Annotated in this window: 793 protein-coding genes, 15 tRNA genes, 2 rRNA genes, 2 other RNA genes, 3 pseudogenes and 2 riboswitches (2 of these 817 only partly in view); of the genes and pseudogenes, 308 read left to right on the top strand and 507 right to left on the bottom strand. The window is 70.8% G+C overall.

Features of this window, described 5'->3' with window-relative positions:
- A protein-coding gene (locus tag GGQ69_RS04480; protein WP_370577101.1) for a sensor histidine kinase crosses the window boundary here: on the bottom strand, positions 1-974 show its 5' portion. 154 nt of this gene lie to the left of the window's left edge; only the first 974 of its 1,128 coding nucleotides appear in the window; the start codon lies at positions 972-974; its stop codon lies off the left edge, out of view.
- Positions 971-1,693, bottom strand: a complete 723-nt coding sequence (locus tag GGQ69_RS04475; protein ID WP_183525147.1) for a response regulator transcription factor — start codon at positions 1,691-1,693, stop codon at positions 971-973. The genes GGQ69_RS04480 and GGQ69_RS04475 overlap by 4 nt, the downstream gene beginning before the upstream one ends.
- Before the next feature lie 485 nt (positions 1,694-2,178).
- Between GGQ69_RS04475 and GGQ69_RS04470 the strand changes: the two genes are divergently transcribed.
- From GGQ69_RS04470 to GGQ69_RS04460, 3 genes and pseudogenes are all read left to right on the top strand, one after another.
- Positions 2,179-3,570 carry a DUF418 domain-containing protein gene (locus tag GGQ69_RS04470; RefSeq protein WP_255459417.1) on the top strand — a complete coding sequence of 464 codons (1,392 nt, stop codon included), beginning with the start codon at positions 2,179-2,181 and terminating at the stop codon, positions 3,568-3,570.
- A gap of 199 nt (positions 3,571-3,769) precedes the next feature.
- On the top strand, positions 3,770-5,296 hold the full coding sequence (locus tag GGQ69_RS04465; RefSeq protein ID WP_183525143.1) for an ATP-binding protein: 1,527 nt from the start codon (positions 3,770-3,772) through the stop codon (positions 5,294-5,296).
- A pseudogene (locus GGQ69_RS04460) lies at positions 5,293-5,966 on the top strand (response regulator). Before GGQ69_RS04465 ends, GGQ69_RS04460 begins: the two are co-directional and overlap by 4 nt.
- A 21-nt stretch (positions 5,967-5,987) precedes the next feature.
- Here GGQ69_RS04460 and GGQ69_RS04455 read toward each other — a convergent pair.
- The 5 genes from GGQ69_RS04455 to mptB (GGQ69_RS04435) form a co-directional block, all read right to left on the bottom strand.
- Positions 5,988-7,964 carry an amino acid transporter gene (locus GGQ69_RS04455; protein ID WP_183525140.1) on the bottom strand — a complete coding sequence of 659 codons (1,977 nt, stop codon included), beginning with the start codon at positions 7,962-7,964 and terminating at the stop codon, positions 5,988-5,990.
- Positions 7,965-8,089: 125 nt separating this feature from the next.
- Positions 8,090-10,300, bottom strand: coding sequence for a catalase/peroxidase HPI (gene katG, locus GGQ69_RS04450; RefSeq protein WP_183525137.1), 2,211 nt, complete (start codon positions 10,298-10,300; stop codon positions 8,090-8,092).
- A 411-nt stretch (positions 10,301-10,711) separates the two neighbouring features.
- The gene (locus GGQ69_RS04445; RefSeq protein ID WP_183525134.1) at positions 10,712-12,139 is read right to left on the bottom strand and encodes a glycosyltransferase family 87 protein; all 1,428 of its coding nucleotides are present in this window, start codon (positions 12,137-12,139) and stop codon (positions 10,712-10,714) included.
- Positions 12,140-14,068: a polyprenol phosphomannose-dependent alpha 1,6 mannosyltransferase MptB gene (gene mptB, locus GGQ69_RS04440; RefSeq protein ID WP_183525132.1), complete on the bottom strand. Its 1,929-nt coding sequence runs from the start codon at positions 14,066-14,068 to the stop codon at positions 12,140-12,142.
- Positions 13,960-15,552, bottom strand: coding sequence for a polyprenol phosphomannose-dependent alpha 1,6 mannosyltransferase MptB (gene mptB / locus GGQ69_RS04435; RefSeq protein WP_183525129.1), 1,593 nt, complete (start codon positions 15,550-15,552; stop codon positions 13,960-13,962). The genes mptB (GGQ69_RS04440) and mptB (GGQ69_RS04435) overlap by 109 nt, the downstream gene beginning before the upstream one ends.
- A gap of 126 nt (positions 15,553-15,678) precedes the next feature.
- Between mptB (GGQ69_RS04435) and orn the strand changes: the two genes are divergently transcribed.
- The 3 genes from orn (at position 15,679) to GGQ69_RS04420 (ending at position 17,693) form a co-directional block, all read left to right on the top strand.
- The gene (orn, locus tag GGQ69_RS04430) at positions 15,679-16,248 is read left to right on the top strand and encodes an oligoribonuclease (protein ID WP_370577163.1); all 570 of its coding nucleotides are present in this window, start codon (positions 15,679-15,681) and stop codon (positions 16,246-16,248) included.
- Positions 16,249-16,326: 78 nt separating this feature from the next.
- Positions 16,327-16,402, top strand: a tRNA-His gene (locus GGQ69_RS04425).
- Positions 16,403-16,514: 112 nt separating this feature from the next.
- Complete coding sequence (locus GGQ69_RS04420; protein WP_183525123.1) at positions 16,515-17,693, top strand: site-specific integrase; 1,179 nt, start codon at positions 16,515-16,517, stop codon at positions 17,691-17,693.
- Positions 17,694-17,893: 200 nt separating this feature from the next.
- Here the strand turns inward: GGQ69_RS04420 and GGQ69_RS04415 are convergent, their stop codons facing one another.
- Complete coding sequence (locus GGQ69_RS04415) at positions 17,894-18,154, bottom strand: helix-turn-helix domain-containing protein (RefSeq protein WP_183525120.1); 261 nt, start codon at positions 18,152-18,154, stop codon at positions 17,894-17,896.
- Between the two features lie 169 nt (positions 18,155-18,323).
- On the opposite strand from GGQ69_RS04415, the gene GGQ69_RS04410 reads away from it, so the two are divergent.
- From GGQ69_RS04410 to GGQ69_RS04120, 57 genes are all read left to right on the top strand, one after another.
- Entirely contained in the window at positions 18,324-18,548 is a 225-nt protein-coding gene (locus GGQ69_RS04410) for a helix-turn-helix transcriptional regulator (RefSeq protein WP_183525117.1), read from the top strand.
- Positions 18,545-18,763 carry a hypothetical protein gene (locus GGQ69_RS04405; protein ID WP_183525115.1) on the top strand — a complete coding sequence of 73 codons (219 nt, stop codon included), beginning with the start codon at positions 18,545-18,547 and terminating at the stop codon, positions 18,761-18,763. The genes GGQ69_RS04410 and GGQ69_RS04405 overlap by 4 nt, the downstream gene beginning before the upstream one ends.
- Before the next feature lie 113 nt (positions 18,764-18,876).
- Entirely contained in the window at positions 18,877-19,113 is a 237-nt protein-coding gene (locus tag GGQ69_RS04400; RefSeq protein WP_183525112.1) for a hypothetical protein, read from the top strand.
- A complete protein-coding gene (locus GGQ69_RS04395) occupies positions 19,110-19,472 on the top strand; it encodes a hypothetical protein (protein WP_183525109.1) in 363 nt (120 codons plus the stop codon). The genes GGQ69_RS04400 and GGQ69_RS04395 overlap by 4 nt, the downstream gene beginning before the upstream one ends.
- A 187-nt stretch (positions 19,473-19,659) precedes the next feature.
- The gene (locus GGQ69_RS16790) at positions 19,660-20,232 is read left to right on the top strand and encodes an HNH endonuclease signature motif containing protein (protein WP_370577100.1); all 573 of its coding nucleotides are present in this window, start codon (positions 19,660-19,662) and stop codon (positions 20,230-20,232) included.
- Between the two features lie 467 nt (positions 20,233-20,699).
- On the top strand, positions 20,700-20,903 hold the full coding sequence (locus tag GGQ69_RS04385) for a hypothetical protein (RefSeq protein ID WP_183525103.1): 204 nt from the start codon (positions 20,700-20,702) through the stop codon (positions 20,901-20,903).
- Positions 20,904-21,312: 409 nt separating this feature from the next.
- Positions 21,313-21,885, top strand: coding sequence for a hypothetical protein (locus tag GGQ69_RS04380; RefSeq protein WP_183525100.1), 573 nt, complete (start codon positions 21,313-21,315; stop codon positions 21,883-21,885).
- A 215-nt stretch (positions 21,886-22,100) separates the two neighbouring features.
- Positions 22,101-22,355, top strand: a complete 255-nt coding sequence (locus GGQ69_RS04375; RefSeq protein ID WP_183525097.1) for a hypothetical protein — start codon at positions 22,101-22,103, stop codon at positions 22,353-22,355.
- 100 nt (positions 22,356-22,455) lie between these two features.
- On the top strand, positions 22,456-23,145 hold the full coding sequence (locus GGQ69_RS04370; protein ID WP_183525094.1) for a lambda exonuclease family protein: 690 nt from the start codon (positions 22,456-22,458) through the stop codon (positions 23,143-23,145).
- The gene (locus GGQ69_RS04365) at positions 23,146-23,694 is read left to right on the top strand and encodes a hypothetical protein (RefSeq protein WP_183525091.1); all 549 of its coding nucleotides are present in this window, start codon (positions 23,146-23,148) and stop codon (positions 23,692-23,694) included.
- Between the two features lie 382 nt (positions 23,695-24,076).
- Entirely contained in the window at positions 24,077-24,520 is a 444-nt protein-coding gene (locus GGQ69_RS04360) for an HNH endonuclease signature motif containing protein (RefSeq protein ID WP_183525088.1), read from the top strand.
- A 9-nt stretch (positions 24,521-24,529) separates the two neighbouring features.
- The gene (locus GGQ69_RS04355) at positions 24,530-24,955 is read left to right on the top strand and encodes a single-stranded DNA-binding protein (RefSeq protein WP_370577162.1); all 426 of its coding nucleotides are present in this window, start codon (positions 24,530-24,532) and stop codon (positions 24,953-24,955) included.
- Positions 24,956-25,032: 77 nt separating this feature from the next.
- On the top strand, positions 25,033-25,200 hold the full coding sequence (locus GGQ69_RS04350; protein WP_183525082.1) for a hypothetical protein: 168 nt from the start codon (positions 25,033-25,035) through the stop codon (positions 25,198-25,200).
- Complete coding sequence (locus GGQ69_RS04345) at positions 25,197-25,481, top strand: hypothetical protein (protein ID WP_183525079.1); 285 nt, start codon at positions 25,197-25,199, stop codon at positions 25,479-25,481. The genes GGQ69_RS04350 and GGQ69_RS04345 overlap by 4 nt, the downstream gene beginning before the upstream one ends.
- Positions 25,478-25,747: a WhiB family transcriptional regulator gene (locus GGQ69_RS04340; RefSeq protein WP_183525077.1), complete on the top strand. Its 270-nt coding sequence runs from the start codon at positions 25,478-25,480 to the stop codon at positions 25,745-25,747. The genes GGQ69_RS04345 and GGQ69_RS04340 overlap by 4 nt, the downstream gene beginning before the upstream one ends.
- Complete coding sequence (locus tag GGQ69_RS04335) at positions 25,744-25,962, top strand: DUF3310 domain-containing protein (RefSeq protein WP_183525074.1); 219 nt, start codon at positions 25,744-25,746, stop codon at positions 25,960-25,962. Before GGQ69_RS04340 ends, GGQ69_RS04335 begins: the two co-directional genes overlap by 4 nt.
- An 887-nt stretch (positions 25,963-26,849) precedes the next feature.
- Positions 26,850-27,524: a hypothetical protein gene (locus GGQ69_RS04330; protein ID WP_183525071.1), complete on the top strand. Its 675-nt coding sequence runs from the start codon at positions 26,850-26,852 to the stop codon at positions 27,522-27,524.
- A gap of 60 nt (positions 27,525-27,584) precedes the next feature.
- The gene (locus tag GGQ69_RS04325) at positions 27,585-27,791 is read left to right on the top strand and encodes a hypothetical protein (RefSeq protein WP_183525068.1); all 207 of its coding nucleotides are present in this window, start codon (positions 27,585-27,587) and stop codon (positions 27,789-27,791) included.
- A 309-nt stretch (positions 27,792-28,100) separates the two neighbouring features.
- On the top strand, positions 28,101-28,328 hold the full coding sequence (locus GGQ69_RS04320; protein WP_183525065.1) for a hypothetical protein: 228 nt from the start codon (positions 28,101-28,103) through the stop codon (positions 28,326-28,328).
- A gap of 227 nt (positions 28,329-28,555) precedes the next feature.
- Positions 28,556-28,987, top strand: a complete 432-nt coding sequence (dut, locus tag GGQ69_RS04315; RefSeq protein ID WP_183525062.1) for a dUTP diphosphatase — start codon at positions 28,556-28,558, stop codon at positions 28,985-28,987.
- Positions 28,987-29,346, top strand: a complete 360-nt coding sequence (locus GGQ69_RS04310) for a hypothetical protein (protein WP_183525059.1) — start codon at positions 28,987-28,989, stop codon at positions 29,344-29,346. The genes dut and GGQ69_RS04310 overlap by 1 nt, the downstream gene beginning before the upstream one ends.
- A gap of 242 nt (positions 29,347-29,588) precedes the next feature.
- Positions 29,589-29,909 (top strand): hypothetical protein, encoded by a 321-nt coding sequence (locus GGQ69_RS04305; protein ID WP_183525056.1) that lies wholly within the window; start codon positions 29,589-29,591, stop codon positions 29,907-29,909.
- Positions 29,910-30,070: 161 nt separating this feature from the next.
- Complete coding sequence (locus GGQ69_RS04300; RefSeq protein WP_183525053.1) at positions 30,071-30,313, top strand: sigma-70 family RNA polymerase sigma factor; 243 nt, start codon at positions 30,071-30,073, stop codon at positions 30,311-30,313.
- Positions 30,314-31,003 (top strand): hypothetical protein, encoded by a 690-nt coding sequence (locus tag GGQ69_RS04295; RefSeq protein WP_183525050.1) that lies wholly within the window; start codon positions 30,314-30,316, stop codon positions 31,001-31,003.
- Positions 31,004-31,008: 5 nt separating this feature from the next.
- Positions 31,009-32,259, top strand: a complete 1,251-nt coding sequence (locus GGQ69_RS04290; RefSeq protein WP_183525047.1) for a DnaB-like helicase C-terminal domain-containing protein — start codon at positions 31,009-31,011, stop codon at positions 32,257-32,259.
- 8 nt (positions 32,260-32,267) lie between these two features.
- Positions 32,268-32,501 (top strand): hypothetical protein, encoded by a 234-nt coding sequence (locus tag GGQ69_RS04285; protein ID WP_183525044.1) that lies wholly within the window; start codon positions 32,268-32,270, stop codon positions 32,499-32,501.
- Positions 32,498-32,749, top strand: coding sequence for a hypothetical protein (locus GGQ69_RS04280; RefSeq protein WP_183525043.1), 252 nt, complete (start codon positions 32,498-32,500; stop codon positions 32,747-32,749). Before GGQ69_RS04285 ends, GGQ69_RS04280 begins: the two co-directional genes overlap by 4 nt.
- Positions 32,746-33,129: a hypothetical protein gene (locus tag GGQ69_RS04275; protein ID WP_183525040.1), complete on the top strand. Its 384-nt coding sequence runs from the start codon at positions 32,746-32,748 to the stop codon at positions 33,127-33,129. The genes GGQ69_RS04280 and GGQ69_RS04275 overlap by 4 nt, the downstream gene beginning before the upstream one ends.
- Before the next feature lie 313 nt (positions 33,130-33,442).
- A complete protein-coding gene (locus tag GGQ69_RS04270; protein ID WP_183525037.1) occupies positions 33,443-33,664 on the top strand; it encodes a hypothetical protein in 222 nt (73 codons plus the stop codon).
- On the top strand, positions 33,661-33,843 hold the full coding sequence (locus tag GGQ69_RS04265) for a hypothetical protein (RefSeq protein WP_183525034.1): 183 nt from the start codon (positions 33,661-33,663) through the stop codon (positions 33,841-33,843). Before GGQ69_RS04270 ends, GGQ69_RS04265 begins: the two co-directional genes overlap by 4 nt.
- 66 nt (positions 33,844-33,909) lie before the next feature.
- Positions 33,910-34,590, top strand: a complete 681-nt coding sequence (locus GGQ69_RS04260) for a site-specific DNA-methyltransferase (protein ID WP_183525031.1) — start codon at positions 33,910-33,912, stop codon at positions 34,588-34,590.
- Positions 34,587-34,766 (top strand): hypothetical protein, encoded by a 180-nt coding sequence (locus GGQ69_RS04255; protein ID WP_183525028.1) that lies wholly within the window; start codon positions 34,587-34,589, stop codon positions 34,764-34,766. Before GGQ69_RS04260 ends, GGQ69_RS04255 begins: the two co-directional genes overlap by 4 nt.
- Before the next feature lies 1 nt (position 34,767).
- On the top strand, positions 34,768-34,998 hold the full coding sequence (locus GGQ69_RS04250) for a hypothetical protein (RefSeq protein ID WP_183525025.1): 231 nt from the start codon (positions 34,768-34,770) through the stop codon (positions 34,996-34,998).
- Positions 34,995-35,165, top strand: a complete 171-nt coding sequence (locus GGQ69_RS04245; RefSeq protein ID WP_183525022.1) for a hypothetical protein — start codon at positions 34,995-34,997, stop codon at positions 35,163-35,165. The genes GGQ69_RS04250 and GGQ69_RS04245 overlap by 4 nt, the downstream gene beginning before the upstream one ends.
- The gene (locus GGQ69_RS04240) at positions 35,162-35,947 is read left to right on the top strand and encodes a hypothetical protein (protein WP_183525019.1); all 786 of its coding nucleotides are present in this window, start codon (positions 35,162-35,164) and stop codon (positions 35,945-35,947) included. The genes GGQ69_RS04245 and GGQ69_RS04240 overlap by 4 nt, the downstream gene beginning before the upstream one ends.
- 910 nt (positions 35,948-36,857) lie before the next feature.
- Positions 36,858-37,169, top strand: coding sequence for an HNH endonuclease (locus tag GGQ69_RS16785; RefSeq protein WP_183525016.1), 312 nt, complete (start codon positions 36,858-36,860; stop codon positions 37,167-37,169).
- A gap of 137 nt (positions 37,170-37,306) precedes the next feature.
- The gene (locus tag GGQ69_RS04230; RefSeq protein WP_183525013.1) at positions 37,307-37,597 is read left to right on the top strand and encodes a hypothetical protein; all 291 of its coding nucleotides are present in this window, start codon (positions 37,307-37,309) and stop codon (positions 37,595-37,597) included.
- Positions 37,545-39,032, top strand: coding sequence for a terminase (locus GGQ69_RS04225; protein WP_183525010.1), 1,488 nt, complete (start codon positions 37,545-37,547; stop codon positions 39,030-39,032). Before GGQ69_RS04230 ends, GGQ69_RS04225 begins: the two co-directional genes overlap by 53 nt.
- The gene (locus GGQ69_RS04220; RefSeq protein ID WP_183525007.1) at positions 39,026-40,573 is read left to right on the top strand and encodes a hypothetical protein; all 1,548 of its coding nucleotides are present in this window, start codon (positions 39,026-39,028) and stop codon (positions 40,571-40,573) included. The genes GGQ69_RS04225 and GGQ69_RS04220 overlap by 7 nt, the downstream gene beginning before the upstream one ends.
- Positions 40,570-41,472, top strand: a complete 903-nt coding sequence (locus GGQ69_RS04215) for a hypothetical protein (RefSeq protein ID WP_183525004.1) — start codon at positions 40,570-40,572, stop codon at positions 41,470-41,472. The genes GGQ69_RS04220 and GGQ69_RS04215 overlap by 4 nt, the downstream gene beginning before the upstream one ends.
- Before the next feature lie 75 nt (positions 41,473-41,547).
- Positions 41,548-42,048 carry a DUF4355 domain-containing protein gene (locus tag GGQ69_RS04210; protein WP_183525001.1) on the top strand — a complete coding sequence of 167 codons (501 nt, stop codon included), beginning with the start codon at positions 41,548-41,550 and terminating at the stop codon, positions 42,046-42,048.
- Between the two features lie 29 nt (positions 42,049-42,077).
- Positions 42,078-43,001 (top strand): phage major capsid protein, encoded by a 924-nt coding sequence (locus tag GGQ69_RS04205; RefSeq protein WP_183524998.1) that lies wholly within the window; start codon positions 42,078-42,080, stop codon positions 42,999-43,001.
- A gap of 1,267 nt (positions 43,002-44,268) precedes the next feature.
- Complete coding sequence (locus GGQ69_RS04200; protein WP_183524995.1) at positions 44,269-44,685, top strand: hypothetical protein; 417 nt, start codon at positions 44,269-44,271, stop codon at positions 44,683-44,685.
- A gap of 54 nt (positions 44,686-44,739) precedes the next feature.
- A complete protein-coding gene (locus GGQ69_RS04195) occupies positions 44,740-45,411 on the top strand; it encodes a hypothetical protein (RefSeq protein ID WP_183524992.1) in 672 nt (223 codons plus the stop codon).
- A gap of 78 nt (positions 45,412-45,489) precedes the next feature.
- Positions 45,490-45,636, top strand: coding sequence for a hypothetical protein (locus GGQ69_RS04190; protein ID WP_183524989.1), 147 nt, complete (start codon positions 45,490-45,492; stop codon positions 45,634-45,636).
- 30 nt (positions 45,637-45,666) lie between these two features.
- Positions 45,667-46,014: a hypothetical protein gene (locus GGQ69_RS04185; RefSeq protein ID WP_183524986.1), complete on the top strand. Its 348-nt coding sequence runs from the start codon at positions 45,667-45,669 to the stop codon at positions 46,012-46,014.
- Between the two features lie 140 nt (positions 46,015-46,154).
- Positions 46,155-46,454, top strand: a complete 300-nt coding sequence (locus tag GGQ69_RS04180; RefSeq protein WP_183524983.1) for a hypothetical protein — start codon at positions 46,155-46,157, stop codon at positions 46,452-46,454.
- A gap of 9 nt (positions 46,455-46,463) precedes the next feature.
- Positions 46,464-49,358 carry a peptidoglycan DD-metalloendopeptidase family protein gene (locus GGQ69_RS04170; protein ID WP_221243343.1) on the top strand — a complete coding sequence of 965 codons (2,895 nt, stop codon included), beginning with the start codon at positions 46,464-46,466 and terminating at the stop codon, positions 49,356-49,358.
- A 971-nt stretch (positions 49,359-50,329) separates the two neighbouring features.
- Positions 50,330-51,418: a hypothetical protein gene (locus GGQ69_RS04165; RefSeq protein WP_183524980.1), complete on the top strand. Its 1,089-nt coding sequence runs from the start codon at positions 50,330-50,332 to the stop codon at positions 51,416-51,418.
- A 3-nt stretch (positions 51,419-51,421) separates the two neighbouring features.
- Positions 51,422-52,426 (top strand): hypothetical protein, encoded by a 1,005-nt coding sequence (locus tag GGQ69_RS04160; protein WP_183524977.1) that lies wholly within the window; start codon positions 51,422-51,424, stop codon positions 52,424-52,426.
- Between the two features lie 11 nt (positions 52,427-52,437).
- Positions 52,438-52,956 (top strand): hypothetical protein, encoded by a 519-nt coding sequence (locus tag GGQ69_RS04155; RefSeq protein ID WP_183524974.1) that lies wholly within the window; start codon positions 52,438-52,440, stop codon positions 52,954-52,956.
- 13 nt (positions 52,957-52,969) lie between these two features.
- Positions 52,970-53,500: a hypothetical protein gene (locus tag GGQ69_RS04150; RefSeq protein WP_183524971.1), complete on the top strand. Its 531-nt coding sequence runs from the start codon at positions 52,970-52,972 to the stop codon at positions 53,498-53,500.
- Between the two features lies 1 nt (position 53,501).
- Positions 53,502-55,073, top strand: a complete 1,572-nt coding sequence (locus GGQ69_RS04145) for a hypothetical protein (RefSeq protein WP_183524968.1) — start codon at positions 53,502-53,504, stop codon at positions 55,071-55,073.
- Between the two features lie 437 nt (positions 55,074-55,510).
- On the top strand, positions 55,511-55,852 hold the full coding sequence (locus GGQ69_RS04140) for a hypothetical protein (protein ID WP_183524965.1): 342 nt from the start codon (positions 55,511-55,513) through the stop codon (positions 55,850-55,852).
- A gap of 759 nt (positions 55,853-56,611) precedes the next feature.
- The gene (locus tag GGQ69_RS04130) at positions 56,612-56,812 is read left to right on the top strand and encodes a hypothetical protein (RefSeq protein WP_183524963.1); all 201 of its coding nucleotides are present in this window, start codon (positions 56,612-56,614) and stop codon (positions 56,810-56,812) included.
- 3 nt (positions 56,813-56,815) lie between these two features.
- Positions 56,816-57,622, top strand: a complete 807-nt coding sequence (locus GGQ69_RS04125) for a M23 family metallopeptidase (protein ID WP_183524960.1) — start codon at positions 56,816-56,818, stop codon at positions 57,620-57,622.
- Positions 57,622-57,897, top strand: coding sequence for a hypothetical protein (locus GGQ69_RS04120; RefSeq protein ID WP_183524957.1), 276 nt, complete (start codon positions 57,622-57,624; stop codon positions 57,895-57,897). Before GGQ69_RS04125 ends, GGQ69_RS04120 begins: the two co-directional genes overlap by 1 nt.
- 60 nt (positions 57,898-57,957) lie before the next feature.
- Here GGQ69_RS04120 and GGQ69_RS04115 read toward each other — a convergent pair whose 3' ends face one another.
- The 3 genes from GGQ69_RS04115 to GGQ69_RS04105 form a co-directional block, all read right to left on the bottom strand.
- Entirely contained in the window at positions 57,958-58,230 is a 273-nt protein-coding gene (locus tag GGQ69_RS04115) for a hypothetical protein (RefSeq protein ID WP_183524954.1), read from the bottom strand.
- A 186-nt stretch (positions 58,231-58,416) separates the two neighbouring features.
- Positions 58,417-58,599, bottom strand: a complete 183-nt coding sequence (locus GGQ69_RS04110; protein WP_183524951.1) for a hypothetical protein — start codon at positions 58,597-58,599, stop codon at positions 58,417-58,419.
- On the bottom strand, positions 58,596-58,847 hold the full coding sequence (locus tag GGQ69_RS04105; RefSeq protein WP_183524948.1) for a hypothetical protein: 252 nt from the start codon (positions 58,845-58,847) through the stop codon (positions 58,596-58,598). Before GGQ69_RS04105 ends, GGQ69_RS04110 begins: the two co-directional genes overlap by 4 nt.
- Before the next feature lie 588 nt (positions 58,848-59,435).
- Here GGQ69_RS04105 and GGQ69_RS04100 point away from each other — a divergent pair.
- From GGQ69_RS04100 to GGQ69_RS04080, 5 genes are all read left to right on the top strand, one after another.
- A complete protein-coding gene (locus GGQ69_RS04100) occupies positions 59,436-60,674 on the top strand; it encodes an amidohydrolase (RefSeq protein ID WP_183524945.1) in 1,239 nt (412 codons plus the stop codon).
- Between the two features lie 46 nt (positions 60,675-60,720).
- A complete protein-coding gene (locus tag GGQ69_RS04095; RefSeq protein WP_183524943.1) occupies positions 60,721-62,262 on the top strand; it encodes an MFS transporter in 1,542 nt (513 codons plus the stop codon).
- Positions 62,263-62,337: 75 nt separating this feature from the next.
- A complete protein-coding gene (locus tag GGQ69_RS04090; RefSeq protein WP_183524940.1) occupies positions 62,338-63,870 on the top strand; it encodes an MFS transporter in 1,533 nt (510 codons plus the stop codon).
- A 111-nt stretch (positions 63,871-63,981) separates the two neighbouring features.
- A complete protein-coding gene (def, locus tag GGQ69_RS04085) occupies positions 63,982-64,590 on the top strand; it encodes a peptide deformylase (protein WP_183524937.1) in 609 nt (202 codons plus the stop codon).
- 10 nt (positions 64,591-64,600) lie between these two features.
- Positions 64,601-65,425 carry a CPBP family intramembrane glutamic endopeptidase gene (locus tag GGQ69_RS04080; protein ID WP_183524934.1) on the top strand — a complete coding sequence of 275 codons (825 nt, stop codon included), beginning with the start codon at positions 64,601-64,603 and terminating at the stop codon, positions 65,423-65,425.
- Between the two features lie 84 nt (positions 65,426-65,509).
- Here the strand turns inward: GGQ69_RS04080 and GGQ69_RS04075 are convergent, their stop codons facing one another.
- Complete coding sequence (locus GGQ69_RS04075) at positions 65,510-66,964, bottom strand: glyceraldehyde-3-phosphate dehydrogenase (RefSeq protein WP_183524931.1); 1,455 nt, start codon at positions 66,962-66,964, stop codon at positions 65,510-65,512.
- 422 nt (positions 66,965-67,386) lie between these two features.
- Between GGQ69_RS04075 and GGQ69_RS04070 the strand changes: the two genes are divergently transcribed.
- Complete coding sequence (locus tag GGQ69_RS04070) at positions 67,387-69,285, top strand: BCCT family transporter (RefSeq protein WP_183524928.1); 1,899 nt, start codon at positions 67,387-67,389, stop codon at positions 69,283-69,285.
- A 70-nt stretch (positions 69,286-69,355) separates the two neighbouring features.
- Here GGQ69_RS04070 and rnpB read toward each other — a convergent pair.
- Positions 69,356-69,749: RNase P RNA component class A (gene rnpB, locus GGQ69_RS04065), an RNA gene on the bottom strand.
- Positions 69,750-69,829: 80 nt separating this feature from the next.
- Between rnpB and GGQ69_RS04060 the strand changes: the two genes are divergently transcribed.
- Complete coding sequence (locus GGQ69_RS04060) at positions 69,830-70,645, top strand: YaaA family protein (RefSeq protein WP_183524925.1); 816 nt, start codon at positions 69,830-69,832, stop codon at positions 70,643-70,645.
- A 111-nt stretch (positions 70,646-70,756) separates the two neighbouring features.
- Complete coding sequence (locus tag GGQ69_RS04055; RefSeq protein ID WP_183524922.1) at positions 70,757-72,061, top strand: glycine cleavage T C-terminal barrel domain-containing protein; 1,305 nt, start codon at positions 70,757-70,759, stop codon at positions 72,059-72,061.
- 76 nt (positions 72,062-72,137) lie between these two features.
- Here GGQ69_RS04055 and GGQ69_RS04050 read toward each other — a convergent pair whose 3' ends face one another.
- Genes GGQ69_RS04050 through GGQ69_RS04040 form a run of 3 tightly spaced genes read right to left on the bottom strand, consistent with a single transcriptional unit; the run spans position 72,138 to position 74,920 of the window.
- Positions 72,138-73,178, bottom strand: a complete 1,041-nt coding sequence (locus GGQ69_RS04050; RefSeq protein WP_183524919.1) for a reverse transcriptase-like protein — start codon at positions 73,176-73,178, stop codon at positions 72,138-72,140.
- A 48-nt stretch (positions 73,179-73,226) separates the two neighbouring features.
- The gene (locus GGQ69_RS04045; protein WP_183524916.1) at positions 73,227-73,994 is read right to left on the bottom strand and encodes a zinc ribbon domain-containing protein; all 768 of its coding nucleotides are present in this window, start codon (positions 73,992-73,994) and stop codon (positions 73,227-73,229) included.
- A gap of 11 nt (positions 73,995-74,005) precedes the next feature.
- Positions 74,006-74,920: a Nif3-like dinuclear metal center hexameric protein gene (locus GGQ69_RS04040; RefSeq protein WP_183524913.1), complete on the bottom strand. Its 915-nt coding sequence runs from the start codon at positions 74,918-74,920 to the stop codon at positions 74,006-74,008.
- A 69-nt stretch (positions 74,921-74,989) separates the two neighbouring features.
- On the opposite strand from GGQ69_RS04040, the gene msrA reads away from it, so the two are divergent.
- From msrA to epsC, 3 genes are all read left to right on the top strand, one after another.
- Positions 74,990-75,583 carry a peptide-methionine (S)-S-oxide reductase MsrA gene (msrA, locus tag GGQ69_RS04035; protein ID WP_370577098.1) on the top strand — a complete coding sequence of 198 codons (594 nt, stop codon included), beginning with the start codon at positions 74,990-74,992 and terminating at the stop codon, positions 75,581-75,583.
- A 105-nt stretch (positions 75,584-75,688) separates the two neighbouring features.
- Complete coding sequence (gene cysK / locus GGQ69_RS04030; protein ID WP_183524900.1) at positions 75,689-76,624, top strand: cysteine synthase A; 936 nt, start codon at positions 75,689-75,691, stop codon at positions 76,622-76,624.
- A 107-nt stretch (positions 76,625-76,731) separates the two neighbouring features.
- A complete protein-coding gene (gene epsC, locus GGQ69_RS04025) occupies positions 76,732-77,316 on the top strand; it encodes a serine O-acetyltransferase EpsC (protein ID WP_010145783.1) in 585 nt (194 codons plus the stop codon).
- An 89-nt stretch (positions 77,317-77,405) separates the two neighbouring features.
- Here the strand turns inward: epsC and gndA are convergent, their stop codons facing one another.
- From gndA to panD, 3 genes are all read right to left on the bottom strand, one after another.
- Positions 77,406-78,893 (bottom strand): NADP-dependent phosphogluconate dehydrogenase, encoded by a 1,488-nt coding sequence (gndA, locus tag GGQ69_RS04020; RefSeq protein WP_183524898.1) that lies wholly within the window; start codon positions 78,891-78,893, stop codon positions 77,406-77,408.
- A 201-nt stretch (positions 78,894-79,094) separates the two neighbouring features.
- On the bottom strand, positions 79,095-80,006 hold the full coding sequence (gene ppk2 / locus GGQ69_RS04015) for a polyphosphate kinase 2 (protein ID WP_183524896.1): 912 nt from the start codon (positions 80,004-80,006) through the stop codon (positions 79,095-79,097).
- 185 nt (positions 80,007-80,191) lie between these two features.
- Positions 80,192-80,608 (bottom strand): aspartate 1-decarboxylase, encoded by a 417-nt coding sequence (gene panD, locus GGQ69_RS04010; RefSeq protein ID WP_183528274.1) that lies wholly within the window; start codon positions 80,606-80,608, stop codon positions 80,192-80,194.
- Positions 80,609-80,817: 209 nt separating this feature from the next.
- Between panD and GGQ69_RS04005 the strand changes: the two genes are divergently transcribed.
- Positions 80,818-81,372 carry a hypothetical protein gene (locus tag GGQ69_RS04005; protein WP_183524894.1) on the top strand — a complete coding sequence of 185 codons (555 nt, stop codon included), beginning with the start codon at positions 80,818-80,820 and terminating at the stop codon, positions 81,370-81,372.
- Between the two features lie 129 nt (positions 81,373-81,501).
- On the opposite strand, the gene lepB (GGQ69_RS04000) is transcribed toward GGQ69_RS04005, so the two are convergent.
- The 8 genes from lepB (GGQ69_RS04000) to GGQ69_RS03965 all read right to left on the bottom strand — a co-directional run bounded on the left by lepB (GGQ69_RS04000) (position 81,502) and on the right by GGQ69_RS03965 (position 89,543).
- The gene (lepB, locus tag GGQ69_RS04000; RefSeq protein ID WP_183524892.1) at positions 81,502-82,032 is read right to left on the bottom strand and encodes a signal peptidase I; all 531 of its coding nucleotides are present in this window, start codon (positions 82,030-82,032) and stop codon (positions 81,502-81,504) included.
- Positions 82,032-83,639: a multicopper oxidase family protein gene (locus GGQ69_RS03995; protein WP_183524890.1), complete on the bottom strand. Its 1,608-nt coding sequence runs from the start codon at positions 83,637-83,639 to the stop codon at positions 82,032-82,034. Before GGQ69_RS03995 ends, lepB (GGQ69_RS04000) begins: the two co-directional genes overlap by 1 nt.
- Before the next feature lie 140 nt (positions 83,640-83,779).
- On the bottom strand, positions 83,780-85,045 hold the full coding sequence (locus tag GGQ69_RS16780) for a sensor histidine kinase (protein ID WP_183524887.1): 1,266 nt from the start codon (positions 85,043-85,045) through the stop codon (positions 83,780-83,782).
- 66 nt (positions 85,046-85,111) lie between these two features.
- Positions 85,112-85,798, bottom strand: a complete 687-nt coding sequence (locus GGQ69_RS03985) for a response regulator (RefSeq protein ID WP_183524884.1) — start codon at positions 85,796-85,798, stop codon at positions 85,112-85,114.
- Between the two features lie 417 nt (positions 85,799-86,215).
- Positions 86,216-87,229 (bottom strand): BTAD domain-containing putative transcriptional regulator, encoded by a 1,014-nt coding sequence (locus GGQ69_RS03980; protein WP_183524880.1) that lies wholly within the window; start codon positions 87,227-87,229, stop codon positions 86,216-86,218.
- Positions 87,230-88,379: 1,150 nt separating this feature from the next.
- Positions 88,380-88,455, bottom strand: a tRNA-Val gene (locus GGQ69_RS03975).
- A gap of 206 nt (positions 88,456-88,661) precedes the next feature.
- Positions 88,662-89,150 (bottom strand): redoxin domain-containing protein, encoded by a 489-nt coding sequence (locus tag GGQ69_RS03970; protein WP_183524877.1) that lies wholly within the window; start codon positions 89,148-89,150, stop codon positions 88,662-88,664.
- A 9-nt stretch (positions 89,151-89,159) separates the two neighbouring features.
- Positions 89,160-89,543, bottom strand: coding sequence for a DUF3052 domain-containing protein (locus tag GGQ69_RS03965; RefSeq protein WP_183528272.1), 384 nt, complete (start codon positions 89,541-89,543; stop codon positions 89,160-89,162).
- Between the two features lie 296 nt (positions 89,544-89,839).
- Here GGQ69_RS03965 and aceE point away from each other — a divergent pair, with 296 nt between their 5' ends.
- The 6 genes from aceE (at position 89,840) to fabF (ending at position 97,859) form a co-directional block, all read left to right on the top strand.
- Positions 89,840-92,590, top strand: a complete 2,751-nt coding sequence (gene aceE, locus GGQ69_RS03960; protein ID WP_183524874.1) for a pyruvate dehydrogenase (acetyl-transferring), homodimeric type — start codon at positions 89,840-89,842, stop codon at positions 92,588-92,590.
- 152 nt (positions 92,591-92,742) lie between these two features.
- Positions 92,743-93,933: a CdaR family transcriptional regulator gene (locus GGQ69_RS03955; protein ID WP_183524871.1), complete on the top strand. Its 1,191-nt coding sequence runs from the start codon at positions 92,743-92,745 to the stop codon at positions 93,931-93,933.
- Between the two features lie 137 nt (positions 93,934-94,070).
- On the top strand, positions 94,071-95,003 hold the full coding sequence (locus GGQ69_RS03950; RefSeq protein ID WP_183524868.1) for an ACP S-malonyltransferase: 933 nt from the start codon (positions 94,071-94,073) through the stop codon (positions 95,001-95,003).
- Between the two features lie 55 nt (positions 95,004-95,058).
- Entirely contained in the window at positions 95,059-96,114 is a 1,056-nt protein-coding gene (locus GGQ69_RS03945; protein WP_183524866.1) for a beta-ketoacyl-ACP synthase III, read from the top strand.
- A gap of 107 nt (positions 96,115-96,221) precedes the next feature.
- Entirely contained in the window at positions 96,222-96,467 is a 246-nt protein-coding gene (locus GGQ69_RS03940; RefSeq protein ID WP_010145104.1) for an acyl carrier protein, read from the top strand.
- 144 nt (positions 96,468-96,611) lie between these two features.
- Positions 96,612-97,859 carry a beta-ketoacyl-ACP synthase II gene (gene fabF / locus GGQ69_RS03935; protein ID WP_183524864.1) on the top strand — a complete coding sequence of 416 codons (1,248 nt, stop codon included), beginning with the start codon at positions 96,612-96,614 and terminating at the stop codon, positions 97,857-97,859.
- 114 nt (positions 97,860-97,973) lie between these two features.
- Here the strand turns inward: fabF and GGQ69_RS03930 are convergent, their stop codons facing one another.
- The 15 genes from GGQ69_RS03930 to GGQ69_RS03860 all read right to left on the bottom strand — a co-directional run bounded on the left by GGQ69_RS03930 (position 97,974) and on the right by GGQ69_RS03860 (position 109,730).
- Complete coding sequence (locus GGQ69_RS03930; RefSeq protein WP_029139283.1) at positions 97,974-98,477, bottom strand: DUF3145 domain-containing protein; 504 nt, start codon at positions 98,475-98,477, stop codon at positions 97,974-97,976.
- 233 nt (positions 98,478-98,710) lie between these two features.
- On the bottom strand, positions 98,711-99,802 hold the full coding sequence (locus GGQ69_RS03925) for a tyrosine recombinase XerC (RefSeq protein WP_183528270.1): 1,092 nt from the start codon (positions 99,800-99,802) through the stop codon (positions 98,711-98,713).
- Between the two features lie 104 nt (positions 99,803-99,906).
- Positions 99,907-101,151, bottom strand: a complete 1,245-nt coding sequence (locus GGQ69_RS03920) for a DNA-processing protein DprA (protein ID WP_183524862.1) — start codon at positions 101,149-101,151, stop codon at positions 99,907-99,909.
- Positions 101,148-102,752, bottom strand: a complete 1,605-nt coding sequence (locus tag GGQ69_RS03915) for a YifB family Mg chelatase-like AAA ATPase (protein ID WP_255459414.1) — start codon at positions 102,750-102,752, stop codon at positions 101,148-101,150. The genes GGQ69_RS03920 and GGQ69_RS03915 overlap by 4 nt, the downstream gene beginning before the upstream one ends.
- A complete protein-coding gene (locus GGQ69_RS03910) occupies positions 102,749-103,153 on the bottom strand; it encodes a YraN family protein (protein ID WP_141566095.1) in 405 nt (134 codons plus the stop codon). Before GGQ69_RS03910 ends, GGQ69_RS03915 begins: the two co-directional genes overlap by 4 nt.
- 115 nt (positions 103,154-103,268) lie before the next feature.
- Positions 103,269-103,595, bottom strand: a complete 327-nt coding sequence (locus tag GGQ69_RS03905; protein ID WP_183524860.1) for a DUF2469 domain-containing protein — start codon at positions 103,593-103,595, stop codon at positions 103,269-103,271.
- The gene (locus GGQ69_RS03900) at positions 103,592-104,398 is read right to left on the bottom strand and encodes a ribonuclease HII (RefSeq protein WP_255459413.1); all 807 of its coding nucleotides are present in this window, start codon (positions 104,396-104,398) and stop codon (positions 103,592-103,594) included. Before GGQ69_RS03900 ends, GGQ69_RS03905 begins: the two co-directional genes overlap by 4 nt.
- A complete protein-coding gene (gene lepB, locus GGQ69_RS03895) occupies positions 104,395-105,135 on the bottom strand; it encodes a signal peptidase I (RefSeq protein WP_183524858.1) in 741 nt (246 codons plus the stop codon). The genes GGQ69_RS03900 and lepB (GGQ69_RS03895) overlap by 4 nt, the downstream gene beginning before the upstream one ends.
- A gap of 34 nt (positions 105,136-105,169) precedes the next feature.
- Positions 105,170-105,775 (bottom strand): signal peptidase I, encoded by a 606-nt coding sequence (gene lepB / locus GGQ69_RS03890; RefSeq protein ID WP_183524856.1) that lies wholly within the window; start codon positions 105,773-105,775, stop codon positions 105,170-105,172.
- A gap of 118 nt (positions 105,776-105,893) precedes the next feature.
- On the bottom strand, positions 105,894-106,268 hold the full coding sequence (gene rplS / locus GGQ69_RS03885; protein ID WP_010145118.1) for a 50S ribosomal protein L19: 375 nt from the start codon (positions 106,266-106,268) through the stop codon (positions 105,894-105,896).
- A 243-nt stretch (positions 106,269-106,511) separates the two neighbouring features.
- Positions 106,512-107,231, bottom strand: a complete 720-nt coding sequence (trmD, locus tag GGQ69_RS03880) for a tRNA (guanosine(37)-N1)-methyltransferase TrmD (RefSeq protein WP_183524854.1) — start codon at positions 107,229-107,231, stop codon at positions 106,512-106,514.
- On the bottom strand, positions 107,228-107,785 hold the full coding sequence (rimM, locus tag GGQ69_RS03875) for a ribosome maturation factor RimM (protein WP_183524852.1): 558 nt from the start codon (positions 107,783-107,785) through the stop codon (positions 107,228-107,230). The genes trmD and rimM overlap by 4 nt, the downstream gene beginning before the upstream one ends.
- A 141-nt stretch (positions 107,786-107,926) precedes the next feature.
- Positions 107,927-108,166 (bottom strand): RNA-binding protein, encoded by a 240-nt coding sequence (locus GGQ69_RS03870; protein ID WP_029139284.1) that lies wholly within the window; start codon positions 108,164-108,166, stop codon positions 107,927-107,929.
- A 2-nt stretch (positions 108,167-108,168) separates the two neighbouring features.
- Entirely contained in the window at positions 108,169-108,615 is a 447-nt protein-coding gene (rpsP, locus tag GGQ69_RS03865) for a 30S ribosomal protein S16 (protein WP_183524849.1), read from the bottom strand.
- 164 nt (positions 108,616-108,779) lie between these two features.
- Entirely contained in the window at positions 108,780-109,730 is a 951-nt protein-coding gene (locus GGQ69_RS03860) for a VOC family protein (protein ID WP_183524846.1), read from the bottom strand.
- A gap of 276 nt (positions 109,731-110,006) precedes the next feature.
- Here GGQ69_RS03860 and GGQ69_RS03855 point away from each other — a divergent pair, with 276 nt between their 5' ends.
- Complete coding sequence (locus tag GGQ69_RS03855) at positions 110,007-110,162, top strand: hypothetical protein (protein ID WP_183524843.1); 156 nt, start codon at positions 110,007-110,009, stop codon at positions 110,160-110,162.
- A 59-nt stretch (positions 110,163-110,221) separates the two neighbouring features.
- Here the strand turns inward: GGQ69_RS03855 and ffh are convergent, their stop codons facing one another.
- From ffh to ftsY, 3 genes are all read right to left on the bottom strand, one after another.
- Positions 110,222-111,811: a signal recognition particle protein gene (gene ffh, locus GGQ69_RS03850; protein WP_183524840.1), complete on the bottom strand. Its 1,590-nt coding sequence runs from the start codon at positions 111,809-111,811 to the stop codon at positions 110,222-110,224.
- Positions 111,812-111,975: 164 nt separating this feature from the next.
- Positions 111,976-113,322 (bottom strand): ammonium transporter, encoded by a 1,347-nt coding sequence (locus GGQ69_RS03845; protein WP_298045688.1) that lies wholly within the window; start codon positions 113,320-113,322, stop codon positions 111,976-111,978.
- A 156-nt stretch (positions 113,323-113,478) separates the two neighbouring features.
- Positions 113,479-114,699 (bottom strand): signal recognition particle-docking protein FtsY, encoded by a 1,221-nt coding sequence (gene ftsY / locus GGQ69_RS03840; RefSeq protein WP_183524836.1) that lies wholly within the window; start codon positions 114,697-114,699, stop codon positions 113,479-113,481.
- A gap of 54 nt (positions 114,700-114,753) precedes the next feature.
- On the opposite strand from ftsY, the gene GGQ69_RS03835 reads away from it, so the two are divergent.
- Entirely contained in the window at positions 114,754-116,043 is a 1,290-nt protein-coding gene (locus GGQ69_RS03835; protein ID WP_183524833.1) for an MFS transporter, read from the top strand.
- On the opposite strand, the gene GGQ69_RS03830 is transcribed toward GGQ69_RS03835, so the two are convergent.
- The 3 genes from GGQ69_RS03830 to GGQ69_RS03820 all read right to left on the bottom strand — a co-directional run bounded on the left by GGQ69_RS03830 (position 116,000) and on the right by GGQ69_RS03820 (position 121,777).
- Entirely contained in the window at positions 116,000-119,824 is a 3,825-nt protein-coding gene (locus tag GGQ69_RS03830; RefSeq protein WP_183524830.1) for an AAA family ATPase, read from the bottom strand. The two genes, GGQ69_RS03835 and GGQ69_RS03830, sit on opposite strands and share 44 nt — an antisense overlap.
- 73 nt (positions 119,825-119,897) lie before the next feature.
- Positions 119,898-120,872 (bottom strand): ABC transporter ATP-binding protein, encoded by a 975-nt coding sequence (locus GGQ69_RS03825; RefSeq protein ID WP_183524828.1) that lies wholly within the window; start codon positions 120,870-120,872, stop codon positions 119,898-119,900.
- On the bottom strand, positions 120,869-121,777 hold the full coding sequence (locus GGQ69_RS03820) for an ABC transporter permease (RefSeq protein WP_298045196.1): 909 nt from the start codon (positions 121,775-121,777) through the stop codon (positions 120,869-120,871). Before GGQ69_RS03820 ends, GGQ69_RS03825 begins: the two co-directional genes overlap by 4 nt.
- 272 nt (positions 121,778-122,049) lie before the next feature.
- Between GGQ69_RS03820 and wecB the strand changes: the two genes are divergently transcribed.
- Positions 122,050-123,210, top strand: a complete 1,161-nt coding sequence (gene wecB / locus GGQ69_RS03815) for a non-hydrolyzing UDP-N-acetylglucosamine 2-epimerase (protein ID WP_183524823.1) — start codon at positions 122,050-122,052, stop codon at positions 123,208-123,210.
- A gap of 100 nt (positions 123,211-123,310) precedes the next feature.
- Here the strand turns inward: wecB and GGQ69_RS03810 are convergent, their stop codons facing one another.
- The 15 genes from GGQ69_RS03810 to coaD all read right to left on the bottom strand — a co-directional run bounded on the left by GGQ69_RS03810 (position 123,311) and on the right by coaD (position 140,820).
- A complete protein-coding gene (locus tag GGQ69_RS03810; protein ID WP_183524822.1) occupies positions 123,311-124,501 on the bottom strand; it encodes a polysaccharide pyruvyl transferase family protein in 1,191 nt (396 codons plus the stop codon).
- Positions 124,498-125,739 (bottom strand): glycosyltransferase, encoded by a 1,242-nt coding sequence (locus GGQ69_RS03805; RefSeq protein WP_183524821.1) that lies wholly within the window; start codon positions 125,737-125,739, stop codon positions 124,498-124,500. Before GGQ69_RS03805 ends, GGQ69_RS03810 begins: the two co-directional genes overlap by 4 nt.
- A gap of 3 nt (positions 125,740-125,742) precedes the next feature.
- Positions 125,743-127,563, bottom strand: a complete 1,821-nt coding sequence (locus tag GGQ69_RS03800) for a glycosyltransferase family 4 protein (protein ID WP_183524819.1) — start codon at positions 127,561-127,563, stop codon at positions 125,743-125,745.
- A gap of 141 nt (positions 127,564-127,704) precedes the next feature.
- Entirely contained in the window at positions 127,705-128,913 is a 1,209-nt protein-coding gene (locus GGQ69_RS03795) for a glycosyltransferase (RefSeq protein ID WP_183524817.1), read from the bottom strand.
- Positions 128,914-128,924: 11 nt separating this feature from the next.
- Positions 128,925-130,886, bottom strand: a complete 1,962-nt coding sequence (locus tag GGQ69_RS03790) for a glycosyltransferase family 4 protein (protein ID WP_183524814.1) — start codon at positions 130,884-130,886, stop codon at positions 128,925-128,927.
- A 71-nt stretch (positions 130,887-130,957) separates the two neighbouring features.
- Positions 130,958-132,724, bottom strand: a complete 1,767-nt coding sequence (locus GGQ69_RS03785; protein WP_298045202.1) for a glycosyltransferase family 4 protein — start codon at positions 132,722-132,724, stop codon at positions 130,958-130,960.
- Positions 132,721-133,971: a UDP-N-acetyl-D-mannosamine dehydrogenase gene (gene wecC, locus GGQ69_RS03780; RefSeq protein ID WP_183524811.1), complete on the bottom strand. Its 1,251-nt coding sequence runs from the start codon at positions 133,969-133,971 to the stop codon at positions 132,721-132,723. The genes GGQ69_RS03785 and wecC overlap by 4 nt, the downstream gene beginning before the upstream one ends.
- Positions 133,972-134,080: 109 nt before the next feature.
- Positions 134,081-135,304: a glycosyltransferase family 4 protein gene (locus GGQ69_RS03775; RefSeq protein ID WP_183524808.1), complete on the bottom strand. Its 1,224-nt coding sequence runs from the start codon at positions 135,302-135,304 to the stop codon at positions 134,081-134,083.
- A 3-nt stretch (positions 135,305-135,307) separates the two neighbouring features.
- Positions 135,308-136,567, bottom strand: a complete 1,260-nt coding sequence (locus GGQ69_RS03770; protein WP_183524805.1) for an LCP family protein — start codon at positions 136,565-136,567, stop codon at positions 135,308-135,310.
- 66 nt (positions 136,568-136,633) lie between these two features.
- Positions 136,634-137,563, bottom strand: a complete 930-nt coding sequence (mutM, locus tag GGQ69_RS03765; RefSeq protein WP_183524802.1) for a bifunctional DNA-formamidopyrimidine glycosylase/DNA-(apurinic or apyrimidinic site) lyase — start codon at positions 137,561-137,563, stop codon at positions 136,634-136,636.
- On the bottom strand, positions 137,556-138,320 hold the full coding sequence (rnc, locus tag GGQ69_RS03760; RefSeq protein WP_183524799.1) for a ribonuclease III: 765 nt from the start codon (positions 138,318-138,320) through the stop codon (positions 137,556-137,558). Before rnc ends, mutM begins: the two co-directional genes overlap by 8 nt.
- Positions 138,321-138,326: 6 nt before the next feature.
- Entirely contained in the window at positions 138,327-138,530 is a 204-nt protein-coding gene (gene rpmF, locus GGQ69_RS03755; RefSeq protein WP_029139287.1) for a 50S ribosomal protein L32, read from the bottom strand.
- 2 nt (positions 138,531-138,532) lie between these two features.
- On the bottom strand, positions 138,533-139,132 hold the full coding sequence (locus tag GGQ69_RS03750; protein WP_183524796.1) for a DUF177 domain-containing protein: 600 nt from the start codon (positions 139,130-139,132) through the stop codon (positions 138,533-138,535).
- A gap of 204 nt (positions 139,133-139,336) precedes the next feature.
- Entirely contained in the window at positions 139,337-140,248 is a 912-nt protein-coding gene (gene galU / locus GGQ69_RS03745) for a UTP--glucose-1-phosphate uridylyltransferase GalU (protein ID WP_183524793.1), read from the bottom strand.
- Positions 140,249-140,349: 101 nt separating this feature from the next.
- A complete protein-coding gene (gene coaD / locus GGQ69_RS03740; RefSeq protein ID WP_183524790.1) occupies positions 140,350-140,820 on the bottom strand; it encodes a pantetheine-phosphate adenylyltransferase in 471 nt (156 codons plus the stop codon).
- Between the two features lie 24 nt (positions 140,821-140,844).
- Between coaD and GGQ69_RS03735 the strand changes: the two genes are divergently transcribed.
- Positions 140,845-142,191, top strand: a complete 1,347-nt coding sequence (locus GGQ69_RS03735; RefSeq protein WP_183524787.1) for an aminotransferase class I/II-fold pyridoxal phosphate-dependent enzyme — start codon at positions 140,845-140,847, stop codon at positions 142,189-142,191.
- Here GGQ69_RS03735 and rsmD read toward each other — a convergent pair.
- Genes rsmD through GGQ69_RS03715 form a run of 4 tightly spaced genes read right to left on the bottom strand, consistent with a single transcriptional unit; the run spans position 142,180 to position 147,501 of the window.
- Positions 142,180-142,809, bottom strand: a complete 630-nt coding sequence (gene rsmD / locus GGQ69_RS03730) for a 16S rRNA (guanine(966)-N(2))-methyltransferase RsmD (RefSeq protein ID WP_183524784.1) — start codon at positions 142,807-142,809, stop codon at positions 142,180-142,182. The genes GGQ69_RS03735 and rsmD overlap by 12 nt on opposite strands.
- Positions 142,810-142,818: 9 nt before the next feature.
- Positions 142,819-145,038: an ATP-dependent DNA helicase RecG gene (locus tag GGQ69_RS03725; protein WP_183524782.1), complete on the bottom strand. Its 2,220-nt coding sequence runs from the start codon at positions 145,036-145,038 to the stop codon at positions 142,819-142,821.
- Positions 145,035-146,030 (bottom strand): DAK2 domain-containing protein, encoded by a 996-nt coding sequence (locus GGQ69_RS03720; RefSeq protein ID WP_183524780.1) that lies wholly within the window; start codon positions 146,028-146,030, stop codon positions 145,035-145,037. The genes GGQ69_RS03725 and GGQ69_RS03720 overlap by 4 nt, the downstream gene beginning before the upstream one ends.
- Before the next feature lie 10 nt (positions 146,031-146,040).
- Positions 146,041-147,501, bottom strand: coding sequence for a polysaccharide biosynthesis tyrosine autokinase (locus GGQ69_RS03715; protein WP_183524776.1), 1,461 nt, complete (start codon positions 147,499-147,501; stop codon positions 146,041-146,043).
- A gap of 583 nt (positions 147,502-148,084) precedes the next feature.
- Here GGQ69_RS03715 and GGQ69_RS03710 point away from each other — a divergent pair.
- A complete protein-coding gene (locus GGQ69_RS03710; RefSeq protein WP_255459410.1) occupies positions 148,085-148,684 on the top strand; it encodes a DUF3515 domain-containing protein in 600 nt (199 codons plus the stop codon).
- A 36-nt stretch (positions 148,685-148,720) separates the two neighbouring features.
- On the opposite strand, the gene GGQ69_RS03705 is transcribed toward GGQ69_RS03710, so the two are convergent.
- The 6 genes from GGQ69_RS03705 to leuC form a co-directional block, all read right to left on the bottom strand.
- A complete protein-coding gene (locus GGQ69_RS03705; RefSeq protein WP_183528257.1) occupies positions 148,721-149,821 on the bottom strand; it encodes a D-alanine--D-alanine ligase family protein in 1,101 nt (366 codons plus the stop codon).
- A gap of 71 nt (positions 149,822-149,892) precedes the next feature.
- Positions 149,893-150,999 carry an NAD(P)H-dependent glycerol-3-phosphate dehydrogenase gene (locus GGQ69_RS03700; protein WP_221243340.1) on the bottom strand — a complete coding sequence of 369 codons (1,107 nt, stop codon included), beginning with the start codon at positions 150,997-150,999 and terminating at the stop codon, positions 149,893-149,895.
- On the bottom strand, positions 150,996-151,718 hold the full coding sequence (locus GGQ69_RS03695; RefSeq protein WP_183524773.1) for a 1-acyl-sn-glycerol-3-phosphate acyltransferase: 723 nt from the start codon (positions 151,716-151,718) through the stop codon (positions 150,996-150,998). Before GGQ69_RS03695 ends, GGQ69_RS03700 begins: the two co-directional genes overlap by 4 nt.
- 9 nt (positions 151,719-151,727) lie before the next feature.
- Positions 151,728-153,056, bottom strand: a complete 1,329-nt coding sequence (gene murA, locus GGQ69_RS03690) for a UDP-N-acetylglucosamine 1-carboxyvinyltransferase (RefSeq protein WP_183524769.1) — start codon at positions 153,054-153,056, stop codon at positions 151,728-151,730.
- A 116-nt stretch (positions 153,057-153,172) separates the two neighbouring features.
- Positions 153,173-153,775 (bottom strand): 3-isopropylmalate dehydratase small subunit, encoded by a 603-nt coding sequence (gene leuD, locus GGQ69_RS03685; protein WP_183524766.1) that lies wholly within the window; start codon positions 153,773-153,775, stop codon positions 153,173-153,175.
- A 2-nt stretch (positions 153,776-153,777) separates the two neighbouring features.
- Entirely contained in the window at positions 153,778-155,256 is a 1,479-nt protein-coding gene (gene leuC / locus GGQ69_RS03680; RefSeq protein WP_183524763.1) for a 3-isopropylmalate dehydratase large subunit, read from the bottom strand.
- A 102-nt stretch (positions 155,257-155,358) separates the two neighbouring features.
- Here leuC and GGQ69_RS03675 point away from each other — a divergent pair, with 102 nt between their 5' ends.
- Positions 155,359-156,123, top strand: coding sequence for an IclR family transcriptional regulator (locus GGQ69_RS03675; RefSeq protein ID WP_370577096.1), 765 nt, complete (start codon positions 155,359-155,361; stop codon positions 156,121-156,123).
- Positions 156,124-156,181: 58 nt separating this feature from the next.
- On the opposite strand, the gene GGQ69_RS03670 is transcribed toward GGQ69_RS03675, so the two are convergent.
- Entirely contained in the window at positions 156,182-158,326 is a 2,145-nt protein-coding gene (locus tag GGQ69_RS03670) for an acyltransferase family protein (RefSeq protein WP_183524760.1), read from the bottom strand.
- Positions 158,327-158,643: 317 nt separating this feature from the next.
- Here GGQ69_RS03670 and GGQ69_RS03665 point away from each other — a divergent pair, with 317 nt between their 5' ends.
- The gene (locus GGQ69_RS03665) at positions 158,644-160,047 is read left to right on the top strand and encodes a UDP-glucose/GDP-mannose dehydrogenase family protein (protein WP_183528252.1); all 1,404 of its coding nucleotides are present in this window, start codon (positions 158,644-158,646) and stop codon (positions 160,045-160,047) included.
- A gap of 47 nt (positions 160,048-160,094) precedes the next feature.
- Here the strand turns inward: GGQ69_RS03665 and GGQ69_RS03660 are convergent, their stop codons facing one another.
- The 7 genes from GGQ69_RS03660 to GGQ69_RS03630 all read right to left on the bottom strand — a co-directional run bounded on the left by GGQ69_RS03660 (position 160,095) and on the right by GGQ69_RS03630 (position 167,802).
- Entirely contained in the window at positions 160,095-161,291 is a 1,197-nt protein-coding gene (locus GGQ69_RS03660) for a thiamine-monophosphate kinase (protein WP_183524756.1), read from the bottom strand.
- Positions 161,288-163,006, bottom strand: coding sequence for a GTPase (locus GGQ69_RS03655; protein WP_183524754.1), 1,719 nt, complete (start codon positions 163,004-163,006; stop codon positions 161,288-161,290). Before GGQ69_RS03655 ends, GGQ69_RS03660 begins: the two co-directional genes overlap by 4 nt.
- Positions 163,003-164,913, bottom strand: coding sequence for a dynamin family protein (locus GGQ69_RS03650; RefSeq protein ID WP_183524751.1), 1,911 nt, complete (start codon positions 164,911-164,913; stop codon positions 163,003-163,005). Before GGQ69_RS03650 ends, GGQ69_RS03655 begins: the two co-directional genes overlap by 4 nt.
- Positions 164,914-164,988: 75 nt before the next feature.
- Positions 164,989-165,064: transfer RNA gene (locus tag GGQ69_RS03645), tRNA-Glu, on the bottom strand.
- Between the two features lie 101 nt (positions 165,065-165,165).
- Positions 165,166-165,237 (bottom strand) — tRNA-Gln (locus GGQ69_RS03640).
- A gap of 150 nt (positions 165,238-165,387) precedes the next feature.
- Positions 165,388-166,962 carry a glutamate--tRNA ligase gene (gene gltX / locus GGQ69_RS03635; protein WP_183524748.1) on the bottom strand — a complete coding sequence of 525 codons (1,575 nt, stop codon included), beginning with the start codon at positions 166,960-166,962 and terminating at the stop codon, positions 165,388-165,390.
- Between the two features lie 45 nt (positions 166,963-167,007).
- A complete protein-coding gene (locus GGQ69_RS03630; RefSeq protein WP_183524745.1) occupies positions 167,008-167,802 on the bottom strand; it encodes a fumarylacetoacetate hydrolase family protein in 795 nt (264 codons plus the stop codon).
- Between the two features lie 139 nt (positions 167,803-167,941).
- On the opposite strand from GGQ69_RS03630, the gene GGQ69_RS03625 reads away from it, so the two are divergent.
- Positions 167,942-170,827, top strand: a complete 2,886-nt coding sequence (locus GGQ69_RS03625) for a polysaccharide pyruvyl transferase family protein (RefSeq protein ID WP_183524742.1) — start codon at positions 167,942-167,944, stop codon at positions 170,825-170,827.
- 93 nt (positions 170,828-170,920) lie between these two features.
- Here the strand turns inward: GGQ69_RS03625 and galE are convergent, their stop codons facing one another.
- Positions 170,921-171,892 carry a UDP-glucose 4-epimerase GalE gene (galE, locus tag GGQ69_RS03620; RefSeq protein WP_183524739.1) on the bottom strand — a complete coding sequence of 324 codons (972 nt, stop codon included), beginning with the start codon at positions 171,890-171,892 and terminating at the stop codon, positions 170,921-170,923.
- 132 nt (positions 171,893-172,024) lie between these two features.
- Entirely contained in the window at positions 172,025-174,928 is a 2,904-nt protein-coding gene (locus tag GGQ69_RS16775) for a glycosyltransferase family 8 protein (protein WP_183524736.1), read from the bottom strand.
- A gap of 214 nt (positions 174,929-175,142) precedes the next feature.
- Here GGQ69_RS16775 and GGQ69_RS03610 point away from each other — a divergent pair, with 214 nt between their 5' ends.
- On the top strand, positions 175,143-176,957 hold the full coding sequence (locus GGQ69_RS03610; RefSeq protein WP_183524733.1) for a polysaccharide pyruvyl transferase family protein: 1,815 nt from the start codon (positions 175,143-175,145) through the stop codon (positions 176,955-176,957).
- A gap of 93 nt (positions 176,958-177,050) precedes the next feature.
- Here the strand turns inward: GGQ69_RS03610 and GGQ69_RS03605 are convergent, their stop codons facing one another.
- The 8 genes from GGQ69_RS03605 to ilvD all read right to left on the bottom strand — a co-directional run bounded on the left by GGQ69_RS03605 (position 177,051) and on the right by ilvD (position 188,678).
- On the bottom strand, positions 177,051-178,154 hold the full coding sequence (locus GGQ69_RS03605; protein ID WP_183528250.1) for a branched-chain amino acid aminotransferase: 1,104 nt from the start codon (positions 178,152-178,154) through the stop codon (positions 177,051-177,053).
- 179 nt (positions 178,155-178,333) lie between these two features.
- Entirely contained in the window at positions 178,334-179,461 is a 1,128-nt protein-coding gene (locus GGQ69_RS03600; protein ID WP_255459409.1) for a 3-isopropylmalate dehydrogenase, read from the bottom strand.
- A 150-nt stretch (positions 179,462-179,611) separates the two neighbouring features.
- Positions 179,612-181,243, bottom strand: a complete 1,632-nt coding sequence (gene metG, locus GGQ69_RS03595; RefSeq protein ID WP_183524730.1) for a methionine--tRNA ligase — start codon at positions 181,241-181,243, stop codon at positions 179,612-179,614.
- 4 nt (positions 181,244-181,247) lie between these two features.
- Positions 181,248-182,855, bottom strand: a complete 1,608-nt coding sequence (gene serA / locus GGQ69_RS03590; RefSeq protein WP_010145504.1) for a phosphoglycerate dehydrogenase — start codon at positions 182,853-182,855, stop codon at positions 181,248-181,250.
- Between the two features lie 153 nt (positions 182,856-183,008).
- Positions 183,009-184,037: a ketol-acid reductoisomerase gene (gene ilvC, locus GGQ69_RS03585; protein WP_183524726.1), complete on the bottom strand. Its 1,029-nt coding sequence runs from the start codon at positions 184,035-184,037 to the stop codon at positions 183,009-183,011.
- A 59-nt stretch (positions 184,038-184,096) separates the two neighbouring features.
- Complete coding sequence (ilvN, locus tag GGQ69_RS03580; RefSeq protein ID WP_183524723.1) at positions 184,097-184,609, bottom strand: acetolactate synthase small subunit; 513 nt, start codon at positions 184,607-184,609, stop codon at positions 184,097-184,099.
- A 3-nt stretch (positions 184,610-184,612) separates the two neighbouring features.
- Positions 184,613-186,451 (bottom strand): acetolactate synthase large subunit, encoded by a 1,839-nt coding sequence (locus GGQ69_RS03575; protein WP_370577095.1) that lies wholly within the window; start codon positions 186,449-186,451, stop codon positions 184,613-184,615.
- A gap of 466 nt (positions 186,452-186,917) precedes the next feature.
- Complete coding sequence (gene ilvD, locus GGQ69_RS03570) at positions 186,918-188,678, bottom strand: dihydroxy-acid dehydratase (protein WP_221243339.1); 1,761 nt, start codon at positions 188,676-188,678, stop codon at positions 186,918-186,920.
- Positions 188,679-188,807: 129 nt separating this feature from the next.
- On the opposite strand from ilvD, the gene GGQ69_RS03565 reads away from it, so the two are divergent.
- From GGQ69_RS03565 to GGQ69_RS03530, 8 genes are all read left to right on the top strand, one after another.
- Positions 188,808-189,272, top strand: a complete 465-nt coding sequence (locus GGQ69_RS03565; protein ID WP_255459408.1) for a hypothetical protein — start codon at positions 188,808-188,810, stop codon at positions 189,270-189,272.
- 137 nt (positions 189,273-189,409) lie between these two features.
- A tRNA-Lys gene (locus GGQ69_RS03560) sits at positions 189,410-189,485 on the top strand.
- Positions 189,486-189,739: 254 nt separating this feature from the next.
- A complete protein-coding gene (locus GGQ69_RS03555) occupies positions 189,740-191,476 on the top strand; it encodes a peptidoglycan DD-metalloendopeptidase family protein (RefSeq protein WP_183524703.1) in 1,737 nt (578 codons plus the stop codon).
- Between the two features lie 18 nt (positions 191,477-191,494).
- Positions 191,495-191,971, top strand: a complete 477-nt coding sequence (gene bcp, locus GGQ69_RS03550) for a thioredoxin-dependent thiol peroxidase (protein ID WP_183524700.1) — start codon at positions 191,495-191,497, stop codon at positions 191,969-191,971.
- Between the two features lie 63 nt (positions 191,972-192,034).
- Positions 192,035-192,116, top strand: a tRNA-Leu gene (locus GGQ69_RS03545).
- Between the two features lie 94 nt (positions 192,117-192,210).
- A complete protein-coding gene (locus GGQ69_RS03540) occupies positions 192,211-193,911 on the top strand; it encodes an ABC transporter substrate-binding protein (RefSeq protein WP_183524697.1) in 1,701 nt (566 codons plus the stop codon).
- A gap of 42 nt (positions 193,912-193,953) precedes the next feature.
- A complete protein-coding gene (locus GGQ69_RS03535; RefSeq protein WP_183524694.1) occupies positions 193,954-195,438 on the top strand; it encodes a malate:quinone oxidoreductase in 1,485 nt (494 codons plus the stop codon).
- A gap of 27 nt (positions 195,439-195,465) precedes the next feature.
- The gene (locus tag GGQ69_RS03530) at positions 195,466-198,690 is read left to right on the top strand and encodes an efflux RND transporter permease subunit (protein WP_183524691.1); all 3,225 of its coding nucleotides are present in this window, start codon (positions 195,466-195,468) and stop codon (positions 198,688-198,690) included.
- Between the two features lie 68 nt (positions 198,691-198,758).
- Here GGQ69_RS03530 and GGQ69_RS03525 read toward each other — a convergent pair whose 3' ends face one another.
- The 3 genes from GGQ69_RS03525 to GGQ69_RS03515 are packed head-to-tail and all read right to left on the bottom strand — an operon-like array spanning position 198,759 to position 204,048.
- Positions 198,759-199,628: a transglutaminase family protein gene (locus GGQ69_RS03525; protein WP_183524688.1), complete on the bottom strand. Its 870-nt coding sequence runs from the start codon at positions 199,626-199,628 to the stop codon at positions 198,759-198,761.
- A 20-nt stretch (positions 199,629-199,648) separates the two neighbouring features.
- Positions 199,649-202,792: an AAA family ATPase gene (locus GGQ69_RS16700; protein WP_183524685.1), complete on the bottom strand. Its 3,144-nt coding sequence runs from the start codon at positions 202,790-202,792 to the stop codon at positions 199,649-199,651.
- On the bottom strand, positions 202,789-204,048 hold the full coding sequence (locus tag GGQ69_RS03515) for an exonuclease SbcCD subunit D (protein ID WP_183524682.1): 1,260 nt from the start codon (positions 204,046-204,048) through the stop codon (positions 202,789-202,791). Before GGQ69_RS03515 ends, GGQ69_RS16700 begins: the two co-directional genes overlap by 4 nt.
- A 72-nt stretch (positions 204,049-204,120) precedes the next feature.
- On the opposite strand from GGQ69_RS03515, the gene GGQ69_RS03510 reads away from it, so the two are divergent.
- The gene (locus tag GGQ69_RS03510) at positions 204,121-205,245 is read left to right on the top strand and encodes an ADP-ribosylglycohydrolase family protein (RefSeq protein WP_183524679.1); all 1,125 of its coding nucleotides are present in this window, start codon (positions 204,121-204,123) and stop codon (positions 205,243-205,245) included.
- Positions 205,246-205,359: 114 nt separating this feature from the next.
- Here the strand turns inward: GGQ69_RS03510 and GGQ69_RS03505 are convergent, their stop codons facing one another.
- From GGQ69_RS03505 to clpS, 8 genes are all read right to left on the bottom strand, one after another.
- Positions 205,360-210,291 carry a peroxidase family protein gene (locus GGQ69_RS03505; protein WP_183524676.1) on the bottom strand — a complete coding sequence of 1,644 codons (4,932 nt, stop codon included), beginning with the start codon at positions 210,289-210,291 and terminating at the stop codon, positions 205,360-205,362.
- A gap of 725 nt (positions 210,292-211,016) precedes the next feature.
- A complete protein-coding gene (locus GGQ69_RS03500) occupies positions 211,017-212,183 on the bottom strand; it encodes an exonuclease domain-containing protein (protein ID WP_183524673.1) in 1,167 nt (388 codons plus the stop codon).
- The gene (gene rdgB, locus GGQ69_RS03495; RefSeq protein WP_183524670.1) at positions 212,183-212,866 is read right to left on the bottom strand and encodes an RdgB/HAM1 family non-canonical purine NTP pyrophosphatase; all 684 of its coding nucleotides are present in this window, start codon (positions 212,864-212,866) and stop codon (positions 212,183-212,185) included. Before rdgB ends, GGQ69_RS03500 begins: the two co-directional genes overlap by 1 nt.
- Positions 212,863-213,672: a ribonuclease PH gene (rph, locus tag GGQ69_RS03490; RefSeq protein WP_255459406.1), complete on the bottom strand. Its 810-nt coding sequence runs from the start codon at positions 213,670-213,672 to the stop codon at positions 212,863-212,865. Before rph ends, rdgB begins: the two co-directional genes overlap by 4 nt.
- A 22-nt stretch (positions 213,673-213,694) precedes the next feature.
- Complete coding sequence (locus tag GGQ69_RS03485) at positions 213,695-214,510, bottom strand: MBL fold metallo-hydrolase (RefSeq protein ID WP_183524667.1); 816 nt, start codon at positions 214,508-214,510, stop codon at positions 213,695-213,697.
- Entirely contained in the window at positions 214,507-215,538 is a 1,032-nt protein-coding gene (gene murI / locus GGQ69_RS03480) for a glutamate racemase (RefSeq protein ID WP_183524664.1), read from the bottom strand. The genes GGQ69_RS03485 and murI overlap by 4 nt, the downstream gene beginning before the upstream one ends.
- 32 nt (positions 215,539-215,570) lie before the next feature.
- Complete coding sequence (locus GGQ69_RS03475) at positions 215,571-216,293, bottom strand: DUF2017 family protein (RefSeq protein ID WP_183524660.1); 723 nt, start codon at positions 216,291-216,293, stop codon at positions 215,571-215,573.
- Positions 216,293-216,649, bottom strand: coding sequence for an ATP-dependent Clp protease adapter ClpS (gene clpS / locus GGQ69_RS03470; RefSeq protein ID WP_221243338.1), 357 nt, complete (start codon positions 216,647-216,649; stop codon positions 216,293-216,295). The genes GGQ69_RS03475 and clpS overlap by 1 nt, the downstream gene beginning before the upstream one ends.
- A gap of 64 nt (positions 216,650-216,713) precedes the next feature.
- On the opposite strand from clpS, the gene GGQ69_RS03465 reads away from it, so the two are divergent.
- From GGQ69_RS03465 to GGQ69_RS03435, 7 genes are all read left to right on the top strand, one after another.
- Complete coding sequence (locus tag GGQ69_RS03465; RefSeq protein ID WP_370577094.1) at positions 216,714-218,054, top strand: nicotinate phosphoribosyltransferase; 1,341 nt, start codon at positions 216,714-216,716, stop codon at positions 218,052-218,054.
- A gap of 74 nt (positions 218,055-218,128) precedes the next feature.
- On the top strand, positions 218,129-218,800 hold the full coding sequence (locus tag GGQ69_RS03460) for an isochorismatase family protein (RefSeq protein WP_183524657.1): 672 nt from the start codon (positions 218,129-218,131) through the stop codon (positions 218,798-218,800).
- Positions 218,801-219,069: 269 nt separating this feature from the next.
- The gene (locus GGQ69_RS03455; RefSeq protein ID WP_183524654.1) at positions 219,070-220,416 is read left to right on the top strand and encodes a hemolysin family protein; all 1,347 of its coding nucleotides are present in this window, start codon (positions 219,070-219,072) and stop codon (positions 220,414-220,416) included.
- Positions 220,416-221,453 (top strand): hemolysin family protein, encoded by a 1,038-nt coding sequence (locus GGQ69_RS03450; RefSeq protein WP_183524651.1) that lies wholly within the window; start codon positions 220,416-220,418, stop codon positions 221,451-221,453. Before GGQ69_RS03455 ends, GGQ69_RS03450 begins: the two co-directional genes overlap by 1 nt.
- A gap of 96 nt (positions 221,454-221,549) precedes the next feature.
- On the top strand, positions 221,550-221,945 hold the full coding sequence (locus GGQ69_RS03445; protein ID WP_183524648.1) for a hypothetical protein: 396 nt from the start codon (positions 221,550-221,552) through the stop codon (positions 221,943-221,945).
- A gap of 135 nt (positions 221,946-222,080) precedes the next feature.
- The gene (locus GGQ69_RS03440; protein WP_183524645.1) at positions 222,081-222,857 is read left to right on the top strand and encodes a TIGR02206 family membrane protein; all 777 of its coding nucleotides are present in this window, start codon (positions 222,081-222,083) and stop codon (positions 222,855-222,857) included.
- A 63-nt stretch (positions 222,858-222,920) separates the two neighbouring features.
- Positions 222,921-224,231: a hemolysin family protein gene (locus GGQ69_RS03435; RefSeq protein ID WP_183524640.1), complete on the top strand. Its 1,311-nt coding sequence runs from the start codon at positions 222,921-222,923 to the stop codon at positions 224,229-224,231.
- Here the strand turns inward: GGQ69_RS03435 and GGQ69_RS03430 are convergent.
- From GGQ69_RS03430 to GGQ69_RS03400, 7 genes are all read right to left on the bottom strand, one after another.
- Positions 224,188-225,183 carry a TerC family protein gene (locus tag GGQ69_RS03430; protein WP_255459405.1) on the bottom strand — a complete coding sequence of 332 codons (996 nt, stop codon included), beginning with the start codon at positions 225,181-225,183 and terminating at the stop codon, positions 224,188-224,190. The two genes, GGQ69_RS03435 and GGQ69_RS03430, sit on opposite strands and share 44 nt — an antisense overlap.
- Positions 225,184-225,385: 202 nt before the next feature.
- Positions 225,386-227,194, bottom strand: a complete 1,809-nt coding sequence (locus tag GGQ69_RS03425; RefSeq protein WP_183524637.1) for a DEAD/DEAH box helicase — start codon at positions 227,192-227,194, stop codon at positions 225,386-225,388.
- 223 nt (positions 227,195-227,417) lie between these two features.
- The gene (locus tag GGQ69_RS03420; protein WP_010144362.1) at positions 227,418-227,777 is read right to left on the bottom strand and encodes a DUF3039 domain-containing protein; all 360 of its coding nucleotides are present in this window, start codon (positions 227,775-227,777) and stop codon (positions 227,418-227,420) included.
- Positions 227,778-227,866: 89 nt separating this feature from the next.
- A complete protein-coding gene (locus GGQ69_RS03415) occupies positions 227,867-229,441 on the bottom strand; it encodes a transporter (RefSeq protein WP_183524634.1) in 1,575 nt (524 codons plus the stop codon).
- Complete coding sequence (locus tag GGQ69_RS03410; RefSeq protein ID WP_183524631.1) at positions 229,426-230,277, bottom strand: ABC transporter ATP-binding protein; 852 nt, start codon at positions 230,275-230,277, stop codon at positions 229,426-229,428. Before GGQ69_RS03410 ends, GGQ69_RS03415 begins: the two co-directional genes overlap by 16 nt.
- A 99-nt stretch (positions 230,278-230,376) precedes the next feature.
- Complete coding sequence (locus GGQ69_RS03405) at positions 230,377-231,345, bottom strand: tetratricopeptide repeat protein (protein ID WP_255459404.1); 969 nt, start codon at positions 231,343-231,345, stop codon at positions 230,377-230,379.
- Positions 231,346-231,409: 64 nt separating this feature from the next.
- On the bottom strand, positions 231,410-233,200 hold the full coding sequence (locus tag GGQ69_RS03400; RefSeq protein WP_183524628.1) for a hypothetical protein: 1,791 nt from the start codon (positions 233,198-233,200) through the stop codon (positions 231,410-231,412).
- 128 nt (positions 233,201-233,328) lie between these two features.
- On the opposite strand from GGQ69_RS03400, the gene GGQ69_RS03395 reads away from it, so the two are divergent.
- On the top strand, positions 233,329-234,678 hold the full coding sequence (locus GGQ69_RS03395; protein ID WP_298045358.1) for an AI-2E family transporter: 1,350 nt from the start codon (positions 233,329-233,331) through the stop codon (positions 234,676-234,678).
- Here GGQ69_RS03395 and GGQ69_RS03390 read toward each other — a convergent pair.
- Together GGQ69_RS03390 and GGQ69_RS03385 are read right to left on the bottom strand one after the other, a co-directional pair.
- A complete protein-coding gene (locus GGQ69_RS03390; RefSeq protein ID WP_183524624.1) occupies positions 234,675-235,508 on the bottom strand; it encodes an alpha/beta hydrolase in 834 nt (277 codons plus the stop codon). The two genes, GGQ69_RS03395 and GGQ69_RS03390, sit on opposite strands and share 4 nt — an antisense overlap.
- Positions 235,509-235,534: 26 nt before the next feature.
- Positions 235,535-235,912 (bottom strand): hypothetical protein, encoded by a 378-nt coding sequence (locus GGQ69_RS03385; RefSeq protein WP_183524621.1) that lies wholly within the window; start codon positions 235,910-235,912, stop codon positions 235,535-235,537.
- 69 nt (positions 235,913-235,981) lie between these two features.
- Here GGQ69_RS03385 and nucS point away from each other — a divergent pair, with 69 nt between their 5' ends.
- Together nucS and GGQ69_RS03375 are read left to right on the top strand one after the other, a co-directional pair.
- On the top strand, positions 235,982-236,677 hold the full coding sequence (gene nucS / locus GGQ69_RS03380) for an endonuclease NucS (protein ID WP_183524618.1): 696 nt from the start codon (positions 235,982-235,984) through the stop codon (positions 236,675-236,677).
- Positions 236,655-237,758: an amidohydrolase family protein gene (locus tag GGQ69_RS03375; protein ID WP_183524615.1), complete on the top strand. Its 1,104-nt coding sequence runs from the start codon at positions 236,655-236,657 to the stop codon at positions 237,756-237,758. Before nucS ends, GGQ69_RS03375 begins: the two co-directional genes overlap by 23 nt.
- A 55-nt stretch (positions 237,759-237,813) precedes the next feature.
- Here the strand turns inward: GGQ69_RS03375 and GGQ69_RS03370 are convergent, their stop codons facing one another.
- The 20 genes from GGQ69_RS03370 to argS all read right to left on the bottom strand — a co-directional run bounded on the left by GGQ69_RS03370 (position 237,814) and on the right by argS (position 259,303).
- Complete coding sequence (locus tag GGQ69_RS03370; protein ID WP_010144350.1) at positions 237,814-238,287, bottom strand: DUF2550 family protein; 474 nt, start codon at positions 238,285-238,287, stop codon at positions 237,814-237,816.
- 1 nt (position 238,288) lies between these two features.
- Entirely contained in the window at positions 238,289-238,585 is a 297-nt protein-coding gene (locus GGQ69_RS03365) for a F0F1 ATP synthase subunit epsilon (RefSeq protein ID WP_010144349.1), read from the bottom strand.
- A gap of 2 nt (positions 238,586-238,587) precedes the next feature.
- Positions 238,588-240,045, bottom strand: a complete 1,458-nt coding sequence (gene atpD / locus GGQ69_RS03360; protein WP_183524612.1) for a F0F1 ATP synthase subunit beta — start codon at positions 240,043-240,045, stop codon at positions 238,588-238,590.
- A 55-nt stretch (positions 240,046-240,100) separates the two neighbouring features.
- A complete protein-coding gene (locus tag GGQ69_RS03355; RefSeq protein ID WP_183524609.1) occupies positions 240,101-240,994 on the bottom strand; it encodes a F0F1 ATP synthase subunit gamma in 894 nt (297 codons plus the stop codon).
- Positions 240,995-241,064: 70 nt separating this feature from the next.
- Positions 241,065-242,702 carry a F0F1 ATP synthase subunit alpha gene (gene atpA / locus GGQ69_RS03350; protein WP_183524606.1) on the bottom strand — a complete coding sequence of 546 codons (1,638 nt, stop codon included), beginning with the start codon at positions 242,700-242,702 and terminating at the stop codon, positions 241,065-241,067.
- An 81-nt stretch (positions 242,703-242,783) separates the two neighbouring features.
- A complete protein-coding gene (locus GGQ69_RS03345; RefSeq protein ID WP_183524603.1) occupies positions 242,784-243,593 on the bottom strand; it encodes a F0F1 ATP synthase subunit delta in 810 nt (269 codons plus the stop codon).
- Complete coding sequence (locus GGQ69_RS03340) at positions 243,593-244,168, bottom strand: F0F1 ATP synthase subunit B (RefSeq protein WP_183524600.1); 576 nt, start codon at positions 244,166-244,168, stop codon at positions 243,593-243,595. The genes GGQ69_RS03345 and GGQ69_RS03340 overlap by 1 nt, the downstream gene beginning before the upstream one ends.
- Positions 244,169-244,237: 69 nt before the next feature.
- A complete protein-coding gene (locus tag GGQ69_RS03335) occupies positions 244,238-244,447 on the bottom strand; it encodes an ATP synthase F0 subunit C (protein WP_010144343.1) in 210 nt (69 codons plus the stop codon).
- Between the two features lie 159 nt (positions 244,448-244,606).
- Complete coding sequence (gene atpB / locus GGQ69_RS03330; RefSeq protein ID WP_183524597.1) at positions 244,607-245,419, bottom strand: F0F1 ATP synthase subunit A; 813 nt, start codon at positions 245,417-245,419, stop codon at positions 244,607-244,609.
- 225 nt (positions 245,420-245,644) lie between these two features.
- Positions 245,645-246,094: a hypothetical protein gene (locus GGQ69_RS03325; RefSeq protein WP_183524593.1), complete on the bottom strand. Its 450-nt coding sequence runs from the start codon at positions 246,092-246,094 to the stop codon at positions 245,645-245,647.
- Positions 246,091-247,194 (bottom strand): MraY family glycosyltransferase, encoded by a 1,104-nt coding sequence (locus GGQ69_RS03320; protein ID WP_183524590.1) that lies wholly within the window; start codon positions 247,192-247,194, stop codon positions 246,091-246,093. Before GGQ69_RS03320 ends, GGQ69_RS03325 begins: the two co-directional genes overlap by 4 nt.
- Positions 247,191-247,892, bottom strand: coding sequence for an L-threonylcarbamoyladenylate synthase (locus GGQ69_RS03315; protein WP_370577093.1), 702 nt, complete (start codon positions 247,890-247,892; stop codon positions 247,191-247,193). Before GGQ69_RS03315 ends, GGQ69_RS03320 begins: the two co-directional genes overlap by 4 nt.
- Entirely contained in the window at positions 247,889-248,914 is a 1,026-nt protein-coding gene (gene prmC / locus GGQ69_RS03310; protein ID WP_255459403.1) for a peptide chain release factor N(5)-glutamine methyltransferase, read from the bottom strand. Before prmC ends, GGQ69_RS03315 begins: the two co-directional genes overlap by 4 nt.
- A gap of 10 nt (positions 248,915-248,924) precedes the next feature.
- On the bottom strand, positions 248,925-250,031 hold the full coding sequence (prfA, locus tag GGQ69_RS03305) for a peptide chain release factor 1 (RefSeq protein ID WP_183524587.1): 1,107 nt from the start codon (positions 250,029-250,031) through the stop codon (positions 248,925-248,927).
- 129 nt (positions 250,032-250,160) lie between these two features.
- Positions 250,161-252,305, bottom strand: a complete 2,145-nt coding sequence (gene rho, locus GGQ69_RS03300; RefSeq protein WP_183524584.1) for a transcription termination factor Rho — start codon at positions 252,303-252,305, stop codon at positions 250,161-250,163.
- Positions 252,306-252,602: 297 nt separating this feature from the next.
- Positions 252,603-253,607, bottom strand: a complete 1,005-nt coding sequence (thrB, locus tag GGQ69_RS03295) for a homoserine kinase (protein ID WP_183528230.1) — start codon at positions 253,605-253,607, stop codon at positions 252,603-252,605.
- Positions 253,607-254,719, bottom strand: coding sequence for a threonine synthase (gene thrC / locus GGQ69_RS03290; protein WP_029139160.1), 1,113 nt, complete (start codon positions 254,717-254,719; stop codon positions 253,607-253,609). The genes thrB and thrC overlap by 1 nt, the downstream gene beginning before the upstream one ends.
- Before the next feature lie 6 nt (positions 254,720-254,725).
- Positions 254,726-256,096: a homoserine dehydrogenase gene (locus GGQ69_RS03285; protein WP_183524581.1), complete on the bottom strand. Its 1,371-nt coding sequence runs from the start codon at positions 256,094-256,096 to the stop codon at positions 254,726-254,728.
- A 52-nt stretch (positions 256,097-256,148) separates the two neighbouring features.
- Positions 256,149-257,639, bottom strand: a complete 1,491-nt coding sequence (lysA, locus tag GGQ69_RS03280) for a diaminopimelate decarboxylase (RefSeq protein WP_183524579.1) — start codon at positions 257,637-257,639, stop codon at positions 256,149-256,151.
- A gap of 8 nt (positions 257,640-257,647) precedes the next feature.
- Positions 257,648-259,303 carry an arginine--tRNA ligase gene (argS, locus tag GGQ69_RS03275; RefSeq protein WP_183524576.1) on the bottom strand — a complete coding sequence of 552 codons (1,656 nt, stop codon included), beginning with the start codon at positions 259,301-259,303 and terminating at the stop codon, positions 257,648-257,650.
- Between the two features lie 159 nt (positions 259,304-259,462).
- Between argS and GGQ69_RS03270 the strand changes: the two genes are divergently transcribed.
- Positions 259,463-259,535, top strand: a tRNA-Arg gene (locus GGQ69_RS03270).
- A gap of 12 nt (positions 259,536-259,547) precedes the next feature.
- On the opposite strand, the gene GGQ69_RS03265 is transcribed toward GGQ69_RS03270, so the two are convergent.
- Positions 259,548-260,039: a hotdog fold domain-containing protein gene (locus GGQ69_RS03265; protein WP_183524573.1), complete on the bottom strand. Its 492-nt coding sequence runs from the start codon at positions 260,037-260,039 to the stop codon at positions 259,548-259,550.
- 232 nt (positions 260,040-260,271) lie between these two features.
- Between GGQ69_RS03265 and GGQ69_RS03260 the strand changes: the two genes are divergently transcribed.
- The 3 genes from GGQ69_RS03260 to GGQ69_RS03250 are packed head-to-tail and all read left to right on the top strand — an operon-like array spanning position 260,272 to position 263,941.
- Entirely contained in the window at positions 260,272-261,252 is a 981-nt protein-coding gene (locus tag GGQ69_RS03260) for a TIGR03885 family FMN-dependent LLM class oxidoreductase (RefSeq protein ID WP_183524570.1), read from the top strand.
- Complete coding sequence (locus tag GGQ69_RS03255) at positions 261,249-263,003, top strand: alpha-amylase family protein (RefSeq protein WP_183524567.1); 1,755 nt, start codon at positions 261,249-261,251, stop codon at positions 263,001-263,003. The genes GGQ69_RS03260 and GGQ69_RS03255 overlap by 4 nt, the downstream gene beginning before the upstream one ends.
- 26 nt (positions 263,004-263,029) lie before the next feature.
- Positions 263,030-263,941 carry a GNAT family N-acetyltransferase gene (locus GGQ69_RS03250; RefSeq protein ID WP_183524564.1) on the top strand — a complete coding sequence of 304 codons (912 nt, stop codon included), beginning with the start codon at positions 263,030-263,032 and terminating at the stop codon, positions 263,939-263,941.
- An 8-nt stretch (positions 263,942-263,949) separates the two neighbouring features.
- On the opposite strand, the gene putP is transcribed toward GGQ69_RS03250, so the two are convergent.
- The 4 genes from putP to GGQ69_RS03230 form a co-directional block, all read right to left on the bottom strand.
- On the bottom strand, positions 263,950-265,482 hold the full coding sequence (putP, locus tag GGQ69_RS03245; protein WP_183524561.1) for a sodium/proline symporter PutP: 1,533 nt from the start codon (positions 265,480-265,482) through the stop codon (positions 263,950-263,952).
- Between the two features lie 114 nt (positions 265,483-265,596).
- Positions 265,597-266,388 (bottom strand): ABC transporter ATP-binding protein, encoded by a 792-nt coding sequence (locus tag GGQ69_RS03240; RefSeq protein WP_183524558.1) that lies wholly within the window; start codon positions 266,386-266,388, stop codon positions 265,597-265,599.
- The gene (locus GGQ69_RS03235) at positions 266,388-267,377 is read right to left on the bottom strand and encodes an ABC transporter permease (RefSeq protein ID WP_183524555.1); all 990 of its coding nucleotides are present in this window, start codon (positions 267,375-267,377) and stop codon (positions 266,388-266,390) included. Before GGQ69_RS03235 ends, GGQ69_RS03240 begins: the two co-directional genes overlap by 1 nt.
- A gap of 94 nt (positions 267,378-267,471) precedes the next feature.
- Positions 267,472-268,497: an ABC transporter substrate-binding protein gene (locus GGQ69_RS03230; RefSeq protein WP_183524552.1), complete on the bottom strand. Its 1,026-nt coding sequence runs from the start codon at positions 268,495-268,497 to the stop codon at positions 267,472-267,474.
- Between the two features lie 286 nt (positions 268,498-268,783).
- Here GGQ69_RS03230 and hrpA point away from each other — a divergent pair, with 286 nt between their 5' ends.
- Positions 268,784-272,860, top strand: coding sequence for an ATP-dependent RNA helicase HrpA (gene hrpA / locus GGQ69_RS03225; RefSeq protein WP_183524549.1), 4,077 nt, complete (start codon positions 268,784-268,786; stop codon positions 272,858-272,860).
- Positions 272,861-272,929: 69 nt separating this feature from the next.
- Complete coding sequence (locus GGQ69_RS03220; RefSeq protein WP_183524546.1) at positions 272,930-273,781, top strand: Rieske 2Fe-2S domain-containing protein; 852 nt, start codon at positions 272,930-272,932, stop codon at positions 273,779-273,781.
- An 18-nt stretch (positions 273,782-273,799) separates the two neighbouring features.
- On the opposite strand, the gene GGQ69_RS03215 is transcribed toward GGQ69_RS03220, so the two are convergent.
- The 3 genes from GGQ69_RS03215 to GGQ69_RS03205 all read right to left on the bottom strand — a co-directional run bounded on the left by GGQ69_RS03215 (position 273,800) and on the right by GGQ69_RS03205 (position 275,906).
- On the bottom strand, positions 273,800-274,228 hold the full coding sequence (locus GGQ69_RS03215; protein ID WP_010144314.1) for an HIT family protein: 429 nt from the start codon (positions 274,226-274,228) through the stop codon (positions 273,800-273,802).
- Positions 274,229-274,305: 77 nt separating this feature from the next.
- Positions 274,306-275,238 carry a sulfurtransferase gene (locus GGQ69_RS03210; RefSeq protein WP_183524542.1) on the bottom strand — a complete coding sequence of 311 codons (933 nt, stop codon included), beginning with the start codon at positions 275,236-275,238 and terminating at the stop codon, positions 274,306-274,308.
- Positions 275,226-275,906 carry an MBL fold metallo-hydrolase gene (locus GGQ69_RS03205; protein WP_183524539.1) on the bottom strand — a complete coding sequence of 227 codons (681 nt, stop codon included), beginning with the start codon at positions 275,904-275,906 and terminating at the stop codon, positions 275,226-275,228. Before GGQ69_RS03205 ends, GGQ69_RS03210 begins: the two co-directional genes overlap by 13 nt.
- A 180-nt stretch (positions 275,907-276,086) precedes the next feature.
- Here GGQ69_RS03205 and GGQ69_RS03200 point away from each other — a divergent pair, with 180 nt between their 5' ends.
- Positions 276,087-276,530, top strand: coding sequence for a Fur family transcriptional regulator (locus tag GGQ69_RS03200; RefSeq protein WP_183524536.1), 444 nt, complete (start codon positions 276,087-276,089; stop codon positions 276,528-276,530).
- Here GGQ69_RS03200 and GGQ69_RS03195 read toward each other — a convergent pair.
- From GGQ69_RS03195 to GGQ69_RS03170, 6 genes are all read right to left on the bottom strand, one after another.
- Complete coding sequence (locus GGQ69_RS03195) at positions 276,497-277,306, bottom strand: metal ABC transporter ATP-binding protein (RefSeq protein ID WP_183524533.1); 810 nt, start codon at positions 277,304-277,306, stop codon at positions 276,497-276,499. The genes GGQ69_RS03200 and GGQ69_RS03195 overlap by 34 nt on opposite strands.
- Positions 277,303-278,154 (bottom strand): metal ABC transporter permease, encoded by an 852-nt coding sequence (locus GGQ69_RS03190; RefSeq protein WP_183524530.1) that lies wholly within the window; start codon positions 278,152-278,154, stop codon positions 277,303-277,305. The genes GGQ69_RS03195 and GGQ69_RS03190 overlap by 4 nt, the downstream gene beginning before the upstream one ends.
- Before the next feature lie 49 nt (positions 278,155-278,203).
- Positions 278,204-279,238, bottom strand: a complete 1,035-nt coding sequence (locus tag GGQ69_RS03185) for a metal ABC transporter substrate-binding protein (protein WP_183524527.1) — start codon at positions 279,236-279,238, stop codon at positions 278,204-278,206.
- A gap of 90 nt (positions 279,239-279,328) precedes the next feature.
- Complete coding sequence (locus GGQ69_RS03180; RefSeq protein ID WP_183524524.1) at positions 279,329-280,396, bottom strand: hemolysin family protein; 1,068 nt, start codon at positions 280,394-280,396, stop codon at positions 279,329-279,331.
- The gene (locus GGQ69_RS03175) at positions 280,393-281,772 is read right to left on the bottom strand and encodes a hemolysin family protein (RefSeq protein ID WP_183524521.1); all 1,380 of its coding nucleotides are present in this window, start codon (positions 281,770-281,772) and stop codon (positions 280,393-280,395) included. Before GGQ69_RS03175 ends, GGQ69_RS03180 begins: the two co-directional genes overlap by 4 nt.
- A gap of 204 nt (positions 281,773-281,976) precedes the next feature.
- The gene (locus tag GGQ69_RS03170) at positions 281,977-283,443 is read right to left on the bottom strand and encodes a GuaB1 family IMP dehydrogenase-related protein (protein WP_183524518.1); all 1,467 of its coding nucleotides are present in this window, start codon (positions 283,441-283,443) and stop codon (positions 281,977-281,979) included.
- Between the two features lie 203 nt (positions 283,444-283,646).
- Here GGQ69_RS03170 and GGQ69_RS03165 point away from each other — a divergent pair, with 203 nt between their 5' ends.
- From GGQ69_RS03165 to GGQ69_RS16770, 3 genes are all read left to right on the top strand, one after another.
- Positions 283,647-287,471 (top strand): multifunctional oxoglutarate decarboxylase/oxoglutarate dehydrogenase thiamine pyrophosphate-binding subunit/dihydrolipoyllysine-residue succinyltransferase subunit, encoded by a 3,825-nt coding sequence (locus GGQ69_RS03165; RefSeq protein WP_183524515.1) that lies wholly within the window; start codon positions 283,647-283,649, stop codon positions 287,469-287,471.
- 138 nt (positions 287,472-287,609) lie between these two features.
- Entirely contained in the window at positions 287,610-288,212 is a 603-nt protein-coding gene (locus tag GGQ69_RS03160) for a GDSL-type esterase/lipase family protein (protein ID WP_183524512.1), read from the top strand.
- Between the two features lie 161 nt (positions 288,213-288,373).
- The gene (locus GGQ69_RS16770; RefSeq protein ID WP_369732111.1) at positions 288,374-288,448 is read left to right on the top strand and encodes a 50S ribosomal protein bL37; all 75 of its coding nucleotides are present in this window, start codon (positions 288,374-288,376) and stop codon (positions 288,446-288,448) included.
- 134 nt (positions 288,449-288,582) lie between these two features.
- On the opposite strand, the gene rsrA is transcribed toward GGQ69_RS16770, so the two are convergent.
- Together rsrA and GGQ69_RS03150 are read right to left on the bottom strand one after the other, a co-directional pair.
- A complete protein-coding gene (gene rsrA, locus GGQ69_RS03155) occupies positions 288,583-288,849 on the bottom strand; it encodes a mycothiol system anti-sigma-R factor (RefSeq protein ID WP_010144300.1) in 267 nt (88 codons plus the stop codon).
- Positions 288,846-289,601: a sigma-70 family RNA polymerase sigma factor gene (locus tag GGQ69_RS03150; protein ID WP_183524509.1), complete on the bottom strand. Its 756-nt coding sequence runs from the start codon at positions 289,599-289,601 to the stop codon at positions 288,846-288,848. Before GGQ69_RS03150 ends, rsrA begins: the two co-directional genes overlap by 4 nt.
- 187 nt (positions 289,602-289,788) lie before the next feature.
- Between GGQ69_RS03150 and aroA the strand changes: the two genes are divergently transcribed.
- The 5 genes from aroA to GGQ69_RS03125 all read left to right on the top strand — a co-directional run bounded on the left by aroA (position 289,789) and on the right by GGQ69_RS03125 (position 294,078).
- On the top strand, positions 289,789-291,231 hold the full coding sequence (aroA, locus tag GGQ69_RS03145; RefSeq protein WP_298045035.1) for a 3-phosphoshikimate 1-carboxyvinyltransferase: 1,443 nt from the start codon (positions 289,789-289,791) through the stop codon (positions 291,229-291,231).
- On the top strand, positions 291,228-292,340 hold the full coding sequence (gene rsgA / locus GGQ69_RS03140; protein WP_183524501.1) for a ribosome small subunit-dependent GTPase A: 1,113 nt from the start codon (positions 291,228-291,230) through the stop codon (positions 292,338-292,340). The genes aroA and rsgA overlap by 4 nt, the downstream gene beginning before the upstream one ends.
- 63 nt (positions 292,341-292,403) lie before the next feature.
- Positions 292,404-293,222 carry a histidinol-phosphatase gene (gene hisN, locus GGQ69_RS03135; protein ID WP_183524497.1) on the top strand — a complete coding sequence of 273 codons (819 nt, stop codon included), beginning with the start codon at positions 292,404-292,406 and terminating at the stop codon, positions 293,220-293,222.
- A complete protein-coding gene (locus GGQ69_RS03130; RefSeq protein WP_183524494.1) occupies positions 293,222-293,707 on the top strand; it encodes a CrcB family protein in 486 nt (161 codons plus the stop codon). Before hisN ends, GGQ69_RS03130 begins: the two co-directional genes overlap by 1 nt.
- Positions 293,704-294,078 carry a CrcB family protein gene (locus tag GGQ69_RS03125; RefSeq protein WP_298045039.1) on the top strand — a complete coding sequence of 125 codons (375 nt, stop codon included), beginning with the start codon at positions 293,704-293,706 and terminating at the stop codon, positions 294,076-294,078. Before GGQ69_RS03130 ends, GGQ69_RS03125 begins: the two co-directional genes overlap by 4 nt.
- 86 nt (positions 294,079-294,164) lie before the next feature.
- On the opposite strand, the gene ssrA is transcribed toward GGQ69_RS03125, so the two are convergent.
- Together ssrA and smpB are read right to left on the bottom strand one after the other, a co-directional pair.
- Positions 294,165-294,535, bottom strand: a transfer-messenger RNA (tmRNA) gene (gene ssrA / locus GGQ69_RS03120).
- 112 nt (positions 294,536-294,647) lie between these two features.
- Complete coding sequence (gene smpB / locus GGQ69_RS03115) at positions 294,648-295,154, bottom strand: SsrA-binding protein SmpB (protein ID WP_183524491.1); 507 nt, start codon at positions 295,152-295,154, stop codon at positions 294,648-294,650.
- Between the two features lie 200 nt (positions 295,155-295,354).
- Here smpB and GGQ69_RS03110 point away from each other — a divergent pair, with 200 nt between their 5' ends.
- Positions 295,355-296,806 carry an amino acid permease gene (locus GGQ69_RS03110; RefSeq protein ID WP_183524488.1) on the top strand — a complete coding sequence of 484 codons (1,452 nt, stop codon included), beginning with the start codon at positions 295,355-295,357 and terminating at the stop codon, positions 296,804-296,806.
- 42 nt (positions 296,807-296,848) lie between these two features.
- On the opposite strand, the gene GGQ69_RS03105 is transcribed toward GGQ69_RS03110, so the two are convergent.
- The 20 genes from GGQ69_RS03105 to GGQ69_RS03010 form a co-directional block, all read right to left on the bottom strand.
- The gene (locus tag GGQ69_RS03105) at positions 296,849-298,387 is read right to left on the bottom strand and encodes a M23 family metallopeptidase (protein WP_183524485.1); all 1,539 of its coding nucleotides are present in this window, start codon (positions 298,385-298,387) and stop codon (positions 296,849-296,851) included.
- Positions 298,388-298,451: 64 nt separating this feature from the next.
- Positions 298,452-299,366, bottom strand: a complete 915-nt coding sequence (ftsX, locus tag GGQ69_RS03100) for a permease-like cell division protein FtsX (RefSeq protein ID WP_183524482.1) — start codon at positions 299,364-299,366, stop codon at positions 298,452-298,454.
- Positions 299,363-300,244, bottom strand: coding sequence for a cell division ATP-binding protein FtsE (gene ftsE / locus GGQ69_RS03095; RefSeq protein ID WP_183524479.1), 882 nt, complete (start codon positions 300,242-300,244; stop codon positions 299,363-299,365). The genes ftsX and ftsE overlap by 4 nt, the downstream gene beginning before the upstream one ends.
- Before the next feature lie 193 nt (positions 300,245-300,437).
- Positions 300,438-301,427 carry an alpha/beta fold hydrolase gene (locus tag GGQ69_RS03090; RefSeq protein WP_183524476.1) on the bottom strand — a complete coding sequence of 330 codons (990 nt, stop codon included), beginning with the start codon at positions 301,425-301,427 and terminating at the stop codon, positions 300,438-300,440.
- The gene (locus tag GGQ69_RS03085) at positions 301,402-302,136 is read right to left on the bottom strand and encodes a TetR/AcrR family transcriptional regulator (RefSeq protein WP_221243336.1); all 735 of its coding nucleotides are present in this window, start codon (positions 302,134-302,136) and stop codon (positions 301,402-301,404) included. The genes GGQ69_RS03090 and GGQ69_RS03085 overlap by 26 nt, the downstream gene beginning before the upstream one ends.
- Entirely contained in the window at positions 302,126-303,691 is a 1,566-nt protein-coding gene (locus GGQ69_RS03080; protein ID WP_183524473.1) for a class I adenylate-forming enzyme family protein, read from the bottom strand. Before GGQ69_RS03080 ends, GGQ69_RS03085 begins: the two co-directional genes overlap by 11 nt.
- Positions 303,688-304,902 carry a branched-chain amino acid ABC transporter permease gene (locus GGQ69_RS03075; RefSeq protein WP_183524470.1) on the bottom strand — a complete coding sequence of 405 codons (1,215 nt, stop codon included), beginning with the start codon at positions 304,900-304,902 and terminating at the stop codon, positions 303,688-303,690. Before GGQ69_RS03075 ends, GGQ69_RS03080 begins: the two co-directional genes overlap by 4 nt.
- The gene (locus tag GGQ69_RS03070; RefSeq protein WP_010144280.1) at positions 304,899-305,780 is read right to left on the bottom strand and encodes a branched-chain amino acid ABC transporter permease; all 882 of its coding nucleotides are present in this window, start codon (positions 305,778-305,780) and stop codon (positions 304,899-304,901) included. Before GGQ69_RS03070 ends, GGQ69_RS03075 begins: the two co-directional genes overlap by 4 nt.
- Before the next feature lie 3 nt (positions 305,781-305,783).
- Positions 305,784-306,560 (bottom strand): ABC transporter ATP-binding protein, encoded by a 777-nt coding sequence (locus GGQ69_RS03065; protein ID WP_183524467.1) that lies wholly within the window; start codon positions 306,558-306,560, stop codon positions 305,784-305,786.
- Positions 306,561-306,563: 3 nt separating this feature from the next.
- Complete coding sequence (locus GGQ69_RS03060; protein WP_183524464.1) at positions 306,564-307,334, bottom strand: ABC transporter ATP-binding protein; 771 nt, start codon at positions 307,332-307,334, stop codon at positions 306,564-306,566.
- Between the two features lie 48 nt (positions 307,335-307,382).
- Positions 307,383-308,570: a substrate-binding domain-containing protein gene (locus GGQ69_RS03055; RefSeq protein WP_221243486.1), complete on the bottom strand. Its 1,188-nt coding sequence runs from the start codon at positions 308,568-308,570 to the stop codon at positions 307,383-307,385.
- Between the two features lie 360 nt (positions 308,571-308,930).
- A complete protein-coding gene (locus tag GGQ69_RS03050; protein WP_183524458.1) occupies positions 308,931-309,602 on the bottom strand; it encodes a CoA transferase subunit B in 672 nt (223 codons plus the stop codon).
- Positions 309,602-310,396: a CoA transferase subunit A gene (locus tag GGQ69_RS03045; protein ID WP_010144275.1), complete on the bottom strand. Its 795-nt coding sequence runs from the start codon at positions 310,394-310,396 to the stop codon at positions 309,602-309,604. The genes GGQ69_RS03050 and GGQ69_RS03045 overlap by 1 nt, the downstream gene beginning before the upstream one ends.
- An 82-nt stretch (positions 310,397-310,478) precedes the next feature.
- Positions 310,479-311,279, bottom strand: a complete 801-nt coding sequence (locus GGQ69_RS03040) for a 3-hydroxybutyrate dehydrogenase (RefSeq protein ID WP_221243335.1) — start codon at positions 311,277-311,279, stop codon at positions 310,479-310,481.
- A gap of 58 nt (positions 311,280-311,337) precedes the next feature.
- Entirely contained in the window at positions 311,338-312,546 is a 1,209-nt protein-coding gene (locus tag GGQ69_RS03035) for an acetyl-CoA C-acetyltransferase (protein WP_183524455.1), read from the bottom strand.
- 98 nt (positions 312,547-312,644) lie between these two features.
- On the bottom strand, positions 312,645-314,168 hold the full coding sequence (locus GGQ69_RS03030) for a GntP family permease (protein WP_183524452.1): 1,524 nt from the start codon (positions 314,166-314,168) through the stop codon (positions 312,645-312,647).
- 182 nt (positions 314,169-314,350) lie between these two features.
- Positions 314,351-315,517, bottom strand: coding sequence for a helix-turn-helix domain-containing protein (locus GGQ69_RS03025; protein WP_183524449.1), 1,167 nt, complete (start codon positions 315,515-315,517; stop codon positions 314,351-314,353).
- A gap of 7 nt (positions 315,518-315,524) precedes the next feature.
- Positions 315,525-316,034: an SRPBCC family protein gene (locus tag GGQ69_RS03020; protein ID WP_183524446.1), complete on the bottom strand. Its 510-nt coding sequence runs from the start codon at positions 316,032-316,034 to the stop codon at positions 315,525-315,527.
- 75 nt (positions 316,035-316,109) lie between these two features.
- Complete coding sequence (gene prfB, locus GGQ69_RS03015) at positions 316,110-317,225, bottom strand: peptide chain release factor 2 (RefSeq protein ID WP_183524443.1); 1,116 nt, start codon at positions 317,223-317,225, stop codon at positions 316,110-316,112.
- 34 nt (positions 317,226-317,259) lie between these two features.
- On the bottom strand, positions 317,260-317,466 hold the full coding sequence (locus GGQ69_RS03010; RefSeq protein ID WP_183524440.1) for a hypothetical protein: 207 nt from the start codon (positions 317,464-317,466) through the stop codon (positions 317,260-317,262).
- Positions 317,467-317,590: 124 nt separating this feature from the next.
- Here GGQ69_RS03010 and GGQ69_RS03005 point away from each other — a divergent pair, with 124 nt between their 5' ends.
- Positions 317,591-319,057 (top strand): S-layer homology domain-containing protein, encoded by a 1,467-nt coding sequence (locus tag GGQ69_RS03005; RefSeq protein WP_183524437.1) that lies wholly within the window; start codon positions 317,591-317,593, stop codon positions 319,055-319,057.
- Positions 319,058-319,087: 30 nt separating this feature from the next.
- Here GGQ69_RS03005 and GGQ69_RS03000 read toward each other — a convergent pair whose 3' ends face one another.
- Genes GGQ69_RS03000 through GGQ69_RS02970 form a run of 7 tightly spaced genes read right to left on the bottom strand, consistent with a single transcriptional unit; the run spans position 319,088 to position 323,681 of the window.
- The gene (locus tag GGQ69_RS03000) at positions 319,088-319,510 is read right to left on the bottom strand and encodes an RES domain-containing protein (protein WP_183524434.1); all 423 of its coding nucleotides are present in this window, start codon (positions 319,508-319,510) and stop codon (positions 319,088-319,090) included.
- 59 nt (positions 319,511-319,569) lie between these two features.
- Complete coding sequence (locus GGQ69_RS02995) at positions 319,570-320,031, bottom strand: hypothetical protein (RefSeq protein WP_183524431.1); 462 nt, start codon at positions 320,029-320,031, stop codon at positions 319,570-319,572.
- The gene (locus GGQ69_RS02990) at positions 320,015-320,386 is read right to left on the bottom strand and encodes a TadE family protein (protein ID WP_183524428.1); all 372 of its coding nucleotides are present in this window, start codon (positions 320,384-320,386) and stop codon (positions 320,015-320,017) included. Before GGQ69_RS02990 ends, GGQ69_RS02995 begins: the two co-directional genes overlap by 17 nt.
- Positions 320,387-320,388: 2 nt before the next feature.
- Entirely contained in the window at positions 320,389-320,607 is a 219-nt protein-coding gene (locus tag GGQ69_RS02985) for a hypothetical protein (RefSeq protein ID WP_255459401.1), read from the bottom strand.
- Positions 320,608-320,667: 60 nt separating this feature from the next.
- Positions 320,668-321,603, bottom strand: coding sequence for a type II secretion system F family protein (locus tag GGQ69_RS02980; RefSeq protein ID WP_183524422.1), 936 nt, complete (start codon positions 321,601-321,603; stop codon positions 320,668-320,670).
- The gene (locus tag GGQ69_RS02975; RefSeq protein ID WP_183524419.1) at positions 321,604-322,458 is read right to left on the bottom strand and encodes a type II secretion system F family protein; all 855 of its coding nucleotides are present in this window, start codon (positions 322,456-322,458) and stop codon (positions 321,604-321,606) included.
- On the bottom strand, positions 322,458-323,681 hold the full coding sequence (locus tag GGQ69_RS02970; protein WP_183524416.1) for a CpaF family protein: 1,224 nt from the start codon (positions 323,679-323,681) through the stop codon (positions 322,458-322,460). The genes GGQ69_RS02975 and GGQ69_RS02970 overlap by 1 nt, the downstream gene beginning before the upstream one ends.
- Positions 323,682-323,958: 277 nt before the next feature.
- Between GGQ69_RS02970 and GGQ69_RS02965 the strand changes: the two genes are divergently transcribed.
- Entirely contained in the window at positions 323,959-327,105 is a 3,147-nt protein-coding gene (locus tag GGQ69_RS02965; protein WP_183524414.1) for an FtsK/SpoIIIE domain-containing protein, read from the top strand.
- Here the strand turns inward: GGQ69_RS02965 and GGQ69_RS02960 are convergent.
- Together GGQ69_RS02960 and GGQ69_RS02955 are read right to left on the bottom strand one after the other, a co-directional pair.
- Complete coding sequence (locus GGQ69_RS02960) at positions 327,050-328,282, bottom strand: cytochrome P450 (protein WP_183524411.1); 1,233 nt, start codon at positions 328,280-328,282, stop codon at positions 327,050-327,052. The two genes, GGQ69_RS02965 and GGQ69_RS02960, sit on opposite strands and share 56 nt — an antisense overlap.
- A gap of 120 nt (positions 328,283-328,402) precedes the next feature.
- Positions 328,403-329,767: an MFS transporter gene (locus GGQ69_RS02955; protein ID WP_183524408.1), complete on the bottom strand. Its 1,365-nt coding sequence runs from the start codon at positions 329,765-329,767 to the stop codon at positions 328,403-328,405.
- A 250-nt stretch (positions 329,768-330,017) separates the two neighbouring features.
- On the opposite strand from GGQ69_RS02955, the gene GGQ69_RS02950 reads away from it, so the two are divergent.
- From GGQ69_RS02950 to GGQ69_RS02940, 3 genes are read left to right on the top strand one after another with little or no spacing between them, the layout of a single operon-like run.
- Positions 330,018-331,196, top strand: a complete 1,179-nt coding sequence (locus tag GGQ69_RS02950) for an LLM class flavin-dependent oxidoreductase (RefSeq protein ID WP_183524407.1) — start codon at positions 330,018-330,020, stop codon at positions 331,194-331,196.
- Between the two features lie 3 nt (positions 331,197-331,199).
- A complete protein-coding gene (locus tag GGQ69_RS02945; RefSeq protein WP_183524404.1) occupies positions 331,200-331,913 on the top strand; it encodes an FMN reductase in 714 nt (237 codons plus the stop codon).
- Positions 331,888-332,427 carry a MarR family winged helix-turn-helix transcriptional regulator gene (locus GGQ69_RS02940; RefSeq protein WP_183524400.1) on the top strand — a complete coding sequence of 180 codons (540 nt, stop codon included), beginning with the start codon at positions 331,888-331,890 and terminating at the stop codon, positions 332,425-332,427. The genes GGQ69_RS02945 and GGQ69_RS02940 overlap by 26 nt, the downstream gene beginning before the upstream one ends.
- Here GGQ69_RS02940 and GGQ69_RS02935 read toward each other — a convergent pair.
- From GGQ69_RS02935 to GGQ69_RS02905, 7 genes are all read right to left on the bottom strand, one after another.
- Entirely contained in the window at positions 332,417-333,349 is a 933-nt protein-coding gene (locus tag GGQ69_RS02935; RefSeq protein ID WP_183524397.1) for an SseB family protein, read from the bottom strand. The two genes, GGQ69_RS02940 and GGQ69_RS02935, sit on opposite strands and share 11 nt — an antisense overlap.
- Positions 333,346-334,131 (bottom strand): bifunctional 1-(5-phosphoribosyl)-5-((5-phosphoribosylamino)methylideneamino)imidazole-4-carboxamide isomerase/phosphoribosylanthranilate isomerase PriA, encoded by a 786-nt coding sequence (gene priA / locus GGQ69_RS02930; RefSeq protein ID WP_183524394.1) that lies wholly within the window; start codon positions 334,129-334,131, stop codon positions 333,346-333,348. The genes GGQ69_RS02935 and priA overlap by 4 nt, the downstream gene beginning before the upstream one ends.
- 36 nt (positions 334,132-334,167) lie before the next feature.
- Positions 334,168-334,326: a hypothetical protein gene (locus tag GGQ69_RS02925; RefSeq protein WP_183524391.1), complete on the bottom strand. Its 159-nt coding sequence runs from the start codon at positions 334,324-334,326 to the stop codon at positions 334,168-334,170.
- On the bottom strand, positions 334,326-334,979 hold the full coding sequence (hisH, locus tag GGQ69_RS02920; RefSeq protein ID WP_183524388.1) for an imidazole glycerol phosphate synthase subunit HisH: 654 nt from the start codon (positions 334,977-334,979) through the stop codon (positions 334,326-334,328). Before hisH ends, GGQ69_RS02925 begins: the two co-directional genes overlap by 1 nt.
- The gene (gene hisB / locus GGQ69_RS02915; protein ID WP_183524385.1) at positions 334,979-335,596 is read right to left on the bottom strand and encodes an imidazoleglycerol-phosphate dehydratase HisB; all 618 of its coding nucleotides are present in this window, start codon (positions 335,594-335,596) and stop codon (positions 334,979-334,981) included. The genes hisH and hisB overlap by 1 nt, the downstream gene beginning before the upstream one ends.
- Before the next feature lie 55 nt (positions 335,597-335,651).
- Positions 335,652-336,791, bottom strand: a complete 1,140-nt coding sequence (locus tag GGQ69_RS02910) for a histidinol-phosphate transaminase (protein WP_183524382.1) — start codon at positions 336,789-336,791, stop codon at positions 335,652-335,654.
- Positions 336,792-336,929: 138 nt separating this feature from the next.
- A complete protein-coding gene (locus GGQ69_RS02905) occupies positions 336,930-337,289 on the bottom strand; it encodes a LysM peptidoglycan-binding domain-containing protein (RefSeq protein WP_183524379.1) in 360 nt (119 codons plus the stop codon).
- 234 nt (positions 337,290-337,523) lie between these two features.
- Here GGQ69_RS02905 and lexA point away from each other — a divergent pair, with 234 nt between their 5' ends.
- Entirely contained in the window at positions 337,524-338,261 is a 738-nt protein-coding gene (gene lexA, locus GGQ69_RS02900; protein WP_183524376.1) for a transcriptional repressor LexA, read from the top strand.
- Between the two features lie 26 nt (positions 338,262-338,287).
- Complete coding sequence (locus GGQ69_RS02895; protein ID WP_183524374.1) at positions 338,288-339,202, top strand: hypothetical protein; 915 nt, start codon at positions 338,288-338,290, stop codon at positions 339,200-339,202.
- A gap of 3 nt (positions 339,203-339,205) precedes the next feature.
- Here GGQ69_RS02895 and GGQ69_RS02890 read toward each other — a convergent pair whose 3' ends face one another.
- Together GGQ69_RS02890 and hflX are read right to left on the bottom strand one after the other, a co-directional pair.
- Complete coding sequence (locus GGQ69_RS02890) at positions 339,206-341,296, bottom strand: ATP-dependent DNA helicase (protein WP_183524371.1); 2,091 nt, start codon at positions 341,294-341,296, stop codon at positions 339,206-339,208.
- Positions 341,293-342,855, bottom strand: a complete 1,563-nt coding sequence (hflX, locus tag GGQ69_RS02885) for a GTPase HflX (RefSeq protein WP_183524368.1) — start codon at positions 342,853-342,855, stop codon at positions 341,293-341,295. Before hflX ends, GGQ69_RS02890 begins: the two co-directional genes overlap by 4 nt.
- A 355-nt stretch (positions 342,856-343,210) precedes the next feature.
- Here hflX and GGQ69_RS02880 point away from each other — a divergent pair, with 355 nt between their 5' ends.
- Positions 343,211-343,831, top strand: coding sequence for a class I SAM-dependent methyltransferase (locus GGQ69_RS02880; protein ID WP_183524365.1), 621 nt, complete (start codon positions 343,211-343,213; stop codon positions 343,829-343,831).
- 114 nt (positions 343,832-343,945) lie between these two features.
- On the opposite strand, the gene GGQ69_RS02875 is transcribed toward GGQ69_RS02880, so the two are convergent.
- The 14 genes from GGQ69_RS02875 to dapA all read right to left on the bottom strand — a co-directional run bounded on the left by GGQ69_RS02875 (position 343,946) and on the right by dapA (position 358,740).
- Positions 343,946-344,470, bottom strand: coding sequence for a GNAT family N-acetyltransferase (locus tag GGQ69_RS02875; RefSeq protein WP_183524362.1), 525 nt, complete (start codon positions 344,468-344,470; stop codon positions 343,946-343,948).
- Entirely contained in the window at positions 344,467-345,420 is a 954-nt protein-coding gene (dapF, locus tag GGQ69_RS02870; RefSeq protein WP_183524359.1) for a diaminopimelate epimerase, read from the bottom strand. Before dapF ends, GGQ69_RS02875 begins: the two co-directional genes overlap by 4 nt.
- A complete protein-coding gene (gene miaA, locus GGQ69_RS02865; RefSeq protein WP_183524356.1) occupies positions 345,417-346,334 on the bottom strand; it encodes a tRNA (adenosine(37)-N6)-dimethylallyltransferase MiaA in 918 nt (305 codons plus the stop codon). Before miaA ends, dapF begins: the two co-directional genes overlap by 4 nt.
- Before the next feature lie 8 nt (positions 346,335-346,342).
- Positions 346,343-347,854 (bottom strand): tRNA (N6-isopentenyl adenosine(37)-C2)-methylthiotransferase MiaB, encoded by a 1,512-nt coding sequence (gene miaB, locus GGQ69_RS02860; protein WP_183524352.1) that lies wholly within the window; start codon positions 347,852-347,854, stop codon positions 346,343-346,345.
- Positions 347,855-347,863: 9 nt separating this feature from the next.
- A complete protein-coding gene (locus tag GGQ69_RS02855) occupies positions 347,864-348,436 on the bottom strand; it encodes a regulatory protein RecX (RefSeq protein WP_221243334.1) in 573 nt (190 codons plus the stop codon).
- Complete coding sequence (gene recA, locus GGQ69_RS02850) at positions 348,433-349,497, bottom strand: recombinase RecA (protein WP_010145162.1); 1,065 nt, start codon at positions 349,495-349,497, stop codon at positions 348,433-348,435. Before recA ends, GGQ69_RS02855 begins: the two co-directional genes overlap by 4 nt.
- Before the next feature lie 220 nt (positions 349,498-349,717).
- A complete protein-coding gene (locus GGQ69_RS02845) occupies positions 349,718-349,936 on the bottom strand; it encodes a DUF3046 domain-containing protein (protein WP_183524349.1) in 219 nt (72 codons plus the stop codon).
- Between the two features lie 66 nt (positions 349,937-350,002).
- Positions 350,003-350,455 carry a helix-turn-helix domain-containing protein gene (locus GGQ69_RS02840; protein WP_183524346.1) on the bottom strand — a complete coding sequence of 151 codons (453 nt, stop codon included), beginning with the start codon at positions 350,453-350,455 and terminating at the stop codon, positions 350,003-350,005.
- 260 nt (positions 350,456-350,715) lie between these two features.
- The gene (locus GGQ69_RS02835; RefSeq protein ID WP_183524343.1) at positions 350,716-351,858 is read right to left on the bottom strand and encodes a hypothetical protein; all 1,143 of its coding nucleotides are present in this window, start codon (positions 351,856-351,858) and stop codon (positions 350,716-350,718) included.
- Positions 351,855-352,334 carry a CinA family protein gene (locus tag GGQ69_RS02830; RefSeq protein ID WP_183524340.1) on the bottom strand — a complete coding sequence of 160 codons (480 nt, stop codon included), beginning with the start codon at positions 352,332-352,334 and terminating at the stop codon, positions 351,855-351,857. Before GGQ69_RS02830 ends, GGQ69_RS02835 begins: the two co-directional genes overlap by 4 nt.
- The gene (gene pgsA / locus GGQ69_RS02825; RefSeq protein WP_183524337.1) at positions 352,331-352,921 is read right to left on the bottom strand and encodes a CDP-diacylglycerol--glycerol-3-phosphate 3-phosphatidyltransferase; all 591 of its coding nucleotides are present in this window, start codon (positions 352,919-352,921) and stop codon (positions 352,331-352,333) included. The genes GGQ69_RS02830 and pgsA overlap by 4 nt, the downstream gene beginning before the upstream one ends.
- 37 nt (positions 352,922-352,958) lie before the next feature.
- Complete coding sequence (locus GGQ69_RS02820) at positions 352,959-356,045, bottom strand: DNA translocase FtsK (protein WP_183524334.1); 3,087 nt, start codon at positions 356,043-356,045, stop codon at positions 352,959-352,961.
- 82 nt (positions 356,046-356,127) lie between these two features.
- Positions 356,128-357,813: a ribonuclease J gene (locus tag GGQ69_RS02815; RefSeq protein ID WP_183524331.1), complete on the bottom strand. Its 1,686-nt coding sequence runs from the start codon at positions 357,811-357,813 to the stop codon at positions 356,128-356,130.
- Between the two features lie 15 nt (positions 357,814-357,828).
- Positions 357,829-358,740 carry a 4-hydroxy-tetrahydrodipicolinate synthase gene (gene dapA / locus GGQ69_RS02810; protein ID WP_183524328.1) on the bottom strand — a complete coding sequence of 304 codons (912 nt, stop codon included), beginning with the start codon at positions 358,738-358,740 and terminating at the stop codon, positions 357,829-357,831.
- A 74-nt stretch (positions 358,741-358,814) separates the two neighbouring features.
- Here dapA and GGQ69_RS02805 point away from each other — a divergent pair, with 74 nt between their 5' ends.
- On the top strand, positions 358,815-360,047 hold the full coding sequence (locus tag GGQ69_RS02805) for a heparan-alpha-glucosaminide N-acetyltransferase domain-containing protein (RefSeq protein WP_183524325.1): 1,233 nt from the start codon (positions 358,815-358,817) through the stop codon (positions 360,045-360,047).
- On the opposite strand, the gene GGQ69_RS02800 is transcribed toward GGQ69_RS02805, so the two are convergent.
- The 33 genes from GGQ69_RS02800 to GGQ69_RS02640 form a co-directional block, all read right to left on the bottom strand.
- Positions 360,044-360,478, bottom strand: coding sequence for a hypothetical protein (locus GGQ69_RS02800; RefSeq protein WP_183524322.1), 435 nt, complete (start codon positions 360,476-360,478; stop codon positions 360,044-360,046). The genes GGQ69_RS02805 and GGQ69_RS02800 overlap by 4 nt on opposite strands.
- Before the next feature lie 9 nt (positions 360,479-360,487).
- A complete protein-coding gene (gene dapB, locus GGQ69_RS02795) occupies positions 360,488-361,246 on the bottom strand; it encodes a 4-hydroxy-tetrahydrodipicolinate reductase (protein ID WP_183524319.1) in 759 nt (252 codons plus the stop codon).
- A gap of 18 nt (positions 361,247-361,264) precedes the next feature.
- The gene (locus GGQ69_RS02790) at positions 361,265-362,509 is read right to left on the bottom strand and encodes a nitrate/nitrite transporter (protein WP_298043965.1); all 1,245 of its coding nucleotides are present in this window, start codon (positions 362,507-362,509) and stop codon (positions 361,265-361,267) included.
- Between the two features lie 49 nt (positions 362,510-362,558).
- Entirely contained in the window at positions 362,559-363,350 is a 792-nt protein-coding gene (narI, locus tag GGQ69_RS02785) for a respiratory nitrate reductase subunit gamma (RefSeq protein WP_183524317.1), read from the bottom strand.
- Positions 363,337-364,053, bottom strand: a complete 717-nt coding sequence (gene narJ, locus GGQ69_RS02780) for a nitrate reductase molybdenum cofactor assembly chaperone (RefSeq protein WP_183524313.1) — start codon at positions 364,051-364,053, stop codon at positions 363,337-363,339. The genes narI and narJ overlap by 14 nt, the downstream gene beginning before the upstream one ends.
- Positions 364,050-365,780 (bottom strand): nitrate reductase subunit beta, encoded by a 1,731-nt coding sequence (narH, locus tag GGQ69_RS02775; protein ID WP_183524310.1) that lies wholly within the window; start codon positions 365,778-365,780, stop codon positions 364,050-364,052. The genes narJ and narH overlap by 4 nt, the downstream gene beginning before the upstream one ends.
- Positions 365,780-369,502 carry a nitrate reductase subunit alpha gene (locus GGQ69_RS02770; RefSeq protein ID WP_183524307.1) on the bottom strand — a complete coding sequence of 1,241 codons (3,723 nt, stop codon included), beginning with the start codon at positions 369,500-369,502 and terminating at the stop codon, positions 365,780-365,782. The genes narH and GGQ69_RS02770 overlap by 1 nt, the downstream gene beginning before the upstream one ends.
- Before the next feature lie 169 nt (positions 369,503-369,671).
- Positions 369,672-371,201 carry a sodium:alanine symporter family protein gene (locus GGQ69_RS02765; protein ID WP_183524304.1) on the bottom strand — a complete coding sequence of 510 codons (1,530 nt, stop codon included), beginning with the start codon at positions 371,199-371,201 and terminating at the stop codon, positions 369,672-369,674.
- Positions 371,202-371,370: 169 nt separating this feature from the next.
- Entirely contained in the window at positions 371,371-372,696 is a 1,326-nt protein-coding gene (locus tag GGQ69_RS02760) for a pitrilysin family protein (protein ID WP_183524300.1), read from the bottom strand.
- Between the two features lie 212 nt (positions 372,697-372,908).
- Entirely contained in the window at positions 372,909-375,176 is a 2,268-nt protein-coding gene (locus GGQ69_RS02755; RefSeq protein ID WP_183524297.1) for a polyribonucleotide nucleotidyltransferase, read from the bottom strand.
- Positions 375,177-375,406: 230 nt separating this feature from the next.
- On the bottom strand, positions 375,407-375,676 hold the full coding sequence (gene rpsO, locus GGQ69_RS02750) for a 30S ribosomal protein S15 (RefSeq protein ID WP_010145185.1): 270 nt from the start codon (positions 375,674-375,676) through the stop codon (positions 375,407-375,409).
- Positions 375,677-375,756: 80 nt separating this feature from the next.
- Positions 375,757-376,539, bottom strand: a complete 783-nt coding sequence (locus GGQ69_RS02745) for a class I SAM-dependent methyltransferase (RefSeq protein WP_183524295.1) — start codon at positions 376,537-376,539, stop codon at positions 375,757-375,759.
- A complete protein-coding gene (locus tag GGQ69_RS02740; RefSeq protein ID WP_183524291.1) occupies positions 376,536-377,486 on the bottom strand; it encodes a bifunctional riboflavin kinase/FAD synthetase in 951 nt (316 codons plus the stop codon). The genes GGQ69_RS02745 and GGQ69_RS02740 overlap by 4 nt, the downstream gene beginning before the upstream one ends.
- Positions 377,487-377,544: 58 nt before the next feature.
- Positions 377,545-378,000 (bottom strand): hypothetical protein, encoded by a 456-nt coding sequence (locus GGQ69_RS02735; RefSeq protein ID WP_183524288.1) that lies wholly within the window; start codon positions 377,998-378,000, stop codon positions 377,545-377,547.
- Positions 377,993-378,355, bottom strand: a complete 363-nt coding sequence (locus GGQ69_RS02730) for a hypothetical protein (RefSeq protein ID WP_183524285.1) — start codon at positions 378,353-378,355, stop codon at positions 377,993-377,995. Before GGQ69_RS02730 ends, GGQ69_RS02735 begins: the two co-directional genes overlap by 8 nt.
- Positions 378,352-379,281, bottom strand: coding sequence for a tRNA pseudouridine(55) synthase TruB (gene truB / locus GGQ69_RS02725; protein ID WP_183524282.1), 930 nt, complete (start codon positions 379,279-379,281; stop codon positions 378,352-378,354). The genes GGQ69_RS02730 and truB overlap by 4 nt, the downstream gene beginning before the upstream one ends.
- Positions 379,278-379,715: a 30S ribosome-binding factor RbfA gene (rbfA, locus tag GGQ69_RS02720; RefSeq protein ID WP_010145191.1), complete on the bottom strand. Its 438-nt coding sequence runs from the start codon at positions 379,713-379,715 to the stop codon at positions 379,278-379,280. The genes truB and rbfA overlap by 4 nt, the downstream gene beginning before the upstream one ends.
- Before the next feature lie 35 nt (positions 379,716-379,750).
- Positions 379,751-382,642 carry a translation initiation factor IF-2 gene (gene infB, locus GGQ69_RS02715; RefSeq protein WP_183524279.1) on the bottom strand — a complete coding sequence of 964 codons (2,892 nt, stop codon included), beginning with the start codon at positions 382,640-382,642 and terminating at the stop codon, positions 379,751-379,753.
- A 135-nt stretch (positions 382,643-382,777) separates the two neighbouring features.
- Positions 382,778-383,089, bottom strand: coding sequence for a YlxR family protein (locus GGQ69_RS02710; RefSeq protein WP_183524276.1), 312 nt, complete (start codon positions 383,087-383,089; stop codon positions 382,778-382,780).
- 90 nt (positions 383,090-383,179) lie between these two features.
- Positions 383,180-384,148, bottom strand: coding sequence for a transcription termination factor NusA (nusA, locus tag GGQ69_RS02705; protein WP_183524273.1), 969 nt, complete (start codon positions 384,146-384,148; stop codon positions 383,180-383,182).
- On the bottom strand, positions 384,149-384,712 hold the full coding sequence (gene rimP / locus GGQ69_RS02700; RefSeq protein ID WP_183524270.1) for a ribosome maturation factor RimP: 564 nt from the start codon (positions 384,710-384,712) through the stop codon (positions 384,149-384,151).
- A gap of 10 nt (positions 384,713-384,722) precedes the next feature.
- A complete protein-coding gene (locus GGQ69_RS02695; RefSeq protein WP_221243473.1) occupies positions 384,723-385,469 on the bottom strand; it encodes a TSUP family transporter in 747 nt (248 codons plus the stop codon).
- 60 nt (positions 385,470-385,529) lie between these two features.
- On the bottom strand, positions 385,530-387,350 hold the full coding sequence (locus tag GGQ69_RS02690; RefSeq protein WP_183524264.1) for a proline--tRNA ligase: 1,821 nt from the start codon (positions 387,348-387,350) through the stop codon (positions 385,530-385,532).
- Positions 387,351-387,405: 55 nt separating this feature from the next.
- A complete protein-coding gene (locus tag GGQ69_RS02685; RefSeq protein WP_183524261.1) occupies positions 387,406-388,221 on the bottom strand; it encodes a sensor domain-containing protein in 816 nt (271 codons plus the stop codon).
- A gap of 73 nt (positions 388,222-388,294) precedes the next feature.
- Positions 388,295-389,239, bottom strand: coding sequence for a DUF4081 domain-containing GNAT family N-acetyltransferase (locus GGQ69_RS02680; protein ID WP_183524259.1), 945 nt, complete (start codon positions 389,237-389,239; stop codon positions 388,295-388,297).
- Positions 389,193-390,359, bottom strand: coding sequence for a flavodoxin-dependent (E)-4-hydroxy-3-methylbut-2-enyl-diphosphate synthase (ispG, locus tag GGQ69_RS02675; protein ID WP_040385342.1), 1,167 nt, complete (start codon positions 390,357-390,359; stop codon positions 389,193-389,195). Before ispG ends, GGQ69_RS02680 begins: the two co-directional genes overlap by 47 nt.
- Before the next feature lie 61 nt (positions 390,360-390,420).
- Positions 390,421-391,437 carry a hypothetical protein gene (locus GGQ69_RS02670; RefSeq protein WP_183524256.1) on the bottom strand — a complete coding sequence of 339 codons (1,017 nt, stop codon included), beginning with the start codon at positions 391,435-391,437 and terminating at the stop codon, positions 390,421-390,423.
- Positions 391,383-391,688 (bottom strand): YciI family protein, encoded by a 306-nt coding sequence (locus GGQ69_RS02665; protein ID WP_183524253.1) that lies wholly within the window; start codon positions 391,686-391,688, stop codon positions 391,383-391,385. The genes GGQ69_RS02670 and GGQ69_RS02665 overlap by 55 nt, the downstream gene beginning before the upstream one ends.
- Before the next feature lie 25 nt (positions 391,689-391,713).
- Complete coding sequence (locus tag GGQ69_RS02660) at positions 391,714-393,075, bottom strand: RIP metalloprotease (RefSeq protein ID WP_183524250.1); 1,362 nt, start codon at positions 393,073-393,075, stop codon at positions 391,714-391,716.
- Positions 393,072-394,301 (bottom strand): 1-deoxy-D-xylulose-5-phosphate reductoisomerase, encoded by a 1,230-nt coding sequence (gene dxr, locus GGQ69_RS02655; RefSeq protein WP_183524247.1) that lies wholly within the window; start codon positions 394,299-394,301, stop codon positions 393,072-393,074. Before dxr ends, GGQ69_RS02660 begins: the two co-directional genes overlap by 4 nt.
- 116 nt (positions 394,302-394,417) lie before the next feature.
- Positions 394,418-396,043: a cation acetate symporter gene (locus GGQ69_RS02650; protein WP_183524244.1), complete on the bottom strand. Its 1,626-nt coding sequence runs from the start codon at positions 396,041-396,043 to the stop codon at positions 394,418-394,420.
- Positions 396,040-396,426 carry a DUF485 domain-containing protein gene (locus tag GGQ69_RS02645; protein ID WP_183524243.1) on the bottom strand — a complete coding sequence of 129 codons (387 nt, stop codon included), beginning with the start codon at positions 396,424-396,426 and terminating at the stop codon, positions 396,040-396,042. The genes GGQ69_RS02650 and GGQ69_RS02645 overlap by 4 nt, the downstream gene beginning before the upstream one ends.
- Positions 396,427-396,523: 97 nt before the next feature.
- The gene (locus GGQ69_RS02640) at positions 396,524-397,720 is read right to left on the bottom strand and encodes an acyl-CoA dehydrogenase family protein (RefSeq protein ID WP_183524240.1); all 1,197 of its coding nucleotides are present in this window, start codon (positions 397,718-397,720) and stop codon (positions 396,524-396,526) included.
- Between the two features lie 205 nt (positions 397,721-397,925).
- Here GGQ69_RS02640 and GGQ69_RS02635 point away from each other — a divergent pair, with 205 nt between their 5' ends.
- On the top strand, positions 397,926-398,390 hold the full coding sequence (locus tag GGQ69_RS02635) for a GNAT family N-acetyltransferase (protein ID WP_183524236.1): 465 nt from the start codon (positions 397,926-397,928) through the stop codon (positions 398,388-398,390).
- Between the two features lie 283 nt (positions 398,391-398,673).
- Here GGQ69_RS02635 and GGQ69_RS02630 read toward each other — a convergent pair whose 3' ends face one another.
- The 4 genes from GGQ69_RS02630 to GGQ69_RS02615 all read right to left on the bottom strand — a co-directional run bounded on the left by GGQ69_RS02630 (position 398,674) and on the right by GGQ69_RS02615 (position 403,464).
- Positions 398,674-399,732, bottom strand: coding sequence for an IS110 family transposase (locus tag GGQ69_RS02630; protein ID WP_370577087.1), 1,059 nt, complete (start codon positions 399,730-399,732; stop codon positions 398,674-398,676).
- 168 nt (positions 399,733-399,900) lie between these two features.
- A complete protein-coding gene (locus GGQ69_RS02625) occupies positions 399,901-401,238 on the bottom strand; it encodes a dihydrolipoamide acetyltransferase family protein (protein WP_183528218.1) in 1,338 nt (445 codons plus the stop codon).
- 1 nt (position 401,239) lies between these two features.
- On the bottom strand, positions 401,240-402,292 hold the full coding sequence (locus GGQ69_RS02620; protein WP_010142768.1) for an alpha-ketoacid dehydrogenase subunit beta: 1,053 nt from the start codon (positions 402,290-402,292) through the stop codon (positions 401,240-401,242).
- Positions 402,289-403,464 (bottom strand): thiamine pyrophosphate-dependent dehydrogenase E1 component subunit alpha, encoded by a 1,176-nt coding sequence (locus tag GGQ69_RS02615; RefSeq protein WP_183524230.1) that lies wholly within the window; start codon positions 403,462-403,464, stop codon positions 402,289-402,291. The genes GGQ69_RS02620 and GGQ69_RS02615 overlap by 4 nt, the downstream gene beginning before the upstream one ends.
- Positions 403,465-403,647: 183 nt before the next feature.
- Here GGQ69_RS02615 and GGQ69_RS02610 point away from each other — a divergent pair, with 183 nt between their 5' ends.
- The gene (locus tag GGQ69_RS02610; protein ID WP_255459535.1) at positions 403,648-404,133 is read left to right on the top strand and encodes an Lrp/AsnC family transcriptional regulator; all 486 of its coding nucleotides are present in this window, start codon (positions 403,648-403,650) and stop codon (positions 404,131-404,133) included.
- 7 nt (positions 404,134-404,140) lie between these two features.
- Here the strand turns inward: GGQ69_RS02610 and GGQ69_RS02605 are convergent, their stop codons facing one another.
- The 6 genes from GGQ69_RS02605 to rpsB all read right to left on the bottom strand — a co-directional run bounded on the left by GGQ69_RS02605 (position 404,141) and on the right by rpsB (position 409,348).
- Positions 404,141-404,749, bottom strand: coding sequence for a DivIVA domain-containing protein (locus GGQ69_RS02605; protein ID WP_010142772.1), 609 nt, complete (start codon positions 404,747-404,749; stop codon positions 404,141-404,143).
- A 100-nt stretch (positions 404,750-404,849) separates the two neighbouring features.
- Complete coding sequence (locus GGQ69_RS02600; RefSeq protein WP_183524225.1) at positions 404,850-405,761, bottom strand: phosphatidate cytidylyltransferase; 912 nt, start codon at positions 405,759-405,761, stop codon at positions 404,850-404,852.
- Between the two features lie 15 nt (positions 405,762-405,776).
- A complete protein-coding gene (frr, locus tag GGQ69_RS02595; RefSeq protein WP_010142774.1) occupies positions 405,777-406,334 on the bottom strand; it encodes a ribosome recycling factor in 558 nt (185 codons plus the stop codon).
- Between the two features lie 114 nt (positions 406,335-406,448).
- On the bottom strand, positions 406,449-407,267 hold the full coding sequence (gene pyrH, locus GGQ69_RS02590) for a UMP kinase (RefSeq protein WP_010142775.1): 819 nt from the start codon (positions 407,265-407,267) through the stop codon (positions 406,449-406,451).
- Between the two features lie 174 nt (positions 407,268-407,441).
- Positions 407,442-408,278 (bottom strand): translation elongation factor Ts, encoded by an 837-nt coding sequence (gene tsf / locus GGQ69_RS02585; RefSeq protein WP_183524222.1) that lies wholly within the window; start codon positions 408,276-408,278, stop codon positions 407,442-407,444.
- Positions 408,279-408,400: 122 nt separating this feature from the next.
- Positions 408,401-409,348, bottom strand: coding sequence for a 30S ribosomal protein S2 (rpsB, locus tag GGQ69_RS02580; protein ID WP_183524220.1), 948 nt, complete (start codon positions 409,346-409,348; stop codon positions 408,401-408,403).
- 430 nt (positions 409,349-409,778) lie between these two features.
- Between rpsB and GGQ69_RS02575 the strand changes: the two genes are divergently transcribed.
- Entirely contained in the window at positions 409,779-410,324 is a 546-nt protein-coding gene (locus tag GGQ69_RS02575) for a M23 family metallopeptidase (protein WP_183524217.1), read from the top strand.
- On the opposite strand, the gene GGQ69_RS02570 is transcribed toward GGQ69_RS02575, so the two are convergent.
- Positions 410,321-411,451, bottom strand: a complete 1,131-nt coding sequence (locus GGQ69_RS02570) for a glycosyltransferase (RefSeq protein WP_183528216.1) — start codon at positions 411,449-411,451, stop codon at positions 410,321-410,323. The two genes, GGQ69_RS02575 and GGQ69_RS02570, sit on opposite strands and share 4 nt — an antisense overlap.
- 328 nt (positions 411,452-411,779) lie before the next feature.
- Between GGQ69_RS02570 and GGQ69_RS02565 the strand changes: the two genes are divergently transcribed.
- Positions 411,780-412,922, top strand: coding sequence for an S-layer homology domain-containing protein (locus GGQ69_RS02565; RefSeq protein WP_183524214.1), 1,143 nt, complete (start codon positions 411,780-411,782; stop codon positions 412,920-412,922).
- 2 nt (positions 412,923-412,924) lie between these two features.
- Here GGQ69_RS02565 and GGQ69_RS02560 read toward each other — a convergent pair.
- From GGQ69_RS02560 to GGQ69_RS02525, 8 genes are all read right to left on the bottom strand, one after another.
- Positions 412,925-412,998, bottom strand: a tRNA-Ile gene (locus GGQ69_RS02560).
- A gap of 81 nt (positions 412,999-413,079) precedes the next feature.
- Complete coding sequence (locus tag GGQ69_RS02555; RefSeq protein WP_183524211.1) at positions 413,080-414,519, bottom strand: lipase maturation factor family protein; 1,440 nt, start codon at positions 414,517-414,519, stop codon at positions 413,080-413,082.
- A gap of 70 nt (positions 414,520-414,589) precedes the next feature.
- Positions 414,590-415,789 (bottom strand): glycosyltransferase, encoded by a 1,200-nt coding sequence (locus GGQ69_RS02550; protein ID WP_183524208.1) that lies wholly within the window; start codon positions 415,787-415,789, stop codon positions 414,590-414,592.
- Positions 415,786-416,685, bottom strand: coding sequence for a DMT family transporter (locus GGQ69_RS02545; protein WP_183524205.1), 900 nt, complete (start codon positions 416,683-416,685; stop codon positions 415,786-415,788). The genes GGQ69_RS02550 and GGQ69_RS02545 overlap by 4 nt, the downstream gene beginning before the upstream one ends.
- Positions 416,682-417,326, bottom strand: a complete 645-nt coding sequence (locus tag GGQ69_RS02540; protein WP_183524201.1) for a CDP-alcohol phosphatidyltransferase family protein — start codon at positions 417,324-417,326, stop codon at positions 416,682-416,684. The genes GGQ69_RS02545 and GGQ69_RS02540 overlap by 4 nt, the downstream gene beginning before the upstream one ends.
- 31 nt (positions 417,327-417,357) lie before the next feature.
- Positions 417,358-418,278: a phage holin family protein gene (locus GGQ69_RS02535; RefSeq protein ID WP_183524198.1), complete on the bottom strand. Its 921-nt coding sequence runs from the start codon at positions 418,276-418,278 to the stop codon at positions 417,358-417,360.
- Positions 418,279-418,557: 279 nt separating this feature from the next.
- The gene (locus GGQ69_RS02530; RefSeq protein WP_183524195.1) at positions 418,558-419,073 is read right to left on the bottom strand and encodes a ferritin; all 516 of its coding nucleotides are present in this window, start codon (positions 419,071-419,073) and stop codon (positions 418,558-418,560) included.
- A 53-nt stretch (positions 419,074-419,126) separates the two neighbouring features.
- A complete protein-coding gene (locus GGQ69_RS02525; RefSeq protein WP_183528214.1) occupies positions 419,127-420,575 on the bottom strand; it encodes an MFS transporter in 1,449 nt (482 codons plus the stop codon).
- Positions 420,576-420,761: 186 nt separating this feature from the next.
- On the opposite strand from GGQ69_RS02525, the gene GGQ69_RS02520 reads away from it, so the two are divergent.
- Positions 420,762-420,834, top strand: a tRNA-Asn gene (locus GGQ69_RS02520).
- Between the two features lie 61 nt (positions 420,835-420,895).
- Here GGQ69_RS02520 and GGQ69_RS02515 read toward each other — a convergent pair.
- Genes GGQ69_RS02515 through GGQ69_RS02505 form a run of 3 tightly spaced genes read right to left on the bottom strand, consistent with a single transcriptional unit; the run spans position 420,896 to position 426,682 of the window.
- Complete coding sequence (locus tag GGQ69_RS02515; protein ID WP_183524192.1) at positions 420,896-421,291, bottom strand: hypothetical protein; 396 nt, start codon at positions 421,289-421,291, stop codon at positions 420,896-420,898.
- A gap of 13 nt (positions 421,292-421,304) precedes the next feature.
- Positions 421,305-422,477 (bottom strand): patatin-like phospholipase family protein, encoded by a 1,173-nt coding sequence (locus GGQ69_RS02510; RefSeq protein WP_183524189.1) that lies wholly within the window; start codon positions 422,475-422,477, stop codon positions 421,305-421,307.
- On the bottom strand, positions 422,474-426,682 hold the full coding sequence (locus tag GGQ69_RS02505; RefSeq protein WP_183524186.1) for a TIR domain-containing protein: 4,209 nt from the start codon (positions 426,680-426,682) through the stop codon (positions 422,474-422,476). The genes GGQ69_RS02510 and GGQ69_RS02505 overlap by 4 nt, the downstream gene beginning before the upstream one ends.
- A 326-nt stretch (positions 426,683-427,008) precedes the next feature.
- Here GGQ69_RS02505 and GGQ69_RS02500 point away from each other — a divergent pair, with 326 nt between their 5' ends.
- Positions 427,009-427,482, top strand: a complete 474-nt coding sequence (locus tag GGQ69_RS02500) for a hypothetical protein (protein ID WP_183524183.1) — start codon at positions 427,009-427,011, stop codon at positions 427,480-427,482.
- A 155-nt stretch (positions 427,483-427,637) separates the two neighbouring features.
- Complete coding sequence (locus GGQ69_RS02495) at positions 427,638-428,006, top strand: hypothetical protein (protein ID WP_183524180.1); 369 nt, start codon at positions 427,638-427,640, stop codon at positions 428,004-428,006.
- A 16-nt stretch (positions 428,007-428,022) separates the two neighbouring features.
- On the opposite strand, the gene GGQ69_RS02490 is transcribed toward GGQ69_RS02495, so the two are convergent.
- The 5 genes from GGQ69_RS02490 to GGQ69_RS02470 all read right to left on the bottom strand — a co-directional run bounded on the left by GGQ69_RS02490 (position 428,023) and on the right by GGQ69_RS02470 (position 434,534).
- On the bottom strand, positions 428,023-429,696 hold the full coding sequence (locus GGQ69_RS02490; protein WP_183524178.1) for a serine/threonine-protein kinase: 1,674 nt from the start codon (positions 429,694-429,696) through the stop codon (positions 428,023-428,025).
- A 3-nt stretch (positions 429,697-429,699) separates the two neighbouring features.
- Positions 429,700-431,256: a zinc ribbon domain-containing protein gene (locus tag GGQ69_RS02485; RefSeq protein ID WP_183524175.1), complete on the bottom strand. Its 1,557-nt coding sequence runs from the start codon at positions 431,254-431,256 to the stop codon at positions 429,700-429,702.
- A 137-nt stretch (positions 431,257-431,393) separates the two neighbouring features.
- The gene (locus GGQ69_RS02480; protein WP_183524172.1) at positions 431,394-432,080 is read right to left on the bottom strand and encodes a response regulator transcription factor; all 687 of its coding nucleotides are present in this window, start codon (positions 432,078-432,080) and stop codon (positions 431,394-431,396) included.
- Positions 432,077-433,249: a sensor histidine kinase gene (locus GGQ69_RS02475; RefSeq protein ID WP_183524169.1), complete on the bottom strand. Its 1,173-nt coding sequence runs from the start codon at positions 433,247-433,249 to the stop codon at positions 432,077-432,079. Before GGQ69_RS02475 ends, GGQ69_RS02480 begins: the two co-directional genes overlap by 4 nt.
- Positions 433,250-433,406: 157 nt before the next feature.
- Entirely contained in the window at positions 433,407-434,534 is a 1,128-nt protein-coding gene (locus GGQ69_RS02470; protein ID WP_183524166.1) for an acyl-protein synthetase, read from the bottom strand.
- A gap of 672 nt (positions 434,535-435,206) precedes the next feature.
- Here GGQ69_RS02470 and GGQ69_RS02465 point away from each other — a divergent pair.
- On the top strand, positions 435,207-436,526 hold the full coding sequence (locus GGQ69_RS02465; protein WP_183524163.1) for a heparan-alpha-glucosaminide N-acetyltransferase domain-containing protein: 1,320 nt from the start codon (positions 435,207-435,209) through the stop codon (positions 436,524-436,526).
- 41 nt (positions 436,527-436,567) lie between these two features.
- Positions 436,568-437,536: a ketopantoate reductase family protein gene (locus GGQ69_RS02460; RefSeq protein ID WP_255459397.1), complete on the top strand. Its 969-nt coding sequence runs from the start codon at positions 436,568-436,570 to the stop codon at positions 437,534-437,536.
- A 76-nt stretch (positions 437,537-437,612) separates the two neighbouring features.
- Here the strand turns inward: GGQ69_RS02460 and GGQ69_RS02455 are convergent, their stop codons facing one another.
- The 10 genes from GGQ69_RS02455 to GGQ69_RS02410 all read right to left on the bottom strand — a co-directional run bounded on the left by GGQ69_RS02455 (position 437,613) and on the right by GGQ69_RS02410 (position 451,791).
- Entirely contained in the window at positions 437,613-438,776 is a 1,164-nt protein-coding gene (locus GGQ69_RS02455) for a pyridoxal-phosphate dependent enzyme (RefSeq protein ID WP_183524160.1), read from the bottom strand.
- A 54-nt stretch (positions 438,777-438,830) separates the two neighbouring features.
- A complete protein-coding gene (gene sbnB / locus GGQ69_RS02450) occupies positions 438,831-439,898 on the bottom strand; it encodes a 2,3-diaminopropionate biosynthesis protein SbnB (protein WP_183524157.1) in 1,068 nt (355 codons plus the stop codon).
- Complete coding sequence (locus GGQ69_RS02445; protein WP_183524152.1) at positions 439,895-440,902, bottom strand: TauD/TfdA family dioxygenase; 1,008 nt, start codon at positions 440,900-440,902, stop codon at positions 439,895-439,897. Before GGQ69_RS02445 ends, sbnB begins: the two co-directional genes overlap by 4 nt.
- Positions 440,903-440,917: 15 nt before the next feature.
- Positions 440,918-443,455: an amino acid adenylation domain-containing protein gene (locus tag GGQ69_RS02440; RefSeq protein ID WP_183524148.1), complete on the bottom strand. Its 2,538-nt coding sequence runs from the start codon at positions 443,453-443,455 to the stop codon at positions 440,918-440,920.
- 23 nt (positions 443,456-443,478) lie between these two features.
- Entirely contained in the window at positions 443,479-446,400 is a 2,922-nt protein-coding gene (locus GGQ69_RS02435; RefSeq protein ID WP_370577086.1) for a Pls/PosA family non-ribosomal peptide synthetase, read from the bottom strand.
- Positions 446,397-447,407, bottom strand: coding sequence for a 2,3-diaminopropionate biosynthesis protein SbnA (gene sbnA / locus GGQ69_RS02430; RefSeq protein WP_183524145.1), 1,011 nt, complete (start codon positions 447,405-447,407; stop codon positions 446,397-446,399). Before sbnA ends, GGQ69_RS02435 begins: the two co-directional genes overlap by 4 nt.
- A 269-nt stretch (positions 447,408-447,676) precedes the next feature.
- On the bottom strand, positions 447,677-448,132 hold the full coding sequence (locus GGQ69_RS02425; protein ID WP_183524143.1) for a universal stress protein: 456 nt from the start codon (positions 448,130-448,132) through the stop codon (positions 447,677-447,679).
- Positions 448,133-448,216: 84 nt separating this feature from the next.
- Entirely contained in the window at positions 448,217-450,082 is a 1,866-nt protein-coding gene (locus tag GGQ69_RS02420; protein ID WP_183524140.1) for a sugar phosphate isomerase/epimerase and 4-hydroxyphenylpyruvate domain-containing protein, read from the bottom strand.
- Between the two features lie 10 nt (positions 450,083-450,092).
- Positions 450,093-450,992, bottom strand: a complete 900-nt coding sequence (locus GGQ69_RS02415; protein ID WP_183524137.1) for a shikimate dehydrogenase — start codon at positions 450,990-450,992, stop codon at positions 450,093-450,095.
- 40 nt (positions 450,993-451,032) lie between these two features.
- Positions 451,033-451,791, bottom strand: a complete 759-nt coding sequence (locus GGQ69_RS02410; RefSeq protein WP_183524134.1) for an IclR family transcriptional regulator — start codon at positions 451,789-451,791, stop codon at positions 451,033-451,035.
- 146 nt (positions 451,792-451,937) lie between these two features.
- Here GGQ69_RS02410 and GGQ69_RS02405 point away from each other — a divergent pair, with 146 nt between their 5' ends.
- A complete protein-coding gene (locus tag GGQ69_RS02405; RefSeq protein WP_183524131.1) occupies positions 451,938-453,347 on the top strand; it encodes an MFS transporter in 1,410 nt (469 codons plus the stop codon).
- Positions 453,348-453,432: 85 nt separating this feature from the next.
- On the opposite strand, the gene aroQ is transcribed toward GGQ69_RS02405, so the two are convergent.
- Positions 453,433-453,888 carry a type II 3-dehydroquinate dehydratase gene (aroQ, locus tag GGQ69_RS02400; protein ID WP_183524128.1) on the bottom strand — a complete coding sequence of 152 codons (456 nt, stop codon included), beginning with the start codon at positions 453,886-453,888 and terminating at the stop codon, positions 453,433-453,435.
- Between the two features lie 164 nt (positions 453,889-454,052).
- On the opposite strand from aroQ, the gene GGQ69_RS02395 reads away from it, so the two are divergent.
- Entirely contained in the window at positions 454,053-454,736 is a 684-nt protein-coding gene (locus GGQ69_RS02395) for a PepSY domain-containing protein (RefSeq protein WP_183524125.1), read from the top strand.
- Between the two features lie 10 nt (positions 454,737-454,746).
- Here the strand turns inward: GGQ69_RS02395 and dnaG are convergent, their stop codons facing one another.
- From dnaG to GGQ69_RS02370, 5 genes are all read right to left on the bottom strand, one after another.
- A complete protein-coding gene (gene dnaG / locus GGQ69_RS02390; protein ID WP_183524122.1) occupies positions 454,747-456,651 on the bottom strand; it encodes a DNA primase in 1,905 nt (634 codons plus the stop codon).
- A gap of 66 nt (positions 456,652-456,717) precedes the next feature.
- Positions 456,718-457,836 carry an ABC transporter ATP-binding protein gene (locus GGQ69_RS02385; RefSeq protein ID WP_255459396.1) on the bottom strand — a complete coding sequence of 373 codons (1,119 nt, stop codon included), beginning with the start codon at positions 457,834-457,836 and terminating at the stop codon, positions 456,718-456,720.
- Positions 457,833-459,497, bottom strand: a complete 1,665-nt coding sequence (locus tag GGQ69_RS02380) for an iron ABC transporter permease (RefSeq protein ID WP_183524119.1) — start codon at positions 459,495-459,497, stop codon at positions 457,833-457,835. The genes GGQ69_RS02385 and GGQ69_RS02380 overlap by 4 nt, the downstream gene beginning before the upstream one ends.
- 32 nt (positions 459,498-459,529) lie before the next feature.
- Positions 459,530-460,630 carry an iron ABC transporter substrate-binding protein gene (locus tag GGQ69_RS02375; RefSeq protein WP_183524116.1) on the bottom strand — a complete coding sequence of 367 codons (1,101 nt, stop codon included), beginning with the start codon at positions 460,628-460,630 and terminating at the stop codon, positions 459,530-459,532.
- 206 nt (positions 460,631-460,836) lie between these two features.
- Positions 460,837-462,246 carry an aromatic acid/H+ symport family MFS transporter gene (locus GGQ69_RS02370; RefSeq protein WP_183524113.1) on the bottom strand — a complete coding sequence of 470 codons (1,410 nt, stop codon included), beginning with the start codon at positions 462,244-462,246 and terminating at the stop codon, positions 460,837-460,839.
- Between the two features lie 194 nt (positions 462,247-462,440).
- Here GGQ69_RS02370 and GGQ69_RS02365 point away from each other — a divergent pair, with 194 nt between their 5' ends.
- On the top strand, positions 462,441-463,307 hold the full coding sequence (locus GGQ69_RS02365; RefSeq protein ID WP_305076038.1) for an NAD-dependent deacylase: 867 nt from the start codon (positions 462,441-462,443) through the stop codon (positions 463,305-463,307).
- 51 nt (positions 463,308-463,358) lie between these two features.
- Here the strand turns inward: GGQ69_RS02365 and GGQ69_RS02360 are convergent, their stop codons facing one another.
- Together GGQ69_RS02360 and dusB are read right to left on the bottom strand one after the other, a co-directional pair.
- On the bottom strand, positions 463,359-464,681 hold the full coding sequence (locus GGQ69_RS02360) for a deoxyguanosinetriphosphate triphosphohydrolase (protein WP_370577161.1): 1,323 nt from the start codon (positions 464,679-464,681) through the stop codon (positions 463,359-463,361).
- A 58-nt stretch (positions 464,682-464,739) separates the two neighbouring features.
- On the bottom strand, positions 464,740-465,948 hold the full coding sequence (dusB, locus tag GGQ69_RS02355; RefSeq protein ID WP_183524110.1) for a tRNA dihydrouridine synthase DusB: 1,209 nt from the start codon (positions 465,946-465,948) through the stop codon (positions 464,740-464,742).
- Between the two features lie 88 nt (positions 465,949-466,036).
- Between dusB and GGQ69_RS02350 the strand changes: the two genes are divergently transcribed.
- The 3 genes from GGQ69_RS02350 to GGQ69_RS02340 all read left to right on the top strand — a co-directional run bounded on the left by GGQ69_RS02350 (position 466,037) and on the right by GGQ69_RS02340 (position 468,971).
- Positions 466,037-467,065: an LLM class flavin-dependent oxidoreductase gene (locus GGQ69_RS02350; RefSeq protein ID WP_183524108.1), complete on the top strand. Its 1,029-nt coding sequence runs from the start codon at positions 466,037-466,039 to the stop codon at positions 467,063-467,065.
- Positions 467,066-467,182: 117 nt separating this feature from the next.
- Positions 467,183-468,355 carry a hypothetical protein gene (locus GGQ69_RS02345; RefSeq protein ID WP_183524105.1) on the top strand — a complete coding sequence of 391 codons (1,173 nt, stop codon included), beginning with the start codon at positions 467,183-467,185 and terminating at the stop codon, positions 468,353-468,355.
- A gap of 70 nt (positions 468,356-468,425) precedes the next feature.
- Positions 468,426-468,971, top strand: a complete 546-nt coding sequence (locus GGQ69_RS02340) for a dihydrofolate reductase family protein (protein WP_183524102.1) — start codon at positions 468,426-468,428, stop codon at positions 468,969-468,971.
- A gap of 104 nt (positions 468,972-469,075) precedes the next feature.
- Here the strand turns inward: GGQ69_RS02340 and GGQ69_RS02335 are convergent, their stop codons facing one another.
- Genes GGQ69_RS02335 through GGQ69_RS02315 form a run of 5 tightly spaced genes read right to left on the bottom strand, consistent with a single transcriptional unit; the run spans position 469,076 to position 474,121 of the window.
- Positions 469,076-469,726: a cation transporter gene (locus GGQ69_RS02335; RefSeq protein ID WP_370577085.1), complete on the bottom strand. Its 651-nt coding sequence runs from the start codon at positions 469,724-469,726 to the stop codon at positions 469,076-469,078.
- A complete protein-coding gene (locus GGQ69_RS02330) occupies positions 469,710-471,131 on the bottom strand; it encodes a YibE/F family protein (protein ID WP_370577084.1) in 1,422 nt (473 codons plus the stop codon). The genes GGQ69_RS02335 and GGQ69_RS02330 overlap by 17 nt, the downstream gene beginning before the upstream one ends.
- 7 nt (positions 471,132-471,138) lie before the next feature.
- A complete protein-coding gene (locus GGQ69_RS02325) occupies positions 471,139-471,576 on the bottom strand; it encodes a hotdog fold thioesterase (RefSeq protein ID WP_183524099.1) in 438 nt (145 codons plus the stop codon).
- A complete protein-coding gene (locus tag GGQ69_RS02320; RefSeq protein ID WP_183524096.1) occupies positions 471,573-472,733 on the bottom strand; it encodes a GNAT family N-acetyltransferase in 1,161 nt (386 codons plus the stop codon). Before GGQ69_RS02320 ends, GGQ69_RS02325 begins: the two co-directional genes overlap by 4 nt.
- On the bottom strand, positions 472,730-474,121 hold the full coding sequence (locus tag GGQ69_RS02315; protein WP_010142830.1) for a glycine--tRNA ligase: 1,392 nt from the start codon (positions 474,119-474,121) through the stop codon (positions 472,730-472,732). The genes GGQ69_RS02320 and GGQ69_RS02315 overlap by 4 nt, the downstream gene beginning before the upstream one ends.
- 272 nt (positions 474,122-474,393) lie before the next feature.
- On the opposite strand from GGQ69_RS02315, the gene GGQ69_RS02310 reads away from it, so the two are divergent.
- Positions 474,394-474,660, top strand: coding sequence for an RNA-binding S4 domain-containing protein (locus GGQ69_RS02310; protein ID WP_183524093.1), 267 nt, complete (start codon positions 474,394-474,396; stop codon positions 474,658-474,660).
- 4 nt (positions 474,661-474,664) lie between these two features.
- Here the strand turns inward: GGQ69_RS02310 and GGQ69_RS02305 are convergent, their stop codons facing one another.
- From GGQ69_RS02305 to GGQ69_RS02295, 3 genes are read right to left on the bottom strand one after another with little or no spacing between them, the layout of a single operon-like run.
- Positions 474,665-475,357 (bottom strand): alpha/beta hydrolase, encoded by a 693-nt coding sequence (locus GGQ69_RS02305; protein WP_183524090.1) that lies wholly within the window; start codon positions 475,355-475,357, stop codon positions 474,665-474,667.
- A gap of 46 nt (positions 475,358-475,403) precedes the next feature.
- Positions 475,404-476,525 carry a homoserine O-acetyltransferase gene (locus tag GGQ69_RS02300; RefSeq protein WP_183524087.1) on the bottom strand — a complete coding sequence of 374 codons (1,122 nt, stop codon included), beginning with the start codon at positions 476,523-476,525 and terminating at the stop codon, positions 475,404-475,406.
- Positions 476,526-476,542: 17 nt separating this feature from the next.
- Positions 476,543-477,919: an O-acetylhomoserine aminocarboxypropyltransferase/cysteine synthase family protein gene (locus GGQ69_RS02295; protein WP_183524084.1), complete on the bottom strand. Its 1,377-nt coding sequence runs from the start codon at positions 477,917-477,919 to the stop codon at positions 476,543-476,545.
- A gap of 72 nt (positions 477,920-477,991) precedes the next feature.
- Positions 477,992-478,106, bottom strand: a riboswitch (SAM riboswitch).
- Positions 478,107-478,246: 140 nt separating this feature from the next.
- On the opposite strand from GGQ69_RS02295, the gene GGQ69_RS02290 reads away from it, so the two are divergent.
- Positions 478,247-478,903, top strand: a complete 657-nt coding sequence (locus GGQ69_RS02290; RefSeq protein WP_183524081.1) for a VOC family protein — start codon at positions 478,247-478,249, stop codon at positions 478,901-478,903.
- Positions 478,904-479,020: 117 nt separating this feature from the next.
- On the opposite strand, the gene GGQ69_RS02285 is transcribed toward GGQ69_RS02290, so the two are convergent.
- A complete protein-coding gene (locus tag GGQ69_RS02285; protein ID WP_298045875.1) occupies positions 479,021-479,905 on the bottom strand; it encodes a CPBP family intramembrane glutamic endopeptidase in 885 nt (294 codons plus the stop codon).
- Between the two features lie 81 nt (positions 479,906-479,986).
- Here GGQ69_RS02285 and GGQ69_RS02280 point away from each other — a divergent pair, with 81 nt between their 5' ends.
- Together GGQ69_RS02280 and zapE are read left to right on the top strand one after the other, a co-directional pair.
- On the top strand, positions 479,987-481,006 hold the full coding sequence (locus tag GGQ69_RS02280) for an aminoglycoside phosphotransferase family protein (protein WP_183524078.1): 1,020 nt from the start codon (positions 479,987-479,989) through the stop codon (positions 481,004-481,006).
- A gap of 29 nt (positions 481,007-481,035) precedes the next feature.
- Entirely contained in the window at positions 481,036-482,070 is a 1,035-nt protein-coding gene (gene zapE, locus GGQ69_RS02275; RefSeq protein WP_183524075.1) for an AFG1/ZapE family ATPase, read from the top strand.
- Here the strand turns inward: zapE and GGQ69_RS02270 are convergent.
- The 7 genes from GGQ69_RS02270 to GGQ69_RS02240 form a co-directional block, all read right to left on the bottom strand.
- Positions 482,042-483,022: a phosphotransferase gene (locus tag GGQ69_RS02270; protein ID WP_183524072.1), complete on the bottom strand. Its 981-nt coding sequence runs from the start codon at positions 483,020-483,022 to the stop codon at positions 482,042-482,044. The genes zapE and GGQ69_RS02270 overlap by 29 nt on opposite strands.
- Before the next feature lie 114 nt (positions 483,023-483,136).
- Positions 483,137-484,651, bottom strand: coding sequence for an Asp-tRNA(Asn)/Glu-tRNA(Gln) amidotransferase subunit GatB (gatB, locus tag GGQ69_RS02265; RefSeq protein WP_183524069.1), 1,515 nt, complete (start codon positions 484,649-484,651; stop codon positions 483,137-483,139).
- Positions 484,648-486,243, bottom strand: a complete 1,596-nt coding sequence (gene gatA, locus GGQ69_RS02260; RefSeq protein ID WP_183524066.1) for an Asp-tRNA(Asn)/Glu-tRNA(Gln) amidotransferase subunit GatA — start codon at positions 486,241-486,243, stop codon at positions 484,648-484,650. Before gatA ends, gatB begins: the two co-directional genes overlap by 4 nt.
- Positions 486,244-486,248: 5 nt before the next feature.
- A complete protein-coding gene (gene gatC / locus GGQ69_RS02255; RefSeq protein WP_010142843.1) occupies positions 486,249-486,545 on the bottom strand; it encodes an Asp-tRNA(Asn)/Glu-tRNA(Gln) amidotransferase subunit GatC in 297 nt (98 codons plus the stop codon).
- A gap of 78 nt (positions 486,546-486,623) precedes the next feature.
- Entirely contained in the window at positions 486,624-487,253 is a 630-nt protein-coding gene (locus tag GGQ69_RS02250; RefSeq protein WP_298045882.1) for an N-acetyltransferase, read from the bottom strand.
- A 124-nt stretch (positions 487,254-487,377) separates the two neighbouring features.
- A complete protein-coding gene (locus tag GGQ69_RS02245) occupies positions 487,378-487,770 on the bottom strand; it encodes an SHOCT domain-containing protein (RefSeq protein WP_183524063.1) in 393 nt (130 codons plus the stop codon).
- A 57-nt stretch (positions 487,771-487,827) separates the two neighbouring features.
- Complete coding sequence (locus tag GGQ69_RS02240) at positions 487,828-488,256, bottom strand: hypothetical protein (protein ID WP_183524060.1); 429 nt, start codon at positions 488,254-488,256, stop codon at positions 487,828-487,830.
- Positions 488,257-488,492: 236 nt separating this feature from the next.
- On the opposite strand from GGQ69_RS02240, the gene GGQ69_RS02235 reads away from it, so the two are divergent.
- On the top strand, positions 488,493-489,323 hold the full coding sequence (locus GGQ69_RS02235; protein ID WP_183528196.1) for a class II glutamine amidotransferase: 831 nt from the start codon (positions 488,493-488,495) through the stop codon (positions 489,321-489,323).
- 25 nt (positions 489,324-489,348) lie between these two features.
- On the opposite strand, the gene GGQ69_RS02230 is transcribed toward GGQ69_RS02235, so the two are convergent.
- Both GGQ69_RS02230 and GGQ69_RS02225 read right to left on the bottom strand, forming a co-directional pair.
- Positions 489,349-492,051 carry a LuxR C-terminal-related transcriptional regulator gene (locus GGQ69_RS02230; protein WP_183524057.1) on the bottom strand — a complete coding sequence of 901 codons (2,703 nt, stop codon included), beginning with the start codon at positions 492,049-492,051 and terminating at the stop codon, positions 489,349-489,351.
- A gap of 214 nt (positions 492,052-492,265) precedes the next feature.
- Positions 492,266-492,655, bottom strand: a complete 390-nt coding sequence (locus GGQ69_RS02225) for an SHOCT domain-containing protein (RefSeq protein ID WP_183524054.1) — start codon at positions 492,653-492,655, stop codon at positions 492,266-492,268.
- Positions 492,656-492,844: 189 nt separating this feature from the next.
- On the opposite strand from GGQ69_RS02225, the gene ppk2 (GGQ69_RS02220) reads away from it, so the two are divergent.
- Together ppk2 (GGQ69_RS02220) and GGQ69_RS02215 are read left to right on the top strand one after the other, a co-directional pair.
- The gene (ppk2, locus tag GGQ69_RS02220; protein ID WP_183524051.1) at positions 492,845-493,678 is read left to right on the top strand and encodes a polyphosphate kinase 2; all 834 of its coding nucleotides are present in this window, start codon (positions 492,845-492,847) and stop codon (positions 493,676-493,678) included.
- A 96-nt stretch (positions 493,679-493,774) separates the two neighbouring features.
- Positions 493,775-496,555 carry a cation-translocating P-type ATPase gene (locus GGQ69_RS02215; protein WP_183524048.1) on the top strand — a complete coding sequence of 927 codons (2,781 nt, stop codon included), beginning with the start codon at positions 493,775-493,777 and terminating at the stop codon, positions 496,553-496,555.
- Here the strand turns inward: GGQ69_RS02215 and GGQ69_RS02210 are convergent.
- The 15 genes from GGQ69_RS02210 to GGQ69_RS02140 form a co-directional block, all read right to left on the bottom strand.
- The gene (locus GGQ69_RS02210; RefSeq protein ID WP_183524045.1) at positions 496,552-497,451 is read right to left on the bottom strand and encodes an inositol monophosphatase family protein; all 900 of its coding nucleotides are present in this window, start codon (positions 497,449-497,451) and stop codon (positions 496,552-496,554) included. The genes GGQ69_RS02215 and GGQ69_RS02210 overlap by 4 nt on opposite strands.
- A complete protein-coding gene (gene ligA, locus GGQ69_RS02205; RefSeq protein WP_183528194.1) occupies positions 497,448-499,892 on the bottom strand; it encodes an NAD-dependent DNA ligase LigA in 2,445 nt (814 codons plus the stop codon). The genes GGQ69_RS02210 and ligA overlap by 4 nt, the downstream gene beginning before the upstream one ends.
- 174 nt (positions 499,893-500,066) lie before the next feature.
- Entirely contained in the window at positions 500,067-501,707 is a 1,641-nt protein-coding gene (locus GGQ69_RS02200) for an arylsulfotransferase family protein (RefSeq protein WP_183524042.1), read from the bottom strand.
- 58 nt (positions 501,708-501,765) lie between these two features.
- Positions 501,766-502,575 (bottom strand): hypothetical protein, encoded by an 810-nt coding sequence (locus GGQ69_RS02195; protein ID WP_255459395.1) that lies wholly within the window; start codon positions 502,573-502,575, stop codon positions 501,766-501,768.
- Positions 502,576-502,628: 53 nt separating this feature from the next.
- Complete coding sequence (locus GGQ69_RS02190) at positions 502,629-504,326, bottom strand: serine/threonine-protein kinase (RefSeq protein ID WP_183524039.1); 1,698 nt, start codon at positions 504,324-504,326, stop codon at positions 502,629-502,631.
- A complete protein-coding gene (locus GGQ69_RS16765) occupies positions 504,323-506,173 on the bottom strand; it encodes an FHA domain-containing protein (RefSeq protein ID WP_183524035.1) in 1,851 nt (616 codons plus the stop codon). Before GGQ69_RS16765 ends, GGQ69_RS02190 begins: the two co-directional genes overlap by 4 nt.
- A complete protein-coding gene (locus GGQ69_RS02180) occupies positions 506,170-507,114 on the bottom strand; it encodes a PP2C family serine/threonine-protein phosphatase (RefSeq protein ID WP_183524031.1) in 945 nt (314 codons plus the stop codon). The genes GGQ69_RS16765 and GGQ69_RS02180 overlap by 4 nt, the downstream gene beginning before the upstream one ends.
- Positions 507,111-508,430 carry an RDD family protein gene (locus GGQ69_RS02175; protein WP_183524028.1) on the bottom strand — a complete coding sequence of 440 codons (1,320 nt, stop codon included), beginning with the start codon at positions 508,428-508,430 and terminating at the stop codon, positions 507,111-507,113. Before GGQ69_RS02175 ends, GGQ69_RS02180 begins: the two co-directional genes overlap by 4 nt.
- 5 nt (positions 508,431-508,435) lie before the next feature.
- Entirely contained in the window at positions 508,436-510,940 is a 2,505-nt protein-coding gene (locus GGQ69_RS02170; RefSeq protein ID WP_183524025.1) for a DUF3488 and DUF4129 domain-containing transglutaminase family protein, read from the bottom strand.
- Positions 510,940-512,199 carry a DUF58 domain-containing protein gene (locus tag GGQ69_RS02165; protein WP_183524022.1) on the bottom strand — a complete coding sequence of 420 codons (1,260 nt, stop codon included), beginning with the start codon at positions 512,197-512,199 and terminating at the stop codon, positions 510,940-510,942. Before GGQ69_RS02165 ends, GGQ69_RS02170 begins: the two co-directional genes overlap by 1 nt.
- Before the next feature lie 70 nt (positions 512,200-512,269).
- Positions 512,270-513,328: a MoxR family ATPase gene (locus GGQ69_RS02160; RefSeq protein WP_183524019.1), complete on the bottom strand. Its 1,059-nt coding sequence runs from the start codon at positions 513,326-513,328 to the stop codon at positions 512,270-512,272.
- A 96-nt stretch (positions 513,329-513,424) separates the two neighbouring features.
- The gene (locus GGQ69_RS02155) at positions 513,425-519,646 is read right to left on the bottom strand and encodes an Ig-like domain-containing protein (RefSeq protein WP_298044732.1); all 6,222 of its coding nucleotides are present in this window, start codon (positions 519,644-519,646) and stop codon (positions 513,425-513,427) included.
- 140 nt (positions 519,647-519,786) lie between these two features.
- Complete coding sequence (locus GGQ69_RS02150; protein ID WP_183524016.1) at positions 519,787-521,067, bottom strand: adenylate/guanylate cyclase domain-containing protein; 1,281 nt, start codon at positions 521,065-521,067, stop codon at positions 519,787-519,789.
- Positions 521,060-521,656, bottom strand: coding sequence for a PH domain-containing protein (locus GGQ69_RS02145; RefSeq protein WP_324590483.1), 597 nt, complete (start codon positions 521,654-521,656; stop codon positions 521,060-521,062). Before GGQ69_RS02145 ends, GGQ69_RS02150 begins: the two co-directional genes overlap by 8 nt.
- Before the next feature lie 67 nt (positions 521,657-521,723).
- On the bottom strand, positions 521,724-522,611 hold the full coding sequence (locus GGQ69_RS02140; RefSeq protein WP_183524013.1) for a biotin--[acetyl-CoA-carboxylase] ligase: 888 nt from the start codon (positions 522,609-522,611) through the stop codon (positions 521,724-521,726).
- 110 nt (positions 522,612-522,721) lie between these two features.
- Between GGQ69_RS02140 and GGQ69_RS02135 the strand changes: the two genes are divergently transcribed.
- The 11 genes from GGQ69_RS02135 (at position 522,722) to GGQ69_RS02085 (ending at position 535,698) form a co-directional block, all read left to right on the top strand.
- Positions 522,722-523,516, top strand: coding sequence for a class I SAM-dependent methyltransferase (locus tag GGQ69_RS02135; RefSeq protein WP_183524010.1), 795 nt, complete (start codon positions 522,722-522,724; stop codon positions 523,514-523,516).
- Between the two features lie 210 nt (positions 523,517-523,726).
- On the top strand, positions 523,727-525,382 hold the full coding sequence (locus GGQ69_RS02130) for an acyl-CoA carboxylase subunit beta (protein WP_183524007.1): 1,656 nt from the start codon (positions 523,727-523,729) through the stop codon (positions 525,380-525,382).
- A gap of 41 nt (positions 525,383-525,423) precedes the next feature.
- Positions 525,424-525,681 (top strand): acyl-CoA carboxylase subunit epsilon, encoded by a 258-nt coding sequence (locus tag GGQ69_RS02125; RefSeq protein ID WP_183524004.1) that lies wholly within the window; start codon positions 525,424-525,426, stop codon positions 525,679-525,681.
- A gap of 187 nt (positions 525,682-525,868) precedes the next feature.
- A complete protein-coding gene (locus GGQ69_RS02120; protein ID WP_183524001.1) occupies positions 525,869-526,312 on the top strand; it encodes a hypothetical protein in 444 nt (147 codons plus the stop codon).
- A gap of 135 nt (positions 526,313-526,447) precedes the next feature.
- On the top strand, positions 526,448-528,163 hold the full coding sequence (locus GGQ69_RS02115; protein ID WP_370577075.1) for a DUF885 domain-containing protein: 1,716 nt from the start codon (positions 526,448-526,450) through the stop codon (positions 528,161-528,163).
- Positions 528,160-528,837, top strand: a complete 678-nt coding sequence (locus GGQ69_RS02110) for a nucleoside triphosphate pyrophosphatase (protein ID WP_183523999.1) — start codon at positions 528,160-528,162, stop codon at positions 528,835-528,837. The genes GGQ69_RS02115 and GGQ69_RS02110 overlap by 4 nt, the downstream gene beginning before the upstream one ends.
- A gap of 144 nt (positions 528,838-528,981) precedes the next feature.
- Positions 528,982-530,799, top strand: a complete 1,818-nt coding sequence (locus tag GGQ69_RS02105; protein ID WP_183523996.1) for a biotin carboxylase N-terminal domain-containing protein — start codon at positions 528,982-528,984, stop codon at positions 530,797-530,799.
- A gap of 207 nt (positions 530,800-531,006) precedes the next feature.
- Positions 531,007-532,464, top strand: coding sequence for an MFS transporter (locus GGQ69_RS02100; protein WP_183523994.1), 1,458 nt, complete (start codon positions 531,007-531,009; stop codon positions 532,462-532,464).
- 123 nt (positions 532,465-532,587) lie between these two features.
- Entirely contained in the window at positions 532,588-533,973 is a 1,386-nt protein-coding gene (locus tag GGQ69_RS02095; protein ID WP_183523991.1) for an MBL fold metallo-hydrolase RNA specificity domain-containing protein, read from the top strand.
- Positions 533,974-534,159: 186 nt separating this feature from the next.
- The gene (locus GGQ69_RS02090; protein ID WP_183523989.1) at positions 534,160-534,600 is read left to right on the top strand and encodes an Hsp20/alpha crystallin family protein; all 441 of its coding nucleotides are present in this window, start codon (positions 534,160-534,162) and stop codon (positions 534,598-534,600) included.
- A gap of 42 nt (positions 534,601-534,642) precedes the next feature.
- Entirely contained in the window at positions 534,643-535,698 is a 1,056-nt protein-coding gene (locus GGQ69_RS02085) for a zinc-dependent alcohol dehydrogenase family protein (RefSeq protein WP_183523986.1), read from the top strand.
- Positions 535,699-535,752: 54 nt separating this feature from the next.
- Here the strand turns inward: GGQ69_RS02085 and GGQ69_RS02080 are convergent, their stop codons facing one another.
- The 3 genes from GGQ69_RS02080 to GGQ69_RS02070 all read right to left on the bottom strand — a co-directional run bounded on the left by GGQ69_RS02080 (position 535,753) and on the right by GGQ69_RS02070 (position 539,147).
- Positions 535,753-535,971 (bottom strand): PLD nuclease N-terminal domain-containing protein, encoded by a 219-nt coding sequence (locus GGQ69_RS02080; protein WP_183528184.1) that lies wholly within the window; start codon positions 535,969-535,971, stop codon positions 535,753-535,755.
- Positions 535,971-537,626, bottom strand: a complete 1,656-nt coding sequence (locus GGQ69_RS02075) for a DUF4389 domain-containing protein (protein WP_255459393.1) — start codon at positions 537,624-537,626, stop codon at positions 535,971-535,973. Before GGQ69_RS02075 ends, GGQ69_RS02080 begins: the two co-directional genes overlap by 1 nt.
- A gap of 114 nt (positions 537,627-537,740) precedes the next feature.
- The gene (locus GGQ69_RS02070) at positions 537,741-539,147 is read right to left on the bottom strand and encodes an NAD(P)H-quinone dehydrogenase (protein ID WP_183523983.1); all 1,407 of its coding nucleotides are present in this window, start codon (positions 539,145-539,147) and stop codon (positions 537,741-537,743) included.
- Positions 539,148-539,240: 93 nt separating this feature from the next.
- Between GGQ69_RS02070 and GGQ69_RS02065 the strand changes: the two genes are divergently transcribed.
- From GGQ69_RS02065 to GGQ69_RS02045, 5 genes are all read left to right on the top strand, one after another.
- Positions 539,241-540,107, top strand: coding sequence for a purine-nucleoside phosphorylase (locus GGQ69_RS02065; protein WP_183523981.1), 867 nt, complete (start codon positions 539,241-539,243; stop codon positions 540,105-540,107).
- A 19-nt stretch (positions 540,108-540,126) separates the two neighbouring features.
- On the top strand, positions 540,127-541,905 hold the full coding sequence (locus GGQ69_RS02060) for a phospho-sugar mutase (RefSeq protein WP_183523978.1): 1,779 nt from the start codon (positions 540,127-540,129) through the stop codon (positions 541,903-541,905).
- 10 nt (positions 541,906-541,915) lie between these two features.
- Entirely contained in the window at positions 541,916-542,566 is a 651-nt protein-coding gene (gene deoC / locus GGQ69_RS02055; RefSeq protein ID WP_183523975.1) for a deoxyribose-phosphate aldolase, read from the top strand.
- Positions 542,567-542,620: 54 nt separating this feature from the next.
- On the top strand, positions 542,621-542,890 hold the full coding sequence (locus GGQ69_RS02050) for a hypothetical protein (protein WP_183523972.1): 270 nt from the start codon (positions 542,621-542,623) through the stop codon (positions 542,888-542,890).
- A gap of 95 nt (positions 542,891-542,985) precedes the next feature.
- On the top strand, positions 542,986-543,978 hold the full coding sequence (locus GGQ69_RS02045) for an acyltransferase family protein (RefSeq protein ID WP_183523969.1): 993 nt from the start codon (positions 542,986-542,988) through the stop codon (positions 543,976-543,978).
- Between the two features lie 98 nt (positions 543,979-544,076).
- On the opposite strand, the gene mfd is transcribed toward GGQ69_RS02045, so the two are convergent.
- Positions 544,077-547,799 (bottom strand): transcription-repair coupling factor, encoded by a 3,723-nt coding sequence (gene mfd, locus GGQ69_RS02040; RefSeq protein ID WP_183523966.1) that lies wholly within the window; start codon positions 547,797-547,799, stop codon positions 544,077-544,079.
- An 89-nt stretch (positions 547,800-547,888) separates the two neighbouring features.
- Here mfd and GGQ69_RS02035 point away from each other — a divergent pair, with 89 nt between their 5' ends.
- Positions 547,889-548,395: a DUF2505 domain-containing protein gene (locus GGQ69_RS02035; RefSeq protein WP_183523963.1), complete on the top strand. Its 507-nt coding sequence runs from the start codon at positions 547,889-547,891 to the stop codon at positions 548,393-548,395.
- Positions 548,396-548,530: 135 nt separating this feature from the next.
- Here the strand turns inward: GGQ69_RS02035 and GGQ69_RS02030 are convergent, their stop codons facing one another.
- The gene (locus tag GGQ69_RS02030; protein ID WP_183523960.1) at positions 548,531-549,511 is read right to left on the bottom strand and encodes a ribose-phosphate diphosphokinase; all 981 of its coding nucleotides are present in this window, start codon (positions 549,509-549,511) and stop codon (positions 548,531-548,533) included.
- A gap of 70 nt (positions 549,512-549,581) precedes the next feature.
- Positions 549,582-551,102 carry a bifunctional UDP-N-acetylglucosamine diphosphorylase/glucosamine-1-phosphate N-acetyltransferase GlmU gene (glmU, locus tag GGQ69_RS02025; RefSeq protein ID WP_183523957.1) on the bottom strand — a complete coding sequence of 507 codons (1,521 nt, stop codon included), beginning with the start codon at positions 551,100-551,102 and terminating at the stop codon, positions 549,582-549,584.
- A gap of 242 nt (positions 551,103-551,344) precedes the next feature.
- Here glmU and GGQ69_RS02020 point away from each other — a divergent pair, with 242 nt between their 5' ends.
- Positions 551,345-551,878: a VanZ family protein gene (locus GGQ69_RS02020; protein ID WP_183523953.1), complete on the top strand. Its 534-nt coding sequence runs from the start codon at positions 551,345-551,347 to the stop codon at positions 551,876-551,878.
- 53 nt (positions 551,879-551,931) lie between these two features.
- Here the strand turns inward: GGQ69_RS02020 and GGQ69_RS02015 are convergent, their stop codons facing one another.
- From GGQ69_RS02015 to GGQ69_RS01960, 12 genes are all read right to left on the bottom strand, one after another.
- Complete coding sequence (locus tag GGQ69_RS02015) at positions 551,932-553,101, bottom strand: glycosyltransferase (RefSeq protein ID WP_183523951.1); 1,170 nt, start codon at positions 553,099-553,101, stop codon at positions 551,932-551,934.
- Complete coding sequence (locus GGQ69_RS02010) at positions 553,098-554,282, bottom strand: DegT/DnrJ/EryC1/StrS aminotransferase family protein (RefSeq protein ID WP_255459392.1); 1,185 nt, start codon at positions 554,280-554,282, stop codon at positions 553,098-553,100. The genes GGQ69_RS02015 and GGQ69_RS02010 overlap by 4 nt, the downstream gene beginning before the upstream one ends.
- Positions 554,282-555,433 carry a Gfo/Idh/MocA family protein gene (locus GGQ69_RS02005; protein ID WP_183523948.1) on the bottom strand — a complete coding sequence of 384 codons (1,152 nt, stop codon included), beginning with the start codon at positions 555,431-555,433 and terminating at the stop codon, positions 554,282-554,284. The genes GGQ69_RS02010 and GGQ69_RS02005 overlap by 1 nt, the downstream gene beginning before the upstream one ends.
- Entirely contained in the window at positions 555,433-555,933 is a 501-nt protein-coding gene (locus GGQ69_RS02000) for a nucleoside-diphosphate sugar epimerase/dehydratase (protein ID WP_183523945.1), read from the bottom strand. The genes GGQ69_RS02005 and GGQ69_RS02000 overlap by 1 nt, the downstream gene beginning before the upstream one ends.
- Positions 555,934-556,279: 346 nt before the next feature.
- Complete coding sequence (locus GGQ69_RS16695) at positions 556,280-558,937, bottom strand: LuxR family transcriptional regulator (protein ID WP_183523942.1); 2,658 nt, start codon at positions 558,935-558,937, stop codon at positions 556,280-556,282.
- Positions 558,934-561,639 carry a LuxR C-terminal-related transcriptional regulator gene (locus GGQ69_RS01990; protein WP_183523939.1) on the bottom strand — a complete coding sequence of 902 codons (2,706 nt, stop codon included), beginning with the start codon at positions 561,637-561,639 and terminating at the stop codon, positions 558,934-558,936. Before GGQ69_RS01990 ends, GGQ69_RS16695 begins: the two co-directional genes overlap by 4 nt.
- A 309-nt stretch (positions 561,640-561,948) precedes the next feature.
- Positions 561,949-562,020 (bottom strand) — tRNA-Gln (locus GGQ69_RS01985).
- A gap of 115 nt (positions 562,021-562,135) precedes the next feature.
- The gene (locus GGQ69_RS01980; protein ID WP_183523936.1) at positions 562,136-564,019 is read right to left on the bottom strand and encodes an ABC-F family ATP-binding cassette domain-containing protein; all 1,884 of its coding nucleotides are present in this window, start codon (positions 564,017-564,019) and stop codon (positions 562,136-562,138) included.
- An 89-nt stretch (positions 564,020-564,108) separates the two neighbouring features.
- On the bottom strand, positions 564,109-565,083 hold the full coding sequence (locus GGQ69_RS01975) for a 4-(cytidine 5'-diphospho)-2-C-methyl-D-erythritol kinase (protein ID WP_183523933.1): 975 nt from the start codon (positions 565,081-565,083) through the stop codon (positions 564,109-564,111).
- Positions 565,080-565,988 carry a 16S rRNA (adenine(1518)-N(6)/adenine(1519)-N(6))-dimethyltransferase RsmA gene (gene rsmA / locus GGQ69_RS01970; RefSeq protein WP_183523930.1) on the bottom strand — a complete coding sequence of 303 codons (909 nt, stop codon included), beginning with the start codon at positions 565,986-565,988 and terminating at the stop codon, positions 565,080-565,082. Before rsmA ends, GGQ69_RS01975 begins: the two co-directional genes overlap by 4 nt.
- 88 nt (positions 565,989-566,076) lie before the next feature.
- Positions 566,077-567,111, bottom strand: a complete 1,035-nt coding sequence (locus tag GGQ69_RS16690; protein ID WP_183523927.1) for a resuscitation-promoting factor — start codon at positions 567,109-567,111, stop codon at positions 566,077-566,079.
- A 173-nt stretch (positions 567,112-567,284) separates the two neighbouring features.
- Positions 567,285-568,304, bottom strand: a complete 1,020-nt coding sequence (locus tag GGQ69_RS01960) for a TatD family hydrolase (protein ID WP_255459391.1) — start codon at positions 568,302-568,304, stop codon at positions 567,285-567,287.
- 88 nt (positions 568,305-568,392) lie between these two features.
- Between GGQ69_RS01960 and GGQ69_RS01955 the strand changes: the two genes are divergently transcribed.
- On the top strand, positions 568,393-569,007 hold the full coding sequence (locus GGQ69_RS01955; protein ID WP_183523924.1) for a low molecular weight phosphatase family protein: 615 nt from the start codon (positions 568,393-568,395) through the stop codon (positions 569,005-569,007).
- A 61-nt stretch (positions 569,008-569,068) separates the two neighbouring features.
- Here GGQ69_RS01955 and pth read toward each other — a convergent pair whose 3' ends face one another.
- Both pth and GGQ69_RS01945 read right to left on the bottom strand, forming a co-directional pair.
- Positions 569,069-569,701 carry an aminoacyl-tRNA hydrolase gene (pth, locus tag GGQ69_RS01950; RefSeq protein ID WP_183523921.1) on the bottom strand — a complete coding sequence of 211 codons (633 nt, stop codon included), beginning with the start codon at positions 569,699-569,701 and terminating at the stop codon, positions 569,069-569,071.
- A gap of 8 nt (positions 569,702-569,709) precedes the next feature.
- Positions 569,710-570,321, bottom strand: coding sequence for a 50S ribosomal protein L25/general stress protein Ctc (locus GGQ69_RS01945; protein ID WP_183523918.1), 612 nt, complete (start codon positions 570,319-570,321; stop codon positions 569,710-569,712).
- A 264-nt stretch (positions 570,322-570,585) separates the two neighbouring features.
- Between GGQ69_RS01945 and GGQ69_RS01940 the strand changes: the two genes are divergently transcribed.
- Genes GGQ69_RS01940 through GGQ69_RS01930 form a run of 3 tightly spaced genes read left to right on the top strand, consistent with a single transcriptional unit; the run spans position 570,586 to position 575,248 of the window.
- Complete coding sequence (locus GGQ69_RS01940) at positions 570,586-571,572, top strand: MoxR family ATPase (protein ID WP_183523915.1); 987 nt, start codon at positions 570,586-570,588, stop codon at positions 571,570-571,572.
- Positions 571,573-571,586: 14 nt separating this feature from the next.
- The gene (locus GGQ69_RS01935; RefSeq protein ID WP_183523912.1) at positions 571,587-572,711 is read left to right on the top strand and encodes a DUF58 domain-containing protein; all 1,125 of its coding nucleotides are present in this window, start codon (positions 571,587-571,589) and stop codon (positions 572,709-572,711) included.
- Positions 572,708-575,248, top strand: a complete 2,541-nt coding sequence (locus GGQ69_RS01930) for a transglutaminase family protein (RefSeq protein ID WP_183523909.1) — start codon at positions 572,708-572,710, stop codon at positions 575,246-575,248. The genes GGQ69_RS01935 and GGQ69_RS01930 overlap by 4 nt, the downstream gene beginning before the upstream one ends.
- Before the next feature lie 90 nt (positions 575,249-575,338).
- Here GGQ69_RS01930 and GGQ69_RS01925 read toward each other — a convergent pair whose 3' ends face one another.
- Together GGQ69_RS01925 and rsmI are read right to left on the bottom strand one after the other, a co-directional pair.
- The gene (locus tag GGQ69_RS01925; RefSeq protein WP_183523906.1) at positions 575,339-576,823 is read right to left on the bottom strand and encodes an NAD-dependent succinate-semialdehyde dehydrogenase; all 1,485 of its coding nucleotides are present in this window, start codon (positions 576,821-576,823) and stop codon (positions 575,339-575,341) included.
- 162 nt (positions 576,824-576,985) lie between these two features.
- The gene (gene rsmI, locus GGQ69_RS01920; protein WP_183523903.1) at positions 576,986-577,840 is read right to left on the bottom strand and encodes a 16S rRNA (cytidine(1402)-2'-O)-methyltransferase; all 855 of its coding nucleotides are present in this window, start codon (positions 577,838-577,840) and stop codon (positions 576,986-576,988) included.
- 54 nt (positions 577,841-577,894) lie between these two features.
- On the opposite strand from rsmI, the gene GGQ69_RS01915 reads away from it, so the two are divergent.
- Positions 577,895-579,574, top strand: coding sequence for a dolichyl-phosphate-mannose--protein mannosyltransferase (locus GGQ69_RS01915; RefSeq protein ID WP_183523900.1), 1,680 nt, complete (start codon positions 577,895-577,897; stop codon positions 579,572-579,574).
- A 17-nt stretch (positions 579,575-579,591) separates the two neighbouring features.
- Positions 579,592-581,409 carry a long-chain fatty acid--CoA ligase gene (locus GGQ69_RS01910; RefSeq protein ID WP_183523885.1) on the top strand — a complete coding sequence of 606 codons (1,818 nt, stop codon included), beginning with the start codon at positions 579,592-579,594 and terminating at the stop codon, positions 581,407-581,409.
- 79 nt (positions 581,410-581,488) lie between these two features.
- Here the strand turns inward: GGQ69_RS01910 and GGQ69_RS16350 are convergent, their stop codons facing one another.
- On the bottom strand, positions 581,489-583,021 hold the full coding sequence (locus GGQ69_RS16350; protein WP_255459388.1) for a TIGR01906 family membrane protein: 1,533 nt from the start codon (positions 583,019-583,021) through the stop codon (positions 581,489-581,491).
- Positions 583,022-583,153: 132 nt separating this feature from the next.
- On the bottom strand, positions 583,154-584,146 hold the full coding sequence (locus GGQ69_RS01900) for a stage II sporulation protein M (RefSeq protein WP_183523882.1): 993 nt from the start codon (positions 584,144-584,146) through the stop codon (positions 583,154-583,156).
- 68 nt (positions 584,147-584,214) lie between these two features.
- On the opposite strand from GGQ69_RS01900, the gene GGQ69_RS01895 reads away from it, so the two are divergent.
- Positions 584,215-585,018 (top strand): RDD family protein, encoded by an 804-nt coding sequence (locus GGQ69_RS01895; RefSeq protein ID WP_255459387.1) that lies wholly within the window; start codon positions 584,215-584,217, stop codon positions 585,016-585,018.
- Positions 585,019-585,121: 103 nt separating this feature from the next.
- Here GGQ69_RS01895 and ahcY read toward each other — a convergent pair whose 3' ends face one another.
- Positions 585,122-586,675, bottom strand: a complete 1,554-nt coding sequence (gene ahcY, locus GGQ69_RS01890; protein WP_010142919.1) for an adenosylhomocysteinase — start codon at positions 586,673-586,675, stop codon at positions 585,122-585,124.
- 38 nt (positions 586,676-586,713) lie between these two features.
- Positions 586,714-587,085 (bottom strand): DUF3499 family protein, encoded by a 372-nt coding sequence (locus tag GGQ69_RS01885; protein WP_370577069.1) that lies wholly within the window; start codon positions 587,083-587,085, stop codon positions 586,714-586,716.
- Between the two features lie 133 nt (positions 587,086-587,218).
- Here GGQ69_RS01885 and GGQ69_RS01880 point away from each other — a divergent pair, with 133 nt between their 5' ends.
- Positions 587,219-587,716 carry a metallopeptidase family protein gene (locus tag GGQ69_RS01880; protein WP_141565900.1) on the top strand — a complete coding sequence of 166 codons (498 nt, stop codon included), beginning with the start codon at positions 587,219-587,221 and terminating at the stop codon, positions 587,714-587,716.
- 22 nt (positions 587,717-587,738) lie between these two features.
- Here the strand turns inward: GGQ69_RS01880 and GGQ69_RS01875 are convergent, their stop codons facing one another.
- The 3 genes from GGQ69_RS01875 to GGQ69_RS01865 all read right to left on the bottom strand — a co-directional run bounded on the left by GGQ69_RS01875 (position 587,739) and on the right by GGQ69_RS01865 (position 593,523).
- Positions 587,739-589,472 (bottom strand): DUF5719 family protein, encoded by a 1,734-nt coding sequence (locus GGQ69_RS01875; protein ID WP_183523876.1) that lies wholly within the window; start codon positions 589,470-589,472, stop codon positions 587,739-587,741.
- The gene (locus tag GGQ69_RS01870) at positions 589,469-592,876 is read right to left on the bottom strand and encodes a glycosyltransferase (protein ID WP_183523873.1); all 3,408 of its coding nucleotides are present in this window, start codon (positions 592,874-592,876) and stop codon (positions 589,469-589,471) included. Before GGQ69_RS01870 ends, GGQ69_RS01875 begins: the two co-directional genes overlap by 4 nt.
- Positions 592,877-592,947: 71 nt before the next feature.
- On the bottom strand, positions 592,948-593,523 hold the full coding sequence (locus GGQ69_RS01865) for a WhiB family transcriptional regulator (RefSeq protein WP_183523870.1): 576 nt from the start codon (positions 593,521-593,523) through the stop codon (positions 592,948-592,950).
- 408 nt (positions 593,524-593,931) lie between these two features.
- Between GGQ69_RS01865 and GGQ69_RS01860 the strand changes: the two genes are divergently transcribed.
- Complete coding sequence (locus GGQ69_RS01860; protein ID WP_183523867.1) at positions 593,932-594,729, top strand: TIGR03089 family protein; 798 nt, start codon at positions 593,932-593,934, stop codon at positions 594,727-594,729.
- A gap of 47 nt (positions 594,730-594,776) precedes the next feature.
- Here GGQ69_RS01860 and GGQ69_RS01855 read toward each other — a convergent pair whose 3' ends face one another.
- Positions 594,777-595,424, bottom strand: a complete 648-nt coding sequence (locus GGQ69_RS01855) for a GtrA family protein (RefSeq protein WP_183523864.1) — start codon at positions 595,422-595,424, stop codon at positions 594,777-594,779.
- Between the two features lie 201 nt (positions 595,425-595,625).
- On the opposite strand from GGQ69_RS01855, the gene GGQ69_RS01850 reads away from it, so the two are divergent.
- The 3 genes from GGQ69_RS01850 to GGQ69_RS01840 are packed head-to-tail and all read left to right on the top strand — an operon-like array spanning position 595,626 to position 599,093.
- Positions 595,626-596,834 carry a 5-(carboxyamino)imidazole ribonucleotide synthase gene (locus GGQ69_RS01850; RefSeq protein WP_183523862.1) on the top strand — a complete coding sequence of 403 codons (1,209 nt, stop codon included), beginning with the start codon at positions 595,626-595,628 and terminating at the stop codon, positions 596,832-596,834.
- On the top strand, positions 596,831-597,406 hold the full coding sequence (gene purE, locus GGQ69_RS01845; RefSeq protein ID WP_183523858.1) for a 5-(carboxyamino)imidazole ribonucleotide mutase: 576 nt from the start codon (positions 596,831-596,833) through the stop codon (positions 597,404-597,406). The genes GGQ69_RS01850 and purE overlap by 4 nt, the downstream gene beginning before the upstream one ends.
- Before the next feature lie 52 nt (positions 597,407-597,458).
- The gene (locus GGQ69_RS01840) at positions 597,459-599,093 is read left to right on the top strand and encodes an LCP family protein (protein WP_183523855.1); all 1,635 of its coding nucleotides are present in this window, start codon (positions 597,459-597,461) and stop codon (positions 599,091-599,093) included.
- Positions 599,094-599,117: 24 nt separating this feature from the next.
- Here GGQ69_RS01840 and lhgO read toward each other — a convergent pair whose 3' ends face one another.
- The gene (gene lhgO / locus GGQ69_RS01835) at positions 599,118-600,332 is read right to left on the bottom strand and encodes an L-2-hydroxyglutarate oxidase (protein ID WP_183523852.1); all 1,215 of its coding nucleotides are present in this window, start codon (positions 600,330-600,332) and stop codon (positions 599,118-599,120) included.
- 74 nt (positions 600,333-600,406) lie between these two features.
- Here lhgO and manA point away from each other — a divergent pair, with 74 nt between their 5' ends.
- Complete coding sequence (gene manA, locus GGQ69_RS01830; protein ID WP_183523849.1) at positions 600,407-601,708, top strand: mannose-6-phosphate isomerase, class I; 1,302 nt, start codon at positions 600,407-600,409, stop codon at positions 601,706-601,708.
- A 132-nt stretch (positions 601,709-601,840) separates the two neighbouring features.
- Here manA and glpX read toward each other — a convergent pair whose 3' ends face one another.
- Positions 601,841-602,863 carry a class II fructose-bisphosphatase gene (gene glpX, locus GGQ69_RS01825; protein ID WP_029138971.1) on the bottom strand — a complete coding sequence of 341 codons (1,023 nt, stop codon included), beginning with the start codon at positions 602,861-602,863 and terminating at the stop codon, positions 601,841-601,843.
- Positions 602,864-603,021: 158 nt separating this feature from the next.
- Here glpX and GGQ69_RS01820 point away from each other — a divergent pair, with 158 nt between their 5' ends.
- Complete coding sequence (locus GGQ69_RS01820; protein ID WP_183523846.1) at positions 603,022-603,615, top strand: DUF4245 domain-containing protein; 594 nt, start codon at positions 603,022-603,024, stop codon at positions 603,613-603,615.
- Positions 603,612-604,247, top strand: a complete 636-nt coding sequence (locus GGQ69_RS01815; RefSeq protein ID WP_183523843.1) for a carbonic anhydrase — start codon at positions 603,612-603,614, stop codon at positions 604,245-604,247. Before GGQ69_RS01820 ends, GGQ69_RS01815 begins: the two co-directional genes overlap by 4 nt.
- A gap of 31 nt (positions 604,248-604,278) precedes the next feature.
- Here GGQ69_RS01815 and GGQ69_RS01810 read toward each other — a convergent pair whose 3' ends face one another.
- Both GGQ69_RS01810 and GGQ69_RS16760 read right to left on the bottom strand, forming a co-directional pair.
- A complete protein-coding gene (locus tag GGQ69_RS01810; protein ID WP_183523840.1) occupies positions 604,279-604,956 on the bottom strand; it encodes a response regulator transcription factor in 678 nt (225 codons plus the stop codon).
- Positions 604,953-606,278: a histidine kinase gene (locus GGQ69_RS16760; RefSeq protein WP_183523837.1), complete on the bottom strand. Its 1,326-nt coding sequence runs from the start codon at positions 606,276-606,278 to the stop codon at positions 604,953-604,955. Before GGQ69_RS16760 ends, GGQ69_RS01810 begins: the two co-directional genes overlap by 4 nt.
- Before the next feature lie 174 nt (positions 606,279-606,452).
- Between GGQ69_RS16760 and GGQ69_RS01800 the strand changes: the two genes are divergently transcribed.
- The 3 genes from GGQ69_RS01800 to GGQ69_RS01790 all read left to right on the top strand — a co-directional run bounded on the left by GGQ69_RS01800 (position 606,453) and on the right by GGQ69_RS01790 (position 609,792).
- Complete coding sequence (locus GGQ69_RS01800; RefSeq protein ID WP_324589852.1) at positions 606,453-607,583, top strand: ABC transporter permease; 1,131 nt, start codon at positions 606,453-606,455, stop codon at positions 607,581-607,583.
- A gap of 83 nt (positions 607,584-607,666) precedes the next feature.
- Positions 607,667-608,347, top strand: a complete 681-nt coding sequence (locus tag GGQ69_RS01795; protein WP_183523835.1) for an ABC transporter ATP-binding protein — start codon at positions 607,667-607,669, stop codon at positions 608,345-608,347.
- An 11-nt stretch (positions 608,348-608,358) separates the two neighbouring features.
- The gene (locus tag GGQ69_RS01790; RefSeq protein WP_183523832.1) at positions 608,359-609,792 is read left to right on the top strand and encodes a class II fumarate hydratase; all 1,434 of its coding nucleotides are present in this window, start codon (positions 608,359-608,361) and stop codon (positions 609,790-609,792) included.
- Positions 609,793-609,829: 37 nt separating this feature from the next.
- Here GGQ69_RS01790 and GGQ69_RS01785 read toward each other — a convergent pair whose 3' ends face one another.
- Both GGQ69_RS01785 and GGQ69_RS01780 read right to left on the bottom strand, forming a co-directional pair.
- A complete protein-coding gene (locus GGQ69_RS01785; protein ID WP_183523829.1) occupies positions 609,830-610,342 on the bottom strand; it encodes an NUDIX domain-containing protein in 513 nt (170 codons plus the stop codon).
- A gap of 38 nt (positions 610,343-610,380) precedes the next feature.
- Positions 610,381-610,887, bottom strand: coding sequence for an A24 family peptidase (locus GGQ69_RS01780; RefSeq protein ID WP_183523825.1), 507 nt, complete (start codon positions 610,885-610,887; stop codon positions 610,381-610,383).
- A gap of 97 nt (positions 610,888-610,984) precedes the next feature.
- Here GGQ69_RS01780 and GGQ69_RS01775 point away from each other — a divergent pair, with 97 nt between their 5' ends.
- The gene (locus GGQ69_RS01775; RefSeq protein ID WP_183523822.1) at positions 610,985-611,629 is read left to right on the top strand and encodes a rhomboid family intramembrane serine protease; all 645 of its coding nucleotides are present in this window, start codon (positions 610,985-610,987) and stop codon (positions 611,627-611,629) included.
- Between the two features lie 313 nt (positions 611,630-611,942).
- On the opposite strand, the gene GGQ69_RS01770 is transcribed toward GGQ69_RS01775, so the two are convergent.
- Both GGQ69_RS01770 and GGQ69_RS01765 read right to left on the bottom strand, forming a co-directional pair.
- The gene (locus GGQ69_RS01770) at positions 611,943-613,241 is read right to left on the bottom strand and encodes a PhoH family protein (protein WP_255459517.1); all 1,299 of its coding nucleotides are present in this window, start codon (positions 613,239-613,241) and stop codon (positions 611,943-611,945) included.
- A gap of 356 nt (positions 613,242-613,597) precedes the next feature.
- Complete coding sequence (locus GGQ69_RS01765) at positions 613,598-614,371, bottom strand: isoprenyl transferase (protein ID WP_010142945.1); 774 nt, start codon at positions 614,369-614,371, stop codon at positions 613,598-613,600.
- Positions 614,372-614,490: 119 nt separating this feature from the next.
- Here GGQ69_RS01765 and GGQ69_RS01760 point away from each other — a divergent pair, with 119 nt between their 5' ends.
- On the top strand, positions 614,491-615,228 hold the full coding sequence (locus GGQ69_RS01760; protein WP_370577160.1) for a hemolysin III family protein: 738 nt from the start codon (positions 614,491-614,493) through the stop codon (positions 615,226-615,228).
- Between the two features lie 37 nt (positions 615,229-615,265).
- On the opposite strand, the gene GGQ69_RS01755 is transcribed toward GGQ69_RS01760, so the two are convergent.
- The 3 genes from GGQ69_RS01755 to mca all read right to left on the bottom strand — a co-directional run bounded on the left by GGQ69_RS01755 (position 615,266) and on the right by mca (position 619,178).
- A complete protein-coding gene (locus tag GGQ69_RS01755; protein WP_183523813.1) occupies positions 615,266-617,554 on the bottom strand; it encodes a thioredoxin domain-containing protein in 2,289 nt (762 codons plus the stop codon).
- 61 nt (positions 617,555-617,615) lie between these two features.
- Positions 617,616-618,050 (bottom strand): hypothetical protein, encoded by a 435-nt coding sequence (locus tag GGQ69_RS01750; RefSeq protein ID WP_010142948.1) that lies wholly within the window; start codon positions 618,048-618,050, stop codon positions 617,616-617,618.
- Between the two features lie 54 nt (positions 618,051-618,104).
- A complete protein-coding gene (gene mca, locus GGQ69_RS01745) occupies positions 618,105-619,178 on the bottom strand; it encodes a mycothiol conjugate amidase Mca (protein ID WP_183523810.1) in 1,074 nt (357 codons plus the stop codon).
- Positions 619,179-619,304: 126 nt separating this feature from the next.
- Here mca and GGQ69_RS01740 point away from each other — a divergent pair, with 126 nt between their 5' ends.
- The 3 genes from GGQ69_RS01740 (at position 619,305) to GGQ69_RS01730 (ending at position 621,309) form a co-directional block, all read left to right on the top strand.
- The gene (locus tag GGQ69_RS01740; RefSeq protein ID WP_183523795.1) at positions 619,305-619,769 is read left to right on the top strand and encodes a DUF4307 domain-containing protein; all 465 of its coding nucleotides are present in this window, start codon (positions 619,305-619,307) and stop codon (positions 619,767-619,769) included.
- Between the two features lie 285 nt (positions 619,770-620,054).
- Entirely contained in the window at positions 620,055-620,546 is a 492-nt protein-coding gene (gene greA / locus GGQ69_RS01735) for a transcription elongation factor GreA (RefSeq protein ID WP_183523792.1), read from the top strand.
- Positions 620,547-620,664: 118 nt separating this feature from the next.
- Entirely contained in the window at positions 620,665-621,309 is a 645-nt protein-coding gene (locus GGQ69_RS01730) for a GPP34 family phosphoprotein (protein ID WP_183523789.1), read from the top strand.
- A 28-nt stretch (positions 621,310-621,337) separates the two neighbouring features.
- Here the strand turns inward: GGQ69_RS01730 and GGQ69_RS01725 are convergent, their stop codons facing one another.
- From GGQ69_RS01725 to GGQ69_RS01695, 7 genes are all read right to left on the bottom strand, one after another.
- On the bottom strand, positions 621,338-621,916 hold the full coding sequence (locus tag GGQ69_RS01725; protein ID WP_183523786.1) for a DoxX family protein: 579 nt from the start codon (positions 621,914-621,916) through the stop codon (positions 621,338-621,340).
- 50 nt (positions 621,917-621,966) lie between these two features.
- The gene (ilvA, locus tag GGQ69_RS01720) at positions 621,967-623,181 is read right to left on the bottom strand and encodes a threonine ammonia-lyase (RefSeq protein WP_221243445.1); all 1,215 of its coding nucleotides are present in this window, start codon (positions 623,179-623,181) and stop codon (positions 621,967-621,969) included.
- Positions 623,182-623,339: 158 nt separating this feature from the next.
- A complete protein-coding gene (locus GGQ69_RS01715) occupies positions 623,340-624,875 on the bottom strand; it encodes an AI-2E family transporter (protein ID WP_183523780.1) in 1,536 nt (511 codons plus the stop codon).
- A 19-nt stretch (positions 624,876-624,894) separates the two neighbouring features.
- Positions 624,895-625,845 (bottom strand): aldose 1-epimerase family protein, encoded by a 951-nt coding sequence (locus GGQ69_RS01710; protein WP_183523777.1) that lies wholly within the window; start codon positions 625,843-625,845, stop codon positions 624,895-624,897.
- A gap of 33 nt (positions 625,846-625,878) precedes the next feature.
- Positions 625,879-626,784 (bottom strand): Bax inhibitor-1/YccA family protein, encoded by a 906-nt coding sequence (locus tag GGQ69_RS01705; RefSeq protein ID WP_183523773.1) that lies wholly within the window; start codon positions 626,782-626,784, stop codon positions 625,879-625,881.
- Positions 626,785-626,959: 175 nt separating this feature from the next.
- A complete protein-coding gene (locus tag GGQ69_RS01700) occupies positions 626,960-627,337 on the bottom strand; it encodes an SHOCT domain-containing protein (protein ID WP_183523770.1) in 378 nt (125 codons plus the stop codon).
- A gap of 1 nt (position 627,338) precedes the next feature.
- Entirely contained in the window at positions 627,339-627,779 is a 441-nt protein-coding gene (locus GGQ69_RS01695; protein ID WP_183523767.1) for a DUF6325 family protein, read from the bottom strand.
- A 328-nt stretch (positions 627,780-628,107) separates the two neighbouring features.
- Here GGQ69_RS01695 and GGQ69_RS01690 point away from each other — a divergent pair, with 328 nt between their 5' ends.
- Positions 628,108-628,584, top strand: a complete 477-nt coding sequence (locus GGQ69_RS01690) for a DUF6325 family protein (RefSeq protein ID WP_183523764.1) — start codon at positions 628,108-628,110, stop codon at positions 628,582-628,584.
- Positions 628,585-628,617: 33 nt separating this feature from the next.
- On the opposite strand, the gene GGQ69_RS16755 is transcribed toward GGQ69_RS01690, so the two are convergent.
- Both GGQ69_RS16755 and GGQ69_RS01680 read right to left on the bottom strand, forming a co-directional pair.
- Entirely contained in the window at positions 628,618-631,203 is a 2,586-nt protein-coding gene (locus GGQ69_RS16755; RefSeq protein WP_183523761.1) for a LuxR C-terminal-related transcriptional regulator, read from the bottom strand.
- Between the two features lie 418 nt (positions 631,204-631,621).
- Positions 631,622-631,747: an S-layer homology domain-containing protein gene (locus GGQ69_RS01680; RefSeq protein WP_370577159.1), complete on the bottom strand. Its 126-nt coding sequence runs from the start codon at positions 631,745-631,747 to the stop codon at positions 631,622-631,624.
- Between GGQ69_RS01680 and GGQ69_RS16335 the strand changes: the two genes are divergently transcribed.
- Together GGQ69_RS16335 and GGQ69_RS16330 are read left to right on the top strand one after the other, a co-directional pair.
- The gene (locus GGQ69_RS16335) at positions 631,728-633,137 is read left to right on the top strand and encodes a DEAD/DEAH box helicase family protein (RefSeq protein WP_370577061.1); all 1,410 of its coding nucleotides are present in this window, start codon (positions 631,728-631,730) and stop codon (positions 633,135-633,137) included. The two genes, GGQ69_RS01680 and GGQ69_RS16335, sit on opposite strands and share 20 nt — an antisense overlap.
- 90 nt (positions 633,138-633,227) lie before the next feature.
- Complete coding sequence (locus tag GGQ69_RS16330) at positions 633,228-633,977, top strand: hypothetical protein (protein WP_255459386.1); 750 nt, start codon at positions 633,228-633,230, stop codon at positions 633,975-633,977.
- A gap of 564 nt (positions 633,978-634,541) precedes the next feature.
- Here the strand turns inward: GGQ69_RS16330 and GGQ69_RS01670 are convergent.
- The 7 genes from GGQ69_RS01670 to GGQ69_RS01640 form a co-directional block, all read right to left on the bottom strand.
- Positions 634,542-635,417, bottom strand: a complete 876-nt coding sequence (locus tag GGQ69_RS01670) for a DUF4435 domain-containing protein (RefSeq protein WP_183523758.1) — start codon at positions 635,415-635,417, stop codon at positions 634,542-634,544.
- Complete coding sequence (locus tag GGQ69_RS01665) at positions 635,417-636,772, bottom strand: AAA family ATPase (protein WP_183523755.1); 1,356 nt, start codon at positions 636,770-636,772, stop codon at positions 635,417-635,419. Before GGQ69_RS01665 ends, GGQ69_RS01670 begins: the two co-directional genes overlap by 1 nt.
- Before the next feature lie 715 nt (positions 636,773-637,487).
- Positions 637,488-638,129, bottom strand: coding sequence for a hypothetical protein (locus GGQ69_RS01660; protein WP_183523752.1), 642 nt, complete (start codon positions 638,127-638,129; stop codon positions 637,488-637,490).
- A gap of 8 nt (positions 638,130-638,137) precedes the next feature.
- Positions 638,138-639,214 carry a transglycosylase SLT domain-containing protein gene (locus GGQ69_RS01655; RefSeq protein ID WP_183523749.1) on the bottom strand — a complete coding sequence of 359 codons (1,077 nt, stop codon included), beginning with the start codon at positions 639,212-639,214 and terminating at the stop codon, positions 638,138-638,140.
- Positions 639,215-639,218: 4 nt separating this feature from the next.
- A complete protein-coding gene (locus GGQ69_RS01650; protein ID WP_183523746.1) occupies positions 639,219-640,676 on the bottom strand; it encodes a chromosome partitioning protein in 1,458 nt (485 codons plus the stop codon).
- Between the two features lie 152 nt (positions 640,677-640,828).
- On the bottom strand, positions 640,829-641,179 hold the full coding sequence (locus GGQ69_RS01645; protein WP_183523743.1) for a glutaredoxin family protein: 351 nt from the start codon (positions 641,177-641,179) through the stop codon (positions 640,829-640,831).
- Between the two features lie 7 nt (positions 641,180-641,186).
- A complete protein-coding gene (locus GGQ69_RS01640; protein ID WP_183523741.1) occupies positions 641,187-641,672 on the bottom strand; it encodes a hypothetical protein in 486 nt (161 codons plus the stop codon).
- Positions 641,673-642,109: 437 nt separating this feature from the next.
- Here GGQ69_RS01640 and GGQ69_RS01635 point away from each other — a divergent pair, with 437 nt between their 5' ends.
- The 8 genes from GGQ69_RS01635 to GGQ69_RS01600 all read left to right on the top strand — a co-directional run bounded on the left by GGQ69_RS01635 (position 642,110) and on the right by GGQ69_RS01600 (position 649,928).
- Positions 642,110-642,706 (top strand): hypothetical protein, encoded by a 597-nt coding sequence (locus tag GGQ69_RS01635; RefSeq protein ID WP_183523738.1) that lies wholly within the window; start codon positions 642,110-642,112, stop codon positions 642,704-642,706.
- Positions 642,707-642,788: 82 nt separating this feature from the next.
- The gene (locus GGQ69_RS01630; RefSeq protein WP_183523735.1) at positions 642,789-643,097 is read left to right on the top strand and encodes a hypothetical protein; all 309 of its coding nucleotides are present in this window, start codon (positions 642,789-642,791) and stop codon (positions 643,095-643,097) included.
- A 29-nt stretch (positions 643,098-643,126) separates the two neighbouring features.
- Positions 643,127-644,164: a hypothetical protein gene (locus GGQ69_RS01625; protein WP_255459385.1), complete on the top strand. Its 1,038-nt coding sequence runs from the start codon at positions 643,127-643,129 to the stop codon at positions 644,162-644,164.
- A 58-nt stretch (positions 644,165-644,222) separates the two neighbouring features.
- Positions 644,223-645,827 (top strand): PrgI family protein, encoded by a 1,605-nt coding sequence (locus GGQ69_RS01620; protein ID WP_183523732.1) that lies wholly within the window; start codon positions 644,223-644,225, stop codon positions 645,825-645,827.
- Positions 645,827-647,347, top strand: coding sequence for a conjugal transfer protein TraC (locus GGQ69_RS01615; protein WP_255459384.1), 1,521 nt, complete (start codon positions 645,827-645,829; stop codon positions 647,345-647,347). Before GGQ69_RS01620 ends, GGQ69_RS01615 begins: the two co-directional genes overlap by 1 nt.
- The gene (locus GGQ69_RS01610; RefSeq protein WP_183523729.1) at positions 647,344-649,224 is read left to right on the top strand and encodes a type IV secretory system conjugative DNA transfer family protein; all 1,881 of its coding nucleotides are present in this window, start codon (positions 647,344-647,346) and stop codon (positions 649,222-649,224) included. The genes GGQ69_RS01615 and GGQ69_RS01610 overlap by 4 nt, the downstream gene beginning before the upstream one ends.
- A 4-nt stretch (positions 649,225-649,228) precedes the next feature.
- Complete coding sequence (locus GGQ69_RS01605) at positions 649,229-649,630, top strand: hypothetical protein (RefSeq protein WP_183523727.1); 402 nt, start codon at positions 649,229-649,231, stop codon at positions 649,628-649,630.
- Complete coding sequence (locus GGQ69_RS01600; protein WP_183523724.1) at positions 649,617-649,928, top strand: hypothetical protein; 312 nt, start codon at positions 649,617-649,619, stop codon at positions 649,926-649,928. Before GGQ69_RS01605 ends, GGQ69_RS01600 begins: the two co-directional genes overlap by 14 nt.
- Positions 649,929-650,015: 87 nt before the next feature.
- Here the strand turns inward: GGQ69_RS01600 and GGQ69_RS01595 are convergent, their stop codons facing one another.
- Complete coding sequence (locus GGQ69_RS01595; protein WP_183523721.1) at positions 650,016-651,587, bottom strand: FAD-binding oxidoreductase; 1,572 nt, start codon at positions 651,585-651,587, stop codon at positions 650,016-650,018.
- A gap of 316 nt (positions 651,588-651,903) precedes the next feature.
- Here GGQ69_RS01595 and GGQ69_RS01590 point away from each other — a divergent pair, with 316 nt between their 5' ends.
- From GGQ69_RS01590 to GGQ69_RS01560, 7 genes are all read left to right on the top strand, one after another.
- A complete protein-coding gene (locus GGQ69_RS01590; RefSeq protein WP_183523718.1) occupies positions 651,904-652,764 on the top strand; it encodes a hypothetical protein in 861 nt (286 codons plus the stop codon).
- A 190-nt stretch (positions 652,765-652,954) separates the two neighbouring features.
- Entirely contained in the window at positions 652,955-653,482 is a 528-nt protein-coding gene (locus GGQ69_RS01585) for a single-stranded DNA-binding protein (RefSeq protein WP_221243331.1), read from the top strand.
- A 224-nt stretch (positions 653,483-653,706) separates the two neighbouring features.
- Entirely contained in the window at positions 653,707-654,186 is a 480-nt protein-coding gene (locus GGQ69_RS01580) for a hypothetical protein (protein WP_183523712.1), read from the top strand.
- Between the two features lie 227 nt (positions 654,187-654,413).
- Positions 654,414-660,740 carry a helicase-related protein gene (locus tag GGQ69_RS01575; RefSeq protein WP_183523709.1) on the top strand — a complete coding sequence of 2,109 codons (6,327 nt, stop codon included), beginning with the start codon at positions 654,414-654,416 and terminating at the stop codon, positions 660,738-660,740.
- A gap of 88 nt (positions 660,741-660,828) precedes the next feature.
- On the top strand, positions 660,829-661,140 hold the full coding sequence (locus GGQ69_RS01570; RefSeq protein WP_183523706.1) for a hypothetical protein: 312 nt from the start codon (positions 660,829-660,831) through the stop codon (positions 661,138-661,140).
- 892 nt (positions 661,141-662,032) lie between these two features.
- Complete coding sequence (locus tag GGQ69_RS01565) at positions 662,033-663,067, top strand: zinc-binding dehydrogenase (RefSeq protein ID WP_183523703.1); 1,035 nt, start codon at positions 662,033-662,035, stop codon at positions 663,065-663,067.
- 417 nt (positions 663,068-663,484) lie between these two features.
- Complete coding sequence (locus GGQ69_RS01560; RefSeq protein WP_183523700.1) at positions 663,485-664,867, top strand: MFS transporter; 1,383 nt, start codon at positions 663,485-663,487, stop codon at positions 664,865-664,867.
- 76 nt (positions 664,868-664,943) lie between these two features.
- Here GGQ69_RS01560 and GGQ69_RS01555 read toward each other — a convergent pair whose 3' ends face one another.
- On the bottom strand, positions 664,944-665,492 hold the full coding sequence (locus GGQ69_RS01555) for a VOC family protein (RefSeq protein WP_255459382.1): 549 nt from the start codon (positions 665,490-665,492) through the stop codon (positions 664,944-664,946).
- 24 nt (positions 665,493-665,516) lie between these two features.
- Positions 665,517-666,170, bottom strand: a complete 654-nt coding sequence (locus GGQ69_RS01550; RefSeq protein WP_183523698.1) for a GntR family transcriptional regulator — start codon at positions 666,168-666,170, stop codon at positions 665,517-665,519.
- Between the two features lie 173 nt (positions 666,171-666,343).
- On the opposite strand from GGQ69_RS01550, the gene GGQ69_RS01545 reads away from it, so the two are divergent.
- The 6 genes from GGQ69_RS01545 to GGQ69_RS01520 all read left to right on the top strand — a co-directional run bounded on the left by GGQ69_RS01545 (position 666,344) and on the right by GGQ69_RS01520 (position 674,767).
- A complete protein-coding gene (locus tag GGQ69_RS01545) occupies positions 666,344-668,560 on the top strand; it encodes a thiamine pyrophosphate-dependent enzyme (protein WP_183523694.1) in 2,217 nt (738 codons plus the stop codon).
- Between the two features lie 29 nt (positions 668,561-668,589).
- The gene (locus GGQ69_RS01540) at positions 668,590-669,900 is read left to right on the top strand and encodes a dihydrolipoamide acetyltransferase family protein (protein WP_183523691.1); all 1,311 of its coding nucleotides are present in this window, start codon (positions 668,590-668,592) and stop codon (positions 669,898-669,900) included.
- 58 nt (positions 669,901-669,958) lie between these two features.
- A complete protein-coding gene (locus GGQ69_RS01535; protein ID WP_183523688.1) occupies positions 669,959-670,723 on the top strand; it encodes an SDR family NAD(P)-dependent oxidoreductase in 765 nt (254 codons plus the stop codon).
- A gap of 36 nt (positions 670,724-670,759) precedes the next feature.
- Positions 670,760-671,500, top strand: a complete 741-nt coding sequence (locus GGQ69_RS01530; RefSeq protein ID WP_183523685.1) for an SDR family NAD(P)-dependent oxidoreductase — start codon at positions 670,760-670,762, stop codon at positions 671,498-671,500.
- 241 nt (positions 671,501-671,741) lie between these two features.
- Entirely contained in the window at positions 671,742-673,121 is a 1,380-nt protein-coding gene (locus GGQ69_RS01525; protein WP_255459381.1) for an MFS transporter, read from the top strand.
- Between the two features lie 323 nt (positions 673,122-673,444).
- Complete coding sequence (locus GGQ69_RS01520) at positions 673,445-674,767, top strand: MFS transporter (RefSeq protein ID WP_370577054.1); 1,323 nt, start codon at positions 673,445-673,447, stop codon at positions 674,765-674,767.
- A gap of 365 nt (positions 674,768-675,132) precedes the next feature.
- On the opposite strand, the gene GGQ69_RS01515 is transcribed toward GGQ69_RS01520, so the two are convergent.
- The 5 genes from GGQ69_RS01515 to lspA all read right to left on the bottom strand — a co-directional run bounded on the left by GGQ69_RS01515 (position 675,133) and on the right by lspA (position 678,629).
- Complete coding sequence (locus GGQ69_RS01515) at positions 675,133-675,717, bottom strand: vitamin K epoxide reductase family protein (RefSeq protein WP_221243441.1); 585 nt, start codon at positions 675,715-675,717, stop codon at positions 675,133-675,135.
- A gap of 110 nt (positions 675,718-675,827) precedes the next feature.
- A complete protein-coding gene (locus GGQ69_RS01510) occupies positions 675,828-676,556 on the bottom strand; it encodes a thioredoxin domain-containing protein (RefSeq protein ID WP_183523683.1) in 729 nt (242 codons plus the stop codon).
- Positions 676,557-676,638: 82 nt separating this feature from the next.
- Complete coding sequence (locus GGQ69_RS01505; RefSeq protein ID WP_183523680.1) at positions 676,639-677,556, bottom strand: cation diffusion facilitator family transporter; 918 nt, start codon at positions 677,554-677,556, stop codon at positions 676,639-676,641.
- 139 nt (positions 677,557-677,695) lie between these two features.
- Entirely contained in the window at positions 677,696-678,028 is a 333-nt protein-coding gene (locus GGQ69_RS01500) for a helix-turn-helix transcriptional regulator (protein ID WP_183523677.1), read from the bottom strand.
- An 85-nt stretch (positions 678,029-678,113) separates the two neighbouring features.
- Positions 678,114-678,629, bottom strand: a complete 516-nt coding sequence (gene lspA, locus GGQ69_RS01495; RefSeq protein WP_183523674.1) for a signal peptidase II — start codon at positions 678,627-678,629, stop codon at positions 678,114-678,116.
- 185 nt (positions 678,630-678,814) lie between these two features.
- Here lspA and GGQ69_RS01490 point away from each other — a divergent pair, with 185 nt between their 5' ends.
- The 3 genes from GGQ69_RS01490 (at position 678,815) to GGQ69_RS01480 (ending at position 681,636) form a co-directional block, all read left to right on the top strand.
- Entirely contained in the window at positions 678,815-680,185 is a 1,371-nt protein-coding gene (locus GGQ69_RS01490; RefSeq protein WP_183523671.1) for a phenylacetate--CoA ligase family protein, read from the top strand.
- 101 nt (positions 680,186-680,286) lie between these two features.
- Positions 680,287-680,664, top strand: coding sequence for a helix-turn-helix transcriptional regulator (locus tag GGQ69_RS01485; protein ID WP_183523668.1), 378 nt, complete (start codon positions 680,287-680,289; stop codon positions 680,662-680,664).
- A 222-nt stretch (positions 680,665-680,886) separates the two neighbouring features.
- Positions 680,887-681,636 carry a cytochrome c biogenesis CcdA family protein gene (locus GGQ69_RS01480; RefSeq protein ID WP_183523666.1) on the top strand — a complete coding sequence of 250 codons (750 nt, stop codon included), beginning with the start codon at positions 680,887-680,889 and terminating at the stop codon, positions 681,634-681,636.
- A 100-nt stretch (positions 681,637-681,736) separates the two neighbouring features.
- On the opposite strand, the gene GGQ69_RS01475 is transcribed toward GGQ69_RS01480, so the two are convergent.
- From GGQ69_RS01475 to GGQ69_RS01435, 9 genes are all read right to left on the bottom strand, one after another.
- Positions 681,737-682,336 carry a cadmium resistance transporter gene (locus GGQ69_RS01475; RefSeq protein ID WP_183528158.1) on the bottom strand — a complete coding sequence of 200 codons (600 nt, stop codon included), beginning with the start codon at positions 682,334-682,336 and terminating at the stop codon, positions 681,737-681,739.
- On the bottom strand, positions 682,333-682,692 hold the full coding sequence (locus GGQ69_RS01470; RefSeq protein ID WP_183523664.1) for a helix-turn-helix transcriptional regulator: 360 nt from the start codon (positions 682,690-682,692) through the stop codon (positions 682,333-682,335). The genes GGQ69_RS01475 and GGQ69_RS01470 overlap by 4 nt, the downstream gene beginning before the upstream one ends.
- A gap of 224 nt (positions 682,693-682,916) precedes the next feature.
- Positions 682,917-684,884, bottom strand: coding sequence for a cation-translocating P-type ATPase (locus GGQ69_RS01465; RefSeq protein ID WP_183523662.1), 1,968 nt, complete (start codon positions 684,882-684,884; stop codon positions 682,917-682,919).
- A complete protein-coding gene (locus GGQ69_RS01460; protein WP_183523660.1) occupies positions 684,881-685,243 on the bottom strand; it encodes a helix-turn-helix transcriptional regulator in 363 nt (120 codons plus the stop codon). Before GGQ69_RS01460 ends, GGQ69_RS01465 begins: the two co-directional genes overlap by 4 nt.
- A 176-nt stretch (positions 685,244-685,419) precedes the next feature.
- Complete coding sequence (gene ccsB, locus GGQ69_RS01455; RefSeq protein ID WP_183523658.1) at positions 685,420-686,541, bottom strand: c-type cytochrome biogenesis protein CcsB; 1,122 nt, start codon at positions 686,539-686,541, stop codon at positions 685,420-685,422.
- Positions 686,542-686,544: 3 nt separating this feature from the next.
- Entirely contained in the window at positions 686,545-688,389 is a 1,845-nt protein-coding gene (locus GGQ69_RS01450) for a cytochrome c biogenesis protein ResB (protein ID WP_370577050.1), read from the bottom strand.
- A gap of 225 nt (positions 688,390-688,614) precedes the next feature.
- Positions 688,615-689,268 (bottom strand): TlpA disulfide reductase family protein, encoded by a 654-nt coding sequence (locus GGQ69_RS01445; RefSeq protein ID WP_183523656.1) that lies wholly within the window; start codon positions 689,266-689,268, stop codon positions 688,615-688,617.
- Between the two features lie 152 nt (positions 689,269-689,420).
- Positions 689,421-690,164: a cytochrome c biogenesis CcdA family protein gene (locus tag GGQ69_RS01440; RefSeq protein WP_183523654.1), complete on the bottom strand. Its 744-nt coding sequence runs from the start codon at positions 690,162-690,164 to the stop codon at positions 689,421-689,423.
- 214 nt (positions 690,165-690,378) lie between these two features.
- Positions 690,379-691,242, bottom strand: coding sequence for a F510_1955 family glycosylhydrolase (locus tag GGQ69_RS01435; protein ID WP_183523652.1), 864 nt, complete (start codon positions 691,240-691,242; stop codon positions 690,379-690,381).
- A gap of 156 nt (positions 691,243-691,398) precedes the next feature.
- On the opposite strand from GGQ69_RS01435, the gene GGQ69_RS01430 reads away from it, so the two are divergent.
- Genes GGQ69_RS01430 through GGQ69_RS01410 form a run of 5 tightly spaced genes read left to right on the top strand, consistent with a single transcriptional unit; the run spans position 691,399 to position 696,670 of the window.
- Positions 691,399-692,100, top strand: a complete 702-nt coding sequence (locus tag GGQ69_RS01430; protein ID WP_183528154.1) for a response regulator transcription factor — start codon at positions 691,399-691,401, stop codon at positions 692,098-692,100.
- The gene (locus GGQ69_RS01425; protein WP_183523650.1) at positions 692,097-693,308 is read left to right on the top strand and encodes a HAMP domain-containing sensor histidine kinase; all 1,212 of its coding nucleotides are present in this window, start codon (positions 692,097-692,099) and stop codon (positions 693,306-693,308) included. The genes GGQ69_RS01430 and GGQ69_RS01425 overlap by 4 nt, the downstream gene beginning before the upstream one ends.
- 11 nt (positions 693,309-693,319) lie before the next feature.
- Entirely contained in the window at positions 693,320-693,664 is a 345-nt protein-coding gene (locus GGQ69_RS01420) for a heavy-metal-associated domain-containing protein (RefSeq protein WP_183523648.1), read from the top strand.
- Between the two features lie 46 nt (positions 693,665-693,710).
- Positions 693,711-695,945 (top strand): copper-translocating P-type ATPase, encoded by a 2,235-nt coding sequence (locus tag GGQ69_RS01415; protein ID WP_183523646.1) that lies wholly within the window; start codon positions 693,711-693,713, stop codon positions 695,943-695,945.
- 32 nt (positions 695,946-695,977) lie between these two features.
- Positions 695,978-696,670, top strand: a complete 693-nt coding sequence (locus tag GGQ69_RS01410) for a DUF305 domain-containing protein (RefSeq protein ID WP_183523644.1) — start codon at positions 695,978-695,980, stop codon at positions 696,668-696,670.
- A 65-nt stretch (positions 696,671-696,735) separates the two neighbouring features.
- Here GGQ69_RS01410 and GGQ69_RS01405 read toward each other — a convergent pair whose 3' ends face one another.
- Positions 696,736-697,146 carry a four-helix bundle copper-binding protein gene (locus GGQ69_RS01405; RefSeq protein ID WP_183523642.1) on the bottom strand — a complete coding sequence of 137 codons (411 nt, stop codon included), beginning with the start codon at positions 697,144-697,146 and terminating at the stop codon, positions 696,736-696,738.
- A 556-nt stretch (positions 697,147-697,702) separates the two neighbouring features.
- Positions 697,703-698,146: a hypothetical protein gene (locus GGQ69_RS01400; RefSeq protein ID WP_183523640.1), complete on the bottom strand. Its 444-nt coding sequence runs from the start codon at positions 698,144-698,146 to the stop codon at positions 697,703-697,705.
- Positions 698,147-698,527: 381 nt separating this feature from the next.
- Here GGQ69_RS01400 and GGQ69_RS01395 point away from each other — a divergent pair, with 381 nt between their 5' ends.
- Positions 698,528-699,790 carry an MFS transporter gene (locus GGQ69_RS01395; RefSeq protein ID WP_183523638.1) on the top strand — a complete coding sequence of 421 codons (1,263 nt, stop codon included), beginning with the start codon at positions 698,528-698,530 and terminating at the stop codon, positions 699,788-699,790.
- A 292-nt stretch (positions 699,791-700,082) separates the two neighbouring features.
- Positions 700,083-700,490: a metalloregulator ArsR/SmtB family transcription factor gene (locus GGQ69_RS01390; RefSeq protein ID WP_183523636.1), complete on the top strand. Its 408-nt coding sequence runs from the start codon at positions 700,083-700,085 to the stop codon at positions 700,488-700,490.
- A gap of 48 nt (positions 700,491-700,538) precedes the next feature.
- Here the strand turns inward: GGQ69_RS01390 and GGQ69_RS01385 are convergent, their stop codons facing one another.
- Both GGQ69_RS01385 and GGQ69_RS01380 read right to left on the bottom strand, forming a co-directional pair.
- Positions 700,539-701,666: a cell wall metabolism sensor histidine kinase WalK gene (locus tag GGQ69_RS01385; RefSeq protein ID WP_255459379.1), complete on the bottom strand. Its 1,128-nt coding sequence runs from the start codon at positions 701,664-701,666 to the stop codon at positions 700,539-700,541.
- Positions 701,663-702,394, bottom strand: coding sequence for a response regulator transcription factor (locus tag GGQ69_RS01380; protein ID WP_183523634.1), 732 nt, complete (start codon positions 702,392-702,394; stop codon positions 701,663-701,665). Before GGQ69_RS01380 ends, GGQ69_RS01385 begins: the two co-directional genes overlap by 4 nt.
- Positions 702,395-702,927: 533 nt before the next feature.
- On the opposite strand from GGQ69_RS01380, the gene GGQ69_RS01375 reads away from it, so the two are divergent.
- Together GGQ69_RS01375 and GGQ69_RS01370 are read left to right on the top strand one after the other, a co-directional pair.
- Positions 702,928-704,235, top strand: a complete 1,308-nt coding sequence (locus GGQ69_RS01375; RefSeq protein ID WP_183523632.1) for a heparan-alpha-glucosaminide N-acetyltransferase domain-containing protein — start codon at positions 702,928-702,930, stop codon at positions 704,233-704,235.
- A 1,081-nt stretch (positions 704,236-705,316) separates the two neighbouring features.
- Complete coding sequence (locus tag GGQ69_RS01370; RefSeq protein WP_183523630.1) at positions 705,317-705,631, top strand: hypothetical protein; 315 nt, start codon at positions 705,317-705,319, stop codon at positions 705,629-705,631.
- 358 nt (positions 705,632-705,989) lie between these two features.
- Here GGQ69_RS01370 and GGQ69_RS01365 read toward each other — a convergent pair whose 3' ends face one another.
- The gene (locus GGQ69_RS01365; protein ID WP_183523628.1) at positions 705,990-706,433 is read right to left on the bottom strand and encodes a hypothetical protein; all 444 of its coding nucleotides are present in this window, start codon (positions 706,431-706,433) and stop codon (positions 705,990-705,992) included.
- A 753-nt stretch (positions 706,434-707,186) separates the two neighbouring features.
- Here GGQ69_RS01365 and GGQ69_RS16325 point away from each other — a divergent pair.
- Together GGQ69_RS16325 and GGQ69_RS01360 are read left to right on the top strand one after the other, a co-directional pair.
- Complete coding sequence (locus GGQ69_RS16325) at positions 707,187-707,408, top strand: transposase (protein WP_370577046.1); 222 nt, start codon at positions 707,187-707,189, stop codon at positions 707,406-707,408.
- Positions 707,311-708,084 (top strand): IS5 family transposase, encoded by a 774-nt coding sequence (locus GGQ69_RS01360; protein WP_370577158.1) that lies wholly within the window; start codon positions 707,311-707,313, stop codon positions 708,082-708,084. The genes GGQ69_RS16325 and GGQ69_RS01360 overlap by 98 nt, the downstream gene beginning before the upstream one ends.
- Here GGQ69_RS01360 and GGQ69_RS01355 read toward each other — a convergent pair.
- Complete coding sequence (locus GGQ69_RS01355; RefSeq protein WP_183523626.1) at positions 708,075-708,464, bottom strand: heavy metal-responsive transcriptional regulator; 390 nt, start codon at positions 708,462-708,464, stop codon at positions 708,075-708,077. The genes GGQ69_RS01360 and GGQ69_RS01355 overlap by 10 nt on opposite strands.
- A 110-nt stretch (positions 708,465-708,574) precedes the next feature.
- Between GGQ69_RS01355 and merA the strand changes: the two genes are divergently transcribed.
- Both merA and GGQ69_RS01345 read left to right on the top strand, forming a co-directional pair.
- Entirely contained in the window at positions 708,575-710,005 is a 1,431-nt protein-coding gene (gene merA, locus GGQ69_RS01350; protein WP_183523624.1) for a mercury(II) reductase, read from the top strand.
- Positions 710,006-710,102: 97 nt separating this feature from the next.
- Positions 710,103-711,347: an IS701 family transposase gene (locus GGQ69_RS01345; protein WP_183523622.1), complete on the top strand. Its 1,245-nt coding sequence runs from the start codon at positions 710,103-710,105 to the stop codon at positions 711,345-711,347.
- Positions 711,348-711,678: 331 nt separating this feature from the next.
- Here GGQ69_RS01345 and GGQ69_RS01340 read toward each other — a convergent pair whose 3' ends face one another.
- Together GGQ69_RS01340 and GGQ69_RS01335 are read right to left on the bottom strand one after the other, a co-directional pair.
- Positions 711,679-711,975 (bottom strand): Lsr2 family protein, encoded by a 297-nt coding sequence (locus tag GGQ69_RS01340; protein WP_183523620.1) that lies wholly within the window; start codon positions 711,973-711,975, stop codon positions 711,679-711,681.
- A gap of 1,041 nt (positions 711,976-713,016) precedes the next feature.
- Positions 713,017-713,703 (bottom strand): winged helix-turn-helix domain-containing protein, encoded by a 687-nt coding sequence (locus GGQ69_RS01335; protein ID WP_183523618.1) that lies wholly within the window; start codon positions 713,701-713,703, stop codon positions 713,017-713,019.
- A 427-nt stretch (positions 713,704-714,130) separates the two neighbouring features.
- Between GGQ69_RS01335 and GGQ69_RS01330 the strand changes: the two genes are divergently transcribed.
- Positions 714,131-714,835, top strand: a complete 705-nt coding sequence (locus GGQ69_RS01330; protein ID WP_183523616.1) for an alpha/beta fold hydrolase — start codon at positions 714,131-714,133, stop codon at positions 714,833-714,835.
- A gap of 634 nt (positions 714,836-715,469) precedes the next feature.
- Here the strand turns inward: GGQ69_RS01330 and GGQ69_RS01325 are convergent.
- The 8 genes from GGQ69_RS01325 to GGQ69_RS01290 all read right to left on the bottom strand — a co-directional run bounded on the left by GGQ69_RS01325 (position 715,470) and on the right by GGQ69_RS01290 (position 725,506).
- Complete coding sequence (locus GGQ69_RS01325; RefSeq protein ID WP_370577043.1) at positions 715,470-716,288, bottom strand: shikimate 5-dehydrogenase; 819 nt, start codon at positions 716,286-716,288, stop codon at positions 715,470-715,472.
- Between the two features lie 350 nt (positions 716,289-716,638).
- Positions 716,639-718,102: an LLM class flavin-dependent oxidoreductase gene (locus GGQ69_RS01320; protein WP_183523614.1), complete on the bottom strand. Its 1,464-nt coding sequence runs from the start codon at positions 718,100-718,102 to the stop codon at positions 716,639-716,641.
- 50 nt (positions 718,103-718,152) lie between these two features.
- Positions 718,153-719,073: a MetQ/NlpA family ABC transporter substrate-binding protein gene (locus GGQ69_RS01315; protein WP_183523612.1), complete on the bottom strand. Its 921-nt coding sequence runs from the start codon at positions 719,071-719,073 to the stop codon at positions 718,153-718,155.
- 151 nt (positions 719,074-719,224) lie between these two features.
- Positions 719,225-719,890, bottom strand: a complete 666-nt coding sequence (locus tag GGQ69_RS01310) for a methionine ABC transporter permease (RefSeq protein WP_183523610.1) — start codon at positions 719,888-719,890, stop codon at positions 719,225-719,227.
- Position 719,891: 1 nt separating this feature from the next.
- Positions 719,892-720,848, bottom strand: coding sequence for an ATP-binding cassette domain-containing protein (locus tag GGQ69_RS01305; RefSeq protein WP_183523608.1), 957 nt, complete (start codon positions 720,846-720,848; stop codon positions 719,892-719,894).
- A gap of 6 nt (positions 720,849-720,854) precedes the next feature.
- Positions 720,855-720,948, bottom strand: a riboswitch (SAM riboswitch).
- A gap of 524 nt (positions 720,949-721,472) precedes the next feature.
- The gene (locus GGQ69_RS01300) at positions 721,473-722,915 is read right to left on the bottom strand and encodes an NtaA/DmoA family FMN-dependent monooxygenase (RefSeq protein WP_183523606.1); all 1,443 of its coding nucleotides are present in this window, start codon (positions 722,913-722,915) and stop codon (positions 721,473-721,475) included.
- Between the two features lie 234 nt (positions 722,916-723,149).
- Entirely contained in the window at positions 723,150-723,737 is a 588-nt protein-coding gene (locus tag GGQ69_RS01295; RefSeq protein WP_183528143.1) for a recombinase family protein, read from the bottom strand.
- Positions 723,738-723,967: 230 nt separating this feature from the next.
- Positions 723,968-725,506: a PucR family transcriptional regulator gene (locus GGQ69_RS01290; RefSeq protein ID WP_183523604.1), complete on the bottom strand. Its 1,539-nt coding sequence runs from the start codon at positions 725,504-725,506 to the stop codon at positions 723,968-723,970.
- Between the two features lie 118 nt (positions 725,507-725,624).
- Here GGQ69_RS01290 and GGQ69_RS01285 point away from each other — a divergent pair, with 118 nt between their 5' ends.
- Both GGQ69_RS01285 and speB (GGQ69_RS01280) read left to right on the top strand, forming a co-directional pair.
- Positions 725,625-726,995 carry an MFS transporter gene (locus GGQ69_RS01285; RefSeq protein ID WP_183523602.1) on the top strand — a complete coding sequence of 457 codons (1,371 nt, stop codon included), beginning with the start codon at positions 725,625-725,627 and terminating at the stop codon, positions 726,993-726,995.
- Between the two features lie 64 nt (positions 726,996-727,059).
- Positions 727,060-728,055, top strand: coding sequence for an agmatinase (speB, locus tag GGQ69_RS01280; protein WP_183523600.1), 996 nt, complete (start codon positions 727,060-727,062; stop codon positions 728,053-728,055).
- A gap of 437 nt (positions 728,056-728,492) precedes the next feature.
- Here the strand turns inward: speB (GGQ69_RS01280) and GGQ69_RS01275 are convergent, their stop codons facing one another.
- From GGQ69_RS01275 to GGQ69_RS01255, 5 genes are all read right to left on the bottom strand, one after another.
- Entirely contained in the window at positions 728,493-728,921 is a 429-nt protein-coding gene (locus tag GGQ69_RS01275; RefSeq protein ID WP_183523598.1) for a hypothetical protein, read from the bottom strand.
- Between the two features lie 161 nt (positions 728,922-729,082).
- Positions 729,083-729,277, bottom strand: a complete 195-nt coding sequence (locus GGQ69_RS01270; RefSeq protein WP_183523596.1) for a hypothetical protein — start codon at positions 729,275-729,277, stop codon at positions 729,083-729,085.
- A 27-nt stretch (positions 729,278-729,304) separates the two neighbouring features.
- The gene (mobF, locus tag GGQ69_RS01265; protein ID WP_183523594.1) at positions 729,305-733,000 is read right to left on the bottom strand and encodes a MobF family relaxase; all 3,696 of its coding nucleotides are present in this window, start codon (positions 732,998-733,000) and stop codon (positions 729,305-729,307) included.
- Positions 732,997-733,593: a hypothetical protein gene (locus GGQ69_RS01260; protein WP_183523592.1), complete on the bottom strand. Its 597-nt coding sequence runs from the start codon at positions 733,591-733,593 to the stop codon at positions 732,997-732,999. Before GGQ69_RS01260 ends, mobF begins: the two co-directional genes overlap by 4 nt.
- An 813-nt stretch (positions 733,594-734,406) precedes the next feature.
- The gene (locus GGQ69_RS01255; RefSeq protein ID WP_183523590.1) at positions 734,407-734,574 is read right to left on the bottom strand and encodes a hypothetical protein; all 168 of its coding nucleotides are present in this window, start codon (positions 734,572-734,574) and stop codon (positions 734,407-734,409) included.
- Here GGQ69_RS01255 and GGQ69_RS01250 point away from each other — a divergent pair.
- Positions 734,573-734,842: a hypothetical protein gene (locus GGQ69_RS01250; protein WP_183523588.1), complete on the top strand. Its 270-nt coding sequence runs from the start codon at positions 734,573-734,575 to the stop codon at positions 734,840-734,842. The genes GGQ69_RS01255 and GGQ69_RS01250 overlap by 2 nt on opposite strands.
- A gap of 175 nt (positions 734,843-735,017) precedes the next feature.
- On the opposite strand, the gene GGQ69_RS01245 is transcribed toward GGQ69_RS01250, so the two are convergent.
- Entirely contained in the window at positions 735,018-736,772 is a 1,755-nt protein-coding gene (locus GGQ69_RS01245; RefSeq protein ID WP_221243330.1) for an ATP-binding protein, read from the bottom strand.
- On the bottom strand, positions 736,769-737,989 hold the full coding sequence (locus GGQ69_RS01240; RefSeq protein ID WP_183523586.1) for a hypothetical protein: 1,221 nt from the start codon (positions 737,987-737,989) through the stop codon (positions 736,769-736,771). The genes GGQ69_RS01245 and GGQ69_RS01240 overlap by 4 nt, the downstream gene beginning before the upstream one ends.
- A 139-nt stretch (positions 737,990-738,128) precedes the next feature.
- Here GGQ69_RS01240 and GGQ69_RS01235 point away from each other — a divergent pair.
- Positions 738,129-738,275 (top strand): annotated as a pseudogene (locus GGQ69_RS01235) (ISL3 family transposase); the annotation flags it as partial.
- Between the two features lie 269 nt (positions 738,276-738,544).
- Here the strand turns inward: GGQ69_RS01235 and GGQ69_RS01230 are convergent.
- The 3 genes from GGQ69_RS01230 to GGQ69_RS01220 form a co-directional block, all read right to left on the bottom strand.
- Positions 738,545-739,423 carry a sugar nucleotide-binding protein gene (locus GGQ69_RS01230; protein ID WP_183523584.1) on the bottom strand — a complete coding sequence of 293 codons (879 nt, stop codon included), beginning with the start codon at positions 739,421-739,423 and terminating at the stop codon, positions 738,545-738,547.
- 126 nt (positions 739,424-739,549) lie between these two features.
- Positions 739,550-740,266 (bottom strand): DUF4240 domain-containing protein, encoded by a 717-nt coding sequence (locus tag GGQ69_RS01225; protein ID WP_183523582.1) that lies wholly within the window; start codon positions 740,264-740,266, stop codon positions 739,550-739,552.
- Positions 740,267-740,430: 164 nt separating this feature from the next.
- Positions 740,431-740,916, bottom strand: a complete 486-nt coding sequence (locus tag GGQ69_RS01220; protein WP_183523580.1) for a hypothetical protein — start codon at positions 740,914-740,916, stop codon at positions 740,431-740,433.
- Between the two features lie 140 nt (positions 740,917-741,056).
- On the opposite strand from GGQ69_RS01220, the gene GGQ69_RS01215 reads away from it, so the two are divergent.
- Positions 741,057-742,247 (top strand): VCBS repeat-containing protein, encoded by a 1,191-nt coding sequence (locus tag GGQ69_RS01215; RefSeq protein WP_183523578.1) that lies wholly within the window; start codon positions 741,057-741,059, stop codon positions 742,245-742,247.
- Between the two features lie 1,069 nt (positions 742,248-743,316).
- Here the strand turns inward: GGQ69_RS01215 and GGQ69_RS01210 are convergent.
- Positions 743,317-744,132 carry a hypothetical protein gene (locus GGQ69_RS01210; RefSeq protein ID WP_183523576.1) on the bottom strand — a complete coding sequence of 272 codons (816 nt, stop codon included), beginning with the start codon at positions 744,130-744,132 and terminating at the stop codon, positions 743,317-743,319.
- 420 nt (positions 744,133-744,552) lie between these two features.
- Between GGQ69_RS01210 and GGQ69_RS16320 the strand changes: the two are divergent.
- The 4 genes and pseudogenes from GGQ69_RS16320 to GGQ69_RS01195 form a co-directional block, all read left to right on the top strand.
- Positions 744,553-744,770: pseudogene (locus GGQ69_RS16320) on the top strand (PhoH family protein); the annotation flags it as partial.
- A gap of 214 nt (positions 744,771-744,984) precedes the next feature.
- The gene (locus tag GGQ69_RS01205; protein WP_183523574.1) at positions 744,985-745,476 is read left to right on the top strand and encodes a hypothetical protein; all 492 of its coding nucleotides are present in this window, start codon (positions 744,985-744,987) and stop codon (positions 745,474-745,476) included.
- A 414-nt stretch (positions 745,477-745,890) separates the two neighbouring features.
- Positions 745,891-746,373 (top strand): SHOCT domain-containing protein, encoded by a 483-nt coding sequence (locus GGQ69_RS01200; protein ID WP_183523572.1) that lies wholly within the window; start codon positions 745,891-745,893, stop codon positions 746,371-746,373.
- The gene (locus GGQ69_RS01195; RefSeq protein WP_183523570.1) at positions 746,370-746,585 is read left to right on the top strand and encodes a hypothetical protein; all 216 of its coding nucleotides are present in this window, start codon (positions 746,370-746,372) and stop codon (positions 746,583-746,585) included. The genes GGQ69_RS01200 and GGQ69_RS01195 overlap by 4 nt, the downstream gene beginning before the upstream one ends.
- A gap of 8 nt (positions 746,586-746,593) precedes the next feature.
- Here the strand turns inward: GGQ69_RS01195 and GGQ69_RS01190 are convergent, their stop codons facing one another.
- From GGQ69_RS01190 to GGQ69_RS01175, 4 genes are all read right to left on the bottom strand, one after another.
- On the bottom strand, positions 746,594-746,956 hold the full coding sequence (locus GGQ69_RS01190; RefSeq protein ID WP_183523568.1) for a hypothetical protein: 363 nt from the start codon (positions 746,954-746,956) through the stop codon (positions 746,594-746,596).
- Between the two features lie 382 nt (positions 746,957-747,338).
- Positions 747,339-748,163 carry a sigma-70 family RNA polymerase sigma factor gene (locus GGQ69_RS01185; protein WP_183523566.1) on the bottom strand — a complete coding sequence of 275 codons (825 nt, stop codon included), beginning with the start codon at positions 748,161-748,163 and terminating at the stop codon, positions 747,339-747,341.
- Positions 748,164-748,362: 199 nt separating this feature from the next.
- On the bottom strand, positions 748,363-749,133 hold the full coding sequence (locus GGQ69_RS01180) for a hypothetical protein (RefSeq protein ID WP_183523564.1): 771 nt from the start codon (positions 749,131-749,133) through the stop codon (positions 748,363-748,365).
- Between the two features lie 413 nt (positions 749,134-749,546).
- On the bottom strand, positions 749,547-749,750 hold the full coding sequence (locus tag GGQ69_RS01175; RefSeq protein ID WP_183528139.1) for an AlpA family transcriptional regulator: 204 nt from the start codon (positions 749,748-749,750) through the stop codon (positions 749,547-749,549).
- 98 nt (positions 749,751-749,848) lie between these two features.
- On the opposite strand from GGQ69_RS01175, the gene GGQ69_RS01170 reads away from it, so the two are divergent.
- Together GGQ69_RS01170 and GGQ69_RS01165 are read left to right on the top strand one after the other, a co-directional pair.
- Positions 749,849-750,478, top strand: a complete 630-nt coding sequence (locus tag GGQ69_RS01170; RefSeq protein WP_183523562.1) for a helix-turn-helix domain-containing protein — start codon at positions 749,849-749,851, stop codon at positions 750,476-750,478.
- Positions 750,465-751,589 carry a site-specific integrase gene (locus GGQ69_RS01165; RefSeq protein WP_183523560.1) on the top strand — a complete coding sequence of 375 codons (1,125 nt, stop codon included), beginning with the start codon at positions 750,465-750,467 and terminating at the stop codon, positions 751,587-751,589. The genes GGQ69_RS01170 and GGQ69_RS01165 overlap by 14 nt, the downstream gene beginning before the upstream one ends.
- Before the next feature lie 62 nt (positions 751,590-751,651).
- Here the strand turns inward: GGQ69_RS01165 and GGQ69_RS01160 are convergent.
- From GGQ69_RS01160 to GGQ69_RS01060, 21 genes are all read right to left on the bottom strand, one after another.
- Positions 751,652-751,728: transfer RNA gene (locus GGQ69_RS01160), tRNA-Leu, on the bottom strand.
- Positions 751,729-751,847: 119 nt separating this feature from the next.
- Positions 751,848-753,275: an NAD(P)/FAD-dependent oxidoreductase gene (locus GGQ69_RS01155; RefSeq protein ID WP_183523558.1), complete on the bottom strand. Its 1,428-nt coding sequence runs from the start codon at positions 753,273-753,275 to the stop codon at positions 751,848-751,850.
- A 58-nt stretch (positions 753,276-753,333) separates the two neighbouring features.
- Positions 753,334-754,749 carry a S8 family serine peptidase gene (locus tag GGQ69_RS01150; RefSeq protein WP_324590147.1) on the bottom strand — a complete coding sequence of 472 codons (1,416 nt, stop codon included), beginning with the start codon at positions 754,747-754,749 and terminating at the stop codon, positions 753,334-753,336.
- Entirely contained in the window at positions 754,746-756,449 is a 1,704-nt protein-coding gene (locus GGQ69_RS16685; protein WP_183523556.1) for a DUF501 domain-containing protein, read from the bottom strand. Before GGQ69_RS16685 ends, GGQ69_RS01150 begins: the two co-directional genes overlap by 4 nt.
- A 56-nt stretch (positions 756,450-756,505) precedes the next feature.
- Entirely contained in the window at positions 756,506-757,372 is an 867-nt protein-coding gene (locus GGQ69_RS16305; RefSeq protein ID WP_370577039.1) for a septum formation initiator family protein, read from the bottom strand.
- A gap of 200 nt (positions 757,373-757,572) precedes the next feature.
- Positions 757,573-758,859, bottom strand: a complete 1,287-nt coding sequence (gene eno, locus GGQ69_RS01135) for a phosphopyruvate hydratase (RefSeq protein ID WP_183523554.1) — start codon at positions 758,857-758,859, stop codon at positions 757,573-757,575.
- Between the two features lie 52 nt (positions 758,860-758,911).
- Complete coding sequence (locus GGQ69_RS01130; RefSeq protein ID WP_183523552.1) at positions 758,912-759,691, bottom strand: MazG nucleotide pyrophosphohydrolase domain-containing protein; 780 nt, start codon at positions 759,689-759,691, stop codon at positions 758,912-758,914.
- Entirely contained in the window at positions 759,688-760,932 is a 1,245-nt protein-coding gene (locus GGQ69_RS01125; protein ID WP_183523550.1) for an adenosine deaminase, read from the bottom strand. The genes GGQ69_RS01130 and GGQ69_RS01125 overlap by 4 nt, the downstream gene beginning before the upstream one ends.
- Positions 760,925-761,566, bottom strand: a complete 642-nt coding sequence (locus GGQ69_RS01120; RefSeq protein ID WP_183523548.1) for a DedA family protein — start codon at positions 761,564-761,566, stop codon at positions 760,925-760,927. The genes GGQ69_RS01125 and GGQ69_RS01120 overlap by 8 nt, the downstream gene beginning before the upstream one ends.
- A gap of 25 nt (positions 761,567-761,591) precedes the next feature.
- Complete coding sequence (locus GGQ69_RS01115; RefSeq protein WP_183523546.1) at positions 761,592-762,938, bottom strand: thymidine phosphorylase; 1,347 nt, start codon at positions 762,936-762,938, stop codon at positions 761,592-761,594.
- A gap of 76 nt (positions 762,939-763,014) precedes the next feature.
- Positions 763,015-764,364 carry an ethanolamine utilization protein EutH gene (locus GGQ69_RS01110; protein ID WP_183523544.1) on the bottom strand — a complete coding sequence of 450 codons (1,350 nt, stop codon included), beginning with the start codon at positions 764,362-764,364 and terminating at the stop codon, positions 763,015-763,017.
- A gap of 40 nt (positions 764,365-764,404) precedes the next feature.
- Positions 764,405-765,673 carry a D-arabinono-1,4-lactone oxidase gene (locus GGQ69_RS01105; RefSeq protein WP_183523542.1) on the bottom strand — a complete coding sequence of 423 codons (1,269 nt, stop codon included), beginning with the start codon at positions 765,671-765,673 and terminating at the stop codon, positions 764,405-764,407.
- A gap of 95 nt (positions 765,674-765,768) precedes the next feature.
- Entirely contained in the window at positions 765,769-767,256 is a 1,488-nt protein-coding gene (locus GGQ69_RS01100) for an aldehyde dehydrogenase family protein (RefSeq protein WP_183523540.1), read from the bottom strand.
- 143 nt (positions 767,257-767,399) lie between these two features.
- Entirely contained in the window at positions 767,400-768,878 is a 1,479-nt protein-coding gene (locus GGQ69_RS01095) for a GntR family transcriptional regulator (RefSeq protein WP_183523538.1), read from the bottom strand.
- An 86-nt stretch (positions 768,879-768,964) separates the two neighbouring features.
- Entirely contained in the window at positions 768,965-769,417 is a 453-nt protein-coding gene (locus GGQ69_RS01090; protein WP_370577157.1) for a cytidine deaminase, read from the bottom strand.
- Between the two features lie 56 nt (positions 769,418-769,473).
- Entirely contained in the window at positions 769,474-770,790 is a 1,317-nt protein-coding gene (locus tag GGQ69_RS01085; protein ID WP_183523536.1) for an ABC transporter permease, read from the bottom strand.
- Positions 770,787-772,319 carry an ABC transporter permease gene (locus GGQ69_RS01080; protein ID WP_183523534.1) on the bottom strand — a complete coding sequence of 511 codons (1,533 nt, stop codon included), beginning with the start codon at positions 772,317-772,319 and terminating at the stop codon, positions 770,787-770,789. The genes GGQ69_RS01085 and GGQ69_RS01080 overlap by 4 nt, the downstream gene beginning before the upstream one ends.
- Positions 772,316-773,854, bottom strand: coding sequence for an ABC transporter ATP-binding protein (locus GGQ69_RS01075; RefSeq protein ID WP_183523532.1), 1,539 nt, complete (start codon positions 773,852-773,854; stop codon positions 772,316-772,318). Before GGQ69_RS01075 ends, GGQ69_RS01080 begins: the two co-directional genes overlap by 4 nt.
- A gap of 106 nt (positions 773,855-773,960) precedes the next feature.
- Positions 773,961-775,106, bottom strand: coding sequence for a BMP family protein (locus tag GGQ69_RS01070; protein WP_183523530.1), 1,146 nt, complete (start codon positions 775,104-775,106; stop codon positions 773,961-773,963).
- 187 nt (positions 775,107-775,293) lie between these two features.
- Complete coding sequence (locus GGQ69_RS01065; protein ID WP_010142976.1) at positions 775,294-776,544, bottom strand: amidohydrolase; 1,251 nt, start codon at positions 776,542-776,544, stop codon at positions 775,294-775,296.
- Between the two features lie 26 nt (positions 776,545-776,570).
- Entirely contained in the window at positions 776,571-777,728 is a 1,158-nt protein-coding gene (locus tag GGQ69_RS01060; protein ID WP_370577037.1) for a mannose-1-phosphate guanylyltransferase, read from the bottom strand.
- A 221-nt stretch (positions 777,729-777,949) separates the two neighbouring features.
- Between GGQ69_RS01060 and sdhC the strand changes: the two genes are divergently transcribed.
- Genes sdhC through GGQ69_RS01040 form a run of 4 tightly spaced genes read left to right on the top strand, consistent with a single transcriptional unit; the run spans position 777,950 to position 781,477 of the window.
- The gene (sdhC, locus tag GGQ69_RS01055) at positions 777,950-778,357 is read left to right on the top strand and encodes a succinate dehydrogenase, cytochrome b556 subunit (protein WP_183523528.1); all 408 of its coding nucleotides are present in this window, start codon (positions 777,950-777,952) and stop codon (positions 778,355-778,357) included.
- 3 nt (positions 778,358-778,360) lie between these two features.
- Positions 778,361-778,846 carry a succinate dehydrogenase hydrophobic membrane anchor subunit gene (locus tag GGQ69_RS01050; RefSeq protein ID WP_183523526.1) on the top strand — a complete coding sequence of 162 codons (486 nt, stop codon included), beginning with the start codon at positions 778,361-778,363 and terminating at the stop codon, positions 778,844-778,846.
- A 55-nt stretch (positions 778,847-778,901) separates the two neighbouring features.
- Positions 778,902-780,689: a succinate dehydrogenase flavoprotein subunit gene (sdhA, locus tag GGQ69_RS01045; RefSeq protein WP_183523524.1), complete on the top strand. Its 1,788-nt coding sequence runs from the start codon at positions 778,902-778,904 to the stop codon at positions 780,687-780,689.
- Complete coding sequence (locus GGQ69_RS01040) at positions 780,689-781,477, top strand: succinate dehydrogenase iron-sulfur subunit (RefSeq protein ID WP_183523522.1); 789 nt, start codon at positions 780,689-780,691, stop codon at positions 781,475-781,477. The genes sdhA and GGQ69_RS01040 overlap by 1 nt, the downstream gene beginning before the upstream one ends.
- A 99-nt stretch (positions 781,478-781,576) precedes the next feature.
- Here GGQ69_RS01040 and GGQ69_RS01035 read toward each other — a convergent pair whose 3' ends face one another.
- The 6 genes from GGQ69_RS01035 to GGQ69_RS01010 all read right to left on the bottom strand — a co-directional run bounded on the left by GGQ69_RS01035 (position 781,577) and on the right by GGQ69_RS01010 (position 787,346).
- A complete protein-coding gene (locus GGQ69_RS01035; protein ID WP_183523520.1) occupies positions 781,577-782,266 on the bottom strand; it encodes a hypothetical protein in 690 nt (229 codons plus the stop codon).
- A 66-nt stretch (positions 782,267-782,332) separates the two neighbouring features.
- A complete protein-coding gene (locus GGQ69_RS01030; protein ID WP_183523518.1) occupies positions 782,333-783,616 on the bottom strand; it encodes an ABC transporter permease in 1,284 nt (427 codons plus the stop codon).
- A complete protein-coding gene (locus GGQ69_RS01025) occupies positions 783,613-784,533 on the bottom strand; it encodes an ABC transporter ATP-binding protein (RefSeq protein ID WP_183523516.1) in 921 nt (306 codons plus the stop codon). Before GGQ69_RS01025 ends, GGQ69_RS01030 begins: the two co-directional genes overlap by 4 nt.
- Before the next feature lie 106 nt (positions 784,534-784,639).
- Positions 784,640-785,743, bottom strand: coding sequence for a tryptophan--tRNA ligase (gene trpS, locus GGQ69_RS01020; RefSeq protein ID WP_010145542.1), 1,104 nt, complete (start codon positions 785,741-785,743; stop codon positions 784,640-784,642).
- A gap of 16 nt (positions 785,744-785,759) precedes the next feature.
- Positions 785,760-786,608, bottom strand: a complete 849-nt coding sequence (locus GGQ69_RS01015; protein WP_183528129.1) for an exodeoxyribonuclease III — start codon at positions 786,606-786,608, stop codon at positions 785,760-785,762.
- 126 nt (positions 786,609-786,734) lie between these two features.
- On the bottom strand, positions 786,735-787,346 hold the full coding sequence (locus GGQ69_RS01010) for a hypothetical protein (RefSeq protein WP_255459372.1): 612 nt from the start codon (positions 787,344-787,346) through the stop codon (positions 786,735-786,737).
- Between the two features lie 88 nt (positions 787,347-787,434).
- Between GGQ69_RS01010 and GGQ69_RS01005 the strand changes: the two genes are divergently transcribed.
- Positions 787,435-788,790: an MFS transporter gene (locus tag GGQ69_RS01005; protein WP_183523514.1), complete on the top strand. Its 1,356-nt coding sequence runs from the start codon at positions 787,435-787,437 to the stop codon at positions 788,788-788,790.
- Positions 788,787-790,310, top strand: coding sequence for an MFS transporter (locus GGQ69_RS01000; protein WP_183523512.1), 1,524 nt, complete (start codon positions 788,787-788,789; stop codon positions 790,308-790,310). The genes GGQ69_RS01005 and GGQ69_RS01000 overlap by 4 nt, the downstream gene beginning before the upstream one ends.
- 5 nt (positions 790,311-790,315) lie before the next feature.
- Here the strand turns inward: GGQ69_RS01000 and GGQ69_RS16750 are convergent, their stop codons facing one another.
- The gene (locus GGQ69_RS16750) at positions 790,316-792,163 is read right to left on the bottom strand and encodes an ABC transporter permease (protein ID WP_183523510.1); all 1,848 of its coding nucleotides are present in this window, start codon (positions 792,161-792,163) and stop codon (positions 790,316-790,318) included.
- Entirely contained in the window at positions 792,156-793,145 is a 990-nt protein-coding gene (locus GGQ69_RS00990; protein WP_183528126.1) for an ABC transporter ATP-binding protein, read from the bottom strand. The genes GGQ69_RS16750 and GGQ69_RS00990 overlap by 8 nt, the downstream gene beginning before the upstream one ends.
- A gap of 290 nt (positions 793,146-793,435) precedes the next feature.
- Between GGQ69_RS00990 and GGQ69_RS00985 the strand changes: the two genes are divergently transcribed.
- Positions 793,436-794,797 carry an MFS transporter gene (locus tag GGQ69_RS00985; RefSeq protein ID WP_183523508.1) on the top strand — a complete coding sequence of 454 codons (1,362 nt, stop codon included), beginning with the start codon at positions 793,436-793,438 and terminating at the stop codon, positions 794,795-794,797.
- Between the two features lie 175 nt (positions 794,798-794,972).
- Here GGQ69_RS00985 and GGQ69_RS00980 read toward each other — a convergent pair whose 3' ends face one another.
- Both GGQ69_RS00980 and glyA read right to left on the bottom strand, forming a co-directional pair.
- The gene (locus GGQ69_RS00980; RefSeq protein WP_183523506.1) at positions 794,973-795,881 is read right to left on the bottom strand and encodes a bifunctional methylenetetrahydrofolate dehydrogenase/methenyltetrahydrofolate cyclohydrolase; all 909 of its coding nucleotides are present in this window, start codon (positions 795,879-795,881) and stop codon (positions 794,973-794,975) included.
- 72 nt (positions 795,882-795,953) lie between these two features.
- Positions 795,954-797,249, bottom strand: a complete 1,296-nt coding sequence (gene glyA / locus GGQ69_RS00975) for a serine hydroxymethyltransferase (protein WP_183523504.1) — start codon at positions 797,247-797,249, stop codon at positions 795,954-795,956.
- Between the two features lie 197 nt (positions 797,250-797,446).
- Between glyA and GGQ69_RS00970 the strand changes: the two genes are divergently transcribed.
- The 3 genes from GGQ69_RS00970 (at position 797,447) to GGQ69_RS00960 (ending at position 800,838) form a co-directional block, all read left to right on the top strand.
- A complete protein-coding gene (locus GGQ69_RS00970) occupies positions 797,447-798,661 on the top strand; it encodes an NAD(P)/FAD-dependent oxidoreductase (protein ID WP_183523502.1) in 1,215 nt (404 codons plus the stop codon).
- Between the two features lie 77 nt (positions 798,662-798,738).
- Positions 798,739-799,266 carry a Fur family transcriptional regulator gene (locus GGQ69_RS00965; RefSeq protein WP_141566123.1) on the top strand — a complete coding sequence of 176 codons (528 nt, stop codon included), beginning with the start codon at positions 798,739-798,741 and terminating at the stop codon, positions 799,264-799,266.
- A gap of 48 nt (positions 799,267-799,314) precedes the next feature.
- Positions 799,315-800,838, top strand: coding sequence for a catalase (locus GGQ69_RS00960; protein ID WP_183523500.1), 1,524 nt, complete (start codon positions 799,315-799,317; stop codon positions 800,836-800,838).
- Between the two features lie 251 nt (positions 800,839-801,089).
- Here the strand turns inward: GGQ69_RS00960 and GGQ69_RS00955 are convergent, their stop codons facing one another.
- Positions 801,090-802,040 (bottom strand): hypothetical protein, encoded by a 951-nt coding sequence (locus GGQ69_RS00955; RefSeq protein ID WP_183523498.1) that lies wholly within the window; start codon positions 802,038-802,040, stop codon positions 801,090-801,092.
- 267 nt (positions 802,041-802,307) lie between these two features.
- On the opposite strand from GGQ69_RS00955, the gene purU reads away from it, so the two are divergent.
- Together purU and GGQ69_RS00945 are read left to right on the top strand one after the other, a co-directional pair.
- Positions 802,308-803,192: a formyltetrahydrofolate deformylase gene (gene purU, locus GGQ69_RS00950; RefSeq protein WP_255459370.1), complete on the top strand. Its 885-nt coding sequence runs from the start codon at positions 802,308-802,310 to the stop codon at positions 803,190-803,192.
- A gap of 86 nt (positions 803,193-803,278) precedes the next feature.
- Entirely contained in the window at positions 803,279-803,797 is a 519-nt protein-coding gene (locus tag GGQ69_RS00945) for a gamma carbonic anhydrase family protein (protein WP_183523496.1), read from the top strand.
- Between the two features lie 88 nt (positions 803,798-803,885).
- On the opposite strand, the gene GGQ69_RS00940 is transcribed toward GGQ69_RS00945, so the two are convergent.
- The 4 genes from GGQ69_RS00940 to GGQ69_RS00925 form a co-directional block, all read right to left on the bottom strand.
- A complete protein-coding gene (locus GGQ69_RS00940) occupies positions 803,886-805,154 on the bottom strand; it encodes an ABC transporter ATP-binding protein (protein ID WP_183523494.1) in 1,269 nt (422 codons plus the stop codon).
- Between the two features lie 25 nt (positions 805,155-805,179).
- The gene (locus GGQ69_RS00935) at positions 805,180-805,995 is read right to left on the bottom strand and encodes a carbohydrate ABC transporter permease (RefSeq protein WP_029139356.1); all 816 of its coding nucleotides are present in this window, start codon (positions 805,993-805,995) and stop codon (positions 805,180-805,182) included.
- Between the two features lie 71 nt (positions 805,996-806,066).
- The gene (locus tag GGQ69_RS00930) at positions 806,067-807,035 is read right to left on the bottom strand and encodes a carbohydrate ABC transporter permease (RefSeq protein ID WP_183528122.1); all 969 of its coding nucleotides are present in this window, start codon (positions 807,033-807,035) and stop codon (positions 806,067-806,069) included.
- 17 nt (positions 807,036-807,052) lie between these two features.
- Positions 807,053-808,363, bottom strand: coding sequence for an extracellular solute-binding protein (locus GGQ69_RS00925; protein WP_183523492.1), 1,311 nt, complete (start codon positions 808,361-808,363; stop codon positions 807,053-807,055).
- A 316-nt stretch (positions 808,364-808,679) separates the two neighbouring features.
- On the opposite strand from GGQ69_RS00925, the gene GGQ69_RS00920 reads away from it, so the two are divergent.
- Positions 808,680-810,188, top strand: coding sequence for a glutamate--cysteine ligase (locus GGQ69_RS00920; protein ID WP_183523490.1), 1,509 nt, complete (start codon positions 808,680-808,682; stop codon positions 810,186-810,188).
- Positions 810,189-810,222: 34 nt separating this feature from the next.
- Here GGQ69_RS00920 and GGQ69_RS00915 read toward each other — a convergent pair whose 3' ends face one another.
- Positions 810,223-811,065: a PhzF family phenazine biosynthesis protein gene (locus GGQ69_RS00915; RefSeq protein WP_183523488.1), complete on the bottom strand. Its 843-nt coding sequence runs from the start codon at positions 811,063-811,065 to the stop codon at positions 810,223-810,225.
- A 116-nt stretch (positions 811,066-811,181) separates the two neighbouring features.
- Between GGQ69_RS00915 and GGQ69_RS00910 the strand changes: the two genes are divergently transcribed.
- Entirely contained in the window at positions 811,182-811,730 is a 549-nt protein-coding gene (locus GGQ69_RS00910) for a GNAT family N-acetyltransferase (RefSeq protein ID WP_183523486.1), read from the top strand.
- A 73-nt stretch (positions 811,731-811,803) separates the two neighbouring features.
- Here the strand turns inward: GGQ69_RS00910 and GGQ69_RS00905 are convergent, their stop codons facing one another.
- The 3 genes from GGQ69_RS00905 to GGQ69_RS00895 are packed head-to-tail and all read right to left on the bottom strand — an operon-like array spanning position 811,804 to position 816,583.
- Complete coding sequence (locus GGQ69_RS00905; protein ID WP_183523484.1) at positions 811,804-812,775, bottom strand: NAD(P)/FAD-dependent oxidoreductase; 972 nt, start codon at positions 812,773-812,775, stop codon at positions 811,804-811,806.
- A gap of 29 nt (positions 812,776-812,804) precedes the next feature.
- Complete coding sequence (hrpB, locus tag GGQ69_RS00900) at positions 812,805-815,609, bottom strand: ATP-dependent helicase HrpB (RefSeq protein WP_183523482.1); 2,805 nt, start codon at positions 815,607-815,609, stop codon at positions 812,805-812,807.
- 32 nt (positions 815,610-815,641) lie between these two features.
- Complete coding sequence (locus GGQ69_RS00895) at positions 815,642-816,583, bottom strand: SDR family oxidoreductase (RefSeq protein ID WP_255459369.1); 942 nt, start codon at positions 816,581-816,583, stop codon at positions 815,642-815,644.
- Positions 816,584-816,639: 56 nt separating this feature from the next.
- Between GGQ69_RS00895 and GGQ69_RS00890 the strand changes: the two genes are divergently transcribed.
- Positions 816,640-817,665, top strand: a complete 1,026-nt coding sequence (locus GGQ69_RS00890; RefSeq protein ID WP_183523481.1) for a D-isomer specific 2-hydroxyacid dehydrogenase family protein — start codon at positions 816,640-816,642, stop codon at positions 817,663-817,665.
- Positions 817,666-817,712: 47 nt separating this feature from the next.
- Positions 817,713-819,611, top strand: a complete 1,899-nt coding sequence (gene glsA / locus GGQ69_RS00885) for a glutaminase A (protein ID WP_183523479.1) — start codon at positions 817,713-817,715, stop codon at positions 819,609-819,611.
- Positions 819,612-819,633: 22 nt separating this feature from the next.
- Here the strand turns inward: glsA and GGQ69_RS00880 are convergent, their stop codons facing one another.
- A complete protein-coding gene (locus GGQ69_RS00880; RefSeq protein WP_255459368.1) occupies positions 819,634-821,565 on the bottom strand; it encodes a heavy metal translocating P-type ATPase in 1,932 nt (643 codons plus the stop codon).
- A gap of 177 nt (positions 821,566-821,742) precedes the next feature.
- Here GGQ69_RS00880 and GGQ69_RS00875 point away from each other — a divergent pair, with 177 nt between their 5' ends.
- A complete protein-coding gene (locus GGQ69_RS00875; protein ID WP_183523477.1) occupies positions 821,743-823,254 on the top strand; it encodes an APC family permease in 1,512 nt (503 codons plus the stop codon).
- Between the two features lie 185 nt (positions 823,255-823,439).
- A complete protein-coding gene (locus tag GGQ69_RS00870; RefSeq protein ID WP_183523475.1) occupies positions 823,440-823,931 on the top strand; it encodes an Hsp20/alpha crystallin family protein in 492 nt (163 codons plus the stop codon).
- A 167-nt stretch (positions 823,932-824,098) separates the two neighbouring features.
- On the opposite strand, the gene GGQ69_RS00865 is transcribed toward GGQ69_RS00870, so the two are convergent.
- The 3 genes from GGQ69_RS00865 to GGQ69_RS00855 all read right to left on the bottom strand — a co-directional run bounded on the left by GGQ69_RS00865 (position 824,099) and on the right by GGQ69_RS00855 (position 830,231).
- On the bottom strand, positions 824,099-826,333 hold the full coding sequence (locus tag GGQ69_RS00865) for an NADP-dependent isocitrate dehydrogenase (RefSeq protein WP_183523473.1): 2,235 nt from the start codon (positions 826,331-826,333) through the stop codon (positions 824,099-824,101).
- A 144-nt stretch (positions 826,334-826,477) separates the two neighbouring features.
- On the bottom strand, positions 826,478-828,268 hold the full coding sequence (purH, locus tag GGQ69_RS00860) for a bifunctional phosphoribosylaminoimidazolecarboxamide formyltransferase/IMP cyclohydrolase (protein WP_183523471.1): 1,791 nt from the start codon (positions 828,266-828,268) through the stop codon (positions 826,478-826,480).
- Between the two features lie 184 nt (positions 828,269-828,452).
- Positions 828,453-830,231, bottom strand: coding sequence for a CYTH and CHAD domain-containing protein (locus GGQ69_RS00855; RefSeq protein WP_183523469.1), 1,779 nt, complete (start codon positions 830,229-830,231; stop codon positions 828,453-828,455).
- Positions 830,232-830,410: 179 nt separating this feature from the next.
- Between GGQ69_RS00855 and GGQ69_RS00850 the strand changes: the two genes are divergently transcribed.
- From GGQ69_RS00850 to GGQ69_RS00840, 3 genes are all read left to right on the top strand, one after another.
- Positions 830,411-831,673 carry an MFS transporter gene (locus GGQ69_RS00850; RefSeq protein WP_370577035.1) on the top strand — a complete coding sequence of 421 codons (1,263 nt, stop codon included), beginning with the start codon at positions 830,411-830,413 and terminating at the stop codon, positions 831,671-831,673.
- 265 nt (positions 831,674-831,938) lie between these two features.
- A complete protein-coding gene (locus GGQ69_RS00845; RefSeq protein ID WP_183523467.1) occupies positions 831,939-833,789 on the top strand; it encodes a calcineurin-like phosphoesterase family protein in 1,851 nt (616 codons plus the stop codon).
- Positions 833,790-833,981: 192 nt separating this feature from the next.
- Positions 833,982-834,830 carry an alpha/beta fold hydrolase gene (locus GGQ69_RS00840; RefSeq protein WP_183523465.1) on the top strand — a complete coding sequence of 283 codons (849 nt, stop codon included), beginning with the start codon at positions 833,982-833,984 and terminating at the stop codon, positions 834,828-834,830.
- Between the two features lie 4 nt (positions 834,831-834,834).
- On the opposite strand, the gene GGQ69_RS00835 is transcribed toward GGQ69_RS00840, so the two are convergent.
- Entirely contained in the window at positions 834,835-835,680 is an 846-nt protein-coding gene (locus GGQ69_RS00835) for an SDR family oxidoreductase (RefSeq protein WP_183523463.1), read from the bottom strand.
- A gap of 163 nt (positions 835,681-835,843) precedes the next feature.
- Here GGQ69_RS00835 and GGQ69_RS00830 point away from each other — a divergent pair, with 163 nt between their 5' ends.
- Complete coding sequence (locus GGQ69_RS00830) at positions 835,844-836,509, top strand: alpha/beta family hydrolase (protein ID WP_183523461.1); 666 nt, start codon at positions 835,844-835,846, stop codon at positions 836,507-836,509.
- Positions 836,510-836,512: 3 nt separating this feature from the next.
- On the opposite strand, the gene GGQ69_RS00825 is transcribed toward GGQ69_RS00830, so the two are convergent.
- Both GGQ69_RS00825 and GGQ69_RS00820 read right to left on the bottom strand, forming a co-directional pair.
- Positions 836,513-837,634: a DUF418 domain-containing protein gene (locus GGQ69_RS00825; protein WP_183523459.1), complete on the bottom strand. Its 1,122-nt coding sequence runs from the start codon at positions 837,632-837,634 to the stop codon at positions 836,513-836,515.
- A 5-nt stretch (positions 837,635-837,639) separates the two neighbouring features.
- Positions 837,640-839,403 carry a gamma-glutamyltransferase family protein gene (locus GGQ69_RS00820; RefSeq protein ID WP_183523458.1) on the bottom strand — a complete coding sequence of 588 codons (1,764 nt, stop codon included), beginning with the start codon at positions 839,401-839,403 and terminating at the stop codon, positions 837,640-837,642.
- A gap of 342 nt (positions 839,404-839,745) precedes the next feature.
- Here GGQ69_RS00820 and GGQ69_RS00815 point away from each other — a divergent pair, with 342 nt between their 5' ends.
- On the top strand, positions 839,746-840,150 hold the full coding sequence (locus GGQ69_RS00815; protein ID WP_221243329.1) for an iron chaperone: 405 nt from the start codon (positions 839,746-839,748) through the stop codon (positions 840,148-840,150).
- A 43-nt stretch (positions 840,151-840,193) separates the two neighbouring features.
- On the top strand, positions 840,194-840,784 hold the full coding sequence (locus GGQ69_RS00810) for an isochorismatase family cysteine hydrolase (protein WP_183523456.1): 591 nt from the start codon (positions 840,194-840,196) through the stop codon (positions 840,782-840,784).
- On the opposite strand, the gene purN is transcribed toward GGQ69_RS00810, so the two are convergent.
- Positions 840,760-841,359: a phosphoribosylglycinamide formyltransferase gene (purN, locus tag GGQ69_RS00805; protein WP_183523455.1), complete on the bottom strand. Its 600-nt coding sequence runs from the start codon at positions 841,357-841,359 to the stop codon at positions 840,760-840,762. The genes GGQ69_RS00810 and purN overlap by 25 nt on opposite strands.
- 33 nt (positions 841,360-841,392) lie before the next feature.
- Between purN and GGQ69_RS00800 the strand changes: the two genes are divergently transcribed.
- From GGQ69_RS00800 to GGQ69_RS00780, 5 genes are read left to right on the top strand one after another with little or no spacing between them, the layout of a single operon-like run.
- On the top strand, positions 841,393-842,295 hold the full coding sequence (locus GGQ69_RS00800; RefSeq protein ID WP_183523454.1) for an ABC transporter ATP-binding protein: 903 nt from the start codon (positions 841,393-841,395) through the stop codon (positions 842,293-842,295).
- Positions 842,292-842,936 carry an ABC transporter permease gene (locus tag GGQ69_RS00795; protein ID WP_183523453.1) on the top strand — a complete coding sequence of 215 codons (645 nt, stop codon included), beginning with the start codon at positions 842,292-842,294 and terminating at the stop codon, positions 842,934-842,936. Before GGQ69_RS00800 ends, GGQ69_RS00795 begins: the two co-directional genes overlap by 4 nt.
- The gene (locus tag GGQ69_RS00790) at positions 842,933-843,616 is read left to right on the top strand and encodes an ABC transporter permease (protein WP_183523452.1); all 684 of its coding nucleotides are present in this window, start codon (positions 842,933-842,935) and stop codon (positions 843,614-843,616) included. Before GGQ69_RS00795 ends, GGQ69_RS00790 begins: the two co-directional genes overlap by 4 nt.
- A 37-nt stretch (positions 843,617-843,653) precedes the next feature.
- Entirely contained in the window at positions 843,654-844,598 is a 945-nt protein-coding gene (locus tag GGQ69_RS00785) for an ABC transporter substrate-binding protein (RefSeq protein ID WP_183523451.1), read from the top strand.
- Positions 844,599-844,618: 20 nt separating this feature from the next.
- Positions 844,619-845,041, top strand: a complete 423-nt coding sequence (locus GGQ69_RS00780; protein WP_183523450.1) for a hypothetical protein — start codon at positions 844,619-844,621, stop codon at positions 845,039-845,041.
- 20 nt (positions 845,042-845,061) lie between these two features.
- Here the strand turns inward: GGQ69_RS00780 and GGQ69_RS00775 are convergent, their stop codons facing one another.
- The 3 genes from GGQ69_RS00775 to GGQ69_RS00765 form a co-directional block, all read right to left on the bottom strand.
- Positions 845,062-846,168 carry a glutamate--cysteine ligase gene (locus GGQ69_RS00775; RefSeq protein ID WP_183523449.1) on the bottom strand — a complete coding sequence of 369 codons (1,107 nt, stop codon included), beginning with the start codon at positions 846,166-846,168 and terminating at the stop codon, positions 845,062-845,064.
- A 102-nt stretch (positions 846,169-846,270) separates the two neighbouring features.
- Positions 846,271-846,708, bottom strand: coding sequence for an Hsp20/alpha crystallin family protein (locus tag GGQ69_RS00770; RefSeq protein WP_183528112.1), 438 nt, complete (start codon positions 846,706-846,708; stop codon positions 846,271-846,273).
- A 112-nt stretch (positions 846,709-846,820) separates the two neighbouring features.
- Positions 846,821-848,197, bottom strand: a complete 1,377-nt coding sequence (locus GGQ69_RS00765) for a DUF6350 family protein (protein ID WP_183523448.1) — start codon at positions 848,195-848,197, stop codon at positions 846,821-846,823.
- Between the two features lie 165 nt (positions 848,198-848,362).
- Here GGQ69_RS00765 and GGQ69_RS00760 point away from each other — a divergent pair, with 165 nt between their 5' ends.
- Both GGQ69_RS00760 and gdhA read left to right on the top strand, forming a co-directional pair.
- Positions 848,363-849,559 (top strand): glycosyltransferase family 1 protein, encoded by a 1,197-nt coding sequence (locus GGQ69_RS00760; RefSeq protein WP_183523447.1) that lies wholly within the window; start codon positions 848,363-848,365, stop codon positions 849,557-849,559.
- A 158-nt stretch (positions 849,560-849,717) separates the two neighbouring features.
- Positions 849,718-851,058: an NADP-specific glutamate dehydrogenase gene (gene gdhA, locus GGQ69_RS00755; protein ID WP_183523446.1), complete on the top strand. Its 1,341-nt coding sequence runs from the start codon at positions 849,718-849,720 to the stop codon at positions 851,056-851,058.
- 108 nt (positions 851,059-851,166) lie between these two features.
- On the opposite strand, the gene GGQ69_RS00750 is transcribed toward gdhA, so the two are convergent.
- Together GGQ69_RS00750 and GGQ69_RS00745 are read right to left on the bottom strand one after the other, a co-directional pair.
- Positions 851,167-851,670, bottom strand: a complete 504-nt coding sequence (locus GGQ69_RS00750) for a thioesterase family protein (protein WP_183523445.1) — start codon at positions 851,668-851,670, stop codon at positions 851,167-851,169.
- A complete protein-coding gene (locus tag GGQ69_RS00745) occupies positions 851,660-852,844 on the bottom strand; it encodes an App1 family protein (RefSeq protein ID WP_221243327.1) in 1,185 nt (394 codons plus the stop codon). The genes GGQ69_RS00750 and GGQ69_RS00745 overlap by 11 nt, the downstream gene beginning before the upstream one ends.
- A gap of 90 nt (positions 852,845-852,934) precedes the next feature.
- Between GGQ69_RS00745 and GGQ69_RS00740 the strand changes: the two genes are divergently transcribed.
- Positions 852,935-853,927 (top strand): inositol monophosphatase family protein, encoded by a 993-nt coding sequence (locus tag GGQ69_RS00740; protein ID WP_183523444.1) that lies wholly within the window; start codon positions 852,935-852,937, stop codon positions 853,925-853,927.
- 232 nt (positions 853,928-854,159) lie between these two features.
- The gene (locus GGQ69_RS00735) at positions 854,160-854,594 is read left to right on the top strand and encodes a pyridoxamine 5'-phosphate oxidase family protein (RefSeq protein ID WP_183523443.1); all 435 of its coding nucleotides are present in this window, start codon (positions 854,160-854,162) and stop codon (positions 854,592-854,594) included.
- A 78-nt stretch (positions 854,595-854,672) separates the two neighbouring features.
- Here GGQ69_RS00735 and GGQ69_RS00730 read toward each other — a convergent pair whose 3' ends face one another.
- The 3 genes from GGQ69_RS00730 to GGQ69_RS00720 form a co-directional block, all read right to left on the bottom strand.
- Positions 854,673-856,430, bottom strand: a complete 1,758-nt coding sequence (locus GGQ69_RS00730) for a thiamine pyrophosphate-binding protein (protein WP_183523442.1) — start codon at positions 856,428-856,430, stop codon at positions 854,673-854,675.
- Complete coding sequence (speB, locus tag GGQ69_RS00725; protein ID WP_183523441.1) at positions 856,427-857,428, bottom strand: agmatinase; 1,002 nt, start codon at positions 857,426-857,428, stop codon at positions 856,427-856,429. Before speB (GGQ69_RS00725) ends, GGQ69_RS00730 begins: the two co-directional genes overlap by 4 nt.
- 82 nt (positions 857,429-857,510) lie before the next feature.
- A complete protein-coding gene (locus GGQ69_RS00720; protein ID WP_183523440.1) occupies positions 857,511-858,086 on the bottom strand; it encodes a helix-turn-helix domain-containing protein in 576 nt (191 codons plus the stop codon).
- Positions 858,087-858,195: 109 nt separating this feature from the next.
- On the opposite strand from GGQ69_RS00720, the gene GGQ69_RS00715 reads away from it, so the two are divergent.
- Positions 858,196-859,746, top strand: coding sequence for a sodium:solute symporter (locus GGQ69_RS00715; protein WP_183523439.1), 1,551 nt, complete (start codon positions 858,196-858,198; stop codon positions 859,744-859,746).
- Between the two features lie 4 nt (positions 859,747-859,750).
- Here GGQ69_RS00715 and GGQ69_RS00710 read toward each other — a convergent pair whose 3' ends face one another.
- From GGQ69_RS00710 to pcrA, 5 genes are all read right to left on the bottom strand, one after another.
- Complete coding sequence (locus tag GGQ69_RS00710) at positions 859,751-860,086, bottom strand: DUF202 domain-containing protein (protein ID WP_183523437.1); 336 nt, start codon at positions 860,084-860,086, stop codon at positions 859,751-859,753.
- Positions 860,087-860,106: 20 nt separating this feature from the next.
- A complete protein-coding gene (locus GGQ69_RS00705) occupies positions 860,107-860,505 on the bottom strand; it encodes a YidH family protein (protein ID WP_010145236.1) in 399 nt (132 codons plus the stop codon).
- Positions 860,506-861,152: 647 nt separating this feature from the next.
- Positions 861,153-862,088: a succinate--CoA ligase subunit alpha gene (gene sucD, locus GGQ69_RS00700; RefSeq protein WP_183523435.1), complete on the bottom strand. Its 936-nt coding sequence runs from the start codon at positions 862,086-862,088 to the stop codon at positions 861,153-861,155.
- 15 nt (positions 862,089-862,103) lie between these two features.
- Entirely contained in the window at positions 862,104-863,279 is a 1,176-nt protein-coding gene (gene sucC / locus GGQ69_RS00695; protein WP_183523433.1) for an ADP-forming succinate--CoA ligase subunit beta, read from the bottom strand.
- A 233-nt stretch (positions 863,280-863,512) separates the two neighbouring features.
- Positions 863,513-866,014, bottom strand: coding sequence for a DNA helicase PcrA (gene pcrA / locus GGQ69_RS00690; RefSeq protein WP_183523431.1), 2,502 nt, complete (start codon positions 866,012-866,014; stop codon positions 863,513-863,515).
- Positions 866,015-866,119: 105 nt separating this feature from the next.
- On the opposite strand from pcrA, the gene GGQ69_RS00685 reads away from it, so the two are divergent.
- Complete coding sequence (locus GGQ69_RS00685; protein WP_183523429.1) at positions 866,120-866,842, top strand: hypothetical protein; 723 nt, start codon at positions 866,120-866,122, stop codon at positions 866,840-866,842.
- Between the two features lie 101 nt (positions 866,843-866,943).
- Positions 866,944-867,020 (top strand) — tRNA-Arg (locus GGQ69_RS00680).
- Positions 867,021-867,057: 37 nt separating this feature from the next.
- On the opposite strand, the gene GGQ69_RS00675 is transcribed toward GGQ69_RS00680, so the two are convergent.
- The 7 genes from GGQ69_RS00675 to GGQ69_RS00645 form a co-directional block, all read right to left on the bottom strand.
- Positions 867,058-867,861 (bottom strand): carbon-nitrogen hydrolase family protein, encoded by an 804-nt coding sequence (locus GGQ69_RS00675; RefSeq protein ID WP_183523427.1) that lies wholly within the window; start codon positions 867,859-867,861, stop codon positions 867,058-867,060.
- 5 nt (positions 867,862-867,866) lie between these two features.
- The gene (locus GGQ69_RS00670; RefSeq protein WP_370577033.1) at positions 867,867-869,549 is read right to left on the bottom strand and encodes a flavin monoamine oxidase family protein; all 1,683 of its coding nucleotides are present in this window, start codon (positions 869,547-869,549) and stop codon (positions 867,867-867,869) included.
- A gap of 112 nt (positions 869,550-869,661) precedes the next feature.
- Positions 869,662-871,545, bottom strand: a complete 1,884-nt coding sequence (locus GGQ69_RS00665) for an ABC transporter ATP-binding protein (RefSeq protein WP_183523425.1) — start codon at positions 871,543-871,545, stop codon at positions 869,662-869,664.
- Entirely contained in the window at positions 871,542-871,949 is a 408-nt protein-coding gene (locus GGQ69_RS00660) for a hypothetical protein (protein WP_183523423.1), read from the bottom strand. Before GGQ69_RS00660 ends, GGQ69_RS00665 begins: the two co-directional genes overlap by 4 nt.
- Positions 871,950-871,989: 40 nt before the next feature.
- A complete protein-coding gene (locus GGQ69_RS00655; protein ID WP_010144995.1) occupies positions 871,990-872,484 on the bottom strand; it encodes an HNH endonuclease in 495 nt (164 codons plus the stop codon).
- A gap of 320 nt (positions 872,485-872,804) precedes the next feature.
- Positions 872,805-873,734, bottom strand: a complete 930-nt coding sequence (locus tag GGQ69_RS00650) for a C40 family peptidase (RefSeq protein WP_298042060.1) — start codon at positions 873,732-873,734, stop codon at positions 872,805-872,807.
- Positions 873,735-874,094: 360 nt separating this feature from the next.
- On the bottom strand, positions 874,095-874,802 hold the full coding sequence (locus tag GGQ69_RS00645) for a metal-dependent transcriptional regulator (protein WP_183523419.1): 708 nt from the start codon (positions 874,800-874,802) through the stop codon (positions 874,095-874,097).
- 304 nt (positions 874,803-875,106) lie between these two features.
- On the opposite strand from GGQ69_RS00645, the gene serC reads away from it, so the two are divergent.
- Positions 875,107-876,234, top strand: a complete 1,128-nt coding sequence (gene serC, locus GGQ69_RS00640) for a phosphoserine transaminase (protein ID WP_183523417.1) — start codon at positions 875,107-875,109, stop codon at positions 876,232-876,234.
- Positions 876,235-876,326: 92 nt separating this feature from the next.
- Here serC and GGQ69_RS00635 read toward each other — a convergent pair whose 3' ends face one another.
- Positions 876,327-877,013: a DUF3027 domain-containing protein gene (locus tag GGQ69_RS00635; protein ID WP_221243326.1), complete on the bottom strand. Its 687-nt coding sequence runs from the start codon at positions 877,011-877,013 to the stop codon at positions 876,327-876,329.
- Positions 877,003-877,386, bottom strand: coding sequence for a cold-shock protein (locus GGQ69_RS00630; RefSeq protein ID WP_010145000.1), 384 nt, complete (start codon positions 877,384-877,386; stop codon positions 877,003-877,005). The genes GGQ69_RS00635 and GGQ69_RS00630 overlap by 11 nt, the downstream gene beginning before the upstream one ends.
- A gap of 320 nt (positions 877,387-877,706) precedes the next feature.
- Here GGQ69_RS00630 and GGQ69_RS16680 point away from each other — a divergent pair, with 320 nt between their 5' ends.
- The 7 genes from GGQ69_RS16680 to GGQ69_RS00595 all read left to right on the top strand — a co-directional run bounded on the left by GGQ69_RS16680 (position 877,707) and on the right by GGQ69_RS00595 (position 886,331).
- Entirely contained in the window at positions 877,707-877,988 is a 282-nt protein-coding gene (locus tag GGQ69_RS16680) for a hypothetical protein (RefSeq protein WP_183523415.1), read from the top strand.
- Positions 877,989-878,004: 16 nt separating this feature from the next.
- On the top strand, positions 878,005-880,542 hold the full coding sequence (locus GGQ69_RS00620; protein WP_183523413.1) for a helicase-associated domain-containing protein: 2,538 nt from the start codon (positions 878,005-878,007) through the stop codon (positions 880,540-880,542).
- Positions 880,524-882,236, top strand: a complete 1,713-nt coding sequence (locus GGQ69_RS00615; RefSeq protein ID WP_183523412.1) for a DNA repair helicase XPB — start codon at positions 880,524-880,526, stop codon at positions 882,234-882,236. Before GGQ69_RS00620 ends, GGQ69_RS00615 begins: the two co-directional genes overlap by 19 nt.
- A 122-nt stretch (positions 882,237-882,358) precedes the next feature.
- Positions 882,359-883,066, top strand: a complete 708-nt coding sequence (locus GGQ69_RS00610; protein WP_010145005.1) for a response regulator transcription factor — start codon at positions 882,359-882,361, stop codon at positions 883,064-883,066.
- A gap of 20 nt (positions 883,067-883,086) precedes the next feature.
- Positions 883,087-884,892, top strand: coding sequence for a cell wall metabolism sensor histidine kinase WalK (locus tag GGQ69_RS00605; RefSeq protein WP_221243325.1), 1,806 nt, complete (start codon positions 883,087-883,089; stop codon positions 884,890-884,892).
- Between the two features lie 126 nt (positions 884,893-885,018).
- Positions 885,019-885,309 carry a WXG100 family type VII secretion target gene (locus GGQ69_RS00600; protein ID WP_183523410.1) on the top strand — a complete coding sequence of 97 codons (291 nt, stop codon included), beginning with the start codon at positions 885,019-885,021 and terminating at the stop codon, positions 885,307-885,309.
- Positions 885,310-885,395: 86 nt separating this feature from the next.
- A complete protein-coding gene (locus tag GGQ69_RS00595; protein WP_183523408.1) occupies positions 885,396-886,331 on the top strand; it encodes a DUF4031 domain-containing protein in 936 nt (311 codons plus the stop codon).
- A gap of 138 nt (positions 886,332-886,469) precedes the next feature.
- Here GGQ69_RS00595 and groL read toward each other — a convergent pair whose 3' ends face one another.
- From groL to GGQ69_RS00580, 3 genes are all read right to left on the bottom strand, one after another.
- Positions 886,470-888,107, bottom strand: a complete 1,638-nt coding sequence (gene groL / locus GGQ69_RS00590) for a chaperonin GroEL (protein ID WP_183523406.1) — start codon at positions 888,105-888,107, stop codon at positions 886,470-886,472.
- Between the two features lie 280 nt (positions 888,108-888,387).
- Entirely contained in the window at positions 888,388-889,113 is a 726-nt protein-coding gene (locus tag GGQ69_RS00585; protein WP_183523404.1) for a LytR C-terminal domain-containing protein, read from the bottom strand.
- A gap of 83 nt (positions 889,114-889,196) precedes the next feature.
- Positions 889,197-889,553: a DUF3263 domain-containing protein gene (locus GGQ69_RS00580; protein WP_183523402.1), complete on the bottom strand. Its 357-nt coding sequence runs from the start codon at positions 889,551-889,553 to the stop codon at positions 889,197-889,199.
- A gap of 123 nt (positions 889,554-889,676) precedes the next feature.
- Here GGQ69_RS00580 and GGQ69_RS00575 point away from each other — a divergent pair, with 123 nt between their 5' ends.
- Complete coding sequence (locus tag GGQ69_RS00575) at positions 889,677-890,372, top strand: uracil-DNA glycosylase (RefSeq protein ID WP_183523400.1); 696 nt, start codon at positions 889,677-889,679, stop codon at positions 890,370-890,372.
- Positions 890,373-890,399: 27 nt separating this feature from the next.
- Here GGQ69_RS00575 and GGQ69_RS00570 read toward each other — a convergent pair whose 3' ends face one another.
- A complete protein-coding gene (locus GGQ69_RS00570) occupies positions 890,400-892,211 on the bottom strand; it encodes a threonine/serine exporter ThrE family protein (RefSeq protein WP_183523398.1) in 1,812 nt (603 codons plus the stop codon).
- Between the two features lie 236 nt (positions 892,212-892,447).
- Positions 892,448-892,524 (bottom strand) — tRNA-Val (locus GGQ69_RS00565).
- Between the two features lie 133 nt (positions 892,525-892,657).
- On the opposite strand from GGQ69_RS00565, the gene GGQ69_RS00560 reads away from it, so the two are divergent.
- Positions 892,658-893,413, top strand: a complete 756-nt coding sequence (locus tag GGQ69_RS00560) for an AzlC family ABC transporter permease (RefSeq protein WP_370577031.1) — start codon at positions 892,658-892,660, stop codon at positions 893,411-893,413.
- Complete coding sequence (locus GGQ69_RS00555; RefSeq protein WP_183523393.1) at positions 893,410-893,721, top strand: AzlD domain-containing protein; 312 nt, start codon at positions 893,410-893,412, stop codon at positions 893,719-893,721. The genes GGQ69_RS00560 and GGQ69_RS00555 overlap by 4 nt, the downstream gene beginning before the upstream one ends.
- A gap of 23 nt (positions 893,722-893,744) precedes the next feature.
- On the opposite strand, the gene GGQ69_RS00550 is transcribed toward GGQ69_RS00555, so the two are convergent.
- The 3 genes from GGQ69_RS00550 to GGQ69_RS00540 form a co-directional block, all read right to left on the bottom strand.
- Positions 893,745-895,691, bottom strand: coding sequence for a SpoIID/LytB domain-containing protein (locus tag GGQ69_RS00550; RefSeq protein ID WP_183523391.1), 1,947 nt, complete (start codon positions 895,689-895,691; stop codon positions 893,745-893,747).
- A gap of 175 nt (positions 895,692-895,866) precedes the next feature.
- Positions 895,867-895,940: transfer RNA gene (locus GGQ69_RS00545), tRNA-Thr, on the bottom strand.
- A 126-nt stretch (positions 895,941-896,066) separates the two neighbouring features.
- Positions 896,067-896,939: a thioredoxin domain-containing protein gene (locus tag GGQ69_RS00540; RefSeq protein WP_183523389.1), complete on the bottom strand. Its 873-nt coding sequence runs from the start codon at positions 896,937-896,939 to the stop codon at positions 896,067-896,069.
- Positions 896,940-897,242: 303 nt separating this feature from the next.
- On the opposite strand from GGQ69_RS00540, the gene GGQ69_RS00535 reads away from it, so the two are divergent.
- From GGQ69_RS00535 to GGQ69_RS00520, 4 genes are all read left to right on the top strand, one after another.
- Complete coding sequence (locus GGQ69_RS00535; protein WP_183528102.1) at positions 897,243-898,853, top strand: trehalose-6-phosphate synthase; 1,611 nt, start codon at positions 897,243-897,245, stop codon at positions 898,851-898,853.
- Positions 898,846-899,622, top strand: coding sequence for a trehalose-phosphatase (gene otsB, locus GGQ69_RS00530; protein WP_183523387.1), 777 nt, complete (start codon positions 898,846-898,848; stop codon positions 899,620-899,622). The genes GGQ69_RS00535 and otsB overlap by 8 nt, the downstream gene beginning before the upstream one ends.
- Positions 899,610-900,290 (top strand): ABC transporter ATP-binding protein, encoded by a 681-nt coding sequence (locus GGQ69_RS00525; RefSeq protein WP_183523385.1) that lies wholly within the window; start codon positions 899,610-899,612, stop codon positions 900,288-900,290. The genes otsB and GGQ69_RS00525 overlap by 13 nt, the downstream gene beginning before the upstream one ends.
- Before the next feature lie 74 nt (positions 900,291-900,364).
- Positions 900,365-901,684: a DUF4032 domain-containing protein gene (locus tag GGQ69_RS00520; RefSeq protein ID WP_183523383.1), complete on the top strand. Its 1,320-nt coding sequence runs from the start codon at positions 900,365-900,367 to the stop codon at positions 901,682-901,684.
- Positions 901,685-901,748: 64 nt separating this feature from the next.
- Here the strand turns inward: GGQ69_RS00520 and treZ are convergent, their stop codons facing one another.
- From treZ to GGQ69_RS00490, 6 genes are read right to left on the bottom strand one after another with little or no spacing between them, the layout of a single operon-like run.
- Positions 901,749-903,707: a malto-oligosyltrehalose trehalohydrolase gene (gene treZ, locus GGQ69_RS00515; RefSeq protein WP_183523381.1), complete on the bottom strand. Its 1,959-nt coding sequence runs from the start codon at positions 903,705-903,707 to the stop codon at positions 901,749-901,751.
- The gene (gene treY, locus GGQ69_RS00510; RefSeq protein WP_183523379.1) at positions 903,704-906,235 is read right to left on the bottom strand and encodes a malto-oligosyltrehalose synthase; all 2,532 of its coding nucleotides are present in this window, start codon (positions 906,233-906,235) and stop codon (positions 903,704-903,706) included. Before treY ends, treZ begins: the two co-directional genes overlap by 4 nt.
- Before the next feature lie 38 nt (positions 906,236-906,273).
- The gene (locus GGQ69_RS00505; RefSeq protein ID WP_183523377.1) at positions 906,274-906,726 is read right to left on the bottom strand and encodes a hypothetical protein; all 453 of its coding nucleotides are present in this window, start codon (positions 906,724-906,726) and stop codon (positions 906,274-906,276) included.
- Between the two features lie 45 nt (positions 906,727-906,771).
- Positions 906,772-907,329, bottom strand: coding sequence for a hypothetical protein (locus tag GGQ69_RS00500; protein ID WP_183523375.1), 558 nt, complete (start codon positions 907,327-907,329; stop codon positions 906,772-906,774).
- Positions 907,326-908,312, bottom strand: a complete 987-nt coding sequence (locus GGQ69_RS00495; protein WP_183523373.1) for an aldo/keto reductase — start codon at positions 908,310-908,312, stop codon at positions 907,326-907,328. The genes GGQ69_RS00500 and GGQ69_RS00495 overlap by 4 nt, the downstream gene beginning before the upstream one ends.
- 10 nt (positions 908,313-908,322) lie before the next feature.
- Positions 908,323-910,035: an S-layer homology domain-containing protein gene (locus GGQ69_RS00490; RefSeq protein ID WP_183523371.1), complete on the bottom strand. Its 1,713-nt coding sequence runs from the start codon at positions 910,033-910,035 to the stop codon at positions 908,323-908,325.
- 152 nt (positions 910,036-910,187) lie between these two features.
- Between GGQ69_RS00490 and GGQ69_RS00485 the strand changes: the two genes are divergently transcribed.
- From GGQ69_RS00485 to GGQ69_RS00455, 7 genes are all read left to right on the top strand, one after another.
- Positions 910,188-911,081: a fumarylacetoacetate hydrolase family protein gene (locus tag GGQ69_RS00485; RefSeq protein ID WP_183523369.1), complete on the top strand. Its 894-nt coding sequence runs from the start codon at positions 910,188-910,190 to the stop codon at positions 911,079-911,081.
- Positions 911,081-911,566: a ribonuclease E activity regulator RraA gene (rraA, locus tag GGQ69_RS00480; RefSeq protein WP_183523368.1), complete on the top strand. Its 486-nt coding sequence runs from the start codon at positions 911,081-911,083 to the stop codon at positions 911,564-911,566. Before GGQ69_RS00485 ends, rraA begins: the two co-directional genes overlap by 1 nt.
- Positions 911,567-911,641: 75 nt before the next feature.
- A complete protein-coding gene (locus GGQ69_RS00475; protein WP_183523365.1) occupies positions 911,642-912,316 on the top strand; it encodes an NADPH-dependent F420 reductase in 675 nt (224 codons plus the stop codon).
- A gap of 56 nt (positions 912,317-912,372) precedes the next feature.
- Positions 912,373-913,884, top strand: a complete 1,512-nt coding sequence (locus GGQ69_RS00470) for a DUF5129 domain-containing protein (RefSeq protein ID WP_183523363.1) — start codon at positions 912,373-912,375, stop codon at positions 913,882-913,884.
- A 38-nt stretch (positions 913,885-913,922) separates the two neighbouring features.
- The gene (locus GGQ69_RS00465; RefSeq protein ID WP_183523361.1) at positions 913,923-914,426 is read left to right on the top strand and encodes a carboxymuconolactone decarboxylase family protein; all 504 of its coding nucleotides are present in this window, start codon (positions 913,923-913,925) and stop codon (positions 914,424-914,426) included.
- A 61-nt stretch (positions 914,427-914,487) separates the two neighbouring features.
- Positions 914,488-915,684, top strand: a complete 1,197-nt coding sequence (locus tag GGQ69_RS00460) for a pirin family protein (protein ID WP_183523359.1) — start codon at positions 914,488-914,490, stop codon at positions 915,682-915,684.
- A gap of 41 nt (positions 915,685-915,725) precedes the next feature.
- Complete coding sequence (locus GGQ69_RS00455; RefSeq protein ID WP_183523357.1) at positions 915,726-916,097, top strand: GNAT family N-acetyltransferase; 372 nt, start codon at positions 915,726-915,728, stop codon at positions 916,095-916,097.
- Positions 916,098-916,161: 64 nt separating this feature from the next.
- On the opposite strand, the gene GGQ69_RS00450 is transcribed toward GGQ69_RS00455, so the two are convergent.
- Together GGQ69_RS00450 and GGQ69_RS00445 are read right to left on the bottom strand one after the other, a co-directional pair.
- Positions 916,162-916,238, bottom strand: a tRNA-Pro gene (locus GGQ69_RS00450).
- A 129-nt stretch (positions 916,239-916,367) separates the two neighbouring features.
- Entirely contained in the window at positions 916,368-917,789 is a 1,422-nt protein-coding gene (locus GGQ69_RS00445; RefSeq protein ID WP_183523355.1) for an FAD-binding oxidoreductase, read from the bottom strand.
- 148 nt (positions 917,790-917,937) lie between these two features.
- On the opposite strand from GGQ69_RS00445, the gene GGQ69_RS00440 reads away from it, so the two are divergent.
- Positions 917,938-918,579 (top strand): hypothetical protein, encoded by a 642-nt coding sequence (locus tag GGQ69_RS00440; protein ID WP_183523354.1) that lies wholly within the window; start codon positions 917,938-917,940, stop codon positions 918,577-918,579.
- Here GGQ69_RS00440 and GGQ69_RS00435 read toward each other — a convergent pair.
- The 4 genes from GGQ69_RS00435 to GGQ69_RS00420 form a co-directional block, all read right to left on the bottom strand.
- Positions 918,560-919,387 carry a DUF429 domain-containing protein gene (locus GGQ69_RS00435; protein WP_183523351.1) on the bottom strand — a complete coding sequence of 276 codons (828 nt, stop codon included), beginning with the start codon at positions 919,385-919,387 and terminating at the stop codon, positions 918,560-918,562. The genes GGQ69_RS00440 and GGQ69_RS00435 overlap by 20 nt on opposite strands.
- Positions 919,384-919,896: a hypothetical protein gene (locus tag GGQ69_RS00430; RefSeq protein ID WP_183523349.1), complete on the bottom strand. Its 513-nt coding sequence runs from the start codon at positions 919,894-919,896 to the stop codon at positions 919,384-919,386. Before GGQ69_RS00430 ends, GGQ69_RS00435 begins: the two co-directional genes overlap by 4 nt.
- A 111-nt stretch (positions 919,897-920,007) precedes the next feature.
- A 5S ribosomal RNA gene (rrf, locus tag GGQ69_RS00425) occupies positions 920,008-920,124 on the bottom strand.
- 252 nt (positions 920,125-920,376) lie between these two features.
- Positions 920,377-922,746, bottom strand: a 23S ribosomal RNA gene (locus GGQ69_RS00420) (it continues 719 nt past the right edge of the window).

The following is a 922,746-nucleotide window of genomic DNA, read 5'->3' as shown; positions in this document are numbered from 1 at the left end:
TAGAACCGGTTGAACACGTGCGGGAGATCCTCCGGCGCGATGCCCTCCCCGGTGTCGGTCACGGCGATGGTCACCGCCTCGGGGGCGTCGTGGGTGTGCACGGTGATCGTGCCCCCGACAGGCGTGTGGCGCAGGGCGTTGGCCAGCAGATTGGCCAGCACCTGGCCGATCCGTCCGCGGTCCATGGGCACCGGCTCGGGCACCGGGCCCGAGGACTCGGTGGCCAGGGTGATGTCCCGGGCGGCGGCCTGCTGCTGGACGGCAGCAAGGGCCTCGGCGATCACCGTGGCCGGGTGCTGTCTGGCGAGACGCAGGTCCACCAGGCCTTCCTCGGCCCGGGTGAGCTGCCGGATGTCCCCGGCCAGGCGCTCCAGCCGGCCGATCTGGGAGTACAGGACTCCGGTGGTCTCTTGGTCGAAGTCCACCACCCCGTCCTCGACGCCCTCGACGTGGACCTTGATGCTGGCCAGCGGGGTGCGCATCTCGTGGGCCAGGTCGGCCAGCATCTGGCGCCGCGTGGAGTCCACCGCCTCGAGCCGGGCGGCCATGTCGTTGAACGAGGAGGCCAGGGCGTCGAACTCGGGTCCCAGCCGGGGCGGGTCCAGCTGCACCCGATAGTCACCCGAGGCCACCTGACGGGCCGCGGTGGAAAAACGGGTCAGGGAGCGGCCGATCGTGCGGTACAGGTAGAGGCTGAGCCCCACCGCGATGCCCAGGGCCGGCAGGCCACCGATGAGCAGTCCGCTGAGACTGACCGTCCGGAACGCTTCCTGCATGTGGACCTGGCCGACCATCTCGGCCTCATGGGCATGATGGTTCGCCACCAGCACGTCATGGAACATGGACGGCCCCAGACCCACCACAGCCCACAGCACCAACGCCAGACCCATCGCCAGCACCGCAACCTGGGCCAGGATCAGCCGCACCGTCAAGGGGTGCCAAGATCTCCCCGGGGCCGGAACCGCGGCGCTCACCGGCCATCTCCCATCCGGTAGCCGATCCCACGGACCGTCTCGATGAACCGCGGCGCGCCCGCCCGGTCCCGCAGTTTCTTCCGCAGCCGGGCCACGTGCACGTCCACCACGTGCTCCTCCCCGATCCACTCGGTATTCCAGATCGTCTGCACCAGTTGGCGGCGGCTGAGCACCTGACCGGGGCGTTCCACCAGGGCCAGCAGTAGGTCGAACTCGATCCGCGTCACCTCGACCGCCGCGCCGTCCACACAGACCCGGCGCCCAGCCCGGTCCACCACCAAGGCTCCGACCCGGGTCACGGTGGCCTCCGGTCCGGGCGGGGGCGCCGGGGCCGTGTCCAGGTGGTGGAGCCGCCGCAACCGGGCCTGGATCCGGGCGACCAGTTCCCGCGCGCTGAACGGCTTGGTCATGTAATCGTCGGCTCCCATGGAGAGGCCAATGATCTTGTCCATCTCATCGTCGCGCGCGGTGAGCATCAGCACATGGCAGGTGGAGAAGGTGCGCACCTGACGGCACACCTCCAGTCCGTCCAGCCCGGGCAGTCCCAAGTCGAGCACGAGCACGTCCGGGTCGAAGTCCCGGACCGCCTGCACCGCCTCGGCTCCGTCCTGGCACGTCGCGACCTCGAGCCCGGCGGTGAGCAGGTACTTCTCGACCATGCGCACCAAGGTGGGCTCGTCGTCGACCACGAGCACGCGCCCGGTTTGACTTGCAGACATCAGCACTCCTTCACGCCCGCACCCCTGCGGCCCCGGTGACACCGCCTCATCCTCAGGGGTTGCTGCAGTCATTGTGACTGACCGGCGGATCCTCCTGCGTCCGAGGACCCGTTCGCTCACCACGGCCCGGTGAGCGTGCCCCGGCGCCCGGCGACCCCAGCGCCGGGCCTTCAGGGCGGGCGCGCACCGTTCCGAAGGCGAGTGCGGGGCGGGACCCGGTGCGATGAACCGTCATCAAAACGTGAGGTTCCCGCACAGGTCCCGCCATGTCCGCATCGAAGGCTGGAAGGGTCCCAGGATTCTGTGTCCCCCGGTCAGCACAAGGAGGGGCACCGAGAGCCACCCGACGACCACCGGGGCGACCGATCACAGCGTGGTCACAGCCGCGGCACACCTCAGAACAACCCACGCCGGGTGTTCTGGACACCAGGCCAGTAATGCTTCGAGCCATGTCAGACCCCCCCGACCGGCTAAGACGAGGAACCATGATGAGTGCACACGACGTCTCACGAGAAGTGGTCGCGGATCCCCGTGCGACCACGAAGATCAAGCCCAGGAAACGGCTGGTCGGGGTGGACGCCGCCCGCGGTCTGGCGCTGATCGGGTTGATGGCCGCCCACATCCTGCCCGAAACCGATGAGGTCACCCACGAGCCGACCCTGGTGTTCTCCCTCGTCAACGGCAACTCGGCCGCGCTGTTCGCACTGCTGGCAGGGGTCGGACTGGCCCTGTCCACCGGCGGGGCCACCCCGCACCGGGGCCGTCGGATGCACGCGAACCGGGCCGGGTTGGCGGTGCGGGCCGGGCTGGTCGGGCTCATCGGCCTGGTGGTGGCGGCCATCCTGCCCTGGGACCCGCCGGCCTACGGGATCCTGGTCTACTACGCGGTGTTCTTCCTGCTGGCCCTCCCCTTCCTGCACCTCTCGGCTCGGACCCTGTTCGGGGCGGCGGCGGTCTTCGCCCTCACCGGCCCCGTGCTGATGCAGAAGCTGGAACCGGTGCTGCCGGAGTCCTCGGACTACAACCACACCCTGGTGACCGTGTTCACCGAACCGCTGGGGACCGCCTCCGAGCTGCTGCTCACGGGTGTGTACCCCGCGGTGCCGTACCTGGCCTACATCCTCACCGGCCTGGCCCTGGGCCGGTTGAACCTGCGCAGCCCCCGGACCCAGGCCATCATCGCCGGCACCGGAGCGCTCGTGGCCCTGGGCGCCCAGCTGCTCTCGGCCCTGTTGCTGCGCGTGGCCGGGGGTTACCAGGCGCTGCTGGACAGCGACGGGTTGTCCCCCGACGAGCTGGACGAGGCCCTGGCCTACAGCACCGGTGTACTGCCGGGCACCTCCGGGTGGTGGTTGACCATCGTCACCGGGCACAGCAACGCCCCGCTGGCCATCGCCTCCAGCCTGGGGATCGGCATGGTGGTGCTGGGTTTTTGCCTGCTGCTGGGAGCCCGGGCCGGGCGATGGCTGACCCCGCTGGCGGCCATGGGATCCATGACCCTGACCCTGTACACCGCACACCTGCTCGCCCTGGCCCCCGAGGTCCACTACCACGACCCGGAACTGTGGTTCGCCCTGCACCTGGGTGTCGCTGCCGTCGTCGCCTGGTTCTGGACCCGCCGCTTCGGTCGGGGCCCCCTGGAGGCTGTCGTCGCCCGCGCCGTCATCGGCACCCGGGCCGTGGTGACCGACGGTTCACCGGGGGCCTACCCCGGTGGCCGCACCTCCACACGGTCCGGCGGCCTCACACAGGAGACCCCACCGCCCTCCGGGACGGACCCGGCCGGCCGCCAGGACGACGGTCACGTCGACCACGCCCCCGCACGGCCCCCTTCGCCCGGCAATTCACGACTGACGCCCCCGCTCCCCGGGCCCTAGACCCGGCACGCGCCCCTGCCGCCCTGCGGGCAGGAGACCGAAGCGGCAGCGGAGTCCACGACGGCCAGGCCGGAGGTCTCCGGAGTGGCCGGAACGGGGGGGTGGAGGCGTCGTGACCACCAGTCTCCCCCGTGTCTGCACCGGCCGTGCCTCGTGCCGGAGCCGGGGCCGGGGCCGGTCGGGATGGTATGACTGGGGCATGTCGACGCAGACGGGCCACGGTGCTGTCCTGCAGGCCCTGGCCCTGAGGGATATCCGCCGCAACCGGGTGGTGGCGGGTTTCGCGGTGGCCGTCCTGGTCCCGGCGATGGTGCAGTGGTGCGTGATGGCGTGGGGCAGTGACCTGACCGCGGCCTCGCTGCTGCAGCTCACTGGGGCGGTAGGGGCGGCCCTGCTCGGGGGTATCGTCCCGGGGCTGCTGGCGGCGCTGTGGGCGACCTTGCTGCTGAACTACTTCATGGTCCAGCCCACGGGGTCCCTGTTCATCCACGATGCCACCACCGTGGTCTCCCTGGCGTGCTTCGTGGTGGTCTCGGCCGCGGTGGCGGCGGTGGTGCACCTGTCGGAGCGGCGGCTGGCGCAGGCGCGGCGGGCCCGGGCCGAGGCGGCGGTGCTCAACCGGCTGGCTCTGGTGGTCGTGGCCGCCCGGGACCCGGTGTCCAGTCTGCTGGCCCAGGCCCAGGAGGTCCTCGGCGCGGAGGGCGTGGCACTGTTCGTCCGTCCCGCCGGGGACGGCCCGGCGGGTGGGGACCGCACGGTGGTGAAGGGGGCATGGGAACGACGCGCGGGAGTCGGGTACGCCCCGGAGTCACCGGAGGGGGCGGCAGTCGTGGAACCGGTGGATGAGGGCACCGTGCTGGTCCTTTGGGGCCCGGCGCTGTCCTCGGAGCAGCGGGGACTGCTCCGGGCGTTCACCGCGCAGCTGGTCGCGGTGCGGGACCGCCAGCGGCTGGCGGTCAGCCTGGACGAGAACCGGGCGCTCGCCCAGGACAACCGGATGCGCACCTCGATCCTGCAGGCGGTCAGCCACGACCTGCGCACCCCGCTGGCCGGGATCAAGCTGGCGGCGAGCAGCCTGCTCCAGCCACATGCCCGGTTCGGCCCCGGGCAGCAGCGGGAACTGCTGGACACCATCGAGGCCTACGCCGATCAGCTGTCGAGCATGGTCGAGAACCTGCTGGACCTGTCCCGGATCACCGGTGGCGCCGTCGCCGTGGTGCTGGGGCCGGCGCGGTGGCGGGACGTGCTGCCAGGGGCCCTGCGGGCGGTGCCGACCGGTTCGGTCGAGGTCCAGGACATGGAGGCGGTGGCGCAGGTGGTCGCCGATGCGGGCCTGGTCGAGCGCGTGATCGCGAACCTGGTCGAGAACGCCGTCCGCCACGCCCCCGGTGCCCGGATCACCGTGGCGGCCCGGGACACCGCGGAGGACGACGGGTCGAGGTGCGGGGAACTACGGGTCGTCGACTCCGGAGCTGTCCCCTCGGTGGCGCTGCCGGGCGACCTCGAGGAATTGTTCATCCCGTTCCAGCGCTTCGGTGACGCCGGCGGCGCTGGCACGGGACTGGGACTGGCGGTGGCCCGCGGCCTCACCGAGGCCATGGGCGGGACCCTGCACGCCGAGCGGACCCCCGGAGGCGGGCTGACGATGGTGCTGCGCCTGCCCCAGGCAGAACGGGCACCGGACCTCGACCGGCCGGACGGCGGGGACGACGAGGCCGGACGATGACGACGGTCCTGGTCATCGAGGACGAACGCCCGCTGTTGCGGGCCCTGCAGCTGGCGCTGCAGGCCAACGGGTACACCGTCGTGACCGCCCCGACCGCCAGCAGCGCCCTGGCCTCACTGTCCCAGGAAGCGGTGGACGTGATCGTGCTGGACCTGGGGTTGCCGGACCTGGACGGCCAGGACCTGATCCCCCGGGTGCGCACCATGACGACCGTCCCCCTCCTGGTGCTCTCGGCCCGGCACGCCTCCGCCCAGAAGGTCGCGGCCCTCGACGCCGGGGCCGATGACTACGTCACCAAGCCCTTCGGTCTGGAGGAACTGCTCGCACGGCTCCGGGCGGTCCTGCGCCGCCGCGGTGCCGAGGACGGGACCCCACGCGTGGACACGGCGGATTTCACCGTTGACTTCTCGGCCCGCCGCGCGGTGCGGGACGGGCCGAGGTGCGCCTGACGCCGACCGAGTGGAGGATCCTGGAGGTGCTCACGGCCAGCCCGGGCCGGTTGGTGTCCCACCGCGACCTGCTCGAGCGGGTCTGGGGGCCGGCCTACGTCAAGGAGACCCAGTACCTGCGGGTCTACCTGGGCCAGCTGCGCCGCAAGCTCGAGGCCGACCCGGCGGCACCTCGGCACCTGATCACCGAGGCAGGCCTCGGCTACCGGTTCGACCCGTGATCGCCACCGGGACGGCGTCGGCTATCCGACGTGCACCCAGGGACGGCGGGTGAGGTCCGGTTCGGCCCGGCGCAGCACCTCGCGGGTCACCGGGGCGATCTCCCCGGCCCCGAAGACCAGGAAACGCAGCAGGTTCACGAGCGGGTCGCCCTGGGTCCAGCGGAAGTAGACGTGGGGCATCAGCCCCGTCACGTCCCGGATGTGCAGCAGCACCGCGGCGATCGCGTTGGGCACGGCCGGCCCGTGGACCTCCAGGACCTGGTAGCCGTGCCGGGTGATCCCGTGGACGGTCAGTTCGGTCTCGAACTCGGAGGAGTCCTCCACCACCACCTCCAGGAACAGGACGTTCTGCTCAGGGGCCAGGTGGTAGACGGCGCGCGCGGCGGTGAGTTTCTTGGCGTAGGCGCCCTCGTCCAACCGCTGCGGCTCGTGGGCGATGAGATGGATCTGGTCGCCGTCCTCGGCGGCCAGGAACTCGACCGCAGGGGCGTCCAGGTGCACCCGGGGGGCGTGCAGTTCGAAGGACCGGCTGGCCCGGGAGGCGAACGAGACGACCAGGATGCCCAGGATGAAGATCGTGGCGATGCGCAGGCCCTCGGGGCGTTCCACGATGTTGACCGTGATGGTGTAGACGAAGACCAGGGACACCACCCCGAAGCCGGCCGCCGCACGCCACTGCCGGCGGGCCCGGGCCGAGAGGGCGACCGCGACGGCCGCGGACGTGATCAACGCCAGCACCCCCGTGGCGTAGGCCCCGCCCTGAGCATCGACGTCGGCGTCGAAGGCCACGGTGACGGCGAACGCGATCGCGGTCAGCACCAGGACCAGCGGCCTCGAGGCCCGCGCCCACTGCGGGGCCATTCCGTACCGGGGCAGGTAGCGCGGCACCAGGTTCAGCAGCCCGGCCATGGCCGAGGCCCCGGCGAACCAGAGGATCGTTATGGTACTCAGGTCGTACACGGTGCCGAACACCTCTCCCAGGTGTTCATGGGCGAGGTAGGCCAGTGCCCGCCCGTTCGCCTCGCCGCCGGGAGCGAACTCCCCGGCGGGAATGAGCACCACGGTGGCGAAGCTGGACGTCAGCAGGAAACCGCTCATGATCAGCGCCGCGGTGGTCAGCAGCCTCTGCGTCCCCGCGACCCGGCCCACCGGGTGCGCCTCGGTGTCCGAGGCGGAGCCGCGGACCTGCGGCATCACCGCCACCCCGGTCTCGAACCCGGACAGTCCCAGGGCCAGTTTCGGGAACACGAGCACGGCCGCCGCCACCGCCAGCGCCGGATTGCCCTGCGAACCCACCAGGGCACCCCACCAGTCCCCCACCACCACCGGATGGGTGAACGCCAGCACCAGGCAGGTGACGATCAGCACCGCGTTCAGGACCAGGTAGACGGCCACCACCAGCACCGCCACCCCGATGACCTCGTGGAAGCCTCGCAGGAACACCGCTCCGAGCCCGCCGAGCAGCACCAGGGTGATGGCCACCTCATGACCCTCGAGCCACCCCGGGGCCAGGGGGTTCTCCACCAGGTGTGCCGTGGCGTCGGCCGCCGAGAGGGTCATGGTGATGATGAAGCTGGTGGCCGCGAACCCCAGCAGGGCCAGCACGAACAGCTTGCCCCGCCACCGCGGCAACAGGCCCTCGAGCATCGCGATCGATCCCGAGCCGTGCGGACTCTCGGCGGCCACCCGGCGGTAGACCGGCAGCGCCCCGAACAGGGTCACCAGCACCAGCACCAGGGTGGCCAGCGGAGACAGGGCGCCGACCGCCAGGGCGGCGATGGCCGGCTGGTACCCCAGGGTGGAGAAGTAGTCGACCCCGGTCAGGCACATCACCTGCCACCACGGATGCCGTCGTTCGTTCTCCCTGACCTTGCCGTAGGGCCCGGTGTGGGCGCCGCGTACCTCCGGCAGGTCGTGCAGCAGCCAGTACCGCAGCCTCGCGTGCGGCGAGGGACGGGGACCGCGGAACTCCTCCGGGGGCCGGCTCAGCGTCGTCATCACATCGCCCTTCCGTGCCAGCTGGGACGCTGGGACGAAGCCGACAGTACTCCCGGCCACCGGACCCGGACCCGGGTCTTGATGGATCCTTTACACCACCGGCCCGGGACCGGGAGGCCGCCCGGTCATCGGCGGAGGTCGAACCGGTCGAGCTCCATGACCTTGGACCAGGCCTCCGCGAAGTCGCGCACGAACTTCTCCGGGGCATCGTCGGCGGCGTAGACCTCGGAGATGGCGCGCAACTGGGAGTGGGAACCGAAGACCAGGTCCGCGGCGGTGGCGGTCCACCTGACCTCGTCCTCGCCGAGGTCCCGGATCTCGAAGACCTCCTCGTCAGTCTCCGACGCCCTCCACTCCATGCCGGCCCGGAGCAGGTTGACGAAGAAGTCGTTGCTCAGGGTCCCGGGGCGGTCGGTGAGGACGCCGTGGGGCGACTGGCCGTGGTTGGCGCCCAGGACCCGCAGTCCCCCCACCAGCACCGTCATCTCCGGCGCCGACAGGTTCAGCATGTAGGCACGGTCGACGAGCAGGGTCTCGGGTGACAGTTCCGTCCCGGGTGTGCGGAAGTTGCGGAAGCCGTCGGCCTCCGGTTCCAGCACGGCGAAGGAGGCGACGTCGGTCTGCTCCTGGGTGGCGTCGGTACGCCCCGGGTGGAACGGGACCCGGACCTCGTGACCGGCACCGCGGGCCGCCTGTTCGACGGCCGCGCAGCCGCCGAGGACGATCAGGTCGGCCAGCGAGACCCTCGTCCCGTCGGAACGGGACGCGTTGAACTCCTGCTGGATCCCCTCGAGGACGCGCAGCACCTCGGTCAGCCGGTCCGGTTCGTTGACCGTCCAGTTGCGCTGCGGCTCCAGGCGGAGGCGGGCGCCGTTGGCCCCGCCCCGGTTGTCGGTACTCCGGAAGCTGGCGGCGGAGGCCCACGCCGTGGAGACCAGTTGCGGCACCGTCAGCCCGGACTCCAGGACGGCCGCCTTCAGACGGGCCACGTCCTCGTGGCCGATCAGTTCGTGGTCCACCTCCGGCACCGGGTCCTGCCACAACTGCGGCTCGGGGACCCAGGGACCCAGGTACCGGGAGACGGGACCCATGTCCCGGTGCAGCAGCTTGTACCAGGCTTTGGCGAACGCCTCGGCGAACTCCTCCGGGTTCTCGTGGTAGCGACGGGAGATCTTCTCGTACACCGGGTCGCTGCGCAGTGCGAGGTCGGTCGTCAGCATGGTGGGCCGGTGCTTCCTGTCCGGGTCGTGGGCGTCCGGGACGGTCTCCGGCGCGTCCTTGGCCACCCACTGGTGGGCCCCGGCCGGGCTCGTGGTCAGTTCCCACTCATGGCCGAAGAGGTTGCCGAAGAAGCCGTTACCCCACTGCGTGGGTGTGCTGGTCCAGGTGACCTCCAGACCGCTGGTGATCGCGTCGGCGCCCTTGCCCGAGCCATAGGAGCTCATCCACCCCAGACCCTGCGCGGACACCGGGCAGGCCGCCGGCTCGGGGCCCACCTGGTCGGCCGGTCCGGCGCCGTGGGTCTTGCCGAAGGTGTGCCCGCCGGCGATCAGCGCGACGGTCTCCTCGTCGTTCATGGCCATGCGGCCGAAGGTCTCGCGGATGTCGCGGGCCGCGGCCACCGGGTCCGGGTTGCCGTTGGGCCCCTCGGGGTTGACGTAGATGAGTCCCATCTGCACCGCGGCCAGCGGGCCGGAGAGCTCGCGGTCACCGGCGTACCGCTCGTCCCCCAGCCAGGTGTCCTCCGGCCCCCAGAACATCTCCTCGGGCTCCCACACGTCCTGACGCCCGAAGGCGAAGCCGAAGGTCTTGAAGCCCATGGACTCCAGTGCCACGTTCCCGGCCAGGACCAGCAGGTCGGCCCAGGAGACCTTCCGGCCGTACTTCTGCTTGATGGGCCAGAGCAGGCGCCGCGCCTTGTCCAGGTTGGCGTTGTCCGGCCAGCTGTTCAGGGGCTCGAACCGCTGGGCCCCGTCGCCGGCGCCGCCGCGGCCGTCGGCGATCCGGTAGGTGCCCGCGGAGTGCCAGCTCATCCGGATGAACAGTCCGCCGTAGTGGCCGAAGTCAGCGGGCCACCAGTCCTGGGAGCTGGTCATGAGCTCGGTCAGGTCGCGTCTGAGCTCCTCGACGTCGAGGCCCGCGAACTCGCGTGCGTAGTCGAAGTCACCGCCCAGCGGGTCGGTCGTCCTCGAGTGCTTGCGCAGCACGCCCAGGTCCAGGTGGTCGGGCCACCAGTCCTGGATGGTCCGCGGACGGTGCCGCACGGGGGTGGGTGCGTCGATGACCGGGTTCTCGCTCTCGCTGCCGTGAACGGGCGCGTCGGGGGTCGTGGACATGGGATCTTCCTTTCGGGCCGGCAGAGCCGGAATGAACCGCCCCCTGACATCCGGGGCGTCGGCTCCGCGGGGAGCGCCGGAGTGGTCTATGCAGAGGCCGGGATCCCCGAGCGCCTCCCGGCGCCGGGATCCTTCGGTCGACGGGACGACATCCACGGACTCGAAGAGACGGCGGGAAGAGGGCAGGGGAAGGGATGGCGTCGACGAGCGGGGCGATGCCGGCGCGGGAGGCGCACACGGTGTTCCTCCCGTTCACCGCGGTCCGGCCGGCCGACGAGGGCCCCTGTGGAGCGACCGGTCATCCGATCGCGCCACCACACCCCGAATTGTCGTGGCCGCCCGGGGGGCCGTCAAGCAGTCGCGGCCGCGCCGGCGACGCCCCGGGATGCGTGGGCACGCAGCCGCACGGGATCAGGTGACCCGGACCGGTCCGCGGCCCGCGGGTGGCAGCAGGAACCGGTCCGGTTCCCTGGCCAGCACCCCCGCGGAGGGGTCATAGGCCCGGGCCTGCTCGGGCGGCAACCCCTCCGGTGCGGACCGCCGGACCAGGTCTCGCCCGGGATGGCGGATGTCCCGGATCACCGAGACGCTGATCCAGATCACGGCGGCCATGTGCAGCACGATCCCGGAGCCGTACCAGAGCGGGATCCACAGGGCCCCGCCGCCGAACGCGCCGTCGGAGGTGATCCGGGCAGACTCCATCCAGACCCCGCCCCAGTGGTAGGCCTCCGCCGCCTGCCAGATCCAGAACTGCTTCCAGTCCGGGCGGGCCAGGACCACCAGCGGGATCAGCCACATCACGAACTGCGGGGAGTACACCTTGCCCAGCAGCAGGAACGCGGCCACGATCAGCAGGCACAACTGGGCCATCCGGGGCCGGGTCCGTGCCGACAGCCCGAGCCAGGCGACGCCCAGGCAGCACAGCGCGAACAACCCGTTCGAGATCAGCGAGAAGGTCTCCCCCGACCAGCCGGTCCAGGTGAAGGCCAGCCACAGCGAGGAGAAGGACACCTCACGGTCCCCGGAGAAGGTGTAGAACCGGCTCCACTGGTCGAAGGCGGTGAGCATGAACGGGACGTTGACCGCCAGCCAGGCCGCCACGCCGGCCGCGAGCGATGCGAAGAACACCCGGAGCCGTCCGGTCCGCCAGCACAGGACCAGGATGGCGCCGAAGAAGAACAGCGGGTACAGCTTCATCGCCGCTCCCAGCCCGAGCACCAGGCCCGCCAGTACGGGATGGTTCCGGGACCACAGCCACAGTCCGAGGGCTGCGAGCATGACGGCCCACAGGTCCCAGTTCAGGAACGAGGTGAGGATGATCCCGGGTGCCACGGCCACCATCAGGGCGTCCTTGGACCGGCCGCGCGCGGTGTGGGCCGTCGCGATGACCACCACGAGCCAGCACAGCAGGGCGCCCACGGCGTTGACGTCGAAGTAGGTGACGGTCCGTTCCAGCATGGTCCCCTGGGCCGGCACGAACCACGACGTCACCCCGGCCACCACGGCCAGCAGCGCGGGGTACTCCATCCACTGCTCCTCCGGCAGCGGGGTGTAGAACGGGAAGTATCCCTCTGCCAGCCCGCGGGTCGGGAACAGCTGCCCGAAGTCCGAGTAGCACATGTGGATGTGCACCCCGGGGGCCTCCCACCCGTTGATCCGGCACCACTGCTTGGACAGCAGGGCCACCACGCCGGCCAGCAGCGTGGCGAGGACCAGCACCACCAGCACGCGCCGGTCCGGGCCGTCGGCGCGGGCGGCAGGATTGCCCGGGAACGCGGGGGCGCGGGACGGTGTCCGGCCCCCACCACGGTCGGGCTGCACGGGTCGGGTCTGGCTCACTCAGGTCTCCTGGGAATTCTCGGGGGCCGCACCGGTGGGGCGGGTCCCGGCGGATGGTTTCGGGGCGCTGTGCGGGGCCCTGCCCCGGGCGTGGACCGGCGCACTGATCGCACCGCGCCGACCGGGATCCGACGTGCGGATGCGCCGGCGGCCGGTGAACGGGAACAGGGTCGAGGTCTTCGGGTCCAGGAAGACGATGAACACCATATAGGCCGCGCCCACGGCCCCGGTGATGATCCGCACCCAGAGCAGGGAGATCCACTGGGCCACGGACAACTGGTCCACCACCCCGATCGCCACCAGCACCATGACAACCAGGTACAGCGTCCAGAGCGGCCAGCCCCGCCAGCGGTGGACCACCGCGAACATCGGCAGCACCCACAGCAGGTACCAGGGCTGGATGATCGGGGCCAGGAGCACGGCCGCCGACAGCGCCAGGCCGGTGGACAGCACGGGGTTGACGGGGCGCCGGGTCAGGGCCAGCCAGGCGGTCAGCCCCATCGCCAGCACCTTGCCCGCGGCATAGACGACGTCGGCCGCGGCCCGCGCGTCGACGCCCGTCACCGACTCCGTCACCCAGCCGATCCCGAGTCCCAGCAGGCCGAACGGGGCGTAGGGGAACGCCGCGCCCCCGGAGGTGAGCATGGCCGGCACCCAGCCGAACCACAGCCCGGTCAGGCCCCCGACGGCGGCCAGCACCACCGCGGTCACGGCCAGGCATCCGGCCCAGGCCCGGGCCCGCTCCCCCCAGCCGGGCGTCCCGGCCCGGCCGCCGTCGGGCTCCGGGCCACCGGTCCCGGAGGAACCGGCCGGCCCGGCGGCGCCACCGGTCGACGTGGTCCGGTGCACCCCCGACTGGTGGGTGCCGCGCAGCAGGAGCAGTCCGGCGAAGGGCAGTGCGATCAGCGTGAGCGGTTTGATCGCGATGGACAGCGAGACCAGGACCAGTCCGCCGAGCGTGCGGGCCCGTGAGGAGTCCGGGCCGAGCAGGACGAAGCCGCACAGCAGCAGCCCGACCATCAGGGCGTCGTTGTGGATGCCGGCGATCATGTAGAGCGCGAACAGCGGATTGGCGATCGAGACCCACGTGGCCCAGCCGGGCGGGGTGCCGAAGCGGCGGGCCAGCCGGGGCACGGCCCACAGGCACAGGCCCAGGCCGAGCACGGAGACCCCGCGGAACAGCAGGAAGGCGGGCTCAGGGCTGCCCCCCGTGAGGAACCAGACCGCGCGGGCGACGAGCAGGAAGAGCGGGCCGTAGGGCGAGGGCGACTCCGCCCAGATGGAGTCCGCCCCCTGCATGAACCAGCCGGGCAGTTCCGAGATCCAGTCCTCGTACGGGTTCAGCCCTGCGTGCAGCAGCCGGCCCTGGCCGAGGTAGGAGTAGACGTCGCGCGAGAACACCGGGAAGGCCAGCATCAGGGGCGCGGCCCACAGCCAGGTCGCGCGCACCACCACGTCCCGGGACCCGTTCCACCGTCCCTCGAGCCGCTGGCCCAGCCGCAGCCAGGCCCGCACCAGCAGCAGGGAGCCCAGCACCAGCAGCACGGCGCAGGCGATCACCCCGGCCGGTTCGACCCGCAGGGGGTTGAGGATCGTGGTCCGGGCGAACAGGGAGGTGGGCGTGCTGGCCAGCCAGCCCACGCCCCACGAGCCGACCATGATCATGACCGACCCGATCAGGCCCTGCCGCAGCGAGAGGGTGGTGTCCTCATCGGCCCCGCCGATCAGCCAGCGCGTGGCCCGGAGCGTCCCGAGCCGTCCCCGCAGTCGGTCCAGCGACGCCGGGCGCGCGGGGAGGCCCGGGGGGTGGTCGGCGGCGTTCACGAAGCGGTCGATCCCGTCCGCCGGGTCTCCCGCGGTGACGGCGCGGCCGGCCGGCGGCCCCGCAACCGGGCCAGGAAGGCGCGCGCGGCCGGGCGCAGGTGCCACTCTTCCTTCATCACCGAGCTCGTCCACGGGTCGAGCAACAGGACCCACACCATGCAGGCCCAGGAGAGCAGGGTGGCCAGGTGCTTGAGCTGGTCCTCGATCCCCAGGAACTGCCAGACGAAGAGCTGGTCGGCGGCCCCGAACGCCACGAAGAAGGCGACCGTGAAGATGACCCACTTCAGTTGCCAGTCGCTGCGGATGCCGATCACCGCGAAGAACGGCAGCAGCCAGAGCAGGTACCAGGGCTGGATGATCGGGGACAGCACCACCAGGGCGGTGAAGGCCCAGGTCATGCGCTGCATCAGGTGCTCGTGGCGGCCGCGGAACATCAGCCAGACGACGATCAGGATGGACAGCAGCCTGCCACCGGTCTTGAACGCGTCCAGGACCCACTGGTCGGGGATGCCCAGCGAACCCAGGACCACCCGGGTGGCCTCGGCCATGATGCCGATGGGCGACCACGGCACGGAACCGGTGCCGGTCTCCAGCATCACGCCCAGCCAGCCGAAGCCGAAGCCGCTGAACCAGCCGACCACCACCATCAGGGCCCCGGCGATCCCGGCCGTCAGGAACCAGTAGCCGAACCGCCGGGCCCAGCTGGCGCCGCGGCCGGCCCACAGCAGGCCGATGAACGGCAGCAGCACCATGGTGATCGGCTTGATGCCGAGGGAGGCGGTCACGAACAGCACGCCGAGCAGTCCCCGGCCCGTGGCCGCGTACCAGACACCAGCCAGGGCCAGGCCCACCATCAGGGCATCGTTGTGGCCGGAGGCCACGAAGCTGATCAGGAACAGCGGGTTGGCCACCGTGATCCACTGCGCCCGGGCGGCGTTGGTGCCCAGCAGCCGGGCGAGCCGGGGCACGTAGACCATGATGAGCGCGACGCCGGCCACGGCGGCCAGGCGGAACAGGAAGATCGCGGCGTCCGGGTCGTCGGGGCCGGTCACCGCCATGACGAACTGCTCGATCCACAGGAACACCGGCCCGTAGGGGGTGTCCGTCTCCGCCCAGGTGGTGTCCGCGCCGAGCTGGAACCAGTTCGACAGGGTGGAGATGCCGTCCTCGTAGGGGTCCCGGCCGGCCAGCATGAGCCGGCCCTGGCCGATGTAGGCGAAGATGTCCCGGGAGAAGATCGGCAGGCAGGCCAGCAGCGGCAGGGTCCAGAGCGCCGTGGACAGGGTGACGATGCGCAGGGCACCCGGACCGAACGGCCGCAGCACCTTGCCCAGCCGCAGCCAGCCCCAGAACATCAGCCAGCAGCCGGAGGTCATGACCACGGTCCCGGTGATGACCCCGGACTCGGTGGTCCGCCACGGGATGAGCCAGCCCCAGCGGTTCACCGGCGAGGCGGAGGCGAGCCAGCCGACGGACAGCGAACCGGCCATGACGGCCAGCGAGCCGACGAGGCCGATGAGCACCGGGATCCACACGATGCCGGTCCATCGGGCCGGGGCCGGGGGCGTCCCGGTGCTGGGCACGCTCATCGGGGCGGCGTCCTTCCGTGCTGGGCGGGCCGTCTGCAGGGCCCTCCACAAACTACCACCGGCCGTGGGGCTACTGTGGGACGCGTGGCAGCGACAGCAGAGAACCTCGTGTGGATCGATTGTGAGATGACCGGACTGGACCCGGTGGCGGACGCCCTGGTGGAGATCGCCGTCCTGGTGACCGACCCCGAGCTCAACGTGCTCGGCGAGGGCGTGGACATCGTCATCCGGCCCCCGCAGGAGGCCCTGGACCAGATGGTCCCGTTCGTGCGGGACATGCACACCTCCTCCGGACTGCTCGAGCAGCTTCCCGGCGGCGTCTCCCTCGCCGAGGCGTCCGAGGCGTGCCTGGCGTACATCACCGAGCACTGCCCGGACCCGGGCAAGGCGGTGCTGGCCGGGAACTCGGTGGGCCAGGACAAGCTGTTCCTCACGCGCGACCTGCCGGCGATCACGGACCACCTGCACTACCGGATCGTGGACGTGTCCACGATCAAGGAACTCGCCCGCCGCTGGTACCCCAAGGCCTACTTCCAGGCACCGGCCAAGACCGGCGGTCACCGCGCCCTCGGGGACATCGTGGACTCCATCAACGAGCTGCGCTACTACCGGTCCGCCATCATGGTCCCGGCCCCGGGTCCGGACTCCAGGACGGCCCAGAAGATCGCCGCCGGACTGGACACGGTCCAGTCCTGATCCACCGGTGCGCACAGCACCCCGGAAAGCGTGTATTATGGAACGCGCTGTCCCGGTCGGTTCCACCGGCCAGGCATGGTGGGTATAGCTCAGCTGGTAGAGCGTCTGGTTGTGGTCCAGAAGGTCGCGGGTTCAAGCCCCGTTACTCACCCCAATAAATACGCGGGATTCCGGTCCTGTTCTATAGGTTGGTAACGGTACTTGGTAATACACCAACGTACATAGACGTACATATCGGTCGACCGATACCTACCAAGAGAGCAACCATGGCATCCATACAGGAACGAAACGGCACCTTCTCCGTGCTCTACTGGCACGACGGAAAGCAACGCCGCACCCCCACCCTCGCCAACCGCCAAGGCGCAGAACGCATCAAAGCGATCATCGAGAACAAGGCCCAAGGCCCCGAGGTTGCACTACGCGTCCTCGGCGCGTCCCAAGACGCCAAGAGCATCACCCTGGCCGAATGGTTCCCCAAGCACCTAGAGCGCGTCGCCGTGAAAGCCACAGACGGAACCGTGGGCGGATACGAAGCCGAAGCCGCACGGTCCTGGCTCCCCCGCCTCGGCCCCCTGCCACTGGACACCATCACCGAAGAAACCATCATCGAATGGATCAACTGGCAGAAGGTCCAGCCCACCGCCCGCAGTGTGGCCCGCCGCGAGAAGGCTGCCGCCGCTGGGATGAAGGCCAAAGACCTGCCCCCACTGGAATACGTCTCAGCCAAGACCATCGACAACTACCATTCCCTACTGTCCTCCACCCTGGACAGCGCCGTCCGCAAGCACCTGATCCCGTTCAATCCGGCCAAGGGTGTGCCGCTGCCCAAGGATGACGTGCGCGAGGAGATGGAGATCTTCACCCGCGAGGAGTGGGACCGCTTCTACCGGGCCATGCCCGACCACTACAAGCCCTTTACAGCCTTTCTATTGGCCACTGGGGCGCGCATGGGTGAAGCCACCGCCGTCCGCGTGCGAGACATCGACTTCCAGCGTGGCACCGTGTCCATCCTCCGAGCCTGGAAGAAAGCCCGCCAAGGCACCGTCATGGGCGTCCCCAAGTCCAAGCGATCCCGCCGCGTCATCCGCGTCCCCGGCTGGGTGCTGGAACTGCTCTGGCCACTGGCTGACGGCCGCGACCCGGACGGCCTACTCTTCCGAGGCGTGCAAGGCGGCAGGCTCCCCGCGAACAACTACCGGGGCCGGCAATGGCCCGACGCCCTAGAGGCCGCTGGGATCACCAAACACCTGACCCCGCACAACGCCCGCCACACATTCGCCTCATGGGCTCTCATGGACGGCGTGGCCCCACTGGTCGTGCAATCCCGGCTCGGCCACGAGAACATCAGCACCACATCAACCATCTACTCCCACCTACTGCTAGACGAGCAGGACGGCGCAGTAGATGCTATCGGTTGGGAACCACCCAAGCAGCTCGAAGCGTGACCCGCAACACCACTATGCCCCCGGAATCCAGCGCGGATTCCGGGGGCATTTTTTGTGTCAAATAAAATACGCCTCTGACATGCGGGTCTACAAAGTCGTCCCAAGTGGCGGTTATGGTGGCAGTTCGACAGTTCCGATTACGCAAGGGGGGCACGATGGGGTGTTTGACTGTCCGCGATCTGGGGGACGCTAGCGAGCGGTTAGGAATCAGTGCTGTTGCACTGCTTGAGGCGTTCTTCTGCGCGCCCCAGCAGTTCGATAATGCTGATTCCGAAGGCTGAGGCCATGAGTGCGAGGTCATCAAGGGGGATGTCCCGCTTAGCGCCTTCGTAGCGCATCACGGTCTGCTTGTCCCTGCCGATCTTTTCGGCCAGTTCTGCCTGCGTCATTCCCAGGGCGGCGCGTTCCGCCTTGATTTGTCGACCCGTCGCTTCCTGAAGTCTCTCGCCGTAGTTGCTCATATATGAAAAATAGCACCGGCAAACCCTGGCGACTATCCATATTGGACAGTTCGAGTGTGTCCACGTGGCCCCTATGCGTGTCCACGTAGTTGATCGAGTAAACCCCGGGCGTTGACAGGGTTCCAATCTTGGGGTTGCAGATATCCAAACGGATAGCTAAAGTAGAGGCATGGACATCACCACAGCCACCGCAGACGCGGTAACCAAGGCCATGGTCGATGCGGGGGAATCGCTTAGCAGCCTTTCCGAAAAGGCCGGCCTCGCATACACCACCCTTCAGAACAAGACCAAGGGCACCCGCCCCTTCACCGTCAAGGAACTCGGCAGCATCGCCGACGCCCTCGGAGTCAGCGTGTTCGATCTCATCGCAGTCCCCGCTAAGGACGCGGCATGAGCGCATTCCATGGCACCGAATGGCTCGTCAGCCGCTGGGACAAGTCGCCACGCTGGATCACCCAGCAAGCACGAGCCAACAAGATCCCCGGCGCAATGAAGCTGGGGCGCGAATGGCGCTTCGATGAAGCCGACATCATCGCGCACGAAGAAGCGAACAAGACGGGCGGAGTATTCGCCCTCTCGGCAGGAGCCAAGGCCCGCCGCGCCGCCTAAGCGGCACCCCACACCCCACGCAACACCTTGCCCCGCAGAGGGCTCACCTTTCTGCACCCAAAAACACCCCGACCCGAGTTCCGCACACGGGCGAAGAAACCCTAGGGAGAACTATGTCCACCGCGACTGGTTACCGGAATCGCATTCTTGAATACGCAGACGAGCACGGCCACGACATCAGTAAGGGCAAGGCGATGAAGCTTGCCATTGTGTTGCATCGGCGTGGTGAGCGGATGCATGACGAGAACTTGGAACGCATCTTCACGCACAGTGACCCAACGCCGCCTGCCGCGTTCAAGCGCATCCACGCTAAGGCGGAGCTTGCTAAGCGCGGGGTGGTGTTGGCGTGAGCAAGTCGGATGTGTTCGCCCCTATCGAGGCGAATGGCAAAACGTATTGGCTTAGTCATCACGCGGCGGATCGTGCCCAGGATATGGGTGTCCCGTTGGCGTTGTTGCCGGTGATCCTCTCCACGGGGACCACACATGATGCGCCCCCCACGTCGAAGTATGCGGGTTGTTATGTGGTTCGGGCGGGGAAGGTCGCTGTGGCTGTGTCCCCGGACCCTGAAGGCCCCGTCATTAGCACCGTGCTTTGGTCCACGTTGGATGCGTGGCGGGCTGCTGACCAGAAAGCGGGCCGCACCTACAAAGGCGACGAATACACCCGCAAGGTTCTGACCAGTTGGTTCGGAGCTGAAGCCGCATGAACACCCCCACTAATCAAGGAGTAATGATGTGTGAAGTTTCTGATGCCCGAGACCGTCTACTTGCCACCGCCGTCAGGGTCGCCCGTCTGATCGGTGAAGACCCGGACGGTGACGTGCTGGACCGTGCACACACCCGATTCCTGGAAGCCGAAGCCGCATACATGGCCCTCTGGGACGAGGTACCCGCATGAGCGACTGCAGCATCGAGGGATGTAGCGAGCCAATCAAGGTCAAGTCACGCGGATGGTGCAACAAGCACTACAAGCGGTGGAGGGCGTACGGGACGCCAGAGGGCCGCGCATCCCGCACCGCCCGATTCTGGGAGAGGGTCAACAAGTCAGCGCCAAATGGTTGCTGGGAATGGACCGGGCAAACGAACAACGGATACGGGCGACTTAGCTGGGGTCCACGCATGGACTATGCGCACAGGATCGCATTCAGGCTGGTCAACGGGAGCATCCCCCACGCCTTTGAAATCGACCACATTTGCCACAACACCATCTGCGTAAACCCATCCCACCTTCGTCTTGCGAACAGATCGGAGAATCAGCAGAACATGCGTGGCCCTAACAGAAACACCACGACTGGAGTGCGGGGCGTCTCGTACATCAAGTCCCGAGGCGTATATCAGTGCCACGGGTCTATCAACGGGAAAAGTGTGGGCCTCGGCTACTTCACCACGCTAGACGCAGCAACCGAGTTCATCGCTGAGTGGCGGCGAGAGAACTACCCATTCAGCGACATGGACAAGGTGGCGTAGTGACAGATTGCCCAGACCTCCCGGATTGGCTGCCAGACCCGCCGATGGCCTTTGCCGACGAATGGACCGATTGGAGAGACGCTGCCCTGGATTGGATCTCGGAGCAGGACGACGAGTGGACCGCAGATGAGCTTAGGGCCGCGTTACCTGAGCCTCGCCCGCATTGGCCCGGCGCTGTTGTCCGCACCGCATCCGGCCGGCACATGATCCGCCTTGTTGGTCAACGCCGATCAACGCACCCCACTAGGAAAAAGAGTCTGCTGGCTATCTGGGAGACCGTTAGGACAAGCCATGACTGACAAACAGCTTTACCGACGTAGGAAGAACACTCAGGCCCGCATTCATGGCGGGCCTCTTGTGTGTCCGGAGTCTTTGCATGTTTTGGACCGAACTGAGCATGGCTATCACTGCCCGGCGTGCAACTGGGACTGGGCACATGACGGATCAATCATCAAGGAGGTGGCCCCGTGATGTGGCAGATCCTCTTAATCGTCCTCGTGGCTCTGGTGCTGGTGATGGAGTGGCGTTCGTCGGCACCTGTTGAGCCCCGTCATTCGTTGGATTGCCTGGATGGTGTGGCGGATGAGAACTGTTCGCACCGCGCACACCTCACCCGCGAAGAAGTTGAGTTCATCCAGTCATTGGACGGCCAGTTAGGAATCAAGCCATGAACGCGACCACGAACCTTTGCACGTGCGCACCCCACACGTATGCGAAGGCCACCCCGATTCTGTACGTCCACGAGATCGAAGTAGTGGACCCGTTCTGCAAACACCACGGCGACCCGTCGTGATCACCGAAGGCGACCTAATGCCCCTCGACACCCACACCCAACGCATGGCCGCCATCCGTGCCATCCCCCGCACATGGGAACTGTGGCTAGAGGGCAACGACTTCTACGGCGGCCTCCTGTACCTGACCTACACAGGTCTCGCCCGCCACTGGACCACCTGGAGATAACCCCATGACCCCCATTGTCCTCACCATCGCCGCCTCTGTTGTGGCTGGTGTGATCGTCGCCTACACCGTGACCGCAATCACCGACCGAGTATTAGACCGCATGTACCCAAGGAGTACACGATGAGCAATCGCACATACGCCCCCTCAGACTTCGCCAAGGCCCTCGAACTGGCCGGCGTCGTCGGAGAAGTCACTGACACGCAGGCCCGTGACGTGATGACCCTGCTCGGCCTGACCGTGGAAGACCCCAAGCCCGGGCCGGGCGTGTACCTGACCCGGCATGGAATCCCCGTGCTGATTGGTGACGCCGGACTCACGCACAAGGCTGGGGCGGTCGGCCTTGTAAGCGAGGAGCTGGAAGAGTTCGACCTTGACGGCCCTGGCGGTGACTTGATCCCCGCCCGCGTGGTCCCCGCCGAACCCGTGGAACTCACTGAGGAACAGGTTGGCGAACTGTGGGATGCGCGACGAATCAGGATTGTCAACTGGAGCGAGGTCAACGAATCGAAGCGCATGGACATCACCCCCACCGTGAACGCCGCCCTAGCCAAGTACGGGCACGGCACCACCACCCCCAGCCGTGAGCAGGTGGAGGAAATCCTCGCGTCGTCATGGGAGGACTGGACGGCAATCGGCAAGGAGGCAACCATCCGCCTGCACGCCGACGCCGTGATGGCCCTGCTGAAGCCATGACCAAGAATCGTGGCCGCCCGTGTCCGTGTGGTCGTGGGCGTGGCTTCCCTAACCGTCGTGTGGCCGCTGATGTGCGAGCCCACATGACCACACTGCCCACCACCTACTACCAGTGCGAGCACGGCCGGACACACTGGCACTAACCCCCACATGCATCCCCCTAAGCCCCTGCCAAACGGTGGGGGCTTACTCGTACCCAATCCCAAGGAGAAGTCATGAGCATCCCAGACCCCGCCGAGGACATGCCCGGCAACCCCTACACCGATCTGGCCTACTACGCCGCCGAGCTGGTCCCGTCGAACAGGGAGCCAGCCGACGACGCCGCCACCGCACAGGCATACGCAACCCTTGCCCTCGCCCATGAACAGCGCACCGCCAACCTCATCGCCTACTCGAAGCACATTGACGATACCGACCGCGACGTAATCGACCAGATCGTCGCCCGCCTCGGATTGGAGGACGACTCATGACCCGCTTCCGTGAGGCCCAAATAGACATCGCCATCATCCTCGGACTGTTCCTCGGAATGCCGACCACCGCAACCCTGCTCATCGAATGGATCGGACTGTAATGGCACTCACCGTTTACGAGAACCTGGAGCAAGGTTCTGAGGAATGGCTACAGGCACGGTGCGGGATCGTCACCGCATCCACTGTCGGCCAGTTGATCACCACGAAGACCATCAAACCCGCCAGCAACGAGACCGCACGATCCCTAACCGCACACCTCGTAGCCGAACGCATTACCGGCTACGTCGAACCCACCTACGTCAGCGCGGACATGGAACGCGGCAACCTCTCAGAGCCCTACGCACGCGACGCCTACGCCGAACAGCAAGGCCTCACCGTGGACGAGATCGGCTTCATGGTCCGCGAGCAGGGAGACACTTTCCGGCTCGGATGGTCACCCGATGGCCTCGTGGGAGAAGTTGGGGCGATTGAAATCAAGTCGCCTCGCCAGAAGAAGCACCTGCAAACCATCCTCGCTGACGAAGTACCGCCCGAGCACATGGCCCAGTTGCAAGCCGGGCTACTGGTCAGCGGACGTGGATGGATCGACTTCATCTCCTACTGCGGAGGATTCCCCCTGTACGTCAAGCGCGTCACCCCAGACCAGAAATGGGCGGACACCATCACCCTGGCCGTTCAGACATTCGAGCAGCGCGCCGAAGAAATGACCAACCGATACAAGGGTGCGACCGTCGGCAAGGAACCAATGGAACGCATCGACTTCGACCAAGAAATGGAGATCCAGTTCTAGATGGACATCTCAAAGACAACGCAGCCTGACTCATCGCAGGTCAACGCTGAAGACCTGCTCGCTGGCCCCGTGACCGTAACCGTCACGGATGTCACCGCTGGCAACGCTGAACAGCCCGTCAACATCGGACTGGCCGAGTACCCCGGGCGCGCTTACAGGCCCTCTAAGAGCATGCGGCGCATCCTCGTAGCCGGGTGGGGACCTGATGCCTCCCAGTACACGGGCCGCCGCCTGACCCTCGTGAGGAACCCTGACATCCGGTTCGGGAAGGACGTTGTGGGCGGCATTGAGATCGCGGCTATGAGCCACTTGGAGAAGCCGCTTGCGGTTGCCCTCACGGTGTCCCGTGGCAAGCGCCGCCAGTTCAAGGTGGCCCCCCTCCAGGAAGCACCCCCCGCACAGTCCACGGGTGAGATCCCCGCTGAGGTGATCGCCAACGTTGAGAAGGCAAAGGCTGACGGCAACCTCGGGTCATACCTTGCATGGCTTGAAGATCAGGGCGCACCCGAACACATCACCGCCTACGTGAAAGACCAGGAGGAAGCATGAGAGCACAGTTTCAACACCCATGTGATGAGTGTGAACAGCCGATTCATTACCTTCAAGGCGAGCCGCCAAAACATGAATGCGACTACTGGAATGAGACTTACGCGGACCCCGAAACCCGCACGTGACAAGTCGTAATGCGCTAGAATGAGAACAGCCCCGGAGAGTGCGTCAACACTCAATCCGGGGCCTGACCCATTCACTTGAGCAACCAAGGAAGGGGCTACCAACTATGGTACCCAAGATTTGCTCCGTCGCAGGATGCGACAAGGCCGCAACGCGCAAGAAGATGTGCGACATGCACTACAGGCGCTTCCGCAACCATGGGGACCCGCTCATCACGAAGATGCCAGGGCGCGGAAGGCCCCCCGCCGAACGGTTGGACATGCACACCGACAAGTCCGGCGACTGTTGGGTGTTCACCGGATCTGGTCAGGTGTACGGAAAGCTCGACGTCAAGGGGCGCAGCGTGTCGGCTCACAGGCTGGCTTACGAGTCGGCCAACGGCCCCGTGCCAGCAGGGCAGGTTGTCCGTCACAAGTGCGACAACACCAAGTGCGTCCGACCGTCACACCTTGAACTTGGCACCCATGCCGACAACTCCCGCGACATGACGAAGCGCGAGAGACAGGCTAGGGGCGAGCGGCAGGGAAGCGCGAAGCTGACCGAATCGCAAGTTCTAGAGATCCGCAGCATTGCCGCCACTGGCAGTGTCAAGCACTCACTTATCGCCAAGCGGTTCGGCGTTAGTCAAGCGCAGATTGGGCACATCGTGACCGGTCGGCGTTGGAAGTATCTACTCAATCAATCAGAAAAAGAGGTGGCCTAATTGGCTCAGGTGTCATTCAAGGGAAACGTCGGCAAGGTTCGCGGCTTGGCCTTCTCTAACGATGGGAAGCCTCGCTTCTCATTCTCAGTAGCGGAGGGGCATTCCAAGCCGAACGGCAACGGGGGCTTCGATGACATCGGAACCACGTGGTGGAACGTGACCGTCTTCGGCAAGCAGGCTGAAGACCTCGCGGACATCGTTGCTGAGGGGCAGAAGCAGCGCGTAGTGGTCGCTGGCCGATCCTCCACCCGCGAGTACGAGGCCAACGGCGAGACCCGCACCAGCCTGGATGTCATCGCTGACAACGTGGGCGTCGTCCACCGCGCACCGCAGGGACAGCAGCAGGGCCAGCCCGCACAGCAGCAGCCATGGGGCGGTCAGCAGCAGGCCGCACCGAACTGGGGTGTTCCTCAGGGCGGAGGCCCGGCCTTCTAGTCACACCTAACCACTCATCCCCTTAGGGGCCGTCACTTCGGTGGCGGCCCCTTTCGTACCCCCAGAAAGACAAGCCAATGATCACCCCCGATTACGACCCCACACAGCATTTCGTGGTCATCAAAACCGAGCACATGGCGGACAAAGTTGTGCGCTGTGAATGCGGATGGGAAAGCCGTGGATGGGTTTACCACCCCCGCGCAGAAGCCGCCGGCGAACGACACCTGAAGGAGCAGCAGGCATGACCAAGTACACAGATGGCCAGAAGGTATTCGCCTATGTCGTCATGTCATCCGAAGGGCCGAACGTCCTCACCAACGGCAAAGAGCCAGAGGGCATGGTCCTTATCGAAAAGCGCGGACGCGGCCCCGTGCACACCTACGAATGGTTTAGCGAGGGCCGTGAAGCGTTGACCTACTGGCACTGCACTAAGGCCGGGCGCGGGTTCGTGCGTGGCGAGAAAGTCGAGTGGGACGACTACACCAAGCGACAGATGGAATACCTCATCAAGGAGGCAGCCAAGTGACCGCTTTCATTGATCCCCGCACTGGCGACCCAATCATTACTCCGTGCATGAAGGTTGACCCGGAGACGTTCTTCCGGACAGGGGAAGGCGATGAGGCGCGAGCCAAGGCCCTGTGTGCATCGTGCCCAGCGACCGCCAGAAGGGACTGCCTGAGCCTCGCGCAGAAGGTGGAGCGCGACCACGGCCACGGCTACAAGTACGGCGTGTGGTCGATGATGAACCCCTCCGAGCGTGGCCGTATGTCTGACAGGAAGGCCGTGGCATGAGTGACAACGTGAATAGCCCCGCCCATTACACGACGTACCCGGTTGAAGTTATCGAACTCACGGAATGCATGAACTTCAATCGCGGCAATGCGGTCAAGTACATCGCACGCGCTGGCTTGAAAGATCCAGCCAAAGAGATTGAAGACCTCATGAAAGCCCGCTGGTACATCAGCCGCGAGATTGACCGGATGGAGAAGGGGAACAGGCCGTCATGAGCAACAAGGCCGCAGCGCAGTGGCATGGCGTGACGTGTGGCGGTGAGTGTTGCCGAACGAATAAGCACCTCGGGGTCTGCCCGCACGCGAGAGTATGCACCTTTCATTTGGCCGAAGAAGTGCAGCGCATCAAAGCGGACAGGGAGGCATCAGCACGATTGGAGGCATTCAAACCATGGCGGTAGGTGAGAAGCGTTTGAACGTGGCGGGCAACGGACCCTGTAGCACGTGTGGCCGTCAGATGCGGCCCTCAAACCGTTCCATTGCGGACAACCCTGGCACCATCGCACACCACGGGCACGGGGTCTGCGTGTCATGCACGAAGCGGGCACAACGGAAGGCGGCAGGCAAAGAGTACCGACCCAAACGGCCTACCCATTGCGTGGGATGCAACCGGCCCTTACGCCCCGGCAAAACGAAACCAGCCGACTACCCCGGCACCGTCGAACACCGGGGCAAAGGCCGCTGCCAACTGTGCACGAAACAACAGGCAACCCCCGACGCGCCCAAGCCAGTCATCCAGAAACTCCGTGCACCAGCAGAACCCATTGAAGGCATCAACCCCGCAATGGACGCCTACCTACGCAAACGCCGTGAACGACTCGCACGCCAACAACGACTAACCCAAGTAAGGAGACCAGCCGCATGAACTATCCGGCCTGCACCCGTTGCGGGAATCTCATGCGCAAAGACAGCCAACGCGCCGTAGACCACCCCGGCACCGTCAAACCCGCAGCCGGGGGCATATGCAAAGTCTGCAAACGCAAAGAAACCCGCGCACAACCCGTGCCCCTCGCCATCCCAGACCGCGAGTTCCATTTAGACGTGGCACGCACCGCATATGCCGGGTGGATCACCGAACGCAACCGACGCCTAGGAGTTAGAGCATGATTAATACCGCGTCCGAGCAGGTGGATACCCTTGACATCGTGGCAATCCCGAAGACGCTCCATGTGCAGCGCATTGAATCCAAGCGCGCTGCCGAGCTGGTCGTGAAGCACCACTACTTGCATAGGCGGCCTCCGATTAGCCACGCGTTCGGACTGTTCAATCATGGGTTGATGGTCGGCACGGTGACTTATGGGACGCCCGCTAGTCGCCATTTGCAGATGGGTGCCTGCCCCGAAGATCCGTCATCGGTGATCGAGTTGAACCGGCTTTGGGTGTCTGATGCAATGCCGAAGAACACGGAGTCATGGTTTGTTTCTCGCACACTGAAAGCCTTGCCGCCGAAGATCGTTGTGTCTTATGCGGACACTAAGGAGCAGCATTACGGGTACATCTACCGGGCGCTGAACTTCCACTACGCCGGGTGGACAGACATGGAGCGGAAGACACCGCGCTATGACTACATTCCGCACGATCCGAAGGCGCACACCAGGGACGCTTTCAGGACGGGTTATGCGTACAAGGTGCGCCGGTTGCCGAAGGTCAAGTATTGGATCGTGACGGGCAATAAGGCTGAGCGGCGTCGGTTGACTCGGATGAGTGGTTGGCCGCGTTTGGACTGGCACACGTTGCCGCCGCCGGAGTATGTGGAAGCTGTGGCGGAAACGGCTTGACCCCTTGACGTTGTACCTACAGCTATGCGAGACTGTAGGTACAGAACGAAGGAGAAGAAAATGACCACCACCAAGGCAACCGAAACATACGCAGTCATCAGCAAAGGCACCCTGGACAACGGACAAGAAGCCTGGACCGCAATCGTCTACCTGAAAGGACGCAAGCGCACACAGGTTCTCAGCGGCAGCAGCGAGTCCGTCATAAGGCTAAGGTGCCGCCAGTTCGGAGTCACCGACCTCCGCAATCTGAACGGACGACCCGCCTAATGCCCACCCCGCTCCGAAACATCCGAATACCCGACGAACTCTGGCAACAACTCATAGCCAAAGCCAAAGAACAGGACACCGACGCATCCACCATCATCCGACAACTCATCACCCAATGGCTCGAAACCCAGAAGGAGTAAGCATCAAAAACCCACTCCGCAAATGGATAGCCAAAATCGTCCGCGAAGAAATCCGCAAAGAACGACAAGAGCGAAGCCTGAACCCACCCCTCTACCCCTCGTTGGAAGACATCGAAGCAGCCCAGCGAATCCGGGTCGAACGTCTTAGACAGGAAATGAAGAAACAGAAATGAATACCACTGACGAGTCAATCAAGAAGGCCAAGCAGGCATGGTCCGCAACCTGCGACGCCGGAAACGCAGGGCCAGGCTACGAGAATGCGTGGCGCGCAGCATTGGACGCAGCCGCATCGACGATCAAAGCAGACGCCTACACCCTCGGCTGGCAACGGGCAGTCAACGCGCACCCCTCCTGGTGGCAAGACCCCGAGTACAGCAAGAACCCATACCGCGACTAGCAGAACAAGACGTCAAGGGCCATCCAATCGGGTGGCCCTTTTGCTTACCCGAAAGAAGCCATGCAGAGCACTCACCACTACAACATCCGAATCCGCGTCGATTGCGACCCAGGCGACCTAGAAGCAATCCGACTAGACCTCAACGATGTAGCCGAAGACATTAGCAACTACTGGGCACCCGGCGTCAGCGTCACCGCCACTCTCGAACCCGCAACGAAGGACACCCCGTGAACCTGTCTGTAAAGCGAACAAACGAAGCCGCCATCCTGCCTACCCGCGCAACCCCCGGCAGTGCGGCAATCGATCTGTACGCCCTCAACTCCGTGACCCTCTACGTGGGCCAGCGTGTCCCCGTAGACACCGGTATCGCCGTTGCTATCCCCGAGGGTTACGCGGGCTTCCTGCACAGTCGTAGCGGGCACGGACTCAAGCACGGGGTCACCCTGGCGAACAGTGTCGGCGTCATCGACTCTGACTATCGCGGCCCGTTGAAAGCCGTCCTCGTGAACCACGGCCAACTCCCCTACCACGTAGCAGCCGGCGAACGCATCGCACAGCTGGTGATCCAGGCTGTTGAGACACCCGGCGTCACCCTCGTGGACGAACTGCCCGAGACAGTGCGCGGTGCAGGCGGATTCGGGAGCACGGGAGTCAAGTAATGGCACGCAGCAGGACATCAGCCAAACAAGCCGGGGCACGCTTCGAACGCTCCATAGCCGACTGGCTAGCCGAACACGTAGACGACCGCATAGACCGCAGGGTAAAAGGCGGTTCCAAAGATCGCGGGGACATCGGTGGTTGGCGATTCGCCGGCCGCCGCATCGTCGCAGAACTCAAAGACGTAGCCACCATGAACCTCGGCGGCTGGGTCAAAGAAGCCGAGATCGAACGGCTAAACGACGACGCACACGTGGCCCTAGTTATCCACAAGAGACGCGGTCACGGAGACCCCGGCGACCAATACGTCACCCTCACCCTGCGTGACCTCATAGCACTCACCACGGGAGAACGACCGTGAACATCACGATCACCAGGCAGGAACTAGAGGTCATCCTGTACGACATCGAGCAGAAGCACCACCTGCACGGCCATGAATGCCTATGCGGGTTCGCCTCGGCCCGGAGCAGGTCACGTACTGAACACATCACCGGCCTAGTCCGTGCCGCCATGGCAGACCACCTCACCAACTAAAACCAACCCCCTACCCCCACCCCAGGCCCGGCATTGCGTCCGGGCCTTTGTCATGCAAGGAGCACCCCCATGTCCGCTATCCTCACCGGCCCGCAGCTCGCGCAGGCCGCAATGAACATGGTCAGCAACTTTGATCCGACCCGCCTGCCCCGCACCGACCTGACCGCCGCGTTGTGCGCATTCCTGGAACCACTGACCACAGAGCACCTGAAGCGCGAACACGTGGACAAGCTCATTGAGGCGGCCAACTCGTGGTTCCAGGCAGACCAACTCGCATACGACGACCCCATGGAGGGCAAGCCGCACGCATGGGCCAAACACGCCGACGAATCCCGCCGCCGCGTCCGCATCATCGCCGAAGCCATTGTCGACGGGGGAAGGCCGGAGTGAACCAAGTTATCCACAGAACTTCAGGGATTCACCCCCAAAGCGGAGAGGGCTACGGTATGGTGGTAGAGGAAGAACTGAATAATAAGACGGCCCCGGCCGGTGCTGGAAACACCGAACCGAGGCCTCACCACCAACTTGGGATAGCAAGGAGGCGGCTAGAGATGAGTGTATCGTCTCCAGACACCACCGGGCTAGATCGCAAAGATCTGGCCCGTAGTTATTTAAAGATGGCCGGCAACGAACACCGGACCATCCAGGCGCAGCTAGAGGAAAGCGCATCCAAGCGCGCACACTTCGCCGCCATCGGCCGCAAGCACGGCATCACCTACCGCGAGATCGCCGAACACTACGGCGTTACCGAGGGTGCCGTCCGCCAGATGCTAAAGCGCATCGGGGGTGAATAAGTGCCCTGGTTTCGCGTTGACGACAACTTCTACGACCACCCCAAGGTTGATGATCTGTCGCTCGAAGCAGTCGGGCTGTGGACCCTCTGTGGAACCTACTGCGCCAAGCAGCTCACCGACGGGTTCGTCCCAGCTCGTCGCGCCATGAAGATGGGCGGCACTGAGTCCGCCATTGCTGAACTCATCAAGTCGGGTCTGTGGCTTGACGTAGAGGGCGGCTACCAGTTCCACGACTGGGACGCCTACCAGCCCACAAGGGAAAAGGTTGAGCGAGACAGGGAGTCAGCGAGGGAACGACAGGCCCGAAAGCGCAGGAACGAACTCGGGCAGTATTCGGCCCCACTTCAGTTGGTGTCCAACGGAAGTCACGCCGTGACATCGCAGGAACTTCCAGCGGGATCACTGAGTGAGTCACACCACCCCGGCCCGACCCTTCCCGACCCTTCCCTTAGTGTGCCGACTCGTCGCAAGCCCGAACGTCCCCTGCCGGGAGATTGGGCACCAACCCCGGCACACAGCCGCTACGCCGAAGACAACGGAATCAACCTGGACTTCCAAGCCGAACGATTCCGCAACCACGCCCAAGCCAACGACAGGCGGGCACGCGACTGGAACGCAGCATTCCGCAACTGGCTCTTGAAAGCCGAGAAGTCCCCCACCGCTACTAAGAATCCCCTCTGGGACACGTAAGGAGAATGATGATTGACCTGGAGACGGCGGAGCTTGCTGTCATCGGCTCGGCGTTGCTGACTAATGGGCGGGCGCTGGAAGACATTGATTTCAGCCCCACGGACTACCGGCATCCGACGATGGAGTTCATTCACCGGACGATGCAGGACATGAAGGCGGCAGGTCAGCCTATCGACCTGCTCACCGTGTCATCAGCGTTGATGAAGTCTGGGGAGAAGGTTGACCCGACGATCCTGCACCGGGCGCAGGAAGCTACCCCGTCTGCTGCCAGCGTGGACCATTACGCGGGGATCGTCACGGATGCCGCCACTCTCCGCAGGTTGTATGGGGCTGCCGAGAAGGTCAAGGAGATGGCCGCTGGTGGTGGTGACGCTGACGAGATCGTGGAAGCGGCCCGCCGTGAGATGGATGCAACTCAGTCACGGGCTAGGTCTACGCCGGTTCAGTTCGTGGCTGACACCATTGGCGGCACGATTGATTATTTGGAGGAGGAGGTGGCGAGCGTCCCGACGTTGTGGCGGGACGTGAACCACATCATCACTGGGCTGCGTCCTGGAGCCCTCTACGTGGTTGGTGCGCGTCCGAGTGTGGGCAAGTCGGTTGTGGCCCTCCAGTTGGCTCAGGCGCTCTTACAGCATGGGTCTGTGGCGTTCGTGTCCCTGGAGATGTCGGTGAACGATCTGACTACCCGCCTGCTGTCAAATGAGTTGCGGATCGACATGGGCAAGCTGGTCCGTCACGAGTTGGATGCAACTGACTGGGCGAAGATCGGCGAATGGGTGCGCAACCGCCGTCAGGTGCCCCTCGCTATCAACGACAACACGGGCATGAGCTTCACTGACCTGAAGCGGTTCGCCCGGAACGTGCACCGGAAGGCGCCTTTGGCTGGTGTCGTCGTTGACTACCTCCAGTTGATGGCACAGCCCCCCGGTGACAAGCGGCCACGGCATGAGTTCGTTGCCGACATGTCCCGCCAGTTGAAGATCCTCGCCATGGAAATGCAGGTCCCAGTCATTGCCCTATCCCAGCTCAACCGGTCCAGTGAGTCTAGGGATGATAAGCGGCCCGGTTTGCATGACCTGCGTGAGTCTGGGGCCATTGAGCAGGATGCTGACGTGGTAATCCTTTTGCATAGGGAGATCATGGGTGACAAGACGGACGAGATTACGTTCAGCATCGCCAAGAACCGGCACGGGCGCACCGGGCCTGTAGACCTCACGTTTGCCGGCCACTATTCGCAAGTACGAGACAAGTAGGAGCAACCATGAACATCCCCGAGGAAGCAATCGAGAAGGCCGCTGAAGAACTGCACTTCTGGCGCGGACATGTCGTGCCGTGGGAGAACATGCACGACGCAGCAAAGGACGGATGGCGAGGCGAGGCCCGTGCTGCTTTGTCTGCCGCCGCACCACTAATCGCAGCACAAGCATGGGATGAGGGGCGACGTGCTGGTAATCAACCTGTAAGCCAGCCCAACCCCTACAAGGAGCAGTCGTGAAGCGTCCGCCGATCAACACTTACGACTACATCCGCCAAGTGATCCGTGAAGGCGGCCGTGCCAGTGTTAGGAAGACCGACGCGGATTGCTGGTCAGCGCAATGGTTCGGCGGAAAGCACGGAGCATTCGGCCTCTCATTCAGAGATCCCGCCGAGGCCCACCGCTTTGCCCAATGCATCACCGCGACAAACGGTGACGCCCGTGCCGCCATATACCTATACGAACGCAACACTAAGGAGACCCCATGACTATCCGCGCCGAACTGGACAACATGCGGGAACGAGTGGAGGGCACGACGGAAGGCCCGTGGGAAGTAGACGCCGACGACACGCGACAGATCCGAACAGCCGGTGATGGCTACTGGATTGCTTCTCTCCGCGCCACCTACGAAGACGAACCCACGCGGATCAGCAACGCCGAGTTCATCGCGCACGCCCGCACCGACCTGCCGAGACTGCTGGACGCGCTGGATGCCGTTTATGCAGAACTGATCGAGATGGACAAAAGCCGTGACGGAATCCTTGGGCGTCGAGAGATTGGCCCCGATGAAGCCGCGACCGCACGCACCCTAGGCGTAGTTGAAGCACGGCTATCCATAGCCATCACCACCGCTTTGGAGGGCAAGTGACTGACGGGTTCAAGGCTGAGGATCGCCGCCAGCAGGTAGCCGAGTGGGGGCGTGAGGCAGTCCGCGTCTTGGAGCAGCAAAACCTGGACTGCACTTGCGAGTACGAGGAGCTAGAAACCTACCAAGGCGTCATCGTTGGCCGCACTTGCACGTACCGCGACACTGACTGTCCCACGCACTGGCCACTCACAGCCACATAACCGCACCTGAGAGCGCCTACCAGCCCGCACGCACACAACCAACCACCCCAGCACCCAAGAGGCCCGCAGAATCGCGTACAGCGACTGCGGGCCAAGTCATGTCAGGAGAAGCCATGAAACGCCTATACAGCGCCATCTGTGGATGGCTAGAAGCAGACGCCGCAATGCGGTCAACCGAACACGAGGCACAGCGCGAAGGCAACAACTTTGCCCAAGCCGAACGCGCCGACCAGCCACAGAACGACGAACTGCACGCCGCATATAGGCCCGAATCAATCCACAACGACGACGGCGGCGCATACCGGCTCGGATTCACGGGCGGCCGCTGGCAATGACCGCCATCCGTATCAAAGACGGTGCGCACCGCATTACCACCAACGCCACCGCAATCACCATCGAACTCGAGCCAGACGAGGACGGGTACCGGTTAGTTGTCTGGCAGGGCAACCACGCCGTACACATCAGCCACCTCAAAGGTGGCGCGGCAATCAAAATACTCAACGCCGACAACTAGACACCTGAACCACCCAAGGCCCTGAGCGTGTTGCTCAGGGCCTTACTCGTACCCAAGGAGGGGAACTTGAAGCCCTACTACCAAGACGAATCAGTCACGCTCTACAACGGCGACTGCCAAGAACTAGCCGACAAGTGGACGAGCGCCGATGTTCTAGTCACCGATCCGCCCTATGGAGTTGAGTGGACGGGCCATAACAGCTCATACAGAACTGACGGAGAACGGGTCACCACCACTCACAAGGCCATCTCGGGGGACCACGACGCAGCCGCAAGAGATGCCGTACTCGCCCAATGGGGAAACCGGCCTGCCATCGTCTTTGGATCATGGAGAGTTGCCCGCCCGGACCGCACTGAGCACCGCCTTATATGGCACAAGCAAGGCCAAGCGCCAGGGCCACTAAAGGCAGCGTTCATGTCGCAGGACGAAGAGATATACGTCATCGGCAAAGGCTTCCGCAAATCTTCCCCGCCCCTCCGATCAGTCATCACCACAACCGAAGCGCGGTCTGTGGAAGTGGCCAAGATCGGCCATCCGACGCCAAAGCCAGTTGGACTCATGGAAGTCCTTATTGACCGCTGCCCACCCGGAACCATCGCTGACCCCTTTGCCGGAAGCGGGGCAACCCTCATCGCAGCCCGGAACCTTGGACGAAAATCCGTGGGCATCGAACTAGAAGAACGCTACTGCGAACTGATCGCATCCCGACTATCCCAAACCGCATTCGACCTAGGAGCACTCGCATGAACATCCCCGAAGCCGCAATCAGCAAGGCGGCGTCTGCCATGTTCGCGGAGTCTGCGAAGGGTGGCGTCATGACAACCCATCGTTACGCACGAGCCGCACTCGAAGCCGCTGCCCCCTATATGCGAGAAGCCGACTACTCCCCTACGTCCACGCACAGCCCTTCCAAGGAGAACTGACATGCCTGTCCATGGAGCAATGACCGGAGTTCACTACCACGCCAACGGCCAGGCAGCAGTCAATGCCGCAACCAAGCGTGCCCGCAATACCACCATCGTTATTGGTGCAGACCAGAAGGACGGAACACTGCTGCTGGACATCGACGTCCAATCTCAGGTCTGCCGAGACAAGGCAGAACTAATCGACCAGTTGCGACTCATCATCAAGGCGCTCGAAGGGCAGGAACTGTGAACATCCCCGGGGATCTGATCGAGAAGGCGGCAAAGGCAGTCCACCAGTACGACGACCCTGGCAAGGACTGGCAAGGGAACCTGACCGCCGATGAGCGCGACATGTACCGCGATGCCGCATGTGCCGCACTCGTCGCCGTAATGCCATACCTGAAGGAGCAATCATGACCACTTGCACCTATCACCGTTGCGACACTCCAAACCCTGACGGCATCACCCTTTGCCACGCAGACGCCCAGCGCCTCCGTGACATCCTCGGGTGGATACCCGACGCCCTCAACACCATCACGGACACGGTGGCCCGCATGGACCGCACAGGTTCGGATGGGGGCTCATCTAGCGGTGACCATGCGGAGGCCGTCAACGTGGATGCTCTAGACGCCAAGATCGACCTAGAAGAAAAGCTAGGCACATGGGCGCGCATGTTGCTGGATGATGACCCGAGCGAGGACCTGCGCAACGTTGCACCGTTGACGTACCTCACGCTGTCCATCGACCTGATCCGCACCGTGGACTACGCCGGCGACCTGCTAGACGAACTGTCCGAGGCGCTCCGCAAAGTCACCAGGGCCGCAGACACACAAACCGGGACCATCCAACTCGGACCATGCCTCAACGTGGACGACGACGGCAACCATTGCCACGGACGCATCCAATCCCGACGAGACAACAACGGGGCACGATGCACCGAATGCCGAGCCAACTACGACGCCACCGAAGTCACCCAATACAGGATCTCGGAGTCATGGCACCGCACCGCACCACTCTCCACTGTTGTGAAGGCGCTCAGGCTGGCAGAAGTTCCGGTGACTATCCACGCCGCCAAGCAATGGGTCAAGCGCGGACACTTGGAACCACTGGCCCACGCGATTGACGGAACTGCCCTATACACCGCCAAACAAGTGGACGATGTGCGCAGAGGAGTGACCAGAAACCGGCGTGCTGCTTGACAGAATGCTAGGTGTACCCTATGGTGAATGTATGTTGCGATAGTTGCCTTTAGGGCAGATCGCGCAGTCAAGGTCTCAGCTACTCCGCTGGGGCCTTTCTTGTTCTGTCCAGTGCCGTGACTCCTTCGGCAAACCTGGACTGGCGGCGGGGTCGATCCGCTGGGGGCGTTTGATCCCCCGCCGCCCCTGACTTCCCGGTAAACAGCAACCATCACCAAAAGTGCAGGCTGATCAACCGGTTAGCGCAGACCCAAGCCGCGCAGAAGAAACCGATACCGACATCGGAGCTTGGCAACTTGAAAACATGGAGGGGTCATGGATGCCCGGTGCGATAGGTACGCCTCAGAACGCGCAGTAGCCATCATCACACTCATCCCCAGCATGGTCAGCCTGTATGCGTGCAATCACCACGCGCAAGCCTGGATGGACCAACTAGAAGCACGCGGCGACGAGTTCGAGGTCTACTACCCCGCAGACCAAGAAACCCTACTCAACGCCTAAAGGCACACGCCAACACTCATAGGGTCCGACATCTTGCTAGCCGCAGTCGGATCACCAGCCCACTCAATCGGGGCATCCGGGCGGGACATGCGGTCCACATAGTCCCCAATGCACCCCACCACATGCAACACCCGCCCCTCATCGTCATACTCCCCCGTGAGCGTGTCGCACAGGGACATCAGATCGTAGTCCCCCTCGTAAGTTGAGGGGTCCACGTTGTCAATACGGGCCGCCTGTGATGCAGCCTCCCCCATACACGACTCATGGGAAGCACTAGACGCACCCCCACACGCGGCAAGAGCAGGGGCAACAAGCAACAGGGGGACGGCAAAGGCTAACCGGGTGCGATAAGACATGCGCTGATCATACGCGCAGGCCAGTACGGATTAATAGGGGTGACCGATACGCAATGGCTACCCCCAAGGCAAACCCACGCCGGTCCAACGGAACCCTCCGCGACAAGATCAGAGCACGGGTCATGCGCGAAGAGACCCACTGCTGGCTATGCGGACACCCAGTAGACACCAGCCTTCCACACGGCTTCCCCGACTCGCCCGAGGTAGACGAGGTGGTTCCCGTGTCCAAGGGCGGCTCACCCTACGACCGGACCAACTGCCGCTTAGCACACCGACTCTGCAACCAACAACGCGGCAACAAAGACTTGACAGACTACCGCGTCGAACGCATGAAACCGTTGAAAACTTCACGGCAATGGCGATGAAGTGTTGACAACGCTGGAAAAGTCTGAACGACCGGGCCACCATCCCCCCGCCCCCCACCACAGGCCCGCCTCCGGCATAGTGCCATTTTCACTCATGCCGTTTTTTCGTCAGGAATAGGATTTAGGAAGGTGGTTTCATGGCTATTCAAGAAGTGCTTGTTGATGATGATGGGGCCGCTACCCCGATCCTTTCTGTTGAGCAGGCGGCTGACACTGGCAGTCACTTGCAGGAGCTTGTTGCTATGCGGCGTGTGGCTGCCCGTCGTATTGATGACCCGAACACTGCTGGTCCTGCGCTGGCTGCCTTGATCCGTCAGTACCGGGATTTGTCGAAGGAGATCCACGATCTCCAGGGTGCTGAAGAGGGGGATGAGCTTGACCAAGCTGCTGACTCCCCCGATGAGGCGTTCGACCCGACCGCCGTCTAGGAAGCTTTCTGATATTGCCCGTCATGTGGTGATCCCTGAGGGGATTGTCTCGACGGGCTGGCCTGCTGTGCGTGAGACGTTGGCCGAGCTGGGTATTGGGTTTGATGACTGGCAGGCTGGATTTGCTCAGTTGGCTTTGTCTAAGACTGCCGATGGTCAGTATGCAACTTCGGTTGGTGGGGTTGCGGCCAGCATCCCTCGGCAGGTCGGCAAGACTTACATGATCGGTTGGATTGTTTTTGCTCTGTGCATCATTCATGACGATCTGACGGCGGTATGGACGGCGCACCGGGCTTCTACTGCTGATGAGACGTTCGGCGGTATGAAGTCGATGGCGTCGGGGCCGAAGATGGACCGGCATATTGCTCGGATCGCGGATAACGGCTCTGAACAGACCATTGAGTTCCGCAATGGGTCTCGCGTGGTGTTCGGTGCTCGTGAGCGTGGCTTTGGCCGTGGTTTCGCTGAGCTAGACATTGTGGTCTTTGACGAGGCGCAGATCCTCACTGAGCGGGCTGTGGATGACATGGTGCCGGCCCAGAACGCGGCCAAGAATGCGTTGACGTTCATGATTGGGACGCCGCCTAAGCCTATTGACCCGTCTGAGATTTTCGAGGACGCGAGGCGTGCGGCCCTGTCCGGTGAAGCGCCGGATGCGCTGTATGTGGAGTTCAGTGCGGATCGTAAGGCGGACCCTGACGACCGTGAGCAGTGGGCGAAGGCTAACCCTTCGTACCCGGCCCGGACTAATGAGGCCGCGATGATGCGCATGAGGCGGCGGTTGACTGATGACAGTTTCCGTCGTGAGGCGTTGGGTGTCTGGGATGAGATGGCGTCTCGTAAGACGGCGTTTCCTCCGGGCGCGTGGGAAGACTGCCTTATCGAGAATCCGTCTGATGATTGGCCGATTGCGGCTGTTGGCCTCGATATGAACCATGAGCGTACTTGGTTGTCGGTGTCGTTGGCTTTGTGGACGCCGGACGGGTTGCACCTGGAGGTTGCGGAAACTGAGTCTTTCACTGAGGCGGGCACGGATGAGCTTGTGAAGTGGATTCAGAAGATGGCTCGTCGCCGCACTCCGGTGGTCATTGATGCTTATAGTCCTGCCCGTACGTTTGAGGCTCCGTTGAAGGAGAAGAAGTGCTTGGTGCGGGTGCTGTCTGCGTCGGAGTTCTCGCAGGCTTGCATGGGGCTCCATGACGCCGTGCGAGAGGGCGCGGTGACTCATTACGGCCAGGAGCAGTTGGACGCTTCGGTGGCCGGTGCCACTAAGAAGCCGGTCGGCAAGGCAGGCGCGTGGGCTTTTACCCGCGATGACCTGGATGTTGACCTCACTCAGATTATGTCAGTGACCTGCGCCCATTTTGGGGCGGTCAAGTTCGGGCGTCGCCCATCTAAGGAAGCCAGCAGCGGAGGGAGCGTGGTGGTGTGCTGATTTCACCTAACGGCCTCACGCAAGAGGAATCGCTTGTCCTGAATAAGCTGCTGGAAGTGTACGAGGCTAAGCAGCCTCGGAACGTTCTTCGGCAGGTCTACTTTGACGGCAAGAACGCCTTTGTCGATTTGGGCATTGCTATTCCGCCCGAGCTGCTGATGAAGATTGGCCCGGTCATGGGCTGGGTTGAGACGGGCGTGCGCGCCCTGACTGACCGATCCATCCTAGAGGGTTTCGTCTCCACGGAAGGCGATGAAGACCCATTTGGGATTGACGAGATTGTGGCTGACTCGAAGTTCCTTCAGTTCTTCTCTGGTGCCACGCTGTCTTCGGCTATCCATTCGTGCTCGTTCTTGACGGTGGACGCCATGGAGGACGGGTTGCGGATTCGTCCACAGCTTGCCGACATGTCTGCTGCTATCTGGGATAAGCAGCGCATGGAAGTGGGCGCTTATCTGGCCGTCTTGGAGATCCGGGATGGCCGCCCGGTGGATCTGGCAATGTACTTGCACGAGAAGATCGTGCGGGTGCAGGTGATGCCGTCTGGCCGAATCTCGGTGGAGCGGTTCGGCAATCCGCTGGGCCGCGTGTCGGTCGCCGCGTTGCCGCACAAGCCGACCCTGAAGCGACCCTTTGGGCATTCCCGGATTACCCGGCCTGCCATGTATTACACGGATTCCGCGTTGCGCACCATCGTCCGGTCTGAGGTGCAGGGCGAGGGCTACGCCGGCCCGCAGTATTGGCTGATGGGCGCGGACGCTAAGGCGTTCTCCGGCAACAACCGGTTCAAGGCGGTCATGGGTCGCGTGTTCGGACTGACGGAAGATCCGACGACGCAGGAAGTCCCGGACGTGAAGCGGTTTGAGGGGGCTTCCCCAGAGGCTCACATTTCGCATCTTCGGATGTGGGCTTCCCTGTTCGCTGGTGACCAGCGGGTGGCGCTGTCTTCGCTGGGGATCATCCAGGACAACCCCTCATCTGCGCAGGCCATTTATGCCGCCAAGGAAGACCTGCTGGTGGATGCCACGAACGCTAACAAGTCGTGGGGTGAGGGTGCGGTTAGTGCCCTGTCTATGGCGATTGAGTGGCGCGATGGTGAGCGGCCCGAGGGCCTGTCTAACCTGTCTGCGGTCTTTACCCCTGTGGGCACTGTGTCCCCGACTGATAAGGCTGTGGCGTTCGGTCAGCTTGCCCCGCACATTCCGGGTCTTGCTGAGTCTGAGGTTGGTTTGGAGTATGCAGGGTTCTCGCGTGAGCAGATTGTCCGGTTGAAGTCGGATCTGCGTAAGGCGTCGATTTCCGGGTTCATGGAGCGTGTGGCTGCTGGGCAGGTCGCTGGTCGTGTTGATGACGCTGCCGCCGCTGGAGGCCCGCCTAACGAGCTGGAGCAGGCTGAGGTCATGAAGGCCAAGGCTGATGCGCTTGGCGTCCTTAGGCGCGCCGGCGTGGACGCTAACAACGCGGCCCGGCTTGTTGGCCTGGAGGGCGTAACGTTCATCCCGGGCCAGCCCATCACGATCAAGCAGCCGGAGGAACAGTGATCCCCTATAGCGCAACGCTGGGCTATTCAACCTTGTTGGATCAGCTCAGCGTTGCCGCTTTGGCGGACCTGGACCGCTTGCTTAGGGCCGTTGAGGGCGAGCCGCCTGAGGTCCAACGCGAGGCACTGATGGACCTGTTGCCGCTGCTCGGTGACGAGTATGTGGGGGCATCGTCGTTGGTGTCTGCACAGTTCTTTGCGGAGCTTCAGGTCATGCAGGAGATCCGTAATCCGATTGCGCCGGAGACGTTGGACGGGGTGGAGCGGTCGCGTTGGCACGCTCTGGCCGGCTGGGGTGCGCGTGGCTCGGTGCTCGAGCAGGGTGGGGCGGCGTTGATGTTCTCGCTGGTCTCTGGGGGGCTTACGAAGGCGCTGACTGAAGCTGCTGCTGACACGATGATCGGCAACGCGGAACTCCAGGGCGGCGGCCTGTCAGCGCAACGTGTCCCCCGCCCAGGCTGCTGTGCGTTCTGCGGAATGCTGGCGTCCCGTGGGGCGGCCTATACGGCGGAGACGGGCGGAAAAGTCGTTGGCCGTGGCGTCCCCGTCGGGCAGGGCCGTGGGCGTGGCTCTAAGGGCCGAGGCAGGGGAATCAAGCCCCGTGGGTCTCAGCGCATAGGCGAGGACTTCCACGACCATTGCCGGTGCAAGGTGGTCATTCTGACTGACAAGAATGAGGCCGAGCTTCAGGCGACTGCGGAAAAGTATTACGACGCTTACGCCGATGCCTATAAGGCGACGGGTAAGAACGTCGAGCGAAACGTCATCTCCTACATGGACACTGCCGGAAATCGGCACAACCTTTACGAGTGGGTTGATGAGGGTGGCGACGTGCTTTCTGACAAGCAGCGTCGTAACAGGATCGTCGCTGAAATGCGCGAATCCTTGGGCGTCAAGTAGCCCACAAAATCTACGCGATACAGACGGCGGTCAACGGTCTGGTTAGTGCCGACGGGCTTACGGAAAGGAAACACCATGAGCGAGGAATCTGCCGCGCCAGAGGGCGGCCAGTCCGACTTCAAGCCGATCACCTCCCAGGATGACCTGAACCGCATCATCGCGGATCGAGTCAGCAGGGAGCGGGCCAAGTTCGCTGATTACGGCGACGTGAAGGCGCGGGCTGAGAAGTTTGACCAGCTCGAAGCGGAGAAGCTGACGGAAACGCAGCGGCTCCAGGCGCAGCTTGACGAACTGGCCGGGCGAGCGGAGCAGGCACAGCGTGAGAATGCGCGGCTTGCTGCCATCGCTGAAGCCGGGGTGCCCGCCGAGTACCAGGATCTGGTGCATGGCAACACCCCTGATGAGTTCAAGGCTTCCGCAAAGAAGGCCCGCGAGCTGATCGACAAGGCCACTGCCGCTGAGCAGAAGCCCGGGGTTTCGTACCGGGTGAATCTCGACGGCGACGGGTCGGAAACGCTGGCCCTGAACGGTAGCGGCATTGAAGACGCGCTCAAAAAGAAGCTGGGAATCGCCTAGCTTCCCCGCACTATCTCTGAGGAGAGATCATGGCACAGACTGCCGCAACTAACACTTCCGAGTTCGCCGGGTTCCTGAAGCCCGCCGAAGCCGAGAACTACTTCACGCAGGCGTCCCGCCTGTCCATTGCCCAGTCTCTGACCCGTCGGGTGCCGCTGGGCATCAACGGCCAGGAGATCCCGGTCGTCACCTCGAAGCCCACTGCTTCGTGGGTTGCCGAGGGCGGCCAGAAGCCGACCACTTCGGGGTCGCTGGGCCTGAAGTCCATCAAGCCTCACAAGATCGCGGCAATCACGGTTGTCTCCGCCGAGGTTGTGCGAGCCAACCCGGGCAACTACGTGTCCCTGTTCCGTGACCAGATCGCCGAGGCTTTCGCTATCGCCTTTGACTCGGCTGTCCTGCACGGCACCGATTCCCCGTTCGGCGCGGGAAACAACATCGACGCCACCACCAAGTCCATCGAGCTGGGCACTACCGCTCAGGCGTCGGGCGGCATCTACGGGGACCTGAACGGTGCCCTGAAGCTGTTGGTGGACGACCGGAAGAAGCTGACCGGCTGGGCGTTTGACCCGGTTGCCGAGCCGACCCTGAACGGTGCTGTTGATCTTCAGGGCCGCCCCCTGTTCGTGGATGCTACCTACGAGGACACTTCCCTCCAGGGTGGCCGCCTGCTGAACCGTCGTGCTCTGTACGGCGAGGGCATCGGCACGGATGTTGTTGAGGGTACCCCGAACACGGGCGGCATCGTCGGCTACGCGGGCGACTGGTCGCAGGCCGTGTGGGGCGCGGTAGGTGGCATCACCTACGACGTTTCCACTGAGGCCACCGTCACCATCAACGGCACCCTGACTTCCCTGTGGGAGCACAACCTGGTTGCTATCCGCGCTGAGGCTGAGTACGGGTGGCTGCTGAACGACGCCGAGGCCTTCGTGAAGGTCACTGACAACACCTGATGAGGCTTCGCAATCCCGGCACGGGACTGGTGGTGAGCTGTGAGGGTGACCTTGCGGCTCGCTACCAGTCCCTGGGCTGGGTCTCGGCTGATGCTGAGGCCCGCCCGGCTCGCAAGGCGGCAGCCGAGAAGCCTGAAGCCAAGTCGGAAGACACCACTGATGACAAGCCGGTGAAGCGCAGTCAGGCGCGTCGCCGCCAGTAAGGGGGCGTGATGTCCTGGGCTACTCCCGCAGATGTCATTGATTCGTGGGTTGGGAAGAACGCGCCGACCGATGAGGAGAAGGTGCAAGTTTGGATTGATCGTGCTGAGCGGTTGATCCGCCGTAGCGTCCCGGATCTTCAGTTGAGGATGGACGTTGAGAGTGACTTGGAACCACCGACCACTGACCTTCGGGACATGGTGGTTGATGTCGTTGTTGCGATGGTCACTGAGGTGTTCCGCAACCCGGAGGGGATGCGGAGTATTCAGACGGCTACGGGGCCTTATTCGAGTTCGCAGACGTTCGGCGGGGACTCCCCCGGCAAGCTGGTCCTGTCTCCCGCTGATGAGGCTGCGTTGTCTGGTACTCGTCCGGGCGAGTCGTTCACGTTTGATCTGATCGGCGGGCCCTAATGCGATCCCCGTTCGATGGGCTGCCAGAGTCCTGGAAAGTCCCGGTCACGGTAGTGCGTGGCGGGGGCCGTGACGAATGGGGCGAGTTGCGACCAGAGGAACAGCACGAGCGGCCCGGGGTGCTTATCGGCAAGGGCACCACAGTGGAGGCTAACGCTGCGTCCAGCCTGGTTGAGACCACGCTGACCCTGTATGACCCGGACCCCACGTTTCAGTATTTGCCCACTGACCGCATTGTGGTTGCCGAGGGGAACCTGAACGCTGGGGATTGGGCCGTCAACGGTAAGCCCTTCCAGTGGCCCTATGGCTCTGAGGTTCCTTTGGAGCGTGCGTGATGCGTACTCGTAAGGTTCCGGGCGTTAGGTCGTATCGTGCGGCCCCTGATGGGGTGGCTGAGATGATGCGGTCTGCTGAGGTTGGGCGTGCTGTTGAGGCTGCTGCCCGGCCTATTGCTGCTGCCGCTAATGCTGAGGGTCGGGCAACGTATGACACGCGCCCGCAGATGGTTCGTATGGGGGCTGATCCTATCCGGTTCGGGTATGACAACGAGCTTCGTGCTGGGGCGTCGGTTTACACGGTGGAGAACCATTGGAAGGACGTGCGGGACCGGACGCTGGTTGAGACTGCCGAGAAGATGGCTAGGAGGTCGCCGCGTGAGTAGTGTCATGGTTTTTCCGGACACCAGGGATTGTTTGCGTGACCTGATTCATGGGACCACGCACGCGGGCGAGACGGTAACTGTCCAGTACCACCTACAGGCCACCGCACAGGGTGGGCTCAAGGGGCCGCTGCCGGTGATCCACCTGCAACTGACGCAGGGTGGCACTGAGGGTTACCTTGACCGCGCCGACCGCCTCACCCTCGCCTGTTATGCGCGGGCGGGTGCTAAGTCCCTGGATGTTCTCGAATCCGTGCGCGCATCCATCCTCGGGTACGGCATTGAAACACCGTCTGGTTATCTCGATTCCGTGCGGGTCATCAACGCGCCTGCCCCAACTGATTCCGCTTACAACTCCGACAACATCGACCGGGCGGTCTGCACCTTAGAAGTGGTAACCCGCCCGCTATAGCCCCCACTGGGGTCCGTTCACACAACACAAACCCTTGGAAGGGGTCTGATTCTCATGCCCACGTTTGACACGATTCAGCAGGGCGCGGATAACCGCAACCTTGTTCGCAAGATCCAGAAGGCGGTCGCACTGCTCGCCCCGAAGTCCGTCGCCCTCCCGGATTCGCTCTACGTCTCCGGCACGCTCATGGACTTCGAGACCGCCGGATGGAAGCCCGTTGGCCTCATCTCTCCGGACGGCTACAGCTTCTCCCGAGAGGTGGAGAAGGAGAATATCGACGCACTGGGTTACGCGTCCCCGGTGCGCTCTGACGTGACCACCGTGCCCCGTCAGGTGTCCTTCACCGCCCTGGAGAAGGGCCGCCGGCACATGCTGGAGCTGACCCTGGGCACCGACCTGTCTGCCGTCACCCAGAACACCACCACGGGCGAGATCGTCGTGGACGAGCCGGACCTTCCCGTGGACGCAGAGTACCGGCTGCTCGTGATCGGTTCGGACGGCGCAACCTCCGACAACTGGATCATGGGGCGCGGCTATGGCCTCGTGAAGCTCGCCAACGGCGGCTCTGAGACCTGGGGCCGCGAGGGTGCCGTGTCCACCGAGATCACCCTGGATGTCTACACGGATGACGAGATCGGCGTCCCGGTGCGTCACTACATCGCGGGCACGGGCGCTGTGGCTGCTGCTGCTGACCTCGGCTTCACTGCCGCCCCCGTCACCCCGTAACAGACCGGGGCGGGCGGTCCTCCGGGTGTGACCGCCCGCCCCTCCCCTGACACCCGGACCAACGACTTAGGAGGCATCATGCCGCGCTTTGAGAAGGACGGTATCACCGTCGAGACCAGCATTCCCCGCGAGGCCGCACGTCTGCGCTCGGAAGGTTTCAAGGAGCAGAAGGCCCGCACCGCTGAAGTGCGCAAGGCCGACGCCCAGAAGACCGACAGCAAGTAACCCAACCACCTCACACCCGGAGGCAACACCATGGCTGACAAGCCGACTGTCCACCTGACCCTTGCCAAGCTGAAGGAATCCACGAAGGCACCAGAGCCTTTCATCCTTGGGCTGGATGGCGGCAAGCGGGTCACCTTCCCCGACTTCTACAACGGCATGGACTCCGAGGCATCTGAGGCCCTGCTGAATGAGTTGAACAACCCGCAGCGGGCCGGCGTGTGGCCTGCCCTGAAACTGTGGCTGTCGGATGGTGACCTGGAGAAGCTGCGGGCCCAGAAGTTCACCCTTCACCAGCTCATGCAGATCATTGCGGCCGCGAATGACCACTATGAGCGTCATTACGGCACGCCGGGGGAAGGTGGCGGCTCGGACGCCTGATAGAGAAGTACCGCCCCGAACTCCGCACAGACTTGCTGGGGTTCGGGGTGGACCTCTCTGAGTGGCTAGAGAATGGCCGCGTCCGAGCCTTACTAGACGTTATTGACCAACTCCCATCGGCCTCCCGTTTGTATGAGGCGATGGTGAATGACCCGGAGGAAGCGGACACGTTGGCGAAGGCTCGCCTGGGTGCCGACGAATCTGCCGAGTGGTCGCCGCGTGTGTCCGAGTTTGATCTGACCGCGCACATGCTCCGTGAGTTGATCCACGAGACGCGCATGATGCGTGCCGTGTTGATCCAAGCCAACGGGGGCAAGCCGGGCGAGATGAAGCCGTTCCCGGCCCCGCGCACGGAGATTGATGCCGCTGTTGAGCGGTTGGAACGCGAATGGACCGTGGACTTCCTAGGGAAGCTCGGGTTTGACGAATCTTATATTTAGGGGGCCTCTGTGGCAGTCATCGGCGTTCATGAGGTCCTGCTCACTCCGAGCCTGTCGGGGTTTCAGAAGTCCGTAGGGAAGCAGCTTGACGGCCAGTCCGCTAAGGCTGGTGAGCAGGCTGGCCGGTCGATGGGTTCCCGGCTTGGTGGTGCGCTGAAGGGTGCCACCATGGCTGGTGGTGCGGCTGCGGTTGCTGGTCTGGGTGTGGCCCTGACTAAGGGGTTCGGTCGTCTGACTGCGATTGAGAATGCGCGTGCGAAGCTGTCGGGTCTCGGCAATGATGCTGAGACTGTTGAGGCGATCATGACGAACGCTCTGGATGCTGTGAAGGGCACCGCGTTTGGTATGGATGAGGCCGCTACGGTGGCTGCTCAGGTTGTGGCTTCGGGCATCAAGCCGGGAAAGGAGCTTGAGGGCGTTCTCCGGCTGGTGGGTGATGCTGCCACGATTGCTGGGACCGACATGAGTTCCATGGGGGCTGTGTTTGGGAAGGTGGCCGCGTCGGGCAAGATCCAGGGTGACACTATCGCCCAGCTTGCGGACATGGGCATCCCGATTGTGCAGATGCTCGCTGAGGAACTTGGCGTGTCCGCTGAGGAAACCTACAAGCTCGCCTCTGAGGGCAAGATCAACTTTGAGACGTTCCGTGCCGCCATGGAGGACGGCTTGGGCGGTGCTGCTGCGAAGTCGGGCGAGACGTTGCAGGGCGCGTTCAAGAACAGCATGGCTGCTATTGGCCGGTTTGGCGCGAACCTGCTTGAAGGCGTGTACCCCAAGATCAAGGAGTTCTTCAACGCCTTCCAGGGCTGGATGGGTCCGGTTGAGGAACTGGGCAAGGTCATTGGCGAGCGGCTAGGCCAGGCCCTCGTGAATCTCGGGGACTGGCTCACCGGGACAGCGCTGCCCGCGCTTCGTGACTTCGGGGATTGGGTGCGGGAGAACCGTGAGCCGATCACCCTTGTGGCTACTGCGGTGGCTGGCCTCATGGCGGGGTTTGCGCTTTACCAGACGGTCATGGGTGTGGTCGGTTGGGTGAAGAACGTGGCTGGCGCGATTGTGCTGCTGAATGCCGCTTTGCTCGCTAATCCGATCATGCTGGTGGTCGCGGCGATTGGTGCTCTTGTGGGTGCCGCCGTGTGGGCGTACAACAATGTGACTTGGTTCCGCGATGGAGTGAATGCGGCGTGGGCTGGTATTCAGAAGGCGATTGCTTGGGCGTGGGAGAATGTGATTCAGCCGGTGTTCCGGTCGCTGTCTGACTTCATCACGAACACTTTGATACCGGTTGTTACGGGGTTTTGGCAGAACGTCATTCAGCCGGTTTTCGGGTGGATCGGCGAGCGGATCAAGGGCGTCTGGGAAGGCGTGATTCGTCCCACGTTCCTGCTGATGCATGACATTCTTCACCGTGTCCTGATTCCGATTATTCGGGCGTTCTGGGAAAAGCACATCAGGCCGACTTTTGAGAAGGTCGGCGGGTTCATCCGCGACACCTGGAACAACATCATCAAGCCGGTCTTTGATGCGCTTGGCCGGTTCATCACCGAGCATGTTGCGCCGAAGATTGAGCGCGGCGTGCAGATCATCGGTGATGTGTGGACTCGGCTGAAGAAGCTATTTGCTGAGCCGATCAACTGGGTCATCAACACGGTTTGGAACAACGGCCTGAAGAAGGCTTTTGATGGTGTGGCTGAGGCTGTTGGGTCCACGCAACGGCTGGGTCGGATCGCGCCTATCCCGATGGGTGACGCTAGCCGTAAGGGCAACTCTCGCGGCACGGGTGGTGTGACGACTTACGGGCGTCGTGCTGCTGGCGGCAACGTCCGCGAGGGCAAACCGTACCTCGTGGGCGAGTTCGGCCCGGAGTTCATCTTCCCTGACCGTGACGGATACGTGGCGACGGCGCGTGAGACGGCGAAGATGCTGGCTGCTGGTCAGGATCTTGACCCGTCGTTGGCTCGGAAGGCTGCTGGCCGGAATCCGCGTGAGGCTATGGCCCCGATGGGTGATGGTTTCAACTGGGGTGCTGCTGGCAACTACCTGAAGGACCAGTTGGGTCTTGGGCGGTTGCTGGGCACGGATCAGTTGGCGGCTGGTGTGGGCCAGTTGGGTGACTTTGCTAAGGGCATTCTGGACCCACTGTTGGGTCAGGCGAAGTCTTACCTTGGCGGGTTCGGGCGGAATGGTCAGCTTGCCATGGGTGCGGCGTCTAAGGCCGCGAAGATGGTGGTTGATTGGGCGCTTGGCAAGGATAAGGCTGCCACTGCGGGCGGCGTGTTCGGCGGCGACTATACGGGCGACCCTAGTGGTTTCTTCCGTCCGGTTGGTGGTTCCATCACGTCTCGCTTCGGTCGTCGCTGGGGTGGTATTCACTCGGGTATTGACCTTGCTGTGCCGATTGGTACGGCGGTTCGTGCTGCCTGGAATGGTGTGGTGCAGAAGGCTGGTTGGAATGCGTTGACGGGCCGCACGGGTATGGGCATGATCCTGGGTCACGGTGGCGGACGACAGACGTACTACGGGCACTTGTCCGGGTTCACTGCTCGTCCTGGCCAGACTGTGCGGGCCGGTCAGACCATCGCCCGGTCGGGTAACACCGGCAGGTCCACGGGCCCTCACTTGCACTTTGAGGAACTGATGGGCGGGCGCGCTGTCAACCCGGGCTATCTGTTCCGGGATCAGGGCGGCAATCTTCCCCCGGGCCTGTCCATGGTGCTGAACAAGACTGGTTCCGATGAGTGGATCTTCAATAAGGATCAGCTCGGGAAGTTGGATTCTGCGGTTCGTGGTGGCACGGGCATGGAGGTCAACTTCAACGGGAATATCGGTTATGACCCGCGTGAGATTACTGCGCAGATCGACATGGGCCGGAAGCGGGCCATGCTCGCTGCTGGTATTGGCTAGGAGGACAAGTGACGTTTGTTTATATCGCACCACCTCCAGCGCCTCCGGTGAATACCACTTTTTGGGCGAGGTCTGATCATGAGTGGGTTGGCTGGAATGGTGACACGTTCCGGTTGTCTGATTGGCGGTCTGGTGTGTTTCTGACCCAGGCGGGCACTGAGGGTATGGGTATGCCTTCGGAGTCCGCCTGGGTGCGCACTGGTTCGCCGTTTGTGCATGGGCAGTCGTATTCGGGTGGGGTTGTTGAGCCGCGCAGGGTGTTTTGGCCGGTGTATTTGTTTGCTGATGGCGGGTCTGCTGAGTGGCAGGAACTTGATACTAAGTTTTGGCAGACCATGCATTTCGGTAGGCCTGGTACTTGGCGGGTGACTACTAGCGCGGGGACTCGGGAACTTCGGTGCCGGTTTGTGTCGGATGGTGGGCATTCGTTTGCTCGTGATCCGCACAAGTTTGGTTGGCAGTCGTATGGGGTTGAGCTTGTTGCTGATGACCCTTTTTGGACTGCTAGTGAGCCGGTGGAGAAGTCGTGGGGGCAGGAGCCGCCGGTCAGTTTCTATGGTGGCGGCCCTGTTGATGAGCCCAGCCTTGGTGCCCCCCCGTTTGCGATTAGTGCGGGTACGTCGATTGCTTCTGCGGAGATCACGAACCCGGGCGATGTTGAAGCCTGGGTGTTGTGGTCTGTCACGGGCCCGGCGTCGAATATCCGCCTTGGGGTTGGTGGCCGTGAGGTGACGTTCCCGGGCGAGTTGTTGGAGGGGCAGACGTTGACTATCAACACTGACCCGCAAGACCAACTCGCGTACCGGAATGGTGTGGATGTGACGGACTCTTTGGGGTCTTATCAGTTTGCGCCTATTCCTGCGGCGGGGTCCACGAAACTGGATCTATCTTTGGATGGTCCGGGCACAGTCAAAGCATCATTCGTGCCACGGTACTTTCGTGCCTGGTGAGGGGGTCTTGTGCTTCAAGTAATGGCATATGACAAGACCTTCAAACGCCTCGGCAGCGTGGGCGGGTACTCCACGGTGGATCTCACGTTGATCCGTAACGGGGTATCCGCCTGCGAGGTGACCGTGCGGGCGTCCCATAAGAAGGCTAAGCAGTTGCGGGAGAAGGGGGCGCGGATCACGGTCACTGATGATGTGACTGGGGTGCAGTATTTTTCGGGTTCGCGTGTGGGCATGTCGGGGTCTGGTCCGGCTGATGATCAGATTACTTTCAGGTTTGAGTCTGATATGCGGATTTTGGCGCGCATGTTGGCGTGGACTAACCCTGCTGGGAATACCACGAATCAGCCGACGTATAAGCGGTATACGTCCGTTCCGTTGGAGACGGTGTTGAAGGAGGCGGCGTCCCAGAACGCGGCCCGTCTTGGATTGCCCCTGACCGTTGCCCCCACTAAGGGGCGCGGGCAGCTCGTGAATGTCGGGTACAGGTTTGAGCCGATCTTGGACAAGCTACAGACCCGCCTGGACGCATCAAACCTGACGGTGACGGTGGAGCAGATCGCGGCGGGCTGGCGGTTGGACGTAGCCGAATCGAGGGTGATCCGTAAGGACATCTCCGTTGAGTCGGGCACGCTGGTTTCCTATGACTGGGATGAGGAACGGTTCGCCGCGACCCGCACCCTTGTGGCCGGTCAGGGTGAGGGATCTAACCGGGCTTTGGCAACGTATGTGTCCACGATCCGTGAGGGTGACTTCGGGTTCCCGGAGGAAATCTTTGTGGACGCCCGCGACATTGAGGACGCCGCTGACCTGTCTTCCCGTGGTCAGGAGAAGTTGCAGGAAGACGCTGATAAGTCCGGCCTGTCAATCAAGCTTGTTGAGACGCCTACGTTCAAGTATGGGGAGCATTACCGGCTTGGGGACACTGTGACTATTGAGACTGCTGCTGGTCCGATTACTGACAAGATCAAACAAGTTCAGATCGTCGCCAACCGGGATAACGGCCTGACTATCACCCCGATTGTGGGCGAGCGAAGTGACAGCCCGGATATTAGGTTGCTTCGGTATATCAAACGATTTGCGGGCAGCCTGTCCGTGCTACAGAGGGGGTAGAGCATGGTCGCGTTGAATGTGACGAGTCTGGGTTATGCGGGGTCCATTGATGAGGTGTCTGGTGCCCGCTATTTCAATATGGTTGGCTCGTCCCGGTATGGGGTGTTGGGTGCCGATCATTTGAAGGTGACGATCACGACCGGGGACAGGATGCTTCGGGTTCTGCCGGGTACTGCGTGGGCGCACAACATTGTTGACGAGGTGGCGTCCGCCGCGACGATTCAGTTGAATGCGATTGCGTCGGGGTCGCGCTGGGATTTGGTGGTGTTGCGTCGGAACCCTGCCACCGGGCAGACCACCCTGGAAGCCATTGAGGGCGTGTCAGCGAAGACCCTGCCCCCGCGTGATTCGATCCCCTCCCACCCGGACCAGCCTCTTGCGTTGGTGCGTGTACAGGCGGGCCAGACGACGGTGCAGGAGATTGAAGACCTGCGTGTTTGGTCGTCTGAGGGTGGCATGACCGCTAACAGTCTGATGGTGCGGAACTATCTGGCCTCCCCGGGGACCAGCGTGGAGATCAACGGTACCCAGTGGGTGCGCCGGCTTGGTGTTGGTGGCGCACTCGAATGGGTTGCTATCGGTGGTGAGGTCAGCTTCCACAGTGTCGCCAACCAGACAGGGTTCTCATCTATCGGCGGGTACTCCGTCACGAGGATGCCCAACGGTCTCCGCCGTGTTGATCTCGCCGTGGACTACCGGCGCACCGGATCGAACATGAACTACTCCACCACTTACGGGTGGCGGCAGATGGGTGTCCCCGCTATCGGGGCTGAGGGTCGCGGTCAGCCTGTGGGTGCGTCGATCAACTCGATGCAGACCGTGGAACCGTTGTTCAAGTTCAACTCTCGGCTGGTCCTGCCGCAGGAAAACATGATTGCTTGGCGTCTTGTTCCGGCGTCCGGTGAACTCTTGTTTGACATTGCCCAGCCGGATGCGTGGCCTGCTAGTACGTGGCCGTGGCGCACTGATGAGCAGTGCTCTGTCCGTATGACTTACTTCGTCCAGTAGGAGGACCAACTATGGCACGGTACGCCTACCAAGAGATGATCGCCCTGGACGTGGACACGATGACTGTTGCGGCTGGTGTGGGCCAGATTTATGCGGAGTCCGACGTTGAACTGGTGACCCCCCTAACCCCGGTGGATGACATTGGGGAACCTATCACCCTGTCCGCCAACCCACGCACCGGGTTCCTGCCGACGTTCTATGTGGACGACCACCCTTCCGTCCGGTTCGTGTCCGGCGATTTGCAGCGCATCCTGGTGACCACCACCCCACTGTTCGGCCCAAAGGGTGAGCCGGGTGATATGGGCCCGTCTACCCCGGAGGCTGAGGCGGCGGCAGTGGCGGCACAGCAGGCGGCCGCTGAGGCTGAGACGTTGCGGGTGCTCGCACAGCAGACCGCTGGGAAGTCCGCCTACCAGTTGGCTGTGGATAACGGGTTCGTGGGCACCGAACTTCAGTGGCTCGCCTCCCTGCCCGGTGCCAGTGGTGCGCAGATGATCGACAACGGCACCACCGTCACATTCGGCCCGTAAGAGGGGGCAAACCATGACCGCACTTATCACCATTGAGTGGCAGTATCCGGACGGGAAGACCCCGCTGGCCGCACAGCAGGGCTCCCTCTACGTGGAACCCATGCAGGGCTGGGTCGCTGGGGATGCCCTCGTGAACCGTGTGCAAACCATGCACCGCGTCACCGGGGGCCTTTACGTCCTGTCCCTGCCGAATGACACGGCACGGGTGTGGAAGATCCGCAACGACCCCAACGGCTCCCACGCATGGACAGACTACAAACTGGTTCCCGCTGGTGAACCGGACGAGCCCGTGGCGCACGCCTACCGGGATCTTGTGTCAGTGGACCCCGCAACCCTCGCGCCCGCCCCGGACGAGCTGGTGGATGTGATCGCTTCCGTAGCCGCAACCACCATCACAGACGGCGCAGTCGTGGACGGGGCACTCATCCTCACCCGTGGCGATGGCACCACCATCAACGCCGGAAACGTCCAAGGCCAAGACGGCACCGACGCAACCGGGCCGACCATCACCGACAACGGCACAACCGTAACGATTGGAGCCTAACGTGGCTATCGAAGTCCCAAAGATCGACCCGACAACGAAGGCCATCCTAGAGCCCAAAACCAACGCAGCCATCAGCAAAAAGGTTGCCGACGACATTACCGCCGGCAACACCCCTGTAGCCACTGCACTAAACGCCGCGAGTTCACAGTCGTTCGTGGACCTGCTGAAGACGGCTTATGGCTCGGTCGTGGCACCACAGCCGCTCACCCTCGCAGGGTTGCAGCAGGCAGCCGAGGAGGCCAAGGCACAAGGCAAGGTGCTGGTCGCCTCGGGCACCCTGACCACGACGGGCACCCTCCTCCTGCGGTGCTCACACGACCTGTCCACGCTGACGATCACCTACACCGGGACCGGGACCGCCGTGCAGATCGGCGACCCTGCACTGGACGTGCGTGCCATCGTCGGCACCGCACCCCGGGTGAAGAACGGCAACAAGGGGGCATCCGGTACCGGCTGGACGGACACTACCTGCGGCATCGAACTGGTCAACCTCGTGGGCTCCAACATCACCATCCCGCACGCCTACGGATTCTTCGACGGGCTCCGGCTTACCGGCAATGGCACTGGCGTGGTCTACAACAACGTCTACATTGGCCGCCTGGAGAACAACAAGCGGAACATTCACAACACCATCGGCCCAGCCGGATCGTGGAACGGGGAGAACACCTTTTATGGCGGCCAGCTCTCGCACCTGAACAGTGAGCCCGGTGCGGGTGTCGTGCAACTCCTGTTCACCGGCAGTGCGGAGTCGGAGGACTTCGGGCGGGCGACCGGGCTGCGGTTCATCGGGCAGAGCATTGAGACGACCATTGCTGAGCGGCTGGTTGACATGCAGGCGGGTAAGTCCATCCTGTTCATCGGCACCCGCTTTGAAGACCCCCGGGGTGCTGCCCGTGCCCCCGTCCACTGGGGCCCCAAGGCCGCTGACAACATGTTCATCGCCGGTTACAACGCCGAACGAATGAGGCAGACCAGCGAACCCGGAGCCATCGGCAACGCCGTACTTACACCCGGACTGTGGCAGATGCCCGGACGCGACCAGACCGGCACCGGGCGAGGTGGCGGGGCGATCCTCAACAATGCCACCTCGTCGTCAGCCGGCGCGTTGAGCGTCATGGAGGCAGCATGGGCGGGCGAGGACTCGGCCACCGCATACCGGGCGCAGGTGTCCGCTAACTACTCCAGGTACAAGCGCGCCGCCGATACCTTCCCGCGCATCGAGATCGACCATTCAAATGCCCGCATCTACTTCGGTGACGGTGCCGCCGCATCCACCGCGTACCTCAGTCGGGCCGCATCCTTCATCGCCGTCAACGGCGCCTCACTGGCGTTCCTGGCAGACAACACCTACGACATTGGCCCCGGCGTATACCGGCCCCGCGATGTCAACGCCGCCAGGGACCTGTCCGCCGGGACATCCGTGCGGTACGGCAACGGTGGCGCACTGCCCACACCCATCGCGTCGCTGCGGGGACAGACCCGGCTGGTGCATGGTGCGGCAGGAGTGGCCGACACCCTTCATATCTGCATCAAGGACGCCGCTGACGCCTACGTGTGGAAGCAGATCGCCTGACCCGCTCATCACCGGCCCGCCCTATCTCGCAGGTACTCGTCATAAAGGTGCAGAATCGGCGGACTGCATGCAAGGGCAGCGGCGAAAGTTGTCGGCCAGATCAGGCGGAACTCAACCCAAGCAGACGGGGCGACCACCCAAGCGAGTGTGCTCAGAGCGAGTCCGGTCCAACCAATCAGCGAGACAACAAGGATCATTCGCTTCAGCACAAAGGGGTCCATGCCAGAAAGCCTAGCCGTGGTAAGCACGGTAACTGCGACCTGACCTGGCCACATCACCGGATTAGTAAAGAACCTGTGTGGCCCTGACCCTCCCCCGGGTTGGGGCCACACGCCGTCTCAATAAGGGGAGACCCATGCGCCGCCCGCGCCGTGGTAGCACACAAGCGCGGGCGACTAGGGCACGTCAACGCAACCGCAATAGAGGGGACGCGCCTTGTGGAGGATTACACCACACTTACTGCGCTGGTGCAGCCAGTCGCAAACGAACTGCTCTCAACATGGGGCGTCCCCGGACTCATCGCAGGATTCGCCATAGCAGCAGCAGTCGGGGCCGTCATCTTCATCGTGAAAATGTATGGCGGCCTCACATCGGCCCAGGTCACACAACTCGACCAGCAAATGAAACGCATCGAGTCCCTAGCCTCCCAGTTGGCTGACATGACAAAAGAACGCAACCAACTCATGGAGTCTTACCTAGCCGTCAAATACCCGCACAGTGACCGCGTGGACGTAGCCGAGAAAGTCGGCTTGGACCCCGTGGCAGAGGAGGAAGCATGACGGTTTGGGAACGGAAGCAACGCCTCCGAATCGCTATAGCTGTCCTCGTGTCCGCCATCTTGTTTGTTGCCGCCATGGCAACCATGTTCTTCATTGGGCGTGGCTTCCAGTTGGATGCGCAACGGGCACAAGAGAAAACGTTGACCCTTGCTGAACAAGTCATCTTGGAATGCGCTAACGGCAAAGTTGAGGTCTCAGGGTATGACGTGTGCGCCGAAGCCAAGCGCACCAAGAAAGAGATCACGGAAAACATTGTGGTCGGTGAGAAGGGCGACCCTGGACCGGCTGGCCCACCCGGCCGCGACGGTGCCCCCGGTGAGCCCGGCGAGGATGGCGAGGACGGGTTGAACGCCCCAACCCCACCCGCCGGACGTGACGGCGAGGACGGGCAAGACGGTAAGCCCGGACAGGACGGCGCACAAGGCCCACAGGGAGCCACCGGAGAACCTGGACCAACCGGGCCACAAGGCGAACCCGGTAAGCCCGGAGAACGCGGCCCAGCAGGACCCACAGGACCACCCGGGCCAGCAGGGAAAGACTCAAACGTCCCCGGACCACGCGGCCCAGCAGGCGAACGCGGACCCGCAGGACCAACCGGCGCGCCCGGCCGAGACGGAGCCGCAGGAGTCGGAATCCGAAACGTCTCCTGCACCGGAGAAGGCGCAGACTCCCGCTGGACCATCACCCTCACAGACGGAAACACCATCATCGCGACCGGCCCATGCAAGGCCGCCATCGCACCAACACCCTAGGAGCACCATGTCCGTCCGCTCAGATGTCCTCTCAGCATTGCAGGACTTCACCGTCCCCTACTACTCCCACGCTGGCAAGTACGTGGCTGGTGTCACGCTCAGGAACTGGTGTGAGTACATGTCCAAGGGCAATAGCGAGATCCGTAAGCAGAACGAAGACATCCTCGCGAACCAGCAAAAGATCCTGGCCGCACTGGAGGCTAAGTAAGCCATGCATAATCCAATGATTGGGCGGATCACTTCCCACTATGACCTGAAACGTAAGCACCCCGTCTATGGGACTGTTCAGCCGCACCGGGGCATCGACCTGGGCGCACCCGTGGGGATCAAGCCACACGACTACATAGGTGCCCCTGTGAAGGCCGCATACGCGGGCGTGGTGGAGTCTGTGTGCACCGTGTGGAACGCCGGCTGGGGCGCGATCTGGGGGCGCTCAGGGTGTGGCGTGTTCATCCGCAACCCTGACGGCGAAGGCCAGTATTACGGGCACCTGGATTCCGTGCTTGTTCGTAAGGGCGAGAAGGTCACCAAGGGGCAGATTCTCGGAGGCATGGGCGTGTCCGGGAACGTGACCGGCCCGCACCTTCACTTTGAATGCCACTCCAAAACGTCCGGGCCGAGCAACAACTACACGCACACCCGCGACCCCATGGCCGACTTTAGGGCCGCAGGAATCACCCCCGGCATGGACCCCATCATCATCGTGCAAAGCGCCACCACGGCCACCGAAACAACCGCACCCGTCACCGTCGCAGACCTGGAAGGACTCACCATGGCCGAAGTAGACCGCCTCATCGAACGCATCGGGCAAGCAGAAACCAACATCCTCGCAGCCATTGCAACCCTCCAGAAGTCCGTAGGCGGGTCCGTCATCCCCTTCGAAGCGTCCAACGGGAACAAGGGCACCACCAACCAGAACGGCGCACTCCGCTACCTGCTCACCCGGTCCCTGTCCACCGATTCGAACGTCACCGACATCGCAGAAGTCATCGTAGAAAAGGAAGAGGTCAGCAACTAATGGCAGGTAAGTACGAAGCTGAAGGCACCGGCATCCATGATTGGATCACCCGGGACCGCATCTACACGGGTGTGATCGTTGTGGCGGCCGGGATCATCGCCGCACTCATCACACTCGGCATCACCACCGTGGACGACATCAAGGGGTTCATCGACCTCGCCGTCTACCTCGTCGGCATCCTCGCCGGAGTCGCTGGACTTGTGAGCGCCGCACTCGCAAAGGCCAATGTCCAGCCGCCCGCGAGCACCATTGACCGCGACATCCCACTGGACTAGTACAAAAATTAACAAGGCCCCCGGTCTGTCCTCATGGGCGGACCGGGGGCCTTATTTGCGTTAGGTCCAATAGTTCATTGGCCTCGTGAGAGCACGGACCGTCGCGCACGGGTAGCTTTCTTCACACTGGGAGCAATCCTGAATGACGAAGCGTGCATCACCTATAGGGGAATGGAGATCCAGCACGCCAGCTAGTGCGATGACCATCGTGGTGATGTTCGGCCGCGCTTCCATTGCCCAGTCATGCACGACGTCTATATCCATCGTCGTCCGATACTCGGTGGCGAGCGACTGGGCTTTGTCCAGCCATTCGCGGGGGTCGGTTGTGCTCATGGTTTCTTTCCTAGCATCTGGTAAATCCTGGAACGGTGAACATCAAGGGCGGCGGCTATCTCAACCGCGCTATGCCCTGCGTTGGCCGCTGAGCGCACCGCATCGTCACGGCGGGCTGCGGCTACCTTCAGTTGTTCCCGAGCCGCCAGGGCCTCGTTGTGGGCCCTGGCAGCAGCGGAGAGGTGGTCAGGCATTGGCTTCCTCATGCGTCTCGATGATGCGTCGCACGTCCTTGATGGCTTTACGCAGGCTGTCGGCTTCGGCCAGTTCGTCGCTGTTGAACGGGTCTTCCCACAGGCGGTCAGCGTAGTCCTCTTGGTCGTCGCACCACGCCCGCAACTCGGATGCAAGGTTGCCGCTGGCGCTCACTTCAGGGCCTCCAGTGCTGCCTTCTTAGCTTCGCGGAGGTTGGTGGCCTGCCCGTGGATGATGGTGCCGTCTTCGCGGGTAGCGTGCCAGCGGCGGCCGGGGCGGTAGGTCTCGCCCCACTTCAGGCATTCGGCTTCGCTCTGGGCCTTCTCAACCTCGATCACTTCGTCACCGTGGGTGTTGTAGCCGAGGATAGCGCCTTCGTACTTCTCCCACTCGGTGATGGTCTGGTATTCGGTGGTGCTCATTTCGGTTCTCCTTGGTGGGGGCTTCCTGCTGTTGTAGAGATCATATCGACAACTAGGGCAAGAGCGCAACCCCCAATCAGAAACTCCCCCAAATGACACCAGCCGGACCGTTCGCAAAAGCAATGGCGCGTTACCAACGGGTGAGCGTGTTCGGCGGTCCCGTTGCTCGCCATAGGCCTATACCATGGTAACGACATGCCGGTATTTGGAGGCCCTTTTTCGTACATGCACAACCCATCAAGCCCCGTCAACAACCGCGAGAACACGCGGAACTAATCACTACTGAGTCACGCATTCAAGCCCCGTTACTCACCCCAGTGAAGGCCCGGTGCGGAGGATTCCTCCACACCGGGCCTTCTGTCCCTCCCCCGGGCATCGCCCGGCGCCGCTCGCCGCCGATCCACGGCCACAGGCCCCCTCCGGTGCGGGCAGAGCCTCGTGAGACGAAAGAGACATCCACCGGAGACGCACGTCATGGACGGACACTCGCGGGGAGTCCTATGTTGGTCCCGTAGCGGACTTCCCGGTGTCAGGGGTCGGTTCACCCTCCTCACCGCGCAGTCAGACCGCGATGACCGAGGAGCAACGATGCCCGCCTTTTCCTTCCTGGACGACCTCGAGAGCCAACTCGAGTGGCAGCGGCAGCTGTACCGGGACCTGCACCGCCACCCCGAGCTGAGCCTGCAGGAGCACCGGACCGCAGAGCGGATCGAGTCCGAGCTGGCCGGGCTGGGAGTGGCCGCACAGCGGATCGGCGGGACCGGCGTCGTGGGCGTGCTGGAGAACGGGACCGGGCCCACCGTCCTGTCCCGCGCCGACATCGACGCCCTGCCGGTCACCGAGGACACCGGACTCGACTACGCCTCCACGGTGGACGGGGTCATGCACGCCTGCGGACACGACATGCACATCGTCGCCCTGCTCGGCGCGCTCCGCCTGCTCAGCGAGAACCGCGAGGCCTGGTCCGGCACCTACATCGCCCTGTTCCAGCCGGCCGAGGAGAACGCCGCCGGTGCGCAGGCCATGCTGGACGACGGACTGGTGGAGAAGCTGCCCCGGCCGGACGTGGCGCTGTCCCAGCACGTCATGCCCTTCGCGGCGGGGACGATCGGCACCGCCCCGGGGCCGGTGCTCTCGGCCGGGGACTCCCTCAGGATCACCGTGTTCGGCCGCGGGGCCCACGGATCCATGCCGCACAACGCCGTGGACCCGGTGGTCCTGTGCGCCGCGATCGTGCTGCGCCTGCAGACCATCGTCTCCCGCGAGACCCAGCCCGGGCAGTTCGCCGTGGTGACCGTGGGTGCCTCCAACGCGGGATCGAAGTCCAACATCATCCCGGACCGCGGCGAGCTGCTGCTGAACCTTCGCACCTACGACACCGCGCTGCGCGAGAAGATCATGGCCGCGATCGAACGGATCGTGCGCGGTGAGTGCGCCGCGGCCGGCTCACCCCGGGACCCCGAGTTCGAGTACTACGACCAGTTCCCGCTGACCTCCAACGACGCCGGCACCCACGCCACGGTGACCGCCGCACTGACCGGGCACTTCGGGGCGGACGTCGTGTTCGACACCCAGCCCTACACCGCGTCCGAGGACTTCAGCCGCATCCCGGACGCCTTCGGCATTCCCTACGCCTACTGGTTCGTGGGCTCCGTGCCGCCCGAGAGGTACCGTGCCGCCGTGGACGCCGGCACCGTCTCCTCGGACATCCCCGCCAACCACTCACCCTTCTTCGCCCCGGCCATCGACCCGACCCTGGCGATCGGCACCCGCGCCCAGGCGGCCGCGGCCCTGGCCTACCTGGCCCCACAGGACCGGTCCGCCTAACGGCGCCCTCACACCACAGAGACATTCCAGACGAGGGAGATCTCGCATGTCCGTCACGTCCACCACACCCGCCACCACGGCCTGGACACCGAACGACCGCTGGCTGACGGGCATCGTCCTGGCCGTCGTCACGTTCTGGCTGTTCGCCCAGACCCTGCTCAACGTCATCCCCGGCATCCGGGACGCACTGGGCATCGAGGCCACCATCGCCAACCTGGCGGTGTCCATCACCTCCCTGTTCTCCGGGATCTTCATCGTCGTGGCCGGCAGCCTGGCAGACCGGATCGGCCGGACCAGGATCCTGCTCGTCGGCATCTGGCTGGGCATCCTCGGCTCCCTGCTGATCGTGCTCACCCCCGAGGACGCCGGCGGCCTGACCTCCGCCCTGCTGCTGGGCGGGCGCGTGGTCCAGGGACTGTCCGCGGCGTGCATCATGCCCTCCTCGATGGCCCTGATCAAGCAGTTCTACGAGGGCAAGGACCGCCAGCGAGCGCTGTCGTTCTGGTCGATCGGCTCCTGGGGCGGCTCCGGGCTGTGCTCCCTGTTCGGCGGGTTCATGGCCACCACCGCGCTGGGCTGGCGTTCGATCTTCGTGCTGTCGATCATCGTCTCCTTCGCCTCACTGCTGCTGCTGCGGGGCACACCGGAGTCCAAGGCCCAGGCCCCCGAGGGCGGTTACCGGCGCTTCGACTGGGGCGGGCTGATCGCGTTCATCATCATGCTCGTGGCCATCAACGTCTACATCTCCCAGGGACCGAACATCGGCTGGCTGAGCCTCACCGGCGTCGCGCTGGTCGTGGCGGCCGTCGTCTCCGGACTGGTGTTCCTGCAGATCGAGGTGCACCAGGGCGCCCCGTTCATCGACCTGAACCTGTTCAGGAACGGCACCTTCACCGGCGCCACGCTCTCGAACTTCCTGCTCAACGGCGCCGCCGGCACGCTGATCGTGGCCCTGGGCCTGGTGCAGGTCGCCGCCGGCATGAGCGCCCTGGAGTCCGGCCTGCTGACCATCGGCTACCTGGTGGCCATCCTGGCGACCATCCGCGTGGGCGAGAAACTGCTGCAGCGCTTCGGCCCCCGCAAGCCGATGCTCTGGGGCAGCATGATCACCGGCGTCGGCATCCTGATGTGCTCCATGACCTTCCTGCTCATCGAGCAGTACATCGTCCTGACGGTCATCGGGTTCACCCTGTTCGGCATCGGCCTGGGCTTCTACGCCACCCCCTCCACGGACGCGGCCCTGTCCAACGTGCCGGACAACCAGGTCGGGGCGGCCTCGGGCATCTACAAGATGGCGTCCTCACTGGGCAACGCGATCGGCGTGGCCATCTCCGCGGCGCTCTACGTCGCCGGCCAGGCCGTGGACCCGGCCATGATCCAGTCCTGGGGCCTCTTCATCGGCAACCAGGACAACGTGGCGTTGCGCTTCGGCGGTGCGATCGGCCTGCTGTTCAATGTGTTCATGGTCGTGGTGGCCATCGCCTCGATCATCCTGACCGTGCCGACCGAGGCACAACGGGAGGCCGAGGCGCGGGCCGCCGAGCGCGCGGAGCGCAAGGACGTGCCCCCGGCGCCGATCGGCAACTGAGGCTCCCGGCGCACGGGGCGCACGGGGCGAGGACACCGGGGATGTCCTGGGTCCGCTGAGACGACGGAGGTCCTCGTGTCCACCACAACGGCATCGACGGCGGCGGTCTGGAAACCCACGGACCGCTTCCTGCTGGGGATCGTGCTGTCGGTCATCACCTTCTGGTTGTTCGCGCAGACGCTGCTCAACGTCATCCCGGGCATCCAGGACGAGCTGGGGGTCCCGCCCACCCTGGCCAACCTGGCGGTGTCCATCACCTCCCTGTTCTCCGGGATCTTCATCGTGGTCGCCGGGAAACTGGCGGACCGGCTCGGCCGGATGAGGCTGCTGCGCACCGGCATCTACCTGAGCATCCTGGGATCGCTGGCCATCGCCCTGACGCCGGTGGACCTGGGCGCGCTCACCGCATCCCTGCTCCTGGGCGGGCGGATCCTGCAGGGACTGTCCACCGCCTGCATCATGCCGGCGGCCCTGGCGCTGCTGAAGACCTATTACGACGGCAGGGACCGGCAGCGGGCCATGTCCTTCTTCTCGATCGGCACCTGGGGCGGGTCCGGGCTGTGCTCGCTGTTCGGGGGGTTCATGGCGTTCACCGCCCTCGGCTGGCGCTCGATCTTCTGGTTGTCCATCATCGTGGCCGTCACCGCCCTGCTGCTGGTGCGCGGCACGCCGGAGTCCCGGGCCGAGCCCGGGACGCACGCGGGCTTCGACTGGTCCGGGATGATCACCTTCATCGTGGCCCTGCTGGCCATCAACGTCTACATCTCCCAGGGCCCCACCATCGGCTGGACGAGCCCGGTGGGACTGGGCCTGGTGGCGCTGACGGTGATCGCCGCCATCACCTTCCTCCGGATCGAGACGCGCCAGAAGCAGACGTTCATCAACCTGCAGCTGTTCCGGGACCGGGCCTTCTCCGGGGCGGTCCTGTCCAACTTCCTGCTCAACAGTGCGGCCGGCACGCTGATCGTGGTGCTGGGACTGGTGCAGATGGCCTCCGGCTGGACCGCGCTCCAGGCCGGGACCCTGACCATCGGCTACCTGGCGGCCATCCTGGCGACCATCCGCGTGGGTGAGAAGCTGCTGCAGCGCTTCGGCCCGCGCAAGCCGATGATCTGGGGTGCCGTCATCACGGGGGCCGGCATCCTGATGTGCTCCATGACCTTCCTGCTGCTGGAGCAGTACGTGGTGCTGACCGTCATCGGGTTCACCCTGTTCGGCATCGGCCTGGGCTTCTACGCGACCCCGTCCCTGGACACCGCCATGGCGTCCGTGCCGCTCAGCGAGGGCGGCGCGGCCGGCGGCATCTACAAGATGGCCTCCTCGCTGGGCAACGCCATGGGAGTGGCCATCTCCGCCACGCTGTACGCGGCGGGGCGCGGGGTGGATCCGGCCATCATCCAGTCCTGGGGCCTGTTCATCGGCAACCAGGACAACGTCGCCCTGCGGTTCGGCGGGGCGATCGGCCTGCTGTTCAACGTCTTCATGGTCAGCGTCGCGCTCGTGTCCATCATCCTCACCATCCCGAAGGAACAGGTCGAGGTGAGCCACGTGCAGGAGTCGGCCCGGGCCCCGCGCCAGGACGTGGCCCCGCCGCCGATCGGCAACTGACACCGGGTGCCGGTCCCGGCGGGTGCCGGACCCGGCCCGGACACGGACCGGAGGGGCCCCGGACGCGGATAGACTGGACTGCGTTCTCGTCCCAGAAGGAGCCCCGCCACCATGACCATCCGTCCGATCACCATCCACGGCGAGCCGATCCTGCACCGCCGGGCATCGGAGGTCACGGCGGTCGACGCGGAGATCAGGACCCTCGTCGAGGACATGTTCGAGACCCAGGACGCCGCACGCGGCGTGGGGCTCGCCGCTCCCCAGGTCGGCGTCGGACTGCGCATCTTCACCTGGACCTTCGAGGACTCCGGTGAGGCGCCACCGCGCGGTCACGTGATCAACCCGGTCCTGACGCGCATCGGGAGGACCTCCCAGGAGGACCCGGACCCGGACGAGGAGTCCGAGGGCTGCCTGTCCGTCCCCGGCTACAGCTTCCCGCTCAAGCGGTCCGACCATGTCCGCCTCACCGGCCAGGACGTGGACGGCCACGAGATCGACTTCGAGGCCACCGGCTGGTTCGCCCGCGTCATGCAGCACGAGTACGACCACCTCGACGGGTACCTCTACATCAACCGGCTCAACGGCAAGTGGACCCGCCGGTGGAAGAAGAGCCTGCGTCGCGAGGGCTGGACCGTCCCCGGGAACACCTGGCTGCCGGGCACCGACCGCGACCCCTTCGGCCACGACGACGTCACCGAGGACGACCAGCAGACGCCGTAGTCTCGGCTGCATGCCCTCCGCAGAGCCCGCCTTCGTCGACCGCACCCGCGCCTCGCCGTGGGGACTGGCCGCGGCCGCCGGTGTCTGTGCCTCCGCGGTGGTGCTCTTCGCGTTCCTGCTCCCCGGTTGGGGCCATGCCCTGCTCGTGCTCAGCGTCCTGCTCGCCTGGCGGGTGGACGCCGGGCTCGGGCGGGACCTGACCCTCATCGGGGCGGGCATCGCCATCGTCAGCACCACCTCGGTGGAGGCCGACCTGCGCTGGGACCGGTTCTTCCTCCTCGGCGCGGTGCTCACCGCCGCCGTGGCCGTGCCGCTGCTGCTGGACCGGTTCTGGCTCCGCCGCCGCGTGATCGTCTTCCCGTGGCGCACCGGCACCCCGTGGACCAGGGTGCAGTGGTCCTACGTGATCGCGGTGCCGGTCCTGGGCTGGGCGATCCTGCCGGCCTACTTCATCCACTCCGGCAGCTACCAGAACTGGCCGCACGTGCAGGAGCCCTCCGAGCTGGCCCGGTTCTTCGTGGGCGTGAACTTCGTCGGCCTGTGGGACGAGCTGTTCTTCATCTGCACCTGCTTCGCCCTGCTCCGCCGGCACTTCGGGCTGTGGACGGCGAACGTCCTGCAGGCGATGGTCTTCGTGTCGTTCCTGTGGGAACTGGGCTACCGGTCGTGGGGTCCGCTGCTGACCGTCCCGTTCGCGCTGCTGCAGGGATGGATCTTCAACCGCACCCGCAACCTGACCTACGTGGTGGTGGTCCACCTGCTCTTCGACGTCGTCGTGTTCCTGGCGATCGTGCACGCCCACAACCCGGACGCGCTGCGCATCTTCGTCTACTGACGGCCCCGGACGGCACGACGGCGGCCGGTCGCCTCCCTCGTGCCGGGAGACGACCGACCGCCGTCGGGTCGGGTCAGGCCGTGGTCAGTCCCTGGGCAGGACCGGCACCGCGTCGCCGGCCATCTTCTCGATGACCCGGACGACCTGGCAGGAGTAGCCGAACTCGTTGTCGTACCAGACGTAGACGATGGCGTTCTTGCCGTCGTTGACGATGGTGGCCAGGCCGTCGACGATGCCGGCGCGGTTGGAGCCGACGAAGTCCGAGGAGACGACCTCCGGGGAGTGGATGTAGTCCATCTGGGCGCGCAGCGCACCGGTCAGGGACTCGTTGCGCAGGTGCGCGTTGAGCTCCTCGACGGACGTCTCCTTCTCCAGTTCCAGGTTCAGGATGGCCATGGAGACGTTCGGGGTGGGCACGCGGATGGCGTTGCCGGAGAGCTTGCCCTTGAGCTCGGGCAGGGCCTTGGCCACGGCCTTGGCGGCACCGGTCTCGGTGAGCACCATGTTCAGGCCCGCCGCGCGGCCGCGACGCGAACCCTTGTGGAAGTTGTCCGTGAGGTTCTGGTCGTTGGTGTAGGCGTGCACGGTCTCCACGTGGCCGTGGTCGATGCCGTACTCGTCGTTGATGATCTTGAGCACCGGCGTGATGCCGTTGGTGGTGCAGGAGGCGGCCGAGAGGATGGTGTCCTGCTCGGTGATGTCGTCCGTGTTGACGCCGAAGACGATGTTCTTGATATCGCCCTTGCCCGGTGCGGTGAGCAGGACCTTGGCGACGCCCTTGGACTTCAGGTGCTGGCCGAGGCCCTCCTCGTCACGCCAGCGTCCGGTGTTGTCCACCACGACCGCGTCCTTGATGCCGAACGCGGTGTAGTCGATGCTGGCCGGGTCGTTGGAGTAGATCACCTGGATCACGGTGCCGTTGGCGGTGATGGTGTTGTTCTCCTCGTCCACGGTGATGGTGCCCTCGAAGGGGCCGTGGATCGAGTCGCGGCGCAGCAGGGAGGCCCGCTTGACCAGGTCGTTGTCGGAGTTCTTCCGCACCACGATGGCGCGCAGGCGCAGCGAGGAGCCGCCGCCCTCGTGGGAGAGGATGATGCGGGCCAGCAGGCGGCCGATCCGGCCGAAGCCGTAGAGGACCACGTCGGTGGGCTCGTGCAGGCCCCCGCCGCCCTTGCCGGCGACCTCAGCCAGCTCGGTGTCCAGGAAGGACTGCAGGTCTCCCCCGGTCTCCTTGTACTTGTTGGCCAGCTTGGCCAGGTCCACGGAGGCCGCGCCGAGGTTCATCCCCGCCATGGCCTCGACGATCGGGAAGGTGTCCTCGACGGGCAGGACGGACTCGTCGATCTGCCGGGCGTAGCGGTGCGCCTTGATGATGTCGATGACGCCCTTGTGGACGAGCTGGCGGCCGTAGATGCTGGTGATCACGTTGTGGTCCCGGTACAACGTGCCGATCAGCGGAACCATCTTCTCGGCCAGTTCCTCCCGGTTGTTCCAGGCGGCGCGCTGGTCCTGCGCGATTCCGGTGGTCTCTTCTGCCACGGTAGGTCCTTCCCTCAAGCCCCTGCCTCCAGGGGGCGACTGCGCTGTCGCTGCACGGGCGCCGGTGGGCACCCGGTAGTGGAGACGGTCACGGCCCGTCCGGCCTGCCGTACCCGGTCGGTATACGGCCGGACCCAGTCTAGTGTTTCCGCACCACCCCGGTTCCGCATGTAGCCATGTGGTGGGCGCGCCCACCCTGTGGCGTGGGCCACTGCGGCCCGGTGACCGGTTCCGGGCCGGTCACGGCGGGGCCGGTGGACACGGTCCATATTCGCAGGACCGCGCCACTGACCCGCGGACTGGTCACGGGATAGGGTGCAGTCAATCGCATCATCCGTGACACGCGGACCTTCCACACGTCGCGCCACGCGTGCATCACTCTCGAGAGGAGGGCCGGGGCCGACGGGCCCCGGAGACGCCACATGAGCCATGAGACACAGTCGACGGCAGACCTGGTCAACGAACTGAGGGAAAGACGCAAGCGGCCCCCGCGCCGCACCGACCGTGCCACGGGGATCGATCCCTGGGTCTTCGGCATCGCGGGCGCCGTCGCCCTGGCCATGGTGCTGTGGGGATTCATCGGATCGGACTCCCTCGGGGCCTTCTCCGCCGACGCCCTGAGCTGGACCATCACCCACACCGGCTGGCTCTTCGTCATCGCCGCCACGGTGTTCGCGGTCTTCGTGATCGTGGTGGCGTTCAGCCGCTTCGGGCGCATCAACCTCGGCCAGGACGAGGAGAAGCCGGAGTTCAGGACGGTCTCCTGGATCTCCATGATGTTCGCCACCGGCATGGGCATCGGCCTGGTGTTCTACGGCGTGGGTGAACCGTTGTACTTCTACATGGCACCGCCCCCGGGGACCGTGGAGGGCCAGACCCCCGAGGCCGCCGGGGTCGCCATGGGCACCACGCTGTTCCACTGGACGATCTACCCGTGGGCCATGTACGCCGTGGTCGGCCTCGGGATCGCCTACGGCACCTTCCGGCTGGGCCGCAGCCAGCTGTTCTCCTCCATGTTCACCCCGCTGTTCGGGGAGAAGGCGGTCAACGGCTGGGGCGGGAGGGTCATCAACATCCTGGCCATCCTGGCCACGCTGTTCGGTTCCGCCTGCTCCCTGGGCCTGGGAGCCATGCAGATCGGCGGCGGTCTCCAGTCCGCCGGGGTCATCGAACAGGCCACCACGGCGATCCTCGTGATGGTCATCGGGATCCTCACCCTGGCCTTCGTGGCCTCCGCCGTGTCCGGGATCGCCCGCGGCATCCAGTGGCTGTCCAACATCAACATGGTGCTGGCCCTGCTCCTGGCGGTGCTGGTCTTCATACTGGGACCCACGCTGTTCGTGCTCAACATCCTCCCCAACGCCGTGGGCAGCTTCATCAACGACCTGCCGGTGATGGCCTCCCGCACCGGCTCCGGTGACCAGACGATGCAGGAGTGGCTGGGCACCTGGACCATCTTCTACTGGGCCTGGTGGATGTCGTGGACCCCGTTCGTCGGGATGTTCATCGCCCGCATCTCCCGAGGCCGCACCATCCGCCAGTTCGTGGTGGGCGTACTGCTGGTTCCCTCGGCGGTCTCCCTGGTGTGGTTCACCATCTTCGGCGGTGGCGCGATCGGCATCCAGGAGCGCGCCGAGCAGGCCGGGGACACGGGCGCCCAGCTCGCGTCGATCGTGGACGGGGCGCCGGACATCAACTTCGACCTGATCCTGTTCGACATGCTCGGCGCCCTGCCGATGAACCAGGTGCTCACGCTCATCGTCACCGGCATCACGGTGCTCCTGATCGCCATCTTCTTCGTCACCGGCGCCGACTCGGCCTCGATCGTCATGGGCACCCTGAGCGAGCGGGGCACCACGGACCCCTCCCGCAAGGTGATCATCTTCTGGGGACTGGCCGTCGGGGGCGCGGCCGCGGCCATGCTGCTGGCCGGCGGCGATGAGCCCGCCGAGGCACTCAACGGCATCAAGAACATCACGATCGTCTCGGCGCTGCCGTTCGTCCTGGTCATGCTGCTGCTGTGCGTGGCGATCTGGAAGGACCTGCGCCGGGATCCGTTGATGCTGCAGGACAGGATCGCCCGCCAGGTCCTCGAGGACTCGGTCTCCATCGCCGTGGAGAAGCACCCGGACAGCGGGTTCGGCCTCGTGACGGAGGCCATCGCCATCCAGGCGGCGCGGCCCCGGGATGCCGACCACGACGGCGTGCCCGACCGCCTGGACGCCCCGGTCCCGGCCCCGGAGGATCCGGGCCCCCAGGAGGATCCGTCCCCGGCCGATGCCGCCCACCCCGGACACCGGCAGGAGCGGGAGGACCGGTAGCAGTACCAGACAGCGGCGAGGGCCGGCGTCGTCTCCCCTTCTCGGGAACGACGCCGGCCCTCGCCGGGGGTGGGACAGGCCGGTTGTACGCCGGGTTCTGTGCCGTGACCGGTTGCCCGGACCACGGTGACGGCCATCCATCTAGGCCCGCCGTTGCCGACGGGCTCGAGCGGCCAACCCGGATGCTCGGGCGGGCAGCCCTGCGAGCGCATCCTGTTCGGCCTTGCACCGGATGGGGTTTACCGAGCCGGCCCGGTCACCCGGACCGCTGGTGGTCTCTTACACCACCCTTTCACCCTTACCCGCGCCGGTGGATGCACGCACCCACCGTGCGGGCGGTCTGCTTTCTGTGGCACTGTCCTGCGGGTTACCCCGAGTGGGCGTTACCCACCATCCTGCCCTGTGGTGCCCGGACGTTCCTCACGGCATCGCACGCGATGCCCTGCGACCGTCCACCGGCCTGTCCCGGCCACCCAGTCTATCGCCACGCCCACCCCCCCCTCGTGGCGGCGGCCCTCCCCCGCCCGGTGGCTAGGCTGTTCGGGTGCTCATCCTGCTGCCGCCCTCCGAGGGCAAGACCACTCCCAGCTCCGGCGCCCCGATGGAGCTCAGTTCCCTGTTCCTTCCCACGCTCACCGGCGAGCGCATCACGGTGATGGGCACCCTGGCCGCGGTGTCCACGGCACCGGACGCCGCCGAGGTCCTGGGGGTGGGCCGGGCGAAGCTGTCGGACATCGAGGCGAACCTCGTCCTGGACACGGCCCCCGCCGGCCCGGCCCACCAGGTCTTCACCGGGGTGCTCTACGACGCCCTGGACTACGCCTCCCTCCCGGAGGTCGCCCGCCGCCGGGCGCGTGAGGAGGTGCTGGTCTTCTCCGGCCTGTTCGGCGTGCTGACCCTGGGTGACCGGATCCCCAACCACCGCCTGACGGTCACCGCCACGCTGCCGACCATCGGACGGATGTCCTCGTGGTGGAAGCCCCGGCTCACTCCGCTGCTGGACGAGAAGGCCGCGCACGCCGGCGTGGTCGTCGACTGCCGCTCGGGCGGGTACGCGGCACAGTGGAAGGCCCCGGCGGAGACCACCGTGACGGTGGACGTGTTCCAGGTGCGCAACGGCGAGCGCACCGTGGTCTCGCACTTCGCCAAGCACACCCGCGGGCTGGTGGCCCGGGCCCTGCTGCTGGCGGGCCCCCGGGCGGCCCGGTCCCCGGAGACGGCGGCCGAGGTCGTGGCGGCCGCGGGCTCGGCCGCCGGTCCGTACGACTGGACGGTGGACCTGGTCCCGGCGTCGCAGACCCCCGGGTCGAGGCCGGGCCGGCTGGAGGTCACCCTGCCCGAGCGGTACTCCACCGTCTGAGCCGGTCGCCTCCCTCCTTCATCCCCCGGGACCGGCGGTGACCGGGACCTTTCCCCGGCCCGGGCGGGCCGCTACGGTGGTCGGATCCGATGCGCAGGAGGATGATCCGCCGTGAATCCCAACGTCCCCACCGTGGTGCAGTCCGACCGCACCGTTCCCATCAATCTGCGCCAGTCCGGGCCCACCCCGGTCCAGATGCTGATCGACACGCGCGTGCGGAAGTCGCCGTACTGGCACCTGTCCATGGAGGCCGGCTGCTGGCGGGCCTCGGTCTACAACCGCATGTACCACCCCCGGGGCTACGTGGCCCCCGAGGACGGCGGCATGATGGTCGAGTACGACTCCCTGGTGAACCACGTGACCCTGTGGAACGTGGCGGTCGAGCGGCAGATCCGGGTCCAGGGCCCGGACGCGGAGGCCTTCGTCGACTTCGTCATCACCCGGGACGCCACCCGGATCCCCGTCATGCACGCCCGTTACGTGATCCTGTGCAACGAGGCCGGCGGGATCCTGAACGACCCGGTCCTGCTGCGGCTCGCGGAGGACGAGTTCTGGTTCAGCCTCTCGGACTCGGACCTGCTGTTCTGGCTCCAGGGTGTCAACGTGGGCCGCCGGTATGACGTGGACATCCGCGAGATCGACGTCTGCCCCGTGCAGGTCCAGGGCCCGAAGTCCGTGGACCTCATGACAGACCTGTTCGGGGACGCGGTCGCCGGACTGCCGCCGTACGGCCTGCTCGCCGGGCAGGTGGCGGGCTGTGACGTGATCGTCTCCCAGACCGGGTTCAGCGGGGAGAAGGGCTACGAGATCTACCTCAAGGACGCGACCCTGCACGCCGAGACCATGTGGAACGCGGTCCTCGAGGCGGGCCGGCCACACCAGCTGGCCGTCGTGGCGCCCGCGCACCACCGTCGGATCGCGGCCGGCATCCTGTCCTGGGGCCAGGACATGGACCAGGAGACCCTGCCCTTCCAGGTCAACCTGGGCTATCAGGTCCCCCGGGGCAAGGCGGGCGAGTACGTGGGCAAGGCGGCCCTGGAGGAGGCCCGGCGGCAGGTCGAGGCGGGGACCCCGCCGTACACCCACCAGCTCGTGGGGATGCGGCTGGGCGGGGCGCCCATCGAGGACTACGCCCCGGACTTCTGGCTGATCAGTCCCGACGTCGACACCGACCCGGTCGGCTACGTCACCTCCCCCTGGTACTCGCCGGAGCTGGGTCACAACATCGCCATGGGGTACGTCCCGGTGGAGCTCGCCGGCCTGGGCACCGAGCTCTGGGTGCACCTGCCGGAGGAGTACGCGGACACCACCGGACGGCCCGTGGCGGCCGAGGTGGTCGAGCTGCCCTTCCGGCCCTCGGTCAACCCGAACCAGCGCGAGCTGCTGAGGCAACGGGGGCTGGACGCCGCCGAGTGAGGCGACGCCCCGGTCCCGTCCGCGTCCCCTGGCGGGCGTCACCGCCCGTGACGGCGGTCCGCGGCGCCCCAGCCTGTCAGGCGGTGCCCGCCTCGGCCACGAGCTCGACCTCGAAACCGCCGGGAGCCTCCAGGTAGGCGGCGTAGTGGCTGCGTCCCCCGGCGAAGGGGTGCTTCTCGGCGAACAGCACCGTGAAGCCCCGGTGGACCGCGCCCTCGACCAGCGCGTCGACCTCGGCCCGGGTGCCGGCCTGGAAGGCCAGGTGGTTGAGCCCAGGACGCAGCCGGTCATGACCGCCGGGACCCACGTCCGGTCCGGACTCCAGCACGAGGTACTCCCCGGCGCCCTGGTAGCTGGTGCCCTCGGACCACTCTCCGCTGACCTGGTAGCCGAGTTGCTGGAACAGCCAGCCCAGCGTCTGGCGGGCGCGGGCCAGGTCCTGCACCCAGATCTCCACGTGGTGCAGCCGGCCCGCCCGCCGCGGTGTCCCGGCGTCGGCGGGCCGTCCGGCGCTGTCCGCCGCGGCTGCCCCGGTCGCGGCCGGCACCGGTTCCGGTGCCGGCTTCTCCTGCACGGGCTGACGCCCGGGCGCCTGTGCCGGTTCCGGGGCGGACGTCGCGGTCCTCGTCGCCGTGGATCCGGCAGCCGCGGTGCCGGCCACCCGGATCCCGGACGTCGCGCGGACCCACGGGCGTCCGGACGCGCCGGCGTCCATGGCCTCGTTCGAGAGCAGGTCCGCGTCCTTGTTCTTCTCCCGGGGGATCCACTCGTACGTGACCCTGCCCGGGGGGAGGATCGCCCGGGCCTGGCCGGCCAGTTTCTGCATGTCCGCGTGCTTGATCTTCCAGCGCCCGCTCATCTGCTCCACCACGAGCTTGGAGTCCATCTTCACGTGCACCCGGGCCTCGGGGTCGAGGTTCCGGGCCATGGTCAGACCGGCCACGAGCCCGGAGTACTCGGCCACGTTGTTCGAGGCCCTGCCCAGCGGGGCGGCGTCGATGTCCAGGATCTTCCCGGTGGCCGGATCCCGAACGAGGGCACCGTAGCCGGCGACTCCGGGATTGCCGCGGGAGCCGCCGTCGGCCTCGACCTGCAGGACGCGTTCGGACACTGGCATCACTTCTCTCTGGTTCTGGACGGGTGGCCGGCCGGAGGCCGGCGGGGCTCAGCCCTCGGTGGCCCGGACCAGGATGGCCCCGGAGTCCGGGCAGTACACCAGCGTATCGGCCGGCGCCCGCTCGATCTGCGCGAGGTCCGCCGGGCTGATCGGCATGCCGGAGGCCTCCGAGTGGTTCCCGACCAGCCGCGCCGCCCCGATCCCGCCGGTGCGGGCCCGGACCTTCTCGTACCGGGCGACCAGTCCGGGGGGCAGGGTGGCCGCGAGCGCGGTGCGGTCCCTGGTCAGCTCGTTGCCGCGCGCGGAGACCTCGGTGGCCTCGGCCTTCAGCGCTGCCCCGCGGTCCCGGGCGGCGGACTGCGCCTCGGCCAGGAGCCGGTGGGCCTGCGCCTGCGCGGACTCGGCCTGTTCCACGGCGTCCATGGCCTCCAGCTCCGTCTCCTCGTGGCGGTCCTGGAGTTCGGCGAGCGTGGTGAGTTCGTGCATCATCCTCTCCAGGTCCCGGGCCGATCCCTCGCCGGCGTCCAGGCGCTTCTGGTTGCGCTCCCGGTGGGCCCGGACGGAGGAGACCTCCTGATCGGCAGCGGCCAGGGCGGCCTGCGCCGCGGCCAGCGACGCGGTGGCCTGGTCGGCCTCGGCCTGGCGGTCGGCGACCGCCTGCTGCAGCTGACGGAACCCGGGATCCTGGCGCAACTGCTGCATGCGCGACCGCGCCTGGTCCAGGGCGGTGTCCAGCGCCTGCAGGTCGAGCAGCCTCAGCTGTTCGGCCGGGGTCGCCGTGGTGGCCGGGGTCGCGGGGGTGGCGGAATCGGTCATGCGGGCCTCCTTCAGGAGCCGGGGGTCAGGACGAAGTCCCAGGGGTCGGTGTTCAGTGCGCTGACCGCGATCTCCACGTCGAAGCCGCGGTCGGTGAGCAGGGTGTCGAGGGCCTCGGCGGCGGCCGGCAGCCACAGCCACTCGCTGCCGAAGTGGGAGACCTCCACCAGGTAGGGGCGTCCGCCGGTCAGCCGGGCCGCCTCCCGCACCTCGGAGGCCGGGTGGTGGCGCAGGTCCGCCGTGACGTACACGTCGGCCCCGGCGGCCCGGACCTGGTCGAAGAGGCTGTCCCCGGCGCCTCCGCAGACGGCCACCGTGCTGACCAGCCCGTCCCGGTCCCCCGCCACGCGCACCCCGCCCGCCACGGCGGGCATGACCGAGAACACGCGGGCGGCGAAGTCGCCCAGTGTCATGGCCCGGGACAACCGGCCCACCCGGCCGAGCCCCTCCTCGGCCAGTCCCCCGGCGGCCGGGACCAGCGGCGTGACCTCCTGCAGCCCGAGCACGTCCGCGATGACGTCGGAGACGCCCCCGACGGCGGAATCGGCGTTGGTGTGGGCGGTCAGCAGCGCGCAGCCACCCTCGATGAGGCTGTGGAGGACCTCGCCCTTGAAACCGGTGGCCGCCACCGAGTGCACGCCGCGCAACAGCAGCGGATGGTGGGTGACGAGCAACTGGGCACCGGCGCCCACGGCCTCCTCGACCACGTCCTGGACGGGGTCCACCGCGAAGTGGATGCGGCGCACCGGCCGGCCGGGCCGGCCGGCCACCAGGCCGGTGGCGTCCCAGTCCTCGGCCAGGGACGCGGGCCACAACTGCTCGAAGGCCTCCAGCACCTGGGCCAGGGTCGGGATGCGGTCGGTGTCGCGGAGGTCCGTCCCCTCCGGCTCGGCCGGGGAGGACGGGGTCGGCGTTGCGGCGCTCATAGGGCCATTGTGCCCGAGTCGGGAATGAACCCGCGCTCCCCCGTGCTGTACCCCGTTGTGAGTGACGACGTGCGAGAGAACCCGTCCGACGACGTGACCGGAGCCCGCGGCTCCCACCGGGTGCTGACGGTGGCCGGTGGCTGCTTCTGGTGCCTGGACGCCGTGTACCGGCGCCTCCGGGGCATCACGTCCGTCGAGTCCGGTTACACGGGCAGCGACTGGCCCGACCCGGACTACGAGACGGTGTGTTCGGGGAGGACCGGTCATGCCGAGGCGGTGCGGGTGGGTTTCGACGAGTCCGTCATCAGCGCGGACATGGTCCTGGACATCTTCTTCACGGGCCATGACCCGACGACCCTGAACCGCCAGGGACATGACGTGGGTACCCAGTACCGCTCGGCGCTGTTCGCTGACGGCGCCGAGGACGAGGCCCTGTTCCGGGCCGCCATCGAACGCAACCAGGACAACTGGGCCGCCCCGATCGTCACCACGATCGAGCCGGCCGCCCGGTGGTATCCGGCGGAGTGGTACCACCAGGACTTCTACACGAACCGGCCCGATGCCGGCTACTGCCACGTGATCATCACCCCGAAACTGGCCAAGGTCCGGCAGCGTTACTCGGCGTGGCTGGTCGAGCCTCAGCTCAGCAGGCCACTGACATAGGCTGATTCCCGAGGACCCGGACGTCGCCGCCCGGGTCCAGCGCCCGTGCCGGCCACCGGCCCGCCGCCCTCAGTCCCTGCACCGACTTCGACAAAGGAAACCCTCATGGCCACCTTGCTCAACAACATCACCGAGGCCGTCGGCAACACCCCCCTCGTCCGGCTCAACCGGCTGACCGAGGGACTGCCCGGCCAGGTCGCCGTCAAGCTCGAGTTCTACAACCCGGCCAACTCGGTCAAGGACCGCATCGGCCGGTCGATCGTGGATGCCGCCGAGGCCTCCGGCCAGCTGCGCCCGGGCGGGACGATCGTGGAGGGCACCTCCGGCAACACGGGCATCGCCCTGGCCATGGTCGGTGCCGCACGGGGGTACAAGGTCATCCTGACCATGCCCGAGACCATGTCCAACGAGCGCCGCGTGATGCTGCGCGCCTACGGGGCGGAGATCGTCCTGACCCCCGGCGCCGACGGCATGCGCGGGGCACTGGAGAAGGCCCAGCAGATCGTCGCGGAGTCCGACAACGCCGTCTGGGCCCGTCAGTTCGCCAACCAGGCCAACGTGCAGGCGCACTACACCACCACCGGTCCCGAGGTCTGGGAGGCCACCGACGGCCAGGTGGACATCTTCGTGGCCGGCATCGGCACCGGCGGCACCATCACCGGCGCCGGCCGCTACCTGCGGGAGCAGAAGCCCGACGTGCGCCTGGTCGCCGTCGAGCCGGCCGACTCCCCCATCCTCTCCGGGGGCAAGCCGGGCCCGCACAAGATCCAGGGCCTGGGCGCGAACTTCATCCCGGAGATCCTGGACCAGGAGATCTACGACGCGGTGTACGCCGCCACCCTCGAGGAGTCCGTCGCCACCGCGCGTGACCTGGGCACCCAGGAGGGCATCCTGGGCGGCATCTCCTCCGGGGCCATCGTGTCCGCGGCCATCGAGGAGGCCAGGAAGGAGGAGAACCGGGACAAGCTGATCGTCGCGATCGTCTGCGACTTCGGCGAACGGTACATCTCCACCGTCCTGTACGAGGACATCCGCGGCTGATCACGGGCCCGCGGCACACACTACAGTCAAGACACCGCCGTGCGGGCCGGTCGCCGACCGGTCCGCACGCACACCGCCGGCACCAGCCACCGACCGAAAGGCCTCCAGTGGGTTTCCTGTCCCGCCTCAAGGAAGACATCGCGAACGCCCGGGCGCACGACCCGGCGGCCCGCGGCGACCTGGAGGTTGCCGTGGTCTACTCGGGCCTGCACGCGATCTGGGCGCACCGGCTGACGCACCGGATGTGGCAGAACGAGCGCCTGAAGACCCCGGCGCGCGTGGTCTCCCAGGTGGCCCGGACCCTGACCGGGATCGAGATCCACCCGGGCGCGACGATCGGCCGGCGGTTCTTCATCGACCACGGCATGGGCGTGGTGATCGGTGAGACGGCCGAGATCGGCGACGACGTCATGCTCTACCACGGGGTCACCCTCGGCGGGCGGTCCCTGGACAAGGTCAAGCGGCACCCGACCCTGCAGAACGGGGTCGTCGTCGGTGCCGGTGCCAAGATCCTCGGCCCGGTCGAGATCGGCGCGGGCACCGCGGTGGGCGCCAACGCCGTCGTCGTCAAGGACACCCCCGCCGGCTCCATCGCCACCGGCGTCCCGGCCACGTGGCGCCACCGGGAACCCCGCGAGCACAAGCCCGCCGTGGACCCCGCGGAGTACGTCGACCCCGCCATGTGGATCTGACGCCCCGCGAGACGCTCGCGCAGCACCCCAGCACGACGCCGGCCGGTCGCCTTCCCCTCGGAAGGCGGCCGGCCGGCGTCGTGGAGGCCTCAGGCCGAGATCTCGGAGCGGTCTCCCGACCACAGGGTGTGGAAGGTGCCCTCGCGGTCGACCCGGCGGTAGGTGTGCGCGCCGAAGTAGTCGCGCAGGCCCTGGGTGAGCGCGGCCGGCAGGCGGTCCCGGCGCAGTCCGTCGTAGTAGGCCAGGGCCGAGGAGAACACCGGCACGGGCACCCCGGCGGAGACGGCCGCCGCGACCACCCGGCGCCAGGCCGGCACCGCGGCGGCGAGCGCCTGGCTGAACTCCGGGGCGAAGAGCAGGTTGAGCGGCTGGCCCTCCGCCAGCGTGCCCGGCTCCGGGTGACGGGTGGTGTCCCGGCCCCCGTAGGCCTTCATGATGGTGTCCAGCAGGTCGGCGCGGATGATGCAGCCGTTGCGCCACAGGGATGCGATGGTGCCCAGGTCCAGGGACCAGCCGTACTGAGCGGCGGCCGCCGAGAGCATGTCCAGGCCCTGGGCGTAGGACACCAGCTTGGAGGCGTACAGGGCCAGGCGCACGTCCTCGACGAAGGCCTCGTGGTCCCGGTCCTGCAGTTCCCGCGGGGCGCTGACGGCGTCGGCGCCCGCGCCCAGGACCTCCCGGGCCGTCGACCGCGCGGCGGTCTGGCTGGAGAGCGAGCGGGCGAACACGGACTCGGCGATCGCCGCCACGGGCGCGCCCAGGTCCAGCCCGGAAATGGCCGTCCAGCGGCCGGTCCCCTTCTGCCCGGCCTCGTCCACGATGACGTCGACCATCGGCTGGCCGGTGGCCACGTCCACCTGGCTCAGGACGTCGGCGGTGATCTCGATCAGGTAGCTGCGCAGCTCCGTGCGGTTCCACTGCTCGAAGATGACGGCCTGCTCCGCCGGTTCCACGCCCCCGACGCTGCGCAGGAGGTCGTAGGCCTCCCCGATCACCTGCATGTCGGCGTACTCGATGCCGTTGTGGACCATCTTCACGAAGTGGCCGGCGCCGTCCGTGCCGATCCAGGCGCAGCAGGGGTCGCCCTCGTACTTCGCGGAGATGTCCTCGAGCAGCGGGCCGAGCGCCTCGTAGGACTCGCGCGGGCCGCCCGGCATGATGGCGGGGCCGTTCAGGGCGCCCTCCTCGCCGCCGGACACGCCGATCCCCACGAAGTGCAGGTCCTTCGCCGCGAGGGCCGCCTCGCGCCGGCGGGTGTCCTCATAGTGCGAGTTGCCGGCGTCGATGACGATGTCCCCGGCCTCCAGCAGCGGCACGAGCTGGTCGATGACGTCGTCCACGGGCCGGCCGGCCTGGACCATGAGGAGCACCCGGCGGGGGGTGGCCAGGGACTCCACGAGCTCGGCCAGCGTCTCCGTGGGGATGAAGGTCCCGTCCTCGCCGTGCTCGGCCACGAGCGCGTCGGTGCGCGCCCTGCTGCGGTTGTGCAGGGCCACGGTGTACCCGTGACGCGCGAAGTTCCGGGCCAGGTTCGCCCCCATGACCGCCAGCCCCGTGACGCCGATGTCAGCCTTCATGCCGTTCCTTCCCAGCACGCCGGAGGTGCTGCTGCCAACAGTGGAATTCCGGCCGCACCCCTCGGGGGCGGCCCGGACCCCACCAGCCTACGTGGTCGGCGAGGCCGGCCGCGGCGTTCACCGCCCCGCCTGCGGTGCGCAGGACTGTTCGGGGCGCCCATGCGGTCCCAGCAGGCCGTTGCCTGCGGGCGCCGCGATGCGTCAGTCCCCGACGGCGTCCCGGCCGCGGCGCACGATCAGCGGGTCCGGGGTGCCGACCACCGCGTGGTCCTTGTCCTCGTACTCGAACTGGGACAGGAAATGGCGCATGGCGTTGAGCCGGGCACGCTTCTTGTCATTGGACTTGATGGTGGTCCACGGTGCGTGGTCGGTGTCCGTGTGCAGGAACATGGCCTCCTTGGCCGCCGTGTAGTCCTCCCACCGGTCCAGCGACTCCAGGTCCATGGGCGAGAGCTTCCAGCGGCGCACCGGGTCGATCTGCCGGATGGCGAAGCGGGTGCGCTGCTCGGACTGGGTCACGGAGAACCAGAACTTCGTCAGGTGGATGCCGTCGTCCACGAGCATCTTCTCGAACAGCGGCACCTGGCTCATGAAGGTGGTGTACTGCTCGTCCGTGCTGAAGCCCATGACGCGTTCCACGCCCGCCCGGTTGTACCAGGAACGGTCGAAGAGCACGATCTCGCCCTCGGTGGGGAAGTGGTTGATGTACCGCTGGAAGTACCACTGGCCCTGTTCGCGGTCCGAGGGCTTGTTCAGCGCCACGACCCGGGCGGTGCGCGGGTTGAGGTACTCGGTGAAGCGCTTGATGGTCCCGCCCTTGCCGGCGGCGTCGCGGCCCTCGAAGACGATGATGTGCCGCTGGCCCGAGTCCTCGCCCCAGTACTGCAGCTTCAGCAGCTCGATCTGCAGCTTGTACTTCTCCACCTCGTACTCCTCGCGGGACATCCGCGTCTCGTACGGGTAGTCCTCCCGCCAGGTGTCCACGGCCCGGCCCTGGGGGTCGATCAGGTCCGGGTCCGGGGTGTGGCGGTCGACCACCTGGAAGCCGCCGTCACGGATCTTGTCGATGAACTCGCGCAGGTTCTCCCGGGGCGCGTCCGGCGTCAGCAGCATCTCGACTCTCCTTCGAAGGGGCCGACGCCGGGGTCCCGGACCAGAAGCGTGGTCGGCGGACCCCCCGGGTGCGGCACGGTGGGGACTGGACTTCATTGTCCATCATCGTCCCCACGCGCCACCCGGTTCCGTCACCGGGCGTCGTCCCCGGTGAACCGCCGGTGAACACCGGCGGAACGCAGGAGTCAGCGCGCCACGGCGTGAGGCGGGCGCTCCAACCCAGCGGAGACCGCCTCGGACGGGTCGTGCCCGAGCTCGACGATGCGGTTGCCGGCGTCCACGTGGACCACCGTGGGCTGGAAGGACCGGGCCTCCTCGGTGGTCATCTGCGCATAGGTGATGAGGATGACGGTGTCCCCCACATCCACCAGGTGGGCGGCGGCGCCGTTGATGCCCAGCACTCCCGAACCGCGTTCACCGGCGATGGTGTAGGTCTCCAGCCGGGCCCCGTTGGTCACGTCCACGATCGCCACGAGCTCGCCCGGCAGGATGTCCGCGGCGTCGAGCAGGTCCTGGTCCACGGTGACCGAACCCACGTAGTGCAGGTCCGCGTGCGTCACGGTGGCACGGTGGATCTTGGACTTGAAGATGGTCCGGGTCATGGAGGCCATGGGTCTGTGTTCCTTCGGAAGGCTGGCGATGCCGCTGCCCCGGGGGCGCGGTGACGACATCCCCTCAACGGGCAATGCCTGTCAATTATGCCCGCCGATGATGCCCGGCCGTGCGCGGTGCGCCGTGCCGGGGCCGTCACGGGGGGCGCCATCGGGGCGTTCATCAAGATTTCCACAGGGTCGCCCCGAGAGGATGCGGCATGGCCACCGCGCAATTATCCCAGGACACCCGGAGCGCGACCGGACCGGGGCGCCGGCCCAGTCGCCGCTCCGTCCTCGCCCTGATTCCCGTGGCGGCCCTCGGGGTGATGGGCGGCGGACTCGGCGTCCATCGGTTGCTGCACCCGCCGCCCGCCCCGGCGACGCCGTTGGGCGCCGTGGCCACCGTGGCCGGCGGGATGGCCCTGATCCAGGGCATCATCCCCCTGGAGTCGGCCCCCTGGGCCCCACCGACGCCGGCACCGGGCCTGGCCCGGCCGATCGCCGCGGGGGGCCACCGCGTCAGGCTGCTGCTGGACCTGACGGCGGTCGAGCCCGGTGGCATCGACTTCGCGGCGGCCGACTACAGCATCCGGGAGATCGTCGGGTTCACGGCGAGCCCCCTGTGGACCAGTCATGAGCGGCACCGGGTCGCCCGGGGTGAGACCCTCGCGGTGACCATGGTCTTCGAGATCCCCAACGAGAGCGTCCGGCTCGAGCTCCAGGGACCGGGATCCGTGCGCCTGAGCCTCGGAACGGACCACCACACCCGGTGAGGAAGCGGTCCCCGGGCCGTCGGGCCGGCCGGGATTCCGCGGCCCGGGGTGCCGCTCCGGCAATGCGCGGAGTCGCGGCGTGTTCCCGGAGTGTCCACGGCGCCCTCCCGGTGGGCATCGGCTGTCAGGTCACCCGGCGCCATCCCAGAGGAACAGGACCCTGCCGCGGACCCGGTCCAGGGGAACGGGACCGTGATGCCGCGAGTCCACGGAGGTCCTGCGGTTGTCACCCAGGACGAAGACGCTGCCCTGCGGAACGGTCAGGGGCCCGAAGTACGTCCCGTCGATGGCCGAGGCGTCGATGCCCGGTTCGCGGAGCCCCGCACCGTCGACGTAGACCACGGCGTCCCGGATGGCCACCTCCCGTCCCCCGAGGGCGATGACGCGCTTGAGGTTCGTGGACCCGCCGTCGGGGGCGTTGAAGACCAGCAGGTCGCCCGGTACCAGCCCGTCGCGGGCGGCGGGCGTGGTGAGCACCAGCGCGTAGGCCCCGGGGTGCACGGCGGGAACCATGCTGTCGGAGGTGACGTGCACGGGTTCGACGACCCACAGCCGGAGGGCGGCGAGCGCCAGCAGGAACCCCGCGAGCACCCCGCCCGCCACGCGGCCGGGGTGGGCGGGTCCTGCACGGCGCGGTGCTGCCTCGCGCCGTGCAGTCATCAGTCGTCGTCCAGCTCGGGCCGCGCGGCGTCGATCGGGTCCCACGGGTCCGGTGCGTTGGCCTTCAGCCCGACCCGGAACTGCGTCATCATGTCGTGGTCCTCGTGGGGGAGGTTGTGGCAGTGGACCATGTACCGGCCCTGGTGGGGGCCGAAGCGCATCAGCAGCCTGACCTTCTCGCCCTCGCCGACATAGACGGTGTCCTTGGGACCGGACTCATAGGGGAAGGGCGCCCTGCCGTTGCGGCTGAGGATCCTGAAGTCGACCAGGTGGATGTGCATGGGGTGGAACCACCCGCCGGACTTGTTCTCGATCTCCCACTCCTCCACGGTGTTGAGGCCCACCTGGGCGAAGACGTCCTGGTACCCACTGGCGATGACCGCCCCCCAGGTCTTGTCGTTCAGCGTCCACAGGTTCGTCCTGTCGTCGCGTTTGACCCGCATGTACCGCTTGGCCCCGGCCATCTTGCTCGTGAGGCTCATCACCTCGCCGCCGGGGTCCAGCACCGTGGGCGGGGTGTTCCAGGTGGGGTCGGACGTGTCGACGGGGTCGTCGACCACGTCGAAGGCCATGATCTTGTTGGTGTGGTCGTAGTCGCGGTTGTTCTCGTTGGAGCGGTTCCGCAGTTCCACCCGGGTGCCGGCCCTGTACTTCGAGAAGTCGATCAGGACCTCGTAGCGCTCGGCACCGGCATGACGCCACTGGGCGACGTCGACGGCCCGGGGCATGAGCCCGCCGTCCGTGGCGACGATGGTCATGGCCTCTCCCGACGTCAGGTACGGCCGAAGGGACCGGGAGATGGACGCATTGAGCATCCTGAACCGGTAGATCCGCCGCTTGACCCTCATGCGCGGCCAGGGCACCCCGTTGACCAGGATGACGTCGCCCCAGAGCCCCGAGTGATCGTTGTCGTCGTAGCCCAGGGCCCCGTTCCGGGCGAACATCGCATCGGTGATCGTCAGGCCCACGTCGAACTCGCCCTGCGGCAGCAGGCCGCGCTCGAGCTCGTCGTGGATCCGGTACTGGCCCGCGAGCCCGGAGTAGACGTTCAGGGCGGTGAAGTGGACACCGTGGTCGTGGTACCAGATGCTGCGCGCGTTCTGGACGTTCGAGTAGTGGTAGGTCTTCTTGAAGCCTGGCATCGTCACATCGTTGGCGTACCCGTCGTACTGCGGCAGCGAGGCCGAGCCGTGCAGGTGCGTGGAGGTCGCCAGGACGTGTCCGTGCGCGGGGTGGGTCGCCGGCAGCTGGTTGCGCACCGTCAGGGTGGTCTTCGTCCCCCGCTCGACCTCGATGGTCGGCCCGGGGAAGAGGCCGTCGTAGCCCAGAATCGGGGTGTCCAGCCGGGGCAGCATCCGCGCCGTGGCGGCGCGTTGCGTCACCGTGTAGTTCTCGATGCGTGCCCCGTCGTCCGGATCGATGCCCACCGAGGTGGGCTTCAGGACCGGTGGCTGGGTGAACTCGGCGGCGTAGGGCCGGGGCATCTGCCGGTCGTCGAGCCTGCTGGCCGACTTCGCGGACACGTTCTCCCACGGGACCGCGGCCGCCCCGGCGCCCATGACGCCCAGGCCGCCGAACAGGATGACGTGTCGTCGGGATATCGCCATGCTCGTTCCTCACCGTCTGGTGCCGTGCCCTCCCTGGAGGGAGTGTGGACGAACGAGCTTGGGAAAAACCAACATCGCGCGCCCCGGCTCGACGGGCGGTGCAAGGTGCAGGGCGGTGCAAGGTGCAGGGCGGCACGGGGTCAGACGGCGCGGTGAGGGCGAGAGACGGCAAACGTCACGGTGATCTCGGTGCCCCCCGCCGCGGAACGGCGCGTGGACAACCGGGCACCGACGGAATCGGCGACGTCGGCCATCATGCGCAGACCGAAGTGGCCGGGAACCGCCGGGGCGCCGGCGTCGAGACCCACGCCGTCATCCGCGATGGACAGCGTCACCTCGCTCCCCCGCCGGACCAGGTCCAGGTGCACGACGGTGGCCCCGGCGTGCTTGACGACGTTCATCATGGCCTCCCGGGCGATCCGGTGGCACGCGGTGGCCTGGGCCTCGTCGAGCCCGGGATCCCGGTCGACGTGCACGACGGTGGTGATCTGCCGGCCCCGGGTGCGTTCCGCCAGGACGCCCAGTGCCGAGGGCAGCGTGTTGGCGTCCACCGGGGAGGAGTAGAGGTCCGAGGTGATGGCACGCAGCTTGACGATGCTCTGCCGCAGCACCGCACCGGGGTCCTGACCGGAGGCGTCGCCGTCGGCCGGTTCCAGGGTGTAGGCGAGCCCCGCCAGGTCCTGGAGGATGTCGTCGTGCAGGGCCACGGCGAGGCGGACGCGCTCGCGCTCACCGGCCTCGATGGCCTGCTGCAGGATGGCCCGGCGTTCCCGTTGGCGGTCCTGGACCTGTCGGGCCAGCCGGATGCCGGGAATGAGCTGCGCGCCCTGCAGCACGGCCATGGCCACCAGGAGCACGGGCGTCATCCGGAGCAGGATGTGTCCCTGCGGACCGAGCAGAACCCGGTCGTCGAAGTACACCTCGACCAGCACCGGGTCCTGCCCCGCGGCGCGCGAGGCCACGTAGACCTCGACGAACACCCCGTCGCCCGCCTCGTAGACGTTCTCGTCCCCGGCCTGCTCGCCGACGCTGACGGTGCCCGGTCCTCCGTCCAGCAGCTGCTGCGCCCAGGGCTCGAGGTCGAAGGTGGAGCCGATCAGTTCCGGGACGTCCGAGTACAGGACCGTTCCCTGCGCGTTCCAGATCTTCACGCGGCGGATCGTCTCATCGGTCACCCAGGGGGCCAGACGATCCTCGACCTGCGCCAGCGCCACCGGGTCCCCGGCCTGCAGGTCGTCGACGATGGCGGCGGAGACCACGTGGTCGGCCAGCCGTTGCGTCCGCTCCAGGGCGTCCCGGACGACGATCTCGTGCGCGACCCCGCGCACCCAGATCGTGACGGGGACAGCGACCATCAGCAGCACGACCAGCCCGGTGACCAGGAACCTGCCGATCGCGTGCCGCACCGCCGACCCCTCCTCGGCAGGGAGCACATCCCTCGGGTGTCTCCGGTCCGGCCGACGGAACATCGCTCACCCCACCCCGAGCATGCCCAGCCGGGTGGCCGCGGCGACCGCCTCCAACTGGCTGTGGGCGTCCAGCTTCGCCAGGATCGACTTCACGTAACCCCGGCAGGTATGGGTGGAGATGCCCAGGGTCCTGGCGTTACGGGTCACGTCATACCCCTGGGCCATGAGGCGGAGGACGTCGAGTTCACGGGCGGTCAGGCTCGGGCCGGGACCGGTGGAGCCGCTCCCCGGCATGTCCAGTCCCGCGATGAGGGCCGGGGCGACGAGGAACCCGCCGGGACGGACGCTGCGCACGACCTCCAGCAATGAGCTCAGGGCCCCGTCCTTGGGCAGGAAGCCGCACACCCCGATGGCTGCGGCCCGCCGGATCGCCGGCGCCGTGGGGAACCCGGTGAGCATGACGATGCGGACCGCGGGGTCCTGGGCCAGGATCCTCTCGGCGGCCTGCAGTCCGTCACCGTCCGGCAGCTGGTAGTCCAGGATCACGAGGTCCGGCCGCAGTCCGGCGCACACCGCGAGTCCCTCGGCCACGCCGGCGGCCAGGCCCACGCAGTCGAGGTCGGACTCCCTGGCCAGGGCACCGGACAGCAGGTCGGCGAAGGTCCGGTGGTCATCGATCACGACCACGCGCAACCGGTGTCCCCGCGTGCCGACGGCATCGGCGTCCGGGAGTCCCACGAGCGTGCCCATGGCCCCGCCTAGGGGTGGTGCATCACCGGCCAGAAGGGGAACGGATCCCCCTCGGCCGGGCGCGGTCTGCGGACGCCCGCCGAAGCGGGCGTGGACGGGCGTGCGGTCAGGACGGTCATCGGTTGCTCCCGGACGGTGGCGGTCTCCAACGGTGTGCGGCCGGGGGTCCCCCGGGGGGACAGGGGATCTCCGGAGGCCTCACCGTAGGGCCGTGACCAGGAGGCAGGCAACGCGGGATCGCTCCCGTCCGCGGAAACGGGCGGTGATCGAGTACCCGTACGGGACGGACGCCGCGCCACGAGCACGCACCACCGCACGGACCACGTGGACGCGGTGTCGGAGAGCGCTGACCGGACCAGTCGCCCCGCCGGACCTCCAGGACCGCGAGGACCGATCGAAACGAGTGGGTCGGGCGGGTCAGGACGACACCGGCAGGGCCCGGTGCAGGTACCCCGAGATGACGGTGCCGGCGTCCTGGAGGATGAGCTCCCGGTCCGTGGGGTCTGTCGTATCCGTTGGGTCCGTTGGATCCGCCAGGGCCGGCCGGTCATCCCGCGGGCCCTCGCCCTCCAGCACCCCCTGGATGGTCAGCAGTGCGTGGATCACCCGCCCGAAGTCGTCTCCCGACGCGGAGGTCGCCCGCAACAGCCTCTCCTGGGCAGCCTGCAGGACGGGCCCGGGGCTGCAGCCCAGCTCGCGGGCCAGGACGGCCCGGCACCGTTCGTAGGCCCGCAGGCCCGAGACCGGGTGCCCGCCCTGTTCCAGGGCCAGGATCATGCTCGTCCAGGCGGCCTCGTTGAGCTCGTCGGAATCCAGGACCCGTCGGGACCAGGCGACGGCCTCGGAGTCCAGTCCGAGTTCCCGGGCCGTGTCCGCGGCCTGGACCATGGCGGCGGCCGTCCGGGCGTTCTGCAGGCGGCGCTCGGCCTCGGCCCATTCGGGCAGCAGTTCGCTGCCCAGCAGCGGCGCGGACGCCAGCGACAGCGCCTCGCACAGGTACGGATAGGCCTGCGCCGGCGGGCACAGCCCTGCCCTGCGCAGCAACGCGTCGAACCGGGTCACGTCGAGGTCGATCATGGAGGTGTCGAGGAAGTAGCCACCCGTCGTGGTCTTCAGTGCCCCGGTCCTCCCGCGGCCCGGCTGCAGGCAGCGACGGAGCACGGAGACGTAGGACTCCAGGGTGGAGACCGCGGCCGCCGGGGGCGCCCCCTCCCAGAGCAGCTCGATGAGCCGTCCCTTCGAGACGGGAGTCCCCAGGTGCAGCAGCAGGATCTCCAGGACCTGCCGGGACTTGGGCCCGCCCAGCTGGTGGGGCCCCAGGACCGTGTCCCCGCGACGCACCTCCAGGGCCCCCAGCATGGTGATGGTCAGGTGCTGCTCCGCACCGGGCACGGGTGCCCGGTGCGCGTCGACGACGAAGGTCGTGTCCATGGTGTCGCTCCCCAAGATCGTTCTCCCCAGGACGTGCAGGACCGACACTCCCATCCGGGACCGGGCGTGCGTAGCCCCGGCCTGGGGGCCGAGGACCCCCTAAAACCGGGGGTTGCCGTCGCCACCCACCCCGCACCCCGGCAGGTCCGCGGCTGCCGCGCGAGGCCGCGCCCTGCCCGGCGTCCGCGGGATCTGGGCGCCAGGCCCCGCGGCGGACCCCCGGCCACGACGCACGGGCGAGGGCCCCGGCCTTGGGGAACCGGGACCCTCGCGAGTGCCGCTGGTCGGCAGCGGCGCCGGGCCGGAAGGGACGGACTGGGGGCCCACCCTTCGGACCGCACGGTCGGATCCGTCGTCCAACATCGCGCCGGCGCGGGCCGGACGTCGGCGGCGTTGCACTGGATGGACCGTGAGGAGAGCATCCACGGCGGACCCTATGAAAAGCGTGGGCACCCCGCACGGTCAGCCCCCGGGCTCCCGGCCGGCGAGTGGCCCGGCATTCCCGAGGGGAGGCGCCGGGGGGGCCGGCGAACCCGGAGCAGAGCACGAGGCGATCGAGTGGAGGGCACTCGGGCAGTCGAGGTGGAGGTCCTGATAAAGCGGTACACCCCACTGTGGCACCGGGCCCCGGGCGGGCACAGAATACCCTCACGGCACTGAACATCACCACTGCCCCCATCCCCGGAGGCCGACCATGCGTGACGTGAGGAACCGGCGCACCGTCAGGACCGGGCTCCCCCATGTCACATCCGCTGCGGACGTCACCGGGCGCGCCATCATCCCCCATGACTCCCGACCAGAACGCGGCGATGCACGGACCGGCACGTCCGGTGCGCGGCGGGCGCCGACACTGGGAGACCGGAAAGAGACCCCGCCATGAAGACCCGCGACCTCACCCCGGGACACATCGGACGCACCATCCGCATCACCGGCTATGGCATCGACGTCACCGGAACCCTGCGTGACCTCATCGTGCGCACGGTGGCCGCCACCACCGGGTCACAGCGCAATCCCCAGGTGGAACTCATCGGCGTCACGCTGCAGGTCGGTCCCCACCACCTCGACCTGACCGGCCACGAACACGTCACGCAGCCCTGCGACCAGCCCCTGGTCCGGCAGTCGACGGAGAGGGAGTGGTGGGTCGAGGACGTGGTGGGCCCTGCCGGGATCGAACCGACGACACCTGCGGTGTAAACGCAGTGCTCTACCAGCTGAGCTAAAGGCCCTCATGCAGGTCGGACCCCGGCGGCGGCTCGGCCCAGGGCCTCGACGAGCAGGGTGCGCGTGCCATCACAGGTTACCGCAGGGCTCCTCACCCCCGCTCCAGGCGCTTCGAGGGGGCGCCCGGGGTCACCCCCTCGTCCTCGACGACCTGCTCGACGACGACAGCGCCGGCCCCTCCACCACCGACGGGCCGCACCGGACGGTCTCCTCAGTCCCGGTCCGGCCCCACCCCGTCGCCGGACAGGTGGTCGGCCAGCCGTCGTTCCTGCCCCGGCGCCGCCTCGACGCGCCGCATTTCCCGGCCCGCGGCGTCGACGAGGACGCTGGTGCGCCGGGCGCGTCCGGAGCGGTCGTCGAAGGCACCGACGCGCCGCGCCGCGGCGCCGTGCGGCCAGAAGTCGGAGAGCAGGGGGGTGCGCACCCCGTGGGCGTCGCCGAAGGCGCGCAGCACGGGCGCGGAATCACAACTGATCACCCGCAGCCCGATCCCGGCCGGGGCGAGGCGCCCGGCCAGTTCGTCCACCCAGCCCAGCTCGGCGGTGCACACGGGCGTGAAGGCCCCCGGCAGGAAGAAGAGCCAGCAGCGGGACGGCACGGAGGCGCCGTCGGCCCCCTCGGGCGGCCCCGGATCCGGGGCCAGCGGCGGCCACGGCCAGGACTGTCCGTGCTGGTCCCGCAGGGCGGGGGCCTCAGCCACCGGGAGGGCTCACCGGTTGCGCTTGCCGACCAGGCGCGAGGCGGTCCAGTCCGCGGAAACCCCGGCCGTCGTGGTGACGTGGAGCCCGGCGGTCGGCGCCGCCTCGGCGACGTCGGCCGGCAGGACGTGGCCCTCACGCCCGTTACGCGGCGTCATCAACCACAGCACGCCCCCGGCGTCGAGCGAGGTCTGCGCGTCCATCAGGGCGTCGGCGAGGTCCTCGACGTCACCGTCGGAGGCGCGCCACCACAGGACGACGGCGTCTACGGGATCCTGGTCCTCCTCGGTCAGCAACTCGGTGCCGATCTCGTCTTCCAGGGCGTCCCGGAAGTCGAAGTCGATGTCCTCGTCGAAGCCGAGTTCCTGGACCAGCTGGCCTTCGGACAGCCCCATCCGGGCGGCGGGTCCGACGCTGGTCTCCGCAATACGCCCGACGGCGGGGGCGGAGTCTGGCTGGTTCACATCTCTCCTTGCAGTTTCCGTGATGACCAAGCGGGCATCATCCCACCCAGATTACTGCGCCCCGTAGCACCGGGCCATGTCCATGTATTGGACTCCACCGTAAGGTCCGCAGGCGTTACAGTCGGACGTGGAAGCAATGGGCCGGTCTGACTTGCCCCGGACGGCTGACCCCGGACGGGTCCGGGCCACAGATACTGCGGACATGATCCGCCGACAGAGAGGTTGCCGTGAGCGCAGCTGAAGAGAGCTCCCATATCCTGAGCGGCCTGACGAACCAGTTGCCGGACAAGGATCCCCAGGAGACCGCAGAGTGGATCGAGTCCTTCGACGGACTCGTCGAGGAACGCGGCACGGAGCGCGCGGAATACATCATGCGCCAGCTGCTCCAGCGCGCCGGGACCAAGTCCGTGGGCGTTCCGATGGTCACCACCACGGACTACGTCAACACCATCCCCGTGGACCAGGAGCCCGAGTACCCCGGAGACGAGGAACTGGAGCGCCGCTACCGCAACTACCTGCGGTGGAACGCCGCCATGATCGTCCAGCGCGCCCAGCGCGACGGTGTCGGCGTGGGCGGGCACATCTCCTCCTACGCCGGCCAGGCCACCCTGTACGAAGTGGGCCTGAACCACTTCTTCCGCGGCCAGGACCATCCCGGCGGCGGCGACCAGGTGTTCTTCCAGGGCCACTCCTCCCCCGGCAACTACGCGCGCGCCTTCCTCGAGGGCCGGCTGACCGAGGAGGACCTCGACGGCTTCCGCCAGGAGAAGTCCAAGGCCGGCAACGCCCTGCCGTCCTATCCGCACCCGCGCATGCTGCCGGACTTCTGGCAGTTCCCCACCGTGTCCATGGGACTGGGCCCGATCAACGCGATTCACCAGGCCCAGTTCAACCGCTACCTGCACAACCGCGGCATCAAGGACACCTCCCAGCAGCACGTCTGGGCCTTCCTCGGGGACGGGGAGATGGACGAGCCGGAGTCGCGCGGCGCGCTGCACATCGCCGCCAACGACAAGCTCGACAACCTGACCTTCGTCATCAACTGCAACCTGCAGCGCCTCGACGGCCCGGTCCGCGGCAACGGCAAGATCATCCAGGAGCTGGAGGCCTACTTCCGCGGTGCCGGCTGGAACGTCATCAAGGTCCTGTGGGGCCGCGAGTGGGACGAGCTGCTGGACAAGGACGACGAGGGTGAGCTCGTCCGGATCATGAACGAGACCCTCGACGGCGACTACCAGACCTACAAGGCGGAGTCCGGCGGCTTCGTGCGCGACCACTTCTTCGGACGGTCCTCGGTGACCAAGGAGATGGTCGCGGACATGAGCGACGACGAGATCTGGGGCCTCAAGCGCGGCGGCCACGACTACAACAAGGTCTACGCCGCCTACAAGGCCGCCATGGACTATCAGGGCAAGCCCACCGTCATCCTGGCGCAGACCGTCAAGGGCTACGGCCTGGGCTCGTCCTTCGAGGGCAAGAACGCCACCCACCAGATGAAGAAGCTCACGGTGGAGGACGTCAAGAAGTTCCGCGACCGCCACCGCATCCCCGTCACGGACGAGCAGATCGAAGCCGATCCGTACAACGTGCCGTACTACCACCCGGGCCCGGACGCGCCGGAGATCCAGTACATGATGGAGCGGCGCAGGGCACTGGGCGGCTTCCTGCCGGAGCGCCGTGACGACCACGACAAGATCCCGATGCCGCCGGAATCCACGTACAAGCACGCCAGGAAGGGCACCGGCAAGCAGCAGGCCGCCACCACCATGGCCTTCGTGCGCCTGCTCAAGGACCTGATGCGGGACAAGAACATCGGCAAGCGGATCGTGCCGATCATCCCGGACGAGGCCCGCACCTTCGGCATGGACTCGTTCTTCCCGACGGCCAAGATCTACAACCCCAAGGGCCAGAACTACCTCTCCGTGGACCGGGACCTGTTCCTGTCCTACAAGGAGTCCCCGCAGGGACAGCTCTATCACGTGGGCATCAACGAGGCCGGCGCCACCTCGGCGCTGACCGCGGTGGGCTCGTCCTACTCCACGCACGGCGAGCTGATGATCCCCGTGTACATCTTCTACTCGATGTTCGGCTTCCAGCGCACGGGCGACTCCTTCTGGGCCGCCGGGGACCAGCTGGTCCGCGGCTTCGTGATCGGCGCCACCGCCGGGCGGACCACGCTCGCCGGCGAGGGCACCCAGCACATGGACGGCCACTCCCCGATCCTCGCGGGGACGAACCCGGCCGTGAAGCACTACGACCCGGCGTTCTCCTACGAGATCGCCCACATCGTGCGGCAGGGCCTGGAGGACATGTACGGCGACCATGACCGCGGCGAGGACGTCCGCAACGTCATGTACTACCTCACGGTGTACAACGAGCCGATCATCCACCCGGACGAGCCGGAGAACCTGGACGTGGAGGGACTGCTCAAGGGCATCTACCGTTACAGCCGGGGCGAGGGTGAGGGCCCCAAGGCCCAGCTCATGGGCTCCGGCGTGTCCCTGCCCTGGGTGATCGACGCGGCCAGGATCCTGGCCAAGGACTGGGGCGTGTCCGCCGACGTGTGGTCCGTGACCAGCTGGAACGAACTGCGGCGCGATGCCGTGTCCGCCGAGCGCGAGGCGCTGGAGAACGCGGAGGGCAACGCCCGCGTCCCCTACATCACGCAGAAGCTGGCGGACACCGAGGGTCCCGTGATCGCGACCACCGACTACGCGACCCTGGTCCCGGACCAGATCCGGCCGTTCGTCCCGAACCCCTTCGCCACCCTGGGTGCGGACGAGTTCGGCTTCGCGGACACCCGCGCCGCGGCTCGCCGCTACTTCCTCATCGACACCCACTCGATGGTCGTCAAGACCCTGCAGATGCTGGAGAAGGACGGCAAGGTCGAGGCCGGGACCGCGGCCAAGGCCTTCGCGCAGTACCGGCTCGACGACGTCAACGCCGGCACCACCGGCAACGCGGGCGGAGACGCCTGATCACCCGGTGACGGGCCCGGGCCCGGGCCCCGGCGACGGCGGCCGGTGAGGTGCACAGCGCACCTCACCGGCCGCCGTCGTTGTCGGTTCCCCACAACGACGCGCCGGTCACGGGCCGCCCGGCGGCGCCGGTCCCGCCTATGCTCGTCAGCATGTCCGAGACGCGCATCACCCCACCCCGCAAGGTCTCCGAGGAGTCCCTGCGCCGTCTCCGGGCGCACCTGGGGGCACTCAACACCGCCACCCTGCAGCGGCTGGACAACACGCTGCCCTGGTACCGTCAGCTCACCCCGGACGAGCGGTCCTCCCTGGGGCTGATCGCCCAGCGCGGCCTGACCGGGTTCCTGTCCTGGTTCGAGCGGCCCTCCACCACCATGACCACGGTGCTCGGCGAGGTGTTCGGCGGGGCGCCCACCGAACTGACCCGCTCGATCAGCCTGCAGCGGGCCCTGCAGCTGATCCGCACCGTGGTCGACGTGGTCGAGGCCCAGGTGCCGGGCATCGTGCAGGACCGCGACCAGACCCTGGTTCGCGAGGCGGTGCTGCGGTACTCCCGGGAGATCGCCTTCGCCCTGGCCGACGTCTATGCCCGCGCCGCGGAGACCCGGGGCGCCTGGGACAGCCGCAACGAGGCGGTGCTGCTGGACGCCGTGCTGCGCGGGGAGGGACCGGACGAGATCCTCTCCCGGGCCGCGGCCGCGGGCTGGAAGGGCGGGAACTCCGTCATGGTCATGGCCGGCCGGACTCCGGAGGCGGAGCTGCCCACCCGGCTGTCCGGGATGCGGCGCACCGCCGCGCGCTCGGGATTCGACATCCTGGTCGGCGTCCAGGCCGAACGGCTCGTGCTGGTGCTCGGCGGGGTCAGCGACCCCACCCGGGCGGCCGGTGCCCTGAGTCCCTGGTTCGGCGAGGGGCCCGTGGTCTACGGCCCGGTGACCGATTCCCTCGTGGAAGCGCACCGCAGCGGCCGGGAGGCCCTGGCCGGACTGGCCGCGGCCGCCGCCTGGCCGCGCGCCCTGCGGCCCACCCACGCCCAGGACCTGTTGCCGGAGCGCGCGCTGAACGGCGACCGGACCGCCGTCGAGACGCTGGTGCAGCGGGTCCACGCCCCCCTGCGGGCCGCCGGCAACTCGTTGCTGGAGACCGTGGACACCTATTGCGAGCTGGGTCATTCCCTGGAGGGCACCGCCCGGGAGCTGTTCATCCACGCCAACACGGTGCGCTACCGGTTGCGCCGGGTCAGCGAGATCACCGGCTGGGACCCCCTGAACCCGCGGGACGCCTACGTGCTGCAGACCGCGCTCGCGGTGGGCCGGCTATACCCTCCTGACGAGGCAGGCTAGCGACGAACCGCCGCGGGCGCCCCGGCCGGGCGGCGGGAGCGGCCCATGGCTCTTGTAGGAAACCTCCAAAACGACGCGCGGAGCTTGGTACCGCTACCGCCCCGGAACCAGGTCACGGTTTTGACACAGTAGAGGGCATGCTTGCAATCGTGTGCCCGGGACAGGGCTCCCAGACCCCCGGGTTCCTGGCGCCCTGGCTGGAACTGGACGGGATGTCCGGCCTGCTGGCCGAGTGGTCCACGGCCACCGGCGTCGACCTGACCGGCCACGGCACCGTCTCCGACGAGGAGACCATCAAGGACACCGCCGTCGCCCAGCCGCTCATCGTGGCGGCCGGCCTGCTCTCCGCCCGTGCCCTCGGCCTGAAGGATCTGCCCGCACAGGGGTGGGTCGCGGCCGGGCACTCCGTCGGCGAGATCACCGCCACCGCGCTGGCCGGCGTGCTTCCCGCCGCCGAGGCCCTCGAGTTCGTCCGCATCCGTGCCACCGGCATGGCCGCCGCGGCGGCCGCCGAGCCGACCGGCATGTCCGCGGTGCTCGGTGGCGATCCGGACGAGGTGCTCGCCGCGCTCGCAGCCCACGGGCTCGTCCCGGCCAATGCCAACGGCGGCGGCCAGACCGTCGCCGCCGGCTCGCTGGAGTCCCTGGCCGCCCTGGCGGCCGAACCGCCGGCCAAGGCCCGCGTCATCGCCCTGAAGGTGGCCGGTGCCTTCCACACCCCCTACATGGCCACGGCCGTGCCGGACCTGAAGGCCTTCGCCGACGGGCTGTCCCCCGCCGATCCTGCCGTGACGCTGCTGTCCAACCGCGACGGCGAGGCCGTGGGATCCGGACGGGAGGTCGTGGACCGGCTCGTGGACCAGGTCACCCGCCCCGTGCGCTGGGACCTGTGCATGCAGACCCTGCAGGCCTCCGGCGTGACCGGCATCCTGGAACTGCTGCCCGGCGGCACCCTGACCGGACTGGCCAAGCGCGCCCTCAAGGGCACGCCCACGCTCGCGCTGAAGTCCCCGGAGGACCTGGACGCCGCCCGGGCGTTCATCGCCGAGCACACCACCACCCACGAGTGACCGGGCTCCCGCCCGCACCGCACGCCCAGACCTCCAGCAGAACGTCGAGGACCAGATGACCACCCCCACCCTGAACCAGTACGTGCCGGCCACCGGCAGCCGGATCCTGTCCGTCGGGGCCGCGCGCGGCAACCTGGTGGTGACCAACGACGACATCGCCGGTCCCATCGACTCCTCGGACGAGTGGATCCAGAAGCGCACCGGCATCGTCACCCGCCGGCGCGCCGACGCCGAGACCTCCCTGCTCGACCTGGCCACCGAGGCCGCCCAGGAGGCCGTGCAGAAGGCCGGGCTGACCGGAGCGGACATCGACGCCGTCATCGTCTCCACCGTCACCTCCCCCTATGCCACGCCCTCCGTGGCCGCCGCCCTGGCCCACAACCTCGGCGCGACCCCGGCACCGGCCTTCGACATCTCCGCCGCCTGCGCCGGGTACTGCTACGGCGTGGCCCAGGCCGATGCCCTGGTCCGTTCCGGCATGGCGCGCAACGTCGTGGTGGTCGGGGCGGAGAAGCTCTCGGACATCATCGACGAGACCGACCGCTCGATCTCCTTCATCCTCGGCGACGGCGCCGGCGCCGTCGTGATCGCCGCGTCCGACGAGCCCGGGATCGCTCCCAGCGTGTGGGGTTCGGACGGGGAGCGCTGGGACACCGTGAGCATGACCCGGTCCCTGCTGGACCTGCGCGACGCCGCCGAGACCGCGCGGCGGACCGGGGACACCTCGGCCCTGACGAACTCCGAGGACAGGCTCTGGCCGACCCTGCGCCAGGACGGCCCCAGCGTGTTCCGCTGGGCGGTCTGGTCCATGGCCAAGGTGGCCCAGGAGGCCCTGGACAAGGCCGGCGTCGCCCCGGGCGACCTGGTGGCCTTCCTGCCCCACCAGGCCAACGAGCGGATCATCGACGAGCTGGCCAAACAGCTCAAGATCCCGGACACGGTCACCATCGGCCGGGACATCAAGGAGACCGGCAACACCTCGGCGGCCTCGGTCCCGCTGGCGATGCACCGCGTCCTCGAGGAGGACCCCTCCCTCAGCGGCGGCCTGGCCCTGCAGATCGGCTTCGGCGCCGGGCTCGTCTACGGCGCCCAGGTGGTCCGGCTCCCCTGAGCCCGGGGCCGCCCCCCACAGACCTCCTCGTCCGCCGGACGACGGAGTATCCCGAACACCACCGATTACCACCCCAGTGGACGAGTGCGTCCCGAAAGGAGCCTGACATGGCAGACAAGGAAGCGATCCTCGCCGGACTGGCCGAGATCGTCAACGAGGAGACCGGCCTGGAGACCGAAGAGGTCCAGCTGGAGAAGTCCTTCACCGATGACCTGGACATCGACTCCATTTCCATGATGACCATCGTGGTCAACGCCGAGGAGAAGTTCGACGTCAAGATCCCGGACGAGGAAGTCAAGAACCTCAAGACCGTGAACGACGCCGTCGAGTTCATCGCGGCCGCACAGGCCTGACACCGGCCGGCCGCGGTCAGGGGGTCCAGTCCCCAGTGGACCAGACCTCCTGACCGGCCGTCGCCACCACCCCGGCCGCCTGCGACCCAGCCGGCCCCGAATCACTTTCCGGGTCCACCGACCCTGACGACCGAAGGCAGACACATGAACCGCACAGCCGTGATCACCGGGCTCGGTGCCACGACACCGATCGGCGGCGACGTCCCCACCCTGTGGCGGAACGCCCTGGCCGGAACGCCCGGTGCCCGCCCCCTCGAACAGGACTGGGTCGCCGAGTACGAGCTGCCGGTGACGTTCGCCGCCCAGCTGAGCTCGCCCGTGGCCGACTCGCTCACCAAGGTCGAGATGAAGCGGATGGACCCCACCACGCAGTACGGCGTGGTTGCCGCCCGCGAGGCCTGGGCAGACGCCGGCCTGACCGGTGAGGGCACCGTGGACCCGGATCGCTTCGCCGTGGCCTTCGGCACCGGCATCGGCGGCGTCTGGACCCTGCTGGACGGCTGGGACACCCTGCGCAACAAGGGTCCGCGCCGCGTGCTGCCGATGACCGTGCCCATGCTCATGCCCAATGGGCCCGCGGCCGCGATCAGCCTGGACCTCGGTGCGCGCGCCGGCGCCCGGACCCCCGTCTCGGCCTGTGCGTCCGGCACCGAGGCCATGGACCTGGCCCTCCAGCTGATCCGCAGCGGTCAGGCCGACGTGGTGGTCTGCGGGGGCACCGAGGCCGCCATCCACCCGCTGCCGATCGCCGCCTTCGCAGCCATGCAGGCGCTCTCCCGTCGCAACGACGAGCCGGAGCGCGCCTCCCGCCCCTACGACAGCGACCGCGACGGCTTCGTGCTCGGCGAGGGCGCCGGTGCCCTGGTGATCGAGTCCGAGGAGCACGCCCGGGCCCGCGGCGCCCGGATCTATGCCGAACTGGCGGGCTCCGGCGTGACCTCGGACTCCTACCACATCACCGCTCCCGAGGCGGAGGGCCTGGGTGCCGCCCGTGCCCTCCGGGCAGCCCTCGAGTCCGCCGGGGCCTCCCCCGAGGACGTCAGCCACGTCAACGCCCACGCGACCTCGACCCCGGTGGGTGACCGGCCGGAGTACCTGGCGATGAAGTCCGTGTTCGCCGGGCATCTCGACGCGGTGCCCGTCTCGGCCACGAAGAGCCAGACCGGTCACCTGCTGGGCGCCTCCGGGGCCATCGAGTCCGTCCTCTCGGTCCTGGCGGTCTACCACGGCCAGGCGCCGGTGACGATCAACCTCGAGAACCAGGACCCCGAGATCCCGCTGGACGTGGTGACCGGGACCCCCCGCCAGCTCCCCGAGGGCCAGCGGGTCGCCGTGAACAACTCCTTCGGCTTCGGCGGCCACAACGCCGTCTCCGTCTTCCGCAGCGTCTGATCCCGCCGCGGCCGGACGGTCCGGCGCATCCGCCGACCGGCACACACGACGAGGCCCGCCAGGATCACCTGGCGGGCCTCGTCGTGACTGGAAGGGGTGGTGGGGTGCGGTCGGTCAGCCGACCTGGTGCAGCCAGCGCACCGGGGCGCCGTCGGCAGCCTGGCGGAAGGGCTCGAGCTCCTCGTCCCAGGCCTCACCCAGGGCCAGGCTGAGTTCGTGGAAGACGGCCGAGGGATCGCCGTTGGCCTGTTCGTAGGCGTACCGGATCCGGTCCTCGGAGACCATGATGTTGCCGGTGACGTCCGTGGTGGCATGGAAGATGCCCAGTTCGGGGGTGTGGGACCAGCGGCTGCCGTCGCAGCCCGGCGAGGCCTCCTCGGTGATCTCGTACCGCAGGTGGGCCCATCCCCGCAGCGCCGAGGCCAACCGGGCACCGCTGCCCTGGGCTGCCGTCCACCCGATCTCGGCACGGTAGGCTCCCTGGGCGGCCGGCTGCGCCGACCATTCCAGGCGGTCCTGCGCACCGAGAACCGACCCCACGGCCCACTCGATGTGGGGGCACAGTGCGGCAGGGGCCGAGTGGATGTACAGAATTCCACGGACCATGGTTTCAGACATACGTTCCTCCCAGTGCTGTGCGGTACGTCTTCCCCAACGACCCCACAGGCGGGGGAGCCTGTTCCGGCTCCCGGAGGATGCGACCAGCGCCGCATGTCCTCTCGATGTTCAGTTCTCGGAAAGCGTCCGAGGTCAGCCTTGCGATTGTCCCTCGTGTGCTCCTCCGCACCATTGTGCATCATCAACGTCACGTGGGCCAATACCGCGGTGTGGGCGACCCGCCGGTCGACGCTTCACGCCCGCGGATGTGCCTGGCGGTATCCTTCGCGCAGCCGTTCGATGGAGATGTGGGTGTAGAGCTGGGTGGTCTGCAGCGAGGAGTGGCCCAGCAGCTCCTGCACGCTGCGCAGGTCTGCGCCGCCGTCCAGCAGATGGGTGGCGGCCGTGTGGCGCAGCACGTGTGGCCCGCTGGCGGAGGTGTCCCCCAGGGCGGCCAGGGAGGTGTTCACCATCTCCCGGATCTGGCGCACGCCCAGGCGCCCCCCGCGCACGCCGAGGAACAGCGGGTCCTCGTGGCGAGGCCCCTCGGAACCCGTGGCCTCCGCCAGGTGTCGCCGGCCCTGGTCCAGCCACCGGCCCAGGGCGGTCCCGGCCGGCACCCCGAAGGGCACGGTGCGCTGCTTGCCGCCCTTGCCGGTGACCCTCAGGGTGCGCCGCTCATGGTCCACGTCCGCGCGGTCCAGTCCGGCCAGTTCCGAGACCCGCAGGCCCGTGGCGTAGAGCAGTTCGAGGATCGCGGCGTCACGCATCGCGACGGCGCGACGGCGGGCCTCTTCGACGGTGAGGGGTCCCGAGCGGTGCGTGACCTGCGCCTCCTCAGCCCGCGCCCGCCCCGGGCCGGGCCCGGGTGGTCGGTCTGCCGCCCGTTGAGTGGCCTGTCCCGCGGTCCGGTGTGGTTCCTGCCCCGCGGCCCGACCCCCTCCTGCCCCTGCGGCCTGGCCCGCGGCGTCCAGCAGCCGTCCGGCCTGGTCGGCGCTGAGGGCATCCGGCAGGGTGCCGGTCCGTTTCGGGGAGGTCAGCCGGAGTGACGGGTCCTGGTCCAGGTGCCCCTCGCGCACCGCCCAGGCCATGAAGACGCGCACGGAGGCCCCCTTCCGTGCCAGCGTGGAACGCGACCGCCCGGCGAGAGCCAGGCGTCCGAGCCACCCGCGCAGGTCCGGCAGGTCGATCTCCCCCAGGACGTCCGGCAGGGCACCGTCCTGGACCGGCAGCCCCGCGTGCCCGGCGATGTCCCGGACCAGTCCCTCGAGATCCGAGACGTAGGCGCGGACGGTCTGCGGGGACCGGTTCCGCTCATGCACCAGATACTCGGCGAACCCCTCCACCCAGGACCGATCCCGCTGCGACAACCGTGGCGGGCGGGAGCGTTCCGGGGTGGCGGCATCTGGCGTGGCGGACATGGTCCCACTCTGCCACCGACAGGTCCGGACTAGCCGGATCGCCGCCGCCACCCGGCCGCCTGCTGGTCGGCCAGACCCTGACGGTGCAGCTTCTGGAGCACTCCCAGGACGGTCCCGGGACCCAGCCCGGCCACCGAGCAGAGCCGGTCCACCGGTGCCGCGTTGCGCAACGGCAACGCCTCGTACACCAGCAGCTCCTCCACGGTCAGGTGGTCATGCGGCCGGTCGTCCGCTGCGCCACCGGATCCACCGGAGGGCCCGGTCCCCGGGGTCCTTTGCCCCGGTGTGCCCGGACCGGATCCGGCCACCAGGCCTCCGGGCAGCAGTTCCAGGGCCTCCTCGACCTGGGTGACGATCACCGCCGGCGACTCCCGCAGCAGGCGGTGGCACCCGGCCGAGGTGGCCGAGGTGATGGGGCCGGGAACCACACCGAGGTCGCGGCCCAGTCCGAGTGCATGGCCCGCGGTGTTCTGCGCGCCGGATCGCCAGCGGGCCTCGACCACCAGCACGGCCCCGGACAGCGCGGCGATGAGCCTGTTGCGCTGGAGGAAGCGGTGCCGGGTGGGGCTGGTCCCCGGGGACATCTCGGACAGCAGCAGTCCACTCGAGGCGACGTCCCGCAGGAGCTGTTCGTTGCCGGCGGGGTAGAAGCGGTCGAGTCCGCCGGCCAGTACGGCGACCGTGGCGGGTTCCCCCGTGCCGGAGCCCAGGGCCGTCTGGTGGGCGAGGGCGTCGATCCCGTAGGCGCCACCGGACATCACCGTGATCCACCGTGCACCGATCCCCCCGGTCAGCATGCGGGTCGCCGTCCGTCCGTAGGCACTCGCCTCCCGACTGCCGACGACGGCCAGGGTCCTCTCCGCCCGGGGCATCCCCCCGGTCCCGCGGTACCAGAGCGCCACGGGTGCCGCCGGCCCGAGGTCCTCGACGGCCGGGGGCCACCCCGGGTCGCCGGGGATGAGCAGGCCGCCGCCCAGGCGGTGCAGTGTCTCCAGGTCGCGTTCCGGGGCGAGCGTCCCCGACCGGGCGTTCCAGCGCTCCCGCCCGTTCCGCCAGCCTCGGCTCGTCAGCGGGGTCCCGGCGGACTGCACGGACAGGGAGAGTTCCTGGCGCTCGTCCGCGCTCGGCTGGTCCCGTCCGGTGAGGAGGTCGAGGGCCCGCACGGCACCCCATACCCGGACCGCGGACAGGCCGAGGACGTCCCCGGGGTCCACCAACCGGGTGAGGGCGGCCCGGGCGATGCGCTCGGCGTGTCCGGCCCGTTCGGTGCTCACGCGGCCTCCTCACCCTCGTTGCGGCGGCGCAGGTACAGGGCCGTGTCCACGTCCCCGGCCCCCGGCCGGTCCGCGCCCCGCAGGTCGGCGACCGTCCAGGCCAGGCGCATGACCCGCGCGTGACCTCGTGCGGTGAGCTCGGCCCGGTCCACGGCGGCATCCGCGGCGGCGCGCGCTCGCGGGTCCACGGCCAGCGGGCCGTCCCTCAGCAGGGTGGCGGGAGCGTGCGCGTTGCGGGTCAGCCCCAGCGGGGCCAGCCTCTCGTGCTGCCGCCGCACGGCCGCCAGCACGCGCCCGCGCACGGTGGCCGAGTCCTCCCCGGCCGGACCCGAGGTCAGTGCCGAGGCATCCACGGCGGGCACGGTCACCTGGATGTCCACGCGGTCCAGCAACGGACCGGACAAGCGGCCGGAATACCGCCGGCGCTGGAGAGAGGTGCACCGGCACCGGCTCCCGCGGCCGGCTCCCCACCCGCACGGGCAGGGGTTGGCCGCCAGCACGAGCTGGAACCGGGCCGGGTAGCGCACCGTCCCGCCGGAACGGTGCAGGGTGACCGTCCCGGACTCCAGCGGCTGGCGCAGGGCGTCGAGGACACGCCGGTCGAACTCGGGGGCCTCGTCCAGGAACAGCACCCCGCCGTGGGCGAGGGATGCCGCCCCGGGCCGCGCCACCCCGGAGCCGCCCCCGACCAGCGAGGCCATGGAGGCCGAGTGGTGGGGAGACTGGAACGGCGGGTTGCGGACCAGGCCCGTCGCCTCCCGGGCTCCCCCGCCCAGGGACCGCACCGCGGTGGTCTCCAGTGCCGTGCGGTCGTCCAGGGGCGGCAGGATCCCGGGGAGCCGTTCGGCCAGCATCGTCTTGCCGGCACCCGGACTGCCCTCCAGGAACAGGTGGTGGGCCCCGGCCGCCGCCACCTCCAGGGCGAACCGTGCCTCGTACTGCCCCGAGACGTCGGCCAGGTCCGCGGCCGCACCGGCCCAGGTCCCAGCCCCGTCCGCGGCGTCCGCACCGGTGCCCGGTCGGTCCTCGACCGGGGCCGCCGGCCCCGGGGGCATCACGGCGGTGAGCGGGGGCGCCTCCGGGACGCCACCGAAGGCACGGATGACGTCATGGAGCGTCCTGTACCCCCGCACCCGTGCCCCGGGGACCAGGCTGGCCTCGTCCACGGACTCCTCGGCCACGACGACCTCCGGGTAACCGGCGTCCACGGCGGCCATCACGCTGGGCAGGATGCCCGGCGCGTGGCGGAGCCGGCCGTCCAGGCCCAGCTCGGCCAGGAACACGGCGCCGTCGACGTGGCGCACCTGGCCGTCCGCGGCATACGAGGCCATGACGATGGCCAGGTCGAAGCCCGGCCCGCGCTTGTGCAGCGCCGCGGGCACCAGGTTCACGGTGAGGTGCCGCCGGGTGAGGGGCAGTCCGGAGTTCCGGGAGGCGGCCTTGATGCGGTCCCGGCTCTCCTGCAGGGACTGGTCCGGCAGGCCCAGCAGGACGAACCCCGGCAGCGTCTGGCCGATGTCCGCCTCCACCTCCACCAGGTGGCCGTGCATGCCGGTCAGGGCCACGGCGAGGGTCCGGCCCATGACCGGTGTCCTGCTCATGGCCGGACGTCCCGGAGCACCTCGACGCTCAGTCCCCCGCCGGAGGGCAGCAGCACCGAGACGGCGTCCACCCGCCAGCCCGCCAGCCTCCCCGCCTCCGGATGGGCCGCACCCCACTGGTGCGCCAGCCGGTACAGGCGTCTGAGCTTGCGGGGACTGATCGCCTCGAACGGGTGGCCGAACCCCGTGCCTCGCCGGGTCTTGACCTCCACGGCCACCCACCAGCCCTGGTGGATCGCCACGAGGTCCAGTTCACCGCCCGTGCCGCGCCAATTGCGGTCGACCAGCTGGTAGCCCTGGTCCTCGAGCCACCGGGCGGCCACGTCCTCGCCGAACCGGCCGAGCGCCGTGTGGGCCGCCGATGCCCCGGATCCGGTGCGCGACATTGCAGAGTGTTCCATTGCTCCACCTCCACCACCCAGCCTGACGCGGGCGGGGGCGGTGTGGGCCCCGGGAGGGCCCGACTGGGGATGGAGACCCGCAGGGGGCGGGATGTGGAGGAGCGGGCGGAGCGGATCAGCCCAGTGCCGGACCGTCCTGCGGCAACTGGAGGTCGTCGCGCTGCGGCAGTTCCTCGACGTTGACGTCCTTGAAGCTGAGGACCCGCACGCGCTTGACGAACCGGGCGGTCCGGTAGATGTCCCAGACCCAGGCGTCCTCCAGGAGCACCTCGAAGAAGACCTCCCCGCCCTCGGACCGCGCCGTGAGCTCCACGGCATTGGCCAGGTAGAACCGACGCTCGGTCTCCACCACGTAGCGGAACAGGCTGACCACGTCCCGGTACTCCCGGTAGAGCTGGAGCTCCATCTCGGCTTCGTAGTTCTCGAGTTCGTCGCCGCTCATGCCGTCCATTCTCCCCCGGTCCCCTCACCGGGGACGTCCCATGACAGGACGGGCTGCTCGGCGGCCACCGGCTCCGGCACCAGCCGCCAGCTCAGCCGGTGGTGCGGGCTCGGACCGCGCTCGATGAGGGCCTGGCGGTGGCCGGCCGCGGCGTAGCCCTTGTTGCCCTCCCAGCCGTAGACGGGATGTTCCCGGGCCAGCCGGATCATCAGTCCGTCCCGCTCGACCTTGGCCAGGATGGAGGCGGCGGCCACGGTCGCACACGTCGCATCGGCCTTGACCTGCAGGTGCACCCGGCCCGGCCCGGCCGACAGGGCGCGGCACGCATCGAGCGGCGCCCTGGGCAGGAAGTCGTCCCGGCCGTCCAGCAGCACCACGTCCGGCGGTGCCCCCAGGTCCTGGACCACGCGGTGCCAGGCCCGGCGTCCGGCCAGGGCCAGGGCCGCGGTGATCCCGTACCGGTCGATCTCTGCCGGCTCGGCGTGCCCGACGGCGGCCGCGGCCGCCCAGGCGAGCACCTGCGGGACCAGCGCCTCACGGCGCGCGGGGCTCAGGACCTTGGAGTCGCGCACCCCGGGGACGGGGCCGGCGTCGGGAAGGCGCACGACCACCACGCCGACGCTCACCGGTCCGGCCAGGGCTCCCCGGCCGACCTCGTCCATGCCGGCGACCAGGGCCCCGGGGACGGTGTCCCCTGCCAGCCGGGTGGCGACGAGCGAGGACTCCACGTCCAGGCCGGGCATCGTCACGGTCCGGCGGCGTGCGGGCCGACGGGCGGTGCGGGTGGTTGGGGTCGTGCTCATTCCGTCCCGCCGCCGGCTCCGGTCAGCGCCGGGTCTGGCTCGGGGACGGAGTCGAAGGCGTCCCGGTCGCCACCGGCGTCCCCCCAGCGGCTGAGGGGCCAGGCGATCACCTCGGCGCGGCCGGTGACATCGTCCAGGCTGATGAAGCCGTTGCCGGGTCCCTGCTGGTGCAGGCGGGAATCGGCGGAGGCGTCCCGGTGGTCGCCCATGACCCAGACGTGCCCCTCCGGGACAGTGACGTCGAAGGGCATGTCCGAGGGCGCTGACCCCGGGTGCAGGTACGGCTCCTCGACGGGCTCTCCGTTCACCGTCAGCTGGCCGGTGTCCGAGCAGCATTCCACGCGGTCCCCCGGCATGCCGATGATGCGCTTGACCAGGTGCTGCTCCGAGGAGTCCGGCATCAGGCCGATGAATTCCAGGCCCTCGCGCACCGGGTTGGCGGGCTGCGGGACCGGCTCACCGAGCCAGCCCTTGGTGTCCTGGAAGACGATGACGTCCCCCCGGTCGACCTCGAAGGGACCGGGCACCAGGAGGTTGACGAAGATCCGGTCGTTGACCTGGAGGGTCTGTTCCATCGAACCGGAGGGGATGTAGTAGGCGCGGAACAGGAAGGTCTTGACCAGGAACGAGGCCAGGATGGTGATCAGGACGATCAGGACGATCTCGCGCACGGCCAGCCAGAGCCGACGACCGGAGGACGGCTGAGTGGCCGTTCCGTCGCTGCTGTCCTGGGCCATCTCGCTGTCCTCTCCGCTGGTCCGGCTGTCCACTCTACCGCCCGTCCCCCGCCGGAATGTCCTCCCGGCGGCCGGGGGGCGAGACGACGGCATCGACCCTGCCGAGGACCATCGACTCCCGGATCATCCCGCCGCCGGGGGCGCCGAGCAGGGACCGCGAGTCCTCGGAGGCGTGGCGGTTGTCCCCCAGCAGGAACAGCCGGCCCTCGGGGACCTCGGCGGTGAACTCGATCCGGGAGGCCGGGGGCGGTCCGGCCAGGTAGTACTCGGGGACCGGGCGGCCGTCGACCTCGAGCAGTCCGGCCGCCGTGCAGCAGCTCACCGTGTCCCCCCCGACGCCGGCCACCCGCTTGACGTAGGCGGTGGTGTCCGGGGCCAGCCCCAGCCACTGCAGGGCGTCGCCGCCCCATCGCACCGGGGCCGGACGGGAGTCGTAGGGGGCGAAGCTGCCCTCTCCGTCCACCACGACCACGTCGCCGCGCTCCACCGGCGCCGAGGCATAGGCCTCCCGGTCCACGCTGATGCGGTCCCCCTCGCGCAGCAGGGGCTCCATGGAACCGGAGGGAATCAGGTACAGCTCCGCGACGGTGCTGCGCAGCAGGGCCGAGGCCAGCACCGCCGCAAGGACCACCGCGGCCACGGGCAGGGCCCAGCGTGGGGCCCGACGACGGTCGGCGCTGGCCGGGGTACGCGAAGGGCGCCGGCCCCCCGACGGGGACCGGCGCCCGGTGCGCGGCGACTCAGGCACGTGGGGCCGATCAGGCCTTCTTGTTGCCCTTGGAGGTCGCGAAGTCGCGCTTCTCCTTGATCTTGGCGGCCTTGCCGTGGCGGTCGCGCATGTAGTACAGCTTGGCGCGGCGCACGTCACCGCGAGTGACGAGTTCGATCTTGTCGATGACCGGGGAGTTCACCGGGAAGGTGCGCTCCACGCCGACGCCGAAGGAGACCTTGCGGACGCGGAAGGTCTCGCGGACGCCGTGGCCCTGGCGGCCCATCACGAAGCCCTGGAACACCTGGACGCGGGCGGTCTTGCCCTCGACGATGTTCACGTGCACCTTGACGGTGTCACCGGGACGGAAGTCGGGGACGTCGTTGCGCAGCGAGGCGGCATCGAGGGAGTCGAGGATATGCATGCTGATACTCCTGGTGGACGCCACAGGTCATCCACGTGATCGGTGGCGCGCCGGCCGTGACCCCGGTGCGGGGTGACGGGATGGGCGTGCCCAGGCTGTCGACCGGTCTGCCCCTGCTGGGCGCCGGCTGGCCATACTGTCGGCATCCGCCCCCTGTGGCAGGTCGGATGTCCAGTTGACACAGCGGCCCATTATGCCAGATCCGCGGGCCGGCATCCAGCCGGCGTCAGCCGGCGGCCGGCGTCAGCCGGCGTCGGCCTCCGCGGCGGGCAAGAGGTCGGGGCGGCGGGCCCGGGTACGTTCGAGCTGCTGGGCGTGGCGCCACGCGGCCACCCGTCCGTGGTCTCCCGAGAGCAGCACCTCGGGCACCTCGTGTCCGCGCCAGGAGGCGGGCTTGGTGTAGACCGGGTACTCCAGCAGGCCGTCGCTGTGCGATTCCTCCACGAGGGACTCGGGGTTGCCGACCACTCCGGGCACCAGGCGACCGATGGCCTCGATCATGGCCAGCGCGGCGACCTCCCCGCCGTTGAGGACGTAGTCACCCAGGGACACCAGGCGCACGTCGAACAGCTCACGCGCCCAGTGGAAGACCCGCTCGTCGATCCCCTCGTACCGCCCGCAGGCCACCACCAGATGGCTCGCGCCGGACAGCTCCTGGGCCAGGGACTGACGGAACGGCCGGCCCGAGGGGGTCGGGACCAGCAGGACGGGACGGTCCAGGGAGGCCGCGCGGCCGGCCTCGGCGATGGACTCGAGCGCCAGCGCCCACGGTTCGGGCTTCATCACCATGCCGGCGCCTCCGCCGTACGGGGTGTCGTCCACGGTGCGGTGGCGGTCGACGGTGTGCTCGCGCAGGTCGTGGACGTGGATGTCCAGCAGTCCGTCGCGGCGGGCCTTGCCGATCAGCGAGACGTCCAGGGCCGAGAGGTACTCCGGGAAGATGGTGACGACGTCGATCCTCACGGCTGTCCGGGCTCCTGCTCGTTGAGGGTCAGCAGCCCGGGCGGCGGGTCCAGGGTGACGGTGCCGGCATCGAGGTCGACCTCCGGCACGATCTCCTCCACGAAGGGCACCAGGGCCTCGGCCCCGGAGTCCAGCGTCACCTGCAGCAGGTCCTGCACCTCCCCGGTGACCAGGCCGCTCACGGCACCGACGCGCGCACCGTCGACGACGACGGAGAGGCCGATCAGGTCCTCCTCGTACCAGCCCTCGTCCTCCCCCGGCTCGTCCGGGGCGGCGAACAGCTCGGTGCCGCGCAGCTCCTCGGCACCGTTGCGGTCGGTGACCTCGTCGAAGGCCAGCAGCAGGATGTCCTTGTTCCAGCGCGCCCGGACGACGGTCAGGTTCCCGTCCCGGCCGCCGGAGCCCCTCCGCCCCTCGAGCACGGCCCCGGGCACGAAGCGCGATTCCGGGTCGTCCGTGTAGAGCTGGACGGTGACGTCACCGCGGATGCCGTGCGGCCTCCCGATCCGTGCCACCCGGACGCTGTCCTGTGGGCTGGTGGTGCTCTCGGGCATGGCGCGGGTTCCTCTCACTGGTGGTGCGGGGGCGGCCGGACGGTCCGGCCCGGGGACGGCAATGGCCCGCGCCCGGACGGATCCGGACACGGGCCATCATGTCATGCAACCGGCAGGGGCCGGGGCGGGACCGACCGGTGGCTACCGGCGGCGGTCCGTGTCCACCACGTCCACGCGGACCGGGTGGCCGGCCAGGCCGTCCAGGACGGTGCGCAGTGCGGTGGCGGTACGGCCCTGGCGGCCGATGACGCGGCCGAGGTCCGCGGGGTCCACGCGGACCTCGAGGACCTCGCCGCGCCGGTTGGTGCGCAGGTCCACCTGGACGTCATCGGGCGAATCCACGATTCCCCGGACCAGGTGTTCCAGCGCCTCCTGCAGCATGGTCACTCAGACTTCTCTTCGGCCGGGGCCTCGGTGGTCTCCTCGGCCGGAGCCTCGGCGGACTCCTCGGCCGGGGCCTCAGCGGCGTCCTTCTTGGGCGTGATGGCCTCGGGGATGATGACCGAGCCCTTCTGCGGGGCCACGAAGGGCTCCTTGGCCTTGGGGGATTTCAGGGTGCCCTCGGCGCCCGGCAGACCCTTGAACTTCTGCCAGTCACCGGTGATCTTCAGCAGCGCCATGACCTGCTCGGTGGGCTGGGCGCCCACGGAGAGCCAGTACTGGGCGCGCTCGGAGTTGACCTCGATGAACGAGGGCTCCTCGGTGGGGTGGTACTTGCCGATCTCCTCGATCGCCCGGCCGTCCCGGCGGGTGCGGGAGTCGGCGACGACGATACGGTAGAACGGTGCGCGCATCTTGCCGAAGCGCTTCAAACGGATCTTAACGGCCACGGGTGTGGTAGCTCCTGGTTCTTAGTCTGGGCGCAGCGCGGAAGCCGGCCGTGGGGTTGGCACGGGTCCCTGCCCTGCTGACAGAACGACCGTCCGGTGGATAGAGGGTCGCCCGGACGGCGGTTCAGTACCCGTACATTCTGCCAGATTCGCGGCGGATTCTCCTATTCGGACGAGGGCGCGTCCGCGGAGCCGGACTCGGAGAGCACCAGCAGGGTGTTCCACGGGTCGCGGACCTCCAGGCCCCGGTCGGTGCGCCGCGTGGCGCGCCCGGCGGTCCTCAGCCGGTCCTCGGCGGCCTCCAGGCCGTCACCCCGCGGCAGGGTCAGCTCCACGCTGCCCAGGCCCAGGGTGTTGCGGCGCGGCCCGACGCCGGTGGAATTCCAGGTGTTCATGGCCATGTGGTGGTGGTACCCGCCGGCGGAGACGAACAGCGCCATCGAACCCAGCGTCGTCGTCCTCTCGAAGCCCAGCTCGTCGACGTAGAAGTCCTCGGCCTGGTGCACGTCGCCGACCTGCAGGTGGACGTGACCGACCGAGGCCGGCGTGGTGCGCAGGCCCGCCACGGCGTCCTCCGTGAGGTGGGTGTCGAGGAAGCCGTCCCACGGCAGGTAGACGGTCGCCATCTCCACCTGGCCGTCGGCGCGCCAGGTCCAGGACTCGCGCGGGCGGTCGATGTAGAGCTCGATGCCGTTGTTGTCCGGGTCCTGGAAGTAGAAGGCCTCGGAGACGTAGTGGTCCGAGCTGCCCACGAACCTCGTCGGGTCGTGGCGCAGGGCGGAGTACACGGTCGCGGCCAGGTCGGCGGCCTGCTCGAAGAGGATGGCCACGTGGTACAGCCCGGCCTCACCCTCGGCCGGAAGCTTCAGGCCCCGCGCCTCCTCGATGCCGACCAGGGGGACGCCGGCCCGGCCCAGGACCACGTTGGGGCCGTCCTCGGCCACCGGCACCAGGCCCAGGGCCTGCTCGTAGTAGGAACGCAGCCGCGGGACGTCGTCCGTCCTCAGGGTGACCATGCCCATGGCCAGGCCGGACGGCAGCAACTCGTCCACGGGCCGGCCGCTGATGGGCCGGTGGTTCCGTGAGGCGGTCGCGGGGTCAACGGTGAGGGACATGCTGGGCTCCTGGATCTGCTCGGCTGCGGGGGTCCGGCGCCGGCCCTCTCGGGAACCGCGCCATCCCCCCTCACAACGCAGTTGATGCTTCAACTATTCCGTCGTGACCCGGGTGTGACGACCCTCTCCCCGCGATCCCACCGTTGCCGCATTGTTGCTGGCCAACTCCGCGTTCTCGGGCTTCAATGGTGGCGAGACCGGTCCGCCGGATCCCGCCATCTGCGATGCAGGCCTCATCACCGAGGCACTGACACCCCTATCCCCAGGAGGACCATCGTGAGCGGCCTACCGCCTATCCCCATCCACGCCACCGTCATCGACCTGCGGTCCATCGCCGCGGCCCATGAGGTGCCCATCGTGTACGTGCTCGACGAGTACATGCGGCAGCACCCCCACCAGGAACCGGCAACCCGCGCCCAGGGCGTGCGCTGACCGTCCGTCCGCACCGGAACCGGCCCATCGGCCCGGCCCGCCCGGACCGGGCCACCGGGTCACTGCCCGGGGCCACCGCCGAGGTACTTCTCGAACCCCTTGGGCAGGTTCAGCGACGACGGGTCGAATCCCGCGCCGTCGGCACCCTGGCCGAAGGCCGACCCCGGCACCTGCGGGGCCGAGCGCTTCCGGCGCTCCTCCAGCTCGCGCATCTCCTGGGCGGCCTTGGCCGGGTTGCCCGAACGGGGCTTGGCTTTCTTGCCCTTGCCCTTCCCCTTGCGCGCGCCACCGGCACCACCGGGCATTCCCGGCATCCCGGGCATGCCCCCGCCGGCGGCCATCTTCTTCATCATCTTCTGGGCCTGGCCGAAACGCTCCAGCAGGCCGTTGACCTCTGAGACCTGGACCCCGGATCCCCGGGCGATGCGGGCCCGGCGTGAACCGTTGATGATCTTGGGGGCCACCCGCTCGTGCGGGGTCATCGAGCGGATGATGGCCTCGATCCGGTCGACCTGGCGGTCGTCGAACTGCTCCAGCTGCTGACGCATGCCCTGGGCCCCGGGCATCATCATCAGGAGCTTCTTCATCGAGCCCATCTTCTTGATCTGCTGCATCTGGTCCAGGAAGTCGTCGAGGGTGAAGTCCTCCTGGTCGACGAACTTCCGGGCCATCTTCTCGGCCTCGGCCTTGTCCCAGCTGCGCTCGGCCTGCTCGATCAGGCTCATCACGTCGCCCATGTCCAGGATGCGCGAGGCCATCCGGTCCGGGTGGAACACCTCGAAGTCGTCCAGGTTCTCACCCGTGGACGCGAACATGACCGGCTTGCCCGTCACCGAGCGCACCGAGAGCGCGGCACCGCCGCGCGCGTCGCCGTCGAGCTTGGACAGCACCACGCCCGTGAAGCCGACGCCCTCGTTGAAGGCCTGTGCGGTGGCCACCGCGTCCTGGCCGATCATGGCGTCGAGGACGAACAGGACCTCGTCCGGCTGGACGGCGGCACGGATGTCCGCGGCCTGGCGCATCAGTTCCTGGTCCACGCCGAGTCGGCCGGCCGTGTCGATGATCACGATGTCGTTGTAGCGGGCCCGGGCCTCGGCCACGCCGTCGCGGGCCACCTGCACCGGATCGCCCGTGGCGTCCTCGAACTCACTGGAGACGCCGGGGTGCGGGGCGAAGACGGGGACACCGGCGCGCTCACCGTTGATCTGCAGCTGGCGCACGGCGTTGGGCCGCTGCAGGTCGGCGGCGACCAGCATCGGGGTGTGCCCCTGCCCCTTGAGGTGCCGGGAGAGCTTGCCGGCCAGCGTGGTCTTGCCCGCGCCCTGCAGGCCCACCAGCATGATGACGGTCGGCGGGTTCTTGGCCAGGTGCAGCCGGCGGGTCTCGCCGCCGAGGATGTTCACCAGCTCGTCGTTGACGATCTTGACGACCTGCTGGCCCGGGTTCAGGGCCTGGCTGACCTCCTCGCCGAGGGAGCGCTCCTTGATGTGGCCGATGAATTCCCGCACCACCGGGACGGCGACGTCTGCGTCCAGCAGGGCCCGCCGGATCTCGCGGGCCGTGGCGTCGATGTCCGCCTCGGACAGTCGCCCCTTGCCCTTCAGGTTCTTGAAGGTGGCGGCCAGGCGGTCGGACAGGGAGTTGAACACGGCGGGGCACTTTCCTTCGGTGTGCGGTGCGGGCCCGGGAGGACCCGCGCTGGGAATCATGCTGCGGGCGGCGGCTCCCGGCGACGACGGCGGGGCGGGCCGCGACGTGCGGCCCGCCCCGTGAGCGGGTGCCTCAGCGCGGCCGTGACCGCCGTGGGCGGAAACTACCGGTTTCCAAGGGTATCAACCCTTTCCCGTGCCGCGGGCGGCACGGCGCCCGGCGCCGGGGCGGTGACCGGCTCGGCGGCCTCGGCCGGGGAGTTCGCCGCGTAGGCGGTACCCATGCCGCCACCGCCGAACTCGTAGGCGATCTCGGCGTGCTGGGCCTGGTCGATCCCCATCTCCTCGTCCTCCGGGGTGACGCGCCAGCCCATGACGGCCTTGAGCAGGGCGCCGATGACGAGGGTCACCACGCCGGCGTAGACGACGGCGACCAGCACGGCCACGACCTGTGCCAGCAGCAGCGAGGCATCGCCGCCGTAGAACAGCCCGGCCCGGCCGTCCTCCATGGGCAGGCCCAGCAACCCGATCAACACGGTGCCGAGGATGCCGGCCACCAGGTGCAGGCCGACGACGTCGAGGGAGTCGTCGAAGCCGAGCTTGTACTTCAGGCCCACGGCCAGGGCACAGGCCACGCCGGCGAGCAGCCCGATGATCACCGCGCCGACCGGGTCGACGTAGGCGCAGGCCGGGGTGATGGCCACCAGGCCGGCCACGATGCCCGAGGCGGTGCCGATCGAGGTCGCCCGGTGGCCGCGGAGGGTCTCGGTGACGGTCCAGCCGAGCATGGCCGCCGCGGGGGCCGCCAGGGTGTTGACCCAGATGAGGCCCGCCTGGGCGGCGTCGGAGGCGGCACCGCCGTTGAAGCCGAACCAGCCGAACCACAGCACGGCGGCGCCCAGCATCACGAAGGGGATGTTGTGGGGGCGGTGGCCGGGGTCGGTGCCGAAGCCCTGGCGCTTGCCCAGCAGCAGCGCCAGGACCAGGGCGGCCACGCCGGCGGAGATGTGCACCACGAGGCCGCCGGCGAAGTCGACGGCCTCGCCGATCGCACCGCCGATGGCACCCTCAGCCCCCAGCAGCCCGCCGCCCCACACCATGAAGGCCAGGGGGCAGTACACGAGGGTGACCCAGACGGGAACGAAGACGACCCAGGTGCTGAACTTGGCCCGGTCGGCGATCGCCCCGGAGATCAGGGCCACCGTGATGATGGCGAAGGTCGCGCCGAAGCCGATGCCGATCAGGTCCTCGGTGCCGACGGCACCGTAGAGCCCGACGTCGGTGAGGGGGTTGCCGAACATCTGGGCGATGCCCTCGCCCCCGCTCATGTTGTAGCCCCACAGCACCCAGACCACGGCGACGAGCCCGATCGAGATGAAGGACATCATCATCATGTTCAGCGAGGCCTTGGCGCGCGTCAGGCCGCCGTAGAAGAAGGCCAGTCCCGGAGTCATCAGCAGGACCAGTCCGGCGCACACCATCGTCCAGACATGGCCGGCTGTCAGTTCTATCGCTTCCACGGCACGTTCCTCTCTCACCTGTTCCGGGGCCGGGGGTGGCATCACCGGGCTTGGGTTAAAGAGTGCGGGCACCGTGTTTCACGGTGCCCGCAGCGGTGTTTCGGGTGTGTGACGAACCGGGGGATCGCGTTACCGGCTCGTTTCGGCTCAGTCCTCGAGGAGTGCGTCCACGAAGCCCTCGGCCTGGAACGGGGCGAGGTCGTCCGGGCCCTCGCCGAGGCCGATGAGCTTCACCGGCACGCCGAGCTGGCGCTGGATGGCCACCACGATGCCGCCCTTGGCGGTGCCGTCCAGCTTGGTCAGCACGATGCCGGTGACGTCGACGACCTCGGCGAACACCTTGGCCTGGCTCAGCCCGTTCTGGCCGGTGGTCGCGTCCAGCACGAGCAGGACCTCGTCCACGGTCGCCTGCTTCTCGATGACGCGCTTGATCTTGCCCAGCTCGTCCATCAGGTTGGCCTTGTTCTGCAACCGTCCCGCGGTGTCGACGATGACCACGTCGGCCTCCTGGTCGATGCCGGTCCTCACGGCGTCGAAGGCCACCGAGGCGGGATCCGCCCCGTCCTCCTCGGACCGGACGGTGTCCACGCCGACGCGGGCGCCCCAGGTGGCCAGCTGTTCGGCTGCCGCGGCGCGGAAGGTGTCGGCGGCGCCGAGCACCACCTGCCGGTCCTCGGCCACCAGCACGCGGGCGATCTTGCCGACGGTGGTGGTCTTGCCGACGCCGTTGACGCCGACGACCATCATCACGGCCGGGCGGCCGTCCTTGCGGGAGGCGTCGAGGCGGCGGTCCATGGTCGGGTCGACCATCCGCACCAGTTCCTCCCGCAGCATGCCCTTGACGTGCTGCGGGTCCCGGGAGCCCTCGACGGTGACGCGCTCGCGCAGCCTGTCCACCAGCTCCATGGTGGGCTCGGTGCCGAGGTCGGCCAGCAGCAGCGTCTCCTCGACCTCGTCCCAGACGTCGTCCGTGATGTTGTCCGTGGACAGCAGGGCGAGCAGCCCCTTGCCGAAGATGTTGTTGGACTTGGCCAGCCGGGCTCGGAGCCGCGCCAGGCGGCCGGCCGCGGGCGCGGGCCGCTCGAGTTCCGGCGCGGCGGGGGCCTCGGGCTCGGCGACGGCCGTGCCGGCGTCGACGCGGTCCTCGTCGATCAGCCCGGAGTCGGCCGCGGCCACGTCCCCGACGACGGTCTGGTCGGCCTCGGGCCGGTCCAGGACGGCCGTCGAGCCGCCCCCGGCCGGGTCATTGGGGTCACGGGTGGTGGGATAGGTGCCCGCCGGCAGCCTCGGCCGCCGGTCCAGGAACAGCAGCAGGCTGATGCCCACGATGAGGATGACAGCAACGGAGATCAGAATGATGGGGTCCACCGCTCCAGTCTGTCACAGCGAGGTGTCCCGGGTGCTCGTGGGAGGATGGTGGATATGGCACGCGCGAAGGGGGAACAGCTCCCCATCCCCCGGGAGATCAAGGTCCTCATCGCCGCGGCCTTCATCATCGCCATCGGATTCGGCATCATCGCCCCGGTGCTGCCCCAGTACGCCCAGTCCTTCAACGCCTCCGCGACCGCGGTGTCCGCGGTGGTGTCCGCCTTCGGGCTGACCCGGCTGCTGTTCGCCCCGTTCTCCGGCCGTGCCACCAACCGGTTCGGCGAGACCCCGATGTACATGACCGGGGTGCTCATCGTGGCGGCCTCGATGTTCCTCATCGCCTTCTCCCAGGAGTACTGGCAGCTGCTGGTGTTCCGGGCCCTCGGGGGGATCGGCTCGACCCTGTTCACGGTGTCCGCGATGGCCTTCCTGGCCCGCAAGTCACCGCCCACCATCCGCGGACGGGTGTCCGGGGCGTATGCCTCGGCCTTCCTCATCGGCAACATCGCCGGGCCGGTGGTCGGCTCACTGCTGGCCGTCTTCGGCTACCGGGTGCCGTTCCTGATCTACGGCACCTCCCTGGTGATCGCCGCCGGGCTGGTGTTCGTGCTGTTGCGGGACTCCCGCCTCGCGGACCGCGGCAAGCCGGACACCCGGCCGACGATGCAGGTCGCCCAGGCCTGGGAGAACCACTCCTACCGGGCCGCATTGACGTCCTTCTTCGCCAACGGCTGGGCCACCTTCGGCATCCGCAACTCCCTGACCCCCCTGCTGGCGGCCACCGCGTTCACGGGAGCCGGATTCTGGCTGGACGGCCCGCAGATCGCCGGCGCCGCACTGTCACTGTTCGCCGCCGGCAACATCGTGGCGGTGACCTTCTCCTCACGGCTCTCAGACGTGCACGGGCGCAAGCCCCTGATCATCATCGGACTGCTCGTGGCCGCCGTCGGCACCGCCTTCATCGGCTGGATGCAGGATCCGTGGCTGTTCCTGGCACTGTGCGTCGTCGCCGGGGCGGGCACCGGCCTGCTCAACGCACCCCAGCAGGCCTCCATCGCCGACCTCGTCGGACAGGACCGCAAGGCCGGCCCGGTGATGTCCACGGCCCAGATGGCGGCCGACCTCGGGGCGATCTCGGGCCCGCTGATCGCCGGGCTGGTCGTGGACGCGGCCGGTTTCGGCTGGGCGTTCGCCCTGACCGGCGGCATCCTGGCGGTGGGCGCGATCGCGTGGGCCTTCGCCCCGGAGACCAACCTGCCCATCGCCCCGGGCGGACCGCGCACCGGCGCGCTGCCGAAGGTCAGTCCCCCGGAGACGTCCGGGCAGCGTCCAGACGCTGGCTGATCACGGTGCTCATGCCGTCGCCCCGCATCGAGACGCCGTAGAGGGCGTCGGCGACCTCCATGGTCCGCTTCTGGTGGGTGATGATGATCAGCTGGCTGTCCTGCTGCAGCTCGCGGAAGATCTCCAGCAGTCGTCCGAGGTTGGTGTCGTCCAGGGCGGCCTCCACCTCGTCCATGACGTAGAACGGGCTGGGGCGGGCCTTGAAGATGGCCACCAGCATCGCCACCGCGGCCAGGGACCGCTCCCCGCCCGAGAGCAGGGAGAGCCGCTTGACCTTCTTGCCGGCCGGCCGGGCCTCGACCTCGACGCCGGACTCCAGCAGGTTCTCCGGGTCCGTGAGGAAGAGCCGTCCCTCGCCACCCGGGAACAGGGTGCCGAAGACGTGCTGGAACTGGGCGGCCGTGTCCTCGAAGGCCGAACGGAAGACGCGCAGCACCGTGTCGTCCACGTCCTGGATGATCTTCAGCAGGTCCCGGCGGCTGGCGTCGAGGTCCTGCAGCTGACCGGTCAGGAACCGGTGGCGTTCCTCCACGGCCGCGAATTCCTCCAGGGCCAGCGGGTTGACCCGGCCGAGGGCCGCCAGTTCCCGCTCGGCCCGGCGCAATCGCCTCTGCTGCTCCGCCCGGTCGTACGGGACGGTTTCCACCATCGCGGTCGTCTCCCCCGCCTCTCCCCCACCGGGGGCCTGCTCCGTCCGGGCCACGGAGGCCGGGTCCTGCCCGTCCTCGGTGGCCTCCGTCCCGGGATCGGCCCCGCGCGCACCGGCTGCGGTGGCGGGCGGCGCCAGCGGGACCGGCACGTGCGGCCCGTAGTGCTCGATGAGGAACTCCGGCGTCATCCCCAGGTCCTCCCGGGCGCGCTCGATGAGCTGGTCCAGGCGCAGCTGGTGCTCCTGGCGGTCCATCCGCGCCGCGTGCAGGCGGTCCTTGGCCCGGGCCACGGCGGAGCGGTGCTGTTCCGCGGCCCGCTGGAGGCGCTGGCGCTCGGCGGCGAGGTCCTCGCCCTGCCGGTCGAGGTCGGTCCGGTCCCGGTCGGCACGGGCGACGGCCGCCTCCAGCCGCTCCAGGCCCTGGGACAGCGCCGAGGACACCGCCGCGATGCGGGTCAGCCAGGCCAGCCGGGTCCGTTCGGCCCGTTCGCGTTCGCGGTGGGCCAGGGTGGAGGCCGAGACCTGCCGCCGGGCCTGCTCGGCCCGGGACGATGCCTGTGCGTGGAGCGTCTCGGCGGCACGCAGGGCCAGCCGGGCCTCCGTCTCACGGTGCCGGGACTGTCCGGCGCGGTGTTCCGCGGCGTCCCGGGCGGCCGGGTCGGGCTCGGCGGACGTCCGCTCGCGCGCCCCGGTCACCTCCACGCCGGGCAGGGACGGATCCGCTGACCCGTCGGCGCGGGTGTCGGTCCCGGTGTCCTCGGCCACGTCCCCGTCAACGCCCCCGGCCTGGGCCGCGACCGTCACCCGGGCCCGGTCCTCGGCCGCGGCGACGGCGGCCGTCGCCTCCGCCAGCCGGTCCTGCAGCCCGGCGAGCTCGGCACGCTGGCGGCGGGCGCCCTCGTGGGCACCGGCCAGCTGCTCGTTGAGCCGCGCCAGCTGTTCGGTGACGGCCGTGAAGCGGGCGTCCGAGGCGTTCAAGGCATCCAGCGCGGACCGCTCGGCGGCCTCGGCCTCCCGGACCTCCCGGTCCAGGCCCGCCCGGCGGAACCGCAGGCGCTCCACCTCGTGACCCGCCTCCGCGGCGGCCCGGGTGGCCTCGTCCGCGGCGGCCTGGCGCTCCAGGCGGCTGCCGGCACCGGAACCGCGCGCGTCGGTCCAGCCGGGTCCCACCACGTGCCCGTCCCGCGTGGCCAGGCGCAGCGGGGCACCGTGCAGCCGGCCGGGTAGGAGCCCGGAGTCCAGCCAGGCCACGGCGGCGTCCAGGTCCTCCACCAGCGCCGTGCCGGCGAGCAGGGTGCGCACGGTGCCGGCCAGTCCCGTCCCGGCACCCGGAGCGTCCATGGTCACCACGGCCAGGGCGTCCACGAGCCCCTCGGGCAGGGCCTGTGCTGTGCTCCCGGGGTCCTGGTGACCGCGGGGCTCACCCGAGTACAGCAACCTCGCGTCACCGGCCCCCTCCTCGCCCAGCCGGCCCGCGGCCTCGACGGCGTCGGCGGCCGAACCGTGACCGGGCAGGACCAGCTGGTCCGCCGGTCCGCCCAGGGCCGCCGCGACGGCCGCCTCCCACCCTCCGTCCACGTGCAGGACCTCGGCGAGCGCGACCGGTGCGAGGTCGGCGAGCGCCGTCACGGCTGCGCCCGCCTCGGGCTCGAGCGCCTCCACCAGGGCGTCCCGGCGGGCGATCGCCGCCCCCTGGGCGGACTCCGCCGCGGCCAGGGTCTCCTCGAGGCGGCGCAGGCGGTCGCGGAGCTCGTCGGCCGTGCCGGAGGCCTGCTCGTAGGCGGCGTCCAGTTCCTCCTCGGACTCGAGCGAGCCGGCCAGCCGGTCCTGCTGGTCGGTGAGTTCGGCACGCAGGGAGGCCGCCGCCGCCTCGGTCTCGGCCAGCCGCGTCCGGACCCGCTCGGCCTGTGCCCGCAGGGCCCGTTCGGTGGCCTGAGCGGCCTCGACGCGGCCGGCGGCGACGGCGGCCTCCCGGCGCCGGTCGGCGGCCTCCTGCACCAGCCGCGTGTAGGCGTCGGAGGCGCGACGGGCCTCCTGCTCGGCCTGGTCGCGGTCCCGGCTGGCCTCCTCCAGCTCCCGGCGCGCCTGGCCCACCCCGGCGGCGGCGGTCTTGGCCTCGACGGCGGCGCGGCGGGCCAGGTCCTCGGCCGTGTCCGGGTCAGGGCCCGCGGGGGCCGGCGCCGGGGTGCGGCGGGACCGTTCGCGCTCGGCGGCCACTGCGGCCAGGGAACGGTAGCGCTCGGCCAGGGTGGAGAGCTGGTACCAGTGCTCGCGGGCGGCCGTCGAGGCCTGGGCCGCCGTGGCCTGGCGGGCGGCGACGGCTGCGGCGGCCTCCTCGGCGAGGGTCACCTCGGCCTCGGCCTGGGACACCGCCTCCTCGAGGTCCCGGTCGCCGGCGCCCAGTCGTTCCAGTTCGGCCTGCTGGCGGTGCACGTCGTCGGCCAGCAGCCGCGAGCGGGCGTCCCGGACGTCGAACTGGATGCGCTGGGCCTTCCGGGCGGTCGTGGCCTGCTTCGACAGCGGTCCGAGCTGGCGGCGGACCTCCTCGGACAGGTCCCGGACGCGGTCGAGGTTGCCGCGCATCGACTCGAGCTTGCGGACACTGCGTTCCTTGCGCCGCCGGTGCTTGAGGACACCGGAGGCCTCCTCGATGAAGCCGCGCCGCTCCTCCGGGCTGGCCTGCAGGATCCGGTCGAGCTGGCCCTGACCGACGATCACGTGCATCTCGCGGCCCAGGCCGGAGTCGGAGAGCAGTTCCTGGATGTCCAGCAGGCGGCAGGACGAGCCGTTGATGGCGTACTCGGAGCCCCCGTTGCGGAACAGGGTGCGCGAGATGGTGACCTCGGAGTACTCGATCGGCAGGGCGCCGTCGGAGTTGTCGATGGTCAGGGAGACCTGGGCGCGGCCCAGCGGGGACCGCCCCGAGGTGCCGGCGAAGATGACGTCCTCCATCTTCCCGCCGCGCAGGTTCTTCGCGCCCTGCTCCCCCATCACCCAGGCCAGGGCGTCCACCACGTTCGACTTGCCCGAGCCGTTGGGGCCCACCACGGCGGTCACGCCCGGTTCGAAGTGGAAGGTGGTGGCCGAGGCGAAGGACTTGAAGCCGCGGACGGTCAGGGTCTTGAGGTACATGGGTCCGGTTCGGGTCGTGGACGGGGCCGGTCGGCATCACCGGCCAGGTCAGCGGAAACGTGCGGGTCTCGTCTCAGACCCGGACGACCTCCACGGGTCGGTAGTCCCTGCGCAGGCCCATGATGAACTCCTCGGCCTCCTCGAGGCGCTGCTTGGCCAGCAGCCAGTTGTACTTGCGGTAGTGGTACATCGTCTCCTCGGTCTCGCCGTCCGCGATGACCCGGCCGGCGTCCAGCCAGAGGACCCGGGTGCAGGAACTCGTGATCTGCTTGGCGTTGTGGCTGACCAGGACCACGGCCCCGGCTTGCTCGCGCAGCTTCTCCATCCGCGCCTTGGAGCGGTCTCGGAACTGGGCGTCACCGGTGTTCAGCGCCTCGTCCAGGACCAGGATGTCCGGGTTCTTGCTGGTGGCGATCGCGAACCGCAACCGCCCCCCCATCCCGGACGAGTAGGTCTCCATCGGCAGGTGGATGGCATCGCCGAGACCGGCGGACTCCTCGATCTCGGGCAACCGGGCCATCACCTCGGACCGCGGCATGCCCATGGCCAGGCACCCCAGGATGATGTTCTGCCGCCCCGAGATGCTGGGCACCAGGGCAGGGGACACCCCGAGCATCTGCGGGGTGCTCCGGGCCCACACCTGTCCGGTGGTCGGGGTCAGCTTGCCGGCGATGATCCGGCTCAGGGTGGTCTTGCCCGAGCCGTTGCGGCCCACCACCCCGAGGGACTCCCCGGTGCCCACCACGAGCGAGAACTGCTCCAGGGCGTAGACCGAGACCCGCGGTTCCCGGCGCACGGCCCCGTACACGATCCGCTTGTGCCACGGCAGCCTGCCCTGCAGTTCCTTCTTGGTCGACGAGACCTTGAAGGTCATCGAGATGCCGTCCAGGACCAGGGCCGGATTCTCGCCGCGGTCGACGGCCGGAGGCACGGCGCGCTCGGCGGCCGCCGCGGTGTCCTGGTCGCCGGACGGGTCGAGCAGGTCGTCCTCGTCGTCGTCATCGTCGGCCTCGGGCATCTCGAGGCGCTTCTTCGGGGCCGAGGTCATCGGGTCTCCTCCTTGCCGTACTTCTCGTCGGCTCGCCAGAACACGAGGGTGCCGACGACCGCCAGTCCCAGCGCCCATCCTCCGAGGATCAGCCAGTTGTCCCACCCCGGCGTGGTGGAGTACAGCAACGACTCGCGCGTCATCGTCAGGACCTGGTGCATGGGGTTGAGCTCGAGGATCGCCAGGATGTCCGGGTCGCTCACGAACCGCTCCACCGAGTAGAACACTCCGGAGCCGTAGAGCCAGAGCCGGATCGCGAAGGTGATGAGCTGCGCCACGTCCCGCACCCGGGACACCCAGCGGGCCAGGATCAGGCCGATGCCCAGGCCCATCAGGACCTGCAGGAAGAGGATCGGCACCAGCAGCAGCCACCGCCAGGTGACCTCCTCCTGTTCCGGGAGGACCAGGATGAGCAGGAACATCATCACCAGCGCCGGCAGGAAGGCGAACAGTTCCTTGACCACCGCCGAGATGGGCATGGCGGCACGCGGGAAGTCGAACGCCTTGACCACGGCCCGGTTGGCCACCAGGCTGTTGGCGCCCTGGGTCACGCACCGCGAGGTGAACTGGAACATGAACACGCCGATGACGAGGAAGCCCAGGTAGTTCTCCACACCCCGGCTGGTCTGCAGGAGCACGCCGAAGACCAGGAAGTAGGTCAGCCCGTTGAGCAGGGGGGTGAGGACCAGCCAGACGTTGCCGAGCAGGTTGTTCCGGTTGCGGGTGCCCACGGAGGCGCGCGCCTCGAAGACGATGAAGTCCCGGTACCGCCACAACCGGGCGAGGTAGTGGTGCAGGGGCAACCGGGCCCCCACTCGCTCCAGGCCTGACATGCGCACCTGCACGTGTTCGGGTCCTGCCGCGACGGCCACCTTCGCATCGGCCCGTTCGGCGCTCTTCGGCACGTGCTCTCCGTTCATCTGAAGCAGGACGCCGCCGCCGGGGGCTGGGGACGGTCATCACTGCCGAACAGTATAGGGCGGTCACGGCCGTGGACCCGGGTCACCGCGGACCTGGCCGGACACCGCCGGCGGGGACCAGGGCGGGCCGATGGGAACTGCCGGCCCGGCGCCGTCCGGACGGCGTGCCGCCGTCCAACCCCGCGGTACACGGTTGCGGCGGTAGCATCGGACCGGACCGTATCCATCCTGAGCACCACCCAGCGAGGAAGCATTCGATGACGCGCAAGAAGATCATGCCGATCTACGGCACCCGCCCCGAGGCCATCAAGATGGCCCCCATCGTCCGGGCGCTGAACGCCGACGAGCGCTTCGACTGCTTCACCACCGTGACCGGCCAGCACCGCGAGATGCTCGACCAGGTCAACGACCTGTTCGGCATCACCCCCGATGCCGACCTGAACATCATGCTCCCGAACCAGACCCTCAACGGGATCATGGGTCGCACCCTGTCCGGTCTCGACAGCCTCATCCAGGAACAGCGGCCGGACGCCGTGGTGGTCCAGGGTGACACCACCACCTCGACCGCCGGTGCGATCGCCGCGTTCTACCTGGGGGTCCCCGTGGTGCACGCCGAGGCCGGGCTGCGCAGCGGCAACCTGTTCTCCCCGTTCCCGGAGGAGGCCAACCGCAAGATCACCTCCCAGATCGCCTCCCTGCACCTGGCCCCGACCTCCACGTCGAAGGCCAACCTGCTGCGGGAGGCCGTGACCGAGGAGGACGTCGTGGTGACGGGGAACACCGTCATCGACGCCCTGCTGACCACCGTCGAGAAGAAGGTCCCGTTCACCGACCCCGAGCTGGGCGCTCTCGCGGAGCGGGTGGCCTCCGGCACGGGACGCGTGCTGCTGGTCACGACGCACCGGCGCGAGAACCAGGGCGATGCGATGCGCGGGGTGGGCCGCGCCCTGGCCCGGCTGGCGGCCCGGTTCCAGGACGTGACCATCGTGCTGCCGGCCCACCGCAACCCCGTGGTGCGCGAGGCCGTCCTCCCCGCGCTCGAGGGCCTGGACAACGTCCTGGTGACCGAGCCCCTGGCCTACGGCGAGTTCACCCACCTCATGGACGTGTCCGAGGTCGTGCTGACCGACTCGGGCGGAGTCCAGGAGGAGGCCCCGTCCCTGGGCAAGCCGGTGCTGGTCATGCGCGAGAACACCGAGCGCCCCGAGGCGGTCACGGCCGGAACGGTCAAGCTCATCGGCACCGACGAGGAGCGGATCGTCTCGGAGGTCTCCGAGCTGCTGACCGACCGCGCGGCGTACGACACCATGGCCCAGGCCGTGAACCCCTACGGCGACGGACGGGCCGCCGAGCGGACCGCGGCCGCCATCGCCCAGCTGCTCGGGGTCGGAGAGCGCATCGACGAGTTCGGCGTCTGAGCGTACGGACCCGCCAGCGGCGGGGACAGGGGCCCGTCGGCCGGGTGGTGTGCAGCCGCGCCGCGGCAGCACACCACCCGTCGGCTCCCGTCCGGCGCCGCTAGCGCCTCCGGGCGCGCTCGTTCTCCCGGTCGATCCACGCCAGGCGCATGCGGCGGCGTGCCAGGCCGGTCGCGGCGGGCACCACCTCGTCCAGCGCGGGGAGCACCTCCGACCATGAGCGCGGCCACCAGGACCCCGGGTTCAGCTGGAGCCGCATCTGGCGCACCAGCGCGTCCAGTGCCGCCGTGCCATCCCGCTCCAGGCCCCGGATCACCCTCGTGTCCAGGGGTGCCTCCAGGCCCCCCAGCCGGGGGGCCAGGTCCAGTCCGGCGTCCAGGTCCCCGATCAGGTCCGGGCGGCCGATGGAGTTCAGCAGGGCGGAATTCTTCGTGTTCGGTGACAGGGCCAGCGAGGGGATGCCGTAGCGCAGGGCCACCAGCAGGCCGTGGAACTTCATGGTCGCGAAGGCCGTCAGGGCGCCGATCGCCGCGGAGATCTCGTCCGGGGTCCGCCCCGAGACCACCGAGTCCGGGGTGAACGGCAGTTGGGCCATGGCCGGGGCGTCCCGGTGCCGCTGCCTGCCGTTGCCCAGTTCCAGGACACTGATGGCGTAACCGTGGTCCCGGGCCGCCTCGACGAGCCGTGCGAGCCCGGAATAGTCATTGTCCTGGTCGAACTTGCCCTGCCGTACGCTGATGCCCAGCGTCGGCCGGCCCCCCGTGCCCAGCAGGCCGGCGTCCGGCTCGGGCAGCGGCAGGCCGAACACCAGGTCCGGGTGGACCTCGACCGGCACGCGCGGCCGCAGCTGGGCACGGATCCACGCGGCCGATTCCTCGTCCCGGGCGCTGATGTACTGCACGTTGGGATGGCCGAAGAACTCCGCCATCTCGTCGATGACGGGCTGGCGCCGGAGCCGGTCGTGCAGGGTCACGCCGACGCCGCACACGTACACCGGCCTCCGCAGCCATTCCCGGCGCCAGTACAGCTCGGAGACGCGATCGGTCAGCACCAGGTCACCGCCCCCGATGACGATCGCCTCGTAGGCGTCCACGACGGTGCCCGGGTCCCGGCTCAGGTAGGGCGGGACCAGGACGTCGTGCGCCACCGATACGTCGAAGTGGGGCGAGAGCACACGTCGCCAGAGCTGCAGGAACAGCTCATCGCCGTAGTTGCCCCAGCCGAAGAAGCCGACCAGCCCGACCGCCGGCCGGTTCCGGTAGGCGGCCACGAGGTCCCCGCGACGCCTCATCCCGCGATGCCGGGGCCGGCACCCCGCGCGGCCCCGGTGGCGGTGGTTCCGGCCTCGGGCGGTGCGGCGTCCAGGCCCAGACCCTCCCGGATGGCGAGGGCCAGCTGCGGGGAGACCACGCGCCAGTGGTGCCGTTCGGCGAAGGCCCGGGCCGCGGTCCGGGCAGCGGTGGTCGTCAGCCGCTCGGCCCGTTCCAGGGCGTCGGCGACGTCCCGGGCGGAGCCGCCGTCGAAGAACTCGGTGAACTCGCCGGAGAGCAGCGACGGCAGCACGCCGACCCGGGCGGCCACCAGTGGCAGGTCGAAGCTCGGCCCGAGCAGGGCGCCCCCGGAGTTCAGGGCCCGCTCGTGCGGCAGGACCATGACGTCGGCGGCGCGCAGCAACCGCTGCACGTGGTCTCCCGGGACGCGGCGGTCCTGGACCAGGACGTAGGGATGCATCCGCAGCTGGCTCACGAGTGCACGGGTCTGCCGGTCGGATCCCGCGCCGCCGGCGATGATGAGCCGGCGGGGCCGCGCGGACCGCTCCAGGAGCAGGTTGAAGGCCTCCACCAGCCGTTCGATCCCCTTGTAGGCCTTGATCGCCCCGACCACGGCGTAGACCATCTCGTCCGGCTCGATGCCGAGCATGATCCGGGCGTGGTCCCGCGGCAGGTAGTCCTCGTAGGAGCCCAGGTAGGAGGGGTGCGGCACGCAGACGATCCGGTCCGCGGGCAGGGACAGGACCTCCTGGACCAGTTGCGGGGTGTCCTCGCTCATGACGTGGATGAGGTCCGCGACGTCGGCGACGGCCTGCTGCAGGCGCAGTTCCTCCTCGAGGAAGGCCGCGTCGTGGTTGACGACGTTGTGCACGGTCCACACGAGCCGGCCGCCGGCCTCACGGAAGCGGTGCACCTCGGCCAGGAACCGGTCGATCCTCACGGCGGCGTCCTTCGCGCTGGTGGCGCCCTGGGTGACGAACGCGAGCCAGTGCAGGTGGTAGATGACGCCACGGCTCTGGCCCTGCAGCCGGGCGAGCGTGCCGAAGGACCAGGGATCGGTCACCGGGGTGACCGCCAGCCCGTGGTCGCCGAACGAGGCGTAGGACAGGGCCTGGTAGGGATTCATCCGGGCCACGGGTCCGTACCCGAACAACCAGGGTTCGGCGTTGTCCCGGATGGTGTAGTAGCGCGCGGCCGAGACGGCCTCGTGCACCGGCGAGCCCTCCTCGGGCACCATGCCCTTGAACTGCAGCTCCACGTCCTATGCTCCTTCGGTCGTTGCGGTGGCGCGACGTCGCGCCCGCGTGATGACGGACTCGAACACGGTGCGGTACCGCGGCCCGTTGTGCTTCCACTGCCGTTCGGCCTCGACCCAGTCCCGGCCCGCGCGGCCGAGCCGGGCGCGCTCGGCCGGGTCGGCCAGCAGTCCCTGCACGACGTCGGCCAGGGAGACGTGGTCCTCCGGCTCGAACAGCAGCCCGCGGTGCGGGGCGTCCACGATCTCGGCCAGGGCCGGCAGGTCCGAGACGACCACGGGCCGTTCCAGGACCATGGCCTCGAAGGGCTTGAGGGGCGTCACGTAGGTGGCCGCCCGCTCCCGGACCCGCGGGACGACGAAGACGTCGATGAGCCGGTAGTAGTCCGGAACCCTCTCGTGCGGGACGGGGCCGGTGAAGACCACCCGGTCGCTCACCTTCAGCGCGGCGGCCAGCCCCTTGAGCTCGGTGACGCGATCTCCCCCGCCCACCAGGACGCACTGGGCCCGGACGCCCCGTTCCTGCAGCAGGGCCGCTGCGCGGACCAGCAGCTCCTGGCCCTCCCGGTAGTGGTCCATGTTGGACACGTAACCGAAGGTCGGCATCGTGATCCCGTGCCGTGACGCCAGGTCCTCGTCCCTCTCGCCCGGGGAGAAGTTCTCGAGGTTCACCCCGTTGGGCACCAGGCTGATCCTCTCCGGCGGCACGCCGCGGGAGACCAGTTCGTCCCGCATGGCCGTGCCGAGGGTCAGCACGTGGTCGGCCTCGCGCATGCACACGTTCTCCACGGCCACGCGGCGCCGGAAGATCTCCGAGTCGTCCTCGACCTCCGTCTCCGAGGTCCAGTTGGACTCGAAGAAGGACCGCACCTCGTAGACCACGGGGATCCCGGTCTTGGCCTTGAGTGCCAGGGCCACCAGCGCCGTCTCGAAACCGCGGCGTCCGGAGGAGACGTGGATGACGGCCGGGCGGATCTCCCGGACCTTGCGATAGGCCAGCCAGGCGAAGTCCTCGAGCCAGCGGTCGCTGGGCACCGTGCCGTAGCCGATGCCGGTGTCCAGCCGGTGATGGACGATGCCCTCGAAGTCCTCGACCGGGGCGAAGGCGTCCCCCACCACGCTGCGGGGGAAGCCGGGTTCGGTCAGCACGACCGGTTCGAGGCCGGCGGCCTTCTCGGCCTTGAAGTTCTCGTGGCTGCGGGAGGTGAAGCCGTTGGAGAAGAACGGCCGGGATTCCTTGACCAGGTGCAGCACGATGTTGTCCGCGGCCGGCGTCACGGGGTCGACCGGGCCGGGGATCCTCGGGAACCAGCCGGACAGTTCGCGGGCCCGGCCGTTGACCTGGGCGAGGTTCTGCCGGAAGGCCGGGTCGGTGCCCGCCAACCGCGCGGTGGCATCGAGCTGTTCGGTGATCGCGCCCGCGCGGATCGCCAGTCTGCGCGAGGCGAGCTCGAAGGCGCGGTCCCCGCCGAGGTCCTCGCCGAGCACGTCCCGCCACAGCAGGCCCACCCCATAGCCCTCGGGCCCCTGGGGCGCCAGGGCCTGGTTGCCGGCCACCGACGGCCCGGCCGCGGCCAGGCGCCGGAGCTGCCGGAGGTCACGGGCCCACTCGACGGGTTCGCGCAGGGTGTTGTAGTAACCGATCCGGGCGAGTGTCCGGCCGGCGGCGGGCAGCGAGAGCTCCCCAGCGCGCACGCTGCCGCGGAACCGGACCAGGTGTTCCCTCAGCTTCCGGGCCCGGCGCCGCAGCTCCCTCTTCGGGCGCAGGCTCTCCACCCCGAGCGGGTGCTTCCACAGGGCGGTCAGGGCGTTGCGCTCGGCGGTCACCTCGGTCAGCTCCGCGTGGGCCCGGCGCAGTTGTTCCCGCAGGAGCCGATTCTGCCGGGACTCCGACGGGCCGTGCTCGTCGGTGATGATGTGGTGCTCGATGGTGGTCTCCCGAGGTGGATGGTCTGGCTCGACGCGATTCTAGCGAGCGGGGTTCCCGGCGCCGAAAACCCCGGTCCCGGCGCCCAACCGGTCGCGGACCTGCCGCGCCAGGTCGGCGCTGACGCGTTCCGCGTGGTGCCGCGCGGCGAAGGCGCGGGCGGCCGCCCGCGCCTCGGGGACCAGCAGGCGGTCTGCGCGCTGCAGGCTGGCGGCCACGTCATCCGGCGCGGAACCGGTGAGGAACTCGGTGAAGGATCCATCGAGGGTGCCGGGCAGCACGCCCACCCGGTTGGCCACGAGGGGCAGGTCGAAGCTCGGTCCGAGCATGGCGGCACCGGAGTTGAGGGCCACCTGGTGCGGCAGCACCATGAGGTCGGCGGCTCGCAGCAGGTACTGGACCTGGTCGTTGGGCACCTTGACGTCGTGCAGCAGCACGTGCGGGTGCATGCGCAGCCGCCGCAGCAGCCGGCGCGTCCTGGCGTCCCGGTCAGGTCCGCCGGCGATCACCAGGCGGCGCGGGACGTCCGAGCCGGCCACCAGCCGGTCGAAGCCGGCCACCAGGGTCTCGATGCCCTTGTAGGCCTTGATGGCCCCGAAGACCACGTAGACGACCTCGTCCTCGTGCAGGCCGAGCATGGTCCGGGCCTGGTCGCGCGGGACGACGTCCGGGTAGGCGCCCAGGTAGCTGGGGTGGGCAGACACCACGGTCCGGGCCGGGTCGAGCACCAGGAAGTCGGCCACCAGCTCGGCGGTGTCCTCACTCATGACGTGGACGATGTCCGCCAGGTCGGCCACGGACTGCTGCAGGGCCCGCTCGACGTTGAGGTAGACGGCATCATGCGGGGCCAGGTTGTGGACGGTCCAGACGAGGCGACCGCCGGCGTCCCGGAACCGGCGCAGGCGCTCGAGGTACGTTCCCATCAGCGCCTCTGCCTGCTGCTCGGACTTCGCGCCGCGCAGCACCGTGTTCAGCCAGTGCAGGTGCAGCACGATGCCCCGGGTCTGGTCCATCAGGGGGATCAGTGCCTCGAAGGACTCGGGGTCCAGTACCGGGGACACGGCCAGTCCCTCGTCGCCGAAGTGGCGGTAGGTCAGGGCCTGGTAGGGGTTCATCCGGGCGACCGGGGTGTAGGCCACCAGCCACGGCCGTTCCCCGCCGGCCGCAACGGTGGCGTTGCGCACCGCGGCCAGTGCCTCGTGGACGGGGGACCCTGGCTCGGTGCGGAATCCCTGTAGCTGCAATTGCACGGCCGTGCTCCTTAGTCGGTTCCCTGGTGGTCGGCCGGCTGGTCGGCGGGGACGCGGTCCACGCTGGGCCCGGCGACCCGCTCGAAGACCTCCGCGTAGCGGGGGCCGTTGTGCTTCCACTGGCGCTCGGACTCGATCCAGGCCCGTCCGGCCCGGCCCAGCCGTTCGCGCTCGGCGGGGTCGTCCAGCAGCTCGGCCACGGCCCGGGCCAGCGACGGCACGTCCTCGGCGACGAACGTGCGCCCGCGCTCCGGGGCCGCCACGATCTCCGTGAGGGCCGGGAGGTCGGAGACCAGGACGGGCCGTTGCATGGCCATGGCCTCGAAGGGCTTGAGCGGGGTGACGTAGACGGCGGCGCGTTCCCGGATGCGCGGGACCACGAAGACGTCGATGAGACCGTAGAGGTCCGCGATCTCGGTGTGGTCCACCGGGCCGGTGAAGATCACCCGGTCCTCGATCCCGTGCCGGGCGGCGAGCCCCTTCAGGGTCTGGACCCGTCCACCGCCGCCCACCAGCACGCACTGGGCCTCGATCCCCTGCTCCTTCAGCAGCACCGCGGCCTCGATGAGCAGCTCCTGGCCCTCCCGGCGGTGGTCCATGTTGGAGACGTAGCCGAAGGTCGGCATGGTGATCCCGTAGCGCTCGGCGAGGCCGGCATCGCGCGGTCCCGGGCGGAAGTTCTCCAGGTTCACGGCGTTGGGCACCAGGGACACCTTGGCGGCGTCGACGCCGCGGGAGATGATCTCGTCCCGCATCGCGGTCCCGAGCGTCAGCACGTGGTCCGCGGCCTGCATGCAGCGGGTCTCGACCTCCATGCGGCGCCGGAAGATCTCCCCCGACTCCTCCATTTCCAGGTTGGGCGTCCAGTTCGCCTCGAAGAAGGACCGCACCTCGTAGACCACGGGGATCCCGGTCTTCTCCTTCAGGGCCAGGGCCACCAGGGCGGTCTCGAAGCCGCGGCGGCCGGAGGAGACGTGGATGACGTCGGGGCGGATCCTGCGGACCTGCTGCCAGGCCAGCCAGGCGAAGTCCTCCTGCCAGCGGTCGGCGGGGACCTTGGCGTAGTCCACGCCGGTGTCCAGCCGCCGGTGCTCGATCCCGTCGTAGACCTCCACGGCGTCGAAGTCCCCTCCCACCACCGACCGGGGGAACCCGGGCTCGGTCAGGACCACGGGCGTCCAGCCCGCCTGCTGTTCGGCCTTGAAGTTCTGGTGGCTGCGCGAGGTGAAGCCGTTGGAGAAGTAGGGCCGGGACTCCTTGACCAGGTGCAGCACGACCCGCCGGCCGGCCGGTTCCACGGGCTCGAACCCGCCGGGGATCCGGGGCAGCCAGCCGGAGAGCTCGGCGGCCCGCCCGTTGACCTCGGCCAGTGCGCCGGCCATCCGGGGCGCCCGGTGCGTGGACTGCGCCAGGGTGTCCAGGGACGTGGAGATGCTGCCGGCCCGGTTGGCCAGCCGGCGCAGTTCGTCCAGGTAGGCACCGTATGCCGTCGAGTCCGGGTCCTGGCCGTACCGGTCGGCCAGCAGGTCCAGCCACAGCCGGGCGCGGGGGCCCTCGAGCTCGGCCGGGTCCAGGGCCATCAGGGGGCCGGCCCCCGCGTGCCGGTGGGCCCGCGCCCGGCGGCGCAACCGGACCAGTTCCGCCAGGGCCTCGGCCGGCACGCTGCCGAGCTGGTCGTAACCGATCCTCAGGGCCTCGCGCACGGCGGCCGCCGGGGCCAGCCGGCCGGAGGCGGCGTCCCGGACCACGCCCACACCCCGGCGGCGCAGCTCCCGGGCCCGCCCGCGCAGCGCCCCGGCCAGTCCCCCGGGCACGTCCAGGGTCAGGGCGCTGAGCCGGCCGCGCAGGGCCAGGCGTTCGGACGTGCGTTCGGTCAGTTCGTCGTGCAGGGTGTAGAGCTCCTGCCTCAACAGCTCGACCTGGGTCTGCAGGTCCGGCTCGGCCGGCATCTCGTCGATCGGCTGCTGCGGCACGGTGGCTCCTTCGGTCGGCGGGTGGGGTCGGCGGGTCCCGGGTGTCGGGCGCCGGGAGGACGCGGTCCGGGTCAGGGCCGCTCGCCCGGTTCCACGCCCAGGGCGGCGTAGACGGCGGTGTAGGCCTCGGCGTTCTGCTGCCAGGTCCGGGTCCGCAGGGCCCATGCACGTCCGGCCTCCCCCAGTCGCTGACGTCGTCCGGGGTCGGCCAGCAGCCCGGACAGGGCGTCGGCCAGGGCCGCATCGTCCCCGGGCGGCACGAGCAGGCCGGTGAGCCCGTCCTGGACGAGTTCCGCCAGGGCGGGCAGGTCGGAGGCCACCACGGGCCGGGCGGAGGCCGAGGCCTCCACCGTCTTCATGGGCGTGACGACCCGGGTGACCGGCAGGTCCCGGCGCGGCACCACGAAGACGTCGAGGGCGGCGTGGTTCCAGCGGGCCTCGGAGCGCGGCACCCGGCCGGTGAACTGGCAGCGGCCCTCCACGCCCAGGTCACGGGCCAGCACCCGCAGCGCCGGCAGGGACACCCCGTCGCCGACGACCCGCAGCCGCAGCCGCGGGTGCTGCGGGGCGAGCCGGGCCACGGCCCGCACGAGCACGTCCAGTCCCTCATAGTCGACCACCGAGCTCACGGTCCCGACCAGGACGTCGTCCGGGTCCAGGCCCAGGTGCGCACGTGCCTCGGCCCGCCCGGGCGGTTCGGGGACGAAGGCCTCGTCGACGGCGTTGGGACACAGCCGGATGGATCCCGCGGGCACGCCCGCACCGAGCAGCCGGGCCCGCATCTGCTCGCCCAGGGTCACGACGGCGTCGGCGGCCCGGGCCGCCTCGTCCTCGCGAGCACGGAACTCACGGTAGTACTCGGAGTCCAGGGCCCCGGCCGGACGCGTGGCGGCCCAGCTGTCCGCCCGCTGGCCGCGGACCTCGTAGACCCAGGGCAGACCGTGGGCGCGGGCGACGGCGTCGACGACGAGGGCGTTCGTGAAGTGCGTGGTGGTGTGGAGCAGTGCCGGGCGCAACCGTTCGACCTCCGCCGAGAGCAACCGGGCGTGCTGGTCCAGGCGGGCGACGGCGTCCCGGGCCAGCGCGCCCGGCAGCAGCCGGCGGTAGTGCACCCCGTCCACCTCGTCCTCGCGCCGCGCCCACGGGATGCCGACCTCCACCGGGTACCCGGGGCGGGTGACGGCGTGGACGTCGAAGCCGGCACCGGCCAGTGACCTCAGGACACCGTGGCTGCGCTGGGCGTAGCCGCTGGTGGTGTGCGGCAGGGAACTCGTCAGCACGTGCAGGACCCGGCCGGGCACCGCGGGGGCGCCCCGGACGGGCCCGGGGTCGGGGCGGTGTCCGGCCAGCACGCGCCGTTCCGCCTCCAGCCGGGCGGCCAGGGCGCGGTTGCGCCCGTGGCGCCGGGCCAGGTCGACGGCACCCGTCACGTCACCGTGGTACAGGGCCACCCGGGCCGCCGCCGCGTGCCAAGGGGCCGTCCGGACGGCCTCGGGGACGGACGCCAGCAGGGCCCCGGCGGTCGCGGCGTCCCCGGAGCCCAGGGCCGCGGTCGCCATGACCGCGGCCCCCCGGGCCCCGGGTGCGCCGGCACCGTCCAGGGCGCGGCGCGCGGCGTCGTCGTGCCCGAGCACCTGGTGCCCGACGGCGGCCACGGCCCCGCCGGCGAACGTGCCGGTCCTCGTCAGCAGCCCGGCCACCGGCCGGGTGACGGAGTCCGGCAGGCGTCGGGACAGCTGCAGGGCGAACTGCACCGGGTCCTGGGACACCTCACCGCGGACGGTGCGCAGGGTGGCCCGGGCGTTGGCCAGCCAGGGGGTACCGGCTCCTCGCGTCACCGCTTGCGCCACTGCCCCCGGGTGTCCACGACCCGCTTGTCGGCCACGCGGTCGCCGAGCCCGGCGAAGGCCGTGTGGTCCACGAGCAGCACGATGATGTCGGCGGCCTGAACGGCCTCCTGCGTCTGGGCCAGGCGCAGGTTCTCGTACCCGGCCAGGGCGGCCGGCAGCTCGTCCACGTGCGGTTCCACCGCCAGGATCGTGGACCCGGTGAACTCCTGGGCCATCCTGGCGGTGATGCTCAGTGCCGGGGACTCGCGCAGGTCATCGATGTTGGGCTTGAACGCCAGCCCCAGCGCGGCGATCACCGGGGCCCGGCCGGTGGCGTTCTGCACGTCGAAGGCCTCGGCCTTGACCTGGCGCACCACCCACTCGGGCTTGGCGTCGTTGATCTCCCGGGCGCTGCGGATCAACCGGGCCTGGTCCGGGGCGGCATCGACGATGAACCACGGGTCCACCGCGATGCAGTGCCCGCCCACGCCCGGACCCGGCTGCAGGATGTTCACCCGCGGATGGCGGTTGGCCAGCTCGATGAGCTCCCACACGTCGATGTCCAGCTCGGCGCAGATCATCGACAGCTCGTTGGCGAAGGCGATGTTCACGTCCCGGAACGAGTTCTCCACGAGCTTGGCCAGCTCGGCGGTGCGGGTGTCCGTCAGCAGGATCTCACCCTGGCAGAACGTCTCGTACAGCGCCTTGGTGCGCTCGGCCGCCTCCGGGGTGGACCCGCCCACGATCCGGTCGTTGCTCACCAGCTCGGTCATCACCTTGCCCGGCAGCACCCGCTCCGGGCAGTGGGCGAACTGCAGCGAGCGCTGCCCGGCCAGGTCCGGGCGCTCGGCGTAGACCACCTGGGCCAGCTGCTCGGTGGCCCCGGGCGGGGAGGTGGACTCCAGGATGACCAGTTCCCCGCCGCGCAGCTGCGGGGCCAGCCCCCGGCCGGCGGCCTCGATGTAGGACAGGTCCGCGCTCTTGTCCGCGTGGAACGGGGTCGGCACGGCCACGATGTAGGCATCGGCCGCCGGGGTCTGCGTGCTGGCCGAGAGCAGGCCCTCGGAGACCGCCTTGCGCACGTAACCGTCCAGGTCCGGCTCCACGAACGGGACACTGCCGGCGTTGACCGCGTCGACCGTGCGCTGGGACACGTCCACGCCGTACACGCGGATCCCATTGCCGGCCAGCACGGCCGCCGTCGGCAACCCGATGTAACCCAGGCCGATCACGGCGACGCTGGAGATGTCTGTCATGTGAGAAGTCCTTCAGTCGGTGGAGCCGGGCGGCAGGCCACCCCGTGGGGCGCACCGTGGGACACGGTGTCCGCTGTTCGTGGGGGCCGGGGACCGCTGGCGAATCCGGTCAGAGGCGATTATAGGGTCTGGCCCCGGCGGTCCCGCGCATCACGGCCTGCCGGGCCAGCCCCACGAACCGCCGGCCCAGCTCGGGCAGGTCGGCGTTCCGGCGCACCCAGTCCCGGCCACGGTCGTCGACGGCGGTGCTCACCGGATCGGCGGCGAGCCGGCGCCAGCAGGCGGCCAGGACCTCCGCGTCCGCGGGCACGAGAGTGGCGGCACCGGAGGACTCGAGCACCCGTGCGGCCTCGCCGGTGACCATCCCGGTGATGTGCCGGCCGACGGCGAGCAGTTCATAGGTCTTGGATGGGATCGTCCACTCGAAGCTGGGCCAGTCCGGGCGCAACGCGACCAGGCACGTGTCGGCCCACTCGTACTGTTCGCGCAGCCGGGCCCCGTGCACCGGCTCCAGCATCTGCGCGGGTCCGCCCAGCGAGTCGTTGAGGGCCGCGAGCGCCTCGCGCCGCGTCCCCGATCCGACCAGGCGCACGGTGATCCGCTCCGCACCGTCCCGCACCAGTGCGGCCGCGCGGATGACGGTCTCCAGCCCCTGGCTCTCTCCGTGGTTGCCCAGGTAGAGCACGTTGAGCTCCCCCGCCGCCCGCGCGCGCGCCGGCACGGACCGGAGCTGCCGCAGGGGCACGCCGTTGCCGACCACCTCCACCGGGGAGATGCCCCGCTCCACCAGGCGCTCGGCGAAGCCCTCGGTCACGGTCACCACGAGGTCGGCCGCCCGCTGGGTGCCGGTGACGAGGGACTCCATGATCCGGCTCAGGGCCCCCGCGGAGACCCCGGACTCCCGGGCCAGGTCCGGCCACGCGTCCCGCATCTCCACGATCAGCGGCACCCGGCGCAACCGGGAGAGGGTCCACCCCGCGACGACGGTCGGCAGGGCGGGCACGGTGATCACCAGCACGTCCGGCCGGTCGGCGCGCAGGGCCACCGGAACGGCGGCCAGGGCGTGGACGATGTGGCCCAGGAACCGGCCGTCGCGGCTGCCGGCCAGGGCGGGAAGCCGCAGGGTCCGCAGGATCCGTTCGCCGTGCGGTCCCCGGCGCCGACGGGCGTCGACGGCGGTGGTCCCGCCCGGCACCTGCGCGGGGTCGGCCGGCGGGGCCACCACGTCGACGTCCCAGCCCTCCTGGCGGAAGGCCTCGACGAAGGCGGTCCATCGCCGCTCGGGCGGGGTGCGTTCGGGCAGGTAGGAGTGCGTGATGAGCTGGACGCGCACGGGTCAGGACCCCACGCAGGGGTTGACCGGGACGACCGGCTCGGCAGAGGTCCCGCCCGGGGTCCCCGTGCCGCCGTCCCCGGGGGTCGGCGCGTCCGAGGTGCCCGGACCGCCGGTGGCGCCGGGTTCGTCCGTCCCGGTCGTCGCGGGAGCGGAGGACGGTTCGGCGGACGGCGCCGGGGAGGTGGCCTTGCCGGACGGCGTCGCGCCGCCGTCCGGGCCGTCCTGGCCCTCCTCGGTTCCGCCGGACAGGTACTCGTCCAGCTGGTCGTCCTGCAGGGCACGGCGCAACTCGGCCATGGCCTCCTCGTCCTGTTCCACGATCGAGGCACCGCCCGGGCCCTCGGTCGGGGACCCGTGCGGCACGGTGAACGTGTGGATGTCCCTGGAGCGGATCCCGTTGAGCTGGAGTCCGTAGCCGGCGATCGTGGCGGCGTCGAGGCCCTCGTCCACGGTGATGAACGGCACGATGGCGTTGATCACGTCCGTGAGTTTCTGGGGGTTGGCCAGCGTGTCCACGGTGAGGACCTGGTCCACCATGGCCGAGACGAACCGCTGCTGGTTGGCCACGCGCTCGAAGTCACCGCCCATGAAGGCCTTGCGCTCGCGCACGTAGCGCAACGCGTCCGCCCCCTGCAGCAGGATCTCCCCCTGCGGGAAGTACGAGGGATTGATCTGCCCGGAGGAGAAGGTGTTGGGGTTGCAGACCTGGACGCCTCCCACGGCCTCGGTCAGCCCGTTGAAGCCCTCGAAGTCGATCACGGCCAGGTGGTCGACGTTCACGCCCACGAGGTTCTCCACGGTCGCGGTCACCAGCGGGTAGCCGCCCAGGCCCAGCGCCGCGTTGATCTTGCGCTCTCCCTCGCCGGGGATCTCGACCCAGAGGTCGCGCACGAGGGACATGACGTAGACGTCCTGGCGGTCCTCCGGGACGTGGACGAGCATCATGGTGTCCGAGCGCTCCCCGTCCTCCCCCTTGTTCTCCGCCGTGTCCATGCCCTCGCCGCGGGAGTCAGACCCGAGCAGCAGCACGTTGAGGGCGCCGTCGTCGACCGCGGCCTGGGTGGCGATGCCCGCATCCACGGTCTGGCGCTTGTCGTTGAAGGCCGTGGCGATCGAGGCGACGTAGATGCCCACGACGACGAGCACGACCAGCACGAGGGCAGCGGCCACCAGGAGCGCGTTGCGGACGGTGTGGCGCCGCCGGGTGGGCTTGCGCACCTCGCGTCGGGGCGCGTACTGACCGGGGTCGGGTGAGGACACAGGGGTTTCCTAACGACTACAAGAGGATCCGTCCCATGCTAGCGCCCGCGCGGGACGACGGCGTGACTACCAGCGGGCCCGTCGCGGCACCGGTTGGCAGCGGGGACAGTATGCGGAGGACCGGTTCATGAACCGGTCCCGGACGATGGTCGACTCGCGTCCTTGCCGGGCACAGCGGCGGCAGGGCTGCCCGGCCCGCCCGTAGACGTCGAGGGAGCGGTCGAAGTAGCCGGAGTCCCCGTTGACGTTGACGTAGAGCGAGTCGAAACTGGTCCCGCCCTGGGACAGTGCCTCCGCCATGACCTCGCGCACGGCCTCGAACAACCGCGACGACTCGGTGCGGTTCAGGGTCTCGGTGGGGCGGGCGTAGTGCAACCGGGCCCGCCACAGCGCCTCGTCCGCGTAGATGTTGCCGATGCCCGAGACGAGTGTCTGGTCCAGCATGGCGCGCTTGAGCCCGGTCCTGCGCAGCCGCAGCCGGCGATGCACCGCCTCCGGGTCGAAGACCGGGTCCATCGGGTCGCGGCCGATGTGGGCCACGGAGGCCGGCAGCAGCTGTCCGGGGCGGTCGGCCGCCTCGACGAGGGGGTCCAGGAACAGTCCGCCGAAGATCCGCTGGTCCACGAAGCGCAGCTCACGGGAGCGGTCCTCACCGTCTCCCGCGTCCTCGGCGGGCTCGAGCAGGAGCCTGATGCGCAGGTGCCGCGGTTCGGGGTCGCCGGGCTCGCTGACCAGCAGCTGTCCGCTCATGCCCAGGTGGGCGACCAGGGCCTGCGCGTCCGGTCCGCGGTCCGCCAGGGGGATCCAGAGGTACTTGCCGCGCCGCTCGGGCACCGCCAGCCGCGCCCCGGTGAGCCGCTCGGCGAAGTCGGCCGGGCCGGCGTCGTGGCGGCGGGTGGACCGGGCGTCGAGCACCTCCACGGCCGAGACCGGCCGGCCGGCGGCCCAGCGTTCCAGTCCCCGGCGGACGACCTCGACCTCGGGCAGTTCAGGCACCGGCACCCGCCGGTGGTGCGCTGCGGGCCTGTGCCGCGGCGGACACCCGCTCCCAGGCGTTGGCGGCGGCCAGTCGTTCGGCCTCCTTCTTGGATCCGCCGGAGGCCGAGGCGTAGTCGACGCCGCCGATCACGAGGGTGGCGGTGAAGACCTTGTCATGGTCCGGACCGGTGGACTCCATGCGGTATTCGATGGCCCCCAGGTTCCCGCCGGCGGCGGCCTCCTGGATGAAGGTCTTCCAGTCCGTCCCGGCACCCATGGCCGAGGCGTCGTCGAGCAGCGGCAGCACGAAGCGGTGCACCAGCCCGTGCGCGGCCTCCAGGCCGAGGTCCACGTAGGCGGCGCCGATCAGCGCCTCCAGGGTGTCGGCGAGGATGGAGTCCTTGTCCCGGCCGCGGGTGCGCTTCTCCCCCTCGCCGAGCAGGATGGACGGGCCGACGCCGATGGACCGGGCCACGGACGCCAGGGCCCGGGTGGACACGACGGCGGCCCGCATCTTGGCCAGGTCGCCCTCGGCCAGGTCGGGGTGGGTGCGGTACAGGTGGTCCGTGACGACGAAGCCGAGCACGGAGTCGCCCAGGAACTCGAGGCGCTCGTTGGTGGGCAGCCCGCCGTGCTCGTAGGCGTAGGACCGGTGTGTCAGGGCAAGAGCGAGCGTCCCGGGGTCGATATCGACCCCGAGACGCTCGAGAAGGTCTTCAGTTGTCGCCCGGCCGGTCACGGCCGGCCGGTGCTCACCGGACGAACTGGGTGCCATGGGCACTCAGGCGTCGGCGACCTTGCGGCCCTTGTATTCCAGGAACAACGGCGTACCTGCGGAGTCGGTCACGACCTGGGCCTGGTGCGGCAGGCGGTAGGTGACGCGACCGTTCTCCACGGACTTCACCAGCGGGGGCACGGTGGCCTTCCACTGGGAGCGGCGGGCACGGGTGTTGGAACGGGACATCTTCCGCTTCGGAACTGCCACGGCTATCTCTCTTCTGTCTCGTCGGATGAGGTCTTCTGGTCCGGACCGGCGGTGCCGGCCTCGGCTGGGTTGGTCAGTGCAGCCAGCGCCGCCCAGCGCGGATCCAGCTGTTCGTGGGCGTGGTCCGCGGGCGCGTCATCCAGTCGGATGCCGCAGTCGGGGCACAGGCCCTGGCACTCGTCCCGGCACACCGGCTGGAACGGCAGGGCCGTCACCACGGCGTCCCGGAGGACGGGTTCCAGGTCCACGGTCTCGTGGACCACCAGGCGCTCTTCGTCGCTGTCACCCTCGGGGGCGGCAGTGAGGAACAGCTCCTGCAGGTCAACGGTGATCCCGTCCCGGATCGGGTCGAGGCAACGACTGCACTCGCCCACCAGCTCGGCATGCGCCTCGCCGGTGACCAGAATGCCTTCGTGGACCGATTCCAGACGCAGCTCGACGTCCACGGGAGCATGCTCCGGGATGCCGATGAGCGGAGTGGACAATGCCCCGGGGGCCGGCCACTGCTCCTCCAGGGTCCTCATGGACCCCGGGCTGCGTACCAGGTCCTTGACGGATACCACCCACGCGCCGCTGGCAGCCGGGGACGATGACGCGGACATCAGCATTCCTTCCGGATGGACAGTAGACGACGGTTCGGATCCCCCCAACGAGGAATCCGGGCAGGGAAGAACCCGCAGGACCGGCTCACCAGTCTAGCGGTTCGGCCCCATCGGTCCAAATGGCGTACCGGTCCCCGCCCGCGAGGACGCGGGCGGGGACCGGGCGTCCGCGGCGCGGGGACGGCTGAGGTGCCCGGGAGCGGGTCAGATGGACGCGGCGAAGTCCTTGAGCCAGGGGCGCAGTTCGGGTCCCAGGTCCTCGCGGGCGCTGGCCAGCTCGATGACGGCCTTGAGGTAGCTGAGCTTGTCCCCGGTGTCGTAGCGCTTGCCGCGGAACACCACGGCGTGGACCCCGAAGCCCTCCCCGGTGCCCTCGGCGAGCACCTGGAGGGCGTCGGTGAGCTGGATCTCGTTGCCCCGGCCGGGGCCGGTGCGCCGCAGGATCTGGAACACCACCGGGTCCAGGACGTAGCGGCCGATGACGGCCAGGTTGGACGGGGCGTCCTCCGCGGAGGGCTTCTCCACCAGCCCGGTCACCTTCACCACGTCCTCCGGTCCGCCCTCCACGGCGGTGACCTCGGCGACCCCGTAGGCCGAGATGTTCTCGCGCGGGACCTCCATCAGGGCGATGACGGAACCGCCCTTGGCCTGCTGGACGTCGATCATCCGCTGGAGCAGGTTGTCGTTCTCGTCGATGAGGTCGTCGCCGAGCAGCACCGCGAACGGCTCCTCGCCCACGTGCTGGGCGGCGCACAGCACGGCGTGGCCCAGGCCCTTGGGATCGACCTGGCGGATGAAGTGGATGTCCCCGAGGTTGGTGGCCTCCTGGATCTTGTCCAGCTTGGAGAAGTCCCCCTTGAGCTCCAGGGTGCGCTCCAGGGCGGGTACCCGGTCGAAGTGGTCCTCCAGCGCCCGCTTGGACCGGCCCGTGACCATCAGCACGTCGTCCAGGCCCGCCGCCCGCGCCTCGGAGATCACGTACTGGATGGCGGGCTTGTCCACCACCGGGAGCATCTCCTTGGGCATCGCCTTGGTGGCCGGCAGGAAACGGGTGCCCAGGCCGGCGGCCGGGATGACGGCCTTGTGGGTGCGGGGATTCTTGGAACGGGAAGTCATGGGGGCAGGATAACCCGGCCAGGTGACCGGCACGGTGACGGATGGCGCCGGATGACCGCCGGGGGCGTCCGGCCGCCGGGGCCGTCAGGGCCGCCGGCGCCTCAGGGCTCGGCCAGCCGGCGCATCACGGCCCGGGGGACGAACTCGGAGATGTCACCGCCGAGCTGGCCGACCTCCTTGATGAGGGAGGAGGACAGGTGGGCGTAGCGCCCGTCCGAGGGCAGGAACACGGTCTCCACACCGGTCAGGTGGCGGTTCATCGCGGCCATCGGCATCTCGTAGTTCAGGTCCGTGGTGTTGCGCAGGCCCTTGATGATGGCATTGGCCCCGGCCTTGCGGCAGAACTCCGCCAGCAGCCCCTCCCCCATCGGCACCACGGAGATCCCCTGCAGGGACGAGACGGTCTCCCGGATCATCTCGATGCGGGTCTCCGGGTCGAAGCGGTGGCTCTTGGCGTAGTTGGTGGACACCGCCACGATGACCTCGTCGAAGAGGTTGCTGGCGCGCGCGATCACCTCCACGTGCCCGTTGTGCAGGGGGTCGAAGGATCCTGGGCAGACGGCGCGACGCATGCACCGAACATACTATGGAGCACCATGGGAACCACAGCGCCCGCCCGAGGCCCGCAACCCGACGACACGGGGCCCACGCGGCACCCGTCCACGACCCGGGACGGACGCCCCGAGCCCTGGCGGCGCACCGCCGCGGCGGCGGGGCTGCTGGCCGGAGGCGTCCCCACGCCCACCGTCTTCGAGGCCATGACCGCACTGGCCACCCGGCACGGGGCCGTGAACCTCGGCCAGGGCTCCCCGGACGAGGACGGGCCGGCATGGATCCGCGACCGTGCCGCCGAGGCGATCCGCACCGGCGCGGACCGGGCCAACCAGTACGCCCCGGGGTTGGGCCTGCCCGTCCTGCGGCAGGCGGTCAGCGCCCACCAGCGGCGCCACTACGGCCTGGAACTGGACCCGGACCGGCAGGTCCTGGTGACCACGGGAGCCACCGAGGGCATCGCGGCCGCCCTGCTGGCCCTCGTCGGCCCGGGCGACGGGGTGGTGGCCTTCGAGCCGTACTACGACTCCTACGCGGCCATGACGGCGCTGGCCGGTGCCCGGTTCACGGCCGTCCCGCTGCGGCCCCCGCACTTCCTGCCGGAGCCGGAGGCCCTGGAACGCGCCCTCGGCCCGGACACCCGTGTGGTGGTCCTCAACACCCCCCACAATCCCACGGGTGTGGTCCCGGACCCGGTGCTGCTCGGCCGGCTCGTCGAGGTCTGTGCCCGGCACGGGGTCCTGATCCTGTCCGATGAGGTCTACGAGCACCTGGTGTACGACGGCCGGCACCACCCCGTCTCGGCCGTCCCCGGGGCGTGGGAGCGGACCCTGACCGTGTCCTCGGCCGGCAAGAGCTTCTCGCTGACCGGGTGGAAGGTGGGCTGGGTGACCGGGCCGGCCGAACTGGTGGCGGCCGTGCGGGCGGTCAAGCAGTTCCTCACCTACTCCACGGGCCCGGCCTACCAGTCGGCCATCGCCGGGGCCCTGGCCGACGGCGACGTCTTCCTCGCCGGCCAGCGGGACCGCTTGCGTGCCTCCCGCGACCGGCTGCTCGCCGGGCTGGGGGCGGCAGGCCTCGATCCGGTCGTGCCCGCCGCGGGCTACTTCACGGTGACCGACCTGTCCGCCGTGGGCCTGGACGATGCTGCGGCGGCCACCGAGGCGCTCGCCGCCCGGGCCGGCGTCGTGGGCATCCCGGTGAGTGCGCTGTGCACACCCGGCCCCGGGACCGGTGGCCCGGAGGGCACCGCCGGTGGTCCCGACGACGGCGACGGAGACGGTGCGCGCCGCTTGCGGTCCTGGATGCGCTGGGCGTTCTGCAAGCCGATGGACACCATCGAGGACGCGGTGCGCCGGCTCGCGGCGCTGCCGGCGGTCTCAGCCGGCTGAGTGCCCCGCGCCGTCCCCGGCGCCAGCGTCGGGGTCGCCGGACGCCGTATCGTCCGGGCCGAGACAGTAGTACAGCACCGTCTCCCCGTAGGTCCGTGCCTCGAGCACCTCGATCCCCGCGGGCCACTCGGGCTCGACGGACCGGACGGATCGCTCGAGCACCAGCAGGCCCCCGGGGGCCATCACCGCCGCGATCCGCTCCAGGGTCGCGGTCAGCGCCGGCCCCTCCAGCGGGTACGGCGGATCGGCCAGCACCAGGTCCCAGGGCCCGGCACCGGCAGGCCCGGACAGGACCTGGTCGACGGCCCCGACGGCCACCTGGACCACGTCACGGCCCAGCCGGTGGTTCACGGCCGCGGCGTTCTTCCGGCACACCCCGGCGGCCCGGCGGTCCCGCTCCACCAGCAGGACCCGTGCGGCCCCGCGGGAGGCGGCCTCGCCACCGAGCGCCCCCGAGCCGGCGAACAGGTCCACCACGGCCGTCTCCTCCAGCCAGCCGCGCGCCGCGAGCCACGAGAACAGCGCCTCCCGCGTGCGGTCGGTGGTCGGCCGGGTCCCGTCCCCCGGCACCGATGACAACTGCAGTCCACCGGCCTGGCCGGCGATGATCCTGGGCATATGCGTCCCTCAGCCCTTCTCCAGGTAGTCGCCGCTTCCGACGTGCCCGGCCTCCCAGGCGGCAACGGCCGCGGCCAGCGCCGGGTGGCCCTCCAGCGTCCCGTCGGGGCCCTGGTGGTCCTCGATCCAGCCTGCGGCGAGGTCGATCAGGTCGGCGTGACGCAGCACCTTGAGCACCTTCAGCCGGCTCCCCCCGTGCTGGGCCGCACCGAGGATGTCGCCCTCCCCCCGCTGCATCACGTCGGCCCGGGCGATCTCCAGCCCGTCCTGGGTGCCGGCGACCACCTCGAGGCGTTCCACCGCCGGGTGACCGTCCGGCAGGCGGGTCGCCAGCAGGCAGATGGACGGGGCGGTGCCCCGCCCCACCCGGCCACGCAACTGGTGGAGGGTGGACAGGCCGAACGCGTCGGCGTCCAGGATGGCCATCACGGTGGCGTTGGGCACGTCCACGCCCACCTCGATCACGGTGGTGGCCACGAGCACGTCGACCTCACCCGCCACGAACCGGCCCATGGCCTCTGCCTGCGCCTGCTGGTCCTGCCGCCCGTGGAGACCGGCGATCCGTGCACCCCGCAGCGCGGGCAGCTCCCGCAGCCGGGGCACCATGTCCTCCACCGCGGCGTCGTGACGACGGTCGCGGGACGCGGCCGCGCCGCCGTCCCCGTCTGCCTCGTCGGCCGCGCCGGCGTCGGTCGGGTCGATCTTGGGACAGACCACGAAGGCCTGGTGGCCGGCGGCCACCTGCTCGGCGATCACCTCCCACACCCGGGCGATGATCCGCGGGCCGTGGGCCATGCGGGCGACGTGGGTGGCCACCGGCTGCCGTCCCGAGGGCAGCCCCGGGAGCACGGTCAGGTCGAGGTCACCGAACACCGTCATGGCCACGGACCGCGGGATCGGGGTGGCGCTCATGACCAGCAGGTGGGTTCCGGGGTTCGCCCGGCGCAACGCCTCGCGCTGGTCCACGCCGAAGCGGTGCTGCTCGTCCACCACGGCCAGCCCCAGGTCGGCGAACTGGACGGTGCCGGAGAACAGCGCGTGGGTGCCCACCACCAGCCCCGCCTGGCCGGAGGCGATCTTCAGCAGGGCCTCGCGGCGGGCGGCGGCGGGCATGGAGCCGGTCAGCAGCACCACCTCGGTGGCGGGTCCGTCCGGTGCGTCGAGCCGGCCGGCCCGCCCCAGGGGGCCGAGGACGGACACCAGCGAGCGGTGGTGCTGGACGGCCAGCACCTCGGTCGGGGCCACCAGCGCGGCCTGGCCGCCGGCGTCGACCACCTGGAGCATGGCACGCAGCGCCACGAGCGTCTTGCCGGAGCCGACCTCGCCCTGCAGCAGCCGGCTCATGGGATGGTCGCGGGACAGGTCCGCGGACAGCACCTGGCCGGCGGAGACCTGGCCGGCGGTCAGGGTGAACGGCAGGCGTCGGTCCAGCGCGGACCGCAGGCCCTCCTCGACCGCGGGCCGGGCCACCGCCCGGTGGGCGGCGCTGGCGTGCCGGCGCACGGCCAGTGCACCCTGCAGCACGAGCGCCTCGTGCAGGGCGAACCGGCGGCGCGCCCGGTGGGCGTCGCGCACCTCCACGGGCCGGTGGATGTCCCGGTACGCCTGGGCCAGGGACGGCAGGGGGACGCCGTCGTCCGCGGCGTCCTCAAGCAGGGCGGCCGGCACGGGATCCTCGACGCCGGCCCAGTCCAGGGCGTCCAGCACGGTGGACACGGAACTGCGCAGCACCCAGCTGGGGACCTTCGCGGTGGCCGGGTACAGGGGAACCGGGGCGAGGTCCTCCCGGTCCGGTTGCTCGGAGTCGTCCAGCACCGAGAAGTCCGGGTTGTTCAGGGTCAGCTCACCGCGGTAGAGGGCCGTCTTGCCGTGGAACATCGCGCGCAGCCCGGGCTTGAGGCGGCGCTGGGCGTCGTAGCCGTTGAAGAAGGCCATGTCGAGGCTGGCCGGACGTGAGGTGTCGTCGTCCGTCACGGTGACGTCCACGATGAAGCCGCGCCGGGAGTGCATCGGACGCCTGCTGGCGGACACCACCCGGGCGACCACCGTGACCTGCTCGCCCACGGGCAGGGAGGCGATGGCGGTCATCTCCCCGCGCTCGATCCAGCGGCGCGGGAAGTGCTCCAGGAGATCCCGGGCCGTCCGCAGGCCCAGCTCCCGCTCCAGGCGCTGAGCGGTCTTGCCGCCCAGGAGCCGTTCCAGCGGCTGGTCGAGCGGGTCGGGGCTCACCCGGACTGCCCCGGATCCTGCAGCGGGGTGACGACCAGGTTCTCCGGGGTGCCGGCCTTGCGGACCAGCGCCTCGGCGGAGGCGTGGTCGTCCACGTGCACGTGCAGTCGCCAGCGGACGGGCCCCTCGCCGTCGGCCGGGGCGTCCACCGGGCTCATGATCACGGAGTCACCCACCTCGTTGAGCTCGAAGCGCAGCGTCGCGGCGGTCAGCGGGTCCAGGGAGATGCTGCACATCAGTTCGTAGCCGACCGGCGACTCCCTGCCCTGGTGGATGTGCGGGTCCCCCGCGGAGAATCCGTGCAGGCCATCCAGCAGTCCGGGGTCGATGCCGGTGCCCAGGACGGTGGCCCGCAGTGAGTCCAGCACCAGCAGCAGCCCCAGGCCGCCGGCGTCCACCACATGGGCCTCGGCCAGTGCGGGCAACTGGCCCTCGGTGTTCACCACGGCCTGCCACGCGGCGTCCACCACCGCGTCCAGGGCGTTGCCGAGTTCCTTGCGGCCCCGGAGCTGGTCGTCGGGCAGGTCGGCGTGCCGGGAGACGTACTCGGAGGCCGCCCGGGAGGCCGTGGCGAGCACCGTCAGCATGGTGCCCTCCTGGGGGTCGGACAGGGCGGCCCAGGCGCTGGCCCGGGCGCGGTCCAGCGCCACGGCGAGGGAGGGCGCGGTCATCCGCTCATGACCGGTCAGCGGTTCGGACATGCCGATGAGCATGACGGCCAGCAGGGTGCCCGAGTTGCCCCGGGCCTGGTCCAGGGCCGCGCGTCCGGCGATGGACAGCGCCTCCCCGACGTCGTCCGCGGACCGGTCCTCGAGGGCTGCCCGCGCGGCACGGACCGTCCCGTAGAGGTTGGTGCCGGTGTCCCCGTCCGGGACCGGGAAGATGTTGATGGCGTCCATCCGGTCCGAGGCGTTGCCCAGGGCGGTCTCCGACAGGGCGAGCCACCGGTGCACCCGGGAGGTGGCCCGGGGGGACTGTGCCTCCTCCGTCATGCCGGGTACCTCAACGCAACCGCATGTCCGTCAGCGCCTTCTGGCCGTTCCGGTCACTGGACTCGGCGGATCCGCGGCCACCCTGGGCGCGCCGGCTCGAGGTCGGCTCCACGACGTCGGACTGATAGGCGTACTGGTAGGCGTAGTAGGTGCCGCGCTGGTTCGGCACGCGGGTCAGGACCAGGCCCAGCAGGCGCGCGTCCACGGACTCCAGGCTGTCCAGCCCGCCCTGCAGCTGTTCGCGGTGCACGTAACCGTCCACGCGCGTGACGAGCATGACGCCGGAGGCCATCGCGGCCAGGACCGTGGGATCGGTGACCGGCTGCAGCGGAGGTGCGTCGAGCAGGACCATGTCGTACCGGCCCTCGAGCTGGTGCATGAGCCGCCGCATGGCGTCCGAACCGAGCAGTTCCGAGGGGTTCGGCGGGATCTCACCCGAGGTGAGCACGTCCAGCTCGCCGTCCGGCCCCCACGGCTGGATGGCGTCCTCGAGGTCGATCTGGCCCGACAGGACGGTGGACAGCCCGACGGCCCCCTCCAGGCCCAGCGTCTTGGCCACTCGCGGACGGCGCAGGTCGGCATCGATGACCAGCACGCGGCTTCCGGACTCGGCGAGCATGATGCCCAGGTTGCAGGCGGTGGTGGTCTTGCCCTCGCCCGGGATCGGGGAGGTCACGACCACGGACTGGGTGCCGCCGTCGACGTTCGTGAACTTCAGGTGGGTGCGCAACTGGCGGTAGTTCTCGGCCCGCGGGTCGAACTGGTCGTCCAGGGAGATGATGGCCTCGTCCTCGGCGTCCTTGTGGTCGGCGAAGGCACCGAGCACCGGGGCGTCCGTGACCCGCTCGACGTCCTCGCGGCTGCGGATACGGGAGTCCAGCAGGCTGCGCAGCAGGGCGAAGGCGACGCCGAGCGCGGCACCGACCACGAGGCCGAGCACCAGGTTGAGCGCCACGCGGGGGCTGGACGGGGACACCGGCACGTCCGCGCTCTCCACGACGGACAGGTCCACCAACGGGTCGCCACCCCCCTCGGGATCCTCGACCGCGTAGACGGTGGCGATCAGGGACTCGGCCACCGCGTTGGCGATCTCGGCCGACCGGGCCGGATCCTCGTGGCTCGCGGACAGGTTGATCAGCACCGTCTGCGGCGGGGCGGTGGCCTCCACGGTCGCGGCGAGCGCCGTGGGGCTGGCGTCCAGGCCCAGCTCGTCGATGACCGGCTGCAGCACGCGCGGGCTCTTGGCCAGGGTGACGTAGGACGTGACGCGCTTCTCCGAGAAACTGGAGCCCTGCAGGATGTCAGTGGCGGTCTCCCCCGAGTTCACCGCGACGAAGATCTGGGTCCGCGCCGTGTAGGTGGGCTTCGTCAGCGCCGTGGCGCCGGCCGCGACGGCGACGCCCAGGAGGGTGATCAACAGAATCGACAGCCAATTGTTCCGCAGGATCCGGATGTAGTCGCGCAGGTCCAAGTCGCGATCCTTTCTGGTTGGTCCCGGTCACCGACCGGTTCGATACGACGCCATCTCGCCCTGGCCCAACCCTGGGCCGGTGGTCGCGATTGCCTGTACGTCCGGCCAGGCGGCCGATTGTCCCCGCACCCGGCCGACGCCAGGGGTCGGCAGCGTGAACATGTCGGCGTCGCCGGACCGGAGGTCTGTCATGGTCCTCCCCCGGCCGGCCAACGTGCCGACGGTGGGGGAATCGTCCATGGTCAGGTAGGGGGATAGCTCCGTGACCACATCGGTGATCCTACCCGGAGTTCCCGTCACCACCGGCGTCAGGAACGCGGGGTCGATCGCTCGCGGGGGGCAGGGCCGATCCGTCACCCGGACCTCACCGCATCCGGCGGTCGAGGCCACGTCGGGGAGATGTCCCACCGTCTCGGCGTCACGGCGCACAGGGTGGGACAAGGGGGTCCTCCGCGATCGGGCTGGGTCGGCATGTCGGTGGAGAGCGCACACCTGGGGACCCGGCCCGGGACGACCCCCCTCTTCCGCGGCGCTGGGAACCATGCTACGTCACGGTCACGGCCAGCCGTCGTAGGCTGGGTGGATGCTTTCGCGCGGTGTTGACTCCGAGGTTCGCGTCCGATCCGCCGGTTCCGGCGGTCCGGCCCAGGCCGGTCTCCCCTGCCGTCCCGCGGGGCGGCCGCGCGCCGCCGGGCGCCGGAACGCCGCGCTCGGCGTGGGGATGGTGGCCGCCGGCCTCCTGGTGACCGGTTGTGCCGCGCCGGTGGCCGACGTCGAGCCCGCCCCGGAGGCCACTGACCCGGTGTGCGCCGAGGCCATGGTGGCCCTGCCGGACGCCGTCGCCGGCCTGGACCGGCGCGAGACGGACAGCCAGGCCACGGCGGCCTGGGGCGAGCCCTCGGCCGTGATCCTGCGCTGCGGGGTCCCGACCCCCGGGCCGACCACCGAACACTGCGTGACCGCCAACGGGGTGGACTGGGTGACCCGGGACGACGGCGAGTTCTGGACGCTGACGACCTACGGGCGCACGCCGGCGGTCGAGGTGCTGTTCGACGACACCCGTGCCGCCTCGAGCTCGGTCATGGTGGACCTGGCCCCGGCCGTCTCGAGGATCCCGGCGACCGGGGGCTGCACGTCGGCGCCCACGGAGACCATTCCGGCGACGCCCGGACCGACCGGGTAGCGCGGGCCGACGGGGTGGTGCGGGCCGGCGTGGACGCTAGTGCAGGCCGGTCCCGCGCTCCACGGCCAGGGTGATCAGTTCGTCGATGAGCTCCCGGTAGCCCAGGCCTGAGCGCTCCCACATGGCCGGGTACATGCTGATCGGCGTGAACCCCGGCATCGTGTTGATCTCGTTGATCACGAACCGCCCGTCCGGGGTGTAGAAGAAGTCCACGCGGGACAGGCCCTCCGCGTCCACGGCCTCGAAGGCCCGCACGGCCAGCTCCTGGACCTCGGCGATGGCGGCCTCCGGCAGGTCCGCGGGGCAGGACAGGTCCGCTGCCGTGTCGTCCTGGTACTTGGCCTGGAAGTCGTAGAACTCGTGCTGCTGGGCTCCGGCGTGCACCACGATCTCACCCGGCAGGGAGGCCCGGGGACGGTCCGTGCCGTGGCCGTCCAGCACGGCGCACTCGATCTCCCGGCCGGCGATCCCCGCCTCCACGACGACCTTGGGGTCCAGCTCCCGGGCGACCCCGACGGCGGTGCGCAGGCCCTCGCGGTCGGTCACCCGGCTGATCCCCATCGACGACCCGGCGCGGGCGGGCTTGACGAACAGCGGGTAGCCCAGGGCCTCGGCCCGGTCCAGGGCCCGTTCCGGGGCGGTCAGCCACTGCCGGTCGGTGATGGTCTCCCAGGGTCCCACCGCGAGCCCGGCGGCCTGGAAGGCGATCTTCATGAAGTGCTTGTCCATCCCGACGGCGGAGGCGAGCACGCCGGGGCCCACGTAGGGCACGTTGGCCATCTCCAGCATGCCCTGCAGGGTCCCGTCCTCCCCGAAGGGGCCGTGGAGCAGGGGGAACACCACGTCGATGGGCCCGTGGGACTCGGCATCGGTGGCGGACGTCAGTTCGTGTCCGCCGTCCGGGGTGGCCCCCAGCACGAGGGGCTGGTCCGGTTCCGGGACGGAGGGCAGCTCGGTGCCGGTCAGGTTCCACTGGGCGGTGTCCGCGGCGACCGCCGACCAGCGGCCCTGCGTGGTGATGCCCACGGGCACCACCTCGTACTTCTCCGGGTCCATGGCGTTCAGGACACCGGCGGCCGTGATGCAGCTGATGGGGTGCTCGGAGGAGCGGCCGCCGAACAGCACAAGCACGCGCAACCGGCCGTCCCGGCCCGAACCCGGGCAGTGCTTGTCTCCGACGCTGCCGGGACGGAGGGCTGGGTCCTGGGTCAATGTCGTCCTTCCGGTTTGAGGTCGCGGGCCAACAGGAGCCCCGCGAGGGTGTCGACGTCGAGTCTGCCAGCGATGACGGCGTTGATCGCCTCGCTGATGGGCATCTCCACGCCGTGTCGGCGCGCGAGGTCCACCACGGCCGAGACCGACTTCATGCCCTCGGCGGTCTGGCGCAGCCGGGCCGTGGTGGCCGCGACGTCGAGCCCCTGTCCGAGGAGCCGGCCGGCGCTGCGGTTGCGGGACAGGGGCGAGGCGCAGGTGGCCACCAGGTCCCCCAGGCCGGCCAGTCCGGACAGGGTCTCCGCCCGGCCGCCGAGCCGCACGGCCAGGCGTGAGGTCTCGGCCAGTCCGCGCGTGATGATCGACGCCTTGGAGTTGTCGCCGAGGCCCTGTCCGTCGCAGATGCCGACGGCCAGGGCGATCACGTTTTTGACGACCCCGCAGATCTCCACGCCGACCACGTCCGTGTTCGTGTAGGGCCGGAAGTAGGGGCCGTAGACCCGTTCGGCGACCCAGGCGGCGGTCCCGGGCGAGGCCGAGGCGACGACGGTCGCCGTCGGTTCCTCGCGCGCGATCTCGAGGGCCAGGTTGGGTCCCGAGACCACGGCGAAGCGGTCCGCGGCCAGGCCGAGCCCCTCGGCGCACAGCTCGCTCATCCGCGCGTCGGAGCCGCGCTCCAGCCCCTTCACGAGGGAGACCACGACGGCGTCCGGGGCCAGGTGCGCACGGATCTCGGGCAGGTGCCCGCGGACCTCCTGGGCGGGGATGGCCAGCACGACCATGCCGGCGCCCGCCACGGCCGCGGCGAGGTCCGTGGTCGCGGTCAGCGCCTCCGGCAGGTCGATGTCCGGCAGGTAGTCCGGGTTGCGGTGCGCGGCGTTGATGCCGGCGGCCACGTCCGGGCGGCGCGCCCAGAGCACGATCTCCGGATCGGCGAGGCCGCGCTCGGCGGCGCTGTCTGCCAGCACCTTGGCGAAGGTCGTCCCCCAGCTGCCGGCACCGACGACGGCGATCCGTTCGCTGCGGGGGGTCTCGGGTGCCGGGCCTGCCGGGGCGCGGTCCGCCGCGACCGGGGGCCCGCCCGGCGTGCGGGAACCCGTCATGCCTGGACCGTCTCCCGCTGGCCGGTCCGCGGGTTCCAGCGCCCCTCGGGTGCCTTGTCCCCGCGCAGGACCTCCAGCTCGGAGGAGATGGCGGACATGATGCGTTCGCTCGCGGTCTCCAGCACGGCCCGGGTCAGCGGCGCCTCCCGCAGGTCGTCCAGGGACACCGGCGTGCCGACACGGATCCTGCCGGTGTGGCGGGGCCGCACGGAGGGCACCGTGGCGGTCTGCGGCAGGACCTCCTGGATGCCCCACTGGGCCACCGGGATCACCGGGACCCCGGTCTTCAGGGCGAGCCGGGCCGCCCCGGTCTTGGCCTTCATCGGCCACAGGTCGGGGTCGGAGGTCAGCGTGCCCTCCGGGTAGATGATGATGGCCCCGCCCTGGGCGAGGACGGCGTCCGCGGCCAGCAGGGAGTCGTTCCCGCCGCGGGAGCGGTCGACCGGGATCTGCCGCATGGCGGTGAGCAGCCCGCCGATCACCGGCAGCTGGAACAGTTCGGACTTCGCCAGGAAGTGCGGGAGGTGGCCCTGCTTGTACACGAAGTGGCCCATGGCCAGCGGGTCCAGGTTGGACACGTGGTTGGCGCAGACGATGAAGCCCGAGTCCGGGATGTTCTCGGTGCCCTGCCACTCCTTGGCCATGATGGCGTTGAGTCCGGGACGGACCAGGAGGGACGCGGCGAAGTACCCGGCGCGGAGCCCGGCTGGTGCGGTCAAGACAGTCTCCTAGCGGCTGATGCGGCTGAGCTCGACGTCGGCGCCGAGGCCGGTCAGCTTGTCCATGAACTTCTCGTAGCCCCGGTTGATGATCTCGATGCCGGTGGCCTGCGAGGTGCCCTTGGCGGCCAGGGCCGCGATGAGGTGCGAGAACCCGCCGCGCAGGTCCGGGATGTCGAAGTCCGCCCCGTGCAGCTCGGTGGGTCCGGAGATCACGGCCGAGTGCAGGAAGTTGCGCTGCCCGAAGCGGCACGGCACCGAGCCCAGGCACTCCCGGTGCAATTGGATCGAGGCGCCCATGCGTACCAGGGCGTCCGTGAAGCCGAATCGGTTCTCGTACACGGTCTCGTGGACGATCGACACCCCTTCCGCCTGCGTCAGGGCGACCACCAGGGGCTGCTGCCAGTCGGTCATGAATCCCGGGTGGACGTTGGTCTCGAGCACCAGCGGCTTGAGCGCGCCGCCGCCGTGCCAGAAGCGGATGCCCTCGTCGTCGACGTCGAACTCCCCGCCGATCTTCCGGTAGGTGTTCAGGAACGCCGTCAGGTCACGCTGCATCGCGCCCTCGACGTAGATGTCGCCCTGGGTGACCAGCGCGGCGGAGGCCCAGGAGGCGGACTCGTTGCGGTCCGGGATGGCGCGGTGGTTGAAACCGGAGAGCTTGCTGACGCCCTCGATCCGGATGGTCCGGTCGGTCTGGACGGTGATGATCGCGCCCATCTTCTGCAGGACGGCGATCAGGTCGTGCACCTCGGGCTCGACGGCCGCGCCCTTGAGCTCCGTGATGCCCTCGGCCTTGACGGCGGTCAGCAGCACCTGCTCGGTGGCCCCCACGGAGGGGTAGGGCAGCTCCAGCTTGGCGCCGGTCAGTCCCTTGGGCGCGGAGATGTGGATGCCGCCGGGACGCTTCTCCACGACGGCCCCGAAGCTGCGCAGCACCGTGAGGTGGAAGTCGATCGGCCGGTCGCCGATCCGGCAGCCGCCGAGGTCCGGGATGAACGCCTCCCCGATCGAGTGCATCAGCGGCCCGCAGAAGAGGATGGGGATGCGGGAGTCCCCCGCGTGGGCGTCGATCTCCGAACTCGTGGCGGACTTGGTCTGCGCCGGGTCCATGGTCAGGTCACCCGAGACCGGGTCCTTGCTGACCTTCACGCCGTGCACGGAGAGCAGTCCGGTGACGATGTCCACGTCCCGGATCTCGGGGACGTTGCGCAGCACGGACGGCTTGTCGCCCAGCAGTGAGGCCACCATGGCCTTCGGCACCAGGTTCTTGGCGCCCCGGACGCTGACGCGCCCCTCGAGCGGCTTGCCGCCGTTGATCGTCAGCAGATTTCCCATAGACAGTGGACATCCTCCGTGGCCCGCCGGGTCGGGCCGTAGCTTCGTGATGGATCCACTGGGGTGGTTCGCCCGGGGGCGCGGATCCGCATCCCAGCATACGGCCCGAAGAGGGGTCAGGCCGTGCGTGCGGGCAGCGTGGCGGGCTTGAACGGGGGCCTGGCGGCCTCGAAGGCGGAGATCTCGGCCTCTGTGCGCAGGGTGAGGCCGATGTCGTCCAGCCCCTCCATGAGCCGCCACCGGGTGTAGTCGTCCAGCTGGAACCCGGCCGTCACGGCGCCGCAGCTGACGGTGCGGCCCTGCAGGTCCACGGTGACCTCGGTGCCCGGGTGGTTCTCGAGCTCCTTCCAGATCAGCTCGATGTCCTGCTGGTCCACCTCGGCGGCCACGAGGCCCTGCTTGCCGGCGTTGCCGCGGAAGATGTCCGCGAAGCGCGCCGAGAGCACGGCCTTGAAGCCGTAGTCCTTCAGCGCCCACACGGCGTGCTCGCGCGAGGATCCGGTGCCGAAGTCCGGGCCGGCCACCAGCACGGACCCGGAGTTATACGGCTCACGGTTCAGGACGAATTCCGGGTCCTTGCGCCAGCCGGCGAAGAGGGCGTCCTCGAAACCGGTCCGGGTGATGCGCTTGAGGTAGACGGCCGGGATGATCTGGTCCGTGTCCACGTTGGACTGCTTGAGCGGGACACCGATTCCGGTGTGACGGGCGAACGGTTCCATGATCAGGCCTCCTGGAACTGGGACTGACCGGCGGTCAGGTCGGACGGGGATGAGAGCGTGCCGCGGATGGCGGTGGCGGCCGCGACCACCGGGGAGACGAGGTGCGTCCTGCCCCCCTTGCCCTGGCGGCCCTCGAAGTTGCGGTTGGAGGTGGACGCGCAGCGCTCCCCCGGTGCCAGCTGGTCCGGGTTCATGCCCAGGCACATGGAGCAGCCGGCGAAGCGCCACTCGGCGCCGAAGTCCTTGAAGACCCGGTCCAGGCCCTCGGCCTCGGCCTGCAGGCGCACCCGCGCCGAGCCCGGGACGACGATCATCCGCACGTCCTCGTCCTTGGCCTGCCCCCTGATGATGGAGGCGGCGGTGCGCAGGTCCTCGATGCGGGAGTTGGTGCAGGACCCGAGGAAGACCGTGTCCACCCGGATGTCCTTCATGGGTGTCCCGGGCCTCAGGTCCATGTACTCCAGCGCCCGTTGCGCGGCGGCCTGGGCGTTGGGATCCTCGAACTGCTCCGGGGAGGGCACGGTGTCACTGAGGGACACGCCCTGGCCCGGGTTCGTGCCCCACGTGACGAAGGGCTCGAGCGTGTCGGCGTCGAGGAACACCTCGGCGTCGAAGCTGGCACCCTCGTCGGTGGGCAGACTGCTCCAGTACTGCACGGCCGCGTCCCAGTCCTGTCCCTGCGGCGCGTGCGGGCGGTCCTTGATGTACTCGAACGTGGTCTCGTCCGGGGCGATCATCCCGGCGCGGGCGCCCGCCTCGATCGACATGTTGCAGATGGTCATGCGGGCGTCCATGGACAGGGACCGGATGGCCGAGCCGCGGTACTCCAGCACGTAGCCCTGGCCGCCGCCGGTGCCGATCTTGGCGATGACGGCCAGGATGATGTCCTTGGCGGTGACGCCGTCGCGCAGCGTGCCCTCGACGTTGATCGCCATCGTCTTGAACGGCTTCAGGGGCAGGGTCTGGGTGGCCAGCACGTGCTCGACCTCCGAGGTGCCGATGCCGAACGCCAGCGCGCCGAAGGCCCCGTGCGTGGAGGTGTGCGAGTCGCCGCAGACCACGGTCATGCCCGGCTGGGTCAGGCCCAGCTGGGGTCCGACGACGTGCACGATGCCCTGCTCGGCGTCGCCCAGGGAATGCAGCCGGATGCCGAACTCGCGGGCGTTGTCCCGCAGGGTCTGGATCTGCTTGGCCGAGACCGGGTCGGCGATCGGCTTGTCGATCTCCAGCGTGGGCGTGTTGTGGTCCTCGGTGGCGATCGTCAGGTCGGGCCGGCGGACGGGGCGTCCGGCGAGCCGCAGGCCCTCGAAGGCCTGGGGGCTGGTGACCTCGTGGACCAGGTGCAGGTCGATGTAGAGCAGGTCCGGGGTCTGCGCCTCTCCGGCACCCTCACCGGGAACGACCACGTGGTCCTGCCACACCTTCTCGGCCAGCGTGCGCGGGGCCGCCGGATTGACTGCGTTCTCGGGGATCTCTGCCATCTCAAGTCCTTCCACCTGTGACCGTTCCACTGTGGCACCGCGTGCGGGGCGCGGCCAGCACCTCAGACACAATCTCATATATTGAGACGCTAGTATCAGAGTATGGACATCCCTCCGACCTCGCCCCAGCTCCAGGCGTTGCACCGGCCCAGCGGTGTCGGCGTCGTCGACAAGGCCGCTGCGATCCTGGACGCCCTGGAGGCCGGCCCCACCTCCCTGGCCCAGCTGGTCGCCGCCACGGGCATCGCCCGCCCGACGCTCCACCGGCTGGCGGCCGCCCTGGTCCACCACCGGCTGGTGGGACGTGACCTGCAGGGCCGGTACATCCTCGGCAGCCGCCTGGGAGAACTGGCCTCCGCCGCCGGCGAGGACCGCCTGACCTCCGCGGCGGGGCCGGTGCTGACGCGGCTGCGGGACGCCACCGGCGAGAGTTCCCAGCTGTTCCGGCGGCAGGCGGACAGCCGCGTCTGCGTCGCCAGCGCCGAGCGCCCCGTGGGCCTGCGGGACACCATCCCGGTGGGCACCCGGCTGTCCATGAAGGCCGGTTCGGCCGCTCAGGTGCTCCTGGCCTGGGAGGATCACGAACGGCTCGTCGAGGGGCTCTCCGGCGCCGTGTTCACCCCCACGGTGCTGGCCGCGGTCCGGCGTCGCGGCTGGGCCCAGTCCCTGGGTGAGCGCGAGCCGGGCGTCGCCTCGGTGTCCGCCCCGGTGCGCAGCCCGAGCGGCCGGGTCATCGCGGCGGTGTCCATCTCCGGCCCCATCGAACGGCTCACCCGCCAGCCGGGACGGGTCCATGCCGAGACCGTCATGCGTGCCGCGCTCAACCTGACCGAGCTGGTGCGCTCGGCCGAGACCACCTCGTCCTGACCCGTGTGTCCGGCCGGCGGCCGCTCAGGAGGACGCCAGGACGGCCCGTTGCGGCTCGTCACTGGTCCAGCAGGCCGAGCAGGTCCTCTTCGAGGAAGGGCGTCAGGGACCGGGCGTAGGTCGAGGAGATGTGTCCGCTGGCGTCCCGGTAGACCACGGTGTTGCCGATCACCGCCGGACAGAGGTCCTCGGTGCAGAAGTACTCGGTCAGGTCGACCACGCCGGCGCCCTCCACGCGGGAGGCCGCCCGTGGCAGGGGATCCACCCTGGCCAGGGCCTCCTCGCGGGGCACCCCGCAGTCGTTGTCCGTGACGGAGAACCCGATCCGGGTCAGGCACTGGATGGACTCCTCCGTGGCGGCGGGCACGTCGGTGACCGCGATGATCCGGGTCCCCCGGACCGCCACGGGCTCCCAGGCCCGGACGTACAGGTCGGTCCGCTCCTGGAGCGGCCGGGAATCGTCGTAGCGCGAGGAGGTGACCAGCACCGCGTCATAGGGCTCGCCGGTCAGGAGGGCCTCCTCGGCGTCCTGCAGGGGGCCGTAGCAGTTGTCCCCCGCCTCGTGGACGTACCAGTGGCAGGCGAAGCCGGTGAACACGTCCAGCTCCCAGCCGTGGCGTTCCGCCACCGCCTCGACGGCCGGAAGGAACGAGGCCGCGTGGCTGTCCCCGATGAGTGCCACCCGGAGCGTCCCGCCCGGGTCACCCAGGTCGCAGTCCGGGAAGGCGGGCCCGTCCTTGGATCGCCAGCACTGGTACTGGCCGCCGGTGTCCTCGGCGAAGGTCTCCAGGGACGGCAGCAACCGGTCCCCCAGCAGGCCGGCGCAGTCCTCCCCGGCCGCCATCGCCGCAGCCCCCAGGCACCCGCCCTTCACGGTGGGGGCCGGTGCCGCGTCGATGGCCTCGGCCGAGCCGGCCAGGACGGACTCCTGACCGGAGGGTCCGTCGTCCGCTGTCGCGGCGTGGTCCCAGCGGACCGCGAACGCCGCCAGGACGACGCCGGCGCCCGCCACGCACACCACCGCGACGGCCGCGACCGTCCGCAGCGCACCGGGCCGGCGCCCACGTCGGCCGTCGTGCTCCCCCTCGCGCGTGAACCACGCCTCGCGGCGAAGCGGGTCCTCCACCAGGTGGTAGCTGCAGACGGAGAGGACGGGCACCAGGATGAGCGACCACAGGTAGTACCGGATCCCGTCACCGGGCGTCAGCGCGGTGACGAGGACCATGACCGGCCAGTGCCACAGGTACAGGGAGAAGGAGATGTCACCGACGTAACGACTCACCGGGTTCGTCAGTGGCCACGGGCCGGTGGACCGTGCTCCGATCCCCGCGGCGATGACCACGGCGACCGAGACCACCGGGAACAGCGCCAACGGCGCCGGGAAACCCACGTGGCCCGGCGCGAGCCAGATTATCGACACGGCCATACCCGTCAAGCCGAGCCATGCCAGCGGGGAACGCAGTCGTTCGGGGAGCCGGGCGAAGACAGGGGCCAGGACGGCCAGGAGCGCACCGACCCCCAGTTCCCAGGCCCGGGACGCCGTCGAGAAGTAGGCGACCGTCGGGTTCAGGGCCGTTTCCGCCTGCGCCCAGGAGAACGAGGCGACGATCAGGGCCAGGACCGTGACGGCCAGTACTCCACGCCGGACGGCCAGGGTGCCCCGGGCCCGTGCCACGATGACCAGAACCACCAGCAGGAGCCACGGCCAGACAAGGTAGAACTGTTCCTCCACGCCGAGGGACCAGTAGTGCTGCAGCGGCGAGGGCAGGGCGCCTTCCTGGAAGTAGTCCGAGCCGCTGATGGCGAACCGCCAGTTGCCCGCGAAGACGAGGGACCACAGGGCATCACCCATCGTGGTGACGGTCCTCGTCGTGGGGAAGAGCAGGCTCGCCATCACGACGGTGACGAACAGGACCAGCACCGATACCGGCATGATCCGCTTGAACCGGCGCACGTAGAACGAGCGGAACGAGATGCTCCCGGTGCGTTCATACTCCCGGAGCAGGAGGCCGGTGATGAGGAAACCGGAGATCACGAAGAAGATGTCCACCCCGACGAAACCACCCCTCGGCCAGCCTGCGAGGTGGTCCATCAGGACGGCCAGGACGGCCAGGGCCCGGAGTCCCTGGATGTCGCGACGAGGGGACGTGGGCAGGCCACCGGGAGGAGACTGCCGCTCCTCTGCGGCCAAGGCCTCGGTCATGGCTCCCCCGTATGTCAGCGACGCGATGGCCACAGCATAGGTTCACCACGGAGGGGCGCCCCTACTCGATTTACACTTGCTGGATCCGCCGGGCCCTGCGGACCGCGGCCAGCGCTGAGGCGTCCGTGACGTGGAGTTCTCCTCCCGTTGGCCCGGTGTTCGACCGCAGGTTCGGCCGATCACCGGTTCGGCCCTTATCCTGCCCGGAGACCGCCCGCGGTCTGGACAGTTTCCCCGACCGGACAGGAGCGACTCCCGCCGTGACGACCCTTCCCGCACCCCAGGACGCCCAGGGCCCTGCCACCTCCCCCCTGCGGATGTCGGTGGTGGGGACGGGGTATCTGGGGGCGACGCATGCGGCGTGCATGGCGGAGCTGGGGTTCGAGGTGCTGGGGCTGGACATCGACCCGGCCAAGGTCGAGGCCCTGTCCAGGGGGGAGTTGCCGTTCCACGAGCCCGGGCTGCCGGAGCTGCTCGTCAAGCACGTGCGCTCGGGCCGGTTGCGGTTCACCACCTCCTACGCCGAGGTCGGTGCGTGGGCCGATGTGCACTTCATCGGGGTGGGCACCCCGCAGAAGCCCGGTGAGAGCGCGGCGGACATGCGCTACGTGGATGCGGCCGCGGTGTCCCTGGCCGAGCACATCAGCCAGGACGCGCTGATCGTGGGCAAGTCCACCGTCCCGGTCGGCACCGCCGAACGCCTGGCCACCCTGATCGCCGACACCCGCGCCGCCACCGGGATGCCCGGGGCGGTTCAGCTGGCCTGGAACCCGGAGTTCCTCCGCGAGGGCTTCGCCGTGGCCGACACCCTGACCCCGGACCGCCTCGTCGTCGGGGTCACCTCCGCCCACGCCGAGCAGGTGCTGCGTGAGGTGTACGCACAGGCGCTGGCCGCCGGGACCCCGTGGATTGCCACGGACTACGCGACCGCGGAGCTGGTCAAGGTCGCCGCGAACGCGTTCCTGGCCACGAAGATCTCCTTCATCAACGCCTTCAGTGAGATCACCGAGCACGTCGGCGGGGACATCGGCACCCTGGCCGACGCGATCGGCCACGACCCCAGGATCGGCCGGCGCTTCCTGAACGCCGGGGTCGGGTTCGGCGGGGGCTGCCTGCCCAAGGACATCCGCGCCCTGCAGGCGAGGGTGAGCGAGCTCGGCCTGGACCGCACCATGCGCTTTTTGGCCGAGATGGACGACATCAACCTGCGCCGCCGCGACAAGGTCGTGGACCTGGCCGTCCAGGTCCTCTCCCACACCCTGCACGGGGCACCCCGGCGGGCACCCAACGGCGGGGCCGGGCACACCCCGGACCCGGTCTCCGTCCAGGTCCTGAACGGGGCGCGGATCGCGATCCTCGGGGTCACCTTCAAGCCCGACTCCGACGACGTGCGCGACTCCCCCGCCCTGGACGTGGCCAACCGGCTCTACACCGCCGGGGCCGACGTGGCCGTCTACGACCCGAAGGGCAACCCCAACGCCGCCGCCCGGTTCCCCCGACTGGACTACGTGAACACCAGCCAGGCGGCCCTGACCGGGGCCGACCTGGTCATCCTGCTCACCGAATGGGACGAGTTCAAGGCCCTGGACCCCACCCACGTCGCCACCCTCATGAACCGGCCCACCATCATCGACGCCCGCAACGTCCTGGACCCCTCCACCTGGCGCCAGGCCGGCTTCACCCACGCCGCCCTCGGCCACCGCTTCGACCCCGCGCAGTGACCGCCGGGCACTGAACCCCATCCCCTCTGGAGCGCCACCGGTGCGGTTCAGCCGTCCCGGGCGAAGTGGTCCCAGCCGCCCTGGTCCTGAGCCATCCCGGACCCCTCCTGCGGCCACTCCACCGGGCCGGCCCCCGGACCGGCGCCGCCACCGTCCCCGGTGACCCCGGGCAGGTCGCCGGGGAGGAGGCGGCCGACGCGCCGGAAGCCGTGGGGGATCCGGGCGCGCGCCGGCAGGACGGCGAGCAGTCCGTAGTCCTCACCGCCGGCCGTCACCCAGTCCCGGGCGTCCTGGCCCAGCGCTCGCGCCAGGGGGTCCAGCACGGCGGCGTCGGAGCGCACCCAGTCCGGATCCAGCTCGACGCGGCGGCCGTTCACCAGCGCCAGCCGCCCGGCGTCCTTGGCCACGCCGTCCGAGACGTCCATCATGGCCAGGGCCCCGGCCTCGGCGGCACGTCGTCCCGCCCCCAGCACGGGGCGCGGGCGCAACTGGGCCGTCGCGGCCCGGGCGGCCAGCCGCCGAACCCCGGGGGCGCCCCTCCGGAGCCGGTCCAGGAGCTCCTCCCGGGAGGTGTCCAGCACCGCGAGTCCGGCGGCGGCCCAGCCGGCCCGCCCGCACAGTACGAGGTCCACGGGGTCCGCCGCGGACACCGTGGGCGTCATCGCGCGCCGGACCGCGGGGCGGCCGCCGAGGTCTCCGGTGGCCGTGATGGCCAGGGTGATCCGGTCGTCCGAGCCCAGGTCCCCGCCCACGACCCGGCACCGCCGGGCCCCCAGGCGCCTCACGGCCCCGGCGATCCCGGCGGCGAGACCGTCGATCCAGGACACCCCCGTGGTGTGAGGCATGGTCAGGGCCAGCAGCAGCCCGGTGGCGTCCGCCCCCATCGCGTTCATGTCCGACAGGTTCTGGGCCGCCGCCTTCCAGCCGATCGAGTACCCCCCGGCGAAACCCCGGACGTCGTCCCCGCCCCCGCCACGGGATGCCCCGCAGGAGACGGCCGGCCAGTCCAGGCGGAAGTCCCGGTCCTGCGCCATGGCGTCGGTGGAGATGACGAACCGTCCGTCCGGGGCGGACACCACCGCGGCGTCGTCCCCGGGCCCCACCGTACCCTCGGGCCAGTCCCCCGCGGCCGGCAGGACGGCGAAGCGGCGGTTCAGGATGCGCAGGATCCCGGCCTCACCGAGGCCGCCGACCGTCCGGTCCCCCGTGCTGCCCCGCGACCGCGCCTGCTGACCGGTGCTCAATGCCGCCCGCTGGCCGCCGCCAGCGCCTCCCGGAACCGCCCGTAGCGGTTGATCTCCTGGCGCACCGGTTCTGCGATCCGCTGGGCGGCGACCTCGGCGATCGCCGCACGCAACCGGCGTCGGGCCCGCTGGGCACGAGCCCGGGCGCCCAGGCGCACCAGCGGGGCCGCGAGCAGGGCCAGCAGGATGCCGAAGGCCAGCCCGCCGGCCGCCAGCAGGGTGGGGATGGGGAACCCCTCCACGTCCGGGGCGGGGGGCAGGTCGAACTGGAGGTAGGCCGCCAGGGCCAGGACCCCGAGCCAGGCCAGTCCGGCCACGGCCGCCAGCAGGGCGAGCCACTGCAGGACATTGACGAGATGCCACCACCAGGAGGTGGCACCGGCCCGGAGATCGGTCGAGGTGATGGCCTGGTCGAGCTCATCGGGCAGCTGCTCCGCGTGGCTGCGGGCGGCCCGGCGGATCGAGGACCGCCAGGAGTCCGGTGCGCCCTCGCTGGCCGAGTCGGCGAAGGCCCGGACCGCCCCGTCCGCCTGGGCCCGCTGGGCCGGGCTGCGCTCGGGCAGGGACGTGCGGTGCAGACGGGGGTCGTCGGCGCCGGACGTGGCCCCGGGGGCGGCACCCTCACCGCGGCGCAGGCCCAGCCGGCGCAACGGGTCCTGGCGCACGCGGGCCATCCACCGCATCACGGGCCAGCCGGTGCGCCGGCCCCCCTCGAGACGGTAGGACTGGGCGACGGCCCGGATCACGGTGGAGGCTCCCGAGGCCTCGGCCAGGGCGTCCACGAGCCGGGACTCGGCCCCCTTGCCGACGCCGGCCGGCACGCCTCCGGCGTCCTCGGACCCCAGTGCGCGGGCGGCGGTCCGCACGTCGGACAGCAGTCGTTCGGTGGCGGCCGAGCGCTGGGCGGCCACCTCGGCGATGGCGGTCCGCACGGCGTCGACACCGGCCCCCGTGGTGGCCGAGGCCGGGTAGACGGGGACGCGGACCAGTCCGTCCCGGGCTAGCAGGTCCTTCAGCGAGGCCACGACCCGCTCGACATCCGGACCGGCAAGGCGATCCACCTGGTTGAGCACCACGAGGGTGACGGCCCGGTGTGCGGCCAGGGGTTCCAGGAACTCCCGGTGCAGCGCGGCGTCGGCGTACTTCTGGGGATCCACCACCCAGACCAGCACATCCACCTGGCCCACGAGCCGCTGGACGGTCCTGCGGTGACCGGCCGCGATCGAGTCGAAGTCCGGGAGGTCGAGCAGGATCAACCCGCCCGACTCCCGCCGCCGACCCCACCACGTAGTCAGGTCGGTGCCGGCGGCCGGCCCGTCCAGGACGTGCCGCTGGTTCACCTCGAGCCAGTCGAGCAGGGGGCCGGCGCCCTCGGCACCCCACACCGCGGCCATGGGCTCCGAGGTGGTCGGGCGGGTGGCGGCGGCCCGGGCCAGAGCGTGGCCGGTGACGGCGTTGAACAGGCTGGACTTCCCCGACCCGGTGGCGCCGAAGAAGCCGACGACCGTGTGCTCCGCCGAGAGCCGGCGGCGCTGGCCGGCGTGGTCCACCACCTGGCGGGCGGCCGCGAGCGCCTGGTCGGGCAACCGGCCCTCCCCCAGGTCCGTGGCCGTCCCGAGGGCGGCCAGCTTGCGGTCCAGGGGTGTCCCGTCCCGGGGCGCCGGTACGGCGCGCAGGTCCTGTCCCTCGCGCAGGTCCCGTCCGTCGCGGCTCATGCCCCGGCCTCCCCGGTCACGGAGGTGCCGGAGCCGCCGAGCCGGCGCAGTCCGGGGACCAGCGCCCGCAGGTGCTCCGTCTCCTCGTCCTCACGGACCTCGTCCAGCAGGACGGTGAAACGCCGGGCGTCATGGACCAGCAGGTCGCTGACCCGCTGCGCCAGGTTCTGCTGCGAGCGCCGGGCCAGGCGGCGCACGGCGTCCTCGCCGAAGATCGACTCCAGCAGCTTCTGGGCCACCACGGCGGTTCCGCCGGCGATCCCGACCTCGATGCCGAGCAGCCCTCCGGTGGACGCGAAGGACACGATCATCAGGGTCACCGCCACTCCGTTCACGCCCAGGGCGGTCACGCGGGCCATGGTGCGCTTGCCCGCGCCCTCGTCCTCGATGAGCCGGATCAGGTCCTGCTGCCAGCCGCGGATCTCGGCGGCGGCCCGGTCCGGGAAGTCCTCCGGCACCCGGGACAGGTCCCGGCCCTCGAGCAGTGCCCGGCCGGCGGCGTCCTGACGCCAGCGGTCCTCCGACTCCTCGGCGGCGGCGGCCACCTGTTCCACGAGCACGGCGTGCAGTCCGGTCTCGATGGCGGTCTCGACCGCCTCGGGTGGCGCGGGCCGGCCGGTCAGGAAGGCGGTGATCCGGTCCCTCAGGCGCCCGATGCCGGATTCCAGGGACCGGAAGAACTCGCCCGTGCCCACGAAGTCCTGCCAGCGGCTGAGCACCTCTCCGCGCAGCAGGGTGCCGTCGTGGGTGGCCGCCAGCACCCCCTCCCGGGCCTGTCCGTAGGCCGATTCCACGGCACCGGTCAGCCGTTCGGCCGCCTCGCGCTGGTCGTCCTCGGCCTGGGCGATGCCCTCGGCCTTGTCCGCGAGCTGCCGCACCACCCCGTTGAGGGTGCGGCGGGCCACCTCGGACCGGGAGCCGGCGTCGTGGGCTATGGCGGCCAGCCACTGCTGGAGCGGCGCGGCGGTACCGGCCGGCAGCATGCCGTCCGCGTCCAGTGGTGACTCGGTGACGACGAACAGCTCGGCCCCGCCCAGTCCACGCCGGCCCAGCAGTGCGGACAGGTCGGTGGCCACCTCGTCCTCGACTCCGGCCGGCACCCGGTCCAGGACGACGGCGACCGTGATGTCCCGGGCGGCCGCGTCCAGCAGCAGTTCCCACGGCACCGCGTCCGCGTAGCGGTTGGCGGTGGTGACAAAGATCCACAGGTCCGCCGCCGAGAGCAGCTGCGCGGCCAGCCGCCGGTTCTCGTCCGCGATGGAATCGATGTCCGGGGCATCCAGCAGGGCCAGTCCGGGGGGCAGCTGCGGTTCGGCGACCATCACGAGGGTGTCCGTGGCCTGGGGGTCGGGGTCCACGCCCGCCCGCTCGGCCGGCGGCCGCGCACCGGGATCGGCGCGGTGGCCGGTGGTCCGGGAGAGCCCGGGCAGTACCCGAGCGGTGGTGAACCACTCGACGTCGTCCGGGTGGTGCAGCAGGATCGGCTGCCGCGTGGTGGGGCGGATGGCACCGGCCCGGGTCACGGGGTGGCCCACCAGGGCGTTGACCAGGGTCGACTTCCCGGCCCCGGTGGATCCCCCGACGACGGCCAGCAGCGGGGCGTCGAGGCTGCGGTAGCGCGGCAGGACGTAGTCGTCGAGCTGGCCGACGGCGGACCGGCGGACGGCCTCCGTGTCCGCGGCCCCGTCCACGGCCAGCGGCAGGCGGACCGCATCCAGTTCTGTCCGGAGCCGGCCCAGGAGGTCCACGGCCTCGGCGGCGATCCGGGGGGCGGCGTCCGCGGAACCGCCCGCTGCGGGGACCGGCGCCTCCGGTGCGACCGGCAGTCCTGCCCCCGGGGATCCTGCCAGTGGCTCGTCCGGGGAACCGGCGTCGGGGGCTCCTGGCGTGAAGGGTGTGCTCACCACCCCATCATGACACCCGGGACGGAGGTGCCGGGGAACGCAAGAGGCCCGGTCCTGATGGACCGGGCCTCGTGCTCGTGGTGACCCCAGCGGGATTCGAACCCGCGTTACCGCCGTGAGAGGGCGGCGTACTAGGCCGCTATACGATGGGGCCGTCACCGTTGTCCGTCAAGTCCCGCCTGACTGGCGTTTCTCTCCGGGCAACCCCAGAAGTATTTCATACTCTGGGGGCTTTCACCAAATCGGTGAAATCCGCTGGGGTACCAGGACTCGAACCTAGAATGACGGTACCAGAAACCGTTGTGTTGCCAATTACACCATACCCCAATGGCTGTCAAGTGAATGATCCGGTCACCCGGGATTCCCTTGGGCCATCCGCACCAGGTCTCCCTGGCACGGGTGTTTACTATACCGGCGATCGGCGCCGATGACAAAACGGCGCCGGGGTGGGCTCCGTCACCCCGGCCGGGCCCCGGTTCAGCCGGCGTCCGTGGTGCGGGCGGCCTGCTCTGCCGCGAACCGGTCGAGGCGCGCCAGGGCGGAGTCCCGCCCCAGGATCTCGAGGGACTCGAACAGCGGCGGCGAGACCTTCTTGCCGGACACGGCGGTCCGCACGGGCCCGAAGGCCTGACGCGGCTTGAGGCCGAGCCCGTCGATCAGCTCACGCCGCAGCGCGGCCTCGATGGCCTCGGTCCTCCAGTCACCGTCCTCGATCCCGGCCAGTCCGCGTCGCGCCGCGGCCAGGGCGCCGCCCAGGTCGGCGGGCATGCCCTTGAGGGCCCCGTCCGCCGTCGTGATCTGGTCATCGGCCTGGAACAGGAAGGCGAGCATGTCCACGGCCTCGCCCAGCAGGGCCACGCGCTCCTGCACCAGCGGGGCGGCGGCGTCGAGGACCTGGCCCTCGCGCGCCGTCAACGGGTCGGACACGAGACCGGCCTGCTGCAGGTAGGGCACCAGCCGGTCGCGGAAGTCCTGGCCGTCCAGCATCCGCACGTGGGTCCCGTTGATCGCGGTGGCCTTCTTCTCGTCGAACCGGGCCGGATTGGCCAGCACGTGGTGCACGTCGAAGTGCTGCACGAACTGCTCTCGGGTGAAGATGTCCTCGTCCGCCGAGAGCGACCAGCCCAGCAGCGCCAGGTAGTTGATCAGGCCCTCGGGGATGAACCCGTGCTCGCGGTGCAGGAACAGGTTGGACTGCGGGTCCCGCTTGGACAGCTTCTTGTTGCCCTCCCCCATCACGTACGGCAGGTGGCCGAACGCGGGCATGTACTTCGCCACCCCGATGGCGTATAGGGCCCGGTAGAGCGCGATCTGCCGCGGCGTGGAGGACAACAGGTCCTCGCCGCGCAGCACGTGCGTGATCTCCATCAGGGCATCGTCCAGGGGGTTGACCAGGGTGTAGAGCGGGGAACCGTCCGGGCGCACCACCACGAAGTCCGGGACCGAACCGGCCTGGAAGGTGATCTCACCGCGCACCGTGTCCGTGAAGGTGATGTCCTCCTCCGGCATGCGCAGGCGCAGCGCGGGCTGGCGGCCCTCGGCGCGGAACCCGGCCACCTGCTCGGGGGTCAGGTCACGGTCGTAACCGTCATATCCCAGCTTGGGGTCCCGGCCCGCGGCACGGTGGCGGGCCTCGATCTCCTCCGGCGTGGAGAAGCTCTCGTAGATGTACCCGGCGTCCTTGAGCCGGGCGATCACGTCCTGGTAGATCTGACCGCGCTGGGACTGGCGGTAGGGCGCATGCGGGCCGCCCACCTCCACGCCCTCGTCCCAGTCGATGCCGAGCCAGGACATGGCCTCCAGCAGCTGCTGGTAGCTCTCCTCGGAGTCACGCTTGGCGTCGGTGTCCTCGATCCGGAACACCATGGTCCCGCCCGTGTGCCGGGCCCAGCCCCAGTTGAACAGGGCGGTGCGGATGAGTCCGACGTGCGGGGTTCCGGTCGGTGAGGGGCAGAAACGGACGCGGACCGGGGCGTCGGCGGGGACGGCGGGGATGTCGGCGGGGACGGCGGGGATGTCGGCGGGGGCCGTGGCGGAGTGTGCAGTCGTCATGATGACTGCCAGTCTATTATCGACGCCGGCCGGCGCGGCCGGCGCTCAGCGGCGATAGACGCTGGCCAGGGTGCCGATCCCCTCGACCGTCGCCTCGGTGCGCTGGCCCGCCTCGACGGTGCCGACGCCGGCCGGCGTCCCGGTGAGGATGACGTCCCCGGGCAGCAGCGTGAAGGCCTCGGAGACCGCGGCCACGATCTCACGGACGCCGAAGACCATGTCCGCGGTGGTGCCGTCCTGGACGGTCCGGCCGTCCAGGGTCATGGTGATGCGCAGGTCCTCCGTGGCGGAGGTGTCCAGACCGGTCTCGATCCACGGCCCCAGCGGGCACGCGCCGTCGAAGCCCTTCGCCCGGGCCCACTGCAGGTCCGCGCGCTGCGCGTCCCGGGCGGTGAGGTCGTTGGCCACGGTGTAGCCGAACACGACGTCGTCCACGCGGTCCACCGGGACCTCCTTGCAGATGGTCCCGATGACGACCGCGAGTTCCGCCTCGTAGGAGACCTCCTCGGACCAGGACGGCAGCGTGACCGGTTCCCCCGGTCCGACCACGGAGGTGTTGGGCTTGAGGAAGAACTGGGGGCGGTCCGGAACCTCGTTGCCGAGCTCGGCGGCGTGGCCCGCCCAGTTGCGTCCGACGCCCACCACCTTGGACCGCGGGATGATGGGGGCCACCAGCCGCACGTCGGCCAGGGCGTGGCGCGTGGCGGTGGGATGGATGCCCTGGAAGAACGGGTCACCGTGCAGTTCGGTGATCGTCAGCTCCTCCAGGGGGGCGTCCGGCTCCCCCTCGACGATGCCGTACGCGGGCTCTGACTGGGCGACGAAACGGGCGATGCGCATGCCCCGAGCCTAGTGGCACGGCAGCGGGGCCGGGCACCCCGGCAGAGGGCCCCCGCCCCTGTGGAATACTGGGGCCGGGCCGCGAGGCCGGGCCCGGGCCCACCCGTGACGGGAATCATCCGCCGGGCATCACACAGGCATGAGTGAAAGCAGGACCGTGAATCCCACCATCGAGCACCTCCGCCGGGAACTTTCCACGAAAGTCTTCGACCAGGGCTTCCACTGGCGGATCATGTTCCTCGGCAAGTCGATCAACGGCACCACCGACATCGTCTCCTCCCTGTACCGCTCGTTGCGCAACCTCGGGCACCACGTGCTCCAGGTGGACACCTCCCAGCACCGCATCCTGGACAACCCCCACGGGGCCATGGGCGGCATGGGACCCATCTACGTCCCGTACGACCGCATCAAGCACATGGTCGACGAGTTCCGGCCGCAGATGATCATCCTGTGTGCCGGCGGCATGGTGTTCACCGAGGAGGACGCCCGTCTCCTGAAGGACCGCGGGATCATGCTCGTGGGCACCACCCTGTCCGACCCGGACGTCTTCCCCTCCGTGAAGGACCACGTCCACACCTTCGACGTCCACACCACCAACTCCCAGACGGCCCTGCAGATGTACCGGGACGCCGGGGTGGTGAACACCGTGTACCTGCCCTTCGGGATCGACCGCGGCTTCGTCACGCAGGACGTGAAGACCGCCCCCGAGTTCGAGCACGACGTCATCTGCCTGGGTCACGCCCACGACCGCCCGGACCGCAACAAGGTCATGACGGCCCTCGACCGGCAGTTCGACGTCAAGACCTACGGGCGCGGTTGGGAGCTGCCCGGGTCCGAGCCCGTGGCCGGGACGGAGATGGTCCAGGCGCTCAAGGGCGGCCGGATCCACGTCAACTTCCCGCTGACCCGTGCCGGGTTCATCAACATCAAGTGCGGCGTGTTCGAGTCCGCCGGCCAGGGCGCCCTGGTGGCGACCGGGAACTTCGACGAGATGGCCGACTTCTTCGAGTACGGCGAGGAGATCATCGGCTACGAGGACGAGGAGGACCTGGCCCGCCAGATCCGCTTCCTCCTGGACCACCCCGAGGAGTACGACCGGATCGCGGAGAACGGGTTCCGCCGGGTCGTCGAGAACCACCTGTACGAGCACCGCTGGATGGACCTGTTCTCCACCTTCCGTTCCCTCGACGAGGCCTCCTTCCCGTGGCTCGACGCCGAGCGCCGCGAGACCCTGTCCCGCACGCTCTCGGAGTCGCTGCCGCGGGCGAAGAAGGTCATCCTGGCGGGCTTCTACGGAGCCGGGAACATCGGCGACGAGCTGATCCTGAAGTCGGTGTCCCACGCCCTGCACCGGGCGGACCCGGCCGTGCAGGTCCAGGTGGCCGCGGAGAACGCGCAGCGGGTGGAGGCCTCCCACGGCCTGCAGGCGTTCACGCGGCGCAACCTCAACGCGGCCGCCTACGAGGTGCACACTGCGGCCGCGGTCGTCGTCGGCGGCGGCGGGCTCTGGCACGACTACACCTTCGAGCGGGCCGGCGGGCTGCTCGGCCTGTTCACGGGGGCCACCATCTCCATGGCCGGCTTCGGCATCCTGCCGCTCATGGGACGCGTGCTCGACAAGCCCTACCACGTCGTCGGCATGGGCGTCGGACCGCTGACCGACGAGGACGCGCGGGCCACCGTGCGGTACCTCGCGAACCAGACCTCGTCGCTGTACGTCCGGGACCCCGAGTCCGCCGAGCTGCTGCGCTCCCTGCCGGTCGACGCCGACCGCATCACCACCGGGCCCGACGTCGTCCACGCCGTCCCGCTGCCGGCGGCCGAGGACGTCCGCGAGTCCCTGCCGGCCGCCGTCGCCCGCGCCCGGGAGGAGGGCCGGCCGGTCATCGGGGTCAACCTGCGCCCGTGGGCGCACGAGGACATGGACGCCGTGGCGGCCACCGTGGCCGGTGCCCTCGCGGACGCGACGCCCGCCGGGGGCCCCGCCCCGCTCTACGTCTCAGTGCCCATGCAGTCCGGGGCGGCCTTCGACGTCGCGGCGATCGAGCGCGTGTTCGAGCAGTTGCCGGAAGGCTCCGAGACCTGGACCCCCGAGGGGCCCCTGGACCTGGACACCCTCGTGGCGCTCTACGGCGCCATGGACCTGCTGGTGGCGATGCGCCTGCACGCGGCCCTGGTGGCCCACCGCTGCGGGGTGCCCGTCGTCGGGCTCGGTTACGACCCCAAGGTCGGCCGTCACTTCGACGAGGTCGAGCGCGGCGACTGGTGCCTGCCGCTGACCGTGGACCGCACCGCCCTCACGGGCCGGGTCCGCGACGGTCTGCAGGCCGGCCGGGCCGGGTTCTCCGAGTCCACGCTGACCGCCCTGGCGCGGTTGCGCGCCGAGGCGGAGCAGTGCCTGGCCGTGTCCGCGCGGATGATCGCCGACTCCCCCACGCCGCAGGCGGTCTACGAGGTCCCGGCGGAGAACGCCGTGGGGACCGGGGTGCCGGCCCTGCGCAAGGCGCCCCAGCCGACGCGGTTCGTGGGCCTGCAGCCCGCCGGCGTGGGCATCCCCGTGCCGTCGAACCGGCCGGTGGGCCGCTTCCGGGCGAGTGCGTTCGACATCGCCCTGCACCTGCCGGTGACCCGCCCCCTGAAGGGGATGGAGTTGCGCTGGGACGGCGAGCTGCACATCGAGGGCGAGGGCGCCAAGGACCTGGGGTTCACCCTGACGGCCCCGTGGTCCAACCCGAAGGCCACGGGCAGGCTGTTCGCCGAGATCGACGTGGCCGGCAAGGCCTACTCCCTCGACCTGGCCGAGGACCACGGCACGGTCCTGTTGCACCTGGTGCACGAGGCGGGGGTCCTGCCGTTCACCTTCCGCCTACGGGTGGCCAGAAAGGCCTTCGAATCGAGGTCGTGGCCGAACGCCTCCGCCGTGACGCTGCAGCTGGTCTCCGCCTCCGACCTCGCCCCGGCCGTCGCGCAGGACCTGTCGTCGGCGCTGCTCTCGGCCTCGGCAGGAACGGTCCGGGAGGCCTGAGGCCGGTCTCCTCAGCACCGGCAGGCCGCCGTGCGCTTCCGTCCTGGAGCTGCGCCCCGGGGAGGCCAACACCCCGGAGGGTGACGGGAATCACTACCGGGAGGTCGGCCATGCCTGTCTGGCTGCCCAGGCCGATGACACCATCTCCTCCAGCGAGTGGCGCATGCGCCAGTCCAGGTCCCGGGCGGCCAGCTGCCCCTCGGCCACGATCCTCGCCGGGTCCCCCGGACGGCGGTCATGGATCTGAGGGGTGAAGTCGATCCCGGTGACGGCGGCCGCGGTGTCCATGATCTGCCGCACCGAGGTCCCGTGCCCCGAGCCGAGGTTGTAGACCGGCTCCACGGTCTCCCCCTCCTGCAGGCGTTGGGCGGCGGCGACGTGGGCCTGGGCCAGGTCGGCCACGTGGACGTAGTCGCGCACGCAGGTGCCGTCCGGGGTCGGATAGTCCTGACCGTAGATCCGCGGGACGCCTCCGGCCACGAGGGCATCGAAGACCAGGGGGAAGAGGTTGTGCGGGGAGGTGTCCGGCAGGCTCACCTCCCCGGAGCCGACGACGTTGAAGTACCGCAACGAGGTGTGCCGCAACCCGGTGGCCCGGCCCTGGCCGGCCAGCAGCCGCTCGCCGATGAGCTTGGACTCCCCGTACGGGGACTCCGGTGTGGTGGCGGTGTCCTCGGTGACCACGTCGACGCCGGGCGTGCCGTAGACGGCGGCCGAGGAGGAGAACACGATCCGCTCCACCCCGGCGGACTGCATGGCCTCCAGCAGGCTCGCGGTGCCGGTCACGTTGATCCGGTAGGTGTGCAGGGGCCGCTGCACGGACACCCCGGCATACTTGAACCCGGCCACGTGGATCACCCCGGTGACCCCGTGCTCCACCAGGGCGGTACGGACGAGCCCGGTGTCGTTGACATCGGCCTCCACGAACGGCACCGCCTCCGGCACGAAGGACCGGTGCCCGCTGGTCAGCGAGTCCAGCACCACCGCCCGCATCCCGGCTTCCTGCAAAGCGCGCACCACGTGCGCACCGATATACCCGGCCCCGCCGGTCACCAACCACGTCATACACGAAGCCTAGTCACCGAGTCACCGGCCATGACGACGGAGCCTCCCGCGTGTCCGGCGCTCGCCACCGGAGCCCCGGGTTCGGCGTCCTGCGCACCCGGGGCCCCCACCCTGCGACGACCGTGACCCGCCCTACGAGCCGGCCTGGACGTTGGTGCCCACCAGGACCTCCCGGGTCCCGGCGCGTGCGGCGCGCTCCTCGAAACCGGCCACGTACCCGTCCCAGACGTCCTGGTGCACCACGTACTCGGGACGCCACGGCTTCGCGGGACCGGCCCAGTGGATGATCTTCGGATCGACCGCGACCTCCTGCTGGGGCACCGCGTTCCACCGGGGGTCCAGTACCGTCCGGTTCCGGCCGGCATAGCAGTTCAGGATCTCCTGGTCGTTCATGCCGTATCCGCCGGCCATGCCCACGTAGCGATGGCAGAAGTCGTCGGCGCGCATCGTGGCCAGGTCCATCACCAGGATTCCCGCATTGAAGGTCGTGAAGTCGTACTCCATCGTGTCGTGCATGCCCCGGCGAAGCTCGGAGGCCGTCTGCGCATCCAGCCGGTTAGCGGCCCGGTAGACGTTGCCGAAGCCGCTCTCGGCCCAGCTCGCCTTGGAGGACCGGCCGGCAAGCGGGGTACCGGTCATGTCCGTGGCGTACAGCTCCGCGATGTCGGCCACCGTCACGGCGTCGATGTCGTGGTAGATGATCCGGTCGAGGTCCGGCATGAGCAGGGGAAGCAGCAGCCGGTCCATGGTGGAGACCGTGATGTGCTTGAGCATCCCGGCGATCTCGCCATAGTGGACCTCGTCACACGGCAGGAAGGTGAACGAGGTCTCCGGGAAGGTCTCTGCCAGGGCCGAGAAGTAGGCGTCGTCGAGACCGCGGGTGAGCACCCAGAAGTGCACGGGGCGCGAGGACCCGGACAGGATCGACTGGACCACGACCGGCACCTCGGCGCGCAGGTTCTGATCCGTGGCCAGGGCTACGTGGACGGTGTCGTGTGCCGGGTCCTCACCGGTGCCCTCCGCCTCGGGGTTCACCCCGGCGGCACCGAAGTCACGGCGCCCGGCCAGGATCGTCTCGCACGCGGCGCCGACGTCGAACTGTGGCTCCGGGAGCGTGAACGGCCGGGAGCAGTGCGCCTCGGCGGCGGCGACGTCCTCCGCGGTGATCTGCCGCCACAACGCGTAGACCTCGTCCTTGCCGGCTCCCGAGAGGATCGACCGGTAGACGGCCTCCAGCTTGGAACGGATGCCGTCCTGGATGGCCGCCAGGGCCGGGGAACCGGGAGTCATGTCGAGCAGCCCGTCGAAGCGCACGTCACCCTGGCGCCCGGGCGTGAAGTCGACGGGGCATCCCAGGGCCGTGGCCGGCAGGTAGCAGTGCAGGCGCGAGGTGATGATCCGGTCGAAGCCCCGGTACCGCTCGAGCAGCTCCAGGGCCTCCTCGACGTTGTCACCCATGCCCGACCAGCCGACGGACGGGTCGGCCTGGGTGATGGTCTCCACGGTGGCGCCGGCGGGGATGAGTGCTTTGATCGCCGGCGTGAGGCCCTTGTCCACGACGGCGACCCGCTGGCCCACGCGGCCCGCGGCCCGGCCGGCAGCCGGCCCCGTGGACCCATCGGCCTCGGAGAACACCGCGCTGACGGTGGTGGTCAGGCAACCGGAGAAGAAGGCCGGCACGCCGAGGCTGCGCAGCAGGTAGACGGTGGTCCAGTCCCGGCAACCGACCGGGGCGTGCTCCTTCAGATAGGCCACCGCCTCGTCGGTGAGCATCTCGCGGCGGTTGACGTGGAAGGAGATGAAGATCGGGTTGATGTTGTCCGCGAAGGGGAAGTCGAAGGATCCGTCGAACGGGGTATGCATGTACCAGCCGAAGGCCACCAGCCACGTGTTGGCCGGCAGGTGGTTCCGATGGGTGTCGTCGCGGTCCACCCGGACCACGTTGACCTCGGTGTCCGCGGCCAGGTCGGCGCGGAACGTCGGGTTGGTGCGCTTCTGCAGGACCTCGAGGGTCCCCGTCACGTCGGCGTCCCCGCGGAAACCCAGGTTCTGGAACCGGGCCACGTGGGTCAGCGCCCCGATCGTCTGGATGTAGTCGCCGATGTTGCTGGACTGGCGCAGGAAGTCGGGCTGCTTGTAGTCCAGGATGCCGATGTTCACCGCACCATCGCGCCAGTCGGGCTGTCCGTGGGACTCGATTTCCTTCAACCGCATCCAGTGGCGCATCCACCGGTAGTCCTCCAACCGGGCCGGTTCGAGGTCGGGGGCGTCACCACGATCGGCGACGAGCGCCGTGAACTGCTCGCGGGCGAAGACGTCGCGGCGTTCGCGGACGGCCAGCATGACGACGAAGAAGCGCAGGCTGTCCGAGGCCAGGGTCGCGTCGGGATGGGCCGACACGTCCCGGCAGGCCTGGTCGGGGTCCTGGCGGAAGCGGAAGTCCAGCCACTCGGCGGGTACCAGCCGTACCGCGGTCTGCACGTCGAGCGCGGTGAAATGGTGCTCGGCCAGCTCGTAGAGCTTCTGGTACATGGCCACCAGCCCGACGGCGGCATGACCCAGGAGTCTGGTCTCCGGGCTGTTCAGCAGCGAATGCCCGATGGACCGTGCCCTGACGTGCTGGCGCTGGGCCAACAGGCTCCGGACCATGTGGATCACCGAGAGGTCCAGCGGCCGGCCGTGCTCGAGGTCACGCGCGAGCACCGCCTCGCTGCCGAGGGACTTCATCGTGGACAGCACGTGCTGGCGGGCACCGGCCTGAGAGATCCCGCCCGGGATCGGGTTGCCGGCCTGGCCCAGGCCCAGGCTCACCGCCGAGCGGAACAGGGACAGGTCCTGACGCTGTTGCTCGAGCGCCGCGACACGTCTTCTCAGATCGGCGATGAGACGGTCATCAGTGATGGCGCCGTCGACCGGGACGCCCCCGGAAGGGGGAGGCCCTGGCCGCTTCCCCTGGGCCGGGTCCTGGTCCACGCCCAGGCGGCGCAGTGCCTTTCCGGCCAGCCTGCGACCCTTCCGGACTGCTCGTCCGGCCACTGCGGGAATCCCTCCTCTGTCGCCGTGAGTACGGGGGTCAGAGGCTTCTCGGGATTCATGCATGCCAGGTCCTGTCTGTCAACGATCGCTCAACGACATGCCTCCCCGCGGCCCAGTCACCGGGGAGCCGGGGAACGGCACGTGTCCCACCACCGTACCGCCACGGCATGGCGGGATTCGGGAGCACCCGCCCATCCCGATAGATTGATCTCCCATGAATGCCTTGCTCCCGTCCGGAACGCCGGAACTGCCCACCCTGGTCAGCTTCTACGCCGGTGATCGTTACTACCACGATGCCGCGGATCGGCTGCGCGCCGACTGTGAGCGGCAGGGCATGCCGCACCACATCGAGGAACTCCCCGCCGACGGTCTCGACTGGGGTGCCATCACCCGGGAGAAGGTCGCGTTCTACCGACGCATGCACGAACGCTTCGGGGCCATCCTCTGGGTGGACGTCGACACAAGACTCGTGGGGGTTCCCGAGCAACTGCGCGGCAGCCGCTTCGACCTCGCCGGGTTCGGGGGCCGGTACCGGTACATCCGGGACTTCGATCCCTTCCAGACGGCCCGCTTCTGGGTGCCGTCCTTCCTGTACTTCGGGCCCACCGCGGAGGCACGGGAATTCCTGGACCTCATGGTGTCCATCGAGCAGGAGACCGAGGAGCGCGTCACGGACGACTATGTGCTCCAGGAGGCGTGGATGCGGCACCAGACCATGCTCTCGGTGGGCCTCCTCCCGCCGGATCTCGTGGCCCGTCCCACGGACGCCCTGACCGATCGCCATGTCTTCGTCCACGGTGACAGCGGGAATGTCTCTGCCTTCCGGGGCCAGTTGACGCAGCACAGCAAGCTCGGTGACAGCCCCCAGGCCCGTTCGTACGTCCTCGGAGCCGAGGCCGTGGACTCCATGAAGACGGGTGACCGCCAGGCCGCGGTAAAGCTCGCCCGGCGCGCGCTGGACGCGGTGCCCGCGAGTTCCGAGGCGGCCGTGCGCCTCTCACGGTACCTGAAGATCACGCGGCAACCCGAGGCGGCCGTCGACGTCCTGCGTCGTCAGCTCGACCTCCACCCTGGCCTGGACGCCTCACGCCAGGAACTGGCGGTCCGGTATTCCGAACAGGGGTTGTTCGCCGAGGCACGGGCAGAGGTCAAGCGCCTGGCCTCTGACGGGAGCCCGGACATCGCGGCGCGCGCCCGGTCCCTCGGTGACGACCTCGGGCGGGAGGAACGTGCCCGGTCATTGGGGCTGGGCCCGGCCGAGAGGCCGAGGATGTGGTGGATGAAGACGCCGTACCCCGGCAACTTCGGAGACGTGCTCAGCCCCTGGCTCGTGGAGTGGGTCACCGGCCGCCCCCCGCTGTTCGGCCGACGCAATGACGGGCTCCTGGCGATCGGCTCGGTCATCAAGTTCGCCAGCGGGCGGTCGACCGTCTGGGGCGCCGGGACCCCGCGCCGCGGCGATGCTCTCTCCGCTGACGCGCGCTACCTCGCCGTCCGCGGGCCGATCACCCGTCAGGAGGTCATCGCCTCGGGGGGGACCTGCCCGGAGGTCTATGGCGATCCAGCCCTGCTCCTCCCCCGCTTCGTCCCCGGGCACGAGGGCCCGAAGGAGCACGAGGTGGGGTTCATCCGGCACGTCACCCAGGACAACCTGGACCTCTCGCTCGGTGGGGTGGCGGACATCCGCCTGACCGGTGTGGGCGAGGACTTCCTGCGCTCGGTGGTGGACCAGATCACCTCGTGTGAACGGATCGTCTCGACGTCCCTGCACGGGGTGATCGTGGCCAACGCCTACGGCATCCCGGCTCGCTGGGCCGTGGTGTCCGATGCGTCCGAGGCGATCAGCGGTGACGGGACGAAGTTCGAGGACTACTTCCGCTCGGTGGGCCTGCCCGTCCAGGAACCCCTCGTCCTGACGCGCGACACCCCCATCACACCGTCCCTGGCCGACGGCCTGCCGGACACGGTCGAGCTGGACTTCGACGGCGACGCGCTCGCCGGCGCCCTGTGCGAGGGCCTGGGACTCTAGGCAGGACCACGACGGCCCGCTCCGGTGGCTGCTCCCGCGGGAGCGGCTACCGGAGCGGGCCGTTTCTCGTGCGTCCTGGGCGCCCCGGTGTCCTCAGGCCAGCCGGTGGAGCCAGCCGTGGCGGTCCTCGCCGTGGCCGGTCTGCAGGTCCAGGAGTTCACGGCGGATGTCCAGCGCCACGGAGTCACCCGGGGTGACGGCCGGGGAGTCGAAGTGCTCCTCGCCGTCCACCAGGCGGCCGATCGGGGTGATGACGGCCGCCGTGCCACAGGCGAACACCTCGGTGATCTCACCGCCGGCCACCCCGTCGCGCCACTCCTGGAGCGTGATGCGCCGCTCGACGACGTCCAGCCCGCGGCCCCGGCCCAGCTGCAGCACGGAGGATCGCGTGACGCCCTCCAGGATGGTGCCGGTGAGCTCGGGGGTGACGAGGGAGCCGTCCTTGAAGACGAAGAACACGTTCATCCCGCCCAGTTCCTCCACGGCGTTGTCCCGGACGGGGTCGAGGAAGAGGACCTGGTCGCAGCCCTGGGCCGACGCCTCGAGCTGCGCGGCCAGGGACGCGGCGTAGTTGCCGCCGAACTTGGCCGCACCGGTGCCGCCGTGACCGGCGCGGGCGTAGTCCCGGGAAACCCAGATGGAGACGGGCTTGAGCTCGCCCCCGAAATAGTTCCCCGCCGGGGAGGCGATGACCTTGTAGGCGATCTCGTGGGCCGGGCGCACGCCGAGGAATGCCTCGGAGGCGTACATGAACGGCCGCAGGTACAGGGACTGCCCCTCGCCGTCCGGAACCCAGCCGATGTCCGTGGACACCAGCAGGCGCAACGACTCGAGGAAGTCCTCCTCCGGCAGTTCCGGCAGGGCCAGCCGCCGCGCGGAGCGGTTCAGGCGTGCCGCGTTGGCTTGGGGCCGGAACGTCCACACGGTGCCGTCCGGGTGGCGATAGGCCTTCAGGCCCTCGAAGATCTCCTGGGCGTAGTGGAGGACGGCCGTGGCCGGGGACAGGCTCAGCGGCCCGAACGGCTCGATCCGCGCGTCGTGCCAGGTCCCGCCGCTGTGCTGCCCGTCGCCGCCCCAGGTCCAGTCGATGGAGACCATGTGGTCGGTGAAGTGCTGCCCGAAGCCCGGATCCGCCAGGATCTCACGGCGCCGCTCCTCGGAGACGGGCGAGGACTGGGGATGGACGGCGAATTCCATGGACACGACGGATTCCTTCTCTCGTAGTACCCCGGGTGCCACGCAGGCCGGCGCCGGCCGCGCCCAGGGCATTGCTTCGCGTTCTCGGTGGCCAGCGGGTCCGCTGATGCGCCGGGAAGGTGCATCCATCATATGACCTGCCCGGAGGGCGATTCAGACGCGGGATGCCTCGACGGCGCTCAGACGGCGGCGGCGATGGCGTCACCGACCTGCGCCGTGGTGCGCGGTCCCGACTGCGGCGTGCCGGACTGGCCGCGGGCGGCCATGTCCGCCCACACGGCCTCGTTGATGCGGCGGGCGGCATCGCTGCGGCCGGCCTGCTCCAGGAGCAAGGCCCCGGAGAGGATGGCGGCGGTGGGGTCGGCCTGCTGCTGTCCGGCGATGTCCGGGGCCGAACCGTGGACCGGCTCGAACATGGACGGTGCGGTGCCGGAGATGTTCAGGTTCCCGGACGCGGCCAGGCCGATGCCGCCCGTGACGGCGGCGGCGAGGTCGGTGAGGATGTCCCCGAACAGGTTGTCCGTGACGATCACGTCGAACCGCGAGGGGTCGGTGGTCATGTGGATGGTCGCGGCGTCCACGTGCATGTAGTCGTGGGTGACGGACGGGTACTCCGCGGCCACGGCCTCCACCGTCCGCCGCCAGAGGTGCCCGGCGTACACGAGCACGTTGTGCTTGTGCACGAGGGACACGTGCCGGCGCGGCCGGGTGGCGGCCAGCGCGAAGGCGTGGCGGACGACCCGCTCCACGCCGTAGGCGGTGTTGACGGAGACCTCGGTGGCGATCTCCTGGGGCGTGCCGGTCCGGATGGCCCCGCCGTTGCCGACGTAGGGCCCCTCGGTGCCCTCGCGCACGACCACGAAGTCGATGTCACCGGGCTCCGCCAGCGGGCTGGGGACCCCGGGGTAGAGCCGCGCCGGACGCAGGTTCACCCCGTGGTCCAGGCTGAACCGCAGCTTCAGCAGCAGCTCACGCTCGATCAGCCCGGAGGGGATGCGGGTGTCGTTCGGGGCGGCGCCCACGGCACCGAACAGGATCGCGTCGTGGCCGCGCAGCCGCTGCAGGGTCTCCTCGGTCAGCGTCTCCCCGGTCTGCAGCCAGTGCGCCGCGCCGAGTGAGTAGTCGGTGGTGCGGATCTCCGCGTCACCGGAGCCCTCCGTGGCCGCCCGCATGACCTTCAGCGCCTCGGCGGTCACCTCCGGCCCGATGCCGTCCCCGCCGATGACGGCGATGTCCAGGACGTCCTGGACGGAGCGGGTGGCGGTCTGGGTGCTGGCCGGGCGAACCGTATCGGCGACGTTTTCCATGCCCTCAGGCTAGGCCCGCACGGGGACACTGGTCCACCATGTGGTCACACTGTCCACCATGCGGACAGGCACCGGTCCCGCCGGGGGACGCGGCCGACCGGCGTCCGGTCCCACGGCGGCCCGCCAGGGAGCGGGGACGCACCGCTGGTCCTAGCCGGCCTCTGGCTCCTCGTGGCGCGGGAAGACCGGGACCGGCGCCGGCAGGGAGGCCCCCGGCACCAGGGCCTCGTCCCAGGCCGCGAAGGACCGCGGCCCGGCACCGGACGCGCCCGTGCGGCCGGCGTCGCCGGAGGCCTCCACCCCGAGCAGGTCCAGCAGGCGCGTGGCCGATCCCGGCATCACCGGCTGGACCAGCAGCGCCACGCGGCGCACCGTCTCCAGCGTCACGTACAGCACGGTGGCCATCCGCTCCGGGTCGGTCTTGCGCAGCACCCAGGGCTGCTGATCGGCGAAGTAGGCGTTCGCGTCGTGCAGGACGGCCCACGTGGACTCCAGGGCGTGGTGGAAGTCCTGCACGACGTAGTCCGCCCGCGAGGTCTCCAGCAGGGACGAGACGGACTCCAGCAGGGCGCGGTCGGCGTCGGTGTACTCCCCCGGCTCCGGCACCGTGCCGCCGAGGTTCTTGGCCACCATGGACAGCGAGCGCTGGGCCAGGTTGCCCAGGTTGTTGGCCAGGTCCGCGTTCTTGCGCCCCACCACGGCGTCGTGACTGTACGAACCGTCGGCGCCGAAGGGGAACTCTCGCATCAGGAAGTACCGCACGGCGTCCAGCCCGTAGTGGGCCACCCACTCCGCCGGGGCCACGACGTTGCCCAGCGACTTGGACATCTTCTGGCCCTCGTTGTTCAGGAAACCGTGGATCATCACCCGCCGCGGCAGCTCGAGGCCGGCGCTCATCAGGAAGGCCGGCCAGAAGATGCAGTGGAACCGGGAGATGTCCTTGCCGATGATGTGCAGGTCGGCCGGCCAGTAGCGCGCGAAGCGCTCCGAACCGGTGTCGGGGAATCCGGCACCGGTGAGGTAGTTGGTCAGCGCGTCCACCCACACGTACATCACGTGCTCCAGGGTGGGCTGGACGGGCTGCCCGTCCGGGCCCTTCGCGGTGCCGTCCGCCGGCGCCGGGACGTCGATCCCCCAGTCGAAGGAGGTCCGGGAGATGGACAGGTCCTCCAGCCCGGACTCCACGAACCGGATGACCTCGTTGAACCGGTACTGCGGCGCGGCGAACTGCGGGCGGCTGCGGTAGAGCTCCAGCAGCGGCTCCTGGTACTTCGAGAGGCGGAAGAAGTAGCTCTCCTCCTCCGTCCAGGTCACCTCGGTGCCGGTCTCCGTCGCATAGCGCACGCCGTCCTCGCCCACGTGCGTCTCGTCCTCGCCGAAGAACCGCTCGTCGCGCACCGAGTACCAGCCGGAGTAGCTGCCCAGGTAGATGTCACCGGCGGCCTCCATGCGCCGCCAGATGGCCTGGACGGACTCGCGGTGGTCGGCGTCCGTGGTCCGGATGAACCGGTCGTAGGACACGTCCAGGACCTCGTCGTCCACCCGCTGGAAGGCCGCCGCGTTGCGGGTGGCCAGTTCCAGCGGGGTGATGCCCTCGGCCTCGGCGGTCTGCTGCATCTTCTGGCCGTGCTCGTCCGTGCCGGTGAGGAAGAACACGTCCTTGCCGTCGAGGCGCTGGAACCGGGCCATCACGTCCGCGCCCACGTACTCGTACGCGTGGCCGATGTGCGGCTCGCCGTTCGGGTAGGAGATGGCGGTGGACAGGTAGTAGCTCTGGGCCATGCGCTCAGTGCTCCAGGTCGAGCAGGTCGATCCCGGCGACCCTGGAGGCCCCGATGGACTCGCCCAGCTGCTCGGCGACACCGGCCGGCAGGGCCGCGTCCAGGGTCAGCATGGCCAGGGCCTCGCCGCCCTCGGACTGGCGGGAGACGTCCATGCCGGCGATGTTCACGTCGGCGTCGCCCAGCACGTTGCCGATGGTCCCGATGACGCCGGGACGGTCGGTGTAGCGGAAGACCAGCAGGTGCTCGGCCAGCGGGACCTCGATCTCGTAGCCGTCGATCCCGACCACCTTCTGGACCTGCTTGGGCCCGGTCAGGGTGCCGGACACGGACAGCTGGGTGCCGTTGGAGGTGGCGCCCTTGACGGTGACCGTGTTGCGGTAGGCCGGGGACTCGGAGGTGGTCGTCAGCCGGGTCTCCACGCCCCGCTGCTCGGCCAGGACCGGGGCGTTGACGTAGGAGACGTGGTCGGAGACCACGTCCGTGAACACGCCCTTGAGCGCGGCCAGCTGGAGGGACTTGACGTCCTTGTCCGCGATCTCACCGGCGACCTCGAGCTCCACGACGGTCAGCGAGTCACCGGTGGACAGCGCCGTCAGGATGCGGCCGAGCTTCTCGGCCAGCGGGATGCCCGGGCGGACGTCCTCGTGGATGATGCCGCCGGCCACGTTGACGGCGTCCGGGACGAGCTCGCCGGCCAGTGCCAGTCGTACCGACTTGGCCACGGACACGCCAGCCTTCTCCTGGGCCTCCGAGGTGGAGGCCCCCAGGTGCGGGGTCACCACGGCGTTGTCGTGGGTGAAGAACGGCAGGTCGATGGCCGGCTCGGAGGAGAAGACGTCGATGGCCGCGCCGCCGACGGTGCCGGCCTCGAGGGCGCGGTTCAGCGCGTCCTCGTCGATCAGCCCGCCGCGGGCCACGTTCACCACGTAGGCGGTGTCCTTCATGATCGCGAACTGGTCGTCGGAGATCATCCCGATGGTCTCCGGGGTCTTCGGCATGTGGATGGTGATGAAGTCGGCCTGGGCCAGCAGCTCGTCCAGGTCCAGCAGGCGGGCACCGATCTGCTGGGCCCGCGCGGAGGTGATGTACGGGTCGTAGGCGAGGATCTCCATGCCGAACGAGCGCATCCGTTCGGCCACGAGCGAGCCGATGCGCCCCAGCCCGATGATGCCCAGCTTCTTCTCGTACAGCTCGACGCCGGCGTACTTGGAACGCTTCCACTCCCCGCCCTTCAGGGCGCGGTTGGCCGGGGCGATGTTGCGGGCCACGCCGAGGATGTGGCCGCAGGTGAGCTCGGCAGCGGACAGCACGTTCGAGGTCGGGGCGTTGACCACCATGACACCGGCCTGGGTGGCCGCCTTGGTGTCCACGTTGTCCAGCCCGACACCGGCCCGCGCGATCACCTTGAGCCGGGAGGCGGCCCCGATCGCCTCGGCGTCCATCTTCGTCGCCGAGCGGATCAGCACCGCGTCGGCCTCCGGCAGGGCGGCCAGCAGCTGGGCACGGTCGGCACCGTCGGTCGTCCTGATCTCGAAATCCGGACCCAGGGCGTCCACGGTGGCCGGGGAGAGTTCTTCAGCGATGAGGACGACGGGCTTGGTTTCAGACACGGGAGGTTCACCTTCGGATAGACATTGACGCCGGCTCGGAACGTGGGTCGGCCGATCTTGATTCTAGGACCTGGAAGCACGGCGGCCCCCCGTGTGCACGAGGGGCCGCCTTCACGCCCGGGATCACCCCGGGCGCCGGAGGGGTGGTACGGCTCAGCGGGCCGCGGTGCCCTCGGTGTAGTCGTCGTCGGAGTCCTTCAGCCAGGAGAACATCTGGCGCAGCTCGCGGCCGGTCTTCTCGATCGGGTGCGCCTCACCGGCGGCACGCAGCTTCTTGAACTCCGGTGCCCCGGCGGCCTGGTCGTCCATGAAGCGCTTGGCGAAGGTGCCGTCCTGGATGTCGGCCAGCACGGCCTTCATGTTCTCCTTGACGCTCGGGTCGATGACACGCGGGCCGGAGACGTAGTCGCCGTACTCGGCGGTGTCGGAGACGGACCAGCGCTGCTTGGCGATGCCGCCCTCGACCATGAGGTCCACGATCAGCTTGAGCTCGTGGAGCACCTCGAAGTAGGCGACCTCGGGCTGGTAGCCGGCCTCGGTCAGGACCTCGAAGCCGTACTGGATCAGCTGGGAGGCGCCGCCGCACAGCACGGCCTGCTCGCCGAACAGGTCGGACTCGGTCTCCTCGGTGAACGTGGTCTCGATGACGCCGGCGCGGGTGCCGCCGATGCCCTTCGCGTAGGACAGGGCCAAGTTCTTGGCGTTGCCGGTGGCGTCCTGCTCGACGGCGATCAGGGCGGGCACGCCGCGGCCGGCCTCGAACTCACGGCGGACCACGTGGCCCGGGCCCTTCGGGGCCACCAGCGCGACGTCGACGCCGGCCGGGGGCTGGATGTAGCCGTAGCGGATGTTGAAGCCGTGGGCGAAGAACAGGGCGTCACCGTCCTGCAGGTTCGGGGCGATGTGCTCCTGGTAGACGGCGCCCTGGACCTGGTCCGGGGTGAGGATCATGATCAAGTCCGCCTCGGCAGCGGCCTCGGCCACGGAGACGACGCGCAGGCCCTCGGCCTCGGCCTTGGCGCGGGACTTGGAGCCCTCGGCAAGGCCGATGCGGACGTCCACGCCGGAGTCACGCAGGCTCAGCGAGTGGGCGTGGCCCTGGGAGCCGTAGCCGATGACGGCGACGGTGCGTCCCTGGATGATCGAGAGGTCGGCGTCGTCTTCGTAGTACTTGGTGGTCACAGGAGATCTCCTCGGTGTGTTGTTCGGTGGTTGTCGGGAAGTGGGTGGGGACCCGAAGGTCAGTTCCGGGTCAGGGCGCGGTCGGTCATCGACTTGCCGCCCCGCCCGACGGCGATGGTCCCGGAGCGCACGAGCTCGCGGATCCCGAAGGGCTCGAGCACCTCCAGCAGCGCGGCCAGCTTGTCGGCCGCGCCGGTGGCCTCGATGGTCACGGAGTCGGTGGAGACGTCCACCACGGAGGCGCGGAACAGCTCGACGGCCTGGACGACCTGGGACCGGGTGGCCGCGTCCGAACGGACCTTGACCAGCAGGTGGTCGCGCTGGACGGAGTTGTCGGCGCTCAGCTCGACGATCTTGATGACGTTGACGAGCTTGTTGAGCTGCTTGGTCACCTGCTCGAGCAGGTCTCCCTCGGCGTCCACCACCACGGTGATCCGGGACAGTCCCTCGATCTCGGAGGTGCCCACGGCCAGGGAGTGGATGTTGAAGGCGCGGCGGGCGAAGAGGCTGGCGACGCGCGTCAGCACGCCCGGCACGTCCTCGACCAGTACGGACAGCGTGTGTCGTGCCATGGGTCAGTCCTCCTCGTCCCAGTCCGGGGTCATGTCCCGGGCCACCTGGATCTCGTCGTTGCTCACGCCGGCCGGAACCATGGGCCACACCATCGAGTCACGCGAGACCACGAAGTCGACGACGACCGGGCGGTCGTTGACGGCCAGGGCCTGCTCGATGGTGGCGTCCAGGTCCTCCTCCCTCTCGCAGCGCAGCCCGAGGCAGCCGTAGGCCTCGGCGAGCTTGACGAAGTCCGGGACGCGGATGGTGTCGTGGCCGGTGTTCAGGTCGGTGTTGGAGTAGCGGGACTCGTAGAACAGCGTCTGCCACTGCCGGACCATGCCCAGCGAGGAGTTGTTGATGACGGCCACCTTGATCGGGATGTTGTTGATCAGGCAGGTCGCCAGTTCCTGGTTGGTCATCTGGAAACAGCCGTCGCCGTCGATGGCCCAGACCACGCGGTCCGGGTCCCCGACCTTGGCGCCCATGGCGGCCGGCACGGCGAAGCCCATGGTGCCCAGGCCGGCGGAGTTCAGCCACTGGTGGGGACGCTCGTACTTGACGAACTGGCTCGCCCACATCTGGTGCTGGCCCACGCCCGCCACGTACACGGCCTCGGGGCCGGAGTGCGCGTCGAGGCGCTCGATGACCTTCTGCGGGGACATCAGCCCGTCCTCGGTGGGGGCGTAGCCCATCGGGTAGGTCTCGCGCAGCCGGTCCAGCACGGTCCACCACTCGCCCAGGTCCGGGGCACCCGACTCGGCGTGCGCGTCCCGCACGGCGCCGGTGAGCTCCGGGATGATCTCCTTGACCGAGCCGACGATCGGCACGTCCGCCGGACGGTTCTTGGAGATCTCGGCGGGGTCGATGTCCGCGTGGATGACCCGCGCCTTCGGGGCGAACGTGGACAGCTGGCCGGTGACCCGGTCGTCGAAGCGCGCGCCAAGGGTGATGAGCAGGTCGGACATCTGCAGGGCCGAGACGGCGGCCACCGAACCGTGCATCCCGGGCATTCCCAGGTGCTGGCGGTGGGAGTCCGGGAAGACGCCGCGGGCCGTGAGGGTGGTGACCACGGGCGCCCCGGTGAGCTCGGCCAGCTCCCGCAGCTCCGCACTGGCGTGGCCGCGGGAGACGCCGCCGCCCACGTAGAGCACCGGCCGCTCGGCCTGCTGGATCAGCCGGGCTGCCTCGCGGACCTGCTTGGAGTGGCCGCGGACCACCGGACGGTAGCCGGGCAGGTCGATCCTCGGCGGCCAGGAGAACTCCATCTGGGCCTGCTGGGCGTCCTTGGCCACGTCGACCAGCACGGGGCCGGGACGGCCGGTCGTGGCGATGTGGAACGCCTCGGCGAGTGCCTGCGGGATGTCCTGGGCGTCGGTGACCAGCCGCGAGTGCTTGGTGATCGGCATCGTGATGCCCACGATGTCCGCCTCCTGGAAGGCGTCCGAGCCGATCGCCGCGGAGGCGACCTGGCCGGTGATGAACACGCAGGCCTCGGAGTCCATGTGGGCGTCGGCGATCGCCGTGACGAGGTTGGTGGCCCCCGGGCCCGAGGTGGCGATCGCCACGCCCGGACGGCCGGTGGCCAGGTAGTAGCCCTGTGCCGCGTGGCCGGCGCCCTGCTCGTGGCGCACCAGGACGTGACGGATCGTCTGGGAGTCCATCAGGGGGTCGTAGGTGGGCAGGATGGCCCCGCCCGGCAGGCCGAAGATGTCCGTGACGCCCAGTTCCTCCAGGGAACGCACGATCGCCTGCGACCCGGTCATCGTGACCGGCTCGACGACACGGTTCGGCCCGGGGACCAGGCTCTCGCCCGCAGGCTCGTTCCTGTCCCGCGGCTCGCGGGATGCATGTGAGGTCATCACCGCTGGGGTGATCCGGGGTCCGTTACTCATTGCTGTGCCTTCTTGCCTAGCTCTTCTGGCGCTGTACTGGAGCATCCGGGGTACCTGTGCGGTACCCCGGTCACCTCTGGTGCCCGCCGGCGGGTGTCCCCCGCGGCGTCCGCCGGAGTGGCGGAGGAGTCAGTGGCGCTGATGTGGTGGCCAGCGTCATGCTTGCATCTCCAACAAATAAACCCCGACGTCGGCCGGTCGGCCCGCTCGGGGTTTGGCGCGTGGCGGCGGGCGGACCCGCTGATCCGAACCGTAGTTCAGGCCACGCGCTGGATAACGACAACTAGTCGCATGTTGGACATGGTGACCAGTATCCCCGAGGCACGCCGTCCGGCGTCAATCCATCCTCTCACGGTCTCACATCGTGAGACGGGCGTCCGCTCCGTGGACACGCCGGGTCATCCGGCGTGTCCACGGACACGGGGCGCACCGGTCAGCCCAGGTACGCGCCCTCGGCCGCCGAGTGCACGAGCTTGGCGTACTTGCCCAGGACCCCCGTGGTGAACTTCGGGGGCACCGGCTCCCAGCCCTCCCTGCGGCCCTCGAGCTCCTCGGCCGGGACCAGCAGGTCCAGCGTGCGGCCGGCGATGTCCACCCGAATCCGGTCGCCGTCGCGCACCAGGGCGATCGGGCCGCCGTCGGAGGCCTCTGGGGCGATGTGCCCGATGCACAGGCCCGTCGTGCCGCCGGAGAACCGGCCGTCGGTGAGGAGCAGGACGTCCTTGCCCAGCCCGGCCCCCTTGATGGCGCCGGTGATGGCGAGCATCTCGCGCATGCCGGGACCGCCCTTGGGACCCTCGTAGCGGATGACCACCACGTCACCGGCCTTCAGCTCGCCGGCCTCCAGGGCGTCCATGGCCTGGCGCTCGCGCTCGAACACGCGGGCGGTGCCCTCGAACACGTCGGCGTCGAAGCCGGCGGACTTCACCACGGCGCCCTCGGGTGCCAGCGAGCCCTTCAGCACGGCCAGGCCGCCGTTGTGGTGCAGGGGGTTGTCCAGGGCGCGCAGCACCTTGCCGTCCGGGTCCGGCGGGTTGATCCCGGCCAGGTTCTCGGCCACGGTCTTGCCGGTGACGGTCAGGGCGTCACCGTGGACCAGGCCCGCGTCCAGCAGGGCCTTCATGACCACGGGCACGCCGCCGACCTTGTCCACGTCGGTCATCACGTACTGGCCGAAGGGCTTGAGGTCGCCCAGGTGCGGGACCTTGTCACCGATGCGGTTGAAGTCGTCCAGGGTGAGGTCCACGCCGGCCTCACGCGCGATGGCCAGCAGGTGCAGGACCGCGTTGGAGGACCCGCCGAACGCCATGGTCACGGCGATGGCGTTCTCGAAGGCCTTCTTGGTCATGATGTCCCGGGAGGTGATCCCCAGGCGCAGCAGGTTGACCACGGCCTCACCGGACTTGCGCGAGAACGCGTCGCGGCGCCGGTCGGCCGACGGCGGGGCGGCGGAACCGGGCAGGGACATCCCCAGCGCCTCACCGATGCAGGCCATGGTGTTGGCGGTGTACATGCCGCCGCAGGCACCCTCCCCGGGGCAGATCGCCCGCTCGATGGTGTCCAGGTCCTTCTCGCTCATCAGTCCCCGAGCGCAGGCGCCCACGGCCTCGAAGGCGTCGATCAGGGTGACCTGCTTCTCCGTGCCGTCCTCGAGGGTGGCGTAACCGGGCATGGTGGATCCGGCGTAGATGAAGACGCTGGAGACGTCCAGCCGGGCGGCCGCCATCAGCATGCCCGGCAGCGACTTGTCGCAACCGGCCAGCAGCACGGAGCCGTCCAGCCGCTCGGCCTGCATCACGGTCTCCACGGAGTCGGCGATGACCTCGCGGGAGACCAGCGAGTAGTGCATGCCGTCATGGCCCATCGAGATGCCGTCCGAGACGGAGATGGTGCCGAACTCCAGCGGGTACCCGCCACCGGCGTGCACCCCCTCCTTGGAGGCCTGGGCCAGGCGGTCCAGGGAGAGGTTGCACGGGGTGATCTCGTTCCACGAGCTGGCGATGCCGATCTGCGGCTTCGCGAAGTCCTCGTCCCCCATGCCGACGGCGCGCAGCATGCCGCGGGCCGGGGCACGCTCCATGCCGTCGGTCACCGCGCGGGAGCGTGGCTTGATGTCGGGAGCCGCGGCGTCGTCGCCGCCGGCCCCGCCGGCTGCACCGCCGGGAAGGGTCGTGTCTGCGCTGGGGGTGGTCATGGCGACCATCCTAGGACCGCCGCCGGCGTGCCGCGCGGCACGTGACGGCCGAGGCCCGCGAACCTCCCGGCAGGTCACCGGCGTCCGCGAGCCTCCCCGCAGGTCACCGGCGTCCGTAGAATGGGCGTCATGAACGGCGAAGACCTCAAGCGCATGCTCCGGGAGGCCTTCGACGCGAGGGTCTTCAACTACGGGGACTTCAACCTCGTCTACGGCCAGCCCTCCGGCGCCGGCGACCCCTGGGTGATCGGCTACCGGCACCAGCCCCTGGAGCTGTTGCTGTGCCCCGTCGACCTCGAGGCCCTCCCCGAGGTCCCCGTGGGGCCGGACATCGCCACGGTCTCCCTGGGCAACGTCGCCACCCTGGCGGACACCGGCAGCGGGTACCAGGTGGAGACGGTCACCGGCTTCCGCACCTGGTTCGAGGTCAGCGGCACTCCCCGGATCCTGCTGCCGGAGAACCTGCGTCCCACCGGACCCGGGCCGGAGGACGACGGCACGGTCACCCTGGGCCAGGAACCGGACGCCGAGGACTTCCACGAATTCATGTCCCACTTCATGGACACCCTGGAGTCGTACTACCGGACCTGTTGACCCACCCCCTCGACTCACCCGCGGCGGCCCCGGCCGACCGTGACGGAGATCTCCCGCCCCTCGATTTCGCATCCGCCCCCGACCTCTGCTAAAGTTTTTCCTCGTTGCACGGACCGATTATCGGTCCACGGAACACTGCGCCTCTAGCTCAACTGGCAGAGCAATTGACTCTTAATCAATGGGTTCCGGGTTCGAGTCCCGGGGGGCGCACCACAGCTCGCATCCATCGCAGACGAGAAGGCCCCGGTCAGGTGACCGGGGCCTTCTCGTGTCCCCGCGAGGTCCGGGACCACGCGGGTCGTCCGCTGGTCGCACTCGAATCGTACGCACTGCGACGGGACCTGCGTCCCGCCCACTCCCCTCGTACACGTCCAGGCCTACCTCACGTCACCGAAGCGTGCCACGATGTCGCTGTAGCGGCACCGGGTCGGGTGTCGCAGGTCCCCCCGTGAAAGGCCGCCAGCACCGTGTCTCGACGATTCGCGCCCGCACTCGCCACCACCACCGCACTGGTCGTCCTGGCCGCCACGGGCGGGATGGTCCCGAGCGCCGCGGTGCCGGGTGCACACGCCGAGCGCGCCATGACCTACCTGGCCCCGTCGTCACCGCAGCGATCCGCGGATGCGGGCGCCGGCGTCGTGACCGCTCCCGACGCGGTGGTCGAGGCAGCCTCCCGGGCCGGCCTGGCGGAGGGCACGGCGGAGCGGACCCGGGTGCGCCTGGTCCAGTCCTCCTCCGGGCAGGCCGCACTCGACCGCTACGCCGGCGAGGTCCCCCCCTACGTCAACGCCGCGCCCCTGGCCCTGGTCGGGCGAGCCTTCGACCACCCCGTGGCCGGCCCCTTCACCCTGAGCTCGGCCTTCGGCTGGCGGAAGAACCCCACCCACGTCGGCCCGACCGCGCAATTCCACATCGGCCTGGACTACGCGGTGGCCTGCGGAACGCCGGTCCTGGCCGCCGCGGACGGCACGGTCGTCTCCGCCGGGGAACGGGGTACCGGCGGACTGCGCGTCGACATCGACCACGGCGACGGGCTGGTGACCTCCTACCGGCACAACTCCCGGCTCCTGGTCTCCCCGGGTGACCGCGTGGGCCGTGGCGACGCGATCAGCCTGTCCGGGACCACGGGCAACTCGACGGGATGCCACCTGCACTTCGACACCACCCTCGAGGGCCTGTACGTCGACCCGGTGCACCTGCTGCCGGAGGTCGCCGGACAGCCCCGGGCGCTGGACGCGGTGGACCTGGAGCGCATCCGCGCGGCCGCGCGAGAGGACGCGCCCGCCGTCGCACCGGAGCGCAGGGAGGCCGCCCCGCGGACCGGGCAGCCGGCCGCGCCGGGGCCGATCGCCCGGGAGGCCGCCCCGCGGACCGGGCAGCCGGCCGCGCCGGGGCCGATCGCCCGGGAGGCCGCCCCGCGGACAGGGACCCGGGGTGATCACGCCCGGGCCCCGGAGGCACCAGCGGCAAAGGACCGGTCACCGCGTCCCCCCTCCGCCGGGCCGTCCGGGACGCCTGCCTCGCCCGGTGCATCCCCCACCACGCCCACGGCGACGCGGCCGGCCGAGCGAGGCCCGAAGCCCTCGGGCACCACGAAGCCGGTGCACCCGAGGCCCACTCCGCCGGCAGTCACCCCGAAACCCAAGCCCACCGCGCCGGGGACCCCCGCCGCCACGGAGCCGGCCGAACCCTCCCAGCCGACACACCCCGGACCGAGCGCACCGGCCACGCCGACGCCGACGAAGCCCTCCACGCCCGACCCCGCCCAGCCCACGCCGACCACGCCCACCACGCCCGGCCCCGCCCAGCCCACACCGACCAAGCCCGCCCAGCCCACGCCGTCGCCGTCGCCGACCGAACCCGTCACGCCCACGCCGTCGCCGTCGCCGTCGCCGACCGAGCCCACCGCACCGGAACCGTCGGTGCCGGCCAGTCCCCCTGCTCCCGTCTCGCTGACCGAGGAGGAGGCGGCGCGGTGGTGCCTGCCCCTGGACGACGACACGGAGCAGGCCAGGCCGGACTTCACCACGATCTTCACCGGGGACTTCGCGGACCTCGTCGGACTCGTCGCCGTCCTCGACGACGAGGGTGGACCCGAGCCCGTGACCGAGGAGACCCTCGTGGAGGTCTCGCCCTCGGCCCTGTGGCTGGAGTCCCTCCCCGCCTGCTCCGATGCCGAGTTCCTCGAGACCGCACTCGGCTGAACGCCTACAGTGGACCGCATGACTGCTCCACACCGCCTGGCACCGGGCGACGCCGCTCCCGCCTTCACGCTGACCGACCAGGACGGCACCGCCGTCTCGCTGGCCGACTACGCCGGCCGCACGGTGATCGTGTACTTCTACCCCGCCGCCGCCACGCCCGGCTGCACCACGCAGGCCTGCGACTTCCGCGACAACCTCGCGTCCTTCACCTCCGAGGGCTTCGCCGTCCTCGGCATCTCCCCGGACGGGCCCGCCAAGCTCCGGAAGTTCGCCGCGGACGAGGACCTGACCTTCCCGCTGCTCTCCGACGAGGACCATGCGGTGGCCGAGGCGTACGGCGCATGGGGAGAGAAGAAGAACTACGGCCGCACCTACGAGGGACTCATCCGTTCCACGGTCGTCGTGAACGGAGACGGCGCCGTGGAGCTCGCCCAGTACAACGTGCGGGCCAGCGGTCACGTGGCCAAGTTGCGCAGGGACCTGGGACTGGCCTGACCGGCGGGCGGTGACGGCCCTGCACCGGGTAAGATGGGCCGTTGTCCCCGCCCGCGGGGGCGCGCGGGCGTGGCGAAATTGGCAGACGCGCTGGATTTAGGTTCCAGTGTCTTCGGACGTGGGGGTTCAAGTCCCCCCGCCCGCACGATTCGTGCTCCAGGACAGTCCGGTCCCTGCGCCGGCTCCTCCTCAGGGCGGGTCGCAGCCGGAGGACACGTCAGACGAGGAGGCCCGTCCGGGTGGACATCTCACGCCGCACCGTGCTGAGTTCCCTGGCTGCGGCCCTGGCCCTCCCGCTGACCGGGTGCGCCACCCAGATCCGCGGTGAGTCCTCCCCCCATGACGCCACCGCGCCGGTCCCTCCGGCACCCACTCCCCCGGTGCCGTCGACGGTGCCGGTGACCATCGGGGTCCCGTCCCGGCCGAGGACCCTCGACCCGGCGCTGGCCGTGGACGCCGAGTCGCACCGCAGCACCCGGCAGGTGCTCGAGAACCTCCTCGGCGTGGATCCGGACACCGGTGCGCCGATCCCCCGGCTGGCCAGCGACTGGCAGGTCACCGACGACGGGTTGCGCTACACGTTCTCCCTGCAGCCCGGTGTCGACTTCCAGGATGGCACCCCGCTGGACGCGCAGGCCGTGGTGGCGAACTTCGAGCGCTGGGCCCGCCTGCCCGAACTGCTGGGCGGGCTGCGCATGGCCGCCCTGCCGCAATTGACCTTCCCCTCCGTCTTCGGCGGCTACGCCGGCCAGGACGGATGCCGCTACCGGGCGTGCGAGGCCGTCGGGGAGCGGACCGTCAGCCTGGTCCTCAGCGATCCCATCGTGTTCCTGCCCGCCGCGCTGACGGCCCCCGCCTTCGCCCTCAGCTCCCCGGCGTCCTGGGCGACGTTCGACGATGCCCTGCCCGCCACCCCGGCCGACCGCCTGCCCCCGGCGCGGCCGGCCGGCACCGGCCCGTTCCGCTGGGGTGAGCAGGACGACGGCGACCGGCTGGTGCTGGAGGTGAACGCCGGGTACCGGGGTGAGCCGACCGCCGTCGGGCCCGTGACGCTGGCCGTGGTCCCCGGGGCCGGTCAGCGGCTCCGGGAACTGCGCCGCGGCCGGCTGGACGCCTTCGACTTCGTCGCCCCGGACACCCTGCGTCCCCTGGTCCAGGGCGGGGCGCAGGTCCTGCAGCGGGATCCGCTGTCCGTGCTGTACCTGGGGATGAACTCCCGGCACCCGATCCTGAGACAGCTCTACGTGCGCCAGGCGGTGGCCCACGCCGTCGACCGGCGCGCGCTGGTCGAGGAGTACTTCCTGGCCGGCTCGGCCCGGGCCCATGAGTTCGTGCCGCCGTCCCTGGGCGTGGCGAACCCGGAACTGACCACCTACGACTACGACCCGGCGGAGGCCACCCGCCTGCTGGAGCTGGCCGGTTACCGCGGGCAGCCCCTGGACTTCGTCTACCCGGTGCACACCTCGCGGCCCTACCTGCCCGCCCCCGAGGCGGTGTACGCGCGGATCGCCGGTGACCTGGCCGCGGCCGGCTTCGTGCTCAATCCCGTACCGGTGCCGTGGGACGAGGGGTACCTGGACCGGCTCGGGGCGGACCGGACCCGGGCCTTCCACCTGGCCGGGCGCACCGGGGAGTACCGTGATCCGCACCACTTCCTGGCCCCGCTGTTCGGCCACGACTCGGCGGAGTTCGGCTACCGGAACCCGACCGTCATCACGACGCTGGCGGACGCCGTGTCCGCCCGGAACCCGGAGAACCGGACGGCGTTGTACCGCAAGGCCGCGGAGTCACTGGCCCTGGACCTGCCGGCACTGCCCCTGGCCTACCCGATCTCCGCCGTCGCCACGGGCCACACCCTGGTCTCCTACCCGACCTCCCCCGTGCTGGACGAACGGTTCGACCAGATCGTCCCGGTGGACGGACCGGCCCCGGCCCAGTAGTAAAGTCGACTCAGACCACTGTTCGAAAATCGGGAGAGAAACGTGAGCCAGCAGACTGCCCCAACCACCTACGACGTCGTCCTGGTGGGAGGTGGCATCATGAGCGCCACGCTGGGTACGTTCCTCCAGCAGCTCCAGCCCGACTGGTCCATCGCCCTGTACGAGAACCTGAACCAGGCCGGCCTCGAGGCCTCGGACCCGTGGAACAACGCCGGCACCGGTCACGCGGCCCTGTGCGAGCTGAACTACTCGCCGCTCGGACCCGACGGCAGGGTGGACCCCACCAAGGCCATCGGCATCAACGAGCAGTTCCAGGTCTCCCGCCAGTTCTGGTCCCACCTGGTCAACGAGGGCCGGCTCGGTGACCCCAAGACCTTCATCAACCCGCTGCCGCACATGAGCTTCGTGTGGGGTGACGACCACGCGGACTACCTGAAGACCCGCCACGCCTCCCTCAGCGCGCAGCCGCTGTTCGAGACCATGGAGTACACGGAGGACCCGTCCGTCATCCACGACTGGGCCCCGCTGCTGATCGAGGGCCGCACGGACGGCCAGCGCCTGGCGGCCTCCCGCCAGACGAACGGCACGGACGTGGACTTCGGCTCGCTGACCCGCCAGCTCACCACCAACCTGTCCAACTCGGGCGTGGACGTGCGCTTCGGCCACAAGGTGACCTCGGTGGACCGCGGCTCCGACGGCCGCTGGGAGCTCAAGGTCAAGAACAAGGCCGCCGGCGAGACCTTCACCGCCCGCGCACGCTTCGTGTTCCTCGGCGCCGGCGGCGGAGCGCTGCACCTGCTGCAGTCCTCCGGCATCCCCGAGGCCAAGGGCTTCGGCGGTTTCCCGGTCTCCGGCAAGTTCCTCAAGTGCACCGACGAGACCATCGTGAACCAGCACATGGCCAAGGTCTACGGCCAGGCCTCCGTGGGCGCCCCGCCTATGTCCGTGCCGCACCTGGACACCCGTTTCGTGGACGGCCGGCGCTCGCTGCTGTTCGGGCCCTACGGCGGTTTCTCCTCCAACTTCCTCAAGTCCAGCTCCTACCTGGACCTGCCGTTGTCCGTGCGTGCGCACAACCTTCTGCCCATGCTGAACGTGGCCAAGGACAACCTGGGCCTGGTCAAGTACCTCATCACCGAGGTCACCAAGAGCCAGACGAAGAAGGTCGAGACCCTGCAGGACTTCTACCCCGAGGCCGAGGCGGGCGACTGGGAGATGATCACCGCGGGCCAGCGCGTGCAGGTCATGAAGAAGGATCCGAAGAAGGGTGGCGTGCTGCAGTTCGGCACCGAGGTCGTCACCTCTGCCGACGGGACGATCGGCGGCCTGCTGGGTGCCTCCCCGGGCGCCTCCACCGCGGCCCCGATCATGCTCAAGCTCCTGGAGACCTGCTTCCCGGCCCGGATGGACGCCTGGACCCCGAAGCTGAAGGAGATGATCCCCTCGCTGGGCCGCAAGCTCAACGAGGACCGGGTGCTGATGAACGAGGTCGAGCAGGCGACCAGCGCCGCACTCAAGCTGGCCTGAGCGGCCGGCATCTGCGCCTGACGACCGATGGGTGCCCTGGCACGCTTCTCCCTGTCCAACCGCGCCCTCGTCGCCCTCGTCACGGTCCTCACCGCCGTCTTCGGCGTGCTCCTGGCCGGTCAGCTCAAGCAAGAGCTCATCCCCTCCCTCGAGCTGCCCGTGGTCTCGGTGAGCACCGTCATGCAGGGCGCGAGCCCGGAGGTCGTCGACCAACAGGTCGGTGAGCCGCTGGAGACCGCCCTGCAGGCGGTGGAGGACCTGGAGTCCTCCACCTCGACCTCGACCACGGGGCTGAACACGATCGCCCTGCGGTTCGAGTACGGCACGGACCTGAACCGGGCCCGGGCCCAGGTCGACCGAGCGGTGGCGAACGTCTCCGAACGACTGCCGGACGGCACCGAGACGAGCTCGTTCGCGGGATCGATCTCGGACTTCCCGGTGGTCTTCATGGCGGTGGGCTCCACGGACGGGGCCACCGGGCTCAACGAGCTGCGCTCGGAGGCCGAACGCCTCGTCACCCCCCGGCTGCAGAAGCTCGACGGCGTCCGCAGCGCCACGGTGACCGGTGGCACGGACCAGCACATCGCCGTCGTCCCGGACCAGGAGCGACTGGCCGCGGCCGGACTGTCGACCGGGGACATCGTCACCGCCCTGGAGGAGAACGTCGGGCTGTTCCCCATCGGCCAGGTCACCGAGGGGACGCTGACCCTGCCGGTCCAGGCCGGCGCGCCGGTCGAGTCCCTCGACGACGTCCGCGACGTCGTCCTGGTGTCCGCAGAGGACGGTTCCACCCCACCGGCCGCTGCCGGCCCCGCTCCGCAGCAGCCCGGTCAGCGGGCCGACGGGACCGGACCGGGGTCCGCTCCCGCGGTCCCGGCCGAGCCCCCGGCCTCGGCGGCACCGGTGCGCCTGGGCGAGGTGGCCGAGGTCGGGATCCGCGACGACGACGCGACCTCGGTGACCCGCACGAACGGCGTGGACACGCTGGGACTGTCCGTGACGAAGACCCCGGACGCGGACACCGTCGCACTGTCCCACGCGATCGGCGAGCTGATCCCGGAGCTCGAGTCCCTGCTCGGCGACGGGGCCACCATCACGGTGGTCTTCGACCAGGCCCCGTTCATCGAGCAGTCGATCGACACCCTGCTGGTCGAGGGCCTGCTCGGACTGGTGTTCGCCGTGCTGGTGATCCTGGTGTTCCTGGGCTCGATACGCTCCACCCTGGTCACGGCCATCTCCATCCCGCTGTCGCTGCTGGTGACGTTCATCGGGATGCGCGTCTCCGACTACTCGCTCAACATGCTCACTCTCGGGGCGCTGACCATCTCGATCGGCCGGGTGGTGGACGACTCCATCGTGGTGGTGGAGAACATCAAGCGGCACCTGGGCAACGGCGAGGACAAGCGCACCGCGATCCTGTCCGGCACCGGGGAGGTCGCGACCGCCATCACGGCCTCCACGCTCACGACCGTGGCGGTGTTCGCGCCGATCGCCCTGGTGGGCGGGGTCGCCGGTGAGCTGTTCCGTCCCTTCGCGATCACCATGGCCATCGCGCTGCTGGCCTCGCTGCTGGTGGCCCTGACGATCGTCCCCGTGCTGTCCTGGTGGTTCCTGGGCCGCACCCCGGGCGGCAGGCGGCCGGGCAGTCCCGCGGCACGGCACTCCTCCGGCACCGCGCCCGCCGCCGCTCCGGCGGTCGCGGCCCGCGGACCGCTCCAGCGGCTCTACCTGCCCGCGCTGCGGGGCACCCAGCGGCACCCCGTCATCACCCTGGTCGCGTCGGTGCTCCTGCTGGGGGCCACGGTCGCCATGGTCCCCCTCGTGCCGACGAACCTGCTGGGCAACACGGGGCAGAACACCTTCACCGTCACGGCCGCCCAGGAGCCGGGCACCTCACTGGAGACCACGACGGCGGCCGCGGGCCGGGTGGAGGAGGTCCTGGTGGACGTGGACGGGGTCCTGGACGTGCAGTGGACGGCCGGATCGGCCGGGTTCGTGCCGGGACTGCGCGGCAGCGCGGACGAGGCCCGGTTCACGGTCCTCACCGACACGGACGCCGACCAGGAACGCATCCACGACCAGGCCCGCTCCCGGCTGGACCGTCTCGAGGGGGCCGGCTCCGTCACCGTGTCCACCTCCGGCGGGTTCGGCACGTCCTCGGACGTGGAGGTCACCGTCTCGGCCCCGACGCCGGACCTGCTGGCGCAGGCCAGCGACCGGGTGATGGAGGCCATGGCCGGCGTCGAGGGGGCCCGGGAGGTCTCCTCGAACCTCGCGGCGGCCCGCCCGACCTTCCAGGTCGACGTGGACCGGCTGGCCGCGGCGGAGGCCGGGCTGACCGAGGAGGCGGTCGCCGCGCAGGCCGCGGCGGCCCTGAACCCGGTCCCCTCCGGTACGGTCCGGCTGGAGTACACCGACTATCCCGTGCGCATCGGCGAGCCGGAGGAGATCACGACGCTGCAACAGCTGCGGGACGTCGAGGTGCTGACGGCGACAGGCCCGATCACCCTGTCCGGACTGGCCGAGGTCTCCCGGCAGGAGGTGCTCTCCTCGGTGTCCTCCTCCAACGGCGACCGGGTGGCGATCGTCTCCGTCACCCCGGACGGGGACGACCTCGGTGCGGTCTCCACCGGCGTGGGGAACGCCCTGGAGGACCTGTCCCTGCCCGAGGGGACGTCCGCCGAGCTGGGCGGCGCGGCCACCCAGCAGGCGGAGACGTTCCGGGACCTGTACCTGGCCCTGCTCGCCGCCGTCGCCATCGTGTACGTGATCATGGTCGCGACGTTCAAGTCGCTCATCCAGCCGCTGATCCTGCTGGTCTCCATCCCGTTCGCGGCCACCGGGGCCATCGCCCTGCTGCTGGTCACCGGCACCTCGCTGGGCCTGCCCGCCCTGATCGGCATGCTCATGCTCGTCGGGATCGTGGTGACCAACGCGATCGTGCTCATCGACCTGATCAACCAGTACCGGCGCCGCCCCGGTCACACGCTGGACTCGGCCCTGCAGCAGGGCGCGCTCAACCGGTTGCGCCCGATCGTGATGACGGCCCTGGCCACGATCCTGGCCCTGGTCCCGATGGCCCTGGGCATCACCGGTCACGGCGGGTTCATCTCCCAGCCGCTGGCGGTGGTCGTCATCGGCGGGCTGGTGTCCTCCACCCTGCTCACCCTGTTGCTGGTCCCCGTGCTCTACCGGCTCGTGGAGGGCGCCGTGGAACGGCGGCGGGGCCGGGCGGAGACGGCAGAGGCCTGACCGCGGCGGGCTGACCGCGGCGGCCTGGCCGCTCGGACCCAGACCACTGCGGCCCAGCCGTGGGGGGGTTAGACCGGCTGGCTGTCGGCGAGCATCGCGTCCACGCTGATCCGGTCCAGGAACAGACCGCCGCGCACGGTGGACAGGAAGGCCGTGTCCGAGGAGTCCGCCCCGGTGGACACCCGCACCAGGGCGCCGGTGTCCGAGAGCCGGGTGGCGTCCAGCGGGTGCCACTGACCGTCCATCCAGGCCTCGGCCACGGCATGGAAGTCCATGGGCCGCAGTCCCGGGGCGTAACCGGCCACCACGCGGGCCGGCACGTTCCGGGCGCGCAGCAGGGCCACCACGAGGTGCGCGAAGTCCCGGCACACGCCCTGGCGGGAGAGGAAGGCGTCCACGGCGCCGTCGGTACCGCGGGAGAACCCGGGCACGTAGCGGAGGTTGGCGTTGACCCACTGCTCCACGGCGTGGAGCAGGTCCATGCCCCCGACGTCCCGGAACAGGCTCGCGGCCAGCGGGTAGAGCTTGTCCGACTCGGCGTACCGGGAGGGGCGCACGTACCGGATCAGGTCGGCCTCGTCGCCGACGGGCTCGGCCTCCCGCCCGGCCACGATGCAGGCGTAGTCGACCCGGACGGTCCCCGGTTCAGGCGGTTCCGAGGAGAAGCCCGCCTCGGCGACCGTGGGCGACTCGTCGTCGTCCTCCCAGCCGATGGCCCCGCTGGACTCGGCGAAGCTGACCGGGACGTCCACCACGTGCAGGCGCCCGCCGTGGTGGTCCTGGACCTCGCGGACGGGCAGCCGTCCGGCGGGGGTGCGGACGTCCAGGCGCTCGGACACCCGCTCCATGCCCTCGGCATCGGCGGCGGCCACCGCCAGGACCATGCGGGTGCCCTCGGAGGGCCGGACGGTCAGGGTGGATCGGACGTGGCGGCGCATGCTTCCACGGTACCGTCCGGTCAGGACTGCTCCGGCACGACCACCCGCAGGTGCGAGCCCCGGCGGGTCTTGAGGACCTCGAGCCGGTAGCCGATGTCCTGCTTCATCCGCTCCACGTGGCTGACCACCCCGATGGTCCGGCCACCGGCCTGCAGGCCGTCCAGGACCCGCATGACGTCCTCCAGGGAGGCGGCGTCCAGCGAGCCGAAGCCCTCGTCCACGAACAGGGTGTCCATGTCCACGCCGCCGGCCTCCGCCTGCACGGTGTCCGCGAGGCCGAGCGCCAGAGCCAGGGACGCCATGAACGTCTCACCCCCGGACAGGGTCCCGGCAGCCCGTTCGTCCTCCGTGTACCGGTCGAAGACGGTGATGTCCAGGCCCCGGACACCCCGCCCCCGGGCGGCGTCGTCATGCCGCAGCTCGTAACGTCCCTGCGTCATGCCCAGGAGCCGTTCGGTGGCCGAGGCCACGACCTCCTCGAGGCGTCCGGCCAGGACGTAGCTGCCCAGCGTCATCCTCAGCGTGTTCTCGCCCTGGCCCCGGACCAGCCTGAGCAACCCCTCGGCGTCCTCCAGGGCCGCCAGCTGGCCGGCCGATCGGGCGGCGACCTCGTCCAGGGCACCCACCTGGCGCCGGACCTGGCGCTGCACCGATTCCAGTCCCCCGGCACGCTCGGCCGCGTCCTCCCGCGCCCTCTCGGCCTCCGCGACCCGTCCGGCCTGCTCTTCCACCTCCTCGTCGGCGGGCGTCTCGGTCCCGGCGGCGAGCAGCTCCCGGCCGCGGACGACGGCCGCGCTGGCCTCCAGTTCCGCCAGGGCGGCCGCCTCGCGGTCCCAGTCCCGGACGCGGACGGACCGGGTCTGCTCGTCCTCCTCGTCCAGCAGGGCCGCCCGCACCTGCTCGACCGAGTCGAAGCCACTGGCCGTGAGCTCCTCGCGCAGGCCGGTCGCGGCCTGCCCGACGAGGGAGCGGGCGGTGGCGGCCCGCCGTGCGGCCTCGATGACCGCGTCCACCAGTCCGCGCGACCGGGTCAGTTCCTGCCGCAGCTCGGCCAGGCTCTCCCGGTCCTCGAGCAGGCCGGCCAGTTCGGTCCGCAGGCGTCCCGCCTCCCGGGAGGCGGTCTCGCACCGGGAGCGGGCCACCGCGGCCTCCTGCCGGGCGGCCCCGACGGTGGCCTGCCGGGCCTGGTGTTCCCGGTCGTTGTCCTCCAGGGCGGCACGCGCCGCGGCGAGGTCATCGGCGGCCCGTTCCGCCGCGTCCAGGGCCGAACGGGCCCGGGCGACGGCGGCCGTGGCCTCCTCCGGGTCCAGCCCACCGGCCGCCAGCCGACTGAGCTCGGCCGCCTCGCGGGCCCGCTCGACGGCGTCCTCGGCCGCCCGGCGCCTGGCGGTCTCCTCCTCCATGGCCCGTCGGGCCCGGTCCTGGGCCTCGGCAGAGATCTCGGTCCCGCCGGTGGCCGCCGGGGCGGGGTGCTCCACCGATCCGCAGACCTGACAGGGTTCGCCCGCCCGGAGTTCCTCGGCGAGCAGGGATGCCGCACCCGCCAGCCGGCGTTCCACCACCCGGTGCCAGGCATCCACCGCCTCCTGGGCGCGGTCCGTGGCGTCCCGTACGGCGTCCTGGGCGGCCTCGAGTCCGGCACGGTGTTCCTGGTGGGCCAGGGCAGCCTCCCGCCGGGCGGTGGCCTCGTCCATCGCGGTCCGGGCCGATTCCATCCCGGCTGCGGGGGCACCAAGGTCCTCGACCCTCTGCTGCAGGGCTCCCCGGGCCTCTGCCAGCGCCTGCCGTTCGCCGTCGGCGGTCTCCGCTCGCTCGGTCAGGGCGCTGATGGAGGACTGCAGGCGCTGGACCTCCGCGCCGAGCTCACGCAGCCTCTCGGCGTCCCGTTCCCGAGCGGACAGTCGGTCGAGTTCGCGCTCGGCCCGTTGGCGCAGGACCTCGAACCGGTCCTCCTCGGCACCGTCCGCCGCATCGGCCGCCCAGGCACGGCAGTGGGTGTCCTCCAGGGCGGTGGCCTGGGCTCCCTCGAGGGTGAGCACGGCGGAACGGCGGGCCTCCTCGGCGGCCTCGGCCTCACGCGCCCTCCGGTCCACGGTCACGGCGACCCCGTGGCGTTCCAGGGCGGCGCGGTCCTCGGCGACCTGTCCGGCACGCTCCCCGTGCCGGACGGACCGTTCCTGCCAGGCCAGGGCCTGACGCAGATCCTGCCGGCGGCGGGTCAGGGCCTCGAGGTGCTCCTGGGCCGCCGTCAGGGCCGCGGCTGCCCGCTGGCGCGCCTCCCGGGACCCGGCCACGGCGGCGTCGATGGCCGCGGCACCGCGAGCGCCCAGGTCCTCGTCCGTCCAGTCCTGCGGCCGGCAGGCCCCGCCGGAGTCCGGGCCGGTCACCGGCACCGTCAGCCCGGCTCCCTCCCCGTCCTCGCGAGAAGCCTCGTCACCAGGCTCGGGGCCGTCGTCGCCGCGTGCCCACCAGTCATCGCCGAGCCCCTCCGCGAGGCAGGAGATGAGGTCCGCGCGGGCGGCGGCCACCTGGTCCCGGTCCCGGCTGACCGCGGACTCGAGGTGCCGGTGCCGGCGGGCCAGGAAGTCCTCGACGCCGTCGAACCTCCCGGTGCCGAAGAGCTTGCGCAGGAGGGTCTCCTTGTCCGCGGACCTCGCCCGCAGGAAGGTGGCGAACTCGCCCTGGGGCAGCAGCACCACCCGCATGAACTGGTCGGCGTCGAGGTGGAGCACCTGGCCCAGCAGCTGCCCGATCTCGTCGGCGCGCACGGACACCTCCCGCCACTGGCCCTCGCGGTGCTCGCGCAGGACGGCACCGGCCTTCTCCTCCGTCAGTCCGGTGCCGTCCTTCAGCTTCCGTCTCGCCGGCCGGCGGTATCTCGGCCAGCGCTGGACCTCGAAGCGACGACCGCCCACGGTGAAGTCGAGCAGCACCTCCGGCCGGGTCCCGACCGGGGCCTGGGTGCTGGCCAGGGACTCGGGGGTGCGGTCCCCCGGGACGGATCCGTACAGCGCGAAGCAGATGCCGGCCAGCACCGTGGACTTGCCGGCACCGGTGGGACCGTCCAGCAGGAACAGTCCGGCGTCGTTGAGGAGGGTGAAGTCCACCTCCTCGCGTTCGGCGAAGGGGCCGAACGCCTGCAGGTGCAGGCAGTGGATCCTCATGCGGCGCCTCCGGTCCGGGTCTCCTCGAGGGCCAGTCGCAACAGGCCGGCCTCCTCCTCGCTGACCGGCCGCTGGCGCACGTGCTCGACGAATCCCGTGCAGACGTCCAGGTCGGTCCTCGCCGCGGCCAACCGGGCGGCGTAGGTGGAGGGCTGCCGGTCCGCGGATCCCTCCGGCTCGAGGATGAAGTTCAGCAGTCCGTCGAAGCGTTCCCTGAGACGCTGGTAGGCCTGCGGAGGGCGGACCGGGTCCGTCACCGTGACCTGGCACCAGCGGTCCTCCGCCCAGGCGTGCGCCGGGTTCCCCAGCAGGTCCTCGATCCTCCCGCGCAGCACGGCCAGCTTCCGGCCGGCGGACCAGTCCACGGTCTCCACCCCGCTGACCTCGCCGCCGGCCGTCGTCACGAGCAGACCGCCCTTGGTGTGGTTCGCCTCGGAGAAGGAATAGGGCAGGGGCGAACCGGAGTAGCGCACGGTCGGAGCCATGGCCTGGCGCCCGTGCAGGTGCCCCAGCGCGACGTAGTCGAGACCGTCGAATACCGTGACGGGGACCTGGCCGAGGGTGCCGACCACCGCCGTGGGATCCTGGTCGTCCCCGGCGCCCTCGCCCCCGCCGTCGGTCGCCGCGGTGCCCGGGCCCGGTGCCGAGGCGCCGATGTCCCGTTCGCTGTCCGATCCGGCCCCACCGGCGGCGAAGAGGTGGGCCATGACGATCACGGCCGTCCCGGCGTCGTGACCGCCCCGGCCGGCGGTGCCGAAGCGCTCGGCGGCGTCCTCACGCACCCGGCGGACGGCCTCGGCCGTCACGGTGGCGTGGTCCGAGGCCACGCCCCAGTCCTGCCCGGCCTGCCGGGGTTCGAGGTAGGGGATCCCGTAGACGGCGACCCGGCCGCCCGCGGGATCCTCCAGCACCACGGGGTCGGTGATCCGGTCCGTGCGGGTGCGCAGGTGCACGCCCGCGGCGTCCAGCAGGTGACCGCCGAAGCCCAGGCGGATCGCGGAGTCGTGGTTGCCGCTCGTGAGGATGACCCGGGCCCCCGTGCGGCTCAGCTCGGCCAGGGTCTGGTCGAGCAGTTCCACGGCGTCCGCCGCGGGCAGGGCGCGGTCGTAGACGTCCCCGGCCACCAGGACCAGGTCCACGCCGCGGTCGGCGACGGTGGCCACGAGCTGTGCGAGCACCTCGCGCTGGGACTCGAGCATGCCGGTGCCGTGGAAGGACCGGCCCAGGTGCCAGTCGGAGGTGTGCAGGATCAGCATGTGACCAACGCTATCGGGCGTCGTGGACGACATTGACCGATCTCCACGGCCGGCATCCCTACGATGGTTCCCATGACCCCGACTCCGTCACCGGCCGGTGCGCCCGGTGAGCCTCAGCCTGCCCCGTCCTATGCCTCCCGCGTCCTGGGCGTGCTCGCCGGCGGGGCCGCCGGCGACGCCCTGGGGTACACGGTCGAGTTCTCGTCCCTGGACGAGATCCGTGCCCGGTTCGGCGACGCCGGGCTGGCACACCGGCTGCAGGTCCCCGAGGTGCGCGACGGAGGCACCCTGCCGGTCAGTGACGACACCCAGATGACGCTGTTCGTGCTGGACGGGCTCCTGGAGTGGATCGAGTGGGCCAATGAGGGGTCGATGGCCGATCCGGCGGCCTGCGTCTGGCTGTCCTGCCTGCGCTGGCTCCGGACCCAGGAGGGAACGCTGCCGGCGGGGGTGCCGGAGCCACCGGCGCGGTGGCTGGACGGGCATCCGGAACTGCGCGTGCGGCGGGCCCCCGGCAACGCCTGCCTGTCCGGTCTGTCCCAGCCGGACATGGGCCTGCCCGAGAAACCCCACAACCCCGGTTCGAAGGGCTGCGGCACGGTCATGCGGTCCGCGCCGTACGGCATGGTGCCCGGGCTGGAGGACGAGTTGGTGGTCTCCCTCGCGCGCCAGGGCGCCGTCCTCACGCACGGCCACCCGGCCGCCTGGACATCGGCCGCCGCCTTCGGGCTGATGGTCTCGCGGCTGATGGCGGGCCAGGGGTTCGGTGCCGCGGTCGCCGATGCCCTGGACTGGCTCCAGACCGTTCCCGACGACGGCGGGACCGCGGACGCGCTCGGCACGGCGGTGGCGATGGCGCAGGACGCGCAGGGGGCGGGCACGCTGCCCACGGTCCTGCCCGCCGAGCTGGGCGAGGGCTGGGTGGCCGAGGAGGCACTGGCGATGGCCGTCTACGCCGTCCTGGTGACGTCCGCCGGACCCGGAGCCGGGACGGAGCCGTCCACCCACTTCCGCTCGGCGCTGCACCTGGCGATCAACCACGACGGTGACTCGGACTCCACGGCCTCCTTGGCCGGCCAGCTGCTCGGGGCCCGCTACGGCACGGCCGTCTTCCCCGGTGCCGAGGTCCCGCGGTGGATCGGTGAACGCGACCTCGTCCTTGAGGCCGCCGAGCGCTGGACCGCCGCCACGAGCTGACCGGACCCCGCACCGGGCAGCGACCGGGCCACCCCCGGTACGCCCACGCGGCGAAGGGGCAGCCAACCGGAGTTGGCTGCCCCTTCCCTTCGTGGTGGGCCTAGCGGACTGTCCTCAGAGCCGGGCACTCCACGTCTGCGTTCCCGCCAGCTTGTAGCCGGTGGTGGACGCCTTCGTGGTCACGGTGACGGCCCCGGTGTAGCGGTGGGTGCCGGCCGGCTTCTTCACCCCGTTGACGTAGTAGACGACGCCCGCCTTCGAGGGGATCTTCACCGTGTTCGCCGCGGCGCTGAACACCGGCTTGGTCGGCGTCACCGCCTGTCGGTTGTCGAACCTCCAGGACGTGGTGCCCGACAGCCTGTACATGCCGCTGGAGGCCTTGGCGGTGACGGTCCCGGCGCCGGAGTACCTGAGCGTACCGGCCGGCTTCTTCACCCCGTTGACGTAGTAGATGACGCCCGCCTTCGAGGGGATCTTCACCGTGTTGGCCGTCGCGCTGAACACCGGCTTGGTCGGCGTCACCGCGTTCCGGTTGTCGAACGTCCAGGACGTGGTGCCCGACAGCGTGTAGCTGTCGCTGGACGCCTTGGCGGTGACGGTTCCGGTGCCCCCGTACTTGTGGGTCCCGGTGGCCTTCCTCGCCCCGTTGACGTAGTAGTCCACACCCGTCTTCGCTGGGATCCTCACCGTGTTGCCCGCGGCGCTGAACACCGGCTTGGTCGGCGTCACCGCGCTCCGGAGGTCGAACGTCCACGTGCGGGCCTCGACGATGTAGTTCTCCGAGGCCGCCTCTGCCTTGACCGTCACCAGCGTGGTGGCCGGGTACGTGCCGGCCGCCTTGCGGGTCCCGTCGATGGAGTACGTGACCCCGGTGACGTCCGGGATGGTCACGGTCTTCTTGGCGGGGTCGTGGCCCGGCGAGGGGGCCGTCACGGTCTCCTTGAGGGTGCTGAGCGTGCCCGCCGTCCGTTCGGAGACGTACTGCGAGGGCGCGCCGTCGGCCGTGGTCACCGTGGCGACGACCTGGACCGGGAACCCGGCCTCGGCCTCCGTGATGGTGAACCTGCCCGTGGTGTTCGACTGGGTCGTCGTCGCGGACTCGGTGCCGTCCGGGGCGAGCCGGATCACCTGGAGTTCAAAGGACATCTCGCTGCCCGCGGTCACCGGACCCTCGACCGTGGCCGTGAGCTGGCCGTCGACCACCGGGACGGTCGTGGGCGACAGCGACACCGACAGCGGGATGCCCGGCTCGGGATCCCCGTCGACACCGTTGGTGATGTCCACGACGGCGTCGTTGAACTGCAGCTGCTCGACGTTGCGCAGCACGTCCACCGCCGGGTCGCGTCCCTCCGTCTCGACCCGGACCATGCCGTCGGGCAGGGTCGTCAACGTCGCGTCCGCACGGTCCACCGAGTAGACCACGGTGTCCGCTCCGCCGGAGGCCGTCTGGATCCGACGTTCGATCTTCAGGTCCTTCGGGTTGATGGTCCGGTCGAAGATGCGCTCGACGAACGGCTCGAGCTTGTCCGAGCGTTCCTCGCCGTAGACGATGTTCGTGTCGAGCCAGGCGTCGCCGTCGATGAAGTTCTCGCCCGCGCGGGGTTCGATCAGATCGCTGCCCCCGCCGCCGAGGATCACGTTGTTGTTCATGTCCTCGGCCTCGAACGGCTCTCCGTCGAGGAACGGCAACGCGTAGACCGGCTTCTCGCCGCCGCCGAGCAGCTCGCGCAGACCCTCGACGCGGTCCAGCTGCGCCTGGGTCAACCGGTGGCCGTACCCGATCTTGTCCTCCTCGGGGTTGTCGAACGCGTCCCGGTTCTGGACGCCGCGGACGATGTCGTCGCCGTCGAACCCGGAGAAGGCCTCGACCTCGTCGTACCGGTCGACGATGGCGCTCTCGACGCCGGGCACGATCTGGACGGGGTCCAGGTCGGCCCGGATGAGGTGGTTCGTCTTGTCGTACGTGACCCAGTCGAACCCGAGCATGCCCGCGAAGCGGTCGGTGCCCGGACCGCCGATCATGACGTCGTCGCCGGCTTCGGCGTCGTGGTCGTTGTTGCCGGTGCGGCCCACCAGGACGTCGTGGCCGCCGTGGTACAGGCCGGCGTCATTCTGCGCGGTGTTGCTCAGGTCGCCGACGAGGAGGTCGGCGTTGGTGCCGCCGTCGATCCAGTCGTCGCCCTCGTCGCCGCGGGCGTTGTCACGTCCGGTACCGCCGAGGATGAAGTCGTTGCCGAGGCCGCCGAAGGTGGTCGAGGCGTCGTGCCCGCCGACGATGAAGTCCTGGCCGGAGCCGCCGAACAACAGGTCCCCGAGGCCCGGCCCGCCGTTGAGGGCGTCATTGCCGCCCTCGCCCTGCAGGCGGTCGTCGCCGAAGATGTCGGTGATCACGTCGTCGCCGTTGCCACCCATGAGCGCGTCGGCGCCGTCGTCACCCTCGATGGTGTCGTTGCCGCCCTTGCCCCACACGGAGTCGTCACCGAGGCCCGTGCGGATGGTGCTGTCCTGGTCGGTGTCCTGCACCACGATGTGGTCCTCGCCGCTGAAGCGCCAGCCCGAGTCCTGTGCGCCCGTGAGGCCCGCCGCGTTGAGCTCGGCCTGCCGCGTGACGCTGTCGTCGAGGCTGAACGTGAGCTGCGGTGCCGCGAACACGTCGTGCGGTACGCGGTCCGCTGTGGTGTTGCGCTGCACGATCTGGGACAGCGAGTTCGCCTCCAGCGCGTGGAACAGCGAGTTGCCCAGGTTGCGCGACAGGTAGTAGAACCGGTCGCCGTTCTGCAGGTCCTCGAGCTGCTTCTCGAAGACATGGTTGAACGTGGCGCCGAGCATGCCGCCGAAGACGTACGGCTTCTCGGCGAGGCCACCCATCCACAGGTCGATCCCGTCCAGCCCGGTCTCGGCCGCGGGGGCCTCCATGAACGCCTTGTCCTTGGACAGCTCGACGCCGGCGGCCCGCTTGGCTGCCAGGGTCTCGGCCCCGGTGACGCTGGGGTGGTTGCCGTAGGCGGCGATGAAGTTGACGATGGACTCCGGGTTCTTCATCGAGAGCCGGAAGTCCTCCCAGCTCGTGTAGGGCTTCAGCTGCGGATCGCGGGTCTCGGCGAAGAACGCCTTGCGCGCCGCCTGCAGTCCCGGCGTGCCGGTCTCCCTCGCCCGCGCCATGTTGATGGTCGCCAGGTCCAGCGGCAGTCCGAGGAGCTGGTTGCGGAGCGTGTCGGTGACGAACTCGTCCACCCCGTTGGCGGTCTGGTTCGCGAGGCCCTTGAGGATGTTGCCCGCGGCGTCGTCGGCGTTCGCGCCGGACTCAGCGAACAGGGTCGGCTTCAGGAAGGCATCCAGCAGCTTGATGTCCTTCATGGTTCCGTCAGCCTGCTGGACGGGAATGTTCTCCCGCAGCATGGAGTGCCCGAACCGGTACACGGAGTGGGCGAACTCGGCGCGGATCGAGGAGTTCACGTCCGGCTGGTAGGAGTTCTCGTTCAGCACCACCGGATCGATCTCGGGCTGGATCCGACGGGCGAACTCCTCGAAGACGAGGTGCTGGTACTGCATCTCCGCCAGGAAGCGCGCGGCCTGGAACGACCGTTCGCCCTCGTCCCAGAATCCGTCCGCGGCGAAGCGGGCCCGCAACTCGGCCGGCATGTCGACGAGTTCCGCCTCGATCTGCGCCTGGAGGCGGTTGTGCTCGGAGTGGAACACGTGGTGCACGGCGGTCAGGCCGATGTTCTCGTTGACGCGCCCGTCGCCCGCGACGTAGTGGGCGTCCAGCGCATCGTTGTCGTACCCGGGGATGACCACGCCGTCGGTGCCGGTGGTGTCGGGCTTCGGCGTGGCACCGTGGGCGATGTCGTCCAGGAACGAGGCGTTGGCCGTGAGGCCGTTGGTGGCGACCGGGGCGGTCCGGTTGCCCTCGACGAGCCCGTCCTGGGTGGCGAGCTGGGCGTTCCCGTCGGCGCTGAGGAGCAGGTGACCGTACGGGTCCGTCGCCAGCAGCGGCACGTCCAGGACGTCGAAGTCGTCGAGCTCGATGCCGAGGACCGTGCGCGCCTGGTCCTTGACGTCCTTCCAGGTGGGGAGCCCGCCGTCGGCGCCATCGAGCATCCGTCCCGTCGGAACCGGCTTGCCGTCGATCACCTCGTACTCGCGCATGAACGCGTGGTGGGAGGCGTGCGAGCCGTAGGTCTGGTTCAGGTCCACGAACGGGGTGGTGCGGTTGACGTGCTCGCGGGCACTGCCGTCCTTGCCGGTGTCGATCGTGGCGCGGGTCAGGGTCAGGAAGTTGGTGCGCCCGCCCGGGGTGTACAGCGGATCGTCCTCCTTGAGCGGAACGACGACGGTGCCGTTGCCGCCCTTGGACACCAGGTCCAGTCCGTGGTCGAAGAACTGGCCGAAGATGGTGAACAGGCTCGTGGCGGAGGCCGACAGGCCCTCGTCCGTGGCGATGTCCGGGATGACGGTGTTCGTCTCGCCCTCCGGCCCGGCTCCCTCGACGCGCTCCGCCACCTGGGCGGCGGCCGGGTTGGCCGTGGTCTGGTCGACAATCAGGTTGCTGATCGTGCGCGGGGCGGAGTCGTAGACGAAGCCGTCCGTCTGCTTGTAGCTCGTCGCCGCCCCGGGCGCGCTGGTGTTGTTGCCGGGGGCGAACGGCGGGGTGACCTCGGCGTCCGCGTACTGGGCGGGTACGAGGCGGGGGAAGGTCTCCTGCGCCGTGCCGAATCCGTCCTGGCCGGTCATGAGGTTGTTCCACCGCCCGTCGACCGTGCGCAGCCCGTGCGGCAGGAGCGGATTGCCCACGCACGGCTTGTTGGCGGCGTTGAAGAACGTCTGGGACGCGACGTCGAACCGCTTGTCGTTGCCGCAGAGCGGCGAGGCGTCGGGGTCCTTCAGCGTCCGCTCGGCGTGTGCCTCGGCGATCTCGACCTGCTTGATGATGTATTCGAGATCGCCCTGCGTGATGTTGAAGTCCTGGCCGGGTGGTGGTGCGGCGGACGCCGCCGGCATCGGCACGAGGACGCTCGTGGCGAGCAAGGCGGCCCCAACCGCCATGGTCCCTAACTTCTTGCCCGGTCGCCCGGACGTGGCCCCAGTGTTCTTCATGTTCTTTCACTCCCAAGGTGATGACGGCGCGGCAGAGCACCCGGCCCGTCGGACAAAACGGTGATGCCCCCATGAGGCTGCTCCTCGTGGGCCGCCGGGGACTGGCGGGACTCGAGGTGTCGCGACGTCTGGGTCACCGGGGGCGGTGACTTGGGACGATGCGACTACGCCGAATCTAGAAGCATGGGGATCCACCGGGAACACGAAGCGGTACTCGCCCACCGCTTCCCGCACCCCTGGGCCGCTGCGGTCAACCGGTCAGTGCTCCGACGCCGGGTGGCGGGAACCACGAGTTTGTACTCGCTCACTGCTTGTTCGCCCCTGGAGACCGTGTCGACGGACCGGGCCGATCGCCCGCCGCGGGGTGGCCGGAGGCAGGGTCCGGGAGGGTGGTCGCGGGTGCGACGGCGCGCATCGCGCGCCGTCACCGTGGCCCGGGCGTGCCGAGGCCGCGCCCGACGACGGTGCGACGGCGCTGACGGGCGCACTGTCCGTGGCCGGAGCGGACCGGTCGGCCGGGCCCCTGGGGCGGGACGCGACCTGGTCATCCCGTGCGGGAACCGCCGGGGAGATGCCGCGGTGACGCGGCCAGTCCGGTTCGCCCGGGAGGGGCGGCCCGGGACGGGGAGCGCCCGCCCCGGCCGGACCACCGCCGTCCTCGTGGCCGGCTACGCCTAAGCGGCCGTCTCGGGCCAGTTGCCGTCCAGCATCTGCAGGAACTCGGGCTCGGAGACCAGCTCGACGTGCTGGCCGTTGCGCCGGCGGGTCAGAGCGTCCCGCGTCTTGCGGTGTCCCAGGGCTCCCCCGCGCGCGCCGGTGGCCAGGTCCGCCGGCCGGAAGCCGTCGCCCACCACGAGCATCGTCGTCTGGCCGTTGATCCTGCTGGACGGCTGGGCCCCGCACTCGGCGGCACGGTTCTTGGCGTCCTGCCGGGACATGCCCAGGTTGCCGGTGAAGACCACCGTGTGGCCGAACAACGGATGGGCGGGGTCGGCATCGGGCGCCGGGGCGGCGTTGGTGCCCTCGTCCGGCCAGTGCATCAGGTCGGGCATGGCGGAGGAACGGGGCAATGCCGCCTCGGCGTCGAACACCGGGCCCAGGCCCCGCGCCTGGCGGGTCGCCCGGGACTCCGGGCCCTGCCCGGCGCGCCGCGGCTCGAGCCGGCGCAGGTGGATCCCCTCGGCGGCCAGCACACGGGCCAGGCCCCGCTCCAGGACGGCCGTCGCCCCCGTCACCCCTGTCGCTTCCGGTGCCCCGCCCCCGTCGAGCGTCGCCGCCGTCCCGGGGCCGAACGGCACCGCCGCGGACGCCGGTGTGCTCGTCCTGCGGGACACCACGTCGATCATGATCCGCGCGCAGGCCTCGGCGTCGGCGAGCGCGTCGTGGTGGTTCCTCAACTCGTAACCGGCCTCCCGGGCCGCCACGGGCAGGGCGTACGAGGGCAGGTCGTAGGTGCGCCGGGCCATCACGAGCGAGCAGGCGTAGTCGATCTGTGGGATGTCCATCCCCGAGACCTCGAGCGCGGACTCGATCACGCCGATGTCGAACCCGGCGTTGTGGGCCACCACGGGGTCCTCCCCGATGAAGCCGGCCAGGTCGGGGAACAGGTCCCCGAAGCGCGGTGCCGAGGCCACCTGGCCGGCGGTGATGCCATGGATGCGCACGTTGCGGGCGTCGAAACGGTCGAAACCCGCCGGCGGCCGCATCAGCCAGTACGCCCGCTCGACCGGTTGCCCGCCCCGGACGCGGACCAGCCCGACCGAGCACGGGGAGCCGCGGAAGCCGTTGGCGGTCTCGAAGTCGAGGGCGGTGAAGTCCAGTGCGGTGTCCTCCCCTGTCATCAGCGGTCCTCGACCGGCGCGGTCGCCCCCGCGGCGGTGGAACCGGCGCCCAGCACCCGGATGAGCTCGGGCAGCAGCTGGCGGAAGGCCATGCCCCGATGGCTGATCGAGTTCTTCTCGGCCGCGGAGAGCTCGGCCACGGATTCCGACCGCCCGTGCGGCCTCAGGATCGGGTCGTAGCCGAATCCCCCGTCTCCGCGCGGTTCCGTGAGCAGGGCCCCCGTGAGGAACCCCGTCTCGACGAGTTCCTCACCCGTGGGCGTCACCATCGCGGCGGCGCAGACGAAGGCCGCCTGGCGGTGTTCGGGCCCCACGTCCGCCAGCTGGTCCAGCAGCAGCCGCAGGTTCGCCGCGTCGTCACCGTGCCGTCCGGCCCAGCGGGCCGAGAAGATCCCGGGAGCACCCCCCAGCACCTCCACGGCCAGGCCGGAGTCGTCGGCCACGGCCACCAGCCCCGTGTGGGCCGACACGGCACGGGCCTTCTTCAGGGAATTCTCCTCGAACGTGACGCCGTCCTCGACCACGTCCGGAGCGCCTGCCGCCTCGGCATCGATGACCTGGGTGTCCACGTCCAGGCCGGGGACCTTCCCGCGCAGGAGTTCGCGCAGTTCACGCAGCTTGCCCTGGTTGCGGGTCGCCAGGACCAGCCGCGGCCCGGCGCCGGGGCTCTCGACCCCGCTCACCGGTCACCGGCGAGGGTCTCGCGCTGGATCCGGGTCAGCTCGGCCGTGCCCTCCACCGCCAGGTCGAGCAGCGCGTCGAGTTCGGCCCGCCGGAACGGCGCACCCTCGGCGGTGCCCTGGACCTCCACGAAGTCCCCGGCCCCGGTGACCACGACGTTCATGTCCGTCTCCGCGCGCACGTCCTCGACGTACGGCAGGTCCAGCATGGGCACGCCGTCGATGATCCCGACGGACACGGCCGCCACGGAGTCCTTCAGCGGCTGCGCCGCGGCCGGGATGATGCCCTGGCCCTTGGCCCACGTGATGGCGTCCGCGAGGGCCACGTACGCGCCCGTGATGGCGGCCGTGCGGGTGCCGCCGTCGGCCTCCAGCACGTCGCAGTCCAGCACGATGGTGTTCTCCCCGAGGACCTTGAGGTCGATGATGGCGCGCAGGGACCGGCCGATCAACCGGGAGATCTCATGGGTCCTGCCCCCGATCCTGCCCTTGACCGACTCGCGCTGGGAACGGGTGTTCGTGGCCCGCGGCAGCATGGCGTACTCGGCGGTGACCCAGCCCGTGCCCTCGCCCTTGAGCCACCGGGGCACCCCCTCGGTGAAGGACGCGGTGCACAGTACCCGGGTGTTGCCGAACTCGATCAACGCCGAGCCCTCGGCCTGACGGGACCAGCCCCGGGTGATGCTGATGGGCCGCAGGGCGTTGACGGCCCGGCCGTCCTGCCGGGCCGCGGCGCCACCGGTCCCGGGGGCGGGGCTGGTCGTGGGCAGGACAGGGCTTCCGGGGTTCCCGGACGTCGATGAGGTCATGACCGCCATCCTACCGAGCGGCTCAGACCCGATAGGTGACCCCCGAGACCGCCACGGCCAGGTCGCCGTCGAACGCCTCGCGTGCCTCGACCGACGCCGTCAGCGGATCCGTCCACACGGGCAGGTGGGTCAGCAGCAGCCGTCGCGCACCGGCGTCGGAGGCCATCTGGCCGGCGCGGCGGCCGGTCAGGTGCACGCCGTCGATGCCGTCGTCACGGCCCTCCTGGAAGGCCGCCTCGCACAGGAACAGGTCGGCGTCCCGCGCGGCCTCCACGAGGCCCTCGCAGGTGTCCGTGTCCCCGGAGTAGGTCAGCACCCGGCGCACGTCCTCGCCGTCCGGCCCGGGCCCGGTGGTCTCCACCCGCAGGGCGTAGGCCTCCTCGATGGGGTGGCGCACGGGGACCGGGGTGACGGTGAACGGGCCGATGGTCACCGGCTCGTGGGACCGCCAGTGCCGGAAGTCGAAGTCGGGGTGCATCCCCGGGTCCGGGTCCAGCCCGTAGGCGATGGCCATCCGGTCCGCGGTGTCCGCCGGCCCGTAGACCGGGACGTGGACGCCCTTCCAGCCGTAGGGGTTCCAGCGGATCGCCACGTGCAGCCCGCACAGGTCCATGCAGTGGTCCGGGTGCAGGTGGGAGAGCAGCACGGCATCGATGTCGTCCAGGCTCATGTACCGCTGCAGGGTGCCCAGGGCACCGTTGCCCAGGTCCATCAGGATGCGCCAGGTCTTGGGCGCGGATCCGTCCTCGGTACGCCCCTCGGCCGTGACCAGGTAGCACGATGCCGGGGAGCCCGGCCCGGGGAAGGACCCGGAGGCACCGATGATCGTGAGCTTCACCCTGTTGCTGGCCTTCCCTGCGTGGTGGTCGACGGCGAGGTCGCGAGGTTTTCGTCCACTGTACTGGTCACCGGCCGCCGGCCGTCGCGTGCGGCCGCGAGCATCTCCGGGGTGATCCGGGCGAGCACGCCGGTGGGATAGCGCTCCGAGATGTGGTCCACGTGCTGCACGCCGCCGACCTCCGGTCCGAGGAAGCGCCGGGCCAGCCGCTCGAACTGCTGCGGGTCACCCGTCGCCATGAACCGGTGCCCCGTCGTCTCGTCCACCCCGGCCGGGCGTTCCAGGCCGTGCCGGACCAGGGCCCGGTACACGTCCTTCGCCGTCTCCTCCGCGGAGGAGACCAGGGTGACGTCCTCACCCATGACCAGGGAGATCACGCCGGTCAGCAGGGGGTAGTGTGTGCAGCCCAGCACGAGGGTGTCCACGCCGGCGGCCTTCAGCGGCGCCAGGTATTCCTCGGCCGTGGCCAGCAGCTCGGCACCGGTGGTGATCCCCGCCTCCACGAATTCCACGAAGCGGGGGCAGGCCACCGAGGTGATCCGCAATTGGGGGGCGGCGGCGAACGTGTCCTCGTAGGCCCTCGAGCCCACCGTCGCCTCCGTGCCGATCACCCCGACGTGCCCGTTGCGCGTGGCCGCGACCGCGCGCCGGACGGCCGGCTGGATGACCTCGACCACGGGGATCCCGTACCGGGCCGTGTACCGCTCCCGGGCGTCACGCAGCACGGCCGCCGAGGCGGAGTTGCACGCGATGACCAGGACCTTGACGCCCGCGTCCACCAGTTCGTCCATGATCCCGAGCGCGAAGGCCCGCACCTGGGCGATGCTGCGCGGGCCGTAGGGTCCGTGGGCCGTGTCCCCCACGTAGGCGATCTCCTCGCCGGGCAACTGGTCGATGATCGCCCGGGCGACCGTCAGTCCGCCCACCCCGGAGTCGAACACCCCGATCGGTGCCAGGCCGGCCGGCGTGGGGTCAGCGTCCGCGGGGGCCGGTCCGGGGCGCACGAAGGTCTGGGAGTTCTGGGTCATGGTCCTTCAGAGGATAGGCGCAGAGCGACGCGTCAGTCGGGAAGGCGCGTGGACAGGGCCACCATGAGCGTCTCCAGCAGCCACGTGGTGAAGTTGTACAGCAGGGCCATGTAGGACTCCACGTCCGTGGCCTCGGACCAGTCGTCCACCTCGTGGACCCTCTCGGCGTCCTCCTCGGTCTCGATGCCCAGCCGGGACGAGAGCACCAGGCGCACGTCGTTCAGGGCACGGCTGAAGGAGACCGCCTCGGGCTCGGTCAGCACGACGGGGTTGGCCTGCAGTGCGGCCACCGCCCGCTGCAGGTCCTGGGTCTTGGACCGGCGCACGGCGTCCTCGGTGAGGGCGCGGATCTCCCCCGCCGCCCGGTCCGCCGCGCCGGAGTCCCCCTCGTCGCCGTCGTCGCGGTCGTCACCCACGACGCCGTCCGGCAGCAGGCGCGCCAGCGCCGGGTCCTCGGGAGCGGGACGGTACGGGGCCGCCGTCGGGACCGTTCCGGCTCCGGGCCCGGCACCGTCCGAGACTCCGGGCAGCCCACCGTCCCGCAGCGGTCCGAGGCCGGCCACGATGTCCCAGAAGGCGTCCCCGTCCGGACCCTCGGTGTCGGGCCGGTCGGCCATCACGGCGGCGGGATTCCCGGGCCGGTCCCTGTCGAGGAGCTGGATGACGTCCTGGAACAGGGTGCGCAGCAACCGGCGTTCGGCACGCTCGAGGTCGGCCACGAACCCCTTCGGCGTGGACTTGAAGGCACGCGCCATCAGGCGCCCTCGCCCGTCTCGTGCTGAAGGGTGGCCCACAGGCCGTACCCGTGCATTGCCTGCACGTGCCGCTCGGCCTCCTCGCGCTGGCCCGAGGCCACGATCGCCCTGCCCTCCTGGTGGACCTGCAGCATCAGCCGGTCGGCCTTCTCCCGGCTGAACCCGAAGTAGGACCGGAACACGTAGGAGACGTAGCTCATGAGATTGACCGGGTCGTTCCACACGATCACCTGCCAGGGACGGTCCAGCAGGGTGAGCCGCGCGGGGTCCGGACGTTCGAGCAGGCCGGTGGACCCGCCGGGCACCTGGTCGGGCGAGGCGCCGGGCGGCACGGGAACCTGACTGCACCACACCATGGCGCCCATTCTACGCGGCCGCCGGTCCACGGACCGGGTGGTCACTGGCTGTAGGGTGACTGGCGTGACCGAGCTGACTTCGACGCGGGACACGGGCTGGCTGCTGCCCACCTCGCTGTTCACGGACCACTACGAACTGACCATGCTGCAGGCCGCCCTGAGGTCCGGGGCGGCGCACCGCCGCAGCGTCTTCGAGGTGTTCTCCCGCCGGCTGGCCGAGGGCCGCCGGTACGGCGTCGTCGCCGGGACCGGGCGGTTGCTCGAGGGACTGGCCACGTTCCGGTTCGGCGCCGGCGAGCTCGACTTCCTGGCGGACCACCGCGTGGTGGATGACGCCACGCTGCAGTGGCTGGCGGACTTCCGCTTCTCGGGCAACATCTTCGGCTACGCCGAGGGCGAGGCCTACTTCCCCTACTCCCCCATCCTGCAGGTGGAGTCCTCCTTCGCCGAGGCCTGCATCCTGGAGACCTACCTGCTCTCCGTGCTCAACTACGACTCGGCGGTGGCCTCGGCCGCCTCGCGGATGACCTCCGTGGCGGCGGACCGTCCGTGCATCGAGATGGGTGCCCGCCGCATCAACGAGGAGGCCGCCGTCGCGGCCGCCCGCGCCGCCGTCATCGCCGGGTTCGACTCGACCTCGAACCTGGCGGCCGGCGAGCGCTACGGGGTGAAGACCGTCGGCACGGCGGCCCACTCGTTCACGCTGCTGCACGACTCGGAGCGCGAGGCCTTCGAGGCGCAGGTCACGGCCCTCGGGCGGGACACCACGCTGCTGGTGGACACCTATGACGTCGAGCAGGGTGTGCGGACGGCCGTCGAGGTCGCCGGCACCGCGCTGCGCAATGTCCGGCTCGACTCCGGTGACCTCGTCGAGCAGGCCCACCGGGTGCGGAGGCTGCTGGACGACCTCGGCAACACCAGCACCGGCATCATGGTCACCTCCGACCTGGACGAGTACGCCATCGCCTACCTGCGGTCGGCGCCGGTGGACTCCTACGGCGTGGGCACCCGGCTGGTCACCGGTTCCGGCGCGCCGACGGCCTCCATGGTCTACAAGCTGGTCAGCCGCCAGGACGACGACGGCACCTGGGTGGACGTGGCCAAGGCCTCCTCCGGCAAGGGTTCGATGGGCGGCCGCAAGTTCGCCGCGCGCCAGCTCGACGCCCCCGGCCGGGCCACCGCCGAGCTGGTCGGCGTCAACGAGCCGCCGGACGCGGACTCCAACGACCGCCCGCTGCAGCACGCGCTGGTGCTGGACGGCGAGCTGCAACCCGGATGGACGGGACCGGAGGCGGTGGTCCGGGCCGCCCGGCGGCACCAGGACTCCCGTTCCGAGCTGCCCGCCGCGGTGCGTAGACTTCAGCCCGGCGAGCCGGCCATACCCACCGTCTTCACCGAGGCCTGACTCACCGGTCCAACCCGCGGTGGCGCCTCGCCACCACCCGTCTCCCCACGCACAGAACAGGAAAGAATCCCACCATGCGTGCCTTGGTCATCGTGGACGTACAGAACGACTTCTGTGAGGGCGGCTCCCTGGCCGTCGAGGGCGGCGCCGAGACCGCCGCGAGGATCACCGCCTTCCTGGACGAGCGCGGTTCCGAGTTCGACGCCGTCGTGGCCACCCGCGACTGGCACGTCGATCCCGGCCCGCACTTCGCCGCCGAGGACGCCGAGCCGGACTACACCGAGTCCTGGCCGGTGCACTGCGTGGCCGGCACGGCAGGCGCCGAGCTGCACCCGGCCCTGGACTCCGAATACCTCGACGCCCAGTTCCTCAAGGGCCGCTTCGACAGCTCCTACTCGGGCTTCGACGCCCAGCTCGGCAGCCCCGACATGGTCCGCTCCGGCGCCCCCGAGGGCACCGCGGGTCCCTTCGGCGCCACCGCCGCCGCGGCCACGGCCGTCGAGGACGGCGCCCCCGGCCTGGACGACTGGCTGCGCCAGCAGGGCGTGAACTCGGTGGTGGTCGTAGGGATCGCCACGGACCACTGCGTCAAGGCCACCGTGCTGGACGCTATCGACGCCGGCTATGACACGTTCGTCTACACCGACCTGGTCGCCGGGGTGGACGCCGAGCGCTCCGAGGAGGCCCTCCAGCTGATGGAGGAGAACGGCGCCGTCCTGCAGGCCTGGGGCGGATCGGCCGAGTAGTCGCCCTGCCCTCGAGGCGACTGCGGTCGCCGGGTCCGGCCACCCGGTGATCTTTCGGCGCGCCACCGGGGCGCAGGGGCATAACCCCTGGTTTGCGCCCGGGTTTTCCCTGCTGGCAGGATGGTGCCGATCCGTGGCAGTGGGCCGCGGATCTCCCTGACTCGTGAGAGGAAACCGATGTCTACTCCCGGTGACAGTCCGGGGCACAGTCTGTGCCCCCCGCTGACACGCGCGCAGGCGCGCACGACGTGTGGTGGGGGGTGTAAGAAGTGGAAGTAGTCTCGATCCTCATCGGCCTGGTCCTGATCGGTGCGTGCGCCCTGTTCGTGGCGGCGGAGTTCTCCCTGATCACGGTCAACAAGAACGACGTGCGGGACGCCGCCGCGACCGGGGACAGGAAGTCCGCCGGTGTGCTCACGGCGATGAACACGCTCTCCACCCAGCTCTCGGGTGCCCAGCTGGGCATCACGCTGACCAACCTGGGCATCGGCTTCCTGGCCGAGCCGGCCATCGCAGCCCTCGTGGTGGGTCCGCTGGAGCAGGCCGGGCTGGCGGAGCCGCTGGCGCGGTCCGTCTCCGTGGCCCTGGCCCTGGTGATCGCGACGCTGCTGACCATGGTGTTCGGTGAGCTGGTGCCCAAGAACCTGGCGATCGCCCGGCCGCTGGCCACCGCGCGCGCAGTGTCCGGGTTCCAGCGTGCCTTCAGCACGGTCACCGGGCCGCTGCTGACGTTCTTCAACGGGACGGCCAACCGGATCGTGCGGGCGCTGGGCATCGAGCCGCAGGAGGAGCTGGCCTCGGCCCGTTCTCCCGAGGAATTGACGGTACTGGTAGGACATTCGGCCCGCCAGGGCGTGCTGCCCGAACAGACCGCCCAGCTCGTCCAGCGCTCCTTCGCGTTCGGCACGCGGCGGGCCCACGACGCGATGACCCCCGGGACCCGCATCGTCAGTCTCACTCCGGGGCAGAGCGTGCAGGACATGCTCTCCACGGCGGCGGCGACCGGCCACTCCCGGTTCCCGGTCATGGAACCCGGATCGCCCGAGGTGCAGGGCATCGTCCACGTCCGCCGGGGCCTGGCCGTGCCGTTCCCTGACCGCGGGCACACCCCGGTCGCCACCGTCATGGACGAGCCGACCTTGATGCCGGACACCGTGGAGTTGGACGACCTGATGGACACCCTGCGCGCCGGTGGGCTGCAGATGGCCGTGCTGATCGACGAGACCGGTGACGTGGCCGGGCTAATCACCCTGGAGGACCTGGTCGAGGAGCTCGTGGGTGAGGTCGTGGACGAGCACGACCCGGACGAGGGGACCAGTGAGCACCTGCCCGACGGGACCTGGCGGCTCGACGGGGCCCTGCGCCCCGATGAGGTCAGCACGCTGCTGGGGCACCACATCCCGGAAGGCTCCGACTATGACACCCTCGCCGGGTTCCTGACCCTGCACCTGGGGTCGATCGCCACAGTCGGGGACGAGGTCGAGATCGACACCGAACCGGCCCACGGGTATCGGGCCGCACGGATCACCCTGCGCGTGGAAGAGATGGACGGGGCACGCATTGCCCAGATCAGCGCCTCCGCCACCCCCCTCGAGACGGAAGAGAGTGCCCGCTAGTGGATACCGTGGGAATCATCCTGACCATCGTGCTGCTCGCGGCCAACTTCTTCTTCGTCGGCGCCGAGTTCTCCCTGATCGCCGCCCGGCGGTCCATCATCGAACCCCGGGCCCAGGAGGGCGGCCGGGCCGCCCGGATGACCCTGTGGGCGATCGAGAACGTCTCGCTGATGATGGCGGGCGCCCAATTGGGCATCACCGTGTGTTCCCTGGCCCTGGGGTACGTCACCAAGCCGATGGTCGTCTACGCCCTGCAGGGACCGTTCGAGGCCCTGGGCGTACCAGAGGCGGCGATCGACACCATCGCCTACGTCATCGCCTACGCCCTGGTGACCTACCTGCACGTCGTGCTCGGCGAGATGGTGCCCAAGAACATCGCCCTGGCCGGACCGGAGCGGATGGCCCTGGTGCTCGGACCGGCACTGGTCGTCGTCGTGCGGATCCTGCAGCCGATGCTGTGGGCCATGAACGCGATGGGCAACGGTATCCTGCGCCTGTTCAAGGTGACCCCGAAGAACGAGGTCACCAGCGCCTTCACCCGGGACGAGGTGGCGGGCCTGGTCGGCGAGTCCCGCGAGGGCGGGCTGCTGGACCACCAGGACGAGCGCCTGCTGCTCGGTGCCCTCACCTTCGAGGAGCGCTCCGTGAAGTCCATCGTGATCCCCCTGCACGAGGTCACCACGCTCCCGGCCGGGTGCACCCCGGAACAGATCGAGACCGTCGCGGCCAACGGGTACTCACGGTTCCCGGTGCAGTCCGAGGACGGCGAGCTGCGCGGGTACGTGCACGTCAAGGACCTGCTCAGCCTGGATGCGGTCGAGCGGAACGCGCCCCTGCCGGAGCGGCTGGTCCGGGACCTGCCGCAGGTGCACGTCGCCGAGCACCTGCAGACCTCGTTGCGCCAGATGCAGCGGGACGGGGCGCACCTGGCTCTGGCCGTGGACCACGATGGACATCCGTATGGAATCGTCACCCTCGAGGACATGCTCGAGGAACTGGTCGGGCAGATCCGCGACGACAGCCGTGTCTCCCGGTAGCAACGGTGAGCGGGCGGCCTGGTCCTCCCGCCCGGTTCCCGGTCCTGCGGGCCGCCCGTCCGAGGGTGGCCCGCAGGACCAGTCCGGTCACAGGCCATGAACGGCCTCGACGGGGCCGGGATCGTCGGGGACCTGCTGTCCTGGGTCGGATTGTGCCTGGGCCTGCCCCTGCTGCTGGCCGGGATGCTGCGGCGTTCCAGGGAACGGTCCCTGGTGGCCACCGAGGTCGTCATCGTTCGAGGCCCGCCTGAACCGCAGGCCCGCTGGTTCGCCAGCGGGGAGTTCTACGACCGCCCCCTGCACGCGACGGAGCACTCCCACTATGCCGGCAGGGACGTCTGCACCGGGTACGTCAGCCCCCGGGAGCCCTGGGTCATGGGTTTCGAGCGTCATCGGCAGGCCACCGGTACATGCCTGGCACTGGGTGCGACCTTCATCATCATCGGGCTCTGCGGCCTCATCCTCTCGATCATCCCCCTGGTGATCGGCTGAGGTCGGTGGCCGGGGCGCCGGGTGGACCACCGGTTCGCGTCATCCGCTCCCTTCGGGTCGGCGAAGCGCGTCGATCGGCCCCCTGGCACCCGGCCCGGCGGCTTTGTACCCTCGGAGGCACGAGGTGAGTCGACGGTGCCCCCTGATGATGTCTTCGTCCCCTATGGCCCCTCCCATTGGGGTGCGCTGGTCGTCTGCGTCCTCGGCGCCGTGTTCGTCATCGGCGTGGGCCGGCGGTTGCGGGGCTCCGGGGCCGAGGTGGTCTTCTCCCGGGTGTTCGCCGGGGTTCTGGCCGTGTACGCGGTGGCGATGCTCGTCTATCGGTGGTGGCCGGGCCAGTTCGACCTCCACATCGCCCTGCCGGTCCACCTCTCGGATCTGGCGTGGATGGTCGCGGTCATCGCGCTGTGGACCCGGACCCACTGGGCGTTCGCCCTTACCTACTACTGGGGACTGACGCTGAACCCGCAGGCCATCCTCACCCCGGCCCTGAACTCGCCGGACTTCCCCCACATCGACTTCATCGACCTCTGGATCCAGCACCTGCTGGTGCTGTGGGCGGCGCTGTACCTGACGTGGGGACGCGGCACCCGGGTGGCCTGGGGCAGCTACCGGATGGCCCTGGTCGTCACGGTGGCGTGGGCGGTGGCGGCCTTCGGGCTCAACGGCTGGCTGGGGACCAACTACGGCTTCCTCAACGCGAAGCCCGACAACCCATCGGTCCTTGATCTCTTCGGGTCCTGGCCCTGGTACCTGGCCGTGGAGTTCCTCATTATTTCCGCGGTGTGGGCGCTCATGACCTGGCCGTGGACGGCCCGGCGGCCGGCCCGGCGGCTGGCCCGGGCCTGGACGGCGTCCCCGGACGCACGAGCCCCACGGACAGACCGTGGACGGCATCGCCGGCCGCGGTAAGGGGCGGACCGTCCGCAGTCCGGAACGGTTCCGTCGCGGACGGGCGTGACATAGCGTGACGGAATGGACGCCGACACCCTGGTGAATCTCGCGCTGGTTGTGATGTTCGTGCTGATCGGAGGAGTCTTCGCCGGCACCGAGATGGCCATCGTGAACGTGCGTCCATCCCAGGTCCGGACCCTGGAGTCCACCGGTCCGCGCGGGGCCAGGACGGCGGCCCTGGTCCGGAACCCCAACCTGTTCCTCTCCGCCGTGCAGATCGGGGTGACGGTCGCCGGGTTCTTCTCCTCCGCCTACGGCGCCTCGACCATCGCCCCGGACCTCGAGCCGTGGCTGGTGTCCCTGGGGATGGGGGAACAGACGGCGGGCACCACGGCCCTGGTGGGACTGACCCTGGTCATCGCCTACCTGTCCCTGGTGTTCGGGGAACTGGTCCCCAAGCGGCTGGCCATGCAGAACGCGATGGCTCTCACCCGGACTCTGGCCCCGCCGCTGGGAGTCTTCGCGCGCCTGATGCGCCCGGTCATCTGGCTGCTCTCGGCCTCCACGAACGTCGTGATCCGCCTGCTCGGCGCAGATCCGACGGTGGACCGGGAATCGGTCTCCGCCGAGGAGATCCGGTCCATGGTCTCGACCGCCGAGTCGCTGGAGGAGGTGGACCGGCGGGTGCTCACCGCCGTCTTCGAGGCCGCGGAACGCACCGTCGTCGAGGTGATGCGCCCCCGCCCCGAGGTGAACTTCCTCGACGGCGCGACCACGGTCGGGCAGGCGCTGCGGGAGTTGGCCACGCTGCCGAACTCCCGCTACCCGGTGACCGGGCGGGACACCGATGACGTGCTGGGCTTCGTCCACGTCCGGGACCTGCTCCGGGTGGAGGACCGCACGCTCACCCTGGGGTCGATCGCTCGGACCATCACGGTGCTGCCCGGGACGGTCGAGGTCCTGCAGGCGCTGCACCGCATGCGGGACAGCGGTGACCAGATCGCCCTGGTGATCGACGAGTACGGCGGCACCGACGGGATCGTCACCCTGGAGGATCTGCTGGAGGAACTTGTCGGCGACATCTACGACGAGTTCGACGACAGCCTGGAGCCGGCGGGCGGCACCCTGAGCGAGGGGCAGGACGTGGAGGTCGACGGTGGGTTGATCCTGCAGGAGCTGGCCCAGCACACCGGCGTGCACCTGCCCGACGACGGTTCCTACGAGACCGTGGGCGGGTTCATGATGGCCGAGCTGGGCCGGGTCCCGGCGATCGGGGACGTGATCGACGTCGGGGGGGCCTCGCTGCGGGTCCTGGCCATGGACGGGCGGCGCGTGGGCCGCGTCCAGATCAGCCGGGGTGCCGGAACCGGACCCCCCGAGACGGGTCCCTGAGCCGCGCACCGGGGCCGCCTGCTGTCGGCCCCTGGCGCCCCTGCCCGCGGGTGGCCCGCAGGCTGGCGATGACGGACACGGTCAGGATGAGGGCGACGACGGCCAGGGAGACCGGGGTGGGGATGTAGAACACGTCGATCTTCAGCAGCATCTTGATCCCGACCCAGACCAGAACCAGCGCCAGGCCGACCTTGAGGTAGACGAAGCGGTGGATCAGGTCGGCCAGCAGGAAGTACATCGCCCGCAGTCCCAGGATGGCGAAGGCGTTGGCGGTGAAGACCAGGAACACCTCGTCGGTCACCGCGAAGATGGCCGGGATCGAGTCCACGGCGAACACCACGTCCGTGGTCTCGATCAGCACCAGCACCGCCAGCAGCGGCGTGGCCAGCACCACCCCGTCCCTGCGCACCAGCAGCCGCTGGCCGTGGAAGGTGTCGGTCATCGGCACCAGCCGGCGGAACGCGGTCAGCGCCCTGGACTGGTCCGGGTTCAGTTGTTCGTGGCGCTGCCGGATCATCCGGTACCCGGTGTACAGCAGGAAGGCGGCGAACACGTACAGCACCCAGGTGAAGTGCTGGATCAGCACCGCGCCGGCGGCGATGAAGATGCCGCGGAACACGAGGGCGCCGAGCACCCCGAGGAACAGCACCCGGTGCTGGAACCGGGGCGGGACGGCGAAGTGGGTGAAGATGATGGCCCACACGAACACGTTGTCCACGGACAGGGACTTCTCGATCAGGTACCCGGCGAAGTACTGCTGGCCGTACTCGGCACCCCATCCGGTCCAGACGAGCACGCCGAAGCCGACACCGCACGCCACCCAGACCGCGGACCAGGCTGCGGCCTCCCGCACCCCGATGACGTGGGCACGACGGTGGGCGACCAGGTCGACGACCAGCATCGCGATGATGAAGGCCAGGACCACTGACCAGATCCACAGGGGGACGTCCATGACGGGACACCTTTCGATCGATGAGATCGAAGGTCTCTCCCGGCCGGCTGAGGGCCCGCCCGCCGGGCCCGGTGGGCCGTAGTGACGACGGGTCGGCTGGGGGGATACTCCCCTTCTGGTGCAGAAAATTAGACCATGACCGCACCGGAGGGTTCAAGACCCCCGTTCATCCCCCTCACGGCCGTGGAGAGGACCGGGGCGCTCACTTCCGTCCGACGAACCAGCCCGCCAGCGTCTGCAACCGGGTCTCGAGCTGCTCGGCCGTGGCCTGGGCGACCGCCGGTCCCCCGCTGATCTCCCGCAACCGGTTGTGGATGATCCCGTGCGGGGTGCCGGACCGGGCCGACCAGGCCGAGACATTCTTCGAGAGCTGGCTGCGCATCTCCTTGAGGCGGCGGTGGTCCACCACGGTGGCCTGACCGTCATGGCCGGCCGCCCCCGTGGCGGCGTGGTCGGCCCGTGGACGGCGCCGGAGCTGTTCGGCCTGGCGCTGGCGCAGCAGCTGCCCCACCTGTTCGGGCTCCAGCAGTCCCGGGATCCCCAGGAAGTCCAGCTCGTCCTCGGACCCGACCGCCCCGCCGGTGCCGAACTCGGAACCGTCGAAGAGCACCCGGTCGAAGGCCGCCTGGGACTCCAGTGCCTTGAACTCGGAGCGTGTCAGGGAGTCCGAGGCCCGGTCCTGGCGGTTCGCCGCCGCGAGCAGGTCCTCCTCCGGGGACTGGGACAGGTCCTCCGACTCCAGGACACCGGGGGCCGCTTCGGGCCGGTCCAGGGCGTGGTCGCGCTCGGCCTCCATCTCGTTGGCCAGCAGCATCAACTGGGGCACCGAGGGCAGGAACACGCTGGCGGTCTCCCCCCGGCGCCGGGAGCGCACGAAGCGGCCGACGGCCTGGGCGAAGAACAGCGGGGTGGAGGTCGAGGTCGCGTACACCCCGACGCAGAGCCGGGGCACGTCCACGCCCTCGGAGACCATGCGCACCGCGACCATCCAGCGTTGAGTGCCGGCCGAGAATTCCTCGATACGGTCGGAGGCGCCCTTGTCATCGGACAGGACGACGGTGATCTCCTCACCGGTGATGGCCTGCAGCTGGGCGGCGTAGGCGCGCGCGTCCTCGTGGTCCGTGGCGATCACCAGGGCGCCGGCGTCGGGGACGTTGCGTCGCACCTCGGTCAGCCGGCGGTCCGCCGCGCGCAGCACCGAGGGGATCCACTCCCCCTCCGGGTTCAGGGCGGTCCGCCACGCCTGGGCGGTGATGTCCTTCGTGGCCGCCTCGCCGAGCTGGGCCTCCATGACGTCACCCGTGGAGGTCTGCCAGCGCATCTGACCGGAGTAGGCCATGAAGATCACCGGCCGCACCACGTGGTCCCGAAGCGCCGGTCCGTAGCCGTAGGTGTAATCCGCCTTCGACCGGCGGATCCCGTCCTCGAACTGCACGTAGTCCACGAAGGGGATGGCGGCGGTGTCCGAGCGGAACGGCGTGCCGGTCAGGGATAACCGGCGGGTGGCCGGCTCGAACGCCTCCCGGATGGCGTCGCCCCAGCTCAGGGCGTCACCGCCGTGGTGGATCTCGTCCAGGATCACCAGGGTCCGGGCGTTCTCCGTCCGGTTGCGGTGCAGGATCGGTTTCGACGCCACCTGCGCGTACGTCAGCGCGACCCCGATGTACTCGTCGCCGTGGCGCCCGTCCGCGTTCTTGAAGTTCGGGTCGATCGCCAGCCCGATCCGGGCCGCGGAGTCCGCCCACTGCCGCTTGAGGTGCTCCGTGGGGGCCACGACGGTGATCCGGCTGACCGTCCCGGCCTCCATGAGCATCTTCGCAACGCGCAGCGCGAAGGTCGTCTTACCGGCGCCCGGGGTGGCCACGGCCAGGAAGTCCTGGGGCTGCTTCGAGAAGTACAGCTCGAGGGCCTCCTGCTGCCACTGGCGCAGCTTCGGGGCGGTCCCCCAGGCCGCCCGCTCCGGCAGGGCGGGGGGCAGGTCTTCACCGATTTGGAACAGTGCATCGGACACGGAGCTTCGCTGGCCTCCTCAGGCGGGGACGGTGCAGGGGTGCGGTGGACGGACGGCGCGGTGGGCGCGGCGGGGCGGGGCCCTGCGGCGGGCCGGCCGGGGATCCCCGGAACGGGGCGGATGGGCGCGCGCCGGGTCGTCGGACACGACGACGGCACGTCACCGACAGGTGTCGGCCCGGCTGCGCGGCCGGGCCGGCCCGGTATGGACGCCGAGCCGTGGGTCAGTCGCGGCCTCGGCCGCCGAACCAGCCGCGCCGGCCACCGCCGGAACCCTCGCTGCCGGAGTCGCCGTCCTTCGGCCCCTTGAGGCCGTCGTAGATCTCCTTGCACTCCGGGCAGACCGGGAAGCGCTCCGGGTCCCGTCCTGGCGTCCAGACCTTGCCGCACAGGGCGACCACGGGGGCGCCGGTGACGGCGGACTCCATGATCTTCTCCTTGCGGACGTAGTGCGAGAAGCGCTCGTGGTCGCCCGGTTCGGCGTCCTGCAGCTGCTCCTGGCGGTCCAGCACGGCGGCCCCGGCGCTGCCGGGACCCTGCGGTGCTCCGGGGTCGTTCAGATCGGGCTCGGCGGGCAGACTCATGCGCCCCAGTCTACCGGTCCGCGGTCTCCGGCACGCCCGTCCGGTTGCGCCCGGTTCCGTCCCGTCGCCGCCGGCCTCCCGGCCCGGGGTCATGCGAACTTCAGCACGGACTGGTAGGTTTCCGCCTGGGCCCGGTCGAACCAGCGGCTGCCCCAGCGGATGCCGAGCCCCAGGACCAACAGCCCCAGCCCGAGGCCCACGACGAGGGTGAGCCACTGGAAGAGCATGTCACCGGTCAGCAGGGCCAGGACGAACAGGATGAGCTCGGGCAGCACCAGCAGCCCGAGGACCACCATCGCGCCCAGCGAGACCAGCAGCATCCGCATGGCCGAGCCCTCCGGGGTGGCGAAGGGGCTGTCCCCGGGTTTCGGCACCGGATAGATGAAGCGGGCCGAGGACACCGCGGACACCCCCGCGCCGGTGAGCAGTGCCCCCACCGCCAGGCCGACCAGCCCCGGCAACAGGTCCCAGGCCCCCGCCATCCAGGTGGTGGCCAGCGTTAGGACGAGTGTCAGGGGCAGGGCCCACAGCAGCAGCGCCCCGACCCGGCCCACACGGTCGTCCCGGCCGGATACCCCGGCGGTGACGTGCAGCGCGAACGCGGAGCTGTCATAGGCGATGTCCGCGGAGATCGCGTAGCCGAGCATGAACCCGGTGATGGGGCCCATGAACAGCATCAGGGAGTGGTCGCCCGACTGTGCACCCAGGAACCAGAACAGCACCAGCATCAGGGGCACGACCATGAGCGAGGCCGAGTAGCGCGGGTCCTTGAGCCAGTAGATGATCGACCGGGCGGCGATCGCCCCGGCGGGCGTGGCGGGCAGCGAGCCCAGCAGCCCGAGCCCCGCCCTGGAGGTGCGGGTGGCCGGTCCGGACCCGCGCACCTGGGTGTAGCTGCGGTCGACGGCGAGCTGCCAGAGCCAGACGGCGCCGGCCACCCAGGCGAGGCAGAGCAGTCCCTGCCCGAGCGCCTCGCCGTACCGGCCCTCGGCGGCCGCCCAGGGCGCGGCCGTGAACGATCCCAGCGGAGTCCACGCGATGACCGCGGCGATCCCCGGCAACCGGTCTGCGGCGGCCTCCACGGAATCGACGATCCCGGCCAGGATCACCCCGCTGAGCATGAGCGGGACCAGGGCGATGATGGACACGATCTCGCGGATGCGCCGGCGCCCGGTGAACGCCGCCAGCAGCCCGGTGACCGCGTAGGAGACGCAGATGCAGAACAGCGCGCCCAGGATCGCCGTCGGGATCGCGGTGAGCAGGGCCGGCAGCGAGTCGCGCCAGGCCAGGGACGAGAGCAGGTAGGCGATGAGGGTCGCCGCCCCCGGCACCGTGACCAGTCCGGCCAGGGCCAGGCCCGGCACGAGTGCGCGGGACGGGATGCCGAAGGTGGCGAAGTTGGCCGGGTCCAGCGTCATGTCCACCCCGGTGAAGAACACGGGGACCACGATCCAGCCGAGCACGGCGGCTGCGCCGACCAGCGTCAGGACGGTCCCCCGCCACTGCACCTCGAGGTCCGGCAGGAAGGTGGCACCGACGCCCCACATCGCCAGCACGAGGACCGTGTAGGCGATGAAGAAGACGGACATCACCAGCTGGAGCGTGCTGCGCCTCCACCCGTTGACGGTGATCGCCAGCTTCATGCGCATCAGGTGTGCAACCATGACAGCCCCTCTCCGCTCGTGCGGCCGCCCACGAGGTCCACGAACCGGTCCTCCAGGGACCGGCCCGCCCGGACCTCGTCGACCGTGCCGGCGGCGAGCAGGGTGCCCTCGGCGATGACGGCCACGTGGTCGCACATGCGCTGGACGAGGTCCATGACGTGGCTGGAGACCACGACCGTGCCACCGGAGGCGACGAACTGGGCCAGGATGTCCCGGATGTTGGCGGCCGAGACGGGGTCGACCGCCTCGAACGGTTCGTCCAGGACCAGCACCCTGGGAGCGTGGATCATGGCGGAGGCCAGCGCGACCTTCTTGGTCATGCCCGCCGAGTAGTCGACCACGAGCTTGCCGGCGTCCTGGGAGAGGTCCATGACGCGCAGCAGGTCGGCGGTGCGCTCGGCCACGGTCTGGCGGTCGAGCCCGCGCAGCAGGCCGGAGTAGGTCACCAGCTGCTCACCGGTCAGCCGGTCGAACAACCGCACGCCGTCCGCCAGGACGCCCATCCGCCGTTTGGCGGCCAGCGGCTCCTCCCAGACGTCCGTGCCGTGGATCCAGACCCGTCCGTGGTCCGGGCGCAGCAGGCCCGTGGCCATGGACATGGCCGTGGTCTTGCCGGCCCCGTTGGGACCCACCAGCCCGTAGAACGACCCCGCGGGCACGTCCAGGGAGATGCCGTTGACGGCGATCTTCTCCCCGAAGCGCTTGGCCAGTCCGCGGATCGCGATGGCGGTGTGCGGGTCGGGCAGCTCCCGCGCCCCGGCGTCGGGGCGCAAGGTGGGCAGCGGGGCGGGGTGGTCGGTGCCCGGCGGGGCATCGGGGGTGTCAGGAAGGCTCATGGAACCGACCGTAGCAAGGGCCGCGGTCAGCGCCCCGGTGCACCACGGGCCGGAGGGCCATGACCCACGTCATGACGCGGGGGCCACGGCCGCCCGGACTCAGAACAGGGCGCGGGCCAGTGCCTTCCGCGAGGCCTGGGTACGGGGGTCCTGGTCCCCGACCACCGTGTACAGGTCCACGAGGTGCTCGCGGGCGGGGTCGCGCTCCGTGCCCGGATGGGTGGCGATGAAGCGCACCAGCCGGGTGAAGGCGTCCTCGACGTGTCCACCGAGGAGGTCGAGGTCGGCCACGTCGATCTGGGCCTGGACGTCGTCCGGGGCGGTGGCCGCCCGCTCACGCACCGCTGCCGCGTCCATGGCGGCCGTCCGGGCGAACAGTCCCGCGTGGGCCAGGCCGGCCTTGGCGTCCTCGTCACCGGGGTTCTCCGCCAGGGCCCGCCGGTAGGCGTCCAGGGCGGCGTCGTAGTCACCGCGGTCGATGGCGTCGACCGCCTCCTGGTGCAACGGCGGCAGGGGCGGCTGGGCCGGGGCCTCGGCCGGGGTGCCCGCGTGGTCCCGTGGCGGACCCAGCGGGGGGACGGTTCCGCTCACGCCGTTCTGGGCGGCGGCGGCGAGGAGCTCGTCGATGAGCTGGCTGAGCTGTTCGGCGGGCACCGCCTGGTTCAGCACCGGGACCGGCTGCCCGGCCAGCACCGCGACGACGGCGGGCCCGGCGGGCAGTCCGAAGACCTGGAGGGCCTGGGGCTCGGCCTCGGCGTCGACCCGGGCCAGCACGAGCCGTCCGCCGCGACGGTCGACCTCGGGGGCGACCAGGGCGTCGAGCTGGCCGCTGACCGGGTCGGACGGCATCGCGAGGTGAATCAGGACCGGGACCCGGCCCGAGAGCTGGACGAGTTGCTGCAGGTCGGCCTGCCGGGCCCCGTCCAGGACCCAGCTGCCCTCGGGGGCGGCAGCGGCCCCGGGCTGCCCCGGAGCCGCCCCCGGGCCGGCGGCCGGCCGCTGCTTGAGTCCGGACAGGTCCACCGCTCCGCGCAGGTGGGACGGCATCGCTCCAGGCTGCTGTGACATGCTCCCGTGTTCTCCTCGTCTCGTGGTTCGTCCGCCGGACCGGACTCCACGGACCGGCGGGTCGTCAGCTCAGGAACTTCACGGTACGCAGCTCGTCGGCCATGCCCACGAGGGAGATCCTGGCATCCTCCCCGCTCGCTCCGGCAGCCGGCACGTGCAGGGCCAAGACCTCACGGTACGTCATCCGCACGCCCTTGTGGGTCACCCGGCCGCCCCCACGCAGCTCGGCCGCCAGCTCGTCCACGATCACGGCGCCACCGGCCTCCTTGGGCCGGGCGTAGGTCCGGGCGTAGAGGTTGCCCAGGACGATCGCCGACCCGTCCGCCAGCCGCAGCCCGACGACGGAATCGGGCACGGACTCGCGCCGGAACGTGAAGCGGGCGTCGTCGGCGCCCTCGACCAGTGACTCCTGGTACTCGTGCACCGCGTCCACGTAGGGATTGGCCTCGATGCTCTCCGAGAAGTCGTCACCGGCGTCGCTGAGGTACCGCGCCGTTCCGGCCACGGCGTGACCGGGGGCCATCATCAGTCCCTCGGCGTCCGCCGATTCGAGGACCTCGACGCCGGTCTGGTCCAGGCTGCCCGCCGGCAGCTGCGCACCGGGGGTCATCGGCGCCGTGGCCACCAGCCGGTACTGGCCGCGCGCCGACTCCTGCCGGAGCATCAGGATCTGCGGCGTGCTGTTGCCCTTGCCCTCCGTGATGGCCATGGCCGTCCGCGGGAAGGAGGGGTCCGAGACGGCCGCGGCCGAGAGCACCGGCGAGGACCCGATCGGTTCCGGCGCCGGGATGCTGTCGTCGATCTTCCGGTTGCGGTAGTTCAGGGAGCGCATCTCCAGCGCGTGCTCGGCGACGCGCGGCCGGAGCTTCGTCGCGTTCTGGGCGAGGTCCCCGGCCCTGACCGTCTGGGCGACCTTGCCCAGGATCCGCTCCAGCTGGGCATCGGTCAGGACGGAATACGCCTCGTCCCCGGCCTCCTCCGTGGCGGCCGGCGACGAGGCCTCTGCGGTGGCCGCGGGGGCGGCACCGGCCGGGGCCACGCCGGTCAGCCCGATCGCCAGCGCGGTGACACCGGCGCCGATCGCGCGGAGGGCGCGCCGGGTGGCGGGCCCTCCGGAGGGTCCCGGCACGGCCGCCCCGGAGGTGCTGGTCACCGTGCCGGCGGTGGACCCGGTGCCGGACGATGCCGCGCCGGAGGGGGGCGACGCCGCACCGGCCCCCGGCGCGACCGGGGTCCCGGCGCCGTCGCGGGGACCCCGCGCGCGCCGGGCCGCGGCCCAGGCCAGCAGGCCGATCCCGATCAGCACCAGCAGCCCGCCGATGACGTACAGCGGCACGATCCAGGGGTTGTCGCCGACGCGGTTGGTCCAGGTCACCGTCATCTCGGTGGGGGCGGGGTCGGTGCCGTCACGGGCGACGAGCAGCGCCCAGTCCCCGTCGGAGGGCACGCTCCAGCGCTGTTCCAGGCGGTCCTTGCCCTCCTGGACGTCGAGCCAGAGGTCGGAGCCCTTGGGGTCCGGAACGGTGGCCTCACCCTCGGCGTGCTCGACCTCGATGCGCGGGGCCTCCCCGCCGGGGACATCCGTGGTGATGCCCGTGACGGTGTTGTGGGCGGCGTCCCCCACCCAGGCCTGGACGTCGCGCTCGCGGCCGAGCATCACGGTGAAGGAGCCCTCCCCGGAGATCGTGTACTCCACCGGAGCCTCGTCCACCGCGTCGATGCCGGAGGTGATCACCGTCAGCGGCGCCTCGGCGGGCTGCTGGCCGACGGTCGCCGTCATCGTCTCCGGTGGGGCCCAGATCGTCTGCAGTCCGCCGGCGCACAGCAGGGCGGCGATGCCCAGCAGAAGGGCCACTATTCCGGATACAACTCGCACTCGGTCACCTGTCGATGGGGGTCGGTTCGGGCCCAGAGGGCCAGCGACCAGTATAGCCGGAAGGTCACCGAATGATAACGGCAGGTCAGTGACGTAACCTGTCGCTTGTGCAGGACCATGACCCCTCCCGACCGGGCCCCGGCCCTGTCGCCGGCGCCGGCCCGGAGGCCGCCGGCCGCCCCCCGGGGCCGCCCTCGGCTGCGGTCCCGACGGCCGGCGCCCCGGCGCCCGCCGCCCCGGTGGCCGACGACCGCGAGCCCCCGGAACCCCGGCGCCCGCCGGGGTTCCTCCGGCGCGTCCTCGCCACCCGGCGGGTGCCGGGCGCCCGGCCCCGGCCCCGGTTCGACGTCCGCTCCCCGGAGGCGGAACGGGCGCCGGTGGACACGGCCGAGGTCCCCGAGGAGAGCCGGGTGCGGCTCATCGGTGCCGCCCACCCCATCCAGACCGGGTTCCTGCTGACCGTGGGCGTCGGGCTGGCACTGCTGGTCTACGGCATCCTCTCGGCCAACACGCAGTTGCTGGTGTGGATCGGCGCGGCACTGTTCATCTCGCTGGGCCTGGACCCGATCGTGCGCCGGATCGAACGCTGGGGCGCCCCCCGCGGAGTAGGCGTCGCGGCCGCGCTGCTGTTGCTGGCGGCCATCCTCACGGCCTTCTTCTCCCTGCTCATCCCCACCGTGGTGGAGCAGACCACGGCGTTCGTCAACGACCTGCCGGACATGGTCTCGGACTTCCTGGAGTCCCAGTTCTTCCACGACCTGGACTCGCAGTTCGGCATCCGGGAGATCGCGGAGACGGAGATGAACAGGTTCGTGGCGGACTCCGCCAACTACACCGCGATCTTCGGCGGACTGTTCGGCGTGGGCAGCGCGATCGTCAACACCGGTTTCTCCGTGCTGATCGTGCTCGTGCTGACGCTGTACTTCCTGGTGTCCCTGCCGGCCATGAAGTTCTGGGCCTACCGGCTGGCCCCGCGCTCCCGCAGGCATCGCGTGGAGTACCTGGGCGAGGAGATCACCTCCTCGGTGGGCTTCTACGTCATCGGCCAGTCGGTCGTGGCCGTGCTGAACGGCCTCGTGGCCTTCATCGCCGTCTCGATCGCCGGACTGCCCTTCGGTGCGCTGCTGGCGTTCTTCGCCGGGCTGATGGCGTTCATCCCACTGGTGGGCGCCCTCACCGGTGGGATCATCATCACCGCCGTCGCACTGACGGGTGGCTGGCAGCAGGCCCTGATCTTTGCGGCCATCTACTTCACCTACCTGCAGGTCGAGGCCTATTTCGTCTCCCCGCGGGTGATGAGCAAGGCCGTGGCCGTGCCCGGTTCGGTGGCCGTGATCGCGGTGATCGCCGGGGCGGCGCTGCTGGGCGTGCTCGGGGCCCTCATGGCCATCCCGCTGGCCGCCGGGGTGATGCTGGTGGTCCGGGAGGTCCTCCTGCCCCGGCAGGACCGTCTCTAGGCCTGGCGGACACCGGCCAGGACCGGTCCGTCCCACGTCGCCGGCATCCGCACTGCCCTGCCCAGCGCCGTGGACGCCACCTCGTCCAGGGCCCGGTGCGTGTGGGTCCGGCCCACCCACAGGTGCCGCGCCCCGTCGACGCCGACCACCTCGGCCTGCGGCACCCGGGCGAAGCGCCGCACCGCCTCGGCCGGTCGCAACGTGTCGTCCAGGCCGGGGACGAGCACCCGCAGGGGCCGTCCGTCGGCTGCCCAGCGGTCCAGGTCGTCCGGGGTGGAGCGGCGCAGCGGCGGTGAGAGCAGGATCCCGCCCACGGCCCGCTGGGCGTGGGGCACCAGCAACCCGTGCTTGAGCACCAGCTCGGTGCCGAAGGACCAGCCCAGCAGCCAGGGGGCCGGCAGTGACCGCTCGGCCACGAACGCCAGCGCCGCGGCCACGTCGGCCCGCTCGGAGACGCCGTCACCGAACGACCCGTCCGAGCAACCGCGCGCCGAGCACGTGCCGCGCGTGTTGAACCGCAGCACGGCCAACCCGGCCGTCGCCGGAAGCCACTGGGCCGCCTTGAGGTAGAGGTGGAAGTCCATGTGCCCGCCCACCGTGGGAAGCGGGTGGAAAGTCACGAGCGTGGCCCGGGGTGCCCGGTCGACGGGCACGGCGAGTTCGCCGACCAGGTCCAGGCCGTCCTCGGTGCGCAGCACGATGCGTTCGCGCGCGGCGGGCAACACCGTCCGGGAATGGATCGGTTCCGCTCCCCGCGTGTCCCGGTAGTCCTCGGCCACGGGCCCGGGAGGCAAGGGGACCGCGGGGGCGTCGTCGGGGGCCCCGCGCATCGGGCCGTCCTGTGGGTGCGGCATCGTCAGTACCGTCCGTCCTGCCGGCGCGTGCTCCAGCACTTGGGATGCCAGTGGCGCCGCTCCGCGCCGGCGGCCTCGTCACCCAGGATCGAGTCGCTGCGCCAGGCCACCAGGTGGGCGAGCCCCGGCGGGATGGTGCGCCCGCACCCCGGGCAGGTGTAGTCCTTCACGGCGCGCCAGGCGGGGATCCTGCGCACGTGCCAGCCGCCGTCGGGACCGGTCTCGTGCCGGTAGCCGGGGTCCAGTCCCAGCAACCGGTCCAGTTCTCCGGGGCCGCCGGGCCCCACCCCCGACGCCGGCTCCGTCCCCCGGTGGCGACCGGCGCGTCCGGCACCCGCTCCGGTACCGGGGCGGCGGCGGGGTCGGTTGGAACGGGGCACCTCCTCATGGTGTCACAGCACGGGCGCGGTGGAGCCGTCCGGGCGCCGGCTGCCAGTAGACTGCCCGGTGTGCGTTTGGTGATTGCCCGGTGTTCCGTCAACTACGAGGGGCGCCTGCGCGCCCACCTGCCGCAGGCCACCCGCCTGCTCCTGGTCAAGGCGGACGGCTCCGTCCTGGTCCACTCCGACGGCGGGTCCTACAAGCCCCTCAACTGGATGAGTCCGCCGGCGACGCTGCGGGTCGCCCCGCCCTCCGAGGAACTCGCCGAGGAGGGCGTGCGCGAGGTGTGGAACGTGCAGTCGACCAAGGCCGACGACCGCCTGGTCGTGCACGTCTTCGAGGTCCTGCACGACACCTCGCATGAGCTGGGCGTCGACCCCGGGCTCGTCAAGGACGGCGTCGAGGCCGACCTGCAGCGCCTGCTGGCCGAGCAGATCGAGCTGCTCGGCACGGGCCACTCGCTGGTCCGGCGGGAGCACATGACGGCCATCGGCCCGGTCGACATCCTGGCCCGTGACCCCGAGGGCGGCACCGTGGCGGTCGAGCTGAAGCGCCGCGGGGACATCGACGGTGTCGAGCAGCTCACCCGCTACCTCGACCTGATGAACCGGGACCCGCTGCTGGCCCCGGTCCGGGGCGTCTTCGCCGCCCAGCAGATCAAGCCCCAGGCCCGTACACTCGCCGAGGACCGCGGCATCCGCTGCCTCACCCTGGACTACGACGCGATGCGCGGCGTGGACGATGCCGAGTCCCGCCTCTTCTGACCCCGTCCCCGTCCCCCGTCCGCACGCCCCCGGGCGCCTGGTCACCCCGGGCCTCGTGGACCAGCACTGCCACGGCTACGGCGGCACCGACTTCGCGACCGCCGGACCGGAGGCCGTGCGCACGGCGCTGGCCGCGCTCGCCGGGCGCGGGGTGACCCGCGTGGTGGCCTCCGTGCCCACGATGCCGGCGTCCGAGATGCTGGCCGCGGTGCGCCGGCTCGCCCCGCTGGTCCGCTCCGGGGACCTGGCGGGAATCCACCTGGAGGGCCCGTTCCTGTCCCCCGCCCGGTGCGGGGCACACCCCCCGGCAGACCTCCTCGCCCCGGGCACCGGCGCGTCCCGGGCGCTGGTGCACGCCCTGCTGGAGGCCGGTGCGCAGGGTGGCACGGATCCCGGGTCCGGGGGCGGCAACGCCATCACCGCCATGACCTACGCCCCAGAACTGGACGGGGCGGCCGGTCTGGAGGCCGCGCTGCTGGCCGCCGGGGTCAGTCCCTCCCCCGGCCACACGGACGCCACGGCGGACCAGTTCGACGATGCCCTGGACCGGCTCGCCGGGGCGCCCGGGCCGCCCGCGGTCACCCACCTGTTCAACGCCATGGCCGGCTTCCACCATCGTCGTCCGGGGCCCGTCCCCGGTGCCCTGCGGGCGGCGGCAGGGGGCCTGCTGCGGCTCGAGCTGATCGCCGACGGACGGCACGTGGACCCGGCCGTGGTGCGCGACGTCATCGCGCTGGTGCCCGACGCGGTCTGCGTGGTCTCCGACGCCTCCGCCGCCACGGGTGCGGCACCGGGCCGCCACCGGCTCGGACGCGTGGACCTGGACTCCGCACCGGGCAGCGCGCCGAGGCTGGCCGCCTCGGGCACCCTGGCCTCCGGGTCGGTGTCCCTGGACCGGGCCCTGGGCCTGCTGCTGGAGTGGGGCGTGGCCCGGGACGCCGCCGTGCGCTCGGTGACCGCCACCCCGGCCCGGGGCCTGCCGCCCGGGCGCCGGGACTCCGGCTGGGTGGTGTGGGACGCACCCGGGGTGCCGGGCGACGTCGTGCTCCCCGCGGGACATCCCCTCGCCCGGGGCCGTTAACGCATCCAGCGCACCGCCGTCACGGCGATGCGCTGGAGGATGTTCCGACCGGGGTTCAGTGGGCCCGGCGGCGCGAGGCCCGGTGGCCCCGGCTGGCCCGGTGACGTCGGGACGGCATCTCCCGCCACGTGCCGAAACCGACCGCGGGACCGGCCTCGATCCAGGCCGAGAGACCCGAGCAGTCATCCGTGTGGATGTCCAGGTCGATCGGTGACGGCCCGCCATCCACGCGCACCACCACCGACCCGTCCTGCCGCCCGGGCGCCCCGCGGCGCAGCCGCAACTGGTGTCGGGCCGCCTTCCACCGGGGCCGGGGATCGATCGACCAGACCGTCATCAGGTCCAGCCCGGCCTCGTCATACCGGCCGATGACCAGCGTCCCGGCACCGCGCTCGTCCGCGGGCCGGGCACGGGCCGTGAACGTCCCGGGCGTGCGCACCAGGGTGCGCCAGCGCCACCACACCATGAAGGCGAGCACCAGCAGCGCGGCGGCGATCGCCGCGACCAGTGCCGACCACCCGGGGCTCACGTCAGGCTGCGCCCTGTCCGGCCGCGGTCCCGTTCAGGGACGCCGCACCGGCCACGATGACCACGCGGTCGTTGTCCACGGAGAAGAACCCGCCCTCGGCGTGGGCCGTGATGGTCTGGCCACCGGCCTGCTGGACGACGACGTCGCCGTCGCCCAGCACGGCCAGCATCGGGGTGTGACCCGGCAGGATGCCGATCTCGCCGTCGATGGTCCGGGCGCTGACCGACTGCGCCGGTCCGGACCACACGAAGTGGTCCTCCGCCACGATCTCCACCTCGAGTTCGTGCCTGTCAGCCATGATCAGTTCTCCGACTGGATCTTGGCCCAGTTGCGCTCGACGTCGTCCAGTCCGCCGACGTTGTAGAACGCCTGCTCGGAGATGTGGTCGAGGTCACCGTTGGCGATGGCGTTGAAGCCCTCGATGGTGTCCTTGATCGGGACGGTCGAACCCTCCACGCCGGTGAACTGCTTGGCGGTGTAGGTGTTCTGGGACAGGAACTGCTCGATGCGGCGGGCGCGGGAGACGACGATCTTGTCCTCCTCCGAGAGCTCGTCCACACCGAGGATCGCGATGATGTCCTGCAGTTCCTTGTTCTTCTGCAGGATCTGCTTCACGCGGGTGGCGGCGTCGTAGTGCTCCTGGCCCACGTACTGCGGGTCGAGGATGCGCGAGGTCGAGGCCAGCGGGTCCACGGCCGGGTACAGGCCACGGGAGGCCAGCGTACGCGTCAGGTTCGTGGTCGCGTCCAGGTGGGCGAACACGTTGGCCGGGGCCGGGTCGGTGTAGTCATCCGCGGGAACGTAGACGGCCTGCATCGAGGTGATCGAGTGGCCGCGGGTGGAGGTGATGCGCTCCTGGAGCACGCCCATCTCATCGGCGAGGTTCGGCTGGTAGCCCACGGCGGAGGGCATGCGGCCCAGCAGCGTGGAGACCTCGGAGCCGGCCTGCGAGAAGCGGAAGATGTTGTCGATGAACAGCAGCACGTCCTGGTTCATCTCGTCGCGGAAGTACTCGGCCATGGTCAGGCCGGTCAGGGCGACGCGCAGACGGGTTCCCGGCGGCTCGTCCATCTGGCCGAACACGAGGGCGGTGTCCTTCAGGACGTCCGCCTCCTCCATCTCGACCCAGAGGTCGTTGCCCTCACGGGTACGCTCGCCGACACCGGCGAACACGGAGGTGCCGCCGAAGTTGCGGGCCACACGGGTGATCATCTCCTGGATGAGCACGGTCTTGCCCACGCCGGCGCCGCCGAACAGGCCGATCTTGCCGCCCTTGATGTACGGGGTCAGCAGGTCGATGACCTTGATGCCGGTCTCCAGCATCTCGGTGGAGCCCTCGAGGGCCGCGAAGTTCGGCGCCGGGCGGTGGATGGACCACCGCTCCTTCACGTCCAGTTCCGCGGTGGGCACGTCGAGGGACTCGCCCAGGACGTTGAAGATGTGGCCCTTGACGACCTCGCCCACCGGCACGGTGATCGGCGCACCGGTATCGGTCACGGCGGCGCCGCGGACCAGGCCGTCGGTGGACTGCAGTGAGATGGCGCGGACCAGGTTGTCGCCCAGGTGCTGCGCGGTCTCGAAGGTGATGGTGCGGGTCTGACCGTTGACGGTCAGCTCGGCGGTGAGGGCGTTGTACACGCCCGGCATGGCGCCCGCGGGGAATTCGGCGTCGATCACCGGCCCGATCACGCGGGCGATGCGACCGATGGCGCCGCCGGTGGCGGTACCGGTGCCCTGTTCGTTCGTGGTGGCAGTCATCTCTCTCACTTCTTTGGTGTGGATGGCGGTTGCTGTGGTGCCGGTCGGCCCGGGGTCAGGATGCGCTGAGCGCGTCCGCACCGGCGATCAGCTCGGTGAGTTCCTGGGTGATCTCGGCCTGGCGGGCGTTGTTCATCTTGAGCGTGTACTCGCGGACGAGGTCCTTGGCGTTGTCGCCCGCGGACTTCATGGCCCGCTGACGGTTGGCCAGCTCCGAGGCGGCCGACTGGAGCATCGCCGAGAAGATCCGGGACTCGATGTACTTCGGCAGCAGGGCGTCGAGGACGTCCTCCGGTGCCGGCTCGTACTCGTAGAGCGGCAGCAGCTCGGTCTCGTCGGTGACCTCCTCCTCCACCACCTCGAGGGGCAGCAGCCGGACGACGGTCGGCACCTGGGTCACGAGAGAGTGGAACTCAGTGAAGACGACGTGGATCTCGTCCACGCCACCGTCCTCGGTATCGTGCAGGAACGAGTCGACCAGCGTGCGGCCGATCTCCCGGGCGCGCTCGAACTTCGGGCTGTCCGTGTCCCCGGACCAGAGGTCCTTGTACTCCCGGCCGCGGAAGTCGAAGTACCCCTGGGCCTTGCGGCCGACGAGGTAGACGTCGGTCTCCTTGCCCTCGGCGTGCAGCTTCTCCAGCAGCTCCTCGGCGTGGCGCAGGATGTTGGCGGAGTAGGCGCCGGCCATGCCACGGTCCGAGGACAGGATCAGCACGGCCGAACGGCGCGGGTTCTCCACCTCGGAGGTCAGCACGTGCTCGATGTCCTGCTGCGATGACACGGCGGACACGGCGCGGGTGATCGCGTTGGCGTACGGCAGCGACGCGGCCACGCGTTCGCGGGCCTTGCCGATACGGGACGTGGCGATCAGCTCCATCGCCTTGAAGATCTTCTGCATCGACTGCGTCGAGGCGATCTTCTGGCGGTAGACCCGGATCTGGGCTCCCATGGTTGTCCTTTCCTTCGTTCCCGCTCACCGGTGCCCGCCCTCGCGGGCGGGCACCGGTGAGCGGTCACGGTCAGCGCTTCTGCTTGACGATCTTTTCCTGGGTGACCGCGTCGGCCGCCAGCGGATCGTGTTCCTCGTGCCCGGCGGCCACGAGCTGGCTGTCGCCCTCGCCGAAGAAGCCCTTCTTGAAGGACTCGACCTCGGCCTTGAGGGTCTCCAGGGCGGAGTCCTCGAGCTTGCCGGTCTCCCGGATCGACGCCAGGACCAGGTCCTTGTGGCGCAGGTGGTCCAGGAACTCGCGCTCGAACCGCAGCACGTCCTCGACCGGGACCTCGTCCAGGTGGCCGTTGGCGCCGGCCCAGATGGACACGACCTGCTCCTCGACCGGGTACGGGTTGTACTGCGGCTGCTTCAGCAGCTCGGTCAGGCGCTCGCCACGGGCCAGCTGGCGGCGGGTGGCCGGATCCAGGTCCGAGGCGAACATGGCGAAGGCCTGCTGGTCGCGGTACTGGGCCAGGTCCAGCTTCAGGGTGCCGGAGACCTTCTTCATGGCCTTGATCTGCGCGGCGCCGCCGACGCGGGACACGGAGATGCCCACGTCCACGGCGGGACGCTGGTTGGCGTTGAACAGGTCCGACTGCAGGAAGATCTGGCCGTCGGTGATGGAGATGACGTTGGTCGGGATGTAGGCCGAGACGTCGTTCGCCTTGGTCTCCACGATCGGCAGGCCGGTCATCGAGCCGCCGCCGAGCTCGTCGGAGAGCTTGGCACAACGCTCCAGGAGCCGGGAGTGCAGGTAGAACACGTCACCCGGGTAGGCCTCGCGTCCCGGCGGGCGGCGCAGCAGCAGCGAGACCGCACGGTAGGCCTCGGCCTGCTTGGAGAGGTCGTCGAAGATGATCAGGACGTGCTTGCCGCCGTACATCCAGTGCTGGCCGATGGCCGAGCCGGCGTAGGGGGCCAGGTACTTGAAGCCAGCCGGGTCAGAGGCCGGGGAGGCCACGATCGTGGTGTACTCCAGCGCGCCGTTCTCCTCCAGGGTGTGGCGGACGGCGGCGATGGTGGAGGCCTTCTGGCCGACGGCCACGTAGATGCAGCGGACCTGCTTCTTCGGGTCGCCCGAGGCCCAGTTGTCCTTCTGGTTCAGGATCGTGTCGATGCCGATGGCGGTCTTGCCCGTCTGGCGGTCACCGATGATCAGCTGGCGCTGGCCGCGGCCGATCGGGATCATCGCGTCGATGGACTTCATGCCGGTCTGGAGGGGCTCCTCGACGGACTTGCGCTGGGTCACGCCCGGCGCCTGCAGCTCCATGGCGCGGCGTCCCTCGGCCTGGATGGGTCCCAGGTCGTCGATCGGTGCACCCAGCGGGTCCACGACGCGGCCCAGGAAGGCATCGCCCACCGGGACGGAGAGGACCTCTCCGGTGCGCTGCACCTCCTGGCCCTCCTCGATGCCCTGGAAGTCGCCCAGGACGACGACGCCGATCTCACGGGTGTCGAGGTTCTGGGCCAGGCCCAGCGTGCCGTCTTCGAAGCGAAGCAGCTCGTTGGCCATGGCGGAGGGCAGTCCCTCCACACGGGCGATGCCGTCCGCGGCGGAGACGACGTGGCCGACCTCCACACGTTCGGTGCCGGCCGGTTCGTAGGATGCCGCGAACTCATTCAGGGCATTGCGAACATCGTCAGCGTTGATGGTCAAGTCGGCCATCTGCGTTCCCTGCTCTCTAACGTTGGTGATCATCGAGATGACGATGACCGAAGGTGTCTGGGTGGATTCGTCGGACCGGCCTCAGCCGGCCAGTTTCCGCTGGAGGTCGAGGAGCCGGGTCTGGAGGGAGGAGTCGACGACGTCGTCGCCCACCTGGACCCGGATGCCACCGACCAGTTCGGGATCGACGGCCACGTCCAGCTTCAGGTCGCGGCCGAAGAGGCGCTTGAGCCCGGAGGCCAGGCGTTCCTGCTGCCCGGGCCCGAGCGGACGGGCGACCGTGACCTCGGCGATCCACGTCCGCTGGCGCTGGGCCACGGCGTCCACGAAGTCCCGGACCAGGTCGACCGGCTTGCTGCCGCGCGGGTTCTCCACGGCCTGGCGCACCAGCAGGCGCGCCTCCGGGGAGGCGCCTCCCATCAGTCGCTCGGCCAGGGTGCCCCGGGCTGCGGCGGGGGCCTGCGGATCCGTCAGTGCACGCTGGAGATCATGGGATTCCCCGACCGCACGGTTGAAGGACAACAGCTCGTCCGAGAGCCGCTCCAGTCCGCCCAGGCCCTCGCGTTCGGCGGACCCGGCCACCGCGGTGGTGGCCAGCTGCTCGAGCGCGTCACCGAAGTCCCGGTCCCGGGACCAGCGGCGGCCGGCGAGGTCGGCCAGGACGGTGAAGCCCGCCTCGGAGAGCTTGCCGCCGAACAGGGACCGGACCACGCCGACGCGACGCTCGGTCGTCCACGAGGGATCGGTCAGGGCCCGGCGCAGGGGCGCGCTGGAGTCGACCGTCCCGAGTGCCGAGAACAGTTCGCCGGCCAGCGGGAGTCCACCGGTGGTCAGGACGGAGTCCAGGTCCCGGCGGGCGGCCGTCAGTGAGTCGGAAGATGCACCGGCCATTACTCAGCAGCACCTGCGCTGGTGGAGGCCTGGCCCACGGTCTCGCTGCGCTCGAGGTCCGCGAGGAACCGGTCCACGACGCGCTGCGAGCGGGCATCGTCCTCGAGGGACTCGCCCACGATGCGGCCGGCCAGGGTGGTGGCCAGGGCGCCGACGTCGTTGCGCAGCGAGGACTCGGCCTGCAGGCGCTCGGCGGCGATCTGGGCGTGGGCCTGCTCGACGATGCGGGCCGCCTCGCCGGAGGCCTTCTCGCGGGCGTCGGCCAGGATCTGGGCACCCTCGGCGCGCGCCTCCTCGCGGATGCGATTGGCCTCGGCGTAGCCCTCCTGCTGCTGCTGCTCGTAATTCGCCTTGAGGGCGTTGGCCTCGGCCTGGGCCTTCTCCGCCTTCTCGAGGCCGCCTTCGATCGCGGCATACCGGTCCTGGTACGCCTTCTCCAGGGCCGGTGCGATGTACTTGATCACGAGGAACATCAGCACGGCGAAGCCGACGGCGGTGACCAGCACCTCCCACCAGTTGGGGACGAGAGGATTCGCCCCCTCGGCTGCCGCGAGGATCGTTTCAGACCTGATCATGGTTCAACCATCCTTTGGTGATATTTCCTGTCATGGGTGGCCGGACTGCCGGCCGAGGATGGACAGGAATTAGAGGACGAAGGCGAAGACCAGGCCCAGGATGGCGAGGGCCTCGGCCAGGGCGAAGCCGAGCAGGGCGATCGGCTGCAGGATGCGCTGGGCCTCCGGCTGGCGGGCGACGCCGTTGATGTAGGCGGCGAAGATCAGGCCCACGCCGATCGCGGAGCCGATGGCGGCCAGGCCGTAGCCGATGAGGTTCAGGTTACCGGTGATTTCCATGGTGTTCCTTTCAAGATGCCAGGCGGCAGGTTGTGAGGGAATCCCCGGCGTGGTTCCGGCGATTGCCGGTACCGGGAAGTCATGTGGTGCCGGACGGCGTCCGTCACCCCGTTCCCGCTCCGTCCCGTCTACTGCCGGGCCGGGTGCGGGGCCGGAAGGTCAGTGTTCGTTGGCGGCGAGGGCGCCCTGGATGTAGATCGCGGTCAGCAGGGTGAAGACGAAGGCCTGCAGGAACATGATCAGCAGCTCCAGGAAGTACATGGCCACGAACCCGAGGATCACCAGCACGCCGGTGCCCTGCAGTGCGAGGTTCCCGGTCTCCATGATGAGGAACTGCGCGCCGGCGCCGGCCAGCATCACGATCATGTGGCCGGAGAGCATGGTGGCCATCAGACGCAGGGAGTGGGTCAGCGGCCGGACGATGAAGTTGGAGATGATCTCCAGCGGCACCAGCAGCGGCAGGATCCAGCCCGGCACCCCGCTGGGGACGACGGCGAGCTTGAAGTAGCGCGGCCCGTTGCGGCGGACGCCGACGCCGATCCAGATGATGTAGACGATCAGCGCCATGGCGTAGGCCGAACCGGCGTGCGAGAAGCTCGGCAGCTGCAGCAGCGGGATGGCGCCGAAGATGTTGTTCAGCAGGATGAAGAAGAAGATGCCGAACAGCAGCGGCACCCAGGCCTTGAATTCCTTCTCGCCGATGATGTCCCGGCCGATGCCGTTGCGCACGAACGCGTAACCGGACTCGGCCAGCCACTGGACCTTGCCGGGCTTGAGCTGCGCCTTGCGCATCGCCAGCATGAAGAAGGCGGTGATCAGGATGACCGACAGGATGATCATGGCCATCTGCTTGCCGAAACCGGTGCCGTACTCGGCCATCCAGGGGATGATGTCCGGGAGGTGAGCGTCGTCGATCGTGGGAGGAACAAATCCACCCTCGTTGGTGGAGCTGGCGAGCACGATCGGTAGCACGCTGATCCTCTCTGCAGTGTCCGTCAGCGGAACGCGGTCAGTGGGCGTTCCCTCCACGCGGTCCCGGGCGGCGACACGGCTCGGCCCGGACCGTCGTTATTGATCGTTGATGAGCCTATCAAACCGGGCACGGTGCTCATGACCAGATCGGCCGTTTCGAGGCGGTTTCCGGGCCTCAGGACGATTTATTTCTACGTTGTGTCGAAGTCGGGCCGGCGGAGCGGCTCAGTCGTCGTAGATCTGCTGCCGGGTGCGGGCGAAGACCATCACCTCGGTGGCCTGCCAGACGAGGATGGCCAGGAGCGCCCCCACGCCCGCGGGGAGGGGCTGGAGCCAGGCCGGGACGGGCACCGCCGTGAGCAGCACCGCCATCAGGACGAGCTTGACCACGAAGCCGAACAGGGCGATGACGATGGCCTGGTCACGCCAGCGGTTCCAGGACCAGGCGGTGAGCGCCAGGGTCATGGCGGACAGGACCACGACGGCCACGCCCGCCAGTCCCAGCGATCCGGCGGCCCCGGCGCCGGCCACCGGCCAGGCGATGAGGGTGGCGACGGCGAGCGTGAGGAGGCCCACGGCCAGGCAGGCCGTGAGGATCCCCCACCAGCCGTGCGTGTTCTGGCGGGGCGCGCGGGCCGCACCGGTGGATCGTCGGGTCTTCGGTGCGGGCCTCATCGGCTCCCCCTTCTGGAACGGCGGACCCAGGGATGCAGGGTCAGGTAGCCGGCGCCGATCAGCAGCACGGCCAGGACCGGCAGCACGATGCGCCAGTCGAGGAAGTTCAGCGACACCACCCCGTAGGCGATGAGGAAGGCCCACAGGTAGAGCAGCAGGACCGCCTGCCGGTGCGTGTATCCGCCGTCCACGAGCTTGTGGTGCAGGTGGCCGCGGTCGGCCGAGAACGGGCTGGAACCCCGCGCGGTGCGCCGCACCACGGCCAGCGAGAGGTCGATCAGCGGCAGGGCCACCACGGCGATCGGCAGCAGGATGGGCATGTACGCCGGCACGTTCCGGAAGCGGAAGCCCTCCATCGCCTCGAAGTCGGCGGTGACGGCGACCGCGGCCGTGGCCAGGAGCAGGCCGATGAGCATCGCCCCGACCTCTCCCATGAAGATCCGGGCCGGGTTGAAGTTGTGCGGCAGGAACCCCAGGCAGCAGCCGACGAGCAGTGCCATCAGCAGGGTGGCCAGGTTGGAGTAGTCGAACTGGTTGATGGTCCGGGTCAGCAGGTACGAGTAGATGAAGAACGCCGATCCGCCGATCACCGCGATGCCGGCGGCCAGCCCGTCCAGCCCGTCCACGAAGTTGATGGCGTTCATGGTCAGCACCAGGATGAAGATCGTCAGCCCGATCTGGACGGGTTCGCTGCCCACCGGGATCCAGCCCACCGGCATGGCCTCGACGCGGATGCCGTGCAGGGCCACCAGGGCGGCGGCACCGACCTGGCCGGTGAGCTTGAGCGTCCAGTGCAGGTCCCACAGGTCATCGGCCACCCCCATGACCAGGACCACGGCCAGTGCCAGGAGGACTCCGCGCACCGGGTCGGGATCGGTGAAGATCCCGTCCAGGAACGGGACCATGGCACCGATGCCGAGGCCGGCCAGGACGCCGGCGAACATGGCCACGCCGCCGAGCTTCGGCACGGGGCGGCGGTGGACGTCCCGCTGGCGGCGCGGGGTGTAGACCCGTCCCTTCAGCGCCAGGACCCGGACCGCGGGAGTCAGGACGAAGCTGACGAGGGCGGACAGGACCAGCAGGAGGAGGTAGGCCCTCATCGTCCGCCCGGTGCCGCCGGCCCGGACCGGCCCGCGTCGCCGGTGGCGTCCGGTTCCGGTCCCACGAGGTCGGGGACGACGCGGACGAGCTCGGAGAAGGCCAGGGCGCCCTGGCGGACCACCCGGAACGGCGAGACCGTGCAGTCGACGATGGTCGAGGGTGCGGAGACGTCACGGTCGCCGTCGTCGAGGTAGACGGCCACGGAGTCGCCGAGCATCTCCTCGGCGGCCCGGGCCGACGTCGCGGCCGGCAGGCCGGTGCGGTTGGCGCTGGAGACGGCCATCGGACCGACCTCCTGGAGCAGCTCGCGGGCGACCTGGTCGTCGGGGACCCGCAGCGCCACGGTCCCCCGGGTCTCCCCCAGGTCCCAGGCCAATGACGGCTGGGCGGTGAGGATCAGGGTGAGGGCACCGGGCCAGAAGGCCTCGGCCAGCTCCCGGGCGGCCGCGGGGATCTCCACAGCCAGTCCGTCCATCACCTGGGGGGCCCCGATCAGCACGGGCGGGGGCATCGAGCGTCCGCGGCCCTTGGCGGCCAGCAGGACGGCCACGGCCTGGGGCGAGAAGGCGTCGGCGCCGATCCCGTAGACGGTGTCGGTCGGCAGCACGACGCACTGCTGCCGGCCCAGGGCCTGCCGCGCGGCCGCGATGCCCTCGTCCAGTCCGGGCTCAGTGGTGCAGTCGATCATCGTGCTCACGGTGCCATTGTCCCATCGTCGCCCCCGGTGGCCCGCCCCTGCACCGGCCGGGCGGTGCGGACGGCCTCGGTGAACCGCGGCCGGTCGTTGAGGTCATCGTGGGTGAGCACCTCGGTGAACAGCCCGTCGCAGGCGAGCAGCCGGGCCATGGCGGCCTCCTGGGTGTCGTCGTGCTCCATGACCAGCACGCCGCCGGGACGCAACAGCCGGGCCGCCGTCGCGGCGATCACGGCCGGCATCCGCATGCCGTCCGCTCCCCCGCCGTAGAGCGCGAGCTCGGGGTCGCGACGCGCCTCGGCCTGCTCCGGGATGCGTCCGTCGGGGACGTAGGGCGGGTTGGACACCACGACGTCGACGCGGCCGTCGAGCGCGGACAGTGCGGTGGCGGCGTCGCCCAGGTGCAGGTCGACACCGCGCGGTCCGAGGTTGGCGGCGGCCCACCAGGCGGCCTCCGGGTCGGCCTCGACCGCGTGCAACCGGGCCCCGGGGACCTCGGCGGCCAACGCGGCCGCGATCGCCCCGGAACCGGTGCACAGGTCCACGCCGATGACATCCCCCGCCCCGCGCACCCGCGCGGCGTCGGCGAGGGCCTCGATGGCCCGGCCGGCCACGAGCTCGGTCTCCGGCCGGGGCAGGAACACCCCGGGGCCGACCTGCAGGTCCACGGACCGGAAGGGGGCGGTGCCGGTCAGGTACTGCAGGGGCGTGCGCGTGGACCGGGAGATCAGCAGGCGGCGCAGGTCCACGGCCTGCACCGCGGTGAGGGCGCGGCCGGACACCGCCCACGCGGCCACCTCGCCGCGAGAGGCGCCCAGGACGTGGGCGGCCAACAGCTCGGCGTCGGCGCGCGGGGACGGCACCCCGGCAGCGGCCAGCAGCTCGGTCCCGGAGCGCAGCAGGACAGCCAGTCCGCGCTCCTGCGGTGCTCCCGTGGACCGGACGCCGGGGGCACCCCCGGTGCCGGCCGGCGTCGGGCGAGGCCGTGAGGGGATGGTGCGTGGCGTGGTCATCGCGTCTGCCATGGGCGTTCCCCTACTTCCCCCGGCCGGACTGGTCCCGCCCGGAGTGCTGGCCCAGCGACTCCAGCCGGTGCTGCTCGTCCAGGTCGATGCAGGACTGCAGGACCGGGCCCAGGTCCCCGTCCAGGACGGCGTCGAGGTTGTAGGCCTTGTACCCGGTCCGGTGATCGGCGATCCGGTTCTCCGGGTAGTTGTAGGTCCGGATCCGCTCGGACCGGTCCATGGTGCGTACCTGCGAGGCCCGCGTGGCCGCGTTCTCGGCGTCGAGCTGTTCCTGCTGGTGGGCCAGCAGCCTCGAGCGCAGCACCCGCATGCCGGCCTCGCGGTTCTGGATCTGGGACTTCTCGTTCTGCATGGACACCACGATCCCGGTCGGCAGGTGCGTGATGCGCACGGCGGAGTCCGTGGTGTTGACGGACTGGCCACCGGGGCCCGATGACCGGAACACGTCGATCTTCAGGTCGTTCGCCCCGATCTGGACCTCCTCCGGCTCATCGACCTCCGGGAACACCAGCACGCCGGCGGCCGAGGTGTGGATCCGGCCCTGCGACTCGGTCACGGGCACCCGCTGCACGCGGTGCACCCCGCCCTCGAACTTCAGGTGGGCGTAGACTCCCTCCGCCGGGTCCGTGGAGGAACCCTTGACGGCCACCTGGACGTCCTTGTACCCGCCCAGGTCGGACTCGGTGGACGAGAGGATCTCCGTCTTCCAGCCCCTGGACTCGGCGAAGCGCACGTACATGCGCAGCAGGTCCGCGGCGAACAGGGCGGCCTCCTCACCGCCCTCACCCCCCTTGATCTCCAGGATGGCGTCGCGCGCGTCCGAGGGGTCGCGCGGGATGAGCAGCCGGCGCAGTCGCTCCGCGGCCTGGTCCGCGGCATCCTGCAGGGCCGGCACCTCGGCCGCGAAGTCCGGGTCGTCCTGTCCCAGTTCCGTCGCGTCCGCCAGGTCCTCGGCGGCCTGTCGCCAGGCCCGGTGGGCGGAGACGATCCCGTTGAGCTCCGCGTAACGGCGTCCGAGCCTGCGGGACAGGGCCTGGTCCTGGTGGACGGCCGGGTCGGCGAGCCGCTCGGTGAGTTCACGGTGCTCGTCCAGCAGCTCCTGCACGGACTCGAACATGGTGGTTCCTTCAGTCAGTGGCCACCCGGGGCGGTGGCCGTCAGCGGGGATCGGTGGTGGGGGTCGGTGGGAACGACTCAGCCCCCGGCCCGCCGCGTCCGTGCGGCGGGCCGGGGGCCGGCGTCGATGCTACTTCTCGCCCTTGGGCCCCAGCGTGGTCTTGGAGACCAGCATGAGGAACTCGGCGTTGGACTGGGTGTCCTTGATCTTGTTGGTCAGGATCTCCAGTGCCTGCTGCGTGTCCAGGCCGGACAGCACCCGGCGCAGCTTCCACATGATCTTGATCTCCTCGCCGGAGAGCAGGTTCTCCTCGCGGCGCGTGCCGGAGGCGTTGACGTCCACGGCCGGGAAGATCCGCTTGTCCGCCAGCTGGCGGGACAGGCGCAGCTCCATGTTGCCGGTGCCCTTGAACTCCTCGAAGATGACCTCGTCCATCTTGGACCCGGTCTCCACGAGGGCGGTCGCCAGGATGGTCAGCGACCCGCCGTTCTCGATGTTGCGGGCGGCGCCGAAGAAGCGCTTCGGCGGGTACAGGGCCGAGGAGTCCACACCACCGGAGAGGATGCGTCCGGAGGCGGGGGCGGCCAGGTTGTAGGCACGGCCCAGTCGGGTCATGGAGTCGAGCAGCACGACGACGTCGCGGCCCATCTCCACCAGCCGCTTGGCCCGCTCGATCGCCAGCTCGGCCACGGTCGTGTGGTCGTCCGCCGGGCGGTCGAAGGTCGAGGCGATGACCTCGCCCTTGACCGAACGCTGCATGTCGGTCACTTCCTCGGGCCGCTCGTCCACCAGCACCATCATCAGGTGCACCTCGGGGTTGTTGGTGGTGATGGCGTTGGCGATCGACTGCAGGATCATCGTCTTGCCGGCCTTGGGCGGCGAGACGATCAGGCCACGCTGGCCCTTGCCGATCGGGGCCACGAGGTCGATGACGCGCGGGCCGATCAGCTTGGGGTCGGTCTCCAGGCGCAGGCGCTCCTGCGGGTACAGGGGCACCAGCTTGTTGAACTCGACGCGCTTCGGGGTGTCCTCGGCGGGCTGGCCGTTGACCGAGGTCAGCTTCACCAGGGCGTTGAACTTCTGGCGGTTGCTGCCGCCGCCGCCCTGGCTCTCCCCGTCGCGGGGCGCGCGGATGGCACCGGTGACGGCGTCGCCCTTGCGCAGCCCGTACTTCTTGACCATGGACAGCGAGACGTAGACGTCGTTCGACCCCGGCAGGTAACCGGAGGTGCGCACGAAGGCGTAGTTGTCCAGCACGTCCAGGATGCCGGCGACGGGCAGCAGCACGTCGTCCTCGGTCACCTCGGTGTCGTCGACCTCCGGGCCGCTGCGCCCGCGACGGTTGCGGTTGCGGTCGTTGCGGTTGCGGTTGCGGCGATTGCGGCGGCTGTTGGGGTCGTCGTCGCGGTCGTTGCGGTTGTCGTTGCGGCCGCGTCCCCCGCCGGACTGCTGGTCCTGGCCGCCGTCCCGGGACTCCCCGCGCTGGTCACGGTTCTCGGAGCGGTTGCGCGCACCGCGGCCGGACTGCTGGTCCTGGCCACCGTCGCGGCCCTCGCCCTGGTTGCGGGAGCCGCGGCCGGACTGCTGGTCCTGGTCGCCGTCCCGGGACTCCCCGCGCTGGTCACGGTTCTCGGAGCGGTTGCGCGAACCGCGGCCGGACTGCTGGTCCTGGCCGCCCTCGCGGGCGTCCTGCTGGCGGGTGCCGCGGCCGGAACCGCCGGACTGCTGCTGGTCCGCTGCACCGTCGGTGTCCGGGCCCGCGGCCGGAGCGGCCTCGGCCGGTGCCTCCGCCGAGGAACCTGCCGGGGACTCGGCGCGGCGGGAGCGCGAACGGCGGGCCGGGCGGCCGGCGCCCTGGCCGGACTCGTCGGACTTCTCGCCGGCGGACTGCGGACCGGCCTCCTGCTGTGCGGGGGCGGACGTGTCGGCCACGGCGGCGTCAGCGCTCGTCACGGACGGAGCGTCGGCCTGCTTGGCGGCACCCCGGCCCCGGGTGCTGCGGCCGGAGGCGGTCCCGGTGGCGCCGTCGCCCGCGGTGGCCTTGTCGGCGGCATCCTTGTGCTCGGGCTTGCGGTCGGCCACGGCGCCGCCGCGCTGGTGGCTGGAGATGGCGGCCACGAGGTCGGACTTGCGCATCCGGGAGCCCCCGGTGATGCCGAGCTGGGAGGCCAGGGCCTGCAACTGTGCGAGCTTGAGGCCGGCCAGGCCGCCACCGGTGGGGGCCTGGGGGGAATTGCCCTCGGATGCCGTGGGCAGTTCAGTGGTTTCGGTCACGAAGGTTCCTTCTCCCTCGTCAGGCGGGATCCGACTGGAGGGATCCCGCTACGTGTGCTCCGGCCGCCCCGTGAACACTGGAGAACCAGGGGCTGAAGACCGGGATTCGAGTCCGCCGGCCGGAATGACGGCCGATGGACGTGGCGCCGGATGGCGCCGACCGGACCGCAGACGGTCCGGGAGGGGCGATCCAGGGTGCCGTGACAGGCCGGGGGCCAGCAGGACCGCCTTCGGTCCGCTCGGTGCCTGGATCCACACCGTCCGCCGGCTCCACGTAGAAACGGGGTCCGGCCGGCTTCAGCCCCGGGGGGGATGGCCTGTGCGGTGTGACTCCACCTTAGCACCCGCCACGTCCACCGGGAGAATGCGCACCCGCCACCCCTGCGCCGATCCGCTGAGGGCGGACTCCATGGTCCCGCGGGCCCGTTCGGCGCTGTCCTGGTCGGGGGCCAGCACCATCACCGTCGGCCCGGCACCGGACACGACGGCGGCCAGGCCCTCGGCGCGCAGCGCACGGACCAGCCCGACGGACTCGGGCATGGCCGGCTCGCGGTAGTCCTGGTGCAGCCAGTCCTGGGTGGCCGGGAGCAACCGGGACGGGTCGGTGGTCAGGGCGTGGACCAGCAGGGCGGCCCGGCCCGCGTTCGCCGCGGCCACGTGGTGCGGGACCTGCGGCGGCAGCAGTCCGCGGGCCGTCTCCGTGCTCAGCGGCTCCTCGGGGATCGCGACCACGGGCACCACGTCCGGATGGACGGCCATCCGCACGGACCGGTAGCCCCCGACCTCACCCCAGGAGACCGCGAAACCGCCGGTCAGCGCCGGGGCGACGTTGTCCGGGTGACCCTCCAGGCCCGCCGAGGCGTCCAGCAGCCCCTCCGCCGAGGCGCGCTCGGACTCGGGCAGCAGGGCGTCCGCGGCCAGCACCGCGGTGGCGTGGGCGGCCGCGGAGGACCCCAGTCCCCGCCCGTGCGGGATCCGGTTGGTGGCGGTCAGCTCGATCCCCGGGACCTCCCAGCCGCGCTCGGCGAGGTACTCGCGCAGGGTGGCGATCACCAGGTGGGTGCCGTCCGTGGGCACGGAGCCGGAGCCCTCTCCCTCCACCACGGCGGAGAACCCCTCGGCCACGGTGGTGATGACGACCTCGTCGCGCAGGTCCAGGGCCAGGCCCATCGAGTCGAAGCCCGGCCCGAGGTTCGCCGACGTCGCCGGGACGGAGACGCGGACCGTGATCCCGACGGGCACGGTCCGCAGTGCCGGGGACCCGGTGGCCGGCGGCGTGGTCCGGGGCTCGGCGGCGGGCATCACGACAGCCCCAGCGCCTCGGCCACCGCCACGACGTCGAAGGGCACCCGCTGGGGCTCCACGTCCGAGCCGTCGGCGTTGCGCAGGGCCCACTGGGGGTCCTTCAGCCCGTGACCGGTGACGGTGATGACCCAGCGCTTGCCGGTGGGCACGTTGCCGAGCCCGTGGTGCTTGATCAGCCCGGCCACCCCGGCGGCCGAGGCGGGCTCCACGAAGACGCCCTCCTTGGCGGACAACCAGCGGTGGGCGGCGAGGATCTCCTCGTCGGTCACGGAGTCGATCAGTCCCCCGGACTCGTCCCGGGCGGCCTCTGCCTGCTCCCAGGAGGCCGGGTTGCCGATCCGGATGGCCGTGGCCAGCGTGTCCGGATCCGTGACCGGGTGGCCCAGCACGATGGGTGCGGCGCCGGCGGCCTGGAAGCCCCACATCACGGGCGTCCTGGTGGACACGGCCGGCAGCTCACCGGCTGCGGCGCCGGGGTGCGGGTTGGTGTACGGCTGGGAGTACTCGCGGTACCCCTTCCAGTAGGCGGTGATGTTCCCCGCGTTGCCCACGGGCAGCAGGTGGTAGTCCGGGGCGTCGCCGAGGGCGTCCACCACCTCGAAGGCACCGGTCTTCTGGCCCTCGATGCGGTTGGGGTTCACGGAGTTGACCAGGAACACCGGGTAGTTCTCGGAGAGCTTGCGGGCCACGTCGAGGCAATTGTCGAAGTTCCCGTCCACCTGCAGCAGCGTGGCCCCGTGGGCGATCGCCTGGGACAGCTTGCCCATGGCGATCTTGCCCTCCGGCACCAGCACCGCGCAGGTCAGTCCCGCCTGGGTGGCGTAGGCGGCGGCCGAGGCGGAGGTGTTTCCGGTGGAGGCGCAGACGACGGCCTTCGCCCCCTGCTCCACGGCGGCCGTGATGGCCATGGTCATGCCGCGGTCCTTGAAGGAGCCCGTGGGGTTCATGCCCTCGAACTTGACCCAGACCTCGCCCTCGACGAGCCGGGACAGGGCCGGTGCCTCGATCAGCGGGGTACCGCCCTCGCCCAGGGTCACCACCCGGGTGGACTCGCTGACGGGCAGCCGGTCTGCGTACTCGCGGATCACTCCGCGCCATTGGTGTGCCACTGGTGTTCAGTTCCCTTCGACGCGCAGGACGGAGACCACGTCGGTCACTGCGTCCAGCTCCTTGATGGCGGTGACGGTGGAGGCCAGGGCCCGTTCCCGGGCGCGGTGGGTGGTGATCCGCAGCAGGGACTCGGCCGGCCCCTCCGCTCCCGGGGAGCCGGGCACGCCCTCGGCGGCGTGCACCTCGTAGACGGCGCTGTCCTCGGGCAGCGGCACCTGCCGCATCGCCTCGATCGACACGCCGTGCTCGGCCACGACCGTGGCGATGGCGGCCAGCACGCCGGGCCGGTCGGCCACGCGCAGCACGATCATGTAGCTCGTGGTGGCCTCTCCGACGTCCAGTGCCGCCAGGGCCCTCTTCGGCGTGCGCGTGCGGCCGGGCCCGCCGCGGACCAGTCGGCGGGCGATGGACACGGTGTCCCCCATGACCGCGCTGGCCGTGGGGGCACCCCCGGCGCCGGGGCCGTAGAACATGAGTTCACCGGCGTTGTCGGCCTCCACGAACACGGCGTTGTAGGCACCGCGCACGGCGGCCAGGGGGTGCTCGCGCGGCAACAGGGTCGGATGCACCCGCAGCACGGCGCCGTCGACGCCGGCCTCGGACCGGATGCGCTCGGCGATCGCGAGCAGCTTGATGACGTATCCGGCCTCGGCGGCGGCCTCGTTGTCCGCGGCGGTGATCCGGGTGATGCCCTCGGCGTGGACCTTGTCCATGGAGAACGACGCGTGGAAGGCCAGGTTGGCCAGGATCGCGGCCTTGGCCGCGGCGTCCAGGCCCTCGACGTCGGCCGTCGGGTCGGCCTCCGCGTACCCGAGCCGCTGGGCCTCGGCCAGGGCGTCGTCGAAGGACGCCCCGGTGGTGTCCATCTGGTCGAGGATGTAGTTCGTGGTGCCGTTGACGATGCCCATGACCCGGTTGACGCGGTCCCCGGAGAGGGAGTCGCGCAGCGGCCGCAGGATCGGGATGGCCCCGCCCACCGAGGCCTCGAAGGACAACTGCGTGCCGGCCTTGGCGGCCGCGGCGAACAGCTGGCTGCCGCTCTGGGCCAGCAGCGCCTTGTTCCCGGTGATCACGGCCGAGCCGTTGGCGATGGCCCGCTCGATGAGTGTCTTGGCCGGTTCGATCCCGCCCAGCAGCTCGATGACGATGTCCGCGGAGTCCACGAGGGACTCGGCGTCCGAGGTGTAGAGCTCGCGGGGCAGCTGGTAGTCACGCGCTCCCTCGGGGTTGCGGACGAACACCCCGACCAGTTCGAGCTCGGCGCCCACGCGGGCCGCGAGCATCCGGGCGTCCTCGGTGAGGATGCGGGCCACCTGGGAGCCGACGGTGCCGGCGCCGAGCAGCGCGATCTTCAGGGGCGGGATCGTGTCGGTCATGGTCCTCCGTTGGGTCTGGGATGAAGTGCTGGGGTGTCCGGGGGCGGGGGCGTCAGAGGCCGGTCTCGCGGGCGAAGAGGTCCTCTTCGGTCTCCCGCCGGATGATGACACGGGCCTGCCCGTCCCGGACGGCCACGATGGCCGGACGCGTGAGCTGGTTGTAGTTGCTGGACAGCGAGTGGCAGTACGCACCCGTGGCGGGCACCGCGAGCAGGTCACCGCGCGCGACGTCGTCGGGCAGGTAGGCGTCCCGGACCACGATGTCCCCGGACTCGCAGTGCTTGCCGACCACGCGGGAGAGCACCGCGGGCTCGGTCGAGGTGCGCGAGGCCAGCGCCACGGAGTAGTCCGAGTCGTACAGCACCGGGCGGGCGTTGTCGCTCATCCCGCCGTCCACGGACACGTACCGGCGGGGGTGGGTCCTCCCACCGGCGCCCCCCGCCGCGTCCGGGGCGTCCACGGACACGGTCTTGCGCACGCCGGCCTCGTACAGGGTGAACGTGGAGGGTCCGGAGATGGCCCGGCCCGGCTCGATCGAGATCCGCGGACAGGCCAGCCCCAGGCGCTCGGTGGCCGCCCGGACGGCGGAGGCCAGGGTGGTGGCGATGTCCTCGGGCGTGCGCGGATCGTCCGCCGCGGTGTAGGCGATGCCGTGCCCGCCCCCGAGGTCCAGCTCGGCCAGTTCCACGCCGTGGGTGTCCCGGATCTCGGCCAGGAAGCCCAGCAGCTTCTCCGCCGCCACCCCGAAGCCCTCGGCCTCGAAGATCTGGGAGCCGATGTGGCAGTGCAGGCCCAGCAGGTCGATGGACTCGGCCGCCAGGGCCTGGGCCACGGCGGCCGCGGCCGGCGAACCGGCCGTGCCGCTGCCCTGCCCGGCGTCCGGGGCGGCCATCGACAGGCCGAACTTCTGGTCCTCGTGCGCGGTGGCGATGAACTCGTGGGTGTGGGCGTGCACGCCCGGGGTGAGCCGGAGCATCACCGGTGCCCTCACCCCGGCCTCGGCGGCCAGGGCGGCCAGCCGGTCGAGCTCGTCCAGGGAGTCCACGACGATCCGCCCGACACCGGCGTCCAGGGCACGGCGCAGTTCCGCATCGGACTTGTTGTTGCCGTGCAGGCCGATGTGGGCCGGGTCCACCCCGGCGCGCAGCGCGATGGCCAGCTCACCGCCGGAGGCGGTGTCCAGGCGCAGCCCCTCCTCGGCGACCCACCGGGCGGCCGCGGTGCACAGGAAGGACTTGCCGGCGTAGTACACGTCCACTCCCCCGCAGAGCTCCGCGAACGCCGCGTCGAAGGCGTCGCGGAACGCCCGTGCCCGGGCCCGGAAGTCCTCCTCGTCCAGGACCAGCAACGGGGTGCCGAACTCCGCGGCGAGCCGGGAGACGGGAATGCCCTGCACGGCGATCTCGCCGTCGTCGTCGCGGGACACCCCGGCCGCCCAGAGCTTGGGGACCAGGGCGTTGGGGTCCCGGGGGTACTCCAGCCAGTCCGGGGCCAGCGGCGAGGGCCCGGCGGCCGGGTTCGCGTGATCGGTCGGGGTCGGCATCGGCGTCCTCACATCCTCTCCGGGGCGCTGACGCCCAGCAGTCCCAGTCCGTTGGCGAGCACCTGGGAGGTGGCCTCGTTCAGCCACAACCGGGTGCGGTTCAGGTCCGTGATCTCCCCGGGCGTGCCCTCCCGGGAGGTCACCGGGACGATACGGCAGGCACCGTACCAGGAGTGGTAGGCCCCGGCGATGACCTCCAGGTGGCGGGCCACCCGGTGGGGCTCGCGGAATTCGGCGGCCTGGGCGACCACCGAGGGGAACTCGCCGAGCCGGGCCAGCAGGTCCGACTCGGTGGCGTGGGTCAGCAGGGACGCGTCGAAGGCGGAGCGGTCGACGCCGGCCGCCTCGGCCGTGCGCGCCGCCCCCCGGGTCCGGGCGTGAGCGTACTGGACGTAGAACACCGGATTGTCGTTGGTCCGGGAGGTGAGGATCTCCGGGTCGATGGTGATCGGCGAGTCCGCGGGGTACCGGGCCAGCGAATAGCGCAGGGCGTCGGCGCCGAGCCAGGACACCAGGTCCTTGAGCTCGATGATGTTGCCGGCACGCTTGGACAGCTTGGCCCCGTTGACGGAGATCAGCTGGCCGATCAGCACCTCGATGTTGCGGTCCGGATCGTCCCCGGCGCACGCGGCGATGGCCTTGAGCCGGCCCACGTAACCGTGGTGGTCGGCGCCGAGCAGGTAGATCTTCTCGGTGAAGCCGCGGTCCTTCTTGGAGAGGTAGTAGGCGGCGTCGGCGGCGAAGTAGGTCGGCTCGCCGTTGGCCCGGATGAGCACGCGGTCCTTGTCGTCGCCGAAGTCGGTGGTGCGCAGCCAGACGGCGCCGTCACGGTCCTCGATGTGGCCGAGCTCGCGCAACCGGGCCACCGCGTTCTCGATCGCCCCGGACTCGTGCAGCTGCTTCTCGGAGAACCAGACGTCGAAGTGCACGCCGAAGTCGGCCAGGGTGGTGCGGATGTCCTGCATCTGGTGCCGGTAGGCGGACTCGCGGATGATGGGCAGCGCCGCCTGCTCGTTCACCGTCCGGATGTCCGGGTGCTCGGACAGGACCTGGTGGGCGAGGTCCTGGATGTACTCCCCCGGGTAGCCGCCCTCCGGGACCGGCAGGCCGTGCAGCCGGTTGTAGACCGACTGGGCGAACACGTTCATCTGGTTGCCGGCGTCGTTGATGTAGTACTCGGCGGTCAGCTCCGCCCCCGAGGCGTGCAGCAACCGGGCGATGGCATCGCCCAGGGCAGCCCAGCGGGTGTGGCCGATGTGCAGCGGCCCGGTCGGGTTCGCCGAGACGAACTCCATGTTGACCACGTGGCCGGTCAGGGCCGAGTTCCTGCCGTAGTCGGCACCGGCCTCGACGATGGTCCGGGCCAGCTCACCGGCGGCGGCGGCGTCCAGCGTGATGTTCAGGAAACCCGGTCCGGCGATGTCCACGCCGGCGACACCGGGCACCTGCTCCAGGCGCCGGACGAGCAGGGCCGCGAGGTCACGGGGGGCCATGCCCGCCTTCTTGCCCAGCTGCATGGCGACGTTCGTGGCCCAGTCCCCGTGCTCGCGGTTCTTCGGTCGCTCGACCTTCACCTGCGCCGGGATCTCGACGGCGATCTCGCCGGAGTCGACGGCGTCCTGCAGGCAGGCGGCCAGGGCTGTGGAAAGGTCTTCGGGGGTCACCCGGGACAGTCTAATGTCGCGCAGGCAGCCGCCGCGAAACCGGCCGGCCGCGTGACCTGACGGGGCGCACGGGGCCCGACCGGGTGCGATTTCTTCTGTCGGCCCCGGATGCGATAGGGTTGTGAAGTCCCGCTCGGCCCCACCGGCCGCGAGACCCCCGCCTCCGTAGCTCAGGGGATAGAGCGTCTGCCTCCGGAGCAGAAGGCCGCAGGTTCGAATCCTGCCGGGGGCACCCTCTTCCTCCTCATCGTCCAGCGCGTTTCCGCGCCGACGATCCCCCCGGCACCGGGGTGACCCACAGCCGGATGATCCCCCGCACCACCACGGTCCCGTCCTCCCTCGTGGCCGTCACCGCCACGGGCACGTCCGGCGCCCCGTCCCAGTCCGCCGTGGTGCTCTCGGCGACGCACGTCACCTCCGAGTCCGCCGCGGCCAGGTACTCCACCTCCATGCCCTTCGGCAGCCACCGCATCCCGGGAGGCACGGTGGCCTCGGCGAGCAGGCCCATCGCCGCCTCCAGGCCGTTGCAGACCGCGATCGCATGGACAGTGCCGAGGTGGTTCTGCGTCGAGCGCCGCAACGGCACCGTCACCTCCCCGTAGTGCGTCGCCATGGCCTGCACGCCGAGGTGCGCCGAGGCGAAGTACGGAGCACGGCGGCAGAACGCGGCGGTGAACAGCCGTCGGCCGCCCGGCAGGGCGGAGAGGCGCCGGTAGAGCGAGAGCGTCGAGTTCATTACCCGATACTACGGGTATCGAGTGATACTCCCCACGGGCCGGCACCAGGACCTGGGCCGTGCCCCGGCCGGCTCGCCACCCGTGACCGGAGCCGTGCCGGGTCCGCACCCGGGCGCCGGGCCCGGGTCGGCAGGACGCCCGGGGCTGTACTGTCCCGCGGCAAGCCGCGAGGATGAACCGTGACCGCAGTGCCCCGAACGCCCGACGACCCCTGAGGGAGGCCACGGGACCGTGACCGTCTTCGGATTCCACGCCAGCCACGAGCAGGCCTCTCCGCGCCAGCTGCTCCAGGACGTGCACGCCGCCGAGCGCGCGGGCTTCGCGGCCGCCATGTGCTCGGACCACCTCGCCCCCTGGTCCCGACGGCAGGGGCACTCGGGCTTCGCGTGGTCCTGGCTCGGCGCCGCCCTGGCCGGCACCGGGATGCGCATGGGCGTGGTGACCGCCCCCGGCCAGCGCTACCACCCGGTGATCCTCGCCCAGGCATCCGCGACGCTCGCGCAGATGTTCCCCGGACGGTTCTGGATGGCCCCCGGCAGCGGGGAGAACCTCAACGAGCACGTCACCGGTGACCCCTGGCCGGACAAGGAGGACCGGCAGCTGCGTCTCGAGGAGTGCGTCGAGGTGATCCGCCGCCTGCACCGGGGTGACACCGTGGACCACCGGGGCCGGATCACCGTGGACCGGGCGAGGATCTGGGACCTGCCGCCGACGCCGGTCCCGCTCATCGCGCCCGCGCTCAGCCCGGAGACCGCCGCGCGCTCCGCGGCCTGGGCCGACGGTCTCATCACCGTCAACCAGCCCCTCGACGACCTCAGGACGGTCCTGGAGGCCTACCGCGGGCAGGGCGGAACCGGGCCGGCGGTGCTGCAGGTCCACCTGTCCTGGGCCCCGACCCGTGCCGAGTCCGAACGGATCGCCGTGGACCAGTGGCGGTCCAACACGGTCCCCCGTCATCAGCTGGAGGACCTGGCCCGGACGGAGGACTTCGAGGCGGCCTCGGCCGGGGCCGGACTGGACGAGGTGGCCCAGGCGGTGGACGTCTCCGCCGATCCCCACTGGCACGTGGAACGGCTCGCCGAGTACGCCGGGCTCGGGTTCGACGAGGTATACCTGCACTGCGTGGCCCAGGACCAGGGTCCGTTCATCGAGACGTTCGGCCGTGAGGTCCTGCCGGCCCTGGCCGGCCTGACGACGGAGGCGAACCCATGAGGTCGGCGCAGACCTCGGACCTGTGGTGGAAGAACGCCGTCTTCTACTGTCTGGACGTCGAGACGTTCATGGACGCGGACGGGGACGGAACCGGAGACTTCGAGGGCCTGACGGACCGGATCGACTACCTCCAGGAGCTCGGGGTCACCTGCCTGTGGCTGATGCCCTTCTACCCCTCCCCCGGACAGGACGACGGTTACGACGTCACCGACTTCTACGGCGTCCACCCGCGGCTGGGCGACCACGGTGACCTGGTCGAGTTCCTCCGCGCCGCCCGGGACCGGGGCATGCGGGTCATCGTCGACTTCCTGGTCAACCACACCTCGGACCGCCATCCCTGGTTCCGCGCGGCCCTGCGGTCGAAGGACTCCCCCTACCGCGACTACTACGTGTGGCGGCAGGACCCGCCGCCGGACACCTCCCACGAGGTGGTCTTCCCGGACCAGGAGGACTCGATCTGGACGCGGGACGAGAAGTCCGGGCAGTGGTACCTGCACCGGTTCTACCGGCACCAGCCCGACCTGAACGTCATGAACCCCCGCGTGCGGGACGAGCTCGCCAAGGCCATGGGGTTCTGGCTCGAGCTCGGCGTCGACGGGTTCCGGATCGATGCCGTCCCCTACTTCCTGGAGGCCTCTCCCACGGACGGTGCCCGGGAGCCCGAGGATCCGCACGAGATCCTGCGGGACCTGCGCTCCTTCACCCACCGCCGGAAGGGCGACTCGGTGCTGCTCGGCGAGGTCAACCTGCCGTTCGCCGCGCAGCGCGAGTTCTTCGGGGGCCGGGACGGTGACGAGTTGACCATGATGTTCGACTTCCTCTCCATGCAGTACACCTACCTCTCCCTGGCCCGGGCCGACGCGCGTCCGCTGGCGAGGACCCTGACCCGGCGGCCGCGCCTGGACCCGGACAACCAGTGGGCGACGTTCCTGCGCAACCACGACGAGCTGACCCTGGACAAGCTCAGTGACAGCGAGAGGGAGGAGGTCTTCGCGGCGTTCGGCCCGGATCCGGCGATGCAGGTCTACGGCCGTGGCCTGAGGCGGCGCCTGCCGCCGATGCTGGAGGGCGATCCACGCCGGCTGCGCCTGGCCTACTCCCTGCTGTTCTCCCTGCCGGGCTCGCCCGTGCTCTTCTACGGCGAGGAACTCGGTATGGGCGAGGACCTTGACGCCCCGGGACGGTTGTCCGTCCGGACGCCGATGCAATGGGATCCCGGCCGCAACGGCGGCTTCTCCACGGCGGCCCCCTCGCGGCTGGCCGCCCGCCCCGTGACCGGGGCCTACGGTCCGGAACACGTCAACGCCCTGCAGGCCCGGAAGGACCCGGACTCCCTGTACCACCACATCCGCCGGCTCATCCACGCCTACCGTCGGTCCCCGGAGATCGGCTGGGGGGAGCTGGAGATCCTCGAGCACTCCGCCGCCGGAGCACCCGCGGACTCCACGGAATCGGTGCTGGCACACCGGTTGTCCTGGGGCGGTCCCGGGCACGATCCCGGGGGCCGCGGTGGCGCGGTGCCGCTGTCCACGCTGATGCTGCACAACCTCTCCGCCGGTGCGAAGTCGGTCCGGCTGGACCTGACCGGGCAGCACCCCACGGCCGACGGCCTCGCGGGCCGGCCGCTGCTGGACCTGCTGGACGGGGACGACCTCGTCGTCGCTGCCGACGGCACCGTGGAGGTACGCCTGGACGGCTACGGCTACCGGTGGCTGCGGGCCGTCCATCCCCAGGACCACCGCCTCACCTGAGCCACCTCCGTCGACGGGAGCACCCCATGACCACGCCACAGCCCTTCTCCGACCGGACGACCGCCCTGGACTTCATCGTGTCCTGCCAGCAGGACCCCGCCACGGGCACGGCGTTCCTCGGGGAGGACCGGGCCGGCGTCGAGGCCGAGCTCGAGGGCCTGGGGCAACCGTGGCTGCAGACCGTGCGGGCCGTGGTGGAACGGGGGCGGCTCCTGGCCGCCGTCGCCGTGGAATGGGACGAGGAGCCCTCCATGGCGTGGGTGCACGGCCCCTGGGGCACCCCGGACGCCGTGCGTACGCACGGTCCTGGCCTGGTCATGGCGGCGGTGGACCAGGTGCCCCCGGCCATCCGCCGGTTCGAGCTGTGCGGCCACGTGGCCAACACGGCGATGGCCGTGGTGGCGGACCGACTGGGACTCGCACCGACGGAGACGAGCCTCGCCCTGGTGGTGGCGGCCGACGAGGCCGCCGGCTGGATCCCGCCCGAACCGCTCCAGGCCGTGACGGTCCGGCCGGCCGTCCCGGCAGACCGGGCCGCACTGGCCCGGTTGCACGCACCCGAGTTCGGCGAGGCGTACGCCACCGTGGACCAGTTGCTCACCCACCACCGCACGGTGGTCGCGGAGGCACCGGACGGCCGGCTGCTCGGCTATGCCTCGGGGCGGATCCAGGACGACGGCTCGGCCTACGTGGACTTCACCGCCGTCGACCCGTCGGCGCGCCGCCGCGGCGTGGGCCGGCACGTGGTCACGGCCCTGGTCCGGCTGCTGCTCGCCGAGGGCTCCCCGGAACTGGTCCACCTCACGGTGCGCGAGTCCCGCACCGCCGCGCAGCAGCTGTACCTGTCCCTGGGGATGCGCCAGGACGCGGCCCTGCGCGGATACCGCGGTCCCCGGCCGGCTCGGGACGCCACATCGTCCCGCGGCGCGGTGTCCTGACCCGGCGCCTAGACCGTGGCCGGCGACACGGTGATGTCGGCACCCCGGGACACGGCCACGGCCTCGTCGAACTCGGCGTCGATCTCCGGGTCACCGCGGTAGGTGGCCAGCGAGACCGCGATGCCCGCGAGGGCGGCGAGCACGAAACCGGGAACGATCTCGTACAGGGCGAAGGCCCCGCCCCAGGCATCGTCCGGCATGTTGCCCCACCAGAAGACGGTCGCGGCACCGACCACGAGTGCGGTCAGGGCGCCCCAGGTGTTGAAGCGCCTCCAGAACAGGGACAGGATGACGATCGGGCCGAACGAGGCCCCGAAACCGGCCCAGGCGAACGCGACCAGTTCCAGCACGCTGGACTCGGGATCCAGGGCCAGCAGCAGGGCCACGAGAGACACGACGACGACGCCTCCCCGGCCGAGCCACAGCCCGCTCCGGGGGCTCGCCTCCCGGCCCACGAGCTTGTAGAGGTCCTCCACCAGGGCCGAGGAGCACACGATCAGCTGCGAGGAGATGGTGGACATCACGGCCGCCAGCACAGCGGCCAGCACGAGTCCGGCCACGAAGGGGTGGAACAGGACCTGGGACAGGGCCAGGAAGACCGTCTCGGGGTCCTCGAGGGTGACGCCGGGATTCGCCTGGACGTAGGCGATGCCGACCAGGGCGGTCAGGACGGCCCCCAGGGCGCAGATCGCCATCCAGGCGATGCCGATCCGCCGGCCGACCACGGCGTCCCTCGCCGAGCGCAGGGCCATGAACCGGACGATGATGTGCGGCTGGCCGAAGTACCCCAGACCCCAGGCCAGTGCGGAGACGATCCCCACCCAGGTGGCGTTGGCGAAGAAGGACAACCGGTTGCCGCCCTCCGCCAGTGACGCGTCGGCCGCCTGGATGGAGGACACCACCTCGCCCCAGCCGCCCAGCTCGATGATCGCCACGGTCGGCACCGCGACCAGGGCCGCCAGCATCATCAGTCCCTGGACGACGTCGGTCAGCGAGGCACCCAGGAAGCCGCCGAAGAGGGTGTAGACGACCGTGATCCCGGCCACGAGCAGCATGCCGAAGAGGTAGGTGGACCCGAACGAGGACTCGAAGAACTTGCCTCCGGCCGCCATGCCGGAGGAGACGTAGAAGGTGAAGAAGACCAGGATGACGAGCCCCGCCACGATCCGGAGCACCCGGGTGCGGTCACGGAACCGGTTCTCCAGGAAGGAGGGGATCGTGATGGAGTTGCGGGCCACCTCGGTGTAGGCACGCAACCGCGGGGCCACGAACCGCCAGTTCAGCCAGGCCCCGACCGTCAGGCCGATGGCGATCCACGCCTCGACGAGGCCCGCGGCGTAGATCGCACCGGGCAGGCCGAGCAGCAGCCAGCCGGACATGTCCGAGGCCCCTGCGGACAGGGCGGCGACGCTGGGGCGCATCCTGCGTCCGGCCAGCATGTAGTCGTCCAGGTCGGTGTTCTTCCGGGCCGCGTAGAACCCGATGGCCAGCATGGCCGCGAAGTACAGCCCGATCGCGATGAGCTTGTAGGCGTAGTCCATGTTCTCCTCGTCCCCGTCGGCGCGAGACGGCCGGGGGACCTCGACGGCAGGGTGCGATGGGTCACCATGCCACGAATTCCCGTCGAGGGCCAACCGCCCGCGCCGACGTGGGCCCTATTGCAGCAGGGTCTTGTCGTCGATCGTGGCACCCTTGATCTTCTCGAACTCGCCCAGCAGGTCCTTCACCGTCCGGCCCCGCTTCTCCTCCTCGGTGAGGTCGAGGATGATCTGGCCCTCGTGCATCATGATGAGCCGGTTGCCGACCCGCAGGGCCTGCTCCATGTTGTGCGTGACCATGAGCGTGGTCAGCCCCTTGTCCTCGACCACCTGGCGGGTCAGCCGGGTGACCAGATCGGCCCGCTGGGGGTCCAGGGCGGCGGTGTGCTCGTCGAGCAGCAGGATCTTCGGGTCGGAGAAGGTCGCCATCAGCAGGCTCAGGGCCTGGCGCTGGCCGCCGGAGAGCAGTCCCACCTTGGCCTTGAGCCGGTTCTCCAGGCCCAGCTCCAGGGTCGCGAGCTCGTCCGCGAAGCGACTGCGCTTGGACCGGGTGACACCCGTGGCCAGCCGGCGCGGCCTGCCCCGGCGGTCGGCGATGGCCATGTTCTCCTCGATCGTCAGGTGCGGCGCGGTGCCGGCCATCGGATCCTGGAACACCCGGCCGACGAAGGCGGCGCGCTGGTGGTCCTGCAGCTTCGTGACGTCCCGGCCGTCGATGGTCACCGTCCCCTCGTCCGGGAACAGGTCCCCGGAGACGATGTTCAGCACGGTGGACTTGCCGGCCCCGTTGGAGCCGATCACGGTCACGAAGTCGCCCTCGGCCAGGTGCAGGTCCACGCTGCGCAGCGCGCGACGCTCATTGACGGTACCGGCGAAGAAGGTCTTGGAGACGGAGGAAATGGTCAGCATCAGCGATCTCCCTGTTCGGTCGTCGTCGTGGCGGCACCCGTGAAGGAGCCCGTGCCCGGGGCACCGGTGGCGAGCGCGGGAGCACCCGGGGTCTCCAGCACGGCATCGGGTTCGCCCTTGCGGGCCCGGGTCTTGCGCCGGCGCTTGAAGAACGGCAACTGCGGCACGATCAGGGCCAGGATCACCAGGATGGCCGAGACCAGCTTCATGTCGTTCGGGTTCAGGCCGACCTCGAGGGACAGCTGGATGACCACGCGGTAGAGCACGGAGCCGACCACCACGGCCAGCGCCGCGATCAGGATGGTGCGCTGCCCGAAGATGGCCTGGCCGATGATGACCGAGGCCAGTCCGGCCAGGATGAGGCCGATGCCCATGCCGATGTCGGCGAAGCCCTGGTACTGGGCGATCACGGCACCGCACATGCCCACGAGGCCGTTGGACAGGGCGAGCCCGAGGATCTTCTGGTTGTCCGTGTTCACCCCGAAGGAGCGGATCATCTTCTCGTTGTCACCCGTGGCCTGCATGGCCAGTCCCGTGTCCGTGTGCAGGAACCACACCAGCACCAGGGCCAGCACCACGGCCAGCAGGGTGAAGGCGGCGATGCCGACCGGGCCGCCGAGGACACCGGCCTCCCGCAGCGGGGTGATGGCCGTGTCCTCCCCGAGCAGGGGGACGTTGGCCTTGCCCATGATGCGCAGGTTGATCGAGTACAGGCCGATCTGGGTCAGGATTCCGGCCAGCAGGCCGTTGATGCGGCCCTTGGTGTTGAGCAGGCCGGTGATGACGCCGGCGATCAACCCGGCCACGAAGGCCATGAGGATCGCCATGATGGGGTTGATCCCGTTGGTGATCGAGATCGCGGCGACGGCGGCGCCGGTCGTGAACGAGCCGTCCACGGTCAGGTCGGGGAAGTCGAGGATGCGGAAGGTCAGGTAGACCCCCAGGGCCATGATGGCGTAGATCAGACCGAGCTCGATGGCGGTCGTCATGACAGCTCCAATGCGGCAGTTTCAGGAGGTGCCGCCCCGGCCTGGGCCGGGGCGGCACCGCGTCGTGGGAGGTGAGGGGCGCCGGGCGGGGCGGTTACTCGCCGACCGTGTGGTCGGCCTCGTCGAGCATCGACTGGGGGATCTCCACGCCCATGGCCTCGGCGGCCTTCGGGTTGACGTAGAGCTCCAGCTCGGTGGGGGTCTCGACCGGCATGGTGGCGGGATCGGCGTCCTCGGTGAGGATGCGCACGGCCATCTCGGCGGTCTGGGCGCCCAGCTTCTCGTAGTTCAGGCCGTAGGTGGCCACGGCCCCGCGCTCCACCGAGTCACCCTCGGCCGCGATGACCGGGATCTTCTGGTTCTGGGCCACGCCCAGCAGGGACTCGAGGGCGGAGACGACGGCGTTGTCGGTCGGCACGTAGAACGCGTCCACGTCCAGGGAGTTGGCGGCCTGCTGCACCTCGGAGGAGTTCGAGACGGTGGCCTCGACGATCTCCATGCCCAGCTCACCGGCGGCCTCCTTGGCCCACTCGACCTGGACCTCCGAGTTGACCTCACCGGAGGAGTAGACGATGCCCACCCGCTTGGCCTCGGGGGCCAGTTCCTTGAGCAGCTGCAACTGCTCCAGCACGGGGTTGGCGTCCGAGGTGCCCGTGACGTTCGCGCCCGGGGCCTCGAGGGAGTCCACGAGCTTGGCGGTCACCGGATCGGTCACGGCGGTGAACAGCACCGGGATGTCGCTGACCGCCTGGGCCACGGTCAGGGCCGAGGGGGTCGCGACGGCCAGGATCAGGTCCGGCTCGGCCGAGGCGAAGGTGCCGGCGATGGTGTTCGCGGTGGCCTGGTCGCCCTGGGCGTTCTGCACGTCGAGGGTGACGTCCAGCCCGGCCTCCTCGAGGCCCTCCTCGAAGCCCTTGCGGGCGGCGTCCAGGGAGGGGTGGGTGACGAACTGGGAGATGGCGATGTTGTACGACTGGGCGTCGGCCTCGGTGCCCTCGCCGCCGCCTGCCGTGGCCTCCCCGCCGTTGCCGGAACCGCCGCAGGCGGTCAGTGCGAGGGCGGAGACGGCCAGCAGGGCCCCGGCACGAAGCCCGGTGCGGGCCTTGTGGGTGCGAATCATGATGATGGTCCTTTCCATGCCGCGGTCCCCGGCGGATGGACGCAGGCTGCGCCGTCGGGTGGGATGACCGGGGACGTTGGAAGCTAAGAATAGACGTGACGCGCAACACAATGCACCACAACGCGCCCTCTCCGTGGAAAATCCCGTCCCAGGGACACGGATCGGCAGACCTTCTGTTCTCATCGCCGGGGAGAAGCCCTCCGGATCAGGACGTCTGGTCCGCCGGGCGGCCCCGCCGCAGACAGGCCGTGGTCCGGCCGTCCCGGCGACTAGACTGGCCGGTGCCATGTCCCAGTCCCCCGCCGCCACCATCCGCCTCGAGTACCCACCGCAGTTGCCGGTCTCGGCCGAGCGGGACACCATCAAGGATGCCATCCGGGACCACCAGGTGGTCATCGTGGCCGGGGAGACGGGTTCGGGAAAGACCACCCAGCTGCCCAAGATGCTCCTGGAACTGTCCCTGGACCCGGATGAGCCGGCCGTGTCCGGCACCGGCATGATCGGGCACACCCAGCCGCGCCGGCTGGCGGCACGGTCCGTGGCCGAGCGCATCGCCCACGAGCTCGGCACCCCGATCGGCACCGACGTGGGCTACCAGGTCCGGTTCACCGCCGAGACCTCGGCGGACACCCGGGTGAAGGTCATGACGGACGGCATCCTGCTGACCGAGATCCAGCACGACCGGCTGCTGTCGAAGTACGCCGCCATCATCATCGACGAGGCCCACGAGCGCAGCCTGAACATCGACGTGCTGCTGGGCTACCTCAAGCGGGTCCTGCCCGAACGGCCCGACCTGCGCGTGGTCATCACCTCCGCCACGATCGACCCGGAGTCCTTCGCCGCGCACTTCGCCCTGCCGGCCCCGGACGCCGCACCCGGCGACGCACCGGTGCCGGCCCCGATCATCGAGGTCTCCGGACGCACCTACCCGGTGGAGATCCGCTACCGGCCCCTGGACCAGCCCCGGCCGCAGGACGATCCCGACGACGACGCGGACGATGACGAGGACGCCCGGGACCCGGTGGACGCGGTCTGCGACGCCGTCGACGAGCTCTCCCGGGAGCCCGGAGGGGACATCCTGGTGTTCTTCTCCGGTGAGCGGGAGATCCGCGACGCCGCCGAGGCCCTGGCCCCGCGCGTCGCGGCCAACCGCCGGCTGGGCACCACGGAGGTGCTGCCGCTGTACGGCCGGTTGTCCATGGCCGAGCAGCACCGGGTCTTCTCCCCGGGCGGTCGCCGGCGGATCATCCTGGCCACGAACGTCGCCGAGACGTCCCTGACCGTGCCGGGCATCAAGTACGTCATCGACACCGGCACCGCGCGGATCTCCCGGTACTCCCACCGCACCAAGGTCCAGCGGCTGCCGATCGAGCGGATCAGCCAGGCCAGCGCGAACCAGCGCTCGGGCCGGTGCGGACGCACCTCGGACGGCATCGCGATCCGCCTGTACTCCGAGGAGGACTTCGCCTCCCGGCCGGAGTTCACCGACCCGGAGATCCTGCGCACCAACCTCTCCGCGGTCATCCTGCAGATGTGCTCGATGGGCGTGGCGCGCACCCCGGCCGACGTCGGGGACTTCCCGTTCCTGCAGGCCCCGGACTCCCGCCAGGTCACCGACGGCGCCGCGGTGCTCACCGAGCTCGGGGCGCTGAACAGCGGCCAGCCCGACGCCCGGGGCAAGGCCTACCCCAAGGGCACGATCACGCCGGTGGGGCGGAAGCTGGCGCGGCTGCCGGTGGACCCGCGCCTGGGGCGGATGATCGTCGAGGCCGGCGAGCGCGGCTGCGTGCGCGAGGTCATGGTCCTCGCCGCGGCCCTGACCATCCAGGACCCCCGGGAACGCCCCACGGAGCAGCGGGCCCAGGCCGACGAGCAGCACGCCCGGTTCAGGGACGAGAACTCGGACTTCTCCGCGCTGCTGAACCTGTGGTCCTACCTGCGCGAGCGCCAGAAGGAGCTCTCCGGCAACCAGTTCCGCAGGATGTGCCGCAGCGAGTACATCAACTACCTGCGGGTGCGCGAGTGGCAGGACCTGGTCCAGCAATTGCGCCAGCTGGCCAGGCCCCTGGGCATCTCGGTCTCGCCCGGCCCGGTGGACCCGGTGGGACAGCACGAGGCCGTCCACCGGTCCCTGCTGTCCGGGCTGCTGTCCCACATCGGCTCCTGGGACGAGCGCAAGCGCGAGTACGCCGGCGCCCGGAACACCCGGTTCGCCGTGTTCCCCGGTTCGGCCCTGTTCAAGAAGCGCCACGCCTTCGTCATGGCGGCCGAACTGGTGGAGACCTCGCGGCTCTGGGCGCGGATGGTGGCGAGGATCGATCCGGACTGGGCGGTGGAGGCGGCCGGGGCCCTGGCCAAGCGCACCTACAACGAGCCGCACTGGTCCCGCCGCTCCGGTTCCGTGGTGGCCCGGGAGAAGGTCACGCTGTTCGGCGTCACCCTCGTCCCCGACCGCCCGGTGCAGTTCTGGAGGATCGACCCGGCCCTGTCCCGCGAGCTGTTCATCCGGCACGCGCTGGTGGAGGGTGACTGGAAGACCCGCCACCACTTCTTCGCCCGCAACCGCCAGGCCCTGGCCGAGGTCGAGGAACTGGAGACGCGGTTGCGCCGGCGCGACCTGCGTGTCTCGGACCAGGACCTGTTCGAGTTCTACGACGCCCGGATCCCCGCCACGGTCGTCTCCGAGCGGCACTTCGACTCCTGGTGGAAGAAGGCCCGCCACCGGAGTCCGGAGCTGCTCGACTTCGACCCGCGGTCCCTGCTGGCGGTGGACACCGACGAGCTGGACACCGGCCAGTTCCCCACCACCTTCCACCACCCCACGGCCGGTGGCGGGATCGACCTGGACCTGTCCTACGACTTCAACCCGGCCGCGACCGCGGGCGAACCGGACGGCATCACGGTCATCATCCCGGTCCTGATGCTCAACCAGATGGACCCGGAGCGCTTCCGGTGGCTGGTCCCGGGGCTGCGCGTGGAACTGGTGACCGCGCTGATCAAGTCGCTGCCCAAGGCCGTGCGGAAGAACTTCGTGCCGGCCCCGGACGTGGCCCGGGCCGCCGTCGAGCGCCTGGGCCAGGACGCCGACCCGCAGGTCGACGACCTGCTGCCCGCGCTGGAGCTGGCGTTGCGCCGGCTCAAGGGCTTCGTCATCCCGCCGGGGTCCTGGGACCTCTCGGCGGTGCCGCCGCACCTGGTGCCCGACTACCGGGTGGTCGACGGCCGCGGTGCGGTGATCGGCGGCGGCCAGGACCTGGCGGCCCTGCAGGACCGGCTGGCCGGCCAGAATCGCACGGCCATCGCCGAGTCGCTGGCGCGGGCCGCCGGCGGCCCCGCGGCAGGGCCCGCCGGCGGCACCCCCTCCCCCGGCGCCGTCCCCGGGACGGGCGGCCGCGGCGGGACCGGCCGGGGTGCGACGCCGGGCGGCGGGCAGGCAGGACCGGCCCGGTCCGCGGTGCCGGCCCTGGCCGAACGCCACGGCATGACGACGTGGGACGTCGGGGACATCCCCCGCAAGCTGGACACCAGGATCGCCGCCGGGTCCGGGACGCAGCGCATCACCGGGTATCCGGGTCTGACCGCCGAGACCCTGGCGAACGGTTCCCCGGCGGCCGGGCTGACCGTGTTCCGCACCGAGGCGGACCAGCGCGCCGCCCACCGGGCCGGTGTGGTGAACCTGCTGCTCGCCCAGGTCCCGAGCCCGCAGCGCTACGTGCTGGACCACCTGGACAACCGGGAGAAGCTGACCTTCACGCAGAACCCCCACGGCTCGGTGGACCAGCTGGTGGCCGACTGCACCCGGGCCGCGGTGGACAGGCTGGTGCCCGAGGACCTGCCCTTCACCGCCGGCGAGTTCCAGGACCTGTTCACCGCCGTGCGCGCGGAACTGATCGACACGGTGTTCGCCGTGACGGCCGTCGTGGAGAAGGTCCTGTCCCGCGCCAGCCGGGTCCGCCGCGAGCTCAAGGGCTCGGTGTCCCTGGCGATGGCGCCGGCGCTCAGTGACATCAAGGCCCAGCTGGACCAGCTCATCGTCCCCGGCTTCGTGGCGGCCACGGGATGGCGGCACCTGCAGCACCTGCCGCGCTACCTGGACGGCATGCTGCGCCGGATCGAGAGGCTCCAGGCCGGTGGGCACCTGCAACGGGACGGCCTGGACATGGCCGTGGTCCAGGCCCTCGAGGACGACTTCGATGCCGCCGTCGCCGCCGTACCGGCCGGCCGGCCGGTGCCCGCGGCCCTGGAGGAGGTGCGCTGGCTGCTCGAGGAGTTGCGGATCAGCTTCTTCGCGCAGGACCTCGGCACCGCCGTGTCCGTCTCCGAGAAGCGCGTCCGTCAGGCCCTGAGGCAGGCCACGGGCTGACCTGACGGCCCGCGGCGGCGGCCTGCGGTCCCTTGTCCGCGTCGAGGCGCCGGTGCCACACTGGCCGCCATGAAGGTACTCGACGAGCTCATGGGACGCGTGGAGCGCTGGAAGGCGCTGGACCGGGTCGGGCGTCCCGCCGCGGCCGCCGTGGGACGGGTGGTGAGCCCGAGGCCGGTACGCAATCTCCTCAGCGGCACCGCCCTGGGACACCCGGCGCATCCGCTGCTCACCGACCTGCCGATCGGGGCCTGGTCCATGGCCACGCTGCTGGACCTGGTGGGAGGACGGGCGTCCGAACCGGCCGCCGACCTGCTCGTGGCCGCCGGGATGGCGAGCGCCGTCCCCACGGCCGCCACCGGGCTCAACGACTGGTCCGACACCCAGGGTGCCGCCCGCCGGGTGGGCCAGGTGCACGCCGCCTCCGTCAACATCGGCCTGGCCCTCTACACGGCCTCCTTCGTGTCCCGCCGCCGCGGGGCCCGCACCGCGGGCAAGGTCCTCGGCCTGGCCGGGCTCGGGGCCGTCATGGCCGGCGGGTACCTCGGTGGGCACCTCAGCTACGCCCTGGGCGTCAACGTGAACCGGACCGCGTGGCGCAAGGGCCCCCGGGACTGGACCGAGGTCCTGGACGCCGCGGAGCTGACGCCCGGCGGGCACCGCGTGGTGCAGGCGGGCCCGGTGTCCGTGCTGCTGGTGTGGGACGCGGAGGGGATCACCGCGCTGGACAGCGTCTGCAGCCACATGGGCGGCCCCCTGGAGGAGGGCACCATCGCCGACGGCTGCGTCACCTGCCCCTGGCATGGCAGCACGTTCCGGCTGGGGGACGGAAGCATCGTCCGCGGCCCGGCCAGCGTCGCCCAGCCGGCCTACGAGACGCGGGTGCGGGACGGCCGGATCCAGGTCCGGGCCCGGCCCTAGCCGGTACCGGCCAGGGCGTCAGTCCCCGGGGACGAACTCCCCGTGACCGGCCACCCGCAGCCCGGCACGGATCTTCTCGGCGGCGGCGTCCAGGTCCTCCGGCTCGGGGCTGTTGTCCACCTGCTCCAGGTCGAAGTCGTCGAGGGAGTTGGACGGCCAGACGTGCACGTGCAGGTGCGGGATCTCGTACCCGGCGACCATCAGTCCGGCCCGCTGGGCGCCGAAGGCCTCCACCTGCACCTTGCCGATCGCCTGGGCCACCGTGACCAGGTGCGAGACGAGCCCCGGATCCGCCTCGGTCCACTTGTCCACCTCGGCGCGGGGCACCACGAGGGTGTGACCCTGGGTCAGGGGACCGATGGACAGGAAGGCCGCGCAGGTCTCGTCCTGCCAGACGAAGCGGCCGGGCAGCTCCCCGTTGATGATGCGCGTGAAGACGGTGCTCATGGTGTGGACTCCTCCATCGTGGTGGTGCGTGGGTGGACGTTCAGGGACGGGTGCGGGCGGATCCGCGCGGCGGGCCGTCAGGGGTGCTCGCCGGTGGCCACCGGACGACCCGGCGTGTTGGACCAGGCCGACCAGGAACCGGGGAACAGCGCCGCCCGGTACCCCGCGATGTTCAGCGCGGCCACCTCGTGGGCGGCGTTCACGCCCGAGCCGCAGTAGGCCCCCACCGGGTGGTCCCGGTCCGCCCCCAGGGCGCGGAACCGCTCGGCCAGCTCGGCCGCCGGAAGGAACCGGCCGTCCTCGTCCACGTTCTGCGTGGTGGGGGCGCTGACGGCGCCGGGGATGTGTCCGGCCTGGGGGTCCAGCGGTTCCTCCTCCCCGCGGTAGCGGGCGGCGGACCGGGCGTCCAGGAGCAGCCCGGACCGGGGCAGGCCCGCGGCGGAGTCCATGTCGAGCACCGGCATCCTGCCCCAGTCGGTCCGGGCGTTGCCGGGGCGCGGGATCACCTCCCCCGCCTGCAGCGGCAGTCCGGCCGCCCGCCAGGCCGCCAGGCCGCCATCGAGCAGGTAGGTGCGGTCCAGGCCCACGTGCCGCAGCAGCCACCAGGCCCGGGCGGCCGAGGTCCCCTGGGCGTCGTCGTAGACCACCACGGTGTCCCCGTCGTCGATGCCGAGCATCCGCACGGTGTCCCCGAACCGGTCCGGGTCCGGCAGCGGGTGCCGGCCCTCGCGCGGGTTGTCGTGGCCGGCCAGCTGGCTGTCCATGCTCACGTACACCGCCCCGGGAAGGTGGCCCCGCAGGTACTCGCCGTGGCCGTTCTGGGACCCCAGGGCGGTCCACCGGACGTCCAGCACCTTCACGGCCTCGGGATCAGGACGCGGCTCCGTGGCCGCGAACCCCGGACGTGGCGGTCCGTCCGGCACCGGCGCCGCGGCCGGGGCATGGCCCTGCCAGGCGGCCACCGTCCGTGCGTCCACCAGGACGGGGGCGGCGCCGTTCACCCGATCCACGCGGTCTCCCCCTCCTCCAGGACGAGCAGCGTGGTCCCGTGGCGCTCGGCGAACGCGGTGGCCTGACGGCGGTACATCGGCAGCCCGCGGCCGTTGAGCAGCCCGTCGTGGACGGGGATGGCCTGGCGGGGGCGCACGGCGGTGATGAAGTCGACCATCTCGGCCAGCTTGGACCACGGGGCGCTCAGCGGGACCAGGAGGGTGTGCGGGGCCGGGCCGTCGGGGACGATGTAGCTGTCCCCGGGGTGGTAGACCTGCCCGTCGAGGACGTAGCCGGTGTTGGCGACCACGGGGATCTGGGGATGGATGAGGGCGTGCTGGCCACCCACGGTCCGCACCGCGAAGCCCGCGGTCTCGAACTGTTCCCCGGGACCCGTGGCGATGATCCGCTCGGCCGGGACCCCGGCGGCGCCGGCGGCACCGGCGAGCCGGGCGGCAGGGGCCGCGGGGGCACGGACGGTGACCTCCGGGTTCGCCGCGAGGAAGTCGAGGACGGGTCCGTCGTCGAGGTGGTCTGCGTGCTCGTGGGTGACGAGGATGTGCTCGGCACCCTCCAGTGCCACCGGGACGTCCGTGAAGTTCCCGGGGTCGATGACCAGGCGCCGGCCGGCCTTCTCCAGCCGGACGCACGCGTGACCGAACTTGGTCAGGGCGATCTGCGATTCCACCCGGCCAGCCTATCCCGGAACCTCGGCCGTCGTCAGTCACCGACCCGTCCGGAACGGCACCGAACCGCCCGGTCAACCGCGGGTCGAGGAGGGTGGACGGTGAGCCGGTGAGGACCCGGTGACGGGCGGGGCCTGCGGAGGACGCGGGGCCGGACCCGGCGCTGGTAGCCTGTGCGGGACATGAACGCCGGACCCGACGCGACCACGCCGCCCCCGCCGCAGCCCCCCAGGCCGGCCCGGGGACGGTCCACTCGGCAGAAGACCGCGGTGAACAGGGCACTGGACGAACTCCGCGACTTCGTCAGCGCCCAGGACCTGTTCGCCCTCCTCAAGGACCAGGGTGAGCAGGTCTCCCTCGCCACCGTCTACCGCATCCTGCAGCAGCAGCAGCAGGAGGGGCTGGTGGACGTCCTCAACCCGGACGACGGGGAGTCCCTGTACCGGCGCTGCGAGGTGCAGACCCACCACCATCACCTCGTGTGCCGGCGGTGCGGGCGCGCCGTGGAGATCGAGGCGCCGGCCGTGGAGCGGTGGACCGCACGGATCGCGAGCGAGCACGGGTTCACGGATGCGGAGCACACGGTGGAGATCTACGGCATCTGCCCCGACTGCTCGCGCCCCTGAACCTCGTCCGGCCCGCAGTCCGGGTCCACGAGCAACGGTGCCGAGGAGCGGTGCAGCGACCCCAGCCCGTAGACGTCCTCCAGGTTCCTGCGGGTCATGACCTCCGCCGGGGCCCCGGAGGCCACGACGCGCCCGTTGACCAGGATCACGTGGTCGGCGGCGCCGGCCTCCTCGAGGTCATGGGTGGTCAGCACCACGGAGTGCCCGTGCTCCGTCTCGGCGTGGATGATGCGGTCGATCGTCCGGGCCGAGGTGATGTCCAGTCCGGTCATCGGCTCGTCGAGCATGAGCACCTCGTGCCCCTGCGCCAGGCCCTGCGCCACGTACACGCGCTGCCGCTGGCCCCCGGAGAGCTCCTCCAGGTGCCGGCCGGCCAGGTCCGTCACGTTCATCTTCTCGAGGGCCTCCGCCACGGCGGCCCGATCCGCCCGGGAGAACGGGCGCAGCCACCCCCGGGAGGGGTAGCGGCCCATCCTCACGACGTCCCGCACGGTCATCGGCGTGCCCACCGGGAACACCACGGACTGCATGACGTAGGAGATCCGCCGGCGGTTGGCGCGCGCGGATCCGCCGAGCACGCGCAGCGAGCCCGACGTCGGCTCCAGCACCCCGGCGATCGCCTGCAGCAGGGTGGACTTGCCGGACCCGTTGGGTCCGATCACGGCCGTCACCCCGCCCACCGGCACCCGGAACGTGGAGGCCCGCAGGGCGACGTGGCGCCCGTGGGACAGCACGAGGTCACGGGCCTCGACCAGCGCCTGGGCCGCGGCGCTCATGCCGTCACCTCGGCACCGCGGCGCAGGGGGCGGATCCTGCGCAGGGTCTCCCGGACGGTCAGGACGATGAAGAACAGCACGATGGGCACCAGGGCCATGGTGGCCGAGCCCGCCGTGCCCAGGTGGTAGCTCAGGCCCAGCCCCACGACCACCGAGATCGCCGCGATGCCGGTGGAGACGGCGAACATCACCGGCACCGTCCGGGACACGAGTGCCGCGGTGGCCGGCGGGCCGACCAGCAGCCCGAAGACGAGCATGGTGCCCACGGCCTGGAAGCTGCCGATCACGGCGGTCGCGATGAGCACCAGCAGCAGGGCGTGGGTCAGCTTCGGGTGCATGCCCAGGGACTCCGACTTGGCCCGGGAGAAGGACAGGGCCATCAGCGGGCGGTAGAGCAGGACGGCGAAGAGGATGACCACGACGGCCATGATCGCCTGGACGCGGATGTCCGCCCAGGTCACGCCCAGCGCGTCACCGAACAGGATGGCAGTCAGGGACCCGGTGTAGGACTCGGCCCGGGAGATGATCACCACGCCCAGGGCCATCATCCCGACGAACAGCAGGCCGATCGAGGTGTCCTCCTTCAGCGTGGTGGTCCGGTACACGAGCTGCATCCCGCCGACCATGGCGGCCGCGGCGACCGCGGCGCCCAGGTAGGGGGAGAACCCCACCACCACGGCCGCGGCGATGCCGGGGATCACCCCGTGCACGAAGGCGTCGCCGAAGAAGCTCATGCCGCGCAGCACCAGCCAGACGCCGACGACGGAGCACATCAGCGCCGCGACCAGGCCGCCGACGAGGGCACGCTGCTGGAATCCCAGGGCGAAGGGCTCGATCAACCAGTCCACGGCGACCACCCTACTGGCCGCTCGCGGCGGCGTGCGGTGCGGGGCCCGCTCACGCGAGCGCGTCCGCAAGGGCCCGCGCGGTGGCCACCATGGCGTCGGCGTAGTCCTCGGCACCGGAGTCCTGGGGGCCCACCCCGCCCTCGTAGACCTCGACCACGGGGACCTCTCCGCCGGTCTCCGCGGAGAGCGCGGGGATGAGCTTGTTGCCCGAGCCGGCGCTCATGACGAGGGCATCGGCGCCCTGGTCCTCGATCTGCGCGACCAGCTGGGCCAGCCGCTCGGAGGACGGTTCCGCGTCGGTGGCCCCACCCGGGATGACGACGCCGGCGATCTCGAAGCCGTAGGCGTCGGCGAAGTAGGCGTAGGCGGCGTGGTCGGTGACCAGCGTGCGGCGGTCCGCGGGGATCGCCTCGAGGACCTCGCGCACCTCGGCGTCCACGGCCCCGAGGGTCTCGGCGGCCTCCTGTCCGCAGTCCGCGTACCGCTCGTCCCCGGTCGTGCGCGCGAGCTCGTCACCGATCACCCCGGCGGCCGTCGCCATCCGGGAGACGTCCATCCACACGTGCGGATCCTGTGCACCGTGGGCGTCCGCGTCCTCCCCGGCAGGGGCCTCCCCCTCCTCCTCCGCGTGGGCGTCCTCCTCGGAGGCGTACGGCAGCGGGTCGAGCTGGGGGCCGACCTCGAGCAGGGTGGCGCCGTCGGCGGCCGCATTGTCCAGGGCGGCCTGCATCCCGGACTCCAGGCCCAGTCCGTTGGCCACGACCAGCCCGGTCCGGGTCATCTCCGCGATCTGCTGGGAGGACGGGGCGAAGTCATGGGGGTCGTCCCCCGGGCCCATCAGCGTGCGGGACGAGGTCCCCGCGCAGGCGGTGATGTCCGCCAGGACGCTGCCGAGCTGCGTCGTGGTCGCCACGGCCACCGGCTCGCCCCCCGTCGCGGTCTCCTGGTCCGTGCCTCCCGCGCCTCCCGGGCCGCCGCCGGCACAGGAGGTGAGGGTGAGCAGGGCGACGACGGCCAGGCCGCTCACGCCCGCCACGGTCGGGAGCGGGCGGGCACGGCGGCCGGGGCGGGGGGAATCGGGCATCGGGGTCCTTCGGGAAGAGCGGTCGGGAATGGGGACCAGCGTAGCATGTTGAGAACTGTTCCCAATAAGGCTGGCCAGCCCCCGGACCCGTCAGGCGTGACGACGCACCCGGTTCGGGTTGTTCGACTGGGTGGCGTCGTGGATCTCCCCCACCAGCACCTCGAGCACGTCCTCGAGGAACAGCACGCCGACCGTCTCACCCGCCGCGGAGATCACGCGCGCCAGGTGCGAACCGGTGCGCTGCATCAGGGACAACGCGTCCTCGATCTCGTCGGCGACGCCCACGTTGGCCAGGGAGCGGACCTTGGTGACGGGCACGGGTTCGCGGTAGTACTGCTCCGGGACGGTCATGACGTCCTTGAGGTGGAGGTAGCCCGTGTAGGAGCCGTCCGCGTCCTGGAGCACGAACCGGGAGAACCCGGTCCGCCCCACGGCCTTCTCGAAGGCCTCGGGGGCCACGTCCGCGGCCAGGGTGACCAACTCGGCGCTGGGCACCATCACCGCACCGGCGGTGTAGTCCGAGAACTCCAGGGCCCCGCTGAGCAGCCCGGAGCCGTCGTCCACCAGCCCGGTGCGGGTGGACTCGGCGACGATCGACTGGACCTCCTCCAGGGTGTAGGTGGAGTTGACCTCGTCCTGGGGCTCGACCTTGAGGGCGCGCAGCACCAGGTTCGCGGCCCAGTTGAGCATGACGATGACCGGGTGCAGCACCTTGTTCAGCCAGACCAGCGGGGTAGCCAGCAGCATGACGGCCTTGTCCGCCATGGACACGGCCGCGTTCTTCGGGACCATCTCGCCGAAGGTGACGTGCAGGAAGGTGACCACCAGCAGGGCGATGACGAACGCCGAGACGTCCGCGACCGCCGTCGGGACCCCCGCCGCCTCCAGCGGGGACACCAGCAGGTGGTGGATGGCCGGCTCGGAGACGTTGAGGATCAGCAGCGAGCAGACGGTGATCCCGAGCTGGCACACGGCCAGCATCTGGCTGACGTGCTCCATGGCGAACAGGGCCGTCCTCGCCCGCCCGGACCCGGCCTCGGCCTTCGGCTCGACCTGGCTGCGGCGGGCGCCCATGACGGCGAACTCGCCCGCCACGAAGAAGGCGTTGGCCGCCAGCAGCACGACCAGCCAGAGCATGCCCATGATGTCCTGATTCATCGGGTCTCCTCCTGGGTCCGGGCGCCGCGGGCGGTCCGGGACGCCTCCGCCGGTGACCCGGCGGACGGGGTCCCGGCGGCACGCGCGGCCGGGATGAACTTGACCCGGTCCACGCGCCGGCCGTCCATGCGCTCCACCTCGAGCGTGCCGCCCTCGGCCTCGACGCGGTCCCCGACCTCGGCCACCCGGCCCAGGACGGCCATCACGTACCCGCCGACGGTGTCATAGGAGCCGTCCTCCGGGACCTTCAGGGACGGGATCTGGGCGCCGACCTCGTCCGGGCGCATCAGGGCCGGGAAGTACCACTTCCCGGAGGCGGTCTGCAGCACGCCCGGTGTCACCCGGTCGTGCTCGTCGGAGACCTCCCCCACGATCTCCTCCACCAGGTCCTCGAGGGTGACCATCCCGGCCGTGCCGCCGTACTCGTCCACCACCATCGCCACCTGCAGGCTGGCCGAGCGCAGCTCGCCGAGCAACTGGTCCAGGTGGACGGTCTCCGGAACGCGGCCGACGTCGGTCATGATGGTGGCCGCGACGAGCTCGGGACGCTTGGCGCGCGGGACGGCCACGGCCTTCTTCACGTGCAGCACCCCGCGGACGTCGTCCGGGGAGTCGCCGATGACCGGGAACCGGGAGTACCCGGTGCGCCGGGCGATGTCGATGACCGAGTCCAGCGGCTCGTCAGCCTCGATGGACTCCATGCGGATGCGCGGGGTCATGACGTCCGCCGCGGTGCGGTCCGAGAAGCGCAGCGTGCGGTCCACGAAACTGGCCGTCTTCTCGTCCAGGGTGCCCATCTCCGCCGAGCGGCGCACCAGCGAGGAGAGCTCATCGGGGGTGCGGGCCCCGGAGATCTCCTCCTTGGCCTCCATCCCGAACAGGTGCAGCACGCGGTTCGAGAATCCGTTGAGCACGAAGATCACCGGCCGGAACACGGCGGTGAAGACCAGTTGGGGACGGGCCAGCGCGCGGCCGACCTGCATCGAGCGGGCGATGGACAGGTTCTTCGGGATCAGCTCACCGACGAGCATCGACAGCAGTGTGGCCACCACCATCGCCACCACGAGGGACACCGTGGAGGCGGTGGCCTCCGGCACGCCCCAGGCGGTCATCGGCCCTGCCAGCAGCGCCCCGAGGGAGGGCTCCATGAGGTAACCGGTGAGCAGGGTGGTCAGCGTGATGCCGAGCTGGCAGGCCGAGAGCTGCGTCGAGAGCGACTTCAGGCACTTCAGCAGGGGCTCGGCACCCCGGTCGCCGTCGTCCACCAGCCGCTGCACGGTGGGCACGTCCAGGGCGATCATCGAGAACTCGACGGCCACGAAGAACCCAGTGCCCAGGATGAGCAGCAGGCCCAGGGCCAGCAGGAGCCATTCCACGGTCAGCGCTCACCGCCGTCGCGGGGTGCGGCCGCGCGGGCCCCGGGGGGCCGGCCGTCAGTCAGGGGTGAGCACGTACTAGAGGGCTCCGTTCCGGCCACGGCGGCGGATGCGCGGTGGCGGGAGGAGGCACCGGATCGGTGTCTGTCCATGATGGGACCCAGTATATGGGGTGCCCGGGACCTCCCCCCGTCGGGCACTCCCTCACCAGGACTGCGCGAGGGGCCGCCCCTCCTCATAGCCGGCGGCCGACTGCACGCCCACCACGGCGCGCTCCCGGAACTGCTCGAGGTCCGCGGCGCCGGCATAGGTCATGGACGAGCGCACGCCGGCGGTGATCATGTCCAGCAGGTCCTCCACGGAGGGCCGTTCGGGGTCCAGGTACATCCTCGAGGTGGAGATCCCCTCCTCGAACATGGCCTTGCGGGCCCGGGCGTAGGCGTCCTCGGTCCGCGTCCGGTTCTGGACGGCCCGCGCCGAGGCCATGCCGAAGCTCTCCTTGTAGCGACGCCCGTCGGCATCGGTCACCAGGTCCCCCGGGGACTCGACGGTGCCGGCGAACCAGGACCCGATCATCACCTGGGAGGCACCCGCCGCGAGCGCCAGGGCGACGTCCCGCGGATACCGCACGCCGCCGTCGGCCCACACCCGCCTGCCCAGGTCCCGGGCGGCGGCCGCGCACTCCAGCACCGCGGAGAACTGCGGGCGGCCCACCGCGGTCATCATGCGCGTGGTGCACATCGCGCCGGGGCCCACGCCGACCTTGACGATGTCCGCGCCGGCCGCGACCAGCTCGCGCACGCCGGCCGCGGACACCACGTTCCCGGCCACCACCGGCACCGTCAGGCCCAGCCCGCGCACCGTGGCCAGGGCGTCGAGCATCTTGCGCTGGTGGCCGTGGGCGGTGTCCACCACCAGGACGTCCACGCCGGCCTCCACCAGGGCGGCGGCCCGGCCCGCCACGTCCCCGTTGATCCCGACGGCGGCGCCCAGTCGCAGCCGTCCGTCGCCGTCGAGCGCGGGGGCGAACATGCCCGAGCGCAGCGCTCCGGCGGGCGTCAGGACGCCCACCAGCCGGTCCCCGTCCAGCACCGGCGCGTAGGGCGTGGCACTGGCGTCCATGGCGGTGAAGGCCCTCTCGAGGGCCTGTTCGGGCACTCGCCCGCCGATCGGCGCCGGGAAGTCACCGGCCTGGAGGGCCATCGACGGCTGACGCAGGACGGAGTCGACCGAGGAGAAGCGGTCCACCCCCTCGCAGTCCTCGTGGCGCACGATCCCGACGAAGGCGCCGCCCTCGTCCACGACGCACACGGCCGGGTGGTTCCGCTTGCCCAGCAGGTGCAGCACGTCCAGGACGGTGTCCGTGGGGTGGACCTCCAGCGGGGTCTCGAAGACGGGGTGGCGGTCCTTGACCCAGCCGGCCACTCGCCGGATCACGGTCATCGGCACGTCCTGGGGCAGGATGCCGAGGCCGCCGCGGCGCGCCATCGTCTCCACCATGCGCCGCCCCGTCACCGCGGTCATGTTGGCGGCCACCAGCGGGATGGTGGCGCCTGTGCCGTCGTCGGCCGCGATGTCGACGTCCATCCGGCTCGTCACCTCGGACTTCGAGGGGACCAGGAAGACGTCGGAGTAGGTGAGGTCGGTGGTGGGGGCCGTGATGAACTCCATGGCCCCATCGTCCCATCCGTTCGCGCCACGGCGGCAATTCCCCGCGGGGGCGTTGGTGCCTGACCTCGAAATATCACTATGCTGGTACGAGCGTGCCCACGGGCCGGACTGCACGGTCCGGTGCCCGCCGGACCGGAGCGGGGCGCGCGGGCGAAATCCCCGCCGGTGAATCACATCATGACTACGGAAGAGGCGTATCCACCGTGCCAGAACTCACGTCCGACCGGCTTTCCGCGGAATTCCCCGGAAACGAATGGCTCGTCGCGGAGATCTACGACAAGTACAAGGCGGACAAGTCCTCCGTGGACGCGAAGTGGGTGGAGATCTTCGAGCGTCTCGAGGCGGACGGACCGGCCGGTGGCGCGTCCCCGGCCGGCGCCGGGACGCCCAACGACCGGGCCCGTCCTTCCGGCACCTCGACCGCGACCCAGGTGAAGGACCTCCCCCGGGACCCCGGCAAGCAGTCCGGTGCCAGCGCGGCCACCGCCTCCGGTGCGAAGCCCGCCCCGAAGGCCGCTCCCGGGCCCGCCGCCAAGCCTGCCGCGCAGACGGCGGCGTCCCCGTCGTCCTCCCAGTCGCCCTCGGTCAAGAAGTCCAGCGCACCGGCCGGCACCCCCGTGCCCTCGGAACCGGAGAAGTCCAAGAAGAAGGACGCCTCCGAACCGCTCGAGGACAAGGTCACCCCGCTGCGCGGCATGTCCCGGGCCGTGGCGAAGAACATGGACGCCTCGTTGTCCATGCCCACCGCCACCACGGTGCGTGATGTCCCGGCCAAGCTGCTGATCGACAACCGGATCATCATCAACAACCACCTCAAGCGCACCCGCGGTGGCAAGGTGTCCTTCACCCACCTGATCGGCTATGCCCTGGTGCGCGCCCTGGCCCAGTACCCGGCCATGAACGTGCTCTACCGCGAGGTCGACGGCAAGCCCTCCCTCGTCGAGCCGGCGCACGTGAACTTCGGACTGGCCGTCGACCTGCCCCAGAAGGACGGTTCGCGCACCCTGGTCGTGCCGAACATCAAGGGCGCCGAGTCCCTGAACTTCATCGAGTTCTGGCGGGCCTACGAGGACCTCGTCAAGCGTGCCCGCGACAACAAGCTGGGCCTCGAGGACTACGCGAACACGACCGTCTCGCTGACCAACCCCGGCGGCATCGGCACGGTGCACTCCGTCCCGCGGCTGTCCGAGGGCCAGGCCGCGATCATCGGCGTGGGTGCCCTGAACTACCCGGCCGAGTTCCAGGGCGCCTCGGAGAAGACCCTGAACCGGCTGGCGGTCTCCAAGACCATCACGCTGACCTCGACCTACGACCACCGTGTCATCCAGGGCGCTGCCTCGGGCGAGTTCCTCAAGCTCATCCACGGGCTGCTGCTGGGCGAGCAGGACTTCTACGACGAGATCTTCGAGTCCCTGCGCATCCCCTACGAGCCGGCCCGCTGGCGGCCCGACGTCCAGGTCAACCCCGAGGACCAGATCAACAAGGTGGCCCGGATCCAGCAGCTGATCCACGCCTACCGCGTGCGCGGACACCTGATGGCGGACGTGGACCCGCTCGAGTACACGATGCGCAAGCACCCGGACCTGGACATCCTGCACCACGGGCTGACCCTGTGGGACCTGGACCGCGAGTGGCCGACCGGTGGTTTCGGCGGCAAGCCGATGCTGCCGCTGCGCGACATCCTGGGCGTGCTGCGTGACGCCTACTGCCGCAACACCGGCGTGGAGTACATGCACATCCAGGACCCGGCCGAGCGCCAGTGGTTCCAGGACGAGCTGGAGCACCCCTACTCCAAGCCGACCCGGGAGGAGCAGCTGCGCATCCTCGGCCGGCTCAACGCCGCCGAGGCGTTTGAGACCTTCCTGCAGACCAAGTTCGTGGGCCAGAAGAGGTTCTCCCTCGAGGGCGGCGAGTCGCTGATCCCGCTGCTCGACGGCGTCATCTCCGGTGCCGCGGACGAGGGCCTGGAAGGGGTGGGCATCGGCATGGCCCACCGCGGCCGGCTCAACGTGCTCACCAACATCGCCGGGAAGACCTACGCACAGGTCTTCCGCGAGTTCGAGGGCACCGCGATCCCGGGGTCCGTCGAGGGCTCCGGTGACGTCAAGTACCATCTGGGCACCGAGGGCACGTTCGTCTCGGACCGCGGCAACCGCACGAAGGTCTACCTGGCCGCCAACCCGTCCCACCTCGAGGCCGTCAACCCGGTCCTGGAGGGACTGGTCCGCGCGAAGCAGGACCGGCTGGACCACGGTGCGGAGTCCGTGAACTCCTACTCGGTGCTGCCGATCCTGGTCCACGGCGACGCGGCCTTCGCCGGCCAGGGCGTGGTGGTCGAGACCCTGAACCTGTCCCAGCTGCGCGGGTACCGCACGGGCGGCACGATCCACGTGATCGTCAACAACCAGGTCGGCTTCACCACCCCGCCGTCCTCGGCCCGGTCCTCCGTCTACGCCACGGACGTGGCCAAGACCATCCAGGCGCCGATCTTCCACGTCAACGGCGACGACCCGGAGTCCGTGGTCCGCGTGGCCCAGATGGCCTTCCAGTACCGGCAGCGGTTCAACAAGGACGTCGTCATCGACCTGATCTGCTACCGGCGTCGCGGCCACAACGAGGGCGACGATCCCTCGATGACCCAGCCGCGGATGTACAACCTCATCGAGCAGAAGCGCTCCGTCCGCAAGCTGTACGTGGAGAACCTCGTCGGCCGTGGTGACATCACCCAGGACGAGGCGGACTCCGCGCTGCGCGATTACCAGCAGCGCCTCGAGCGGGTGTTCTCGGAGACCCACGAGGCCCAGACCTCCCCCATCCCGGTGGTCGGCGCGGGCCTGGAGAGGGCCTCGAACGAGGTCGACCGCGCTCCGCAGGCCCCGGACGGCACCCGGATCCCCGAGGAGGTCCTGCAGCGGATCGGCGAGGCGCACCTCGAGATCCCGGAGGGCTTCACCGTCCACCCGAAGCTGAAGGCACTGCTCGAGCGGCGCGCCAAGATGGCCGTCAACGGCGAGATCGACTGGGGCTTCGCGGAACTGGCCGCGTTCGGCTCCCTCCTCATGGAGGGCGTGCCGGTGCGCGTGGCCGGCCAGGACTCCCGCCGCGGGACGTTCGTCCAGCGCCACGCCGTGTTCCACGACCGGGCCAACGACGACGAGTGGACGCCGCTGAAGAACCTCTCCAGCGACCAGGCGAAGTTCTGGATCTACGACTCGCTCCTCAGCGAGTACGCGGCCATGGGCTTCGAGTACGGGTACTCCGTGGAACGCTCGGACGCCCTGGTGCTGTGGGAGGCCCAGTTCGGCGACTTCGTCAACGGCGCCCAGACCATGATCGACGAGTTCCTCTCCTCCTCGGAGCAGAAGTGGGGCCAGAACTCCTCGCTCGTGCTGTTGCTGCCCCACGGGTACGAGGGCCAGGGGCCGGACCACTCCTCGGCCCGCATCGAGCGGTTCCTGCAGATGTGCGCGCAGGACAACATGCGGGTGGCCAACCCCTCCAACGGCGCCAACCACTTCCACCTGCTGCGCGAGCAGGCGTACGCCCGGCCGCGGCGCCCGCTGATCGTCTTCACACCCAAGCAGCTGCTGCGCCTGAAGGCGGCGGCGTCCTCGGTGGAGGACTTCACCCGGGGCCGCTTCCAGGCCGTCATCCCGGACCGGGAGGTGGACTCCTCCGTGGAGAAGGTGCTGCTGGTCTCCGGCCGGCTGTACTACGACCTGCTGGCGCGCCGGACCAAGGACCAGGACACCAAGACGGCGATCGTCCGCGTGGAGCAGCTCTACCCGCTGCCGGAGGACGAGATCGCGGCCGAGCTGGCCAAGTACCCGGACGCCCAGGTCTGCTGGGTCCAGGACGAGCCGGCCAACCAGGGACCGTGGCCCTTCATGGCCCTGAACCTGCTGCCGCGGCTGGACCGCGAGGTCACGCTGGTGGCGCGTCCGGCCTCGGCCTCCACCGCGGCCGGTTCCAAGGCCCGTCACGACCAGGAGGCGTCGGTCCTGCTGGACCAGGCCTTCTCCCGCTGACCACCGCGGGGCGCCGCAACAGGCGGCTGCCCCGGGGGTTCCCGACCGGGATCCGGCCCGGCCATCCTCGTGGTGGCCGGGCCGGATCCCGGTCGGGCCCTTGCTACAGTGGCGACCATCGCAATCGAAAGGTAGACCGTGGAGATTCGTCGGATCCGCATCGCGTCCGTCGGCAATGAATTGCTGGCCGGCGTGGGCGACCCCCGTGCCCTGGGCTGGCTGGGACGCGTCCTGGCCAAGACCTCGGCACCGGGTGTCCAGCTGGAGAGCTACGTGCTCGCCTGCCCGGGAGAGGGCACCGAGGCACTGTCCCAGCGCTGGCAGGCGGAGTCCGCACGGCGGTACGGCCAGGACACCGAGAACCGGCTGGTGATCGGCCTGTCCGACCTCGACCTGGACCTGGAGTCCTCCACGGCCCGGGCCCGGCTGAACCTCGCCAACGTCCTGGACCGTGCCGCCCAGCTGGACATCGCCACCCTCGTGGTCGGCCCCGTGCCGTCCCTCGACGGGGAACGCAACGCCCGGCTCTCCGAGCTGAACGCGGCGTACATGGACGTGGCAGACCGCCGGCACCACTACTACGTGGACACCTTCACCCCGCTGGTCAACCACGAGCAGTGGCGCAACGACCTCGCGGCCGGCCAGGGGCTGCCCGGGCAGGCCGGATACGGGCTCATCGCCTGGCTGGTGCTCCACCGCGGGTGGTACCAGTGGCTGAACGTGCCCGAGCCCACCGCCTGACCCCCGTGCCGGCGTCGCGGCCGGCGGTGCCCGGCGCAGGTGCACCGCTTTGTCCGGCACCGGCGGGGTATGCGAAACTGGATGGTGCTGTCACGCACCGGGACAGCACAGGAACGCGCCCGTGCGGCGCGGGTCCGTTCCCATCACCGGAAGGAAACGCGATGAGCAAGCGTGGACGCAAGCGGCGCGATCGCCGCAAGGGCGGCGCCAACCACGGCAAGCGGCCCAACACCTGAGGCCCGGCCGGAGGCAATGCCCCGGAATGCACCAGACCCCGCCGGTCAGGACGGTCGAACCGTCCCGGCCGGCGGGGTCTGTTGCGTCTGTGGCCGGTCCTGCCGGCGGGCCGTCCGCAGCGGACGGCCCGGGGTCAGTGGCCTGCCTCCACCCGGATCTGGCTGATCCGCGCCATGATGTTCACCTTCAGGGCGTCCGGCGCCTTCTCGGTGCAGCTGCGGCGGACCACGGAGCGGATGATGCACTCCAGGTCATACTCGTGGGCACACTCCGTGCACTCCTCCAGGTGGCTGCGCACCTCCTCGAGGTCCTCGTGCGTCAGCGCACCGTCGAGGTACTCGTAGAGCCGCTGGATCCGGGCATCCTCACAGTCGCCGATCTTCTCGCAGTCCGCGCTCATCTGCCCGCCTCCTGTTCTTCGGTCCCGCCGGTGGCACCGGCGTCGGATTCCGCGTTCTTGCTGGTCGTGGTCGTCGTGCCACCCTTCTTCGGGGCGGCCTTCCGTGTCTTCGGGGTCTTCGGCTCGACCGTGATGCCGCGGTCGCGGGCGTAGTCCGTCAGCAGTCCGCGCAACAGCTTGCGCCCGCGGTGCAGCCTGCTCATCACCGTGCCGATGGGGATGTCGAGGATCTCCGCGATCTCCTTGTAGGCGAACCCCTCGACGTCCGCGAAGTACACCGCGAGCCGGAACTCCTCCGGGATGGCCTGCAGGGCGTCCTTGACGTCGGAGTCCGGCAGGTGGTCCAGGGCCTCCGTCTCGGCGGAGCGCAGCCCGGTGGAGGTGTGCTGGGCGGCCTTGGCCATCTGCCAGTCCTCGACCGTGTCCGTGGCCGCCTGCTGCGGCTGCCGTTGGCGCTTGCGGTACAGGTTGATGTACGTGTTCGTCAGGATCCGGTAGAGCCAGGCCTTGAGGTTGGTCCCCGGGCGGTACTGGTGGAAGGACGAGTAGGCCTTCGTGTAGGCCTCCTGGACCAGGTCCTCGGCGTCCTGAGGGTTGCGCGTCATGCGCATGGCCGCCGAGTACAGCTGGTCCACGTACTCCAGGGCATCGCGCTCGAAGCGCTGACGGCGGGCGGCGTCGGACTCCGCGGTGAGGTCCACCTCGGGGTCATCGTGCTCGGAGGGAGCCTGGGCGGTCTTGTGCGTTTCCATCGTCGCCCAGTCTACGTCCGCGGCAGGTCCTGCCAGGGTCGCTGCACCAGGGGCCATGGAACCGTCCCTTCGCTCGTCTCGCTCGTCATCGTCCGGCACCGGCCGGGCCGGTGCCACCGTCCTCGTGGCGGTACCGGGTACAGCAACCCCCCGGGCGCGGATATTCCGCGGCCGGTATCTTGGGTGGGTGACCACAACAGCCTCGGCCTCCCCCCTCACCGACCCCTGGCCCGCCCCCGAGCCGACCGGTCCGGTCCGCGGCACGGTGCGTGTCCCGGGATCGAAGTCGCTGACCAACCGCTACCTCGTCCTCGCCGCGCTGGCCCAGGGGCCCAGTGTGCTGCGGGGCGTCCTGGACAGCCGGGACTCCCGCCTGATGATCCGGGCCCTGACGGCCCTGGGTGCCGTGGTGGAGCACACCGGCCCCGGTACCGTGCGCGTCACCCCCCTTCCCGACGGCGGCGCGGGCGCCGGTGCGCCCGCCCCCGGTGACGGGGCCCCGGCCGGGCGCACGGTGGACTGCGGCCTGGCCGGCACCGTGATGCGCTTCGTGCCCCCGATCGCCGCCCTCGTGGCCGGTCCCACCCGCTTCACCGGTGACGAGGCCGCCCTGGCCCGCCCGATGCGTCCGGTCCTGGCCGCCCTGGCCGCGCTCGGGATCACCGTGGACGGCCCCGGCACGGAGCGCGGGACCCTGCCGTTCACCGTGCACGGCACCGGCGGCGTCGAGGGCGGCCGGATCGAGGTCGACGCCTCGGGGTCCAGCCAGTTCGTCTCCGCCCTGCTGCTGGCCGCCCCCCGGTTCCGCCGGGGACTGCACCTGGTGCACACCGGGGACGCGGTGCCGAGCCCTGAGCACGTGGCGATGACCGTGAGCGTGCTGCGCCGCTGCGGGGTGGAGGTGGACGACTCCGTCCCGGGCCAGTGGCGGGTCTCCCCCGGCCCGGTGCGCGCCCTGGACCTGGCGGTGGAACCGGACCTGTCCAACGCGGGGCCGTTCCTGGCCGCGGCCGTGGTGACGGGCGGCCAGGTCCGCGTGCCGGACTGGCCCGCCGGGACCACGCAGATCGGCGACCGCTGGCGGACCATCCTGCCCGCGTTCGGTGCCACCGTGGACTTCTCCCCGGACCCGGAGGGGCACACCGGCACCCTGACGGTGACCGGTGCCCTGACGGAGACCGGCCACCCGCGGATCACCGCCCCCGGGGACCTTCCGGACACCGGTGAGCTGGCGCCCACGGTCGCGGCCCTGTGCCTGCTGGCGGAGGGCCCCGGACGCCTGTCCCGGATCGGACAGCTGCGCGGCCACGAGACCGACCGCCTGACGGCACTGGCCGCCGAGACGCGGCGGATGGGCGGCCAGGTCGAGGAGGGCCCCGACTACCTCGCCTTCCGGGGGACGGGCGGCTCTCCTGACGCCGAGGGCACGGGGACCACCGGAGAGTCCTCCGCCCTGCACGGGGCGACCCTGGAGACCTACCACGACCACCGGATGGCCACCTTCGCCGCCGTCGTGGGACTGGCGGTGCCCGGCGTGCTGGTGCGGGACGTGGGCACCACCGCCAAGACCATGCCCGACTTCCCCGAGCTGTGGACCCGGCTGGTGACCGGGGACGGCGACCGCGCATGAGCCGGCCCGGGCGCGGTTTCGACCCGAAGCGCTGGGACGAGTCCGACGTGCGCTCGCGCCCCAGCAAGAGGGGTTCGCGCCCGCGCACCAAGGAACGGCCCGCCCATGAGGACGCCGTCACCGGCCGCGTGGTCACGGTGGACCGCGGCCGGTACACGGTGTACCTGCCGGGCCGGGAGGGGTTCCACACCGTCACCGCCATGCGCGCCCGTGAGCTGCGCCGCAACCCGGTGGTCACCGGCGACCTCGTGGGGCTCGTCGGGGACCTCTCTGGCCTGGAGGGGAGCCTGGCCCGGATCGTGCGGATCGAGGAGCGCAGCACCGTGCTGCGGCGTTCCGCCGACGACTCCGACGCCTACGAGCGCGTGGTGGTGGCCAACGTCGACCTGCTGGTCATCATGGTGGCCGCGGCCAATCCCGAGCCCCGCACCGGGTTCATCGACCGTGCCCTGGTGGCCGCCTATGACGCGGGGATCGAGCCGCTGCTGTGCATCACCAAGACGGATCTGCGCGACCCCGCGGGGCTACTGGCCCACTACCGGCACCTCGGTCTGGAGGTGCTCACCTCCGGCGCCGCGGGCAGCGGGGCCGGTGACGGCGACGCCCGCCTGGACCCGGCCCTGCTGCGCTCCCTGCGGTCCCGGCTGGAAGGCCACATCTCCGTGCTGGTGGGCCCGTCCGGCGTCGGGAAGTCCACGTTGCTCAACGCCCTGACCGGCACCCGGCGGGCCACCGGCCACGTCAACGCGGTCACCGGCCGCGGGCGGCACACCTCCTCCTCCGCCCTGGCGATCCCGTTGCCGGCCGAGGGCTCCGCCGATGACGCGCCGTCCGTGGACCCCGGCGGGGAGCATGAGTCCTGGGTGGTGGACACCCCCGGCATCCGCTCGTTCGGCCTGGGCCTGGTGGACCGCGATCGCGTGGTGGAGGCCTTCGAGGACCTGGCGCCGGCCCTCGCGGACTGCCCGCGGGGCTGCACGCACGCCGCCGGGGAACCCGGGTGCGCGCTCGATGCGTGGGTGGCGGGCGGCAACGCCGGCACGTCCGGCGCCGAGCGGCTGGCCTCACTGCGCCGCTTGCTGGACGGGCGCTCCGACGATGAGTGGTGAGCCGCCGGCCACCGGCCGTGCCGATGGCGCTGAGCCCTGCGGCCTCGCGGTAGCGTGGCCTGCATGAGCGATGCGCCCAAGAACTACACGGACGACCTCCGGCTGGCCCACATCATGGCCGACTCGGTGGACTCCCAGACGATGTCCCGCTTCAGGGCGCAGGACCTGAGAATCGACACGAAGCCGGACCTCACCCCCGTCACGGACGCGGACCGCGCGGCCGAGGAGCTGATCCGCGGGAACCTCTCCCGGGCCCGCCCGCGGGACGCGGTCCTCGGGGAGGAGTTCGGAGAGACCGGCCACGGCCCGCGGCGCTGGGTGATCGACCCCATCGACGGGACCAAGAACTTCGTGCGCGGGGTGCCCGTGTGGGCGACCCTGATCGCGTTGATCGACGACGGCGAGCCCGTGGTGGGCGTGGTCTCGGCCCCGGCCCTCAACAGGCGCTGGTGGGCCGCGAAGGGCACCGGCGCGTTCATGGGCAAGTCACTGGCCTCGGCCACGCGGATCCACGCCTCGAACGTGTCCCGGATCGAGGATGCCTCCCTGTCCTACTCGTCCCTCGAGGGCTGGCGCGAGCGGGGCAACATCCGGGACTTCCTGGAACTGACCTCCACCGTGTGGCGCACCCGCGCCTACGGTGACTTCTGGTCCTACATGATGGTCGCCGAGGGCGCCGTGGACATCGCCTGCGAGCCCGAGCTCGAGCTGTACGACATGGCCGCCCTGGTGCCGATCGTCACCGAGGCGGGGGGCCGCTTCACCTCGCTCGAGGGCGAGGACGGCCCGTTCGGGGGCAATGCGCTGGCCACCAACGGCCTGCTCCACCCCGATGCCCTCGAGGCCCTCAACCCGGACCTGATCGGCCAGACGCAGGCCTGATGAGCGGCCGGGATCCCGGTGTGGGCCGGGACCAGGCCCCGCCGCGCGAGTCGCTCACCGCGGCGATGGTCCTGGCGGTGGCCGCGGGCGGGATGGCCGGGACGCTGGCGCGGTGGCTGCTGGTCGAGGTCGTCCCCTCCCCCGCGGACTCCCCCATCCCCGGCTGGCTCATGCTCTCGGGCGTCAACCTGCTCGGCGCGTTCCTGCTCGGGCTGCTCACCGCACGGACCTCCCGGCGGCCGCTGCCGCGCTGGCTGCGGGCCGGTCTCGGGGTGGGCGTCCTGGGCTCGTTCACCTCCCTCTCGGCCGTGGTCCTGGCCGCCGCCCTCGTCACGGGCCTCGGCCCGCAGGCCGCCCCGGGTGAACCGGTCGCCCTCGCCCTCGTGGCCCTCGGCGTCGTGGCGGCCCTCGCCGTCAGTGCCGCCCTCGGCACCGCCGCCGCCCTGGCGGGACTGCGCGCCGGGACGCCCGGGGGCACCCGGTGAGCGTGCTGCCGGACGCGGCCGGGGCCGGCGTCGTGCTCTGGCTCATGCTGGCCGGTGCGTGCGGCGCCGTGCTGCGCCTGGCCTGCGACCACTGGTTGCCCCGGGGCGGGATCCTGCTGGCGAACGTGGCGGGCTCGCTCGTGGCCGGCCTGGTGATCGGTCTCCAGCCCTCCGCGGACGCGACGACCCTGTGGGTGACCGGGTTCTGCGGCGCGCTCACGACCTTCTCGACCGTGTCCACCGCCACCGCCGACGACGTCCTCCGCGGCCGATGGGGCACCGCCGCCAGGACGTGGGCCCTGCACCTGGGCCTCGGCGCCCTGGCCGTGGTGCTGGGGCTGCTGAGCGGGTCTGCGCTGTCGGCCGCGTGAACGAGGGTGCGCGCGAGAAGTCCCCGGGTGCTTAAACACAGCGGACCCGGGACACCGCCGCAGCGATGTCCCGGGTCCGTCACGGGGAGTGGAGATGGCGGGAATTGAACCCGCGTCCGATGCAGTGTTGTCAGGGCTTCTCCGGGCGCAGTTTGCGCTGGGTGTTACTCGGCCCTGGCTGTCCCGCAAACAGGCAGCCAACCCGGGCCCAGCCGGATTAATGTCTCCACCACGACCCCCGGCGAGGGTGGCGGACAGTGGCTATCTAATCGACGCCAGGATCCGGGGCGATAGCATCCCCGGGCTGACGGACTCGTTCACTGATCAGGCAGCGAGAGCGAAGTCAGTGCGCTTAGATTCGGCACTTGTTGGTTTGCAGAGGGCGTTTCCGAGATAACTCTGCATCCTCGGCCCGCTTCCCCTGTCGCGACGTGCATCGTCGAAACCGATCATCCCCATGTTCTGTTGTCAATCAACCGGTGCCCTGCGGGGTTCCACTGATCCCCCACCTGGTCCGGACTGCCCAGTATAACCCATGGGCGTCCGCGGGTATTCCCGGCGGCGGTGACTCAGGCCGCGCGCCGGTTGCGGATCCGCATGGCGCGCTGGGCCTCGCGGTTGTCCTGCTTCTCCCGCAGCGCCTGGCGCTTGTCGTAGTCCTTCTTGCCCTGGGCCACGCCGATCTCCACCTTGACGCGGCCGTTGCGGAAGTAGAGCTGCAACGGCACGATGGTGTGTCCCGACTCCTGGATCTGGCGGGCGATCTTCGTCAGCTCCTGGCGGTGCAGCAGCAGCTTGCGCCGGCGGCGGGCGGCGTGGTTGGTCCAGGACCCGTTGAGGTACTCCGGGATGTAGACCTGCTCGAGGTAGAGCTCGTTGCCGTAGAACACGGCGAACCCGTCCACCAGCGAGGCGTGGCCCTCCCGCAACGACTTCACCTCGGTGCCCATCAGCGAGATCCCGGCCTCGTAGGTGTCCAGGATGAGGTAATTGTGGCGGGCCTTGCGGTTGGTCGCGATGACCTGCCTGCCGTCAGGACCGGCCTTCTTCGACCCGTCAGCTGATTTCTTGGCCATGGCTTCTCCTTCCGGCCCGGGGTGGTCACACGGACTTTCCAGTGTACTGCCGCCGTCAAGGGAACGGGCGCTGGCACCGGGGTCACCACCCGGCGCAATTCACCCGGGACCGGGAGACCGTGATCCTTGGCGTGGCCCGTGGAGGCGAGTACGTTCAAGCCATCATGTCCTCCAGCTGTGCACGGATAGGCGGGACAGCCATGAAAGCACAGAACCCCAAGTCCATCCTGCGGCGTATGCCGATCGACCTCATCGAGGAGGAAAGCAAGCACGCGGTGCTGTCCAAGAGCCTGGGCCTCTGGCAGTTGACCGCCCTCGGCGTCGGCGGCATCGTCGGCGTCGGCATCTTCACCCTGGCCGGACTGGTGGCGCACGGGGACGCGAACAATCCCCCCGTCGGCCCGGCCGTCCTCATCTCCTTCCTCATCGCCGGCCTGGCTTCCGCGGCCGCGGCGCTGTCCTACGCCGAGTTCGCGGGCATGATCCCCCGGGCCGGTTCGGCGTACACCTACGGCTTCGTGGCCCTGGGCGAGATCATTGGCTGGTTCATCGGCTGGGACCTGCTGCTGGAGTACATCGCGATCGTCGCCGTGGTGGCGATCGGCATCTCCGGTTACGCCGAGGCGTTCCTGCAGGGGTTCGGGCTGGAGCTGCCCGCGTGGATGGCCTCGACGCCCGACCAGGGCGAGGGCGGGATCATCAACCTCCCGGCCATCCTCATCTGCCTGCTGGTGACCTTCATCCTCAGCCGGGGCACGAAAACCTTCGGTCGGTTCGAGCTGATCGCCGTCGGCATCAAGATCCTGCTGATCCTGTTCATCATCGGCCTGGGCGTGTTCTACATCGACACCGCCAACTTCGACCCGTTCATGCCCTCCGGGTTCGGCCCCGTGCTGACGGGCGCGGCCACGGTCTTCTTCGCCGTCTTCGGCTATGACGCCATGAGCACGGCCGCCGAGGAGGCGCAGGACGGCACCAAGCACATGCCCAAGGCCATCATCCTGTCGCTGATCATCGCGATGGTCCTCTACGTGGCCGCCACGCTCGTGCTGACCGGGATGCAGAACTACCGGGACATCGACCCGGAGGCCGGTTTCGCCTCCGCCTTCTACTCGGTGGGCCTGCCCGTGGTCGCCTCGATCATCTCGATCTTCGCGGTGATCTCGATCCTGACCGTGATGGTGACGTTCCTGCTCGGCGTGACCCGGGTGTGGTTCTCCATGAGCCGCGACGGACTGCTTCCCCCGTGGTTCGCCCGGGTGGACCACCGCGGCACGCCACAGCGGGTGACCTGGATCGCCGGCATCGCCTCGGCCGTGCTGGCCGGGATCTTCCCGATCCGGGCCGTGGCGGACCTGACCAACATCGGGATCCTGTCCGCCTTCGTGGTCGTCTGCACGGCCGTGATCCTGTTCCGCTACACCCGCCCCGAGGCCTCCCGGACCTTCCGGCTGCCCTGGATGCCCGTGGTGCCCGCCTTCGGCGTGCTGGCCTCGCTCTTCCTCATCCTGCAGCTGCACTGGGAGACTTGGGTGCGTTTCGGCGTCTGGCTCGTCATCGGCCTGGTCATCTACTTCGCCTACGGCCGCCGGCACTCCGTGCTCAACGCCGACAGCCCCCACTACCGTCACGACCTGGCCTCCCGGTCCTGACCGGCCCGTTCGGGCGGTACGGGCCCGACCGGGCCGAGCGGGTCAGAGCAGGCCGAGCGGGTCGATGGCCTGGCCGTCGAGGATGGTCTCGAAGTGCAGGTGGCAGCCCGTGGAGTTGCCGGTGGATCCGGTGTACCCGATGACCTGCCCACGCCGCACCTGTTGCCCGGGTGAGACGGTCGACCGGGTCATGTGGTGGTACTTGGTGGCCAGCGCGCGGCCGTTGACCACGCCGTGGGAGATGACCACGCGATTGCCGGACGACCACACGGCCCAGTCGGCGTTCCAGACCTCCCCGGCGGCGGCGGCCTTGATCGGGACCCCGCAGCCCCCGCCGAAGTCGATGCCCGTGTGCACGTAGCCCCCGGCGCCACCGTAGTCGAACGTGCCGGCCGGCGTCGCGCGCCAGCCGAACCCGGAGGTGAGGTAGGTGCTGATCGGCATCTGCAGTCCCCACCCGGAGGAACCGGCCTGCTGCTCCGCCTGCCGGGCGCGCCTCTCGGCGGCCACGGCGGCCCGGTCCGCCCGGTCGGCCGCGTCCTGGGCCCGGCGCGCGGCGGCCCGGTCGGCCGCGGCGGCGGCCTGACGGGCCTTGCGGGCCGCTTCCTCGGCCGCCCGACGCTTGCGCTCGGCCTCTGCCACCGCCTCGCTGTGCTGGCGCTGCAGGTCGGACTGGCGACTGGACTGGGCGGTCAGCGCCCGCTGGCGCTGGGCGATCTGCCGGTTGACCTGGTCCTGGGCCGCCCGGTTGGCGTCGATCTGGGCCTGGATCTTCGGTCGCTGGGCCTTGAGCTCATCGGTCAGCCTCGAGGTGTCCGTCACCATGCCGTCCAGTGCGCGCTTGGCGCGGGAGGCCTCGTCGCGGGCCTGCTTCTCGCGGTCCAGGGCCTTCTCGGCCTCGGCGCGCAGGTCACGGATCTCGGCCTCGACGGCAGCCAGCCGGACCTCGGCGTTCACGTCCGTGGCGCGGGTCTGGGAGACGGAGGAGATCCTGTTGTTCTGGATCCGCATGGCCTGGTCGGCCAAGCCCACGGCGTCCGGCAGGGACGAGTCACTCAGGCCGAGCATGAACGCCAGGTCCGAGGAGACGCCGCCCTGCTTGTAGGCCTGGTTGGCGATCTGGCCGATCTCCTGCCGGGCGGTGTCCAGTTCCCTCTCGCTCGCCCTGACCTCGGCGAGGAGCTCGGCCCGGCTGGACTCGGCCCGGTGGACCCGCTCCTGCAGGGACTGGACCTCGGCCGTGGCCGCCGAGACCCGGCTCTCCGCCGCGGAGAGGGCCTCCTGGGCCCCGGGCAACCGGTCCTGGAGCCGGTTGAGTTCGCGGATCTTGTCCGCGATCTCCGAGTCCAGGCCCTCCAGCGAGGCGTCGAGGTCACCCCTCCGGCCCTGGAGCGACGACTGCTGCCCGCCGAGGTCACCCAGCTCCTCGTTGATCCGGGACTTCTCGCGCTCGGCCTGGTCGATCTGCCGCTGCAGGTCGTCGATGCCGCCCTGGGCCAGGGCGGCGCCGCCCATGGACAGGGTCAGGACGGTGACGAGCCCTGCGCCCAGGATGGCGCGGGACAGCCGGCCTCGCTTCATGGTGTTCCTCCGGTGGTGCGGTCGCGATGTGGACACAGTGGTGTCCGTGCAGGTCAGACGGGGGTCACACCTTAAGGTAGCGCCTCAGGGTGAGCAGGGATGACGCGGCGGCCAGGACGACCGCGACGGCGAGCAGGAGGGGCACCAGCATCAGGGCGTCCCCCCCGGCGATGAATCCGGTGCCGGGATACTGCCGGGTCAGCCAGTCCCCGATGAAGAACTCGGCGATGGCCCACGAGGTTCCGCTGGCCAGCACGGCCCCGAGCAGGGCGGCGATCACGCCCTCGAGCAGGAACGGGAGCTGGATCATGGTCTTCGAGGCGCCCACCAGGCGCATGATGCCCGTCTCCCGCCGCCGGGAGAAGGCGGAGAGGCGGATGGTCGTGGCGATGAGCAGCACGGCGCAGACGAGCATCACCCCGGCCACCGACACCGCGATCACCGACGCCATGTTCATCAGGGAGAAGATCTGTTCCAGCAGTTGCCGCTGGTCCGAGACCAGTTCGACGCCGGGCATCGAGGAGAACAGCTCGTTGACGACCTCGTACTGTTCCGGGTCCACGAGCGCCACCCGGAAGGACTCGGGCAACTGCTCGGCGGTCACGGTCCCGGCCATCGCGGAGTTCTTGAACTGCTCCTGGAAGATCTGCAGGGCCTGGTCCTGGGACTCGTACTCGTAGCTCTTGACGTACGGTGCGGCCGTGGGCGACTCCAGCAGGTGCCGGACCGCCTCGCGCTGGCCGTCGGTCACGGGACCGGTGGCGCAGGAGGCCGTGGTCGAGGTCCCGGTGCACAGGAAGATGGCCACCTCCACCCGGTCGTACCAGTAGCCCTTCATCTGGTTGATCTGCAGCTGCAGCAGGCCCGCGGCCCCCACGAAGGTCAGGGAGATGAAGGTCACCAGGACCACCGAGACCACCATGGACAGGTTGCGGCGGATGCCGGAGAGGGTCTCCCCGAGGATGAACGCGAACCTCATCGGCGGCCCTCCTCCGTCCCGGTCCGCGCCGTGCCGGTCCGTGCCGTGCCGGCCCGTACCGGCCCGGGAGGCACTGCGCGTATCCCTGCGTCCGTGTCCGTGTCCGTGTCTGCGCTCGCGCCTGTGCCGGTGTCCGTGCTCGTCTGGACGGTCTCCCCCGCTGTCGCCGCCCAGTCGTCCGCCGGCGGCACCGGCGCGGTGCGGTACTGGCCGGCCTGTTCGTCCCGGACGATCCGCCCCTCGCGCAGTTCCACCACGCGCCGGCGCATCTGGTTGACGATGTCGTGGTCGTGGGTGGCCATCACCACGGTGGTGCCGTTCTCGTTGATCTGGTCCAGCACGGCCATGATCCCCAGGGAGGTCTCCGGGTCCAGGTTGCCGGTGGGCTCGTCCGCCAGCAGGATGTCCGGTCGGTTGACGATGGCGCGGGCGATGGCCACCCGCTGCTGCTCCCCGCCGGAGAGCTCGTGCGGCAGGCGCCGCTCCTTGCCGTCCAGGCCCACGGTGCGCAGGACCTGCGGAACGGTCTGGCGGATCTGCCCGCGCCCCTTGCCGAGCACCTGCATGGCGAAGGCGACGTTGGCGAAGACGGTCTTGTTGGGCAGCAGGCGGAAGTCCTGGAAGACCACGCCGATGCTGCGGCGCAGGCGGGGCACCCGCCAGCCCGGCAGCCTGGCCACGTTGCGGCCGGCCACGTAGACCGCTCCGGCGCTGGCCCGCTCCTCCCGGAGCATCAGGCGGATGAACGTCGACTTTCCGGAGCCGGAGGCACCCACGAGGAACACGAACTGACCGCGCTCGAACTCCACCGTCACGTCCTGCAGCGCCGGACGGGAACGGCGATCGTAGACCTTGGTGACCTGCTCGAACCGGATCATCTTCCACACTCGCCCACGGACAGGATGCCCTGCGGCACCCGGGGCTGGGTCGGGAGAAGGCTCGGTGCCGGCCCCGTCCACGATAGTCACGGGAAGGTAACACTCGTGGGATCTCGCGTCCGGAATCAGGCGTGTCATCCCGGACCACCGTCGGCGATGATCAGCATCGACCCCGGTCAGCCGGGCGTTGGGGTCAGGAGGGTGCGCCGAGCCCCGCGGTGATGATCTCGGCCACGGTCCGGGCGCCCCCGGGAGCCATCACGATCGAGTAATGGTTGGTCCCGGGCACTTCCGTGACCGTCAGGTGCCGTGCCAGGGCAGGGACCCGGCCCCGCCAGGACGCGATGTAGTCCTCGCTGAACAGTCCGGGTTCCTCGTTGAACAGGCCCCTGCGGCTCCAGAGCAGGTGTGCCGGGACGGCGACCTCGTCGATCGCCCGCAGGAGGGAACCGCCCCCCTGCAGCTCGGTGGTGTCCTGGGCCATGGCCTCGTAACGGGTGGCCGGGCGCAGCGCGGCCCCGTCCGGTTCCAGGTCATAGGTGATGTAGTCCTCCATCAGCGCCGCCGTGCTGCTGCCCGGGGTCCAGGCGTCGAGGAACGCCGGGTGCAGCAGCCAGAACCGGCGGTAGTCCTCCACCGAGCCGAAGCGCATCGCGAGCCGTTCGGCCACCGGGCCCAGCACGGCCTGGACCACCTGCTGTGGATCGAGGCCGGCGGGGACCCTCAGGGGGATGCCGCCGTCCACCAGGACCACGGAACGCACCCGGTGCGGGTGCCGGTGCGCGAGCACCAGGGTGACGAAGGCGCCCATGGAGTGCCCGACGACGACGACCGGGCCGGTGGCCGTCTCGCCCAGGACGGCGGCCAGGTCATCGGCGTGGGCCGGCATCCCGTACGGCCCCGGCAGGGCACTGGACCGGCCCCGGCCGCGCAGGTCGGGGGCGATGATCCGGACCCCGGGCAGCGCCTGGGCGAGCAGGCCGAAACTGCGATGGGAGGCCGAGACCCCGTGGACGGCCAGGATCGTCGGGGCTGCCGGGTCGCGCGGACCCCACAGGCCCACCGTCATCCGCCCACCGGTCACGGCGACCGTGGTCTGGCGGTAGTCCGGACCGAGGTCCGTGTGGCGGTGGTTCCGCGCCACCGGAGAGGACGCGTCAGCGGCCAGTGATGTCTCGGACATGGTCCGTTCCTTCCCGGTCCATCGCCCCGGGCGCCAGCGCCCGCTCGATGAACTCCATCATGGTGTCGAAGACGTGGTCGGGGACGTCCCCCGTGCCCTCACGCGTGGCGCCGTCCTGGTCCTGGGGCCAGAGCACCCAGCGCATGCCGATGATCTCGCCGATGCCCATCAGGGCCCAGGCGACCACCTCCGGGTCCATGCGGTGCACCTCACCGGACCGCTGGCCCTGCTCGATGCCCTGGGCGTAGCCGTCCACGATGCGGGAGTAGTGCAACCGCAGCGCGTCCGGTGAGGCGAACTCGGCCTGCCGGATGATCCGGTACAGCGCCGGGTGCTCGGCGGTGAAGCGGAAGAACGCCCGGAAGCCCGCGCGTTCGGAGGCGATGCGTCCGGCGTCGGCCTCCGCCAGGGCGGCATCGGTCATGGCACGCCGCACCCGCCGGTTGAGGTCCATCACGACCTCGTTGAAGATCTCCTGCTTGCCCTCGAAGTAGAGGTAGAAGGTCCCCAGGCCGCAGCCCGCCTCCTCGGTGATCTTCACGATCGAGGCCGCCGGGTAGCCCAGCTCCGCGAAGACCTTCTCGGCGGCGTCCAGCAGTCTCCTGCGGGTACGCAGCCCCCGTGCGGTGAGCACGGTGCCCTTGGTGGTGGTGGGCACCTCCTCGCCGCCGGGCGTGTCCGTGTCCGGATGCAGCGGTTCAATGGCCATGGTGAGTCCTTTCCCGGGCCGGGGGCCGCAGTCGGCCCCGGGCGATCTTCTCCAGGCCCGTCCGGGGCAGGTCCGGGACGAAGGTGTAGTGGGTGGGCTGCTTGTACCCGGCCAGCAGCCGTGCGCAGTGCTCGCGCAGTTCAGTCTCGTCCACGGGCACTCCGGAGCGGCGGACCACGAACGCGTGCCCGGTCTCCCCCCAGCGCTCGTGCGGCGTCCCGACGACGGCGGCGGCGGCCACGGCCGGATGCGCGGTGAGGACCTGTTCCACCTCGGCGGGGACCACGTTCTCCCCGCCCGAGACGAAGATGTCCTTGAGACGGTCCACGATGCGGAAGTACCCCTCCGCGTCGCGCTCCACCAGGTCGCCGGTGTGCAGCCAGCCGCCGCTCAGGGCCCGGGCGGTGGCCTCCGGATCACGGAAGTAACCGGCGAAGACGCTGGGGCCGCCCACCAGCAGTTCCCCGGTGGCGGGGCCCTCCAGCAGCCGGCCGGTGACCGGGTCCGCGACGGCGACCTCGACGTGGGGGTAGGGCCGTCCCATCCAGCCCACCTTCTCGCGCGCGTCCTCGGCCGGCAGGGAGAGCACGTTGGGACCCGCCTCGGTCAGTCCGTAGCCCTGGACCAGCGGCACGTCGCGGGCGTGCCAGGCCCGCATCAGGGCCGGGGGCATGGACGCCCCGCCGACCACGGCCAGCCGGAGGCTGGACAGGTCCGTGGTGGCGAACCGCGGGTGCTCGGCGAGCATGAGGTACTGCGCGGGGACCGCCATCAGCGTGGTGATCGAGCGGTCCTCGATCAGGGAGAGGACCCGTCCGGCGTCGAAGGTCCGTTCCATGACCACCGTGGCGCCGGACCACCACGCCAGCAGGGGCTGGATGTTCCAGCCCCCGGTGTGGAATTGGGGCAGGACGGCCAGCACCACGTCGGAGGAGGTGATCTCGAGGGTGCGGGACAGGGCCAGGTTGTTCCAGAAGCAGTTGGCGTGGGTCAGCACTACCGCCTTCGAGGCTCCCTCGGTCCCGGACGTGAAGGGCATCAGCACCGGGTCTTCGTCCTGCACGGGGCTACCGGGCGCCCGTTCCTCCGCCCGGTAGCCCCGGCCCGTCCCTCGCCGGTGCGGGGCCGGAACCTCCTCCTCGATACCGGACCGCCCCGGGCGCACGCGGGACGGGGGCATCGGCAGCAGGGCGCAGGCCTCGGCGGCCAGCGAACCGAAGTCCTCCTCCACCACGAGCAGGGCGGGATCCGCGGTCTCCAGCTGGACGGCCACCTCGGCGGGCCGCAGGCGCCAGGACAGCGGGGTGAGGACCAGGCCGGACTTGGCGCAGGCGAAGAACAGCACCACGTGGTCCGAGCTGTTGCCGGAGAGGGTGGCCACGCGCTCCCCCGGCCGGTAACCGGCGGCGACGAGTCTGCCCGCCAGTCGGGTCGCGCGGTCCTCGAGCTCCCGATAGGTCAGGGCCACCCCGGCGTCGAGGATGGCGGTGCGGCCGGGAGTGGCGACGGCGCGGTCGGTGGTCCACCGGCCCAGGGTGTGCAGCGCGGCGTTCATTCGGCCTGCTCCAGGACCGTGACGGGGTCCTTGCCCGGCCGGCCCCGTCCGGAGCGGGCCGAGAGCCGCCGGACGAAACCCGCCAGGCCACCCGGCATGAACAGCACCACCAGGACGAACAGCGTGCCCAGCAGGAACAGCGGTTCGGACAGCGGCACCCTCAGCAGGGCCGGCATCGACTGGATGGCCTCGGACTGGGCGAGCACCGTGAGCCGCTGGTCGAGCAGCGTGTACAGCACGCCGCCCACCACGGCTCCCCACCGGGACCCGACGCCCCCGAGGACCACCATGACGAGCAGCGTGATGGTGAAGTCCGCCGAGACGGTCCTCGGGACGGCACCGGACTGCAGCAACAGGTGCACCATGCCGACGCAGCCGGCCAGGGTGCCGCCCACCACGAAGATCAGCAGCTTGGCCAGGTAGGGCTTCAGTCCCAGCACCCTGACGCGGTTCTCGTTCTCGCGCACGGCCTCGGCGAGGTGGCCGGCCCGCGAGTTCTGGATCCAGCTGACGATGGCGAAGACGATGATCAGCACGGCCAGCGCGAGCCAGTACAGGTTCCGGGTGTTGGACACCCCGACCAGGAAGGCGGGGACCTGCTCCGTGTTCAGGCTCAGCCCCTCCTCGCCCCCGGTGGCACCGTCCGGGTTGCGCCGCACCAGCACCGAGCCGGCCTGGGCGAACGCCAGGGTGACCATGGCGAACGGGATGCCGCTGACCCGCAGGGCCACCGCACCGGTGACGTTGGCCAGGATGACCACGACGAGCAGCGTGAGGAGCATCGCCGGGATCAGTCCCATGCCGGTGCGTTCGAGCAGGATGCCCAGGACGTAGGCGCCGGCTCCGACGTACAGGGCGTGCCCGAAGGACAGCAGTCCGGCCACGCCGATCAGCAGGTGGTACGTCAGGGCCGCCGCGCCCATCAGCAGGCACAGCGCCATCAGCTGCAGGGCACCCGGCTGGTAGGTGGCGGTGGGGAGGATGCCGGGGAGCTGGATGTTCAGCAGCGGCAGCAGGGCCAGGGCCACGACCCCGGCGACGGCGGCGACGCCGCCGATGATCCGACGGCGGGCCGGGGACCGGCCGGGGCCGGAGGGGCCCGGTGTCGTGGGCGGGGTGAGGGAGGCCTTGAGCCGGTCCGTGGCGGAGGACCCCTCCCGGCCCCCGCGGCCGCCGTGCTGGTCCTTGAGTTCTTCCGTGGAGGCGCTCATGCGGTGGCCACCTTTCGTCCCATGAGTCCGGAGGGCCTGGTCAGCAGTACGACGGCCAGCAGGATGACGACCACGAAGTCGCCGATGCTCCAGAAGTAGTTGGCGAACTGTTGCAGCACCCCGACGAGCACGGAGGCGACCGCCGCACCGGCCAGGGAGCCGAGGCCACCGATGACGGTGACGATGAAGGCGAAGATCAGCAGCGATCCGCCCAGCAGGGGCGAGACGTAGCCGAAGTAGTGGCTGGCCAGGACGCCGCCGATCCCGGCCGCGGCGCCGCCGATGGTGAAGACCAGGGTGAACGCCCGTCGGACGTCGATGCCCAGGGCCGTGACCATGGAGCGGTTCTCCACGCCGGCGCGGATGATCATGCCGTAACGGGTCCTCTTCAGGAACAGCACCATGCCGGCCAGCACCAGCCCGGCGATGAGGATGGTGATGAACAGGTGGTTGGGGACCTGGGCCCCCAGGATGTTGGTGGTCATGCCCATCCAGGTGGGGCCCTGGATGAAGACGGGGTCGGTGCCCCAGATGCCCTCGAACAGCGCGATGGCCGCGAGGTTGAGTCCGACCGTGACCAGGACCTGTTCGATGTGCCGTTCGTACAGCGGGCGGATGAGGACGAACTCCGTCAGCGCGGCCAGCAGTGCGCCGACGAGGCAGCCGACCAGCAGGGACAGCGCGAAGCCGCCCCAGGAGTCGGCCCCCATGACCCGCGCCGTCTCCCAGCCGATGAGGGCGCCGAGGGTGAGGAACGCGCCGTGGGCGAAGTTCAGCACGCCCATCAGGCCGTAGATCAGGGACAGTCCGGAGGCCACCAGGAAGTAGACGGCGCCGAGGCCGATCCCGGTGACCAGCAGGAGGAGGATGGTGTCCATGGGTCAGGCTCCTTCGTGAGCTGGCCCCGTGCCCACGCCGAGGTGGCGGGTGACGAGGGTGTCGTCCTCGAGGAACGACGTGGCGGAGTCCGTGGTGTGGACCACGTGGCCGTCCGAGAGCACGATGGCCCCGGCGGCGAGCTGGCGGACGACCGCCAGGTTCTGCTCGACGAGCAGGATCGGCACCGTCTTGGCGGCCTCCTCGAGCGCGTCGGCGACCTCGCCGACGATCTTGGGGGCCAGGCCCTTGGTGGGCTCGTCCACGAGCAGCACGCGGTTCTCGTTCATCAGCGCCCGGGCCAGGGAGACCATCTGCTGCTGTCCCCCGGACAGGGAGCCGGCGGCCTGCTGCGCTCGCTTGACCAGGTCCGGGAACAGGGACTCCACGAGCTCCCGCCGGGGATGGTCGTCCCGTTCCGACAGGCGCAGGTTCTCGGCCACGCTCAGTCCGGCGAAGACCTCCCGGTCCTCCGGGACGTAGCCGACCCCGCGCTGGACGATCCGGTGGGTGGGCAGGGCCTGGATGGGCTGGCCCTGGAGTTCCACCGTTCCGGCGTCCCGGTGGATCAGGCCGAGGATGGCCTTGATGGTCGAGGTCTTGCCGACGCCGTTGCGCCCGAGCAGGGCGGTGATGCCGGTGGCCGGCACGGAGAAGGTGACGTCCTCCACGACCTGCTGGCCGCCGATGGAGGCCTTCAGGTTCCTGACGGACAGGACGGGGGCGGGGTGGGTGCCGCCCGCCGGCACGGGAGCCGGGGTGCGCTGCACTGTGGTGCTCATGGCTCAGGCCACCTGTCCCATCTCGCCGAGGTAGGCCGCCTGGACCTCCGCGTTGGCCATGATCTGCTCCGGCTGGTCCACGGCCAGCAGCGAGCCCTGGTGCATCACCGCCACCCGGTCCACGAGGCCGAGCACGACCTCCATGTGGTGTTCGACCATCATCAGGGTGCGGCCGGACTCCCGGTGGATGCTGCGGATGATCTCCATGAGTCCCGGCACGTCCCCCGACCCGACGCCGGCCATGGGCTCGTCCAGCAGGATGAGCGCGGGGTCGGTGGCGAGCAGCATGGCGATCTCCACCTTGCGCTTGTCCCCGTGGGAGAGCCCCCCGGCCGCGGCGTCCGTCCGGTGCTGCAGGCCGACCCGTTCCAGGCACTCGGTGGCCCGGGTGGTGGCCGCGTCCCCCCGGCGCGGGAAGTGCAGCAGGGACAGCGAGCCGCCCTGCTGGGCCTGGGCGGCCAGGCGGACGTTCTCCAGCACGGACAGGCCCGGGAACAGCGAGGACGTCTGGAACGTGCGCCCCAGTCCGGCCTTCGCCCGCCGGTCGACCGGCAGGTGCGTGATGTCCCTGCCGTTCATGGTGATGCTTCCCTCGGTGGGTCGCATCAGGCCGGACACCAGGTTGAACAGGGTGGTCTTGCCGGCCCCGTTGGGGCCGATCACCCCGACCATCTCCCCGGGCGCGACCTCCAGGTCGATGTCCTGGAGGATGCGCGCTCCGCCGATGTGCAGGCCGATGCCCTGGAATCTCAGGGCAGGGGTCTGGGTGGTCATGATGGTCCTTTCGGGCAGGATCTGCGGGAGAGGGTCGGGGTGTTCAGGTCACTTCGCGGCGGTCGGCGGGGCGGCATCGGCCGCCCCGACGGTCTCGACCAGCTCCGGAGTCCACTCCGAGCCCTTCTGGACGAGCTTGGCCTGGTACATGTCCTGGACCAGGGCGTGGTCGTCCGCCCGCACCGTGGTGGTGCCCTTCGGCCCCCCGAACTCCCAGCCCTCGAGCGCGGTCACCATCGAGTCGACGTCGGTGCCGCCGCCCTCCTCGATCGCCTGGACGATCATCTGCCCGGCCACGAAGCCGTCCGGGGTGAACAGGTCCGGTTCGGCGCCCTGCTCCTCGACGTGCTCCATCATGAAGTCCTCGACCTCGTTCTGACCGGCGCCCGGGAAGTAGTGCGAGAGGAAGGAGATCTTCTCGCCGGCCGCCCCGTAGGCGCCGTAGGTCGCCTTGTTGGCCAGGCCGGTGACGATCGGGGCGGCCTCGAAGGCGCCCTGCTGCTCGAGGGCCTGCCACATGGAACCGGCATTGGCACCGGCCCAGGCCACGAACACCAGGTCCGGCTTGGCGTCCACGATCTGTCGGGCGAACGGGGTGAACTCGGTGACGTCCTCGGGGACCAGGATGTCCGAGACCTCGGCGCCCTCGGCGCCCAGGACGCCCTCGACGGCGGCGACGTTGCCCTGGCCGAAGGCGTTGTCCTGGCCGAAGACGAGGACCTTGGAACCCTTCAGGTCGTCCACGAACTGACCGGCCGTGGCCACGTCCTGGATGGACTGGCGGCCGGAGCGGAAGGTGTAGTCGTTGATGCCGGTCACGGCGTCCGTGGCGGCCGGGCCGGAGATGTAGAGGATCTGGTTCTGCTCGGCCTGCTCGGCGAGCTTGAGGGCGATGCCCGAGACGGTGGTGCCGGCCAGGATCTTGTACTCCTTGCCGATCAGCTCCTTGGCGATGGAGACCCCCTTGTCCGGATCGCCGCCGTCGTCGTGGTAGGTCAGGTTGATCTTCGTCTCGCCGACCGTGCCGGTGCCGTCCGTGGCGTAGTCGATGCCGGCCTGCAGACCGGCGTAGTACTCCTCGCCGTAGGCTGCCAGCGGGCCGGTCTTGGAGTAGACGATGCCGACGTCCACGCTCTCGGGCGCCTCGGCGGCGCCGTCCTCGGATCCGGCGCCGGTCTGGGCCGTCGGGGCGCAGGCGGTGAGGGTCAGTCCGGCGGCGAGGATGCCGGCGGCCATGATCTTGGTGGGGTTCTTCACGAGTGGGCCTTTCCATGAGGACCAGGGGTGCGGTGGTTCGATGGTCGGGAGGCTGCTCCCGCGCGGGGGTGATCGCCCGGTCGCGACAGGGTCTCGAGGGCTCAACATGAAAGACGATTCAGGTTGTGCTCAGAGTATGTGTGAGGGATCACACCGGCGTCAAGGACATGGGCAGACTTTCCTGAATCAGGTCTCAGGTCGTCTCAATGCACCCCCGCCCCGACCGGGTGCCGGGTCCCGGACACGCAGAAGCCCGGCCACCCCTCGAGGGGTGGCCGGGCTCGCGGTGCCGGCGCGCCGCCGTCGGGACCGGATCCGGACCCGACGGCGGCGCGGTGCTCAGTGCAGTTCGACGCCAGTGGACTGGCGGACCTGGTCCTCGCTGACCCCGGGGGCGGTCTCCACGAGCACCAGGCGGGGGAACTCGCCGGTCTTGTCCACGTCGATCACCGCCAGGTCGGTGATGATGCGGTCGACCACGCCCTTGCCGGTGAGCGGCAGGTCGCACTCGGCGAGGATCTTCGGAGTGCCGTCCTTGGCCGTGTGGTCCATCAGCACGATGACCTTGCCGGCGCCGTGGACCAGGTCCATGGCACCGCCCATGCCCTTGACCATCTTGCCCGGCACCATCCAGTTGGCCAGGTCGCCGTTCTGGGCCACCTGCATCCCGCCGAGGACGGCCACGTCGATCTTGCCGCCGCGGATCATCCCGAACGAGGTGGCGGAGTCGAAGAACGAGGCCCCCGGGTTCACGGTGACGGTCTCCTTGCCGGCGTTGATCAGGTCCGGGTCCACCTGGTCCTCCGCGGGGTAGGGCCCCACACCGAGGATCCCGTTCTCGGACTGGAGGACGACGGTGCGGCCGTCCGGGATGTGGTTGGGGATCAGGGTCGGCATGCCGATGCCCAGGTTCACGTAGGCCCCGTCCGGCAGTTCCTGGGCGGCCCGGGCGGCCATCTGGTCACGGGTCCAGCCCTGCAGCCGGGTCTGGGTGCTCTGTTCGGTGCTCATCAGGCGTCCTTGTCCGTCGTGGAGGCGGTCCGCACGGTCCGCTTCTCGATTCGCTTCTCGATGTCCTGGCCGACCTCCACGACCCGGTGCACGTACACCCCGGGCAGGTGGACCTGGTCGGGGTCGATCTCCCCGGGCTCGACCAGGCGCTCGACCTGGGCGATGCAGACCTTGCCGGACATCGCCGCCGGCGGGGCGAACTGCCGCGTGGCCTTGTTGAACACGAGGTTGCCGTGCCGGTCGCCGACGGCGGCGTGGACCAGCGCGTAGTCGGTGACGATCGACTCCTCGAGGGCGTACTGCTTCTCCCCCGTGCCGCCCAGGTCGAAGGTCCGGATGTCCTTGGGATCGGAGGACTTCGCCACGGTGCCGTCGGGGTTGTACTTCATCGGCAGGCCGCCCTCGGCGACCTGGGTGCCGACCCCGGAACGGGTGAAGAAGGCGGGGATCCCCGCTCCCCCGGCCCGCAGCTTCTCCGCCAGGGTCCCCTGCGGCACCAGCTCGACCTCCAGCTCGCCCTCCAGGTACTGGCGGGCGAACTCCTTGTTCTCCCCCACGTAGGAGGAGGTCATCTTGGAGATCCGGCCGGCGCCGAGCAGGATGCCCAGGCCCCAGCCGTCCACGCCGCAGTTGTTCGACACGATCGACAGGTCGCCGGCACCCTGCTCCAGCAGGGCCTCGATCAGCTGGATCGGGTTGCCGGACAGGCCGAAGCCGCCCACGGCGAGCGACGCGCCGTCCGGGATGTCGGCGACGGCCTCGGCAGCCGAGGCCACAGTCTTGTCCAGGGTCATGGTGCAGTTCTCCTTCTGAAGGGGGAGCTCCGTTGCTCCGGTGCCGGTGATTGCGGTTCTCAGCCGTCGGGTGGCGGATCCGTCAGTGGGCGGTCCAGCCGCCGTCCATGGTGTACGACCCGCCGGTGACCATGCCCGCGGCATCGGAGGCCAGCCAGGTCGCCAGGGACCCGACCTCCTCCGGCTGGGTGAGCCGCTTGATGGCCGAGTCGGTGAGCATGATCTTCTCGACCACCTCGTCCTCGCCGATGCCGTGAGTGCGGGCCTGGTCCGCGATCTGCTTCTCCACCAGGGCGGTGCGGACATAACCGGGGTTGATGCAGTTGGAGGTGACCCCGTGCGGGCCTCCCTCCAGGGCCGTGACCTTGGACAGGCCCTCGAGGCCGTGCTTGGCGGCCACGTAGGCGCTCTTGAACGGCGAGGCCCGCAGCCCGTGGGCGGAGGAGATGTTGATGATCCGGCCCCAGCCGCGCTCGTACATGCCGGGCAGGAGCGCGCGGATCAGCAGGAACGGCGACTCGAGCATCAGCCGGTGCATGAACCGCCAGTTCTCCGGGTCGAATTCGTGGATCGGGGACACCCGCTGGATGCCGGCGTTGTTGACGAGGATGTCCGTGTCCAGGTCCAACCCGTCGAGGGCGGCGGTGTCGGACAGGTCCGAGACCCACGCCTCACCGCCCACCTCGGCGGCGAGGGCCTCGGCGGCCTCCGCGTTCATGTCGGCGACGGTCACGGTGGCGCCGGCCGCGGCGAAGGCGCGCACGCACGCCTCACCGATGCCCGACGCCCCGCCGGTGACCACGGCGCGCCGGCCGGCCAGCGCGCCGTCGGCGATCACGCTCCCGGCCCTGCTCGGTTCCGGTGCTGTGTTCTGTTCGGTCATGGTCGGGCTGCCTTCCTGCGGACGGTGTTCAGGGGTGTTCACGGGTGGTCGGACGGGATCAGCGGCTCAGCAGCAGGGCTTCGCCCTGGCCGCCGCCACCGCAGAGGGCGACGCCGGCCCGGCCGGTCCCCCGGCGGGAGAGTTCCAGTGCCGCGGTGAGCGCCAGCCGGGCACCGGAGGCGCCGATGGGGTGCCCGAGGGCGATGGCCCCGCCGTGGATGTTGGTCTTCTCCAGCGGGTAGCCGAGCTTGTCCAGCGAGTGCACGATGATCGAGCCGAAGGCCTCGTTGACCTCGAGGAAGTCGAGGTCATCCGTCGTCCACCCGGCCTTGGCCAGCGCCGCGGAGACGGCATTGGCGGGCTTGTCGTGCAGGGAGGAGTCCTCGGGTCCGGCCACCTGACCGGGGGCGCCGATGGTCGCCAGGATCTGCAGGCCCTTCTCCTCGGCGTAGGCGCGGGAGGTGACCACCACCGCGGCGGCGCCGTCTGAGATCGGCGAGGAGTTGCCGGCCGTGATGGTGCCGTCCTTGGCGAACGCCGGCTTCAGGGCGCCCAGGGACTCCACGGTGGTCTCCGCACGGACCCCCTCGTCCTGTGAGACGACGAGCGGATCACCCTTGCGCTGCGGGATCTCGATCGGGGCGATCTCCGCGTCGAAGACCCCTGCGGCCTGGGCGCGGGCGGCCCGCTGGTGCGAGGCCGCGGCGGCCTCGTCCTGCGGGGCCCGGCCGATCGTCCGCTCGGCGTTGCCCGCCTCGGTGAGCTCGCCCATCGCCTCATGGCTCAGGGCGTCGGTGAGGCCGTCGTGCGCCACGGAGTCCTGGACCGTCGTCGGGCCGTACTTGTACCCCTTGCGGCCGCCCATCAGCAGGTGCGGCGCGTTGGTCATGGACTCCTGGCCACCGGCCACCACGACGCTCGCCTCGCCCAGCCGGATGAGCCGGGAGGCGTCGATCACGGCGGTGAGCCCGGACAGGCAGACCTTGTTGATGGTGGTTGCGGGGACCTCCCAGCCGATCCCGGCAGCCAGCGAGGACTGCCGGGCCGGGTTCTGGCCCTGGCCGGCCTGGATCACCTGTCCCATGATGACGCTGTCCACGTCCGCCGCCGCGACCCCCGAACGCTCCAGGGCGTGTCGGATGGCGTGGGCGCCGAGGTCCACGGCGGACAGCGAGGCCTGCTGCGACAGCAGCCGGGTGAAGGGGGTGCGGGCCCCTCCGACGATCACGGCGTCCTGGGGTGAGGGGGTCGACGGGGTGGTGGTCATGGGATGCTCCTCTCCGGGCGATGCCCGGCACTGGATGTGAATATGGTCTCAGGTGATGACGCGCGTCACCAGCGGGTCGCGGTGCGGACCGGACCGGCTCAGAACGCGCCGGTGAAGGACACCACCGTGGTCAGCACCGCGACCGTGATGACCGGGATGACCAGGGTCACCATGCCGATGTCCTTGTAGGACTGGCGGTGGGTCATGCCGCAGACGAGCAGCAGGGTGACCACGGCACCGGAGTGCGGCAGGGTGTCCAGGCCGCCGGCGGCCATGGCGGTGAGCCGGTGCATGGCCTCGAGGCTGACGCCCTGGTCCACGGCCATGTCCCGCAGCTGCTCACCGAAGGCGTTCAGGGCGATCGTCATGCCGCCCGAGGACGAACCGGTGATCGCGGCGGTGATGGAGGTGGATGCCACGGAGGTGACGAGGGCGTTGCCGCCCATGTTGAACACGGAGTCCCGCAGGACGGCGAAGGCGGCCACGGAGGCGACGACCGCGCCGTAACCCACCTCGGAGCCCGTGGAGAAGATCGGCAGCATGGCGCCCTTGGCGCCGTCGTAGAAGCCCTTCTTCAGGGCGGCGACGTGGCGGAGGTTGAGCGCGATGATCAGCAGCACGGCGGCGGTCAGGCCGACGGTCACGGCCCAGATCCCGGCGCGGGCCGAAAGGGTGACCCCGCCGAACTTCTCCTCGTTGAGGTAGTCCCAGTTCAGGGCCGGGAAGATGAACAGGGTGCAGGCGAAGTTGACGGCGACCACCATCAGCAGCGGCAGGAACGGCACGACGGCGTTCGGCGGGGTCAGCAGGGCCGCGGAGGTGGGAGCGGCATCCGGGTTGGACTCGGTGTCCACCGCGGAGTTCTTCCGGTCCTCGTCCACGACCGCAGCCCCCGGACCGACGCCCTTGCCGTGGGAGACGGAGCCACCGGCGGTGGCCGTGGTCGCGCCGTGCTCGCGGTCGATGGCGTCCAGGGTGTCCGCGAAGTGCTCGCCCTTGGCCATCAGGGTCCGGCGGCGGTACTCCAGCCAGAGCAGGCCAAGACCGCCGATCATCAGGGTGCCGATGAGGCCGATGCCGGGGGCGGCGAAGCCGTCGGTGCCGAAGAACTGGCCGGGGATGAGGTTCTGGACCTGCGGGGAGCCGGGCAGGGCGGTCATGGTGAAGGTGAAGATGCCCAGGGCGATGGTGCCCGGGATCAGCCGCTTCGGGATGTCCGCCATCCGGAAGAGCTCGCGGGCCAGCGGGAACATCACGAAGGCCACCACGAACAGGCTGATGCCGCCGTAGGTCATCAGCGCCGAGGTGACCACGGTGGCCAGCAGCGCGCTGCGGGCGCCGATCACGCGGGTCACCGAGCGGGCGATGGACTCCGCGTACCCGGTGGCGGTCATCAGCAGGCCGAAGATGGCCCCGAGCAGGAACACCGGGAAGTAGTTCATGACGAAGTTCGCCAGGGCCGGCATGAAGATCTCGGTGTAAGAGGCCAGGATGGGCGCCCCGGAGAAGACCAGGGCCACCACCGAGGCGATGGGTGCGGCGATGATGACCGGCATGCCCCGGTAGGCCAGCGTGATCAGCAGGGCCAGGGACAGGATGATGCCAAGAATCCCCAGGAGCATAGGAGAACCTCTCGAACGTGGGGTCACCGGCCCGGTGGGGCGGTGTCCCGCTACTGACGGAAACGGTGCGGTGTGACCCTGGTCACGCATGTGACGAGGACGACATCCACCAGCATGGCCCGACCGCCGTGACGCGCGCTACGTAGAGGGGTTCAACAGTTCGTTCCGTGTTTCGTAGCCCGCTACAACCGCTCGTCACCGGGTCGTGGCCGTGTCCCCCGGTGGGCCGCGAGCGCCCAGGACGCCTCGATGAGCGTCTCCAATTCGTGCACGTTCCCCCCGGTGAGCTCCTGGTACCTCTTGAGCCGGTAGCGCAGGGTGTTGACGTGCACCGGGATCGAGGCGGCGGCCAGCGGGATGCTCATCCCGTGGTCCAGGTAGGCGGCCAGTGACTCCAGGACGAGCTCGCCGAAGGATCCCTCCTCGAGCACGGGGGCCACGTGCCGGGCGTGGAGCAGATCCGTGGCCTCCGGGCTGGTGAGGATGCCCATGCGCCAGGAGAGCCGGTCCGCGTCTACGGCACCGTCCCAGCCCACCCGGCGCGCGGCCTCCAGGACCCGGGTGGCGCCGTCGAAGGACTCCCGCAGGTCCGCCAGGGGTACCGGCGGGCCCAGCGCGATGGTGACCCCGGCCGCGGCAGGCACCGGGCCGGCGTCGCCGGTGAGGATCCCGACCGCCCCCTCGCCGCGGGGAGCGGCCAGGGCGCGCGCCCCGGCCCGTTCGGCCCAGTCCTGCAACCGGGTGACGGGGTCCCCGGTGGTCCCGGGCGCGACCTCGGCGCGGACCGCCCGCACCGGCTCGTCCAGGGGGAGTTCGAAGGTGGCGGCTCCGCTGTGCAGCTGCGTCCGGTCCAGGACGCCCACGACGGCGTCCCGGATCCACTGCGTGCGGCGGGAGGAGTCCGCCACGGCCTGGGCGATGGAGCGGTCCCGGTAGACCACCACCGCCTGGGTGGTGAAGGCGTCCCCGAGTGACCAGAGCAGGGTGCTGAAGGTCAGCGCGGCGTCCGCGGCGACGCCGTGACGCGGGGCGAGGTCGAGCAGGTGGCGCAGGATCACGGACATGGACAGGCGGAACCCGGCCAGCACGCTGACGATGGACACCCCCTGGCCCATGCGCTCCTCCATGAGGGTGCGCGGTTCGTCGATCTGGTCGGGATCCGGGGCGCGACCGTCCAGGATGGTGCGGATGCTCAGGGCCCGGTTGCGCCGGGCCGAGGCGAGGAGGGACTCGGTGGGCACGTCCTCGTAACCCGGGACCGAGTCCCGCAGGATCCGGACGGTCTCCTCGAGGATGGCGTCATCGCTGCCCAGGGATTCGACGAGCGCCCGCACGGCGGTCTGGTCCACGCCCGGATCAGCCTCGGCTCTGCGCCTCGGTCGATCCCTCGGTCGATCCCTCGGTCGATCCCTCGGCCAGTGCGGCGAGCCGGTCCACCGAGGCCATCAGGGACGAGCGGGTGGTGGCCAGCGCGCGCGGGAACCGGGTCTCGTCACTCAACTGCGTCCAGTCGTAGGTGTGGCGCACCAGGGTGGTGCCCTCGCCGGTCGGCTCGAGGTCCCAGCGCCAGCGGTGGCCCCGGGGCTGTTCGCCGGCCGGGGCGGGCAGCCAGGCGATGCGCCGGCCCTCCTCGAACTCCACGACGTGGTTCTCGCGGGACTGTCCGTTGGTCAGGTCCGTGACGAACACGTCGCCGACCGCCCGGACCCGCTGGTCGGGTCCGGAGTGGGCGAGGTTGTCATTGCCGTCCCAGTCGGGCTGCCGGGCCGGGTCGGCGATCAGCTCGAAGAGGACCTCGGCCGGCGCGCGCACGGTGCGCTCGGCGGTGACGATGCGTTCGGAGACGGGGGGCAGTGAGGCGTCCATGGCCCCAGTCTGGCACCGATCCGCCGTGGCGCGGGTCCACGTCCGATTGGTGTCATACCCGGGCGCTTCCGGCGCTCAGTCCTCCTCGTGGCGCGCGTTGGCGCGCCAGCGGATCCCGGCGTCGATGAACCCGTCGATGTGACCGTCGAAGACGGAGGCCGGGTTGCCCTCCTCGTGGTTGGTCCGCAGGTCCTTGACCATCTGGTACGGGTTGAGGACGTAGGAGCGCATCTGGTCGCCCCAGGAGGCCTTGACGTCTCCGGCCATCTCCTTCTTCTTCGCGTCCTCCTCGGCCTTGCGCACCAGCAGCAGGCGGGACTGCATCACGCGCAGGGCGGCGGCGCGGTTCTGGATCTGGGACTTCTCGTTCTGCATGGACACCACGATCCCGGTCGGCAGGTGCGTCATGCGTACGGCGGAGTCCGTGGTGTTCACGGACTGGCCGCCGGGCCCCGAGGAGCGGTAGACGTCGATCTTCAGTTCGGACTCGGGGATCTCGATCGAGTCGTCGGACTCGATGAGCGGGATGACCTCGACGGCGGCGAAGGAGGTCTGGCGGCGGCCCTGGTTGTCGAAGGGGCTGATGCGCACGAGGCGGTGGGTGCCGGCCTCGACGGACAGGGTGCCGAAGGCGTAGGGGGCGTTGACCTCGAAGGTGGCGGACTTCAGCCCGGCCTCCTCCGCGTACGAGGTGTCCATGACCTTGGTGGGCCAACCGCGCTGCTCGGCCCAGCGCAGGTACATGCGCATCAGGATCTCGGCGAAGTCGGCCGCGTCCACGCCCCCGGCACCGGCGCGGATGGTGACCACCGCGTCACGTTCGTCGTACTCACCGGAGAGCAGGGTGACGATCTCCAGGTCGTCCATGGCCTTGCGGATGGACTCCAGCTCGCGGGCGGTGTCCGCCCGGGCGGCGTCGTCGTCCTCCTCGGCGGCGAGTTCGACCATGATCTCCATGTCCTCGATCCGCGAGGCGAGCCGTTTGATGCGCTCGAGCTCGGACTGGCGGTGTGAGAGCTTGGAGGTGACCTTCTGCGCGGCCTCGGGATCGTCCCAGAGGTCCGGGGCGGACGCCTGCTTCTCCAGTTCGGCGATGTCCGCCTCGATCTGGGCGACGTCCGACACCTGCTCGATTTGCGACAGGGTGGAGCGCAGCTCCTTGATTTCAGCGGTGTAGTCAGTCTCAGCCATGGTGTGGTCCAGCCTACCGCGATGTGGGGCGGGCTCAGGGATACCGCATCCGCTCGCCCACGTGATCGAGCACCGAGGACTCGGTGGAGGCCAGGACCCCCATCTCCTCCCCGCCGTCACAGGTCACCAGGGACAGGGTCAGGGACCCGTTGCCGACGGCGATCACCCGCCACCCGCCACCGGAGTCCTCCCAGCGCAGGAGCCTGGCCAGATCCGGTGTGGGGTCGTCCTCGGTGTCCATGGCCGCACTCTAATGGGCGGGGCGGGAACGGCACGGCCCCGCGGGGCGACCGAGAGACCGGCCGAGAGGTCACGATTGGGTAGCATCCCCCTCCCTGACGTGGAGAGACAGCAGAATGAGAGCCGTGAAGCTCCTCTCGGCACTCGCCGCCCTGGCCCTGGTCCTGACGCCCACCGGTTCCGCAGTCGCCACGCCGTCGCCGGTCCCGCCGTCGCAGGCGTCGGCCGTCACCGAGTCGGTGACCTCCGAGCCGGTGCCAATTTCGGTCGACGGCGTCGACGTGGACGGGCTGGAGAAGCTGCCCGAGGCGCCCGCGGCGCCCGAGACGCGGTCAGGCCGATTGAACGCGTGTGCCGTCCGTGACTTCCGGGACATCCCCCCGAGCCACTCGTACTACCGGTACGTGAACTGGATGGCCTGCCAGGAGCTGACCGCCGGCTACGCCAACGGAACCTTCGGGTTGAGCAGGCAGCTGTCCCGGGGGGAGACGGCGATGTTCCTCTACCGGCTCTCCGGCGAGCGCCACGACCCCGGCGCCACGGTCGACTTCCTCGATGTTCCCGTCGGGGGCGCATACTTCACGGCGGTGTCCTGGATGAAGGAGAAGGGGTACAGCGCTGGGTACGCGGACGGCACCTTCAACCGGAACAGGAACATCTCGCGCGGCGAGCTGGCGTCCTTCCTCTACCGGATGTCCGGCAAGACCTACCGCACGACGGCGTACTCACCGTATTCGGACATGTCGCCGCAATCCGGGTTCTTCACGGCGGCGGCCTGGTTGCAGTCCAGCGGGATGATCTCCGGCTACACGGACCGATCCTTCCGTCCGACCCGCCCGGTGACCCGGGGTGAGGCCGCGAAGTTCCTCTACTCCTTCGACCTGGTCAGGGAGGGCACCCTGCCGACGTCTGCCGCCGACCGGTGGACCACGGTGCTCACGCCCCTGCATGCCACCGCCAACCCGCGCACCAGCCCGGTGCGGAACCTGTCACCCCAGAGCGGGATCGTGCGGCTGGGCGAGCAGGGCTCGATGACCCGGGTCCGGGCCGGGAGCACCGTCGGCTGGGTCAACTCGGACTTCCTCTCCCGGGGCAAGCCCGGGACCACCCGGGTCCCGTACCCGGAGCCCACCACGTACAACCACCGCGCCGCGAACAACATGGCGCTCTGGTGCTGGGACATCCCGATGGCCAAGACCGTGGACGGCTCCAACGCCTGGGCGCAGTTTGAGGTCAGTGGGTACCCGCAGTGGCCGTCCACCTACGACGTGGCGGAGCTGATCGGCCTCGGTCACGACCTGGACCCCGACTCCGTTCCCGCCCGGGCGGTCCAGCTGCACGAGTGCGCGCACATCCTGCAGTACCGCGCCTACCGCTACGACAATGTCGCCCTGAACTTCCGGATGGGCCAGATCTACCCGAACGGCCGGGATGGCGGCGTGGAACACATGGCGGACTGCATGGCCGATGCCATGGGAGCCCGGCGCGCGTTCACGTCCGGCGGGACCACCTGGACCGTGGGCTACGGGGGCACGTGCACCTCTGCCCAGATGGCCTCGGCCCGGAAGCTCATCGCCGGCGTGCGGCCGTGATCCCACAACGAGGCTCCTGCCATCACGGCCTCAACGGGTCAGTGAGGTGCGGGAGGAACTCGTGGCGGCCACGCCGACGCCGCTGGGAACGACCCAGTTCACGACCGGTGGGTGCGCGGTGGCGGTGAGCACGACCTCCACCGTGCGGCCACCGTCGGTGACGGACACGCTCTGGACGGTCAGCCCGTCGAACCGCTCGTGGGCCCCCGCAGCGGACAGGTACTGGGTTGCCGCGGCGCTCGCCTGCTCGCGGGTGAGCACCGGTGCGTTGTCCTGCTCCGCATCGATCCGGTAGCTGTCGGCGGCCGCCATCGTGGCGCCGTCGGCCGCGGAGAGCAGCCGGCGGGCCTCGATGTTCACGGCCGTGACCGCCAGGATCACCGTGGCCAGGAGCAGGCAGACCGCGGTCAACCCCACGACGAGCACCGTGGTCTGTCCGTGCTGTGCCGCCACGGCCGACCTGCTCGGGTTCCGGCCCGCGAAGGTCCTCCTGTCGGCTACGCCCATCCGTCTCATCCGAACCTCGGAACCGGTTGCTGGGAGCTGCTGGTGACGGTGGCGACGGCCGTGTCCCATCCCAGGCCTTGGGGCAGCAGCGGAACCGGAACCCGGACGGCGACCTCCACGGCCACCGAGGACCCCGGTTCCAGGCAGGGGGTCGATGTGCACGAGATGCTGGCCCGATGCGTGACCGGGGCCAGACCGTAGTCCGCCAGGGTCAGGGCGACGACGCGGTCGGCGCGCTGGGCAGCCTCCGCCTCGTCGGGTGCTGCCACCATGGCCTTGGCCGCCTGGTCCGCGGCGGCCACCGAGGCATAGGCCGCCGACTGGATCTGGCTGGTCAGCAGCAGGAAGTAGACGACGGGGATCAGCAACAGTGCGGCCAGCAGGACGAACTCCACGGTGGCCGAGCCGTCCTCCCCAGACGGATCGACCCGGTCGACCTTCAGCCGGCGCTCAGTAACGGAAGGCATGACCGTCCGCCTCCAGACGGACCGGGCCGGTGAGGAACCCCACCATCGGCATCTGCGTGCGGACGGTGACCCGCACCATGGTGCTGTCCGCTCCGTCGACCAGCCCGGCGGTGACCTCCGCCTCGGCCCCGCCCGGGATCGAGCCGGTGAGCAGCTCCCGGGTCCGTGCGGCGCCGTCGGTGGGTGTCCGGTCCCCCAGTGCGCCATAGCGCGCACCGGCACTGGCGGCGTCGATGAGCGTGTTGCGCACGTGGATGATCAGTCCGAACTGCAGGATGGCGGCGAAGAGGACGGCCAGCAGGGCCATCACCATCACGGACTCGGCGACCGCCGAGCCGCGCTCTGACTCGCCCACTGTCAGTTGGTGGAGACCTGGCTGATGGCCTGGTTGAAGAGGTCGGTCAGCGCCGGTCCCGCGATGGCCAGCAGGCCCGCGACGAGCAGCGCCGACATCAGGGTGATCATCACCCAACCGGGTACGTCACCCCGTTCGTCGGTGCGGGCCCCGGCGAGAAAGGCCCTCAGTGCCGCGAGCGCGCGGTGCGTGAGACCGGTGGTGTCCTGGTGGTGCTGCATGGTGTCCCCCTTCATGGGTTCGGTGGGTGGGTGGTGTTCGAGGTCGGTCGGATGGCGTTCTCAGAAGCCGAGGTTCATGATCGAGATCCCCGGGAAGATCGCGAAGACCACGGTCAGCGGCAGGATGCCGAAGACGAGCGGCGTCATCATGCCGATCTCCTTGCGCCCGGCCGATTCCAGCAGTTCGCGCTTGGAGAGTTCCCGGACGTCCTTGGCCTGGGCCCGGAGGACGTCCGCCAGCGGCGTGCCCCGTTCCAGCGCCACGAGGATCCCCTCGATGAAGCGATCCACGGGTGCCAGTTGGACGCGGCGGGCACACGCCTTCAGCGCGGTGTGGATGGAGGCCCCCGCACGCATGTCGGCCAGAACCGTGCCGAATTCCTCGGCCAGCGCTCCGCGTGCCGAGGTGGCCACCCGCTCCAGGGCACCGGGGGCGCTGTCGCCCGCGCTGACGGACATGGCGAAGAGTTCGGCGATGGACGGGAACTCACTGAGGATGCGGGCGCGACGACGCTTGACCTGACTGGTCAGCAGGTTGTCGCGCAGGAAGAAACCGACCACGGCCAGGGCCCCCACGATCACGACACCCACGACGGGATGGAGGCCGCCGTTGATGGCCAGTGCCACACAGGTCGTCATCCCCACTGCCGCTCCCGCGGCCGCGGTGATGAGCTGCTGGGCCCGATAGTCCTGGACCGAGAGCTCGGAGCCGGAGGCCTGGAGCTTGCGCTCCAGGGCCTGCTGGCCCAGGTTGAACCTACCCAGCTGGCGGACGCCCTCGGCCAGCACGGGTTGCAGGATCCGTCCCAATGCTCCCCACGGAGAGACCTTCTGGTGTTCGCGCAAGAGGGACGAGGCGGGTGCCTGGTTGCGCAGTTGTGGCGACACCCGCCGGACCAGGGAGGGTTGCCAGCCCCAGGGCACGGCCACCACCACGAGTGCCAGGCCGGCGCCCAGGACCAGTCCGAGGATCCCTGCCGTCATCAGCGTGGTCATCTAGAGCACCCTTCTCTCGTTCGGAAGGGCGCCGATCCGCAGCATCAGCTGATAGCACACCACCGAGACCAGGAGACCACTGACCAGGACCAGGACCCCGCTCAGGGATTGGTAGGCACGGACGGCCTCCGGTTGGGTGCCCAGCAGCAACAGGACTACCCAGGGGGCCGCAACGGCCAGTCGGGCTGCGTTGACGGTCCAGGACTGGCGGGACTCCAACTCGCTGCGGGTCCGGGCATCCTCGCGCAGGAATTCCGCGAGGGTGGACAGCAGGTTGCCGATGTCAGCGCCACCGACGTCGCGGGTCAGTCGCAGGGCGGCGACGAGGCGGTCGGCCACCGGGTCCGCCATCCTGAACTTGAGGTTGTCCAGCGCGTCGGTGAACCGCTGGCCGGAGCGGTAGTCCCGGGAGAACTCCCGGAAGGCCGGTTGCAGTTCCTCCGGCCCCTTCTCCCCCAGCTGGATGAGGGCCTCGGGCAGTGTCAGCCCGGCCCGGATCGCCGAGCGGAGGTGGTCCACGGCGTCCGGCCAGACGTCCCGCAACAGGGTCTGCCGCTTGCGGGCCTGCCAACGCAGGGCAACCCAGGGCACCAGGGCGCCGAAGAGGGCAAAGCACAGGGCGATGCTCACCGTCCTGGTGATGAGGAAGACCACCAGCAGGGCGACGAGCGCGCTGCCGACCGTGGCCGCCACGACACCGGCCGGGCCCACCTGCTCCACACCGGCCCGGGCGAGCAGCTGCCGCAGCCTGCTGTCGCGGGGCGCGGAGACCTCTCGCCGGGCCTCCCGCGGCCAGAGGGACCACCACACCAGGAAGAGGCCAGCGCCCAGTGTCAGGCCCAGTAGCAGTGCCATCAGCCGACCCCGACCACGGTGCGAGCGTCATATCCGTGGGCCTTGAGCTTGCCGTTCTCCAGCATGGCCGAGGGGTTGAGCACGAGCTGACCGTCGACCCGATGGAAGACCGTGGAGGACTCGATAATGCCGTCCTCCACCCGCGAACCGACGGCGAGGATCTCCTCCACGTACCGCCGCCCGTGCCGGTCCCGGGTGCAATGCACCACGAGGTCGAAACAGGAGGCCACCGTGGGAACCACGAAGTTCCGTGAGATGTTCTCTCCGGCCATCAGGGGTAGCGTGCAGATCTTGGTCAGCGCATCAGAGGCACTGTTCGCGTGGATCGTGCACATCCCCGGCAGTCCACTATTCAGGGCCACGAGCATGTCCAGGCTTTCCGCCTCGCGTACCTCACCGACGATCAACCGGTCCGGGCGCATGCGCAGGGCTTCCTTGACCAGGCGGCGCAACGGGATCTCCCCGTTGCCCTCGAGGTTCGGCTGGCGGCACTGCATCTGCACCACGTCGCGCAGGGGCAGCTTGAGCTCGAAGATCTCCTCCACGGTGACGACTCGTTCACGACTGCCGATGGAGGCGGACAGGCAGTTCAGCAGGGTGGTCTTGCCGGCCTGGGTCGCGCCGGAGACGAGGATGTTGAGTCCGGCATCGACGCTGGCGTCCAGATAGCGAGCTGCCTCGGCGCTCAGGGACCCGGAGCGCACCAGGTCCTCGAGGTGGTGTGCGCGGACCACGAACTTGCGGATGTTGACCGACCAGTGTCGTCGGGTGATGTCCGGGATGACCACGTGCAGTCGTGACCCGTCCGGCAGTGCCGCGTCCACGAACGGCGAGGACAGGTCCAGGCGGCGGCCGGAGGACTTCAGCATCCGTTCCACGAGGTCACGGACGTTCTCCTCGGTCAGGGTGATGTTCGTCAGTTCGGAGACCCCTCCACGGGCGCAGAACACCGCGTTGGGGGCGTTGATCCAGATCTCCTCGACGGAGTCGTCGTCCAGCAGCGGTTGCAGTGCGCCGTACCCGGCCACGGCGTCGAAGACCGTCCGGGCCGCCTCGTCCCAGTCTGCCAGCAGCGGCAGGGAACCGATGAGCGAGCGCGCGTCGTAGTCGGCAGTGGCGTCCAGCACCAGGCGGCGTACCTCGTCCGGTTCGCTCAGCGGATCCATGCCGCGTCGGCGGATCAGTTCGCGGACCTCATCGGTCAGTATTCGGACGGCGTCCATGGTTCCCCCTCCATGCATGCCCTGTTCGGGCCTCATCCCTCCCATCGAGACTACCGACCCCCTCGGGGAACGCGCATGTCACCTCAGCATTGGCTGTGGACAATCCGACCCGCGGCACGGCCGGGCCACGTCCACCGGGCGTGTCGTCCACACCCTGACGGCGAGCGCGCGCGACGTGTCTTTTCCGTGGATGAGAGTGGGCCCGGGACAGTGGCATCGCCTGCGAACACAGGACTGGTGCCCGCCACGGCGATCGGGACCGGAGGAGGTGGCATCCATGCGAGTGCGCATCCTGGGCCTTGCGGACGGCGTGCCGTGCTGGTGGTCGGCACGGAACATGGAGGGTTCCGATGGGCCGCGATGGGACGCACTGTTACGGCGTCGACTGCCCGGGTACCGCTTCTCGGTGTGCGGCAGACCGCTGGAAGAGGCGGGAACCGACGTCCTGGGTCCGAGCCCCACCCTGTGCGTGGTCGCCCGCCCCTCAGTACGTCCGGTCACCGGGCGCGAGAGTGGCCCGGAGGTCGTGCTGGTGGTCGAGGACGGGCCCGACGCCGGGCTGCTGGCTCCCCTGCCCCGGTCCGGGGTGTCGGTGGGCCGCAACCACTCCGAACTGAGGATCGCCGACCCCTTCCTGTCCGCACCCCACTTCCGGGCCGTCGTCGAACCGGACGGCGTCCGGATCGTCCGCCTCGCCGGATCCCGCGCCAACCCGGCCACCGACGGCGACGGCCCGCCCCGGACGGGTTCCTCCCCGTGGAGGGAGGGCAGTTCGGGGTTCCGCCTCGTTCGGGGACGGCCCGAACCGTTGCCCGCCAGGGCACCGTTACCGTCACTCACCCTTGATCCCGGCCAAGAACCTACGCGCCCGAACGTCGTCATGCAGGCCGTCATGGCCCTGGGGCCGTTGGTCATCGGTCTCGTGCTGGCCGTGGTGACCGGTCACTGGTACTTCCTGTTGTTCAGTCTCATCTCGGTGGGGGTTGCCGGCGTGATGTGGGCCCAGCACCGTTCGGCCCGGTCCGCACACGGCCGCCGGATCACCGCGGAGGCCGCTCGCCTCGGGGAACGGTTGGAGGCGTTGGCCCCCGCCCCCGGCGCGGTGGCCCTTGCGGCCCGGTCGGCCGCCACGGATCGTTTCGGCACCCTCGGACCGGCCGCTGCGCCGCCACTCATCCGCTGGGGTACCGGCACCGCCACGCTGCCTCTGGCGACGGGCCGGGAGGGTGCCGACTGGTCGGCGTGGTCACGGGCCACCCTGCCAGTCATCACCGACCTGCATCCCGGGGGGACGACCCGGGTCATCGGGCAGCGTTCGACGGTGGAGGCGATCTCCCACTGGCTGGTGGTCCAGCTGTGCCGGGACGCGGTTGCCACGTCCCGCGGCGTCCTCGTCCGGAGGGCGGCTGGCGACGCCTACTTCGGGGGCGGCATCACGGCGGCCGAGGGCACGGCCGTCCTGCACGCCGGAGCAGCGGAGGGAGCCTTACCGGCGGGCTGGCACCGCGTCGTGCTCGGCGGCGCGGAGGATGGCGGGGACGACCGGACCGGGGGTGATCGGATACTTCCCGATCAGGCCCGCGCCACCGTCGGCGGCCTGGACTATGAGGACCTCCGGTGGCACGGCATGTCCGCCTCGACCGCGGGCTGGCTCGTGGACGAGCTCGGTGGTTCCCCGCGCCCTCGCGTGCCCCCGTCACCGCCCCGCATGGAGCTCCCGCTGCGCGACCGCCCCGACACGGCGGTGTCGTCCTTGCGGTCACCGCTCACCGGTGGCACCGATCCGGTCCGCCTCGACCTGGTCCGCGAGGGTCCGCACGCCTTGATCGCGGGGACCACGGGATCGGGCAAGTCCGAGCTGCTGCTCACCGTCCTCACCGGGCTGGCCGCGGCCTACCCCCCGGGCGAGGTGTCTTTCGTGCTGATGGACTTCAAGGGCGGATCATCGTTCGCGCCGCTGTCCGGACTCCCGCACACGATGTCCGTCGAGACCAACCTGGTGGAGGCCGAGTCCTTGCGGACCTTCGACGCCCTCACGGCCGAATTGCGTCACCGGGAAGAACTCTTCCTGTCGGCCGGGAGCGTCGACTACGCCGCGTACCGCCGTTCACACCCTGGAGAGGTGCTGCCCCGGCTGGTCGTGGCCATCGACGAGCTTCGTGTCCTCGTCGAGGACCATCCCCAGTCGGCAGCGGTCCTGGCGCGGCTGGCGGCCACCGGCCGCTCCCTCGGTTTCCACCTTGTGCTCGCCACCCAGCGAGCCCAGGGCGCGGTGGGCCCCGACGTCCGCTCCAACCTGGGCACGATCGTCTGCCTGAGGACGGCCACCGAACAGGAATCCTGGGATCTGCTCGGATCCCCCCAGGCGCACTCCATAGGCCCCGACTCCCCCGGGCAGGCCTTCATCCGGCACGGCGGCGCGCCTCCCCGGGCCTTCCGGGCCGGCCGGTTCACCGCACCGCCAGGTCCACCAGACCTGGTCCCCTGGGACGGTCGCGACGGTGCTCCAGGGGGTGACCCGGGTGGGGGCGGGCCGGCCGACTGGCCCGGCATCGTCGACCGGATCCGCTGCGGCGTCGAGCGAGGGAGACTCGCCATACCCGAACCGGTCGTCATGCCGGCCTTGCCCGATCGCTGGTGCCCGACGGCTGCCGAGCGCCTCGCACACCCCGGTGCCGTCGTCGTGGGGCTGGCCGACGCCCCGGGTGCACGACGACAGGGGCCCGTGGTCTGGAGTCCGGGCCGGGACGGCCCGGCGGCCTGGATCGGGACGGACACCGGCGGGATCCGGGACGCGGCACGGTCCACCCTCCGTCAGCTGGTCGGCCTTTCGGTGACACCCACCGGATCGCCCACCGCTCCACGCACCGTGGTCCTGGACGGCGATGGCGACATCCTTCCCGAGGGGGTCCCGTTCAGCATCGGAACTGGTGAACACCGCTCCCCCGGCCGGTGGACGGTCCTCTCCCCGGCGCTGGCCGTTGCCGAGCAGCTCGGGGCTGTGCTGGCGGACGTCCGGGAGGACCTGGCGGCGCGACGGCCGGTGCGCCTGGTCGTCACCGCCTGGGGCCGGTGGGCAGGATTGCGCGTCGGGACCGGATACGAGACCGCGGAGGAACACCTGTCGCTGCTCCTTCGCGATCACCCGCCGTCCCTGCTCGCCGTCGCCCTGTTCGGTGGCCGCGAGCTGGCCGGCGGGCGCGTGCTCGGACAGGTGCCGACCCGCTTCTATCTCCCCGCCGGCTCCACCCCCGAGCAGCGGATGGTCTGGCCCACTCTCCACCGGGTCCGAGAGGTTCCGGGACGAGCCGTCATGGTCACGTCCGAGCACCCCGCCCCCGGCGTCGCGGTCCAGCTCGCACTGGACGTCACCGAGCCGGGGTCAGCACCACCGGCACCGACGAGAACCCACCGTTCGGCGTGATGGACCGCTCGGGCCGGAGGACGGGGTCGAGGGTGATGTCCGCGAAGGCCGCCACGATCTCCTCCACCGCCACGCAGAGTTCGAGGGTGGCCAGGGGCCGGCCGGGACACACGTGCGGACCCGTGCCGTACACCAGGTTGTTCCCGGCGTTGCCGTCCGGATCGAAGCGGTCGGGGTCGCCGAAGACCTCCTCGTCGCGGTTCGCCGACGTCCAGTTCAGGACCACCCGTTGGCCCGCGGCCACCTGGAGTCCGCCCCGGGAGACCGGGCAGGTGGTCATGCGCCGGTTGGCGACGAACGGGTCGTCGATCCTCAGGATCTCGTCCACGATCGCGGTGAGCTCGCGCCGAGTGAGGCCCGATCGGATCCGGGCCTGGAGCACCCGGTGGGTGGCCAGGTAGTGCAGGACCACACCGAGGCTCAAGGCGATGGAACCCAGGTCCCCACCGGTCCAGTTCCGCAGGACGGAGACCAGCTCCTCGTCCCGGAGCGGCCGGCCCAGTGCCCGGTCACTCATCAGCTCCGCCGTCACGTCCTGGCGACTGCCGTCCGCGTCACCGCCCCTGCCGCGCCGCGGTGCCAGCACGGACCGGATGATCTCGTCATACCGCCGGGCCACGTCCGCGGTGGCGTCCAGCCGCCCGGACCGGGTGGCCGTCTGGTTGTCCGCCATCCACTCCAGCAGGGTCGGTTCCAGGCCCGCCGGCCACCCGAGCCATCGCATCATCGCCCGCACGGCGAACCGGGAGCCGAGTTCGCCGACCGCGTCACACCCCACGGCCCCGGTGCCCACCCCCGCCGCGCTCGTCACCTCAGCGCACACCTGCCGTGCGGCCTCGCGCACCCCCGGTTCCAGGGCAGCCATGCGCTCGGCGGTGAAGTACGGCTCGATCAGGCGGCGGAACGCGGCGTGTTCCTCCCCGTCCAGGCCGTTGGGCAGTTGCAGGAACCGGGAGACGGCCGAGGAGAACACCTCGGGGTCCCGGGCGGCCGCGACCACGTCGACATGCCGCAGCAGCACCATCGCCCGGGACGAGGACAGCGCGATCCGCGCATCGGGCCGGATGGCGTCCGAGACGGCGCGCGGATCGTGGCTCGGGACGGGGAAATCCGGCAGGTCGACGGCCGGGGCCGCCGTGTGGGCACAGCGATCGGCGGCGTGGTCCTCAGCGCTCACGGTGCCGACCGTACCACCGGGGGCCGCGAGTCGGGTCGACCCCGGGATGCCCGGCCCGTTCAGCCCTCGCCGTCCGCGAGGCGTCCGGTGGCCTGCCGCGGCGCCAGCCTGCCCGAGCCCTTAGGCCCGGGCCCTGCGGCGCCGCCGCAGCATCGTCCGTGCCAGGACCGCGAGTCCCACCATGAGCAGCGCCACGGCCGCGGCGAACACGTAGCCCGCCTCGGCCGAGATGCCGTCGATGAACGCCCCGGCGGCGGGGGCACCCAGGGCGGCCCCGGCGGTCATGGCCGATCCGTAGTAGCCCATGGCCTCGCCGCGGCGGTCTTCGGAGACCACGTGCGCCATCAGGGCGGAGGCGGCCGCCAGCGTCGGAGCCGTGAACAGTCCCCCGATGAGGGAGATGACCGCCAGGGCCCACACGCCGTCCACCAGGGCCATCGGCAGGGTCCCCAGGGCGAACAGCGTCAGGAGCAGCAGCGGCGAGAGCCGACGGCCCAGCGCGCCGTAGAGGATGCCGCCCACCGCGGAGGCACCGCACCAGAACGCAATGACGACGCCGGCCTGGGCGGCCTGCCCGGAGCGCTCCAGTTCGGCGACGATCGCCACCTCGGTGCCGGACATCAGCATGCCCGAGCCCATCGAGACCGCCAGGACCGCGAGCGCAGTGCCGCTGAGCCAGCCGAACGAGGCCTTTAGGCGGGCGAACGGGCCGGTGCGGACGCCCTCGTCCGCCCCGGTGCCGGGCCGGTGGTCCTCCGCCCGGATGACGGGGATGGCGCCCGTGGGCACCTCGGTGGCGGTCAGGTCCAGGTGGGCCGGGGCACCGTGGACGGCGCCGTCCACGGCCCGGCGCAGGTCCTCCTCGGCCGTGTACTCCCCACTGCTGCCGGGGCGGGCGAGCTGCGAGGAGCGAGTGGGCGGGTTGAACCACATCAGGTAGAGCCCGGCGAGCGTCGCGGACCACCCGACGATGGCCAGCCCCCAGGCGCTGGACCAGGCCGTGGCGACGACGGCACCGACGGCGGGGCCGATCATGAAGATCGTCTCGGTGATGATCGAGTCCAGGGCGAAGGCGGTCTCGCGCCGCGCGCCGTGCGTCAGCACGCCGATGGACTGGCGCACCAGGGAGAAGACGGGCACGGCGAACAGGCCGCCGAGGAAGGCTCCGACGAGCAGCAAGGCGAAGGGCAGGAACGGCACCGCGGTCCAGATGACCCCCAGGGTGACCACGGACGGCACCAGGGCCCGGCGCAGGCCGAGCCGGTCCACCAGCCGGCCGCGCCACGGGGAGCCCACGGCCATGCCGAGGGTCATGGCCGCCACGGCGAGCCCCGCCGCCCCGTACCCCTCCCCCAGGGTCACGGCCACGTGCAGGGTCAGGATGATGCCCAGGGCGGCGTTGGGGAACCGGGCGACGAACCCGACGCCGAGGACGCGGCGGATCCGCTGGTCCCGCAGCAGGTGTCCGTAGGCGGCGAAGTTCACCCCAGCATGCTATCCGGGTGGGGTGGCGAACGCGCAGGTCGGCCCGGGGCACCCGGTGGCCCGCCCGGACGGGTCGGTGACCTCGGGGCACCCTCGGCCGGTCGCGCACCCGGAGCGCACCCGGTCCGTTGCGGGGCCCGGCCGCCGTCGGGAATAGTCCTGCCCAGGGGACGGTTGTACAGGTGATTCAAATTTGCACTAATCTGATGGCAGGCCACCAGAGCACCGGCACACCACTCGAGGAGCAACCATGCAGTTCGGCGTCTTCACCATCGGTGACATCACCACCGACCCGACCAACGGCACCACGCCCACCGAACACCAGCGCATCAAGGACACCGTCAGGATCGCCCAGCACGCCGAGCAGGCCGGGTTCGAGGTCTTCGCCACGGGCCAGCACCACAACCCGCCCTTCGTGGCCCCCGGCAACCCGCCGACCCTGCTCGCGTTCCTGGCCGCCCAGACCCAGAAGCTGATCCTGTCCACGGCGACCACCCTGATCACCACGATGGACCCGGTGCGCCTGGCCGAGGACTACTCCTACCTCCAGCACCTGGCCGAGGGCCGCGTGGACCTGACCATGGGCCGCGGCAACACCGGCCCGGTCTACCCCTGGTTCGGCAAGGACATCAGCCAGGGCATCCCACTGGCCGTGGAGAACTACCACCTGCTGCACCGGCTGTGGCACGAGGAGAACGTCGACTGGCAGGGCCGCTTCCGTACCCCGCTGCAGGACTTCACCCTGACCCCCCGGCCGCTCGACGGCGTCGCGCCCTTCGTCTGGCACGGTTCCATCCGCTCGGCCGAGATCGCCGAGCAGGCCGCCTACTACGGCGACGGCTTCTTCCACAACAACATCTTCTGGAACAAGGAACACGTGATCCAGATGGTGCAGCTCTACCGCCAGCGCTACGAGTACTACGGCCACGGCAAGGCACCCCAGGCCTACGTGGCCCTGGGCGGCCAGGCGTTCATGCGCAAGAACTCCCAGGACGCCGTCAACGAGTTCCGCCCCTACTTCGACAACGCCCCGGTCTACGGCCACGGCCCGTCCCTGGAGCAGTTCACCCGGATGACCCCGCTGACCGTGGGCTCCCCGCAACAGGTCATCGAGCGCACCCTGTCCTTCCGGGACTGGGTGGGCGACTACCAGCGCCAGATGTTCCTCATCGACCACGCGGGACTGCCCACGGACGTGGTGCTGGAGCAGATCGACCTGTTCGGCGAGGAGGTCCTGCCCGTGCTGCGCAAGGAGTTCGCCGCCCTGAAGCCCGCCGACGTCCCGGAGGCCCCCACCCACGAGTTCCTGGTGGCCCGCCACGAGCGCGGCGAGGACCCGGTGCCCGGCGGCGCGGAGGGCTCACAGGCCTGGAAGGACGCCCAGGAGCGCGCCGAGAAGGCCCAGGCCTCCGAGAAGGCCGGGGCCTGAGCCGTGGAGGAGCTACCGGACCTCGGCGACCCGGAGGCGTTCGGCGCCCCCGAGTCCACCGACCCGTTCACCCCGCAGGCCCGGCACCTGGTGGTGGTCTCCGGCGGGCTGGGCGACCCGTCGTCATCCCGCCAGCTGGCCGACCGGCTGGCCGCCGCCGCCTCTGACCGCCTCTCCGCCGAGGGAATCGTCCCGGAGGTGCACGTGGTGGAGCTGCGCCTGCTGGCCACGGACATCGCCGAGGCGATGGTCAACCCGTCACGGTCCGAGGCGCTGCAGGCGGCCCTGGAGGAGGTGTCCCAGGCCGACGGCATCATCGCCGTCTCCCCCACCTTCAAGGCCAGTTACTCGGGGCTGTTCAAGTCCTTCTGGGACCTCGTGGAGGACGACGCCGTCCGGGACGTCCCGGTGCTTCTCGGCGCGACCGGCGGCACGCCGCGGCACTCGCTGATGATCGACACGGCGATGCGCCCGCTGTTCAGCTACCTGCGCACCAAGGTGCTCTCCTCAGGGATCTTCGCCGCCTCGGACGACTGGGGCGAGGTCGAGGGCGGCCAGGCCTCCACCCGCACCACGCCGTTGCAGACCCGCATCGCCGCGGCCGGGGCGGACCTGGCCTCGGTGGTCGGACGGTTCCCCGCCCGCCCGCGCCGGGCCTCCGGTGCGCCCGCACCCCTGGAGGTGATTCCCTTTGACCAGCTCCTCCGCGGAGAGTGACACCGGCTCGTGGTCCCGCAGCGCGGTCCCGGGACGGCAGCCGGCGGACACCTCCCGTCAGGCCTGGCGCGCCTACTTCGAGGCGACCGCCCTGCTGCAGGACCGCCTCGAGCGGAGCCTGAAGGCGGGTGTGGACCTGCACCTGGCCGACTACAACCTGCTGCTGCTGCTCACCGAGGCCCCGGGCGGGCACCTGCGCATGGGCGAGCTGGCCAGCCTGATGGTGTTCTCGCCCTCGCGGGTGACCTATCAGGTCAAGACCCTGGAGAAGCGCGGGCTCGTGGAGCGTCGCGCCTGCGTGGAGGACGGCCGTGGCTCGGAGGCCGTCATCACCGACGCCGGCCGGAGCCTGTTCCGCAAGGCAGCGACCCTGCACGCGCGCCAGGTGAAGGACCTGTTCATGGACCGGCTCGACGAGCAGGAGACCGAGACCCTGCTGCGGGTCTTCTCCCGGCTGGGCTGCGCCCTGGAGGACGGCGAACGGGTACCGGAGGGTCCCGGGACTACCGGCTGACCGTGATCTCCACGGAGTCGGCCCGCTCGGCCAGGGCCGGCACCTCACCGAGCACCTGTTGCAGGGTGGCGGCCATCAGCCGCAGCGCGGCCTCGTCGCCGGAGGTCGCCAGCGCGGGGTCCGGGTAGGCCACCAGCCGCAGTTCCGGTCCGGAGCCCCCACCGGGCAGCACGGCGCCGGAGGCGGTCCGGGAGGCCACGCCGGCCCCCGGCGTCAGCGCGATCCTCGCGAGCCCGGGCACCAGGTCCACCACGGACGCCAGTTCCTCGGCCAGCTCGGTGTCCTGGTAGGACGGGATCCAGGCCTGCTGCCGGGCCAGTGCCCAGACAGCCGGGCGGCGCACCACGAACGTGCGCTCGGCTGCCGGGTCCACGACGACCAGTTCGGCACCCTCGTCCACGGCGGACAGGCAGGCCCGCGGCATCCAGGTCGCCACCGGCCGCGCCTCGGGGTGCCAGGCGGTCAGCGCCGGGACGTGGGTGAACACGGGCAGGGCGGCCCGGCCGTCGGGGGCCCTGAGCGTCACCAGCGCGACGTCCGCCTCCTTGTCCCCGTGCGGTCCGTCCCCGTGCGGCCCGTCACCACCGTGGTCGTCGTGCTCGGCCACGGTCGGCAGCACGGCGGCGAAGACCCGCATGCGGGACAGGGCGTCCACGACCTCGGCCTCGCCGGCCTCACCGGCCGCCAACCGGTCCAGGACCGGGCCCCAGGCCGGGTCCGCGGTGCCGTCGTCGGTGTCGAAGGCGTGCAACGGGTTGGCCGAGCCGTCGATCCCGGCCCCGCCCAGGTCCCGGCCCTCCCAGGCGACGCCCGCGGAGTCCGCCGGGCGGCCGGACTCGTCCCGGTGCTGGCGCTCCAGGTTGCGCCGGATGGCCGCCTCGATGTGCCCGGGCAGGTGGCGCTCCCGGTCCTGGCCGGTCACTGGATGGGGGCCTGCTTCACGGCGTCCTCCACGCTCACGCCGCGGGACACGAGCAGGGCCTGCTCCAGGCTGAACCGGCCGGCGTACAGGGCCTTGCCCATGATGGCGCCCTCCACGCCCCGGCCGACCATGGCGTACAGCGCGGCCACGTCCTCCAGCGAGGAGATGCCACCGGAGGCCACCACGGGCTTCGGCGTCTTGGTGCACACCTCGGCCAGCAGCTCGGTGTTCGGGCCCCTCAGCGTCCCGTCCTTGGTGACGTCCGTGACCACGTAGCGGGCGCAACCGGCCTGCTCGAGGCGGTCGAGCACCTCCCAGAGGTCACCGCCCTCCTTGGTCCAGCCGCGCGCGGCCAGGGTGGTGCCGCGCACGTCCAGGCCGACCGCGACCTGGTCGCCGAAGCGCTCGATGACCCGCGCGGTCCACTCCGGGTCCTCCAGGGCCGCCGTGCCGAGGTTCACGCGCGTGGCACCCATCGCCAGGGCGTTCTCCAGCGAGGCGTCGTCCCGGATGCCACCCGAGAGCTCGACCTTCACGCCGAGCTCGTCCACCACGCGGGACATCACGTCCCGGTTGTCCCCGCGGCCGAAGGCGGCATCCAGGTCCACCAGGTGGATCCACTCGGCGCCGGCCTTCTGCCAGGCCAGGGCGGCCTCGAGCGGGTCGCCGTAGGAGGTGGCGGAGCCGGCCTCGCCCTGGACGAGGCGCACGGCCTGGCCGTCCTGGACGTCGACGGCGGGCAGCAGTTCCAGCGCCGGTGCGCTCTGCGGGGTCTGGCTCATGAGGGGGTTCCTCTCGGTTCGATCGGACGAGGTGGTCTAGGACGAGGCGGTGACGAAACCGGCGATGATCGCCAGCACGGCGCACACGAGGAAGCCGACCTGCAGCCATACGGGCGCCTTCTGCTGGCGCAGCGACCAGGCGCCACCGATCAGCAGCCCGCCCAGGGCGATGAGCAGGGTGGACCAGAAGGGCATCAGAGGGTTCCGAGCCAGTTGGCCAGCAGCTGCATCCCGGCGTCACCGGACTTCTCGGGGTGGAACTGGGTGGCGGCGAGCGGGCCGTTCTCCACGGCGGCGATGAAGTCCCCTCCGTGGTTCGCCCAGGTCACCTTGGGCGGGGCGATCTTCTCGTGGGCCTGGTCGAACTCCCACTTCAGGACGCCGTAGGAGTGCACGAAGTAGAAGCGCTCGTCCTCGATGCCCCGGAAGAGCGCGGAGCCCTCGGCCGGGCGCACGGTGTTCCAGCCCATGTGGGGCACGATCGGCGCCGGCAGGGCCTCGACCACGCCGGGCCACTCGCCCATGCCCTCGGTGCGCACGCCGTGCTCCACGCCGGCGTCGAAGAGGATCTGGTGACCCACGCAGATGCCGAGCACGGGCCGGCCCCCGGCCACCCGCCGGCCGATCCACCGGGTCGCGCCGAGGTCCTTGAGGGCGGCCATGACGGACTGGAAGGCGCCCACTCCGGGGACCACGAGCCCGTCGGCGTTCATCACCTCGTCCGCGTCCGCGGTCAGTCGTGCATCCGCCCCGGCGCGCTGGAGGGCGCGCACGGCGGAGTGGGTGTTGCCGGACCCGTAGTCCAGGACGGCGACGGTGGGACGGGCGGCGCCGGTGACACCGGCCATCAGAGCGCACCCTTGGTGGAGGGCACCCCGGTGACCCGGGGGTCGTCCTCGACCGCGGCCCGCAGGGCGCGGGCGAAGGCCTTGAACTGGGCCTCGACGATGTGGTGCGGGTCCCGGCCGCGGACCAGGTCCATGTGCAGGCAGATGGAGGCGTGGTAGGTGATCGACTCGAACACGTGCCGGGTCATGGACCCGGTGAAGTGTCCGCCGATCAGGTGGTACTGCTGGCCCTCGGGCTCGCCCTCGTGCACCAGGTACGGTCGGCCGGAGACGTCGACGACGGCGCGCGCCAGGGCCTCGTCCAGCGGCACCGAGGCCTCGCCGAAGCGGCGGATGCCCCTCTTGTCCCCCAGCGCCGTCCTGAGCACCTCGCCGAGGGTGATGGCCACGTCCTCGACGGTGTGGTGGACGTCGATGTGGGTGTCCCCGGTAGCGCGGACCGTCAGGTCGATCTGCGAGTGCCTGGACAGTGCCGTGAGCATGTGGTCGTAGAACGGCACCGAGGTGGAGATCTCGGAGGTGCCGGTTCCGTCCAGGTCCATCTCGACGTAGACGTCGGACTCGCTGGTGGTGCGCTGCATCCGCGCCTTCCGGCCGGAGATCAGCTCTGCGCCCATGCTCTGTCAGCTCCTTGCTGTTGGGGGGATCCGGTGGTCCAGTCTACCGGGCCGGTCACTGGCCGGACGTCGTGGCGGGTGCCTCGGCCAGGACCTCCCGCAGGGCGGTGAGGAACGCCGTGGTCTCCGCCTCGGTCCCGGCGGTGACACGCAGGTGGTGCGGGATCCCGACGTCGCGCACCAGGACCCCGTGCTCGAGCAGGCCCTGCCACACCGCGTGGGAATCGGCCAGTCCGCCGAAGAACACGAAGTTGGAGTCCGAGACGGCCGGGGCCAGACCGAGATCGCGCAGCCCCTCCACGATCCGGTCGCGCTGGGCCTTGATGTCCTCGACGTTCTCGAGCAGGACGTCGTAGTGCTGCAGGGCGGCGTTGGCCGTGGCCTGGGAGACCGCGGAGAGGTGGTAGGGCAGGCGCACCAGGCGCAGGGCGTCGGTGACCTCCGGTGCGGCGGCGAGATAGCCCAGGCGGGCGCCGGCCAGCGCGAAGGCCTTCGACATGGTCCGGGAGACCACCAGGCGCGGCCGGCCCGGCAACAGGGTGAGCGCGGAGCGCGTGCCGGCGAGGGCGAACTCGGCATAGGCCTCGTCCACGACCACCATGCCCCCGTAGGCCTCGGTGGCGTCATAGACGGCCTGCACCACGTCCAGCCCCAGGGCGGTGCCGGTCGGGTTGTTCGGGGAGCACAACAGGACCACGTCCGGCCGGTGCTCGGCGACCTGGGCCGCCGCGGAGGCGGCCGTCAGGGAGAAGTCCTCCCCGCGGACACCGGCCACGTACCGGGTGTCCGTGCCGGCGGCCAGCAGCGGGTACATCGAGTAGGTGGGCGGGAAGCTCATCACGGTGCGCCCGGGCCCACCGAAGGCCTGCAGCAGTTGCTGCAGGATCTCGTTGGAACCGTTCGCGGCCCACAGGTTCGCCGCGGACAACCCGTGCCCCAGGTACTCCGCCAGGCGCTTGCGCAGTTCGGTGAACTCACGGTCCGGGTAGCGGTTGAGCGTCACGGCGGCAGCGGCCACCGACTCCGCGATGGCGGCGACCACCTCGTCCGGGACCGGATGGGTGTTCTCATTCGTGTTCAGCGCCACCGCCACGTCCAGCTGGGGCGCACCGTAGGGGCTCAGGCCCCGCAGGTTCTCACGCAACGGCAGGGCGGCCAGGGCCTCCGGATTCGAGATCGCATCCTCATCACTCACCCGAGACAGCCTAGGCGCTCAGTCAGTCCCCCGAGCCCCGGTGACGTCCGTGCATGGCACGCCACGGTCCCCCCTCTGACGCGGCTCGAACCGGGCGACGGGCCGGCCGAGGCCGCGGACGTTCCGGTGGTGCCCGCGTCAGCCCCGGGGGACGAAGAGGACCTGCCCCGGCTGCAGCTCGGAACCGGTCAGGTCATTGAGCTCGCCGATCCGCAGGATGGTCTGATTGCGCGGAGCGTCCGGGGCCACCTGGCCGGCCACGGACCACAGGGTGTCACCGTAGTCCACGGTGACGGACTCGACCGGGGCGACCACGGGGCGCTCCGGCGATGCTGCGGCCGGGGCCACGGCATGGGCGCCCAGGAACACGGCGGCCGCGGCCGCCAGCGCGGCCACGACGAGGATCGGGAGTCCGACGAAGAGGAAACGGCCACGACGGTTCAGGTGGAATCCGGCCGAGCCGGCGGTGCGGGTCACGACCGATGCTGCAGTGCTCATGCTCTTCAACCTCTCCGCCCGGGGCGACCGGGCTGTTCGAACGTGTGTTCTATCCGTTCGCCCTCTTGTCTAGCACGTCTGTTCGAAACACGCCAAACATTATTCGAACATATCTTTGAATCCGCCCTGCCCCTCCGGTAGCCTCTGAGGCACGTGATGGCCCGTCAACTCCCCGCGGGCCGACCATGAGACATCTCAACCGGCACCACGGACACGCTAAGAACGGATCTTCGAATGGCCTCCCGGACTCCCCGACCCGAACCGGACTCCCAGCCCGCCCCTGCCGCCCGGACGCTGACCGCGCGCCAGCGGGTCATCCTGGGGTCGATCCGCTCGGCCATCGCGCAGCACGGGTACCCGCCGTCGATGCGGGAGATCGGTGACGCCGCCGGACTGGCCTCGCTGTCCTCGGTGACCCATCAGCTGGGTCAACTGGAGAAGTGGGGGTACATCCGCAAGGATCCGGGACGGCCCCGCGCCATGGAGGTCCTGCTGGACGAGGACGGACAGCCCGTGTCGACGGCCGCGGCCGGCGCCCCGGACACCGCCGACCGCCCGGCTCCGGTCACGGCCCTGCACACCGGTGCGGTGGAGGGCACCTCCGTCCCGGTCCCGCTCGTCGGTCGCATCGCCGCCGGCGGGCCGATCCTGGCCGACCAGCAGGTCGAGGACGTCATGACGCTCCCCCGCCAGCTCACCGGCGAGGGAGAGCTGTTCATGCTCAAGGTCTCCGGTGACTCGATGGTCGATGCCGCGATCTGCGACGGGGACTGGGTGGTGGTCCGCCAGCAGAACTCGGCCCAGAACGGTGACATCGTGGCGGCCCTGCTGGATGATGAGGCCACCGTCAAGACGTTCCGGCAGCGCGACGGGCACACGTGGCTGCTGCCGCAGAATTCGGCCTATGAGCCGATCCTCGGAGACGAGGCGACGGTCATGGGCAAGGTGGTCACGGTCCTGCGGGCCCTCTGACCGGGACACTGATGCGGAGCGCGGCGATGAACCACCGTCCCTTCCCGAGAGGCGTCCGGGTGGCGGACGCCGAGCGCTTCGTCTACACCCGGGGACGGCTCCTGGAGCGTCGTCGCCTGGACCTGCTGTTGCACGGGGGCGGTCCCGAGGGCGTCCTGGCGGCGCTGGGCGCGTATCGCAACCCCGACGGCGGATTCGGTCACGGCCTGGAGCCCGATGTCCGCTCCCCGGTGAGCGAGCCCCTCGCCACCCTCACCGCCCTCGACCTGCTGGCCGGGTGGGACCTGGCCGACCATCCCTGGTTCCGCAGCGCGCTCGAGTGGGCTGCCTCGGCGTCCGGGCTCGACGGTTCGCTGCCCTTCGTCACCGAGCCCTCCCTGGCCTGGCCGCACGCGCCCTGGGTACAGCTGTGGCCCGGAGGATCACACCTCACCTTCGGCTTCGCGGCCGCCGCCCTCCGGACCGGCTTCGTCGGCGGGTGGGCCGAGGCGGCCACGGAGTGGTGCCGCTCCCAGCTGCGGGAGGGTGGGCTGTCGGCCTACGCCGTCAAGTACGCCCTGCGCTTCCTGGCCGCGGACCGGGGTCCCCGCACCGAGGGTCCTGCCGAGACCGCGGCGATCGAGACATGGCGCTCCCGCCTGGACCGCGACGGTGCGCTGCCGGTGGAAGGCGGGGCCGAGGGCGAACGACTGCACCCCTGGGACCTGGCCGCCGACCCGTGGTCGGCCCCGGTGATCGAGCCGGGGGCCGCGACCCCCGCGCGCCTGCTCTTCACCGACAGGCAGCTCCGGGCAGACGTCGACCGGGTCGTCATGGGCCAGCAGTCCGATGGGGGCTGGCACGTCGACTGGGCCGCGTGGTGCCCGGGCCAGGGCCTGGACTGGCGGGGCATCCGAACGGTCGAGGTGCTGGAGCTGCTCTCGGCCGTCGACCGCTCGTGATCCCTAGGCCGGGTCGCGCAGGCGTTCCAGCACGCCCCGCACCACAGCCGGGTCGGTGGTCGGCCAGAAGTCCGGCAGGGTGGACCGCAAGAACCCTCCGTAGCGTTCGGTGGCCAGCCGGGGGTCCAGCACCGCCACGACGCCACGGTCCGTGGTGGTCCTGATCAGCCGGCCGGCGCCCTGGGCCAGCCTCACGGCGGCGTGGGCGGCCGAGACGGCCATGAACCCGTTGCCGCCGTGACGGCTGACCTCCCGGGTGCGTGCGGTCCCCAGCGGGTCGTCCGGACGGGGGAACGGGATGCGGTCGATCACCACCAGACGGCAGGCCGATCCGGGCACGTCCACGCCCTGCCACAGGCTCATGGTCCCGAACAGGCAGGTGTCCGGTTCGGAGGCGAACTGGCGGACGAGGGCCGAGAGGGTGGCGTCGCCCTGGCAGAGGATCTGGGGCGCCGCCCCCAGCCTGCTGCGCATCTCCGCGGCGGCGTCCTCGGCCGCGCGCCTCGAGGAGAACAGGCACAGTGCCCCTCCCCCGGAGGCGCGCAGCAGGGACTCGAGCTCGTCGTAGGCGTCCGGGGAGGAGGTCCGGCCGGGCCGGGGCAGGTGCCGGGCCACGTAGAGCACGCCCTGGCGCGGGTAGTCGAAGGGGCTGCCCACGTCCACCCCGGTCCATCGCGGAGCGCCCGGCCCGAGCAGGCCGAGCGAGCCCGCCACGGGGTCGAAGGACTCCCCCACCGTCAAGGTCGCGGAGGTCAGTACCGTGGTCGCCTGGCCGAACAACCCCTCCCGGAGCCGGCCGGCCACCGACAACGGGGCGACGCACACCACCGGCGCGGCGGTCTCGTCACCCGGGACCCATCCGGTCCCCGGCTCGAAGCGGCCCGGACGGGAGGCCCACAGCACCTCGGGGTAGTCCGCGTCCGGGACGGCGTCGAGCATCCTCTCGGCCACCTCGAGGACCTCCTGGAGCCGTGAGCGTGCCATCTGCCGGCCACCGTCGGCCGCCTCGGCGGAACCGCCTGCCCCACCGGGCCCCTTGGAGTCGCTGAGCCCCTGCCGCGCCGCGTCCCGGACCGCCCGCAGGGCGTTCTGCTGGACCTCGTCCGGCCCGCGCGGGATGAGTCCCGTGGGAGTGGCGGCGAACGCCGCGTCCAGCCCGACGCCGGCCTGCATCAGGTCCTCGACCGCGATCGCCGTGTGCTTGCGTGCCGCGGAACCGGCCGCCTGGACGATGGCTCCGGACAGTTGTCCGGTCACCGCCCCCGTGACCCGGTCCTGCAGCTCGTGGGCCTCGTCCACGATCACCGCGTCGAACTCCGGCAGGACGGCCAGGCCCTCGAAGGCACTGATGGCCAGCAACGCGTGGTTGGTCACCACCACGTCGGCCTCGGCCGCATCGGCCCGCGCCCGTTCCGAGAAGCACTCCTCGGCCATCGGGCAGCGCTGGGCGCCGATGCAGTCGACCGCCGAGACCGAGACCTGGCGCCAGGCCCGGTCACTCACCCCGGGCTCGAGGTCGTCCCGGTCCCCGGACTCGGTCTCCTCGGCCCAGTCGCGCAGCCGCTTGACCTCCCGGCCCAGCGGGCTGGTCGGTCCCGCGTCACCGGTGACCATCGCCTCACCGTCGTCGGCCAGGCCGAACAGGGCCTGCCCGTCCTCCTCGGGGAAGCCCCCGTCGATCTTGTGCCGGCACAGGTAGTTGGAGCGGCCCTTGACGAGTGCCACGGTCATCTCCCGGGGCAACTCGTCCTGCAGGGCCTCCAGCAACCGCGGGGCGTCCCGGCGCATGATCTGCGCCTGCAGGGCCAGGGTGGCGGTGGCGACCACGACCGGGGCCTCGGCGTCCACCGCGTGCTGCAGTGCCGGCACCAGGTAGGCCAGCGACTTCCCGGTGCCGGTGCCGGCCTGTACGAGCAGGTGGGTCCCGGACTCCAGGGAGCGGGCCACCTCCACGACCATGCGGCGCTGGCCCTCGCGGTGCTGTCCGCCCGTCGCCTCGACGGCCGCGTCCAGCCACTGCAGGGCCTGCCGCTCGGCCTCGGTCCGGGCGAGCACGTCCTGATCCGGAGCGGTGTGCTGTGCCGTGTCCGTCATGCCCCGGCCGGTTCCGGCCGGTCGACGGAGAAACGCCGCAGGTCATCGGCGAGGTCCTCGCGGACCAGCACCCGCAGCCGGGTGCCTCCCGACTCATAGGTCTCGGAGATGATGTCCGCATCCGGGGAGTGCAACCGGGAGACCACGTCCCCGTCCGTGAACGGGATGAGCAGGTCCAGGGCCACGTCCGGACGCGGGATGGCGTCCGCGATGGCCCGCTCGAGCTCGGCGATGCCCTCACCGGTACGTGCGGACACCACCACCGAGCGGGGTTCGCGCTGGCGCAGCCGGGCGATCGCCACCGGGTCCGCGGCGTCGGCCTTGTTCAGCACGATGATCTCGGGGATCCGGCGCGCGTCCACCTCGGCCAGCACGGTGCGGACCGCGGCGATCTGGCCCTCCGGGTCCGGGTGCGAGGCGTCCACGACGTGCAGGATCACGTCCGCGTCCGCGACCTCCTCGAGGGTCGAGCGGAACGCCTCGACCAACTGGGTGGGCAGGGACCGCACGAACCCGACCGTGTCCGAGAGCGTGTAGCCGATCCCGTCCGGGGTGACCGCCTTGCGCACGGTGGGGTCCAGGGTGGCGAACAGGGCGTTCTCCACCAGTACCCCGGCATGGGTCAACCGGTTCAGCAGTGAGGACTTGCCGGCGTTCGTGTATCCGGCGATCGCCACGGACGGCACCCTGTTGCGGCGGCGGTTGGCCCGCTTGGTCTCGCGGGCGGGCTTCATGGCCGCGATCTCCCGGCGCAGCTTGGCCATCCGGGTCCGGATCCGCCGGCGGTCCAGCTCGATCTTCGTCTCACCGGGACCGCGGGAGCCGATGCCCTCGCCGGCGGCCGCCCGGCCACCGGCCTGACGGGACATGGACTCACCCCAGCCGCGCAGTCGCGGCAGCAGGTACTCGAGCTGGGCCAGCTCCACCTGGGCCCGGCCCTCACGGGACTTGGCGTGCTGGGCGAAGATGTCCAGGATCAGGGCGGTGCGGTCGATGACCTTCACCCGGACCACGTCCTCGAGCGCACGCCGCTGGGAGGGCGCCAGCTCCGAGTCCACGACCACGGTGTCCGCGCCGGTCATCGCGACGATGTCCCGCAGTTCCTCGGCCTTGCCCTTACCGAGGAAGGTGGCCGGATCGGGGGTGTGGCGGCGCTGGATGAGGCCGTCGAGCACCTCGGAGCCCGCGGTCTCGGCGAGCGCCGCCAGCTCGCGCAGGGAATTCTCGGCGTCCGCGGCGGTGCCCTCGGACCAGAGCCCGGCCAGCACGACGCGCTCGAGGCGCAACTGCCGGTACTCGACCTCGGACATGTCCTCGAGCTCGGTGGAGAGCCCGGTGACCCGGCGCAGGGCCTGGCGCTCGGCGAGGTCGAACTGCTCACCGTCGGCCTCGGTGTGCCCGTCGTCGCCGTCGGACAGGGCCAGGGCACGGCCCTCGGTGGGCCTGACGCCGTGCTCGACGGAGGCACTGGCCGCATCGGCGGCCAGGATACGTTCGATCACGTCCTGGATCTGGGTCTCGTCCGGCTGGTCGTTCCCGTGCTGGGGGTTCTCGGTCATGGTCTCCTTGGAAGATGCGTGGTATCTAGGGTAGTCGCTCGGACGGACGCCCGAAGGGTCTGGCGTGCCGCTGGGGATGGGGTTGTTCGGGGCCATGGGTGGACCTCCCGGGGAATCGGCCGTCGGCCGCGGCGCTGCGCGGGGCCGAGCGGGTGCACGTCGAACGACGCCGATTCCGCGGCGGGGCGTTCGGGACGGTGCTGGATGGGTGGGTTGCCATCACGGAGCGATCCTCGACCCGTCAGCGCGGGGAGTCATCGGTCCGGAGCCGTGAGCAGTCGCTCACGCCAGCTCAGCGCAGGAAAATCCACATGCCGTCCAGTATATGGCCCCTGTCAAGTAACATCGGGCGGTGATGGACTCCGCACACTACTTCTCCGCCGACCCCGCCACGCCCGAGCGTCGACGCCGGATCACGCTCACCCTGGCCGGCCGGGAGGTCGCGGTGCAGACGGCGAACGGCATCTTCTCGCCGGAGGGCCTGGACAAGGGCACGGCGGCGATGCTCCGCACCGTCCCCGAGCCGCCGCCGTCGGGCCGGTTCCTGGACATCGGCTGCGGCTGGGGACCGCTGGCGCTCACGCTCGGGCTGTCCAGCCCGCAGGCGGAGGTCACCGCCGTGGAGGTCAACGACCGGGCGGCCCATCTGTGCCGGGACAACGCCGCCGCCCTCGGCCTGGACCGCGTCACCGTGTGCCGGCCGGAGGACGTGGCGGAGTCCGCCCGGTTCGACCTGATCTGGTCCAACCCGCCGATCCGCGTGGGCAAGGAGGCCCTGCACGGGATCCTGCTGCAGTGGCTCCCCCGGCTGGCACCCGGAGGCCGGGCCTTCCTCGTGGTCCAGAAGAACCTGGGGGCCGACTCCCTGCTCCCCTGGATCCGGTCCGCCCTGGAGGAACGGCACCCCGGTGAGTTCAGCGTCTCCCGGCACGCCACGGAGAAGGGGTTCCGGATCCTGCTGGTCGAACGCGCCTGAGCCGGCCCGTCCGGCCGGGGCGGGGTGCGGGAACGCGCCGGCCGCGCGGAGGACAGCGGGTCATCCCGGCCGTTGCCCTCGGGCGGTGACCCCCGCCGGTCCACGGATGCGTGCTCAGACCCCGAACGCGGGCGGGTAGGCGATCGGTCCGGAGGGCACCGGTTCGCCGAGCACGAGCGCCATCATCGACTCGTCCGGCGCCTCGAACGGCGCGCTGATCCCGAGGCCCGACGCCGGCCGGAACCCGAAGCGCGGGTAGTACCCGGCGTGCCCCAGCACGAGGACGAGGCGTTCCCCGGCCTCCCGCGCGGCCGAGAGCACGGCCTCGATCACCGCGGTGCCCGCCCCGCGGCCCTGGTGGTCAGGGAGAACGGAGCAGGGGGCGAGGGCGGCCGCCGGTTCCCCGCCCACGTGGCACCGGGTGATCAGTGCATGTCCCACGGGGCCGGCGTCGGGGTCGCGGGCGTCCGCGACGACCCAGGACAGCCCGGGCAGCCAGGCGCCCGGATCCCTGCGCAGGGCGTCCACGAGGTCGGCCTCGGCCGGCGTCGGGAAGGCGGCCTCCACGACGCGGCGGACGGCCGCCCGGTCCCCTCCTCCGGAGTCCTCGGGCCGCACCGTCCAGCGGACCGGGCTCACAGCACCGTGCCCTCGAAGACCAGCTCGGCCGGACCGGAGAGGATCACGTGCTCGGTGCCGTCGGGCTGGGCGCGGAAATCCACGCCCACGAGGCCACCGGGCACCCCCACCTGCCACCGGGTGGCCGTCTCGTCCCCGGCCCAGAGGCGGACGGCGGCCGCGGCCGCGCAGGCACCGGTACCGCAGGACAGCGTCTCGCCCACGCCGCGTTCGTGCACGCGCAGGTCCACCCGGCCGACGTCGCCGTGGAACAGCGGGTCGGCCGCGACGACGAATTCGACGTTGGTGCCGTTGGGCGGCACCGGGTCCACGGACGGCTGCTGGGTGAGGTCCAGGGCCGCCAGTTCGGCGGGCTCGGCGAGCGCCACGACGGTGTGCGGATTGCCCAGCGAGATGCTCAGGGCGGGCCGCGGGTCCACCAGCCCGGCCGCGAGCACGAGCGAGTCGGAGGCGCTCTCGCGGGCCAGTTCGGGATCGATGAGACTCCACGGCCCCATGTCGATCGCGTAACCGTCCTCCAACCGGGTCACGGTGCGGACCCCGGCGCGGGTCCCGATGGTGAGTTCCTGCCCCGGTGCCAGGTCCACCAGGCCGCGTTCGGCGAGGTAGTGCACGAAGACGCGGACGCCGTTGCCGCACATCTCGGCCACGGAACCGTCCGAGTTGCGGTAGTCCATGAACCAGACGGCCTCCGGGTGGTCCTGCAGCAGGTCGCGTCCCTCGATGAGATGAGAGGACTCCACCACCCGGATCAGCCCGTCACCGCCGACGCCGAAGTGCCGGTCGCACAGGGCGGCCACGTGGTCCGGGGACAGCTCGGTCTCCCCGTCCGGATCGGGCACGAGCACGAAGTCGTTGCCGGTGCCCTGTCCCTTGGCATAGCGCAGGCCGCCCAGTTGGTCGAGGGCGGTCCGCAGGCGGTCGGGGTCCTGGGCGATCGGCAGGGTCATGGAGCCAGTCTAGGCGGGACCTGTCCGCCCAGGTGCGCCAGCACCCGGTCCAGCAGGTGCGGCTCGGTCGGGTCGAACCACGTCACGCGAGGGTCGGCCCGGAACCAGGTCAGCTGCCGGCGGGCGAAGCGGCGCGTGGCGGTCGCGGTGTCCTCGATGGCCCAGTCCAGGTCCGCCTGACCGTCGAGGACCTGCAGGACCTGGGCATAACCGATGGCCCTGGACGCGGTCTTCCCCGTCCGCAGGCCGGCGGCGTCCAGGTCCCGGACCTCGTCGACGAGCCCGGTCTCCACCATGCCCACCACGCGCCCGTACAGGCGGGCATGCAACCGGGCGCGGTCCAGGTCCAGGCCGATCTGGACGGTGGGCCGCAGATAGGTGCGCCGGGGCATGAAGGAGGAGAAGGGCCGGCCGGTGAGCTCATGGACCTCCAGGGCACGGACCACGCGGCGGACGTCGCCCAGCCGCTCCGCGCTGGCCGGGTCGACCTCGCGCAGTCGCTCGCGCATCCCGTCCAGGCCCACCCGCGCGGCCAGCTCCTCGAAGCGGGCCCGGACGACCGCGTCCGTGGGCGGGAACTCGAGCTCGTCGAGGGCGGCCCGCACGTAGAGCCCGGACCCGCCGACGAGGACCGGCCTCAGTCCCCGCCGGGTGATGTCCTCGATCACCTCGCGCGCGGCACCCTGGAACCGTGCCACGGAGGCCTCCTGGGTGACCTCCAGGACGTCCAGGAGGTGGTGCCGGATCCCCCGCCGCTGGGCCGGGGGCAGCTTGGCCGTGCCGATGTCCATGCCGCGGTAGAGCTGCAGGGCGTCCGTGTTGACGATCTCCCCGCCCAGGCGTTCGGCCAGGTCCAGCGCCAGGTCGGACTTCCCGGTCCCGGTGGGCCCGACGACGGCGATCACCTCCTGCATGGACCGGCTCAGGAACCGACGCGCAGGGAGGGCATGCCCAGGCTCACCCCGGCGGTCCCGGCGGCACCGGCCACCCCGCCCGGTGCGGGCACGCCGCAGGACTCGGCCTGGGCACGGTCCCAGGCGTCACCCGAGCGCGACCGGCGCAGGAGGTAGTCCTGGGCCGTGGGGTCGGCGATGAGATGGTAGGGGTGCGACTCGGTGATGGTCACGGTGACGAAGTCCCCGGGGCGCGGCGCCTGCTCCCCCGCCGGGACGCTGAAGTGCACGAGGCGGTTGTCCGGGGCGCGGCCGGCGAGCCGCCCGGTCTCCGCGCCCTTGCTGCCGGGCTGGTTGGTCACCAGCAGTTCCTGGCGGGTGCCGAGCAGCTTCGCCGTCTCCTCCGCGCTGATCCTGTCCTGCAGGGCGGTCAGCCGTTCGAAGCGCTCCTGCACGATGTGCTTGGGCACCTGGTCCTCCATCTCGCCCGCGGGCGTCCCGGGGCGGATGGAGTACTGGAACGTGAAGGCGGAGGAGAACCGGGAGGCCTCCACGACGGCCAGGGTGTCCTGGAAGTCCTCCTCGGTCTCCCCGGGGAAGCCGACGATGATGTCCGTGGTGACGGCGGCGTGCGGGATCCGGTCGCGGACCTTGTCCAGGATGCCGAGGAACTTCTTCGACCGGTAGGACCGGCGCATGTCCTTGAGCACCTTGTCCGAGCCGGACTGCAGGGGCATGTGCAGCTGCGGCATCACGTTCGGGGTCTCGGCCATCGCCTCGATGACGTCATCGGTGAAGGAGGCCGGGTGGGGGCTGGTGAACCGCACCCGCTCCAGGCCCTCGATCCCGCCGCAGGCCCGCAGCAGCTTCGCGAAGGCCCCCCGGTCCCCGAACTCGACGCCATAGGTGTTGACGTTCTGGCCGAGCAGGGTGACCTCCACGGCGCCGGCATCCACCAGCGCCTGCACCTCGGCGAGGATCTCCCCGGGGCGGCGGTCCTTCTCCTTGCCGCGCAGGGCGGGGACGATGCAGAAGGTGCACGTGTTGTTGCAGCCCACCGAGATGGAGACCCACCCCGAGTAGGTGGAATCCCTCTTGGTAGGCAGGGTGGACGGGAAGACCTCGAGCGACTCGAGGATTTCCAGCTCCGCCTGCTGATTGTGCCGGGACCGTTCCAGCAGCACCGGCAGGGAGCCGATGTTGTGGGTGCCGAAGACCACGTCCACCCAGGGCGCCTTCTCCAGGATGGTCTTCTGGTCCTTCTGGGCCAGGCAGCCGCCCACCGCGATCTGCATGCCCGGGTGGTTGTCCTTGACCGAGCGCAGGTTGCCCAGGTTGCCGTAGAGGCGGTTGTCCGCGTTCTCCCGGACGGCACAGGTGTTGAAGACCACGAGGTCCGGCTCCGTGGCCTCGTCTGCCGGGGAGTACCCGGCGGATTCGAGCAGACCGGAGATGCGCTCGGAGTCGTGCACGTTCATCTGGCAGCCGAAGGTGCGGACCTGGTACGTGCGGTCATCGGGGGGCAGGAGGGCAGAAGTCACCGCAGCATTCTAGTCGTCGGGCTCCAGCCCGCCCAGCACGTCCTTGACCACCCCGAGCGCCATGCCGGGTGCGTAGCCCTTGCGGGCGAGCATGCCGGCGAGCCGTCGCACGACCTTGTCCCGCTCCGCCCGGGACTCGGGGTCATCCCCGGAGGGCACCGGGCGTCCGCGGAGTTTCTTCTCCACCAGTTCGATGGCGGCGGCCCGCTCGCTGTCCTCGCTGATCGTCTCCAGGGCGTGCTCGGCGGCCTCACCGGTGACGCCCTTCTGCTGCAGCTCCCGCCGCAGCGCGCCGCGGGCCAGGCCGCGGCTGCGCTGCCGGGAGGCGACGTAGGACTCGGCGTAGGCCTCGTCGTCGACGAGCCGCACCGCCTCCATCCGGTCCAGCACCGCGGACGCCACCTCGGGCGGCACCTGACGCTCTGCCAGCTTCTCCTCGAGCTGCCGGCGGGACTTCGGCGAGGCGGTGAGCTGGCGCAACACGATGGACCGGGCCACCTCCTCGGCGGCCGGTTCCGGATCGTCCGCGAGATGCTCGGGAAGGTCCGGATCCGGCACCACGCGAAGATGGCGGCGGGTCATCGGGCCGGGGACTCCCCGGAGACGGCCCGCAGCTGAGGCTCAGCGGCCGAGTCCTCCTCGGGCGCGACGCCGATCCCGAGCTTCTCCAGGATCCTGGTCTCGATCTCGTCCGCCAGGTCCGGGTTGTCCTTCAGGAACCGACGGGCGTTCTCCTTGCCCTGGCCCAGCTGGTCGCCGTCATAGGTGAACCAGGCGCCGGACTTCTTGACGATGCCCTCCTCGACGCCCATGTCGATGAGCGAGCCCTGGCGGGAGATGCCCTCGCCGTAGATGATGTCGAACTCGGCCTGCTTGAAGGGCGGGGCCATCTTGTTCTTGACGATCTTGGCGCGCGTGCGGTTACCGACCGCGTTGCCCGCCTCCTTGAGCGTCTCGATGCGGCGCACGTCGATGCGGACCGAGGCGTAGAACTTCAGCGCCTTACCACCGGTGGTGGTCTCCGGGCTGCCGAAGAACACGCCGATCTTCTCGCGCAGCTGGTTGATGAAGATGGCCGTGGTCTTGGTCTGTGCCAGCCGGCCGGTGATCTTGCGCAGCGCCTGGGACATCAGGCGGGCCTGCAGGCCGACGTGGCTGTCACCCATCTCGCCCTCGATCTCGGCGCGGGGCACCAGGGCCGCCACGGAGTCGATGACGATGATGTCCAGCGATCCGGAGCCCACGAGCATGTCCATGATCTCCAGGGCCTGTTCACCGGTGTCCGGCTGGGACACCAGCAGCGCGTCGGTGTCCACGCCGAGCTTCCGGGCGTACTCCGGGTCCAGCGCGTGCTCGGCGTCGATGAACGCCGCGATCCCGCCGTTGCGCTGCGCGTTGGCCACGGCGTGCAGAGCAACGGTGGTCTTACCCGAGGACTCCGGTCCGTAGATCTCCACGACGCGGCCACGCGGCAGGCCGCCGATACCGAGGGCGACGTCCAGGCCCACCGAACCGGTGGGGATCACCTCGATCGGTGCGCGCGCGTCGTCGCCCAGGCGCATCACCGACCCCTTGCCGAACTGCTTGTCGATCTGGGCCAGTGCGGCTTCCAGTGCCTTCTCGCGGTCGTTGGCTGACGCCATGATTCACCCCTGGGTCTGTGTTGGTGACGGGCGGCCGTCGGGGCCGATCCCTTGTGCTGTAGAGAAACCTATCGGCCCGCCCGGACGAGTTAACGGGACAGGACGGTCGCTGTGGATGACATACCCGGGTTCCGGCTCGGAGAAGTCCTGTGCAGGAGACTACCGTCATTCGAACGTATTTTCGAATAGCCGTCCGGCGTGTCCACCGGTTCCCGGGAGTTCAGTCCCTGGGCGGGATGTCGCGGCCGAGCCGGCGGTCCTCGGGAACACCCTGGAGGTCGCAGACGTCGAGCCAGACGCTGCGGGGATCCCACCCGGCGTCCAAGGCCTGGTCCGCCGTGGTGTCCAGGGTGGGCAGGACCAGCGACGAGGCGATCACCCCGGCGTTGGCCGGGCCGAACTCCTCGTCCATCAGACGACGGAATTCACTCAGTCTCATGGGTTCCCTTCCGCACCGCACACGAACGTGGCCGCAGACCCCGGGGGTCTGCGGCCGCGTCGGTGGTCAGTGGCTGCCGGCCAGCTGGCCGAGATCGTCCGGGACCTCGTCCGGCAGTGCGTCGACGAGGGAGTCCCGGCGGTAGCCGGCCTCGAGGTCCGCCGGTATGTGGTCCGGGATGTGCACGCCCTCCTGAAGGGCGATGCGGTCCGACACCTCACGCAGCATGAGGGACATCGGGACGTTCAGGGCCCCGCAGATCGAGGACAGCAGCTCGGAGGAGGCCTCCTTCTGCCCGCGCTCGACCTCGGACAGGTAACCGAGGGACACGCGGGCGTGGTGCGAGACCTCACGAAGGGTGCGCCCCTGGCGCTGACGCACGTCTCGCAGCACATCTCCGATTTCCTGGCGAAGGACTGGCACGGCGTGCTCCTTGGTCTCTGGAGTGGCTGCTGGAATGTTCTCTCCGGTCGCCAGCCAACGGGTGATTCCGTTGATGGTAACCGGTTGTTTCATCATGTCTACTGGTTTCTCCTGTACGAGTTCTGGGAACGCGCACTCGCCGGTGGTGCGGCGGGCGCCGGGTCAACTGTCCTGTATAACCGGCTCGGCACCGGTTTTTGTTCCCGTGAGCACCCCGGCGACGGCGGGTTCCCAGCGGATTCACAGCCACGACCGCCGGCCCCCGGCCCCGCCGGATCCTCGTGTCCCACACTAGCGACACCCTGGCACCCCGTGACAAGGCCCCACCGGACCGGTCGTGGATCGTGACGCCATCGTCATGGTCCCGTCCCGTGGGCGCGGTGCTCGGGTCTCTCATCCTCCCGTTCCTCGAGCCTTTGGTGCAGGGCCCGTCGTTCGGCCTCCCGCAGGGAGTAGGTGGCGTTGCGGATGGCCTCGTCATCGTCGAAGCTGGACCCGATCGCGCCGGCGATGAGGCCCAGGCTGGCCGCCAGCCAGGACAGCTTGAGGTAGTGCTGGATCCCGGCCTCCACCCCCAGCGTCTCCGTGAGGTAGTGCGGCGGGACCACCACCACGGAGGCCACGAACAGCAACAGGAACAGTCCCGCGTAGATCATCAGCGCGGCGACGGCCACGGTGATGACGGTGGCCAGGTTGTCCATCGCCGCCCACCGCCGGGTGGACCAGTCGCTGCGGCGGGCCCACAGCCCGTTCGTCGCGATCAGCCAGGTCGTCATGCCGATGACGGCCAGCACCGTGACCACCGAGAGGCGGTCCACGCCCATGTCCGCGGCGAGGGTCCAGATGCTGCCGAAGAAGACGCCGTACGCACCCGCCGCGGACGCGGCGGCCGCCGAGGCGGTCATCGCGGCCGGCAGGCGCCCGGGGCGGTTGGACTGGACCATCCCGGTCAGCAGGCGCGGAACGGCCCAGGGACCGGTCGCGTACACCTGCTCGGAGGCCTCCGCGGACTCGGACGTCGTGTCGGACAGCGGCACCAGGGCGTTGAGCGCCTCCGGGTGCTCCGGATCCCGGGTCACGGTCCGGCCCTCCGGCCCGACGTCGACGGCACCCCGGTAGAGGTGCCCCACCAGGCGGGACATCGTCTCCACGACCCGCCGCTCCAGCCGGAAGACTCCGAGCACGGGCAGGAACAGGACGGCGGCGTTGTCCCGCCGTGAGATTTCGGCCACCACGGGACGCCCGTTCTCGTAGCGCGGGAGGTCCGTGATGTAGATGACCATCTCCCAGTCGTGGCGCGCGTCGACCTGCGTCGTCCAGCGGACCAGGTCCACACTGCCGTCGGCGTCGAGGGGGACGATCTCGTCCACCACGTCGATCCGCCACTCCGTGCTGTCGTCCACCCTGTGGGACAGCTCCGCCTGGAGGGCCTCGCGGATCCGGCCGGCCACGATCGCGGGCGTCCCGGGGTCGGCCATCAACCCGATCGCGGTCGTCATGCCCGTGCCTCCCGGTCCAGGCGCCGCAGCACGCTGCGCAGGGCGGCCTCGACCGTCCCGCGGCGGATACCCTCCCGGTCCCCGTCCAGGTGCAGTTCCTCGGCGGCGGGACCGGGCAGTCCGGCGATGCCCAGGTAGACGGTCCCGACGGCCCGGCCCTGGTGCGGCTCGGGCCCGGCCACCCCGGTGGTCGCCACGCCGATGTCCGCGCCCAGCCTCCGGCGGGCCCCCTCCGCCATCTGGGCGGCGACGCCGGCGTCCACGGCCCCGTGGCTGGCGAGGCGTGACGGGTCCACGCCCAGCAGTCGCTCCTTGACCTCGTTCTGGTAGGCCACGACCCCTCCCTGCAGGGTCGCGGAGGCACCGGGCACGTCCGCGATCGTCGCCGCCAGCAGTCCCGCGGTCAGGGACTCGGCGGTCGCGATCCGCAGCCCGCGCCGGATCAGCTCCGTCACGACGTCGGCCGGCAGGCTCATGGGCGTGCCCCGCCGGTCTGCGCGGACCGGCGCATCCGGACCGCCTTGAGGACGTAGTCCGCGCCGGTGACGAGCGTGACGACCAGGGCGGCACCCATCGCGGTCCAGCCGACCCAGGGGTACCAGTCCCCCAGCAGCGGGGTCAGCGGGGCGAGCATCAGCAGCAGCGCCCCGGCCTGCAGCACGGTCTTGAGCTTGCCTCCCCGCGAGGCCGGCATGACCCCGTAGCGCAGCACCACGAAGCGCATCAGGGTGATCCCCCACTCGCGCAGCAGGATCAGGATGGTGACCCACCACCACAGCTCCCCCAGCATCGAGAGCACGATGAAGGCCGCGCCCGTGAGCAGCTTGTCCGCGATGGGGTCGGCGATCTTCCCGAAGCTCGTGACCAGTCCGCGGGCCCGGGCGATGTCGCCGTCGAGCTTGTCCGTGTACATGGCCACGGCGAACACCGCGAAGGCGGCCCACCGCATGCCCGGGGAGTCCTCGCCGGCGGGGCCTCCGGCCACCAGGAACCAGACGAAGAACGGGACCAGCAGGATCCGGACCGTGGTCAGGACGTTGGGCAGGTTCCAGTTCTCGTTCATCCCTGCAGTCTACGGACCCGCCGGTTCCTTCCGCGGCTCACCGGCCGGTGAGCTGCCAGGCGTCCTCCGAGCCCTCGTCCTCCTCCTCGTCGTACCAGTCCTGGGCCGAGCGTCGCCCGGCCAGGTCCTCGGCGACGAGGTCGCGGCCGTAGCCGTCGTCCTCCGGGAGCGAGCCCCGCACCAGTTCCTGGTCGGTGGCACCGCGCACGGGCGGGCGGCCGGCCTCGTGGTCGGAGTGGACCACGTCCTCGGCATAGGCCTCGGGGGCGTCCTCGCTGGGCGCGGCCGCCGGCGGCGTGTCGCCGCGGATGGTGGCGAGCACCCCGGCCAGGTCGTCCGGCTTGACCAGCACGTCCCGGGCCTTGGACCCCTCCGAGGGGCCCACCACGCCGCGGGACTCCATGAGGTCCATGAGCCGCCCGGCCTTCGCGAACCCGACGCGCAGCTTGCGCTGGAGCATCGAGGTCGAGCCGAACTGGGTGGTGACCACGAGCTCGGTGGCCTGCAGCAGCAGGTCCAGGTCGTCACCGATGTCCTCGTCGATGACCTTCTCGACCTTCTCCGGCACCACGTCGTCCCGGTACTGGGCCTGCATCTGGCCCTTGACGTGTTCCACCACGGCGTGGATCTCGGACTCGTTGACCCAGGCGCCCTGCACGCGCATCGGCTTGGACTTGCCCATCGGCAGGAACAGGGCGTCGCCCTGACCGAGCAGCTTCTCGGCACCGGGCTGGTCCAGGACCACGCGGGAGTCGGTGACGGAGGACGTCGCGAACGCCATGCGGGAGGGCACGTTGGCCTTGATCAGGCCGGTGACCACGTCCACGGAGGGCCGCTGGGTGGCCAGCACCAGGTGGATGCCGGCGGCGCGGGCCAGCTGGGTGATGCGCACGATCGCGTCCTCGACGTCGCGGGGGGCGACCATCATCAGGTCGGCGAGCTCGTCCACGATGACCAGCAGGTACGGATACGGCTTGAGGACCCGCTTGGAGTCCGGCGGCAGGGTCACCTTGCCGGCGCGGACGGCCTTGTTGAAGTCGTCCACGTGCTTGTAGCCGAAGGCGGCGAGGTCGTCATAGCGCGTGTCCATCTCGCGCACCACCCACTGCAGCGCCTCCGCGGCCTTCTTCGGGCTCGTGATGATGGGGGTGACCAGGTGGGGCACGCCCTCATAGGCGGTGAGCTCCACGCGCTTGGGGTCCACCATGACCATGCGCACCTCGTCCGGGGTCGAGCGCATGAGGATCGAGACGATCATGGAGTTCACGAAGGAGGACTTGCCGGCACCGGTGGCGCCGGCCACCAGCATGTGCGGCATCTTCGCCAGGTTGGCCATCACGTAGCCGCCCTCGACGTCCTTGCCCACGCCCATCACCATCGGGTGGTCGGTCTTGCGTGCCGCGTTCGAGCGCAGCACGTCGCCCAGGGCGACGACCTCCTTGTCGGCGTTGGGGATCTCGATGCCGATCGCGGACTTGCCGGGGATCGGCGAGAGGATCCGCACGTCCGAGGAGGCCACCGCATAGGAGATGTTCTTGGACAGCGCCGTGACCTTCTCCACCTTGGTGCCCGGCGCGAGCTCGATCTCGTAGCGGGTCACCGTCGGCCCGCGCGAGAAGCCGGTGACCTCGGCGTCCACCTTGAACTGGGTCAGCGTCTCGGTCAGCGCGGCGACCACCTGGTCGTTGGCCTCGGTGCGCTCCTTCGGGGGCGGGCCCGCGGGCAGCATCGTGGAGTCCGGCAGCGTGTAGGTGACGTCCCCGCCCAGGTGCAGCTGCTCCGAGCGGGCGGGCATCGGCGGCAGCTCCGCGGGCCGGGAGACGGGATTCGCCGGCACGGAGGGTGCGACCACGCCGATGGGCTCGGTCGAGGGGCCGGCGTCCTCGGTCTCCTCCGGCTTCGGGATCCTGACCCCGGCCGCCTCCTTGGCGCGGGCGATGGCCAGTTCCCCGGCGGTGGGACGCCGCACGCCCGCCGGGACGGCCGGGGGCTGCTCGGCCACCTCGTCCTGCGGCCGCTCGGCCACCACATCCTGCGGCTTCTCGTCGATGACGGCGGTCTCGTAGGCCTCGGTGCTGGGGGTCCCGGCGTCGTCGAGGACCTCGGTGGGCGTCTCGTCGCGGCCGAACAGCCGGACGCCCTTGCGCTTGCCGGCCTTGCCGTCCTTGCCGGTCTTGCCGCTCTTCGCGGCCTCGCCGGCCTCGAGCTCCGTGCCGGCCGTGCGCTCCTTGCCGGCCGTACGGTCCCTGCCGGCACGGGATCCGCGGCCGGAGGGGCGGTCATGCTCGGTGAGGTAGGACTGGTCGTGTCCCCCGCGTGCGCCGTCCCGGGAGCCGGGGGCACCGCCGTCGGGCTGGCCGGTGAGCCAGGCGTAGGCGTCCCGGATCCGCTGCGGGATCTGGCCCACCGGGGTGGCGGTGACGATCAGCACCCCGAACAGGGCCAGCGCCACCATCAGCGCCCACACGGGCCAGGGGGTGACGAGCGAGGCCAGCGGCGTGGTGACGAGGTAGCCGACGATGCCCCCGCCGGCCAGGAGCTCGGCGAAGGAGTCGGCGACGGTGGGCAGGCCCGCGACCAGATGCGCGATACCGGCGACGGCCACCGTCACCACCAGCAGGCCGATGGTGATCCGGCCGTTGTCCCGGTGTTCCTGGGGGGTGCGGAAGTAGCGTACGGCGACGGTCAGCAGCACCGCGGGGAAGATCAGGGCCGCCCAGCCGAGGGTGCCGGCGGCGACGTTGTGGACCACGGTCCCGTAACCGGGGGTCCCGCGCAGGCCCCACCACTCCACGGAGCCGATGACCGCGGCCAGGACCACCAGGAAGAATCCGGTGCCGTCACGGCGATCCTCCGGCGCGATCCTCGCGTCGCGGCCGATCTTGCGGACCCCGGCGCCGACGGGCGTGGCCATGGCCATCCAGAATCCGCGCAGCGCACGCAACAGGACCGGCGCCTGCGGCTCTGCGTGCGCCTCGGGCACCGCGGATGCGGTGCGGTTGCGCTGGGTGGAACCGGACGAGCGCGCAGACGACTTGGCGGCCTTCGGTTCCGCGCCCTTGCGGGCGGGGGACGTCGAGGACCGGCCGGACTGCGAACGCGTCGGGGAAGTACGGGTCGCCATGCAAGTACGGTACCGCCCGGCGACGGCCCCGGCCCGGACCAACACAGGCTTTCCGGGCCGGAGCGCCCGTCGCCGGGCCCGTCTAGGCCTCCAGGACCACCGGGACGATCATCGGGCGCCGTCGCAGCTTGCGGTTCACCCAGGTGCCGATGACGCGGCGCACGACCTGCTGCAACTGGTGGGTGGTGTGGTCCGCGTTGGACTGCACCGCCTCCTCGAGCGCGCGGGCGATCCGCGGCTTGACGTCGTCGAACACGGCGTCGTCCTCGGCCACGCCACGGGCGTGGATGTCCGGGCCCGAGACGATCGTGCCGGTCTGGCGGTTGACCACGGAGATCACCGAGATGAACCCCTCCTCGCCGAGGATGCGCCGGTCCTTGAGGTCGGCGTCGGTGATCTCGCCGATCGAGGAGCCGTCCACGTAGACGAAGCCGCACTCGACCTGGCCGCTGACGCGGGCCACCCCGTCCTTGAGGTCCACCACGGAACCGTTCTCCGTCAGCAGGACGTTCTCCCCGGGCACGCCCGTGGCCTCGGCGATCCGGCCGTTGGCGATCAGGTGCCGGGTCTCACCGTGGACCGGCATGACGTGGGTGGGCCTGACGATGTTGTAGCAGTACAGCAGCTCGCCCTGGGAGGCGTGCCCGGAGACGTGCACCTTGGCCATCCCCTTGTGGACGACCTCGGCGCCCAGCTTCATCAGGCCATTGACCACGCGGAACACCGAGGTCTCGTTGCCGGGGATCAGCGAGGAGGCCAGCACCACCAGGTCTCCGGTGTCCAGCTGGATGCGGTGGTCGCCGTTGGCCATCCGGGACAGGGCGGCCATCGGCTCGCCCTGGGAACCGGTGCACATCAGCACCACCTCGTGGTCCGGCAGCCGGTCGACCTCCTTGAGGTCCACCAGGGTCCCCTCCGGGACGTCCAGGTAGCCCAGCTTGGCGGCGATGCCCATGTTGCGCACCATGGACCGGCCGACGAAGCACACCTTGCGCCCGTGCGCGCCGGCGGCGTCCAGGACCTGCTGGATGCGGTGGACGTGGGAGGCGAAGGAGGCGACGATGATGCGCTTGTCCGCCCGCGCGAACAGTCCCTCCAGGACCGGGCCGATCTCCTTCTCCGTGGTGGTGAACCCGGGGACCTCGGCATTGGTGGAGTCGGTCAGGAACAGGTCCACGCCCTCCTCGCCGAGCCGGGCGAAGGCGCGCAGGTCGGTGATGCGCCCGTCCAGGGGCAGCTGGTCCATCTTGAAGTCACCGGTGTGCAGGATGGTGCCGGCCGGTGTCTTGAGGGCCACGGCCAGGGCGTCCGGGATGGAGTGGTTGACGGCCACGAACTCGCACTCGAAGGGACCGAAGTGCTCGGTGTCCCCCTCCCTCACGGTGAGGGTGATCGGCCGGATCCGGTGCTCCTCGAGCTTGGCCTCGATCAGGGCCAGGGTCAGCGTGGACCCGATCAGCGGGATGTCCGGCCTCATCCGCAGCAGGTACGGCACCGCGCCGATGTGGTCCTCGTGGCCGTGGGTCAGGACCACGCCGATCACGTCGTCCAGGCGGTCCCGGATGTACTCGAAGTCCGGCAGGATCACGTCCACGCCGGGCTGGGTCTCCTCGGGGAACAGCACGCCGCAGTCGACGATGAGGATCTTGCCGTCCAGCTCGAAGGTCGTCATGTTCCGGCCGACCTCCCCGATGCCACCGAGCGGCACCACCCGGCAGGTGCCGGGCTTGAGCTGGGGCGGGGTGGACAGGCGGGGGCCTGGTGCCATGGGGTTCGGTCCCTTCTAGAAGGTGAGTCCGGCCTCCGCGAGGTCGGCGCGGATGACGGTCTGCTCGTCCTCGGTGGCCGGCGTCAGCGGCAGGCGGACCGTGGCACTGGGAAGGATGCCCTGCCACTGCAGGATCGTCTTGGTGGACACGGCACCCTGGATGTGGGTCATGACCGCGCGCTGGTACGGGTCCAGTTCGAAGTGCAGGGCGCGCGCGGCCGCCAGGTCCCCGGCGGCCATCGCGTCCACGAGCCGACGGTAGAGCCGGGGGGCCACGTGGGCGGTCACCGAGACGACACCCACGGCGCCTAGGGCCATCAGCGGCAGGGTCAGCGCGTCCTCACCCGAGTAGATGTGCAGGTCGGTGTTGGCGGCCACCAGGGTGGTGGACTGGAAGTCGCCCTTGGCGTCCTTCAGGGCCACGATGTTCGGGTGCGCGGCCAGGGCGATGATGGTGTCCGGCTCGATCGGCATGACCGAGCGGCCCGGGATGTCGTAGAGCATGACCGGCAGGTCGGTGGACGAGGCGATGGTCTCGAAGTGCGCCCGGATCCCGGCCTGGTTCGGCTTGTTGTAGTAGGGGGTGACGAGCAGCAGGCCGTCGACGCCGGCGCGCTCGGCCAGCAGGGACAGGTGCGCCGAGTGCCCCGTGTCGTTCATGCCGGTGCCGGCGATGACCTTCGCCCGGCCGCCCACGGCCTCGACGACGGCCTCGAACATCGCGATGTTCTCCTCGTCGCGCAGGGTCGAGGTCTCCCCCGTGGTGCCGGTGACGACCAGTCCGTCCGCGCCCTCGTCCACCAGATGGGCGGCCAGCTTCTGGGCCGAGTCCAGGTCCAGGCTGCCGTCCTCCGTGAACGGCGTCACCATGGCCGGGACCATGGTGCCGAAGGGCAGTTCGGAGCGTGCGGCAGGGGTGTCGATCATGGCGTCCAGCCTACCTGCGAGAATGTCCTGCGGTGCGTAAGTCACGCACGAGGACCTGATCACAGGAGGGGTGCATGGCGCTGCGCACGGAGGTCTCACGCCGCATCCCCGGCGTGGACGCCGCGCGGGGCATCGCCCTGCTGGGCATGATCGCGACGCACCTGATGGTGCTGGTCTCCGCCGACGGGACGGAACCGACGACGGTGGGGCTGGTGTTCGCGGGGAAGTCCTCGGCCCTGTTCGCCACCCTGGCCGGCGTCGGGCTGGCCCTGCTCACCGGTGGTGCGGGCGCCCGGCGTGCACCCCACCAGCAACCGCGCCTGGGGTGGGACCGGCGCCAGGTGGCCGTCCGCGCGGGCCTGCTGTTCGTCATCGGCCTGGCCTGCGGCTCGCTGGACACGAACGTGGCGATCATCCTGGCCCACTACGCCCTGTTGTTCCTCGCCGCCCTGCCGTTCCTGCACCTGGGGGCCCGGGCGCTGACCGGCTGGGCCGCCGGGTGGCTCCTGCTCTCCCCCGTGGCGGCGAGCCTGCTCTCCGCGGTCATGCAGTCCGCGGTGGGCGCCACGGCCTACGTGGAGCACTGGCGCATCTGGCACACTCCCGCCCTGCCGGACCTCGTGGTCCAGCCGGGGTTGCTCGCGTGGGACCTGCTGTTCACCGGGTACTACCCCGTGCTGCAGTGGCTCGGCTACGTGCTGTTCGGGCTGTTCCTCGGACGACTGCGCCTGGAGCGCATTCGGGTGTCCGCCACACTGGCCGCCGGCGGTGCGGCGCTGGCCGCCACGGCGTTCCTGGTCTCCCGGGGCCTGCAGTCGCTGCCGGGGGTGCTGGAGGCGATCGCCGCCGGCACCGGGGTGGGCCCGGCCCGGCTCGAGGCACAGCTGCTGACGGGCGCCGCGATCTCCACGGAGGCGATCCAGGCCCATCCGGTGTGGTTCACCCTGGCCACCCCGCACTCCGGGGCCCCGTTGGACCTGCTGCTGACCTGCGGCACCTCGGCCATGGTGCTGGGGGTCTGCCTCCTGCTGTGCACCGTGGGCCGGGGGGTGCTGGTCTACCCCCTGATGCCCCTGATCGGGGCCGGTTCGATGACCCTGACCCTGTACGTGGGTCACCTCGTGGCGCTGGACGCGTTCGGGTCCGCCACCGCCGGCTGGCCCCGGCTGGGGCTGCTCATCGCCTACTGGGTGGGCTGCCTGGTCGCCGGGACCATATGGCGCGGCTTCGGCTGGAAGGGCCCGCTGGAGTGGGGGGTCTCGACGGTCGCGTCCACCCTGGCGGGGCCCCGGCCCCAGGGGTCCTAGGGGTAGAGCCGGATCGCGTCCCGCATGGCCCGGCGGGCCCGGGTCCGGTCGCCCGAGGCGTCATAGCCCAAGGAGAGCCGGTACCAGGAACGCCAGTCCTCCGGGGCGGCCTCGGCCTCGGCCCGGAAGACCTCGAAATGCGCGTCCGCCACGGTGCGGTCGATCCGCCCGCCGGGTGAGCGCGGCAGGTCGTCGACGGGCAGGCCGCCCTCGGCGGCGAGCGTGCGGCCCAACCGCTCCATCATGATCCCGAAGCGCAGTTCACGCCACAGCGTCCACAATCCGACGGCCACGATCCCCAGGGTGGCCACCCCGAGCACCTTGGCCACCGGCTGCGGCGCCTGCATGAAGCCGACCGCCGAGACCACGGCGAGCACGGCGAACAGCAGCATGAGGGCGACGATCGCGCCCACACCGATCTTGGTCTTCATCAGGTCCCGTCAGTCCAGGTCGAGGTAGCCGTCGAGGCCGTAGGTCAGTCCCGGCCGCGAGGCCACGGTGCGCAGCCCCAGCAGCACCCCGGGCATGTACGCACCGCGGTCGAAGGCGTCGTGGCGGACGACCAGCTGCTCGCCCGGCCCGCCCAGGAGCACCTCCTGGTGGGCCTCCAGCCCGCGCAGCCGCACGGAGTGCACCCGGACACCGTCCACGAGGGCCCCGCGCGCTCCGTCCGGATCATGGGTGGTGGCGTCCGGGGAGGGTCCGACACCGGCCGCGGCCCGGGACTCGGCGATCAGTCCCGCCGTGCGCACGGCCGTGCCCGAGGGGGCGTCAACCTTGGCCGGGTGGTGCATCTCGATGAGCTCCACCGAGGGGAAGTACTTGGCGGCCTTGGCCGCGAAGGCGCTGGCCAGGACCGAGCCGAGGGCGAAGTTGGGGGCGATGAGGACCCCGACCCCGGGGTGTCCCGCGAGCTGCTCGGCCAGCACCGCCCGCCGTTCACCGGACCAGCCGGAGGTCCCGACGACGGTGTGCAGACCGTTCTCGACGGCGAAGGACACGTGGTCGGGCGATGCGTCCGGGACCGAGAGGTCCAGGACGTGGGTGGCACCGGCCTCGAGCACGGACTCCATCCGGTCCTTTGAGCCGAGCCGGGCGACGAGTTCCAGGTCTGCGGCGTCGTCGACCGCCTCGACGGCGTAGTGGCCCATCTTCCCTGAGGCGCCCAGGATGGCGACGCGGATCGAGTCTTGAGTCATGGACTCCAGTCTATGGCGCTACACCGCGGCCGCCGACGCCGCCTGCCGCTCATCGACCCTGCCGCCGTTGCGGACGGTGAAGGTCAGCGCCAGTGCCACGAGCGCGAAGGTGGCCAGCAGCATCAGCCCCACGAAGTAGCTGTTGTGCTCCTCGTTGTAGGTGGCTCCCATCACCAGCGGCGGGAAGTACCCGCCCAGCCCGCCGGCCGCGGCGATGATGCCGCCGATCGTCCCGACGTCACGCGGGTCCGCGGCGCGGCCGACCCAGCCGAACACGCCGCCGGTGCCCAGTCCCAGGAACAGGGCCATGAGCAGGAAGACGGGTCCGTAGACGCGTTCGGCGCCGGGCTGCAGGGCCACGATGACCGCCATGACCGCGGCCCCGGCGAACGAGGTCAGCGTGACGGCCCGCGGGCCGAGCCGGTCGGCGAGGGTGCCACCGACCGGCCGGGCGACCACGGCGGCCAGGGCGAAGCCGGCGGTGCGCCAGCCGGCCTCGGTGGCGGCGTAGTCGTAGATGTTGCCCAGGTAGGTGGGCAGGTAGTTGGAGAAGGCCACGAAGGCACCGAAGACCACGCCGTAGAGGAAGCAGAGCTGCCAGGTGACCAGCTGGGAGAAGGCCCGCCGGAGCTTGGGCAGCGCCGGGGTGGGCGTGGTGCCGGCCCGGGCGGGAGACTCCCGCAGCAGCAGGGCGCAGAGCACCGCGACCACCGCGACGATGACGGCCACGAGGACGTGGGTGGTCAGGTAGCCGATCCCGGCCACCAGTTGCGGGGTGGCGAAGGCGGAGACCGCGGTGCCGACCATGCCCGCCCCGAAGATGCCGGTGGCGAAGCCCTTGCGGTGCGGCGGATACCAGGCGGAGACGAAGGGGATGCCGATCGCGAAGACCGCTCCGGCGATGCCGAGGAAGAACGCCACGACCAGCAGCGGGACGTAGGCACCCAGCGACCCGACCAGGCCGGTGACCAGCACCAGTGGTGCCGTGAGGCCGAGCAGCACGGTGAACATGAGGCGCCCGCCGTAGCGGTCCGTCAGCACCCCGACCGGAACGCGGGCGACCGCGCCGACGAGGATCGGCATGGCCACCAGGACCGCGGTCTGGGTCGGGGCCAGGCCCATCTGCTCGGTGTAGCGGGCGGACAGCGGGCCGATCATCGTCCAGGCCCAGAACCCGACGGTGGAGGCCAGCGTGGCCAGCCACAGGTTCAGGGTCTGGCCCCGCAGGTCGGCGTCGCGGGCGGCGGGTGCGGTGGCGCTCATGGTCTGGCTCCTGGTTCCTGGTCCTGGTTCCTGGTCCTGGCGGCGGGTCCTAGCGGCGGGTCCGGGTACGCTCGCGGTCCGGGGTTCCCACGGGGTCCCAGCCGCGGCGGACGGGGACCGTCCCGCGGCCGGGCCGGCGGCTGTCCCGGGAGCGGTAGACGATGTAGGGACGGAACAGGTAGTGCAGCGGGGCGGTGAAGGCGTGCACCAGCCGGGTGAACGGCCAGACCGCGAACAGGGCGAACGCCCACAGCACGTGGACCTTGAAGCCCAGGGAGGCGGCGGCCATCGCGGCCACGTCCGGCTGCAGGATCCAGATGGAGCGGAACCACGGGGACACGGTGCTGCGGTAGTCCGTCACCGAGTGGTCGAACACGGAGATCGCGGTGACGGCCAGTCCCGCCAGGATCGCCCCCACCAGCAGCACGTACATGAACTTGTCGTTCTTGGTGGTGGCCATGAAGACGGGTCCCGTGGTGCGGCGGCGGTAGACGAGCAGCACGATCCCCACGAGGGTGCCGATGCCGGCGATCGAGCCGATGCCCAGGGCCATCACGTGGTACATGTCCTCCGTGACCCCCAGCGCGTCCGTCCAGGCCCGCGGGATCACCAGTCCCACGATGTGGCCGACCAGCACGGCCAGGATGCCGAAGTGGAACAGCGGGGACGCCCAGCGCAGCAGCCGCGACTCGTACAGCTGGGAGGACCGGGTGGTCCAGCCGAACTGGTCGTAGCGGTAGCGCCAGACGGTGCCCCCGATGAAGAAGGCCAGGACGATGTAGGGCAGCACGCCCCAGAGCAGTACGTCCCAGATGCCGACGGGGGCCTCAGCGCCGTCCATGTCCTGATCCTTCCGAGGTGGGGGTGAAGGGGAGCAACCGCGGGTCGGAGGCGTCCAGCCCGACCGTCTCGGCGGGCGGGCCGTACCCGGCCATGGCCTGCACGGCGCTCTTGTCCGCGGGCGAGGGGCCGGGCAGGGTGGAGCAGACCAGGGCGACGATCCCCTGCTGGGGCAGCGCGTCGTCCCGCAGGGCCAGGCGCAGCAGTTCCAGGGAGGGCCGGTAGCGCTGGAGCAGCTCGTAGCCGGCGTCCGGACTCACCCGGGCGGCGAACTCGAGCACCAGCGGGAGGTAGTCCGGCAGCTCGGCGTCGTCCGGTGCGCAGCCGTGGGAACGGTAGACCTCCTTGAACGCGGCCAGCGCCTCGCCCCGGCGGCGCGTGTCCCCGTCCGTCCAGTAGGTCAGGTGCAGGCTGTGCCGCCGGGACAGGTCGTACTCCCGGACGTAGTCGGACTGGACCTCGTGCAGGGGCCGGGCGGTGAGCCAGTCGACCAGTGGCTGGGTCAGGGCCGGTTCCACGCCGACCTCGGCGAGCGCCGCGCGCACCGGCTCGATCCGCTCCAGCAGCTCCTCGTCCGGATAGGACAGCAGCACCGCCGCCGCCTGCCGCACGACCGCGCTGCGGACCGGGTCGGGGTCCGTGAAGTCCTCCGGGTCCAGGCTGCCCCTCCCGGGCTTGCCCAGCAGCCGCTCCAGGAGCCTCATGCCGTCTCACCGCTTCGGGTGGTGGTGCCGTCGGCCGGACCGGGCGGTTCCTCCACCTGGCCCACGTCCTCGGCCGTGCGGTGCGGGAACAGGCCCTCGGGCGTGCCGTGGCCGTCCCAGTTGAGCAGGTTCACGCGGCCGGCCAGCTGGGTGTTGCCGGTCGGGTCGTCGGCGGTCTGCCGGGCCTGCAGGGCCATGAACGTCTCCTGGGCCACCGGGACCGGCCGCCCGGAGGCCTCCCCGAACCCGCCCATCTGGCCCATGCCGGGGCCACCGTCCACGTCCAGCGAGCAGCCCAGCTCCTCGAGGTTGTGGGCGTCCTCCACGTGGGCCGAGGGGATGACGTAGCGCTCGCCGTACTTGGCGATCGCCATCAGCCGGTACATCTCCTGGACCTGGGCCCCGGTCATGCCGACGGCCCGGGCGATGGACTCGTCCGCCTCCCGGCCCAGGGTGATGTCGCGCATGTAGGAGCGCATGGCGGCGAGCCTGCGCAGCACGTCCATGACCAGCCGGGTGTCACCGGCGGTGAACAGCTCGGCCAGGTACTCCACCGGGATCCGCAGCGACTCGATGGCCCCGAACAGGTTCTCGGCGTCCTCGCCGTCGTGGCCCTGGTCCTTGAGCAGGTCGACCACCGGGGACAGCGGCGGGACGTACCAGACCATCGGCATGGTCCGGTACTCCGGATGCAGCGGCAGGGCCACCCGCATCTCCTTGGCCAGCTTGTACACCGGCGAGCGCCGGGCCGCGTCGAGCCAGTCCTCGGGGATGCCCTCGGCCCGCGCCGCCTCGATCACGGCCGGGTCGTGCGGGTCCATCATGAGGTCGAGCTGGGCCTCGTACAGGTCCTGCTCGTCCGGGACCGAGGCGGCCTCGGTGACCCGGTCGGCGTCGTACAGGAAGATGCCGATGTACCGCAGCCGGCCCACGCAGGTCTCCGCGCACACCGTGGGGATGCCCACCTCCACGCGGGGGTAGCAGAACGTGCACTTCTCGGCCTTGCCGGACTTGTGGTTGTAGTAGATCTTCTTGTACGGGCAGCCGGTCACGCACTGGCGCCAGCCGCGGCAGCGGTCCTGGTCCACCAGCACGATCCCGTCCTCGGCGCGCTTGTAGATGGCCCCGGAGGGACAGGAGGCCATGCAGGAGGGGTTCAGGCAGTGCTCGCAGATCCGCGGCAGGTAGAACATGAAGGTCTGCTCGAACTCGAACCTGACCTTGTCCTCCGACTCCCTCCGGACCTTCTCCACGATCGGGTCCAGGTGACCGGACCCGGCGGTGCCGCCCAGGTTGTCGTCCCAGTTCGCCGACCAGGAGATCCGGGTGTCCTTCCCCGTGATCAGTGACTTGGGCCTGGCCACCGGGAAGTCGTCCCCGGCCGGGGCGTTGATGAGGTTCTCGTAGTCGTAGGTCCACGGCTCGTAGTAGTCCTTGAGCTCGGGCTGCACCGGCGAGGCGAAGATCCCGAACATCTTGGCCAGGCGGCCCCCGGACTTGAGCCTGAGGTTCCCCCGCCGGTTCAGCTCCCAGCCGCCCCGCCACTTCTCCTGGTCCTCGTACCGGCGCGGATAGCCCTGACCGGGGCGGGTCTCCACGTTGTTGAACCACACGTACTCGGTGCCGGCACGGTTGGTCCAGGCCTGCTTGCACGTCACGGAGCAGGTGTGGCAGCCGATGCATTTGTCCAGTGCCATCACCATGGCGGTCTGGGCCATGATCCTCATCAGTACTGCACCTCCTGGGAGCGCTTGCGGACCACCGAGATGATGTCCCGCTGGTTGCCGGTGGGGCCGAGGTAGTTGAACGCCCAGGACAGGTGCGCGTAGCCGCCGATCATGTGCGTGGGCTTGACCAGGATCCGGGTCACCGAGTTGTGGATGCCCCCGCGCCGTCCCGTGGCCTCGGACTTCGGCACGTCGATGGTGCGTTCCTGGGCGTGGTGGACGTACACGACGCCCTCGGGCATCCGGTGGGAGACGATCGCCCGGCCCACGAACACCCCGTTGTTGTTGACGCACTCCACCCAGTCGTTGTCCGTCACCTCGATGAGCGCGGCGTCCTGGGCGCTCATCCACACGGAGGTGCCGCCGCGGGAGAGCGAGAGCATGAACAGGTTGTCCTGGTACTCCGAGTGGATGGACCACTTGTTGTGCGGGGTCAGGTAGCGCAGCGAGATCGACAGCTCCCCGCGCTCGCCCAGCTTCGGCTCGCCGAACAGGCGGTGCATGTCCAGCGGCGGCCGGTACAGCGGCAGCATCTCCCCCATGTCCTTCATCCAGTCGTGGTCCAGGAAGAAGTGCATGCGCCCGGTCAGGGTGTGGAAGGGCTTGAGCCGCTCGATGTTGACCGTGAACGGGGCGTACCGCCGCCCGCCCGTCTCCGAACCGGACCACTCCGGGGAGGTGATCACGGGCACCGGCGCGGCCTGGGTGTCCGCGAAGGTGATCCGCTTCTCCTGGCTGCCGGCGGCCAGGTCCGCCAGCGGCACCCCGGTGCGCTTCTCCAGGGTCTCGAATCCCTGCACGGCCAGTTCCCCGTTGGTGGTCCCGGAGAACATCAGGATGGCCTCGGCCATCCGCGCGTCGGTGTCCACGGCCGGGCGGCCGGCGGCGGCACCGGAGTCGAACACCCCGTGCAGCCGGCCGAGCAGCTCGACCTGCTCGGTGACGTCGTACGTGATGTGCTTGGTCGTGAAGCCCAGCGTCTCCGCCAGCGGCCCGACCGCGGTGAACTTGTCCCCGATGGCCGTGTAGTCCCGCTCCACGATCTTCAGGTTCGGCAGGTTCCTCCCGGGCACGGCCGGCAGGTCGGTGCCCTTCCACTCCGGGACGATGCCCCCGGGCTGGGCGATCTCCCCCGGGGTGTCGTGCGTCAGCGCCGTGGCGACGACGTCCCGGCGCACCCCCAGGTGGGTCCTGGACTGGCGCGAGACCTCCTCGGCGAGCAGCCGGAACAGGTCGTAGTCGGTCTTGGCCTCCCACGGCGGGGTGATCGCGGGGGTGAAGGCGTGCACGTAGGGGTGCATGTCCGTGGAGGACAGGTCGTGCTTCTCGTACCAGGTGGCGGCCGGGAACACCACGTCCGAGAGCAGCGTGGAACTGGTCATCCGGAAGTCCGCGGAGACCAGCAGGTCCAGCTTCCCCTCGGGGGCCTCCTCGTGCCAGCGGACGTCGCGCGGCCGGGACTCGCCGTGGTCCCCGCCCAGCACGTTGTGGTGGGTGCCCAGCAGGTGCTTGAGGAAGTACTCCTCCCCCTTGGCCGAGGACCCGAGGAGGTTCGAGCGCCACAGCACCAGGGTGCGCGGCCAGTTGGCCTCGGCGTCCGGGTCCTCCACCGCCATCTGCAGGGACTCGTCCTTGAGCCGGGCGGCGATCCACTCGGCCTCGGTGGCGGCCTCGCCGTTCCCGACGGCGGCCGCGGCCCGGTCCGCGACGTCCAGCGGGTTCTGGGTGAACTGCGGGTAGAACGGCATCCAGCCCAGGCGGGTGGACTGGGCGATCACGTCCGCGGTGTGCTTGCCCGCCAGGTGGCCCTCGGCCAGCGGGGACTGCAGTGAGTCCGTGGAGTAGCCGTCCGAGCGGAACTGGTCCGTGTGCATGTACCAGAAGGCGGTGCCGATCATGAACCGCGGCGGACGGGTCCAGTCCGAGGCGGCCGCCATGGCGGCCCAGCCGGTGATGGGCCGGGCCTTCTCCTGGCCGACGTAGTGCGCCCAGCCGCCGCCGTTGCGGCCCTGGCAGCCGGAGAGCATCAGCAGCGCCAGGATGGCGCGGTACGTGGCGTCCCCGTGGTACCACTGGCAGATGCCGGCGCCGAGGATGATCATGGACCGCCCGCCGGAGTCCTCGGCGTTCTTGGCGAACTCGCGGGCGGTGCGGATGGCGGCCTCGGCGGGCACCGAGGTGATGTCCTCCTGCCAGGCCGGGGTGTAGGGCGTGTGGGGGTCGTCGTAGCCGCCGGCCCACTGGCCCGGCAGGCCTGCGCGGCCGACGCCGTACTGGGCGAGCATCAGGTCGAACACCGTGGTGACCTTCCGCCCGGCCACCTCGGTGACCGGGACCCCCCGGCGGATCACCGACCCGGAGCCGTCCGCGGCGGTGAAGGCGGGCAGGTCCACCACGGAGGCGCCGCCGTCGTACCCCGCGGTGTCCGCCACCGACAGCGAGGGCCGCACGCCCTTCAGGTCCAGGTTCCAGCGCCCCTCGTCCCGCTCGTTGTACCGGAAGCCCACGGAGCCCTGCGGCACCACCGGGGTGCCGGCGTCCCGGTCCATCAGCACCGTCTTGAAGTGCGGGTCCGCCGCGTCGGCCTCGGGCCCGCCGAGGTCGGCGGCCGTGAGGAACTTGCCGGGCACCACGGTGCCGTCCGCGCGCTCGTCCAGGGTGACGAGGAAGGGCAGGTCCGTGTACTGCAGCACGTAGTCCTCGAAGAACGGCACGCGGCGGTCCACGAAGTTCTCCCGGAGCACCACGTGCCCCATGGACATCGCCAGGGCGGCGTCCGTGCCGGCCTGGGCCGGCAGCCACTCGTCCGCGAACTTGGTGTTGTCCGCGTAGTCCGGGCTGACGGAGACGACCTTGGTGCCGCGGTAGCGCACCTCCGCCATCCAGTGGGCGTCCGGGGTGCGGGTGACGGGGACGTTGGAGCCCCACATCATCAGGTAGGTGGCGTCCCACCAGTCACCGGACTCGGGCACGTCGGTCTGGTCGCCGAACACCTGGGGGCTGGCCACCGGGAGGTCCGCGTACCAGTCGTAGAAGCTGTTCATCACCCCGCCGATGAGGTTGATGAACCGCGCGCCGGCGGCGTGGGAGACCATGGACATGGCCGGGATGGGCGAGAAGCCGGTGCAGCGGTCCGGGCCGTAGGTCCTGATGGTGTGCACGTGGGCGGCCGCGGAGAGCTCGATCGCCTCCTGCCAGCTGGCCCGCACCAGACCGCCCTTGCCGCGGGCCCGCTGGTAGGTGCGGCGCCTGTCCGGGTCCTCGACGATGGACCGCCAGGCCGTCACCGGATCGCCCCCGGTGGCCTTCTTGGCGTCACGGTACATCTGCAGCAGCGTGCCGCGGACGTAGGGGTAGCGCACGCGGGTGGGCGAGTACGTGTACCAGGAGAACGCGGCGCCGCGGGGGCAGCCGCGCGGCTCGTACTCGGGACTGTCCGGGCCGACCGAGGGGTAGTCGGTCTCCTGGGCCTCCCACGTGATGATCCCGTCCTTGACGTACACCTTCCAGGAACAGGACCCGGTGCAGTTCACCCCGTGGGTGGAGCGGACCACCTTGTCGTGACTCCACCGGTTCCGGTAGAACGCGTCACCGTCCCGGCCCCCCTCCCGGAAGACCGCTCGGCCGTCCTCGGTCTCGTCCCATCGGGTGAAGAACCGACCGATGCTGAGCAGTGCCTGAGTTGCCGGGCCATCCATGCCGGGCTTGACCGGGGTCACCATGGGGCCACTGTAAGCATGACGAGGCCCCCAGCGGCAGACCCCAGTCATGGGATCGGCCGCCGGAGGCCTCGTGAGGGGCGATTGTTCACCGGTCGGTCACCTGACCGGGCCGGACAGCCCGGTCAGGCCCGTGCGCGTGCCCTCATCGCGCCCGGTCGTGGTCCGTGGGTCACACGGGGCCGGCGTCGCCCTCCCGGATGCGCTCCGGGTTGAGCGAGCGGCCGGTGTGCGTGCGGGAGGAGCCGACGACGTTCCCGGACTTCCAGTCCGCCCAGCCCGGACGATCGACCATGAAGTCCTCGATCTCGGCCGCGGAGGCCACGAGCTTCGGGTCGTGCTTGAGGTAGTGACGGGTCTCCCGGGCGATCAGGCCGGACAGGATGAGCAGGCCGATGAGGTTCGGCAGGGCCATCAGGCCGTTCATGATGTCGGAGAAGTTCCAGACGACCGCCAGCGGCACGGTGCAGCCGATGAAGACCACGAGCGAGAACACGACGCGGTACGGCATCACCAGCCGCTGGCCGAAGAGGCGCTCGACGTTGCGCTCGCCGTAGTAGGACCAGCCCAGGATGGTGGAGAAGGCGAACATCACCAGGCCGAGGGTGACGATCCAGTGGCCCCACTGGCCCGGCAGGCCGGTGGAGAACGCCTCGCCGGTCATCAGGGCCGCGGAGACCTGTTCGCCGGTCTCCTCGTCGACGCGGTTCCAGGCGCCGGTGGTGATGATGACCAGGCCCGTGCAGCTCACGACGATGATGGTGTCGATGAACGTCTGGGTCATCGAGACCAGGCCCTGGCGGACCGGGTGCGTGGTCTGCGCGGCAGCGGCCGCGATCGCGGCAGAGCCCATGCCGGACTCGTTCGAGAACATGCCGCGGGCCACGCCGTACTGGATCGCGATGATCAGGATCGATCCGGTGAACCCGCCGACGGCGGCGGTGCCGGTGAAGGCATCGGTGAAGATCAGGGCGAGGGCGGCCGGGATGTCCACGACGTTGGCGATGAGGATGTACAGCGACGCCGCCACGTAGAAGACGATCATGACCGGCACGAACCCGGCGGTGACCCGGCCGATGGACTTGATGCCGCCCACCAGCACGAGCAGGGTCATCACGGTCAGGATGATGCCGGTGATCCAGGGCAGCAGGCCGAAGGACTCCTCGACGTTGGCCGCGATGGAGTTGGCCTGGGTCATGTTGCCGATGCCGAAGGAGGCCAGGAAGGCGAAGACGGCGAAGGACAGCGCCAGGATCTTCCCGAGCGGGCCCTTGATGGCCTTCTGCAGGTAGTACTGCGGCCCGCCGGACTTGTCCCCGGCCTCGTCGGTGGTCCGGAACCGGACGGCCAGATAGGCCTCCGAGTACTTCGAGGCCATGCCCACCAGGCCGGTCACCCACATCCAGAACAGGGCGCCCGGCCCGCCGATGCCGATGGCGGTGGCCACGCCGACGATGTTGCCGGTGCCCACGGTGGCCGCCAGGGCGGTGGTGAGGGCCTGGAACTGCGAGATGTCACCCTCCTCGGAGTCATCCCGGCGCCGGATGATCCCGAGGTTCAGAGCGGGGAAGAGCTTGTGGAATTGCAGGAACCCCAGCCGGATGGTCAGGTACAGGCCCGTGCCGAGCAGCAGCGGGATGAGGAAGAAGGGCCCCCAGACGAAGGACCCGATGTCTCCCAGGACTTTTTCCAGTTGTTCCATGACGATGGACCGGTCTTTCTCTCACAGGGTGCGATGCCCGTCCCCCACGGGCCTGAACCGGCCACCGCAGCGGCCGGAACGTCCAGAATGTGTCATGCACCACGGCCAGTCAAGCGACGTGCCGACGAATGCGGGAACCTGAACATGATGGACATGTTCAACCGTTCCCTCAGGATCTGCGGGGCGAGTCCGGCCCGACCACGATGGTGGCCCGCGGCGACTCCGCCAGGCGTCGGGCCACCGCGCGGACCTGGTCGGAGGTGACCTGGCGCCACCGGTCCAGGGCACCGTCCAGGTCCACGAACTCACCGGTCACGAGCTCTGCGCGTCCCAGCCGGGACATCCGGGACCCGGTGTCCTCCAGGCCCAGGACCGTGCCCCCGGACAGCTGTCCGCGGGCGCGGTCGAGCTCCTCGTCGGTGATGCCGTGCTCGGCCAGGCGTTCCAGTTCCCGCACCATCAGCCCGGCCACGGAGTCCGCCCGGGCCGGGGAGCAGCCGGCGTACAGCCCGAAGTAGCCCACGTCCGAGTAGGAGGCCGAGAACGAGTACGTGTTGTAGGCCAGTCCGCGCTTCTCCCGGACCTCCTGGAACAGCCGGGAGCTCATGCCGCCGCCCAGGGCCGAGTTCATCACGGCCAGGGCGAACCGGTCCGGATCCAGGGTGTGCACGGAGCGGCCTCCGACGAGGACCGAGGCCTGCTCCACCGGGCGTGCCACCCGGTGCACGCCCTCGGTGATCCCGGCCCCGGTGTAGACGTGGCTGCGCCGCGGGGCCGGTGCGGCGCCCTCGGGCAGGTCCCAGCCGGAGCGCTGCAGGGCCTGCAGGACCAGCCGGCACACCTCCTCGTGGTCCAGCCCCCCGGCCGCGGTCACCACCAGCTCGTCCGGCCGGTACCACTGCCGGTAGTGGTCCACCACGCGGTCGCGGGAGATCACCCGGATGGCGTCCGGGGTGCCACCGATCGGGCGGCCGAGCGGGTGCCCGTCCAGCAGCCTGATGGCCAGCTCCTCGTGGGCTGTGTCGACGGGGTCGTCGGCGTCCATGGCGAGTTCCTCGAGGATGACGCCCCGCTCGGTCTCCAGTTCCACCGGGTCGATCAGCGCCGAGGTCACCATGTCGGTGATGACCTCGATGGCCATCGGCAGGTCGGTGTCCAGCACCCGTGCGTGGTAGCAGGTGGACTCCTTCGCGGTCGAGGCGTTGGACTCCCCGCCCACGCGGTCGAACGCGGTGGCGATGTCCATCGCGGACCGGTGCGGGGTGCCCTTGAAGAGCAGGTGCTCCAGGAAGTGCGTCGAGCCGAAGCCCCCCTCGGCCTCGTCGCGCGATCCCACAGCGATCCAGAAGCCGATCGTCACCGACCGCTGCTCCGGCATCGACTCCGTGAGCACCCGGACGCCCCCGGGCAGCACGGACCGGCGCACCACGGAGCCGTGCCCGGCGTCCTGGATGGTGCCGGTGAAGTCTGCGGGGATCGGGATGGTGGGAGTCATGTGCCTGAAACTACCAGCGCGCGCCCACGGTTCCGGCCACCGCGCCTGCTCCCGGGTACGCGACAGGCCGGTGGGCCGCACTCTCGTGCGGCCCACCGGCCTGTCAGGACGCGTTCACCCCTCCTCCCGCGGTCCCCGCCCCAGGCGCGGCACCGGCCGGAGCCGGGCTGCGCCGTCGTCGGGACGTCCGGGAGGACCGGCGGGAGGGAGCGTCAGCCCTCCTGGTCCGCGCCCTCGGACTCCTCGGAACCGGACCCGCCCTCGGACGAGGCGCCGTCCTCGACCACGGGGGCCAGGGAGAGCTTGCCGCGGTCGTCGATCTTGGTGATCTCCACCTGGATCTTCTGGCCGACCTCGACGACGTCCTCGACGTCCTCGACGCGCTTGCCCTCGTTGATCTTGCGCAGCTCGGAGATGTGCAGCAGCCCGTCCTTGCCCGGGGTCAGGGACACGAAGGCGCCGAAGGTGGTCAGCTTCACCACGGTGCCGAGGTAGCGCTCACCAACCTCGGGGACCTGCGGGTTGGCGATGGCGTTGACCGCCGACCGGGCGGCCTCGGCCTGCGAGCCCTCGGTGGCGCCGATCAGCACGGTGCCGTCGTCCTCGATGGAGATGTCCGCGCCGGTGTCGTCCTGGATCTGGTTGATCATGGCGCCCTTGGGGCCGATGACCGCACCGATCTTGTCCACCGGGATCTTGATGGCGATGATCCGCGGCGCGTACTGGCTCATCTCGTCCGGTGCGTCGATCGCGGCGTTCAGGACGCCCAGGATGTGCAGCCGGGCCTCACGGGCCTGGGTCAGGGCGGCCGCCAGCACGGAGGCCGGGATGCCGTCCAGCTTGGTGTCCAGCTGGATCGCGGTGACGAACTCGGAGGTGCCGGCCACCTTGAAATCCATGTCACCGAAGGCATCCTCGGCGCCGAGGATGTCGGTCAGGGCCGCGTACCGCGTCTGGCCGTCCACGGTGTCCGAGACGAGGCCCATGGCGATGCCGGCCACGGGGGCCTTCAGCGGCACGCCGGCGTTGAGCATCGACAGGGTCGAGGCGCAGACCGAGCCCATGGAGGTGGAGCCGTTGGAGCTCAGGGCCTCGGAGACCTGGCGGATGGCGTAGGGGAACTCCTCGCGGGAGGGCAGCACGGGCACGATGGCCCGCTCGGCCAGTGCGCCGTGGCCGATCTCGCGGCGCTTCGGGGAACCCACGCGGCCGGTCTCGCCGGTGGAGTACGGCGGGAAGTTGTAGTGGTGGATGTAGCGCTTGGAGGTCTCCGGGGCCAGCGAGTCGATCTGCTGTTCCATCTTGAGCATGTTCAGCGTGGTGACACCCATGATCTGGGTCTCCCCGCGCTCGAAGATGGCGGAGCCGTGCACGCGCGGCAGGACCTCGACCTCGGCGGTCAGCTTGCGGATGTCCGTCAGGCCACGGCCGTCGATGCGGACCTGGTCCTTGAGGATGCGCTGGCGCACGACCTGCTTGGTGACGGCACCGTAGGCCTTGGCGACCTCCTGGCGGCGCTCGGCGAAGGCCGCGCCCTCACCGGTCAGTGCCTCGATGACCTCGAGGTGGTAGGCGTCGGAGGCGTTCTGGCGCTCCTGCTTGTCACCGATCGAGTAGATCTCGGTCAGCCGGGCGGCGGCGAACTCCTCCACCGCGGCGTAGGCGTCGTCCTCGTAGTCCTTGAAGACGGGGACGTCCACCGGGGCCTTGGCCGCGCGGGCGGCCAGGTCGGCCTGGGCCTCGCACAGGGCCTTGATGAACGGCTTGGCGGCCTCGAGGCCCTCGGCCACGATCTCCTCGGTGGGGGCGGTGGCGCCCTGGTCCTTGACCAGGCTCCAGACGCCGGGGGTGGCCTCTGCCTCGACCATCATCACGGCGATGTCGTCACCGGCCACGCGGCCGGCCACGGCCATGTTGAACACGGCGTTCTCCAGCTGCGAGTGCTTCGGGAAGGCGACCCACTGGCGGTTGCCGGCGCCGTCGTCGATCAGGGCGACGCGCACGCCGCCGATCGGGCCGGAGAACGGCAGGCCCGAGAGCTGGGTGGACATGGACGCGGCGTTGATGGCCACGGTGTCGTAGATCTCGTCCGGGGCGATCGAGGTGACGGTCACGACGACCTGCACCTCGTTGCGGATGCCCTTGGTGAAGGCCGGGCGCAGCGGACGGTCGATCAGGCGGCAGGTGAGGATGGCGTCCGTGGTCGGACGGCCCTCACGCCGGAAGAACGAGCCGGGGATGCGGCCGGCGGCGTACATCCGCTCCTCCACGTCCACGGTGAGCGGGAAGAAGTCGAAGCCCTCGCGCGGGGACTTGCCGACGGTGGTGGCGGACAGCATCGACGTCTCCTCGTCGATGTAGACCATGGCCGCACCGGCGGCCTGCTGGGCCAGGCGGCCCGTCTCGAAGCGCACGACGCGCTGGCCGTAGGAGCCGTTGTCGATGACGGCTTCGGCGAACTGGATCTCGGGACCCTCCATGGGTGGGTGTCCTTTCGTAGCGGCCCGCCGCGTCACCACCCGGTCTTCGATCGAAGCCCCCGGACGCTTGGGTTCCGGAGGCCACTGTCGAGGACCGCGAACGGCGACTCGTGAGCGGGCATGGATAGAGATGGTGGGAGCCGTGCGCTCGGCGCGGTCCCCCGGATAAGACTAGAGGCGGCGACCCGCTGGGGGGAAACCCCCACGCGGACCGCCGCCCCTACGTCACGTCACTTACGCAGGCCCAGACGCTCGATCAGGGCGCGGTAGCGCGCGATGTCGGTCTTCTCGAGGTAGCCGAGCATGCGACGACGGCGACCGACCAGGGCCATCAGGCCGCGGCGGGTGTGGTGGTCGTGCTTGTGCGACTTCAGGTGCTCCGTCAGGTCCTTGATGCGCCGGGACAGCACGGCGATCTGGACCTCGGGGGAACCGGTGTCACCCTCGTGGGTGGCGTATTCCTTGATGATGGACGTCTTGACGGCGGGGTCGAGTGCCACGCGAACTCCTCATGAGTTGTGCCGCGATCAGAGAGGACGGTCCCGCCACCGCGGACTGCAGCGGGCGCCAGCCGTCCATCCTAGCAGAGGGGCCGGACCTCGCAACGCCACGCGCTCGTGACGTACGGCAGCTCCAGCAGCTCCCCGGGCGCGTGTCCCAGGTGCTCGAGGAGGTACCAGTCCAGGTTGGCGCGCATCCGGTCACGCACGGCGTCCGTGGCGCGCAGGTGGTAGGACCGGGTGGCCATCAGGTCGTGGAGCCCCTCCGGGGTGATCGGCTGGGTCCAGTGCCACCACCGGCCCTCGGGTGCCGTGAACCGCTCCCCCACGGCCGGAGGCTGCCGCGGCGGGTGCACGTCACCGGCGTGCATGATCCGGCTGAGCCGGTGGACCCAGGGCACCGAGGTGTCCAGCTGGTTGGAGACGATGCCCAGCACGCCGCGCCCGAGCAGCCGTGCGGCCTCCCCGGCCCCGGCCTCGGGATCGATCCAGTGCCAGGCCTGGGCGGCGGTCACCACGTCCGCGCAGCCGTCCGGCAGCCCGGTCCGCTCGCCCCCGGCCTGCACGGTGCGCACGCGGGGCAGTGCGGCCCGCAGGACCTCGAGCATCGCCGCGGAGGGATCGACGGCGCTCACCTCCAGTCCGTGGGCGTCCAGCAGGGCGGTGAACAGTCCCGTGCCGGCCCCGAGGTCCACGGCGGTCCGGGCGCCGGCGGGGACCAGGAAGTCCACCACGCCGGCCGGATAGGACGGCCGAATCGCGTCGTAGCGCCGGCCGGTGGCGAGGAACGCCTCGCCCTGGTGAAGCCGGGCGGCCTCCGTCAGCCGGGGGGCGGCCGTCGGGCGCGGGGGGACGGGACTCACGAGGGGACGGCCAGGACCTGACGGGTGCGGTCGACGTCGTCGGTCATCTGCTCGATCAGCTTCGGGATGCCCTCGAAGGCGACCATGCCGCGCAGCCGCTCGACGAACTCGACCGCGACCTGCTGGCCGTACAGGTCGAAGTCCTCCACGGCCTCGTCCGGCCGGTCGATCACGTGGGCCTCGACCACGCGGGAGACCCCGTCGAAGGTCGGGTTGGAACCCACGGAGATCGCCGCCGGCCAGCGGCGGCCGGATTCCTCGTGCAGCCAGCCCGCGTACACGCCGTCGGCCGGGATCATCCCCTGGACCTCGTCCGAGAGGTTGGCGGTGGGGAAGCCCAGTTCCCGGCCGCGGGCGAACCCGTGCACGACCTCGCCGTGGACGCGGTGGTTCCGGCCGAGCACCCCGGCGGCCTCGGAGACGTCCCCGGCGCGCAGCGCGTCCCGGATCCAGGTGGAGGAGCACCGGCGGTCCTCGCCGTAATCGGCCACCGGCACCACGTCGAAGTGGTACTTCTGGCCCAGGGCGCACATCGTGTCGAAGTCGCCGGCGTTGCGGTACCCGAAGCGGACGTCGCGGCCGACCACCACGGTGCGGGCATGCAGGGCGTTGACGATGACGTTGCGCACGAACTCCTCGGGGCTCTGCTGGGCGAACTCGAGGGTGTAGTGGATGACGACCAGGCCGTCCAGGCCCACCTGGGACAGCAGGCGGGACTTCTCCTGCAGGTCCGTGATGGACTCCTGCGGCTCGTTGGGCCGGTGCACCACGCGCGGGTGCGGGTCGAAGGTGATCGCGATCGCGCACTGCCCGGCGGAGCGGGCCGTGGAGACCACGTGCTCGAGCACCTGCCGGTGTCCTCGGTGCACGCCGTCGAAGTTCCCGATGGTGACGACGGACGGCTCGAGTCCCGGGGGCACCTCGGCCAGCCCGTCCCAGTAGTGCACTACGGTCCTTCCGCCTCGTCGGTCCTTCAGGTCCACGGGATTCCGGGGACCCTGAACATTATCCACCCGCTCCGGTGCGGCCTGCGACCTCGTCACGGTGCGTGAGCAGCCAGGCCAGGCCGAGGAGGGGCAGGACGAGCGGGATGTAGCCGTAACCGGCGCCGAAACGGCTCCACACGGTGTCGTCCGCGAACAGCTCCGGGTCCAGCACGGTCCACAGGCCCACGCCGAGCACCCCGGCCAGTTCCACCAGGACGGCGACCAGGGAGACGTACCAGGCGGTGCGCCCCGTGCGGGCCAGGGACAGCGTGGCCACGATGTAGACGGCGGCGGCGAAGGCGGAGAGCAGGTAGGCCAGCGGGGCGGCGGAGAACTCCGTGGCGAGCTGGTACAGCGACCGGGCGAAGGAGGACAGGGCGAAGACGGCGTAGACCATCACCAGGATGCGGCCCAGCCCCTGGTTGCGCTTCGGCCGGGCGGGCGCACCCCCGGACTCGAGGACCTTCTCAGCCAAACCAGATCACCTGCATCCTGTACAACATCACGAAGACGGTGGGGCCGACGGCGGCCATCACCAGGTTGGACCAACGGGTCTTGTCCGTCACGGCCCACACGAAGGCCACCAGGGGCACCACCAGCGCGGTGAGGACGTACCCCCAGAACTCCCAGAGGGCTCCGCTGACCGCCTCACCCCCGGACATCCGGAACGCCGCCCCGGTGCCGTAGACGAGCAGGAACAGCTCGACGGCGGCGATCGAGAGGATCGAGGCGTCCGCCGGGAAGCGGCGCAGCACCGTCATGACGACGCAGATGAGCAGGGAGAGGGCACACACCACCGTCCCCGCCCAGAACCAGGCATCGAGGATCACGGGGCACCGTCCGACGCGGCCGGCGCGAACACGATCTCCGGCTTGGCCCTGCCGTCCCGGTCGCTGAGGAGCGCGACGACGGCTCCGTCCGGGGCCTGCCCCGCCACGGTGCCCTCACGACCGGTCGCGGTGATCCGCCGGCCGAAGGACAGCTCCACCGCCTCGTCCGGGGTCAGCCGGCGGACGGGGAACAATCCGGCGGCGGCCTCGGACAGGTCCGTCGCGGTGAACCGCTCCCCCAGCTGCTCGATGGTCACGGCGTCGGCCACCGAGAACGGCCCGACGGCGGTGCGGCGCAGCGCTGTCAGGTGCCCGCCGGTGTCCAGCGCCTCGCCGAGGTCCCGGGCCAGGGCCCGGATGTAGGTACCGGAGGAGCAGTCGACCTCCACGTCCAGGTCCACGATGCGCCCGCCGTCCAGGCGCCGGAACCCGGTCAGCTCGAAACGGCGGACGGTGACCGGCCGGGCCTCGAGGGTGACGTCCTCACCGGAGCGGACCCGGTCGTAGGCGCGCCGGCCGTCCACCTTGATGGCGGACACGGCCGAGGGCACCTGCTGGATCGCGCCGGTCAGCGGGAGCATCGCCGCACGCACCCGGTCCTCGGTGACGGCGTTGGCGAGCCTGGTCTGCACGACCTCGCCCTCGGCGTCGTCGGTGACCGTGCTCTGGCCGAGCCGCACGGTGGCCAGGTAGGTCTTGTCGGACCCGGTGATGGCGGTGAGCAGCCGGGTGGCCTTGTTGAAGCCGACCACGAGCAGGCCCGTGGCCATCGGGTCGAGGGTGCCGGCGTGGCCGACCTTCCGGGTGCCGGCCAGCCGGCGGACCTTCCCGACGACGTCGTGGGAGGTCCAGCCGGCCGGCTTGTCCACCAGCACCAGCCCGGAGGCGGAGGTGCCCGGAGCGCCCTCGGGCAGCTCCCGGCTCACCGGGGGCTGTCCTCGTCCCCGTCCGTGCGGTAGGGGTCGGCCTCTCCCGCGAAGGAGGCGTTCTGCCGCTGGCGGGCCAGCTCGGCGTCACGCTCCTTCGCCTGCTGGAGGACCTGTTCGAGGTGTGCCGCCGCCTCGGGGACGTCGTCGGCCACGAACTCCAGGGTCGGCACCAGCCGGATGGTCAGCTGGCGGCCGACCTCGTGCCGGATGGCGCCCCGGTGGGTCTCGAGGACCTCCCGGACACCCTCGGCGGCCGTGCCGTCACCGAGCACCGTGTAGTACACGGTGGCGTGCTGCAGGTCGTTGGTGACCCGCACCTCGGTGATCGTGATCGACTCCGTCCGGTCGTCCTTGACCCGCTTGCGCAGGGCCTCGGCGACCAGCACCTTGATGCGTTGGGCCAGTCGGCCCGCGCGTGCCGGATCGGCCATGGGACTTCAGTCCTTTCTTCCGTGTCGGACGCGCATCAGGCGCGCGGCTTCTCCTGCATCTCGAAGGTCTCGATGACGTCGCCTTCCTTGATGTCGTTGAAGCCGCCCAGGCCGATACCGCACTCGTAGCCCTCGCGGACCTCGGTGGCGTCGTCCTTGAACCGGCGCAGGGACTCGATCTTGAGGTTCCCGGCCACCACGGCGCCGTCCCGCACGAGGCGGGCCGCGGCGTTGCGGCGGATGAGACCGGACCGGACCAGCGAACCGGCGATGCTGCCCCACTTGGAGGAGCGGAAGACCTCGCGGACCTCCGCGCTGCCCAGCTGGACCTCCTCGTACTCCGGCTTGAGCATGCCCTTGAGCGCTGCCTCGATGTCGTCGATCGCGTCGTAGATCACCGAGTAGAAGCGCATGTCCACGCCCTCCTTGTCGGCGAGGTCGGCGACGCGCTCGGCCGGGCGGACGTTGAAGCCGATGATGATGGCGTTGTCCACCGTGGCCAGGTTGACGTCGTTCTGGGTGATCGCACCCACACCGCGGTGGATGACGCGCAGCTGCACGTCGTCCCCGACCTCGATCTCCAGCAGGGAGTCCTCGAGCGCCTCGACGGCACCGGAGGCATCGCCCTTGATGATGAGGTTGAGGGTGTCGATCTTGCCCTCGGCCACGGCCTGGTCGAAGTTCTCCAGGGAGATCCGCTTGCGGCGCTTGGCCAACATGGCGTTGCGGTCCGCCGCCTCGCGCTTCTCGGCGATCTGGCGGGCGGTGCGGTCGTCCTCGGTGACCAGGAAGGTGTCACCGGCCCGGGGCACGGAGGACAGGCCCAGCACCTGGACCGGACGGGAGGGCAGCGCCTCCGTGACGGTCTCGCCGTTGTCGTCGAACATCGCCCGGACGCGGCCGTGGGCGTTGCCCACCACCATGTTGTCCCCGACGTGCAGGGTTCCGGACTGCACCAGGACGGTGACCACGGAACCGCGGCCCTTGTCCAGGTTGGCCTCGATGGCCACGCCACGAGCGCCCTTGTTCGGGTTCGCGGTCAGGTCCAGCGCCGCATCCGCGGTGAGCAGGACGGCGGAGAGCAGGTCCTCGATGTTGAGGTTGTTCTTCGCCGAGACGTCCACGAACATCGTGTCGCCGCCGTACTCCTCCGGCACCAGCCCGTACTCGGTGAGCTGGCCGCGGATCTTGTCCGGTGAGGCCTCCGGCTTGTCAATCTTGTTGACCGCCACCACGATCGGCACACCGGCCGCCTTGGCGTGGTTCAGGGCCTCGACGGTCTGCGGCATGACGCCGTCGTCCGCGGCGACCACGAGCACGGCGATGTCCGTGACCTTGGCACCACGGGCACGCATGGCGGTGAACGCCTCGTGGCCCGGGGTGTCGATGAAGGTCAGCTGGCGCGGCGTGCCGTCGTGCTCGAAGTCCACCTGGTAGGCGCCGATGTGCTGGGTGATGCCGCCGGCCTCGCCCTCGATCACCTTGGTGGAGCGGATGGCATCCAGCAGGCGCGTCTTGCCGTGGTCCACGTGGCCCATGACGGTGACGACGGCCGGACGGCGCTCGAGGTCCTCCTCGGTCTCGGCGGCCTCCTCGGCCTCGAGATCGATGTCGAAGGTCTCCAGCAGCTCCTTGTCCTCGTCCTCGGGGGACACGATCTCGATCGTGTAGCCGAGTTCGCCGGCGAGCACCGCGAAGGTGTCCTCGTCCAGGGACTGGTTGGCGTTGGCCATCTCACCGAGCTGGAACAGCACCTTCACCAGCGCCGCCGAATCGGCATTGATCTTCTCGGCCAGGTCGGCCAGCGAGGAACCACGGCGCAGGCGGATGGTCTCGCCACTGCCGCGGGGAACCTTGACGCCGCCGATCTCGCGAGTCTGCTGCTCCAGCTCCTGACGCTTCGCGCGCTTCGACTTGCGCTGCTTGCCCCGCGGACCGCCACCGCGGCCGAAGGCACCCTGGGTGCCGCCACGGGCCGTGCGGCCGCCGCGCGGACCGCCACCGGCGGGCCCGCCGCCGGTGCCGCCACCGGGACGGCCACGGCCGCCCGGACGGGCCGAGGCGGGAGCGGGCTTGTTGATGTGGCCGGGCATCATGTTCGGGCTCGGGCGTGGGCCGCCCGGACGCGGAGCCGCGGGAGTGCCGGCACCGGCGCCCGCACGGGGGGCACCCGCCGGACGGGGACCACCCGGACGCGGACCGCCGGAGCGCTCCTCCGGACGACCGGACCGCATGCCCTGCTTGGGTGCGAACGGGTTGTTGCCCGGACGCGGGCCACCGGGACGGGGACCGCCCGGACGCGGTGCGCCGGCACGGGCACCGGAGTCCTTGGAGGTGAACGGGTTGTTCCCGGGACGGGCCCCACCCGGCTTGGGCGCGCCGGCGCGTGCCGGCTGGGCCGGACGCGGGGCTCCGGGCTTGGCGGCCGAGGCCTTCGGTGCGACCGGGCCCGGGGTGGGGGCGGCGCTGTCCGGGGCCGGGGCCTGGTCGACGACGGGCGGCTGGGGGGCCTGGGCCGCCGGCTTCTCGGCCGGGGCCTGAGCGGCAGGCGCCTGGACGGCAGGGGTCTCCACGACCGGGGCCGGTGCTGCCGGGGCCTGGGCGGCCGGTGCGGGCGCCGGTGCTGCCGGGGCCTGGGGGGCCGCCGAACCGGGCTTGGGCGCGGCCGAACCGGGCTTGGGCGCGGCGGAACCGGGCTTCGCGGCGGTGGCGGGCTTGGCGGCAGGGGCCTTCGCGGCCGGGGCCGGGGCACCCGAGGACTTGGGAGCGACGTCCGCATAGGCGGAGCGCAGCTTCTTGACCACCGGGGGTTCGATGGTCGAGGAGGCGGAGCGGACGAATTCGCCCATGTCCTGAAGCTTGTTCAGGGCCTCCTTGGATGAAATTCCGAGCTCCTTGGCGAGCTCGTGGACGCGGACCTTGGCCACGGTTCTCCTGTTCTGGTCCGCGCCGTGGCCTGTGGGTGGAGCCGGGGGCTCCTCCTAGACCGCGTCAGACGGACCGATGTACGTCAAAGGTGTTCATCGTTGGGCACTCATCGCTTGGTGCTCATCGGGTTTCCATCAGATCTCTGACCCGCTCTCGTCGTTCGTTCTCAGGGCCGGTGCCTCCAGGTGCCCGGCGAGCAGCCCGGCCAGGGCGGTCGCGTCGACCGGGCCACGGAAGGCCCGGTTGAATGCGCCTCGCTTCAGGGCGGTCTGCAGGCAAGCGGGGTCCGGGTGGAGCCAGGCCCCTCGGCCCGGCATGCGGCGGCGTGGGTCGGGCACCACGGATCGGGAACCCGTGACACCGTCCAGCACCAGTCGCACCAGCTTGGTGTGGTCCTCCCTGCCTCGGCATCCGACGCAGGTCCGCACCGGGGTGTGTGCCTGCATCGGGAGTCGTTCTGCCTTCGGAAGGGAATTGGACCTGAACCAGTCTACCCCAGTCGTCGTTCCCGCGCCCCCACCGGGGTCGCCCGGGGCTCAGGTGCGGTCTTCGCCGGCGATGTCGATGCGCCAACCGGTCAGCTTGGCGGCCAGGCGTGCGTTCTGGCCCTCCTTGCCGATGGCCAGGGACAGCACGTCCCTCGGCACCACCACCCGGGCGGAGCGGGTGGCGGCGTCCACCACCGTGACGGAGCTCACGCGGGCGGGGGACAGCGCGCTGGCGATGAACCGTTCCGGGTCCTCGCTGTAGTCGACGATGTCGATCTTCTCGTCGTTCAGCTCGCTCATCACGGCACGGACCCGCGAACCCATCTCACCGATGCACGCTCCCTTGGCGTTGACACCGGGCCGGGTGGACTTCACGGCCATCTTCGTGCGGTGCCCGGCCTCGCGGGCCAGGGCCAGGATCTCGACCGAACCGTCCGCGATCTCCGGGACCTCCAGCTCGAACAGCTTCCGGACCAGTCCGGGATGCGAGCGGGACAGGGTGATGGAGGGGCCCTTCAGGCCGCGGTGGACGTCCACCACGTAGGCCCGCAGGCGCGTGCCGTGGGAGTAGTCCTCGCCGGGGACCTGCTCCGGCGGAGGCAGGACGGCCTCGACGGACCCGAGGCTGACCTGGATCATGTGGGGATTGGTGCCCTGCTGGATGAGCCCGGAGATCAGCTCACCCTCCCGGCCCTTGAACTCGCCCAGGATCTGGTCGTCCTCGGCGTCGCGCAACCGCTGCAGGATGATCTGCCGGGCCGTGGACGCGGCGATCCGGCCGAAGCCCTGGGGAGTGTCGTCGAACTCCCCGACGGCCGTACCGTCCTCATCGAGCTCGGTGGCCCAGATGGTCACGTGACCGGTCTTGCGGTCCAACTCGGCGCGGGCCTGCTGCAACGCGCCGGGAGACTTGTGGTAGGCGACCAGGAGGGCCTGCTCGATCGTGGGCACGAGCTTGTCCAGCGGGATCTCGCGCTCCTTCTCCAGCAGCCGCAGCGCGCTCATGTCGATGTCCACTCAGACCTCCGTGTCCAGTTGTTCGCGGGAGGCATCGCCGCCACCGCTGGACAACTCTACCTGCACCCGCCCCGGGCCGAGGCGGTCGTAGTCGTGGCGTTCGGGCTCCCCCACCTTGGCGGGCATCCCCTTCTTGGCCCCGGCACGCACGGGGACGAGCACCACGCCGGACTCGTCCGCCTCCCGGATGCGGGCCGTGACCTCCTGTCCCCCGAGCGAGACGGTCACCATGCGCCCCACGTTGCGGCGCCAGTGACGCGGCTCCGTCAGCGGACGCGAGACGCCCGGCGAGGAGACCTCGAGCTGATAGGGCTCGCTGCCCAGTTCCGGCAGGTGGTCCCCGGCGGCGTCCAGCGCCTCGGACACCGCGGTGGCCACGGCGGCCACGTCGTCCAGGTCCAGCCCGGCGGTGCCCTCGGGGCGGTCGACGACGACCTGCAGGCTGCGGTGCCCGGGATCGCCCGCCACGGTGACGGACTCGAAGTACATCCCGGCGGCCTCGACGGCGGGGGCCACCAGCTCGGCGAGCGAGCCCGGCTGACGGGCTGTGGGGTTCTCAGTCATTCGCCCTAGGTTACCGGCCCAGCAACAGGTCGTATCCCAGCCGCGCGATCAGCACGAACACCACGATGAGGAAGACCACGCGGATGAACCCGGCACCGCGTTGCACCGCCATGCGCGCACCGACGTAACCGCCCACCATGTTGGCCGCGCCCAGGATGAGCCCCAACCCGAGCAGGACATGACCCGAGGGCAGGAAGAACGCGATGGCCCCGAGGTTGGTGGCCAGGTTGACGATCTTGGCCTTGGCCGAGCCCTGCAGGAAGTCGTAGCCGAGGATCGCCACCAGCGCGATGACCAGGAAGGTCCCGGTCCCGGGACCGAGCAGGCCGTCGTAGAAGCCGATGACCAGGCCGATGACGATCGCGACGGCCAGGTGCCGCCGGCCCTCGTACCGCAGCCCGGTGTCCCGGCCCAGCTGGGGCCGGGCCGCGGTGAACACGGCCACCCCGACCAGTGCCAGCACGATGACGGGCTTGATCACCTCGGCCGGCAGCAGCGTGGCCACGATCGCCCCGCAGAAGCTGCCCACCAGGGCGACCCCGGCCATCGGCAACGCGGTCCGCAGGTCCGGGTGCACGCGCCGGTAGTACGTGACGGCGCTCGTCGTGGTGCCGAAGACGGAGCCCATCTTGTTGGTGGCCAGCGCCTGGACGGGCGAGATGCCGGGCACCATCAGCAGGACGGGCAGCTGGAGCAGGCCGCCCCCGCCCACGACGGCATCGATCCAGCCGGCGGCCAGGCCCGCCAGCACGATCATGACCACCGTGGCGGCGGTGATCTCCTCCAGCCCCGTCAGCACGGTCCCCTCCCGCCCGGATCAGCCGGCCACGAGCGTGGCGATGACGTCGGCGGCCCTGGCCACCTCCACCTCCCGGGCCTCCCCGGTCGCCCGGTCCTTGACCTCCACGACGCCGTGGGCGAGCCCGCGGCCCACCACCACGGAGGTGGGGATGCCGATGAGTTCCACGTCGGAGAACTTCACGCCGGCGGAGACCTTCTTCCGGTCGTCGTAGAGCACCGTCAGTCCGCGTTCCTCCAGGCCCGCGACCAGTTCCTCGGCGGCGGCGAAGATCTCCTCGCCCTTGCCGGTGGCCACCACGTGGACGTCGGCCGGGGCCACCGCCCGCGGCCACACCAGGCCCTTCTCGTCGTGGTTGGACTCGGCCAGGGCGGCGATGGCCCGGGTGACGCCGATGCCGTAGGAGCCCATGGTGACGACGACCTGCTTGCCGTTCTCGTCGAGCACCTTCAGGTCCAGTGCCTCGGCATAGCGGCGGCCGAGCTGGAAGATGTGGCCCATCTCGATGCCGCGACGGGTCCGCAGGGGCCCCGAGCCGTCCGGGGCCGGGTCGCCGTCGCGCACCGCGGTGGCCTCGACGACGCCGTCCCAGGTGAAGTCGCGCCCGGCCACGAGGCCGAAGACGTGCTGCTGGGACGCGTTGGCCCCGGTGATCCAGGGGGTGCCGGGGGCGATCCGCGGGTCCACGAAGAAGGGCACGCCGGATTCGGCCTCGCCGCCCAGGAACTGGGTCGACGCACCGTCCGCCGCGACGCGGGCCGGGCCGATGTACCCCTTGACGAAGGAGGGCACCTTCCCCAGGTCCTCCTCGGTGGCCGCCTCGAGGGTCGGTTCGCCCGTGGCGCCGAGCAGTTCCCCGACGCCGGACTCCAGCCGCTTGAGGTCGACGTCCCGGTCCCCGGGCACGGCGACGACGAAGGGCCGCCGCTGCTCGCCGTCGAGCACGGCGGTGACCACGACGCACTTGAGCGTGTCCGCGGCGGTCCACTCGCCCTGCGCACGCGGGGCGAGCTGGTTCGACACCTCCACCAGGGCCGCGATCGTCGTCGAGTCCGGGGTGTCCTTCACCTCGGCCGCCGGGGCGCCCGCGAGCGCCGCCTCGTCCAGCGGTGCGGGTGCCACGGTGGTGACCGCCTCGACGTTGGCGCGGTAGCCGCCGTCGGACTCCACGAAGGTGTCCTCGCCGATCGGCGAGGGGTGCAGGAACTCCTCCGAGGCAGAACCGCCCATCGCGCCGGCCGTGGCCTGCACCGGCACGACCTCCAGGCCCAGCCGGGCGAAGATGCGCAGGTAGGCGGCCCGATGGTCCTGATAGGCACGCTCGAGGCCGGCGTCGTCCACGGTGAAGGAATAGGAGTCCTTCATGATGAACTCCCGCACCCGCAACAGGCCCGCCCGCGGCCGGGCCTCGTCCCGGTACTTGGTCTGGATCTGGTACAGGTACGCCGGCAGGTCCTTGTAGGAGGAGTAGTGGTCCTTGACCAGGAGGGTGAACATCTCCTCGTGGGTGGGCGCGAGCAGGAAGTCGGCGCCCTTGCGGTCCTTGACGCGGAAGATGCCGTCGCCGTAGTCCTCCCAGCGCCCGGAGACCTCGTAGGGCTCCTTGGGCAGCAGGGCCGGGAACTGGACCTCCTGGCCGCCGATCGCGTCCATCTCCTCGCGCACGATCTGCTCGACCCGGTTCTTCACCCGCATGCCCAGCGGCAGCCAGGTGAAGGCGCCCGGGCCGGCTCGGCGGATGTAGCCGGCGCGCACGAGCAGCCGGTGGCTGGCGACCTCGGCGTCGGCCGGGTCATCACGCAGGGTGCGGAGGAACAGGGTGGACATGCGCAGGGGCACTTCGGCTCCGATCGGTGGGTACGGTGTTGCGGTCTGGGAAAGCGGGGGACGGTGTTCAGCCGTCGAGTTCGGCGCGCAGGGACTCGACCTTCTCCAGGCCCTCCTCGACGGGGACGGTCCGGTCCCCGACGCGGGAACCCGCGTAGGTGACCAGTCTCTCGCCGTCCTGGACGTAGAGGGTGGTGGAGGTGGAGGACTCGGTGCCCTCGGGCAGGTCGACGTCCTCGATCGCCACGGACGTGCCGATCGTCATGGCCAGCGCGGCGTCGGCGTCGGCCTCCACGTCGGCGAGTTCCAGGGTGGCCTCTGCGGTCATCCCCTCCCCCATCCCGATCGTGTAGGACGAGCACGTCCGGGCGAACTCCTCGTAGTCGGCCAGGGCCGCAGTGGCCGCGGCGGCGTCCGGGAACAGGGTGACGCTGAGCATGTCAGACGCCGGGGAGGCCGGGTCCTCGGCGTCGACCACGATCCCCCCGACCAGCTCGGTGCCCTCCGGCAACCGGCCCGTCTGCGCTGCCAGTCCCTGCTGGCCGCACTCCTCGGGGGTGACCGTCATCTCCGCGGTCATGCCCTGGGCGCTCTCGGTCAGCTGCTGGAGCCTGTCCCCGCTGACGATCTGCGCCTGCTCCCCCAGGACGGCCTTGAGGGCGGCCTCGATACCGGAGACCGCCCCGTCCTGGGTCGTCGAGGCGCTCGGGGTGGCCTCCGCGGCCGACCCGGTGGCCGACCCGGTGGCCGACCCCGTGGGCGGGGCCGGGGTGGTCTCCCCCTCCGTGCCGGACCCGCCGCAGGCGGTGAGGGCCAGGGCCAGCACGCCGGCGCCCAGGACGGCCCGCAGCGCGGGGGCGGGGCGGAAGGGGTGAGGATTCATGGCCAGGCTGTGCTTTCTGGACGCCGGTGGTGATGACTAGGAAAGCATAGGTCACCCGCGTGCCGTGGACCGGCTAGAGCAGCACGGTGGCGAACGTGCCGACCTGTTCGAACCCTACGGTCCGGTAGGTCCGCAGGGCCGCCGTGTTGAAGCTGTTGACGTAGAGGCTCACGTGCTCCGTGATGGTGTGGGCGTAGGCCGCGACCGCCGCCATCGAGGGTGCCGCCAGCCCGCGGCCGCGCAGCGAGGGGTCCACCCACACCCCCTGGATCTGGGAGCACCGGGCCGAGACCACCCCGAGGTCGGCCTTGAACCGGACCCGGCCGGCGTCGTCCAGGTCCACGAGGCAGTGACCGTTGCGGATGAGGTCCTCCACGCGCAGCCGGTACTGCACGGCACCGTTGGCCAGCGGCGAGAACCCGAGTTCCTCCTCGAACATCGCCACGCAGGCCGGCAGCACGGTGTGGAACTCCTTCGGCCGGGCCGGCCGCACCCGGGGCGAGGGCTCGACGGCGGGCGCGCCGGGCAGGACCATCAGCGGTTGCTCGTCGCGCACCTGGCGGGCGCGCTGGGGCCCCCGGCCCAGTTCCTGCCAGATCGAGAGCACGGCGTCGCGAGGGCCGTAGACGGAGGCGTAGCGGCGCCGCAGTGCCAGCAGTGCGCGGCCGAACAGGGCGCCGGCCTCGGGGGAGGCGCCGACCGGGACGATGTTGGCACCCACCCAGCAGGCGGCCTCCAGCCCGGGGCCGCGTCTCGGGGCCCGGCCGGGGGCCGGGGGCGCTGCGGCGGCGTCGATGCCCAGGAACAGGGACCCGCCGGAGCGGGTGCTGCCGGCGTGCCGGCCGTTCTCGAGGACGGACTCGACGAAGCAGTTGGCCACCGGGTCCGCGGCGGCCAGCGCGGCCAGGGCCGCGGTGTCCGCGGGCGTCAGGACGCGGACGACTCCGCCGGTGGCCCGGCGGACGGCGTCGTCAGCTGACGGTGACCACGGGCGAGCCCTGGACAGGATCCCGGCCATCAGTCCCTTCCCCGCTGCCGTCCTCGATGCCGGACTCGGCCGCGATGCGACGCGCCTCCGCCAGCAGGGTCTCGACGATCTGGTCCTCGGGGACGGTCTTGATGACCTCGCCCTTGATGAAGATCTGGCCCTTGCCGTTGCCGGAGGCCACCCCCAGGTCGGCCTCGCGGGCCTCGCCCGGGCCGTTGACGACGCAGCCCATGACGGCCACGCGCAGGGGCACGGTCAGGTCCTTGAGCCCCTCGGTGACCTCCTCGGCCAGCGAGTAGACGTCCACCTGGGCGCGTCCGCAGGACGGGCAGGAGACGATGTCCAGCTTGCGCTCGCGCAGGTTCAGGGACTGCAGGATCTGCAGGCCGACCTTGATCTCCTCGACCGGCGGCGCGGACAGCGAGACGCGGATGGTGTCCCCGATCCCCTGGCCCAGCAGGTAACCGAAGGCGGTGGCCGACTTGATGGTCCCCTGGAAGGCCGGTCCGGCCTCGGTCACGCCCAGGTGCAGCGGCCAGTCGCCGCGCGCGGCCAGCAGTTCGTAGGCGCGGGCCATGACCACCGGGTCGTTGTGCTTGACCGAGATCTTGAAGTCCCGGAAGCCGTGCTCCTCGAACAGGGAGGCCTCCCAGACCGCGGACTCCACGAGGGCCTCCGGGGTGGCCCTGCCGTACTTCTCCAGCAGGCGCTTGTCCAGGGAGCCGGCGTTGACGCCGATCCGGATGGAGGTGCCGGCCTCGGAGGCGGCCTGGGCGATCTCCTTGACCTGGTCGTCGAAGCGCTTGATGTTGCCCGGGTTCACCCGGACGGCGCCGCAGCCGGCCTCGATCGCCGCGAAGACGTACTTGGGCTGGAAGTGGATGTCCGCGATGACCGGGATGGTGGACTGCTGGGCGATCACCTTCAGGGCGGCGGCGTCCTTGTCCGTGGGGCACGCCACGCGCACGATGTCACAGCCGGCGGCGGTGAGCTCGGCGATCTGCTGCAGGGTCGCCCCGATGTCATGGGTCTTCGTGGTGGTCATCGACTGCACGGAGACCGGGTGGTCCGAGCCGACGCCGACCCTGCCCACGGAGATCTGCCTCGTCTTGCGGCGCGGGGCCAGGACGGGCGGCGGGGCGGCGGGCATGCCGAGGCTGACGGGCACGGAGGGACTCCTGGTTCACTGACGGTTAGGATTCGAGCCCAGTCTACTGGTAGGAGACGAACCACGGCTGGGGAGTGACCATGGTCATGGTCTGCTCCGGCGTGAACGTCGGGTGGTCCTCGTCGACGAAGTTCTTCCAGCCCAGGCGCATCCCGGCCGGCAGGTTCTGCTTCAGGGCCCGCCAGGTCTCCTGCTTCTGGTCCGGGGTCCCGTGGCCGTCCGCGTGGACCATCAGCACCAGTCCGTCGCGGGACTCCACGTCCCGGCGGTCCGGGATCATCCGCACCTGGAACTGGTGCAGGATCACCAGCTTCTCCGGCAGCCGGTGCGCGGTCACGAGTCCGGCCAGCCAGGCGGTGACCTCGTTGACCTCGGCGGCGGAGACCTGGCCGACCTGCCGCATGTGCCGCTGCCCCGGCCGCAACCGCCACTCGGGGTCCAGGGCGAGACCCACGTGGGGCCGTGCCAGCAGGTCCTCGAACATCCGGGCCTGGCTGAGGAAGTCCGCGGTCCCCGGCTGCAGGTCCAGCACCACGTAGGTGTCCGCCTCGCCGGCCGCCTCGACCCAGGCGCGCAACCGGTCGGGGTCCACCGGGGTGCTGTAGTGCCCGGTGGGGCCGGGGGCGGCGGTGGCCACGGTGGAGATGATCTCGAACGCCGGGATGACCGGCTCCCGGCTGTGCTCCTGGTACTCGGCGGCCAGCTCCGCGGCCCGGGCGATCGCCTCGTCCACGTCCTGCTCGCCGAGCATCCCGAGCGCACCGGTTCCGGGAGTCCCGTAGAGCGCGACCATCCGCCGGCCCGGGAACAACCGGGTGCCGCCCCCGGGCAGCTCCGGGGCCGTCGTCGGGGCGGGGGCCGGGGACGCTGTCCGGGTGGGGGCCGGGGACGACGCCGGCGCCCCGGTCCCGCCCGGAGTGCCGTCGGAGGAGGTGCAGGCGGTGAGGAACGCGGCGGTACCGGTGCCGGTGAGCCCGGCCAGCAGTGCCCGGCGGCTCGGGCGGATCAGGAGTGCCCGCCCCGGATCACCGCGGCCTGCTCCCCCACGGCGCAGCTCCACTCGTGGACGTCGGTGGAGTGGATCAGGCCCTGCTTCTTGAACGGGTCGCCGTCGAGCAGGTCCCGGACGGCCTCATCGGAGTCCGCGCGGACCAGCAGCAGGGCGGCCGAGGGGTCGTCGACGAAGGCCCCGGCGGCCACCATGGCCGGCCCCAGGGAGGTCAGGAACTCGCGGTGCGCGGCACGGTGGGCATCACGCTCCTCCCCGAGCCCGGCGACGTAGGTGTACTGGACGGCGAAGATCTTCTCCATGCCCCCACCCTAGGTCAGGGGCGGGTCAGAACAAGCGGACGGGTTCCACGATGTCCGCCACGATGAGCAGCAGCCCCATGCCCAGCAGGGCGATGCCCACCACGTAGGTCAGCGGCAGGAGCCGGGCGATGTCGAACGGGCCGGGGTCCTGGCGCCGGGTGATCCTGGCCCAGCCGCGGCGGATCGCCTCCCACAGCGCCCCGGCCACGTGTCCGCCGTCCAGGGGCAGCAGCGGGATGAGGTTGAACACCATCAGGGCCACGTTGACGCCGGCCACCAGGGACAGCAGCATCGAGGCCTTGTCCGCCAGGGGCACCTCCGGCAGGGCGGCCGCCTCACCGGCGATCCGGCCGACGCCGACCACGGACATCGGCCCGTTGGGGTCCCGCTCCTCGGGGCCGAACACCGCCTCCGCGGTCTCCCAGAGCTTCACGGGCAGCACCACCACTACCTCGGCGGTGGCCTGCAGCTGCCGGCCCATCACCGGGAACGCCTCCGTCACCGGGGCGGGGACGTTCTCGACCTGAGACCCCATGCCCACGAAGCCGACCTGTTCGGTGCGGGGGCTGCCGTCGGGGTCCTCCTGGACCCTGCCCAGCTCATCCGTGACGGGCCGTTCGGTGAGCCGCGGGGTGATGGTGCCGACCTGCTCCACGCCGTCCCGTTCCCAGGTCACGGCGGTGGGCCGGCCGGCCCGGTCCCGGATGGCGCCGGAGAGCTCGTCCCATGTCCGCACGGGCGTGCCGTCGAACGCGGTGATGGTGTCCCCGGGCTGCAGGCCGGCCGCGTAGGCCGGGGCCTCCGGGTCCCCGGGCTGGCAGTCCTCCTGGCCGGCGGCGGCCCGCTCCTGCTGGACGGCGGCGGGCACCACGCACCGGAAGACCTCCGAGACGGTGGTGGAGGGGGTGGCGACCCCGGTGGTGGTGACGAGGACGGCCGTGAGCACGAAGGCGATGACGAGGTTCATGAAGGGGCCGCCGAGCATGATGACGATCCGCTTCCAGACCGGCAGGGCGATGAACATCCTCTTCTCGTCCCCGGGGCGCAGCTCCTCGGCGGACATCTGCCGGGCGTCCGTGGCCATCTGCTGGAACATGCCGGTGCTGGCATTGCGCGGACGTTCCCCCGCCTCCGGGTGCACGGGCGGGTACATGCCGATCATGGACACGTAACCGCCCAGCGGGATGGCCTTCACGCCGTACTCGGTCTCCCCCCTGCGGCGGGAGAACAGCGTGGGACCGAACCCGATCATGTACTGGGTGACCCGCACGCCGAAGAGCTTGGCGGGGACGAGGTGCCCGACCTCGTGCAACGCGATGGACACGGCGATCCCGAGTGCCACGGCGAGCACCCCGATGATGAACCAGAGCACCTCCACGCCCGTCACCGCCCGTCCCAGCGTGACCGCGCCGCGGTGCGGGCCCACCGCTCGGCGGCCGCCAGGGACTCGACCGTCAGCCCCTGGCCCTCGAGCACGGCGTCCGGGTCGTACTCCCCCACCACGGCGCGCACGGTGTCCTCGATGTCCAGGAAGCCGATGGCCCCGTCGTGGAAGGCCTCCACGGCCTCCTCGTTGGCGGCGTTGAAGACGGCCATGTGGGTGGGCGAGGCCGCGGCGGCCTGCTTGGCCAGGGCCACGGCGCCGAACGCCTCCTCGTCCAGGGGTTCGAAGGTCCACGTGGCCGCCTGCGTCCAGTCGCAGCCCGGTGCCGCGCCGGGCACCCGATGCGGCCAGCCGATCCCCAGCGCGATGGGCAGGCGCATGTCCGGCGGTGAGGCCTGCGCGATGGTGGAGCCGTCCGTGAACTCGACCATGGAGTGGACCACGGACTGGGGGTGGACCACCACGTCGATCCGGTCCAGGGGGACGTCGAAGAGCAGGTGGGCCTCGATCACCTCGAGGGCCTTGTTGACCATGGTGGCCGAGTTGGTGGTGACCACCCTGCCCATGTCCCAGGTGGGGTGCGCGAGGGCCTCGGCCGGGGTGACGGTGGCCAGCTGGGACCGGTTGCGGCCACGGAAGGGCCCGCCGGAGGCGGTGAGGACCAGCCGGCGGACCTCGTGGGCGGACCCGGAGCGCAGGGCCTGGGCCAGCGCGGAGTGCTCGGAGTCCACCGGGACCAGCTGTCCGGGGGCCGCGGCGGCCCGGACGAGGGCCCCGCCGACGATCAGGGACTCCTTGTTGGCCAGGGCCAGCAGGTGTCCGGCCTGCAGGGCGGCGAGGGTGGGCCCCAGACCGATGGAGCCGGTGATGCCGTTGAGCACGACGTCGGCGTCCTCCCACGCGGCCACCTCGGCCGCCGCGGTGGGCCCGGTGAACAGGGCCTGCGACGGCACCGGGACGCCCGCCTCGGCGGCGGCGGCGGCGATCGCCCGGGCCAGTTCGTCCGTGGTGGCGGTGGCGCTGCCCACGGCCTGGGCCCCGGTGGCGACCGCCTGCCGGGCCAGCAGCGTGGTGTTGGCACCGCCGGCGAGCCCGGCCACGGTGAAGCGCTCGGGGGCCTGGGCGATGACGTCCAGCCCCTGGGTGCCGATCGACCCGGTGGACCCGATCAGGGTGACCCGTCGGCGTTCGGGGGTGGCGGTGGCGGGGACGGTCTGGGCGGAGGTCACCGGTCCATTATGGCCGGGTCCGCTGGGAGGTGCCTGCACCGGCCGCGGCGGCAGGACAGCGCGACGGCCCCGGACCGAGGTGGTCCGAGGCCGTCGCCGTCGGGGCGGTCAGCCGGTCAGTGGTCGACCGCCTTCTCGGCACCGACACCGGTGAGGGAACGGACCTCCATCTCCGCCTGCTTGGCGGGGTCCTCGGCACGCTTCTCCGTGACCGAGCCCAGCCAGCCGAGGAAGAACGCGAGCGGGATCGAGATGATGCCCGGGTTCTTCAGCGGGAAGAAGGCGAAGTCGGCACCCGGGATCATCGAGGTCTCGGTGCCCGACATGACCGGGGAGAAGACGATCAGGAGGATCGCCGCGGCCAGTCCGCCGTACATCGACCACTGCGCGCCCCGGGTGGTGAAGCCCTTCCAGAACAGCGAGTAGAGGATGGTGGGCAGGTTGGCCGAGGCGGCCACCGCGAATGCGAGCGCCACGAGGAAGGCGACGTTCTGGCCCTGCGCACCGATACCGCCCACGATGGCCAGGATGCCGATGACCACGACGGTGCGGCGGGCGATCTTGACCTCCTTCTCCGGGCTCGGCTTGTGCTTGGCCAGCACGGAGGCGTAGACGTCGTGAGCGAAGGAGGCGGCCGCCGTGATCGTCAGTCCGGCCACGACCGCCAGGATGGTCGCGAACGCGACGGCGGAGATCAGGCCCAGCAGCAGCGGTCCGCCCAGCTCGAAGGCCAGGTAGGGGGCCGCGGAGTTGACTCCGCCCGGGGCGCTGAGGATCCGCTCAGGGCCGATCAGCGCGCCGGCCCCATAACCCAGCACCAGGGTGAACAGGTAGAAGGCGCCGATGAGCACGATCGCCCACACCACGGACTTGCGGGCCTCCTTGGCCGTGGGCACCGTGTAGAAGCGCATCAGCACGTGCGGCAGGCCGGCGGTGCCCAGGACGAGGGCCAGACCGAGGGACAGGAAGTCGAGCTTGGCGACCTCGCTGACGCCGTACTGCAGGCCCGGGGCGAGGATGGCCTCGCCATGGGGGCTGAGCGCGACGGCCTGACCGAGCAGGGCCGAGAAATTGAAACCGAACAGGGCCAGCACCCAGACGGTCATGATGAAGGCGCCGGCGATCAGCAGGCAGGCCTTGATGATCTGCACCCAGGTGGTGCCCTTCATGCCGCCGACCAGCACGTAGAGGATCATCAGCGCCCCGACGATGGCGATGACGAGGGACTGCCCGAGCCGGTCGTCGATGCCCAGCAGCAGGGACACCAGGGCGCCCGCACCGGCCATCTGCGCCAGCAGGTAGAACACGCAGACCATCAGGGTGCTCAGCGCAGCGGCGATGCGCACGGGCTTCTGCTGCAGTCGGAAGGACAGCACGTCCGCCATCGTGAACTTGCCGGTGTTGCGCAGCAGCTCGGCCACCAGGAGCAGGGCGACGAGCCAGGCGACGAGGAAGCCGATCGAGTACAGGAAGCCGTCGTAACCGTTGATCGCGATCGCGCCCACGATGCCGAGGAACGAGGCCGCCGACAGGTAGTCGCCGGCGATGGCGGTGCCGTTCTGGGTGCCCGTGAAGGAGCGGCCGCCGGCGTAGTAGTCGGCTGCGGTCTTGGTGTTCTTCGAGGCCCTGAGCACGATGACCAGGGTGATGGCGACGAAGATGCCGAAGATCAGGATGTTGAGCCAGGGCTCGCCGACGTTGGTCCCCTCGGCGGCGGTGGTGAGGACGGGGGCGATGTTCACTTGTTTCCTCCCTCAGCGAGGCTCTGGTTGGCGATGGAGGGATCGAGAGCCTCGAGTTCCTCGCGGATGGCGGTGGCCTTCGGGTCCAGCCTGCGGTTCGCGAAGGACACGTACAGGCCGGTGATCACGAAGGTGGAGACGAACTGCAGCAGCCCGATGACGATGCCGAGGTTGATGTTGCCGAGCACCTTGATCGCCATGAACTCGGGGAAGTACGCCGCGAGGATGACGTAGAGGAAGTACCAGACCAGGAACACCACGGTCCACGGGAAGACGAAGCTCCGGTGGGTGCGGCGCAGCTCCTGGAATTGCGGTGTGGACTGTACGGCCCGGAAGTCGACGTGACCGTTGTCAGCCAGGTCGGGGTGTGGTGTTGAAGACACGAAGCCCCCTTGTCAGGACGGCATCACGAGGATGCCTGTGAGAGTTATGACGTGGTTATCCTAGACAGAAAGTGAAGTCCATCACAGGGTTGGTCGATCAGAGCCCCAGCGAACGGGCGATCAGCATCAGCTGCACCTCGGTGGTGCCCTCGCCGATCTCCAGGATCTTGGAGTCGCGGTAGTGGCGGGTCACCAGCGACTCATTCATGAACCCGTAGCCGCCGAACACCTGGGTGGCGTCCCGGGCGTTGTCCATGGCGGCCTCGCCGGCGACCAGCTTGGCGATGGCGGCCTCGGTCTTGAACGGCTTGCCGGCCAGCATCTTGGCCGCCGCCTCGTAGTACGCCAGCCGGGCGGTGTGGGCGCGCGCCTGCATCCGGGCGATCTTGAAGGAGACGGCCTGGTTCCTGCCGATCGGCTGCCCGAAGGCCAGGCGGGTGTTCGCGTAGGCCACGCACTCGTCCACGCAGCCCTGGGCGGCCCCCGTGGCCAGGGCGGCGATCGCGATGCGCCCCTCGTCGAGGATGGACAGGAAGTTGGCGTAACCGCGCCCCCGCTCCCCCAGGAGGTTGGCCTCGGGCACCCGCACGTCGTCGAAGAACAGGGGATGGGTGTCCGAGGAGTTCCAGCCGGCCTTGTCATAGGCCTGGCCGACCGTGAAGCCGGGCGTCCCGGAGGGCACGAGGATGGTCGAGATCTCCTTGCCCGGCTTCCCGTCCCGGCCCGCGGTGGTCCCGGTGACCGCCGTGACGGTGACCAGGCTGGTGATGTCGGTCCCGGAGTTCGTGATGAACTCCTTGGCGCCGTTGACGGTCCAGGTGCCGTCGGCCAGGCTGGCCGTGGTCTGCGTCCCGCCGGCGTCCGAGCCGCCGTTCGGCTCGGTCAGGCCGAATCCGGCCAGGCGCCGGGCCGTGACCAGTTCCGGCAGCCACTGCTGCCGCTGGTCCTCGGTGCCGAACCGGTAGACCGGCATGGCCCCCAGGGACACCCCGGCCTCCAGGGTGATCGCGACCGACTGGTTGACCCGGCCCAGCTCCTCCAGGGCCAGGGCCAGGGCGAAGTAGTCCCCGCCCATGCCGCCGTACTCCTCCGGGAACGGCAACCCGAACAGGCCCAGCTCGCCCATCTGGCGCACGATGTCGTACGGGAACTCGTGCCGGGCGTCGAGCTCGGCGGACACCGGGGCGACGACCTCGTTGGCGAACTCCCGGACCATGGCCACGAGGTCGCGGTAGTCCTCGTCGAGTTCCGGCCCGGCGACGGCGCCTCGGGTGGACTGGGGGGCAGTGGTCATGACGGTGGCCTTCCTGGCGACTGGGTTTCGGTGAATGGTTAGTAACCGAATCTGATGGAGATCGTAGTCACCGGTACCGCGGGCTGTCGAGACCCGGGGCCCGTTCGATCGCCACCACGCACGGATCCGGCCCCGATTGCGCGTACAGTGGGTCCGAGCCCGCGCCGGATCCGGCGGCTACCCGTGACGAGGAGGTCACTGTCCCGTGCAACTTCGTGAAGTCCGATCCGAGGACCTGGACCGCTTCTTCGAGCACCAGCAGGATCCCGAGGCCAACCAGATGGCCGCCTTCGCCCCGCGCAACCCGCAGGACCGGGGCGTCTTCGACTACCACTGGTCGGGACTGCTCAACGACGCGGACACCCAGGTCTGGACCATCGAGCAGGACGGCGCGGTGGCCGGCGCCCTGATCGTGTCCGGCATCCGCTCCGTTCCCGAGCTCTCCTTCTGGACCGCCCGCGAGTACTGGGGTCAGGGCATCACCACCTCGGCCGTGGACGCGTTCCTCGCCTCCTTCACGGACCGTCCCATCCGCGCCCACGTCCCCGCGGACAACGTCGGGCCCCAGAAGATCCTCGCCCGCCGTGGCTTCGCGGTGGTGGGCGAGGACAAGACGTTCTCCAACGCCCGCTCCGAGGTGGTGACCGAGCTGATCATGCAGCTCGACTGATATGTAGTGGACGTCTGTCAAGTGGCAGGGTGAGGCGCCCGTCCCCGATCGTGGGGCGGGCGCCTCTTGCTTCGCCTTCCGAGTCCGGTGAGCGTGTCAATGATCGACGCGCGGTCAGACTGATATGCGCGGGTTGGATACCGCAGGACGGGGTGTTCGGCAGGAGCGGGATCGCGTGTCTAGAGTCGAGCGTCGCCGGGCCTGGCCCGGTTGCTCATAGTCGAATCGCGGGTCGCTCCAGGCGCTGCCACCGGCACCACGAGAGACGAAGCAGTCTGTGGGTTCAGTCGCCCATCACGGCCAGCGACCAGCACCAACCGGCCAGTTCCCGGGCCACGGCGACGTTGGCCACCGTGCCCCGTTTGTCGCGGGCAAGGAACCGCACCCACCTCTCGTGCAGGCGCCGGTTGCCGGCATCGCCGCGGGCCCGGGCCGGCCCCGGGGCCAGGTCCCACCGATCCCGCATGGTCTTGCCGATGGTGTACCGGGCCCGGTGGTGCCAGGCGGCCTCGACCAAAAGCCGGCGCACATGGGTGTTGCCAGCTTTGGTGATCGGCCCCTGAGACCGGGTCTGGCCGGAGGAATGCTCGGAGGGAACCAGCCCGACGAAGGATCCAATGCTGTTTCCGGTGAACCGGTGCCAGTCCCCGATCTCCACGGCCAGGGCGAATCCGGTCAGGGTGGAGACCCCACGCAGGCAACCGAGCCGTCGCACCACCGGGGTGAACTCAGATTCCGCGGCCATCGCCGCGATGTCCTTGTCCAACCGGTTGCGGCGGATCAGAGTAACCATGACCGTTTCATAGTCGGCATCGAAGGCTAACCGAGTCGCACGCTGGAGCAGCTGCGGCTGGGCCTGGTGCACCAGCCAGGTGTGGTGGGCGCCGGTCCACGCCTGGCCGCCGGAATAGACCAGGCCCTGGCGCAGCAAGAGCTTCGAGAGCCGGTGTCGGGCCCGCATCAGATCTCCTCGGCAGTCCTCCCTGGCTCGGACTAAGTCGCGGGCGGCCTCCTGGTCGACGGAAGGCACCGCCACGGGCGTGATCTCATCCAATCTCAGCAACCGGGCCAGGTGCACCGCGTCCTTGGCATCGGTTTTCACCCGGTCGCCGGCCGGGCGTTGCAGCTTCGACGGGGCCACCACCTCACACCGGATCCCCGCTTCTCTCAGCGTCCGGCAGAGACCAAAGCCGGTCGGCCCGGCCTCGTAGGCCACGGCCACCGGACCGGGCAGATCCTGCAGCCAGGAGAGGATGTGCTCGTGCGATGGGGTCAGTCTGGATTGGACGAGCTCTCCCGTGACGCCATCGATCGCCGCTGCCGCGACGGATCGTGCGTGCACATCGAGCCCGACACTCGTACGCTCGGTAAACACCGGGGCCTCCCACAACTGTCGGCAAGGCCGGGCACGGGGCGTCGTGTCCGGTAACCCACGAACCTCTGTGAGTGAGGCCCCGGCCCGCAACCCCTCCACGCCGGAGCGGTCACTACATACCGTCTAGAAGCCCGACTAGAACAGCGCGAGGGCCATGCCCGGTTGTTGCAGGACCGCACCCACGTCCGCCAGGAACCGTGAGCCCTGTTCACCGTCCACCAGCCGGTGGTCGAAGGACAGGGACAGCGTGAGGACCTGCCGCAGCGCGATCTCGCCGCGGTGCTCCCACGGCATCCTGCGCACCTGGCCCAGCGCCAGGATCCCCGCCTCGCCCGGATTGATGATCGGCGTCCCCGCGTCCACCCCGAACACCCCGACGTTCGTCAGCGTGAACGTCCCGCCGGTCAGCTGATCCGGGGTGAGTGCCCCCTCGCGCGCCGCCCCGGTCAGTGCGGCCACCTCGCGGGCCAGCCCGGCCAGGTCCAGCGCCTGGGCGTCCTTGACGTTGGGGACCATCAGTCCGCGCGGCGTGGCCGCCGCGATGCCCAGGTTGACGTAGTTCTGCCGGATGATCCGCCCGTTCTCCCCGTCCCACCGGGCATTGAGTCCCGGGGTGCGTTCGAGGGCCAGGCAGGCTGCCCGGGCCACCAGGGTCAGCGGGGTCAGCTTCAGTTCACGGAAGTCCCGGTGGCCCTTGAGCGACTCCAGCAGCTCGAGGGACTCGGTGGCGTCCACCGTGAGGAACTCCGTCACGTGGGGCGCGGTGAAGGCGCTCGCCGTCATGGCCGCGGCCGTGGCCTTGCGCACGGAGCGGATGGCCTCCTCCTCCGTGCGGGGCCGTCCGCCCAGGGTCCGCACGGCGGCGGGCACGGGCTCCACCGTGCGGCCGGGCTCCACCGTGCGGCCGGACTCCACCGTGCGGCCGGGCTCCGCGGCCCGGGTCACGTCGTCACGCGTCACGGCCCCACCGGGCCCGGTGCCCGGGACGGCCGCCAGCTCCAGCCCCAGGTCCTTGGCCAGCTTGCGCACCGGCGGGGTGGCGCGGGGCCGTTCGCCGGTGCCGGCGGAGGGACGCGCCGGGGCCCCCGACCCCGCTGGGACCGCCTGGGCGGCCCGGGCCCGGCGAGCCGGGCGCCCGGCCCCCTCGGCGGCGGCGCCGTAGCCGACCAGCGTGGGCACGCGACCGTCGGAGCGGGCGGGGGCGGCGCCGTCGGGCCCGTCCTGCCCGGGCTCCCCCGGCAGGTCGAAGGACACGATGGGTGCCCCCACGGCCACCACCGCACCGGGTTCACCGTGCAGGGCGGTGATGGTGCCCTCGAAGGGACTCGAGAGCTCGACGACGGCCTTGGCCGTCTCCACCTCGGCGAGCACCTGGTTGACGGTGACGGAATCGCCGACCGAGACCTTCCAGTCCAGCAGTTCGGACTCGGTGAGCCCCTCGCCCAGGTCGGGCAGGTTGAAGACCTTCAGCATCTCAGCCACGCTCCGTTCCGTCGGCGGCCAGCGGCGTGGGTGGCGCGAACGGGTCGATCGAGTCCAGGGAATTGGCCCGGCCCAGGGCCCGGTCCACGCCATCCAGGATCCGGTCCAGGTCCGGGACGTGGTGGTGCTCCAGCTTGGCCGGAGGGTAGGGGATGTCGAAACCCGTGACGCGTACCGGCGCGTGCTCCAGCCAGTGGAAGCAGCGTTCGGTCACGGTGGCGGCGATCTCCGCGCCCAGGCCCCCGGTCCGGCTGGCCTCGTGGGTGATCACCAGTCGTCCGGTCCGGCGCACCGAGGCCTCGATCAGCCCGTAGTCCACGGGCGAGAGCGAACGCAGGTCGATGACGTCGATCGAGATGCCCTCGGCCGCGGCGGCCTCGGCGGCCTGCAGGCAGGTCTTCACCAGGGGACCGTAGGCAACGAGCGTGACGTCCGTGCCCTCGGCGGCGACCGCGGCCGGCCCCATGGGCCGGAGCGGGGCCGAGAGGTCCACCGGCCCGCGGTCGTGGTAGCGGCGCTTGGGCTCGAGGTAGACCACGGGGTCGTTGCTGGCGATGGCCGCCCGGATCAGGTCGTAACCCTCCTGCGGCGTGGACGGGGAGACCACGCGCAGCCCGGCGGTGTGCACGAAGTACGCCTCCGGGGACTCGGAATGGTGCTCCGGAGACCCGATGCCGCCGCCGAAGGGGATCCGGATGGTCACCGGCATCGGCACGGCGCCGCGGGTGCGGTAGTACGTCTTGGCGACCTGGGAGACGATCTGGTCGAACGAGGGGTAGACGAAACCGTCGAACTGGATCTCCACCACGGGCCGGTAGCCCCGGTAGGCCAGTCCCACGGCGGTGCCCATGATCCCGGACTCGGCCAGCGGGGTGTCCACCACCCGGTCCGGCCCGAACTCCTGCATCAGCCCGTCGGTGATGCGGAAGACGCCGCCGAGGGTGCCGATGTCCTCCCCCATCAGCACGACCTTCTCGTCCTCGGCCAGGGCGGCCCGCAGGCCCGCCGTGATGGCCTTGCCGAAGGTGATCTCCTGCGCGCTCATCGGGTCCCCGCCTCCAGCTGCTCGCCGTCGAACTGGGCCAGGTAGAGCCGATAGTGCTCGCGCTGGCGGGCCAGCTCGTGGTGGGGCTCGGCGTAGACGTGCTCGAAGAGCGCCTCGGGACCCGGGTCGACCAGCCCGGCCAGGCCGGTCCGCAGGGCGGCGGCCATCTCGTCCGCGGCCGCCGCCGACGCCGCGCGGACCACCTCGATCGTCAGGGGCCCGCCCTGGGCGTCCCGGTCGGAGTCCGTCAGGGTGGCGGCCAGGTGGGCCTCCACCCGGTCGATGGGGTCCTTGGCCCGCCAGGCCTCGACCTCGTCCTTCGAGCGGTAGCGGGTCGGGTCGTCGGCGGTGGTGTGCGGTCCCATGCGGTAGGTGACCGCCTCGATGAAGGTGGGGCCGCCGCCGTTGCGGGCCCGCTCCAGGGCACGGCGGGTGGCGGCCAGCACGGCCAGCACGTCATTACCGTCCACGCGCATGGCCGGGATGCCGAACCCCCAGGGGCGGTCGGCGATGTGCCGCCTCGCCTGGAGGGTGACGGGCTCCGAGATGGCCCAGTGGTTGTTCTGGCAGAAGAAGACGACCGGGACGTGGTAGCTCGCGGCGAAGACCATGGCCTCGTTGACGTCGCCCTGGCTGGTGGCGCCGTCCCCGAAGTAGCTGATCGCGGCCGCCTCGGAGTGGTCCCGGCGCAGGCCCATGGCGTAACCGACGGCGTGCAGGGACTGGGCGCCGATGATGATCTGCTGGGCGGCCAGGTTGGTCTCGGCCGGATTCCAGCCGGCGTAGGTGGAACCACGCCACAGCCGGACCAGTCCGAGCGGGTCGACGCCCCGCAGGTAGGCCACCCCGTTCTCCCGGTAGGAGGGGAACACGTAGTCCTCACGGTGCAGCGCCGCAGCGGAACCGACCTGGGAGGCCTCCTGCCCCAGGAGCGGCGGCCACAGGGCCAGCTCGCCCTGGCGCTGCAGGTGGGTGCACTCGGTGTCCAGGCGGCGGATCACCGTCATGTCCCGGTGCAGCCCCGCCAGCATGGTCGCGGTCACGTCCTCCAGCCAGGGGTCCAGGTCATGGTCCGGACGGCGGTGGCCCTCCGGCGTCAGGACCTGGTGCAGGTCCGGTTCGGGCACGTGCGGCATGCCGGTGGGCGGGGTGTTCAGACTGACCGTTCCCATGGGGGTCCTCCTCGATCGGGCCCGTCACTGGGTCGGTGATGGCCCTCGCCGTGGATGCGGCCTGGATGTCGGCCGCCGTGAGTTGTGATGCTAATCACATTGCGAGGGGTGCACAAGATATGATCAGCGCAGTGGGCAACCTGCCCGCGTTTCGCCCCCGACACCCGTGAGAACGTGAGCATGATGCGCACTCTGGACACCACCGACCTGCGGATCCTGGCCGCACTGTCCGACATGCCGGACGCCACCACCGTGGCCCTGGCCCAGTACCTGGGGCTGTCCCGCAACACGGTGCAGGCGCGGCTGGCCCGACTCACCGCCGAGGACGTGTTCCTCCCGTTCGAACGGCGGATCAGCCTGACGGCCCTGGGGCACCCGCTGACCGCGTTCGTGCAGGTCCACGTGCACCAGCAGCAACTGGCGGAGATCACGGCGGCGCTGACCCGGATCCCGGAGATCGTCCAGGCGCACGGCCTGACCGGGTCCGCGGACGTCCTGGCCCGGGTGGCCGCGCGCAACGCGGAGGACCTGTTCCGGATCCACACCCGCATCCTCGCCATCGAGGGCGTGGAGCGTGCGGACACCTCCCTGGCGATGGCCGAGCTGGTCCCGTGGCGGACCGTGCCGCTGGTCGAGTCCCTGCTCGACGGCGGCGCGGGGGACGGTTAGCCCCGCACTAGTCCAGCACGGTCAGGACGTCGATCGAGGCGTCCAGGAAGGCGTCGACCTGGGCCTCGTCGTATCCCTCGGCACCCGTGGCGGCGGCGAAGACGGCCCGGCGCACCTCGTTCGCGTCCAGGGGATCCTGACCCTCGAACCGCGCGAGCAGGCGACGGCACAGCGCATCGACGCCACCGACGTCGTAGCTGGCGGCGTCCGCGCGGGACGCACGCCGGAAGCGTTCCCCGTCCGGTCGCTGCAACCGTCCGCGGAGGATCTCCACCGACCCCTGCACCCGTGCGGACCAGGCGTCCTCGCCCTCGGAGCGGATCCGCTCCTGACGCTCGGCCTGGGCCAGTGCGTCCTCGAGGCGGTCCAGCACGTCGTCGACCTGGTCGGCGGCGTAGCCACCCTTGACGGCGTCGAAGGCGATCCGGCGGATGTCCGCGGACCGCAGGCCCCCGGCGCCCTCATAGGCCACGCGCGCCCGGGCCATGAACCGGTCGACCTGGCGCCGGTGGTAGCCGAACGTGTCCGGCGGGACGACGTCGAAGGGCTGCCGGTCGGCCGAGGCCATCACCCGCCTCGCGAGCCCCTGCGTGTCCTGCCGCGTGCCGTGGTCCATCGGGGAGGCGCTCCTTCTGCCGGAAAAGTCGTGGTGCCGAGACCATCGTAGCCAGCGGGGACGGGAGGGGGTGAGACCGGGCAGGGCGGGACGGCCGGGGTCAGACGAAGGGCAGCGCGAAGACCATGTAGGCGACCGGGGCGGAGAACACGAGGGAGTCCAGCCGGTCCATGGCCCCGCCGTGCCCGGGCAGCATCGAGCCCATGTCCTTGATGTTCAGCTCGCGCTTGACCATGGACTCGGCGAAGTCCCCCGCGGTGGCGGAGGCGACCGTCAGCAGGCCCAGCAGACTGCCGATCCACCAGGGGTGGTCCAGCAGGAAGTGGACCGCGAGGGTCCCGACCACCACGGACCCGCCCACCGAACCGGCGAAGCCCTCCCAGGACTTCTTGGGGCTGACCTTCGGGGCCATCGGGTGCCGGCCGAACGAGGCCCCCACGATGTACCCGAACGTGTCATTGGCCACCACCATGAGCAGCATGCAGGCCACCATGAGGTTCCCCTGCTCCTGGCGCAGCAGGGCGACGGCGAAGGAGAGCAGGAACGGCACCCACATCACGATGAACACGGACACCAGGACGCTCTCACCGCGTGCCGGCAGGTCCTCCGCGACGGCCCAGACCAGGATGAGCAGGACCGTGCCGAGCAGGGCCAGCACGAGCGCCTCGGCGCCTCCGGCGAAGGCCCCCAGGGGCATCGCCACGGCACCGGTCCACAGCGGGATCCGGGGCACGTCCAGGCCGCGCCGGGAGATCGCACTGGCGGTCTCGGTGACGCCCAGCAGCAGCAGGGCGACCACGAGGATCGCCAGCACGACCGGCAGCCAGATCAGGCCGACGAGAGCGCCACCCAGCAGGAGCGCACCGACGGTGATGGCAGCGGGGAGGTTGCGGCCGGCCTTGGCCTTCCGGGCCCGGGCCGCCTCCAGTTCCCGCCGCTGCCGCCGGGTCTGCGGTGGTCCCGGGTCCGGGACCGGCCGCGGCCCGGCGGGAGCGGAGGGTTCGGACGTCATCGGGTGCGGTGCCGCTCAGACCTCGAGGAGCTCGGCTTCCTTGCGCTTGGCCATGTCCTCGATGGTCTCGGTGTACTTGCGGGTCAGGGCGTCGAGCTCCTTCTCCGCGCGGCTCCCCTCGTCCTCACCGATCTCGCCGTCCTTGACCATCCGGTCGAGGGCCTCCTTGGCCTTGCGGCGGGAGTTGCGCAGCGAGACCTTGTGCTCTTCCGCCTTGGACTTGACCAGCTTGACGTACTCCTTGCGGCGCTCCTCGGTCAGTTCCGGCATGACGACCCGGATGACCTTGCCGTCGTTGGACGGGTTGGCGCCGATCTCCGAGTCGGACAGGGCCTTCTCGATGTTCCGCAGGGCGCTGACGTCGAAGGGGGAGATCAGCAGGGTCCGGGCGTCGGTGGTGGTGAACGAGGCCAGCTGCTGCAGCGGCGTGAAGGAGCCGTAGTACTCGACCATCACCTTGGAGTACAGGCCGGGGTTGGCCCGTCCGGTGCGGACCGAGGCGAAGTCCTCGCCCGTGGCCTCGATGGTCTTCTCCATCTGCTCCTCGGCGGCCTGAAGGGTTTCCTGCGTCACGTTGTCTCCTCGGTTCGGATGGTGTGGCCTCAATCCTAGGACACCGGTGGCACCGGATGGCCCGGACGAGGGGGGGGGGGGGGGGGACGGTGGGGATGGACGGGGCCGGTGGCCTCAGACGGTGACGGTGGTGCCGATCCGCTCGCCCAGCAGGGCGCGGGTGACGTTGCCGTCCCCCTCCATGCCGAACACCATCATGGACAGCTTGTTGTCCTTGCACATGGTCATGGCGGTCTGGTCCATCACGCGGATGTCGTTCAGCAGCGCCTCGTCGTAGGTCAGGTGCTCGTACTTCTGCGCCCCCGGGTCCTTCTTGGGGTCGGCCGTGTAGACGCCGTCCACGCCGGACTTGGCCATCAGCACCTCGTCCGCGCCGACCTCCAGGGCCCGCTGGGCGGCGACGGTGTCGGTGGAGAAGTAGGGCAGGCCGGTGCCGGCGCCGAAGATCACCACGCGGCCCTTCTGCATGTGCCGGATGGCCCGCAGCGGGATGTAGGGTTCGGCGACCTGCTCCATGTGGATGGCGGACTGGACGCGGGTATCCACGCCGGCCTGCTCGAGGAAGTCCTGGAGGGCCAGGCAGTTCATCACGGTGCCCAGCATGCCCATGTAGTCCGCGCGGCGCCGGTCCATGCCGTTCTCCGAGAGCTCGGCCCCGCGGAAGAAGTTCCCTCCCCCGACGACGATGGCGACCTCGACCTGGCCGCGTGCGCCGGCGATCTGGTCGGCGATGCCGCGCACGGTGTCCGGGTCGACGCCGACCTTGCCGCCGCCGAAGACCTCGCCGGAGAGCTTGAGCAGGACGCGGCGCTTGCCGGTCCGGCCCGGGTCCCCGTGGGTGTCGCCGGCCTGGGCCTGCTGCAGGTCCCGGGACTCGTTGAACGACGTCGCGTCACGGATGTCCGGGGTGGTGCGCTGGTCGGTGCTCTGCATGTGCGGGCCTCCTGGGCTCATCGGGGCTGGCGGCTTGCGCCGACGGAATGGTGCCGGATAGGGCAGGACAAAGGGGGTGGCCACCAGTGACTGGTGACCACCCCCTTCCAGGTCGTTCCGCGACGCGGTCGGTCCGATCCTACCGCGCGCGGTCCGTGGCCGTGTGCCGGTCGGTCAGTTGCCGACGCGGAACCGGGCGAAACCGGTGACGGCGGTGCCGGCCTCGGAGAGGACCTTGCCGACGGTCTGCTTCGGGTCCTTGGCGAACGGCTGGTCCACCAGCACGATCTCCTTGAAGAAACCGGTCAGGCGGCCCTCGACGATCTTGGTCAGGGCCTGCTCCGGCTTGCCCTCGGCGCGGGCGGTCTCATCGGCGATGCGACGCTCGTTCTCGACGGTCTCGGCCGGCACGTCCTCGCGGGACAGGTAGGTCGGGGCGTAGGCGGCGGTGTGCACGGCGACGTCGTGGGCGGCGGTCTTGGCCGCGTCCGAGTCGGAGTCGACGGCCATCAGGACGCCCACCTGGGCGGGGAGGTCCTTGGACGTCTTGTGCAGGTAGGCGTCCACGAAGGCGCCCTCCACGCGGGCGATGCGGCGCACGACGACCTTCTCGCCGAGGATGGCACCCTCGTCGGTGACGTGGTCCCCCACGGTCCGGCCGTTGTACGGAGCGGCCAGCAGGGCGTCCAGGTCGGTCGCGCCGGAGGAGACGGCGGCCTCGAGGACGACGTTGCCCAGCTCGATGAACTTCTCGTTCTTGGCCACGAAGTCGGTCTCGCAGTTGATCTCGATCATGACGCCGGCGCCGGCGGTGACGGTCGCGGCGACCAGGCCCTCGGCGGTCGCGCGGCCCTCGCGCTTGGTGGCCCCCTTGAGGCCCTTCACGCGGATGATCTCCATGGCCTTGTCGGCGTCGCCGTTGGCCTCGTCCAGTGCCTTCTTGACGTCCATCATCCCGGCGCCGGTGCGCTCGCGCAGGGCCTTGATGTCAGCTGCGGTGTAGTTCGCCATGCGGTACCCATCCTTACCTGTTGCGGGGTTATCCCGAGTGGTGTTGTGGTGGTCTGTCGGTGTCTGCCCGGGGGGCCCGGGCAGACACCGGCCGGCCCCGTACGGGACCGGCCGGTGGTGGATCAGTTGGCCTCGGTGGCCTCGGGTGCCTCGGCGGCGGGCGCCTCGGTGGCCTCGGGTGCCTCTGCGGCCTCGGCAGCAGGTGCCTCCGCGGTCTCGACGTCCTGCTCCGCGGCCTGCTCGGTGGCCGGCGCGGACTGGTCGGTGGCCGGCGCGGACTGGTCGGCGGCCTCGGCCTGCTGGGCGTTGTGCTGCTCGAGCAGTTCGCGCTCCCACTCGGCCATGGGCTCCTCGGCGCCCTGGGAGCCGGACTTGCCCTGGTTGCGGGCGATGAGGCCCTCGGCCACGGCGTCGGCGATCACGCGGGTCAGCAGGTTGACGGAGCGGATGGCGTCGTCGTTGCCCGGGATCGGGTAGGTGACCTCGTCCGGGTCGCAGTTGGTGTCCAGGATGGCCACGACCGGGATGCCCAGCTTCTGGGCCTCGTCCACGGCCAGGTGCTCCTTCTTGGTGTCCACGATCCAGACGGCGGACGGGGTCCGGGTCATGTTGCGGATACCGCCCAGGTTGGACTCGAGCTTGGTCAGCTCGCGCTGCAGCAGGAGCAGTTCCTTCTTGGTGTGGCCCGAACCGGCGACGTCCTCGAAGTCGATCTCCTCGAGCTCCTTCATGCGCTGCACGCGCTTGGAGACCGTGGAGAAGTTGGTCAGCATGCCGCCGAGCCAGCGGTGGTTCACGTAGGGCATGCCCACGCGGGTGGCCTGCTCGGCGATGGCCTCCTGGCCCTGCTTCTTGGTGCCGACGAAGAGGATGGAGCCACCGTGGGCCACCGTCTCCTTGACGAACTCGAAGGCCCGGTCGATGTAGGACAGGGACTGCTGCAGGTCGATGATGTAGATGCCGTTGCGCTCGGTGAAGATGAAGCGCTTCATCTTGGGGTTCCAGCGGCGGGTCTGGTGTCCGAAGTGGACACCGGAATCGAGCAGCTGGCGCATGGTCACGACAGGCATGTCGCTCCTTAGAGGGGTTGTCGGTTGTCGACCGGCCGTGGTGGTCCGGTCCCTGGCATGGGCTGCGGGCGAACCCGGCGCCCCCGACGCTGACCCGGCAGCGCACGCACGTGCTCGCCGGGACCGATGGTGGGGACCTGCCGTGCCATGGGCGGAGCGGACTCCGCGTGGCCGGCATCAGTCATGCGCGTAGTCAGTCGCGGGTCCTGATCGGGATCCCTCCCGGGCAGGCACACAACTGCTGGGTCAATCTTACCCCAGCCCGTTCCGTGGTCCGAACCGGGACTCCACAGCACACCGGCGGGGCGATGCCCTCCCCACCCGCGCCACCGGCCGGTGGCGGACCCGACGGCGGCGCGGGAGCGTGGTGGCCATGTCACCGCACCTGCCCCGCCCCAGACGCGCCGTCCGCAGCATCACCCCCTGCCCGATGGCGGTGCCCGCCGCCGCGGTGGCGGCCCTGGCGCTGCTCGCCCCGTCCGCGGCGGAGGCCGGTCCCGGTGGCCCCGGCGACTGGTCGGCGCCCTCCCCCGCCAGGGGGGCCTCGGCGGTGCTCCGCCCCTTCGATCCGCCCGCGGCCCCGTGGTCGTCGGGGCACCGCGGCGTGGACTGGGCGAGTCCGGACGGCGGCGTCCTGGCCCCGGGTGCGGGCACCATCCGGTTCGCGGGACCGGTAGCCGGCCGCTCCGTGGTCACCGTGGCCCATCCGGACGGGATGCTCTCCAGCCTCGAACCGGTCGACCTGGCGCCGGGGCTGGCGGTCGGCGATCGCATCGGCGCCGGCGAGCCGGTGGGCTCCGTCCAGGGTGGCGTGGGACATTGCCCGGTCGAGTGCGTGCACTGGGGCGTCCGTATTCCCGACGGCTGGACCGTGCAGGGCGCCACGTGGGACCGCTACGTGGACCCGCTGGTCCTGCTGGGCCTGTCCGGCCCCTCCGTGCTGTGGCCGGTCACGGGCGGACCACCGGTGTCCTAGGTCCCTCGGGAGCGGCGGCGGGCGATCGCCGTGGCCAGGTCCACCAGCGCACGGGCGGAGGTCTCCCAGGAGAACGTGCCGGCCTGGTCGACCGCCGCGCGGGAGGCCGCCGCGAACACCGCCGGGTCCTCGAGTTCCCTGATCCGGCCCGCCAGGAGGGACGGGGAGTCATCGGCGCCCGAGCCCGCCGCCTCCCCGGCGGGCCCGAGGGGCACGAACCGCGCGGCGCCGCCGTCGGGCCCGCCGATCTCCCGGAAGATCTCGAGGTCGGAGACCACCACGGGAGTGCCCTGGGCCATCGCCTCGGCCACGGGGAGACCGTAGCCCTCGGAGCGGGACAGGGTGACCAGGGCCGTGGCCGAGCGCAGCAGGCGCACGTACTCCTCGTCCGTGGTCCCCCGGTGGAAGACCAGGGCCTCGGCGGGTACCCGCGCATCCGCCGCGACCTGGCGCAGTTCCGCCTCTCGGGCCGCCGAGATCCTGGACAGCAGGTGCAGACGGTACCCGGGCAGGCCGGCGAGGCCGCGGATGAGCGTCTCGACGTTCTTGTAGTCCATGAACGAGCCCATGTAGACCAGGGACCGCTCGGGCCTCGCCTCCGGATCGCGGGGGGCGGGCACGGCCTGCGGGGCGTTGCCGATGATCCGGATCTCACGGCTGGTGAGCCGGTGCCGCCGCATCAGCCGGCGGCTCGTGTGGGAGACCGTGGCGACGGCATCGGCCCGGTCGAGCACCAGCCGCTGGGGCCAGTACGCCAGGTGGAAGGCGCGCCACAGCAATCGGACCGGGGCCGGCAGGTCGGCCGGCGGAGTGCGGTGCCGGTAGTAGATGAGGTCGTGCAGGGTGAGGATCAGCCCGTACTCCCGGCCGGCCGAGCCCATCGTCTGCATCGGGGAGAACACCACGTCGGGCCGGTGCCGGTTCAGCTGACGCGCGATGAACGGCTCGGCCGGGGACGTCGGGTCCGCGGCCCGCACCCAGGGGACGCCCCCGGGGAGCAGGGCGAGCTGGGCCTCGTCCGAGATGACCATGGTGACCTCGGCGAGCGGGGCGCAGGCCTCGATCAGGCTCGCGCCGTAGCGGGAGATGCCGTCATGGAAGTCGGTGCGGGTGTACCGCGCGTCCATGAACAGGCGCAGCGGACGGTTCCGGCCGGCCTCGTCCGCCGGAACACCCGAGGGCACGTCCACGGGATCGGGAACATCGGCGGTCGCGGGGTCTGGCACGGGCTCCACGCTACCGCCAGAAAGGATGCCCGGCGCCTCATCACGGTCCCATAACTCGCAGGTGACGAACAGATAACACTCAGTTACAGTAGGTCACGGTCAGGCAGACATTCGCCGGATCACTTGGAGTTATCCATCGCCCCGCACCGGGCACCACGCGCGCTTCCCTGGACTCATCGTCCTCGCGGTGGACAAGAAAACATCGCTCGCATCCAGCTAGGGGACACCTGTGCCTACATCCCACAGCCGGTCCGGTCAGCACCGGTCCGCACGCACCCGCCTGACCGCGGCCGTCGCCGCCGTGGCGACCGCGGCCGTCGTCGCCACCGCGTCCCTGGCCGGATCCGTGGCCACGGCCGACCCGGCCTCGGCCGGCCAGTCCTGCGGGCGCGCCGACTTCGCGGACGCCCCGCGCGGGTCCGGGTTCTACCAGGCCATCTCGTGGATGGCCTGCGAGAAGATCTCGGTGGGCTACGCGGACAACACCTTCCGCAAGAACAAGGCCGTCACCCGCGGGGAGGTCGCGGCCTTCCTGTACCGACAGGTCACGCCGTCGCACCCCAAGTCCACCGCGCGCTACTTCACCGACGTGAACCCCGGCGGGGCCAACTACCAGGCCATCACCTGGTTCGCCCAGGATGGGATCTCCGTCGGCTACCAGGACCGTACCTTCCGGCCGAACCAGCCGGTGACGCGCGGTGAACTGGCCGCCTTCCTGCACCGGCTGGCCGACGAGCCGGCCGCCGGCGGGGCATCGTTCCGTGACATGCGCCCGGGCGCGGCGTTCTCCGTCGCCTCTGCCTGGCTCCGGACGCGGGGCATCACCTCGGGCTACGGCGACGGCACCTTCCGGCCCGGCAATGACATCACCCGCGCCGAGACCGCGTCGTTCCTGTACGAGGCAGCCGGCGCCCTCAAGGGCCGCGGCAACGTGGTGACGCCCGCCCTGCGGCCCCTGGACGAGACCCGGGCCTCGTCCACGGTGGCGACCTGGAAGGCCAAGGCCGTGAACTGGGCCACGACCAAGGCGAAGAGCACCAAGACCTACTACCAGTACGGCGGCAACGGGCCGTACGCGTTCGACTGCTCCGGGTTCACCACCGGTGCCTTCTCGGCCGGGGGGGCGTCCCTGCCACGGAGCTCGAAGTCGCAGTACACCGCCGCGGACTCGAAGGTCCCGCTCTCCCGCGCCAAGCCCGGAGACCTCGTGTACTGGTCCAACAACGGCTCGAGTTCCGGCGTCTACCACGTGGCGATCGTCGTGGAGGGCGGCAAGATCGCCCACGCCCGCAACCCCACCTCGGGCGTGACGCTCACGGACCTGGACTACAGCCCGGCCAACATGCTCCCGCAGGCCGGCCGCTTCGACTGAGGTAGGGCGTGCGGGACTTGAACCCGCGACCCAGGGATTATGAGTCCCCTGCTCTGACCAACTGAGCTAACGCCCCGCGGACCGGGGATGCCGGTCGCACAGGGACCCATCCTAGCGGCGCTCCGGCCCCGGGGCGCTCCGGCTCACCGGTCACTGCTCACCCACGGGCGGCGACGGGCCCGATCACGGTCCGGCCCCCCTCGCGCACCCAGTAGGAGCCGTCTGCGCGGCGTTCGGCGCGCGTGGCGAAGCGATACCGGAACGTCCGCACGCGGATGAGGGAGGGCCGGCGGCCGGCGAAGGGGTCGTGCCGCAGCAGCCGCAGCGTGGCGGCGTCGGCGGCCAGCAGCCGCGCCAGCAGGGTGAGGAACCAGCGCTGGTGGATCCCGGACAGCGGCAGGAACCACATCATCCAGTCCAGGCGCAGGTGGTACGGGGCGAACTGCCGCGGACGGCGCCTCAGGTCCCCGGGCTTGCCCTTGAACTCGTAGGCCAGCCAACGGTCCTCGGGGGGCGGTGCGTCCTCGGTGCCCTCCTCCGTTCCCTCGATGACCACCTCGACCCTGGTCCTCGTCACCGTGCCGAACGCCCCGTAGGCATTGCCGATCTGCCAGCGGTTGAAGGACGCGTTCATTAGCTGCCGGGACGAGAACAGGTTCCGCAGCGCCGGGACGGAGGCCACGGCGATCCCCACACACGCTGCCAGCACGATCACGGTCCAGTACGGCGGCGGGTCCGCCACCGTGCCCAGGTCCTCCGGCAGCGCGGGGATCACGGCATGGATCGCCCGGTCACCCAGGGCACCGCAGGCCAGGATGATCGTCGCCCAGTTCAGCCACGCATAGTTCCCCGTGGCCACGAGCCACAACTGGGTGAAGACGATCACGGCGGCGCCGATGGAGGCGACCGGTTGCGGCAGGAACATCAGGAACGGCATCGCCAGCTGGGTCCCGTGGTTGCCGATGACCTCGCAGCGGTGCCACCAGCGTGGCTTCAGGTGGGCCTGGCGGCTGAGCGGGTTGGGCATCGGCTGGGTCTGGTGGTGGTAGTCCATCGCGGTGAGGTCCCGCCACTCGGCCCCGCCGCGCAGCTTGATCATCCCGGCACCGAATTCCAGCCGGAACACCAGCCAGGCGACCAGCAGGATCACCGGCAGCAGCGGAGCCGTCCGGTCGGAGCCGAGCAACCCGGCCATCACCCCGGCCTCGAGCAGGAGCATCTCCCAGCCGAAGCCGTAGAACACCTGCCCGATGTTCACGATCGACATGTACAGCCCGTACAGCACGAGGAACCCTGCCAGCGGCACCCAGGGCGGTCCGGACTGCGGGATCCCGGCCACGAGCCCGGCGGCCAGCACCATGCCCACCACGGCGACCCCCACCAGGCGGCGGTCCGTGTAGCCCCAGCGGCGGAAGACCGTGGGGCCACGCTGCCGGCCGGCGGCCAGGACCGCCGTGGCGGGCAGCAGGCCGTGCTCGCCCAGCAGGGCCCGGAACTGGTTGAGGGTGGACCAGAACGCGATGAGGTACAGGACCGCCACCCCGCGCTGGACGATCTGGCGGGCCCATTCCGAGTCGGTCGCGAGCCACCACTCCACGGTGTGATCCTAGGCTCCGGCGGCGGCTGCCGGCACCTGCTGGTGAGCGCCCCTGCGTCCGGGCCGGCCGTCAGAGCAGGGCGCGGACCTCTTCGGGGGTGGCCCCCCGGTAGAGCATCTCGAACAGGTCGATGGTCTTGTCCTGCGAGTGCCGCACCGCACGGTCGTGGGAGGCCCGCCCCATCCGGGCCAGCTCGTCGTCACAGGCGGTCAGCACGGCCGTCAGCTTCTCGGCCAGGTCCTGGGGGTCGCCGGGGGCGAAGAGGTATCCGTTGTCCCCGTCGGTGACCAGGTGGGGCAGCGCCAGGGCGTCCGCCAGCACCACCGGCTTGGAGGCGCTCATGGCCTCGAGGGAGACCAGCGACTGCAGTTCCGCGGTCCCCGGCTGGCAGAAGACGTCGGCGCGCAGGTAGGCGGTGTGCAGCTCGGCGTCGGAGACGTGGCCGAGGAAGTGCACCCGCTCCCCCAGCCCCAGCTCCTCCACCAGGGCCCGCAGCGGGCCGCGCTGCTCGCCGTCGCCGACCACCTCGAGGTGGGCGTCGAGCTGCGGGTCCAGCAGGCCGATGGCGCGGATCAGCACGTCCACGTTCTTCTCCACGGCCAGCCTGCCCACGAACAGCACCACCGGGTGGCCGGGACGCTCCACGGTCTCCCCCGGGGCGCGCTCATAGGCGGCGGAGTCGATGCCGTTGGAGATCGGCAGGACGTGGTCCAGGCCGGCATGCTCGGACATGGTCCTGGCGGCCAGCCCGGTGGGCGTGGTGACGGCGGCCGTCTTGCGCATCAGCCGGCCCATGTCCCGCCAGGAGTTCTTCGAGACGATGTCCCGGAACCACTGCGGGAACGGCAGGAAGGGCTCCAGGTTCTCCGGCATGAAGTGGTTGGTCGAGATGGTGCGGATCCGCCGCTTCTCGGCCTCGTTGATGGCGGCCTCGCCGATCATGTAGTGGCACTGCACGTGCACCACATCCGGACGGATCTCATCCAGCAGTGCCCCGATGGACCTCCGGGCGTGCCACGGGAAGACCAGGCGGTAGTACTCGTGCGTGGGGGCCTTGACGGACTGCAGGCGGTGCACGGTCGCCTCGTCGTTGACCTGGACGGTGTCCGGTCCGGCGTCGTTGCGGGCCGCCATCACGTGCACCTCGTGGCCACGGGCGTGCAGGGCCCTGGCCAGGCGGAAGCAGAACACGGAGGCTCCGTTCACGTCCGGCGGATAGGTGTCCGCTGCGATGAGGACCTTGAGCGGGCGCTCCGATGATGCCGTCACGTGGATGGGGCTCCTGTCTGCTCGCGTCGCTGGATCACGTCCGGATGGTGCCGGGCGAGGACAACGACTCCGAGCGTAGCAATGGCACCGGCGGCGGCCATGCACCAACCCACCCACCAGGGAAGACCGGGTTGCAGCTCGCCCAGCACGATGATGCCGGTCAGCACGCCGACCATGGGGTCGATGACGGTCAGCCCGGCCACCACCAGGTCCGGGGGTCCGTGCTGGTAGGCGCTCTGCACGAAGTAGACGCCGATCCCTCCGGCCGCGGCGATGACCCCGAGGTGGAACCACGGGATGCCCAGCAGCCCACCGGCGTCGCCGCGCAGGAAGTGGATGGAGCCGAGCCGGACGAACACCGCCACGAAGCCGAACAGCACGCCGGCGCCGATGATGTAGCCGAAGGCACTGGGACGGCGCAGCATCACCAGGGCGGCGACCGCGCACAGCACGGTGGCCGTGATGGCCACCACGGCGGCGATCCGCTCCTGGTCGACGGTGGGGGCCGGGTTCTCCTCGGTGGCGACGATCGCCACCAGCACGAACGCCGCCGAGCCGGTCACGCACGCGATGATCCCCCAGATCGTCTCCCGGTTGAGCCGGAGGTGCTGGATGCGGGCATGCAGCAGGGTGGTGATGACGACGGCGATCGCCCCGATCGGCTGTACCACGGTCAGCGGCGCGGTGGCCAGGGCATAGACGTTCAGGCCGATGCCCAGCAGCATCAGTGCGCCGCCGGCCAGCCAGGTGCCGGAGGTGAACAGCCTCAGCAGGCCCGAACGGGGGTGCAGTCCCAGGTAGGCCTGGTGCTTACGCACTCCCGCGGCCTGGCGCTCGCTGCCCAGGGCCAGGCAGAAGGCTCCCGCCAGGGCGGCCGCGATGGACAGCCACTTCACGCGCTCGCCCAACGGGTGCGGTCGCGGGGGTCCACCCCGGCCGCGCGGAGCCGGCGGAACTTGCGCACGCAGCCTCCGATGTAGTCGACGGCGGCGCAGACGTGGCCCACGCAGCCGAGGACGAGCACCACGGTGGCGATCACGGTCAGCGGCCCCTCGGCCAGGCCGGGGACCTGCGCCAGCAGCAGGAGGGGGGTGCCCACGAGCAGCAGCGCGGTACGGACCTTGCCCAGGACCGTGACCTCGAGTTCGGGGCTGCCCCGGAACAGGGCCAGCGCCGTGAGGCCGAGGACGACGTCCGGCAGGACCAGGGACACCACCAGCCACCAGGGGGCGATGCCGGTGGCCACCAGCGTGACCGCCACGACGGCCAGGGACAGCCGGTCGGCCACCGGGTCCAGCCACTGGCCGACCGTGGAGATCTGGTTGTAGCGCCGCGCGATGTACCCGTCCACCCAGTCCGTGCTGGAGAGCACCGCGAGCACGATGAATGCGGCCAGGTACTGTTCCGAGACCACCAGCCAGACGAAGACCGGGACCAGGCAGAACCGGAGGATGGTGATGACGTTGGGGACGGTCCAGATCCGGTCGGTGACCTCGTACTCGATGTCATCGCGGTGCCCCGCACCGATCAGACGCAACGTGGACCCCCGTGCGGTCGTGGTGAGCGGGTTACTTCTTGAGCTGGCGGGCGAAGACGGCGATGGCGGTGGACGCGGCGCCGAGCAGCGCCAGCGGCTGCCACTTCTCCCGCACGTACTCGCCCACGTTCTCGCCGGCGTCGTGGACGGTCTGTCCCGCGCGGGCACCGGTGTGGTGGGGTGCGGTCGGCGAGGTGGGGTCCTGGGCGTCCGGGCCGGCGGGGGCCGGACGGCCCCGGAACTGCGAGGTGAAGCTGGAGAACTGCGCCTTGACGTCGGTCTTCTCCTCGAGCCCGGACCGGATGTCCCCCAGGTGCTGGCGGCGCAACTGGGTGCGGCGGCGCAGCTCGGCGTAGGACGGGTCCTGGGCGGTGGCCTCCTTGGGGGCCTCGCCGCGCTTGCGGGCCGCCTTGGCCTCGGCCTCGGCAGCCTTGCGGCGCTCTTCCTCCCGGGCCTGGGCGATCCGCTTCTCCTCGGCCCGCTGCGCCTCGAGCCGGTCGAACTCGGCCGGGTCGAAGGCGTTGCCCTCCTTGAGGTATCCGAGGTCGTACTTGACGCCCTGGATGGTCTCGGCGGGGACCAGGGGCATCGCGGCCTTGATACGCAGCGCCCCGATCCCGAGGAAGACCAGCGCGACGACCAGGGCGCCGGCGGCGACCATGAGCGCGGAGAACCAGATCGGCCGGTCCTGGGCGAAGCCGCCGATCATGGCCACGATCAGGGCAACGGCCATGATGAACAGGAAGACGAGCCCGACGACGGCCAGCCCGGCACCGATCCCGGCCGTGACGCCCTTCTTGCCCAGCTGGCCCTTGACCATGGCCAGCTCGTCCTTCAGCTGCAGGGGCAGCAGGCGGAAGCCGGTGGAGACCAGTTCCGTCAGCGAGCTGGAACGGGTCTGGTCGGAGACGCGGGGGGACCCCTTGGGGAGCGTCGGTGCCTGATGGGCCATTGGAGCGTGCCTTCCCTCTGGTCTGCGGTGGGTCTGCGGTGGGTCTGCGGTGAGACTGCCGCCGTGCCTGACGAGCAATCCTGAAGTCCATCACACCCGGGCAGCCCGGGCAGGTCAAACCTACCACCGCGGCACGGAGCGAAAACCGTTCCGTGCACGTCAACGGCCAGTCACTTGACTTTTCAACCTTAGGGCGTAGGTTCGGGGCGAAGCCGGCGCCGCCCCATCCCCCTCAGGCGGCGCCGGCCCTTCTCGTGCCCGCCGGCGTCTCAGGCCGGCTCAGCTGTGGTGCTCGCCCCCGCCGGAGCGCGAGCCCAGCTCGGCATCCAGCCGGAGCAGCCCGGAGCCGTCGTCGCCGATCAGCCGGATCCGGCCGATGATCTCGCTGACCGTGGCCTCCTCCTCGATCTGCTCGTCGACGAACCAGTTGAGCAGGGGGCGCGCGTCGAGGTCCCCGGCGGCCTCCGTCTCGCGGTACAGGTCCCGGATCGCGTTGGACACGCGCTGCTCGTGGGCCAGGGAGGCCTCGAACATCTCCAGCGGGGACAGGCCCGGGTTCACGGCCGGGGCGTTGATGGCGCCGATCGAGGCGTGGTTGCCCCGGTCCACCACGTGGTCGATGAACTTGTGGGCGTGCACGATCTCCTCGTCGGCCTGGTGCCGCAGCCAGGACGCCATGCCGGTCAGGTCCTGCTCGTCGGCCTCGATGGCCAGCTGGCGGTAGACCAGGGAGGCCTCGAACTCGAGGGTGATCTGTTCGTTGAACTTCTTCTCAAGGTCTGCGGTGAGCTTCATATGCTCACAGTAGGACCCCCCTCAGGCCCGTGTCATCGCAGGCAAGCCTGTCCTCACAGCGGGTGATTGGACTCGTGGGCCCCGGCCGGCGTGCCCGGTCCGTGGTGGCGCAGCAACCGTCCGGTGACCAGGGCCGTGAGGGCGACGATGACCGCGACCACGACCAGGATGGTGAGGAAGGCGGCGTCGTAGGCGACCCCGGCGGCCGCGAGGATGCCGGGGTCCCCCTGCGCGGCGTCCACCGCGCCGATGAGGCTGTCCGCGGCGGCCGCGGGGGCGTCGTCGGGCAACCGGACGAACCGGGCGTACAGCCCGGTGGCGAGGCTGCCGAGCAGGGCGACGGCGAGCAGGTTGCCGAACTCGTAGGAGACCTCCTCCACCGAGGAGGCCATCCCGGCCTGCCGGGCGGGGACGTTGCCGATGATGGCGGTGGAGGCGACGGACATGGTCAGCCCCATCCCGACGCCGGTGACGACGAGCCCGGCCACGAACAGCCCGAGCGGCCCGACACCCCCGAGCCGGGCGATCACCAGGCCGAGCGCGGCCAGCCCCAGACCGCCCGCGACGAGGACCCGCAGGCCGAGGCGGTGCAGGGTGGCACCGCCGGCGAGCGAGGCCGGCAGGGAGCCCAGGGCCATCGTCGCCACCAGCAGGCCGGACTGCAGCGGGGTGAAGCCGGCCACGAGCTGGTAGCGCTGGGTGGTGACCAGCTGGACCCCGCCGATGACGAACATCGAGCACGCGGCCGCGATGACCCCGGCGCTGAAGGCCCGGTTACGGAACACCGCGAAGTCCAGCACCGGATGCTCGAGGCGCCGCTGGCGCCTAACGAAGAGCCAGCCGCCGACGAGACCGACCCCCACGGCCGCCGCGAACCGCGGCCAGGAGGGGTCCGGGCCGGTCGCCTCCTTGATGGCGAAGACCGTGCCGGTGAGGGTGAGCATCGCGTCCACGGAGGACGGCGCGTCCCACCGGGTGGAGCGGTCCGGCCGGGGACGCGGGGCCACCCACGGGGTGAGCACCAGGGCGACCAGCACCACGGGGACGTTGATGAGGAAGACCGACCCCCACCAGAACGCCTCCAGCAGCACCCCGCCGACGATGGGACCCATCGCCGCGGCGACGACGGAGATGGCACCCCACACCGCGACGGCGAGGTTGCGTTCGCGGACGTCGTCGAAGCCGATGCGGATCAGGGCCAGGGTGGCCGGCATCATGCAGGCCGCACCCACGGCCAGCAGGGCACGGGCGGCGATGAGCACGCCCACGGCCGGCGCGAAGGCCGCCACCACCGAGGCCGCGCCGAAGACGACGAGGCCGAGGAGGAACAGCCTGCGGTGGCCGTACCGGTCCCCCAGCGTGCCGGCGCCCAGCAGCAGCCCGCACATCACCAGCGGATAGGCGTTGAGGATCCACAGCGACTCCGATGCGCTCGCCCCGAGCTCCTCGGTCAGCGTCGGCAACGCCGTGTAGAGGATCGTGTTGTCCAGGGTGATCAGCATGACCCCGGCACTCACCGTGGCCAGCAGCAGCCAGCGCCGCAGCGGCGACAAGGGGGTGGTGTTCACGGGGGGACTCTAGCGAAGAGCAGCCTCCGGGAACGCCGATTTCGTTCTCGCGCGGAACTTGGGTACAGTGGATCCCGCTGTCCGGCTGTTCATCCCCCGGGGTGGACCGCAGGCCAACGGTCCCCCGTAGCTCAATTGGCAGAGCATTCGACTGTTAATCGAAGGGTTACTGGTTCGAGTCCAGTCGGGGGAGCTTCACCGGAGAGGCCCTCGTCCCGCAGTGCGGGACGAGGGCCTCTCGCGTGCGCCGGCCCCTAGTCCTCGTCGTCGGGTTCGTAGAGGGACTCGAGCGTCTCCGGGTTCATCGCGTAGGCGTCGGTGCCGTCCGCGTTGTTGGACACCACATAGTCCCCCCGCCCGAAGTGCGTCCAGCCCTCCTTGGTCTCGACGCTGCCCTCCTCCTCGGCGCGCTCGACCCACACGGGCGTGATCTTGCGGTACTGGCCGTGACCGACCCTGCGGTAGGTGGCCGCGAAGACGTCCGCGTCCACGGTGCGGATGTCCCCGTCGTCGTCCACGAGCCAGTCACCGGCCTTGCAGTACTGCTCGGCCCCCCACTTGCGGTACCGGAAACCGGGCATGTCCAGGCGCAGGGGGACGGCGACGACGGTCCGCTCCGGCCGTGGCCGGTACCGCTTGCGCTCGGTCATGGCACGCCCCCGCTCAGGGGTCCGGGACCAGGTCGAAGACCGGCCTGAAATGGCCGGGGTCGACGTCGCGCTGCCCGGCCAGCAGGCCGAGCCGGTGCAGCAGGGGCATGTTCCCGGGCGCGTCCAACCGGCCCAGGGACTCGATCCTGCCCGTCGCGGCCGCCGAGTCGTCCAGGGCCAGGACGCCGTCCGGGCGCAGGTCGACGTCGTAGCGCAGGTAGCTCAGGAGGGGACCGCCCGGGACGGTGTCGCCGCGCAGGTCACCGAGCTCCTGGTCGATCACTGCCGCGGTGGGACTGTCGGACATCCACTGGAGCAGTGCCCGCTGCTGCGCCGCGCAGTCCTGCATGACGGAGGACAGCGCCTGGAGCGCATGGTTGACGGCGAGCCTCGACCTCTTCCTCGTGGGATCCCTGGAACCGGTCCCGACCGAGACGAGCAGCAGCCTGTCGCCGCCCGTGGGCCAGCCCACGCGGTATCCCTCCAGGGTGCAGTACACGAAGGCCAGCAGGGACGGGTCGTTGTAGGGACTGGCGCCCCCGTCGACGAAGGTGCCCACCACGGGCCTGCTGCCTGCCGCGCTCGAGATCGTGATGGTCTCCGGCTCGAAGTAGGACGGGGCGGCCGTCGAGGCGCGCACCACCTGCCACAGCAGGTAGTCGGCGTTCCGGGCGCTTCCCTCGGACTCCGTGCTGAAGTACTTGCCCCGGGGGTTGTTGCCCAGGGGCCAGACGCTGCCGGTGTCCAGGCGCTTCGTGACCACCAGCAGGCCGGTCAGCAGCCTCGGGCTGCCCAACGTCGTGTCCGCGCCCAGCAGCTCCTTGAGCTCGGAGTTCAGGATCCGCTTGTCATACCTCGCCCGGAGGAGGCCCTCCCGGAGCAGGCTCCTGTTGAACAGCCGTCTGCCCAGGGCCAGGTACCTCTCGCGCAATTGGGCCACGCTCCAGCCCTGGGCCAGGGCGGCCGCGATGATCGCGCCGGTGGAGGTCCCGGCCATCAGGTCGAAGTAGTGGCACAGCCGGAACTCCGGGCCCGCACCGTGGCGTTCCCGGAGCAGGTCCTCGATCCGCTCCAGGATCCCCAGGCTCAGCACGCCCCTCAGCCCACCGCCGTCGAGGGTCAGGATGCGCTTCGGCCTGCCGTCGTTGCGGAAGTGGTCGTCCCGGCTCAGCTCCCGGACCGTCATCCCCCGGCCTCCTCCGACGCCTCGCCCGCCGGGTCCGGCACGGGCAGGTCCGGGCAGGTGGCGACATAGTCGACGTCCGGGGAGACCGACTCCAGCCACTGGTCCCGGCTCAGGTTCTGGGTCAGCTTCGAGCACAGCGCCCCGGGGGCGTCCGGCGGCACGGGCCAGGTGCGCACGGTGCGGTCCCAGCTCCCCGAGACCACCGTGGCGTTGTCCGGGGTGAACGCGAGACCGTCCACCACGTCCCAGTGGCCGATGAGCGGGTTGCCGATCGCCGCACCGGTCCCGGCATCCCACAGCCGCACCTGCCAGTCGTCCCCGCCGGAGGCCACCCGGCGGCTGTCCGGGCTGAAGGCCACGGACCGCACGGCGGCCTCGTGCCCGGCCAGCCCGGGGCCCTGCTGCCGACGGCTCCGGGCGTCCCACAGGCGCACCATCTTGTCCTCTCCCCCCGAGGCGATCAGGGCCCCGTCCGGGGAGAACGCCACGTCCAGGACCGCCTCCCCGTGCCCGGACAACGGCTCCGCCGCCGCCCGTCCCGTCTCGACCTCCCACAATCGCACCGTCCCGTCCGCACCGGCCGAGGCGGCCAGGGCCCCGTCCGGGGAGAACGCCACCGCGTTCACCGCGCCCTCGTGGCCGGCCAGCGCAGGCCCCCGTTGCCGACGCGCCGCCACGTCCCAGAGCCGCACCGTCTGGTCCGCCCCCGCCGTGGCGATCAGGGTCCCGTCCGGGGAGAACGCCACGTCCAGCACCGCCCCGTCGTGCCCCGCCAGCGCGGGGCCCAGCTGGCGGCGGGTGGCCACGTCCCACAACCGCACCGTCCGGTCCGCGCTGGCCGTGGCGATCAGGGTCCCGTCCGGGGAGAACGCGACCCCGTGCACGACGTCCTGGTGTCCGGCCAGTGATCCGCCCACGGGCTGTTCAGTGCCGGTGTCCCAGAGCCGGACGATCTTGTCCACGCCGGTGGAGGCGATCAGGGCCCCGTCGTCACTGACGTCCAGGTCGAGGACCCACAACCCGTGCAGCATCGGCACGGGCGCCCGCGCGTCCCACACGCGGACCGTCCCGTCCCCCATGCCGGACACGATCCGCTCACCGTCCGGGCTGAACGCCGCGCTGAACACCTCGTGTCCGTGCCCCGTCAGCGGATCACCGATCGACTGGCCCGCCGCCGGGTCCCAGAGCAGCAGGTTGTAGTCGGCGCTCGCCGAGACCAGTCGCTGGCCGTCGGGGCTGAAGGCCACGTCGGAGACCCAGTTCTTGTGCCCGGTCAGCGGTGCTCCCACCGGCCGGGCGGAATCCGCGTCCCACAACCGCACGGTCCGGTCGTGCCCCGCCGAGGCGATCCGTTCACCGGCCGGGTCGAAGGCCACCGCGTGCACGGCCCCGGCGTGCCCGGTCATCGGGGCGGCGACCGGCTGGCCGGTGGACGCGTTCCACAACCGCACGGCGCCATCGTCCCCACCGGTGGCGATCAGCCGGCCCGCCGGGCTGATCGCCACAGCGTTCACCGGACCCTGGCCGATCATCGGTTCACCGAGCGGTCGCGCGGAGCCCGCGTCCCACAACCGCACGGAACCGTCCGCGCCACCGGAGGCGAGGCGCCGCCCGTCCGGGCTGAACGCGACCGCCCGCACGGGCTGGCCATGGCCGGTCAGGGGGCCTCCCACCGGCTGGCCGGTCCCGGTGTCCCACAACCGGACCGTGCCGTCGTCGCCGGCCGAGGCGAGGCGCCGCCCATCTGGACTGAAGGCCACCGCCCGGACAACTCCCGCGTGTCCCAGCAGTGGTTCTCCGGCCGGCTGGCCAGTCCCGGCATCCCACAGCCGCACGGCTCCGCCGTCATCACCCGAGGCGACGAGGCGCCCGTCCGGGGCGTACGCCACGTCCCGCACCGGGGACCCCACGGGGATCATCTTGTACACGTCGTGCTGGACCACCACGGAGCTGGCCAGGGCCCGGTCCCCCTCGGTGGTCGGCATCAGGGCCCGCGACGCCAGCATCTGCTGCATGCCCAGCAGCTCACCCCCCGGCCTGGCACCGGCCAGCCGCGCCTGGCCCTCGGCCGCCAGCATGAGCGCCGTGGTCTCTCGCGCCCGGTCGGAGGCCTCGCGCATCGCGGCGACGGCCAGCACGAAACCGATGACGGCGGCCAGGGCGACGACGGCGGTCCCCGCCAGGACCGCCCTCAGGATGCGCGACCTGCGACGCAGGGTCGCGGCATGGGCCTCCGCCACCTCCTGCTTCTCCCGCGCCGCGTGGAGCTCGGCGGCCTTGTGGCGCTCCTCCTGCGCCATCCGCTGGTACTCCCGGGCCCGGGACGCGAACAGGAAGTCCATCGTGTGGGACAGACGATCCCGGAAGCCCGGTTTCGCCACCATGGACTCGGCCCGCTCGAGGCGTTCGCCCTCCAGCAGCCACGAGGGATTGCGCTGGTTCTGTTCCCAGGCGGCGGCGGCCCGCTCGAGGTTGTCCGCCTCCTTGAGGTCCCCCCGCTCCGCCTCCAGCCATCCGGCCAGCTCCCCCCATTGGCGCAGCAGGCTCTCCAGCGCCACCTCGACGAAGACCTCGCCGTCGCGTTCGTCCTGGACCAGCAACCGGGTGGCCACCAGGGCGTCGATCTCCGGGCGGGCGTCCGCGGGCAGGTCGGAGAGCCGTGCCACCCGCCGCACGGGCTGGTCGTTGTCCGGATTGATGGTGGCCAGCCAGGGGATGAAGGCCGACCGCAGTCGATGGAGCTGCGACTTCCGCACCACGGGGTCCCGCGCCAGCACCGCGTCGACCTGGGTCTGGACCACCCGGCCCATCCCACCCATCGCCTCGTATCCGTCCAGGGTGAGCTGACCGGTGTCCCCGTAGTCCTCGTACAGTCGGGCGAGGGTGAGGGAGAGCAGGGGCAGGCTGTCCGCACCGTGTGAGCTGTCGCTCTGCAGCCGTTCGACGAGGTCGGCCTGGACAACCAACGCCCGCCCGGCCGCGGTGGAGCGCGCCGCCGGCCCCAGGATGACCTCCCGGAAATGGGCGGGGGGCATGGGCCGCAGCTCATCGAAGACCACGCTCTTCAGGTCCGACAGCTGGGGAGCGTCCTGCAACGACCCGAAGAAGTCGGTGCGGATCGTGCAGGCCGCCACCATCCCGCGTGCGGCCCCGTCCCCGGGGCCCAGCAACTGGGCCAGCAGCGAGAGGAACCGCGGGGCCTGGGGACCGGCGTCCGCGCTGAACAGTTCCTCCGCCTGGTCCAGGGGCAGGACCACCGTGGGCAGGGGCGTCTGCTCCGACTCGTCGAGGAGGCGTTGGCCCGCGGTCTGCCGGGCCTCCGCGAGCAGTCCGGTCAGGAAGGCCGCGTCCGCGCGCAGACAGGCCTCCTTGATGTCACCCAGGGCGGGATGGTTCAGGCCCAGGCCGATGCGCAGGTGATGGATTGACCGGGCGAGGCCCCGGTCCCCGGTGAGAGCGTCCCGGCCGGGGCGCACGATGCCGGCCACCAGGAAGTGCCGGTCGTCGCGCCGGATCCGCGGCAGCAGTCCCGCGCGCAGGAAGGAGGACTTGCCCACCCCGGAGGGGCCCAGCACCACGAACAGCGACTCGATCCCGGAGGCCCGCATGCCCCGCAGCGCGTCCATGCCCCGGATGATCTGTGCGTCCCGGCCGAAGAACACGGCCGCGTCGGACTCGTCCAGCGGCTCCCACCCCCGGTAGCAGGCCCGCTCCGGATCGTCCGGCGGGGGCCAGGCGAACTGGTCCGCGCCGATGCCGGCCCGGCGCAACCCCCGGTAGAGCCGCCGGAGCCCGTCCGTCTGGAAGCACACGGACCGGCCCGCCTCGTCCACGGGGATCTCGGTGGCCGGGCCATCGCCGAACAGGTCGCAGTGCTGCCACTCCCCCGTGATCCCCGCCGTGTCCAGGGGTTCGAGCCGGGCGCACAGGATCAGCTTGCCCAGGGTCTCGGCCGTCCGGTACTCGGCCAGGCTCTCGCTCGAGTTCTGCCAGTGGGCGGAGAGCAGGCAGAGCACGACCTCACACCGCTCATTGGCCTGGCGCAGCGCCCGCTTCCACCGCTCGCCGGGGGCGATGCCCGTGTCGCGGTCGAGGTCCAGGAAGATCTCGTCGGCGAGCCCGGGGTCCTGCTCCACGAGCCAGCGTTTCAGGGCCACCGCCTCCGCGGAATTGCGGCTCGAGTGGCTCAGGAACACGCGGGACATCAGAGCGCTCCCGGGACGCGGTGTCCCGCGCGGCGAACGGCACGCGCCGTCGTCGTCCGGCAGAACCCCTGATGAGACGACGGCCCCCACCGGCCGCGGCCCGACCCCCAGTCCATGGCGTCCATGCTCCGCCCGTTTCCGCGGCGCGGCAAGGCGTGGGCGTCTGCGCCGTCACCCCGGGGAGGACCCCGGGTACACCGTCTGCGGTAGCCGGGAAATACCTTTTCGAGCCGACGCTTTCCCCGGCCGATCGGACCACCATTGATGACACAGGGCATCCAGGGTTCCGATCGGCGGAACGCCCCTTGAGGAAAAGGATCACCACCATGTCGCCTCTCAACCGAAAGATCGGTGCCACCCTCGCGGGCACGGCCTTCGCGGCATCCGCCCTCCTCGCCGGGGTTCCGGCCGCGACGGCGAGCACCGCCGGCGCGGACGGCTCTTCGGACGGCGAGTGGCATTACCGAGTGGTCTTCGACTACCTCGACTGCCACGACAACGAGGACCACAAGGGTTACGACGAGGTCTACATGAAGTTCGGTCACCACACCGTCTGGGGCCCCGAGGACATGGACGAGGGGGACCACTACGGGTTCGACGGCGCCTGGGCGGACGTCGACCACGATTTCAAGCTCAGCCTCTGGGACGAGGACCACGGACACCACGACGACGAGGACGACTACCTCGGACACGTCTGGATCGAGAAGCACGACTACGACGAGGGATGGCAGTACGCGACGTTCGACGACCACGGTGCGCACTACGAGCTCAAGTACAAGGTCGTGAGGTACTGGGACTAGGCAGGCAGCCAGACCGGCACGCCACCGGGTGCGGGGTCCACGCCACGGCCGGATCCCGCACCCCGCCGGATATCCGGCCACCGCACCCGCACCCGCACCCGCACCCGCACCCGCACCCGCACCCGCACGAACTCAGCAGACCACGAGGGAAGACCATGACCATCGTCTCGACCACCAGTTCCCCGGCCACCGGCACCGCGGTGGTCACCACCGCCACCGGCCGCCGGGTCGAGGAGACGTTCACGAGCCGCGGTGCCTCGTACGGCACCCTGGCCGCGGTCGCCACCCGGTTGGCGGTGCTCGCCGTCGAGGACACCCTGAACGGCCCGAGTGAGGACCGCACCCTGGAGCGCATCAGCCTGGTGGAGCACCTGCTGCGGTACGCCAACGCGCAGGGGTCCACCCGGCCGGCCGCCGCCCTCCGGAAGGCGCTGAGCGGCATGCAGACCGCCCTGGACCGACCGGGCACCGCGGTGCTGTCCGTCCTGGAGGAATTGAGCCTGGCCACCTGCCAGACCCAGTGACCCCGGGGCCGGGCGGTCAGCCGGTCCGGCGCAGAGATGCGGTGACCTCGTCGAAGACCTCCGCACGCTCGTGGAAGAGCGGCGAGGGGGCGAAGAACACCAGCAACTGGGCGGGGTCCGCCTCGACGACCAGGACCCGGACCTGCAGGGTGGCGGTGGGCAATTGCACGGATCCCTCCATGACCTGCCCCGTCAGGTCCCCGACGGTGGCCTCCCCGCGGTGGACCAGATACGCCTCCCGGCCGGGCAGGAGGGCCTCCGCCGCATCGACCCGGGCGGCCGGGGACTGACCCTCCAGCCCGGTGGGACGGTGGTAGATGGCCAGGCCGACGACACCGGACGGGTCGTCGGCCGCGGTGCGGCCCACGGCCGCAGGCGCCTCCGGGTCATCGGCGAAGAAGGCGGTGAGGTCCGCCGGGGACAGCACGCTGACCGTGCTGTCCCCGGCCTGGTGGGTGCGGGCGGTCCAGCTCTCCGGGACATCGAGGGTGTAGGGCACTCCCTCCGCACGGAAGGGCACGTACTTCTCCCCCGGTGACCACCGGGCCAGCACCAGGCCGAGGCCAAGGAGCAGGAGGAGCACCGCGCCCAGCACGATCATCCGGCGGGTGCGTCCTCCCACCCGGGGCACCGCGCGGTGCCGGGAGCCTCCGTGCTGGTCCGGGCGGGGACCGGGCCCCGGACCGCCTCCGGTGTCCGCCGGCCGTCCGGGCTCGGCGCGGACGTCGTCATCGCCACCGTGCGCCGGTCCGTCACCGGCCGGCTCGGTGGTGGCGTCCGGTGGGGGTGGCGGGACGCGCCCGGCGTCGGTGGCCGGGGCCCCGGACATCAGGCCGACCAGCGCACCGCAGGAGGGGGGCCGGTCCGCCCGGTCCCTCGCCATGCCCCGGAGGATCGCGGACTCGACGACGGCCGGGACGTCGGGGCGTTCGCCGGCGAGCCGTGGTGGCTTCCCGGCCAGGTGGGCCCGGAGCCGTGCCTCCTCGTCCCCCTCCCCGTCCGCTTCGTCGAACGGCGGGCGACCGGTGAGCAGTGCGAACGCCACGCACGCCAACGCGTACACGTCCGCCCGGCCGTCGACGTCCCCACCGCGGATCTGCTCGGGTGCGAGGTAGTCCACGGTGCCGGGGACCTGGGCCGGGGTGGCGGCCCCGCTGGCGATCGCCATCGGCCTGCCCAGGCCGAAGCCGGCCAGGTAGACGTGGCGGTGGCCGTCCGCGCCGTCGGCGGGGAGGGGATCCTCGGACAGCAGGATGTTGCCGGGCCGGACGTCGCGGTGGATCACCCCGGCCTCATGGGCGGCGTCCAGGGCGGCGGCCGTCTCGGTCAGGATGCGCAGTGCCTCTGGCAGCGGGAGGGGGCCGCGCCGGTCGAGCTCGGACTGGAGGTCCGTCCCGCGGACGTGGTGCATGGCGGCGTACAGCAGCCCCGACCATTCCCCGGTCCCGTACACGGGCAGGATGTTCGGGTGGTCCATGGAGGCCACGAGCCGGGACTCGCGGTCGAACCGCCGGCTGAACTCGTGATCGGCCGAGAGTTCCGGGGCGAGGAGCCTGAGGGCCACCGGACGGTCGTGCTCGACGTCCAGGGCCCGGTAGACGACGCCCCTGCTGCCCCGGGCGATCAGTGACTGGACGCGGTACCCCGCGACCTCCGCCCCCGGTCCCAGGGAATTCCTCGGGCTGTCCACGGATCAGCCGACCGGGTGACCGCAACCGGTGCAGAATCGCGCTCCCGGGCCCACCGCCGCGCCACACTGGGCGCAGAACCGTCGACCGTCGAACCCGTCCGGGGCGGGGCCGGTCCGTGCGTCGACGGTAGCGTCGTCGCCGTGGTCCGGCGCCGCATCCGGCGGTGCCGGCGCATCGGCCGACCGGGAGTGCCGAGGGGCGGGGTCCGGGTGCGTGTCGCCCCGCCACCTCGCCGGGAGGACTGACGCCACGGACGCGGGGACGGAGCGCCAGCGGCCGGTCTCCGGAGGCCGGCTGTCGGCACCGGCGGTCGCGGGCGTCCGGCGTCGCCCCAGGACGAGGGCCGCGACGATGCCCGCCACGAGCAGGGCGCCGATCAGGATGGCCAGGAAGGCACCCCACCGCAGGCCTCCCGTCTCCTCCCCCGGCCCGGCGGCTGCCGCCGCGTCGGCGCTGTCGGTGGGCTCCGACGCCTGGGCCTGGTGGAGATGGCTCGTCGCCAGCGCGGAATCGTAGTACGTCAGGGACTCCTCGAGGGCACCCTGGGCCGATCTGCCGGGGTTGCCCGAGGCCAGATGATCGATCCCCCGGCGGAACACCACGTCGAACTTCGACGAGGACGGTTCCACACCGGCCTCGTCCATGGCCGCCCGGATCTGAGCGGCGGTCACGAGCGTCGCCGATCCGCCGTCCTGGGGCGGCCCGGCCAGTCCGATGACCTGCCCGGTCGAGGGGTCGACGACGGGTCCGCCGGACACGCCTGCGCCGAACGGCCCGGTCAGGTCCTCCGGGGAGCTGATCACGTCAGTGGCGGCGTCCAGCGTCACCGGGAGCTGCACCGGTCCGTGCTCCGGTCCAGGCCGGCGCGTGAAGCCGAGCAGGAGGTCGTCCGCACCGGGGGCCGCGTCCGCTGCCGCGACCGTGGCGGTGGGCGCACCCCCGCCGCCGCTGATCCGCAGCAGGGCCACGTCCCCGGGCCCGGACGGGGAGTTGAGCAGTTCGGCCATGACGCCACCGGGCTCCGTCGTGTAGGTGCGCACGTGGTACTGCGGTACCCGGAAGTGCACGCAGTGCGTGACCTGGTCGTAGCAGTGCTGCAGGTGCGGACCCCAGTACGGATCCGGGGTGGAACCCCGCTTGGCCGGGTCGCCGTCGTTGCCGACGATGGCGACGCCGATGACGTCGGCGAACAGCTCATTGGCGGCGTAGACGGCCACCTGGTCCGCGTCCACGCGGATGTTCTCCCACGTGGTGGCCACGACGCCGTCCGCGGACACCAGCACGCCCGTCCCGGCCCCCAGGGGCACGGTGGTCCGGCCGCGGGCGATCTCCACCTCACCGGAGGAGTGGTCGATGTGGACGATCTCGGCCACGGCACTGAGTTCGACGCGGACGAGGGCGGCCTTAGTCCCCTCCGTGCCGCTGTGGAGCTCGGCCGACGCGGACGGGGCGGGGCTTCCGGCCGCCGTCAGGCACACCAGGGCGACGATGCCGAGAAGCACCCGGACCAGTGGGACACGCGCCCGTCCCCCGGCGAAGCATTCAGCCGACGCTGGCACGGATCCATTGTTGACGAGCAAGCTTCTCACTGTTGCCCCGTCCCTGGGCCAAGAGGTTCCACGATGCCTGGGCAGAGGGTAGCAGTTCGCCCCGTGACCCGGAACACATGCCCGTCCGCGGGCCCGTCTCGGTGTGGTCACGGTCGTGGCGGCATCGGATCGTTGGGGCCCACCAGTCCCTCGCGGTAGGCCACGGCCACCGCTCCGGCCCGGTCGTGCACGCCGAGCTTCGTCAGGATCCGGTTCAGGTGGGTCTTGACGGTCGCCTCACTGAGGAACAGGTGCTCGGCCATCGCCCTGCTGCCCAGGCCGTGGGCGAGGAGGATGAGCACCTCCCGTTCGCGATGGGTGAGGCGGCCCATGAGGTCGCCGCGCGGCAGCAGCGACTCCGGCCGTCCCTTGAACTCCGCCAGCAGTCGCTTGGCGACCGCGGGGGCGAGCCAGGCGTCTCCGCGGGCGACGGCATGGACGGCCGCGACCAGCTCGTCCGGCGCCGCGTCCTTGAGGACGAAACCGGAGGCACCGGCGCGCAGGGCACCGTGCACGGCCTCGTCCACATGGAAGGTCGACAGCACCAGGACCCCCGGCTGCGGCGCACCGGCCTCCTGTTCGTCGAGGATCCGCCGCGTCGCCTCGACCCCGTCCATCACCGGCATGCGGACGTCCATCACGACGACGTCCGGTGCGGTCTGGCGGGCGCGCAGCACGGCCGCACGGCCATCGCCCACGACGTCCACGACCTCGATGTCGTCCTCGGCTCCGAGGATCATGGCGATACCGGTCCGGACCAGGGGTTCGTCGTCGGCGAGCAGGACGCGGATCATGGTGTCACCGCCGGCAGGGTGGCGCGGACCCGGTAACCGCCGCCGTCCACCGGCCCGGTGTGGATCTCCCCGCCCATGAGCTTGATCCGCTCGTGGAGTCCGGCCAGGCCATACCCGCTGGTCAGCTCCTGGGCCACGCTGCTGACGGTGCCGGAACCGTCGTCGGTCACCTCGACCGTGACGGTGTCATCCACGCGGGCCACGCTCACGCGGACGCGCGTGCCCGGCCCGGCATGGCGGACCACGTTGGTCAGGGCCTCCTGAACGACCCGGTACACGCTCAGTTCGACGCTGGAGTGGAGCCGCCCCTCCAGGCCCGAGGTCGAGAGATCGACGGTGACCCCGGCGGCCCTGGTCTGCTCGACGAGGGGATCGAGGTCCTCGAGGCCGGCGATCATCCCGGCCTCGAGCGCCTCCTCATCCGTGCTGCCCACGGTGCGGAGCACCTGGAGCAGGCGGCGCAGCTCGGCCATCGCCTGCTTGCCGACCTCCTCCACGGAGGCGAGCGCCGTCTCGGCCGAGACGGGGTCCTTGACCAGCAGCCGCCGGGCGCCGGAGGCCTGCAGGACCATCACGGTGACCGCGTGGGCCACGATGTCGTGCAGTTCCCGGGCGATCCGCAGCCTCTCGTCCGCGACGGCCTTCGCGGCCCTGGCCTCACTCGTCCTGACGAGCTCACGGGACCGGCGCCGGGACTCGGCGGCCCAGCGCCCCAGGAACCAGGCTGCGAGGTCGAAGACCACCAGGGCGACGCCGACGACCAGGACGGTCGTCCACGGGTTCCCCTCCCTCGTGGCCAGGGAGGCCTGGTAGGACAGGTTGACGGCATGGGTGCCCAGGATGGCCGCGAGGCACCAGCCGCTGTACCGGGCCGGGCGCAGCGCCGCGGCGGTGAAGAGGGCCACCAGGAGACTGGCCAGGGGGCGTGACCCCACCGTCAGGGTCAGGGCGGCGGCGTAACCGCACAGGATCAGGCAGATCAGGACCGGTGCGCGCCGCCGGAGGAACAGGACGGGCACCATCGCGAGATTCAGCACGACCACCGTCACGGACGGTGGTCCGAGCGCGGACCATCCGGCGTAGGGCACCCCCGTGAACAGCAGCGTGTCCAGGGCCACCGCCCCGAGGGCGATCTTCACGTCCCGGCCGGAGACGATGGGCGAGATCATCGCGCATCACCCCCGGCCTGACGGACCGCGCTCCGGGCCCCGAGGGGGCCCCACGGCCGGCGCCCCGTGCCCATCATCGCCGGAACGGCTTACCGGTCTCGACTGAACTCATGATCTTCCGTCCCGACCGCCCTTCCAGGGACTGGCGGTGCTGCACTCATGCGGGTTGGGCCGAGGCGTACCGGCCCGAACCCATGTACCGCTCGATGCTCACGGCGCTGCGGTCGAGTTCACCCCCCTGCCTCCGGTGGCGGAAGGTGATGACCTGCCCGGTCCGGCCGCAGGCACAGGTGCCGGTCTCGACCTCCCCCACGTCGTCGGTGAGGAGGAAGCCCGGATAACTGGTGTTGACGGCGTCCAGGACGGCGATCATGCCGGTCTGCCCGGCGGCGACCTCCCTGGTGACGTCGTGGACGTCCCGGATGGACACAAAGCACCACGGTGGCACGTGCTTGCGATGCAGGTGGCACTCGACCGCGAGCAGGTCCGACTCGATCAGTCCGTACATGTCCCGGACGTTCTCCCGGCTGACGCCCAGCCGGTGATGGCATTCGTCCCGGAAGTCCTCGGCGGAGACGGCCTCACCCGGGTAGCGCTTCCAGCCACCCAGGGTGATGACCATGCTGTAGGGGTCCAGGAAGACGTTGATTCCCTCGAGCTCGAGGAAGCGCAGGAACCGACGCACGAGGAACGGGGGCCCGATGATGTGCCGGGTCATCAGGCCCTTCCACTTCCGCAGGTACTCCAGGGCGTCGGCGGGATCGAAGACGTTGTCACTGACGAGGTAGGCGTGGTCGTCGAGGATGCCGTTGAGGATGTTGAAGACCTTGGCCATGCCGTTCTCCGGGGCGTCGGCGGAGGACGGGCTCAGGAAGAGTCCCGCTCCCCCGGACAGGCCAAAGAATTCCCGGTACGTGCCGGTCAGCCCGATCAGTGCACGGGTCACCGTCTCGGCGTCGCGGCGCACGACCGAGGACACCCCGCTGGTCCCCGTGGACCGGGCCTCGGTCTCGACCTTGGACAGGGGGCAGGTGAGCAGGACGCGGGCATCGGCCCGCTTGAACAGGCTGACGGGCAACAGGGGCAGGCGCTGAAGGTCCTCGAGTTCGTGCAGCGCGGCGGGGTCCACCCCCACGGCGTCGCACTGGGCACGGTAGAAGCCGTTCCTGGCCGCGTGGTAGATGGCGGCGTCCCGCACGACGGTGGTGACCGACCGCGCCCAGTCGTCCGGGGTCTGGTGGTGCGCTGCCGACACGTCGCCGAGGATCTGCGACAAGGAGAACATGGTCCTATCTCCCCGTGGTCTCGACGGCCGCCACGGTGGCGGCGGCACGGGTGTACCGGACAGGCAAGACACCCGCGTGATCGCCGGAGGCATGGGTGATCTGGTGGTTGGCTCGCATGAGACTGCCCCTCTGCAATTCGTTCTTCCCAGCAGTTCGGCTCACCGATGGGCTCGAACTGTCCCTATGTCAGTCAATGATGGTTGCGAGGACACCAGAAAGGATCCTCCCGCAGCGGTACTTTGGGAATACCTGCGATGCGGTAGACCTCGTACTGTTCATTGCGTACGCGGCGCGCAGGGGACCTCATAGAAAACGCACAGCATCGCCATGATTGCGACCGCCCCGCGCCCGGTGCTGGACTTGATCACCGGCCCGGTCATGTGGATCCAGGGGATGGTTCACAGCGACATACCGCGGCTGGCATCACTCAGAATGGCCGGCATCCCGGTCGGAGCACACCGACTGCGGTCGGAAGCATGGCCCGATCGTCGTGCCCCGGTCCATTCGGTATCCACCACACTCTGTAGCGCCGGGATACCGCCCGTGGCGGACGCTTCTGAGCCGACTCCCGCGCATTCTTGGAGGCACACGGTGTCCCGCTCCTGCAGGTCCAGCCGCAGCTGACGGGGCCACACCACCCATCCACCTCCTCAATCCGCAAGGTCGATCCCATGTCTCCACATCCGCTGGCCAGTGCACCCGCACCTCGTACTCCCCGTGAGGCGGTACCGCCGTCATCACGGCGTGCCCTGGGCGTCGACGTGGCCCGGGCGCTTGCCCTGATCGGCATGGTCTCCGTCCACGTCCTCCCGGAGGAGAACCGGGAGGGCGGCATGAGCCTGGCCTTCGGCATCGCCGGCGGGCGTGGCGCAGCCCTGTTCGCCCTGCTTGCCGGGGTCTCCATCGCGTTCGTGGAGAAGCGGTCCCGCGGGGACTTCTCGGGCCGCGCCCTGGCGGCCGACCGGGCGGCCCTGGTCGTCCGTGGACTGCTGATCCTACTGGCCGGCCTGATGCTGGGGCACCTGGACACGCCGATCGCCACGATCATCCCCTACTTCGGTGTCCTGTTCCTGCTGGCCCTGCCGTTCTACGGCCGGTCATCGCGCGTGCTGCTCGTGGCCGCGGCCGTCTTCGTCGTCCTCGGGCCCATCCTGAGGCAACTGCTCAATCTCCACGGCCTCATCCCGGAACAGGCCGATCCGGACGCCGACTACACGCTGGTCACCGCAGCCCAGCAACCGCTGCCGTTCCTCTCGGACATGGTGGTGACCGGCTTCTACCCGGCGGCCATGTGGATGGTCTACCTCTGCGTGGGCATGGTCATCGGACGGCAGGCACTGACGTCCCGCACGCTGGCGCTCAGGCTCCTGGGCTGGGGCTCGGCGCTGGCCGCCGCGGCCTGGGCCCTGTCGATGTTCCTGCTCGGCCCCGTCGGCGGCCTGCAGCGCCTGATCGGGGCGACTCCGGAACTCGATGCGGACGAGATCGCCGAGGTGCTGACCTTCGGTCCGGAGACGACCCTGCTGCCGGATTCGTCCTGGTGGTGGCTGGCCACCGTCGCGCCCTACTCCGAGACCCCGCTGAGCACGCTCCACACGCTGGGGGCGGCCATGGCCGTGCTGGGCTTCGCCCTGCTCATCACCCGCGGCGGGGGCAGGGTCTTCACGCCCTTCACCGCGATCGGTGCGATGACGCTGACCCTCTACTCGGCCCACTGCATCGTCATGATGCTCGAGATCCTGCCGGAGGACCAGCCGGTCGTGAACCTGTGGATCCAGGTCATCTCCTTCATGCTGTTCGCGCTGATGTGGCGCAGCTCCCTGGGCAAGGGCCCCCTGGAGGCGATCATCTCCGAGTCCAGCGACTGGACCCGGCGGCGCGTGCGGGAGGGGTGGGCGAAGCCCTCGCCCAGCGTCCCCCCGCTGGAGGCTCCGTCCCCGGACGGGGACCGGACAGCCGCACCGGAGCAACACCGGGGATCAGCCCGATGAACAGCCCGTCCCTCACACCCATCCGCACGACACGAGGAAAGATGACCATGAAGACTCTGATTGTGGGAGCCGGAGCCACCGGCGGGTACTTCGGGACCCGTCTGGTCCAGGCCGGACGTGACATCACGTTCCTGGTCCGTCCACCCCGCGCCGAGCAGTTGCGCCAGGGCCTCCGCGTCTACGGGCCGGGGTACGACGAGACGATTCCCGTCCGGGCCGTCACGGCCCGCGAGCTGGACGGTCCCTACGACCTGATCCTGCTCATGACCAAGGCCTGGGCCCTGGAGCAGGCCATGGAGGACATCGCCCCGGCCGTGGGACCGGACACCACCATCCTGCCCCTGCTCAACGGCATGGCCCACCTGGAGCGGGTCAACGCCCGCTTCGGCCGCGGTGCCGTGCTGGGCGGGATCGTCCGCGTGGTCACCACGGTCACCCCGGAGGGTGCGGTCTTCCAGCTGAAACCGCACGCCACGATGATCTTCGGCGAACAGGACCGGCGAGGCACGGACCGCGCGGCCCGCATCCAGCAGGAACTGTCGGTACCGGGGTACGACCTGGTCCTGGACGAGGACATCCTGGCCGCGATGTGGCACAAGTGGGCCTTCATCGTGGCCGGGGGGACCACCACGTGCCTGATGCGTGGCACCATCGGTGCCATCCTGGCCGCCCCCGGCGGCAGGGAGTTCGTCCTGGAGGTCATCGACCAGACCGAACGGGTCGCCGCGGCGGCCGGATACCCCGTCTCGGACGCCGCGCACGCGGCGAGCCTGGAGATGTTCACCGAACCTGGGTCCGTGTTCACCTCCTCCCTCTACCGGGACCTGACCGCCGGGTTCTCGCACGAGGGGGAACACCTGCTCGGGGAGTTCGTGGCCACGGCGGAGCGGTACGGCGTGGAGGTCCCCCTGACCCGGCTGGCCCTGACCCACGTGCGGGTGCACGACCAGACCGCCACGCGAGCCGACCGTCCGGCCCAGCCGGGTCCGGTGCGATTGGCCACCCTGTGAGGACCACCGTCTGGTCCGCTCACCCCCGGGGACCGGGCACCGGGCCGCCGATGCGGGTGGGTCGGCTGCCCGGCCCTCACCGGGGGGCGTCCGCGAGGGCCGTCCGCACGTCGTCCAGCCGGCGGGCCACGGTCACCCGGTCCCGGGACGGGGACCCGGACGCCTTGACCTCACGTCCGGTGACCAGCACCACGACGGTCTCCCCGGGCTGCACCACGCCCTCGCGCAGGGCACCCCGCAGGCCGGCCACGGAGGCGGCCCCGGCCGGTTCCGCACCGACGCCGGCCGTGGCGGCCAGCAGGCCGACGGCCGCCAGCAGTTCCGCGTCGCTCACCGCGACCATGGTCCCGTCGCTGGAGCGGATGGCCTGGAGCACCGCCTCACCGATAGCCGGCCGCAGCACGGCGATCCCGTCGGCGACGGTCGCCCCCGCATCCAGTTCACCGGGACCCGGATCGGTGCCCGACCACGCGCGCACCAGCGGTTGGCACGCCGCGGCCTGCACACCCACCAGACGGGGCGTCCGGGCGGCGACGCCGCAGGCGACGAGCTCGTCGAAGCCCTTGGCGAGCGCCACGAGCGTGGGGCCGTCACCCACCGGGGCGACCATCACGTCCGGCATGCGCCGGCCGAGCTGCTCCCAGACCTCCAGCGCGACGGTCTTCTTCGCCTCCGTCGTCAGCGGGTTCACCCCGGTGTTCCGGTCCACCCAGCCGAACTCCTCGACGGCTGCACGCGAGAGGTCCACGGCGGCGGCGTAGCCATCGGGGACCTGGAACACCCAGGCCCCCGCCTGGGTCATCAGCGCGAGCTTCTCCTCCTGGCAGTCGGTCGAGACGAAGATGACGGCGCGCATTCCGGCGGCGGCCGCCCCGAAGGCCGTGGCCACCGCGGCGTTGCCCGTGGAGGCCGTCGTGATGGTGTCCCGGCCGTGCCGCAGCCCGTCCTCGATCACCAGCGCCGTGGCCCGGTCCTTGTTGGACGCCGTCGGGCCACGGGTCTCGTCCTTGACCCACAGGCCCGCGACGCCCAGCGCGCCTCGCAGGGCCGGGACCGCGAGCAGGGGCGTGCCGCCGACGGGCAACGGGTAGCGCACCGGCCCCTCGGCCACGGGCAGCAGCGCCCGGTACCGCCACATCGTGAACGATCCCGGCTCCCCGTCCGGGACCAGGGCGGGACCGTAGTCGTACTGCAGCCACTCGCACCCGGCGGTGCGCGCCGAACCGGTCACCCTGCCCATTCCGCGTCCGCCTCCCCCGTGTCCGTGTCCGTGTCCGTGTCCGGGCGAACCGTCTCAGCCATACCGGCTCAGCTCGGTGAAGAAGTCCTCGACCACCTGGAGCCGGCCGCTGCGGGCCATGTCGTCATAGACGTACTTGCCCACGGCCAGGTCGAGCACGCCCAGGCCGAATGGTGAGAAGACCACCGGGCGGTCCTCCGGCAGCGGGACCGTGCCGGCCATGACATCGGCCAGGGTGCCGGCCACGAAGTCCCGATGACCGACCATCTGCTCCACGAGGTGCGCGGACGTCCCGGCCTTCAGGCAGTGGTCGACGTCGTCCAGGACGTTGGTCGACGCCAGCAGGATCTCCGGGTCCAGGTCACGCAGGGACACGTGCAGCACCAGCGGGTTGTGCTCGAACCAGGAGAGGTCGTGCACGTGCGGCTGGGACGCGATGGTCGCGAACACGACGAGGTCACTGCTCCGGATCAACTGCTCGGGGCTGTCGTGCACGGTCACCCGGGCGGCCGTGCCGCTCCGTTCGAGATACCCCTTGAATCCCTCTCCGCTCTCGCCCGAGAGGTCGTACACCCCGATCTCGTCGAAGGACCAGTCCGTCGCGTCCAGGAAGGTGTGGATGTACCGCGCGATGAGGCCCACGCCGAAGAACCCGACGCGTCGGGGCCGGCCCCGTCCCCTGCTGAGCCAGTCCGCGGCCGCGGCCGCCGAGGCGGCCGTCCTGGAGGCACTGATGATGGAGCTCTCCATGCAGGCGAAGGGGTAGCCCGTCGCCCGGTCGTTGAGGATCAGCACCGCGGAGGCGCGGGGTATCCCGGACCTCACGTTGTCCGGGAAGCTCGAGACCCACTTGATGCCGTCGACCCCGACGCTGCCGCCGATCGAGGCGGGCAGGGCGATGATGCGCGCGGTGGGCCGGTCCGGGAAGGTCAGGAAGTACGACGGGGGGTTCACCGAGTCCCCGGCCGCGTGCACCCGGTAGGTCTCCTCGACCAGCTCGACGACCTGCCGCTCCCGGCCCTGGAGCGCCTGCTGCACCTGGGCACCGGGGATGACGGCGAACGGGGGGACGGTCCTCGGTTCCGGGGTGGCGACCGGGGAGACGGTGGGATCCTCCTTCATCGCACGTCCTCCCGCCCCGTGGTCACGAGGTCGGACACCCGCCGCGGCTCGGCCATCCCCACGAGGATCTCCCGAGGGCCCTCGTAGGCCTCACGGCTGTGGGCCGTGCTCACGTTGTCGACGAGCATGAGGTCCCCGGCCTCCCACGGCGTCCGCAGGGTGTGGGCCTCGTAGACCTCGTTCACCAGGGTGATGACGTCCTCCCCGATCGGGTCGCCGTTGCCGAAACGGGTGTTGAACGGCAGTCCGTCGGGACCGTAGACGTCCACCAGGTACTCCCGGATCTCCGGGGCGATCGTCCATTCGTTCAGGAACGCGACCTGGTTGAACCAGCAGCGCTGGCCCGTCACCGGGTGCCGCACCACGGCGGGGCGGCGTTGCCGGGTCCGGAGCTCCCCGTCGGGCTGCCACTCGAACTCGATCTCGTGGGCCCGGCAGTAGTCCTCGACCGCGGCGCGGTCACCGACCCCCAAGGCCTCCTCGTAGGAGGCCCCGACGTCCTCGTTGTAGCTGCGGGCGAGCAACCACCCCTCGTCCTCGAACCGCCGGACGAGGTCCGGGGGAAGGGCCTCCAGCACGGTGCGGGCGTCCGCGACACCGGTCACCCCTCCGGTGGCGGGTGCCTCGAGGCAGGCGAACAGCAACAGGCCGGGGAACTCGAGCGCGTAGCTGAGCTCATGGTGCATGCACATGGGCTGGTTGGCTGGCCACGTGAGCGACGAGTACACGCCCTCGGCGTGCTGCCGCCGGGCGGCGAACGCCTCCCGGTCGGGCATGAGTCCGCCCGGGGCCAGCCGGTGGAACACGGCGGCCACCTCGGCTGCGTCGCGGAGGCCGAGCCCACGGACCATGACGGCACCGTGCTCGTCCACCGCCGCGCGCAGTCCCTCCCGGTGCTGGTCGGCCCACTGGACGGGATCGGGGCCGTCCGCGACGGTGAGCATCGGTGTCCGGCCGGCCTCACGGTCCACGGCGAGCTGTGTTCTGGGTGAGGGGGATGACATGAGGGTCCTTTCGGGTCACAGGGAACGAGTGGGAGTGGTCAGCCGGTCACGGCCGGGGTCCTGGTCCGGGGGCGCGGAATGCGTGTCGAGCAGGCACGCCAGGTCGGCCAGGACCGGGGTCCGCATGACCTGCTGGAGCGAGACGGCGCGCTGGAGCAGCACGACGAGCTTCACGGCGGACAAGGAGGTGCCGCCCAGCTCGAAGAAGGAGTCCTGCCTGCTGATCCGCTCCGGCGGCAGGCCCAGGACCGATCCCCAGGCCCCGGCCAGCCGTTGCTCGGCGGCCGTGAGCTCCTCCGTGGGGGTGGGGTGTGCCACGGTGTCCTGCGCCATGCCGCCCAGGGTCTTCCGGTCGATCTTGCCGTTGCCGGTCAGGGGCAGGCGCTCCTGCCACCGGTACGCGGAGGGGACCATGTAGTCCGGGACCCGTCCGGCCATCCGGGTACGGAGCTCCTCCGCCTCGAGTGGACGGTCACCGGAGTAGAACGCCACGAGGAACGCGGACTGGTCGGGCCCCCGCCCGACGACGACGGCGCCGTCGCGGACGCCGGGAACCCCCAGCAGGGCGTTCTCGATCTCACCGATCTCGATGCGGAAGCCCCGGATCTTGACCTGGTTGTCACGCCGGCCCAGGAAGTCGAGCTTCCCGTCCGGACGCCACCGTCCGTAGTCACCGGTCCGGCAGATGCGCGCCCCCGCACGATGCGGGTCGTCGCCGAACATCGCCGCGGTGCGTTCCGGGTCGTTGACGTACCCGCGTCCCACGCACACGCCGGAGAACACGATCAGTCCCGGGGCGCCGAGCGGTACCGGGGTGCCGAACTCGTCGACGACGTCCACGTGGGTGTTGTTGATCGGCCGCCCGAGGGGGACCCCCGGCCCAGCCGGGGGCCGGTCCATGATCTCGTGCACCGCGTCGTCGGACGTCTCGGTGAGCCCATAGGTGTTGACCACGGGGATGTGGGGGTAGAGGGCGAACCAGCGCTGGACGAGCTCCTTCTTCAGGAAGTCGCCGGTGGGGCACACGCAGTGCAGGTCCGGCAGCTCGCGGGGGTGCTGCTCGAGGTAGGACACGATCACGTCGAGATAGGAGGGCACGACCTGGATGACGCCGGCGTGACCGTCCACGATCGTGTCGACGAACCGCTCCACGTCGAGGATGGCGTCCTGGTCGACGAGCAGGGTGCGCCCGCCGACCAGGAGGGCGGCGACGAGTTGCCACACCGAGATGTCGAAGCACTGCGGACCGGTCTGGGGAATCACCTCTCCCTCGCGCACGCCGAGGTCGTCGATCTTGGCCAGGATGTGGTTCAGCATCCCGGCGTGCTCGCACATCACGCCCTTCGGCTGCCCGGTGGAGCCGGACGTGAACAGGATGTAGGCCAGTTGACCGGCGGCGACGTCCACCCCGAGGTCGCCCTCCGGGTGATCCTCGGCGGCGAGGTCCTCGACGAAGAGCTCCGTGACGCCGGGCAGGATGGACAGGGCCTGGTCGAGCATCGCGGTACTGGCCCGTTCGGTCACCACCAGCGGGGACTCCGCGCGGGAGATGGCCGTGGCCATGCGCTCCGGCGGGAAGTGCGGCTCGAGCGGCAGGTAGGTCAGGCCTGCCTTCCAGATGGCCAGGACGGTCACCATCCAGTCCAGGTTCCGCTCCGTCACCACGGTGACGACGGTCTCCCGGTCGAGGCCCCGGGCCTGCAGCGCCCGGCCCAACCGGTTCGCCCGGGCGTTCAGCTCGCGGTAGGTCAGGAGGGCCTCCCCGTGCACCGCGGCGACCGCGTCGGGGGTGGACCCGGCCCGCTGCTCGAGCACCTCGTGGACGCGGAGGTCGGGAAGCTCCCGCCGGGGACCGGCGAGATCCTCCAGCTGGAAGCGCAACTCCTCGGGGGTGAGGAGGCAGGCGCGGGCGTGCTCGCCGTCCGGGTCCGCGGCCATGGCCGCCAGGGCCCGCGCGTGGTATCCGGCGATGCGGGCGGCGGCGGGCGCGTCTAGCGCATCGGTGCGGTACCGCAGCCGCAACCGGGCACCGCCCGCCTCGTTCGACACCGACAATTGGAGGACCGTGCCGTCGGCCGGCTCCCCCGGGGTGTCCCGTGGGATGAGCTCGGTCTCGAACACCGGCCCGCGCAGGCCCAGCTCCCGGCGGACACCGTCGAGGTCGACGCCGTGTCCGTCCTGCAGGTGCGATCGCAGCTCCCCCTCCAGGCGAGCCACGGAGGTCAGGAGATCGCGCCAGGAGCCCGGGTCGATCGTCAGCCGGCACGGCACCGGTTCGCCTCCGGGCGCCGTGCCGTAACCGGTCACGACCTCCCGTTCCCCGGCCAGCGTGGCGAGCACCCTGGCGTGGGCGGTCAGCAGGACCGCGTCCACCGACGTCCCCAGGCCGTCGGCCAGCCGGCGCAGCGCTCCCAGCAGGTCCTCGGGGAGGGCCTCGTGGTGCTCGCCGAGGCCGGGACGGGGGTCCAGCGTCCACCGCGGGATCGTGGTGAGTCCACCCGCGGCGAGCATGCCCCGCCAGAAAGCGCGTCCCGTGTCAGTCATCATGTCCATGTCTTGCTTTCCTGCTTTCCTGCTCAGACGGTCTCGACCACGTCGGCGGCGGAGGACGGCCGTGGCTGCCGGCCGGGGTTCGCATCGGTCAGGGCCTCGGCAGGGTTGCCTCCCCACCGCTCGCCGGCGGGGATCTCCTCGCCCTTCATCAGGAAGGAGTCGGGGGCGAGGAAGGCGCCGTCGCCCATCCGCGCGCTGTAGAGGATCATCGCGGACACCCCCACGGAGCAGCCGGAGCCGATCGTGATGGCATCGGACTTGAAGGCGTAGTCCTCCTGTGAGTGGCACTGGACCCACGCACCGGTGTTGAGGGCGACGTCGTCACCGAGGGTGACGAGGTTCTTCTCGGCGATCTGGGCACCGTCGTCGAAGAGCCGCCTGCCCACGCGCACCCCCAGCATCCGCAGGATCGCGCCCTTGAACGGGGTGCCGTTGAACAGCGGGCTCACTTCCGCCTCGAGCTTGTAGAAGCGTTCCGTGCGCCAGAAGTCGATGTCGTAGATCGAGCAGTACTTCGGCTTCAGGGGTTTGAACCCGGTCGAGGCGCGTTCGACCAGGGCACGGTAGAACAGGCCGAAGACGAGGGTGAGGACCGTGGTCAGCATGAGTGAGACCTCACCGACCAGGAAGTAGAGGTCCACCGCGAAGAAGCCGAACAGGGTGGCCACGAAGACGTAGAACCAGCGCGCCAGCAGGAACAGTCCGATGGTCACGAGGTTGTGCCGGTTCTTCGCGGCGAGCCGGTCGGGAAGCTGCTCGTCATGGGCCATGCGGATGAATTCACTGTCCCGCTGGACCGTGCGCGGGATCTCGAAGGCCGGCGAGCCCAGGAGCCCGACCCCCTCCCGGACCGGTCCGTCGATCGGGACCAGCGCCTTCGTGGCGATGAGGCAGTCCGGGCCCGTCGTGGACTGCGGTGGGTAGAGGATCTCGTTGCCGAAGAAGCTGTTGGGCGCGATCGAGCTGCGCGAGACGCTGAACGAGGAGCTGGAGTAGTTGGCGTTGACGATCGAGATGCCACTGGCCACCACCGTGCCGCTCCCGACGGAGACCAGGTACGGGTTGTCGTGCTTGATGTCGGTGCCGAAGTTCGATCCGGTCTGCACGACCGGGGACAGCCCGTACCCGAGGCTCTGCAGGTAGCGGACGATGAACGAGCTGTCCCCGAAGAGGTCGTGGAAGAACCGTCGATTGGTCAGTCCCTCGATCGCCCGATGGCACGCGAAATGGAATCCGTACAGTCGATAGGTCCGGTCCGGGGTCAGTGCCAGGTTGAGCAGCCGTGGCACGGTCATGGTGAGGACCATGCCGACGACGATGGTCCCGAAGAACAGGATGACGGAGGTCAGCAGGACGTACCCGTAGAACGACGCGCTCGTGAAGGACACCACCGGCGACCAGAGCATGTCCGAGAGCCAGGGGATCACGTCGAGGACCAGGGCCAGCCCGCCGAACCCCACCGGCAGTGTCACGCCGAAGAGGAGCAGCAACTGGCAGATGACGTACCCGGCCCTCCTCAGGGGGCCGCAGTCGATCGGGGCGACGGCACGGTAGTCCGACTCCGTCCGCTCACCTGGTGATCCGTGCCAGTGCTCGCCGGCCGGGACGGCCTGGCCCTCGTGGAGGGACGAGGCGTGGCCCAGTTGTGCGCCGTCACCGAGGGAGGTGCCGATGTCCAGCACCACCTTCTCACCGATGAAGACGTCCTTGCCGATGGTCACCGGACCCGTCTGGATCATGCCGCTGACGGCGCGGTATCCCGTCAGGAAGGTGTCCTTGTCGATGACGGTGCGCTCACCGATGGTGAGCATGTCGGTGCAGACGGGCACGCGCCCGGTGAGGACTATCGCCCCCTTCCCGACCTTGGCTCCCAGGGCCCGCAGGTAGAACAGGTACAGGGGCGAGCCGGCGAAGAGGACCAGGGGGCTGGCGACCACCACGGTCTTGACGAACCAGAACCGCACGTAGTCCAGGCTCCAGATGCGGATGTCCCGGGGCTTCCAGCGGCCGATGAGGAGCCATTTGACGAGGATGGGCAGCGTGCACATGACCAGGAAGGTGACCGCACCGAAGCCGGCACCCCGCAGGTAGTGCTCGAGCAGGCCCTCCCCCTCCCAGACCCAGAGCAGCCCCCTCTCGATGATCACGGCGAACAGGAAGGTGTAGGCGAGGAAGATCAGGGTCTGCAGCACGCCGCACACCACGTACTCGGTCGTGGTGGCCGGTGTGCCCTCCGCGGGGGTGCGCCGGTGACGTCCTCGGTGCGTCGTCCGCCCGGAGCGCTCCGGGGGGACGAGGGCGGTGGACGGTCCCGGTCCCGCCGCGGGGGAGGCGACGGCGTCGGTGACCGTGGGCTGGCCCGCGGTCACCGGCTCACCCCCACCCAGCGAGGCGGCCAGTGCCGCGATCGTCGGGTGCCGGTAGACGTCCTTGATCGACACGGCCGGCAGGTCCGGCTGCTTGCGCACCCGGGCACAGAACTGCGCCATCACCAGCGAGTCGGCGCCCAGGTCCTCGAAGAAGTTGGCGTCCACGGGCACCTGCTCCCGGCCCAGCACCCCGGCCAGCACACCGGCCAGCAGGTCCGCCATCCGGGCCTGCACCGGCGCCGGGGCGGGCTCCGCGGGGGCCAGGGCCCCGGCCAGTGCCGCGATCGTGGGGTGCCGGTAGACGTCCTTGATCGACACGGCCGGCAGGTCCGGTTGCTTGCGCACCCGGGCACAGAACTGCGCCATCACCAGCGAGTCGGCGCCCAGGTCCTCGAAGAAGTTGGCGTCCACGGGCACCTGCTCCCGCTGCACCACGGAGGCGAGGAGCTGGGCCAGGCGACGCTCGAGGGGACGGTCCGCGGCGGCGCCCCCGGTCTCCGGTGTGGCGAGGGGAACGCTGGGTGCCGGGATACGGGGAGCCGTGGACATCGGCAGCGTGTCGATGAGCTTCTTCACTGCGAGACACTCCCCGGTGAGGAGTTGACCACCGACTCTGCCGACGGGTCGGCCCCGGTGAGCGCCTCGGCCCCGAAGTGGTCGAGCACCCAGTCGGGATCGTAGACGGTGTCCAGGTAGGGACGGCCCAGGTCCGGGGAGATGGCCACCGCGGTGACGTGCTGGGCGTGGTGGTCCGCGAGCCACGTCATGGCGCCGTGGACCACGGTCCCGGTGGAACCGCCGAACAGGAACCCGCGGGAGGCCAGGCGGTGGCAGGTGCGCACCGTGTCCACCTCCTCGACGATCACCACGTCATCGACCAGTGACTCATCGAGCTGGGGCGGCCGCACGCTCATGCCCAGGCCCGGGATCAGGCGGGTGCCCGGCTGGCCCCCGAAGGAGACGGATCCGGCGGCGTCGACCGCGACGATGCGCACGTCCGGCCGGTGCTCACGGAAGTACCGGGCGCACCCCATCAGGGTGCCCGTGGTCCCCGCCCCGACGAACAGCACCTCGAGCCCGGGGAACTGCGCGGCGATCTCGGGAGCGGTCCAGCGGTAGTGCGCTCCCCAGTTGCCGGGGTTGGCGTACTGGTTCAGCCAGACGTACCGGTCGTCGGACTCGCACAGTGCACGGACGTGGTTGAGCCGGGCCCCGAGCAGGCCGTCCACGGGATCGGGCTCGGTGACCAGGTCGACCTGGGCCCCGAGTGATTCCATGAGCTGCCGGGTCGCGGGGTTGCAGCGCGGGTCGATCACGCACACGAAGCGGTACCCCTTGCTGGCGGCGATGATGCTGAGCGCGACGCCGAGGTTGCCCGAGGAGGACTCCACGAGCACGGAGCCGGGGCCGACCTTCCCCTCCCGCTCGGCCCGTTCGACCATCTCCATGGCCGGCTTGAGCTTGATCGATCCCGCGAGGTTGAACCCCTCGATCTTCAGGTAGAGCAGCCTCCCGAGTACTCCCTCCAGGTCGATGAACAGGCTCTGCTCGTTGAACAGGTGCGGTTCCTTGATGATGGTCATGATGTCCCTCGATCTCTTGCCCTATGCGCGGCCCCAGGACCGCTCCCCATCAAGAGTGGATTCGAAAACACGAGAAAGAATCCTCCCGCCCCGGTATTTTGGGAATACCTACACAGCGGTATGCGGGGTACTTTCTCCGGCGTACTCGGGCTCCCTCCACCCGGGCCTCGGCTCCCCTGGAGGCCGGAATGCGGGGTGACCAGCCCGGACGCGGGACAACGCACGAAAAGACCCCCGCCCGGTGGTTCCGGACGGGGGCCTGACAGTTTTCAGCCGGCCGGCGCGGAGGCCGGCCCGGGGACGTCCCGGTGCGTGATGAGGACGGGGCACCGGGCGTGGGCGGCCACGGCGGAGCTGACCGAACCCAGCATCAGGCCGACGAAGCCCCCGTGGCCCCGGCTGCCGACCACCAGCAACCGGGCGTCCTCGCTGAGGTCCCGGAGCACCCGCGCGGGCGATCCCACGCTCACCACCTGTTCCAGACCGGCGGGAGGATCCTCGCCGAACACCGCGCGGACCGAGGCGCCGAGCCGTCTCCGGGCGTCCTCCTCGAAGTTCTGTTCCAGGGGGAAGGGGTAGTCCGCGGCCGTGACCGGCAATTGCCACGTCGTGACCGCCGTCAACGGACATCCCATCAGGTCGGCCATCCGGCCGGCCTCGCGCAGCGCCTCCAGGGAGGCCTGGGAGCCGTCGACCCCGACGACGATCGGCTGTGATGTCTGCATCGTGGAGCTCCCTCGGGTACCGGTGTCCGGGTGTGCGGACACCGTAGGCTCCACGGCGGGGGCCGCACAACGTCCGCCCGTCGGCTATTGCCGGTCCACGTCGTACTGCGCGGCCAGGCGCACCGGGGCGCTCATCGCGCCGTAGCCGTCGTAACCGCCGCGGCGTTCGACCACCTCGAAGAACACGCTGCCGACGGTGCGGGTGTAGAAGTGCAGGAATTCCCCCCGCTCGTCGCGGTCGTACATCAGGTCGTTCTCGCGCAGCACGCGCAACAGCCCCTCGTCCAGGTCGAAGCGGGCGTGCAGGTCCTCGTAGTAGTTCGCCGGGATCGGCAGGAACCGCAGGCCGGCCCGCCGGGCGCGGCGGGCGACCTCGGCCACGTCCGAGGACAGGAAGGCGACGTGTTCCGGGAAGTCGGCGCGCCGCCGTCGCCGTCCCTCGTCCGTGCCCTCGAGCACCTGCGGCAGCATGTTCAGGGCCAGGCGGACCGAGGCGTCGTCCGTCTGCACGACCTGGGACCGCACCAGTCCCTGGGGTGAGGCCACCTCGTTGTTGGCCCGGGCGTGCAGACCGAACAGCGCCCGGTAGAACAGCACGCCCTCGTCGAACCACTGCCACGGCTGGGCCAGGTTGACGTGGTCCACCCCCAGGATCAGGGACTCACCTGCGGACGACGCCGGCGCGTCCGTCGCGCGGAGGTGTCCCGTGCCGCGGCCGGTGGCGTCCGGCCCGAACTCCCCGGTCCAGCCCGGTTCCCGGCCCTCGTCCGGCACCGGGGCGACGAAGAGCTCCGAGCCGTCCGGGGCGGTGACCCCGCGCAGGACCATCTCGTCCGCCCGGTTGGAGCGCCAGGCCACGGGGTACTGCAGCAGCCGGGCGCGGTCCATCGTGGCCCGGGGGTCCGGGACCTGCAGGCCGAGGCCCACCAGCTCGGACCCGTCCTCCCCGCGGGGCCGGGGCCGGCCGTTGAGCACCACCCGGGCGTCTCCGGCGGCATAGAGCCGGACGTCCTTGGTCCGGTGCGGACCGCGGTCCTGGAAGCCCAGGGCGGCCAGGATCTCGGTCACGTCCTGGGGCTCGGCGGCCAGCACCTCGGCGTAGTCCCAGCCCCTCGGCTGCAGGTCCGCCGCCTCGTCCGGGTGCGCCGTCGCCTCCTGCAGCCAGTGCAGGGAGCGCATGGCGGCGAGCGCCGTGCGCGGGGTGTCCGTCTGCCGGTAGACGTCGCTGAAGACCTCCAGGGACAGCGGGCCGGCATACCCGGTGGCGACCAGCTCCCGGTAGAACCCGACCAGGTCGAAGGCGCCCTCGCCGGGGAAGGTGCGATGGTGGCGGGACCAGGACAGCAGGTCCAGCAACAGGTTCGGTGCGTCGGCCAGCTGCACGAAGAAGATCTTCTCCCCCGGGATGGACCGGAACCCGGTGACGTCACCGCGGCGGGAGAGGATGTGGAAGGAGTCCAGGCACACGCCCAGGTTGGGCCGGTCGGCCTGTTCGACCAGGCTCCAGGCGTGCTCGTAGGTGCTCACGTACCGGCCCCAGGCCAGCGCCTCGTAGGCGATGCGGATGCCGTAGCCGGCCGCCAGGTCGGCCGCCTGCCGCAGCTGGTCGATCGCGACCTCGTCCTCCCACCGGGTGGCGGTGCCGACGTTGGAGCACAGCAGGATCAGGTCCATGCCCATGCACCGCATCAGCTGGAACTTGGCCTCGAGCCGGCGCAGGTTGGCGGCGAAGACCTCGGCCTCCACCCCCTCGAGGTCGCGGAAGGGCTGGTACAGGTCCAGGGTCAGTCCCAGCTCCGCGGCGAGGTCGGCGACCTGTTCCGGGGACAGGGGGGAGGCCACGAGGTCCGGCTCGAAGACCTCGATGCCGTCGAAGCCCGCCCGGGCGGCACCGCGCATCTTCTCCTCGAGGGTTCCGGACAGGCAGACGGTGGCGATGGAGGTCCTCACGGCGCTCACTCTACGCACCCCGCCCCGTCGACTGGGCGGCCACGAGGTCCAGGAAGTGGCGGCGCATGCGACCCGCGTCGGCCGGACGCCCAGTCACCAGGCCGAAGGCGTCCACGGCCTGGCCCACGGCCATGGTCCCGCCGTCCACCACGGCGCAGCCCCGGTCCCGCGCGGTGACGATCAGCTCGGTGTCCACCGGCAGGTAGACCACGTCCGAGACCCACATCCCCGCCCGCAGCCACTCGGCGGCCACCGGCATGCCGGGGTGCAGGTGCATGCCCACGGGCGTGCAGTGCGCGAAGCCGGTGGCCCGGGCCAGGGCCTGCCGCAGTTCTCCGTGGGGCCGGGCGGACACCCGCTGGGCCGGGAACTGCTCCTGCAGGTCGGCGGCCCGCGCACCGGCCCGGTCCGCGTCGAGGTCGATCAGCACCAGCTCCTCGGCACCGGCGCGCAGCAGGGCGTAGGCCACGGCCGAACCGGCGCCGCCGACGCCCAGCTGGACCACCGAGGTCAGGTCCGCCTCCGGCAGCGTGGTGCGCAGGCCGGTGATGTACCCGGAGAAGTCCGTGTTGTGACCCACCGAGCGCCCGTCGGCGAACACGACGGTGTTCACGGCCCCGAGGTTCCGCGCGTCCTCGTCCACCTCGTCCAGGTGCGCCATGATCGTCTGCTTGAACGGGTGCGTGATGTTGAAGGCGTTGAAGCCCAGCCGGCGGCCGTACTCCAGCAGCAGGGGCGCCTGGCGCTGGGCCTGGTCCCCGGTGAACCCGAGGGCGGCCACGTCCACGGGACGGTAGAGGTAGTGCAGTCCCTGTTCGCGTCCCTCCCTCTCGTGCATCGGCGGGGTCAGGGAGGCGGTGATCCCGTCCCCGATCAGCCCGACGAGGTAGGACTCTGCGACTGTGCTCATGCGGTTTCCTTCGCGGTGGTGAGTGGTGGGTGGACGCGCCTCAGCGCGGGGGCAGTTGGATTGAGAGCTGGTGGGCGGCGGCGAGGAGCGCGGGCAGGTGGCCCTTGAGCCCCTCCAGGTCGCAGCGGAACAGGGGGGCGGCCAGCGCCACGACCGCGATCAGCCCTCCCGAGGGGTCCTGGACCGGGACCGCGATGGCGGCCATGCCGATGTCGTTCTCCTCGGACTGCCCGGCCCAGCCCTGCGCGCGGGCCTCGGCGACCTGACGGGCGAGGACGGCGCGGTCGGTGACCGAGTGCTCGGTGCGGGGCGTCAGGTCCACGGTCGCCAGCAGGTGTTCCCGGGTCTCCTCGTCCGTGAAGGCCAGCAGCGCCTTGCCGATCGCGCTCGTGTGCAGCGGGCTGTATCCCCCGGGATCGGTGGTCGTGCGGAATTGCGGCCCGTCGACCGTGTGGACGGTCAGCGCACGCCCGCGGTCCAGCACGGACAGGATCGAGCTCTCCCCCGTCGCCTCGGTCAGCCTCGAGAGCACCGCGGCGGCCGTGGCCGTGAACCCGCGGCGGTGTGCCACCTGCTGTCCCAGCTGGAAGACGGGCAGCCCCAGCGAGTAGCGCTTGTCCCGGGGGTCATAGGACAGGAAGTCCGTCTCGGTCAGGGTGGACAGCAGCCGGTGCACGGTGCTGAACGGGTAGTCCACCCGCTGGGCGACCTGCGCGGCCGTGCCGCCCTCGGGGAATTCCCCGACCACGGTGAGGATCTCCAGGGCCTTGCCGACCGTGCCGGTCTGGACCGTCGCCATGCGTGCCTCCTTGACACTCCGCTGTGATGTGCGCCATGCTCATTCCTAACATACAGGAGTTACTCCCAATATTCGAGAACTCCACGTCTGCGGAGGGGATTCGCCCCCGCTCTCTCCCTGAAGATGGACAACCCAAGGACCCCGTCATGACCCATGCAGCCCCTGACGCCGGCGCCCACGGCGCCACCCACGTCAAGACCCCCAGGAAGGCCGCCCTGGCCGCCTGGATCGGGTCCGCCCTGGAGTATTACGACTTCGCCGTCTACGGCACCGCGGCGGCGCTCGTCCTGAACCACCTGTTCTTCCCGGACGACGCCTCGCCCGGCGTCGCGATCCTGCTGTCCATGGCGACCGTGGGCGTGGCCTACGTGGTGCGCCCCCTGGGCGCGCTCATCATGGGTCCGCTCGGGGACCGCCTGGGCCGGAAGTTCGTGCTCATGCTCACCCTGTTCATGATCGGCGGGGCGACCTTCGCCGTCGGTTGCCTGCCGACCTACGACCAGGCGGGGATGCTCGCCCCCGCGCTGCTCGTGCTCTGCCGCATCATCCAGGGCCTGTCGGCCTCCGGTGAGCAGGCCAGCGCCATCACCGTGTCCCTCGAGCACTCGGAGGAGCACCGCCGCGCGTTCACCACGAGCTGGACCCTGCAGGGCACCCAGTTCGGCACGTTGCTGGCCACCGCCGTGTTCATCCCGTTCACCCTGCTGCTCACCGAGGAGCAGCTGTTCTCGTGGGGCTGGCGCGTGCCGTTCTGGCTCTCCGCCGTGGTGGTCGTGGTCGCCTGGGTCATCCGGCGCAAGCTGGAGGAACCGCCGGCCTTCGAGCAGACGAAGACCGCGCTGCCCGATGAGAAGCCGGCGACCCCGCTGGCCCTGATGGTCAAGTACCACAAGGCGGCCGTCGCCCGGATCGCCTGCGCCGCGATGATCAACACCGTCAACGTGGTCTTCCTGGTCTGGTCGCTGTCCTTCGCCACCTCGGTGGTCGGGCTGGACCGGCCCACCATGCTGTGGGTCGCCGTGCTGGCCAATGCCGTGGCCCTCGTGGTCATCCCCCTGGCGGCCGTGCTGGCGGACCGGATCGGGCGCAAGCCGGTGTTCCTCGCCGGTGTCATCGGGCCGGCCGTGATGATGTACCCGTACCTCTCGGCGATCGAGGCCGGGAACTGGACGCTGATCTTCCTCTTCGGCGCCACCCTCTCGGGGTGCTTCTACTCCCTGGCGAACGGGATCTGGCCCTCGTTCTACGCCGAGATGTTCCCCACCCGCGTGCGGGTCACCGGCCTGGCCATGGGCACGCAGATCGGCTTCGCCGTCTCCGGCGGCCTGACGCCGATCGTCGCCTCGGCGGTGGCCGGCGCCGAGGGCACGAACTGGCTGGCCGTGGCGATCGTCGTGAGCATCGCGTGCCTCATCTCCGGCACGGCGGCCCTGACGGCCAAGGAGACCAAGGACCTGTCCCTGGACGGGATCGACGCCCTGCACACCACCCGCACGGAGGCGGCGGAGCTCGCCCGGCTGGACCGGACCACCACCCCCGCCGGCACCGCCCGGTGAGGTCACCGGCCGGCTGACCGGACCTGCCGCGACGACGACGGCGCCCGCGAGACTCGCGGGCGCCGTCGTCGTGGTGGGTGGGGTCCTACCGCCCGGACACCAGCCGGGCCATGTGCTGCAGGGCCAGCTGGTATCCGTGCACTCCGGCTCCGGCGATGACCGCCACGGCGGCCTTGGAGACGTAGGAGTGGTGCCGGAACTCCTCCCGCTGGTGGATGTTCGTGATGTGGACCTCGATCACCGGCAGCTCGGCCGCCAGCAGCGCGTCCAGGATCGCGATGGACGTGGTGGTGTACCCGGCCGGGTTGAGGATGATGCCGCGGCCGGCCGTGCGGGCCTCCTGGATCCAGTCGACCAGGGTGCCCTCGTGGTTGGACTGCCGGAAGTCGACGGTCAGGCCATGCTCGGCGGCCGTCTGCTCGCACATCGTGCGCACCTCCTCCAGGGACGTGCTGCCGTACTTCTCCGGTTCACGCTGGCCCAGCAGGTTCAGGTTGGGTCCGTTGAGTACGAAGACGGGCTTGTCGGCGGCGTCGGCCATCGGGTCCTCCAGGGGTTCGGGGCAGGCGGGCGGGGGTCGGGCACCGCGCCGGAGAGGGTCCGGCGGGGCCGTCTCCAGTCTCCCCCATGCACGGTCCGGGCCCTCGCTCCATGGCGCCGCCGGTCGCCCATGGACATCTCATCCGTGTTTGGCACACTGGGGCCATGACGGAGAACACGGGAACCCAGACCACGTACACCAAGCCGCTGGCGATGACCGGGACCGGGCTCCTCGCCCTGGCCCTCCTGACCGGTTGCTCCACCGCCGAGCCGGAGGCCGACGGCACCCCGGCGGACGGCGGCGCCACCACGACGGCCACGGCCACCACTGCCCCGATCGAGAGCTCGCCCGCCGAGTCCTCCCCCGGCACGGGGACACCGGCCGAGGACGACTCCTCGAGCCCCGCCGGGGCCACCGGCACCACCGGCACGGGTGGCACGGGCGAGGAGGACCCGGCGTACGCCGCGATCGATGCGGCCCTGGGCCAGCACCCGGATGCCTTCGTCGTGAAGGTCGACCGGGAGGACAACGGCTCGTCCTACGAGATCGAGGCCCACCTGCAGGGTGAGATCCTCGACCTCACCGTGTCCTCGGACGGCGCGGTCCGCGAGGACGGCAGGGACACCGACGACGACCACCTCCGCCGCGCGCGGGATGCCAGCGTCACCGCGGAGGACGCCGCCCGGGCCGCACTGGAGGGCCGTGCGGGCCAGACCATCGACGAGATGGAACTGGATGACGAGGGCGGCACCCTCGTGTGGAAGGTGGAGCTGGACCGCGAGAACGGCGACGACGGCGAGAAGCTGCACGTGGACGCCATGACCGGCGAGGTCACCCCGGACCGCTGAGCGGGCAACCTCAGTCCCGTGCGCGCAGGGACCGCCGCTTCATCTCCAGGTCGAGCAACTGCCGGTTCAGGGCCGCGAACTCGGCCGGGTCCCCGGCGGGGCCCATGCGCTGCAGCCGGCCCAGGAGCTCGGCCTTCTGGTGGGTGATCTGCAGCTCGAACAACCGGTTCATGATGTCCCGGCAATAGCGGATCAGGTCCTCGTCCGTGCGGGCCGGCAACGGCGTGACCGCCAGCTCCCCCACCAGCGGTGCCAGCTCCACCGGCACCTCCTGACGGACCTGTTCCACCCACTGCGAAGGGGTGGCCCCGGCCATCCCGGCGGCCCGGATCCCGGAGTGCACCACCGCGTAGGCCGGCACCTTGAAGTCGGCCGAGTAGAACGCCTGCCACTGCTCGGCGGAGAGCAGCGTCGGCTGTTGCAGCACCACCTCGAGGGCCTCCTTCTCCATCCGCGCGGCGGGGTCGCGGGCGTCCGGACGCTGGAACCCGGGGGGCCGCCCGGACGCGGCCGGGTCGCCGTCGGGCCGGTGGTCCTCCCCCGCCGATGACCGCCGCTCCCCCCGCCGGGCGTCCGCCGATGAGGCGGCGCCGCGCTGGGCGCGCTGCACGGCCTGGTGGACGGTCGACTGGTCGAGGCCCAGCCACCCGGCCAGTTCCCGCTCGTACCCGGGGCGGACGACGGAGTCCCGGATCCCCGCCACGATGGGGGCGGCATGGCGCAGCGCGCCGGAACGACCCTCCACGGTGTCCAGGTCGAAGTTCTTCATCCCCGCCTTGATGGCGAACTCGAACAGCGGCCGGCGCGAGTCGATGAGGGCGACCACGGCCTCCGGCCCCTTCTCCTGGCGCAGGTCGCAGGGGTCGAGCCCCGAGGGCTCCACGGCCACGTACGTCCTGGCCAGGAACTTGCTGTCCTCCTCGAAGGCGCGCAGGGCGGCCTTCTGGCCGGCCGCGTCACCGTCGAAGGTGAAGATGATCTCCCCGCCGGTGCCGTCGTCCGAGATCAGCCGGCGGGCGATCTTGACGTGGTCGGAGCCGAACGCGGTGCCACAGGTGGCCACGGCGGTGTCCACGCCGGACAGGTGCGCCGACATCACGTCCGTGTACCCCTCCACCACGACCAGCTGGCGCTTCTTCGCGATGTTCCGCTTGGCCGCGTCGATGCCGTAGAGGACCTGGGACTTCTTGTAGAGCTGCGTCTCCGGGGTGTTGAGGTACTTCGGCCCGGGATCGTCCTCGAAGAGCTTGCGTGCGCCGAAGCCGATCGTGGCCCCGGTCATGTCCCGGATGGGCCAGACGAGCCGGCCGCGGAAGCGGTCGTAGATCCCGCGCTGGCCCTCGGAGAACAGTCCGGTGAGCTTCAGTTCGTCGTCCCGGAAGCCCTTGCGGCGCAGGTGGTTCAGGAGGTTGTCCCAGCCCTGCGGCGCGTAGCCCACGTTGAACTGCGCCGCGTGCTCGAAGGTGAAGCCGCGGCCGGCCAGGAACTGCTGCCCGGTGGCCGCGCCCTCGGTGCGCAACTGGGACTGGAAGTACTCGTCGGCGACCTTGTTGGCCTCCAGCAGCCGCTGGCGCCGGCCGACCTGCTCACGGTCCGGGCCCGTCCCGCCGTCCTCGTAGTGCAGCTCGATCCCGGCCTTGGCCGCCAGCCGCTCCACCGTCTCGGCGAAGGTGGTGTGCTCCATCTTCATCAGGAAGCTGATGACGTCCCCGGACTCCCCGCAGCCGAAGCAGTGGTAGGTCCCCACCGAGGGGCGGACATGGAAGGAGGGACTGCGCTCGTCGTGGAACGGGCAGAGGCCCTTGTAGGAGCCCACCCCGGCGCCCCGGAGCGTGACGAAGGCGTCCACGATCTCCTTGAGGTCCGTGCGCTCGCGGACACGATCGATGTCCTCGCGCTTGATCAGACCTGCCATGCCCTCCAGTCTAGGCGTGGACAGGGTGCGCCCGGCCCGGTCGTCCACCGGACCGCCGGGCGGGGGTCACCGTGGGTGTCCGCCGTCCGGGACGGCCCAGACCGGGCCCACCACGCGGACCCGGACCCTGTCACCGGCCGCGGCCGCTGCCGCGAGGGAACGCGAGCGGATCACGGTTCCGTCCGGCAGGGTCAGGGCGGTGAGCGTGTCGTGTCCGTAGAACTCCACGTCCCGCACGGTGACCACGGGGCCCTCGACCGCCCCGGTCCCCACCGGATCGATGCGGACCTGCTCGGGCCGCAGGACCAGGTGCGTGGCCCCCGGCCCACCCGAGCGGACCTCCACCGGGCCAACCGCGGTGCGGGCCCGTCCGCCCGGGTCCGTCCCCGTGAACGGCAGCAGGTCGGCGTCGCCCACGAAGGACGCCACCCAGGAGTCCGCGGGCTGGGCGTAGACCCTCGACGGGACCGCGTCCTGGCGCACCCGGCCCTCGCGCAGCACGACGACGCGGTCGGCCATGGACAGGGCCTCGTCCTGGTCGTGGGTGACCAGGATGGCGGTGGCCCCGTCCTCGTGGAGCGCGGCCCGGATGTCACGGCGCAGCTCCACCCTCAACGAGGCGTCGAGGGCGCCGAAGGGCTCGTCGAGCAGGACCAGCCGGGGCCGCGGCGCCAGGGCCCGCGCCAGGGCGACCCGCTGCTGCTGGCCGCCGGAGAGTTCGTGGGGCATGCGGTCGCCCAGCCCGGCCAGGTCCACCAGCGCGAGGCACTCCTCGATGCGCGCGTCCCCTCGTCGCTGCGTCCTCGGCAGGCCGAAGCCGACGTTCCCGGCCACGGACAGGTGCGGGAAGAGGGCCCCGTCCTGCGGCACGACGGCGACGTGGCGCCGGTGCGCGGACACGTGTGTCCCGGGGAGGGCCACGGCCCGGTTGCCCAGGGCGATACGCCCCCCGTCGATGCGCTCGAAGCCGGCGATGCAGCGCAGCAGGGTGGTCTTGCCGCAGCCCGACGGACCCAGTACCGCCAGGAAGCCGCCCTGCTCGAGCTGCAGGCCCACGTCCTGCAGGACGGGGTGGGACCGGTAGGACTTCGCGACCCCCGCCAGGTCCACCGCGAGCCGGGGGGGCGGCGCCGGGTCCCGGGGTCCGGACCCTGTCAGGGGGGCGGGGTTGACGGTGGATCTCATGACTGAACGTCCTCTGCGGGTCGTCGGAGCGTGGTGGTGCCCGTGACGGCCCCGAGGTTGCCGACCTCGCCGGCCACGGAGTCGACCATCAGGGGTGCCGCGGGCGCCGGTGCGAGGAGCGTGCCGTCCTCGGGCGGGGTGGCGCCGGACGGAGCCGGCCGGACGATCCCCGAGCGCTGGACGATCACCCAGGTCGGGACCGCTGCGAGCAGGACCAGCAACAGCGCGTAGGGTGCCGCCTCCGCGTACCGCCCGACGCCCGTGGCGCTCCACAGCCGGGTGGCAAGGGTCTCCATGCCGGTGGGGCGGAGCAGGAGGGTGGCCGGCAGTTCCTTCATCGCGGCCAGGAAGACCAGTGCGGCGCCGGCGCCGATGCCCGGCAGCGTGAGCGGCACGGTCACCCGCCGGAACACCTCCGCGGGAGTGGCTCCCAGGGACTGGCCGACCTCCTCCAGGGACGGCGGGGCCTGGGCGGCGGCGCCCACCACGGCCGCCACGCCCAGGGGCAGGAACAGGGTGGCGTAGGCCAGGGCCACCAGCCAGGAGGTCTGGTAGAGGGGCAGGACCACGGTGACGCCGAAGAACACCAGGGCCAGGGCCACCACGATGCCGGGCAGCCCGTGCGCGAGGTAGACCGCCCGCTCGACGAACCGGGTCAGCCGCCCGTGGTGCCGGGCCACGAGGATCCCGATCGGCAGGGCCAGCACCATGGTCACGACGGCGCCGAGCAGGGACAGCGTGAGGGAGCCGGCCGCGGCCTCGCCGATGCGCCCCCACGCGTCGGCCAGGGAGGTTCCGGCCACGGTCCACCGCACCAGGGAGACCGCCGGGACTCCCAGGGCCACCAGGACCACGGCCCACAGTCCGGTGGCGGCGGGCCAGCGCCAGGCGCCCAGGTCGGCCACCACGGGGGGACGGCCCGGCCGGGTGGAGGCGTAGCGGGTGCCCGCCCGGCGCGTGGCCCCCTCACCCCACAGGATGAGTCCGGTCAGCAGGACCAGCAGGGTAGCCAGGGACAGCGCCTGGTCCCGGTTGAACCCCACGGTGTGCGCCGTGTAGATGGCCCGGGTGTACGTGTCGAGCCGGAGGATGGACACGGCCCCGAAGTCCGAGAGGACGTACAGCGAGGCGAGCAGGCCCCCTCCCACGATCGCCGGCCGCACCTGGGCCAGCGTGACGGTCATCAGCGTGTTGAACGGCCCCCGGCCGAGTGAGCGCGCCGCTTCCTCCTGCCCCGCGTCCGCCCGGCTGAGCGCCGAGGCCACGGGCAGGAAGACATACGGGTAGGTGTAGAGGGTCAGGACGACGCACGCCGCCGTGAAGCCCTCGAAGCGCCCGCCGGGCGCCCCGTTCCAGAGGTCGGCCACGGACACCCAGGTGAAGGCGGCCACGTAGGAGGGCACGGCCAGCGGCAGGGCCAGCAGGACCGCGAGCAACCGCCGGTGCGGAACGGCGGTCCTGGTGACCAGCCAGGCGCCGGCCACCCCGATCACCAGGCTCGCGGCCGTGACGACGGCGGCCAGGGCCACCGAGGTGGCCGCCAGCCGGCCGGACCGCCACGTGAACACGGTGTCCAGCCAGGCCGGCAGCCCCTGCTGGCCGGTCCGCAGCAGCAGGTAGCCCAGGGGGATCAGCGCGACCGCCGTGGCCACGAGGGCCACGACGGTCAGCGCGGGGTGACGGCGGGCGGAGGTCAGAGCAGCCCCGCCTGCGTGATCATCTCGATCGTCTGCTCCAGGTCGTCGAGGTCGTTGAGGTCGACCTTGGGTGCCTCGAGCTCCTCGAGGGAGGGCACGCCCTGGGGCGCCTCCGCGCCCTCGATCATCGCGTACTCGTTGGTCTCCTCGACGAAGTAGGCCTGGCCCTCCTCGGACAGCAGGTAGTCGATGAGGGCCTGGGCATCGCCGTCGGGCTGGTCCCCCACCAGCCCCGCACCGGAGACGTTGACGAGGGCGCCGGTGTCCTGGGCCCCGAAGAAGTGCATGCGGACCGACAGGTCCTCCGGGTCCACGCCCTTCTCCTGGGCGAGTTCGTGCACGTAGTAGTGGTTGACCAGGCCTGCGTCGATGGCGCCCGAGTCCACGTCCGCCACGATGTGGCCGTTCTTCTCCCGGATCTGGGGGTCGTTCGCGGCCAGGTCCTCCAGCCATGCCCGGGCCGCCTCGTCCCCCTCCATGACCCTCATCGCGGTGATGAACGACTGGAACGAGGCGTTGGTCGGCGCGACCCCGACCCGGCCCCTCCACTCCTCCGAGACGAGCTCGTCCACCGACTGCGGCAGCTCGTCCTCGGAGACCTGCTCCGGGTTGTACACCAGGACCCGTGACCGGCCCGTGAGGCCCACCCAGTCCCCGTCCGCGGAGCGGTAGGACTCCGGCACGGCGTCGACGGTCTCCTGGGGCAGGGCCTCGAGCAGTCCGGCCCGCGAGACGGCGCCCAGGGCACCGGCGTCCTGCGCCAGGAACGCCTCGGCCGGGGACCGGTCGCCCTCCTCGAGCAACTGGGCGGCCATGCCGGCGGTGTCGCCGTACCGCACGTCGACCTCGATGCCGGTCTCCTCCGTGAACCGGTCCAGGATCGGCTGGACGAGTTCCTCGTTGCGGCCGGAGTAGAGCGTCAGCTGGCCGTCCCCCTCGGCCGGGGACCCCGTGGTCCCCTCCGCCGTGGCCGCGGCGGTGTCCGGGGCCGGCGCGGTGGCCGTGTCCGTGGAGGGCTGTCCGCCCGAGCATGCCGTCAGGCCGAGGACCACGGCGAGCGGGAGGGTGAGGGCGACGGGGGTACGGCGGTGGTTCATCGGCTGACTTCCTGTCCGGACTTCTGGAGGGGAGATCCCGGCGCGCCCTTCCGAGTCCGCCGAGGCTCCGGGGGTGAGGTAAGTCTCACCTAACCCGAGCAGCACCCAGAATACACAACGCCGTCCTTGCGCAATAGGACGGCCCCGGTGGTGAGCCCGTCGGACGAGACCACCCCGGGGCCGGCCCAGCGGGGACAGGGAGAGGACTACACCCCGGCCGGGGTGCGCTCGGCGGGTCCGGCGACCGCGCCGGCGTCGCCACCGGTGCGTCCGGAGCCGTCCCGCTGCGCGCGGCGCATCGTCCTCAGGCCGGTCACCGCCAGGCCGCCCAGGGCGCCCGCGACGGCGAAGCCGAAGAAGCCCCAGGGGTAGGCGATCCCCGCGGTGACGAGGGTGCCCCCCATGATCGGCCCGGAGATGGCGCCCAGGCGGCCCACCCCGGCGGCCATGCCCAGGGCCGTGCCGCGGACCTTCGGCGGGTAGTTGGTGGCGGCGAAGGCGTAGACCAGGTTCTGCGCCGAGAACACGAAGCAGCCGGTGATGAAGATCATCACGTAGATGCCCAGCAGCGGCAGCTTGATCGCCAGGGCGGCCAGCAGCACGGCCGAGGCCAGGAACCAGATGATGCCCGCGTTGCGCGGGGTGATGGCGTCCCCCACCCGTCCGGCGACGAGCAGGCCGATGACCGCGCCGGCGTTGAGCACCACGAGGAAGCCCAGGGAGTTGCCGAGGTCGTAGTCGGCGGCTCGCATGATCTGGGGCAGCCAGGTGTTCAGGCCGTAGACGAGCAGCAGCCCCATGAAGGAGGCGATCCACATGAACACGGTGTTGCGGCGGTACGCGGCGGAGAGCAGCAACGAGGCGCCCTGCTTCTCGGTGCCGGCACGCTCCGGGGAGGCATCGACGAAGGCGCGCTCGGGGTCCTCGTCGATCTCGACGCCGTAGTGCGCGGCCACGGTGTGGGCGTCCTGGATCCGTCCCCTGGAGAGCAGGTAGTCCGGGGACTCCGGCAGGAAGCGCCACATCAGCGGCACGAGGACGAGGGCGGGCAGGCCCCCGATGAAGAACATCTCCCGCCAGCCGGAGACGGTGTTGGCGGCGGCCCAGATCGCCAGCAGGGCGGTCACGACGGCGCCCACGTGGTAGCCGGTCATCATCAGCGTGGTGGCGTTGGAGCCCTTCTTGTGCCCGGCGAACTCCGTGACCATGGAGATGCCGGTGGGCAGGCAGCCACCCAGGCCGAGGCCGGCCAGGAAGCGCAGCAGCCCGATGGTGAAGGCGTCCTGGGCGAAACCGGTGACGAAGGTCAGCACGGAGAAGGCGATCACGGCGCCCATGAGCAGATTGCGGCGGCCGAACCTGTCCGTGAGCCAGCCCATCCCGAGGGCGCCCACCATCATGCCGACGAGCCCGGCGGTGGCGATGACGGTGCCGTCGGCGTTGTCGATGCCCATGGTGGGGTCGGAGGTGAGCATCGGCATGATGGCGCCGAGGACGACGGCGTCGAAGCCATCGAGGAAGACGGCGAACCAGCACAGCGGGGCCACCCAGTTGCGGCCGCGCAACACGAGTGAACCGGACCCGCCGGCGGGGCGGGTGGTGGTGGACGTGGACATGGAACCTCCGGGACGGGGCGATCGTTTGACGGGGATGGGGCGCGGGGCGCTGACGACGAGTCCTGCGTCATGGGTGGCCATGACGGCGCTCACACGATGGGCGACCAGTTTACCTTACGTATACGAAAGTCTGTCACCGGGCTCACAGCACGGGGAGACCCCGCCCACCCGGTTCGGGGGAGGGTCCTGCTTAGATGGGCCCTGTGACGTGTCCCGAGCAGAACCCCGAGATCCCCGGCCTCTCCGAGGCGATCGCCCTGGCCCGCGACGCGCGGCGGGTCGTCGTGCTGTCCGGCGCCGGCATGAGCGCCGAGTCGGGCGTGCCCACCTTCCGGGACGCGCAGACCGGGCTGTGGGAGCGGTACAGCCCGGAGCAGCTGGCCACCGAGGAGGCCTGGTACGCCGATCCGGACCTGGTCTGGTCCTGGTACCAGTGGCGGGCCCGGCTGGTGCGGTCCTGCTCCCCGAACGCCGGGCACCGGGCGATCGCCGCCTGGCAGCAGGCCCGGAGCGCCCCAGAGGCCGGATCCCTGGTCATCTCCACCCAGAACGTGGACGACCTGCACGAGCGCGCCGGAGCCGACGTGCTGGCCCACCTGCACGGCTCCCTGTTCGACTACCGCTGCGCGGACTGCGGCACCGGGGCCGACCACGATCCGGGCTCGGCGGGTGACGATGGGGCCGGCCCTGCGGACCCCGCCGCCCCGGCCGCCGGCAGCGAGGCCGACCTGGAGCAGCTGTTGCGGCGGACCCCGCCGCCGTGCCCCGCGTGCGGGACCGGACGGTTGCGGCCGGGCATCGTCTGGTTCGGCGAGATGCTCCCGGAACGGGCCCTCCAGGACACCTACGCCGCCCTGGACTCCTGTGACCTCGCCGTCGTGGTCGGCACCTCGGCCGTCGTGCAGCCGGCCGCCTCGCTGCCGTACGTCGCGCTGGGCGCCGGAGCCGCCGTCGTGGAGGTCAATCCCGAGGTGACCGAGTTCTCCACCGCCGCCACCGTGCACGTGCCCGGCACTGCCGGCACGGTCCTGCCGGCCCTGGCCCGGGCCGCCCTGGGATGAGAGGGCCGTGCCCGCGGGGGGCGGACTTGGACGGGCACGGCCGGGAGGGGATCAGACCCAGGTCCGGGAGAACTGCTCCCCGCGGACCAGGGTGGCGTGCCACTCCAGGGCCGTGGAGTCGGTCAGCGAGGCCACCTGGTCGATGACCACGCGGCGGCGGGCGGCGTCGTCCGCGGCCTCCCGCCAGTCCTGGGCGAACATCGGGTCCAGGTAGCGGTCCCCGGTGGACCAGAGCAGGTCCACCAGCTCGGTGAGCAGTTCCCGCTGACGGGCGTAGAGCGGCTGGCGGGCCTCGGAACTCATCACGTAGGCGGCGGCGATGCCCTTCATGGTGGCGATCTCGATGGCCGTCTCGGCGGGGACCACCACGTCGGCCCCGTGCCGGGTGAGCGGGTCGTTGCCGAACACCTCGCGGGTGGCGTCGAACGCGGCGTTGGAGAACCGGCCGATGAGCTGGCTGGTCATGTCCTTCAGCGCGGCCCGCGAGCGCCGGGTGCCGTCCGCCTCGGCCACCCACACGGAGGTGCCCTCCAGCCGCTGGAGCGCGGCCTCGACCTCGGCCGGGTCGGTCTCCGGGAGGTACCACTGCAGGGTGCGCTCGACCACGAGTTCCCGGTGGGAGGCGTCCTGGAGCCAGTGCAGCTGGAACTGGCCGTTGACGATCCCGTCCTCGACGTCGTGCACCGAGTACGAGATGTCGTCGGCCAGGTCCATGACCTGGGCCTCCATGGACTTCCGGAGGCCGGTGACGCCCCGGCGGAACCAGGCGAAGACCGGCAGGTCGTCCGCGTAGACGCCGAACTTGCGGCTGCGCCTGCCGTCCGGGTCCAGCGGGGCGTCCTCGCTCACCCACGGGTACTTGCAGGAGGCGTCGAGCGAGGCGCGGGTCAGGTTCAGCCCGGCCGAGGTGCCGTCGTCGAAGAACTTCTTGGTCTCCAGCCGGGCCAGCAGCCGCAGGGTCTGGGCGTTGCCCTCGAAGCCGCCGATGTCCTGGCTCAGCGCGTTGAGGGCCCGCTCCCCGTTGTGCCCGAAGGGCGGGTGGCCGAGGTCGTGGGACAGGCAGGCGGCGTCCACCACGTCCGGGTCACAGCCCAGGGACCGTCCCAGTTCCCGGCCCACCTGGGCCACCTCGAGGGAGTGGGTCAGCCGGGTGCGGGCGAAGTCGTCCTCGTCCGGGGCGACCACCTGGGTCTTGGCCCCCAGCCGGCGCAGCGCGGAGGAGTGCAGGATGCGGGCCCGGTCCCGTTCGAAGTCCGAGCGGTACGAGCTCTTCGGCGGTTCCGGCAGCCAGCGCTCGCGGTCCCAGGCCGAGTAACCGGGCAGGGCGGCCGGCCTGCCCGCGTAGGGCGGGCGGCCCTCGGGGCCGAAGAGCACGGCCTGGTGCGCGCGCGGCCGTCCGCGCGGCGGCACGGGCGCGGAGGACGACGCCGGCTCAGCCACCCGAGACGTCCAGCTCGGCGGCGGCGATCATCGTCTTCTGCTCGGCGTTGAGCTCCCGGGAGTCCAGCCACCCCTCGGGCAGGTGGGGGCGCTTGGGCGAGCCCGCGCGCCCGCGCGGCCCCTCGGCGTCGGGACCCGGGTACGGGGCGGTGGGGTCCAGCTCGTCCAGCAGGGCCCGCAGGGTGACCAGGTCCGGCACCTGGGCGAGCTTCGCACGCAGCTCCCCGCCCACCTGATAGCCCTTGAAGTACCAGGCCACGTGCTTGCGGATGTCCCGCAGGGCCTTGTCCTCGTCCCCGCCGAAGGTGTCCACGAGCAGCTCGGCGTGCCGGTAGAAGGTGTCGGCGACGGTGGCCAGTCCGGGGCGGAAGCGCTCGTCCGAGCCCTCGAACGCGTTCTGCAGGTCCCCGAAGAGCCAGGGCCGGCCCTGGCAGCCGCGCCCGATGACGACGCCGTCCACGCCGGTCCGCCGCACCATGGCGATGGCGTCCTCGGCGCTCCAGATGTCCCCGTTGCCCAGCACCGGGATGTCCGGCAGGGCCTCGCGCAACCGGGCGATGGAGTCCCAGTCCGCGGTGCCGGAGTAGTGCTGTTCCATGGTGCGCCCGTGCAGGGCCACGGCGGCCACGCCTAGGTCCCGGGCGGTGCGGCCGGCGTCGAGGTAGGTCAGGTGGTCCTCGTCGATGCCGCGGCGCATCTTCACCGTGACCGGGATGTCCTTCTTGGAGGCCTCGCGCACGGCGGCGCCGACGATCGAGGCGAACAGCTCGGACTTCCACGGCAGGGCCGAGCCGCCACCGCGCTTGGTGACCTTGGGCACCGGGCAGCCGAAGTTCAGGTCCACGTGGTCGGCCCGGTCCTCCTCGACGAGCATCCGCACGGCCTGGCCGGTGGTGACCGGGTCCACGGAGTAGACCTGCACCGAGCGGGGCGTCTCGTCCGGGTCGTGGTGGATGATCCGCAGGGACTCGGGCCGGCGCTCCACGAGGGCGCGGGCGGTCACCATCTCGGAGACGTAGAGGCCGCCGCCGTACTCGCGGCAGAGCCGGCGGAAGGCGGTGTTGGTGATCCCGGCCATGGGGGCCAGCACCACGGGCACGTCGATGGTCAGCGGGCCCAGCTGCAGGGCGGGCAGGTTGAGTCGTCCTGGAGTCGGGGCCGCGTGCTGGGAAACGGGGGAAGCGTCAGTCACGGCAGTCATTGCACCCATTATCCCAGAGATGGCCGGGCGCCGCCGCGCCGTCCACGGGGGGTGGAAGATCCCCGGTGGATGGGGTGTTATGCCAACCATGAGTGAACGGAAGAAGATCGGGTTCCTGAACTTCGGGCACTGGAGCTCCGCGCCCGGGTCCCGCACCCCGGATCCCGGTGCGACGCTGACCCAGACCATCGAGATGGCGGTGGCCGCGGAGGAGGCCGGCATGGACGGCGCCTGGGTCAGGTCACATCACTTCCAGCACATGATCTCCTCCCCGTTCCCCCTGCTGGCCGCGATGGGCGCGGTCACCCGGACCATCGCGCTGGGCACCGGCGTGATCGACCTGCGGTACGAGAACCCCCTCTACATGGCGGAGGAGGCTGCGACGACGGACCTCATCTCCGGCGGCCGGCTGCAGCTGGGCATTTCCCGCGGCTCGCCCGAGGCGGCGCGGGACGGCCAGCACCAGTTCGGCTACGAGGTGGAGGACGGACAGAGCTGGTCGGACCTGGCGCAGGAACGGGGCCGGCGGTTCCGGCAGGCCATCTCCGGCGGGATGATCGCCGAGGCCGACCCGAACTCCGGCTGGGCGCCCCCGGGGCAGGACATGCTGCCCATCCAGCCGCAGTCCCGTGGGCTGGTCAACCGGATCTGGTGGGGTTCGGGCACCATCGCCTCCGGCGTGCGGGCCGCGAGGCAGGGGTACAACCTGCTCTCCTCCACCCTGCTCCTCCAGGACGACGGGCGGCCCTTCCACGTCCAGCAGGCCGACCAGATCGCCCAGTACCGGGCCGCCTACGCCGAGTCCGGCCACACCACGGGCGGGATGACCGCCGTGACCCGGTCGGTGTTCCCCATCGTCTCGGCCGAGGACGACCGGTACTTCGGCGGCCGGAAGGAGGCCAGGGACTCCTTCGGCCACCTCGAGGGCGGCCGGGCACGCAGCGGGCCGACGTACTCGGGCACCCCGGACGAGGTCGCCGACCTGTTGCGCGGGGACGAGGCCGTCCAGGCCGCGGACTGGGTCCTGCTGGCCAACCCGAACCAGCTCGGCGTGGAGTACAACACGCACCTGTTCGCGCAGTGGGCCGGACTGGCCAGGGTGCTCGGCTGGCAGTGACCGGCACACCGGTCCCTCCCGCGGCACCCGGTGTCTGCCCGGACGCGTTGGTAACCTTGGAGGGCTGGGCTGGGTCGCCCCGCACCCCCCACCGCCGGCAGACGGGAGCCTGACCCCATGGAGTTCTGGGTCATCATGCTCATCGTGTTCGTCGTGGTGGCCGGCGTCGGCGGATGGGCCGGCGTCGCGGCCGTCCGGCGCAGCCAGCTCACCGGCCGGCAGGAGCGCTGGCGGGAACTGGAACGGCGCTTCCACCGCGTGACGATGGACGCCGAACGCTACGACCGCAGCCCCGGTGACGCCCTCGCGGCCCCGGGGTGGCTGGACCGGTCCAGCCCCGTGGTCCGGGGCTTCTCGGGAACCCTCAAGCGCGCCGCCCGGGACAAGTACGCCCTGGAACGGTCCGTGGCCCCCGCCCCCGGCGCCCGGGGCCGGGACCCCGGCACCGGGGACACGGCCTCCCGGCTCGCTCCCACGGACCAGGACCTGGAGTCCCTCGAGCTGCTGGTGGAGCGGGTCGAGGACGCCTACCGGGACGCCGACCGCGCCGTCCGCACCACCGGCTGGAGCACGCCGGGCACCCTGCAGGTCCCCCACCCCCAGTTCCTGCTCGACCCCCGCTGGGGACGGCCGGCCGTGCTGCCCCGGATGGGTGCCGTCACCGCCCGGGACGCCGAACGCGCCGTCAAGGACTTCCTGGACGCGACCTACCCCCTGCGCCGGGAGAAGGCCCTCAAGGCACTGCGGGAACGCGCAGACGGCCCCGGCGCCGCGTACCGCGCCCAGAAGGCCCTCGACCGGCTCATGGCCACCCACCGGTACACGGTGGACCGGCACGGATTCCTCTGGCCCGGTTCCACGGAGGTCGAGCACTGGGGTGTCTACCGCACCTTCGGACGCCCGGCGGACCTGCCCCTGGACGACGCCCCGCCCGTGGAGATCGCCAACGCCCTGTGGTCCCTGCTCCCGGACGGCAGGTGCCTGTCCGAGGAGGAATTGTTCGAGGAGGCCCGCACCCTGCTGGGTGCCACCGGCGGTTTCGGGGCCGGGATCACCGAGAGTCTCAACGCGGGCATCGTCCGCGGCGTGCAGAGCCTGCCGGAGAACGTCCGGAAGGTCATCCAGGACGTCGTCCCGAACGGCACCTTCATCCCCTCCCCCAGGCCCCGGATGGACCAGCGCCTGCACGAGGGACTGCTCGAGGGCCTCGTCACCGGGCGCCTGCAGCGCGTCGCCGACGGGCGGATCTGCCGCCTGCGCGCGGCCTGGCCGAGCACCTACCGGCGCTGACCGCGACTGACCGGCACCGGGCGGGGACCATGCATTCCCCGGCCGCGGCCCCCCTCACTAGCGTGGCGCCATGCGACCGCTGCGGTTCTCCATCAATGTCACCCTCGATGGCTGCTGCGACCACCGGGTCGTCCTCACGGACGAGGAACTGCACGCCCACCACGCCGGGATCCTGGGGCGTGCCGACGCGCTCATCCTCGGCCGCGTCACGTACCTGATGATGGAGCAGGCGTGGCGTCCGCCGGCCTCAGCGGCGATGCCGGACTGGATGCAGCCCTTCGGGCGCACGATCGACGCGGCGAGGAAGTACGTGGTCTCGAGCACCCTGGAGACGGTCGACTGGAACGCCGAGCTCGTGCGCGGGGACCTGGGCCAGGCCGTGCGGCGGCTGAAGGACGAACCGGGCGAGGGGCTCTACGTGGGCGGTGTGATGCTCCCACTGGCACTGGCGGAACTCGGGCTCATCGACGAGTACGAGTTCGTGGTGCACCCCGTCCTGGCCGGCCACGGCCCGAGGCCGTTCGCCGGGCTCACCGAGCACCTGGAACTGCGCCTGCTCGACCGGAAGGAGTTCACCTCCGGCGCGGTGGCGCTCCGGTACCGGCCGAGGCACTAGCGCTCCCGGACTCACGTCCGGGCCGGCCGATGCCGTCCACCCCGGCCGACCACCGGTCCGCCGGCGGCTCAACCAGCCGTCCCGCCGGCCGCTCCGTCGGCCGCTCAGTCGTCGTCGAGGTCCCCGGCCAGGGCCCTGGCCGCCAGGTGCTCCTCCGTGGCCGTCTCCCAGACCTCCCTGGCCGCCGACACGTTGAGCACGATGATCAGCAGGCCCAGGATGACATCCGGCCAGCCGGAGAGCGTCCAGGCCGTCACGAGGCCCATGACGATGATCGCCAGGTTCACGACCACGTCGTTCCGGGCGGCCAGGAAGGCTCCCCGGGTCAGCGAACCGCCGCCGTGCCGGAACCTCGCCAGCACGAGCGAGCACACCAGGTTGACGGCCAGCGCGCCGCCGGCCGTGACCACCAGGGCGACCGGGTCCGGCGGCTCGGGGTCCCCGGCCTTGAGGAACGCCGTCCACGCGGCGGCCAGGGCCGGCAGCAGGATGATCAGCGCCAGGGCCTTGCCCGCCACGGCCTGACTGCGGGCGGACCAGCCCAGCGCGACGACGATCAGGATGTTCACGGCGAAGTCCTCGAAGAAGTCCACCGAGTCGGCGACCAGGGACACCGAGCCGATGGCCAGGGCCACGGACATCTCCACCACCATGTACGCCAGGTTCAGCAGCGCGACGACCAGCACGGAGGCCTTCAGCTCGCGCGGGGTCCACCGCGTCCGGGCCGGCTCCCGCCGGTCACCGTCCGGCGTCACGCCGCTGCCCCCGCGCGGGATCGGTGGAGACCGCCTCCGGCTGCGTCTGCACGTCCGCCTCCGACTGTGCCTGCACGCCCGGCTGCGCGTGCGGGTGCGCCTGCACCGACCTGGCCACGCCCACCGCGATCGCGGTGGTCACCGGGATGGCCAGGACCAGGCCGATGGAGCCGACCAGGATGCGCACCACCTCCTCCACCAGTTCGGCCGAGAGCAGGGTGTCGGCCAGGGACCGGTCGTACAGGGAGACCACGATCAGCAGCGGCAGGGCCGCACCGGCGTAGGCGAAGGCGATGGTGTAGACGGTGGAGGCGATGTGGTCCCGCCCGATGCGCATCCCGGCCGCGAACAGCTCCCGCGCGGAGGCACGGGGGTTGGCCGACTGCAGTTCCCAGACGGCCGAGGACTGGGTGATGGTGACGTCGTTGAGCACCCCGAGTCCGGCCACCAGCAGTCCGCACAGCACGATCCCGCTGAGCCGCACCTCGGGGGCCACGGCGGCCAGCACGTAGGAGTACTCGTCGCCCATCCCGGTCAGTGCGGCCGCGTCCGTGCCCCAGGCCGCCAGGACCGCGGTCAGCCCCAGACCGATCAGGGTGCCCAGCAGGGCCGTGGTGGTGCGCAGGGAGAACCCGTGGGCGAAGTACAGGACCACCACCATGATCAGCGAGCATCCCACCAGGCCGACCCACAGCGGCGGCCCGCCCTCCAGCAGGGCGGGGACCATGAACCAGAACAGCACCGTGAAGGCCAGGCCCAGGCCCAGGATGGCTCGCACCCCGCGCCAGCGCGCCACCAGCACCACGACCAGGGCGTAGAGCGCTGCCAGCGCCACCACGGGCACCGTCCTCTCGAAGTCCACGAAGACGTAGTCGACCGCCCCGGAGGCCCCGGCCCCATCCGCCGGCCCGCCGGCGGTGCCGCCGGGCAGCGCGGACAGGTCCAGCGCCTTGATCCGGTCGCCCACGGCCACGTCCCTGCTGGCGCCGACCTCCGGCGGGACCGGCACCCGGGCGGCGTCGGTGCCGCCGCCGTCGGGGTCCACGATGGCGTCCACGCACCGCACCTGCGCCGCCGCGCCCGCACCGACCACGGCACCGCCGGGGGTCTCCAGGGCCCCGGCCTGCGGCCCGCAGTCCCTCGGCTCGACGGCGGTCACCGTCCCGGAGAACAGGGTCACCCCCGAGGCGGTGCCGTAGGGATCGGCCAGGGACAGCTCCCGGTGGGACCCCGAGGGCCACAGGGCGATCATGGCGGCCACCAGCAGCAGCGTCACGGGCACGAGGATCGCCGCCAGGGCGGTGACGACGCGGCCGCGCGACCCGCCGGGACCGGTCAGCGCGGCGTCGGCCCCGGGTCCGGCGTCCAGGCCGTGGCTATGACCGCCGGGGAGACTGTCCTGCACCGGTCGGTCAGCCCCGCAACCGGACCATGACGTTGCGCATCTCCACCACCACGGTCCCGTCCGGCTCGGTCACCCGCACGTCCACGATCCGCGAGGACCCGCTGCCGGTGCCGATCTCGGCGGTGGCGGTGAGCACCTCCCCCTCACGCCCGGGCGCCAGCAGCGACGAGCTGGAGTGGGAGGTCACCCAGCGCGGGGACTCCTCCCCCGTGTTCAGCGCGTAGGCCGCCGCGGTGTCCGCCAGCAGCATGGTGATCCCGCCGTGGCAGATCCCGTGGGAGTTGCACTGCCGGGACCGCACCGTCATGGCCATGGCGCAGCCGGCGTCGTCTCCGGCGACGAACGTGATGCCCTGGTCCGTCACGGGGGTGTCCACCGCGAGGATGGCGGCGGCCCGCTCGGCGCGCAGGGCGGAATCCGCCGCGGTGTCCATCGGATCGGTCACAGCGGGGCCGCCTCTCGCTCGCCCTCGGTCTCGTCGGGATCCGCGGCCGAGTCCGCCCCGGACCCGGCCAGCGGGTCCGGCAGGTCGGCCGGGTCGGGACCCGGTTCGGCCCCCGGTCCGGCGGCACCCTCCGCCGCGGCGTCCCGGGCGGGCTCTCGCTCCTCGGACCGGTCGGTCGCCCAGATCCGGGTGTCCAGCAGTACCCGCGCGTGCCCGGTGGACAGCAACTGGTCGAGCATGGGGGTCAGCGCCGTCATCGCGTCGTCGGCCTCCACCTGGACCGGGTACTGGGCGGTGAGCATGGCCAGCAGGGCGCCCGCGGCGAACTGCGCGTCCGCGGGGGCCAGCTCGGGGTCCCAGCCGATCAGCACGTCCGTGGGGTCCTCGGTGCGCTCCGGGGTGTAGGAGATCGCGAACGCCGTGATCGTGCCGCCCTCGGCCTTGGGCCGGTTGCGCAGCACCACGGCCCCGGAGGCACCCGTCTGCGGGCCGAGCAGCAGCTGCTGGGCCCGCCCCACGGTCATCTCGGCCGGGTCCCAGTCGTGCACCGCCTGGTAGAACACAGACACCGCCTGGGTCAGCTCCACCGATCCGGTGGCCGCCTCCTCCAGCGTCATCCCGCCCTCGGAGAGTTCCGGCGGTGCCAGCACCCCGGAGTCGACGACGATGCGCCGCGAGCGCTGGACCTCACGGAACCCGTGGCCGGCCAGGAACCGCTGGGTCGCCTCCGCGCCGTCCGGCACGTTCCCCTCGTGCCCGACGGCGAACCGCGTCTTGAGCTCGACGGTCCCGATGGTCTCCACGGCCACGTCGGCCTCCGCGCGCAGTGCGTTCAGCAGCATCGTGCCGATGCCTCGGTTGCGCACGGGCGCGGCCGTCTCGGCGTAGAACCACAACCGCCTCGGGTGCACCCGGGAGGTGGAGACCACCCCGGCGGCCACCGGGACACCGTCGTCCTCGGCGACCAGGCAGCGCACCCAGCCGTCGGCGGCGCCCGCGGCCGGGCCGCCGTCATGGGAGGGCCGCAACAGGGTACGGTCCTGGTGCTGCTGCGGGTCCGAGGGGTCACCCCAGGTCTGCAGCAACCGCAGGTCGTCCCCCTCGGCCCACGGCCGGAGGGTGACGTTCCCGGACCGGTCCGCCGCCGCCCCGGTCACTGGGCCAGCCGCTCGAACAGCCAGCCGCGCACCTGGTCCAGGCCCACGCGCTCCTGGGCCATGGTGTCCCGCTCCCGGATGGTCACGGCCTGGTCCTCGAGCGAGTCGAAGTCCACGGTGATGCAGTACGGGGTGCCGATCTCGTCCTGGCGGCGGTAGCGGCGGCCGATGGCGCCGGCGTCGTCGTAGTCGATGTTCCAGACCCCGCGCAGCTCGTCGGCGAGCCTCTTCGCGGTCGGCACCAGCTCCTCCTTGCGGGACAGCGGGAGCACGGCGGCCTTGACCGGGGCGATCCGCGGGTCCAGGCCCAGCACGGTGCGGATGTCCGTGCCGCCCTTGGCGTTGGGCGCCTCCTCCTCGCGGTAGGCGTCCACCAGGAACGCCATCATGGAGCGGGTCAGCCCGAAGCTCGGCTCGATCACGTACGGGGTGTACCGCTCGCCCGTGCCCTGGTCGAAGTACTGCATCTTGGTGCCCGAGGCCGCCGTGTGGGAGTTCAGGTCGAAGTCGGTGCGGTTGGCGATGCCCATCAGCTCGCCCCACTCCGAGCCCTGGAAGCCGAACCGGTACTCGAGGTCGATGGTGGCGTCGGAGTAGTGGGCGCGCTCGCCGTCCGGGACGTCGAAGCGGCGCATGTTGTCCGGGTTGATCCCCAAGTCGATGAACCAGTTCCAGCAGGCCTCCACCCAGGTGTCGAAGTGGCCCTTGGCCTCGTCCGGGTGGACGAAGTACTCGATCTCCATCTGCTCGAACTCGCGGGTGCGGAAGATGAAGTTGCCGGGGGTGATCTCGTTGCGGAAGGCCTTGCCGATCTGGCCGATGCCGAACGGCGGCTTCTTGCGGGCGGCGCCCACCACGTTGAGGAAGTTCACGAAGATGCCCTGGGCGGTCTCGGGGCGCAGGTAGTGCAGGCCCTCCTCGTTGTCCACCGGTCCCAGGAAGGTCTTCATGAGCCCGGAGAAGGTCTGCGGCTCGGTCCACTGCCCGCGGGTCCCGCAGTCCGGGCACACGATCTCGTCCATGCCGTCCGTGCCGCCCTCGGGCCGGCGGCCCTTCTTCGCCTCGAACGCCTCGATGAGGTGGTCCTGGCGGTGGCGCTTGTGGCAGGAGAGGCACTCGACCAGCGGGTCGGTGAACGTGTCCACGTGGCCCGAGGCCTGCCAGACGGCGCGGGGCAGGATGATGGACGAGTCCAGCCCGACCATGTCCTCCCGGCCGCGCACGAAGGTGTTCCACCACTGGGTCTTGATGTTGTCCTTCAGCTCCACGCCCAGCGGCCCGTAGTCCCACGCCGAGCGGGAGCCGCCGTAGATCTCTCCGGCCTGGAAGACGAATCCGCGTCGCTTCGCGAGGGAGATGACCTGGTCGAGGGTGGACTTGGGGGCCATGGGGGCATCACATCCGTGTCTGCGCATCGGCCGCTGGCGGCGGCCCGCGCTGGTGCTGGTGGGTCGGGCGGGGCAGCCGGTGCGAGACCGGCGACTACGTCAGACAGTCTAGGTGCCCGGCCGCCCCGGCACTGAACCGCCACCACCGCGGTTCGCTCGCCGTGGCCGGGCACGATCGGGACGGGCGCCGCGCCCGGCGCCCCTCGGGGCGCTCCCGCACCGAGGCGGATATTTCCTCACCCATTCCCGGCGTGATCGGCGACAATGGAGTCATGTCCGATCACACCGCCCGCCACGCACCCCAGTCCCCGGCGTCCCATCCGACGCGGCTCGAGATCCGTGACGAGGTGATCCGGCTCGGGCAGGCGCTCAAGCTCGCCAACCTGGTGGAGGACGGGGCCGACGCGCGGGTGGTCATCGAGGCCGGGCTGGTGCAGGTCAACGGGGACCCCGAGACCCGTCGCGGCCGTCAGCTGCACCACGGGGACATCATCGAGTTCTCCGGCGAGGCCGTGAAGGTGGTCCCGGCCGGCCACTGAGGGGCTACCGGACCACGTAGTCCAGGTACTCCCCCACGTGCCGCAGCTCCTGCGGGCCGATGCCGTGGCCGATCCCGGCGTAGAGCACCTTGGTCAGCTCCACGTGCTCGTTCATCCAGGCGTGGGTGTACTCGACCTTGTCCTGGGTGATGACCGGATCGGCCTGGTCCCGGCCCCAGAACACCTTCGGCCTCACGGCCCTGACGGCCTCGTCGTCGAAGAACCCGGCCAGCGGCCCGATGCCCGCGCGCGCCGCCGCCCCGTCCTGGTCCGGGTTCACGGCGAAGCCGGAGAGCCCGACCACGCAGGCGTAGGCCTCCGGGTCCAGCCGCAGCAGCGAGGTGGCCATGGCCATCCCCATGGAGAACCCCAGCAGGGAGACGCTGGAGAAGTCCTCGCGCTGGGTGTCCACCCAGGCCTGCAGGTCCTCGACGGCGGCGCGCACCGCCAGCGGCGAGGAGGACATCGAGGTGCTCAGCGGGAACCAGGTGAACCCGCCGTGGTCCATGGCCAGCGGGGCCCGGACCGAGGCGATGGTGAACCTGCCCGGCAGTTCGGGGACGATCCCGAACAGGTCGTTCTCGTCCGCACCGTAGCCGTGCAGCACCACCAGCAGTGGGGTGCCCGCGCGCTCGGCCTCGGGACGGGACCAGCGGACGAACGGCTCGGGGGTGGCGGCAGCGGCGGCATCAGTCATACCCACAGGGTAGAGGCCCCCGGTGAGAGCCGATCAATCCGGCCGGTCAGAGTCCCAGGACCCGCTTCATCTCACCGGCCACCTGGTCCATGTCCGTCAGGAACCCGTCGTGGCCGATCGGCGAGTCGATCATGAACACCGGCACCTCACCGGGCAGCTGGCGGGCCAGTTCCTGGGACTGGCCCGGGAAGTAGAGCCGGTCCGAGTCGACCGCGGCGATGAACGCCGCGGCGGGGATCCCGGCCAGCACCTCCTCCTCGCTCCCGCGGCCCCGCGCCACGTCATGGCTCATCAGCGCCTCGGTGAGCACCAGGTAGCTGTTGGCGTCGAAGCGTCCGGCGAGCTTGGCCGCCTGGTGGTCCAGGTAGGACTCCACCTGGTACCGGCCGCTCCGGCGCAGCGGGTGGCCGAAGGGGTCCTCGTCCTGCTGCGGACTCCGCCCGAACCGGGACCCCATGTCCGGCTCGGAGCGGTACGTGATATGCGCGATCCGCCGGGCGATGCCCAGGCCGGCGTCGGGCCGGGAGCGGCCGTAGTAGTCGCCGCCCTGGAAGTCCGGGTCCAGCGTGATCGCCTGGACCTGGGCCTGGGCGAACGCGATCTGCTCGGCCGTGGAGTGGGCGCCGCAGGCGATGACGGCCATGCCGCGCACCCGCCCCGGGTAGGTCGCGGCCCATTCCAGGGCGCGGGCCCCGCCCATCGAGCCGCCGATCACGGCCTGCCACGCCTCGATGCCCAGGGCGTCCGCGAGGCGGGCCTCGGCATGGACGGAGTCCCGGATGGTGGTGAACGGGAACCGCGAACCCCACGGGGTGCCGTCCGCGTCCAGCGAGGACGGACCGGTCGTCCCGTAGCAGCCGCCCAGCATGTTGGGGGCCACCACGAACCACTGATCGGTGTCCACCGGCGCGCCCGGTCCGATGATGCCCTCCCACCAGCCGGCCTCCGGTTCCCCGGTGGAGGCGGCCACGTGGGTGGAACCGGTCAGGGCGTGCAGCACCAGCACGGCGTTGGACCTGTCCGCGTTCAGCGTGCCCCAGGTCTCGTAGGCGATCTCCACGGCGGGCAGGTGACCGCCGGCCTCGAAGTCGAAGGCGCCGATCCGCCGGGAGTGCAGGCCGCCGTCGGGAAGGGCGGTGCGGGTCTGGTGGGGGCTGGTCATGGTCATGGGGGTCCCTCCGTGCCTCACGCGCTGACGTTGGCGGCGGCGAACCCCTCCTCGAGGTCCGCCAGGATGTCATCGATGCTCTCCACGCCCACCGAGAGCCGGACCAGGCCGGGGGTGACACCGGCGGCGCGCTGCTCGGCCTCCGTCAACTGGGAGTGCGTGGTGGAGGCCGGGTGGATGACGAGCGAACGGATGTCGCCGATGTTGGCCACCTGGTGGTGCAGGCGCAGGGCGTCCACGAACCGCGCGCCGGCCTCGCGGCCACCGGCGATCTCGAAGGACACGAAGCCGCCGGCGCCCTGGGGCAGGTACTGCTGCGCGCGCTCGTACCAGGGGCTGGATGCCAGGCCCGGGTAGATCACGGCCTCGGCCTGGGCGTGGCCGTCCAGGTAGTCGGCGACCCTCTGCGCGTTGGCCACGTGACGCTCCATCCGCAGGGACAGGGTCTCCAGGCCGAGGTTGAGCAGGAAGGCGTTGAACGGGCTGATCGAGCTGCCGAGGTCGCGCAGCAACTGCACGCGGGCCTTCAGGATGTAGGCGAGGTTGGCACCGAGGATGCCCCCGACGCCCAGGTCCCGGGCGAACACCAGTCCGTTGTAGCTCTCGTCCGGGGTGTTGAAGCCCGGGAAGCGCTCCGGCTGGGAGGCGTAGTCAAAGGTCCCGGCGTCCACGATGACCCCGCCCATGGCCACGGCGTGGCCGCCGAGGTACTTGGTGGCCGAGTGCACGACCACGTCCGCGCCGTGCTCGATCGGCCGCAGCAGGTAGGGGGTGGCCAGGGTGTTGTCCACGATGAACGGCACGCCGGCGGCGTGGGCGACGTCGGCGATGCCCCGCAGGTCCGGCACGTCCCCGCGCGGGTTGCCGAGGGACTCGGCGAACAGCAGCTTCGTGGTGTCCCGGACGGCGCCCGTCCACTCCTCCAGGTCGTCCGGGTCCTGGACGAAGGTGGTGGTGATGCCGATCTTGGCCAGGGTGTGCTTGAACAGGTTCTGGGTGCCGCCGTAGAGGGAGGCCGAGACCACCACGTGGTCCCCCGCACCGGCGAGGTTGAGCACGGAGAAGGTGGTGGCCGCCTGCCCGGAGGCCAGCAGCAGGGCGCCCACCCCGCCCTCGAGGGCGGCGATCTTGCCCTCCACGGCCTCCTGGGTCGGGTTGCCGATGCGGGTGTAGATGGGCCCGAGGTCCTTCAGGGCGAACCGGTCGGCGGCGACCTCGTGGGAGGGGAAGTCGAAGGAGTTGGACTGGATGATCGGCAGCGCGGTGGCGCCGAAGGGGTTGACCTCCGGGATGCCGGCGTGCACCTGCCGGGTCTCGAAGCCCCAGTTCGCGGCGGAGTCCGTGGCGCCGGCCGGGTCGGTGTCCGGGGTGGCCTGGTTCGGGGTGTCAGTCATCGACATGGCTCCTGTATCCGTCCAGGGCCACCCGGTGGCATCACGGTGCCGTGAAGCATGCCGCGCCGTGGTGGCCCGCGCTTGCAGGTGCCGGTCGACACCCGCCTGGTCCTCACCCGGGGCACCCCACCGCGAGCTGGAGGGTTGCCGGCCAGCAAGCCGGGGCTCGATGCTGGCGCTCATGACCTGCGCCCAGTCTGCCAGATCGGTGCGAGCGGGTCATCCCGTTCGGTCACAGTGTGACCGCGGCCCCGCCGGAGTGTGATCTGCGCAACTTTTCAAGTGAGGGTAACCTAAGCGATCTCCGCCACGGGGAAGTGGGACGATATGGGCATGATGCGCCTTGATCACGTCTCGTACGCCGTCGGCCCCGAAGAGGGCCTCCCCGCCGCGGTGGCCCGGATCGCCGATGCCCTGGGCATCGAGCGAGTCAAGGGCGGGGTCCACCCCCGCTTCGGCACCCGCAACGCCATCTTCCCGTTGCGCAAGCACCAGTACCTGGAGGTCGTCGAGGTACTCGACCACCCCTCCTCCGGCAAGGCCCCGTTCGGACAGGCCGTGCGCGCCCGCTCCGAGATGGGCGGCGGCTGGATGGGCTGGTGCGTGGCCGTGGACGACCTGGCCCCGTTCGAGGAACGGCTCGAGCGCCAGTCCGTTCCGGGCAACCGCAAGTTCCCGGACGGCCGCGAGCTGACCTGGCGCCAGATCGGCATCAAGGGCCTCATCGCCGACCCGCAGGTGCCCTACCTGCTGCGCTGGGATGACGGCATGGAGGAGCTGCACCCCTCCCGCGCCGCGGAGCCGCAGGCGGAGCTGTCCTCCATCACGATCGCCGGATCGCGGGACCGGGTGCGGGGCTGGCTGGGACTGGACGACCCCGAGCAGAGGGTCGAGGACCTCAACGTCATCTACGAGTCCCCCTCCGGCACGCCCGGCATCCTCGAGGTCACCTTCGAGACCCCCAAGGGCACCGTCACCCTCTGACGCGCCCCGCGGCCCCCGCCCCCTCCCGGCCCCCGGCCCGGTGGGCGGGGGCCTTCGCGTCCAGGACGCCCGCCGGTCCCGCGTGGAGCCGACCGGAACAGGCGGCGCGGGCCGGGCTCAGGTGCCGAACAGCCCCAGCCGGGCCAGGGCCGGGTAGGCCACGAACCCGGTCACGTCCAGCAGCAGGTGGGCCACGACCAGGGGCATCACGCGCCGGTAGCGCACGTACAGCGCACCGAACACCAATCCCATGAGCAGGTTCCCCACTCCCGGCCCGATCCCCTGGTACAGGTGATAGGCCCCGCGCAGGACCGCGCATCCCACCACCACGGTCGTGGCGTTCAGGGGGACGACGGCGCCGCTCGCCCAGGTGCGCAGCCCACCGGGCTCGCCGGGCCGGGCCGGGTCCAGCCCGGACCTCAGTTGCTGCAGGTAGCCGAGCCGGTCGAAGAGCCAGGCCACCACGATGACCTCCTCCAGCAGCGCGTGCCGCAGCGCGGAGAGCACCAGGACCGGGGTGGTCCACCAGTACTCGTCCAGCGCGCTGCCCACGATGGCCGTGGTTACCCCGGCCGCCCGCCCGGCCGCGTAGACCGCCAGGGTCCCCAGGCCGATCGCCACGAACAGGGCCCCGCCCCAGGCCAGGTCGGCCCCCGGACGACGGGCGTCCAGGCCGAAGGTCCGGAACGGATTGCGGCCGCGGATCACCAGCAGGTGGAACACCAGCAGTACCGGCACCAGGGCGAAGACGATGTCCAGCAGCTGGTACGTGAGGTCCCAGTACTGCCGGTCCGCCAGCGGCGGGTTCAGCGTGGTGGTCTGCCCGGACAGCGGGCCCCGGCTCATCTTCTCCAGCAGGTTGACGATCGCGTAGACGGCCGACTGGCCCAGGGACAGCCCGAGCACGATCGCGATCTCCCAGCGGACCGTGCCGGCCGAGGGCGGGGTGATGGCCGAGGGGCGCAGGCGGTCGGTCGGCCGGGAGGCTGCGGGGGTGCTCACCGCACCAGTGTAGGAAGGGCCGCCGAGGGACACCCGCAGCGACCGGCGGATCGCGGCCCCGGGCCCGGTTACCGTGGATCCATGGCCTCCCCACCCACCGCAGCCGACCTCGCGCTCGCCCGTGCCGCCTCCGCGCGTCCGCTGGTCAGCGCCTCCCCCGCGGCGGCGGACCGGCTGGCCACGGCGGACTGGTCCGCGGGCACCGTGGAGGAGGGCGGGCAATTCCACCGTGTGCTGGTGCTGCCCGGTGTGGGGGCGGTGAGGATGGCCCGGAACGCGGTGGCCGCCGGGCGGCTGCCGGCGAACGTCGCGCTCGTGCAGGCCCTGACGAGCACGGCCCAGCTCCCCGTCGCCCTGCCCGTGCCCCTCACCGAGGTGGTCACCGGTGCGGACGGGACGGCCGCCGTGGTGCAGGAGTACCTGCCCGGCCGGGCGCATCCCCCGCACGAGGGCGACCCGGTGGTGCTGCGCGGACTGTGCGAGGCGCTGGCGGCCGTGGACACCGCCGCCCTGGAACCGCACCTGGGCCCGCCGTTCGCCTACCGCGGGCCGTGGACGGCCGAACGCGTGCGGACGGTGCGCCAGCTGCCGGCGCGCCTGCGGGAGACCTACGGCGGGCAATTGTGGGACGGCGAGTGGGCCGCCGACCATCCGGCGGTGACCGCGGCGGCCTTCCCGGAGACCGCCGGGGACCTGCTGGCCACCCTGACCGCGTGGACGCAGGACCCGGTGGTGGCCCCGTCCCTCGTGCACGGGGACCTGGCCGGGCACAACATGCGCTGGAAGCGTTCCGGCGGGGACCGGGTCCTGACCGGGATCCTCGACTGGGACCTGGCCAGCGCCTGGGACCCCGCACTGAACCCGGCCTACCTCTCGTTGTGGCACGGGGAGGAGAAGCTGGAGTCGATCGCCCGCGACCCGGCGGAGGCATGGCGGGCCCGGGTCTGGCTCGGCTGGACGGCCCTGGAGACCCTGGCGGACGCCGCCGGCCGCGAGGACCCGTCCACCGGAGCCGGCCCGGCGAACTGGCCCAGGCTGCTGCGCAAGGTGCTGCCGCGGATCGGCCGGGCCGTCGCGGCGCTGACGGCCGGTGTCCGGTGAGGGGCCGGCGTCACTCGCCGTGGCCCCGGGTGCCCGTCGCGACGCTGACCGCCGCGCTGGAGGCCGGTGGGAAGCAGCTCGACGCGGGCCAGCGCGAGACCGTGCGGTTGCTCTGCTCCCGGCACGCCCACGGGGTCTACCTGCACGGCGGGGTGGGCCGCGGCAAGACGTGGATCAGCGGCCGGTTCTTCGACGCGGCCGAGGTGCCCAAGATCCGGATGCACATGCACGCCCTGCTGGGCCAGGTCACCCAGTCGGTGACCGGCGCCCCGGCCGGACGACCGGTCAGCGTCGACGGCGCCGTGCGGCGCCTGCTGGGGGACGCCCGGCTGGTGTACATCGACGAGTTCCACGTCCACGACGTCGGCGACGCCCACCTGCTGCGCCGGGTGCTGCCCGCCCTGCTGGACCTCGAGGCCGGGGTGCTGCTGACGTCCAACTACCCGCCCGCGGACCTGCTGCCGGATCCCCTGTTCCACCATCACCTCGAACCGGTCATCGGGCTGATCCAGGAGCGTCTCACCGTGCGGCAGGTCCCCGACGGCGTCGACTACCGGCCGTTGACCCGGGGCGCCGACCGCGGGTTCGCGGCCGGGACGTGGACGGCCGTCGGCGCGGGGCAGGACGGGACCGGGCTGACCGGTGCCGGGCTGACCGGTGGCGCGACGAACGGTCCCGGGGCGAACGGTCCCGGGCCCGTGACGGGGGCGAGCGTGCCGGTGGGGGCCGGCGGTACCCGGCGGCTGCGGGTGACCGCCGCGGATCCCGCCGCCGGAGTCCTCACCGCCACGTTCGCGCAGTTGTGCGAGCACCCGGTCTCCGTGCACGACTACCTCGGGCTGGCGCGGCAGTACGAGCACTGGAGACTGCTGGGCGTCCCGGCCCCGGAGGACATCGACGACCAGTCGTTCCAGCGGTTCGCGTTCCTCGTGGACGTGCTCGTGGACGCGGACCTGCGCCTGGACGTCACCGCGGCCCTGCCCCTGGATGACTGGGCCGGGCCGGGGCGCCTCCCGCGCGACGCCGACCGGTTCCTCAGCCGGCTGAGCCTGCTGCGGGACTGAGACCCGTCCGCGGGCCCGACTGCCGCAGGTACCCCCAGCCGATCGCGTGCAGGACGTCCTCCGGGGGCTGGGTGGCGAAGAGGGTCGCCAGGGCCAGGGACCACCCCGCGGCCCGGCGCCAGAGGTCGTCGTCCGGGACCCGGCCCGCCTCGTAGCGGGCCTGGAACGCGGCGGCCCCGGCGGGCGTGAAGTGGGTCAGCGCGATCCCCAGGTCCGAGGCGGGATCCCCGGCGCAGAGGTCACCGAAATCGACCAGGACCGGCTCCGGTGGGCCCGGCAGGGCGCCGGCGGCAGCCTCCGCCAGCACCGTGTTGTCCGGGTGGGGGTCCCCGTGCAGCCAGACCGGCGGGCCCGTGTGGTCCCCGGCCGCCAGGGCCTGCCGCCAGGCCGTGTCCACCGCGCGGACCAGGGCCGCGGGGCAGCGCGGACGCAGCGCCCGCCAGCGCGCCTCGAAGCGATCGGCGGTCGCGGCCAGCGGCACGCCGCGGAAGGGATTGGCCGGGGCATCCGGCGGGGCCGGGACGTGCAGGCGTCGCAGCCACCCCGCGAGGGCGGCGGCGTAGACGTCCCGGGTCCCGGCCGGGCGGCGCGCCGCCGGGGTTCCCGCCACCCACGGCACCACGGCCCACCGGTAGGGGTACCCGGCCCCGGGGGCGCCGGTGCGCTCGGGCCGCGGGAGCCTCAGCCCGGTCTGCGCGGCGACGCGCGGCAGCCAGGCGGCCTCCCGGTCGAGGAGGGCCTGGCCGGCGTCGTGCCGGGGCAGGCGGACGGCGAGGTCCTCCCCCAGCCGGACCATCGTGTTGTCCCAGCCGCGGACCACGCCGCCGCCCGGGGCCGGATCCACGTCCCCGCCGATCGGCAGCGCCGCCAGGTCCGGGTGCTGGGACGCCAGCAGGGCGCGGACGAGTCCGGCCGTGACGTCCGGTTCGCCGGACCGGCGGTGACGCGGCATCTTCCGGCCTCTCCTGGAGACGACGGGAGGTCGAGGGCTGACGCGAACCGGCCCGTCTCCGGGCCCGCGGGTCAGCCGTCGACCTCCCGATCGTGGCGTGGGGTGTCCGGGGGGTTACTCCGTGACGCCCAGCTGCTCCATGACGATCTCCCGCACGCGCCCGGCGTCGGCCTGGCCGCGGGTGGCCTTCATGACCGGGCCGATGAGCGCGCCGATGGCCTGCAGCTTGCCGCCCCTGATCTTCTCCACCACGCCCGGGTTCTGCGCGATGGCGTCCTGCACCGCGGTGGTGAGGGCGCCGTCGTCGGAGACGACCGCGAGCGAGCGGGCCTCGACGATGGCCCGCGGGGAGCCCTCGCCGGCGGCCACGAGGCCCAGGACCTGCTTGGCGATCTTGTCGTTGATCGTCTTCTCCGCGATCAGCGCCTCGACCTCCACGACGTCGGCCGGGGAGACCCCGAGCTCGGGGATGTCCTTGCCCTCCACGTTGGCCAGGCGAGCGATCTCGCCCATCCACCACTTGCGGGCCGCGGCGGCGGTGGACCCGGCCGCGATCGTGTCCGCGATCTCGTCCAGCACGCCGGCGTTGACGACGTCCCGGAACTCCTCGTCCGAGAAGCCCCAGTCGGCCTTCAGGCGCTTGCGGCGCTCAGCGGGCGGCTCGGGCAACTGGGCGCGCAGCTCCTCGATCCACTCCGGCGTGGTCACGATCGGCACCAGGTCCGGCTCCGGGAAGTACCGGTAGTCGTCCGCGTCCGACTTCGGCCGGCCCGAGGTGGTGGTCCGGGTGTCCTCGTGCCAGTGCCGGGTCTCCTGCACGATCGAGCCGCCGGCCTTGAGGATGGCCGCCTGGCGCTGGATCTCGTAGGTCACGGCGTGGGCGACGGCGCGCGTGGAGTTCACGTTCTTCGTCTCGGTACGGGTGCCGAAGGCCGCGGTGCCCTTGGGCATCAGCGAGACGTTGGCGTCGCAGCGCACGTTGCCGCGTTCCATCCGCGCGTCCGAGATGCCCAGGTTCTTCACGATGTCCCGGACGGCCGTGACGTAGGCGCGGGCCAGTTCCGGCGCCCGCTCCCCCACACCGGCGATCGGCTTGGTGACGATCTCGATCAGCGGCACGCCGGCGCGGTTGTAGTCCACGAGCGAGTGCGCCGCGTCCTGGATGCGGCCGGAGGCGCCGCCGACGTGCGTGAGCTTGCCGGCGTCCTCCTCCATGTGGGCGCGCTCGATCTCCACGCGGAAGACCGTCCCGTCCTCCAGCTCGACGTCCAGCCAGCCGTCATGGGCGATCGGGTCGTCGTACTGGGAGGTCTGGAAGTTCTTCGGGGTGTCCGGGTAGAAGTAGTTCTTCCGGGCGAAGCCGCACGTCTCGGCGATCTGGCAGTTCAGGGCCAGCCCGAGCTTGATGGCGTACTCCACGGCCTTGCCGTTGACCACCGGCAGCACGCCGGGCAGCCCCAGGTCGACCTCGGTGACGTTGGTGTTGGGCACGTCCCCGAAGGCGTTGGCGGCGGAGGAGAACATCTTGGTCCTGGTGTTCAGCTCCACGTGGACCTCGAAGCCCAGGACCGGGTCGAACTCGGCCATCGCCTCGTCGAACGTGAGCACCTCGTCGGTGACGGCGGTCATCGGTTCTCTCCTCCTGCGGTGCGGTCAGCGGTCCCGACGCCGGCCGGCTGGGTGCTGCGGGTGTCGTCCAGGTCCGGCGCCTGGGTCCAGAGCTGTGCGCCCCAGGCCTGTTCCAGGCGGCTCTCCAGGGCCGCAGCGGCCCGGTACATCACGGCGTCGCCGCGGACCGGGGCGAGGAACTGCACGCCGACGGGCAGGCCCTCGGCCAGTCCGCCGGGCACGGAGATGCCGGGGATGCCGGCCAGGTTCGCCGGGATGGTGGCGACGTCGTTGAGGTACATCGCCAGCGGGTCGTCGATCTTCTCGCCCAGGCCGAACGCGGTGGTCGGGGAGGTCGGGGAGATGAGCACGTCGACCTTCGAGAAGGCCTCGTCGAAGTCCCGCTGCACGAGCGTGCGGATCTTCTGCGCGGAGCCGTAGTAGGCGTCGTAGTACCCGGCCGAGAGGGCATAGGTGCCCAGGATGATGCGGCGCTTGACCTCCTCGCCGAAACCGGCCGCGCGGGTGGCGCCCATGACCTGCTCGATCGTGCCGCCCTCGTCGGGGACGACCCGGTTGCCGTACCGGACGCCGTCGAACTTGGCCAGGTTGGAGGAGGCCTCCGACGGCATGATCAGGTAGTAGGCGCCCAGGGCGTACTTCAGGTGCGGGCAGGAGACCTCGACGACCTCGGCACCGGCGTCCTGCAGGATCGTCACGGCCTCGCGGAAGCGCTCGAGGACACCCTCCTGGTAGCCCTCACCCCTGAGCTCGGAGACGATGCCGATCCGCAGGCCCGTCACGTCGTGCTGCCGCGCCGCGGTGAGCAGTCCCTCGAGGGGCTCGGTCAGCGAGGTGGAGTCCTTCGCGTCATGGCCCCCGAGCAGTTCCTGCAGGGCGGCGGCGTCCTGCACCGTCCGGGCCACGGGGCCGATCTGGTCCAGGGAGGAGGCCATCGCGATCACGCCGTAACGGGAGACCCCGCCGTAGGTGGGCTTGGCGCCCACGGTGCCGGTGACGGCACCCGGCTGGCGGATGGAGCCCCCGGTGTCCGAGCCGAGCGCCAGCGGGGCCATGAACGCGGCCACGGCCGCGGCCGAACCGCCGCCGGAACCGCCGGGGATCCGGTCCAGGTCCCAGGGGTTGCGGGTGTTGCCGAACGCGGAGTGCTCGGTCGAACCGCCCATGGCGAACTCGTCCAGGTTGGTCTTGCCCAGGATGGGCAGCCGGGCCCGGCGCAGCTTCGTCACCACGGTGGCGTCATAGGGGCTCATCCAGCCCTCGAGCATCCTCGAGCCGGCGGTCGTCGGCTGGCCGATGGTGACGATGTTGTCCTTCACGGCCACCGGCACGCCGGCCAGCGGGTGCAGGGCCTCGGCCTCGGCGCCGCCGGCGGCGCGGATCGCGTCCACCTCGGCCGCCACGGCGAGCGCCTCCTCCGGGTTGACGTGCAGGAAGGCGTGGATGCCGCGTTCCCCGCCGTCCACGGCGGCGATCCGGTCCAGGTGGGCCTGGGTCAGTTCCACGGAGGTGATCTCCCCCGTCCGCAGCTTCTCGGCCATCTGGAGGGCGGTCAGGCGGATCAGTTCAGTCGACTCGGTCGTTGCGTTCATGCGTGTCACTCCCCCTCGAGGATCGCGGGCACCCGGAACTGGCCGTCCTCGGCCTCCGGGGCCATGGCCAGGGCCTGCTCCTGGGAGAGCATCTCCCCCGGCTCGTCCTCCCGGAACACGTTGGTCAGGGGGATCGGGTGGGACGTCGGCGGCACGTCGTCCCCGGCGACCTCGCTGACGGCGGCGACGGCATCCATGATGACGGCGAGTTCACCGGACATCTTGTCCAGCTCCTGCTCGTCCATCCGGATGTGGGCCAGTCGCGCCAGGTGGGCGACGTCCTCACGGGTGATGGCGGACATGGGTCTCCTGTGGTCTTCCGCGGATGGTGTGGTTCGGTGGACCAGTCTAGTCCCGGAGCAGTGCGGGCCGGGCCCGGCTCACACCGGCCGGCGGAACACCCAGTAGAGCTGGTCGGTGCCGTCCGTGGGCTCCTGGCCGATGTCCGACAGGCGCCAGTCCCGCTCCGGGACCCGGACGAAACCCTCCGACTCGTACAGCCTGTGGGCCGAGGTCATGGTCTCCATGGTGGTGAGCACCACCGCCTCGATGCCCTCCAGCTGCTGCGCGCGGTCGATCGCGGCACGGACCAGGGCCCGGGCCACGCCGCGGCGCTGGACGGCGGGGTCCACGGCCAGCATCCGGAACTCGAGCTCCCCGTCCTTGGCGGTCTCGGACATCGGCATGCCCGGCAGCGTCAGCACCACCGAACCGGCCACGCCGCTCCGCGCGTCCCGGCCCTCACCGACCACGACCTCACCCACGAGCACGCGCGCCTGGCCGGCACGGCCGGCGACGTCCTGCAGGTGCTCGATGTAGTCGTCCTCGGGGTGGACGTGCCCGCCGTCCACGTAGGACGCCACCGTCAGGTGGGCGATCGCGGCGTGGTCCTCCTCGCGCGCGTCGCGGACGGTCACCCCGTCCACGCGGGACGTCAGCGGAGGCCGGTCGTCCTCGTGGAGTCCGGGATGCGTGTGGTCAACGATCGGTCCGTGGTCGTCATGGGGCACGCCGAAATCCTACTCGCGGGCGGTGTGCGGGGCGAGCACGTCGACGCTCGCCCCCCGGCGCACGACGGTGGACCCGCAAGTCCGCCCGCCGGCACCACCCGTCCGCCGCCGTGGGCGAGTGCGGCTAGGCGTTCAGCGCGCGCTGCTTGATCAGCTCGTACTCCTCCGGCGTGAGGCTGCCGGCGTCGAGCAGCGTCCTGGCCTTGGCGATCTCGTCGCTGGCACTCGTCACCCCGGCCGCGGACCGGATGTACGCGGCCTCGGCCTCCTGCCGGACGGCGGCACGCTTCTGGTTCCGCGTCGCCATGCCGCTACCCCGCACGATCAGGTACACGAGGAGCGAGATGACCGGGAAGAACACCAGCACGATCACCCACACGGCCTTGAGCCAGCCGTTGAGCTCCTTGTCCCTGAACAGGTCGGAGAAGACGGAGAACAGGGCGAACAGGAACGCGATGAATACGTAGCACCAGAACATGAACCAGAAGAAATCCCAGAAACTCTCCCAGAAGTCCATTGTCACTCCTTCGTGTCTAAACCATCGATGGATGGTGTGTGCCGCCGGCCGAGCGCCTCAGCAGTTGAGTTCGCTCCGGAGGTTGTCCATGGCGGTCTCGACGTCGTTCGCCTCGTTGCGGAGGGAGTCGACGGCGTCCGGGACCTTGGTGTCATCGTCGATCTCGTCGACCGCGTCACGGAACCCGTCGACGTTGGTGTCCAGTTCCTCGAGGCGGTCCTCGGCCACGTCACCGGACTCCTTCAACAGGTCCTCGTAGGAGTCGGCGAGCTGGTTCCGTGCGGTCCGGAGCTCGTCCACGGTGGCCTCGGGCGTGAGGCTGGATCTCACCTCCTGGAGTGCCGTGCCGAACGCGTCCGCGGCCTCGCAGGCCTGCGAGACGTTCTCCTGCGGGGTGGGGCTGGAACAACCGGCCAGGCCGATCATCATCATGGAGGTTCCCAGGGCCATGGCTGCGGCGGTGGAACCGGGACGTCTGCTGTTCACGGTGGTCTCCTCTCCAGGAGTCGATCATGGCCGGGGGCCGACCGTGGGCCGGGATTCACCGCGGCTCCGCGAACGGGCCACCGACCTCCTATGGCCTGAAGTATCCGCCGGTGGCCGCCGCGCTGCCTCACCCGCAGGTGATGAACCTGGTCCCGGCCCGGCCCGTCAATCACCCCCGGCGGGTGGTCCGTGGAGCGCGGCGCCGTGGTTCGATGTCCTTTCGGAGAGTGATGATCATGTGCCGTTGGCTCGCGTACTCCGGTTCACCGGTGAACCTCGAGGACCTGCTGTTCAGGCCCGTGCGCTCCCTGGTCATGCAGAGCAAGCACTCGAGGCTGGGTGCCGAGGAGATGAACGGCGACGGCTTCGGGGTCGGCTGGTACTCCAGGGGTCCCCGCCCGGGGCTCTTCCACAGCACGCACCCCGCCTGGAACGACAGGAACCTGCGCGAGCTCTCGGCGCTGGCCTGGTCGGAACGCGTCTTCGCGCACATCCGGGCGTCGACGGGCAGCGCGGTCCAGGAGACGAACTGCCACCCCTTCCGTCACGAGCGCTGGCTGTGGATGCACAACGGGATGATCAGCGACTTCCCCCGGGTGAAGCGTGACCTCGCCGTGGCCGTGGCGCCGGAGTTCTTCCCGCTCATCGAGGGGTCCACCGACTCGGAGCTGTTCTTCTACCTCGCGCTCACGTTCGGCCTCGAGGACGATCCCGCACCGGCGGTCGCCACCGCCGTGGGATTCATCGAGGAGACCGGTCGACGGCACGGCATCGAGCACCCGGTGCAGATGACCGTGGCGACCACGGACGGCGACACGACCTGGGCCTTCCGCTACTCCACCGAGGGCCGGTCGAGGTCCCTGTTCTACAGCAGGGACGTCTCGGCGCTCCGCGCCCTGCATCCGGAGAACCCTCAACTGCAGCGGCTCTCCCCGGACGCACGCCTGGTGGTGTCCGAACCCCTGGGTGATCTCGAGGGGGCCTGGCAGGAGGTTCCGGAATCGACGTTCCTGGCCGTGCGCGGCGGCGGGATCGAGCTCGCACCCTTCACACCCGTCGCGGCGTAGCGGGCGGGACAGGACGGCGGCCGTCCTAGACGAGTCCGCGTGCCATGGCGATCCGGATGGCGGACCGGCGGTTCGTCGCACCGAGCTTGCGGTAGATGGACTGCTGGTGCGTCTTGAGGGTGTTCACCGAGATGAAGAGTGAGTCGGCGATCTCCGCGGCCGTGAGCATCGTCCGCAAGTAGGAGAGGACCTCCCGTTCCCTCTCGGAGAGCGTCCAGGAGTCGCGCTGTCGGCGCCGCACGGGATCGGGCGGTTGGTGGGCGAGCGCCGAGGCGATGAAGGCATCGTGGGCGGTGCCCCACGCCGCGTGCTGGACCAGCAGCCGGAGCAGGTCCGCGCGATGCTCGACGAAGGGCCGCAGGACCGACTGGGGTTCCGCGCAGGCGACGGCGTACTCCAGCCGGTCATGGGCGACCGTGGCCTCTCCCGCGGCGTCCGCGATCAGGACCTCGGTCACGGCGGCGCTGGCCCGGACATAGGGTGGGTTCTCCTCCTCCCCCAGGGCCTCCACGCAGTCGAGGGCGGCCTCGGGTTCCCCCGCCCTGCGCAGGACCTCGGCCATCAGGGCGCCGGCCAGGGGCGAGACACCGCCCCTGGCCAGGGGGCGGGCGATGGCCCCGGCGCCCCTCAGGTCGCCCGCCGCCTCACGCAGCTTCGCGGCGGCGACCCGGGCCAGCGTGGACCAGGCGGAGTCGTGGCGCTCCTGCGCGTCGAAGGCCCGCAGCGCCAGGTCCGCTGCCGTGATCCGGGCAGGGTCCCCCGTGGCGCAGGCGACGAGGACCCGGTACACCATGCCCAGCGAGTCGGCCGGGAAGGGACCGCTGCCCGCCGCGTCCGCCTGCGCGAGGTCGCGGTCGGCGCGCGCCAGGTCGTCCTGCCAGTAGGCCCTGAGTCCGCTGGCCAGCCACACCGGGGCGAGGCATCGACCGCGGGCCGGGGAGGACGCGCCGGGGCGGCCGACCACCGCCGTGCCCTGCTCCTCGGCCGCCGTGAAGTCACCCCGGACGGACAGGGCCAGGGCGAGTTCTGCCCCGGCGCACTGTTCGATCGTGGTGAATCCGTTGGCGCGGCCGGCCGCGGCCGCCGCCCGCAGCAGGTCGGTCGCCGCCCTCCCGGGGCGGAACGAGCGGGTCTCGGCCCGGCCCACGAGGAAGAGGGCGTCGGTCAGCGTGGCTGCCGGATGTCGCGTGGCCAGGTCGACGAGCCGGTACCCCTCGCGGGCCGCCGCCTCACGATCGCCACTGCCCAGGACGAAGAGCTCGAACAGCTCACGGTTGACGGTGAAGCGGCGCCGGCGCGCCGTGCCCAGGCCCGTCAGGCCAGAGGACGCCCGGCGTGCCAGCTCGGCGGCGTAGGGCTGGTCACCCTCGGTCGCGCGGCAGGCGGACCGGACCAGGAGCACCTCGGGGTCCTCGCTCCAGGGGAACGGCAACCGGAGGCACAGGTCCTCCAGGGATGCCGCTCCCTCGGTCATCAGCACCTCGAGCCAGTGCTCGCCGATGGACCTCATCGCCGTCCTGGGATCGTCGCCGAGCAGGGCCTCCGAGACGCAGGTGCGCACGTCCACGTCCTGGTAGTGCCGCGCCGCGATGCCGTGGAGTGTGCGGGCGAGCCGGGGGTCGCGATGGGACAGGATGGTGCGGCAGGCCGCGGCGAACAGCGGCTGCCAGCGGTACCTGGACCCGGGGAGGCCGCAGGGGTCCTCCTCCAGGAAGAACCCCTGCCCCAGGCACTCCTCCAGCAGCCGCGCCCCCTCGGTGTCTCCACCCAGCTCGATGGCCAGCGGACGGTCGATCGTGTCCCGTGCCGTGGCCCGCAGGACGAAGTCCGCCAGGGGCGCGGGACAACCGGCCAGGACCTCCTCGGCGACATAGTCCAGGAAGGCCCGGCGTGGTTCCGGCGAGAAGGCATCGGCCGGGGACGCCCCCGCCGGGTCGAGCGCCAGGCCCTGGGACAGGGCCACCGGCCAGCCGCCCGTCGCCCTCCACAGCGCCGGGGCCTCCACCGGGCCGTCGAAGCCGAGCATCGACAGCAGCTCACCGGTCTCTGCCAGCGTGAAGGCGAGGTCACCCGGCCCGATGTCGGCGACCTCGCCGCGGAGCCTCGCGGCCGCGAGCGGCAGGGCCGGAGCGCCGCGTGCGGACAGGACCAGGTGCAGCCCGGCCGGCCTGGACTCGAGCAGGCTCCCCACCAGGCCGCCGTCGAGGCCCGGACCGGCCAGGTGCAGGTCGTCGATGACGAGGGCCAGGGGTTCGGTGAGCGCCTCCAGGGCCCGGATGACGCTCTCGTGGTCCTCGCGGGGACTGCGTCCTGGTCGCGGGTCCAGGCCCAGTACCGCACCTCGGGCCGGGCCGCCCAGTCCTGCCGCCACGTCCTGCAGCGCCACGACGATCCCGCGGTAGAGGTCCGCGGGACCCGCATGGGCCCGGCCGACGCTCAGCCAGGCACAGGCCTCATCGCCATTGCGCGACCAGTCGGCCAGCAGGGTCGTCTTCCCGTATCCGGCGGGGGCGGAGACCACCGTGGTCCGGCCGGACCGGACCCCGCCCGAGACGGCCTCCTCCAGGCGGCGCCGCCGCAGGGTGCCGAGACGGGCCTCCGGCGCCCCGGTCCTGGTGCGTCCCTCGGAGCCGGTGGCGGCCGGCGCGGGCCGCGACGGCGCCGGGTCCGGTACGCCCTGTCGTGACGGCACCGTCGTCGCGGAGGTGGGCGGGCCAGCCCTCATCATGCAGTCCTTCCCGGAATCACCCGGTGGCCACCTGTGTTGTCCCGCTCGGTGTCCGAGGGCGCCGGTCTGCCGGCGAGGTCCCGGCACGCGGGTCCCCCGCTCCACCGCATGACCGGGCGATTCCCTGTCGTCCAGTGACCGCCTCCGGGCACACTGTACGACCGGCCCGCCCCGGGGCGGATCACCCGGACCGGATGAATTCCCGGCCGTGCTGCTAGCCGCTCACGGCCTTCTGTTTGATCAGTGTGTACTCCTCCTCGGTGATGGTGCCGTCGTCGAGCAGGGCGCGCGCCTTGGTGATCTCATCCGTGAGGCTGACTCCGGCCACCGACCGGATGTAGGACGCCTGCGCGTCCTGACGGGCGGCGGCCTCCCGCTGGTTCCGGGCCGCCATGCCGTCACCGCGGGCGATCAGGTAGACCAGGATCGAGATGAAGGGAATGAACACCAGCACGATCAGCCACACCGCCTTGAGCCAGCCGTTCAGCGCCCGGTCCTTGAAGATGTCGGAGATGATCGCGAAGAGCACGTAGAAGAACGCCACGAAGGCGTAGAGCCAGAACAGGAACCAGAAGAACTCCCAGAAACTCTCCCAGAAATCCATGATCACTCCTTAGTGAGGCAACGGCCGATCCCCTCCCCGGTGCCTCGAAGTATCCACCCGGGTGCACCCCGGAGCGTCACCCGGGCGGGGTGAAAGACCGGCCGGTCCCCCCGTGGCGCGGGGAGACTGGTCACGGGGCGGGCGGTGTCCGTCCCGGCAGGCTCAGGCGCGAGTGGAGGTTTCGCGGTCATGGGAAAGAAGAAGTCCACCGCCGGACACGGCGGGTCCACGGGTGATCCGGGCGGGGCACCGGTCATGAAACGGAAGGAATTCGCCGAGCTGGTCAAGCCGTTGCACGCCGAGCTGGTGGCCGTCCAGGAGTGGACCAAGTCCACCGGCGCCAAGATCGTCATCGTCTTCGAGGGCCGGGACACGGCCGGCAAGGGCGGAGTGATCAAGACGATCACCGAACGGGTCAGTCCCCGCGTGTTCCGGGTGGTGGCGCTGCCGACGCCCACGCCGCGCGAACGGTCGCAGATGTACATCCAGCGGTACGTACCGCACCTGCCCGCCGGCGGGGAGATCGTCATCTTCGACCGGAGCTGGTACAACCGGGCCGGGGTGGAACGGGTGATGGGGTTCTGCACCGAGGAGGAGGCGAAGAACTTCCTCCGGGTCGTCCCGGACGTCGAACGGGCCATGGTGGAATCCGGGATCCTGCTGCTGAAGTACTGGCTGGAGGTCACGGACGAGCAGCAGACCCTGCGGTTGCAGAGCCGGATCGACGACCCGCGCAAGTACTGGAAGCTCTCGGACATGGACCTGGAGTCCTACAGCCGCTGGTTCGACTACTCGCGGGCCCGGGACGACATGTTCCGCAGCACCGACACCGCCTGGGCGCCCTGGTACATCGCCGACACCAACGACAAGAAGCGGGGGCGGCTCAACATCATCACGCACATCCTGGACCAGATCCCCTACGAACCGCTCGAGAAGCCGGACGTCACGCTGCCCAGGCGTCAGGACCGGGGGGACTACACGGAACCGCAGCGGCTCCCCCGCGAGGTGCCCGCAGCCTACTGACCGCCGCGTCCGTGGACGTCACGGATCCGGCACACCCGTTCAATCGGCGCGGTCGCGGGCCGCGCCGGACGCCGCGCAAGACCAGGGGACCATGCCATGGCAATCCACGAGACCACGTCCGGGCCGGCCGCCACCGCGTCCTGGCACGCGCAGGAGCCCGCTGCCGTGGTCGCCCTGCTCGACTCGGACGAGCAGTCCGGGCTCACCACGTCGGAGGCCGGAGAGCGGTTGGCGCGGTACGGGCCCAACGCGATCGCCTCCGAACGGCCCCCCTCGCGCTGGGCGGTGGCACTGCGGCTGCTGCGCGACCCCATGAACCTGATGCTCGTCGGCGTCATCGTGGTCAGCCTGGTCATCGACCAGGTGCCGGTCGGGATCGTCGTGGCCGTGCTGGTGGTCCTCAACCTCGTCCTGGGCACCCAGCAGGAGCTCAAGGCCCGGGCCAGCGTCGACGCCCTGGCCAAGATGCAGATCCCGCAGGCGCGCGTCGTCCGGGACGGTTCGCTGAGCCAGCTCGACGCCACGCAGCTGGTGCCGGGGGACGTCGTGAACCTCGAGGCCGGGGACCTGGTGCCCGCCGACGGACGGCTGCTGCGGTCGGCCACGCTGGAGACCCAGGAGGCCGCACTGACCGGTGAGAGCGCCCCGATCGCCAAGGACGCCCAGGCCCTCACGGACGCCGACGTGCCCCTGGGTGACCGGACCAGCATGGTCTTCCAGAACACGGCCGTCACGCGCGGGACGGCCGTGATGGTGGTGACCGAGACCGGCATGCAGACCGAGATGGGCAAGATCGCCTCGATGCTCTCGTCCGTGGACCCGGGCAAGTCACCCCTCCAGCGCGAGCTGGACGGACTCACCAAGGTCATCGGCATCGTCGCCTGGTCCGCGGTGGCCGTGATCGTCATCATCGGAGTGCTCCGCGGCCAGCCCCTCGCGGCTGTCCTGCTGGTCGGCATGTCCATGGCCATCGCCGCGATCCCGACGGGCATGCCGACCTTCGTGCAGGCCATGCTGGCCTACGGAGCCAACCAGCTGGCCGAGCACAAGGCCGTGGTCAAGAACCTCAGCGACGTCGAGACGCTGGGGGCCACCAGCGCGATCAATTCGGACAAGACCGGCACCCTGACCATGAACCAGATGATGGTGCGGCAACTGTACCTGCGCGGCAGGTGGTACAGCGTGCAGGGCGACGGTTACGCCAAGACCGGCGCCATCCGCCAGGTCGCCGGCGAGCCTGCGCCCGACTTCACCCGGCTCTCCTACGGCCTGTGCCTGAACAGCGACGCGACCGTCTCCGACGCCGGCGAGGTCATCGGCGACCCGACGGAGGCCGCGCTGGTGGTCCTGGCGGCGAAGATGGGCGTCGACGCCGAGACGACACGCCGCGCCTACCCGCGGCTCGCCGAGGTCCCCTTCGACTCCGCGTACAAGTTCATGGCGACCTTCCACACCCTGCCGTTCGAGGACGGCCCGCACTTCGTCGAGTTCGTCAAGGGCGGCCCCGACGTGGTCCTGGCCCGGTGCGCAAAGGCGATGCTGCCGGACGGGGAGGTGGACATCGGCAGCGTGCGCGAGGAGATCCTGGAGGCCAACGAGTCCCTCTCCCAGCAGGGACTGCGGGTCCTGGCCTTCGCCGGCCGGATCCTGGACGGCCGGGAGGCGGAGGTGGGTGCGGATCCGATGCGGTTCGTCGAGGAGCTGACCTTCGTCGGCATGGTCGGCATCATCGACCCCCTGCGTGCGGAGGCGGCCGAGGCCGTGCGCCTGGCACACCGGGCGGGGATCGACGTCCGCATGATCACCGGTGACCACGCCATCACCGCCGCCGCCATCGGGGCCGAGCTCGAGCTGGGCCCTGGGGCGGTCAGTGGCGCCGAGATCCAGGCCATGACCGACGAGGACCTCGCCCGCGCGCTGCCCCGGCTCCACGTCTTCGGACGGGTGACCCCGCAGGACAAGCTGCGGCTCGCCCGGCTCATGCAGCAGGGCGGGGACGTCGTGGCCATGACCGGGGACGCCGTGAACGATGCCGCCGCGCTCAAGCAGGCCGACGTCGGCGTGGCCATGGGATCCGGCAGCGAGGTGACCAAGCAGGCCAGCAACATGATCCTCACGGACGACAACTTCGGCACGCTGGTGTCCGCCATCCGGCTGGGCCGCAGCATCTACGACAAGATCGTGTCCTTCGTCCGCTACCAGATGTCGGCGCTGTTCGCCCTGGTGCTGCTGTTCCTGACCGCCAGCGTCTTCGACATCAACCACGGCGTCGCGCTGATGCCGACGATGATCCTGTTCATCAACTTCTTCGTGACCATCTTCCCGGTGATCGTCATCATGACCGACCCGCCGGCCCCCGACCTGATGGACAGGCCACCCCGGGACACCACCCAGCCGATCACCAACCGCGGGGCCGTCACGCAGTGGCTGGTCTACGGGGTCCTGGGATTCGCGGTGACGCTGGCGGCCCTGCTGCTGGCTCCCGGGCCCATGAGCCCCACCGCACCGAGCGTGCCGCTGACGATGGCCTTCGTGGTGCTCTCGTTCAGTTCGATCTTCGGCAGCCTGGCCAAGCGACGCGATCCCGAGTCGGGTCTCAGGGCCCCGATCCTCGGTGCCCTGAAGATCCTCTCCATCCCCGTGCTCACCACGGTGGCCGCCGTCGAACTGGGATTCCTGCAGAACCTGCTGCTGACGACGTCGCTGAGCGGCGGCCAGTGGCTCGCCTGCCTCGGCTTGGGGCTGGTCGTCCCCCTCGTCGTCGAACTGGACAAGGCCATCCGTCGCCACCGGGCGGCCGGGAGGGAGCCCGCGCGTGCGGTCACCGAGGTGGTCGGCGGCCGGGCCGCCGAACGCCCCGCCCCCCGGCCCGTCTAGCTCCCGGGCAGCAGGGCCTCGACGGCGTCGGCCCAGGCCCGCCGGTCGGCGGCGTCCCCGGTCCCGCCTCCCGCGTCCGGGTCCAGCACGCCGGCCACCGTCCAGTCCGGGTGGTCGGTGCCGTCGGCGTGCGCGGGCCGGCGCACCGGGACCCCGGCCTCCTCGGCGATCAGGGCACCGGCGGACCAGTCATGCTCCTGGATGCCGAACTCGGCGTAGGCGTCCAGGGTGCCGTCGGCCACCATGCACAGGTCCAGGGCGGCCGAGCCGATCCGCCGCACGTCCCCGAAGTGCGCCAGGATGGCCGCGAGCGCGCGCAGCTGGAAGTCGCGGCGCGCCCCGGCGTAACCGAAGCCGCTGGCCAGCAGCCGGCCGGACCGGCCCAGCACCGGGCCGTGGAGGCGGACCGGTTCGCCCGAGGTCCCGGTGACGGCGTCGTCCACGGTGGAGAACGCGCCCTGGCCCGCGGCCGCGTACCAGCTGCGGCCCAGGGCGGGGGCGACGACGGCACCGGCCAGCCAGCGCACCCCCTCGTCCCCGTCCTCACCCGGGCCCTCGACGGCCACCGAGGTGCAGAACTGCGGGATCGCGCGGATGAAGTTCGTGGTCCCGTCCAGTGGGTCGATGGACCACCGGTATCCCGAGGGGGTGGCCGGCTCGGTGTGCCCGTACTCCTCCCCCGAGATCGCGTCGTTCGGGCGGTAGGCGGTGATGACCTCGCGGACGGCCTGTTCGGCCCGGCGGTCGTAGTCGGTGACCCAGTCCGAACCGGAGCTCTTGGTGTCCGCGCCCAGGTCCTGGCGCGTGGCCGGCGTCGGGCTCAGGGGCCGCTCGGCCAGTACGGCCGCTCCCGCCCGGGCCGCGGCCCGGGCCACGGCCAGCAGTCCGCGGCTCATCGCTGCTCCTCGTTGTCGGTCATGGTGTCCTCTCCATCGGTGTCGGGGTCCTCGTGGGCGCCGGTGTCTCGCACGGCCGCCGGTCCCTCGGCCAGCAGCCGGACGAAGCCGGCCTCGTCCAGGACCGGCACCTTCAGGGACTCGGCCTTGTCCAGCTTCGAGCCGGCGTTCTCACCGGCCACGAGGAAGTCGGTCTTCTTGGACACCGAACCGGAGGCCTTGCCGCCGCGGATGATGATGGCCTCCTTGGCGGAGTCACGGCTGAATTCCTCCAGCGACCCGGTGACCACCACGGTCAGGCCCTCCAGCGTGCGCGGGGTGTCCTCGTCCTGTTCGTCCTCCATCACGACGCCGGCATCGTGCCAGCGCTCGACGATTCCCGTATGCCAGTCCTCGCCGAACCACTCGATGACGGCCTCGGCGATGATGGGGCCGACCCCGTCGACGTCGGCCAGGCGCTGCTGGGCGGCGGCGCGGGCCTCCTCGGGGCTCAGTCCCTCGGGAACCGTGGTGGCCAGGTCCGCCAGCGCCCGCAGGGAGCCGAAGGCGGTGGCCAGGGACCGGGCCGCCGTGGGGCCGACGTGCCGGATGGACAGGGCCACCAGGACGCGCCAGAGCGGCTGGGCCTTGGCCTTCTCGAGCTCGTCGAAGAGCTTGAGGGTGTTCGCGGTGGGTTCCGAGGGTTTCTTCGCGGTGCCCTGGGTCCAGAAGTAGGGCTTCAGCTCCCACTGGCCGGAGGGGACCATCCTGCCGTCCACGCGCCGGCGCTTCTCCCGCCAGACCCGCACCTCGCCCAGCCGGCGGCGCAGTTCGTCCCGGAGGTCGTCGTCGTGGGGGTGGACCAGGTCGAAGAGCTGGGCGTCGGAGGTGAGGACGCCGGGTCCCTCGGGACGGACACGGCCCCCGTTCCCGGCGGGATCCGGGCCGGGACCGTTGGTCAGCCAGAGCGCGGCCTCCTCGCCCAGCGCCTCGATGTCGAAGGCACCGCGGGAGGCGGCGTGCTCGATGCGGCCGGTGAGCTGGGCGGGGCAGGTGCGCGCGTTGGGGCAGCGCAGGTCCACGTCGCCCTCCTTGGCCGGGGCCAGGGTGGTGCCGCACGACGGGCACTCGGTGGGCATCACGAACTCGCGCAGTCCGGCCTCCGGGCCGGTGCCGAGCTCCTTGCCCTCGCGCAGGGGCAGGACGGGCCCGACGATCTCCGGGATGACGTCCCCGGCCTTGCGCAGCACCACCGTGTCCCCGATGAGCACGTTCTTGGCCCTCACCACGTCCTGGTTGTGCAGGGTGGCCATGGACACGGTGGATCCGGCGACGACCACCGGCTCCATCAGCGCGTAGGGGGTGACACGGCCGGTGCGGCCCACATTGACCCGGATGTCCAGCAACCGGGTGTGGACCTCCTCCGGGGGGTACTTGTAGGCGGCGGCCCAGCGCGGCACGCGTGAGGTGTGGCCCAGGGCCCGCTGCAGGGCGAAGGAGTCCACCTTGATGACGATCCCGTCGATCTCGTGGACCAGGTCGTGGCGCTTCTGGCCGTGTTCCTCGATGAAGGCCAGGATCCCGCCGTCGGGACTCCCGTCCTCACCGTCCAGTCCCTCCACGATCCGCGTGTAGGGACTGGTGGGCAGGCCCCAGCCGGCGAGCAGCTCGTAGGTGGCGTGCTGGGAGCCGGCCTCCAGGCCGGAGTGGGCGCCGATGCCGTGGACGAACATGCTCAGCGGACGCTTGGCGGTCTCCGCGGGGTCCTTCTGGCGCAGGGACCCGGCCGCGGAGTTGCGCGGGTTGGCGAACGGGGCCAGGCCTGCCTCGGCCCGCTGCTGGTTGAAGGCCCGGAAGGCGGAGGTGGGCATGAAGATCTCCCCGCGCACCTCCATCTCGGCCGGCCAGCCGGACCCGGACAGCTGCTGCGGGATGTCCTTGATGGTCATCACGTTGTGGGTGACGTCCTCACCCGTGGTGCCGTCACCCCGGGTGGCGGCACGGACCAGCCGGCCGTCCCGGTAGAGCAGGTTCACGGCCAGTCCGTCGATCTTGACCTCGACGAGCCAGCGCGCAGTGGTGCCCGGGGCGATGGCCTCGATCGAGGCCGAGGTCTTCGCGTACCAGGACCGCAGCTCCTCGATGGAGAACAGGTCGTCGAGGGAGTACATCCGGGCCAGGTGGGTGACCGGGGCGAAGGCGGTGGACACCTCGCCGCCGACCTCCTGGGTCGGCGAGTCGTTGGAGACGATCTCGGGGTGCAGGGCCTCGAGGTCCTCGAGGCTGCGGTAGAGCGCGTCGTACTCGGCGTCCGAGACCAGTGGGGCGTCGTTCTGGTAGTACGCCACGCGGTGCCGGCGGACCTCGTCCACGAGGTGCTCGTACTTCTCCCGCAGGGCCTCCGTGGGGATGTCCCCGGCCTCGGGCTGGACGGAGGCGTCGACCTCGGGATCTCGGTCCATCTGCTGCGTGCTCACCGCTCCAGCCTAGGACGCCTCCCCGTCATCCGGGCACCGACGCGACGCGCATCCTGCCCGAGACCAGCGCGGACCGAGAGCTGACGCAGTTGATGACGTCCTCCACGGTCCACGCGGACGCGCTCCCGGACTCCCTGCCGGGCCGGTGAGCCGGGCGGTTCAGTCGCCCGGCCCAGGGGCCGCGGTGGCGGTCCCGAGCACCTGGCCGTCCGCGTCCAGGGCCTCCACCATCAGGTACGGCTCCCCACCGGTGACCGGGATCGCGGTCTCGAAGCCGTCCCTGCCGACCGTGGCCCGTTTGACGGCACCTGCCCGGTCCTCACCGGCCAGCAGCCTCCACCGGGCCACCTCGGTGGCCCCGTTCCAGGAGGCATAGGCCACGCGCCCGCCGTCGTCCCGGCGGACGACCACGTCCGGACCGGACGCCGGCCGGCCCTCCCAGGCGAACGCGTAGGCACGGTAGCTGCCACCACCGCCCTCGTACCCCTCGCCGTAGCACTCGTCCCCGTGGCAGACGTCGTAGATGAGCTCACCGTCCGGGGTGTACTCGGAATACGACGGCCGGGCTCCCCAGCCGATGTGCATGTTGCCGTTGGGCAGCTGCTGGGCGTTGGCCATGCTGCTGGCCTTCCGTTCGGCGGGCGGCAGGTACTCGGTGACCACCTCGGCCGTCATCGCCTCCTCGTCCAGGGCCAGGCGCAGCCCGCGGGAGGAGGCGTCGCCCTCGTGACCACCCGCGTGGTTGTCCAGCAGTGTCAGGGTGCCGTCCGGAGCGCGCCGGGCGTCGTGCTGCCAGGCGAAGGAGGCGCCCTCGCCCATCCGGAAGTCGCTCGAGGAGCCGCCCAGGGTCCAGTCCACCTCTCCGGTGCCACGCTCGATCCGGTAGACGGCGCTGGTGTGCCGAGCGGAGACCAGCAGCGCACCGTCCCGGTCCTCGGCGATCGAGTTGATGTGGAAGTAGTCGAAGGGCTCGTCCCGGGTGCCGAGCCGCGGGGCCTGGGTCCCCTCCTCCGCGGCCTCCTCGGCGACCTCCGCCTGCTCCCGCCCGAAGTCCAGCACGGTCTCGGTCAGGGGCACGTGGTCCAGTGCGCTCCACTCGAACCGGACCTCGCCGGTGGCGATGTCGACCTCCTGGATCACGGCGTCCTCGACGTACCCGTGACGAGGTCCGCCCACCTCGCCCAGGTCCGCCGGGGTGACCACGTAGGCGCCGATGAGCATGGTGCCCTCGGAGGTGATGGTCGAGTCGTGGAAGTCGGCCTGACCGGGTCCCAGCGAACCGCCCGTCGTCACCCGGACGATCTCCTCGTAGGAGCCGTCGAGGACGAGGACCTCCCCGTCACCCCGGCCCTGCTCACTGGTGCCCCGGTAGACCGTGAGGACGGGTTCGCCGCGATACGCCTGGACGCGCAGGTCGAAGTACTCGTCATCCTCGACGTCCTCGCGGGAGGGACTCATCCAGACGAGTTCACCGCGGGCGTCGAGGATGACGGCACCGTCCGAGGGCGTCTTGGTCCCGTAGTTGGGGGTCAGGAAGGTGAACTGCTCGGCTCTCGCGTGTTCGTCGGACCACGCCGGTCCCTCGGTGAGTCTCACGGCCGGCGGCAACAGGTCCGGGCGGCTGACGAAATCCTGGTGCGGGACCGGTTGCGCACCGGGATCGTTCCCCGGTTCCTGCCCGGGCCCGGGGTCCGGGCCCGGCAGGCACGCCGAGACCGCAGCGGCGAACGCGGCCACCGCGAGCACGGCGAACCAGCCCCGGCGGACCGATCCGCGCCGCACGACCGACCTGTCCCGCACCCCTCAGTGTCTACCGGAGGCCCCGGGCCCGGACCAAGGTCCGGCGGGCGCTGCGATCTCAGTCCTCCTCGGCGCCGTGCGCCTGGTCCAGCAGCGGCAGGTCGTCCGCGGTGACCAGATGCGAGGTCACGGCGTGTTCGACCAGGCGGGTGCGCCGGTTGGTGGCCAGCCGGCCCCCTCCCCCGCGCAGGCCGGCCACACCCACCCGGTCGAGCTTGTCGCAGACGTTGTCCAGCTTCCGGTTGAACCGGGTGAGCGGCCAGCCCAGTCGCTGGGCGGCGCTGGCGGAGGAGGGGACGGTGGAGAATCCGGTCCCCCCGCGCCGCAGGATCGGTTCGGCCAGCGCCACGATGACGGCCTTCTGCGACGGGGTGAAGAGCACCGGGCCGATGGTCGTCTCCCCCACCCCCTCGGTCCCGTTCGACTGGTGCAGGAAGGACGGGTTCTTCAGGTGGACGGAGAACTCGTAGGTGGTCGGGCCCGCCGTGAAGACCACGTTGAGCTGGCCGAACACCAGCGGTATGCGCGAACCCGGCGAGACCCAGGCCTGCATGCCGCCGGACGCGTCGGCCACGGTGGCGGAGATCATCGACCCCACGTTGGTCAGCCACCACAGCCCGTCGATCTGCCGGATCTCCATGAACCGGCGGTGCAGGTAGGGGTTGTCGTCGATCTCCAGGTCTCCCTCACGACCGATCGTGAACACCGCGTGCGGTGAGACCTCGTACCATTCCCCGACGAAGCAGACCGTCAGCTCGTCGGCCCCCGTGCCGCTCCGCGGCGGTTGCCGCTGTCCCGGCCGATCCGGCCGTCCTGCGCCGTCCTGTGCGACGCTCCCGTCAGCATCCATCGTCGGTTCCCCCTCCATGATGTCCCCCGTCCTGTGTCCTGCCGTCGTGGTGCCCGTCCGGGGCACCGCGGTCACTCCACGCACCCCACCGCCGGATCCGACTGCTTGCCGTTGGCGCGCACCACCACGACCTCGATGCAGGTGCGGTCCTGCTCCAGGACCGGTGTGGTGGCGGAGGCCTTCTCGGCGGTAGTGATCCTGCCCTTGCCGGTGGCGGTGGTGGTCCGCCAGAGGTACTCGTCACCCTGCGCCGGCTCCGGGTTCGTCCAGGTGAACACCGCGTCCTGCCCCTGACGGGTACCGGACACCTCCTCAGCCGCACGCACCGGTCGCTCCGGTTCCGGCAGCGGCAGGGCCGGGGACTCGGAGATCAGCGTGGGCGCGGTGTCCGGGGCGGGACGGGCCGAGAGGCTGCCGGCCAGCCACACGGCCGCGGCCACCCCGAGGACCAGCACCACGAGCGAGGCGATGATCCCCGTCCTGTTCTCGGTCGCCCACGCCATGGCCGGGGACGCACCGGACCTCTCCTCGACGCGGTGCGCGGTGGTGCCGTCGGGTTCCCACTCCCCGCCGGCCTGGGGATAGCGGCGCGACGGCGCCCGGGCCCCGGCCAGGCCGCCGCCGATCCGCCCGCCCATGATCGTAGGATCGTCCTCCGCGGACGTGCCGGCCGGCGTCGAGCCCGGGTGGCCCCGGGTGCCGCGGCCGGGCCGGATGACGGTGGCGTCGTCGACGTCGTCCTCGGCGGGGCGCCCCGGTGCGGCGGCCGGGGGCATCGGCGGGAAGAGCCGTGAGGTGTCCGTGGCGCCGCGGTCCGGGTCGATCGAGACGACCTGGCGCACCCGGGTGGCCTCGCCGCCCTCCTCGACCGCGTCGTCCTCGGCCTCCAGGGACCCGGACTCGTCCATCACCTCGAAGGGGGTGACGGACAGTCCCAGCTCGGACTGGACCCGTTGCAGGGCCAGCGCCAGGGCGTGGGCGGAGGGGAAGCGCGAGGCCGGGTTCTTGGCCATCGCGGTGGCCAGCACCAGTTCCAGGGAGGCGGGCAGGTCCGCACGGTTCAGGGGCGGCAGGGGCGCCCTGCCGATCCGGGAGACCAGCTCCCGCTGCGAGTTGTCCGCACCGGGCCGCACGAACGGTGACCGGCCGGCGAGCAGCGTGTAGAGGGTGGCTCCGAGGGACCACACGTCCATGGCTACCCCGTCCGGGGACCCGCCGGTGAAGGCCTCCGGCGCGGACCAGGGGATGGACATGCCGGCCTCCTCGTCCAGCATGTCCGTGGTGCCGGAGATGCCGAAGTCGGTCAGGGCGGGCCGGTTGTAGTCCGTGGTCAGGATGTTGGCCGGCTTGATGTCCCGGTGCACGATCCCGGCCCGGTGCGCCGTCTCCACGGCCGAGGACACCTGGACGCCGAGGGCCAGGACCTCGTCCACGCCCAGCCGCGAACGCCGGTAGCGGATGTCCAGCGAGGGCCGGGAGCAGTACTCCATGGCCAGGTAGGAGTGGCCGTCCTCGGTGACGTCCGCCTCGTAGATCGTGACGATGTACGGGTGTGAGGACAACTGGGCCATGAGGTTGGCCTCGGACTCGAACGACTGGCGGGCGCGCTCGGTCCGCAACCCGGCGAGCAGCACCTTGACGGCCACCTTGCGCCGGGGCCGGTCCTGTTCGTACAGGTAGACGTCCGAGAACCCGCCGGATCCGAGCAGGCTGAGGTACCGGTACCCGGCGATCTGCGGAGGCGGCGCCGGGGGACGCTTCGAGCTCACGGGATCGCCTCGAACCGCAGGGAGACGCCGTCACCGAGGTCCGCGATGTCCCCGTCCAGGACCATGACGGCCTCGCCCTGGCCCAGCCGGCGGGGGGCGGCGCCCTCGCGGATCAGCACGGTGCCGTTGGTGGCCTTGAGGTCTCGCAGCTGCACGTGCCAGCCCTCGAGGACCACCTCGCAGTGGGAGCGGGAGATGTCCCCGTGGGGACTGCGGACCTGGATCATCCGCGGCATGGTGCCCGATCCCACGCGGTGGGCCTGCGGCTGGCGGCCGATGATCACCGGCCGGTCCAGCTCCAGCACCTCGCCCGTGGACATCCGGATCCGGCCCAGGGGCGGACGGCGGACCTGCCGGGCCTCTCCCCCCAGCGACTGCCCGCAACGCGCACAGGTGCTGGACGTGGGTGGGTTGGCGTGCCCGGTGGAGCACTGCCGCGCCAGGACCATGGGTCCGGTGGCCGGAGACGCCGGGGCCTCGGGCACGGCCGGGTCCACGGTCTCGACGCCGGCCAGGTCCAGGTCCGACCTCATGACGGTCTCGCCGTCGTGGTCCGGATCCGCGGGCACGGCCGTCGGGGTCCCCGGTGCGGGCCCGGACGGTGGCGCGGGGGTCCGGTCGGCGGGTGCCGGACCGGCCGCGGCCAGCGCGGCCGCCGACGGGGACAGCACGGTGTCGGCATCGACATCGTCCTCGGGATGCGCCCCCAGAGCGCCCGCCCGGCCCGGTTCGGCGGGGACGGCCGGCACGGGGGATCCCCCGTCCGGCCGGCCCTCATCCGGCCGTCCCGCGCCCGGTTGAACCGGGGCGGGGACGGCGCTTCGGGCCGCGGCGAGCCACGGGACCGAGTCGATAAGCTCCTGGGATTCGGGCGCCCGGGAGGCCGGCCGGACCGGTGCGGACGCTGCGGACGCGGGAGCCGGGTCGGCGACCGTGCCGCGCTCGACGTCCTCCCCGGGGCCGGCCTCGGACGGGGCCTCGACGTCGGTCTCCTCGCGTGACGCCGTCCCGTCCTCGGCCGGCTGGACCAGGGTGGTCCGGCCGGAGGATTCCGGTGCGTCGGAGGCGGAGGGGGATGACAGGTACTCGGCGGTGTCCGGGGCGATGGTCATGTCGATGTCGGACTCCCCGGCCGGCTGATCGCCCATCGCGGGCGCCGCGTGACCCGCGCCGTCCTCGGCGTCCGCGCAGCCCTCGCCATCATCGGTGTGGCCGGTCACCGCGCCGTCCCCCACGTCGGCGGACTCCGCGGGCGGGACGGGGTCCGCTGCCCGCCCCGGTTCCGACGGGGCGGCCGGGCCGGCCGGAGGGGCCGTCGGCGTCGGGGCCGCGACCGGCGCGAGGTGATGGGCCGGCCGGGCCGCCGGACAGGACTCGGGGTCCCCGGACGCGGCGGCCATCAGGTCGCACTGGAGGGCCGCCAGCCGCACGGCGCCGGCCTCCAGCGGAAGGTCCTCCGCATCGGGCAGGGCGTCGTCCACGAGCAGTTCGAAGGAACGGACCCCGGGGACGATCCGCTCGGCCCAGGTCGAGACCCCGGTCCCGCTCAACCGGGTCTCGACGTCGTCCAGTCCGGTCATCCGCAGGTGGACGTCCCCGCGCAGGATGGCGTGCACGTCCTGGTCCGCGTAGGAGACGATGGCGAACGCGGGCATCCCCGTCAGGTCCAGGCGGCCGGAGAGGACGGTGGCGAGCAGGTGCTCCACCCCCGGGGTCCCGGCCAGCAGGTCCCAGAGGACGGCGGCGGTCTCCTCGCTGGCGTCCGCGGGCAGGGCCACCAGGGACCGGCCCCGGACCAGCCCGAGCCACGGCCCGGCGCTGTAGCGGACCATCGCTGTCGGCGTCATGGTCGTTCCCCTCCCCCGTCGCCCGGACCGGTGCCGCCCGTCGCGGCGTCCGAGGTGCCGGCGCCGGCATAACCCGGGACGCCGCCGACCAGCGTTCCGGTCTCGCCGGACCCGAACCGGGGCCGGGTGGTCTGCTGCTCCTCGGAGTGGAGGGCCCGGGGCGAGGTGATGCTGCGGTTCTCCTCGGCCTCGGTGTCCTCCACGTCGACCACGATGACCGTGATGTTGTCCCGGCCGCCGCCGCGCAGGGCACTGCGGATCAGCGCGTCCACCGCGTCCTGCGGCGCGTGGTGGGCAGTGAGCTCCCGCAGGATCTCGTCGTCGTCCACCTCGGAGGTCAGCCCGTCCGAGCAGATCATCAGCCGGTCCCCGTCATGGACCGGGAGCATCCAGAAGTCCGCCTCCGACGCCTCACCGGTGCCCAGGGCCCGGGTGATCACGTGCCGGCGGGGATGGTGCCGGGCCTCCTCGCTGCTCAGGTAGCCCGCGTCCACCATCTCCTGGACCTCGGAGTGGTCCACGCTGACCTGACCGAACCGCCCCTCGGACACTCGGTAGACGCGGGAGTCACCCACGTTGAACACCATCCAGTACAGCCCCTGCCGCTCCCGCACGATCGCGGCCCCCGCCAGGGTGGTCCCCGCCCGCGAGTCCGCCACCCTGCGGATGGCGTCATCCGAGGCGACCATCAGGTGCTGCAGTTGCTCGGCCGTGAGGTCGTCCCGGACCTGCTTGACCCCCGAGGCGAGGGTCTCCACGCAGATCCTGCTGGCCACCTCGCCGGCCTCGTGTCCGCCCATGCCATCCGCCACGGCGAACAGGTTCCCGGTGACCACCAGGGAGTCCTCGTTCAGGTGCCGGCGCAGTCCACGATGGGTGCCGAACCCGTAGTTCAGGCGGAAGGGTCTCTGGGGCGCGTCGATGGCAGTCTCCAGGGTCATGCAGCGGACACCGTGAAGGAGCGGTCGCCGAAGTGGACGGTGGTCCCCACCGGGGCCAGGACGGGCTGGCCCGGTTCCAGCCGCCGGCGCTGCCCGCCACGCGGGGTGATGCCGGAGCCGTTGGTGGAGTTGCGGTCGGTCACCCAGACGCCGGCGGAGTCCACCGACAGGTGCAGGTGCGTCTTGGACACGGACCGCCCCATGTCCGCGAACGGGATGAGCAGGTCCACGGTCTCGCCGGCGGCCGCGGCCGGGTTGCGTCCCACCAGGGCGGATGCGGAGAGCTCATGGGCCTGGCCGTCGTCGAAGCGCAGCCTCACCGCGGCGGGTCCGGCGGGCCGGCTGCGCAGCTGGGTGGAACCCAGCTCCTCGTCCGGGTCCGCGGACGATCCGGCCCCACCCACGAGGATGACCCGGTCCTCCCGGTACCCCGAGGAGTGGCCGGAGCCGGCGGGCACGGGCGTCCGCGGGGCGGCGGTCGGTGCCGCGGCGGGGCGCCCGGCTGCCGCGTGGGCGGGTTCCGGCCGGACGGCCCCGGGCACGGGGGCCGGCTTCGGCACCGCCCCTGGCGCCGGCGGCGTGGCCGTTGACGGCGGGGCGGGCCGGTCGTCCGGGGACGAGGGGCCGGACGCGTCCGGGGACGAGGGGCCGGACGCGTCCGGGGACGGACTCCGCCCGCCCCCCGGGACGGTGGTGATGGGCCCGGCCGCGGTGAACGCGGGCCAGCGGGTCAGGGCCGGGGTGCTCACCCCGGTCTCGGGGTGGCCGGGGTCTCCGGGGCTCAGGGCGCCGGGAGCGAACGTGGACGGTCCGAACAGTCCGCCGGTGGTCAGCGGGTTGCGTCCCGTGTGCACGTCCAGCACGAGGGTGCGCGCCACCTTGTCGTGCCAGCCCTGGCGCTGGTGGTTGGTGTCCCAGGTGTTCGACAGCAGCATGAGCACCGGCCCGACGACCGGCACCAGCCCGCTGACCCCGATCAGCACGGAGCGCAGGAAGATCGGCCCCCAGCCGGCGGGCGTGCCCTCCTCGGAGGTGATGCGCAGCCCGAGGAGCAGGTGACCCGGCGTCTTGCCGGCCGAGGCCTGCCAGCCCCACAGCCAGACCGCATAGGCCAGGGACAGCACGCCGGCGATGAGCATGCCCAGCCAGAGGGTGACCAGCGCGTCCTGCCGGGCGCTGCCGGCCCCGGCCAGGACCGCGGGGACGGTGACCGCGTAGACCACGCCCACGGCCACCGCGGGGATGATCTGGTCGATCAGCCAGGCCGCCAGCCGTTTTCCGGCCGGTGCGTTGACCAGGTTGAGGGTTCTCTGCACGGTTCCTATTCCTTGCTCGCTTGGTCGTCCACTGTACGGACTGCTCGGGTGCCACCGCCACGCCGGGCCGGGCGTGACCGCGGTTCGGCCGCGCGCTCCTCCGCCCGGCGCCCGGAGGCCGCCGCACGGCGGGCCAGGCGCTGCTGGCGCCGCAGCTGGTGCCGCTGCCGGCGCCGGGCGCGGGCCTCGAGCACGAGGGACCGCGGGGAGAACCTCGCCCGCAGCCGTCGCCAGCCGCCCACCGAGCCACGGATGCCGGCGATGTTCTCGTCCACCCGCTCCCAGTACTCGGCCACCTGGGCCTCGGTCGGCTCCCCGGGGCCGAAGACGGCGTGGTCGGCGCGGCGGGCCAGCAGGGTGGTGCCGGCCGCCGTCGTCGGGAAGGCGGCGCCCAGTGCGGCGGCGTGCTCGCGCCGGGTGCCGGTGCGCTGCGGCTCCGAGCCCAGGTCCGCGGCCAGGCTCAGCACCTCGGACCAGCCGCCGGAGACCTGCCCGGCCGGGCTGTCCGCGCGACGGCGCCGCGTGCGCCGCCGTCCCTTGAGCAGCGCGATGACCAGCAGCGGGATCATCAGGACGAGGACGGGGATCATCGAGTACACGACGATCATCACCACGGCTCCCCACCGGTCCCACCAGGAGCGCTCCTCCTGCTCGGCGTCCTGCGGCTCCGGCGCGGTGTCCGGCGGGAGGTCGGCCTGTTCCTGCGGCGGGGGCGGGGGCTGCAGCACCTGCGGCTTCGGCGTGGACTGCGGCTGCTGCTGCGGCGGGGTCGGGACGTTGTCCTTGTCCGGGGTGGGGTCCATGGCCACCCAGCCGATGTCCTCGAAGTTGACCTCCACCCAGGCGTGGACGTCCTTGCCCTTGATCTGGACCGGCCCGCCGCCCTCGGGGTGGTTCTCCGGGTAGAAGCCCATGACCACGCGGGCCGGGATGTCCAGGGAACGGGCCATCAGGGCCATCGCCACGGCGTACTGCTCGTCGTCGCCGATCCACTGCTCCGCGTCCAGCAACCGGGTGATGCGCCCGGCGTAGTGCCCGGACAGCGAGGTCACCTCGCCCTCGCGTCCGTTGGAGAACGCCCCGGACTCGTGCAGGGTGGACGCCAGCCCGCCGGCGATGCCGAACGCGGAGTCCTGCCGGCCGGTCAGCTCGGCCGCCTTCTCGGGGACCACCTGCGGCACCCCGGCCAGTTCCGGCATGACCACCGTGGCGAAGTCCCGGTCCTCGAGCTCCTCCGGGTCGACCCGTACCGGGTAGACGACCTCGGCGGTATAGGAGTCCCCGGACTGCAGCGGGATGGCGGACAGGGCGGTCTCGTTGGCGTCGTTGTAGTACAGGGACCGGGACAGCTCGCCGGCCCGCGGCCCGGACAGGGCCACCCCGGTCAGCTTCCCGCCCCCGGGCAGCCAGACGCCGTCGTAGGCCCCGATGGTGATCTCCAGGGACCCGTTCTGGCGGTTCGGCAGGTCCGGGGACTCTGCAGCGGAGAGGCGGGAGGCGTCACCGACCGGCGAGAAGTGCCCACTGGCCTGGGGGTTCACCGTGTAGACCATGCCGTCGTAGGCGTCCAGGGCGGCCAGCCGGACCCGCTGGCCCTCGGGGAGGCCGTCCACCGTGAACAGGACCTCCTCGTGCTGGTCCTTGACGTACTGCCGGAACTTCATCAGCGGGCTCGGGTAGTCGAACAGCTCGATCGGGGGCTCGACCACGTCCCGGAGCACCTTGCGGTCCTGGTCCTGCAGCAGCAGCGGCGAGGCCGCGGCGGTCAGCAGTCCGGCCACCGCCAACACCCCGGCCCCCAGGCCGACCCGTCGCCAGACCAGCCGGCGCGCGGTGGCCGGATGGGTCAGCGTGGTGGTGTCGGCGGACGTCCGGGTCCCGTGCACCCGCATCCGGTGCCGGCGCCAGGCCAGCCAGACGACGGCGGCCATCACCAGCACCATGCCCCGCAGCAGGGCCATGGGGGCGTCCTTGGTGCCGAACAGGATGCCGACGACGGTCATCGCCAGCACCGGGATGAGCGTCCAGTACGGCACCCGCACGCGCCAGGCCAGCAGGCCGGCCACCACGGCGGTCAGCAGCCCGGACAGGTACGGGGCCACCAGCATGCCGCCGTGCACGCCCACCGGTGCCGCGACGGTCAGGATGTCCTTCCACGTGGTCACCGGCGCCGTGAGCAGCACCCCGGGGGCGTCCGCACCCGGCAGGACACCCGCGGCCGGGTCGGCCGGGGTGGCCAGGACGAGGCCGGCGGCCAGGTAGACCGCGATCACCACGCCGGAGGTCAGCCAGGGGCCCCATCGCCGGGAGGAGCTCGCCAGGGCGACGGCCAGGCCCAGGACGATTCCCCCGAAGCCGGCCGTCAGGTACCGGGGGTCCCCGGCGAAGGTGTCGTGGAAGCCGAGCATCCCCAGGCCCAGCAGCACGGTCAGCACGGCGGCGTCGGCGCCCACCTGGGCCCGGGGGTGGCGCAGGCCCCTCTCCCGGAGCCCCGTCCGGGCCCCCGCCATCACGCCGCCGCCTTCCGCAGGGCCAGGCCCAGGTCCTGGAGGTCCCCGATGGAGACCACCGTCAGGTCCCCGATGCTCGCCCGCCCGGTCTCCAGCCCGTGGGCGCACCGGATGGCGAAGGCGCGGACCCCGGGCGGCGCCACGTTGGCGGCCCGGCGCAGCTCACCGGGGCTGGGCTGGCTGCCGGTGACCAGGAAGAACACCGAGGCGTTGGGCACGTGGTCCGCGGTCTCGCGGGCCACGTCCAGGCTGGTCCCGCGCAGCGGCCTGCCCTCGATCCGCGTCATGTCATCGAGCATGTTGCGGCCGGTCTCGGTGTGGATCGGCCCGGCGTGGGTGCGGATGGAGATGTTGCGCTGCTCCTTGAAGGCCTCCAGTCCGATCGAGGCGGCCACGGAGACGGCCAGCTCGAAGTCGTTCTCGGTGGCGTACTCGGCGGTGTTGGTGGACAGGGCGATGGCCAGGTGGGCGCGCCGGGTCTCCTCGAATTGGCGGACCATGAGCGTGTTGGTGCGGGCCACCGTCTTCCAGTGGATGTGGCGGCGGTCGTCACCGGGCACGTAGTCGCGCAGGGCGTGGAAGGAGACGTCCGCGCTGGAGAGGTCCTTCGTGGGCAGTCCCTCCAGGTCCCGGATGAACCCGGCCGAGGACCCCTGCAGGGCCACGGTGCGCGGGTGGACGTACAGGTCCTGCGGCTCGGTCCACCTCAGCTGGCGGCGCAGCAGGCCCAGCGGGTCCTGGCGCACCGAGCGCACCGGCCCGACGACGATCACCGCGCGGCGGTGCGTGGGGATGGTGAACAGGTCCTCGTGCACGGCGCCCGGGCGCATCCGGGGCAACGGGAACACGGCGGTGGCCCGCCCCACGGGCAGCTCCATCGCCACGGGGAGCAGGGCGCGGTCCGCGGTGTTGGTCACCTCGATCGCCCCGACCGCCCGGTCCCCGACGGCCACCCGCGAGCGTGCCAGGTCCAGGTCCACCCGGTAGGAGGAGCGGCCGAGGATGAAGCCGATGGCCAGCAGCAGCAGCAGGACGCCGACCAGTCCGGCGATGAGCGCCTCCGCCCAGCCCAGCGTCGTTCCGACCGTCCAGGCGGTCACCGTCACGGCCAGCACGATCCACCCCAGCGGGGAGACCACCTCGACCACCGGGCGGGCCGATCGCGCCCACCAGCCGGCGGCGGACTCGAGCACCGGCCCCGTGGTGATGGCGGCCGACTCTCCCAGCCGCCTCCACCGCTCCCTCAGGACGCCGGCCACCCCGGCCCCTCGTGGACGGGGCTGCCGTTGCGGGGCGCTCCGTTCCGGGGCCCTCCGTGCCGTCGGCACCTCAGGCCCCGGCGGCGGTGGAACCGCTCCGCGCCGCGGGGTCCCCGGACGTTCCGGCGCCGGCCGACGCCGCGGCGCCCACCCGGACCGGTGCCTCGGCGCGGTGTTGCGGGGCATCCACCTGGGCCAGGACGCGGGTGAGCACGGCCGGCGCGGTGGCCCCGGCGAACTCGGCCTCCGGATCCAGCACCAACCGGTGGGTCCACACGTGCGGGGCCAGGTCCTTGACGTCGTCCGGCAGCACGTAGTTACGTCCCCGGGAGGCCGCACGCACCTTGGCCGCGCGGACCATGGCCATGGCGCCGCGGACCGAGACGCCCAGCCGGGTCTCGTCCGCGTCGCGGGTCTCCTCGGCCAGCTCGGCGATGTAGTTCAGCACGGCCCCGTCCACGTGGACGGTGGTGGCCAGCTCGGCCATGTCCCGGATGGCCTGGGTGGTGATGATCGGGCTCAGGGCACCGGAGCGGTCCTTCGTGGCGGCACCGGAGAGCAGCTCGACGGTGGAGCTGCGGTCGGGGTAGCCGATCGAAGTCTTGATGAGGAAGCGGTCCAGCTGGGCCTCGGGCAGCCTGTACGTGCCAGCCTGCTCGATCGGGTTCTGGGTCGCGATCACCATGAAGGGGCGCTCGTTCGCGTAGGTGACGCCGTCCACCGTCACCCTGGCCTCCTCCATCACCTCCAGCAGCGCGGACTGGGTCTTCGGCGAGGCCCGGTTGATCTCGTCGGCCAGCACGATGTTGGCGAAGATCGGTCCCCGGTGGAACTCGAACTCCTGGGTCCTCTGGTCGTAGATCGTCACGCCGGTGACGTCCGAGGGCAGCAGGTCCGGGGTGAACTGGATGCGCGAGTGGGTGCCCTTCACCGTGGCGGCCAGCGACCGCGCGAGCATGGTCTTGCCGGTGCCGGGCGCGTCCTCCAGCAGGACGTGGCCGTCCGTCAGCATCGCCGTGAGCACCAGCGAGATGACGTCCTCCTTGCCCAGGATGGCCTGGCCGATGTTGTCCGAGATCTTCTCGAACGTGCCGGCGAACCACTCGGCCTGTTCAGTGGTCATGGTCATGGTGCGGTGTCCCCTTCGCTGGTGACGCTGGTGCAGGTGCTGGTGCTGGTGCTGGTGCTGGTGCTGGTGGTCAGTGTGCTGGCGCAGGGCCGGGTCTCAGTATCCCGGCCACGGCCTGATGGGCGTGGTCTTGACCCCGTTGCCGTCGAACACGGCCCAGACCTGGTCGAAGTACGCGTTGCCGGCCCAGCAGTTCAGGTCCCCGGCCCCGCGCCCGTCGGCCCCCACCGAGATCGCGTAGGAGTTGCCCGAACCGATCGTGCGTCCGGACCCGGCCTCTCCCCCGGAGGCCCAGCACTTGGCGGTGTGGGTGCCCGGGGGGAAGTCCTGAACGGAGACCCGCAGCTTGTGGCAGTTGATGTTGCAGCCGCTCTCACTGACGGGTGCCCCGCGCTGGGTGACCCCGCTCGGCTTGGCCGGTGGTGGCGGGGGCGGCGGTGCCTTGTCCGAGGTGGCCTTGCCGGACCACTGCCTGGACTGCTGGGCCGAGGTCTCCAGCGTGGTCTGGACCCGCACCACCACCGTCGAGGTGGTGCTGTACCCGACCCTGGCCGTGTGGGACCCGGCCGTCGCGTCGACCTGCCGGCCGTCCACCGTGACCGTCATGGTCAGGCCCCGGCCGTTCTCGTAGTCGCGGACGTTCGGGTTCCAGGAGTGGACCACCTTCTTCTCACCGCCGGAGGACCTCACGTTCGCGGCGTCCCGGATGGGGCCGTACGCGCTGGTCTGGTTGGAGGCGCCCGAGGGGTCTCCGGCGCCGGCGGCGTTGAGCGCCCGCACGGAGACCGTCACGTTGGTGCCGTTGGAACCGACGTTGATGGTGCTCCCGGGCCCTGCGATCCCCTGCCAGCCGCCGCCGTTCACCTGGTACTGGTACCCGGTGACCGGTGAGCCGTTGGTCGAGCCCGGGGTGAAGTCCACCGTGATCTGGTGGTCCTTCCCGGTGGCGGCGATCCTCGGGGTGGAGGGGGCCTTCGGCCGTCCATAGGGGGTGACCGCCGTGGACCGGGCCGAGGGCTCGGAGTCACCGACCCGGTTCTGCGCGACCACCGCGAACGAGTACGAGGACGTGGTCTTCAGGCCGGTCACCTGCTGGGAGGTCCCGGAGATGCCCGCGATGGTCCGCACCCTGGCCCCGCCCTCGTAGACGTGCAGGTCATAGGACGTGATCGTGGCGCCGTTGGCATCCGGGGCTCCCCAGGAGACGTCGATGACTCCCCCGTTCACGGCCGACTGGGCGCGCGCGGCCGAGGGCGCCAGGGGCTGCATCGGTGCCCCGGCCGGCGTGACGGACGAGGACCAGCCGGAGAACTCGGAGGGCCGGTCGGCGTCGTTCACCGCCTGGATCCGGAACTGGTACGCGGTGCCGTTGGTCAGCCCGTCCCACGTCGTGGAGGTGCCGGAGACGGACCGCTGGCTGACGCCGCCGGCCGGGGCCGGGGAGATCTCCACCGTGTACGAGGTGATGGGTGAGCCGCGGTTCACCGGTGCGGTCCAGGACAGGTCCACGGTGCGGTCGCCGTCGGTGCCCGTGGGCGGTGCCGGCTGTTCCGGCTCGACGTCCGGCCGGGCCGGCGCCGAGGCCACGGACGGATCGGACTCGCCGACGTCGTTCGTGGCGGTCACGGTGAACGTGTACTCCTGGTCGTTGGTCAGCCCGGTGAGGGTGCACGTGGTGGCCGGGCACTGCTGGTCCACCCCGGACGCGGAGACCGTGTACCCGGTGATGGCGGAACCGTTGTTGGCGGGGGCGTCCCAGGTCAGCACGACCTCTCCGTCCCCCACGGAATCCACTCGGGGCACCCCCGGTGCCTCCGGCGCGCCCTTGACGTTGAGGGTGATGGTGCCCTGGACCTCGCGGTCGGGGTCCTCCGTCAGGTCCCCGACCGTGTACTGGACGCGCATCTGGCCGACGAAGTCCTGCGCCGGGGTGACGACCACGTCCGACCCGGCGACCTCGACCTGTCCCTGCCCCTCCTGGGTGGTGGCCGCGCGCAGGGACAGCGGCCCCTCCCCCTCGAAGGGATTGACGTCGTTGGCCAGCACCGCCACGGTCTCGGCACGGCCCTGATGGGCGTCCGCGACGGTGTCCGGGTTGGCCACGGCGAGCTCGCGGTCGGAGGCGTTGACGCTGATCGTGACCCGGGCGGCCACGGGCTCGGACCTGCCGTCCGTGACAGACACCTGGGCGGTGCCCCGGGTCCCCTTCGGGGTGCGGTTGTCCGCCCGGACCGAGAGCACCGAGCCCTCCAGGCTCACGTCCACGCCCTCGATGTCCACGGCACCGAGCGCGAACTCCAGGTTCCCGGCGTCCTGCGGGTCCGGGTCGGCGGCGGCCTGGGACAGGTCCAGCCGGGCGGGTTCGGCGCCGGCGGCCACCTCCAGTGAGTTGGACTGCAGGGTGGGCGGGGTGTTGAACTCCTCCTCCGGCGGCGGGATCACCCGGATCGGCTGGGTCAGCACGGACTTCAGCCCGTCCGGGTCGTCAGGTCCCGAACCGTCCGTGACCTCGAAGCTGACGGAGGCGACGCCGGCGTAGTCCCGTGGCGCGCGGAAGACCAGTTCGGTGGCGGAACGGACCAGGTCGGCCTCCGACTGCGGCGAGGAGGTCACCTTCGCCTCCTCGGTAAGACGCGGGGCACGTCCGTCGCGCACCACCACGAGCTCGCCGACGTCGAGGCTCAGGTCCTCCCCGGCCGTCACCTCCAGCGGGGCGTCCGAGCGCAGCGCGGGGCGGGCCTCGCCCGAGCCCGGCACGATCACGAAGGCGTAGGAGGAGAGGGCGTCGGCGTCGGTGAGCCGGTAGGTGATGATCTGCGGGTTGGCCTCCACGGGGACCACCAGCTGGTCGTCCTCGGTCAGTCCCACGCCCTGCGGATCGTCCGGCAGGGCGACCGCGAGGTCGTCCGCTGTGCCGTCCGGGTCCTCGTCGTTGCCCAGGATGTCCACGGTGACCTCGTCCTGGTCCACGGTCTCCTGGAAGGAGACGCGGTCGTCCCGGGCGATCGGCGCCCGCAGCGGGGCCTCCGGGTCCGCCTCGACGGTGAGCGTGCCGGTGTCCGTGCCGCCGCGGCCGTCCGTGATGCCGTACCGCACGGTGACGAAACCGGCCTCGACCGGGGACGTCAGCAGGATGCGGCCGTCCACCAGGGCGGCGTCCGAGCCCTCGGTGGCCTCGAGCGTCTCGAGGAAGCGCAGCTCGTCGCCGTCGGCGTCCGTGTCATTGGCCAGCACGTCCACGGCCACCGGCCGGCCGGGCTGGACGCGGATCGAGTCGTTGACCGCCACCGGTGGGGTGTTCTCCTTGGCCACGGGGGCGATCCCGATCATGATCGTGCCCGTGGCCCGGGCCCCGAGCCGGTCCTCCACGACGTAGGTGAAGGCGTCCGTGCCGGCGGTGCCCTCGGCGGCGGTGTACTCGATCGAGTTCGCGGTCACCTTCGCGGTGCCCAGCGAGGGCGGGGTCTGGAGCTGCACCAGGGACACCGAGTCACCGTCCGGATCGATCCCGTCGAGCGGGATCGGGATGGCCACGGTGTTCCCGGCGAAGACGCGTCCCTCCACGCGTTCGGGCGTGGGCGGGGAGTTGCCCTCCAGGTCCACGGCGGTGACGTGGAAGGTGACCCGGGCGGAGGCCTCCTGGCCGTCCGGACCGGAGACCGTGTACACGGCGGAGACGGTCCCGGGTTCCTGGCCGGCTCGGAAACGGACCATGTTGTCCGCCACCGAGATCAGCCCGTCCGCCTCGTCCACGCCCTCGGCCAGGACCGGCTCCAGCGTGAGCTCGGCCCCGTTGGGGTGCACGTCGTTGTCCAGGACGGGCACGGTGACCACGTCACCGGCCCGCACGACGGCGGTGTCAGGGTTCGGCCGCGGTGGTTCCATCGACTCCGGGGCCGGGATGGGGATGACGGTGACCTCGCCCGTGGAGGCGGCGGTCCCGTTGGTCACGGTGTAGGAGAAGGTCAGCGGCTCGGCCAGGCCCCGCTGGTCGGTCACGCGCAGCACGGCGTTGCGCTCGATCGAGACCCCGATCGGCGCGTCCTGGGGCACGTCGACCTGCTGGACCACCAGCACCCCGCCCTCGGGGTCGGTGTCATTGCCCAGGATGTTGACCAGCACGTCCCCGTTGGCCGGCACCAGGGCCACGTCCCGCACGGCGATCGGCGCACCGGGGTTCTTCTCCGGGTCCTTGACGTCCACCCGGATCAGTCCCGGGGCGGAGGCCGGGCCGTTGGTGGCGACGTACTTCAGGTAGAAGGTCCGCTCCTGGCCGGAGCGGAACGAGACCGTGCCCGTGTCCGGGTTCATCTGGACCTCGGCGCCGGGGACCGGGTCCACGTGGGCCAGGCGCAGTTCGGAGCCGGTGGGGTCGAAGTCGTTCGCCAGGGGCGAGAAGGTGGCCTCCTCCCCCAGGTTCACGGTGACGTGGTCGGTGGCGGTGATGGGCGGTGCGGACCCCTCGGGCAGCACCTCGATCACCACGCGGCCCGTGGCGGACTCGCGGCGGTCGGAGACGGTGATCTCCAGCTCCTTGGTGCCGGTGGACTTGCCCACGTCCTCGAAGGTCAGCACCCCGTCCGGCCGGACCCGGACCACGTCCCCGTCCTCGGAGACGGCCCCCATCAGCTGCAGGTCGTCCCCGTCCGGATCCTGCCAGTCGGTGAGGATGTTCTGGGAGACCTCGGTGCCGGCCTGGACCCGCAGCGTGGTCACGCGTTCCTGCTCGGGGGCGCCGTTCTGGGCCTCGGGCACCACCCGGACGGTGGCCCGGGCGGTGTCCGTGCCACCCCGGCCGTCGTCGGCCTCGTAGGTGAAGGAGGCGTTGCCGGTGGCATCGGGGGGGACGACGAGCTGGAAGCCGGTGCTGTCATGGATGGGCTGCAGGGTGCCGACCTGCGGCTGGTCGCCCTTCAGCGCGGCGGTCAGCAGGTCCCCGTCCGGGTCCACGTCGTTGAACAGCACGGGCAGTGCCGTCGTCCGGCCGGCCCGGACCCCGAAGGAGTCGTCCCGGGCCACCGGTCTCTGGTTCTCCTCCTGGCGGTCCGGCAGCTCGATGGAGTCGGTGATCTCGTCCGACTCCTCCTCCTCCTGCTCGCCCTCGCCCTTCGGCGGTTCCAGGTCGGCCCAGTTGTTGACGATCTTCATGGCGTCCTGGACCAGCCAGGTGTTGCCCTGCGAGATGTCGTTGAGCACCACCACGTCCCGGTTGACGCGGAAGACCAGCTGCGCGGCGGCGGGGATCTCGGGGATGCGCTCGGTGACGTCCTGGGCGTCGTCGTCACAGTCCCGCTGGTACAGGCCGGACCCCTGCCAGGCGGAGTGCGTGCACGTGCCCACGCGGACCGGCTGGACCGGGGTGCCCGTGGCCTCCGCGGCCGAGTACGTGGCCTCTCCCCCGTCCAGGGGGACGGTGGCCGTCTTGTTGGCGAGCGCGACGACGGCGCCGTCCGCCTCCGGTCCGGGCGCCTGGAGCCGTCCCCCGGCCGGGTCGACGACGGTGGAGGACCGCCCCTCGGAGGTCACCAGCGTGCCGGAGTCCGCGTCGAACACCACGCCGGTGTCCCCGACGGCGGAGACCTGCGGGGACGCCAGTCCCTTGAGCCCGTCCACCTCGGTGGAGACGATCTCGCGGAATCCGGCCGGTTGTCCGGCCGAGGCGCCCCCGTCACCGGCGCCGTCCTCCCCCTGCCCGCCGTCCTCCCCCGTGCCGACCCGTTCGGTCGCGGCGGCCTCCCGGCGCTCGGACTCGGTCAGGGGGCGGAAGCCCGTGATGAGCTCGGCGTCCAGGTCCGCGATCCACACGGTGTCGTCCCGGCCCACGGCCGCGGCCACGCGGCCCTCCGCCTCGTAGAGCGGTTCGGCGCCCTCCGAGGACATCGCCCCCATCTCGGCACCGGCGGCGGCGTACACGCGCCCGCGCTCGGCATCGACGACGGCCACGACGTCCTGGCCGTAGGAGAAGCCCGCGTTGGCCGGCAGCATGTTCTCGTCCGTCAGCTCGAAGGCGGCAGGGTCCACGGTGACCAGTGCGCCGATCTCGCGGTCGCGCAGGTAGACCTGGTCCGCGTGCTGGGCCAGGTCGTACTCGGTCATGGTGGTGGTGACGCCGCCGTCGAGGGTCTGCGACTGGTAGTTGAGGTGGGCGACCTTGCTCTCCTCGCGGTTCACCACCCACACGCCGCCGTCGTTGAGGTCCACGTCCGCGGTCTGGAAGCCCGGGTAGAGGATGGCGCCGGTGACGGCGAGCGCGGACACCCCGACGAACGCCGTGGCCTTCAGGGCACCCTGGCGTCCGGCACCGAAACCTGCATTCACGATGACCCCCCATAGTGACCATTCCAGCGCGCGGGGTCCGTGGACCCACGGGCCGCCCCGGTGAGTCTATCCCGTGGAACACGGCCACAACCGCACCCGACATGGGGAGTTCTCCCCATCGGGCGTGGTGTGGCGGGGGTTCAGTCGACGACGAGTCCCTCGCCGGTACCGGACATGAGGATGGACGGACGGATCTCACCGAAACCGCGCACCATCTGCGGCGGCTGCGGGATCAGCACGAAGCGCTCGTCCCCCTCCAGGGCCAGGGCGGTCATCGCGTCGACCAGCACGCTGCCCGGGTCGGCGAGCGCGGTCAGCCGGGAGGCCAGGTTCACGGTGGGTCCGTAGATGTCCCCGAGGCGGGACAGCACGCGCCCCCAGACGAGGGACACCCGGGCGGAGGGCAGCACCGGGTCCTCGCTCATCGCCTTGGCCAGCGCCAGCGAGATCTGCGCCCCGGCCTCCGGGGTCTCGGCGTTGAACAGCACCTCGTCCCCGACGGTCTTGACGAGCCGGCCGCCGCCGATCGAGATGATCTCGGCGCACTTGTTCTCGAAGCGCTGGACCATCTGGGCCAGGGTGCGCTCGTTCATCCGCCGGGAGAGCGAGGTGTAGGAGACCATGTCCGCGAAGCCCACGGCGCGGGCCAGCGGCAGCGGGGCGTCGTCCTCGGACCCGTCCCGGCCGATGGCGCTGGCGGCCAGTCCTGCCTCGGCCCGGACGGTCAGTCGCTGCAGGGCCGAGTTGAGCTGGCGACGGTAGGAGTACTCCATCACCTGTTCGAGCGGCTCGATGATCTCGGGGAGCATGCCGACCACGGCACGGCGTGCCTCCGGGTCCGTCATGCCCTCCTCGCTGATCTTGTTCTCCACGAGCGCCTCGATCTGCCAGACGACCATCCGGTCCGTCATCTGGCCGATCGAGCGGGTCAGCGAGATGGCGGTCTCCTCGTTGAGCACGCCGCGGCGCACCAGGTCGATCATGGTGCCGATCGCGGCCGTGTCCTTCGGCGTGAAGGCCCGGTCCCCGTCCTGGACGTTCGGGAACCCCAGGGCGCGCCAGAGCTTGCGGGCGGAGATCAGTGAGACGCCGAGCTCGCCGGCCATCTCGCGGCGGGTCAGCGTGCGCGGGCCGCCGAGCAGGTCCGTCTCCAGGGCGGAGATCGCCTGGGTCCAGGTGGCCGGGTCCTCCTGGATGGCCAGCGACGAGGTGGCGGTGGTGTCCGGCGGCGACTCGGCCGGTTCCGGTTCCGAGGACGGCCCGGCGGCCACCCCGGCCGCGCCCGGCTCCCCGGGTGACCGCGGTGCCGTCGGCTCGCCGCCCGCCGGGATCACCGGCAGCGGGGAGGTGACGGGGAAGGGCTCATCGGCGTGGCCGGCGGGCCCCGCCGGCCCGTCGGCGCGGGACGGGTCCTCAGCCATGGTGACCACCGCCCCCGGCGGAACCGGGCGATGCCGGGGCCGGCGAGACCGTGTACGAGGAGTACGGCGGAGCGGCCTGCTCCGCCACCTGCCGGCGCAGGGAGGCCACCTCGCGCAGGATCAGCTCGCGGAACCGCACCGCCTCCGGCATCCCGGCCAGCACCCATTGGGAACCGGCTCCGTGCTCGATGACGAGGTCTCCGGCACCGGCCATCCGCTGGCCCCGGCGCTGGCGCAGCCGCACGTCGTACACGGCCAGCAGGTGCAGGGCGCGCTCCCGGGACCGGCCCGGGCCGGCGCGCTGGACGATCCGGAGACTGGTGAGGACGGTCGTGCGCGTGAGCCACCGCCAGGCCGGGCGCAGGCAACCGAACAGCAGGGCCAGGGCGGCGAGCACCCAGACGGCGCCGGTCAGCCATGGACGCGCCTGGACGAGGGCCTCGGGGAGGTCACCGCGGGCCAGGACGCCCTGGAGGTACCCGGTGGCCAGGGCGATGAGCATCAGCCGCAGGACGGGCATGGTCAGGGCGCGCGGATGGGCCCGGGTGCGCACGCGCACCTGTTCCTCTGGTGACAACCGCAATCCCACGTCCGTAGCGTCCTTCCCTGTGTGACGGTCCTGTGTCACGGTCCCCCGGGTGTCACGGTCCCCTGGGTCAGCGGCGCAGGTGCACGACGTCGGCGGCGGAGACCTCCAGCAACTCACCCCGCCGGGAGGCACCGGCGACCGCTGCCTCTATCCTCCCACGGTCGGCGGGCTCGATCAGCAGGGTCCCGCCCGGCCCCAGCCCCCGGGCGGTGCCGGCCAGCGTGGTCCCGCCCGGCAGCTCGGCCCGGACCTCCGCCCCCAGGGTGCCCAGTCGCTCGACGACGGCGCCCACCGCCGGGTGCGTCCCGTCGACGTCGGCGCCGGGGTCGGCACCGGGACCGCCGATGGCGGCCTCGAAGGCCGCCAGGGCCTCGCCCAGGGAGCGCAGGAGGGCGTCGAGGACGTCCACGGCGAGGGCGGAGGTCCCGTCCGCCGGCCCCCGGTCCCCGGCTCCGTCGGGCAGCCACTCCGCCATCGACGTCGCGGTGGGGACCGGGGCCCCCTCGGGGCCGAAGTCCAGGTTGAGCCCCAGCCCCAGGACGATCCCGGACTGGTCCGGCAGCACCCCGGCGAGGATGCCGCAGAGCTTGCGGCCGTCCGGGGCCAGGACGTCATTGGGCCATTTCACCGTGGCGGCGATCCCCCGCCGGTCGAGTTCCCCGGCGGTCACGGCGGCCGCGATCAGGGTGGCCCAGCTCCAGTGCTGGAAGGGCACCCGGAGCCGCAGCACGACGGACACGGACAGGGCGGTGCCGGCCGGCGTGGTCCAGTCACGCCCCTGCCGTCCCCGTCCGGTGCGCTGGTCCAGGGTGGCCACGGCACGCAGGTGCGGCCAGTCCCGCGGCGCATCCGCGGCGGCCTCGAGCACGAGCTGCTGCGTGGAACCGGTGTGGTCGAGCCAGGTGACCTCCGGGACGGGGGGACGGGCTGCGGCGGGGGGCGTGTCACTGTACATGACCACAGGTATACCCCGTTCCGCCCGTCCGGCCGGCGGACCTACACCACCGCCCGGCACGGCGGTACCCTCGTGTCCTCCGGTTCGGTGACTGGTGAACGGGGTCGGGCATGACGGGTGACCAGTGGGCCAGGCCCACCGCCTACGAACGGTTCATGGGGCGGTGGAGCCGCCTGCTGGCACCGCGGTTCCTCCAGTGGCTCCAGGCCCCGGCGGGAGGGCACTGGCTGGACGTCGGTTGTGGCACCGGCGCGCTCACCGCCGCCCTCTGCGCGAAGGCCGATCCGGCATCCGTGCTGGGCTGTGACCCCTCGGAACCGTTCATCGAGTACGCCCGCGAGCACGTGCCGGACCCGCGGGCGCGCTTCGTGGTCGCCCAGGCGCCCGGGCTGCCGGCACGTGAGGGCGGTTATGACGGCATCAGCTCGTTGCTGGCCCTGAACTTCATGCCTGACCCCGGGCAGGCCGTGCGGCAGATGGCGGCCCTCCTGTCGGGCCCGCACGCCCAGGTCTCGGCCTGCGTCTGGGACTACGGGGAGCGGATGCAGATGCTGGACCGGTTCTGGCGCACGGCCGCGGCGGTGGACCACCGTGCCCGTGAGCTCGACGAGGCCCGGCGCTTCCCCCTGTGCAGGCCCGAGGCACTGGAGAGGCTGTTCCGTGGGGCCGGGCTGCGGCGGGTGCGCGTGGAGCCGGTGTGGCTGCGCACCGTCTTCGCGGGGTTCGAGGACTACTGGCAGCCCCTGCTCACCGGGGACGGACCTGCCCCGGCCTACGTGGCCACCCTCGACGAGGACCACCGGGATGCGCTGTGCCGGAGGCTCAAGCAGGCCCTGCCCGGGGGCACGCACGGCAGGATCTCCCTGCTGGCGCGCTCCTGGGCCGTCCGCGGCATGTTCCGGTGAACGCACGCCACCGGATCCTGCCCCGGCCCCGCGGCGTGGCGGGTCCCGCGGTGCGCATCGGTTGCGACGGGGCGCAACGGCTCCGACGGGGCGCGTCGGGCGTACGTTGTGCGGTTCCTACAACGGGCTCCCGGCCGCTCCTGCCTAGACTGGGGCGATGACAGCGGTCGTCCGCGCCTCGAGGGGTTCGGACCGCCCGGCTGGACTTGTATGAATGATCCAAGCGACGGAGGACCCGTGACCCTTCCTGCCCAGGCCGGCACCGGGACGAGCCCGGACGAGGCCGCACCGGACCTGACGACCACGGCGGGCAAGCTGCAGGACCTGGCCCGGCGCCGGGCCGAGGCGGCCCTGCCCGCCGGCCGGGCCGCCGTCGAGAGGCAGCACGCGCGCGGCAAGCACACGGCCCGCGAGCGCGTGGACCTGCTGCTGGACCCCGGGTCCTTCGTGGAGTTCGACGCCCTGGCGGTGCATCGCACCACGGCGTTCGGGATGGAGCGCAAGAGGCCGGTCGGTGACGGCCTGGTCTCCGGGTACGGCACCGTGGACGGCCGGCTGGTGGCCGTGTACTCCCAGGACTTCACGGTCTACGGCGGTTCCCTCAGCCAGGTCAACGGCGAGAAGATCGTCAAGGTCCAGGAGTTCGCCGCGCGCAACGGCTGCCCGGTGATCGGCATCAACGACGGCGGCGGCGCCCGCATCCAGGAGGGCGTGGCCTCGCTGGCGATGTTCGCGGACATCTTCCGCAACAACGTCATGTCCTCCGGGGTCATCCCCCAGATCTCCGTGATCATGGGGCCCTCCGCCGGCGGCGCCGCCTACTCCCCCGCACTGACCGACTTCATCATCATGGTCGACCAGACCTCGCACATGTTCATCACCGGGCCGGACGTCATCAGGACCGTCACCGGTGAGGACGTGGACATGGAGACCCTCGGGGGCGCCCGGCAGCACAACACGGCCACCGGCACGGCCGCCTACCTGGCCCCCACCGAGGAGGACGCCCTGGAGTACGTCCGGGAACTGCTCGAGTTCCTGCCGGCCAACAACCTGGCCGAGGCTCCCGTGGAGGCGTTCGTGGAGGAGCTCGAGGTCACCGACGAGGACCTTGAGCTGGACACGCTGGTCCCGGACTCGGCGAACCAGCCCTATGACATGCTCACCGTGATCGAGCACCTGCTGGACGAGGGCCACTTCCTCCAGGTCCATGAGCTCTACGCCCCCAACGTGATCACGGGCCTGGGGCGGATCGAGGGCCGGACGGTGGGGGTGGTGGCGAACCAGCCGATGCAGTTCGCCGGCACCCTGGACATCAACGCCTCGGAGAAGGCGGCCCGCTTCGTGCGGTTCTGCGACGCCTTCAACATCCCGATCATCACCCTCGTGGACGTCCCGGGCTTCCTGCCCGGCACCGACCAGGAGTTCTCCGGCATCATCCGCCGCGGCGCCAAGCTGATCTACGCCTATGCCGAGGCCACCGTGCCGAAGCTGACGGTCATCACGCGCAAGGCCTACGGCGGGGCCTACATCGTCATGGGCTCGAAGAAGCTCGGCGCGGACGTCAACCTGGCCTGGCCGACCGCGCAGATCGGCGTGATGGGGGCCCAGGGCGCCGTGAACATCCTCTACCGGCGCGAGCTGACGGCGGTGGAGACCGCGGGCGGGGACGTGGAGGCCAAGCGCGCCGAGCTCGTCGAGGACTACGAGGCCGAACTGCTCAACCCCTACCAGGCGGCCGAGCGGGGATACGTGGACGACGTCATCACCCCCGCCGAGACGCGCGTCCAGCTCGTACGCGGCCTGCGCGCCACGTTCCACAAGCGCGAGGCCCGGCCCGCCCGCAAGCACGGGAACATCCCGCTGTGACCACCACGCACGGCACCACCACGGGGAGGAGAACCCTGGAGATGAGCACGCTGACGAACCACGGGACGGACACGGACACCGGCGAGGAGCCCACGGTGGTCATCCGCGGGACCCTGGACGCCGAGGAGACCGCGGCCCTGACCGCCGTCCTGCAGGCCCTGGCAGTCCAGGCCGGCGACGCGGGGAACGGGGGCACCGGGCCGGACGGCACGGACCGCACCCTGGACCGCCGCCGCCGGCTGGGCCTGTGGGCCCGCCCCGGTTCCGACTCCTGGAGGCACGCCGCCGGGGCGAGCTGACCGGTGCCGGGCCCCCGCCCCGGGCGGCGGGTCCGGGGCGGCCCAACCCTGTCTGCCCGGCTGGTGCCGGACCTATGATGTGGCCACCCCCGCGCGACACGCCGCGGCATCCAGCCCCCGTGTCCTCCCCGCCGCACGCCTCATGAGACACCGGTTCCGTCCCACCACTCTCGACCGAGGATCCATCATGAAAACCCTGTCCCGCACGTTCACGGTGGCCGGATTCGCCACCCTGCTCACCGCCTTCGTCGGAGCCACGGCCGCCCAGGCCGCCACGAGCGCCACCCTGCCGGACGAGGGCACCCTGCTCGGTGACGGCGCCGGGGTCTCTCTCTCGGTGGACTTCGACTGCGACGCCGGCTGGTCCGCCAACGTCTGGGTCGAGGCCGCCCAGCGGACCGGCGGGGACAAGGTGGCGACCGGCATGGGGTACTCCACGACCGTGGAGTGCGCCGCCGGCGAGGAGTCCGTCGACGTGGTGCTCCTGGCCGCCGGGGACTACCTCGCCTTCGAGGAGGGTGACGCGGTGGTCCGCGTCTCCGTGTCCGCGTGCGGCACCGAGACCTGCGACCAGGCCGTAGCGGCCGGCGTGATCGGGTTCAGCGAGGACGGCGACCACGACGACGAGTGAACGCCGTGGGGCGGGCCTGGCCCACCCGACGGCGCGCGGGGGCGTGGCGGGGCCCGGGGCCCCGCCGTAGCCCCGTCGTAGCCAGGTCGTGGACCCGCTGTGGCCTGCGCCACCTGGTCGACTACGCTCGGAGGGGTGAACGCAGCGCACCAGAACCAGCCCACCGCCTCCGCGGGCGCCACCGGCCTGACCCGCCGGCCCAGCCCCATCGACGAGCTCGCCGACCGCTACTTCGCGGACACCCTCGCGTTGAACCCGGAGGAGGCCACGGCCCTGGGCCACCCCGGTCACGAGACCGAGTACGCGGACTACTCCCCCGCCGGCACCGCCGCCCAGGACGACCTCGACCGCCGGGTCCTGGCCGACCTCGACGCCCTGGACCCGGTCGACGAGGTCGACCGGGTCACCGCCGCGGCGATGCGCGAGCGGATCGGGCTGCAGCGGGAGATCACCGCCACGCAGCGCACGGAGCTGAACAACCTGGCCTCCCCCGCCCAGGGGATCCGCGAGATCTTCGACCTCATGCCCACGGACACCGCCGGGCAGTGGGAGCACGTCGCCGGACGCCTGGCGAACCTCCCGGCCGCCCTGGAGGGCTACCGCGCCTCGCTGCTGCACTCCCGGGAGGCCGGTCAGGTCCCCGCCCGCCGCCAGGTGGACATCGTCATCGAGCAGGCCGAGGCGCACTCCTCCCCCGGGGGCTTCTTCCCGGGCCTGGTCGAGCGGGCCGGGGCGGCCGGCGTCGTGCCCTCCTCCCTGCTGACCGAGCTGGAGGGCCGGGCGCTGCGCGCCGGGGAGGCGTACCGGTCCCTGGCCACGTTCCTGAAGGAGGAGCTGCGCGACGCCGCCCCGGAACGTGACGCGGTGGGGAGGGACTACTACGCCCTGGCCTCCCGGGAGTTCCTCGGGGCCAGCGTGGACCTGGAGGAGACCTACCAGTGGGGTCTGGAGGAACTGGCGCGGATCGTGGCCGCCCAGCGGGCCGACGCCCAGGCCATCCGCCCCGGGGCGGGCATCGAGGAGGCCCGGCAGGTGCTCAACGCCGACCCGGCCCGGCGCCTGGAGGGCACCGGCGCGCTCAGGGACTGGATGCAGGCCACCTCGGACGCCGCCCTGGAGGCGATGAGCGCCTACTTCGACGTCCCCGCGCCCATGGACCGGATCGAGTGCATGATCGCCCCCACCCAGGAGGGGGGCGTGTACTACACCGGACCCTCGGAGGACTTCTCCCGCCCGGGCCGGATGTGGTGGTCCGTGCCCGCCGGTGAGGACTCCTTCACCACGTGGGAGCAGAAGACCACGGTCTACCACGAGGGCGTGCCCGGCCACCACCTGCAGGTCGCCACGGCCATGCTGAACCGGGAGGAGCTCAACGACTGGCGGCGCAACGCGCTGTGGACCTCGGGTCACGGCGAGGGCTGGGCCCTGTACGCGGAGCAGCTGATGGAGGAGTTCGGGTTCCTCCAGGACCCGGGAGACCACCTCGGGATGCTCGACGCCCAGCGGATGCGGGCGGCCCGCGTGGTGTTCGACATCGGCGTGCACTGCGGCTTCGAGGCCCCGGCCGAGTACGGCGGCGGCACCTGGACCCCGGAGGCCGGCTACGCCTTCCTGCAGGAGCACATCAACGACACCCCGGGCCAGGTGCGGTTCGAGTTCATCCGCTACCTCGGCTGGCCCGGCCAGGCCCCGGCCTACAAGATCGGCCAGCGCATCTGGGAGCAGATCCGCGCCGAGCACGCCGCCCGCGCCGGCCACGAGGGCGGGACCTTCGACCTGAAGGACTTCCACACGCGCGCGCTGCGCCTGGGGTCGATGGGCCTGGACACCCTGCGCGAGGCACTGGCATGACCGTCCCGCCCGCCGCAGCCGCACCCCGGCTCGTCCTGGCCTCCGCCTCCCCGGCCCGCGCGCGGATCCTCGAGGCCGCCCGGATCGGGTTCACCGTGGTGGTCTCGGAGGTCGACGAGGACGCGGTCACCGAGGCCCACCCGCTGGCCGGACCGGCCGAACTCGCCCTGCTGCTGGCCCACGCCAAGGCGGAGGACGTGGCCACGCGCCCGGAGGCCGCCGGAGCCCTGGTGCTGGGCTGCGACTCGGTGTTCGAGCTGGACGGGACCGCCTACGGCAAGCCCTACGAGCAGGGGGTCGCTCGGGACCGCTGGCGGCTGCAGTCCGGGCGCACCGGACAGCTGCACACCGGGCACTCGCTCATCGACACCAGCCACCACGCCACGGCCGGGCTCCGCGGGCCCGATGCCGGCAGCGCACCGTCCGCGACCGCGCTGGCGACCGCCTCGGTCACCTTCGCGGACGTGACGGAGGCCGAGATCGCCGCGTACGTCGGTTCCGGGGAGCCCCTGCAGTGCGCGGGGGCCTTCACCATCGACGGTCGGGGCGCCGCGTTCGTCTCGGCCGTGCACGGTGACCCGAACGCCGTGATCGGGGTGTCCGTCTCGACGTTGCGCGGCCTGCTGCACCAATTGGGGTGGTCCATCACCGACTTGTGGGATTCCTACAAGTGAGGACAGCCGACGCGGGGAAACCGCGCCGGATCCTGTAGGAATCCCACGGCCCGGTCTAGGCTCGGGCAGGTGAGCCTGCAGCCGGTGTCCGGTACGGACCGACAGGCTCCTGACGCGAACCGCTTGTGAAGGAGTCCCCACCCGATGCCCCAGACGACGCCGAACGCCCCCACCGCCCCGCGCCGCTTCTCGCGGGTGCTGGTGGCCGATCGCGGGGAGATCGCCGTCCGGGTCATCCGGGCGGCCCACGACGAGGGGCTCACGGCCGTGGCCGTCTACGCCGAGCCGGACCGCGATGCGCTGCACGTGCGGATGGCCGACGACGCCATCTCCCTGGGCGGGGCGACCGCCGCCGAGTCCTACCTGGCGCAGGAGAGGATCCTGGCGGCGGCCAGGACCGCCGGCGCGGACGCCGTGCACCCGGGGTACGGGTTCCTGTCCGAGAACGCCGACTTCGCCCGGGCGGTCGAGGCCGCCGGGCTGGTGTGGATCGGCCCCCCGCCGGCCGCCATCGAACGGCTCGGGGACAAGGTCTCGGCCCGGCACCTGGCCCAGGAGGTCGGCGCCCCCCTGGTCCCCGGGACCGCCGATCCCGTGGCCGACGCCGGCGAGGTGCTGTCCTTCGCCGACGCGCACGGCCTGCCCCTGGCCATCAAGGCGGCCCACGGCGGTGGCGGCCGGGGCATCAAGGTGGCCCGGACCCGCGAGGAGGTCCCGGAGCTGTTCGAGTCGGCGGTGCGCGAGGCCACGGCCGCCTTCGGCCGGGGCGAGTGCTTCGTGGAGCGCTTCCTCGACGCGCCCCGCCACGTGGAGACCCAGTGCCTGGCCGACCACGCGGGGACCGTGGTGGTGGTCTCCACCCGCGACTGCTCCCTGCAGCGCCGCAACCAGAAGCTCGTGGAGGAGGCCCCGGCCCCGTTCCTCACCGCCGAGCAGCAGCAGCGGCTGTACGCCGCCTCCAAGGACATCCTGCGCGCCGCCGGTTACGTGGGCGCCGGGACGTGCGAGTTCCTCGTCGGCGCGGACGGCACCATCTCCTTCCTCGAGGTCAACACCCGGCTGCAGGTGGAGCACCCGGTCTCCGAGGAAGTCACGGGGCTGGACCTGGTCCGCGAGCAGTTCCGGCTGGCCCGCGGTGAGGAGCTCGGCTACCGGGACCCCGAGGTCCGGGGCCACTCCCTCGAGTTCCGCATCAACGGGGAGGACGCCGGCCGGGACTTCATGCCGGCCCCCGGCACCCTGACCCGGTTCCGGCTGCCCTCGGGTCCGGGTGTGCGCGTGGACACCGGCGTCGAGGAGGGCGAGACCATCAGCGGGAACTTCGACTCGATGATCGCCAAGCTCATCGTCACGGGCGCCACCCGCGAACAGGCCCTGGAACGCTCCCGGCGGGCGCTGGCGGAGATGCAGGTCGCCGGTATGCCCACCGTGCTGCCGTTCCACCGCGCCGTGGTGGCCGACCCGGCGTTCGCCCCGCGGGACGGATCCGCCTTCACCGTGCACACCCGGTGGATCGAGACCGAGTTCGAGAACACCATCGAGGCGTTCGCGGCACCCGTCGCCGCCCCGGACCAGCCCGGGACGGAGGACCGCCGCTCAGTGACCGTCGAGGTCAACGGCAAGCGCGTGGAGGTCACGCTGCCGGCCATCTTCGGCGCCATCTCCACCGCGGCGGGCAATGCCCGGGCCGGCAGCCGGCGCCGGAAGGCCCGCGGCGGCCGCGGCGTGACGGCCGCCGCCGCCGACGGGGACACGCTCACCTCACCGATGCAGGGCACCATCGTCAAGGTCGCCGCCGGGGTCGGGGACACCGTGGCCGAGGGGGACCTCATCATGGTGCTGGAGGCGATGAAGATGGAACAACCGCTCACCGCCCACAAGTCCGGCACGATCACCGAGCTGGCGGCCGCACCGGGGGCCACGGTGACGGCCGGTGCCGCCATCGCCGTCATCGGGGACTGAGGCCGGGGACCGGAACTCCCCCGGCGTCCAGAGCGTCTCAGGATGTGGACGGACTGTCCGCATGCTGACCATGCGCATAAGATAGTGGGGCCGCAGAACCCGCACCGGTCCTGCCGGTCACCGCACCGGGCCCGCACCTTCGGCCCCGGGTCACCGGTTTCGCCCGTTCACGCGGCCATCATCATTGCCTTCCCGAGGAGTCTTGCCATGCCCGCTGACCTGTCCACCGACGGTCCGGCCTCGCCGGAGCCGGTCGACGCCAAGGACGACGGCACCGCCGAGCTGGGTGTCCCCCGCTCGCGCGTGGTGCTGGCGTCACTGATCGGGACCTCGATCGAGTTCTACGACTTCTACGTCTACGCGACCGCGGCCGTCTCGGTCTTCCCGCTGATCTTCTTCGCCTCGGGTGACGAGGGCGCCGCCCTGCTCGCGTCCATGGCGACCTTCGGCGCCGCCTTCGTCGCCCGGCCCGTCGGCTCCGTGCTGTTCGGCCACTTCGGCGACCGGATCGGGCGCAAGGCCACCCTGATCGGCTCCCTGCTGACCATGGGCATCGCCACGTTCCTCATCGGGATGCTGCCGACCTACTACCAGATCGGCCTGTGGGCCCCGGCCCTGCTGACCATCCTGCGCTTCTGCCAGGGCCTCGGCCTGGGCGGCGAGTGGTCCGGGGCGGCCCTGCTGGCCACCGAGACCGCCAAGGAGGGCAAGCGCGCCTGGGCGGCGATGTGGCCCCAGCTCGGCGCCCCGATCGGCTTCCTGCTGGCCAACGGCCTGTTCCTGATCCTGACCCTGGCCTTCAACCACGACTCCACGAACCCGGACATGGACGGCCCGTTCCTGACCTGGGTGTGGCGCCTGCCGTTCCTGCTCTCGATCCTGATGGTCGCCATCGGCATGTACGTCCGCGTGCGCCTGCAGGAGACCCCGGTGTTCCGCCGGGCCGTGGAGAACGACGAGCGCGTCAAGGCACCCCTGGGCGAGGTGTTCCGGAAGAACTGGTGGGAGCTCATCCTGGGCACCTTCATCATGCTGGCCACCTACGTGCTGTTCTACCTGATGACGACCTGGATCCTGTCCTACGCCATCGGCAACCCGGAGAAGACCGGCGGGCTCGGCGTGCCCTACTCCGACTTCCTCGTCCTGCAGCTGATCGGCATCCTGTTCTTCGCGGCGTTCGTGCCGGTGGCCGGCCTGCTCGCCGACCGCTTCGGCCGCAAGCCGACCCTGATCGTCATCACCGTGCTGCTCCTGGCCTTCGGCCTGACCTTCGGCTGGTGGCTGAGCTCCGAGTCCATCGGCCAGGGCACCGACCTGAACAGCGTGCAGATGATGCTGTTCCTGATCGTCGGCATGACGCTGATGGGCCTGACCTTCGGCCCGATGTCCGCCGTCCTGCCGGAACTGTTCCCGACCAACACCCGGTACACCGGTTCCGGCGTCGCCTACAACGTCTCCTCCATCCTCGGTGCGGCCCTGACCCCGTTCGTGGCCGCCTGGCTGGTGCAGAACTACTCGGTGGCACACGTCGGCTACTACCTGGCCTTCGCCTCCGTGCTGACGCTGGTCGCCCTGGTGCTGGCACCGGAGACGAAGACCAAGTCGCTGGATTCCGGCAGCGCCCAGTCCCGGGCCATCGCCGAGGAGATCGTCTCCGAGCCGTGATCGGCTGATCACCCCCCAGCACGACGCCGGCCCGGCACCCTCCTGCGCGAGGGTTCCGGGCCGGCGTCGTGTCCGGCAGGCCATCCCTGCCGGCCCGCCGGCGGCGGGTGCTAGCCTGCGGCCATGGTCGAGCACAAGACCGGTGATCCGGGGGTGACCCTGCGGTTCCTCGGCGGAGCCGACACGGTCACCGGCTCCCGGTTCCTCATCGAGACGCCCTCCACCCGCGTGCTGGTGGACTGCGGGATGTTCCAGGGCCTGAAGGTGCTGCGGGAGCGCAACCGGGCCCCCTTCCCCGTCCGGCCGGACTCGATCGATGCGGTCGTCCTCACGCACGCGCACCTCGACCACACCGGATATGTCCCCGCCCTGGTGCGCGACGGCTTCCGCGGACCGGTCTACGCCACGCCGGGAACGACCGACCTGGCCGCCATCATGCTGCCGGACAGCGGCTATCTCGCCGAGGAGGAGGCCCGGCGCGCGGCGCGTTACGGGTACTCCAAACACGCCAGGCCCCGGCCGCTGTACACCGCGGCGGACGCGGAACGGTCGCTGGAGAGCTTCGTCCGCGTCGACTTCGACGCCCCGCAGGAGCTGGGCGAGGGTGTCCGCTTCACGATGATCCCCGCCGGACACATCCTCGGCGCCGCCGGCGTGCGGCTCGAGGCCGGCGGGCGCTCGGTCCGCTTCACCGGCGACCTCGGACGCCGGCACGACCCGCTGATGCTCCCGCCCCGGCCCCTGGAGCAGGCCAACGTCCTGGTGACCGAGTCGACGTACGGTGACCGGCTCCACCCGGACCAGGCCCCGGAGGACGTCCTGGCCGGCATCGTGACCCGCACGGCGAAGCGGGGCGGTGTCGTGCTGATCCCCGCGTTCGCGGTGGGACGCACCGAGACGGTCCTCTACCACCTCTCCCGGTTGCTGGAGAGCGGACGGATCCCGGACATCCCCGTGTACCTGAACAGCCCGATGGCCATCGACGCGGCGGCCATCTACCAGCGCTATCCCCAGGAGCACCGCCTGGACGCGCGCGCACTGCGCCGGATGTACGGGCTCGCCCGGCTCGTCCGCGATCCGGACGAGTCGAGGCTGCTCAACCTGCGCGGCGGGCCGATGATCATCCTCTCCGCCAGCGGCATGCTCACGGGCGGGCGGATCCTGCACCACGTCGTCGCCTACGGATCCGACCGGCGCAACGCCATCGTCCTCACGGGGTACCAGGCCGTGGGGACCCGCGGCTCCGCCCTGCTCAGCGGCGCCGACTCCCTGCGCATCTTCGGCGCCGACGTCCCCATCCACGCGGAGGTCGTGTCGATCGACGGCATGTCCGCGCACGCGGATGCCGACGAACTGTTCTCCTGGATCGCCGCCGCCCCCCGCCCGCCGGACGTCGTCTACCCGGTGCACGGGGAACGGGTGGCCTCCGATGCCCTGCGCGCCCGGCTGCAACGTTCCCTGGGCTGGCGCGCGCGCACGCCCGAGCACCTCGAGCGCGTGCGGATCTGACGCGGTCCGGAGCCGACGGCACCGGGCCGCGTCGTGGCGGTGCGGGGGTCCGGTCAGGGGGTCCGTGGGATGTTCACACCGCGCGGTGGCGATACCTACCATGGGCCCGTACCCGGGCCCATGGGCCGTCCGTGATCCTCCGGAGCGTGCCCGCCCACACCACCGAAGCACTGGAGGACGGACATCATGAGCGACCTGCTGAGGCGCGGCCACTTCCCCGAACGCCGTATGCCCTTCGACATGCCGGAGACCTTCCGGCGGCTGTTCGAGGGCGAACTGGACAAGGGCATGATCCGGGTCGAGGAGGAGGCCCGCGAGAACGAGTTGTGCATCCGTGCCGAACTGCCCGGGATCGACCCGGACCAGGACATCGACATCAGCGTGGCCGAGGGCATGCTGACCATCAGCGCCGAACGCCGCCAGGAGGAGCGCCACGAGGACAAGGAGGGGTTCCGCTCCGAGTTCCGCTACGGGTCCTTCTACCGGAGCCTGCCCCTGCCGGCCAACGCCACGGCCGAGGACATCAAGGCCTCCTACAGGGACGGGGTCCTGGAGATCACCATTCCGGTCCCCACGCCCCCCGCGGAGGACACCACCGGTCGCAAGATCCCGATCAACCGCGCCTAGGACCGCGCCGGATCCCGGCGTCCCACGAAGGAGGAGTCCCGCATGAAGGCCATGGTCTACGGCGGACCGGGGCAGAAGTCCTGGACCGAGGTCCCCGACCCGTCCGTCCAGCAGCCCACGGACGCCATCGTCGAGATCGAGACCACGACGATCTGCGGCACCGACCTCCACATCCTCAAGGGCGACGTCCCGGCCGTCCGGCCGGGACGCGTCCTGGGTCACGAGGGAGTCGGCCGGGTGGTGGAGACGGGACCGGCCGTGACCGGGGTGGGTGTCGGAGACCGGGTACTGGTGTCCTGCATCTCCTCCTGCGGCCGGTGCGCGTACTGCATCGCCGGGCTCAACTCCCACTGCCTCGGGCAGGAGGGACAGTCGGGGATCGGCTGGGTCCTGGGCCACCTGATCGACGGCACCCAGGCCGAGTACGTGCGGATCCCCTATGCGGACACCTCCCTGCACCGGCTCCCGGACAGTGTCTCCGACACGCAGGGGACCATGCTCTCGGACATCCTGCCCACCGGTTTCGAGATCGGGGTGCGGTACGGCCAGGTCCAGCCCGGGGACACGGTCGCCGTGGTGGGTGCGGGTCCGATCGGACTGGCCGTCATCCTCACCTCGTCCCTCCACGGTGCCGCGCGGGTCATCGCCCTGGACCTGGAGGAGACGCGCCTGGAGCTGGCCCGGTCCTTCGGGGCCACCGAGACGGTCCTGACGTCCTCACCGGACTGGCGCACGGTCGTGGACGGCCTGACGGAGGGACGCGGAGCAGACGTGGCCGTCGAGGCCGTCGGTGTCCCCGAGACCTTCCAGATGGCGCTGGACCTGGTCCGGCCGGGCGGCCACGTGGCCAACGTGGGCGTCCACGGCGCACCCGTGGAGTTCCACCTGGAGGACCTGTGGATCCAGAACCTCACCATCACCACCGGGCTGGTCAACACGAACACCACGCCCATGCTGCTGCGGCTGGTGGCCAGCGGACGGCTGCCGGCCGAGCAGTTCGCCACCCACCGGTTCACGTTCGACGACGTCATGGACGCCTACGACACCTTCGCCCGCCCGGCCGAGACCAGGGCACTGAAGGTCGTCATCACGAGGTGATCGCCCGGGGGGCCGTCCACGGGCCCCCTGTGCCGGCCCGGTTCGCCCCCCGGCTCACCGACGGCGGCCGCGGAGGAAGTACAGAACGGGGCCGACGAAGTTCACGGCGATGACCGCGGCCCAGACCGCCTTGCGACCGTTGACCTGGCCGGCCGGCCGGCGGGCCAGGTCCACCCAGGCCGTGACGGCCAGGGACACCTGGACCGAGGCCAGGGTCAGGATCCCGGCCTGCTCACGCGGGCTGAGGTCACGCCACCTCCGGTGCGGGCGCATCACGGCACCCGGGGATCCGGCCCCGTGGAGGACGCCTGCGGTCCAGCCGGTCCGCCGGGCGGACGGGCTCCGGGGGCGGCCTCTGGCGGCACCGCCGGAACCGGTTCCACCGGGCCCTGGTCGAGCCGGAACGGCGGGTACTCGTCCCGCAGCAGCAGGACGTACGCCGAGACCCGGTACGTCCAGCGGTTCAGGCCCACGACGAAGTCGAAGAGCCCGGTGCTGTACCTGCCGGTGAACAGCAGGGCGACGGCCGCAACGAGGATGAGCAGTCCCAGCAGCGAGAAACCCCAGCCGAGGCCCGAACCGCCCGCGTAGTAACCCCAGCCGATGCCCGAGCCACCCGTGAAGATGCCGACGATGAGCAGGTGGGGGATGGCCAGCAGCCACCACTTCACCAGCACCAGTCCGCGCGACAGGCGATCCGGGTAGGCCACGTCCAACCCGGCCGGATAGTCGGCGCGGGCCAGGGTGAACGGCGGATACCGGTCCGTGCCCAGGGCCGAGTATCCGTAGAACCCCACCCGCCACGACCAGCGCAGCACCCCCACCGTGAAGGCGAACCAGCCCCGCGGATACCGGCCGGTGACGAGGATGGCGATGCCGGCCGCGACCGTGGTCACGAACAGGGCGAACCACAGCAGGGCGAGCACGATGTAGTGCGGGATCGCCAGCAGCCACTTGACCAGCCACAACCAACGGGACACCGGCGGGTCCAGTCGGCCGGTGAAGCGCACAGGGGATGCGCCCCTCGGCAGACGCCCGGACCCGGGGACCGACGCCGGAGCCGCACCGGGCCCCTGCCGGCGGCGATCCCTCCCGACGCGCGCGGCGGGCTCGATGTCCCGGCCCAGGCCCGTTGTCCCGAGGAGCAGCAGCGGAATGCCGATGACAGTGCTGATCAGGCCGGCCCACAGCAGTCCGTTGCCGACCGGGCCGATCAGCTCAGAGCGTGCCCCGGCCTGCAGGTCCACCCAGACCGGCCGGTCGGCGTTCGCGTTCATCACCACGAGGGTCCACCGCCCCGGCTGCGGGGCGAACGTGATCTCCTGCGGCCCGGCGCCCGATGCGGAGACGGCCCAGAAGTCTTCCCCGGCCGGCGGACCCGGCCGGCGATCACCGGGCGTGACCGGCACGTCGTCGCGCATCCTGTCCGAGTCCCAGTCCCGGTCCCAGTCGTCGGAATACGCGTCCGGGATGCTGCGGGGCCAGGCCCGGGGCGCGTCCCAGTCGGTGGCGAGCAGGAGCGAGCGCGGGACATCGGCCAGGTACTCCCGGACATCAGTCTCCTCAGCGATGCCGACGAAGACCTCGTCCTGCGGGACCACGGGGCTCGCCCGCAGTTGCACGCTGCCCAGGTCCGAGAGGTCCACGGTTCCGGACGTGACGGGCTCACCGGCGTCGATCACCACGGCGGGGCTGACCAGGGCGTAGCCGGTGCTGCGGTACCTCTCGGTGTCCCCCAGCAGGTAGCGGCCGTCCTGCTGGGCCGCGTCGGCCCGGAGCAGGACGGCACCGCCGGAGAGCAGGCCCAGGCCCAGCACGCCCAGGAGCACACCGAGGACGAGCAGCACCCAGTGGCCCGGTCTCATCCGGGTGGACGGCGAGGGGTCCGGGACGGCGGACGCGGTCGGCGGGGTGGGATAGGCGGTCATCACGATTACCTCGAGACGGACTGGGCCGGATGGCCCGGACTCTAGTGGCTGTCCCGTGCCCAGATCCAGAGCCGCCCGCCGCCCCCGGGGCGCCGCGCCGGACCGTCCCGCCGGCTACAGGTGGACGTGCAGCCGCCGGGCGGCCTCCGAGATCGAGCCGGACACCGAGGGGTACACGGTGTAGGTGTTGGCCAGGTCGTCCACGTGGAGCTTGTGGGTGACCGCCAGGGCCAGGGCATAGATCAGCTCGGAGGCCCGGGGGGCCACCACCACGCCGCCGATCACGGTGCCGGAGCCCTTGCGGGCGAAGATCTTGACGAAACCGTGGGTGACGTTCTGCATCTTCGCCCGGGGGTTGGTGGCCAGGTCGAGCTTGATGGTGTCCGCCTGGTACTTGCCGGAGGCGATCTGGGCCTCCGTGACCCCCACGGTGGCGATCTCGGGCGAGGTGAAGATGTTCGAGGAGACCAGGTGGGGCTGGAACGGCTTGACGGCATCCCCCATCAGGTGGGCCACGGCCACCCGCCCCTGCATGGCCGCCACGGAGGCCAGGGCGAACACCCCGGTGCAGTCGCCGGCGGCGTAGATCGTGGGCACCGAGGTGCGGGAGACGCCGTCGACCGCGACGTGCCCCGACTCGGTGAGCCGGACCCCGGCCTCCTCCAGCCCGATGCCGGCGGTGTTGGGCACCCCGCCCACGGCCAGCAGGCAGTGGCTTCCCTCCAGCACCCTGCCGCCGGTCAGGTGCACGCGCACACCGTCGGCGGTGCGCTCGACGGACTCCGCACGCGTCTTGCCGATCACCGTGACACCGTCCTCGACGAAGGCGTCCTCCAGCACCGCCGCGGCGTCCTGGTCCTCCCCCGGCAGCACCCGGTCACGGGACGAGACCAGGGAGACCCGGGCGCCCAGCAGGTTGTAGGCGGAGGCGAACTCGGCACCCGTCACCCCGGAACCCACCACGATCATGTGCTCGGGCACCTCGGTCAGGCTGTAGACCTGGGTCCAGTTGAAGATCCGCTCACCGTCCGGCCGGGCCGTCGGCAACTCCCGGGGATCCGCGCCGGTGGAGACGAGGATGGCGTCGGACTCGATCGTCTCGGTGCCCGCGGGCGTGGTGGCCTGGACCGTCGTCGGGCCCGCCACGCGTCCCTCACCGATGATCACCCGGACGCCCAGGCGCTCCAGCGCCCGGTGGATGTCCCGGGACTGCTGCAGCGCCAGGGCCAGCAGGCGCTGGTCCACGACCTTCATGTCCGCCTTCGGCACCGACTCGCCCAGGGTGACCCCGAGTCCGGAGGCGCGGCCGGCCCGGCGCATCGAGTCCGCCGTGGCGATGAGGGTCTTGGAGGGGACCACGTCGGTCAGCACCGCCGAGCCACCCATGCCCTTGCGTTCGACGACGGTCACCTTCGCTCCGAGCTTGGCGGCCACCATGGCGGCCTCGTAGCCGCCCGGCCCGCCGCCGATGATCGTCAGGGATGGATGGGGGATGATCTGGGTGCTGGTCACGGTCCCCATTCTGTCCAACCGCGGGGGATTGTGGAAACCACCCGGTCGGCCACCGCGGCCCGGCCGGGATGGCCCCGGTGACCGCCGCGTAGGATATGCGTCGTGACGGACCCTTCCACGAACCTCCTGCCCACCGACTCCTCCCCCCTGGTCGGCGACCACCCCGGTTTCGACGAGGCCCGCCGGGCGGCGGTCGCCCTCGCGCACGCCACCGAGGCCGAGGTGACGGGCCCGGGCAGCCACCGGATCGCCGTCGTGCTCGGGTCCGGCTGGGGCGGCGCCGCCGAGCTGATCGGCGAGACCACCCACACCGTGCCCACCGCCGACCTGCCCGGCTTCGCCGCGCCCAGCGTCCCCGGCCACAACCCCACGGTGCGCTCCGTGCGGCTCACGGACGGCCGGCGGGCACTCGTGTTCGGCTCGAGGACGCACTACTACGAGCACCGCGACGCCGGCGCCGTGGCGCACACGGTCCGCACGGCCGCCGCTGCCGGCGTGGAGACGGTGGTGCTCACCAACGGCTGCGGTTCACTGGTCCCCGAGTGGGGTCCGGGCACGCCGGTGCTGGTGGCCGACCACATCAACCTCACGGGGGCCACCCCGCTGGCCGGTGCCAACTTCGTGGACCTGACGGACCTGTACTCCCCGCGGATCCGGGACATCGCCCGGTCGGTGGACCCGGGCCTGCCCGAGGGCGTCTACGTGCAGTTCGCCGGGCCCCAGTACGAGACGCCCGCCGAGGTCCGTTACGCCAAGGCGATCGGCGGCGACCTGGTCGGGATGTCCACCGCACTGGACGCGATCGCCGCCCGGCACGCCGGGCTGGAGGTCTTCGGCATCTCGCTGGTGACCAATGCCGCGGCCGGCTTCAGCGGCGAGCCGCTCAGCCACGACGAGGTGGTCCAGGCCGGCCGCGACGCCGGTCCCCGGATCTCCGCCCTGCTGGCCGGGATCATCGAACGCATCTGAGAACGCGGAAGGGCAGGACATGACTGACACCCCGGGGCCGGATCCGGAATTGCTCGCCGTCGCGGAGGACTGGGCCCGCCAGGATCCCGACGACCGCGACCGCGCGCTCCTGGAGGCCGAGATCGTCGCCGCGCGGGCCGGGGACCCGCTGGCGACCGCCTCCCTGACCAGCCGGTTCGCCGGCCCGCTGGCCTTCGGCACCGCCGGGCTGCGCGCCGAGGAGGGCCCCGGCCCGGCGCGGATGAACCGTGCCGTCGTGCGGCGCACCGCGGCCGGCCTGGCGCGCTACCTGCTGGCCCGGCTCGGTGACGCCCGGGGCGACGGGGCGGACGCCGCCCGCCCGCCGCGCGTCGTCGTCGGTTACGACGCCCGCCGCGGCTCGGAGCGATTCGCCCTGGACTCGGTGGCCGTCTTCGCCGCCGCCGGCCTGGAGGCGGTCCTGATGCCGCGGCCCCTGCCCACCCCGGTGCTCGCCTTCGCCGTGCGGCACCTGGACGCCGACGCCGGCGTCATGGTCACCGCCAGCCACAACCCGCCGGCCGACAACGGCTACAAGGTCTACCTCGGCGGGCGGATGACGGACGAGGCCGGGCGCGGGGCACAGATCACCACCCCGTCCGACGCGGAGATCGCCGGCCACATCGACCACGCCGCCCGCCTCGAGTCCATCCCGCTGGCCCCCGACGGCTGGACCGTGCTGGACGAGGGCATCGTGGGCGCCTACCGGCTCGCGGCCCGCGTGGTCCTGGCCACCCCGGACCACTCCGTCACCGTCCCCGCACGGCACCTGGACGTCGTGTACACCCCCCTGCACGGCGTGGGCGGGGCGGTGCTGCCCGACCTGTTCGAGGACGCCGGCTTCGCCCGGCCGTACGTGGTGCCCGAGCAGGCCGAGCCGGATCCCGCGTTCCCCACGGTCGCCTTCCCCAACCCCGAGGAACCCGGCGCCATGGACCTCGCGCTCGCCGCGGCGGCCGAACGCGGCGCCGACCTGGTGATCGCCAACGACCCCGACGCCGACCGGCTGGCCCTGGCCGTCCCGGTGCCGCAGCGCCCGGACCGGGCGGGCACGGGCGGGCCGGGCTGGCGCATGCTCACCGGTGACGAGGTGGGCGTGCTGCTCGGCCACCAGCTGATCGACCGGCTCCGTCCGACCGGGGCCGTGATGGCCAGCTCGGTGGTGTCCTCCCGGCTGCTGTCCCGGCTCGCCGCGGAGCTCGGCGTGACCCACGAGACCACGCTGACCGGGTTCAAGTGGATCGGCCGGGTCCCCGGGCTGGGCTACGGCTACGAGGAGGCCCTGGGGTACTGCGTGGCCCCGGACCTGGTGCGGGACAAGGACGGGATGACCGCGGCCCTCGTGGCCGCCGAGATGGCCGCCTCGCTCGCGGCCGAGGGCCGGACCCTGCTGGACGTCCTGGACGCGATCGCCCTGCAGTTCGGCGTGACCGTGACCGGCCAGCTCTCCCTCCGGGTGGCGGACACGGCCCTGCTGGAGGCGATGATGACCCGGTTGCGGGTCACGCCGCCGACCAGCCTCGCCGGCCATGACGTCACCGCGGCGGTGGACCTGTCCCAGGGCTACCGCGGCCTGCCGGCGACCGATGCCCTGATGTACACCACCGCGGACGACTCCCGGGTGGTCGTGCGCCCCTCCGGGACCGAGCCCAAGCTCAAGTGCTACCTCGAGGTCGTCCGCCCGGTCGACTCCGCGGCCGACCTGCCCACGGTCCGCGCCGAGGCCGGCGCCGCCCTGGAGCAGCTGGAGCGGTCCGTGGCCGAGGCCCTGGGCCAGTAGGCTGGAACCCATGGATCTCGCCCAGTACATCGACCACACCCTGCTCAAGCCCCAGGCCTCCCGCCAGGACATCCTGGACCTGTGCGCCGAGGCCGCCGCGGCGAAGGTGAAGAGCGTCTGCGTGAACCCCGTGTGGGTGTCCACGGTGCACGAGGCCCTGGCCGGCAGCGGCGTGCTCACCTGCGCCGTGGCGGGATTCCCGCTGGGCGCCACCACCACCGCCGTCAAGGTGTCCGAGGCCGCCGGTGCCGTGGCCGACGGTGCCGATGAGGTGGACATGGTCATCGACATCGCCGCCGCCCTGGCCGGGGACAACGCCGCGCTGGTGGCGGACATCGGCGCCGTGGCCGAGGCGGTGCACGCAGGCGGGGCGATCCTGAAGGTCATCATCGAGACCTGCCTGCTGGACGACGCCGCCAAGGAACTGGCCTGCCGGGCGGCCGTCGAGGCCGGTGCCGACTTCGTCAAGACCTCCACGGGCTTCTCCACCGGGGGCGCCACCGTCGAGGACGTCGCCCTGATGCGCCGCGTGGTGGGGCCCGAGGTGGGGGTCAAGGCCTCCGGCGGCGTCCGCACCCGTCAGGACGCCCTGAACATGATCGACGCCGGCGCCACGAGGATCGGCGCCAGCTCCGCCCTTGCTATCCTGAAGACGAGCTGACGCACGGGCCCATCCCGCGTCGGCAATCGCTCGCACCAGTACTGAGGAGACATCGTGATCGTCAACGGCAAGCCCAAGAGCTACTCCGGTCAGGGCAACTTCTGGGGCAACATCCTGGTGACGGCCGTCTGCTTCGTCCTGTTCGTCGGCTCCCTCTACGCCATGGGCTGGTGGGACTTCGAGAACGCCTGGATCCCCGGCATCGCCGCCCTGGTCCTGGCCACGCTCGCCTTCATCATCCCCCAGGGGGTCATCGGCCGCGGTGACACCGTGGACCACGAGGCCATCCACGCCGAGGCCACGGTCGCACGCCGCGGCCACTGAGCCCGGCGTCCCGGACACCGGGACCGGAGGGTCCTATCCCCCACCCAGACACCTCGGCCTCGCCGGCCACCAGACGTCCACGCCGGAACACCGGCGTGGACGTTCTGCGTATCGTCTCCATCGCCGCCGTCGTCCTCGGCCACGCCTACGGGCCGCGGCTGCCCGGCAGCGAGTACCTGGAGATCTGGCGGATGCCGCTGTTCTTCTTCCTGACCGGTTACTTCTGGACCCTGGGCCGGCCGTTCGCCCACGAACTGCGCGCCCGCTGGAAGACCCTGGCGATCCCCTACCTGGTCTGGGCCGTGATCATGAGCGTGCCGGCCTGGCTGTGGACCCGCGGTGCCCCGGCCGAGTTCTGGCCCCTGATGGCCACCGGCTGGTACGGGGGATCGGACCAGACCCCGCCGTGGTGGGCCTTCTGGTTCATCTCGGTGCTGTTCTTCGTGACGCTGCTGCGCCGCTGGCTCGAGTACTTCCCGCCGTGGGTGGCCTGGGCGGTCTCGGTGGGCGGCCTGCTGCTGTCCCTGATCCCGGACTCGTTCCTGGGCCGGACGCCGCTGGGGATGGGCCTGGCCCTGCCCTGCCTGTTCTTCGTCCTGGCCGGTGAGCTGTTCCGCTACCAGGTCCAGCCCCGGATCACCCGGTACCGCGCCGTGACGGGAACCTGCATCCTCCTGTTGGGCCTGCTGGCGGTGCGCCTGGGCGTGGAACCCCTGAACATCAAGTTCGCCGGGTTCGGGCAGTTCCTGCTGAGCCCCGTGGTCGGCACGGCCATGGCCGCCGGCCTGGTGCTCGTGTTCGGCACGGTGGTGGACCGGTTCGTCCGTGATGCGGCGCCGGCGGTCAACGCCCTCGTGCGCACCGGCACCGTGGTGGTGCTGTTCCACGGGTGGCTGTTGCAGACCCTCGTCGCCTCCGGCGTCCTGGACGACGCCGCCAAGTTCGTCCTGTGCCTGCTCATCAGCTGGTCCGTGGGCCTGCTGATCAACGCCACCCCGCTGTCCCCGTGGCTCTCCGGCGTCCCGGCCCCGGACTGGTGGACCCGCTGGCGGGCCCACCGCGAGTACCTGGCGGGCCGGCACCACTAGGCCGCCGACCGCACTGGGTCACCGGCGGACCCTGGTCGCCGGCAGTCCCGGGCGGCCGGCGGACCCGGGTCGCCGGCGGTCCCGGGTGACCGGCGGCCCTAGGCGGCCGGCTGGTCCGGCAGGAAGATCGCCTTGAGCACCTGGGCGGCCCAGTCCAGCAGGGGCAGGTCCACGAGGTCCTTGCCGCCCACCGGGGCGGTCCTGGGCCGCGGGATCATCACCGCGTTCAGCGCCGGCTTGACCGAGGCCCCCTTGTACATGCGCTTCAGCCGCATCTCCCGGGACTCGGGCAGGTCCGCCGGGCCGAACTTCACGTTCTGGCCCATCAGCATGACCTCGGTGACGCCGGCGGCCCGGGCGGCGTTGCGGAACCGCGCCACGGCCACCAGGTTCTGCGCGGCCCCGGGCAGCTCGCCGTAGCGGTCCTGCAGCTCCTCCACCACCGCGTCGACCGCGGCGTCGTCGTTGGCCTGGGCCAGGTTGCGGTAGGCCTCCAGCCGCAGCCGCTCCCCCGGCACGTAGTCGTGCGGCAGGTGGGCGTTGATCGGCAGCTCCACCTTGACCTCGGCGGGGGCGGTCTCCTCCCCGCCCTTGAAGTCGGCCACGGCCTCACCCACCATCCGCAGGTACAGGTCGAACCCGACCCCGGCGATGTGCCCGGACTGCTCGCCGCCGAGCAGGTTGCCGGCGCCGCGGATCTCCAGGTCCTTCATGGCCAGTTGCATGCCGGAGCCGAGCTCGTTGTGCGCGGCCACGGCCTTGAGCCGTTCCAGGGCGGTCTCCCCCAGCGGCTTCTCGGCGTCGTACAGGAAGTAGGCGTAGGCGCGGTCCCGACCACGGCCCACCCGCCCGCGCAGCTGGTGCAGCTGGGACAGGCCGTAGGCGTCGGCGCGGTCGATGATCAGCGTGTTGGCGTTGGCGATGTCCAGGCCGGTCTCGATGATCGTGGTGGAGACCAGCACGTCGAACTTCCGCTCCCAGAAGTCCACCATCACCTGCTCCAGCCGGTTCTCGCCCATCTTGCCGTGGGCCACCACCACGCGCGCCTCGGGGACCAGCTCGCGGATCCGCGCGGCCACCTTGTCGATGGACGAGACGCGGTTGTGCACCACGAACACCTGGCCCTCGCGCATCAGCTCGCGGCGGACCGCCGCGGTGACCTGCTGGTCCGTGTACGGGCCCACGTAGGTCAGCACCGGGTGCCGTTCCTCGGGGGCCGTGGCCAGGGTGGAGGTCTCCCGGATCCCCGTCAGGGACATCTCCAGGGTGCGCGGGATGGGGGTGGCGGACATGGCCAGCACGTCCACGTTGGTGCGCATCGTCTTCAGCGCCTCCTTGTGCTCCACCCCGAAGCGCTGTTCCTCGTCCACGATCACCAGTCCCAGGTCCTTGAACCGGATCTCCTTGGACAGCAGCCGGTGGGTGCCGATGACCACGTCCACCGACCCCTCGGCCATCCCGTCGAGGGTCTCCTTGGACTCCGCGGCGTTCTGGAACCGGGACAGCGCCCTGACCTTGACGGGGAAGCCGGCGAACCGTTCGGTGAAGGTCTCGTGGTGCTGGCGGGCGAGCAGCGTCGTCGGGACCAGCACCGCCACCTGCTTGCCGTCCTGGACGGCCTTGAAGGCCGCCCGGACCGCGACCTCGGTCTTGCCGAAGCCGACGTCACCGGAGATCAGCCGGTCCATGGGGACCGCGGCCTCCATGTCCTGCTTGACCTCGTTGATGGTGGTGAGCTGGTCCGGGGTCTCGATGAACGCGAAGGACTCCTCGAGCTCGCGCTGCCACGGGGTGTCCGCGGCGAAGGAGTGACCCCTCGAGGCCATCCGGGCCGAGTACAGGCGGATCAGTTCCCCGGCGATCTGCTTGGTCGCCTTCTTCGCCTTGGACTTGGTGGAGGCCCAGTCCGAACCGCCCATCTTGGACAGGCTCGGCGCCTCCCCGCCGACGTACCGGCTCACCTGGTCCAGCTGGTCCGTGGGCACGAAGAGCCGGTCCCCCGGCGCCCCGCGCTTGGACGGGGCGTACTCGAGCACGAGGTACTCGCGGTAGGACTCCCCGGTGGCCGAGCTGCCGGCGCCCCCGGCCGTCCCGGCACCGGCCACCTTGCGGCGCTGCAGTTCCACGAACCGGGCGATGCCGTGCTGGCTGTGCACCACGTAGTCGCCCTCGGTCAGGCTCAGCGGGTCCACCGCGTTGCGGCGCTTGCGGGCCAGGGTCTTGGTGGCCCCGCGCGGCCCGGAGACCCGGTTGCGCCCGAACAGGTCCTGCTCGGTCAGCAGGGCCACCTTCGCCTGCTGCATCGCGAAGCCGGAACCGGCGACGGCGGTGGTGATGGTCACCTGTCCGGGCTGCGGCTCGGCGGGCACGGTCTCCACCACGACGGCGGGCAGTCCGGACTCGCCGAGCAGCTCGGCCAGCCGCCGGGCCGGGCCGGGCCCGTCGGTGGCCACGACCGCCTGCCAGCCCTCGGCGCACCGCTGGCTGACGTGCTGGATCATGGCGTCCACGTCCCCGTGGAAGCCGCGCGGCTCGGTGAACGCGGTGCGCAACGCGGAGGCGTCGGGGAGCAGTTCGACGTCGGCCCCCAGCGCGGTGAGCTGCCACCAGCCCTGGAAGCGCCCCAGCGCGGTGGCGCGGGTCTCCGCGAGGGTGGCGAAGCCGCCCGCCCCCGCCTGGCCGGTGTCGGGACCGGATCCGGCGGCGCCGCCCAGCGCGGCGATGTCCACCGGGGCCGCACCGCCCTGGGAGGCGGAGGCCCAGGCCGCGGTGAGGAACTCCTCGTTGGTGTTGAGCAGGTCGTCGGCGCGGTGCCGGACCTTCTCCGGTTCCACCAGGACGGTCAACGAGTCCTCGGGGAGCAGCTCCAGGAACGGGACCATACCGTCCGCGAGCACCGGCGCCAGGGACTCCATGCCCTCTACCGCGATGCCCTCGGCGATCCGCTCGAGCATGTCCACGGCTCCGGGCAGGGACGGCTGGAGGTCCCGGGCACGGCGGCGGACGGAGTCGGTCAGCAACAGCTCGCGGCACGGCGGGGCGTACAGCGTGGTGGGGTGGCCGGAGCCGTCACCGGTGGCGTCCTGCAGGGAGCGCTGGTCCGCCACGGAGAAGTACCGCATCTGCTCCACGGTGTCCCCGAAGAACTCGATGCGCAGCGGGTGGGCCTCGGTGGGCGGGAAGACGTCCAGCAGCCCGCCGCGCACGGCGTACTCCCCGCGGCGCGAGACCATGTCCACCCGCGAGTAGGCGGCGTCGGCCAGGGCCTGGACCACCGCGTCGAAGTCGTGGTCCTCGCCCACGCGGATGCGCACCGGGGTCAGGTCGCCGAGCCCGGCCACGAGGGGCTGGAGCACCGAGCGGACCGGGGCGGTCACCACGACCAGGGGCGGCCGGCCGGCCTCACCGGGGTGGGTCAGGCGGCGCAGCACCGCCAGGCGGTTGCCCACGGTGTCCGAGCGCGGCGAGAGCCGTTCGTGCGGCAGGGTCTCCCAGGACGGGAAGTGGGCCACGGTCTCCGGGTCCATCCAGCCGGCCAGGTCCGCCGCGAGGTCCTCGGACTCCCGGGAGGTGGCGGTCACCAGCAGGACGACGCCGGGCCGGGCCAGGCCCCGCCCGGCGTCCTGTGGGACCCTTGACATCCCGTGGTGCGCGCCGGCGAGCATGGCCGCCAGGGGTGCCCGGGCGCCGTCGGGCAGGCTGATCTCCAGGTCCTCGGTGCGGTCGGCTCCGGTCCGGCCGGCGGAGACGACGGCGGCGGCGACGGACGGGTCCTGCAGCAGGGCGGGAAACAGCCCTGCCAGCGGGTGGGGTGTGGTCATTCATCCCAGCATAGTTGCTCCGATAGGCTCGACTCCGGCGTCCGCTGCCAGCGGAGGCCACGTAGCGTCGAACCCCCAGGAGGAGCCCCATGGCGTTCAAGGAGTCCACCACCATCGCCCACCCGCCGGCTGACGTGTTCACGGCCCTGGCCAGTGAGGAATTCAACCGCAAGGTCACCGAGGGGCTCGGTGGTCAGCTGGTCGCCTTCGAGCGCCAGGGTGAGCCGACCGGGCCGGTGTCCGTCACCATGCTCCGTTCCGTGCCCGTGCACCGGTTGCCCGAGACGGTGCAGAAGTTCGCCGGCAAGTTCCTCGGGGACAAGCTGAGCGTGGAGCAGCAGGAGAACTGGTCCGCCCCCGCGGCGGACGGCTCGCGGACCGGGCAGTTGCTGCTCAGTGTCACCGCGGTCAAGGTCACCGCGACCGCCGAGCAGCGGCTGGTGCCGACCGAGACCGGCACCGACGTGCAGGTGGACGGCTACGTGGAGTGCCGGATCCCGCTGGTCGGCGGCAAGCTGGCCGAGGCCGCCGAGCCGCGGGTCGGCAAGGTGCTGGCCCGGCAGTCGCGTGAGGTCACGGACTGGCTGGACCGCTAGGCCGCGCGGATCCGCGCCGTCGTCCTGAACGAGAGGACCCGTCACCCCGGGAGACCGGGGTGACGGGTCCTCTCGTTCAGGACGGAACGCTCCGTCCGGGAGGGCCGGGCGCCACGAGGGCGAGCCCGGCCCGCGTCAGGAGACGCCGTCGAACAGGCTGGTGACCGAGCCGTCCTCGAACACCTCGCGGATGGCGCGGGCGATCAGCGGGGCGATGGACAGCACGGTCAGGGTCTCGAACCGCTTCTCCTCCGGGATCGGCAGGGTGTTCGTCACGACCACCTCGCGGGCGCCGGACTCGGCCAGTCGCTGGGCGGCCGGATCGGAGAACACGGCGTGGGTGGCGGCGATGATGACGTCCTTGGCCCCGGCGTCCTCGAGCACCCGGACGGCCCCGGCGATCGTGCCGCCGGTGTCGATCATGTCGTCGATCAGCACGCAGGTGCGGCCCTCGACCTGGCCGACGACCTGCTTGGACACGGCCTGGTTCGGCACGGTCAGGTCACGGGACTTGTGGACGAAGGCCAGCGGGGCACCGCCCAGGCGCTCGGCCCACTGCTCGGCCACGCGCACGCGACCGGTGTCCGGGGAGACCACGGTGAGCTCGTCGCCACCGGTCCGGGAACGGATGTAGTCGCTCAACAGCGGGATGGCGAACAGGTGGTCCACGGGGCCGTCGAAGAAGCCCTGGATCTGGGCGGTGTGCAGGTCCACGCTCATGATGCGGTCCGCGCCGGCGGTCCGGTACAGGTCGGCGACGAGGCGCGCGGAGATCGGCTCGCGGCCGCGGCCCTTCTTGTCCTGGCGGGCGTAGGGGTAGAACGGCGAGATGACGGTGATCCGCTTGGCCGAGGCCCGCTTGAACGAGTCCAGCATGAGCAGCTGTTCCATCAGGTGGTTGTTCAGCGGCGCCGGGTGCGACTGCATCACGAAGATGTCCTTGCCGCGCACGGACTCCGCCGAGCGGACGTAGATCTCCCCGTTGGCGAAGTCGTAGGCGCTCATCGGCAGCAGCTCGGTGCCCAGTTCCTGGGCCACCTGCTCCGCCAGCTCGGGATGGGCGCGGCCGGCGGCCAGGACCAGCTTCTTCTCGCTGTGCTGGGTGATCTCATTCATGGGGATGTACTTCCTGGTTCTTGTCGGGGGTGCCGGCCGGCGGGGAGGGGAGGGGAGTCTCGGGGCGGGCTCAGGAGCCGTCGCCGGGGGCGTCCTGCGCGGACCGGGCGCGAGCGGCGGCCTCGGCCGCGGGGGAACCGGGGCGGCGCTCCTCGGTCCAGCCCTCGGCGTTGCGCTGCGGGGCCACGGTGAGGGCCAGCGCACCGGCCGGGACGTCCTTGCGCACCACGGCGCCGGCGCCGGTGTAGGCACCGTCCCCCACGGTCACGGGGGCGATGAACACCGTGTTGGAGCTGGTGCGCACGTGGTCGCCGATCACGGTCCGGTGCTTGGCGACGCCGTCGTAGTTCGCGGTGATGTTGCCGCAGCCGATGTTCGTGTACTCGCCGATCTCGGCGTCCCCGGCGTAACCGAGGTGCGAGAGCTTGGACCCGCGGCCGATGACCGCGTTCTTCGTCTCGTAGAACGCCCCGATCTTGCCCTGCTCCCCCAGCACCGTGCCCGGCCGGATGTAGGTGAACGGCCCGACGACGGCCCCGGCGCCGATGACGGCCCCGGTCGCCTGGGTGCGGGTCACGGTCGCACCGGCGCCCACCGTGGTGTCCACCAGCGTGGTGTCCGGACCGACGACGGCGTCCTCGGCGATGTGCGTGGTGCCCTGCAGGTGGGTGTTCGGCAGGACGGTGGTGTCCGGCTCGAGGGTGACGGTGGAGTCGATCCAGGTGGTCTCGGGGTCCTGCACGGAGGTGCCCGCCCGCATGTGGGCCTCCACGGTGCGCCGGTTCATCTCCGCTCCGAGCGCGGAGAGCTGGACGCGGTCGTTCGCGCCCTCGACCTGCCACTGGTCCTCGGTGGTGACCGCGGCGACCCGGCCGCCGGCCTCGCGGGCCAGCGAGAGCACGTCCGTCAGGTACATCTCGCCCTGGGCGTTGTCCGTGGTGACCCGGGACAGGGCGTCCACCAGGAGGGCGCCGTCGAAGGCGTAGATGCCGGAGTTGACCTCGTTGACCTGCCGCTGGGTGTCGGTGGCGTCCTTGTGCTCCACGATGCCGGCCACGGAGCCGTCCGCCTCGCGGAGGATCCGGCCGTATCCGGTGGGGTCGGCGAGCAGAGCGGTCAGCACGGTCACGGCGTTGCCCTCCGACTGGTGGGCGGTGACCAGTTCGTCCAGCAGGGCGGTGGTCAGCAGCGGGACGTCCCCGTAGGTCACCACGACCGTGCCCTGGACCGGGTGCCCGGCGGCCTGGAGTGACTCCAGTCCACACTGCACGGCGCGGCCGGTGCCCGGGACCTCGTCCTGGTCGGCGATCGTGAGGGTGGCCGCCTCGAGGCCCGGGAGTTCGTCGGCGAGGGCGGTGATGTGCCCGGCCACGAGGTCGCGCTGGTGCCTGACGACGGCGACGAGCCGCTGGGGGGCCAGGCCGGCCGCGGCGGCGAGCGCGTGGCCGATCATGGAGCGGCCGCCGATGCGGTGCAGGATCTTGGGGGTCTTGGACTTCATCCGGGTACCGGCGCCTGCTGCCAGGACGATGACGGCTGACGGCGCGGCGCTGGCCACGGAGGACTCGGTCAAGGATCTACGCTCCTGCATCGATGCTTCACGGCGGGACTGCCGCAGGCCAGTCTAGACCGCCCGCTCCACGTGATCGCCACTCGGGACCACGTGGACGGCGTGACGTGTACCGGGCGGGGGTACTCGACCGCCTCGGGGTCCGGCCCGTGGGATGCGGGTTGCCCTTGCCGACCGGGCGGGGCGTTCCTACGGTGAAGCCAGTGCGACCGTTGACCGGCAACGCGTCGCGGAGGACGCCTGGGGGGGCACAGATGCCGACGATGAACGCCGAGTCAGCACGAGTGGGTGAACCCACGGCAGCGCCCTTCGGCCGGGCACGCTGCCGGCAATGGGCCGGCTGGCTCCTGCTGGCCTACCTGCTGGGGGTGTGTGCCCTGGTGCTCTCCGTCCGCCTGACCTCCCCGGGCCTGCCAGAGTTCACCGACTCCCTCGTGGCGTGGTCCGCCGAGACGGGGATCCTGGCCGGGCTGCCCTTCGACCGGATCGGGGCCGTGGCGAACGTGGTGGTCTTCGTGCCCATCGGTTTCCTGCTGACCTGCCTGTGGGGGCGGTGCGGGAGCCGGGGCGAGGGCACCGGGACCGCGCCGCGCACCGGCGTGCCGGACTGGGGGGTCCTCCTGCTGGCCACGGCGTGGTCCGCCGGGGTCGAGCTGACCCAGTTGTACCTGCTCACCGGGACCAGCGGGACCGTGCGGGACCTGGTCTGCAACTCCGCGGGCGCCCTGGCCGGCGTGGTCCTCTACCGCGGCGTCCAGGCGGCCCGCCAGCGGGGCCGGACGGACATTCCCTCCTGAGCGGCCGCCGTCGTGTCCCCGGGCCGCGTGGCGGGGACACCGCGCCCGGCGGTTCATACCGCAGGCCGCCCTGCCAGCAGCCGGTGGGTCAGGAACGATCCCAGTTCGGCGGCCGACCGCGCCAGCGAACCGGTGCGCTCGGCGAGTCCGTGCCGACGGCCCAGCGCATTGCCGTAGATGTTCTCCAGGAGCAGGGCCGCGCGGCGGAGACTGTGGTGCTCCTCGACCACCGCGCGTGACCACTCCCCCCTGCGGCGGCGCTCGGCGGCGTCCGCGGCCAGTTCCATCAGGTGGGGCAGCAGTCCGTACTCCCCGCCGTCGCCGACGCCGTAGTAACCCTGCCAGTCGAACGACGTCATCGTCCGCCGGGTGACCGGCTCGCAGAATCCGTCCGCACCCAGCACGATCGCCGGTTTGGCGTAGGCCATGCCCCGCAGGACCGAACCGCCCATGCCCAGCACCACGTCCGCGGCCGCATAGGCCGGGGAGGGGTCCGGGAGGCTGCCCGTGACGAGCACCACGCGGCGCCCGTGGCGGGTGTTGACCCGGCGGGCGGCCGCGCGGATGCGCACGAGCTCGGGTCCACCGCCGCCGATCAGCAGGACGGCGGGCTCGCGTTCGGCCAGGCGGTCGACGTGGGCGATGGCCGCGATGACGCCCGCGGCCTGGTCGAGATCGGTGGTCATCTGTCCGACCAGGGAGATCACCAGGTCCTCCGGCGAGAGCCCCAGGGACCTGCGGGCGGGCCGGGGGTCGGTGGGCGCGCAGGCGACCGTGTCCACCGGTGGCGCCATCAGGTGCCGGCGGGTGTGGGCCCCGGTGTCCGCCCACAGCCTCCGCGAGCCCACGATCAGGTCCAGGTGCCGGGGCAGGAACCGCGGGACGTCCCCGCACGGCACCGTCATCACCTGCGGGATCCCGATGAGACCGTGGGCACCGAAGGAGACCCCGATGGAGGGACCCCACTCGTAGGTGTGCACGACGTCGGCCCGCCACGAGCGGGCCAGCCGGAGCAGGCCGGCCGCCCAGCCCACCGAGAGACGTGCCGAGGAGCCCGCCAGGGTCAGGTCCAGGCCCAGGGCGTGGACCCGGTCCATCAGCGGGCCGGGCGAGGCGTAGAGCATGACGTGATGACCGCGGTCCCGGATGGCGGCGGCCAGGTCCAGGGCGTTGAGCTGGCTGCCGCCTGCCTCCATGTCGTGCAGGCAGACGATGATCCTCATCGGGGTGGCACCCCCGGGGTCCCCTCGCCGCGGCGGTTCCGCGGCGCCTGGGAGGCGGACTGCAGGCTCGCGGTCACCCGGCGGTGTTCCTCGGCCGTCATCGTGTGGAAGACCGGCAGGACCAGGGTGTGGTCGGTCAGCCGCTCGGTCACGGGCAGCGGCCGCACCCGCCCGGAGTGTCCCGCGTACGCGTCCTGCCGGTGGACGGCCATGACGCCCCGCCGGGCCGAGATCCCGTCCGCGACCAGCCAGGCGAGCAGTTCGTCCCGGTCCAGGGGGAATCCGGGCAGGACCTCGATCCAGAACGACTGGAAGTTGCCCCGTCCGTAGTCCGGGTCCGCCGCGTACCGCACCCCGGGCACCGTGGCCAGCACGTCCTGGTACTCATGGGCCAGGGCCCTGCGGCGCCGGACCATCTCCGGCACCTTGCCCAGCTGGACCAGCCCCAGGGCGGCCTGCAGGTCCGTCATGCGGTAGTCGAAGCCGATCTCCGGGTAGTGCTCCGGCGCCGAGGGCACGGACTCATGGCGCTCGGCCGCGCTGACGTCCAGGGAGTGCTCGCGCAGCCGCCGGGCGCGGGCCGCCCACTCCGGGTTGTCCGTCGTGAGCATGCCTCCCTCACCGGTGGTGAGCACCGCGTCCTGGTGGAAGGACCAGGCCGTGATGTCGGCGCCCGTCCCGACCGGACGGTCCCGGTAGGTGCAGCCGACCGCGCCGTCGGCGTCCTCGATCAGGGCCAGCGAGTGGCGGTCGCACAGGTCCCGGATGGGGTCCAGGTCCAGCGGCATCCCGCCCTGGTCGACCGCGATCACCGCCGTGGTCCGGGGCGTGATGACCGCGTCCAGCGTCTCCGCCGTGGCGATGCCGGTGATCAGGTCCACGTCCGCGAACACCGGCCTCGCTCCCGCATAGGTCACCGCGTTGGCGACGGCCAGGAAGGACAGGGACGGGACGATGACGTCATCACCGGGCTGGATCCCGGCCACGACGAGCGCCAGGTGCAGGGCCGAGGTGCCCGAGGAGGTCGCGACGGCGTGGGAGACGCCCTGGGCCTGGGCGAAGGCGCGTTCGAACTCGGCGGTGCGTGGACCCTGGGCGACCCAGCCCGACTCGATGACCTGGCGGACCGCCTCCGCCTCCTCCGGCCCGAGCCAGGGACGCATCAGGCTGATCCTGCTCATCAGGTCCCACCCCGTCCGGTCCGCTCGCCCGCGTCCGGTGCCGTCCCGCCGGCGCCGGACGCCCCGTGGGCCGGTGCCCACGGATCGGGGATCGCGGTCGTGGCCCCACCCCGCGCGAGGCTGGTCGAGGTCGACTCCAGCACGGACAGCACGCGCAGGGCCGACCGGCCGTCGGTCAGGGCCGGCCGGTGACCACGGATCGCGTCCGCGAAGTTCGAGACCATCAGGGCGAGCGGCGTGGACTCGCTCAGGGGAGGCGACCAGGGGTCCTGCAGCCGGGACGGGATCGCCGCGCCCGGGCCGGTCCCGGCATCGGCCAGGCCCATGTGCCGGCGGTCCGGGACGGCATCCCGGTCGTAGATGCTCAGCCGCTGCTGGGGGTTCAGGTCGTCCCAGATCAGTGTCTTCCGGCTGCCCCCGATCACCATCTGCTGGACCTTCGTCGGGGACAGCCAGTTGACGTGGACGTGGGCCAGGGCACCATTGGACAACGGCAGGTTCAGGTACCCCACGCAGGCCTTGCCCGAGCGCAACGGGTCCGCGCCCTGGGCCGAGACGACCTGCGGTTCCAGGCCTCCGGGGAGGACGAAGTCCAGGACGGACAGGTCGTGCGCCGCCTGGTCCCAGAACACGTCCGCGTCCGACCGGACGAAGTCGTGGTTGATCCTGACGGAGTCCACGTAGCGGATCTCCCCCAGCTCACCGCCGGCGATGAGCTCACGGATCTTGAGCACGGCCGGGGTGTAGCAGTACGCGTGGTTCACCATCAGCACGCTGCCGCGGGACTCCGCGGCGGCCACCATCTCGACGGCGGCCCCGGTCGTGTCCGCCAGGGGTTTCTCCAGCAGCACGTGCTTGCCGGCGGCGAGCGCCTGCAGGGTGATCCCGTGGTGTGTCTGGGCCGGTGTCGCGATCACGACCGCGTCGACGTCGTGTCCGGCGAGCAGTTCGGTCACGGAGCTGGTCACGGCAGGGTTCCCGGCCTCCCGGGCCAGGCCTTCGGCCCGGGACCGGTCCTCGTCACAGACGGCGACGACCTCCCAGTCCGTGCTCTGGGCGAAGCCCCGGGCCAGGCCCGGGGTGCCGCTGTCGGCACCGATCACGGCCACGCGCAGCGTGGGACGGAGGGTGTTCTCGGAGGGGAGGCCCATCAGTACACCCCCGGCCCGGGTCCGTGGAGGCCCTGATCGTCCCCCGTCAACGGCCCGGCCACGACGACGGCGTCGGCGCCGAGGTCCTTGACGGCGGTATCGACCTCGTCGATCCCCACGTAGCACAGGGCGCGGTGGGCCTCACCCCAGTCCTGGGTGGCGTCCCCCGAGGCGACCTCGCCGTCCAGCACCACGCCCACGATCGTGTAGGCGGCGGGCCGCCGCCCGGCCCGGTGCAGGACCTGGCGCACGTCGGCCGGGGCGCCGACGACCACGACGGAGAGGGCACGGCCCTCCAGCCGGCTCCGGCGCACCACGGCCCGCCAGGGCCGCCGGGCAGGCAGCCACCGGGCCGGCCCGCCGGGGGCGGTGATCCGCAGGAGCGTCGTCAGGACCGTCACGAGAGCGCGGTCCAGGAGGCCACCCCGGCACGGGGTGACCGGGACGGCGTGCTGCGTGCGCTGACCGCTCGACAGGGCGGTGCCGGATGTCTGCACCATGGTCACGACTCATCCCGGGGCCCGCGCGGGGCATCGGCTGGAAAAGGCATTTGGACTCCCACAGGGGTGAGGGGCCGGCCTGCCCATGAGCGTGAAGCACGACCGGCCCGGGGAGGCCGCCGGGGGTGACGGCCTCTCGCTTCCCCTCGAGCCTAGGATCGGCCCCCGCCCGCCACATCCGTGGGCCCGTACTCTAAATCGCCCCGCGGAGCACGTGCTCGGATCCCGGGCTCTCGCTACGGTCACTCGCCGGGACGGGTGAGCCGCCCGCGGGTGCATGGGCGTGGCCCGATGTCAGCCGCGGGCGGCTGGCCCGGGGAGGCGTGGTGGTGCGCCGGCGCAGGAATCAGACCGGCAGGTCGCGCAGCTCGGAGCGCTCCGTGATACCGAGCTTGGTGAACACCCGGTAGAGGTGGCCCTCGACGGTCCGCTGGGAGACGAAGAGCTTCTCGGCCACCTCGGCATTGCTCATCCCGGCGGCCGCCAGGTCCACGATCTCCTGCTCCCGTGCGGTCAGCTCCCCGAGGGCCAGGGCGCCGGTCACGAAGGGCGGGAACTGCAGGCCCGTGGACACCTGGAGCCTCTTCAGCCTCCGCAGGGCCTCACCGCGCCGTCGCAGGTCCCCGGCCCCGTGATGCAGCAGGACCAGCCGGGACCAGGCGATCGCTGCCGGGAGGATCTCCCCGGACGACGCCGTGTGCTCGGCCACCGTGGCCAGTCCGCGTGGGTCGTGGCCCAGGGCCGGGTCGAGGACCCGTGTGAGCGCCCGGGACCGACGCCCGTCCAGGCCGGAGCAGATACCGTGCAGCCGTGACATCACGCCGTCGTCCTCGGCCTGCGGGGGACGCAGGACCAACAGGGTGAACAGGATCTCGCGACGCACCACGGGGTCGGCGTCGAGCCGGGGATCCTCGAGGATCTGACGCCACAGGGGCCGGTGGTCGTCCGTCATGGCCTTCACGCGGTCCTCGGCGATGCTGAACAGGGCCAGGGCCAGCAGCCAACGGCCCCGGGAACCGCGCTGTGGCCGGCGCGCCCGCACGTCGGCACCGATGTCGACCGGGGTCGGGGACAGCGCCACCCGGTGGGGGGTGAGCGTGGCCTCGGCCCACGGCAGCAGCTGCGCCGGGTCGTAGTGACGCAGGTCCACCACGGCGTCGTGCAGCGTGGAGACCGACCCCGCGGTGCCGCCGTGGACCAGGTCCACCATCGCCCGCAGCGCGAGCACGGTGCCGGCCCGCTGGTGCCATTGACGGGGACCCAGCCGGTCCTGGGTGTCCAGGACCCTCCGGGCCTCGTCGAGCTCGCCGGCGGTCGTCAGGTTCAGGACCAGGTTGACCAGTGCGTAGACGCCGAACCTGGCCGAGAACTGCGGCGTGCTGACGGCCAGCTCATGGGCCGCGCGGGCCACCTCGATGGCCTCCGCGGCCTGCCCGGCCAGGCCCAGCAGGTCCGACTGCAGCAGGAGCAGGATGGCCCGGGTGCCGGGGTCGGTGCCGGGGTCCTCGATCAGCTGGCGGGACTGCGCCAGCAGTTCGTCGCGCCGGTCGTCCATGCCCGGGTCCAGCAGCAGGTTGATCATGGTCCGCAGGGACTCGGGAAGCGCGGGCTCGGTGGTCATGCGCGCCCGCACCCCGGCCAGCGCCTGCGGCAGGGCCGCCCAGCCGTGGGGCGCCTGGCCGTTGCGGACGAGGTCGAGGGCCAGCAGCCCGTAGACCTCGATCCGGTAGTCCGGGTCATCGGACCGGGCCGCCAGCTCCTCCAGTTCGGCCCGGGCCGTGCCCGTCCGGCCGCCCACGAGCATGAGTTCGGCCACCAGCAGGTCCGCACGCGGGTCCTCTCGCCCGGCCAGGAACGGGGCCAGGGCGCGCGCGGTCGGCCAGTCCTTGGTCCCCAGCGCCCGGTAGCCGGCGGCGATGATGTCCCCCAGGTCCACGGGATGCCCGCACTCCAGGGCCCACAGCACGGTGCGCGCGGTGGGCCGGTCGTGGATGGACCCGCCCACGGCCTGCCAGCGGGCGAACAGGTCCACGCTGCGCCCCGGAGGGATGCACGAGCGCAGGACCTCGGCGTGCAGGACCGCGGACAGGGTCACGGCATCGGCACCGGCCTCCCGGAGGAAACCGTTCTCGAGCAGGTCCTGGACGTGGTCGCCGCTCACCGCACGCAGGTGGGCCCGGGAGGCCACCCCGGCCAGGGCGAGCAGGTCCAGGCACTCCCGCTCTCCGGGCAGGAGCGAGGCCTGCATGGATTCCACCGTGTCCACGAGCCAGGCATCCGGGTCCGGGGCCGGACGGAGCAGGACCCAGGGGACGGCACGGCCCGGCAGGACCGAACCGCCCTTGGCCTGGACCAGCACCCCCTGGTGCAGGGCCGATTCCAGGAAGGCCTGGACCAGCCGGGGGTTGCCCCCGGTCATCCCGTGGATGGTGCGCGCCGCCCCCTGGGTCAAGGAGCCGCCGAGCGTCCGCTCGCACTGGCGCCGCACCTGGTCCGGGTCACCCGGTCCCAGGTGGACGGTGCGGAGCATGCCGGTGTCGGACAGCGCCGCGATCCCGGATTCCCGGCCGAGCAGACCGGTCCCGCTGGCCAGCAGGGTGGCTGCCCGGTTCTGGACCAGCTGGGCCAGGACGAAGGCGCTGGCGGCGTCCAGGTACTGGACGTCCACCACCACGATCACCGGGGTGGTGCCCAGCTGCTGGAGCGCCCGCAGCACCCCGACGGGCGTGTTGAGCTCGTCCAGTGCGGTCAGCAGGGGGACGAGGGCCCCGTACGGTATCTCGCGCAGCGACGGTGTGCACTGGACGGTGTGCACGTTGTCCGCCAGGCCGGCGATCTCCAGGGCGGCCTGGACGAGCGAGGACTTCCCCGTGCCGGGGCCGCCCAGGATCACCGCGCCGGCCCGGTCGGCTCCGAGCAGGTCCTCGACGAGCGTCGTGAGGTGAGGGGAATCGGTGGGGATCCCCGCGTGCTGGGGCCGCAGCCCCGTGGTCTGCTCGCTCATCGGCCCACCTGCAGCTGGGCCTGGGCGGCGGCGAGCCGGGTCAGGTCCGCCCGGCCCCGGACCTGCAGCTTGGCGTAGATCTGGTAGAGGTGTCCCTCGACGGTGCGGATGGAGATCCCCGTGATGCGGGCGATCACCGCGTTCGTCTTGCCGTCGACCACGAGCCGGGCGATCTCCCGTTCGCGGCGGGTCAGCTGGCCCATCCACTCGGGGTCGGTGCCGGCGTCGTCGGCCGGCCCGTTCTTCGCCCGCCGTGACGGGGCGGCGTCGGCGATCCGGCGCAGCACCTGGGGCGAGAGCCCCTTCAGCAGCGGCGAGTCCGCCTGTTCGACGTATGAGGCGCACCCGGCCTCCGCGAGGGCCTCGAGGGCCCGCACCAGCAGGTTCTCGTCGTCTTCCAGGACGGCCCGGGCCAGGAGCTGGTTGGGGGCCGAGGCCGCGGTCTGGGTGCGTGCGGCGGCCTGGGCCAGCCGCGGGGCGAGCCGGAGGTCCCCGGACTGGAAGGCGATCGCCAGGGCCGAGAACTCGACGGCGTACAGGCCGGCCTCGGCAGCCCGCTCGGCCAGGGCGGAGATACGGGCGAGGCTCGCCTCGGGTGAGTGGATCCGCGCGGTGGCCTGGGCCAGGAACAGCTCGGTCACCCAGCCGAGCCGGCCGAGGGGCTGACCCGCCAGCTGCCCGGCCTGGCTGTCCACCAGCGCCTGGAAGACCTCCGAGGCCCGGGTGTCCGCGCCGCCGTCGCCACCGTCACTGCAGAAGACCAGCAGGGCCCGGGCCGCCTGGAGCTCGTGCGGATTGCCCATGGCCTCCAGCTGGGCCATCAGGCCCGCGGCCCGGCGGTACGCCGGCTCACGGTCTCCGGTCATGGCATCGACCGTGGTCAGGACCAGTTCCGCGTACTGCGCTGACTGCGGGTTCCCGTGATGGCCGTCGATGACCGTCTCGGCGAGGTCCCGGCACCGGTCCAGCTGCCCGCAGGCGAGCAGGACGTTCAGCATCGACTGCGCCAGGACGGAGCGGTCCGCGGGACTCAGCACGTCGTCGATGATCCCGGCGGAGTGGAAGCGGGTGAGCTCTGCGTCGAGCCGGTCCAGCAGGCGCAGTGCCCCGTCCTGGTCATCGCCCAGGGCCAGGGCCTCGGCCCGCAGGGCCTGGGCGCGGCAGCGCACGGACTCCCCGGTGACGTCCGAACCGCGCGGAGCCAGCAGCTCGGGCAGGTGCTCGGCAGGGATCTGGTCCAACCGGGCGTGTGCCTCGCGGAGGTCACCGCGCGCCACGGCCACGCTGGCCGCCAGCACGCTCAGGGACGCGGAATCCGCGACCGGCGCCCGCGTCAGCACGGCCTCGGCCCCGTCCAGGTCCCCCATGGCGATCCGGGCACAGCACTCGGCCCAGGCCAGGTGTGTCCAGGCGGACTCCCCTGCCGGACCGGGGTTCGACGCCGCGTGCCACCCGGATTCCACGAACAGGGACACCGCGCCCTGGACGTCACCGAGCATGATCAGTTCGTCGGCGGCCCGCAGCACGCTGTGGTACCCGGGATCCAGGGTCTGCAGCATGCCGGCCAGTTCGCGGCGGCGGTCCGGCTCGATCGCCGCCAGGGTCTCCGCCGACTGCACGGAGTCCAGCCGGGCGATCCGGCCGGACTGGTCACTGCGGATCTCCAGCGCGCCCCCGTCCTGCAAGGTGTCCAGCTCGTGCGCGAAGCCGATGTGGATGAGGTCGCTGACGGGCATGGGCCCGCAGACGGCCAGCATCTCGAGCAGGGAGCGCTGGCGGACGGGCAGGTGCCGCAGCGAGGTGGCCAGCAGACCGGTGGGGTCCATCCTCGGCAGGGCCCCGGGCACCATGATCCAGCCCTCCTCGGCACGCTGCAGCTTGCCGCTGGCCACGCAGTCACGCGCGAGCTGACGCAGGCGGCTGACCGAACCGCCGCTGTGGCGCCACAGCACGGTCGCCGCGAACCGGGACACCGGACCGTCGAGCACGTCCTCGATCAGCCTCTCACCGGCCGTGGGCGTCAACGGCCGCACCGTGATCCCGGCCACGAGGCCCGCGCGCAGCAGCGACACCAGGTCCACGGGGACGTCGGTCAGCCGCTCGCAGTGGACCACCAGGCAGATGCTGTCGACCTGGGCCAGCTGGGACAGCACCGTGATGGTGCCGGCATCGATCTGGTCCGGCTGGGAGACGATGACGACGGCCGGGGCGGCCCCGTCCGGGCGCAGGAAGCCCGACAGGGTGCGCAGCATGCCGTGCAGCGACGAGGGCGGCGTGCGGTCCAGTCCGGAGAGGAGGATGGCCAGGGCCCCGTACGGGGTGGCGGCCGCGAAGGCGCTGCCGTGCAGGCGGTAGACGGACCGCTCGGGCGGGAGGGCGGCGAGGGCGGCGAGGGCCGTCTCGATGGTCTCGCGCCGGTCACCGGCCTCACCGATCAGGACGGCACCGCGCAGGGCGTCGCCGGCGAGGATCCGGCCCAGCGCCGTGCTGGCCTCCTGGGGAGACTCCATCCACCGGCCGTCGGTGCCGGAGCCCAGCCAGGCGACCCCGGGCTGCTGCGCCAGGCGCGACCGCTGGGACACCGGTGGCTGGACCGGCGGTGACGCGTTGAGGGAGGGGGCCGGCGGTGCTGCCGGCGGGGCCGGTGCGACGGCACGCGGCAACGGGGGGACGGGCTCGACGGACAGGGTCCGGCCGGTCATGGGGAGACGGGGCCGGGGGGTCTGGAGCGAGCGTTGGGGTGAATGGGACCGATGAGACGTGTACATACTGGAGCGCCCTCTGTTCTGAACTGCCTCCGGAAGGGGGATTCCGGACATGATCGCGGGGATGCGTCACGACCTTGACAGGTGGCTTTCGTCACAGATCCTAGGGAGCAGTTCGGGGCGGGGGGAAGCCCTGACGACATGGGCGGACGCTTAGGAGGCGAAATCAACCCCCAAAATTAACCCTTGACGAAATGACCATCATGTGCCTATCGCCCTGACTGGGCGACACGGCATCGATCACGGTTCCGCCCATAGGATTCGAACCTATACTGCACGGCTCCAAAGGCCGGCGTGCTGCCGTTACACCAGGGCGGATCGGCCAGCGGGGCCGGCAGTCCATTCTGCCACAGTCACCTCGCGGGGCAAGGAGGGGATGCAGCGGCCGGGCCGGTCACCGCAGGCCAGGGCCGGGTCCTCGCCTACCCCTCGCCTACCCCTCGGCGACCTCGCCGGCCTCGAGCCAGGCCAGCTCGGCCTGTTCCTTGCGCTCGGCCAGCTCCTGCAGGTCGGCGTTGGCCCCGGCGAGCGCCTCGAAGTCCCCGGACTCGGACAACCGCGCCATCCGGGCGTGCAGTTCGGACTCCTCCTCGGCCAGTCGCGCCAGCTGTCGCTCCAGCCGGCCGGCCTCCTTGCGGGCCGCCCGCTTCTCGGCCTCGCTCGGACCGGACGGCACGGCCGCCGTCCCGGGTCCGGCGGGGGCACTCGAGCCCGTCCCGCCGCCGGCAGGCGGGGCCCCGGCACCACCGCCGGCGCCCGTGAGCCCCCCGACCCGCCCCGTACCCGGGGACTCCTGCTCCCGGCGCAGGGCCAGGTACTGGTCCACTCCCCCGGGCAGGTCGCGCACCCTGCCGTCCCCGAGCAGGGCGAGCTGGTGGTCGGTGACGCGTTCGAGCAGGTACCGGTCGTGACTGACCACCACGAGGGTGCCCGGCCAGCCGTCGAGCATGTCCTCCACCGCCGCCAGGGTGTCCGTGTCGAGGTCGTTGGTCGGCTCGTCCAGCATCAGCACGTTCGGCTCCCCCACCATGAGGCGCAACAGCTGCAGACGGCGCCGCTCGCCACCGGAGAGCTCGGCCACGGGCGTCCACTGCCGCGACGTGCCGAAGCCCAGTTGCTCCAGCAGCTGCCCGGTGGACAGGTCCCTGCCGCCGACCTGGAACGAGTTGCCCTCCCGGGCCATGACCTCGGCCACCCGGAGGTGGGAGACCTCGTCGAGCTCCCGGACGTCCTGGGTGAGGATGGCGGTCTGCACGGTCTTGCCGCGCCTGACCCGCCCGGAGTCCGGCTGCACCTGCCCGTCGAGAAGGCGCATCAGGGTCGACTTGCCGGCACCGTTGACGCCCACGATCCCCACCCGCTCACCGGGGGCCAGCCGCAGCGTGACGTCGTCGAACAGGGTGACGGGCGCGCCGCCGTCGGGGCCGGGGATCGTGTAGGTGACCGACTCCAGGTCCAGGACGTCCTTGCCCAGCCGGGCGGTGGCCATCTTGGCCAGCGAGACGGAGTCCCGCGGTTCCGGCACGTCGGCGATCACCGCGTTCGCCGCCTCGATGCGGAACTTGGGCTTGGAGGTGCGGGCCGGGGCGCCGCGGCGCAGCCAGGCCAGTTCCTTCTTCACCAGCTGCTGCCGCTTGGACTCCATCACGGCCGCGGCGCGGTCCCGTTCGGCCCGGGCCAGCATCCAGGCCGCGTACCCGCCGTCGAAGGGCTCCACCGTGGCGTCGTGCACCTCCCACGTGCGGGTGCAGACCTCGTCGAGGAACCAGCGGTCGTGCGTGACCACGAGCAGACCGCCGTCGGTGGCCCGCCAACGGGTCTTGAGGTGCCCGGCGAGCCAGGCGACGCCCTCGACGTCGAGGTGGTTCGTGGGCTCGTCGAGGAAGATCAGGTCGTCGTCGCCGGCCAGCAACCGTGCCAGGGCGGTGCGGCGTCGCTGTCCGCCGGACAGGGTCCCAACGGTGCGCTCCCAGTCCAGGCCGCCGAGCAGGCCTTGCATGACGTCGCGGATCTTCGGGTCCGAGGCCCACACGTGGTCCGGGACGTCCCCGACGACGGCGTGCTTGACCGTGTCGGCATCGTCGAGGTCGTCCCGCTGGTCCAGCACGCCCAGGGTGACGCCGCCCCGGCGGGTGACCCGGCCGGCGTCGGGTTCCTGCTGGCCGGCCAGGATGCGCATCAGCGTGGACTTGCCGTCGCCGTTGCGGCCGACGAGGCCGATGCGGTCGCCCTCGTCCACGCCCAGGGAGACGGCGTCCAGGACGGTGCGGGTGCCGAAGGAGATGCCGATGTTCTCGGCGCCGAGCAGGTGTGCCATGAAGCGGTGTGGTCCTTAGGTTCGGGGGTGTGGGTGGGGCCGGGGTGTGGGTGGGGCCGGGGCGGAGGTCCCGCGGTGGGTGCCGGGCGCTAGAGCACTCGGGCTCCGTGCACCGGGCCGTGCACGGCGATCGCCGCCACGCCGGTGCGGTCCTCCAGGCGCGCGGCCAGCTGGAAGGACTCCTCCGCGCTGCGCGTCAGGAACATCACGGTGGGGCCGGAACCGGAGACCTGACCGGACAGCGCGCCCTCCTCTAGGCCGACGTCCAGCATCTCGGACAGCTCCGGCACCATGGTGGCCGCCGGGACCTGCAGGTCGTTGCGCAGCAGCAGGGCCAGTTCCTCGGCGTTGCCCGCGGTGAGGGCCTGGACGAGGTCCCGGTCCACCTCCGGGTCGGTGTCCGGGGTGGGCAGGGTGCCCTCCGCGCGCAGCCGGTCCAGCAGGGCGTAGACCTGCGGGGTGGACAGGCCGGTGGCAGCGGGCACCAGCACGAGGTGGACGGGGTGCCGGGCCAGCAGCGGGGTGAGCTCGTCACCGACGCCGAGCCCGACGGCGGCCCCGCCCATCACCGCGAACGGCACGTCCGCGCCCAGCGACGCGCCGATCGAGGCCAGGTCCTGCCGGGACAGTCCCGCGTCCCACAGCGCGGCACAGGCCATCAACGCCGCCGCCGCGTCCGCCGAGCCACCACCCATGCCACCGGCCACGGGCACCTGCTTGGTGATCTCCAGGTGCACTCCGTGGGTGGCCGGGTCCAGTCCGAGGTGCTCGCGCAGCAGCAGGGCGGCCCGGGCGGCCAGGTTGGAGGAGTCCTGCGGGATGAGGTCCGGGTCCACGAAGACGCTGGAGTTGTCGGCGAGCGAGACGGTGACGTCCCCGTCCGCGCGGGGCGTGGCCGTGACCTCCTCGGCCATGGACACGGCCAGGTAGACGCTGGCGACGGGGTGGTAGCCGTCCGGCCGCGGGCCGCCGACGGCCAGGGACAGGTTCACCTTGCCGGGCGCCTGCGCGGTCACGTGGCTGAACAGCCGGCCGGACTCGGGGTGGGAGGCCGTCGGGCTCATGCGCCGGTACCCCGTTCCGGCCGGGCGGCGGCGATCCGGGCGAAGGCCTCGATGCCCAGCACCTCGCCGCGGGCCCGGGGGTCCACTCCGGCGGCGCGCAGGGCGGTCTCGGCGGCGACGGGCGAGCCCGCCCAGCCGGCCAGCGCGGCGCGCAGCGTCTTGCGGCGCTGGGCGAAGGCGGCGTCCACGACGGCGAAGACCTGCTTCCGCGTGGCCGTGGTCTCCGGCGGGTTGCGCCGGGTGAAGGCCACGAGCCCGGACTGGATCTTGGGCGCGGGCCAGAAGACGTTCTTGCCGATGGTCCCGGCCTTGCGTACCTCGGCGTACCAGGCCGCCTTGGCCGAGGGCACCCCGTAGACCTTGGAACCGGGGTCCGCGGCGAGGCGGTCGGCCACCTCCTCCTGGACCATGACCAGTCCGTGCCGCAGCGAGGGGACCTCCGCCAGGAGGTGCAGCAGCACCGGGACGGCCACGTTGTAGGGCAGGTTGGCCACGAGCGCGGTGGGGGGACCGGGCGCCCGGGCGGGGCGCACGGAGTCGATGGCGGCGGCGGAGACGTGCATCGCGTCGGCGAGCAACACCCCCAGGCGGTCACCGGCTCCTGGCCGGAATTCGGACGCGGTCTGGGCCAGGCGCCCGGCCGGGACCGGGTCGATCTCCACGGCGGTGACCGCGGCGGCGGCGTCCAGCAGGCCCAGCGTGAGGGAGCCCAGGCCGGGGCCGACCTCCAGGACGTGTTCCTCGGCCGTGGTCCCGGAGGCGGCCGTGATCCGCCGGATGGTGTTCGGGTCGATGACGAAGTTCTGCCCGAGCGTCTTCGTGGGACGCAGGTCCAGCTCCGTGGCCAGCCGGCGGATGTCGGTGGCGGAGAGCAGGGGGGCGTCAGGGGCGGTCACGCGTTCCATCCTACGGGGGCGGCAATGCCCAAGGGCCCGCCGGAGCGGGCCCTTGGGGACAACGGGTGTTCGGTGGCTCGCGCCGGGGAGCCGTGGATCAGCGCAGGCCGAGCTTGGAGGAGCAGGCGGGCCAGTGTCCCCAGCCGCCGTTGGCGCGCAGCACCTCGGCGGTGGCGATCTGCTCGGCGGGCGTGGCCTGGTGCGGCAGCGGTGCGTAGCGGGTGCCGCCGGCCCCGGCCCAGGAGGAGGCCGAGAACTGCAGGCCGCCGTAGTAACCGTTGCCGGTGTTGATGGACCAGTTGCCGCCGGACTCGCACTCGGCCAGGGCCTGCCAGGCACCCGAGGCGGGGGCGGAGGCCTGCTCGGGCCGGGGGGCGGGGGTGGTCTCGCGCGGAGCGGACGGGCGGGCGGCGGAGGAGCTGGACGGGGCGGATGCGGCCGCCTCGGTGCGGGTCGGCTGCGCGGCCTGCCGCGGGGCGGGCTTCGGGGCCGGGGCCTTGGTGCCGACGGCGATGCGACGGTCCACCGGCTCGCGCACGGTCTCGGTCGCGGTGGCCTTGCGGCCGGTGACCTTGCCGTCCACGGTGGTGACGGTCCACGTGGTGACCTGCTTGCCGGCCCGGCCCTCGGCGACGACCTCGGTCCTGCCGCGGGCCAGGTCCTCGTCCTGGACCTTGACGGTCTCGAACGGAACGGCCTTCGCGGTGGTCGTCGTGGCGGTGTCCACGCGCTGCACGGTGACGGTCATGCCGGAGGTGACGGGGGTGTCCCCGGCGGGAGAGAGGCGGTCATTGCCGTCGAAGTCGACCTTGCCCTGGCGCAGGGCCTGCTCGACGGTCGCGGCGCCGGTGGCGAAGGCCCGCTCGAACGTGCCGGACTTCACGGTGACGGCCTTGGGCAGGACCACGTCGACCTGCGAGGCCCGCTCCAGGTTCAGGACGGTGGAGCCCAGGGACCCGGCATCGGCGTCGTCGGCACCGGTGGCGGAGGCCGGGGCCGCGTCGTCGGCGGAGGCGGTGGCCTCGGCGCCGCGCTGGGTGGACACGAGGGCCACCAGTCCCACGATCACCAGGGCGAGGGTTGCCACCTGGGCGATCAGCTTGGCCAGACGGCCCTTCATCACTCGTGCCATGGATATCCAGTCGTCGTCGCATCCGGGCACGGGTTCAGGTCGGGCCCATGGCAGGCGTCCGACGGCCCGATCCGGCCAATTGGTGATCTACGATAACGGCTGGATAACAAAGATATCAAATTGGTCACGAACCGGCGTGGTCAGCGCGCCTTTCCCGCCTGCCGGTGCAGCCCTCAGAACTCGCCGTAGACCCTCCGGGTGTTCGCCGCGATCGCCGCACTGAGGGCGTCGACCTCCATGCCCCGGACCTCGGCCATCCGCCGGACCGTCAGGGGCACCAGATAGGGCGCGTTCGGCCGGCCGCGATGAGGGTGCGGGGTCAGGAAGGGCGCGTCCGTCTCCACCAGGACCAGGTCCTTCCGGGCCTCGGCCAGGGCGGCCCGGAGGTCGTCGTTCGCGGCGAAGGTCACCGGGCCGGCGAAGGACATGTACCAGCCGTGCTCGTTGCAGGTCCGGGCCAGGGCCGCGTCGCCGGAGAAGCAGTGGAACACCACCTTCTCCGGCAGGTCCGGGGTGTCCAGCAGGATCCGCACCACGTCCTCGTGAGCGTCGCGGTCGTGGATCTGGACGGCCTTGCCGAGGCGGTGGGCCAGGTCAAGGTGCCACCGGAACGCCTCCTGCTGGGAGCCGACCCCCTCGGGCCCGGTGCGGTAGTAGTCCAGCCCGGTCTCCCCCACCGCCCGCACCCGCGGGTGGGCGGCCATCTGCTCGATCTGCTCCAGGGCGGCCTCGAGGTGTCCGCGCTCGGCCAGCCGGGCGGCGTCGTTGGGGTGGATCGCCACGGCCCCGAGCAGTCGGGGCTCCGCCTCGATGGCCGCCAGGGTGAACCGGGCCGACTCCACGTCGCAGCCGACCTGGACGGCACCGGACACCCCGGCGGCCGCGGCCGCGTCCATGGCCTGGTGCACGTCCACGGTCACGAGACCGTCACGGAAGTCCAGGTGGGTGTGGTTGTCCACCACGGGCACCGTGAGCGGTTCGGGGGCGGGCGGGTACTCCAGGCGCCGCTTGCGCCGCGACTTCTCCTCGGTGGGCTGGCGCCGGCGTTCCCCGGGAACGGCGGGCGCCCCGGGCTCCTCGTCCGGGGCCGGACGGTAGGCCGCCGGGACCGCTGCGTCCGGGCGGCCGACGCGATCACCGCTGCCGGCGGGATCGGTGGACGGGGCGGTGCGGACGTCGTCAGGAGTGGACATGCCTTCATGCTAGGGCGCGGGCCGGGCCGCATGACCGCGGGAGTCGGCACCGACGGACGGGCGCGGCCGCCCTCGATACGATGGCCGGATGACTGAACCGCAGGCCACCGTCCTGTTCGTGTGCACGGGCAACATCTGCCGTTCCGCCTACGGCCACCACCTGCTGGCCCGTCGGCTGGAGCATGACGCCCCGGGCCGGTACCGGGTCGTCTCGGCGGGCACCCAGGTCAACCCGCGGCTCACGGTGCCGCCACAGGTCCACGCCCTGCCGCGGGCCGGCTCGCTGCAGACCCTCACCGACCATGCCCCCATGCAACTGACCGGGCGGGCCGTGGGCGGGGCCGACCTGCTCCTGGCCGCCACCTCCGACCACTCGGCCGTCATCCTGCGGGAGACGCCGGCGGCGCTGAACCGGTCCTTCACCATGCTCGAGTTCGGGGCAGCGGCCCGGGCGATGGCCACGGGGGAGATCCCGGCATGGCCCGCCCCGGCGGCGGGATCGACCACCCTGGCCGAGGACGTCCGCTCGCTGGCCCGGCACGTCTCGCGTCATCGCCCCAGGGTCCGCGGATCCCTGGCGACGATCGACCTGCCCGACCCGTACGGCCAGGCGGACACCGCCTACACGGAGATGGCGTCCGCACTGGAACCGGCCGTCGAGCACATCGCCGACCTGCTGGTCGGCCTGGCCCGCCGCGACTGAGGGACCGGGCGGTACGGCGGGACTGAGGGTCGGGCGGCGGGGCGGACCGGCGTCGGCCGGCTCAGCGCCCGGGCGCGGGGTGGAACCGCTGCTGGGCCTTCTCCAGGCCCGACTCCACCAGTTCCACCACGGCGTCGGCCGCCCGGTCCACGTGCAGCGGCAGCAGCTCGCGCTCGGCCGCGGTGAACGGACGCAGCACGTAGTCCGCGGCCGGCTGGCGCCCGGGAGGCCGGCCGATCCCGACCCGCACCCGGGGGTAGTCCCGGGTGCCGAGCACCTGGGAGATGGACTTCAGGCCGTTGTGCCCGCCCTCGCCTCCACCGGTCTTCAGGCGCAGGGTGTCGAAGGGGATGTCCAGCTCGTCGTGCACCACGATCAGGTGCTCGGGCCGGATCGAGTAGAACCGCGCCAGGGCGCCCACCGGGCGCCCTGACACGTTCATGTAGCTGGCCGGCTTGGCCAGGATCAGCTTGGGTCCGCCCGGACGCACGTGCGCGGTCCCGACGGCGGCGCCGGCCTTGTGCGCGGTCAGTCCGGTGCCGAAGCGCCCGGCCAGCTCGTCCACGACCATCTGGCCGACGTTGTGCCGGGTGCGGGCGTAGTCGGGCCCGGGGTTGCCGAGCCCGACCACGAGCCACGTCGCCGACGCACCGCCGGAACCGGCCGCCGACGACGAGGTACCCTGCACGGTCATCGGGTCGATCAGCCCTCGGCCGGGGCCTCGGAGGCGCCCTCGGCCGCCGCCTCGCCCTCACCGGTCTCGCCCAGGTCCTGGACGGTGGGCTCGGAGATGGTGGCGATGACGTAGTCGTCCTCGAGCTCCAGGGTGGTGCCGGCCGGCAGCTGGATGTCGCGGCCGTAGACGTGCTCGCCCGCGGCGCGGCCCTCGATGACGATGGTGACGTTGTCCGGCAGGTGGGTGGCCTCGGCCAGCACCGGCACGGTGGCCTCCTCGAGGTTGAACACGGTGTTCGGGGCGGCCTCGCCCTCGACGTGCACGGGCACGTCCACGACGACCTTCTCGCCCTTGCGCACCACGAGCAGGTCGAGGTGGTCGACGGTCTGCTTGATGAAGTTGCGCTGGATGTCCTTCGGCAGCACGAGGTGCTCCTCGCCGTCGTGCACCAGCGTCAGCAGGGCGTTCGGGTTGCGGACGGCCAGCGTGGTCTGCTGGGCCGGCATCAGGATGTGGACCGGGTCGGTGCCGTGGCCGTAGACGACGGCCGGGATCTGGCCGGCGCGGCGGGCCTGGCGCGCGGCACCCTTGCCGAAGTCGTCACGCAGGGTGACCTGGATCTTGATCATGTCGCTCATGGTTCTCCTCCTGTACTCGCTCTCCACTCCACCGTCGGTGGAACGGGCCTTCCAGGCAGGACTTCGCCGCATCCCCTCGCGCGGACCGGCCGGGAGTCCGGACTGGACCCACCGGGACGACGGTCCAGGAGGTGCGGCGGCCTCGTCGATCACGGAGCGGGACGCTCCCTCGCCTGGGCAACGCCGACCATCCTACCAGTGGTGCCAGTAGGCTGGCGGAACGACCCGGCCGTGGTGTCCGCACCCCTATCCCCAGGAGGACCCGTGGAGAACCCGCAGCAGGACTGGGAGGCCGGTGGTGAGCGGCTGACGGCCACCACCGCCGCCATGCTCTCGGCCATGGACTCCGTGGTGGACGGCAAGCACCGGGCGGTCCGCACGGCCGTCCTGGTCCTGCTGGCCGGCGGCCACCTGCTGGTGGAGGACGTCCCCGGCGTGGGCAAGACCCTGCTGGCCAAGGCCCTGGCGCGGACCGTGGGCGGCACCGTCAACCGCATCCAGTTCACCCCGGACCTGCTGCCCTCGGACGTCACGGGGGTCTCCGTGTTCAACCAGGACCGGCACACCTTCGAGTTCCGGGCCGGGGCGGTGTTCGCCAACGTCGTGATCGGCGACGAGATCAACCGGGCCTCCGCCAAGACCCAGTCCGCCCTGCTGGAGTGCATGGAGGAACACCAGGTCACCGTGGACGGCACCACCCACCGGCTGGACGAGCCGTTCATGGTGGTGGCGACCCAGAACCCGGTCGAGTCCGAGGGCACCTACCCCCTGCCGGAGGCACAGCGGGACCGGTTCATGGCCCGGATCACCATGGGCTATCCGGACGAGGACGCCGAACTGCAGATGCTGCGCACCCACCACGGTCCGCTGCCCTCGGCCGCTCCCGTCAACCGGCTCGCCCCGGTCACGTCCACCGACGACGTGTTGCAGATGATCGAGGCCGTCTCCCGGGTGCACGTCTCCGAGCCCGTGGCCCGGTACGTGGTGGCCCTGGGCCGGGCCAGCCGGCAGCACGCGGACGTGCTGGTGGGAGCCAGCCCCCGGTCCCTGCTGCAGCTCACCCGGGCGGCCAAGGCCGAGGCCGCGCTGAACGGCCGGTCCTACGTGACGCCGCAGGACGTGACCGACGTCGTGGGGGTGGTGTTCCCGCACCGGTTGATGCTGCGGCGCCGGTCCGCGCACGACGCCGCGGAGGCCGAGGCGGTCACCGACCGCATCCTGCACTCCGTGGCCGTCCCGGCCGGCGTCTGAGACCGGGTGGGACGATGGGCACCGGTCCGCTGAAGCCGACGACGCGGGGGCTGGCCATCGGGGTGGCCGCCGCGGTGCTGGTGCTCGGCGGGCTGGTCCTGGGACGGCGGGAGGCCATCGCGATCGGGCTGTTCCTGGCCGCGCTCCTCGCCGCCTCCCTGGCCGCGCTGGCCGTGCACGCGCACCTGGCCCGCCGGACCCGGTTGGTGCGCACGGTGTCCCCCCGGGTCCTCGTGGCCGGGGGCGACGTGCGGGTGACGTTCTCGGGCGTGGTGCCCGGCCTCAGGGACGCGCTGCCCGGCCGCGCCCCGGTCCCGGTGCCGTCCGGTGGTTACCGGTGGCCGGCACCCCGGCGGGGGGTGTACGACGTCGGCCCGGCCCTGACGCACCTGCGCGGCCCGTTCGGCCTGTGGACCGGGAGCGCACCGGTGGCGGCCACGAGCCGGGTGCGGGTGCTGCCCCAGCCGCTGGACGACGAGGCACTGGACGGGGTCCTGCGGGCCGGGACCGGGGAGCACGACGCGGCGGACCTGCTCGGCAGCGAGGCGGCCCCGGATGACCTGCTCGTGCGGGACCACCGGGACGGGGACGCCCTGACGCGGGTGCACTGGGGTGCCACCGCCCGCACCGGACGGCTCATGGTGCGCCAGGAGGAGTGGGCGCACGACCCCTGGACCGTGGTGGTCCTGGACTGCCGGGCAGTCTCCTTCGCCACCGGCCGGCACCAGGTGGACGGCGGGGCGGGCCGGGGCTGGACGACGTCCGCGGCGTTCGAACGGGCGGTCAGCGTGGCCGCGGCGGTCATCGACCGGTTGCACTCCTCCGGCCACCACGTGCTGCTGATGGACCAGGACGGCAACCGGCTGGAGCCCGAGCTGGCCGCCGCCGTGCTCGAACCGGCGCTCCGGGAGGCGGCCTGGCCCGCCGCCCTGCCCTCCCAGGTCACCACCGTCATCGCCCTGCTGGGCACCGCGGTCGGGCAGGACGTGCCGGTCATGGTCACCCTGCCCCGCACCCTGCACCGCGTGGCCCTGCTGTTCGGGGCCGGTGAGGCCGTGCCGGTCGGGCCCGCCGGACCGGTAGGGCCCGCCGCCGCGCTCGAGCAGGACGGCTGGCTGGTGGCGGGGGTCCGGACATGACCGGCGTGCTGTCCCGGGCCGGGGCCGCCTGGCTGCTGGCCGCCCTCACCGGTGCCCTGGTGGTCGCCGCCGCGCTGTCCCTGGGCGCCGTGTTCGATGCCCCGCCCGCGGCCTGGTTGCCGCCCTCGTCCGTGCCGGCCGTCCTGGGACTGGCCGGGGCCGCCACCGTCCGCTCCCTCGGAGGCCGGGTGCTCCGCCCCCTGCTGGTGGGGCTCGCGGTCGCCGCCGGGGCCTGGTGCCTGCAGTGGTGGCCCGAGACGCTCCTGGCGGGACTGCTGCCCCAGCAGGAGACGGCGGGGGCGATCGCCGCCTCGGCCGCGGAGCTGCGCGAGACCATCTGGACGGACACCGTCCCGGTGACGCCCACGGATCCGGCGCTGGCCGCCGTCGGGGCGGTCCTGGCACTGACCGCCCTGGTGACCGACGCGATCGCCGTCGGGTTGCGCTCCCCCGCGATCGCCGGGATCCCGCCGCTGGCCCTGATCGGGGGTGCGGCCGTGATCACGGCGGGGGTGACCCCGTGGCCGGCCCTGGCCATCGCCGCCGGGGCCTGGCTGGCCCTGCTGGCGGTGGGCAGCGACTCCCTGCTGTCCCTGATCCACGAGGCGCCCGCCCCCGGGGCCCGCCCGGAGTCCGACCGGCCGGCCGGTGGCGCCTCCTGGCCGGCCGGCACGGTGGCGACCGGCGCGGCGGCCGTGGCCGCCCTGGTGGCCGGAGCCACCCAGGTGCCGTTCCTGGCCACCGGGCTGGCCCCCGAGGGGCAGCGCTTCGTGCTCGGCCAGGGTGCGGGCCCGGTGAACCCGGCCGCCGATCTCGGCCGCGAGCTGCGCAGCTCCACCGGGTACGCCGGGATCCGCTACGAGACCGAGGACGGCCGGGGCGTCTACCTGCGCACCGCGGTGGTGGAAGATGTCCAGGACTCACCCTGGGAGGCCGTGCCGCCCCAGTACTCGGGGCCGCCCACGATCACGGGCTTCGACCCCGCCGGTGCGCGGCTGGCCGGCGGTTCGGACCGGCTCCTGGCGCAGGCCGCCGCCGGTGGGGACGGTCCGTGGTCGGTGGTGAGCCTGTCCCTGGACGACTGGTCCGGGAACTGGGCCCCGCTGCCGGACCAGGTCTGGCGCGTGGACCGGGTCGTGGGCGACTGGGGCTGGCAGGTGGAACCGTCCACCTCCGTCGCCTACCGCCGGGAGTCGACTCCGGTGGAGCTCGACTACCGGGCCGCCGTCGTCCCCGTGCGGATGGGCCTGGAGGAGCTGGCCTCGCTGACCCGCCCGGGCGCCCCGCAGGGCATCTACAACCGCTGGGGCTCCGGACCGGAGCTGGAGGGCTCCCGGGTCGAGGCCCTGGCCCAGGAGGTCACCGCCGGGATGACCAACCCCGTGGAGCAGGCCGCCGCCATCCAGGCGCACCTGACCTCCGGGCGCTTCACCTACTCCGAGACCGCCCCCGTGGAGCGGGGCTACGACGGCTCGGGACTCCGGATGACGGAGCAATTCCTCGAGGCCGGGGCCGGATACTGCATCCACTACGCCTCCGCGATGACCATGATGGCCCAGTCCGTGGGCATCCCCGCCCGGGTGGTGGTGGGCTACGCACCCGTCGCCGCGACCCCGGGCACCGGGACGCAGCACCGGGTGACCTCGGACCGGGCGCACTCCTGGCCGGAGCTGTACCTGAACGGCGTCGGGTGGGTCCCCTTCGAGCCCACCCCGGGGGTGGGACGGACCCCCAGCTACACGCAGGCCCAGGGGTCCGGTGACCCGACGCCCGAGGCCGACCCCAGGCTGCCCGGAACGGCCGCGTCGCCGAACGCGCCCCTCCCCGCGTCCGGATCCGGCGGGGAGGGAGCGGGCTCTGCGGGGCGGGACGGCGCGGCCCGCGTCGACCGGACGGTCGGCTCGATGGTGCTCGGCCTGACGCTGGCGGCGGCCCTGGCCGGACTGGCCGTGCTGCCCCGCTGGCTCCGTGCCCGACGGCGGCGTCGGCGGCTCGGCGCCCGCACCGGGCAGGTGCAGGGCCCGGCACCGGGGGCGATCGACGGACCGGACCCCGCGGCCGATGCGCGGCGGATGCGCCGGCGGGTCCGGGACGCGTGGCAGGAACTGGAGGACACCGCGACGGACCTGGGCCTGGGGCGCCGGGCGTACGAGCCCGAACCGGCGTTCGCGCACCGGCTGGCGGGCCGGAGCACCCGGGACGGGGCCCGGCCGGACGGCAGGAGTGGGGCCACCGCCACCGCCACCGTGGCGGCCGTGGACAAGGAGGTCGAGGCGATCGTCGACGCCATCTCATGGGCCCGCTACGCCCCGGACGCCTCGCCCGCCCCCACGACGGTGCCCGGGACGGTGGGGCGGGTCCGGGCGCTCGTCACCGCCCTGGAGCAGGCCGCGGACCCGGCCATCCGGCGCCGGGCCCGGTGGCTGCCCGCGTCACTGCTGCCCGCCCCGGGCCGGCCCGGATCGCCCGCCCGGCCCGGCTGGCTCGACTGGCCGGGCTGGCTCGACTGGACCAGGGACCGCAACCGGCGCGGGTGACCGGGTGCACCCCACCGTCGGTGCCCGCACACGGCACGGGCCCGGCCGAAGCCGGGCCCGTGCCGTGTGCGGGACTGTGGAGGGGCCGGACTACTTCTTCGCGGCGTAGGGGTCGGCGATGCCGATGTACTGCACCGTGGTGTACTCCTCGATGCCCTCGGCGCCGCCCTCGCGCCCCAGGCCCGACTGCTTCACGCCGCCGAACGGGGCGGAGGCGTTGGAGATGACGCCCGCGTTGAAGCCGACCAGGCCGAACTCGATCTGCTCGGAGACCCGGAACATCGTGTTGACGTCCTTGGTGTAGATGTAGGACGCCAGGCCGTACTGGGAGGCGTTGGCCAGCTCGATGGCCTCCTGCTCGGTGGCGAAGGTCGTCACGGGGGCCACCGGGCCGAAGATCTCCTGGGACAGGATTGGGTTGTCCTTGCCCACGGACAGCAGGGTCGGGATGTAGAAGAAGCCCTCGCCCTCCTTGGGGGTGCCACCGGTGACGACCTCGCCGCCGGCCGCGACGGACTCCTGGACCAGGGCGTGGATGTCGTCCCGCGCGCCGCCGTCGATGATCGGGCCCACGGTGGAGTCCGGCTCGGTGCCGCGGGCCGGGTTCAATGCGGCCAGTGCGGCGGCGAACTTGGCCGTGAACTCCTCGGCCACGTCCTCGTGCACGATGAAGCGGTTCGCGGCGGTGCAGGCCTCGCCCATGTTGCGCATCTTGGCGGCCATGGCCCCCTCGACGGCGGCGTCCAGGTCGGCGTCCTCGAAGACCAGGAACGGGGCGTTGCCGCCGAGCTCCATCGAGGTGCGCAGCACGTTCTGGGCGGCATCCTGCATCAGGCGCACGCCGACCGGGGTGGATCCGGTGAAGGACACCTTGCGCAGCCGGGAGTCCTTCATCAGCGGCCCGGAGATCGCGGAGGCCGAGGACCCGGCGACGACGTTGAGCACGCCGGCCGGCAGGCCCGCCTCCTGCATGACCTGGGCGAAGAGCATGGAGGTCAGCGGGGTGAGCTTGGCGGGCTTGAGCACCATGGTGCAGCCGGCGGCCACCGCCGGGGCGACCTTGCGGGTGGCCATGGCCAGCGGGAAGTTCCACGGGGTGATCAGCAGCGACGGGCCCACGGGCTTGTGCGTCACGATCATCTTGTTCTTGCCCTCGGGCGAGGTGAAGTAGCGGCCGTAGTGGCGCACCGTCTCCTCGGAGAACCAGCGCAGGAACTCGGCGCCGTAGGCGACCTCACCGCGGGCCTCGGCCAGCGGCTTGCCCATCTCCAGGGTCATCAGCAGGGCGAAGTCCTCGGCGCGGGCGGTGACCAGGTCGAAGGCGCGGCGCAGGATCTCGGCGCGTTCGCGCGGGGCGGTCAGCGCCCACTCGGCCTGCACGGCGGCGGCGGCGTCCAGGGCGGCCAGGGCATCGTCCGAGTTGCCGTCCTGGATGGAGAGCAGGACCTTGCCGGTGGCCGGGTCGTGCACGTCCAGGGTCTTGCCGGAGCTGGCGTCCCGCCACTCTCCGTTGATCAGCAGGCCGGTGGGGACGGACTGCAGCAGTTCCTGCTCGCGTTCGGCGGTGACAGTCATGGGGAACCTCATTTCCGGTCGGTCGGCTCGGTCGGCCGGCGGCGGGTGTCGCCGTCGTCGGGGACCGTTCACCTCAGACTACTGCCGCCCGTGGGGCCATCCTGCACAGGTCACAATGCGACACCGGTGCACTGTGCGGGCCCGTCGGGGCGTTGTTCGGCCCTACTGCCGGGAGGCCAGGACCGCCTCGTACAGCTCCCGCTTGGGCACCCCGCGGGCTGCGGCCACGGTGGCCACGGCCTCCTTGAGCCGGGTGCCGGAGGCCACGAGGACCTCCACGTCGGCCACCTGGCCGGCCGTGTCCGTGTCCGGCTCACTGGTGGCCCCGGCGGTGACGATGACGATCTCGCCCCTGATGTCCTTCGAGCCCGCCCACTCGAGCAGGCCCTCGAGGCTGTCCCGGACCACCTCCTCGTGGAGCTTGGTCAGTTCCCGGGCCACGCAGGCGGGGCGGTCGGCCCCGAAGGCCTCCCGCAGGGAGGACAGGGTCGCGGCCAGGCGGTGCGGTGACTCGAAGAAGACCAGGGTCCGGGCGTCCCGGGACAGCTCGGTGAGCAGTCGCGAGCGCTCCCCCTCCTTGCGCGGCAGGAACCCCTCGAAGGCGAAGCGGTCGGTGGGCAGTCCGGACAGCGCCAGCGCGGTGGTCACCGCGCTCGGGCCGGGCGCGCAGGTCACCGGCACGTCTTCCCGGGCCGCGGTCGAGACCAGCCGGTAGCCGGGGTCGGAGACCAGCGGCATGCCGGCGTCGGTGACGACCGCCACCACGGCGCCGTCCCGGGCGGCGTCCAACAGCTCCCGCGTGGACTCGCGTTCGTTGTGCTCGTGGTGGCTGACGACCTTCCCGGTGATCCTGACGCCCAGGCCCTGGGCCAGGTGGTGGGCGCGGCGGGTGTCCTCGGCGGCCACCACGTCCGCGGTGGCCAGCAGGTGCCTGAGGTGCTCGGAGGCGTCCGAGAGGTTGCCGATGGGCGTAGCCGCCAGCACGATCCGTCCACCGGGGTTCTCTGCATCAGCCATGCCCTCATCGTAGGCGCCCGCGATCCCCCACCGACCTGCACGTACCATGGCAGGGTGTTCCCGCCCCCGCACTCCGCCCCGTCGGCCGCGCCCGACGCCGCGGCGTCGTCCCGGCCGGAGGGCCGGGAACCGGCCCCCGTGCGTGACCGCTGGCTGGAGACCCCCCTCGAGGCGTACACCGAGTCCGCCCTGCGGCTGCGGCTGCTCGGGGAGCGCTTCCACCCCGGCCACTGGGGCTGGATCGTCCCACTGGCCGTGACACTGGTGGCCGCTGTGCTGCGCCTGGCCCGGCTGGACCACCCCGACCAGTTGGTCTTCGACGAGACCTACTACGTCAAGGACGCCTTCACCCTGCTGCAGGCCGGTTACGAGCTGAACTGGCCGGAGGAGCACAACGAGCAGTTCGCCGCCGGGAATCCCCGGCCCGAGGACTCTCCCGAGTACGTGGTGCACCCGCCGCTGGGCAAGTGGCTGATCGCCCTGGGCATGCTGTGGTTCGGCACGGACCACGGTGTCGGCTGGCGGTTCTCGGCGGCGGCCGCCGGGACGCTGTCCGTGCTGCTGACCGCCCTGATCGCCCAGCGGCTCTTCCGCTCGGTGTTCCTGGGCGGAGTGGCCGGGCTGCTGCTGGCCGTCGAGGGCCACCACCTGGTGCTCTCCCGCACCGGCCTGCTGGACATCTTCCTGTCCTTCTTCGTGCTGGCCGCCTTCGGCGCGCTGCTGCTGGACCGGGCGCACGGCCGGGCCCTGCTCGCCCGCCGGCTGGCCGGCGTCGCCGACCGCCACGGCGGGGTGCCGCCGCCATGGGCGGGGCGCCACGGACCCTGGCTGGGCTGGCGCCCGTGGCGGCTGGTGGCCGGCGTGCTGCTCGGCGCCGCCTGCGGGGTGAAGCTCTCCGGGCTGGCCTTCGTGGCGGTGTTCGGGCTGATGAGCGTGCTGTGGGACGCCAACGCCCGCCGGGTGGCCGGGATCCGGCACTGGCTGCGCGCCGGGATCGTCCGGGACGGCCTGTACGCCTTCGTCGCCGTGGTCGGCGTCGGCGCGCTCACCTACCTGGCCACCTGGACCGGGTGGCTCGTCACGGCCGGCGGGTACAACCGGCAGTGGCACCTGAGCCATCCGCCGGTGGCGTGGTGGGAGCACCTGGTCCCCGGGGCGCTGCGCTCACTGGCCGACTACCACCGGCAGTCCACCCAGTTCCACGGCGGCCTGGAGTCCGGCCACGACTACGCCTCGAGCCCGTGGACCTGGCCGTTCATGGGCCGGCCCACCTCCTTCTACTATCAGGGGTACGACGACGGTGCGGCCGGCTGCCCGGTCGAGACCTGTTCCGCGGCGATCACCGACCTGGCGAACCCGGTGATCTGGTGGGCCGGCCTGCTGGCCGTCCTGGCCCTGGTGCTCATCTGGCTGGGCCGCCGTGACTGGCGGGCCGGGGCGATCCTGGGCGCCTACGCCGCAGGCCAGCTGGTCTGGTTCCTCTGGCCGGACCGCACCATGTTCTTCTTCTACACGGTGGCCTACGCCCCCTTCCTCGTGCTGGCCGTCACCCTGTGCCTGGGGGCGCTGCTGCGCCTGGGCGGGCCGGTGAACCGCCGCCGGAACACCGTCCTGGTGCTGTCGTTCGTCCTGGTGGCCGTGCTGACCAGCGCGTTCTTCATGCCCGTCTGGACCGGGGAGATGATCCCCTATGAGCAGTGGCGGGCACGCATGTGGATGAGCAGCTGGATCTGAGCCGATAGCATCGGGGCATGCTAGAAGCCAGCACGGACCGGGTCGCCGACCTCCCGGCCGAGACCAATGCCACCGACCATGTCCTGGCCGTGGCGGCCGCCCGCCCCCACTCCCCCGCGTACGCGGTGCGCAACGGTGCCGGCGGCTGGGTGGACGTGTCCTACGCGGCCTTCCTGGAGCAGGTGCGCGCGGTGGCGAAGGGGCTGATCGCCCGGGGCGTGGAGCCGGGGTCCATGGTGGGGATCATGGCCCCCACGAGCTACGAGTGGGCCGTGATCGACCAGGCCATCTGGTTCGCCGGGGCCGCCTCCGTGCCGGTGTACGAGACGTCCTCCCCGCACCAGGTCCAGCACATCCTGACGGACTCGGGCACCCGGCTGGTGTTCACGGCGGCCGACCGCCAGGCCGACGCCGTGCGGCGGGCGGCCGCACTGGCCGGCGTCGAGGTGGGCATCGAGTTCCTGGACGCCGCCGGGCTCGCCGCACTGGCCGAGGCCGGGCGGGGCGTGACGGACGCGGCGCTGGAGGCCGCGCGCTCGAGCGCCACGCTGGCCGACCTCGCCTCGCTCGTGTACACCTCCGGGACCACCGGGCGGCCGAAGGGCACCCGGATCACGCACGGCAACTTCGCCGTGGGCGCGGTGAACCTGCTGCCCTTCGCAGAGCAGATCGTGGGCGGGGGTGAGCAGCGCACCCTGATGTTCCTGCCGCTGGCCCACGTGCTCGCCCACGCCGTGCAGTACGTCTGCCTCGTCGGCGGCATCCAGATCGCCCACGCCTCGGACCTGAAGACGCTCACCGCCGACCTGGCCTCCTTCCACCCCACCTGGCTGCTGGCCGTGCCGCGGGTGTTCGAGAAGCTCGACGCCGGCGCCGCCGCCAAGGCCCGCGAGGGTGGCACCGAGAAGGTCTTCGCGGCCGCCCGGCGCACGGCGGTCGAGTACTCCGAGGCGCTGGACTCCCAGGCCCGCGGCGAGGGCAACGGCCCGGGCGCGCTGCTGAGGGCCCGGCACGCCCTGTTCGACCGGCTCGTGTACCCCAGGATCCGGGCCATCCTGGGCGGGGCGGCGAAGTACACCGTCTCCGGGGCGAGCGCGCTGAACCCCGAGCTCGCCCACTTCTTCCGCGGCGCGGGACTGGGCATGCAGGAGGGCTACGGCCTGACCGAGACCACGGCCCCGGCCACCCTCAACATCCCCGGCCACACGCGGGTGGGCTCGGTGGGGCTGCCGGTGCCCGGCACCACCATCCGGATCGCCGACGACCGGGAGATCCTCATCAAGGGCCCCATCGTGTTCGACGGATACCACCGGCTGCCGGAGGAGACCGCCGCCGCCTTCGACGCCGACGGGTTCTTCCGGTCCGGGGACATCGGGCGGCTGGACGAGGACGGCTTCCTCTACGTCACCGGGCGGAAGAAGGAGATCATCGTCACCGCCGGCGGCAAGAACGTCTACCCCACCCCGCTGGAGGAGGCCATCCGGTCCTCCGGGGTGGTCTCCCAGGTGGTCGTGGTCGGCGACGGGCGGCCGTACGTGGGCGCGCTGGTCACCCTGGATCCCGACGGGCTGTCCCAGTGGGCGACCGCCCAGGGCCTGCCGGCGCCGACCCTGCAGGAGGCCTGCACGGACCCGCGGGTACGGGACGAGGTGCAGAAGGTGGTGGACGCGGCCAACGAACAGGTCTCCCGCGCCGAGTCCGTGCGCCGGTTCCTCATCCTCGACACCGAGCTCACCGAGGAGTCCGGCCACCTGACCCCCTCCCTGAAGCTGCAGCGCAAGGTCGTCATGGACGACTACGCCGCCGCCATCGAGGACCTCTACCGGGCGGACTGATCCCCCGGGCCCGGCCTGTCCGTGGAACGCGACGGCGGCCGGGAGCACCGTGCTCCCGGCCGCCGTCGCGGACGCGTGGTCAGGCCGCGTCCGCCCAGTCGTTCCGGCGCCGGATCAAGTCCTCCTGGGCCAGCCGCGAGTCGTACCGGCGCCGCCGGGTGGGCCAGGTGAACACCAGCGTGAGGACCAGGGTCAGCAGGACGAGCACGCCCACGGCCAGCCCGGCATCGATCCAGAACTGGTTCGGGTAGAGCCGGATCAGCGCGTCGCTGGCCAGGAACGTCCACGTGCCCTCGGCGAAGAACAGGCCGTGGAACGCGGCGAAGAACTGCTGCCAGCCCAGCACCGCCAGCACGCCGAGCGCGATCAGCACCACCAGCATCCACAGGGACCCGGCGAACAGGGCACGGCGGATCCCGCCCTTGGCGGCGCGGGACAGCGCCACCATGAACAGCAGGCACAGCAGGCCCAGCAGCAGGCCCACGCCCATCGTGATGAGCATGACGAGCTTGACGTCCGTCATGTGGGAGACCTCGGTGCCCGTGAACAGCGCCGACCCGTCGTGCTGGAGGTCCCCGAGGTAGCGCTCCGGCGCGGCGTTGAACAGGTAGTCCATGCCCGCGGACCCGTAGGTGAGCCGGTCGTCGGTGGTGAAGCCGTACGGGTCGTCCGGGAAGCCCGGGCGGTGGTACTCGATCCACAGGAACACCGGCGAGGCGACGAGCCTCACGGCGGCGATGAGCACCACCACCGGGAAGAAGACCGCCAGCAGCACCTGCATCACCCGCGGTCCCGTCGGGGACCCCTTCAGCGCCTCGTCGCGGGCGGCGGCGCGGGCCTCCGCGTCGCGCAGCTCACGGCGGTTCTCCTCTGGATCCCGCGTGGCCGGCCCGGCGGCAGGGCCGCGGGGGTGCCCCGCCACCGGTGCCGGCAGGCCACCCGGGCCACCGGACCAGGCACTCGCGGGCTGGGGTTCCGGCTCCGGCCGGGCGGTGGCGGTCACCACGTCGGCCTCCGCGCCCCGGGCACGGGCACCCGGCAGGTCCCGGTCCGTGTCCCGTGCCGCGCCTGCCGCTCCTACCGCTCCTGCCGCGCCGATCCCGGCACCGTCGCCGGCGGCCAGGCGCTCCAGTTCACTGCGGTCGATCGACTGGGTGGGCTGGGTGCCAGCCTCGGCCTGGGCGGTCGCGCGCCGGTCGAGACCGGACAGGACCTCGGTGTCGGAGCCCCGGTCGGCGCTCCACCCGGCATCCCGCCCGGCATCCCCCCGGGCATCCCGGGCGGCGGACGCCGGGATCTCGTCCGTGGAGTGCTCGGCCTCGCGGGGACGCACCCCGTCCGGGCCCGCGACGGTGCTGCCGACGGCCCCGGCGCCGGGCGTGGCCTGAGCGGCTCCGTCCGCGGTCCCGGACGCGGCCTCGCCGCTCCCGCCGCTCCCGCCGCTCCCTTCGGTCCCTTCGGTCCCGTCGGCGGCATCGTCCTCGACGTACGCTGCGTAGTCCAGGCCGCTCTCGAACTGCGGCGCCTCCAGGTCCTCCCCGCGGGTGCCACCCCAGTCGTCGACGGTGTCCCGGTCCTCCCGGCTGTCCCCGCCCGGACTCGTGCGTGCCATGGTGTTGCCTCCCGCTCGTTGCGCTGTCGCCTGACCTCGGCACCGAGCCTAGTGTCGTCCGGACCCCAGCCGTCGGGGGCGCACCGCGACCGGGCACGATCCCCTCTCCTCCCGGCGTCGGCGGGGCCGCACTCAGGCGGTGAGCCGGCGGGCGCCGGCGTCGTGGGCCTCGAGGTCCCCGGTGGCCCCGGCACGCACCGCGCGGCGGCCAAGCACGAGCGTGTAGGTCCAGTACGCGGCGAGCACCGCGGCCCCCAGCCCCAGGCGCAGCCAGTGGGGCAGCGCCGAGGGCGTCACGAATCCCTCGACCACCCCGGAGACGGCCAGCACGAGCACCAGGCCGACGGCCACGGTCATCAGGGACCGGCCCTCCGCGGCCAGGGAGTCCAGCCTGGTCCGCTGGCCCGGGGCGACCCAGGCCCAGAAGATCCGCAGGCCTGCCGCCCCGGCGATGAAGATGGCCGTCAGCTCCATGAACCCGTGCGGAAGGATGTACAGGAAGAAGGTGTCCAGTTCGCCGTGGGCGGCCATCACCCCACCGGAGATCCCCACGCCCTGGGCGTTGAGGAACAGGACGTAGGGCACGAAGTAGCCGGTGATGCCGAAGGCCACCTCCTGGGCGGCGATCCAGGCGTTGTTCGTCCAGACCTGGCCGGCGAAGGACGCGGCCGGGTTCTCGGAGTAGTACCCGGTGAACCGCTCCTCGGCGTACTCGCGCACCTGGTCCTCGCTGCCCAGCGCGGCCAGCACCTGCGGCTCCTGCGCCACCCAGAGGCCGAACCAGGCCGCCACCAGGCAGAACAGGGCCCCGAGGACCACGGTCAGCCAGCGGATCCGGTAGAACGCCGCGGGCAACTGCTCCACGAAGAAGCGGGAGAGCCCGGCCGCCGCGTTGGACGGGGCACCCGTGATGCGGTTGCGGGCCCGGGACAGGACCATGGACAGCCCGACCGCCTGGGGGCCGTCCGGGTCGTGGGCCTGCACCACGGCCAGGTGGGCCGAGGCCCGGCCGTAGAGCTCGAGCAGCTCGTCGGCCTGCCCGGCGTCGAGCCGGCGGGTCCTGGCCAACGCGTCGAGACGCTCCCACAGGGAGCGGTGCACGGCGGTGTAGGCGTCCAGGTCCACGGTCCTCAGGGTACCGGCGGCTACGCTGGCCCGAGGCCCGCTCCGCAGGGCCCGACGAGGGAGGACGCATGATGACCACGGTGGTGACCGGTGAGGCCGTGGTCCTGCAGGTGCGGCCGGCCTCGTTCGTGGTGCGCGCCGGCGGCGCACTGCTGGACGGCCTGGTGATCGCCGGGGCCTTCGCGCTGTCCGCATGGGCCCTGGCGGCCACCGTCGGCGAGGGGCTCGACCCCGCGGCCGCCCAGGCCACGGTCCTCACCCTGGTGGTGGCCTGCCTGGTCGGCCTGCCCCTGGCGTGGGAGACCGTCAGCCGGGGCCGCTCCCCCGGCAAGCTCGCCTTCGGCCTGCGGGTGGTCCGGGACGACGGCGGCGCGGTCCGGTTGCGGCACGTCCTGGTCCGCGTCCTGCTGGGCGTGTTCGAACTGTGGATGACCTTCGGTTCGGTGGCGGTGCTGGCCTCACTGTTCAACGAGCGGGGCAAGCGGCTGGCGGACATGGTGGCCGGTACCCGGGTGGTCACCGAGCGACGGCCACGCGTGCCGGCACCCCTGCCCGGGGTGCCCGGGACGATGACGGGCTGGGCGGCCGTGGCCGACGTCGGGCGCATCCCGGATGCCCTGGCCGCCTCCGTGGCCCAGTTCCTGCGCGCCGCGGACCGGGTCCCCCCGATCACCCGGAACGCCACGGCCGTCCGGCTGGCGGCCCGGGTGGCGCCCTTCGTGGCCCCGGGACCGCCCGCCGGCGCCACCATGGAGGAGTTCCTGCTGGCCGTGATGGCCGAGCGGCGCAACCGGGACTACGCCCGGCTCACCCGGCAACAGCGGGCCACCGAGGCAGCCGCCGGGCGCATGCGCTCGCTGCCCTACGCCTGACCGCCGACCATATCCTGGAAAAACCCGTCAGGATGGACAAATCCCCCGGTCATACCGGGGGGATTTGTCCATCCTGTGATGGGTCAGAACGAGAGGACAGAACTCAGTAGCGGTAGTGGTCCGGCTTGTAGGGGCCGGCCACGTCCACGCCCAGGTACTCGGCCTGGTCCTTGCTCAGCTCCGTCAGGTGCGCGCCGAGGGCCTCCAGGTGCAGGCGGGCGACCTTCTCGTCCAGGACCTTGGGCAGGACGTAGACCTGCTTGCCGTACTCCTCGCCGGTGATCGAGCCGTGGCGGGCGAAGAGCTCCATCTGGGCCATCACCTGGTTGGTGAAGGAGGCGCTCATGACGAAGGACGGGTGCCCGGTCGCGTTGCCCAGGTTCAGCAGCCGGCCCTCGGAGAGCACGATGATCGAGCGCTCGGTGTCCGTGCCGGTGTCGAAGGTCCACTCGTGGACCTGCGGCTTGATCTCGGTCTTGACCACGCCGTCCACCCGGGACAGTCCGGCCATGTCCAGTTCGTTGTCGAAGTGGCCGACGTTGCCGACGATCGCCTTGTCCTTCATCTGCAGCATGTCCTGGGCCATGATGATGTCCTTGCCACCGGTGGTGGTGATGAAGATGTCACCGGAGGCCAGGACCTCGTCCAGGCGGACCACCTGGTACCCGTCCATCGCGGCCTGCAGGGCGTTGATCGGGTCCACCTCGGTGACGACCACGCGCGCGCCCTGGCCGCGGAAGGCCTCGGCGGCCCCCTTGCCGACGTCCCCGTAGCCGCAGACCACGGCGGTCTTGCCGCCGATCAGCACGTCCGTGCCCCGCATGATGCCGTCCGGCAGCGAGTGACGGATGCCGTACTTGTTGTCGAACTTGGACTTGGTCACGGCGTCGTTGACGTTGATGGCCGGGAACAGCAACTGGCCGGCCTCGGCCAGCTGGTAGAGCCGGTGCACGCCCGTGGTGGTCTCCTCGGTGACGCCGCGGATGCCCGCTGCGATCCTGGTGAAGCGCTGCGGGTCCTCGTGGATGGAGGCGCGCAGGGTCTCCAGGATGATCTGGTACTCCTCGGCGTCGTCCGTGGTGGGGCTCGGCACGGCGCCGGCGGCCTCGAACTCCACGCCCTTGTGCACCAGCAGGGTGGCGTCGCCGCCGTCGTCCAGGATCATGTTGGGGCCCAGCTCCGGGTCCTGGTCCGCGCCGGGCCAGACGAGGATCTGGGAGGCGGTCCACCAGTAGTCGGACAGGGTCTCGTTCTTCCAGGCGAAGACGGGCACCCCGGCCGGGGCCTCGGGGGTGCCGTTGCCGACGACGACCGCTGCGGCCGCCTCGTCCTGGGTGGAGAAGATGTTGCAGGACGCCCAGCGGACCTCGGCGCCGAGGGCGGTGAGGGTCTCGATCAGCACGGCGGTCTGCACGGTCATGTGCAGCGACCCGGCGATGCGGGCCCCCTTGAGGGGCTGGGCCTCGCCGAACTCCTCGCGCAGGGCCATCAGTCCGGGCATCTCGTGCTCGGCCAGGCGGATCTGGTGCCGGCCGGCCTCGGCCAGGGACAGGTCGCGGACGGCGAAGTCGAAGGTGGCCCCGGGCACGGTGACGCGGTTGGCGTAGCCCGGATCGGTCGCGGGGCTCGGGGCGCTGTCGGCAGGGATCTCAGTCATGCTCCCCAGCCTAGAACAGTCAGCGGGCCCGCCCGGGCCTAGCGTTCGCCGGAGTCACGCAGCAGGCGCAGCACGGGCCGTCCCGGCCGGGCCGGGGCCTCGCCGTTGAGCGGTTCCGGCCGGGGGCCGGCGTCGGGACCGGTTCCGCGGCGCACCGTGGGCCGCGGGGGGTCCTCCCGGGGCGCGGGCTCTCGCACGGCGTGCGCGAGGGCCAGCAGGTCGTCGGGTTCGGGCGGCGGGTGCGGGACGGAGCCCTCCGGCGCCTCGATGCGCAGCAGTTCCCAGCCCTTGGGCGCGGTCATCGTCCGCGCGTGACGCTCGCACAGGTCGTAGGTGTGCGGCTCGGCCAGCCGGGACATCGGCCCCAGGACGACCGTGGAGTCGGCGTAGTTGTACGTCAGGGTCGCCACGGCCGCCGTCCGGCAGCTGGTCTTGGAGCACTGGCGTATCGATCCCACGGCAGACCACCCTACCGCCCCGGCGGGCTCTCGTGGGGAGGCGTGCCCGGTACACACCGGGGCGGTGCGGGACTAGCATCGAGTCATGATGTCCTTCGAACCGATTGCGGTCACTGGGGGCGCTGGAACCGGGGTCCCCGGTGTTCCGCCCGCGCGCCACGCCCGGCGGGACCGCCGGGGCCGGGGACTGCGCGGCCCGTTGCTGCCGGGAGTGCTGCCCGGGTCCCGCACGCGCAATGAGAGGTTCGACGACCACCTGGCCGCGGCCGTCGAACGGCTGGCGGAACTGTGCGGACCGGCCGTGGAGCAGGCGCGCTTCCGCGCCACCATGGTGCCCGAGGGCCTCGAGGAGCGCCTGGAACTCGTCCGGGTCTGGGGTGCGGAGCTGGTCGAGGACCCCACCGGTACCACCCGGCGGGACCCTGACGGCACCGTGGTGATCACCATCCACCGGCGGCCGATCGAGGCCCGGTGCCCGGCCCCGTCGTTGCTGGCCGACCTCGTCTACGGGGCGGTCGTGGAGCAGTGGGCGGCACTGACCGGCGTGGCCCCGGAGTCCGTGGACCCCGACTTCCACTGGTAGGCCGTGCCGGCCCGGCCGGGGGTCAGTACCCGACCCGCACCGGCAGCCCGCCGGACCGCTCGACGCGCGGCGTCACCGGATAGGCCGAGATCCCCTGGGCGGTCCGGACCGAGACCCCGGCGTGGACCTCGCCCTGCACCGTGGCCAGCAGGACACCGGACACGGTGTCGCCCGTGTCCGCCAGTCCCGCGGCCGACACGGTCCGCGTGGCCGCCGGACCGATCCGCCGCACGGTCGGCTCACCGAGGCTCCCGTCGGCGAGCACGGGCGTCAGTTCCACCGCACCGCCCTGCTCCGCGTAGAGCGCCAGGGTCGAGGTGGCGGAGGACGGCAGCGCGACGACCCGTTCCACCCCCAGGGGACGGACGGCGGGCACGGAGGACACGTCGATCGGCCCCCCGGCCGTGCCGCTCTGCCCCTGGGCGCTGGCCGTCACGGGCGCGTCCGCACTGACCGCCACGGTGTACGTGCCCGCGTCCAGGCCGGTCAGCGGCACCCGCACCGTGGACCCGGCCCCGACCCGCACCACCCCGCCGCCGGGCAGCTCCGCCGGCCCGTCGGGACCGCTCACGGACACCTCCGCGGTCGCCGCGAGGCTGGGGGCGGCGATCGTCACGGCGGGCCCCACGCCCTCGTAACCGTCCTGGCCGGCGATCCCGCGTACCGTCCGGGGACCCGGCACCGCGACACCGGGCACGACTGTCCGGGGCGCGGGCGCCGCCGTCGGCTGGATCACGTCCACCCCGCCCGGGACGAGGCCGAACAAGCGGTTCTGCTGGATGAAGGCGCCCACGGCCCCGCCCTGGGCACTGACCCGCACGGCTAGGTGCTGCTCGCCGGGGGCCAGGCCGCCCAGCACCAGGGAACGGGTCTGCCCCGGGGCCAGGACGATGCCCGCCGTGCCGGCCGCCTCCACGGGCCCCTCGGCGCCGTACAGGCTCAGGTCGACCGTGCTGGCGCTCGCGGAGGGGTTGGACAGGACGAGGACGGCGGTGGTCCCCACCGTCGTCGCCGCCCCCGTCAGCCAGTGCTCGTGGGCCGGGGGGATGCAGGAGGTGGCGTCCGTGCCGGCCAGGTCCCCGTCCGCGGCGGAGTACGCCGAGACGGTGTCCGCCCCGGCGGGCTGCCCGCCCAGCGGTTCGACCGCGACGGCGGCCGCCTCGCCGTCTGCTCCCCCGAGCGCCTCGACGCTGGCCTCGCGGACCGGGACGCCGTCCGGCCCGGCCGTGGCCGGCTCACCCTGCTGGACCCGCTCGGGCTGGCGCGGGGTGAGCCGCCGGGTCTCCTGGCCGTCCCCGGCACTCGCACCCGGCACCAGGGGACGCAGGGTGCTGCCCGGGAACCGGCCGGCCAGGTTGGACAGTAGGACGGAGGTCAGGCTCGAGTCGGCCGTGGTGGAGACGGGACTGAACTGGGTGTCCGTCCCGTCCCCGGCGCCCCGGGCCAGTCGCGGAGGCGGCGGGCACACGCCCTGCGCGGGGGCCGCGGAGAGCCGGGCGGGCGCTGCCGTCCCGTCGACCGCGGGCGCCACCGGGGCCGCCAGGCTGCCCAGCGCCACCGCGCCGGCCACCAGGAGCACGACGCCCGCCCCGGCCACCCCGGCGGACACCCGCCCCCGCCGGCCCAGTCCGCGTTCGTGCGCGTGCAGGGCGGCCTGGCGCCGCTGGTCTCGCGCGGCGGCGGCCTGCTGTGTCTTGCGCTGTCCCCTGCTCACCGGCTCGTCGTCCGACCGGGGTGAGTGCTGGAAGGCGTTCATCGCCGGACCGTCCCCTCGCGTGGCCCGCGGTGTCCCCCGCCGGGCCGTTCGCGCGTCCCGGCGTGGGCATCGGCGCGGGCGTCGGTGCGGCGCACCGGGGACGGGATGGCGAGCAGGACGGCGAGCACGAGCAGTGCACCGCCGATCCACCAGGTCCAGCTCCCGCCGGACGGCTCGTGCCACACCTGGAGCCGTCCGCCGCCGGCGGGCAGCTCGAAGGCCTGGGCCCAGTCGCCACCGGTCACGGCCACCGGTTCCAGGGGTGCCCCGTCGAGGGTCGCCCGCCAGCCAGGGTCGGCCCGCTCGGCCAGCACGAGGCGCCGGCCGCCCTCGGCCTCCTCGCCCTCGCGCGCGGCGGTCGCCGTGGCGATCCGGGTGTCCACCCGGTCCCCGTCGCGGGCCACCAGGTGGGTGGTGTTCCCCGCGGCGTCCTCCAGTCGGACGCGCGCCGTGGTGAACCCCATCCGGTCCTGCAGTCCGTGGTCACCGGCCACCGGGATGCCGCCGTCCCGGGACGGGATCACCCGCCACAGCCAGCCGGAGTCGGTCAGGCCCACCGGGGCCAGGCCGGGGACCGCGTCGATGGAGGCCGCGGTGCCGAGCTCCCCGCCGTCGGTGTCCCTCAGCACGACGAAGGCCGCGCCGAAGGACTCCAGCACCGGGCGCGGGTCCGCCGTCGTGCCGGAGACCAGACCGGCCGCCAGGCTGCGCAGGGCCTCGTCCGCGGCGTCCGGCGTCGCGGCCCGGGGGTCCGGGAGCGGGCCGGACAGCGACCGGGCCGCCCACCCGGCGCTGAGCCGGTCCAGGGTGGGCCCGGTGCCCCCGGCGAGGCGGACCTGCAGTTCCTCCGCGCGGCGTTCCAGCACCACGGTGCGGGTGGCCAGCGCACTGGTCCCCTGGTCCGCGGCGGTCGCCGGGACCAGCCGGACGGGACTGGCCACCACGGCGGACCCGGTCCCCAGGGTGGACAGCTCCGGATCCGGCTCGCCGTCGCCCGAGCGCAGCTCCAGTGACTCGGTGCCGGCCGCCTGGAGGGCCTCGGCCGGGACGGCGCGCGGGATGACCCAGAGCCCGGCCGTGAGCAGGACGGAACCGGCCGCGGCGGTGGCGAGCACGGCGGCGCAGGTGCGGCGGGCCGCGCCCGGGGCCCCGAGGACGGTGGAGCCCGCGACCGCCGCGAGCAAGACCCCGAGCACGGCGGTCGAGGTGAAGGGGCCGGTGAACACGGTGACCAGCCGGCCGTCGGTTCCCAGGGAGACGGCGACCAGGGGGGCCACCGAACCGGCCACGACGGCGAGCACGGTGAGGAGCGCCGCGGCGCGGGCGACCTGTCCGGCCCGGCCGCGACGGGCTGCGCCGACCACGGCCAGCACGAGCACCGGGAGGCCGATCACGAGTGCGGCGGTCAGCGCCCAGGGGAAGCCGGGGATCCAGGCGTCGAGCCAGGGCAGGGCCCGCAGCCCGGAGTCCGGGGCGAAGGCCTCCGGGAAACCGAGGAGCTGCTGCCAGGCCGGGGCCGGGTCTGACGCCTGGGGGACGCCGGGATCACCCAGGACGGCCCGTAGGTCCGTCCAGTGGGTCACCAGGGCGGGCAGGAACAGGGCCAGCGCCGGAGCCGGGGTCCACCACAGCGTCCGGCCAGGCCAGCGCAGCACGGCGGCCAGCGCCAGTACGGCCCCGGAGAGGACCGGCAGCAGCGCGGGGGACGCCGCACCGATGACGGCCAGCAGCAGCGCGGTCCAGCCGGAGGCGGTCCAGGAGACCACGCCGCGGTGTCCCGGCCGGATCAGGACGTCGGCCGGGACACCGTCCGTGTCCGGACGGTGGGTGGCGGCGGAGCCGGTGGCCCGGAGCACGGCCAGGGCCAGCCACGGCAGCGCCAGGTGCACCAGCAGGGCCCCCGGCCTGCCCTGGCCCGAGGCCGTCAGCAGTGCCGGTGAGAGTCCCCACAGCAGGGCGGCCAGCAGGCGGGCGGCCCGGCCACGGTCCACGGCGCCGGCCGCTGCCCAGGCACCGAGGGCCGCCAGCGGCATGGCCAGGATCGTCAGCCAGACCAGGACCGCCGAACCGTGACCGGTCGCCCCGAGCACGGCCAGGACCAGGCCGAAGGGGCCGGGCTGCACGGAGGCCCCGGCCCCGGCAGCGGACCAGTCGGCGGTGGCGTGGTGCCACACGTCGGCCGGCGCCCCGGACAGGGGCAGCAGGGAGCCCCCGGACAGGGCCTCGGCACCCAGGAGGTGGCGCAGGCCGAAGAGGCTCAGTCCCCCGAGCAGCAACAGGGCGAACACCAGGCCCGTTCCCACCCAGGCACGTTCGGGGGTCGCCAGGGCGGTGAAGTCGTCGTGGTCGCCGGTCGCCTCGGTCCCGGTGCCGGTGGACCCGGTGCCGTCCCCGATGACCTCGTCGGGCGCCTCGAGGTCGACGAGGCTGCGCCGGTAGGAGCGGACCTCGTGTCGGTCGGCCCGCAACGGGTCGACGACGGACCGCGGCGCCCGCCGGGTACGCCGGGCCTGTCGCCTGGACCGGGCCAGCGAGCCCGGGCGGACGAGGGTGCGCACGGTCCCGTTCAGGTGGGCGGCACCCCGGCCGGGCTCCTTGGCGAGCAGGGCGGCGAGGAATCCGCCGAGTCCGGCGAGCAGTCCCCCCACCCAGAGGAACGGCAGGGCCAGCGGCCGGGCGTGCTTGAGGCGCAGCCAGAGCGAGGACTCCCGCACGGCGGCCGTGCCGGCGGACAGGCCCTCTCCCGCGCCGTCGTGGCCGACCACGGCCTCGGGAACGACCACGACCCGGTGCCCGGCGAGACGGGCGCGCCAGCAGAGGTCGACGGCGGCCGCGGGGGCCGGCCCCTCGGGGTCCAGCCCGCCCAGTGCGGTCCACACGTCCGCGCGGACCAGCAGTCCCGGGGCGGAGACCGCGAAGACGTCGGTGCGCCCGTCGTACTGGCCCTGGTCCAGCTCGCCGGGCTCGATCAGGCTGACCGGCTCGCCGGCGCCGGTGACCGCCAGGCCGACGTCGAGCAGGTGGCGGGGCCGGCCCGGCTCGACCTGCTTGCACCCGGCGATCGCCACGGAGGGGGAGGTCTCCACGGCCGTCAGCAGCCGGCGCAGGGCGTCGGGGGCGGCCCGGGCGTCGTCGTGCAGCCACCACAGCCAGTGCTCGGCGCCGCCGGGCCCGGCGTCCCCCGGGGAGCCGGGGAGCGCGAGCCGGTCGGCGAGCCGGGTGACGGGTGACTGGATGAACCGGACGGCCCGGCCGGCGTCGTCGGCCATGCGGGAGAGCGCCTCCCTCAGGTCGTCGTCCGCCTCGCGCGCGAGGACGACGACGATGCCGTCCGGGGCGCGGTCCTGGTCCAGCAGGGAGCGGACGGCGTCCGCGGCCAGGTCCGGCCGGCGGTCGACGACCACCGCGGCGGTGACGTACGGGTCGGTGCGCTCACCCCCGGCGACGTGGGCCGGGAGGGTGGCAGGAGAGGGGATCAGACCGACCGCTTCCGCAGGCGTCGCCTCTCCCGCTCCGAGAGTCCGCCCCAGATGCCGAAGCGCTCGTCGTTGCCCAGGGCGTACTCCAGGCACTCGCTGCGCACGGTGCAGGCGCTGCAGACCTTCTTGGCGTCCCGCGTGGAGCCGCCCTTCTCGGGGAAGAAGGCCTCGGGGTCGGTCTGCGCGCACAGGGCGTCCACCTGCCAGGCCAGCTCGCCGTCGACGTCCCGGGGGTCGGCGAAGCCGGGCAGGCCCAGCCAGGCCACCGGACGGTCCGCCCCCGCGCTGCCCGGGGTCCGGTCGGCGCGCTCCGGCGCCGGGCCTCCGGGATGCAGGGCCGTGACGGTGGCGTGCCCCTGCCCGGCGTCCGGGTCCTCGGTCCCGTCGTGCTCGGCCAGGAAGGCCGTGGCCTGGTCCTCGAGGGACTGATCCTCCTGCAGCCGGCGTGCGGCGTCCGGGTCCGCCGGGTCCAGGAACCAGTCGGCGGGGACTGCCCGTCCGGGGTGCGTGCCCTCCAGTGCCCTGACACTGCCGTTCTGCTGGATCCTCTGGACCTGCTGGGCATTCTCCATGCGATTCCTCCCCGTTCTCACGCTGCTGGCCTCCGAACCGGGATCTCCGGCGCTGGTGGCGTGGGCACGGGCTCGGGGCGCGCCAACCGACCACCTCCTCCGCGGGAACCGGGGCACACGCCCGACCCATCCCACGCGGGATGTGGCCCGAACACAACGGAGGTCAGTGGTGAGCGGTGGGAAGCGCCGGGGTCACCGTGACCGTTCTGCAGTGAATTACATCCGTGTAACTCGCCGTTCGTCAAACCGGGACGAGACAATGTCAGAGAGCGGACGGCGCAGGCTGTACCGACACGCCGCCGCTGCCACCGGCCCGACCGGCGTGTCGTCTCGAGCCGTCCGGACCACTCTAGGGTGGGCGGGGCGGGAACGCGCAGACGGGCCCCTGACGTGAGAGGACATCGCACCATGGTCAACCTGGGAACACCTGACCGCACCGGCCGCGGACCGGCCGACTGGTTCGAGGCGGTGGCCGCCTCGCCCCGGCCCGCCGTGGTGGACTACGCCGCGGGTGAGGACCGGGTGGAGCTGTCCGGGCGGGTGCTGGCGAACTGGGCGGCCAAGACCGCGAACCTGCTCGACGCCGAGGGGCTGGGGACCGGGTCGACGGTCGCCGTGGACCTGCCGGTCGGCTGGCAGCCGCTGGCCCTGCTGCTGGGTACGGCGCGGGCCGGCGTGGACGTGGTGTTCACCGCCGGCGACTCCGCGACGGACGCCGACCTGGTGGTCACCGACGCCCCCTCGGCCTGGGCCGGCTCCCCGGCCGAGCTCTGGGCGGTGGCCCCGGGGGACGACGGGTTGCCGGGCCACGCGCTGGACTTCACCGCCGAGGTGCGCGTGCAGGGCGATCGCTGCCCCCTGCCGGTGCCGTCCGGCGACCTGGCCGCACAGGCCCGGGACTGGGCCGACGCCCCTGGCCTCACGGGAACGGACGAGACGGACGGCACCGGCCGGCCGGCCCGGGACGCGGACCCCTCCGTGCGCTGGCTCCGGCGGGACCGGGGGCTCGTGGTGGCGGCGAGTGGCCGACGCCTGCACCGTGGCCTGGCGGGCGCCGTCCTGCAGGCCTGGGCCGCGGGCCTGCCGGTGGTGCTGGTGCCCACCGGTCACGCCGGCGACGACGCCTCGGCCGGGATCATCGCGGCCGAGCGGCTGGGCGACGTGGTGGACGTGGTGGAGGGGCCGGAGGGGCAGGCACCGGGCTGAGGCCGGAGCGGGCCCCGTGGGCCCGGCCCGCGCGCACGGCGGGGCGGTCAGTCGACCGCGTCGGTGCGTCCGGGAGCCGCGGTCCCGGTGGCCGGGGGGCCGGCCTCGGCGGGGGTGCGTGCCAAGGCCGGCGGCGCGGCGTCCTCGGAGTCCCGCCCGGTGCGGTGCCTGGCCGGGGTGTCCTGGGTGTGGATGACGGGCACCTGCCCCGTGAGCCGCTCGCGGTCGTGGGCGAACTGCGGGTCCGCGTCCAGCTCCTCGGTGAAGACCCAGAACCGGTAGGCGAAGAACCGGAAGATGGTCCCGAGGATCAGGCCGACCACGCTGCCGGCGATGAAGATCCCGGTGGTGGAGGTGACGCCCAGCCAGTACTGCGCCACGAAGACGCAGGCGGCGGCGATCCCCATGCCGATCACGTTCATGATGGCGAACAGCACGAACTCGCGCATCACGTTGCTCTGCCGGCGGTGCCGGAAGGTCCAGAAGCGGTTCGCCGCGTAGGAGAAGACCGTGGCCACCACGCTGGCCACGACCTTGGACTTGACGTTGCTGCCCTCCATCGGGCCGGCCATCAGCCAGAGGAAGACCACGGAGTCCACCACGAAGGCAGCGGCTCCGACGGCCCCGAACTTGGCGACCTCCCGCCACAGCATGGCGACCAGGGCCACGAGACGTTGCCACAGGTTGCTGAACATGGGCGTGGGCAGACTCCTTCGGTGGGTGAGGCCGGACGGGTCCTGGGCAGGACGGTCGCGGCTCCGCCGGACGGGGCAGGACGCGGCCCGCCGGAAATGTACCTGCCGAGTGTAGAACGCTTTCCTGCCGGTTTCCTGACAAGTCCGGCAACCGGACGGTTCCGTCGACGAGGCCCGGGCCGCGGTGGGTACCCTTGGTCCGTGAGTTTTCCTGTGATCGGTGTTGTGGGCGGCGGACAGCTGGCCCGGATGATGGCTCCTGCCGCCACGGCCCTGGGCGTTCGCCTGAGGGTCCTGGCCGAGGGGGGCGACGTCTCGGCCACGACCGCCGCGGAGTGCGTCGTGGGCGACTACCGCGACCTGGAGACGTTGCGTGACTTCGCCGCCTCCGTGGACGTGGTGACGTTCGACCACGAGCACGTGCCGGCCGAGCACCTCAGGGCGCTGGAGGCCGCCGGGGTGAACCTGCAACCGGGTCCGGACGCCCTGCAGCACGCCCAGGACAAGCTGCTGATGCGGCAGGCCTGCGACCGGCTCGGGCTGCCCAACCCGGCCTGGGCAGCGGTGACCACCGTCGACGAGCTCATCGGGTTCGCGCGCCGTGTCGAGTTCCCGGTGGTGCTCAAGACCCCGCGGGGCGGGTACGACGGCAAGGGCGTGCGCGTCGTGGCCTCCGTCGAGGACGCCGAGGACTGCCGTGACTGGTTCGGGCTCGGCTTCGAGGCCCTGCTCGTCGAGGACCTGGTGGAGTTCTCCCGGGAACTCTCGGCACAGGTCGCCCGCACGCCCTCGGGGACCACGGCGTCCTATCCCGTCGTGGAGTCCATCCAGACCGACGGGATCTGCGACGTCGTCACCGCACCGGCACCGGGGATCGACCCCCGCACCGCCCAGGCCGCCGAGGAGGCCGCAGTCACCCTGGCCGAGGGGCTCGGCGTGACCGGCATGCTGGCGGTCGAGCTGTTCGAGACCCCGGGGATCGGTCCGGGATTCATGGTCAACGAGCTGGCGATGCGCCCGCACAACTCCGGCCACTGGACCATGAACGGCGCCGTCACCGGCCAGTTCGAACAGCACGTCCGGGCGGTGCTGGACCTGCCCCTGGGCGCCACGGACACCCTCGGGGCCTACACCGTGATGAAGAACTACCTCGGCGGCGCCAACGAGGACCTGTACTCGGCCTTCCCCGCCGCCATGGCCGCCCACCCGGAGGCGAAGATCCATGCCTACGGCAAGTCCGTCCGCCCGGGCCGCAAGATCGGGCACGTGAACGTCGTCGCCCCCCTGGCGGAGGACCTCGCCGCGGCCCGAGAGGCCGCGGAGAGCGCCGCCGCGATCATCCGCGACGGCCACCGCGCCCAGAACGAGCCGCGCACCGCGGCCGCCGACGACCTCCAGGAGCAGTCATGACCGGCACCCCGCACACCCCGTCCCCGGCCCGGGTGGCCGTGGTCATGGGATCGGACTCGGACTGGCCGGTCATGCAGGCCGCCGCCGAGGCCCTGGAGGAATTCGGCATCCCCTACGAGGCCGACGTCGTCTCCGCCCACCGCATGCCGCACGAGATGGTGGCCTTCGGGACCGCGGCCCACGAGCGCGGGATCCGGGTGGTCATCGCCGGCGCGGGCGGCGCCGCCCACCTTCCCGGGATGATCGCCTCCACCACGCCGCTGCCGGTCATCGGCGTCCCGGTGCCGCTGAAGACGCTGGACGGGATGGACTCGCTGCTGTCCATCGTGCAGATGCCCGCCGGGGTCCCGGTGGCCACCGTGTCCATCGGCGGTGCCCGGAACGCCGGGCTGCTGGCCGCCCGCATCCTCGCCGCCGGCACGGACGAGGAGGCGGTCCGGCTGCGCGGGCAGTTGATCCGTTTCGCGGACGAGCTCAGGGAGACCGCCACCGCCAAGGGTGGCCGGCTCCGTGAGTCGCTGGCCGGCCGGCCGGGTTACCACCAGCCCGCCTCGCCCGCCGACCGCTCATGACCCGGCCGGCAGGCACGGGACACCCGGACCGGGCAGTGAAGGTCACCGGGCCATGACCTCCCACACGCAGCCCCAGGGCACCACCCGCGCGGCGGCCGGCGGTGGGGATCCCGTCCGCGCCCCGGAGACCGGCACGGTCCCGCAGCGCACCAAGCGGGCCTGGATCCTGCTGGCCCTGACGCTGTTCGTGCCCGGCGGCGCCCAGGTGGTGGCCGGCGACCGGCGTCTCGGCCGGGCCGCGCTGCGGGTGACCCTGACGGTGTGGGCGCTGGCCGTCGTCGCGCTGGTGCTGTTCTTCGTCAACCGGGACCTGCTGATCCGGATCGGTGCCAACACCTGGGTCCTGCTGGGGTGCATCGTGGCGCTGGCCGGTCTGGCCATCGGCTGGGCGGTGCTCTGGGTGGACACGTTCCGGCTGCTCCGGCTCCGGCTCGTGGCCCCGGGCATGCGGCCGCTCATCGCGTTCGCCTCGGTCCTGCTGCTGCTGGTGACCTCCGGGGCCCTGGGCTACGGCGCGTGGGCGGTGAACGCCGGGCGCAGCACCCTCACCTCGATCTTCCCGCCCGGACAGGCCATCGAGCCGGTGGACGGGCGCTACAACGTCCTGCTGATGGGCGGGGACGCGGGTGAGGGACGGATCGGCCTGCGGCCCGACTCCATCCACGTCGCCTCCGTGAACGCCGAGACCGGCCGGACGATCATCTTCTCCATCCCCCGCAACTTCCAGAACGCCCGGTTCACCGAGGACTCCCCGCTCTGGTCCGCCTACCCGGAGGGCTTCTCCTGTGGGGACGAGTGCATCCTCAACGCTCTCTACGTGGACGTGATGCAGAGCCACCAGGACCTGTACCCGGGCGCGCAGGACCCGGGCGCCGAGGCCATGAAGGATGCCGCCGGGGGCATCCTGGGGCTCGAGGTCCAGGCCTACGCCATGGTGGACATGGCCGGCTTCGCCCAGCTGATCGACGCCATGGGCGGGGTCACGGTGACCTCCGGCGGCTGGACCACCTACCGCGGGCACCGTCCGGACGGGCAGTGGGGCAACGCCTGGTGGGGGCCGGGGACCTACACCTTCAACGGCGAGCAGGCCCTGGCGTTCGCCCGCTCCCGGCACTTCTCCACCGACTACTCCCGGATCCGCCGCCAGCAGTGCATCCAGTCGGCCATGCTGGCCCAGTTCAATCCGCAGACCCTGATCCCGCGCTTCCAGGGCATCCTGGAGGCCGGTGAGCAGATCGTGGAGACCGACCTGCCGGGCCAGCAGCTGGGTACCTTCGTGTCCCTCGCCTCGAGCGGCCGGTCCCAGTCCACGGGCCGGCTGACCATCGGCGCCCCGGACTTCGGGGACCAGGGCGACCGGTTCACCACGTTCCCCGACTTCGACCTGATCCACCAGCGCGTGGGGGAGATGCTCTCCGAGGACGGGACGCCGCAGGCCGCCGGCGCAGTGCCCGCCCCGTTCCTGTTCGTGGACGCCGCCGCCGGGATCCTGACGGCCGGCACGGGCAACATCGACTCGCAGGGCGCGGACAGCGACAACCCCGACGACTGGCCCGCCCCGCCGCCGCAGCCCGACGGCGACCCGATCACCGAGGACTGGCTGATGTACCTCGAGGACACCGGGCAGACCGGCCTGCTGGAGGAGGCGGCGAAGACCAACCACCTCTGCGTGGCCGGCCGCGGCTAGCCGGCCCGTGCACTGCGGCGCCGGTCAGGCCTCGGCGGTGGCGAGCCGGTGCCTGCGGGTCACGTCGGAGACGATGTGCTCGGCGATCGCCAGGGACGAGGTGGCCCCGGGAGAGGGGGCGTTGCGCACGAGGGTGGTCCGGCCGATGCCCTCGATGACGAAGTCGTCGACCAGGGTGCCGTCCCGGTCCATCGCCTGGGCACGGATGCCGCGGGGCACCGGCGTGGACACTGCACCCGCCAGGGACGGCACGTACCGGACCGCTCCGGCGAGGAACCTGGTCCAGGAGGCCACCGCGCCCAGTTCCCGGACGGCCGCCCGGACGTTGCTGCCGGCGAACCTCCAGAATCCGGGGGTGGTGGCCACGTCCAGGGTGTCCCGCAGGCCCACGCGGTGTCCGGTGTAGTTCTCGCGCCCGAGGGACAGGAAGGCATTGGGCCCGACGAGCATCTCGCCGTCCACGCGCTTGGTCAGGTGGACCCCCAGGAACGGATAGGCCGGATCCGGCACGGGGTAGACCAACCCGTTGAGCACGGTGCGGTGTTCCGCGGCCAGCCGGGAGTACTGGCCGAAGAACGGGACGATCCTCGGATAGGGGGAACCACCGGCCAGGGCGGCGATCCGGTCCGACTGGAGTCCCGCACAGGCGATGACGATGTCGAAGCACCTGCTGCCCTCCGGCGTGGTGACCACGCAGCGGTCCTCGAGGTTGGCCAGCCCGGTGACCTCCGCTCCCAGGCGGACCGCTCCCCCGGCCGCGCGCACGTCGTCGAGGAGGGCCCGCGTCACGGCCGCGTAGTCGGTGATGGCCGTCTGCGGCGAGTGCAGGGCCAGGCGCCCGACGGCGTGGGGCTCGATCTCACGGATCCCGTCCGGCCCGACCAGCTGGACGCCCGGCACGCCGTTGGTGACCGCCCTGCCGTGGATGGCGCGCAACCGCTCCTCCTCGTCCTCGCGCAACGCCACGACGAGCTTCCCGCACTCCTCGTACGGCAGTCCCCGCTCCCGGGCATAGTCACGGAGCAGGGTCGTCCCCCGGCGGCACAACCGGGCCTTGAGGCTTCCGGGCTGGTAGTAGAGACCGGCGTGGACCACCCCGGAGTTGTGGCCGGTCTGGTGCGCGGCCGCCTGGCCCTCCTTGTCGAGGACGGTCACGGAGTCGTCCGGGAACCGCCGGGTCAGCTCCCGGGCGACGGCGGCACCGATGATGCCGGCACCGATGACGGCGAAGGTGGTCATGGACGAAGGATATCCAGCGCCCCCACCGGGGGTGTCCCGGTGAACGGAGCGTGTCCGGTGGATAGGCTGGCACCATGTTCCTGCTGCGCAATGCCATCCGTGACTATGCCTGGGGCTCCGCGACCCTGTTGGCCGAGCTGCAGGGACGCACCCCCTCGGGCCGTCCGGAGGCCGAGCTGTGGATGGGCGCCCACCCCGGGGCCCCCTCCGGCGTCGTGCCCGCCGCGGACCCCTCGGCCACGCCGGTCCCCCTGGACGAGTTGATCGCCCGCGACCCGCAGGCCCTGCTCGGGCACGCCGCCCGGTTCGGCCGGCTGCCCTACCTGGTGAAGCTGCTCGCGGCCGGCCGGCCGCTGTCCATCCAGGCCCATCCCACCCTGGACCAGGCCCGCGCCGGGTTCGCCGCCGAAGAGGCCGCCGGGATCCCGATCACCGCGGCGCACCGCAACTACCGCGATGACAACCACAAGCCCGAGATGGTGCTCGCGCTGACCCCGTTCACCGCCCTGTGCGGCTTCCGCTCCCCCGAGGACGCCGCGCGGTCCTTCGACCGGCTCGCCGGGGCCCTGGCCGAGCACTTCGAGGGCGCCGACGCCGGCCCCGGCACCGCGGCCGCGGTCCTGGCCGCCACGCTGCGCGCCGGCGACCTGGAGGCGGCGTTCTCCACCCTGCTGGACCCCGAGGGCGGCTGGGCCGCCGGCGCCTGGGTCCAGGACGTCGTCGCCGCCCTGCGCCGGGCCCCGCGCGTGCTGGAGGAGGACCTGAACCTGTCCACCGCCGTCGGGATCTGCGAGCACTACCCCGGCGATGCCGGGGTGATGGTCTCCGTGCTGCTGAACCGGGTGGACCTGGCCCCGGGACAGGCCATCCACCTGCCGGCCGGCAACGTGCACGCCTACCTGCACGGGCTCGGCGTGGAGGTGATGGCGGCCTCGGACAACGTGCTGCGCGGAGGACTGACGCCCAAGCACGTGGACGTGGACGAACTGCGCCGGGTGGTGCGCTTCGAGGCGCTGCCGGTGCCCTACTGCACCCCGCACGCCGACGGCGCAGGCCGCCTGGTCTTCCGTCCGCCCTTCGAGGAGTTCCGGCTCGAGCGCCTGGACCTGCCCGCGGCCACCGGAGCGACCCTGACCGCCAACGGACCGGTCATCGCGGTCTGCACGGCCGGGACGGTACGCATCGACTCCGGTCACGACAGCGCCCTGCTCACCCCCGGGCAGTCCGTGTTCCTCGGCGCGGCCGAGGGCCCCGCCGTGGTGCGGCCCGGCGACCGGGACGCGGCCCGGGACGGGACGGGGGTCAGGACAGGGTCCAGGACGGCGGACGGGGCGGCGGCCACGCCGGGGACCCTGTTCGCGGTCACCCTCCCCTAGCGTCCCCGGCCGCTGTCTCGGCCCGCCGGCCGGACCGGCCCCGAGACGACGACCGGCGGCCGGATCCGTCCCCCGGACACGGGGCTGCCCGTCCAGGACGGGGCGAATCCGACCGCCGGTCGAGCGGGAGGGTCAGCGCCGGGACGGGGAGACCTCGGTGTCGATCCACTTCTCCCACTTGCGGGCCTGGTGCTCGGCCTCCACGATGCGCACGGTGCCGGACTTCGAGCGCATGACCATGGACTGCGTCACCACGCGGTCGTTGTAGTAGCGCACCCCGCGCAGCAGGTCGCCGTCCGTGATGCCGGTCGCGGCGAAGTAGCAGTTGTCCGACTTCACCAGGTCATCCGTGGTGAGCACGGCGTCGAGGTCGTGCCCGGCGTCGAGGGCCTTCTGGCGCTCCTCGTCGTCCTTCGGGGCCAGCCGGCCCTGGATGACCCCGCCGACGGCCTTGATGGCGCACGCGGTGATGATGCCCTCCGGGGTGCCGCCGATGCCCAGCAGCATGTCCACGTCGGTGCCGTGGCGGGCCGCGGCGATGCCGCCGGCCACGTCCCCGTCCATGATGAACTTCACGCGGGCCCCGGCGGCGCGGATCTCCTCGACGAGCTTCTCGTGGCGCGGGCGCTCCAGCACGCACACGTTGAGCTGGCTGACGGGCTTGTTCAGGGCCTTGGACACCAGGTGGATGTTCTGCTTGATGGGCAGGCGCAGGTCGACGAAGTCAGCGGCCTCGGGGCCCACGACCATCTTGTCCATGTAGAACACCGCGGACGGGTCGAACATCGCACCGCGCTCGGCGACGGCGAACACGGACAGCGCGTTCGGGTAGCCCAGGGCGGTCAGGCGGGTGCCGTCGATGGGGTCCACGGCGACGTCGACCTCGGGGCCGGTGCCGTCACCGACATGCTCGCCGTTGAAGAGCATGGGCGCCTCGTCCTTCTCGCCCTCGCCGATGACGACCACGCCGTTCATCCGGACCGTGTCCATGAAGGCGCGCATGGCGTCCACGGCGGCGCCGTCGGCGGTGTTCTTGTCCCCGTAGCCGACCCAGTGGCCGGCGGCGATGGCTGCCGCCTCGGTGACCCGCACCAGCTCGAGCGCGAGGTTGCGGTCCGGTTCCGTCCCGGACACCGCCAGGTTGCGGTTCAGCATGTTGTAGTCAGCGTGCTGTTCTGCCGGCTTCTGGGCCGTGACCCTCTGGGCCGGAACCTCGTTGTTCGCGGACTGGTCAGTGCTCACCGTGTGTCTCCGTCTGCAGGGTACGTCTTGCGGACTCATCCTAGTGTCCGGCGCGGTGGCAGAATGGACCGGTGACCTCCCCCGAGCCAGAGACCGCCGCCGCCAAGCCCCGCCTGACCCAGAAGCAGGTGAAGCGGGCCGGCCAGTCCGCCCGTGCCATGGTGATCAGCGTGCTGGCCACGCTGGGCATCGCGTTGCTGGTGGTGCTGCTCAATCCCGGGTCCACGGAGCAGACGTACGACCGGGACGTCGATGTCCGGGCCGCCGCCGAACAGGCCACGGCGACCGCCGGCTTCACCGCCGCCGCGCCGGGCCTGCCCGAGGGGTGGACGGCCAATTTCGCCCGCTGGAACGGTGCCGGCGCCGACCGGGTGGAGTTCTGGGAGGCCGGTTACCTCACGCCGGAGGAGGAGTTCGCCGGTTTCAAGCAGACGGCCCAGGCGAACCCCACCTGGGTCTCCCAGCAGATCCGCAACGCACCGCTGACCGGCTCGCGCACCGTGGACGGCACCTCGTGGGACCTGCACGAGCCCGCGGACGGGGACGCGTACCTGGTGACCGAGCTGGACGGCACCACGATCATCGTCACGGGTTCGGGTGAGCTGTCCGACATGGATACGCTGGCCGGAGCCATCCAGCAGTACCTCGAGGAGGACGCAGCATGACACTGACCCCCACCCGCGCCTATGAACTGATGCGCGAGGGCAACGAGCGCTTCGTCTCCGGCACGTCCCGGCACCCGAACCAGGACGCGGCCCGCCGAACCTCCCTGGCGAGCGGGCAGGACCCGATCGCCGTGCTCTTCGGCTGCTCCGACTCCCGGCTGGCCGCGGAGATCATCTTCGACCTCGGCCTGGGCGACCTGTTCGTCATCCGCACCGCGGGGCAGGTGATCGACGACGCCGTGCTGGGCTCCCTGGAGTTCAGCATCGACGAGCTCAACACCCCCCTGATCGTGGTCCTGGGCCATGACAGCTGCGGCGCCGTCACCGCCGCCGTCGACTCCTACACCAGCGGCGAGATGCCCGCCGGGTTCCAGCGCTCTCTCGTGGAGCGCATCATGCCCTCCGTCTTCGCCGCCCGCCGCCAGGGGGTCGAGGACGTGAACGGCACCGTGGCCGAGCACACCGTGCAGACCTGCCAGCGGCTGGTGGAGTCCTCGATGTCCGTGGCCCGGGCCGTGGAGCAGGGCCGCACCGCGATCGTGGGCCTGACCTACTCCCTGGCCGAGGGCACCGCCAACGAGGTCAAGGTCATCGGCGACCTCGAGCCCGCCGAGGGCGCCGCCGCCGGCTGAGCCCGTCCCCCCGGGCCGCGGCCCGGGGGCCTCAACCGCGGATGAGGTGCAGCGAACGGGCCACGGTCACCGCCTCGGTGCGGTTGCCGACCCCGAGCTTCTGGAACACGTGGTTCAGGTGGGTCTTCACGGTGGCCTGGGAGATGAACAGCCCGGCCGCGATCTCCCGGTTCGTCCGTCCCCGCGCCAGCTGCTCGAGGATGTCGATCTCCCGGGGGCTCAACGACGGCCCGGCTCCCGGTCCCGCGCCCAGTGCCCGCCGGGCCAGTCCCGCCGGCAGGGTCCAGGTCCCGGCCGCGGCGTTCCCGACCGCGTCCCGCAGCTCCTGCGCGGAGGCGTCCTTGAGCAGGTAGCCGGCCGCCCCGGCCGCCAGCGCCGCCTGGACGTCGGACACCGCACCGTAGGTGGAGACGATCAGCACCGGCACCTCCGGGTGGTCGCCGCCGAGCCGCCGGGTCGCCTCGATCCCGGAGGGCCCCTCCCCCAGCTCGATGTCCATCACCACGACGTCCGGCCCCTCCCCGCGGGCCCGCAGCCGGTCCACCAGGTCCCGGGCCTGGCGGGCGGTGGCCGCCTCGGCCACCACCTGCAGGGTCCCGCCCGCCTCCAGGACCGCGCGCAGGCCCGCCCGCACCACGGGGTGGTCGTCCACGAGCAGCACCCGCACCGGCTCCCCGGACCGCGGGCCCGCCTGCCGCTCCCCGCTCATTCCCCCTCCTCGCCGTGATCGCGTCCGCCCCGGACCCGGTCCCCACCCGGTGTCGGCCGCGCCGGCAGCGGCAGGGCCAGCGCCACCACCGTGCCCCGGCCCGCGACCGCGCCCCCGGGGCCCTCGTCGGCGTCCTCCACCGTGAGGGCCCCGCCCAGTCCCTCCGCCCGCTCCCGCATCGTCCGGATGCCGAAGCCCTCGGCGTTCCCGCCCCGGCCGCGGCCGTCGTCGTGGACGTCCAGGGTCACCAGGCGCGGATGGACCGCCAGGGTGACCACGCAGTGCGCCGCTCCCGAGTGCAGCAGGACGTTGGACAGTGCGGACTGGGCCACCCGGAGGACGGCGGTGGCGCCGTCCCCGCCCAGCGCGGCGCCGTCCTCGGGACCGCGGAAGGTCACGGTGAGCCGCGAACCGGCCGCCCGGGCCGTTCCCTGGACCGCCCGGCAGGCGTCCGCGAGCACCGTCGCGAGGTCGTCGCCGGCCCCGCGCTGCTCCACCAGGGCGCGGACCTGGACGAGGTTCTCGGCCGCTGACCGCTCGATCTGGCGCAATTGCCCGGAGAGCGGTCCACCGGGGTTCCGGTCGAGGGCGGCACGGGAGAGCAGCACCACGGAGGCCAGTCCCTGGGCCAGGATGTCGTGCAGGTCCCGGGCCCAGCGTTCCCGTTCGGCGAGCGCCCCGGCCTGGCGCTCGGAGGCGGCCAACCGGTCCTGGGCGGCGCGCAGTTCCACGCTCGTGCGGCGCTGGATCCGGGCCTCCTCCAGGAACAGGGCGTAGGCGGCGGACATCACCACGGCCACCACGGCACCGAGGACCGGCCCCACGACCGACCCGACGTCGAGGGTCCCGCGATGGGCCAGGAACCCCGCCAGCACGCTCCCCGTCAGCAGCAGCACCAGCACGAGCGCACCGGGCCGCGAGCGACGGCCGACCAGGTGCAGGTGCAGGAAGAACAGCGGGAACACCAGCCAGGCGAAGTCCACGTGCACCGCCAGCAGCGCCCACCAGGCCACGGTGACCAGGAGCAGCCACGTCGCACGGCCGCGCCCCGCGATCCCGCCGTCCGCCGCCTCCCAGTCGGCCCGGTCCGCGCGTCGTTTCTCCACGATCGTGCCGGCCAGGTAGACCGCCGCGAACAGTGCGGCCAGCAGCACGGTCAGCCACGCGGCGCCGTGGTCCCCGGTCCGGAGGGCGGGTGCGAGTGACCGGATGAGCCCGATCAGCAGCAGCACGGCCACGGACACGTGCAGCACCACCCGCATGGTGCGCAGCAGCACGGGAATGCGCGTGCCGGCCGGCGGGGCGTCAGCGTCGGTGTCCACCCGAGCAGGCTAGCCCGGGCCCGGGCGGTCCCGGGTGCCCGGACTCAACCGAAGGGTTGACCCCGGACCGCCCGGACGGTCGATGTGCCGGGCCCGGTGCCGCGGAAGGCTGGGACCAGTCCCGGCCGGTCGGCGGCCGGACCCGGTCCGTCCGACCCGTCAAGGAGTGCCTCCGTGTCCGTCACGTCCCCGCTGTTCCTGTCCCTGCGCGATGTCCGGTTCTGCGCCGGACGGTTCTCCCTGATGGGCGCGGTGGTCGCCCTGATCACCCTGCTGCTGGTGTTCCTCACCGCGCTGACCAACGGCCTGGCCCACCAGAACGTCTCCGCCGTGCTGGCCTGGGACGAGGCCGGGACGACGGCGGCCGGTGCGGAGCCGGTGGAGGTCACGGTGGTCTTCGGCGCCGCCCACGCCGCGAGCGCGGACGACGTGGAGACCAGCTTCACCGCCTCGACCGTGGACGCGGGCCAGCTGGCCGCGTGGCGGGACGATGACCGGGTGCGGTGGGCGGAGCCGGTCGGGATCGGCCAGGCCCGGGCCGACTCCGGAACCGCCGTGACGTCCGTGACTCTGGTGGGCCTGGAACCGGGCTCCCGGCTCGCCCCGGGGGAGCTCGGCGGCGGGGCCCGGATCAGCGCGAGCGCGGCCGGGCAGCTCGGCGTCGGCCCCGGTGACGGGATCTCCGTCAACGGCCGGGAGGTTCCCGTCGCCGAGGTCACCGAGGACCAGTGGTACTCGCACACGCCCGTCGTCTGGCTGCCCCTGACGACCTGGTCCTCACTCACCCACGCCGGGCAGGGAGCGGCCACCGTCCTGGTCGCCGGGACCGATGCGGACGCCGGCCAAGCACCGGTGGCGGCCGAGCGGACCGCCACGGTGGCCACGGACCTCAGGGAGTCACTCTCGGCCCTGCCGTCCTACTCCTCGGAGAACGGGTCCCTGGTGATGATGCAGGCCTTCCTCTACGGGATCTCCGCCCTCGTGATCGCCGCCTTCATGGCCGTGTTCACCCTGCAGCGCACCCGGGACATCGCGGTGCTCAAGGCCCTCGGCGCCACCACGGGATGGGTGGTCCGCGACGCCCTCGCCCAGGCGTCGGTCGTCCTGCTCTGCGGCGCCTCCGCCGGGGCCGTGCTGGGTGTCGCCGGCCTCCTGCTGGCCGGACAGGCCGTGCCCGTGCAGCTCGACGCCGGCGCCGTCGTCCTGCCCGTCGCCCTCACCCTCGGCCTGGGCCTGGCCGCCTCGGTGGCGGCGGTCTGGCGGTCGTGCCGGGTCGATCCCCTGGTCGCGCTCGGCGGCAGCTGACCCGCGCGAACGCGCCTCTGGCCCCATCCGCACGTCCCGAAGCCCTCAGGCCCCGAAGCCCCGACCCCCCAGGAGGAACCCCCATGCTGCACCTGTCACGCGTCACCCTGACCTATCCCGACGGCGAGGACGGGACCCTCGACGCCCTGGACGCGGTGGACCTGTCCGTCCCCGCCGGGCAGATGCTCGCCCTGGTCGGCCCGTCCGGGTCCGGTAAGTCATCCCTGCTGGCGGTGGCCGGGGCCCTCATCACCCCGACGGCGGGCACCGTCCGCGTCGGCGGGACGGAGGTCACCGGGGCCAGCCGGGCCGAGCGGGCCCGGCTGCGGCTGGAGCACATCGGGGTGGTCTTCCAGCAGCCCCGGCTCCTGCCGTCCCTGACCGCCCTGGAGCAGCTGCAGCTGGTCGGGGTGCTGCGCGGGGCCCGGCCTCGGGACCTGCGGGTAGCGGCCCGGGAGGCGCTGGCCGCCGTCGGGATGAGCTCGGCCGCCGGCCGCCGCCCCCACCAGTTGTCCGGGGGCCAGCGTCAACGGGTGAACATCGCCCGCGCCCTGATGGGCACCCCGTCCGTGCTGCTGGTGGACGAACCGACCTCGGCCCTGGACCACGAGCGCTCCGGCGAGGTGATGGACCTGCTCCGGGACCTCACCCGGGAGCGGTCCCTGGCCACCGTGGTGGTGACCCACGACCTGGAGTTCGTCCCCGTGGCGGACCGGGTGGTCACCCTGCGTGATGGGCGGCTGGCCGAACACGCGACGGTCTAAAGTGGGGAACCATGACCGATCAGTCTTCTCAGCACTCTTCCGAACAGCAGTTCCGCATCGAGCACGACACCATGGGCGAGGTCAAGGTCCCCGTCAATGCCCTGTACCGTGCCCAGACCCAGCGGGCCGTGGAGAACTTCCCGATCTCCGGCAAGACCCTCGAGCCGGCGCACATCCACGCCCTGGCCCAGGTCAAGAAGGCCGCGGCGAAGGCCAACGCCGAGCTCGGCGTGATCTCCGAGGAACGCCGGGACGCGATCGTGGCCGCCGCGGACGAGGTGATCTCCGGCAAGCACGACGCGCACTACCCGATCGACGTCTTCCAGACCGGCTCCGGCACCTCCTCGAACATGAACACCAACGAGGTGCTGGCCAACCTGGCCACGCAGGCGCTGAAGTCCGCCGGCTCGGACACCGAGGTCCACCCGAACGACCACGTCAACGCCTCCCAGTCCTCCAACGACGTCTTCCCGACCTCGGTGCACGTCGCCGTCACCGGCGCCCTGATCAATGACCTCAAGCCCGCCCTGGAGCACCTCGCGGCGTCCCTGGAGCGCAAGGCCCAGGCCTTCGAGGGCATCGTCAAGGCCGGCCGCACCCACCTGATGGACGCCACCCCGGTGACCCTTGGCCAGGAGTTCGGCGGCTACGCCGCCCAGGTCCGCTATGGCATCGAGCGCATCGACGCCTCCCTGCCCCGCGTGGCCGAGGTCCCCCTGGGCGGCACCGCCGTGGGCACCGGCATCAACACCCCGAAGGGCTTCTCCGCCCGCGTGATCGAGCTGCTCGCCGAGGAGACCGGCCTGCCGATCACCGAGGCGCGCAACCACTTCGAGGCCCAGGCGAACCGCGACGGCCTGGTCGAGGCCTCCGGCCAGCTGCGCAACATCGCGTACTCGTTCATGAAGATCAACAACGACCTGCGCTGGATGGGCTCCGGGCCGAACACCGGCCTGGGCGAGATCGCCATCCCGGACCTGCAGCCGGGTTCCTCGATCATGCCGGGCAAGGTCAACCCCGTGATCTGCGAGGCCGCCATCATGGTCTGCGCCCAGGTGATCGGCAACGACACCACGGTGTCCCTGTCCTCCACCAACGGCGCCTTCGAGCTCAACGTCGGCATCCCGGTGATGGCCGCCAACCTGCTCGAGTCCATCCGCCTGCTGGCCAACACCTCCCGCGTGATGGCGGACAAGATGATCGACGGCATCGAGGCCAACGAGGAGCGCTGCAGCTTCCTGGCCGGGGCCTCCCCGTCCATCGTCACTCCGCTGAACAAGGTCATCGGCTACGAGGCCGCCGCCAAGATCGCCAAGCACTCCGTGGCGCAGAAGATGACCGTGCGCGAGGCCGTCGTCGACCTGGGCTACGTGGAGCGCGGCGAGGTCACCGAGGAGCAGCTGGACGCGGCCCTGGACACCATGTCCATGACCCACCCGGCCTGATCCTCCCGGCCCGCCCGGAGGCCCGGTTCCCCGCCCGTCAGGGCAGGAACCGGGCCTCCGGCGTCTCCTCGAGCGCCCAGCCCAGGGCGCGTGCGTGCAACGGGGGCAGGTCCGGGAGCGCGCCGAGCCGGAACCAGCCGACGTCGGTGTTCTCCTCGTCGCCCACCCGTGCCTCGCCGGAGACGTAGTCCATCAGCATCACCACGTCCAGGTACTGGGCGCGGTCCCCGTTCGGGTACGTCACCTCGGTGGTGGTCCCGACGCCGGCCAGACGCCGCGGCGCGCACCGCACCCCGGTCTCCTCCAGGGTCTCCCGCACGGCGGTGGCCGCCGGCTCCTCACCGGGCTCGATGATCCCGGCCGGCAGCGTCCACCGGCCGTTGTCCGCGCGCTTGACCAGGAGCACCTCGCGCTCGTCCCCCGTCGGACCGGCCTCCCGGGCCTCCCCGCGGGCGGCCGGGCGCAGCACCACGGCCTTGCAGCCGGGCAGCCACAGCGAGTCGCGGCCGATCTTCTCGCGCAGGGCCAGGATGAACTCGGGAGTGGGCATGGACCCACGCTACAACCCGGGCGCGGGACGGGCGCCGGTCACGCCAGCAGCGCGACGGCGGTGCCGGCCAGCATGGCCGGACCGAACGGCAGGTGGGTGGACCCGGTGGCCCGCCGGGCGGCGACGAGGACCAGGGCCACCAGTCCCCCCACGACGAAGGCGACGACGATCGCCCCGAACAGGTGGTCCCAGCCCAGCCACCCGGCGTACAGGCCGAGTGCGCCGCCGAGCTTGACGTCGCCCATGCCCATGCCGGTCCGGCTGAGCAGGTGCAGGACGAGCATGAGCGCGAGGTAGACGGCGCCGCCCCCGAGCATGCCCCAGAACCGGGTCCACCCGGTGTCGCTGGCCAGGCACCCCAGGCCCAGGATGACCCCGCCTCCGGCGGCCAGCACCCCGGTCCACTGGTTGGGCAGCCGGTGCTCGCGCAGGTCCGTCACGGTGAGCACGACCGCGCACACCGCGAACAGTGCCAGCGCCGCCACCGCACAGGCCACCAGCAACCAGTTCCCGTCCCGGGCCGCCTCGACCAGTACATTCGGCATGGACCCCAGCCTAGGACCCCCGGCGACGGCCCCGGGCCGGACGCACCGACGCTGTGGACGGCGACGGTGGGCCGTGGCCGCCGCCTAGACTGGGCCCATGCCCGGCCCCCTGGACCGCCCCAGCACCAGCCCCTCCCCCGTGACGACCTACCGCTCCTGGCCGGAGTGGGTCCAGCGGACGGTCCCCGTGGCCGTCCTGGTGGCGCTGATGTGGGTCCTGGAGTTCATCGACCTGTTCGCCGGCGGCCGGCTCAACCAGTTCGGCATCCAGCCGCTGGAACCCGGTGGCATGAGCGGCATCCTCTTCGCCCCCCTGCTGCACTCCGGGTTCGGGCACCTGATCTCGAACACCGTCCCGCTGCTGGTCCTGGGCGTCATGATCGCGTGGATCACGCACCGGTGGTGGCTGATCACGGCCGGCGTCTGGCTGCTCGGCGGGCTGTTCACCTGGGTGATCGGCGGGATCGGCACCAACCACATCGGCGCCTCGCTCGTGGTCTACGGTTACGCGGCCTTCCTGGTCACCTACGGCGTGCTGTCCCGGCGGTTCTCGGCGGTCCTGGGCGCCGTGGTCACGGTCCTGCTCTACGGCGGCTTCGTGTGGGGCTTCCTGCCCCTCAATCCGCGCGTCTCCTGGGAGGGCCACCTGGCCGGCGCGGCGGCGGGCGTGGTGGTGGCCTTCGCGGACACCCGCCAGGCCCGCCGGGACCTGCGGCAGCGGCGCGCCCTGCAGGAGTTGTGACGACCGGGATCATGCCCGGCAAATCCTGCCCGAAGGTCGCTGGTGTCAACTTCTCCCAAGTGGTAGTCATTCGCGCCGGTGGCAGGTATGCTGAAACCGCTTCCATCCGTGTGATACCGACTCAGTGATAAGTGCACCGACGGAAGCCTCCGGCTCCATGGCCTCTCATCCCGTTTCACGGGGCCATGGTCAACGGTGGATTCGCCCCGGTTCCCCCATCCCCCCCTCCGCGGGGACCGGCCCGATCCGCCAGGGGGCCGCTGCACCTCGTGCAGCGGCCCCTCTTTCTTTCGCCCGTCCGGTGCGCCCTCCCTCAGATGGAGGCGTCCTCCAGCAGTTCGGTCACGAGGGCGGCGATCGGCGAGCGCTCCGACCGGTTCAGCGTGACGTGGCCGAACAACGGGTGCCCCTTGAGGGTCTCGACGACGGCCGCGATGCCGTCATGCCGGCCCACCCGCAGGTTGTCCCGCTGTGCGATGTCGTGGGTGAGCACGATCTTGGAGTTCTGTCCCATGCGGCTCATCACCGTCAGCAGCACGTTCTTCTCCAGGGACTGCGCCTCGTCCACGATCACCCAGGAATCGTGCAGGGACCGGCCGCGGATGTGGGTGAGCGGCAGGACCTCCAGCATCCCCCGGTCGACCACCTCGTCCAGGACCTCGGTGGAGACCAGGGCTCCCAGGGTGTCGAACACGGCCTGGGCCCAGGGGTTCATCTTCTCGGACTCCGAACCGGGCAGGTACCCCAGTTCCTGCCCCCCGACGGCGTAGAGCGGGCGGAAGACCACCACCTTGCGGTGCTCGCGGCGTTCCATCACCGCCTCCAGTCCGGCGCAGAGTGCCAGCGCCGACTTACCGGTACCGGCCCGGCCGCCCAGCGACACGATGCCGACGGTGGGGTCGAGCAGCAGGTCGATGGCCAGGCGCTGCTCCGCGGAGCGGCCGTGCAGGCCGAACACGTCCCGGTCCCCACGGACCACCTGGGTGTTGCGGTGCTGGTCCACCCGGCCCAGGGCGGATCCGCGCGGCGAGGTGATCACCAGTCCGGTGTTCACCGGCAGCTCGGCCGCCTCTGCCACCGCCACCGGGTCGCCCGCGTAGAGGGCGTTGACCTCCTCCTCGGTGGCCCTGACCTCGGCCGTGCCGGTCCAGCCGGAGTCGCGGACGAGCTCGTTGCGGTACTCGTCGGCCTGGAGTCCCATGGCCGAGGCCTTGACGCGCATCGGCAGGTCCTTGGAGACCACCGTGACGTCGCGCCCCTCGTCGGCGAAGTTCTTGGCCACCGCCAGGATGCGGGCGTCGTTCTCGGTGGACCGGAACCCGTGGGGCAGCACGTCCACGGAGATGTGGTTCAGCTCCACCCGCAGCGATCCGCCCTCCGTGCCCAGGGGCACCGGGCGGTTCAGCGATCCGTGCTCGATCCGCAGCTCGTCCAGCAGCCGCAGCGCCTTGCGCGCGAAGTACCCCAGGTCCGGGTCGTCCCGCTTCTTCTCCAGTTCCGAGATCACCACGATCGGCAGGATCACCTCGTGCTCGGCGAAGCGCAGGATCGCCCGCGGATCGGACAGGAGCACGGAGGTGTCGAGCAGGTAGGACCGCTCCCCCACGCTCATCCGTGGTGCGGGCTGGGTGGCCTCCGGGGTGGTGGCGGCCAGGGCGGTAGACAGGTTATCCACGTCGGACTCCAGACCGGGGCACGCGCCCCGATGATCGAGGGGCGGGGTGGGGCGGACCGGCCGGGGGCCGGAACGGCCCCCCGCTGCGTGCTGTCGGGAGTGACGGCATACGGCCTGGCCTTTCCGATCAATCCGCCGGGTGCGGATCGACTCGATCCGTGCCCGTCGGCGACTGATACCCCCACCGTAGGACCGCGCGCCGGGGTGCGGGAGGAGAAAGCGCCAGGTGACGTGATTAACTTTCGGTGAAGGTATCGCCAACGGGTCACGGCCCCGCGTCGGGGCCGGCGTGGTCAGGACCCGAAGCGGCGCTGCCGGGAGGCGAAGTCCCGCAGGGCGCGGATGAAGTCCACCCGGCGGAAGTCCGGCCACAGGGCCTCGCAGAAGTAGAACTCCGAGTAGGCGGACTGCCACATCAGGAACCCGGAGAGGCGCTGCTCGCCCGAGGTGCGGATCACCAGGTCAGGGTCCGGCTGGCCGCGGGTGTAGAGGCGGTCGGAGATCTGCTCGTCCGTGAGCTCCGCGGCCACGTCCGCGGCACTGCGGCCGGCGGCGTCGGCCTCCAGCAGCAGCTCCTTGACCGCGTCCACGATCTCCCGGCGGCCGCCGTAGCCCACCGCGACGTTCACGTGCACCCCCTCGGCGTCCGCCGTGCGGGCCTGCAGGTCCTCCAGCGTCTCCGCCAGGCCCTCGGGGAGCAGGTCGGGCGCGCCGACGGCCTGCACGCGGACCCGGTGGCCGTTCTCCAGGCCGTCGGCCAGCCGCGCCAGGGTGTTGCCGATGATGCCGACCAGCTGTTCCAGCTCGTCCGGGGGGCGGTTCATGTTGTCCGTGGAGAGCATGTACAGCGTCACGACCTTGATGCCCAGCTCGTCGCACCAGCCCAGGAACTCGTGGATCTTCTCCGCACCGGCCTGGTGGCCGTCCGCCGTGGTCGCCCCCGAGGCCTTGGCCCAGCGGCGGTTGCCGTCCAGGACCACGCCGATGTGCCGCGGCAGCCGCTCCGGGTCCAGGCTCGAGGCGATGACCCGCTCATAGATGCTGTAGACCACGTTCGGTCCCACCATGGTCCCCCACCTTCCGGCCGCGGCGCGCCCCGTGCCGGCGCTCCTGCTGGGGTCTACGGTAGCGAACCCCGGGCGCGACCCAGCTCCTCCCCAGACGGCCGGACTACTCTGGGGTAATGATGCAGCACCCCGTCGCCGACCCCTCGGCCGGTGCCCCGGGCCTGGCCGAGCAGTCCTCACCGCGCCGTCGCTGGCGCATGGAGCGCGTGACGGATCCCGACCACCCCGACTTCAAGCCGCGGATGCGGGGCCACCTGCACGCCGCGATGGTTCCCCTGGTCCTGGCGGCCGGCATCGTCCTGGTCGTCCTGGCGCCCACCCCCGGCCTGACGTGGGCCAGCGCGGTGTACGCCCTCACCGGGCTGATGCTGTTCGCGGTCTCGGCGGTCTACCACCTGGTGCAGTGGACGCCGAGGGTGGCCCTGGTGCTCAAGCGACTGGACCACACGAACATCATGCTGGTCATCGCCGGCACCTACACGCCCCTGTCCATCGCCCTGCTGCCCCCGGGCAAGGCCACGCTGCTGCTGGGCTGTGTCTGGGTCGGGGCCGTGGCGGGCGTGGCGTTCCGGGTGTTCTGGACCGCGGCGCCGCGCTGGCTCTACACCCCGGTCTACGTCCTGCTCGGGCTGGCGGCCCTGCTGTTCATCGCGGACTTCTTCGCCGCCGACGCGGTGGCCGCCGTCCTGGTCTGCGCGGGCGGGGCCTGCTACATCATCGGCGCCGTGTTCTACGCCCTCAAGCGGCCGAACCTCCACCGCGAGTGGTTCGGCTTCCACGAGCTGTTCCACGCCTTCACCATCGGCGGCTTCGCCTGTCACTACGTCGCCATCATGGTCGCGGTGCTGCAGGCCTGATCCCGCCGCCCGCCGCCGGGCCGCCCATATCCGGGCCTCACGCGTCCGGGGCCGGCCCCCGGCCGGCCAGCCGGTCCAGGGCGTCGGTACCGTCCACGGGGGCGTGGCACAACGTCCCGTGGCACAGGTAGAGGGCCGTTCCGCCGTCGCGAGAGCCCCGCCCGGCGGTGACGTCGTCCGGGTCCGCCGCGACATCGGGACCGGTGGCCGGCTCGGGAGACGCCTGGACACCGACCACACCGCGGACGATCGCCCAGGCCAGGGCCCGTCGCCGGTCCTCGGCGGCGCCCCCGGTGGCCACCAGGAGGTCCTCGACCGCACCGTGCCGGGCCGCCAGCCGCAGGACCGTGGCGGTCTCCAGCGGGGCCTGCGCCCCCAGCCGGGCCAGGTGTGCGAGCAGCCGCTCCGCCCACGCCCGGGCTCCCCCGGCCGGCAGGGTCCCGGCGTGGACCGGGGCCAGCACGTGCCACTGCAGCAGCACCTCGGCCCAGGCCCCGAGGGCGGACGGCTCGGCGCCGTCCAGCGGGGAGGCGAAGGAGGGGCCGCCCTGCGCCGCGGCCAGGACGGCGTCCCCGGCCGGGGCCGCCAGCAGGGCCGGCCCGTGGTCGGTCCGGACCACCAGGGTCCCGACGACGGCATCCACTACCGTCCGTGCCCGCACCTTCCAGCGCCGGCGGCCGGTGGAGCGGTAGAGCGCGATGAAGGCCCCGGCCGCCTGGGCGTGGTCGGCGAGCGTCCCGGCGGCCGGGCCGGGCCGGCCGTCGAGTGCCGAGCGCAGCACGTGGGCGGGACCGCGCGCGGTGCCGTCGGCTCCCCGTGGCGCCTCGCCGCCCGCCCCCGCCGCCGCGACGGCCAGCGGCCGGCAGTGCACCCGCCAGATTGCCTCCCCGGCGGCGAGCGCCTGGTCCAGCAGCCGGTCCTCTCCGAGCAGCGCCCACGCCTCGGCCAGGGCGGTGACGGTCATCCCGTTCCAGGCCGCCACCTCCTTGCCGTCCCGTGCCGGTTGCGGCCGGGACGCCACCCGCCGCCGCAGCCCGGGCAGGGCCCGGTCCCACAGGTCCTGTTCGGCCTCCGTGAGCAACCGGCCGGCGTGCAGGGTCAACGCCGCGGTGCCGGGCTCCACGGGCACCCCGGCCAGGACCTCCGCCAGGTGCCCCACCTCGGCGGGACCGGCCTCGGGAGCCTCCGCGGCCAGGGCCGCACGCAGCTCTGCGGGCGTCCACGTGTAGGTCGCCCCCTCCACGGGGTGGCCGTCCACCACGGTGTCCGCGTCCAGGCTGGCGGCGAACGCCCCGGAGGCGGTGGTCATCTGCTCCGCGAGCCAGGACGCCGTGCCCAGGGCGAGGCGGCGGGCGAGGGCCGGATGGCGCGGGTCCAGCGGCGCCAGGTGGTCCAGGTGGTCCCCGAGCACCGCCCAGCGGGCGTACCAGCGCAGCAGTTGGGCGTTGTCGTAGAGCATCTTCTCGAAGTGGGGCAGCGCCCAGGTCTGGTCCGTGGCGTAGCGGGCGAATCCCCCGGAGACCGGGTCCGCCAGGGACGAGGTGCCCATCACGGCCAGGGTGCGTGCGGTCAGGGCCCACGCCTGCGCCCGGGCGGGTCGGGGTCCCGTGGCGGCCGCCTGCAGCAGGAAACCCAGGGCGGGACTGGGCGGGAACTTGGGCGCCCCGGGGCCGAAACCGCCGTGCCCGGCGTCCTCCAGGCGTGCCAGCTGCGCGATCGCCTCGCTGACGGCACCGGAGAACGGTTCCGGTCCGGCGTCGGTCTCCGCCGGGGCCTGCTCCGCCCCGACCACGACGGCGGCCAGCGCCGTGGACTGCCGGCCCACCCCGGCGGCCAGGGCGGCCGCCGCCTGCTCGACCTCACCCCGGCGGTGCGTCCAGGCGGCGTGCACCGCGTCCAGGACCTGGCGGAAGGACGGCGTACGCCCTCCCCCGCCGTGGTGGCGGGGCGTGGGCGGATAGTAGGTGCCCGCGTGGAAGGGGCGCCCGTCCGGGGTGGTGAACACGCTCATCGGCCAGCCGCCCTGACCGGTCAGCAGCTGGGTCGCGGTCATGTACGCCTCGTCCACGTCCGGGTGTTCCTCCCGGTCCACCTTGACCGCCACGAAGCGGGCGTTCAGCTCACGGGCGGTGTCCTCGTCCTCGAAGGACTCGTGCGCCATGACGTGGCACCAGTGGCAGGCCGCGTAGCCGACCGAGACGAAGACCGGGACGTCCCGGCGGGCGGCCTCGGCGAAGGCCGCGGGCCCCCAGGGCCGCCAGTCCACCGGGTTGCCGGCGTGCTGGAGCAGGTAGGGGCTGGTCGCATCGGCGAGCTGGTTGGCCATGGCCCCACGGTAGGGCGGGCGATCCCCGTCCCTCCAGCCTGCCCCGACGCTCCGTGGCCGCTCAGTCCCGGCCGGAGTCCGGTGCCTTCGGTTCCGGCGCCGGGCCGTCGAGGTATCCGGGATACTTCTTCTGCAACCGGGCCCGCTGGATGTCGATGTCGGAGCCGGAGCGCCGGTCGACGTCGAGGTCCTCCTCCGGGTGGCGCACGTCCTCCGGGAGGTAGCCCTGGTAGCGGTTCACGAGCATGTCCTCGGCCTGGCCGGAACGGTACTGCACCCGGCGGATGGAGCGGACCATGAGCCGGATGACCACGATGGCCATGGCCACCATCAGCGCCGTGAACAGGAAGCCCTCGATGCCCGGGGTGACCTCGGTCTGGTCCAGCCCCGGCTTCAGGGTCGGTTCGGGCACGCCCGGCATCGGCTGTCCGACGGCCGTATCACCGTCACCCGGGACGGCGGAGGCGGACAGGAGAAGGGGCGGGAAGGCGATCACGGTCGACCATTCTACCGGTGGCCGCCCGCCCCCGGCCGACGGCGGGGACCGGCCTCAGCGCAGGCCGGTGAACAGGTCGGTCTCCGGCAGGGTGGTCTCCACCCGGGAGTCGATCAGGACGTAGTCCTCCCACGGCCAGGTCCGGCGCAGCAGGGAATTGGGAGCGGCGAAGAAGTGACCGGTCGGGTCCACCTGGGTCCGGTGCGCCCGCAGGGCGGCATCGCGCCGCTCGAGGTAGTCGGCCACGTCGATCTGCGTGGTGACCCGGTGGTCGGTGATGCGGAACCGGGCCGGACCGGACTGCGCCTCCTGCTCCTCGGCAGCGGCCGCCTCACGCTCGTCCCGCTCCTCCGCCAGCAGCTTCTCGTACCACGCCATCCGCTCCGTGAACGGGGACTCCTCGCCCGCGGCCAGGTAGGCCTCGTGCAGGGCCCGGTACTTGTCCGGGTTGAACGCGCGGTCGTAGTAGAGCTTGGACGGGGTCCACGGCTCGCCCAGCCCGGGAAACCGCTCCGGGTCGCCCGCGGCCCGGTAGGCCTCCACCGTGATCTCGTGGGACTTGATGTGGTCCGGGTGCGGGTAGCCGCCGATCTCGTCGTAGCTGATCAGCACGTGGGGCCGGAACTCCCGGATCACGCGCACCAGCGGCGCCGTGGCCCGGTCCAGGGGGACGGTGGCGAAACAACCGAAGGGCAACGGCGGCAGCGGGTCACCCTCGGGCAGCCCGGAGTCCATGAACCCGAGCCACCGGTGCTCGATCCCCAGGGCCGCGCCGGCCTCGTCCATCTCGGCACGGCGCACCCCGGTGATGTCGCGGTCCAGTCGCACGGTGTCCCCGTAGGCGGGGTTCAGCAGGTCCCCCCGCTCGCCGCCGGTGCAGGTCACCACCATGACCTCCGCCCCGGCCTCCTCGTAGGCGGCCATCATCGCGGCGCCCTTCGACGACTCGTCGTCCGGGTGGGCGTGGACCGCCATCAGGCGCAGGCCGTGGGAGGCCGGGACGCCGCGGGCCTCGGGACCGGCGTGCGAGGCCTCGGCCTCGACCGTTCCGTAGTCGGCCTGGCCCACCGGGACGCCGAACTCCGGCGCGCCGGTACCGTCCGGGTCGATCAGGGAAGAACTGCTCACGTGGCCTCGGCTGCTTTCCCGCCCCGTCCCACACCCGGCGGGCGTGCTGAGGCGGCATGATCGGGGACCTGCACGGTCCGGTGGACGTCGGTGGAGCCTCGGGTCGCCGGGATACCATGGAGCGATATGGATCCCTCACCCCAGGCCTCGGCGGACCAAGCGCCGAGGGACAGCCTAGCGAACCGGTATGGGCGCTCCCAGCGCACCGGCCCGACCTTCTGGACCCGTTGGGGCCGCTGGGTCGCGGCGGCGGCACTGGTCCTCGCGGTCGGCGTGGTGGCCTGGCTCACCGTCTCGGCCACCAGCCGGACCCTGGACTGGAAGGACGTGGGGTTCGAGATCTCCTCCCCCACCCGGGCCTCGGTGACCTTCCAGCTCACCAAGGACCCCGAGGACACCGTGGAGTGCGCCGTCCAGGTCCTGTCGGAGCAGTACGCGGTGGTGGGATGGCGCACCGTGGTGATCGGGCCCGAGGACGAGACCGGCAGCGGCCTGCCCTCGGACCGGACCCGGTACTACGACGTCACCCTGCGCACCGACGAGCTCGGCGTCAACGGCGGGGTCAACTCCTGCTGGATCGGCGAGCCCTGAGCCGCGCGTCCGGAGCGACCGGACTCCGTGACGAACTGAGACGCTGATCACGACGGGCGTGACGGATGTGAAGCAGATCCGTTAGAGTGGACCGCATTGGTTCTCGACCCCGCCTGACGGGGCCCGTACGGATTCCGGTCCGTGAAGGCTCCTCCGGCGGGGTTCTTGCATGGATGCCACCCGGGCTGCACTCGCAGCACAGCGCCATGCACCGGAAGCACTGTGCGGTCCCGGTCGTCCCGGCCCGTCCGCCCAGTCGACCGACCCGAAGGAGAAGACGCGTCCATGAGCAACACCGACAGCGCTCCCTGGCTGACCCAGGAGGCCTACGACCGCCTGAAGCAGGAGCTGGACCATATCTCCGGTCCCGGCCGCCAGGAGATCATCGACCGCATCGAGCAGGCCCGCGAGGAGGGTGACCTCAAGGAGAACGGGGGCTACCACGCCGCCCGCGAGGAGCAGTCCAAGAACGAGGGCCGCATCCAGGAGCTCAAGTACCTCCTCGAGACCGCGGTGATCGGCGCCGCCCCGGCCGACAACGGCGTGGTGGAGCCCGGCATGGTCGTCGAGGCGAAGATCGCCGGCGACGTGGAGACCTTCCTGTTCGGCAACCGCGAGATCGCCGATGACAAGGACTCGATCACCGTCTACTCCGAGCGTTCCCCCCTCGGTGAGGCCATCCAGGGCGCCAAGGTGGGCGACTCGCTCTCCTACTCGGCCCCGAACGGCAGGGACATCACCGTGGAGATCGTCTCCGCGAAGCCCTACCAGGGCTGAGCCACCCCGAGACGGCCCCGGCCGGGCCCTGCCCAGGGCCCGGGGCACGGACGGATCACGACGGCGGCGCACCGGTTTCGCACCGGTGCGCCGCCGTCGTTGTTGCTAGGTTGGGGTCATGCTCATCGTCGAAGAGACCTTCCTGCTGCTGACCAAGGACAACGGGGCCGCCGAGAGGGTCTCGCGATACCGCCGCCACGGGCTCGTCGCGGCCCTGCTGACGGACCTGGCCGAGGCCGGGGTCATCGACGTCGGCCAGGGCCGGGACCCCCGGGTCGCGGTGGTGCGGGCCGGCACCACCGGGGATCCCGTGCTGGACGCCTCGCTGCCCGCCCTGGACCGGTTGTCCGGGAAGAGGATCTCCGCGCTGCTGGCCAGCCCGGCGCTGGATCCGGAGCGGGCCGTGGGGCACGCGCTGGCCCGGCAGGGCATCGTGCAGGAGGTCCCCCGCCGGTTCCGCGCCCCTCACTACGTCATCACCAGCCCGGCACCGGAGATCGCCCTGCGCCAGCGGCTCGGCGAGGTCCTGGCCGGGACCCGTGAGGCCACCCGGGCCGACGGGACCGAGCTCGGCATCCTCAAGGCCCTGAACCTCGCCTACGGCCTGCTCGGCCCGGCCCGCGGCGACCTGGACCGCCGCGGGCTGGCACGACGCATCGTGGCCGTCTCCCAGGAGAATCCCGCCGTGGCGGCCCTGCAGCGGAGGGTGGGCACCATCCCGGCCTCCACCACGGTCGCCGTGACCGCGGCCGGCGCGGCCTGAGCCGGTCGCCCCGACGCCGCCTGACCGCTCAGGCCGGATCCGTGGAGCCCTCTTCCACGGGCGTGACGGCCGGTTCCGGCGTCCCCTCCGCGGCCAGCGCCTGGTGGCGGCGGTAGACCTGGACGCCGATGGCCACGGGGATGGCCGCGACGGCGGCCGCCCGCATCCAGGGCCGGTCCAGGACGTGGCCGGTCGCCGCGTCCAGGGACACCCGCCCGGCACCGCCGACCGCGAAGGCCGTGGCGGCCAGGCCGAGCACCGCGGGGTACTCCAGGCCGCCCTCGGTGGCGAAGAAGCCCTGGGGGGCGTGCACGCTGGCCGCCACGCCCATCGTCGTGGCCGCTGCCGCCCCGGCGGCCGGCGTCGCCAGGCCGAGGGCCAGGGCCAGGCCGGCGCCGGCCTCACCGACCCCGGCGAGCACGGCGCTGGTCTTGCCCGGGCGGAAGCCCATGGCGTGCAGGCCCTGGCTGGTCCCCTCCAGGCCGCCGCCGCCGAACCAGCCGAACAGCTTCTGCGTGCCGTGGGCGATCAGTACTCCGCCGAGGCCGACGCGGAACAGCGTCCGGGCGGCGGTGGTCGCGTTGGGGGTGGGGTTCTCGTAGCTCATCGGGGTCCTTCCAGGTGGGCGAATGATGGCGCGGGTGCGCGCCGCCCACCCTAGCGCTCGGTGCGCGGCTGGTGCTGGTCGACCTGCGGCTGGTACCCGGAGGCGCGCAACCGGCCCAGCACCTGTTCGGAGTGGTCCAGGCCGCGGGTCTCCATGTCGATGGTGATCGTCACGTCGCCCATGCCCAGCGATCCGCCGATGCGCGTGTGGTCCACGCGGGTGACGTTCGCGTCCGTCTCGGCGATGATCCGCGAGATGGTGGACAGCTCGCCGGGCCGGTCCTGCAGGGACATCTTCACCGTCAGGTAACGCCCGGCCGCGGCCAGGCCGGACTGGATGACCTTGAGCATCAGCATCGGGTCGATGTTCCCGCCCGAGAGCAGCACCACGGTGTGCTTCGACTGGATGCCCAGCTCGGCCAGCTTGCCCTCCAGCAAGGCGGCCACCCCGACCCCGCCGGCCGGCTCCACGACCATCTTGGAGCGCTCCAGCAGGAACACCAGCGCGTTGGCGATGGCGTCCTCCGAGACGGTCACCACCCCGTCCACGAGCTCCCGGATGATCTGGAACGGGATCTGTCCCGGCTTGCCCACGGCGATGCCGTCGGCGATGGTGGACACGGTCTCCAGCGGCACCAGGGCGTCCGCGGCCAGCGAGGGCGGGTACGCCGCCGCGTTCTCCGCCTGCACGCCGATGATGTTGATGTGCCGGCCCTGGCGCCGGGCCATCTCCTTGACGGCCACCGCCACCCCCGCCAGCAGTCCGCCGCCGCCGATCCCCATGACCAGGGTGTCGACGTCGGGTGCCTGCTCGAGGATCTCCAGGCCGATGGTGCCCTGGCCGGCGACCACGTCCGCGTTGTCGAAGGGATGGATGAACACGGCGCCGACCTCCTCGGCGTACCGCTGGGCCTCGGCGAGGGCCTCGTCCACGTTGTTTCCGTACAGCACCACCTCGGCACCGTGGTCCCGGGTGGCCTGGAGCTTGGGCAGGGCCACGCCCAGGGGCATGAAGATCCGGGCCTTGATCCCGAGCTTGGAGGCAGCCAGGGCCACTCCCTGGGCGTGGTTGCCGGCCGAGGCGGCCACCACGCCGCGGGCCTTCTCCTCGTCGCTGAGCTTGGCCATCCGCACGTAGGCGCCCCGGACCTTGAATGATCCGGCGCGCTGGAGGTTCTCGCACTTGAGGTGCACCGTGGCGCCCGTGACCCGTCCCAGGGCCCGGGAGTGGTCCAGCGGCGTCGGGACGATGACGTCCCGCAGCATCTCGCGGGCCTGTTCGATGTCGGCGAGGGTGACGGGCAGGACCGGGCGGGTCCCGGAGGCCTCACCCACGGCGTCGGCACCGGCGTCAACACCGGCCTCGGCCGGCACGGTGGCGTCGTCCGGGGCGTGCTCCGGACGCTGGCTCTGCGGGGTCGTGGTCACTGGTGTCCTCCGTCCTGGTCCGGCCGGCGGCCGGAGCGGTCCATCCCCGTATTGTCCTCCCCCGGACCGGTCCCGCCGCGCACATTGCCGCCGTCGGGACTCACGCGGGCGGCGTCGGGGCCGTCGTCGTCCGCCGTGCCGGCACCGCCGTGGTCACGCCAGCGCCGGGGCAGGAAGCGGGAACGGGTCTGGGACCGCTTGAGTTCACGGCGCGCCCGGCGTCGTTCCGTGACGCTGGTGCCGCCCCGGCCCTCGGCACCGTCGGCTCCCCCGGTGGCCTTGCGCACCACCCCGTCGATGGTCTCGTAGGCACGGCCCCACGGCCCCTCGAGCTCGGCGGCGCGCTCCTTCAGCGTCCCCTCCCGCGGGACGTCCGGTCTGGGTTCCTGGTCGCCCTCCAGCCACGGCCGGGCGTGGAAGTACTTGATGGTCGCGTTGAGGAACGCCATCAGCGGGACCGCGAAGACGGCACCCACGAGCCCCAGCACGGCCGTGCCCCCCGAGACCGCCAGGAACACGGCCAGCGGGTGCAGGCTGACCGCCCGGCCCATGACGAGGGGCTGCAGGACGTTACCCTCGATCTGCTGCACGAGCAGCACGACGCCCAGCATGATCAGCGCGTTGACGGGGCCGTTGGCCACCAGGGCCAGCAGCACCGCCACGGCGCCGGTCAGGAAGGCACCGACCAGCGGGATGAAGGACCCGAAGAACACCAGCACGCCCAGCGGCAGGGCCAGCGGCACGCCCAGGACCCAGGCGCCGGTACCGATGCCGACCGCGTCCACGAAGGCCACGAAGATCTGCACCCGCACGTAACTGCCCAGGGAGTTCCAGCCGGCCTTGCCGGCCCCGTCGATGGCCTCGCGGTGACGGCGGGGCACGAAGTTCAGGCAGAACCGCCAGATCCGCTGGCCGTCATAGAGGAAGAAGATCAGGGCGAAGACGGCCAGCACGGTGCCGGCCGCGATGTTGCCGGCCGTGGAGCCGAAGCCCAGGGCGCCGGAGAGGATCTGCTGGCTGTTGTTGCGGATGGTGTCGCCGAGGTTGGCGAAGATGTCGTTCCACTGGTCCGTGGTCACGCCCACGCTGGCGAGCCAGGCGACGATGCCCTGGACACCGACCATGATCTGGTCGCGCATGTCCGTGAAGCCCACGGTCAGCTGCTGGCCGACGAGGGTCAGCAGGCCCACGATGATTGCCAGGAAGCCGATGATGATCGCCGTCACGGACAGGCCGGTGGGCACGCCCCAGCGGCGGAACCGCTGGTGCACGGGATTGAGCAGCGTGGCGAGCAGCGCCGCGATGATCAACGGGATGACCAGCAGGGACACGTGGCTGAGCAGCCAGATGCTCGCCCCGGCCATGGCCAGCACCAGCAGGACGCGCCAGGACCAGGCGGCGGCGACCGTCAGTCCGTAGGGGACGTCGGTGGCGACCCGGTTGGCCTGCTGGGATGCCGTGAGCAGGGGATCACGCCCCGGGACGGCCAGTTCGGCCCCGTTCCCGGGCGTGGGCTGGGGGGTGGTGCTCAAGGGCTTGCCTCCTGGTGGGTCACAGTCGCCCGGTGATGCCCCAGGCGGCTGCCAACCGGCCACCCGCGCCGATCCAGGCCAGGCCCTCGCCACTGTTGAGGGCGTTGGCCGGAGCGGTCATCGGCTCCACCGCCACCGCCCGGTGGCGGCCGGGGAACCTGTCCGTGAAGAACACGTGCACGTAGCCGTAGGCCGGTTCGGTCCACAGCTCCACGCTCCGGCCGTCCGCGGCGGTCAGCACGTGGTGGTACAGCCCGTCCTGGCCGGGCACCAGGCCCGTGAAGGCGGCGTCCAGCAGCTCGGTGCCGACGCGCCGCCCGGCACGGAAGTCCGTCGCGGTCCCGTCGACCGCGACGGAACCGGTGGGGATCATCCGGTCGTCGGACTCCAGCCGGGTGCTGGCGGAGAGCGTGAGGGTCAGGTCCTCACTGGGCACCTGGCCGATCCGCAGGAACGGGTGTGCGCCGAAGGCCACCGGCGCCGGGCGGGGCGAGTGGTTGGTGAGCTGCTGGTGCACGGTGAGGGCGCCGGCGTCGTCCAGGGCGTAGTCGACCTGGTGCGTGAGCCGGAAGGGGTAGCCGTGCTGGGGATGGATCTCACCGCGCAGGACCACCCGGTGCCCGGAGAACCGGACCGCGTGCAGGGCCGTGTTCCGCAACAGGCCGTGGCTGGCGTTGGACCGCGACGGCTCGGTCAGGTCCAGCTGCTGGGTGACCCCGTCCAGTTCCCACCGTCCGTCCCGGACCCGGTTGGGCCACGGGGAGAGCTGGATCCCGCAGGCGGAGGGTGGAAGCTCGTCCTCGTCGTAGGTCTCCACCAGGGCGGTGCCGCCCACCTCGTAGCGGCGCAGGGCGCCGGCCAGTGAGGTCACGGTCGCCTCGGCCCCGCCGCGGCGAATGACGTACTGCGTGCCGGTGGCCGCCGGCCCGCCGAAGGCGGGCATGGCGGCCACCGTGGATGCGTCGGTCATCGTGTGGATCGTCGGGACGGCGGTCCGGGACGGTCAGTCGTTGCCGCGCAGGATCGCCAGGATGCGCAGGATCTCCACGTACAGCCACACCAAGGTGACGGTGAGGCCGAAGGCCGCGGACCAGGAGTACTTCTGCGGGGCGCCGGCCTTGACGCCCTCGGTGATGGCGGTGAAGTCCATGACCAGCGAGAACGCCGCCAGGAACACGGCCAGGACGCCGATGCCCAGGCCGAGCAGCGGGAACTCGCCGCGCAGGCCGAACATGGCGTCGGTGACGCCGAAGAGCATCAGGAAGAGGTTGACCAGCGAGAACAGGGCGTAGCCGATCATCGCGATCATGAAGATCTTCACGGACTTGGCGGAGACCCGCCACTTCCCGGAGGCGAACAGCGCGAGGGTCACGGCGAACACGCAGAACGTGGCCAGCACGGCCTGGACGGCGATGCCCGGCCACATCTGCTCGAAGACCTGGGAGATGCCGCCCAGGAACAGGCCCTCGGCGGCGGCGTAGAGGAGGATCAGGACCGGCGACGGCTCACGCTTGAAGGAGTTGACCAGGCCCAGCACGAGGCCGACGATCGCCCCGGGGAGCATCAGGGCCGGCATCATCCAGCCGACCACCGCACCGGCCAGGACGAGGCCCAGGGTGATGATGGTTTTGGCGATGACGTCGTTGTAGCTCATCCGCCCGGTGTCGGCGGGGCCGGCGGCGGGCTGGGCGTACATCTGCTCCAGCTGCTCCGGGGAGTACTGCGGGGTCCGGGGGGCCTGCTGGCCGTACTGCGGCTGCTGTCCGCCCGCGTACCAGCCCTGGCCCTGCTGGGAGCCCGGGCCGCCCTGGTACCAGCCCGGTGCCTGCCGGGTCGCGGCGCCGCCCCGGCCGTCACCGGAGTGCATCTGTTCCTGGAAGTTCTTGCTGTTGAAGACGGGGTTGGCCACTGGCCATCTCCTCTGCTGATCGCGTGCGGTCCACGGTGGTGCGGCCTGACCTCGCGGGTCAGGCGTGGGGGGCTGGATCCAGTCTACCGTCCGCATCCGAAAAGCAACCTGGCAGCGGGCGCATCCGCGGTCCGTCCGCTGTCAGCGCAAGGCGCCGTCAGCCGGTTCAGCCGGTTCAGCCCAGGAGCTTCGCCTTGGCGGCGGCGAACTCCGCGTCCGAGAGCAGGCCGGACTGCTTCAGCTCGGCCAGCTGCTGCAGCTGCGCGAGCACGTCCGCCCCGCCGGCGGCCGGTGCGGCGGGCGCGGCCTGTGGTGGCGGGGCCGGCGCGGCCTGTGGTGGCGGGGCCGGCGCCGCGACGGCCTGGGCCGCGGCCGCGTCGGCCTGCGCCTGCTGCTGGGCGGCCGCGTACTGGTCCTGTTCGAACTGCGCCTGGGCCCGTCGGTCCCGGCGGTCCTGGACCCCACCGGAGACCGCGGAGGCGGTCCCGGCCACGACGGCGGTCCGGGCTGCGAGTCCGATGATGCCAGGGCGTCCACGTCGACGGAGGGGCATGTCAGTTTCCTTCCACTGGTTCGTACAGGTCGACGAGCGCGTTGACTACCGGCGCGGGGATGCGCTCGACCCGGAGCACCTCTCCCCCGGCCCGGGCCAGCTCCTCGGTGAGGGTCCTGGCGAAGGTGAGCTCGATGGCCATGACCACCGCGGAGGTCCCCGCCGCCATCGGCGCCACGAGGTCGGCCAGGTCCTCGTCCGCGACGATCCCCCCGGCCAGGGGGTCCGGCCCGGTGGCCAGTCCGAGGGGGTCCTCCCCCTCCTCCACCTCGACGACGTCGACCTCCCCGTCCTCCCTCTTGCTGACGAACACCAGGTCCAGCAACCGGACGACACCGGTGGCCAGCAGGTCGGCCAGTGCCCCGAAGGTACCGGCATCGGGTCGATCCGAGTCGAACCCCACGAGGTACAGCTCCACGGGTCCATAGCGGAACTCAGGCATCGTGTTCCCTTCCTCTTCCTCTTCCGTTCCTCTTCCCCGGCGTGTGTCCTGGCCTGCCGGTGACGGTCGTTCGCCGGCAGGCGTTCCCTGCACACCGGTCCTCTGGTTCGATGCTTCCCGCCCATGGACGGTGATGGTGGGGTGCTCATCCGGACCGGGCGAGCCCGGACGGCCCGGGGCCGGGACACCGGCAGCGTAGGCCGGGGGCCACACCCGCCCGCTCGCCCGTTCCAGGTGAGTCACCCCGACGGACCGTACGGGGACGTGTGACCCTCTGTGCGATCACCGAGGCGCGCCCTCGTGGTGCATCCCCCAGAAAGGCAGAACCATGGTCCCGAGGTCATCGTCCTGGCCGGGGCCCCTGGGGCCGGTGGAGTTCCTCGCCGCCCGGCTCGTCGAGGCCCGCCCGGACCCGGACCTGCTGCGGCGACTGAGCGAATTGGTCCGTGCCGGAGGCGTCCGGGTGCTGGACTTCGTGGTCGCCAGCCGCACCGCCCACGGCCGGGTCTCCTGGAGCGACGTCGATGCCGAGGAGTTCTCCCTGGCCGGCGTCGACCTCCTCGTCCCGGGGATGATCACGGAACAGGACATCCGGGAGGTCCTGGCCATGGTCACCCCCGGCGGCTGGGCCATCATCCTCGTCGAGCACACCTGGTCCTCCCCGGAGCGCCAGTTCAGGCACCCGGGGGCGATGGTCGTTCCCGTGGCCCACGTCCCGGCGGCGGCCGCGGAGGCCGCTCTGGAGGCGGCCCTGTCCGATCAGGAGCGGACCGACGACGAGGACCCGGACGGCGGCCCGGCCTGAGACGCGGCGACGGTCACCGTTCCGGGCCCGCCGTCACGGAGCCACCCTCTGGGCCTCACGCCGGCTCTGGACGCCGAGCTTGCGGTAGATGGCACGCTGATGGGTCTTGACCGTGTTCACCGACACGTAGAGTTCCTCGGCGATCTCCCGGACCGTCCTGGAGGTCTGCAGCAACCGGAAGACGTCCCGCTCGCGCTCGGACAGCGCCTCCAGCACGCCACCGGCGGGGGACATCGTCAGGCACGCGGTGATGAAGCCCTCGTGCCGCGTCCGGCGCGAGAGGTGGTCCGCGAGCAACAGCCGCATGTCCAGGTCGCCGTCGCAGAAGGGCACCCGGATGTCCTCCGCCGTGGCTGTGTCCAGGGCAGACTCGCACAGTTCGTGCGCGAGGTCCGGCTCGCCCCGGTGCTTGTGCACGAGTGCGGCGGTGGCGCGGGTGGCCACCCGGACGTAGGAGATCCCGAAGGAGGAGCGGTGGTGTGCCAGCAGGTGCAGGGCGGCCGCCGGATCGCCGGCGCGCCGGAGTATCCCGGACAGGGCCACCCCCACGAACGGCGGGTCCGCGGTCCCGGCGTGCCTCTCGGCGAGTGCGACGGCCCTGACGCGGTGGCCGGCGGCCTCGTCCAGGACCGCCACAGCGGTGTCCCGGAACACCGCCCGGTCCACGCCGTGGACGTCTCCGGGGGGAAGGGCCTGGATCTCGGCTGCGGCCCGACGTCGCATCGCGGGGTCCTGGGAGGCGGCGGCGTTGAGCGCCAGCACCATCCGCGCGACGCCCGTGAAGGACATCCGCGAGTCACCGCTCTCGATCGCCCGGAGCAGCTCGCGGTGCGCCGTGGCGTGGTCCACCGACCAGTACGCCAGCCAGCCCGCCGCCAGGGCGCCCCCGCCGCTCCCGAAGTAGGCCCCGGTGAGCGTCGGGGGCTCGCGCTGGGCCGCCAGCCGGTCCAGCACCTGGCGCGCCCGCCGGTGGTTTCCGCTCCAGGCCGCCGCGGACGCGAGGTGACCGAGCGCGCGCCGTTCCAGGGCGAGGTCTCCCAGTGCGCTCGCCTCCCGTGCCGCTGCCGAGAGGAGCTCCTGGCCCAGGCCGGGAAGGACCTGCAGACGCAGTGCGTTCCAGCCGAGGAGGAAGAGCACGGGGGCATGCTCCCGGCGGTCCAGCGCCTGGGGGGTGGCCAGTAGCTCGTGACCGTCCGCGCAGGCCCGCAGGGCCTCGGCCTGGTCGTCCACCAGGAAGAGCCGGGCGAGGCGCAGCACCGCACCGGTGCTGCCGCCGGGACCGGTGCTGCCACCGGGACCGGTCCTGGCCGCCAGCCGGGTGGCCCGGGCGAAGCGCGTACGGGCCACCCGGTGCTCGCCGATGATGTCCTCGGCACAGGCCCACACCAGCAGGACGCGGGGGTCCTCGGCCACCCCGTCCGGCAGGCCGGCACACCACTGGGCCACGGCGGTGGCCTGGTCGTCCACCAGCAACCCGACCCACCGCCGGGTCAGGGTGTCCACCGCACGCTCCACCGCACCGGCGGCCACCAGGTGTCCCATGGATGCCAGCGGATCCGTGGCCTCCAGGAACCGGGCGGCCCGGGCGTGCGCCTCCCGCCACCGTGAGTCCTGCTCCGCGGACTGGATACGTCCGCACTGACGGGCGAAGACGGGGTGCCACCGGTAGGCCACCCTGCCGTCCAGGTCGAAGCGGTGGAGGAAGATGCCGCGACTCGCGAGGTCCTCGAGCAGGGTCCCCGCGTCAGGTCGCCCGGTCACCGCGACGGCGAGGTCCGGGGTGAGCTCGGGACAGGCGGTGGCCGTCATGATGAACGACGCCAGGTGCCCGGGCAGTGCCGCGAGCACGTGGTCCCGGATGTAGTCCCCCAGCCGGGTGTGCGCGTCCTGGTCGGCTGGAGCGGGGCGCTGCCCCCCGAGGATCGCCAGGCGGGTGGCGATGGGCCAGCCCTGGCAGTCCTCCATCAGGTCCCGGGTCCCGAGCCCCGACCCGAGGTGCGCGCACAGCCGGGACAGCTCCTCGACGTCGAAGGCCAGGTCCTCGCCGGACACGAGGGCCCCCGGGTCGGTGAGCAGGACCCTGGACAGTGCCACTTCGAGGAACGACGTGCCCACCAGGACCAGTCGCAACGGATCCGGCCTGCTCTCCAGGAGCAGGCCCAGCAGGCCGCCGCCCAGGCCCCCACCGGCCCGCTGGGCGTCGTCGATCACCAGGTAGACCTCCTCATCCAGGTCCTGGGCGGCCCGGCAGACCTGCCGGTACACGGCCTTGACGCCTCCTCCGGCGTCGATGCCGGAGAAGGCCCCGGAGGAGCGCACCCCGCGCGGCGGCAAGGCCTGGAGGGATTCCACGATGCCGGAGGTGAGCGCGGAGGGGTCGCTGTCCGCGGAACTGAGCGAGAGCCAGGCGACCGCACCGGCGTGGGAGGCGGCCCAGGTCGCCACCGCGGTGGTCTTCCCGTAGCCGCTGGGTGCGGCCACGATCGTCACCGGGTGCTGTGCCGTCGCTGCTTCCAGGGCCGCGTGCAGGCGGGGCCTGCCAATGGTACCGGCGGGCGGGTCAGGTGCGCGGTACCGGGCCCAGGAGGAGAGACGTGAGGGCGGGTTCGCCTGGGTCACGGTCCCGAGTGTAGGCCGGGACGCCCCCGGCCGGGAGGTCCCGGCGGCGGCTCGGGGAGGCCCCAGGACCGGCCCGGTCCCGTGGACGGTCGGAACCATGGTGCCCCCGGTGGGACTCGAAACCTCTCTCAGCCTCCCCTTGGCGTTGACTTCCGTGTGATTCCGCGGTTTTTGATGCGGCGGGATTAGTGGAATTCGGGACAGGTGTGAGCAAAGTGTGGGCAAAATGTGGGCACGGCCGCTCGCGTGCACAATAAGCCTCCCGAACGGTGCGGACGGAGTCTCCCGGGCGATCTGTCACTCCTGGGAGTCCGACGGACCACACGCGAGGAAAGCCCGGAAGAGGGGTGCGATTCCCCGGCTGGCAGCCGCACCTGTCGATGTGACCGGCAGGGTAGTGGGTGGCGGTGCCCTGGCGCTACCCCGCCAGCTGGTTGTAGCCGGAGAGGAAGGCGGCCACCTCGGCCCGGGAGATGGCCTTGCCAGGCTTGAACAACCCGTCTGTGTAGCCCGAGGTGAGGCCGGTGGCATCTAGCCAGGTGATGGCCGCCCAGTGGGAGCCACTGACTGCGTATACCTGGATCGACGGTGCTGCCCAGGTACACGAGGACTACGAGAAGAGCGTGCCGCAGTTCTTCGTGCCTGATGTTTTCTCCTTCGCCACCGAGGGCAAGGATCTTCGCTACGGCACGGTCGGGATGCCGGTAGAGTTGTGGGGCCCGCGGCGGGACGAGGAATCCGAGGATGATGCCGCGGCGAAGATCGGGCTGGTCGCGGGCCGAGAGGCGGTCGAGGGCGTCCTGAACCCTGGGGCGGTCCTGGACTTCCTGCGGTTCTTCACGATCTACGCAACCGACAAAAAGCACCGCAAGATCAAAATCATCGCCCGGTTCCGGCAGTTCCAACCGACCAATCTCATCGTCGAGCGAATGCTCCATGGGAAGGTCAAGCAGAGGCTGATCTGGCACATCCAGGGCTCCGGCAAGTCGCTTCTAATGGTGTTCACCGCGCTGAAACTGCGCGCGATGGCGGCCCTGACGAACCCCACGATCCGCATCGTGGTTGACCGCATCGACTTGGATACTCAGATCACCAGTACCTTCCACGCCTCGGACGTGCCGGGGCTGGTGTCGACCGAGTCCCGCGCCCAGCTGCAGTCCTTGCTCGGCCAGGGTGCCCGGCGCATCGTCATCACGACCATCCACAAGTTCGGGGAGATCTCCGGTGTACTGGACGACAGGGACAACATCATTGTCATGGTGGACGGGGCGCACCGATCCCAGGACGGGGAATTACGGCCGCAAGATGCGGGAGTCGCTGCCCATCGCGTTCCTGTTCGGGTTGACGGCACCCCGATCAACAAGCGCGACCGCAACACCTTCATGTGGTTCGGCTCCCCCGAAGATCAAGGCGGGTACCTGTCCAGGTATTCGTTCCAGGATTCCATTCGCGACGGCGCCACGTTGCCCCTACATTTCGAGCCGCGATTGTCGGAGATCCACATCGATGCGGACGCCATCAACACGGCCTTCGAAGAGCTGGTGACTGATAAGGAGCTGTCCGAGTCCGACAAGTCGACGCTGTCGATTAAGGCCGCCTCCATTCAGGTTCTCATCAAGGCCCCGACGCGCATTGCCAAGATCGCCACCGATATTGCCGACCACTTCCGGGCCAAGGTGGAACCCTCCGGGTTCAAGGCCACTTGCCGCGCTTACAAGGAGGAGCTTGACAAGCATCTCGGCCCGGACGCCTCGACGATTGTGATGTCGAAGTCCCGCGGCGACTCTCCGTCCTGGGCACGATGGACCTCTGGGGCCGACGAGCTGGAGCAGGTACTGGCCCGGTTCAACGACCCGGATGACCCTCTGAAGATCATCATCGTCACCGCGAAGCTCCTCACCGGCTTCGATGCCCCCATCCTGCAATGCCAGTAACGCGACAAGCCGATCAAGGAGCACACCCTCCTGCAGGCCATCACTTGCACCAACCGGGTGCACCCGCCGGACAAGACGCACGGACTGATCGTGGAGTACCTGGGTGTCTTTGACGACGTTGCCAAGTCGCTGGCCTTCGACGAGGGGGCGGTCGAGCGGGTCGTCTCCAACATCGAGGAGCTCAAGGCGCAGATGGTCCCAGCCATGACCGCTGCGCTGAACTTCTTCCCCGGTGTCGACCGCACAGTCGGCGGCTACGAGGGTCTAATTCAGCAACAGGCGGCCCTGGCAGATCCCAACCACAAGGATGCCTTCGGCCTGGCCTACAGCATCGTCTCCCAACTGTGGGACACGCTCAGTCCGGATCCGATGCGGAGTGAGTACCGCGATGACTATCGGTGGCTCACGGGCGTCTACGAGTCTGTCCGTTCCCCCGAGATCACCGGCCGCCTGGCCTGGCACGCTCTCGGCAGCAAAACAATCGACCTAATCAATGAACACGTTCAGGTTGAGGTCCCGCAGTCTTCCGAGACGATGGTCCTAGACGCGGTCACGAGCGAGGACCTGATGGCGGGCCGACGACCCGAGGACGTCACTCTCCAGAACATCGAAAAGCAGATCACCGCCCGCATCGCCCGCCACTTGACCAACCCAGTCTTCGTGGAGCTCGGGCAGCGGCTCAACAAACTGCGCGAGAAATACGCCGACATCCGGCAGTCCAGTCTCGACTTTCTCCGGGAGCTGCTCGAGCTGGCCAGAGACACGGTCGTTGCGGAGAAGGCCATGCACGAGGTACCGCGCGAGGATAGGGCGCGCTCACCGAGCTCTTTTCAGCGTTGAAGACCCAGGACACCCCGTTGAGAACATGGTGAATCGGATTGACGAGGTTGTGCGCGGTGTCCGGTTCCTAGATTGGCAATCCACCATTCGCGGGGACCAGGATGTTCGTAAGGTGCAAAGCAGACCCTGTACGTTCAGTTTAAGATCCGCTACAACGACGTCTTCGAGAAGGCCGTCGGTTATGTCCGCGAGTACTACTGACGATCAAGCTGGCGCAGCCCATCCTAGGGGGTCGGGAGGGGCGCGGACAGATGCCGACTCTCCGTGGTCGCTCCTAGTCGTCTCGCAGAACCGATCAGGTCACCGCCCTGGACTCCGGACAGAACTAAGCGCGCACACAAATGACCTAATCGGCAAGGCGGATAGCAACGCCATCACCATCGGCGGCGACTTCTACAACTGTCTGCCGAAGTACTGCTAGTGTCGACGCCCGAAAGCCGGGTTCGGCACAGGTCGCCCCTCTTGATTCGGACTCATTGGCCTGACCGATGCTCAAAGCAGTTTGCTCGGTCTCCTCTAACACTCCCAATGGCATTCCGATGATGTGGGCACCAGCCTGCTTGTTTATGCAACCTGAGAGTTGAGGTCATCGCCAAACCCGCGTTTACCGAACTCACCACACCACATTTGAATCTCACGGAACCACCCCGTTCCACTAACCGTGTTGTAGGTTGCGGCTAAAATGTAGCCACGCTGGAGGTTGTCGTCGCTCACTTTGACCCCATACCTGCTCAACACCTTCGCAAGGGCCTCGAACAGGTCATGATCACCAACGGGAAGATGTGGTAAACCCGAAATATGCGCGTGCATCCGAGTCGCCTCAGAAACTATTAGCTCATAGTCTTCAGCCGAGTAGCGAGACCGGGACAGAACGATGTGAGCGATCTTCGATACATCAAACTCATTTACCTTGAGGCCGCCGAAACTAAATCGCTTAAAGTCGAGGTTCAAGCTCCTCATTGCATCGACGATTCTAACCGCAGACAAGAACGACGCCAGAGTAAAAGCTTCAGCTTCGATTACTTCCACATCGGGGACGGGCCTGGCATTCCCGCCTCTCCGGCGGGCCGAAGCGGTATGGACATCAATAACCCATTTGAGCAGTTTCGGGTCTACGGCCAGTAGGTCGACAAAGCAGTCGTGATGGTCACTCACGAAGACATTGTCCAGCTGAGTCGAGGTCTCGCCGGTGAAGTCATCGTAGTCTCGATCGACTAAGTAGCCGGAACGCTTGAGCCCGCGGGACTGCGCCAATCTTGCTGCCCCTAAGACCTGCTCGCGGCCTCCTGTTGCTGCTAGCAGCCGTAAGTGGGATGTGGTGAACCTCTTCAATAGTAAGTGGTCGTCCGGACCTTCGACGATTAGTAGAAGTTGGCTGCTCACACCCAAAGTCATGGCCACAGTGTTGAAAAGCGTATTCTCGTTGAGATACTCCCTCATTAGAATATTGCTTCTTCCGGGCCGAGCCTCACGGCCCTATCCCACTCGTCGTTAATGATCTGTGGCGAGTGAGTAGCAACTACGAATCGGAAGCCTACGAGTTCGGCTATCCTCTTGACGTCCGGAATAAAAGCAAGCTGCCAAGCAACATGCAGGGAAATCTCCGGCTCGTCGATCAATACGACAGCACCCTTGGGGACATGGAAAAGCAGGTCGATCATTAGGATGATCTCGTGCTGCTCACCCGATGACAATGAATCCAAAGTAATTGAGCGCTGAGAGTCTGAGTGCACAACTGTTAATCCGTCTTGGTCCGTGACGGCGAGATGCTTGTTCAGGAGACGGTCGTTAATAATGGTTTCGAGGAGTTCGATCTTCTCGAGAAGGTCCTCAAAAGGGTGGAGCTTTAGTTCTGCATCTTCAAGGTAGAGGTCGAGAAGTGCGAGGGCCCAAGGTTCCAAGTCCCCGTCTGGCAAGGCCAGTTCTTCCGGCAAAGCTACCGATGCTACCCGACCGAGTCGGCTTCTAAAATCGTTCTGGTGATCATAACGGGCGCGGATTGAACTCGCGTCAGAACGGCTATCCTGTCGTGCTGCTTGCAGGACCCTGTTCGGGAAAGTGCGGTCAAGCCGTTGAGTGATGCGCGAATGCTCGGTTTGAGCGTCATTCAAGAGTGAGCGAATTTGTTCGGCTTGTTCAGTGATTTTCGAGCGAGCCGATCGGGATTCGCGACTCAGGCCGTATCTGGACGAAGTAGCGTCGCGCTGGAGTTGACGTGCTCTCAAGCGTTGGGTCTCGATAAGGAAGCTAGGAACTTGCTCGGCAAACTTTTGAAGCTTCGATGGAACTTCGGACCCTTCTGGCCTTTTCCCTCTAAACCGTGGGGCGTAGCGTGCGCGTAGTTCCACGGTCTCGACGATTTCGCCGTCTATGGGGTCCCGCCACAACTCGTCGCCGATTTGTTCAAACCGCGTACGCTTACGCAGCTCTTCCGCAAGTGGGTCATGGTAATTCCAGGTAATTGACTCCTGGCCGGGCCGCTCCAAAGAGAATCGTGCCAGTACTTCAGGAAGGCCAGTGTCGTCTACTTGCTCGGGTTCAAGAATTCGCTCAACAGAAAGCTTTGATGCGTCCGAGTAGTGCAATACGGCTGATTCGAAAGGCAGCTTGGCGATTCGGTATCCATCAAGGCGGCTCAGTGAGTCTATGATTTCAAGAAATTTTGTCTTGCCCACACCGTTCGGCCCGTAAATGATGACAAAGTCGTCCTCGGACGCGAACGAAAGAGTGTGGTCGTACTCTCCGAGTATCCCAGAAGCAGACGCGTTCACTATGACAAGAGATTCCTCACTCATCTACGAATCGTCGCACAGTTGCGGACGTATGCCGCTTATATAGCGGGGTGGGGACTAGAGCATCACTTAAGCGGGTCCGCCCAGCACATCGATCTCCCGCCGTATAGTTAACGTGCTGCATACTCTCGTCAGATTATCGCGCCGTCCGTCGCGGGAGCTCGGTCAGCGCCGGACCGCTCCCGGTCAGCACTGCCGTGGCTCGGGTCTAGTTGCTCATGTCGCCGCGATCGGAACCTCGCCGATCTCGTGGCTCAGGCGAACGGTCAGTCTCCCTTTGAACGCGGTTGCCAAGATGGTCCTTGTGAGCAGGCGCAGCAGTCCACTGGGCAACCCAGGCCGCGATTTGTACTTTCCTGGCCCAAGCCACTGTCCCGCCAGTTTATTCTGACCGATGATCATACCGGTCCCGGATTCGGTCGTCGTTTTTAGTGCATCGTTCGTTGACTTTGACAAGACCCTCTCCTCACGGATAAGCCGGGCCCTCACGCGCTTTCGTTTTTTCATTCCCGCGTCGACTTATTAAATTCCTGCGTCGACTAATGCAGGAGAAACATCATAAGGGTTTCGCGTCGAGATGCGATTCCCTCTTCGCGCTGCTCAACTGACTAGAGTTGCTGCTCCTCAAGGTTCTGTAGACACCACAAGGCCTAAATCACCTGAACACAGATCTTTGAGGTCGCCGGAGCTCTGCGCTTTCTCGTGTGAGTACAGGGTGTTACTGGAGTTGCTGGTCGGTCCAGTTCTGGATCACGTATCCGGTCTTGCCCTTCGTGACCTGGAAGGTCATATGTGCCGGGTCCGGTGTCAGGGTCCAGCCGTCCTCGGACTGCCAAGTCCAGGAGACCACGACGTAGTACGTGGTGGTGTCGCCCTGGGGATAGGTGTCGGTGATCTGGACTTGTGGTGTGCTCTCGGCGTCGTGTTCGGCGGCTTCCCACCAGTCTTCGGGCAGGACGGGCTTGGCGGGGGTGATGAAGATGTCCTGGTATTCGTCCACGAACAGCGGCAGGGCCCGGTGATAGCCATCGGTGGGTGAGACGTCCGTGGTGGTGTCCCAGGTGGTCATGACCTGGGCGGCGGTGGTGACGAGCTCATCGGCGCTCATGCCCTTGCGGTCCAGCTTCCCGGCTGTGGCCGCAGGGGCACTCGAGGCCGTGGCGGGCGGTGGGGTGGTTTCCCAGGCCCTGCCGATGGCGGCATCTGTGGGAGCAGCCGCCGGTGGCGTGGCAGTCTCCGCGGTGGTCGGGGTGGCGTCACTGGTATCTGGCTGGGCGGTCCGGGTGACGGCGTAGACGATCCCGGTGGTCAGCAGCACGACGGCGACCACGAGGGCGAGGGTGAATCGGGTGGAGCGCATGGGTTGAACTATTCCTGGGTGGTGGCGGGCGGTCGAATGTAGCCGGGGACGTCGCTGACCGGGGTGTTGGTTACCGAGTAGGTGTTGGGGGTGGCGAGGTTGTAGTGCTCGATGATGGCGGTGTCTCCGTGGACGGCGGCGACGAAGCCGACGTGGCCGTAGCCGCCGCCGATGTCGTTGTACCCCCACCAGGCGATGTCCCCGGGGCGGGGATCGTCGGTGTGGAAGCTGATGCCCTCGGCCTGGGTGAGGATGTCCTTCCAGGAGCCCGCCCCGGATTGACCCGGGCCGTAACCCACTCCCAGGGCGGCGAAGGTGAAGGGTGGTTGTCCCTCGTCTTGGCTCCAGCCGAGGGATTGGTTGATGCGCCACATCACGAAGTCGGTGCATTGGCGTTGGGTGTGGCCGAACAGGCTGCGGGCGTGGCCCCAGCCGTCGACGCCGACGGGTTCGCGGTGGGGATAGTCATCGACACCGACACCCTCGACATTGAGTTCGCCCAGAAAGTCGCAGAGCCCGGCGCCGCCGGTTCCGCCGGCGGCGGTGGTGATCTTCTGGACGTACTGCTGGGTCTCCTGGAACGGGGGAATGCCCTGGTGTTTGAGCACGGCCCCGGGTCCGGCGTTGTAGGCGGCCAGGGCGAGGCGGATCGTCTCGTTCGCGTTCTGGGCCAGCGGGGCGACCTGGACGCGCAGGTGCTTCATGTACCGGCCCTGGGCGGCGATGGCGGCGAAGGGGTCGAAGGGGTCGGCGCCGTCACCGAACTGGGCCCAGGTGGCGGGCATGAACTGGGTCAGGCCCTGCGCTCCGACCGGGGAGACCGCGGTGGGGTCCCACCGGGATTCCTGGTTGATCTGGGCGGCCAGCACGGCTTCGGGCAACCCGGAGCGCTCCGCGGCGGTGGTGATGGCCTGGCGGTATTCACTGGGCACGGACCCGGTCCCGGCCCCGGGGCGGCAGACCCCGCCCTCGGCGGCCGGGCCGTCGAACACGGCCAGGGTGAGCAGTAGCAACACCGCGCCCAGGATCAGTCCGAGCAGGGCGGTGCCCAGGCACCCGAGGCCGGCGGCGGTCTTGTTCAGCATCGGCTCACATGCCCTCCACGACGGCTGCGGTGGCCTGCAGGTAGGCCTGCCGAGTCCGCGGGGCCAGGGCCTCCCAGATGATTTCCCCGCCGTCGTCCAGGGTGCGGTCATAGGGCACCACGACGACCGAGCGGACCAGACCGGTGAGGCTGTTCTGGATTTCGGCCAGGCGCTGGGTGGAGGCGGTACGCGGCTGGGTGATGATGGCGACCCCGTTGGCCAGTTTCTCTCCGTAGCCTTCGGCGCGCAGGGCGTCGATGGTGGTGAAGGCTCGGCGGGCGGCGTCTTCCTTGTTGGAGATCGCCACCACCAGCACGTCGGCCACGTCGACGGCGGCCTGCCAGGTCGGGGCGGTGGAGGCGTTGCCGGTGTCCACGATGGCCAGTTGGTAGAACTGGCGCAGCGCGGCGTGCATCCGGCGGAACGCGGTGGCGTCGATGACCTCCTTGGTCCCGGCCTCGTTCTGGGAGGCCAGCACGTGGAACTTGTTCTCCCCCTGCGGACGGATGTACCCGGCCAGCTTGTCGGCTTGCTCAGGGGTGGTGAAGTCCTCGATGTGCTCCAACAGGTCCAGGGCGGTGTGAGAGTGCGCGGCCGGTATGGCCCGGTCGCCGAGGTTCCCAGCGTTCTCGTTGTTGTCCCAGGCCAACACCATCCCGCCCCTCACCCGGCCGAGGGTGGCGGCCAGCAGGTAGGTGGCGGTGGTCTTGGAGGCCCCGCCCTTGATGTTCACCACCACGGCCGTGCGGTGCCCGGGCAGGCCCTTCTGCACGGTGGCGTTCAGCGCCCGGGTGCGCTGCTCCCCGGCACCGGGGGCCAGCCGCAGCCCGAGGACACTGTTCAGGGCCCCGCGCCACCCGGTGTGAGCCGGGCTGAGCGCGTCCCGGCGGCTCTGGGTGCGGGTCGCAAATGCCTCGGCGGCCGAGGCCGGAGGGTGGAGGCCTGCCACAGCGGGCGCGTCAAGGCCCACTGTGCCCGCCACCGAGTCCGTGCCCGGGGCCTCCCCGCTCGATGCGGTTGCCTCGATGTCAGCCGTGGCCGGGGCAGTGGCGGGGACGTAGCGGTGGGTGCGCACCCCGGGCAGGTGAGTGTCGATCGTGATCTGTTGCCCGGAGCGGGTGGCCATGCTCTGTCCGATCCTGGGCAGGTCGTCCACGGTCACCGGGGACAGGCGCCGGCCGTCGGCGCCGGCCAGGTGGAAGTCCGAGTACTCCAGCCAGTAGTCCGGCACACCGTCCTCGGGCGCTGGCGCCAGATGGCCCTCGACCAGCCGCCATGCACCGGGGGTGAACCCGGGACCGGAGGCATGGGCCTCGGCCAGGGCCAGCAGGGGCGCGGACTGGTGGGAGTACCCGGCGATCTTGGCCGTGGCGACTTCCATGGAGTCCGCCCGGACACGAGTGCCGGTGCGGTCGACCAGGGTGACCTTCGCGCTGAGCCACAGGGTGCTAACCGGAGCCATGATGCTTCTCCTTCAGATGAGGTGGGGTGTCACCAGAAGTTCGCTCGGCCGGGAACGAGTGTGTGTCAACGAGAACGGCCAGTGATCACCGGATTCCGGCGCCCCTGGCCGTTGGCTCGGTAGCGGCGAGATAGCGGTTCAGTAGCAGAGTGCTATTGACCCGCCGCGAGCTGGGGAGTGGCAAGCTCGGGGGCCGAGGTCGCCAGGGACTCCCGCACTTCGACCGCGGCCTTCTTGATCCGGTCCGGGTCGAACCCGGTGAAGCGTTCGGTGGGGGTCTCGATGACCGGCATCTGCTGGAATCCGGCCGCACGCAGCGCGGCCAGCTTGGACCGGTTCTCCTCCAACGCCAGGTCGATGTACTCATACGGGACGTGCTCTCGATCCAACAGGGCGGTGGTGCGCGTGCACTGCACACAATCCTGAGTGCCATTGACGGTGATCATGGGGTCCTCCGCGGGGAACAGCGATGGCTGGATGGTCGTGACTGCCTGGATGGTCATGGGCTCCTCAGAACGGGTTCTCGGTGGCGACGAGGTCGTCCTCGTCGACGGCGGTGGTGATCAGGGTGAGGAGGTCATCGACCTCCAGGTCCTTCTCTTTGGTGTTGTCGATCCACCAGCCGGCCCGGACCAGGGACTTGGCGACCTCGATGACGTGTTCAGCGTCGAAGGCCGGCTGGTGGGTCTCGGCCGCCTCGATGAGGTCGGTGAGCCGTTGGTAGCGCAGGCGGGTGGCCCACCGCACTTGTTCCTCCGAACCGGTCAGTTCGGGCAGACCGTGGTCTTCCTCGAACCCCTGGGCCTGGATCAGCAGCTCCTGTTTGTACTTGTCGAAATCGTCGCTCCGCGAGGCCTTGAAGCACCGGGAGCAAACGTAGTTCTTCCCCAGCCCGAAGGCCCTGGCTTTGCGTTTGCCAGCAGGCGTGGAAGCGAGGTCCTTGGTCTCGGAATGACCGCACTTGAACTGGATCGAGAGAGTGGTCGGGATTGCCATGGTCGTCCTTTCATCGGATGCCCACAGTTCGACCGGTCCAGTGCAGACGCGTGTCGGCGACGTGGAATCAGGCGGTCATGCGGTGACGCAGGACGGTCACCATCAGCCATACCGCTCCACCCACGGCGATGTACCGGGAGAAGGTGGGGCCGACGGGAGCGTCGGTTGCGTTGTCGGGCGACCCTCCGGGCGCGGATGACGCTGGCGGGCCGCCTGGGTCACCAGGAGCGTGTGCCGGGCTGGGCGCCTGCCGGGCGCGGCAGGGTCCTGCTGGCCGGGTTGGCTGTGCTCGCCTTGCTGGTCTGGGCGCTTGTGTTCGTCATCATCGCCGGCCTCTAGAAGTCTGTGACCTGGCGGGTCTGGTGCGGGTGGTTCTGACACGCACCCCCCGCGTTACCGAGCGAACTGTCCTCGAGAACCCACTCAAGGAGGACATCATGCTCGACGGAATTGATCCCTGGGGCCTGACCGGCCCGGACGGACTGAACTCGGTCGCCGCCACATTCATCGGCGCGGCGATCATCCTGCTGGCCATCGGTTGCGTCGTCGGGCTGGTCCGCTGGCTCGGCGGCAAGGCCACCCGCTCATCGGAAGGCTCCACCAAGGGTCTGAAGATGGCCGGGGCCGGTCTGCTCGGGGCGGTCGTGCTGGGCTCGCTCGGTGGGGCGGTGCAGTGGGGATCCTCCCTGGGCACCGACTCCCTGATGCCCGAGGCCGCCCGCCCCGGACAGGTCGTGATCGACCGCAAGGCCCCCAAGACGACCTGCACCGCACAAGTGGTCCGGAACTTCGACGACGAGGACCCCCGGGTTACCCAGTCGCAGCGGGTTGCCGTGGTCAAGGAGGTCTCCCGCGGCGGGCTGACGGTCGAACCCGGTGAGCAGGTCATGACCTTGAAGTGGTACCCGACCGGCACCGACTGCTCGGCGGAGAACACCGAGGCGGCCTCGGGCACCGAGGTCGAGATGCGCATCTACGACACCGTCGCGGTCGGCGGGTCGGACGAGCAGGTCCGCAAACACACCATCGACTGACCGACCACATCACAGTTTCCTGTGCCCGACGGGGGCATAGGGGGGAGCCCCGCGCAGGGGCACAAGGAAAGGGAAACGAACCATGAATGAACTGATGTCGCTGTCCGTGATGGCCAAGGGGTACGACCCGGGGGTGACGCCGAACTTCAATGCCCCGTGGATGGACCAGTTGCAGAACATCGGCGGGATGGTGCTGGCCACCGCGCTGGTGTTGTTCGTCATCGCCGTGGTCGCCGGGCTGGTGGTGTGGCTGTTCGGCAAGCTCTCCGGTGGTGGCCGGGCCCAGGACGCCGGTCTGAGCATCCTGCTGTGGGGCGTGGTCGCGGCCGTGGTCGTCGGTTCCATCGGGGGGATCATCTCCTGGGCCACCGGCGTGCCCCTGTTCGCCTGAACTGATTCGGACGACGGGAAGGAGGGGTCTTGAATCTGTTGGAACCGATGCAGGCGTTCTTGCGTGACGGCATCCTGGGCTTCGCCACCGCGGCGTGGGCGTTCATCCGGGACTCGTTCTCGGCCGGGTCCATGACCCCGGAATGGTGGATGACCATCGTCGGGGGCACGGTCGTGGTGAACGTGGACGGGCAGGCGGCCACCACGATCGAGCACCCCGGGATGCTCAACGTCATGGTGCTGGCCATGATCCCCTTCCTGCTGATCTTCGTGGCCGTACAGGTCATCTGGTCCCTGTTCCGGTCCTCCACGGCCGGGGTCATCCGGGCCCTGACCGTCGCCGTGGTCTGTGTGCCGGCGGTGTACGTGGTGGCCGGGCTGATGTTCGTGGTCCTGGGGGCGGTGGACCAGATGAGCCTGTGGATCCTGCAGGCCGGAGAACGCGGCGGAGAGGAAGCCGCTTTGGGGGCCATCCTGCACCTGTTCGGGCTGACCTACGACGCGTCCAACGGCCAGGTGCTCATGGATGAGAACTACGCCCAGTGGCAGATGGCCACCAACAACGAGAACCCGGGCATGGCGATCCTGCCGTTCATCATCGGGATCATCATCGTCGGGGTCTGCCTGCTGCTGATGCTGATGATGATCTTCCGCCTGGCCGTCATCGTCCTGCTGACCGTGATGATGCCCGCCGCCGTGTTCTCCCTGAGCCTGGAACCGGCCAAGGCCGTGTTCACCCGCTGGCTCTCGGTGGTCTTCGCCCTGATCCTGGCCAAACCGGCGGCCGCCCTGGTGGTGAAGATCGGCATGGTCGCCGCCTCCATCGGCACCGACTGGGTTCAGCTGGCCGCCGGGATCGTACTGATCGTGATGGGCGCGGCGATGCCGATCCTGATGCTCACCATGGTCTCGTTCCTGACCGGTGGGGCCTCCGAATCCATGGAACGCTCCGCCGTGGCCAGCGGCAACACCATGATGCGCCAGTCCACCAACGTGGTCCGCGGCGGGGCCCGCAAGGCCGGACAGATCACCCGCCCAGCCCGCACCGCCGCCCGCCTCGGCCGCTAGAGACCCATCACCAGAGACCGCAACACCAGCAGATGTGCGAGAGAAGGACAACGTAGCCATGGCCCATCAGATCCTCGAACAGCAAGTGGATTCCCCGTGGGACGGGGCCCGGTTCGCCCGGGAACGCACCACCGGGGTGCTGCTGGGGCTGAGCTGGTCCCAGGTCATCACCCTCGGGGTGGCCCTGGGGCTGATGCTGCTGCTGGTGTTCACCGGCGGCTTCCCCCGCGGGTTCTGCACCGCCCTGGTCCTCGGTGCGGTGGCCGCCGGGATCGTCGTCCCCACCGTGATGGGCCGGCCCCTGATCGGTTGGGCCGGGCTGTGGCTGCGCTACCTGGTCCGCGGGGCCCGCAACCAGCTGACCTTCGTCCGCCGCGACGGCACCCATGACCACGACGAGGCGCCAACGGACCCGTCCTCCCCGGTGCTGGCCCCCGGTGAGACCAGCACGTCTCGGGATGAGGCCGGGCGGATCAAGCCCGGTGCCGGGGCCCGGTTCCGGCTGCCCGGGGAGGCCAACGAACTGCGGGTGTACACCCTCCCGTCCGGGGCCGGGTTCGTCTATGACCCGCGTCGGGGTGAGGGCATCGTGTGCGCGAAGATCAACACCTCCAAGGCCTTCGCCCTGGAGTCCTTCGACGCCCAGGAGGACCGGACCGCGAACTGGCGCGAAGCCATCTCGGCAATCGCCCGGATGCCCGGGGTGGCCCGGGTCCAGCACGCGGACCAGACCACGCTGATCTCCGGGTCCAAGGTCATGGAGTTCTACAACGCCAAGGGCGCCGAGGCCGCCAACGAGGGCCGGCCCAGCGGGGAGGCGGTCAACCCGTTCCTGCACGCGGCGTTCGTGGAGCTGATGGCCGAGGCCCAGGACATGCCGGTGCACGAGACCTGGATGACGGTGGTGCTCTCCCGGGACAAGGTCGCCAAGCGCATCAAGTCCCTCGGCGGCGGTCTGCCCGGGTTCATGAACCTGGCCCTGTCGGTGATGACGACCATCGAGGGCACCCTGCCGGCCTCGGGGACCACCGTGCAGGCCTGGCACTCCCCGCGGTCGCTGGCCGCCCTGGTCCGTTCAGCCTTCGACCCGCAGGCCTCGGTGGTCATCTCCGAGCGTTCCGGGGACTGGGTCGGGGTCGCCCCCGGTTCGGCCGGACCGGTGGCCATGGAGGTCTTCACCGATCACGTGCGCACCGACGGGTACCTGCACCGCACCTACAAGGTCTCGGAGTTCCCGCAGTCCCAGGCCCGGCTCGGGTTCCTGGAGCCGCTGATCTTCGTCGGGGACTTCCGGCACACCGTCTCCGTGGTGTGGGTGCCGCGCGACGCTCGGGGGGCGTTGAACCACATCCAGCGGCGCAAGGCCGACTGGCGCACCACCACCCGGTTGCTGGACAAGCTGGATAGGCCCCACACCCTGGAGCACGACCGGGAGCTGGAGGACATCACCCGGGAGGAGACCGAACTGGTCGATGGCCACGCCCGTCTGGATATGGCGGTGCTGGTCACCGTCACCGGGGCCGACGAGATGGAACTGGAGGCCAATTGCTCCGATGTGCTCTCTCGGGCCGTGAACGCGAACTGTGAGCTGCGTGTGGTGTACCTGGAACAGGACTCGGCGATGCTCGCCGCGGCCCTGCCCTTCGGAATGGTGGAGATGTGATGAGCCCGACGACGAAGAACCGGCCGAAGATCGAGGTCTTCGACTTCTACCAGGCCAACCGGGAGGGAAAACGCGCCTCAATCACCTCCACCCGGCAGGTGATCAAGGCCCTCAAGGCCGCCCAGGACCAGAGCCCCGAGACCACCGGGGACTTCCCCCGACCCACCTGGGGCCGGGGTGGGCAACGCCGGCCCAGGTCCCTGCACGGCATCGGGATCCTGCGCACGCGCGGGGTGCCGACCACCGCGCACACCGGGGCCACCGCCTACCCGTACGTGGCCGGGACCTCGCTGGGCGCCGACGGGCTGTACATCGGCCGGGACCTCAACGGCGGCGGGGCGTTCTGCTTCGACCCCTGGCAGCTGTATGAGCGCGGGATCATCTCCGGGATGTCGATGATCCTGTTCGGCCAGGTCGGGGTCGGCAAGTCCTCGCTGGCCAAGTCCTTCGCCGTCCGCCTGGTCCAGGCCGGACGCAAGCTCTCGGTCGCCAGTGACAAGAAGGGCGAGTGGACCCGGGTCGTGCACGCCCTGGGCGGGTCGGTCATCCAGGTCGGTCCCGGCATGGGCACCCGGATCAACCCGCTGGACCCGGGCACCCGTCCCTCGCTGAATGCCCAGGGCGAGCCGCTGTCCGATGAGGGGTGGGCGATGACGGTGCGCACCCGCCGGATGGCCATCCTGGTCACCCTGGTGCGGATCCTCACGAACCGGGAGTTGTCCCCGGCCGAGCACCACGTGCTCTCGATGGCCCTGGATACCGGCGTCCAGGCGGCCCAGACCCGGGGCGGGATCGTGATCATCCCGGACGTGATCGACGCCCTGGAGGCCGCCAAGGACCACCCCGACCGGCTGGTCGCGGAGGCGTCCTCGGTGATGGCGATGACCCTGCACCGGATGACCACCGGCGACCTGGCGGGCATGTTCGACGGGGAGACCACCGCGCACTTCGCCGCCGACGCCCCGGCGACCTCGATCGACACCTCCGCCCTGCAGGGGGCCAGCCCGGAAGCGGTGCGGGTGGTCAACGCCTGCTCCGGGGCCTGGACCGAGGCCATGGTCACCACTTCCGACGGTGGTCAGCGGATCGTGGTCTACGAAGAGGGGTGGGACAACATCTCCTCCGAGGCCGACCTGCGCCGCATGGTGGAGTCCTGGAAACTGGCGCGGGCGTACGGCATCTTCAACGTGCTGATCCTGCACAAGATCGCCGACCTGGACATGGCCGGAGACCGCGGTTCGAAGATGGCCGCGATGGCCAAGTCCTTGCTGGCCGACGCCGACGTCAAGGTCATCTACCGCCAGGACCGCTCCGCGCTGCGGGTCACCACCGATGAACTCGAGCTCTCCGACCGGGAACGGTCCCTGCTGAAGTACCTGGACGAGGGCGTGGGCCTGTGGCGCCTGGGCGGGTCCAGCTTCCAGGTCAAGAACGACCTCACCCGGGTCGAACTGGGCCTGTTCAACACCGACGAACGCCTCGTCACCGCCACCGCCACTGAGAGGCAGGCCCGGGCATGAGCTGGAACGCGCAGAACCGCCAGTCCACCACCGGGGCGAACAACCACGCCCTGCCCTTGGTGATCCTCGGGCTCATCGGCGTGTACGGGGCCTACGTGCTGGTCGGGGTGCTCACCAACCGGGCCGTGTGCGGGACCCTGGCCCGGCCGGAGTCGATCGTCGATCCGCTGGGGTTCGTGGCCACCGGTGACGGGACCGCGTTCGGCTCAGCCGCCGGATGCGCGGCACCCAGCGGGACCCTGATCAGCGCGTACATTGCCCTGTTTGTGGTGCTGGTGCTGCTGGTGGGGGCCGGGGCGTATGCGTGGATGCGGTATCAGCAGTCCGATAAGGCCTTCATCCGGTCCATCCGCTGGCGTGAGGGCATGGCCCGCGGCCCGGAGATCCGCCGCGCGGTCGGGGCCGGGGCCGCGCGAAAGAAAGCCACCAAGGTCCGGCCGTCGATCAAGCACCCCAAGCCGGCCGATGCGGCCCTGCTGCTCGGTTCGGCCGAAGGTTCACAGGTGTGGAGCTGCCTGGAGGAATCCGTGGTGCTCATCGGCCCCCCACGCTCGGGTAAGGGCCTGCACCTGCTCATCGGCGCCATCCTCGACGCCCCCGGCCCGGTGATCACCACCAGCTCCCGGGCCGACAACCTCGCCGCCACCGCCACCCTGCGCGCTAACAAGGGCCCGGTCGCCCTGTTCGACCCGCAGGGACTGACCGGTCAGCCGACCACCTTGAAGTGGTCCCCGATCACCGGCTGTGAGGTCCCGAGGGTCGCCAACCAGCGCGCCACCTCGTTGATCAGTTCTTCCGGGTTGGGGGCCTCGTCCACGAACGCGGAGTGGCAGGCCCCGGCGGTGACCATCATGGAGTGCCTGCTGCACGCCGCGGCGCTAGGACACCGCACCGTGGATGACCTGATGCGCTGGGGCAACAACCCGGCCGAGGCCAAGGAAGCGGTGAAGATCCTGGCCGAACACTCAGGCGCGGCCTCGAACTGGAACCTGGTGCTGCAGGGCATCATCGACGGCGAACCCAAGCTGCTGCAGAACAAGTGGTTCGGCGTGGAGGGCGCGGTCAAGGGCCTGTCCGTGCCCGAGGTCCGCGAGGTCCTCAAACCCACCAAGGTCGAAGAGACCCTGGACATCGACAAGTTCCTCTCCCAGAACGGCACGCTGTACATCGTGGGCACCAAGACCGGCGGGTCCTCGGCCGGGCCGTTCTTGATCGCGATGATGGACGCCATCACCGAACGCGCCCGCGAGATCGCCGCCAAATCCCCGGGCAACCGGCTCGACCCGCCGCTGACCCTGGTGCTGGACGAGATCGCGAACATCGCCGGGGCCTGGCCCGGGCTGACCCAGATCATGGCCGACGGCGGTGGGGTGGGCATCAGCGCCTTCGCCGTGTTCCAGTCCCTGGCCCAGGCCCGCAACGAATGGGGCGAACAACCCGCCACCGCCCTGTTCGACGCGGCCACCGTGAAGATCCAGCTCGGTGGAGCCTCCAACGTGACCGACCTGGAACTGTTCTCCCGGCTGGCCGGTCAACGCCAGATCACCCGCACCTCGAAATCCCACGGCAAGGACTCGTCCTCGACCTCCGAGCAGCTGCACGACACCGAGGTGCTCACCGTCGCCGAGCTGCGGCGGATCCCCTTCGGCTGGGGGCTGCTGCTGAACCGCAACGGCCGACCGATCCTGATGCGCATGACCAAGTGGCCCGACCGCAAGGACGCCAAGCAGATTGAGGCCGCTATCAAGGCCTACAACGCCGAGCTGGCCGCCGAGCTCACCGGCGGGGCCGAGGTGCTGTCCTCCACCCCAACCGCCGCCGACACCGCCGAAACCGGCACGGTGGCGGACTGGTCGGCCTCGGTGCCGGTGCGGTGAGACCATGGCACGGCTCTCCCTCACCCGCACCGGCTCGGAGAGCTACCGGGACTACCTGCGGTCCCCGGCGTGGGGGTTCCGGAGGGTGCGCTGGTTCCGCGACGCCCGCGCCCGAGGCGTCGAGCCGGCCTGCCCGGTCTGCCAGCTGACGCTGGAGCAGGCAGGCAGCCTGGACTTGCACCACCTGCGCTACGACGGGGTGCACCGCGACCCGGTCACCGGGGCGTGGAAGGCGCGGGAGGCCGATGAGGACCTGATGCCGATGTGTCGGGCCCACCACGAACAGCTGCACGTCTCGTTGGATGCGCGCAAGGAGTACTTTGGCTGGGACCGGCGTCGGGCCACCGTGCTTATCGTCGTCAGGATGATCCGCCGTCACAGAAAGAAGACCCATGACCACCAGTGATCCCGTCCCCGGCTCCACCGAGCCGCTGAACTGCGAACTGTGCCAGCGGGTCTCCGTCCTGCAGTTCCACACCACCAGCACCGACCTGGTGGACCGCGCCGAATGCCGCCGCGCCGACGGGGACGGGATGTGGCTGTGCTCGATCTGCGAAGAAGGCGTCCACCGGTGGATGGCCGACAACCCCGGCGAAGGCTCCGCCCAGGCCGCGGTGGACGAAATGGTCCAACGACTGCTCAACCTCATCGACGGCCCACCCCGGAAATACCGCCGCCAACGCCGCACCGATGACACAGACTGACCACGCCGCCGTCCGTGAGGGGTCCAGTCGGTCCAGGGGCACGTCTGCCAGGGCTGCGGTGAGGGTCGCCACGTCATGCGGCACCGTTCACCCGAACCGCGCGGAGAAGCTGTTCTGGAACCGCAGCCCCGGGTCGTAGCGGCGCTTGGTCGCGAAGAACTCCTCGAGCCGCGGGTACGCCTGCCCCACCTGCTCCCTCGTGTAGTGCTGCTGGTATGGCAGGTAGAACGTCCCGCCGAGGTCCAGGGAGGACTGGACCAGAGCACGCGTCAGGGACGCCATGTCCGCGCTGCCCTCGTCGCTGAGCTCCTGGCTGAGGTAGAGCACCAGCGAGAACCGCTGCCCCTGCGCGTAGTCCAGGACGATGTCCTCGCGGTGGACCGAACGGATCGAGGCGCTGAGCAGCTGGGCGTCGTGAGGCCCGAGCTGGGCACGCAGCTCGTCGAGGAAGGGGACGATCTGGTCGGGGGGCAGGAAGTACTCGTGCAGGACATCGGTGTACTGCGGGAGCCTGTTCTGCACGAAGCCCAGGCTCTCGTACATCGCCTGGTTGCGCCCGACCATGCACGCCTCGGCCGCGCGCAGGGCCTCGTTGCGCGACTGCAGACAACCGCGCACCCGCGGCAGCAGCTCGCGCTGCGCCGTCCACCTCAGGCGCTGGCCGAGATCACCGGTGCGAGCCAGGTTGAAGAGCAGCCGACCCGCCCGGTCCGAGGCCCGCTCCCTCAGCGGCGGGACCGGCTCGGCGGTGTCGACCCGCTCGTAGGTGTAGACGATCGCTTCTTGCAGCAGGCTGTCCGGGGAGGTCGACAGGTGCGTGTAGGTCAACCGCACCGCGTCGTCGGTTGCCACCTGCGAGGCGAAGACCTGCGGGAAGTCGCGATGTTCGATGACGGTGCTGCGCAGCCGGTACATCTCGCTCTCGACCAGGTCCAGCTCCACGTCGAGCACCACCCCGACGAGCCCGTAACCGCCCACGACGGCCTGGAACAGCTCCGGCTCCTTCTCCGGGCCGACCCGGTGCACGGTGCCGTCGGCGAGCATCACTCGCAGTGAGCGGATCGTGGATGACAGGCTTCCGGCGCGGAAGTCCAGTCCGTGCGCGTTGGCCGAGACCGTGCCCCCGACGCTGAGCACATCGATGCTGGGCATGGTGGCCACCGACAGCCCGACCGGGTGCACCGCCTCCAGCACCTGGTGCCACGTCGCGCCGGCCTGCACGGTGGCCGTCCTCGCGTGCTCGTCCACGGTGATCGCGTCGAGTCCGCGCATGTCCACGACCAGCCCAGCGGGGTAGGACGCCTGCCCGCCCATCGCGTGCTGCGTGCCCCCGACGGCGACGACCAACTCGTTCTCCTCGGCGAACGCTAGCGCGGTCCGCACCTGGTCCTCGTCGACCGGCCGGACGACGCCGAAGACCGGGGTCCGGGTCAGGCAGCTGGCGTCGGACACCGTGCCGCCCTGCTGGGCCAGACCACCGGGGTATGCCGCCGCGTCCACCGGCGCGGTCGCGCGCGGAGCGGCCTGGGTGGGCAGGGGTGGCACCGGGCTGATGAAGCAGTCCTTCGCGGCGACCGGATCCCCCGACCACAGCGCGAACTGCGGGCCGCCCACGACCAGGACAAGCATCAGGGCCAGCGCGACGAGGGAGATGCGCACCCGCCTCCTGCGCGGCGATCGGTGCGCCGGCGCCCGAGGGCTGCCGCTGCGCTCGTGCCTCACGGACGATCCCATGGCTCAGTGAATACCAGCCGCCCGACCGAGGCTAGATCTAGGGCGTCGATCGCCCATGTGGCACGTCCTTCTGCCGGTCGATAGTCGCCTCGAACGCTACGGCGCAGCACCTTCCATCTCGGCCCAGTAGGCCCGTATGTCGGGCGCCCGACATACACCGTTGCCTTCCCGCTCCGAACTGTCTCCGAGCAGGCCACAGGCCCTGCCGGATCAGACAGCAGCGTTGAGGAGGGCGACACCGGTGACAGGCAATCCGTGGGTGGACGACGAGGACGACGACACCTGGCTGAACCACCAGGCCCCCAGCCCCAAGCAGACGAACACTGAGGCACCGGGGTCCCCGCTGCCGTACCTGGAGCCGGAGGTGGAGGCTGCCCTGGCCGCCGACGGCCCGCCGGAATGGTTGGGGACCCGGTGGCGGGACATCGAACCCGGCCAGCAGTGGGACGCCTGGAACGGGTTGCGTCGCTGGGTGGACTGGTTCATTCGCGAATACCGGCTGACCACCTCCGACGTCCCACCGTGCTGGTACCGCCACCCGGACCTGACCGCCGAGCTGTACGCGGCGATGTGCATGGAGTACAAGGTCTGGGAGGAACAGGCCCCCGGGCTGGCCCCGATGATGATGTGGCACCCCAACGTGGCCCAGCTGCGGTCCCGCCTGAAAGACATGACCCACGAGGCCGGCTGCGTCCAGGCCGGAGGGCACAAGGAACCGGTGGCGTACTCCGGCACGGTCGGGGCCTACGAGCTGGACTACGACGAGGACGACTGGATCACCGCGGCCTCGACCATCCGCACCGAGAAGGTCATCGACCGCCCCACCTCCGGGGTGACGTTCATCCGGGCCCGCGCCGTGGACCCCGACGGCGTCGAGCACGGGGCCTCCGACCCGCTGGGGCTGCGCGCCCGCTCCGTGGCCGACGCCGGCTCGGTGCGCCTGGCGTACACCTCCGCGACCCCCGGCCAGGCCGGGGTCGCCGTGAACATCACGGGCGGCCCCGAAGACCTGTCCGTGGTGTGGGAGGAATCGCCCGACGGGACCACCTGGGCGGCGATGAACACCGCCGACGAGCCCACCGGGGACCGGTCCCAGCCCTAAAGGATCCACCCGACCCCCGGCGGGTTCCCCGGGTATGGACCACTGCCCCGATGTGTGTCGGCCCCGGCCCGGTCGGGGCGCAAGCGAACTAGGGGCACGACGTCGGCACGGGGCCGGCGCGGGGCCGGCGCGGATCGATCACAGACGACCAGCAACAACCGAGCAGGGAAGCGAGCAAGTCATGGAGAGTGTGGGCAAGAAGACGGTGCAGGGCAATCTGACCGGTGATCCGCGGAAGGTGCGGACGAAGGCCGGCCAGGAGTTGGTGGTGATGACGGTGGCGGAGAACGGCCGCCGGTTCAACGAGGACTCCCGGGCGTGGGAGGACACCGAGGCGAAGTTCTACGACGTGGCCGTGGACCGGGCGCAGCTGCGCGAGAACGTGCTGGCCTCGCTGCGCAAGGGTGACCGGGTCACGGTCACCGGGGACTACCGGGTGGGCGCCTACGCCACGAGCACCGGCCAGCCGGGACTGAACCACCGCATTTGGGCCGAGGACGTGGCCGCCTCCATGCAGTTCAACCCGGTCGCGGTCCTGCCCCGTGAACACCACCGGGACGGAGCGTCTGTGGCCTCTTCCCCCGAACAGGCCAGGGAGCACTCGGTGGGCCAGGGCCTGCGCCCGGAGCAGCTGACGCCGGAGGCCTACGCGGACTGGGCCGCCGGGCAGCCACCGCTGGTCCCGCACCAGGACCGCACCGCCGGGCTCGTCCGGTAACCGGACCGTTCACTCACCGTCGCTCGACGGCCGGGGGCTTGACCGCTTCCTGGCCGTCGTGCAGTTATGTCAGAGAAGGAGCCCGCGCGTGGCGAAGCGAAGCAATCAGGTGGCCGGTCAGATCTCGGTGTTCGACCTGCTGGCCGATATGGAAGGAACCCAGAGTGCAGAACGGGACAGTGCAGAACGGGATAAGGCCGGAGGACAGGATGCAGGACGGGACGATGCCCGATCCGATCGAGGACCCGCGGCAGGACACCACCAGCGAACTGCTGGGCTGGGAGCAGGATCGGTGGGAGATCGACCGGACGGTGTGGCAGCACCCGCACGAGCAGACTCCGTACGGGACCTCGCTGGTGGAGGCCTTCGAGGCGGCGCACCCGGACGGGGAAGTGACGGTGATCGACCTGATGCTGGGCCTGGACCAGTACCAGGACGCGAGCCAGGACTTCGAGGACTACCTGATCGCGATGGTGCAGTCCAGGGCGATGCAGCTGGCCCCGGACCGGGTGGAACCGATCGAGGCGGAGGAGCTGCTCAGGCTGGCGAAGCGGGACCAGTTGCGGGTGTTGGAGAAGCTGACGGTGCTGGCGACCGAGGTGTTCGACTGGATGCGGGCGCAGGGGATGGACCCGGTGCCGGGGGTGAGCACCCTGCCGCCGCTGGTGACCGAGGCGGACCGGAAGCGGGCCGAACAGGGCTGACGGGTGCCCCGGTCGATTGGACCGGGGGCACCCAACGCCCGGCCACCGTCTCGCGCCGGTTCCTGGCGAACGTCGCCGCGCTGCAGACCCTGGCCGAGCTCGAGGACGCCGGACGCTACGCCACCGCCCAGGACCAGGACGAGCTGTCCCGCTGGTCCAGTTGGGGTGCCCTGCCGGAGGTCTTCGACGACACCGCCGAGACCATCTCCGCCGAGGACCGCCAGCTGGTGCGGAACCTGCTGGGCCCGGAGGGCTGGGAGCAGGCCAAGGCCACGACCCTGAACGCCCACTACACCGACCCCGCCCACGCCAAAGCCATCTGGGCGGCTCTGCAGCGGGCCGGGTTCGCGGGCGGCCGGGTGCTGGAACCGGGGTGCGGGTCCGGGGAGTTCATCGGCCAGGCCCCGGCCAACACCGACATGGTCGGGGTGGAGCTGGATGCCACGACCGCGCGCATCGCCGCGCACCTGCACCCCTCCCACGAGGTCCACGCGGCCGGGTTCGAGCAGGTCCGCCTGGGCGAGGACAGCTTCCACGCGGTGGTCGGCAACGTCCCGTTCGGTTCGTTCCCGGTGGCCGATGCCCGGTACAACGGGCAGAACCTGTCGATCCACAACTACTTCATCGCCAAGTCCCTGCGGCTGACCGCCCCGGGCGGATATGTGGCGGTGATGACCTCCACCTGGACGATGGACGCCCAGCGGGCCTCGGCCCGCCGGGAGTTCGCCCGCTACGCCGACCTGGTCGGCGCGGTCCGGTTGCCCAACGGGGCCATGCAGGACAGCGCCGGCACGGACGTGAAGACCGACGTGCTGATCTTCCGGCGCCGCGAACCCGGGGCGAGCATCGACCAGGACGCCGTCGCCGCCTGGGTGGAACCGGCGGTGATCGAGGCCCCCGACCGGGACGGGGACATCCACCAGGTGCCCGCGTCGCGGTACTTCCGGGACCACCCGGAGAACGTGCTCGGCACCCTCCGGGCGGCCAGTGATCCGTGGGGCGGGATGTCCTACCGGGTGGACCCGCCCGCCGAGGACGACCTCGGAACTTTGCTGACCGAGCGCCTGGGCGCGGTGGTCGACGCGGCCAAGGACCAGGGGCTGGGGTACTCCCCCGACCCGGTGGCCGTGACCCACGATCCGGGGCTGCACTTCCCGCCGGTGGCCGAGGCCGCCGTGGGCCACGTCCGCTTCGACCCGGCCGCCGGCGGCTTCACCCGGTACGGGGCGCAGCTGGAGTGGGAACCGGTGAAGGTGCCGCGTGCTCGGGCCGTGGAGGCCTGCGCTCTGTTGGTGCTGCGCGATCAGGCCGTGGAGGTGATGCGCGCCCAGTCCGAGGGGCTGGGACAGGAGGCCGCCGAGGCCGCGCGGGACCGGTTGCGCTCCGGCTGGCAGCAGTACGTGAACAGCTATGGGCCGATCAACCGCTCCGAGGACATCTGGAAGACCCCGCGCCCCCAGGAGCAGGCCCAGAAGGTGCGGGAACTGGAGGCCGCCTGGCGGGCCACCCTGCCCGAAGACGGGGAGATGGACCGCTCCGAGGTCCCCGTCCCCGCCGAGCTGGCCAGTGCGTGGGCCGCCGAGGCCGCCGAACCGGAGTTCAGTCACCGCCGCCAGCCGCACCTGGAGTTCCTGGCCGGAGATCCGAAGCTGGGCCTGCTGCGCGCCTGCGAGGTGTTCGACGAGCAGGAGCAGACCGCCGAACCGGCGGCCCTGTTGACTCGTGATGTCATCGAGTACCGGCCCCGCCCCGAGCGGGCCGAGTCCGTGGAGGACGCCATCGCCATCAGCCTGGAAGAGACCCGCACCGTGGACGTGGACCGGGTGGCCGGACTGCTCGGCGTGGACGCCGACGAGGCGCAGACGATGATGGCCGGGCACGTGTTCACCGACCCCGAAACCGGGGTGCTCACCCCGAAGGTGGCCTACCTGTCCGGGAACGTGAGGGCCAAGCTGGCCGCCGCACAAGAAGCTATGGCGAACGGTGGGGACTACGCCGTGAACGTGGCGGCGTTGGAGGCGGTGCTGCCGGCGGACGTGGACATCCGCGACGTCGTGGTCAACCCCGGCGTGCACTGGGTCCCGCAGGACATCTACGAGGACTTCGTGCGGGACACCTTCGAGGTCGCCACCGAGGTGAAGTTCAACCCGGCCGTCGAGGCCTGGGAAATCTCCTCCCCCAAAGGCGGGTTCTCCCCCTCCGTGCGGTACCAGTGGGGCACCAACAAGCGCACCCCCGCCGCCCTGCTGGCCGCGACCATGAACTACAAGTCGGTGGTGGTCCGGGAGAAGGACGCCGACGGCACCTACCGCAAGGACGAGGCCGCCACCACCGCGGCCCGGGAGAAGGTCGAAGCGTTGCGGGAGCGGTTCAACGCCTGGGTCACCGAGGACCCGGCCCGTGCGGCACGGTTGCAGACCCTGTACAACGAGGCGTTCAACTCGAGTCTCGCCCCGGACTACGACCAGATGGGGCAGCGGCTGGAACTGCCCGGGCTGGCCGCCGACCGGACCCCGTACACCTACCAGCGTTCGGCCGTGGCGCGGGCGGTGAATGAGCCGGCCGTGCTGCTGGACCATGTGGTGGGGGCCGGCAAGACCGGCACCATGGTCATGGCCGCGATGGAGCTGCGCCGCACCGGCATCGCCCACCGCCCCGCCATGGTGGTGCCGAACCACCTGGTGGAACAGATCAACCGGGAGTTCGTGGAGTGGTACCCGGACGCCAATGTCCTGGCGGTGCCGACCGGGCTGACGGTGGCTGGTCGGCGGGATTGGATGGCGATGGCCGCGGCCGGGGACTGGGACGCGATCATCATGCCCCAGACCGTGTTCGAGCGGGTCGAGATCGACCCGGCCAAACGCGCCGAATGGCTCTCCGAGCAGCTCACCGAACTCGATGAGCTGGTCAAGGACGCCGAGGCGGGGATGTCGGTCAAGCGGGTCGAGGCCGCGAAGAAACGCGTCCAGGCCGCCTACGAGAAGGCCACCCGGGTCACGGACCCGGGGATCACCTTCGAGGAGACCGGCATCGACTACCTGTTCGTGGACGAGGCCCACCACTACAAGAACCTCCAGCGGACGTCTGATCTGGGCGAGCTGGCCTGTCAGGGTTCGAACCGGGCCACCGACCTGGACTTCAAGCTCCGCGCCCTGCGCGAACGCAAGACCCTGTCCGCCGAACGGGCCGGGGTGGCCACCAGCACCTATCTGCCGGCGGTGGCGACCTTCGCCACCGGCACCCCGGTGTCCAACTCCATGTCGGAGATGTGGGTGATGCAGCACTACCTGCGCCCCGACCTGCTGGAAGCCGCCTCGGTGGACACGGTCACCGCGTGGGGCCAGCAGTTCACCACGTCCCAGACCACTCTGAAGCCGAAGATGACCGGCGACGGCTTCGACCAGGTCACCAAGATCGGCAAGTACGTGAACATGCCCGAACTGATGGGCCTGAACCGGACCTTCACCGACACCGTCCAACGCGATCAACTGGAGGCCACCCTCCCGAGTGTTCTGGGTGGGGACCGGATCCTGCTGCGCCGTGAACCCTCCGCGCAGGTCCGCGAGTACATCGACGAGTTGGCCGAGAGGATCGACAACCTCTCCGGGTTCCCCGAACCGGGGGCGGACAACATGCTCAAGATCATGGGCGACGGGCGCAAGGTCGCCCTCGACGGCCGCCTCGTCGGCCTGGACCCTGATGAAGACGGCGGCCGCGCCGTCGCCGTGGCCGAACAGGTCATGGAGGTCCACGAACGCACCCACGATCGCCAGTACACGACCGCCACCGGGGAGGTCTCCGAGGTGCGCGGCGGGCTGCAGATCATCTTCTGCGACCAATCCACGCCCCGGGAGGACCAGTGGAACATCTACCACGAGCTCCGGGACCAGCTCGTGGCCCGGGGCATGGCGCCGGAGCGGATCGCGTTCATCCACGACGCCGACACCGACGAGGCTAGGCAGGAGATGTTCACCCAGGCCCGCGAGGGCCAGTTGAGCGTGATCATCGGCTCCACCGCCAAGATGGGCACCGGCACCAACATCCAGCGCCGGGCCATCGCCCTGCACCATGTGGACTGCCCGTGGCGGCCGGCCGACCTGGAACAGCGCGAGGGAAGGATCATCCGGCAGGGCAACCAGAACGCCCAGGTGGAGATCTACTCCTACGCCACCGAGAAGACCTTCGACGTGGCCAGCTGGGACATGATCGCCCGCAAGGCCCGGTTCATCGGGCAGATGAAACGCGGGGACCTCCAGGGCCGAGAGGTCGAGGACGCCGTGGCGGACCTGGAGTTCAGCGCCTCCAAGGCCGCCGCTGAGCTCTCCGGGGACCCCCGCATCGAGCAGCTGGCCACCATGCAGATGCGCATCGAACAGCTCACCAGCCTGGAGGCCTCCTGGCGGGGGCAACGCTCCGCCACCCGGTCCGAGTTGCGGATGAACCAGAACCGCGTGCAGCACCTGGCGCAGATGCTCCCAACCCTGGAGACCGTCACCGAGGGTGTCACCTCCACCGAGGGTGAGAAGTTCCGGTTCACCCGCCCCGACGGGAGGAGTACCGGCGATCGGATGGCCGCCGGGCAGGTCCTCGCGGCCGCGCTGCGCCGTGAGGCGGTGCGCACCGGCCTGCCGGATTTGGCCGAACCGACGGATCCTGAACCGGTCGGCACCCTGGGTGGGGTGGCCCTCGGCGTGGTGCGCTCGGGGAACACGGTCCAGTTGGTCCCGCTGGGCCTGCCGTCGGTGCACAAGTCCTGGCCGGTCGCCAAGCTGCTTGGGGAGGACATGGGGCCGCGATCGGCCGTGCAGTCCGCCGAGGCCTTCGTCGTCGGCCTGGGCGGGGAGCTGTCTCGCCGACGGGCCGAGCTGGCCAGGCTCACCGAGTCGATCCCCGCCGTAGAGCAAGCCCTCACTCAGCCCTTCGAGCACGCGGACGAACTCGAGAACCTCAAGCGCGAGGCCGCGGAACTGGCCGAGGAGATGGCTCCGACCACCGAGGGCGCCGACGAGACTCCGGTGGAGCTCTCCGGGCAGGGGTTGGCCAAGCTCGGGGACATGGAGCACACCGACCAGCGGGAGGGCGACGTGTGGAACGTGGGCCGGGCGTACTGGCGCGTGGGCCTTCACACGGATGAGCGCACCGGGCGCAGTCTCCCAGTGTGCTGGCCGGCCGAGGAGGACCGGCCCGCCGACCTGGCGACCGCCCAGCCGGCCTACACCCTGCGCTCGGGGAAGCTGATCGCCCGGATGTCTGATCAGCTCAAACCGCTGGAACGGGAGATGCTCGACCTGGACACCACCCGTCACCAGCGGGTGGACCGCATCTGGCAGGTGCCCGCCGAAGCGCGGGTCCGGACGCAGCGCCTGGACGGGTCCATCGTCGAGGGCACCATGGCCGACCGGCAAACCCTGACCACGGACACCGGGGAGCGGATCCGGGTCAACGACCTGGACACCGGACCGGGCATCATCCTCGTGGACGCCACCAGCCCCGAGCAGATCGCCGCCGAACAGGCCGCGGCCGCCGAGAAGGCCAAGCAACGCAGCGCCCACGACTTCCTGCCCGGGGAGGTCCTCGGCGAGGACATCGAGCACTTCGGTTACGCCGGGGACGTGGTCCGCCTGGAGGCCTCCGGGTACGGCGGCTTCCGGCCCGTGGCGGTCAGCCCGGACACCGGGCGCATCCGCGAAGGCACCCCCTGGCGTGTGGAGTCCCGCGAATGGCAGACCACTCCCCCGGTCCGGCTCACCGAGGACCAGAAGACCCAGCTGTACGGGCAGTCACGGTTCACGGTGCCGGTGGAGGACCTGCGCCCTGGGGACGTGGTGGCCGCCACCGACATCGACAACCACGCCCGGACCAAGGAGCCGGTCACCATCACCCAGCTCAGCGGGGACAGCACGCTCAACATCCGGTACAAGAACGAGACCGTCAGCGGGGAGGGCAAGAAGCGCGCCGAGTCCGAGGTGACCGTCCTGGACCGCACCCACGGGGCATTGACCGGCCACGAACTGCTCACCCTCGCCCGCCCCGAGGCGGACCTGCCACCCCGGATCGGACTACGCGAACTGGCCCAACAGGAACCGACCGGACAGCACGTCCTGCTCGATCTGCCCACCAAGGGCGAACTGGCCGGCGGACTGGTGCCCGGACGACTGCAGAACATCGAGCAGGAGCAGAAGACCGGGGCGATGGGACGGCGGATCACCGTGCACCAGCTCGTGATCGAGACCACCGACGGGAACACCGTGCGTATCCCCGCCCAGACTCCCGGCCACGCCACCGTGACCGACCACCCGGTCGCGCTCACTGAGCTGCGCCTGGCCCCCGTCCCTGAGGCAACGGAGGCCAGTCGAGAGACGACGACGGTCGCGACCGGAACCACCGTCACCGGGGACGTCTACCAGCGCGCCACCACCCCCTCCCCCAACCACACACCGGAACCGGCACCGCAGCCGCAGCAGTTACGGCAGGCACCGCAGCTGGACCCGGCCCTGGCCTACCAGCTGCACGCCAGCGCGGTCCCCGCCGGCACCTCACGGGGCTTGGCATGAGGACCGGCCGCGCAACGACACCCCGTGGTGTCCCGGGCCTATGTCAGGGTGGGGTGCAGGAACGGGGACGAGCCCAGGGGGAACTGAGATGGGAACCGCGGAATTGATCGGTTGGGCGGCACTGGCCATAGGCTTCGCTGGGGCCTTCGGCATCTTCGCCATCAACCGCGCCCTGCGCCGAGCCGGCAGTGTGGCCATGAGCGTCGGTCTGGTGGTGTTCTGCCTCATCGCGCTGCACACGGTCCTGGACCACGCGGTGGCCGGAAGCCCGGCCCTGCCCATTGTCTGGATCCTGTCGGTGGCGACGATCGGGATCACCATCAGTTGGCTGACCCGGTACTTCTACCGCGACCTCGACCTCTACGACGTGGAAGAAGGCTATCTCGCCGATAGCGAGTAAATAGCACTTTGATAGCACGGTAATAGCAGGTACGAGCCGGTCGGACAGTGGCTGGGCTTGTTCACACTGACGGAAGACGGGACGCTGGTCGGCCGAAAAGCATGGACAAAAGGCCACTACCGACGCCGAGGGCCCCTTCACTACTCTGAAGGGGCCCAGTGAGACGGTGCACGCGGATCATCAGATGGACGAAGCCCGGGGGGATACGGGCCCATCGACAGAGGATCTGACAAGAGGCGGTGGCATCAGCCGCCGCCTCTTCTGCGTCTGAGGGGAGCGTAACCCGAACGCGTTCTGAACGCCACCGGAACCATCTTCCGGGGCATGGCCGCCTAGCAGAGATGAGCGGCGGGGTTATCGCAGGGCAGAGTCCATCGCTCCTCCTGGGCCCATCCTGCTATCGGGGACGGACACCTCATCCTCGATGTGCTGCTTGAACTGCACGATGGCGTTGTACCGTTCCGATCAGCGCCCCGGGCCGATCGGAAACCACCGACGGGTTCTCCGACTCGGACGGTGTGCAGAGGACCGACGCCGACGTTTTACTTGATGGGCTCGGCTAGGGTCGATGGCTCGCGTGGAGGGCCGGACGTCAGCGCCTTTAAGCCTGATTACGTCAAGTTTGAGATGAACGCGTTTGATGGGCGTCACCTTGGTGGTGGGTTTGGCTCTGATGGGTACCATCGCCACACTGGAGGCTTCTTCGGCCCCCATGGTCGTGGGCGCCGCTGAGCAGGCCACTGGGGAGTCGTTGAACGGACCGTGATTTCCACCGCCCCCTCATGGTGGGTCTGATTGATGTGCCTTTACTGGACCTCGGGGGGCGTCAGAGCCAGTCGACTGCGCCTGAGCCGCCAATTGACGAGGTGGATGAGCAGATTTCGAGGAGAGCATGATGCAGGCCCTTGTTCGGATTTCCCACGCTCCGCGCAACGTCGGAGTTGTGGACGTGTGCGAGCGGCAGCCTGGCCCGGGCGAGGTCCGGGTGGCCGTGTCGCTGTGCGGTCTGTGCGGCTCGGATGCGCATGTCTACCGCGCCGATGCAGGTTATAAATGGGTTGCACCGGCCACCGTGCTCGGCCATGAGGCGGTGGGGGTCATCACGGCGGTCGGCAGCGGAACACCTGACTGGCTGATAGCGGGCCTGCGGGTAGTGCCGATGTCTTTGGCCGGCTGCGGCGCCTGCAGCATCTGCGCACGTGGGCTGCCGCAGGTCTGCCCGCAGCGCCGGACGCTGGGTCTCAGCGTGCCTGGAGCAGCTGCGGGCAGTTGCATCGTTCCTTGGCACTGCCTGGTTCCAGTCCCCGATGCACTGCCGGATGCGACGGCGGTGTTGACCGAACCAGCGTCGGTCGCTTGGCGCGCTGCTGTCAGCATTGGAAGCGCCGGCCAGGGCGACCGCGTGGTCGTGTCCGGCACCGGCGCCATCGGACTGCTCGCGGCCCTGGCCGCGCAACACCAGGGCGCGGACGTGACGGTACTGGGCCGTGCCGGCCCTTCAGCCGCAGCGAAAATGGCACTGGCAGACAGGCTGGGCCTGTCCATTACTTCATCCCGGCCGGCCCCGCAATCAGTGGACCTTTGGATCGAAGCATCCGGCTCACCTGCCCAATTGGACGCTGGAATCGAGGCCCTGCGGCCCGGTGGCAGGCTCATCCCCGTCGCCCTGTATGCGCAGCATCCGAACTTCGACATCAACCGGGCCGTGCGCAAGGAAATCACTGTGCTGTTCAGCTATGCCTCCACACGCACGGACTACGAACAGACTCTGCAGTTCCTCATATCCCGGCAGCTACTGGGTGAGGAACTCGTCAGCGTCTTTCCTATGTCTGAGGCGACCGAAGCACTCCGGCTCACTGCAGAGGGAGGCCGGACGCCTGACGGTCGCCCCCTGATCAAGGTTGCCATCGCCCCCGCACGCCCCTGACTCTCCAATGGTCTGGTAACGCGCCTGATGCCCACTGGCGGGGCTACCAGTAGTGGCTCATCAGTGGCGGCAGACCATGCCCTGTCGGTGGCCTCTGGAACATTGCCTCGATCCCCTGGGCGCCGTGAGGAGTTGGGATTGGTTGGGGACGATTTTGCCTGGTGCGATTCTGGTTCATCGTCCTCTCGGGTGGGGTCTCCCTTGGCTGTCGGCTGGCTTGATCGACGCTTCCGTTGTACGTCCGACTTCGAGGCCAATCGAGCCGTACATCCGAGCGCCCCCACCCTTTCCTATGCAATGGATCCCAAGCGGGCCATATGCCGCCCAAAATCCACACCCAGGCTTGCCATTGGATCCAACTGCTGTCACGCTGTTGTGATACAACTCACCGAGCAGACTCAAGTCTGAGGGGAATCCATGAGCTATCAAGCGCCGGATACGGCCGTCGCCGCGAGTGCGTCCAAGAAGAAGTCAATGATCGCCGCCACGGCCGGCAACATTCTGGAGTGGTACGAGTGGAGCGCCTACGCGGTGTTCGCCCCGTTCATCGCTCAGGTCGTCTTCGAGCCCAGCTCCACGGCCGCCGGAATCTTGGCCACCTTCGGCGTCTTCGCCGTCAGCTTCCTCTTCCGCCCCCTCGGCGGCATCCTCTTCGGCTGGCTGGCAGACCGAAAGGGGCGCAAGTTCGTCCTGGTCTTCACGATGCTGATGATGGCCGGTGGCAGTCTCATCATCGGGATCATGCCGACCTACCACACCGCTGGCGTGTGGTCGGCCGTGATCTTGCTAGCGGCCCGGGTCATTCAGGGATTCGCTCATGGCGGGGAATCGGCCACCTCGACCACTTACGTGGCGGAGATCGCCCCGCCCGCGCGTCGAGGGCTGTGGTCCTCCGTGGTGCATATCGCGATCGTCGGCGGCTCGGTCTTGGCGTACGGGCTCGGGGCAGTGATCACTACCACCTTCGGCGATCAGGCCGTGCTCGACTGGGCTTGGCGTGTTCCGTTCCTGATTGGTGCCGTGGCTGCCTTGGGAGTGCTCTACCTGCGCAGGCACATGGATGAATCCGATGTCTTCGAGGACGACACCTCCGTCGAGAACTCCTCCGGGCAGGTGCCGGAGAAGATCTCGGCCCCGGCCTGGGGCCGCCGACGGACGGTCCTCGTGGCCGTGCGCATGATCCTGTTCACCGCGGGGATTACCGCCGTGCACTACACATGGAGCAGCTACATTTCCACCTACGCCATCTCCTCCCAGGGCATGGATCCCAGCACGGCTTACTGGGTGAGCCTGGTGGCCCAGTGCATCGTCCTGGTCAGCCTGCCGCTGTTCGGCATGCTCTCCGACCGCATTGGACGCCGGCCCCAGGTGCTGGTCTTCGCCGTGGCCTCGGCCATCCTGGTGATGCCCTTGACCGCGATGGTCGGTGATGTCTGGTGGACCCTGCTGGTACCTCAGACCGTGGCACTGTGCCTGTGGGCGTTGGCGTCCTCCATCTTCGCCGCGATGCAGGCGGAGAACTTCCCGACACATATGCGCACCCGGGGCATCGGATTCGCCTACTCGATGGGTGTGGCGGTCTTCGGTGGCACCGCCCCCTATCTGAACCAGTTGTTCGTGGGCTGGGGCACCGAATGGGTGTTCCACGTCTACATCATGGTGCTCTGCCTGTTCACGCTCCTCACCACCTTGATGATGCGAGAGACCCGTGGCATCGACCTGCGCGACGTCGATGCCGTGCCGGCAAACCACGCGCCGGCGCCTGCGGGAGCCGAGCGGGAGATCGACGTCAGCGTCTGAGCCCGGCACGAAAGCGGGGCGGGGACCGATCGGTCCCCGCCCCGCTTTCGTGTTTCCAGGTGTGCTCCAGAGGCCTCTACGGCTTCCAGAGCAGCACCTCAGCATCTGCTTCGTAGGCCTTGCCCTGGGGAAAGGACACCAGCTCGAACTGCATGCCCCACGGGGAGAGGAAGTACACCCACCGCTGCCCAGTGCTGGCCCCCGAGCTGGCGGTCGGCTCTCCCAGGACCTGGATGCCATGGTCCTTTAGGTACGCCACGGCCTCATCGAGGTCCTCGACGTAGAAGGCGATGTGATGGCCGCCGACGTCACTGTTGCGCGGCTGCTCGAGGCGCTGGTCGGGGGCCTCGTAGTGGAACACCTCGAAGTTGGTCCCGTTGAAACACCGGTAGAAGCGGATCTGGTGCATCACCGCCTCCGGGTGAAGGTTGAGCTTCGTGCTCATCAGCTCCGGATTCCGGGGATAGGGCCCCAGGGAGTAGACATGGTCACAGCCGATGACCTCGACCAGGAACTCGTGGGCCTGGTCGATGTCGGGCACGGTGAAACCGATGTGGTCGGTCCCGGTGATGCCCGGTAGGCCGCGCCGCATCGTCTGCGCTGGCGTGTGGGTCGTCTCGCTCATGGTCTGTCCTCCATCGAGGTGGGCTTAGCGGTCAAAGATTTCGGGGTGGTTGAGCAAGGACAGCCTCGTTTTGCGGATGTGCATCCCCAACAGCTCCTCGGCGGACCTACGGTCTCGATGCTGGATGGTGGCCACCAACAGGCGGTGCTCGAGGTGGGTCTCCCCCAGGCCTTCGGATCCGATCAACTGGACGTAGGCGCGGCGGTAGTGCTGAGTGGTGTTCCACAGCCGCTCGACCATCTCCAGCAAGGTGGACATGCCGGCAGCCTGAAAGCTGAGCAGGTGGAACTGGCGGTCCAGTTCAACAAAATCATCCACCGCCTCCGCGCTCTCCATCTGGGTGGTCAGCGCGCCCAGCTGCTCGATGGTCTCCGGCGTGATCTGCTCGATGGCTTGGCCTAAGGCCAGGGGCTCAACCCGTTCCCGGATCAAGTAGGTCTCCTGGCACTCGGCCAAGTTCATGGAGCTCACCCACGCGCCGGTGGAGGCCACCAGCGTCACCAGGCCATGGGATTCCAAGATGCGCAGGGCTTCCCGGATCGGCAGCCGACTGACGCCGAACTCCTCGGCGATCTGCTCCTGACGGATCCGTGTCCCCGGTGCCAGTTCCCCGGCCAGCACGCGCCGCCTCAACTCATCGGCGATGCGCTGGCTGGCCGCACCGGACTTCTTCAACATCCCAGCTCCTGTCGTCATGGATCCCTCCAGCATAGAAACTCACCCAATGGATCCCTTCGGGGGGATAACGACGCATTTACCCCGACGTTCAGCTTGTATTGGATCCAATCTATCAGTAGTGTGAGGCGAAGCACATCCATTTCTGCCACTCTTACGCGCCACGGGGAGCCCCTATGTCCACGAGCACGCCACTGACCTACTCGACGGAGTGCACCGAGCTGCGCACGACTCGAGATGATTGGGACGCCGCGGCGCCCGAATTGCTCGAATCCATGCTGGTGCAGATGCACACGGTGCGGATCTTCGAGGAGGTCGTGTTGCAGTTGGCCGGGGAAGGGTTGGTCCACGGACCGGCCCATTCCAGCATCGGCCAGGAAGGAGCGGCGGTCGGCTCCGTGCTGGCCCTGCGCGAGGCCGACGGGGTCAACGGCACCCACCGCGGTCATCACCAGTTCCTGGCCAAGGGCCTGTCCTTCCTGTGCCCGGAGGGCATGAGCATCGTGGACGGCGTCAAGGACGATCAGATCGTCGAGTTCATCCACCGCACCATGTCCGAGATCCTGGGACTGAAGGCCGGGTTCAGCGGAGGCCGGGGCGGGTCGATGCACCTGCAGTGGCTGCAGGCCGGGGCGTTAGGCACCAATGCCATCGTGGGCGGAGGGGTGCCCCTGGCGGCGGGTAACGCCTGGGCCCAGCGTCATGACGCCGAGGTCATCGACGGCTCCGGGGCTGCGCAGGACATGGGCGTGACGGTCACCTACTTCGGGGACGGGGCCTCCAATATCGGCTCCACCCTGGAGACGTTCAACCTGGCCGCGGCCTGGGATCTGCCGCTGTGCTTTTTCATCGAGAACAACCTCTATGCGGTGTCCACCCACGTCTCCGACGTCACCGGCGATCCCCGGCTGGCCGCCCGCGGTCCCGGCTTCGGGATCCGCTCCTGGCGGGTCGATGGCATGGACCCGCTGGCGGTGTACCTGGCGCAACGGGCCGCCGTCGAGCACATGCGCGCCGGCCGCGGTGCCACCCTCATCGAGGCCGAGACCTACCGCTACTTCCACCAGAACGGCCCCTTCCCCGGCAGCGCTTTCGGCTACCGCAGCAAGGAAGAGGAGAAGCAGTGGCGTGATCGGGATCCGCTGCACAAGGTCGCCGAGGAGATGATGCGTCGGAAGCTGCTCACCGAGGACCAGCTGCAGGACCTGCGCGCCCGGATCACCGCGGTCATCACCCAGGTCGTCGAGGGCATCACCGAGAAGGACCCGGCCAGCGCCAAGGGTGCCCGCCGCATCCATCCGGCACTGTGGCCGGACCCGGCCACCGTCGATGAGGGGCTGCGGATGGATCCGGTCCTCTGCGGAGAGGTCCTGGAGGACAGTGCCCAACCCGCCACGACGCAGCGCCGCTTCGTGGACGCCATCGCCGATGTCCTGGACCGCCGGATGGCCACCGACCCAGGCGTCGTGATCCTCGGAGAAGACGTGCACCGACTCAAGGGCGGCACCAACGGCGCCACCCGCGGGCTCAAGGATTCTTACCCCGACCGGGTGCTGGGCACCCCCATCAGCGAAAACGCCTTCGCGGGCCTGGGCGGCGGGTTGTCCATGACCGGACGCTACAAGCCGATCGTGGAGTTCATGTACTCGGATTTCCTATGGGTGGCCGCCGACCAGATCTTCAACCAGATCGGCAAGGCCCGCCACATGTTCGGCGGCCAATCCGGGATGCCCGTGGTGCTGCGCTCCAAGGTCGCCATGGGCGCCGGCTACGGCTCCCAGCACTCCATGGACCCGGCCGGGATCTTCGCCACCAACCCGGGATGGCGCATCGTCGCCCCCGCCACCCCGCGGGACTACATCGGGCTGATGAACACCGCCCTGGACCTGCAGGACCCCGTCCTGGTGCTCGAACACGTGGACCTCTACGCGGTCAAGGGCGAGATCCCCGAGGCGGACCTGGACTACCGGCTACCCGTCGGCAAGGCCGCCGTGCGCCGCACCGGTCAAGACGTCACCGTGCTGAGCTACCTCAACATGGTGGACCTCTCGCTGCAGGCCGCCGAGCAGCGCGCTGACCTGGACGCCGAGGTCATCGACCTGCGCTGGCTCGACCGGGCCTCCCTGGACTGGGACACCATCGGGGCGTCCATCGCCAAGACCAACAACGTCCTGATCGTCGAACAAGGCGCCTCTGGAACGTCCTACGGCGGGTGGCTGGCCGACGAGATCCAGCGCCGGTACTTCGACCACCTCGACCAGCCGATCCAGCGAGTCACCGGACACGAGGCCGCCCCCAGCATCTCCAAGGTCCTGGAGGCCGCGGCCAACGCCGACCTGGACGACGTCCTGGCCGGCTTCGACGAAGTCGCCCGCCACCTCGGCCTTTCCTGACCCCGCCCCCTCGAAGGACGCAACCCACCATGGCAACCATCATCACCATGCCGGCCGTCGTGGCCGACGCCACCGAAGCCGCCCTGCAGAACTGGCTGGTCTCCGTCGGGGACATCATCACCTCCGGTCAGCCCATCGCCGAGATCGAGACCGAGAAGGCCACCGTCGAGCTCGAGGCCGAAGCCGCCGGCACCGTCGGTCGGCTGCTCATCGACCCGGGCACCTCCGTGGCGGTTGGCGAGCCCATCGCCGTGCTCGCCGAACCCGGCGAGGATGAGGCGGCCATCGACCGGCAGATCGTCGCCGCCGGAGGGGCTACCGACAGTGCCGCCCAGCAACCGGTCCCCCACGACAGCGAGGCGCCGACCACCCACCGGGACGTTCGCGAAAACACCGTGGACGTCACCACGGAGCAGGACTCCGAGGCTCCGACTTCCGGGTCCCGGGTGTTCAGCTCACCGCTTGCGCGCAAGCTGGCCAAGGACCTCGGCGTGGAGGTCACCGCCCTGAACGGCTCCGGGCCTAGCGGGCGGATTCTGCGTCGCGACGTCGAAGCCGCCGCCGCCCAAGCCCCAGCCCAGGGGGTGGCCGCGGGAGCAGCTGCCCCGGTGCGGACGCCCTCCCCCGTTCCGCCGGCGATCCCGGCCGAGGACGATTTCCAGGATGTCCCGCTGTCCGGGATGCGCCGGGCCATTGCCCGCCGACTGACCGAGTCCAAGACCACCGTCCCCCACTTCTACGTCTCCGTCGATGTCGAGATGGATGCCCTGCTGGCCCTGCGGCGTCAGGTCAATGACGCCCTGGCCGCGACCGAGCAGAAGGCCACCGTCAACGACCTGCTCCTCAAGGCCCTCGGCGGGGCCCTGAGTGAGGTGCCGGCGGCCAACGCGACCTGGCAGGGCGACAGCATTCGGCACTACACCAGCGTGAACGTCTCCGTGGCCATCGCCACCGAGGACGGGCTGCTGACCCCGGTGGTCCGCGGGCTTCAGAACCTCTCCCTCAGCTCCCTGTGCCGGACCATGACCGACTACAAGCAACGGGCCAGCACCAGCCAGATCCGGCAACAGGAACTGGAGGGAGGCTCGTTCAGCCTGACCAACCTGGGCATGTTCGGCACCCGGGAGTTCTCCGCGATCCTCAACCCACCCCAGGCCGGGATCCTGGCCGTCGGGACCGCCGAACAGCGCCCAGTGGTCCGCGACGGAGAACTGGCCGTGGCCACCGTCATGAGCTGCACCCTCTCGGCAGACCACCGCGTGATCGACGGAGCCGTGGCCGCCCAACTGCTGGCTGCCTTCCAACGGCGCATCGAACACCCCATGAGCATCCTGCTCTGATGCGACGCGGCCTGACCGCATGCCTCCGTCCACCCCATGTGATCCCCAGGAGAGAACAATGACCGTCACCGAGAACCGACCCGTCATGGCCATCACCGGAGGCGCCTCCGGTATCGGTTTCGCCACGGCCCGGCTGTGGATAGAACGCGGTGGCACCGCCGTGCTGCTGGACTTCAACGAGGCCGTACTGCAGGCGGGCCTGGAACAACTCGGTGAACACGCCCGAGGCGTGGTGACCAACGTGACCGACCGGGCCAGCGTGGACGACGCCTTCGCCTCCATCCAGGAAACCGAGGGCCGGCTCGATGCCCTGGTCAACTGTGCCGGCAACTCCCGCCCGGTGCCCAGCGCGACCATGACCGACGAGGACTGGGAAGCGCTGATCGCCGTGCACCTGTCCGGATCGATGCGTACCTGCCGGGCCGCCCATCCCCTATTAACCGCCCAGGACACCGGGGCGATCGTCAACCTCTCCTCGGTCGCCGGCAAGACCGGCATGCCCCAACGCGCCAGCTACACCACAGCCAAGGCGGGATTAGACGGCCTCACCCGGACCCTGGCCGTGGAGTGGGCCCAGGACGGCATCCGGGTCAACGCCGTCGGCCCCGGCTATACCCGCACACCCTTCACCGACCAGCTCATCACCGAAGGCAAGCTCGACCCCGCCCCCATCGAGGCGCGCGTGCCGATGCGACGCTTCGCCGAACCGAAGGAGATCGCCGAAGCCATCGTGTTCCTGTGCGCTCCGGGCTCCTCCTACATCACCGGCCACACCCTCATGGTCGACGGCGGCATGACCATCGACGGCAACTGGTACCAGTGAATAATCACCACCCCCGGCACACGGAAAAGACACCTCATGACCTACGACTTCTCGAACAAGACCGTGCTGATCACCGGCGCCGCCGGAGGCATCGGCAAAGAATGCGCCCGACTGTTCCTCGACGATGGCGCCCAGCTGATCCTCGTGGACCTGGAACCCAACGCGCTGCGTGAAGTCGCGGACGCCCTGGGCGCACCAGAGCGGATCACGACCGTGGCCGGTGACCTCACCGACCAAAACGTGCTCAACGAGGTCCGCGCCACCGTGGAAATCGCCGGCGGACTGGACGCTCTCGTCCCGGCCGCCGGCATCTACCGGGACCGCGACGTCGAGTCCATGAGCATCCAGGAATGGCGACAGACGATGTCGATCAATCTCGACTCCGTCTTCCAGCTCACCCAAGCAGTACTGCCCCACCTGCACGATCACGCAGCCATCGTGAACTTCGCCTCCCTGGCCGGATCCCGCGGCAGCCGCAACCACGCCCACTACGCCGCAACCAAGGCCGCCCTGGTGGCCTTCGGCCGCAGCCTCGCCCTGGAGATCGGGCATCGCGGCATCCGCGTCAACGCCGTGGCCCCAGGCATCATCCGCACCCAGATGACCGACACCCTCGTGACGACCAACGGCGAACTCCTCCTGCAACAGACCCCGCTGGGACGGCACGGAACGGCACAGGAGGTAGCCACCGTGGTGACCTTCCTGTGCTCCGAAGCGGCGTCCTTCGTCAACGGGGAACTGATCCAAGTCAACGGCGGCCTCTACATGACCGGCTGACGACCATCCATCTCGGTAGCCACGCTCGACAACGGGACCACATCAACCCGAACTCACCCGCCGCATGGGCCGTCTTCCCGTTAGGACAACGGTTGGTTCTGGTCCTGCTTCGCTCCGGCGGGTCCCATGCGGCACGTTCACACTTCTCCAGCCGGCCTCATCCCACATCCACGAGAAAGGCCGAGGTGAACACTGAAACCCCTCAGTATCCGTGGCAGTGACTACATTCTCGCGACCCGTATTGACCATCACCGACGCTCATCACGAAAGAAACGTCATGCCCCCCCAGACCCCAGCTGCGCCCCCCGCAGCCCTCGCGCCAGACGCGGGACAACTCAAAAACGCACGCAATGCCGCTGCCTCGGGCTTCGTCGGCACCACGCTCGAGTACTACGACTTCTACATCTTCGCGACGGCAGCCGCACTGTACCTGCAACCGCTCTTCTTCCCCGCTGAAGGTGGCGCCGGCCAGATCCTCGCCCTCGCAACGGTCGGTGTTTCCTACGTCACGCGCCCCCTCGGAGCAGTCATGTGGGGATGGCTCGGCGATGTTGTCGGCCGTAAGAAGGCGCTGATGGCATGCATCGTACTCATGGGCGTCGCAACGTTCATCATCGGCCTTGTCCCCACCTATGCAACCATCGGGATCTGGGCCCCAATCATCATCGTCCTGATGCGCCTGCTCCAGGGCCTCTCGGCAGGTGGCGAATCGCCGGGCTCGGCCTCGCTCTCCATGGAGACAGCCCCAGACCACCGACGTGGCTTCTACGCCAGCTGGACGATCGCAGGCGCCACCGCTGGCCTCGTGCTCTCCTCGGCCATCTTCATCCCACTGAACCTGCTGCCCGAAGAATTCATGCTGAGCTTCGGCTGGCGCATCCCCTTCCTGCTCAGCATCCTCGTGACCGTCGTAACGGTCTTCATGCGGGCACGACTGCAAGAGCCTGAGGTCTTCGAAGAAGTCAAGGAACATCGTGAGACTGTCAAGGTCCCGCTGTTCTACCTGTTGAAGAACTACCCGTTGCAGATGCTGCGAGTGGCCGGCATGGCACTGTTCCTGCTCATGGTCGGCCTGTTCAGCACTTTCTCCCTTGCTTACGGCACCCAGGTCGCGGGCATCTCGAACAGTGAGATGCTCGCCCTGATCACGGTGTCCAACTTGGGCACTCTCGTAATGGTCCCCATCCTCGGACATCTCTCCGACAAAGTTGGACGCAAGCCAGTATTCGTCAGCGGTTGTATCGGGATGATCGTGTTAGTCATCGCGTATTTCGGGGCCCTTGCTCATGCCGGACCCGGCAACACCTGGCTGGTGTGGATCCTGGGCATTCTGCTGATGTCCTTCGCATACGCGGCAGCAAACGGCATCTACCCGGTCTACTTCCCGGAGCAGTTCCCCGCTCAGGTCCGATACAGCGGGATGGCGATCAGCCTCATGCTCGGCCTGGTGATCGCAGGCTTCTCGCCCGCCATCGCCCAGACGATCAACGGAGAGACGAACAACTGGATCGGTGTCTCTCTCTTCGCAGCCGGAGGTATAGCCATCTCCGCCCTGTGCGCGCTGTTCAGCCCCGAGACCGCGAAGACTCCAACCACTGAACTCGGAGCGAAGAAGAAGTAACAGCATCAAGGAACACCAGGATCTCCCTGCCCCCGCAGATCCAGCCAGCCACCATGGCTGGATTCGTCACCTGCGCAGCAAACGCCGGCGTCTTCGTGTCGGATGGGATCAACAGATGCTATTGATCTGCAGTCCCTCACCGCATGGCATTGCCCCTAACGTGAAGCGGTCCTCCTGGAGGTGCGGGGGCTGACAGAGGGCCCCAGCCACTGCCTGGGCTGGGGCCCTCGCCGTACCCACAGCGGGACGGGCGCCCGCAGACTGGCAGACTGACAGGGGCACGCTCAGCGCCATGGTCCGGCTCGAGGGCGGTCACCCGTCCGGTGCCCACAGCCCCGAAGGAGTCCGCCACGAACCGCTCGCCAGCACTGCGCCCCGCCCTGCCCTGGGTCATCGCGGGCATCGTCGTCCTCGCCCTGAACCTGCGCGCCCCCATCATCGCGCCGACCGCGGTGCTCGGTCCGATCCAGGCCGACACCTCACTCAACGCCGTCGGCGCCGGCCTGCTGACCGGCCTGCCGGTCCTGATCTTCGCCCTGGCCACCCCGCTGGCCACCCGATGGATCCGCCGCTTCGGCCCCGAGGTGGTCGTCCTGCTCTGCCTGTCCGGTGTGCTCGCGGGCACCGTCATCCGCTCCACGGGTCCGGCCTGGGTGGTGCTGGCCGGGACGGCGGTCATCGGCGTCGCGATCACCCTGGGCAATATCGCCGTGCCGGTGATCATCCGGCGGGACGTGCCCTGGCGCCAGGTGTCCCTGGCCACCGGCGCGTACTCGGCGGCCATGAACGTGGGTTCCATGCTCACGTTGTTGGTCACAGCGCCCCTGGCCGAGGCCGTGGGCTGGCGCTGGGCGATCGCGGCCTGGGCGGTCCTCACCGCCATCGGGCTGGTCTACTGGCTGTGGTGGTCCCGGCGCCTGCGCACCCGGGCCACCGCTGCCCCGGAGCCTGGCCCCACCGACGCGCCCCCGGCCACCTCCGCGGACGGCGTCCGGGACACCCCGACGCCGGCAGGCGCCTCCGCGACCAGTTCCGCCCCGGCCACGGGGGCGGTGCCGGGCCCGGGCGCCGGCCGGCCCCGCTTCCGGCTGATCATCGTCCTGCTCACCGTGGCCTTCTGCGGGCAGTCCGGGGCCTACTACGCCACCACCACCTGGCTGCCGACCCTGCTGAGTGATGCCATGGGGTTGGCCGCGGGAGCCTCGGGGGCCACGGCGTCGCTGTTCCAGGTGGCGGCGATCGTGGGGGCCTTCGGGGTGCCGGTGCTCACGCTCCGGGCCCGTGGGCTCTGGGTCCCGGTGGCCGTGATGGGAGTGCTCTGGATCATCCTGCCACTGGGCCTGCTCCTGGCCCCGGAGGCCTACGTGCTGTGGTCCATCATCGGCGGCATCGCCCAGGGCGGTGGGTTCACCGCCATCTTCTCCATCATCGCCCGGGTGGCCGTCACCGACGCAGAGGCCGCTTCCGGTTCGGCGTGGGTGCAGACCGGTGGTTACCTGGTCGCCACGATCACTCCGCCCCTGGCCGGTTGGCTGAATGCGACCTCTGGTGGCTGGACCGCTCCCCTGCTGCTGGTGCTGGTCCTGACCGTCATGTTCTGCACCGGTGGTCTCCTGGCTGCGAGGCTGGCCCAGCGACCGTCGTGAACCCGGCGGGCACGGGAGCCTCCGTGTGTCTTTTTCGCGGCGGCCCTGCACAGTGCAGCCATTCTTAGCTGACATTCTTGGGTCTCCCCGCGACAAAGTCCGCGGACGCCTCCTGAGTTCCGTGCCGCCAACTTTTGACCGACAGCGACCGTCCCAGTTCCTTGGAACCGGGACACTCCCCCGGTCATGCCCCGGTGTGGCTTTGGAGGGAGGGCGTTGGCGGCGCCCCTATCAACGGAGCGGTGTCCATGCGGGCCCGTAAGCCTGATTACGTCAGGCCAACAGTAGAGGATCAACCCTGTGCGAAGTTCGCACACGGTTAGGAACCGGTCGCGCTGCTGGGTGTGGTGGTGAGGCCGATGGTCTCAGTAGCCGGTGAAGGCGGGGAGGAACTGGACGAAGACGGAGCCGGCGACGGCGACGTAGGCGACGGCGATGAGGGTCCCGGCCCAGCCGGTGGCGAACCGGACCACCACCGGCGGGGCGGGAATCACGCCGCGAGCCAGGTTGCGGGTGGTGAGCAGGATGAACAGCGGTATCATGGCCGCCCAGACGATCATGCAGTACAGGCACAGGATGTAGATCTCGTACAGGGCCTGGAACCACAGCCAGGCCACGAAGGCCATCCCGAGGGTGACCCCGGCCTGCAACCCGGCCCAGTACCAGCGGCCGGGCTGAGCCCCGGAGAGCACCACCATCGCGGTGGCCAGCACCACGGCGAAGGCCACGATGCCGATCAGCGGGTTCGGGAAGCCAAACAACTCGGACTGCCAGGTGCCCATCACCCGCCCGCAGGACACCCACGGGTTGATGTCACAACTGGTGGTGTGACCGGGGTCTTCGTACAGGGCCAGGCGCTCGAGAACCAGGATCGCCGAGGCCACCCAGCCGACCACCCCGGTGGCCAGCAGGACCAGACCGAACGGGCGGTGCCGGGCAAGAGCCGGCATCCCCGCCTCCTCGGAGGCCGGTTCGGCGCCGGTCGGGGGTTCGGCGGGGTACTCGGCGGTGGTCGACACGGGCGAGTGGGTGTCGGGGGCAGGGGTGCTCACGGGGCGGCTCAGTTGCTTGCGGCCGCGTCGAGTTCGGCGCGGAACTGCTCGAGGGTGTTCAGGGTGAGCAGCTGCCCGTCCAGGAAGAAGGTCGGGGTGCCCTGCACGCCCAGGGCGATCCCGTCGGCCACGTCGGCCTCGATGCGGGCGCGGGTGGCCGGGTCGGCCACCGCGGCATCGTAGGCGGCCATGTCCAGGCCCAACTCCTCGGCGTAGCCGCGGAACACCGGGCTGCGGTCCTCAGCGCTGTGGCTCCACTGCTCCTGGGTCTCGAACATCCGCTGGTACATCGCTTCGTACGCCTCCTGCTGGGCGGCGGCCTCCACGGCGACGGCGGCGGTCATCGAGTTCGGGTGCCCGGGCAGCGGGAAGTAGCGGTGCACGACGGTCACCGTGTCGGCGTATTCGGCCCGCAGTTCCTCCACGACCGGGTAGGCGGCCTTGCAGCCCTCGCACTCGAAGTCCAGGAACTCCACCAGCACGGCCTGCTCGTTCGGGGCCTGGGACAGCACCCGGCTGTCCGGGCGCACCACCGGAGCGGCCTGCGAGGCCGCGGTCTGCCCGGACCCGGAGGAGGCGGTCTGTCCGGCCTGCGCCGGGGCGGTGTCCGGGGTGGACTGGGCCCGGGCGGCGAAGAAGGCCACCACCCCGACCAGCACCAGGGCGGCCAGCACGGCCCAGACGATGACTTTGGCCTTCTTTGAAGTTCGGGGGGGATTGCCGGTGGGTGTGCTCATGCGGGGCTCCGTTTGGTCTCTAACGGCGGTGCCGTCGGAGGCGGGATCAGGGATGGGTGGGTCGAGGGTGAGGGGTGGCGGGTCAGTGGTGGTGGGTCTCGGTGTTGCGGTGGGCGGCCGGTTCGATCTGGAACGTGGAGTGCTCGATGGCCACGTGAAAGTCCTCGGCCACGCACCGCTGCAGATCGGCCAGCACGGTGCCCAGATGCTGCGCGGTCAGGCAGTCATCGCGCACGGTGACGTGGGCGGAGAGCACGGGGGTGTCGGAGTCGATGCGCGAGGCGTGCAGGTCGTGCACCTCGACCACGTGCGGCAACTGGCCCAACCGGGTGCGGACCGCTTCCAGGTCCAGGCCCCGCGGGGTGGTCTCCATGAGCACCTCGATGGTGTCGCGCAGCAGGATCAGGGACCGGGGCACGATCAGCGCGGCGATCAGCAGCGACACCACCGCATCGGCCCGACTCCAGCCGGTGGTGGCGATCACGATCGCCGAGACGATGACCGCGACCGAGCCCAGGGCGTCGTTGAGCACCTCCAGGAACGCGGCCTTCATGTTCAGGTTCTGCCCCCGGGACGAGGCCAGGATCGCCAGGCCGATCAGGTTGCCGGCCAGCCCGATCACCCCGAACCAGAACATGGTGGTGGATTCGACCTCGGGCGGGTCCAGGAGCCGGCGCACGCCCTCCACGGCCACGAAGCCGCCCACGGCCAGCAGCACCGCCGCCTGCGCGGCCGCGGCGAGGATCTCGGCCCGCTGGTACCCCCAGGTGCGCTTGTCCGTGGCCGGTCTCAGCGCCAGGGACGCGGCGATCAGGGCGATCAGCAGCCCGGCGGAGTCGGTGAACATGTGCCCGGCGTCGGCCAGCAGCGCCAGGCTGCCCGAGGCCAGCGCGCCGATGATCTCGGCGACCATGATCGTGGCGGTGATACCGAAGACCACGGCCAGCCGGCCCCGCCGGCCCGGCCCCGGCGGGGCATGGGAATGATCGTGTCCGCTCACACCAGCATCTCTTCCACTCGATCGATCATCAGCGCACCCCCACCCGCCCGTCCCCGGGGAGGCGGAGGGCAGGCTCAGTCCCGGCAGCAAACACAGTCTGCGCGGCACTCTGTCGACAGGGGGCCGGGAGTCAGGGTGCTCATGCGCAGGTGCACCCCTGGGCGGAGCAGCAGTCCGGGTCGATGGCCACGGTCAGCTCCAGCAGCTCCCCCAGGGCCTGGCCCAGCCGGGGGTCGGCCAGGGTGTACCAGACGTTGCGGCCCTCGACGGTGGTGGTCACCAGCCCGCAGCCACGCAGGCAGGCCAGCTGGTTGGACATCACCTGCTTGGACACCCCCAGATCCTGAGCCAGCTGGGAGGGCCGGGCCGGCCCGGTGCGCAGGGTCAGCAAAATCCGGGTCCGGGTGTCGTCCGAGAGTGCATGGCCCAGCCGGGACAACGCCGAGGCGTGCGTGAGGGTCGCGGTGCTCATACCCAAAACCGTACAGCATCGCGTGTACCGTCGCCGGGAGTTGCCGGTGGCGACCGGGTGTCGAAGCGGGCATGGCCAGGGGCTGTTACGGCTCTGGCGCGGGGTCGGGTGTCGGGTGCCACATCGTCCCCAGCAGCAGGGCGATCACCCCGGTGGTGACGAAGACGTCGGCGAGGTTGAAGGTGGGGAACCAGCTGGTGTGCAGATAGTCCACCACCCCGGTTCCGTCGAGGCGGTCGAGGAAATTGCCCAGGGCCCCGCCGAGCAACACGGCGCCCCCGGCACGAGAGAGCGCGCTCAGGGTGGACACCGAGGACCACAGGTACCAGAGCAGCCCGGCGATGATCAGCCCCGTAGCGGCGATGATCACCCACGAGGGCAGGGTCGCACCCAGGCTGAATGCCACCCCGGGATTGTAGTAGAGGCGCAGGTTGACCGGCCCCAGATCCACCGTCTCCCCGCCCGAGAGCGCGGCGACCGCGGCCGCCTTGACCACCAGGTCCACTGCGGCCAGCACGAGCGCCGTCACGAGCAGGGAGATCCTGGCTCGCCGCCCGCCGCGGGCTTGGGTGCCGACCGGGCGGGTCGGGGCAGCGCTCATGCGGCCGGCTCCCCGGCCGCTGTGGGCCGAGCCAACCCACGCCGGCGCAGCACCGCAGCCCCGTTGCTTTTGATCGTCATGGCACGATATTAGCGCAATAATGGGTGATCCCGGCGGTGGCGCCCCCGCCGACCGCCACCCATGGCGCCCCGGGGACACCTGCCCTGACGGCCTCGGGACGTGACATGCCAAAACAGACCCTGCGCTTGCTGCTCGAGGCGCGCGCCGCCCGCAAGGGCGGCCCCCAGGCCCTGGTGCGCCGGCAACGGGACCGCCTGGCGGCGATGGTGGCGCACGCCCGGACCTGCTCCCCGTACTACCGCCGCCGCTACCAGGGGCTGCCCGAGCGCATCACCGACCCCCAGGTGTTGCCAAGCACCACCAAGGCCGAGCTGATGGCCCACTTCGACGAGTGGGTGACCGACCCGGCCCTCACCCTGGCCGGCGTCCAGGCCTTCGTGGCCGATCCCGCCCTGATCGGCCACCGGCTGCTGGGCCGCTACACCGTGGCCACCAGCTCGGGCACCACCGGGGTCCGGGGGCTGTACCTGCTCGATGACCGGTCCATGGCCGTGACCGCCGCGATGGCCGGGCGGATGCTCCACGACTGGCTCACCCCGACCGACCTAGTGCGCATCCTCACCCGGGGTGGGCGCTTGGCCGTGGTGGCCGCCACCGGCGCGCACTTCGCGTCCGGGGCAGTCACCGCGGGGCTGCGCCGGGGGCCGGCCGCCGCCCGCATCGGCGTGTTCTCGGTGCACGACCCCTTACCGCAACTGGTGGAACAGCTCAACGCCTTCGGCCCGGCCGTGCTGGCCCCCTATGCCGCCGCCGGGGAACTACTGGCCGCCGAACAGCAAGCGGGGCGGTTGGACATCCATCCGGTCCTGGTAGTGCTCGCGGCCGAGGGGCTGGCCGAGGGCGGATACGCCCGCATCTCCGAGGCCTTCGGAGCCACGGTGCGCCACAGCTACGCCGCCACCGAATGCCCGTTCCTGAGCTACAGCTGCACCGAGGACTGGCTGCATGTCAACAGTGACTGGGTGCTGCTCGAGCCGGTCGACGCCGACTACGAGCCCGTGCCCGACGGGCAGCCCTCGCACACCGTGTTGGTGAGCAACCTGGCCAACCGCGTCCAGCCGATCCTGCGTTACGACCTCGGCGACAGCGTGCTGGTCCGCCCCGACCCCTGCCCCTGCGCCAACCCGTTGCCGGCCCTGCGGGTCCAGGGCCGCGCCGCCGACCTGCTGCCCTTCTCCCGCCTCGACGGCACCACCGCCACGCTCACCCCGCTGACCCTGAGCTCGGCCCTGGACCGCGTCCCCGATGTGCAGCAGTCCCAAATCCTCCAGACCGGCCCGGCCAGCCTCGCTGTGCGCCTGCGCCCGATGCCCGGCACGGACCCCATCCGGGCAGGCCAGACAGCCTGCGACCAGCTCAGGCGCGTGCTGGCCGACCAGGGGCTGGCACACGTGCGGGTGACCCTCGACCCTGAGCCCCCTCAGCTGTCCGCCGGAGGCAAACTGCGCACCGTCATCCCCTGGAAGCCGTCCTGACGGCACGCCCCCCACCGGGCCCCGCCGCGCCGCGGGGCACCGGACCGGTCACCGCTCGAACGGGGACACGGGGCGGCTGACCGCGTTGTTATGATCGGTGGATGGCGATGATCTCTGACGGTGCCGAGCCCAACCTGGATCCGGCCGCGGCCCTGTTCCATTCCCTGGGGGACCCCAAGCGCCTGGCCATCGTGCAACGGATGGCCCAGGGGGAGGTCCGCGTCGGGGACCTGGCCGGGGAACTGGGCCTGGCCCAGTCCACCGTCTCGGCTCACGTGGCCTGCCTGCGTGACTGTGGGCTCGTGCAGGGCCGCCCCCAGGGGCGCAGCGTCTACTACTCCCTGGCCCGCCCCGAACTGATGGACCTGCTCGCTGCCGCCGAGGCCCTCCTGACTGCCACCGGCAGTGCGGTGGACCTGTGCCCGAGCTACGGCATTGCCGCCCGGCAGCACCGCCAGGACCACGCCGCCACCCCGTGATTACCACCGACCCAGGTGTACGGCGTCCGCCGCAGTGAAACCCCTGCGGTGGGCAGCCCGTCCCACCGGTGGACCCCACCCCCCCGATCTCTGGAGTTTGCCCGTCGTGCCCCGTACCGTCACCCTGCCCCCCTCGATGACGAGGTCCGGGGCCGTTCTCCGCCAGCGCGTCCACGGTGTCTGTGCCGGCCCGATGGACCGCACCGCAGGACGGGGGGCGGTGTGAGCATCGGAAATTACTTCGCCGAGATGGTGAACTCCGGGGCGCTGCTCATCGCCGCCCCGCTGGCCATGATCGCCGGGATCGTCTCATTTTTGTCCCCGTGCATCCTGCCGCTGGTGCCCGGCTACCTCGGCTACGTCTCCGGGCTGGCCAACCCCACCCACCCGGACAACCGCCGCCGGGTACTGACCGGGGTCGGGCTGTTCATCCTGGGCTTCGCCGCGGTCTTCACCCTCTACGGGGCGGCGTTCGGCACCATCGGGCACTGGCTGGTGCGCTGGCAGGACCCGATGATCCGCATCCTGGGCGTGCTGGTCATCGTCATGGGCCTGGTCATGGTCGGCAAGTTCTCCCTCTTCCAGCGCACCGTCAAGCCCACTCTGGCCCCGCGGACCGGCCTGGCCGGGGCCCCGCTGCTCGGGGTGGTCTTCGGCCTGGGCTGGACCCCCTGCATGGGTCCGACCCTGAGCGCCGTGCTGGCGCTGAGCACCACCACCGGCGACCCCTGGCGCGGAGCGCTGCTGGGTTTTGTCTACTGCCTGGGCTTGGGCATCCCCTTCTTGCTGGCCGCGGCCGGCATCAACTGGGTCACCACCGCGCTGAGTTACATCCGCCGCAACATCCGGGTGTTCAACATCATCGGCGGCTCGCTGCTCGTGCTGGTCGGTGTCCTGATGGTCTCCGGGCTGTGGATGCTGTGGATGTACCAGTTGCAGAACCTAGCCGGCACCTTCACCACCCCCGTCTAAAACCAGAAACCCCGCCCCACCAGTTCGGTTACTGAGGAGTGACCGGGCCGATGGGGCGGGGATGAGCGGGCCGTGCGTGGCCCGGGGGGAACTGACGCGGTCAGAGGCCGAAGGCCCCGCCGCTGACCAGGATGAAGACACCCAGGCCGATCAGCACGATGGGGAACAGGATGTGCTCCCAGCGTTCCAACACCTCGGCGATCGGGCGGCGAGTGGCCACGAACTTGGCCAGGCCCACCAGCCCCGCCACCAGCACCAGGAACACGACGCAGTAGGCGACCACGGCGCCCGGGCCCACGCTGAGGAAGACCGGGACGTAGACGCCGATATTGTCCCCGCCGTTGGCGAAGGTCACCCCGGCCACGGTCCAGGCGGCGACGTTCTTGCCCTCGATCTTGGCCTCGTCGTCATCGTCGTCATCCCCGCGCCACCCCTGCCAGGCGGCCCACAGCCCCAGGCCCAGGGGGATAAGCCCGAAGTAGGGGATGACCTCCGGGGGCAGGAATGCCTCGGCGCCCAGCGACACGAGCACGGCCGCGCCCAGGATGCCGACGAAGCCGAGGTATTGGCCGACCAGGATCCGGGCGGTGGTCCCGCGCTGGCCGGCGCCGCGGCCGAAGAACAGGGAGAGCACGATGATGTCGTCGATGTTCGTGACCAAAAACAGGCCGATCGCCTGCAGGATCGAGGACAGGATCACGCCCGCACCCCCGGTCGGCAGCAGCCGGGCACGGAGCACGCCGGGTCCAGGCAGGGGGCGCTCTCATCCACCGCGAGGGTGATATCGACCAGGGCGGTCAGCGCCCGCGCCAGGTGCGGATCGGCGATCTCATACCGGGTCTGGCGGCCCTCGGACACGGCGACCGCGATCCCGCAGTCCCGCAGACAGGCCAGATGGTTCGACACGTTCGAGCGCGTCAGCCCTAGGTCCCGGGCCAGCTGCGCCGGGTAGGCCGGGTGCTCCAGCAAAGTCAGCAGTATCCGGGACCGGGTGGGGTCGGCCATCGCCCGCCCCAACCGGTTCATCACATCCACACGGGAATCAATAGTCAGCATGTACTGAACTATACAGCGGTTGCTGTCCTTACCCCGCGCCCGACATGCGCGCCCAGAGCGCCGACATCCACCGGCCACCGGATCAGTGGGGCGGTGAACGACTGGCCTGACGGTGGTCCACCGGGCGACGACGGGCGGGGCGGGCGCTGCCGGTTGCCCCGGTCAGCTGTCCGCTGGCGGTCGGGGGCGACCGGCAGGCCCGCCCTGAGGGGGGGCTGCCCTGGCTACGTCGCCGGCACCCGTTCGGTGAGCGTGGCGGCGCTGTGGGCCGGCCGTGCGGAGGGCAGACGCGGGGTCCGGGCCGCGCGCAGGCCGTTGGCGATCACGATCACTTCGGCCACCTCGTGGACCAGCACGACGGCCGCCAGGCCCAGCACCCCGGTGATGGCCAGCGGCAGCAGGGTGATGATGATCAGCAGCGACAAGACGATGTTCTGGTTGATGATCGCCCGGCCGCGGCGGGCATGGGCCAGGGCCTGCGGGATCAGCCGCAGGTCGTGGCCGGTGAAGGCGACGTCCGCGGACTCGATCGCGGCATCGGAGCCGGTGGCGCCCATCGCGATCCCCACGCTCGCCCCGGCCAGGGCCGGGGCGTCGTTGATGCCGTCACCGATCATGGCCGTGGGCCGGGTGCGGGCCAGCTCGGCCACGATGCGGGCCTTGTCCTCGGGCCGGAGCTCGGCGCGCACATCCTCGATGCCGGCAAGGCGCCCGAGGGAGTGCGCGGTCCGGGCGTTGTCCCCGGTGAGCATGGTGATGTGCACCCCGTGCCGGTCCAGGGTACGGATAACCTCGGGGACCTCGGGGCGCAGCTCGTCGCGGACCCCGATCGCGCCCACGACCGTGCCGTCGCGGGTCACCAGCACGCAGGTCTGTCCGTCCGCTTCCAGAGATTCCACTCGGGGTCCGAGCGCCCCGGGGGCGATCCACCGGGGGCTGCCGACCGTGATCGCATGCCCGGCGACCGTTCCGGTGAGGCCGTGACCGGCCTGTTCGGACACAGCCTGGGCCGCAGTCGCGGTGGGGGCCGCGGCGGTGATGGCTGCCGCCAGGGGGTGGGTGCTGTGCTGCTCGAGCGCCGCCCCCCAGGCCAGGACCTGGTCCTCGGCGATGCCGGGGGCGGTGATGACGGCGGTCACGGTCGGCTCGTTGCGGGTCAGGGTCCCGGTCTTGTCCACCGCCAGGTGCCGGATGCCGCCGAGACGTTCGAAGGCGGCACCGGACTTGATGATCACCCCGAACTTGCTCCCCGCGCCGATCGCGGAGACCACGGTCACCGGCACCGCGATGGCCAGCGCGCACGGCGAGGCGGCCACCAGCACCACCAGCGCCCGGGTGATCCACAGCTCCGGGTCTCCGACCAGCGAGCCGATCACCCCGACCAGCACCGCCAGGATCATCACCCCGGGCACCAGCGGCCGGGCGATCCGGTCCGCCAGCCGGGCCCGGTCCCCCTTCTGCGCCTGGGCCTGTTCGACCAGCTCCACGATCGTGGTCAACGAGTTGTCCGTCCCGCCCGCGGTGGTCTGGATCTGCAGGGCCCCGGCGGTGTTGATCGCCCCGGCCGACACCGCATCCCCCGGTTCGACTTCCACCGGGATCGACTCCCCGGTGATCGCCGAGGTGTCCAGGCTGCTGTGCCCGCTCCGCACCAGGCCATCCGTGGCGACCCGTTCCCCGGGCCGCACCAGCAGCACCTGACCGACCGTGAGTTCTCTGGCCGGGATCTGCACCGGCGCACCATCGCGCAGCACCGTCGCGGTCTCCGGTACCAGCTTCAGCAGGGCGCGCAGCCCGCCGCGGGCCCGGTCCATCGCCTTGTCCTCCAGGGCCTCGGCGATCGAGTACAAAAACGCCAGCGCCGCGGCCTCCTCGACATAGCCCAGGATCACTGCCCCGACCGCACTAATCGTCATCAGCAGTCCGATGCCGAGCTTGCCCTTCGTGACCAGCCCGCGCACCGCCCCGGGCACGAACGTGGACGCGCCCAGCACCAACCCGATCCAGAACACGACCAGCGCGGCCGTCGGGGCGGCGGACCACTCCAGCACCAGGCCGGTCAGGAACGCGACACCGGAGAACACCGGGATCAGGATGCTCCGGTCACGCCACCACGGGGTCTCCGCCTCCTCCGCCTCGTTGCTAGCTGCCGGCTTCGTGGAGGGCTCGTCGCAGCCACACGCCGAACTCACAACGCGCCCCCCTGCCCGGAGCAGCACCCGGGAACGGCGCAGGCCGGGTCCAGGCACGGCACGGTCTCATCGACCGCGAGGGTCACCTCTACCAACACGGTCAGTGCCGCAGCCAGGTGCGGATCGACGATCTCATACCGGGTCTGCCGGCCCTCCGGCTCCGCCGCGACCATCCCGCACCCGCGCAGACAGGCCAGGTGGTTCGACACATTCGTGCGCGTCAAGCCCAGGTCGCGGGCGAGTTGGGCCGGATACCCGGGCTTGTCCAACAGGGACAGCAGGATGCGCGACCGGGTGGGATCGGCCATTGCCCGACCCAACCGGTTCATCACGTCGACGCGTGAAGCAATAGTCAGCATGCGATGACTATACAGCAGGCGATGACCTGGCCGTCGTGGCCGGCGGTGAGGCTCACACCCCGGGCGCGAAGGGGTCGACCGCCTCCGCGAGCCCTCGAGAACTCGCGAGAACTCTCGGGACGACCTGAGGCTGGTGGCCCGGGCCGATCCGGTGGTACCGGTCCCCCTTTGGTCTTCTACGAGGGAAGGCCGGCGTAGGAGTGCAGTCCGGGGAAGTAGGTGTTGACGATGGTGAAGTTGAACACCAGGGCGGCGTAGCCGATGATCGAGAGCCAGGCGGCGCGCTCTCCGGTCCAGCCGCGGGTGGCGCGGGCGTGCAGGTACCCGGCGTAGATCACCCAGATGACGAAGGTCCAGACCTCCTTGGTGTCCCAGCCCCAGTACCGGCCCCAGGAGGCCTCGGCCCAGATGGCGCCGGCGATCAGGGTGAAGGTCCACATCACGAAGCCCACGGCGTTGATCCGGTAGGACCAGTTCTCCAGGCTCAGCGCCGAGGGCACCAGGCCCATGAAGGCCAGTCCCGGGGTGGCGCCGGCGCGGGTCTTGGCTTCGCGGCGGTGCTGGATCAACTGCAGCACGCTCATCGCGAAGGTCAGGGTGAACAGCGCCGAGGCCAGCACGGCGATAGAGACGTGGATGACGATCCACGGGGACTGCAGCGCCGGCTGCAGGTGCGCCAGCGGCGTGGGGAAGCCGATCGTCGCGGCGCACATCATGATCACCACGAGCCCCGCGACGAAGGTCCCCAGGAAGCGAAGGTCCTTGCGGATCAGGAACAGCAGGTAGACCACGGACACCAGCAGCGCGCCGGTGGTGCAGAACTCGTACATGTTGCCCCACGGCACCCGGGAGGCGGCCATCCCCCGGGCGATCACGGCGAACGCGTGCAGCAGGGTCGCGATGACCATCAGGGCCACCGCGACGTTGGCCACCGGGCGCCGGGTGGTGCCCAGGTAGTCCATGTCCTCGTCCACCAGCTCGTTCCCACCCGCACCGGTGCCGGTGTCGGTGCCGTTCGTGTGGGCGCCGGGGACCGTCCGCGTGCCCGTCCCGGCCCCCCGGGCCGGGCCCCCGACGCCGGCGCCGACCAGGTGCTCCCGCCGCGCCGGAGATTCGGTGGTGTCGGTGGTGCCGGCGGTGTCCTGTTCTCGGGCCAGTTCGGCCTCTAGGGCGCGGACGGTCTTGGAGGAGGTGGCCAGATCCAGGGCGAACAGGATGAAGGCGACGGCGTAGATCAGCGCGGCGATCAGCATGAACAGGTCGCTGTAGCTGGCCAACTGCAGGTTGATGGACGGCATGGGTTACTCCGGTCGGTTCTGGACGGGGCGGTCCGGGGTGGTGCCGGGACTCCCGGCGGCTGCTGAGGCAGTGGTGGGCGACGTGCCGGACGACGTGCCGGAGGTCGTGCCGGAGGTCGTGCTGGAGGTCGTGGGCGAAGAGGTGGTGGAGGACGAGGACAGCCCGGGCTCCTGCGGCGCGGTGACCGGCCAGAGCTGTTCGAACTTGCGGCGCAGGGCGAGGTTCTCCTGGCGCAACCCGAAATCCTCGCCGCGGGCCAGCAGCCCGTACTCCACCATGGTGGACCCGTCGGGCCCGGCGGTGCCCCGGACCCAGACCCGGCGGCGGCGCACGAACAGGCTCACCACCAGGGCTATCAGGGCCAGCACGGCAAACACACCCACGCCCCACTTGCCCGGGTCGTAGAGGATGTCCAGGCCGACGTAGGGCTTGACCCCGTCGAAGCTGATGGAGCCCTTGCCCTGGGGCAACTCATAGGACTCCCCCACCGACAAGGTGATGCCCCCGGCCTCGAGGTCGCGGGAGTTCAGCTCGGTGAGGTTCTCGGTGTCCAGCACGTAGACGTTCTGCGGCTTCCCCTCGTCCAGGCCGAGGTCGCCGTAGTAGGCGTTCAGGTTCAGCTCCGGATTGAACAGTTCGGGGTCGATCGAGACGGCCACCCCGTCCTCACCGGTGTAGGCGGTGGGCAGGAAGAACCCGACGAATCCGAGCTGATCGGGTCGGGCATCGGGGACCTTGATGGTCAGCAGCGAGGTGTACACCTCGTCCTGGACCTGGCCGACCACCGGGCCCTGGAAGGCGATGTCCCCGTTGCCGTCCCGCACGGTGACCTCCGGGGCGTAGCCGTTGCCAACCAGGTAGACCCGGGTGTCGCCGAACGCCAGCGGGTGGTTGACCTTCAGGATCCGCTCCTCCGGCTCGCCGGTGGTGCCGTCCTGGACCTCCATGACCGCGGTGAAGTCCAACGGCTGGCCGTAGTGCGTCTCCGACTCCCGGTCGAAGACCTTCTCGAAGCTCTTCAGGGACATCGAGAACGGCACCAGGCTGTCCTCGGAGAAGGCACCGCCGGGAGTGAAGGCATCGTAGGAGACGAGGGTGTTGGCGAACCCCTCTTCCCCCTCCACGAGGATTTTCTGCCCGGAGTAGCTCAACAAGCCGCCCACGGCCATGAAGGCCAGCACCCCGATCAGGGACAGGTGGAAGGCGATGTTGCCGACCTCCCGGACATAGCCGCGCTCGGCGCCCACGGAGGCGCCGCCCTCGGGCTCCTGACGGACCTCGATCCGGTAGCCGCGCTTGCGCAGCACCTGCGCGGCCTGCTCCACCGCCTCGCCCGGCGCGGGACCGGTGGGCTCGAGCACGACCCGGCCGTACTCCGGCAACCGGGAGAGCCGGCGCGGGGTGCGCGGCGGGGCCGCGCGGAGCACCTTGGCGTGCTTGACGGCGCGCGGGGCCACGCAACCGATGAGCGAGACGAACAGCAGCAGGTAGATCGCCGAGAACCACACCGAGGAATACACGTCGAACAGCTGGAACCGGTCCAGCCACTCCCCCAGCACCGGGTTGTCCTCCAGGTACTGGTTGACGATCTCCGGCCCCGCCGGGCGCTGCGGGAACAACGAGCCCGGCACCGCGGCCACCGCCAGCAGCAGCAACAGCATCAGCGCGGTGCGCATGGACGTCAGCTGGGTCCAAGCGAACCGCAGCGTGCCGAGCAGGCCCAGGGCGGGCAACTCCACGTCCTGGCGCCCGGAGCCGCCGCCCGGGGTGGGAGACCCCGTCGGGGCCGGGGTACTCGCCTGGGCCGCCTCGTCCCGGGCCACCCGCACGTTATCCTGCTGGCTCACCTCGGCCGCCTCTCATCCCTCGACTGCCCCTCATCCATCGGCTGCCTTTCGTCACTGGGGCACTGAGCCGGCAGCTGCACCGCCCGGGGGTCCCAGGCCCCGGCGGCCACCCGGCAACGGGCAAACGCCCGCGGCCTCCAGTCGGCAGGGCCGATCCCATTGCAGGGGCCGTCCGCCACCGTCCGGGTGGCGGTCAGAGGCCGGGGCCAGACGGTCATGGGACGCTCAGGCCTGTTCATCCAGCACGGTGGTGATCAGGGTGCGCAGCGTGGAGGGCTCGGCGATCCCCAGGATCCGGGCCGAGACCCGGCCCTGGCGGTCCAGCACGATCGTGGTGGGCACGGCCTGCGGGGGCACGTAGTCGGTCATCGCCAGCAGCACCTGGCCGCCGCGGTCCTCCACCGAGGGGTAGGTGATGCCGAAATTGCGCTCGAACGCCTGCGCGGTGGCGATCGTGTCCCGGACATTGATGCCCAAGAACCGGACGCCCTCGGGTTCGAACTGCTCGTGCAGTGCCTGCAGGTCCGGGGCCTCGACCCGGCACGGCGCGCAGGCGGCATACCAAAAGTTGAGGACCGCCGGCTCGCCGGCCAGGTCCTGCGCGGTGATCGGTTCCCCGGAGAACAAGGCCGAGCTGAACTGCACCGGCTCGCCCCGCTCGGCCGGTCCAAGCTCCATGACCGACCCGTCGCCGGCGATGTAGTTCTTGCCATCGGCGTTGCCGGCCTGGGCGGCCAGCGGATCATCCGCACCGCAGGCCGCCAGCAGTGGCAAGGACGCCACGCCGACCAGGCCGGCGAGGAACTGGCGGCGTCCGGGCCGAGGCGGCAGGCCGGGGGGCCGGCGGAGGGCCTCACGGTGAGGTCGAGGGGTGGGCATGACGTACCTCCGGTACTTCTGTCATCGGGGGTAGGACGACCCCCGAATTCTACAGGCTGTAGAAACAACGGGCGGGCTGGCGCGGTGGTCAGTCGGGGTGATGCCCCGGCCGGTGTGCAGGTTGTGGGGCTGGGCGGTCCGGGGGAAGTCTCTTAGACGGGGGTGGTGAAGGTGCCGGCGAGGTTCTGCAGTTGGTAGATCCAGGCCGTCCAGATCCCGGTGGCCATCAGGACGCCGACCAACACGAGCAGGGTGCCGCCGGCGATGTTGAAGGCGCGCATGTGGCGGCGCACGAAGCCCAGTGCGGTGCTCACCCAGCCCAGGCCTCTGGCGACGAGCACGAAGGGTATGCCTAGCCCCAGGCAGTAGACGAAGCCGAGTAGGGCCCCGCGCCAGGCCCCTCCGGTGGTGGTGCTGAGGGCCAGCACGGCGCTGAGGGTTGGCCCCATGCAGGGGGTCCAGCCGAGGCCGAAGCCCACGCCCAGCAATGGGGCCCCGGCCAGCCCGGTCTTGGGGGTGAACGTGAGGGCCTTGGTCCTTTGCAGAGCCGAGAGCATGCCCATCAGCGCCAGTCCCATGAGGATGATGACGACGCCGAGGATGCGGATCAGCAGGTCCTGCCAGCGCAGCAGCCAGCCGCCGATCAAACCGAAGGCGGCCCCGTAGAGGGTGAACACGGCGGCGAAGCCGAGGATGAACAGGCCCACTCCGGTCATCACCCTGCGACGGTTGTCCGGGCGGGTGGGGTCGGACAGCCCGGAGACGTAGCCGAGGTATCCGGGCACGAGCGGCAGGATGCAGGGTGAGATGAAGGAGACGATCCCGGCGATGGCGGCCAGCGGGATCGCCATCAGCAAGGCGCCGGACTGGACCGTCTGAGCGAAGTACTCGCCCATTGACTTCCTCCTGGTGGTGGTGGGTGGGGATGCGCGATGACGATCGCCTGGGGTGGGCCGTTGCTGGTGCCAGGGTGCTCAGGGACGCGGAAGGGTGGGCCCGGGCGGCCGGTGACCACGGCGGCATTGGCGGCTGGCCACGGGCGCCTGCCGGTCCCGTCCGGCCGCGCCGTGTGTGGTCCGTGTCAGGACTGGTGGTCGAGACGGGAAGGGGTCACAGCAGTGGTTCGGTGGTGTTCCCGCCGGTGGTGGACAGGACGGTCGAGCCGGTGACCAGCAGTGTTTCGGTTTGCCCGTCGTCGGTGATCCCGGCGCCCAGGGCGGAGGCCGTGCCGACCGGGCGGTCGCTGACGGTCCAGGTGTCGCCGCGGTCGGTGCTGGTCAGCAGGTGTCCGTCGGCGCCGGCCCCGACGGCGGTGGTGTCGTCGGCCCAGGCGACCAGGTGCATCAGCTGTGGGGTGTCCAGGGTGGTCCAGGTGGTGCCGTGGTCCGTCGAGCGCAGCATGCCGGTTTCCGTGGTGGCCAGCACGGTGCCGGTCGTCGGGGAGATCGCCAGGGCCGCCGGGGCGGCGGGGATCGTGAGACTCTGCCAGTTCAGGCCGTCGGTGCTGGCGCGCAGTTGCCCGTCGAAGCCGAGGACCCCGTTCGGGCCGGCGGCCAGGGCGTGGAAGTCGGATGCGCCCCCGCGGGAGAGCACCGTCCAGGTCTGGCCCCGGTCGGTGGACTTGGCCAGGCCCAGCGGTTCGGGCAGGTCGGTGCCCGGCGCGGGGTGACCGGAGGCCAGGTAGTGGCCTTCGGGGGTGAGGGAGAAGCCCATGAAGTCCACGACCGGACCGACCTGGGTCAGTTCCCCGTCCTGGAGGCGGAACAGCCCCTGGTGGGTAGCCAGCAGCACGTCACCCGACTCGGGGTCCCGGGTAATGGCGTGGACGTGGGTGATGGCCGTGCCGGTGCCCTGCGAGCTGGTGCCGGCCGGCGTAGACGTGGCGGGGTTCGGCGAGGCGCAGGCGGCCAGGGCGCCGGCGCCCAGCAGGGTCAGCCCGCCGGCGATCAGGGTTCTGCGGGTCAGGGTGGTCATGGAGCCTTTCCGCCCCGGCCAGGATGCGGGGCCACCTACCATTGTCGGCCGGTGCTTCACGGGCCCGGGGCGGTTTGCGTTGAAGATTTGATGAAGATTCCCCGCCGCGGGGCCGTTCGCTCCCGCCGAGGCGCGGGGCAAGGCGAGACTGAACACATGAACTCTGGCACTGGCTCGGCGGCCGGCCGGGTGTTGGTGGTCGATGACGAGAAGCCGCTGGCGCGCATGGTGGCCACCTATCTGGAGCGGGCCGGCTACGAGGTGGCCATCACCCACACCGGGCCCGATGCGGTACAGGCTGCCCGCACCCACGAGCCCGACGTGATGGTCTTGGATCTGGGTCTGCCCGGGTTGGACGGGATGGAGGTGTGCCGGCGGGTGCGGGCCTTCTCGGAGTGCTATGTGCTGATGCTCACCGCCCGCGGTGATGAGCGGCACCGGCTGGAAGGGTTGGCGGTGGGGGCCGATGACTACATCACCAAACCCTTCAGCGTCCGGGAGCTGGTCGCCCGGGTGGGGGCGGTCATGCGTCGGCCTCGCACGACGGTGGCCGCCCCGGAGCCCGAACGGGTCTACGGGGACCTGGTCATCGATCTGGCCGCCCACGAGGCCCGCGTGGATGGGCAGGCGGTGCCGCTGACGCGCACGGAGTTCGACCTGCTGGCCGCCTTGTCGGGGCGTCCGCACCAGGCGTTCTCCCGGCGTCAACTGATCGATATTGTTTGGGACCCGGCCTGGGTGGGTGATGAGCGGCTCGTGGACGTACACATCGGAAACCTGCGCCGCAAGCTCGATGCGGACCCGGCGCGTTATATCGACACCGTGCGCGGGGTCGGCTACCGGATGGCGGAGCAGTGAGCGGCCGGCGGCGTTACCAGGGGCTGGCGGCCCGGTTCTTCCTCGCGCAGTTGCTGGTGGTGGCGGCCAGCGTGTTGGCCGCGGTGGTGGCGGCCTCATTGGCCGGTCCCCCGTTGTTCCACGAGCACCTGGCCCAGGCCGGGGCCGGGCACGATGCAGCCCAGGTGCTGCACGTGGAGCAGGCCTACCGTGCCACCAACTTCTGGACGCTGGGCGTGGCCCTGGCCACGGCCCTGATCTGTTGCCTGGTGCTGACCTGGTATGTCGCCCGCCGGATCCAGACTCCGATCCATGCCCTGACCCAGGCCGCCCAGGCCATGGCCGGTGGGCGGTACGACACCCGGGTCCCGGCCATGGGAGCCGGAACCGAGGTGGAGGACCTGGCGGGCTCGTTCAACACCATGGCCGAACGGCTCGAGCGCATCGAGGACACCCGCCGGCGAATGCTTTCGGACCTGGCCCACGAGCTGCGCACCCCCGTCTCCGTGCTGACCGTTTACCACGAGGCCCTGCAAGACGGGGTCTCCCACTGGGATGAGCCCACCGGCGAGCTGATGGGTGAGCAATTGGCCCGGCTGACCCGGCTGGTGGAGGACATCAATGACGTCTCCCGCGCCGAGGAAGGCCGGATCGAACTGAACCGCACCGTCGAACCCGTGGCCGGGCTGCTGCATGCCGCCGCCGAGGCCCACCGCGAGGCCTACACCGCCAAGGGCGTGACCCTCGCTCTAGACGCCGATCCGGGCCTCGCCGTGGACGTGGACCGGCAGCGCATGGGCCAGGTCCTGGGCAACCTGCTCACCAACGCCCTGCGCCACACCCCTGCCGGGGGTCGGGTCAGCCTCCAGGCCCGGCAGGGCCCGTCCGGGGTCAGGCTCAGGGTCACCGACACCGGCGAGGGCATCTCCCCCGAACACCTGCCGCACATCTTCGAACGCTTCTACCGCGGGGACACCGCCCGCGACCGCGACCACGGCGGCTCCGGGGTCGGCCTGGCCATCTCCCGGGCCCTGGTCCAGGCCCACGGTGGCTCGCTGACCGCCACCTCCACCGGCCCGGGGACCGGGGCAACGTTCACCATCGACCTGCCCAGCGACCACAGCGCCCGTTCATCGTCCGCGAAACCCTGCCCCCCACCCCTTGAAGGATACCCCCCGGGGGTATATACCGGGAGTGGAGGTGCCCTCCGGCGCCGCCCCAAGACCTGAAGGAGACCGTCATGACCGACTCCCCCCGCACCCCGCTGCCGATGGCCACCACCGGCTGCTCCTGCTGCACCCCAGCCCCCGCCGGACCGGCCGAGGCCACGGCCCCCACCGGGCGCCAGAGTGTCGACTCGGCCGGGACGACAGCCGGTGCCGCGGCCTACCAGGTGGAGGGCATGACCTGCGGACACTGCGTGGGTTCCGTCGCCGAGGCGGTGAGCGCCCTGGACGGAGCAGACGACGTCCGGGTCGAACTGGTCGCCGGCGGGGCCTCCCTCGTCACCGTGACCGGGCCCGCCTCCGCGGGCGCCGTGCAGGCCGCTATCGAATCGGCCGGCTACCGCGTCCTCATCAACTGACCCATCCCCCGAGGTCGGCGACTTGCCGTCGAGGAGAAGGAACACCATGAGCACCCCGCACCACCCCGATCACCCCACCGGCCAGAACGCCGAGCATCCCCCACCGGCCGGCCATGCAGAGCACCCCCCGCACGCCGAACACCACGCCAACACCGACACCCACGGCCAGGCCATGCCGCACGGCCACGCGCACTCCGCGCTGGACGAGGAGCACCAGGTCCACAGCCACGGCCAGCACGCCGGGCACAGCACCGCGATGTTCAAGCACCGCTTCTGGTGGTCCCTGATCCTGTCGATCCCCGTGGTGATCTTCAGCCCGATGGTCGCCCACCTGCTGGGCTACCACCTGCCCGAGTTCCCCGGATCAGCCTGGATCGCCCCCGTGCTGGGCACCGTGATCTTCGCCTACGGGGGCACCCCCTTCCTCAAGGGCGGGCTGACCGAGGTGCGCTCCCGCCAACCCGGGATGATGCTGCTGATCGCCCTGGCCATCACCGTGGCCTTCCTCGCCTCCTGGGTCACCACCCTAGGGATCGGCGGGTTCGACCTGGACTTCTGGTGGGAGCTGGCCCTGCTGGTGACCATCATGCTGCTGGGCCACTGGCTGGAGATGCGCGCCCTCGGCGCCGCCTCCTCGGCCCTGGACGCCCTGGCCGCGCTGCTGCCGGACGAGGCCGAGAAGATCGTGGACGGGAACACCGTCACCGTGCCGATCGCCGAGCTGGCCGTGGACGATGTGGTCCTGGTGCGGGCCGGGGCGCGGGTCCCGGCGGACGGGCAGATCGTCGACGGCTCCGCCGAGTTCGACGAGGCGATGATCACCGGGGAGTCCCAGCCCGTGCTGCGCCAGGCCGGGGACACCGTCGTGGCCGGCACGGTGGCCACCGACAACACCGTGCGGGTGACCGTGGCCGCCGTCGGCACCGACACGACCCTGGCCGGGATCCAGCGGATGGTCGCCGACGCCCAGGAGTCCTCCTCCCGGGCCCAGGCCCTGGCCGACCGGGCCGCGGCCCTGCTGTTCTGGTTCGCACTGGTCGCCGGCATCCTCACCGCGATCATCTGGACGTGGCTGGGCAGCCCGGACGATGCGGTCACCCGCACCGTGACCGTGCTGGTCATCGCCTGCCCGCACGCCCTGGGCCTGGCCATCCCGCTGGTCATCGCGCTCTCCACCGAGAAGGCCGCGACCTCGGGGGTGCTGATCAAGGACCGGATGGCCCTGGAGCGGATGCGCACCATCGACGTGGTCCTGTTCGACAAGACCGGCACCCTCACCGAGGGCGCCCACGCCGTCACCGCAGTCGCGACGATCCCGGAGGTGTCCGAGGCCGAGCTGTTGGCCTATGCGGCCGCGGCCGAGGCCGACAGCGAGCACCCGGTGGCCCGGGCCATCGTCACCGCCGCCGGGCAGCACCCGGAGGCGGCCACGATGCGCAAGCGCGGTACCGACTTCAGCGCCGCCATGGGCCGTGGGGTGCGCGCCACCGTGGACGGGACCGAGGTCCTGGTCGGTGGCCCGAACATGCTGCGCGAACTGGCCATGGACACCCCGGAACCGATCAGCGAGAAGACGCGGGCCTGGGTCGAGCGCGGCGCCGGGGTGTTGCACGTGGTCCGTGACGGCTCCGTCATTGGCGCCGTCGCCGTGGAGGACAAGGTCCGGCCCGAATCCCGGGCCGCCGTGGCCGCCCTGCACGACCGCGGGGTCAAGGTCGCCTTGATCACCGGCGATGCCCGCCAGGTTGCCGAGGCCGTGGGCAAGGACCTGGGCATCGACGAGGTCTTCGCCGAAGTCCTGCCCCAGGACAAGGACACCAAGGTCAGTCAGCTGCAGTCCCGCGGGCTGAGCGTGGCCATGGTCGGGGACGGCGTCAACGACGCCCCCGCCCTGGCCCGCGCCGAGGTCGGCATCGCCATCGGTGCCGGCACCGACGTCGCCATGGAATCGGCCGGCGTCGTACTGGCCAGCAACGACCCCCGGGCCGTGCTGTCCATGATCGAACTCTCCCACGCCAGCTACCGCAAGATGATCCAGAACCTCATCTGGGCCGCCGGCTACAACGTCATCTCCGTCCCACTGGCCGCCGGCGTGCTCGCCCCGATCGGATTCGTCCTCTCCCCCGCGGTCGGGGCGATCCTGATGTCGGCCTCCACCATCGTGGTCGCCCTCAACGCCCAACTGCTGCGTCGGACCAATCTGGATCCCGCCCACCTGGCGCCCACCACCACCGAGGATCGGCGACCGGTCACGCACCAGGCCCCGGCCGTCACCCACTGAACCGACAAACCCACCATCAAGGAGCATCAGCCATGAAACGCACCACCACCCTGACCGGACTGGCCCTGGCCGCCGCCCTGGCCCTGAGCGGCTGCGGCGGCACCGAGACCGGAGGCGGCACCGAGACCACTTCGGCCCCGGCCGCCACGACCGCGGAGGCCGCGCCCACCGCCACGGACACCGCCACCAGCACGGCAACCGGCACCGCGGAGGCGATTGACGCCGAACACAACGACGCGGACATCATGTTCGCCCGGATGATGATCCCCCACCACCAGCAGGCGATCCAGATGAGTGAGATCATGCTGGCCCAGCAGGACCAGGACCCGCAGATCCGTCAACTGGCCGAGCAGATCAAGGCCGCCCAAGGCCCAGAGATCGACCGGATGAACGCCATGCTCAGCGCCTGGGGTCAGGAACCCATGGACATGGGCGACATGGGCGACATGGGAGGTGACATGGGAGGCATGGACCACGGCTCCGGGTCCGGGATGAGCGGGATGATGAGCCAGGAGGACATGCAACAACTGGAGAAGGCCCAGGGCACCGAGGCCGCCCGGCTATTCCTGGACGGGATGATCGAACACCACAAGGGGGCGGTCGACATGGCCCAGGAGGAGCTGGACAACGGGCAGAACCCCCAGGCCCAGCAGCTCGCCGAAGAGGTGATCACCGCCCAGGAGGCCGAGATCACCGAGATGGAACAGCTGCTCCAGAACTTCTGACCACCCACCTCACCACGCCGGAGGGGCCCGTCCATCAGGACGAGCCCCTCCGGCGTGGTGGCGGGTCAGCTCAGCGCAGCCAGCAGGTCCGTGCAGGCCTGCTCGCATCGCCGGCAGGCCTCGGCGCAGACCTTGCAGTGCTCGTGCATCTCCGCGTGGGAAGCGCATTCGTCCCCGCACGCCTTGCAGGCGGCCCGGCAGGCCTCCAGTAGGGCCCGGGTGGTCTCGATGTTGGTGCCGGTCTGCCGGGACAGCACGGCCCCGGTGGCAGCGCAAATGTCAGCGCAGTCTGCGTTCAGCCGGATGCACTGCCTGAGGTCGGCGACCATGTCTTCGGCCAGGCAGGCATCGGCGCAGGCCGTGCAGGTCTGGGCGCATTGGAAACAGGCCTGGATGCATTCGGCCAGTTTCTGCCGGTCGATGTTCCCGACCTCTCCCGGGTAGGTGTCGAGCATGGCGCTCACGTGATGGGTCATGAGGTGCTCCTTCGTCGATCCGATCGGTCCGACGCGCCGGTCGGAGCCGGCCCGCCATGCCACCGACCGTAGACCCACCGGTCCGCGCCGCTAAAGTGCTGGATCTTGAAGATTCCGTGAAGATCGTGATTCGCCACGATCATCCGTCCGCGGACGTTGCAACGGGGAGTTCCCGGTTGCCAGCGATCTTCGGCCGCGGCCGGCCTGCAGAGTCGGCGCCGGGGCCCCTGGTGCAGAATGGCAAATAGGCAACAGCCCCAGTAGCTCGCCTTCCGCGATTCCGCTTGCCTCGAATCCTTGTCGTCAGCTTCCGCCCGTCGTGCGGTGCTCCAGTTCCTGAGACCTGGAACGCTCCCCCCAGGGCAATGCCCGGCTGTGGCTTGCGCAGAGCGGAGGCGGCATTCCTGCGGATCTCGCTGGCGGCATCCCTCTCCCCGGAGAAGTGTCCATGCGGGCCTGGAAGCCTGAGCACCTCAAGTAGAGGATTGACCACGGGGCCTCGGCCCGAGGACCGGTCCTCGCTGGGCTCATCCCTCCGGGAGGACGCGAAGTGTCCTCAGGGACGGTCCAACCTCTGCATCTGAGCCTCCTCTTCCATCACCTGAAACAGTCGAGCGAGGGTTTCCATCTTCTTGGCGCTGCTGGCCAGAGAAGTGGTGGCGCGCCGTCCATGGTGGGTTCCGGATGCTGGGTCGTCGGCGCTGGCTTGGAGCGTGATGGAGGTGCCCGTCTGGTGGCCGGTGAGGGACACCCGTACGGCCCAAGCGCCGTAACCGAACCGGCCGGGTCCGGAGCCCAGGAGCAGTACGTCCGGCTGAGGCTGGAGAGCGTCGAGCGGCATGCTGCCTTTGACAACAGATTCGACGTCTGCGCGGAGATGCCCAAGGTAATCGTATGAACGTCGAACCACGACTTGCAGGGGACAGATCGAGTCAAGCTGCAGTGTCTGTTCCTTCTTCGGTCCGGCTCCGGTGGGGTGCGGGTGCGTGGTGGGGGTCATGGGGTTGCTCCTGGGTTCGGTGCACCATGGGGCTGTGGTGTGCTTCCAGCCTTCGGGGCCGACTTTGAGTAACTCCTACGGGCGTCTCACGGTTTGATGACGTTCCGCACCGTCCGGCAGCGTCAGCCAGCCGCACCCCGAGGGCGCTTTGCATCCGCAGAGTGCTGCGGTGGTGACGGGCTGGCTCGATGTACTGCGAGGAGCGCGTTCTAGTATCTTCACAGACACGCAGGTTCGCAGCCCTTGAGTCGGTAGTGGGGGCCGTCAGACGTCGACGGGGTCGTGATGGTGTCCGGCAAGCTTGCCGACGCGGATCGGGCCTACCGCCGCGGCCGCCTCGAGGACCACACGAACCGCCCGCTGACCTGAAGGGACCACGCCATGCTCCGCGCCCTCTCCCATCCCGCGTACCTGCGCCTGTACTTGGCTCAGGTCGCGTCCCTGGCCGGGACCGGTCTGTTGACCGTTGCCCTGGGCCTGCTTGCCTATGATCTGGCCGGGGGCAGTGCGGGTCGGCTCTTGGGCACGATCTTCGCCGTGAAGATGGTGGCGTACGTCCTGGTGGCGCCCTTCGCTTCGGCCCTGACCCAGGGCCTGCCGCGCAAGGTGGTGATGGTCACGGCCGATGTCGTGCGCATTGCGGCCGTGATGGCTCTGCCGTTGATCACCGAGGTGTGGCAGATCTACGTGCTGGTGTTCGTGTTGCAGTCGGCCTCGGCGACGTTCACTCCGACCTTCCAGTCCGTGATCCCGCAGGTCTTGACGGACCGGGATGACTACACCGCCGGGTTGTCCCTGTCCCGGTTGGCCTACGACCTGGAGGCGGTCCTCTCCCCCGTCCTGGCCGGAGTGCTGCTGTTGGTGATGCCCAACGACGCGCTGTTCCTGTGGACCGCCGTAGGCTTCGCCGGCTCGGCCCTGCTGGTGCTCTCGGTCGCGGTGCCGAAACTGCCCGGGTCCACCGGGTCCACCGGGTCCGCCGGGTCGGGCGAGGGCGAGGCTCCGTTCCTGGTGCGCGTCCGGCGCGGGGCCACGCTCTTCGTCCGCATTCCGGCGCTGCGCCCGGTTCTGGCGCTGAACCTTGTGGTGGCCTCGGCCGGTGCCTTCGTTTTGGTGCAGACCGTGGTGATCGTCAAAGCGAACTTCGGGCTTGGCGATGACATGGTGGCCCTGTATCTGGCCTTCAACGGTGCTGGATCCATGGCCGCGGCCTTCCTGCTTCCCTGGATCCTGCGCCGCGCCTCCCACCGCCGGGTCATGCTGGCCGGTGCGGTGCTCCTGACGGTTGCGACGGCGTTCATCCCCCTGGCCCTGACGTCCCCGGGTCTGGGCGGACTGGTGGGGGTCGCTGCCCTGTGGGTGCTCATCGGGTGGGGGTGGGCCTCGGTGGAAACCCCGGTGGGTGGCATCATCCGCGACCAGGTGGCCGCCCCGGATCATCCGGCGGCCTTCGCCGCCCAGTTCTCCCTCTCCCATGCCTGCTGGCTGATCACTTACCCGTTGGCCGGCTGGCTGGGCGCGTCCGCGTTGCCGGCCGCCGCGGCCGTCCTGGCCGGTATCGCGGCCGCCGCCACAATCGGGGCGTTCCTGTTGTGGCCCCGCATCGGGAGTGTTGCGGGCCCGGACGCCCAGCTCGCCCGCTGAGCGCTGCGAAGCCCTCGGGGCCCGCCCCGGCATGCCGCCTCCAGCTGATGAACCTGCCGCGGTACGCCCTTGTGAAGTAAAGGGGGCGCCGTGGGTGGATCAGCCCTGGCCGGTATCCGATCGGAGCCGCGGTGAGGAATGGCCTCCTGCACCGTGGGGTGCGGCAGGGGGCCGGGGCACCACGAATGGCGCAACCCGGCAGCGGTGAGGGACCGTGGTTCTACGGTGGTCTCATCCTGAAGGCATAGCTGTGTAACTGCGCAGCTAACCATGCGGCCGGTAGGCTGGGGTCGTGCATGAGTTACCCGTTCACGCTTCCCCGGATGATCAGCATGCCCGGCTGGCGGCCGAGACGTTCCGGATGCTGGCCGATCCGACGCGGGTGAAGATCCTGTGGGCGTTGTTCCAGGGCGAGTGCAGTGTGAACGTGCTGGCCGAGCTCGTGGGCGCGGCCCCGACGGTGGTGAGTCAGCATCTGGCCAAGCTGCGCCTGGCCGGGTTGGTATCCAGCCGGCGGGAGGGCACATTCGCCTATTACTCGGCCACCGATGCGCACGTGCACCGGCTGCTGGCCGAGGCCCTGTCTCATGCCGAACACCTCACCGGCGCTGCCACCGGGGCGGATCCGCACAGCTATCGGGCCGTGAGCGCAGACCACCGGGTATCGGGGCAGCCCCGCTCCCCCGAGCCCGCGTCCTGAGTTACGGGCGGTTGGCCGGATCTGACCGAGCCCTGGGAGCCGCTGCCCTCAGGGGCGGGGCAGGCGCAGCGCGAAGCTTGCCCCGCGCCCTGGTCCGGGACTGTGGGCGTGCAGGGTGCCGCCGTGGGCCTGGGCCAGGGCCCGGCTGATGGCCAGACCCAGTCCCGAGCCCGGTCCGGCTTCCCGGCCGGTGCGGGCGCGGTAGAACCGGTTGAACACGTGGGGCAGGTTCTCGGCGGCGATGCCTTCCCCGGTGTCGGTCACGGTGATCGTCACCGCCTCGGGGGTGTAGTCGGTGTGGACGGTGATGGTGCCCCCTGCGGGGGTATGGCGCAGGGCGTTGGCCAGCAGGTTGGCCAGGACCTGGCCGATCCGTCCGCGGTCCATGGGCACCGGTCCGGGGGCCGGCCCGGAGGTGGTGGCGGCCAGGGTGATCTCCTGGGTGGTGGCTTGTTGTTGGATCGCGGCCAGGGCCTCGGCGATGACCGTGGCCGGGTGCTGGGCTGCCAGGTGCAGGCGAGTCAGTCCTTCCTCGGCCTGGGTGAGCTGGCGGATGTCCTCGGCCAGGCGCTCGAGCCGGCTGATCTGGGAGTACAGCACGGAGGTGGTGTCCTGGTCGAAGTCCACCACGCCGTCCTCGACGCCCTCGAGGTGGACCTTGATGCTGGCCAGTGGGGTGCGCATCTCGTGGGCGAGGTCGGCGAGCATCTGGCGCCGGGTGGTGTCCACGGCCTGCAGGCGGGCGGCCATGTCGGTGAACGCTGAGGCCAGGGCGTCGAACTCGGGCCCCAGCCGCGGCGGGGCCAAATGCACCTGGTAATCTCCGGCGGCCACTTGATGGGCCGCGGTGGAGAACCCGGTTAGGGACCGGCCGATCGTGCGGTACAGGTAGAGGCTGAGCACCACGGCGATGCCCAGGGCGGGCAGCCCGCCGATGAGCAGCCCGCTGAGGCCGGCCGTCCGGAAGGCTTCCTGCATATGAGCCTGGCCGACCATCGCGGCCTCGTGGGCGTGATGGTTGGCCACCAGCAGGTCGTGGAACATCTGCGGGCCCAGGCCCACCACCGCCCAGAGCACCAGCGCCAGTCCCACGACCAGCACTAAGGTCTGGGCCAGCATCAGCCGCATCGTCAACGGTTGCCAGGACCTCGCCACGGTGGGAAGGGTGATGCTCATCGGCCCTGTCCCATCCGGTAGCCGATTCCGCGGACCGTCTCGATGAATCGGGGCGCGGTGGCCCGGTCCCGGAGTTTCTTGCGCAGCCGAGCCACGTGCACGTCCACGACGTGCTCTTCCCCGATCCACTGGGTGTCCCAGATCAGCTGCACCAGTTGCCGGCGGCTCAGGACCTGCCCGGGGCGCTCCAGCAGGGCCAGCAGCAGGTCGAACTCGATCTTGGTGACCTCCACCGGTGCACCGTCCACGCAGACCCGGCGCCCGGGGCGGTCCACGACCAACGCCCCGACGCTCACCACAGAGTTCTCGGCGCCGTCTGGGAGTCCGGTAACCGCGGGGGTTGGGTCCAGGTGGTGCAGGCGGCGCAACCGGGCCTGCACCCGGGCGACCAGTTCCCGGGCGCTGAACGGCTTGGTCATGTAGTCATCGGCTCCCACCGACAGGCCGATGACCTTGTCCATCTCGTCATCGCGGGCGGTGAGCATCAGCACGTGGCAGGTCGAGAAGGTCCGTACCTGACGGCATACCTCCAACCCGTCCACCCCGGGCAGGCCCAGATCCAGTACCAGCACATCCGGGGCGAAGTCCCGCACCGTCTGCACCGCCGCGGCCCCGTCCTGGCACACCTCAACCTCCAGCCCGGCCCTGTCCAGGTACTTCTGAACCATCCGCAGGATTGTGGGCTCGTCCTCGACCACCAGGACCCGGCCGGCTCGACCAGCAGACATCAGCACTCCTTCACGCCCGGTACCGCCGCGGTCCCGACGGACTCCCCGCCCGGTCAACACGGCCTCTCTGCAGTCATTGTGACCGACCAGCACGCCACCCGCGTCGAGGTCTGCCCGGCGGTCACCCCTGTCCCTAGGCTGCCCGAGCGGTGGCCGCGCCCTGGGTCCTGGCCCGGATGGGCCGCGCGAGCGGCCCGGCGCGGACCGGCGGATGCCCCGAGCAGTCGCTCGCGCGCTTTCCCGCCCCGTCTCGAGAAAGGAGGAATGTCATCAAACCGTGAGAGTTCCGCAGGGGTCCTGCCATGTCAGCCGTCGAGGCTGGAAGGACTTCGGGTTACGGGCGTGCCCCGCCCGGCCGGGGGATGGCGCCGCACTGAAGACCACCCGGTCCGTGCCAACCGAGGCAACGGGGCACAGATGGTTCACAGCAGCGGCATAGCTCGGACCAACGAAGGGCTGCTGATCTGGGGATTAGCCCCCAGTACCACCCGCCACAAGAGAATCACCCACGGCCGCAAGGACAAGGATCGACGATGAGTGCACACGACGTCTCAGGAGGAGTGGTCGCGGATCCCCCCGCGACCACGAAGAAAAGGCCCCGGAAGCGGTTGGTCGGCATCGACGCCACCCGTGGCCTGGCCCTGATCGGGCTGATGGCCGTCCACGTCCTGCCCGAAACCGATGAGGTGACCCACGCGCCGACCCTGGTGTTCTCCGTCGTCAACGGGAACTCGGCGGCGCTGTTCGCGTTGCTGGCCGGGGTCGGGCTGGCCCTGTCCACCGGCGGATCCACTCCACACCGGGGCCGGCTGCTGCGGGCGGACCGGGCCGGGCTGGCCGTGCGGGCCGCGCTCATCGGGCTCATTGGCCTGGTGATCGCCTCCCTCATGCCGCACGAGGATCCCCCGGTCTACGGGATCCTGCTCTACTACGCGGTGTTCTTCCTGCTGGCCATCCCTTTCCTACACCTGCCCGCCAAGGCCCTGTTCGGGGCCGCGGCCGTCTTCGCGGTCCTCGGCCCGGTGCTGATGCAGAAACTGGGACCGGTGCTGCCGGAGTCCTCGGACTACAACCACACCCTGGTGACCGTGTTCACCGAACCGGCCGGCACCGCCGCCGAACTGATGCTCACCGGCGAGTTCCCGGCCCTGCCGTACCTTGTATACATCCTGGCCGGGCTGGGCCTGGGCCGGCTGGACCTGCACCGCACCCGCACCCAGGCGGTCATCACCCTCACCGGTGCGAGCCTGGCCATCGGCGCCAAGCTGCTCTCGGCCCTGTTGCTGAACGTGGCCGGCGGTTACCCGGCACTGCTGGCCACCGAGGGCATGACTCGGGAGACGCTCGATGAGGCCCTCACGCTCGGCACCGGCGAGCTGCCGGACACCTCCGGGTGGTGGCTGGCCATCGCCACCGGGCACAGCAATGCCCCGCTGGCCATCGCCTCCAGCCTGGGCATCGGCCTGCTGGTGCTGGGAGTGTTCCTGCTGCTGGGGGCCCGGGCCGGGCGGTGGCTGGCTCCGCTGGCGGCCATGGGCGCCATGACCTTGACCCTGTACACCGCCCACCTGCTCGCCCTGGCCCCCGAGGTCCACTACGACGACCCGGAACTGTGGTTCGCCCTGCACCTGGGCCTCGCCGCCATCCTCGCCTGGTTTTGGACCCGCCACCTGGGCAGGGGTCCCCTCGAGGCCGTCGTGGCCCGCGCCGTGAAGGCCACCCGGGCCGTGGTGAGCGACGCGGCCCCAGGGGCCTACCCGGGGGGCCCCATCCCCGCAGCACCCAGCACCGGCGCCCAGGACGCCCCACCGCGAACCGAGACGGGCCCGGCCAACCGCTAGGGACGTGGCTGCGCAGCACCATGAGCCGTGGGGACTTCCGTCCCCACGGTTCACCACTGACGCCGGACCCGGCAAGCACTAAAGGCGGCAGACACCACTGCCGCCCCGCGGGCAGGGCCCCGAGGTGGGAGGAAGCCCCGCGCCGGCCGGATTGGACGGGTCCGCAGTGGGAGACACAGCAGTGGACGGGGTCGGGGAGGTCTTCTCGACCCCAGACCAGTGTGTTTCGATGTTTTCCCGCAACGCGCCGACATCGAGGGAACACCCGGTGAGGAGAACCCCCAGGCAGGCCCCGACCAGCACGGCACGGAGGCGACCGTGGGCACGGTGCGTGCCGTCAGCTGCGCCCACGAGGGCTGAGGTGTCTCGTTCGACGGTGCCCCCACCGCCGGCGAGCAGCGCTTGGTGCTGATGCATGGTGGGTGTCATGAGGCTTCTCCCTGGCCTGGTGCAGCACGGGGCCGCGGTGTCCTTTCAGCCTCGGGATTCGACGTTGAGGAACCCCGACGGGCCGCTCACGACTTGATGACATTCCCCGGATGGACGGCCTCAGAGGGACAGCGCCGAAAGACCGCAGGCCACCATCGGACCCCACAGGGGGGCGGGGCCTGCTTGACCCCGACAACTCACAGGCGGACCCTTGTGTCATCGTCTGTGTCATCGTCCGCGCAGCTGCTGTTCCAGCTCTGAGGACGCACGCGCGAGAGAGCGCGCCGCATACAGCGTGATTGCTCTCTGCGCCCTCAGAGGACGGGAAACCGAGGTCATGCTCTTCAGACACACCGCAACGGGTCCCCGGCCAATCCGAGCGGTCGCAGGTTTGTTGACCCTCCCCCTGCTGCTCTCCGGTGCTGTCGGGTGCAGTCCGGTTTCCTTGCCTGGACAGGTTGGTCCAACGAACTCGCCCACCGCTGCTGAATCGTCTCAGGCACCCAACCCGGCCCGCACGGGCGATGCCACGGGCCCTTCAGGACCACAGGCATCGGCCCCGCTCTCCACCGTTCCAGGGGTTGGCGACGAGCCCACCGGCCGCACCGCGCTTGAATCCCCGTCTCCCCAGCCGGTGTCCCAGGGGGACGTGGTGATCACGAACGTGGTCGTGCGCCGCATCGACAGGGGCCACTGCGTCATGAGCGTGTACGTGGCCAACAAGCTCACTCGCAACGCTGAGTACATTTCGGCCGTAGCAGAGGTCAGCATCGACTCCGGCACTCCTCAGTCTCTACCGTTCCCGCCCGCAACGATCGTCCCTCAAGACCAGGCAGGCGGCCCGAAGGAGCTGAAGAATGGCCTCCCATCAGCGGAGGGCCGCCTCGTGGAGTACGACGTTTCCCTGAAGCAGGGCGAAACGGTGCTGGACTCGAAATCCGGTAGCGGCACCTGTCAGGAGCAATAACAGACACTCTTGGCCATCCGGTTTGCTGCCCCGGAACGTCCCTCGGCCCGGATACACCCGACCGAGTGCCCCCGCTCTTGTCGACTCATCACGGAACGAAACCCAGGGCGGTTCACGCCCGCACATATCGGGCACCCGCCCTCGACCCAAAGTGCCACCCAGGACGGACAGACCACCATTCTTCAAAGGCGAACGGCACACCTCGGAGCATCAGGGCGCGTATGCGTTCTCTTACACCCATAGAGGCAACGAAAGTGTGCCGCCAGAGTCGGTCCCACGCCGGCCCTTCGACACTTTCGTCAGGGCAGCTCTGATAGGTGGCTGGACAGCCGGTGGACGGGGTGCGGTGCCGGCCGGGTTAATGCTGGTCGCGCTTGGTGACGGCTTCGGCCTCGTCCCAGGCGAGGATTTCCGTCGCCGGGTACTCGGCGCGGCCGCGGACCGGAGGCTGGCCCACGGCCGAGTACCGTCCAGGTTCGAGCTCGGCCATCAGCCAGCCCCTGCCGTCCCCGGTGTAGCGGCTGCCGGCCACATCCAGGGCGAACACCAGCCGGGCGGTCGGCGGGTCCTGCCGGCGTGGGCGCACCAGGTAGGTGGCGACCCGGCCGCTGATCTGGTCGGTGATCGGGTTCAGGTGACGGTCCCACCAGTCACCGGCGTTCTTGCGGTGCGCGGTAAGGTCCTTGCTGGTGTGCACCGTGCCGTCATCGCAGACCTCCAGGTAGCGGCAAACATCCCCGCGGATGATCTGCTCGGCGGTAATCCGGGGCGCACCCTCGGGGTCGGTCTCGGGAAAGTCCATGACTGCCTCCTGGGGCTCATCCTGCCTCCTGGAGCTCATCCTGCCACCGAGGCCGGACACCCAGCGCTGAGCGCCCCTTCGACCTGCCCGGACCGCTTCGTGCCGCTCCGGGCAGTGGTGGTGGGCGCTCCTCTGCCGTCCGTAATCACGCAACCAACAGTTAGCTGTCAGCACGGCAAAGCTTGGGTGCCCCATCTCGGCGCTACCGTCTGGACAGCATCCTCGAACTAGTCAGCCCGCCGGTTGCGGCCGTGGCCCTGTCCACCGTTGCGGCCTGGGCGATTGGTGCGCTGACCGGCGCGGCCCCGCCCGGATGGCTGCTCCCCGGACGGTGTCGGTCGGTACGGGATGTCCGGTTCCGTCCACGGCTCGTCATCGAAGCCTTCCGGCATCGGAGGAGCGGCAAACACGGCCTCGGGGACAGTTGATTCAGGGGATGCCGGACTGGCCAGAGGGGTCGGTTCGGCGAACGGGTCTGTAAACAACGAGTCAGGGGGCACGGAGGCCTTTCGAGCGGGGTGGGATTCGGACCAGCCTACCGACGGACGCCCAGATAGTACCGCCGACGGCGAGTCCAGTTTCCTTGCAGGCCGTGGGGCCGCGTGATCGTCTCGAGCACCGGTCAGGGCCCCGTCCAGGCCCGCGCTGGCACGCGAGTGGCTTTGTGAGACAGATGGCGGCTCTTCTCCAAGCACCCGGCCCTAGGGCGTGTTGCTAAACACCTCTGGGTGGTTGGCGGGTGAGCCTTGGAGGATGTCGCGCGATGTGATCTCGGATCAGGTATGGGCTGTGATTGGCCCGTTGTTCCCGCCCGCGAGGGCTACGGGCCGGCCCCCGGTGGACCGGCGCAGTGTCGTGGAAGCCGTGGCGTGGCGATATCGCACCGGGGCGCCGTGGCGGGATTTGCCGTCGCGGTTCGGGAACTGGAACACGGTCTATAGGAACTTCCGCCGGTGGGCGACAGCCGGGGTGTAGGCGCGGGTACTGGAGAAGGTCCAGTCGTTGGCGTACCAGCGAGGAGGCCTGGACTGGGTGGCCTCGATCGACTCCACGGTGGTGCGCGTGCACCAGCACGGGGCGACCTTGCCCAGGAACACAGGGGGCTGGATCGAACTACAAGAAGTTCGGGCCGGAGACACCTGACCACGCCATCGGCCGCTCCCGCGGCGGGTTGACCACGAAGACGCATCTGGTCTGTGACGGACGCGGCCGGGCGCTGGCGTTCATCCTCACCCCGGGGCAAGCGGCCGACACGAGTATGCTTGCCCCCACGCTGGGGCAGATCCGTGTGCCCGGCACGGCTGGCAGGCCGCGGACCCGTCCGGACCGGGTGCTCGCGGACAAGGGTTACCCGTCGAAAGCGAATCGGGCCTGGTTGCGTGCGCACGGCATCGCCGCGACGATTCCCGAACGCGACGATCAGATCGCGCACCGCCGGAACAAGCCGGGCCGACCGATCGACTTCGGGGAGCAGCAACGGGCTCGTTATCGCGGCCGCAATGTCGTGGAGCGGTGCTTCAACCGCCTCAAGCAGTGGCGCGGGATCGCGCTGCGATCAGACAAGACCGCCGGCAGCTACCACGCCGGGCTCTGCCTGGCCGCCACCCTCCACTGGCTCACCACCGGTCATCGCAGCACGGTTCAGACGTAACGGCAGACCTGGTCGGGCCCGCAGGTATCGGGGTGGAGGGTGGTGGCCTCGTCGCGGAGCGAGGTGAGGGTATCGCGCAGGGCGGTCAGGCTGCGCAGCTGGTTCTCGATGTCCACCAGGCGTTGGTCGAGCAGGGCGCGGACGTGTTCGCAGGGTGCCTGTCCGTCGTCGCGGATCTCGAGCACCTGCTGGATCTGGGCCAGCGTGAGTCCGGCGGCCTGGCCGCGGCGGATGAAGTCCAGCCGGTCGAGCACGGTCGGGTCGTAGTCCCGGTAACCGGCCAGAGTCCGTTCCGGTGCTGGCAGCAGGCCCTGCTCTTCGTAGAATCGCAGCGTCTTGGTGCTGGTGCCCGCGACGGAGGCAAGTTCACCGATCCTCATGGCCACCCTCCTCCTGGGGTCCCCGGCGGGATGAACTTGACCTTCCCCTGCACTGGAAGGTCCATTCTGGCCTTATCCGAGCATTTCGCCAAGTGATGGGGGTATCCCAGATGGGCCAGAAGGTAGACCTTGCGGTGATCGGTTCCGGGGGTGCGGCGTTCTCAGCCGCGATCCGGGCCCGGAACCTGGGCAAGTCGGTGGTGATGATCGAACGGAGCACGGTCGGGGGCACCTGCGTGAATATCGGCTGCGTGCCGTCCAAGGCGCTGATCGCGGCCGCCGAGGCCCGGCACGTCGCCGCCGAGGCCTCCGGTCGGTTTCCCGGCATCGCCACCATGGCCGGCCCGGTGGACATGTCGGGCCTGATCGGCGGCAAGCAGTCCCTGGTGGAGGGCCTGCGGTCGGCGAAGTACGTCGATCTCGCCGAGTCCTACAACTGGCCGATCCGGCACGGCGTGGCCTCCTTCACCGGCACCCCCGAGGCCCCGGTGTTGCGGCTTACCGGCCCGGACGGGACCCCGGAGATGCTCGAGGCCGCCCACTACCTGCTCGCCACCGGCGCGCACCCCTGGGTCCCGGACCTGGCGGGACTGGAGCAGGTGGACTACCTGACCTCGACCACCGCGATGGAGCTCACCGAGGTTCCCGAGTCTCTGTTGGTGTTGGGGGGTGGGTACGTCGCCCTGGAGCTGGCCCAACTCTTCGCTCGGCTCGGCTCGACGGTGACCATGCTGGTCCGCTCTCGGCTGGCCTCCGCCGAGGAGCCCGAGGTCAACCAAGTGCTGGAATCGGTCTTCGCCGACGAGGGCATCACGGTGGTGCGCCAAGCCCAACTCACCACGATCACCCAGGACGAGGCGACCGGCGAGGTGACCGCCACCGCAACCGTCGCGGGCCGGACCAGCCAGTTCCGTGCCCAACGGGTGCTGGTGGCGCTGGGCCGACGTCCGGTCACCGACGCCCTGGAGCTGGAAACGGTCCAGGTCCAGACCGGTACGAGCGGGCAGATCGTCGTCGACGACTCACTGGCCACCGCCAACCCACGCATCTGGGCCGCCGGGGACGTCACCGGGCACCCGGAGTTCGTCTACGTCGCAGCCCATCACGGCGCGATGGTTGTCGACAATGCCTTCACCGGCGCGGCACGAACGGTGGATTACAGCCACCTGCCCCGGGTGACGTTCACCAGCCCCGCCATCGGCGCGGTCGGGATGACCGAGAAGCAGGCCCTGGCGGCCGGTTACCGCTGCAACTGCCGCGTGCTACCGCTGGACTACGTGCCCCGCGCCCTGGTCAACCGAGACACCCGCGGATTCATCAAGGTCGTCATCGACGACGACACCGGTCGCATCCTCGGCATCACCGCCGTCGCCAAGGACGCCGGCGAACTCGCCGCCGCCGGCGTCTTCCTCCTCGAGGGACAGCAGACTTACCAAGACGTCGCCACGATGTGGGCGCCCTACCTGACCATGACCGAAGGCATCAAGCTCGCCTGCCAGTCCTTCACCACCGACCCCTCCCAGCTGTCCTGCTGCGCCTGATCCGGACCCGTGCTGCTCGCAGCACCCTTTAGCAACACGGCCTAGTGGTACTTGGTTAGGTCTTTTAATCCGTGGTGGGTCCTGTTAATCTCGCCGCATGCGGCAGGGCGAGATCGAGACGGTGCGGGGCGAGCTGGAGTCGTTCGTGCAGGACGTGTTCGCCTCGCTGACCCGGAAGGACCAGCGGGCCAAGGGCGGACTGTACCTGCAGGGGCTGATGTTGGAGGGCCGGCGGAAGTCGATGCAGCCGATGGGAGAGCGGCTCGGGGTCGACTACCAGCAGTTGCAGCAGTTCGTGTCCTCCTCCCCGTGGCCGGTCGAGCCGGTCCGGCGCCGGCTCGCGGCCCGGGCGGTCACGCTGGTTCAGCCCCAGGCGTGGGTGATCGATGACACGGGCTTCCCCAAGGACGGGCCGGCCTCCCCGGGAGTGGCCCGGCAGTACTCCGGGTCGCTGGGCAAGGTCGCCAACTGCCAGATCGGGGTGTCCGTGCACGCGGTCACCGATGCGGCCTCCTGTCCGCTGGACTGGCGCCTGTTCATCCCGGAATCCTGGGACGATGTCTGCGCCGAGACCAACGAGGCCGCCGAGCAGGCCGCTGCCCGCCGAGCGCGGGCGCAGATCCCGGATGCGGTGCGGCACCGACCCAAATGGGAGCTGGCGTTGGAGATGCTCGACGAGCTCGCCTCCTGGGGGCTGGTCCCGCCGCTGGTCTGCGCGGACGCCGGCTACGGCGAGAACGGCGCGTTCCGCACCTCGCTGACCGACCGGGGCATCGGCTACGTGGTGCAGGTGAAGTCCTCCACCAGCGTGCACGACGCCGACGCCGCCTTCGAGTTCCCCGCCTACTCCGGCCGGGGCCGGCCGCCGGTACGGGCGAGCTACCGCCCCGCCCCGGTCCAGGCCAAGGAGCTCGTGACCGGACTGGGCCCGGAGGCATTCCAGGAGGTGTCCTGGCGGCAAGGCTCCCGCGGGATGATGACCGGCCGGTTCACCGCCGTCCGTGTCCGCCCGGCCAACCGCAACCTGCCCCGGGCCCCCGACGGGTCCCTGCCGGCGTGTTGGCTGCTGGCCGAATGGCCCGCCGGTGCTGACGAGCCCACCGACTACTGGCTGTCCACCCTCCCCGAGACCACACCGATCGCCGAGCTGGTGCGGCTAGGCAAGATCCGCTGGCGCATCGAGCACGACTACCGCGAACTCAAGCACGGCCTGGGCCTGGACCACTTCGAGGGCCGCACCTGGGCCGGCTGGCACCACCACACCACCCTCGTGACCGCCGCGCACCTGTTCATCACCCTCCAGAGACTGGCCGCGGACCCAAAAGCGCCCGGGGCAACCTGAGCTTCTACACGGTGCTCCGCGAACTCCAGACCGCGGTGATCCGCCTGCTCAGCCACTGCCCCTACTGCCAACGCGCCGGACCAACCTAACCAAGTACTACTAGGAGGGGCCGGGTTCTTCTTCACGCCGGGGTGTCCAACACGGCGAGCACCGACCTCCAGCCAATACTCAGGCTCGATCACTACCGTCAACGCCACCTCGTCAGAGGTGCGAGTGATGATGGCAGAAGGCCCCAGTCGAAGGGACGGCTGGGGCCTTCGCCCTGTTCATCAGTAATCTGACTGGCCGCCCCACGGCCCGGGGCGGCCCGGACACGTGCAGCCGGCGGGGCTTAGAGGGCATGGCGGTAGGCCTCGATGACGTCGCGGTGGATCCGGCCTCGCGCGGAGACCTCGTAGCCGTTCTCCTGGGCCCAGGCGCGGATCCGCGCCGCTTCTTGCGCGGGCTTCGGGGGCGCTACGGGGCGCCCATGACGGGCGAAGGGTTTGAGGTCGGCCCGTAGTTGTTTGGCGTGGTCCTTGGTCAGGTCGAGTTCGTAGTGCCGGCCGTCCAGGCCGAACTGGACGGTTTCCGCGGCCGGCTCGCCGGTGAGGTCATCGGTCAGGATCGTTTGAATCTTCTGCGCCATCGTTCTCCCTGCAACCGTGCTCTCACGGCCTCTCACTCTCAACAGTTGACGGTTTCTTACTGTGGCAGAGCATCAGCCTCAAGCACGGTCTGACACGGGGTTTCTCAACCGACACTCACGTGCAGGAGCCCACGGGTCAAAGGTCAGCAGTGGACGGCGGATGGGGGAAGTCGACTGCAGAAACCACCCAGGTTCCGCCGAGCAGAGTTTCGTTCGATAAGACGCGTGAACAGGGGTTGCTTGCCGGCGAACCGGGCTCTAGGAGGAACACCGGCGAACCCGCGGCCTTACCCCTGAGGGTCCAGTAGCCACCGTAGGCACTACCTTGTCACCTTGTCCGGGAGCCTTCCCGTTGACTCGGTCCGACTACCCCACGTTCACAAGGCTCTACCAGGCGCATGGGTATCCCCACGGGCACCGGCTGAGGCATTAGCTCAGCTGCGGGGAGCCCATGAAGGTGAAGCCGACTTTCACCGCGGTGTCGCCTTGATGAGTCGAAACGGTGGCCACGGTCGGATTGCCCCGGGTGGAGGTCAGCCCAATATGGTGCTCGCCTGGGGCCACCGGAACGCTCACTCGGCCCATCGGTCTTAGTTTTCCGTAGGGACGGCCGTCCACGAAGACCTCTACCCCAATGGCCCTTGAGAACAGGCCGGGACGAACAAAGGTGAGGGTGCCGGACGGAGCACGGAGTCCGCATCGCGGGCAGGTTGCCGCAGAGGTGGAGATCTTCGACCTGCACCCTCGGCAGTGCACGAGCGCCATATGAATCATTCCCCCTGAGGTGCAATAAGCTCTTTGTCCCCACGTCGGCGGCACTTCTTGCCCCCCGCATGGCGAGGGGTGCACGCATGTCCTCGCCCGCTCTCACGGGGCCGATAATGTGTTCTCCGGCTGGCCGACAATGTGGACAATGTACGTCCCGGCGAAAGCGCTGTGCGAGAGCTATCGACTCAAACAGGTAGCGATCGAGTACATCCCGGAGGGAACCTGGTCACCGCCAGGGACTATCGCAATAGCGGATCCCGTTACGGGGGCCGGTCAGAGGGTGTAGTCCGGGGTGGTCCGGACGGTGAGGTCGGGGTGTTCGTAGAATCGGTAGCCCTGGCCACGGACGGTGCGCACGGTGTGGGCGAACCGGTTCAGTTTGGTCCGCAGCCGGCGGATGTGCACGTCCACCATCCGGGCGTCTGGCACCTGTTCGTGGGGTTCCCACAGGCAGTGGAGCAGTTCTGGGCGATCGATGGCGCGGCCACGGTGGTCCATGAGGTGGTGCAGGATCGCGAACTCCTTGTCGGTCAGATTCACCGGCTCCCCATCCAGTCGCAGCTCGCGCCGAGCCCAGTCGATGACGATTCCGGGACGGTCGGTGGCCGCTGGGTCGGGTCCTGATTCGGGATCGGCGTTCGGGGCGGTAGTGGGATCTGCGAGTATCTGGTGGACGACCTCCAGGTCCGTCCCGGGGGCCCCGACCGGGGCCATCGCCACCGCTCCGGTGGTCTCGGCACCGGGGACCACCAACTGAACATAGTGACGGAGTTCGGCCGCCAGTCGCTTCAGCGAGGTCCCGGCCGCGGCTGCCGCCATCTCGTCCATGCCCACGTACACCACGAAGCCGCGTGCCTGAGTCCGCGCCGGTGGCGGTTGGGGACCCGGAGGGTCGTGGGCGGCGACCCGCCTGGCGCCGCGGGCCAAGCGGTGGGCGTATCCCTGGGCAGTGGTGGTCATGTCGAAGGCTCCTTAGGCTGCTGTGTCGCACGGGGGCCGATTTGTCGGGGCGAACCGGGTCGCCCCCCACTGAGGAGGGCTTGTACGGAAGCCGACGCAGCCCTGCTCCGCGGCGCGACCACCGCGCGGTCAGGCCCGAGAGGACGGGGCCGGGTCGTCAAACCCCACCTGTTCAGGCTCGGAAATGCCGCCCCTATCATGCAAGTAATGTGCCCTCGCGTCTCATTGGGTGAGACCGGAGGTTCACAATATGATCAGCCTCGCGCTGCCGACGTCCCCGTGGGGGGGCGGGGCGGGCTACGGTGGGGATGTGAAACGGGACACAGCCTCCGAGAAATCCTCCGTGTGGTCCATCCTCACCATCGAGGGTCCAGGCGCCACCATGATGGTGCGTCACCTGCGCGGCGAGGGCCAACGGTGGGCGCTGTTGCTGCACGACGCCGGGTCCGACCGGCGCAGCTTTCGCCACCAGGTGTCGGCGTTCGCCCCGGGGACGGATCTGTTGGTCCCTGACCTGCGTGGTCATGGCGAGTCGATCTTGCATGAGCATGCCATCGCCACCCTGGAGGGCGTTCTGGCAGACCTGGAGGCGCTGCTCCGCGCGGTGGGCGCCGAACAGATGGTCGTCGTCGGGCACGGGGTGGGCGCCCAGATCGCCCAGGAACTGGCCCACCGCCATCCTGGTCTGGTGCAGCGGTTGGTGCTGATCAGCGGCCAGGACCACCACCGGACCCCGGATCCGGCCGGCCGACTCCGCCTCAGGGTCCAGCACGCCCTGGCCCACTGTCTGCCATGGTCCTGGGTCGTCCGATCCCGGGCCCGAGCGTCCACGACGAACCCCGCCCTACGCCAAGAACTGACCTCCACGTCACTGGCCGCCGGGCAGGAAGTGGTCCTGGACCTCGAACGCACCACGACGCAGCACCGCCACCCGGTCGCGCATTACCGGATGCCCGTGCTGGTCCTTGACGGCCAACACCCAGACTCCGCCCGCCGTGAGGCGATCCCCGGCTGCATCGCCGCCCGCAGTTCCAGAGGCTCCACCGTGGCCATCGACGACGCCGGGACCCTATGCCACCTGGAACAACCAGAGGCAACCAACGCGACCATCCGAACCTTCCTGGCACGGTAAGTCCACCCCACCGAGTCGCCCCCAATCCCACGTGGCCAGACGCCAGGATCCCCACCATCGATGCACCAGCCCCACTACAGATGGAGGACAGACGCCTGGAGGGCTCTACGTTCATGACCACACTCTGACAACGGCGACCGGACACCAACCCCCACCGGGCACACCCGCAGCCGACGTGGATTAACGGCGGCACGCCACTAGGGGCATCCCGTTTAACCCGTCCGGTCCGTCCCGCGACGGTGCGCCATACGCAACACCTTCGGTCAGGCCTCCCGGCGTCAAAGTCCGCGGGCAAATCCTGACTTCCGTGCCGCCGACTTCTGATCAGCAGCGACCGTCCCAGTTCCTTAGAAGTGGGACACTCCCCCACGGCAGTGACCGAAGACGACGACCCGCCATGAATTTCGTCCCACAAACTAGGTCCAAAACGGAATACCGTTTTGATCGTACAGATCTGACTTCCGAGACAGTGTGCCCCTGGAGATTGGGGGGCGGTCCGTCAGTCCGGAGGAGGTAGGAAGTCGCTGTTGCCGGGCGTGAAGGCCACGGGAAGAAGACGGACACAGAGACCGCCCCCTTGAGTCAGGCCAGAATCACGAGGAGCGGGTGGCGGTCTCGGTGGAGCCGGGCTGGCCTACTCTGCCCGGACGAATTCTTCGGCGTCCTGCACCTGCTGGTCTGTGGGGCGGATACCCGTGTACAGCACGAATTGCTCAAGCGCCTGGATGGTGGCCACCTCCGCACCCGTGATGACCTTCTTGCCCGCCACCCTGCCGGCTTTGATCAGCGGCGTTTCCGGCGGCAAGGCCACCACGTCGAACACCACCTCGGCGGCTTCAACGGTCGCGGCCGGAAAGGACAGAGAGTCCGCTTCGGCACCGCCTGCCATGCCGATGGGCGTGACGTTGATGATCATGTCGGCGGTGGCACCGCCCAGTTCGGCCCGCCACCTGAAGCCGTAGAGCTCAGCGAGGGCACGCCCTGTGGCCTCGTTCCGGGCAATGATGGTGAGGTCGCGGAAGCCCGCGTCGCGCAGCGCAGCGGCAGTGGCCTTGGCCATGCCGCCGGCTCCCTGCAGTAGCACCGAGGAGTCGGTGGGCACGTCGTTGCGTTCCAGCAGCTGCTCAATCGCCGTGTAGTCGGTGTTGTAGGCAGTGAGGTGGCCGGCGTCGTTGACGATGGTGTTCACCGAATCGATCGCCTTCGCGGAAGGATCCATCTCGTCGATCAGGGCGATGACGTCTTCCTTGTACGGCATGGAGATGGCGCAGCCACGGATGCCCAGTCCGCGGACACCGGCGATGGCCTGCTCCAGGTTGGTGGGGGCGAAGGCCTTGTAGATCCAGTTCAGCCCGAGCTGTTCGTAGAGGTAGTTGTGGAAGCGGGTCCCATTGTTGCTCGGGCGGGCCGAAAGCGAGATGCACATGGTCATGTCTTTGTTCAGAATCGGCACCCCTCCATTAAACGGCCAGGCCCGCAATGAGCCCGCTACTGCCCCTCGTCTCATCAAACATTCCTTTGATGAGATGCCTAACGCACCATCAGGGCACTTTGAGTAAGCACCTAGAAACCCCGGCGTTTGCAAGGGGTTGGCCACTGCAACCAGACCGCCATTTTGTCTCAATCGCCTGTCTCATTCGCTCCAGTCTCAACTACGAAAAAGTCGTCGAGTTGTTGAGAAAGGGTGAGAGTGGCCAGCCTGGGGTTATGCGCTGTCGATGTCAAAGGTCGACTGCACGGAGTGCAGAAGCCGACTATCCGGATCGATCGGTCACCGCCTCAACAAACGCTCTTCGATGAGGATCACGACAAGCCACCCGCTAGGGCGGCATCCCGCTTGCGTGGGCGCTCCGTAGCAGCGGCCGAGTACTCGTGGAAGACGCCGCGGTACCGGGCCGCAGGGTGGTCTTGCGGCAGACGGTCACCTCGACCGGAGAGCTTATGGCGGAGCGAACCCGGCGCGTATTCGGACTGGGCGAGCCCACGGCGGCGCAGTTCGGGCAACAGCCCTTGGATGATGTCGGTGTAGGTGCCGGGGAGGGTGGAGTTGACGATGTTGATCCCGTCGATGCCGGCGTCCTGCCAACGCTCGAGGGCGTCAGCGATCTGCTCGGGGGTACCCGCCAGCCGGTTGTTGATGGCGCGGTAACGGATGAAATCCTCCAGGGTGGGATTCTGGGTGCCCGCGGCACGCCGGGTAGCCTCCAGATGTCCCTGCGCCCCCTGGGTGGTCAGGTCTTCCATCCTGGTGTCCAGGGGCAGCCCACCGAAGTCCGCCCCCATGCCACCGCCGATGTGAGCCAGCATCGAGTCGAGGTCCATTGTGGAATCCAGGTCCTGGGATTTCCGCCTCACCTCGTCCTCGGTGGAGCCGACGATGATGTGGAAACCCTGCAGGAACTTCACGTCCTCCCGGCTGCGGCCCTGAGCTTCGGCCAGGTCCCTGACGCCCCGGGTGTATTCGAGCGCGTGGGCCGGATCGGTCAACGCCGTGAAGGCGGCCTCGGCGTGGGTGGCAGAGAACTGCTGACCCCGCGGTGAGCCGCCGGCCTGGAAGAGCAGCGGTGTGCGCTGCGGTGACGGGCTGGACAGGTGTGGCCCCTCCACGGAATAGCGCTGGCCCTGGTGGTGGATCTTGGCGACTCCTTTCGGGTCGGAGAAGATGCTGCGCTCCTTGTCCTGTTTGAGTGCGTCGTCCTGCCAGGAGCCTTCCCACAGCTTGTAGACGACTTCCATGTACTCGTCCGCCCACGCATAGCGGTCATCGTGGGCCTCCAGCCCGGCCCCGCCGAAGTTGCGGTGGGCGTTCTCCAGCACGGACGTCACGATGTTCCAGCCCACGCGCCCACCGGACAGGTGATCCAACGTGGACATCTGGCGGGCGAACTGGAACGGATGGGACTGGATGACCGAACTCGTGGCCGCCAGCCCGATGTTCTCCGTGGTCGCGGCGAGGGCTGAGAGCAGCACGATCGGGTCATTGGAGGGAATCTGCAGCCCGTGCCGCAGGTGCTCGGCCCATCCGCCGTTGTGGTCCCCGTACAGGCCCACCACGTCGGCGAAGAACATCGCATCGAACTTCGCCTCCTCGAGCTCCCGCGCGAGGTCCTGCCACAACTGCAGGTCGTTGAAGCGGTGCTGTTGAGCCTCGGGACGCCGCCACTGGCCGCCCTGGATGTGGCTGCCGGTGTTCATCAGGAAGGCGTTGATGATCAACCGCGGTCGCTGGCCCCCGCCAGGGCGTTGTGTTCCGGTCCGGGAAGTCATGCTGGTCCTCCGTGATAGGGGATCGAATGGGCGGCCAAGGGCAGGGCCTCCTACTCCGCGGTGTAGTCGGCCCAGATCTGTGCGGAGTTGTCCACGGTGATCTTGTCGGTGAACTCGACCACCCCGCCCTGATAGTCCTCGTACCACTGCTCGACCTCGTCGGACTGGTAGGCCTCCTGCAGCACTCGTGCGGCTTCGGTATCCCGGAACTCCGGTTTGGCGGTCAGCACCACGGAGAACGGCAGTTCGACGTCCGGATCGCTCTCCAGGATCAGTTGCGTCTCGTCGACGTCGTAGCCGGCCTCGGCGATCAGACGGATGAATCCGAACCCGGCGTCGACGTCGGGCAGGGTCTGCGCCAGCGACTGCTGGTCCACCTCGATGAACGTCAGGTTCTTCGGATTCGCGACGATGTCCTGCTGAGAAATCTCGGTCACGGACTTCTCCGGATCCAGCTTGATCAGCCCGGTTTCCTCAAGCAGCTTCAACGCCCGGCCGTTGTTGGACGTGTCGACCGGGATGGAGATCTGCGCGCCGTCCGGGAGGTCCTCGAACGAGCCGTGCTTCGTGGAGAAGAACCCGCTGCGCCCGTAGTAGATGGAGAAGATCGGCTCCAGCGCGGTGTCGTTGTCCGTATTGAATTGGTCGAGATAGGCGATGTGCTGGAAGAAGTTGACGTCGTACTCCCCCTGCTGGACCGTCTGATTCGGCTGGATGATGTCCGTGACGTAGGTGGTTTCCAGGGTCCAGCCGTCCTGGGCCAGCTGCTCCTTCACCAGTTCGGTCGGTTCCTGATACGGCGCCGACTCGGTGACGATCATGGAAATGGTGCGGTCCTCATCCACGTTCCCGGCGTTCTGGGCCAGACCGCAGGAGGTCAGGGCGAGGCCGGCAACCGCAGCCAGGGCCGGGATGCGCACGGCGTCGATCCGACGGCGTCGGGCGGTAGTGGAGTGCTGGTGCGAAGACATGGGAGTCCTTTCGGGGGTACGGATGACAGGTCGTGACGCAGCACAGGATCGGGAGGATCCCTGCGCGAGAAGTGAGCGAAGTCGCCGCCTCAGTCCATTCGGCGCCGTCGTCGGCTGGTACGTCGGGCGGGTCGGGTGGGATGCGGGGCTGTCAGGTGATGCGCTTGTCCGTGAGGCGGACCAGGCGGTTGCCGGTGAACTGCACGACCGAGACGAGCAGGAGCATGATGGCGACCGCCACGAGCATGACCTCGGTTTCATAGCGGTAGTAGCCGTAGCGGATGGCGAAGTCACCGATACCGCCGCCGCCGACGAGGCCGACCATGGCGGAGTAGGAGATGAAGCTGACGGCCGTGATCGTGATCGATCCGATCAGCGCCGGCCGGGCATCGACCAGCAGGACGTTGCGGATGATCTGACCACGCGTGGCGCCCATGGCCCGGGCAGCCTCGACCGCCCCATTGCCCAACTGGGTCATGTTCTGCTCGACGAATCGGGCAAAGTACGGGATGGCATTGACCGTGAGTGGAACGATCGCCGCCGCCGTCCCGACCGTGGTGCCCACGATGAATCGGGTGGCGGGGATGATGGCGATGAGCAGGATGAGGAACGGGAACGAGCGGACCATGTTGACGAGTCCGGACACCACGCGGTGTGCCCTCGGGGACGGGGAGATGCCGTCCGGGGCGTGGGTGAAGAGCCAGATGCCCAGTGGCGTCCCCAGCAGTACTGCCAGGGGTATCGCCACGATGATCATGAGGAAGGTCTGGCCCAGTGCGAAGCTCAGCTCCGGAAGAAGGTCGATGACGCGATCCATTTCAGTGCCCCGCTTTCGTGCCGATGAGCTCCAACGCCGTCCGGTCCGCGGGTCCGCCCGCCGGTCCCGGGCCGGTCAGCAGTGAGTCATCACCGCCCCGGGCCGCTCCGCGGTCCACGGTGATGCCATCGGAAACGAGGTACCGCCCGATCGAGGTCTTCGGTTCGAAGGCCCCCGACCGCAGGCCGGCGGAGGTGAACTGTTCCACGATGCGCCCCTCCTCCATCACGGAGATGTCATCGGCCAGGGCCTTGACCACCTCCATCTCGTGGGTGACGAGCACGACGGTGATCCCCAGCTGGCGGTTAATATCGGCCAGATACTGCAGCACGGTGGCCGTGGTGAACGGGTCCAGTGCGGAGGTCGGCTCGTCGCAGAGCAGGACCTTCGGACGGGTGGCCAGCGCCCGGGCAATGGCCACCCGTTGCTTCTGCCCGCCGGAGAGCTGGGCCGGATAGGCCTCGGCCTTTGCCGTCAGGTCCACCAGTTCCAGGGCCTCCATGGCCCGCTGGCGCCGAGCCCGGGCATCGGCCACCCCTGCGAACTTCAGGCTCAACTCAACGTTGGCCACCGCAGTGTGGTTGTTGACCAGGTTGAACCCCTGGAAAATCATCCCGATGTGGTGTCGCCTCCGGCGCAACTCCTCCGTGGACAGGGACGTGAGCTCCTCGCCCTCCACCCACACCTCACCGGACGAGGGACGCTCCAGCAGGTTGATGTTGCGGAGCAGGGTGGACTTGCCGGCACCTGAGAAACCGATGATCCCGTGGATGGATCCACTGGGAATGTCCAAAGACACGTCATCCACCGCGGTCAAGATCCTGCCCTTACCGGAAACGCCCGCAGCAGGCACGGCTCGGGGACGACCCCGGCGAAGAAGCGACCGACTGCCCGGTCGCGGACCCGATCGGTCTCGCACCGCCGTGAACGTCGTCGTGACATGCCGCAGAGAAATCATGTGAAACCTCCATCGTTCCTGGCGGTAGCACCCGCTTCCGCAGGACGGTGGGTTGCTGCGGCGTCATCGAGCCAGATCTCTCGGCCGCTCTGGATGGGAACAGACCTAGGTAACCAGCGACCTGCGCCACAGACCATTCGTCAAGTCACGCGGTGACACCTGGACGCGTCCGGGGCGACGGAACCCGGAATCGGCCCCAAAACCCCTCCAAGATGACGCTCCGTTGAGCCCGGGGTGCATTTCCCTGTTCCGCGGCTCACCACGCGGCGCCTCGTTACTTTTCGCCTAACCCGGTCCTGAGTCAAGATGCGGGTGTGTTGGCCGGATAACCCCGACAAGATACCCACCCCCAGTCGTTGATCATCCGGGGAGTCACGGCACCGGGGCCTGTGAACTGCAGAGGTACGTGACCGGGTTCCCCGATCGTCGGTGGCGCACTCTCAGACTGAGTGTCGTCTGGCATCCAAAAGAACTGAGACACCCGCCCCTGCAGGAGCGAGCGGATCACGCGGTCTCCGGCTGGCTCCAGCATCCGAAGTTCCCCTCCGCTGACAGCATCTCCCTACATATCAGAGGAGATATTCGGGGAGGTTGGCCAGCCGGGTGTCCAACCTCCCCTGAACATCACGCTGAGACGACGTCAACCGCGGACCTATTCCGGTGCTTGTCCGCAGGATGGCCGGCCGGAACCCAGGGTCCGTGACCCAAGACTCGTTCCCTCAGCGTTTCCCCTTCCTGGTACGAGGTGCGGTAGCGCCCGCGCCGCTGGAGCTCCGGTACGACCAGCTCCACGAAATCGGTGAGTGTGTCCGGCACGTGGTACTGGCGCAGGTTGATCGCATCGAGGCCGTCCTCGTCCATCCAACGCTCGATCTCATCGGCCACCTCCTCAACCGTCCCGATCGCCCTATGGGCCAACCGCAAGAATCGAAATTCCTCCCGGAACTCTCCCACCGTGCGGTGACGACCGAACCGGTCCGCCGCGCCACCCTCGGGCAAGTCCCCCGAGGCCACGAGGTCTCCAATGATGGCCTGGTCGGGGAAATCGTCGTAGGTCACCGGGGACTCCGTCCACGCCAGTGCCCCCTCGAAGGAGATGTAGGAGTCATACGTTCGGGCCTTGTTCAGCGCTTCCTCGCGGGTGCGCCCGACGATGACGTCGACCAGGGCGGTGGTCTTTACCGACCCCGGCTGCCGGCCGTGGGCGGCGGCTGCGGCATGGACCTCTCTGACCAGGGCGGCCGATTCCGCGCGTGTGGCCCCACCGACGAGGATGAGTTCGGCGTTCTTGGCCGCATAGGCCACCCCGCGGGTGCTGCCTGAGGCCTGGGCCAGGAACGGGACGCGCTGCGGTGAGGGGTGGACGATCGATGCCCCGTTGACCACGAAGTGCTCCCCGGTGTGCTCGATCCGGTGGATGGATCCGGGCCGGGCATAGACGCGCGCGTCCTTGTCTGCCGCGACCGCACCGACATCCCAGGAGCCTTCCCACAACTGGTAGGCCACGTCGATGAACTCATCGGCGCGGGCGTAGTACTCCTGCGGTTCCAAGGGCTTGTCCCAACCCTCCTTGCGCGCCGTGGACCCGGTGTTGGAGAACACGATGTTCCAACCGGCCCGGCCCTCGGAGAGGTGGTCGAGCGTGGAGGCCCGACGGGCCAGCGCATGAGGGTCACCGAAGCTCGTCGGCGACGTCACCACGATGCCCAGATGCTCCGTTGCCGCCGCGATGATCGAGGCGACCTGGAAGGGATCCAGTACCGGAAGGAACGCGCCGTGCTCGCCCGTGGGGTCATACGAGTCTCGGTAGATGTTCTTGCCCTCGGGAATATCGGCGAAGAAGATGCCATCGAGCAATCCCCTCTCGGCCAACCGGGCGATGTCCTTCCAGAAGGGCGGCCGATCGAACTGAACGCGCCGGTCCCCCGGCTGAGCCCAGACGCCGTAATAGAACTGGTTGATCGTGGCCGCTTCGAAGAGAAAGACGTGCAGTTGCTTGGTACCCATGAAAGTCCTTGTCTGCGCGATTGCGGTGGCGCACATGCCCCGTGCGGTGGACCACAGCATAGGAATGGACCTCACCGCGTCGAAGCACCGGGTAACTCACCCGACATGGGACTTCACGCCAGGTCACGAGGCTGGGCCGCTGTCGCGGTAGGGACTGGCCGCGTGACGCTGGACGTCTGGGCCCTTGACGTTCCAGGCGACCTCTTTGGTGCGCCATGGCCACTACCTAGCGTCAAGCAGCGGGGAGTCACTGTCCGGCGGGGAACTCGAGCCCTTGAAACGATGCCAGGAGAGCTACGTCGCTGCGGGCAGTTCCCGGATGCGCCGGTAGAGGGTGGCCCTCGACATACCCAAATCGCGGGCGACCTGCGCGGCGGGCTGGCCAGAGTCGACCAGGTGTGCGGCGCTGCGGATCTGGGAGTCGGTGAACGTCCGAGGACGGCCGCCGAGGTCCTTGCCGGCGGCCCGGCGCTTGGCGACGGAGTCGGTGGTGCGTTCGCGCTTGATCTCCAGCTCCATCTGGGCCAGGGCGGCCATCACCGTGAACACCATCGACCCCATCGGCGTGTGGGTGTCGACGTCTCCCCCACCCAGGTTCAGCACCCGCAACCCGGCACCTCGCTCTCGGAGACTCTCGGCGAAGGAGAGCATGTTCTGCGTGGACCGGCCCAACCGATCCAGAGTGGTGATCACCAGGGTGTCCCCCTCCTGCAGGGCGAACACTGCCTTGTCGAACTTCGGCCGAGACGCCTGGGCGCCGGACACCCCGTGATCGACATAGAGGTCATCACGCCGGACTCCGGCCGCGAGCAGGTCCTCGACCTGCCGGTCGGCGTCTTGTCGCCGGGTCGAGACCCGCGCGTATCCGATGAGCTTGCCCATGACCACCCCGCAGTGTCTCGAAACCAACGCCGTTGACACGATTCTAGGCCCTAGGTTTCGCTACATAGTTATGAGAATTCTCGAGGCCGGTCGGGCCCCGGATTTCCGGGAGTGCAGATTGAGGACCGAAAGGGGTCGGCGAGATGTCTCGAAAGCCTTGGGATGTAAGACGATCAGCTCGGGGAAGAAGGCCGCGATTCACGGTTTGGGGGCTCGCCATGCGACCGAGGTCAGGGCTGACCAGTTTCGTAGGTCGCCGGGTCCTGCTGGGTGCTTCCGTCGTTGCCAGCTTCGAGGGCGCCATGGATTGTTAGAGCCATCCACAGTTTGGCAACGACGCTGGTGTGGGACAGCTTGACCCCTAGCAGGTCCTCGATCTTGTGCAGCCGTTGAATGACGGTTTGCCGATGCATCATCAGTGTCTGTGCAGTTCGCTGGGGCGATCGGTCCTCGCTCAGATAGGTTCGCAGGGTATTCAGCAGTTCACGACGCGTGGGAGATTCCTCCAGTAATCCTGCGAGAGTTTTCCGCACGAAGTGTTCGCCGTCGTGGGGACCGTGGAAGCCCATCCATGATCGCTCCGGGTTGAACTGCGCCACGGCTCCCTGAGGGTTTTCCTGCGCTGTCAGCAGCGCCCACAATGACTCCTGCAGGGAGTCGTGAATCGCTCCGATTGGCACCAGCAAACCCAGTCCGGCTGTCACCTGTCCGTCCAGACAGTGCTCCACCATCGAGGCCAGGTCCTCGTGCTGGGCGATGACGAGGTGGCGGTCGCCCTGAAGGGTCGAGGAGAGCTTGACCCCGTGGCGCTGTAGCCGGCGGTTCACGGCTTCCCGGTCAGCTTCGGAGCCGCCCATCAGCGCGATCGCCTGGGCCATGCCCACGTATCCCATCTGGCGCATCCACCCTTCACTTTCGAAGTTAAAGCGGTTCTGGTCAGCGAGGATTCTATTGATGACATCGACGTGCCGTCGATTCTCCTGCAGCTCCTCCAGGGCGCGCCGCGAGAGTGAGGTCCTGAGCACCGAAGCTGCGTGTAGCAGCAAGGAGGGGTCGGCAATCGTCCCCTCGCGCGGGCGGAAGAAGGCCAGGGCCTCGGGCATGGCTGGCAGAGGGACGGCATGGATCAGTCCCTCATCCGGTGAGGACCACACTTGGGCGACGTCCTGGCGAGTACTGGCTCGTCTGGCCGTGGCCCCGGAGAGCCACGAGGGCAGGGCGGTCTCCGTGAACCAGGAGTGGAAGCAGCGGGCGTCCACCAGGGCAATGTCGTGCATCACCACGTCCCCGACCGTGGTGATCAGTTCGGAGCCGCTGTAGCCGTTGAGCAGGTCATGTCCGCTGAACTCATACAGCCGGGCGACGAGGCGTAGCCGCTGGGCCTGGATCAAGTTCGTGGATTCGGCCACGGCCTGGGCCACCGCTGTGAACGGCAGGGGGTAGGGGATCGTGAAGACGGGCATCTTCTTTTGATTGCAGAACGCCAGGAACTCGGCGGTCAGCGGCGGCGCGCCCATGCTGTCTCCGATGCCGATCGCGGCGACTCCGACCTTGGCGAGCAGAGCCGCCCACTCGCACTGGCCGGTTGCGCTCTTCGGCATGGTGTTGCCGTTCGTCAACAGGATCTGGCGGGCTCCGACCCACTTCCAGGGATCCGGCAGGTCACAGGTATGGGCCCATTCGACGTCCCGGCCCAACCCTCCGCGACCGGCCAGCAGCGAGAGCTGCAGTTGAGGCTGGGCGAGGATATCGCGAACGGTGAGCGTCATCACGTCAATATACATTCGTATACCTGCGACATTGAACTGTATACCCTGTGGGGCTCCTCACTTCTGCGTACTACGGCAACAATCGAATCCATCACATGTTCCCTTGAGGAGGATCACCATGACTGCACCAGTCGCGGGCCCGGTGGACGACGCTCCACTCACGCGGTTCCACATCAAGCTGACGGTCTTTTCCTCGGGCGGTCCCTTCATCGACGGCTATGCCCTGTCGATCATCGGCATCGCCCTGATCACCCTGCAGCCGGCCATGCAGCTGTCCGTTGCGGAGATTGGCCTACTGGGGGCCGCGAGCCTGGTCGGCATCTTCGTGGGCGGCGGCGTCTTCGGCTGGGTGACGGACAAGGTCGGCCGTCACACCATGTACATCCTCGACCTGCTGGCCCTGGCCCTGTTCTCGGTCCTGTCCGGTTTGGCCACGGATGTCTGGCAGCTGATCCTGTGGCGGTTCCTGCTTGGAGTGGCCATCGGCGCGGACTACCCGATCGCCACCTCACTGCTGGCCGAGTTCCTGCCCCGCAAATACCGCGGCCGTCTACTCGGTGCGACGTTCGTGGTGTGGGCCGTCGGCGCGGCCGCCGCCTATCTGGTGGGCTTCCTGCTCAAGGACTTCGGCCCGGACGTGTGGAGGATCCTGCTGATCTCCCCGGCCGTGTTCGCCATCGTCACCCTGCTGTGCCGACTCGGTACGCCCGAATCACCGCGTTGGTTGCTGTCTCAAGGCCACGATGAGAAGGCCCGGGCTGTCGTCAAGAAGGTCTACGGCCAGCAGTATGACCTCGAGCACCTGGGCGAGACACGCGATGAATCGGTGCCCAAGGCCAGCTTCCGCACGGTGTTCCAGGGCGAATACCTGAAGCGGACTGTGTTCGTCGCCGTGTTCTGGACCGCGCAAGTGATCCCCATGTTCGCGGTATACACCTTCGCCCCCGACTTGCTCGCCTCGTTCGGCATGACCGGTGACGCCAACCTCTATGGCGGGTCCTTCCTCATCGCCACCCTGTTCGTCGTCGGCGGTATCCCCGGACTCTGGTTGGTGGAGAAGATCGGCCGACGCAAGCTGCTGCTCTACTCCTTCGCCCTGGCCACCGTGATCCTCGCCATCCCGGCGCTGATTCCCAACGTGGGCGCGGTGCCCTTCTTCTTGGCACTGGCCGTGTTCGCCATCGCCTCCGGCTCGGCAAACTTCCTGCAGATCGTCTACCCGAACGAGCTGTTCCCGACCGAGGTCCGGGCCACGGCCGTGGGCATCGGCACGGCATTTAGCCGCATCGGCAGCGCCGCCAGCACCTATCTGATGCCTCTGGCGATCATGAACTTCGGCGGCGCCGGATCCCTAGCCATCGGAGCCGCGGTCAGCCTCGTCGGCCTCATCGCGACCCTCGCCTGGGCCCCGGAAACGGCGAACAAATCCCTCGCCGAGACCACAGTACGCGGAACCGCTCCCGCCAAGATCCCCTCGCCCACGGCCTGATCGGCCCGTCAAACCCCATCCGCACGACCCACTGAACGACCCCACCAAACCCAGGAGGAACCCCGTGGTTGCACACACCCCCATCGGCCCCGTCGACGCGACCAAGGTCCCGCGGTACGCGGGCCTGGGCACCTTCGCCCGACTCCCCCAGATCGACGCCGTACCCGACTACGACATCGCCGTCGTCGGCGTTCCCTTCGACGGCGGGACCTCTTTCCGGCCCGGCGCTCGGTTCGGCCCCTCGGCAATCCGTGAAGCCTCCCGGTTGCTGCGCCCCGGCTACCACGTCGAACTCGACTGCACCCCGGTGGAAAGCGCCCAAATCGTCGACGCCGGAGACATCGCCTGCACCCCCTACGACAACCAGGAAGCCGTCGCCCAGATCGAACGGGCAGCCGACGAGTTCGTCGGCAAGGACAAGACCGTGATCGCCCTCGGCGGCGACCACACGATCGCCCTGCCCTTGCTCCGCTCCACGGCCAAGGTCCACGGCCCCGTCGCGCTCCTGCACTTCGATGCCCATCTGGATACCTGGGACACATACTTCGACCAGCCGATCACTCACGGCACCATGTTCCGCCGGGCCTTCGAAGAAGGACTGCTCATTGAGGACCGCTCCATGCACGTGGGCATCCGCGGACCGGTCTACGACCAAGACGACTTCCTGCGAGACCACGAGTTCGGCTTCCAAATCATCCGCAGCACCGACCTCGACGAGATCGGCGTGCCGGCCGCCATCCAGCGGGTGAAGGACCGCATCGGACAAACGCCCGTCTACCTGTCCATTGACATCGACGTCCTCGACCCCGCCTTCGCCCCCGGCACCGGCACCCCCGAAATGGGAGGACTGCACTCCCGCGAGCTACTGCGGATGCTGCGCGGACTCAGCGGACTCAACATCGTCGGAGCAGACGTCGTCGAGGTCGCCCCCGCCTACGACCACGCCGACACCACGGCCTTGGCCGCGGCCACCGTCGTGTTCGACATCATGGGCCTAATCGCCAACCGCCAAACCGCGGCTGTCTCCGAGCCCGGAGAGTACGCCGTGGTGAGCAGCTGAGTGAGGCTGAGGAAGGTGGCGGGTCCTTCAGGACCCCGCCACCTTCCTCGTTAATCGAAAGCTGGAACGCGATCTTATGGGAGACTTGCCCTCCGGGCCCGGGGCTCTGCCAGGTGTTCGGGCGATCTTCGGTGATCATGATCTCCGGCGGCTCCATAACTCGCAGGTGCAGGACAAGCGCCTCCAAGAACTTGCGGACGTCGTCAGTGGCTGCGAGGAAGATGGTGTCTTCGGTCGAAGCGACAACGTCAGGTGTCGTATCGCTCCGGGAAACCTCACTGATTGACCTGCGCAGCCAGGAGGACCAGGGACCTGCATCCGCGGCACCTGGTAACGCTGCGACCAGCTCAATTTCGGCCTCGATGAATAGCGGCTGGAGCACGACGGCCACGAACACCGCCATTTATCAGTGCGCTTCACAACGCAAAGGCGCCGGGTTACTTGTCGTCGGGGGTCTCTACTCCATTGGGGACGATCAACTTACCGCCCCATTCCTTCTGCACATCCTTGAACACGGGCCAATATTCGTCCCGATACGAAGCGGCGTGGAGTTCCCAGTTGTTACCAGCGAGGATCAGGTCACGGTCGGCACTGCCATAGTAACCGGGGAAACTGTCGTCAACTTTCAGCGGTTCTTCCCCATCGGGAACCACGGACAGGTACAACCTCTCGCCCTCCCCTCCGTCCAAGAGACAAGTGCGTGACGAGAACGGAGGCACACCGTTGAAGGCGGGTTCAAAACTCTGGTCTTGTTCAGAGATCTGGCATCCAGTGATGTCGCTTAGCTGGTCGATGCCTTCGTTGGCATCAATGAAGGTTGTGCTTGCAGAGCAAGCAGTCAATAGCGGCAGGGAAATCACCGTCATGGCAGCGAGTTTCGTTGTCCGGCGCATAGGCCCCCCTCAAGGAGATAGTGCGAATGTGCGACTGACCGATAACACGGCGCGTCTCACAGTACCTATTGGAGAGACTGCCATCGGCGAAGGCGTGCTCGACTCCGGCAGGACCTCCGCATCGCTAAACTGGCTCAGGCCCCTCGTTCCAGCGCGCGGGCGATGCGCCGGAGGTAGCCGACGATAACGAGAAGAACGCCCAACAACATAACGACGTTGACGAACCCCTCGGCCCCCAGCCCCAGGATGAAGCCGAAGACTGTGAGGGCGCCGCCGATGGCGATCGTCGCGCTGTAGTTGGCGAACATGCCGCCCTGCTTTTCTGCCATGTCAGCAGGCCATCCGGCCCGGCGCACTCACCGATCCCAGTCCTGTGGAACTCGGTCACGGCCCGGGGTGCGCTGCGCGAGCTGTTCCTCGACGGGCCGGCGTTCGGTCGGGGCCGGTTCGAGGGTGATCCCGTTGTCGGACAGCCCCGACACCAGCGCGTCGTGCCGGGCGTCGCGGTCGTCCGGACGATTCTCTGGAGTCGGGTGCAGGGCGGCGTGGTGGTAGCGGGCGGTGTTGTCCTTCTCGGTGGGGGCCTTGCCCAGGGCTGTGTCGGCGTCGTCCTGTCCGGACACGGCCCGCCAGACGAGCACGTCGGCGGCCGCGGCTCGACGATCGGCCGGGTCGGGGTGGTGCTGGGCGAGCTCGTCGTACCAGGCGGGCGGGTCGGCCTCGATCCGGTTCAGCCGACCGTCGAGCTCGTGGCGGATGCGAATCACGAGGTCGGTGGTGATGTCTCGCTGACCCTCCGGTTGGTGCTCAGGCACAGTCAGGGCGGGTTCCTCGGTGCGGGGCGTGCAACGGGCCAGGATTTCCGGCACGGCATCGTCCGTCTCAGTCTCGCCTTGGTGGTGGAGGGCGGGGTCGGCCTTGACCAGCTGGGGCCAAGTCGCGGCCTCGCTCAGCCGGGCGACCGTCTCCGGGGCGTCCCCGTAGGTGTCCTGTACCCACTGCTGGGTGCGGGCGGAGCGGGCGGCCCAGTGGAGGTAGTCCAGTTCGTGGACCATGCGGCCCAGGTCGTTGGCCCACGCTTGTTGTTGGTCGCGGACCTCGTGGGCGGTGTGCTCGGCGGACTCGCGTTTGAGCACGCCCTCGAGGACGGGCACCGGACGCTCGGCCGGTGGGGTCTCGGTGAGCAGTCCCCACTCGTCCGGGGAGTGTGCCTCGTGGTCGACACCGAAGTCGACGTAGGCGTGGTTGGCCATTCGGCCGCGGGTCATGGCCACGTAGAACAGCTCCCGGGACAGTCCGGCTTTGGCGACGGCGTGGGCCGAATCCACGGTGACGCCCTGAGACCGATGCGCGGTGGTCGCGTACCCGAGTTCAGTGGAGCTGGCGAGGTAGTCCGGGTCCAGGGTGACCGCTCCCCCGGTGGTCTCATTGCGAGCCACGGCGGAGCCATCGGGGTTGATCCCGGTCAGGGTCAGCCGGGTGCCATTGGCGATGAACGCCCCGGTCTCATCGCGCAGCGATCGGTCGTTGCGCCGGGCCAGGATCAAGTCCCCGGCCCCGGCGGTGGCCTCCGCGCGCAGGGTGACGGTTTGCTCGACGTCCACGTCGCCGCTGGCGACCAGGTCGGCTTGGGCGCGGGTGTTCAGCTCGGCCACGGTGGCGTTGTCCGAGGCGATGAGGATCGTGGAGAGCCCGGCCCGCTTGTCGGCCACCCAGGCGGAGTACGCGGAATCGGCGGCGTCCTCCCCCGGTGCCCCGTGGATCCGGCCGTTCGCGGCGTACTCACCCAGCACGTCGGGTTCTCCTCGGCGCAGGCGCAGGGAGGCGTCGCGTTCCCACTCGTGACGGAACCGCCAGACCATGTCCAGGCGTTCGGGGTCGGCCTTGCGGTCCATCCAGCCCAGGAAGCCGCCGGCGTCCACGGCCTCCAGCTGGGCCGGGTCCCCGACCAGCAGGACCTTGGCCCCGGCGGCCTCGGCCTGCCGGGTGAGTTCGGCCAGTTGGGCGGTGGAGACCATGGAGGCCTCGTCCACGATGAGCAGCTGGTTCTCGGTGAGGGTGTAGCGGGCCTGGGCGGCGTGCTGTTCGGCCAGCTTCGCCGCCAACCGTTCAATGCTCGCCGCCGTCCGCCCACTGGGGCGACGGGCCTGGAGTTGGTGCAACTGGGCCGTGAGCTGTTGGACGCTCTGGGCGCGGCGGGCCGCCCCGTCGCCGACGGATTCATACAGCCATTTGGTGGTGTTCTCGGTGGCCACCCCGAGTTCGTCCCCGAGGACCCCGGCGGCCACGGCCGAGGGTGCCAGCCCGACGACCGAGGACTCCCCGTGGGTTTCGGACCAGAGGTGGGCGACGGCGGCCATCGTGGTGGTCTTACCGGTCCCGGCCGGACCGATGAGCCCCTGCACCACCGTCGGCGAGGACAGCACGGCCGCGGTGGCCCGGGCTTGATCGGCGCTGAGGGGGTGGCCGCTGGCTGTGGTCACCTGCGTGACCTGGCCAGCGATGGTGTCGGGGTCCAGGTGGGGCCCGGTCGCGGTGGTGGCCCGGGTGATGAGGTAGGCCTCGTCGTCGATGACCTGCCGGGTGGTCCACAACCCGGCCCTGCGCTGATGGTCGAACACGGACTGGCCATGGTGGGCCACCGCCGGGTTCGTGCTGTTCACGTCGGTGGTGTCCGGGGCGATGGAACGGGTGGGGGTCAGTTGCACGGCCCGGGCCAGGGCAGTGTCCACCAGCTTCTCGGTGGCCGCGTGCCGCTCGGTGGCGGTGCGGTAGCGGACCAGCCGGGTGATGCGTTCGGCCGAGGCGGTCACGTTGGCCCGGGTGAACGTGGCCCGGCGGGTGGCCGCATCCGCCAGCGTCCAGGCGGCCAGCTGCCCGACGACGTCGTCGGTGAGCTGTTCGGGCGTGATGGTGGTGTCGGCGTGGCCCACGGCATGGGCCACCAAGGTGGCCGGGTCGTGGCCGGTGGCCAGGGACCGCTCGCGCCAGCCGACCATCTTCTCCGCCAGCGACAACGACTGGTCCTCCTTGGGGGTGCGGGTCTCCAGGGTGGCCTGCTGGCGCAGCTGGAGCACGATCGCTGCCGGGGGCTGACGGCCGTGGGTGGCCACCCATTCGGCCACCAGTTCGTCCTTGCGGGTCTCGATGTCCCGGGACCTCGTGGAGAACTCGGCGATCAGGCTGTCCGGGACCCCGGCGAGCTCGACCCGGTGACCGGCGGTGTCCGGGCCCTGTCCACTCGGTCCGGACGCGTCGGCGGCGGTGGCCGCGGACAGGGCCTCGGCCAGCTGTCGGCCGTCCTCGGAGCGGGACTCCGGCAGCACGCCGATCTGCTGGTGGAGCCGGTCGAACAGCAGCGAGTTGTACGTCTCGGAGATAGCCACCACATGCCGGTGCAACGTATAGCTGTCCAGCGTGGCCCACTGGCCGTCTAGGGTGCGCTGGACCCGGTTGGAGATCACCGTGTGGGTGTGCAGCTGCGGGTCCCCGGCCCGGGAGTCCCAGTGGTCGAACTGACTGGCCACCAACCCGGTCACCGGCACGTGCGCCACCCCGCCGTGTCCGGCCCTCGATTGCAGGACGTTGACCTCGACCCAGGCCAGGGTCTCGTTCATCGCAGCCTCGTGGGCCTGCTGGATCTGGCCCTGCAACGACGGACCGGCCACGGCCCACAGGGCGGACACGGACTTGGGCACCGAGAAGGTTAGGTCGAACCCGGCCACCGCCTGGCGGGTGGCCTTGGCCGCCCGGCCGGCCGGGGTCTTCGCCTCCGCCGGGGTCACCTGGCTGGCCATCGGCGCCCGGCCCAACAGGTGCCCGGTGTCCGGGTCGCGGGCTTGTTCGTAGAGCATCACCGCGTCCGCGCGGGTGACCTCCTGACCGGCGATCAGCGAGGTCCCAGCCAGTCCGGAGCCGACCCAGCGGCCAGCCGGGGCCTTGGCCTCGGTGTAATAGGCGGTCAGGTCCTGGCGGCCGTGGTGGCGTTCGTCACCGGTGGCCACGCTGTCCAGGTAGTAGGCGACGGACATCTTCGAGATCGAGACGGTCACCGGACACCCCCCGCCGTGGCCACCTGTCTGGTGGCCTGTCCGGTCACGGGCGCCCGGCCACGGTTGCCGGTGGGGGTGGCCACGGCCTGCCGGAACCGTGTCCAGGTGGCCAGGATGTCTTTGTCCACCGCGGCGGCCGGCTGGCCGCCGGTGGCCTTGTACAGCCGCTTGCACAGGGTGTCCCACTGCCGCACCACGCCCTGCAAGTGCTGCCGCTCGGTCGCTGCCAGCTCAGCAGCCTCGGACAACTCCTGGTACCGGGCGGACAGCTGAGCGTACTGGCCCTGCAAGGTGGCTACTTGCTGGCGCAGTCCGGTGACCTTGGCCGTGGCCGCCCGGGCCTCAACCACGGCCGACCAGTTCCGGCGCAATTCGGACAGTTCCCCGCTGGCCGCGGCCAACCGGTCCCGGACACCGGCCGCGTCGGTGGCCTGCGCCACCAGGGCCCTGGCCGCTGACCGCCGCGCTTCGGCCAGCTCGGCTCGCAACCGGGTGACTTCCTGGTCGCGGTCCAACACCCGGCCGCGGCACTGCCCCAGGGTGGTCTCGGCCTGCACCAGCTCGGCGGAGACTCGGTCCAGTCTGGTCCGCAACCTGGCGGATTCGGTCCGCTCGGGCGAGGCCGTTTGGCGGCGCCGGTAGGCAGCCACCCGGCAGGTGGCATTGCAGTACTTGCGCCGGGCATCGGAGTCCTCGGCTAAGGGCTCCGAGCAATGAGCGCAACGGCGAATTGGGGTCCTCACGCCTTCAGTTCGACGCGGCGCACCGTTCGGGTATGTCACGGTCGGTGTTACGCAGTGCACCTTGGTGCCAGACGTGTGATGACTGATTGCCTGTTTCGCTCGTCGAGCGAAACAGGCTGCAAGCTGCGCGGCGTGTCTTCTTGGCCGGAAATGACAGTCACTGGCTGCGTGACTGACGCGCGGGCTCGCGGATCGCTAAGACAGGAGCAAGCCAGGTGCGGCGAAAGCCGTTGGAGGTGATGTTTCGTGCTGGCTCTGGCGGGGTTACTCACTCTCTGAAGAGAGGCTGGCAGTGAGTAGCCAACCCCCATCAGACGTGCCTGATCCATTTGGATCACCTGACCGTTCAAGTACTGCCTGCGCAACCCCGGTGCCAGATCCCTTAGGCGCCGGAGTTGCACCACCAGGAAAGTGTTGACCGATCAATCGCACGATTGTTGAGGCGGTCCTAAGGGTGGCGTCCCGGGACTGAAGGCATTGCATCCGGCACGTGTCCGCGCGCGTAAGCCTGCTCGCGCCTGCTTCGTATGTCCTCCCGCCATCGGGACGGGCCACCGGACGGGTCAATCGGGATGCCCGTAGTGACGGGCAATCGTTTGTCCACCTCGGCTGCGGGTGTGCCCGGTGGGGGTTCCTCCTACGGGCGCGCGGCGAATGGTGCTTCTACGCCCACTGCATGGGGTAGAACAGGACGGTGAGATGGCTCAATAGGTGGTTCGGCTTGTACGAACCGGACTGGTCGAAAGATTCCGGCTGAGACCCGTTCCGCGAAGCGGTGTGGCGGTTATCGCTCGACGGGCAGACCCGCGGATGGGTGACGACATCGGTCATGCCCATGCGGTCCTTCCCGTTCTTCTGGGACAAGCAGGAACAGATGTGGACCCAGGTGCATTGGGCCGATGGCCGGCACGAGTACTGCGAAGAAGACTACGGTCCCGACTGGTACGTAGTGCAGGAACTACGTGGCGGGCATTTCTCCACGTGGGACCCCTCCATCGATCACGAAGTCAACTTCGACGCGACCCTCCTCACCGGCGCCGAACGAGACCGCCCATGGACACAGCTGGACCACGGCCTTGAGCCTCACAGCCGGAATTGAGTCGACATCCACGCGTAAGTCCGTGCGCCTTGGTTCGCACCAAGGGCCCGGCTTCAGGATGGGATACGAGACGTCCTTCGCCCGCGCACGGGACCGCTATGGGTTGCTCTCCCTTACCAACGAACGCCATCCGCGCCCTATATGCCGAAACCCGACAATCAAACTTCTTGGGAGGCTAGTCCCTCCATCGTTCAACGACACCCTCAAATGCTTCCTCGAACCAGTCTTTCTTCCACTCTTTGTGGAATTCGACATCGTTAGAAGCTGGCTTGTCGCTGATTTCGTCAATCCTTGTTAGCGAAGGAAGCGCGATAGCGTCTCCGATCAAAATAGCCTCCCTCTGCTCAAGCGAAGCCAACGAATCCGTGATCGCAGCTAGACTGTCGGGTAATAAACGCTTGACGTAGCGCTGATCGTTCGGATTGGTGAGACGCATCGCTACGAAGTTGTTGCACTGCGAGAACACTGTCTCGGAAATTTCGGACGGTCGCTGACTGACGATCATCAAGGAAATGCCGTACTTCCTACCTTCCTTGGCGACTCGCTCGATCGCCCTCTTGACCGAACCATACTTGGCGCCCTCGCTCTGAGGAATGTAGTTGTGCGCCTCTTCGTAGACGAGCAGAAACGGAAGTTCCGAGTCATCGTCCACGTGCAGCTTTTTGAAGTGGAAACTGAACGTGAATATTAGGCGGGTAATGAGGGAAACAACGACACTGAGGACGTCGAACGGAATGCCGCTCAGATCAATAATCGTGACGTTGCCCTTTTTTTCGCCGTACCCCATGAACTGCTTAAGCAGGTCGGAAAGGTCGTAGGTCTTGTACTCGGTTCCATCTTCCTTTCTCGGAGCGAGTAGGAAGTCCAGTCGGTGGTCGTTCTTGCGGGTCTCAAGACGCATAAGAAAGCGGTTGAATTCTCCCGCAAAGGGACCACCCGTCGCTTTCGTGGCCGCGGATTGAGACGCCTCGACGAAATCCAGTCGCCGATCAAAATAGATGTCCTCACGGTTCGAGATGAGACCGATGTCTTTCGCTTTCGGACCGCTTTCGCCGGGAGCCTTGCTGATCATCTCGGAGTTGAGATTGTCGAGGTAGTTGGTAACTCCTTCGAGCGAGAAGTAAACCGGGGAGTCGTAAGAGACTCGGACGGGATCAATCTGGGGATTGTTCCGTTGCTTGTTGGCGATGACCGCGTTGCGGAACTGAGAGACCTGATTATGCGAGTTCTGTTCATTGCTTTCGATGAACATCTCCTCGAGCTCCTCCGCGTTCATCAACCAGTACGGCAACTTGATGTCTTCCGCTCCGATCACCCGCGCGTTAGGGAAAGCGGGCGCGTACTCACCGTGGATATCGAAGATGATAATGTGCGAATTGTTGAGGACACCAGGGCTCCGTACTGCGCCTCCTGCCCGCAGCCCTTCCTGCAGGATCGCGGCGACCGTCGATGATTTCCCGGACCCAGTGGATCCCACGACTCCGATGTGCTTTCCGAAGAACTTGTCTCCGTGTAGGGCGACACGCACCTCGTTGTCCTGGACCAAGCTGCCGAATGAGAAACGGTCTTCTTCGTCGACCGAACTGTAAATTTTCTCGAGCAGATCCTTCCCGGCGATCGAAACGTTCTGAGGCGGGATCGTAATTTGCTTGCCGCCGCGCGTGAAGACGCCGCCGTCAAGCCTGCCCACGGGCTGCAGCGAAAGTACGAATTTGGGCTCTGTCTGGCTCTCTTCGCTTCCGATGGTGTCCTTAATCCGGAAGCCTTGTACGACTGCAACTAGCGTGGAATCCATGTCGTCGGAGATTTCCAGATAGCTTCCGATTTGAATCTTTTCTTCGAGCTCCGCGTAGGCCGCGGTAGAGCTCACTTCGATCTCGATCGAGTCAGGACCGACTGCGACGACCTTTGCCATCTCGTTCATGTTCATGCGATTTCCTCCAATAGTTGCTTGTAGGCGGCCGGTTCAAAATGGCGCAGCGCGAACACCTGGTCGGCTGCACCGTTCATCCAGGCCTGTTCGTCACCGATCGAAACGAATCGGGAAATTTTGAATTGCGAAGGATCCAGCATCCGGAAGCTATCTTGGGTAACGAGCCGCAGAACAAACGAGGAACGCTCTATCTTGTCCCCTGCCCCGCGCGTGTTGATAACCGGATGTTCGATGAAGGCTTGCGGCTGGAATTCCAGATCTTCATGACCGTCGTTGAAGGCGACGCCGGAACGAACGAGCCCGAGCTTGAGCTGACGGACGAGATCTGGAGTACCGCCGACGATTGCCGTCCAAGGATGTGCGCTCCTCAGGCGCCCCAAGTGTTTGCGCGCAAGCGCTTGGCACAACCTCACGGTCTCGTCGAGGTTATCTTTAGAGATCTCCAAGTAAATGGCCCGCTTTTTCGTAGGGTCGTGAAAACCACCGGAGCGCAGCTTCCGTTTTTGCGCCCCCAGGTATCGATCCGCTCCAATTTTCTGCATCTGCCATTTATCGAAAAGAAAGTCCTTGACCGTCAGCCAATCGATTAGATCCTGCCGCGTGACGCTTCTGACCGAAGGTTCATCACTCCTTGCACGCTCATGAACGAACTCGCGAGTTTTCGCCATGTAGATCGCCAGGACTTCGTCACCATCGCAGCCCATCGCCGCCCGAAGAGCGTCAATCAATGCGGTCTCCTGCGTGGCAAAGGCATCTCCACGGATTATTCGCAAGCGCGAGCAGAAGTCTTCCAGGTCAGCGTCATTGACGCCGGCGAAATATTCGATTGTTTCCCCGTCGCGCGGCTTTTTGGTCAAGCTTTGCTTCAGATGTGCGACATCGAGACGATCCGGCATGACGCCAAAATCGCCGAAATGGATGTGCAGGACGTAATCCCAGCGAGCTCCAGTCTTGTAATGCTCAAGCATGAGACGAACCGGTTCACGCAAGCTTTTTGGAGAAGTGTAGGCCTGTCCGGCAAAGTACTTCACTTGGACAGCTTCGCTGTTTTGCAGCGTATGAAGATCGATGTCTTCAATACCCTCGATTTGCACGACGTCCGTGTCGGCAGCGGTCAGAAGTGACAGAGCCGTCTTGTCGAACTGGTACTCATAACCAGCAATGGCTGCATGCGCCGACCTCGAACCGGTCGGTAATGAAGAAGGCTGAGTCACGTGATCTCCCCGATCCTGACTTGAGTATGGCTGCTATTTGGCAGGCTATTCGCAAATGAGGGTGTATTCGGGGTTCGCGGGTTCGTGTCGAGGTCTTCCAGGATGGGGATTCCTGCACACCTATCCGGAAGACCTCGACATGTCCCACGCCAGCTTCGCCGCACCCGACCTGACCGTGTTTTGCCGTCTCGACGGGCTCGGCCTTGAAGCCCTCGGTCAGCTTCTTGAACCGAATCGGACGGTGATCGAGCGCCGTGTCGTCGAGCTGGATCCGCTGCCCCGGAGGTAAGGGGCAGAGGGCGTCCCGCCAGACTGTGCGTCCGACCGCCTCGACCGGCATCGGGTCCAGGCTTTCTTGCGCCTGACGGACGGCACGGGGAGCGGTCGTGATCACTTCCGCCAAGTGACTCCAGTCCAGAGATATAAGGTGGGGCATTCTCGGGGTCAGAGGTGCTGCCGAGGGTCATATGGGCGACGGTGCGATGCCGTAAGGGGATCCCCTATCGGACCCACCTGAGTCCAAGGCCGGAATCCTCACGCGATCACAGAAGTTCGTCATTTGGTGGGCTTGTTTCCGTTCGTGGACTCATCCTGGCGCGCGGTGATGAGCTGGGCGTATCTGGTCTCGAATGTGGGGTATTCCAAGGTGCCCAACAGTCTGAGGAGCCGTGTGCCATCGAGGGTGGTACCGCTGGCGGCCTCGGGGTGAACTCGCGGCGGCGCCGGTACCCTCAGACACCGCGCGATGTACTCGACGACCTCACCCAGTAGGGCCGGCTTCTGGTCCACAGCGTGCAGCACCCGTGGTGGGTCGGCTGCCCCAAGAATTGCCTCCAGGGCGCGGACCAGATCGGTCTCATGGATCCGATTGGTGCGCCGGGCGTACTGGACCGGGGTGCCCTCGAGGACTCTACGCACCAACATCTCCCTGCCGGGCCCGTAGATCCCGGCTGGGCGCAGGATGCGCGCGCCGAACATATCCGCGGCTAGCAATTCTCCATCGCGCAGTGCTTCGCCCCGCGCGGTCACCGGAGCCGGGGAGTCCACTTCGGTCAGCGCCCGGTGGTGCGCACTGCCTTCAAAAACACGGGTGGAGGATACGAACACGACCCGCCCGGGCACGCTAGGCAGGGCTGCGGCAAGGTTGTACAGCGGGGTGCGGTAACCATCGGAGCAGTCCCCGGTGTCTCGCGCGCCAGGAGGCAAGGTGATCACCATCGCCTCCACCTCTGGCATCGCGTGGGGCGCCGGTTCCTGCAGGTCGATCGCGAGAGTGGAGAACTCAGGAGGCAGAGAGCCCGGATGGCGGCGAAGCGCCAACACCTCCCACCCTGCATCTACGAGGCGTCGGCCCAGGCGCGTGCCCAACTTCCCACACCCGACCAGCAGGATCCGGCCGGGCTCTTCGTTCAGCGTGCTTGGTGCATCGGGCATGTCCACAGTCTCTCTCGGCGATCCTCCAAGGGGCATGACTGAGCGCGAGTTGCCAGCCTTTCGCACGAAACACCAGGACGGTGGCGCCCCTGTCCGCTGGGATGTCGTGGCCCGAGCCGTTCGTGGCTACCAGAACGGAAGTGGCTTGAGCTTTGGGTAGCGTGCGCGCAGCGCGTCTTCGTCGTCCTCGTCCCACTCTTGCCCGGTGGGCTCTGCTGCAGTCTCCAGTCCCGGATGAGATGGGTAATCCATGAAGATTTCTCGGCCGGTTGCCTCTATGTACGCGTCCATCGCGGCGTAGGACAACAGCTCCGCCTCGCCGACCTGGCGGACGTTTTCCAGGCGCCCATCGGCCAAGGCTTGAGGGTCGGCCCGCACCGCCTCGAAGTAGTCCTCGCCCTGCGCTAGGACCCAGCTGCGGAAGTCGGTGAAGCAGTCATCCGAACACCCGCCCATCAACAAGTAGGCGGCGCCCCACAGATCCCACGAGTAGAGCTCGTCCTGGCGGGCCACAAACGCCACGTCGAACGCGGCGATCTCCGGCGCCGGAAGACCCGCCAGCGTGCTGGTCAGACTCTCGGTCTGGTCATCGATGCTGCGACCAGCCACTGTCCTGGACTGGTCAATGATGTGCCAGAAGCGGTCGTCCTCCATCGCCGCGACCGCGGGGTATCGATCGGAGTGCCCGCCCCCCTGCCCGCCGTCGGGGACATCGAGGGAAGACTCTGCGACGTAGCCGAAATCCTCTGCGTCCGCGCCTGGGTTTTCAGGATCTTCGCCGCAGCCGACCACTCCGAAGCCCATCACCGTGATCAGTGCGACGGCCGAGAAAATCTTCCTCATACTGGTTCCCCTTGCTCTGCCCTCATCGCATGTCAGCCCGAGGTTCCTGGGGAGATCATAAGGGTGAGAAGCAGAGGTCCTGACGGCCATCTGCGAGACGGGACTGGCAGTGCAGAGAACCAGCCAAGAGCTCCGATGGTGTGCCAGCCCGTGATGCTCTGGTACTAGAAGTCGTTCCAGCCACGCACCTGTGCGGCGAGTTCGCGGATCGGTGGGCGCATGCCCCGGCATTCCATGGCCCAGGCCTCGGTCAGGTTCGGCAGTCCCATCATCGGGGTGTAGTCCTTGCTGTCCACGATGAGACCGTCCAGGGACAACCGCTCCAGTTCTGGCAGACCGGCCAAGAAGTCCAGGGAGTCGATGTGGGCGATGCGGATCGAGTTGAAGTCTCCACCCAGGGACAGGTCCCGTAACGCGGGCAGGGTGCCCAGGGCGGTCATGTCCCGAGCATCGCGCAACCCGTGCAGTTGCAGGGTGTGAAGGGACGGGTGGCTCGCCAGTGGGTCCACGCTCGTCACGGCCGGCATGGCGTGGAACTTGAGGGTATGCAGACCGGGCATGGCCGCGATGGGCGCCAGGTCGTTGTAGTCGCCCCACTTGACTTCCAGGTACTCGAGCTGGCCTTGATGGGCGGCTGATGGGTTGCGCAATCGCTTTTGAGCCTTCCGGAGACCCCAGTCCGGCCCACACCGGGTGACCGTATGGTCCCCGCCATGGCGTAATTCGGGTCATTGATCTTTATGAAGGAAGAATCAGCGAATGGCCGGTGCACACACCTGGAGAGATCCCAATGAAGCATCTCTACTCCACACGCTTTCTTGCAGTTGCAGCGACCGCAACCCTGTCCATGACCATGGGAGGGGCGCCAGCAATATCTGACGTCAGTCACCGCCTCACCGGCACTTCCTCTTCCGAGCAGACCGCCATCGCCTCTTCTCCTTCGTTGAGAAGGGATGTGAACGGTGATGGGCGGGCGGACATCGTGGGCTTCGGCAACGCCGGCGTCTATGTCGCGACGGGCAACACCAACGGCACCTTCACTTCCCGTGGCCGGGTCCTGAATGACTTTGGCTATGACGCCGGTGGTTGGCGGGTCGAGAAGAACCCACGGCAGTTGGCCGATGTGAACGGTGATGGGCGGGCGGACATCGTGGGCTTCGGCAACGCCGGCGTCTATGTCGCGACGGGCAACACCAACGGCACCTTCACTTCCCGTGGCCGGGTCCTGAATGACTTTGGCTATGACGCCGGTGGTTGGCGGGTCGAGAAGAACCCACGGCAGTTGGCCGATGTGAACGGTGATGGGCGGGCGGACATCGTGGGCTTCGGCAACGCCGGCGTCTATGTCGCGACGGGCAACACCAACGGGACCTTCACTTCCCGTGGCCGGGTCCTGAATGACTTTGGCTATGACGCCGGTGGTTGGCGGGTCGAGAAGAACCCGCGGCAGTTGGCCGATGTGAACGGTGATGGGCGGGCGGACATCGTGGGCTTCGGCAACGCCGGCGTCTATGTCGCGACGGGCAACACCAACGGGACCTTCACTTCCCGTGGCCGGGTCCTGAATGACTTTGGCTATGACGCCGGTGGTTGGCGGGTCGAGAAGAACCCGCGGCAGTTGGCCGATGTGAACGGTGATGGGCGGGCGGACATCGTGGGCTTCGGCAACGCCGGCGTCTATGTCGCCAACGGTCGCTCCAACGGGACCTTCACCCTGCGGTCCCAGATGCTGGCCAACTTCGGTTACGACGCCGGTGGTTGGCGGGTCGAGAAGAACCCGCGGCAGTTGGCCGATGTGAACGGTGATGGGCGGGCGGACATCGTGGGCTTCGGCAACGCCGGCGTCTATGTCGCCACCTATAACACCAAAACGACGTTCGTGCTGAAGCCGGGTCTACTTCCCGAGTTCGGCGCCTCCGCTGATGCCGGAGGCTGGCGAGTCGACCGCCACCCACGGTTCCTGGCCGGTGATTCGGATTAGGCGCCTGAAGCCAATAGGGCAAGGAAGTTGAGGTGCCGCCGATGGGCGGCACCTCAACCGCCCACAGAGCGACCAGCATTCGGCCAAGCCGACTATCAATTCGCATGGCAAAAGTTCATGCGCGCCAGTCCTTGAGGTCTCACAGCGGCCTGTTCGGCTTCCCAGGTCGAAGTCGCGGGACGTTTTGGCGCACAGGTTGAGCGTCACATCGAGAGATCTTTGTATGAAAGAGCAGGAGTAGCTCGTCGCAGGCCTTCTAACTTTCGTGTTGTCTACTCCTGAACCGGATAGGAGGGGTGGTCAGGCGTTCCAAGAGTTCAGGGACAATCCATTGGGTCTGGTCCCGTTGGAGCATCAGGGATGCCGCGGGCTAACCGAACCAGCTCAAGAAGATGTGTTGTGTCCTTCTTGACCTGCGAGTGGAGCAATTAGCCCTGGAAAAAGTTCCTTCACAGCCACTGCCGTTCCGGGCACCGTGCTGCATATCGGCGCCGCTCTCCGCGTTGCAGTTCGGCGCCCGGAATGGCAGGCATCCAAGTGACAAGTCCCATTCACCATGGCAGGCCCCTCCGGCACTCGGACGATGTCACGAGACTTGACAGTCATGATTACGGCCGGTCTGTTTGGGGCCTGCACGGACGACCGAAGCACCGACCATGATCCGACGCCGATGGCCGAGGAAACGAGCATGCAGGTTCCGATCAACGAAATCTCAGGCGATCCCGGTGAACGCCGACTTGAACTCGCTATGTGGGGTCCTGCAATGACGGCCCACGGTGAGGAGCGTCGGAGCGCCCTCCTGGGCGACCGCCAGATGCGAGACACCCTGACCGAGAGGACCCAAGACCTGGGTGCGCTCGAGCAGGACTGACCTGCCGCGAGTCGCCACTTTCCGGAGGACAGTCTGGATTCATTCGCTCAGCTGTGGTCCGGACGGGGATCACGTAGCGTGCAGCTGACACACTGCGTTGTTCCCGAGTTACCTTCTGCCGTTCCATGTGGGCACCGCGTTCTCGCAAAGAAGAAATGCTCAGCAGACACTGATCACACCCGAACCGGGTGTGGGAGCTCAGAGTCCGTTGACGATCTTGACGATGCGTGGGCCGGCCTCGGCCAGGAAATCCTCGGTGCTCAGCGGTGCCTCGGCAAAGGCACCCGGCGTGGTGGAGTATTGAACGCGCGTCGACCCGTGATTGACAGACAGGTTCTGCACGATCACCGAATCCGCGAAGACGGACGAGTCCATGATCTGCACCTGGGAGGTGACCGTCATGGGCAACCCGTCATGCTCAGTGTGTAACTGTTCCCACCGCGAGGAATCATCAGTGCAGGCAGCTAGCGCTTTTTCGTTTAGCTCGTCGGACTGATCCAAGTCATCCTCCGAGGCGAACGCCCGGATGGACACAACCTCCGTTAGCGGGGCCTCGATCTGGTTGATTGATGAGTCCTCGGAGACCGAGGCGGTCATCAGCTCCACGCCCGGTGCATTGTCAAACTGCAGGTAGGCGGCGGTGGCGTCCACGCAGTCCTGACCATACTTGGCCATGTACTCTCCGTCGCGGGACCGGGCCGATTCAACCCGGATCATCTCCGGGGTTCGAATCGATGCATCGTCCCCGACGGCCGAGCGCAGCAGCTTTTTGACCGGGCGCACGTCGATGAGGCCCTCGGCTGACGCGGTGGCGGCCTCCGTAGGTGAAGCAACGTTTTCTTTCACGACCGGGGGCGCCGAGGTGGCGTTCTGGGATGCTGTCGGGCCGGTGGTAGCGGTGGACAAGGCGCTCGGGGTCGTGTCGTCGGAGTCCTGGCGCAGGGTGTCGGCGCACCCAGTGGTGGCGAGGGCGGTGGTGAGGCAGAGGGCCATCAGTGCTCGGGAGGACTTCATGAGAGGTGGGGCCTTTCGGTGCGCAGCGTCCTTACCCGGCGGGGGATGCAGGGAGGAACAGCTGACTGGGAGCTATTGCAGTTTAGGGCCTTCGTCGGTGGCGACCGCCTTGTGATTCGAGCACGTCAGGGCGAGCCCAGCAGGTCGCCCGGTGGCCGTTCCCCATCCGGCGCAGGCTTCGGGGCGCCTGGCTGTTTCTCCGCGCGTTCGAGTCCTGACATGCGCTCAACGGAGGTTGACCGGCGCCGCTGGCTCCCGGGATGAAAGCGAGCAGAAGTGTTGCGACGCTGGCAGGTGCGAGAAGGAATCGGCGTGGCCCAGGCATCTGGGACGTGGAGTTTTCGAGTCTGTCGGAAGAGGAACGGGTGCTGCCCATGGTGAGCTGGCTGGGGGAAAGAAAAAGCATCTGTGGCGGGGCGACGGCACGTGTTGCGGCCGGTACCGCAGAGGCAGGACTCCAAGATTGTGCTCACCCACGACATTGCCCAGCGGGACAGCCTGCGGGTGGGCCGGGACTACGGGATCGCGGCGGTGCTCGAGACGTAGATGGGTCAGCCGTTGTTTGGGCACGTGAAGCTGATCGAGGCCGAGCGTTCCCGATCGCCGCCCTGGTCACCAAACTGCTCGACGAAGCGTAGGCCGCAGCCTTCGACCAGGACGGCCGCCCCTACCCCAACCGGGGTAGGGGCGGTGGCCGTTTACCGCTGACGGACTAGGGGTTCTACCCCGGTGACGGTACGGCGCGAATACAGCGGACAGCGGACGTTTTTCGGGGCTCTCGTCGCCATCCTTGAGGGACTGGGAGACACAGCTTCGATCGGCGAAGCGGCCCGGAAACGAAGGAACAGGACAATGGAGACAACCTCGACCCGTCCCCGGCGCGCCCTCGCAGTGGCCGCCGCCGGGGCGGTAACCCTAGCCTCTGCGCTGGCCTTCGCCGGCCCGGTGCAGGCTGATGAGTCATACAGGCAGGATGGCTGTAAGGTCACCCTGATGACCCCGGCATTCTGGAAGACCAGCTCGACCGGTGACGACCTGTACCAGTACGCCTTCCAGGCAACGTGCTTCGGGAAGCGAACGCTTTACTACGAGCACAAGGTCTACCAGCTCCGCGACGGACGCAACCACGTGCGTCAGGAGCGGACCGGTCAGTGGACGTTCTCGCAAGGGGAGAACCAGCAAGCGACGAAGAAGCGGGTCCCGTGGAACACCCTCAAGGACTACAACAAGTCCGGACGCGAGTCGGTGCATCACGCGATCCGGTTCAAGGTCGAGGGCTTCAACAACATTGATGGAGAGTGGTCGCCTTGGTTCCACACTGACCCCATCTCCGTGAACGGCTGAAGCACCGCCATCCTGTGCTCCAGCGCAAGGACCCGGACCGATCACCGGTCCGGGTCCTTGTCGTGGTTCAGGAGATGGCGTCCTCGTCGAGAGCCCACGTCGGTTGCAGCGGGATTCTCCGCTTGGTCTCCGGGGAGAGCTCATCGTAGACGTGGAACAGCTCGGTCATCAGCGTGTCCCCGTATCGCGTTCTCTATGCACGCGGATGGTTTTTGGGAATCGCTTGGTTGGAACCGGTACGTTCACGCTGACTCCCACCTGGCGCCACACTGTTCGCCGCTTTACGTTCAACCAGCGCGGTGATTGCCGCCTCGTGCGCGCAGAGTCCGCCCCAGTGAAATGCATAATGGCCTCATCGCACCGAAATTGTAGTGCCGCCATCGCCGGCCCTGTCATCACCGGGAGGGGATCATCTTGAGTCGTGCGGAAACTAATGCCAGAGAGCGGGAGACGGACCCCGAAAAGAACTCCCTTGGATTGTGGGTTGGCCTAGCAGGACTCGCCTCGCTGATCGTTGGCCTGTTCATTGGCTTCTCCAAAGACACTGACTGCGGATCACCATTTGTTCCCGACTCCTCAGGCGCCCAGTTATTTGACGCAATACGCAGGGAAGCAGGGTTCGGAATAAGCAACACGGCTGCTGACTGCGCCGAGGAGTTGGCAGGCCCAACCGCTGCCGCCTGGGCCTTCACCTTGGGCGGCGCGGTGCTGATCGTATTAGGCATCGTTCTGGCCAACGTCCTCAACCGCACTAAAGAATCCGCGCCATCCGTTGGCCAATCCTCCGACCGGTCCCCATCAGAGCGACTTGCCGCGTTGAACCAGGCGCGGGAAGCAGGACTTATCACCGAGGACGAATACCAGACCAAACGTTCCAAGGTCATCGAAGAACTGTGACCGCATCCGCGCGGATCGCCCGCGCCTACGACGTGGCTGTGAATCTCATTGCGATGGTCGAGCCCATACCTGAGGACCAGAGCGGGCGTGACCCCCGACAAGTCGAGGAAAAGGCGGTCGAGGCGGAGAACTACGAGCCGGGCCGGGAAGCTCTCATGGCAAAGGTGTCCGAAATGTGGCGCATGACGAGCATCCGCCGCGCTGACTACTAGCTACTGAATCAGCCGCCTGCGACGGTTCGTTCATAGTGGGTGGCGGCCCCCGCTTGGCCTTTGCAGGCCCCCTGGAAGTGCGGAGAGTCCGCGCCGAAAAACTCGAGCGCGTCCGGGTAGAGCATGCTCAACTCCGCGTCGGTCCCCTTGCGGACCGTGCGGGCCAGCACGTCCAGGATGATCCGGCCGCAGAACACCTGCTCACGTTTGGTGGGCCGGTACGCCGGGGCCGAGGTGTTGTCCTTGGGCGGTGCGGGGGTTTCCGTGACCGGGGGTGTCGGCCGACTGGCGCGCCGGGGCTCCACGGCGGGCGCCCCGGCCGCTAGTCCGTTGCTGTAGAATCCCGTTCCTGAACCTCCGGCGCGCTTCACTCATGCCATGGGCGTGAGCATAGGGATCACCGCGGACACGGTTAGGAATCAGGGACTGAGTCCGAGGACAGGTACGGCTCGAAGGCTCTGCCTGAAGCTGGCGTTTGGGCGTGTCTCTTGGTGCGTTCTGAACTCCGCTGACTTGGGCACTGTGTGGGTGTCTACAGGGTGATGAGGAGCAGCACTAGGAGCCAGCCGAGCAATGTGGTGAGAGTCAGTGCAGACAGCAGGAGGCGCCCTCGGGGAGTCTGCGCACAGTCCGGAACGCGGCCCTCCACGGACGCCGGCAGGGCGGCGTCCAGGCTGTTCCGGACCCACGCCTCGCGGGCTCTACGAGCCCGTCGAGCAGAAATGCGGAGAGACCTGCGGAACCGGGAGAGCATTACAGGCCCCCAGGGAACAACTGGTCATGGTCAGTGGTGGGGTGGTCCTTGTATTGGAAGGTCCACGCTGCGGCCCGGGCCAGGACCCGGATCCGTGACCAGTACTGACGGGCGGTATTGAATGGCGTCCCGGTGGCCGTAGCCAACGCATGTACGTCCACTGCGGTGACTCCCCCGGCCTCCAGTGCTGCACCGAGGTACGCGGGCGCGTGGCGGCCGATGGTGCTGGGTACGCTCGCCACCGTCGCCACGATCGATGGGGCATCGTCGGGAGCCTCCAACGCGGCGCGAACGACCTGGGCCAACGCGATAACGTCCCGAGCGGACGCCCGGAGAACATGGGCCGAGACACCGAGAGCAGCGCTGGCCGCCGTGGTGTCCCCGTCGTAGATCAAGTGCAACCGCAGGAAGTGCTCCACTCGTTCTCCGTCCATGCCAAGCGCGTGCTGGACGAGGTGCAGCACCTCGAGCACCTGCCGGAGCTCGTCGGTAGCGTCTACACGTCTGGTGTCATCGTCCACGTGGCCGACCGCGGCTGAGTCTCCCCGGACCGCCGTGATGGCCTCCAGGCTGTCTGTCTTGCCGCCGTTGCATTGGGAACCGTGGCTGGCAGCCTGCCGGTAGTAGTCATGGACCCGGCGGCGGGCTACCACGCGGCACAGCGTGGGCCCGTCCCCCCGGCTCGGATCGAACCTCACGCGTTGCAGGGATAACCACGTTTCTTGCAACAGGTCGTCGATGTCGTGGGCTGGGCCGCCGTATTGGCGGACCATGGCCGTGACAACTGGTCGGAGGTGGTCGAGATCGACTGAAGTCGTTGTCATGGGGTGCTCTCCTTCCGGATGGCCCGGACAGTGGTTTGCTCGATCGTGGGCCGGGCGCGTCGGGCGCTGCTGAAGTGATGGTTGGCGGCCCGTTCGAAGTCGCGGCGCGCCCGGCTGGGGGTCCAGCAACCCAAGCCGGGCGGGCCGTGCTCGACGAGAGCCAGCAGCAGGGGTTGTGTGGCGCGAGGTTGAAGGGTTCTCATGTCGCAGCCTCCTTGTGCCGCCAACCGTCGAGCGTGGCCGCGGTGATGACCTGGTGGCGCACCGAGCTGTCCGGGCCGAGCTCGGCCAACGCACGTTCCATCAGGGACAGGTGCTGCATCGGCCGGGCCTGGAGGTACGCGCTGGCGGCCGCATAAACCTCCGACTCGATCCCCTCTGCCGTCCGTGCCCCGGAAATTTCCACAGGCGCTGGTGCGGATGGCTGGGACTCAACCTGGTTTTCCTCGCTGTAGTCCTGTAGTGGTTCCTCAGTCTTCCTAGGGGGCACCGTTTCGGTGGGGCTTAACCCACCATTTGGGTGGGGCTGGTGGGGCACCGTTTCGGTGGGGCTGAGGGGCACCTTTGAGGTGGTGCTCGGTTGTGGTCGCGGGTCCTGCCTGTGGAGAACCGACCATGCGGTCACGGGCCGGCCGGCGCCGTTCCGGGTGATCGTCGGGGCCGCCGTTGTCATCGGGTCCAAGGTCAAGGCATACTCGGCCCTGTGGCCCTGACGCGCAGTTCCATTGGGCACGATGGCCCCAGCCCGCTTCAGACTGGCCATTGCCCGGCGGAACTGTTCGGCGGCGTTGTCCGAATTATTCTCGGGGTCCAGGCCGAGGTGCCGGGCGCCGGCTTGCCAGCCGCCGAAGTAGACGGGCGGCGCGCCGGAGTCCAGAGAGACCAACGCCAGAAAGGTCAGCAGACGGTGGTCGCGGTGTCCCAAATGCTTCCAGTAATGAGAAACCAGCAATGCATTAGAGGCGCCCATCAGCAACACCCCCAGGTCTGCGGTTCGAGCAACCGGTCGCCTTCATTCCGTCGCCCCTAAGATGCCGATGGCCACGACCACGGCGTCGAGGTCATCGAATAGGTCGCAGGAAGTGGCGAGACTCTGCTCACCGACAGTCACCACGTTTACGTCCCGTTCTGGCATCCAAGACGAAGCCACGTCCCCGGCTCGGGGGCCGTAAGCGATTCGGCTACTCGAGTCCACAGTGAGGCCAGTTGGCGGGTCGATATACGGAAAGTTGCTCGCGTTAGAATGGATCATGGATCCTGACTCCTGAACGGTGGCTGGTTCCGAAGGGCGTTCGCAGGTCTCCCCAGACATGTGCGAACGCCCTTTCTCGTGTGGACGCTCTAGGCTGCGCCCATCGCGGCGTGCTTTGGGGTGCCCAGTCGCTAGGCACTAGCCCGCTCCCCCGTCTGTTCCCTGGCTTGGGAGTCCAGCCACGCATTCACATCGCTTTCTCGGTAGCGGACAGAGCGGCCCAGCTTGATGAACTTCGGCCCCCGGCCCATGTACCGCCAGTACGCCAGCGTCCCGGCGGTAGTGCCCAGGTACTCAGCGAGTTGAGGACCGGTATAAAGCCTGGTATCTGCCATCATGGCTCCTATGTTGGAATATCCACCGCTTTTGTCGGCTTATGCAGGACCGTAGCCCGTCATTGAACGCTATGCAAGACTCAACATAGAATCCGCATATGCCGACACCCGAGAGCAGCGCCTCTGATCCCCGCCGTCCGAAAAGGCGAGTGACACTCGGGCCCACTGGCGAATGTGTCAGGCACAACGTCCAACAACATCGGAAGTCCCAAGGGCTCACTCATGCGGACCTGGCGGAGCGGCTGAAGGCAAACGGCTACACAATGCCTCGGTCAGGACTGAGCGAAATTGAAAACGGTGGCCGCCGAGTCACGGTTGACGACCTCATGGCCTTAGCGGTTGCCCTGGGCGTCACACCAAACGCCTTGTTGCTGCCACTCGAAGACACGGGACGATCCGTGCGGGCCACCGCAGTCGGGGAAGTTTCTCTCGCCGACCTGTGGCACTGGGCCGATGGGAACCGACCCTTGAATGACCTCCAGCACCAAACACAAGCCAAGCTGTCTCCCGCAGCGTCCCGCGACTTCTCGCGACCAGTTCGCCCGCGTCTCAATGCAAATGCCGACGACACGGACAGCGAGAAGAGCGTCCTTGAGGAAGCGCTGCGTGATCTACAGAAGGCGGCGAAGGCAATCGAACGGTTTACCGGCACGGTGGACTTCCACCCTGCCCGTGACGACGTATCGGTGATTTACGGCGACGAGGGCACTGACAGTGGCGACGATTGAGGCCTATGAGACCAAAGCCGGGCGGCGTTATAGAGTGCGCTACCGGACGCCGGAGCGCCGGAGCACGGACAAACGCGGGTTTAGAACGAAGCGGGATGCGGAGGCCTTTGCGGCCACGGTTGAGGTGTCCAAACTGCGTGGCGAGTTCATTGACGTGGCCGCCTCGAGGACCACGGTAGGCGAGTTAGGACCGGCATGGCTCGGCCGGCAGTCGCACTTAAAGCCTTCGGCGCTGCGCCCTGTGGAAAGCGCCTGGCGAGTCCACGTCGAACCCCGCTGGAGCCAAGTCGCCGTTGCCGATGTACGGAAGACGGCGGTCCAGCAGTGGGTCGCAGATCTGGGCGGTGATCGCGGGGCCACGACGGTGATCCGGGCGTACGGCGTACTGGCCGCCATCCTGGATGACGCAGTGGACGATCGCCGGCTGCTGTCGAACCCCGCGCGCGGGGTGAAACTGCCTCGCAAGGGGAAGAAGCCGCACGTGTACCTGTCCCACCGTCAAGTGCACGACATCGCGGAGGCCTCCAAGCACCCCGTGCTGGTTCTGATGCTGGCCTACTGCGGTCTGCGGTGGGGCGAGGCTGTCGGCCTCCAGGTGAAGCACCTAGACATGCTGCGTCGCCGGATCCTGGTGGAGCGGAACGCCGTCGAGGTCGGCGGGGTGTTCGAGGTCGGCACACCGAAGGGCCACAAGCATCGGTCAGTACCGTTCCCTCGATTCCTGGCGGAGCTTTTGGCGAAGCTGTGCGAGAGCAAGGGCCCGGACGATCTGGTGTTCCCGGGGCACAACGGCCAGTTCCTGAGACAGCCTCGAGTCCGCGGCGGGGCGGACGCGGAGACACGGGCCCGCGACTCGTGGTTCGCAGCCGCACTCCAGGATGCCGGGGCGCCACGGGTCACCCCGCACGACCTGCGGCACACGGCAGCATCGTTCGCGGTCTCAGCCGGGGCAAACGTCAAGGCAGTACAGCGCATGCTCGGCCACAGCTCTGCAGCCATGACCTTGGACATCTACGCCGACCTCTTCGATGACGACCTGAATGCCGTCGCTGACCGGCTGGATGAGGTGGTCTCGGAGCAGATTGTGGGCAAAACGTGGGCAAACGGCTGATCTGCGAGCCGACGAAGGCCGCAATATCCCTGTAACTACGCGGAAGTTGCGGCCTTTTGACGTGGTGCCCCCGGTGGGACTCGAACCCACAACACAGCGATTTTAAGTCGCTCGCCTCTGCCAATTGGGCCACGGGGGCGGACGGCCGCGGCCCGGAACCCCTCAAGGGTACCGGGCCGCGGCGCGTGATCGGTGCGCCTGACCCCGCGGACCACGTCCCCAGGCGGTGCACCGCGGGAGCGCGGGGCTCCCGGACGGTCAGGCGTTCTCGTACTGCTCGGCGTGGCCGATGGCCTTGCGGCCCGAGAACCGGCCCGGCTTGAGTTCACCGCCGGCGGCCTCGAGGAAGGCGTTGTGCGGGGTCTCGAGCTCCTCGATCGCGGTGGTGTCCCGGCCGAAGATCGCGTTCAGGGCCCAGTTGGTGATCACGCGGGCCTTGCGCTCGTAGGTGGGCATGGCCATGCCGTGGTAGCCACGGTGGGCCATCCAGGCCGGGATGCCCGAGATCTTCAGGCCCATCGGGTTGCCGACGCCCTTGCCGACGCCCAGGCCCGCGACGGCACCCAGGGACTTGTGGACGTACTCCTCCACGGCGCCCTCGCCGAAGCGGACGGCCAGCAGGTTGGCGGCGAGGCGACGGGCCTGGCGCACCGCGTGCTGGGCGTTGGGGACGCAGTGGCCGCCCGGGCCGTCACCGGTCAGGTCCGGCACGGCGGCCACGTCGCCACAGCTCCAGGCGCCCTCGAGGACGCCGTCCTCGCCGTCCTTGACCTGCAGGGTCGGGGTGACCTCGATCCGACCCCGCGGCTCCACCGGGAAGTCGGTCTGCTTGGCCACGGCGTTGGCGGCCACGCCCGCGGTCCAGACCAGGGTGTCTGCCTCGAACGAGCCGGCGTCGGACTTGTCCTGCATGTTGATCAGCTTCAGCACGCCGCCCTCGGCGCCGGACAGCGAGGTGTTCAGCAGCACCTCGATGCCGCGGGACTTCAGGTGCTCGACGACGCCGACGGCCTGGTCCTCGCCGACCTCCGGCATGATCTTGCCCATGGCCTCGACCAGGACGATGCGGGCGTCGGACTGGGCCAGGCGCGGGTTCTTGCGGATGGCGGCCCGGATCAGGTCCTCCATCTCGGAGATGGTCTCGACGCCGTTGAAGCCGCCGCCGACCACCACGAAGGTCAGGGCGCGCGAGCGCGCCGCGGCGTCGGTCATGGTGGAGGCGACCTCGATCCGGTCCAGGATCTGGTTGCGCAGGGCCAGCGCCTCCTGGACGGTCTTCATGCCGATCCCGGCCTCGGCCAGGCCCGGGATCGGGAAGGTGCGGGTGGTGGCACCGGCGGTCACGACCACGTCCTGGTACGGGACCTCGAACTCGGTGCCGTCCGGGGTCTGGACGGTGGCGGTCTTGCGGGCGTGCTCGACCTTGACGACCTTGCCCTGGACGACCTCGGTCTGCTTCAGGTGGGTGCGGTGGTCCACGATGATGTGGCGCGCCTCGATGTGGCCGCCGACGACCTCCGGCAGGAACGGCTGGTAGGTCATGTACGGGAGCGGGTCGACGAGGGTGACGACGCCGCCACGCTCCTTGACCTTCTTCTCCAGGTTCTTGGCGACGTAGAGGCCGGCGTAACCGCCGCCGACGATCAGGACACGGGGCTTCGGAGACAGCTGCGGGGTAATAGCCATGGGCTACACCCTAAACCCGCGGTCGTCACTTCGTGAAACTTCTCACAAAGTAACAATGTCAGCGCCCACGCCGCCGCAACCCGAGCACCACGCCGGTGCCGAGCAGGGCCACGACGGCCAGCCCGGTCCCCAGCACCAGTGCCGGCTGCAGGCCCGGGACAGGATCGGTGGGCGGGGCCGCCCGGGGCAGCGCGGTGGTCGCCGGCGCGGGGGTCGACGCCGGTGCGCCCGGGGACGCCGCGGGGGGTCCGGCCGGTGCGGCGGCGGGACTCTCGGCCCGGCGGTGCACCCGGATCCAGTCGGCGATCGTGTTCATGGGGTTGCGGTCCACCTGGTCCACCTCGGCGGTGACGGCGGCCGCGGCGTCGATGACCCCGTGGCCGTAGACGGGATCCTCACCGGGGACGCCGGCGTCCCGGGCGGTGGTGAGGATCCGGTGGATGACCTGATGGGCGGGCATCTCCGGGTGGGCGGACCGGACGAGGGCGGCGAGGCCCGCCACCAGCGGTGCGGCGCCGCTGGTGCCCTGCCACTGCTGGTGGCCTCCCCCGGGGACGGCCCCGACGAGGGGGTGGGCGGGCGCCGCGACGCCGATCGAGATCCCCTCGGTGGAGGCGTCCCAGCTGGCCGTGCCGTCGGCGTTCAGCCCGGCGACGGTCAGCACCCCCGGGATGGTGGCGGGCGCGCCGGCCGTCGTGGCACCAGAGGCGCGGTTGCCCGCCGCGGCGACGATCACGACGTCGTTCTCCTCCGCGTGCAGGAAGGCCCGGTCCCAGCTCTCCGGCCAGTCCTGGCGATTGGAGCCCAGGGACATGTTGATGACGTCCGCGCCGTGGTCGACGGCCCAGGTGACGGCCTCGGCGATCTGGTCCTCGGGGCTCGGCCCGTCCGGGTTGTCATCCCCCAGGTGCACCGAGACGGACAGCAGCCTCGCCTCCGGCGCCACCCCGATGACACCGTCCGGTCCGGGTTCCGCGCCGGTGGCCTCGCCGACGGGCGCGGCCGAGGACGCGGACGGCGGCGAGGAGGAGGCCGACGGGGATGCCGACGCGGATCCCGTGGCGGCGGGGCCCGACGGCCCGGGGGCGGGACGGTCCCCTCCGTGGTGTCCGTGCCCGGCGAGCACGGAGGCCACGAGGGTCCCGTGCTCGGGCACCGGTCCCACCGGCGTGGTGCCCTCGGCGCCGCCGGCGCCGGACACGTCGGTACCGCCGGCCACCTGACCGGTCAGGTCGGGGTGGGCGGCGTCGATCCCGGTGTCGATCACGGCCACGGTGACGCCCTCGCCGCGGGTGCGGTCCCAGGCCCGCCGGAATCCGTACTCCTCCAGCCAGTACTGTCCCTCGCGCCACTCGTCCGCGGCGGCCGGCTGCAGTGAGGGCGACAGCGGCGAGACGGGTGAGACCGGGGAGAGCAGGGTGAGACCGGCGGCCAGGACCGCCGAGAACACCCGCCGGGCCGGACCCGCCCTCACGCGAGCTGGGACAGGGCGATCCCGTCCAGGATGTCGTGCTCGGAGGTGATCGCCGAGGTCACCGCTCCCCCGGTCGCCCGCTCCACGCGTCGCAGCACGGTGGACCAGATCAGGGCCCCGGCGCCTATCACGTCCACGCGGCCGGGATGCATGTAGGGCAGCGCGGCCCGTTCGGAGCGGCTGGCCGCCAGCAGTTGCCCGGAGATGCGGGTGGTCGTGCCCAGGTCCAGCCGGGTGCCGTGGATCGCCGCGGGATCGTACTCGGTCAGGCCCAGGGCGGCGGCCGTGACCGTGGTGATGGTCCCGGCCACCCCGACGACGGCGGCGGCCCGCCCGAGCGGGACGGCGGCCTCGACCTCGTCGAGCACCGCGTCGATGTCCGCGGTGGCCGCGGCGATCTCCCCGGGCGTCGGCGGGTCGCCGTGCAGGTGGCGTTCGGTGAACCGCACGCAGCCCATCGGGACGCTGACCGCCTCGAGGACCTGCGGGCCCTTGGGGCCGTCGAGCGTGCCGAGGACGAACTCGGTGGACCCGCCACCGAGGTCCACCACGAGCACCGTGCGGTCGCGGCCGCCCGCCGCGGGCGTGCCGGCGCCGGCCAGGGCGTCGGGGTCCAGGACCGAGGCCGCTCCGGCGAAGGACAGCGCCGCCTCCTCGTCCCCGGAGATGACCTCGGGCTCCACGCCCAGTCGCTCGCGGATGCCCGCCGTGAACACCTCGGCGTTGCGGGCGTCCCGGCTCGCCGAGGTGGCCACGAAGCGCACGGACTCCGCGCCCAGCCGGCGCAGTATGCGCGCGTAGTCCTCGGCGGCGGCGAAGGTGCGCTCCAGTGCGGCCTCGGACAGCTGCCCGGTGGCATCCACGCCCTCGCCCAGCCGCACGACGCGCATCTCCCGGTGCAGGTCCACCAGCCGCACGGTCCCGGCACCACCGGTGCCCCCCGTGGATCCCCCGGCCGCGCCACCCGTGGGCCCCTCGACCCGGGCCACGAGCAACCGGATGGAGTTGGTGCCGCAGTCGACGGCGCCCACCACACGGCCGGCCGGGGCGTCCTGCGGCGGGGCCTCGGCGGCGGGGGCCCCGGCCTCGGTCATGACGGGGTTGCGTTCCCCGGCCAGGCGCCGCACGTGGCGGCTGAGGTCCCGGCTGGGCACGGGCGCCTCCGGGTCCCAGGCGCCGGCGCACCAGCACCGGTCGGTGGTCCAGTCCGCGCGGATGGCCTCCAGGGCCTCGTCCCCCAGCGGGTTGACGCCCGGTCCGGCGGCGAGGGAGTGGCCCACCAGCACGTGCAGGCACTTCACGCGGTCCGGCATGCCGCCGGCCGAGATCCCGCGGATCTCCGGGACGCCGTCCGTGCCGGCTACCGCCCCGACCCGGTCACGCTCCAGGAGGTAGGCCTCGTGGGCGGCGCGGTAGTGCGCGGCCAGCTCCGGGTCCTGCTGCAGGCGCTCGGTCATCTCCGCCATGACCCCCGCGGCCTCGAGGCGGGAGACGGCGGCGGTCAGCACGGGGTGGGTCAGGTAGAAGGTCGTGGGGAAGGGGATGCCGTTGGACAGCCGCGGGGCCGTGGTGGCCACGAGCGGGTTGCCGCACACGCAGCGCGCCCCGATCTCGACGACGTCGCGGGCCGGGCGCCCCAGTTGCAGGCTGATGGTGTCCAGGTCCTGCGGCGTGGGCGTGCGGTCCAGGTCCTGATTCACGAATCCTCCGGGGCTGACGACGGGTACGGACGGGTACGGCGGCGGATCAGCCTATCTCAGTCCGTGCCGGCCCGCACCACGGAGTCCCAGAGCGCGTCAGCCCAGGGCATGTCCGGGTTGACCTGACCGGGACTGGCCGGACCGGGGACGGGGTCCTCGACCGCCTGGTCACCGCCGATCACCATGTAGGCCTTCTCCCCCGGCATGACGAGGTTGAACCGGTCCCGGGCCTGCTGCTGGATGTAGGCGGGGTCGTCCCAGCGGGCGATCTGGGCGGTGAGCCGGCGCTGCTCCTCCTGCTGGGCGGAGATGTCCTCCTGGACGGCGCGCAGCTCGGCCTGCTGGTCCAGGTACACGCGCAGGGTGGGGGCCAGCAGCACGGCGGCCACGAACAGCACCACCAGCAGGGCCACGGACCGCCCCGAGAAGTTCCGGGCCGGCACGGGCTCGACGACGGCGGGCCGGGAGGGGCCCGGCGACGGCCGAGCCGTGCGGGCCGCGGGGGTGCCCCCGGGCCTGGCGCGGCGCAGCAGGTCCCGGCGGGCGGCGGCGCGGCGCTCGGCCGCGGTGAGGGTGGGACGAGGGGCGGTGGTGGCCTCGGGGGCCGTTTCCTCGGGGGTCGTCTCGGCGTCCTCGGACGCCTCCGGGCCGACGGCACGGGCGGGGGCCGCGGCGCCGGCGGGAGTCCGGGCACGGACCGACGCGGGATCCCGGTGGGCGGAGTGGGCGGCCGACGGGGCGGGCCGGCCCGATGCGTCCGCCGGGGCGTCGCCGACGTGGAGGGACGGCGCGGCGTCCAGCGGGATGACCTTGGCCGAGTGGCCGGTGACACAGGTGGTGCGGCCGGCGGTTCCGGTGGCGACCAGGGACCGCTGGGCAGAGGGGCGGGCGGACTTGGGGACGCGGGGCCGACGAGTCGCCACCTGTACCTCCACTGGGTGTCCGTGACCGGGTCTGGCGCCGGGGCCGCCGCCTGGTCCCCTGGCCGGGTCGTCAGGGATCTCCATCGAGGATACCGGCTCCGGGTGCCGGGCCCGAACAGCGCGCCGGACCGGTGGCCGGTGAGGCGCCCTCGCCCCGTCTCCGCCTCAGGCGGGCACGGGACGGGGGCGCCTCGGGGCGGTCAGGACCGGCCGCGGTACCGCGGGAAGGCGGAGGCGCCGGCGTAGCGCGCGGAGTCGCCCAGCTCCTCCTCGATGCGCAGCAGCTGGTTGTACTTGGCCACCCGATCGGAGCGGGCCGGGGCACCGGTCTTGATCTGCCCGGCGTTCGTGGCCACGGCCAGGTCGGCGATGAAGGTGTCCTCGGTCTCGCCCGAACGGTGGGAGATCATGCAGTGGAAGGTGTGGCGCTGGGCCAGCGAGATCGCGTCGAGGGTCTCGGTCAGCGAGCCGATCTGGTTGACCTTCACCAGCAGGGCGTTGCCGGAGGCCTCGTCGATGCCGCGCTGCAGGCGCTCCGGGTTGGTGACGAACAGGTCGTCGCCCACCAGCTGCACGCGGTCGCCCAGGGCCTGGGTGAGCTGCTTCCAGCCCTCCCAGTCGTTCTCGTCCAGCGGGTCCTCGATGGACACCAGCGGGTAGGAGTCCGCCAGGGAGGTGTAGTAGTCGATCATGTCCGCCGCGGACTTCTGCTCGCCCTCGAAGATGTAGGAGCCCTTCTCGCAGAACTCGGAGGAGGCGACGTCCAGGGCCAGGGCGATGTCCTGCCCCGGGGTGTAGCCGGCGCGGGTGATGGCCTCGGTGATGAGGTCCAGGGCGGCACGGTTGGACGGCAGGGACGGGGCGAAGCCGCCCTCGTCGCCCAGGCCGGTGCCCAGCTCGCGCTCCTGCAGGACCTTCTTCAGGGTGTGGTAGACCTCGGCACCCCAGCGCAGCGCCTCGGAGAAGCTGGGGGCGCCGACCGGGGCGATCATGAACTCCTGGATGTCCACGTTGGAGTCGGCGTGCGCACCACCGTTGAGGATGTTCATCATCGGCACCGGCAGCAGGTGGGCGTTCGGCCCGCCGAGGTACTTGAACAGGGACAGGTCCGCCGAGGCGGCGGCGGCGTCGGCCACGGCCAGGGAGACGCCGAGGATGGCGTTGGCGCCCAGCTTGCCCTTGTTCTCGGTGCCGTCCAGGTCGATCATCAGGGTGTCGATGAGGCGCTGGTCCGTGGCGTCCATGCCCTCGAGCTCGTCCGCGATGTCGTCGATCACGGCGTTCACGGCGTTCAGCACGCCCTTGCCCAGGTACCGGTCCTTGTCACCGTCCCGGCGCTCGACCGCCTCGAACTCGCCCGTGGAGGCACCCGACGGCACGGCGGCGCGACCGAGCGCACCGTCGGTCAGCAGCACCTCCACCTCGACGGTGGGGTTGCCGCGGGAGTCGAGGATCTCACGGGAATGGATGGCGTCGATCAGGGCCATGTGCGGTCTCCTTTGAAGGCAGGTGGTTCCGAGGGTGCAACGCGGGTTCAGCCTAACCGCTCGCCGCGGTCCGACCGCCGCCGTGACGGCCGGACCCCAGGTCGGCGCGCACCGAGGCCAGGTGGCGGCGCAGCGCGCGCTCGGGGTCCAGGCCGGCGGCGCGGGCGAGCTGGACGAGCCGGAACAGCTCCGCCCCGAGGCCGTCCTCGTCCGCCAGCGGGTCCCCTCCCGGTCCCGACGGCGGCGGGCCCGGGTCCGGGAGCGGGTCCACCGGCTGCCGGGCGGCGCGGTCGACCACCTTCGCGGCGGCCGCGAGCGCCGGCAGCGCGGCCGGGAGGTCGGCGAAGGCCCCGGCGGGGGCCGGCGTCGTGCCCTGCGGTGCCGGCCCGGCCCCGGCGGCCTCGCGCTCGGCACGCTTGATCCGCTCCCAGGTGCGCTCGATGTCCGCGATCGTGGCCGCGGCCAGGTCCTCCGGGTCCCGCAGCCGGCCGTCGGCGTGGAAGACGTGCGGGTTGCGGCGGATCATCTTGGCGGTGATGGCCTCGGCGGCGCCGTCGAGGTCGAAGCCCCCGGCGTCCGTGGCGATCGCGGCGTGCAGGACCACCTGGAACAGCACGTCCCCGAGCTCCAGCCGCAGCCGCTCGTAGGTGCCGTCCGCCACGGCGCCGGCCCCCCAGGCCCCGGCGGGCCCGGAATCGATCACCTCGACGGCCTCATAGGCCTCCTCGACGAGGTACTCGGTCAGGGCGTCGTGCGTCAGCCGGCGGGTCCAGGGGCAGTGCTCCCGGAGACGCGCGACCACCCAGACCAGCCGGTCGACGGTCTCGCTCACGCGCGGTCGTCGTCCGCGCCGGGGCCCTCGTCCCCGTCCTCGTCGACGAACGCCTCCAGGATCACCGGGCCCTCGGAGGTGGCCCCGGTGGAGATGACCTCCCCCCAGGTCTCCACGAGCAGCTCGGCCAGGACCTCTCGCTCCTCGAGCGGCAGGAAGGCCGCCTCGGCGGCGTTGAGCTGGAAGTCCAGCAGTTCCTCCAGCGAGTAGCCGAAGACCTCGGCCAGCAGGTAGAGCTCGTCGGTGAGAGACACCCCGCTCATCAACCGGTTGTCCGGGTTGATCGTCACCCGGAAGCCCAGCTGGTGGAGCATGTCGATCGGGTGCGTGGAGACGGTCCCGCCGTAGGCCTCCACGGCGCCGGTCTGCAGGTTGGACGAGGGGCAGACCTCCAGGGCGATCCCCCGGTCCCGCACCCAGGCGGCCGTCTCACCGAGGTCCACGAGCGCGGAGTCCGCGCCGACCCGCTCCCCGTTCTCGTCCACCGCGTCGAACTCCACGGTGATGTCGTCCGCGATCCGCACGCCGTGGCCCAGGCGCAGGGCCCGGCCGTTGAGCAGGGCGTCGCGGATGGAGTCCACGCCGTCCGACTCCCCGGCGTGGACGGTGGCCGGGAAGTGCTGGGCGGCCAGCCAGGTGAAGGCCTCGGTGAAGCGGGCCGGGGGGAAACCCGTCTCCGGTCCGGCGATGTCGAAGCCGACGGCCCCGGCCTGGCGGTGGCGCACGGCCAACTCGGCGATCTCCATCGAGCGGTCGTTCTGGCGCATGGCGGTGATGAGCTGGCCGACCCGGATGGTGGCACCGGCGTCCTCGGCGTTGGCCACGCCCTCGTCGAGGCCCGCCTGCACGGCCTCGACCGCCTGGTCCAGGGTGAGCCCGCCCGCCAGGTGCTGCTCGGGGGCCCAGCGGACCTCGGCGTACACGACGCCGTCCTCCACGAGGTCCTCGACGAACTCACGGGCCACGCGGTGCAGGTGCTCCGCGGTCTGCATCACGGCGATCGTGTGGTCGAAGGTCTCCAGGTAGCGCTCCAGCGTGCCCGAGTTCGCGGACTCCGCGAACCAGTGGGCCAGGTCATCGGCGGTGTCGGCGGGCAGGGCGTGCCCGGCCGAGGCGGCCAGCTCAAGGATGGTGGCCGGGCGCAGGCCGCCGTCCAGGTGGTCGTGGAGGCTGATCTTGGGCAGGGCCGCCAGGTCGATGTCGAGCGGGGAGGGGGCGGTGAATTCGATCGCGTCAGTCACGGGGCGAGTCTACGGGAGGCACCGTCGGCCCCCGGCCGGCGAGCCGGGCGTACACCCGCTTGAAGAGCACGTCGAGGAGCCAGCCGGCGACGGCGGCCGCCACCAGGGCGACCAGGATCTGCAGCAGCGTGTTGTCCAGCCAACCGGCCGTGGCCCGGGCGATGCCGATCGAATAGGCCGACCACAGCACCGCGGCGACGGTGTCCAGCACGGTGAAGCGCGTCCTCGGGTACCCGGTGGCCCCGGCGGTGTAGTTCACGGCGACCCGGCCGCCGGGGATGTACCGGGCGGTGCAGATGACCAGGGCGCCGTGACCGTCCAGGGCCCTGCGGGCCGAGCCGACCGCCCGCCGGGCCGAACGGGTGCGCATCCACCGGAACCGGTCGACACCGATCCGCCGGCCCAGGGTGTAGGCGATCTGGTCCCCGGTGATGGCCCCGAGGGCGCCGGCCAGCCAGACCCACCACAGGGACACGGTCTGTTCCTGGCCGGAGACCGAGGCCAGCGCCACCAGGACCGACTCGGAAGGCACGACGGGGAAGAAGCCGTCGATGGTGCACAGCAGGTAGACGGCAAGCAGCACCCACCACTGGCCGGCGGCGTGGAGGACGATGTCCTCGATCAGCTGCAGCACGGTTCCAGCCTATCGGCGCGGTTCCTCAGTCGATGCGGTCGATGAGCAGCGGCCGCGGCGAGAAGGACGCTGCCTCCCCGGACCCCGCGGGGGCGATGTCGAAGCCGCCCTCCAGCGCGGCCAGGGCCCGGTCGAACTGCTCCGGGGTGTCCGTCAACAGGGTCAGCAGCGGCTGCCCGGCCTGCACGGTGTCCCCGGGCTTGGCGTGCATCCGCACGCCGGCCCCGGCCTGGACGGGGTCCTCGCGGCGTGCGCGTCCGGCCCCGAGGCGCCACGCGGCCAGGCCCACGGCCATGGCGTCCAGGCGCGTCAGCACCCCCGATTCCGGGGCGGTGAGCACGTGGGACTGCCGGGCCCGGGGCAGGGCGGCGTCCGGGTCCCCGCCCTGGGCGGCGATCATCCGCCGCCAGACGTCCATGGCCCGGCCGTCGGCCAGCGCCTCGGCCGGGTCCACACCGGTGACCCCGGCCCCGGCCAGCATGGCGCGGGCCAGCGCCACGGTCAGTTCCACGACGTCGGCCGGCCCTCCCCCGGCCAGGACCTCGACGGACTCCTCGACCTCGATGGCATTGCCCGCGGTCAGTCCCAGCGGGGTGGACATGTCCGTCAGCAGCGCCGTGGTGGTGACACCGGCGTCCCGGCCCAGGTCGACCATGGTGCGGGCCAGCTCCCGGGCCTGCGCCTCGTCCTTCATGAACGCGCCGGAGCCGCACTTGACGTCGAGCACGAGGGTGCCGGTGCCCTCGGCGATCTTCTTGGACATGATCGAGGAGGCGATCAACGGGATCGCCTCCACCGTGCCGGTCACGTCCCGCAGGGCGTAGAGCTTCTTGTCCGCCGGGGCCAGGCCGGCGCCGGCCGCGCAGATGACGGCGCCGACGTCCTGGAGCTGGTCCATCATGGCCTGGTTGGTCAGGTCGGCCCGCCAGCCGGGGATCGACTCGAGCTTGTCCAGGGTGCCTCCGGTGTGGCCGAGGCCGCGGCCGGACAACTGGGGCACCGCCACGCCGTACACGGCGACCAGCGGGGCCAGCGGGAGCGTGATCTTGTCCCCCACCCCTCCGGTGGAGTGCTTGTCAGCGGTCGGCTTCACGCCGCCGTCGGGCGCACGCAGCCCGGAGAAGTCCATGCGCTCGCCCGAGGCGATCATCGCGGCGGTCCACCGGGCGATCTCGGAGCGGTCCATGCCGTTGAGCAGGATGGCCATGGCCAGGGCGGACATCTGCTCGTGCGCCACCACCCCGCGGGTGTAGGCGTCCACCACCCAGTCGATCTGTTCACCGGTCAGCGTGTGACGGTCCCGCTTGGCGCGGATGACCTCGACGGCGTCGAAGGGTTCGTGGGGCGTCGGGGCGGGAGACGGGTCGGTCATCGCCTCAGGATATCGCGGCACGTCAGGGGCCCGGTCCATGCCCGCCGGGCCCCTGACTGCCGCCTCCCGCTCGCCGTCAGGCCTCCCCCGCCGCCTCGCGACGTGCCGGGACCGGGGCCTCGGTGGACCCGGACGGGGACCCCGTGGTGCCGGCCGCCGCCTCCCGGGCGTCCTGGTCCACGGCCTGATCCTGCTCCTGGTCCGGGTGCTCGTGCCGGTCCTGGTGCGCGGACTGGTCCTGGTCCTGCATCTTCCGCACCGTGGGCACCGCCAGCCACACGGCGAGCAGCATCGCGACCACCCCGGCCGTGAGCTTGCCGATGGTCAGGGGGACGACCATGTTGGGCTGGAAGTTCGCCATGAACGCCAGGTGGTCGCCGAACGTGAACGCCGCGCAGACCGAGAACGCGATGACGATGACGCGGTCCTTCGGGGGCATCACGGGAATCAGCCGGAACATGGCCAGGATGTTGGCGGCGGCCGCCAGGATGGCGGCGATCCCCTCCTTGCTGATCCCCACGCGGCCGCCCACGGCCTCGAGCGGACGGGCCAGCGTGGTCCGGATGACGTAGACCAGGGGGAACGCACCGGCCAGCATGATGCCGATGTACCCCGCGATCTCCAGGGCGCGGAACTGGTCCTCCTCGTCCGCGATGATGGGATCGAAGCCCCAGCCGGTCCACAGCGTGGACAGCGCGCCGGTGAAGTACTCGACGATGACGAGCGCGAGCACGATCTTCAGCGCGGCGTCCAGGACCCGGCCGAAGACCAGGAACGCGGCGATCATGAACCGCGTCGCGAAGCGCAGCAGCAGCGCCAGCACCACCACGAAGACGAGGATGGGCAGGAGGTTGGCCAGGACCTGTCCCCAGCCCAGGTCCATGGGGGTGTCCGCGGGCGAGGAGGTGGAGACGTCGCTGCGGAGGCTGGTGTTCGTCAGGATCAGGATGCTCGTCGTCACCAGCACGCCCAGGGGAATGGTCAGCACCCCGGACATGACGCCCAGCGCCAGGTACCGGTGGTGGACCCGCTGCAGCATGGCCAGCCCCACGGGGATGGAGAAGACGATGGTGGACCCGGACATGAACGCCGTGGCCGCCGCCATGATCCAGGCGCCGTGGGACTCGGCCGTCACCGCGGCCAGGTTGTAGCCTCCCATGTCCCCGGCGATCAGCGCACCGGCCGCCATCGACGGGTCGGCCCCGACGGCGTCGAAGATCCTGCCGGTGATGAACTCGACGAAGAGCGACAGGTACGGGACCGAGGCCATGATCCCGGCCACGGGCAGGAAGATCGGGCCGATCGAGTGTAGCCCCTCCTTGAATTCCTTGCCGATGCCCTTCGAGTCGTCCCGCACGGCCCCCACCGCGCCGATGACGACGAAGACCATCATGATCCAGATGACGATGTTGCCGACGAGTTCCATGACAGGGGTCCTTAGGCTCTGGAGGGGTCCGGGTGGCCGTTCACTGGAACAGTGCCCGGGTGTGGTCGTTGAGGAAGACCCCGTGGGGGTCGAGTTCCCGGCGCACGGCCAGGAAGTCCGGCAGGCGGGGGAACAGCCGTTCGGCACGCTCGCGGGTCAGCAGGTGGATCTTGCCCCAGTGCACCGTCGCGTCAAAGCCGTCGAGCAGGGCGTCCACCGCCTGGAGGTAGGGCCAGTAATCGGTCCCGGGCGCGCCGGACACCGAGAGGCTGACCTTGTCCTCGGCGTGGAACGGTGAGATGAAGGCCTCGTCACCCCGGGTCCAGCGGGTCTCGATCGGATAGTGCTGATCGGGGAAGTCCTCCACGATGAGGTCCTTCAAGGCGACCCAGGCCTCCTTCGCCCGGCCCACCCCGACGTAGTACTCCAGTTCGTGGAACGGCAGCATGAACCCGCCGGGGTAGATCCGGTAGGAACGGTCGCGGCGCCGCCCCTCCTCGGAGCTCAGCGCCTGGCCGTCCGATTCGTCGAGGGACTCCGCCCAGTAGCGCTTCGTGTAGGCGCGGCCGACCATGTCCAGCCCCTCCGGCGTGGGCAGTTCGTACAGGCCGGCGGATTCCGGGGCCTGGCACCACAGGAACGAGAAGTGCCGGGACTCTGCGGGGTTGCGCTCCCAGTTCGCCAGGAGCTCCTCCGTCGTCTCGTAGGTGATCTGCTCCCGGAGGTGGTAGGCCTCCACGGCCTGCAGCTCGAGCTCCAGGATGACGCCCGCCGTGCCCACGGCGACCTGGACCGCGTGCAGCCGCTCGGGATCCGTCTCGTCGATCTCGACGATCTCGCCCTGTCCGGTCAGCAGCCGCATCCACCGCACCGTCGAGGAGAACGACCCCAGCCCGAGGCCGGATCCGTGCGTCGCCGTGGATACGGCCCCGGCGATCGCCTGCTTGTCGATGTCCCCCTGGTTGGCCAGGGCCAGGCCGTGCTCCCAGAGCGGATCACCGAACCTGTCGATGGTCGTCCCGCCGAGCGCACGGACGCGCCGGGTCGACGCGTCGATGCCCGTGATGCCCTGCAGGCCGGACAGGTCCAGCAGCATCCCCCCGGTCTGCACCACGGGCGTGAAGGAGTGACCGGATCCCGCCACGCGGACCCCGAGGCCCTCCTTGATGGCGTGCCGGACGGCGGCCACGGCTTCGGCCTCCGTGGTCGGCCTGACGGTCAGCGCGGGCGTGCACACCTGGTTGCCGCCCCAGTTGGTCCATTGCTGCTGATGACGCGCGGAGGGAAGCGCCGTGCTGGTGGTCTTCATGAGTGCTCCTGGGAGGTGAAACCGTCCGGAACGGGACGGGGGATGGTCGGGAGAGGGATCGCCGCGTGAGGGCGGGGGCAGGTGACGGCCCGGGATCAGCGCGCGACATTCAGCGCCACGTGCTTGGTGCGGCTGAAGTCGTCCAGGGCGTAGGCGGACAGGTCACGGCCATAGCCGCTCCTCTTGAAGCCGCCCCAGGGCATCTCGGTCGGCAGGGCCAGGTGGGTGTTGACGTTGACGCTGCCGAAGTCGAGCGCACCCATCACGGACATCCCCGCCGCGAGGTCGCGGGTGAACACGGACGCCGTCAGCCCGTAGTCCGTGTCATTGGCGCGGGAGACGGCCTCCGCCTCGTGGTCGAACTCCTCGATCGAGACCACCGGCCCGAAGACCTCGTCCCGGGTGACGGCCGCCCCCTGGGGGACCTTCAGGACCGTCGGCTCGACCCAGTACCCGCGGGAGTCGTCCGAGCCGCCGCCCAGCAGCACCTCCGCCCCTTCCCCGACGGCCTCGGCGATCTTCTGCCGGACCCTGCCGAAATGCGCCTGGGAGATCATCGGCCCCAGGGAGCGTGCCGGCGTCGGGGCTCCCGGCTCGGCCAGGACGTACTCGGAGACCTTGCCGACCAGCAGCTCACCGAAGGCCTCCACGATGGAGGAGTGCACCAGCACCCGGCACGCGGCGCCGCACTCCTGCCCGGAATTCCAGTACCCGGCCTCCGCCACCGTGGTGGCGGCGAGGTCCAGGTCGGCGTCCGGCAGGATCACCACGGGCGCCTTGCCGCCGAGCTCCAGGTGGACCCTCTTCAGGGTGCCCGCAGCGTTGCGCGCCACGGCGGTCCCGGCCCGCACGCTCCCGGTGAGCGCCACGAGGTCCACGCCCGGATGGCCACTGAGCGCCTCCCCAACCCCCGGCCCGTCACCCAGCACCACGTTCAGGACCCCGGGCGGGAGGATGCCGGCGGAGAGCTGGGCGAAGCGCAGCAGGGTGAGGGGGGTGATCTCACTGGGCTTGAGCACCACGGCGTTGCCGGCCATGAGCGCCGGCGCCAGCTTCCACACGGCCATGAGCAACGGGTAGTTCCACGGGGTGATGGCCCCGACCACCCCGACCGGCTCCCGCCGGATCAACGAGGTGACTCCCTCGACGTACTCATCCGGGGCCGGCGCGGTCGCCGTCCGCCCGGCGCCCGCCATGAAGGAGAGGGTGTCCACGGCGCTGGCGACGTCGTCCTCCGCGACCTCCGCGGGCTTGCCGCAGTTCAGGGACTCGAGCGCCTGGAAGGCCTGGGCGTCGTCGGCCAGGGCACGGGCCAGCGCCAGGAGCCGGTCGGCGCGCCGGCGCGGGGTCAGCGCCGCCCACTCCGGCTGTGCGGAACGCGCGGCGGCGACCGCTGCGTCCACGTCCGCCGCGGATCCGAGGCCGATGTTCCCGATCCGGGTGCCACGAGACGGGTCCATCACCGCCGCGGAGCCACCGGCGTCACCCTGCGTGACCCGGCCCCCGATCACGTGGCCGAGCTCCGGGAGCGCGATGTCCTGGGCGTTCTCGGCGCGAAGCACGGAGAGGTGGGGATGAGACATGTCGCAGACCTTCCTGGTGTGATGCATGTCACTACACTATAAACAATAGGAGTATCGGGTTACAAGCCCCCGGCGTCCCGTCTTCGTGTCTCCTCGTGGCGCCCCGGCGGGAGCCTCCTCCGCCGGCCTCACCGGGACACGGCTCAGTCGGCCGTCCTCCACACCGACCACCCCAGGGCCTCGACCCCCGGGTCCGCACCCCTCAACGGCTCCCGCGTGAACGCCTCCCCGATCGGCAGGCGCGTGCCGGGGACACCCCCCGGGAGCGAACTGACGATCACCCTGCCCTCGGCGTTGACCAGGGCCGCACCCGCACGCGGGTCCACCGCCTCCCGGCCGGAGAACAGGGCCGCCTCGAGGCCGTCCATCCTCAGGTCGGCCCCGATGACGCTCCCCCGGAAGACCGTCCCCGAGACCGGTATGCCCACGGTCACCGTGACCCGGTCGATGCCCCCCTGGTCGAGGTAGGGGCCGTAGGCGCAGAGACGCCCGAGGGCCAGCGGTTGCCGGAACCACGGCATCCGCGTGTAGTCGTAGTAGCGCAGTGCCGCGACGTTGAACGTGTGGGCCTTGAACCTGAGTTCCCGGGGCTCCTCCCCGTCCCACCAGTTCAGCCACAGCGGCTGGTCGCGCAACAGTCCGGGGGCGAAGGCGATCCCGGCTCCCCGCACCAGTTCCGCGTCCTCCTCCGCGGCCGTCCTCAGCAGCTGGTCCACCACGCCAGGGCCGGACTCCCCGGTGGCCTCGGCGGGGTCGAGTCCGTCCAGGGCCTCCCGCACCGCCCCCAGGCGTCGGTGCAGGCCCTCGAGGCGACGGGTCATGCCGGGAACACCCCCGTCCCCGGCCGCAGCGGCCTCCGCGTAGAGCCGTGCCCGGGCGGTCATCAGCGCGGAGCGCAGCGACTCGGCGTACCGATGGGTGATCTCCTGCGCGCGGGTCACGTCGGCGGCCGCGATGGCCGCGACCAGTTCCCCGCAGGTCGCGGACAGCTGCTCGGCGAACGCCGCAGACTGGGGCCCGTGCCAGGACAGGGCCTGCAGCTCACCGGCCAGGGGCAGCGCCATCTCCATCAGGCCCTCCGAGCGCGAGGTGGAGGCGAGTTTCACGGCCAGGAGCATGTGCGCCCTGCGCACGCCCATGGGATCAACGGCCAGCGTCGCCCGGGCCGCCTCGCCCAGCGCCTCGATCTCGTGCTCGTCGCAGGTGGCGGCCGCACGCCGGGCACAGGCGGCCAGGACCGTGGCGACCTGCCCACCCAGGTCGGCGATGTCCCCCAGGGACATCGCCGTCAGTTCCTCCCGCGCCATGGTGTCGAGTTGATGCGGGTCCGGGGTGAAGACCGTGCCCCCATGCCGTCCCGTGCGCGTCCGCACCAGTCCGCGGGCCCGGAGCCGGTCCAGCGCCTGCCGCAGGGTCACCGGTGAGACGCCGAAGATCCTGGCCACGATGGTCTCGGACGGGAGCCGCTGGCCCTGCTGGAGCAGCCCGATGGCGATGCCGGCAGCCAGACGGTGCTCCACCTGGTGGGACAGGGGCGCCGCGGCATCGGGGGTCTTCAGCCGGCTCACCATCGACAGCACGTTCGACTCGATGCGGTCCCCGCCGCTCACCCTTGCCTCCACGGCCTCAGCGTACCGACCGGACGTGCCCGTCCGGACGTGACGACCCTGTCCGGGCCCGGTCCCGTCACGTCGGCGACGGGGCCGGATCAGGCACGGCGCCCACGGCGGTCCGCCATGTCCGCCATGTCCGCGGGGCCGAACGCCGAGGGCAGGACCTGGTCCATGGTCAGCTCGCCCTCGGGGCCCATCAGCAGCATGCCCGGGGCGTGGAACTCGAAGAGCAGCTGTCGGCACCGGCCGCAGGGCATGAGGACCTCACCCTGTCCGTTGACGCAGTAGAACGCCACCAACCGGCCTCCGCCGGTCATCTGCAGCTGGGACACCAGGGAGCACTCGGCACACAGGGTCAGCCCGAGCGAGGCGTTCTCGATGTTGCAGCCGGTGACGATCCGGCCGTCCTCGACCATGGCGGCCGCCCCGACGGGGAACGAGGAGTAGGGCACGTAGGCCCGGGTCATCGCCGCACGCGCCGCGGACTCCAGGCGCTTCCAGTCCACTCCCGAACCGACGCCGGTCAGTCGCGGGAGGGAGGCGGTCAGCGGGATGTCGTCCGCGAAGGCCTCGTCGAGGTTGTCGTTGCAGAAATCGGTCACGGCTACTCCTTCACGTAGGGTGTGCCGGCGGCCGCCGGACCTCGCGACCTGCCCACCAGACCGGCCACCACCAGGATGGTCACGAGGTAGGGCAGCATCGCCATGAACTGGCTGGGCACCGGTGTGCCGAGGATGGCCAGGACGAACTGCATGTTGGTGGCGAAGCCGAACAGCAGGGCGGCGAAGAACGCCCCGATCGGGTTCCACCGACCGAAGATCACCGCGGCCAGGGCGATGAAGCCCTGCCCGGCGGTCATCTCCTTGGAGAAGGAAGAGGAGTTCACCAGCGTGAAGAACGCACCGCCCATCCCCGCGATCGCCCCGGCCAGCAGCACGTTGACGTAGCGCGTGCGCAGGACGTTGATGCCCACGGTGTCCGCGGCCTTGGGGTGCTCGCCGACGGCCCGCACGCGCAGTCCCCACCGGGTGCGGAACAACCCCACGTACAGCGCCGCCACGATCAGGTACATCCCGTAGCCGAGCACAGTCTGGTCGAAGAGGATCGGACCGATGACCGGGATGTCCGCCAGGACCGGGATCCGGATGCTCTCGAAGTGGGGCGGGGAGTTGAAGCGGGACGAGTCCGAGCTCAGCAGGGTGGAGAACAGGAAACTGGTCAGCCCGGCCACGAGGACGTTGAGCACCACGCCCACGATCACCTGGTTGACGAGGTAGCGGATGGAGAACACCGCCAGCAGGGCCGAGACCAGTGCGCCCGCCACGACCGCGGCCAGCAGGCCGGCCCAGACCGAGCCGGTGACCGAACCGGTCACCGCGGCGGTGAACGCACCGGCCAGCAGCTGGCCCTCGATGGCGATGTTGACCACGCCGGCCCGTTCCGAGAGCACCCCGGCCATCGAGCCGAAGATCAGCGGGACGGCCAGGACGAAGGCTCCGGCGATCAGGCCGGTCAGGAACACCGTGGTGGTGTTGGCGGCACCGACCACCCACACCAGGAAACCGGCCACGAACAGCACCGCGAACGCCGCCGAGCCCCAGCCGGGGACCGTGCCCCGGCGGCGCACGGACAGCAACCCCCACACGGTCAGTGCGGCCAGCAGGAGGGTGATGATCCAGCCCACGGGCACGGTCGGTGCCACGATGTCCGGGATCTGGACCGCGTCGGCCTCGGTGGAAATGCGGAAGGTGGCGGACTCGCCCGAGGCGCCCAGGGCGAAGACCAGCAGGGAGATGACCGTGAGCACGGCGAAGGTGATGGGGGTGGCCCAGTGCCGGACGATCTCGCGCTGCGGTTGCGGTGCAGGGCCGGCGGCCGGCGAGGCGCCGGAACCGGACGGGACGGTGACGGTGGTGCTCATCGCTGCTCGCCTTCCTCACCGGTGGTGTCCTGCGTCGGGGATGCCGTGCCCCGCCCGCCCGGTGGCGGGCCGGCGTCGGGTGCGTCCCGCCGGGCGCCGGCGGGGGCCGCCTCGGCCGGGGAGGCGGTCTCGGCCGGGGAGGCGGTCTCGGCCGGGGAGGGCGGGGACGCCGCGTCCCCGGCGGCCACGCCCACGGCGTCACCGACGACGGCGGACTCCGCGGCGGGAGCGGTGCCGCCGGCGGTGGTCGTGGTGGCGGCCGCGGCGCCGGCCAGCGCCGGCTGGGTGACCGGGTCCGCCGCAGTGCGGGCCTCCAGGGCACTGGGCGCCGGCAGCCGGAAGATGGTGCGCACCAGCGGCGGGGCGGCGATGAACAGCACGATCAGCGACTGGATGATCAGCACGATGTCGATCGGCACGCCGGTCTCCGTCTGCATGGTCACCCCGCCCGCGCGCAGGGCACCGAAGAGCAGCCCGGCGAAGAAGACACCGACCGGGTTGGACCGGCCCAGCAGGGCCACGGTGATGGCGTCGAAGCCGAAGGAGCCGGCCACGTCCGTGTTGAGGACCTTCTCGGTGCCGGAGACCTGGCTCACGCCGGCCAGGCCGGCCAGGCCGCCCGAGATGACCATCGCCACCACGTACATCCGCTTCACCGAGACACCGGCCGTGCGGGCCGCCGCCGGGTTGGCGCCCACGGCCCGCAGCTGGAAGCCGATCGTCGAGCGCTGGATCAGCCACCACGCGAAGACGGTCGTGAGGATCGCGACCACGAAGCCCCAGTGGAGGCGGAAGGAGTCCCCCAGCAGCGGCGGGAACACGGCGGTGGGCTCGAGGAAGTCCGAGACCGGGTTCGTGGACCCCTCGCGCTGCAGCACCGGGGTCTGCAGCAGGTACGCCACGAGGTAGACCGCGATGTAGTTGAGCATGATGGTCAGGATGACCTCATGGGCGCCGGTGGCGGCCTTGAGGATGCCCACGATCGAGCCCCACAGGGCACCGCCGAGGATGCCCATGATGACCACCAGCAGCAGGTGCACCCCGAAGGGCAGCTGCAGGTGCACGCCGAAGAAGGTGGCGAACATGGCACCGAAGATCATCTGTCCCTGGCCGCCGATGTTGAACAGGCCGGAGCGGAAGGAGATCGCGATGCCCAGCGAGATGATGATCAGCGGCGTCGAGAGGGTCAGCGACTCCATGAACGGGTAGATCATGCCCGTGAAGTCCTCGGCCTGGTAGTTGAACACCGCCCCGCGGAACAGGGCGGAATAGGCCGCGGCCACGGCCTCCCAGGCGGCCACGAGGGTGTCCTGCGGGCGGGCGAAGAAGTACCCGAGGGCCTCCAGGACCTCCTCGTCGGTGAGGATGATCAGCACGGCGCTGATGACCAGGGACAGCACGATCGCCAGCACGGTGACCATGCCGTTGCCGGCCATCATGTGGCGCAGTGCGGAACCCCAGTCCGGCCGGCCGGCCGCCGGCCCGGACGCGCCGGGCTTCGGACCGGCCTGCGTGGTCACGGTGCTCATGCCGTCGCTCCCTTCGGGGTGGTGTCCTGCGGGCTGGCCGCGGGGTCGATGCCGGCCATCATCAGGCCGAGGTCGTCGCGCGAGGTGTCCCCCGGCACGATGCCGATGATCCGACCGTGGTACATCACCGCGATCCGGTCGGCCAGGTCCAGGACCTCGTCCAGTTCCGTGGAGACGATCATGACCGGTGTCCCGGAGTCCCGCTCGCGGATGATGCGCTCGTGCAGGAACTCGATGGAGCCGACGTCGACCCCGCGGGTCGGCTGGGAGGCGATGAACAGCTTGAGGTCGTCCACCAGTTCCCGGGCCATGACGACCTTCTGCTGGTTGCCGCCGGACAGGGTGCCGACCGGCAGGTCCACGCCCTGGGTGCGGATGTCGAACTCCTGGACCCGCTTCTCGGCCAGCCGGCGGATCGCCTTCGGGTCGAGCTGGAGTCCGTTGCCGGCCGGGGGCCGGTCATAGCGGTTGAGCACGAGGTTCTCGGCCACCGTGAACGGCCCGACCAGCCCGTCGGTGGACCGGTCCTCGGGCACGTACCCGACGCCGGCCCGGATGACCTGGCGGGTCGTGCGGCCGAGCAGTTCCTCGCCGTCGAGACGGATCGAGCCCTGGGCCTTGTGCAGTCCCATGATGGCCTCAATCAGCTCGGTCTGGCCGTTGCCCTGGACGCCGGCGACCGCGAGCACCTCGCCCTGGCGGATCCCGAAGGAGACGTCGTCCACGAGCCGGACGCCGTCCGGGCTGAGCACCGTGAGGTTCGAGACGGTGAACGTCTCCTCCCCCAGGGTCGGGGCGGACTTCGCCCGGTTCAGGACGACGTCACGGCCGACCATCAGCGCGGCCAGCTCGGACTGGTCGGCGCCGGGGTCCGCGGTGCCGACCACCCGGCCGCGGCGCAGCACGGTGATCTGGGTGGAGATCGCCTTGACCTCGCGGAGCTTGTGGGAGATGAAGACGATGGCCGTGCCGCTGTCCCGCAGCTGGCGGATGATATCCAGCAGCTCGTCGGTCTCCTGCGGCGTGAGCACGGCCGTGGGCTCGTCGAGGATCAGCACCCGGGCGTCCCGGACCAGGGCCTTGATGATCTCGACGCGCTGCTGGACGCCCACCGGCAGGTCCTCGACCAGGGCGTCGGGGTCCACGTGGAAACCGAAGCGGTCCGAGATCTCGCGGATGCGCCGCCGGGTGGTCTCGAGGTCGAGGATGCCACCGGCCCGGGTGTGCTCGTCACCCAGGGCGACGTTCTCGGCCACCGTGAAGACGGGGATCAGCATGAAGTGCTGGTGCACCATGCCGATCCCGGCGGCCATGGCCTCCCCGGGGCCGCTGAACCGGACCGGGGTGCCGTCCACGAGGATCTCTCCGGCCGTGGGCTCGTAGAGCCCGAACAGCACGTTCATCAGGGTGGACTTGCCGGCGCCGTTCTCCCCGAGGAGGGAGTGCACCTGCCCGGACTCCACCGTGAGGTCGATCGAGTCATTGGCCGTGAAGGCGCCGAATTTCTTGGTGATGCCGCGCAACTCGAGTTTCACCGTGCTCCAGCCAATCTGTCCTGACGAGGACCGTTGCGTGAAGGGATGTCGGACAGGGGGCGGAGCGGCCGTGGTGGGCCGCCCCGCCTGGGCTGTCGGAACGGTATCAGGACTCGGGCGAGTAGTCCGAGTCGACCGTGATCGAGCCGTCGATGATGCCGGCCTTGATCTCCTCCAGCTCGGTCTTGAGCTCCTCGGAGACCGCGGAGTCGAGATCGTGGAACGGGGCGAGCGCGACGCCGCCGTTCTCCAGGGTGCCGACGTAGGGCTCGGAGGAGAACTCGCCGGCCAGGTCGGCCTCGATGACGTCGTGGACCGCCTCGCCCATCAGCTTCATCACCGAGGTGAGGATGACCTCGCCCTGGTCCGTGGTCAGGTAACCGTCGGAGTCGACCCAGACGACCTTGGCGTCCTTGCCCGCGGCGTTGGCCTCGGTCACCGCGTCCAGGGTGCCCAGGCCCACGGGGCCGGCCACGGGCATGATGATGTCCGCGCCCTCGTTGATGAAGTTGGTCGTGTTGGTCTTGCCGGCGGCCTGGTTCTCGAAGTCGCCGGTGAACGAGCCGGTCTTGGCCTCGCGGTTCCAGCCGAGGACCTGGACGTCTGCGTCCTTCTGCTCGTTGTAGTACTCGACCCCGGCGGCGAAACCGTCCATGAAGATCGTCACGGTGGGGATCTCCGCCCCGCCGTAGGTGGCGACCTTGCCCGTCTCGGAGACCCCGGCGGACAGGTAGCCGGCCAGGAAGGCGCCCTGGGCCGTGTCGTAGATGATGCGCTGGACGTTGTCCGGGAACTCCGGGTCCGTGACGTCCACGCCCACGAAGTGGGTGTCCTCGTTCGAGGCCGCGATCGGCTTGATGGTGTCACCCAGCAGGAAGCCCACGCCGATGATGGTGTCGCAACCGGCCTGGAGCATGGAGTTGACGTTCGGGGTGAAGTCCGTGGGGCTCGTGGACTCGGCCTCGCGGGTCTTGATGCCGAAGTCCTCCTCGGCCGACTTCAGTCCCTCGTACGAGGACTGGTTGAAGGAGCGGTCGTCGAAGCCGCCCTGGTCGGACACGATGCATCCGGTGTAGTCGGAGTTCTCGGCGCCGACCGCCGAGGTGCTCGCGCTCTCCGTCCCGGTCTCGGAGCCGGCGCCGGGGGTCTCCTCCTCGGGGGCCGCGCCGCAGCCGGCCAGCAGGAGGCCGGAGAGGCCGAGGACGGCCGCCGGCAGGAGTGCCTTGCGGGACAGATCAGATGCAGTGCCCATGATGATCCTTTGGTGCGAGTGATGAGGCGGGAGGGCAGCCGGGCTGGCCGGTGCTGCTCCGGGCCGACCGATGGCCCTCACAGTGGTGTCCGTGCCCTGATGCGGACAGTTACCCGGAAGTTTACCCAAACTTGGGAGGAATCGTTTCAGAATTCCAGTGCCGGTGGCCGGCACCGTCACGCCCCCGCTACTGGGCCCCCGCGAGGGCCCGCAGGGCGGCGGCGGTGAAGATCCGCATGCCGACCCCGATCGCCCGCTCGTCCGGCGCGTAGTCCCCCATGTGCAGGTCGTACACCGGGCCGCCCGGGGTCCGGGTCCCGAGCCGGAGCATGGCCCCGGGGACCTGCTGGGTCATCCAGGCGAAGTCCTCCCCGCCCATCGACTGCTCGGTCAGCTGGATGGCGCGGGATCCCAGCTCGAACCGGGCCGCGTCCTCGATCAGGTCCGTCTCGGCCTCCGTGTTGACCACCGGGGGCACCCCGCGGACGTGCTCCAGGTGCACGTCGACGCCGAAGGGGCGGGCCACCTGGTGCACGACCTCGTCCAGCAGGTCACCGGCCGACTCCCACACGTCCGCGTCCAGGCACCGCATGGTCCCGGCGAGGTAACCGGTCGAGGGGATCGCGTTCGGCGCGGCCCCGGCGTTGACCTGGCCCCAGACCACCGAGACGGCCGAGCGCACGTCGATGCGCCGCATCAGCACCGCCGGGACGTTGACCGCGATCTCCGCCAGCGCGAAGACGAGGTCCTCGGTCACGTGCGGCCGCGAGGTGTGGCCGCCGCGTCCGGACAGGCTGATCTTGATCGTGTCCGAGGCCGAGGTGATGGCCCCGATGCGGGTACCGAGGGTGCCGACGTCGAACCGGGGTTCGCAGTGGGCGGCCAGGATGCGCGGCAGGCCCTCGAGGACCCCCTGGCGGATGACCGTCAGGGAACCGCCGGGCAGCCGCTCCTCGGCCGGCTGGAAGATCACCCGGACGCGGCCGCCCAGGGCGGAGGGGTCCAGGTCCAGACCGGAGGTGCCCGCGAGGATCTCGTGCAGGGCCAGTGCCGTTCCGGCCATCACGGCGGTGTGGACGTCGTGCCCGCAGGCATGGGCGACGCCGTCGACCCGGGAGGCGTAGTCCAGTCCGGTGCGCTCGGTGAGCGGCAGCGCGTCGATGTCCGCCCGCAGGCCGAGCACGAGGGGGCCCTCCCCGATATCGACGTAGGCGCCCGTGTCCTCGAGCTTCACCGGCGAGAGCCCGGCGCCGGAGAGGACCTCCAGGATCCTGGCGGTGGTGCGGTGCTCGTCGTAGGACAGCTCCGGGTGGGCGTGCAGGTCACGCCGCAGCCCCACCGCGACCGGCTCGAGGCGGTCCACGAGGGGGGCGACCCTGGGCAGTCCGGGGTCGTCCAGGACGGGTATGGCCCCGGTGGCAGGATGGCGAGCGGTCATCCCAGTGATGTTACCGCCGGGCGGCGTCAGAGGACGTCGTGGTCCCCGTGCGCCTTGAGCGACTCGACGGCCTGCTTCACCGACTGCGCGTGTTCGGTGGTGGTGACCAGCAGGGCGTCCGGGGTGTCCACCACGACGATGTCCTCCACGCCGATCAGCGCGATCACCCGCTGGGTGTCGGTGACCACCACGCCGGAGGCCTTCGAGGAGTACACCCGCGGGGTCTCCCCGATCACGGTGATCCCGGAGGAGTCCCGGGCGGGGTTCAGCCGCGCGATCGCCGCGAAGTCGCCCACGTCGTCCCAGGTGAAGTGCCCCGGGATCACGGCCACGTCGCCCGCCGCGGCGGCCGGCTCGGCCACCGCGTAGTCGATCGCGGTCTTCTTCAGCGTCGGCCAGACCCGGGCCATCACCTCGTCCTGCCGCGCGCTGCCCCACGCCGTGGCGATCTCGGTGAGCCCGGCGTGCAGCTCCGGCTCGTTCGCCTGCAGGTGCTGCAGCAGCAGGGACACCGGGGCCACGAACATGCCGGCGTTCCACAGGTACTCCCCGGAGTCCACGTACTCCCGGGCCACGTCCTCGGACGGCTTCTCCACGAAGGCGGCGACGTCCTTGGCGTTCGGCGCCCCGGCCACGTCCAGGGCCTGGCCCTGCCGGATGTAGCCGAAGCCGGTGGCGGGGTGGGTCGGGGTGATGCCGATCGTCACGATCCGCCCGGTGGCCGCCGTCGCCACGGCCTCGACCACCGCGGCCTGGAAGACCTCCACCGGGCCGATCACCTGGTCGGCGGCGAACGACCCCATGATCGTCTCCGGGTCACGCCGGTACAGGATGGCGGCGGCCAGCCCGATGGCGGCCGCCGAGTCCTTGGGCTCCGGTTCCAGGACCATGTCCGTCCGGTCCAGGTCCGGCAGCTGCGCCCAGACAGCGTCCTGGTGGGCCTCGCCCGTGACGACCATCATCCGGTCACCGGCCAGCGGGGCCAGGCGGTCGTAGGTCGCCCGGATCAGGGTCTGCCCGGATCCGGTCAGGTCGTGCAGGAATTTCGGGGCCGCGGCACGGGACAGCGGCCACAGCCGGGTGCCGACGCCACCGGCGGGGATCACGCCGTAGAAGCGGTCCAGCCCGGGGCCGGCCACCCGGTCCCGGGCGGTCGGGTCGTGCTGTTCAGAGTCAATGGTCACCCGGCCAGCATAGGTCTCCCACCCGGCGCACCCGGCCAGCGCCGCGCGCCGCGGGGGCCGCAGGTGATCCACCGCACACCCGCGTGATGCCGCGTCAAAAGTCGAGACCTGCCGCGCCGGAGGGACTACTCTGTCTAGGAGGAATGCACTCGCACCGGCGTTCTCTCTGTGCGCACCGGACGTGGCACAGGCGCCCTTGCAATCCCTGGGAGGTTTTTACAGTGTCAACTGCGACATCCGCGCAGGCCCCGGCGAAGTCCGGCCGTGGGACCCTCTACCGCGGCAACGAGGGCATGTGGTCCTGGGTGATCCACCGGATCACCGGCGTGGTCATCTTCTTCTTCCTACTGGTCCACGTGCTGGACACCTCACTGGTGAGGGTCTCGCCGGAGGCCTACAACGCGGTGCTCGGCACCTACAAGAACCCGCTGATGGCGCTCGGTGAGGTCGGCCTCGTGGGGGCCATCATGTTCCACGCCTTCAACGGGCTGCGGATCATCCTGGTCGACTTCTGGAAGGGCGGCACCAAGCACCACAAGGCGATGCTCTGGACCGTGGTGGTCCTGTGGGTCATCACCCTCGCCGCCTTCGCCATCCGTCACCTGATGCTCGCCTTCGGAGGTCACTGAGCCATGAGCGCCACCGCTGATTCCACCATTGCGGCGCCCCGTAGCGGGCGCATCGACCCGAAGTACACCCGGGACCGGACCACGTCCGGCAACTTCGAGATGCTGACCTGGCTGTTCATGCGCCTGTCCGGCATCGTCCTCGTGGTGCTGATCTTCGTGCACCTGTTCTCCAACCTGATGGTCGGTGACGGCATCAACGGGCTGGACTTCGGATTCGTGGCCGGCAAGTGGGCCGACCCGTTCTGGCAGTTCTGGGACCTGGCCCTGCTGTGGCTGGCGATGCTGCACGGCACCAACGGCGTGCGCACCATCATCAACGACTACGCCGAACGCGACGGCGTGCGGTTCTGGCTGAAGATGGTGCTGTACGCGGCGACCACCGTCATCATCGTGCTCGGCACCCTGGTGATCTTCACCTTCGAGCCGTGCCTGACGGACGCAGCGGGGAACCTGCTCGAGGCCTCCCCCGCGTTCTGCGCAACGCTCTGACCACGGCCGTCCCCAGAACACCCGAGACTTCTCGAGAAGAAAGAATCCCAAACGAATGCAGGTACACAAGTACGACGTCGTGATCGTCGGTGCCGGCGGCGCCGGCATGCGCGCGGCGATCGAGGCCGGACAGCGCGCCCGCACCGCAGTGCTGACCAAGCTCTACCCCACCCGTTCCCACACCGGCGCAGCCCAGGGCGGCATGTGCGCCGCCCTGGCCAACGTGGAAGAGGACAACTGGGAGTGGCACACCTTCGACACCGTCAAGGGCGGTGACTACCTGGTGGACCAGGACGCCGCCGAGGTGATGGCCAAGGAGGCCATCGACGCGGTGCTGGACCTGGAGAAGATGGGCCTGCCCTTCAACCGCACCCCGGAGGGCCGGATCGACCAGCGCCGCTTCGGCGGTCACACCCGCGATCACGGCAAGGCCCCGGTCCGCCGCGCCTGCTACGCGGCCGACCGCACCGGCCACATGATCCTCCAGACGCTCTACCAGAACTGCGTCAAGCACGACGTCGAGTTCTACAACGAGTTCTACGTGCTGGACCTGCTGCTGGTCGACGAGCCCGGCACCCGCCCCGACGGCACCCCGTTCACCCAGAAGCGCGTGGCCGGCGTGGTCTCCTACGAGCTGGCCACCGGTGAGCTGCACGTCTTCCAGGCCAAGTCCGTGGTCTTCGCCACGGGCGGTGCCGGCAAGGTCTTCAAGACCACCTCCAACGCCCACACCCTCACGGGTGACGGCATGGCGATCGCCTACCGCAACGGTCTGCCGCTGGAGGACATGGAGTTCATCCAGTTCCACCCGACCGGCCTGGCCGGCCTGGGCATCCTCCTTTCCGAGGCCGCCCGCGGTGAGGGTGGCATCCTGCGCAACTCGGACGGTGAGCGCTTCATGGAGCGCTACGCCCCCACCATCAAGGACCTGGCCCCGCGTGACATCGTGGCCCGTTCGATGGCCGAAGAGGTCCGCCAGGGCCGCGGTTGCGGCCCGAACAAGGACTACGTCCTGCTGGACCTGACCCACCTGGAGCCGGCGCACATCGACGCCAAGCTCCCGGACATCACCGAGTTCGCCCGGACCTACCTGGGCGTGGAGCCCTACACGGAGCCGGTGCCGGTGTTCCCGACGTGCCACTACGTCATGGGCGGGATCCCCACCAACGTCAAGGCCGAGGTCCTCCAGGACAACGACACCGTGGTCCCGGGCCTGTACGCCGCCGGCGAGGTGGCCTGCGTGTCCGTGCACGGCTCGAACCGCCTGGGCACCAACTCCCTGCTCGACATCAACGTCTTCGGCCGTCGTGCCGGCATCTACGCCGCCGAGTACGCCGCCACCGCCGAGTTCGTCGAGCTCCCGGAGAACGGCGAGGCCCCGACCGTCGAGCACATCGAGAGCCTGCGGTCCGCCACCGGCACCGAGCGCGTGTCCGAGCTGCGGTCCGAGCTGCAGGAGGTCATGGACGCCGACATGCAGGTGTTCCGGACCGACGAGTCGATCCGTCGCGCCCTCGCCACGATCGAGTCGCTGCGCCAGCGCTACGAGAACGTCTCGGTGCAGGACAAGGGCAAGCGGTTCAACCTGGACCTGCTCGAGGGCCTCGAGCTGGGCTACCTGCTGGACATGGCCGAGGCCATGACCGTGGCGGCCCTGCACCGCAAGGAGTCCCGCGGTGGTCACTACCGCGAGGACTACCCGGACCGAAGCGACGAAGAGTGGATGAAGCACACCATGCTGTACCGGGACCCGAACTCCGAGATGGAGGGGGTCAAGGGCATCCGCTTCGAGACCAAGCCGGTCGTCGTTACCCGTTACCAGCCGATGGAGCGTAAGTACTGATGAGCACCACAGCAACCGAACCTGCAGAGGGCCCCTCGAAGGTCGACCTGGGCGAACAGGGCAGCGCCGGGGAGATCGAGAGCTTCGAGGTCACCCTGAAGGTGCGCCGCTACCTGCCGGAGACTACCGAGGACTCCTACTGGGACGAGTGGCGGGTCACCATGTACGGCACCGACCGCGTGCTGGACGCCCTGCACAAGGTCAAGTGGGAGCTGGACGGCACCCTGTCCTTCCGCCGCTCCTGCGCGCACGGCATCTGCGGTTCCGATGCCATGCGCATCAACGGCCGCAACCGCCTGGCCTGCAAGACCCTGCTGAAGGACCTGGACCTGTCCAAGCCGATCCTCGTGGAGCCCATCAAGGGCCTGCCGGTCGAGAAGGACCTGATCGTGGACATGGACCCGTTCTTCCAGTCCTACCGCGAGATCATGCCGTTCCTGATCAACAAGGGCCCGGAGCCGACGAAGGAGCGCCTGCAGTCCGCAGAGGACCGCGAGCGGTTCGACGACACCACCAAGTGCATCCTGTGCGCCGCGTGCACGTCCTCCTGCCCGGTGTTCTGGACCGACGGCCAGTACTTCGGCCCGGCGGCCATCGTCAACGCCCACCGGTTCATCTTCGACTCGCGCGATGATGCCGGGGACCTGCGCCTGGAGATCCTCAACGACAAGGAGGGCGTGTGGCGCTGCCGCACCACCTTCAACTGCACCGAGGCCTGCCCGCGCGGCATCCAGGTGACCAAGGCGATCGCCGAGGTCAAGCAGGCCGTCCTGGCCGGTTCGTTCTGATCATCCTGAACCCTTAGCGGTACAGGGCCGGGGACCCCGCTCCCCCACCACGCGAAAGCCCCCCGGGATTGTCCCGGGGGGCTTTCGCGTACCGTGCCGTCAGCGGCCGGAGCGCGCCCGCATGTAGGCGTTGACGTCCTTGGAGAACGCCGTGACGATCCACCAGATGTTCACGAGGACGAACAGGACGCTGAGGATCAGCGTCAGGGTCCCGATGACCGGGGAGATCGCCAGGGTGATTCCGATTCCGGCCAGGCCGACGAGCGTGTACAGCGTACCGACCGCTGCCAGCACCGTGCCCAGGATGCGTGCCCAGTTCTTACCGCCACGCAGGCCGAGGAACACCAGCAGGTACAGGATGATCCCCAGCACGATGCTCACGATCATCGTGGCCATGCCGAAGGCCATGCCCAGCTGGACGGACTGCTCGATGATCTCCTCGGACGCCGCCATCCCCTGGGCCTCCAGCTCCGCGGCCGCCGTCTCACGGATCAGGTCCTCGTTGAGGCCCGCGAGGCCGACGATGCCGGAGACCAGGTGGATCCCGAAGGACACCAGGGTCAGCGTCTTCAGCCGGGCCCAGCCCTTGGGCTCGGCCATCTCCTGGCCCACCGCCCCGGGGTCGTAGGCGGTGGTGCCGTACCTGGAGCCCGGGCCGCCGGGTGCGGGGTACGGCTGCTGCTCGGCCGCACCGTAGGGCGGCTGGGGCGCGCCGAACGGTGGCTGGCCCTGGGCCTGCCGGCTGTCCGTTCCGCCCGCTCCGGGGTGCTGGGGTGGGTTCTCGGTCATGGGTGTTCCCCTCTCACGTGATGAATGATGCGTGCTGTGGCCCGGACGCCGGGCCGTACCCGATCGTCACTCGTACCGCAGTGCCTCGATCGGATCCTTCTTCGCGGCCCGGGCCGCAGGCATGGTGCCGGCCAGGAAGGCGATCGCCAGGATCAGGAGCACGATCAGCACGATGGCCATCGGGTCCACGGCGAACAGGGACAGCCCGGCCACCCCGCTCAGCGGGCCGCTGACGAGGGCGGCGTTGCCGGCCAGGCCGACCACGACCCCCAGCCCCACGCCGATCACCGAGCCCATGATCCCGAGCATGACGGCCTCCATGGAGAACAGCCCGAACACCTTGCCGCCGCTCATGCCCAGGGCCTTCATCAGGCCGATCTCCCGGGTGCGTTCCTGCACGGACATCAGAAGGGTGTTGACGATGCCGAAGCTGGCCGCCAGCAGGGCGATCAGCGCGAAGCCGTTGAGCACCCAGGTGACGGTGTCGATGATGCCGGTGATGACGCCGAGCTGGTCCTCCACGGTCATCGCCATGAAGCCCTCCTCGCTCAGCGCGGCCTTGACGGACTGTTCGTTGGCGGCCATGTCCTCGACGTCGGCCACGGCCTGCACGTAGGCCTGCGGCTGCTCGACCTCGAGCCCGGAGGTCTGCAGTCCGTGGAGTTCCTCGTTGAGCGCGCTGGAGGGCATGGGGCTGGCCCCCACGCCCGAGATCGCGGCCTGGGAGACGCCCACGATCTCCGCGTCCACGGTCTGCACCCGCTGGGCCAGGTCCTTGATCCCGAGGGTCACGGTCTCCCCGAGCGCTGCCTCCGGGTCCTCGGTGCCGTAGATCTTGAGCCAGGTCTCCGGGATGGTGATCTCCATGGCGTCCCGGGCCGGTTTCACCCCGGCGGCGAGCTCGAGGGCGGCGGCGTTGGCCGGCAGGTCCATCGACTGCAGCGTGAACTGGTCCCCGTCGGCCGTCTCCAGGTACTCGGCGGCCACGAACACGACCGGCTCCACGTTGGAGAGGTGCTCGACCCGGGCGATCGTCTCGATGTCCTCATCGGTCAGCATCGTCATCCCGAACTCACCGGTGGCCTGTGCCTCCGCGGGATCGTAGGCCACCGGACCGGAGCTGCCGGGCATCTGGGCGGTGGCGTCGACCCCGGGCATGATGGAGATCTGGTCGATCTCGCCGAAACCGGACACCATGGTGTCCACGTACTTGTTGATGCCCGCCCCGAGACCCGAGGTGAGGGTGAGGGTGAAGGCGCCGATGACGATCGCGATGACCGTCAGGAAGGTCCGGGTCTTGGACCGCATCGTGTTGCCGAGCGCGGTCCCCGCGATGTCGACGGCCCTCATGCCCGCTCCTCCCCCGCGTTATCGTCCTGGCCGGCCCTGCCGGCCGTCCCGGCGCCCGGCGCCGTCGGCCCGGCATCCGGTCCGTCCGGTCCCGATCTGTCCGGCCCCGGCTCGTTGAGTCCCGGCCCGTCCACGACGACCGGGGCCGCGTGCTTCCCGTGCCCGCCCGCCCGGCGGGAGCCCTCCCGGGACGACTGTCCGACGCCTGCCCCGGCGGAGCGCACGGCCTCACCCGAGTCATCGGCCACGATCATCCCGTCCTGCATCAGCAGGCGACGCTGGCAGCGCGCGGCGAGGTCGTCGTCGTGCGTGACGATCACGAGGGTGATGCCCCGATCCCGGTGCAGCCCGAAGAGGATGTCCTCCACGACCTCGCCCGTGGCGGTGTCCAGGTTTCCGGTGGGTTCGTCCGCGAAGAGCACGGACGGGTTGTTGACCAGGGCGCGGGCGATGCACGCGCGCTGCTTCTGGCCGCCGGAGAGGTCCGTGGCCCTGTTCCTGGCCTTGTCCGCCATGTCCAGCTGCTCCAGGACCTCCATGCCGCGCCGCCTGCGCTCGGCCGGGCCCACGCCGGCGATCTTCAGCGGCAGGATGACGTTCTCCAGCACGGTCTGGTTGGCGTTGAGAAAGAACTGCTGAAAGACGAAGCCGAAGGTCTCATTGCGCAGTTCTGAGACCTGGGCAGGCTTGAGCTGGCTGACCGGGCGGCCGTTCATGGCCACGACACCGGCCGTCGGCTCGTCCAGCAGGGCCAGCAGGTGCATCAGGGTCGACTTGCCCGAACCGGACTTGCCGACGATCGCCACCGACTCACCCTGCCGGATCTCGAAGGTCAACCCCTTGAGAGCATCGAAGCGGGACTCCCCCCGGCCGTAGACCTTGACCAGGTTCTCGGTCTCGAGAACGGCAGCTGACATGGGATTCCCTCCGTGGTTTCCGGCACCTTGCCGTTCTCATTATCCACGGGCGGAACCCCGCTCCCGGCCGGCGTCGGGCCGGTCGGGATGAACGTCCCGTGAAGCCTCAGTGCGCCGGAGGCAGGAAACCGACCTTGGCGTAGACGTCTGCCAGCACCGGGGAGGCCACCTCGCGGGCCTTGGCGGCCCCGCGGTCCAGCAGCCGGTCCAGCTCGGCCGGGTCGTCCATCAGGGCCAGGGCCCGGGTGCGGATGGGGGCCAGTCGCTCCACCACGGCCTCGGCCAGGTCGACCTTCAGGTGGCCGTACATCCTGCCGGCGTAGGCCTCCTCCAGTTCCGGCACGGACCGTTCGGACACCGCTGCCAGGATGGACAGCAGGTTGGACACCCCGGGCTTGGCCTCGCGGTCGAAGCGGATCTCCGTGCCGTCGTCGGTGACGGCGGACTTGATCCGCTTGGCGATGACCTTGGGCTCGTCGAGGATGTTGATCAGCCCGTTCTGGGACTCCGCGGACTTGGACATCTTCGCCAGCGGGTTCTGCAGGTCGTAGATCCGGGCCCCGTTGACCGGGTAGAAGCCCTCCGGCACCACGAAGGTCTCCCCGTAGCGGGAGTTGAACCGCTGGGCCAGGTCGCGGGTGAGTTCCACGTGCTGGCGCTGGTCGTCCCCCACGGGCACGCCGTGCGGCTGGTACAGCAGGATGTCCGCGGCCATGAGCATGGGATAGGCCAGCAGCCCGACGCCGGCCGCCTCGGCCCCCTGCTTGGAGGCCTTGTCCTTGAACTGGGTCATCCGCTGGGCCTCGCCCATGCCGGTCATGCACATCAGCACCCAGGCCAGCTGGGCGTGCTCGGGCACCTGGGACTGGACGAACAGGGTGGAGCGCTCGGGGTCGATGCCGGCGGCGATGTACTGGGCGGCGGCCACCCGGGTGCGCTTCACCAGGGCCTCGGGATCCTGGGGCACCGTGATGGCGTGCAGGTCCGGGATGAAGAAGTAGGCGTCGAAGTCGTCCTGGACCTTAACCCAGTTGACCAGGGCGCCCAGGTAGTTGCCCAGGTGCAGCGAGTCAGCGGACGGCTGCATGCCGGACAGCACGCGGTGCCGGGTTCCGGCGCCCGCGAGGTGGGCCGTGGAGGCGGTGTCCCGGGCCAGGACGTCGGCGGGCGTCGGGCGGGCGGGGGTACGGGGAGTGGTCGTCTCGGTCATCTCGGCTCCTGAGTGCTCAGAACTGGTAGTCGACCACGAGCGGGGCGTGGTCGGAGAAGCGGGTGTCCCAGCTGGGGGCGCGGTCCACGACCGCGGTGGTCGCCCTGGCGGCCAGCTCGGGGGTGGCCATGTGGTAGTCGATGCGCCAGCCGGCGTCGTTGTCGAAGGCCTGGCCGCGCATGGACCACCACGTGTAGGGCCCGTCCACGTCTCCGGCGAGGTCGCGGTGCACGTCCCGGTAGCCGATCTCCTCGCCGAAGAAGCGGTCGAAGTAGGCGCGCTCCTCCGGGAGAAAACCGGCCTTCTTGACGTTGCCCTTCCAGTTCTTGATGTCCCGCTCGGTGTGGCCGACGTTCAGGTCACCGGTGATGAGGGCGTAGTCCTTCTCGGAGCGCAGTTCGGGCAGGTGCCGGATCATCTCCTCGAGGAACCGGTACTTGTCCACCTGTTTGGGCGTGCCCACGTCACCGGAGTGCACGTAGGCGGAGACCACGGTGAGGACCTTGCCGTCCGGGGCCGTCAGGTCGGCCTCGATCCACCGGCCGGCATCGTGGAAGTACGGGTCCCCGATCCCGACGCGCACCTCCTGCGGTTCCAGGACGGAGGCGATGGCGACTCCGGCCCGGCCCTTGGCGGCGGCCTCGGTCTCCACCACGTGCCAGTCCTGGCCGGTGATGTCCTCCAGCAGGTCCTCCACGATCTGGCGCGGGGCGCGGACCTCCTGCAGGGTCAGCACGTCGACGCCGCGTCCGGCGAACCACGCGCCCATCCCCTTGCGGTGGGCGGCGCGGATGCCGTTGACGTTCACGGTGGCCACGCGCAGCGCGCCGGGCGCCTTGGGGGCGTTGGCGTTGGCGTGGACCACGGGCGCGGCGTCGCTCGTCTCGGTCCCGGTGGGTTCGGTCTGGCTCGGTGCGGCAGCGGAGGAAGTCACGCGTTCCAGCCTATCGCCGACCGCGCAGCGGCGAGGCCGCGGGCCGGCGGCGCCGGTTCAGTTGATGACCTCGCCGGAGATCGGGCCCTCGGGCCCCGCGCCGGGGCCGCGTCCGGAACCGGAGCCCGACGCCGGCCGCCCGGGTCCGGCGGTGCCGGCACCGGACTCCTTGAGCATGTCGCGCGCGTTGGAGGCGGTGATGTGGATGGTCTCCAGGGCGCGGGCGACCATGTCCGTGTCGGCGGCCTCGCCCTTGTCCATCTCCTCGGTGACCACGCGCACCTGCACCTGGACGATCTTGAAGGAGTGGTCCAGCTTGGTGTCCCGCATCGGGTCCGCGGCGGCCCGGCCGGCATCCACCCGGGTGGTGGGAGCCTCGGGGATCCGCGGGGCCAGGGAGGCGGACATGTCCTTCATCCGCCGGTCCACGGACTTGGCACCGCGGCGCACGCCCAGCACCACCAGGACCGCCAGCAGCAGCCAGCCGGCGGAGATGACCACGAGCAGCCAGCCGATGACGTCGTTCTGGTTGGCCGCGAACAGCAACGCCACGAGCAGGACGCCCACCATCACGGCGAACGTGATGCCGCTGCCCTTCGAGGCCCAGTTCCGGGTCCGGCTGCCCGGCCTGCTGTCATGACGGGGGGATCCACTCTCCACTGCTTGCATGCCCCGATTATCCCGCACCCGTGGCACCGCCGTCGCATCCCGTGGCCGACCGCCCCGGCCCGGCGCCCCAATGCCTATCCTGTGAGGTATGTCCCGCATCCCCTCGACGCCCGGTTCCGGGCCGGCCCCGGCCCCGCCAGCGGGGATGCCCCTCTGGAACCGGGGGTTCGTGCTGGCCTGCCTGGCCAACGTGATGATGTTCTTCAACATCCACTTCCTGCTCTCCACGGTGGCCGGCTTCGTGGTGGGCCGGTTCCTGGTGGGCGACTCGGTCGGCGGGGCCGTGGCCTCCGTGTTCATCGTGGGCACGCTCGTCTCCCGGTTCTTCGCGGGCCCCCTCATCGAGAGGTTCGGCGCCCGGCCGCTGCTGCTGGTCTCCTTCGCGGCGTTCGTGGCCGCTCCCCTGCTGTACTGGGCCTCGCCCACCGTCGGCCTGTTGCTGCTGGTGCGCACGGTCCACGGCGTGACGTTCGGCGTGGGCTCGTCGGTGATCGCGGCCACCGCCGTCAACCGGATCCCCGGGACGCGGTTGTCCGAGGGCACCAGCCACTATTCCTCCTCCACGCTGATCGGTGTCGCGGCCGGCCCGATGATCGGCCTGGCGCTGTCCGGGACCGACTTCGGCGTCATGGCCGTCACCGCCTCCGCAGTGTCCCTGCTCGGCCTGCTCATCGCGCTGGCCATGGACTACAGCCCCAGGGATGCCCATGCCGGCGCGCGGGAGCCCTCCGGCACGGACCACCCTGCCGGCACCGAGGCCCGGGCCGCTGCGGAGGGTGGCCGGCCCCGGCCCGGCTGGGCGCGGTTCGTGGAGCCCGGCGCGCTGCCCGCCGCGCTGATCGGCGCCCTGTACTCCCTGGGCTATGCCGGCATCGTCACCTTCCTGGCCTCCCTCACCCAGGAGCGCGGCTTCGGGGCCTCGGCCAGCCTGTTCTTCGGCGTGTACGCGGTGACGGTGCTGGTCTCCCGCCTGTTCACCGGAACGCTCATGGACCGCCGGGGCGCCAACGTGGTGATGCTGCCGGCGTTCGTGCTGTTCGCCGCGGGCCTGGCCGTCATCGCCGTCGCCCCGAACGTCGCGGTGCTGCTGCTGGCCGCCGTGCTCGTGGGGCTGGGCTACGGCCAGCTCCTGTCCGCGGGTCAGGTCATCTGCGTCACCCAGGTGCCCCGCGAGAGGGCCGGCATGGGCGCCTCGACCTTCTTCCTGGGAATCGACGCCGGCATGGGCCTGGGCCCGCTACTGGCCGGTATCCTCGTCCAGGGGCAGGGAACCGCCGGGTTGTACTGGACCCTCGCGGCCTTCCTGCTGGTCCTGGTCCCGGTGTACTGGCTCGTCCAGGGCCGCCGCCTGCGCCGCCCCGCCGTCCCCGTTGCGCCGCCCCCGCCGCCGGCACCCGCCTCAGCCGCCGCACCCCCACCTGCACCGTCCCAGGAGAATCCGTGACCACACCGCCCGCCGGCCCGCCACCCGCCCGCGGCCCCGGCGCCGGCGCCGCCCTGCCCCCGGGCGGGGCACGGATCCTCACGGTGCTGCTGGTGCCGCTGTTCATGTCCCTGATGAGCGTGAGCATCGTCAACGTCGCCCTGCCGGCGATCGAGCAGGACCTGGGCGCGAGCGCCGCCGACCTGCAGTGGGTGCTGGCCGGATACTCGCTGGCCTTCGGGGTGTCCATGGTGCCCGCCGGCCGGGCGGGCGACCTCTGGGGGCGCAAGCCACTCTTCATCGGCGGGATCCTCGTCTTCGTCACCGGTTCCCTGGCCTCGGGACTGGCCGGTGACCCGCTGGTGCTGAACCTCGCCCGGATCCTGATGGGCCTGGGATCGGGGTTGCTCAACCCCCAGATCATCGGGATCATCCAGAACGTCTTCCACGGCCGCGCGCGCGGACGGGCCTACGGGATGCTCGGCACCATCGTGGGGCTCGGGGTGAGCATCGGTCCCACGCTGGGCGGGGTCTTCGTCGACGTGCTCGGCCCGGAGTGGGGCTGGCGCGCCACCTTCCTGGTCAACGTGCCCATCGGGCTACTCGCGGCCGCCCTGACGGCGTACTGGCTGCACCCGCCGGCGCGGCCTCGGTCGGCGGAGGCGGACCGCTCCCTGGCCGCCCTCGATCCGGTGGGCGCGCTGCTGCTGGCCGCGGCCGTCGTCGGGATCATGGTGCCGTTCATCCTGCCGGGCACCTGGTACCTGCTGGCCGCCTCGGCCGCCTTCGCCGGGCTCTGGTGGTGGTGGGAGGCGCGGATGAAGTCCCGTCAGGCGGTCACGGGCCGCGCTCCCATGGTGGACCCCTCGCTGTTCCGCATCCCCTCGTTCACGATCGGCACGGTGGCCACGGCGGCCTTCCTGGCCGCGACCCCCGGGCTCTGGGCCGTCCAGGCCATGGTCACCCAGCAGGGCCTGGGACTGCCGGCCCTGGCCGCGGGCCTGACCAGCCTGCCCGCGTCCCTGCTGATCATGGTGCTCTCCCCCACCATCGGCGGATTCGTCCACCGCCTCGGTCCGGTGTTCGTGGTGGCCGGTTCGCTCCTGTCCCTGGTGGCCATGGCCCTGGGCGGGACGGCCTTCCAGCGGATCGCCGCCGGTGAGTGGCCGTACTGGACCCTGGCCGCCGCCCTGGCGCTGCTGGGCCCTGCCCAGGCGCTGGTGATGACCAGCACCCAGGTGCTGACCATGCACGACGTCCCGCTGCGCGCGGCCGGAGCGGCCGGCGGGGTCTCCCAGACCGCCCAGCGCGTGATGACGGCCATCGGCCTGTCCGCCGTGACCGCGGCCTTCTACGCCGCGCTCGGCGTCCGGGGCGACGGGGCGGAACCGGGACAGCTGGTCTACGGGGAGGCCGCCGTGGCCGCCGTGGCGGTGGTGGCCGGCTTCCTGTCCGTCACGCTGCTCGCGGGCGTCGTCGACCTGCTCCGGCGCCGGCGCAACGGGACCCTGTCCCTGCCGGACGACTCCCCCGCCGGCTGACCGGTTCAGCGCAGGAACAGCGCCCGCAGCCGGTGCGAGGTGAACACCAGGCCGAGGACGATCATCACCGCGAAGTACAGCACGTGCACGGCCGTGAACGGGGTGAGGACCCCCACGCTCAGCTGGCGCATCAGCTCCACCCCGTGCCACAGGGGGAGGGCCTGGATCAGCCACTGCACCGCCTGCGGGTAGACGGACAGCGGGAAGAACGTGGCCGAGAACAGGAACATCGGCATCAGCACCAGCATGATCCAGTCCATCTGCTGGAAGGTCGTCAGGTAGCTGGTCACGGCCATGCCGACCGCCGCGAACGCGAAGGCGATCAGCACCGCGGCCGGGATCAGCAGTACCGCCCACCAGCTGGCCACCAGCCCCAGGCCGGCCATCACCACCAGGAACGCCACCGAGTACAGCCCGCCCCGGATCAGGGCCATGGTGATCTCCCCCAGCGCCACGTCCACCGGGCCGAGGGAGGTGTTGAGCATGGTCTGGTAGAGCTTGGACATCCGCATCCGGAAGAACACGTTCCAGGTGGAGTCGTAGATCGCCCCGTTCATGGCGGAGACGGCCAGCAGTGCCGGGGCGATGTACTGCCCGTAGCCGACCGGCCCGCCCGGCCCCTCGACCTGCCCGACCAGCCCGCCCAGCCCCAGGCCCAGGCTGAGAAGGTACAGCACCGGTTCGAAGAAGCCGGAGGCGAAGATCGCCCAGTTGGAGGTCTTCAACGCCCGGAAGCCTCGCTCCAGCACGGCCCGGACGTTGCCGCCGTACATCCCGGCCCCGGGTCCGGTGCGCACCCGGATCGGGGGCATCGCCGGGACGGTCCGGTCCGCGCCCGTGTCCTCCGCCGGGGTGGCGCTGTCCGCGGTCCGGATCCGTGCCCACCCGGCACGCAGGTGGGCGATCCCGCGCCGGCCGGCGGGGACGGCGTCGGGATCCTCCCGGCCCGGCACCCATCCCAGCCGGCGGGTGTAGATCCTGTGCACGAGCGCCCATCCGGTGGCCGTGAGCACGAGCAGGTAGGCCACGTGCAGCACGGTCAGCCAGACGGGTTCGTCCAGGCCGTACGAGGCCACCCGGCCCAGCTGGGCGGCGTGCCACTGCGGGGAGAGCCAGCCGATCCACTGCAGCACCGGTGGCAGCGTGGCCAGGGGGTAGAACGTCCCGGAGAACAGGAACAGCGGCATGATCAGGAACCGCTGGAGCAGGGCGTACTGGCCGGCGTCCCGCTTCAGGGAGGCGGAGAAGGCCATGATGGGCAGGCCGATGGCCAGCCCGCCGAGCGTGCCGGTGATGACCTGGACCCAGCCCCAGGGACTGCTCACCACCCCGAAGGCGAGCATGACCACCAGGAACAGCGCCGACTGGACCACGAAGCGCAGCAGCACGGCGAGGACGTGGCCGGCCGCGATCTGCCAGGGCTGCAGCGGCGAGGCCTGCGGGGCGTAGTAGAGCCGGTGCCACGTGAAGCCGTCCATGACCGGGTAGGTGAACTCGACCGCGGCGGCCATCAGGGTGCCCGCGGCCAGTAGGGCCGGGGCGATGAACGCCGCGTAGCCGACGCCGTCCAGGACCTGCTCGCCCCCGTCGATCAGCGAGGCCAGGCCCACGCCCATGGCGAGCAGGTAGACCAGCGGCTCGCCCAGCGCCTCGAACACGATCACCGCGCCGTACTTGCGCATGGTCCGCAGGTAGTGCTCGGCGTAGTACCAGGGCCCGGTCCGGCGCGCCCGGGCGGCGGACTCGGCCGGTGTCAGGGGCAGCCTCCCGCTGCGATGGACCCGTTCCACGAGGACGGCCTCGGGGTCCGCCGTCCCCCCGGGCTGCCGTACCGGGGCGGGCGGCTCAGTCAACGAGGCTCCGACCTGTCAGGGTGAGGAACACGTCCTCCAGGGAGGACCGGCGCACCAGGGAGGTGACCGGTTCCAGGCCCAGGCCGGCGACCGCCTCCAGCGCCGCCTCGCCATCGCGGGCGTAGACCAGGACCCGGTCCGGCAGGGACTCGATCCGGTCCGCCAGCGGGGCACCCGTCACGGTGGGGCGGCCGGGCAGTTCGCGCTCCAGCCGGGCCGCGACCGCGGCGTTGCGGTCCGCGCCGAACCGCACCTCGAGCACCTCCCGGCTGGAGTGCCGGCGGATGAGCTGGGCCGGGGACCCCTCGGCCATGATCCGCCCCCGGTCCACCACGATCAGCCGGTCGCACAGCTGCTCGGCCTCGTCCATGTAGTGCGTGGTGAGCACCAGCGTGGTGCCCTGCTCCTTGAGCCGGAACAGCCGGTCCCAGAGGATGTGCCGTGCCTGCGGGTCCAGTCCGGTGGTGGGTTCGTCCAGCAGCAGGATCCGCGGCTCGTTGACCAGTCCGCGGGCGATCACCAGGCGGCGCTTCATGCCGCCGGAGAGGTCGTCGACCTTCGTGTCCGCACGGTCCGTGAGCTGGGCGAACTCCAGCAGCTCCATGGCCTTGGGCCGCAGGTAGGAGTACGGCAGGCCGAAGTACCGGCCGTAGACGATCAGGTTGTCCCGGACCGTGAGCTCCTCGTCCAGGTTGTCCCGCTGCGGCACCACACCCAGGTGCGCCCGCACCTCCGGGCCCTTGCGCTCCGGGTCCAGGCCCATGATGGACAGGGTCCCGGCCGTGCGCTGGGAGACGCCGCCGATCATCCGCATGACCGTGGACTTGCCCGCCCCGTTGGGGCCGAGCAGTCCGAAGGACTCCCCCGGGCGCACGGCGAAGTCGATGCCGTCCACGGCGGTGAAGTCCCCGTAGCGCTTGACCAGCCCCCGGGCCTCGATCACGGCGGCAGGAGGCCCCGCGGGCACGCCGGTCACCGCCACCGACCCCGCGCGACGGGCGTCACGGGACTCACGTCTCACCTGCGCGATCCTAGACCAGCGGGTGGCCGCTCGGCATCGTCCCGGGCGCCGGGGCGGCGGCCCAACGCGCCGCGGTCCTGCATCGCGGCCTCATGACACGACGGTGACAGGGGTCTCACGCCTGCGAGACCAGGATCATATACGATCTGTGGGTCGGCGTGACGGGTCTCACGGCCCCCGCCACCGGTCCACGAGGCCGGCCACCTGAACATCCACCACCGAGGTTTCCAGACGTGACAGCTTCCAGCACCATGACCAGGCCCCGTGCCAATCAGCGGCGGGTCGCCGCGGCCACCCTGGTCGGCACCACCGTCGAGTGGTACGACTTCTTCATCTACGCCACCATCGCCGCGCTGGTGTTCGGTGACCTGTTCTTCGCCCCTGCGGGCGCGGGCTTCAGCCAGATCATCACCTTCGCCTCGGTCGGCATCTCCTTCCTCTTCCGTCCCCTCGGGGCGTTCCTGGCGGGCCACTACGGGGACAAGCTCGGCCGGAAGGTGATCCTCGTGGTCACCCTGGTCATGATGGGCGGGGCCACCACGCTGATCGGCCTGCTGCCCACCTTCGAGGCGATCGGCATCGCCGCGCCGCTGCTGCTCCTGTTGCTGCGCGTCCTGCAGGGCATCTCCGCCGGCGGCGAATGGGGCGGTGCGGTCCTCATGGCCGTGGAGCACGCCCCCGCCGAGCGTCGCGGCCTGGCCGGTGCCGTCCCGCAGCTCGGCGTGCCCCTGGGCCTGCTCCTGGCCACCGGCGTGACGGCGCTGATGACCGGTGTGGTCTCCCCCGGTGCTGCCTTCGTGGAATGGGGCTGGCGCTGGCCGTTCATCGCCTCGATCGTGCTCATCGCCGTCGGCTACCTGGTGCGGGTCGCCGTGGACGAGTCCCCCGTGTTCCAGGAGATCGCCGAGGCCAAGCAGCGCGAGTCCGTGCCCGTCGTCGAGCTGTTCCGCAAGCACTGGCACCTGGTGCTCATCGCGGCCCTGGTCTTCGTCGGGAACAACGCCGTCGGCTACATGTCGACGGGCGGGTTCATCCCGTCCTACGCGACGGGCGAGGCCGTCGGCCTGGACTCCACCGACGTGCTGGTGGCGATGACGTTCGCCGCCGCCGTGTGGTTCTGCTCGACCCTGGCAGCCGGCCTGCTCTCGGACCGGATCGGCCGCAAGCTGACCTACCAGATCGGCTACGCGTGGCTGGCCCTGTGCGTCTTCCCGCTGTTCTGGCTGATCAACACCGGCGAGCTGGGCATGCTGTACCTGGCCCTGTTCCTGGTCTGCATCGGCACCGGCCTGACCTACGGCCCCCAGGCGGCGCTGTACTCCGAGCTGTTCCCGGCCTCGGTGCGCTTCTCCGGGGTGTCCATCTCGTATGCGATCGGCGCGATCCTCGGTGGCGCCTTCGCCCCGATGATCGCCCAGGCCCTCCTGGAACGGACGGGCGGCTCCACGGCGATCTCCGTCTACCTCCTGGTGGCGGTCCTTGTGGCGCTGGCGGCCGTGAGCCTCGTGCGCGACCGCCGGGGCATCGACCTGTCCATCCACAACCAGGCCGAGCAGGAGACCGGCGCCACGGTCTTCGGCCCGGCTCCGGCGCCGCAGAAGGTCTCCGCCTGAACCCGCCCCCCGGCCCGGCCGGGACGACGCCGAAGGCCGGCCCTCCCCGTCAGGGGTGGGCCGGCCTTCGGCGTGTTCGCCCGGATTCATCGCAGGATGGACGCATCACCATGTCCTGCCGGGATGACCAGTCCATCGGGGCATGAAGAATGCTCCCGCCGGCGCCCCGCGCGGTTCAGTCCCGCTCGGGCTCCGTCCAGCCGCCGGCGGCCGCGGCGCGCTCGGCGGCCTCGACCACGTTGGCCAGCAGCATCACCCGGGTCATCGGGCCGACACCGCCGGGGTTCGGGGCCATCCAGGACGCCTTCTCGGCCACGCCGGGGTCCACGTCGCCGGTGATCCGGGCCTTGCCGTCCTCGCCCTCGACGCGGGAGACGCCCACGTCCAGCACGATCACCCCGTCCTTGACGTCCTCCGGCCGGACCATGTGGGCCACCCCGGCCGCGGCGATGATGACGTCCGCGCGGGCCAGTTCGGCCTTGAGGTCCTTCGTGCCGGTGTGGGCCAGCACCACGGTGGCGTTGACGTCACGGCGGGTCAGCACGAGCCCGGCGGGTCGGCCGATGGTCACACCGCGGCCGATCACCAGGACCACCTTGCCGTTGAGATCGATGCCGTAGTGCTTCAGCAGCTCCACGCAGCCCTTGGGGGTGCACGGCAACGGCGAGTCCAGCTCCCCGCCGACCGAGGCCACCAGGCGCCCCAGGTTCATCGGATGCAGCCCGTCGGCGTCCTTGGCCGGGTCGATCGCCTCGAGGATGCGGTCGGTGTCGATGTGCTTGGGCAGCGGCAGCTGCACGATGTACCCGGTGCAGGCCTCGTCCGCGTTGAGTTCCTCGACCACGGCCAGGAGCTCCTCCTCGGTGGTCGAGGCGGGCAGGTCCTTCCGGATGGAGGCCACGCCCACCTCGGCGCAGTCGCGGTGCTTGCCCCCCACGTAGGACTGGGAACCCGGGTCCTCGCCCACCAGGATGGTGCCCAGACCGGGCACGATGCCCTGCCCGCGCAGGACCTCCACCCGCCGGGTGAGGTCCTCCTTGATGGCGGCGGCCGTGGCGCGGCCGTCGAGCTTCTGTGCGGTCATGGCTGGATCACGCTTCCTTGCGGGGGTCGGCCGAAGATATATCTATCACCATAGTGATGCGGTGGGGACGTGTCACCAGCCTTCGAGGCCCTCGTACAGGGGGAAGTCGGTGGCGAGCTTCTGCACGCGGGCCTTCAGGGCCTCCAGGTCCGGGCCCGGCTTGAGGGCCTGGGCGACGATGTCCGCCACCTCGGCGAACTCCTCGGTCCCGAAGCCGCGGGTGGCCAGGGCCGGGGTGCCGATGCGCAGGCCGGAGGTGGTCATCGGCGGGCGCGGGTCCCACGGGATGGAGTTGCGGTTGACGGTGATGCCGACCTCGTGGAGCAGGTCCTCGGCCTGGCGGCCGTCGAGCTCTGCGTGGCGCAGGTCCACCAGGATCAGGTGCACGTCGGTGCCACCGGTCAGCACGGAGACCCCGTGCTCGGTGACGTCGGCCCCCATCAGGCGCTCGGCCAGGATCTGGGCGCCCTCGATGGTGCGGCGCTGGCGCTCGGCGAACTCCTCGGAGGCGGCGATCTTGAAGGCCACGGCCTTGCCCGCGATCGCGTGCATCAGCGGGCCGCCCTGCTGACCCGGGAACACGGCCGAGTCGATCTTCTTGCGGTACTCCTCCCTGCAGAGGATGAAGCCCGAGCGGGGCCCGGCGAGGGTCTTGTGCGCGGTGGAGGTCACGACGTCGGCGTGGGGCACCGGGTTCGGGTGCAGTCCCGCGGCGACCAGCCCGGCGAAGTGGGCCATGTCCACCCAGAGCTTGGCCCCCACCTCGTCCGCGATGGAGCGGAACGCCTCGAAGTCCAGCTGGCGGGAGTAGGCGGACCAGCCCGCCACGATGACGGCCGGCTTGGCCTCGATCGCCTTCTCGCGGACCTTGTCCATGTCGATCCGGTAGGTGTCCGGTTCCACCTCGTAGGCGGCGATGTTGTAGTTCTTGCCGGAGAAGTTCAGCTTCATCCCGTGGGTCAGGTGGCCGCCGTGGGCCAGCGACAGGCCCATCAGGGTGTCCCCGGGCTGCATGAGGGCGGTCATCAGGGCCACGTTGGCTTGGGCGCCGGCGTGCGGCTGGACGTTGACGTGCTCGGCGCCGAAGAGGGCCTTGGCCCGCTCGATCGCCAGGTTCTCGGCCACGTCCACGTACTCACAGCCGCCGTAGTACCGCCGTCCGGGGTACCCCTCGGCGTACTTGTTCGTCAGCACCGAGCCCTGGGTCTCGAGGATGGCGCGCGGCACGAAGTTCTCGGAGGCGATCATCTCCAGGGTGTCCCGCTGGCGGCCCAGCTCCTGGTCCAGGACGGCCGCGATCTCGGGGTCGACGTCGGTCAGGGGACGGTTGCTGAGGGACGCGGACGTCGTGGTGTTCGGCTGGGTCACGAGAAGCTCCTGCTGGCATGGTCTGGGGATTCTGGTCTGGCGCCCGGACCCAGGCGGGCGGTCCGGTCGCCGGTCGGGGCCGACGGCGTCGGCACCACGCAGCGCCGCTTCCCGGTGGTGGTCCACCTGCGCCAGTCGCGGCCTGCGCCCCATCGTAGCGTGGTGACGGGCGCTGACCGCCTGCAATACTGCGGGACGTGACCTCCACCGAAGAGCTGCTCGACGCCGTCGTGATCGGAGCCGGCCAGGCGGGCCTGAGCGCGGCCGGGCAGCTGCTCCGCAAGCGGGTGGAGCCCGGCACCGGGTTCGTGGTGCTGGACGCCAACGACGGTCCGGGAGGGGCGTGGCGACACCGCTGGGACGCACTGACCTTCGACGCCGCACACGGGATCCACGACCTGCCCGGGATGCCGCTGGGCACGCCCGATCCCCGGGAACCGGCCAGTCGCGTGGTGTCCCGGTACTACGGCGCCTACGAGGAACAGCTGGCGCTGCCCGTGATCCGGCCGGTGGACGTGCGGAGCGTGGACCACCTCCAGGGGGTCTTCACCGTCACCGCGGCCGACGGACGGCAGTGGCGCGCCCGGACCGTGATCAATGCGACCGGCACCTGGGACAGCCCGTACGTGCCCTACTACCCGGGCATCGCCGAGTTCACCGGCCGTCAACTGCACACGCGCGGGTTCACGGCGGCCCAGGACTTCACCGGCCGGAGCGTGCTGGTGGTCGGTGGTGGCACCTCGGCCCTGCAGTTCCTGCTGCAGTTGCACGAGGCCGGCGCCACCACGGTCTGGACCACGCGCCGCGCCCCGGACTGGACGGACCGGTTCCTCGACGCCTCGTGGGGCGTGGACGTGGAGTCCTCCGTGTCCGCCCGCACCACCATGGGCCTGCCGCCGCTGTCCGTGGTCGCCGCGACCGGGCTGCCCGTCACAGAGCAGTACCTGGCGGGGATCGCGGCGGGCGTGCTCGTCAGCCGGGGACCGCTGCGCCGCATCACCCCGGGCGGCGCCGTGCTGGACGGGCCGGGCCCCGACGGCGGCCGGGTCCCCTCCCAGGGCGACGTCGCCGACCGCCTGCTGGCACCCGGGGGTCCGGCCTCCGGTGGGCTGGACCGGGTGCCCGCACTGACCGGCCGGGCCTGCACGGCCGTGTCCTCGGAGGACCCGCTGACCACCTGGGAGACGCCGGTGGACACGATTCTGTGGGCCACGGGGTTCCGCGCCTCCCTGGATCACCTGTCCCCGCTGCACGTCCGCGAGCGCGGCCGAGGCGTGCGGATGGAACGCGACGGCGTGACGGTGGCGAAGATGCCCGGGCTGTTCCTGGTCGGTTACGGCGCCTCGGCCTCCACGATCGGCGCCACCCGGGCCGGCCGCCGTGCGGCGGTCCAGGCGGCGGCCTGTCTCTGAGGGCGTCCCGACCGTTCATCACCGGTTCACCGGCGGTCCTATTTATGAGTAACTCAGAATATGGCATAGTGGGGGCCATGAGTTCAGCGAGCCGGCGAGAGCCTGTCCGGGCACCGGAGGAGAGCACCGCCCACGGTGCCGCCTCCCTGCCCTGGGCTGCGCGGGTGCGCTCGTCCGGCCTGCGGGTCACCAAGCAGCGACTGGCCGTCCTGGACGCCCTGGAGCGCACCCCGCACGCCACGGCGGACCAGGTGCTGGCGGCCGTGCGGCAGTCCCTGCCGGAGATCACCGTGCAGTCGGTCTACACCGTGCTGCACTCCCTGACGGACGCGGGACTGCTGCGCCAGCTGGACCTGGCCAACTCCCCGGCGCGCTACGAGACCCGGGTGGCGGACAACCACCACCATGCCGTGTGCACGGGGTGCGGTCGCATCGAGGACGTGGCCTGCGCCGTCGGGCACGCACCGTGCCTGACCCCCGCGGACGCGCACGGCATGGCCATCCGGGTGGCCGACGTCGTCTACCAGGGACTCTGCGCCGACTGCGCCGCCCAGGACGCCGGTGCCGCCGGCACCCCAAGCCCCCGGGACGCCCACCAGGGCTGACCGGACCTTCACCCACCCAACCCACCATCCCCGACCAAGGAGAACGTGATGACGGAAACCACTCCGCATGCAACGGGTTCGACCACCCAGGCCGGCATCCCCGCCGTCAGCGACCGCAACTCGCTGACCGTCGGCAGCAACGGCCCCATCGTGCTGCACGACAGCCACCTCGTGGAGACGCTGCAGCACTTCAACCGGATGAACGTGCCCGAGCGTCGGCCGCACGCCAAGGGCTCCGGCGCCTTCGGTGTCTTCGAGACCACCGAGGACGTCAGCGGCTACACCAAGGCAGCCCTGTTCCAGAAGGGCGCCAAGGTCCGCATGCTGGCCCGCTTCTCCACCGTCGCCGGCGAGCTGGGCTCCCCGGACACCTGGCGTGACGTGCGCGGCTTCGCCCTGAAGTTCTACACCGAAGAGGGCAACTTCGACCTCGTCGGCAACAACACCCCGGTCTTCTTCGTGCGCGACCCCATGAAGTTCCCGCACTTCATCCGCTCGCAGAAGCGCCTGCCGGACTCCGGCCTGCGCGACGGCACCATGCAGTGGGACTTCTGGACCAACAACCCGGAGTCGGCCCACCAGGTCACCTACCTCATGGGCGACCGCGGCCTGCCCAGCACCTGGCGCCACATGAACGGCTACGGCTCCCACACCTACATGTGGGTCAACGAGGCCGGCGAGAAGTTCTGGGTGAAGTACCACTTCGAGTCCCGCCAGGGCGTGGAGTCCCTCTCGAACGAGGAGGCCGAGCAGCTGGCCGGCGCCAACGCCGAGTACCACCGCCAGGACCTGTTCGAGGCCATCAAGCGCGGCGAGTTCCCGCAGTGGGACCTGTACGTCCAGGTCATGCCGTACGAGGAGGCCAAGACCTACCGGTTCAACCCCTTCGACCTGACCAAGACCTGGTCCAAGAAGGACTACCCGCGGATCAAGGTCGGCACCATGACCCTGAACGAGAACCCGACGAACCACTTCGCCGAGATCGAGCAGGCGGCGTTCTCCCCGGCCAACATGGTGCCGGGCATGGGCATGAGCCCGGACAAGATGCTGCTGGGCCGCAACTTCGCCTACCAGGACGCCCAGCGCTACCGCATCGGCACCAACTTCCAGCAGCTGCCGGTCAACAAGCCGGTCAACGAGGTGCACACCTACAACTTCGAGGGCAACATGTGGTACGACCACTCCGGCGCCCGCCCGGTGTACGCCCCGAACTCCTTCGGCAGCTCGTGGTCGGACGAGACCGGTGCCGTGGACGTCAGCTGGGAGAACGACGGCGAGCTCGTCCGGTCGGCCTACGCCCTGCACACCGAGGACGACGACTTCGGCCAGCCCCGGACCCTGCTGAACGAGGTGTTCGACGACGCCCAGCGCGACCGCTTCGTGCAGACCGTCGCCGGAGCCCTGGACGGCGTCCAGGAGCCCGTGCTGTCCAACGCCTTCCAGTACTGGAAGAACGTGGACGCCACCATCGGCCAGCGCATCGAGGACGCCGTCAAGTCGAACCTGGACGGGGCCACCGTTCCCGGCATGGGCGTCGACGCGGGCGAGACGGTCGGGGCCTCCGCGCGCTGATCCCGCGGTCACCGCTGACCCCCGGGGCGCCGCGGCGGCCCGGGACGGCGTCACCGGCCTGACCCACCGGGACCGGACGGTCCCGCCGGGCCGGACATGACCCGTACATGACAAGGGCTGGTACCTGCCGTGGGCAGGTGCCAGCCCTTCGTCGTGGACCGCCGGTCGGTGGCACGCCCCGCCGTGGTCCTTGGCGGTCGTTCCTCGACGGTCGCCCTGTGGCCCGGGACGGTCTACGACCCGTCAGCGGCTCACCGACCGGCGGCGTGGCTCCCGCCGCGACCCTCGTCGCGCGCGTCGGCCTCGTCCGCTCCGTGCGCGTCGCCGGCCTGGCCCTCCTCGCCACTCACGGGCTCGTCGGCGCGGCCTGCCTCACCCCTCGGGCGCGTCTCCTCGACCGGGGGAGCCTCCTCACCCGGGCGCGTGTCCGCCTCCGGGCGGACGTCCTCGACCGGGCGCGTGTCCGCCTCCGGACGGACGTCCTCGACCGGGCGCGTGTCCGCCTCCGGGCGGACGTCCTCGACCGGACGGGTGTCCTCCGCCGGACGGGTGTCCTCCGCCGGGCGGTCGACGACCGTCTCCCCGTCTCCCGCCGACCAGTTGTCCACGTCCTGGACGACGTCGGGCTGCGACTGGGTGGGCCGATCCGCCGCCACGGGGGCGGCGTGGCGACCCTGCGGCGGTGCGGCCCCGGAGTCTCCCGCGACGTCGTCCCGCCTCGCCGGGGGCTCGCCGTCCGCGTCCGGGGCGTGGCCGTCGTCGTACTCCGCCGGCAGGACGCCGGCGTGCGAGCCGGGCCGGTCCCGCTCCCCCAGTTCCTCGAGCGGGTCCGAGCCATCCCGGCGCCGGCCCTCCCGATCGGTGTCCACGGACGGGTCCTTCCGGTCCGCCTCCCGCAGCTGCGCCTCCAGCGCGCTGGCCGCGGAATCGGCCTCCTGCTGCCGCTCCTCGGCCTCGGCACGCAACTCGCGCGCGCGTTCCTCGGCGGTCTCGGCCTCGCGCTGCACGGACTCCGCCGCGCGCGCCTCCGCTGCCGCCAGTTCCTGTTGGCGCACGGCCTGATGGCGGATCCGCTCCGCCTCCTGCCGGTCAGCCTGGCGTTTGCGGGCGCGCCGGCGGTTCCCCGCGATGACGACGATCACCACGATCAGGATGAGCACCACCAGGGCGATGATGAGCCAGAGGATCTGCTGGTCGTTCATGACGTGTCCTTCTGCAGTGGCCGGGACGACGCCGGGCCAGGCCTCCGCCCGGCGTCCGTCACCGCGGCGGGGCCGTCGGTGACCTCATGCGGCCCACTGTGCCACAGGCGGCAGCCCAGCCCCATGCCTGAGCGCTTCCCCTCCCCTCCCGCCACAGACCCGTCCCTACTCGGGCGTTGCCTTCGCGTCCTCCCCGTCCGGAGTACCCTTCCCCTACACGCCGATATGTGGTGTACACCACTATGACGATAGGTATAGGATCCGAGCATGAGCGCTTCTCAGTCGACTGCGTCCCCGAGCAAGATGGTGTTGACGCTGTCCTGCACCAACACCCGAGGCATCGTCCACGCCGTCTCGGGCGCCCTGTTGTCGGTGGATGCTGACATCACCGAGTCCAAGCAGTTCGACTCCCCCGAGTCCGGCAGCTTCTTCATGCGGGTGGAGTTCAACACCGGCGAGCCGCTGGAGCGGGTCCGCGAGGCCCTGACGCCCGTCGAGGAGCAGTTCGACATGGAGCTCGGCCTGTGGGAGGCCTCCCGGAAGACCCGCACCCTGGTGATGTGCTCCAAGGACGGGCGCACCCTCAACGACCTGCTGTTCCAGCACCGGACCGGCACGCTGCCGATCGACATCCCGGTGATCGTCTCCAACCACCTCGAACTGCAGCCGATGGCGTACTTCTACGGGATCCCCTACGTGCACATCCCGTTGGTGAAGAACGACGACGGGACGGACAACAAGGCCGAGGCCGAGCGCAAGCTCATGGAGCTCGTGCGCATCTACGACATCGAGCTCGTGGTGCTGGCCCGCTACATGCAGGTGCTCTCCGACGACCTGTGCCGCCGGCTCGGCGGCAAGGCCATCAACATCCACCACTCCTTCCTGCCCTCCTTCAAGGGCGCCCGGCCCTACCACCAGGCCCACGAACGCGGCGTCAAGCTCATCGGCGCCACCGCCCACTACGTCACCCCGGACCTGGACGAGGGCCCCATCATCGACCAGACGGTCCAGCGCGTCACCCACGCCCAGTCCGCCCGCGACTTCGTCAACCTCGGCCGCGAGGTCGAGGGCTCCACGCTGTGCCGGGCCGTGCGCTGGCACGCCGAGCACCGCGTCCTGCTCGACGGCAACCGCACCGTCGTCTTCGACTGACCAGAGACAATGACCCGGTCCGTGCGGCGCTGGGGGGCGTGGCCCCTCGGCGCCCCCGGCGGGGACGACATGGTTACTCTGGTGACATGGCACACCTGATCACGATCGCCGGCGCCACGCCGTCCGTCCACGAGTCCGTCTTCCTGGCCCCCACCGCCACCCTCTCCGGGGACGTGGCGATGGGTCCGCAGTCCTCCGCCTTCTACGGCGTGTCCGCCCGCGGGGACAGCGCCCCGATCCGCGTGGGCGAGAGGACGAACCTGCAGGACAACGTGGTCCTGCACGCCGACGCCGGCTTCCCCTGCACGCTGGGCCACGACATCTCGGTGGGCCACTCCGCCGTCGTCCACGGGGCCACGGTCGAGGACGGCTGCCTGGTGGGCATGTCCGCCACCATCATGAACGGGTCGGTCATCGGCACCCAGTCGCTGGTGGCCGCCGGCGCCCTGGTGCTCGAGGGGACCGTGGTCCCCCCGCGCTCACTCGTGGCCGGAGTGCCCGCCAAGGTCCGCCGCGAACTGACGGACGAGGAGGTCGCCTCCCTGGGCACCAACTCCGCCACCTACGTGGAACTGGCGGCGAAGCACCGCGACGCCACCGCCTGACGGGGCCCCACCGAACCGGTCCTGGCGGGCCCAGGCCCTCGGGGCCAGGGACCTGCCGGGGACGCGATCCGCGGCCCCGGCAGGCCGGTCAGGCCTTCTGCGCGTCCCGCTCCCTCGCGGCCGCCAACTCCCGCTCGCGTTCCTCGGCCGCCATCCGCGTGAGTTCCGCGCCGGCCTCCGCGTCCCGGGTGAGGTTCTCCCCGGACTCGGGGTCGAAGATGTGGATCCGCGAGGTGTCCACCCAGAGCTCGACGGGCCGCCCCGGTCGCACCCTCGACTCGGCGGAGAGGGTCGTGACGACCTGCGGGCGCAATTCGTCGGCGTCCATGTCCGCGGCCAGGTCGGACAGCAGGCGGCGCACCTTCTCGTCGGGCTCGAACTCGATGTACCCGTACTGCTCGTGTCCCAGCCACTCCAGGTGCGACAGTTCAGCGGTGAACACAGAGCCCTTGGACATCTTGGCCTCGTCCACCAGCGTCGCGTCCTCGAAGAACTCGGGCCGGACGCCGACCAGGACCAGGTCCTTGCCCTGGGCCACGGCCGCCCGGTCGGCCGGGATGGGGATGTCACCGATCGGGGTCGAGAGCACGGTCCCGCCGGAGCCCTCCGTGATCGTGGCAGGCAGGAAGTTCATGGACGGGGACCCGATGAAACCGGCCACGAAGAGGTTGACCGGCTGTTCGTACAGCTCGCGCGGGCTGGCGACCTGCTGCAGGATGCCCTTCTTAAGCACCGCCACCCGGTCCCCCAGGGTCATCGCCTCCGTCTGGTCGTGCGTGACGTAGACGCTCGTGACACCGAGCGAGCGCTGCAGCTGGGCGATCTCGGCCCGCATCTGGCCGCGGAGCTTGGCATCGAGGTTGGACAGCGGCTCGTCGAACAGGAACGCGTCCGCCTCCCGCACGATCGCCCGTCCCATCGCCACGCGCTGGCGCTGGCCGCCGGAGAGGTTCGCCGGCTTGCGGTCCAGGTGCTCGGTGAGTTCGAGCATCTTGGCCGCCCGCTGGACCTTCTCGTCCACCGATCCCCCACCGTTGGTGTCCTTGGCCAGGCGCAGCGGGAAGGCGATGTTCTCGTACACCGTCAGGTGCGGGTAGAGCGCGTAGTTCTGGAACACCATCGCCAGGTTGCGGTCCTTGGGGGCGGCCTCGTTCATCCGCCGGCCGTTGATCTGCAGTTCGCCGGAGGTGATGTCCTCCAGCCCGACGATCATCCGCAGCAGGGTCGACTTCCCGCAACCGGACGGGCCCACGAGGATGACGAACTCCCCGTCGGCGATGTCCAGGGACACGTTGTTCACGGCCGGGAAGCCGTCGTCATACTTCTTGACGATGTTCTTGAGGGTGATGGAGGCCATGTGGATTCCCTTTCGTTTCCTGCGCTCAGCCCTTGACCGCGCCCGAGGTCAGGCCTGCGACGATCTGCTTCTGGAAGAGCATGACCAGCAGCACCACGGGAATGGTGACGATGATTGCCGCAGCCGAGATCGCACCGGTGGGCGATTCGAACTGCGAGGCACCGGTGAAGAACGCCAGTGCCGCCGGAACCGGACGGGCCGCTTCCGTGGAGGTCAGTGAGATGCCGTAGACGAAGTCGTTCCAGGCGATGAAGAACGCGATGATCGCCGTCGTGAACACCCCCGGCGCCGCCAGCGGCACGATCACCTTGCGGAACGCCTGCAGCGGGGTGGCCCCGTCCACCTGGGCCGCCTGCTCCAGCTCCCAGGGGATCTGCTGGAAGAACGCCGCCAGGGTCCAGATGGCGATCGGCAGCGTCAGGGACAGGTAGGGGATGATCAGGCCGGGCCAGGTGTCGTACAGCCCGATGCTGCGCCACAGGTTGAACAGCGGGGTGACCAGCGAGATCACCGGGAACATGGACACCATCAGGGAGACCGTCAGGACGATCTTCTTGCCGGGGAAGTCGAGCCGGGCGATCGCGTAGGCGCACAGGGTGGCCAGGACCACGGCGATCAGGGTGGCGATGATCGAGATGCCGATCGAGTTCCACAGGGCGCTCAGGAACAGCTCCTGAGAGTCACCCACCAGGATCTCCTCGTAGTTGCTGGTCGAGGGGTTGTCCGGCAGGAACTTCCCGTTGGACAACTCCCCCGGGGTCTTGAAGCTGGTCGCCAGGATGGAGGCCACCGGGAACAGGCACCACACGGCCACGACGATGGTGATGACCCACCAGCCGATGGAGGTGTTGCGCTTGGCCCGCCGGGCACGCCGCTGCCCCTCGACCTCTTCCGGGGTGAGTGTCTCGGTGCTCACTTGCGTCCTCCCCGTCCGCCTGCCAGGTCAACGTTGAAGCCCTTCACTGCGATCAGTGCCAGCAGTCCGACCAGGAGGAACAGCACGACCGAGATGGCCGAACCGAGGCCGATCTCGAGTCGCCCGATCGAGGTGCGATAGGCGAGCAGGGAGAGGACCTCGGTGCCATAGGCGCCATTGGTCATGATGAAGATCGAGTCGAAGACCCGGAACGCGTCCAGCGCCCGGAAGAGCACGGCCACCATGATGGCCGCCTTCATGTTCGGCAGGATGACCCGCCACAACCGCTGCCACCAGCTGGCCCCGTCCACCGCGGCCGCCTCGGAGAGGTCGTCGGGGACCTGGGCCAGGCCGGCCAGCAGCAGCAGCGAGATGAACGGGGTGGTCTTCCAGATCTCCGAGAACATGATGACGAACAGCGCCGAACCGCCCTGGGCGAACCAGTTGAGCTGGCCGTCGAAACCGGGCACCCAGCTGAACCAGTTGTTGATGTAGCCGGAGTCGATGCTGAACATGTAGTACCAGGCGAAGGCCGAGACCACGGTGATGATGCCGTAGGGCACCAGGATCACGGTGCGGACCAGGCCACGGGTGGACTTGATCGCCTTGTGCATGACCATGGCCAGGATGAAGCCCAGGATCAGCTCGACGAACACGGTGACCACGGTGATCAGCGTCGTGACGCCCAGGGCGCTCCAGAACACCGGGTCGCTGAAGATGACCCCGTAGTTGGACAGGCCCACGAACTCGCGTTCCTCGGGCGCCGTGAGGCGGTAGCTGAACAACGAGTCCCAGAAGGCCTGGAGGACCGGGTAGAAGATGACGGCGACCATGATGAAGAACGCGGGCCCGGCCAGCCACCAGCCCAACCGGGCCTCGGCCCTGGCCCGTTCCGACCTGGGGGCCTTCCGCCGCCCCCGGCCGGTGGACGTGTCGCCGGGCGCCTCGGTGTCGACGGCGGGCACGGTCGTGGGAATAGAGCTCACAGCAGCGACTCCCCTCGCAGCACTTCCTGGATGAATTGGCCGGTCTCGGCCGGGGTGGTCTCCGGGTCCACGCTGGCCGGCGGCGTGTACCGCTGCTGGATCGCGGTGGAGACCTCGTTGTAGTACGGCGTCTGCGGCCGGGGCGCGGCCAGTTCCAGTGACTCACGGATGGTCTCCGCCATGGGGAACCGCTCCCGCACGGAGGGGTCGTCGAACGCGCCCGCGCTGGAGGGCGGGTTGCCGTTGGTGACGAAGTACTCGGTCTGGTTCTCCGGTGAGACGATGCACTCGATCGCGTCCCAGGCCAGGTCCTGCTGCTGCGAGGCGGCGCCCACGCCCAGGTTGATGCCTCCCAGCGGCGGGGCGGGTTCCGTGTCCTCGGACGTCCTCGGGTAGACGGCCCAGCCGATGTCCTCCGGCAGGTCGGCCGGGACCGACCCGTCCTCCGCCGAGGCGTTGGTGGCGGGCCAGACGAACGGCCAGTTCACCATGAACGAGCCGCTGTCCCCCTGGAACAGCAGCATGGCCTCGTTCTCCTGCTGGGTGGCCAGCCCCGGGCCGCCCAGGCCCTCCGTGCCGATGGTGGAGATGATCTCGGCGGCCTTCCGGCCGGCGTCGCTGTCCAGGCCGATCTCGACCTCGTCCGCCGGCGCCTCCGGGTTCTCGATGATCTGCCCGCCGCCGGACTCGATCAGGGCGTTGAGCCAGACCGTCATGGCCTCGGCCCGGGCGCCCTGCACGCCCAGTTCCTTGTCCTGGTCCCGGGCGACCTGGAGCATCTGGTCCCAGGTCACGGGGCCGTCCATGTCCAGCCCGGCCTCCTCGACCACCGACTTGCGGTACCAGAGCAACTGGGTGTTGGCCCAGAACGGGACGGTCACCAAGGTGTCCCGCCACGTGGCCCCGGCCAGGGCCCCCTCGAGGGTGTCCTGCGTGGTCGCCTCGGCCACCTCCGACGGCGGCACCGCCAGGAAACCGGGCTCGGCCAGTTCCGGGATGAACGGCGGGTCCAGGGACATGATGTCCATCGAGGTGTCGCCGGCCGCCAGGCGGCGGGTCAGCTGCTCGCGCTGGGAGGCGGCGTCGTTGGGCAGGATGGAGGTCTCGATCCGGTAGGCGCCTCCGGCCGCATCGGAGCACTTCTGCGCGATCGCGGCCTGGCCGCCGTCGTCCGGGTTCGTGTACCAGGTCAGGACCGGGGTCTCCTCCGCCGGGCCGCACCCTGCGAGCAGCAGCGCCGCCGAGGCCATCATCGCCATCCCCGCCGTTCGGCGGGCGGCACCGCCATTCCCTCGGGCCTGCCTCATCAGTCGCGCACCTCCGGTCCGGTTCCACCTCTACGGCTCACCCGGCTGAGCGGAAGGGCTCCCAGGGGGAACCGGTTCCACCGTGCCACGGGGGACCGTCTGGAGGGAAGCCTATGCATGAACTGGGAGTTTTCCCAAGACATGCTCCGCGAGCACCCGCCCACCGACCCCCGTCCCACATGGCATGTCCGTGGCCACGCGGGCGCGCGCCGGCCCCGCGGAACGGCCGGCTCCTCCCCCGGCCGGGGCGGGCGTCCGGCGCACCGGTGGTGTGGTGGCGGTGCTGGCGCGGGGCCGATGCCCTACGCTTCAGGGCATGGGCACCGAGGTCGAGTCGAGTACGTACACCCGTTCCGATCGGACGCGCTACCGGGAGCGCCTGGAGGCGTCCCTCGAGGAGCTGAAGGCCTATCTGGCCACGGAGGACTTCGCGGGGGCCGGGCGCATCGGCCTGGAGCTGGAGCTGAACCTCGTGGACGAGGAGTTCCAGCCGGCACCGCTCAACCACGAGGTGCTCGCGGCCATCGACGACCCGGCCTTCCAGACCGAGCTGGGCCGCTACAACATCGAGCTGAACCACCCCTCCCTGACCATCCACGGCCACGGGCTCACGGACCTGGAGGAGTCCCTGCGGGCGGAGCTGGTCCGGGCGGACGACCGGGCCGTGCGTGCCGGGGCGCACCTGTACACCGTGGGGATCCTGCCCACCATCGACGGCGACGACCTCTCCGGTGAGCGCTGGATCAGCGAGGGCAACCGCTACGCGGCGCTGAACACCGCGGTGCTCGAGGCCCGCGGCGAGGACATCCTGATCGACATCGACGGTCCCGAGCACCTCTCCTACTACGCCAAGGACATCGCCGCCGAGTCGACCTGCACCTCCATGCAGCTGCACCTGGAGGTGACCCGGGAGAAGTTCGGGCCGGTGTGGAACGCCGCCCAGGCCATGGCCGGTCCGCAGGTGGCGCTCTCCGCGAACTCGCCGCTGTTCCTGGGCGCCAAGCTGTGGACGGAGAGCCGGATCCCGGTGTTCCAGCAGGCCGTGGACACCCGGGCACCGGAGCTGGCCCGGCAGGGCGTGCGCCCCCGGGTCTGGTTCGGGGAGCGCTGGATCGACGGGATCGAGGACCTGTTCGAGGAGAACATCGCCTTCTTCCCCGCCCTGCTGCCGGAGCGGGCGTCGGACACCGGCCCGCTGGACTCGGGGGCGCCGGCCCTGCCGGAGATGCTGCTGCACAACGGCACCGTGTACCGCTGGAACCGCCCCATCTACGACCCGGGCCGCGACGAGTCGACCACGGAGGCCGGCACCGTGCCCGCGCGGCCGGCCAACCTGCGGGTGGAGAACCGGTTGCTGCCGGCCGGTCCCACGGTGGTGGACATGGTGGCCAACGCGGCGTTCTTCTTCGGCCTGGTCAAGTACCTCGTGGACACCGAGGAGTCCCCCTGGGAGCGGATGTCCTTCTCGGTGGCACGGACCAACTTCTACGACTGCGCCCGGCACGGGCTCAACGCCTCGGTCTACTGGCCCGGCTACGGGGACGTGCCGGTGACCGAGCTGCTGGACCGGTACCTGCTGCCCTCCGCCCGTCGGGGCCTGGAGATGCTGGACGTGGACCCCGCGGTGGCGGACCGGTACCTGGAGGTGCTGACCGGGCGGATCCGCACCGGCCAGAACGGCGCCACCTGGATGACCCGCTCGCTGGGCCGGTTCGAGGAGTCCGGGCTGTCCCGGGGCAAGGCCCTGGCGCGGCTGGTGCAGGAGTACGGCAGGCACATGCGGACCGGTCACCCGGTGCACACCTGGGTGCTGCCGGAGGGCTAGCCGGTGGCCTGACGGTCCCCGGCGTCCGGGAGCCTCAGGCGAGCGCGGTGCCGGCGAAGCACGTGGCGGTCGCCCCGCCGACCCAGACCTCGCCGTCCTCGGTGCAGGTGATCTCCACCTCGCCCGTGCGTCCCAGCACGGTGCCCTGCGAGACCCGGTAGCGCCCGCTGACCGCCCCGGTGCGGAGCATCCACTGGGCCACCGAGGCGTTGAGGCTGCCGGTCACCGGGTCCTCGCTCACGCCGATGTCCGGGACGAACGCCCGGATCTCGAAGGCGCACCGGGACCCGGCCGGGTACGCGCCGATGACCCCGAGCTTGAGGTCCGGGATCAGGCTCAGATCCGGTTCGATCCCCAGCACGGCCTGCGCGTCCGGGAGCACGACGACGGCCCAGCCCGGTCCGTTGTCCACCCACTGGTGGGCGAGCACCTGGTCCGGGCCGACCCCGAGGGCCGCGGTGGCGCGCTCCAGGTCCGCCGGGTCGAGATCACCGGAGCGGAGGGTGGGCGGCGCCTGGAAGGCGAGCGTGCCGCCGTCGTTCCTCAGGGTGACCAGGCCGGCGGCGCACTCCTGGACGATCCGGCCGGGGTCCTGCGGCGTGCCGCCGTGCTCCAGCCAGGCGTGGGCCGAGCCCAGCGTGGGGTGTCCGGCGAAGGGCAGCTCCCCTCCGGGGGTGAAGATCCGGAGGCGGTAGTCGGCACCCGGCGCGGTCGGCGGCAGGACGAAGGTGGTCTCGGACAGGTTGGTCCAGCGGGCGATCCGCGCCATCTCCTCCTCGCCGAGGCCGTCGGCCTCGAGGATCACGGCCACGGGGTTGCCCCCATAGGGCGTGGCGGAGAAGACGTCGACCTGGGCGAAGGCGCGGGAGCGGGTCATGGGGTGAGCGTAGCCATCGCCCGTGTCCCGCTTCAATCCGGGTGTCCCGCCCGCGCCCCGTGGCCAGGACCGGACGCGCGGCACGAGGGTCGGGCCCGGGTGGGAGAATCGGTGCCATGCCACTGATCCTCCGGCCCCCGCGGCACGACGACGAGGCGGCCCTGCGCCGGATGCACGGGCAGGTGCTGCCGGACGGCTTCGAGATCCTGTTGGTGGAGGGCACCTGGGACGAGGTGCTGGAGACGCTGCGCAAGGAGGCCGCCGGGGAGGACCTGAGGCCCGGGTGGGTGCGCTCGGACTTCCTCGTGGCCGAGGTGGACGGGGTGCCGGTGGGCCGGGTGTCCATTCGGCACGAGCTGAACGAGCAGCTGCTCGAGATCAACGGCCACGTGGGTTACGCGGTCGCCCCGGAGCACCGCCGCCGCGGTCACGCCACGGAGATCCTGCGCCAGTCCGTGCGGCGGCTGGCCGGGCTCGGGGTGGAGCGCGTCCTGGTGACCTGCGACGAGGACAACGCCGGGTCGGCGGCCGTGATCGAGGCCAACGGCGGCGTGCTCGAGGACATCCGGACGGTCGGCGAGCGCCGGATCCGGCGGTACTGGATCGACTCGGGTGCCCAGGACCCCCGGCCACGGACGGCCGCCCCGGGCCCGGGGCGGGACTGAAACGGTTCCGCCCACCGAGCACCGATGAGGCCGCGGCCCCCTGCGGGGGGCTGTGTGTGGCTGCGGTCCTCGGCTAGGGCAAGGGGGCGAATCGACGCGTGGGAGGTGCCGGACACGGCCCGGCCTCGGTGGCGATACCTCGCAGCGAGGTGGCGCACGCGACGCCGGCGGAGACACCCTGGCCCATGGCGATGACCACGAGCTGCAGTCCCGGAGTGAGGTCACCGGCGGCGTAGACCCCGTCCACGGTGGTGAGCTGGAAGCCATTGACGACCAGGTGCCCGCCGTCGTCCAGTTCGCATCCCAGTCCCACGGCGAGGTCGTGGTGCGGGCGGTGGGCGTAGGAGAAGAACACCGACGCCCCGGGCACGCACGTCCCGTCCTCCAGCAGCACGCCGGCCAGTTCGCCGGGCTCGCCGACCAAGGCGCTCGCCGGCCCGTCGAACACCTCGATGCCGTGCTCCGCCAGGCTGCGGCGCTGGTCGGTGCCGAAGGACTCACCGGCGGTGTCGGTGACGATCCGCACGGTGGCCGCCCAGTCCAGCAGCTCGGAGGCGAAGGCCGGCACCTGGTCCCCGGCGCCGAGCACCACGACGTCCTGGCCCCGGATCTCGAACCCGTCACAGGCCGGGCAGTGGTGGACGTCGATCGCGTAGTGCTCCTCGAACCCCTCCACCCGGGGGAACCGGTCGCTCACCCCGGCGGCCAGTACCACCCGGGAGGCCGTCACCCGGTGGGCCCCGTCGATCACGGCGGTGAACCCGGCCTCGGCACTCCCCCGCAGGTCGGTGACCGTGCCGGATCGCAGGCACACCTCCGGATACCGTTCCACCTCGGCGCGCATGTCGGCCAGCAGCTCGTCCGGGGCCACCGGGTCCCGGCCCGGGATCCCGTGGGCCAGGTCGGCACGGCGGTTCCGGGGCCGGCCCGCGTCCACCACGAGGGTGGAGCGCTGGTAGCGGCCCAGCCACAGGGCCGCGGACAGCCCGGCCGGGCCGCCGCCCACCACGAGGACGTCCACGGAGGAGGGGAGTTCGAAACTCATCAGTCCACAGGGTACGGCACGGGGGGCCCTCAACCGCGGTTCCGCGTCCTGGCGGTGGCCGGTGCCGTCCACGGGTCCTCGGGCCAGGGATGCTTGGGGTACCGTCCGCGCATCTCGGCCCTCACCTGGGCGTAGGGTCCGGACCAGAACGAGGCCAGGTCCCCGGTCACCGCCAGCGGCCGGCCCGCCGGGGAGAGCAGGTGGAACACCACCGGCACCCGCCCGTCCACGAGCCGCGGGGTCTCGGCCAGCCCGAAGCACTCCTGCAGCTTGACCGCCACCACGGGCGCGCCGGAGTCACCGTCCTCCCCGCCGGCGCCCACCGCCGGGTACCGCACGGCGGCGGTCCGGCCGCTGGGCACCGGGAGCCGCTCGGGGACGAGCTCGTCGAGGCGGACGGCATCGGGCCACGGCAGCAGACGCCGCAGGGCCTCGGCCAGGTGCACGGAACCGGTCCTCGCCCCGACGGCCAGCCTCTCCACCTCGGGCGCCAGCCACGCCTCCCAGTCCTCGGCCAGGGCCGCGTCCGAGACGTCCGGCCACGGCTCACCCAGCACCCGGTGCACCAGGGCCAGCCGCCGGCGCAGGGTGTCGGCCGCCTCCGAGACCCCCAGCGGCCCCAGACCCTCGGTGCGCAGCATCCGGACGACGGCGGCCCGCCCCTGCGCCCGGTCCGGGGTGACGGGCGTCTCGGAGAGCGTGATCGCCCCGATCCCGCGCCGCAGCCTGCCGACGACCCGGCCGTCCTGCCAGTGCGCGGTACGTTCCTCGGCCAGGAGCGGTCCGGCCAGCCGCTGGGCCAGGTCGCCGTCCACGGGGGCGGCCGCACGGATCACGGCCCCCGTCCCGGCGGCGGCCCGGCCCTCGGCGCGGGCGACCTCCGCACAGGCCAGCCACTCGGTCCCGGCCAGGGCGCTGCCCGGCGGCAGCGCCGCGCGCGTTCCCGAGGCCAGCAGGTAGACCTCCGCCCCCGTGCCGCGGCCCGTCCCGGGGTCGCTCACCCGGCGGGCCAGCCGTTCGGGCCAGGCCAGCCCGACGACGGCCCCCACCGCCAGTTGCCCCGGCACCCGGGCGCCGGGAGACCGGTCCCGTTCCGGGGCTGCGTCCGCACCCGGGCCCGCGGCCGAGGACGCCAGGGCCTCGAACCGCCTCGCGTCCTGGGCCCATCGGGCGGCACTGCCGTCGCGGGCGCCTCCCCCACGGCCCGCACCGCCGGACCGCAGCCGGGACAGGGCACCGGTGAGGTCCGCCCCCTCCGGCCGGACGTCGGAGGAGACCAGGGCCACGACCTCCCCGGCGGCACGTGCCCCGACCAGCCCCGTCCCGTCCAGCAGTGCGCGGGCCAGCCGCGGTTCGGCCGGGATCGCGGCGAGCCCTTGTCCGTGGTCGGTGGCGCGGCCGGCGTCGTCGATCGCGTCCAGGGCCCTCAGCGTGGCCAGCGCCTCGGCCAGCGGGTCCTGCGGCAGCGGGTCCGGCAGCACCAGCCCCTCCCCGCCGGGGGCGCCCCAGCAGGCCAGGACGAGCGCCGCCCCGGTCAGGTCCGCCACCTGGACGGCGGGGGTGGGGTGTGGGGGTGCGGCGCCCAGGGTGGACCGGTCATAGCAGCGCACCACCGTCCCGGGCCCGAGACGCCCGGCTCGCCCGGCCCGCTGCTCGGCGGAGGACTGCGCGCAGGTGGCCGTCACCAGTCCCATCATGCCGCGCCCGGTGTCCCGCCGGGGCTCGCGGGCGAGTCCGGAGTCCACCACCAGGCGCACGCCCGGAACGGTCAGGGAGGACTCGGCCAGCGAGGTGGAGACGATGATCCGCGGTGCACCGCCCGGCTCACGGCCGCCCACGGCACGATCCTGCTGGGCGGAGGGGAGCTGGCCGTGCAGGGGCAGCACCTCGGTGCCGGGGGCCAGCTGCGCGATCCGCTCACAGGTCAGCGTGACCTCCCGGGCGCCGGGGACGAAGACCAACGCGTCGGTTCCCGGCTCGGCGGCCAGCGCCGCGGCGTGGGCCTCGACCGCGCACCGGGCGACGTGGTCCAGGAACTCCCGCGTCACCCCGCGGGTGTCCTGCCGCGGGCCGGGGTGCGGGCGATAGGAGACGTCCACGGGGTGCAGCGCCGAGGGGCAGTCGACCACGGGCACCGGTGCGTCCCGGCCGGTCCCCTCTCCCAGCCGCTCCGCGAACCGGGCGGCGTCCAGGGTGGCGGACATCGCCACGAGCAGCAGGTCCGGACGCAGCTGTGCGACCTCCCCGAGCATGCCGAACAGCAGGTCCGACTCCAGGTCCCGCTCGTGCACCTCGTCCAGGATCACCGCACCGGTCCCGGCCAGTCCCGGGTCCGCCAGCAACCGGTTGACCAGGATGCCCGGGGTCACGAACTCCACCAGGGTCTCCCGGGACGTGGTCCGCTCCCCGCGCACGGTGTGGCCGGCACGGGCCCCGGCGGCCCGGCCGGTCCCCCCGGGTCCCGACGGCCCGCCGGTTCCCGCCGGGCGGTCGAGGCTCGCCAGCCGGCGGGCCGCCGCGCGGGCGGCCACCCGGCGGGGCTGGGTGACGACGACCCGCAGCGGCGCCCGTCCCGTCCCGCGGCCCCCCGCAGGTGCCTTCGCTTCCGCCTCGGCCGAAGCCCCGGCCCCGGCGCCGGGGGCGGCCCGCTGTGCCAGCAGGTTCGCCGCCGCCGGCGGGACCAGCGTGGTCTTGCCGGTACCGGGCGGGGCCTGGACCACGGCGACGCGCTCGTCGGCCAGCACCCGGAGCAGCCCGGGCAGCGACTGGGCGAAGACGAGACCTGCACCCAGGGTCTCGAGGTCGAAGGGCACGGATCCGGGGGCGGTGGTCATCCCTCCATTCTCGCGTGCCCGGGAGCGCCGGCTCAGGGGGTCGGGGTGCCGCCGTTGGCGTTGAGGGTCTCCCCGTTGACGTAGCTGGACTCCGCAGAGGCCAGGAACACGTACGCCGGGGCCATTTCCACGGGCTGACCGGCGCGGCCCAGGGGGGTGTTGTGGCCGAACACCGGCAGCTTGTCCTTCGGCTGCCCGGCGCTGACCTGCAGCACCGTCCACACGGGACCGGGCGCCACGGCGTTCACGCGGATGCCCCGTTCGCCGAGCTGCTGCGCCAGGCCCTTGGTGAAGTTGTTGATGGCCGCCTTGGTGGACGCGTAGTCGAGCAGCATCGGGTTCGGCTCGTAGGCCTGGACCGAGGTGGTGTTGATGATCGTGGATCCCGGTCCCATGTGGCGCAGGGCCGCCCGGGAGAGGGTGAACATCGACTTGATGTTGATCTGGAAGGTCTGGTCCACCTGCTCGTCGGTGAGATCCTCGAGAGACTCGCTGATCAGCTGCTTGCCGGCGTTGTTGACCAGGATGTCCAGTCCGCCCAGCCTCTCGGCGGCGGCGTCCACCAGGCCGTTCCGGTAGTCGGCGTCCAGCAGGTCACCGGGCAGGGCGACGGCGGTGCGGCCGGACTCCTCGATGGCCTGCACCACGCGCCGGGCGTCCTCCTCCTCGGCCGGCAGGTAGGCGATCGCCACGTCCGCCCCCTCGCGCGCGAAGGCCACGGCGACGGCGGCGCCGATGCCCGAGTCGCCACCGGTCACCAGGGCCCTGCGGCCCGTCAGCCGGCCCAGGCCGCGATAGCTCTGCAACCCGATGTCCGGCACCGGTTCGGTCTTCACGTCCAGTCCCGGTTCGGACTGGTGCTGCTCGGGCGGGGAGACCTTCGGGAACTTGGTGGTGGGGTCACCGTCGGCCAGCTGGTCCCGCGCGTCGGTGGCGTGATCGGCGGCGCTGTTGTTCTTCTCGGTATCGGTCATGCGTTCGACCCTAGGGACGCCGCGGAGGGCCTGACAAGTCATGGCACCATGGGGCCATGACCACTGCCGACGCCGCGTCCCCGCCCTCCCCTGCCCCGGCCGGGCACACCGGGCCGGACCGGGTACTGATCCTCCCTCCCACCGACCTGCGCACGGGGACCCCGTACGCCGACGCCCATGAGGGTCCCACCCGCGCCGCGCTCGGCGCCGGGGGCTCGGTCGTGGCGAACAGCGCCCGGGAGCCCGACGGTGACGGCTCGGCCACCGCGCTCGTGCTGGTCCGCCCCATCCCGGTCGAACAGGTCGAGGCGGCGCTGGCCGCCAACCCGCGCACCAGCTGGGTCCAGTTGCCCTTCGCCGGGATCGAGCCCTACGTGCCGCTGATCCGTTCCCGGCCCGGCATCACGTGGACCTCGGCCAAGGGCACCTACGCCCCGCCGGTCGCCGAGCACGCCCTGATGCTCACGCTGTCCCTGCTGCGGGACCTGCCCACCCGGATCCGCGCCACCGGCTGGGGCCCGGCCGGGGGCAGGACGCTGCGGGGCATGGACTGCGTGATCGTCGGCGGCGGCGGGATCGCCCGCGAGTACCTGCGCCTGCTCAAGGCCTGGGACACTCGTGTCACGATCGTCCGCCGCAACGAGGGTGAGATCCCCGGCGCCGACCGGACCGTCACCCAGGACCGCCTGGACGAGGTCCTGCCCGGGGCCGGCGTCGTGATGGTGGCCGCCGCGGCCACCGACCTCACCCAGGGCATGATCGGCGCCCGCCAGCTGGAGCTGATGCACCCGGACGCCGTCCTGGTGAACGTCGCCCGCGGCACACTGGTGGACACGGACGCCCTGGTGGCCGCCCTGGCCGCGGGCTCGATCCATGCCGCCGGCCTCGACGTGACCGACCCCGAACCGCTGCCGGAGGGGCACCCGCTCTGGGCCGAGCCGCGGTGCGTCATCACGCCCCACACCGCGGACACCCCTGAGATGTGCATCCCGCTGCTGGATGCCCGGATCGGGCGGAACCTCGCGGCCCGGGCCACCGGGGCGCCCCTGGAGGGCCGCGTGGACCCGGTCGGCGGTTACTGAGCGCGGACCGTCACGTCGGACGGGGCCGGCCCGCATAGGCTGGGGGCATGAGATCACCGGTGCAGGACTACCTCGATCGCCTGCTGGACGAGATCCGGCCCCTGGATGCCGGGGCGCCCCACCAGGCGATCCCGTCCACGGCGGACATGGACCCGGAACTGTTCGCGGTGGCGCTGACCACCGTGGACGGGCACTCCTACGCCGCCGGGGACACCGAGCAGAAGTTCTCGATCCAGTCGATCTCCAAGGCCTTCACCTACGCCATGGCCCTCGAGGACCTCGGCCCGGAGAAGGTCCAGGAGAAGATCGACGTGGAGCCCTCCGGTGACCCGTTCAACGAGATCTCGCTGCAGGCCGGGACCGGACGGCCGGACAACCCGATGATCAACGCCGGGGCCATCGCCACCACCGCGCTCATCAAGGGCCGTGGCGGCCGCGACCGCATGGGCCGGATCCTCAACACCTTCTCCGACGCCGCCGGCCGCGAGCTCAAGGTCTCCGAGTCCGTCTTCCGCTCCGAGGACCGTGCCGGGCACCGCAACCGGGCGCTGGCCTGGCTGCTGCGCTCCTTCAACATCATCGAGTCGGACCCCGAACCGGTCGTGCTGGACTACTTCCGGCAGTGCTCGGTGCTGGTGACCACGAAGGACCTCGCCGTGATGGCGGCCACGCTGGCCAACCAGGGCGTGAACCCGGTGACCGGTGAGCGGGTGTTCGCTCCGCGCACGGTGCGCTGGGTGCTCTCGGTGCTCTCCACCTGCGGGATGTACGACGACGCGGGCACCTGGGCGATCGAGGTCGGGCTGCCGAGCAAGTCCGGCGTGGGCGGCGGCGTCCTGGTGGTGGTGCCCGGCCAGATCGGGATCGGCCTGTTCTCCCCGCCCCTGGACGACCACGGCACCTCCGTGCGGGGAGCCGCCACCATCAAGCGGCTGGCCACCGACCTCGGCCTGCACTACGGAGACGCCCCGCCCGTGGGCCGGTCCACCATCCGGTCCTCCTACGACCTGGCCGAGTCACCCTCGGGCGTCCCGCGCAGCGTGGAGGCGCTGCAGATGCTGGAGCGGCACGGCGGGGAGTGCCGCATCGCGGAGATTGGCGGGGACATCGGCTTCGCCGAGGCCGAGACCTTCGTGCGCTACACCACCGACCTGCCGGAGTCCACGCGCACCCTGATGGTGGACGTGTCCAAGGTGGACGACTTCGGCCGCGCCGCCGTGCGGATGTTCAACCAGGTGGTGCGCGCCTACCTCTCCGAGGGGCGGGACCTGGTCCTGGTCGACGACGACCGCCAACTGGCCGAGGCCATGGTCCAGGACGCCGAGGACTCCTCCTACGGCCCGCTGCCCAGCCCCTTCGAGGACGCCGGGGAACCGGACGGCCGCACCCACGACCCGGCCGACGCCGGGCCCTCCTTCCGCCTGTTCCTCTCCCGGTCCCTGGCGGTGGAGTGGATGGAGATGCGGGTGCTGTCCCGGCACGCGCCCGAACTGGTGCCGGCCGGGCGGCAGGAGCCGGCCCGGTCCCCGTTGCTGGAGCTGTTCGACGAGCAGGACGCCCAGACCCTGTCCACCCTGATGGAGAACCGGGACTTCCGGGCCGGTCAGGTCATCCGCCGTGCCGGCCAGCCGTTCGGCGGAATCTACTTCATCACCTCCGGACAGGTGGAGCTCACCAGCCAGGGGGCCGGGGGACGCCGCTACCGGCAGGTGTTCCTGTCCCCCGGGATGATCTTCGGCGAGATCGCCCTGGGCCAGGCCGGACGGCAGATCACCACGGTCCGCGCCGTCGGGCCGGTGAGCACGCGGGTGCTCACCGCGCAGATGATCTCCTCACTCGAGGAGACCGACCCGCAGCTGGCCATCAAGCTGTGGTCCGCCCTGGCCCGGGACGCGTACACCACGGTGGAGCAGATGACCCGCGAGTCCGGGGCCCGGAACGACTGAGCCCCCCGGCAATCCCGGTGGATCAGCCGACCGTGATCTCGGCCCGGGCCTCGGCGGAGTCGTCCCGCAGGGCGGCGAAGTCCTGGAGCTCGTTCCGCCCGGCCCGCATGGCCCGCAGCGAGTTGGCGATCGCCACCACGTCCACGAGTTCCTGGAACAGCGCGCCGACGATCGCCGGGATCACCCCGAACGCGGCGGTCACCATCAGCACCAGGGACAGCGCGATCCCGGCCCAGATGGACTCCTTGGCCACGCGCAGGGTGCGCTGGCCCACCGAGACGGCCACGGCGGACCGGGAGATGTCGTCCCGGATGATCACGACGTCGGCCGTCTCCGAGGCGGCCGTCGATCCCCGCGCCCCCATCGCCACCCCGACGTCCGCGACGGCCAGCACGGGCGCGTCGTTGACGCCGTCGCCGACCATCATGACCGGCCCGGGCCGCGCCTGGCGGACCAGACGGACCTTGTCCTCGGGCAGCAGTTCCGCCTCGACGTCGGTGATGCCGGCCTGGGCGGCGATGTGGTGGCCGGTGGCCTCGGCGTCCCCGGTGAGCATCATCCGGTTCTTCACCCCGAGCCGGTCCAGTTCGGCCAGGGTGTCCGCGGCGTTGGCGCGGAGCCGGTCCGAGAGGATGAGGGTGCCGGCGAAGTCACCGTCCACGCCCACGTAGACGGCCGACTCCCCCGGGCTGAGCTCGGCCAGCTCCAGCCCGGTGGTGTGCTCCCGCACGTAGGCGGACTTGCCCACGATGACCGTCCGTCCGTCCAGGACGGCGGTGACCCCGTTGGTCGCCTCCTCCCAGGCCTCCGAGGCGGTGATCAGGCTGAGCCCGCGGTCCTCCGCGGCCCGGCGGATGGAGTCCGCCAGCACGTGCACCGAGTACTGCTCCGCCGACCCGGCCAGCCGCAGCAGTTCCTTCTCGCTCAGGCGGGCGGCGCCGTCCACGGCACCGGCCGGCCGGGTCTCGAGCAGCTCCGGGCGGCCGTAGGTGAGGGTGCCGGTCTTGTCGAAGGCCACCGTGCGGACGGAGCCGAGCGCCTCGATGATGCCGCCGGACTTGACGATGACCCCGTTCGCCGCGGCGCGGGACATCCCGCCGAGGAAGGCGACGGGCGCGGCGATGAGCAGCGGGCACGGAGTGGCCACCACCAGGACCTCGGCGAAGCGGACCGGGTCCTGCGAGACCCACCAGGCGATGCCGCCGATGAGGTAGGCGACCAGGGTGAACGGCACCGCGTACCGGTCGGCCAGGCGCACCATGGGCGCCCGGGACTCCGAGGCCTCGCGCACCAGCGACAGGATCCTCGCGTACTGGGAGTCCTCGGGACGTGCCGTGGCCTGCAAGACCACCGCCTGCTGGCCGTTGAGGGCGCCGGAGAGCACCTGGTCCCCGGTCCGGCGCGTCACCGGCAGGGACTCCCCCGTCAGGGACGACTCGTCGAAGTCGGCCTGTACGTCCGCTCCGTCGGCGGCGGCGACGAGGGTGCCGTCCACCGGGACCACCTCGGCCGGGCGGATCAGCAACCGCTCCCCCACGTCCACCTGCTCCAGGGGCACGTCCTGCGCCCCGCCGTCGGGATCCAGCCGGTGCGCGACCTGCGGGGCCCGCTCCAGCAGGGACGTCAGGCTCAGCTTCGCCCGTCCGGCGGCGAAGCCCTCGAGGGCCTCCCCGCCGGTGAGCATGAGGCAGACCACCAGGGCGGCGAGGTACTCCCCGACCAGCAGGGTCGCACCGATCGCGGTGACGGCCAGGATGTCGATGCCCCAGTGACCGCGCACCAGGTCCCGGACCATGCCCACGGCCGTGTAGAGCACGATGACGGCACCGAACCCGGTCGCCAGCCACCGCGCCGGGCCCGTCATGCCGGTGAACTCGAGCAGGAGTGTGGCCACGAGCACCAGCAGGGTGGACACCACCCAGGGATAGGAACGCACCATCGACCAGAACCTCATGCCGCCGCCTCTCCGGACGCTCGGGAGATCATCTTCCGCTGACTGTAGTTTCCCTGAGGCGGGCCCGGCTTTCCAGAAAGGCAAGGCTGGCCTCCCTGACGGCCCCCGCCTTGACTCCGCACCCCGCCGGGTCCAGACTGCGATGACTGTGTGACCTCGACGAACTCGGGAGGGCCCGTGGGCACCACCTCGCATGAAGTCCCGGATGTCGCTAGGGGTCAGGAGGAGGGACAGCTCAGACGCGTCCTCGGGCCGAAGCTGTTGCTGCTGTTCATCGTCGGCGACATCCTCGGCGCCGGGGTGTACGCGGTCACCGGCCCGATGGCCGGGATGGTCGGGGGCATCCTCTGGCTGCCGTTCCTGCTGGCCTTCGTCGTGGCGACCATGACCGCACTGTCCTACCTGGAGCTGGTCACGCACTACCCGCACGCCGCCGGGGCCGCGCTGTACACGCACAAGGCCTTCGGCATCCACTTCCTCACGTTCCTGGTCGCCTTCGCGGTGGTGTGCTCCGGCATCACCAGCGCCTCGACCTCGGCCAACGTCCTCGCCCAGAACTTCTTCGGCGGGCTCGAGGTCAACGGCTGGAGCGGACCGGTCGAGGGCGGGGCGGTCACGGCGCTCGCGCTCGGGTTCATGGTGCTGCTGGCCCTGGTCAACCTGCGGGGCGTGGGTGAGAGCATCAAGTTCAATGTGGTGCTGACGCTGGTGGAGGTCACCGCGCTGTGTATCGTGATCGGCGTCGGGTTCTTCGCGATGGCCCAGAACGGCGCGGACCTGGGCCAGGTCGTCGTGTTCCAGGACAACGGGGACAAGGGGCTCTTCCTCGCGGTCACCGCCGCGACCTCGATCGCCTTCTTCGCCATGGTGGGCTTCGAGGACGCCGTGAACATGGTCGAGGAGACCAAGGACCCCCAGCGCATCTTCCCGCGCACCATGCTCACCGGGCTCGGGATCGCGGTGCTGTTCTACATGCTGGTGGCGGTCTCCGCGGTCGCCGTGCTCACCCCCACCGAGCTGGCCAGGATCGGCGAGTCCGAGGGCCGGGCGTTGCTGGAGGTGGTGCAGAAGGGTGCCCCGGACTTCCCGATCGACCGGATCTTCCCGTTCCTCGCCGTGTTCGCCGTGGCCAACACCGCCCTGATCAACATGCTGATGGCCAGCCGGCTGGTCTACGGCATGGCGAAGCAGAACGTGCTGCCGCGACCCCTGGGGAAGGTCCTGCCGCACCGGCGGACGCCCTGGACCGCGATCATCTTCACCACCCTCCTGGCCCTGGCGCTGATCTGGTACGTCACGTCCGACCCGGAGAGCAACATCGTGCAGAACCTCTCCAGCACCACCGCCCTGTTGCTCCTGTGCGTCTTCGCGGTGGTGAACGTGGCCTGCGTGGTGCTGCGGCGCCAGCGACGGCGGCGGCCGGACGAGGCAGAACACCGGACGGCCTTCAACGCCCCCCGGATCCTGCCGTACGTCGCCGGCGCCTTCTCGCTGTTCCTGGCCGGGCCCTGGGTGGAGCGCGATGCCGTGGTCTACCAGATCGCCGGCGGCCTGATGGTCCTCGGGATCCTCCTCTGGGTGGTCACCCACTTCGTGAACAAGGCGACCAACCGGGAGGAGGGAGTCCCGGTGGGGGACCTCCTGATCGGCCAGGACGACCACCTGCCGCCCCGGCCACCGGGGCATTGACGGGCCCGAAGACCGGCGGCCATCCTCAGAGGTGCGTGCACCGCGCAACAGACTTGAGCGAATAAAGCTCAAGTCCGTGGTGTTATGCAGGGTGCACGGTCCGGACCTCCAGCCGCCCGGCATGGAGCACCTGGGCGGCGGGCCCGGGCCGTCCGCAGTCAATGCAACCAGACCAAGGAGAACCCATGGCCACTCGTATCGACCCCTTCCGTGAACTGGATCGCCTCGCCGGACAGCTGCTGAGCCCGGTGCGCGGCCTGCGACAGATGCCGATGGACCTCTACAAGGACGGCGACCGCTACATCGTCGAGGCCGACCTGCCCGGCGTCGACCCCTCCAGCGTCGACGTGGACGTGGACGGCCAGCTGCTGACCATCCGCGCCGAGCGCAAGCCGGCGGTGACCGAGCGCGAGGGCGTGCAGTGGATGACCCGCGAGCGGGAGACCGGCAGCTACGTCCGCCAGCTGAACCTCGGCCAGGACGTGGACCTGGAGAACATCTCCGCCACCTATGACCACGGCGTGCTGAAGGTGACCATCCCGGTCTCGCCGAAGTCCCAGCCGCGCAAGGTCAAGGTGTCCACCGGCAACGGCGCCCAGGACATCCAGGCGACCGCCACCGAGAACGGCGGCCGGGACCAGGGCCCGTCCGCCCCGCAGGTGGATCCCAACCACTGACCCGCTCCGGCCCCGGCCGATGCGCCGGGCACGGGCCACTGGATCAGCGGCCACGGTTCCGCGGACAGGGTTCCGCGGGCGCGGTGCCGGGAACGCGGGAAGGCCCCGTCCCGCCTCGGATGCCGAGGTGGGACGGGGCCTTCCCGTCCGCTAGTCGCGGAGGGGCATCACACCGCCAGCTTGTCCACGATCTTCTGGACGACCGCGTTCAGGGTGGCCGAGGGGCGCATGGCCTCGGACACCTTCTCCGGGGACGGGTGGAAGTAGCCGCCGATGTCCACCGGGGACCCCTGGACGGCGTTGAGCTCGTCCATGATGGCCTGCTCGTTCTCGGCCAGCTCGGCGGCGACGTCCGCGAAGCTGGCGGCCAGCTCGGTGTCGTCGGACTGCTGCGCCAGTTCCTGGGCCCAGTACAGGGCCAGGTAGAAGTGCGAGCCGCGGTTGTCGATCTCGCCGACCTTGCGGGACGGGTTGCGCCCCTCCTCCAGGAACGTCCCGGTGGCACGGTCCAGGGTCTCGGCCAGCACCTGGGCGCGCGCGTTGCCGTTGGACACGGCCTCGTGCTCGAAGGACACGGCCAGGGCGAGGAACTCGCCGAGGGAGTCCCAGCGCAGGTGGTTCTCCGCCACGAACTGCTGGACGTGCTTCGGGGCCGAGCCGCCGGCCCCGGTCTCGAACAGTCCGCCGCCGTTGATGAGCGGCACGATCGAGAGCATCTTGGCGGAGGTGCCCAGCTCCAGGATCGGGAACAGGTCCGTCAGGTAGTCACGCAGGACGTTGCCGGACACGGAGATGGTGTCCTGGCCCCGGCGCAGGCGGTCGATGGTGAAGTGGGTGGCCTCCTGGGGGTCCATGATCTCGATCTGCAGCCCCACGGTGTCGTGCTCGGTCAGGTACTGCCGGACCTTGGCGATGACGTTCGCGTCGTGGGCGCGGTTCTCGTCCAGCCAGAACACGGCCGGGGTCTGGGAGGCGCGAGCCCGCGTGACCGCCAGCTTGACCCAGTCGCGCACCGGGACGTCCTTGGTCTGGCACGCACGCCAGATGTCCCCGGCCTGGACCTGGTGCTCGATCAGCACGGCCCCGGAGCCGTCGACCACCTGGACGGTGCCGGCCTCCTCGAGGATGAAGGTCTTGTCGTGGGACCCGTACTCCTCGGCCTTCTGGGCCATCAGCCCGACGTTCGGGACGGTGCCCATCGTGGTGGGATCGTAGGCACCGTTGGCCTTGCAGTCGTCGATGACCACCTGGTAGATGCCCGCGTAGGAGGGGTCCGGAAGCACGGCCAGGGTGTCCTGCTCCTGGCCGTCCTTGTTCCACATGTGCCCGGACGAGCGGATCATGGCCGGCATGGAGGCGTCCACGATGACGTCCGAGGGCACGTGCAGGTTGGTGATGCCCTTGTCCGAGTTGACCATGGCCAGGTCCGGACCGTTCGCGTAGGCGGTCTCGATCTCGGCGCGCACGCCCTCGGCCACCTGGGGGTCCAGCGTGTCCAGCCCGGAGAGGATGGCGGCGAGCCCGTCATTGGCGCTCAGGCCGGCGGCGTCCAGCTCAGCACCGTACTTCTCGAACACGGCCGGGAAGTAGGCCTTGACCACGTGGCCGAAGATCACCGGGTCGGACACCTTCATCATGGTGGCCTTCAGGTGCGTGGAGAACAGCACGCCCTCGTCCTTGGCCCGCTTGATCTGGGTGGTGAGGAACTCGTCCAGGGCCTGGGCGGACATGAAGGTGCCGTCCACGATCTCGCCGGCCAGGACCTTGAAGTCGTCCTTCAGCACGGTGGTCTCGCCCTCGCCGTCCACGAACTGGATGCGGATGGTGCCGTCCTCGGGGATGATCACGGACTTCTCGTTGTGGAAGAACGCGTCCCGCTTCATGTAGGCGACCTTGGTCTGGGAGTCGGCCGACCAGGCGCCCATGGAGTGGGGGTGCTTCTTCGCGAAGTTCTTCACCGACTGCGGGGCACGGCGGTCCGAGTTGCCCTCGCGCAGCACCGGGTTCACGGCGGAGCCCTTGACCTTGTCGTAGCGGGCGCGCGCGTCCTTCTCCTCCGCGGTCTTCGGCTCGTCCGGGTAGGCCGGCAGGGCGTAGCCGTGGGACTGCAGCTCGGCGACCGCGGCCTTCAGCTGCGGCACGGAGGCGGAGATGTTCGGCAGCTTGATGACGTTGGCGTCATCGGTCTTGACCAGTTCACCCAGTTCGGCGAGGGCGTCGCTGACGCGCTGGTCCTCGGGGAGCACATCGTTGAAGGCGGCCAGGATGCGGCCGGCCAGCGAGATGTCCCGGGTCTCCATCTCCACGCCGGCGGTCGAGGCGAAGGCCTGGACCAGCGGCAGGAGCGAGCCGGTGGCCAGCATGGGTGCCTCGTCGGTATGGGTGTAGATGATCTTCGACATGAAGCGTCGCTCTCCTCACAGGGCGCAACCGGGTGACGGCCTCGCCGGGTCGTGGTGATGTTTCAATCCGGCCCTAATCTACCGGAGGCGGCCCGGTCCACCGATCCGGTGACCGGACCTCACCGCGCCGTCCCTCCCCGGCGCTCAGCCGTGGAAGAAGTGCCGGGCGCCGGTGAAGTACATGGTGATGCCGGCGGCCTCCGCGGCGGCGATGACCTCCTCGTCGCGGATGGAACCGCCGGGCTGGACCACGGCGCGCACGCCGGCGTCGATCAGGATCTGCAGCCCGTCCGCGAACGGGAAGAACGCATCGGACGAGGCCACCGCACCGCGGGCCCGCTCCGGCGCCCCGGTGCCGGAGACGTTCTCGGCACCGCCCGCCGTCGTGATCTCGGCGCCCTCGGCCCCGGCACCCGTCCCCACGTCCTGTGCGCCGGTCGAGGCGGCCCCCAGGGTGTTGGCGCGCTCGACGGCCAGCCGGCAGGAGTCCAGCCGGTTGACCTGACCCATGCCGACGCCGACGGTGGCCCCGTCCGAGGCCAGCAGCACGGCGTTGGACTTCGCGGCACGCACCGCGCGCCAGGCGAAGGCGAGGTCGGCGAGGGTCTGGCCGTCCGCGGCGGGACCGGCGGCCAGGGTCCAGGTGGCGGGGTCGTCGCCGGCGGCGTCGATCGCGTCCCGGGCCTGCAGCAGCATGCCACCGGAGACCTGCTTGTACTCCACGGAGTCCCGGGCGTACCCCTCGGGCAGGCGCAGCAGGCGAAGGTTCTTCTTGGCGGAGAGGATCTCCAGGGCCTCGGCGGAGAAGGACGGGGCGATGACGACCTCGGTGAAGATGTCCTTGACGGTGGCGGCCATGCCGGCGGTGACCTCGCGGTTGGCGGCGATCACGCCACCGAAGGCGGAGACCGGGTCGCAGGCGTGGGCCTTGCGGTGGGCCTCGGCGATCGGGTCGTGTCCCTGGGCGTCGGAGACCGGCGCCTCCTCGGACACGGCCACGCCGCAGGGATTGGCGTGCTTGACGATGGCCACGGCCGGGGCGTCGAAATCGTAGGCGGCGCGCAGGGCGGCGTCGGCGTCGGCGTAGTTGTTGTAGCTCATGGGCTTGCCGTGCAGCAGCTCGGCCTGGGCGATGCCGGGGGCGGCGCCGTCCTCCACGTACAGGGCCGCCTTCTGGTGCGGGTTCTCGCCGTACCGCAGGGTCTCGGCGCGCTGCAGCGTCACGCCGGCGTAGGGCGGGAAGACGGGCGAGGACGGGCTCAGGGCCGGCACGTCCTGCGCGACCTGGCCGGCACCGGTGACCGCGGCGTCGGCCTCGAGGTCGTCGTCGGCCTCGAACTGCGCGGCGGTCCACGAGGCCACGGCGTTGTCGTAGGCGGCGGTGTGGGCGAAGGCCAGGGCGGCCAGCCGGCGCCGGGTCCGCAGGTCGAAGCCCCCGGACTGCGCCGCGGCCACCACGTCGCCGTACCTCGCCGGGTCCACCACGACCGCGACGGAGGGGTGGTTCTTGGCCGCGGCCCGGACCATGGAGGGCCCGCCGATGTCGATCTGCTCGACGACCTCGTCCTGGCCGGCGCCGGAACGCACGGTGTCCACGAACGGGTAGAGGTTCACGACCACCAGGTCGAAGGGCTGCACGTGGAGCTGCTCGAGCTGGGCCACGTGGTCCTCGCGGCGGCGGTCGGCGAGGATGCCCGCGTGCACCATCGGGTGCAGGGTCTTCACCCGGCCGTCCAGGCACTCCTGGAACCCGGTCACCTCGGACACCTCGGTCACCGGGACCCCGGCGGCGGCAATCCGCTTCGCGGTCGAGCCGGTGGAGACGATCTGGACCCCGGCGGACTGCAGACCGGTGGCCAGCTCCTCGAGTCCGGTCTTGTCGTAGACGGAGATGAGGGCCCGCTTGAGCGGGACCCGGTCGAGCTGGATGGTCACTGGTGTGCTCCTGGGTGCTTCGGTCCGGTACGGCGGAAGTGCGTGAGGGGTGCCGGCCGGGCCGGGCGCCGCATCCAGTGTAGGGCGGGGCGGCGCGGGGCGGGCCGGGATGACGGGCGGGGACGACCGGGACCATCCCGGTGCCGGCGCCGGACGGCCCCCGGGCCGGGGCGGCGTCCGGGCCTCACTCGCCGTGGGACTGGGCCAGGTGCTCCACCAGCGTCGAGGCGCGTTCCTCGGTCCGGCGCTGCAGGCCGAACTCGGCGGCGAACAGCACGCCGTAGCCGAAGGTGTCCTCGCCGGCCTTGGCGGCCTTCTTCGCGGTCTGCAGCACGTGCTCCTGGAACATGATGGAGTCCCGGTGCTCACCCAGGGCCTCCTGCAGCTTCTTGGCCGTCTTCATGCGTGCCACCAGGTGGGCCCCGAGGTCCAGCCCGGTCGCGTCCTGGACGGCCTTGACCGCGTAGCGCAACCGCTTGGCCTCCTTGCGGACCTCGTGCATCAGCTCGATGCGGTGCTCCGGGTCCTCCTCGGCGGCAGCCCGCTCGGCCAGCTCCAGCACCGCGTCGACCTGCTCGGCGGCCAGCGGCTCCATGGTCCCGGCGGCGTCGGCGGCCCGGGCCTCGTCGACCTCCGGGTGCAGCGGCACGTCGCGGGCATAGGCGTCCAACCGGTCCAGGACGTCGAAGTACCACTGGGTGCGCATCCGCTTCAGGAGCTTGTCATGGGCCGTGGCGTACTCGTCGGCCTTGACCTTGCGCAGTCGCTTGACCGTCTTGCCGGGGACCCTCGCCGCCACCGGTCCATGGGCTCCACCGGGCAGGTCCTCCACCTTCTCGTCCACCTGGTCCCGGACCACCTCGGCGTCCCGGGCCACGGAGAGCAGCCGACCGAGCGTGCGCAGGTCCTTGTTCACCCCGGCGGTGGCGTCCGGGTCCAGCAGCGGCGCATAGGTCTGCAGGGTGGAGCGCAGGGTGCGGCACACCACGCGGAACTGGTGGATGGAGTCCTCCACGTCCCGCCGCACCAGGGGGTCCCAGCCCTTGAGCACCTTCATCTGGGCGCGGACGGTCTTCGTCAGCACGGCGTGCAGTCCCGGGGTGGTCCCCTCCGGGGCGTCGACCCCCTGGGGGTCCAGCGGATCGGCCGCCTTGCCGACCACCTTCTCCACCTTCGAGCCCGCTGCCGAGGGCCGGGCCCCGGAGTCCTGCAGGACCTTCCCGACGGCGTCCAGGAACCTCACGGTGCCCGAGGCCGGTTCCTCCGTGGGCGCCTCACGAGCGGCGCTCCCGTCTGCTCCCGCGGCGGCGCCGTCGCCCGCGCCCGCGGGACCACCGGCGGGCCGACCGTCACCACCGGAGGCCCCCTCCGGCGTCGGGCCCTGGCCTGCCACCTCCCGAACCTTCAGGGCGGAGTCCAGCAGGTCCGCGTCCACGACCTCGACCTCCCACTCCCGCCAGTGCTGGACGCGGGACTCGGAGCGGAACCCCACCGACATGGCGGCCACCTGGTCGTCGCAGACCTCGGCGAGCTGGCGGCCGTGGAAGTCCATCAGGTCCACCACCGAGCGCAGGGTGTTGAGCCGGGCGATCGGCCCGAGCGACTTGCCGCGCACGTGGACCTGCACCAGGTCCAGGATCCGGTCCGGGACGCGCACGCCCTCGGGCCCGGGCGCGACGTCGGCGCAGTCCTCCGTGCCCAGCGGGGACTGCAGTTCCAGGCGGTGTTCGCCGGACTTGATCTTCACGTGCCAGCCGGCGTCGGTCCCCCCGGTGCGCCGGCGCAGGGTCACCCCGCTGGCCGAGAGGTCGCGGTCCACGGTGTCGAAGTACACCGCCTCCAGGGCCACCGGCGGGCGGTACCGGACCTGGGCCACACCGCCCACGCCGTTGAGCCGGGGCAGGGACGCCTGGCCGTCGACGTCGTACTTGCGCTCGATCTCCACATGGACTGCGTCACTCATGGCACCATGATCCCAGAAACGGCGCCGAAGCCCCGGAAGAATCGAAACCCGCCATCACCTCCTCGAATTCCCGCACCAGCCCATCCTCGACCCTGCCCACGGGGGAGGAGATCGTCCAGAACCTGCCGTGGCGGTGGAACACCCAGGGCCGGGTCTTCATCGTCGGCGGCCTGGGATTCATGTTCGATGCCTGGGACGTCTCGCTCAACGGAGTGCTGATCCCGCTGCTGCGCGAGGAATGGGCCCTCAGCGCCGGCCAGGCCGCGTGGATCGGCACCGCGAACCTGATCGGCATGGCCCTGGGCGCCTTCGTGTGGGGCACCGTCGCGGACCGGGTCGGGCGCAAGAAGGCATTCGCGGCCACGCTGCTGGTCTTCTCGGTCTTCACCCTCGCCGGTGCCCTGACCGGCGGTATCGGCTGGTTCGTGCTGTTCCGGTTCCTGGCCGGATTCGGTCTGGGCGGCTGCATCCCCGTCGACTACGCCCTGGTCGGGGAATTCACCCCGCGCAGGCACCGGGGCACCGTGCTGACCGCCATGGACGGCTGGTGGCCGATCGGGGCGGCCGGCTGCGGCTTCCTGTCCGCCTGGCTGGTCGCCACGTGGGGTGACTGGAGGTTGCCTCTGCTCGTGATGATCCTGCCGGCGCTGCTGGTGTTCCTCGTCCGGCTGATGGTCCCCGAGTCCCCCCTGTTCCTCATCCAGCAGGGCCGCGAGGCCGATGCACGCAAGGTGATCGACGACATGGTCCGGCGCACCGGCGAGCCCGCGCGCGAGTACGTGCTGCCGCCCGTGCCGAAGCCGAAGCCGCTGACCGTGGGCGCCCTGGGCGAACAGCTGGCCTCGCTGTGGCGGTACTCCGCCAAGGTCACCCTCGTGTCCTGGGCGCTGTTCTTCACCATCATGCTCGTCTACTACATCGCACTGCAGTGGCTGCCGACCTTCCTCATCGACGCCGGTTACGAGCAGGCCCGGGCGTTCATCATGACCGGCGCCATGGCCGCCGTCGGGCTGCTGGGCGTGATCGTGGCCGCCTGGCTGGTGGAGAAGACCGGCCGCAAGTGGCTGCTGGCGGTCACCGCCGTGGCGTCCTCGTTCCTGATGGCCGGGCTGGCCGCGCTGCTGGACGTGCCCGCCGCCGTGCTGCCCCTCGTGCTGTCCTTCGGGTTCGTGGTCCAGGTCGCGATCCCCGTGCTCTACACCTACGTCTCGGAGCTCTACCCCACCGAGCTGCGCGGATCCGGCTTCGGCTGGGCCTCGGCCGTGTCCCGGATCGCCGCCGGCGTGGGCCCGCTGGTCTTCGTCGCCTGGCTGGTCCCGGTCATGGGCCTGGTCTGGTCCTTCGTGGTGACCGGCGTGCTGGTGGTGGCGGCGGTCGTGTTGATGATGGCCATGGCCCCGGAGACCAGGGGCCGCGAGCTGGAGGTCACGGAGGCCGCCTGAGCTCCGCCCCCTGGACGGTCTTCCCGCCGCCGTGCGGGCAGGACCGATGCGTCACACCTCGGGGGCAGACCCGGCCGGTGGTGATGGCCCGCACAGCGGGGTGACGGGTAGAGGTTGATAGATCAATCTCATGTGGGCGTGGCGTCGCTCGGGGAACCCCCGGTGGACACCTGGCCGTGGCCTCGGGGAAACCCGCATCGCAGAGGGTGGACCAGTCCGGCCGAGCCGCGGCCGGGCTCCATCACACCACCCAGGAGGGGTCCTGATGAACCACCAGCAGAGGAAGCGTGCCCGGCTGACCGCCGGCACCCTCGCCATCGTCGCCGCCGCCACCCTCGGCGCGAGCGCCGCGACGGCCGCGCCGTCGTCGTCCACCGGGGCCGGGCAGGCCCCCGCCCAGAGCCCCGCCCAGCAGGACGGGGCGGACTGGCAGGAGACCGCGTACCGCGGCGAGGTCGAGGTCGTCCGCAACGGCCGGACCGACCGCGAGACCGTTTCCGGCGCCGTCTTCGACGACAAGGACCGGGACTCGAACCAGGACGCCGGCGAGCCGGGTGTGCCCGGGGTGAAGGTCTCCAACGGCCGCGAGGTCGTCACCACGGACGGCCAGGGCCGCTACGAGCTGCCGGTCGAGGACAACATGACCGTGTTCGTCACCCAGCCGCGCGGTTATCAGGTGCCCGTGGACGAGGACAATGTGGCCCAGTTCTCCTACAACCACCTGCCCGAGGGCTCACCGGAGCTCAGGTTCGGCGGCATCGACCCGACCGGCGCCGTGCCGGCCGCGCTGAACTTCCCGCTCACCCAGAGCGGGCTGACCCAGGACCCCGAGCAGTCCTGCGTCATCGGTGGTGACGTCCAGACCTACACGGAGCAGGAGGTGGAGTTCGCCCGCGCCGGCGTGTTCTCCGACCTCGCCGCGCGGACGGACTACGCCGGCTGCGGCGCCCTGTTCATCGGTGACGTGGTGGGTGACGACCTCTCCCTGTACCCGAAGACCCGCGAGCTGGCCTCCATGCTCAACGGCCCGGCGCGGTTCCTGCCGGGCAACCACGACATGGACTTCGACGCCACCGAGCGCGAGCACTCCACGGACACCTTCCGGGCGAACCTGGGAGCGCACTACTACTCCTACGACGCGGGCAAGGCCCATGTGGTGGCCCTGAGCACCGTGGACTTCCCCGTGAAGGAGAACGCCCGCCCTGGTGACTACAACGGCAGTCTCGACACCCGCCAGATGGAGTGGCTGCGCAACGACATCGAGAACACCCCGGAGAACAAGGTCATCGTGCTCGCCGGCCACGTCCCGCTGCTCGACTTCGCCGACGAGAGCAGCAAGAAGCACCAGATCGACCAGGTCAGGGAGGTCTACGAGATCCTCGAGGGCCGCGAGGTCGTCACCCTGGGCGGCCACACCCACTCCCTGGAGAACCTGCGGGCGGGTGACTCGATGAAGGGCTGGAAGGACCTGTTCGGCGTGGACGAGCTGCCCTTCACCCACATCACCGCCGGCGCCATCTCCGGCGACTGGTACAACGGCCGGCTGCTCGAGGGAGGTTACCCCGAGGCCGTGCAGCGTGACGGCGCCATGCCTGGCGTGCTGACCCTGGACATCAAGAACACCGAGGTCACCGAGCGCTTCACCGTCCGCGGTGCCGACGAGGACGAGCAGATGTCCCTATCCGTGAACACCCCGCGCTACCGCGACTGGTTCGAGCAGTACAAGGGCCAGCGCGGCAAGGCCCCGGCCTTCGGGAACCCGCTGCAGGTCTCCCGCGCGGACCTGGCGGACACCACGTGGCTGACCACCAACTTCTGGATGGGCTCCACCGGCTCGGCCGTCGAGGTCTCGATCGACGGCCGCGAGGCCACCAAGGCCACCCGCACCCAGCCCCTCGAGGGCGAGGGTGCGCTCGTGGGCGCGGAGTACTCCGACCCGGCCGCGGTCCAGCAGCAGCTCGTGCACGGCGGCTCCCTCGCGGACCGCTCGATGCACCTGTGGCAGCTCGAGTTGCCGGAGGACCTGGCGGCCGGTGAGCACACCGCCGAGGTGACCGCCACGGACGTGCACGGCCGGGCGTTCACCGAGGAGATCACCTTCGAGGTGACGGAGTGATGCCCACGCGGGTCCTGGCGGCCTGAGGCCATCCTGCCGGCCCCGGAGTCCCGGCGATCCTGACGTGGTCCCGTGATCCTCACGGCATCACGTCCTGATCGCCGGGACTTCCCCGCCCTGCCGGGCTGTCTGCCGTTCGTGCCGCGATAGCGTGAGGGCACCAGACCCACGGAGTCCGACGAGGAGCGAGCCATGGCGGAACGGATGATCCAGGCGGGCGGCATCGAGCTCTGCACCGAGGCCTTCGGCGACCCGGTGGACCCGCCCCTGCTGCTCGTCATGGGCCTGGGCGCCTCGATGCTCTGGTGGGACGAGGGCTTCTGCCGCCTGCTCGCCGACGGCGGACGCTTCGTCATCCGCTACGACCACCGGGACACCGGTCGCTCGGTGGCCTACCCGCCCGGCCGCCCCCGGTACACGGGCCAGGACCTGGTGGACGACGCCGTCGGTGTCCTAGACGCCTACGGGCTCCCGGCCGCCCACGTGGTCGGCCTCTCCGCGGGCGGCGGGCTGGCTCAGCTGCTCGCCCTCGACCACCCGGACCGTGTGCTCTCCCTGGTCCTGATCAGCACCAGCCCCGCGGTGCCCGGGGATCGCCGATTGCCGCCTCCGACCCGCGATGTCCTGGACTTCGCCTCCACGGTGAACGTCGACTGGTCCGACCCCGCGTCCGTGGCCGACTACCTCGTCGGGTACGAGCGGATGATCACCGGCCCCGACCGCCCGGTCGACGTGGCCGCGGTGAAGGGTCTCGTGGCCCGTGACGTCGCCCGTTCCCGGGACATCCGGACGGTCCAGAACCACGACCTGCTGGAGGACGAGGAGCGCCCGCGGGGGCCGCTGTCCTCGATCACCGCACCCACGCTGGTCATCCATGGCGGTGCCGATCCGCTCTTCCCGCCCGCCCACGGGAGGGCTCTGGCCGAGGAGATCCCGGGGGCCCGTCTCCTGCTGCTCGAGGCGGCGGGCCATGGTCTGCAGCGGGCGGACTGGCAGATCGTGGCCGGCTCGATCCTGGAGCACACCGCGGCCGTCCGGTGATCCCTCACCCCCGATGCTGCAGGAACTCCCGGAACGTCATGGGTGCCGTCCCGGTGACCGCCTCGACGTCCCCGCTGACCACGTCCAGCTCACCCCGGGCGATCGCCGTATAGGTCGACACCCAGGCATCGGCCTGCCACGACGGCGGGTTCCACGCCCGGCGGGACGCGTACGCCTCCTCCACCGTCTCGTCGTGGAAGCGCACCTCGGTCCCCTCCACCTCAGAGGTGATCCGGGCGACCTCGTCGAAGGCCAGGGCCTCCGGCCCGGTGAGGCGATAGGTCCGCCCCGCGTGCCGGGCGGGGTCCTGGAGGACGTGCGCGGCGGTGCGGGCGACGTCCTCGTGCGCGACGAAGGCGCACCTCCCGTGTCCGGCCGGACCCCGGATGACGCCGTCCTCGCCCACCACCGCGCGGGCCATGTCCATGTAGAAGCTGTCCTGCAGGAACGTGTACGCCATGCCCGAGGCGAGGATGTCCCCCTCGGTCGCCGCGTGCGTCCTCGCCAAGGTGAAGGTCGCCTCCGGGCTCGCCCCCAGGAAGGAGGTGTAGACCACGTGCCGCACCCCGGCCCGCGCCGCGGCCGCGACGAACGCCTCATGCTCGGCCCGGCGGTGCTCGGACTCCGAGGCGGAGACCATGAACAGCACGTCCACGCCGGTCAGGGCCCTCGTGACAGCCCCGGCGTCCGCGTAGGGGGCCACGTGCACGGTGGTCCCCGGCAGCCCGGGCGCCCGCGAGGGGTCCCGCACCAGCAGTCGCAGCGGGATCCCGGCGCCGGCCAGCAGCCGCGCGACGCGGCCGCCGAGCTGCCCGGTGGCACCGGTGACGGCGATGGTGGGGTCTGACATGGACGGCTCCCGGACAGAGTCGCCGCACGGGCACGGCGAGAACGGATTCCCCATGGTATTCCCCGCCGGTGCCTCCACCCATCCTCCTGAGCGCGTCACGAGGGGCCCGGGGACGTCGCGGCGGTGCTCCCGGCAGGCCGTGCGGTGTAGGACCATGGACGCCATGGACATCCGCGACGAACGGTTCAGCATCCCCGTCGGTGAGGAGACCGTCACCGCCGCCTACGCCCGCCCCGGCTCCCCCACCGCCACCGTGGTGGTCGCGCACGGTGCCGGGGCCGGCATGGACCACCCCTTCCTCACCGGGTTCACCGGCGCCCTCAACGACGCCGGTGTGGCCACCTGGCGCTTCAACTTCCCCTACGCGGAGGCCGGGAAGAAGTTCCCCGACCGCGCGCCCAAGGCCGTCGCCACCTGGCGCGCGGTGATGGCGGCGGCCCGCGAGCGCACCGGGGGTGCTCCGGTCTGGGCGGCCGGCAAGTCCTTCGGCGGCAGGATGGCCTCGATGGCCGTCGCCGAGGGCATGGAGGCCGCGGGGCTGGTCTTCCTGGGTTACCCGCTGCACCCGCCGGGCAGACCGGAGAAGCTGCGGGACGAGCACCTCTACGGGCTCACGCTGCCCATGCTCTTCCTGCAGGGCTCCCGGGACACGTTCGCCCTGCCCGGCGAGCTGGAACCGGTGGCCGGGCGCATCGGGGACCATGCCGTCGTGCGCCGGGTGGCGGACGCCGACCACTCCTTCACGGTGCCGCGGGACCGGCGCAACCAGGAGCAGACCGGGGCCGGTCTGGCCCCCGCGGTGCTCGAGTTCATCGCCGGCGGCGCGTAGGGCCTACCGGACGCGCGGCAGGCGCATCAGCGCCTCGAGCGGGCCCACCTCGAACCGGCGGGTCCACAGCCAGGCGAAGAGCAGGGACGCCAGGCACAGCACGGCGGTGACCGCGTAACCGCCGGCCAGCGAGCCGGGTCCGGGCCGGACGAACACGGCCAGGGCCAGCAGGTGGCCCACGTAGACGGTCAGGGACAGCCGCCCCATGGCGGCCAGCGCCGGTGTCCATCGGGCCAGGAAGCGCTCCGCCGCCAGGCACGCACCGAGGATGCACAGTGCCGCACCGGTGCTCGAGATGAGCCACAGCGGCATCTGGGAGTGCCCGGTCACGGACACCAGCCGGTCCCAGCCGACCGTCCGCCCGGGCTCTCCGACCAGCAGGACCAGCAACCGGGAGAAGGCGTAGGCCCCGACGGCGGCCACCGCACCGCCCACCAGGAAGATGCGCTGAAGCCGTCCGTCCCGCAGGTCCAGCCGGCCGAGTACCATCCCGAGCAGGAACGGCGCCACCCACACGACGGCGGGATAGGACCCGGAGAACAGGATGTCGTCCAGGATTTCCGGCGGAGGGTCCACGAGGGTGGGTTCCTTGATGGTGAAGGCATCCGTGCCGTGCCGCACGGCCACCCAGAGGAGCGGGCCCGCCACGAGGAAGGTGGCGGACAGGGCGGCCAGCAGCCACGTCGGAGCCCTCAGCAGCGGCAGGCACACGATGAACAGCAGGCCGTAGAGCGGCAGGATGACGCTGGCCTCATGGCCGGCCATCTGCAGGGCCAGCCCGCCCACGAGCAGCAGGGCCGCCCGCCACACCACGGTCTGCCACGGCAGGGGACCACCTAACGGCCCTCGCGAGGAACGCGTGAGGATGGACATGCCCACGCCGGCGAGCAGCATGAACAGCACGGAGGACCGTCCCAGCGGGAGGTCGTAGAGCGTGCCGAACAGGCCGCCCTCACCCCGGGGGCCGACGTTGACGGCGATCATCCCGATGATCGCCAGTGCCCGCGCCACGTCCAGGCCGACCACGCGGCCGGTCCTCGGGGCAGGCTCGCCGGCACCGGCCGGGGGTCGTTCGGCCGGCCGGTCGTCGTCGGATTGCTGGAAGGAGGATGGGACGGCGCCCATGAGGGTCATCCTTCACCCTGCGGGACCGCGACGTCGGCGATCTCCACGTCGGCCTCCCGGCGGCTGTCGGTGGCCCCGGTGATCTCACCGGTGGCGTAGTCGATCTCCAGGGCCTGCACCGAACCGAAGATCGCCTGTTCCCGCTCGGTGCGCTGGAGCTCCCACTTCCGCTCCTCGATGAGCCGGGCGAGGTCCCCGGACGGTTCCTGCTCCACGGCCAGCACGCCGTCCTGGAGGTGGTACCGCGGGGCGTCGACGGCCTCCTGTAGCGGGGCGTCCTGCAGCGCCCAGGCCACGAGGACCCCGGAGAGGATGTTGGGGATCTGGTGCCCGCCCGGACTGCCGAGCCCGAGCACGGGACGGCCCTCGTCATCGAGCACCATGCTGGGGGCGGACCAGCTCACGGACTTGCGCCCGGGCTCGGGCCTGTTCGCCGGGGACGCCTCGCTCTCGAAGCGGGAGAGCTGGTTGTTGAGGAAGAACCCGCCGACGGAGGCCGACTCGCTGCCGCCCCAGAAGCTCGTCAGGGTGTTGGTCATGGAGACGGTGAACCCGGACCTGTCCACGACCGTCAGGTGGGTCGTGTTGCCCGCGGTCACCACACCGGTGGTCGTGACCGGGCGAGCGCCGTCGTCGGCTCCGGTGGCCCCGGCACCGGTCCCGCCGGCCAGCAGGCCCACGCGATCGGCGATGCCGGCGTTGCGTGCCGGATCCGTGAGCTGGTCGACCGGGACATCCACGAAGTCGGGATCCCCGAGGAAGTGGGTGACCGATCCCTCGGCCGCGATCCATGCCTCGGCCAACCGGTCCACGTAGCCGGCCGTCCCCGGTTCGTGCTCGCCGACCCCCAGGGCCTCGGCGACCTGGAGCTGCTGGACGAGGGCGGCGCCGGGCAGGGGCGGGGCGGCCGAGAGGACCTCGTAGTCCCCGAACTCCCCGCTGACCGGCTCCACCTGCTCGGGCTCGTAGGCCGCGAGGGACGCGGCGTCGAGCCCGTCGACCTCGCTGAGCCGATCCGCGATGCTGCCGGTGTAGAACGCCTCGGGCCCCTGGTCGGCGATCGTGGTCATGGTCCGGGCCAGGTCCTCCTGCACCAGCGTCTCCCCCGCGGCCAGCGGTTCACCGGAGGCGGAGTGATAGTGCTCCAGGCCCTCGATGGAGGCCGGGCCGAAGTCCGAGCGCATCCGCTGGGCCAGGAAGTCGGAGACGGGGAAGCCCTCCCGCGCCAGGCCGATCGCCGGCTGCAGCAACTGCTCCCACTCCAGCGTCCCGTGGTCGGCATGGATCTGCGCGAGCCCCGCGACGAGTCCCGGGACGCCGGTGCCGGAATCCGGGATCCGCCCGTCCTGCGCCACCACCTCGCGGTAGTCATAGCTCGTGGCCTCCTCGCCCGGGGCCGCCAGGAGGGCCGAGCCACCCCCGCCGATACCCGAGGCGTAGGGCTCCACCACGGCCACGGCGAAGGCCACGGCCACGGCGGCGTCCGCGGCGTTGCCGCCCTCGTCCAGGACCTGCATCCCCGCCTCGACGGCCTCCGGGTGCGCGGCGGAGACGCCGTACTGGTCCAGCTGGGCGGCCGCGCCTGCCGGGGACGTGCGCGGTTCCGCGCTCGCGGAGGGACTGGGGCGCGCGCTGTCACCGGCGGACGACGACGGCGCAGCCGGGGACGACGTTCCGGGCGCCGGTGCGGAGGTCGGCGCCTGGCAGGCGGACAGGGTCAGTACGGCCGCCAGCAGCGGCACGGCACCGAGGGCCGGTTGCTTCTTCATGGGCTCCTTGGGGACGACAGGTCGCCAGTGAAGATCACGGTGCGATCACGACGACAGCCTTCATCGACTATCCCACACTGCGGCCCCCGCCGTCCGGCTCCGAACGGCGGTGGCCCCCGCGTCCGCAGCCCGTTCCCGGTCCGGCGACCGGCCCGGCCGCCGGCCCGGCCGCCGGCCCGGTCCGGCCTGCGCAGGGTTCTCTGCTCCGGCGCACAGTCCCCGCCAAGGTTCGGCCCGTACCGTCGAAGGCGTCACAAGGTGCGAGTGATGATGACAGAAGGCCCCGGCAGTCCCCTCAGCCGGGGCCTTCGCCTTGCCCGGTCCACGGCCTACGCTGTGTCCATGACCGGCACCGACAGCCCCGCAGTCCCTGGTCCCCCCGGATCCGCCGACGTCGACGCGTACATCGACGGGTTCCCCGAGCTGGCCCGTGCCCTGTTGAGGGAACTGCGGGACCTGGCCCGGGCCGTGGTGCCCGAAGCCACCGAGACGCTGAAGTGGAACGAGCCGGCCTACGTCCACCCGCACGGGACCATCCTGTTCCAGTTCTCCGGCCACAAGGCCCACGCCAACATGACCTTCACGCCCAGCGTTCGCGAGGCCTTCGAGGACGAGCTGGTCAACTTCGAGACGGGCAAGGGCTCGGTGAAGCTCTTCTACGGCCAGCCGGCGCCGCACGACCTGCTCGAGCGGATGATGCTGGCCCGGGTGCGCGAGTACGAGGACGAGGGCGTCACCTGGATGTAGCCGGGCCTCTCGCCCCCGGGACCCGCGCCCCTAGACTGCCCCCATGCCCGATCCCACAGACCTCCCCGATCCCGGCGTGCCCACCGCCGTCCTCTTCGTCGACCTGCAGGAGGGCTTCTTCGAGTTCCCCGACCTGCAGGACACCCGCGCCCTGCTGGTCGAGGAGTCGAACTGGCTCGCCGCCCAGGCCCACGCCGGCGGACACGCGGTGTTCGTGGTCAACACGGTGCACCAGGAGGACAAGTCCACCTGGACGCTGAAGATGCTCGAGGACGACCAGGGCTTCAACTTCGAGGGCAGCTGGCAGGCCAGCCTGCTCGACGGGCTGGACCTGGAACCGGCCCGGCACCTGGTCAAGACGCGGGACAGCGCGTTCTTCGGCACCGACCTGGTGGAGCAGCTGCGTGAGGCTGGCGTCCATCGGCTCGTGCTGGCCGGCGTCACCGCGGAGTCCTGCGTCTCAGCCACCGGCCGGGACGCCTTCGCCCACGACTTCGAGGTCGTCTACGCCCGGCAGGCCATCGCCTCCTCCGACGCGGAGCGCGGCTGGACGGACCTGGAGAACGTCAGCGCGGACTTCCGCCAGACGATCCTGAACCGTCCCGAGGTTCAGCGGCTGCTGACCGCGAAGTAGTCCTCCGGCCGTTTCCCGGCGGCGAGCTCCCCGAGCACCGCGAGCAGCAGGTGCCGTTCCTGGACCTTGATCCGCTCGTGCAGGATTTCCTCGGTGTCCGTGGCGAGCACCGGCACGGCGGCCTGGGCCAGGATCGGGCCGGTGTCCACGCCGGCATCGGCGATGTGCACGGTGCACCCGGTGACCTTGACCCCGTACCGGAGGGCGTCCCGGACCCCGTGGGCGCCCGGGAAGGCCGGCAGCAGGGCCGGATGGGTGTTGAGGTACCGTCCGCCGAAGGCCTCCAGGAACTCCTCGCCGACGATCCGCATGAAGCCGGAGGAGAGCACGTAGTCCGGCGCGTACGACGCCGTCTGGGCGGTCAGCGCGTGGTTCCAGGCCGCCCGGTCGGGGAACCGCGCGAAGTCCACCACGAACGTCTCGATCCCGGCGGCCGAGGCGCGGGCCAGCCCGCCGGCGTCGGGACGGTCCGCCCCCACTGCGGCGATCTCCACGTCCAATCGGCCGGCCACGACGGCATCGATCACCGATTGCAGATTGGTGCCGGATCCGGAGACGAGGGCCACGATGCGCATGGCTTCCATCGTAGGTCCACGTAGGGTGAACCCATGATCTCCTACAGATCAGTCACCAAGCGCTTCGCCGACGGCACCGTCGCGGTCCAGGACTTCAGCCTCGACGTCCCCCGCGGCACCCTGACCGTCCTGGCGGGGTCCTCGGGCTGCGGCAAGACGACCCTCATGCGCATGGTCAACCGGATGGTCGACCCCTCCTCCGGGCAGGTGCTCGTGGACGGTGAGGACGTGGCCGGCCGGGACCCGGTCGCCCTGCGCCGGCGCATCGGGTACGTCATGCAGAACTCGGGACTGCTGCCCCACCGCACCGTCGCCCAGAACATCGCCACCGTCCCGCGTCTCAACGGCGTGGACCGCCGCGCGGCCCGGCGGCGCACCGGGGAGATGATGGAACTCGTCGGCCTGGACGCGAAGCTGGCCGACCGCTACCCGGCGCAGCTCTCCGGCGGCCAGCAACAGCGCGTGGGCGTGGCCCGCGGCCTGGCCGCCGACCCGGACATCCTCCTGATGGACGAGCCCTTCGGGGCCGTGGACCCGCTCGTGCGCTCCGAGCTGCAACGCCAGCTGCGCCAGCTGCACGGCCAGATCGGCACCACCATCCTGTTCGTCACCCATGACATGGACGAGGCCCTGGCCCTCGGCGACCAGATCGTGCTGCTGCGCGCGGGCGCGGACATCGCCCAGCAGGGCACCCCGAGGGAATTCGTCGCCGAGCCCGCCAACGACTTCGTGCGGACCTTCCTCGGGCTGGACCGCGGCCAGCGCACCCTGCACCGCGAGCGCGCCGCGGACGGCTCGATCGTGGTGGTGGACGCCCACGGCCGGCCCGCCGGGGTGCTCGCGGAACCGGACGGCCGGCCCGACGACGGCGCGCGCCCGGGTGCCATGGCCGACGGCGGGCCCCGGCCGGGAACCCAGGACGCGCCGGGCGCATGAACTGGGTCCTGGACAACCTGCCGCTGATCGCGGACCGGACGTGGGCGCACCTGGCCACGTCCCTGCCGGCCATCCTGGCCGCGCTGGTGATCTCCGTCCCGCTGGGCTGGCTGGCCCACCGCTACCGGGTCCTGAACGGCCCCGTGCTGACCGGCGCCGGGCTGATGTACGCGATCCCGTCCCTGCCGCTGTTCATCGTGCTGCCGGTGCTGATCGGCACCGGCGTGCGGGACGTGGTGAACGTGGTCGTGGCCCTGACCCTGTACGGGGTGGCGCTGCTGGTGCGCAGCGTGGCCGACGGGCTGGACGGGGTGCCGCCGGAGGCCCGCAGTGCCGCCGTGGCCCTGGGCTATCCGCCGCTGCGCCGGTTCCTGACCGTGGACCTGCCCCTGGCCGGCCCGGTGATCCTGTCCGGGCTGCGAGTGGTGGCCGTCTCCACGGTGTCCCTGTGCACGGTGGGGGCCGTCCTGGGCATCCCGTCGCTCGGGCTGCTGTTCACGGACGGGTTCCAGCGCGGGATCCTGGCGGAGATCCTCACCGGGATCGTGCTGACCGTGGTGCTCGCGCTGGCCCTGGACCGGTTGCTCGTGGCGCTGGGCCGGTTGGCCATGCCCTGGACGCGTGCGGAGGTGGGGGCATGAACCAGTTGTGGGAGGCCGTGCTCTGGTGCCTGGACCCCGCGCAGTGGACGGGGCCGTCCGGGATCGCCGCGCGGTCCCTGGAGCACCTCGGCTACACGCTGCTGGCCGTGGTGATCGCCGCCGCCATCGCCGTGCCGATCGGCTGGTGGGTGGGCCACACGGGCAGGGGGCGCGGAGCCGCCGTCGCGCTCTCCGGGGCCGCCCGCGCCCTGCCGACCCTCGGGGTGCTCACCCTGACCGCGCTGCTGCTGGGCATCGGGCTGGCGGGGCCGATGACGGCCTTCGTCATCCTGGCCGTCCCGTCCATCCTGGCCGCCGCCTATGCCGGCTTCGAGGCCGTGGACCGCCGGGTAATCGACGCCGCCCGGGCCCAGGGGTACACCGGCGCCCAGGTGCTCTGGCAGATCGAGGTGCCCCTGGGGCTGCCGGTGCTGGTCGGCGGGCTGCGCTCGGCAGCACTGCAGGTGGTGGCCACCGCCACCCTGGCCGCCTACGTCGGCGCCGGCGGACTGGGCCGCTACCTGTTCCTGGGCCTGAAGACCCAGGACTACGCCATGATGCTCGGCTCCTCCCTGCTCGTCGTCGCCCTCGCCCTCGTCCTGGACGGGGTGTTCGCCCTGGCCGGACGCGCCGCCGTCCCACGTGGGGTGACAGTGGCGCGCCGCGGGGTCAACGCGTAGGTTTCAGAACAGCGCCCGTCTCCGGAAGAGGATCCCCATGAAGAAGCCCACCCGCCGTTCCGCCCTGGCCCTGGCCGCCGTCGCCGCCCTCGCCCTGACCGGCTGCGGCAGCTCCGACCCGCTCGGCGGCCAGGACACCGCCTCCGGCTCACCGTCGGCCACGGGGGGCACGGGCGGGAGCGGGGACGCCCTGGTCATCGGCTCCCAGCAGTACTACTCGAACGAGATCATCGCCGAGCTCTACGCCCAGGCCCTCGAGGCCGAGGGCTACACGGTGGAGCGGGACTACCAGATCGGCCAGCGCGAGGTGTACCTGCCGGAGGTCGAGTCCGGGGCCATCGACGTCATGCCCGAATACGGCGGGAACCTGCTCCAGTACTACGACGCCGAGGCCACGGCCACCTCGCCGGAGGACATCCAGGCCGCGCTGGCCGAGGTGCTGCCCCAGGGGCTGCGCCCGCTGGAACCGGCCGAGGCCACGGACCAGGACTCCTACAACGTCACCCGCGCGTTCGCCGAGAAGCACTCCCTGACGTCCCTGGCGGACCTGAAGAACGTGGACGAGCCGCTGAAGGTGGCCGCCAACTCCGAGTTCGAGACCCGTCCCTACGGTCCTGCCGGACTCAAGGAGGCCTACGGGGTGGACGTGACCGTGGTGCCCGTGGAGGACTCGGGCGGCCCGCTGACCGTCAAGGCCCTGGTGGACGGGGACGTCCAGCTCGCCGACATCTACTCGGCCGACCCCTCGATCGCGGCCGAGGACCTGGTGACCCTGGAGGACCCGGAGAACCTGATCCTGCCGCAGAACGTCACCCCGATCGCCTCCGAGGCCGTGGACGAGGAGGCCGCCGCGATCATCGAGAAGGTCAATGCGAAGCTCACCCCGGAGGCGCTGATCGGCCTCAACCGGGAGTCCGTCGAGAAGGAGGCCTCCAGCGAGGACATCGCGCAGGCCTGGCTGGCCGGTCAGGGGCTGTCCTGACACCCCAGTAGGCTGGAGCGGTGAGCCAGACCGCGCCCGGAGCATCGACCGACACCGAACTGACGCGGTACCGCTCGCTGCGCACCGCCCTGGTCTGGCTGGCGGGGATGCTGCTGCTGACATACCTGGCCTCCGTCCTGACCCTGCCGTGGAAGGCCGCCTCCCTGGTCTTCGCCGTCACCGGCATCGTCTTCGGCGTCCTCGCCCTCATCCGCACCGCCCGGATCCCCTCGCCGTGGCTCCTGCGCGTGGGCGCGGTGGCGGGCATGGCCGGCTGCGCCCTCTTCGGGTTCGTCACCGCCTCCCAGGTCGTGTTCTGGGACGCCACCACGCGGTTCGAGGACTGCACCGCCGGCGCGATCACCGAGCGGGCGCTGGAGCGGTGCAGCCAGGAGTACACCGAGCAACTGGCCGGGTTCACCGGTCCGGTCGGCGCCCGGTAACGGGTACGTACCGGCCCGGATCACCCGGACGCGGGTGGTGAGGGGGCACGGTGGGTGGCCTCGAGGGCCACGGCGACCACGTGCCGGAGGTCATGGTGCGCGCCGAAGGCCTCGCGCTGGAGGTGCGCGCCGGTGCCCTGCCGCAGGACCCGGGCCACGACGGCCTCGACCGTCCCCTCCTCCCCGTACTCGACCAGTACGGGCCGGACGCCGTCCAGCAGCCGGCCGAGGACGTCCGCCGCCGGCGCGGGAGTCCCCGTGGCCGGGTCGATCAGCCGGCCCGCGACACCCGAACGGCTGGCCAGCCAGGTCCACACTCCCAGCTCCGAGGCGGGGACCTCGGGAGCCGGCCGGCGTGGCTCCCTGAGGGCGGTCTCCACCAGGGCCCTGACCAGCGCGGCGATCACGGCCGCCACGGCCTGGTCCGTGCAGACGTCGGCGATGCGCACCTCGAGCGTGGGGTAGCGCTCGCTGGGGCGGGCGTCGTAGTAGATCATGCCGGCGTCCAGGGGGACCTGCGTTGCCAGCAGCCGGTCCCGGTGCCGGTCATAACCGGCGGCCGAGCCGAACACCTCCGGCGGACCGCTCACGGGCCATCGGGACATCACCCGGTGGCGGTAGGAGGCGTAACCGGTGTCCACTCCCTGCCAGTACGGGGAGTTGGCGCTGAGCGCCAGCAGGGGGGCGAGCCAGACACGGATCCGGTCGAGGGCGGTCACGGCCTCGTCCCGGGAGGAGACGCCCACGTGGACGTGCAGGCCGTTGGTGAGGTTCTCCAGGGCCATCACCCCGAACTCCCTGCCGATCCGCTGGTAGCGCGCCTTCGGCGTCAGGTGGAGGCTGGTGCCGTCCGGGGCCGTGCCCAGCGCCGCGACCCGTCCGCCGGCCCGTACGGCGGCCTCCTCGGCGAGGGCCCGCCCGGCCCGGATGGCCGCGAACTGTCCGGTCAGGGTGGTCTGCGGCGGGTTGTCGACCTCGATCTGTTCCTGCTGCAGCTCCATCGTCACCCGGTGGCCGGAGGAGGTCTCCTCGGACCGCGGACCCGCCACCGCCTCCCCGGCGGGCAGCGGTTCCAGGGACGGAACCGCCACCAGCAGGAACTCCTCCTCCACACCGAACGTGCGCATCTACCGCCACCTCGCCTCGTCGAAGGCTCCCAGCATGGCAGACGCGGCGTTCCGGCGTGACCCGGAGCACTCTCGCCGGGGAGGGTCAGGCCGGCGGACTGCTCAGGCCGACTGCCCGATCGCCCCCTGGTTGGCGGTGTGCGAGACCTCGATGCGGCGGGGCTTGGCCTCCTCGGCCACGGGGATCTGCAGCGTCAGCACCCCGTCCGTGTACGAGGCGTCGATCCTGTCCGTCGCCAGCCCCTCGCCGAGTGTCAGCTGCCGCGCGAAGGTCCCGGTGGTGCGTTCCCGGGCGAGCCACTGGATCTGGCCCGTCTCCTCGTCCTGCCGGTCGGCGCGGATGGTCAGCGTCCGCCCCTCGAGGTCGACGTCGATCGACCTGGGGTCCACACCCGGCAGGTCCATCTTCAGCACGAAGTGGTCCTCACTCCGGTACAGGTCCATCGGCATCGCCTGTGTCCGCACCGATGATGTCATCTGTCCGAAGACGCCGTTCAGCACCCGGTCGATCTCGCGCAGGGGATCAACATGGTTGGCCACAGAAATCACCTCCATACGGTGACCGGACCCGGGCCTTCCGGGCCGGCGGGCCGTGGCTACGGCCTCGGCAATTATTTAGCACTCTTGGCCGGAGAGTGCCAGAGCCGGGTGCCTAGTCCTCCTCGGGCTCGCGGGTCCTCCCGGCGTCCGTGCCGTCATCGAACCCGTCGGCGTCGTCCGCCTCGTCGTGCCACGCGTCCGGCAGCACGAAGCGGTCCCGCTCCCACCACGGGGACACCAGGTAGCCGATCATCGCCCCCAGGCCCACGAGGACGCCGAGCAGGCCGGCGGCGGCCCAGGGATTCGGGCCCAGGCCGGTCATCCGGCCCACCCCCAGGGACCCCCCGGAGACGGCGAACGGGAGCAGGGACAACAGGGCGGTCGCCAGGGCCACCAGCAGGCCCAGCACCAGGGTGGAGGCGGTCAGCGAGGCCCAGCGGGACTCGATCCGCACGGCCAGCCACTCGTCGAAGTGGTTCTCCCCCTCCCGCAGCAGCCACCAGCCGGCCATGAATCCGCCGACCACCGGCACGAGCAGGAACAGCCAGGACCAGGCCGGGTCCAGGCCCACCGGCACGGCGGTCAGCACCGGGATGGCCGGCTGCGGACCGACCGCGGTCATCAGCGGGGAGACGGCGGACCCCTCCCCCAGGGAGAACCCGGCCCCCGTGGTCCAGGCCAGCGTCCACATCGCCAGGTTGGGCATGATCCCGAGCTGCACCGCGGTCAGGGTGGCCCCGCCCCAGATGCCGGCGTCCACCTGCTGGTACACCTGGGCGATGTCCGCCCAGCTCAGGGCGACCTGCACGGACAGCAGGACCGAGGCCAGGGCGAAGGAGGCCATCAGGCCCACGAACCCGGCCCGCACCAGGGACCACGCGTAGGACCCGGCCCAGCGGGACGCCTGTGACCAGGTGGCGATGCGCTCGGCCGCGTCGACCCCGATCAGCCGTTCCCACGAACCGGCCTCCTTCCGGGCACCGGTCAGCAGGGCGACCACCATCAGCGCCGTGGGGATCAACGTCCCCAGGAACGGGTTGATGGCCACCGACTCGCTCGGCACCAGCAACGAGGTGCCCAGGCAGAAGAGGGCGTACGCACCGGCCCCACCGGCGAGGGGCTGCCAGATTTGATCCCGGTAGGACGCACGCGCCAGCCGCCTCCCGGCCCGCCAGCCCAGGGCCAGCGGGATCAGGACCAGGCCCCAGGGCAGGAACCAGAACGTGCCCGTCAGCGTGTCCGCGCTGCTCGTCGGGGACTCCAGGGTCAGGTGCAGCGGCACGCCCTGCAGCGCCAGCCAGGCCTGGCCGCCGAGCCGGGCGATGAAGTCCACCTGGGTGGCGGCGAAGCCGGCCATGGACCAGATGCCCACCAGGGGCACCACGACGAGGATGGCGGAGACCACCGCGGCGATCAGGGTCTCGATCACCCCCTGGACCCAGAGGGGCAGGGGCAGCGGCTTCAGGGCGCGGGGAGTGCGAGGATTCATGTCACCGTCCATGGTGCCACCCGGCCCGGGGGCCGGACGGCAGCGGCGCGGCCCGGCACCGCCCGTCGCCCCACGCGGCGGCATACCGACTGTTCACCCACCCGCCACCTGGCTGCCACCGCGCCGAGTCACCGCTGACAGGGACGGACCATAGCGTCCGGGAGCGTGAGAGTCGTCATCGTCGCCGAATCGTTCCTGCCGCACATGAACGGTGTCACCCACTCGATCCTGCAGGTGATCCGCCACCTGCGCTCCCGCGGTGACGAGGTCCTGGTGATCGCCCCGTCCTCGTCGTGGATGGACGACGAGGCCCCCGCCGAGGTCGAGGGATATCCGGTCCACCGGCTGCCCTCCATCCCCCTGAGGGGATACACGAACGTCCGGGTGGCCGCCGGGACCGTCAACCGGGTCCGTCGCGTCATCGCGGACTTCGCGCCCGACGTCGTCCACATCGCCTCCCCGTTCATCCTGGGCTGGCGCGCGGTGCAGGCCGCCAACGCCCTCGGGGTGCCGAGCGTGTGCGTCTACCAGACCGAGGTGCCCAACTACGCGGCGCGCTACGGGTTCCCGTGGCTGGAGGAGGTCCTCTGGCAGCACGTGGAACGCATCCACGACCACGCCACCCTCACGGTGGCCCCCTCGAGCTTCTGCGTGGACCAGCTGCACGCCCGCGGGATCCAGCGGGTGCACCTGTGGCGACGGGGCGTGGACACCGCCCGGTTTCACCCCGCCCGGCGGGACGAGGCGCTGCGGGCCGAGCTGGCCCCGAACGGCGAGCGGCTCATCGGCTTCGTCGGCCGGCTGGCCTCGGAGAAGCAGGTGGAGGACCTGGCCGTGCTCAGCGACCTGCCGGGCACCCGCCTGGTGATCGTCGGCTCCGGCCCGCTGAAGGACTCCCTGGCCCGCCAGCTGCCCGGGGCGCACTTCGCCGGGTTCCAGGGCGGAGAGGACCTGGCCCGGCACATGGCCAGCCTCGACCTGTTCGTGCATCCCGGGGAGTCGGAGACCTTCTGCCAGACGATCCAGGAGGCCATGGCCTCCGGCGTCCCGGTGGTCGCGGTGGGACGCGGCGGTCCGCTGGACCTGGTGGACCCCTCCCGCACCGGGTGGCTGTACCGGCCGGGTGACCTGGCCGGGCTGCGGGACCGGGTCCGGGACCTGGTCTATGACGACATCAAGCGCGCCGCGTTCGCCGAGGCCGCGCACCAGGCCGTGCAGGGCCGGACCTGGCCCGTCCTGTGCGAGCAGCTGGTCGGTTACTACGAGCGTGCCGTCCGGGTCCGGGGCCGGCAGAACGACGTGTTCGTGCGCACCTACCTGGAGCAGTCCGCCGGCTGGGACGGCTGGCTGGTCCAACGGTGACCGGCCCGGGGACCGGTCCCGGGGTGGGGGCGCCCGCCGGGCCCCCATCGTCATCCTTTCCGGCCCTGCCCAACCGGCCGGTACAGTAGTCCCGGCCTGTCCCTACCGGGGGATGCCCTCCTGATGAGGGGACGCCACTGAGGAAAGCGAGGACGGACATGGAGCCTGGTCTGGAGAAACTGCGGGACGAGGTCTTTCGCCGCAACCCCGGCGAAAGCGAGTTCCACCAGGCCGTCACCGAGGTGTTCGAAGCCCTCGGGCCGGTCGTCAACCGCCATCCCGAATACGTCGAGTCCGGGATCCTGCGCCGCATGTGCGAACCGGAGCGCCAGATCATCTTCCGCGTGCCGTGGGTGGACGACAACGGGCACGTGCAGATCAACCGTGGCTTCCGCGTGGAGTTCAACTCCGCCCTGGGGCCGTACAAGGGCGGACTGCGGTTCCACCCCTCGGTCTACCTGGGCATCATCAAGTTCCTGGGCTTCGAGCAGATCTTCAAGAACGCCCTGACCGGCATGCCGATCGGCGGTGGCAAGGGTGGGTCCGACTTCAACCCGGCCGGCCGCACGGACGCCGAGATCATGCGCTTCTGCCAGTCCTTCATGACCGAGCTGTACCGCCACATCGGCGAGTACACCGACGTCCCGGCCGGTGACATCGGCGTGGGCACCCGGGAGATCGGTTACCTGTTCGGCCAGTACAAGCGCATCACCAACCGCTTCGAGTCCGGGGTGCTCACCGGCAAGGGAATGTCCTGGGGAGGGTCCCTGGTCCGTCCGGAGGCCACCGGCTACGGCGCCGTGATGTTCGCGGACCAGATGCTGCGCACCCGGGGTGGCTCCATGGACGGCCAGACCGTCCTGGTCTCCGGCTCCGGCAACGTGGCGCTGAACGCCATCGCCAAGTCCCAGCAGCTCGGGGCCACCGTGCTGACCGCCTCCGACTCCTCGGGATACGTGGTGGACGAGGCCGGGATCGACCTGGAGCTGCTGCGCGAGGTCAAGGAGGTCCGGCGCGGCCGGATCGCCGAGTACGCCGAGGAGCGCGGTGGCCGGTCCCGCTTCGTGGCCGACGGCTGTGTCTGGGACGTGCCCGGCACCGTGGCCATCCCCTCGGCCACGCAGAACGAGCTGGACGACAAGTCCGCGCTCACCCTGATCGACAACGGGCTGGTCGCCCTGGCCGAGGGCGCCAACATGCCCTGCACCCAGAAGGCCACCGAGCACATGATCCATGCCGGGGTGCTGTTCGGCCCGGGCAAGGCGGCCAATGCCGGTGGCGTGGCCACCTCCGCGCTGGAGATGCAGCAGAACGCCAGCCGGGACACCTGGAGCTTCGAGTACACCCACGACAAGCTCGAGCAGATCATGACCGACCTGCACGACCGCTGCCTCGAGACCGCCGACCGCTACGGCACCCCGGGCAACTACGTGGTCGGGGCGAACATCGCCGGTTTCGTCAAGGTCGCCGACGCGATGCTCGCCCAGGGCGTGATCTGACCCTCGCACGGTCGGACCACCGGCGGCCGGGGACGGCCCGGGGCACTCGCGGCTGACCGCGAGACCCGGGGGTCCCCGGCCGCCGTTCGCGTGAGCAGCCCCGGGGCCCTACGGGGCCAGGTGCGTGAGGGTGTGCTTCTGGTCCTCGCTCAGCCGGACCGGGCGGCCGGTGGCTGAGTCCACGAAGACCATCGTGGAGGTCGCGGTGACGCACTCGGTGCCGTCCACCCCATCGCGCAGCGAGTAGGCGATCTCGATCGAGGCCCCCTTCGCGGCGGCCACCCAGACCCACGCGCGCACCGGGACGTTGCGGTACTCCAGCGGACGCCGGTAGCGGATGCGGTGCTCCGAGATCAGCACCTGCACGCTGTCCGGCATCCCGTCCAGCAGGTTCACCGGCGCCCCGGCGCCCGGCGCCCCGGTCCCGGCAGGCACCCCGAACGCCAGGATGCGCACCTCCTCGAGGATCGCCGCCACCTGCACGTTGTTGACGTGGCCGTAGGCGTCCATGTCCCCCCAGCGCACGGGCACGTCCACGCGCACGGCGGGCCCGCCGCCGTCGGGACGGTCCTCGGTCCGGCCGGTCAGGCCGTGGCCCGGCTCAGCGGGCATCGTCCAGCTCCCGGGAGTCGGCGTCCAGGCCCGGTTCCTGGGCGTTGCGCGGCCAGGTCAGCAGCGCGGCGCGCCCGGTCTCGAGGATGCCCAGTTCCTCCAGCTGGCGGGACAGCGCCGCCCCGTCCGGGCCGTAGCACCACGGCACCCCGGGAGTGGTCTCGCGGGTGTCCGTGGCGCGGCCACCGGCCAGCAGGGCCTGGGACGGCGTCAGCTGACGGATCACGATCGCCTTCACCTTGTCCGGGTGGCGGCGGGCGAAGTCCGCGTAGATCTCCGGGTCGTGCTGGCCGTCGTCACCGATGAGCAGCCAGCGGATCTCCGGGAACTCCCGGGCCAGCCGGTCCAGCTGGGTGACCTTGTGCTCCAGCCCGGACCGGAACCAGCGGTCCTCCGTGGGACCCCAGCTGGTCAGCAGCAACGGGCCGGAGGGGTACAGGTTGCGGGACAGGAAGCGGGACAGGGTCTGGGCCACGTTCCACGCACCGGTGGAGAGGTAGACGACCGGGGAGGTGGGCTGCTGTTCCAGCAGGCGGTGCAGCATGACGGCCATCCCGGGAGTGGCGGTGCGGGCGTGCTCGTCCAGGACGAAGGAGTTCCAGGCCGCCAGCATCGGCCGGGGCAGGTAGGTGACCACCACGGTGTCGTCGATGTCCGAGACCACGCCGGTGACCGTGCCGTCCTCGACGATGTACACGTCCGAGGTGGCCGGCTCGCTGCCGTCCGAGGTGAGGGTGACCGTCTGCCAGCCCGGCTCCATCTCGACCTCCACGCGGGCGTCCACCACGCCGCCGCGGTCGGCGCGCACGGTGAAGGTCTTCCCGCCCGCCAGCACCTTGACCTCGGCGTAGGGCACGGGCGGGGAGGTGAAGTTGTGCCATCCGCGCAGGCCGTCCTCGACCACCCTGGACAACCGGCGGCCGTTCTCGAAGGCGTCGTCCGGCGCCATCACCACGCGGGAGAACACCCGGATCCAGGAGGTGGTGCCGTACCCGGTGAAGGACAGCACGGTCGGTTCGTGCCCGCGCCGCAGGGCACCGGCGTAGCGGAAGCGGTGCCACCGGTCCTGGACCAGCGTCGCTATGTGCTCGGTGACCAGGGTCTCCCGGTCCTCGATCAGCGGGGACGGCACGGCGTCCGGGGCAGGCGGGGATGCAGGAGTCCGATCGGCCATAGGATCCAGTATCCCTCACCCGCGCACGTGTGGTTCACCACGTGCGGGCAGGGGCGCCGGGGCCCTCGGGGGCCCCGCTAGGCTGGCGCCATGCCCACCTCCGTTCCCGCCCCCCGTGAGTTGCGGCGCGTCGCCGCCGAGGCGGCCGCCGCCTGCGCACCACGGCTCGTCCGGGCCTTCCGTTCCACTCCCGCCGACCTCGACCTCTCCACCAAGCGGAACACCCACGACCTGGTCACCGTGCACGACGGGGCGACCGAGAACGAGCTGGTGCGGTTGCTCGGCGCAGCCGTCCCGGGCAGCCGGTTCGTCGGGGAGGAGGGGGGCACGCGCGGGCCGGACGGGGTGGACGAGCACGCCCTCACCCCGGTCGAGGCCGGCGCGGCGGCCGCGCCGCACACCCTGGAGTGGATCATCGACCCGATCGACGGCACGGCGAACTTCGCCCACGGCTTCGCCATGTTCTCGATCTCCGTCGCCGCCGCCGTGGACGGCGTGGTGGTGGCCGGCGTCGTGCTGGACCCCGTGAACGGGCTGGAGTTCTCCGCGGACGACGACGGTGCCTACCTCAACGGGCAGCGGTTCGGGTCCCGGGGGGCCGGGGCTCCGGCGGCCGGCCCCGGTGGGCAGGACGCGGTCGCGCCGGTCGAGGCGCCCGCACCGGACGAGCATTCCCTGAACCTGGTGACGTCCTATCCCTCCGCCGAGGCCCTGGACGTCGACGGCCCGGTGGCGCTGGAGCGCTTCGGCCGGCTCGTGGACGCCTACGCCACCGTGCGGCGCACCGTCTCCGGCGCCCTGGAACTGGCCTACACGGCCATCGGCTGGGCGGACGTGACGCTGGGGGTGGACACCAATCCGTGGGACGTGGGCGTGGGCCAGCTCCTGGTGCGCCGGGCGGGCGGCCACTACCTGGCCCGCTTCTACGACACCGACGGACCGGAGCGGCGCGAACCCCACCTGGCACCGTGCTACGTGGCGGTGGCCCCCGGGCGGACGGCACCGACCGCGGTGCGCGTCCTGGAGGAGACGGTCACGGCCCGCCGGGCGGCCGGGCACCGGACGGCCGGCGTCCGGGGCTGACCGGGCATCCACCCCTTGATGCAGGACGGTCCGGCGTGCCTAGGGTGTGCCATGACCGTGAACAGGACGGGGACGACCGTCCTGGCCCGCGGCCGGCCGGAGAGTGACGGCGGCCCTAGCCGTGGAACCCCCTGCGCACGATAATGAAAGTGCTCGCTGACAGGGACCTTAAAGTCCCTCCGGACGACACCGGGCGGGCGCTGACCCCGTGAGGGAAGAAGGAGACCGGGCCATGATGTTCGAACATGCCGACGACGAGCCGATCCTGGTGCTGGACGAGGATCAGTGCTGGAGGGTCCTGGAGAACACCCGGCACGGCCGGCTCGGGCTGCGGGTGAACGACGAACTCGACCTGGTCCCGGTGAATTTCGTGGCCCGGGACAAGCGGATCTACTTCCGGACGGCACCCGGCAACAAGCTGGCGGAGCTGACCATCAATCCCAAGGTCATCTTCGAGGCGGACGGCATCCTCTCGGACGAGGCCTGGTCGGTGCTGGCCCGCGGCCACGCCCGGGTGCTCGAGAAGGACGAGGAGATCGAATTTGCCGAGTCCCTGAGTATTGACCCCTGGGTCCCGACGTATAAGGATTTCTACGTAGAGGTCAACGTCAACCGGGTCACCGGTCGGCACTTCGTCTTCGGTGAGCATCCAGAGCGCTTCGAGTAGCAGCCGGATGGACACCAAAACACCTGACCCCCGGCAGCTGACGCGCTAGCCGGGGGTCAGGTGCGTCCGGGGCCCGGATCAGCCCCTCGCGTCCTCCACGTGGCTCGGCGCCCACATCCGCAGCCGGGTCTGGACCACGACGACGTTCGGCCCCTCCGCGGCCAGGGCGCGTTCCAGCGCGGGGCCCACCTCCTCCACCGCCACCTGCTCGGCCGGGATGCCGAAGGACCCGGCGAGGGCCACGAAGTCGGGACGGTCCAGTTCGGTGGCGGTCGCCTGGCCGAAGGTGTCCTCCATGTAGGCGCGCAGGATCCCGTACCCGCCGTCGTCCACGATCAGCCAGGTCACCGGCGCGTGGTGCTGGCGGGCCGCGGCCAGCTCGGCGATCGAGTACATGGCGGAACCGTCACCGGCCACCGCGAGCACCCGCGCGTCGGTCCCCCGCCTGCCCTGCCGCGCCAGGCCCATCGCCCCGCCGAACGCGGCGGGGAAGGCGTATCCCAGCCCGCCGGCACCCTGGGCCGAGTGGAACTGCCCGGACCTGGCGTCCCACACGTTCCAGGCCCAGTAGGCGGCGATGGTCATGTCCCAGTAGGTCTGCATGGCCTCGGGCACCGCGGCGCGGACATCCGCCATGAACCGTCGCTCCCGGTGCAGGTCCTGACCGTTAAGTCGCTCCTGGACGCGGCGGTTGACCTCGGCCACCACCTGTGCGGCGCCGCGGCCGTGCCAGTCGGACCGGGCCCAGCCGCCGGGCGCGCCGGTCTCCTGGCCCCCCGCGGCCGCCGCCGACCGTTCCAGCGCCTGCGCGAGGGCCGCGAGCGCCTGGCCGGCGTCCGCCCGCACGCCGAGCGTGGGGAAGTTCGACTCGAGCACGCGCGGCTCGGCGTCGACCTGGATGAGCCGGCCGCGCGGTTCCAGGGTGAAGTAGTTGGAGGTGACCTCACCGAGGGACGAGCCGATCACGAGCAGCACCTCGGCGTCCTCGAGCACCTCGGTGACGTAGCGGTCCTCCACCCAGGAGCCCAGGGAGAGCGGGTGGTCCACGGGGAAGGCCGAATTGCCGCCGGGGCTGCACACCACCGGGGCGTCCAGCAGCTCGGCCACGCGGCGCAGCTCGTGCAGCGCCCCGGGCCCGGACCGCCGCACTCCCCCGCCGGCCACGATCGCGGTGCGGGCCGAGGAGGCCAGCCAGCGCACCGACTCCGCCACCAGTTCCTCCCGCGGCGGGTGGTCATAGGGGACGGCGAGCGCGTCCTGCACCGGCGGGACCAGGACCTCGCCCAGCAGCACGTCCTGGGGCACCTCCACCCACACCGGCCCCTGCGGCACGGTGATCGCCTGGGCCCAGGCGTCCTGGATGGCCGAGGGGATGCCCGAGGCGTGGTGCACGGTGACCTGGGCCTTCGTCACGTTCTGCGCCGAGGCCTTCTGGTCGTCGAGCTGGTGCAGCATGCCCTTCCGGCGAGCCCCCAGCCCCGAGACGGGGATCTGGGAGGCAACGACGACCATCGGCACCGCGGTGGCGTACGCCTCCTGCAGCCCCGCCAGGGCGGTCAGCGCGCCGGGCCCGGTGGACAGGAACAGCACGCCGACCTCACCGGTGGCCCGCGAGTAGCCGTCGGCGGCGAACGCGGCGTTGTTCTCCACCCGGTTGGAGACGAACTCCAGCTCCGAACGGGACAGCGCGTCGAACAGGCCCAGGGCGTGCTGGCCCGGGATCCCGAAGACGGTGCGGGCGCCCAGGGCGTGCAGGGTCTCGACGACCAGGTCCCCGCCGTTGCGCCTCGCGGTCCCGCCCCGCGCCCCGCTCCCGGCTCCGGGCCCGGGCGTCATGCCGCGCCCTCCCGCGAGGCCCGCAGGTCGGCCATCAGCCCGACGAGGTCGTAGGCCACGTGCGCGGCCGCCACCCCGGTCAGTTCGGCGTGGTCGTAGGCAGGGGACACCTCCACGACATCGGCCCCCACCAGGTCGAGTCCGCGCAGTCCGCGCAGGATCTCCAGCAGTTCCCGGCTCGTCATCCCGCCGGCCTCCGGGGTGCCGGTGCCCGGCGCGTGCGCGGGATCGAGGACATCGATGTCCACCGAGACGTACAGGGGCCGGTCGCCGATGCGCTCGCGGAGCCGGGCCACCACCTCGTCCACCCCCAGGCGGAACACGTCCGCGCTGGTGACGATCCCGAAGCCGAACCGCCGGTCGTCCTCGAGGTCCTTGCGGCCGTACAGCGGCCCGCGGGTACCGACATGGCTGAGGGCGTCCGTGTCGAGGATCCCCTCCTCCACGGCGCGGCGGAACGGGGTGCCGTGCGTGTACTCGGCACCGAAGTAGGTGTCCCAGGTGTCCAGGTGGGCGTCGAAGTGGAGCAGGGCGAGCGGCCGCCCGGCCCGTTCGGCGGCGGCCCGCAGCAGCGGCAGGGCGATGGTGTGGTCCCCGCCGATCGTCAGGAGCGAGGCGGCGTCCCGGGTCAGCGCCAGGGCGTCGGCCTGGATCGCCTCGATCGCCTCGTGGATGTTGAACGGGTTCACCGCCATGTCCCCGGCGTCCACCACCTGCACCTGCGCGAAGGGGGAGGTGTCCGTGGCCGGGTTGTAGGGCCGCAGCAGCCGGGAGGACTGCCGGACGTGCCCCGGGCCGAAGCGGGCACCGGGGCGGTAGGACACCCCCGAGTCGAAGGGGACGCCGACCACCTTGACGGCCGCGGTCCGGCCGGCAGCGGTGGCCTCCTGGTCCGTGGGCAGCAGGGCGAAGGTGGCGGCCCCGCCGAAGCGGGGCACGAGGGCAGAGTTCACCGGGCCGATGTTGCCGTTCTCGGTGACGCGGGGGATCTCCAGCATGGTGTGACCTCTCGGTGGGTGGCGGTGGATGCGGTGGGTGGCAGCGGGGGGCGGTTGGCGGGGCATGCGGAGGGTGGCGTCGTCAGCTCAGGCGGCGGCCCGCCAGCGCCCAGAGCACGACGGCCTCGCGGTCACCGGGATTGGACCAGCTGTGCGGTTCGGAGCCGGAGAAGGAGGCGGTGTCCCCGGCCTCGAGCCGGACCTCGCCGCCGGTGGTGATGAACACGAGGCTGCCGCTGATCACGTGCAGCGACTCGACGTCGCAGTCCACCGTGTAGAGCTCGGCGTCCCCCCGGCCCCCGGGGGCGATCACGGCGCGGATCAGCTGCAGCCCGCGCCGACCGGGAGGCGTCAGCAGGTGCTCCGAGATGCCGTCCCCGCCCAGGTTGACCCTCGGGGCGTTCTCCAGGCGGACCACGGCGGTCTGCGGGGCGTCCAGGATCTCGCCCGCCGAGACGCCGAGCACCTGGCAGATGGCCACGAGGCTCGCGACGGACGGACTGGTCAGGTCGCGCTCCACGCGGGAGAGGAAACCCTTGGTCAGTCCGGAGAACTCGGCCACCTGGTCCATGGTCAGCCGCCGCTCCTGCCGCAGCGCGCGCAGGCGTCCGCCGATGGCGCGGTCCGGGACCGTGGGCTGGATCGGCAGGGACTTCACGCACGCCTCCTGCGCCGGACACGGCCCCGGGGTTGTCTGTGGAGCAACATGTGTTTACCGTAGTCCCCACCCGTGTGACCCGCAACACTCCTGAGCCGCGAGGAACCCCATGCAGACCCTGAATATCGTCATCATCTCGGCCTACCTCGCCAGCATGCTGCTGTTCGGCTGGTGGGGGCGGCGCCGCACCCGCGGCACCTCGGACTACCTCGTGGCCGGCCGCCGGCTGGGGCCCATGCTCTACACCGGCACCATGAGCGCCGTCGTCCTGGGCGGCGCCTCGACCGTCGGCGGCGTGGGGCTTGGCTACGAGTTCGGCATCTCGGGCCTGTGGCTCGTGACGGCCATCGGCGTCGGCGTGCTGCTGCTGAGCCTGCTGTTCGCCCCGTCCCTGCAACGGCTCCGGATCTACACCGTCTCCCAGATGCTCACCCTGCGCTACGGCTCGGAGGCCACGCGCGCCTCCTCGATCGTCATGCTCGCCTACACCCTGATGCTGGCGGCCACCTCCACGGGTGCCTACGCCTCGATCTTCGTGGTGCTGTTCGGCTGGGACCGCTGGCTGTCCATCATGGTGGGCGGCGGGATCGTCCTGGCCTACGCCGTGATCGGCGGGATGTGGTCCATCACGCTGGCGGACATGGCGCAGTTCATCATCATGACCGTCGGGATGTTCGCCCTGATGCTGCCCATCTCCCTCGCCAACGCCGGCGGCTGGAGCGGGCTCACCGCCCGGCTGGACGCCGAGTTCTTCGACCTGGGCGGCATGGGCCTGCAGTCGATCATCACCTACTTCGTCATCTACACCCTCGGCCTGCTGATCGGCCAGGACATCTGGCAGCGGGTCTTCACGGCGCGGTCCCCCCAGGTCGCCCGCTGGGGCGGCACGACGGCCGGCGTCTACTGCATCCTGTACGGCGTGGCCGGGGCCGTGATCGGCATGGCCGCCGCCGTGCTGATGCCGCAGGTCGAGGTCCGGGACGACGTCTTCGCCACGGTCGCCCTGGGCGTCCTGCCCATCGGCATCGGCGGGCTCGCGCTCGCCGCCGCCGTGGCCGCCATGATGTCCACCGCCTCCGGGGCGCTGATCGCCGCCGCCACCGTGGCCCGGGCCGACGTCGTGCCCCTGGTCCGTGACCTCGCGGCCGGCCGGCGGCCGGAACGACTGGACGCCGCCCAGGCCGCCCGGGAGGCAGAGGAGGAGGCCGAGCAGTCCCGGCACTTCGAGGAGGACGTGAACTCCAACCGCTGGTGGGTCCTGGGGCTGGGCCTGTTCGTGCTGGTGCTGGCCATCCTGGTCCCGGACGTCGTGGCGGCGCTGACGATCGCCTACGACATCCTGGTCGGCGGCCTGCTGGTGGCCATCCTCGGCGGGCTGGTCTGGTCTCGTGGGACCGGACCGGGGGCCGCCTGGTCGATGGCGGCCGGCACGGTCGGCACGCTGACGACCATGATCGTCCTCGAGGTCCAGGCCACCGAGGCGTTCGGCGGGGTCTACGCCAACGAGCCGATCTACGTCGGGCTCGCGTCCTCGGCCCTGGTCTACGTCGTCGTCAGCCTGCTGACCCGCCCGACGCACCCCTCGGTGCTGGAGGCCTGGCGCCGGCGCCGGACCGAGGGCGCCACCGAGGAGCTCCGGCCGGGGGTCACCGTCTCCTGACCGCTCAGGTCCACCAGATCGCCCCGATGCCCAGCACGGCCAGGACCGTCACGAGCGTCATGAGCCACAGCACGGCCCAGGCATCGGCCCGCACCCGTTCCCGGGCGATCCCGGCGGACTGTGTCCCGTACCGGTGCCGCTGGGTCCAGTGGATGACCAGCGCGGCCACCGCGCTCAGCAGGGCGGGCGCCAGGGCCAGCGGGCCCACGGCCCCGTACCAGCGCAGGAACATCGCCGCCGTGACGATGAGCGCCAGCAGGGAGCGGTCCCAGCTCATCACGGTCCGCTCCGGTTGCAGCCCCGGGTCCTGGTGCAGGGCGGTGGCGCTGAAGAGTGTCACCTCGGTGGTCCCCGCCGGCCTCAGGCGGGCCGCATCAGGATGAACACGAACAGCACCACCGCCACGACGGCCCCGCCGGTGGCCAGGACCGGCACCAGCAGTGGCAACGGCAGCGGGCGGCCCTGGCGCATGGCCCGCTCCACGCGCATCCAGCGGAATCCTGCCGTGGTGGCGAGCAGGGCCGCGATGAGTAGCAGCCCGGACCCGGCCACCTTGCGGGTGAGCGGGTCGAACACGGACCCCGTGAAGGCCTCGACGGCGATCCCTCCGGCCAGCAGGGCCAGGGAGGTGCGGATCCAGGCCAGGAACGTGCGCTCGTTGGCCAGCGTGAACCGCGGGTCGGGCTCCCTGCCCCCGGCCAGCAACCGGGAGGCCAGGCGCCCTCGTGACGGGGTGACGGCGTCCTCGGGTGATGTCATAGGCCCATCGTAGAATGAGGGTGGTCCGGCTGACCGGACTGTTGCCTTTCCGAGACGGAGCCGCCCTCTCGATGCCTGACGCATCGACCTTCCCCGCATCCCGCCGCAGCCCGGACGGTGAGCCCTCGCGGGATCAGGTGCGGCGGTGGCGGCGGTATCTGGCCGATGGGATCACCGAGGGCCAGATCTACCGGCAGATGGCCCACCGCACGCACGGCCCCGAACGCGACATCCTGCTCGGACTGACCCGGGCCGAACACCGTCACAGCACTGGCGCACCCTGCTGGGCGAGCACGCGAAGGACCCGCCGGCCCTCTCGCCCGGCGCGGCACCGATCCAGCCGGATTCCCGCCGCCGCTTGGGGATTCGCAGCACGGCCGAACTTGAACTGAGGGGGTCGATTGTGCCCATAATCATTGACGAACCGCAGAGCGCGGAGAACGGAGGAACACCATGCGTGGTAGCAGTCTTGTCTGGACCATCGTCGGCATTTTGCTGGCGATCGCCCTGATCATCTGGATCGTCTCGGCTCTGTAGAGCCCGGTTCTCCAAGCCAGGGTCGGGGCCCCACGGCACTCACCGTCGGGTCCCGATGAGAACGGCCCCCTTCCGCGTGCGGAAGGGGGCCGTTCTCATCGGGGTCCGGGTCAGAGCGAGGAGAGTTCCTCGTGCTCCGGGTAGACCTCGCGCAGCAGGTGCGCGGTCTCGGACGGGGTCTTGCCGACCTTCACGCCCGCGGCCTCGAGGGCCTCCTTCTTGGCCTGCGCGGTGCCGGAGGAGCCGGAGACGATGGCGCCGGCGTGGCCCATGGTCTTGCCCTCCGGGGCGGTGAAGCCCGCCACGTAGCCGACGACCGGCTTGGTCACGTTGTTCTTGATGAACTCCGCGGCCCGCTCCTCGGCGTCGCCGCCGATCTCGCCGATCATCACGATCGCCTTGGTGTCCGGGTCCGCCTCGAACGCCTCGAGGGCGTCGATGTGGGTGGTGCCGATGACCGGGTCGCCGCCGATGCCGATGGCGGTGGAGAAGCCCAGGTCCCGCAGCTCGTACATCATCTGGTAGGTCAGGGTGCCGGACTTGGAGACCAGGCCGACGCCGCCCTTGCCGGTGATGTTGGCCGGGGTGATGCCGGCCAGGGACTCACCCGGGGTGATGATGCCGGGGCAGTTCGGGCCCAGGATCCGGGTCACCGGCTTGCCGTCGGCGCCGGTCTTCTCCTGGGACAGGGCGAAGAACTGGGCGGAGTCCTGCACCGGGATGCCCTCGGTGATGACCACGAGCAGCGGGATGCCGGCCTCGATCGCCTCGATGGCGGCGTCCTTGGCGAACTTCGGGGGCACGAACATCACGGAGACGTCCGCCCCGGTGGCCTCCATGGCCTCGGCCACGGACCCGAAGACGGGCAACTCGACCTCTGCACCGTGCTGGTCCTTGTGGGCCACGGTGGTGCCGGCCTTGCGGGCGTTGACGCCGCCGACGATGTTGGTCCCGGCGTGCAGCATCCGGGCGGTGTGCTTGGAGCCCTCGCCGCCGGTGATGCCCTGGACGATGACCTTGGAATCCTTGTTCAGGTAGATCGACATGTGTGCTGTCCGTCCTTACTTCTGTGCCGAGGCGTTGGCGAGCTCGGCGGCCTTGTCGGCGCCTTCGTCCATGGAGGTGGCCTGGGTGACCAGCGGGTGGGCGGCCTCGCGCAGGATACGGCGGCCCTCGTCCACGTTGTTGCCGTCCAGGCGCACGACCAGCGGCTTGGTCGCCTTGTCGCCCAGGATCTCCAGGGCCTTGACCACGCCGTTGGCGACCGCGTCACACGCGGTGATGCCACCGAAGACGTTCACGAACACGCTCTTGACCTGTGCGTCGTTGAGGATGACGTCCAGGCCGTTGGCCATGACCTCGGCCGAGGCGCCACCGCCGATGTCCAGGAAGTTGGCGGGCTTGACGCCGCCGTGGTTCTCGCCGGCGTAGGCCACGACGTCCAGGGTGGACATGACCAGGCCCGCGCCGTTGCCGATGATGCCGACCTCGCCGTCGAGCTTGACGTAGTTGAGGTCGTTCGCCTTGGCCTTGGCCTCCAGCGGGTCCTCGGTGCGCTCGTCCACCAGGGCGCCGTGGCCCTCCTGGCGGAACTCGGCGTTGTCGTCCAGGGTGACCTTGCCGTCCAGGGCCACGATGTCACCGGCGCCGGTCTTGACCAGCGGGTTGACCTCCACCAGGGTCGCGTCCTCCTTCTCGAAGACGTCCCACAGCTTCACGAGGACCTCGGCGACCTTGCCGCGCAGCTCCTCGGGGAACCCGGCCTCGGCCACGATCTTGTCCGCGGTCGCGGCGTCGATGCCGGTCAGCGCGGAGACGGGCACCTTGGCCAGGGCCTCGGGACGCTCCTCGGCGAGCTGCTCGATCTCCATGCCGCCCTCGACCGAGCACATCGCCAGGTAGGTGCGGTTGGAGCGGTCCAGCAGCACGGAGAAGTAGTACTCCTCCGCGATGTCCGCGCCCTGGGCGATCATGACCTGGTGGACGGTATGGCCCTTGATGTCCATGCCCAGGATGGCCTTGGCGTGCTCGAAGGCCTCGTCGGCGGTCTTGGCGACCTTCACGCCGCCGGCCTTGCCGCGGCCACCGACCTTCACCTGCGCCTTGACGACAGTCACGCCGCCGATCTTCTCAGCGGCCGCCTTGGCCTCTTCCGGGGTCTGCGCCACGATGCCGGCCAGCACGGGAACGCCGTGTGCCTCGAACAGATCGCGCGCCTGGTATTCATACAGGTCCACGGGTTGGAGTCCTTCTACGTCGAAAACGGGGACGGCACGGATTCCGCGGGCGGCATCTGGGCACGGCAGCACCCGATCCTGAAGAGGCCATCCGACCCCTGACATCGAGTGATGCGTGTCCGGCTCGGCGGAAGCCGGCCGGAAGTCCGGGAAACCCCGGGCATTCCAACCCTTACCTTAGTCCACGCCACACCGTGGCCGTCCATTCCGGCCGGCAGGGCCCCGTGGGGGCCTCAGTCCACCCGGGTCAGCGGGGCATAGCGCAACAGCAGCCGCTTCTCGGTTCCGGCGAAGTCGACGGTGGCGACGGTCTTGTCCCCCGCGCCGGCGAGCGCCAGCACGGTGCCGCGACCGAAGGTGCCGTGGTCCACGGCGTCCCCCGGCGCCAAGGCCACGATCTCCTTGTTGGGCTGGACCCGGGTGGGCTTGGCGCCCCGGTTCGGCACCGTCAGCTCGGCGCCCTCCGCATAGGTTCCCGACGCGCGGGCCGGCCGGTTGGACGCGGACCCGGCACCCCAGTGGGAACCGGAGAACCGCTGGGGATAGCGAGAACCCCCGTGGCCGCCGATCGAGCCGCCGCCGAAACCGCCGCCGAAGCCCGCGGGCCGGGCCGAACCCTCCCGTTCCCAGACCAGCAGAGTCTCCGGGATCTCCTCCAGGAACTGGCTGGGCGGATTGAACTGGTGCTGGCCCCACAGGGACCGGGCCTCGGCACGGGAGACGAAGAGCCGGCGTCGGGCGCGCGTCAGGCCCACGTAGGCGAGCCGGCGTTCCTCGGCCAGCTCCTTCTCGTCCGTCATGGACCGCGAGTGCGGGAAGACGCCGTGCTCCATGCCGGTCAGGAACACCACCGGGAACTCCAGTCCCTTGGCGGTGTGCAGGGTCATCAGGGTGACCTGGCCCAGCTGGTCGGCCAGGGCGGCACCCTCGGTGTCCGGGGCGTCCGGCAGCTGGTCCGCGTCGGCCACGAGCGCCACCTGTTCCAGGAAGTCCCCCAGGGTGCCCCCGGGATTGGCCTTCTCGAACTCGCGGACCACCGCCACCAGCTCGCCGAGGTTGTCCGCGCGGGACTCGTCCTGCAGGTCCTCGGAGGAACGCAGCGCCTCGAGCATGCCCGTCTGTTCCAGGACGGCCTCCAGCACGGTGGCGGCGCCGGACGTGGCCGCCACCTGGGCGAGGTCGTCCATCATCTGCACGAAGCCGTTGACGGCCTTGAGGGAGCGGGTGGCCATGGCCGGGGCCTGGTCCGCCTGGCGCAGCGCCTCGAAGAAGGTAGAGCGGTTGCGGCCCTGCAGCGCCGCCACCGCCCCCTCGGCGCGGTCGCCGATCCCGCGCTTGGGCTCGTTGAGGATCCGGCGCAGGTTGACGTCGTCATCGGGGTTGTCCAGCACGCGCAGGTAGGCCAGCGCGTCCTTGATCTCCTTGCGGTCGTAGAACCGCGTGCCGCCCACCACCCGGTACGGGATGCCCTTCGTGACCAGGCGTTCCTCGAGGGAGCGGGACTGGGCGTTGGTGCGGTAGAAGACCGCGACGTCCGCCGGGCGGATGCCCTCCTCGTCCTGGAGCCGGTCGATCGTGGTGGCGATCCACTCCGCCTCGGCCGACTCGTTCTCCGCGGCGTAGCCGACGATCTTCTCCCCCGACCCCTCGGCGGTCCACAGGTTCTTGGGCCGGCGCTGGGGGTTCTTCGAGATCACCGCATTGGCGGCGTCCAGGATGGTCTGGGTGGAGCGGTAGTTCTGCTCCAGCTTGATGGTCTCGGCCTCGGGGTAGTCCTGCTCGAACTCGACGATGTTGCGGATGTCCGCACCGCGGAAGGCGTAGATGGACTGGTCCGAGTCCCCGACCACGGTGAGCTCGCCGCCGGCGGTCTCCACTCCCCCCGGCTCCCCTGCGGGCCCGGTGAGCAGCCGCACCAAGCGGTACTGGGCGTGGTTGGTGTCCTGGTACTCGTCCACCAGCACGTGCCGGAAGCGCCGGCGGTAGTTGTCCAGCACCCCCGGGAAGGCCTCGAGCATGTTGACCGTCATCCCGATCAGGTCGTCGAAGTCCATGGCGTTGGCCTGGCGCAGCCGTGCGGTGTACTCGGTGTAGACGGCGGACACCGCCTGGGCGAAGGGCTCGGAGGTGCCGACGGTGGCCGCGTGGTCCTCGCAGTCCACGAGCTCGTTCTTCAGGGCGCTGATCCTGTTCAGGATCGCCTTGGGCGCGAACCGCTTGGGGTCCAGGTCGTGCGCCTTGGCGATCGAGGTGACCAGCCGCAGGGAGTCGGCGGAGTCGTAGATGGAGAAGTTGGACTTCAACCCGACCGTGGTGGCCTCCCGGCGCAGGATCCGCACGCAGGAGGAGTGGAAGGTGGAGATCCACATCTTCTGCGCCGCCGGACCGATCAGCGCGCTGATCCGCTCGCGCATCTCCGCGGCGGCCTTGTTCGTGAAGGTGATCGCCAGGACCTCGTGCGGGCGGGCCCGGCCGGTGGCCAGGGCGTAGGCGATCCGGTGCGTGAGCACGCGGGTCTTGCCCGAACCGGCTCCGGCCACGATCAGCAGCGGCGAACCGGTGTGCTCCACGGCGCGCTTCTGCTGCTCGTTCAGCCCCTCGAGCAGTTCGTCCGCGCCGGGCGCGCGGTGGGCACCGGCGGTGGAGGCGAAGCCGAACTCCGGCTCGTCGGAGAACGGGTCGGCGGGGCGGGCGGCGAACAGGCCCGGCAGGGCGGTCTGGAAATCCTGGGACATGGTGGCGTCCATTCTACCGAGGGCCGGGACGCCCTCAGGGGCCGTCCACAGCCCCGGTCCTCCGGCCCGTCCCGCAGGCGGGATAATGGGAGGCTGGAGGTTCACGTGTCCCAGAAGAAGAACAAGAAGCGGCAGAACAGGCCCGGTACCGGCCGGTCCGGCCCCCCGTCCGGCGCACCGCGGCCGGGCGAGGTCAGGGGCGGTTCCCCGGCGTCGGCCGCCGGTCCCGTCCGGCACCCCCGCCCCTCGGTGGCCCAGGCCCGCCAGGACCTGGAGGCCTCCGGCCAGAAGGAGGGCAGCCCGGGGATGCTGGTGGCCGCCCTGCTGGGCACCACCCTGTTCATGTTCTTCTACCTGCACGTGCTGGTGCTGCCGCAGATGGCGCAGCTGTCCGGCGGGCTGCCCATGCCGGACCAGCAGTTCCTCTACGACTCCGCCTACCTCGCCGAGCTGGACGCCGCCATGGACGAGCCGGCCCACGGGCAGCTGAACTGGGTGCACAAGACGGCCGGGGTCATCTTCCCCATCGCGGTGGGCCTGTCCGTGGCCGCCGTGGCCGCCTGGTGCCTGCCCCGCGGCTGGGGCCGCTGGGTGTCCTACGCCGCCGGTGCGCTGTTCGCGGTGGTGGACATCGTGGAGAACATGCTCATCGAGTCGACGCTGCGGTCCGGGGGCGAAGGCGCGGCCCTGGCCTCCGCCTTCACCACGGCGCGCTGGGTGCTGCTGGTGGCCATCACCGCGTGGATCGTGCTGATGATCGCCGGGCGGTTCCGCCGTTCGGCCCGGGAACGCACCGGGGCGCTCACCCGCCAACCGCGGCGGAGATGACCCACGAATCCCGGAGGTGACGCACGAGCCGCCGGGGACCGCGTAGGATGTCCGAGTGGACCCGCGCCCTCGCGCGTGCGAGCGGGCGTCCGGGCCCTGCAGCCCCCGTAGCTCAGTAGGATAGAGCGACCCTCTCCTAAAGGGTAGGCCATCGGTTCGATTCCGGTCGGGGGCACCAGTCCTCTCCTCCGCCGCCGGCGGCGCCCGAGCAGTCCTCAGGACGGTGTGGTCCGCGGGTCGCCGGGATCGCCCGGCCCGAAGAGGTCCACCCGGCGGTCGGCCAGGTACGGCGGCACGCCCTCGACGTCCCGGACCTCCACCACGAGCAGGCCCTCACCCGCCGCCGGCAGGGTGTCCACGGCGCCGCCGGGGCCGCAGATCACGCTGAGCCCCGCATAGTCCTGGTCGCCCTCGCTCCCGCAGTAGTTGGCGTAGGCGATCTGGACCCCGTTCTCGTAGGCCCGGGCGGGCACCAGGGTCCGGGACACGATCTCGTAACCGGCCATGTTCGCCGTCGGGACCAGGACGACCTGTGCACCCCGCAGCGCCGCCGCCCGGACGGCCTCCGGGAATTCCACGTCGTAGCAGATGAGCAGGGCGACCCGGTGCCCCCGGAGGTCCGCCACCGCGGGCGGTGCGTTCCCGGGGGTGAAGCGGCTCCGGTCCAGGTCCTCGAACAGGTGCATCTTCCGGTGCCGCAGGACCGTCCTGCCGTCCGAGACCAGCAGGGCGGAGTTGTACACGGTGCCGTCGGTGTCCCGTTCGGGATAGCCGTAGGCCACGGCCACCCCGGTGCGCACGGTCAGCTCGGCGATCCGCTGGGCGGTCGGACCCCCGCACGGCTCGGCCAGCCGATGCGTGTCCCGGCGGGGGATGTCGTACCCGGTGGTGAACATCTCCGGGACCACCAGGACGTCGGCATCTTGTTCCGACGCCCGGTCCAGGGCGTCCTGCAGCCGCAGGAGGTTCCCCTCGACGTCGAGCGGATGCGGCTCGCACTGCCAGACGGCGACGCGCACGGTGCTCAGTCCGCCAGCGCGACGGGCGCGATCTCGTCGAAGAGGTCCCCCGGGCCAGGATTGTCCCCGGCACAGGAACCGCCGAAGTAGTCCATGACACCCCAGACCGCGTTCAGCCCGGTCTGCACCGCGCCCTCCGCCCAGGCGGGGGTGAACGAGACGTCATCGCCGGCCAGGAAGATCCCGCGCTGGCTCTCCGGCAGGCCCTGCTGCATGAAGTGGGTGTACATCCTGTGGTTGTAGCGGTAGTGCCCGGGCAGGGCCCCCTTGAACGCGCCCAGGAAGAACGGGTCGTCCTCCCAGGACACCGTCACGGGTTCGCCCACGATGTGACCGCGGATGTCCACGGTGGGATAGATCTTCGACAGCGAGTTCAGCGCGAGGTCGACCCGGCGGTCCACGGCGTGCGGGAGCATCTTCAGGGAGTCCGACATCCAGGAGTAGGACAGGCAGATCGCGGCCGGGCGATCGGGTCCGTCGTCGAAGAGGTAGGTGCCCCGCGTCAGCCGGTCGGTGAGCGTCATGCTCATCTGCTGGCGGCCGGTCTCCGGGTCCGTGCGCAGCCAGAACGGCTCGTCGACCATGACGAAGGTCTTCGTCGACTGCATGTACCGCGTCCGGTCCAGCGCCATCCACAGGTCCTGCGAGAACAGGCCCTCGTCGCAGTCGACCTCCGTGGTCAGCAGCCAGCTGTGGCACGTCGCGACCACGGCGTGGTGCCGTCGCGTGGTGCCCCACCGGTCCCGCACGCAGAACCGGCCGTCGTCGTCCTTCCCGATGGCCGAGGCGGCGGCCAGCGTGGCCCCGTGGTGGAGGGAGGACAGCGTGGTCCCGCTGGGCCAGGGCCCGCCGGGGCGGACCGGCAACTCCCACAGCCCGCGGGGCAGCTGGTCGACGCCGCCCACGATGAGCCGCTGGTCGGCGTCGCAGTTGGTGAGGACCACCCGCAGGATCTCCAGCATGGAGTTCGGGAAGTCCGAGTCCCATCCCCCCGTGCCGAACCCCACCACGCCGAACAGTTCCCGGTCACGGAAGGACAGGGACCCGAAGGCCTTCGACCGGGCGATGAAGTCGTAGAACGTCCGGTCGTCCCACTCCGCCACGAGGGTGTCCCAGGACCTCTTGAGCCGGGGGACGTCGCGATGCCGGATGGCCTCCTGCATCTCGGTGTACCCGATCTCCTCCAGCGCGGCGTCCCAGGCGTCGGAGATCCTGGTGAAGGTCTCCGGGAGATCGGCCAGGGTCTGGCCGTAGAAGGTCTCACCGCCGATGTCGATGACCGTGCTTCCCGCGGCGGGTGTCAGCGGGTTCGGGAAGGGCCGGTGGTCCAGGCCCAGGAGGTCGGCATAGTGGAAGAAGGTGCTGCCCGAGGTGGGGAAGCGCATCCCGCCCAGTTCCGCCACCACCCCCTCGGCGCCGTCGAAGCGGTGGGTGCGCAACCGGCCACCGATCCTGGTCGGCTCGTAGATCACCGGCTTGAGCCCCAGGTTCATCAGCTCGTAGGCGGCGACCATGCCGGACAGCCCCGCCCCGATGATCGCCACCTCACGTCCCAGGACCGCCTGCGGCAGGGTGCCGAGGCCCGCGGGATGGTCCAGCCACTCGTCGTAGGCGAACGGGAAGTCGGGCCCGAACATGGTGACGGGCAGCGGCGAGGTGTCCTTCTCGGACGGCGTGAAAATGCTCACGTCAGGAGACTATGGCCTCCATCGCCACGTGCCCACCCCCCGGGGGGCCTTCACCCCGGCCACGGCAGCGACCTGACGAGGCCGTCCGCGCCTGGCGGGCCGCCCCGGCGGGTCAGCCGCCGGCGCCGGCCACGGGATCGTCGAACTGGGTCCGGTACAGCTCGGCGTAGCGGCCCCCGCGGGCCAGCAGGTCCGCGTGCGGCCCCTCCTCCACCACGTGCCCGTCCTCGACCACCAGGATGCGGTCGGCGGAGCGGATGGTGGAGAGCCGGTGCGCGATCACGACGGCGGTGCGGCCTTCCAGAGCCTCGGCCAGGGCGGCCTGGACGGCCTTCTCCGACGTGGAGTCCAGGGCGGCCGTCGCCTCGTCCAGCAGGACGACGCGCGGTGCGGCCAGCAGCAGTCGGGCGATCGTCATCCGCTGCCGCTCTCCCCCGGATAGCCGGTATCCCCGCTCCCCCACCACGGTGTCCAGCCGGTCCGGCAGGCCCTCGACCACGTCCCGCAGGCGGGCGCGGTCGATCGCCTCCCACACCTCCTCCTCGGTGGCCTCGGGCCGGGCCAGGGTCAGGTTCCCGCGGATCGTGTCGTGGAACAGGTGCCCGTCCTGGGTGACCATGCCCACCGTCTCCTGCAGGGAGGCGAAGGTGGTGTCCCGGACGTCCAGGCCGTTGTAGCGGACCGAACCGGAGCCGACATCGTAGAGCCGGGCCAGCAGCGAGGCGATGGTGGACTTGCCCGCGCCCGAGGTGCCGACCAGGGCGTAGGTCTGCCCCGGCTGCACCGTGAAGGAGATCCCGTGCAGCACCTCGGCCCCGCCCCGGCGGTCCAGCACGGCCACCTCCTCGAGCGAGGCCAGCGAGACCTGGTCCGCGCTGGGATAGGAGAACCGCACGTCCTGCACCTCGAGGGTGACCGGGCCGTCCGGGATGGCCCGCGCGTCCGGCCGCTCGCGGATCAACGGTTCCAGGTCCAGCACCTCGAAGACCCGGTCGAAGGAGACGAGGGCACCCATGATCTCCACGCGGGCGCTGGCCAGGCCGGTCAGGGGGGCGTAGAGCCGGGTCAGCAGCAGGGCCAGCGTGACGACGTCCCCGGCCTCGAGCGTCCCGGCCAGGGCCTGCAGCCCGCCGATGCCGTAGACCGCCGCGAGGGCGAGCGCGGAGACGAGGGTCAGTGCGGTCATGAACACGGACTGGCGCACCGAGATCCCCACGCCGACCGCCCGGACCCTGTCGGCCCGGGAGGCGAACTCGGCCGACTCCCGCGCGGGACTGCCGAAGAGTTTGACGAGGGTGGCCCCGGCCGCGGAGAACCGCTCGGTCATCTGGTCGCCCATGGTCGCGTTGGACTGGGCCTGGCTGCGGCTCAGCTCGGCGATCTTGCCGCCCATGAAGCGCGCCGGGATCAGGAACAGCGGCAGCAGCACCAGGGAGACCAGCGTGACCTGCCAGGAGGTCGTCAGCATGACGATGAGGGTCAGCACCAGGGAGACCACGTTCATCACCACCCCGGACAGGGTGCGGGAGATCGCCGTCTGGGCGCCGATGACGTCGTTGTTGAGCCGGGAGACCAGGGCACCGGTGCGGGTGCGCATGAAGAAGGCGATCGGCATGGTCTGCACGTGGTCGAACACCGCGGTGCGCAGGTCGTAGATGATGCGCTCCCCCAGGTCGGAGGACAGCCACCGGGTCACCACGCCCAGGATCGCGTCGAGCACGGCCACCAGGGCGATCAGCAGCGCCAGCCGGATGATGAGCGCGGACGTCCCCCCGCCGACGATCGCGTCCACCACGTCCCCGGCGAGGATGGGCGAGGCCACCCCCAGGAAGGCCCCGACGACGGAGAGCACGAGGTAGAACAGCAGCTTGCCCTTGTACCGGCGGACGAAGTCCAGGGTGCGCCGTACGGTGCCCGGCCGCAGTCCCCGGCCGGCCTGGTCGGCGCCGCGGCTCATCCGGTACATCGTCATCCACGCGGCCCGTTCCATGCTCATGGCCGGGGCTCCTGGTCCTCGGCCGTCCCACCGGGGGCGCCGGCCGCCGTCGCGTCGGTCGCGCCGGCCGGGGCCCGTCCGCGCGGGGGATGTGCGGACGGGGCGGTGACCTCCGCCGCGAGGAGCCGCTCGATCGCGCGCAGCGAGGCGGCGTGGGCGCGGTCGAATCCGGCCTGTCCCGAGCCCTCGGCCAGCCCCGCCGCGTAGCCGGCGATGAACGCCGTGGCCGCGGCGTCGTCGTCCTGACCCGAGGCCGCCGCGGCGATCCGCGCGGCTCGGGAGAGCCGGGCGGTGTCCGGGCTGACGCCCGAGAGCTCGAGGGCGGCCATCAACCGCTCCGGCCAGTCCGCCGGATGCTGCGGGGCGGAGACCTGCGGGGACGGGGCGGGAACGTTCTGGGGCACCGCACCAGTCTAGGTCGGCGCCCGCGCCGGGCTCCCGGGATCAGGCGACGGCGGCCAGGAAGTCGGTCCACTGCTCCGCCGGGCGCTCCAGTTCCCGGATCCGCCACTGCGGTCCCCGCGGGCGGGCGGGGGTGACCCGCAGGGTCCAGCCCATCTGCGCCAGGGTGCGGTCGCCCTTGGCGTTGTTGCACTTCAGGCAACAGGCCACCAGGTTCTCCCAGGAGTCCTCACCCCCGCGGGACCGCGGGTGGATGTGGTCCACCGTGGTGGCGGACCGTCCGCAGTACCCGCACTGGTGTCCGTCCCGGCGCAGGACACCGCGGCGGGAGACTGCGGCGGTGTCCGCATGCGGGATCCGGATGTAGCGGTTCAGCAGGATCACGGCCGGGCGCATCACCGTACAGGTCGGCCCGACGACGGGGTCCCCGCCGTCGGCGAGCACGCTCGCCTTCCCGGTTCCCACCAGCAGGATGGCACGGCGATAGCTGACGACGGACAGCGGCTCGTAGCCGGCGTTCAGGACCAGAGTGCGCATGGGATGACCTCGCGGCTCGGGGGTGCCGCGGGCGCCGGATCGCCTGCCGGGTACCGACCCGGCCATCCGGCGTCTGCGGAGTGTATCGGGGGCGATCAGGTTCAGGATACGCGCCGCTCCCCCGGGCGCGTGACCGCGGCCCCCGACGCCGGGCGTGTCCCGGGCAGTGTTCACGGACCGGTCATGCCGCGTTCACGCGCCCGCACGGCCGCCGGCGACCACCCTCCCGGGATGCCGGGGACGACCGAGGGCCCCTCCGTGTCCGGAGGGGCCCTCGTAGCAGTCGTCACCCGGCCGGTGGCCGGGCAGGTGGTCGGTGGTCAGCCGACGTAGGTGTAGTAGCCGTACAGCGGGTTGCGCGTCACCGGGTGCTGGAAGGTGCCGACGGACGGGTTCTGGGCACCGATCATCTGGCCGTTGCCGACGTAGATGCCGACGTGGCCGCCACCGTTCTGGAACACCAGGTCGCCCGGCTTCGGGTTCGAGGTGGGCACGAACAGGCCGGAGCCACGGATCGCGGAGGTCGAGGACGGGATGGTGATCCCGGCCTGGCGGTAGGCCCAGGCCGTGAAGCCGGAGCAGTCCCAGCCGGCAGTGGTCTTGCCGCCGTAGACGTAGGGCACGCCCACGCCGGAGTAGGCGGCGGCCACGACGCCGCTGAGGCCGCCACGCTCCGCCGCCGGCTTCGGGGCCGGCGTGGCGGCGGGCTTCGGAGCGGACTGCGTGGTGGTCGTCCGCGGGGCGGACTGGTCGGTCCGCGAGGCGCGCTCGACGGTGCGCTCGGTGGAGCGCTCGGCCTGGGCCGGGCGCTCGGCCGGAGCGGAACGGGTGGTGGGCTCGGCGGACCGGGTGGTGGTCGCGGCGGCGGGGGCCTCTGCGGCGGCGGGCTGCGGGGCGGGGGCCTCGACGACGGGCTCCGGCTCGGGCTCCGGGGCGGGCTTGGAGGCGACGGGAGCGCGGTTCAGCTCGACCTTGACGTCCTTGGCGGCGGTGACGTTGACGGCGGCGACGGACGCGGCACGCTCGATGTCCAGGCCCGGGGCCGGGATGCTGGTGGTGGCGCGGACGGCAGTGTCGGCGCCCTGGGCCGGCATGCCGATGGTCAGGACCAGGCCGGAGGCTGCCGCCACGACCGCCGCCTGGCGGCCGACGGTGCCGGCGTTGGCGGACACTGCCTTGGAGATGGCCTCGAGCGGGTTGCTGGTGACCGGGGTGGCGCGGTGACGTGCAACGGAGCTGCGCTTCGACACGGGATATACCTCTCTCACGTGCCGCCGGGCCTGACCCGCCCCCGCCATGATGGACGACTGCTGAAAGGGCACCGGGCTGCGGGGGGATTGGCAAGACACCGGCCGGCTCTTCCTCGGGAATCCCGCCGAAGGGCCGGGCTCCAAGGTATATGAAACGTTTACCAATGTCACACTCAGGTCACGACGGGCTGTGGATAACACTGGACCCCGCCCAGCAACTCATCAGGAAGTGCCTAGTCCGGCGGCAAGAAGGAGACCGAAAATGGTGACGAAGTGATTTATCCCACGTCGTGATCGAGCGTCGCGCGTGATGGAGCCGTGACCTACACCGGGACGCCTCCCCGACTCCCGGGAGCCCGGTCAGCGGAGGCTGCGCTCCACGCGGATGTGGGCGGCCGCATCCTGCGAGACCTCGAGGGCGACCCCGCCCTCCGCGGCGTCCGCGGCGCGCACCGTGATGTAGCCGTCACGGGGTGCGATCTCGATGTCCTGCCCGGGGCGGACACCGGCCAGGGCGAGCTCCGAGAGCAGTTCAGGGTCGGTCTGGATGGCCTCGGTGAGGCGGACCACCGTGTACCGGCCCGGAGCACCGGCGGCCACCGACAGTGCCACCCCGTGCTCCAGGGCTGAACGAGCGCCGCTCATGGGCGCATGGAGCTGGTCGAGTCCCGGGATCGGGTTGCCGTACGGGGAGTCGACGGGATGGTCCAGCAGTTCCAGCAGGCGCAGCTCGACCTTCTCGCTCATCACGTGCTCCCAGCGGCAGGCCTCCTCGTGGACGTAGGCCCAGTCCAGCCCGATGACGTCGGACAGCAGTCGCTCGGCCAGGCGGTGCTTGCGCATCACCTGCACGGCCTTGGCACGGCCTCCCTCGGTGAGCTCGAGGTGCCGGTCGGTGCTGACATGCACCAGGCCGTCGCGTTCCATCCGCGCCACGGTCTGGGAGACGGTCGGCCCGGAGTGCTCCAGGCGTTCGGCGATGCGTGCCCGCAACGGCACGATCCCCTCCTCCTCGAGCTCGAGGATGGTGCGGAGGTACATCTCCGTGGTGTCGATCAGATCCGTCACTTCTGACTTTCCTCTCCAGGTCCCTATGGTCCATGGGTGACCACCCGGCCGGGGAGTCAGGCCGGGCCCGCACGCGGGACCGCACCAACCATCCTAGCCACGGCGGGGATCACCCGGGATCACCGGTCGGCCCCGTCGACAGGGTGGTGCACGGGCTGACGGGGACCACACCCGGGCCCGACACGAATCCCGAGGTCCGGGGTCGATGCGGGAGAATGGGGAGTCGCGACCGGCGTGGCGGCAACGCCGCCCGCCCCCGGGTCGCACGCCCCGTTCCGGGACGACCGTCGAGTCAGGAGATCGCATGAGCACACCCGAGGTGACCATTCCCCAGCAGCTGCTTCCCCGGGACGGACGATTCGGCGCCGGTCCGTCCAAGGTCCGCCCGGACCAGGTCCAGGCCCTGGTCGACGCCGGACCGAGGCTGCTGGGCACGTCCCACCGCCAGGCACCGGTGAAGAACCTCGTGGGCAGCGTGCGCCAGGGCCTGACGCAGCTGTTCTCTGCCCCCGAGGGCTACGAGGTGATCCTCGGCGTCGGTGGGTCCACCGCGTTCTGGGACGCCGCCTCGTTCGGCCTCGTCCGGTCCCGCGCCCAGCACCTGTCCTTCGGCGAGTTCGGGTCGAAGTTCGCCAAGGCGACGGACAAGGCGCCGTTCCTGGAGGCCTCCTCCATCCTCACCGCGGAGCCCGGGACGCGGCCGGAGCCGCGGGCCGAGGCCGGCGTTGACGTCTACGCGTGGCCGCAGAACGAGACCTCCACCGGCGTGGCCGCCCCCGTGCAGCGCGTGGCCGGGGCGGATGAGGACGCCCTGGTGCTGATCGATGCCACCTCGGCAGCCGGTGGACTGCCGGTGGACGTGTCCCAGGCCGATGCCTACTACTTCGCCCCGCAGAAGAACTTCGCCTCCGACGGCGGGCTGTGGCTGGCCCTGTTCTCCCCCGCGGCCCTGGAGCGTGTCGAACAGGTCAAGGCCTCGGGCCGCTGGATCCCGGACTTCCTGGACCTGAAGACCGCGGTGGACAACTCGCTGAAGAACCAGACCTACAACACCCCGGCCCTGGCCACGCTCGTGATGCTGGACAGCCAGCTGCGCTGGATGAATGACAACGGCGGCCTGGACTTCGCCACGGCTCGCACGTCCGACTCGTCCAACCGGGTCTACACCTGGGCCTCGGACTCGTCCTTCGCCACGCCGTTCGTGACCCGCCCCGAGGACCGCTCCGCCGTGATCACCACCGTGGACTTCTCGGACGACGTCGATGCCGCCGCCGTCGCCACGATCCTGCGCGCCAACGGCGTGGTGGACGTGGAGCCCTACCGCAAGCTCGGCCGCAACCAGCTGCGCATCGCGACGTTCGCGGCCATCGAGCCGGACGACGTGACGGCCCTGCTCGCCTGCATCGACCACGTCGTCGAGCGACTGGGCTGAGGCCGGCGGCCGGCACGGCAGGACCACCGGCCGGTACGAGAACGGCGGGGCACCCGGGTGGGCGCCCCGCCGTTCTCGTACCGGTGACGCGGTCAGGAGGTCGGTTCGGCTCCGGCGTCGGCGTCGGCCACGTCCGAGCCGCTGTCGACGTCGGCCGCGTCGACGGCGTCCTCGTCGTCCTGGTCCTGGTCCTGGTCCTGGTCCTGGCCCCGGCCATCATCGTCGCCCTCGGGGCCGTCGCCCCCGTCCTCGTCGCCGCGAAAACGCGCCAGGGCCTTCTCCGGGTCCTCGCCGGCGGCGATGGCGTCCAGGCGGATCTTCTCCTCCTGGCTGACCCGCTCGGACCACGGCACCCAGTCCGGGGCCAGGATGGCGCGCTCGCCGGGCAGGAGGCCGACCTCGCACACGGTGACGACCTTGCTGCGCGGTGCGCGGGCCAGGGTCGCGAACCACTCCCACCCGCCATAACCGGGCAGCGTCGCGGCGAACCGATGCGTGACGAGCCGGTCGTCGTCGGCCACGGCGCTGACGTGCGCGCCGACCTGGCCGTCCTCGGCCAGGCCGGTCTCCGCGATCAGCGCGGCCCGGGCCTCGTCCACGGCACCGGCCAGCAGCTCGTCGAGCTTCGGCGCCCGGCGCCGGGGCGCACGGGTCGGCTTCGGGGGGATCCGCACGGTGCCTGCGGCCGTCTGCACGGTCTGCGCCTCACCGGGCGGCGTGTCCGCGGTCCGGGCCTCGTCGTCTGTGGCCTGTGCGGCCACCGCAGTCTCAGGCCTCAAGATCGTCCGCAACCTTGCGCAGCGCCATGGCGATCTTCTCGGCCTGGGACCGCTGGGGGTACTTGCCCTTGCGCAGGCCGTTGGAGGCGATGTCGAGCCACTTGATGAGGTCCTCGACCAGCACGGCCATGTCCTCGGGCTTGCGGCGGTGGGCTCGCACCACGGACGGGGCGTCGTCGAGGATCCTGGCGCTGAGGGCCTGCGGGCCGCGGCGCCCCTCGGCCACGCCGAACTCCATGCGCGTGCCGGCGCGGACCTCGGTCACCCCGGCGGGCAGGGCGGAGGCGGGCAGGTGCACTTCCCTGCCGTCCTCGGTGTGCAGGAATCCGAACCCCTTGGCGGAGTCGTAGAACTTTACCTTGCCGGTGGGCATAACTCGTGTCCTTCTCTGTCTTCGGTGCACCCTTCCGGCCGTGGCGGCGTGCCGTCGCCGACCGGTCGGGCCGGGCCGACTGCGGGGGTCGCATGGCCGGGCGTTCACGGTGCGGCGACTCCTGGTGGCCCTGCGGCGGTGCCGGCGTGACGGGCGGGTGCGGCCTCGGGAGTCGTCGTGGACGTCCGGTTCCGGGCGAACCCGCCTCCGTCGCGTGCCGGACGGAAGGGAAAGTCTGTAGCCCCTCAAGGATACCCTCTCGCCCCTCACCCGGGACCTTCCCCCGCGGCGCCGCTCACCGCAGGCGTAGACTGGTCGCCATGTCCGTACGTCCCGTGACCTCCCCCGAGGCCTCCGTCGCCACCGGTTCCGCCGCAGGCTCGACCCCCGAGTCCCTGCCCTGGCTGCGCGCGTTGCTCATCGTGGGCGGGACGCTGACCGCCGTGTCCTTCGCCGCCACGGTGCTGCTCCTGGCGTCCTACTTCCTCCAGATCACGGCCTGGCCCGTGTTCTACTGGTTCGGACTCTTCGGGCTCCCGCTCGGCTTCGCGCTGATGCTCGCGTTCGTGGTGATCAAGGCGGTGCTCAGGCGCCGCGCCTGACCCGGTCGCCGAAGCCATGACGGCCGTCTCGCTGACGAGCCACCTCGCCCGGTGGCCGGACCACCGACTGCACCGCCTGTTCCGGCTCCGGCCAGACCTCTGCCATCCGCCCGTTCCCGATCTCGCCGCCCTCGCGGCGAGGGCCAGCACCCAGATGTCCGTGCTGCGTGCCCTCGACGGCCTGGACCGGGCCCACCTCGACGTCCTCGAGGCCATGGCGGCCCTCGCCGGGGCACCCCGGATCCCCGGCGCCGTCCAGGGTGCCCCGGGCCGCCGGGTCCCCGACGCCGGGGCGGTCGTCACCCGCGCCCGCCTCGCCGTGTTCCTGGGGACCGCCGGTCCTGACGATCCCGGTTCCGACGCCGTGGACTCGGTCCTGCATGACCTGGCGGACGCCGCCCTGGTGCTGCCCGCCGGTGACGGCTGGCAGTTGCCCTTGGCCGTCACCACCGCGCTCGGCTCCCATCCGCTGGGCCTGGGGCGCAGCCTGGCGGTGCTCGTACCCGAGGACGGCCCCGCCGGCCCCGGCGGACGGCCCACCCGCCCGGGTCCCGCCCCGGCCGGCGAACCGCCGACGGACCGCGCCGGGGTCCTCGCGGCCCTCGGCCACCGCACCGGGGACCCCGAGCTGCTGGCCCGGGCCACCGCCGCCCTGGACGTGCTGCAGTCCGCTCCGGTGGCGCGGTTGCCCGCACCACCGGGACCGGTCCACGACCTGCTCCTGGACACCGGCCTGCTGGTCCGGACCGGCCGGTTGCCGGACGGCACCGACCTGGCCGAGCACCCCCTCGAGGCCGGGTTGGCCTGGCGCGACGGAACCGCCGGACGCCGGCTGGGGGTCACCGCGCCGCCGCCGCAGGACCGCACCGTGCCCACCGCGCTGTCCTCGAACGCCGCCCTGGCCGCCATCACCGACCTGTTGCGCGGTTGCGCCGACCTCCTGGACGGACTGCTCGAGGGACTGCCGACCCTGCGCTCGGGCGGTGTCGGCGTCCGGGAGGTGAAACGGCTGGCCGACTCCACCGGTTCGGCGCCCGAGGACACCTCCTGGCTGCTGGAACTGCTCGCCGCGGCCGGTCTCCTGGTCCTGGATCCGGACACCTCCCGCTGGGTCGTCGCCGCCGAGGCGGCGGACTGGCAACGCAGCGAGCGCCAGGTGCAGTGGGAGGCACTCGTCCTGGGCTGGCTGGGCAGCGGACGCGCGCCCCTGCTCGGCCCGGCGCCCACGGCCGGTGGCGTTCCGTCCGGCTCCTCGTCCGGAGCAGCGCCCTCGGCGGCGGGTGGCGGGCGGGCGCTGGCCTCCGACCGGAACCGGCCCGATGCGCCCGGGCTGCGGGCCGCCGTGCTGGAGACCGCCCTCGAGCTCGCGGGGGAACGGCCGGGTGTGCTGCTGGATGAGGCGGTGGCCCGGCGCCTCCGGTGGCGCAGCCCCCGCCAGTCCGCCCGGACCGCTCCGTTCACCGCACCGCTGCTGGCCGAGGCCGCCCGGCTCGGCCTGACCGGCGCCGGTGCCCTCACCGTGGCCGGTGCCCTCGTCGCCGCCGGTCGCCTCGGCGAGGCCGCCGACGCCGTCGGGACGGCACTTCCCGCTCCCCTGACCCGGGTGCGCCTGCAGGGTGACCTGACCGCCGTGGCCCCCGGGTACCTCGATCCCGAGGTGGCGCGGACGCTGGCGACGATGGCCGACGCCGAGGGTGACGGTGCCGCCCGGGTCTACCGGTTCTCCGACGACTCCCTGTACCGCGCGCTGGACACGGGGCTGGATGCGACCGCGATCGAGCAGTTCCTCGACGCGCACTCCGAGGACGAGTTGCCGCAGTCGCTGCGCTATCTGGTCCGGGACGTCGCGCGCCGCCATGGGGCGGTGACCGTCGGATCCGCCGGGTCCTGGCTGCGGGTGGAGGACGAGGCCCTGCTGGATGCGATCGTCGCCGATCCGGTCCTGGCCGACGCCGGACTGGAGCGGGTGGCACCCACGGTCGCGGTGTCCCCGGTCGGCGAGCGCGAACTGCACAGGATGCTCGCCGGCGCCGGACACCGGTCCTCCCGTCGGCGGGGCACACCGGACCGCAGCGGGACCCCGGCCTCCGCCGGGGCCGGCGCGGCCGGCGCCGGGCCGTCCAGGCTGCGGCGGGCGACCCCGGAGAGCGGGACGGTGGAGTCCGTGTTCCCGGCCCCCGTCCGGGCGGTGCGGTGGACGCCCAGCGAGGAGGAGCTGGCCGCCCAGGTCGCCCGGCTGCGGGCCGCGCCGCGTCCCTCGCCCAGCGGACCGGGCACCGAGGAGGCCGTCGTGCTGTTGCGCCACGCCGCCCGGCAGCGGAGCACGGTCGACCTGGTCACCGTGGACCAGCGGGGCCATCGGCAGTCGCTGCGGGTGGTGCCGCTGGCCGTGGCCGGTGGCCGCGTCCGCTGCCTCGTCCCCTCCCGCGAGGCCGAGACGGTGGTGCCGCTCCACCGCGTCGTCTCCGCCGAGCCCGCCGGGGCAGCCGAGCCCGTGACCGCCGCCGCATCCCCCACGACCGACCAGGAGGACCCATGCCCGACGGACCGTTGATCGTACAGTCGGACAAGACCGTGCTGCTCGAGGTGGACCACCCGGACGCCACCGAGGCCCGGCACGCGCTGGCCTCGTTCGCCGAGCTCGAACGCGCACCGGAGCACGTGCACACCTACCGGATCACGAACCTGGGCCTGTGGAACGCCCGCGCGGCCGGGGTGGACGCCGAACGCGTGCTCGACGTCCTGCTGACCCACTCGCGCTACCCGGTGCCCCATGCGCTGCTGGTGGACATCGACGACACCATGAGCCGCTACGGCCGGCTGCGGCTGGAGAACGACCCCGTCCACGGCCTCGTCCTGCGCACCGACGACCATCCGGTGCTCGAGGAGGTCCTGCACGCCCGGAAGACCGCGGACATGTTCGGTCCCCGCATCGACGGCCGGACCGTGGTGGTCCACGTGGCCAGCCGCGGACAGCTCAAGCAGGCCCTGCTCAGGCTCGGCTGGCCCGCCGAGGACGCCGCGGGTTACGTGGACGGCACGCCCTACCCGATCGGGCTCACCGAGGTGCCGGAGACCGGTGAGCTTGCGGACGGGGAGTATCCGGACGGTGACGCGGTCGACACCGTCCCGAGGGAGCCCTGGCGACTGCGCCCGTACCAGCGCATGGCGGTGGAGAACTTCTGGGCGGGCGGGTCCGGGGTCGTGGTGCTGCCGTGCGGGGCGGGCAAGACCCTCGTGGGCGCAGGCGCCATGGCGACCGCGGGCGCCACCACGCTGATCCTGGTGACGAACACGGTCTCGGCGCGGCAGTGGAAGGCCGAGCTGCTGCGACGGACCACGCTGACCGAGACCGAGATCGGTGAGTACTCGGGGGCGGTCAAAGAGGTCCGCCCGGTCACGATCGCCACCTACCAGGTGCTGACCGCCAAACGGGGCGGGATCTATCCGCACCTGGAGCTGGTCAACGACCACGACTGGGGGCTGATCATCTACGACGAGGTGCACCTGCTGCCCGCGCCCATCTTCCGGCTGACGGCGGACCTGCAGGCCAGGCGTCGGCTGGGGCTGACCGCCACCCTGGTGCGTGAGGACGGCCGGGAGTCCGAGGTGTTCTCGCTGATCGGGCCGAAGCGCTACGACGCCCCGTGGAAGGACATCGAGGCCCAGGGCTACATCGCCCCGGCCGAGTGCATCGAGGTGCGGGTGGAGCTGCCCAGGGATGAACGGGTGGCCTACGCGATGGCCGAGGACGCCGACAGGTATCGGCTGTGCTCAACCTCCGAGGTGAAGCTGCCCGTGGTGCGCTCCATCCTCGGACGGCACCCCGGTGAGCAGGTGCTGGTCATCGGCCAGTACCTCGACCAGCTCGAGGAACTCGGGGAGCTCCTGGAGGCTCCCGTGCTGACCGGGTCGACACCGGTGGCGGAGCGCCAACGTCTCTTCGGCGCCTTCCGGGACGGGGAGATAGGGGTCCTGGTGGTGTCGAAGGTGGCCAACTTCTCGATCGACCTGCCCGAGGCCTCGGTGGCCGTGCAGGTCTCCGGGGCCTACGGTTCCCGCCAGGAGGAGGCCCAGCGTCTCGGCCGGCTGTTGCGCCCGAAGGAGGACGGGAAGTCCGCCCACTTCTACACCGTGGTCTCCCGCGACACGCTGGACCAGGACTACGCCCAGAAGCGGCAGCGGTTCCTGGCCGAGCAGGGGTACGCGTACACGATCCTCGACGCCGCGGACCTGGCCCAGCCCTAGGGAAGGTGCCCGCTGCCGTCGACGTGGCGGTGGATACGCAGCCCGGGACCGTCCGGCACCCCGGAAACCTCGCTCAGCCAACGTTCAGGAAATGCTCAGCGAACGGGTGGACGATGGAATCCATGAAGTCCAAAGAGCCCGAAGCCAAGCTCCTGGTCGTCGATGACGAGCCCAATATCCGAGAGCTGCTGTCCACCTCCCTGCGGTTCGCCGGGTTCGAGGTGGTGGCGGCCGCGAATGGCCGCGAGGCCCTGGCCGCGGCGGAGAAGGACCAGCCGGACCTGGCCGTCCTGGACGTGATGCTGCCGGACATGGACGGCTTCACGGTCACCCGCAAGCTCCGCGCCGCCGGCCGTCACTTCCCGGTCGTGTTCCTCACCGCCCGCGATGACACCGAGGACAAGGTCACCGGGCTGACCGTCGGCGGTGACGACTACGTCACCAAGCCGTTCTCCCTCGACGAGGTGGTCGCCCGCATCCGGGCCGTGCTGCGCCGCACCGCCCCGGCCGACGGCGACGACGCCGTCCTGAGGGTCGACGACCTCGAGCTCGACGACGACGCCCATGAGGTGCGCCGGGCCGGCGAGGTGGTGGAACTGTCCCCCACCGAGTTCAAGCTGCTGCGCTACCTGATGATGAACCCCAACCGCGTGCTGTCCAAGGCGCAGATCCTGGACCACGTCTGGGAGTACGACTTCAACGGGGACGCCTCGATCGTGGAGTCGTACATCTCCTACCTCCGCCGGAAGATCGACCGCCCCGACCTGCCGGACATGATCCAGACCAAGCGCGGCGTCGGCTACCTGCTGCGCTCCGCTGAGAAGCGCTGACCGTCCGTATCCTTGATGGCATGCCCCCACCCGTGAACCACAACGGGCGCTTCCGGCCGTTCCACGAGATCGTCCGGACCTGGAAGACCTCCTCGTTGCGCACCCAGCTGGTGGTCATGACCAGCGGCCTGATGCTGCTGGCCGTGGCCGTGACCGCCGCGCTGACCGCGTCCCTGTTCCGGCAGGAACTGGTGCGGCAGATCGACGAGGACCTGTTCGCCAACCGCAGCAACGTCTCGGTCTACCTGACCAGCCTCGGCATGGGCACGGACTATTTCTCCTCGCCCCAGTCCATCCTGCGCTTCTACGGCGAACTGCAGGACAACGAGGGGCGGACCACCACGAAGTCCTCCTTCACCGGAGTCGACGAGGACCGGCCGGTCATTCCCGGGATGACGGCACAGGAGGTCCTGTCGAGGGGCACCCAGGCATTCGAGGTCCCCGGAACCCACGCGGACTCCCGCGGGTGGCGGGTGCAGGTCTACCGCCTGGAGTCCGGTGAGGGATCCCTGGCCATCGCGCTGCCCCTGGAACCGGTGTACAGCTCCGTGGACCGGGTGATGTCCCTCGTGGCCACCATCGGCCTGCTGGCCACTGCGGGCGCCTCGGCGATCGCCTACGCCGTGACCACCCGCGCCTTCCGTCCGCTGCTGCGGGTGGAGCGCACGGCGGCCCAGATCGCGGCCGGCGACCTCTCCCAGCGTGTGGAGATGGGCGCCCCGGACACCGAGGTCGGCCGGCTGTCCCGGTCCCTGAACGCCATGCTGGCGCATATCGAGACCGCGTTCCGGTCCAAGGAGCAGTCCGAGGAACGCATGCGCCGGTTCATCCAGGACGCCTCGCACGAGTTGCGCACTCCGCTGGTCACCATCCGGGGCTTCTCCGAGCTCTACCGGCACGGCGGGATCTCCGAGAAGGAGGACGTGGACGCCGCCATGGGCCGGATCGAGGGTGAGGCCAAGCGCATGAGCCAGCTCGTGGAGGACCTGCTGACGCTGGCCCGCCTGGACGAACAGCGTCCGCTGGACCATGAGCCGGTCGACCTGATGATGCTGGCCCACGACGCCGTCCTGGACGCCCGCGTCAACGCGCCGGACCGGGAGGTCAGGCTCGAGGGGCTCGACGGCGGCCGCGCCGGTTCCGCGCCCACCTCCGGGGACGAGGGCCGGTTGCGGCAGGTGGTGGCCAACCTCGTGACCAACGCCCTGCGGTACACCCCGGAGGGCACTCCGCTGGAGATCGCCGTCGGCACGGTGGACGTGCTGCCGGGGTCGGTCGACTCCGACGGCCAGCAGGTGCACGGTTCGCGCGACTCCGTGATCGAGATCCGGGACCACGGGCCCGGCATCGACGAGGACGACGCGGCCCGGGTCTTCGAGCGCTTCTACCGGGCGGACTCCTCACGCCAGCGGGAGACCGGCGGCACGGGCCTGGGGCTGGCCATCGTCGCGGCGATCGTCGCCCAGCACGACGGCACCGTGCGGCTGACCCAGACGCCCGGGGGCGGCGCCACCCTCTCCGTGCGACTGCCCTGGATCCCCGCCGCACAGGACCAGGACGAGCAGTCCGACGAGGACGGGACGGACCAGGCTGAGGACGGGGCCCCCGCCGCAGACGCGGACCTGCCGGTGGACGGGGACGAACCCTCCCGCGAGCAGTCCGGCGCCGGCGGACCGGCGAACGGCAGTCAGCCGACCGGCAGGCAGGTGACCACGGGGAAACCGGCGCGGAACGGACGCGGCGTGATGCGTGGCCGGCGCAAGCCGCCCCTCCCGCCGCGTCCTGCACAGGCGCCCGGCGGGCCGGCGTCCTCCACAACGGAGTAGGACGCCCTGCCGGGTGCCCGACGGGGTTCCTAGCGTGGACGGGGAGCCGGACCACTCCGGCCCGGTCGGTCCGACCGCCTCGCGGCGGCCGGACCGGCATCCAGATCCCTCACCACAGGAGTGAACATGGCACTCGTCCAGATCGACACCGAAGACCTGATGGCCAAGAGCCAGGCCGTGGAGGGCTCCATCGGCCGGCTGCAGTCCGAGGTCAACGCGATGGAGGCCAACCTCCGCCAGCTGCAGGACACCTGGCGCGGCCAGGCCTCGAACAACTTCCAGACCATCCTGACCGAGTGGCGGGCCACCCAGGCCCGCGTCGAGGAGTCGCTGGTGTCCATCCGCGGGGCCATGACCCATGCGGCCCAGCAGTACCTGGACGCCGAGACCGCGAACGCCTCGATGTTCCGCGGTTGACCTCCCGGCCCTGACGTCTGCCGGGTGGGTGGAGGTGCGCAGGCAATCCATCTCCAGCCACCCGGCGGAAACCTAGGATGGGGACCATGGCCGTGCTGATCGATCCGGCACGGTGGCCCGCCCACGGCACCGTGTTCTCCCACCTGGTCTCGGACCACTCCCTGGCGGAACTGCACGCCTTCGCCGAGGAGGCCGGGATCCCCCGCCGCGCCTTCGACGGCGATCACTATGACGTCCCCGTCGAGCGATACCCGGCCCTGGTGGCGTTGGGCGCGGAGGAGGTCAGCGGCGCCGAGCTCGTCCGTCGCCTGGTCGCCTCCGGGTTGCGCATCCCGGCCAGCCACCGGCCGGGCAAGCTGGACAAGATCCTCACCCAGCGGTTCAACCGGTTGCTGCCCGGTCACTCCCCCCTCGAGCGCGAACCCGTGGTGGCAGACCTGCTGGCCCGGTGGTCCGAACCCCACCGCCACTACCACGACCGTTCCCACCTGCTGGCCGTGCTGAAGAGCGTCGACCTGTTGCTGCGCCAGGGAGAGGACTGCGGTCGCTGGGACCGGGCCGTCAAGCTGGCCGCCTGGTTCCATGACGCCGTCTACCGCGGCGACCCCGGCCGGCCGCCCGGGCAGGACGAGGAGGACTCCGCGGTGCTGGCGGAGACCGTCCTGTCGGATCTCGGACTGCCGGACCCGGAGATCGCGGAGACGGCCCGGCTGGTCCGGCTGACCACCACTCACGACCCGGACCCCCTGGACCGCTCCGGCGCCGTGCTCAGTGACGCGGACCTGGAGGTGCTGGGACGTGGTCGCGGTGACTACGCGCGGTACCTGGCCGCCGTCCGGAAGGACTTCTCGCACGTGCCGGACGATGCCTTCGCCGCAGGCCGGGCCGCCGTCGTGCAGTCCCTGCTGGACGCCGACCCGCTGTACCGGACCGCGACGGGTCACCGGATGTGGGACGGGGCGGCCCGCCGCAACCTCTCCGCGGAGCTGCACCCGACCTCCCGGTGGTGGTCCCGCCGCTGACGGTCCGGAACCGGGCCGGGACACGAGAAGGCCCGGCCCCCGGGAGACAAACCGGGAACCGGGCCTTCGCCGTCACTGGCGTTCGAGGCGGGATCAGTCCCGCCCGGACGGCCGGTGATGCCTGCTAGGAGCAGGTCATCACATCATGCCGCCCATACCGCCCATGCCGCCCATGTCGTCGCCACCCGGCATGGCAGCGGCCGGCTCAGGCTTGTCGGCCACGACGGCCTCGGTGGTCAGGAACAGGCCGGCGATCGAGGCGGCGTTCTGCAGGGCAGAGCGGGTCACCTTGACCGGGTCGTTGATGCCGGCGGCCAGCAGGTCCTCGTACTCACCGGTGGCGGCGTTCAGGCCGTGGCCGGCGGCCAGGCCCTTGACCTTGGCTGCCACCACGCCCGGCTCCAGGCCGGCGTTGTAGGCGATCTGCTTCATCGGGGCCTCAATGGCGACCTTGACGATGTTGGCACCGGTGGCCTCGTCACCCTCGAGGGACAGCGAGTCGAAGGCCTTGGTGCCGGCCTGGATCAGGGCGACGCCACCGCCGGCGACGATGCCCTCCTCCACGGCGGCCTTGGCGTTGCGCACGGCGTCCTCGATGCGGTGCTTGCGCTCCTTGAGCTCCACCTCGGTGGCGGCACCGGCCTTGATGACGGCCACGCCGCCGGCCAGCTTGGCCAGGCGCTCCTGCAGCTTCTCGCGGTCGTAGTCGGAGTCGGTGTTCTCGATCTCGGCACGGATCTGGCTGACCCGTCCGGCGATCTCCTCGGCGTCACCGGCACCCTCGACGATGGTGGTCTCGTCCTTGGTGACGACGACCTTGCGGGCGGTGCCCAGCAGGTCCAGGGTGGCGTTCTCCAGCTTGAGGCCGACCTCCTCGGAGATGACCTGGCCACCGGTGAGGATGGCGATGTCGGCCAGCATGGCCTTGCGGCGGTCGCCGAAGCCCGGGGCCTTGACGGCCACGGACTTGAAGGTGCCGCGGATCTTGTTGACCACCAGGGTGGCCAGGGCCTCGCCCTCGACGTCCTCGGCGATGATCAGCAGCGGCTTGCCGGACTGCATGACCTTCTCCAGCAGGGACACCATGTCCTTCACGTTGGAGATCTTGGAGTTGACGATGAGGATGTACGGATCCTCCAGCACGGTCTCCTGGCGCTCCGCGTCGGTGACGAAGTAGCCGGAGATGTAGCCCTTGTCGAAGCGCATGCCCTCGGTGAGCTCGAGCTCCAGGCCGAAGGTCTGGGACTCCTCGACGGTGACGACGCCCTCCTTGCCGACCTTGTCCAGGGCCTCGGCGATCAGGGCGCCGATCTGCGGGTCGGCGGCGGAGATCGACGCGGTGGCGGCGATCTGCTCCTTGGTCTCGATCTCCTTGGCGGAGGCGATGAGCTCGGCGGTGACGGCCTCCACGGCCTTCTCGATGCCGCGCTTCAGGGACAGCGGGTCGGCGCCGGCGGCCACGTTGCGCAGGCCTTCCTTGACCAGGGCCTGGGCCAGCACGGTGGCGGTGGTGGTGCCGTCGCCGGCGACGTCGTCGGTCTTCTTGGCGACCTCCTTGACGAGCTCGGCGCCGATCTTCTCGTACGGATCCTCGAGCTCGATCTCCTTGGCGATGGAGACACCGTCGTTGGTGATGGTGGGCGCGCCCCACTTCTTCTCCAGCACCACGTTGCGGCCGCGCGGGCCGAGGGTCACCTTGACGGCGTCGGCAAGGGTGTTCAGGCCCTTCTCCAGGCCGCGGCGCGCCTCTTCGTCGAATGCAATGGTCTTGGCCATGTGTGCACTGTCCTTTCTGGACCTTGGCGTTGCTTGGCAGTGTTCAACCGACCTGTGCAGTGCCCGCGACGGACGGCCCTGGGCCGGGCCTCACCACGTTCAGGTCAAACTCGTGGCGCGGACCACCCGCATGCCTGCGGGCCTTGGCAGTCCGAACCACTGAGTGCTAGTCCATATTTAGCACTCGGCACACCCGAGTGCAAACATCGGGCCGGGCCCCGGACGGTTGTTCAGCGGGCAGGGGAATCCGCGTCCGGAACGCGGGGTGCGCATCGGGACGTCAGCCGGCGTAGGACGCGGTGACCACCACGGCGATGCCGGGGATCCGCCCGTCATAGACCGCCGGCAGCCCGAGCCGGGCCGCGACCGCCTGGGCGGTGACCGGGTTCGACGAGTAGAAGACCGCGGAGGAGGACACCGGGTATCCCGACCAGTTCCCGGCGGTGGCCACCGTGAAGCCGGAACCGGAGAGGGTGCCGCCGACCCGGCCGGCCAGCCCGTTGACCCGGGAGGCGTTGTAGACCTCCACCGGGAAGGAGTAGTCCACCGTCTGAGGCTCCTGGGTCTGCGTGGGAGTCGGCGTGGGTTCCGGCGTCTTCGTGGGCTGCGGGGTCGTGGTCTTCCGCGGCGTCGTACTGGGTTCCGGAGACCGGGCCGGTGGCGCGGACGACGACGCCGCCCTGGCCGTGCCGGAGGCCGACGGGTCGGCGGTCCCCGCCCCGGAACCGGGCCGGGTCATTCCCGGGGAGGTTGCCTGCCCCGGTGCCGCCGACCCGGACACCGACGCCTCCGCAGCACCGGGCCGGGCGGTCTCCTGGACCCGCAGCGTGGGCAGGATGAAGTACGAGAACGCCCCGATCACCAGGGCCAGGGCGGCGGCGAGCGAGATCCAGGTCAGCCCGGACGGGCCGGTGCCGCCGGACGGCTCCGCCACGGCCCGATGGCCGCCCTTGCGGTTGCGGTATTCGGGCACGTCATCGAACTGATCGCGCGGGTACTCAGTCATGGACCATCATCACCAGATCTTCGGCACCGGGCGGCGCCGTGGTGGCTGCCGCGGACGTGGCCACGGCCCCATGACCGTGGCGCTCAGGCCTCCTGCCGCCTGGCGCTGCGGGCCCGGTGGCGAGTCGTCCGTAGTCTACGCAATCTCTTGACCAGCATCGGCTTGTGGGCCAGGGCCTCCTGGCGGTCGAGCAGGCCGTTGAGCACCTGGTAGTACGTGGTGGCCGAGATGGAGAACCGGTCGCGGATCGCCTGGTCCTTCGCCCCGCCGTACTTCCACCACTGGTCCTCGAAGTCCAGGATGTCCCGGTCCCGCTCGGACAGTGCCGACGACGACGCCCCGGGCTCCTGCCCGCCCGCGCCCTCCTGCCCGTCGTCCTGCCCCCGGTCAGCGCGCGGGTCGTCCTCGCGCTCCGAGGGGACGGGGTCAGCTGCAGTCATGGGAAGGTCCTTCCGGGAAGTGGTCCCCCGCCGCGCATCTGTTCGGGCACCCACGGCGCTGGACGGAGTACTCCACAGTCTACTCCGCCGAACTACAGCGGTGTCATTCGATAGTCTGCACCGATGAGACTGCTCGAACCACTGGATCCCGGATGGGAGCGCGCCCTGGCGCCCCAGCAGGAGGCCCTGGACGCCGTCGGGCGCGAGGTCAAGGCCCGGCGGGCCGACGGGGAGCAGGTCCTCCCGGCGCCGGAGAACATCCTGCGGGCCTTCCGGCAGCCCTTCGACGAGGTCCGGGTGCTGATCCTGGGCCAGGACCCCTATCCCACGCCGGGGCACCCGATCGGGATGAGCTTCGCCGTGGACCGGCACGTGTCACCGCTGCCGCGCTCACTCGTGAACATCTACCAGGAGCTGTCCGAGGACCTCGGCATCCCCCCGGCCCCCCACGGTGACCTGACCGCCTGGACCGGGCAGGGCGTGCTGCTGCTGAACCGGGTCCTGACCGTGGCCGCCGGCCAGCCCGCCAGCCACCGGGGGCTGGGGTGGGAGCGGGTGACCGAGGCCGCCGTGGAGGCACTGTCCGGACGAGGCACCCCGCTGGTGGCCATCCTGTGGGGTGCCGATGCACGGAAGATGGCCCCGGTGCTGCAGCGCCACGCGCCCGCGGACGCGCCCCTGGGGATCATCGAGTCTGCCCACCCGTCCCCGCTCTCGGCCCGGCGCGGGTTCTTCGGCTCGCGGCCGTTCAGCCGCACGAACGAGCTGCTGGAGCAGTGGGGCGCCGAGCCGGTCGACTGGCGCGTCGACCACTCCTGACCACTCCGGCCACACCGTGCGGACCGGTCAGCGGCGGCCGATCCGGCGCCGTTCGTTGGCCTGCAGGGCGGTGGTGAACGGACGGGCCAGGGTGTCGCCCAGGACCACGCCGGCGGCGATGGCCATGATGGTGGCGGAGGCGTTGAACAGCCCGACGAGCCCGTCCACGAGGGCGCCGCTGTCCATGGCGATGCCGTACATGGACCGGAAGATGGTCAGTCCGGGCAGCAGGAACAGGATGGCCGGCACGGCCACCACGAGCTGGGGCGCGCCCATCCTCAGGGCCACGTACCGGCCCACGGCGCCGATGACCACGGCGGCGATGGCGGGGGTCAGCCGGGGTCCCACGCCCAGGGCCTCCGCGCCGGCGTAGGCCACGAAACCCGTCAGGGACACCAGGGCGGTGGGCAGCAGCAGCTTCCACTCGGACTGCTCGAAGATCGAGTCCCAGACGGCCGCCAGGAAGACGAGCAGGCCCATGAACCAGACCGGGTACGTCGAGGAGCTGGCGTTGTCCACGTCCAGTTCCGCGAAGCCCATCAGGCTGGCGAACACCACGGCGGACATAATCCCCGCGATCAGCGCCGCGAAGATGAGGGCTGCGGAGACGAACCTGCCGGCGGCGGTCACGGGGAAGCCGTTGATCGCGTCCTGCACCGCGGAGACGAAGCGGCCCGACGGCAACAGGAGCATGATCCCGCCGGCCACCACCAGGGACGGCCCCAGCGGCACGTCGAGCTCGAAGAGCACCAGGGCGATCACGGTGGCGATGAAGCCACCGGCCATCGTGGCGAAGAACTCCGGGATCCGGGCCCGGCCCATCACGTCCATCACGGTGATCAGCAGCGAGGTGGACAGCAGGGCCACCCCCGCCCCGACCAGCCCGCCGCCGACGAACAGCACGAAGGTGGCCGCGAACAGCCCGGCGGACAGGGTGTTGAGCCACTTCGGGAACGGCTTGGGCTTGTGCCGGATGTCGGCCAGCCGCTGCTGGGCCTCGTCCCGGTCCACCTCTCCGGCGGCGATCGCGGACACCAGCCGGTGCATCAGCGCCAGCCCCGCGTAGTTCTGCGACCAGGACCGCACCACGCGCTGCAGCGTGTACGGCGTCTTGCCGGCGGGTGCGTAGTTCAGCGAGATCGACTGGTTGGTGATGTCCACCTCGGTCTCGTGCACGCCGAAGGCCTGGGTCACCACGATGATCGAGGTCTCCACCTCGAGCGCACCGGCGCCGAAGCGGAAGAGGGTCTCCGCCAGTTTCAGCGCGAAGTCCAGGGTGGCCCGCTCGTCGGCGTCCGCCAGCCGGGTGGTGCGCAGGTAGGGGTTGGCGTACGGGCTGCCGGCGATCCGGTCCACCATGGACAGGGCCTGCGTCGGCAACGGTTCCGAGTACATGATCCGCCGGATCGCCGAGCTGCCGGAGAACCGCAACCGCGGCTTCTTCGGCCCCCGCAGGGCCACCGGGACGGTCGGCGGCTCGCCGGTGACCGGCTCGGAGGGCGCCAGCACGGACTGCGGCACCGGCACGGAGCTGGGCGGCTCCGTGATCGGGGTGTCGGTGACGGGCCCCACGCCGGCGCCGTCGGCGACGACGGGGGCAGCGACCGTGGGCTGCGGGCCGGTCGCCGGAGCGGGCGCCTGGGCGGCGGTGGGGGTCTGACTGGTCGGCACGTGGCCGGCGGCCTCGGCCGCCGGGCCCAGGGGGAAGTCCGTGATCGAGCTCGTGGCGGGGGCGCCCTCCTCGACGGCGGGATGGCCGGAGGCGGGGTGTTCCCCGCAGGGCGCTCCCGCGGGAGTCTGTGCCGCGGGACGGATGATGGGGATCTGAGACAGTTCCACGGGCGGTTCCTGGATGCGCCGGCGTCCCGATCGCGTCCTGGCCTGATCGTCCACGGCTGCCTCTCCTCCTGTCCCGTCCGTACCGGTCGCGGTGCCTCCCGCACCGCCGCCCGTCGTACTCTCCGCTGTCCTGTCCCTGCCCGGTTCGGGCCCCGGTCCGGGGTGGACGGGCGGCCCACGGCACACTGTAGTGCCCCCATTAACGACTGAAGGGCCCGTACCGGGCCCTTCAGGAATGGTGGATCTTACTGGACTCGAACCAGCGACCTCTCGCGTGTGAAGCGAACGCTCTAACCAACTGAGCTAAAGATCCAACAGCGTGCCAGCGCCTTCCCCGTCAGGGGTTGACAGCTATGAAAGCTTAGCAGAACCGGGGCCCAACCCGAAAACGGGCCGCGCGAGCCGCGGTGACGGCCGGTCGGCGCGGCGCACCTACGATGAACGGCATGGACTCCTTCACGCGGCTGGGCAGGCACCCGGCCTTCCGGACCGGTGCCTCCGTCGCCGTGGCCACGGGCCTCTACGGGATCTCCTTCGGCGCCCTCGGGGTCGCGGCGGGGCTGGACGTGTGGCAGACGATCGCCCTGAGCGCGCTGATGTTCACGGGTGGTTCACAGTTCGCCTTCGTGGGAGTGCTGGCCGGCGGGGGCGGGGGCGCCGCGGCCACGGGTGCCGCCAGCCTGCTCGGGGTCCGCAACGCCGTCTACGGGGTCCAGCTCAACGCCATGATGCGGCCCGGTCCCGCCCTGAAGCCACTGGCCGCCCACGTGACCATCGATGAGTCCGCGGCCACGTCCATGGCCCAGCCCGATCCGCACGGGCGCCGCATCGGGTTCTGGACGGCCGGCGTCGGGGTGTGGCTGACGTGGGTGGCCTTCACGGTGCTCGGCGCGGTCGCCGGGGACCTGATGGGCGACCCGAAGGCCTGGGGGCTGGACGGTGCGGCCGCCGCGGCGATGCTCGGCCTGCTGTGGCCCCGGTTGAAGACCGGTGACGCCTGGGCCCTGGCGGCGGTGACGGCGCTCGTCACCACGATCGCCCTGCCGGCACTGCCCTCCGGGATCCCGATCCTGGTCGCCGGGGCCGTGGCGGGGCTGTGGGGCTGGTTCGGGGCCCCGGCACGCCGGGGGCGTGGCCCGCGGGGAGGCCAGCCGGGGCCTGCACGGACGGAACGGACCGGCACGAGGGAGTCGACGGCGTGAGCACGTGGGAATGGGTCCTGCTGGCGAGCGCGATCGCCTTCGGCACCAAGTTGCTGGGCTACCTCGTGCCCGCCACGGTCCTGGATGACCCGAGGATGCTGCGCACGGCCAACGCGGTGACCATCGGGCTGCTGTCCGCGCTCGTGGTGATGAACGCCGCCGCCGCCGGCCAGGGACTGGCACTGGACGCCCGGCTCGGCGCGGTCGTGGCCGCCGCGGTCGCGCTGGTGCTGCGCGCCCCGTTCCTGGTGGTCGTGATCACCGGGGCGGTGGCCGCGGCCGGATTGCGCCTGCTCGGCGTCCCCTGATCAGCCGGTCCGTCAGCGGCGGGTCATCGCGCCGTGATGGAGGCGACCCAGGTGGACTTCAGCCCCGCACGGGACCGGAGCTGGTTGCCCGTGATCCGTGCGGTCGCGCCGTTCGCGGCCGTCGCCGTCACGTACTGCACCGAGCCCGCCCCGTCCCGCGTGAACCGGACCGAGTGCACGCTGGGCAGTCCGAAGGCCTGGGCCATCGCGGCCTGGCTGATCGTCTGCGTCCAGGAGGCATTCGGGTTGTTCGCGGCGGCGGAGAGGCTGTAGGGGTCCGGCCTGCCCTGCAGGTACGGCACCGCGTTGCCCCAGACGTCCTGCGCCGAGCGGGTGTGGCCGCCGCTGGAGGAGAAGTACGTGGCGTCGATGATCGACCCACGGTGCCACAGGCTCTTCGCCGCCACCGGTGAGGAGGTCGGATCGCCCGGCCGGGCGCGCGTCACGGTCGCGTCCACGGCGGCCTTCCATCGGTTCCCGTAGCGGCCGCCACCCTCGTTCTCCTTGGCCCAGCCGGTGAACTTCTGTGAGCGCACCTCGTCCCAGACGTGGCAGCCGCACTCGGCCTTGAGCGTGTTCATGTTCCGCAGCGCGTAGGAGCGTCCGGCCACGGCCTGGGCCTGGAGCGCGGTGGCGGGCCAGGAGGAGGGCATCTCGGCCAGGCCGTAGAGGTACTCGTCGTTCATCCGTAGTTCGGTGACCACGTTGAGCTTGCCGTTGACCACCGAGATGACGAGCTTCCCGTGGCGCAGGTCCAGGGGCTGGCTTCCGTTCGCGGCCGGCACCCGGACGGTGGCGGCCTCCGACGAGTCCGGTGACCAGAACCGGGTGCCGGGCCACTCCAGGACAGCGGAGGCAGACCGCTTCCGCTTCCCGTCCGGCATGGTGACGAGCACGGCTCCGCCGTCCGCGGCGAGGCGCACCGCGCCGCGGGCCTGCAGCACCGTTCCGGCGATCCGGACGCGCTGCAGGCCCGGCGTCCCGCCGGCGAGCCTCGTGGCCTGGATCGTAGTCGACTGCGGGGAGGCCAGGTGGACGGAGATGTTGGTGGCCGCCCGGTGCGCGGACTGGGTGACGTCCGCACCGGAGTAGTAGTACCGCAGGATGTGCTCGACCGAGCGGCCCTCCTCGGCCATGGCCCGGGCGCCGTACTGGCTCATGCCCGCTCCGTGCCCCCAGCCGGACCCCCTGACCGTGAAGCTGGTCGGCGGCCGTCCGCTGGGGGGCCGGGTCCCCACCAGGTCTGCGTGGGCCCGGTGCAGGAACGCCGAGGCGTGGCCGCGGGTGATGTCCTGCTGTTGCCGGAAGGAACCGTCGTTGAAACCCGCGGTGATGCCCCGCGCCGCGGCCCAGGTGATGGCCCGGTAGTTGGGTGAGGACGGCCCGAGGTCGGTGAAGGGACTGGTCGCCGGCGGCGTGGAGGACGCGTCGGCCAGCCGGTAGAGGAAGGCGGTCAGCTCCCCGCGGGTCACCGGTTCGCCCGGACCGAAGGTGCCGTCGGCCCGGCCCACGGTGGCACCCGTGTCTGCCAGCCAGGAGATCGCGGTGAAGTGCGGGCCCCCCGGGGCCACGTCCGAGAAGTCGCGTTGCTGGTCGACGGTGACCTCCGGCCGGACCTGGCGGTACAGGAAGGCGGCCATCTCGCCACGGGTGATCGGCTGGCCGGGCCTGAAGGTCCCGTCGGCGTATCCCACGGTGATGCCCCTGCAGGCCATCCACATGATGTCGCCACGGAAGGCGGCCCCCGCCGGGACATCGGTGAAGTCCGTCCGCTCGCACGATTCCGTCGCGGCCCGGGCGCTGCCGGCCGGCAGGGACGCGGGAGCCACGAGGAGGGCCGTCGCGGCGATGAGCACCGAGGCCACGACGCCCCGGGACCACGTGCGTCCGGCCCGCCGGCCGGCAGGACGGCCACCGGCCGGCGTCGGCACGGTGGCGGGTTCCCGGGACGGGACGGAACGGACTGGCACGGTGGATCTCCCCTGGTCAACGGGACATCGTGGCGCCCGGCGGCGGTGCGCGCGTCCCGGGGGGCCTATGCCACCGCGGCACGCCCGGCCGTCCGTTCCTGCGGGCCGGCACCCCGCGCGGGGGACGAAGAACCCCGCCCCGCCGGCACGAGGGCCGGCAGGACGGGGTTCGCAGAGCCCCCTACCGGATTCGAACCGGTGACCCCCTGTTTACAAGACAGGTGCTCTGGCCAGCTGAGCTAAGGAGGCGAGAAGGGCCGGGCCCCGGGCGCCGTGGCGGCGCCGGAAGACCGGCCCTTCAAGGGTAGCGGATCGGCCCCTGGCGCACCGTCGCCGGAGACGACCGGCCGGCCACCGGGCCCTGCGGTCAGTCGGTCAGGACTTCTTCTCCATCACGGACTGGGCCCAGTCGGCGAAGGACTGGCCCTCCTGGGCGGACTCGGCCCAGTTCTGGCCGTTGACGAACACGGTCGGGGTGCCGGTCACGCCGTCCGCCCGCGCGGTCGCCCCGCTGTACTTGACGTAGGGACGGTAGGTGTTGCCGTCGATGCACCCGTTGACGTCGGCACCCAGGCCGGAGGCCATGGACTTGAGGTCGTCGTCGCTCATGCCCTCACCGGTGTAGGCGGCGAACACCTGGGCCACGAAGGAGTTGTAGTTCTCCGGCGAGCCCTCGGCCACGCACAGGGCGGCGTTGGCGGCGCGCGAGGAGTAGTTGCCGGTGGCCGGGTTGTCCAGGAAGTCCAGCAGCCGGTACTCCACGGTGGCCTCGCCGGCGTCCAGCCACTGGTTCAGCTGCTCGCCGTTCTCGGACTCGAAGCTGGCGCAGTGCACGCAGTTGGCATCGGCGTAGATGATGATCTGGGCCGGGTCGCCGGCCCCGCGCTCCTCGAGGCCGGGCACGGTCTCCATCGGGGTGGGCGTCTCCGGCACCTCGACGGAGGTGGCGTCCACCTGCTCGCCGCCGAACTCGCTGGGTGCCAGCTCGGTGGTCGAGGTCAGCACCACGCCGCCGTGCTCGTTGGCCACGGTGGGTGCCGGGCCGGCGTCGGGAATGGAACGGGACGAGTTCATGAAGATGACGCCCACGACCACGGCGACCACCACCACGACGCCGATGACGACGCCCCAGCGGACCATGAGGGACCGGCGCTTCTCCTGGCGCCGCTGTTCCTCCTGCATCCGGCGGGCCTTCTCACGGGCGCTCTGCTGTCGTTCTGCCTTGGTCTGCTTGTCGTTGGAAGCCATCGTCCTGCCTGTCGGTGGGGCTGCGGTGTGGGTCGGTGCCGGCGGCCGGTACCCCCTGATACCTCGTCCGGGCCGGGGGTCAGCCTACCGGCCCTTCCTGAGAACCCGTGGCGGATGGCGACGGCGCCCGTTCCCCCTCCCCGGGCGCTCCGGGCACCGGCCGCACCGCGGCTGAGGCTAGGCTTGACGAGGGCCGTCGGTCCGTCCGGCGCCCCGGTCGCCTGTGCCGCGCGGGCGGCGCAGTTGAGGACGAGGAGGCCCGTCGTGAGCGACACCCAGCACACCGGATTACCCACTGGCACCGTGCCGTTCGTGGACCGGACCGAGGGGGAGCCGCCCGCCCCCGGACAGTACGACCTCGTCGTGGTCTCGAACCGGCTGGCGGTCGACCGGGTGGTGGACGAGCAGGGCAACGCCAGCTGGCAGCGGTCCCCCGGCGGCCTGGTGACCGCGCTGGCTCCCATCATGGCCAGCGAGGAGGGCGCGTGGGTCGGCTGGAACGGCGCCCCCCAGGACTCCGGGGACGCGGACCAGGCCACCGACCCCTTCGACCATGACGGCATGCACCTGGTGCCCGTGCCGCTGTCGGAGCAGGACATCGAGGAGTACTACGCGGGCTTCTCCAACGCCACCCTGTGGCCGATCTACCACGACGTGATCGCCCGCCCCGAGTTCCACCGCCAGTGGTGGGACACCTACCAGCAGGTCAACGCCCGGTTCGCGCGGGCCGCCGCGCAGACGGCATCGGAGGGGGCGACCGTCTGGGTGCAGGACTACCAGCTGCAGTTGGTCCCCCGGATGCTGCGACGGCTGCGCCCGGACCTGCGCATCGGCTACTTCCACCACATCCCGTTCGCACCGGTGGAGATCTTCGCCCAGCTGCCCTGGCGTCGCCCGGTGCTGGAGGGACTGCTCGGGGCGGACCTCATCGGCTTCCAGCGCACCTCGGACGTGGAGAACTTCCAGCGCTCCGTGGAGCGCATCCTGGGTGAGACGTTCACCTCGGGCTCCCTCGAGGTGGCGGACCTCGACGGCGGTTCGCGCACCGTGGCTGCCGAGGCGTTCCCCATCTCGATCGACGCGCAGACGGTCACCGCCCTGGCGGCGGATCCCGAGATCCAGGCCCGGTCCCGCCAGATCCGGGAGGAACTGGGCAATCCGCAGACCATCCTGCTCGGCGTGGACCGGCTGGACTACACGAAGGGGATCCGCCACCGGATCAAGGCCTTCGCCGAGCTGCTGGAGGACGCGCAGGTCACCGTGGAACAGGCGTGCCTGGTCCAGGTCGCCAGTCCCTCGCGGGAGAACGTGGAGACCTACCGGGAGCTGCGGGACGAGATCGAGCTGTCCGTGGGCCGGGTCAACGGCACCTTCGACACCATGGGCCACACCGCGATCCGCTACCTGCACCACTCCTACCCCGTGGAGGAGATGGTGGCCCTCTACCTGGCCGCCGACGTCATGCTGGTCACCGCGCTGCGGGACGGCATGAACCTCGTGGCCAAGGAGTACGCGGCCGTGCGCGGCGACTGGGGCGGCGTCCTCGTCCTGTCCGAGTTCGCCGGCGCCGCCGACCAGCTCCGTGACGCCCTGCTGGTCAATCCGCACGACATCGACGGCCTCAAGGACGCCATCATGGAGGCCATCCAGATGGACCCCCAGGACGCCCGCCGGCGGATGGGGGCCATGCACCGGCAGGTCCTCACGAACGACGTCGCCAAGTGGTCCCGGGACTTCCTCGACCGCCTGGGCGGACGGACCAAGCGGCGCCGGCCCCGGCCGGAGGACGCCGTCCAGAGCGCCTTCATGGACACCGACGACGACCGCGAGCGCCGCGAGGACGAGCACGCCGAACACGCTGAACAGGCCGAACAGGCGCGACGGGCCGAGCAGTTGCGGCTGGCCGATGACTGACGGCCTGGACCCTGACCTGGAGCGCGCCCTGCGTGAGTTCTCCGCCCGGGACACCGTGCTGGTGGCCCTGGACTTCGACGGCGTCGTCTCCGAGCTCGTGGACCGCGCCGAGGACGCCCGGCCGGTCCCGGAGAACGCCGCGGCCCTGGACGCGCTGACGGGGCTGCCCGGGGTCCACACCGCCCTGGTCTCCGGCCGCGCCCTGGAGTCCCTCATCACCGTTGCCACGCCCCCGGACCGGACCCTGCTGATCGGCTCCCACGGGGCCGAGCGGCGCCTGGGACCGGACGCGCCCCCGCTGGAACTGGACGATACGCAGCGCAGGACGCTGGCCGACGTCGGGGCCGTGCTGGAGCGGATCGCGGCGCGCTACCCGGACTCCTGGGTGGAGCACAAGCCGGCCGGCCGGGTGCTGCAGGTGCGGCTGGCCGCGACGGAGCAGGCCAGGCGCCAGGCCGTGGCGGAGGCCGAGGCGGCGCTGGTGGGCCGGGACGGGATCTACCCCGGCCACGGCAAGGACGTGTACGAGGTCTCCGTGGTGCGTGCGGACAAGGGCCAGGGCCTGGACCTGCTGCGCCGGACCAGCGGTGCCGAGGCGGTCCTGTTCGCGGGGGACGACGTCACCGACGAGCACGGCTTCGCCCGCCTCGACCCCACCACGGACGTCGGCATCAAGGTCGGCGACGGCCCGACGGCGGCCCGGTTCCGGATCGACGGGCCGGCCGCGCTGGCCCCGGTGCTCCAGGCGGTGGCCCGATGGCGTCGGTGACCCTGGAGAACGTCACCGTGCGTTACCCGGACGCCCCGGGGCCCGCCCTGGACGGGCTGGACCTGCACGCCGCGGACGGGCAGTTCGTGGTGATCACGGGCCCGCCGCGCGCCGGCAAGTCCACCCTGCTGCGCGTGCTGGCCGGGCAGGAGGACCCCACGAGCGGGCGGGTGCTGATCGGCGGGGTGGATGTCACCGCCGTCCCGGCCCAGGGCCGTGACGCCGTGCTGGTGTTCCAGAACTACGCCCTCTACCCGCACATGAGCGTGCGGGACAACATGAGCTTCGCCCTGCGCGTGGCCGGCGTCCCCGAGGCCGAACGCGAGGAGCGGGTGTCCGAGGCCGCCCGGCTGCTGGACCTGACGGACCGGCTGGACCTCGGCCCGGACCGGCTCACCGGGCCCCAGCGCCAGCAGGTGGCGCTGGCCCGGGCCGTGGTCCGGCGGCCGGCGGTGCTGCTCATGGACGACCCGCTGGCCATGGTGTCCCCGGAGCTGAGGGACCACACCGCGGACCTGATCCGCTCGCTGGTCCGGAACCTGCGGGTCACCACCCTGCAGGCCACGGCCGATCCCGGACCCCTGGCCTCCGCGGCGGACCGGGTGCTGCGGCTGGACGGGGGTCGGCTCATGGAGGACACTGCGGACACGGGCGTCGTGCCCGCCTGAGGGGCCGGGGGCAGTCCCCCACTGCGCACGGGTCCCCGGTCGCCCGCGACCATCGCGACGGAAGGAGCTGTCCCTTGGCCTCACGCACCGGACTGGACATCACGACCTCGGTGTCCTCGCAGTTGGGCGCCACGGAGCTGCTGGCCCTGCCCTGGGACGTCTCCCTGGAGGACTGGCCGGTGCGGACCCTCGCCGCCCTGCCCCGCGGCATCTCCCGGCACGTGGTGCGGTTCGCGCACCTGGCCGGGGCCGTGGTGGCGGTGAAGGAGACCACGGAGGAGTCCGCGCGGCGGGAGTACCAGTTGCTGCGGCGCCTGGAACGGCTGAACCTGCCGTGCGTGGAACCGGTGGCCGTGGTCAGCGGCCGCACCACGGCGGACGGGGAACCGTTGCTGACGGCGCTGGTCACCCGCCACCTGCGCTTCTCCCTGCCCTACCGCGCGGTGTTCTCCCGCAGCCTCCACCAGGACACCGTCACGCGGCTGATCGACGCGATGGCCCTGTTGCTGGTGGAACTGCACCTGGTGGGCTTCTACTGGGGGGACGTGTCCCTGTCCAACACGTTGTTCCGCCGCGACGCCGGTGCGTTCGCCGCCTACCTGGTGGACGCCGAGACGGGGGAACTGCACCCCTCCCTGTCCCGCGGGCAGCGCGAGCACGACCTGGAGATCGCCCGCGTCAACATCGCCGGGGAGCTGATGGACCTGGCGAGCGGGGGCATGCTGGACCCGGACGTGGATCCGGTGACGACCTCCGAGCTGATCATCAACGCCTACCGCCGACTCTGGGACGAGCTCACCGGGGACATGTCCTTCCGCACCGAGGAGCGCTGGCGGGTGGAGGACCGGATCCGCCGGCTCAACGCCCTGGGCTTCGACGTGGAGGAGTACGCGATCCGCACCACCCCCGACGGTTCCGAGCTGGTGCTGCAGCCCAAGGTGGTGGACCCGGGCCACCACCAGCGGCGGTTGCTGGGCCTGACCGGGCTGGACGTGCAGGAGAACCAGGCCCGCCGGCTGCTGCGGGACATCGACCACTTCCGTGCCGACCGGCACCCCGAGCTCGACGAGCAGGAGGCCGCCCACCTCTGGGTCGAGGAGGTGTTCGACCTCGTGACCCGGTCCATCCCCCCCGAGCTCTCCGGCAAGCTCGAACCGGCCGAGGTGATGCACCAGTTGCTGGAGCACCGGTGGTACCTGTCCGAGAACCAGAACCGGTCCGTGCCGCTGACCGAGGCCCTGCAGTCCTACATCAGCACCGTGCTGCCCGCGCGGCGGGACGAGGACGCGGTGGCCCTGCACCCCACCACCACCATGCTGCGGGCCGTACCGCCGCGGGCCGCCGGTCCGGACGGCCCCTGGAGCCCGCAGTCCGCGCAGACCCCCGGACTGTGACCCCGGACTGTGACCCCGGGCCCGGGCGTCCCCGTCCCGGGGACCGGCCGGGCCGCAGGGCCGGTCAGCGACGCCCGAGGAGCAGGAAACCGGGTGCGGGGACGGACGCCGGCAGTGCGTCCTCGCCGGCGGGACCACCCTGGTCGCCGGCCGGCACCGGCCCGTCGACGCCGTGCCCGGCCAGCAGCCGGTGGCCGGCCAGTTCGGGCGGGACCGGCAGGGGGTCCTCACCGAAGGCGGCCAGGAGCACCACGGATCCCGCGCCGTGCCCGCCGGCCTGGAGGGAGACACCCACCCCGGTCCCGACGTCGGCCGCCCCCTTCCGCAGGCCACGGTCCAGCCGCAGGTGGCGCCGGCCGGCGTCGACGGTGGCGTGTGTGGTGGCGCGGTCGGGGTCGGTCAGTTCGGGCAGTTCGGCGCGCAGGGCGGCCAGCCGGCGGTACAGCTCCAGCAGCCGGGCGTGCCGGCCGGTGCCGGCCTCCTCCCAGCGCAGCGTGGAGTCCCGGAAGGTCTGCTCCGCCTGCGGGTCCGGGACGGCGTCGTGGTCCCAGGCCATGCGCTCGAACTCCCTGCGCCGGCCCTGGGTCACCGCCTCGGCCAGTTCCGGCTCGCGGTGGGCCGTGAAGAACTGCCAGGGCGTGGACGCCGCCCACTCCTCCCCCATGAACAGCATGGGGGTGAAGGGCCCGGCCATCAGCAGCGCCGCCCCGATGGCCAGTCGCCCCTCGTCCAGGGACGCGGTCAACCGGTCCCCCGTGGCCCGGTTGCCGACCTGGTCGTGGTTCTGGGTGCACACCACGAGGGCCTCCGCCGGGGTGTGCTCGCCCAGCGGGCGGCCGTGGTGGCGGCGGCGGAAGGACGAGTAGGTGCCGTCGTGGAAGAAGCCCTCGTTGAGGACCTTGCCCAGTGCGTCCAGGGAGGCGAAGTCGGCGTAGTAGCCCTCGGTCTCCCCGGTCAGCGCCACGTGCACGGCGTGGTGGAAGTCGTCCGACCACTGGCCGGTGAGCCCGTGACCACCGGCGCCGCCGGGTGCGCGGGGGCTGATCATCCGCGGATCGTTCAGGTCCGATTCGGCCACCAGCACCAGGGGCCGGCCCAGCCGCGCGGACAGGGCGTCGACCTCGGCGGCCATCTCCTCGAGCACGTGGACCGCGCGGGTGTCGTGCAGTGCGTGGACGGCGTCCAGCCGGAAGCCGTCCACGTGGTACTCCTCGGCCCACATCCGCACGTTGTCGAGGATGTACCGGCGGACCTCGTCCGAGTCCGGGCCGTCCAGGTTCAGGCCGCTGCCCCAGCCGGTGGACTGCTCGGTCAGGTAGGGACCGAACTTCGGCAGGTAGTTCCCGGAGGGACCCAGGTGGTTGTAGACGACGTCCTGCAGGACCGCCAGACCGGCTGCGTGGCACGCGTCCACGAAGCGCCGGTAGGCCTCGGGCCCGCCGTAGGAGGCGTCCACGGCGTACCAGCCGACACCGTCGTAGCCCCAGTTGTGCCGGCCGCCGAAGGAGTTCACGGGCAGCAGTTCCACGTGCGTCACCCCGAGCGAGACGAGGTGGCCGAGCCGGTCGACGGCCGCGGCGAGGGTGCCCTCGGGGGTGAAGGTGCCCACGTGGAGCTCGTAGATGACCGCGCCGCGCAGGGGCCGTCCGGTCCAGTCGCCGTCGTGCCAGTCGTAGGCCTCGGCGTCCACCAGCCGGGAGGGGCCGTGGACGGTGTCCGGCTGGCACCGCGAGCGCGGGTCCGGGAACGGTCCCTCGCCGTCCACGCGGTATCCGTAGCCCACGTCGGTGCCTCCGGGAGCGGTGGCCCCGGGCACCCACCACCCGTCCCCGGCCGGTTCCATCGGGAACGCCTGGGCGCCGGCCCACCGGTCGGCGCTGTCGTGGACGGCCCCCGGCTCGCGGTCGGTGACCATCAGCTCGACGGTCCCGGCCTCCGGTGCCCAGACCGACCACCGGGTGTCCCGTGGGTGCGCTGAGTGCCCCTGCTCCCGGGACGTTCCCCGGTCCCTCGTCTCCGTCATCGCAGCGTGTTCCCCTCCTCCGGTACCAGCAGGGCGACCGGGTGGTGTTCGAAGATCTCGGCCAGTCGGGTGGTCCCGTCCGTGAAGGCCCCGCCGAAACGGCGTCCGGTGATCAGGTCCACCACGGCCTGGCGGGGCAGCACCACGGCGGTGTCACCCCAGCCGCCCTCGTCGGCCAGTCCCAGCGGCCAGCGGGTGGCCAGGGTGATGCAGCCCCCGCGGGAGAACGCGACCACGTGGTCGGCGGCCTCGCCGAGGACGTCCAGGTCCTGGTAGCGGTTGAACCACTCGGGGTGTTCCCGGCGGGCCCGCAGCGCCCGTGAGGTGACCAGCAGCTTCAGCCCGGCGGCGTACTCGGCGAGTGCCTCGCCGTCGACCTGGCCGGTGTCCTCGGCGGGCCGGGGGAACTCGGGGGTCCAGCCGCCGTCGAGCCGGGCCAGCAGCGCCGCCCGCTCGCGGAAGTCCACGGGCCGGCGGTTGTCCGGGTCCACGAGCGTGGGGAACGGGACCTCGGTGCCCTGGTAGACGTCCGGGATCCCGGGCATGGTCAGCTGGATGAGCTTCATGGCCAGCTGGTTCGAGACTCCGGCCACGGTGATCCGGTCGGCGACCGCCTGGACGGCCTCGCGCAGTTCCCCGGTGCCCGTGGCCCGTTCGGCGAGGTCTGCCAGGAGGGTCTCGAACCGCTCGTCCGGCTCGGTCCAGGTGGTGCGCGTGGCCGCCTCGCGCGCCGCCTTGAGCGCGTAGTCGGCCAGCCGCTGGGTCTCCAGGGCCGTGCCGTCCACCGGCCAGGCGCCCACGACCGTCTCCCACAGCAGTTTCTCGAACGGGCCGTCCCCGAGCGGGGCCATCTGCCGGAACCGTTCCAGGGCGGCCGTCCACTCCCGGGGGATCTCGGAGAGCACGTCGATCCGGGCGCGCACGTCCTCGCTGCGCTTGGTGTCGTGCGTGGACAGTGTGGTCATGGTGCGGGGCATCCGGGCCTGCCGGTCGGCCTGGGCGGCGTGGAAGGCGTCCAGGTCCAGGGCGAACGCCGACGGGTCCCCGCCGACCTCGTTGAGCGAGGCCAGCCGGGTGTACCGGTAGAACGCCGTGTCCTCCACGCCCTTGGCCATGACCATGCCGGAGGTCTGCTGGAAGCGCTCGGCCACCGGGTGGTCGGGATCCGCCAGCAACGGCATGAGGGCCTCGAGCACGTCGGCGAGCTCGGGACGGCGGCGCCGGGCCTCGGCCGCGGCGTCGTCCAGGTGCTCGCGGCCGGTGGGCAGGTAGGAGCGGTAGACGGGGAAGCAGGCCAGCAGCTCGGCCAGGGCGTCTTGGACCCGGTGCTCACCGTGCTCCTCGCCGTCGGCCTGCTCCCCGGGGATGACGCCGGGCACCAGCCGGGCCAGCCGCTCCACCTCGGAGCGCAGCATGCCATCCGCCACCGCCCTCTTGGTGCCGTGGATCATCTCCGCCCACACCACCTCCGCGTCCGGGTCCGCCCAGTCCCCGAGCCGGGCGGCCACCGCGTCCAGCTCGGGGGCCCCGGCCGGGTCGACCAGGACGCGGTCCACCTCGCCGAGGGCGTCGTAACCGGTGGTGCCGTCCACGGCCCACGCCGCGGGCATCCGCTCGCCGGGCTCGAGGATCTTCTCCCCCAGCAGGTAGATCCCGCCCGTGGCCTGGCGCAGGTTCTCGAAGTAGCCGCCCGGGTCGGCCAGTCCGTCCGGGTGGTCCACGCGCAGCCCGTCCACGAGCCCGTCGCGGACCCAGGACAGGATCTCCCGGTGCGTCTCGGAGAACACGCGCGGGATCTCGACCCGGACCCCGGCCAGTGAGTTGACCGCGAAGAAGCGGCGGTAGTTCAGCCGCTCGTCGGCCTCCCGCCAGGGCATCAGGCGGTAGTTCTGCAGCGCGTGGGCCGCCCGGGCCACGCGCTCCTCCTCGGGACGGTCCGCGGGGGCGCCGCCGCCGTCGGGACCGTCCGTGCCGGCCGCGACGGCGGCGCGCGCCGCCTCCTCGGTGCCCGGGGCCAGCGGGTAGACGTTGTCGTAGTAGTGCAGTTCCCCGTCCACGATCCGCAGCCTCGACAGCTCGGCCTCGGGGTCCTCCTCCGTGCCGTCACCCAGCACGGGCAGCCAGATCCGGCTGTCCCCGGCGGCCCAGTCGATGTCGAAGGCCATCGCGTACTTCGAGGCCCGGCCGTGCTTGAGCACGTCCCACCACCAGGCGTTGTCCTTCGGGGTGGCCACGCCCACGTGGTTGGGGACGATGTCCGCCAGGATCCCGCCGCCCGCCTCGTGGACCGCCTCGGCGAGCTCGCGCAGCCCGGCCTCTCCCCCGCGGGCATCATCCACGTGGGTGGGGTCCACCACGTCGTAGCCGTGGGTCGAGCCCTCCTCGGCGCCGAGCATCGGGGACAGGTACACCCAGTCCACGCCGAGGTCCCGCAGGTACGGCAGCACCGTACGCGCATCGTCCAGGGTGAAGTCACCGGTCAGTTGCAGGCGGTAGGTGGACGTGGGGACTCTCTGCGGACTGGTCACGTCTGCACGCTAGCAGGGTGACGGGCGCTGCGGCTCCGCTAGTTGGCCGGCGGCGCGGTGAGGTCCCGGCTGATGCGCGGTTCACCGGAGTCCTCGAAGATGATCACGACGTCCTGGTGGACGGTGCCGTCGGGCATGGTGAGGTCGGCGATCAGGGCGTTGCCCTGCCAGTTCTCCTGGTGGACGGACTCGACCCCGTACTTCTGGCGCAGGTTGTCGGCGATGCGCACGTTGGCCTGGGATGAGCCGAACACCGCATAGCTGATGCCCACGAGCCCGATCACCAGCACGCCTGCGCCCGCCAGGATCTCCCGCATCGAGTCACGCATCCGGTCGGGGCCGGCGTACCGCGCGTCCTGGTCGTCCAGGTGGAGGCGGTAGCGCTTGCGCCGCCACAGGCCGTGGGCCATGACCGCCGCGCCGGCCACCGCCATGAGGATGCCGATCCACTGGGCGACGAGGGGGGTCTGCAGGTCGATCGGTGCGTACATGCCTTCCATTGTCCCCCGCCCGGAGTGCTCGTGCTGCGCGGTCGCTCAGGCCCCGGGGGTCTGCGAGAAGACGTCCTCACCGGTGAGCGGTTCCCCGTCGGCCTCGAAGTAGACCGTCGCGTCCCGGCGCACGGTGCCGTCGGCCAGGGTCAGGTCCGCCACCAGGAAGGCACCGCTCCAGCGCGCGTTGTCCACGGCCGTCACCCCGTACTTCGCCGCGAGGTTGCCGCGCACGTTCTGGTGCGTCTGCCAGGCACCCAGCGCGGCGAGGCCGGCCAGCACCCCGGCCACCGCCAGGCAGAGGTAGGAGACCACCTGCTCCACCCGGGTGTCGCGAAGGTGTGCCGGATCGGTGTTGCGGCCGGTGCGCCGCGCGTACGCGACGTGCCGGCGCCGCCGCCACACCGCGTGGCCGAGCACCGCGAGTCCGACCAGCACGAGCACGCCCGCCACCCACAGGGTGGCGACCGGGGACTGGAAGTCGACGGCCCGGTAGTCGACGGCGGCGGACGCCGATGCGGTCAGCGGCAGCGCCGGGACGGACAGCGACGCCAGGGCGGACAGGGCCGTCAGTGTGGACAGGACGGGCGGTCCGGGCGTCATGGCAGGGGTTCTCCTCGGGCGGCGGTCCAGATCCGGTACCACTGGTCGGCGTCCATGCGGGCGGCGGCCTCCTCGGCGGTGGCGCTGGCGGCGATGCGCTCGGGCCGGGTGGTGCCCACGACCGGGCGGATGCCCCACGGCAGGCGCAGCAGCCAGGCCAGGACCACGACGTCGGCCGGGACGCCGAGTTCCTCGGCCACCCGGGTGACCTCCGCGGCGGCCGGGGCGTCGGCCGGTGCGGGGTCGGGCCGGGTGTACCGGCCCCGGCCGAGGGGCCCCCAGGCCTGCAGGTCGATGCCGCGCGCGGTGCAGAACCCGACGATGCCCTCCATGTCCCCGGAGGCATGGGCGTCCTGGTGGTTGGCCAGCACCACGGTCTCGATCAGCGTGCGGGCGTGCAGGCCCAGCTCGAGCTGGACGCAGGCCAGGGTCTCGGTGCCGCCGCTGGCCTCGCGCAGGGCGTTGTCGAAACGCCGGACCCAGGCCAGGCCCATGTTGGAGACGCCCAGGCGGCCCACGGAGCCGGCGGCCTTCAGCTCCAGGAACGCACCGACGGTCTCGGCCGGGTCGGTCAGCACGTCGGGGCGGTGGATGATCAGGGTCTCGACGTGGTCCGTCCGGAGCCGCTCCAGGGAGCCGGCCACCGCCGTGCGCAGGTGGGCGGCCGAGGAGTCGTAGCGGGTGGTCCCCGCACCGCGGGCCTGGCCGTACAGCGGCGAACCGCCGAGCCGGATCCCGCACTTGGTCTGGATGCGCAGCCCCCGCCGGAGTCCCGGATCGGCGGCCAGCACCCGGCCGAGCGTCTCCTCGGACCGGCCATGGGCGTAGATGTCCGCGGTGTCCAGGGTGGAGAGGCCGGCGTCGAGGGCGGCACGGAGCGCGCGGCGGGCCGCGTCCTGCGCGTCGCGCCACGCCTGGGGGGCCGGTGGCTCGGGGGCCCAGCCACCGCCCCAGCCCATGCAGCCGAGAATCGTCCTGGTCATGTGCGCCCGCCTACTTCAGCGAGACGTAGCCGCGCGTGCCGGCCATGTCGGCCAGCCGGTACACGCTGATCCAGAAGGGCTTGGTCCAGGGGTCCTGCACCAGCACGGTGTCGTTGTTCTCGTTGTAGCCCACCACGGGCATGTGGTGCCGCAGCGTGAACTTCCCGCCGGTCTTCTGCAGCTGCAACGGCGGCTGCTCGTCCGGGGTGGCCGCGATGTTGACCGCCGCCGGGACGCCGGCCTTGATGGAGCGCTTGAGGTCCTCGCGGATCCGGATCCGGTCCTCCCGGGTCGAGTCCTGGCCACGGATGGTGGTCACGGAGTAGCGCACGCCGGTCGGGGCGTTGTAGTCCATCACGCGGGCGACCTGGTGCAGCCAGGTGCCCTCGCGGTCGGTCTGGGCCTGCGTGGCCATGGCGGCCTGGGTGGTCTTGATGCCGAAGGCCTCCAGGGCGATCTTGATCGACGCCGGCCCGCACCAGTACCCGTTGGGCTGGGCCTCCCACGTCGTGTTCAGCACGGTGACGCCGTTCCGGGTGGTGGGCTTGCGCAGTGCACCGGTCCGGGCCAGTGCGGACTTGGCGTTGCCCATCTCGAAGTCCTTGATGATGTACCCGCCGTGCACCCAGCCGCGGTGCGTGCCGACGGTGATCTCCCGCCAGGTGGCCCCGCCGGCCGCCTGGCTGCGACCGGTGATGACGACCTTGGCGTTGCGCAGCAGCGAGGTGACCTTCGCGTGCTGGGTCCCCGGGCCCTTGCGCACGTTGAGCCCGTCGTCGGCGATGACCACGTAGCGGTAGGCCAGCGGGATCTCCGGCGCGGGGGCGGGCTGCGGCTTCGGCGCCGGCTTCGGGGCCGGTTTCGGGGCGGTGGCCGGCGGCGCGGGGGTGCCGTTCAGGTGGCTCTCGAGGGCGTAGAGGAACTGGGCGGTCTCGCCGCGGCTGATGTCCCGGCGGGGCTGGAAGGTCCCGTCGCCGTAACCGGCGACCACCCGAGTGGACGCCAGCCAGCTGGCGGCCCGGTAGAACGACGACGCGGGCTTCATGTCCGCGTACGGGGACGACCCCGGCGCCCGGTAGCCGGTGTCCTCGGCGAAGTTGACCATGAACTGGGCCAGTTCCCCGCGGGTGATGGGAGCCGTGATGCCGAACGATCCGTCCGCCCGCCCGGCCGAGTAGCCCTTCTCCTTCATCCAGGAGATGGCGGTGAAGCCGGTGCCGCCCGGGTTCACGTCCGAGAAGTCGCGGGCCGTCCCGGCCGAGTGGGCCTCACCGGACATCCGGTAGAGGAACATGGCGGTCTCACCGCGGGTGATCTCCCGTGCCTTGCCGAAGGAACCGTCCTGATAACCGGCGGTGAGCCCGCCGCAGGCCATCCACGTGATCGCCCGGTAGAACGAGCCCGACGGCGGCGCGTCGGTGAAGTCCTGCGCGCAGGGCCCGAGGTGGGTGGTGGCGGCCGGCGCCGCGTTCCTGGCGGAGTGCCCGGTGCGCCCGGCGGACGGGTCCACCGGGTCCAGGCCCTGGAGGGACTGCAGGACGGACTCGTCGAGCACCGGCAGGGTCTCGTCGAACTGGTCCGCCTGGTCCAGGGGGTTGAGGATCTCGGAGTCGGCCGCCGCCGGGGCGGCCAGGGCCACTCCCGGAAGCAGCAGTCCCAGGCTGAGGGCTGTCGCGAGGATGCGCCGGCGGTTCTTGCCGCGGGCAGGGGCATGACGGGACACGGGGCCGCCCTTCGTCGGTGGAGTGATGGGCGGAGATCTTCCCCTTCTCCGCCGCGAGGAGGGTAACCCACGCAGGTTACCGGCGGGTGACATGGACCACAGTAACCTACCGCCGGTCCCGTCCGGGCCGGTGGTGTGATGGGATATCCCCCATGAAGCTCGCCACGTACCGACTGCCCGGATCCGAACCGGACACCCCCGGAGCCACCTTCGCCGCCATCATCACCCGGACCGACGGTTCCCGCGCCACCGCGGCCGTCGAGCTGGAGGGCATCATCGACGTCGGGGACTTCCTGTACCAGCCGGAGCCGACCCGCACCGAGCTCGTGGAGGCCGCCCTGGCGGCGGCCGAGGAGGATCCCACCCGGGTCCTGGACGCCACCCAGCTGGAGCCGGCCACGCTCATCCCGTTCCCCACGAAGGTGTTCTGCATCGGGCTGAACTACCGCAACCACATCCTGGAGACCGGCCAGGAGCTCCCCGAGTACCCCGCGATCTTCACGAAGTTCGCCCAGTCCCTGACCGGCGCCTCCGATCCGATCGAGGTCCCGGCGGAGGACCACCGCCTCGACTGGGAGGGTGAGCTGTGCGTCGTCATCGGCGAGCCCGGCCGGCGGATCCCGGAGGCGGAGGCCGAGCAGCACATCGCCGGATACGCCGTGGCCAACGACGTCTCCCTGCGCGGTTACCAGGGACGGACCACCGAGTGGACCCAGGGCAAGGCCTGGGAGGAGATGAGCCCGGTCGGGCCCTGGCTCGTGACCCCGGAGGAGTTCACCGAGGGAGCGCGGATCACCACCCGGGTCAACGGGGAGGTCATGCAGGACGACTCCACCGGGGACCTGGTCTTCGACGCCCGCAAGCTCGTGTCCTACCTCTCGGACATCGTCACCCTGCTGCCCGGGGACCTCATCCTCACCGGCACCCCGGCCGGCGTGGCCCTGGCCCGCAAGGACGCCGAGGGCCGGCGGCCGTGGCTGAAGGCCGGTGACGTGCTGGAGACCGAGATCGAGGGCCTGGGCCTCCAGCGGAACGAGATCCGCTGATGCAGGCCGACGGCACCGCCTTCACCACGTGCGACCTGTTCAACGCGGACAGGACCCTGCAGTCGTGCTCCCTGCAGTTCCGCGACCTGGGCGGGCGGGCCCGGTTCTCCGGGACCGTGCGCACCATCCGGTGCCACCGGGACAACGGGCTGGTCAAGCAGCTGCTGAACTCCCCGGGGAACGGCGCCGTGCTGGTGGTGGACGGGGCCGGCTCCCTGGAGTCCGCCCTGATGGGTGACCTGATCGCCGGCGCCGCCGTGCGCAACGGCTGGGCCGGCGTCGTCATCAACGGCGCCATCCGCGACCGGGCCGTGGTGCGCACCCTGGAGCTGGGGGTCAAGGCCCTGGGGACGAACCCGCGCACGTCCGCCAAGGACGGTGCCGGCGAGGTGGACGTGACCGTGGAGTTCGGCGGGGCGGCCTTCACCCCCGGGGCGCGGCTGTGGGCGGACGAGGACGGCATCCTCGTCACCCCGGCGGCCTGAGCACCGGCCGGGACCCACGCCGTGATCCCCCTGACGCCCCCTGAGACCCCGCCGCCGGGCCCTCCTGCCCGGCCGGTGAGCCTGGGTGTCCTCGGTGCCGGACGGGCCGGCACCGCGCTGGCCCGGGGCGCCCACTCGGCCGGCATCCCGGTGCGGATCGCCGCGAGCAGGCCGCCGCGGGCCCTGCGGTTACACCTGGCGCAGTACGCCCCGCACGCCACGGCCGTCCCGGCGGCGGAGATCGCCGGTGACCCCGCCGGCACCTCCCGGGACTCCGGGGATCCCGGGGCCCGGCCGCTCGTGGTGCTCATGGTCCCGCAGGAGGACCTGGACGCCGTGGACCCGGACTGGGTGCGCGGCACCGTCCTGGTGGACGCCACGAACCGCTGGGCGGACGAGCCGCTTCCCGAGTGGTTCGAGGACGCCCTGGGCCGGGGCCTGTCCAGTTCGGAGGCGGTGGCCCGCCGGTTCCCGGGTGCGGCCGTGGTCAAGGCCCTGAACCACATCAGCCACTGGGACCTGGACACCGCGGGCCGGGGCGCCGCCACGGAACGGCGCGGCCTGGGGGTCGCCGGGGACGACGCCGGCGCCGTCCGGCAGGTCGCCGACCTCACCCGGCGGCTGGGCTTCGATCCCGTGGAACTGCCCCGCCTGGCGGCCGGCAGGCTCCTGGAGCCGGACGGCCGGGTCTTCAACCAGCCGTTGTCCGCGGACGGGCTCCGGCGGGCGCTGGGCGTGGCTGACGCCTGAGCGCAGCCCCGTCGGGCCCCTGCCGGCGCCCCCGGGAGGCGCGGTACCGTGAGGCCATGACGAACCCGCGTGCCGCACGGCGGCCGATCGCCGTCGTCCCCTTCCTCGGCCCCCTCCTCCTGGCCCTCGGGCTGGTCGCCGCGGCCCCGGCAGCGCTTCTCGTCACGGCCGCACCGGTGCACGCCGTCCCGGTGCAGGAACTGATCCTGGCCGACGAGGCCGGTGTCATCCACGAGCCCACCCTGCGGGCCGGGGTCGAGGGGGTCTCCTTCCACGAGCCGACCACCGTGGTGGTCCTCACCGAACGCGGCACGGCGGACTCGGACTTCAACGAGCGGGTCCTCGCCTACGCCCGCCAGAACCATCCGGAGTGGATCTCCCCGGACGGGCAGAAGTGGGCGGACGGGCTGTTCCTGTTCGCCGTCGACCCGGACGGACGGCACGTCGGGACCTACTTCGGCGAGGACCGGAAGGTCAGCACGAGCGTCCAGGAGGACATCCAGGAGGATACCAAGGACCTGCTCGCGGACGCGCAGTGGACGGACGCGGCCGTGCAGGGGGTACGCTCCGCGGCGGCGGTGATGAACCGGCCCTGGTACCGGTCACCGGCCCTGTGGATCTCCGGCGCGGCGGCCGTGGCCGCCGGCGGGGGCGCCGCGATCACCGCCGCGGCCGTGCGCCGGTCCCGGCGGAGGACGACCCGCGAGCTGCTCGGCCGCGGCCGGGAGGCGTTCGCCTCGGTGAGCATGGACCTGCAGGCCACCGAGCTCAACGCCCGGACCGTGCCCACCGGTTCCCGTTACGGCGCCATGGTGCTGGAGCGGTACCGCACCTTCCACGATCGCTACGTCCGCGCCGCCGCCGAGAACGACCGGCTGGCCGGGATCGAGGACCGGCGCCTGCACCGCCGGGAGCACCGCGATGCGGTCGAGGAGTTCACCCGGACCGCGGAGGCGCTCGACGCCCTGGACGACACCGTGGTGGACTCCAACACGTTCCTGAACCTGCAGCACGGCTGGCCGGGCGCGTGGGACCGGCAGACCGCGCCACTGCGCGAGGACCTGGCTGAGATCGACCGGCTCGACGGTACCGACGGCCCCGATAACCGCGATGGGCTGACCCCGGCCGCCACGGCGCCGCTGCGGTCCTTCCGCGTGGAGGCGGAGCAGGAGCTCCAGCGACTCGGTGCGTCCCTGGCCGAGGGCACCGTCGCCCCCGACGACGCCCTGGACGCGCTGGCCGCCCTGCGGTCCCGGCTCACGGACCTGCTCCAGGACGCGGCGACGTCCGGCATCGATGCCGCGGCGGCCTCGGACGCCGAGCGGACGCTGATGGCGCAGGCCCTGGAGGCCGAACGCGAGCGCTCCTCCAAACGCCCGGGGTCCATCCTGGACACCGTGCACCAGCCGGGCTGGTTCTGGACGGCGGCCGCCTTCCACCACGGCTACCGCACGGGGGTGGACCAGGTCACCCACGCCCGGGAGCAGGCCGCGCAGTCCTCCGCGAGCACGGGGTACGGGGCCTCCGGCGGGAGCTTCTCCGGGGCCGGGTCGTCGTCGCGGTTCTGACCGGGAATGTCCACGAGCACAGATTGGTTCAAATTTATATGACCTCTGCAGAACGCGCCGGCCGCCAGGATCCGCTGGCCTTCTACCTCGACAAGTCCGACAAGGCCTCCTGGAAGGCCGTGGGCGCCCTGTCCCTGGCGGCCAAGAACGCCGCGCACGCCGCCGGACTGAACGACCAGCTCGTGGAACTGGTGAGCCTGCGGGTGTCCCAGATCAACGGCTGCGCCTACTGCCTGCACGTGCACACGCGCAAGGCGATCGAGGCCGGACTGGACGACCAGCGCCGCGGGCTGGTGGCCGCCTGGCGCGACGCCGACATCTACACCGACCAGGAGAAGGCCGCCCTGGACCTGGCCGAGATGGTCACCACGCTGCCGGGCATGGAGGACCGGGACGCCACCCAGCTGCTCTCCCACTCCTACCTGACGGATGAGCAGTACTCCGCGGTGCAGTGGCTGGCGATCACCATGAACGTCACCAACCGCATCTCCATCCTGTCCCACCACCCCGTGCGGCGCACCGCGGAGGCACCCGGGCTGTGAACCGTCCGACCGTGTGCACCGCCGTCCCGCCCATCCCCCACCGAGACCACGGAGGAATCCCGTGAGCAACACCGAGACCCACCCCGAGGAACGGATCTGCGAGAGCGGTCCGCCGACCGCCCCGGCCCGGGACGGTGCCCGCCCCCGGTTCACCGAGGGTCTGTCCGACGGCGTCAGCGCCCTGGAGGGCCGGTCGGGACCGGTCGAGCTGCTGGAGCCCCGCAGGGTGCCGCTGGGCGGACCGCGGGCCATGACGGTCAAGCGCACCCTGCCCCAGCGGGCCCGCTCGCTGATCGGCGCCTGGTGCTTCCTGGACTTCTACGGTCCGGACGACGTCTCCGCCACCGGGGGCATGGCGGTGCCCCGGCACCCGCACACCGGGCTGGCCACCGTGTCCTGGCTGTTCACCGGCCAGGTGGACCACATCGACTCGGCCGGCAACTGGGCCACGGTGCGTCCCGGCGAGGTGAACCTGATGAACGCCGGGACCGGCATCACCCACTCGGAGTTCTCCAGCGCGGACACCGCCGTGCTGCACGGCGCCCAGCTCTGGTACGCCTTCCCGGACCACGCCCGGTTCACCCCGCCCTCGCTGGAGTCCCACCGGCCCGAGCCCGTCACCGGGGACGGATACACGGCCCGGGTGTTCCTCGGCTCCCTGCTCGGCCACACCTCGCCGGTGCGGACCCACATCCCCCTGACGGGGGTCGAACTGCGGCTCCAGCCGGGTGCGGTGCTGCAGGTGACCGTGCCGGCCGGGCACGAGCACGGACTGCTGCGGGTCACCGGGGACGTGTCCCTGGACGGGGTGCCGATCCCCGAGGACCACCTCGGCTACGTGGGCACCGGCCGGGACCGGATCACCATCACCGCCGGCGCGCAGCCGGTCACCGCCCTGCTGATCGGCGGGGAACCGCTGAACGAGCAGATCGTCATGTGGTGGAACTTCGTGGGGCGTTCCCACGAGGAGATCGTCGCCTGGCGCGCGGCCTACCAGTCCGAGATGGGCTTCGAGGCCCCCGCGCCCGGTTCACCGCTGGCGGGCTCCGGTACCCGGGCCGCCCAGCCCGACGGCGGCGCGGCCCTGGGCGCCCCGGTGTCCGGTGAACGCCTGGCCCGGCTGCTCGACGACGCCTACGACGACGGCCGGCCCTTCCCGCAGTTCGGCGACTTCCCGCCCGGGCAGCCCGCGCCCATCCCGGCTCCACCGCTGCCGACCAGCCGGATGAAGCCGCGCGCCAACCCACCGTCCCGGTGACGACCGCCGCGACCAGACCCCGTGAACCGAGAGGAACGACCATGACCGAGCAGGACACCCACCGGTCCCCCACCCTGGAGGATCCCCGCGTCGTGCTGGGCCGCACGCCGCGCTTCGAGATCCACGTCGACGACTCCGGCGAGCCGGCCGGCACGACCTACATCAAGGACCTCGAGACCGCCGCCGGCGTCAGGCAGCGGATCTTCCCGCACACCGAGGTCAAGGAGGAGTTCGGCGGTCACGGCCTGGCCTCGACACTGGTCCGCCGGGCGCTGGACGCATCCATCGCCGAGGGCTTTGAGATCGTGGCGGTCTGCCCCTACGTGAAGGGCTGGGTGGCGAAGCACCCGGAGTACCAGGAGCACGTGGTGCCCACGACCCCGGAGCACCTGCAGGCGCTGGACCACCGCTGATCCGCCCGGCCGCGACGCGCCGGGGACGACGAAGGGCCCGATCCGGATGGATCGGGCCCTTCAGTGGTCGGGGTGACAGGATTTGAACCTGCGGCCTCGTCGTCCCGAACGACGCGCGCTACCAAGCTGCGCCACACCCCGTGGAGAGTGGTTCCGCACCGTGACCGGCGGGGAACCACAGTGGTCCATCCTAGACCTCGTGACCCCGAAACGCCAAAACGTGCCGTGGGAGACCCCCGCGCCGGTGGTTCCCGGGGTCATTCGGGGTCGTCAGAGGATCGCGCGCCCCGGGTTCAGGACCCCGTGCGGGTCCAGGAGGTCCTTGATGCCCCGCTGGATCTCCACGACGGCGCCGGACTGTTCCCACTGGAGCCAGCGCAGCTTGTAGGAACCGATCCCGTGCTCGCCGGTGATGGTCCCGCCCATGTCCAGGGCCAGCCGCACGGACTCGTCCAGGGCAGCGTCCAGCCGGGCCTGGGCGGTCCCCTCATCGTCCGCGGCGATCCAGAACGAGGGGTGCAGGTTGCCGTCCCCCGCGTGCGCCACGACCTTCAGGCTCACCGCGTGGTCCACGGCCATCCGTTCCAGCCCGTGCACGTAGTCCACCAGGCGCGAACGCGGCACCGCCACGTCCTCCCCGACGGCGATCAGGGTGGGCACGTCGTCCCCGCGGGCGTGCCGGCGCAGGTCCACCAGGCCGGTCGCCTCGGCGTCACCCACCGGGGTCATGGTCCCGCCCAGGGCCTCGAGCTCGGCCCGGATGACGGACATCTCCTCGAGCGCCCCGTACCCGTCGGTCTGCACCAGCAGCATGGCCGACCCCCGCGCGCACAGGGTCGAGCCGTGGGCCCCGTCGAGGGCCTCCATGGTCCCGCGGTCCATGATCTCCAGGATCGCCGGCTGCACACGGGCCGCGCCGATCGCCAGGACGCCCGCGGCCGCCGTCGGGAAGTCCGGGAACCAGGCCGCGGCGGTCTCCACGCGCGCCGGGGACGGGCGCAGCCGTACCGTGATCCCGGTGATGACGCCCAGCGTGCCCTCGGATCCGGTGAACAGCGCGGTGAGGTCGTAACCGGCCACGCCCTTGAGCGTCGCGGTACCGGTCCGGATGAGCGTGCCGTCCGCGAGCACGACGTCGAGCGCCAGCACCGAGTCCCGGGTCACCCCGTACTTCGCGCAGCGCAACCCGCCGGCGTTGGTGGCCACGTTGCCGCCGATCGTCGAGATCCGGTAGCTCGCCGGGTCGGGGGCGTACATCAGCCCGTGGGGCGCGACGGCGTCCCCCAGGCGGGAGTTGATGACGCCCGGTTCCACGGTGGCCGAGCAGTCCTCCGGATCGATCGACAGGATGCGGTCCATGCGCTCCAGGGACAGCACCACGCAACCGGGCAGGGCGTGCCCGCCACCGGACAGTGCGGTGCCCGCCCCGCGGGGGATGACGGGGAATCCGTGTCCGGAGGCCAGCCGCATCAGCCGCTGCACGTGGTCGGTGGACTCGGCGTAGACCACCGCCTCCGGCACGGCCGGCGTCCAGTCCGTGCGGGGTCCACGGTCGGTGGCGCAGGCCTGCCGGCCCTCCTCGCTGAGGTCGAGCAGCTCCGGGGCGAAGGCCTCGGCCAGCAGGCGGCGCAGGTCCTCTCCCCCCGGGCCGTGGGCGGTGCGAACGGGGGTGCGGGGATCCGTCTGTGGCATGGACCCATGGTAGGCGGAGTGATCCGGGACGCTTCACCGCGGCCCGGGACCCGGGTCATAGACTGGGGGTCAGCTCCGGCGACCGCAGCGCCCTCGGCGGCACGGGAACCGGCCCCGACGTGCACCGCGCGAGACCTCGAGGAGAGCCGTGGCCACCAGTGACGACACGACCGGTGGGCTCGGCGCGTTCCTGGTGTCCCGGCCGAACCTGGTCGGCCTGGCCGCGTTCCTGGCCGTGTTCATCGTCGTCATGCTCCTCTCCCCGTCGCCGCTGGCCGCCGTCATCGCGGGACTCCTCGGGTACGGAGCGGGGTACCTCCTGACCCCGTCGACGCGCAGGACCTACGCCTCCGGCATTCCCGTGCACGGCGCCACCGGTGCCGAGATGGCCGAGCGGCTGGCCGAGTTCCAGCAGTCCGTGCGCGCCAACCGGGGGCGGATCCCCCCGGAGGCCGACCGGGAACTGGGCGTGATCGTGCTGTCGCTGCGGGAGATGATCGACCGCTGGCAGGACGTCCGGCGGGCCCCGGAACAGCGGATGGCCCTGGAGTCGATCGTCTACCAGTACCTGCCGAACACCCTCGAGGTGTTCCTGCGCCTGCCCGACTCCGCCAAGCCGCAGGCCGCTCCCGAGTGGATCGCCCAGCTGAAGCTGCTGGGGACCGAGGTGGCCGGCAGTCGCACCTCCGTCCTGCAGCACGACCTGGAGGCCATGCGCGCCAACGGCCGGGTCCTGGAGCAGAAGTTCGAGGACGGCGACCTGAGGATGTTCAGGGAACACGGCCTGTAGACGGCACCGTGTTCCCGGGCCGCGACGCCGCGCCCGGACGCGGGAGCGGAGTGGGCGGTCCGAGGGGCACGTGAATCCACCCCTCGCGCCGGGCCCGAGCGCGCAGTGCCGCCGGCGGCCCGTGGGTCCTGCCCAGGTGCACCTCGCGGGCCACCAGGGCGGCCAGCACGGCGTCCAGGACGTCGTCGTGCGCCAGGCAGGCCTCGCGGTAACCGGTGAGGTCGAGCCACGGGACGAGCTGCTCCAGCGCACCGATCAGGGCCGCCCGCGCCGGGCGGTGGTCGTCCTTCTTGTAGGCCCGGTACGGCAGCCCCCAGGTGCGCAGCGCGGCCGCGGGGTAGACCTCGCAGGCCAGCCCGTCGCCGTCGGGCCCCACGGCGTGCCCCGCGGCCCGCAGGCGGGCCGCCAGGTTGGCCCACCGCAGCGCGGGATAGGCGATGCGGTCCGTCGAGACGCTGAGCGGGGTCAGCCCGGTCAGTTCCCGCACCGCGGCGTCCGTGGCGCGCAGGGCCAGTCCCCGCCGCCAGTCCGGGCCGGTGTCCGCCACGGGGTGCAACCGGCCCCCGCTGTGGTCGGTGATGAGCCGGACGAATGACTCGGGCCAGCCGAAGGGGACGTCCACGCCGGACCGGTCACCGGCACCGATGGCCTCGAGCACCTCGTCGTCGTCAGCACCGAGCGCGGCACGTTCCACCGTCAGGGTTCCCCGCCCCTCGTCCTGGACCAGGACGGCCAGCCCGGTGCGCTCCGGGGCCGCGGCCAGGTCCACCCCGACGAAGCGCCGGACTGCGGCGCCTGCCGGCCTCACGCCGTGACGGGGCGGACCGTGCCGCCGGCGAAGCGCGCGTAGCCGTCCAGCACCGGATGCCAGTCCCGCCGGAACGAGGGCACCCCGCTCCCCCGGACGGTCACGAGCGTCTGCGTCGCGGACGCGATGGTGAACTCGAGGGTGACGTCCAGGCCCGTGCTGGCGGCCTGGCCTCCGGGGGCGCCGAACCAGCGCAGGGACAGCGAGGCGCCCTCGGTCCCGACGACGTCCGCCCACCGGTGTCGGGACCCGTCCAGTCCCTCCTCGAGGAGTGTTCCCTCCTCAAAGCCCAGGTGGCCGTCCTCACCGCACGCGCGCAGTGCAACCGGCCACCAGAGGTGGACGTACTCCAGGAACGCCTCGACGGCCCGGTCCGCCGCCAGGGGGACCTCCGCCGCGAGGGAGGCGGGCGCCTCGTCCGGCACCTGCTTCGCGTCAGGGGCCGCGGCACGGGCGGTGCCGTCCGACGGGGGCTGGGCGAACGGATCCAGGAAGAGGCTGTCGGACATGACCTCCATCCTCCCATCGTTCCGCGGGCCCGGTCCTCCCCCCTGGTGGGGGTGGGGTGGTTAAACGCAGGAGCCCTGGACCGTGTGGTCCAGGGCTCCTGGTTAATGGTTGTCCGGCGGCGTCCTACTCTCCCACATCCTCCCGGATGCAGTACCATCGGCGCTGTGGGCCTTAGCTTCCGGGTTCGGAATGGGACCGGGCGTTTCCCCCACGCTATGACCGCCGTAACCCTGTTACCGCCCTGTCCGGGCCTCCCGTGGGGGGCCGCTGTGTCGGGGGTGGTCTTTTAGGGGTACAACTTGTGGTTGCACTGTTCAGTTGTGTGTGTGGTGCGGTGTTCCGCCCCGCGGGCCCCGGGTGCCGGTGAGGGCTCGGGGGTGCGGGGTGGGTTGTTGTTCCGCAACCGCATAGTGGACGCTGCGCACCTGGCCAACCCCGTCCCCTGGTGCCTGAAGCGGCGGGGGGTGGGGTGGTGTTGTGTGTGTAAGTTGTCGGCCTATTAGTACCGGTCGGCTTCACAAGTCGTTAGTCCTTGCTTCCACGTCCGGCCTATCAACCCAGTGGTCTGCTGGGGGCCTCCCAGGGACAAGCCCTGTGGAAATCTCATCTCGAAGCTGGCTTCCCGCTTAGATGCTTTCAGCGGTTATCCGTCCCGAACGTAGCTAATCAGCGGTGCACCTGGCGGTACAACTGACATACCAGAGGTTCGTCCGTCCCGGTCCTCTCGTACTAAGGACAGACCTTCTCAAATTTCCTGCGCGCGCAGAGGATAGGGACCGAACTGTCTCACGACGTTCTGAACCCAGCTCGCGTACCGCTTTAATGGGCGAACAGCCCAACCCTTGGGACCTACTCCAGCCCCAGGATGCGACGAGCCGACATCGAGGTGCCAAACCATGCCGTCGATATGGACTCTTGGGCAAGATCAGCCTGTTATCCCCGAGGTACCTTTTATCCGTTGAGCGACGGCCCTTCCACGAGGTGCCGCCGGATCACTAGTCCCGACTTTCGTCCCTGCTCGAGCTGTCGCTCTCACAGTCAAGCCCCCTTGTGCACTTGCACTCGACACCTGATTGCCAACCAGGCTGAGGGGACCTTTGGGCGCCTCCGTTACATTTTGGGAGGCAACCGCCCCAGTTAAACTACCCATCAGGCACTGTCCCTGACCCGGATCACGGGCCGAAGTTAGATGTCCAGAGTGACCAGAGTGGTATTTCAACGATGACTCCACACGAACTGGCGTCCATGCTTCAACGTCTCCCACCTATCCTACACAAGCCACACCGAACACCAATACCAAACTATAGTAAAGGTCTCGGGGTCTTTCCGTCCTTCTGCGCGTAACGAGCATCTTTACTCGTAGTGCAATTTCGCCGAGTTCATGGTTGAGACAGCGGGGAAGTCGTTACTCCATTCGTGCAGGTCGGAACTTACCCGACAAGGAATTTCGCTACCTTAGGATGGTTATAGTTACCACCGCCGTTTACTGGGGCTTAAATTCTCCGCTTCGCCTTGCGGCTAACAGGTCCTCTTAACCTTCCAGCACCGGGCAGGAGTCAGTCCGTATACCTCGTCTTGCGACTTCGCACGGACCTGTGTTTTTGATAAACAGTCGCTTCCCCCTGGTCTCTGCGGCCCCGATCCGCTCCACCCAGCAAGTGGGTGTCACGGTTGGGGCCCCCCTTCTCCCGAAGTTACGGGGGCATTTTGCCGAGTTCCTTAACCATGATTCTCTCGATCGCCTTAGTATTCTCTACCTGACCACCTGTGTCGGTTTGGGGTACGGGCGGCTAGAACCTCGCGCCGATGCTTTTCTTGGCAGCATAGGATCACCGGATCCCCCACGTGGTGGGGGCCTATCGGGTCTCAGGCTCACGTCCGGCGGATTTGCCAACCGGACACCCTACACCCTTGGACCAGGTCAATTCCATTGCCCGGCCCGGCTACCTTCCTGCGTCACACCTGTTAATGCGCTTGCCTTACCGGTTCAGGTCCCGCGCTCCCCTGCCACGTCCCCCGAAGGGGATCCAGGCAGGCTCGGGCGGTTAGTATCACCGGCTCAGCATGGGCGGTTCTTCGCCGGTACGGGAATATCAACCCGTTGTCCATCGACTACGCCTGTCGGCCTCGCCTTAGGTCCCGACTTACCCAGGGCAGATTAGCTTGACCCTGGAACCCTTGGTCATCCGGCGGACGGGTTTCTCACCCGTCTTTCGCTACTCATGCCTGCATTCTCACTCGTGCACAATCCACCGACGCTTCCGCCCCGGCTTCACCTCGTGCACGACGCTCCCCTACCCATCCAGCAAACGCTGAATGCCACGGTTTCGGCGGTGTGCTTGAGCCCCGCTACATTGTCGGCGCGGAATCACTTGACCAGTGAGCTATTACGCACTCTTTCAAGGGTGGCTGCTTCTAAGCCAACCTCCTGGTTGTCACAGCAACTCCACATCCTTTCCCACTTAGCACACGCTTAGGGGCCTTAACCGGTGGTCTGGGCTGTTTCCCTCTCGACCATGAAGCTTATCCCCCACGGTCTCACTGCCACGCTCTCACTTCCCGGCATTCGGAGTTTGGCTGACGTCAGTAACCTTGTAGGGCCCATCAGCCATCCAGTAGCTCTACCTCCGGGAAGAAACACGTGACGCTGCACCTAAATGCATTTCGGGGAGAACCAGCTATCACGGAGTTTGATTGGCCTTTCACCCCTACCCACAGCTCATCCCCTCCATTTTCAACTGAAGTGGGTTCGGTCCTCCACGCGTTCTTACACGCGCTTCAACCTGGCCATGGGTAGATCACTCCGCTTCGGGTCCAGGACACGCGACTATGTTCGCCCTATTCAGACT

This window comes from Micrococcus sp. TA1, assembly GCF_014199555.1.
GTDB lineage: Bacteria > Actinomycetota > Actinomycetes > Actinomycetales > Micrococcaceae > Citricoccus.
The sequence above is the reverse complement of the archived record's forward strand: the minus strand, read 5'-3'. Positions and strand labels throughout refer to the sequence as shown.

Excerpts from the sequence above, each read along its gene's own strand:
- GGQ69_RS04160 (WP_183524977.1), top strand. The coding sequence starts at position 51,422 with ATGGTCGCGTTGAATGTGACGAGTCTGGGTTATGCGGGGTCCATTGAT.
- pth (WP_183523921.1), bottom strand. The coding sequence starts at position 569,701 with ATGACCGTGCAGGGTACCTCGTCGTCGGCGGCCGGTTCCGGCGGTGCG.
- hrpA (WP_183524549.1), top strand. The coding sequence starts at position 268,784 with ATGTCCCAGTCCCCCGCCGCCACCATCCGCCTCGAGTACCCACCGCAG.
- GGQ69_RS16790 (WP_370577100.1), top strand. The coding sequence starts at position 19,660 with ATGAGCGACTGCAGCATCGAGGGATGTAGCGAGCCAATCAAGGTCAAG.
- GGQ69_RS02575 (WP_183524217.1), top strand. The coding sequence starts at position 409,779 with ATGGCGGTGCCCGCCGCCGCGGTGGCGGCCCTGGCGCTGCTCGCCCCG.
- GGQ69_RS01605 (WP_183523727.1), top strand. The coding sequence starts at position 649,229 with ATGGCACGGCTCTCCCTCACCCGCACCGGCTCGGAGAGCTACCGGGAC.
- GGQ69_RS03040 (WP_221243335.1), bottom strand. The coding sequence starts at position 311,279 with ATGACCGAACAGAACACAGCACCGGAACCGAGCAGGGCCGGGAGCGTG.
- GGQ69_RS04290 (WP_183525047.1), top strand. The coding sequence starts at position 31,009 with ATGATGATTGACCTGGAGACGGCGGAGCTTGCTGTCATCGGCTCGGCG.
- dapF (WP_183524359.1), bottom strand. The coding sequence starts at position 345,420 with ATGACCCTGCCGATCGCCCAGGACCCCGACCGCCTGCGGACCGCCCTC.
- atpD (WP_183524612.1), bottom strand. The coding sequence starts at position 240,045 with ATGACTGCCACCACGAACGAACAGGGCACCGGTACCGCCACCGGCGGC.
- clpS (WP_221243338.1), bottom strand. The coding sequence starts at position 216,649 with ATGGTGTGGTGCAGTCAGGTTCCCGTGCCGCCCGGCGCCTCGCCCGAC.
- GGQ69_RS01115 (WP_183523546.1), bottom strand. The coding sequence starts at position 762,938 with ATGACCGACCCGTCTCCCGCCCCGACGCCCCACGAACCCTTCGACGCC.
- GGQ69_RS03020 (WP_183524446.1), bottom strand. The coding sequence starts at position 316,034 with ATGGACGCCTCACTGCCCCCCGTCTCCGAACGCATCGTCACCGCCGAG.
- GGQ69_RS01960 (WP_255459391.1), bottom strand. The coding sequence starts at position 568,304 with ATGTCCACTCCTGACGACGTCCGCACCGCCCCGTCCACCGATCCCGCC.
- GGQ69_RS04105 (WP_183524948.1), bottom strand. The coding sequence starts at position 58,847 with ATGAGCACCACCGAATACCAGACCATCACCGAGTGGGAGAAGTACGAA.
- GGQ69_RS03900 (WP_255459413.1), bottom strand. The coding sequence starts at position 104,398 with ATGAGCACGACCCCAACCACCCGCACCGCCCGTCGGCCCGCACGCCGC.
- GGQ69_RS03230 (WP_183524552.1), bottom strand. The coding sequence starts at position 268,497 with ATGATTCGCACCCACAAGGCCCGCACCGGGCTTCGTGCCGGGGCCCTG.
- GGQ69_RS03320 (WP_183524590.1), bottom strand. The coding sequence starts at position 247,194 with ATGAGGGCCTACCTCCTCCTGCTGGTCCTGTCCGCCCTCGTCAGCTTC.
- GGQ69_RS02855 (WP_221243334.1), bottom strand. The coding sequence starts at position 348,436 with ATGACCCGCCGCCATCTTCGCGTGGTGCCGGATCCGGACCTTCCCGAG.
- GGQ69_RS03415 (WP_183524634.1), bottom strand. The coding sequence starts at position 229,441 with ATGGTTGCACACCTGATGCGCATGAAGCTGGCGATCACCGTCAACGGG.
- GGQ69_RS01225 (WP_183523582.1), bottom strand. The coding sequence starts at position 740,266 with ATGAGGAAGATTTTCTCGGCCGTCGCACTGATCACGGTGATGGGCTTC.
- GGQ69_RS01490 (WP_183523671.1), top strand. The coding sequence starts at position 678,815 with ATGCCAAAACAGACCCTGCGCTTGCTGCTCGAGGCGCGCGCCGCCCGC.
- GGQ69_RS01355 (WP_183523626.1), bottom strand. The coding sequence starts at position 708,464 with ATGAGGATCGGTGAACTTGCCTCCGTCGCGGGCACCAGCACCAAGACG.
- GGQ69_RS01430 (WP_183528154.1), top strand. The coding sequence starts at position 691,399 with ATGAACTCTGGCACTGGCTCGGCGGCCGGCCGGGTGTTGGTGGTCGAT.
- GGQ69_RS03405 (WP_255459404.1), bottom strand. The coding sequence starts at position 231,345 with ATGTCACAGCAGCCTGGAGCGATGCCGTCCCACCTGCGCGGAGCGGTG.
- murA (WP_183524769.1), bottom strand. The coding sequence starts at position 153,056 with ATGGGAAATCTGCTGACGATCAACGGCGGCAAGCCGCTCGAGGGGCGC.
- GGQ69_RS03215 (WP_010144314.1), bottom strand. The coding sequence starts at position 274,228 with ATGAGCACCGTCTTCACGCGCATCATCAACGGGGAGCTGCCCGGCCGC.
- GGQ69_RS00445 (WP_183523355.1), bottom strand. The coding sequence starts at position 917,789 with ATGCCACAGACGGATCCCCGCACCCCCGTTCGCACCGCCCACGGCCCG.
- GGQ69_RS02150 (WP_183524016.1), bottom strand. The coding sequence starts at position 521,067 with ATGGCTGAGGACCCGTCCCGCGCCGACGGGCCGGCGGGGCCCGCCGGC.
- GGQ69_RS02005 (WP_183523948.1), bottom strand. The coding sequence starts at position 555,433 with ATGGGCCTCCCCTCCGAGAACACCCTCCGTCCCACGCTGCGCGTGGCC.
- GGQ69_RS02970 (WP_183524416.1), bottom strand. The coding sequence starts at position 323,681 with ATGGACGCCGTCCGAATACTGACCGATGAGGTCCGCGAACTGATCCGC.
- GGQ69_RS01545 (WP_183523694.1), top strand. The coding sequence starts at position 666,344 with ATGTCCACGAGCACGCCACTGACCTACTCGACGGAGTGCACCGAGCTG.
- otsB (WP_183523387.1), top strand. The coding sequence starts at position 898,846 with ATGACTGACGGCCTGGACCCTGACCTGGAGCGCGCCCTGCGTGAGTTC.
- GGQ69_RS02640 (WP_183524240.1), bottom strand. The coding sequence starts at position 397,720 with ATGACCACTGCCCCCCAGTCCACCCGAGGCGCCGTCGCCGGGCCGGAA.
- GGQ69_RS00455 (WP_183523357.1), top strand. The coding sequence starts at position 915,726 with ATGACCGAGCAGGACACCCACCGGTCCCCCACCCTGGAGGATCCCCGC.
- GGQ69_RS02475 (WP_183524169.1), bottom strand. The coding sequence starts at position 433,249 with ATGATCTCGCCCATCGTCTCCGGCCGGGACGTGAAGATCGCCCTCGGG.
- GGQ69_RS03325 (WP_183524593.1), bottom strand. The coding sequence starts at position 246,094 with ATGAGGCCCGCACCGAAGACCCGACGATCCACCGGTGCGGCCCGCGCG.
- GGQ69_RS03525 (WP_183524688.1), bottom strand. The coding sequence starts at position 199,628 with ATGCGCCGCCACGTCCGATCCACCCTGACCGTCCGGCCCTCCGAGGGC.
- GGQ69_RS00800 (WP_183523454.1), top strand. The coding sequence starts at position 841,393 with ATGATCTCCTACAGATCAGTCACCAAGCGCTTCGCCGACGGCACCGTC.
- GGQ69_RS01790 (WP_183523832.1), top strand. The coding sequence starts at position 608,359 with ATGACCGATCAGTCTTCTCAGCACTCTTCCGAACAGCAGTTCCGCATC.
- lexA (WP_183524376.1), top strand. The coding sequence starts at position 337,524 with ATGGCCTCCCGGACTCCCCGACCCGAACCGGACTCCCAGCCCGCCCCT.
- GGQ69_RS04240 (WP_183525019.1), top strand. The coding sequence starts at position 35,162 with ATGACCACTTGCACCTATCACCGTTGCGACACTCCAAACCCTGACGGC.
- GGQ69_RS04285 (WP_183525044.1), top strand. The coding sequence starts at position 32,268 with ATGAACATCCCCGAGGAAGCAATCGAGAAGGCCGCTGAAGAACTGCAC.
- purN (WP_183523455.1), bottom strand. The coding sequence starts at position 841,359 with ATGCGCATCGTGGCCCTCGTCTCCGGATCCGGCACCAATCTGCAATCG.
- GGQ69_RS02135 (WP_183524010.1), top strand. The coding sequence starts at position 522,722 with ATGACGGGTGACCAGTGGGCCAGGCCCACCGCCTACGAACGGTTCATG.
- GGQ69_RS01375 (WP_183523632.1), top strand. The coding sequence starts at position 702,928 with ATGAGTGCACACGACGTCTCAGGAGGAGTGGTCGCGGATCCCCCCGCG.
- GGQ69_RS00605 (WP_221243325.1), top strand. The coding sequence starts at position 883,087 with ATGCCCCCACCCGTGAACCACAACGGGCGCTTCCGGCCGTTCCACGAG.
- GGQ69_RS01295 (WP_183528143.1), bottom strand. The coding sequence starts at position 723,737 with ATGGGCAAGCTCATCGGATACGCGCGGGTCTCGACCCGGCGACAAGAC.
- GGQ69_RS00600 (WP_183523410.1), top strand. The coding sequence starts at position 885,019 with ATGGCACTCGTCCAGATCGACACCGAAGACCTGATGGCCAAGAGCCAG.
- GGQ69_RS03340 (WP_183524600.1), bottom strand. The coding sequence starts at position 244,168 with ATGATCAGGTCTGAAACGATCCTCGCGGCAGCCGAGGGGGCGAATCCT.
- GGQ69_RS04275 (WP_183525040.1), top strand. The coding sequence starts at position 32,746 with ATGACTATCCGCGCCGAACTGGACAACATGCGGGAACGAGTGGAGGGC.
- prfA (WP_183524587.1), bottom strand. The coding sequence starts at position 250,031 with ATGTTCGAGTCCGTGCAGGAGCTGCTGGACGAGCACCGTGAACTCACC.
- GGQ69_RS00985 (WP_183523508.1), top strand. The coding sequence starts at position 793,436 with ATGACCAGGCCCCGTGCCAATCAGCGGCGGGTCGCCGCGGCCACCCTG.
- GGQ69_RS03285 (WP_183524581.1), bottom strand. The coding sequence starts at position 256,096 with ATGACCGACACGATCCCGCCCCTGAAGATCGCGCTGCTCGGCGCCGGC.
- GGQ69_RS01230 (WP_183523584.1), bottom strand. The coding sequence starts at position 739,423 with ATGCCCGATGCACCAAGCACGCTGAACGAAGAGCCCGGCCGGATCCTG.
- GGQ69_RS02710 (WP_183524276.1), bottom strand. The coding sequence starts at position 383,089 with ATGCAGGCACACACCCCGGTGCGGACCTGCGTCGGATGCCGAGGCAGG.
- GGQ69_RS01065 (WP_010142976.1), bottom strand. The coding sequence starts at position 776,544 with ATGACCGCTCGCCATCCTGCCACCGGGGCCATACCCGTCCTGGACGAC.
- gdhA (WP_183523446.1), top strand. The coding sequence starts at position 849,718 with ATGGAGCCTGGTCTGGAGAAACTGCGGGACGAGGTCTTTCGCCGCAAC.
- GGQ69_RS03030 (WP_183524452.1), bottom strand. The coding sequence starts at position 314,168 with ATGCTCCTGGGGATTCTTGGCATCATCCTGTCCCTGGCCCTGCTGATC.
- GGQ69_RS04420 (WP_183525123.1), top strand. The coding sequence starts at position 16,515 with ATGGCATCCATACAGGAACGAAACGGCACCTTCTCCGTGCTCTACTGG.
- GGQ69_RS02015 (WP_183523951.1), bottom strand. The coding sequence starts at position 553,101 with ATGAGGATCATCGTCTGCCTGCACGACATGGAGGCAGGCGGCAGCCAG.
- GGQ69_RS04365 (WP_183525091.1), top strand. The coding sequence starts at position 23,146 with ATGGACATCTCAAAGACAACGCAGCCTGACTCATCGCAGGTCAACGCT.
- GGQ69_RS02815 (WP_183524331.1), bottom strand. The coding sequence starts at position 357,813 with ATGGCACCAGGCCCCCGCCTGTCCACCCCGCCCCAGCTCAAGCCCGGC.
- GGQ69_RS01030 (WP_183523518.1), bottom strand. The coding sequence starts at position 783,616 with ATGAGGGCCGTCGACATCGCGGGGACCGCGCTCGGCAACACGATGCGG.
- GGQ69_RS02245 (WP_183524063.1), bottom strand. The coding sequence starts at position 487,770 with ATGGACTTCTGGGAGAGTTTCTGGGATTTCTTCTGGTTCATGTTCTGG.
- GGQ69_RS03665 (WP_183528252.1), top strand. The coding sequence starts at position 158,644 with ATGTCGGTGGTGGGGACGGGGTATCTGGGGGCGACGCATGCGGCGTGC.
- GGQ69_RS00790 (WP_183523452.1), top strand. The coding sequence starts at position 842,933 with ATGAACCAGTTGTGGGAGGCCGTGCTCTGGTGCCTGGACCCCGCGCAG.
- GGQ69_RS02340 (WP_183524102.1), top strand. The coding sequence starts at position 468,426 with ATGCGACCGCTGCGGTTCTCCATCAATGTCACCCTCGATGGCTGCTGC.
- GGQ69_RS16785 (WP_183525016.1), top strand. The coding sequence starts at position 36,858 with ATGGCTACCCCCAAGGCAAACCCACGCCGGTCCAACGGAACCCTCCGC.
- GGQ69_RS00775 (WP_183523449.1), bottom strand. The coding sequence starts at position 846,168 with ATGCGCACGTTCGGTGTGGAGGAGGAGTTCCTGCTGGTGGCGGTTCCG.
- GGQ69_RS01775 (WP_183523822.1), top strand. The coding sequence starts at position 610,985 with ATGCCCGGCCCCCTGGACCGCCCCAGCACCAGCCCCTCCCCCGTGACG.
- GGQ69_RS01335 (WP_183523618.1), bottom strand. The coding sequence starts at position 713,703 with ATGACCACCACTGCCCAGGGATACGCCCACCGCTTGGCCCGCGGCGCC.
- GGQ69_RS04255 (WP_183525028.1), top strand. The coding sequence starts at position 34,587 with ATGAACATCCCCGAAGCCGCAATCAGCAAGGCGGCGTCTGCCATGTTC.
- GGQ69_RS03670 (WP_183524760.1), bottom strand. The coding sequence starts at position 158,326 with ATGACCGAGGCCTTGGCCGCAGAGGAGCGGCAGTCTCCTCCCGGTGGC.
- serC (WP_183523417.1), top strand. The coding sequence starts at position 875,107 with ATGAGCACACCCGAGGTGACCATTCCCCAGCAGCTGCTTCCCCGGGAC.
- narJ (WP_183524313.1), bottom strand. The coding sequence starts at position 364,053 with ATGAGGCTCCTGGAGCGGCTGCTGGGCAAGCCCGGGAGGGGCAGCCTG.
- metG (WP_183524730.1), bottom strand. The coding sequence starts at position 181,243 with ATGGCCCAGAGCTACTACCTGTCCACCGCCATCTCCTACCCGAACGGC.
- putP (WP_183524561.1), bottom strand. The coding sequence starts at position 265,482 with ATGGACTACGCCTACAAGCTCATCGCGATCGGGCTGTACTTCGCGGCC.
- GGQ69_RS01955 (WP_183523924.1), top strand. The coding sequence starts at position 568,393 with ATGACTGAACCGCAGGCCACCGTCCTGTTCGTGTGCACGGGCAACATC.
- GGQ69_RS03460 (WP_183524657.1), top strand. The coding sequence starts at position 218,129 with ATGCGTGCCTTGGTCATCGTGGACGTACAGAACGACTTCTGTGAGGGC.
- GGQ69_RS01755 (WP_183523813.1), bottom strand. The coding sequence starts at position 617,554 with ATGGCCAACCAGCTCGCCGATGCGACCAGCCCCTACCTGCTCCAGCAC.
- GGQ69_RS02830 (WP_183524340.1), bottom strand. The coding sequence starts at position 352,334 with ATGAGCCTGCCGGCCGACGTCGTGACGGAGCTGATCCGGCGCGGGCTG.
- GGQ69_RS04470 (WP_255459417.1), top strand. The coding sequence starts at position 2,179 with ATGATGAGTGCACACGACGTCTCACGAGAAGTGGTCGCGGATCCCCGT.
- fabF (WP_183524864.1), top strand. The coding sequence starts at position 96,612 with ATGAACCGCACAGCCGTGATCACCGGGCTCGGTGCCACGACACCGATC.
- GGQ69_RS00705 (WP_010145236.1), bottom strand. The coding sequence starts at position 860,505 with ATGACATCACCCGAGGACGCCGTCACCCCGTCACGAGGGCGCCTGGCC.
- prfB (WP_183524443.1), bottom strand. The coding sequence starts at position 317,225 with ATGGCTGAGACTGACTACACCGCTGAAATCAAGGAGCTGCGCTCCACC.
- GGQ69_RS03825 (WP_183524828.1), bottom strand. The coding sequence starts at position 120,872 with ATGACCTCGGCCCCGAAGAAGCGCCTCGAGATGCCCGAGGCCGACGAT.
- GGQ69_RS04125 (WP_183524960.1), top strand. The coding sequence starts at position 56,816 with ATGCATAATCCAATGATTGGGCGGATCACTTCCCACTATGACCTGAAA.
- thrB (WP_183528230.1), bottom strand. The coding sequence starts at position 253,607 with ATGCCCGCCGCCGAGCCCCGGACCACGCCGCCGGCCACCGGGTCCCCG.
- GGQ69_RS02625 (WP_183528218.1), bottom strand. The coding sequence starts at position 401,238 with ATGCTGAAGGTCTTCAACCTGCCCGACCTGGGCGAGGGGCTCACCGAG.
- GGQ69_RS01690 (WP_183523764.1), top strand. The coding sequence starts at position 628,108 with ATGGTCCCGAGGTCATCGTCCTGGCCGGGGCCCCTGGGGCCGGTGGAG.
- GGQ69_RS04475 (WP_183525147.1), bottom strand. The coding sequence starts at position 1,693 with ATGTCTGCAAGTCAAACCGGGCGCGTGCTCGTGGTCGACGACGAGCCC.
- ccsB (WP_183523658.1), bottom strand. The coding sequence starts at position 686,541 with ATGCCGTCCATCAACCTGCAGTTGGCCAGCTACAGCGACCTGTTCATG.
- GGQ69_RS02120 (WP_183524001.1), top strand. The coding sequence starts at position 525,869 with ATGAAAACCCTGTCCCGCACGTTCACGGTGGCCGGATTCGCCACCCTG.
- rsgA (WP_183524501.1), top strand. The coding sequence starts at position 291,228 with ATGAGCCGGCCCGGGCGCGGTTTCGACCCGAAGCGCTGGGACGAGTCC.
- GGQ69_RS02230 (WP_183524057.1), bottom strand. The coding sequence starts at position 492,051 with ATGATGAGGGCTGGCCCGCCCACCTCCGCGACGACGGTGCCGTCACGA.
- GGQ69_RS01670 (WP_183523758.1), bottom strand. The coding sequence starts at position 635,417 with ATGAGGGAGTATCTCAACGAGAATACGCTTTTCAACACTGTGGCCATG.
- GGQ69_RS01815 (WP_183523843.1), top strand. The coding sequence starts at position 603,612 with ATGACACTGACCCCCACCCGCGCCTATGAACTGATGCGCGAGGGCAAC.
- GGQ69_RS02680 (WP_183524259.1), bottom strand. The coding sequence starts at position 389,239 with ATGGCCGGGATCCTGTCCAGGGCTCGCCCGTGGTCACCGTCAGCTGAC.
- GGQ69_RS03365 (WP_010144349.1), bottom strand. The coding sequence starts at position 238,585 with ATGGCTGACAGGCACGAACTCGAGGTGGAGATCGTGGCGGAGGACCAC.
- GGQ69_RS02925 (WP_183524391.1), bottom strand. The coding sequence starts at position 334,326 with ATGCCCTTCTGGTCCACCCTGCTCATCGCCCTGGGCGGGCTGCTGATC.
- GGQ69_RS00980 (WP_183523506.1), bottom strand. The coding sequence starts at position 795,881 with ATGACCGCACAGAAGCTCGACGGCCGCGCCACGGCCGCCGCCATCAAG.
- GGQ69_RS02130 (WP_183524007.1), top strand. The coding sequence starts at position 523,727 with ATGAATGATCCAAGCGACGGAGGACCCGTGACCCTTCCTGCCCAGGCC.
- GGQ69_RS02465 (WP_183524163.1), top strand. The coding sequence starts at position 435,207 with ATGTCTCCACATCCGCTGGCCAGTGCACCCGCACCTCGTACTCCCCGT.
- GGQ69_RS01810 (WP_183523840.1), bottom strand. The coding sequence starts at position 604,956 with ATGAGCGGGGAGCGGCAGGCGGGCCCGCGGTCCGGGGAGCCGGTGCGG.
- GGQ69_RS03655 (WP_183524754.1), bottom strand. The coding sequence starts at position 163,006 with ATGAGCCGCGACGGACGGGACCTGCGCGAGGGACAGGACCTGCGCGCC.
- GGQ69_RS00855 (WP_183523469.1), bottom strand. The coding sequence starts at position 830,231 with ATGAGTGACGCAGTCCATGTGGAGATCGAGCGCAAGTACGACGTCGAC.
- GGQ69_RS03075 (WP_183524470.1), bottom strand. The coding sequence starts at position 304,902 with ATGAGCGCCTCCACGGAAGAACTCAAGGACCAGCACGGCGGCCGCGGG.
- GGQ69_RS00735 (WP_183523443.1), top strand. The coding sequence starts at position 854,160 with ATGATGTTCGAACATGCCGACGACGAGCCGATCCTGGTGCTGGACGAG.
- GGQ69_RS03630 (WP_183524745.1), bottom strand. The coding sequence starts at position 167,802 with ATGCGCATCGCCCGTTTCGTCGCCCAGTCAGAGCCCGCGTACGGCATC.
- lepB (WP_183524858.1), bottom strand. The coding sequence starts at position 105,135 with ATGGCCCAGGACAGCAGCGACGGAACGGCCACTCAGCCGTCCTCCGGT.
- GGQ69_RS01615 (WP_255459384.1), top strand. The coding sequence starts at position 645,827 with ATGAGCCCGACGACGAAGAACCGGCCGAAGATCGAGGTCTTCGACTTC.
- GGQ69_RS02195 (WP_255459395.1), bottom strand. The coding sequence starts at position 502,575 with ATGGAGGGGGAACCGACGATGGATGCTGACGGGAGCGTCGCACAGGAC.
- GGQ69_RS01380 (WP_183523634.1), bottom strand. The coding sequence starts at position 702,394 with ATGTCTGCTGGTCGAGCCGGCCGGGTCCTGGTGGTCGAGGACGAGCCC.
- lysA (WP_183524579.1), bottom strand. The coding sequence starts at position 257,639 with ATGCCGACCCCGACCGATCACGCGAACCCGGCCGCCGGGCCCTCGCCG.
- GGQ69_RS01010 (WP_255459372.1), bottom strand. The coding sequence starts at position 787,346 with ATGCAAGCAGTGGAGAGTGGATCCCCCCGTCATGACAGCAGGCCGGGC.
- GGQ69_RS03505 (WP_183524676.1), bottom strand. The coding sequence starts at position 210,291 with ATGGCGGTTGGGGCCGCCTTGCTCGCCACGAGCGTCCTCGTGCCGATG.
- orn (WP_370577163.1), top strand. The coding sequence starts at position 15,679 with ATGACCGGACTGGACCCGGTGGCGGACGCCCTGGTGGAGATCGCCGTC.
- GGQ69_RS03130 (WP_183524494.1), top strand. The coding sequence starts at position 293,222 with ATGAGCGGCCGGGATCCCGGTGTGGGCCGGGACCAGGCCCCGCCGCGC.
- GGQ69_RS03195 (WP_183524533.1), bottom strand. The coding sequence starts at position 277,306 with ATGAGCGCCGCGGCCCAGGCGCTGGTCGAGGCCCGTGACCTCGTGCTG.
- GGQ69_RS03915 (WP_255459414.1), bottom strand. The coding sequence starts at position 102,752 with ATGAGCAGGACACCGGTCATGGGCCGGACCCTCGCCGTGGCCCTGACC.
- GGQ69_RS04270 (WP_183525037.1), top strand. The coding sequence starts at position 33,443 with ATGAAACGCCTATACAGCGCCATCTGTGGATGGCTAGAAGCAGACGCC.
- GGQ69_RS03610 (WP_183524733.1), top strand. The coding sequence starts at position 175,143 with ATGAATGCCTTGCTCCCGTCCGGAACGCCGGAACTGCCCACCCTGGTC.
- GGQ69_RS02235 (WP_183528196.1), top strand. The coding sequence starts at position 488,493 with ATGTGCCGTTGGCTCGCGTACTCCGGTTCACCGGTGAACCTCGAGGAC.
- GGQ69_RS01270 (WP_183523596.1), bottom strand. The coding sequence starts at position 729,277 with ATGGCAGAAAAGCAGGGCGGCATGTTCGCCAACTACAGCGCGACGATC.
- GGQ69_RS00845 (WP_183523467.1), top strand. The coding sequence starts at position 831,939 with ATGAACCACCAGCAGAGGAAGCGTGCCCGGCTGACCGCCGGCACCCTC.
- GGQ69_RS00810 (WP_183523456.1), top strand. The coding sequence starts at position 840,194 with ATGCCCGATCCCACAGACCTCCCCGATCCCGGCGTGCCCACCGCCGTC.
- GGQ69_RS03930 (WP_029139283.1), bottom strand. The coding sequence starts at position 98,477 with ATGTCTGAAACCATGGTCCGTGGAATTCTGTACATCCACTCGGCCCCT.
- GGQ69_RS01980 (WP_183523936.1), bottom strand. The coding sequence starts at position 564,019 with ATGGCACACCTGCTCGGCGCCGAGAACATCGGCATCTCCTTCGGCACC.
- GGQ69_RS02295 (WP_183524084.1), bottom strand. The coding sequence starts at position 477,919 with ATGACTGACACCCCGAACCAGGCCACCCCGGACACCGACCCGGCCGGC.
- wecB (WP_183524823.1), top strand. The coding sequence starts at position 122,050 with ATGACGCGCAAGAAGATCATGCCGATCTACGGCACCCGCCCCGAGGCC.
- priA (WP_183524394.1), bottom strand. The coding sequence starts at position 334,131 with ATGAGCCAGACCCCGCAGAGCGCACCGGCGCTGGAACTGCTGCCCGCC.
- gltX (WP_183524748.1), bottom strand. The coding sequence starts at position 166,962 with ATGACGACTGCACACTCCGCCACGGCCCCCGCCGACATCCCCGCCGTC.
- GGQ69_RS03950 (WP_183524868.1), top strand. The coding sequence starts at position 94,071 with ATGCTTGCAATCGTGTGCCCGGGACAGGGCTCCCAGACCCCCGGGTTC.
- GGQ69_RS01700 (WP_183523770.1), bottom strand. The coding sequence starts at position 627,337 with ATGCCCCTCCGTCGACGTGGACGCCCTGGCATCATCGGACTCGCAGCC.
- GGQ69_RS03710 (WP_255459410.1), top strand. The coding sequence starts at position 148,085 with ATGCTTTCGCGCGGTGTTGACTCCGAGGTTCGCGTCCGATCCGCCGGT.
- lepB (WP_183524892.1), bottom strand. The coding sequence starts at position 82,032 with ATGACTGCACGGCGCGAGGCAGCACCGCGCCGTGCAGGACCCGCCCAC.
- GGQ69_RS03220 (WP_183524546.1), top strand. The coding sequence starts at position 272,930 with ATGAAGGTACTCGACGAGCTCATGGGACGCGTGGAGCGCTGGAAGGCG.
- GGQ69_RS03565 (WP_255459408.1), top strand. The coding sequence starts at position 188,808 with ATGAACGGCGAAGACCTCAAGCGCATGCTCCGGGAGGCCTTCGACGCG.
- GGQ69_RS02405 (WP_183524131.1), top strand. The coding sequence starts at position 451,938 with ATGACCCATGCAGCCCCTGACGCCGGCGCCCACGGCGCCACCCACGTC.
- GGQ69_RS01535 (WP_183523688.1), top strand. The coding sequence starts at position 669,959 with ATGACCGTCACCGAGAACCGACCCGTCATGGCCATCACCGGAGGCGCC.
- GGQ69_RS00835 (WP_183523463.1), bottom strand. The coding sequence starts at position 835,680 with ATGTCAGACCCCACCATCGCCGTCACCGGTGCCACCGGGCAGCTCGGC.
- GGQ69_RS04205 (WP_183524998.1), top strand. The coding sequence starts at position 42,078 with ATGGCACAGACTGCCGCAACTAACACTTCCGAGTTCGCCGGGTTCCTG.
- GGQ69_RS01405 (WP_183523642.1), bottom strand. The coding sequence starts at position 697,146 with ATGACCCATCACGTGAGCGCCATGCTCGACACCTACCCGGGAGAGGTC.
- GGQ69_RS01180 (WP_183523564.1), bottom strand. The coding sequence starts at position 749,133 with ATGGGCGCCTCTAATGCATTGCTGGTTTCTCATTACTGGAAGCATTTG.
- GGQ69_RS00615 (WP_183523412.1), top strand. The coding sequence starts at position 880,524 with ATGCCCGACGGACCGTTGATCGTACAGTCGGACAAGACCGTGCTGCTC.
- GGQ69_RS00540 (WP_183523389.1), bottom strand. The coding sequence starts at position 896,939 with ATGGCTTCCAACGACAAGCAGACCAAGGCAGAACGACAGCAGAGCGCC.
- GGQ69_RS02160 (WP_183524019.1), bottom strand. The coding sequence starts at position 513,328 with ATGACCATGACCACTGAACAGGCCGAGTGGTTCGCCGGCACGTTCGAG.
- GGQ69_RS02985 (WP_255459401.1), bottom strand. The coding sequence starts at position 320,607 with ATGCAGCACCACCAGGACACCACCGGTCTCACGCACCGCGCGCTCGCG.
- GGQ69_RS00750 (WP_183523445.1), bottom strand. The coding sequence starts at position 851,670 with ATGCCCGCTGAGCCGGGCCACGGCCTGACCGGCCGGACCGAGGACCGT.
- ahcY (WP_010142919.1), bottom strand. The coding sequence starts at position 586,675 with ATGACTGAGATCCCTGCCGACAGCGCCCCGAGCCCCGCGACCGATCCG.
- GGQ69_RS01660 (WP_183523752.1), bottom strand. The coding sequence starts at position 638,129 with ATGCGCTCCACCCGATTCACCCTCGCCCTCGTGGTCGCCGTCGTGCTG.
- GGQ69_RS04095 (WP_183524943.1), top strand. The coding sequence starts at position 60,721 with ATGTCCGTCACGTCCACCACACCCGCCACCACGGCCTGGACACCGAAC.
- GGQ69_RS04455 (WP_183525140.1), bottom strand. The coding sequence starts at position 7,964 with ATGACGACGCTGAGCCGGCCCCCGGAGGAGTTCCGCGGTCCCCGTCCC.
- wecC (WP_183524811.1), bottom strand. The coding sequence starts at position 133,971 with ATGACAGACATCTCCAGCGTCGCCGTGATCGGCCTGGGTTACATCGGG.
- GGQ69_RS02030 (WP_183523960.1), bottom strand. The coding sequence starts at position 549,511 with ATGAATGAGATCACCCAGCACAGCGAGAAGAAGCTGGTCCTGGCCGCC.
- GGQ69_RS00575 (WP_183523400.1), top strand. The coding sequence starts at position 889,677 with ATGAGACTGCTCGAACCACTGGATCCCGGATGGGAGCGCGCCCTGGCG.
- GGQ69_RS01930 (WP_183523909.1), top strand. The coding sequence starts at position 572,708 with ATGACCGGCGTGCTGTCCCGGGCCGGGGCCGCCTGGCTGCTGGCCGCC.
- GGQ69_RS16325 (WP_370577046.1), top strand. The coding sequence starts at position 707,187 with ATGTCGCGCGATGTGATCTCGGATCAGGTATGGGCTGTGATTGGCCCG.
- rsrA (WP_010144300.1), bottom strand. The coding sequence starts at position 288,849 with ATGAGCGCGGACTGCGAGAAGATCGGCGACTGTGAGGATGCCCGGATC.
- GGQ69_RS01485 (WP_183523668.1), top strand. The coding sequence starts at position 680,287 with ATGGCGATGATCTCTGACGGTGCCGAGCCCAACCTGGATCCGGCCGCG.
- GGQ69_RS02685 (WP_183524261.1), bottom strand. The coding sequence starts at position 388,221 with ATGAATCCTCACCCCTTCCGCCCCGCCCCCGCGCTGCGGGCCGTCCTG.
- GGQ69_RS02445 (WP_183524152.1), bottom strand. The coding sequence starts at position 440,902 with ATGTCATCCCCCTCACCCAGAACACAGCTCGCCGTGGACCGTGAGGCC.
- GGQ69_RS02470 (WP_183524166.1), bottom strand. The coding sequence starts at position 434,534 with ATGTTCTCCTTGTCGCAGATCCTCGGCGACGTGTCGGCAGCGCACCAC.
- GGQ69_RS03090 (WP_183524476.1), bottom strand. The coding sequence starts at position 301,427 with ATGTCCGAGACATCACTGGCCGCTGACGCGTCCTCTCCGGTGGCGCGG.
- GGQ69_RS03720 (WP_183524780.1), bottom strand. The coding sequence starts at position 146,030 with ATGACGGAGGAGGCACAGTCCCCCCGGGCCACCTCCCGGGTGCACCGG.
- atpA (WP_183524606.1), bottom strand. The coding sequence starts at position 242,702 with ATGGCCGACTTGACCATCAACGCTGACGATGTTCGCAATGCCCTGAAT.
- GGQ69_RS01860 (WP_183523867.1), top strand. The coding sequence starts at position 593,932 with ATGGTCAACCTGGGAACACCTGACCGCACCGGCCGCGGACCGGCCGAC.
- sbnA (WP_183524145.1), bottom strand. The coding sequence starts at position 447,407 with ATGACCATCATCAAGGAACCGCACCTGTTCAACGAGCAGAGCCTGTTC.
- GGQ69_RS03605 (WP_183528250.1), bottom strand. The coding sequence starts at position 178,154 with ATGGAATTCGCCGTCCATCCCCAGTCCTCGCCCGTCTCCGAGGAGCGG.
- GGQ69_RS03050 (WP_183524458.1), bottom strand. The coding sequence starts at position 309,602 with ATGAGCACCGAACAGAGCACCCAGACCCGGCTGCAGGGCTGGACCCGT.
- GGQ69_RS04305 (WP_183525056.1), top strand. The coding sequence starts at position 29,589 with ATGTCCGCTATCCTCACCGGCCCGCAGCTCGCGCAGGCCGCAATGAAC.
- manA (WP_183523849.1), top strand. The coding sequence starts at position 600,407 with ATGTTCCTGCTGCGCAATGCCATCCGTGACTATGCCTGGGGCTCCGCG.
- GGQ69_RS03240 (WP_183524558.1), bottom strand. The coding sequence starts at position 266,388 with ATGCTGACCATTTCCTCCGTCTCCAAGACCTTCTTCGCCGGTACCGTC.
- GGQ69_RS00920 (WP_183523490.1), top strand. The coding sequence starts at position 808,680 with ATGGGCACCGAGGTCGAGTCGAGTACGTACACCCGTTCCGATCGGACG.
- GGQ69_RS04320 (WP_183525065.1), top strand. The coding sequence starts at position 28,101 with ATGAATACCACTGACGAGTCAATCAAGAAGGCCAAGCAGGCATGGTCC.
- GGQ69_RS01185 (WP_183523566.1), bottom strand. The coding sequence starts at position 748,163 with ATGACAACGACTTCAGTCGATCTCGACCACCTCCGACCAGTTGTCACG.
- GGQ69_RS01610 (WP_183523729.1), top strand. The coding sequence starts at position 647,344 with ATGAGCTGGAACGCGCAGAACCGCCAGTCCACCACCGGGGCGAACAAC.
- GGQ69_RS02035 (WP_183523963.1), top strand. The coding sequence starts at position 547,889 with ATGGCGTTCAAGGAGTCCACCACCATCGCCCACCCGCCGGCTGACGTG.
- dapB (WP_183524319.1), bottom strand. The coding sequence starts at position 361,246 with ATGACTCAAGACTCGATCCGCGTCGCCATCCTGGGCGCCTCAGGGAAG.
- GGQ69_RS02495 (WP_183524180.1), top strand. The coding sequence starts at position 427,638 with ATGACCATCGTCTCGACCACCAGTTCCCCGGCCACCGGCACCGCGGTG.
- GGQ69_RS04120 (WP_183524957.1), top strand. The coding sequence starts at position 57,622 with ATGGCAGGTAAGTACGAAGCTGAAGGCACCGGCATCCATGATTGGATC.
- GGQ69_RS03675 (WP_370577096.1), top strand. The coding sequence starts at position 155,359 with ATGGACATCCCTCCGACCTCGCCCCAGCTCCAGGCGTTGCACCGGCCC.
- GGQ69_RS03870 (WP_029139284.1), bottom strand. The coding sequence starts at position 108,166 with ATGCTGCAGGAGGCGCTGGAACACCTGGTCCGGGGAATCGTGGATTCG.
- narI (WP_183524317.1), bottom strand. The coding sequence starts at position 363,350 with ATGGACGGCGCTGAGGCCCCCGTCGGCATCTGGGACGTACTGCTCTGG.
- GGQ69_RS01650 (WP_183523746.1), bottom strand. The coding sequence starts at position 640,676 with ATGGCTCCGGTTAGCACCCTGTGGCTCAGCGCGAAGGTCACCCTGGTC.
- GGQ69_RS04040 (WP_183524913.1), bottom strand. The coding sequence starts at position 74,920 with ATGAGCGCCGCAACGCCGACCCCGTCCTCCCCGGCCGAGCCGGAGGGG.
- GGQ69_RS00890 (WP_183523481.1), top strand. The coding sequence starts at position 816,640 with ATGACCACTGCCGACGCCGCGTCCCCGCCCTCCCCTGCCCCGGCCGGG.
- GGQ69_RS01275 (WP_183523598.1), bottom strand. The coding sequence starts at position 728,921 with ATGACGGTGATTTCCCTGCCGCTATTGACTGCTTGCTCTGCAAGCACA.
- ilvN (WP_183524723.1), bottom strand. The coding sequence starts at position 184,609 with ATGGCACGACACACGCTGTCCGTACTGGTCGAGGACGTGCCGGGCGTG.
- GGQ69_RS04300 (WP_183525053.1), top strand. The coding sequence starts at position 30,071 with ATGAGTGTATCGTCTCCAGACACCACCGGGCTAGATCGCAAAGATCTG.
- GGQ69_RS00815 (WP_221243329.1), top strand. The coding sequence starts at position 839,746 with ATGACCGGCACCGACAGCCCCGCAGTCCCTGGTCCCCCCGGATCCGCC.
- GGQ69_RS02125 (WP_183524004.1), top strand. The coding sequence starts at position 525,424 with ATGAGCACGCTGACGAACCACGGGACGGACACGGACACCGGCGAGGAG.
- murI (WP_183524664.1), bottom strand. The coding sequence starts at position 215,538 with ATGACCCAGAACTCCCAGACCTTCGTGCGCCCCGGACCGGCCCCCGCG.
- GGQ69_RS03435 (WP_183524640.1), top strand. The coding sequence starts at position 222,921 with ATGGACGCCGACACCCTGGTGAATCTCGCGCTGGTTGTGATGTTCGTG.
- GGQ69_RS02100 (WP_183523994.1), top strand. The coding sequence starts at position 531,007 with ATGCCCGCTGACCTGTCCACCGACGGTCCGGCCTCGCCGGAGCCGGTC.
- rsmA (WP_183523930.1), bottom strand. The coding sequence starts at position 565,988 with ATGGAACGCGTGACCGCCCCTGACGCCCCCCTGCTCTCCGCCACCGAC.
- GGQ69_RS01725 (WP_183523786.1), bottom strand. The coding sequence starts at position 621,916 with ATGAGCTACGAGAACCCCACCCCCAACGCGACCACCGCCGCCCGGACG.
- GGQ69_RS02440 (WP_183524148.1), bottom strand. The coding sequence starts at position 443,455 with ATGGACATGATGACTGACACGGGACGCGCTTTCTGGCGGGGCATGCTC.
- GGQ69_RS03940 (WP_010145104.1), top strand. The coding sequence starts at position 96,222 with ATGGCAGACAAGGAAGCGATCCTCGCCGGACTGGCCGAGATCGTCAAC.
- GGQ69_RS02315 (WP_010142830.1), bottom strand. The coding sequence starts at position 474,121 with ATGGCCCCCAAGTCCACCCTCGACCAGGTCATCTCCCTCGCGAAGCGA.
- rsmD (WP_183524784.1), bottom strand. The coding sequence starts at position 142,809 with ATGCCCAGGATCATCGCCGGCCAGGCCGGTGGACTGCAGTTGTCATCG.
- GGQ69_RS00745 (WP_221243327.1), bottom strand. The coding sequence starts at position 852,844 with ATGGCCGATCGGACTCCTGCATCCCCGCCTGCCCCGGACGCCGTGCCG.
- GGQ69_RS00595 (WP_183523408.1), top strand. The coding sequence starts at position 885,396 with ATGGCCGTGCTGATCGATCCGGCACGGTGGCCCGCCCACGGCACCGTG.
- GGQ69_RS16695 (WP_183523942.1), bottom strand. The coding sequence starts at position 558,937 with ATGAGCGAGCAGACCACGGGGCTGCGGCCCCAGCACGCGGGGATCCCC.
- GGQ69_RS01645 (WP_183523743.1), bottom strand. The coding sequence starts at position 641,179 with ATGACCATCCAGGCAGTCACGACCATCCAGCCATCGCTGTTCCCCGCG.
- sdhA (WP_183523524.1), top strand. The coding sequence starts at position 778,902 with ATGCAGGTACACAAGTACGACGTCGTGATCGTCGGTGCCGGCGGCGCC.
- GGQ69_RS00430 (WP_183523349.1), bottom strand. The coding sequence starts at position 919,896 with ATGTCCGACAGCCTCTTCCTGGATCCGTTCGCCCAGCCCCCGTCGGAC.
- GGQ69_RS01760 (WP_370577160.1), top strand. The coding sequence starts at position 614,491 with ATGCAGCACCCCGTCGCCGACCCCTCGGCCGGTGCCCCGGGCCTGGCC.
- GGQ69_RS01245 (WP_221243330.1), bottom strand. The coding sequence starts at position 736,772 with ATGAACATGAACGAGATGGCAAAGGTCGTCGCAGTCGGTCCTGACTCG.
- GGQ69_RS00470 (WP_183523363.1), top strand. The coding sequence starts at position 912,373 with ATGACGAACCCGCGTGCCGCACGGCGGCCGATCGCCGTCGTCCCCTTC.
- GGQ69_RS01665 (WP_183523755.1), bottom strand. The coding sequence starts at position 636,772 with ATGAGTGAGGAATCTCTTGTCATAGTGAACGCGTCTGCTTCTGGGATA.
- GGQ69_RS00895 (WP_255459369.1), bottom strand. The coding sequence starts at position 816,583 with ATGACCGATACCGAGAAGAACAACAGCGCCGCCGATCACGCCACCGAC.
- GGQ69_RS00495 (WP_183523373.1), bottom strand. The coding sequence starts at position 908,312 with ATGACCAGGACGATTCTCGGCTGCATGGGCTGGGGCGGTGGCTGGGCC.
- gatA (WP_183524066.1), bottom strand. The coding sequence starts at position 486,243 with ATGAACGCAACGACCGAGTCGACTGAACTGATCCGCCTGACCGCCCTC.
- ppk2 (WP_183524051.1), top strand. The coding sequence starts at position 492,845 with ATGGGAAAGAAGAAGTCCACCGCCGGACACGGCGGGTCCACGGGTGAT.
- glpX (WP_029138971.1), bottom strand. The coding sequence starts at position 602,863 with ATGCTGAACCGCAACCTGGCGGTGTCCGGGACGGAACCGGACCGCAAC.
- GGQ69_RS01170 (WP_183523562.1), top strand. The coding sequence starts at position 749,849 with ATGCCGACACCCGAGAGCAGCGCCTCTGATCCCCGCCGTCCGAAAAGG.
- GGQ69_RS00925 (WP_183523492.1), bottom strand. The coding sequence starts at position 808,363 with ATGAGGCAGGCCCGAGGGAATGGCGGTGCCGCCCGCCGAACGGCGGGG.
- GGQ69_RS02530 (WP_183524195.1), bottom strand. The coding sequence starts at position 419,073 with ATGAAGCTCACCGCAGACCTTGAGAAGAAGTTCAACGAACAGATCACC.
- GGQ69_RS04265 (WP_183525034.1), top strand. The coding sequence starts at position 33,661 with ATGACCGCCATCCGTATCAAAGACGGTGCGCACCGCATTACCACCAAC.
- GGQ69_RS04115 (WP_183524954.1), bottom strand. The coding sequence starts at position 58,230 with ATGAGCACAACCGACCCCCGCGAATGGCTGGACAAAGCCCAGTCGCTC.
- GGQ69_RS00580 (WP_183523402.1), bottom strand. The coding sequence starts at position 889,553 with ATGACTGCAGCTGACCCCGTCCCCTCGGAGCGCGAGGACGACCCGCGC.
- groL (WP_183523406.1), bottom strand. The coding sequence starts at position 888,107 with ATGGCCAAGACCATTGCATTCGACGAAGAGGCGCGCCGCGGCCTGGAG.
- GGQ69_RS02980 (WP_183524422.1), bottom strand. The coding sequence starts at position 321,603 with ATGACCACGCTGATGACGGCAGGGATCCTCGGACTGGTCCTGGGCGCC.
- GGQ69_RS03995 (WP_183524890.1), bottom strand. The coding sequence starts at position 83,639 with ATGGCGATATCCCGACGACACGTCATCCTGTTCGGCGGCCTGGGCGTC.
- GGQ69_RS01070 (WP_183523530.1), bottom strand. The coding sequence starts at position 775,106 with ATGGGCACTGCATCTGATCTGTCCCGCAAGGCACTCCTGCCGGCGGCC.
- GGQ69_RS02105 (WP_183523996.1), top strand. The coding sequence starts at position 528,982 with ATGCCCCAGACGACGCCGAACGCCCCCACCGCCCCGCGCCGCTTCTCG.
- GGQ69_RS02480 (WP_183524172.1), bottom strand. The coding sequence starts at position 432,080 with ATGATCCGCGTCCTGCTCGCCGACGACGAACCCCTGGTCCGGACCGGT.
- treZ (WP_183523381.1), bottom strand. The coding sequence starts at position 903,707 with ATGACGGAGACGAGGGACCGGGGAACGTCCCGGGAGCAGGGGCACTCA.
- GGQ69_RS00505 (WP_183523377.1), bottom strand. The coding sequence starts at position 906,726 with ATGTACGCACCGATCGACCTGCAGACCCCCCTCGTCGCCCAGTGGATC.
- GGQ69_RS02975 (WP_183524419.1), bottom strand. The coding sequence starts at position 322,458 with ATGGCACTGCTACTGGGCCTGACACTGGGCGCTGGCCTCTTCCTGGTG.
- GGQ69_RS01925 (WP_183523906.1), bottom strand. The coding sequence starts at position 576,823 with ATGACTGTCACCGCCGAACGCGAGCAGGAACTGCTGCAGTCCGTCCCC.
- GGQ69_RS03600 (WP_255459409.1), bottom strand. The coding sequence starts at position 179,461 with ATGGAAAACGTCGCCGATACGGTTCGCCCGGCCAGCACCCAGACCGCC.
- GGQ69_RS00955 (WP_183523498.1), bottom strand. The coding sequence starts at position 802,040 with ATGAACGACCAGCAGATCCTCTGGCTCATCATCGCCCTGGTGGTGCTC.
- GGQ69_RS01875 (WP_183523876.1), bottom strand. The coding sequence starts at position 589,472 with ATGAACGCCTTCCAGCACTCACCCCGGTCGGACGACGAGCCGGTGAGC.
- GGQ69_RS03180 (WP_183524524.1), bottom strand. The coding sequence starts at position 280,396 with ATGAATCAGGACATCATGGGCATGCTCTGGCTGGTCGTGCTGCTGGCG.
- GGQ69_RS03250 (WP_183524564.1), top strand. The coding sequence starts at position 263,030 with ATGACCACGCCACAGCCCTTCTCCGACCGGACGACCGCCCTGGACTTC.
- GGQ69_RS01050 (WP_183523526.1), top strand. The coding sequence starts at position 778,361 with ATGAGCGCCACCGCTGATTCCACCATTGCGGCGCCCCGTAGCGGGCGC.
- pcrA (WP_183523431.1), bottom strand. The coding sequence starts at position 866,014 with ATGTCCCAGGATTTCCAGACCGCCCTGCCGGGCCTGTTCGCCGCCCGC.
- GGQ69_RS03750 (WP_183524796.1), bottom strand. The coding sequence starts at position 139,132 with ATGTCCGCGTCATCGTCCCCGGCTGCCAGCGGCGCGTGGGTGGTATCC.
- GGQ69_RS02880 (WP_183524365.1), top strand. The coding sequence starts at position 343,211 with ATGGACTCCGCACACTACTTCTCCGCCGACCCCGCCACGCCCGAGCGT.
- GGQ69_RS03265 (WP_183524573.1), bottom strand. The coding sequence starts at position 260,039 with ATGAACTCGACGCTCTCGCTCTACCGGCGCCTCTCCGCCCTGCCGGGC.
- GGQ69_RS02345 (WP_183524105.1), top strand. The coding sequence starts at position 467,183 with ATGGAGTTCTGGGTCATCATGCTCATCGTGTTCGTCGTGGTGGCCGGC.
- rbfA (WP_010145191.1), bottom strand. The coding sequence starts at position 379,715 with ATGGCCGATCCGGCACGCGCGGGCCGACTGGCCCAACGCATCAAGGTG.
- GGQ69_RS03060 (WP_183524464.1), bottom strand. The coding sequence starts at position 307,334 with ATGACCACCCAGACCCCTGCCCTGAGATTCCAGGGCATCGGCCTGCAC.
- GGQ69_RS00525 (WP_183523385.1), top strand. The coding sequence starts at position 899,610 with ATGGCGTCGGTGACCCTGGAGAACGTCACCGTGCGTTACCCGGACGCC.
- GGQ69_RS02600 (WP_183524225.1), bottom strand. The coding sequence starts at position 405,761 with ATGACGTCCGAACCCTCCGCTCCCGCCGGGCCGCGGCCGGTCCCGGAC.
- GGQ69_RS01285 (WP_183523602.1), top strand. The coding sequence starts at position 725,625 with ATGACTGCACCAGTCGCGGGCCCGGTGGACGACGCTCCACTCACGCGG.
- GGQ69_RS04070 (WP_183524928.1), top strand. The coding sequence starts at position 67,387 with ATGAGCCATGAGACACAGTCGACGGCAGACCTGGTCAACGAACTGAGG.
- GGQ69_RS02170 (WP_183524025.1), bottom strand. The coding sequence starts at position 510,940 with ATGGCGGGGGCCCGGACGGGGCTCCGGGAGAGGGGCCTGCGCCACCCC.
- GGQ69_RS00610 (WP_010145005.1), top strand. The coding sequence starts at position 882,359 with ATGAAGTCCAAAGAGCCCGAAGCCAAGCTCCTGGTCGTCGATGACGAG.
- hisB (WP_183524385.1), bottom strand. The coding sequence starts at position 335,596 with ATGGGCGCAGAGCTGATCTCCGGCCGGAAGGCGCGGATGCAGCGCACC.
- GGQ69_RS02665 (WP_183524253.1), bottom strand. The coding sequence starts at position 391,688 with ATGGAGAAGATCTTCGCCGTCCAGTACACCTACGTCGCCGGGCTCGGG.
- GGQ69_RS02350 (WP_183524108.1), top strand. The coding sequence starts at position 466,037 with ATGAGTGAACGGAAGAAGATCGGGTTCCTGAACTTCGGGCACTGGAGC.
- GGQ69_RS00740 (WP_183523444.1), top strand. The coding sequence starts at position 852,935 with ATGCCCACCTCCGTTCCCGCCCCCCGTGAGTTGCGGCGCGTCGCCGCC.
- GGQ69_RS01085 (WP_183523536.1), bottom strand. The coding sequence starts at position 770,790 with ATGAGCACCACCGTCACCGTCCCGTCCGGTTCCGGCGCCTCGCCGGCC.
- GGQ69_RS01945 (WP_183523918.1), bottom strand. The coding sequence starts at position 570,321 with ATGAGCGACATGATCAAGATCCAGGTCACCCTGCGTGACGACTTCGGC.
- GGQ69_RS02410 (WP_183524134.1), bottom strand. The coding sequence starts at position 451,791 with ATGGCGACGGTCCAGACCGGCACGGTCGGCAAGGCCCTGGAGATCCTC.
- GGQ69_RS00915 (WP_183523488.1), bottom strand. The coding sequence starts at position 811,065 with ATGACCCGCTCCCGCGCCTTCGCCCAGGTCGACGTCTTCTCCGCCACG.
- GGQ69_RS01570 (WP_183523706.1), top strand. The coding sequence starts at position 660,829 with ATGGGAACCGCGGAATTGATCGGTTGGGCGGCACTGGCCATAGGCTTC.
- GGQ69_RS04405 (WP_183525115.1), top strand. The coding sequence starts at position 18,545 with ATGAGCGCATTCCATGGCACCGAATGGCTCGTCAGCCGCTGGGACAAG.
- GGQ69_RS03980 (WP_183524880.1), bottom strand. The coding sequence starts at position 87,229 with ATGGACACGACCTTCGTCGTCGACGCGCACCGGGCACCCGTGCCCGGT.
- GGQ69_RS02395 (WP_183524125.1), top strand. The coding sequence starts at position 454,053 with ATGACGGAGAACACGGGAACCCAGACCACGTACACCAAGCCGCTGGCG.
- GGQ69_RS04350 (WP_183525082.1), top strand. The coding sequence starts at position 25,033 with ATGATCACCCCCGATTACGACCCCACACAGCATTTCGTGGTCATCAAA.
- GGQ69_RS01580 (WP_183523712.1), top strand. The coding sequence starts at position 653,707 with ATGCCCGATCCGATCGAGGACCCGCGGCAGGACACCACCAGCGAACTG.
- GGQ69_RS03390 (WP_183524624.1), bottom strand. The coding sequence starts at position 235,508 with ATGCGCGGGGCCCCCGACGACGCCCCCGCGGTCCCCTTGCCTCCCGGG.
- GGQ69_RS01550 (WP_183523698.1), bottom strand. The coding sequence starts at position 666,170 with ATGTTGAAGAAGTCCGGTGCGGCCAGCCAGCGCATCGCCGATGAGTTG.
- GGQ69_RS01990 (WP_183523939.1), bottom strand. The coding sequence starts at position 561,639 with ATGACCGGCCGGACCCTGTCCGTCGAGCCCGTCCCCCCGTTGCCGCGT.
- miaA (WP_183524356.1), bottom strand. The coding sequence starts at position 346,334 with ATGCAGGAGGTGATCGCCGTCGTCGGGCCCACCGGGACCGGGAAGTCC.
- GGQ69_RS01175 (WP_183528139.1), bottom strand. The coding sequence starts at position 749,750 with ATGGCAGATACCAGGCTTTATACCGGTCCTCAACTCGCTGAGTACCTG.
- ispG (WP_040385342.1), bottom strand. The coding sequence starts at position 390,359 with ATGCCCGCCGCCCCGCCGCCCGTCCTGGCCCCGCGCCGCAAGACGAGG.
- GGQ69_RS04325 (WP_183525068.1), top strand. The coding sequence starts at position 27,585 with ATGACCACCACCAAGGCAACCGAAACATACGCAGTCATCAGCAAAGGC.
- GGQ69_RS02110 (WP_183523999.1), top strand. The coding sequence starts at position 528,160 with ATGACCGTCCCGCCCGCCGCAGCCGCACCCCGGCTCGTCCTGGCCTCC.
- hflX (WP_183524368.1), bottom strand. The coding sequence starts at position 342,855 with ATGACCGAGAACCCCCAGCACGGGAACGACCAGCCGGACGAGACCCAG.
- bcp (WP_183524700.1), top strand. The coding sequence starts at position 191,495 with ATGACTGCTCCACACCGCCTGGCACCGGGCGACGCCGCTCCCGCCTTC.
- GGQ69_RS03860 (WP_183524846.1), bottom strand. The coding sequence starts at position 109,730 with ATGTCCCTCACCGTTGACCCCGCGACCGCCTCACGGAACCACCGGCCC.
- GGQ69_RS16690 (WP_183523927.1), bottom strand. The coding sequence starts at position 567,111 with ATGGCACGAGTGATGAAGGGCCGTCTGGCCAAGCTGATCGCCCAGGTG.
- GGQ69_RS01935 (WP_183523912.1), top strand. The coding sequence starts at position 571,587 with ATGGGCACCGGTCCGCTGAAGCCGACGACGCGGGGGCTGGCCATCGGG.
- GGQ69_RS16765 (WP_183524035.1), bottom strand. The coding sequence starts at position 506,173 with ATGACGCCGACAGCGATGGTCCGCTACAGCGCCGGGCCGTGGCTCGGG.
- merA (WP_183523624.1), top strand. The coding sequence starts at position 708,575 with ATGGGCCAGAAGGTAGACCTTGCGGTGATCGGTTCCGGGGGTGCGGCG.
- GGQ69_RS02845 (WP_183524349.1), bottom strand. The coding sequence starts at position 349,936 with ATGAGACTGAGTGAATTCCGTCGTCTGATGGACGAGGAGTTCGGCCCG.
- GGQ69_RS02620 (WP_010142768.1), bottom strand. The coding sequence starts at position 402,292 with ATGAGCGCGCAGGAGATCACCTTCGGCAAGGCCATCACGGCGGGCCTG.
- GGQ69_RS04005 (WP_183524894.1), top strand. The coding sequence starts at position 80,818 with ATGGCCACCGCGCAATTATCCCAGGACACCCGGAGCGCGACCGGACCG.
- GGQ69_RS03965 (WP_183528272.1), bottom strand. The coding sequence starts at position 89,543 with ATGGGGCTGTCCGAAGGCCAGCTGGTCCAGGAACTCGGCTTCGACGAG.
- GGQ69_RS02270 (WP_183524072.1), bottom strand. The coding sequence starts at position 483,022 with ATGCCGCGTCACCGCCGGTCCGGCGAACCGGACGTCACGGCCGGACTC.
- GGQ69_RS01695 (WP_183523767.1), bottom strand. The coding sequence starts at position 627,779 with ATGCCTGAGTTCCGCTATGGACCCGTGGAGCTGTACCTCGTGGGGTTC.
- GGQ69_RS01100 (WP_183523540.1), bottom strand. The coding sequence starts at position 767,256 with ATGTCTCATCCCCACCTCTCCGTGCTTCGCGCCGAGAACGCCCAGGAC.
- GGQ69_RS01110 (WP_183523544.1), bottom strand. The coding sequence starts at position 764,364 with ATGGAACTCGTCGGCAACATCGTCATCTGGATCATGATGGTCTTCGTC.
- GGQ69_RS03085 (WP_221243336.1), bottom strand. The coding sequence starts at position 302,136 with ATGGCCATTGAACCGCTGCATCCGGACACGGACACGCCCGGCGGCGAG.
- GGQ69_RS03080 (WP_183524473.1), bottom strand. The coding sequence starts at position 303,691 with ATGAACGCCGCGCTGCACACCCTGGGCCGGTGGACCACCGACCGCGCC.
- GGQ69_RS02085 (WP_183523986.1), top strand. The coding sequence starts at position 534,643 with ATGAAGGCCATGGTCTACGGCGGACCGGGGCAGAAGTCCTGGACCGAG.
- GGQ69_RS00865 (WP_183523473.1), bottom strand. The coding sequence starts at position 826,333 with ATGTCGAAGATCATCTACACCCATACCGACGAGGCACCCATGCTGGCC.
- rph (WP_255459406.1), bottom strand. The coding sequence starts at position 213,672 with ATGACCTCATCGACGTCCGGGAACCCCGGAAGCCCTGTCCTGCCCACG.
- GGQ69_RS04410 (WP_183525117.1), top strand. The coding sequence starts at position 18,324 with ATGGACATCACCACAGCCACCGCAGACGCGGTAACCAAGGCCATGGTC.
- GGQ69_RS02090 (WP_183523989.1), top strand. The coding sequence starts at position 534,160 with ATGAGCGACCTGCTGAGGCGCGGCCACTTCCCCGAACGCCGTATGCCC.
- GGQ69_RS01255 (WP_183523590.1), bottom strand. The coding sequence starts at position 734,574 with ATGACCGATGTCGTCACCCATCCGCGGGTCTGCCCGTCGAGCGATAAC.
- GGQ69_RS01515 (WP_221243441.1), bottom strand. The coding sequence starts at position 675,717 with ATGCCGGCTCTTGCCCGGCACCGCCCGTTCGGTCTGGTCCTGCTGGCC.
- GGQ69_RS02425 (WP_183524143.1), bottom strand. The coding sequence starts at position 448,132 with ATGCAGACATCACAGCCGATCGTCGTCGGGGTCGACGGCTCCCAGGCC.
- GGQ69_RS04155 (WP_183524974.1), top strand. The coding sequence starts at position 52,438 with ATGGCACGGTACGCCTACCAAGAGATGATCGCCCTGGACGTGGACACG.
- GGQ69_RS03335 (WP_010144343.1), bottom strand. The coding sequence starts at position 244,447 with ATGGAAATCACCGGTAACCTGAACCTCATCGGCTACGGCCTGGCCGCC.
- GGQ69_RS03185 (WP_183524527.1), bottom strand. The coding sequence starts at position 279,238 with ATGCCCGATTCCCCCCGCCCCGGCCGCCGTGCCCGCCCGCTCCCGACC.
- GGQ69_RS01025 (WP_183523516.1), bottom strand. The coding sequence starts at position 784,533 with ATGTCAGCTGCCGTTCTCGAGACCGAGAACCTGGTCAAGGTCTACGGC.
- GGQ69_RS03045 (WP_010144275.1), bottom strand. The coding sequence starts at position 310,396 with ATGACCCTGGACAAGACTGTGGCCTCGGCTGCCGAGGCCGTCGCCGAC.
- GGQ69_RS03355 (WP_183524609.1), bottom strand. The coding sequence starts at position 240,994 with ATGGGAGCCCAGATCCGGGTCTACCGCCAGAAGATCGCCTCGACGCAG.
- GGQ69_RS03515 (WP_183524682.1), bottom strand. The coding sequence starts at position 204,048 with ATGCTGATCCTGCACACCTCCGACTGGCACCTGGGCCGGTCCTTCCAC.
- GGQ69_RS02760 (WP_183524300.1), bottom strand. The coding sequence starts at position 372,696 with ATGACTCCCACCATCCCGATCCCCGCAGACTTCACCGGCACCATCCAG.
- GGQ69_RS02820 (WP_183524334.1), bottom strand. The coding sequence starts at position 356,045 with ATGGCGACCCGTACTTCCCCGACGCGTTCGCAGTCCGGCCGGTCCTCG.
- GGQ69_RS01420 (WP_183523648.1), top strand. The coding sequence starts at position 693,320 with ATGACCGACTCCCCCCGCACCCCGCTGCCGATGGCCACCACCGGCTGC.
- GGQ69_RS03510 (WP_183524679.1), top strand. The coding sequence starts at position 204,121 with ATGACCCCGACTCCGTCACCGGCCGGTGCGCCCGGTGAGCCTCAGCCT.
- GGQ69_RS01445 (WP_183523656.1), bottom strand. The coding sequence starts at position 689,268 with ATGCCCACCCCTCGACCTCACCGTGAGGCCCTCCGCCGGCCCCCCGGC.
- GGQ69_RS01410 (WP_183523644.1), top strand. The coding sequence starts at position 695,978 with ATGAAACGCACCACCACCCTGACCGGACTGGCCCTGGCCGCCGCCCTG.
- GGQ69_RS00715 (WP_183523439.1), top strand. The coding sequence starts at position 858,196 with ATGCAGACCCTGAATATCGTCATCATCTCGGCCTACCTCGCCAGCATG.
- GGQ69_RS01780 (WP_183523825.1), bottom strand. The coding sequence starts at position 610,887 with ATGCCGAATGTACTGGTCGAGGCGGCCCGGGACGGGAACTGGTTGCTG.
- GGQ69_RS04150 (WP_183524971.1), top strand. The coding sequence starts at position 52,970 with ATGACCGCACTTATCACCATTGAGTGGCAGTATCCGGACGGGAAGACC.
- GGQ69_RS03700 (WP_221243340.1), bottom strand. The coding sequence starts at position 150,999 with ATGACGGGTTCCCGCACGCCGGGCGGGCCCCCGGTCGCGGCGGACCGC.
- GGQ69_RS03625 (WP_183524742.1), top strand. The coding sequence starts at position 167,942 with ATGAGTGAAAGCAGGACCGTGAATCCCACCATCGAGCACCTCCGCCGG.
- GGQ69_RS04375 (WP_183525097.1), top strand. The coding sequence starts at position 22,101 with ATGAGCATCCCAGACCCCGCCGAGGACATGCCCGGCAACCCCTACACC.
- GGQ69_RS03110 (WP_183524488.1), top strand. The coding sequence starts at position 295,355 with ATGAAAGCACAGAACCCCAAGTCCATCCTGCGGCGTATGCCGATCGAC.
- GGQ69_RS01460 (WP_183523660.1), bottom strand. The coding sequence starts at position 685,243 with ATGCTGACTATTGCTTCACGCGTCGACGTGATGAACCGGTTGGGTCGG.
- GGQ69_RS03255 (WP_183524567.1), top strand. The coding sequence starts at position 261,249 with ATGAGGTCGGCGCAGACCTCGGACCTGTGGTGGAAGAACGCCGTCTTC.
- lhgO (WP_183523852.1), bottom strand. The coding sequence starts at position 600,332 with ATGACCACCTTCGCCGTCATCGGTGCCGGCATCATCGGTGCCGCCGTC.
- GGQ69_RS04330 (WP_183525071.1), top strand. The coding sequence starts at position 26,850 with ATGATTAATACCGCGTCCGAGCAGGTGGATACCCTTGACATCGTGGCA.
- GGQ69_RS02890 (WP_183524371.1), bottom strand. The coding sequence starts at position 341,296 with ATGACGGACACGGCACAGCACACCGCTCCGGATCAGGACGTGCTCGCC.
- ilvA (WP_221243445.1), bottom strand. The coding sequence starts at position 623,181 with ATGCTGCGGGACGTCATCGTCCCGACGCCGCTGGACCACTCCCGGGCC.
- GGQ69_RS01435 (WP_183523652.1), bottom strand. The coding sequence starts at position 691,242 with ATGACCACCCTGACCCGCAGAACCCTGATCGCCGGCGGGCTGACCCTG.
- GGQ69_RS01910 (WP_183523885.1), top strand. The coding sequence starts at position 579,592 with ATGCTAGAAGCCAGCACGGACCGGGTCGCCGACCTCCCGGCCGAGACC.
- tsf (WP_183524222.1), bottom strand. The coding sequence starts at position 408,278 with ATGGCGAACTACACCGCAGCTGACATCAAGGCCCTGCGCGAGCGCACC.
- GGQ69_RS02225 (WP_183524054.1), bottom strand. The coding sequence starts at position 492,655 with ATGGATTTCTGGGAGAGTTTCTGGGAGTTCTTCTGGTTCCTGTTCTGG.
- GGQ69_RS04370 (WP_183525094.1), top strand. The coding sequence starts at position 22,456 with ATGGCACTCACCGTTTACGAGAACCTGGAGCAAGGTTCTGAGGAATGG.
- GGQ69_RS01290 (WP_183523604.1), bottom strand. The coding sequence starts at position 725,506 with ATGACGCTCACCGTTCGCGATATCCTCGCCCAGCCTCAACTGCAGCTC.
- GGQ69_RS01895 (WP_255459387.1), top strand. The coding sequence starts at position 584,215 with ATGATGACCACGGTGGTGACCGGTGAGGCCGTGGTCCTGCAGGTGCGG.
- GGQ69_RS02570 (WP_183528216.1), bottom strand. The coding sequence starts at position 411,451 with ATGGACGCGCGGTACACCCGCACCGACTTCCATGACGGCATCTCCCGC.
- GGQ69_RS01840 (WP_183523855.1), top strand. The coding sequence starts at position 597,459 with ATGACCTCCCACACGCAGCCCCAGGGCACCACCCGCGCGGCGGCCGGC.
- GGQ69_RS03345 (WP_183524603.1), bottom strand. The coding sequence starts at position 243,593 with ATGGCCGGTGCATCTTCCGACTCACTGACGGCCGCCCGCCGGGACCTG.
- GGQ69_RS02505 (WP_183524186.1), bottom strand. The coding sequence starts at position 426,682 with ATGTCCCGCGTGTTCCTGAGCCACTCGAGCCGCAATTCCGCGGAGGCG.
- GGQ69_RS02455 (WP_183524160.1), bottom strand. The coding sequence starts at position 438,776 with ATGGGCAGGGTGACCGGTTCGGCGCGCACCGCCGGGTGCGAGTGGCTG.
- GGQ69_RS03375 (WP_183524615.1), top strand. The coding sequence starts at position 236,655 with ATGCCGAGTCCCGCCTCTTCTGACCCCGTCCCCGTCCCCCGTCCGCAC.
- GGQ69_RS02310 (WP_183524093.1), top strand. The coding sequence starts at position 474,394 with ATGTCCGATCACACCGCCCGCCACGCACCCCAGTCCCCGGCGTCCCAT.
- GGQ69_RS04190 (WP_183524989.1), top strand. The coding sequence starts at position 45,490 with ATGCCGCGCTTTGAGAAGGACGGTATCACCGTCGAGACCAGCATTCCC.
- GGQ69_RS00840 (WP_183523465.1), top strand. The coding sequence starts at position 833,982 with ATGGCGGAACGGATGATCCAGGCGGGCGGCATCGAGCTCTGCACCGAG.
- gndA (WP_183524898.1), bottom strand. The coding sequence starts at position 78,893 with ATGAAGGCTGACATCGGCGTCACGGGGCTGGCGGTCATGGGGGCGAAC.
- cysK (WP_183524900.1), top strand. The coding sequence starts at position 75,689 with ATGGCCACCTTGCTCAACAACATCACCGAGGCCGTCGGCAACACCCCC.
- GGQ69_RS00830 (WP_183523461.1), top strand. The coding sequence starts at position 835,844 with ATGGACATCCGCGACGAACGGTTCAGCATCCCCGTCGGTGAGGAGACC.
- GGQ69_RS01310 (WP_183523610.1), bottom strand. The coding sequence starts at position 719,890 with ATGGATCGCGTCATCGACCTTCTTCCGGAGCTGAGCTTCGCACTGGGC.
- purE (WP_183523858.1), top strand. The coding sequence starts at position 596,831 with ATGACCGGCACCCCGCACACCCCGTCCCCGGCCCGGGTGGCCGTGGTC.
- GGQ69_RS01395 (WP_183523638.1), top strand. The coding sequence starts at position 698,528 with ATGCTCCGCGCCCTCTCCCATCCCGCGTACCTGCGCCTGTACTTGGCT.
- purU (WP_255459370.1), top strand. The coding sequence starts at position 802,308 with ATGAGCGCTTCTCAGTCGACTGCGTCCCCGAGCAAGATGGTGTTGACG.
- speB (WP_183523441.1), bottom strand. The coding sequence starts at position 857,428 with ATGCTGGAGATCCCCCGCGTCACCGAGAACGGCAACATCGGCCCGGTG.
- GGQ69_RS02695 (WP_221243473.1), bottom strand. The coding sequence starts at position 385,469 with ATGATCGTGCTGGCGGGCCTGGCCGCCGGCTGGATCGATGCCGTCGTG.
- GGQ69_RS04130 (WP_183524963.1), top strand. The coding sequence starts at position 56,612 with ATGTCCGTCCGCTCAGATGTCCTCTCAGCATTGCAGGACTTCACCGTC.
- GGQ69_RS04100 (WP_183524945.1), top strand. The coding sequence starts at position 59,436 with ATGCCCGCCTTTTCCTTCCTGGACGACCTCGAGAGCCAACTCGAGTGG.
- GGQ69_RS04360 (WP_183525088.1), top strand. The coding sequence starts at position 24,077 with ATGCACACCGACAAGTCCGGCGACTGTTGGGTGTTCACCGGATCTGGT.
- GGQ69_RS01785 (WP_183523829.1), bottom strand. The coding sequence starts at position 610,342 with ATGCCCACTCCCGAGTTCATCCTGGCCCTGCGCGAGAAGATCGGCCGC.
- GGQ69_RS02305 (WP_183524090.1), bottom strand. The coding sequence starts at position 475,357 with ATGACTGATGCCGCCGCTGCCGCCACCCCCGAGCCGTTCGTCCGCTGG.
- GGQ69_RS01400 (WP_183523640.1), bottom strand. The coding sequence starts at position 698,146 with ATGACCCCCACCACGCACCCGCACCCCACCGGAGCCGGACCGAAGAAG.
- GGQ69_RS01565 (WP_183523703.1), top strand. The coding sequence starts at position 662,033 with ATGATGCAGGCCCTTGTTCGGATTTCCCACGCTCCGCGCAACGTCGGA.
- GGQ69_RS02515 (WP_183524192.1), bottom strand. The coding sequence starts at position 421,291 with ATGACCGAGCGCAAGCGGTACCGGCCACGGCCGGAGCGGACCGTCGTC.
- GGQ69_RS04345 (WP_183525079.1), top strand. The coding sequence starts at position 25,197 with ATGACCAAGTACACAGATGGCCAGAAGGTATTCGCCTATGTCGTCATG.
- GGQ69_RS03955 (WP_183524871.1), top strand. The coding sequence starts at position 92,743 with ATGTCCGAGACGCGCATCACCCCACCCCGCAAGGTCTCCGAGGAGTCC.
- GGQ69_RS02415 (WP_183524137.1), bottom strand. The coding sequence starts at position 450,992 with ATGAGCACAGTCGCAGAGTCCTACCTCGTCGGGCTGATCGGGGACGGG.
- GGQ69_RS01250 (WP_183523588.1), top strand. The coding sequence starts at position 734,573 with ATGCCCATGCGGTCCTTCCCGTTCTTCTGGGACAAGCAGGAACAGATG.
- GGQ69_RS03105 (WP_183524485.1), bottom strand. The coding sequence starts at position 298,387 with ATGAAGCGAGGCCGGCTGTCCCGCGCCATCCTGGGCGCAGGGCTCGTC.
- narH (WP_183524310.1), bottom strand. The coding sequence starts at position 365,780 with ATGAGGATCATGGCCCAGACCGCCATGGTGATGGCACTGGACAAATGC.
- GGQ69_RS03810 (WP_183524822.1), bottom strand. The coding sequence starts at position 124,501 with ATGAGGCGTCGCGGGGACCTCGTGGCCGCCTACCGGAACCGGCCGGCG.
- GGQ69_RS04050 (WP_183524919.1), bottom strand. The coding sequence starts at position 73,178 with ATGCCAGTGTCCGAACGCGTCCTGCAGGTCGAGGCCGACGGCGGCTCC.
- GGQ69_RS01740 (WP_183523795.1), top strand. The coding sequence starts at position 619,305 with ATGGATCCCTCACCCCAGGCCTCGGCGGACCAAGCGCCGAGGGACAGC.
- recA (WP_010145162.1), bottom strand. The coding sequence starts at position 349,497 with ATGGCGTCAGCCAACGACCGCGAGAAGGCACTGGAAGCCGCACTGGCC.
- GGQ69_RS04250 (WP_183525025.1), top strand. The coding sequence starts at position 34,768 with ATGCCTGTCCATGGAGCAATGACCGGAGTTCACTACCACGCCAACGGC.
- ilvD (WP_221243339.1), bottom strand. The coding sequence starts at position 188,678 with ATGACCACCCCCAGCGCAGACACGACCCTTCCCGGCGGTGCAGCCGGC.
- GGQ69_RS03235 (WP_183524555.1), bottom strand. The coding sequence starts at position 267,377 with ATGACGACCGCCATCGAGCTCGGTCTGATCTACGCCATCATGGCCCTG.
- GGQ69_RS02610 (WP_255459535.1), top strand. The coding sequence starts at position 403,648 with ATGCGCACTCTGGACACCACCGACCTGCGGATCCTGGCCGCACTGTCC.
- GGQ69_RS02500 (WP_183524183.1), top strand. The coding sequence starts at position 427,009 with ATGTCGCCTCTCAACCGAAAGATCGGTGCCACCCTCGCGGGCACGGCC.
- GGQ69_RS02835 (WP_183524343.1), bottom strand. The coding sequence starts at position 351,858 with ATGACGACCGCGATCGGGTTGATGGCCGACCCCGGGACGCCCGCGATC.
- eno (WP_183523554.1), bottom strand. The coding sequence starts at position 758,859 with ATGGCCCTGATCGACGCCATCCATTCCCGTGAGATCCTCGACTCCCGC.
- GGQ69_RS02995 (WP_183524431.1), bottom strand. The coding sequence starts at position 320,031 with ATGCCTTCCGTTACTGAGCGCCGGCTGAAGGTCGACCGGGTCGATCCG.
- GGQ69_RS01600 (WP_183523724.1), top strand. The coding sequence starts at position 649,617 with ATGACCACCAGTGATCCCGTCCCCGGCTCCACCGAGCCGCTGAACTGC.
- GGQ69_RS00560 (WP_370577031.1), top strand. The coding sequence starts at position 892,658 with ATGGACTCCTTCACGCGGCTGGGCAGGCACCCGGCCTTCCGGACCGGT.
- GGQ69_RS01640 (WP_183523741.1), bottom strand. The coding sequence starts at position 641,672 with ATGGCAATCCCGACCACTCTCTCGATCCAGTTCAAGTGCGGTCATTCC.
- GGQ69_RS03445 (WP_183524648.1), top strand. The coding sequence starts at position 221,550 with ATGAACGGCCTCGACGGGGCCGGGATCGTCGGGGACCTGCTGTCCTGG.
- ftsE (WP_183524479.1), bottom strand. The coding sequence starts at position 300,244 with ATGATCCGGTTCGAGCAGGTCACCAAGGTCTACGATCGCCGTTCCCGT.
- GGQ69_RS02950 (WP_183524407.1), top strand. The coding sequence starts at position 330,018 with ATGCAGTTCGGCGTCTTCACCATCGGTGACATCACCACCGACCCGACC.
- ligA (WP_183528194.1), bottom strand. The coding sequence starts at position 499,892 with ATGGACCGAGATCCCGAGGTCGACGCCTCCGTCCAGCCCGAGGCCGGG.
- GGQ69_RS00825 (WP_183523459.1), bottom strand. The coding sequence starts at position 837,634 with ATGGGCGCCGTCCCATCCTCCTTCCAGCAATCCGACGACGACCGGCCG.
- GGQ69_RS03575 (WP_370577095.1), bottom strand. The coding sequence starts at position 186,451 with ATGACCTCACATGCATCCCGCGAGCCGCGGGACAGGAACGAGCCTGCG.
- GGQ69_RS04045 (WP_183524916.1), bottom strand. The coding sequence starts at position 73,994 with ATGACCGATTCCGCCACCCCCGCGACCCCGGCCACCACGGCGACCCCG.
- GGQ69_RS16680 (WP_183523415.1), top strand. The coding sequence starts at position 877,707 with ATGTCCGTACGTCCCGTGACCTCCCCCGAGGCCTCCGTCGCCACCGGT.
- GGQ69_RS00870 (WP_183523475.1), top strand. The coding sequence starts at position 823,440 with ATGGCCACTCGTATCGACCCCTTCCGTGAACTGGATCGCCTCGCCGGA.
- GGQ69_RS01635 (WP_183523738.1), top strand. The coding sequence starts at position 642,110 with ATGCTCGACGGAATTGATCCCTGGGGCCTGACCGGCCCGGACGGACTG.
- GGQ69_RS04400 (WP_183525112.1), top strand. The coding sequence starts at position 18,877 with ATGTCCACCGCGACTGGTTACCGGAATCGCATTCTTGAATACGCAGAC.
- GGQ69_RS03985 (WP_183524884.1), bottom strand. The coding sequence starts at position 85,798 with ATGGGCACGCTCGTGGGACTCCCGGACGCCGATGCCGTCGGCACGCGG.
- GGQ69_RS02535 (WP_183524198.1), bottom strand. The coding sequence starts at position 418,278 with ATGGCCCATCAGGCACCGACGCTCCCCAAGGGGTCCCCCCGCGTCTCC.
- greA (WP_183523792.1), top strand. The coding sequence starts at position 620,055 with ATGAGCAACACCGACAGCGCTCCCTGGCTGACCCAGGAGGCCTACGAC.
- GGQ69_RS02800 (WP_183524322.1), bottom strand. The coding sequence starts at position 360,478 with ATGAAGACCAAGATCGGTGTGGGCGCGATCGTCGCCCTCATGCTGCTG.
- GGQ69_RS03905 (WP_183524860.1), bottom strand. The coding sequence starts at position 103,595 with ATGAGCGGCGACGAACTCGAGAACTACGAAGCCGAGATGGAGCTCCAG.
- GGQ69_RS03475 (WP_183524660.1), bottom strand. The coding sequence starts at position 216,293 with ATGGCGCGTGCCTTCAAGTCCACGCCGAAGGGGTTCGTGGCCGACCTC.
- GGQ69_RS01155 (WP_183523558.1), bottom strand. The coding sequence starts at position 753,275 with ATGGCTATTACCCCGCAGCTGTCTCCGAAGCCCCGTGTCCTGATCGTC.
- GGQ69_RS01315 (WP_183523612.1), bottom strand. The coding sequence starts at position 719,073 with ATGTCTTCGCACCAGCACTCCACTACCGCCCGACGCCGTCGGATCGAC.
- GGQ69_RS02755 (WP_183524297.1), bottom strand. The coding sequence starts at position 375,176 with ATGGAGGGTCCCGAGATCCAGTTCGCCGAAGCCGTCATCGACAACGGC.
- GGQ69_RS02385 (WP_255459396.1), bottom strand. The coding sequence starts at position 457,836 with ATGAGATCCACCGTCAACCCCGCCCCCCTGACAGGGTCCGGACCCCGG.
- trpS (WP_010145542.1), bottom strand. The coding sequence starts at position 785,743 with ATGACCGAGACGACCACTCCCCGTACCCCCGCCCGCCCGACGCCCGCC.
- GGQ69_RS01630 (WP_183523735.1), top strand. The coding sequence starts at position 642,789 with ATGAATGAACTGATGTCGCTGTCCGTGATGGCCAAGGGGTACGACCCG.
- hisH (WP_183524388.1), bottom strand. The coding sequence starts at position 334,979 with ATGGCCGGTGTCACCGGCGCCGCCCGTCCCACCGTCGCCGTCCTGGAC.
- GGQ69_RS02375 (WP_183524116.1), bottom strand. The coding sequence starts at position 460,630 with ATGAACCACCGCCGTACCCCCGTCGCCCTCACCCTCCCGCTCGCCGTG.
- GGQ69_RS00880 (WP_255459368.1), bottom strand. The coding sequence starts at position 821,565 with ATGAGGTTCTGGTCGATGGTGCGTTCCTATCCCTGGGTGGTGTCCACC.
- GGQ69_RS01080 (WP_183523534.1), bottom strand. The coding sequence starts at position 772,319 with ATGAGCACCGTGACCACGCAGGCCGGTCCGAAGCCCGGCGCGTCCGGG.
- rsmI (WP_183523903.1), bottom strand. The coding sequence starts at position 577,840 with ATGGCTGATGCAGAGAACCCCGGTGGACGGATCGTGCTGGCGGCTACG.
- GGQ69_RS00785 (WP_183523451.1), top strand. The coding sequence starts at position 843,654 with ATGAAGAAGCCCACCCGCCGTTCCGCCCTGGCCCTGGCCGCCGTCGCC.
- deoC (WP_183523975.1), top strand. The coding sequence starts at position 541,916 with ATGGATCTCGCCCAGTACATCGACCACACCCTGCTCAAGCCCCAGGCC.
- GGQ69_RS16350 (WP_255459388.1), bottom strand. The coding sequence starts at position 583,021 with ATGGCACGCACGAGTCCGGGCGGGGACAGCCGGGAGGACCGGGACACC.
- mfd (WP_183523966.1), bottom strand. The coding sequence starts at position 547,799 with ATGACCACACCCCACCCGCTGGCAGGGCTGTTTCCCGCCCTGCTGCAG.
- GGQ69_RS00655 (WP_010144995.1), bottom strand. The coding sequence starts at position 872,484 with ATGCGCACTCTGGTCCTGAACGCCGGCTACGAGCCGCTGTCCGTCGTC.
- GGQ69_RS02460 (WP_255459397.1), top strand. The coding sequence starts at position 436,568 with ATGACCATGAAGACTCTGATTGTGGGAGCCGGAGCCACCGGCGGGTAC.
- GGQ69_RS04380 (WP_183525100.1), top strand. The coding sequence starts at position 21,313 with ATGAGCAATCGCACATACGCCCCCTCAGACTTCGCCAAGGCCCTCGAA.
- ppk2 (WP_183524896.1), bottom strand. The coding sequence starts at position 80,006 with ATGCTGCTGACGCCGGACGCGCCCCGGGAGAACCTGCGCGAGTTCATC.
- pyrH (WP_010142775.1), bottom strand. The coding sequence starts at position 407,267 with ATGCAGAGCACCGACCAGCGCACCACCCCGGACATCCGTGACGCGACG.
- rnc (WP_183524799.1), bottom strand. The coding sequence starts at position 138,320 with ATGGCACCCAGTTCGTCCGGTGAGCACCGGCCGGCCGTGACCGGCCGG.
- glmU (WP_183523957.1), bottom strand. The coding sequence starts at position 551,102 with ATGCAGGAGCGTAGATCCTTGACCGAGTCCTCCGTGGCCAGCGCCGCG.
- GGQ69_RS03910 (WP_141566095.1), bottom strand. The coding sequence starts at position 103,153 with ATGGAACACTCTGCAATGTCGCGCACCGGATCCGGGGCATCGGCGGCC.
- GGQ69_RS01040 (WP_183523522.1), top strand. The coding sequence starts at position 780,689 with ATGAGCACCACAGCAACCGAACCTGCAGAGGGCCCCTCGAAGGTCGAC.
- GGQ69_RS04210 (WP_183525001.1), top strand. The coding sequence starts at position 41,548 with ATGAGCGAGGAATCTGCCGCGCCAGAGGGCGGCCAGTCCGACTTCAAG.
- lspA (WP_183523674.1), bottom strand. The coding sequence starts at position 678,629 with ATGAGCGCTGCCCCGACCCGCCCGGTCGGCACCCAAGCCCGCGGCGGG.
- GGQ69_RS02905 (WP_183524379.1), bottom strand. The coding sequence starts at position 337,289 with ATGAGCACTGCAGCATCGGTCGTGACCCGCACCGCCGGCTCGGCCGGA.
- GGQ69_RS01560 (WP_183523700.1), top strand. The coding sequence starts at position 663,485 with ATGAGCTATCAAGCGCCGGATACGGCCGTCGCCGCGAGTGCGTCCAAG.
- GGQ69_RS01470 (WP_183523664.1), bottom strand. The coding sequence starts at position 682,692 with ATGCTGACTATTGATTCCCGTGTGGATGTGATGAACCGGTTGGGGCGG.
- GGQ69_RS01320 (WP_183523614.1), bottom strand. The coding sequence starts at position 718,102 with ATGACTTCCCGGACCGGAACACAACGCCCTGGCGGGGGCCAGCGACCG.
- GGQ69_RS01975 (WP_183523933.1), bottom strand. The coding sequence starts at position 565,083 with ATGAGCCCGACGGCCTCCCACCCCGAGTCCGGCCGGCTGTTCAGCCAC.
- sucD (WP_183523435.1), bottom strand. The coding sequence starts at position 862,088 with ATGTCGATCTACCTGAACAAGGATTCCAAGGTCATCGTCCAGGGCATC.
- GGQ69_RS04165 (WP_183524980.1), top strand. The coding sequence starts at position 50,330 with ATGGCATATGACAAGACCTTCAAACGCCTCGGCAGCGTGGGCGGGTAC.
- dusB (WP_183524110.1), bottom strand. The coding sequence starts at position 465,948 with ATGACTGCCGTGACTGACGCTTCCCCCGTTTCCCAGCACGCGGCCCCG.
- GGQ69_RS00940 (WP_183523494.1), bottom strand. The coding sequence starts at position 805,154 with ATGGCCTCCATCACCCTCAAGAACATCGTCAAGAAGTATGACGACGGC.
- GGQ69_RS03170 (WP_183524518.1), bottom strand. The coding sequence starts at position 283,443 with ATGGAGTTCATCACGGCCCCCACCACCGACCTCACCTACTCCGACGTC.
- GGQ69_RS03010 (WP_183524440.1), bottom strand. The coding sequence starts at position 317,466 with ATGGACACCGAGGACGACCCCACACCGGATCTGGCCAGGCTCCTGCGC.
- GGQ69_RS00965 (WP_141566123.1), top strand. The coding sequence starts at position 798,739 with ATGAGTTCAGCGAGCCGGCGAGAGCCTGTCCGGGCACCGGAGGAGAGC.
- GGQ69_RS02370 (WP_183524113.1), bottom strand. The coding sequence starts at position 462,246 with ATGTCCACGTCCACCACCACCCGCCCCGCCGGCGGGTCCGGTTCACTC.
- GGQ69_RS01340 (WP_183523620.1), bottom strand. The coding sequence starts at position 711,975 with ATGGCGCAGAAGATTCAAACGATCCTGACCGATGACCTCACCGGCGAG.
- coaD (WP_183524790.1), bottom strand. The coding sequence starts at position 140,820 with ATGCGTCGCGCCGTCTGCCCAGGATCCTTCGACCCCCTGCACAACGGG.
- GGQ69_RS00665 (WP_183523425.1), bottom strand. The coding sequence starts at position 871,545 with ATGAGCATGGAACGGGCCGCGTGGATGACGATGTACCGGATGAGCCGC.
- GGQ69_RS03835 (WP_183524833.1), top strand. The coding sequence starts at position 114,754 with ATGGCACGCGCGAAGGGGGAACAGCTCCCCATCCCCCGGGAGATCAAG.
- GGQ69_RS00500 (WP_183523375.1), bottom strand. The coding sequence starts at position 907,329 with ATGACGCCCGGACCGCCCGTCCTGTCCACACTGACGGCCCTGTCCGCC.
- GGQ69_RS02010 (WP_255459392.1), bottom strand. The coding sequence starts at position 554,282 with ATGAGCAGGATCAGCCTGATGCGTCCCTGGCTCGGGCCGGAGGAGGCG.
- ftsX (WP_183524482.1), bottom strand. The coding sequence starts at position 299,366 with ATGAGGTTCGCGTTCATCCTCGGGGAGACCCTCTCCGGCATCCGCCGC.
- GGQ69_RS01500 (WP_183523677.1), bottom strand. The coding sequence starts at position 678,028 with ATGAGCACCGCGACCCTCACGCACGCCTCGGCGTTGTCCCGGCTGGGC.
- GGQ69_RS01305 (WP_183523608.1), bottom strand. The coding sequence starts at position 720,848 with ATGATTTCTCTGCGGCATGTCACGACGACGTTCACGGCGGTGCGAGAC.
- GGQ69_RS02615 (WP_183524230.1), bottom strand. The coding sequence starts at position 403,464 with ATGGGAACGGTCAGTCTGAACACCCCGCCCACCGGCATGCCGCACGTG.
- GGQ69_RS01035 (WP_183523520.1), bottom strand. The coding sequence starts at position 782,266 with ATGACCGAGAACCCACCCCAGCACCCCGGAGCGGGCGGAACGGACAGC.
- GGQ69_RS03420 (WP_010144362.1), bottom strand. The coding sequence starts at position 227,777 with ATGAGTCTGCCCGCCGAGCCCGATCTGAACGACCCCGGAGCACCGCAG.
- aroQ (WP_183524128.1), bottom strand. The coding sequence starts at position 453,888 with ATGGCCGACGCCGCCGACAAGCCCGTCTTCGTACTCAACGGACCCAAC.
- GGQ69_RS01865 (WP_183523870.1), bottom strand. The coding sequence starts at position 593,523 with ATGGAGAATGCCCAGCAGGTCCAGAGGATCCAGCAGAACGGCAGTGTC.
- pgsA (WP_183524337.1), bottom strand. The coding sequence starts at position 352,921 with ATGAACGAGAACTGGAACCTGCCCAACGTCCTGACCACGGTCCGGATC.
- GGQ69_RS16700 (WP_183524685.1), bottom strand. The coding sequence starts at position 202,792 with ATGAGGATCCACTGCCTGCACCTGCAGGCGTTCGGCCCCTTCGCCGAA.
- GGQ69_RS02510 (WP_183524189.1), bottom strand. The coding sequence starts at position 422,477 with ATGACGGTCCGGGAGCTGAGCCGGGACGACCACTTCCGCAACGACGGC.
- GGQ69_RS01710 (WP_183523777.1), bottom strand. The coding sequence starts at position 625,845 with ATGACCGACGCATCCACGGTGGCCGCCATGCCCGCCTTCGGCGGGCCG.
- GGQ69_RS01620 (WP_183523732.1), top strand. The coding sequence starts at position 644,223 with ATGGCCCATCAGATCCTCGAACAGCAAGTGGATTCCCCGTGGGACGGG.
- GGQ69_RS02070 (WP_183523983.1), bottom strand. The coding sequence starts at position 539,147 with ATGGGGACCGTGACCAGCACCCAGATCATCCCCCATCCATCCCTGACG.
- GGQ69_RS00795 (WP_183523453.1), top strand. The coding sequence starts at position 842,292 with ATGAACTGGGTCCTGGACAACCTGCCGCTGATCGCGGACCGGACGTGG.
- rplS (WP_010145118.1), bottom strand. The coding sequence starts at position 106,268 with ATGCATATCCTCGACTCCCTCGATGCCGCCTCGCTGCGCAACGACGTC.
- katG (WP_183525137.1), bottom strand. The coding sequence starts at position 10,300 with ATGTCCACGACCCCCGACGCGCCCGTTCACGGCAGCGAGAGCGAGAAC.
- GGQ69_RS00620 (WP_183523413.1), top strand. The coding sequence starts at position 878,005 with ATGACGGCCGTCTCGCTGACGAGCCACCTCGCCCGGTGGCCGGACCAC.
- GGQ69_RS02965 (WP_183524414.1), top strand. The coding sequence starts at position 323,959 with ATGCGAGTGCGCATCCTGGGCCTTGCGGACGGCGTGCCGTGCTGGTGG.
- GGQ69_RS02075 (WP_255459393.1), bottom strand. The coding sequence starts at position 537,626 with ATGACCGCCTATCCCACCCCGCCGACCGCGTCCGCCGTCCCGGACCCC.
- GGQ69_RS01655 (WP_183523749.1), bottom strand. The coding sequence starts at position 639,214 with ATGCTGAACAAGACCGCCGCCGGCCTCGGGTGCCTGGGCACCGCCCTG.
- sbnB (WP_183524157.1), bottom strand. The coding sequence starts at position 439,898 with ATGAAGGAGGATCCCACCGTCTCCCCGGTCGCCACCCCGGAACCGAGG.
- GGQ69_RS03500 (WP_183524673.1), bottom strand. The coding sequence starts at position 212,183 with ATGACAGGGGAGGACACCGCACTGGACTTCACCGCCCTCGACTTCGAG.
- GGQ69_RS01365 (WP_183523628.1), bottom strand. The coding sequence starts at position 706,433 with ATGGACTTTCCCGAGACCGACCCCGAGGGTGCGCCCCGGATTACCGCC.
- GGQ69_RS03035 (WP_183524455.1), bottom strand. The coding sequence starts at position 312,546 with ATGACCACCACCCCGTCGACCCCCTCACCCCAGGACGCCGTGATCGTC.
- GGQ69_RS02895 (WP_183524374.1), top strand. The coding sequence starts at position 338,288 with ATGAACCACCGTCCCTTCCCGAGAGGCGTCCGGGTGGCGGACGCCGAG.
- prmC (WP_255459403.1), bottom strand. The coding sequence starts at position 248,914 with ATGGCAGACGCGATGACCACGCCACGCACCATCCCCTCACGGCCTCGC.
- GGQ69_RS00485 (WP_183523369.1), top strand. The coding sequence starts at position 910,188 with ATGAAGCTCGCCACGTACCGACTGCCCGGATCCGAACCGGACACCCCC.
- GGQ69_RS01105 (WP_183523542.1), bottom strand. The coding sequence starts at position 765,673 with ATGAAGACCACCAGCACGGCGCTTCCCTCCGCGCGTCATCAGCAGCAA.
- GGQ69_RS02180 (WP_183524031.1), bottom strand. The coding sequence starts at position 507,114 with ATGACCCTGGAGACTGCCATCGACGCGCCCCAGAGACCCTTCCGCCTG.
- GGQ69_RS00960 (WP_183523500.1), top strand. The coding sequence starts at position 799,315 with ATGACGGAAACCACTCCGCATGCAACGGGTTCGACCACCCAGGCCGGC.
- GGQ69_RS01345 (WP_183523622.1), top strand. The coding sequence starts at position 710,103 with ATGCGGCAGGGCGAGATCGAGACGGTGCGGGGCGAGCTGGAGTCGTTC.
- GGQ69_RS01300 (WP_183523606.1), bottom strand. The coding sequence starts at position 722,915 with ATGCTGTGGTCCACCGCACGGGGCATGTGCGCCACCGCAATCGCGCAG.
- GGQ69_RS03065 (WP_183524467.1), bottom strand. The coding sequence starts at position 306,560 with ATGAGCACCACAGTGCAGCGCACCCCGGCTCCCGTGCCGGCGGGCGGC.
- GGQ69_RS01770 (WP_255459517.1), bottom strand. The coding sequence starts at position 613,241 with ATGAGCGTGGGGGAGCGGTCCTACCTGCTCGACACCTCCGTGCTCCTG.
- GGQ69_RS01730 (WP_183523789.1), top strand. The coding sequence starts at position 620,665 with ATGCTCATCGTCGAAGAGACCTTCCTGCTGCTGACCAAGGACAACGGG.
- GGQ69_RS02095 (WP_183523991.1), top strand. The coding sequence starts at position 532,588 with ATGGTCGAGCACAAGACCGGTGATCCGGGGGTGACCCTGCGGTTCCTC.
- GGQ69_RS04310 (WP_183525059.1), top strand. The coding sequence starts at position 28,987 with ATGGCACGCAGCAGGACATCAGCCAAACAAGCCGGGGCACGCTTCGAA.
- GGQ69_RS04415 (WP_183525120.1), bottom strand. The coding sequence starts at position 18,154 with ATGAGCAACTACGGCGAGAGACTTCAGGAAGCGACGGGTCGACAAATC.
- GGQ69_RS00765 (WP_183523448.1), bottom strand. The coding sequence starts at position 848,197 with ATGAATCCTCGCACTCCCCGCGCCCTGAAGCCGCTGCCCCTGCCCCTC.
- GGQ69_RS00820 (WP_183523458.1), bottom strand. The coding sequence starts at position 839,403 with ATGAAGAAGCAACCGGCCCTCGGTGCCGTGCCGCTGCTGGCGGCCGTA.
- GGQ69_RS02365 (WP_305076038.1), top strand. The coding sequence starts at position 462,441 with ATGGGCCCTGTGACGTGTCCCGAGCAGAACCCCGAGATCCCCGGCCTC.
- GGQ69_RS03200 (WP_183524536.1), top strand. The coding sequence starts at position 276,087 with ATGAACGCCGGACCCGACGCGACCACGCCGCCCCCGCCGCAGCCCCCC.
- GGQ69_RS02805 (WP_183524325.1), top strand. The coding sequence starts at position 358,815 with ATGGCGCTGCGCACGGAGGTCTCACGCCGCATCCCCGGCGTGGACGCC.
- panD (WP_183528274.1), bottom strand. The coding sequence starts at position 80,608 with ATGACCCGGACCATCTTCAAGTCCAAGATCCACCGTGCCACCGTGACG.
- GGQ69_RS02605 (WP_010142772.1), bottom strand. The coding sequence starts at position 404,749 with ATGGACCACGGCACGCGGCAGGACACGCAGGGGCTCGCGAGGCGGGTG.
- smpB (WP_183524491.1), bottom strand. The coding sequence starts at position 295,154 with ATGGCCAAGAAATCAGCTGACGGGTCGAAGAAGGCCGGTCCTGACGGC.
- def (WP_183524937.1), top strand. The coding sequence starts at position 63,982 with ATGACCATCCGTCCGATCACCATCCACGGCGAGCCGATCCTGCACCGC.
- GGQ69_RS03055 (WP_221243486.1), bottom strand. The coding sequence starts at position 308,570 with ATGGCCGCCGGCATCCTCGCCGCCGGACTGACCCTCACCGCCTGCGCC.
- GGQ69_RS00850 (WP_370577035.1), top strand. The coding sequence starts at position 830,411 with ATGTTCGATGCCTGGGACGTCTCGCTCAACGGAGTGCTGATCCCGCTG.
- rpsB (WP_183524220.1), bottom strand. The coding sequence starts at position 409,348 with ATGCCTGTCGTGACCATGCGCCAGCTGCTCGATTCCGGTGTCCACTTC.
- GGQ69_RS02215 (WP_183524048.1), top strand. The coding sequence starts at position 493,775 with ATGGCAATCCACGAGACCACGTCCGGGCCGGCCGCCACCGCGTCCTGG.
- rraA (WP_183523368.1), top strand. The coding sequence starts at position 911,081 with ATGCAGGCCGACGGCACCGCCTTCACCACGTGCGACCTGTTCAACGCG.
- GGQ69_RS03735 (WP_183524787.1), top strand. The coding sequence starts at position 140,845 with ATGGGAACCACAGCGCCCGCCCGAGGCCCGCAACCCGACGACACGGGG.
- mptB (WP_183525129.1), bottom strand. The coding sequence starts at position 15,552 with ATGAGCGTGCCCAGCACCGGGACGCCCCCGGCCCCGGCCCGATGGACC.
- GGQ69_RS04180 (WP_183524983.1), top strand. The coding sequence starts at position 46,155 with ATGGTGAATGACCCGGAGGAAGCGGACACGTTGGCGAAGGCTCGCCTG.
- GGQ69_RS01210 (WP_183523576.1), bottom strand. The coding sequence starts at position 744,132 with ATGAAGTCCTCCCGAGCACTGATGGCCCTCTGCCTCACCACCGCCCTC.
- galU (WP_183524793.1), bottom strand. The coding sequence starts at position 140,248 with ATGACTTCCCGTTCCAAGAATCCCCGCACCCACAAGGCCGTCATCCCG.
- galE (WP_183524739.1), bottom strand. The coding sequence starts at position 171,892 with ATGACGTGGTTGGTGACCGGCGGGGCCGGGTATATCGGTGCGCACGTG.
- GGQ69_RS03410 (WP_183524631.1), bottom strand. The coding sequence starts at position 230,277 with ATGAGCCTTCCTGACACCCCCGATGCCCCGCCGGGCACCGACCACCCC.
- GGQ69_RS02000 (WP_183523945.1), bottom strand. The coding sequence starts at position 555,933 with ATGGTGCAGACATCCGGCACCGCCCTGTCGAGCGGTCAGCGCACGCAG.
- GGQ69_RS01005 (WP_183523514.1), top strand. The coding sequence starts at position 787,435 with ATGTCCCGCATCCCCTCGACGCCCGGTTCCGGGCCGGCCCCGGCCCCG.
- rimM (WP_183524852.1), bottom strand. The coding sequence starts at position 107,785 with ATGCCCGAGAGCACCACCAGCCCACAGGACAGCGTCCGGGTGGCACGG.
- GGQ69_RS02080 (WP_183528184.1), bottom strand. The coding sequence starts at position 535,971 with ATGCGCCCGCACCGGAGGTGGCGTGACCTCAGCCCGCGTGAGCAGGCC.
- GGQ69_RS01415 (WP_183523646.1), top strand. The coding sequence starts at position 693,711 with ATGAGCACCCCGCACCACCCCGATCACCCCACCGGCCAGAACGCCGAG.
- hrpB (WP_183523482.1), bottom strand. The coding sequence starts at position 815,609 with ATGACCACCGCCCCCGGATCCGTGCCCTTCGACCTCGAGACCCTGGGT.
- GGQ69_RS01540 (WP_183523691.1), top strand. The coding sequence starts at position 668,590 with ATGGCAACCATCATCACCATGCCGGCCGTCGTGGCCGACGCCACCGAA.
- GGQ69_RS03830 (WP_183524830.1), bottom strand. The coding sequence starts at position 119,824 with ATGTACCTCAAGACCCTGACCGTCCGCGGCTTCAAGTCCTTCGCCTCG.
- GGQ69_RS02300 (WP_183524087.1), bottom strand. The coding sequence starts at position 476,525 with ATGACCATGACCAGCCCCCACCAGACCCGCACCGCCCTTCCCGACGGC.
- GGQ69_RS04080 (WP_183524934.1), top strand. The coding sequence starts at position 64,601 with ATGCCCTCCGCAGAGCCCGCCTTCGTCGACCGCACCCGCGCCTCGCCG.
- GGQ69_RS01385 (WP_255459379.1), bottom strand. The coding sequence starts at position 701,666 with ATGAGCATCACCCTTCCCACCGTGGCGAGGTCCTGGCAACCGTTGACG.
- GGQ69_RS03430 (WP_255459405.1), bottom strand. The coding sequence starts at position 225,183 with ATGGACGTCCCCCTGTGGATCTGGTCAGTGGTCCTGGCCTTCATCATC.
- dapA (WP_183524328.1), bottom strand. The coding sequence starts at position 358,740 with ATGATCGACACCCCTGCCGCACGCTCCGAACTGCCCTTCGGCACCATG.
- GGQ69_RS01510 (WP_183523683.1), bottom strand. The coding sequence starts at position 676,556 with ATGAGCACACCCACCGGCAATCCCCCCCGAACTTCAAAGAAGGCCAAA.
- GGQ69_RS01880 (WP_141565900.1), top strand. The coding sequence starts at position 587,219 with ATGATGTCCTTCGAACCGATTGCGGTCACTGGGGGCGCTGGAACCGGG.
- GGQ69_RS01855 (WP_183523864.1), bottom strand. The coding sequence starts at position 595,424 with ATGTTCAGCAACCTGTGGCAACGTCTCGTGGCCCTGGTCGCCATGCTG.
- leuC (WP_183524763.1), bottom strand. The coding sequence starts at position 155,256 with ATGGCAGAGATCCCCGAGAACGCAGTCAATCCGGCGGCCCCGCGCACG.
- GGQ69_RS02210 (WP_183524045.1), bottom strand. The coding sequence starts at position 497,451 with ATGAGCCGCGGACTGCTGGCCGTGGCCCGGGCCGCGGCCCGGGCGGGA.
- GGQ69_RS03530 (WP_183524691.1), top strand. The coding sequence starts at position 195,466 with ATGGGTGCCCTGGCACGCTTCTCCCTGTCCAACCGCGCCCTCGTCGCC.
- GGQ69_RS01440 (WP_183523654.1), bottom strand. The coding sequence starts at position 690,164 with ATGGGCGAGTACTTCGCTCAGACGGTCCAGTCCGGCGCCTTGCTGATG.
- GGQ69_RS00945 (WP_183523496.1), top strand. The coding sequence starts at position 803,279 with ATGGCACACCTGATCACGATCGCCGGCGCCACGCCGTCCGTCCACGAG.
- leuD (WP_183524766.1), bottom strand. The coding sequence starts at position 153,775 with ATGGAACCGTTCGCCCGTCACACCGGAATCGGTGTCCCGCTCAAGCAG.
- glsA (WP_183523479.1), top strand. The coding sequence starts at position 817,713 with ATGAGATCACCGGTGCAGGACTACCTCGATCGCCTGCTGGACGAGATC.
- gatB (WP_183524069.1), bottom strand. The coding sequence starts at position 484,651 with ATGACCGCCGTCACCGACGAGGTGCTCACGTTCGACGAGGCGATGGCC.
- GGQ69_RS01205 (WP_183523574.1), top strand. The coding sequence starts at position 744,985 with ATGGAGACAACCTCGACCCGTCCCCGGCGCGCCCTCGCAGTGGCCGCC.
- GGQ69_RS01795 (WP_183523835.1), top strand. The coding sequence starts at position 607,667 with ATGCTGCACCTGTCACGCGTCACCCTGACCTATCCCGACGGCGAGGAC.
- GGQ69_RS00905 (WP_183523484.1), bottom strand. The coding sequence starts at position 812,775 with ATGAGTTTCGAACTCCCCTCCTCCGTGGACGTCCTCGTGGTGGGCGGC.
- GGQ69_RS04230 (WP_183525013.1), top strand. The coding sequence starts at position 37,307 with ATGGCTATTCAAGAAGTGCTTGTTGATGATGATGGGGCCGCTACCCCG.
- GGQ69_RS02280 (WP_183524078.1), top strand. The coding sequence starts at position 479,987 with ATGGCCTCCCCACCCACCGCAGCCGACCTCGCGCTCGCCCGTGCCGCC.
- GGQ69_RS02790 (WP_298043965.1), bottom strand. The coding sequence starts at position 362,509 with ATGAGCGCCACCGCACCCGCCGCCCGCGACGCCGACCTGCGGGGCCAG.
- GGQ69_RS04185 (WP_183524986.1), top strand. The coding sequence starts at position 45,667 with ATGGCTGACAAGCCGACTGTCCACCTGACCCTTGCCAAGCTGAAGGAA.
- GGQ69_RS01555 (WP_255459382.1), bottom strand. The coding sequence starts at position 665,492 with ATGAGCGAGACGACCCACACGCCAGCGCAGACGATGCGGCGCGGCCTA.
- GGQ69_RS02770 (WP_183524307.1), bottom strand. The coding sequence starts at position 369,502 with ATGGTGACCCCGGTCAAGCCCGGCATGGATGGCCCGGCAACTCAGGCA.
- GGQ69_RS03150 (WP_183524509.1), bottom strand. The coding sequence starts at position 289,601 with ATGGAAACGCACAAGACCGCCCAGGCTCCCTCCGAGCACGATGACCCC.
- GGQ69_RS00465 (WP_183523361.1), top strand. The coding sequence starts at position 913,923 with ATGACCTCTGCAGAACGCGCCGGCCGCCAGGATCCGCTGGCCTTCTAC.
- GGQ69_RS00630 (WP_010145000.1), bottom strand. The coding sequence starts at position 877,386 with ATGCCCACCGGCAAGGTAAAGTTCTACGACTCCGCCAAGGGGTTCGGA.
- GGQ69_RS02525 (WP_183528214.1), bottom strand. The coding sequence starts at position 420,575 with ATGCTGATCACCCTGGACAACACGATCCTCTACACGGCGTTGCCGACG.
- GGQ69_RS01215 (WP_183523578.1), top strand. The coding sequence starts at position 741,057 with ATGAAGCATCTCTACTCCACACGCTTTCTTGCAGTTGCAGCGACCGCA.
- rimP (WP_183524270.1), bottom strand. The coding sequence starts at position 384,712 with ATGACTGAGAACCCCACAGCCCGTCAGCCGGGCTCGCTCGCCGAGCTG.
- GGQ69_RS02020 (WP_183523953.1), top strand. The coding sequence starts at position 551,345 with ATGAACGCCGAGTCAGCACGAGTGGGTGAACCCACGGCAGCGCCCTTC.
- GGQ69_RS01765 (WP_010142945.1), bottom strand. The coding sequence starts at position 614,371 with ATGGTGGGACCGAACGTGGTCTACAGCATCTATGAGCGGGTCATCGCC.
- GGQ69_RS00730 (WP_183523442.1), bottom strand. The coding sequence starts at position 856,430 with ATGACGCCCGGGCCCGGAGCCGGGAGCGGGGCGCGGGGCGGGACCGCG.
- hisN (WP_183524497.1), top strand. The coding sequence starts at position 292,404 with ATGAGCGATGCGCCCAAGAACTACACGGACGACCTCCGGCTGGCCCAC.
- GGQ69_RS03070 (WP_010144280.1), bottom strand. The coding sequence starts at position 305,780 with ATGGACACCATCCTCCTCCTGCTGGTCACCGGGATCGGCCTCGGCGCC.
- GGQ69_RS02290 (WP_183524081.1), top strand. The coding sequence starts at position 478,247 with ATGGGCATGATGCGCCTTGATCACGTCTCGTACGCCGTCGGCCCCGAA.
- GGQ69_RS04195 (WP_183524992.1), top strand. The coding sequence starts at position 44,740 with ATGCCCACGTTTGACACGATTCAGCAGGGCGCGGATAACCGCAACCTT.
- gatC (WP_010142843.1), bottom strand. The coding sequence starts at position 486,545 with ATGTCCGCCATCACCCGTGAGGACGTCGCCCACCTGGCGCGACTGGCC.
- GGQ69_RS02765 (WP_183524304.1), bottom strand. The coding sequence starts at position 371,201 with ATGGAACAACTGGAAAAAGTCCTGGGAGACATCGGGTCCTTCGTCTGG.
- GGQ69_RS02840 (WP_183524346.1), bottom strand. The coding sequence starts at position 350,455 with ATGATGAAACAACCGGTTACCATCAACGGAATCACCCGTTGGCTGGCG.
- dnaG (WP_183524122.1), bottom strand. The coding sequence starts at position 456,651 with ATGGCAGGTCTGATCAAGCGCGAGGACATCGATCGTGTCCGCGAGCGC.
- GGQ69_RS00585 (WP_183523404.1), bottom strand. The coding sequence starts at position 889,113 with ATGACTGAGTACCCGCGCGATCAGTTCGATGACGTGCCCGAATACCGC.
- GGQ69_RS01530 (WP_183523685.1), top strand. The coding sequence starts at position 670,760 with ATGACCTACGACTTCTCGAACAAGACCGTGCTGATCACCGGCGCCGCC.
- GGQ69_RS02140 (WP_183524013.1), bottom strand. The coding sequence starts at position 522,611 with ATGTACAGTGACACGCCCCCCGCCGCAGCCCGTCCCCCCGTCCCGGAG.
- GGQ69_RS03945 (WP_183524866.1), top strand. The coding sequence starts at position 95,059 with ATGACCACCCCCACCCTGAACCAGTACGTGCCGGCCACCGGCAGCCGG.
- GGQ69_RS04335 (WP_183525074.1), top strand. The coding sequence starts at position 25,744 with ATGAGTGACAACGTGAATAGCCCCGCCCATTACACGACGTACCCGGTT.
- GGQ69_RS00910 (WP_183523486.1), top strand. The coding sequence starts at position 811,182 with ATGCCACTGATCCTCCGGCCCCCGCGGCACGACGACGAGGCGGCCCTG.
- GGQ69_RS04465 (WP_183525143.1), top strand. The coding sequence starts at position 3,770 with ATGTCGACGCAGACGGGCCACGGTGCTGTCCTGCAGGCCCTGGCCCTG.
- GGQ69_RS02060 (WP_183523978.1), top strand. The coding sequence starts at position 540,127 with ATGACTGACACCCCGGGGCCGGATCCGGAATTGCTCGCCGTCGCGGAG.